The sequence below is a fragment of the Staphylococcus pseudoxylosus genome (genome assembly GCF_044794325.1).
Lineage (GTDB): Bacteria > Bacillota > Bacilli > Staphylococcales > Staphylococcaceae > Staphylococcus > Staphylococcus pseudoxylosus.
On the sequence record NZ_CP085024.1, the window covers coordinates 173,015 to 1,095,760 of the forward strand.

846 protein-coding genes, 8 tRNA genes, 6 rRNA genes, 8 pseudogenes and 6 riboswitches (2 of these 874 only partly in view) are annotated in these 922,746 nt (G+C 33.2%); of the genes and pseudogenes, 600 read left to right on the top strand and 268 right to left on the bottom strand.

All coding sequences use genetic code 11. The annotated features are described in order from the left end of the window. The 6 genes from LG295_RS00800 to LG295_RS00825 form a co-directional block, all read left to right on the top strand. Positions 1–193, top strand: the 3' end of a protein-coding gene (locus LG295_RS00800; RefSeq protein WP_107557527.1) for a LysR family transcriptional regulator. It extends 701 nt beyond the left edge of the window; the window shows 193 of its 894 coding nt (coding positions 702–894); its start codon lies beyond the left edge, outside the window; its stop codon occupies positions 191–193. Positions 194–454: 261 nt separating this feature from the next. After that, positions 455–1,846 carry an MFS transporter gene (locus LG295_RS00805; protein ID WP_241959655.1) on the top strand — a complete coding sequence of 464 codons (1,392 nt, stop codon included), beginning with the start codon at positions 455–457 and terminating at the stop codon, positions 1,844–1,846. Positions 1,847–1,877: 31 nt separating this feature from the next. Beyond that, on the top strand, positions 1,878–2,852 hold the full coding sequence (speB, locus tag LG295_RS00810) for an agmatinase (RefSeq protein ID WP_404476147.1): 975 nt from the start codon (positions 1,878–1,880) through the stop codon (positions 2,850–2,852). A 360-nt stretch (positions 2,853–3,212) separates the two neighbouring features. Continuing rightward, a complete protein-coding gene (locus LG295_RS00815) occupies positions 3,213–4,427 on the top strand; it encodes an MFS transporter (protein ID WP_107530105.1) in 1,215 nt (404 codons plus the stop codon). A gap of 500 nt (positions 4,428–4,927) precedes the next feature. Next, positions 4,928–5,281 (top strand): hypothetical protein, encoded by a 354-nt coding sequence (locus tag LG295_RS00820; RefSeq protein ID WP_326025382.1) that lies wholly within the window; start codon positions 4,928–4,930, stop codon positions 5,279–5,281. A 376-nt stretch (positions 5,282–5,657) separates the two neighbouring features. Continuing rightward, positions 5,658–7,367, top strand: coding sequence for an ABC-ATPase domain-containing protein (locus LG295_RS00825; protein ID WP_404476149.1), 1,710 nt, complete (start codon positions 5,658–5,660; stop codon positions 7,365–7,367). 118 nt (positions 7,368–7,485) lie between these two features. On the opposite strand, the gene LG295_RS00830 is transcribed toward LG295_RS00825, so the two are convergent. Continuing rightward, positions 7,486–8,094 (bottom strand): N-acetyltransferase, encoded by a 609-nt coding sequence (locus LG295_RS00830; protein WP_318832513.1) that lies wholly within the window; start codon positions 8,092–8,094, stop codon positions 7,486–7,488. 364 nt (positions 8,095–8,458) lie between these two features. Here LG295_RS00830 and LG295_RS00835 point away from each other — a divergent pair, with 364 nt between their 5' ends. The 3 genes from LG295_RS00835 (at position 8,459) to LG295_RS00845 (ending at position 12,774) form a co-directional block, all read left to right on the top strand. Continuing rightward, positions 8,459–9,718: a putative glycoside hydrolase gene (locus LG295_RS00835; RefSeq protein ID WP_404476151.1), complete on the top strand. Its 1,260-nt coding sequence runs from the start codon at positions 8,459–8,461 to the stop codon at positions 9,716–9,718. A gap of 619 nt (positions 9,719–10,337) precedes the next feature. Next, complete coding sequence (locus LG295_RS00840) at positions 10,338–11,285, top strand: glycosyltransferase family 2 protein (protein ID WP_404476153.1); 948 nt, start codon at positions 10,338–10,340, stop codon at positions 11,283–11,285. Position 11,286: 1 nt separating this feature from the next. Further along, positions 11,287–12,774 (top strand): DUF6056 family protein, encoded by a 1,488-nt coding sequence (locus LG295_RS00845; protein WP_107557533.1) that lies wholly within the window; start codon positions 11,287–11,289, stop codon positions 12,772–12,774. Between the two features lie 176 nt (positions 12,775–12,950). Here LG295_RS00845 and LG295_RS00850 read toward each other — a convergent pair whose 3' ends face one another. The 3 genes from LG295_RS00850 to LG295_RS00860 form a co-directional block, all read right to left on the bottom strand. Further along, positions 12,951–13,124 carry a hypothetical protein gene (locus LG295_RS00850; protein WP_172592885.1) on the bottom strand — a complete coding sequence of 58 codons (174 nt, stop codon included), beginning with the start codon at positions 13,122–13,124 and terminating at the stop codon, positions 12,951–12,953. 69 nt (positions 13,125–13,193) lie between these two features. Continuing rightward, positions 13,194–13,303: riboswitch (SAM riboswitch) on the bottom strand. 119 nt (positions 13,304–13,422) lie between these two features. After that, positions 13,423–14,577, bottom strand: coding sequence for a chromate efflux transporter (gene chrA / locus LG295_RS00855; protein ID WP_404476154.1), 1,155 nt, complete (start codon positions 14,575–14,577; stop codon positions 13,423–13,425). A 19-nt stretch (positions 14,578–14,596) separates the two neighbouring features. Further along, the gene (locus LG295_RS00860; protein ID WP_107530894.1) at positions 14,597–14,899 is read right to left on the bottom strand and encodes a PadR family transcriptional regulator; all 303 of its coding nucleotides are present in this window, start codon (positions 14,897–14,899) and stop codon (positions 14,597–14,599) included. Positions 14,900–15,170: 271 nt separating this feature from the next. On the opposite strand from LG295_RS00860, the gene fadH reads away from it, so the two are divergent. Both fadH and LG295_RS00870 read left to right on the top strand, forming a co-directional pair. Beyond that, a complete protein-coding gene (gene fadH / locus LG295_RS00865) occupies positions 15,171–15,935 on the top strand; it encodes a 2,4-dienoyl-CoA reductase (protein WP_107530893.1) in 765 nt (254 codons plus the stop codon). A 332-nt stretch (positions 15,936–16,267) separates the two neighbouring features. Next, complete coding sequence (locus tag LG295_RS00870; RefSeq protein ID WP_017724022.1) at positions 16,268–17,107, top strand: YitT family protein; 840 nt, start codon at positions 16,268–16,270, stop codon at positions 17,105–17,107. Positions 17,108–17,301: 194 nt separating this feature from the next. Here LG295_RS00870 and LG295_RS00875 read toward each other — a convergent pair whose 3' ends face one another. From LG295_RS00875 to LG295_RS00905, 7 genes are all read right to left on the bottom strand, one after another. After that, complete coding sequence (locus tag LG295_RS00875; RefSeq protein ID WP_404476155.1) at positions 17,302–18,339, bottom strand: galactitol-1-phosphate 5-dehydrogenase; 1,038 nt, start codon at positions 18,337–18,339, stop codon at positions 17,302–17,304. A 36-nt stretch (positions 18,340–18,375) separates the two neighbouring features. Continuing rightward, a complete protein-coding gene (locus tag LG295_RS00880) occupies positions 18,376–18,531 on the bottom strand; it encodes a hypothetical protein (protein ID WP_199193395.1) in 156 nt (51 codons plus the stop codon). A 51-nt stretch (positions 18,532–18,582) separates the two neighbouring features. After that, positions 18,583–19,614, bottom strand: a complete 1,032-nt coding sequence (locus tag LG295_RS00885; protein ID WP_404476157.1) for a zinc-binding dehydrogenase — start codon at positions 19,612–19,614, stop codon at positions 18,583–18,585. A 20-nt stretch (positions 19,615–19,634) separates the two neighbouring features. Beyond that, complete coding sequence (locus LG295_RS00890; RefSeq protein ID WP_107530890.1) at positions 19,635–20,894, bottom strand: PTS galactitol transporter subunit IIC; 1,260 nt, start codon at positions 20,892–20,894, stop codon at positions 19,635–19,637. A gap of 128 nt (positions 20,895–21,022) precedes the next feature. Beyond that, positions 21,023–21,301 carry a PTS sugar transporter subunit IIB gene (locus LG295_RS00895; RefSeq protein ID WP_017724017.1) on the bottom strand — a complete coding sequence of 93 codons (279 nt, stop codon included), beginning with the start codon at positions 21,299–21,301 and terminating at the stop codon, positions 21,023–21,025. A 75-nt stretch (positions 21,302–21,376) separates the two neighbouring features. Further along, positions 21,377–21,844 carry a PTS sugar transporter subunit IIA gene (locus LG295_RS00900; protein ID WP_107530889.1) on the bottom strand — a complete coding sequence of 156 codons (468 nt, stop codon included), beginning with the start codon at positions 21,842–21,844 and terminating at the stop codon, positions 21,377–21,379. A gap of 19 nt (positions 21,845–21,863) precedes the next feature. Next, positions 21,864–23,984 (bottom strand): BglG family transcription antiterminator, encoded by a 2,121-nt coding sequence (locus tag LG295_RS00905; RefSeq protein WP_404476159.1) that lies wholly within the window; start codon positions 23,982–23,984, stop codon positions 21,864–21,866. Positions 23,985–24,280: 296 nt separating this feature from the next. On the opposite strand from LG295_RS00905, the gene LG295_RS00910 reads away from it, so the two are divergent. From LG295_RS00910 to eutH, 3 genes are all read left to right on the top strand, one after another. Next, entirely contained in the window at positions 24,281–25,711 is a 1,431-nt protein-coding gene (locus LG295_RS00910; protein ID WP_404476161.1) for a sensor histidine kinase, read from the top strand. 1 nt (position 25,712) lies between these two features. Then, a complete protein-coding gene (locus LG295_RS00915; RefSeq protein WP_107530886.1) occupies positions 25,713–26,279 on the top strand; it encodes an ANTAR domain-containing response regulator in 567 nt (188 codons plus the stop codon). 97 nt (positions 26,280–26,376) lie between these two features. Continuing rightward, the gene (gene eutH / locus LG295_RS00920; protein ID WP_107557539.1) at positions 26,377–27,615 is read left to right on the top strand and encodes an ethanolamine utilization protein EutH; all 1,239 of its coding nucleotides are present in this window, start codon (positions 26,377–26,379) and stop codon (positions 27,613–27,615) included. Positions 27,616–27,911: 296 nt separating this feature from the next. Here eutH and LG295_RS00925 read toward each other — a convergent pair whose 3' ends face one another. From LG295_RS00925 to LG295_RS00935, 3 genes are read right to left on the bottom strand one after another with little or no spacing between them, the layout of a single operon-like run. Further along, positions 27,912–28,679 (bottom strand): SDR family NAD(P)-dependent oxidoreductase, encoded by a 768-nt coding sequence (locus LG295_RS00925; RefSeq protein WP_107557540.1) that lies wholly within the window; start codon positions 28,677–28,679, stop codon positions 27,912–27,914. A gap of 37 nt (positions 28,680–28,716) precedes the next feature. Further along, positions 28,717–30,108 carry a glutamine synthetase family protein gene (locus tag LG295_RS00930; protein ID WP_336832704.1) on the bottom strand — a complete coding sequence of 464 codons (1,392 nt, stop codon included), beginning with the start codon at positions 30,106–30,108 and terminating at the stop codon, positions 28,717–28,719. Positions 30,109–30,130: 22 nt separating this feature from the next. Continuing rightward, a complete protein-coding gene (locus tag LG295_RS00935; protein WP_404476163.1) occupies positions 30,131–31,570 on the bottom strand; it encodes an NAD-dependent succinate-semialdehyde dehydrogenase in 1,440 nt (479 codons plus the stop codon). A 222-nt stretch (positions 31,571–31,792) separates the two neighbouring features. On the opposite strand from LG295_RS00935, the gene LG295_RS00940 reads away from it, so the two are divergent. The 10 genes from LG295_RS00940 (at position 31,793) to LG295_RS00985 (ending at position 40,308) form a co-directional block, all read left to right on the top strand. Continuing rightward, entirely contained in the window at positions 31,793–32,866 is a 1,074-nt protein-coding gene (locus LG295_RS00940; protein WP_107530881.1) for a M20 family metallopeptidase, read from the top strand. 109 nt (positions 32,867–32,975) lie between these two features. Continuing rightward, the gene (locus LG295_RS00945; protein WP_107530880.1) at positions 32,976–33,419 is read left to right on the top strand and encodes a VOC family protein; all 444 of its coding nucleotides are present in this window, start codon (positions 32,976–32,978) and stop codon (positions 33,417–33,419) included. Between the two features lie 91 nt (positions 33,420–33,510). Then, positions 33,511–34,020, top strand: a complete 510-nt coding sequence (locus LG295_RS00950) for a YfiT family bacillithiol transferase (protein WP_107530879.1) — start codon at positions 33,511–33,513, stop codon at positions 34,018–34,020. A 331-nt stretch (positions 34,021–34,351) separates the two neighbouring features. After that, positions 34,352–34,795, top strand: a complete 444-nt coding sequence (locus LG295_RS00955; protein WP_325999284.1) for a DM13 domain-containing protein — start codon at positions 34,352–34,354, stop codon at positions 34,793–34,795. Positions 34,796–34,879: 84 nt separating this feature from the next. Further along, the gene (locus tag LG295_RS00960; protein WP_325999332.1) at positions 34,880–35,332 is read left to right on the top strand and encodes a DoxX family membrane protein; all 453 of its coding nucleotides are present in this window, start codon (positions 34,880–34,882) and stop codon (positions 35,330–35,332) included. Further along, on the top strand, positions 35,307–35,990 hold the full coding sequence (locus tag LG295_RS00965; RefSeq protein ID WP_107557546.1) for a response regulator transcription factor: 684 nt from the start codon (positions 35,307–35,309) through the stop codon (positions 35,988–35,990). Before LG295_RS00960 ends, LG295_RS00965 begins: the two co-directional genes overlap by 26 nt. After that, complete coding sequence (locus tag LG295_RS00970; RefSeq protein WP_325999285.1) at positions 35,991–37,019, top strand: HAMP domain-containing sensor histidine kinase; 1,029 nt, start codon at positions 35,991–35,993, stop codon at positions 37,017–37,019. It abuts the gene before it with no gap. Positions 37,020–37,436: 417 nt separating this feature from the next. Further along, positions 37,437–38,153, top strand: a complete 717-nt coding sequence (locus LG295_RS00975; protein WP_107530874.1) for a transglycosylase family protein — start codon at positions 37,437–37,439, stop codon at positions 38,151–38,153. Between the two features lie 618 nt (positions 38,154–38,771). Further along, a complete protein-coding gene (locus LG295_RS00980) occupies positions 38,772–39,503 on the top strand; it encodes a transglycosylase family protein (protein WP_107530873.1) in 732 nt (243 codons plus the stop codon). 220 nt (positions 39,504–39,723) lie between these two features. Beyond that, complete coding sequence (locus tag LG295_RS00985; RefSeq protein WP_326020661.1) at positions 39,724–40,308, top strand: dihydrofolate reductase family protein; 585 nt, start codon at positions 39,724–39,726, stop codon at positions 40,306–40,308. Positions 40,309–40,500: 192 nt separating this feature from the next. Here the strand turns inward: LG295_RS00985 and LG295_RS00990 are convergent, their stop codons facing one another. Then, complete coding sequence (locus LG295_RS00990; protein WP_039068162.1) at positions 40,501–41,454, bottom strand: rhodanese-related sulfurtransferase; 954 nt, start codon at positions 41,452–41,454, stop codon at positions 40,501–40,503. Positions 41,455–41,772: 318 nt separating this feature from the next. Then, complete coding sequence (locus tag LG295_RS00995; protein ID WP_107530870.1) at positions 41,773–41,991, bottom strand: hypothetical protein; 219 nt, start codon at positions 41,989–41,991, stop codon at positions 41,773–41,775. A gap of 145 nt (positions 41,992–42,136) precedes the next feature. Between LG295_RS00995 and LG295_RS01000 the strand changes: the two genes are divergently transcribed. From LG295_RS01000 to LG295_RS01050, 11 genes are all read left to right on the top strand, one after another. Then, the gene (locus tag LG295_RS01000; RefSeq protein ID WP_107530869.1) at positions 42,137–42,607 is read left to right on the top strand and encodes a peptide-methionine (S)-S-oxide reductase; all 471 of its coding nucleotides are present in this window, start codon (positions 42,137–42,139) and stop codon (positions 42,605–42,607) included. Positions 42,608–42,928: 321 nt separating this feature from the next. After that, entirely contained in the window at positions 42,929–43,912 is a 984-nt protein-coding gene (locus LG295_RS01005) for a LacI family DNA-binding transcriptional regulator (RefSeq protein ID WP_318832523.1), read from the top strand. Positions 43,913–44,021: 109 nt separating this feature from the next. Continuing rightward, the gene (gene hisD, locus LG295_RS01010; protein WP_318832524.1) at positions 44,022–45,311 is read left to right on the top strand and encodes a histidinol dehydrogenase; all 1,290 of its coding nucleotides are present in this window, start codon (positions 44,022–44,024) and stop codon (positions 45,309–45,311) included. Between the two features lie 24 nt (positions 45,312–45,335). Beyond that, positions 45,336–46,649 carry a GntP family permease gene (locus LG295_RS01015; RefSeq protein ID WP_107531189.1) on the top strand — a complete coding sequence of 438 codons (1,314 nt, stop codon included), beginning with the start codon at positions 45,336–45,338 and terminating at the stop codon, positions 46,647–46,649. Positions 46,650–46,676: 27 nt separating this feature from the next. Beyond that, positions 46,677–47,612: a 3-hydroxyacyl-CoA dehydrogenase NAD-binding domain-containing protein gene (locus LG295_RS01020; RefSeq protein ID WP_318832525.1), complete on the top strand. Its 936-nt coding sequence runs from the start codon at positions 46,677–46,679 to the stop codon at positions 47,610–47,612. 1 nt (position 47,613) lies between these two features. Continuing rightward, a complete protein-coding gene (locus LG295_RS01025) occupies positions 47,614–48,387 on the top strand; it encodes an SDR family oxidoreductase (RefSeq protein WP_325999289.1) in 774 nt (257 codons plus the stop codon). 396 nt (positions 48,388–48,783) lie between these two features. Then, positions 48,784–49,863, top strand: coding sequence for a GntR family transcriptional regulator (locus LG295_RS01030; protein WP_107531186.1), 1,080 nt, complete (start codon positions 48,784–48,786; stop codon positions 49,861–49,863). Positions 49,864–50,004: 141 nt separating this feature from the next. Then, positions 50,005–51,627 carry an FGGY-family carbohydrate kinase gene (locus tag LG295_RS01035; RefSeq protein WP_325999290.1) on the top strand — a complete coding sequence of 541 codons (1,623 nt, stop codon included), beginning with the start codon at positions 50,005–50,007 and terminating at the stop codon, positions 51,625–51,627. Beyond that, positions 51,605–52,300, top strand: a complete 696-nt coding sequence (locus tag LG295_RS01040) for an L-ribulose-5-phosphate 4-epimerase (protein ID WP_107557554.1) — start codon at positions 51,605–51,607, stop codon at positions 52,298–52,300. Before LG295_RS01035 ends, LG295_RS01040 begins: the two co-directional genes overlap by 23 nt. 12 nt (positions 52,301–52,312) lie before the next feature. Further along, positions 52,313–53,734 (top strand): L-arabinose isomerase, encoded by a 1,422-nt coding sequence (gene araA / locus LG295_RS01045; protein ID WP_107557555.1) that lies wholly within the window; start codon positions 52,313–52,315, stop codon positions 53,732–53,734. 70 nt (positions 53,735–53,804) lie between these two features. Next, a complete protein-coding gene (locus tag LG295_RS01050) occupies positions 53,805–55,208 on the top strand; it encodes a sugar porter family MFS transporter (RefSeq protein ID WP_107557556.1) in 1,404 nt (467 codons plus the stop codon). 102 nt (positions 55,209–55,310) lie between these two features. On the opposite strand, the gene LG295_RS01055 is transcribed toward LG295_RS01050, so the two are convergent. Both LG295_RS01055 and LG295_RS01060 read right to left on the bottom strand, forming a co-directional pair. Beyond that, positions 55,311–55,442: a beta-class phenol-soluble modulin gene (locus LG295_RS01055; protein ID WP_017723991.1), complete on the bottom strand. Its 132-nt coding sequence runs from the start codon at positions 55,440–55,442 to the stop codon at positions 55,311–55,313. A gap of 486 nt (positions 55,443–55,928) precedes the next feature. Continuing rightward, the gene (locus LG295_RS01060; RefSeq protein ID WP_107531181.1) at positions 55,929–56,495 is read right to left on the bottom strand and encodes a TetR/AcrR family transcriptional regulator; all 567 of its coding nucleotides are present in this window, start codon (positions 56,493–56,495) and stop codon (positions 55,929–55,931) included. 139 nt (positions 56,496–56,634) lie between these two features. On the opposite strand from LG295_RS01060, the gene LG295_RS01065 reads away from it, so the two are divergent. Both LG295_RS01065 and LG295_RS01070 read left to right on the top strand, forming a co-directional pair. Next, positions 56,635–57,363 (top strand): ABC transporter ATP-binding protein, encoded by a 729-nt coding sequence (locus tag LG295_RS01065; RefSeq protein ID WP_107557557.1) that lies wholly within the window; start codon positions 56,635–56,637, stop codon positions 57,361–57,363. After that, positions 57,360–58,454: an ABC transporter permease gene (locus LG295_RS01070; protein WP_318832529.1), complete on the top strand. Its 1,095-nt coding sequence runs from the start codon at positions 57,360–57,362 to the stop codon at positions 58,452–58,454. The genes LG295_RS01065 and LG295_RS01070 overlap by 4 nt, the downstream gene beginning before the upstream one ends. Before the next feature lie 68 nt (positions 58,455–58,522). Here LG295_RS01070 and LG295_RS01075 read toward each other — a convergent pair whose 3' ends face one another. Beyond that, the gene (locus tag LG295_RS01075; protein ID WP_107531178.1) at positions 58,523–59,068 is read right to left on the bottom strand and encodes a PadR family transcriptional regulator; all 546 of its coding nucleotides are present in this window, start codon (positions 59,066–59,068) and stop codon (positions 58,523–58,525) included. A 91-nt stretch (positions 59,069–59,159) separates the two neighbouring features. Here LG295_RS01075 and LG295_RS01080 point away from each other — a divergent pair, with 91 nt between their 5' ends. The 7 genes from LG295_RS01080 to LG295_RS01110 all read left to right on the top strand — a co-directional run bounded on the left by LG295_RS01080 (position 59,160) and on the right by LG295_RS01110 (position 65,921). After that, positions 59,160–59,693: a phenolic acid decarboxylase gene (locus LG295_RS01080; RefSeq protein ID WP_107557559.1), complete on the top strand. Its 534-nt coding sequence runs from the start codon at positions 59,160–59,162 to the stop codon at positions 59,691–59,693. Between the two features lie 168 nt (positions 59,694–59,861). Further along, a complete protein-coding gene (locus tag LG295_RS01085; protein ID WP_107557560.1) occupies positions 59,862–60,962 on the top strand; it encodes an amidohydrolase/deacetylase family metallohydrolase in 1,101 nt (366 codons plus the stop codon). Next, positions 60,940–62,046: a DgaE family pyridoxal phosphate-dependent ammonia lyase gene (locus LG295_RS01090; RefSeq protein ID WP_404476171.1), complete on the top strand. Its 1,107-nt coding sequence runs from the start codon at positions 60,940–60,942 to the stop codon at positions 62,044–62,046. Before LG295_RS01085 ends, LG295_RS01090 begins: the two co-directional genes overlap by 23 nt. Then, on the top strand, positions 62,046–62,795 hold the full coding sequence (locus tag LG295_RS01095; RefSeq protein ID WP_107557562.1) for a 2-dehydro-3-deoxy-phosphogluconate aldolase: 750 nt from the start codon (positions 62,046–62,048) through the stop codon (positions 62,793–62,795). The genes LG295_RS01090 and LG295_RS01095 overlap by 1 nt, the downstream gene beginning before the upstream one ends. Continuing rightward, entirely contained in the window at positions 62,788–63,804 is a 1,017-nt protein-coding gene (locus LG295_RS01100) for a sugar kinase (RefSeq protein WP_318832530.1), read from the top strand. Before LG295_RS01095 ends, LG295_RS01100 begins: the two co-directional genes overlap by 8 nt. A 7-nt stretch (positions 63,805–63,811) precedes the next feature. Beyond that, positions 63,812–64,537, top strand: coding sequence for a GntR family transcriptional regulator (locus LG295_RS01105; RefSeq protein ID WP_107531172.1), 726 nt, complete (start codon positions 63,812–63,814; stop codon positions 64,535–64,537). Positions 64,538–64,586: 49 nt separating this feature from the next. Continuing rightward, positions 64,587–65,921 (top strand): gluconate:H+ symporter, encoded by a 1,335-nt coding sequence (locus LG295_RS01110; protein WP_107557563.1) that lies wholly within the window; start codon positions 64,587–64,589, stop codon positions 65,919–65,921. Between the two features lie 107 nt (positions 65,922–66,028). On the opposite strand, the gene xylE is transcribed toward LG295_RS01110, so the two are convergent. From xylE to LG295_RS01130, 4 genes are all read right to left on the bottom strand, one after another. Next, the gene (gene xylE / locus LG295_RS01115; RefSeq protein ID WP_107557564.1) at positions 66,029–67,501 is read right to left on the bottom strand and encodes a D-xylose transporter XylE; all 1,473 of its coding nucleotides are present in this window, start codon (positions 67,499–67,501) and stop codon (positions 66,029–66,031) included. A 20-nt stretch (positions 67,502–67,521) separates the two neighbouring features. Further along, on the bottom strand, positions 67,522–69,012 hold the full coding sequence (gene xylB, locus LG295_RS01120) for a xylulokinase (protein WP_318832531.1): 1,491 nt from the start codon (positions 69,010–69,012) through the stop codon (positions 67,522–67,524). 4 nt (positions 69,013–69,016) lie between these two features. Then, positions 69,017–70,339, bottom strand: coding sequence for a xylose isomerase (gene xylA / locus LG295_RS01125; protein ID WP_318832532.1), 1,323 nt, complete (start codon positions 70,337–70,339; stop codon positions 69,017–69,019). Between the two features lie 210 nt (positions 70,340–70,549). Continuing rightward, entirely contained in the window at positions 70,550–71,701 is a 1,152-nt protein-coding gene (locus LG295_RS01130; RefSeq protein ID WP_107557567.1) for an ROK family protein, read from the bottom strand. 577 nt (positions 71,702–72,278) lie between these two features. On the opposite strand from LG295_RS01130, the gene LG295_RS01135 reads away from it, so the two are divergent. From LG295_RS01135 to LG295_RS01145, 3 genes are all read left to right on the top strand, one after another. Further along, complete coding sequence (locus LG295_RS01135; protein WP_107557568.1) at positions 72,279–73,712, top strand: YhgE/Pip family protein; 1,434 nt, start codon at positions 72,279–72,281, stop codon at positions 73,710–73,712. Between the two features lie 22 nt (positions 73,713–73,734). Then, positions 73,735–74,187: a MarR family winged helix-turn-helix transcriptional regulator gene (locus LG295_RS01140; RefSeq protein WP_107531936.1), complete on the top strand. Its 453-nt coding sequence runs from the start codon at positions 73,735–73,737 to the stop codon at positions 74,185–74,187. 294 nt (positions 74,188–74,481) lie between these two features. Further along, positions 74,482–75,048 (top strand): DUF4064 domain-containing protein, encoded by a 567-nt coding sequence (locus tag LG295_RS01145; protein WP_107557569.1) that lies wholly within the window; start codon positions 74,482–74,484, stop codon positions 75,046–75,048. Positions 75,049–75,137: 89 nt separating this feature from the next. Here the strand turns inward: LG295_RS01145 and LG295_RS01150 are convergent, their stop codons facing one another. Beyond that, positions 75,138–75,959 (bottom strand): helix-turn-helix domain-containing protein, encoded by an 822-nt coding sequence (locus LG295_RS01150; RefSeq protein WP_107557570.1) that lies wholly within the window; start codon positions 75,957–75,959, stop codon positions 75,138–75,140. An 892-nt stretch (positions 75,960–76,851) separates the two neighbouring features. Here LG295_RS01150 and LG295_RS01155 point away from each other — a divergent pair. The 11 genes from LG295_RS01155 (at position 76,852) to LG295_RS01205 (ending at position 104,527) form a co-directional block, all read left to right on the top strand. Then, on the top strand, positions 76,852–77,775 hold the full coding sequence (locus LG295_RS01155; RefSeq protein ID WP_404476176.1) for an AEC family transporter: 924 nt from the start codon (positions 76,852–76,854) through the stop codon (positions 77,773–77,775). A gap of 101 nt (positions 77,776–77,876) precedes the next feature. Further along, a complete protein-coding gene (gene xylB, locus LG295_RS01160; protein WP_107557571.1) occupies positions 77,877–79,364 on the top strand; it encodes a xylulokinase in 1,488 nt (495 codons plus the stop codon). 148 nt (positions 79,365–79,512) lie between these two features. Then, positions 79,513–79,622: riboswitch (TPP riboswitch) on the top strand. 59 nt (positions 79,623–79,681) lie between these two features. Beyond that, entirely contained in the window at positions 79,682–80,275 is a 594-nt protein-coding gene (locus tag LG295_RS01165; protein ID WP_241961565.1) for a thiamine phosphate synthase, read from the top strand. Beyond that, entirely contained in the window at positions 80,268–81,380 is a 1,113-nt protein-coding gene (locus LG295_RS01170; protein ID WP_107557596.1) for an FAD-binding oxidoreductase, read from the top strand. Before LG295_RS01165 ends, LG295_RS01170 begins: the two co-directional genes overlap by 8 nt. After that, positions 81,370–81,570, top strand: coding sequence for a sulfur carrier protein ThiS (gene thiS / locus LG295_RS01175; protein ID WP_011304055.1), 201 nt, complete (start codon positions 81,370–81,372; stop codon positions 81,568–81,570). Before LG295_RS01170 ends, thiS begins: the two co-directional genes overlap by 11 nt. A gap of 1 nt (position 81,571) precedes the next feature. Continuing rightward, entirely contained in the window at positions 81,572–82,339 is a 768-nt protein-coding gene (locus LG295_RS01180; RefSeq protein WP_107557572.1) for a thiazole synthase, read from the top strand. Then, on the top strand, positions 82,339–83,337 hold the full coding sequence (locus tag LG295_RS01185) for a ThiF family adenylyltransferase (protein ID WP_199186482.1): 999 nt from the start codon (positions 82,339–82,341) through the stop codon (positions 83,335–83,337). Before LG295_RS01180 ends, LG295_RS01185 begins: the two co-directional genes overlap by 1 nt. Before the next feature lie 230 nt (positions 83,338–83,567). Further along, positions 83,568–85,418: an anaerobic ribonucleoside-triphosphate reductase gene (gene nrdD / locus LG295_RS01190; RefSeq protein ID WP_404476179.1), complete on the top strand. Its 1,851-nt coding sequence runs from the start codon at positions 83,568–83,570 to the stop codon at positions 85,416–85,418. Then, a complete protein-coding gene (nrdG, locus tag LG295_RS01195; protein ID WP_214268830.1) occupies positions 85,415–85,951 on the top strand; it encodes an anaerobic ribonucleoside-triphosphate reductase activating protein in 537 nt (178 codons plus the stop codon). The genes nrdD and nrdG overlap by 4 nt, the downstream gene beginning before the upstream one ends. Before the next feature lie 396 nt (positions 85,952–86,347). Next, positions 86,348–87,331 carry a choloylglycine hydrolase family protein gene (locus LG295_RS01200; RefSeq protein ID WP_107557576.1) on the top strand — a complete coding sequence of 328 codons (984 nt, stop codon included), beginning with the start codon at positions 86,348–86,350 and terminating at the stop codon, positions 87,329–87,331. 186 nt (positions 87,332–87,517) lie between these two features. Then, positions 87,518–104,527, top strand: a complete 17,010-nt coding sequence (locus LG295_RS01205) for a GA-like domain-containing protein (RefSeq protein ID WP_404476181.1) — start codon at positions 87,518–87,520, stop codon at positions 104,525–104,527. Between the two features lie 106 nt (positions 104,528–104,633). On the opposite strand, the gene LG295_RS01210 is transcribed toward LG295_RS01205, so the two are convergent. The 4 genes from LG295_RS01210 to LG295_RS01225 all read right to left on the bottom strand — a co-directional run bounded on the left by LG295_RS01210 (position 104,634) and on the right by LG295_RS01225 (position 108,055). After that, positions 104,634–105,203, bottom strand: a complete 570-nt coding sequence (locus LG295_RS01210) for an NADPH-dependent FMN reductase (protein WP_107531305.1) — start codon at positions 105,201–105,203, stop codon at positions 104,634–104,636. Positions 105,204–105,213: 10 nt separating this feature from the next. Continuing rightward, the gene (locus LG295_RS01215) at positions 105,214–106,275 is read right to left on the bottom strand and encodes an LLM class flavin-dependent oxidoreductase (RefSeq protein ID WP_107557578.1); all 1,062 of its coding nucleotides are present in this window, start codon (positions 106,273–106,275) and stop codon (positions 105,214–105,216) included. A gap of 13 nt (positions 106,276–106,288) precedes the next feature. Beyond that, complete coding sequence (locus tag LG295_RS01220; protein ID WP_326020995.1) at positions 106,289–107,215, bottom strand: VOC family protein; 927 nt, start codon at positions 107,213–107,215, stop codon at positions 106,289–106,291. Positions 107,216–107,437: 222 nt separating this feature from the next. Beyond that, positions 107,438–108,055 (bottom strand): GntR family transcriptional regulator, encoded by a 618-nt coding sequence (locus LG295_RS01225; RefSeq protein WP_325999305.1) that lies wholly within the window; start codon positions 108,053–108,055, stop codon positions 107,438–107,440. A gap of 116 nt (positions 108,056–108,171) precedes the next feature. Here LG295_RS01225 and LG295_RS01230 point away from each other — a divergent pair, with 116 nt between their 5' ends. Genes LG295_RS01230 through LG295_RS01240 form a run of 3 tightly spaced genes read left to right on the top strand, consistent with a single transcriptional unit; the run spans position 108,172 to position 111,810 of the window. Continuing rightward, positions 108,172–109,047, top strand: a complete 876-nt coding sequence (locus LG295_RS01230; RefSeq protein ID WP_107531569.1) for an NAD(P)-binding domain-containing protein — start codon at positions 108,172–108,174, stop codon at positions 109,045–109,047. Between the two features lie 8 nt (positions 109,048–109,055). Next, positions 109,056–110,432: a four-carbon acid sugar kinase family protein gene (locus LG295_RS01235; protein ID WP_107531568.1), complete on the top strand. Its 1,377-nt coding sequence runs from the start codon at positions 109,056–109,058 to the stop codon at positions 110,430–110,432. 16 nt (positions 110,433–110,448) lie between these two features. Continuing rightward, positions 110,449–111,810, top strand: a complete 1,362-nt coding sequence (locus tag LG295_RS01240) for a gluconate:H+ symporter (protein WP_107531567.1) — start codon at positions 110,449–110,451, stop codon at positions 111,808–111,810. Between the two features lie 70 nt (positions 111,811–111,880). On the opposite strand, the gene LG295_RS01245 is transcribed toward LG295_RS01240, so the two are convergent. The 4 genes from LG295_RS01245 to LG295_RS01260 form a co-directional block, all read right to left on the bottom strand. Continuing rightward, a complete protein-coding gene (locus LG295_RS01245) occupies positions 111,881–112,543 on the bottom strand; it encodes an ABC transporter ATP-binding protein (protein WP_107531566.1) in 663 nt (220 codons plus the stop codon). Positions 112,544–112,557: 14 nt separating this feature from the next. After that, complete coding sequence (locus LG295_RS01250; protein ID WP_326020996.1) at positions 112,558–113,607, bottom strand: FtsX-like permease family protein; 1,050 nt, start codon at positions 113,605–113,607, stop codon at positions 112,558–112,560. A 93-nt stretch (positions 113,608–113,700) separates the two neighbouring features. Beyond that, on the bottom strand, positions 113,701–114,126 hold the full coding sequence (locus LG295_RS01255) for a pyridoxamine 5'-phosphate oxidase family protein (RefSeq protein ID WP_107531564.1): 426 nt from the start codon (positions 114,124–114,126) through the stop codon (positions 113,701–113,703). A 116-nt stretch (positions 114,127–114,242) separates the two neighbouring features. Then, positions 114,243–114,785 (bottom strand): LysE family transporter, encoded by a 543-nt coding sequence (locus tag LG295_RS01260; protein WP_404476183.1) that lies wholly within the window; start codon positions 114,783–114,785, stop codon positions 114,243–114,245. Positions 114,786–114,949: 164 nt separating this feature from the next. On the opposite strand from LG295_RS01260, the gene LG295_RS01265 reads away from it, so the two are divergent. Together LG295_RS01265 and LG295_RS01270 are read left to right on the top strand one after the other, a co-directional pair. Further along, positions 114,950–115,498, top strand: coding sequence for a helix-turn-helix domain-containing protein (locus LG295_RS01265; protein ID WP_107531562.1), 549 nt, complete (start codon positions 114,950–114,952; stop codon positions 115,496–115,498). A gap of 89 nt (positions 115,499–115,587) precedes the next feature. Then, positions 115,588–115,923, top strand: a pseudogene (locus LG295_RS01270) (DUF418 domain-containing protein). A gap of 353 nt (positions 115,924–116,276) precedes the next feature. Here the strand turns inward: LG295_RS01270 and LG295_RS01275 are convergent. Then, positions 116,277–117,845, bottom strand: a complete 1,569-nt coding sequence (locus LG295_RS01275) for an alanine/glycine:cation symporter family protein (RefSeq protein WP_404476186.1) — start codon at positions 117,843–117,845, stop codon at positions 116,277–116,279. Between the two features lie 245 nt (positions 117,846–118,090). On the opposite strand from LG295_RS01275, the gene LG295_RS01280 reads away from it, so the two are divergent. Continuing rightward, positions 118,091–118,831: a sulfite exporter TauE/SafE family protein gene (locus LG295_RS01280; RefSeq protein ID WP_326020998.1), complete on the top strand. Its 741-nt coding sequence runs from the start codon at positions 118,091–118,093 to the stop codon at positions 118,829–118,831. A gap of 116 nt (positions 118,832–118,947) precedes the next feature. Here LG295_RS01280 and LG295_RS01285 read toward each other — a convergent pair whose 3' ends face one another. Together LG295_RS01285 and LG295_RS01290 are read right to left on the bottom strand one after the other, a co-directional pair. Further along, positions 118,948–119,370 carry a DUF2871 domain-containing protein gene (locus LG295_RS01285; RefSeq protein ID WP_326021000.1) on the bottom strand — a complete coding sequence of 141 codons (423 nt, stop codon included), beginning with the start codon at positions 119,368–119,370 and terminating at the stop codon, positions 118,948–118,950. A gap of 409 nt (positions 119,371–119,779) precedes the next feature. After that, entirely contained in the window at positions 119,780–120,640 is an 861-nt protein-coding gene (locus tag LG295_RS01290; RefSeq protein WP_107557592.1) for an oxidoreductase, read from the bottom strand. 82 nt (positions 120,641–120,722) lie between these two features. Between LG295_RS01290 and panB the strand changes: the two genes are divergently transcribed. The 6 genes from panB (at position 120,723) to LG295_RS01320 (ending at position 133,831) form a co-directional block, all read left to right on the top strand. Continuing rightward, positions 120,723–121,535 carry a 3-methyl-2-oxobutanoate hydroxymethyltransferase gene (gene panB / locus LG295_RS01295; protein WP_326021002.1) on the top strand — a complete coding sequence of 271 codons (813 nt, stop codon included), beginning with the start codon at positions 120,723–120,725 and terminating at the stop codon, positions 121,533–121,535. Next, positions 121,532–122,380, top strand: a complete 849-nt coding sequence (gene panC, locus LG295_RS01300; protein WP_047171734.1) for a pantoate--beta-alanine ligase — start codon at positions 121,532–121,534, stop codon at positions 122,378–122,380. Before panB ends, panC begins: the two co-directional genes overlap by 4 nt. A gap of 248 nt (positions 122,381–122,628) precedes the next feature. Beyond that, complete coding sequence (mqo, locus tag LG295_RS01305) at positions 122,629–124,116, top strand: malate dehydrogenase (quinone) (protein WP_069796083.1); 1,488 nt, start codon at positions 122,629–122,631, stop codon at positions 124,114–124,116. 683 nt (positions 124,117–124,799) lie between these two features. Then, positions 124,800–131,666, top strand: a complete 6,867-nt coding sequence (locus tag LG295_RS01310; protein ID WP_404476188.1) for an Ig-like domain-containing protein — start codon at positions 124,800–124,802, stop codon at positions 131,664–131,666. Between the two features lie 219 nt (positions 131,667–131,885). After that, complete coding sequence (locus LG295_RS01315; protein ID WP_404476190.1) at positions 131,886–133,406, top strand: aldehyde dehydrogenase family protein; 1,521 nt, start codon at positions 131,886–131,888, stop codon at positions 133,404–133,406. 98 nt (positions 133,407–133,504) lie between these two features. Further along, a complete protein-coding gene (locus tag LG295_RS01320; protein ID WP_326020699.1) occupies positions 133,505–133,831 on the top strand; it encodes a hypothetical protein in 327 nt (108 codons plus the stop codon). Positions 133,832–133,954: 123 nt separating this feature from the next. Here the strand turns inward: LG295_RS01320 and LG295_RS01325 are convergent, their stop codons facing one another. Continuing rightward, entirely contained in the window at positions 133,955–134,860 is a 906-nt protein-coding gene (locus tag LG295_RS01325; protein WP_404476192.1) for a DsbA family protein, read from the bottom strand. Positions 134,861–135,036: 176 nt separating this feature from the next. Here LG295_RS01325 and LG295_RS01330 point away from each other — a divergent pair, with 176 nt between their 5' ends. Next, complete coding sequence (locus tag LG295_RS01330; protein WP_107558459.1) at positions 135,037–135,594, top strand: TetR/AcrR family transcriptional regulator; 558 nt, start codon at positions 135,037–135,039, stop codon at positions 135,592–135,594. Positions 135,595–135,620: 26 nt separating this feature from the next. Continuing rightward, positions 135,621–135,962 carry a DoxX family protein gene (locus LG295_RS01335; RefSeq protein WP_107529861.1) on the top strand — a complete coding sequence of 114 codons (342 nt, stop codon included), beginning with the start codon at positions 135,621–135,623 and terminating at the stop codon, positions 135,960–135,962. A 69-nt stretch (positions 135,963–136,031) separates the two neighbouring features. Here the strand turns inward: LG295_RS01335 and LG295_RS01340 are convergent, their stop codons facing one another. Further along, complete coding sequence (locus LG295_RS01340) at positions 136,032–136,484, bottom strand: hypothetical protein (protein WP_039067556.1); 453 nt, start codon at positions 136,482–136,484, stop codon at positions 136,032–136,034. A 5-nt stretch (positions 136,485–136,489) separates the two neighbouring features. After that, positions 136,490–137,293: a DUF3100 domain-containing protein gene (locus LG295_RS01345; protein WP_107529863.1), complete on the bottom strand. Its 804-nt coding sequence runs from the start codon at positions 137,291–137,293 to the stop codon at positions 136,490–136,492. 180 nt (positions 137,294–137,473) lie between these two features. Here LG295_RS01345 and LG295_RS01350 point away from each other — a divergent pair. Then, positions 137,474–138,653 (top strand): annotated as a pseudogene (locus tag LG295_RS01350) (YbfB/YjiJ family MFS transporter). Between the two features lie 301 nt (positions 138,654–138,954). After that, on the top strand, positions 138,955–139,932 hold the full coding sequence (locus LG295_RS01355) for a tRNA dihydrouridine synthase (RefSeq protein WP_404476194.1): 978 nt from the start codon (positions 138,955–138,957) through the stop codon (positions 139,930–139,932). Between the two features lie 60 nt (positions 139,933–139,992). On the opposite strand, the gene LG295_RS01360 is transcribed toward LG295_RS01355, so the two are convergent. After that, positions 139,993–141,183: an MFS transporter gene (locus tag LG295_RS01360; RefSeq protein WP_107529865.1), complete on the bottom strand. Its 1,191-nt coding sequence runs from the start codon at positions 141,181–141,183 to the stop codon at positions 139,993–139,995. A 324-nt stretch (positions 141,184–141,507) separates the two neighbouring features. Between LG295_RS01360 and LG295_RS01365 the strand changes: the two genes are divergently transcribed. From LG295_RS01365 to LG295_RS01390, 6 genes are all read left to right on the top strand, one after another. Further along, on the top strand, positions 141,508–142,548 hold the full coding sequence (locus LG295_RS01365) for a M23 family metallopeptidase (protein ID WP_326020703.1): 1,041 nt from the start codon (positions 141,508–141,510) through the stop codon (positions 142,546–142,548). 176 nt (positions 142,549–142,724) lie between these two features. Beyond that, positions 142,725–143,468, top strand: coding sequence for a glycerophosphodiester phosphodiesterase family protein (locus LG295_RS01370; RefSeq protein ID WP_107529867.1), 744 nt, complete (start codon positions 142,725–142,727; stop codon positions 143,466–143,468). A 214-nt stretch (positions 143,469–143,682) separates the two neighbouring features. After that, a complete protein-coding gene (gene arr, locus LG295_RS01375; RefSeq protein ID WP_404476821.1) occupies positions 143,683–144,129 on the top strand; it encodes an NAD(+)--rifampin ADP-ribosyltransferase in 447 nt (148 codons plus the stop codon). Between the two features lie 139 nt (positions 144,130–144,268). Then, the gene (locus tag LG295_RS01380; RefSeq protein ID WP_158256276.1) at positions 144,269–145,261 is read left to right on the top strand and encodes a mechanosensitive ion channel; all 993 of its coding nucleotides are present in this window, start codon (positions 144,269–144,271) and stop codon (positions 145,259–145,261) included. A gap of 336 nt (positions 145,262–145,597) precedes the next feature. Beyond that, positions 145,598–146,053 (top strand): MarR family winged helix-turn-helix transcriptional regulator, encoded by a 456-nt coding sequence (locus LG295_RS01385; protein ID WP_107529870.1) that lies wholly within the window; start codon positions 145,598–145,600, stop codon positions 146,051–146,053. Between the two features lie 428 nt (positions 146,054–146,481). After that, entirely contained in the window at positions 146,482–148,125 is a 1,644-nt protein-coding gene (locus tag LG295_RS01390; protein WP_325999478.1) for an alpha-keto acid decarboxylase family protein, read from the top strand. 95 nt (positions 148,126–148,220) lie between these two features. On the opposite strand, the gene LG295_RS01395 is transcribed toward LG295_RS01390, so the two are convergent. Further along, positions 148,221–149,447 (bottom strand): NADH-dependent flavin oxidoreductase, encoded by a 1,227-nt coding sequence (locus tag LG295_RS01395; protein ID WP_404476823.1) that lies wholly within the window; start codon positions 149,445–149,447, stop codon positions 148,221–148,223. 264 nt (positions 149,448–149,711) lie between these two features. On the opposite strand from LG295_RS01395, the gene LG295_RS01400 reads away from it, so the two are divergent. From LG295_RS01400 to LG295_RS01425, 6 genes are all read left to right on the top strand, one after another. Further along, on the top strand, positions 149,712–150,716 hold the full coding sequence (locus LG295_RS01400) for an LLM class flavin-dependent oxidoreductase (protein ID WP_404476197.1): 1,005 nt from the start codon (positions 149,712–149,714) through the stop codon (positions 150,714–150,716). Between the two features lie 20 nt (positions 150,717–150,736). Continuing rightward, positions 150,737–151,069 carry a glycine cleavage system protein H gene (locus LG295_RS01405; protein ID WP_318832550.1) on the top strand — a complete coding sequence of 111 codons (333 nt, stop codon included), beginning with the start codon at positions 150,737–150,739 and terminating at the stop codon, positions 151,067–151,069. Between the two features lie 3 nt (positions 151,070–151,072). Further along, on the top strand, positions 151,073–151,858 hold the full coding sequence (locus LG295_RS01410; RefSeq protein ID WP_404476199.1) for a protein-ADP-ribose hydrolase: 786 nt from the start codon (positions 151,073–151,075) through the stop codon (positions 151,856–151,858). Beyond that, entirely contained in the window at positions 151,851–152,735 is an 885-nt protein-coding gene (locus tag LG295_RS01415; RefSeq protein ID WP_107529876.1) for an NAD-dependent deacetylase, read from the top strand. Before LG295_RS01410 ends, LG295_RS01415 begins: the two co-directional genes overlap by 8 nt. Before the next feature lie 9 nt (positions 152,736–152,744). Further along, the gene (locus LG295_RS01420) at positions 152,745–153,767 is read left to right on the top strand and encodes a lipoate--protein ligase (protein ID WP_107558179.1); all 1,023 of its coding nucleotides are present in this window, start codon (positions 152,745–152,747) and stop codon (positions 153,765–153,767) included. A 197-nt stretch (positions 153,768–153,964) separates the two neighbouring features. Continuing rightward, positions 153,965–154,165 (top strand): hypothetical protein, encoded by a 201-nt coding sequence (locus tag LG295_RS01425; protein WP_107529878.1) that lies wholly within the window; start codon positions 153,965–153,967, stop codon positions 154,163–154,165. Between the two features lie 94 nt (positions 154,166–154,259). Here the strand turns inward: LG295_RS01425 and LG295_RS01430 are convergent, their stop codons facing one another. Both LG295_RS01430 and LG295_RS01435 read right to left on the bottom strand, forming a co-directional pair. Beyond that, positions 154,260–154,592: a general stress protein gene (locus LG295_RS01430; protein ID WP_107529879.1), complete on the bottom strand. Its 333-nt coding sequence runs from the start codon at positions 154,590–154,592 to the stop codon at positions 154,260–154,262. 42 nt (positions 154,593–154,634) lie between these two features. Beyond that, positions 154,635–154,946, bottom strand: a complete 312-nt coding sequence (locus LG295_RS01435; RefSeq protein WP_241961580.1) for a hypothetical protein — start codon at positions 154,944–154,946, stop codon at positions 154,635–154,637. 294 nt (positions 154,947–155,240) lie between these two features. On the opposite strand from LG295_RS01435, the gene LG295_RS01440 reads away from it, so the two are divergent. Further along, positions 155,241–156,236: a Gfo/Idh/MocA family protein gene (locus LG295_RS01440; protein ID WP_107558180.1), complete on the top strand. Its 996-nt coding sequence runs from the start codon at positions 155,241–155,243 to the stop codon at positions 156,234–156,236. 216 nt (positions 156,237–156,452) lie between these two features. Here the strand turns inward: LG295_RS01440 and larC are convergent, their stop codons facing one another. From larC to LG295_RS01470, 6 genes are read right to left on the bottom strand one after another with little or no spacing between them, the layout of a single operon-like run. After that, positions 156,453–157,634 carry a nickel pincer cofactor biosynthesis protein LarC gene (gene larC, locus LG295_RS01445; RefSeq protein ID WP_107558181.1) on the bottom strand — a complete coding sequence of 394 codons (1,182 nt, stop codon included), beginning with the start codon at positions 157,632–157,634 and terminating at the stop codon, positions 156,453–156,455. Between the two features lie 17 nt (positions 157,635–157,651). After that, on the bottom strand, positions 157,652–158,410 hold the full coding sequence (gene larB, locus LG295_RS01450) for a nickel pincer cofactor biosynthesis protein LarB (protein WP_404476201.1): 759 nt from the start codon (positions 158,408–158,410) through the stop codon (positions 157,652–157,654). Positions 158,411–158,431: 21 nt separating this feature from the next. Beyond that, positions 158,432–159,256: an ATP-dependent sacrificial sulfur transferase LarE gene (gene larE / locus LG295_RS01455; protein ID WP_107529884.1), complete on the bottom strand. Its 825-nt coding sequence runs from the start codon at positions 159,254–159,256 to the stop codon at positions 158,432–158,434. A gap of 16 nt (positions 159,257–159,272) precedes the next feature. Then, on the bottom strand, positions 159,273–160,535 hold the full coding sequence (larA, locus tag LG295_RS01460; protein ID WP_107529885.1) for a nickel-dependent lactate racemase: 1,263 nt from the start codon (positions 160,533–160,535) through the stop codon (positions 159,273–159,275). A 3-nt stretch (positions 160,536–160,538) separates the two neighbouring features. Beyond that, complete coding sequence (locus tag LG295_RS01465; protein ID WP_107558183.1) at positions 160,539–161,702, bottom strand: 2-keto-3-deoxygluconate permease; 1,164 nt, start codon at positions 161,700–161,702, stop codon at positions 160,539–160,541. 25 nt (positions 161,703–161,727) lie between these two features. Next, entirely contained in the window at positions 161,728–162,858 is a 1,131-nt protein-coding gene (locus LG295_RS01470; protein WP_107558184.1) for a glycerate kinase, read from the bottom strand. Between the two features lie 134 nt (positions 162,859–162,992). Between LG295_RS01470 and LG295_RS01475 the strand changes: the two genes are divergently transcribed. The 4 genes from LG295_RS01475 to LG295_RS01490 all read left to right on the top strand — a co-directional run bounded on the left by LG295_RS01475 (position 162,993) and on the right by LG295_RS01490 (position 169,116). Beyond that, positions 162,993–164,072: a CdaR family transcriptional regulator gene (locus LG295_RS01475; RefSeq protein ID WP_404476202.1), complete on the top strand. Its 1,080-nt coding sequence runs from the start codon at positions 162,993–162,995 to the stop codon at positions 164,070–164,072. A 1,037-nt stretch (positions 164,073–165,109) separates the two neighbouring features. Beyond that, the gene (ppdK, locus tag LG295_RS01480; RefSeq protein ID WP_326000355.1) at positions 165,110–167,743 is read left to right on the top strand and encodes a pyruvate, phosphate dikinase; all 2,634 of its coding nucleotides are present in this window, start codon (positions 165,110–165,112) and stop codon (positions 167,741–167,743) included. Continuing rightward, positions 167,736–168,551 (top strand): pyruvate, water dikinase regulatory protein, encoded by an 816-nt coding sequence (locus LG295_RS01485; RefSeq protein WP_326000356.1) that lies wholly within the window; start codon positions 167,736–167,738, stop codon positions 168,549–168,551. The genes ppdK and LG295_RS01485 overlap by 8 nt, the downstream gene beginning before the upstream one ends. Before the next feature lie 151 nt (positions 168,552–168,702). Continuing rightward, positions 168,703–169,116 (top strand): VOC family protein, encoded by a 414-nt coding sequence (locus LG295_RS01490; RefSeq protein ID WP_124227366.1) that lies wholly within the window; start codon positions 168,703–168,705, stop codon positions 169,114–169,116. A gap of 145 nt (positions 169,117–169,261) precedes the next feature. Here LG295_RS01490 and LG295_RS01495 read toward each other — a convergent pair whose 3' ends face one another. Next, positions 169,262–169,807 (bottom strand): helix-turn-helix domain-containing protein, encoded by a 546-nt coding sequence (locus LG295_RS01495; protein WP_107558188.1) that lies wholly within the window; start codon positions 169,805–169,807, stop codon positions 169,262–169,264. A gap of 86 nt (positions 169,808–169,893) precedes the next feature. Here LG295_RS01495 and LG295_RS01500 point away from each other — a divergent pair, with 86 nt between their 5' ends. From LG295_RS01500 to LG295_RS01525, 6 genes are all read left to right on the top strand, one after another. Further along, positions 169,894–171,078 (top strand): MFS transporter, encoded by a 1,185-nt coding sequence (locus tag LG295_RS01500; protein WP_107558189.1) that lies wholly within the window; start codon positions 169,894–169,896, stop codon positions 171,076–171,078. A 181-nt stretch (positions 171,079–171,259) separates the two neighbouring features. After that, positions 171,260–172,744 (top strand): cardiolipin synthase, encoded by a 1,485-nt coding sequence (cls, locus tag LG295_RS01505; RefSeq protein WP_107529896.1) that lies wholly within the window; start codon positions 171,260–171,262, stop codon positions 172,742–172,744. Positions 172,745–173,059: 315 nt separating this feature from the next. Beyond that, complete coding sequence (locus LG295_RS01510) at positions 173,060–174,460, top strand: PLP-dependent aminotransferase family protein (protein ID WP_107529897.1); 1,401 nt, start codon at positions 173,060–173,062, stop codon at positions 174,458–174,460. 97 nt (positions 174,461–174,557) lie between these two features. Then, complete coding sequence (gabT, locus tag LG295_RS01515) at positions 174,558–175,874, top strand: 4-aminobutyrate--2-oxoglutarate transaminase (protein ID WP_404476205.1); 1,317 nt, start codon at positions 174,558–174,560, stop codon at positions 175,872–175,874. Between the two features lie 84 nt (positions 175,875–175,958). Further along, positions 175,959–177,338, top strand: coding sequence for an NAD-dependent succinate-semialdehyde dehydrogenase (locus tag LG295_RS01520; protein ID WP_107558191.1), 1,380 nt, complete (start codon positions 175,959–175,961; stop codon positions 177,336–177,338). A gap of 173 nt (positions 177,339–177,511) precedes the next feature. Continuing rightward, entirely contained in the window at positions 177,512–178,912 is a 1,401-nt protein-coding gene (locus LG295_RS01525; protein ID WP_318832565.1) for an APC family permease, read from the top strand. Positions 178,913–179,076: 164 nt separating this feature from the next. Here the strand turns inward: LG295_RS01525 and LG295_RS01530 are convergent, their stop codons facing one another. The 3 genes from LG295_RS01530 to LG295_RS01540 form a co-directional block, all read right to left on the bottom strand. Next, positions 179,077–180,084 carry a PTS transporter subunit IIC gene (locus LG295_RS01530; RefSeq protein WP_107529901.1) on the bottom strand — a complete coding sequence of 336 codons (1,008 nt, stop codon included), beginning with the start codon at positions 180,082–180,084 and terminating at the stop codon, positions 179,077–179,079. Between the two features lie 224 nt (positions 180,085–180,308). Next, positions 180,309–181,199, bottom strand: a complete 891-nt coding sequence (locus LG295_RS01535; RefSeq protein WP_017723888.1) for a fructose bisphosphate aldolase — start codon at positions 181,197–181,199, stop codon at positions 180,309–180,311. Positions 181,200–181,334: 135 nt separating this feature from the next. After that, positions 181,335–182,051: a class I SAM-dependent methyltransferase gene (locus LG295_RS01540; protein WP_318832566.1), complete on the bottom strand. Its 717-nt coding sequence runs from the start codon at positions 182,049–182,051 to the stop codon at positions 181,335–181,337. A 529-nt stretch (positions 182,052–182,580) separates the two neighbouring features. On the opposite strand from LG295_RS01540, the gene LG295_RS01545 reads away from it, so the two are divergent. Continuing rightward, positions 182,581–184,203, top strand: a complete 1,623-nt coding sequence (locus LG295_RS01545) for a BCCT family transporter (protein WP_017723886.1) — start codon at positions 182,581–182,583, stop codon at positions 184,201–184,203. Positions 184,204–184,379: 176 nt separating this feature from the next. Here the strand turns inward: LG295_RS01545 and cudC (LG295_RS01550) are convergent, their stop codons facing one another. After that, positions 184,380–184,940, bottom strand: coding sequence for a choline uptake/conversion transcriptional regulator CudC (cudC, locus tag LG295_RS01550; RefSeq protein ID WP_017723885.1), 561 nt, complete (start codon positions 184,938–184,940; stop codon positions 184,380–184,382). 199 nt (positions 184,941–185,139) lie between these two features. On the opposite strand from cudC (LG295_RS01550), the gene betB reads away from it, so the two are divergent. Together betB and betA are read left to right on the top strand one after the other, a co-directional pair. After that, positions 185,140–186,633: a betaine-aldehyde dehydrogenase gene (betB, locus tag LG295_RS01555; protein ID WP_107558206.1), complete on the top strand. Its 1,494-nt coding sequence runs from the start codon at positions 185,140–185,142 to the stop codon at positions 186,631–186,633. 66 nt (positions 186,634–186,699) lie between these two features. Next, positions 186,700–188,382 (top strand): choline dehydrogenase, encoded by a 1,683-nt coding sequence (gene betA, locus LG295_RS01560; RefSeq protein WP_107529905.1) that lies wholly within the window; start codon positions 186,700–186,702, stop codon positions 188,380–188,382. A gap of 308 nt (positions 188,383–188,690) precedes the next feature. Here the strand turns inward: betA and LG295_RS01565 are convergent, their stop codons facing one another. Beyond that, on the bottom strand, positions 188,691–190,853 hold the full coding sequence (locus tag LG295_RS01565; protein ID WP_122062927.1) for a bifunctional glycosyltransferase family 2 protein/CDP-glycerol:glycerophosphate glycerophosphotransferase: 2,163 nt from the start codon (positions 190,851–190,853) through the stop codon (positions 188,691–188,693). 446 nt (positions 190,854–191,299) lie between these two features. Between LG295_RS01565 and LG295_RS01570 the strand changes: the two genes are divergently transcribed. The 3 genes from LG295_RS01570 to LG295_RS01580 all read left to right on the top strand — a co-directional run bounded on the left by LG295_RS01570 (position 191,300) and on the right by LG295_RS01580 (position 194,248). Then, on the top strand, positions 191,300–191,770 hold the full coding sequence (locus LG295_RS01570; protein ID WP_326000374.1) for a GNAT family N-acetyltransferase: 471 nt from the start codon (positions 191,300–191,302) through the stop codon (positions 191,768–191,770). A 241-nt stretch (positions 191,771–192,011) separates the two neighbouring features. After that, a complete protein-coding gene (locus tag LG295_RS01575; protein WP_107529907.1) occupies positions 192,012–192,638 on the top strand; it encodes a nitroreductase family protein in 627 nt (208 codons plus the stop codon). A gap of 470 nt (positions 192,639–193,108) precedes the next feature. Then, the gene (locus LG295_RS01580) at positions 193,109–194,248 is read left to right on the top strand and encodes a CapA family protein (RefSeq protein ID WP_107529908.1); all 1,140 of its coding nucleotides are present in this window, start codon (positions 193,109–193,111) and stop codon (positions 194,246–194,248) included. A 57-nt stretch (positions 194,249–194,305) separates the two neighbouring features. Here the strand turns inward: LG295_RS01580 and LG295_RS01585 are convergent, their stop codons facing one another. Then, the gene (locus LG295_RS01585; protein WP_318832569.1) at positions 194,306–195,247 is read right to left on the bottom strand and encodes a nucleoside hydrolase; all 942 of its coding nucleotides are present in this window, start codon (positions 195,245–195,247) and stop codon (positions 194,306–194,308) included. Between the two features lie 283 nt (positions 195,248–195,530). Between LG295_RS01585 and LG295_RS01590 the strand changes: the two genes are divergently transcribed. The 7 genes and pseudogenes from LG295_RS01590 to argB all read left to right on the top strand — a co-directional run bounded on the left by LG295_RS01590 (position 195,531) and on the right by argB (position 204,146). Continuing rightward, positions 195,531–196,928, top strand: a complete 1,398-nt coding sequence (locus LG295_RS01590) for an MFS transporter (RefSeq protein ID WP_107529910.1) — start codon at positions 195,531–195,533, stop codon at positions 196,926–196,928. Positions 196,929–197,030: 102 nt separating this feature from the next. Beyond that, positions 197,031–197,189 (top strand): annotated as a pseudogene (locus tag LG295_RS01595) (ABC transporter ATP-binding protein); the annotation flags it as partial. Positions 197,190–197,723: 534 nt separating this feature from the next. After that, the gene (locus LG295_RS01600; protein WP_107529911.1) at positions 197,724–199,364 is read left to right on the top strand and encodes an APC family permease; all 1,641 of its coding nucleotides are present in this window, start codon (positions 197,724–197,726) and stop codon (positions 199,362–199,364) included. A gap of 481 nt (positions 199,365–199,845) precedes the next feature. After that, positions 199,846–201,036 (top strand): ornithine--oxo-acid transaminase, encoded by a 1,191-nt coding sequence (rocD, locus tag LG295_RS01605; RefSeq protein ID WP_325999462.1) that lies wholly within the window; start codon positions 199,846–199,848, stop codon positions 201,034–201,036. Positions 201,037–201,078: 42 nt separating this feature from the next. Then, complete coding sequence (gene argC / locus LG295_RS01610) at positions 201,079–202,110, top strand: N-acetyl-gamma-glutamyl-phosphate reductase (protein WP_325999460.1); 1,032 nt, start codon at positions 201,079–201,081, stop codon at positions 202,108–202,110. Positions 202,111–202,133: 23 nt separating this feature from the next. Next, positions 202,134–203,372 (top strand): bifunctional glutamate N-acetyltransferase/amino-acid acetyltransferase ArgJ, encoded by a 1,239-nt coding sequence (gene argJ / locus LG295_RS01615; RefSeq protein ID WP_017723873.1) that lies wholly within the window; start codon positions 202,134–202,136, stop codon positions 203,370–203,372. A 12-nt stretch (positions 203,373–203,384) separates the two neighbouring features. After that, complete coding sequence (argB, locus tag LG295_RS01620; RefSeq protein ID WP_107529914.1) at positions 203,385–204,146, top strand: acetylglutamate kinase; 762 nt, start codon at positions 203,385–203,387, stop codon at positions 204,144–204,146. Between the two features lie 115 nt (positions 204,147–204,261). Here the strand turns inward: argB and LG295_RS01625 are convergent, their stop codons facing one another. Beyond that, positions 204,262–205,497: an ArgE/DapE family deacylase gene (locus tag LG295_RS01625; RefSeq protein WP_107529915.1), complete on the bottom strand. Its 1,236-nt coding sequence runs from the start codon at positions 205,495–205,497 to the stop codon at positions 204,262–204,264. Positions 205,498–205,702: 205 nt separating this feature from the next. On the opposite strand from LG295_RS01625, the gene LG295_RS01630 reads away from it, so the two are divergent. From LG295_RS01630 to LG295_RS01645, 4 genes are all read left to right on the top strand, one after another. Beyond that, positions 205,703–206,092, top strand: a complete 390-nt coding sequence (locus LG295_RS01630; protein ID WP_326000376.1) for a DUF1398 family protein — start codon at positions 205,703–205,705, stop codon at positions 206,090–206,092. Positions 206,093–206,262: 170 nt separating this feature from the next. After that, a complete protein-coding gene (gene ssuE / locus LG295_RS01635) occupies positions 206,263–206,802 on the top strand; it encodes an NADPH-dependent FMN reductase (protein ID WP_107529916.1) in 540 nt (179 codons plus the stop codon). Between the two features lie 161 nt (positions 206,803–206,963). After that, on the top strand, positions 206,964–207,548 hold the full coding sequence (locus LG295_RS01640) for a TetR/AcrR family transcriptional regulator (RefSeq protein ID WP_122062911.1): 585 nt from the start codon (positions 206,964–206,966) through the stop codon (positions 207,546–207,548). Between the two features lie 4 nt (positions 207,549–207,552). Then, positions 207,553–208,092: a hypothetical protein gene (locus LG295_RS01645; RefSeq protein WP_107529918.1), complete on the top strand. Its 540-nt coding sequence runs from the start codon at positions 207,553–207,555 to the stop codon at positions 208,090–208,092. Between the two features lie 86 nt (positions 208,093–208,178). On the opposite strand, the gene LG295_RS01650 is transcribed toward LG295_RS01645, so the two are convergent. Both LG295_RS01650 and LG295_RS01655 read right to left on the bottom strand, forming a co-directional pair. Beyond that, on the bottom strand, positions 208,179–208,838 hold the full coding sequence (locus tag LG295_RS01650; protein WP_325999458.1) for a hypothetical protein: 660 nt from the start codon (positions 208,836–208,838) through the stop codon (positions 208,179–208,181). A gap of 82 nt (positions 208,839–208,920) precedes the next feature. Then, positions 208,921–209,676, bottom strand: coding sequence for an IclR family transcriptional regulator (locus tag LG295_RS01655; protein ID WP_325999457.1), 756 nt, complete (start codon positions 209,674–209,676; stop codon positions 208,921–208,923). 151 nt (positions 209,677–209,827) lie between these two features. Between LG295_RS01655 and LG295_RS01660 the strand changes: the two genes are divergently transcribed. Further along, entirely contained in the window at positions 209,828–211,189 is a 1,362-nt protein-coding gene (locus LG295_RS01660; RefSeq protein ID WP_107558216.1) for a gluconate:H+ symporter, read from the top strand. A gap of 21 nt (positions 211,190–211,210) precedes the next feature. Beyond that, positions 211,211–212,230, top strand: a complete 1,020-nt coding sequence (locus tag LG295_RS01665) for a zinc-binding dehydrogenase (RefSeq protein ID WP_107529921.1) — start codon at positions 211,211–211,213, stop codon at positions 212,228–212,230. A 428-nt stretch (positions 212,231–212,658) separates the two neighbouring features. Here the strand turns inward: LG295_RS01665 and LG295_RS01670 are convergent, their stop codons facing one another. Further along, on the bottom strand, positions 212,659–214,248 hold the full coding sequence (locus LG295_RS01670) for an L-lactate permease (protein ID WP_325999489.1): 1,590 nt from the start codon (positions 214,246–214,248) through the stop codon (positions 212,659–212,661). 408 nt (positions 214,249–214,656) lie between these two features. On the opposite strand from LG295_RS01670, the gene LG295_RS01675 reads away from it, so the two are divergent. From LG295_RS01675 to LG295_RS01720, 10 genes are all read left to right on the top strand, one after another. Next, a complete protein-coding gene (locus LG295_RS01675) occupies positions 214,657–215,910 on the top strand; it encodes an MFS transporter (RefSeq protein ID WP_107529923.1) in 1,254 nt (417 codons plus the stop codon). 710 nt (positions 215,911–216,620) lie between these two features. Beyond that, positions 216,621–217,652 carry an ornithine carbamoyltransferase gene (argF, locus tag LG295_RS01680; RefSeq protein WP_107531390.1) on the top strand — a complete coding sequence of 344 codons (1,032 nt, stop codon included), beginning with the start codon at positions 216,621–216,623 and terminating at the stop codon, positions 217,650–217,652. A gap of 301 nt (positions 217,653–217,953) precedes the next feature. Beyond that, positions 217,954–219,492, top strand: coding sequence for a glucose-specific PTS transporter subunit IIBC (gene ptsG, locus LG295_RS01685; RefSeq protein WP_107531391.1), 1,539 nt, complete (start codon positions 217,954–217,956; stop codon positions 219,490–219,492). Between the two features lie 50 nt (positions 219,493–219,542). After that, positions 219,543–220,280 (top strand): glucosamine-6-phosphate deaminase, encoded by a 738-nt coding sequence (gene nagB / locus LG295_RS01690; RefSeq protein WP_107531392.1) that lies wholly within the window; start codon positions 219,543–219,545, stop codon positions 220,278–220,280. Positions 220,281–220,538: 258 nt separating this feature from the next. Continuing rightward, entirely contained in the window at positions 220,539–221,387 is an 849-nt protein-coding gene (locus tag LG295_RS01695; RefSeq protein ID WP_107558026.1) for an N-acyl homoserine lactonase family protein, read from the top strand. Positions 221,388–221,448: 61 nt separating this feature from the next. Further along, positions 221,449–222,579, top strand: a complete 1,131-nt coding sequence (locus LG295_RS01700; protein ID WP_325999456.1) for a zinc-dependent alcohol dehydrogenase family protein — start codon at positions 221,449–221,451, stop codon at positions 222,577–222,579. A 70-nt stretch (positions 222,580–222,649) separates the two neighbouring features. Beyond that, a complete protein-coding gene (locus tag LG295_RS01705; RefSeq protein ID WP_107558024.1) occupies positions 222,650–223,972 on the top strand; it encodes a PTS sugar transporter subunit IIC in 1,323 nt (440 codons plus the stop codon). 18 nt (positions 223,973–223,990) lie between these two features. Beyond that, a complete protein-coding gene (locus LG295_RS01710; RefSeq protein ID WP_107558023.1) occupies positions 223,991–224,887 on the top strand; it encodes a PEP phosphonomutase in 897 nt (298 codons plus the stop codon). A gap of 25 nt (positions 224,888–224,912) precedes the next feature. Beyond that, positions 224,913–225,233 (top strand): PTS sugar transporter subunit IIB, encoded by a 321-nt coding sequence (locus LG295_RS01715; RefSeq protein WP_107531397.1) that lies wholly within the window; start codon positions 224,913–224,915, stop codon positions 225,231–225,233. Between the two features lie 10 nt (positions 225,234–225,243). Then, complete coding sequence (locus LG295_RS01720) at positions 225,244–225,570, top strand: PTS lactose/cellobiose transporter subunit IIA (protein WP_107558022.1); 327 nt, start codon at positions 225,244–225,246, stop codon at positions 225,568–225,570. 181 nt (positions 225,571–225,751) lie between these two features. On the opposite strand, the gene LG295_RS01725 is transcribed toward LG295_RS01720, so the two are convergent. Genes LG295_RS01725 through LG295_RS01735 form a run of 3 tightly spaced genes read right to left on the bottom strand, consistent with a single transcriptional unit; the run spans position 225,752 to position 228,980 of the window. Further along, complete coding sequence (locus tag LG295_RS01725; RefSeq protein WP_107554403.1) at positions 225,752–226,966, bottom strand: NupC/NupG family nucleoside CNT transporter; 1,215 nt, start codon at positions 226,964–226,966, stop codon at positions 225,752–225,754. Positions 226,967–226,975: 9 nt separating this feature from the next. After that, positions 226,976–227,887: a pseudouridine-5'-phosphate glycosidase gene (locus tag LG295_RS01730; protein WP_404476222.1), complete on the bottom strand. Its 912-nt coding sequence runs from the start codon at positions 227,885–227,887 to the stop codon at positions 226,976–226,978. After that, entirely contained in the window at positions 227,871–228,980 is a 1,110-nt protein-coding gene (locus LG295_RS01735) for a carbohydrate kinase (protein ID WP_107531401.1), read from the bottom strand. The genes LG295_RS01730 and LG295_RS01735 overlap by 17 nt, the downstream gene beginning before the upstream one ends. Before the next feature lie 483 nt (positions 228,981–229,463). Here LG295_RS01735 and LG295_RS01740 point away from each other — a divergent pair, with 483 nt between their 5' ends. The 7 genes from LG295_RS01740 to LG295_RS01770 all read left to right on the top strand — a co-directional run bounded on the left by LG295_RS01740 (position 229,464) and on the right by LG295_RS01770 (position 235,989). Further along, positions 229,464–230,264 (top strand): amino acid ABC transporter substrate-binding protein, encoded by an 801-nt coding sequence (locus LG295_RS01740; protein WP_107531402.1) that lies wholly within the window; start codon positions 229,464–229,466, stop codon positions 230,262–230,264. After that, the gene (locus LG295_RS01745; protein WP_107558020.1) at positions 230,248–230,967 is read left to right on the top strand and encodes an amino acid ABC transporter permease; all 720 of its coding nucleotides are present in this window, start codon (positions 230,248–230,250) and stop codon (positions 230,965–230,967) included. The genes LG295_RS01740 and LG295_RS01745 overlap by 17 nt, the downstream gene beginning before the upstream one ends. After that, entirely contained in the window at positions 230,964–231,695 is a 732-nt protein-coding gene (locus tag LG295_RS01750) for an amino acid ABC transporter ATP-binding protein (protein ID WP_107558019.1), read from the top strand. Before LG295_RS01745 ends, LG295_RS01750 begins: the two co-directional genes overlap by 4 nt. 227 nt (positions 231,696–231,922) lie before the next feature. Continuing rightward, positions 231,923–233,866 carry a BglG family transcription antiterminator gene (locus tag LG295_RS01755; RefSeq protein WP_318832580.1) on the top strand — a complete coding sequence of 648 codons (1,944 nt, stop codon included), beginning with the start codon at positions 231,923–231,925 and terminating at the stop codon, positions 233,864–233,866. A 13-nt stretch (positions 233,867–233,879) separates the two neighbouring features. Next, entirely contained in the window at positions 233,880–234,320 is a 441-nt protein-coding gene (locus tag LG295_RS01760) for a PTS sugar transporter subunit IIA (RefSeq protein ID WP_107554396.1), read from the top strand. 5 nt (positions 234,321–234,325) lie between these two features. After that, complete coding sequence (locus LG295_RS01765) at positions 234,326–234,610, top strand: PTS sugar transporter subunit IIB (RefSeq protein WP_017723851.1); 285 nt, start codon at positions 234,326–234,328, stop codon at positions 234,608–234,610. Between the two features lie 23 nt (positions 234,611–234,633). Then, complete coding sequence (locus tag LG295_RS01770) at positions 234,634–235,989, top strand: PTS ascorbate transporter subunit IIC (RefSeq protein ID WP_107558017.1); 1,356 nt, start codon at positions 234,634–234,636, stop codon at positions 235,987–235,989. 683 nt (positions 235,990–236,672) lie between these two features. Here the strand turns inward: LG295_RS01770 and LG295_RS01775 are convergent. The 3 genes from LG295_RS01775 to panE form a co-directional block, all read right to left on the bottom strand. After that, positions 236,673–237,179 carry a cupin domain-containing protein gene (locus LG295_RS01775; RefSeq protein ID WP_318832582.1) on the bottom strand — a complete coding sequence of 169 codons (507 nt, stop codon included), beginning with the start codon at positions 237,177–237,179 and terminating at the stop codon, positions 236,673–236,675. 61 nt (positions 237,180–237,240) lie between these two features. Beyond that, on the bottom strand, positions 237,241–238,059 hold the full coding sequence (locus tag LG295_RS01780; protein WP_318832583.1) for a thioesterase family protein: 819 nt from the start codon (positions 238,057–238,059) through the stop codon (positions 237,241–237,243). Positions 238,060–238,207: 148 nt separating this feature from the next. Beyond that, a complete protein-coding gene (gene panE, locus LG295_RS01785) occupies positions 238,208–239,125 on the bottom strand; it encodes a 2-dehydropantoate 2-reductase (protein WP_318832584.1) in 918 nt (305 codons plus the stop codon). A 201-nt stretch (positions 239,126–239,326) separates the two neighbouring features. On the opposite strand from panE, the gene LG295_RS01790 reads away from it, so the two are divergent. From LG295_RS01790 to LG295_RS01820, 7 genes are all read left to right on the top strand, one after another. Beyond that, on the top strand, positions 239,327–240,082 hold the full coding sequence (locus LG295_RS01790) for a type II CAAX endopeptidase family protein (RefSeq protein WP_318832585.1): 756 nt from the start codon (positions 239,327–239,329) through the stop codon (positions 240,080–240,082). 142 nt (positions 240,083–240,224) lie between these two features. After that, positions 240,225–240,330, top strand: a riboswitch (SAM riboswitch). A gap of 87 nt (positions 240,331–240,417) precedes the next feature. Next, positions 240,418–241,236 carry a MetQ/NlpA family ABC transporter substrate-binding protein gene (locus LG295_RS01795; RefSeq protein ID WP_122062884.1) on the top strand — a complete coding sequence of 273 codons (819 nt, stop codon included), beginning with the start codon at positions 240,418–240,420 and terminating at the stop codon, positions 241,234–241,236. 43 nt (positions 241,237–241,279) lie between these two features. Next, positions 241,280–242,212, top strand: coding sequence for a lactate/malate family dehydrogenase (locus LG295_RS01800; RefSeq protein ID WP_107529608.1), 933 nt, complete (start codon positions 241,280–241,282; stop codon positions 242,210–242,212). 170 nt (positions 242,213–242,382) lie between these two features. Beyond that, positions 242,383–244,248 carry a BglG family transcription antiterminator gene (locus tag LG295_RS01805; RefSeq protein WP_326028832.1) on the top strand — a complete coding sequence of 622 codons (1,866 nt, stop codon included), beginning with the start codon at positions 242,383–242,385 and terminating at the stop codon, positions 244,246–244,248. A gap of 78 nt (positions 244,249–244,326) precedes the next feature. Beyond that, entirely contained in the window at positions 244,327–246,300 is a 1,974-nt protein-coding gene (locus LG295_RS01810; protein WP_318755610.1) for a fructose-specific PTS transporter subunit EIIC, read from the top strand. A 17-nt stretch (positions 246,301–246,317) separates the two neighbouring features. Beyond that, complete coding sequence (manA, locus tag LG295_RS01815) at positions 246,318–247,253, top strand: mannose-6-phosphate isomerase, class I (protein WP_107529611.1); 936 nt, start codon at positions 246,318–246,320, stop codon at positions 247,251–247,253. Between the two features lie 64 nt (positions 247,254–247,317). Then, positions 247,318–248,217 (top strand): ROK family protein, encoded by a 900-nt coding sequence (locus LG295_RS01820; RefSeq protein WP_107558009.1) that lies wholly within the window; start codon positions 247,318–247,320, stop codon positions 248,215–248,217. A gap of 205 nt (positions 248,218–248,422) precedes the next feature. On the opposite strand, the gene LG295_RS01825 is transcribed toward LG295_RS01820, so the two are convergent. From LG295_RS01825 to LG295_RS01835, 3 genes are all read right to left on the bottom strand, one after another. Next, positions 248,423–248,881: a threonine/serine exporter family protein gene (locus LG295_RS01825; protein ID WP_107558008.1), complete on the bottom strand. Its 459-nt coding sequence runs from the start codon at positions 248,879–248,881 to the stop codon at positions 248,423–248,425. A gap of 14 nt (positions 248,882–248,895) precedes the next feature. Beyond that, on the bottom strand, positions 248,896–249,648 hold the full coding sequence (locus LG295_RS01830) for a threonine/serine exporter family protein (RefSeq protein ID WP_318832587.1): 753 nt from the start codon (positions 249,646–249,648) through the stop codon (positions 248,896–248,898). A gap of 314 nt (positions 249,649–249,962) precedes the next feature. After that, positions 249,963–251,252: a homocysteine synthase gene (locus LG295_RS01835; RefSeq protein WP_318832588.1), complete on the bottom strand. Its 1,290-nt coding sequence runs from the start codon at positions 251,250–251,252 to the stop codon at positions 249,963–249,965. A 225-nt stretch (positions 251,253–251,477) separates the two neighbouring features. On the opposite strand from LG295_RS01835, the gene LG295_RS01840 reads away from it, so the two are divergent. Both LG295_RS01840 and LG295_RS01845 read left to right on the top strand, forming a co-directional pair. Next, complete coding sequence (locus LG295_RS01840; RefSeq protein WP_318833023.1) at positions 251,478–252,383, top strand: cysteine synthase family protein; 906 nt, start codon at positions 251,478–251,480, stop codon at positions 252,381–252,383. After that, on the top strand, positions 252,376–253,521 hold the full coding sequence (locus LG295_RS01845; RefSeq protein WP_318832589.1) for a bifunctional cystathionine gamma-lyase/homocysteine desulfhydrase: 1,146 nt from the start codon (positions 252,376–252,378) through the stop codon (positions 253,519–253,521). Before LG295_RS01840 ends, LG295_RS01845 begins: the two co-directional genes overlap by 8 nt. 132 nt (positions 253,522–253,653) lie before the next feature. Here LG295_RS01845 and LG295_RS01850 read toward each other — a convergent pair whose 3' ends face one another. The 3 genes from LG295_RS01850 to LG295_RS01860 form a co-directional block, all read right to left on the bottom strand. Further along, complete coding sequence (locus tag LG295_RS01850) at positions 253,654–254,901, bottom strand: MFS transporter (protein ID WP_107558004.1); 1,248 nt, start codon at positions 254,899–254,901, stop codon at positions 253,654–253,656. 138 nt (positions 254,902–255,039) lie between these two features. Further along, entirely contained in the window at positions 255,040–255,594 is a 555-nt protein-coding gene (locus LG295_RS01855; RefSeq protein WP_107529619.1) for a TetR/AcrR family transcriptional regulator, read from the bottom strand. A gap of 92 nt (positions 255,595–255,686) precedes the next feature. Beyond that, on the bottom strand, positions 255,687–256,160 hold the full coding sequence (locus LG295_RS01860) for a thioesterase family protein (RefSeq protein WP_107558003.1): 474 nt from the start codon (positions 256,158–256,160) through the stop codon (positions 255,687–255,689). A 183-nt stretch (positions 256,161–256,343) separates the two neighbouring features. Here LG295_RS01860 and LG295_RS01865 point away from each other — a divergent pair, with 183 nt between their 5' ends. Next, positions 256,344–256,550 (top strand): hypothetical protein, encoded by a 207-nt coding sequence (locus LG295_RS01865; protein ID WP_107529621.1) that lies wholly within the window; start codon positions 256,344–256,346, stop codon positions 256,548–256,550. 137 nt (positions 256,551–256,687) lie between these two features. Here the strand turns inward: LG295_RS01865 and LG295_RS01870 are convergent, their stop codons facing one another. From LG295_RS01870 to LG295_RS01900, 7 genes are read right to left on the bottom strand one after another with little or no spacing between them, the layout of a single operon-like run. Then, the gene (locus tag LG295_RS01870) at positions 256,688–257,530 is read right to left on the bottom strand and encodes an urease accessory protein UreD (protein WP_107529622.1); all 843 of its coding nucleotides are present in this window, start codon (positions 257,528–257,530) and stop codon (positions 256,688–256,690) included. Beyond that, a complete protein-coding gene (gene ureG, locus LG295_RS01875; protein WP_107529623.1) occupies positions 257,530–258,144 on the bottom strand; it encodes an urease accessory protein UreG in 615 nt (204 codons plus the stop codon). Before ureG ends, LG295_RS01870 begins: the two co-directional genes overlap by 1 nt. Before the next feature lie 13 nt (positions 258,145–258,157). After that, complete coding sequence (locus tag LG295_RS01880; RefSeq protein ID WP_107558002.1) at positions 258,158–258,847, bottom strand: urease accessory protein UreF; 690 nt, start codon at positions 258,845–258,847, stop codon at positions 258,158–258,160. After that, positions 258,840–259,292, bottom strand: coding sequence for an urease accessory protein UreE (ureE, locus tag LG295_RS01885; RefSeq protein ID WP_107554632.1), 453 nt, complete (start codon positions 259,290–259,292; stop codon positions 258,840–258,842). The genes LG295_RS01880 and ureE overlap by 8 nt, the downstream gene beginning before the upstream one ends. A 10-nt stretch (positions 259,293–259,302) precedes the next feature. Beyond that, entirely contained in the window at positions 259,303–261,018 is a 1,716-nt protein-coding gene (ureC, locus tag LG295_RS01890; protein ID WP_107529626.1) for an urease subunit alpha, read from the bottom strand. Continuing rightward, positions 261,015–261,428, bottom strand: coding sequence for an urease subunit beta (locus LG295_RS01895; RefSeq protein ID WP_107529627.1), 414 nt, complete (start codon positions 261,426–261,428; stop codon positions 261,015–261,017). Before LG295_RS01895 ends, ureC begins: the two co-directional genes overlap by 4 nt. Before the next feature lie 15 nt (positions 261,429–261,443). Then, a complete protein-coding gene (locus tag LG295_RS01900; protein WP_017723823.1) occupies positions 261,444–261,746 on the bottom strand; it encodes an urease subunit gamma in 303 nt (100 codons plus the stop codon). A gap of 215 nt (positions 261,747–261,961) precedes the next feature. Here LG295_RS01900 and yut point away from each other — a divergent pair, with 215 nt between their 5' ends. The 8 genes from yut to LG295_RS01940 all read left to right on the top strand — a co-directional run bounded on the left by yut (position 261,962) and on the right by LG295_RS01940 (position 269,518). Then, on the top strand, positions 261,962–262,867 hold the full coding sequence (yut, locus tag LG295_RS01905; protein WP_107558001.1) for an urea transporter: 906 nt from the start codon (positions 261,962–261,964) through the stop codon (positions 262,865–262,867). Positions 262,868–262,956: 89 nt separating this feature from the next. After that, the gene (nikA, locus tag LG295_RS01910) at positions 262,957–264,438 is read left to right on the top strand and encodes a nickel ABC transporter substrate-binding protein (RefSeq protein WP_318833024.1); all 1,482 of its coding nucleotides are present in this window, start codon (positions 262,957–262,959) and stop codon (positions 264,436–264,438) included. Continuing rightward, positions 264,435–265,412 carry a nickel ABC transporter permease gene (gene nikB / locus LG295_RS01915; RefSeq protein ID WP_107529630.1) on the top strand — a complete coding sequence of 326 codons (978 nt, stop codon included), beginning with the start codon at positions 264,435–264,437 and terminating at the stop codon, positions 265,410–265,412. Before nikA ends, nikB begins: the two co-directional genes overlap by 4 nt. After that, complete coding sequence (nikC, locus tag LG295_RS01920; protein WP_318832590.1) at positions 265,412–266,233, top strand: nickel transporter permease; 822 nt, start codon at positions 265,412–265,414, stop codon at positions 266,231–266,233. Before nikB ends, nikC begins: the two co-directional genes overlap by 1 nt. Next, positions 266,226–267,005 (top strand): ATP-binding cassette domain-containing protein, encoded by a 780-nt coding sequence (locus LG295_RS01925; RefSeq protein WP_107529632.1) that lies wholly within the window; start codon positions 266,226–266,228, stop codon positions 267,003–267,005. The genes nikC and LG295_RS01925 overlap by 8 nt, the downstream gene beginning before the upstream one ends. Then, a complete protein-coding gene (locus LG295_RS01930; protein WP_107557998.1) occupies positions 266,998–267,687 on the top strand; it encodes an ABC transporter ATP-binding protein in 690 nt (229 codons plus the stop codon). The genes LG295_RS01925 and LG295_RS01930 overlap by 8 nt, the downstream gene beginning before the upstream one ends. Positions 267,688–267,823: 136 nt before the next feature. Next, complete coding sequence (locus LG295_RS01935; RefSeq protein ID WP_107557997.1) at positions 267,824–268,735, top strand: ABC transporter substrate-binding protein; 912 nt, start codon at positions 267,824–267,826, stop codon at positions 268,733–268,735. A gap of 366 nt (positions 268,736–269,101) precedes the next feature. Continuing rightward, the gene (locus LG295_RS01940) at positions 269,102–269,518 is read left to right on the top strand and encodes a MarR family winged helix-turn-helix transcriptional regulator (RefSeq protein ID WP_107529635.1); all 417 of its coding nucleotides are present in this window, start codon (positions 269,102–269,104) and stop codon (positions 269,516–269,518) included. A gap of 62 nt (positions 269,519–269,580) precedes the next feature. Here the strand turns inward: LG295_RS01940 and LG295_RS01945 are convergent, their stop codons facing one another. Together LG295_RS01945 and LG295_RS01950 are read right to left on the bottom strand one after the other, a co-directional pair. Further along, entirely contained in the window at positions 269,581–271,011 is a 1,431-nt protein-coding gene (locus tag LG295_RS01945) for an APC family permease (RefSeq protein WP_107557996.1), read from the bottom strand. Positions 271,012–271,422: 411 nt separating this feature from the next. Then, a complete protein-coding gene (locus tag LG295_RS01950) occupies positions 271,423–272,250 on the bottom strand; it encodes an N-acyl homoserine lactonase family protein (RefSeq protein WP_107529637.1) in 828 nt (275 codons plus the stop codon). 352 nt (positions 272,251–272,602) lie between these two features. Between LG295_RS01950 and LG295_RS01955 the strand changes: the two genes are divergently transcribed. Further along, positions 272,603–272,983, top strand: a complete 381-nt coding sequence (locus tag LG295_RS01955) for a VOC family protein (RefSeq protein WP_107557995.1) — start codon at positions 272,603–272,605, stop codon at positions 272,981–272,983. A gap of 58 nt (positions 272,984–273,041) precedes the next feature. Continuing rightward, positions 273,042–273,851, top strand: coding sequence for a Cof-type HAD-IIB family hydrolase (locus tag LG295_RS01960; RefSeq protein WP_107529639.1), 810 nt, complete (start codon positions 273,042–273,044; stop codon positions 273,849–273,851). 61 nt (positions 273,852–273,912) lie between these two features. On the opposite strand, the gene LG295_RS01965 is transcribed toward LG295_RS01960, so the two are convergent. Continuing rightward, positions 273,913–274,335, bottom strand: a complete 423-nt coding sequence (locus tag LG295_RS01965) for a universal stress protein (RefSeq protein ID WP_107557994.1) — start codon at positions 274,333–274,335, stop codon at positions 273,913–273,915. Positions 274,336–274,429: 94 nt separating this feature from the next. Further along, positions 274,430–275,494 (bottom strand): quinone-dependent dihydroorotate dehydrogenase, encoded by a 1,065-nt coding sequence (locus LG295_RS01970; protein WP_107554618.1) that lies wholly within the window; start codon positions 275,492–275,494, stop codon positions 274,430–274,432. A gap of 259 nt (positions 275,495–275,753) precedes the next feature. Between LG295_RS01970 and LG295_RS01975 the strand changes: the two genes are divergently transcribed. Continuing rightward, positions 275,754–276,608 (top strand): fructosamine kinase family protein, encoded by an 855-nt coding sequence (locus LG295_RS01975; RefSeq protein WP_318832591.1) that lies wholly within the window; start codon positions 275,754–275,756, stop codon positions 276,606–276,608. A 70-nt stretch (positions 276,609–276,678) separates the two neighbouring features. Here LG295_RS01975 and LG295_RS01980 read toward each other — a convergent pair whose 3' ends face one another. Both LG295_RS01980 and LG295_RS01985 read right to left on the bottom strand, forming a co-directional pair. Further along, on the bottom strand, positions 276,679–276,912 hold the full coding sequence (locus LG295_RS01980; protein ID WP_029378159.1) for a DUF896 domain-containing protein: 234 nt from the start codon (positions 276,910–276,912) through the stop codon (positions 276,679–276,681). Next, entirely contained in the window at positions 276,890–277,867 is a 978-nt protein-coding gene (locus tag LG295_RS01985) for an LLM class oxidoreductase (protein WP_318832592.1), read from the bottom strand. The genes LG295_RS01980 and LG295_RS01985 overlap by 23 nt, the downstream gene beginning before the upstream one ends. A gap of 302 nt (positions 277,868–278,169) precedes the next feature. On the opposite strand from LG295_RS01985, the gene LG295_RS01990 reads away from it, so the two are divergent. Beyond that, positions 278,170–278,961, top strand: a complete 792-nt coding sequence (locus tag LG295_RS01990; protein WP_107529644.1) for a serine protease — start codon at positions 278,170–278,172, stop codon at positions 278,959–278,961. A 131-nt stretch (positions 278,962–279,092) separates the two neighbouring features. Here the strand turns inward: LG295_RS01990 and LG295_RS01995 are convergent, their stop codons facing one another. Together LG295_RS01995 and LG295_RS02000 are read right to left on the bottom strand one after the other, a co-directional pair. After that, on the bottom strand, positions 279,093–279,656 hold the full coding sequence (locus tag LG295_RS01995; RefSeq protein WP_107529645.1) for a TetR/AcrR family transcriptional regulator: 564 nt from the start codon (positions 279,654–279,656) through the stop codon (positions 279,093–279,095). A gap of 180 nt (positions 279,657–279,836) precedes the next feature. Next, entirely contained in the window at positions 279,837–280,808 is a 972-nt protein-coding gene (locus LG295_RS02000; RefSeq protein WP_107529646.1) for a multidrug resistance efflux transporter family protein, read from the bottom strand. A 355-nt stretch (positions 280,809–281,163) separates the two neighbouring features. Between LG295_RS02000 and LG295_RS02005 the strand changes: the two genes are divergently transcribed. The 3 genes from LG295_RS02005 (at position 281,164) to LG295_RS02015 (ending at position 284,370) form a co-directional block, all read left to right on the top strand. Then, a complete protein-coding gene (locus LG295_RS02005) occupies positions 281,164–282,516 on the top strand; it encodes an amino acid permease (protein ID WP_107529647.1) in 1,353 nt (450 codons plus the stop codon). Between the two features lie 56 nt (positions 282,517–282,572). Next, a complete protein-coding gene (locus LG295_RS02010) occupies positions 282,573–283,517 on the top strand; it encodes a nucleoside hydrolase (RefSeq protein WP_326000404.1) in 945 nt (314 codons plus the stop codon). 331 nt (positions 283,518–283,848) lie between these two features. Further along, positions 283,849–284,370 carry a M23 family metallopeptidase gene (locus LG295_RS02015; protein WP_404476828.1) on the top strand — a complete coding sequence of 174 codons (522 nt, stop codon included), beginning with the start codon at positions 283,849–283,851 and terminating at the stop codon, positions 284,368–284,370. A gap of 103 nt (positions 284,371–284,473) precedes the next feature. Here the strand turns inward: LG295_RS02015 and LG295_RS02020 are convergent, their stop codons facing one another. Further along, a complete protein-coding gene (locus tag LG295_RS02020; RefSeq protein WP_404476249.1) occupies positions 284,474–284,827 on the bottom strand; it encodes a DUF488 domain-containing protein in 354 nt (117 codons plus the stop codon). A gap of 137 nt (positions 284,828–284,964) precedes the next feature. On the opposite strand from LG295_RS02020, the gene LG295_RS02025 reads away from it, so the two are divergent. The 5 genes from LG295_RS02025 to LG295_RS02045 all read left to right on the top strand — a co-directional run bounded on the left by LG295_RS02025 (position 284,965) and on the right by LG295_RS02045 (position 290,576). Next, positions 284,965–285,393 (top strand): 6-carboxytetrahydropterin synthase, encoded by a 429-nt coding sequence (locus LG295_RS02025; RefSeq protein WP_326018268.1) that lies wholly within the window; start codon positions 284,965–284,967, stop codon positions 285,391–285,393. Between the two features lie 306 nt (positions 285,394–285,699). Further along, complete coding sequence (locus tag LG295_RS02030; protein WP_318755590.1) at positions 285,700–286,743, top strand: PTS sugar transporter subunit IIC; 1,044 nt, start codon at positions 285,700–285,702, stop codon at positions 286,741–286,743. A 525-nt stretch (positions 286,744–287,268) separates the two neighbouring features. Beyond that, positions 287,269–288,015, top strand: coding sequence for a transglycosylase (locus LG295_RS02035; RefSeq protein ID WP_107558276.1), 747 nt, complete (start codon positions 287,269–287,271; stop codon positions 288,013–288,015). Positions 288,016–288,223: 208 nt separating this feature from the next. Beyond that, positions 288,224–288,333: riboswitch (SAM riboswitch) on the top strand. Between the two features lie 59 nt (positions 288,334–288,392). Beyond that, positions 288,393–289,550: an aminotransferase class I/II-fold pyridoxal phosphate-dependent enzyme gene (locus LG295_RS02040; RefSeq protein WP_325999441.1), complete on the top strand. Its 1,158-nt coding sequence runs from the start codon at positions 288,393–288,395 to the stop codon at positions 289,548–289,550. A 27-nt stretch (positions 289,551–289,577) separates the two neighbouring features. Next, entirely contained in the window at positions 289,578–290,576 is a 999-nt protein-coding gene (locus LG295_RS02045; protein WP_107529655.1) for a D-lactate dehydrogenase, read from the top strand. Between the two features lie 286 nt (positions 290,577–290,862). On the opposite strand, the gene copZ is transcribed toward LG295_RS02045, so the two are convergent. The 3 genes from copZ to LG295_RS02060 all read right to left on the bottom strand — a co-directional run bounded on the left by copZ (position 290,863) and on the right by LG295_RS02060 (position 295,325). Further along, positions 290,863–291,069, bottom strand: coding sequence for a copper chaperone CopZ (gene copZ, locus LG295_RS02050; protein ID WP_107529656.1), 207 nt, complete (start codon positions 291,067–291,069; stop codon positions 290,863–290,865). Between the two features lie 54 nt (positions 291,070–291,123). Next, on the bottom strand, positions 291,124–293,508 hold the full coding sequence (locus LG295_RS02055; protein WP_325999439.1) for a heavy metal translocating P-type ATPase: 2,385 nt from the start codon (positions 293,506–293,508) through the stop codon (positions 291,124–291,126). Between the two features lie 365 nt (positions 293,509–293,873). Continuing rightward, positions 293,874–295,325 (bottom strand): SulP family inorganic anion transporter, encoded by a 1,452-nt coding sequence (locus LG295_RS02060; RefSeq protein WP_318832594.1) that lies wholly within the window; start codon positions 295,323–295,325, stop codon positions 293,874–293,876. A gap of 234 nt (positions 295,326–295,559) precedes the next feature. Between LG295_RS02060 and LG295_RS02065 the strand changes: the two genes are divergently transcribed. From LG295_RS02065 to LG295_RS02075, 3 genes are all read left to right on the top strand, one after another. Next, complete coding sequence (locus tag LG295_RS02065; protein WP_107529658.1) at positions 295,560–296,321, top strand: ABC transporter ATP-binding protein; 762 nt, start codon at positions 295,560–295,562, stop codon at positions 296,319–296,321. After that, positions 296,311–298,206, top strand: coding sequence for an ABC transporter permease (locus tag LG295_RS02070; protein ID WP_326020747.1), 1,896 nt, complete (start codon positions 296,311–296,313; stop codon positions 298,204–298,206). The genes LG295_RS02065 and LG295_RS02070 overlap by 11 nt, the downstream gene beginning before the upstream one ends. A gap of 315 nt (positions 298,207–298,521) precedes the next feature. Then, the gene (locus LG295_RS02075; RefSeq protein ID WP_122062830.1) at positions 298,522–299,391 is read left to right on the top strand and encodes an SDR family oxidoreductase; all 870 of its coding nucleotides are present in this window, start codon (positions 298,522–298,524) and stop codon (positions 299,389–299,391) included. Positions 299,392–299,526: 135 nt separating this feature from the next. Here LG295_RS02075 and LG295_RS02080 read toward each other — a convergent pair whose 3' ends face one another. Together LG295_RS02080 and LG295_RS02085 are read right to left on the bottom strand one after the other, a co-directional pair. Then, positions 299,527–299,733: a hypothetical protein gene (locus LG295_RS02080; RefSeq protein ID WP_107529661.1), complete on the bottom strand. Its 207-nt coding sequence runs from the start codon at positions 299,731–299,733 to the stop codon at positions 299,527–299,529. A 136-nt stretch (positions 299,734–299,869) separates the two neighbouring features. Further along, on the bottom strand, positions 299,870–301,291 hold the full coding sequence (locus LG295_RS02085) for a DASS family sodium-coupled anion symporter (protein ID WP_107529662.1): 1,422 nt from the start codon (positions 301,289–301,291) through the stop codon (positions 299,870–299,872). Positions 301,292–301,447: 156 nt separating this feature from the next. Here LG295_RS02085 and LG295_RS02090 point away from each other — a divergent pair, with 156 nt between their 5' ends. From LG295_RS02090 to LG295_RS02100, 3 genes are all read left to right on the top strand, one after another. After that, a complete protein-coding gene (locus LG295_RS02090; protein WP_107529663.1) occupies positions 301,448–302,644 on the top strand; it encodes a DUF819 domain-containing protein in 1,197 nt (398 codons plus the stop codon). Between the two features lie 80 nt (positions 302,645–302,724). Next, complete coding sequence (locus LG295_RS02095) at positions 302,725–303,285, top strand: sugar O-acetyltransferase (RefSeq protein ID WP_318832596.1); 561 nt, start codon at positions 302,725–302,727, stop codon at positions 303,283–303,285. Positions 303,286–303,765: 480 nt separating this feature from the next. Then, on the top strand, positions 303,766–304,782 hold the full coding sequence (locus LG295_RS02100) for a PTS sugar transporter subunit IIC (RefSeq protein ID WP_107558266.1): 1,017 nt from the start codon (positions 303,766–303,768) through the stop codon (positions 304,780–304,782). 49 nt (positions 304,783–304,831) lie between these two features. Here LG295_RS02100 and LG295_RS02105 read toward each other — a convergent pair whose 3' ends face one another. Beyond that, positions 304,832–305,626, bottom strand: coding sequence for a putative hydro-lyase (locus LG295_RS02105; protein WP_107529666.1), 795 nt, complete (start codon positions 305,624–305,626; stop codon positions 304,832–304,834). Between the two features lie 160 nt (positions 305,627–305,786). On the opposite strand from LG295_RS02105, the gene LG295_RS02110 reads away from it, so the two are divergent. Then, a complete protein-coding gene (locus LG295_RS02110; protein ID WP_318832597.1) occupies positions 305,787–306,356 on the top strand; it encodes a DUF4064 domain-containing protein in 570 nt (189 codons plus the stop codon). Between the two features lie 129 nt (positions 306,357–306,485). Here LG295_RS02110 and LG295_RS02115 read toward each other — a convergent pair whose 3' ends face one another. Next, entirely contained in the window at positions 306,486–307,556 is a 1,071-nt protein-coding gene (locus LG295_RS02115) for an acyltransferase family protein (RefSeq protein ID WP_318832598.1), read from the bottom strand. A gap of 335 nt (positions 307,557–307,891) precedes the next feature. Between LG295_RS02115 and pruA the strand changes: the two genes are divergently transcribed. After that, the gene (gene pruA, locus LG295_RS02120; RefSeq protein WP_107557700.1) at positions 307,892–309,436 is read left to right on the top strand and encodes an L-glutamate gamma-semialdehyde dehydrogenase; all 1,545 of its coding nucleotides are present in this window, start codon (positions 307,892–307,894) and stop codon (positions 309,434–309,436) included. A gap of 63 nt (positions 309,437–309,499) precedes the next feature. On the opposite strand, the gene LG295_RS02125 is transcribed toward pruA, so the two are convergent. Next, positions 309,500–310,051, bottom strand: a complete 552-nt coding sequence (locus LG295_RS02125) for a TetR/AcrR family transcriptional regulator (RefSeq protein ID WP_107529670.1) — start codon at positions 310,049–310,051, stop codon at positions 309,500–309,502. A 147-nt stretch (positions 310,052–310,198) separates the two neighbouring features. On the opposite strand from LG295_RS02125, the pseudogene LG295_RS02130 reads away from it, so the two are divergent. From LG295_RS02130 to LG295_RS02160, 7 genes and pseudogenes are all read left to right on the top strand, one after another. Then, positions 310,199–312,340 (top strand): annotated as a pseudogene (locus tag LG295_RS02130) (MMPL family transporter); the annotation flags it as partial. Between the two features lie 329 nt (positions 312,341–312,669). Then, positions 312,670–314,973, top strand: coding sequence for a transcriptional regulator AryK (gene aryK, locus LG295_RS02135; RefSeq protein ID WP_318832600.1), 2,304 nt, complete (start codon positions 312,670–312,672; stop codon positions 314,971–314,973). A gap of 319 nt (positions 314,974–315,292) precedes the next feature. Beyond that, positions 315,293–316,687 carry an MFS transporter gene (locus LG295_RS02140; protein WP_404476262.1) on the top strand — a complete coding sequence of 465 codons (1,395 nt, stop codon included), beginning with the start codon at positions 315,293–315,295 and terminating at the stop codon, positions 316,685–316,687. Positions 316,688–316,763: 76 nt separating this feature from the next. Further along, entirely contained in the window at positions 316,764–317,939 is a 1,176-nt protein-coding gene (locus tag LG295_RS02145) for a M20 family metallopeptidase (RefSeq protein ID WP_318832602.1), read from the top strand. Between the two features lie 182 nt (positions 317,940–318,121). After that, positions 318,122–318,586, top strand: a complete 465-nt coding sequence (locus LG295_RS02150) for a hypothetical protein (RefSeq protein ID WP_107529675.1) — start codon at positions 318,122–318,124, stop codon at positions 318,584–318,586. A gap of 50 nt (positions 318,587–318,636) precedes the next feature. Continuing rightward, the gene (locus tag LG295_RS02155; RefSeq protein WP_107529676.1) at positions 318,637–319,329 is read left to right on the top strand and encodes an alpha/beta hydrolase; all 693 of its coding nucleotides are present in this window, start codon (positions 318,637–318,639) and stop codon (positions 319,327–319,329) included. A 228-nt stretch (positions 319,330–319,557) separates the two neighbouring features. Continuing rightward, complete coding sequence (locus LG295_RS02160; RefSeq protein WP_318832603.1) at positions 319,558–320,958, top strand: MFS transporter; 1,401 nt, start codon at positions 319,558–319,560, stop codon at positions 320,956–320,958. A 103-nt stretch (positions 320,959–321,061) separates the two neighbouring features. Here LG295_RS02160 and LG295_RS02165 read toward each other — a convergent pair. Then, positions 321,062–321,334 (bottom strand): annotated as a pseudogene (locus tag LG295_RS02165) (YrhK family protein). A 114-nt stretch (positions 321,335–321,448) separates the two neighbouring features. Between LG295_RS02165 and LG295_RS02170 the strand changes: the two are divergent. Together LG295_RS02170 and LG295_RS02175 are read left to right on the top strand one after the other, a co-directional pair. Next, the gene (locus tag LG295_RS02170; RefSeq protein ID WP_107529678.1) at positions 321,449–321,982 is read left to right on the top strand and encodes a methylated-DNA--[protein]-cysteine S-methyltransferase; all 534 of its coding nucleotides are present in this window, start codon (positions 321,449–321,451) and stop codon (positions 321,980–321,982) included. 139 nt (positions 321,983–322,121) lie between these two features. Then, positions 322,122–323,690: a BCCT family transporter gene (locus LG295_RS02175; RefSeq protein ID WP_318832605.1), complete on the top strand. Its 1,569-nt coding sequence runs from the start codon at positions 322,122–322,124 to the stop codon at positions 323,688–323,690. 447 nt (positions 323,691–324,137) lie between these two features. On the opposite strand, the gene LG295_RS02180 is transcribed toward LG295_RS02175, so the two are convergent. Next, on the bottom strand, positions 324,138–324,221 hold the full coding sequence (locus LG295_RS02180; protein ID WP_107529700.1) for a type I toxin-antitoxin system Fst family toxin: 84 nt from the start codon (positions 324,219–324,221) through the stop codon (positions 324,138–324,140). Positions 324,222–324,521: 300 nt separating this feature from the next. After that, complete coding sequence (locus LG295_RS02185; protein WP_107529680.1) at positions 324,522–325,691, bottom strand: hydroxymethylglutaryl-CoA synthase; 1,170 nt, start codon at positions 325,689–325,691, stop codon at positions 324,522–324,524. A 103-nt stretch (positions 325,692–325,794) separates the two neighbouring features. Here LG295_RS02185 and LG295_RS02190 point away from each other — a divergent pair, with 103 nt between their 5' ends. The 3 genes from LG295_RS02190 (at position 325,795) to LG295_RS02200 (ending at position 329,353) form a co-directional block, all read left to right on the top strand. Next, on the top strand, positions 325,795–326,949 hold the full coding sequence (locus LG295_RS02190) for a thiolase family protein (protein WP_318832606.1): 1,155 nt from the start codon (positions 325,795–325,797) through the stop codon (positions 326,947–326,949). Then, the gene (locus LG295_RS02195; protein WP_318832607.1) at positions 326,949–328,232 is read left to right on the top strand and encodes a hydroxymethylglutaryl-CoA reductase, degradative; all 1,284 of its coding nucleotides are present in this window, start codon (positions 326,949–326,951) and stop codon (positions 328,230–328,232) included. Before LG295_RS02190 ends, LG295_RS02195 begins: the two co-directional genes overlap by 1 nt. 146 nt (positions 328,233–328,378) lie before the next feature. Then, positions 328,379–329,353, top strand: coding sequence for an SMP-30/gluconolactonase/LRE family protein (locus LG295_RS02200; protein ID WP_326020759.1), 975 nt, complete (start codon positions 328,379–328,381; stop codon positions 329,351–329,353). Between the two features lie 96 nt (positions 329,354–329,449). Here LG295_RS02200 and LG295_RS02205 read toward each other — a convergent pair whose 3' ends face one another. Further along, a complete protein-coding gene (locus LG295_RS02205; protein WP_107557689.1) occupies positions 329,450–329,881 on the bottom strand; it encodes a CHAP domain-containing protein in 432 nt (143 codons plus the stop codon). Between the two features lie 386 nt (positions 329,882–330,267). On the opposite strand from LG295_RS02205, the gene nhaC (LG295_RS02210) reads away from it, so the two are divergent. From nhaC (LG295_RS02210) to LG295_RS02275, 14 genes are all read left to right on the top strand, one after another. Beyond that, complete coding sequence (gene nhaC / locus LG295_RS02210; RefSeq protein ID WP_404476832.1) at positions 330,268–331,644, top strand: Na+/H+ antiporter NhaC; 1,377 nt, start codon at positions 330,268–330,270, stop codon at positions 331,642–331,644. Positions 331,645–331,814: 170 nt separating this feature from the next. Beyond that, entirely contained in the window at positions 331,815–332,690 is an 876-nt protein-coding gene (gene cidR, locus LG295_RS02215; protein WP_107529686.1) for a cidABC operon transcriptional activator CidR, read from the top strand. 334 nt (positions 332,691–333,024) lie between these two features. Beyond that, positions 333,025–333,411 carry a CidA/LrgA family protein gene (locus tag LG295_RS02220; RefSeq protein ID WP_107529687.1) on the top strand — a complete coding sequence of 129 codons (387 nt, stop codon included), beginning with the start codon at positions 333,025–333,027 and terminating at the stop codon, positions 333,409–333,411. Beyond that, positions 333,412–334,098 (top strand): LrgB family protein, encoded by a 687-nt coding sequence (locus LG295_RS02225; protein WP_107529688.1) that lies wholly within the window; start codon positions 333,412–333,414, stop codon positions 334,096–334,098. 86 nt (positions 334,099–334,184) lie between these two features. After that, positions 334,185–335,927: a pyruvate oxidase gene (locus LG295_RS02230; RefSeq protein WP_107529689.1), complete on the top strand. Its 1,743-nt coding sequence runs from the start codon at positions 334,185–334,187 to the stop codon at positions 335,925–335,927. Between the two features lie 338 nt (positions 335,928–336,265). After that, entirely contained in the window at positions 336,266–337,660 is a 1,395-nt protein-coding gene (locus LG295_RS02235) for a YfcC family protein (protein ID WP_107529690.1), read from the top strand. Positions 337,661–337,891: 231 nt separating this feature from the next. Further along, positions 337,892–339,925, top strand: coding sequence for a glucose-specific PTS transporter subunit IIBC (gene ptsG / locus LG295_RS02240; protein WP_318832608.1), 2,034 nt, complete (start codon positions 337,892–337,894; stop codon positions 339,923–339,925). Positions 339,926–340,085: 160 nt separating this feature from the next. Next, entirely contained in the window at positions 340,086–340,643 is a 558-nt protein-coding gene (locus LG295_RS02245) for a GNAT family protein (RefSeq protein WP_318832609.1), read from the top strand. Between the two features lie 21 nt (positions 340,644–340,664). Next, the gene (locus LG295_RS02250) at positions 340,665–341,186 is read left to right on the top strand and encodes a VOC family protein (protein WP_404476271.1); all 522 of its coding nucleotides are present in this window, start codon (positions 340,665–340,667) and stop codon (positions 341,184–341,186) included. 28 nt (positions 341,187–341,214) lie between these two features. Further along, on the top strand, positions 341,215–342,198 hold the full coding sequence (locus LG295_RS02255; RefSeq protein WP_404476273.1) for a D-cysteine desulfhydrase family protein: 984 nt from the start codon (positions 341,215–341,217) through the stop codon (positions 342,196–342,198). A gap of 141 nt (positions 342,199–342,339) precedes the next feature. Next, entirely contained in the window at positions 342,340–342,744 is a 405-nt protein-coding gene (locus LG295_RS02260) for a thioesterase family protein (protein WP_107557683.1), read from the top strand. A 127-nt stretch (positions 342,745–342,871) separates the two neighbouring features. Then, complete coding sequence (locus LG295_RS02265) at positions 342,872–343,201, top strand: thioredoxin family protein (protein WP_107529696.1); 330 nt, start codon at positions 342,872–342,874, stop codon at positions 343,199–343,201. A 251-nt stretch (positions 343,202–343,452) separates the two neighbouring features. Further along, positions 343,453–343,971, top strand: coding sequence for a GNAT family N-acetyltransferase (locus LG295_RS02270; protein WP_107529697.1), 519 nt, complete (start codon positions 343,453–343,455; stop codon positions 343,969–343,971). Between the two features lie 128 nt (positions 343,972–344,099). Then, the gene (locus LG295_RS02275) at positions 344,100–345,074 is read left to right on the top strand and encodes an alpha/beta hydrolase (RefSeq protein WP_318832612.1); all 975 of its coding nucleotides are present in this window, start codon (positions 344,100–344,102) and stop codon (positions 345,072–345,074) included. A gap of 178 nt (positions 345,075–345,252) precedes the next feature. On the opposite strand, the gene LG295_RS02280 is transcribed toward LG295_RS02275, so the two are convergent. Then, the gene (locus tag LG295_RS02280) at positions 345,253–346,161 is read right to left on the bottom strand and encodes a DMT family transporter (protein WP_107557680.1); all 909 of its coding nucleotides are present in this window, start codon (positions 346,159–346,161) and stop codon (positions 345,253–345,255) included. A gap of 103 nt (positions 346,162–346,264) precedes the next feature. Here LG295_RS02280 and LG295_RS02285 point away from each other — a divergent pair, with 103 nt between their 5' ends. Continuing rightward, positions 346,265–347,146 carry an AraC family transcriptional regulator gene (locus LG295_RS02285; protein ID WP_318832613.1) on the top strand — a complete coding sequence of 294 codons (882 nt, stop codon included), beginning with the start codon at positions 346,265–346,267 and terminating at the stop codon, positions 347,144–347,146. A gap of 174 nt (positions 347,147–347,320) precedes the next feature. Here LG295_RS02285 and LG295_RS02290 read toward each other — a convergent pair whose 3' ends face one another. After that, complete coding sequence (locus LG295_RS02290; protein WP_404476279.1) at positions 347,321–348,478, bottom strand: ArgE/DapE family deacylase; 1,158 nt, start codon at positions 348,476–348,478, stop codon at positions 347,321–347,323. A gap of 184 nt (positions 348,479–348,662) precedes the next feature. Further along, positions 348,663–348,977 carry a hypothetical protein gene (locus LG295_RS02295; protein WP_107557678.1) on the bottom strand — a complete coding sequence of 105 codons (315 nt, stop codon included), beginning with the start codon at positions 348,975–348,977 and terminating at the stop codon, positions 348,663–348,665. A 418-nt stretch (positions 348,978–349,395) separates the two neighbouring features. Here LG295_RS02295 and pgsB point away from each other — a divergent pair, with 418 nt between their 5' ends. The 5 genes from pgsB to LG295_RS02320 are packed head-to-tail and all read left to right on the top strand — an operon-like array spanning position 349,396 to position 353,835. Further along, positions 349,396–350,553, top strand: coding sequence for a poly-gamma-glutamate synthase PgsB (pgsB, locus tag LG295_RS02300; RefSeq protein WP_318832615.1), 1,158 nt, complete (start codon positions 349,396–349,398; stop codon positions 350,551–350,553). A gap of 1 nt (position 350,554) precedes the next feature. Then, positions 350,555–351,007, top strand: coding sequence for a poly-gamma-glutamate biosynthesis protein PgsC (gene pgsC, locus LG295_RS02305; RefSeq protein ID WP_107531013.1), 453 nt, complete (start codon positions 350,555–350,557; stop codon positions 351,005–351,007). Positions 351,008–351,021: 14 nt separating this feature from the next. Beyond that, entirely contained in the window at positions 351,022–352,092 is a 1,071-nt protein-coding gene (locus tag LG295_RS02310; protein ID WP_107531014.1) for a CapA family protein, read from the top strand. Beyond that, positions 352,082–352,240 carry a hypothetical protein gene (locus LG295_RS02315; protein WP_318832617.1) on the top strand — a complete coding sequence of 53 codons (159 nt, stop codon included), beginning with the start codon at positions 352,082–352,084 and terminating at the stop codon, positions 352,238–352,240. The genes LG295_RS02310 and LG295_RS02315 overlap by 11 nt, the downstream gene beginning before the upstream one ends. Before the next feature lie 2 nt (positions 352,241–352,242). Then, entirely contained in the window at positions 352,243–353,835 is a 1,593-nt protein-coding gene (locus LG295_RS02320) for a gamma-glutamyltransferase (RefSeq protein WP_318832618.1), read from the top strand. 113 nt (positions 353,836–353,948) lie between these two features. Here LG295_RS02320 and LG295_RS02325 read toward each other — a convergent pair whose 3' ends face one another. After that, complete coding sequence (locus LG295_RS02325; protein ID WP_107531016.1) at positions 353,949–355,286, bottom strand: aspartate aminotransferase family protein; 1,338 nt, start codon at positions 355,284–355,286, stop codon at positions 353,949–353,951. A 525-nt stretch (positions 355,287–355,811) separates the two neighbouring features. Here LG295_RS02325 and LG295_RS02330 point away from each other — a divergent pair. The 7 genes from LG295_RS02330 (at position 355,812) to LG295_RS02360 (ending at position 364,447) form a co-directional block, all read left to right on the top strand. Beyond that, positions 355,812–356,528: a D-ribitol-5-phosphate cytidylyltransferase gene (locus LG295_RS02330; protein ID WP_107531017.1), complete on the top strand. Its 717-nt coding sequence runs from the start codon at positions 355,812–355,814 to the stop codon at positions 356,526–356,528. Next, on the top strand, positions 356,521–357,549 hold the full coding sequence (locus tag LG295_RS02335) for an alcohol dehydrogenase catalytic domain-containing protein (RefSeq protein ID WP_107531018.1): 1,029 nt from the start codon (positions 356,521–356,523) through the stop codon (positions 357,547–357,549). The genes LG295_RS02330 and LG295_RS02335 overlap by 8 nt, the downstream gene beginning before the upstream one ends. Positions 357,550–357,623: 74 nt before the next feature. After that, positions 357,624–359,312: a teichoic acid ribitol-phosphate polymerase TarL gene (gene tarL / locus LG295_RS02340; RefSeq protein ID WP_107531019.1), complete on the top strand. Its 1,689-nt coding sequence runs from the start codon at positions 357,624–357,626 to the stop codon at positions 359,310–359,312. Between the two features lie 146 nt (positions 359,313–359,458). After that, on the top strand, positions 359,459–361,183 hold the full coding sequence (locus tag LG295_RS02345) for a glycosyltransferase (protein WP_318832619.1): 1,725 nt from the start codon (positions 359,459–359,461) through the stop codon (positions 361,181–361,183). Positions 361,184–361,674: 491 nt separating this feature from the next. Then, complete coding sequence (locus LG295_RS02350) at positions 361,675–362,259, top strand: MptD family putative ECF transporter S component (RefSeq protein WP_107557675.1); 585 nt, start codon at positions 361,675–361,677, stop codon at positions 362,257–362,259. Between the two features lies 1 nt (position 362,260). Then, a complete protein-coding gene (locus LG295_RS02355; RefSeq protein WP_107557674.1) occupies positions 362,261–362,980 on the top strand; it encodes an energy-coupling factor transporter transmembrane component T in 720 nt (239 codons plus the stop codon). 9 nt (positions 362,981–362,989) lie between these two features. Beyond that, positions 362,990–364,447 (top strand): ABC transporter ATP-binding protein, encoded by a 1,458-nt coding sequence (locus LG295_RS02360; protein ID WP_404476288.1) that lies wholly within the window; start codon positions 362,990–362,992, stop codon positions 364,445–364,447. 75 nt (positions 364,448–364,522) lie between these two features. Here LG295_RS02360 and LG295_RS02365 read toward each other — a convergent pair whose 3' ends face one another. Further along, on the bottom strand, positions 364,523–366,598 hold the full coding sequence (locus LG295_RS02365) for a helix-turn-helix domain-containing protein (protein ID WP_404476291.1): 2,076 nt from the start codon (positions 366,596–366,598) through the stop codon (positions 364,523–364,525). 327 nt (positions 366,599–366,925) lie between these two features. Here LG295_RS02365 and LG295_RS02370 point away from each other — a divergent pair, with 327 nt between their 5' ends. From LG295_RS02370 to LG295_RS02385, 4 genes are all read left to right on the top strand, one after another. Continuing rightward, complete coding sequence (locus LG295_RS02370; RefSeq protein ID WP_107531025.1) at positions 366,926–367,936, top strand: LacI family DNA-binding transcriptional regulator; 1,011 nt, start codon at positions 366,926–366,928, stop codon at positions 367,934–367,936. 82 nt (positions 367,937–368,018) lie between these two features. Then, positions 368,019–369,314, top strand: coding sequence for an MFS transporter (locus tag LG295_RS02375; protein WP_241959673.1), 1,296 nt, complete (start codon positions 368,019–368,021; stop codon positions 369,312–369,314). Between the two features lie 16 nt (positions 369,315–369,330). Then, positions 369,331–370,815 carry a xylulokinase gene (gene xylB, locus LG295_RS02380; RefSeq protein ID WP_107531026.1) on the top strand — a complete coding sequence of 495 codons (1,485 nt, stop codon included), beginning with the start codon at positions 369,331–369,333 and terminating at the stop codon, positions 370,813–370,815. A 19-nt stretch (positions 370,816–370,834) separates the two neighbouring features. After that, positions 370,835–371,905 carry an NAD(P)-dependent alcohol dehydrogenase gene (locus tag LG295_RS02385; protein ID WP_107531027.1) on the top strand — a complete coding sequence of 357 codons (1,071 nt, stop codon included), beginning with the start codon at positions 370,835–370,837 and terminating at the stop codon, positions 371,903–371,905. Between the two features lie 334 nt (positions 371,906–372,239). Here LG295_RS02385 and LG295_RS02390 read toward each other — a convergent pair whose 3' ends face one another. Next, positions 372,240–372,503, bottom strand: coding sequence for a hypothetical protein (locus LG295_RS02390; protein WP_107531028.1), 264 nt, complete (start codon positions 372,501–372,503; stop codon positions 372,240–372,242). 270 nt (positions 372,504–372,773) lie between these two features. Between LG295_RS02390 and LG295_RS02395 the strand changes: the two genes are divergently transcribed. Further along, a complete protein-coding gene (locus LG295_RS02395) occupies positions 372,774–373,451 on the top strand; it encodes a haloacid dehalogenase type II (RefSeq protein WP_107531029.1) in 678 nt (225 codons plus the stop codon). Between the two features lie 143 nt (positions 373,452–373,594). On the opposite strand, the gene LG295_RS02400 is transcribed toward LG295_RS02395, so the two are convergent. Both LG295_RS02400 and LG295_RS02405 read right to left on the bottom strand, forming a co-directional pair. Continuing rightward, positions 373,595–374,764, bottom strand: coding sequence for an ArgE/DapE family deacylase (locus tag LG295_RS02400; RefSeq protein WP_404476296.1), 1,170 nt, complete (start codon positions 374,762–374,764; stop codon positions 373,595–373,597). Between the two features lie 191 nt (positions 374,765–374,955). After that, positions 374,956–375,456 (bottom strand): GNAT family N-acetyltransferase, encoded by a 501-nt coding sequence (locus LG295_RS02405; RefSeq protein WP_107531031.1) that lies wholly within the window; start codon positions 375,454–375,456, stop codon positions 374,956–374,958. Positions 375,457–375,663: 207 nt separating this feature from the next. Between LG295_RS02405 and srtA the strand changes: the two genes are divergently transcribed. Next, positions 375,664–376,263: a class A sortase SrtA gene (gene srtA / locus LG295_RS02410; RefSeq protein WP_107531032.1), complete on the top strand. Its 600-nt coding sequence runs from the start codon at positions 375,664–375,666 to the stop codon at positions 376,261–376,263. A gap of 94 nt (positions 376,264–376,357) precedes the next feature. Here the strand turns inward: srtA and LG295_RS02415 are convergent, their stop codons facing one another. Then, positions 376,358–377,026, bottom strand: coding sequence for an N-acetylmannosamine-6-phosphate 2-epimerase (locus LG295_RS02415; RefSeq protein WP_107531033.1), 669 nt, complete (start codon positions 377,024–377,026; stop codon positions 376,358–376,360). Between the two features lie 164 nt (positions 377,027–377,190). Here LG295_RS02415 and LG295_RS02420 point away from each other — a divergent pair, with 164 nt between their 5' ends. Beyond that, positions 377,191–377,988, top strand: a complete 798-nt coding sequence (locus LG295_RS02420) for a MurR/RpiR family transcriptional regulator (RefSeq protein ID WP_107531034.1) — start codon at positions 377,191–377,193, stop codon at positions 377,986–377,988. Between the two features lie 176 nt (positions 377,989–378,164). On the opposite strand, the gene LG295_RS02425 is transcribed toward LG295_RS02420, so the two are convergent. Further along, positions 378,165–379,040, bottom strand: coding sequence for an ROK family protein (locus tag LG295_RS02425; RefSeq protein WP_107531035.1), 876 nt, complete (start codon positions 379,038–379,040; stop codon positions 378,165–378,167). 255 nt (positions 379,041–379,295) lie between these two features. Between LG295_RS02425 and LG295_RS02430 the strand changes: the two genes are divergently transcribed. The 7 genes from LG295_RS02430 (at position 379,296) to LG295_RS02460 (ending at position 385,194) form a co-directional block, all read left to right on the top strand. Continuing rightward, entirely contained in the window at positions 379,296–380,177 is an 882-nt protein-coding gene (locus LG295_RS02430) for an N-acetylneuraminate lyase (RefSeq protein WP_107531036.1), read from the top strand. Between the two features lie 25 nt (positions 380,178–380,202). Next, positions 380,203–381,738, top strand: a complete 1,536-nt coding sequence (locus LG295_RS02435) for a sodium:solute symporter (protein ID WP_107531037.1) — start codon at positions 380,203–380,205, stop codon at positions 381,736–381,738. A gap of 441 nt (positions 381,739–382,179) precedes the next feature. Next, complete coding sequence (locus LG295_RS02440) at positions 382,180–382,506, top strand: hypothetical protein (RefSeq protein WP_122063294.1); 327 nt, start codon at positions 382,180–382,182, stop codon at positions 382,504–382,506. Between the two features lie 17 nt (positions 382,507–382,523). Next, positions 382,524–382,709, top strand: a complete 186-nt coding sequence (locus LG295_RS02445) for a helix-turn-helix transcriptional regulator (RefSeq protein WP_122063213.1) — start codon at positions 382,524–382,526, stop codon at positions 382,707–382,709. A gap of 76 nt (positions 382,710–382,785) precedes the next feature. Continuing rightward, the gene (locus tag LG295_RS02450; protein WP_404476302.1) at positions 382,786–383,310 is read left to right on the top strand and encodes an NAD(P)H-dependent oxidoreductase; all 525 of its coding nucleotides are present in this window, start codon (positions 382,786–382,788) and stop codon (positions 383,308–383,310) included. A 302-nt stretch (positions 383,311–383,612) separates the two neighbouring features. Next, positions 383,613–384,425: a Cof-type HAD-IIB family hydrolase gene (locus tag LG295_RS02455; protein ID WP_122063209.1), complete on the top strand. Its 813-nt coding sequence runs from the start codon at positions 383,613–383,615 to the stop codon at positions 384,423–384,425. Positions 384,426–384,534: 109 nt separating this feature from the next. Next, entirely contained in the window at positions 384,535–385,194 is a 660-nt protein-coding gene (locus tag LG295_RS02460) for an NAD(P)H-dependent oxidoreductase (protein ID WP_404476305.1), read from the top strand. Between the two features lie 123 nt (positions 385,195–385,317). Here the strand turns inward: LG295_RS02460 and LG295_RS02465 are convergent, their stop codons facing one another. Further along, on the bottom strand, positions 385,318–386,127 hold the full coding sequence (locus tag LG295_RS02465; RefSeq protein WP_124227283.1) for a VOC family protein: 810 nt from the start codon (positions 386,125–386,127) through the stop codon (positions 385,318–385,320). Between the two features lie 175 nt (positions 386,128–386,302). On the opposite strand from LG295_RS02465, the gene LG295_RS02470 reads away from it, so the two are divergent. From LG295_RS02470 to LG295_RS02485, 4 genes are all read left to right on the top strand, one after another. Further along, a complete protein-coding gene (locus LG295_RS02470; protein ID WP_318755559.1) occupies positions 386,303–386,437 on the top strand; it encodes a hypothetical protein in 135 nt (44 codons plus the stop codon). A 174-nt stretch (positions 386,438–386,611) separates the two neighbouring features. Then, the gene (locus tag LG295_RS02475) at positions 386,612–386,848 is read left to right on the top strand and encodes a hypothetical protein (RefSeq protein ID WP_318755558.1); all 237 of its coding nucleotides are present in this window, start codon (positions 386,612–386,614) and stop codon (positions 386,846–386,848) included. A gap of 222 nt (positions 386,849–387,070) precedes the next feature. Continuing rightward, positions 387,071–388,852 carry an ABC transporter ATP-binding protein gene (locus LG295_RS02480; protein WP_122063202.1) on the top strand — a complete coding sequence of 594 codons (1,782 nt, stop codon included), beginning with the start codon at positions 387,071–387,073 and terminating at the stop codon, positions 388,850–388,852. Further along, entirely contained in the window at positions 388,845–390,614 is a 1,770-nt protein-coding gene (locus LG295_RS02485) for an ABC transporter ATP-binding protein (RefSeq protein WP_404476310.1), read from the top strand. The genes LG295_RS02480 and LG295_RS02485 overlap by 8 nt, the downstream gene beginning before the upstream one ends. A 179-nt stretch (positions 390,615–390,793) precedes the next feature. Here the strand turns inward: LG295_RS02485 and LG295_RS02490 are convergent, their stop codons facing one another. Then, the gene (locus LG295_RS02490; RefSeq protein ID WP_042362039.1) at positions 390,794–391,072 is read right to left on the bottom strand and encodes a GNAT family N-acetyltransferase; all 279 of its coding nucleotides are present in this window, start codon (positions 391,070–391,072) and stop codon (positions 390,794–390,796) included. Positions 391,073–391,246: 174 nt separating this feature from the next. On the opposite strand from LG295_RS02490, the gene LG295_RS02495 reads away from it, so the two are divergent. Then, on the top strand, positions 391,247–392,227 hold the full coding sequence (locus LG295_RS02495; RefSeq protein WP_107530161.1) for a metal ABC transporter solute-binding protein, Zn/Mn family: 981 nt from the start codon (positions 391,247–391,249) through the stop codon (positions 392,225–392,227). A gap of 114 nt (positions 392,228–392,341) precedes the next feature. Here the strand turns inward: LG295_RS02495 and aldA are convergent, their stop codons facing one another. Continuing rightward, a complete protein-coding gene (gene aldA / locus LG295_RS02500; protein WP_107557654.1) occupies positions 392,342–393,793 on the bottom strand; it encodes an aldehyde dehydrogenase in 1,452 nt (483 codons plus the stop codon). 210 nt (positions 393,794–394,003) lie between these two features. Between aldA and LG295_RS02505 the strand changes: the two genes are divergently transcribed. The 5 genes from LG295_RS02505 (at position 394,004) to LG295_RS02525 (ending at position 397,775) form a co-directional block, all read left to right on the top strand. Continuing rightward, on the top strand, positions 394,004–394,435 hold the full coding sequence (locus LG295_RS02505) for a MarR family winged helix-turn-helix transcriptional regulator (protein WP_107530163.1): 432 nt from the start codon (positions 394,004–394,006) through the stop codon (positions 394,433–394,435). Between the two features lie 69 nt (positions 394,436–394,504). Then, positions 394,505–395,461: a ring-cleaving dioxygenase MhqE gene (gene mhqE / locus LG295_RS02510; protein WP_107557653.1), complete on the top strand. Its 957-nt coding sequence runs from the start codon at positions 394,505–394,507 to the stop codon at positions 395,459–395,461. Between the two features lie 81 nt (positions 395,462–395,542). Then, positions 395,543–396,442, top strand: coding sequence for a VOC family protein (locus LG295_RS02515; protein ID WP_124227279.1), 900 nt, complete (start codon positions 395,543–395,545; stop codon positions 396,440–396,442). Positions 396,443–396,472: 30 nt separating this feature from the next. Further along, positions 396,473–397,066 (top strand): methylhydroquinone degradation carboxylesterase MhqD, encoded by a 594-nt coding sequence (gene mhqD / locus LG295_RS02520; protein ID WP_122063190.1) that lies wholly within the window; start codon positions 396,473–396,475, stop codon positions 397,064–397,066. A gap of 142 nt (positions 397,067–397,208) precedes the next feature. Next, complete coding sequence (locus LG295_RS02525; RefSeq protein ID WP_122063188.1) at positions 397,209–397,775, top strand: cysteine hydrolase family protein; 567 nt, start codon at positions 397,209–397,211, stop codon at positions 397,773–397,775. Positions 397,776–397,824: 49 nt separating this feature from the next. On the opposite strand, the gene LG295_RS02530 is transcribed toward LG295_RS02525, so the two are convergent. Both LG295_RS02530 and LG295_RS02535 read right to left on the bottom strand, forming a co-directional pair. Continuing rightward, complete coding sequence (locus tag LG295_RS02530) at positions 397,825–399,240, bottom strand: anion permease (RefSeq protein ID WP_107554298.1); 1,416 nt, start codon at positions 399,238–399,240, stop codon at positions 397,825–397,827. A 245-nt stretch (positions 399,241–399,485) separates the two neighbouring features. Next, positions 399,486–400,535, bottom strand: coding sequence for a hypothetical protein (locus LG295_RS02535; protein ID WP_107554299.1), 1,050 nt, complete (start codon positions 400,533–400,535; stop codon positions 399,486–399,488). 308 nt (positions 400,536–400,843) lie between these two features. Between LG295_RS02535 and LG295_RS02540 the strand changes: the two genes are divergently transcribed. Next, positions 400,844–402,643 (top strand): cation:proton antiporter, encoded by a 1,800-nt coding sequence (locus tag LG295_RS02540; RefSeq protein WP_404476317.1) that lies wholly within the window; start codon positions 400,844–400,846, stop codon positions 402,641–402,643. A 163-nt stretch (positions 402,644–402,806) separates the two neighbouring features. Here the strand turns inward: LG295_RS02540 and LG295_RS02545 are convergent, their stop codons facing one another. Continuing rightward, a complete protein-coding gene (locus tag LG295_RS02545; RefSeq protein ID WP_107530171.1) occupies positions 402,807–404,759 on the bottom strand; it encodes a fructose-1,6-bisphosphatase in 1,953 nt (650 codons plus the stop codon). 501 nt (positions 404,760–405,260) lie between these two features. On the opposite strand from LG295_RS02545, the gene putP reads away from it, so the two are divergent. Then, positions 405,261–406,817, top strand: a complete 1,557-nt coding sequence (gene putP, locus LG295_RS02550; RefSeq protein WP_318832625.1) for a sodium/proline symporter PutP — start codon at positions 405,261–405,263, stop codon at positions 406,815–406,817. 286 nt (positions 406,818–407,103) lie between these two features. Here putP and LG295_RS02555 read toward each other — a convergent pair whose 3' ends face one another. Then, positions 407,104–407,712, bottom strand: coding sequence for a DedA family protein (locus tag LG295_RS02555; RefSeq protein ID WP_107530173.1), 609 nt, complete (start codon positions 407,710–407,712; stop codon positions 407,104–407,106). A 244-nt stretch (positions 407,713–407,956) separates the two neighbouring features. Here LG295_RS02555 and LG295_RS02560 point away from each other — a divergent pair, with 244 nt between their 5' ends. The 4 genes from LG295_RS02560 (at position 407,957) to LG295_RS02575 (ending at position 412,823) form a co-directional block, all read left to right on the top strand. After that, positions 407,957–409,234 carry an MFS transporter gene (locus tag LG295_RS02560; RefSeq protein WP_318832626.1) on the top strand — a complete coding sequence of 426 codons (1,278 nt, stop codon included), beginning with the start codon at positions 407,957–407,959 and terminating at the stop codon, positions 409,232–409,234. Positions 409,235–409,301: 67 nt separating this feature from the next. After that, positions 409,302–409,592, top strand: a complete 291-nt coding sequence (locus LG295_RS02565) for a putative quinol monooxygenase (protein WP_107557645.1) — start codon at positions 409,302–409,304, stop codon at positions 409,590–409,592. A 201-nt stretch (positions 409,593–409,793) separates the two neighbouring features. Then, on the top strand, positions 409,794–410,492 hold the full coding sequence (gene budA / locus LG295_RS02570; protein ID WP_318832627.1) for an acetolactate decarboxylase: 699 nt from the start codon (positions 409,794–409,796) through the stop codon (positions 410,490–410,492). A gap of 462 nt (positions 410,493–410,954) precedes the next feature. Further along, positions 410,955–412,823 (top strand): FUSC family protein, encoded by a 1,869-nt coding sequence (locus LG295_RS02575; protein WP_404476323.1) that lies wholly within the window; start codon positions 410,955–410,957, stop codon positions 412,821–412,823. 149 nt (positions 412,824–412,972) lie between these two features. On the opposite strand, the gene LG295_RS02580 is transcribed toward LG295_RS02575, so the two are convergent. Together LG295_RS02580 and LG295_RS02585 are read right to left on the bottom strand one after the other, a co-directional pair. Beyond that, positions 412,973–414,190 carry a 5,10-methylene-tetrahydrofolate dehydrogenase gene (locus LG295_RS02580; protein ID WP_404476326.1) on the bottom strand — a complete coding sequence of 406 codons (1,218 nt, stop codon included), beginning with the start codon at positions 414,188–414,190 and terminating at the stop codon, positions 412,973–412,975. Beyond that, on the bottom strand, positions 414,190–415,350 hold the full coding sequence (locus LG295_RS02585) for a hypothetical protein (protein WP_318832630.1): 1,161 nt from the start codon (positions 415,348–415,350) through the stop codon (positions 414,190–414,192). The genes LG295_RS02580 and LG295_RS02585 overlap by 1 nt, the downstream gene beginning before the upstream one ends. A 183-nt stretch (positions 415,351–415,533) precedes the next feature. Between LG295_RS02585 and LG295_RS02590 the strand changes: the two genes are divergently transcribed. The 13 genes from LG295_RS02590 (at position 415,534) to LG295_RS02650 (ending at position 431,355) form a co-directional block, all read left to right on the top strand. Further along, the gene (locus LG295_RS02590) at positions 415,534–415,947 is read left to right on the top strand and encodes a DUF2188 domain-containing protein (protein ID WP_107530188.1); all 414 of its coding nucleotides are present in this window, start codon (positions 415,534–415,536) and stop codon (positions 415,945–415,947) included. Positions 415,948–416,274: 327 nt separating this feature from the next. Continuing rightward, complete coding sequence (locus LG295_RS02595) at positions 416,275–416,970, top strand: GTP pyrophosphokinase family protein (RefSeq protein ID WP_107530190.1); 696 nt, start codon at positions 416,275–416,277, stop codon at positions 416,968–416,970. Between the two features lie 60 nt (positions 416,971–417,030). Further along, the gene (locus LG295_RS02600) at positions 417,031–417,777 is read left to right on the top strand and encodes a MerR family transcriptional regulator (RefSeq protein ID WP_326018360.1); all 747 of its coding nucleotides are present in this window, start codon (positions 417,031–417,033) and stop codon (positions 417,775–417,777) included. Between the two features lie 209 nt (positions 417,778–417,986). After that, complete coding sequence (locus tag LG295_RS02605) at positions 417,987–418,667, top strand: GntR family transcriptional regulator (RefSeq protein ID WP_107530192.1); 681 nt, start codon at positions 417,987–417,989, stop codon at positions 418,665–418,667. Positions 418,668–418,702: 35 nt separating this feature from the next. Then, positions 418,703–420,241 (top strand): gluconokinase, encoded by a 1,539-nt coding sequence (gene gntK, locus LG295_RS02610; protein ID WP_107530194.1) that lies wholly within the window; start codon positions 418,703–418,705, stop codon positions 420,239–420,241. A 208-nt stretch (positions 420,242–420,449) separates the two neighbouring features. Further along, positions 420,450–421,808: a gluconate:H+ symporter gene (locus LG295_RS02615; RefSeq protein ID WP_107530196.1), complete on the top strand. Its 1,359-nt coding sequence runs from the start codon at positions 420,450–420,452 to the stop codon at positions 421,806–421,808. A 241-nt stretch (positions 421,809–422,049) separates the two neighbouring features. Then, complete coding sequence (locus LG295_RS02620; protein WP_107554315.1) at positions 422,050–422,823, top strand: SDR family oxidoreductase; 774 nt, start codon at positions 422,050–422,052, stop codon at positions 422,821–422,823. Positions 422,824–423,121: 298 nt separating this feature from the next. Further along, the gene (locus LG295_RS02625; protein WP_326020795.1) at positions 423,122–424,195 is read left to right on the top strand and encodes a hypothetical protein; all 1,074 of its coding nucleotides are present in this window, start codon (positions 423,122–423,124) and stop codon (positions 424,193–424,195) included. A 122-nt stretch (positions 424,196–424,317) separates the two neighbouring features. Next, positions 424,318–425,532, top strand: a complete 1,215-nt coding sequence (locus LG295_RS02630; protein WP_326000480.1) for an AraC family transcriptional regulator — start codon at positions 424,318–424,320, stop codon at positions 425,530–425,532. Positions 425,533–426,051: 519 nt separating this feature from the next. Next, positions 426,052–427,455, top strand: coding sequence for an MFS transporter (locus tag LG295_RS02635; protein WP_404476332.1), 1,404 nt, complete (start codon positions 426,052–426,054; stop codon positions 427,453–427,455). 34 nt (positions 427,456–427,489) lie between these two features. Next, complete coding sequence (gene uidA, locus LG295_RS02640) at positions 427,490–429,283, top strand: beta-glucuronidase (RefSeq protein ID WP_318832635.1); 1,794 nt, start codon at positions 427,490–427,492, stop codon at positions 429,281–429,283. A gap of 354 nt (positions 429,284–429,637) precedes the next feature. After that, on the top strand, positions 429,638–430,318 hold the full coding sequence (locus LG295_RS02645) for a DUF5694 domain-containing protein (protein WP_119585351.1): 681 nt from the start codon (positions 429,638–429,640) through the stop codon (positions 430,316–430,318). A gap of 26 nt (positions 430,319–430,344) precedes the next feature. Further along, entirely contained in the window at positions 430,345–431,355 is a 1,011-nt protein-coding gene (locus LG295_RS02650) for a siderophore ABC transporter substrate-binding protein (RefSeq protein WP_404476335.1), read from the top strand. Between the two features lie 278 nt (positions 431,356–431,633). Here LG295_RS02650 and isaB read toward each other — a convergent pair whose 3' ends face one another. From isaB to LG295_RS02670, 4 genes and pseudogenes are all read right to left on the bottom strand, one after another. Then, positions 431,634–432,143, bottom strand: coding sequence for an immunodominant staphylococcal antigen IsaB family protein (gene isaB / locus LG295_RS02655; protein ID WP_107530215.1), 510 nt, complete (start codon positions 432,141–432,143; stop codon positions 431,634–431,636). Between the two features lie 253 nt (positions 432,144–432,396). Then, positions 432,397–432,600 (bottom strand): annotated as a pseudogene (locus LG295_RS02660) (transposase); the annotation flags it as partial. 158 nt (positions 432,601–432,758) lie between these two features. Continuing rightward, positions 432,759–434,483: a glycoside hydrolase family 3 N-terminal domain-containing protein gene (locus LG295_RS02665; protein WP_326019813.1), complete on the bottom strand. Its 1,725-nt coding sequence runs from the start codon at positions 434,481–434,483 to the stop codon at positions 432,759–432,761. 3 nt (positions 434,484–434,486) lie between these two features. Further along, positions 434,487–435,332 (bottom strand): HAD hydrolase-like protein, encoded by an 846-nt coding sequence (locus LG295_RS02670; RefSeq protein WP_318832640.1) that lies wholly within the window; start codon positions 435,330–435,332, stop codon positions 434,487–434,489. A gap of 522 nt (positions 435,333–435,854) precedes the next feature. On the opposite strand from LG295_RS02670, the gene LG295_RS02675 reads away from it, so the two are divergent. From LG295_RS02675 to LG295_RS02695, 5 genes are all read left to right on the top strand, one after another. Next, a complete protein-coding gene (locus LG295_RS02675) occupies positions 435,855–436,493 on the top strand; it encodes a bifunctional 2-keto-4-hydroxyglutarate aldolase/2-keto-3-deoxy-6-phosphogluconate aldolase (protein WP_318832641.1) in 639 nt (212 codons plus the stop codon). Between the two features lie 382 nt (positions 436,494–436,875). Further along, positions 436,876–438,279 carry an MFS transporter gene (locus LG295_RS02680; RefSeq protein ID WP_404476339.1) on the top strand — a complete coding sequence of 468 codons (1,404 nt, stop codon included), beginning with the start codon at positions 436,876–436,878 and terminating at the stop codon, positions 438,277–438,279. 20 nt (positions 438,280–438,299) lie between these two features. Next, complete coding sequence (gene uxaC / locus LG295_RS02685) at positions 438,300–439,706, top strand: glucuronate isomerase (RefSeq protein WP_107530225.1); 1,407 nt, start codon at positions 438,300–438,302, stop codon at positions 439,704–439,706. Between the two features lie 18 nt (positions 439,707–439,724). Then, positions 439,725–440,789, top strand: coding sequence for a mannonate dehydratase (gene uxuA, locus LG295_RS02690; RefSeq protein ID WP_318832642.1), 1,065 nt, complete (start codon positions 439,725–439,727; stop codon positions 440,787–440,789). A 215-nt stretch (positions 440,790–441,004) separates the two neighbouring features. Continuing rightward, positions 441,005–441,196 (top strand): hypothetical protein, encoded by a 192-nt coding sequence (locus LG295_RS02695; RefSeq protein WP_029378284.1) that lies wholly within the window; start codon positions 441,005–441,007, stop codon positions 441,194–441,196. A gap of 223 nt (positions 441,197–441,419) precedes the next feature. On the opposite strand, the gene LG295_RS02700 is transcribed toward LG295_RS02695, so the two are convergent. Next, positions 441,420–441,689 carry a DUF1413 domain-containing protein gene (locus tag LG295_RS02700; RefSeq protein ID WP_107530229.1) on the bottom strand — a complete coding sequence of 90 codons (270 nt, stop codon included), beginning with the start codon at positions 441,687–441,689 and terminating at the stop codon, positions 441,420–441,422. A 194-nt stretch (positions 441,690–441,883) separates the two neighbouring features. Here LG295_RS02700 and LG295_RS02705 point away from each other — a divergent pair, with 194 nt between their 5' ends. From LG295_RS02705 to LG295_RS02715, 3 genes are all read left to right on the top strand, one after another. Further along, positions 441,884–442,588 (top strand): SDR family oxidoreductase, encoded by a 705-nt coding sequence (locus LG295_RS02705; RefSeq protein WP_318832643.1) that lies wholly within the window; start codon positions 441,884–441,886, stop codon positions 442,586–442,588. A gap of 154 nt (positions 442,589–442,742) precedes the next feature. Next, the gene (locus LG295_RS02710; RefSeq protein ID WP_107530233.1) at positions 442,743–443,243 is read left to right on the top strand and encodes a GNAT family N-acetyltransferase; all 501 of its coding nucleotides are present in this window, start codon (positions 442,743–442,745) and stop codon (positions 443,241–443,243) included. Between the two features lie 41 nt (positions 443,244–443,284). Further along, a complete protein-coding gene (locus tag LG295_RS02715) occupies positions 443,285–443,818 on the top strand; it encodes a GNAT family N-acetyltransferase (protein WP_107530235.1) in 534 nt (177 codons plus the stop codon). Positions 443,819–444,074: 256 nt separating this feature from the next. Here the strand turns inward: LG295_RS02715 and LG295_RS02720 are convergent, their stop codons facing one another. After that, entirely contained in the window at positions 444,075–444,443 is a 369-nt protein-coding gene (locus LG295_RS02720) for a VOC family protein (RefSeq protein ID WP_107530237.1), read from the bottom strand. Positions 444,444–444,622: 179 nt separating this feature from the next. Here LG295_RS02720 and LG295_RS02725 point away from each other — a divergent pair, with 179 nt between their 5' ends. Next, positions 444,623–445,540 (top strand): ABC transporter substrate-binding protein, encoded by a 918-nt coding sequence (locus LG295_RS02725; RefSeq protein ID WP_318832644.1) that lies wholly within the window; start codon positions 444,623–444,625, stop codon positions 445,538–445,540. An 88-nt stretch (positions 445,541–445,628) separates the two neighbouring features. Here LG295_RS02725 and hisIE read toward each other — a convergent pair whose 3' ends face one another. From hisIE to LG295_RS02790, 13 genes are all read right to left on the bottom strand, one after another. Then, positions 445,629–446,261, bottom strand: a complete 633-nt coding sequence (hisIE, locus tag LG295_RS02730) for a bifunctional phosphoribosyl-AMP cyclohydrolase/phosphoribosyl-ATP diphosphatase HisIE (protein WP_107531474.1) — start codon at positions 446,259–446,261, stop codon at positions 445,629–445,631. Beyond that, on the bottom strand, positions 446,258–447,016 hold the full coding sequence (hisF, locus tag LG295_RS02735; protein ID WP_107531475.1) for an imidazole glycerol phosphate synthase subunit HisF: 759 nt from the start codon (positions 447,014–447,016) through the stop codon (positions 446,258–446,260). The genes hisIE and hisF overlap by 4 nt, the downstream gene beginning before the upstream one ends. After that, a complete protein-coding gene (hisA, locus tag LG295_RS02740) occupies positions 447,013–447,717 on the bottom strand; it encodes a 1-(5-phosphoribosyl)-5-((5-phosphoribosylamino)methylideneamino)imidazole-4-carboxamide isomerase (RefSeq protein ID WP_107531476.1) in 705 nt (234 codons plus the stop codon). The genes hisF and hisA overlap by 4 nt, the downstream gene beginning before the upstream one ends. Further along, positions 447,692–448,288, bottom strand: a complete 597-nt coding sequence (gene hisH / locus LG295_RS02745; protein WP_107557625.1) for an imidazole glycerol phosphate synthase subunit HisH — start codon at positions 448,286–448,288, stop codon at positions 447,692–447,694. The genes hisA and hisH overlap by 26 nt, the downstream gene beginning before the upstream one ends. Then, entirely contained in the window at positions 448,285–448,863 is a 579-nt protein-coding gene (hisB, locus tag LG295_RS02750) for an imidazoleglycerol-phosphate dehydratase HisB (protein ID WP_318832645.1), read from the bottom strand. Before hisB ends, hisH begins: the two co-directional genes overlap by 4 nt. Continuing rightward, the gene (locus LG295_RS02755; protein WP_107531479.1) at positions 448,841–449,845 is read right to left on the bottom strand and encodes a histidinol-phosphate transaminase; all 1,005 of its coding nucleotides are present in this window, start codon (positions 449,843–449,845) and stop codon (positions 448,841–448,843) included. Before LG295_RS02755 ends, hisB begins: the two co-directional genes overlap by 23 nt. Further along, positions 449,845–451,101 carry a histidinol dehydrogenase gene (gene hisD, locus LG295_RS02760; protein WP_318833027.1) on the bottom strand — a complete coding sequence of 419 codons (1,257 nt, stop codon included), beginning with the start codon at positions 451,099–451,101 and terminating at the stop codon, positions 449,845–449,847. The genes LG295_RS02755 and hisD (LG295_RS02760) overlap by 1 nt, the downstream gene beginning before the upstream one ends. Next, on the bottom strand, positions 451,091–451,708 hold the full coding sequence (gene hisG / locus LG295_RS02765) for an ATP phosphoribosyltransferase (protein WP_107531481.1): 618 nt from the start codon (positions 451,706–451,708) through the stop codon (positions 451,091–451,093). Before hisG ends, hisD (LG295_RS02760) begins: the two co-directional genes overlap by 11 nt. Before the next feature lie 16 nt (positions 451,709–451,724). Next, entirely contained in the window at positions 451,725–452,540 is an 816-nt protein-coding gene (locus tag LG295_RS02770; protein ID WP_107531482.1) for an ATP phosphoribosyltransferase regulatory subunit, read from the bottom strand. Between the two features lie 380 nt (positions 452,541–452,920). Further along, positions 452,921–454,237 (bottom strand): D-serine ammonia-lyase, encoded by a 1,317-nt coding sequence (locus LG295_RS02775; RefSeq protein ID WP_404476349.1) that lies wholly within the window; start codon positions 454,235–454,237, stop codon positions 452,921–452,923. Positions 454,238–454,555: 318 nt separating this feature from the next. Then, complete coding sequence (locus tag LG295_RS02780; protein WP_318832647.1) at positions 454,556–456,715, bottom strand: RNA degradosome polyphosphate kinase; 2,160 nt, start codon at positions 456,713–456,715, stop codon at positions 454,556–454,558. Positions 456,716–456,783: 68 nt separating this feature from the next. Further along, positions 456,784–458,313 carry an exopolyphosphatase gene (gene ppx, locus LG295_RS02785; RefSeq protein WP_326019826.1) on the bottom strand — a complete coding sequence of 510 codons (1,530 nt, stop codon included), beginning with the start codon at positions 458,311–458,313 and terminating at the stop codon, positions 456,784–456,786. Between the two features lie 239 nt (positions 458,314–458,552). Next, positions 458,553–460,091 carry an AbgT family transporter gene (locus LG295_RS02790; protein WP_107531486.1) on the bottom strand — a complete coding sequence of 513 codons (1,539 nt, stop codon included), beginning with the start codon at positions 460,089–460,091 and terminating at the stop codon, positions 458,553–458,555. Positions 460,092–460,312: 221 nt separating this feature from the next. Here LG295_RS02790 and LG295_RS02795 point away from each other — a divergent pair, with 221 nt between their 5' ends. Next, the gene (locus LG295_RS02795) at positions 460,313–461,131 is read left to right on the top strand and encodes an SDR family oxidoreductase (protein ID WP_107531487.1); all 819 of its coding nucleotides are present in this window, start codon (positions 460,313–460,315) and stop codon (positions 461,129–461,131) included. 210 nt (positions 461,132–461,341) lie between these two features. On the opposite strand, the gene LG295_RS02800 is transcribed toward LG295_RS02795, so the two are convergent. Next, entirely contained in the window at positions 461,342–462,418 is a 1,077-nt protein-coding gene (locus LG295_RS02800; protein ID WP_107531488.1) for a M42 family metallopeptidase, read from the bottom strand. A gap of 199 nt (positions 462,419–462,617) precedes the next feature. Here LG295_RS02800 and LG295_RS02805 point away from each other — a divergent pair, with 199 nt between their 5' ends. Further along, positions 462,618–463,136: a thioredoxin domain-containing protein gene (locus LG295_RS02805; protein ID WP_107531489.1), complete on the top strand. Its 519-nt coding sequence runs from the start codon at positions 462,618–462,620 to the stop codon at positions 463,134–463,136. 57 nt (positions 463,137–463,193) lie between these two features. Here the strand turns inward: LG295_RS02805 and LG295_RS02810 are convergent, their stop codons facing one another. Continuing rightward, positions 463,194–464,777, bottom strand: a complete 1,584-nt coding sequence (locus LG295_RS02810) for an FMN-binding glutamate synthase family protein (protein ID WP_325999381.1) — start codon at positions 464,775–464,777, stop codon at positions 463,194–463,196. Between the two features lie 190 nt (positions 464,778–464,967). Between LG295_RS02810 and LG295_RS02815 the strand changes: the two genes are divergently transcribed. The 4 genes from LG295_RS02815 (at position 464,968) to LG295_RS02830 (ending at position 468,767) form a co-directional block, all read left to right on the top strand. Next, positions 464,968–465,744, top strand: coding sequence for a type II CAAX endopeptidase family protein (locus tag LG295_RS02815; protein WP_318832650.1), 777 nt, complete (start codon positions 464,968–464,970; stop codon positions 465,742–465,744). 102 nt (positions 465,745–465,846) lie between these two features. Beyond that, positions 465,847–466,497, top strand: a complete 651-nt coding sequence (locus LG295_RS02820) for an ATP-binding cassette domain-containing protein (protein WP_107530049.1) — start codon at positions 465,847–465,849, stop codon at positions 466,495–466,497. Then, positions 466,494–467,267, top strand: coding sequence for an ABC transporter permease (locus LG295_RS02825; RefSeq protein ID WP_107530048.1), 774 nt, complete (start codon positions 466,494–466,496; stop codon positions 467,265–467,267). Before LG295_RS02820 ends, LG295_RS02825 begins: the two co-directional genes overlap by 4 nt. Positions 467,268–467,588: 321 nt before the next feature. Beyond that, the gene (locus LG295_RS02830) at positions 467,589–468,767 is read left to right on the top strand and encodes an MFS transporter (protein WP_107530047.1); all 1,179 of its coding nucleotides are present in this window, start codon (positions 467,589–467,591) and stop codon (positions 468,765–468,767) included. Positions 468,768–468,960: 193 nt separating this feature from the next. Here LG295_RS02830 and LG295_RS02835 read toward each other — a convergent pair whose 3' ends face one another. Next, positions 468,961–470,331, bottom strand: coding sequence for a CitMHS family transporter (locus LG295_RS02835; RefSeq protein WP_107530046.1), 1,371 nt, complete (start codon positions 470,329–470,331; stop codon positions 468,961–468,963). A gap of 272 nt (positions 470,332–470,603) precedes the next feature. Then, positions 470,604–471,959, bottom strand: a complete 1,356-nt coding sequence (locus tag LG295_RS02840) for an APC family permease (RefSeq protein ID WP_318832651.1) — start codon at positions 471,957–471,959, stop codon at positions 470,604–470,606. A 184-nt stretch (positions 471,960–472,143) separates the two neighbouring features. Between LG295_RS02840 and LG295_RS02845 the strand changes: the two genes are divergently transcribed. From LG295_RS02845 to LG295_RS02890, 10 genes are all read left to right on the top strand, one after another. Next, complete coding sequence (locus LG295_RS02845) at positions 472,144–472,740, top strand: YdeI family protein (protein WP_107530044.1); 597 nt, start codon at positions 472,144–472,146, stop codon at positions 472,738–472,740. A 258-nt stretch (positions 472,741–472,998) separates the two neighbouring features. After that, the gene (locus LG295_RS02850) at positions 472,999–473,547 is read left to right on the top strand and encodes a TetR/AcrR family transcriptional regulator (protein WP_107530043.1); all 549 of its coding nucleotides are present in this window, start codon (positions 472,999–473,001) and stop codon (positions 473,545–473,547) included. A 194-nt stretch (positions 473,548–473,741) separates the two neighbouring features. Further along, on the top strand, positions 473,742–474,632 hold the full coding sequence (locus LG295_RS02855; protein WP_107557610.1) for a 3-keto-5-aminohexanoate cleavage protein: 891 nt from the start codon (positions 473,742–473,744) through the stop codon (positions 474,630–474,632). Further along, positions 474,629–475,594, top strand: a complete 966-nt coding sequence (locus tag LG295_RS02860; protein ID WP_107530041.1) for a 3-hydroxyacyl-CoA dehydrogenase NAD-binding domain-containing protein — start codon at positions 474,629–474,631, stop codon at positions 475,592–475,594. The genes LG295_RS02855 and LG295_RS02860 overlap by 4 nt, the downstream gene beginning before the upstream one ends. A gap of 1 nt (position 475,595) precedes the next feature. After that, entirely contained in the window at positions 475,596–476,069 is a 474-nt protein-coding gene (locus LG295_RS02865; protein WP_107530040.1) for a thioesterase family protein, read from the top strand. A 297-nt stretch (positions 476,070–476,366) separates the two neighbouring features. Beyond that, the gene (locus LG295_RS02870) at positions 476,367–477,551 is read left to right on the top strand and encodes a betaine/proline/choline family ABC transporter ATP-binding protein (RefSeq protein ID WP_107530039.1); all 1,185 of its coding nucleotides are present in this window, start codon (positions 476,367–476,369) and stop codon (positions 477,549–477,551) included. Next, a complete protein-coding gene (locus LG295_RS02875) occupies positions 477,551–478,186 on the top strand; it encodes an ABC transporter permease (protein ID WP_017722793.1) in 636 nt (211 codons plus the stop codon). The genes LG295_RS02870 and LG295_RS02875 overlap by 1 nt, the downstream gene beginning before the upstream one ends. 15 nt (positions 478,187–478,201) lie before the next feature. After that, the gene (locus tag LG295_RS02880; protein ID WP_107530038.1) at positions 478,202–479,146 is read left to right on the top strand and encodes an osmoprotectant ABC transporter substrate-binding protein; all 945 of its coding nucleotides are present in this window, start codon (positions 478,202–478,204) and stop codon (positions 479,144–479,146) included. Further along, positions 479,146–479,838, top strand: a complete 693-nt coding sequence (locus LG295_RS02885; protein ID WP_107530037.1) for an ABC transporter permease — start codon at positions 479,146–479,148, stop codon at positions 479,836–479,838. The genes LG295_RS02880 and LG295_RS02885 overlap by 1 nt, the downstream gene beginning before the upstream one ends. 18 nt (positions 479,839–479,856) lie before the next feature. Then, a complete protein-coding gene (locus tag LG295_RS02890; protein ID WP_325999377.1) occupies positions 479,857–480,615 on the top strand; it encodes an alpha/beta hydrolase family protein in 759 nt (252 codons plus the stop codon). Between the two features lie 108 nt (positions 480,616–480,723). On the opposite strand, the gene LG295_RS02895 is transcribed toward LG295_RS02890, so the two are convergent. From LG295_RS02895 to LG295_RS02935, 9 genes are all read right to left on the bottom strand, one after another. Then, positions 480,724–481,773, bottom strand: a complete 1,050-nt coding sequence (locus tag LG295_RS02895; protein WP_325999375.1) for an acyl-CoA dehydrogenase family protein — start codon at positions 481,771–481,773, stop codon at positions 480,724–480,726. Between the two features lie 14 nt (positions 481,774–481,787). Then, the gene (locus tag LG295_RS02900) at positions 481,788–482,549 is read right to left on the bottom strand and encodes an ABC transporter permease (protein WP_107557607.1); all 762 of its coding nucleotides are present in this window, start codon (positions 482,547–482,549) and stop codon (positions 481,788–481,790) included. Between the two features lie 6 nt (positions 482,550–482,555). Then, entirely contained in the window at positions 482,556–483,515 is a 960-nt protein-coding gene (locus LG295_RS02905) for an ABC transporter substrate-binding protein (RefSeq protein WP_404476362.1), read from the bottom strand. 13 nt (positions 483,516–483,528) lie between these two features. Beyond that, positions 483,529–484,269 (bottom strand): ABC transporter ATP-binding protein, encoded by a 741-nt coding sequence (locus LG295_RS02910; RefSeq protein ID WP_107530032.1) that lies wholly within the window; start codon positions 484,267–484,269, stop codon positions 483,529–483,531. A 326-nt stretch (positions 484,270–484,595) separates the two neighbouring features. Beyond that, positions 484,596–485,108, bottom strand: coding sequence for a DUF4242 domain-containing protein (locus LG295_RS02915; RefSeq protein WP_107557604.1), 513 nt, complete (start codon positions 485,106–485,108; stop codon positions 484,596–484,598). Positions 485,109–485,349: 241 nt separating this feature from the next. Continuing rightward, a complete protein-coding gene (gene lrgB / locus LG295_RS02920; protein WP_107530030.1) occupies positions 485,350–486,051 on the bottom strand; it encodes an antiholin-like protein LrgB in 702 nt (233 codons plus the stop codon). Beyond that, positions 486,048–486,491 (bottom strand): antiholin-like murein hydrolase modulator LrgA, encoded by a 444-nt coding sequence (gene lrgA, locus LG295_RS02925; RefSeq protein WP_107530029.1) that lies wholly within the window; start codon positions 486,489–486,491, stop codon positions 486,048–486,050. The genes lrgB and lrgA overlap by 4 nt, the downstream gene beginning before the upstream one ends. Positions 486,492–486,612: 121 nt before the next feature. Beyond that, the gene (locus LG295_RS02930; protein WP_107557603.1) at positions 486,613–487,377 is read right to left on the bottom strand and encodes a response regulator transcription factor LytR; all 765 of its coding nucleotides are present in this window, start codon (positions 487,375–487,377) and stop codon (positions 486,613–486,615) included. Positions 487,378–487,379: 2 nt separating this feature from the next. Continuing rightward, positions 487,380–489,131: a sensor histidine kinase gene (locus LG295_RS02935; protein WP_107557602.1), complete on the bottom strand. Its 1,752-nt coding sequence runs from the start codon at positions 489,129–489,131 to the stop codon at positions 487,380–487,382. Positions 489,132–489,570: 439 nt separating this feature from the next. Between LG295_RS02935 and LG295_RS02940 the strand changes: the two genes are divergently transcribed. The 6 genes from LG295_RS02940 to pcp all read left to right on the top strand — a co-directional run bounded on the left by LG295_RS02940 (position 489,571) and on the right by pcp (position 496,106). Beyond that, the gene (locus LG295_RS02940; protein ID WP_107557601.1) at positions 489,571–490,962 is read left to right on the top strand and encodes an MFS transporter; all 1,392 of its coding nucleotides are present in this window, start codon (positions 489,571–489,573) and stop codon (positions 490,960–490,962) included. Between the two features lie 234 nt (positions 490,963–491,196). Next, positions 491,197–492,795: a M20/M25/M40 family metallo-hydrolase gene (locus tag LG295_RS02945; RefSeq protein ID WP_326020829.1), complete on the top strand. Its 1,599-nt coding sequence runs from the start codon at positions 491,197–491,199 to the stop codon at positions 492,793–492,795. Between the two features lie 144 nt (positions 492,796–492,939). After that, positions 492,940–493,380, top strand: coding sequence for a DUF805 domain-containing protein (locus LG295_RS02950; RefSeq protein ID WP_107530024.1), 441 nt, complete (start codon positions 492,940–492,942; stop codon positions 493,378–493,380). 431 nt (positions 493,381–493,811) lie between these two features. Continuing rightward, positions 493,812–494,516, top strand: coding sequence for a DUF969 domain-containing protein (locus tag LG295_RS02955; protein WP_017722782.1), 705 nt, complete (start codon positions 493,812–493,814; stop codon positions 494,514–494,516). Beyond that, positions 494,509–495,435 (top strand): DUF979 domain-containing protein, encoded by a 927-nt coding sequence (locus LG295_RS02960; protein WP_017722781.1) that lies wholly within the window; start codon positions 494,509–494,511, stop codon positions 495,433–495,435. Before LG295_RS02955 ends, LG295_RS02960 begins: the two co-directional genes overlap by 8 nt. A gap of 29 nt (positions 495,436–495,464) precedes the next feature. Next, positions 495,465–496,106: a pyroglutamyl-peptidase I gene (gene pcp, locus LG295_RS02965; protein ID WP_107530023.1), complete on the top strand. Its 642-nt coding sequence runs from the start codon at positions 495,465–495,467 to the stop codon at positions 496,104–496,106. A 97-nt stretch (positions 496,107–496,203) separates the two neighbouring features. Here pcp and LG295_RS02970 read toward each other — a convergent pair whose 3' ends face one another. The 3 genes from LG295_RS02970 to LG295_RS02980 all read right to left on the bottom strand — a co-directional run bounded on the left by LG295_RS02970 (position 496,204) and on the right by LG295_RS02980 (position 499,828). Further along, positions 496,204–496,704 carry a GNAT family N-acetyltransferase gene (locus LG295_RS02970; protein ID WP_107530022.1) on the bottom strand — a complete coding sequence of 167 codons (501 nt, stop codon included), beginning with the start codon at positions 496,702–496,704 and terminating at the stop codon, positions 496,204–496,206. Positions 496,705–496,835: 131 nt separating this feature from the next. Then, positions 496,836–497,645: a membrane protein insertase YidC gene (gene yidC / locus LG295_RS02975; protein WP_404476372.1), complete on the bottom strand. Its 810-nt coding sequence runs from the start codon at positions 497,643–497,645 to the stop codon at positions 496,836–496,838. A 161-nt stretch (positions 497,646–497,806) separates the two neighbouring features. Continuing rightward, positions 497,807–499,828 (bottom strand): cation:proton antiporter, encoded by a 2,022-nt coding sequence (locus tag LG295_RS02980; RefSeq protein WP_404476375.1) that lies wholly within the window; start codon positions 499,826–499,828, stop codon positions 497,807–497,809. A 178-nt stretch (positions 499,829–500,006) separates the two neighbouring features. On the opposite strand from LG295_RS02980, the gene LG295_RS02985 reads away from it, so the two are divergent. Continuing rightward, on the top strand, positions 500,007–500,816 hold the full coding sequence (locus LG295_RS02985; protein ID WP_318832659.1) for a metallophosphoesterase: 810 nt from the start codon (positions 500,007–500,009) through the stop codon (positions 500,814–500,816). Between the two features lie 116 nt (positions 500,817–500,932). Here the strand turns inward: LG295_RS02985 and LG295_RS02990 are convergent, their stop codons facing one another. Next, positions 500,933–501,544, bottom strand: a complete 612-nt coding sequence (locus tag LG295_RS02990) for a C39 family peptidase (RefSeq protein ID WP_107558863.1) — start codon at positions 501,542–501,544, stop codon at positions 500,933–500,935. A 187-nt stretch (positions 501,545–501,731) separates the two neighbouring features. On the opposite strand from LG295_RS02990, the gene LG295_RS02995 reads away from it, so the two are divergent. Continuing rightward, on the top strand, positions 501,732–502,196 hold the full coding sequence (locus LG295_RS02995) for a GyrI-like domain-containing protein (RefSeq protein ID WP_107530017.1): 465 nt from the start codon (positions 501,732–501,734) through the stop codon (positions 502,194–502,196). A gap of 170 nt (positions 502,197–502,366) precedes the next feature. Here LG295_RS02995 and LG295_RS03000 read toward each other — a convergent pair whose 3' ends face one another. Then, a complete protein-coding gene (locus LG295_RS03000) occupies positions 502,367–503,569 on the bottom strand; it encodes a multidrug effflux MFS transporter (RefSeq protein WP_404476380.1) in 1,203 nt (400 codons plus the stop codon). Positions 503,570–503,853: 284 nt separating this feature from the next. On the opposite strand from LG295_RS03000, the gene LG295_RS03005 reads away from it, so the two are divergent. Both LG295_RS03005 and LG295_RS03010 read left to right on the top strand, forming a co-directional pair. Then, positions 503,854–504,234 (top strand): GtrA family protein, encoded by a 381-nt coding sequence (locus tag LG295_RS03005; RefSeq protein ID WP_107530015.1) that lies wholly within the window; start codon positions 503,854–503,856, stop codon positions 504,232–504,234. Between the two features lie 334 nt (positions 504,235–504,568). After that, positions 504,569–505,438 (top strand): cation diffusion facilitator family transporter, encoded by an 870-nt coding sequence (locus LG295_RS03010; RefSeq protein WP_107530014.1) that lies wholly within the window; start codon positions 504,569–504,571, stop codon positions 505,436–505,438. Positions 505,439–505,910: 472 nt separating this feature from the next. Here LG295_RS03010 and LG295_RS03015 read toward each other — a convergent pair whose 3' ends face one another. After that, complete coding sequence (locus LG295_RS03015) at positions 505,911–506,288, bottom strand: hypothetical protein (RefSeq protein WP_107558872.1); 378 nt, start codon at positions 506,286–506,288, stop codon at positions 505,911–505,913. A 370-nt stretch (positions 506,289–506,658) separates the two neighbouring features. Here LG295_RS03015 and LG295_RS03020 point away from each other — a divergent pair, with 370 nt between their 5' ends. After that, positions 506,659–507,345, top strand: coding sequence for a 2,3-diphosphoglycerate-dependent phosphoglycerate mutase (locus tag LG295_RS03020; protein WP_107558795.1), 687 nt, complete (start codon positions 506,659–506,661; stop codon positions 507,343–507,345). A gap of 211 nt (positions 507,346–507,556) precedes the next feature. Here the strand turns inward: LG295_RS03020 and LG295_RS03025 are convergent, their stop codons facing one another. Next, positions 507,557–507,661, bottom strand: a complete 105-nt coding sequence (locus LG295_RS03025; protein WP_107530011.1) for a putative metal homeostasis protein — start codon at positions 507,659–507,661, stop codon at positions 507,557–507,559. A gap of 221 nt (positions 507,662–507,882) precedes the next feature. Here LG295_RS03025 and LG295_RS03030 point away from each other — a divergent pair, with 221 nt between their 5' ends. Both LG295_RS03030 and LG295_RS03035 read left to right on the top strand, forming a co-directional pair. Next, complete coding sequence (locus tag LG295_RS03030; RefSeq protein ID WP_107530010.1) at positions 507,883–509,328, top strand: MDR family MFS transporter; 1,446 nt, start codon at positions 507,883–507,885, stop codon at positions 509,326–509,328. Positions 509,329–509,358: 30 nt separating this feature from the next. Then, on the top strand, positions 509,359–509,694 hold the full coding sequence (locus LG295_RS03035) for an ASCH domain-containing protein (protein ID WP_107530009.1): 336 nt from the start codon (positions 509,359–509,361) through the stop codon (positions 509,692–509,694). A 161-nt stretch (positions 509,695–509,855) separates the two neighbouring features. On the opposite strand, the pseudogene LG295_RS03040 reads toward LG295_RS03035, so the two are convergent. Then, positions 509,856–510,184: pseudogene (locus tag LG295_RS03040) on the bottom strand (peptidoglycan bridge formation glycyltransferase FemA/FemB family protein); the annotation flags it as partial. A 318-nt stretch (positions 510,185–510,502) separates the two neighbouring features. On the opposite strand from LG295_RS03040, the gene LG295_RS03045 reads away from it, so the two are divergent. The 4 genes from LG295_RS03045 to LG295_RS03060 all read left to right on the top strand — a co-directional run bounded on the left by LG295_RS03045 (position 510,503) and on the right by LG295_RS03060 (position 513,973). Next, positions 510,503–510,871: a DUF4467 domain-containing protein gene (locus LG295_RS03045; RefSeq protein ID WP_107530008.1), complete on the top strand. Its 369-nt coding sequence runs from the start codon at positions 510,503–510,505 to the stop codon at positions 510,869–510,871. A 41-nt stretch (positions 510,872–510,912) separates the two neighbouring features. After that, the gene (locus LG295_RS03050) at positions 510,913–511,515 is read left to right on the top strand and encodes a DsbA family protein (RefSeq protein WP_107530007.1); all 603 of its coding nucleotides are present in this window, start codon (positions 510,913–510,915) and stop codon (positions 511,513–511,515) included. Between the two features lie 227 nt (positions 511,516–511,742). Further along, the gene (gene adcA / locus LG295_RS03055) at positions 511,743–513,287 is read left to right on the top strand and encodes a zinc ABC transporter substrate-binding lipoprotein AdcA (protein ID WP_318832663.1); all 1,545 of its coding nucleotides are present in this window, start codon (positions 511,743–511,745) and stop codon (positions 513,285–513,287) included. A 170-nt stretch (positions 513,288–513,457) separates the two neighbouring features. Further along, positions 513,458–513,973: a YceI family protein gene (locus LG295_RS03060; protein ID WP_017722761.1), complete on the top strand. Its 516-nt coding sequence runs from the start codon at positions 513,458–513,460 to the stop codon at positions 513,971–513,973. Between the two features lie 177 nt (positions 513,974–514,150). Here the strand turns inward: LG295_RS03060 and LG295_RS03065 are convergent, their stop codons facing one another. Next, positions 514,151–514,930 carry a hypothetical protein gene (locus tag LG295_RS03065; RefSeq protein WP_017722760.1) on the bottom strand — a complete coding sequence of 260 codons (780 nt, stop codon included), beginning with the start codon at positions 514,928–514,930 and terminating at the stop codon, positions 514,151–514,153. Further along, positions 514,920–515,258: a PadR family transcriptional regulator gene (locus LG295_RS03070; protein ID WP_017722759.1), complete on the bottom strand. Its 339-nt coding sequence runs from the start codon at positions 515,256–515,258 to the stop codon at positions 514,920–514,922. Before LG295_RS03070 ends, LG295_RS03065 begins: the two co-directional genes overlap by 11 nt. A gap of 143 nt (positions 515,259–515,401) precedes the next feature. Here LG295_RS03070 and LG295_RS03075 point away from each other — a divergent pair, with 143 nt between their 5' ends. The 3 genes from LG295_RS03075 to LG295_RS03085 all read left to right on the top strand — a co-directional run bounded on the left by LG295_RS03075 (position 515,402) and on the right by LG295_RS03085 (position 516,735). Further along, positions 515,402–515,995, top strand: a complete 594-nt coding sequence (locus tag LG295_RS03075; protein WP_107530004.1) for a DNA-binding protein — start codon at positions 515,402–515,404, stop codon at positions 515,993–515,995. Next, a complete protein-coding gene (locus LG295_RS03080) occupies positions 515,996–516,469 on the top strand; it encodes an SRPBCC domain-containing protein (protein ID WP_107530003.1) in 474 nt (157 codons plus the stop codon). Positions 516,470–516,558: 89 nt separating this feature from the next. Beyond that, on the top strand, positions 516,559–516,735 hold the full coding sequence (locus tag LG295_RS03085) for a hypothetical protein (protein ID WP_017722756.1): 177 nt from the start codon (positions 516,559–516,561) through the stop codon (positions 516,733–516,735). Positions 516,736–516,789: 54 nt separating this feature from the next. On the opposite strand, the gene LG295_RS03090 is transcribed toward LG295_RS03085, so the two are convergent. Beyond that, positions 516,790–518,232, bottom strand: a complete 1,443-nt coding sequence (locus tag LG295_RS03090) for a 6-phospho-beta-glucosidase (protein WP_017722755.1) — start codon at positions 518,230–518,232, stop codon at positions 516,790–516,792. A gap of 24 nt (positions 518,233–518,256) precedes the next feature. Then, positions 518,257–520,143: a beta-glucoside-specific PTS transporter subunit IIABC gene (locus LG295_RS03095; RefSeq protein WP_318832666.1), complete on the bottom strand. Its 1,887-nt coding sequence runs from the start codon at positions 520,141–520,143 to the stop codon at positions 518,257–518,259. 172 nt (positions 520,144–520,315) lie between these two features. Here LG295_RS03095 and LG295_RS03100 point away from each other — a divergent pair, with 172 nt between their 5' ends. The 17 genes from LG295_RS03100 (at position 520,316) to LG295_RS03180 (ending at position 541,151) form a co-directional block, all read left to right on the top strand. After that, positions 520,316–521,017, top strand: a complete 702-nt coding sequence (locus LG295_RS03100; RefSeq protein ID WP_107530001.1) for a GntR family transcriptional regulator — start codon at positions 520,316–520,318, stop codon at positions 521,015–521,017. 422 nt (positions 521,018–521,439) lie between these two features. Next, positions 521,440–522,258, top strand: a complete 819-nt coding sequence (locus LG295_RS03105) for a formate/nitrite transporter family protein (RefSeq protein WP_107557774.1) — start codon at positions 521,440–521,442, stop codon at positions 522,256–522,258. 302 nt (positions 522,259–522,560) lie between these two features. Next, positions 522,561–523,100 (top strand): GNAT family N-acetyltransferase, encoded by a 540-nt coding sequence (locus LG295_RS03110; RefSeq protein ID WP_107530000.1) that lies wholly within the window; start codon positions 522,561–522,563, stop codon positions 523,098–523,100. Positions 523,101–523,237: 137 nt separating this feature from the next. Then, positions 523,238–523,978 (top strand): sirohydrochlorin chelatase, encoded by a 741-nt coding sequence (locus LG295_RS03115; protein WP_158256279.1) that lies wholly within the window; start codon positions 523,238–523,240, stop codon positions 523,976–523,978. After that, positions 523,959–524,423: a bifunctional precorrin-2 dehydrogenase/sirohydrochlorin ferrochelatase gene (locus tag LG295_RS03120; protein WP_107529998.1), complete on the top strand. Its 465-nt coding sequence runs from the start codon at positions 523,959–523,961 to the stop codon at positions 524,421–524,423. The genes LG295_RS03115 and LG295_RS03120 overlap by 20 nt, the downstream gene beginning before the upstream one ends. After that, on the top strand, positions 524,416–526,827 hold the full coding sequence (gene nirB, locus LG295_RS03125) for a nitrite reductase large subunit NirB (RefSeq protein WP_326028843.1): 2,412 nt from the start codon (positions 524,416–524,418) through the stop codon (positions 526,825–526,827). Before LG295_RS03120 ends, nirB begins: the two co-directional genes overlap by 8 nt. Continuing rightward, positions 526,824–527,138: a nitrite reductase small subunit NirD gene (gene nirD / locus LG295_RS03130; RefSeq protein WP_107529996.1), complete on the top strand. Its 315-nt coding sequence runs from the start codon at positions 526,824–526,826 to the stop codon at positions 527,136–527,138. Before nirB ends, nirD begins: the two co-directional genes overlap by 4 nt. Further along, a complete protein-coding gene (gene cobA, locus LG295_RS03135; RefSeq protein ID WP_318832668.1) occupies positions 527,129–528,085 on the top strand; it encodes a uroporphyrinogen-III C-methyltransferase in 957 nt (318 codons plus the stop codon). The genes nirD and cobA overlap by 10 nt, the downstream gene beginning before the upstream one ends. A 352-nt stretch (positions 528,086–528,437) precedes the next feature. Continuing rightward, entirely contained in the window at positions 528,438–530,693 is a 2,256-nt protein-coding gene (gene lip, locus LG295_RS03140) for a YSIRK-targeted triacylglycerol lipase (RefSeq protein WP_325999360.1), read from the top strand. A 246-nt stretch (positions 530,694–530,939) separates the two neighbouring features. Further along, entirely contained in the window at positions 530,940–534,623 is a 3,684-nt protein-coding gene (locus tag LG295_RS03145) for a nitrate reductase subunit alpha (protein WP_318832671.1), read from the top strand. Continuing rightward, positions 534,613–536,181 carry a nitrate reductase subunit beta gene (gene narH / locus LG295_RS03150; RefSeq protein WP_107529992.1) on the top strand — a complete coding sequence of 523 codons (1,569 nt, stop codon included), beginning with the start codon at positions 534,613–534,615 and terminating at the stop codon, positions 536,179–536,181. Before LG295_RS03145 ends, narH begins: the two co-directional genes overlap by 11 nt. Next, on the top strand, positions 536,174–536,749 hold the full coding sequence (gene narJ / locus LG295_RS03155; RefSeq protein ID WP_107557763.1) for a nitrate reductase molybdenum cofactor assembly chaperone: 576 nt from the start codon (positions 536,174–536,176) through the stop codon (positions 536,747–536,749). Before narH ends, narJ begins: the two co-directional genes overlap by 8 nt. Next, positions 536,742–537,419 (top strand): respiratory nitrate reductase subunit gamma, encoded by a 678-nt coding sequence (gene narI / locus LG295_RS03160; protein WP_318832672.1) that lies wholly within the window; start codon positions 536,742–536,744, stop codon positions 537,417–537,419. The genes narJ and narI overlap by 8 nt, the downstream gene beginning before the upstream one ends. Before the next feature lie 14 nt (positions 537,420–537,433). Further along, positions 537,434–537,886 carry a nitrate respiration regulation accessory nitrate sensor NreA gene (gene nreA / locus LG295_RS03165; RefSeq protein ID WP_107529989.1) on the top strand — a complete coding sequence of 151 codons (453 nt, stop codon included), beginning with the start codon at positions 537,434–537,436 and terminating at the stop codon, positions 537,884–537,886. Positions 537,887–537,895: 9 nt separating this feature from the next. Beyond that, positions 537,896–538,930 carry a sensor histidine kinase gene (locus LG295_RS03170; RefSeq protein ID WP_107557761.1) on the top strand — a complete coding sequence of 345 codons (1,035 nt, stop codon included), beginning with the start codon at positions 537,896–537,898 and terminating at the stop codon, positions 538,928–538,930. Positions 538,931–538,950: 20 nt separating this feature from the next. Further along, positions 538,951–539,604, top strand: coding sequence for a nitrate respiration regulation response regulator NreC (gene nreC, locus LG295_RS03175; protein WP_107529987.1), 654 nt, complete (start codon positions 538,951–538,953; stop codon positions 539,602–539,604). 380 nt (positions 539,605–539,984) lie between these two features. Beyond that, a complete protein-coding gene (locus tag LG295_RS03180) occupies positions 539,985–541,151 on the top strand; it encodes a NarK/NasA family nitrate transporter (protein WP_107557760.1) in 1,167 nt (388 codons plus the stop codon). An 85-nt stretch (positions 541,152–541,236) separates the two neighbouring features. On the opposite strand, the gene LG295_RS03185 is transcribed toward LG295_RS03180, so the two are convergent. The 4 genes from LG295_RS03185 to LG295_RS03200 form a co-directional block, all read right to left on the bottom strand. Further along, positions 541,237–541,671 (bottom strand): Hsp20/alpha crystallin family protein, encoded by a 435-nt coding sequence (locus tag LG295_RS03185; protein ID WP_107529985.1) that lies wholly within the window; start codon positions 541,669–541,671, stop codon positions 541,237–541,239. Positions 541,672–541,698: 27 nt separating this feature from the next. Next, entirely contained in the window at positions 541,699–541,926 is a 228-nt protein-coding gene (locus tag LG295_RS03190; protein ID WP_404476837.1) for an Hsp20 family protein, read from the bottom strand. Continuing rightward, on the bottom strand, positions 541,896–542,066 hold the full coding sequence (locus LG295_RS03195; protein WP_404476398.1) for a hypothetical protein: 171 nt from the start codon (positions 542,064–542,066) through the stop codon (positions 541,896–541,898). Before LG295_RS03195 ends, LG295_RS03190 begins: the two co-directional genes overlap by 31 nt. A gap of 236 nt (positions 542,067–542,302) precedes the next feature. Further along, positions 542,303–542,743, bottom strand: a complete 441-nt coding sequence (locus LG295_RS03200) for a MarR family winged helix-turn-helix transcriptional regulator (protein ID WP_107557759.1) — start codon at positions 542,741–542,743, stop codon at positions 542,303–542,305. A gap of 385 nt (positions 542,744–543,128) precedes the next feature. Here LG295_RS03200 and LG295_RS03205 point away from each other — a divergent pair, with 385 nt between their 5' ends. Then, complete coding sequence (locus LG295_RS03205) at positions 543,129–543,488, top strand: DUF3139 domain-containing protein (protein WP_318832674.1); 360 nt, start codon at positions 543,129–543,131, stop codon at positions 543,486–543,488. A 132-nt stretch (positions 543,489–543,620) separates the two neighbouring features. On the opposite strand, the gene LG295_RS03210 is transcribed toward LG295_RS03205, so the two are convergent. Beyond that, entirely contained in the window at positions 543,621–543,968 is a 348-nt protein-coding gene (locus tag LG295_RS03210; protein WP_107531980.1) for a DUF4889 domain-containing protein, read from the bottom strand. Between the two features lie 146 nt (positions 543,969–544,114). Beyond that, positions 544,115–546,214 (bottom strand): AraC family transcriptional regulator Rsp, encoded by a 2,100-nt coding sequence (rsp, locus tag LG295_RS03215; RefSeq protein WP_318832675.1) that lies wholly within the window; start codon positions 546,212–546,214, stop codon positions 544,115–544,117. A gap of 230 nt (positions 546,215–546,444) precedes the next feature. On the opposite strand from rsp, the gene LG295_RS03220 reads away from it, so the two are divergent. Both LG295_RS03220 and LG295_RS03225 read left to right on the top strand, forming a co-directional pair. Further along, positions 546,445–547,020 carry an N-acetylmuramoyl-L-alanine amidase gene (locus LG295_RS03220; RefSeq protein ID WP_318832676.1) on the top strand — a complete coding sequence of 192 codons (576 nt, stop codon included), beginning with the start codon at positions 546,445–546,447 and terminating at the stop codon, positions 547,018–547,020. 126 nt (positions 547,021–547,146) lie between these two features. After that, entirely contained in the window at positions 547,147–548,589 is a 1,443-nt protein-coding gene (locus LG295_RS03225) for a sucrose-specific PTS transporter subunit IIBC (RefSeq protein WP_107557756.1), read from the top strand. A 169-nt stretch (positions 548,590–548,758) separates the two neighbouring features. Here the strand turns inward: LG295_RS03225 and LG295_RS03230 are convergent, their stop codons facing one another. Together LG295_RS03230 and LG295_RS03235 are read right to left on the bottom strand one after the other, a co-directional pair. Further along, positions 548,759–549,697 carry a magnesium transporter CorA family protein gene (locus tag LG295_RS03230; RefSeq protein ID WP_107557755.1) on the bottom strand — a complete coding sequence of 313 codons (939 nt, stop codon included), beginning with the start codon at positions 549,695–549,697 and terminating at the stop codon, positions 548,759–548,761. A 29-nt stretch (positions 549,698–549,726) separates the two neighbouring features. After that, positions 549,727–550,332 (bottom strand): TetR/AcrR family transcriptional regulator, encoded by a 606-nt coding sequence (locus tag LG295_RS03235; protein ID WP_107531887.1) that lies wholly within the window; start codon positions 550,330–550,332, stop codon positions 549,727–549,729. 156 nt (positions 550,333–550,488) lie between these two features. On the opposite strand from LG295_RS03235, the gene LG295_RS03240 reads away from it, so the two are divergent. The 6 genes from LG295_RS03240 (at position 550,489) to LG295_RS03265 (ending at position 559,382) form a co-directional block, all read left to right on the top strand. Further along, complete coding sequence (locus LG295_RS03240) at positions 550,489–551,778, top strand: YhgE/Pip domain-containing protein (RefSeq protein ID WP_107557754.1); 1,290 nt, start codon at positions 550,489–550,491, stop codon at positions 551,776–551,778. A 656-nt stretch (positions 551,779–552,434) separates the two neighbouring features. Further along, entirely contained in the window at positions 552,435–554,099 is a 1,665-nt protein-coding gene (locus tag LG295_RS03245) for a Na/Pi cotransporter family protein (RefSeq protein WP_107531984.1), read from the top strand. 361 nt (positions 554,100–554,460) lie between these two features. Beyond that, entirely contained in the window at positions 554,461–555,240 is a 780-nt protein-coding gene (locus LG295_RS03250; protein WP_107557753.1) for a glucose 1-dehydrogenase, read from the top strand. 236 nt (positions 555,241–555,476) lie between these two features. Then, on the top strand, positions 555,477–556,493 hold the full coding sequence (locus tag LG295_RS03255; protein ID WP_107557752.1) for an MsnO8 family LLM class oxidoreductase: 1,017 nt from the start codon (positions 555,477–555,479) through the stop codon (positions 556,491–556,493). After that, a complete protein-coding gene (locus LG295_RS03260) occupies positions 556,490–557,827 on the top strand; it encodes an LLM class flavin-dependent oxidoreductase (protein ID WP_318832677.1) in 1,338 nt (445 codons plus the stop codon). Before LG295_RS03255 ends, LG295_RS03260 begins: the two co-directional genes overlap by 4 nt. 82 nt (positions 557,828–557,909) lie before the next feature. Further along, entirely contained in the window at positions 557,910–559,382 is a 1,473-nt protein-coding gene (locus LG295_RS03265) for a Na+/H+ antiporter NhaC family protein (protein WP_107531546.1), read from the top strand. Between the two features lie 99 nt (positions 559,383–559,481). Here the strand turns inward: LG295_RS03265 and LG295_RS03270 are convergent, their stop codons facing one another. Next, positions 559,482–560,246 carry a DeoR/GlpR family DNA-binding transcription regulator gene (locus LG295_RS03270; RefSeq protein ID WP_107531547.1) on the bottom strand — a complete coding sequence of 255 codons (765 nt, stop codon included), beginning with the start codon at positions 560,244–560,246 and terminating at the stop codon, positions 559,482–559,484. Between the two features lie 175 nt (positions 560,247–560,421). Between LG295_RS03270 and LG295_RS03275 the strand changes: the two genes are divergently transcribed. From LG295_RS03275 to LG295_RS03295, 5 genes are all read left to right on the top strand, one after another. After that, positions 560,422–561,504 (top strand): zinc-binding dehydrogenase, encoded by a 1,083-nt coding sequence (locus LG295_RS03275; protein ID WP_107531548.1) that lies wholly within the window; start codon positions 560,422–560,424, stop codon positions 561,502–561,504. Between the two features lie 44 nt (positions 561,505–561,548). After that, on the top strand, positions 561,549–562,547 hold the full coding sequence (locus tag LG295_RS03280; protein WP_107531549.1) for a dihydroxyacetone kinase subunit DhaK: 999 nt from the start codon (positions 561,549–561,551) through the stop codon (positions 562,545–562,547). An 11-nt stretch (positions 562,548–562,558) separates the two neighbouring features. Continuing rightward, positions 562,559–563,197 (top strand): dihydroxyacetone kinase subunit DhaL, encoded by a 639-nt coding sequence (gene dhaL, locus LG295_RS03285; RefSeq protein ID WP_119613843.1) that lies wholly within the window; start codon positions 562,559–562,561, stop codon positions 563,195–563,197. A gap of 25 nt (positions 563,198–563,222) precedes the next feature. After that, positions 563,223–563,669 (top strand): ribose 5-phosphate isomerase B, encoded by a 447-nt coding sequence (rpiB, locus tag LG295_RS03290; protein WP_042362155.1) that lies wholly within the window; start codon positions 563,223–563,225, stop codon positions 563,667–563,669. 176 nt (positions 563,670–563,845) lie between these two features. Next, on the top strand, positions 563,846–564,259 hold the full coding sequence (locus LG295_RS03295) for a DUF2871 domain-containing protein (protein WP_017723240.1): 414 nt from the start codon (positions 563,846–563,848) through the stop codon (positions 564,257–564,259). Between the two features lie 164 nt (positions 564,260–564,423). Here the strand turns inward: LG295_RS03295 and LG295_RS03300 are convergent, their stop codons facing one another. Further along, complete coding sequence (locus LG295_RS03300; RefSeq protein WP_318832678.1) at positions 564,424–565,341, bottom strand: ABC transporter substrate-binding protein; 918 nt, start codon at positions 565,339–565,341, stop codon at positions 564,424–564,426. Positions 565,342–565,453: 112 nt separating this feature from the next. On the opposite strand from LG295_RS03300, the gene LG295_RS03305 reads away from it, so the two are divergent. Together LG295_RS03305 and LG295_RS03310 are read left to right on the top strand one after the other, a co-directional pair. Beyond that, complete coding sequence (locus LG295_RS03305) at positions 565,454–566,485, top strand: NAD(P)/FAD-dependent oxidoreductase (protein WP_107557747.1); 1,032 nt, start codon at positions 565,454–565,456, stop codon at positions 566,483–566,485. A 25-nt stretch (positions 566,486–566,510) separates the two neighbouring features. Next, entirely contained in the window at positions 566,511–566,912 is a 402-nt protein-coding gene (locus tag LG295_RS03310; RefSeq protein WP_107557746.1) for a GNAT family N-acetyltransferase, read from the top strand. A 167-nt stretch (positions 566,913–567,079) separates the two neighbouring features. Here the strand turns inward: LG295_RS03310 and LG295_RS03315 are convergent, their stop codons facing one another. Then, positions 567,080–568,444 (bottom strand): sugar porter family MFS transporter, encoded by a 1,365-nt coding sequence (locus tag LG295_RS03315; RefSeq protein ID WP_404476411.1) that lies wholly within the window; start codon positions 568,442–568,444, stop codon positions 567,080–567,082. Positions 568,445–568,721: 277 nt separating this feature from the next. Then, positions 568,722–569,711: an acryloyl-CoA reductase gene (locus LG295_RS03320; RefSeq protein WP_107531556.1), complete on the bottom strand. Its 990-nt coding sequence runs from the start codon at positions 569,709–569,711 to the stop codon at positions 568,722–568,724. A 248-nt stretch (positions 569,712–569,959) separates the two neighbouring features. Here LG295_RS03320 and LG295_RS03325 point away from each other — a divergent pair, with 248 nt between their 5' ends. Both LG295_RS03325 and LG295_RS03330 read left to right on the top strand, forming a co-directional pair. Continuing rightward, positions 569,960–570,478 carry an N-acetyltransferase gene (locus LG295_RS03325; RefSeq protein ID WP_107557745.1) on the top strand — a complete coding sequence of 173 codons (519 nt, stop codon included), beginning with the start codon at positions 569,960–569,962 and terminating at the stop codon, positions 570,476–570,478. A 242-nt stretch (positions 570,479–570,720) separates the two neighbouring features. After that, positions 570,721–571,548 carry a hypothetical protein gene (locus LG295_RS03330; protein ID WP_107530445.1) on the top strand — a complete coding sequence of 276 codons (828 nt, stop codon included), beginning with the start codon at positions 570,721–570,723 and terminating at the stop codon, positions 571,546–571,548. A 378-nt stretch (positions 571,549–571,926) separates the two neighbouring features. Here the strand turns inward: LG295_RS03330 and LG295_RS03335 are convergent, their stop codons facing one another. Continuing rightward, a complete protein-coding gene (locus LG295_RS03335; protein ID WP_107530444.1) occupies positions 571,927–573,615 on the bottom strand; it encodes a CDP-glycerol glycerophosphotransferase family protein in 1,689 nt (562 codons plus the stop codon). Positions 573,616–573,903: 288 nt separating this feature from the next. Between LG295_RS03335 and LG295_RS03340 the strand changes: the two genes are divergently transcribed. Beyond that, positions 573,904–575,505, top strand: coding sequence for an L-lactate permease (locus LG295_RS03340; protein WP_107557743.1), 1,602 nt, complete (start codon positions 573,904–573,906; stop codon positions 575,503–575,505). 246 nt (positions 575,506–575,751) lie between these two features. Here the strand turns inward: LG295_RS03340 and LG295_RS03345 are convergent, their stop codons facing one another. Next, positions 575,752–576,900: a glycosyltransferase family 4 protein gene (locus LG295_RS03345; protein WP_107530442.1), complete on the bottom strand. Its 1,149-nt coding sequence runs from the start codon at positions 576,898–576,900 to the stop codon at positions 575,752–575,754. A gap of 394 nt (positions 576,901–577,294) precedes the next feature. Between LG295_RS03345 and mqo (LG295_RS03350) the strand changes: the two genes are divergently transcribed. Beyond that, positions 577,295–578,773 (top strand): malate dehydrogenase (quinone), encoded by a 1,479-nt coding sequence (gene mqo / locus LG295_RS03350; protein WP_107530440.1) that lies wholly within the window; start codon positions 577,295–577,297, stop codon positions 578,771–578,773. Between the two features lie 211 nt (positions 578,774–578,984). Here mqo (LG295_RS03350) and LG295_RS03355 read toward each other — a convergent pair whose 3' ends face one another. Together LG295_RS03355 and LG295_RS03360 are read right to left on the bottom strand one after the other, a co-directional pair. Further along, positions 578,985–580,349 (bottom strand): cell wall metabolism sensor histidine kinase WalK, encoded by a 1,365-nt coding sequence (locus LG295_RS03355; RefSeq protein ID WP_107557742.1) that lies wholly within the window; start codon positions 580,347–580,349, stop codon positions 578,985–578,987. Beyond that, positions 580,342–581,016, bottom strand: coding sequence for a response regulator transcription factor (locus LG295_RS03360; RefSeq protein ID WP_107530435.1), 675 nt, complete (start codon positions 581,014–581,016; stop codon positions 580,342–580,344). Before LG295_RS03360 ends, LG295_RS03355 begins: the two co-directional genes overlap by 8 nt. Before the next feature lie 147 nt (positions 581,017–581,163). Between LG295_RS03360 and LG295_RS03365 the strand changes: the two genes are divergently transcribed. After that, entirely contained in the window at positions 581,164–582,216 is a 1,053-nt protein-coding gene (locus LG295_RS03365; protein WP_107530432.1) for an ABC transporter permease, read from the top strand. Beyond that, a complete protein-coding gene (locus tag LG295_RS03370; protein WP_107530430.1) occupies positions 582,216–582,884 on the top strand; it encodes an ABC transporter ATP-binding protein in 669 nt (222 codons plus the stop codon). Before LG295_RS03365 ends, LG295_RS03370 begins: the two co-directional genes overlap by 1 nt. A gap of 89 nt (positions 582,885–582,973) precedes the next feature. Here the strand turns inward: LG295_RS03370 and LG295_RS03375 are convergent, their stop codons facing one another. Next, complete coding sequence (locus LG295_RS03375) at positions 582,974–583,939, bottom strand: YdcF family protein (protein ID WP_199186486.1); 966 nt, start codon at positions 583,937–583,939, stop codon at positions 582,974–582,976. A gap of 222 nt (positions 583,940–584,161) precedes the next feature. On the opposite strand from LG295_RS03375, the gene LG295_RS03380 reads away from it, so the two are divergent. The 3 genes from LG295_RS03380 to LG295_RS03390 all read left to right on the top strand — a co-directional run bounded on the left by LG295_RS03380 (position 584,162) and on the right by LG295_RS03390 (position 587,913). Then, entirely contained in the window at positions 584,162–584,626 is a 465-nt protein-coding gene (locus LG295_RS03380) for a MarR family winged helix-turn-helix transcriptional regulator (protein ID WP_107530426.1), read from the top strand. A gap of 307 nt (positions 584,627–584,933) precedes the next feature. Then, positions 584,934–586,319: a TcaA second domain-containing protein gene (locus tag LG295_RS03385; RefSeq protein ID WP_107557740.1), complete on the top strand. Its 1,386-nt coding sequence runs from the start codon at positions 584,934–584,936 to the stop codon at positions 586,317–586,319. A gap of 385 nt (positions 586,320–586,704) precedes the next feature. Next, positions 586,705–587,913, top strand: a complete 1,209-nt coding sequence (locus tag LG295_RS03390; protein ID WP_107557739.1) for a multidrug effflux MFS transporter — start codon at positions 586,705–586,707, stop codon at positions 587,911–587,913. Between the two features lie 97 nt (positions 587,914–588,010). On the opposite strand, the gene LG295_RS03395 is transcribed toward LG295_RS03390, so the two are convergent. Then, on the bottom strand, positions 588,011–588,559 hold the full coding sequence (locus tag LG295_RS03395; protein WP_107557738.1) for a TetR/AcrR family transcriptional regulator: 549 nt from the start codon (positions 588,557–588,559) through the stop codon (positions 588,011–588,013). A 127-nt stretch (positions 588,560–588,686) separates the two neighbouring features. Between LG295_RS03395 and LG295_RS03400 the strand changes: the two genes are divergently transcribed. Then, a complete protein-coding gene (locus LG295_RS03400) occupies positions 588,687–589,334 on the top strand; it encodes an HlyD family secretion protein (protein WP_107530415.1) in 648 nt (215 codons plus the stop codon). 13 nt (positions 589,335–589,347) lie between these two features. Next, positions 589,348–591,234: a DHA2 family efflux MFS transporter permease subunit gene (locus LG295_RS03405; protein WP_107530412.1), complete on the top strand. Its 1,887-nt coding sequence runs from the start codon at positions 589,348–589,350 to the stop codon at positions 591,232–591,234. A gap of 217 nt (positions 591,235–591,451) precedes the next feature. Here the strand turns inward: LG295_RS03405 and LG295_RS03410 are convergent, their stop codons facing one another. Next, positions 591,452–592,096, bottom strand: coding sequence for a hypothetical protein (locus LG295_RS03410; protein ID WP_107557737.1), 645 nt, complete (start codon positions 592,094–592,096; stop codon positions 591,452–591,454). A gap of 274 nt (positions 592,097–592,370) precedes the next feature. Between LG295_RS03410 and LG295_RS03415 the strand changes: the two genes are divergently transcribed. Continuing rightward, complete coding sequence (locus LG295_RS03415; protein WP_325999346.1) at positions 592,371–593,270, top strand: alpha/beta hydrolase; 900 nt, start codon at positions 592,371–592,373, stop codon at positions 593,268–593,270. Positions 593,271–593,522: 252 nt separating this feature from the next. Here the strand turns inward: LG295_RS03415 and LG295_RS03420 are convergent, their stop codons facing one another. Continuing rightward, a complete protein-coding gene (locus LG295_RS03420; RefSeq protein WP_107557735.1) occupies positions 593,523–593,927 on the bottom strand; it encodes a hypothetical protein in 405 nt (134 codons plus the stop codon). Between the two features lie 15 nt (positions 593,928–593,942). Continuing rightward, entirely contained in the window at positions 593,943–594,410 is a 468-nt protein-coding gene (locus LG295_RS03425) for a thioesterase family protein (RefSeq protein WP_318832680.1), read from the bottom strand. A 145-nt stretch (positions 594,411–594,555) separates the two neighbouring features. Here LG295_RS03425 and corA point away from each other — a divergent pair, with 145 nt between their 5' ends. Both corA and fni read left to right on the top strand, forming a co-directional pair. After that, a complete protein-coding gene (gene corA / locus LG295_RS03430) occupies positions 594,556–595,503 on the top strand; it encodes a magnesium/cobalt transporter CorA (protein WP_107530401.1) in 948 nt (315 codons plus the stop codon). A 74-nt stretch (positions 595,504–595,577) separates the two neighbouring features. Next, entirely contained in the window at positions 595,578–596,621 is a 1,044-nt protein-coding gene (fni, locus tag LG295_RS03435) for a type 2 isopentenyl-diphosphate Delta-isomerase (protein WP_107530398.1), read from the top strand. A gap of 164 nt (positions 596,622–596,785) precedes the next feature. Here the strand turns inward: fni and gltS are convergent, their stop codons facing one another. Continuing rightward, positions 596,786–597,994, bottom strand: coding sequence for a sodium/glutamate symporter (gene gltS / locus LG295_RS03440; protein ID WP_107557732.1), 1,209 nt, complete (start codon positions 597,992–597,994; stop codon positions 596,786–596,788). Between the two features lie 325 nt (positions 597,995–598,319). On the opposite strand from gltS, the gene LG295_RS03445 reads away from it, so the two are divergent. The 4 genes from LG295_RS03445 (at position 598,320) to LG295_RS03460 (ending at position 601,423) form a co-directional block, all read left to right on the top strand. After that, on the top strand, positions 598,320–598,643 hold the full coding sequence (locus tag LG295_RS03445) for a PadR family transcriptional regulator (RefSeq protein ID WP_107530394.1): 324 nt from the start codon (positions 598,320–598,322) through the stop codon (positions 598,641–598,643). Further along, positions 598,636–599,196 carry an HAAS signaling domain-containing protein gene (locus LG295_RS03450; protein ID WP_107557731.1) on the top strand — a complete coding sequence of 187 codons (561 nt, stop codon included), beginning with the start codon at positions 598,636–598,638 and terminating at the stop codon, positions 599,194–599,196. Before LG295_RS03445 ends, LG295_RS03450 begins: the two co-directional genes overlap by 8 nt. Next, entirely contained in the window at positions 599,193–599,993 is an 801-nt protein-coding gene (locus LG295_RS03455) for a DUF4097 family beta strand repeat-containing protein (protein WP_107530389.1), read from the top strand. The genes LG295_RS03450 and LG295_RS03455 overlap by 4 nt, the downstream gene beginning before the upstream one ends. 101 nt (positions 599,994–600,094) lie before the next feature. Further along, positions 600,095–601,423 carry a Na+/H+ antiporter NhaC family protein gene (locus tag LG295_RS03460; protein WP_107530387.1) on the top strand — a complete coding sequence of 443 codons (1,329 nt, stop codon included), beginning with the start codon at positions 600,095–600,097 and terminating at the stop codon, positions 601,421–601,423. 120 nt (positions 601,424–601,543) lie between these two features. Here the strand turns inward: LG295_RS03460 and LG295_RS03465 are convergent, their stop codons facing one another. Continuing rightward, the gene (locus LG295_RS03465; protein ID WP_107557730.1) at positions 601,544–602,155 is read right to left on the bottom strand and encodes a DNA-3-methyladenine glycosylase; all 612 of its coding nucleotides are present in this window, start codon (positions 602,153–602,155) and stop codon (positions 601,544–601,546) included. Positions 602,156–602,356: 201 nt separating this feature from the next. Here LG295_RS03465 and LG295_RS03470 point away from each other — a divergent pair, with 201 nt between their 5' ends. After that, complete coding sequence (locus LG295_RS03470; RefSeq protein WP_107557729.1) at positions 602,357–603,079, top strand: DUF805 domain-containing protein; 723 nt, start codon at positions 602,357–602,359, stop codon at positions 603,077–603,079. Between the two features lie 102 nt (positions 603,080–603,181). On the opposite strand, the gene LG295_RS03475 is transcribed toward LG295_RS03470, so the two are convergent. Next, the gene (locus tag LG295_RS03475) at positions 603,182–604,798 is read right to left on the bottom strand and encodes a ribulokinase (RefSeq protein WP_325999343.1); all 1,617 of its coding nucleotides are present in this window, start codon (positions 604,796–604,798) and stop codon (positions 603,182–603,184) included. A 239-nt stretch (positions 604,799–605,037) separates the two neighbouring features. On the opposite strand from LG295_RS03475, the gene LG295_RS03480 reads away from it, so the two are divergent. The 3 genes from LG295_RS03480 to LG295_RS03490 all read left to right on the top strand — a co-directional run bounded on the left by LG295_RS03480 (position 605,038) and on the right by LG295_RS03490 (position 608,762). After that, positions 605,038–605,937 carry an ABC transporter ATP-binding protein gene (locus LG295_RS03480; RefSeq protein WP_107557728.1) on the top strand — a complete coding sequence of 300 codons (900 nt, stop codon included), beginning with the start codon at positions 605,038–605,040 and terminating at the stop codon, positions 605,935–605,937. Beyond that, positions 605,930–607,177 (top strand): ABC transporter permease, encoded by a 1,248-nt coding sequence (locus LG295_RS03485; RefSeq protein ID WP_107530376.1) that lies wholly within the window; start codon positions 605,930–605,932, stop codon positions 607,175–607,177. Before LG295_RS03480 ends, LG295_RS03485 begins: the two co-directional genes overlap by 8 nt. Before the next feature lie 574 nt (positions 607,178–607,751). Beyond that, positions 607,752–608,762, top strand: coding sequence for an aldose epimerase family protein (locus LG295_RS03490; RefSeq protein WP_107557727.1), 1,011 nt, complete (start codon positions 607,752–607,754; stop codon positions 608,760–608,762). Between the two features lie 121 nt (positions 608,763–608,883). On the opposite strand, the gene LG295_RS03495 is transcribed toward LG295_RS03490, so the two are convergent. Continuing rightward, a complete protein-coding gene (locus LG295_RS03495; RefSeq protein ID WP_107557773.1) occupies positions 608,884–609,549 on the bottom strand; it encodes an MOSC domain-containing protein in 666 nt (221 codons plus the stop codon). Positions 609,550–609,707: 158 nt separating this feature from the next. Between LG295_RS03495 and LG295_RS03500 the strand changes: the two genes are divergently transcribed. Beyond that, complete coding sequence (locus tag LG295_RS03500; RefSeq protein WP_199186488.1) at positions 609,708–610,394, top strand: ribose 5-phosphate isomerase A; 687 nt, start codon at positions 609,708–609,710, stop codon at positions 610,392–610,394. A 131-nt stretch (positions 610,395–610,525) separates the two neighbouring features. Here the strand turns inward: LG295_RS03500 and LG295_RS03505 are convergent, their stop codons facing one another. Beyond that, entirely contained in the window at positions 610,526–611,881 is a 1,356-nt protein-coding gene (locus LG295_RS03505) for a lysostaphin resistance A-like protein (RefSeq protein ID WP_325999342.1), read from the bottom strand. A gap of 255 nt (positions 611,882–612,136) precedes the next feature. On the opposite strand from LG295_RS03505, the gene hutG reads away from it, so the two are divergent. Beyond that, positions 612,137–613,066 (top strand): formimidoylglutamase, encoded by a 930-nt coding sequence (hutG, locus tag LG295_RS03510; protein WP_325999341.1) that lies wholly within the window; start codon positions 612,137–612,139, stop codon positions 613,064–613,066. On the opposite strand, the gene LG295_RS03515 is transcribed toward hutG, so the two are convergent. Further along, on the bottom strand, positions 613,056–613,931 hold the full coding sequence (locus LG295_RS03515; RefSeq protein ID WP_107530365.1) for a LysR family transcriptional regulator: 876 nt from the start codon (positions 613,929–613,931) through the stop codon (positions 613,056–613,058). The two genes, hutG and LG295_RS03515, sit on opposite strands and share 11 nt — an antisense overlap. 141 nt (positions 613,932–614,072) lie before the next feature. Here LG295_RS03515 and LG295_RS03520 point away from each other — a divergent pair, with 141 nt between their 5' ends. From LG295_RS03520 to LG295_RS03560, 9 genes are all read left to right on the top strand, one after another. Further along, positions 614,073–615,347 carry a YjiH family protein gene (locus LG295_RS03520; protein ID WP_107557725.1) on the top strand — a complete coding sequence of 425 codons (1,275 nt, stop codon included), beginning with the start codon at positions 614,073–614,075 and terminating at the stop codon, positions 615,345–615,347. Positions 615,348–615,385: 38 nt separating this feature from the next. Continuing rightward, positions 615,386–617,047 (top strand): urocanate hydratase, encoded by a 1,662-nt coding sequence (hutU, locus tag LG295_RS03525; protein WP_107557724.1) that lies wholly within the window; start codon positions 615,386–615,388, stop codon positions 617,045–617,047. After that, the gene (gene hutI, locus LG295_RS03530) at positions 617,047–618,285 is read left to right on the top strand and encodes an imidazolonepropionase (protein WP_107557723.1); all 1,239 of its coding nucleotides are present in this window, start codon (positions 617,047–617,049) and stop codon (positions 618,283–618,285) included. The genes hutU and hutI overlap by 1 nt, the downstream gene beginning before the upstream one ends. Before the next feature lie 580 nt (positions 618,286–618,865). After that, the gene (locus LG295_RS03535; RefSeq protein ID WP_107557722.1) at positions 618,866–620,056 is read left to right on the top strand and encodes a SulP family inorganic anion transporter; all 1,191 of its coding nucleotides are present in this window, start codon (positions 618,866–618,868) and stop codon (positions 620,054–620,056) included. Further along, positions 620,056–621,186 (top strand): amidohydrolase, encoded by a 1,131-nt coding sequence (locus LG295_RS03540; protein WP_107530354.1) that lies wholly within the window; start codon positions 620,056–620,058, stop codon positions 621,184–621,186. The genes LG295_RS03535 and LG295_RS03540 overlap by 1 nt, the downstream gene beginning before the upstream one ends. 78 nt (positions 621,187–621,264) lie before the next feature. Then, entirely contained in the window at positions 621,265–622,146 is an 882-nt protein-coding gene (locus LG295_RS03545) for an SDR family oxidoreductase (RefSeq protein ID WP_107557721.1), read from the top strand. A 137-nt stretch (positions 622,147–622,283) separates the two neighbouring features. Next, the gene (locus LG295_RS03550; RefSeq protein ID WP_107530349.1) at positions 622,284–622,895 is read left to right on the top strand and encodes a flavin reductase family protein; all 612 of its coding nucleotides are present in this window, start codon (positions 622,284–622,286) and stop codon (positions 622,893–622,895) included. 147 nt (positions 622,896–623,042) lie between these two features. After that, positions 623,043–623,143: riboswitch (SAM riboswitch) on the top strand. 112 nt (positions 623,144–623,255) lie between these two features. Next, the gene (locus LG295_RS03555) at positions 623,256–624,548 is read left to right on the top strand and encodes a Na+/H+ antiporter NhaC family protein (RefSeq protein WP_325999660.1); all 1,293 of its coding nucleotides are present in this window, start codon (positions 623,256–623,258) and stop codon (positions 624,546–624,548) included. A 418-nt stretch (positions 624,549–624,966) separates the two neighbouring features. Further along, positions 624,967–625,473, top strand: coding sequence for an SRPBCC domain-containing protein (locus tag LG295_RS03560; RefSeq protein WP_107530345.1), 507 nt, complete (start codon positions 624,967–624,969; stop codon positions 625,471–625,473). A gap of 302 nt (positions 625,474–625,775) precedes the next feature. Here LG295_RS03560 and LG295_RS03565 read toward each other — a convergent pair whose 3' ends face one another. Then, positions 625,776–626,537 carry a MurR/RpiR family transcriptional regulator gene (locus LG295_RS03565; protein ID WP_107557719.1) on the bottom strand — a complete coding sequence of 254 codons (762 nt, stop codon included), beginning with the start codon at positions 626,535–626,537 and terminating at the stop codon, positions 625,776–625,778. Positions 626,538–626,760: 223 nt separating this feature from the next. On the opposite strand from LG295_RS03565, the gene LG295_RS03570 reads away from it, so the two are divergent. After that, on the top strand, positions 626,761–628,353 hold the full coding sequence (locus LG295_RS03570; protein WP_325999659.1) for an alpha-glucoside-specific PTS transporter subunit IIBC: 1,593 nt from the start codon (positions 626,761–626,763) through the stop codon (positions 628,351–628,353). 182 nt (positions 628,354–628,535) lie between these two features. Here the strand turns inward: LG295_RS03570 and LG295_RS03575 are convergent, their stop codons facing one another. Then, on the bottom strand, positions 628,536–629,066 hold the full coding sequence (locus LG295_RS03575) for a hypothetical protein (protein ID WP_107530340.1): 531 nt from the start codon (positions 629,064–629,066) through the stop codon (positions 628,536–628,538). A gap of 264 nt (positions 629,067–629,330) precedes the next feature. Between LG295_RS03575 and LG295_RS03580 the strand changes: the two genes are divergently transcribed. The 3 genes from LG295_RS03580 to LG295_RS03590 all read left to right on the top strand — a co-directional run bounded on the left by LG295_RS03580 (position 629,331) and on the right by LG295_RS03590 (position 631,312). Next, positions 629,331–630,245, top strand: a complete 915-nt coding sequence (locus LG295_RS03580; protein ID WP_107554833.1) for a bile acid:sodium symporter family protein — start codon at positions 629,331–629,333, stop codon at positions 630,243–630,245. Positions 630,246–630,471: 226 nt separating this feature from the next. Continuing rightward, positions 630,472–631,116, top strand: coding sequence for an HAD family phosphatase (locus tag LG295_RS03585; protein ID WP_107557717.1), 645 nt, complete (start codon positions 630,472–630,474; stop codon positions 631,114–631,116). A 4-nt stretch (positions 631,117–631,120) separates the two neighbouring features. Continuing rightward, a complete protein-coding gene (locus LG295_RS03590) occupies positions 631,121–631,312 on the top strand; it encodes a hypothetical protein (protein WP_107531143.1) in 192 nt (63 codons plus the stop codon). 47 nt (positions 631,313–631,359) lie between these two features. On the opposite strand, the gene LG295_RS03595 is transcribed toward LG295_RS03590, so the two are convergent. The 3 genes from LG295_RS03595 to LG295_RS03605 form a co-directional block, all read right to left on the bottom strand. Further along, positions 631,360–631,542 carry a hypothetical protein gene (locus LG295_RS03595; RefSeq protein ID WP_017722850.1) on the bottom strand — a complete coding sequence of 61 codons (183 nt, stop codon included), beginning with the start codon at positions 631,540–631,542 and terminating at the stop codon, positions 631,360–631,362. Beyond that, entirely contained in the window at positions 631,542–631,898 is a 357-nt protein-coding gene (locus LG295_RS03600) for a hypothetical protein (protein ID WP_107554835.1), read from the bottom strand. Before LG295_RS03600 ends, LG295_RS03595 begins: the two co-directional genes overlap by 1 nt. A gap of 71 nt (positions 631,899–631,969) precedes the next feature. Then, entirely contained in the window at positions 631,970–632,800 is an 831-nt protein-coding gene (locus tag LG295_RS03605) for a formate/nitrite transporter family protein (protein WP_107554836.1), read from the bottom strand. A gap of 312 nt (positions 632,801–633,112) precedes the next feature. Here LG295_RS03605 and LG295_RS03610 point away from each other — a divergent pair, with 312 nt between their 5' ends. Beyond that, the gene (locus tag LG295_RS03610; protein ID WP_107554837.1) at positions 633,113–634,501 is read left to right on the top strand and encodes an amino acid permease; all 1,389 of its coding nucleotides are present in this window, start codon (positions 633,113–633,115) and stop codon (positions 634,499–634,501) included. A 562-nt stretch (positions 634,502–635,063) separates the two neighbouring features. Next, a complete protein-coding gene (locus tag LG295_RS03615) occupies positions 635,064–636,491 on the top strand; it encodes an alkaline phosphatase (RefSeq protein WP_107557716.1) in 1,428 nt (475 codons plus the stop codon). A 221-nt stretch (positions 636,492–636,712) separates the two neighbouring features. On the opposite strand, the gene LG295_RS03620 is transcribed toward LG295_RS03615, so the two are convergent. From LG295_RS03620 to LG295_RS03645, 6 genes are all read right to left on the bottom strand, one after another. After that, positions 636,713–637,588 (bottom strand): MurR/RpiR family transcriptional regulator, encoded by an 876-nt coding sequence (locus tag LG295_RS03620; protein ID WP_107531138.1) that lies wholly within the window; start codon positions 637,586–637,588, stop codon positions 636,713–636,715. Between the two features lie 2 nt (positions 637,589–637,590). Further along, positions 637,591–639,030, bottom strand: coding sequence for a PTS transporter subunit EIIC (locus LG295_RS03625; protein WP_107557715.1), 1,440 nt, complete (start codon positions 639,028–639,030; stop codon positions 637,591–637,593). A 72-nt stretch (positions 639,031–639,102) separates the two neighbouring features. After that, positions 639,103–639,990, bottom strand: a complete 888-nt coding sequence (gene murQ / locus LG295_RS03630) for an N-acetylmuramic acid 6-phosphate etherase (RefSeq protein ID WP_107557714.1) — start codon at positions 639,988–639,990, stop codon at positions 639,103–639,105. Further along, positions 639,987–641,045, bottom strand: a complete 1,059-nt coding sequence (locus LG295_RS03635; protein ID WP_107557713.1) for a MupG family TIM beta-alpha barrel fold protein — start codon at positions 641,043–641,045, stop codon at positions 639,987–639,989. Before LG295_RS03635 ends, murQ begins: the two co-directional genes overlap by 4 nt. A gap of 98 nt (positions 641,046–641,143) precedes the next feature. Further along, entirely contained in the window at positions 641,144–641,473 is a 330-nt protein-coding gene (locus tag LG295_RS03640; RefSeq protein WP_107531134.1) for a hypothetical protein, read from the bottom strand. A 196-nt stretch (positions 641,474–641,669) separates the two neighbouring features. Beyond that, complete coding sequence (locus LG295_RS03645; RefSeq protein WP_107531133.1) at positions 641,670–642,362, bottom strand: YafY family protein; 693 nt, start codon at positions 642,360–642,362, stop codon at positions 641,670–641,672. Positions 642,363–642,816: 454 nt separating this feature from the next. On the opposite strand from LG295_RS03645, the gene LG295_RS03650 reads away from it, so the two are divergent. The 7 genes from LG295_RS03650 (at position 642,817) to LG295_RS03680 (ending at position 650,918) form a co-directional block, all read left to right on the top strand. Then, on the top strand, positions 642,817–643,608 hold the full coding sequence (locus LG295_RS03650) for an inositol monophosphatase family protein (RefSeq protein ID WP_325999657.1): 792 nt from the start codon (positions 642,817–642,819) through the stop codon (positions 643,606–643,608). A 125-nt stretch (positions 643,609–643,733) separates the two neighbouring features. Beyond that, complete coding sequence (locus LG295_RS03655; RefSeq protein WP_404476441.1) at positions 643,734–644,696, top strand: LCP family protein; 963 nt, start codon at positions 643,734–643,736, stop codon at positions 644,694–644,696. A gap of 285 nt (positions 644,697–644,981) precedes the next feature. After that, on the top strand, positions 644,982–647,936 hold the full coding sequence (gene fdhF / locus LG295_RS03660) for a formate dehydrogenase subunit alpha (RefSeq protein WP_325999656.1): 2,955 nt from the start codon (positions 644,982–644,984) through the stop codon (positions 647,934–647,936). Beyond that, complete coding sequence (locus tag LG295_RS03665; protein ID WP_017722864.1) at positions 647,936–648,403, top strand: DUF1641 domain-containing protein; 468 nt, start codon at positions 647,936–647,938, stop codon at positions 648,401–648,403. The genes fdhF and LG295_RS03665 overlap by 1 nt, the downstream gene beginning before the upstream one ends. 307 nt (positions 648,404–648,710) lie before the next feature. Continuing rightward, entirely contained in the window at positions 648,711–648,944 is a 234-nt protein-coding gene (locus tag LG295_RS03670; protein WP_017722865.1) for a hypothetical protein, read from the top strand. Positions 648,945–648,971: 27 nt separating this feature from the next. After that, a complete protein-coding gene (locus LG295_RS03675) occupies positions 648,972–649,748 on the top strand; it encodes an N-acetylglucosaminidase (protein ID WP_107557710.1) in 777 nt (258 codons plus the stop codon). Between the two features lie 45 nt (positions 649,749–649,793). Further along, positions 649,794–650,918, top strand: coding sequence for an FAD-dependent monooxygenase (locus LG295_RS03680; RefSeq protein ID WP_107557709.1), 1,125 nt, complete (start codon positions 649,794–649,796; stop codon positions 650,916–650,918). Between the two features lie 106 nt (positions 650,919–651,024). Here LG295_RS03680 and LG295_RS03685 read toward each other — a convergent pair whose 3' ends face one another. The 5 genes from LG295_RS03685 to LG295_RS03705 form a co-directional block, all read right to left on the bottom strand. Beyond that, positions 651,025–651,981 (bottom strand): 2-hydroxyacid dehydrogenase family protein, encoded by a 957-nt coding sequence (locus LG295_RS03685; protein ID WP_107557708.1) that lies wholly within the window; start codon positions 651,979–651,981, stop codon positions 651,025–651,027. A 107-nt stretch (positions 651,982–652,088) separates the two neighbouring features. After that, positions 652,089–652,403 (bottom strand): multidrug efflux SMR transporter, encoded by a 315-nt coding sequence (locus LG295_RS03690; RefSeq protein WP_107531126.1) that lies wholly within the window; start codon positions 652,401–652,403, stop codon positions 652,089–652,091. Beyond that, positions 652,403–652,723: a multidrug efflux SMR transporter gene (locus LG295_RS03695; protein WP_107531125.1), complete on the bottom strand. Its 321-nt coding sequence runs from the start codon at positions 652,721–652,723 to the stop codon at positions 652,403–652,405. Before LG295_RS03695 ends, LG295_RS03690 begins: the two co-directional genes overlap by 1 nt. A gap of 488 nt (positions 652,724–653,211) precedes the next feature. Continuing rightward, positions 653,212–653,673 (bottom strand): CHAP domain-containing protein, encoded by a 462-nt coding sequence (locus LG295_RS03700; RefSeq protein ID WP_107531124.1) that lies wholly within the window; start codon positions 653,671–653,673, stop codon positions 653,212–653,214. Positions 653,674–653,996: 323 nt separating this feature from the next. Next, on the bottom strand, positions 653,997–654,374 hold the full coding sequence (locus LG295_RS03705; RefSeq protein WP_107557707.1) for a DUF4870 domain-containing protein: 378 nt from the start codon (positions 654,372–654,374) through the stop codon (positions 653,997–653,999). A gap of 270 nt (positions 654,375–654,644) precedes the next feature. On the opposite strand from LG295_RS03705, the gene LG295_RS03710 reads away from it, so the two are divergent. Next, a complete protein-coding gene (locus LG295_RS03710) occupies positions 654,645–655,715 on the top strand; it encodes an NAD/NADP octopine/nopaline dehydrogenase family protein (RefSeq protein WP_107557706.1) in 1,071 nt (356 codons plus the stop codon). Between the two features lie 28 nt (positions 655,716–655,743). After that, a complete protein-coding gene (gene nhaC, locus LG295_RS03715) occupies positions 655,744–657,141 on the top strand; it encodes a Na+/H+ antiporter NhaC (protein ID WP_107557705.1) in 1,398 nt (465 codons plus the stop codon). Positions 657,142–657,958: 817 nt separating this feature from the next. Here nhaC (LG295_RS03715) and LG295_RS03720 read toward each other — a convergent pair. After that, positions 657,959–658,702 (bottom strand): CHAP domain-containing protein, encoded by a 744-nt coding sequence (locus tag LG295_RS03720; RefSeq protein WP_107531120.1) that lies wholly within the window; start codon positions 658,700–658,702, stop codon positions 657,959–657,961. Positions 658,703–659,182: 480 nt separating this feature from the next. Between LG295_RS03720 and LG295_RS03725 the strand changes: the two genes are divergently transcribed. The 4 genes from LG295_RS03725 to LG295_RS03740 all read left to right on the top strand — a co-directional run bounded on the left by LG295_RS03725 (position 659,183) and on the right by LG295_RS03740 (position 662,745). Further along, a complete protein-coding gene (locus tag LG295_RS03725) occupies positions 659,183–660,235 on the top strand; it encodes an LLM class flavin-dependent oxidoreductase (RefSeq protein WP_107558357.1) in 1,053 nt (350 codons plus the stop codon). A 14-nt stretch (positions 660,236–660,249) separates the two neighbouring features. Further along, positions 660,250–660,609 carry a DoxX family protein gene (locus LG295_RS03730; RefSeq protein ID WP_029378475.1) on the top strand — a complete coding sequence of 120 codons (360 nt, stop codon included), beginning with the start codon at positions 660,250–660,252 and terminating at the stop codon, positions 660,607–660,609. 517 nt (positions 660,610–661,126) lie between these two features. Then, positions 661,127–661,474 carry a transcriptional regulator, SarA/Rot family gene (locus LG295_RS03735; RefSeq protein WP_107558358.1) on the top strand — a complete coding sequence of 116 codons (348 nt, stop codon included), beginning with the start codon at positions 661,127–661,129 and terminating at the stop codon, positions 661,472–661,474. A gap of 188 nt (positions 661,475–661,662) precedes the next feature. Then, on the top strand, positions 661,663–662,745 hold the full coding sequence (locus tag LG295_RS03740) for a PTS sugar transporter subunit IIC (RefSeq protein ID WP_325999655.1): 1,083 nt from the start codon (positions 661,663–661,665) through the stop codon (positions 662,743–662,745). Between the two features lie 356 nt (positions 662,746–663,101). Here the strand turns inward: LG295_RS03740 and LG295_RS03745 are convergent, their stop codons facing one another. The 4 genes from LG295_RS03745 to LG295_RS03760 are packed head-to-tail and all read right to left on the bottom strand — an operon-like array spanning position 663,102 to position 666,097. After that, on the bottom strand, positions 663,102–663,800 hold the full coding sequence (locus LG295_RS03745) for an amino acid ABC transporter permease (RefSeq protein WP_107530833.1): 699 nt from the start codon (positions 663,798–663,800) through the stop codon (positions 663,102–663,104). A 13-nt stretch (positions 663,801–663,813) separates the two neighbouring features. Continuing rightward, positions 663,814–664,497, bottom strand: a complete 684-nt coding sequence (locus LG295_RS03750; RefSeq protein WP_107530834.1) for an amino acid ABC transporter permease — start codon at positions 664,495–664,497, stop codon at positions 663,814–663,816. A gap of 2 nt (positions 664,498–664,499) precedes the next feature. Further along, the gene (locus tag LG295_RS03755; protein WP_107530835.1) at positions 664,500–665,351 is read right to left on the bottom strand and encodes an amino acid ABC transporter substrate-binding protein; all 852 of its coding nucleotides are present in this window, start codon (positions 665,349–665,351) and stop codon (positions 664,500–664,502) included. Beyond that, the gene (locus tag LG295_RS03760) at positions 665,348–666,097 is read right to left on the bottom strand and encodes an amino acid ABC transporter ATP-binding protein (protein ID WP_107530836.1); all 750 of its coding nucleotides are present in this window, start codon (positions 666,095–666,097) and stop codon (positions 665,348–665,350) included. Before LG295_RS03760 ends, LG295_RS03755 begins: the two co-directional genes overlap by 4 nt. 151 nt (positions 666,098–666,248) lie before the next feature. Here LG295_RS03760 and LG295_RS03765 point away from each other — a divergent pair, with 151 nt between their 5' ends. The 4 genes from LG295_RS03765 to LG295_RS03780 all read left to right on the top strand — a co-directional run bounded on the left by LG295_RS03765 (position 666,249) and on the right by LG295_RS03780 (position 670,016). Beyond that, a complete protein-coding gene (locus LG295_RS03765; protein WP_325999663.1) occupies positions 666,249–667,400 on the top strand; it encodes an acyl-CoA dehydrogenase family protein in 1,152 nt (383 codons plus the stop codon). Positions 667,401–667,560: 160 nt separating this feature from the next. After that, positions 667,561–668,463 carry an ABC transporter substrate-binding protein gene (locus LG295_RS03770; protein ID WP_107555557.1) on the top strand — a complete coding sequence of 301 codons (903 nt, stop codon included), beginning with the start codon at positions 667,561–667,563 and terminating at the stop codon, positions 668,461–668,463. 194 nt (positions 668,464–668,657) lie between these two features. Further along, a complete protein-coding gene (locus tag LG295_RS03775) occupies positions 668,658–669,206 on the top strand; it encodes a biotin transporter BioY (RefSeq protein ID WP_325999654.1) in 549 nt (182 codons plus the stop codon). Positions 669,207–669,266: 60 nt separating this feature from the next. Beyond that, entirely contained in the window at positions 669,267–670,016 is a 750-nt protein-coding gene (locus LG295_RS03780) for a GNAT family N-acetyltransferase (protein WP_199186512.1), read from the top strand. 68 nt (positions 670,017–670,084) lie between these two features. Here the strand turns inward: LG295_RS03780 and fdhD are convergent, their stop codons facing one another. Beyond that, positions 670,085–670,888 carry a formate dehydrogenase accessory sulfurtransferase FdhD gene (gene fdhD / locus LG295_RS03785; protein WP_107558361.1) on the bottom strand — a complete coding sequence of 268 codons (804 nt, stop codon included), beginning with the start codon at positions 670,886–670,888 and terminating at the stop codon, positions 670,085–670,087. A 191-nt stretch (positions 670,889–671,079) separates the two neighbouring features. Between fdhD and LG295_RS03790 the strand changes: the two genes are divergently transcribed. The 8 genes from LG295_RS03790 to LG295_RS03825 all read left to right on the top strand — a co-directional run bounded on the left by LG295_RS03790 (position 671,080) and on the right by LG295_RS03825 (position 679,112). Then, positions 671,080–672,084: a LacI family DNA-binding transcriptional regulator gene (locus tag LG295_RS03790; protein ID WP_107558362.1), complete on the top strand. Its 1,005-nt coding sequence runs from the start codon at positions 671,080–671,082 to the stop codon at positions 672,082–672,084. 124 nt (positions 672,085–672,208) lie between these two features. Next, positions 672,209–673,369 (top strand): galactokinase, encoded by a 1,161-nt coding sequence (locus LG295_RS03795; RefSeq protein WP_107530841.1) that lies wholly within the window; start codon positions 672,209–672,211, stop codon positions 673,367–673,369. Positions 673,370–673,401: 32 nt separating this feature from the next. After that, a complete protein-coding gene (gene galE / locus LG295_RS03800) occupies positions 673,402–674,403 on the top strand; it encodes a UDP-glucose 4-epimerase GalE (protein ID WP_107530842.1) in 1,002 nt (333 codons plus the stop codon). A gap of 3 nt (positions 674,404–674,406) precedes the next feature. After that, a complete protein-coding gene (galT, locus tag LG295_RS03805; RefSeq protein WP_107530843.1) occupies positions 674,407–675,897 on the top strand; it encodes a UDP-glucose--hexose-1-phosphate uridylyltransferase in 1,491 nt (496 codons plus the stop codon). A 201-nt stretch (positions 675,898–676,098) separates the two neighbouring features. Beyond that, complete coding sequence (modA, locus tag LG295_RS03810) at positions 676,099–676,884, top strand: molybdate ABC transporter substrate-binding protein (RefSeq protein WP_325999662.1); 786 nt, start codon at positions 676,099–676,101, stop codon at positions 676,882–676,884. A gap of 12 nt (positions 676,885–676,896) precedes the next feature. Further along, positions 676,897–677,568: a molybdate ABC transporter permease subunit gene (gene modB / locus LG295_RS03815; protein ID WP_325999653.1), complete on the top strand. Its 672-nt coding sequence runs from the start codon at positions 676,897–676,899 to the stop codon at positions 677,566–677,568. Beyond that, complete coding sequence (locus tag LG295_RS03820) at positions 677,569–678,174, top strand: ATP-binding cassette domain-containing protein (protein WP_107558364.1); 606 nt, start codon at positions 677,569–677,571, stop codon at positions 678,172–678,174. It abuts the gene before it with no gap. 107 nt (positions 678,175–678,281) lie between these two features. Further along, positions 678,282–679,112, top strand: coding sequence for an MBL fold metallo-hydrolase (locus tag LG295_RS03825; RefSeq protein WP_107530846.1), 831 nt, complete (start codon positions 678,282–678,284; stop codon positions 679,110–679,112). Between the two features lie 35 nt (positions 679,113–679,147). Here the strand turns inward: LG295_RS03825 and cudC (LG295_RS03830) are convergent, their stop codons facing one another. Then, positions 679,148–679,705, bottom strand: coding sequence for a choline uptake/conversion transcriptional regulator CudC (gene cudC / locus LG295_RS03830; RefSeq protein ID WP_107530847.1), 558 nt, complete (start codon positions 679,703–679,705; stop codon positions 679,148–679,150). A gap of 231 nt (positions 679,706–679,936) precedes the next feature. On the opposite strand from cudC (LG295_RS03830), the gene LG295_RS03835 reads away from it, so the two are divergent. Next, on the top strand, positions 679,937–680,941 hold the full coding sequence (locus LG295_RS03835) for a ThiF family adenylyltransferase (RefSeq protein WP_107530848.1): 1,005 nt from the start codon (positions 679,937–679,939) through the stop codon (positions 680,939–680,941). Positions 680,942–680,957: 16 nt separating this feature from the next. Next, complete coding sequence (locus LG295_RS03840) at positions 680,958–681,458, top strand: molybdenum cofactor biosynthesis protein B (RefSeq protein WP_107530868.1); 501 nt, start codon at positions 680,958–680,960, stop codon at positions 681,456–681,458. 212 nt (positions 681,459–681,670) lie between these two features. Here the strand turns inward: LG295_RS03840 and moaC are convergent, their stop codons facing one another. Further along, positions 681,671–682,156, bottom strand: coding sequence for a cyclic pyranopterin monophosphate synthase MoaC (moaC, locus tag LG295_RS03845; RefSeq protein WP_107530849.1), 486 nt, complete (start codon positions 682,154–682,156; stop codon positions 681,671–681,673). Between the two features lie 65 nt (positions 682,157–682,221). Here moaC and glp point away from each other — a divergent pair, with 65 nt between their 5' ends. The 7 genes from glp to LG295_RS03880 all read left to right on the top strand — a co-directional run bounded on the left by glp (position 682,222) and on the right by LG295_RS03880 (position 687,057). Beyond that, positions 682,222–683,481: a gephyrin-like molybdotransferase Glp gene (gene glp, locus LG295_RS03850; protein ID WP_107558365.1), complete on the top strand. Its 1,260-nt coding sequence runs from the start codon at positions 682,222–682,224 to the stop codon at positions 683,479–683,481. Next, complete coding sequence (mobB, locus tag LG295_RS03855; protein WP_107558366.1) at positions 683,478–683,969, top strand: molybdopterin-guanine dinucleotide biosynthesis protein B; 492 nt, start codon at positions 683,478–683,480, stop codon at positions 683,967–683,969. The genes glp and mobB overlap by 4 nt, the downstream gene beginning before the upstream one ends. Further along, positions 683,970–684,425 (top strand): molybdenum cofactor biosynthesis protein MoaE, encoded by a 456-nt coding sequence (locus tag LG295_RS03860; RefSeq protein ID WP_107530852.1) that lies wholly within the window; start codon positions 683,970–683,972, stop codon positions 684,423–684,425. Next, positions 684,422–684,655, top strand: a complete 234-nt coding sequence (gene moaD / locus LG295_RS03865; RefSeq protein WP_107530853.1) for a molybdopterin converting factor subunit 1 — start codon at positions 684,422–684,424, stop codon at positions 684,653–684,655. Before LG295_RS03860 ends, moaD begins: the two co-directional genes overlap by 4 nt. Positions 684,656–684,662: 7 nt before the next feature. Continuing rightward, complete coding sequence (mobA, locus tag LG295_RS03870) at positions 684,663–685,271, top strand: molybdenum cofactor guanylyltransferase MobA (protein ID WP_107558367.1); 609 nt, start codon at positions 684,663–684,665, stop codon at positions 685,269–685,271. A gap of 14 nt (positions 685,272–685,285) precedes the next feature. Next, positions 685,286–686,308, top strand: a complete 1,023-nt coding sequence (moaA, locus tag LG295_RS03875; RefSeq protein WP_107558368.1) for a GTP 3',8-cyclase MoaA — start codon at positions 685,286–685,288, stop codon at positions 686,306–686,308. A 401-nt stretch (positions 686,309–686,709) separates the two neighbouring features. After that, complete coding sequence (locus tag LG295_RS03880; RefSeq protein WP_107530856.1) at positions 686,710–687,057, top strand: SarA family transcriptional regulator; 348 nt, start codon at positions 686,710–686,712, stop codon at positions 687,055–687,057. Between the two features lie 269 nt (positions 687,058–687,326). Here the strand turns inward: LG295_RS03880 and LG295_RS03885 are convergent, their stop codons facing one another. Further along, entirely contained in the window at positions 687,327–688,538 is a 1,212-nt protein-coding gene (locus LG295_RS03885) for an MFS transporter (protein ID WP_107530857.1), read from the bottom strand. A gap of 1 nt (position 688,539) precedes the next feature. After that, positions 688,540–688,974, bottom strand: coding sequence for a MarR family winged helix-turn-helix transcriptional regulator (locus tag LG295_RS03890; protein WP_107530858.1), 435 nt, complete (start codon positions 688,972–688,974; stop codon positions 688,540–688,542). A gap of 211 nt (positions 688,975–689,185) precedes the next feature. Between LG295_RS03890 and LG295_RS03895 the strand changes: the two genes are divergently transcribed. From LG295_RS03895 to LG295_RS03905, 3 genes are all read left to right on the top strand, one after another. After that, a complete protein-coding gene (locus LG295_RS03895; RefSeq protein ID WP_318832702.1) occupies positions 689,186–689,947 on the top strand; it encodes a VOC family protein in 762 nt (253 codons plus the stop codon). A gap of 367 nt (positions 689,948–690,314) precedes the next feature. Further along, a complete protein-coding gene (locus LG295_RS03900) occupies positions 690,315–691,565 on the top strand; it encodes a lipid II:glycine glycyltransferase FemX (protein WP_107558028.1) in 1,251 nt (416 codons plus the stop codon). Between the two features lie 190 nt (positions 691,566–691,755). Continuing rightward, positions 691,756–694,950, top strand: coding sequence for an efflux RND transporter permease subunit (locus tag LG295_RS03905; RefSeq protein ID WP_404476465.1), 3,195 nt, complete (start codon positions 691,756–691,758; stop codon positions 694,948–694,950). A gap of 221 nt (positions 694,951–695,171) precedes the next feature. On the opposite strand, the gene mspA is transcribed toward LG295_RS03905, so the two are convergent. Together mspA and LG295_RS03915 are read right to left on the bottom strand one after the other, a co-directional pair. Further along, positions 695,172–695,489 (bottom strand): membrane stabilizing protein MspA, encoded by a 318-nt coding sequence (gene mspA, locus LG295_RS03910; RefSeq protein ID WP_107530863.1) that lies wholly within the window; start codon positions 695,487–695,489, stop codon positions 695,172–695,174. 64 nt (positions 695,490–695,553) lie between these two features. Beyond that, positions 695,554–695,730 (bottom strand): SE1832 family protein, encoded by a 177-nt coding sequence (locus LG295_RS03915; protein WP_172592878.1) that lies wholly within the window; start codon positions 695,728–695,730, stop codon positions 695,554–695,556. A gap of 150 nt (positions 695,731–695,880) precedes the next feature. Between LG295_RS03915 and LG295_RS03920 the strand changes: the two genes are divergently transcribed. Continuing rightward, the gene (locus LG295_RS03920; RefSeq protein ID WP_029378511.1) at positions 695,881–696,789 is read left to right on the top strand and encodes an AEC family transporter; all 909 of its coding nucleotides are present in this window, start codon (positions 695,881–695,883) and stop codon (positions 696,787–696,789) included. Between the two features lie 515 nt (positions 696,790–697,304). Here the strand turns inward: LG295_RS03920 and LG295_RS03925 are convergent. From LG295_RS03925 to LG295_RS03935, 3 genes are all read right to left on the bottom strand, one after another. Continuing rightward, entirely contained in the window at positions 697,305–698,096 is a 792-nt protein-coding gene (locus tag LG295_RS03925) for a glucose 1-dehydrogenase (RefSeq protein ID WP_029378512.1), read from the bottom strand. 59 nt (positions 698,097–698,155) lie between these two features. After that, a complete protein-coding gene (locus LG295_RS03930) occupies positions 698,156–699,013 on the bottom strand; it encodes a RhaT/GlcU family sugar-proton symporter (RefSeq protein WP_107530864.1) in 858 nt (285 codons plus the stop codon). Between the two features lie 220 nt (positions 699,014–699,233). Continuing rightward, complete coding sequence (locus LG295_RS03935) at positions 699,234–700,103, bottom strand: GNAT family N-acetyltransferase (protein WP_318832704.1); 870 nt, start codon at positions 700,101–700,103, stop codon at positions 699,234–699,236. A gap of 123 nt (positions 700,104–700,226) precedes the next feature. Here LG295_RS03935 and LG295_RS03940 point away from each other — a divergent pair, with 123 nt between their 5' ends. After that, positions 700,227–702,365 (top strand): DNA topoisomerase III, encoded by a 2,139-nt coding sequence (locus LG295_RS03940; RefSeq protein WP_318832705.1) that lies wholly within the window; start codon positions 700,227–700,229, stop codon positions 702,363–702,365. A 110-nt stretch (positions 702,366–702,475) separates the two neighbouring features. Next, positions 702,476–703,810: an NCS2 family permease gene (locus LG295_RS03945; protein ID WP_107531079.1), complete on the top strand. Its 1,335-nt coding sequence runs from the start codon at positions 702,476–702,478 to the stop codon at positions 703,808–703,810. Positions 703,811–704,006: 196 nt separating this feature from the next. Here LG295_RS03945 and LG295_RS03950 read toward each other — a convergent pair whose 3' ends face one another. Beyond that, the gene (locus LG295_RS03950) at positions 704,007–704,390 is read right to left on the bottom strand and encodes a hypothetical protein (protein WP_107531078.1); all 384 of its coding nucleotides are present in this window, start codon (positions 704,388–704,390) and stop codon (positions 704,007–704,009) included. 372 nt (positions 704,391–704,762) lie between these two features. Between LG295_RS03950 and rpsJ the strand changes: the two genes are divergently transcribed. From rpsJ to LG295_RS04130, 36 genes are all read left to right on the top strand, one after another. Then, the gene (gene rpsJ / locus LG295_RS03955) at positions 704,763–705,071 is read left to right on the top strand and encodes a 30S ribosomal protein S10 (protein ID WP_002482611.1); all 309 of its coding nucleotides are present in this window, start codon (positions 704,763–704,765) and stop codon (positions 705,069–705,071) included. A 27-nt stretch (positions 705,072–705,098) separates the two neighbouring features. Beyond that, positions 705,099–705,758, top strand: a complete 660-nt coding sequence (gene rplC, locus LG295_RS03960) for a 50S ribosomal protein L3 (RefSeq protein WP_107558033.1) — start codon at positions 705,099–705,101, stop codon at positions 705,756–705,758. A 26-nt stretch (positions 705,759–705,784) separates the two neighbouring features. Then, complete coding sequence (gene rplD / locus LG295_RS03965) at positions 705,785–706,408, top strand: 50S ribosomal protein L4 (RefSeq protein ID WP_029378518.1); 624 nt, start codon at positions 705,785–705,787, stop codon at positions 706,406–706,408. Beyond that, on the top strand, positions 706,408–706,683 hold the full coding sequence (rplW, locus tag LG295_RS03970; RefSeq protein ID WP_002482614.1) for a 50S ribosomal protein L23: 276 nt from the start codon (positions 706,408–706,410) through the stop codon (positions 706,681–706,683). The genes rplD and rplW overlap by 1 nt, the downstream gene beginning before the upstream one ends. A gap of 31 nt (positions 706,684–706,714) precedes the next feature. After that, positions 706,715–707,548: a 50S ribosomal protein L2 gene (rplB, locus tag LG295_RS03975; RefSeq protein ID WP_107531075.1), complete on the top strand. Its 834-nt coding sequence runs from the start codon at positions 706,715–706,717 to the stop codon at positions 707,546–707,548. A 64-nt stretch (positions 707,549–707,612) separates the two neighbouring features. Beyond that, complete coding sequence (gene rpsS / locus LG295_RS03980) at positions 707,613–707,891, top strand: 30S ribosomal protein S19 (protein ID WP_017722926.1); 279 nt, start codon at positions 707,613–707,615, stop codon at positions 707,889–707,891. A gap of 28 nt (positions 707,892–707,919) precedes the next feature. Then, the gene (rplV, locus tag LG295_RS03985) at positions 707,920–708,273 is read left to right on the top strand and encodes a 50S ribosomal protein L22 (RefSeq protein ID WP_017722927.1); all 354 of its coding nucleotides are present in this window, start codon (positions 707,920–707,922) and stop codon (positions 708,271–708,273) included. A 24-nt stretch (positions 708,274–708,297) separates the two neighbouring features. Next, positions 708,298–708,951, top strand: coding sequence for a 30S ribosomal protein S3 (gene rpsC / locus LG295_RS03990; protein ID WP_017722928.1), 654 nt, complete (start codon positions 708,298–708,300; stop codon positions 708,949–708,951). Positions 708,952–708,953: 2 nt separating this feature from the next. After that, positions 708,954–709,388: a 50S ribosomal protein L16 gene (rplP, locus tag LG295_RS03995; protein ID WP_017722929.1), complete on the top strand. Its 435-nt coding sequence runs from the start codon at positions 708,954–708,956 to the stop codon at positions 709,386–709,388. After that, positions 709,378–709,587, top strand: a complete 210-nt coding sequence (rpmC, locus tag LG295_RS04000; protein ID WP_002482620.1) for a 50S ribosomal protein L29 — start codon at positions 709,378–709,380, stop codon at positions 709,585–709,587. The genes rplP and rpmC overlap by 11 nt, the downstream gene beginning before the upstream one ends. Positions 709,588–709,613: 26 nt before the next feature. Then, a complete protein-coding gene (gene rpsQ / locus LG295_RS04005; RefSeq protein ID WP_002482621.1) occupies positions 709,614–709,877 on the top strand; it encodes a 30S ribosomal protein S17 in 264 nt (87 codons plus the stop codon). A 31-nt stretch (positions 709,878–709,908) separates the two neighbouring features. Continuing rightward, entirely contained in the window at positions 709,909–710,277 is a 369-nt protein-coding gene (gene rplN, locus LG295_RS04010) for a 50S ribosomal protein L14 (RefSeq protein WP_002482622.1), read from the top strand. 42 nt (positions 710,278–710,319) lie between these two features. After that, complete coding sequence (rplX, locus tag LG295_RS04015) at positions 710,320–710,637, top strand: 50S ribosomal protein L24 (RefSeq protein ID WP_017722930.1); 318 nt, start codon at positions 710,320–710,322, stop codon at positions 710,635–710,637. A gap of 25 nt (positions 710,638–710,662) precedes the next feature. Then, a complete protein-coding gene (gene rplE, locus LG295_RS04020) occupies positions 710,663–711,202 on the top strand; it encodes a 50S ribosomal protein L5 (RefSeq protein WP_017722931.1) in 540 nt (179 codons plus the stop codon). A gap of 21 nt (positions 711,203–711,223) precedes the next feature. Beyond that, positions 711,224–711,409 carry a type Z 30S ribosomal protein S14 gene (locus LG295_RS04025; protein ID WP_002482625.1) on the top strand — a complete coding sequence of 62 codons (186 nt, stop codon included), beginning with the start codon at positions 711,224–711,226 and terminating at the stop codon, positions 711,407–711,409. A gap of 31 nt (positions 711,410–711,440) precedes the next feature. Continuing rightward, positions 711,441–711,839: a 30S ribosomal protein S8 gene (gene rpsH, locus LG295_RS04030; RefSeq protein WP_017722932.1), complete on the top strand. Its 399-nt coding sequence runs from the start codon at positions 711,441–711,443 to the stop codon at positions 711,837–711,839. A 27-nt stretch (positions 711,840–711,866) separates the two neighbouring features. Beyond that, entirely contained in the window at positions 711,867–712,403 is a 537-nt protein-coding gene (rplF, locus tag LG295_RS04035; RefSeq protein ID WP_017722933.1) for a 50S ribosomal protein L6, read from the top strand. Positions 712,404–712,434: 31 nt separating this feature from the next. Next, positions 712,435–712,797, top strand: coding sequence for a 50S ribosomal protein L18 (gene rplR / locus LG295_RS04040; protein WP_017722934.1), 363 nt, complete (start codon positions 712,435–712,437; stop codon positions 712,795–712,797). 20 nt (positions 712,798–712,817) lie between these two features. After that, positions 712,818–713,315, top strand: coding sequence for a 30S ribosomal protein S5 (rpsE, locus tag LG295_RS04045; protein ID WP_011302602.1), 498 nt, complete (start codon positions 712,818–712,820; stop codon positions 713,313–713,315). Positions 713,316–713,331: 16 nt separating this feature from the next. Then, positions 713,332–713,511 carry a 50S ribosomal protein L30 gene (gene rpmD, locus LG295_RS04050; RefSeq protein WP_002482630.1) on the top strand — a complete coding sequence of 60 codons (180 nt, stop codon included), beginning with the start codon at positions 713,332–713,334 and terminating at the stop codon, positions 713,509–713,511. Between the two features lie 18 nt (positions 713,512–713,529). Further along, positions 713,530–713,970: a 50S ribosomal protein L15 gene (rplO, locus tag LG295_RS04055; RefSeq protein ID WP_017722936.1), complete on the top strand. Its 441-nt coding sequence runs from the start codon at positions 713,530–713,532 to the stop codon at positions 713,968–713,970. Beyond that, entirely contained in the window at positions 713,970–715,262 is a 1,293-nt protein-coding gene (secY, locus tag LG295_RS04060; RefSeq protein ID WP_017722937.1) for a preprotein translocase subunit SecY, read from the top strand. The genes rplO and secY overlap by 1 nt, the downstream gene beginning before the upstream one ends. 17 nt (positions 715,263–715,279) lie before the next feature. Next, on the top strand, positions 715,280–715,930 hold the full coding sequence (locus LG295_RS04065; protein WP_039069493.1) for an adenylate kinase: 651 nt from the start codon (positions 715,280–715,282) through the stop codon (positions 715,928–715,930). Positions 715,931–716,102: 172 nt separating this feature from the next. After that, on the top strand, positions 716,103–716,321 hold the full coding sequence (gene infA / locus LG295_RS04070) for a translation initiation factor IF-1 (RefSeq protein ID WP_001118443.1): 219 nt from the start codon (positions 716,103–716,105) through the stop codon (positions 716,319–716,321). A gap of 31 nt (positions 716,322–716,352) precedes the next feature. Then, positions 716,353–716,466 carry a 50S ribosomal protein L36 gene (gene rpmJ, locus LG295_RS04075; protein ID WP_002471372.1) on the top strand — a complete coding sequence of 38 codons (114 nt, stop codon included), beginning with the start codon at positions 716,353–716,355 and terminating at the stop codon, positions 716,464–716,466. 21 nt (positions 716,467–716,487) lie between these two features. Beyond that, on the top strand, positions 716,488–716,853 hold the full coding sequence (gene rpsM / locus LG295_RS04080) for a 30S ribosomal protein S13 (protein WP_002482635.1): 366 nt from the start codon (positions 716,488–716,490) through the stop codon (positions 716,851–716,853). Positions 716,854–716,876: 23 nt separating this feature from the next. Beyond that, positions 716,877–717,266: a 30S ribosomal protein S11 gene (gene rpsK, locus LG295_RS04085; protein ID WP_002482636.1), complete on the top strand. Its 390-nt coding sequence runs from the start codon at positions 716,877–716,879 to the stop codon at positions 717,264–717,266. A 74-nt stretch (positions 717,267–717,340) separates the two neighbouring features. Further along, on the top strand, positions 717,341–718,285 hold the full coding sequence (locus LG295_RS04090) for a DNA-directed RNA polymerase subunit alpha (protein WP_017722939.1): 945 nt from the start codon (positions 717,341–717,343) through the stop codon (positions 718,283–718,285). Between the two features lie 18 nt (positions 718,286–718,303). Continuing rightward, complete coding sequence (rplQ, locus tag LG295_RS04095) at positions 718,304–718,672, top strand: 50S ribosomal protein L17 (RefSeq protein ID WP_017722940.1); 369 nt, start codon at positions 718,304–718,306, stop codon at positions 718,670–718,672. A gap of 429 nt (positions 718,673–719,101) precedes the next feature. Further along, complete coding sequence (locus LG295_RS04100; RefSeq protein ID WP_107558035.1) at positions 719,102–719,911, top strand: energy-coupling factor transporter ATPase; 810 nt, start codon at positions 719,102–719,104, stop codon at positions 719,909–719,911. After that, positions 719,908–720,771, top strand: coding sequence for an energy-coupling factor transporter ATPase (locus LG295_RS04105; RefSeq protein ID WP_107531073.1), 864 nt, complete (start codon positions 719,908–719,910; stop codon positions 720,769–720,771). Before LG295_RS04100 ends, LG295_RS04105 begins: the two co-directional genes overlap by 4 nt. After that, positions 720,761–721,567, top strand: a complete 807-nt coding sequence (locus LG295_RS04110; RefSeq protein WP_107531072.1) for an energy-coupling factor transporter transmembrane protein EcfT — start codon at positions 720,761–720,763, stop codon at positions 721,565–721,567. Before LG295_RS04105 ends, LG295_RS04110 begins: the two co-directional genes overlap by 11 nt. Before the next feature lie 6 nt (positions 721,568–721,573). Further along, positions 721,574–722,368 (top strand): tRNA pseudouridine(38-40) synthase TruA, encoded by a 795-nt coding sequence (gene truA / locus LG295_RS04115; protein WP_107531071.1) that lies wholly within the window; start codon positions 721,574–721,576, stop codon positions 722,366–722,368. Positions 722,369–722,583: 215 nt separating this feature from the next. Next, the gene (gene rplM, locus LG295_RS04120) at positions 722,584–723,021 is read left to right on the top strand and encodes a 50S ribosomal protein L13 (RefSeq protein ID WP_107531070.1); all 438 of its coding nucleotides are present in this window, start codon (positions 722,584–722,586) and stop codon (positions 723,019–723,021) included. A 19-nt stretch (positions 723,022–723,040) separates the two neighbouring features. Beyond that, positions 723,041–723,433 carry a 30S ribosomal protein S9 gene (gene rpsI / locus LG295_RS04125; RefSeq protein ID WP_017722946.1) on the top strand — a complete coding sequence of 131 codons (393 nt, stop codon included), beginning with the start codon at positions 723,041–723,043 and terminating at the stop codon, positions 723,431–723,433. 220 nt (positions 723,434–723,653) lie between these two features. After that, a complete protein-coding gene (locus LG295_RS04130; protein ID WP_107558036.1) occupies positions 723,654–724,520 on the top strand; it encodes an alpha/beta hydrolase in 867 nt (288 codons plus the stop codon). 122 nt (positions 724,521–724,642) lie between these two features. On the opposite strand, the gene LG295_RS04135 is transcribed toward LG295_RS04130, so the two are convergent. Further along, positions 724,643–725,650, bottom strand: a complete 1,008-nt coding sequence (locus tag LG295_RS04135) for an LLM class flavin-dependent oxidoreductase (RefSeq protein ID WP_107531068.1) — start codon at positions 725,648–725,650, stop codon at positions 724,643–724,645. A gap of 149 nt (positions 725,651–725,799) precedes the next feature. Between LG295_RS04135 and LG295_RS04140 the strand changes: the two genes are divergently transcribed. The 6 genes from LG295_RS04140 (at position 725,800) to LG295_RS04165 (ending at position 731,132) form a co-directional block, all read left to right on the top strand. Further along, positions 725,800–726,807, top strand: a complete 1,008-nt coding sequence (locus tag LG295_RS04140; protein WP_107558037.1) for an NADP-dependent oxidoreductase — start codon at positions 725,800–725,802, stop codon at positions 726,805–726,807. Positions 726,808–726,827: 20 nt separating this feature from the next. Then, complete coding sequence (locus tag LG295_RS04145) at positions 726,828–727,835, top strand: zinc-binding alcohol dehydrogenase family protein (RefSeq protein ID WP_107558038.1); 1,008 nt, start codon at positions 726,828–726,830, stop codon at positions 727,833–727,835. Between the two features lie 216 nt (positions 727,836–728,051). Further along, entirely contained in the window at positions 728,052–729,635 is a 1,584-nt protein-coding gene (locus tag LG295_RS04150) for a BCCT family transporter (protein WP_107531065.1), read from the top strand. Positions 729,636–729,769: 134 nt separating this feature from the next. Next, the gene (amaP, locus tag LG295_RS04155) at positions 729,770–730,306 is read left to right on the top strand and encodes an alkaline shock response membrane anchor protein AmaP (RefSeq protein ID WP_017722952.1); all 537 of its coding nucleotides are present in this window, start codon (positions 729,770–729,772) and stop codon (positions 730,304–730,306) included. Between the two features lie 12 nt (positions 730,307–730,318). Then, on the top strand, positions 730,319–730,558 hold the full coding sequence (locus LG295_RS04160) for a DUF2273 domain-containing protein (protein ID WP_029378536.1): 240 nt from the start codon (positions 730,319–730,321) through the stop codon (positions 730,556–730,558). Positions 730,559–730,631: 73 nt separating this feature from the next. Continuing rightward, positions 730,632–731,132 carry an Asp23/Gls24 family envelope stress response protein gene (locus LG295_RS04165; RefSeq protein WP_107531064.1) on the top strand — a complete coding sequence of 167 codons (501 nt, stop codon included), beginning with the start codon at positions 730,632–730,634 and terminating at the stop codon, positions 731,130–731,132. Positions 731,133–731,368: 236 nt separating this feature from the next. Here LG295_RS04165 and LG295_RS04170 read toward each other — a convergent pair whose 3' ends face one another. After that, the gene (locus LG295_RS04170) at positions 731,369–733,324 is read right to left on the bottom strand and encodes an IucA/IucC family protein (RefSeq protein ID WP_326000719.1); all 1,956 of its coding nucleotides are present in this window, start codon (positions 733,322–733,324) and stop codon (positions 731,369–731,371) included. A gap of 102 nt (positions 733,325–733,426) precedes the next feature. Between LG295_RS04170 and LG295_RS04175 the strand changes: the two genes are divergently transcribed. The 7 genes from LG295_RS04175 to LG295_RS04205 all read left to right on the top strand — a co-directional run bounded on the left by LG295_RS04175 (position 733,427) and on the right by LG295_RS04205 (position 742,105). Then, the gene (locus LG295_RS04175) at positions 733,427–734,605 is read left to right on the top strand and encodes an MFS transporter (RefSeq protein ID WP_107531616.1); all 1,179 of its coding nucleotides are present in this window, start codon (positions 733,427–733,429) and stop codon (positions 734,603–734,605) included. Then, positions 734,602–736,359 carry an IucA/IucC family siderophore biosynthesis protein gene (locus LG295_RS04180; RefSeq protein WP_107558040.1) on the top strand — a complete coding sequence of 586 codons (1,758 nt, stop codon included), beginning with the start codon at positions 734,602–734,604 and terminating at the stop codon, positions 736,357–736,359. The genes LG295_RS04175 and LG295_RS04180 overlap by 4 nt, the downstream gene beginning before the upstream one ends. A 3-nt stretch (positions 736,360–736,362) precedes the next feature. Then, entirely contained in the window at positions 736,363–737,424 is a 1,062-nt protein-coding gene (locus tag LG295_RS04185; RefSeq protein ID WP_107558041.1) for an alanine/ornithine racemase family PLP-dependent enzyme, read from the top strand. A 95-nt stretch (positions 737,425–737,519) separates the two neighbouring features. Continuing rightward, entirely contained in the window at positions 737,520–738,530 is a 1,011-nt protein-coding gene (locus LG295_RS04190; protein ID WP_107531619.1) for a Fe(3+) dicitrate ABC transporter substrate-binding protein, read from the top strand. A gap of 11 nt (positions 738,531–738,541) precedes the next feature. Further along, a complete protein-coding gene (locus tag LG295_RS04195; protein ID WP_107531620.1) occupies positions 738,542–739,576 on the top strand; it encodes an iron ABC transporter permease in 1,035 nt (344 codons plus the stop codon). Further along, entirely contained in the window at positions 739,573–740,535 is a 963-nt protein-coding gene (locus LG295_RS04200; RefSeq protein ID WP_326000722.1) for an iron chelate uptake ABC transporter family permease subunit, read from the top strand. The genes LG295_RS04195 and LG295_RS04200 overlap by 4 nt, the downstream gene beginning before the upstream one ends. Before the next feature lie 250 nt (positions 740,536–740,785). Further along, positions 740,786–742,105: a YjiH family protein gene (locus LG295_RS04205; RefSeq protein ID WP_326000735.1), complete on the top strand. Its 1,320-nt coding sequence runs from the start codon at positions 740,786–740,788 to the stop codon at positions 742,103–742,105. A gap of 137 nt (positions 742,106–742,242) precedes the next feature. Here LG295_RS04205 and LG295_RS04210 read toward each other — a convergent pair whose 3' ends face one another. Both LG295_RS04210 and LG295_RS04215 read right to left on the bottom strand, forming a co-directional pair. Then, on the bottom strand, positions 742,243–742,569 hold the full coding sequence (locus tag LG295_RS04210; RefSeq protein WP_107531623.1) for a heme oxygenase: 327 nt from the start codon (positions 742,567–742,569) through the stop codon (positions 742,243–742,245). A gap of 240 nt (positions 742,570–742,809) precedes the next feature. Continuing rightward, a complete protein-coding gene (locus LG295_RS04215; protein WP_039069806.1) occupies positions 742,810–743,070 on the bottom strand; it encodes a hypothetical protein in 261 nt (86 codons plus the stop codon). A gap of 175 nt (positions 743,071–743,245) precedes the next feature. On the opposite strand from LG295_RS04215, the gene LG295_RS04220 reads away from it, so the two are divergent. From LG295_RS04220 to glmM, 19 genes are all read left to right on the top strand, one after another. Next, the gene (locus tag LG295_RS04220) at positions 743,246–743,749 is read left to right on the top strand and encodes a metal-dependent hydrolase (RefSeq protein ID WP_107558046.1); all 504 of its coding nucleotides are present in this window, start codon (positions 743,246–743,248) and stop codon (positions 743,747–743,749) included. A gap of 115 nt (positions 743,750–743,864) precedes the next feature. Beyond that, positions 743,865–745,052, top strand: coding sequence for a UTP--glucose-1-phosphate uridylyltransferase (locus tag LG295_RS04225; RefSeq protein ID WP_107531625.1), 1,188 nt, complete (start codon positions 743,865–743,867; stop codon positions 745,050–745,052). Positions 745,053–745,069: 17 nt separating this feature from the next. Further along, entirely contained in the window at positions 745,070–745,753 is a 684-nt protein-coding gene (locus tag LG295_RS04230; RefSeq protein ID WP_107531626.1) for a PAQR family membrane homeostasis protein TrhA, read from the top strand. Positions 745,754–745,989: 236 nt separating this feature from the next. After that, positions 745,990–747,330, top strand: coding sequence for a multidrug efflux MFS transporter SdrM (gene sdrM / locus LG295_RS04235; RefSeq protein ID WP_107558849.1), 1,341 nt, complete (start codon positions 745,990–745,992; stop codon positions 747,328–747,330). Positions 747,331–747,488: 158 nt separating this feature from the next. Continuing rightward, on the top strand, positions 747,489–747,947 hold the full coding sequence (locus LG295_RS04240; protein WP_107531979.1) for a SepA family multidrug efflux transporter: 459 nt from the start codon (positions 747,489–747,491) through the stop codon (positions 747,945–747,947). A gap of 243 nt (positions 747,948–748,190) precedes the next feature. Further along, a complete protein-coding gene (locus LG295_RS04245) occupies positions 748,191–749,255 on the top strand; it encodes a P-loop NTPase (RefSeq protein WP_404476502.1) in 1,065 nt (354 codons plus the stop codon). A 503-nt stretch (positions 749,256–749,758) separates the two neighbouring features. Further along, a 16S ribosomal RNA gene (locus LG295_RS04250) occupies positions 749,759–751,311 on the top strand. A gap of 287 nt (positions 751,312–751,598) precedes the next feature. Then, positions 751,599–754,521: ribosomal RNA gene (locus tag LG295_RS04255) — 23S ribosomal RNA — on the top strand. A gap of 79 nt (positions 754,522–754,600) precedes the next feature. Then, positions 754,601–754,715 (top strand): 5S ribosomal RNA (gene rrf, locus LG295_RS04260). Together the 16S, 23S and 5S rRNA genes with 6 tRNA genes alongside form the textbook arrangement of a ribosomal RNA operon. Positions 754,716–754,726: 11 nt before the next feature. Continuing rightward, positions 754,727–754,801, top strand: a tRNA-Asn gene (locus LG295_RS04265). 3 nt (positions 754,802–754,804) lie between these two features. Further along, positions 754,805–754,876 (top strand) — tRNA-Glu (locus LG295_RS04270). A gap of 10 nt (positions 754,877–754,886) precedes the next feature. Then, positions 754,887–754,962 (top strand) — tRNA-Val (locus LG295_RS04275). Between the two features lie 18 nt (positions 754,963–754,980). Next, a tRNA-Tyr gene (locus LG295_RS04280) sits at positions 754,981–755,064 on the top strand. A gap of 4 nt (positions 755,065–755,068) precedes the next feature. Then, positions 755,069–755,143 (top strand) — tRNA-Gln (locus LG295_RS04285). Positions 755,144–755,146: 3 nt separating this feature from the next. Beyond that, a tRNA-Lys gene (locus LG295_RS04290) sits at positions 755,147–755,219 on the top strand. A gap of 321 nt (positions 755,220–755,540) precedes the next feature. After that, a complete protein-coding gene (rocF, locus tag LG295_RS04295) occupies positions 755,541–756,446 on the top strand; it encodes an arginase (RefSeq protein ID WP_325999694.1) in 906 nt (301 codons plus the stop codon). 268 nt (positions 756,447–756,714) lie between these two features. Beyond that, the gene (gene cdaA / locus LG295_RS04300; RefSeq protein WP_017722031.1) at positions 756,715–757,521 is read left to right on the top strand and encodes a diadenylate cyclase CdaA; all 807 of its coding nucleotides are present in this window, start codon (positions 756,715–756,717) and stop codon (positions 757,519–757,521) included. A 1-nt stretch (position 757,522) separates the two neighbouring features. Beyond that, positions 757,523–758,455, top strand: coding sequence for a YbbR-like domain-containing protein (locus LG295_RS04305; RefSeq protein ID WP_107558529.1), 933 nt, complete (start codon positions 757,523–757,525; stop codon positions 758,453–758,455). Between the two features lie 28 nt (positions 758,456–758,483). Then, positions 758,484–759,839 carry a phosphoglucosamine mutase gene (gene glmM, locus LG295_RS04310; protein ID WP_325999693.1) on the top strand — a complete coding sequence of 452 codons (1,356 nt, stop codon included), beginning with the start codon at positions 758,484–758,486 and terminating at the stop codon, positions 759,837–759,839. Between the two features lie 189 nt (positions 759,840–760,028). Here the strand turns inward: glmM and LG295_RS04315 are convergent, their stop codons facing one another. Genes LG295_RS04315 through LG295_RS04330 form a run of 4 tightly spaced genes read right to left on the bottom strand, consistent with a single transcriptional unit; the run spans position 760,029 to position 765,183 of the window. Next, positions 760,029–761,132, bottom strand: a complete 1,104-nt coding sequence (locus LG295_RS04315; protein ID WP_318832713.1) for a mannitol-1-phosphate 5-dehydrogenase — start codon at positions 761,130–761,132, stop codon at positions 760,029–760,031. Beyond that, entirely contained in the window at positions 761,132–761,566 is a 435-nt protein-coding gene (locus tag LG295_RS04320; protein ID WP_017722036.1) for a PTS sugar transporter subunit IIA, read from the bottom strand. The genes LG295_RS04315 and LG295_RS04320 overlap by 1 nt, the downstream gene beginning before the upstream one ends. A gap of 6 nt (positions 761,567–761,572) precedes the next feature. Next, positions 761,573–763,603, bottom strand: a complete 2,031-nt coding sequence (locus LG295_RS04325) for a BglG family transcription antiterminator (RefSeq protein ID WP_325999692.1) — start codon at positions 763,601–763,603, stop codon at positions 761,573–761,575. 41 nt (positions 763,604–763,644) lie between these two features. Then, positions 763,645–765,183 (bottom strand): PTS mannitol transporter subunit IICB, encoded by a 1,539-nt coding sequence (locus LG295_RS04330; protein ID WP_107530963.1) that lies wholly within the window; start codon positions 765,181–765,183, stop codon positions 763,645–763,647. 794 nt (positions 765,184–765,977) lie between these two features. Between LG295_RS04330 and glmS the strand changes: the two genes are divergently transcribed. From glmS to LG295_RS04355, 5 genes and pseudogenes are all read left to right on the top strand, one after another. Continuing rightward, on the top strand, positions 765,978–767,783 hold the full coding sequence (glmS, locus tag LG295_RS04335) for a glutamine--fructose-6-phosphate transaminase (isomerizing) (RefSeq protein WP_325999691.1): 1,806 nt from the start codon (positions 765,978–765,980) through the stop codon (positions 767,781–767,783). A 175-nt stretch (positions 767,784–767,958) separates the two neighbouring features. Then, positions 767,959–768,945 carry a BtrH N-terminal domain-containing protein gene (locus LG295_RS04340; protein WP_325999690.1) on the top strand — a complete coding sequence of 329 codons (987 nt, stop codon included), beginning with the start codon at positions 767,959–767,961 and terminating at the stop codon, positions 768,943–768,945. A gap of 118 nt (positions 768,946–769,063) precedes the next feature. Further along, positions 769,064–769,419, top strand: a pseudogene (locus LG295_RS04345) (DUF2200 domain-containing protein). Between the two features lie 55 nt (positions 769,420–769,474). Then, entirely contained in the window at positions 769,475–770,257 is a 783-nt protein-coding gene (locus LG295_RS04350; protein WP_404476510.1) for an ABC transporter ATP-binding protein, read from the top strand. Between the two features lie 67 nt (positions 770,258–770,324). Next, positions 770,325–771,179 carry an HAD family hydrolase gene (locus LG295_RS04355; RefSeq protein WP_325999688.1) on the top strand — a complete coding sequence of 285 codons (855 nt, stop codon included), beginning with the start codon at positions 770,325–770,327 and terminating at the stop codon, positions 771,177–771,179. A 105-nt stretch (positions 771,180–771,284) separates the two neighbouring features. On the opposite strand, the gene LG295_RS04360 is transcribed toward LG295_RS04355, so the two are convergent. Then, complete coding sequence (locus tag LG295_RS04360; RefSeq protein WP_318832716.1) at positions 771,285–772,382, bottom strand: hypothetical protein; 1,098 nt, start codon at positions 772,380–772,382, stop codon at positions 771,285–771,287. A gap of 131 nt (positions 772,383–772,513) precedes the next feature. Here LG295_RS04360 and LG295_RS04365 point away from each other — a divergent pair, with 131 nt between their 5' ends. Next, the gene (locus LG295_RS04365) at positions 772,514–773,245 is read left to right on the top strand and encodes a metallophosphoesterase family protein (RefSeq protein ID WP_325999687.1); all 732 of its coding nucleotides are present in this window, start codon (positions 772,514–772,516) and stop codon (positions 773,243–773,245) included. A gap of 118 nt (positions 773,246–773,363) precedes the next feature. On the opposite strand, the gene czrB is transcribed toward LG295_RS04365, so the two are convergent. Both czrB and LG295_RS04375 read right to left on the bottom strand, forming a co-directional pair. After that, complete coding sequence (gene czrB, locus LG295_RS04370; protein ID WP_107558831.1) at positions 773,364–774,329, bottom strand: CDF family zinc efflux transporter CzrB; 966 nt, start codon at positions 774,327–774,329, stop codon at positions 773,364–773,366. A 20-nt stretch (positions 774,330–774,349) separates the two neighbouring features. Continuing rightward, positions 774,350–774,649, bottom strand: a complete 300-nt coding sequence (locus LG295_RS04375) for a helix-turn-helix transcriptional regulator (RefSeq protein ID WP_017722050.1) — start codon at positions 774,647–774,649, stop codon at positions 774,350–774,352. A gap of 158 nt (positions 774,650–774,807) precedes the next feature. On the opposite strand from LG295_RS04375, the gene LG295_RS04380 reads away from it, so the two are divergent. The 9 genes from LG295_RS04380 (at position 774,808) to LG295_RS04420 (ending at position 783,138) form a co-directional block, all read left to right on the top strand. Further along, positions 774,808–775,464, top strand: coding sequence for an SDR family oxidoreductase (locus tag LG295_RS04380; RefSeq protein ID WP_325999686.1), 657 nt, complete (start codon positions 774,808–774,810; stop codon positions 775,462–775,464). A 240-nt stretch (positions 775,465–775,704) separates the two neighbouring features. After that, a complete protein-coding gene (locus LG295_RS04385) occupies positions 775,705–776,400 on the top strand; it encodes a FadR/GntR family transcriptional regulator (RefSeq protein WP_107530972.1) in 696 nt (231 codons plus the stop codon). A gap of 573 nt (positions 776,401–776,973) precedes the next feature. Continuing rightward, positions 776,974–777,912: a type I phosphomannose isomerase catalytic subunit gene (locus LG295_RS04390; RefSeq protein ID WP_107530973.1), complete on the top strand. Its 939-nt coding sequence runs from the start codon at positions 776,974–776,976 to the stop codon at positions 777,910–777,912. Between the two features lie 18 nt (positions 777,913–777,930). Beyond that, positions 777,931–778,167 carry a hypothetical protein gene (locus tag LG295_RS04395; RefSeq protein WP_404476515.1) on the top strand — a complete coding sequence of 79 codons (237 nt, stop codon included), beginning with the start codon at positions 777,931–777,933 and terminating at the stop codon, positions 778,165–778,167. 279 nt (positions 778,168–778,446) lie between these two features. After that, on the top strand, positions 778,447–779,427 hold the full coding sequence (locus LG295_RS04400) for a YeiH family protein (protein ID WP_318832717.1): 981 nt from the start codon (positions 778,447–778,449) through the stop codon (positions 779,425–779,427). Positions 779,428–779,498: 71 nt separating this feature from the next. Beyond that, entirely contained in the window at positions 779,499–780,866 is a 1,368-nt protein-coding gene (locus tag LG295_RS04405) for an EVE domain-containing protein (protein WP_107530976.1), read from the top strand. Between the two features lie 362 nt (positions 780,867–781,228). Next, a complete protein-coding gene (locus LG295_RS04410; protein WP_107530977.1) occupies positions 781,229–781,612 on the top strand; it encodes a DUF393 domain-containing protein in 384 nt (127 codons plus the stop codon). Positions 781,613–781,645: 33 nt separating this feature from the next. Further along, positions 781,646–782,509 carry a ribokinase gene (gene rbsK / locus LG295_RS04415; RefSeq protein ID WP_404476520.1) on the top strand — a complete coding sequence of 288 codons (864 nt, stop codon included), beginning with the start codon at positions 781,646–781,648 and terminating at the stop codon, positions 782,507–782,509. A 179-nt stretch (positions 782,510–782,688) separates the two neighbouring features. Beyond that, the gene (locus LG295_RS04420) at positions 782,689–783,138 is read left to right on the top strand and encodes a Dps family protein (protein ID WP_107530979.1); all 450 of its coding nucleotides are present in this window, start codon (positions 782,689–782,691) and stop codon (positions 783,136–783,138) included. A gap of 152 nt (positions 783,139–783,290) precedes the next feature. On the opposite strand, the gene deoD is transcribed toward LG295_RS04420, so the two are convergent. Further along, positions 783,291–784,001 carry a purine-nucleoside phosphorylase gene (gene deoD, locus LG295_RS04425; RefSeq protein WP_039069099.1) on the bottom strand — a complete coding sequence of 237 codons (711 nt, stop codon included), beginning with the start codon at positions 783,999–784,001 and terminating at the stop codon, positions 783,291–783,293. A 174-nt stretch (positions 784,002–784,175) separates the two neighbouring features. Between deoD and deoC the strand changes: the two genes are divergently transcribed. From deoC to LG295_RS04445, 4 genes are all read left to right on the top strand, one after another. Further along, positions 784,176–784,838 carry a deoxyribose-phosphate aldolase gene (deoC, locus tag LG295_RS04430; protein ID WP_107530980.1) on the top strand — a complete coding sequence of 221 codons (663 nt, stop codon included), beginning with the start codon at positions 784,176–784,178 and terminating at the stop codon, positions 784,836–784,838. 66 nt (positions 784,839–784,904) lie between these two features. Continuing rightward, entirely contained in the window at positions 784,905–786,206 is a 1,302-nt protein-coding gene (locus LG295_RS04435) for a pyrimidine-nucleoside phosphorylase (RefSeq protein ID WP_107530981.1), read from the top strand. 11 nt (positions 786,207–786,217) lie between these two features. Next, positions 786,218–787,405: a phosphopentomutase gene (gene deoB / locus LG295_RS04440; RefSeq protein WP_107530982.1), complete on the top strand. Its 1,188-nt coding sequence runs from the start codon at positions 786,218–786,220 to the stop codon at positions 787,403–787,405. After that, entirely contained in the window at positions 787,402–787,755 is a 354-nt protein-coding gene (locus tag LG295_RS04445; RefSeq protein ID WP_107530983.1) for a hypothetical protein, read from the top strand. Before deoB ends, LG295_RS04445 begins: the two co-directional genes overlap by 4 nt. Before the next feature lie 224 nt (positions 787,756–787,979). Here LG295_RS04445 and LG295_RS04450 read toward each other — a convergent pair whose 3' ends face one another. Continuing rightward, complete coding sequence (locus LG295_RS04450) at positions 787,980–788,450, bottom strand: S-ribosylhomocysteine lyase (protein ID WP_107531913.1); 471 nt, start codon at positions 788,448–788,450, stop codon at positions 787,980–787,982. A gap of 276 nt (positions 788,451–788,726) precedes the next feature. Between LG295_RS04450 and LG295_RS04455 the strand changes: the two genes are divergently transcribed. The 3 genes from LG295_RS04455 (at position 788,727) to LG295_RS04465 (ending at position 792,017) form a co-directional block, all read left to right on the top strand. After that, a complete protein-coding gene (locus LG295_RS04455) occupies positions 788,727–789,911 on the top strand; it encodes a M20 family metallopeptidase (protein WP_107531912.1) in 1,185 nt (394 codons plus the stop codon). Then, the gene (locus LG295_RS04460; RefSeq protein WP_107531911.1) at positions 789,908–791,110 is read left to right on the top strand and encodes an ATP-grasp domain-containing protein; all 1,203 of its coding nucleotides are present in this window, start codon (positions 789,908–789,910) and stop codon (positions 791,108–791,110) included. Before LG295_RS04455 ends, LG295_RS04460 begins: the two co-directional genes overlap by 4 nt. A gap of 241 nt (positions 791,111–791,351) precedes the next feature. Continuing rightward, on the top strand, positions 791,352–792,017 hold the full coding sequence (locus LG295_RS04465; protein WP_107531910.1) for a DUF2750 domain-containing protein: 666 nt from the start codon (positions 791,352–791,354) through the stop codon (positions 792,015–792,017). 84 nt (positions 792,018–792,101) lie between these two features. Here LG295_RS04465 and coaW read toward each other — a convergent pair whose 3' ends face one another. After that, the gene (gene coaW / locus LG295_RS04470; RefSeq protein WP_107531909.1) at positions 792,102–792,899 is read right to left on the bottom strand and encodes a type II pantothenate kinase; all 798 of its coding nucleotides are present in this window, start codon (positions 792,897–792,899) and stop codon (positions 792,102–792,104) included. Between the two features lie 280 nt (positions 792,900–793,179). On the opposite strand from coaW, the gene LG295_RS04475 reads away from it, so the two are divergent. The 30 genes from LG295_RS04475 (at position 793,180) to fabZ (ending at position 820,760) form a co-directional block, all read left to right on the top strand. Beyond that, positions 793,180–794,040: a GNAT family N-acetyltransferase gene (locus LG295_RS04475; protein WP_107530656.1), complete on the top strand. Its 861-nt coding sequence runs from the start codon at positions 793,180–793,182 to the stop codon at positions 794,038–794,040. Positions 794,041–794,149: 109 nt separating this feature from the next. Continuing rightward, positions 794,150–794,707: a DNA-directed RNA polymerase subunit delta gene (gene rpoE, locus LG295_RS04480; RefSeq protein ID WP_404476528.1), complete on the top strand. Its 558-nt coding sequence runs from the start codon at positions 794,150–794,152 to the stop codon at positions 794,705–794,707. Between the two features lie 315 nt (positions 794,708–795,022). Next, complete coding sequence (locus LG295_RS04485; RefSeq protein WP_017722072.1) at positions 795,023–796,633, top strand: CTP synthase; 1,611 nt, start codon at positions 795,023–795,025, stop codon at positions 796,631–796,633. Between the two features lie 257 nt (positions 796,634–796,890). Further along, a complete protein-coding gene (gene fdaB, locus LG295_RS04490; RefSeq protein ID WP_017722073.1) occupies positions 796,891–797,751 on the top strand; it encodes a class IIb fructose-bisphosphate aldolase FdaB in 861 nt (286 codons plus the stop codon). A gap of 466 nt (positions 797,752–798,217) precedes the next feature. Next, entirely contained in the window at positions 798,218–799,477 is a 1,260-nt protein-coding gene (locus LG295_RS04495) for a UDP-N-acetylglucosamine 1-carboxyvinyltransferase (protein ID WP_107530654.1), read from the top strand. Between the two features lie 88 nt (positions 799,478–799,565). Further along, the gene (locus LG295_RS04500; protein ID WP_029377995.1) at positions 799,566–799,889 is read left to right on the top strand and encodes a helix-turn-helix domain-containing protein; all 324 of its coding nucleotides are present in this window, start codon (positions 799,566–799,568) and stop codon (positions 799,887–799,889) included. Between the two features lie 149 nt (positions 799,890–800,038). Beyond that, complete coding sequence (locus LG295_RS04505; RefSeq protein ID WP_404476534.1) at positions 800,039–801,466, top strand: aldehyde dehydrogenase family protein; 1,428 nt, start codon at positions 800,039–800,041, stop codon at positions 801,464–801,466. 180 nt (positions 801,467–801,646) lie between these two features. Next, positions 801,647–802,963 (top strand): transcription termination factor Rho, encoded by a 1,317-nt coding sequence (gene rho / locus LG295_RS04510; protein ID WP_107530652.1) that lies wholly within the window; start codon positions 801,647–801,649, stop codon positions 802,961–802,963. 144 nt (positions 802,964–803,107) lie between these two features. Further along, the gene (locus LG295_RS04515) at positions 803,108–803,365 is read left to right on the top strand and encodes a type B 50S ribosomal protein L31 (protein ID WP_017722078.1); all 258 of its coding nucleotides are present in this window, start codon (positions 803,108–803,110) and stop codon (positions 803,363–803,365) included. A 200-nt stretch (positions 803,366–803,565) separates the two neighbouring features. Beyond that, complete coding sequence (locus tag LG295_RS04520) at positions 803,566–804,165, top strand: thymidine kinase (RefSeq protein ID WP_017722079.1); 600 nt, start codon at positions 803,566–803,568, stop codon at positions 804,163–804,165. Continuing rightward, entirely contained in the window at positions 804,165–805,241 is a 1,077-nt protein-coding gene (gene prfA / locus LG295_RS04525) for a peptide chain release factor 1 (protein ID WP_017722080.1), read from the top strand. The genes LG295_RS04520 and prfA overlap by 1 nt, the downstream gene beginning before the upstream one ends. Next, complete coding sequence (gene prmC / locus LG295_RS04530; RefSeq protein ID WP_107530651.1) at positions 805,228–806,064, top strand: peptide chain release factor N(5)-glutamine methyltransferase; 837 nt, start codon at positions 805,228–805,230, stop codon at positions 806,062–806,064. The genes prfA and prmC overlap by 14 nt, the downstream gene beginning before the upstream one ends. 91 nt (positions 806,065–806,155) lie before the next feature. Further along, positions 806,156–807,199, top strand: coding sequence for an L-threonylcarbamoyladenylate synthase (locus LG295_RS04535; protein WP_107530650.1), 1,044 nt, complete (start codon positions 806,156–806,158; stop codon positions 807,197–807,199). Then, complete coding sequence (locus LG295_RS04540; protein ID WP_107530649.1) at positions 807,196–807,612, top strand: low molecular weight protein arginine phosphatase; 417 nt, start codon at positions 807,196–807,198, stop codon at positions 807,610–807,612. The genes LG295_RS04535 and LG295_RS04540 overlap by 4 nt, the downstream gene beginning before the upstream one ends. A gap of 152 nt (positions 807,613–807,764) precedes the next feature. Next, the gene (locus LG295_RS04545; RefSeq protein WP_107530648.1) at positions 807,765–808,289 is read left to right on the top strand and encodes a TIGR01440 family protein; all 525 of its coding nucleotides are present in this window, start codon (positions 807,765–807,767) and stop codon (positions 808,287–808,289) included. Positions 808,290–808,312: 23 nt separating this feature from the next. Next, entirely contained in the window at positions 808,313–809,551 is a 1,239-nt protein-coding gene (gene glyA / locus LG295_RS04550; protein ID WP_326020956.1) for a serine hydroxymethyltransferase, read from the top strand. Between the two features lie 18 nt (positions 809,552–809,569). Then, positions 809,570–810,199 carry a uracil phosphoribosyltransferase gene (gene upp / locus LG295_RS04555; protein WP_017722086.1) on the top strand — a complete coding sequence of 210 codons (630 nt, stop codon included), beginning with the start codon at positions 809,570–809,572 and terminating at the stop codon, positions 810,197–810,199. A gap of 22 nt (positions 810,200–810,221) precedes the next feature. Next, on the top strand, positions 810,222–811,352 hold the full coding sequence (gene wecB / locus LG295_RS04560; RefSeq protein ID WP_017722087.1) for a non-hydrolyzing UDP-N-acetylglucosamine 2-epimerase: 1,131 nt from the start codon (positions 810,222–810,224) through the stop codon (positions 811,350–811,352). A gap of 157 nt (positions 811,353–811,509) precedes the next feature. After that, positions 811,510–811,860: an ATP synthase subunit I gene (locus tag LG295_RS04565; RefSeq protein ID WP_326019079.1), complete on the top strand. Its 351-nt coding sequence runs from the start codon at positions 811,510–811,512 to the stop codon at positions 811,858–811,860. Between the two features lie 28 nt (positions 811,861–811,888). After that, a complete protein-coding gene (atpB, locus tag LG295_RS04570) occupies positions 811,889–812,611 on the top strand; it encodes a F0F1 ATP synthase subunit A (RefSeq protein ID WP_017722088.1) in 723 nt (240 codons plus the stop codon). A 36-nt stretch (positions 812,612–812,647) separates the two neighbouring features. Further along, the gene (atpE, locus tag LG295_RS04575; RefSeq protein ID WP_002482721.1) at positions 812,648–812,854 is read left to right on the top strand and encodes a F0F1 ATP synthase subunit C; all 207 of its coding nucleotides are present in this window, start codon (positions 812,648–812,650) and stop codon (positions 812,852–812,854) included. Between the two features lie 97 nt (positions 812,855–812,951). After that, positions 812,952–813,479, top strand: a complete 528-nt coding sequence (locus LG295_RS04580; protein WP_107530644.1) for a F0F1 ATP synthase subunit B — start codon at positions 812,952–812,954, stop codon at positions 813,477–813,479. Continuing rightward, the gene (locus LG295_RS04585; protein ID WP_326020958.1) at positions 813,479–814,018 is read left to right on the top strand and encodes a F0F1 ATP synthase subunit delta; all 540 of its coding nucleotides are present in this window, start codon (positions 813,479–813,481) and stop codon (positions 814,016–814,018) included. Before LG295_RS04580 ends, LG295_RS04585 begins: the two co-directional genes overlap by 1 nt. 20 nt (positions 814,019–814,038) lie before the next feature. Beyond that, positions 814,039–815,550, top strand: a complete 1,512-nt coding sequence (gene atpA / locus LG295_RS04590; RefSeq protein ID WP_107530642.1) for a F0F1 ATP synthase subunit alpha — start codon at positions 814,039–814,041, stop codon at positions 815,548–815,550. A gap of 31 nt (positions 815,551–815,581) precedes the next feature. Beyond that, a complete protein-coding gene (gene atpG / locus LG295_RS04595; protein ID WP_017722093.1) occupies positions 815,582–816,448 on the top strand; it encodes an ATP synthase F1 subunit gamma in 867 nt (288 codons plus the stop codon). A 21-nt stretch (positions 816,449–816,469) separates the two neighbouring features. Then, positions 816,470–817,882: a F0F1 ATP synthase subunit beta gene (atpD, locus tag LG295_RS04600; RefSeq protein ID WP_017722094.1), complete on the top strand. Its 1,413-nt coding sequence runs from the start codon at positions 816,470–816,472 to the stop codon at positions 817,880–817,882. Positions 817,883–817,901: 19 nt separating this feature from the next. After that, a complete protein-coding gene (locus LG295_RS04605; protein WP_017722095.1) occupies positions 817,902–818,306 on the top strand; it encodes a F0F1 ATP synthase subunit epsilon in 405 nt (134 codons plus the stop codon). Positions 818,307–818,658: 352 nt separating this feature from the next. Beyond that, entirely contained in the window at positions 818,659–818,892 is a 234-nt protein-coding gene (locus tag LG295_RS04610) for a DUF1146 family protein (RefSeq protein WP_107555613.1), read from the top strand. Between the two features lie 107 nt (positions 818,893–818,999). Further along, a complete protein-coding gene (gene murA / locus LG295_RS04615) occupies positions 819,000–820,265 on the top strand; it encodes a UDP-N-acetylglucosamine 1-carboxyvinyltransferase (RefSeq protein ID WP_122065106.1) in 1,266 nt (421 codons plus the stop codon). A gap of 57 nt (positions 820,266–820,322) precedes the next feature. Further along, a complete protein-coding gene (gene fabZ, locus LG295_RS04620; protein ID WP_404476547.1) occupies positions 820,323–820,760 on the top strand; it encodes a 3-hydroxyacyl-ACP dehydratase FabZ in 438 nt (145 codons plus the stop codon). A 49-nt stretch (positions 820,761–820,809) separates the two neighbouring features. Here fabZ and LG295_RS04625 read toward each other — a convergent pair whose 3' ends face one another. Next, positions 820,810–821,250 (bottom strand): YwpF-like family protein, encoded by a 441-nt coding sequence (locus LG295_RS04625; protein ID WP_017722099.1) that lies wholly within the window; start codon positions 821,248–821,250, stop codon positions 820,810–820,812. Positions 821,251–821,440: 190 nt separating this feature from the next. Here LG295_RS04625 and LG295_RS04630 point away from each other — a divergent pair, with 190 nt between their 5' ends. From LG295_RS04630 to yidC (LG295_RS04660), 7 genes are all read left to right on the top strand, one after another. Further along, the gene (locus LG295_RS04630) at positions 821,441–821,860 is read left to right on the top strand and encodes a single-stranded DNA-binding protein (protein WP_107555615.1); all 420 of its coding nucleotides are present in this window, start codon (positions 821,441–821,443) and stop codon (positions 821,858–821,860) included. Between the two features lie 425 nt (positions 821,861–822,285). After that, on the top strand, positions 822,286–822,990 hold the full coding sequence (locus tag LG295_RS04635; RefSeq protein ID WP_107530638.1) for a transglycosylase family protein: 705 nt from the start codon (positions 822,286–822,288) through the stop codon (positions 822,988–822,990). Between the two features lie 252 nt (positions 822,991–823,242). Next, positions 823,243–823,341: riboswitch (TPP riboswitch) on the top strand. A 76-nt stretch (positions 823,342–823,417) separates the two neighbouring features. After that, the gene (gene tenA, locus LG295_RS04640) at positions 823,418–824,098 is read left to right on the top strand and encodes a thiaminase II (RefSeq protein ID WP_318832723.1); all 681 of its coding nucleotides are present in this window, start codon (positions 823,418–823,420) and stop codon (positions 824,096–824,098) included. Position 824,099: 1 nt separating this feature from the next. Continuing rightward, entirely contained in the window at positions 824,100–824,921 is an 822-nt protein-coding gene (gene thiD / locus LG295_RS04645; RefSeq protein WP_107530636.1) for a bifunctional hydroxymethylpyrimidine kinase/phosphomethylpyrimidine kinase, read from the top strand. Then, positions 824,914–825,702: a hydroxyethylthiazole kinase gene (thiM, locus tag LG295_RS04650; protein ID WP_318832725.1), complete on the top strand. Its 789-nt coding sequence runs from the start codon at positions 824,914–824,916 to the stop codon at positions 825,700–825,702. Before thiD ends, thiM begins: the two co-directional genes overlap by 8 nt. Positions 825,703–825,704: 2 nt before the next feature. Continuing rightward, entirely contained in the window at positions 825,705–826,343 is a 639-nt protein-coding gene (thiE, locus tag LG295_RS04655) for a thiamine phosphate synthase (protein ID WP_318832726.1), read from the top strand. An 87-nt stretch (positions 826,344–826,430) separates the two neighbouring features. Beyond that, positions 826,431–827,300 carry a membrane protein insertase YidC gene (gene yidC / locus LG295_RS04660; RefSeq protein ID WP_107530633.1) on the top strand — a complete coding sequence of 290 codons (870 nt, stop codon included), beginning with the start codon at positions 826,431–826,433 and terminating at the stop codon, positions 827,298–827,300. A gap of 96 nt (positions 827,301–827,396) precedes the next feature. On the opposite strand, the gene LG295_RS04665 is transcribed toward yidC (LG295_RS04660), so the two are convergent. Together LG295_RS04665 and cls (LG295_RS04670) are read right to left on the bottom strand one after the other, a co-directional pair. Continuing rightward, the gene (locus tag LG295_RS04665; protein WP_107558772.1) at positions 827,397–828,044 is read right to left on the bottom strand and encodes an HD domain-containing protein; all 648 of its coding nucleotides are present in this window, start codon (positions 828,042–828,044) and stop codon (positions 827,397–827,399) included. 111 nt (positions 828,045–828,155) lie between these two features. Continuing rightward, positions 828,156–829,640, bottom strand: a complete 1,485-nt coding sequence (cls, locus tag LG295_RS04670; RefSeq protein WP_107530631.1) for a cardiolipin synthase — start codon at positions 829,638–829,640, stop codon at positions 828,156–828,158. A gap of 142 nt (positions 829,641–829,782) precedes the next feature. Between cls (LG295_RS04670) and csoR the strand changes: the two genes are divergently transcribed. The 3 genes from csoR (at position 829,783) to LG295_RS04685 (ending at position 830,651) form a co-directional block, all read left to right on the top strand. Next, entirely contained in the window at positions 829,783–830,076 is a 294-nt protein-coding gene (gene csoR / locus LG295_RS04675; RefSeq protein ID WP_107530630.1) for a copper-sensing transcriptional repressor CsoR, read from the top strand. A gap of 5 nt (positions 830,077–830,081) precedes the next feature. After that, complete coding sequence (gene csoZ / locus LG295_RS04680; protein ID WP_404476554.1) at positions 830,082–830,294, top strand: putative copper chaperone CsoZ; 213 nt, start codon at positions 830,082–830,084, stop codon at positions 830,292–830,294. A gap of 216 nt (positions 830,295–830,510) precedes the next feature. After that, positions 830,511–830,651: an Lmo0850 family protein gene (locus LG295_RS04685; RefSeq protein ID WP_017722111.1), complete on the top strand. Its 141-nt coding sequence runs from the start codon at positions 830,511–830,513 to the stop codon at positions 830,649–830,651. A 418-nt stretch (positions 830,652–831,069) separates the two neighbouring features. On the opposite strand, the gene LG295_RS04690 is transcribed toward LG295_RS04685, so the two are convergent. Continuing rightward, on the bottom strand, positions 831,070–832,275 hold the full coding sequence (locus tag LG295_RS04690) for an FtsW/RodA/SpoVE family cell cycle protein (RefSeq protein ID WP_318832727.1): 1,206 nt from the start codon (positions 832,273–832,275) through the stop codon (positions 831,070–831,072). A 251-nt stretch (positions 832,276–832,526) separates the two neighbouring features. On the opposite strand from LG295_RS04690, the gene LG295_RS04695 reads away from it, so the two are divergent. The 21 genes from LG295_RS04695 (at position 832,527) to rrf (LG295_RS04795) (ending at position 853,351) form a co-directional block, all read left to right on the top strand. After that, on the top strand, positions 832,527–833,597 hold the full coding sequence (locus tag LG295_RS04695; protein WP_107530627.1) for a D-alanine--D-alanine ligase: 1,071 nt from the start codon (positions 832,527–832,529) through the stop codon (positions 833,595–833,597). 12 nt (positions 833,598–833,609) lie between these two features. Next, a complete protein-coding gene (gene murF, locus LG295_RS04700; protein WP_107558672.1) occupies positions 833,610–834,965 on the top strand; it encodes a UDP-N-acetylmuramoyl-tripeptide--D-alanyl-D-alanine ligase in 1,356 nt (451 codons plus the stop codon). A 574-nt stretch (positions 834,966–835,539) separates the two neighbouring features. After that, positions 835,540–837,066 (top strand): degradosome RNA helicase CshA, encoded by a 1,527-nt coding sequence (gene cshA / locus LG295_RS04705; RefSeq protein ID WP_107530625.1) that lies wholly within the window; start codon positions 835,540–835,542, stop codon positions 837,064–837,066. Between the two features lie 190 nt (positions 837,067–837,256). Continuing rightward, the gene (locus LG295_RS04710; protein ID WP_107558673.1) at positions 837,257–837,736 is read left to right on the top strand and encodes a PH domain-containing protein; all 480 of its coding nucleotides are present in this window, start codon (positions 837,257–837,259) and stop codon (positions 837,734–837,736) included. Continuing rightward, the gene (locus LG295_RS04715; protein ID WP_107558674.1) at positions 837,729–839,237 is read left to right on the top strand and encodes a PH domain-containing protein; all 1,509 of its coding nucleotides are present in this window, start codon (positions 837,729–837,731) and stop codon (positions 839,235–839,237) included. The genes LG295_RS04710 and LG295_RS04715 overlap by 8 nt, the downstream gene beginning before the upstream one ends. Continuing rightward, entirely contained in the window at positions 839,224–839,715 is a 492-nt protein-coding gene (locus tag LG295_RS04720; RefSeq protein WP_107531746.1) for a PH domain-containing protein, read from the top strand. Before LG295_RS04715 ends, LG295_RS04720 begins: the two co-directional genes overlap by 14 nt. Before the next feature lie 60 nt (positions 839,716–839,775). Next, complete coding sequence (gene acpS / locus LG295_RS04725; RefSeq protein WP_404476559.1) at positions 839,776–840,138, top strand: holo-ACP synthase; 363 nt, start codon at positions 839,776–839,778, stop codon at positions 840,136–840,138. Between the two features lie 103 nt (positions 840,139–840,241). Further along, complete coding sequence (alr, locus tag LG295_RS04730) at positions 840,242–841,390, top strand: alanine racemase (RefSeq protein ID WP_107558675.1); 1,149 nt, start codon at positions 840,242–840,244, stop codon at positions 841,388–841,390. An 87-nt stretch (positions 841,391–841,477) separates the two neighbouring features. Further along, on the top strand, positions 841,478–841,648 hold the full coding sequence (gene mazE, locus LG295_RS04735; protein WP_017722121.1) for a type II toxin-antitoxin system antitoxin MazE: 171 nt from the start codon (positions 841,478–841,480) through the stop codon (positions 841,646–841,648). Then, positions 841,645–842,007: a type II toxin-antitoxin system PemK/MazF family toxin gene (locus LG295_RS04740; RefSeq protein ID WP_047172098.1), complete on the top strand. Its 363-nt coding sequence runs from the start codon at positions 841,645–841,647 to the stop codon at positions 842,005–842,007. The genes mazE and LG295_RS04740 overlap by 4 nt, the downstream gene beginning before the upstream one ends. 350 nt (positions 842,008–842,357) lie before the next feature. Next, the gene (locus LG295_RS04745; protein ID WP_107531749.1) at positions 842,358–843,359 is read left to right on the top strand and encodes a PP2C family protein-serine/threonine phosphatase; all 1,002 of its coding nucleotides are present in this window, start codon (positions 842,358–842,360) and stop codon (positions 843,357–843,359) included. Between the two features lie 78 nt (positions 843,360–843,437). After that, positions 843,438–843,764 carry an anti-sigma factor antagonist gene (locus LG295_RS04750; RefSeq protein WP_029377954.1) on the top strand — a complete coding sequence of 109 codons (327 nt, stop codon included), beginning with the start codon at positions 843,438–843,440 and terminating at the stop codon, positions 843,762–843,764. A gap of 1 nt (position 843,765) precedes the next feature. Next, positions 843,766–844,248, top strand: coding sequence for an anti-sigma B factor RsbW (gene rsbW / locus LG295_RS04755; protein ID WP_017722125.1), 483 nt, complete (start codon positions 843,766–843,768; stop codon positions 844,246–844,248). After that, entirely contained in the window at positions 844,223–844,993 is a 771-nt protein-coding gene (sigB, locus tag LG295_RS04760) for an RNA polymerase sigma factor SigB (RefSeq protein ID WP_017722126.1), read from the top strand. The genes rsbW and sigB overlap by 26 nt, the downstream gene beginning before the upstream one ends. Before the next feature lie 146 nt (positions 844,994–845,139). Next, positions 845,140–847,290: a Tex family protein gene (locus LG295_RS04765; protein WP_325999680.1), complete on the top strand. Its 2,151-nt coding sequence runs from the start codon at positions 845,140–845,142 to the stop codon at positions 847,288–847,290. Beyond that, entirely contained in the window at positions 847,283–847,732 is a 450-nt protein-coding gene (locus tag LG295_RS04770) for a SprT family protein (RefSeq protein WP_107558802.1), read from the top strand. Before LG295_RS04765 ends, LG295_RS04770 begins: the two co-directional genes overlap by 8 nt. 343 nt (positions 847,733–848,075) lie before the next feature. After that, positions 848,076–848,158 (top strand) — tRNA-Leu (locus LG295_RS04775). 21 nt (positions 848,159–848,179) lie between these two features. Continuing rightward, positions 848,180–848,253, top strand: a tRNA-Gly gene (locus LG295_RS04780). A gap of 143 nt (positions 848,254–848,396) precedes the next feature. Next, positions 848,397–849,949: ribosomal RNA gene (locus tag LG295_RS04785) — 16S ribosomal RNA — on the top strand. Positions 849,950–850,235: 286 nt separating this feature from the next. Further along, positions 850,236–853,158: ribosomal RNA gene (locus tag LG295_RS04790) — 23S ribosomal RNA — on the top strand. Positions 853,159–853,236: 78 nt separating this feature from the next. Beyond that, positions 853,237–853,351, top strand: a 5S ribosomal RNA gene (rrf, locus tag LG295_RS04795). A gap of 917 nt (positions 853,352–854,268) precedes the next feature. Here the strand turns inward: rrf (LG295_RS04795) and ilvA are convergent. From ilvA to ilvD, 9 genes are all read right to left on the bottom strand, one after another. Beyond that, positions 854,269–855,537 (bottom strand): threonine ammonia-lyase IlvA, encoded by a 1,269-nt coding sequence (gene ilvA, locus LG295_RS04800; RefSeq protein ID WP_404476566.1) that lies wholly within the window; start codon positions 855,535–855,537, stop codon positions 854,269–854,271. 37 nt (positions 855,538–855,574) lie between these two features. Further along, positions 855,575–856,150: a 3-isopropylmalate dehydratase small subunit gene (leuD, locus tag LG295_RS04805; protein ID WP_404476568.1), complete on the bottom strand. Its 576-nt coding sequence runs from the start codon at positions 856,148–856,150 to the stop codon at positions 855,575–855,577. Position 856,151: 1 nt separating this feature from the next. Further along, positions 856,152–857,522, bottom strand: coding sequence for a 3-isopropylmalate dehydratase large subunit (gene leuC, locus LG295_RS04810; protein WP_107531709.1), 1,371 nt, complete (start codon positions 857,520–857,522; stop codon positions 856,152–856,154). An 18-nt stretch (positions 857,523–857,540) separates the two neighbouring features. Next, positions 857,541–858,581 carry a 3-isopropylmalate dehydrogenase gene (gene leuB, locus LG295_RS04815; RefSeq protein WP_107531710.1) on the bottom strand — a complete coding sequence of 347 codons (1,041 nt, stop codon included), beginning with the start codon at positions 858,579–858,581 and terminating at the stop codon, positions 857,541–857,543. Then, on the bottom strand, positions 858,578–860,113 hold the full coding sequence (locus LG295_RS04820) for a 2-isopropylmalate synthase (protein ID WP_107531711.1): 1,536 nt from the start codon (positions 860,111–860,113) through the stop codon (positions 858,578–858,580). The genes leuB and LG295_RS04820 overlap by 4 nt, the downstream gene beginning before the upstream one ends. A gap of 140 nt (positions 860,114–860,253) precedes the next feature. Further along, the gene (gene ilvC, locus LG295_RS04825; RefSeq protein ID WP_039069583.1) at positions 860,254–861,258 is read right to left on the bottom strand and encodes a ketol-acid reductoisomerase; all 1,005 of its coding nucleotides are present in this window, start codon (positions 861,256–861,258) and stop codon (positions 860,254–860,256) included. Positions 861,259–861,305: 47 nt separating this feature from the next. Then, positions 861,306–861,779: an acetolactate synthase small subunit gene (gene ilvN / locus LG295_RS04830; RefSeq protein WP_107531712.1), complete on the bottom strand. Its 474-nt coding sequence runs from the start codon at positions 861,777–861,779 to the stop codon at positions 861,306–861,308. Continuing rightward, a complete protein-coding gene (gene ilvB, locus LG295_RS04835; RefSeq protein WP_404476573.1) occupies positions 861,776–863,566 on the bottom strand; it encodes a biosynthetic-type acetolactate synthase large subunit in 1,791 nt (596 codons plus the stop codon). The genes ilvN and ilvB overlap by 4 nt, the downstream gene beginning before the upstream one ends. A gap of 12 nt (positions 863,567–863,578) precedes the next feature. Beyond that, positions 863,579–865,267 (bottom strand): dihydroxy-acid dehydratase, encoded by a 1,689-nt coding sequence (gene ilvD / locus LG295_RS04840; protein WP_107558661.1) that lies wholly within the window; start codon positions 865,265–865,267, stop codon positions 863,579–863,581. Positions 865,268–865,805: 538 nt separating this feature from the next. On the opposite strand from ilvD, the gene tsaE reads away from it, so the two are divergent. The 5 genes from tsaE to LG295_RS04865 all read left to right on the top strand — a co-directional run bounded on the left by tsaE (position 865,806) and on the right by LG295_RS04865 (position 869,060). Then, positions 865,806–866,267, top strand: a complete 462-nt coding sequence (gene tsaE / locus LG295_RS04845; RefSeq protein ID WP_107531439.1) for a tRNA (adenosine(37)-N6)-threonylcarbamoyltransferase complex ATPase subunit type 1 TsaE — start codon at positions 865,806–865,808, stop codon at positions 866,265–866,267. Beyond that, positions 866,248–866,910 carry a tRNA (adenosine(37)-N6)-threonylcarbamoyltransferase complex dimerization subunit type 1 TsaB gene (tsaB, locus tag LG295_RS04850; RefSeq protein ID WP_318832732.1) on the top strand — a complete coding sequence of 221 codons (663 nt, stop codon included), beginning with the start codon at positions 866,248–866,250 and terminating at the stop codon, positions 866,908–866,910. Before tsaE ends, tsaB begins: the two co-directional genes overlap by 20 nt. After that, positions 866,883–867,347, top strand: coding sequence for a ribosomal protein S18-alanine N-acetyltransferase (rimI, locus tag LG295_RS04855; protein WP_107531437.1), 465 nt, complete (start codon positions 866,883–866,885; stop codon positions 867,345–867,347). The genes tsaB and rimI overlap by 28 nt, the downstream gene beginning before the upstream one ends. After that, a complete protein-coding gene (gene tsaD / locus LG295_RS04860) occupies positions 867,340–868,365 on the top strand; it encodes a tRNA (adenosine(37)-N6)-threonylcarbamoyltransferase complex transferase subunit TsaD (RefSeq protein ID WP_107531436.1) in 1,026 nt (341 codons plus the stop codon). Before rimI ends, tsaD begins: the two co-directional genes overlap by 8 nt. Positions 868,366–868,637: 272 nt before the next feature. Then, positions 868,638–869,060, top strand: coding sequence for a VOC family protein (locus LG295_RS04865; protein ID WP_017723422.1), 423 nt, complete (start codon positions 868,638–868,640; stop codon positions 869,058–869,060). A 139-nt stretch (positions 869,061–869,199) separates the two neighbouring features. Here LG295_RS04865 and LG295_RS04870 read toward each other — a convergent pair whose 3' ends face one another. Both LG295_RS04870 and LG295_RS04875 read right to left on the bottom strand, forming a co-directional pair. Then, entirely contained in the window at positions 869,200–870,801 is a 1,602-nt protein-coding gene (locus LG295_RS04870; protein ID WP_107558546.1) for a MutS-related protein, read from the bottom strand. Between the two features lie 365 nt (positions 870,802–871,166). Next, positions 871,167–873,095, bottom strand: coding sequence for an ABC-F family ATP-binding cassette domain-containing protein (locus LG295_RS04875; protein WP_107558547.1), 1,929 nt, complete (start codon positions 873,093–873,095; stop codon positions 871,167–871,169). Positions 873,096–873,240: 145 nt separating this feature from the next. On the opposite strand from LG295_RS04875, the gene LG295_RS04880 reads away from it, so the two are divergent. The 3 genes from LG295_RS04880 to LG295_RS04890 all read left to right on the top strand — a co-directional run bounded on the left by LG295_RS04880 (position 873,241) and on the right by LG295_RS04890 (position 875,438). Then, complete coding sequence (locus LG295_RS04880) at positions 873,241–873,888, top strand: redox-sensing transcriptional repressor Rex (protein ID WP_167456113.1); 648 nt, start codon at positions 873,241–873,243, stop codon at positions 873,886–873,888. Between the two features lie 215 nt (positions 873,889–874,103). After that, on the top strand, positions 874,104–875,192 hold the full coding sequence (locus LG295_RS04885; protein ID WP_318832733.1) for a YeeE/YedE family protein: 1,089 nt from the start codon (positions 874,104–874,106) through the stop codon (positions 875,190–875,192). A 21-nt stretch (positions 875,193–875,213) separates the two neighbouring features. Then, entirely contained in the window at positions 875,214–875,438 is a 225-nt protein-coding gene (locus LG295_RS04890; RefSeq protein WP_017723427.1) for a sulfurtransferase TusA family protein, read from the top strand. A 358-nt stretch (positions 875,439–875,796) separates the two neighbouring features. Here LG295_RS04890 and LG295_RS04895 read toward each other — a convergent pair whose 3' ends face one another. Then, entirely contained in the window at positions 875,797–875,982 is a 186-nt protein-coding gene (locus tag LG295_RS04895) for a hypothetical protein (protein WP_107558549.1), read from the bottom strand. A gap of 195 nt (positions 875,983–876,177) precedes the next feature. Between LG295_RS04895 and LG295_RS04900 the strand changes: the two genes are divergently transcribed. From LG295_RS04900 to LG295_RS04910, 3 genes are all read left to right on the top strand, one after another. Continuing rightward, positions 876,178–877,140 carry a LacI family DNA-binding transcriptional regulator gene (locus LG295_RS04900; protein WP_318832734.1) on the top strand — a complete coding sequence of 321 codons (963 nt, stop codon included), beginning with the start codon at positions 876,178–876,180 and terminating at the stop codon, positions 877,138–877,140. Positions 877,141–877,224: 84 nt separating this feature from the next. Then, complete coding sequence (locus LG295_RS04905; protein ID WP_107531429.1) at positions 877,225–878,709, top strand: sucrose-6-phosphate hydrolase; 1,485 nt, start codon at positions 877,225–877,227, stop codon at positions 878,707–878,709. Continuing rightward, entirely contained in the window at positions 878,706–879,671 is a 966-nt protein-coding gene (locus LG295_RS04910) for a carbohydrate kinase (protein WP_107531428.1), read from the top strand. Before LG295_RS04905 ends, LG295_RS04910 begins: the two co-directional genes overlap by 4 nt. 35 nt (positions 879,672–879,706) lie before the next feature. Here LG295_RS04910 and agrA read toward each other — a convergent pair whose 3' ends face one another. From agrA to LG295_RS04940, 6 genes are all read right to left on the bottom strand, one after another. Continuing rightward, the gene (gene agrA, locus LG295_RS04915; RefSeq protein WP_029378924.1) at positions 879,707–880,423 is read right to left on the bottom strand and encodes a quorum-sensing response regulator AgrA; all 717 of its coding nucleotides are present in this window, start codon (positions 880,421–880,423) and stop codon (positions 879,707–879,709) included. Between the two features lie 12 nt (positions 880,424–880,435). Next, on the bottom strand, positions 880,436–881,731 hold the full coding sequence (gene agrC / locus LG295_RS04920; RefSeq protein ID WP_318832735.1) for a quorum-sensing sensor histidine kinase AgrC: 1,296 nt from the start codon (positions 881,729–881,731) through the stop codon (positions 880,436–880,438). A gap of 25 nt (positions 881,732–881,756) precedes the next feature. Next, positions 881,757–881,906 (bottom strand): cyclic lactone autoinducer peptide AgrD, encoded by a 150-nt coding sequence (agrD, locus tag LG295_RS04925; protein WP_318832736.1) that lies wholly within the window; start codon positions 881,904–881,906, stop codon positions 881,757–881,759. A 2-nt stretch (positions 881,907–881,908) separates the two neighbouring features. Further along, positions 881,909–882,478: an accessory gene regulator AgrB gene (locus tag LG295_RS04930; protein ID WP_318832737.1), complete on the bottom strand. Its 570-nt coding sequence runs from the start codon at positions 882,476–882,478 to the stop codon at positions 881,909–881,911. A gap of 766 nt (positions 882,479–883,244) precedes the next feature. Beyond that, entirely contained in the window at positions 883,245–884,030 is a 786-nt protein-coding gene (locus tag LG295_RS04935) for a carbon-nitrogen family hydrolase (RefSeq protein ID WP_107531425.1), read from the bottom strand. Between the two features lie 371 nt (positions 884,031–884,401). Next, positions 884,402–885,031, bottom strand: coding sequence for a nitroreductase family protein (locus LG295_RS04940; protein ID WP_318832738.1), 630 nt, complete (start codon positions 885,029–885,031; stop codon positions 884,402–884,404). Positions 885,032–885,225: 194 nt separating this feature from the next. Here LG295_RS04940 and LG295_RS04945 point away from each other — a divergent pair, with 194 nt between their 5' ends. After that, positions 885,226–887,454: an SdrH family protein gene (locus LG295_RS04945; protein WP_404476587.1), complete on the top strand. Its 2,229-nt coding sequence runs from the start codon at positions 885,226–885,228 to the stop codon at positions 887,452–887,454. Positions 887,455–887,531: 77 nt separating this feature from the next. On the opposite strand, the gene mroQ is transcribed toward LG295_RS04945, so the two are convergent. Then, on the bottom strand, positions 887,532–888,275 hold the full coding sequence (gene mroQ / locus LG295_RS04950) for an intramembrane glutamic endopeptidase MroQ (protein WP_325999677.1): 744 nt from the start codon (positions 888,273–888,275) through the stop codon (positions 887,532–887,534). Positions 888,276–888,453: 178 nt separating this feature from the next. Here mroQ and groES point away from each other — a divergent pair, with 178 nt between their 5' ends. Both groES and groL read left to right on the top strand, forming a co-directional pair. Further along, positions 888,454–888,741, top strand: coding sequence for a co-chaperone GroES (gene groES, locus LG295_RS04955; protein WP_107531971.1), 288 nt, complete (start codon positions 888,454–888,456; stop codon positions 888,739–888,741). 64 nt (positions 888,742–888,805) lie between these two features. Then, complete coding sequence (groL, locus tag LG295_RS04960) at positions 888,806–890,428, top strand: chaperonin GroEL (RefSeq protein ID WP_318832741.1); 1,623 nt, start codon at positions 888,806–888,808, stop codon at positions 890,426–890,428. Positions 890,429–890,669: 241 nt separating this feature from the next. Here the strand turns inward: groL and LG295_RS04965 are convergent, their stop codons facing one another. Continuing rightward, positions 890,670–891,056: a DUF1232 domain-containing protein gene (locus LG295_RS04965; RefSeq protein ID WP_318832742.1), complete on the bottom strand. Its 387-nt coding sequence runs from the start codon at positions 891,054–891,056 to the stop codon at positions 890,670–890,672. A gap of 338 nt (positions 891,057–891,394) precedes the next feature. Here LG295_RS04965 and LG295_RS04970 point away from each other — a divergent pair, with 338 nt between their 5' ends. Further along, positions 891,395–891,862, top strand: coding sequence for a DinB family protein (locus LG295_RS04970; RefSeq protein ID WP_318832743.1), 468 nt, complete (start codon positions 891,395–891,397; stop codon positions 891,860–891,862). 266 nt (positions 891,863–892,128) lie between these two features. Here the strand turns inward: LG295_RS04970 and LG295_RS04975 are convergent, their stop codons facing one another. Next, positions 892,129–893,418, bottom strand: a complete 1,290-nt coding sequence (locus tag LG295_RS04975; RefSeq protein ID WP_107531854.1) for an aminotransferase class I/II-fold pyridoxal phosphate-dependent enzyme — start codon at positions 893,416–893,418, stop codon at positions 892,129–892,131. Positions 893,419–893,620: 202 nt separating this feature from the next. Here LG295_RS04975 and LG295_RS04980 point away from each other — a divergent pair, with 202 nt between their 5' ends. The 7 genes from LG295_RS04980 (at position 893,621) to pmtD (ending at position 897,915) form a co-directional block, all read left to right on the top strand. Continuing rightward, positions 893,621–893,716, top strand: a complete 96-nt coding sequence (locus tag LG295_RS04980; RefSeq protein ID WP_230454283.1) for a Trp-rich small protein — start codon at positions 893,621–893,623, stop codon at positions 893,714–893,716. Between the two features lie 236 nt (positions 893,717–893,952). Next, positions 893,953–894,141, top strand: a complete 189-nt coding sequence (locus LG295_RS04985; protein WP_107531855.1) for an SE1626 family protein — start codon at positions 893,953–893,955, stop codon at positions 894,139–894,141. A gap of 209 nt (positions 894,142–894,350) precedes the next feature. After that, positions 894,351–894,731, top strand: coding sequence for a PSM export ABC transporter transcriptional regulator PmtR (gene pmtR, locus LG295_RS04990; protein ID WP_017723446.1), 381 nt, complete (start codon positions 894,351–894,353; stop codon positions 894,729–894,731). Continuing rightward, a complete protein-coding gene (pmtA, locus tag LG295_RS04995; RefSeq protein ID WP_107531856.1) occupies positions 894,728–895,615 on the top strand; it encodes a phenol-soluble modulin export ABC transporter ATP-binding protein PmtA in 888 nt (295 codons plus the stop codon). Before pmtR ends, pmtA begins: the two co-directional genes overlap by 4 nt. 16 nt (positions 895,616–895,631) lie before the next feature. Further along, the gene (pmtB, locus tag LG295_RS05000) at positions 895,632–896,294 is read left to right on the top strand and encodes a phenol-soluble modulin export ABC transporter permease subunit PmtB (RefSeq protein ID WP_107531857.1); all 663 of its coding nucleotides are present in this window, start codon (positions 895,632–895,634) and stop codon (positions 896,292–896,294) included. 20 nt (positions 896,295–896,314) lie between these two features. Beyond that, positions 896,315–897,187 (top strand): phenol-soluble modulin export ABC transporter ATP-binding protein PmtC, encoded by an 873-nt coding sequence (gene pmtC / locus LG295_RS05005; protein ID WP_107531858.1) that lies wholly within the window; start codon positions 896,315–896,317, stop codon positions 897,185–897,187. Continuing rightward, positions 897,187–897,915, top strand: a complete 729-nt coding sequence (gene pmtD / locus LG295_RS05010) for a phenol-soluble modulin export ABC transporter permease subunit PmtD (RefSeq protein WP_107557932.1) — start codon at positions 897,187–897,189, stop codon at positions 897,913–897,915. The genes pmtC and pmtD overlap by 1 nt, the downstream gene beginning before the upstream one ends. Before the next feature lie 75 nt (positions 897,916–897,990). Here the strand turns inward: pmtD and LG295_RS05015 are convergent, their stop codons facing one another. Further along, positions 897,991–898,551 (bottom strand): thioredoxin family protein, encoded by a 561-nt coding sequence (locus LG295_RS05015; protein ID WP_107531860.1) that lies wholly within the window; start codon positions 898,549–898,551, stop codon positions 897,991–897,993. A 157-nt stretch (positions 898,552–898,708) separates the two neighbouring features. On the opposite strand from LG295_RS05015, the gene LG295_RS05020 reads away from it, so the two are divergent. The 3 genes from LG295_RS05020 to LG295_RS05030 all read left to right on the top strand — a co-directional run bounded on the left by LG295_RS05020 (position 898,709) and on the right by LG295_RS05030 (position 900,714). After that, a complete protein-coding gene (locus LG295_RS05020) occupies positions 898,709–899,200 on the top strand; it encodes a hypothetical protein (RefSeq protein ID WP_107531213.1) in 492 nt (163 codons plus the stop codon). A gap of 105 nt (positions 899,201–899,305) precedes the next feature. Next, complete coding sequence (locus tag LG295_RS05025; protein WP_107531192.1) at positions 899,306–899,866, top strand: HAAS signaling domain-containing protein; 561 nt, start codon at positions 899,306–899,308, stop codon at positions 899,864–899,866. Next, complete coding sequence (locus LG295_RS05030) at positions 899,863–900,714, top strand: DUF4097 family beta strand repeat-containing protein (protein ID WP_107531193.1); 852 nt, start codon at positions 899,863–899,865, stop codon at positions 900,712–900,714. The genes LG295_RS05025 and LG295_RS05030 overlap by 4 nt, the downstream gene beginning before the upstream one ends. Positions 900,715–900,806: 92 nt before the next feature. Here the strand turns inward: LG295_RS05030 and LG295_RS05035 are convergent, their stop codons facing one another. Continuing rightward, positions 900,807–901,847, bottom strand: coding sequence for a C45 family autoproteolytic acyltransferase/hydolase (locus LG295_RS05035; RefSeq protein ID WP_107531194.1), 1,041 nt, complete (start codon positions 901,845–901,847; stop codon positions 900,807–900,809). A 623-nt stretch (positions 901,848–902,470) separates the two neighbouring features. Here LG295_RS05035 and LG295_RS05040 point away from each other — a divergent pair. Then, entirely contained in the window at positions 902,471–902,641 is a 171-nt protein-coding gene (locus LG295_RS05040) for a hypothetical protein (RefSeq protein WP_017723456.1), read from the top strand. A 485-nt stretch (positions 902,642–903,126) separates the two neighbouring features. Here the strand turns inward: LG295_RS05040 and LG295_RS05045 are convergent, their stop codons facing one another. Continuing rightward, positions 903,127–903,537: a YolD-like family protein gene (locus LG295_RS05045; RefSeq protein WP_107531195.1), complete on the bottom strand. Its 411-nt coding sequence runs from the start codon at positions 903,535–903,537 to the stop codon at positions 903,127–903,129. 119 nt (positions 903,538–903,656) lie between these two features. On the opposite strand from LG295_RS05045, the gene LG295_RS05050 reads away from it, so the two are divergent. Continuing rightward, positions 903,657–904,700, top strand: coding sequence for a lactonase family protein (locus LG295_RS05050; RefSeq protein WP_107531196.1), 1,044 nt, complete (start codon positions 903,657–903,659; stop codon positions 904,698–904,700). Positions 904,701–904,813: 113 nt separating this feature from the next. On the opposite strand, the gene LG295_RS05055 is transcribed toward LG295_RS05050, so the two are convergent. The 3 genes from LG295_RS05055 to LG295_RS05065 form a co-directional block, all read right to left on the bottom strand. Beyond that, positions 904,814–906,193, bottom strand: coding sequence for an aldehyde dehydrogenase (locus LG295_RS05055; RefSeq protein ID WP_404476599.1), 1,380 nt, complete (start codon positions 906,191–906,193; stop codon positions 904,814–904,816). Positions 906,194–906,342: 149 nt separating this feature from the next. Further along, a complete protein-coding gene (locus tag LG295_RS05060) occupies positions 906,343–907,269 on the bottom strand; it encodes a manganese-dependent inorganic pyrophosphatase (protein WP_107531198.1) in 927 nt (308 codons plus the stop codon). 55 nt (positions 907,270–907,324) lie between these two features. Continuing rightward, positions 907,325–907,876 (bottom strand): cysteine hydrolase family protein, encoded by a 552-nt coding sequence (locus LG295_RS05065; RefSeq protein WP_017723461.1) that lies wholly within the window; start codon positions 907,874–907,876, stop codon positions 907,325–907,327. A gap of 137 nt (positions 907,877–908,013) precedes the next feature. Here LG295_RS05065 and LG295_RS05070 point away from each other — a divergent pair, with 137 nt between their 5' ends. Both LG295_RS05070 and LG295_RS05075 read left to right on the top strand, forming a co-directional pair. After that, a complete protein-coding gene (locus tag LG295_RS05070) occupies positions 908,014–909,102 on the top strand; it encodes a glycosyl hydrolase family 28-related protein (protein ID WP_404476602.1) in 1,089 nt (362 codons plus the stop codon). Positions 909,103–909,238: 136 nt separating this feature from the next. After that, positions 909,239–910,798 (top strand): DASS family sodium-coupled anion symporter, encoded by a 1,560-nt coding sequence (locus LG295_RS05075; RefSeq protein ID WP_107557941.1) that lies wholly within the window; start codon positions 909,239–909,241, stop codon positions 910,796–910,798. A gap of 311 nt (positions 910,799–911,109) precedes the next feature. Here LG295_RS05075 and LG295_RS05080 read toward each other — a convergent pair whose 3' ends face one another. Both LG295_RS05080 and LG295_RS05085 read right to left on the bottom strand, forming a co-directional pair. After that, positions 911,110–911,913 (bottom strand): prephenate dehydratase domain-containing protein, encoded by an 804-nt coding sequence (locus LG295_RS05080; protein WP_107531202.1) that lies wholly within the window; start codon positions 911,911–911,913, stop codon positions 911,110–911,112. A 39-nt stretch (positions 911,914–911,952) separates the two neighbouring features. Further along, positions 911,953–913,017 (bottom strand): nitric oxide synthase oxygenase, encoded by a 1,065-nt coding sequence (locus LG295_RS05085; RefSeq protein ID WP_107557942.1) that lies wholly within the window; start codon positions 913,015–913,017, stop codon positions 911,953–911,955. Positions 913,018–913,258: 241 nt separating this feature from the next. Here LG295_RS05085 and LG295_RS05090 point away from each other — a divergent pair, with 241 nt between their 5' ends. The 10 genes from LG295_RS05090 to ligA all read left to right on the top strand — a co-directional run. After that, positions 913,259–914,728 (top strand): nicotinate phosphoribosyltransferase, encoded by a 1,470-nt coding sequence (locus LG295_RS05090; RefSeq protein ID WP_107557943.1) that lies wholly within the window; start codon positions 913,259–913,261, stop codon positions 914,726–914,728. Continuing rightward, complete coding sequence (nadE, locus tag LG295_RS05095) at positions 914,721–915,542, top strand: ammonia-dependent NAD(+) synthetase (RefSeq protein WP_107557944.1); 822 nt, start codon at positions 914,721–914,723, stop codon at positions 915,540–915,542. Before LG295_RS05090 ends, nadE begins: the two co-directional genes overlap by 8 nt. Before the next feature lie 82 nt (positions 915,543–915,624). Next, the gene (locus LG295_RS05100; RefSeq protein WP_017723468.1) at positions 915,625–916,203 is read left to right on the top strand and encodes a DUF2179 domain-containing protein; all 579 of its coding nucleotides are present in this window, start codon (positions 915,625–915,627) and stop codon (positions 916,201–916,203) included. Further along, a complete protein-coding gene (locus tag LG295_RS05105) occupies positions 916,200–916,385 on the top strand; it encodes an NETI motif-containing protein (RefSeq protein WP_017723469.1) in 186 nt (61 codons plus the stop codon). The genes LG295_RS05100 and LG295_RS05105 overlap by 4 nt, the downstream gene beginning before the upstream one ends. A gap of 222 nt (positions 916,386–916,607) precedes the next feature. Beyond that, positions 916,608–917,903 carry an adenylosuccinate lyase gene (gene purB, locus LG295_RS05110; protein WP_107531206.1) on the top strand — a complete coding sequence of 432 codons (1,296 nt, stop codon included), beginning with the start codon at positions 916,608–916,610 and terminating at the stop codon, positions 917,901–917,903. An 86-nt stretch (positions 917,904–917,989) separates the two neighbouring features. Continuing rightward, complete coding sequence (locus LG295_RS05115) at positions 917,990–918,292, top strand: YerC/YecD family TrpR-related protein (protein ID WP_017723471.1); 303 nt, start codon at positions 917,990–917,992, stop codon at positions 918,290–918,292. Between the two features lie 255 nt (positions 918,293–918,547). Continuing rightward, positions 918,548–919,243, top strand: a complete 696-nt coding sequence (locus LG295_RS05120) for a M15 family metallopeptidase (RefSeq protein ID WP_107557946.1) — start codon at positions 918,548–918,550, stop codon at positions 919,241–919,243. A 116-nt stretch (positions 919,244–919,359) separates the two neighbouring features. After that, positions 919,360–920,052 (top strand): heptaprenylglyceryl phosphate synthase, encoded by a 693-nt coding sequence (locus LG295_RS05125; protein ID WP_107557947.1) that lies wholly within the window; start codon positions 919,360–919,362, stop codon positions 920,050–920,052. Beyond that, the gene (gene pcrA / locus LG295_RS05130) at positions 920,049–922,259 is read left to right on the top strand and encodes a DNA helicase PcrA (protein WP_404476610.1); all 2,211 of its coding nucleotides are present in this window, start codon (positions 920,049–920,051) and stop codon (positions 922,257–922,259) included. Before LG295_RS05125 ends, pcrA begins: the two co-directional genes overlap by 4 nt. Positions 922,260–922,262: 3 nt before the next feature. After that, positions 922,263–922,746 carry the 5' end (the start) of an NAD-dependent DNA ligase LigA gene (gene ligA, locus LG295_RS05135; protein ID WP_326028970.1) on the top strand. Its footprint extends 1,520 nt past the window's final position, so the window shows 484 of its 2,004 coding nt (coding positions 1–484); it begins with the start codon at positions 922,263–922,265; its stop codon lies off the right edge, out of view.

Consider the following 922,746-nt stretch of genomic DNA (forward strand, 5'->3'; position numbering starts at 1 on the left):
ACAGGGAATGGGATATGCTATCGTTCCTAAATCATGTATTTTAGATAGTGATTCTTTTTATACTAAGGATTTGAAATTTAAAAATGGTGATAGTATTACTAGAAATACATGGTTATTATATAGGGAAGCAGCAATGAATAAGGATATAGCAAACTTTATCTCCTTTTGTAAGATATATTTTGAAATAAAGTAATTTAAAATAGCGCTAAGTGGTTTTTAAGCTACTTAACGCTTTATTTTTTTATTATTTGTAAGCATTTTTTATAAGCGTATAAAGAAATTTTATAACTGCTGTACTTTATAACATATCCCTCTAAATAAAGCTGATGATATCAACGTTTTTTTATAAATTATCTCCTTATAATTAGTCGGAAAATTCAGAAATCAATTTGCTGAATTGTCATCATGGTGCTAAACTTCAACTAATTTGAAGGAAGCTTCAAATCAAAGGGGGATTGCCATGAAAGCTAAAAGACAAACAGATTTGTATATTTTAGGCATGGTTTTGGCAATATTAACATTTTGGCTTTTTGCACAATCAATGATTAATATCATTCCAACAATGCAGAAAGATCTAAATGTTTCATCGGGTATTTTAAATATTTCTACAAGTTTAACATCGTTATTTTGTGGATTGTTTATTGTAGTTGGTGGAGGTATTTCAGATAGACTTGGGAGAAAGAAAATGACTTACGTTGGTTTAGTCATTAGCATCGTGGGGTCATTGCTTGTGATTTTGGCCAGAGAACCTGTTTTATTGATTTTTGCTAGAGTACTACAGGGTTTATCTGCAGCGCTTGTAATGCCAGCTACATTAGCATTAATTAAGACAACATTTCAAGAAAGTGAACGTCAACGTGCCTTAAGTTATTGGTCATTTGGCTCTTGGGGAGGTGGCGGCATAACCACATTTGTTGGGGGATTAATCGCTACATATTTTGATTGGCGAATGATATTTATTTTTTCAATTGTGATTGCTGTTGTTGCGATGATTTTATTGAAAAATATAGAGGAAACAAAAGTTGCTAAAGTAAATAAAGGGAAATTTGATATTATTGGCTTTTCAATTTTTGTAGTTATCTTATTAGTTATTAATATTATTGTTACACAAGGACAGGACTTGGGGTGGACAAGTTTTCCTATTATTGCATTATTCATTGCATCTATCATATTAACAATCCTATTTATTTTTTTTGAAAGAACAAGAAAACATCAATTTATAGATTTTGAGTTATTTAAAACTAAACCATTTACGGGTGCTGTCCTTACCAATTTTTTACAAAATGGCATTGCTGGCACAATTGTTGTAGCGAATACGTACATTCAGATTGGCAGAGGGTTTACGGCTTTTCAAACAGGATTACTGACGTTGGGCAATATTACAGCTTTGTTGCTGATGATACGCGTGGGTGAGCGATTATTACAGAAAGTTGGCCCTTATAAACCAATGTTTATCTCAATTATTATAGCGAGTGTTGGTATGAGTTTTGGAGCATTAACATTTTTATCTAATTTACCATACATTATCGTTGTGTTTATTGGCTTTTTAATTGCAGGTATTGGCATTGGTTTGTATGCAACACCTTCATTAGATACGTTGTTGGTTAATGTAAGTGACGATAAAGTAGGTATTGGTTCAGGTATTTATAAGATGGCGAGTTCTTTAGGTTATTCCTTTGGTATTGCTATTTCTACCGCAATATATACTTCATTTGCTGAATTGTTTCACAATGAACACTTGGCAGGAGCGCTTGGCATGTTAACGCCATTAGGATTTGGCATGCTATCAATTGTTATTTTGATAGTGACGATGTATGAAAAGTCCTTGAATGCTGATTGTATATAGACACATTTTAAATAAACGGGGGTATTTTATTATGATGAATCCAGAAGAAAAGCAGACATTAAATTTACCATTTACAGGAATTTGTACATTTGGTAAATATCCAGTGTGTGATAACATTGAAAAATTATCAGATATTAATGCAGATGTGGCAGTAATTGGCGTGCCTAATGATATGGGAACACAATGGAAATCAGGGGCACGTATGGGTCCGCGTAGCGTGAGAGAAGGTTCTACACTATATAGCTTTGGGTTGGAAGGCGCTTATGATATTGAAAATGATATCACTTATTTAGGGCGAAAATGGAAAGTATTTGATGTAGGTGATGTGGATATCGTGCATGGTGATATTATGCAAAGTCACGATAACACTGAAGCGACATTGCGAAAAATTGTTGATAAAGGCGTCATGCCAGTCATTATCGGCGGAGATCATTCAATTACAGCTGCTACAGGAAAAGGTGTTGAAGCTTTAGGGCCATTCCATGTGTTGCAAATTGATGCGCATTTAGACTGGGCTGACCATCGTTCTGGTCAAAGATATGGTCATGGTAGTTGTATCAGAAGATTATCTGAAATGGATCATGTGAAAAATATATATCAATATGGTATTCGAGGCATTAGTAGTAGTTTAAAAGAAGATGTAGATGCAGCACGTGAATATGGTGCAACTATTTTGTCGCCGAGACAAATGCGTGAAAAGGGCCCGGAAAATTTAGCAGCATTAATTCCAGAAGGCGAAAAATTATATATTACAATTGATATCGATGGTATTGACCCTTCAATTGCACCTGGTACGGGTACACCATCACCAGGTGGTTTACTATATGACGAAGTAAACGAGTTATTAAAAGCAGTAGCAAAACATAATGAAGTAGTCGGGTTTGACTTAGTAGAAGTAGCACCTGCTTATGACCTAACTGGTATGACGGGTCAGACTGCTGCACGTATTATGTTGGATTTATTGAGTTATGTATTAAAAGAAAGAGAGTTAAAAGGAGAAAGATAAATATAACAATAATTAGTTGTATCATATGATATTAAAATAAAAACACTTCCCATCGATTTAATCCTATTCAAATCGATGGGAAGTGTTTTTGTTTTTGGTGTAAAAGTGAATAGTCATTAAATATATCATATATTTTAATTTTGAATAGAATGCTTAAATTAAAATTATAAAATATTGATAATGTTTGTTATAATTATAACATGCTAAAAAATTTAATAATAAAAAACGTGTAATTATAGTATTTGTCTTTTGAAATAGAATAGATAAGGCATACATGAGCAATTTAAATAATTATCAAAATCTATTGAATTACATATCTAGTAACTGACAACATCTAATTGCAATATAGGAGGAATAAAATTGACAACATCTAACAAGCTTATATTCAATCGTACATACATGCTCATGTTAGCAGCAGGTATTTTTGCCATGATTGGATTTAGTACAATTTTAACAACGATTACATGGTATGCTGTTAAAGAATTACAATCGTCGATGGCATTAGGTTACATATTAGTATCGGCTACGGTGCCTAGACTACTGATGATGACATTTAGTGGTATGGTGGCTGATAAATTTAAGAAAACAACGATTATGTATTACTCAAATATTGCAGAAGCTGCCGTTATGGTGATTCTATATTTTCTTATTATTAATAATCAACTTTCATTAATTCCGTTAATGATTTTAGCTGCTTTATTTGGCATGCTCGATGCATTTTTTGGCCCTGCATGTACATCATTGATTCCTAAAGTGGTTAAACAAGCACAGCTTCAAAGAGCCAATTCTCTTTTCCAAGGTGGTACTCAAATATCATTTATACTTGGACCAATTGTTGCAGGTATGATTATGGAAAATTTTTCAATCGCAACAAGTTTCTACGTTGCTCTAATCTTTGTATTTTTATCAGCAATATTCGTTTTCCCGTCCTTTATCAAAGAAACGGAAGTACCAGAACGTTCCAATGAAACGCCAATTAAAGATATTATTGAAGGGTTCCGTTATGTAAAATCATCTCGTTTTTTAATCACAGGCATTATTATTCTTGTTACGGCTAACTTTTTTGGTTTGGGAGCTTTAAGTGTAGGTATACCTATATTAGTAGAAGCTTCGGGAGGTACGCCTATTAATTTAACTTACTTACAATCGAGCTTAGGTGTAGGTATGTTATCTGGTACAGTATTACTTAGTGTCGTCACTTTAACTAAAGTAAGAGGGAAAATAACATTATTTACATTATTAGCTATGCTTTTAATATTCTTGGCATTTACACAAGTAACAGATTTAATTTGGCAAATAGTATTATTATTCTTAATAGGATTCTCGTACACAATTGTTTATATTCCTTTTATTACCATGGCTCAAGAATTTTCAGATGAAAAGGTGACAGGCAGAGTGATGAGTTTAATCTTCCTTGCAATGACTGGTTTTGATCCAATTTCATATGTTGTCATTTCAGGATTAAATACAATGGATATTTCAATTTTTAATGTTTTAGCAATTTCAGCCATAGCCAGTATCGTCGTTTGGTTGTTTATTCTAATGAATTCTAAAGTATATAGAACAATTGATTAATAAATAACGGATTATTATACAATTTCATATATAATTGAGAGCCTCTCACTAATTGTAATAGTGAGAGGTTTATTTTGTGTTGAAAATGTTATGAGAGTGATAGATTTTTTTAAAAAATGATTATTAAAAGAAGATTAATATGTGTTTGATGAAGATAATAGAAAATTTTAATTCGTATAGATTTAATTTAACAAAAATTAATTTATTCGTTATAATACATTTTCGCTTTATTTATGTATAAATTTATACTATATTGAGTATTGTGTGTATTTCGGGGTGTATTAATACACAATGTAATGTAACCTAAGACTTTAAAAAACTGACGAGTAGATATGTACTTTTACATTTAGAGGAGGAAAAGCAATAAGAACATTGACTTCTTAATTGATGTACTGCGAAAGTTAAAACAAATGACTTAATAATAGAAAAGTAACTATGGCATATCAGATTTAAATAGTGAAAATATAGATAATAATGAACAACAGACAAGGAGCTTGGTTATGCTTAAATCTACGATTGAAAATGTAGAAAATGAAAAATATAAATTACAACCAATGAACACACATTACTTGAAAAGAATAGAAAAAATAAATCTAGAAGAGGTTTACTTTTGTATTGAGAAAAGTGATGTTGTATCAATAGAAGCTTTAGAAACACATATACAGCATTCCAAAAAAGCAATCGCATTGATTGGTGAAGACAATGTGAGAACGACACTTCAAGATTGTGGTAATGGCTTATATCAAGCCACAATAATTTACTTTGAAAAATCACTCGATTCGCTTATGGATGCAACAAAAGATTTAACGCTTTTAGAAACACAAGAGGCGAGTAAATATATACTAATAGATTAAAATAATAACACTTTCGCATGATTTCATTTTAAAGGTGAAATAAGCGAAAGTGTTTTTTTATGGTGAATGAAAAGCGTTTAAATATGTAAAGTCATATGGTGAGGGATTTATATACTGTGAAATATAAAAAGCCACTCTTTAAGATGGCTTAAAGTGTCTATCCTTCTATTAGATACCTGTAAATTTCATATTTTCATTTGGTAAGATTTTCTATTTTAACAAAATATTATGAATAGAAGAGTAGGTTTGAATGCTATTGCAAATAGTTTTAGTATAAGATTAATTTTATTGTACACATTAATTTCATTGCCTTATACTTATCTTGAAAATATTTTGGATTTCCAAATTTCGTCAAACCACTTTAGGAGGTTTTCTATTGAAAAATGCAACGGAGTTAACGCAATTATTGAAATCGTTAGATGGACAGAAATATGGTGCTTATAAACGCCTTAAAGGGATATATCAGTTCAAACAGTTTCGACTTGCGATAGATCATATACAAGTAGACCCGTATGCCCCTCCATCCAAAATGAGGGTAGTGATGAGTAGAGACATAGCAAATATCCCTAACAATTTATTGGACACTAAAGATAAAATCATCGCTGTAGCAGACTTTTTAGCGCGAACATTTAATGAAAGTATAAGTTCGTTTAAGCAAAGCAGCCAAAATGCAAAAGCTGCATCAAACATTACTATAGATCAATGTGGGCAAGAAATTTTAGAACGGACAGCTGTAGTAATCAATAAACATGATATCGAAGTAAGACTTGAAATTAGTTTACCCGCAGCAGGAAGAAAAATTTTAGGGAAAGCTGCGGCAAGTACGTTAATAGAAACACTGCCAAACATTGTACATGAATCATTGCTCTATAAAAATATAGATCATGCGAAATTAGATACACAAGTTACATTAATGTTAGATCAAGCTTTTATTCGTAAGGAACTTGAACGTCGGGGTCTCGTTTCATTTATTGCGAATGGTTCGATATTACCGCGCAAAAGTGGCGTATCAGATAAACATTTACCTAATGCAGTTGCGTTTACAAGTCCTAAAAATGTAGAAGTACAAATGGCTATGCCAAGTGGAAAGACAGTTACTGGAATGGGGCTACCTAAAGGTATTACCTTAATTGTGGGTGGAGGCTTTCACGGTAAATCGACTGTGCTGGAAGCACTTGAGCGCGGTATCTATAATCATATTGATGGAGATGGTAGAGAATATGTTATTACATGTCATGATGCCATGAAGATTCGAGCTGAAGATGGTCGCCATATTGAGAAGGTGAATATTAGCCCATTTATAAATAATTTACCGGGAAATAAAGATACACATCAGTTTTCCACTGAAAATGCGAGTGGGAGTACATCCCAAGCAACGAATGTTATGGAAGCATTAGAAGCAGGTACATCATTATTATTGATTGATGAAGACACTTCAGCTACCAATTTTATGATTAGGGATAGCCGTATGCAACGCTTAATTGCACCTGAAAAAGAACCTATCACACCATTTGCGAGTAAAGTAAAACCACTGTATGAAGATTATAGTGTTTCCACTATTTTAATTGTAGGTGGCTCAGGTGATTATTTTGAGGTTGCCGACCAGGTGTTAATGATGGATGAATACGTCTTAAAAGATGTTACTGAAAATGCAAAAGCGATTGCTCAAACACCGGATAATACAACAAATGCTACAAATCATAGTGATTTTGGCAATCTACCTGCTAGGATACCTTTAAAATCGAGTTTTACTAAAAAAGGAAAAGACAACCGGTTCAAAGTAAAAGGACGTTATGCCATTTTGTATGGCAAAGAACTTATCGATATTTCCGGTTTGGAACAATTGGTAGATACAAGTCAAACTCAGTGTTTAGCAGTAATGATAAATTATTATCAAAGCCATTTGTTAAATGAGCAGGATACGTTATCGCAAGCTGTCGATAAATTATACACAGTTATTCAAGAGCAAGGATTAGATATAATATCGTCATTCGAGGGACATCCGGGTAACTTAGCGCTACCAAGAAAACAAGAGTTTTGTGCAACACTTAATCGTTACCGTGGACTAAAAGTGAAAAATAAATAAACTCAAAAAACACCGCCAAATAGTTGTCGGTGCTTTTTTGGTTCATATAAATATAATTATCGAATGATTTTTGGAATCTTGAAATTTTTAGTCTTTATTTAAATGAATAAGAATAATGTTATTTAATCATTTTACGCATCTTATAAACTTGCGCATGATTATTCCCGGACTGTCCGATAATTTTGTAGCCCTGTTTAGCATATAAGCGTTGAGCCGTAGTGTTTTCAACTTCAACGGTTAACGAAATTTTTGTATAACCTTTGTGTAACGCAAGTTGTTCAGCATATTCAAGTAAAGCACATCCAACACCCATACCTCTGAATTGAGCAAGTGTTGCTAACATACTCACATGATACTCGTCTGTATTGCCTTCATCTAATCTTATAAGGGCGATGATATCTTTAAATGCATGTAAGAATTGAGGGACTAACTGCAACTTTTGAATTTTTGCAATTTGCCATACAGTCGTAAAGGTTTGTTGCTGAAGATCTCTGTATGGCAAGCACGATATAGCACCTGCCGGTTGTCCATGAATCATAGCAACCATTGTATTTTGATAACTAAAGCGATTACTAGGTTGTTTCCATAATTTATGCATATTACGAATTAATACTTGCTTATCTGTTGTATAGAATAAAACTTTTGCCATATCATTTATAGCGAGTAAGTGGAAGTACGCGCCTTTTGGTAATTGTGGGTAAGCCGGAACGATTTTTAAATTGTTCATTAGTCATCCTCCTAAAAAACATTTTTCTCAATATATACCCATGTTCATAAATAAATAATTTAGCATCATTTAAAATATAGATCTATTAACTTAAGATGATCATGTGCTTTAATTCGATGAGGGTGAGCCATCGGGTTGTGTGACGGCACTGTTACGTACCCTGTAAAAACCAACGATCAATTATTACTAGGTTTGCTACGTACTATTTCATATTAAATAGAGTTAAGTATTTTATAATATCATAAATATTGGTTAATTTATATTATTTTTAAAAAGAAGTTTACAATACATTTTGCATTGGTTAAACTTGGGATGTGAATAAATTAAGTAGTGCAATATACATATATTAAGGAGCTTATGTTAAATGAAGGGGAAATGGTTTTTACCAACAGTTTTAACGAGTGTATTATTAATCACTGGATGTTCAAACGAGGGTACGAAAAATGGAGACAACCAAGCAAATAAAGAAAATAAGGACAGTCAATCTACTAAAAATAGTGATGATGTGAAATATCCAAAAGATGGAGTAAGAGGGATTTATGTAAGTGCTGATGCGACAAACGGCGAAAAATTTGAAGAACTCACAAAGTTTATTGATGAAAGTGATTTAAATGCAATGGTTATAGATGTTAAAGATGATTCAGGGAACGTTACTATAAACTTTAACACTAGTAATAAAGAAATTGATAAACATACATTAGATATTGTTGATGCCAAGCCATTACTTAATAAAATGAAAGAGAAAGATATTTATCCTATTGCAAGAATCGTTACTTTTAAAGATAAGAATTTAGCAGAAAGTCATCCTGAGTGGTCGTTCAAACAAGCAGATGGTTCAATATGGGAGAGTGATGGTGGCGATAAATTTGTTAATCCTTTCATTAAAGAGGTATGGGATTATAATATAAATGTGTCTAAGGAAGCTGCAAAAGCAGGTTTTAGAGATATTCAATATGACTATGTAAGATTCCCTGAAGCATTTGAAAATGTAGAAAGTAGTTTGACATATGATAAAGGAAACTATAAAAATAGCAAGTTAAGTGATGTTGATCAACGTGTAGACACAATTTCACAATTTTTAAAAACTGCTCGTAAAGCGTTAAAACCTTATGGTGCAGAGGTGTCGGCTGACGTATTTGGTTATGCTGCTATGGTTGAAGAAGCACCAGGGATCGGTCAAAGTTTCCCTAAAATAGCAGAAAATACAGATGCTATCTCGTCTATGATTTATCCGTCACATTGGAGTCCAGGTGACTTTGTTTTAGAAGCTCCAGATAAGGAACCCTATGAAGCTGTTGATCATTATTTAGATAAAGAAACAGCTGTGTTAAATAAATTAGGTGATAAGAAACCGAAGTCTCGTCCATGGCTACAAGACTTTACAGCACGATATTTAGGTGAAGGTAAATATATGGAATACGATAGTAAAGCTGTAGAAGCACAAGTACAAGCACTTAAAGATCATGGCATTAATGAGTACCTATTGTGGAATGCAGGTAATGATTATTCTAAAGGTGTAGATTATACTCCTGAAGCAGATAAAGAAAAGTTAGACCAAAATAAAGAAGATTTAAAGAAAGATAACAAAGACAAAAAAAGCAACAAAGATAAAGGTGACAAGTGATTTATAAAGGTGAACATATGATTTAAACAATCATGTCACTTTAAATTAAAGTTTCATTAATATAAAGGGGTAGTATGTTGAAATCAAGTTGAACATTTTGATTTCTCTGCTACTCCTTTTTTATATATTTAATTTTTTATTTCCAATTAAACAGAAGTATAGTAAGCCAGTAATTATTATGATAAAACCCATAATAGTATACATATTTCCATAACCAGTTAAAGGCATAACATAACCTAATAAAAATTGGTCACTGTCTTTGTATATATTGAGTTGAAAAATGATAGACTACTCCCGACAGTACAGGCTTTTCGTGTCTCAAATAATTTTTTAATCTAATAGATTTTAAATATACAGCTACCATGGTTTAGTTGTCCTTTTAATAAAAATTTAATAATTAAACAATACACTCTTCAAATTTAAATAACAACACAATATATAATTAATTTAGGGAACTATTATATAACTATATTTTACATTTAATGAATGTAATTTTTGAATATCCAAAAATTAAACACAATATAATATTAGAAAAACTACATCATTTCTTTAATATGTTGTATAATATACAATATGTTATTTTTATATTAATAAACACCAATGAGGAGTACATTATTTTATGATCAGAATTTTAGTTCCGTGTTTTAATGAGGCAAGCGTTATTGAAAAAACATATGCTGAATTAACAGAAATCATGCAACAAGATAGTCGCAACAATAATTATAAATACGAATTGCTTTTTGTGGATGATGGAAGCAAGGATAACACTTTAACTATTATTCAACAATTAGCGCAACAAGATCATGCAGTAAAATACATATCATTTTCAAGAAATTTCGGTAAAGAGTCTGCCATGTATGCAGGATTAAAGGCAAGTGTAGACGTGGAAGCTTTAATTATTTTAGATGGTGATTTACAACACCCGCCAACCTTAATACCCCAAATGATTCAATACTTTAAGGAAGGCGAATATCAAATTGTTGCCAAAAGGGATAGAACAGGTGAGAACATAGCACGTAAACGTGTGTCACAATTGTATTATGCAATGATTAATAGAATGGTGGATGTCACACTAGAAGATGGTGTTGGTGATTTTAGATTATTAAGCCAGCGGGCAGTGAAAGAAATTGTGAATATGGGTGAGTACAATAGATTTTCTAAAGGCTTGTTTGCGTGGATTGGTTTTGAACCGAAAGTCATTGAATATCAAAACGTAACACGGGTAGAAGGAGAGTCTAAATGGTCATTTAGCTCATTACTCAATTATGGTATCGATGGTTTGATTTCATTTAATAATAAGCCGTTGCGTGCCATCATTTATTTAGGCCTTTTCATTTGCGGATTGAGTTTTCTCTATATTTTATTTAACTTTATTTACACATTGAATTACGGTGTGTCTACACCAGGATATTTCACAACAATCTTCTCCGTATTGTTTTTAGGTGGGATACAGCTTACGTCATTAGGTGTGATTGGAGAGTATATAGGAAGAATTTATTATGAAGTGAAACAGCGTCCACTCTATATTGTTCGTCAATCTAACTTGAATGATCAAGAGGTGGAATAATATGAAATTATTAAGGATAAATAAGACGTACCTTACAGTAACCGCACTGTTTATTTTTTATATTTTTATGGCTATGTTTACGCCATTAACACATGACGATTGGGATTGGTATAGTCACTATGGTATTCAGATGTTGCAAGAGCGCTTTACAAATTTGAATGGACGTTATTTGGGTAATATGTTAGAAATTATTGCCGTTAGACTTGATTGGTTTAGATGGTTGTCTTATGCGATTTTTAGTATTTCGATTATATGGATAATTGGACGTTTTGTGAATGAAGCTAAGATTTTATATTATTATTTGTGTGCATTTATTTTGATGCTTACGATACCAAGTGATATATATAAGCAAACGTATGGTTGGTTTGCTGGATTTTATAATTATGTTCCTGCGACGTTCTGCGTGCTGTTTATTATTTGGTATATCTCAACAATACTATTTAAGCAAAAAAATTTAGATCCTATAACTAATATTTTGTTTTACTGTGTCTGTTTTGTAGGACAATTTTTTATGGAAAATACAACGTTATTCAATACGATGATTTTAATTTTGGCAATCGTATTACATGTATTACTTTATAGAAAGTTAAATCCTAAATTTATATTAGGTTTGACTATTTCATCACTAGGGACAATTTTGATGTTTATAAATCCCAATTATCGCAAAATATTTTTTGAAGATAATAGTTATCAAAAAATATCTAGTGATACCGGCATTATTGATAAAGTTACAACAACAATAACCACAGTACTACCTGATTGGGTGGTTTTTAACCAAATGACGATAATCTTGATGATTATTGGTGTTGCTATTGCACTATTATTCAGAAACGCTACGTTATTTAGACGTCCTAAATGGATGCAAGCATTTGTTATAACTGGATTACTGATTTTACCAATATACTATTTCTTTATTTATGAACAATTTGCCTTACAAAACTTTCATATACTTCTTATTGCTAATTTAGCAAATACATTCGTTTGTATATGGTTTTTAAGTGCATTTATTTTAGCAATTCATATAGTCGTTGAACCGAAAGAGGTTAAATATACGCTATACTTATTGCTGGCTGCTATTTTGTTAGTATGTGCACCTTTGGTGATTGTGTCGCCGTTAGGGCCAAGAAATTTTTATACAGTTTCTGCTTTGTTTGTCATAATCTTTATAATATTATTTTCACAGTTGAATATTACTGGTCAACTTTGGAAACAGATTGTGGGTGTTATAGCAATTGGTAGTGCGACGTTTTATTTAGGGACATTTTTCTATATTAATCAAAAAAATGAAACACGAATTACACAGTTAAAAGAAGAGATACAAGCACATCCTAAAAAAGAATTTTATACGATGGAAAAATTACCTTTTGAACATTATTTGCATCATGCTACACCAACAAGCACAAGGTATCAGTCATTATTTAACAAATATGAAGGTATACCTAAAGATACAAAAATAAAATATGTGCCCTTTGGTAGTAAACATAATTAGGATGTTTGTATGCAGCATTTATAGATAGTAAAAGTAAATATAACAAGGGAGTGCACAGAAATCATATTTTGCTAAAATGATTTCTGTACACTCCTTTTTTTCTTAGTTAGTACAACGCTTAGTTATCAAGCTATAAGTCTGATGAGAGATATAGCTTGAGATAAGGTAGCCGTATTTTATAATTCTTTTTCTAATATAATTGCTTTGTAATCATGAATATCTATGCGAGCGAAGATTTCACGTTTTAAGTTTTTGATATGTTCTCGTTTAGCTATATTACTCATCATGTTATTAGGTACATGATTTTCCCAATGTTCAAGTTCTGAGAATAATTCGTGCAATGATTTCATAAAATTACCACCTTTTATTTTTTTACAAATAAAATAGCTCTTCTTAGATAAGAAGAGCTTCCGCACATCTTCTCATCTGTCAGTTCGTAAATTAGAACTGTTGGATTTAGCACATCGCTCGTCTGAGCTGTTGCTGGAGTTTTACAGGGCCAAGTCCCTCCACTCACTCTTAATAAGAGAACTATTCTATTTCAAGTTATTGTAACGAATGTTCATTGAATTAGCAAATAAATATATTGTCGAAATCTGTGGGTCATGAGATATGCACTTTCAAATATTGAAACAATACACTTCATAATTAATAAAAGATGATACCAAGCAATAAACCTAAAATTACAATTAACCAAGATGGTGCTTTGCAATATGCCAATAATACAAATAATGTAGCAGCAAATGCAAAATCTATATGGGTGTTTACTGATGATGTGAATATTGGATCATAAAAAGCTGCGATTAAAATACCTACTACGCCAGCACTGACAGCTTTTAGCATTGATTTTGCGTAGCGATTTGATTGTACATGCTCCCAAAAAGGTAAAACACCAACTAATAATAAAAAGGCTGGTAAGAAAATAGCAATTGTTGCAATGATACCACCTGTAACACCAGACATAACGGTTCCAATATATGCAGCAAATGTAAATAATGGTCCTGGAACTGCTTGTGTTAATGCGTAACCTGATAAAAAGTCATTGGCACTAATCATATCAGTTGCTACAAATGATTGTTCTAATAAAGGTAAGACAACATGTCCACCACCGAACACAAGAGCGCCGGAACGATAAAAGTTGTCGATCATATTAATCCACGAATTGTGAGTGACAAAATTCAATATAGGTAAAATTAATAAAAGACTAAAAAATAGTATAAGAGAGATGGCGCCTACTATTCGAGGAATATTAAATATTTTTATCGAAGACTTCTGTTCATCTGTTTCTCTAAAAAGCGCTAATCCGACTATAGCCACTACAGTCAACGCACCTAATTGTGATAATGGATGAATGACTGTTATAGCTACCACTAAGGTGAACAACGCTAAAATTTTTGTTTTTAAATCGGGTAATAATTTTTGTCCCATACCTATAATTGCATTTAATACAATTGCAACGGCGACTAATTTTAGGCCGTGAGTCCAACCTAAATCGTTGCTATAAGCTAACAGTAAAGTGGCGCAAAGCATTAGTACAATCACTGAGGGGAGAGTAAAGCCAATAAATGAAATTACTCCGCCAATCAACCCTGCCTTAGTTATACCAATACCAAATCCAACTTGACTACTAGCTGGCCCAGGTAAAAATTGACATAATGCAACTAGATTGGTGTATTGTTGTTCTGTCAGCCATTGCCTCCGTTTTACATATTCATCATAGAAGTAGCCAAGGTGAGCAGTTGGACCACCAAATGAAGTGCAGCCTAACCTCAGGGCTACGAGAAATACTTCAAGATATTTCATAACAAATAACCTCCCAAGTTTAAATTTCTCCGACAATCTCTTTTAATTTCTGCTGGCTTTTTTCTAACATTTTCTTACCAAATGGCGTGATTGTATAGTTCTTACGTTGTTTACCGGCAACGACAGTTTTTTCACTAACGAGTAATGACTCATCTTCCATTCGATGTAAGAGAGGATATAATGTTCCAGCGCTCATTGCATAACCATGTGTTCTTAACTCATCCATCATCCAGCTGCCATAAATAGGATGTTCATTAGCATGATGCAAAATATGGATATAAATAAAACCGAGAAACATACGTCTTTCTAATTTCGAATCGATATCATCCAGCCCCTTTAATTAATAATAACGTTAGCCGATATCGGTTTTCGATATCACGGACAATATAGCATATATCACGGTGTTTTTGACTAGATTTACAGAAAGTTTAAAAACTTATAATAATTGTTACTTTAATATATTTAAATAAATGGAATTAAGAATAATTAAGAATATTTACGAATGATAGATAAGTAAGGTACAATTGTGTGTAAGCGCTTACTATAGTTATTTGACGTGTTGATTTAAATCGTTTATTTAAAGGAGAATGCATATGAGAGATAAAGTAATTATTGTGACAGGCGGTAGTAGTGGTATGGGTAAAGCAATGGCAACAAGATTTGCCGAAGAAGGTGCAAACGTGGTAATTACTGGTCGATCATTAGAACGATTAGAAGCGGCCAAAGCTGAAATAGAGAAGTTTGAAGGGCAAGTGTTATGTATAGATATGGATGTGAGAGACCCTGAAAGGGTTCAATACACAGTAGATAAAACAATAGCAACATATGGAAAGATCGATGGCTTGGTCAATAATGCGGCAGGTAATTTTCTATGTCCAGCAGAAGACCTATCCCTCAATGGTTGGAACTCTGTTATAGATATTGTCCTTAATGGCACTTGGTATTGTACACAAGCTGTAGGTAAAGAATGGATAAAAAATGGCCAACAAGGGCGCATTATCAATATGGTAGCAACCTATGCATGGAGAGCTGGTATCGGGGTGGTGCATTCAGCAAGTGCTAAAGCTGGTGTGTTATCTATGACAAGAACACTAGCAGTAGAGTGGGGCAGTAAATATGGTATTACAGTCAATGCAATTGCGCCAGGACCGATTGATCATACAGGGGGTTCAGGAAAACTTAGTTTATCAGAAGAAGCTAAGCAACAAACGCTTGATAGTGTTCCGTTAGGTAGAATGGGACAACCAGAAGAAATAGCTAGTTTAGCTAAGTTCTTATTATCAGAAGAAGCTAGCTATATAAATGGTGCATGTATGACTATGGATGGTGGCCAATGGTTGAATCAAAACCCATTTTAATTAAGGCATGACAAGAATAACTAATGAACATATACCATAAAACTAATGGAGCATATCGTTCGTACAGTTTTTTAATTAGTACACAAAACTAAAATATAATTTAGTTAACCGATACAATTTTAATTTAACCTTATTCAATTGAAATTATTGTCTTTTTCTACTATGATATAGACTTGTGTTAAAAAATTAATAAAAGCTTTAATTTACGAAACTTTTTGGTTCAATAACTAGAAAGTTTCTTTTTATGTCGTCTGATTTTTTACGGAAGAAAATGTTACATTGAGGGATTTATGTGTGTATTTTAAATCATTAAGAAAAGAGGTGTTTGGGGGATGTTGTATAAAATCCATTTTAAAAATATATGTTTTTGTATTTTAGGTACGTTTCTTATTAGTATAGGTATCAATGCGTTTGTCATTGCTTCAAATTTAGGGGAAGGTGGCACAGTTGGTATTTCTTTAAACTTGAAATATACACTAGGTTTATCACCGGCGCTCACTTCCTTGATTATAAATATGATATTAATTGTGATAGGTTGGAAATATTTAAGTAAAACTACCGCAGTTTATACTTTAATCACAGTTATTTCGAGTTCAGCGTTTTTAGGACTGACTGAATCGTTTAATATGCATTTGGAATCTGATTTTATCAATACTGTGTTTTCTGGTGTGTTGATCGGAATTGGAAGTGGACTAGTGATTTCTGCACGAAGCACATTAGGTGGTACTTCTGTTATTGCTAAAATTATAAATAAATATAGCGAGATGAAGACATCACAGGCATTGTTTATTTTAGATTCAATCATTGTATTATCTTTCTTAATTGTACTGCCAGTCCAAAACGTATTATATACGATTGTAATGCTTTTTATTGTTGAAAAAAGTATGACATTTATTATAGAAGGATTTAATCCGAAAAAAGCGATTACGATTATTTCAGATTATAATAAAGATATCAGTTTAGATATTAATAATGAAACAGGTAGAGGTTCCACACTATTAAATGGTGTAGGAGGCTATGAACGTAAAGAAACGAATGTACTTTATGTCGTTGTACCGCAAAACCAATTAGCTAGAATTAAAAAAATTGTTAACGCGCATGATGAAAACGCATTTCTAGTAATCCATGACGTGCGTGACGTCTTAGGTAATGGATTTATGAAACTACAATAAATTCGGCATTGTAGTTAGGAAATCAACTTTATATAAAATGATTGCGTGATTTCAAAGAGTTATTTACTGATTATATCATTAATGTTTTGAAGATCCGTGGCTTATGTTGAAGCCTCGGGTCTTTTTAAATTTAAAAATAGCTATAAATGAACCTATTGACATAGGTCTCTTTATAGCTGAAATTAATATATTAATTATGGATGGAACATAATCTTATTAAAATGCTTCTTGTTATTTACGATTGCATCAAATGTCGCAGGACCTTGTGCTAAATCTAGATAATCTGAAATCATAGCATGTACTTTAATTTTCCCAGTAGACATATAATGTAGTGATGCATGCCATTCTTCACCAGGAAATGGCGCAGATAAGCCATTCCAAGAACCAATCACATTGAGCTCATTACGTAATATCTTTTCAAAATGTTCGCGATTGATTTCAATATCTGAATAAGGTATACCAAGTAGTAAGACTTCTCCGCCTTTAGACGGTAATGTTAAGACTTGCCCTATAGTATATGGTGATCCGGCAGATTCAACGGCTACATCTATGTTATACGGGAGGTTTTTAATAACTTCATTTAAATTTTTCTCTTTAGAATTAATTGTATCATCAACACCAAGTGTTTTAGCAACTTCTAGTTTGTTGGGGTCTATATCTATAGCAATAGTCTTAGCAGCACCAAATATTTTAGCCCATTGTAAGGCTAGTAATCCAATACTTCCACAACCGATGACAGCCACAGTCGCACCGGGTTTCATAGTGGTTCTATAAAACCCATGTGCTACCACTGCAGATGGTTCAACCATAGCGGCCGTATCAAAATCTACATTATTAGGTAACTTTAAGACGTTATGAGCTGGGAGTTTAACGTATTCTGCAAAACATCCTGCTTCATAAGAACCTATGACATATAAATTTTCACATCTAGAATACGCACCTTTTTCACATTGTTCACAGTTGTGGCATACAATCGCAGGGCACCCTGTCACGGCATCACCAACAGATAAATGTTTTACATCATTCCCTATACTATGAACAGTACCTGAGAACTCATGGCCAAATGGTGTACCTGCTTGGTAAGGTCCTAATTTTTTATAACGCGAATTGTCGGAACCGCAAATTCCTGTTGCCACTACTTTGATAATAACATCATTGCTGTTGTCAATTTCAGGTGGTGTTGTTTCTTCATATCTTAAATCTTCAATGCCATATAAGTTTAAAGCTTTCAAATGTTGTCACCTCTTAACTTGTAAATATGAAATGAATTAACCTTGCTCAGGAGTTGTTTTTCTCTTTTTTAAAAATTTAGCGACAAAGTAACCGACAATGACGATAGTATTCGCATATAGTAAGTTGTTCATATATAAATCTGTAATATTTCTCAAGGGTCCAAGCATGAAATCCAACATTAGTTCTACCATATTTTTACGCTCCTTTTATCGTTTGTATATTAACGATGGCTATTTTGAGAATTATTCGATAGGGCGAAGCAATACTTTGATACCTTCACCACTTTTTATATGGTCGTATCCTTCTGTCCATTGTGTAATATCAAGTTCGTTTGTAATAAGAGATTCTGCGTTGACTTCACCACAGCTTAGTAGTTGTAAAGAAGGTTCCCAATCTGCTGGTTTTTGGCTTCTAGTACCTACAATGCGTAATTCCTTTTGAACTATTTGCTCTAAATTGAAAGGGATTTCGCTATCTTTAAAGATACCAACTTGAACATATTGTCCTTTTTTACGTAAAATATCTAATCCTTGTTTGGCGGCAGGTATTGCGCCAGAACATTCCAATACGACATTTGCACCATAATCATTAGTGACTTTATTTACATATGATTTTAAATCAGTATTTTGAATATTAACTACATGATCTAAGTTAAGTTCATTTGCTTTATTTAGTCTTGCTTGATCATTATTCAATCCGGTGATGATAACTTTAGCGCCTTTACTTTTAACAACTTGAGCGACTAACAGTCCAATAGGACCAGGGCCAATAACAACGACAACATCTTCAGGTTGGATGTTAATTTTAGAGACGGCATGGTGCGCGCAGGCTAATGGTTCAGTCATCGCAGCAGCTTTGTAAGAAACATTGTCGGGTATGCGATGGACGCTAGTTGCTGGAGTAACTAAGTATTGCGTGAAACCACCATTTTGTTGAGTACCCAAGCCTTTACGATGATTACATAAGTTATAATCACCGTTTTGACAATAGTCACATTCCCCACAAATGTAGTATGTTGTTTCGGAAGTAACACGATCCCCAATGTTAAAATTTGTAATATTTGTACCGACGTCTACAACTTCTCCCGAGAATTCATGCCCTAGTATTACAGGGAAATTCACTTTATAATGTCCTTCATATGTGTGAATATCTGTACCACAAATGCCTGCATAATGGACTTTTATTTTTATTTCATCTTCATTCGGTGAAGGCGTTTCTGTATCTAATAATTCTAGGTTTCCAAAACCTGCTTTAGTTTTGACGAGTGCTTTCATGTGTAGTCAGCTCCTATAAGTTAATTAAATAAGCCAAAGAATTTGAATATAATATAGTTTAAGATGTTACCGCCTTGGTCTATACTTGAAATTTGCGATGAACCAGATGGCATTTTTACATTTGTACCTTCTGCCATACTTGTGAATATCGGTGCAACATCAGTTGCGATATATAAGGAAATTGCAATCATGATTGTGCCAACAATAACTGAGTGTATAATGTTTCCTCGAGCAGCACCTACAATAAAAGCGACAATAAACGGAATGGTTGCTAAGTCACCAAAAGGTAGCACTTGGTTACCAGGCAAAATAACAGCTAACAATACGGTGATAGGTACTAAAATTAAAGCGGTTGCGATAACTGCTGGATGTCCTAATGCAACAGCAGCATCTAAGCCAATGTAGATTTCGCGATCACCAAAACGTTTATTTAACCATGTACGTGCGGATTCTGAAACAGGCATTAAACCTTCCATCAAAATCTTAACCATACGAGGCATCAACACCATAACTGCAGCCATTGACATACCAAGATTTATTACGTCACCAGCGTTGTAGCCAGCTAATAAACCAATTGCTAAACCGAGTACTAGACCGACGAATATAGATTCACCAAATGCACCGAATCTTTTTTGAATCGTTTCAGGATCTGCATTTAAGTTTTTAATTACAGGTACTTTTTGCAATCCTTTTACTAAAAAAATACCTGGAGCATATGAAATGGTACTACCTGTTGCAATAGACACCCCAGGTAAGTCATAAAATTCACTCATCATTGGTGCAGTCCAATCAGCCACTTTTAGACAAACAATTTGGAATACTGCAGCGGCTATTAAAGATTGCCAAATACTGCCAGATATTGCATAAACCATGGCCCCCATAAAGGTATAGTGCCAGAAATTCCAGATATCTACGTTCATAGTACGTGTTGTTTTTGTTAATAACATTGCGATGTTAACGACAATGCCTAAAGGAATAATAAATGCAGCAATTGTAGAGGCCCATGCAATAGAAGACGTTGCTGGCCAACCCACATCAATGACATTTAAACTAACCCCTAAGTTTTTAACCATGGCTTGAGCAGCAGGGCCAAGGTTGTTAACTAGTAAGTCAATAACTAAGAAAATCCCAACGAATGCAACACCAATTGTCAGACCTGACCTGAATGCTGCGCCCACTTTTTGCCTAAAGAATAATCCTAATAGGAATATAACGATAGGAAGTATAACTGTTGCCCCTAAATCTAAAAAAGCTTGAATAAAATCTACAAATCCACTCATCCCTTACACCATCCTCTTTATATAAAGTACTATTGGTATAAATTAAGATGTCACTTTGCTATAACTATAAAAAAATTGTTTCGGCATTTATCCCAACAGTTCGTATGATTATTTTAATAAATGGTTCATTAGCTTTGTAATGCATCTAAAATTTCTTTTTTAGTATCTTCAACCCCAATACCAGTTAAAAAGTTACGTGCATTAATAACAGGAAAGTCGTATTCTTTTTGTGTCATAGCAGTTGTAACTAATAAGTCTGCTGTATCAACATACGAGCCTACCTCAGAAATTTTTATTTGTTTTAAATCTACTTTGATGTTGTGTTCTTTCGCCATTTCTTCAATTGCACTGTTCACTACCGTTGATGTTGCAATACCTGCACCACATGCTACTAATACTTGTTTCATAATAAATTCCTCCTAATTTTTGATTTGTATATTTAAGATATATTGCTTCAAAGTTTCATGATTCCAAAAAACTGTTTATGCTTCTCTAATTTCATGTTCGATAATATCTACGATGTGAGTACTGTTTGTTGAAGTTGCAATGGCTTCAAGTATCTGATTGTTTTGAAAAATCCCCATTAATTTTTGAAGTAATGATAATTGTGTATCTTCTTTATCCATTGCGAGCATGAAAATTAATTTTACATCTGTTGTTGCTTCAAGCTCTCCCATAACCACAAAAGGTACGGTTTCTTTAAGTACAGCCACGCCGATAGATTTTGAATTAACGTGTTGAATGTCTGTGTGTGGAATGGCTACCGAACAATACACTGTAGGTAAGCCTGTAGCAAAAGATGCTTCTCTTTCAATAACTGCATTTTCATAAGAAGATTTGACGTAACCATTGTTGTACATGCGTTTGGCTAATTGACTTAATGCCTCTTCTTTTGTGGTTGCCTCTAAACCAATAATGATGTTAGATGTATCCAATTTTAAATTTTCCATATGGCTCAACCCCTTTGTTTTACTCTATTATTGAAAAGTGTTTAATGACTTCGAACACTTGTGATTTTGAATCCGTTTGTATAATGTTTTGTACCATTTCGGCGTCTTGAGCCAAGTCCCGTAATTGTAGTAGAGGTCTTAAATGTTTGAATTTATCTGTAGCTGCTATAATCACAAACACGTTTACATCGAGTCCTGTTTTTAGTGTTAATGGTTCGTCTAATACCAACATACTCATAGACGTACGATTCACATTTTGTTCGTTTTCTGCATGTGGTATTGCGATATTTTGGTTAATAACCATATACGTTGCGTCAAAATATTGAATCATAGAATCAATGTAATTAGCATCTATATAGCTTTGGTTATAAAGAGGTTTAGCAGCTATTCGTATGGCCTCTTCTATATTTTTAACGTGTGAGATTAATTGAATATGATTGATAGGTAGCAAATCTTGCAAATTTAAGTGATAATCCAATGATATTGAAGATGATTCGATTGATGTATAGGCATGAATTTCATCGAACTGTTGTTTAATCTCATTTAATAAGCTGTCCTCATTATGAATATCAGCGTGTTCACGTATCATTGCTAACATTTTTTGAGCGTGTATGTCAGTATCAAATGTGTTGTTAAGTTGTCCGAATACGTGTTGGCGTAGATGATGTTTTTCTTTAGCAGTTAATATCGTTTTAGTGATATACAATCTCTTATTTGTCATGATGTGCATTGGTGAGAAAACCACATCAAAGTCGAGTATATAATGGTTAAACTCGCGAAGTGATAACGCATCTAAAAATATAAATTCAGGAAATACACTTCGTAGTTCTTGCAACATTAATTGAGAAATTGATGTTCCTTGTGTACAGACAACAACTGCTTTCACTTTTTTATCAATGTCTTCATCTTGTCTTCTTAAAATGCCACCGATAATAATGGTTAAGTATGCAATTTCATTATCGGGCAGAGGTTGTTGTAATATTTTTTCCATTGGTTTAGAAGAAAGTTTTACAAGGTGAAACAATTCTTTATAATCATCTTTCAGAGTATTCTGTAAACTTTCGACGTCAGATAATTGATATCTAATTCTGTAAAAAGCTGGTTTCATATGAAACATTAATTGATTAAGTAATGTTTCACGCTCTTTAAATGTGATGAAAGTGATTTTTTCAAATTGATCAAGCATAGACTGAAGTGCTACATTTAATTCTGGTAAAAATGTTGAATCATCTAGTTCTGACCATTGCACACTTGTTGATAAAAGTTGTAATGTTATAAACAATTTTTCTTGTCGAGGTATATCAGCGTAATTTGTAGTGAGTATTTCTGTTGCTCGATATTCCTCAGTGTCCGAAAGATCATCATAGCCAATAGAAAAGGGTGAGACAATTTTGTTATGTTGAATTCTTCTAATAATAAAATAGAGTTTATAACGTAACGTTTGTGTACTTTGGTCTATAAAATTGTTTTGTAAATACTGTTCGATTTTATTAATTTGTATATCTATTATTTGAAGTTTTTCTTTGCGTAAGCCTAAAATACCAAAAACATCATGGTTTAAAATGTTTAGCGTATATGCTTTATCAATTAAGTTAGTCAAAAGTTTTCTGATTTCAAATTCATTACCTTTTAAATGATAGCCTTTCTGTCGCGAGTATTTCAGCATAATATTATATGGTTCTAGTAGTGATTTTAATTGCTTTAAATCGTTTAATACAGTGTTCTTACTAATTTTTAAATCGATAGAAAAGTGATTTAACGATAACACTTCATCTTCTTTAAACAACATCAGTAAAATGAGATGCGCGCGCTGACAAGCAGTATATACTTGCTCATTTTCCTGTGGTAAAGGTTCAATATATACATTAAGAAAATGCTTAATTGCGTCATCAACGATGAAGAAGCCTTGGCTAGTACGCTCTATCGTAGGTAAATTTTGTTCGGTTAACCATGTATTGATTTTTTGTATTCTATAGCCAAGTTGTCTACGAGATATATTGAACATTAATTCGAGATCTTTGCCTTTAAGCTTAGGGTTTTTAATCAATTCTGTAATGACGCTAAAGTTTTCTGTTTGTATATTGAATCCCTCCCTTGTTGTTGACTCTAATTTAGCACATAGGATCAAAGAGTTGTACATTCATCAGACACAAATCCAATTTCATTTTATGTACATCATTGTGATAAACGTTGCAATATTCAATGAACATCATTGTTCTAAGATTTTTTATTAGATTATGAAATCAATAAACATATAAAGCGTTTTTTTGTATTTATGAAAAGGGAGAGCGAGATTTAATAATAGCTTTAAATCATATTTAGCGCTATAGTGTGAAATTACTATAAAATTTTGAATTATTGCGTTTTGAATTGACATATTTTTGACAAAATTTCATAATAGTATATGAATATAAAAATCTAAATATTCACATAAATATGTTTGGAATGATGCATATCGATGAAGTAAGCATAAGATGTAAAGCAAGGACAATGTTGTCAGAGGCAGCAATAAATAAGATTTCAGAGGTATCAGGACAATTACAAATGATTGCTAATTTGAATCAGGCAAATGTTTTTATTGATTGTCCAATAGAAGCGCATGGTGAAGTTATTGTTGTTGCAGAAGCAGTTCCGGTGAATTGTAAAAGCTTGTATCAAGGCTCTGTAATAGAAGCTAATGTTTATGAAAAGTTTGAGCCTGCTGTATTCGAAGTGCTTTCAGGTAGTGAATTTGCACAACATCGAGCAATTTCACAGGAGGGTAAAGTAGTAGAGCAGAGCGCTACACCAATTAAATTAGCTAATGAAATTATTGGCATTCTAATAATGGAAATAGATGTCAGTAATAAAATTATGGAAGAAAAAAGATTAAAAGCACTAACGCAAGCAACTAGTACTTTAAGTGATTTGGTATCGAATTCAGAAAGTAATCCCATTTTTGTACCGGACATGATTGAAGAAAGCTTGTTTGATTTAGATAATGAGTTGAATATCCGGTACTTTAATTTGGCAGGAGAAGCAATGGTAAGTGAACTTTTACACTTGGACTGTGAAGCAGGGCTGAATTTCATAGAATTGTTTCCATCTATCGAAAATATGCTTACAGATGGACGAATTATTACAATTGAAGAGCGAGCGCTACAAGGGCATTATTTTCAAATTAAATGTATACAGTTGCTTGAAGATGGCGTGATGACCGGTCATTTAATTCTGTTAAAAGATATTACAGATTTAAAAGAAAAAGAACGGGCGTTAATATCTAAATCCGTTGCTATAGGTGAAATTCATCATCGTGTGAAAAATAATTTACAGACTGTTGCCAGTTTATTGCGTTTACAGATGAGGCGAGGATTACCCAATGGAAGTGAAAAGTATTTCCAAGAAAGCCTAAATAGAATTTTAAGTATCGCTTCTGTCTACGAAGTTATACTAGATGAATCATCCACAGATTCTGTAAATATTGATAAATTAATTAAAAAAATTGGGAATATGATAGTTTATAACGAATCACCTAATAAAATGATACATATTAATTATCAAACTGATGAGAATATCCATTTAGTTTCAAATATAGCAGTGTCTATCGCACTAATTGCCAATGAACTTATAACGAATTGCTTAACACATGCATTTAATGGACAAGCAGAAGGGGTAATAACAGTTTGTCTATCTTATAATGCTCAATCTGAATTAATTAATTTAAATGTACAAGACACGGGAAAGGCTGCGTGTGAATTCAAACAATCATTTGGTTTGAAAATAGTAAACACAATTACGGAAAATGACTTAGATGGGGCTTTTAAAATTGAACGTAACAGTGTTGGAACGAACGCGAGAGTAACGTTTCAATACAAAGGGGAGAATTAAAATGACATCTATTATAGTTGTTGAAGACGAGTCAATCGTTAGGATGGATATCGTAGAAATGTTGGAAGCTGCGAATTATAATGTAGTTGCTGAAGTCGGTAATGGAGAAAAAGCATTAGAAGCTACTGATAAGTTTCGACCCGATTTAATCATTATGGACATTAAAATGCCGAAAATGGATGGTTTAAAAGCAAGCAAAATCATTTCGAAAAAATACAATATTCCCATATTGCTACTGACTGCATATAGTCATTGTGAATATGTAGAAGAGGCGAAACAAGCGAATATAGTGGGCTATATTGTGAAACCTATTTCCGAAGCACAATTATTACCAGCTGTTGAGATTGCAATGAGGCAAGCTCAAAATATTGCTGAATTAAGATTTGAAGTGGATAACACTAAAAAACAAATGAATGATAGGAAACTTGTTGAAAAAGCAAAAGGCATATTGATGAAGCGATTAAATTTAACAGAAGAAGCAGCTTATCAGAAACTCAGGCGAAAGAGTATGGATAAGCAAGTGGGTATTGAAATTGAAGCTTCTAAAATCATAGAAAAATTGAGATAACAAAACAAGTGAATATAAAAAGCAAAGGTGCTTATTTGAATTAATCAAATAGGCACTTTTTTGTTTTCTTATAGCCTTTAACAATGGGGGGAACATTATGGAGCATATTGGAACGGTAATTATTTATATTATTATGGCATGCGCAGTGTTAGGTGCATTTGGTGCGATTCGTAATGCAGATAAAGGTATCGGTAAAGAGTTTATGGAAGGGATTTATACGATTGGTCCTATTTTTGCTAATTCAGCAGGCATCATGGCATCAATTCCTTTCATTTCAAAATTCATAGCACAAGTTTTTGGGCCGCTATTTGACAAGATTGGTGCTGATCCAGCAATCGCAGCCACTTCTATACTTGCAACAGATATGGGTGGATATCAACTTGCAGATGTTTTAAAGCAAAGTTATGAAGGATGGATAATGGCGATGATTGTTGGTTTTATGGCAGGGGCAACGATTGTGTTTACAATACCGCTAGGATTACCAATGCTAGATAAACGAGATCATAAGTATATGGCGTTAGGGATATTGTCAGGGCTATTGGCTATACCATTTGGTGTTTTTATTTCCACGGTAATAATTTTATTAAGCCATACAAAAATTAGAACAGTCATTGATACAACAAGTGCAGCAACACATATATTTCAAATTAGCATGTCTACAGTATTTATTAACCTGTTACCATTAATTCTATTTGTATTAATCACAGCAATAGGGTTGTATTTCTTTTCTGACATTATGATTAAAATATTTATTGTCTTTGGTAAAGTTCTAGATACATGTATTAAATTAGTATTTGTCTTTTCTGTAGTAGAAATATTTACAGGTTTGTTTACCACTATATTTGGTAGTTGGGGATTTGATCCCATTATGGCTGATAAGCACGACAATTTTAGAGCATTAGAAAATGCAGGTAATATCGCTATTATGTTATCAGGTGCTTTTCCAATGGTATATTTAATTCGTAAATACTTTTCTACGGGACTGCACAAAGTTGGAAGTAAAATAGGGTTAAGTGAGGTAGGAAGCGCAGGTTTTATTGCAACAATTGCGAACATTTTAGCAATGCTTAAACTTGTAAGAGATATGCCACCAAAAGATAAGGTGCTCAATATAGCTTTTGGTGTATGCTCGGCATTCTTGTTAGGAGATCATCTTTCTTATACAGCAAATTTTCAACCTACACTGATACCTGCTGTAATGATTGGTAAGTTGAGTGCAGGTATTATTGCGATTATATTTGCATATCTATTATGTATTCCAAAAGCGAAAAAATTAGAGGAAATTGATAGACGTGCAGGCATTATTGGTGAAAATGAATACCTAGAGAATAAGTAATAGATCGAGTCTATAAATCTAGAATTTTCACTATTCAGAACGATTGTGTCGAATATAATTCTTACAAAGTTGATGAAAAAATAAGAATGTCTCAGTTATTGTTTGTAAAATTAAAAATCCCGAGACTTATCATCTCTCGGGATTTTTAATTTATATCTTATTAAGCAAATTTGATTGAAATAATAGTTAACTTAAAGTATTAGCGTATGTCTATTTCTAAATGTGTTTTAAAAGGCCATGAAGTACATGATTTTTTACGATAGCGCTCTAAAGTATTTATAGCAATGTGTAACGTTTTAGAAGTAGTTTGCAGTGATACCGCCATCCACGTTAATATTTGCGCCGTTCGTCCAGTCTGATTCATCTGACGCCAAATATAACGCACAGTTTACAATATCTTCTGGTTTCCCGAAGCGGCCAGTTGGTTGTCTGTTTAATCTAGTGTTTTTAGCTTCTTCATCTGAGACTAACCACTCCATTAGTAAGGGTGTTTCGATTGGTCCGGGACTTATTGCGTTAGTTCTAATACCTTTAGGTCTAAATTGTATAGCTAAGGATTTTGTTAAAGAAACAACAGCGCCTTTTGATGCGGTATAGGCATCTTGTGGTACAGAACAACCCATTTCGGCGACAAATGATGCAATATTAATAATAGAACCAGAATTATGTTTCTCCATTTCAGGTATGACATATTTTGTCATAAAGAAAATGCCTTTAACATTGATATTCATGACTAAGTCCCAAACATCTTCACTTGTATTTACTACAGAATTATCTGCTTCAGGCATAACACCTGCATTATTGTAAAGTACATCAATTTTTCCATAAGATTGAACAGTGTTTGCAACTGCATTTTTAACATTTTCTTCGTTTGCAATATCTACTTTGAACAATGAGGCTTCGCCACCATTGTCTTTAATTATTTGCACAGTTTCAAGGCCAGCTTGCTCATCTCTTTCAAAGACTGCAACTTTAGCACCTTCTTTAGCAAAGGTTTGTGCTGCAATTTTCCCCATACCGCCACCTGCGCCGGTAATAATACATACTTTATCTTTTAGTCTCATAGATTGTTCCTCCTTATAATAATAGTTTTGCATGGTATTAGCTCTGTTCAAAATAACGTGAACGTTCCCAAGTCGTGACGTAAGAATCGAAATCATTTTGCTCAGATTGTGCAGCTTCTAAATAGTGATTTGCGACATCTTCACCTAGTACTTCTGTGACAACTTCACTATTTTTCCATTGCAAGATAGCTTCATGTAATGATGATGGGATTCGCGTGATACTGTCTTGTTCGTAGGCGTTACCAACCAATTCTTCGCTTAAAGGAATCTTGTTATCAATACCATATAGTCCAGCTCCTATAAGCGCGGAATATGCTAAGTAAGGGTTCATATCTGCACCTGAAATACGTGATTCAAAGCGTAATGAATTGCCATCACCAACTACACGATAACCTGCTGAACGATTGTCTCTGCTCCATGCGATGCTAACAGGTGCCCAAGAATTAGGGGCGAAACGTTTATATGAATTGACGTAAGGTGCAAACATTAAAGCAAAATCTTTAGTATATTTTAAAATGCCAGCTAAGAAATGTTGCATGGTTTCAGATTTAGGTTCGTCGGCGTCATCACCAGCATAGAAAGCATTTGTTTTTGTTCCTTTTTCCATCATGCTGAGATGTATATGACCACTCGATCCAGTCCACGCTTCGTAAGGTTTGGCCATAAAGGTTACGGCTTTATCATTTTGTATACAAATTTCTTTCATTCCATGTTTGAACATAATGTGTTGATCGGCTGCATTTAAAGCATCAGAATATTTTAAATTGATTTCATGTTGTCCTTTGTATGCTTCACCTTTTGAAGATTCGACAGTGATTCCCATGAGGTGCATTTGGTGTCTTATTTCTTGATAAATAGGCTCGTTTTTACTGCCTTGTAGTAAATTGTAATCTTCATTTAAATGTCCAGCAGCTTCTAAATTGTTGTAACCTTGTTTTGAAATTTCTTCGAAAGAATTATTGAATAAGTAGAATTCTAATTCACTAGCCATATGTGGTGATAAACCATGTGCTTCAGCCTTTTGGATTTGATGTTTTAATATATTTCTTGGTGCAATACAAATAGGTTCACTACCATCTACGGAGTAGACATCACAAAAGACCATGGCAGTTTTTTCTAACCATGGCACAACTTTTAACGTATCTAAATCAGGTACTGCTAAATAGTCGCCATAGCCCTTATTCCAATTCATAAATTCAAAGTTTTCATTTGTATCCATTTCGAAATTTGTACCTAGTAAGTAGTTACAAAAATGTGTACCATCTGAAATATCATTTTCTAAAATAAAGTCTCCTGTAATTCGCTTACCCATGAGTCTTCCTTGCATATCACAAAATCCCATGATTATAGTGTCAATTTCATCTGATTTGACTAATTCAATTAATTTATCTTTTGTTATGTTTCCAGTTACTCTATTTTTGTTTTGCATATGTGACATCTCCTTAGCTATTTTATTTAAGTAAAGATAGTGAAATATATTTTAATTCTAGGAAGCCATCTAGACCGAAGTGACTACCTTCGCGTCCCATCCCGCTTTCTTTAATACCGCCAAATGGTGCTTGAGGTACACTTAATTGAGTTCCGTTAACGCCAACCATTCCAAATTCTAATTGCTCACTTATTTGATATACTGTATTGATATTATTAGAGAAAAAGTAAGCTGCTAGTCCATAAGGTGAGGCATTTGCTATTTCTATTGCTTCTTTAGTAGATTCAAAAGTAATAATTGGTGCTACTGGTCCAAAGATTTCTTCTTGAGCAATCGACATAGTTGGCGTGACATCGGTTATAACAGTAGGTTGATAAAAAAGTTCAGAGCCAGCTATATCAGCTTTGTGTCCACCAGTTTGAATAGTTGCACCATTTTCCTGAGCTGCTGCTACTAATTTTTCAACTTTTTCAATGGCTTGTTGATTAATTAATGGACCAACTTGTGCACCCGAGTCATTGCCAGGAGCTACTTTTAGCTTATTAACCCTACTAATGATTTTTTGGGTGATTTCTGATTTGATATCTTTGTGTACGAGTATGACGTTAATTCCATTACACATTTGCCCACTATTTTCAAATTTATTATCGACTATAGCGTCAGCTGCGTTATCTAAATCGGCGTCAGGTAATACGATTGCAGGTGCGTTACCACCAAGTTCTAGAGATATACGTTTTATCTGTTTGGAAGCTTCACTCATTAATGTTTTTCCAATTTTAGTAGAGCCAGTGAAGGACATTTTTTTAACACGTTTATCGCTAAAAAGTTTGTCAGATATTAACGAAGAGCTACCTGTAACAATATTAGCAACGCCTTTATCGATGCCAGTAGCTATTAATTCTTCAAAAATAGCAATTGCAATTCTAGGTGTTTCACTAGACGGTTTCACAATAACTGTACATCCTGCTGCTAGTGCTGGCGCAACTTTACGTGCAACCATTGCACCTGGGAAATTCCAAGGTGTAATTAGGCCACAAACACCTACGGGTTGTTTAATTACTGAAATACGTTGGTTTTCAGATGAGGGTGGAATGATTTCTCCATATATACGTTTGCCTTCTTCGGCAAACCAGCGAATGAATTTAGCACATACAGCAATCTCACCAAATGCTTCATTATATGGTTTGCCTTGTTCTTCACTCATAATAGTTGCAAGTTCTTCTTGTTTGTTAAGCAAGTTGACTGCCCATTTTTCTAAAAATGCTTGTCTAGTTTCAGCAGTATAATTAGACCAACTTTCAAAAGCATTAGCAGCACTATCAATTGCTTTTTGAACGATTGCATCATCTACACTAGGAACTTCTCCAATCGTTTTACCACTTGCAGGATCGACAACTGATAAAGTTTTTTCAGTTTGAATTTGCTCACCATTTATCCAATTGTAATTTAAATTTCGTGTCATAAAATCGCCCCTTAACATGCAAAAAGGCGCTTATATACACAATCAACGAGATTGAGATATAAGCGCCTTTGCTTAATTTATTTTTACTTGTGAAAATTCAAAATAATATTGCTTGTTTCTTTTAATATTGATATAAACAAAGATTACTAAAATTTTTAAATCTTGTCAATATTCAGATAATATATTATACTTTTTCACAATTAAAGGCAGGGGGTATGATCAATGCAAGATACATTAGATTTACTAGAACATTTAATTCAATTTGATAGCTCTAGTCAGTATACTGCAAACGAAACGATAGACTATTGTGCGGAATGGTTACAAAAAGAAGGTTTGTCGTCAGAAATAATAATAAATAATGGTTATAAGATGCTTGTTTGTAACGTAGGGGAAGGTAATAAAAAACTTGTTTTAAATGGTCATGTTGATGTTGTTAGTGGTAAGAAAAAACAATTTACACCACAAATTGAAGACGGCAAGATTTATGGGCGGGGCTCAGCAGATATGAAAGCAGGCGTCGCTTCATTTATGTTAGTGATGCGTGATTTGAAGAACGTTGATTTAGGAGATGTCTGTGTTCAGCTTCAATTAGTAACGGATGAAGAAATTGGAGGATATAACTGCGCTTCATATTTAACGGATCAAGGTTATTTAGGTGATTTTGTAATTTGTGCTGAACCAACACAAATAGGGATTGGCTTTCAAGCTAAAGGTATTTTACAATTTGATATTCAATTTAAAGGGAAATCAGCTCATGGTAGTAGGCCATGGGAAGGGGAAAATGCAATTGCTAAAGCAATGGAAGTTTATCATAAGATACTTGATTTACCTTTTGCTAAAGAGTCTACAGATATATTTGAGGCCCCTTCAATTAACCTTGCCAAAATTAAAGGTGGCGAAGTATACAATAAAGTTCCAGATGAATGTCTAATTTCATTTGATATTCGTTATTTACCTAATCAAGATAAAGAAGATATTTTAGCGCAAATTAAAGAGATTACTGATGGTGAAATCTCTTTGAATTTAACTGGCCCAAGCGTTAAAAATGAAATAAGCAATCCTTATATCCAAAAATTAATACAACATATCAAAATGGTTGGAAATAAAGAGCATGTTGATGTATTCGGGCAACATGGTTTCGCAGACACAAGATATTTTTCAAGATATGATGTCCCTGCTATTGAATTCGGTCCCTCAGGAGGAGAATGGCATGGTGATGGCGAGTATGCAGTTATTGAATCTTTAGAGACATATAAAGATATTATTATTTCATTTAGTAAGAATTTTGCGCATTAGAAAAAGAATAACTCATTCATCATGAGGGTAAAGGCTTACTGTAACGAAGATGAATTATAACCTTGGAAATAATAGGCAATTCAATTCCAATCATAAATGAGGAGATCTAATGAATAGAATTAATTTAATCACGTTAGGTGTTAAAGATTTGAAAGCATCACTCCAGTTTTATAAAAATATTGGTTTTAAAACAACTGCCGAGGTAACAGATGATCATTTAGCAATCGTGTTTTTTAATAATGACGGTACAAAATTAGAAATTTTTCCTGTTGAAGCATTAGCAAAAGATATCAATGCAGATAGTCCTCCGACAATAACTACAGGTGGCTTTATAGGTATTACTTTAGCTTACAATGCCAAGTCTAAAGAGGAAGTCGATTCAATTTTAGAACAAGTCGAGACATTTGGTGCAACAGTTGTTAAACCAGCCCAAGATTTAGATTGGGGTGGTTATGGTGGCTATTTTACAGATATCAATGGTTACTATTGGGAAGTCGCATTTGGTGATATGTGGGAATTTGATGAACAAAATATGCTGATTATTCCTGATTAAATTCATGAGGTTCGGCAATATAACTATTGAGGGTAGAAATGATATAACAGTCATCAGCGGATAAAAATAATGAATGATTAGGTGATTTAATATGGATGTAAGATTTCCAATTGGTAAATTAGACATACCTGAAAATGTAACATTAGGTGATGTTCAAAAATGGTTAGCAGAAATCGACAATTATACACAGCGTTTAAGAGATGTAGTTGAAAATATCACTGATGAAGAATTAAATAAAACGTATCGTGATGGAAGTTGGAATGTACGTCAGTTGGTTCACCATATTGCAGATTCACAACTCAATATGTATCAAAGATTGAAATTAGCATTAACAGATAATAATCCAATCGTCCCACCGTTCAATCAGGAGAAATGGGTAGAGTTAGAAGATAGTTTGGCCCCTATCGAATATGCGCTTCAAATGTTAGAGGGGATTAATGCGCGCATTGTAGCATTAGGTAATCATATTGATAAAGATCAATTAGAACGTAAATTCACGCTTAAAGATAGTGGCGAAATCACAGTTGCTACAAAATTAGCTAAATTGGCATGGCATGAAAACCATCATTTAGCACATATTGAAATTGCATTATCGAGATAATGTAATTTCAAGCTAATTATCGGTGGATAAATTAGTTATTAACTAGTATTTATATTGTTACAGTTACCATGATAAAGCGCTACGGAATTAATTAACTAAATTGATTCCGTAGCTTTTTTTGTGTGCATTTGTTTTAACACGATTAGATAAATAGTTGTTACTTAATGGATTAGAATTATAGATGTTTATGATGTTATTTAATTCTTAACTGAAATTATCTCTATATTTAAGAATGAGTTAAGAAACGTTAATAATCAGTTAATGTTAAATGATTTATTTACGCCGTATTATAAAACTATGAAAAAAATAAATTGAAAGTAGGTATATATTTATGAACATAAAAACATTATTTATCTCGGGAACGGTAGCGACATCATTGTTACTAGGAGCATGTAATAATATGGACACTAAGAAAGAAGATATGGAAGAAAAAACAAAATCTGAGATAAAAATGGATAATAAAGATATGAGTGAAAGTAAAGGTATGAAGGAAGGTATGTTTAAAGGCGAAAATAAAGAAAAAGTAGAAGGTAAGGCGATGATTCATGATAATAAACTGATGTTAAAAGATTTCAAATCATCCAAAGGCCCAGATTTACATGTATACCTCACTAAAGATGGCGATATTAAAAAAGGCAAGAAAATCGACAAAGTTGATTATGATAAACCAGAGCAAACATTTGATTTAAAAGGCATAAATACCAATGAATATAACACCGTAACAATATACTGCGACAAAGCTCATGTAACCTTTGGTTCAGCAGAACTAAAATAATAATCAAGTAGTATGTGGATTGACTTCTAGATTATAAGTTGGGTCAATCCACATTATATTATAAAGGAGTGGATTAATAGGATGATATCGAAAATGATATTGCTGATGATTCGATTAGGTTCTGGTTTTTATATGCTATTTCAAGGTTATGAAAAATTAACAGGTGGTTTTGCGATAGATGGTTTAGTATCAGTAATTAAAGAAAACCAGGATTCCCCAGCTTGGTTTAAATTTTTCTTTGAAGCAGTTGTGGCGAATCATCTAGAAATATTTAAATGGATGGTACAACTTGGAGAGATTGCTATAGGACTTAGTTTGATTCTTGGTTTACTTTCATATACAGCAAGCTTTTTTGGTGTTTTTATAATGTTAAATTATATTCTTGCAGATATGATTTTCACATACCCAATTCAATTGTTTTTCTTTATAATTATATTAATGAATAAAGAGATAATAAATTCAATAAGTTTAAATCATTTTATAAAAAGAAAACAATTAAGGAATGATGAAAATGCCCCACATACTTATAGCGGATGATGAAAAAGATATTAGAGAAATCTGTAAAACCTATTTTGAATTTGAGGGTTATCAAGTAACCCTTGCCGAAAATGGTAAAGAAGTACTTGGGTTCTTAGATGAATCTATAGATTTAATGGTGTTAGACATTATGATGCCTGAAGTGGATGGTTATGACGTGGTTAAAGAAATGAAAGCACAGCAATTAGATATTCCATACATTTATTTAACGGCTAAAACAAGTGAGTCAGATACAATTTTTGGGTTAATGTTAGGCGCAGATGATTATGTAAAAAAACCATTTAGTCCAAGAGAACTAGTGATACGAGCGAAAAATTTGCTGGATAGAGTAGCAACGAAACCTAAAAAACATGAAGTTATCTGTTGTGGTAATCTTAAATTGAATAATATAACTAAAATAGTAGAAATTAATGGTGAAGCTGTACCATTTCGTATTAAAGAGTTTGAGTTACTTTGGTATTTTGTGACGCATGAAGATGAAGCTATTCCAAAAACTTCATTAATCGAAGAAGTTTGGGGTTATGAATTTTACGAAGATGTCAATTCACTTAATGTCCACATTCATCGTATTAGAGAGAAATTGGAAAGTAGTCATTTTAATGAATATACCATTTCGACAGTTTGGGGCCTCGGTTATAAGTTTCAAAGGAGTGTTTAAATGACGATCCGTAAGCAATTAATTTATTCATTCATGGGTTCCTTATTTATAACGACGCTTTTGGTTTTTATATTATACAAATTAATGTGGTTCGATGTGCATCAAACTATATTACTTACACTTTGTTCTTTTGTATCAAGCATGATGACAATGGCTATCGCGATATTTTTCTCTGTTCCAACGATTCATAAAATTGAAAAATTAAATGACCGCACTGACCAAATTGCTAAGGGTAATTATAAAGTCGAAGATTTAAATATTCAATCACCGAAAGAGTTAAAAGAATTAAGTGATGCCTTTAACCAAATGACTATAAGAATCGATAACCAAATGAATCAAATTAAAGCAGAACAAGATGAAAAATTATATATGGTTCAGAATTTAGCGCACGATTTAAAAACACCATTAGCCAGTATTAAGTCATATTCAGAAGGGCTTAATGATGGCATGATTTATACTGAATTAGCCAAGCAAGATGCTTATCAAGTACTTATTAACCAAGCAGACCGTTTAAATCAAATGTTTGATGACTTAACCGATGTCATGTCTGTAAATAATAAGCGTTCCAATACGCGAATCAATATTGATCAATTATTAATGCCTATTTTGGAGTCATATCAACAATGTTTGAAAAAGAACAAGAGACAATTAGAAGTTAATATTCCACTCAATATAAAGGCTTTCTATCAAGATAAGATCGCATTGGAACGAATTATTACTAATTTTATAGATAATGCATTAAAATTTTCAGATACTGATAAAGTAGTGACAATTACAGTATTCGAACATGAACGTAATATGTTAGGCATTTCAGTGAAAGATGAAGGCATAGGTATAAAGGGCGTACATTTAAGATATATTTTTGATAGAACTTATAGAGTAGATAACTCAAGAAATAAAGAAACTGGTGGATCTGGGTTAGGGTTATATATTGCGTCGACATTAGCTAAACAAATAGGTGGTGAAATTTCTGTTGATAGCACATTTGGAGAAGGCACGACGATGACAGTGTATTTCCCGAGAAATTAAACGGTTTGATTTATATGATTATTGTATAAAAGGTATGTTGTTTGGATAATCCAAATTAATGTACCTTTTATTATGTTTGTTTAAATTTAAATCAATAATTAGTAAAAAAAGAGCAGAGTTTTCGCACTAATTACATTAATGTTACAAAGATATACATTGATAGATAAACTATAGAGACTTTCATGGCAGTTTTCAAAAAAGATTTTGTCATAAAATTAACTAGATTGTATGTAATTAGGATGTAAAAAAGACGTCTGTTATTTTAATTTCATTGTAACCTACAAGAGTTTTATGGATGTTATAGTACTATTTGTGAATTAATTGAAGCAGTAAATTATCTATGTGTTTAGGTAATTGAAATTCAATAATAATTTTAAAAATAAAAACGAAAATTATCTTCTGGGAGGATTATTAATAATGAAAAAAACAGTAGTAGCATCAACATTAGCAGTAGGATTAGGTGTAACAGGTTTCGCAGCAGGAAATTCAGCAGACGCTTCAGAGCAAGGTGTAGATAAAGCACAATTAGCTCAACAAGCACAAACTAATCCAGAATCATTAAACGAAGCGCCAGTACAAGAAGGTGCTTATGACATTAACTTTAATCATAATAATTTAAACTATAGCTTCCAATCAGACGGCCAATATTGGACTTGGAGCTATGGACAAGGTAATGCTTCAGCAGAGCAACCAGCACAAGCTGAACAACCAGCACAATCACAACAAACAGAGCAAGCTCAACCACAACAAACAGAGCAAGCATCAAGTGAGCAACCAGCTCAACAAGCTGCTCCACAAACTGAACAAACTCAACAACCAAAACAAGAAACAACTCAACAAGCTTCAACTTCTTCAAATGAATCAAGCTCAAGTGAAGCTTCAGAAGGTTCATCAGTAAATGTTAACTCTCATTTACAAGCAATCGCGCAACGTGAATCAGGCGGCGACTTAAAAGCTGTTAACCCATCATCAGGTGCAGCAGGTAAATATCAATTCTTACAAAGCACATGGGATTCAGTAGCACCATCTCAATATAAAGGTGTATCTCCAACAGAAGCACCTGAATCAGTACAAGATGCTGCAGCAGTTAAACTTTACAATGAAGTTGGCGCTTCACAATGGGTAACTGCATAATATAATAGAATTTCAAATTTTGATTATATGAATTTTAAGAGGCTAGGACATTAATAAATGTTCTAGCCTCTTATTTGTTTATGCTTAATTCTTTTATGTGAACTTAGTAAATTAGCTAATATTAATATAATTTAAATTGTTCAAAATAAGATATTTATATATAAAAATTGTTTTCATTTGGAGTTTGGAAATTAGAACAAGTGTAATTTGTTAGTTAATCATATATAAATATAATTCTGTAATAGCTTAAATGGAATATTTTAGCTATTGATATATTCTAGGTTGCTCATTTAAATGTGTGAAAAATAAGAACGATGTAGGTATTATTTTCACACTAATTACAAGCATGTTACATAATCAAAAAGTGTATAAATACACTTTTTGCCTTTGTGAAAGTTTTTAAGTAGTCATATATGTATGGTTAATGTACTTTTTAACGTAATGATGATGTAAAAAATTGATTGCTTTTTTAATTTGGCTGTAACCTACAAGCTTTTTATGGGTGTTATAGTAGTAATTACAAATTAGTTGTAAAAAGTAAACAACTTCGATTGTTGAAATTGCGATCTAATTTTTAAATTTAAATATGGAAATTATCTCTTAGGAGGATTATTAATAATGAAAAAAACAGTAATTGCATCAACATTAGCAGTAGGATTAGGTGTTACAGGATTAGCAGCAGGAAATTCAGCGGATGCATCAGAACAAAATATTGATCAAGCAAATTTAGCGCAACAAGCTCAAAATAACCCAGAACAATTAAATGAATCAGCATTACATGATGGTTCATATAACTATAATTTTAATCAAGACGGATTAAATTACAATTTTAATTCAGATGGAGAAAACTTTACTTGGAGCTATGGTGAAGGATCAGGAGAGGGTTCAACTAGTTCATCAGCACAAAGTGTAGACAATAGTGGACAACAAAACGAACAAGCGGCACAAACTGAACAAGCTTCAAGTGAACAGTCTGCTCAAGCACAACAATCAACTCAACAAAGTGCACCACAACAAGAGTCAGCTCAACAACCACAACAACAAGAAACAACTTCACAATCTTCAGCTAGCTCAAACGAATCAAGCTCAAATGAAGCTTCAGAAGGTTCATCAGGTGTGAATTCACACTTACAACAAATCGCGCAACGTGAATCAGGTGGCGATATTCATGCTACAAACCCATCATCAGGTGCTTCAGGTAAGTTCCAATTCTTACAAAGTACATGGGATTCAGTAGCACCATCTGAATATCAAGGCCAACCAGCTGGTAATGCACCAGAAGCAGTACAAGATGCTGCAGCACAAAAATTATATGATGAAGTTGGCCCTTCACAATGGGTTACTGCATAATATAAATATTCAGTAACAAAAATAGTATAAATTTTAATAATGAAGATAGCGGTTGGGATATTTAAATGTCTCAGCCGTTATTTTTTATTTTGATAAATTCTATAAACGTCGATAAATTATTGGTGTAAATATGGGTATACATAAAATAATAAAGATTGTAGTTTTTAATGAAAATTTCAAGCAACAAAAATATTTGGGAATTTAGTTAGGGGCAATTAATATGAGAAAACTTGTAGTGTTTTTACACAGCTCTTTGGATGGATTTGTTGAAGGTTCTCAAGGTGCCATGGATATTGATTGGATTGCTTATAATAACGAATTAGAAAATTTTGCTGATGAAGTGTTGCAAACTGCTGACACAATTGTTTGGGGGCGCAAAACCTATGAAATGATGTATGATTACTGGTCGACAGTTCCATCAGATAAACATGCTTCTGAACATGAATTGAAACACGCTAAATGGATTGAAAATGTTGAAAAAGTCATATTTTCAAAAGCTTTGAATAGTGTCGATTGGCATAATTCACGTTTAGTTAAAAAGAATGTTAAAGATGAAATTATCCGGATGAAGCAACAAGAAGGTAAAGATATTGTAGTATTGGGTAGCCCCCGATTCGCACATTATTTGATGCAATTAGATATAGTGGATGAATATAAAATTACTATTTCGCCTACATTGATTGGTAAAGGATTGCCATTATTTCAAAATATACATGAACGAGTAGAATTGAAATTACTTGATAGTAAAACATTTAAATCGGGTGCTTTAGGCCTTATTTACCAAAAAATAAAGAAAAAAAGATAGAAGTTGGCTAAGTTGCTGATCTCTATTTTGAAAAGTAACTATACAAATATAAATAAACAAACCTTAGGTGAACTATCGCCTAAGGTTTGTTTCAGCTTCAAATAATGATATTAAAAAAGTCGATTCAGTTGAAAACATACTTATAGTTAGTCTTCCAGTTCAATCGATTTTTTAGTATGTGCTTAATGAGATTTATTGATTTACTAGTTCTTTGAAATTATCTAAGCGGTTAGCTTTTTCTTCGTCACTAATATCATGTTTTTTTACGTAACGATTATTTTCATGAGCTGCACATTCATGAGAGCAAGCACCTAAGTAACGTGCTTCATTTTCTTCTGATACTAGTATTTGTTTATTACATTCAGGATTGCTACAGTTTATATAACGTTCACATGGCGTGCCGTCAAACCATTCTTTACCTACAACTGTTTTATCTACATGGTTTACTTCTACACTGATACGTTCATCGAAAACGTACATTTTACCATCCCAGAATTCACCTTTTGTTTCTGGGTCTTTTCCATAAGTAGCGATACCGCCTTCAAGTTGACTCACATTTTCGAAGCCTTCTTTTAATAAATAGCCTGAGAATTTTTCGCAACGAATACCACCAGTACAGTAAGTTACAATTTTTTTATCCATAAATTGGTCTTTGTTTTCTTTAATCCAGTCAGGTAAATCTCTAAATCTTGTAATATCAGGACGAACTGCACCACGGAAATGGCCAAGGTCATATTCATAATCATTTCGCGCATCAATGACGATTGTATCGTCGTCTAATAACGCTTCTCTAAATTCTTTTGGAGATAAATAATCACCTGTTAGCTCTCTTGGATTTACGTCATCTTCAAGATCTAAAGCTACAATTTCTTGTCTTGGGCGTACATGCATTTTCTTGAAAGCATGTCCTTCAGCTTCATCGATTTTAAAAGTAATGTCTTTAAATCTTTCGTCAGATTTTAATGCAGCCATATATTTATCGGTAGCTTCAATCGTACCAGAGACTGTACCATTAATGCCTTCTGTCGATACTAAAATACGGCCCTTAAGTTCTAACTCTTTACAAAAATCTAAATGTTCAGTGGCAAAAGTTTCGGGGTCTTCAATAGTTGTATAATTATAATACAATAATACTCTGTAATCCATAATACTATTCTCCTCTAATTGATTTTTTCTCTTATAGTTTTTATATAAAATGATTAGTTTGACGATATTCGTGCGACAGTAGTTCATAATAAATATGGTTAAATTAACATCGATTAATTATTTTTATAAAATGACAAAATTATCCTCACTATATTGTAACAAAAAAAGGACAATATTCAATTTAAAAATTTTGCAAAGTCAAATATTTATATAAACGTTTTAAAACTGTATTTATGTAATCAATATGAGAAAATGCTCTGTTCAAGCATAGCATCTTCAAAAGATGATAGTTGAAAAGAGCATAAAAATGAATATGAATTATTTATTTTTATTAGTAAATATGAGTGACACGATTAAACTAATTGTACTGACTGCAAAAATGATATTCATAATTGCTAATATCTCTATAATAACAACATCTTTACCTAATCTTTCAAAAGCATTTTCTTGCAGTTCTTTCTCAGAATTAAAGTTACTATCAGTTCGAGAAGGTTTTTCCTCGATATCCTCTAATAATCTTTCTTTAACCTTAGGCATATAATACCTCCTTATCGTCTATTTAATTTTCCCTTTTTAAATTAAAATCAATCATCTAAAAATATGAAACATTGAATTGTGTAACTATGGTTACTATACTTTCATTAACTGACGGAAAAAATAAAATTAAACAGGAGAGATGGTTATGGAAACAGTATATTTAGCAGGTGGATGTCTATGGGGTGTGCAAGCCTTCGTTAAAACACTTCCTGGTGTTGTTAATACTGAGGCGGGTAGAGCTAACGGTATTTCGAATACGTTAGATGGCGAATATGATGGTTATGTGGAAGTTGTTAAGACAGACTTTGACCCTGGAAAAGTAACGATAACAAAGTTGATGGAGTACTTATTTGAAATCATTGATCCATACAGTGTAAATCAACAAGGAGAAGATATTGGTTTGAAATATAGAACTGGTTTATATAGTGAAAACCCTAAACACTTGAAAGAAGCTCAAGATTTTATTGATTTATATGAAAATAATCATTTAATTGCAACGGAAGTGTTACCTTTAACAAATTATGTGAGAAGTGCTAGAGCACATCAAGACCGATTATCCAAATTTCCAAATGATTATTGTCATATACCAAAAGAGCTTGTTAATAAATATAAATAGTAACAAACGATTTAAATGAATCTTAAATATATTAGTGAGGTGTGAATGTTATACCTCCTTTTTATCTTTTTGAATATTGGCGAATAATTGATACTTAAATAATAGTATTAAAATACTCTAACTATTGTGAATACGTGGAAAAACTGTTAAATGAAATACCATCTTATTATACAGAATGTTTTATAGTATGATATAAAATAGAAAAGTGATAAGGAAAAGCAATGATTGTGAATTTAAAGTTAGACATTATAAGTAAATGTTAAAGATAGTGAAGTAGGTTATTGATGTAATTCAATGCTTTTTGTAGAAGGGAAGATAAATTTGGAAAAGAAAAAAATTTCAGCAGAAGATGTAGCTAAACTTGCTAAAGTATCACAATCGACGGTTTCTAGAGTTTTTTCGCCAGGTAAAAGTGTTTCAGAAAACACAAGAAAAAGAGTAATGAAGGTAGCAGATGAATTGAATTATAAACCGAATGCTTTAGCTAGAGGTTTAATTACAAATAAATCAAAATTGATTGGGATAGCAATGAAAAATAAACAAAATCCATTTTATCATGAAGTGCTATCATTATTTACACAAAAATTGAAAACCTTTGGTTATTCTGTACTTTTTGTATATACAGAAAATGAAGAAATTCAGCAGGAAGAAATTAACCAATTTATAGAATATAACGTTGAATCTATTATAATCACTGATGCTGTATTATCTTCAGAATTAGTAAAAAAATTAAAAAGTTCAAATATACCTGTAATTCTATTTAATAGATATGATGAAACTTTGAATTGTAATTCTGTATCAAGTGATAATTACTTTGCTGCAAAATCAATAGCTAAATATTTTTTTGATAAAGGTTATACAAATAATTTATATGTATCTGGGCCAAGTAACACTTCTACTAATAGAGATAGATTATACGGATTCAAAGATTATTTTAAAGAAAAAGGCCAAGATATAGACATTATTGAAGGAGATTTCAGTTTTGAAACAGCCTATCAAAAAGCTCTGAGTTACTTTAAGAAAGGCAAGAAGCCGGAAGGTGTGTTTGGAGCAAATGATATAACAGCTTTAGGGATTCTTGAAGCAGCAAAAAAGATGAATTTTGATATACCTAAAGATATGGAAATAATAGGGTTCGATGATATAAAAATGGCAGCATGGCCCAATAACCTATTAACTACTTGGGCACAGCCTTTGGATCAAATGATAAACGAGACGATTAATATTTTAATTAATGGTGACTTTAAAAAGGTAGAACAAATAAAGCTAAAAGGAAAATTAAAGCTTAGAAATACAACAAAGTAATTGACAATTGGAAGCGCTTACTCTAAGATTGAATGAAATATTGCATACGTATGCAAAAGGGTTTCATCTCTATTTGCATACGTATGCAAAAGTGAAAGGGGATTTTAATATGTCTTATATATTAAAAAAAGGTAAAAATCAGGAAGATATAAAGCAGTCTGACGAAAAGGTAAGTAAAATTGTAAGTAACACAATAAAGACAATTGAAAATGAAGGTGATAAAGCATTACGTGATTTGTCTATTAAATTTGATAATTGGAGTCCGGAGTCATTTAAATTAAATGAAAAGCAGATTCAAAAAATTATAAATAACATACCACAACAGGTTAAAGATGATATCGCTTTTGCCCAACAAAACATTGAAAATTTTGCAAAAGCTCAAAAAGAGTCATTGAAAGATTTTGAAGTAGAAAATTTACCTGGCGTTATTTTAGGTCAAAAAAATATACCAGTAGAAAGTGTGGGATGTTATATACCAGGGGGACGATACCCAATGATTGCTTCTTCCCATATGAGTATATTAACAGCTAAGGTTGCTGGAGTTAAACGAGTAATTGCATGTACACCGCCGATAAATGGAGAGATTCCAGAAACAACTGTATATGCAATGTATAAAGCTGGTGCTGATGAAATATATATTTTAGGTGGAATTCAAGCAATGGCTGGTATGGCAATAGGTACAGAGAGTATTGAGGCTGTTGATATGATTGTAGGTCCAGGCAACGCTTTTGTTGCAGAATCAAAACGTCAACTTTTTGGAAGAGTAGGCATTGATTTATTAGCAGGTCCTACTGAAACTTTAGTAATTGCGGATGAATCGTCTGAACCAGAAATGATTGCAACTGATATTTTAGGACAAGGTGAACATGGTCCTACTTCACCTGGTGCAATTATTTCTATGTCTGAAGAAGTTGCTAAAATTGCTATTGAAGAAATTGATAAACAATTACTTACCTTGCCCACTGCAGATGTAGCTAGAGAATCTTGGGATAAATATGGTCAGGTGATAATCGTAGAAAATGAACAAGAAGCAATAAATGAAGCAAATCAATTAGCATATGAACATGTAGAAGTTTTAACGAAAAACCCAAATTATTTTTTAGATAATTTAACGAATTATGGAGCATTATTCCTTGGGCCAGAAACAAACGTAGCATATGGAGATAAAGTGATAGGCACAAATCATACATTACCAACTAAAAAAGCAGCTCGATATACAGGTGGTTTATGGGTAGGTAAATTCATCAAGACAGTAACTTATCAAAAAGTAACATCTGAAAAGCAAAGTGCTTATATAGGTGAATATGCAGCGCGTTTATGTGAATATGAAAATTTTGCTGGACATGCAGAGCAAGCTTTACTACGAGTGAGAAAGTATGGAGATAAAGGAAATAATTAATTTCCTAAAGGGGGACATACTTATATGTGGGGTATATTAGGGTTGATTGGTGGATTAGCTATATTGACTATTTTAGTTATGAGAGGGATGAATTTACTTATTGCTGCGCCTTTGTCTGCGTTAATTGTAGGAGTGTTTAATGGACTTCCTTTATTTTCTCAACTTGCAGTTGGTAAACAGACGGATTTCGTGACAAGTTATATGGATGGATTTTCTGGTTTTGTCACTTCTTGGTATCTTATGTTTCTAACAGGCGCGATATTTGGAAAAGTTATGGAAGATAGTGGCGCAGCAGAAAGTGTTTCTCATTGGATAATAAAAAAAATAGGGATGAAACGAGCAGTTTTAGCTATTGTATTAGCATGTGGCGTATTAACGTATGGTGGCGTTAGTTTATTTGTTGTAGCATTTGCGGTATATCCGATGGCAGTAAATTTGTTTAAAGAATCTGATTTTCCAAGAAGATTTATTCCGGCAACACTAGCGTTGGGGTCCACAACTTTTACGATGACTTCAGCAGGTTCTCCAGAGATACAAAACTGGATTCCTATACCGTATTTACATACTAGTCCCTATGCTGGTTGGGGGGTTAGTTTAGTTACTGCATTATTTATGCTGATTGCTGGTTATTTATGGTTAATGCATATGATAAAAAAAGCCAATAGAAAAGGAGAGCATTTTATTAGTAGGGAAAATGATGAGGTTGAATCTAGAAAAGGGTTACCTAATCCATTTTTAAGTATTATCCCTTTGTTAATAGTATTGGTTGTAGCTTTTGTTTTGCATGATGTACTTGAGCAATCTGCCTTAATAATTGCTCTTACAAGTGGTGTTATTGCTACTTGGATATTAAATAAACCTTATTTCAGAGATTTTTGGAAAGCTGTTGGTAATGGGACTGAAGGAGCATTAATTGCACTTGGTAATACTTCTGCTGTTGTTGGATTTGGTAGTGTTGCTCAAGTAACCCCTGCCTTTAAAAGTGCAATTGATTACGTGACCAGTTTACCTGGCTCCCCTTTAATAACTGGGGCATTTGCAGTAATGGTGATTGCTGGTCTAACAGGGTCATCTTCAGGTGGTCAATCGATAGCGCTTCCTATATTAGGTCCACATTATTTAGATATGGGGGTTAATGCAGATGCCTTACACAGAACAGTTTCTATGTCATCTGGAACTTTAGACTCCTTACCACATGGCGGATATGCTGTTACTACTATTAGATCAATTGCAGGCGAATCTCATAAAGATGCCTATCCTGCCTTTGGAGCCATGACTGTTATAATTCCGCTTCTTGCAGTTATTATAGCAGTAACCTTATTTATGATAGAATTTTAAACATTATTAATAAAAAGAAGGGTGCTTATGGAAAATATAACAATTATCGGTAGCGGAACCATGGGACATTCAATCGCATTATCCACAGCATGGGCTGGCTATAAAACTCAAGTGTATAGTTTGAATGATAGTGATTTGGATTTAGCTAAAAAAGAAATAGAAAATAAATTAGATGACTTGTATAGTAACGAATTAATTACTGAAAAACAATTAAGAGAAACTAAAAAAGATATAATATTTTCTACAAATTTAGAAAAAACCGTAGAATATGCAACATTTGTAATTGAAGCTATTCCTGAAGATTTAGAAATGAAGAAAGAGTTATATACACGTTTGAACAGTTTATTAGATGAAGATGTCATATTGGCAAGTAATACCTCTGGATTTACATTAAACCAATTATCACAGTTTTATACTTTTCCAGAAAATTTTATAATAACGCATTTTTGGAATCCCGCACATTTAATACCGCTAGTAGAAATTGTAAAAAATGATGTAACGCGTCAAAGTGTCGTCAACCATACTACAAACTTAATTGAAACCATCGGTAAAAAACCTATATTAATTCAAAAAGAAATACCAGGTTTTATTGGGAATAGATTACAATACGCGCTTTTTAGAGAAGCGCAGTCCTTATTAGATAAAGGCGTTGCATCAAAAGAAGATATTGACGCAGCAGTTACTTATAGTGTTGGAAGAAGATATCCAATAATAGGACCATTAATGACAGCAGATTTAGGAGGATTAGATACTTTTAGTTCGATTTCCAATTATTTATTTGAAGATTTGAACACCGATAAATTTTCTGGAGAAACATTAGCACGGCATGTTCAAAGTGGCGAATTGGGTTATAAAACAGGCAAAGGTTTCTACAATTGGGATGGAAACCCTACTCAAGAAATAATAAATAAAAGAGATGAAATATTAATGTATTTTTTGAAAAGAGATTTAGAAGAGAAATAAGGTGATTATTTTGTCAAAAAGTTTTAGCGATTTAAAAAATAAAAATGTAGTTATTACTGGTGGTAATAAAGGAATCGGCCAAAAAGTTGCAATAGATTTTGCTGAATTAGGAGCAAATGTAATTATAATAGGTAGAGATAATAATGCATTAAATCAAACATTAGATATACTTAATCGTTACGATGGAAATCATAATGCTTTTTCACTTGATATAACAAAACTTAATAAGGTTTCTGAGACTGTTGAGCAAATAATTGCAATTTATAAAAGCATAGATATATTGGTGAACAATGCTGGCATAAATATTAGTAAACCTGCATTTGAAATTGAAGAGGAAGATTGGGATAAAGTATTAGAATTAAATTTAAAATCTTTATTCTTTATTTCTAAATTTTTCGGACGCTATATGGCAGAAGAAGAAGGTGGAAAGATCATTAATGTAGCTTCTCAAGTTGGTTTTGTAGGGTACTATAATAGAGCGCATTATTCTTCAAGTAAAGGGGGAGTAATACAATTAACTAAATCACTCGCTATAGAATGGGCAAAATATAATATAAATGTTAATGCGATTGCTCCAACGTTTGTTGAAACTAAGTTGACAGAAGAAATGTTTAAAGATGAAAAATTTAAAGAAGACGTTTTAAATCGCGTATTATTCCATAAGTTGCCTAAATTAGATGATATTACTGGAGCAATATTATACTTAAGTTCTAATTTGTCAAACTTTATTACTGGTGAAACAATAAAAATTGATGGTGGGTGGACTTCAATTTAAAGAAACTAAGTTTTTTAAATTGATAAAGTAAGAGAAAATAATATAATGAGGGCGTATTACTATGTAAACGTCCTCATTATTTTTGTCAATTTGTATTACATTTTATAAGTAGAAGCAATTTTTCAAAAAATTCATAAATAAAGTTGAAATTCAATGAAGGATTATCATAAACTAATTAAGTTATATAATTACGCTTATATTTTTTATAGTTTAATTTTAATTATATATTGATTTGTGTCAATTAGAGAAAGAGTGCATAAAAACTTGATGACAATGGCGGAGGGATTTATTAATTCAACATTTTCATGTTTTTATTCTAGTCTCAGTAACAAAATATGACGTATGCTATAATATACGTTATTACTAAATATTGGTGCGATTAGGAGATTTTCAATTATGAATAAGCCCAAATATCAAATTGTAGCGAATGAAATAAAGGAAAAAATAATAAATAAAACGTATCAAGTCGGTATGTTACTACCAACAGAAAAACAATTTCAGGATAGATATCATGTGAGTCGTTATACGATAAGACAGGCGATGGATGTACTTGTTAAAGAGGGATTTATTAAAAAGAAAAAAGGTTCAGGCTCTTATGTGAGCTATAGTTATTTGAACGCGCGCCAAACGAATGAAACTAGAAAAATAGGTGTTATCGTGACATATTTATCGGATTATATTTTTCCAAGTATCATTAGAGGTATAGAAAATGTGTTAAGAAAAAATGGCTATTCCTTAATACTAGCAAGTACTAATAATAATCATGAAGAAGAACGTAAATGCTTAGAAATGATGTTGAATCAAGGTGTGACAGGATTAATTATAGAACCCACTAAAAGTAATGTTTATAATCCAAATCTGTCTTATTATTCACTATTCAAACAACGCGACATTCCAATTTTAATGATAAATGCAAAATATGATGAATTGAGTTTACCTTATACAGCAATTGATGATGTGAAGTCTGGCTATTTAGCGACTAAATATTTGATTGATCATGGGCATGAGCACATTGCGTTGATTACGAAAATTGACGACAATCAAGGTAAGCTAAGGATGAAAGGTTATTTTAACGCCTTTGAAAACAATCATATTCTATTTAAAGGTGAACATATCTATACATTTGATACTGAGAGTAAACTACAAGTAATCGAACAAATTGTAGAACATATTTGTAATAAAAAGATTAACATTACTGGCTTAGTTTGCTATAACGACGCTATTGCATATGAAGTCATACAGGAATTGAAAAAAAGAAATATACAAATACCGAATGACTTATCGGTTGTAGGACAAGATAATTCAGTATTGAGTAAGTTAAGTGAGATGAATTTAACTACAACTTCTCATCCACAAGAATTACTAGGTAGTAGAGCAGCTGAATGGATGATTAGTGCAATAGATACAGATAAACAACAAACCTCACAACTCATAGATACATATATTATAGAACGTAATTCAGTGAAAAAAATATAAATACTGACTCAAACCAATAAAGATGTTGGTTTGAGTCTTTTTTCACCTCTTATATGTACGGACATAATATAATTTATGTTGACATGTACGGACAAATAATATAAGGTATATTTGAAAACGGTTTCAAAGGAGCGATAAAATATGGATGATTTGAAACGGAATTTAAAAAGTGAAGATATTTCAATAGGTATTGAATTAGGCTCTACTAGGATTAAAACCGTAGCTATAGATCAAAATTTGAGCACTGTTGCATCTGGCCATTTTGAGTGGGAGAACCAATTCATCGATGGATATTGGACATATTCGATTAATGATATTTGGGTAGGGTTGCAGAAGAGTTATAGTGCAATGACAGTAGAAATCAAAGAAAAGTATGATTTAACCCTAAGAAAAGTGAAGTCTATTGGGGTGAGTGGTATGATGCATGGTTATCTGGCATTTGATCAAAACGAAGACTTGCTCGTGCCATTTAGGACTTGGAGAAATGGAAATACAGCTAAAGCGGCAACATTACTTAGCGAAGCATTTCAATTTAATATACCTGAACGCTGGAGTATTGCACATTTGTATCAGGCTATATTAGATAATGAGTCACATGTAAATCGAATAACTTATTTAACTACATTAGCTGGATATGTACATTGGTACCTAACTGGTGAAAAAGTTTTAGGTATTGGTGATGCTTCAGGCATGTTTCCTATAGACATTGATACCAAAAGTTATAGGAAAGATTTGTTAGAGGAAGCAAATCATATTTTTAAAACAAAGTATTTTGAAAGGTCAGTTGAAGAGCTATTACCTGAAATTAAATTAGCGGGTGAAAGTGGAGGGCTACTTACAGAAGAAGGAGCAACGTTATTAGACCCTTCTGGTAACCTTGAAGCTGGCATTTTGATGTGCCCACCAGAAGGAGACGCTGGTACAGGTATGGTTGCAACAAATACGGTTGCTCAAAATACAGGTAATATATCTGCTGGCACAAGTGCGTTTGCCATGATTGTATTATCAAATACTTTGAAAGATATGTATCCGGAAATTGATGTTGTGACGACTCCTGATGGCAGCGAAGTAGCTATGATTCATACCAATAACTGTACTTCAGATATTAATGATTGGATGAATTTGTTTGGTGAAGTATTAAACGTCATGGGTGTTGATTTTTCATCAGACGAGTTGTACGGACATATTTTCGAGCGTTCATTAAGTAGTGATGATAACATAGGCGGTCTGCTTTCATATAATTATGTATCTGGAGAGAATATTACAAATGTAGACACAGGCTATCCATTATTTATACGCGAACCTAATTATCAGTTCAATTTAGCAAACTTTATGAAAATGCATCTATTTAGTGCCTTTAGTACTTTGAAAATTGGCATGGATTTACTAAAGGAAAATGAATATATCGACATAGATAAATTGATTGCTCATGGCGGAATATTTAAAACGAAAGACGTTGCTCAACAGATACTAGCTTCTGCATTTGAACAGCCTATAACGGTTATGGAAACCGCAAGTGAAGGGGGTGCTTGGGGTATTAGTGTTTTAGCGTATTATGCCGCATTAGATACTGAAGATTCATTGGATGTATTCCTTAATGATTCTGTTTTTATAAATACGAAGGAAAAGACGTTACAGCCAGTAGCACAAGAAGTCATTAATTTTAATAACTATGTAGAAAAAATGAAAAAGGGATTATCAATTGAACAATCCGTAACTAAATATTTAGGAGGAGATACGAATGCTCGAAGCGTTAAAAGCTGAAGTATATCAAGCGAATTTAGAATTGCCTAATAGAGGCCTAATTAAGTATACCTGGGGTAATGTTAGTGCGTTCGATTCAGAATCACAATTATTTGTTATTAAACCAAGTGGTGTAGATTATGATGAAATGAAGCCTGAGGATATGGTTGTTTGTAACTTAGAATGTGAAGTTATTGAAGGGGATTTGAAACCATCTTCAGATATGCCAACACACGCAGTATTGTATAAAAAATTTGATGGCATTGGTAGTGTGGTCCATACACATTCACCTTGGGCGACTACTTGGGCACAATCTGGACTGCCTGTTCCTGCAATGGGTACTACACACGCGGATACATTTTATGGAGATATTCCTTGCGCAAGATTTTTAACAACAGCAGAAATAAATAAGGATTATGAGTATGAAACAGGTAATGTCATCGTTGAAACATTTGATGAAAAAGGGATGAATCCACATGAAATACCTGCTGTTTTGTTACATGGGCATGCACCATTTATATGGGGAGAGAATTGTGACAAGGCTGTTATGAATGCAGTTGTTTTAGAAGAAGTATGTAAAATGAATATATTTACGCGACAGTTAAATCCTTTTGCAGAAACATTGCCTAAAGCAATACTTGATAAGCATTTTGAAAGGAAACACGGAAAAAACGCCTATTATGGTCAAAAATAAGGGGGAAGTAAAATGACAAATGTTAAAAAATTCTGGTTTGTAGTTGGATCACAAGCACTATATGGTGAAGAGGCTTTAAATCAAGTTAAGCAAAATGCCCAAAATATCGCTGATGGGTTGAATGAAAGTGGGCAATTACCTTTTGAAATTGAATTACAACCGAAATTGGCAGTTTCAGCAGATGTGATAACTGAAATTATGAAAGAAGCTAATTATCGTGACGATATTTTAGGTGTTATTACTTGGATGCACACATTTTCGCCAGCAAAAATGTGGATAAGAGGTACTAAATTACTACAAAAACCATTATTACATTTAGCGACACAATATAATGAAGATATTTCCTGGGAAAACATCGACATGGATTATATGAACCTACATCAATCGGCACATGGTGATAGAGAATACGGTTATATTAACCGTCGCTTGAATAAAAATAATGAAGTTATATTTGGGCACTGGAAAGACACAAACGTTCAACAGCAATTAAGAGATTGGATGGTTATAGCCAATGCTTATAGCGAAAGTTTTAATTTAAAAGTCGCTAGATTTGGTGACAATATGCGCAATGTAGCAGTAACAGAAGGAGATAAAATAGAAGCGCAAATTCAATATGGTTGGACTGTTGATTACTACGGTATCGGTGATTTAGTTGAATACATTAATCAAGTTACTGATGAAGATGTAGCTGCATTATTTAAAACATACGAAAACTTATACGAATTTGATTACAGAGATTATAGTAAAGCGACATTTAACAGTTCTGTAAAAGAACAAATTAAGTACGAAATAGCGATTAAGCAATTTTTAGATGAAGGTGGCTATACTGCTTTCACTTCAAACTTTGAAGATTTACATGGTATGCAGCAATTACCAGGTTTAGCAGTACAAAGGTTAAATGGACAAGGGTATGGATTTGCTGGTGAAGGTGACTGGAAGACGGCTGCTTTAGATCGTTTATTGAAAATTGCTGCAGATAATGAAGCAACAGGATTTATGGAAGATTATACGTATGATTTAAGAAGCAGTCATGCACATATTCTAGGATCACATATGTTAGAAGTTGATCCGACACTTGCTGAAACGAAACCTAAACTTGTTGTGAATCCACTTGGTATAGGGGATAAAAATGACCCGGCAAGATTAGTATTCGATGGTAAATCTGGTGAAGGCGTTGTCGTAACTATGCTTGACTTAGGGACACGTTATAAATTTATTGTTAATGAAATAGAAGCTAAAAGTCTCGATGAACCAGCTCCTCATTTGCCTGTAGCTAGAGTGCTTTGGGAAGTGAAACCATCATTAGAAAAAGGCGTAAAACGTTGGATAGAAGAAGGCGGGGGACATCATACTGTACTTTCTCTAAAATTAACACGTTCACAAATAGAAATACTATTGAAAATGTTTGATGCCGAATACACACTAATTAACTAATTTTCAAAAACGTTTGTCGTAAATCTATGCATAGGTGATTAAGTTTTTCATTAAAAAGAGGGTGAATGGGATGAAAGTTAATAGTAAGGTTTCAAATCGTTTTATCTATTTCTTTGGAGCGTTTGGTGGTATATTATTTGGTTATGATATTGGGGTTATGACAGGAGCGCTACCATTTTTAAGAGAAGACTGGGGTATTGAAAGTGGATTTATTATAGGTTTAATTACATCTTCAGTTATGTTAGGTGCGATATTTGGTGGTATTTTAGCTGGCAAACTGTCGGATAAATTAGGTAGAAGAAAAATGATATTAATTTCAGCAATTATTTTCGTTATTGGTTCAATCTTGTCAGGTATTGCCCCACATGATGGTAATTACTTTTTGATTTTATCAAGAGTTATACTTGGTTTGGCAGTAGGTGCAGCATCAGCTTTAGTTCCTGCTTATATGTCTGAAATGGCACCAGCGAAATATCGTGGTCAATTATCAGGAATGAATCAAACTATGATTGTATCTGGAATGTTATTATCTTATATTGTTGATTATTATTTAAGAGGATTACCTATGGAAATTGGTTGGAGACTAATGTTGAGTATCGCAGCAATTCCGGCACTAATTTTGTTTTTAGGTGTCTTAAAACTACCAGAATCTCCAAGGTTCTTAATTAAAAATAATAGGTTTGATGAAGCTAAACTTGTTTTAAGTAATCTTAGAAATAATTATAAAGTCGATGAAGAATTTGAAGAAATTAAAAAAACAATTCAAAAAGAGAATAATGTGAAAAATAATCAGTCATTAGCCATATTATTTAATGGTAAATATAAATATTTAGTAGTTGCAGGATTAGGTGTAGCAGCTTTTCAACAGTTTCAAGGGGCGAATGCAATATTTTATTATATTCCATTAATTGTAGAACAAGCCACTGGAAATTCTGCGAGTGATGCACTTATGTGGCCTATTATTCAAGGTGTCATACTTGTATTAGGATCATTACTCTTTATTTGGATAGCGGATAAATTTAATAGAAGAACATTGCTTATGCTAGGTGGTACCGTAATGGGCTTATCTTTTATATTGCCTGCTATTATTCATATATTTTTACCCAATGCGAATCCGATATTGATAGTAATCTTTTTAAGTATTTATGTTGCCTTCTATTCCTTTACATGGGCACCACTTACATGGGTTATTGTCGGTGAAATATTCCCGTTAGCAATTAGAGGTTTTGCTTCGGGTAGCGCATCATCCTTAAATTGGATTGGTTCTTTCTTAGTTGGGCTTCTATTCCCAATTATGACAGCTTACTTTTCACAACAAATTGTTTTTGCAATCTTTGGTGTTATCTGTATTCTCGGTGTATTATTTGTGAAAAAATTTGTTCCAGAATCAAGAGGTCGTACGCTTGAAGAGATTGAAGCAATTGGAGAGTCACGCGATTTGAATAAGGTTAATGCGCAAGTGAAAAATATATAATAATTTAAATAGAAAACAATCTGGTAAATAATAAAAGACCTTTTCTATGAAACGCCTCAATTAAGAAGGGTTTCTAGAAAAGGCCTTTTTTAATGCATATGTTTATTTAAAGAAACCTAAAATGAAGTCTACACCTTTACCTAAAACTTCTGCGATGCTTACGCCCATTGTAGCCCAGTCATGTGCTAAACCTGCATTTACTGCGTTGCCAATTGCTTCTACGATTCCTGCCATGTGAAACACTCCTTTTTTAGAAATTTAAAATTAAAACATTTGCTTTAATTTATTAAATACAATATAACTTGTTTTATTAATTAATTGTATAAAAATGCCTAACTAAACATTTTTTATGCCTAAGTGTAATAATAGTTTTTTTATAGGAATTGTAAGTATAGTATACAAATTTTAATTCTTTGTAAAGTTTTTAATATTGTGTAGCGCTTTTGTTGGAATTGTGACATGATGGTAAGTTATGCAGCTGAGTTTATTGTGAATAAGGTTGAGATTAAGGAAAGAAAAAATAAAAAAGAGAGGACAATAAAAATCATATTTTCAAAAAATTGATTCCATTACCTCTGTTTGTTTTTGTGAAAAAGTGGTGGGAGAATTTTTAACATTGTTATTAGTGAACATATGATGAGTATGAAATAAGCGTGGTTGAACACGATGATTTTATTAAATAAAGATTTACATAGCAATAAGAAAGATGGCGGAAAAATTTCAGCCCAACAACGAATCGGGGGTAATCTTATTAATAATAGTTGATAATTCCTCTGTAGTTTCTGGTTTTCCGTTATCTACCCAGTCTTGAATCATACCAAAAATCGCATTGCTCAAAAAAATTACAAAATAATGTTGTTCTCTTTCACTTAAATTAATCGTTTTTACTGAAGGCAGAATATTTTTTTCTGCATTTTTTTGCAACATTGATTTTACTTGGTTTTGAATTTCAGTAGAACCATTTTTAGAGATGAGCAATAATAAAAGTTCGGCTTCATTATTCCAAAAATTAAGCATGTGATAAAAAAATAAATGACGGTCTGAGTTTAAAAATTCATGAACTTTCTTACTGCCAGTTTTTATAATTTCTTGCTGATATTGATGTACTAAATCATATTTATCTTTGTAATGTAAATAAAAAGTTCCTCTACTTACATTAGCTTCATTACAGATATCTTTTACCGAGATATCATCGAATCTTTTAGTTTTTAAAAGCGTTATTAAAGCTTTTCGTGTATTTTTCTTCGTCTTCAATATGCGAGCATCGGTAAATAATTCTTCAGTCATTCGTTTCACTCCTAATATTATTAGACATATTTTTTAAATGTGTTCAGTAACGATAACCTTTTTATTGTTTTTATATTTTATAGGTATATAATCGCATTATGAATGATAATTGACACTATGTCTAATAAGGGGGCTAAACATGTCTGAAGTTGCAGCTAAACTAACAAGTGCGACAAAATATTATGGCAAAAAGAAAGTTTTAGATCATATTGATATTGAATTACCATTTGGAAAGGTTTTAGGGTTAATTGGTCCAAGTGGTTCGGGTAAAACGACAACGATTAAGTGCCTTATGGGTATGGAGAAATTGGATGAAGGTCATGCTCAAATATTCGATACTAGTATACCCAACCGTAAAATTCTTAATGAAATTGGTTATATGGGGCAAAGTGATGCGCTATATGAATCGTTAACTGCTCGAGAAAATTTAGTGTTCTTCGGTAATTTGATGGGTTTAGACGGTGATAAGCTAAAACAAGCGATTGATAAGAATATGAAACTAGTTAATTTAGAGAATGAATTACATCAAATTGTGAATACATTTTCAGGTGGTATGAAGCGCAGATTGTCTTTAGCGATTACGTTACTGTCAAATCCTAATTTAATTATATTAGATGAGCCAACAGTGGGTATTGATCCGAGCCTTAGAAAAGATATATGGAAACAACTTAACCTACGCACAGAGGAAAATAAGTCAGTAATTGTGACAACGCACGTCATGGGAGAAGCGGAACGCTGTGATTACATTGGATTGATTATGGAAGGCCGTTTATTCACTATGGGAACACCAAAAGAACTGAAAGAAAAATTCGGTGTAAATTCTATAGAAGAGGTATTTATAAAGGCTGAAACGGAGGTGCAATCATGAGATTTAAAGCCGTTTTTATAAGAGTTGTTAAGGAATTGTTGAGAGATAAAAGAACATTGGCTTTAATGTTGTTCGCACCGATTTTAGTATTAACATTGCTATATTTCGTTTTTGATACAAATTCAGAGACAAATTTAAAAATTGGTATTACTGACCGTGTGCCTAACAAAATTGTAAATGAATTACCTTCAGATAAAGTGGATATAGAGAAGGTTGATTCATCAGATTCTGTAAAAAATACGATGGTTGATTCAGAGCTGGATAGTTATATTACGAAAGATGGATCTAAAATAGAAGTAACATATGCTAATGAAGACCCTAGTAAAACTGATGCTACGAAACAGTTACTTGCTAGTGCACTTCAGAAAAATAAAATGCAAGATATGATGAAAATTGTAGAAAAAATTCCAGATAATATGCAACAAGAAAATAAGCAAGCTTCAGAGAATGTGGAGTTGGATCATCATTATCTATATGGTGATGCGGATAGTACGTACTTTGATAAAATGTTCCCAATTTTAATTGGTTTCTTTGTTTTCCTTTTCGTATTTTTAATCTCTGGTATTGGATTACTTAGAGAACGTACTAAAGGTACACTTGAACGTTTATTAGCCACGTCGATTAAAAGAAGTGATATTGTGTTTGGCTATTTAGCAGGTTATGGTTTGTTTGCTATATTACAAACGTTACTCATCGTGTTTTATGCGATTATTATCTTAAATATAGAACTTGCAGGTAGTATATGGTGGGTATTATTGATTAATATTTTAATCGCATTGGCCGCATTGGCTATGGGAATATTTGTTTCAACTTTTGCTAATTCTGAGTTTCAAATGATTCAGTTTATACCTATTGTAGCAATTCCTCAAATCTTTTTCTCAGGTATTATTCCTTTAGAAAATATTGCTAATTGGGTAAGTTTCATAGGTTATCTATTTCCCTTAAGATATGCAGGTGATGCATTGACGCACATTATGATAAAAGGGCAAGGGCTTGAATATATTTGGTTTGATATTTGTATATTATTCGTCTTTATTATTGTGTTTACCATTTTAAATATTATTGGGCTTAAACGTTATAGAAAAGTTTGATTTTATGTTAACTTGAAAAATCAAAAGCGCCTTTCTTACCAGTGTTAATGTTTAGAAAGGCGCTTTTTTTAATGCTTAAAATTTTGGTGACAAGATTTTAACCAATTGATATTATGTGTTTCTCTTTCAATAGCATAATCTAATACTAGATAATGCCCATAATGTTGTTCTTGAGATGCTTCGTTGCTAAATAATGCCGTACGTCTTTCTTTTAAATGTGCTAACTTTAATTCGTGTAAATGAATTTGCTCGTCGAACATTACTGGCAATATAGGATCATTTCTATCATTGATAAAATACAATTTTAAATTGAATTCATTTTTGTGAACTGACAACTCAGGCGTTGGAGAAACTAGCCATTCATTCAGTAGTTGTCGTCCTGTATCAGTAATAGCATATATCTTTTTTTCTAATTTTTCTCCTGTTATTTCAATCGTTTTATCAATTAAAAGACGATCGTGCAATTTTTTTAATTCAGGATAAATTTGACTATGATTTGCTTGCCAAAATTCTCCAATATCACGTTCAAAAGCTTTTTTTATGTCGTAACCAGACATAAGTTCATTTTTCAAAAGGCCTAGTAATACATATTGTAATATGTTTTTTTGTGCCATAACATCCTCCTTGACGTTTTGTCGAATAAAGTATAGCATTTATATGTAATCAAAAACATGTAATTAATTACATGTTTGGAAGGGGCTTTTTATGACTAATAATTTTGAAACATTAGAAGATTTTTTAGGGACGCATCTTATTTATACTTATGATAATGGTTGGGAATATGAGATGTATGTAAAAAATGAGAATACGATTGATTATCGTATACATGGTGGTATGGTAGCTGGTAGATGGGTTAGAGATCAAGAAGCTAATATCGTGAAATTAACTGAGGGTGTTTTTAAAATAACTTGGACTGAACCAACAGGTACAGATGTAGCATTAGATTTTTTACCTAATAATCAGATTATGCACGGTACCATTTTCTTCCCTAAATGGGTTGAAGAGCATCCAGAAATTACAGTGACTTATCAAAATGATCACATTGATTTAATGGAAGCATCTCGTGAAAAATACGATACTTATCCTAAATTAGTCGTACCTGAATTTGCGAAGGTTTCATATATTGGTAACGCAGGACAAAATAATGAAACGGTTGTTAATGTCGCACCATATGAAGGTATGTTAGAAGATATTAGAAGTGGTAAGTTTTTTGATGAAAATTATCAACATACAAAATAGTAATTACGTTAATTAAATAAGTGTATAGTATAAAAACATTAAATACTGATTCTGTCTTTTTAAAGGGAAGAATCAGTATTTTTTATTAAAAAATAAACATTATAACGTTATAATGATTGCGCTTACAAACATTATAATGTTATGATGTTTTGCAAGAGGTGAAATGCATTGAAAAGCACAGGTGTTATTAAAAATATTGAAACTTTAAATAAAAAAAGAATTGATATATTACTTGAAAAGGGGGTTATTAAAGAAATTTCAGACGGAAATACATTACAAGGAAAAGTAATTTTCAATGGTTCAAATTCTTTTGTTTCAACTGGTTGGATTGATTTACATGTTCATGCTTTCTCTGATTTTAGTCCTTATGGAGATGAAATAGATGAAATAGGAATTAAACAAGGGGTTACTACAATCGTAGATGCAGGGAGTTGCGGTGCTGATAGAGTTAGTGAGTTACACGAAAGAGCGAAACAAAGCCTAACTAATGTATATTCATTTTTAAATATATCTAAAATAGGGCTTGAAAGAATAGATGAATTATCAAATATGGGTTGGATAAATCAACAAGCGTGTATTAAAGCTGCTCAACAATTTGAAGATATGATTATAGGATTAAAGGCGCGTATTAGCAGTAGTGTAGTTAAAGATAATGGTGTGGTGCCTTTGGAGAGAGCTATAAAAATTAGTGAGCAATTAAAATTACCAATTATGACTCATATTGGATCCGCACCACCTAAAATACAAGATGTAATTCCGTTACTTAGAAAAGGCGACATTATTACACATTTTTTAAACGGTAAGTCTAATAATCTATTTGATCAAAATGGAGAACCTTTAACAGTTTTAAGAGAAGCAATAAGTCGAGGAGTGAAGTTAGATGTTGGTCATGGTAATGCAAGTTTCTCATTTGAAGTAGCACAACAAGCGCGACGTAACCATATTCAATTTAATAGTATAAGTTCAGATATTTATAAAAAAAATAGAATAGAAGGACCAGTATTCAGCTTATCTAATGTACTTACTAAATTCTTGTACCTCGGTTATACATTAGAAGAAATTATTAGAGGTGTCACAGAAAATCCAGCCCAAATAATAAATAAACCTGATTTAGCAAAATTTAAAGAGGGTATGACAGCTAACTTAACCTTATTTGATGTTATAGATTCACAGCAAAATATTATAGATTCGCATGGACACGAAATTACAATTACAAAAGTAATTAAAGAAAGAGGCGTGGTAACAAATGGAAAATTCATTGAATTATAAATACGGCTTAAAACAAGTTATAAATGCAAGTGGAAGAATGAGTATTTTGGGCGTGTCTTCTCCAACAAACTCTGTAATGGATACTATGAAATTTGGAGGACAAAACTATGTAGAAATTGCAGATTTAGTTGATAAATCTGGCGCTTATATTGCTAATAAAATTAATGCTGAAGATGCTGTCGTCGTAAATTCAGCGTCTAGCGGAATCGCATTATCTATTGCAGGTGTTGTTACTGAAGGAAATGAACGTAAAAGTCAAAAGCTTCACAACGAAAGCATAGATAAAAATGAAATCATATTATTTAAAGGACACAATGTTCAATATGGTGCACCAATCGAGACAATGATTTACTTAGGTGGTGGTCGTGCAGTTGAAGTAGGGTATGCAAACGAAGGCAAAGAAAATCATATACAAGAAGCAATAAATGAAAATACGGCGGCCATTCTATATGTGAAATCGCATCATGCGGTGCAAAAAAATATGGCCTCTGTTGAAGAAATATATCAAGTAGCTCAAAAATATAATATCCCGTTAATTGTAGATGCTGCTGCAGAAGAGGCGCTGACAAAATACATCCAGTGTTCAGATTTAGCCATTTATAGCGGTTCAAAAGCAATTCAAGGTCCAACTACTGGTATAGTCGCTGGTAAAAAATCATTGATTGAATCTGTGAAAACTCAATTACATTTTATAGGACGAAGTATGAAAGTAGGGAAAGAATCAACTTTTGGGTTATTACAAGCATTAGATGAATACTTCGATAAAGTTGATAATTCAGAAGCAGAAAAAAGTGAATTAGAAAAATTATCTCCCATTAACAACTATGAAGGTATTCGATTAGAAATTGTCCAAGATGAAGCAGGAAGAGAAATTTATAGAACACGCGTACATGTAGATTCATCTATTTTAAATATGTCGGCAGAACAATTTGTCGAAAAATTGAAAAATGCTGATGTTGCAATTTATACACGCAATTATGGAGTGAAACAAGGGTTCTTTGATATTGATCCAAGGCCATTAAAACAAGGTGAAATAGAAATTATTTATGAAACAATTGTTCAAATTGTACAGGGGGAAATTTAATGAAAATATATGATAGATTTTATAAAGATAGAGTTGCTTTGAATGTCTTAGCTAAAGGGGAAGAGAATATCAAAGCAGTATACCAAGCAGCTGATAAAAATATCGTTATAGGTGTGTTATCGAAAGATTATGATTGTGTAAATAGTGCGGTAACAGCGATGACACAATTTGGAGAAGAGGTTGACGACGCTATTTCGATTGGCTTAGGTGCTGGTGACAACCGACAAGCTAAAGTAGTAGCTGAAATCGCAAGATACTATCAAGGGGCGCATATTAACCAAGTATTTACTGATGTAGGACAAACAACTGCTAAAAGTGGTGAACAATCTTGGGTCAATGCATTAGTCTCTCCCACAGGCAAAACAGGCTTCGTAAATATTTCTACTGGACCTATTAGTAGTGAAGGAGAAGAGAAAGCAATTATACCTATTGAAGCAGCAATTAATTTAATTAAAGATATGGGAGGATCTTCAATTAAGTTTTTCCCTATGAAGGGATTAGAAACAGTTGAAGAATATAAAGCAGTAGCCGAAGCTTGTGGAAAAGCAGAATTTGGGTTAGAGCCAACGGGTGGCATCACTAAAGATAATTTTGAAGAGATCGTGAAAATTGCTTTAGATTGTAAAGTTCCGAAAATTATACCGCATGTTTATTCATCTATTATTGATAAAGACACAGGTCTTACAAATATAAATGATGTAGAATGGCTTACTTCTAAAATTAAGCAATTAGTGGATTTATATGAATAAGCACATTGCAGCTTATGGGGAAATTATGATGCGGTTAGAAGTACCCGACAATCTTTTATTGAGACAGGCGGAAAATTTAAAATACTCTTTTACTGGGACAGGCGTTAATGTTACTGGATTATTGTCACAATTTGGCTATGACACGAGTCTAATCAGTGCGGTGCCAGAAAATTCAATTGGTACAGCTGCAATTGGTGCGATAAGGAGGTTAGGTATTCACAGTGATTTTATAATTAAAAACAATGATAACTTGGGTATGTATTTCTTAGAGCAAGGTTTTGGTAATCGTCCTAGTAATGTGACATATACAAATAGACAACAAAGTAGTTTTAACACAACAGATATCTCAGAATATGATATTGTTCAATCCATGAAAGGCGTTGATGTGTTGCATATTTGTGGCATATCTTTAGCTATGAATAACCTAACTCAGAACAATGTGCTTACTATTGTTAAAGTGGCAAAAGAGCAAGGTGTTAAAATTGTTTTTGATTGTAATTTTAGGCCTTCTTTATGGGGTGAGAATGGTAACCAGCGTGCAAAACCCTACTATGAAACCATTTTGAGAGAAGCGGATATTGTAATTATGAGTGAAAAAGATGCAATTAACACACTCAATTTAACAACTACTAAGGAAAGTAAAGAAGAACAATTAGAAGAATTATTACTTGTTGTAGGCGAAAAATATAATATAGATATTATTGCTGGTACTATTAGAACGATTCAAGGAAGTAATCAAAACAGCATCAAAGGATATTTATTTAAAAACGGAACAATGTATTATTCGGAAGATATTGAAGTGAATATCTTAGATAGAATTGGTACTGGAGACGCATATACATGTGGCGTAATCCACGGTGAATTATCAAATATGGATCCTCAAGCAATGGTTACATTTTCAACGGCAGCTTGTGTATTGGCACATACAATTTCCGGGGATACACCATTATTTGATACTGATGATATAATAAAAATCATAAATGAAGAAAAAAATGATATTGAGAGGTAATTGATTTATGACGAAATTATCATCAGATAAAGGTCCATTATATTTACAAATAAAAGAAATTATTGAAGACCGTATTATTCATGGTATCTATACTATTGGAAGTTATATACCAACTGAAATTGAATTTGAAGAAGAGTTTAATGTAAGCAAAGTAACAGTTAGAGCGGCCATTAAAGAATTAGTTACACTAGGCTACTTGGAGAGAAAAAGCGGTAAAGGTACAACAGTCATTAACCACAAACAAGTGAGTAATGAAACCAATAATAAAAATTTCACAGAAAAACTTGTAGAACAAGGAAATAAAATTCATAAACTTATAAAAGACATTGTAGTAGAAACGCATGAAAAAAATAGTGAGTTATTTCAAATGTTTGGCGAGAAATCTTATAAAATTACAAGAGTCTATTTATTAAATGATAAACCATACATTCTATTTAATCATTATTTACCATATCCATTGAGTAGTTTAGACGAGTATGGAGAATTAAAGCATAATAATGATCTTTCTATATATAAAATTTTAGAAGATGAGCAAATAGAAATAAAAGATATTGAGGATAACTTCTCTGTAGGCTTAAATGAACAAGCCACAGCGTATTTGAATCTTCAAACCTCAGATCCTTTACTTGTAAGGGAGAGAATATCGTATTCAGTAAATAACCAAATTGTTGAATATAGTATAGGTTATTATAATAGTAAATTGAAAAAATATAGCATCAATTTGAAAGGATAAGGAATCTCTTGTGATTTGTTGGTAGCGCCAACATAGTTGGGGGAAAAAGATGGATTCTAATATATATTTATTAATCATTACGCTACTTTCGATCATTATTGTCATATTAGGCGTTGCATGGTGGAAATGGCATGCATTTATCAGTTTAACAGTGGCAGGTTTATTTTTAGCTATCATGGCAGGTTTATCTCCTGAAAAGATAGTTACAGCATATGAAACAGGCGTAGGGGATGTTTTAGGCCACTTAGTAGGTATCTTAGCGTTAGGAACAATTTTAGGAAAACTAATGTCTGATTCTGGAGCAGGTATGCAAATATCTGATTATCTTGTTAAAGTCTTAGGTTATAAAAAATTACCATGGGCTATGATGCTATCGGGTTTTATTATCGGGATACCTGTATTTTTTGAAGTGGGGATTGTAATTTTATTACCACTGGTGATTTCAATTCATAAAACGACTAAGACGAATATATTACTTATTGCTATACCACTATTAGCGGGATTATCAATTGTGCATGGTATTGTACCACCACACCCTGGTGCTATGACAGCAATTGGTATATATGAAGCAAAATTAGGTAAAGTATTGTTTTATTCGCTGCTTATTGCATTACCTACAGCAATTATTGCAGGACCTATTTTCGGAAAATTTATAAGTAAAAGGGTTATACCAGAAAAAGAACCAAATATTATCAAGGTAAACAATAAAACAAATGGTTTGCCAAGCGTTATGGTTTCATTTTTAGTAATTATTTTACCAGTACTTTTAATGTTGCTATCTATCGTGACACCTTATTTAGGAGATATTCCTAGTATATTAAAAAATACATTGCTATTCATAGGTAATCCAGTAATAGCATTATTAATATCTTGTTTTGCTGCATTCTATTTATTAGGATTCAAACAAGGTATGACGAAAAACATAATTAAAGATTTGGTAGAAGAGTGTATCTTACCGATTGGTTCTATTATTTTAATCATAGGTGCTGGCGGAGGATTTAAACAAATACTTATTGAGACAGGTGTAGGAGATTCAATTGCGCAGATGACAGAAAATCTCTCGCTATCGCCATTACTATTAGCTTTTTTAGTAGCAGGTTTAATACGTGTCGCTACAGGTTCTGCCACTGTTGCTTTAACTACAGCTGCGGGAATAGTTTCACCAATTATCCAACATATGTCTGGGGTGAATTTAGAATTGTTGGTAATAGCTACCGGAGCAGGGTCATTAATGCTCTCTCATGTGAACGATGCCGGATTCTGGATGGTTAAAGAATATTTAGGTTTAAATGTAAAAGAAACTTTTAAAACGTGGACAGTTATGGAAACTTTATTGTCATTTGTGGCATTTGCAATTGCTTTTGTAATAGATAGTATTACTTAGTTGGAAATTGTTTATAACATCAATATAAAAAGCCAGTCACCGGTAAGAGTGGCTGACTTTTTTTATTTACAGTAAAATTAGCACATTATAAAATCGGGATTCAATTTTTAGTTTGTTGAGTTAGATTGACTTTGAATTTTTTCTGAATTAATTTGAACTTTTTCATCTTGATTTGAAACAGATGTCACGCCTTCTTTTTTCCAAACGCTCTCTAGTTCTTCAAGTGTTTTACCTTTGGTTTCAGGAATGAATTTCCAAACGAATAGTCCTGATAAAATACTCATCAGTGCATAAAAACCATAAGTCATGGCGCCGCTAACATCCATCATAGTGGGATAAGTGGAAGTAATCGTAAAGTTAGCTAACCATTGAACTGCCACGGCTATTGCCATAGCACTACTTCTAATTCTATTAGGGAATATTTCTGATAATAATACCCAAATGATAGGTCCCCAACTCATCATAAATGAAGCAGTATAAAGTACTAAAAATATTAAAGTTATAACACCGAATGCACCGTTTGCAGCTAGGACACTCATACCAATCATGCCGATTGCCATGCCAGTTGATCCAATTATTAGTAAAGGTTTCCGTCCAAATTTGTCTACATATAATATAGCAATGATTGTGAAGATTACGTTTACTAAGCCCATGACAACGGTTTGTATCATAGATGTGTTGCTACCTGAACCTAAGTTTTCAAAAATACGAGGTGCGTAATATAAAGCAACATTGATTCCAATAAATTGTTGGAAAACAGATAATAAAATACCTACTATAATAACAGTCTTACCAAAACTGAAAAGTGGCGCTTTCACATCTGTTAACTTATTTTTAGTAGCTAAAATGTCATTTAGCACATTTTGAGCATGATTCTTTGAAGCATAAATTTTATTAAGAACCGAGAGGGCTTCTGTATTTTTATTACTTAATGATAAGAACCTAGGTGTTTCAGGTACTAAAAATAATAAAAAGAAAAATGCTATTGCGGGAATCGCTTCAGTAATAAACATATAACGCCATCCAATATCTTGAATCCAACTTTGGGATTGGCCATATGTAATACCGTAATTTACAAAATATACTACTAACATACCGAATATAATGGCAAATTGATTCCATGAAACGAGTTTACCTCTAATTGACGAAGGGGCTATTTCACTAATGTACATAGGAGAAATTGCAGAAGCTAATCCTACGCCGATACCGCCAATAATACGATACAAATTAAATGCAATGAGTAGGCCAAGGTTAGATCCAGTTGAATCAAAAAATAAAAATTCGGGATAGCCTGACAAAATTGCAGAAACGATAAATAGGATGGCAGCTACTTGTAATGATTTTTTTCTACCTAAGCGACTTGAAAAACTTGAAGACAATAGGCCACCAATAATACAACCGATTAGCGCACTAGAAACTGTGATGCCATGAATGAAACTGCCATAATCTTTCGTCAAATATTGCTGTAGAGATTGTTCAGCTCCAGAAATAACTGCTGTGTCATAGCCGAATAATAAACCACCGAGCGTTGCGATTAAAGCTATTTTAAAAATAAATTTCTTATTATTATAAGTTGACATATATCCATCCCCTTGATAGATCACTTAAATTTATTAAGTTTTTGAGTTACTGTCTGCGTAGCGTCATAAATTGTTTTATATATATTAAATAAGTCTTGATAAGATTTTGTATTTGCTTCAATGGGATATACTTTTTGATGGTATGCTATCCATGCTTCGCTCATGTCATTGAAAGTATTAAACCATTGTTCTCCCATAGCAGCTAACATTGCCGCACCATAAGCTGGACCTTGTTCTTCTGTTCGTGTAGAAATAATTGTATCGAAAATATCTGCTTGAATTTGCAACCATTGATTATTTTTAGCTCCACCACCGATTGATACAATTTCAGTAATGTTAATAGCGTTGTTTTTCATAATTTGAATACTTTCATTAATAGAGTAAGTAATGCCTTCTAGAGCAGCACGTTTCATATCGAGCGGTGTCGTATTTGCATCTAAACCGATGAAACTACCTCGTACTGAAGCATCATTGTGTGGTGTACGTTCACCTAATAAATAAGGTGTGTACATTAATCCATTAGAACCAACTTCTGAGTGAGCAATATCTTTTAAGAAAGTAGTAAAATTTTCATCAGGAGAGATAAGTTGCTTAAGCCATTCCAGGCTATATCCAGCAGATAAAGTCACGCCCATAATGTATTTTTGGTTTGGAACACAATGATTAAAGTAATGTACGCTTCCATCATTTTCATAATCAATACGATTTTCTATAGACAATGCGACGCCTGAAGTTCCGATACTGACAAGTTGCTTTTGTTCGTCGGTAATACCTGAACCTAAAGCACCACAAGCATTATCTGCGCCACCTTGGTACACGTTAATGTTCCAATTAATACCTAAAATATTTTTTACTTTTTCAGTTAATTGGCCACTTTTTTGATGTGAAGCAATGACTTCTGGACAAATGGATGGATCAATGTTTAAACGATGTAATAATTCTGTGGACCAATTTTCATCTTTTACGCTAAACATAATTGTACCTGCAGCATCTGAAGGTTCTGTGTAAACATTACCTGTCAATTTATACACGATGTAGTCTTTAGGAAGCATAAACTTAGCGATATGCTTGTAGTTGTTTTGCTCATTATTCTTTAACCACATAAGCTTAGGTAAGGTGAAGCCTTCTAGGACTGTGTTTTGTGTTAATTCTAATAACGAATTAAGGCTTAGCTTTTGTTTAATGTCTTCAACTTCTTGAGATGTTCTTGTATCATTCCATAAAATGGCTGGTCTAATTGGAGTGCCTTCTTGATCAATGACTACTAGACCGTGCATTTGACCAGAAAAACTGATACCAGTAATATCATTTTGAGTATAATGATTTAGTATATGTTTTAGACTCTCTAACGTTGCTTCATACCAAATTTCAGGATCAATTTCGCTGTATCCTGACTTAGGATGTTCCGTATTATAAGAGACGCTATAAGATTCTACAACGTCACCACTTTTATTTACTACAAGCGTTTTTAAAGCACTCGTGCCAATATCTATACCAATTACATAGGGCATTTTATCAATCCTTATTATTAATATTTAAGATATATTGATTAATTTGTGATTTAATGACTTCTAAATGATCAGAAGTATTATTAATCGTATTAATATTGAAAGCATAATCTTCTAATTCATTAAATGAAGTCTTTCCTTCAACTATTTTTTTACCAATGCCTTCATTAAATGATTTATATTTTTCATCCATAATATTTTCAAAAAAATTATCTTCAATCATCTTATAAGCAACACGTAGACCTAATGCGAAAGTATCCATACCTGCAATGTGAGTTAAAATTAAGTCTTCTTGTTTAAATGATGTTCTTCTAGGTTTAGCATCAAAGTTTAATCCGCCTGGAGCCAACCCACCATTTTTAAGTATTTCGTACATTGCTAACGTAGTATCATATACATCAGTTGGAAATTCATCTGTATCCCATCCTAAAAGGGGATGTCCTTGGTTAGCATCTACTGAACCCAACATATTATTATCACGTGCATATCTTAATTCATGTTGGAATGTATGGCCAGCAAGTGTCGCGTGGTTAGCTTCAATATTAAATTTAAAGTCTTTATCTAAATCATATTTTTGTAAGAAAGCGTGTGTTGTTGCAACATCAGTATCATATTGATGTGTGGTAGGTTCTTTAGGTTTTGGTTCTATTAAAAATTGCCCTGTATAGCCGATTTCATCTGCGTAACTTTTTGCCATTTTAAAGAAGGTAGCTAAGTTATCTAACTCTAATTTCATATTAGTATTTAATAAACTTTCATAGCCTTCACGACCGCCCCAAAAAACAAAGTTTTCGGAACCAAGTTTTTTAGCAATTTCTAATGATTTTTTAACTTTTGCAGCTGCATATGCAAATACTTCAGCATTTGAAGACGTGGCTGCACCATGAACAAAACGCTCGTGAGTAAAGTTGTTGGTTGTATTCCAAAGTAATTTCTTACCGGTTTGATCCATTTTTTCTTTAATAAGTTCTACGATGATATCTAAATTTTCATTAGATTCTTTTAAAGATGCACCTTCTGGAGCAATGTCTACATCGTGAAAACAAAAGTAATCAATACATGTTTTTTCCATAAATTCAAAAATTGCTTCTACTCTTGCTTTTGCTTTTTCTATCTCATCTAATGAATCCCAATCACGTTCTGCAGTACCTACACCGAATGGATCGGAAAGGTCAGCAGTGAATGTGTGCCAATAAGCGACACTAAATCTTAAAAGTTCTGACATGGAGTGATTACCCAATTTTTCTTCGGGATTGTAATACTTAAAACTAAAAGCGTTATTTGACTTAGGACCTTCGTAATTTACTTTATTGATATCAAAATAAGACATAATATTCCTCCTATATTTTAGTTGGTTAATTTAATAAACAAACTAACTTTAGAGGTAATATAGCACATCGTTTATTTTTTGTAAACGCTTTCTAAAAATAAAAAAAGAGTGGGCCAGAAATCAATTTAGCTCGAAAGATTTCATCGATCCACTCAAGTAAGGAACAATAAGCAGTCCGAGACATCTACTTTATGCCTCGGACTGCTGCGATTATTTAATGTTCATTTGAATGTTATTTATATTTAATGTTTTTTGCATTATTGCTAAGGTACCACCCAATAAAGTAGCCTGTTTTACATTAGTGGTCAGATGTATTGGAATTGGACTAGCTTGAGAAAAATGGGAGAATTGTTTTTTAATTTCATCTAAAATATTAGGTAATTCATTAATTAGGGGACAGTTAATGTAAATAGCGTCTGGATTAAATTGTGTGTTCAAATTGTGAATCAGAACTGCTATTTTGTTTATAAAGTGTTCAATTTCCCGAGCAACAATGGAATTCCCCTCATTATAATATTGAATCAGTTCTGTAAATGTAAGTGTAACGCCCAACCTATTATTTATTTTCTGTATTAAAGCATCTTGAGAGCATATATCTTCGATTTTATAATATTTATTGTCATTATCATTTATAGATTCCGAAACCAATGTCTTACCTATCTCCCCAGCCTCTCCGTTTGAGCCACGATAAAGTTTTTTATTTATTATGATGCCAGCGCCTATGCCTTTGTGAATACTTAAAGTAATCAAATTATTTATGTTTGAATTTATATATAAACCTTTTTCATATAGCGCTGATAAATTTGCTTCATTTTCTATAACGACAGGAACATTTGTGAATGACTTTAATTCATCAGTAAATGTGCTGCGTTCATTTTTATGAAAAGGAAGGTTGATAATGTTTTGCTGATCGTCGACGATACCATGTATGGATATAGATATACCAAGCAACCCATGTAACGTATCATATTTTTCTGACACATTTATATTAGATTCTAAAATTTGTAATATACTGCTTACATTCTTATCTTTTAATTCGTAGGAATCTTGCATTAATATAGTGGCATCAAAGTAGTTGTACATTAATTCAACAGAATCATATGTTAAATCCATGGAAATATAGTAACCATATCTTTGGTTGATTTCGAGTAAAATAGGCTTACGTCCACCACTTTTAGTACTATTACCTTCTCCTACTTCATTAACTAAACGCTTATGTTTTAAGTTGTTCAGAATGTTAGAAATAGTAGCTTTATTAAGTTCTAAATTCTTCGATATTTGTGTTCGTGAAATATTACTGTTATTGAATATTTGTTTTAATACACGCTTCTCATTTTCATTTACTATAAAATTATTTTCCATTTATTATTACCTCTTATCTAATTTGGACAGGGGGAAGTTCGGTTAATATTACCAAGTGTAACATAGTGTAATGTGAGTACTAGGTGTTGGCAAACGATATAAGCAACATTATTCTATAAACAATTATATATTATAAAGTGGAAAATATAAATTTAAGTTATAGACGTAGAATATTGAGTGAGCATAGATTGATTAATATACGGCACACTTTAATAATGAAATTAAGTAAGCTTATAAAATTATGATTTCATTTTAATGACGACAATTTAAATGACTAAGCTTAAGTTCAAATTAATTTACCAATTGATTGTTATATAATGAAAACAAATTCCATATAATATGTTTATTGATTTTACAATAATAAAAATTAGCTAATTATAATAACTTCGATTGACAACTGATGTTGAAGAGAGTATGATATGAAAATGTATAAGGGGTGTACTGTTTTGAAGATTTATATATCCCCATAAATTTGAATAGCTATAAACGCCCCGGAATAAGCACTCTAGCATGTTTCGGTTTTTAAAGTTCTAATAGTACACACGGTGTACAATTTAAAAAAGGAAGGTAAGAAAAGATGTTTAATGAATTTAAATTTATTTTTAGAAACAAAATGTTAATAATAGCGCTTATAGCAATTGCAGCTATCCCATTGCTATATGTAGCATTATTTGTAGGTTCAATGTGGAGCCCATATGATAAGACAGATCAATTAAAGATTTCCATTGTTAACCAAGACAAGACTGCAAAATTGAATGATGAAAAAGTTACAATCGGTGATGATGTAGTCGATAAATTAAAAGATAATGATAAATTTGACTTCCAAGAGGTTTCTAAAAAAGAAGCATATGACCAACTTGAAAGAGGGAAAAGCGTTGGTACAATTATTATCCCTAAAGATGCATCAAGTAACGCAACAACATTATTAGATAAAAACCCTAAAAAAATAAATTTAGAAACACAAGTAAATCCAGGATCAAGTTACACTGGTAGTCAATCAGCTCAGAAAGCCATTAATACAGTGACAGACTCAATCAAAGACAATATTCGTTCAAATTATTTAGACCAATTATTTGATAGCGCCAAAAAATCAAAATCTGGTTTCCAAGATACCTCTGAAGCTTTAGGCGAAATGTCAGATGCTGAATCTCAACTTATTGATGGAAATCAACAAGTTACAGATGGTTTGAAACAGTTAGAACCTGCAGTAGGACAGCCTGCACAACAATTGATTTCAGGAAATCAACAAGTTACAGATGGTTTAACTCAATTACAACAAAATAATAATCAATTAAAAGAAAAAATTGACCAATCAGTTTCTCAACAAGACGGTGTCGCATTTGAAGGAGATAATGAAAAAGCTCTAAATAATGTGACGAAAGTGGATGAAAATAACGCTACAGAAGCTGATAAATATGGTGAAACAATTGTCCCATATATGGCAAGTGTTAGTTTATTTGTAGGCGCAGTTTCATTTAGCGCAATTTATCCTTTAAGAAAAGTATTAAGTAAAGAGACAACATCGATTAAACAAGCGTTTGGCAAACTATTATTGTATCTTGCACAAGGTACAATATCATCACTTCTAATGAGTAGTTGGGCGATATTTGCACTGAACATGTCTATCGATAATATCGGTAAATTTATCTTGGTAGGATTATTGTGGGCCATCGCAGCAATTACCATCACAACATTCTTAAGCCTATTGCTAGATAGAATCGGACTCTTTATATCAATGGTCTTACTGATACTGCAGTTAAGTTCAAGTGAAGGGATGTTCCCAATAGAATTATCTGCACAATTCTTCAGATGGATTCACCCATTCTCACCAATGTCATACGCAATACAAGGTTATAGAGAAGCGATCTTTACTCATGCAGGACATTTTAACTTTGGTTTTGTTGTAGCCTTGCTCATAGGTATTATTGTAGTAATGATGATTTTACAATATATAGTCATATTATGGTTTAACAAAAGACAAAGGGTACCATTCTCATTAGAGTTTAAATAAGTGTTATTCGGAGGCGGCTTATTTGGAAAATGTAGATAAGACAATTGAAGAAGCGATTATTAAGTTTCAAATAGTAATGTTGCATTTAAATAAAGAGATTGTAGATATCGTTAAAGAGACCGGGCTAAGTAATTTGCTTTCAAGAGAACAAATTGAGGCAATGAGAATTATAAAAACTGAAGGCAAAGTAACGATTAATGAATTAGCTGGTTTACAAAATATTTTTAAAACGGCCGCATCAAAGCGTATAGCGAAATTAGAAGATATGGGCTATGTGCAACGTGCGTATTCAGATAATAAACGTATCAAACTCATTAAATTGAGTGATGAAGGTGAAGCATTTTTGAAGAAAGCAACAGCTGTTATGACAGAAGCAGTGAAAGATCGCCTTGGAAATAAATTTACAGCCGAAGAAGTTCATCATTTCGTAGATCAACTTACACATATTGATAATGCTTTTAGAGAACACAAATAATTACAAAAAATGACCCGAGACATATATTGATGTTTCGGGCCATTTTTTTATGTAGACATTCTTGTTGAAATAAATTAATACAATGAAATTATTTTAAGCAAGTAGGTTTTGGTCTGGTTCTCTTAATTTTTTAACCTAATACTTATAATAATAAGAAATGCTAATACCTATAAAATATAGACTTAAATATTAGCAATTAGTATAATTAACATTGTAATTAAGTATTTTTTATATTATGTTGGTAAAGATTATTGTTTTAATAAATTTAATTTTATAAATAGGAGGAACATTGTTATGAAAAGAACAACAGAACGTGTGCTAACGTGGATTGGTATTGCGCTACAATTAATTGCTGTAATAATATTGGCTGTTTTAATTCCGATGTTTGGAAATAGTGAGCTTAAAGATACTTTTATCAATCAAATGATGCAAGAAGAAGCTAGTGTTACATATGAAGATGCTAATGCATTCTTTAGTACTCTAAGCGGACTTGTAACTACAGGTTTAGTAATAGGTATTGTAATTTTAATTATTGCATTGATAGCAGCATTCTTAATTGGTAAAAAAGCTAAAGTAGCAGGCATTTTACTAATTATTGCAGGTGTAATTTCTTTATTAGGTAATTGGATTAATGCTGTACTGTGGATTATTGCTGGTATCATGCTATTAGTGAGAAAACCAAAAGCGCCTGTTTATAGTAAAGATAATGATGAGGACGTAAATCCATATATTAAAGATGGTTCACAAGTCAACGAACACAATAATTCGTTTGTTTTATCAGAAGAACAAAAAGAAAATGAAAAAGAAGCTATAAAAGATGAATATACAAAATCAGATGAAGAGAACAAATATAAGTACTAAATAGTAAACGTAATGACATAATTTTAAGCACCAAGTCGCCTTAATGTATGAGGGACTTGGTGTTTTTCATATACAAAAATGACGCGAAATCATTCAGGTTTAATTAAATCTAATATTTGTTGTAAATATTTATATAACTCTTGCTGCTCGATTCTTTCATTCACTTGATTAATAGGATTTTGATTGATAAATTCTTTAGGTGACATGTGCATTATATTTTTAAAATCACGCAAATAAGTATTGTAAGAACGAAATCCATACTCTCTCCAGGTAGATTCCCAATTACCATGTAATAAAAGATCCCTCGATAAACTGTAAATCTTCACTTTTTTTATATACTTTAATAAAGATATATTCATTTTTTTTGAAAATTCACGTGAGAGATAACTACTGTTCACATAAAACTTCTTTGAAATGTAAGATAAAGTTAAAGGTTTTTTATAATTTTTATTGATATACTCGACTACATTTTTAATTAGTTTGTTTGAATATGACATATTCACATACAAATTATCTTTTGAATGATTAAGGTAATTAATAAGTTTTATCACTCCAATATCCGCATTGAAAAAATCTTCCTCTAGAATTGCTTTTAATGTCTCAATATAAGTTTCAGTTATTACTTTTGGAGGTGTATAATTGTCTGAAGCACCTGCTCTGTACACTAATGAAAAACGGTGATAGGTGATGTTGTTTACAGAAATACAAGCAATTGTAGCTTGCCTACTAATTATTAAATTTTCTTCGAAATCATAAACTATAAAAATTTCACCTTGCTGGAAAGTATATGTAGAAGTTAATTTTTGAAAGGAAATTTCACCTACGATGACTAGATATATATTTGCAAAGTTAGGTGTATTTAGATAGTTGAGTTTGTCATGTTGTTTATAAATAACTAGGTTGTAATTCACTATAATTCCTCCGACCTTTCTATAGTGAAATATAATTCTTAAATTAATTTCAGCTGCAAAAGTATATATTATATTAAAAATATTACAACTAATTTATATTACGGTCAATTATTAAAGTATAGTTAAATAAAAATAACTTAATAATATAAAAATATTCGATTTAGTCGGCGGTTTAACATGATTTTTAAATATTTTTTGCATAGAAATACCATTATTTTACTCTGGTTTTTGATTTGAATCCTAGCATAGAAGTTTTTGGATACGCATGCGCAACTCATTGAGGGATTAGGTGATATAAATAACCTATAGATTATCTAGATGTATATTAATTATTAAAAATCTTTTTCTATAGTCATTTGCTGGTGTTGTTTTTGAAGGATTAAATAAAACTTATTGAACAAACTAAATTGTTTTATTGAGGAAGATGTTTAAAAGGTGTAAATTAATATTATAAGGATGCTATTTGATTTATTATCTATATTTAAAATTTATTTTTTAAAATATCAAATAAAGAGGTGAAGTAAATGTTAATAATGGTTGCAGTTCTTACACCAATATTACTTGTTGGCTTTATCGTGATGTCGATTTTAGAAGAAAAGAAAAACAATAAGAAAAAAGGAAAGAAAAAGTAAGTTTATTACTATAAATTAATAAGCAAAATTTAATTTGCTAATATCGAGACATGTTGTTTAACGTGAAACATAACTTAACAGTCTTGTGAGTATGCTCAGTTCTTGCTTTGTATAAAAGAATTTGCAATGGTTAGGTCATATGCAAATAGCTTTAACGTGACCTCTGAGTGATTGATTTTCAAGGGGGGTACTTATGTAAATTTCTCATTATTTCATAAGTACAAAAGTAAGTGGAATTAGGCAAAGGGGGCAAAACTAAAATGCATGAAATGTTAATTGTTTTAGAGACTGTATTATTGCCTATTTTTATTATGATTGTAATAGGGTATGTACTGCAGAAAAAATTCACATTAGATTTAAAAACATTGGCAAAGTTAAACATATACATATTTGTACCTGGATTCATATTTGTAAAATTTTACAAGACGAATTTTGAAATCAAGCTATTATTGTATATCGTATTATTCTTTATTATATACATAATTATCCTGTATGGTATTGGTAAGTTATTGGCCTATTTTGGTACAAAGGATAAAGGTGAAGCAACAACATTAACGAATAGCGTATTATTTTTTAATTCTGGTAATTACGGCGTTCCGGTAAATGATTTAGTATTTAAAGGAGATCCTTTGGCGATGTCTGTTCAAGTCATCGTGCTTTCCTTACAAAATATATTTACTTTTTCATATGGTATATTTTCAATACAAGCTGTGCACATTGGGAAACTTAAAGCGATATTAGGTTACTTTAAGATGCCTGTTTTATACGCTTTAATATTTGCGATTGTTTTGAATTATGGTAATGTCCCTATACCTAAGTTTATATGGACACCGGCAAACTATATTGCAGATGCAATGATAGCAATTGCCTTATTATTATTAGGTGCCCAAATTGCTAATATTAAATTTAGCTTTAAGTGGTCAAGTTCATATGTGTTTATATTTGTGAGGCTGATTGTTGGTCCGGTGATAGCCCTTGGTATTATCAAACTGATGGGACTTGAAGGTATCATAGCACAAGCGTTATTTATTACTTCAGCTATGCCTACATCCGTGAATAGTTCAGTTATTGCCCAGGAATATGATAATCATCCAGAACTTGCGGCTGAATTAGTCTTTTTATCAACATTACTGAGTGCGATAACTGTAGTCATCGTCATTTATATGTCGAAACTATTATTCTAACTTCAGAGTCATTGTCATATCATATGATTGGAAATTTGAAAGTTATTTCAATATGATACAGTTGTTGAATATTTAAAATCTAACAAAAGGAATCGATGATATTGAATGAAGCAGTGTTAGGTATAGATGTAGGAACAAGTTCAGTTAAAGTTATAGCCGTGAGTAAAGAAGGAGAAGTTTTAGCTAAGGTTAGCGAAGAGCTTGATATGATACAACTTCAATCTGGATATAATGAGCAACAACCAGATGAATGGTTTGAGGCAACAAAAGTATGTATTAGACAAATATTAAGTAACAACGCGTTAAATGATATCTATATTCGTGCCTTATCGTTATCTGGTCAAATGCATAGTTTAGTGGCATTAGATAGCAATAATAAACCGATTCGAAATGCAATATTATGGAATGATACTCGATCAACACATCAGTGCGCAACAATTGAACAACAATTTGGTAATTATGTGTTATCCAATCCGGTGTTAGAAGGTTTTACACTGACGAAATTGCTATGGATAAAAGATCATGAGCCTAAGAATTGGAACAAGATAGCATCATTCTTATTACCTAAAGATTATGTGCGTTTTAAGCTTACTGGTAAAATAAATATGGAATATTCAGATGCTTCGAGCACACTATTAATGGATCCAAAACAGAAAAATTGGTCGAAGGCCATTGGCTCACAATTTGGTATTCATAATATTTATCCCCCACTCGTATCATCCGGAGATTTTATTGGATATGTAGAAAGTAGCCTAGCTAAATTATTAGGTTTAAAAGATGATGTGGCTGTTTTTGCTGGTGGTGGTGATAATGCATGCGGTGCACTTGGTGCGGGTGTTATCAAATCCAGTGATACATTATGCAGTATTGGGACTTCTGGTACGTTATTAACTTGTGAAGAAGGAGAAGGAAAGACGTATCGGCATAATTTGCACTATTTCAATCATGTTGTTGAGGATAAATCCTATGTAATGGGCGTGACGCTTGCTGCTGGAGATAGTTTGAATTGGTTGAAAAAGTATATGTTTCCTGACTTAACTTTTAATCAAATTTTAAGTTTAGCAAGTGAATCTACAATTGGCAGTGAAGGGTTGTTATTTGCACCATATCTTTCGGGTGAGCGTACACCACATGGCGATTCGAAAATTAGAGGCAGCTTTATCGGGTTAAGTACTTTACATACAAATGCAGATATAGCTAGATCAGTAATTGAAGGTATTACTTATTCATTGTATGAAACATTGGTATATTTACGTGAAAAAGAGAAGGACATAACGCATATTACATCAATCGGTGGTGGTGCGAAAAATGATTTTTGGTTACAATTACAGGCTGATATATTTAATGCGAAAGTCAGTAAATTGAAATATGAAGAAGGGCCTTGCATGGGTGCTGCAATGCTAGCTATTGTCGGTTTGGGTTGGTATGAAAACATAGAAGATGTAGTTAATCAATTTATTGTCTATGATAGAACTTTTCTGCCAAATAAAGCTCATCATGAACGCTATATTAAATATTTTGAAATATATCAAGAAGTCTATCGTCAGACCCGGCCTATAACGGCACGTTTGTTAGAGTTGTCTTTATAAGTGAGAAAACACATAATCATGTTATCTATTATTAGAAACATGTGCTACTAATGTTAAAGTGATACTTGAAAAGTAAATCATTATAAGTTAGATTGTAAGTAATCGCTAAAAGATGTGAATGAACATTTATTTTGAAAATTTAATAGATAGAAACCACTGGAAGTGCCTTTGATAAAGGCTGAGACTGAAGTAATGACTGAGGGATTCCTAGAACCTGATCCAGTTCGCACTGGCGTAGGAAAGTGGCGTTTTCTATGATAGAAGCAATCATATAACGTTATTTTTCCGCCAGGGAAAATAACGTTTTTTTATTTGGGGTGAATATATTGTTTATTGCTATTACACCATATCAAGATTTGTCTAAATCACATATTAAGCATTACTGTGAAATCGAAAGTGTTATTGATTACTTATTAATAAGAGTGCCAACGAATACTGAAGAAGTCATTCAGTGGGTTAATGAATTACTAAAAAATGAGTTTCCTAAGGATAAGATTATTGTTCATAGTGATATTAATGTAATCCTAAAATGTGACTTGTCGGCAATTCATTTTAGGGAAAACGACCCCTGTGTTGAGGAAGTACAAGCTAATTATCCCAATATACAAGTGAGTATGTCTACGCATCATAAAGATGCTATTGCTAACGCTAAATATTTGGGGCTAGATTTTGTGTTGTTTGGACACGTATTTGAGACACCTTCTAAACCTCAGCAAACACCTAGAGTAAAGTCTGAGATTGAAGCAGCTCTACAAATTGATATTCCGATTATTGCAATTGGAGGTATAAATCAACATACTTTATCTTCTTTACCTAATGAATTTTCAGGCATAGCCGGGATTTCTATTTTTAATCAATACTCGAAACAAAAACTCAAGCATATGAAGGAAGTGTGGGATGGGCATGTATGATGTCATTATTATTGGATCAGGAGTCATGGGCATGTCAATTGCACGTGGGTTAAGTCAAACTTTTGCGAATATAGCTGTGATAGATAGAGATGAAGCAGGCAAGCATGCATCTTATAAAGCGGGTGGGATGTTAGGCGCGCAAAATGAATTTACCGAAAACAGTGCTTTGTTTAGTTTGGCAACAACTTCTCAAAGGATGTTCGAACCGCTAAGAGACAGTTTGTTTGAAGAGGTTGGTGTGGATATTGAGTATTTAAATAGCGGATTAATAAAATTGGCTACGGATCATTATGATAATAAAAAGATTGAACAACAATATCAATTTTTAAGACAACATTTTACATCTGTAGAACGTCTTAGCCCGACTGATGTTCAGCACCTGTCCAACGAGGCCATTACTTCAAAACATACAAATGGTATCTATATGCCTGAAGATAATCAAATTAATGCAAACCGCTATACCAAAGCGTTGTTAAAGTCACTTTCACATCGACATATAGATAGGATATACCAAACAACTGTGACCAATATTGAATCCGAAAAAAGTGGCTACCGCGTGGAGACACAAAGTGGAACCTATTATACTGAAAAGTTAATTGTCACGGGTGGTGCTTGGACAAGCAAACTTTTACGGCAATATTTACCTTGTGAAGCGGTAAGTGGTGTGAAAGGGGAAGTACTATTGATAGAACAACCCGATTTGAATTTGGATGTTACCATGTTCCTGACAAATGGTTGTTACGTCGTCCCTAAATTAAAGAATAGATATTTAGTCGGTGCAACAAGTTACTTTGATGACTACTCAGTTGGGGTGTCTAATTCAGGAAAAGCTTGGCTTAAGTCACAGGCTTTGCACTATATACCTGATTTAAAAAATGGAAAAATCATAAATCAATGGTCAGGTATACGGCCTTATTGTCAAAATGAACAGCCTATTATGGATGAAGTAGATAAAGACTTATTTGTGATTGCTGGCCATTATCGCAATGGAATTTTACTTTCGCCTTTAATAGGTGAGTTGATGAGTCAATGGATTATCAGCGGGCATAGGCCAAAACAATTGTACGATTTTCAGATTAGGAGAGGTGAACGAAATGAAATGTAAGATTAATGGTGATGTATTTAACTTTGAACAACCAATTAATATACAAGAAATAATTCAATCATTAGGACTGGATGAAACACGGATTATTGTAGAGCATAATGAAACATTAATTAAGCGAGAACAATTTACATCTCGAATAGTCAATGATGAAGATAACTTAGAATTATTAGAATTTGTAGGAGGCGGTTAATATGTTTAAAATAGGCAACTTTACATTAAATTCAAGATTATTATTAGGTACAGGAAAATTTGATAATGAGGAGATACAAACTAAGGCTATTGAAGCGTCAGAAACAGAAGTATTAACTTTTGCAGTGAGACGCATGAATTTATATGACAAAGATTTACCAAATCCATTAGCAAAAGTTGATTTATCGAAATTCATCACATTTCCTAATACTGCAGGGGCTAAGACAGCTAAAGAAGCAATCCGTATAGCAGAAATTGCTAACCACGCAGGTGTTTGCGACATGATTAAGGTAGAAGTCATTGGTGATGACGAAACATTACTTCCAGACCCACTAGAAACATATGAAGCATGTAAAGTGTTATTAGACAAAGGTTATACGGTTTGTCCGTATATATCTAATGATGTTGTGTTAGCGAAACGCTTAGAAGAGTTAGGTGTTCATGCAATTATGCCACTTGCCTCACCTATTGGTACGGGGAGAGGAATCAATAACCCATTAAATTTGCGCTATATTATTGAACGCGTTAATGTACCAGTAATCGTAGACGCAGGTATTGGTTCACCTAAAGATGCTTGTCATGCGATGGAATTAGGTGCTGATGGTATTTTACTTAATACAGGAATATCAAGTGCAGCAAATCCTGTGAAAATGGCAGAAGCAATGAATAAAGGGATTAATGCAGGAAGATTGAGTTATGAAGCAGGAAGAATACCTGTGAAGTATACAGCACAAGCATCGAGCCCAACTGAAGGTATTGGGTTCTTATGATAGAACGATACAATCGACAAGTAAGGTATCATCAGTTTGGTGAGCAAGGTCAAAGTCAACTTCAAAAAACACACGTCATGATTATGGGTGTAGGTGCACTGGGTAGTCACAGTGCAGAAATGTTAGTAAGGATGGGGGTAGGCTCACTTACTGTAATCGATATGGATATTGTTGAATTGTCCAACATACATAGACAGGCATTATATGATGAGTTGGATGCGGAACAGATGTTACCTAAAGTTGAAGCATTAAAGCATAAGTTGAATCAAATCAATAGTAACGTACAAGTGACAGCAATAGATTGTGAAATAACAAATTTAAATATTGAAAATCTATTAACGACATATCATCCGGATATTGTTATAGATGGTATGGACCATTTTAAAATCAGATATTTAATCAATGAATCTTGTAACAAGCAAAATATACCTTGGATTTATGGTGCTGCAGTTGGTAGTAAAGGTACTGTTTATGGTATCGATGATCAAGGTCCATGCTTGAAATGTCTACTTGAAACAATGCCAAGTACTGGTGAAAGTTGTGCAATAAATGGTGTGCTACCACCAGTGATTTATCAAGTAGCTAGTATGCAAGTTTCCGAGCTAATGAGATGGGTCTCTAACGAAGCATTTTCAAAAAAACTTATAACTATGGATTGCTTTAATATGCAATATAAGTCTATGGACATTAGTGCTTTAAAACAAAGTGATTGTAATGTTTGTGAGAAACATGATTATGCATTATTAAATGATAAATATGATACCAAGATAGAGAAGCAATGCGGAGACATGTTTTTGTTACGCTTTAATGCCGACATGTTTAACCATACTGATTATTTACCTATGACCGTAAAAAAAACTAATGACTTTGTGAAACTATTGTCATATGGGCCTCATGAAATCACCCTGTTTAAAGACGGAAGAATGAATGTCTATGGTGTTGAAAATGAGGAGACAGCCGAGAAAATTTATAGAGAAATTGTAAAGAGTTTGAGTTGAATATAAAATAATTTAAAACACTGATTAGACAATAGGATGATTAACTATTGTTTAGCAGTGTTTTCTATGTTTTTATGTTATTAATTCAGATATTTTGAAAAAGCAATTAAAGTTCATAAAAACTTCGAAATGATTTTACGAATTTGTGAACGGCTAGCTCACTCATTGAAACACTATATATTGTAGTATAAATTGTAATAAGGCACAATATATAGGAATGAGGGGATAAAATGAATAAACTCGAACAAGATTTAAAGCATTTAATAACTAAAGATCCTACAGTGGTAAATGAAAATGCCAACAAGGATAGTGCCACATTTTCGACAATGAGAGATTTAACAGCCGGTGTAGTATCTAAATCATATGCGCTAAATTATTTATTACCAGAACATGTAGCAACAGCTCATAAAGAAGGGGACATACATTTTCATGATTTAGATTATCATCCTTTTCAACCGCTTACGAATTGTTGCTTAATAGATGCAGAAAGTATGCTTAAGAATGGTTTTCAAATTGGTAACGCAACTGTGACTTCGCCTAAATCAATTCAAACCGCTTCAGCCCAACTTGTACAAATCATTGCCAATGTTTCTAGTAGTCAATATGGAGGGTGTACAATTGATAGGGTTGATGAATTACTGAGCCATTATGTTCAATATAATGAAGCTAAGCATCGAGAATTGGCTGAAAAATTTGTGCAATCACAAGACATAGAAAATTACATTGATTATCGAGTTTCACAAGATATTGAAGGTGCTATAGAAAGTTTAGAATATGAAATCAACACATTGTATACATCAAATGGTCAAACACCTTTTGTAACATTAGGGTTTGGATTAGGAACAGATACATATAGCCGTAAAATCCAACAAGCAATACTTAATACTAGAATCAAAGGTTTGGGTAAAAATCGTATCACTGCCATTTTTCCAAAACTTGTGTTTTCAATTAAAAAAGGCGTAAATTTTAGTTCGAAAGATCCGAATTATGATATAAAACAATTGGCATTAGAATGTTCTACTAAAAGAATGTATCCTGATATTTTGAATTATGATAAAACGGTCGAAATATTAGGTGATTTTAAAGCTCCAATGGGGTGTCGTTCATTTTTACCAGCTTGGAAGAACGAAGATGGACAATTTGAGAATAATGGAAGATGTAACCTTGGTGTTGTGACATTAAATGTGCCTAGAATGGCAATTGAATCTAATGGTGACATTGAAATGTTTTGGAAGATATTTCATGAACGAATGGCACTAATGCATGATGCGCTCGTATATCGCATTCAACGTATTTCTGAAGTAACACCTGATAATGCGCCTATTTTATATAAAAATGGTGCATTTAAACATCGTTTAACGGATACAGAAGATATTATGACGTTGTTAAAAGGAAAACGAGCTACTTTATCTATGGGATATATCGGTTTGTATGAAGCCGCTACAGTGTTTTATGGTCCTAATTGGGAAACAAAGTCTATAGCTAAAAAATTTACATTAGATATATTAAAGGCAATGAAAGTTTACCAGTTGAAATGGACTGAGCAATATGATATTTGGTTCAGTATTTATAGCACACCAAGTGAGTCTCTAACTGATCGTTTTTGTAGACTAGATATGGAGAAATATGGTGAAATACCAAACGTCACTGATAAAGGATATTACCAGAATTCATTCCACTATGATGTGAGAAAAGATATTACACCATTTGAGAAAATTGATTTTGAAAAGGATTATCCTTTTTATGCAAGTGGTGGTTACATCCATTACTGTGAATATCCGAAATTAAATCATAATTTAAAAGCGTTAGAAGCAGTATGGGATTATTCATATGATAAGGTGAGCTATTTAGGCACGAACATTCCGATTGATCATTGTAGGGAATGTGACTTTAAAGGTGATTTTAAAACAACAGCAACGGGCTATCAATGTCCTGAGTGTGGTAATGATGACCCTACTACAGTTGATGTAGTAAAACGAACATGTGGCTATCTTGGTAATCCAGTCCAACGTCCTACGATTGAAGGCAGACATAAAGAAATGTGTGCTCGAGTGAAACATCTGAAAGACCATACCATATGACAATATTAGATATTAAAAGAGGACAAGGTTACATTGCCAAAATTGAGTCACAAAGTTTTGTTGATGGAGAAGGTGTCAGATGCAGTTTATATGTCTCAGGATGTCCATTTGCCTGTGCAAATTGTTATAACAAAGTGGCGCAAAATTTTAGATATGGTGAAAAGTTTAACGGTTTAATCTTAGAAGAAATATTAGAAAACTGTGAACCTGAATATATTTCCGGGTTAAGTATCTTAGGGGGAGAACCATTTTGTAATTTAGACATTACATTAAAGTGTGCCCAAGCATTTAGGGAAAAATTTGGCTATTCAAAGACATTATGGGTTTGGACAGGTTTTTTATTTGAATATTTAATGGAAGATAAAGGTGAAAGAAATGAATTGCTTAATCATATAGATGTGCTTATAGATGGTCCTTTTATTAACCATTTATATCAACCTAACTTACCATATAAAGGTTCTTTGAATCAGCGAGTCATTGACGTAAAAGCATCTTTGTCACAGGCACAAGTATGCGAACTACAATTAATGTAATTTAATGTAGAAACAAGGTTGAGATAAATAAGCTTATAATTACGATTACCAACTTAACAAAACAGTAGGATATTATCATAGCGTGTATATTAATACAGTAAAGTATATTTAGGATAAAAATATATCGGACTTTTTACTTATAGTCAGACTTATAGGGATGGGACAACACAATCATTTTTGAAAAAGGTGATTTCTGTCTCGTCCTTTTTAGTGTCATTATTAGTGAAAGTCGCTAAATGATGAAAGTTAGTTTCAAGTGTCAACTTTTCATAAACGGATGCATATCACAAGCGAATTACTATTAATATAAAGCATAATTAACTAAAATAAACATTGATGAAAGATATAAAGTAATTAATTTTTGACATAGAGAAGGGTGAAAGGAGCAGATTAATCATGTGCACTGGTTTTTCATATTTATCGAAAAGTAATCAAGTGATATTAGGGCGAACAATGGATTTTGTGTATCAATTAAAAGGAAATCCCGCTGTACAACCACGTCATTTTTATTGGGAATCACGCGTAGCATATAAAGGGAAAACAAAGTATGGTTTTGTTGGATCGGGTAGTGATATGGAAGGATTCTTATTTGCAGATGGCGTAAATGAACATGGTCTCGGTGCTTCAATACAGTATTTTAGAGGATATGCAACATATGCCACTGATGTAAGAGAAGGGTATATGAACATTGCTCAAAGTGAAGTGATTACATGGGTGTTGGGTTACAATAAAAACATTGAAGATTTAATAGAAAATGCTAAATCCGTAAATGTTGTCGCACACACGCTCAATGATATAGCTGAAGTGCCTCCATTACATTATCATATTACTGATGATTCAGGTAGAACGATTGAACTAACTTTTAAAGATGGCAGTATGGTCGTAAATGAAAATCCTGTAGGAGTCTTAACTAACAATCCAGATTTGAATTGGCATTATGAAAATTTGAGGAATTATATAAATATCACGCCACAACGTCCTCAACCAAGCCAACTAATGAATACTATTTTCCCAACGCTAGGAAATGAAGGTGGAACATACGGATTACCCGGTGGATACACTTCAGCGGAACGTTTCGTTCGAATGACTTACTTAAAAAATAATTTAGAAGAAACAAGTAACGCAGAAGAAGATATACTCAATGCATTTAAACTTTTAGAAATTGTTAGTATACCCAAAGGTGCAGTTAGAGACGAAGAAGCGGCACTCCATTATACTTTGTATCAAACAGTCCTAAATTTAACTGCACGTACAATGTACATTAAATGGTACGACTCAAATCAGATTACAGAATTACAACTCACAGAAAATTTATTAAATAAAGAAGCAATAACGATATTTGAACCAATTTCAGGCTTAGTAACAAATCGGTTAAATTAACAAATATTATAGATGACAGAACGCCTTTCAATATAAAATGGAAGGCGCTCTTTTTTGTTTCATCTCAAAATTTTACTGTGAAGAACCATTTTTTTACTTAATATATAAAGCTGTTACTACTCCTTATACAAAAAAATATAATTATAGATGATATTGATATTATCAAAAAAGGAGAAGTAGACAACTATGAGAGTACTCGCAGAATATATTGCTAGAAGAAACAATAAGTATTCTATTCGGAAATTTACTATTGGAACAGCATCAGTGCTATTGGGAACAGTTCTTTTTATGAATCAAGATAGTGAAGCAGAAGCAGATATGGTAAATGACAAAGAAACCATTGAAGCGCAAAATAACGCTGAAGATCAAGTTATTTCAGAAATAAAACAATTTGATTTAGAGAAAAATGGAGGGGAACATTCTAAAGAAGCTCAAATTGACGAAAATAATTCAAATGTTGTAAATCAAACAACATCGAAAAGTGAAGAGACAAATAAAGTAACACAAGAAGACGAGCAAACCCCTCTTAATAATGAAGTGAAAGCAGAAAAAGGGGAAAAGAAAAATGAAATTTCAAATAAAGTAGATGAGGTAACAAACTATAACTTTGAAAAAGAGCAAATAAAGAAGCAAGAAAATAAAATAACTGAACAAAATCAAACAACCATATCATCACATGAAAAATCTTCTGATGGAAATATGGATAATGCCAATTCTACACCTGTAAAAGAAAAGCAATCTATATTAGAGCAAAAAGGTGAAAACGCTAATCAAATTAAGAACAATAGTGTTGAAGAGCAAAAATTTGTCGATAATGACGAACAAATCAAACCCCTTGTAGTTACACAAAAAATAGAAAGTAACAGTGATACTATTCAAAATACTGGCTTAAATATAATAGATTTAAATAATGGAACAAAAGATTCAACTAATAATAAACCTAAGTCAAGAGTGACAAGGAGCTTGAATAGTTCACCTTACAATAAGCGTTTCAAAGATAGACGTTACAATGCAAGATTGAGTTATGATGCCGTACATTCAGGTGACTATATTACAACAGCTATAAGAGAAGTTGAAAAAAATAGAGATGAATTAACTGAAGAAGAAAGAAAATTATTCATGAGAAATATCATTCGACAAACTTCACTTAAGAATAATAAGAGCGTTTATAATAATGTTTTTAGAGGCATTTACTCAGTACTTGGAAATAGAACAATTAATGCTTCTCAAGCAGACAAAATCAATGAGTTATTATCTAAAATGAAAGATTTAACTTTTAATAGAGACAATAATGATTATCGAGCTGTTTATACATTTACAAATCAATCTGATGTAACTAAAAACCATTTTGGTATCGTAGAAGATAAGATTTTTTATAATGATGACGAAGTACTGATTGCAACAATGGTTTTATCTAAAGAAAAAGGTAGAGGTACTTACCGATTTGAGAATTACGCTATAAGACCCAACGCAAGTCTTAATAAAAAAATAAAAAAAGTTTTCGCTGTTTATAATGGTAGACAAAGGGTGTTATTACAACAAGACCATCTAGGATACTACTCATATACTCGACCAGATAGTGGATCCAATGGAAATCCAAACACTGGAGGCGGTTCCGGAGGTAGTGTTGAATTTGCTATATCGTTTGACGCTAGTTACTATATAGATGTTAAAAAAGATGAATTATTTGGATATATATTAAGTGATACATTAGATCCAAATGTACTGAGAGGAGTCAACATTACCAATCAATCTGTGGATATTGATGATGTAGCAAGAAGAATTAATGCTACTTTAGTTAAAGCTAAGAAACAAAAGGCAGAAGAAGCTATCCAATCTGCAGAACAAGCACAACAATACGCTGAACAACAGTTAGCAGAAGTAACAGCTGATGGAGCGGTAAGTCCCGCTGAAAAACAGAAAGTTGATGAGGCAATAACTGCTTTGGAAGAAGCAAAACAAATAGCTATAACTAAGCTTGGCGCTGTGTTAGAGGGCACAGCAGGTAAAGATGATCTTCAAGGTAGGATAGATGAAATCCCTACACTTACTTCCCCAGAAGTAAATGATTTAGATAGTAATGGTATAGTAGATGCTGTTCAATTGGCTGAAGCTGATCAAGCTGTTCAATCAGCAGAACAAGCGCAACGAGCTGTAACTCAAAAATTGTTAGAAGTGAATTCAGATGGACTAATCACTCCAGGTGAAAAAGCTGAAATAGATAGGTTGAATCAAGTATTAGAAACAGCTATGACAACTGCATCTGTAAAGATAGATAATGTGCCTGAAGGAATACCAGGTAAATCAGATCTTCAAACAAGGTTAGCGAAAATCACCACAGTTGTATCACCAGAAGTGAATGATCGTGATAGTAATGGTGTACGAGATGATCAGCAAATATCTGAAATAGCACAAGCCTTAATTGCGTTAGAAGCAACAAAAATAATAGATGATCAAAAGTTAGCAGCCGTATTATCAGATGGCTTAGTAACTCCAAGTGAAAAAGAAGAAATTGATAAATTAAATAAAGTTCTATCGATGTTAAAAGAGGAACTATTAGAAAAAGTTAATGAATTACCTGGTAGTATGCTAGATAAGGCCCAATTTCAACAAAATATAAATCGAATTACTTCTTTAATATCGCCAGAAGTAAATGATAGAGATAGTAACGGAGTTTTAGATTCTGTTCAACTATCAGAAGCAGAAAGAGCAATTATAGCAGCCGAAGAAGCTAAGCGAGCGGTAGATAATAAGTTATCAGAGATAACAGCGGATGGCTTAGTAAATCCAAGTGAGAAAGCAGACTTAGACCGATTAATCGAAGTGATGAATGAGGCTAAAGCAGACGCTTCTACAAAATTAAACAACGTACCAGACGGTATAGCTGGGAAAGGTGACTTACAAACACGTCTAGAAGGAATCGGTACAGTAACAGCGCCAGAAGTAAATGATCAAGACGGTAATGGCGTTTTAGATACAGAGCAGTTAAGAGATGCGGAGAAAGCGATTGAGTTAGCGGAAGAAGCTAAGAGCGCTGTAGATAATAAGTTAGCGGAGATAACAGCGGATGGATTAGTAAATCCAAGTGAGAAAACAGAGTTAGACCGATTAATTGAAGCGTTGAATGAGGCTAAATCAGACGCTTCTACCAAATTAAACAACGTACCAAATGGTACAGCAGGCAAAGACGACCTACAAAGACGTTTGGACCAAATAGGTTCAGTAACAGCACCCGAAGTAACAGACAAAGATAGTAATGGAATTGCGGATACAGAACAATTATCGGGAGCGCAACAAGCAGTCGAAGCTGCAGAACAAGCAAAAACAGCAGTGGATAGTAAGGTATCAGAGGTTACAGCAGATGGATTAGTAAATCCAAGTGAGAAAGCGGAATTAGATAAGTTAATAGAAGCATTAGAAGCCGCTAAGACGAATGCAGTAGATAAACTGAACAATGTACCAAACGGTACAGCAGGCAAAGAGGATCTACAAAGCCGTTTAGAGCAAATAGGATCAGTAACAGCGCCGGAAATAAATGACCAAGACGGTAATGGTGTTTTAGACACTGAACAATTATCAGAAGCAGAACAAGCAATCGCGGCAGTGGAACAAGCGAAAACAGCAGTGGCTGATAAATTAGCCGAGATTACATCAGACGGCTTAGTAAATCCGACTGAAAAAGCAGAGTTAGAAAAATTAATCGAAACATTAGAAGTTGCTAAGACAAATGCATCAGATAAATTGAATAATGTACCAGACAGTACAGCTGGAAAAGCCGGGTTACAAACACGTCTAGATCAAATTAGTACAGTAACAGCACCAGAAGTCAACGACCAAGATAGTAATGGCGTGCTAGATACAGAGCAATTATCAGAGGCGGAACAAGCAATTGAGGCAGTGGAACAAGCTAAGCAAGCAGTAGATAATAAGTTAACTGAAATCACATCGGATGGATTGATTAACCCGACTGAGAAAGCCGAGTTAGATCGACTGATTGAAACGTTAGAAACAGCGAAGACAAACGCAACAGAGAAATTGACTAAAGTACCAAATGGTACAACAGGCAAAGATGGATTACAAACTCGCTTAGACCAAGTTGATTCAGTGACATCCCCAGAAGTTAACGACCAAGATAGTAATGGCGTGCTAGATACGGAGCAGTTAACAGATGCGGAGAAAGCGATTGGTTTAGCGGAAGAAGCTAAGCGAGCGGTAGATAATAAGCTAGCAGAGATTACAACGGATGGATTAGTAAATCCGACTGAAAAAGCAGAGTTAGAAAAATTAATCGAAACATTAGAAGTTGCTAAGACAAATGCATCAGATAAATTGAATAATGTACCAGATGGTACAACAGGTAAAGACGGGTTACAAACACGTCTAGATCAAATAGGAACAGTGACAGCACCCGAAGTAACAGACAAAGATAGTAATGGAATTGCGGATACAGCACAATTATCGGAAGCGCAACAAGCAGTCGAAGTAGCGGAACAAGCTAAGCAAGCAGTAGACAATAAATTAGCCGAGATAACAGCGGATGGATTGATTAATCCAAGTGAGAAAGCGGACTTAGATAAGTTAATAGAAGCATTAGAAGAAGCTAAGACGAATGCATCGGATAAATTGAATAATGTACCAAACGGTACGACAGGAAAAGACGAGTTACAAAGACGTTTAGACCAAATAGTGTCAGTGACAGCACCAGAAGTAAATGATTTAGATAGCAATGGTGTAGCAGATGCTGAACAACTATCAGAAGCACGTCGAGCAATTGAAGCAGCGGAACAAGCGAAAACAGCAGCGAATAATAAACTAGCAGAGATCACAGCGGATGGTTTGGTGAATCCAAGTGAGAGAGCAGACTTAGATAAGCTGATAGAAACATTAGAAGCAGCAAAAACAACTGCGTCAGAAAAACTGAATAATGTACCAAATGGTACGACTGGTAAAGCTGATTTACAAACACGCTTAGATGGAATAGGAACAGTAACGTCTCCAGAAGTCAATGACCAAGACGGTAATGGCGTTTTAGATACAGAACAATTAACAGATGCGGAACAAGCAATTGAGGCAGTGGAAGAAGCTAAGCAAGCAGTAGACAATAAGTTAGCCGAAATCACAGCGGATGATTTAGTAAATCCAAGTGAAAAAGCTGAGTTAGATCAACTTATCGAAGCATTAAAAACAGCTAAGACAAATGCAGTAGATAAACTGAACAACGTACCAACTGGTACGGCTGGTAAAGGTGCGCTGCAAACACGCTTAGATGGAATCGGAACAGTAACGTCCCCAGAAGTAAATGATCAAGACGGTAACGGCGTTTTAGACACAGAACAGTTAACAGATGCGGAGCAAGCAATCGCGGCAGTGGAACAAGCTAAGCAAGCAGTAGACAATAAGTTAACTGAAATCACAGGTGATGGCTTAGTAAATCCAAGTGAGAAAGCGGACTTAGATCAACTTATCGAAGCATTAGAAGCCGCTAAGACAAATGCATCAGAAAAACTGAATAATGTACCAAACGGTACAGGAGGTAAAGACGAGTTACAAACACGTTTAGATGTAATCGGAACAGTTACATCACCAGAAGTCAACGACCAAGATAGTAATGGCGTTTTAGATACAGAACAATTAACAGATGCGGAACAAGCAATTGAGGCAGTGGAACAAGCTAAGCAAGCAGTAGACAATAAGTTAGCCGAGATTACAGAGGATGGCTTAGTAAATCCAAGTGAGAAAGCAGAGTTAGATCAACTTATCGAAGCATTAGAAACAGCTAAGACCAATGCAACAGAGAAATTAAACAACGTACCAGGCGGTATGACTGGTAAAGCAGACTTACAAACTCGCTTAGACCAAGTTGATTCAGTGACAGCGCCGGAAATAAATGATCAAGACGGTAATGGCGTTATAGATACAGAACAATTATCAGATGCGGAGAAAGCAATTGAAGCAGTAGAAGAAGCTAAGCAAGCAGTAGACAATAAATTAGCCGAGATTACAGCGGATGGATTGATTAATCCGAGCGAGAAAGCTGAGTTAGATCAACTTATCGAAGCATTAGAAACAGCAAAAACAAATGCATCAGAAAAATTAAACAACGTACCAGGCGGTATGACTGGTAAAGCAGACTTACAAACTCGCTTAGACCAAGTTGATTCAGTGACAGCGCCGGAAATAAATGATCAAGACGGTAACGGCGTTTTAGATACAGAACAATTAACAGATGCGGAGAAAGCAATTGAAGCATTAGAAGACGCTAAGCAAGCAGTAGAAAATAAGTTGTCAGAGATAAAAGCGGATGGTTTGATCAATCCAAATGAGAAGGCAGAATTAGATGGATTAATTGAAGTATTAGATGGGGCTAAAGCAGACGCTTCTACCAAATTAAACAACGTACCAAATGGTACAGCTGGAAAAGCTGATTTACAAACACGTCTAGATCAAATTGGTACAGTAACGTCACCAGAAGTCAACGACCAAGATAGTAATGGCGTGCTAGATACAGAGCAATTATCAGAGGCGGAAAAAGCAATTGAGGCAGTGGAACAAGCTAAGCGAGCAGTAGATAATAAGTTAACTGAAATCACATCGGATGGATTAGTCAATCCAAGTGAGAGAGCAGAGTTAGATAAGCTGATAGAAACATTAGAAGCAGCAAAAGCAACTGCGTCAGAAAAACTGAATAATGTACCAGATAGTACAGCTGGAAAAGAAGATCTACAAAGACGTTTAGTCCAAATAGGTTCAGTAGTGGCCCCAGCTATTACAGATGCGGATAGTAATGGTGTAGCAGATACAGAACAGTTAACAGATGCGGAGAAAGCAATTGAAGCAGTAGAAGAAGCTAAGCAAGCAGTAGATAACAAGTTATCTGAGGTTACATCAGACGGTTTAGTAAATCCAAGTGAGAAAGCTGAGTTAGATCAACTTATCGAAGCATTAGAAACAGCTAAGACAAACGCATCGGATAAATTGAATAATGTACCAAATGGTACAGCAGGTAAAGACGAGTTACAAAGACGTTTAGACCAAATAGGTTCAGTAACAGCACCCGAAGTAACAGACAAAGATAGTAATGGCGTTTTAGACACAGAACAATTAACAGATGCGGAAAAAGCAATTGAGGCAGTGGAACAAGCTAAGCAAGCAGTAGACAATAAGTTAACTGAAATCACATCGGATGGATTGATTAACCCGACTGAGAAAACCGAGTTAGATCGACTGATTGAAACGTTAGAAACAGCGAAGACAAACGCAACAGAGAAATTGACTAACGTACCAGACGGTACGACTGGTAAAGCTGATTTACAAACACATCTAGATGGAATTGGTATAGTAACGTCCCCAGAAGTCAATGATCAAGACGGTAATGGCGTTTTAGACACAGAACAATTAACAGATGCGGAAAAAGCAATTGTGTCAGTTGAAGAAGCTAAGCGAGCAGTAGATAATAAGTTATCTGAAATCACAGGTGATGGCTTAGTAAATCCAAGTGAGAAAGCCGACTTAGAAAAATTAATCGAAGCATTAGAAACAGCTAAGACCAACGCAACAGAGAAATTGACTAATGTACCAGACGGTACGACTGGTAAAGCAGATTTACAAACACGTTTAGATGGAATTGGTACAGTAACGTCCCCAGAAGTCAACGACCAAGACGGTAATGGGGTTTTAGATACAGAACAATTAACAGATGCGGAGAAAGCAATTGAAGCAGTAGAAGAAGCTAAGCAAGCAGTAGACAATAAGTTAACAGAAATCACGGCGGATGGCTTAGTAAATCCAAGTGAGAAAGCGGAATTAGATAAGTTAATAGAAGCATTAGAAGCCGCTAAGACGAATGCAGTAGATAAACTGAACAATGTACCAAACGGTACAGCAGGTAAAGAGGATCTACAAAGCCGTTTAGACCAAATAGGATCAGTAACAGCGCCGGAAATAAATGACCAAGACGGTAATGGTGTTTTAGACACTGAACAATTATCAGAAGCACAACAAGCGATCGAAGCAGCGGAACAAGCAAAAACAGCGGCGGATAATAAGTTATCTGAGATCACAGAGGATGGCTTAGTAAATCCAAGTGAGAGAGCAGACTTAGATAAGCTGATAGAAACATTAGAAACGTCAAAAACAAATGCATCAGAAAAACTGAATAATGTACCAGACGGTACAACAGGTAAAAACAACTTACAAGGACGTTTAGACCAAATAGGATCAGTGACGGCGCCAGCTATCACAGATGCGGATAGTAATGGTGTAGCGGATACAGAACAACTCGCGCAAGCACAACAAGCAGTCGAAGCTGCAGAACAAGCAAAAACAGCAGTGGATAATAAGTTATCAGAGGTTACAGCAGATGGATTAGTCAATCCAAGTGAGAAAGCGGACTTAGATAAGTTAATAGAAGCACTAGAAGCCGCTAAGACAAATGCATCAGAAAAACTGAATAATGTACCAGACGGTACAACAGGCAAAGATGTATTACAAACACGCTTAGACCAAGTTGATTCAGTGACAGCGCCGGAAATAAATGATCAAGACGGTAACGGCGTTTTAGATACAGAGCAGTTAACAGAAGCAGAGAAAGCAATTGAAGCAGTAGAAGAAGCTAAGCAAGCAGTAGACAATAAGTTGTCAGAGATTACAGAGGATGGATTGATTAATCCAAGCGAGAAAGCAGACCTAGATAAGCTGATAGAAACATTAGAAGCAGCAAAAGCAACTGCGTCAGAAAAACTGAATAATGTACCAGATAGTACAGCTGGAAAAGAAGATTTACAAAGACGTTTAGTCCAAATAGGTTCAGTAGTGGCCCCAGCTATTACAGATGCGGATAGTAATGGTGTAGCAGATACAGAACAACTATCAGAAGCACAACGAGCGATCGAAGCTGCAGAACAAGCTAAGCAAGCAGTAGACAATAAGTTAGCCGAGATAACAGCGGATGGTTTGGTGAATCCAAGTGAGAAAGCAGACCTAGATAAGTTGATAGAAGCATTAGAAGCCGCTAAGACAAATGCATCAGATAAAATGAATAATGTACCAAACGGTACAGCTGGTAAAGTCGATTTACAAACTCGCTTAGACCAAATAGGTTCAGTAACAGCACCCGAAGTGAATGATTTAGATAGCAATGGTGTGTTAGATGACGAACAATTATCAGAAGCACAACAAGCGATCGAAGCAGCAGAACAAGCTAAGCAAGCAGTAGACAATAAGTTAACAGAAATCACAGCGGATGGCTTAGTAAATCCAAGTGAGAAAGCAGAATTAGATAAGCTGATAGAAACATTAGAAACCGCTAAGACGAATGCATCAGAAAAACTCAATAATGTACCAAATGGTACAACAGGCAAAGCTGAATTACAAACACGCTTAGACCAAGTTGATTCAGTGACAGCGCCGGAAATAAATGATCAAGACGGTAACGGTGTTTTAGATACAGAACAGTTAACGGATGCGGAACAATCAATCACGGCAGTGGAACAAGCTAAGAGCGCTGTAGATAACAAGTTAACAGAAATCACAGCGGATGGTTTGGTGAATCCAAATGAGAAAGCAGACCTAGATAAGTTGATAGAAGCACTAGAAGCCGCTAAGACGAATGCATCAGAAAAACTGAATAATGTACCAGACGGTACAACAGGCAAAGCAGATTTACAAACACGTTTAGATCAAATTGGTACAGTAACGTCCCCAGAAGTCAATGATCAAGACGATAATGGCGTTTTAGATACAGAACAATTAACAGATGCGGAACAAGCAATTGAGGCAGTGGAACAAGCTAAGCAAGCAGTAGACAATAAGTTGTCAGAGATAACAGCCGATGATTTGATTAATCCGACTGAAAAAGCAGAGTTAGATCGACTGATTGAAACGTTAGAAACAGCTAAGACCAACGCAACAGAGAAATTAAACAACGTACCAGGTGGTACGGCAGGCAAAGACGATCTACAAAGCCGTTTAGACCAAATAGGATCAGTAACAGCACCAGAAGTAACTGATAAAGATAGTAATGGAATTGCGGATACAGAACAATTATCGGAAGTGCAACAAGCAGTAGAAGCTGCAGAACAAGCAAAAACAGCAGTGGATAATAAGTTATCAGAGGTTACAGCGGATGGCTTAGTAAATCCAAGTGAGAAAGCAGAATTAGATAAGCTGATAGAAACATTAGAAGCCGCTAAGACGAATGCATCAGAAAAACTCAATAATGTACCAGATGGTACAACAGGTAAAGACGGGTTACAAACACGTCTAGATGGAATTGGTACAGTAACGTCACCAGAAGTCAATGATCAAGACGATAATGGCGTGCTAGATACAGAGCAATTATCAGAGGCGGAACAAGCAATTGAGGCAGTGGAACAAGCTAAGCAAGCAGTAGACAATAAGTTAACAGAAATCACAGCGGACGGATTAATTAATCCGACTGAGAAAGCCGAGTTAGATCGACTGATTGAAACGTTAGAAACAGCGAAGACAAACGCAACAGAGAAATTGACTAAAGTACCAGACGGTACGACTGGTAAAGCAGACTTACAAACTCGCTTAGACCAAATAGGTTCAGTAACAGCACCCGAAGTGAATGATTTAGATAGCAATGGTGTGTTAGATGCCGAACAATTATCAGAAGCACAACAAGCGATCGAAGCAGCGGAACAAGCTAAGCAAGTAGTAGACAATAAGTTAACAGAAATCACAGCGGATGGTTTGGTGAATCCAAGTGAGAAAGCGGAATTAGATAAGCTGATAGAAACATTAGAAGAAGCTAAGACGAATGCATCAGAAAAACTGAATAATGTACCAGACAGTACAGCTGGAAAAGCCGGGTTACAAACGCGTTTAGATAGAATTGGTACAGTAACGTCACCAGAAGTCAATGACCGAGATAGTAACGGAGTTTTAGACATAGAGCAATTATCAGAGGCGGAAAAAGCGATTGAGTTAGCGGAAGAAGCTAAGAGCGCTGTAGATAACAAGTTAACAGAAATCACAGCGGATGGTTTGGTGAATCCGACTGAGAAAACCGAGTTAGATCGACTGATTGAAACGTTAGAAACAGCTAAGACCAACGCAACAGAGAAATTGACTAACGTACCAGACGGTACGACTGGTAAAGCTGATTTACAAACGCGCTTAGATGTAATCGGAACAGTAACGTCCTCAGAAGTCAATGACCAAGATGGTAATGGTGTTTTAGATACAGAACAATTATCAGATGCGGAGAAAGCAATTGAAGCAGTAGAAGAAGCTAAGCAAACAGTAGACAATAAGTTAACTGAAATCACAGCGGATGGCTTAGTAAATCCAAGTGAGAAAGCAGACCTAGATAAGCTGATAGAAGCACTAGAAGCAGCTAAGACGAATGCATCAGAAAAATTAAATAATGTACCAAACGGTACGACAGGAAAAGCCGAGTTACAAAGACGTTTAGACCAAGTTGATTCAGTGACAGCGCCGGAAATAAATGATCAAGACGGTAATGGCGTTTTAGACACTGAACAATTATCAGATGCGGAGAAAGCAATTGAAGCAGTGGAACAAGCTAAGCAAGCAGTAGACAATAAGTTGTCAGAGATAACAGCCGATGATTTGATTAATCCGACTGAAAAAGCAGAGTTAGGTGGACTGATTGAAACGTTAGAAACAGCTAAGACCAACGCAACAGAGAAATTAAACAACGTACCAGACGGTACAGCTGGAAAAGCTGATTTACAAACTCGCTTAGACCAAGTTGATTCAGTAACAGCGCCAGAAATAAATGATCAAGACGGTAATGGCGTTTTAGACACAGAACAATTATCAGAAGCACAACAAGCGATCGAAGCAGCGGAACAAGCAAAAATAGCGGCGGATAATAAGTTAGCGGAGATCACAGGTGATGGCTTAGTAAATCCAAGTGAGAAAGCAGACTTAGATAAGCTGATAGAAACATTAGAAGCAGCAAAAACAAACGCAACAGAAAAACTGAATAATGTACCAGATGGTACAACAGGTAAAGACGGGTTACAAACACGTCTAGATGGAATTGGTACAGTAACGTCACCAGAAGTAAATGATCAAGACGATAATGGCGTGCTAGATACAGAGCAATTAACAGATGCGGAACAAGCAATTGAGGCAGTGGAACAAGCTAAGCAAGCAGTAGACAATAAGTTAACAGAAATCACAGCGGACGGATTAATTAATCCGAGCGAGAAAGCAGAGTTAGATCAACTTATCGAAGCATTAGAAACAGCAAAAACAAATGCATCAGAAAAACTGAATAATGTACCAGACGGTACAACAGGAAAAGACGGGTTACAAACACGTCTAGATCAAATTGGTACAGTGACTTCCCCAGAAGTAAATGATCAAGACGGTAATGGCTTTTTAGATACAGAGCAATTAACAGATGCGGAACAAGCAATTGAAGCAGTAGAAGAAGCTAAGCAAGCAGTAGACAATAAGTTAACAGAAATCACAGCGGATGGTTTAATTAATCCGAGCGAGAAAGTTGAGTTAGAGAAATTAATTGAAGTTTTAGAAACAGCGAAGACAAACGCATCGGATAAATTGAATAATGTACCAAATGGTACAGCAGGTAAAGACGAGTTACAAAGACGTTTAGACCAAATAGGTTCAGTAACAGCACCCGAAGTAACAGACAAAGATAGTAATGGTGTTTTAGATACGGAACAGTTAACAGATGCGGAGAAAGCAATTGAAGCAGTAGAAGAAGCTAAGAGCGCTGTAGATAACAAGTTAACAGAAATCACAGCGGATGGTTTGGTGAATCCAAGTGAGAGAGCAGACTTAGATAAGCTGATAGAAACATTAGAAGCAGCAAAAACAACTGCGTCAGAAAAACTGAATAATGTACCAAATGGTACGACTGGTAAAGCTGATTTACAAACACGTTTAGATGGAATCGGAACAGTAACAGCACCGGAAGTTAACGACCAAGATAGTAATGGCGTGCTAGATACAGAGCAGTTAACAGATGCGGAGAAAGCGATTGGTTTAGCGGAAGAATCTAAGCGAGCGGTAGATAATAAGCTAGCAGAGATTACAACGGATGGATTAGTAAATCCAAGTGAGAAAGCGGAATTAGATCAACTTATCGAAGCATTAGAAGACGCTAAGACAAATGCATCAGATAAACTGAATAATGTACCAAACGGTACAGGAGGTAAAGACGAGTTACAAACACGTTTAGATGAAATCGGAACAGTTACATCACCAGAAGTCAATGATCAAGACGGTAATGGTGTTTTAGATACAGAGCAATTATCAGAGGCGGAACAAGCAATTGAGGCAGTGGAACAAGCTAAGCAAGCAGTAGACAATAAGTTAGCCGAGATTACAGAGGATGGATTGATTAATCCAAGTGAGAAAGCAGAGTTAGATCAACTTATCGAAGCATTAGAAACGGCAAAAACAACTGCATCAGAAAAACTGAATAATGTACCAGACGGTACAACAGGTAAAGACAGGTTACAAACACGTTTAGATGGAGTCGGAACAGTAACAGCACCAGAAGTCAACGACCAAGATAGTAATGGCGTGCTAGATACAGAGCAATTATCAGAGGCGGAACAAGCAATTGAGGCAGTGGAACAAGCTAAGAGCGCTGTAGATAACAAGTTATCTGAGATCACAGGTGATGGCTTAGTAAATCCAAGTGAGAAAGCAGACTTAGATAAGCTAATAGAGGCATTAGAAACCGCTAAGACAAATGCATCAGAAAAACTGAATAATGTACCAAACGGTACAGCAGGCAAAGAGGATCTACAAAGCCGTTTAGACCAAATAGGATCAGTAACAGCGCCGGAAATAAATGACCAAGACGGTAATGGTGTTTTAGACACAGAACAATTATCAGAAGCACAACAAGCGATCGAAGCAGCGGAACAAGCAAAAACAGCGGCGGATAATAAGTTATCTGAGATCACAGGTGATGGCTTAGTAAATCCAAGTGAGAGAGCAGACTTAGATAAGCTGATAGAAACATTAGAAGCAGCAAAAACAAATGCATCGGATAAATTGAATAATGTACCAAACGGTACAGCAGGCAAAGAGGATCTACAAAGCCGTTTAGACCAAATAGGATCAGTAACAGCGCCGGAAGTAAATGATCAAGACGGTAATGGTGTTTTAGACACAGAACAATTATCAGAAGCACAACAAGCAATTGAGGCAGTGGAACAAGCGAAAACAGCAACGGATAATAAGTTAGCCGAAATCACATCGGATGGTTTGGTGAATCCAAGTGAGAAAGCAGACCTAGATAAGCTGATAGAAGCACTAGAAGCAGCTAAGACCAATGCGTCAGAAAAATTAAGCAATGTACCAGACAGTACAACAGGCAAAGATGTATTACAAACTCGCTTAGACCAAGTTGATTCAGTAACAGCGCCAGAAATAAATGATCAAGACGGTAATGGCATTTTAGACACTGAACAATTATCAGAAGCACAACAAGCGATCGAAGCAGCGGAACAAGCAAAAATAGCGGCGGATAATAAGTTATCTGAGATCACAGAGGATGGCTTAGTAAATCCAAGTGAGAAAGCAGACCTAGATAAGCTGATAGAAGCACTAGAAGCAGCAAAAACAACTGCATCAGAAAAACTGAACAATGTACCAAATGGTACGGCAGGCAAAGACGGGTTACAAACACGTTTAGATGGAATCGGAACAGTAACAGCACCAGAAGTCAACGACCAAGATAGTAATGGCGTGCTAGATACAGAGCAATTAACAGATGTGGAACAAGCAATTGAGGCAGTGGAACAAGCTAAGCAAGCAGTAGACAATAAGTTAACAGAAATCACAGCGAACGGATTAATTAATCCGAGCGAGAAAGCAGAGTTAGATCAACTTATCGAAGCATTAGAAACAGCAAAAACAAATGCATCAGAAAAACTGAATAATGTACCAGACGGTACAACAGGCAAAGCTGATTTACAAACACGTTTAGATCAAATTGGTACAGTGACTTTACCAGAAGTAAATGATCAAGACGGTAATGGCGTTTTAGATACAGAACAATTATCAGATGCGGAGAAAGCAATCACGGCAGTGGAACAAGCTAAGCAAGCAGTAGATAACAAGTTAACAGAAATCACAGCGGATGGTTTAATTAATCCGAGCGAGAAAGCTGAGTTAGAGAAATTAATTGAAGTTTTAGAAACAGCGAAGACAAACGCATCGGATAAATTGAATAATGTACCAAATGGTACAGCAGGTAAAGACGATTTACAAACTCGCTTAGACCAAGTTGATTCAGTGACAGCGCCGGAAATAAATGACCAAGATAGTAATGGCGTGCTAGATACAGAGCAATTATCAGATGCGGAACAAGCAATTGAGGCAGTGGAACAAGCTAAGCAAGCAGTAGATAACAAGTTAACTGAAATCACATCGGATGGATTAATTAATCCATCCGAGAAAGCCGAGTTAGATCGACTGATTGAAACGTTAGAAACAGCTAAGACCAACGCAACAGATAAATTGAACAATGTACCAAATGGTACGGCAGGCAAAGACGATCTACAAAGCCGTTTAGACCAAATAGGATCAGTAACAGCACCAGAAGTAACTGATAAAGATAGTAATGGAATTGCGGATACAGAACAATTATCGGAAGCGCAACAAGCAGTCGAAGCTGCAGAACAAGCAAAAACAGCAGTGGATAATAAGTTATCAGAGGTTACAGCAGATGGCTTAGTAAATCCAAGTGAGAAAGCTGACTTAGATAAGCTGATAGAAACATTAGAAGCCGCTAAGACGAATGCATCAGAAAAACTCAATAATGTACCAAATGGTACAACAGGCAAAGATGGATTACAAACACGCTTAGACCAAGTTGATTCAGTAACGTCCCCAGAAGTAAATGATCAAGACGGTAACGGTGTTTTAGATACAGAACAGTTAACAGAGGCGGAACAAGCAATCGCGGCAGTGGAACAAGCTAAGCAAGCAGTAGACAATAAGTTAGCCGAGATAACAGCGGATGGTTTGGTGAATCCAAGTGAGAAAGCAGACCTAGATAAGTTGATAGAAGCATTAGAAGCCGCTAAGACAAATGCATCAGATAAACTGAATAATGTACCAAACGGTACGACTGGAAAAGCTGATTTACAAACACGTCTAGATGGAATCGGAACAGTGACAACACCAAAAGTCAACGATCAAGATAGCAATGGTGTGTTAGATGCCGAACAATTATCAGAAGCACGTCGAGCAATTGAAGTAGCAGAACAAGCGAAAACAGCAGCGGCTGATAAACTAGCAGAAATCACAGCTGATGGCTTAGTAAATCCAAGTGAGAAAGCCGAGTTAGAAAAATTAATCGAAGCGTTAGATGAGGCTAAAGTAGACGCTACTGCAAAATTAAACAGTGTCCCTGTTGGAACGCCAGGCAAATCAGACATACAAACACGTCTAGATGGAATCGGAACAGTGACAACACCAGAAGTCAACGATCAAGATAGCAATGGCGTCCTAGATGCAGAACAACTTGCTGAAGCAAACAAAGCCATCCAAGTAGTGGAACAAGCAAAAGCGAAAGTTGAAGGAAAACTAACAGAAATCACAGCGGATGGATTAATTACTCCAAGTGAGAAAGGCGAAGTAGACAAGTTAATTGAAGCGCTCCAAAAGGCTAAGGTGTCAGCGCTAAACATAATTAAAAAACTACCGAATAGTGATATAGATATAAATTCACTTCAAAACAAATTAGAGCAAATTACATTAGTGACTTCACCAAAAGTAAATGATCAAGACGGCAATGGCATATTAGATATAGAATCTCCAAATACAAAAGGTCAAAATCATGCTAATGTAAATAAACATTTGGACAATACTATCAGAAAATCAAAATCACAAAAACCTATGAATAATAATGTGAAAATACAAAATTCAAATGAAAGAGATAATATGCTATTAGATGAAAGACCTCATACAGGACTTTATAGACATAACTCAGAAGCGCGACAATTAAACGTAATTTCAAGTTATATACAAATAATGGAAAATGAGGCTAATGGAAATTCAGAAAATAATATGAATTCAATAACTCATTTACCTGATGCAGGAGGAAAAAATAAAGATAGTTGGATTTTTGGAACTCTATTAGGAGCTATAGGTTCAATGATACTCTTAAGAAAGAAACAAGAAAAAAGAAAGGAGCAGAAAAATAACTAAAATTTAATAACCACTATCAATATAGTACAAAAAAGAGCCGAGGCATGTTATTTATGCTTCGGCTCTTTAACTTTATAGATAGCTAAAATATGATTGCAATAGTGATTTAAAAATCGTATTGATCATTTTCTTCTTCTAAAAGCTGATTATATAATTTAGAAACACGCAAGGTTGATGTTGCTAAATCATTAATTCTAAATATAATGTCATCATTAACGATAGTGCCATTAGAAAAATCACGTTCTTCGATAAATACATAAGTTTGCATAACGTGGGCTTTCATATAGCTTAAAATTGGTTTTAATTGTGTTTCAGCTATTAAGTAATGCTTCGGAGAACCCGCAGTTGCTATAATACCTACAACTTTATCTCTAAATGCATTAACAGGAAGTAAATCAAATACGTTTTTAAGCGTTCCTGGTATAGATGCTTGGAAGATTGGAAAACCTATAAAAATAATATCAGCTTGCATTAAAGCAGAAGTTAACTCTAATGTGTCTCCAGAATAATCCAAGTAATTTCGTCCATCGCTAAAAGATAAATCTAAATTCTTTAAATCGAATAATTGAATATTAAGTGTATCATCTTGATTTGTTATGGCTTCGTTTAGATATTTTATAGCAGTACTTGTTTTAGAGCCAACCGTAGAACCAGATAGTAGCACAACGTTTTTCATTTTATACCTCCTATTTGTTCAAATGTTTTTTAACACCTGGAATGATTTCATTACCAATGAGTTCTATATTTTTCATTATTTTATCGAAAGGTACGCCACCGAAATCAATTTGAGCCATAAATCTCTGATGATTATAAAGTTCATGTTGGTAAAGTATTTTTTCAATGATTTGTTGTGGGCTTCCAACCATTAAGGCATCTCTATAATCTGGTGCATTAGCAAATTGTTGTTTTGGATATCCAGCACCTCTTATAAATGACATACCAACATTAAGGTGAGGGTAATATTCTTTTAATGCTAATTGTGTAGTTTCAGCAGTATAGAATAAACTAGCAGTAGAAACTGGTAACGATTGGGCTGAAGTATCGAAACCATGTTCTTTTGCAGTTAATCGATATTCATCTATTGAATCTTTAAATGTCATTGCGGGCCCACCTAATGTTGTAATCATCATTGGGATACCTTGGCGTCCTGCTTTAATCGCACTTGCTGCAGGTCCGCCAACAGCACGCCAAATTGGTAGTTCATCGTCTATCGGTCTTGGGAATATTTTCATATTATTTAAATCTGGTCTAAATTTACCAGACCAAGTGATTTTATCAGTCTTATTCAACTCTAACAGTAAATTTAATTTTTCTTCATATAGCTCATCATAATTATTTAAATCTAAACCAAATAAATCAAAGATACCTGTACGAGAAGCTCTACCTGCTACTATTTCTGCTCGTCCATGTGATATTAGGTCTAATGTTGCAAAATCTTCAAATATTCTAACTGGATCTGCTGCGCTTATAATTGAAGAAGAACTAGATATTTTAATTGTATTAGTTGCTTGGGCAATAGCACCTAATACAACTGTATGTGCTTGTGTAGTAAAATGCTCTTGGTGACTTTCGCCAACACCGAATACATCTATACCTGCTTGTTCTGCTAATTGACTTGCCTCGATTAATTCTTGTATGCGTTGTTCATAACTTACCTTTTCACCGTTATGAGGGTTGAGTAGGTGATCTCCCAGTGAATAAAGTCCAAATTCTAATGGAGTATTTTCATTCATTTTTAAAATAGCCATATATCATCATCCTTTATAAATCGTGTAATTGTGATTCAATTTGAGTACGTTGATCTTCCATGAAATCTGGTAAATTGAGTTGTTTACCCAAATTCTCAATAGCTGTGTCTACTGTGAAACCAGGGGATTCTGTTGCAAATTCATACATAATGCTATTATGTCGGTAGTATAATGATTTGAAAAAGTAGCGATCAATAATACCACTATTATTTCCAGGGTTTTGATTAACTGTTGCTAAAATAGCTTCTAAATTTGAATCTTTGGGTGTGTTTACAGCTATGTGGTGCACATAGCCTTGACCTGGTCTAGCGCGTTGTCCTTGTTGTTCGACAATCATAAAGTCTGAGTATAAGCCAGTTTCATCCAAAGTCATAACTGTTTCATCTGTATCCTGTCTCTGGGTATAGCGCAATTCATGTTGTAAAAAATCAACAGTTTTTTGAGTATCTCGTAGCCTTAATTCGACAGGTCCCATACCTAAAATTTGATATTCAATAGGAATATCTGAGTATGGGTTTTTGCGCCATGATTTTGGTAAATTATAATGATTGTTAGCAATTAATATAATCTCTAAATCATCTGGATCTTTAAATAATAAGGCATGTTGGTTTAAATATGTCATATTTGTTGTATCTATATTGTTATCTTCTAATCGAGATTGAAAATAAGTTAAAGATGGTTTATCAGGAACTAATAAACCGATACGATGAATGGAATTTGTACCAGGACGATTTTTCCCTAGATTAGGTATCTCAAAAAAGCTTAACAATGTTCCCGCAGAACCAATTTCATCTCCGAAAAATAGATGATACATCGTAGGATTATCTTGGTTTACAGATTTTTCTACTAAACGTAATCCTAAAATTTGAGTATAAAAATCTTTATTTATTTGTGCATCTTTTGTATACATTGAAATGTGGTGATGGCCAATGATATTCATATAGCGCCCCCCCGTAGATTTGATAGTTACTATTGTATTAATTATTACCTGCTTAGAGTATATATAAACGATTGGTATAAAAAATATACTTGTTAGCAATAATATATACCTTGTTTAACAGAAAATCAATACCTAGCATTTGCACACTACTATTCATTAATTATAAATTAATTTTACTTCATAAAAAGACACGAAACTATTAAAGTTTCGTGTCTTTTTAAATTATTCATTGTTTTTAAATTCTAAATAATAAAGGCTGAATTCTAAGTCGTTTTTTAAATGGTCTTCGAGTAACGTGACAGCCAAATTAATATCTCTGTCATAAAGCGCTGAAACAATGGCCTTGTGTTCTTCTATTAAGCCGGGGCGACGTTTGTTAATTACAGTTTGGCTAAATAAATAAATGAAACTCTTATATTTCTGATATGTATCTAGAATAAATTGGTTATTAGTAGCAGCGATAATTTTTTGATGGAATTTGTCATTGATTTCAATGATTTTAGCTTCATCCTCGACTTCAATATCTATCTCTGTATAACTTTTTAATTCTTCTAAATCTGATGTTGTATAAACAATCGCAGCTTTTTTTAATGCGTGTGTTTCTAATAAAATACGCATTTCAAATATTTGTCTGTATTCTTCACTGGTTGGTATAAAAATATAAGCATTTTTAATAAAGTATTCTAGTTCTAGTTGCTTTAATGCTTCGCGAATTGGAGTTCGACTTACCTCATACTTCTTTGCAAGTTTAGCTTCTGTAATTTTCTCATCTTTTTTAAAACTACCAGAAATAATATCATTTCTTATTCTTTGATAAATTGTTAATTCATTATTATTCAATTAACTCACCTCATTACAATAAGTGTACTATAAAAAAAATAGTAATAAAATGTATACATTTTAACAAGTTTGGTATACAATATCTGTTGTAAACGTTTTCAGGAAGGGTGTTAATTATGAAAGTAGGATTTATAGGTTTAGGAATTATGGGGAAACCAATGGTAGAAAATTTATTAAAAGCGAACGTAACTGTTCTTGTTAATGATTTAAATAAAGAAGCAGAAAATGAAGTAGTGATGCAAGGTGCAAGTGCTGTTTCAGTACAACAAATGGCTCAACAAGCTGATTATGTTATTACATCGTTACCAAATGGTGCGATAGTAAAGGCTGTTTTATATAGTGGCGAAGATGCAATAGTTAAACAAACTGATATTAAAGTAAAAGCTGTTATTGATACTAGTTCTCTTACGCCAAATGAATCATTAGAAATAAGTAAAGTACTAGAAACAAAACAAATTAAATATATGGATGCTCCTGTAAGTGGAGGAGAACCTTTAGCGATAACAGGTGAATTATCAGTAATGATTGGTTGTGCAGAAACTGATTTACCAGAAGTTCAAAAAGTTCTATCACCTATTGCTACATCAGTTATAAGAGTCGGAGATGTTGGTGCTGGTAGCGTAGTAAAATTAGCAAATCAAATTATAGTTAACACTAACATTGCTGCACTTTCTGAAGCTGTAGTATTAGCGAAAAAATTCGATATAGATTTAGCAAATATGTATAAAGCAATTAAAGGTGGGCTAGCAGGTTCTAGTGTAATGGATGATAAGTTTCCAAAAATGATTGAAGAAGATTATCGACCAGGGGGAACGCTAAATATAAACTTAAAAGATATGAAAAACGTGAGTTCAACAGCTGATACAGTCGGACTTACATTGCCTATAGCAAATCAAGTGAAAGAAATATACAAATCAGAAGTTGCACATGGTAATGGTATGAATGATCATTCAGGCGTTATAAAATACTTTGAAAATATAAATAATATGTAGGTGAGAATATGTTAACTGAGCGTTTAATAAATATAACGAAGCAAGATGTTATTTCAAAAAAACTTAGTAATTTTAAATATAAAATTATCGTTCTAGATGACGACCCAACTGGTACTCAAACAGTAAAAGACTTACCAGTATATACAGAATGGTCAGAATCTTTAATTGAAGATGGTTTTAAGCAAAAGAATCATATGTTTTATATATTGACGAATTCTAGAGCATTAAATGAACAAGAAACCACACAACTACATCAAGAAATTAGTCGTAATATCGCACGAGTTTCGCAACGATTAGATCATCCATACATTATAATAAGTAGAGGAGATTCAACATTAAGAGGCCATTTTTATTTAGAACCGAAAGTCTTGAGCGAAGCTTCAGATGAACAATTTGACGGAGTATTTTATATACCGGCGTTCTTCGAGGGAAAACGTTACACATTTGATGGTATCCATTATTTAAAAGAAGGCAACGCATATATGCCTGTGTCTGAAAGTGAATTTGCAAATGACACTACATTCGGATTCAGTAGTAGAACGATGGCAAGTTTTATTGAAGAGAAAAGTAACGGAGAAATTAATGCTGATGACGTAAAACATATTCGTTTATCACAAATAAGAGAACGTGATGCCCAATCAATTAATGAAGTGCTTAACAGTATCTCAAATTTTGATGTTGTGATCGTCGATGCATTAAATGATGAAGATATGGATTATTTTGTTGCATGTTTAACCGCATTTTTAGAAAGTAATGATAAAAAATTCATGTTTAGAACAGCAGCGTCATTTGTTAAGGCTATGTGCGAAACGCCTGGAGAGATTATTAACTTAAATCATTATAGTGATCAAACGAATGGTGGACTTATGATTGTAGGATCACATGTTAAAAAAACTTCATTACAACTACAACATTTATTAACAAATACTGATATTGCAGCCATTGAGTTTGATGTAAAAGCAGTCACTACAAATGATTTACAAACGTACATAAGTCAACAGATAGCAAAGGTGACATCACTTATTCAATCGGGAAGAGATGTCGTTGTATATACTTCAAGAGATGTAATAAAAACAGAAGATTTAACGAATAATTTAAGTATTTCTACGAATATTTCCAATGCATTGGTTGGTATTGTACAAGGCTTGAAAGTAAAACCAAGATTCGTTATTGCTAAAGGTGGTATTACTTCCAGTGATGTTGCCACTAAAGGACTGAATATTAAAAAGGCACTCGTTATCGGTCAAATAACACAAGGTGTACCAGTTTGGCTAACAGGGGAAGAAGCAAAATATAGTCAAATGCCTTATGTTATTTTCCCGGGAAATATTGGAGATGAAGATACGCTAACGACTGTATATAAAATGAATACGAAAGAGATATAGAAAGTAGGGGAAGAACATGATGGGAGAATTTTGGCCATTAGTTGCTGTTGTGATGGGTGTACTCATATTATTAATGTTAATTATGTGGTTTAAACTTAACACATTTATTGCGCTAATTATCACTTCAATGGTAACCGGTATTTTACTAGGAATGCCTTTAGATACAATAGTAACCACTATTGAAAAAGGTATGGGGGATACATTAGGACATATTGCTATTATTTTTGGTTTAGGATCAATATTAGGTAAGTTGCTGTCAGATGGCGGTGGCGCTACACGTATTGCTGATACATTAATCAATGTGTTTGGTAAGAAATATGTGACATGGGCAATGATTATCGCGTCATTTATTATTGGGATATCGCTATTCTTAGAAGTAGCATTTGTATTATTGATTCCTTTAGTATTTACATTAGCTAAAAGGATGCAGATTTCAAATTTAACAGTTGGTCTTCCGATGGCAACTTCTATAGCAGTAACACATGGTTTTTTGCCACCACATCCGGGACCAGTTGCAATTTCAGAAGCGATAAATGCTAATATTGGCCATGTATTGATGTATGGCGTTATTATCGGTATACCTTTAGCAATTATTGTTGGAGGTATTTTTCCAAAAATTGCACATAAATTAACACCTGAAGCTTTTAAAAGAAAAGGAAATCAAGCAGCTGTAGGTGAGTTTAAAGTGTTTGAAAACAAGGATTTACCAAGTTTTGGTATGAGTTTGCTCACGGCACTTGCACCAGTTATCTTAATGCTACTAGCTACAATTGTACAGTTAATCACTGGTAATGAAGACGGAAAAGCAAGTGGGTTCGAAGGATTTATCTACTTTATTGGAACCTCTGTAACTGCGATGTTAATTGCCGTATTATTTGCAATTTATTCTATGGGAATTAGAAGAAAACAGAGTATGAAACAGATTATGGATACCGTTTCGAATGCTATTACCCCCATTGCAATGCTTATTCTTATCATAGGTGGCGGTGGAACATTTAAACAGATACTAATTGATGGTGGTGTAGGTGACACAATTTCAGAGATATTTAAAGGTACTGAAATGTCACCACTTATCCTTGCATGGCTTGCTGCGGCGTTATTACGTACAGCATTAGGTTCAACAACAGTGGCAGCAATTTCGTCGGTAGGTATAGTTTTACCATTATTGCAGTCATCTGATGTAAACATTTCATTAGTTGTTTTAGCTATCGGAGCTGGGAGCATTTTCTGCTCACATGTGAATGATGCAGGATTTTGGATGTTTAAAGAATATTTTGGTTTAACCATGAAGGAAACATTTTTAACGTGGACCTTATTAGAATCTATCTTATCAATTGTAGGTTTAGGATTGATTTTAATTGTGAATTTCATCGTATAAAAATGAATTGGAGTGAGTATTCTCAATCAAGTTTGGTTGGAATCTCACTCCTTTTTATTATAAAAAGTGGTCAAGTCAGTTGCAAAGTACCATCTTCCATATGATATACACGATCACAAAATGATGTTAAACGCTCATCATGAGTCACAACAATACAAGTTTTATTGTGTTGAACGGTTTGTTCTTTCAATATATGCATTACTTCCATAGCGTTATCTGTATCTAAAGAAGCGGTCGGTTCATCTGCTAATATGAGCGAAGGTTTTGTGTATAATGCTTTAGCAATAGCGACACGTTGCTTTTGTCCACCAGATATTTCACTTGGTAATTTGTTTTCTATCATTTTGAGATTAAGTTGTTCCATAAGTTGCGCATATTCATTTGATGTTAGAACGTCTTTTTTTTGTTTTTGTAATAATTTAAATTGTTGCTTTACCGTTAAAAAAGGAACAAGATTCGTTGCTTGTAGAATGAAACCTATTTCTTGCATACGTGTATCCGATAATGCTTTTTGGTTCATTTGTGAAATGTTTTTATTATTGATGATTATTTCACCAGATGTAGGCGTCTGCAATGCACCTGCCATTGTTAAGAATGTACTTTTTCCAGAACCAGAAGGTCCTATAATAGCGATAAGTTCATTTTTATCAAAATTAACTGTCGTAGGTTTGACAGCTTCAATGGTTTGGTTACCATCTTTAAAGTATTTGGTTACATCTTTAAATTCTAGCATTTAATACCTCCTTATTAACTAATCGCTTTGAGCGGGTCAACTTTTCTAATTGTTAAAATCGAGAAGAGGCTTCCTATAAGTGAAACCACGATAAGCACAATGCCATAGACTGTTAGTGTGGCAAAACTAAATTTAATTGGAACCGCATCAGGTAAAAAGAAACCAGTAATTATAGTAAGTACAAGACCTATAATTGTACCAATGACTGCAATGATAAAAGTTTGTGACAATACTACTTTAGCAAGGTAAGCATTTGTAAAACCTTGTGCTTTTAAAACACCAAAGAGATTTGTTTTTTGTAATGTAATGACATATAAAAAAATAGCTATGACTGTTGCAGAAATTATGAATAAAAATGTAATCATAAAGTTTAATGTTAGGTTTTGTGCTTGATAACCAGGTAAATTTTCAATAAATTTCTCAATTTCAATGGCTTCTAAGTCGTTATCTAAAGACTTTTGCTTCCACTTTTTATCTTTGACAATTACAGCATTTGTTTTATCTTCTATTAATGATGGATTGATATTTTGAATAGTCTTATTATTTGAGAATAGTACAGGAGAAGCATTATATTTTGCACTTTCACTAAATCCAACAATTTTTAACTTTTCGTCTGATTGTGATAATGACAATTTGTCACCTAATTTGAAACCTTTATCTTTCAATGTTTTATCCGCAACGACATCATTTTCACTTTTAAATTTTTGTCCTTCTAGGATTTTAGGGAGTAAGAAAGTGTTAGATGTAACTCCGAAAAGTAATGCATTTTCTTCTTGTTTACCATTTGAAACAATGACTCCAGTTTGTTTTAATGTCGTTTGTTGCTTGTAAGTATTTGTTACTTTGGATTTATTGAAGATAGATTGTTCCACAGTCTGGTTTGCATCGCTATTCAATATAATTGCATCAGCTTTCCATTTATCAATTCCTTCTCTATTCATATTCATCAAGCCACTTGCTAAACCTGATAATAGAAAAAGGAGATAACTAATCATAATTAAAACACCTATGATTAGACTGAATTTCAATTTATTTCTTTTTATTTCATTCCATGCTAAAAACATATGTAACCGCCTTTTCAATTAAAATAATCAGCCCATTAAAAAGCACCCATTATATGTATATTTATCTTCATATAATAAGTGCTAGTTCAATAATTAATCAAATTTTACTATTTCAGGTTGATCTAACTCATTATCATTCATAATTTTTATAGTGTTAGGTAAGATTTTTAATACGCATAGTTCTGGGTCTTCACTATTATCAAAGAAAGATTTGTCTTGACGTTTCCATAGCCAATCAATTGTTTCCTGATCTTGTACTATAGATAATGTTGCTTCAATTTCTAAGTAGCTTCTGTTATTGGTATCGTCATAGCCTAATAATATATGTGCTTTAGGGTTTGATTGGATTTCATCTATTTTAATAGAATTAATATTTGTTTTGGTATATAAGATATTACCATCATTGTAAAACACCATGTATCTACTATTGGGCACATTATTATGTGCTGTAGATAATATGCCGATTCTTGACATGTTCAAAATTTCATTAATTTTATTTGATACTTTAGAATTACTCATTGAATATATCACCTCACACATACTAATTCCCTATTTTTATTATATTAAAAGCATAAATCTCATTTTCGATCACAAAAAATGTACGATGATCTGTTTTTTAGGACTAGCATACATAGTTATTCTAACAACATCATAAAGGCTAATATAATTAAGCATAATGACATGAAAATCTTATAGACAGTATTATATTTTAGTAATGTTTTTTTGAAACAAAGCCCTAAAAATGCCCATGCAATAGCACCAGAAACACCTATTAGAGCGATGGTAACTGTATAGCTCATGGAAGCAAAAATTGTCATATTTTGTGTAGTGACATAGGTGACAATTGCTGTTAGTACATAAACGATAGTCTTAGGATTCATGTATTGAAGAAATAATCCATCACGTAAGTGATAAGTGTGACTCAAGTTAGCGTCTTTGTGATTATGTTTAAAAACTGTATAAGCTAGATATAATAAATAAACAAATCCTACTAATTTTATAATGAAAATGAAACTTGTGAAATAAATTGTCATAAACTCACTAAAAATAAGACATAGCAATGATAGTGTTAAGAAGCCCAAACCAATTCCAATTAAGAATTTTAATGTACCTCTAATACCTAATCGTAAGGCACCATCCAAAGCTAATAAATTATTGGGCCCAGGCGTATAGCTCATGAAAAATGTATAAATTATAAAAGATATAAACAAATTGCATTCTCCTCGCAGTATCCTTTATTATGGAAATATAGCAGTGATAATTCCTATACAAAGGATTTATCCTTTTAAAAGGATTTTATATCCGTTTTATAGTAAAGTCAATATAAAAAGGGGCAGTTATGATGGAATTCCATAAAATTGTGGCAAAAAATATTTATTTATATAGAAAGAAAAATAAAATTAGTCTGGAAAAATTATCAAAACTCACTGGGGTGAGTACATCTTCACTAAATGAGATAGAAAAAGGAAATACAATTCCATCTATTAATACTGTTTGGAAGATTAGTAACGGGCTGAAATTGTCGTTTAGTAGCCTTATGAGTGAAGCAGAATCTGATTATATACAAGTGAAAAAGGAAGATATTGTGCCAGTAACAGAAAATGAAGGGAAATATAGGGTATATCCTTACTTTCCATTTGAAAAAAGTAAGTCATTTGAATTCTTCTATGTTGAATTAGATCCCGGTGCAACTTTAAATTCTGAACCACATTTAGCGGGCTCCGAAGAATCAATTATCCTTATTGAAGGTCAATTAGAAATGCATTTAGAAAATGAAGTGATTACCTTAAAAGAAAGAGATGCGTTGAGATTTAAATCTGATATTGCTCATAGTTATATTAATAATGGGAACGATATTACACTCGTTTCAATGGTTATAGATTACAAGTAAAAAGAGTAGTGGCGTAACGCAATTATTTTAGCGATAAGTGGTTTTATTGCCGTATTTAGCACAAGGTAAAGCGTTATGAAAGTATTTTTATATTACAAAACCGTCATTTCATGAGTTTATTTTATATATCTTGTCTCATTTTATTACTGAATATAACTTGGGGGCGTTTAATTTTAACGCCACTTAAATATTACGGTAGAATGTCATTAACAAATTATATAGGTCAAACTTTAATCATATACTTATTAATTTTAATATTTGATTGAGAGCAGTGGCGTTTACTTCACACATTATGGATTTGTTTGATGATTTATATAGTTCAAATAATTTCAAGTATGGTATGGCTAAAATATTTTAAATTGAGGTCTTTAGAATATATTTGGAAATTAGCAAATTACATGAAGTGGCTTAACATGCCAAAGTAAAAGTTAAGATTTGTAGTTGGAATATACATTATCAAAAAAGAGCGTTAAACCGCGTAGTTTTGAGTTCATAAAACATATATTTGTAAATATGCATGTTTTTACAGGATATGATCCGAATCTTTATTCTTTCGCTTATACTATTTCCCAGGACATTATCAAGGTGCAAAATTTCATAAAAATAAAATAACCGTCAACTTCTATATGCTTTCATAATAGAAATTGACGGTTATTTTTTATTCAGAGTTCATTTGTCACATGTTAAATATTGTAACTGAATATACATTGAATCAATACTTTAAATTCAATGAATTTATTTTAGTAACAAATTATTTGTGAACTAGCAGAATTTTATATTACGTATTCTTATGAAAATTTTGTTCATTTCTTGCTTTATTTATCCAAAAATCAGCATTGGGAACTTCTTCGTTTGTAGGACGATATACAGCTAATCTACCGGAACCTTTTTCTTTTTTCTGCTTTTCAAAATCTTTAAGTGCATGAAAAGCAGGTCTGAATAGAATCCATATAGCTATGATGTTTAACCATGCCATCAAACCGACACCTAAGTCTCCCATATCCCAAGCGGCATCTGCTGTTTTTAAAGTTCCAAATGCAGTTGCAATAATTAACATACAGCGAGTCAAAGTGATATAAAAATTTGATTTTTTAGGGGTCATTTTACGCGTTAGATATGCCATATTTGTTTCAGAAATGTATGAATATGCCAATATTGTAGTAAATGCAAAGAAAAATAAAGCAATAGCTATAAAGTATGAGCCAAAACCAGCAAAATTGGGATCAAAATGGTAGTCAGATCCTTGAAATGCTTTATCAATACCAGATTGAACATACATCGCTGTGCCAGAATAATCTCTTGAGCCATCTGCATTCTGTACATAAATACCGTTATCTTCTATTAAATTCGGGGACCCATGTATATTTTTGGTACCATCTGTTGTGTTAAAAGTACCTGACATTAGAATAATTAATGCAGTTGCGGTACATACAAATAATGTATCTATGTAGGCAGAGAATGCTTGGACAAGTCCTTGTTTAGCTGGATGGGATACTTCAGCTGCCGCAGCTGCATGAGGGCCTGTACCTTGTCCAGCTTCATTAGAATAAAGCCCTCTTTTTACACCAATTTCAATCATTGCACCGACTATACCACCAAATGTTGATTGTAGTCCAAGTGCAGATTTAAATATAAGTGCAAACAATGCTGGCACTTCTCCTAAATTCAGGCAAATAATTATAACAGCTAACAAGATATACGCAATAGCCATAAATGGAACCACTGTCGTAGCCATACTAGCAATGCGTTTAATGCCACCAAATATTATAAGCGCAAGAAGTATAATTAGAAAAATTGTTACAATCCATTTTGGAATATTAAAAGCACTATGCAAAGAAGTTGCAATTGCATTGGATTGGACACCTGGCATTAAAAAACCTATAGATATTACTGTAATACCGGCAAATACTAGCGCGAATATCTTACCAAATTTGCCACCTATACCTTTCTCTATATAGAAAGCAGGTCCACCTCTGTATTCTCCGTTTTCTTTCTGCTTATAGATTTGAGCTAATGTGGATTCTACAAACGCTGTACTAGCGCCAATTAATGCAGTAACCCACATCCAAAATACTGCACCAGGCCCACCTATAAAAATTGCTGCAGACACACCGACAATATTCCCAGTACCAACTCTGCCGGCAAGAGATAGGGATATTGCTTGAAAGCTAGAAATACCCTGTGGAGATTTTTCACCTTTAAATAATAAACGAATCATTTCTTTAAATTGTCTGATTTGCGCAAAACGAGACATGATTGAAAATAGTAATCCAGTAATTAATAACCCAAAGACGAGCGGTGGGCTCCAAATGATTTTATCTAAAAAACTAATGATTTCTGAAAGCAAAATAATTCTCCTAACATAATGAATTCACACTAATTTGTAAGCGTTTCCACCGATTCTACACTTTTGAAAAATCTTAGCAAGTCTACATATTAAATTGTTAATTGTTTAATTCATTAAATTATTAAAATTATTTTCAAATGTTTATAAAAACGAAAACAATAGTGATATGATGTAAATAGATTTGAAGATTGTGTAAGGTTTTGTATTTAATTGCTTTTCAATTAATGGGATATAGGGGCATATATATGGATTTATTTATTATACTTAGTTTGTTCGCGGTATTTATAGGTGGACTGGTAAGAACCTATTTTGGCTTTGGAGAAGCACTCATAAGTATGCCGTTACTAGCACTGATAGGGTTAGAAACACATACAGCAATATCTGTCGTTGGTTTGGCTGGTTTATTTGTAGCAAGTTTAAATATATTTTCTGATTATAGAAATATAAAATATAAAGTTTTATTTATTATGTTAGTAGGTAGTTTAGTTGGTATACCTATAGGTATTTGGATTTTAAGATATTTTAATACTAATATTGTGCAAATGATGTTAGGCGGATTTTTAATTATTTATGGTACATATGCATTAAGTAGGTATTTGTTTTTAAATAATCGTATACGAATTGTTTTAAAATCTAACATATGGTCTGGTATTACAGGCATTGTTTCTGGAATCTTAGGTAGTCTATATAACTCTCATGGTGTTCCAGTTGTGATTTACGGCACCTTATCAAATTGGCATATCAAAGATTTTAGAAGTACAATTCAAGCACACTTTTTCTTAACAGCAATATTTGTAGTTATGGGACAAGGATTTGGTGGTATATGGACAGAACAAACAGTTCCTTTATTTTTAATGTCATTACCTTGTCTAATTATTTCAGTGATAATAGGGAAGTATTTATCTAAGTTAACGTCTTATCATCATTTTGAAAAATGGCTATATCTATTTATCGTTATATTGGGAGCGTTAATATTAATAACTTAAAAAAGAATAAAGTATGATGCTCCTCCTCATTATTGAATCATAATAAATAAAATCGCTTTAAAGTACTATTTCACTATAGGCACTTTAAAGCGATTTTATTATAAAAATATAAAGCATTATTTAATTTTATTTGAGTTAGCATTTATTCTTTTATTTAAAAGTACAAAGAATAAAATAAAGGCAATGGAAATCATTATGTGGCCTAAACCTGCGATACCTGCTATTGCTGGGCTAACACTAAAGCCTTTGATTGTCGCAATACCATTAACATATTGCATGGCTACTGTTACTAAAATACCTAAATGGAAAATATAGAAAAAGCTGTTAAATAATTTACTATTTTTAGTTAATTTCAATTGGTATTCAATAACCATAAAAATTAAGAACATAATTGTACCTAAAACAAGTAAGTGTGTATGCGTAACATTTAATTGAGAATAACCACTAAAATTTTCGCCTTTAGACATTTCACGGTAAAAAAGGCCACTTAACATACCTAGTAGCGTATAGAATGCTGAACTAAACATTAATTTTTTCATTTTTTCGACCTCCAATTTGTTAATAACTGTAATATAACTGGCTTATATGAACTCTATATGAACAAAGATAAAAATATTAAGCCCATATAGTTGCTGTATGCAGTTATTAAAAAATAGGAAACAAAGAAAAGGAATTGTGTCTCAACTATATTATTAATATTAGAAATTGTTTCAAGGATTCTATAATTAATGATTATTTTCATAAAATCTTTAAAGTCTATAGGAGTTTGTATCGAATGATGGTAATGAAATATACGACGTTACTTCATAATCATGAAGCGAAGAGGGATAATGTGATTAGTAAAATGTGTAGTTCATCGTTACCTCCATTTATCAGATAATGATGTAGCCTAAGCAATCAAGTAATGTAAATTGATTGCTTAAGCTTATTTTAAAAGTTAACAGTATTTTAAATTTTTTGTTGTGCTAGTAAGAGTGGATAAATTGTATCAAGTGTAGGGGTCTTTAAACCATACAATCGTGCTTTGTTATATAAAAAACCTTGAATTCCTTCAATCTCTAGTGGCTTGTTTTCTAAAACATCGTAATACATACTCGTCCCCATTTCATTAGGGTAACCTTCATAAATTGCCATAATTTCAGTTACGATTTGTTCTTCAAAAAGTACATTTTCAAATTTAGCAATTTCAATACCTTCGCGTAATAAATTCTCGCATAGATTTTTAATGCCTGGGACAGTTAATACAGAAGCGGTAGAACGACTCAAAGCAGTTACGCTATTGATAGCTAAGTTCACAAGCAGTTTATACCAAATTGCTGCTTCTATATCATCAGTTAGGTGAATATCTAGTGGTGTATTTTCGAGTTCTTTGCGTAATGCTTTTGTTTGAGGTGTATTCTTTAAGATTAATTTATGATCACGAAAGTGAGTCACTTTATCATTCTCTTTTTGACCGCTAATATACACAACAGCTTGATAAACGAATGGATGTTTAAATTTTGATAATTGGCCATAACCATTTTGAGCTAAAATAATAATACTATCTTTATGTAACAAGTGATCTAATTCAGTTAAGACTTTTGGCAGGTGATGTATCTTTACAGCAATAAATATAACGTCAAATTTTTTATCACAGTCACTTAATGCAGTTACAGTTAATTGATGGGCCTCGGTTGAATTTCCATTAACAAAGAAATCAAGTGTTTGATCGCGACGACCTAATAATTTCAAGTTTGGTTGATTATGTTGAAGATCATACGCAATTGTGGTGCCTACTGCGCCAGGGCCAATAATAGCGAAATTACTCATGTTATTTTATTTCCTTTTCTAGAAAGTTTAGTTAGTATATGTATGACAATATAAATATATCAAATTGTGGAGTTGATTTTAATTGAAAACATTGAGTCAGTTACAAGCATATAAAGAGCGTAAAGAAAAAATTTCAATGATAACAGCTTATGATTACCCAAGTGCGAAACAAGCTGAAGCGGCACAGATAGATATCATATTAGTTGGAGACTCGTTAGGAATGACAGTTTTGGGTTACGACAGTACAGTACAGGTAACTGTCGAAGATATGATACATCATGCAAAAGCAGTGCGTCGTGGCGCACCTGACACTTATGTAGTTGTCGATGTGCCATTTGGTGGCGTAGGTATTACTGAACAATATGATTTAGAAATAGCAGTCAAATTATACCAGCAGACCAATGCCAATGCGATTAAAGCAGAAGGGGCGCATCTAACAAACTATATTGAAAATTGTAGTCGTATGGGGATACCAGTCGTGTCACATTTAGGACTTACGCCACAAAGTGTAGGTATTACAGGATATAAAATGCAGGCCAGTAACAAAGAAGCGGCACAACAACTTCTGAATGATGCACATGCAGTACAACAGGCTGGCGCAGTCATGTTAGTGTTAGAAGCGGTGCCAGCAGATTTAGCATCAGAAATCTCAAACCAACTAGATATTCCTGTAATAGGTATAGGAGCAGGTAAAGATACGGACGGACAAGTATTGGTTTACCATGATTTATTAAATTATGGTGTTAAGCATAAAGCGAAATTTGTAAAACAATATGGAGATTTTTCAGTTGGTGTTGATGCATTGATTGCATACAACAACGAAGTGAAATCTAGCCAGTTTCCTGATGAAAATCATACTTATAAAAAACGCGTAATGGATGAGGATACAAAATGACTAAAATAATCACGAGTATTAAAGAAATGAGACAGATTACAAAGGAACTACAACGTCAAGGTAATGCTATTGGTTTTGTACCTACTATGGGGGCATTACATGATGGTCATTTAAAGATGATTGCTCAATCTGTTGAAGAAAATGATGTAACTGTGATTAGTATTTTTGTTAATCCTTTACAATTTGGACCAAATGAAGATTTAGCATCATATCCAAGAGATATTGATGGAGACGCAATTAAAGCACAAACAGTAAACGTTGATTATATATTTCATCCAAGCGAGAAGGAAATGTATCCAGAAAAACCGACCATTGAAGTGAAAGCAGGCCGTCTTGCTACAGTGTTAGAAGGTGCTGAGAGACCAGGACATTTTGATGGGGTAGTTACTGTTGTAAATAAATTATTTAATATTGTGCGTCCCGATAAAGCTTATTTTGGTAAGAAAGATGCACAGCAGCTAGCTATCGTTGAAAAAATGGTAGAAGATTTCAATCATCCAATTAAAATTATTGGTGTAGATATTGTAAGAGAAGAAGATGGATTAGCCAAAAGTTCACGTAATATATATTTAACAGAACATGAACGTTCAGAAGCGGCATATTTATATAAGAGTCTTTGTTTAGCACAATCAATGTATGAACAAGGAGAGAGAGACAGTAAAAAGTTAATTGAAAAAACACGTAAATATATTGAAAAGCATACCACTGGTAACATTGAAACAGTGGCTATTTATAGCTATCCACAACTCATTAAACAAGAACAAATAAAAGGGAAAATATTCCTCTCATTAGCAGTTAAATTTAGCAAAGCGCGTTTGATAGATAACATCATTATAGGTGATTAATTAGCATGCTATAAACAATACGCTTAATGCAATTTAACAGAAATTAATCTTATCGTAATATACATTTTACATTTCGACAGTGTTGTTTTATCATATGCTATGAGAGATATATATCGAGAAGCAAATTTATGATATTAAGATAGTGTTATAGGGTATGAATACATTAGGAAAAGAATAATTAGTATCTTATAAAATAAAAAACATTATAGATTGCTATTAAAAAGTGATAATTGAAAGGTGGAAACATAATGAGTGAATCAAACTCTAAAGACGTTATTTTAATTGGCGCGGGTGTTTTAAGTACAACATTCGGGACAATGTTAAAAGAACTTGCACCAGATTGGAATATTAAACTTTTTGAAAGACTCGACAAACCTGCTATAGAAAGTTCAAATGAGCGTCATAATGCTGGTACTGGACATGCCGCATTATGTGAATTAAATTATACAGTTGAACAAAAAGATGGCTCAATCGATGTAGAAAAAGCTAAAGAAATAAATGAACAATTTGAGATTTCAAAACAATTTTGGTCTCACTTAGTAAAAAGTAAACAAATTGCGAACCCACAAGAATTTATTCGCCCTTTACCACATATTAGCTTTGTACAAGGGGATAAAAACGTAAACTTCTTGAAAAGACGTTATGAGGCATTAGCGCCATTATCAATGTTTAAAGGTATCGAATTTACTGAAGACCATGGAAAATTAAGAGAGTGGATGCCATTGATGATGGAGGGTCGTGACCCAAATGAAACAGTTGCGGCTAGTAAGATTGACGAAGGTACAGATGTAAACTTTGGTGAACTTACTAGAAAGATGGCTAAAAATTTAGGCGAACATGAAAATGCACAGCTTTTCTATAAACATGAAGTGCAAGACTTTAGCCGTCGTAAAGATGGTAAATGGGAAGTTAAAATTAAAGACTTAAAAACTAAAAAAGTAGAACATCATATTACAGATTATCTATTTATCGGTGCTGGTGGTGCAGCGATTCCGTTATTACAAAAAACTGGCATCCCAGAAAGCAAACATTTAGGTGGTTTCCCAATTACAGGTGAATTCTTAGTATGTAATAATCCTGAAGTTGTAGCTAAACATGAAGTGAAAGCTTACGGTAAAGAACCAGAAGGCACACCACCAATGACTGTACCTCATTTAGATAGACGTTATATTCAAGATGAAAATTCATTATTATTCGGACCATTTGCTGCAATCGGACCAAAATTCTTGAAAAATGGTTCTAACTTGGATTTATTCAAATCCATTAACCCAAGTAATGTGATTACGATGTTATCAGCAGCTGCTAAGAACTTCCCATTAATTAAATATTCAATTCAAGAAGTATTAGCTAAAAAAGAAGATAGAATGAAAGAATTACGTCGATTTGTTCCTGATGCTAAAGATGAAGATTGGGACATCTTACAAGCTGGTAAACGTGTTCAAGTTATTAAAGACACTAAAGAACATGGTAGAGGATTTATTCAATTTGGTACAGAGGTTGTTAATTCTAAAGATCATTCCGTTATCGCATTATTAGGTGAATCACCAGGTGCTTCAACATCAGTATCTGTTGCTCTAGAAGTTATTGAAAGAAACTTCCCAGGTCAACTTAAACAGTGGGAGCCAAAATTGAAAGAAATGATTCCATCTTATGGTAAATCATTGATTGAAGACTATGCGTTATTGAAAGAAATACGTCAAGCTAATGATTCAGAGCTTCAATTAAACAATAAATAATAAAATTACTTTAACCTCGAAACATAAAAATGTTTCGAGGTTTTTGTTTTGAATTATATTAATGCATCCAATGTTGTTGAAATGAATTTTATAAAAATAAATTTTTCATACTAACTATATAATTATTTTAACTGCTATAGAAAATATTTGGATATTTATCGATACTATGAAAAATATTAATTACTATAATTATTTTAATATTTAAACTATTACTGAGATACTTTACATTGCGCGCTATTGAAAATATAATTAATAGTGACTCGCATTACTCACAAAATAATTGATTAAATGCAAGAAAATTAATATATAATCGCATGTTGATTAACATGTTTAATCATTGGAATGTATGAAAAATATAAATCTTGTTCTTATACATTTTAAGTAACATGCTGTTTAAATCAACAAATAAATTTAAATTATTTTGTATTTCTCCCCAAAAAATTTCAATGAGTTTAGCCTACGCTTAAAATACTTTCAAACTTTAAAAAACTAATTTAAGAAAGAATACCAATATAATCTGTAGAATTGCGCGCATTTCAATTGCGCAACATAATAATGTGAATTTTATGAAGTGCGTACGTTTAAATGTATTTATTTTGTAAATATTTTTAAAAAATACTTGCATTTATTATTCAGTTGGGTAATATTGAGTTGTGAAAAAGTAAATTTGAGGTGAAAAAATAATGGAAAACAAACAAGGGTTTTTACCTAATAGGTTGAATAAATACTCTATTAGGAAATTTACAGTTGGGACAGCATCGTTATTAATTGGAGCAACTTTAGTTATGGGTGTTGGTAACGAAGCCCAAGCAGCAGAACTAGACTCAATAACAAGTGATAACGCTAGTACTAAAGATAAAGGGGAAGCTTTAGATGTAAGTGATATAAAAAGCGTAGAGGATAGTAACGCTGATGAAACAAACAATGAAGCAAAAACAAATGAAAACAACGATGTGTCAACTCAAGAAAAGACAGAAAATTCTAACTCTTCATCTGACAGTAACGTAACAACATCTACAGAAGAGCAATATAGTGAAGAACAAGTCAATAGTGATGAAAGCAAAACGGAAGAAGCAACTACTGAACCAAAAGAGTCCGATGATACAAATAAAGAAGACTTAATGTCTCCATCTGACAAGTCAGAAGAGAATAATGTCAGTGAGACAGAAGAAGTAAAAGACAGTAACACTACAGAAGATAACACTGGTGAATCAACTAAGAATGAAACACCATCAACAGAGGATAAAGAAACAACAAATTCAGAAGAAGTATTGAATGAAAATACAGATAGTGAGAAAACAACAGCAGAAGATAACTCACAAAAAGATAACTCACAAAAAGATAACACGCAAGAAGATACAGCTACACAAAAATCAGATGAACCAAAAGATGAAGAAACGACATCTGAAAGTCCAAAGCCTTCCTCAAAAGAGGATAATACAAAAGAAACAGAGAAAGCAGCTACAGATGATAATGACAAAACAGAAGAAGCGGAATCACAATTAGAAACTGAACTAGCAACGTCAAAAGATAAACAATCTACAGTTAAATCATTTTTAAGCGATCAATTGCCAGAAAAAGAAGCAACAGCAATCATGGATAATGCAAATATTGATTATGATAATGCTACAGCAGAAGAAATTAATACTGAAATCTTAAAGGCTTCACTTATTGAACTTGTCAATGATCAAGAAAGTGCAAAAACACTTGCTACACCAACCCGTACAATGTTTAGAGCAATGGCTACACCAACAGCATTAGCCGCAGCAGCAGATCAAAGTGAAGAAGTAGAAAAATCATTAGGCTATTTAGATAATTATACATTTGCATCATTAATCTTTGATCCAGGTTCATTAAATAATCCGTCAACATTAAACAGCAACGTCATTCCATTTGACATTCATAGTTATATATCGGGAGCTAACTCAGGTGATAGATATAAGATTGATTTAAAATTGGATCCGATTCTTGCTGAACATGTTACAAAAATCACTGCAAATCCTTCAGGAAGAAGTCAGCCTGTTGAATTTGTAAGGTTAACTGATGAAAATGGTAAACTTACAAACACATGGGAAGTAAACTTTATTAGAGCGAATAATGGCTTGTTTGGCGGAGCAGAAATCTTGTCGCAATATACAGCTAGTAACGGAAAAATTGAACTGGATGATACAGTAGCTAATATTTTGAATAATGCGGGGAGTTTAGAAAATAATAAATTAAACTATCAAATGTTTGTACGTGACTCTACTGGTAATAAAATTGTGCGTACATCTGAAAGTAGTGGGTACTTCTTAACAAGTGATGACAGTGATTTAGTTGCTTTAGAAAATAACGTATCTAGTGAGAATAACAACACATTTAAAGCAAGTAGTGGCTCAGCTGCTTACGATGATGCACCGGGCGAGTATGGTGGATTTATAATCGATCAACAAATAATGAAAAATGGTGTATTCTCATATAGCAAAACGAAAAGCAATCAATGGTCATATAATTATCAAATAGATAAGGATTTATTACCTTATATTGAAAGTGTAGAATTGCATAAATATGACTATAAAGGTTTAAGTGGTTTTGACAAAACATATCATGCAGAAGACAAAGTTGCCGACTTATCTATTGATGATGTTGGTAATGGTTCGATCACTAGTGATAATTTGAATAAACTTATTGAATTTAATAACCTTTTACCTGAAACAGTAGGTGTTAGAATAGTTGTTAAATTAAATCAAAGTGTAAATAACATATTAACTAAAGATGCAGAATATGATGATCAAGGTAATTTAATTAGAGAAACTACTAAACAAAAAGAAGACTTTACTTTTGCAGGTTATTTAACTGATAGTAAAGGATTACTTATCAATAATACATTAGGCACATCAACGTTAGCTTTACAAGACTATGATAAAGATGGGTTACTAGATAGATACGAACGTCAAGTATCGCTTTCAGATCCTGAAAATAACGATACAGACGGCGACGGAAAAAATGATGGAGATGAAGTCATCAATTATAAGACTTCTCCATTAGTTGGTAAGCCTGAGGCGGCTGACATTACGAACGAAGATACTGTTGTAACTGGCTCAGTGCCGCTAAAAGAAGGTGCTGCATCACAAACAGCTAAAGTTATAGATGCAAATGGCAATGTTATTGGTACATCAACAGTTAATACAGATGGTACGTTTTCTGTATCAATTCCTCAATCACCAGAAGGCGTATATACAATTGCAATTGATTCACCTAACTATGAAAATGATGAAGTTAATACATTTAACATCATAGATGTTTCTAAAGTACCTGCACCATCTATTAATCCAGTTGATGATAATGATACAGAAATACAAGTCAATGGCACAGCAGGTGCTACTGTTACAATACGAGATAACAATAATAATGAAATTGGCTCAGTTCAAATACCAAGCGATGGTTCAGCAGCAACTGTCGTATTAAATCAACCATTAACAGCTGGCACAGTATTAACTGCAACAGCTAGCAAAGATGGAAAAATAAGCGAAAATTCACAGCAAATTACGGTTACTGATGCAACAGCACCAGATGCACCAGTGATTAATCCTATAACAAGTAATGATACACAAGTTACAGGTAAAGCCGAACCTAACTCATCAGTTACAGTAGGTTTCCCAGGTGGAGGTAAAGTTTCTGTAACTGCTGATGACCAAGGTAATTTTACTGTTGATATACCAAATAGTGTGATACTTAAAGGTGGAGAAGAGTTTAAAGCAATTTCAACTGATGAAGCAGGCAATGAATCTCCAGTAGCAACAACAACAGTGGCAGACACAATAGCGCCAGATGCACCAACAGTTAAAGATATTACTAGCAATAGCAACCAGGTAACAGGTACTGCAGAAGCTAATTCAATAGTAACAGTAACATTCCCAAGTGGGGCAGTTGTAGAAGCTACAGCAGACGAAAATGGTAACTTTACAGTTGCAATTTCTGAAAACGAAGGTTTACAAGGTGGAGAAACAATCCAAGCTACGTCAACAGATGCTGCAGGCAATGTTTCACAACCTGCTAGTGGACAAGTAATAGATGCTACAGCACCAGATGCACCACAAATTAGTCATGTAACTAGTGTGAGCACTGAAGTGACAGGTACTGCAGAAGCTAACTCAACAGTAACAGTGACATTCCCAAGTGGGGCAGTTGTAGAAGCTACAGCAGACGAAAATGGTAACTTTACATTTGCAATTCCTGAAAACGAAGGTTTACAAGGTGGAGAAACAATCCAAGCTACATCAACAGATGAAACAGGCAATGTTTCACAACCAGGTTCTACGACAGTGACTGACGAAACTGCACCAGCACCACCAACAGTTAATGGTGTAACTAGTGAAGATACAACAGTAAGTGGTATAGCAGAGGCAAATACAACAGTAACAGTGATATTCCCAGATGGTGTGACAGCTTCTGGCAAATCAGATGAAAATGGTAACTATACAATAGCTATTCCAGATGAAGTTAAGTTAACAGGTGGTGAAGAAATTCAAGTTACATCAACAGATGAATCTGGAAACGAAACAACACCAGTAGCTACAACTGTAACTGATGTGACAGCACCAGAGGCACCGACAGTGAACGATGTGACAAGCGAAGATGCACAAGTAACTGGAACAGCCGAAGCAAATTCAACGGTAACCGTTACTTTCCCAGATGGCAAAACGGCAACAGGTACAACTGATGACCAAGGAAATTATACTGTTAATATTCCCGAAGGAATTGATTTAACAGGTAATGAATTATTGAAAGTTACTGCATCGGATTCTAGAGGAAATATTTCACCTGAAGCTTCAACAACGATTGTAGATGTAACAGCTCCAGAAGCGCCAGTATTAAATGAAGTATCAAGTGAAGATGCAACGGTTAGCGGAACAGCTGAAGCAAATTCAACGGTAACCATTACTTTCCCAGGTGATGTGAAAGTTGATGTAGAGACGGATGCACAAGGAAACTTTAGTGTAGAAATTCCAAACAATGTTGTTTTAACAGGTGGAGAAGAAATTCAAGCTGTTGCACAAGATAAAGATGGCAATACATCAGCAGAAGCAACGACAACGGTTGTAGATGCTACGGCCCCAGAAGCACCAACAATCGAAAAAGTGACAAGTGAAGATACACAAATAAAAGGTACTGCAGAGCCAGGATCAGAGGTGACAGTAACGTTCCCAGATGGCACAACAGCAATAGGTAAGGCAGATGACCAAGGCAACTACACAATAGATGTGCCAGCTTCAATTGACTTAGTAGGGGGAGAAGAATTATTACTAGCTTCTATAGATAATAACGGTAATATTTCTGATTCTGTAAAGACAACAGTTGTAGATACAACAGCGCCAGAAGCACCAACGGTGAACGAAGTAACAAGTGAAGACACAGCAGTAAGTGGTACGGCAGAGCCAGGATCAGAAGTAACAGTGACGTTCCCAGATGGCACAACAGCAACAGGTACAGCAGATGATCAAGGTAATTACACAATTGAGATTCCATCAAATGTTAAATTAGATGGTGGAGAAGAACTCGTTGTTACTGCTAAAGATAAAGATGGCAATACATCAGCAGAAGCAACGACAACAGTTGTAGATACAACAGCACCAGAAGCACCAAAGGTGAATGATGTGACTAGCGAAGATACGTCAGTAAGTGGTACGGCTGAACCAGGATCAGAAGTAACAGTAACGTTCCCAAATGGCACAACAGCAACAGGCACAGCTGACGATCAAGGTAACTACACAATTGAGATTCCATCCAACGTGAAATTAGACGGTGGAGAAGAGCTTGTCGTTACAGCACAAGATAAAGATGGCAACACATCAGCAGAAGCGACAACAACCGTGGCAGATACAACAGCACCAGAAGCACCAACGGTGAATAATGTGACAAGTGAAGATACGTCAGTAAGTGGTACAGCTGAACCAGGATCAGAAGTAACAGTAACGTTCCCAGATGGTACAACAGCAACAGGTACAGCAGATGACCAAGGTAACTACACAATTGAGATTCCATCAAATGTAGACTTAAATGGTGGAGAAGAGCTTGTCGTTACAGCACAAGATAAAGATGGCAACACATCAGCAGAAGCAACGACAACAGTCGCAGACACAACAGCGCCAGAGGCACCAACGGTGAATAATGTGACAAGTGAAGATACGTCAGTAAGTGGTACAGCTGAACCAGGATCAGAAGTAACAGTAACGTTCCCAGATGGTACAACAGCAACAGGTACAGCAGATGACCAAGGTAACTACACAATTGAGATTCCATCAAATGTAGACTTAAATGGTGGAGAAGAGCTTGTCGTTACAGCACAAGATAAAGATGGCAACACATCAGCAGAAGCAACGACAACAGTCGCAGACACAACAGCGCCAGAGGCACCAACGGTGAATAATGTGACAAGTGAAGATACGTCAGTAAGTGGTACAGCTGAACCAGGATCAGAAGTAACAGTAACGTTCCCAGATGGTACAACAGCAACAGGTACAGCAGATGACCAAGGTAATTACACAATTGAGATTCCATCAAATGTTAAATTAGATGGTGGAGAAGAACTCGTTGTTACTGCTAAAGATAAAGATGGCAATACATCAGCAGAAGCGACAACAACAGTTGTAGACACAACAGCGCCAGAAGCACCAACGGTGAACGAAGTAACAAGTGAAGATACGTCAGTAAGTGGTACGGCAGAGCCAGGATCAGAAGTAACAGTGACGTTCCCAGATGGCACAACAGCAACAGGTACAGCAGATGACCAAGGTAACTACACAGTAGAAATCCCATCAAACGTAGACTTGAATGATGGAGACACTGTCATAGTGACTGCTACGGATAAAGATGGTAATACTTCAGAACCTACAAATACAAATGTAACTGGTACAGGAGAAAATCCAGGCACAGGGGAAAATCCAGGTACAGGAGAAAATCCAGGTACAGGAGAAAATCCAGGTACAGGAGAAAATCCAGGTACAGGAGAAAATCCAGGTACAGGAGAAAATCCAGGTACAGGAGAAAATCCAGGTACAGGAGAAAATCCAGGTACAGGAGAAAATCCAGGTACAGGAGAAAACCCAGGTACAGGAGAAAATCCAGGTACAGGAGAAAATCCAGGTACAGGAGAAAATCCAGGCACAGGAGAAAACCCAGGTACAGGAGAAAATCCAGGCACAGGAGAAAATCCAGGTACAGGAGAAAATCCAGGTACAGGAGAAAATCCAGGCACAGGGGAAAACCCAGACACAGGAGAAAATCCAAGTACGGGAGAAAATCCGGTCGTAGGTTCTAATTCACCAAATGCTAGCCACAACACAGATAATAGCAACTCTAATGAATCACAAGTAGAAGATTCAAATAACAATTCTAACGTTGTGGAAAACAACAAATCAAAAGATAATAAAGAAAATAAACGATCAGAATTACCTGAAACAGGTGAGGAAGAAACACGTAATGGTACATTATTTGGTTCATTGTTTGCAGGATTAGGTGCATTATTACTGTTTGCTAAACGTCGTAGAAAAAAAGAAGATGAAAAATAGTCGTTTCAAATAAAGTATTATAGAAAGTGATTGCTTATAGAGGCTAGGACAAAGTTATGTCCTAGCCTCTATTTTTATATTTAAGAAAGTACCGAAAAAGATTAAATAAAAGTTTATCCCCTGTGTCAAAGCATTAAATATTTCTTCTTTTACAGTTATTAATTTAAGCGCTTACACAAATGTTTGCAGGGTATATGACAATATAAAGGAGGTATTTATATGATTTATACAAATCCAAATGAAAGTAACGCAAAATACAAAGTTAAAGAGCAATATAGTAATTTTATTGATGGAAGTTGGATAGAGCCACAGGAAGGTGAATATTTTTATAATATTTCCCCAATTACGGGTGATCATTATGCAAAAGTACCTAGGTCTTCACAAAAAGATGTAGATTTAGCAGTAAAAGCTGCTAAAAAAGCACAAGTTGAGTGGGGAAAAAAGTCATTAGCTGAAAGGTCACAACTTTTATTAGATATTGCGGATCGTGTAGAGGAGAATTTAGAATACTTAGCAGTTATTGAAACTTTTGATAATGGTAAACCTGTGAGAGAAACACTTGCTGCAGACTTACCATTAGTTGTAGATCACTTTAGATATTTTGCAGGTGTGATACGTGCCGAAGAGGGTGGTATTTCACAAATAGATAATGATACAGTAGCTTATCATTATAAAGAACCGTTAGGAGTCATTGGTCAAATTATTCCGTGGAATTTCCCGTTACTTATGGCAACTTGGAAAATTGCTCCGGCTATCGTGACTGGAAATGCTGTCGTTCTTAAACCAGCAGAACAAACACCTGTGTCTATTCTACATTTCATTGAAATAATTGAAGATATTTTACCAAAAGGATTAATAAATGTCGTAAATGGGTTTGGCAATGAAACTGGTGAAGCACTTGCTACGCATAAAGAGATTAATAAAGTCGCTTTTACCGGTGAAACAACAACAGGTAAGATTATTATGAAGAATGCCAGTGATAATGTCATACCAGTAACTCTGGAATTAGGAGGCAAATCACCAAATATATTTTATAAAGATATTATGGATAAGGACGACGAATTCTTAGATAAAGCAGTAGAAGGGTTAGTTATGTTTGCCTTAAATCAAGGTGAAGTTTGTACATGTCCCTCTAGAGCATTGATTCATGAAGACATTTATGACGAATTTATAAAATTATGTATTGATAAAGTTAATAAAATAAAACTAGGTAACCCATTGGATGATACAACAATGGTAGGTGCACAGACCTCCAATGAACAACAAGAAAAAATTAAGAAATACTTAGATATAGGTAAAGATGAAGGTGCAGAAATACTTGTTGGAGGTAATGTAAGAAAAGAAAATGAGCATTTAAAAAATGGTTTTTATATCGAACCTACTATTTTTAAAGGTAATCAAAATATGCGTGTTTTCCAAGAAGAAATTTTTGGACCTGTATTGTCGGTAGCCACCTTTAAAAATAACGATGAGGCATTGGCCATGGCAAATGATACAATTTATGGCTTAGGTGCTGGTATTTGGACAAGAAATCAGAATATAGCATACCGCGCTGGTAGAGGTATTCAAGCTGGTAGAGTATGGGTTAATAATTATCATACTTATCCGGCACATGCTGCTTTTGGTGGTTATAAAATGAGCGGTATAGGTCGAGAAAATCATTTGATGATGCTAGACCACTACCAACAAACAAAAAATTTATTGGTTAGTTATGATACGAAACCAACAGGATTGTTTTAAAAAAATTGTTGTAAATTTAATTTATTTTGTTTATAAATTGCGCTAAATGTGTACAGTATAATAATAAATAATATAATATTAGAATTGGGGAACTTATTATGTTTATTATTATTCAGTATAGTAGAGGCAATACATTATTCTATTTAAGAAATAAAAATAAAGAACCAATTAATTCCAGAGTAGTGGCTATTTCTGGAAATAATTATAAGGCATTATTATTAGAAAGTATTGAGAAGCTACTTGCTCAATCTAATCATCATTCAGAATCACTGCGTTTTATACTGCTCGAGATGAATGAAATAGAAAATTTGCAAGTTAATGCCGTCTGTGAAGTGAGTAGATATCTTAAATTTAAGCTTGATACAAGTGTAGTTGTTACCAATAATATTGAAACATTTGATTATGATGAGTATTTGAATGTATAGTTGATATCTATAAAAATATAGTCCCATTAAAAATCTAATTAGTTTATATTAAAATAAAATACGCAATGATATTAAGAAGGAAACACCAAAATTGCATCCTCGATTTTGGTGTTTCCTTTTATCTTAATTTAAAGTGTTTTCGTAATAGTTTTCGCCTAATATATTTTGAGTAGTATAGTTAGAATGATTTAAATATTGTTGTATAAATTCTGACATATTTTCTTTTTTTAAATCATACATTACTTCAATTTCCTTAGAAAATAACCTTGGATGGGATTTTAAATATAATGACAAATCTGGTAAGGGCTTGGGATCAACTTTACTTGATTTATTTAAATCCTTAAGTGTGTCTACATATACATTGAGTTCTCTTGCACCTACAATTTTAGCGCCATGATTATCATCGTTTAATAGCACTATAGTTGGAAAACTTCGAACCCCTAATTTATGAACTAAATCAAAATCTTCAAGAAGCAATTGCTTTCCTTTGGCACTGTTTGATAAAGCTAAAATATCTTTTATACGAATTGTGTCTTCATTTTTATAAAATTGTTGTAGCAGTGATTTAAGTACATTTTCATCAGAAATATTTTTGTTAAAAACAAATACTGATTCCCTTACTACCCTAATAAATTTTATTGCAGCTGTAGGTGAGTCTAAGTGTTGAATTACTTTATAAACGCGTGATGTCGGATATGAGTATTGTACAGGATCAATTTCCATTATTGTGCCATCAATCGGCATGCGTGAATATTGTCCTACTTCTTGCCAGTGTGGTGTAACATCTGCCGGTTTGAAAATGCCATTCGCTGGATCTATAGGTCCTTCTCCCCATTCTTCTAATAGTCCACCCATCACCATTTGGAAATTAAATAAATGTCCATATTGTACCAATAATTTATTTAAAGTGGGTTCAAATGCCCAACAATGAGAACACATAGGGTCGGTGACATAATATAAAGTCTGCTTAGACGTCTCTGTATTTAAATTAAGTGTTTCTACTTTATTCGAATCACTAGGTTTGCACACTCCTGATTAAATATTGCATACCATATTTTTCTCCATAATTTGACCTCCAAAGTTTAATTAAAAGTAATATAGTTTTATAATAAGCAGTAATAGGATTTATAAATACCAACAACTTGTCAATAATGTTGGATATTCAACATCAATACTTCATTGTTGGAGGGAAATGAGGCCGTCGAATGGTACAATCAAAATCAGACTTGCGCGTAATCAAAACTAGAAAATCTATCATGCAAGCTTTTATTAAGTTATCAGATGAAAAGGATTTTAAAAATATAACAGTAAAAGATATTACCCAACAGGCGCTTATCAATAGAGCTACATTCTACTATCATTTTAGTGATATATATGATTTGTTAGACAAAGCACTCGCAGAAGAATTATTAATTAATTTGAACTATGAGTATTTTGATCAAAAGAAATTAGATGAAGCAACGCTTGCGTATATTTTTGAAATTGTAGCAGAATTTCAACTATCTTTGAGTCGAAGATGCCATAGAAGTTATCCTGAAACGATTGGTAATATTATTCAAGAACATATTGAACGTGTGTTGTTGAGGTTATTGGCCGAGGTGAAATTTGAGGACGAATCTACACGTCAATTAGCAGCTAGCATGTTAAGTGCAAGTATTTATAGAGCTTCTGAAAAATGGTGTGAAGGTTATAGTGATATTTCTGCCGAGTCTTATATTAAACGTGTAACACCTTATATTATATCTGGTTTAGTAAGTCGATAGAAAACGATTAAAGGAGGAATGGTTGTATGGGAATTATTATCTTAATATTGCAAGTAATCCTAGGTTTATTCTTTATCATGACGGGATTTAAAATATTTTCTGGTGAGATGAAACAAGAATTTGCACGATTTGGGTACCCGCCTATTTTTAATAAAATCACTGGAGCATTTGAGTTTATTGGAGCTATAGCAATGTTAATCGGTGTTTTCTATAGTCCATTGGCAATATTTGCTAGTGTATTAATAGGTTTAACTATGTTGACTGGTGCATTGTCACATATTCTTTTAGGTAAAGATCCAGTTACAAAAGCGATGCCAGCAATCGTCTTGTTTTTATTAAATTTTTGTGTGTTTATCTATTATATTTAGATACGTTATTATTTTTAATATTAAAGCCCCCAGTTAACTTATTTTAAGCTGGGGGTTATTTGTAGTTGCTTAAGCTAGACCTTGAATTTTTAATACAATTTCTGCTACAAGTGCAGAACCGATATATGTACTGAGCAAAATAACAATACCTACAACAATGGTTTTCCACCCTAACTTTGCAAAATCAGCCCAGGAATTTCCTATTGAGACACCTGCGTATGCAACAACTGGTGTGGCTAATGATAGTAAATCTACTTTTTCAGTCCATTCGACAATATGTGAGGATCCAGGAACCCCAGGGATAGTGATGATTAAACCTAATATGCCAATATAAGCAATACTTGGTATGTTTAAAGGCACGATATCCCGTAAAATCAAACCTAATAAGGCAATACCCATTAAAGCAAGGATGCCCGGTGTTGCATCAATAGGCATGACGCTATAACCAATCCAATTACTAAAAAGTGAAATAATTCCTACTATACATAAGGTGAGAATCCAATTTGTAACTTTTGAAGACATCGTAGTCACTCCTTATCTTTTGTGATTTTTGATTTAACATGCATAATCAAGCTATAGTATTTTCGGGTTAAAGGTAGAGCAATTAAAATACCAACATAAAGTCCTGTCACTGACGTTAGAAGATTACTTACGCCAGAAAATGCGGTAATTGTACTAGCTTGGTCAGGATACATTTCGACTAAAGGTCCCAGAGCAGCTGCAGTCATTACGCCACTACCTACTCCTGTAGCCATGGCAAAAGCAATTGGACTAAATGGTAAAATAGAAACTAAAATGCCAGAAAAGATACTAAAAAATATTGCCCCAAAAATGGTTCCAAATATGTACATTGACATCACGCCTCGCCATTCGGGGGAAGAGATGCCATATTTTTCGGTAATCAGCGCTAAATTAGGTTCTCTACCGATTGAATGAGTCATGCCTATAGACTCACGTCGTAAACCTAATAATATAGCTAATGGTAATGAAATAATAATCGTAGCTAAATTGCCGGCTTCCTGTAATATTAAAGCAGGCCCAGCTGTAATGATTTTCGGTAATGCGGGCCCTGCTTCTACACCAAATTTTGCTATAAGCAGTGCTACTGAAATAAATACCATTGGTTCGGAATTTTTAGCTTGTTTTTTACCGATGATGGGCGTGAAATAAACTCCTAAGCCGAGTAACACTGCATAAACAACTGGTAATAAAAGGATTGAAGTTATCCCTAAAGGTATTTTATGTGCACCAATTACTTCAGAAATAATCATAATAATTAATACAATGCCATGTAGTCTCCAATCTTTCCAAAGTATATTTTGTTGTTTCATATCGATACCTCCTAATTAAAATATTCAGAAAATTGAAAATACGAATAAAATCTATTCTATACTTAATATTTCAAAATGAAAAGGGTATCAATATAATTTATATACTTTAGAAATTTGATAAGTGTAAATATGGAATTTAAGCGTATAATGGAATTACTAAAATGGAAAGGTGTGAAGAAGATGCAACATGCTTATCGACAACTTTTATTGCGAATGATTTGTTTATTTATAGTGATGGCGATTGGACGTTTTGCATACACACCTATATTGCCATTTATGCAGCAAACAGGGGGGTTAGATAATCGAAGTGCTGGTTTACTAGTTACGATTAATTATCTAGGTTACTTGATAGGCGCCATGGTTCCTATATGGATTGTTATGTTTAGTAAGGTTACAGATTTGAAAATTTATTTATAAATATTATTTCGACTTTAATGATGGGGCTTTCTGATAATTTTCAACTATGGTGTATTTTGCGTTTGGTTTCTGGAATAACAAGCGGTACAGTTTTTGTGTTAGCATCGAATGTAACGCTTGAAGCTTTAAGAATAGCGAAAAAAGATGGTATCTCAGGTCTGTTATATAGTGGTGTAGGTTTAGGTATTTTTACAAGTAGTATCTTTATTTTCTTATTTACTACAGCGAGCACATGGAAGCTTACTTGGATATCACTAGGTATTTTTTCTTTAATGATAGGGATTATTGTTATATTTGGTATGCACGAAAATCACAATAACGAAAATAAAAATTTCAAATCAAAAAATATTGAACATACCAAAACAATTAAATTGAAGAAAAAATTTATTTGGGGATTTTCAATCGCCTATTTTTGTGAAGGTGCTGGTTACATTATTACAGGGACATTCTTAGTAGCCATCGTTAAATCAATACCAGGACTAGTGGATTATGCAGCGTTAAGTTGGATGTTTGTAGGTTTAGGTGCTGTGCCTTCTACGATTTTATGGTCTATGATGGCAAATAAGGTAGGGCATGCGAAAGCAATATATTTTACATTTGTACTACAAATGTAAAATATATTGCTGTGATACTACCTGTTTTTTCAGGGCATGTAGTGAGCTTAATAATTAGTTCTCTGTTTTTTGGAGCAACATTCCTTGGGTTAACAACATTATTCATGTCTAAGGCACAAACACTTATGTTTCAAGGTAATCATAAAGTAAATTTGGTAGCTTTATTAACAGTTATTTACAGTTTAGGACAAATGATTGCACCAGCACTTTCAGGTATATTAATTGGTGAATCAGGGGATTACAATGCATCGCTAATTTTTGCAGCTTCCATATTATGTGTAGGTTTGTTAAGTATTATATATAGCTATCAGGGGAACAATGGAAGTTAAATTATTCTGTTATTTCCAAGTAATTTATTGAAAAAGTTTAAGCGAGGTATTAGTCTGTTACAATTTCAACTATCTCGTTTGAAGTGTTCTTAAATTCCAAATAATATAGTTCGTCATTTTATGTGAAATCTGATTTGTGAATAAAAGCAGGCCCCTTATCTTCTTTGTAACATACTGATAGTAAGGTTTATTTAGATAGTTTTTCCTTAGGTAACTTACTTTTGTGTAAGTTGACTTTTTGTGGTAATATCGTCATGGATAAAAATTCGAGATAATAATAGATAAGAAGGTTTAAATATATATGAAAGAAAATTTTTGGCTTGAATTACCACGTCCATTTTTTGTTTTAGCACCTATGGAAGATGTTACAGATGTCGTCTTTCGCCATGTCGTAAGTGAGGCGGGAAGACCTGATGTATTTTTCACTGAATTTACGAATACAGAAAGTTTTTGTCATCCTGAAGGCATACACAGCGTACGTGGTCGCTTAACATTTACGGAAGATGAGCAGCCAATGGTTGCTCACATATGGGGAGATAAACCTGAGCATTTTCGTGAAATGAGTATTGGTATGGCTGAGATGGGCTTTAAAGGTATCGATTTAAATATGGGGTGCCCAGTAGCAAATGTTGCAACGAAGGGTAAAGGTTCAGGCCTAATACAACGACCTGAAACTGCAGCTGAAATCATTCAAGCAGCAAAAGCAGGTGGTCTGCCAGTAAGTGTGAAAACAAGACTCGGTTATTCTGAAATAGATGAGTGGAGAGACTGGTTGAAACATGTGTTTGAACAGGATATTGCCAACCTATCTATTCATCTTCGTACACGTAGAGAGATGAGTAAAGTAGATGCACATTGGGAATTGATTGGAGAAATCAAAAAACTTCGTGATGAGATTGCACCAGACACATTGTTAACGATTAATGGAGATATTCCAGATAGAAAAACGGGACTTGAGCTTGCCGAAAAGTATGGTATTGACGGCGTAATGATCGGGCGTGGCATTTTCCATAACCCCTACGCATTTGAAAAAGAGCCACGAGAACATACAAGTGAAGAACTTTTAGGATTATTAAGGTTACACCTTGACCTGTTTGATAAATATTCAAAAAATGAATCACGTTTATTTAAACCTTTACGTAGATTCTTTAAAATATACGTACGTGGTATTAGAGGAGCTAGCGAATTAAGACACCAGTTAATGAGCACAAATACAACAGATGAGGCTCGTGAATTACTTGATGAATTTGAAGCACAAATAGAATCGACAGTAGAATAGTAAAGTTTAAATATAAATAACAAGATAGACTTGGAAATCTTAAAACTTAGATTTCCAAGTCTATTTTTGTTTAATAGTAAGAGAAATAGCAAAGGCAATAATCATAAAAATTGTAATCATTAAAACTACGCCAGGCCATTGAATAAAGTTATAAAATACACCAGCTAAAGTACCGCCAACAGAGGATCCCATATAATAAAATAATAAGTATAGGCTAGAAGCTTGTGCTTTATGGTCTTCTGCGCGACTGGTAACTACTGCACTTGAGATTGCATGCCCGCTAAAAAATGCATAGACACTAAATGCTAAACCAATAATTTTAAAATATAGAGGTGATAATAAAGTAATATTTATCCCGATAATTAGTAATAAAACGCTAAATTTTAACGCGTTTAAAGTACCTAATTTAGTACGTAATTTTGCATTTAAAATCGAGGAAATCATGCCTATTAAAAATAATAAATAAACAAAGCTAATGATACTATCATGCAAATTGTACGGCCTATCTGCTAATTCAAAACCAATATAATTAAACGCAGCTATATTGCAGCCAAGTAGTAGAAAGCCTATCATAAAGGGTTTGAGTAATCGAATATTTGTTAAATGATTATAATAACTAACTAATAATGTTTTTACAGAAAAAGGCTGTTTTTCAAAATGTTTAGACTTCGGTATTAAAACTATGAACAGTATAGTGGCAATGACACTAATTGCTGCGATAGATAAAAGTCCGATTTGATACCCATAAATACTTGAAATAAATCCTGTAAATATACGGCCAAAAGCTCCTCCAAAGGCATTTCCACTTATATAAATTCCCATGGCTTCAGGCAAGTTATGTGGTGAAATTTCTTCTCCAATATAGGCCATAGCTATAGAAGGTAATCCTGCTAAACAAACACCTTGTATCAACCTTATTATAAGAAAGGTATTAAAGTCTGCCACAAAGGGTTGAACTAATGCTAAAAGCGTAACAGATGTAACCGAAAAGATCATGATAGACTTACGCCCTAAAACTTCGGATAGTGCACCAAAAAATAACATAGCAATAGCTAAGGTGATGGTTGCTGCTGATAAAGCTAAACTCGCAACAGTTTCACTAATATTAAATGATTTTGTAAAATGTGGAATCAATGGTTGAACACTATATAAGATTGAAAAGATAGTAAAACCAGAAATAAAGAGTGCAACAATAATTTTGAGATAATCTGTTGAACCTTTTGCTACATAGTTGTTTTTTAAATTATTCAATGTCATGTCCTCACTTATTAGTTGATGTGTTTATCGTAGCATGTAATTAATAATATAAAAAATATATTATTTTTATTTGAATGTGAAAGATTGATAAAATTTGTCAAATAATATAACTAGAAAGATAATAACTCAATGAATTGAATTATTAATGATAATCATATAGATAATTTCCCAAATAAAAGGCCATATTAGGAATATTCAAAAAAATTACAGCTATCTCAAAATAATTACCAGTAAATTAAAAAACAATGTCTACTATTCTATTAAATCACTTGATCTGATATATTAGCTTAAGAAAAAATTTGGGAGGATTTATTAATTATGAAAAAGTTTGTTACAGCAACGATTGCTACATTGTCATTGGGAGCAATTGGCATAGCACAAGGAGAGGCACAAGCATCAGAAAATGATCAATCTAATTCACAATATTCAAGTAACCAGTCTTCTAATAGTATTTTTAACTATGGTTATATTGATCAAGATGCTAGCGGTAATTATCATCACACACTAGATGGTAATTGGGACCAATCTATGTTTGATCAACAACAATATTATTTCTATTTAATTGATGGCGAAGGAAATTATCATTACTTTTATTTCCCTATGAATGATCAAAGTGGAGATGCAAATGCAACAGTAAATAATGATAACAATTATTCTGCTAACCAAAGCCATGAAGCAGTTCAAAAAGATGGTTATGATGTAAACCAAAATAATACACAAAGCATAAATAGTTCAGACGAAGTTTCTGCTCAAACTTCATCTGAACAAGCAACATCAAATGTAGACTACAATGATAGTTATACACGTAATGATGGTAACGGTGAACAAAACGTACAACAGAATGCAACATCAAATGAAACATCAAATGCAACATCAAATGAAACAACTAATACAACAGCCCAAGATTCAACAAAACAAAGTACTTCAAACAATACATCGGATTCAAATTCAACAAGCAACTCAAATTCATCAAATTGGTTAACTAAAAACCGTCAATTACAACCATACGGTCAATATCATGGTGGCGGTGCGCACTATGGTGTCGATTACGCTATGCCTGAAAACACACCAGTTTATTCATTAACTGATGGTACAGTAATTCAAAGTGGTTGGAGTAATTATGGCGGCGGTAACCAAGTTACTATCCAAGAAAAAAATAGTAATAACTATCAATGGTATATGCATATGAATTCTTTAAATGTTCAAAAAGGACAGCAAGTTAAAGAAGGGCAACAAATAGGTGCATCAGGTAGTACGGGTAACTCTACTGCGCCTCACTTGCACTTCCAACGTATGCAAGGTGGCGTAGGTAATCAATATTCAGTTGATCCTACATCATACGTAAATTCAAAAGCATAATAAACAATTAATTAGTCGTCTTTGAATACCTTTAAAAAGGTGTCAAAGGCGATTTTTTTGTTAAGTCATATGTTTATAAAATAAGTGAATGACTCCAATAAAATATTTAGATTATTTGTAATATCTTAAAGGACATATCATAATTACATTAAAATCTATTTGAAAAGGAAGATGAGATGTTTACTATATATGGACATAGAGGATTATCAAGTAAAGCACCTGAAAATACTATAGCAGCATTTGAAGCGGCAGCAAAAGTAACTGGACTAAAATGGGTGGAACTAGATGTTGCAATTACAAAGGATGAACAACTCGTTATTATCCACGATGACTTTTTAGATAGAACCACAGATATGATTGGTGAAATTACACAATTGGAGTATGAAGAAATCAAACATGCTTCTGCAGGAAATTGGTTTGGCTCAAAATTTAAAGATGAAAAATTACCAACATTTGATGAAATAATTGCATTTGCTAATGAATATCAAATGAATTTAAACATTGAGTTAAAGGGTGTAACCGGGGATAACGGTAGTGATTTATCTTTAAGTATGGTTCAGCAAGTAGCTGAAAAATTAAAAGACTTAGATAAAAACCTAAATGTATTGATATCTAGTTTTAATCTATATTTAGTAAAGTTAGCAGAAGTACATATGCCAGCATACAAACGAGCAGTTATCTTCAAAGCAGCAGCGTTTCAAGGAGACTGGAGAACGCTTTTAGATTTTTGTGGCTCAACAATTGTTAATATTGAAGATGCAAAGCTTACAAAAAATCGTGTTCGCGCAATAAAAGATGCTGGCTATGAATTAAATGTATGGACTGTAAATAATAAGATGAGAGCAAATCAATTGGCTAATTGGGGAGTAGACGGGGTCTTCACAGATAAAGGGGATGAATTAGCTCATTTAAATAGTTAATCTATCTACATATAATAAATAGCATGAGGATACAAAATTGTAGTGTGATTTTGTATCCTCATTTTATATAAAACTATGTATGATATCGTTGAAAATATGTTTAATAATTACAATTAAATATGCCCTTTGTGTTTATTATACTACATGAAAAATAAATATTATAGACTACTTCTTTTATTAAATGGCACCTATAATAGTAAGACGTTTTAGAAAAATGAGGGGTAACTATTTTATGGAAAATCAAAAACAAGCATTTGAACAAGATTTATATTTACATGGCACAAAAGCGCAGTTGCAGATAGGTGATTTATTGAAGCCTTTGCAAAAATCTAATTACCAAGACCGCATAATGAATCACATTTATTTTACAGGGACATTAGAGGCAGCAAAATGGGGGGCTGAATTGGCTGTAGCTTTATCTAAAGAAGAAGCAGATGCACACATTTATATCGTAGAGCCACTAGGAAAGTTTGAAGATGATCCCAATGTTACAGATAAGAAATTTCCTGGCAATCCAACGCGCTCATATCGTTCTACTGAGCCATTGAAAATTGTTGCAGAATTAGGTTCATGGGAAAGTCATTCTGAAGAAGAAATCAATCAGATGCTAGCAGGTATCGAACAGTTGAGAAGTGAAGGTCTAGACATTATAGAGGATTAATAGTTATAGATAAAAAAATAGAAATTTCGCTTAATTTATATTTAATTAATTGGTAATCTGTTTATTTAGCGTTTGATAAATAAGTAGTGTGTGTAATTATCTTAATTTACAAAATTGTTTTTTTAAAATTTATATAAATATGATTATCTTTATTTTTCTAGGGTATTTGTCCAAAAAGGGGGCAATTCACATGAGTAAAATATTAGATTCTTTAATGGGAGCACTTGATAGTATTATAAGTTTCATCCCAAATATTATAGGTGCATTAATATTCTTAATCATTGCTTGGATTATTGCAGTAATCGTTAAGAATATCATAGTCAAAGGGCTGGGCGCATTAGGTTTTGAGTCCTGGTTACAAGAAAAAGGCTTAGTAGATGCAGAAAGTGGAAAGTCTGAGTCAGCAGGTTTGATACAAACATTTGGTAAGTTAGCATATTTCCTTGTATTCTTACTATTCTTACCATCAGTTTTTGATTCATTAAACATGCAATCAGTATCTAAACCTATTAAAGGTATGATGAGTAGTATACTTAACTTTTCACCTAAAATTATTGTTGCAGTAGTTATATTAGTACTTGGTTTATTTATTGCAAAAGTTTTAGGTACATTAGTAAAAAACATATTATCAAGCTTAAACGTAAGTAAGTTTAATCAATATGTTAATTTTGGAAAAAATGAAGATAGCATAGATATTCCAGTAGCAGCTGGCTGGGTAATCACTACGCTAATTGGCTTATTCTTTACGGTCCAAGCCCTTAGTACAGTAAATTTATCTGTATTAAATCAAATTGGTGAAGCGATTATCGGTTACTTACCGCTTGTTATTTCTGCTGCAATCATTTTAGCACTAGGATTAATCGGTGGTAACTTAGTTGCAAAATTAATCAATAAATCAACTGGAAACGGTATGTTAGCTGAAATTGTAAAATACTTAGTTATCATTGTTTCCGTATTCATGACATTAGATCAGTTAAACTTTGCGCAAAGTATTGTTAACGTGGCATTCTTATTAATTTTAGGTGCTGTAGCTGTAGCATTTGCAATTGCGTTTGGTATTGGCGGTAAGTCGTTTGCCGAGAAACAACTTGAAAAATTCTCTAATAAAATCGATTCAGAAAATAAAAAATAATTAAAAGCAGAAGTAGTTTTTGCTTTATCAGCGAAAGGACTATTGCTACCAATTTTGGGGCAATGGTCCTTTTTTCTCATTATGAGTTGAATACAAAAAACAATGTATTATATTCAATAGAAAGGGTTAAGTTTTATTGATATATCGTTATTATCTTTTTATTTAGCTGCTTAGAGTCAACTGTGGTATAGAATTTAATTATTTATAACGAATTAATTCAACAATAAGTCTGTTATAATCATAAAAGTGTTATGGTTATAGTGTATATATTTCCTAGGAAAAAGGTAAAACGATTATAATAAAAGTGATTAATATAGATAAGGAATGTGAGTATGAATGGAAGGAAATAATAATGATTATGAGAATTTGTTATTTTACTTTGCGTATAAAACATTTATAAATACCGCAGATGAAATAATTGAAGATTATGGTTTGAATAGACAACATCACAGATTTCTGTTTTTTATAGAGAAAGTCCCAGGTATTACAATCAAAGATCTCTTAAAAGGGATGGAAATTTCTAAGCAAGGTAGTCACGCAACTTTGAAAAAACTTAAAGATGAAGCATATATTATTGAAAAACAGACTGAAGCCGATAAAAGAGTCAAAGCCCTTTATCCTACTGAAAAAGGTACAAAATTAGTGCGTGAATTAAACAAAGCACAGAATGATTTATTTAGAGATATTCAAAAAAAAGTAGGAAATGATTGGTATGCAATTATGGAAGAATTTGCTTCGTATCGTACAGGATTTCAAGAGGTAAAATATTTGAAAGATGAAGTGAAAGATTAAAAAGTTAGTACAATATCCAGTTCACTTTTTAAGGTTGATAGGTCTAAAGTTTTTAAAATGTAGTATTGTATGAATACAATGCTACCTACATGAGTCTGAAAAAACTAAATTATACTATATAAAAATTCCGGGATATCATTAGATGTCTCGGAATTTTTGATTATAGGTAGGAATAACATAATTAATATTTCAATTAGTTGTGTTTTAAATTATACAATTTTTGAGGGATGGCACAATTTAATTATAATCATAGGTCTCTATAATCTCTTTTATGTGCGTCTATAAGTCGTTAAAGTTTAATCGTGTTGATATGTAAGTGAGCAATCTAGGAAGATTCATTCAATAATAAAAGTCAATATTATTGACCTTTATTATGTTATAAGTTAAATTTGAAGTGTATTAGATATAGAGTAAAAGGGGAAATGAAAATGAAAAAACGTGTAGGACAATATCTAATGGACTGTTTGAGCAATGTTGGTGTAGATAAAGTGTTTGGTGTGCCAGGAGATTTCAACCTTACCTTTCTAGATGACATTATTAGTCGTGATGATTTAGAATGGGTTGGCAATACGAATGAATTAAATGCAAGTTATGCAGCGGATGGTTATGCAAGGTTGAAGGGCATTGCTGCTATGGTAACGACATTTGGTGTAGGAGAGCTAAGTGCCGTAAACGGTATTGCAGGGTCGTATGCAGAACGTGTACCAGTTATTCAAATTACTGGGGCACCGACACGTGCGGTTGAACAGGCTCGTAAATATGTACATCATTCTTTAGGTGAGGGACGTTTTGATGATTATAGAAATATGTATGCTTCAATTACAACAACACAAGCGTATATCACACCCGAAAACGCACAATCAGAAATTCCAAGGGTGATAAGCGCTGCATTATTTGAAAAGAGACCGGTCCATATTCACTTACCAATTGATGTAGCGAATACTGAGATAGAAGTAACAGCATCATTTGAACTAGCAGAACATCAACATATGGATGTTTCTAAATATATGCAAATGATAATGGAAAAATTACAAAGTGCAGAGCAACCGGTTATCATCGCTGGTCACGAAATTAACAGTTTTGGGTTACATGAAGATTTAGAAAAATTCGTAACACAGACACATATTCCAGTTGCACAATTATCATTAGGTAAAGGCGCATTTAATGAGGAAAGTCCATATTATATGGGAATTTATGATGGTGCATTAACGGATAAAGCCATTAGAGACTATGTAGATCAAAGTGATGCAATTTTAAATATTGGTGCAAAATTGACAGATTCAGCTACAGCCGGTTATTCATATCAATTTGATATTGATGATGTAGTAATGATCAATCATCATAATTTTAAAATGAATGAAACGAAAGATACGGATGTATCGTTAGTAGATTTGCTAGCTGGATTAAATAAAATTAATTATGTAAATCACATGGATTTTCCGAAATACCAGCGTCCAAGTGCGCATGATTATGATTTAAATGCTGATCCTTTAACACAAGAGACTTACTTCAAAATGATGCAGGATTTTATTAAAGAAGAAGATGTGATTATAGCTGAACAAGGAACTTCATTCTTTGGAGCGTATGATTTAGCATTAAATCAACATAATAAATTTATAGGGCAACCATTATGGGGATCTATTGGATATACTTTACCTGCGACTTTAGGTGCTCAATTGGCTGACCCTAATCGTAGGAACTTACTATTAATTGGTGACGGTTCTTTACAATTAACTGTGCAAGCAATATCTACGATGATAAGAGAAGAAATTAAACCAGTTATATTTGTTATCAATAATGACGGATATACAGTGGAGCGTAAAATTCATGGCGAAAATGCAGTGTATAACGATATTAAAATGTGGGATTATAAATTATTACCAACGGTCTTTGGTGGTAAAGAAGAAGTTTGCACATATGATGTCAACACGAGTGAAGAATTCCAAAAAGTATTGCTCCAAGTCGAAGCACAACCTGATAGAATGCATCTTATAGAAGTGAAAATGAATGTTCATGATGCACCTCGTAAGTTAAATGCGATAGGTCAGGCATTTGCTAAGCAAAACGGCTAATATGGAAAAATAGTTTAGAATTTGTATATGTATGTTAGATTTATAGCTAGTATCTTAACTTAAAAGAAGCGGAAACATAAGATCAAATTAGGGTCTTATGTTTCCGCTCTTTTTTCAACTGCAGTATATTCTACTTGGTCATAATTTTTTTCAAGCTTACGTAGTTCGTCCCGTGTTTCTTTATTTAAGCCCTCACCGTAATCCATCATTTTAACGATATCTTTAAATGCTGCATATGGGATAGCTAATTCATCTATATCTTTTAATGTGACATGTAAATTGATTTTTTCTGGAGTACCATTTGCTAATTTCGTTACGAAATCAGGCTCTGTTACAAAGGGTGAAGACATACCAACCATATCAGCATGTTTTAATGCGTCCAACGCGCTTTCAGGGGAATTAATTCCACCACTTGCAATCATAGGCACTCTACCGCTTAAGTAGTCATGAACAACTGCATTTACAAATTGTTCTTTATAGCTACCATCTGAGCGAACCTTGTTTTGATAAATTTGACGTCCCCAACTAGCAATCGCTAAATATTGTATATCTGCTACCTCTAAAACCCAGTCTAGATGTTGGTTGAATTCGTCAATCGTGTAACCAACGTCGCTCCCACGTGTTTCTTCTGGCGTGGCGCGATAACCTAGTATAAAGTTAGGTGGCGCTTCCTTATCAATAACAGATTGCACAGCACTTAATATCTCTAAGACAATTCGTGCCCGATTCTTAAGGTTTTGTGGTCCATATTGATCCGTACGTTGATTAGAGAAAGTAGAGAAAAATGTTTGAATGAGTAGACGTTGTGCTGCAGAGATTTCAACACCGTCAAATCCAGCTTGAATGGCACGTGAAGTTGCATCTGCGTATTGTTTGGTTACATCGTCAATCTTTGTTTGTGACATTGCTAAGACTTCATGTTCGATAGGTGAATGTAGTGACATAGAGCTAGGGCCATATACTTGGCCGAAATTTAAAATAGCTTGGTTTGAAAACCTGCCTGCATGTGTAAGTTGCAAAATGGCTTTATTGCCATCTTGTTTCATGACAGTAGCTAGTTTTTTTAAACCTGGTATACAGCTGTCATCTATAATACTAAAGCCGTATTCAAATAGTTGACCATAGGGTTCTATATAAGCTGCACCCGTTACTTGAAGAGGTGCTGCATGCGAACGTCTTTGTGCATAACGCAAGTCTTCTTCGGTAATATGTCCATTTTGTGTGGAGGAATTAGTCGTCATAGGCGAAAGTACAAAACGATTATTTAATTTAATACCGTTAGGCAATATAAGTGTTTTGAAAAGTGAATCAAAATTATTTATCATAGCTTTGACCTCATTCTTTGTTGTAATATGTAATTTTAAATTAACACTAATGTGACAGAATGGTCAATTAAACAAGAAATTCCAACATTTTATAAGCAAAATATAACAAAAATTTTCTATATCCGTTATTCTATAAAGTGAGGGTAATATGTATTGAATGTGATACTTTGACTGAATATAAAATAATATTACATGGTCATATGTAATAAATATAGAAATGCAGACGCATATATATGTGGTATAACGGGAGTGAATGTGAACGTGGTTCAGTTGAACATATTAGATTATGCTGTCATTGATGAAGGTCAAACGGCACAAGATGCTTTGCAAGATACTGTGAAGTTAGCGCAATTAGCAGATGAATTAGCTTACAAACGGTTTTGGATTACCGAGCACCATAATGTACCGGCGTTTGCCTGTGCAAGTCCAGAGTTGTTGATGATGCAAATATTAGCAAAGACCCGACGTATACGGTTGGGATCAGGCGGTGTGATGTTACCACATTATAGTCCTTTTAAAGTGGCAGAAAACTTTCGATTATTGGAAGCCTTTTACCCGGGGAGAGTGGATTTAGGCATTGGTAACAATCCGGGGACATCTAGCGTGAAGAAAGCACTTAATGAAACGAAGTCTTCTTTTTTAGACTACGGGCAGTCTATATCAGATGTGAAAGACTATTTAATTGAAAATAATAGCGAACAGCGATTAGATAGTGTCACAGCACAACCAAGTGTTACGACAGTTCCAGAAATGTGGTTGTTAAGTACAAGTATTACATCTGCGGAAATGGCTGGTGAAGTAGGCATGGGTTATACATTGGGGACGTTCTTATTACCCAATGCACAGGCTATTCAAAATGCAAAAGCAAGTGTTCAAACTTATAGAAAGTCATTTAAACATACTAAGTTGAATATGGCTCCTACAGTTATAGTCACGGTATTTACCATAGTTGGTGATAGTGAAGTACACGCGCAATCATTAGCACAAGCATTAGATGTTTGGCTGTTGGGTAAAAAACAATTTGCAGAATTTAATCGGATGCCATCAATAGCGACAGCTCAAGATTATCAAAAATCAGAAAGAGATAAACAGTTAATTGCACAAAATCGCGCACGTATGGTTGTTGGGGCAAAAGCAACTGTTCAAAGCCAACTAGAGCAAATAATAGAAACATTTGATGCAGACGAACTTATGATTGTCCCATTAATACCAGGTTTCGAAAATCGGAGCCGCACAATAGAATTGATTGCAGAAATGAATTTATAATTAAAGAAAGGAAGATATAAATGAAAAAATTAGCGAATTACTTATGGATTGAAAAAATAGGAGAACAATATGTTTATAGAATGACACCAGAACTACAAGATGATGTAGGAACTGTAGGTTATGTGGCGTTTATGGGTGAAGATAATGTGAAAGTTGACGATGAAATTGTCAGTATCGAAGCTTCAAAAACAGTATTAGACGTACAATCTCCATTAGCAGGTAAAATTGTGGCACGTAATACTGAGGCAGAAGATGAGCCGACGCTTTTAAATTCTGAAAAGCCAGAAGAGAACTGGTTAGTAAAATTAGAAAACGTTGATGAAGCAGCCTTTAATGCACTTCCAGAGGCATAAAACATGCAACAAGTAGAACGCTTAGCGTATTTGATTGACTATTTATGGCATGAGGCAAATGGAGATAAAACATTAGACTTACCTGATACAGAACAAGCACGTTGGGAGATGTTTAGAAGTTTAATAAATATAAGGCCAGCAAAAGGTATATCTAACGATTTTATTGATGTACAAGATGCATTATTAAATCAATATAATAAACAACAAGTGACCGATATGGCGTCTTTAACACCATGCTTAGATAACGATATTTATTTATGGCAAGGTGATATTACGCAATTACAAGTAGATGCAATTGTGAATGCGGCCAATAGTCAGTTGCTAGGTTGTTTTGAACCGAATCATAATTGTATAGATAATATTATTCATACAAAAGCAGGTGTACAGTTACGTTTAGCATGTGCAGAGCTAATAGAAAGCCAAGGTAAACGTGAAGGTGTGGGTAAAGCGAAAATCACAGATGCTTATAATTTACCTGCAAATTATGTTATTCATACAGTTGGACCACAAATACGTAAAACGCCAGTGTCACGAATGAATCGTGATTTGCTTGCGCGATGCTATCGAAACTGTTTAGAAATAGCAGACAAGCATCAACTAAAGAGTATTGCTTTTTGTTGTATTTCTACAGGAGTCTTTGGTTTTCCACAAGCAGAAGCCTCTCGAATTGCTATAGATACGGTATTGAATTATAAACAAAACCATCAATCAGGAATTAAAGTAATATTCAATGTGTTTACTGATACAGATGCTAAGTTATACAAGGAGGGCTTGAAACATAATGACTGAATCAACATGGGACGTCTTAACGACAACATATGACCAACAAGCTGACCAATTAGCTGATGCGTTAGCGGAAGCGGACGCTGTTGTAGTAGGTATTGGTGCCGGTATGTCTGCTGCAGATGGATTTACTTATATCGGAGAAAGGTTCACGCAACATTTTCCAGATTTTATAGCCAAATACGGCTTCTTCGATATGTTGCAGGCAAGTCTACATCCTTTTGAAAGTTGGCAAGAATATTGGGCATTTGAAAGTCGTTTTGTTGCATTAAATTATTTAGATCAACCTGTCGGTGCATCTTATGTAGCATTAAAACAAATTTTAGAAGTTAAAGACTACCATATTATTACGACAAATGCTGATAATGCTTTTGCAGTGGCAAATTATGATTTGGAGAAAGTCTTTCATATTCAAGGAGAGTATATTTTATGGCAATGTAGTCAACATTGTCATGCGCAAACATATCGTGATGATGATGCAATACGTCAAATGGTAGCGCAACAAGAAAATATGAAGATACCTAGAGCATTAGTGCCGCATTGTCCAAAATGTGATGCACCTATGGAAATAAATAAACGTAAAGCGCAAGTTGGAATGGTAGAAGATGCGGATTTTGAGGCACAATTGTCGCGTTATAACCAATTCCTAAATGCACATAAAGAAGCTAAAGTACTGTATCTAGAAATAGGGATTGGTTACACGACGCCACAATTTGTGAAACATCCTTTTCAACGTATGACAAAACAAAATCCAAACGCATTATTCATGACTTTGAATAAAAAAGCTTATCGAATTCCAGAAGATATCCGTGAGAGAACGATACATTTAACTGATGATATTTCAGCATTGATTTTAGAAGCAAATAAAAAATTAACGAAATAGGAGATAGCTATGTATTTAATTGAACCGATTAGAAATGGTGAATATATAACTGATGGTGCTGTAGCATTGGCTATGCAAGTATATGTAAGTGAAAATATATTTTTAAATGAAGATATCCTTTTCCCATATTACTGTGATCCTAAAGTAGAGATAGGTCGTTTTCAAAATACTGCCGTAGAAATTAACCAAGATTATTTAGAACAAAAGGATATTAAAGTTGTACGCCGAGATACAGGAGGTGGAGCGGTTTATGTAGACCGTGGTGCAGTGAATATGTGTTGTATCCTAGAAAAAGATGACACAATCTATGGTAATTTCAAAAAATTCTATGAACCGGGTATTCAAGCGTTACATCATCTAGGCGCCACTGAAGTAGAACAAAGTGGACGCAATGATTTAGCGATTAATGGTAAAAAGATATCTGGAGCTGCTATGACACTCATCAAAGGTAGAATTTATGGCGGTTACTCTTTATTATTAGATGTAGATTATGAGCCCATGGTAAAAGTACTAAAACCGAATCGTAAAAAAATTGAATCTAAAGGTATTAAATCGGTGCGTTCTCGTGTAGGTAGTATTAGGCCATACTTAGCACCAGAATATCAAAATATAACAATAGAAACATTTAAAGATTTAATGGTTAAACAAGTGTTAGGTGTTGATGATTTAAGTGATGCTAAACGTTATGTTTTAACAAATAAAGATTGGGAAGTCATTGATGACATGCTTGAGAAAAAATACAATAACTGGGAGTGGAATTATGGACGCTCACCACGATATGAATATAATCGAGATGCGCGGTTAGTAGCAGGTACGATTGATATCTCTTTAGCAGTTGAACATGGCCGTATTTCAGCATGCCGCATTTATGGTGATTTCTTTGGACAAGGCGACATTAGTGATGTTGAAAATCAACTTCAAGGTGTACGTGTCGTAAAAGATGATATTATAGCGGCATTAAATAAGCTAGATGTTACATACTATTTTGGGAAAACATCTGCTGAAGCGCTAGCGGACGTTATTTTAAGTTGATTAAAAATATCAAAGTAGATCGTATACCTTAGCTTTGAATAAAAAGGTGTTATTTTGATTCGTATTTATTTTATAAAATAATTTCAAACTACTTATAAGTGTGTAGCTGAAGGAGGTCAATATCCATATCGTTTTGAAAAGTGGATGTCGGGTATAGCAATTACAAATGCTTGATAGATACGTAAGGAGGATATCGTATGGATAAAAATCATATCAAAGCAGCGTTATCTAAAAACTCAGAAGTTATTATAGAAACTGTTGAGCATGAACGAATAACTGTTAAAGCATTAGAAGATAATAATGATTCACAATATTTGCATGTTACAGAGCCAAAAGAGCAACAAGTAGACATCGATAAAATAACTGATATACAAGTAAATAACTTTAATCAACTTTAATATTAATAAAAAGAGTTAAAGTATGTAAAACGACCTTCCACAAACATTAAATTGGGTGGAAGGTCGTTATCTATTTATTTCGATATTAATAGTGTTATAAGACATCTCTTGCACGAGAATCAGTAACGATTAATAAAACTTTGCCTTGATCCATGAGTTCTTCGTATTCATGAGCATCTTCTTCGGAAATGCCAAGCGCCTGTAGTTTTTCACGCAGTTGACTTCCTTGCTTAGCCACTTCGTCACCCACGTTAGAACGGTTGTAATTAATACCGGATACTTCAGTTTGATTTACAATTCGTTCAGTGCGGTCAGGATCGTGAGACAATACAAAGACATCTTTTGCATTTATTTTTTGATCTTTTAATGTGTTAATATTCACTTCGATTTCTTCATCATTTGAATATACTTTTATAATTGGCGTCATTTATAAACCCCCTTGAAATAAGACAAACTTAATTCATTTTACTTATTTATTATTTTGCTCTTTAAGTCTATCGTAGCGTTCATGCGTAATATAAAAATGTGTGTGTTGAAGTGCATAATCATATACTTCTTCTCTTTGGATGTTGGTAGGCAATTCAAAATGAGTATCTACTTTTTCTTCATTCTCATTTTGAACTTGAGATACATTATTATGCTTAATGTTTAATGTTTCTTTATCATAAACTAAAGTGATATGCTGTGGTGTTTCTTTGATAGCTTTTAAGTTTTCTATTTTGAACGCTTCGTTGATATAGTTTTCAACCCTTTTTTCACGTTTACGTTTTCTTTTATTCACGGAAGCTTCATTCCTATATAGTTTCTTGATGAGTAGGAAGAAAGCCACGACTATTATTAGAAATATTATAAAATAAAATATGGACATCTTATAGCCCTCCTTACGCATAAAAAATGCGACTGCAATTTTATACCTTTATATTAAATGTATACCACCGAATTAATTTTAAAAACAAATCTAATGATTTTGTGTTATTGATTTTGAATTAAATGTATCTATAAAGTACACTATAGTTATGTAATTAATTATTAAAATAAATAGAGAATACAAATAATTAACAAAGGGGAATAACTTATGAATCTAGGCATTGTTGGGGCGGGCAAAATTGTTAAAGAAGCGCTACCTGTTATGGAGCAAATACCAGCGTATACTTTTCAGAGTCTTGTTTCTTCAGGGAGAAATCCAGAAAATGTAGAGCATTTACAAAAGCAATTTAATATCAAGCATATTTTTGATAATTATGATGCATTTTTAGCAGATGAGACAATCGATACTATCTATCTAGCCGTACCGAATCATTTACATTTTGATTATGCACGTAAAGCAATTAAACAACATAAACATGTGATATGCGAAAAACCATTTACGTTGACGAAAGCAGAATTATTAGAATTAAAGACTCTAGCTGAGGCTCATCAAGTTATTATTATAGAAGCCATTACTAACCTATATTTGAGTAATTTCGATGTATTAAAACAATCTTTACTTGAAATAGGAAATGGTAAGATTGCGCAATTTAATTATTCGCAGTATTCATCAAGGTATGATGATTTTAAAAAAGGTATTATTCAACCTGCATTTGACCCAGCTAAAGGTGGTGGTGCTTTAATGGATATCAATGTTTACAATATTCATTTGGCAATTGCATTATTTGGTAAACCGAATGGAGTAGCTTACTTCGCAAATATAGAAAATAATATTGATACGTCAGGCATTTTACAGTTAGATTATGACGGTATAAAAGTTGTATGTATCGGTGCGAAAGACTCTAGTTCAGATAATCAATCTTATATTCAAGGGGAAAAAGCAACAATAAATATTAAAGGTCCTACAAATGAGTTAAAAGCTTTTGAACTAAAATATAATGATGGTGGAACGCAATCGTATCAAGTTAATCAACATGAACACCGTATGTACGAAGAATTTGTGAAAATTGCAGAAATCATTAAAGAGAAAAACTTTGACGTAGCTACCCAAAAATTAGAACACAGTATTCAAGTAAGTGAAGTATTAGAACTTGCTCTAGATAGTGCACATATTGAATTAGGTCCTTCTGTTAATAATAAATGATCGAACTGAGATGAGTTCTTAAGAGAATTTACAATAGCATAAATTAAGTTAAAATAACGCACCTCAATTCATTAGTTGAATTGAGGTGCGTCTTACGTTTGATTAAAGATATAATTCAGATTACAGAAATGTATAACAATTATGATAGCTATGATGCTTTCTAATTTTAATATGATGATGAGGCTGTGATTAAGTTTTGTTTATACTTTGGTTGGATTAATCAATATCAATATTAATGTGTTTTTGTATAGTTGTTTGAATATCGTTATAAACGGTAGCAAAAGGCATGCCTGATTGAATCGCAGCATTACGAACATCTTCAAATTCAGGTTTGGCTTTTATAACTTTGTCACCCAACATGCCTAATTTCACTAATATTGCGCCGTAATCTGTGTGCACGGTTTGAAATTGACGATGTAAGATTTTTCGGTTTACTGTATAGCTACGAACACCCAGAGATGTCGTATATTTGAGAATATAGTTTTCAAAATACTGTGCTTGCGTCAGACTACAAATAACTGTGAGTTGTGTAGCTGGGCGACTTTTCTTCATTGTGATAGGCGTGTAATAAGCGTCCAAAGCACCATCGTCTATGACTTGTTCCATAAAAAATCCAAGCATTTCTGGTGTCATATCATCAAGTTGGCATTCTAATACTTGAACTTGAGAGGGAGTCGCTTCTTTTTTAGAAAATTGAACTGCACGTAGTATATTTGGAAACTCAAAATCTTTTGAACCACAACCATATCCAATATTCGATATTGTGACACTTGGCAGTGGACCGACGTCTGATACTAATGCTTTAATAAAACCCGCTCCTGTAGGGGTTGTTAATTCACTTGCAACATCAAAAGCGGCAAGCGGAATGCCTTTGAGTATTTCAGCAGTTGCTGGTGCAGGTACAGGGTAAATGCCATGTGCGATATTGATTTTTCCGTGTCCCGTAGGAATCGGTGAGGAGAGTAAAGTATCAATGTTTAAGTTTTCTAATGCTAAACAACTCCCAATAATATCAATGATTGAATCCATTGCACCTACTTCATGAAAGTGTACGTTTTCAACTGACATGCCATGAATTTTTGCTTCTGCATGGGCAATAACATCAAATATGTGAATACTTCGTTCTTTTACTCTGTCAGGCAAGGTGCTTTCATTTATCATTCTGAAAATATCTTGAGCTTTTCTATGGTGATGTGCTGGTTCAAAATCTATTGATAGTGATGTGGCTTGGATACCTTGTTTGTTTTGTGAAGAAAAGTTTAACTTAAATTTGTTCAAGGGTAAGTCGTTTAAATTCTGTTCAATATAATTTATATCTGCACCTAAATCAATAAGTGCAGATAGCAACATATCGCCTGCAATACCTGCATGGCAATCTAAATAAATTGCATTAGGCATATTGTTTCACTCCATTTCTAATGAGCTTCAATCATTTTTATAATCATCGCGGCATTATAGCCACCACCAAAGCCATTATCTATATTGAGGACGCTTGTTCCCGGTGCACAGGAATTAACCATTGATAATAGTGTTGTTACACCTTCTAAGTTCGCACCATAACCTATACTAGTAGGAACAGAGTAGACTGGATGATCTACTAAGCCTGATACTACACTTGAAAGGGCACCTTCCATACCAGCAACAACGATTGAAACCTTACTTTGTCTAATTGCTTCTATATGTGAAAATAAGCGGTGAATGCCAGACACACCTACGTCATAAAAGCGTTTTACATGTATGCCCATTACTTCAGCAGTAATGGCTGCTTCTTCTGCAACTGGTAAATCAGAAGTTCCGGCACAAATCACAGATGTATAATAATTAGATTTTGAAATATTGCTTATAGGGGTACAAAGAATACGCGCTGCTTCATGATATTCAAGTTCACTATATTTAGCGATAATATCTTGTGCTTTGTCATGGTCTACCCTTGTAATTAGAACAATCTCATCGTGTGCGAGTAATGTGCTGATGATATCTATGATTTGAGAAGTTGTTTTTCCTTCACCAAAAACAACTTCTGGAAAGCCTTGACGTTGTCTCCTATGCAAATCAATTTTGGCAAAACCTAATTCGTCATAATGACTTAATTGAGTCTTGGCTTCTGAAACAGAAAGCTGATTCGATTGAACAGCTTGAAGCAATGAGTCTAGGGAATCTTGCTTGTCAGTCATAGTTAAGCCACCTTTATAAATTTAATCTGCATCTAATGAATTGATGACTTCGTTCATACTTCCTGTACGATAGCCTTCTAAATCAATCGTTACATAGTCAAAGCCTAATTCTTTAAGGCGCAGTGTGATTTCTTTTCGATATTTTACTACGGTTGGAATGTCGGTATCGTTAACTTCTACTCTAGCAATATTATGGTGATAACGTACTCTAACATTGTTAATATCTAGACTTAAAATATATTTTTCCGCTTCGTTAACTTTATTTACTTTTGCAAAATTCAATGTTTCTCCATAAGGAATACGAGAGGCAAGACTACATAATGCTGGTTTATTCCAAACTGGTAAACCATTAGCCTTACTAATTTCTCTTATTTCGGATTTGTATAAATCAGCTTCTTGCAATATACTTCTTACATTAAATTCTGTTCTTGCTTTTAAGCCTGGTCTGAAATCATCTAAGTCGTCCATGATCATGCCGTCAAGCACATAGTTAAAGTTGTATTTCTTTCTTAACGCTTCTAATTTTGAGTATAATAAACGCTTGCTGTAATACCAACTATCAGGTGTATTTTCAATAATGTGTGGGTCTTTCAATTCTTCAATTTCAGCTTCTATTATTGGCGCATTAAGTTGATTTGCTAATTGAATAGCTTGGTTGAATTCTTCATGTCTAAATAATTCGGATTTGACTATAACTGCTTTAACATTTGCATGACCTAATACATCAACGGCTTTCTTTAAGACCAGACTGCTATCTACACCACCAGAAAAAGCAATAACTACTTTGTTCATATCTTTAAGAATGTTTTCTAATTTTTGTTCTTTATTTAAAGTTTCAGTTAACATGATTATTCCTCCTAATTTATGATTCAACGTATGGAATCGTTAGTGGTCCTAAGGGCATAACGCCAATCGTCATATCTTTCCCATATTTGTCTTCAAGCATTTTTAGTGTGTCATTAATTTCAGTAACTGGATATAGCATAGCGTCTTTAGTCTGTTGATCAGTAAGTTTGGAGTATAAATAAACATCTGCAAATGTTTGGATAACGGCTTGTTTTTGAACTTGCCATTGATCCAACATAGCGAAGTTTGGGTCGTTAATCATGTCGACGAGTGCTTGTGGGCTATCAGCCATTTTAAGAATTTCAGCATAGTTACCGTGATTTGGATATCCATCACTACACTCTGATAACATGATAATACTGCCACCTTCTTTGACAACTTTGTGTGCAGCACTCATCCCTTTAACGGTTTGATATAAATTTTGGTCTAAAGGATACCCAGAGTTAGAAGCTATTACAACATCAAAAGGTTCATCACATTTGAACATGGCATGTTTCTTAGCGTAAGCACAACCTTTATCATGTGCTTCATATAATTCTCCAGCAAAAACCTCAGTAATTGCTTTCTCTTTGTTTAATGTCACATTTAGCATAAAGTCTGGCTTACACATGGCATTAATTTCTCGAGTCATATCTTGAACAGGATTATCTGTCATGTTACCCCAAGTGGAGCGAATATCACCAATCATTTTTGCATTATGGAAGGTCATAATTGTTTCGATACCTGCAATTCCTGGCATGATCCCTTTAGGACCACCTGAAAACCCAGCAAAGAAATGTGGTTCAATAAAGCCTGTAACAATTTTGAAATCAGCTTCGACATATGATTTATTCAGATATACATCACACCCATACTTACTATGTCCAACTTTGCTCAAGGTTGCTTTATCATTACAATGATTATGAACAATTTTGATGTTATTAACGATGTCTTCACCTAGCATTTGGACAAGCTCTTCGCGAGTTTGGTCACGGTGTGTGCCAGTACCGTTAATAATTACAAAATTCTCCAATGGTACATGGGGCAATGCTTTTATAAGTAAAGGCACCAATATATGATTAGGCGTTGGTCTTGTGATATCACTAATCACAATAGCCACAGTTTGATTGGCTTGAACCATTTCACTCAAAGGTTTAGTACCGATTGGGTGACGTAAAGCGTTTTGAATTGCACCGATATCATCTTCAAGTGCAGTTAAGTCTTGAGGCTCAATTAAGACACTGTGATCAGGTAAATCAATTTCAACATTGGATTTACCATATAGAATAGTAGTTTTCAAAACTTACTCCTCCTTTTTATTTAAAGCGTTTTCATAAAAATGTAGTCTATTTACTTGTTTTAGTTTGAAAAACGGTTCGTTTGTACGTTTGAAATATTCTTTTCTTCCATATATACCCTTATTTTTCTGGTATTTATCAACCATTATAACTGCTATTGGACATAAAATAGCTGTAGTAATAGCAGATATTGATATTTGCGCCGTTGCCACAGGGGCTATTTTTTCTATCATTGCATACTCACTTTGAGTTAAATTACCGTTGGCTAGGGCGGTAGAAGCAGCCGCCACTACTGCAGCTGGTGTAGATACAGCATTCCCAGCAGTGGAAGCTTCAGAAATGGGAGCGATAATACTTTTTTCTTTAAATAATTTAAATGCAGCTATACCAGTAATAGCGGTACATATAAATGTTAGTAAAGCTAAAGTTAGACCACCTGATAATACAGAGAAATTAAAGAATTCAGCTAAATTCATACCAGCACCTAATGAGAAAGCGAAGAACGGAATTAATAGTGTTTCTCCTGGGCGAAGAAATTCTGAAATTTTAGGATCTAAATTACCTAATAGCATACCAATACCTAACGGAAGAAGTACTGATATGAAGGATATGACTGGAAAAGTAGTGCCAATAAACCCTAATGAAATTAGGGTGAGTAAAGGTCCATCATTAATTGCTAATATAGATAGTCCACCAATATCTGAACGATTTCCATATGCACTTGTTAATGCAGCATACATACCACTATTACTATTTGTCATGGCAGCAATAATTGCAATTGTAGATAACCCAAATAATCCTGTCCACGGGTCAAAAATAGCGCCGAGTAGTAAACCAACTGCTAACCCTGAAAAGTATTTAGTTGATGTTAATAAGAAACCTTTTTTTAATGCTTTTCCACCGATTTTTAAATTCATTTGGCTTCCAACACAAAAGATGAAAAGTGCAATTAAGACTAATGCACTATCTTTAAATAGCTCCTGTGAGAACCCGCCAATTTGCAACATTTCATAATGGCCTTGCTCAGTCTTGGGCGCACCGAGTTGTTTTAATATATTCATGATAAAACTTAAATGTAGTTGGTCAATCGTATTAATCGTAGCACCCAAAAGTAAGGGCACAACCATCAATCCCCCTGGTATTTTTTCAATCGTATCTTTGATTCTCATAACTAACATCCCCTTGAATATGTTATTAATTATGGAAAAATGTTTTTACGATATTCTTAGTTGCTTTCTTTATTAATTTTTCCGAATTAGCAATCGTATGTGCAAGTGACATAGGTCCATCGGTTAAACTAAAAGCACTTACTACACCAACATCTTTAAACATATCAACGTCTACGTCGACAGTTCCTCCAATAAAGATGACAGGTACATTGAACTTTTGAGCGCATTTAGCGATACCCATTGGCGTTTTACCATAAAAAGTTTGGAAATCAATTTTACCTTCGCCAGTAATGACTAAATCTGCATTTTGTAAATAATTTTCGAGATGTATAAGGTTTATAACGACTTTAATACCATCATCAAATTCACTAGGGAAAAATGCTTTGAAAGCACCTCCTAGCCCACCAGCAGCCCCAGCGCCAGCTAATTCATGTAGACGTATGTGTTGTGTGGATTCAACAATGTTTGCCCAATGTGTAAGGTTTTGCTCTAGTAATGTTATTTCAGAAGATGAAGCTCCTTTTTGCTTTCCAAAGACATGTGATGCACCATCTTGACCAATTAATGGATTTTGAACGTCTGTTGCAATTACAAAGTTACAATGTTGAATTCGATTATCGAAGTTTTTTAAGTCGATGTGATGGATATGTTTTAGTGCAGCACCACCAAAAGGTATATCATTAAAGTCTTTATTGGCTAATCTTGCACCTAATGCTTGTAACATACCAGCGCCGGCATCATTTGTTGCTGAGCCACCGATTGCTAGAATGAATTTCTTATAACCTTTATTTAGTGCGTCTTGTATTAACTCTCCGGTGCCGTATGTTGTTGTAATCATTGGGTTTAGTTTTGCTTCTGGTACATGTTTCAATCCTGAAGCTTCCGCCATTTCGATGACACAAGTTTTATTATCATCTAACACGCCGTATTGAGCAGTAACTTGATTACCTAATGGTCCAGTAACAGAAACAGTTTCAAATTTGCCATTGGTTGCATTTACTAGGGCTTCCATAGTTCCTTCGCCACCGTCACCAACAGGTAAAGCATGAACCTCGGCCTGAGGGTAAGTTTCGGATATACTTTGAGACATATAGGATGTGACCTCAGTAGCCGTCATACTACCCTTGAATGAATCAGGCGCTAAGACAATTTTCAATTTAAACGACCTCCTTGTAAACGCTTTCTGATATATATTATTCTATTATATATATTTTATTTTATTGAAAATAGGGTTAAACTATACAATAATATACCTTTAAATTTGTATAAAAGTGATAAAGTGGTGAAATAATGGAGATATTAACAGAGGAAGTAGCAACGCTTATTGTGGAAGAAACTGCAAAAAGAACAAAAAGTAATATTAACATAATGAATTTTAACGGTAAGATTATAGCATCATTTGATAAAAGTAGGATTGGTAGTATACACGAAGGCGCGCGTAAAGTATTAGCGTGCGAACAGATGGTTATATTGACTGAAGAAGATTGTGAGAAACTGCAGGGGACACAGCCAGGTATTAATTTACCCATTATATTTCAAGATGAAATTGTCGGTGTAATTGGTATTACAGGTGACCCCAAAGCATTGCTATACGTAGCAGATTTAGTGAAAATGTCGACCGAATTATTGTTATATCAAAATTATTTTACGTATGAACTGGAAGGACATATACGTAGTCAAGAATTATTTATTGAAGAACTGTTGAAAAGTAATCCCTCTAATTCGTTTATACAATATTTAACAAAGCAACTTAACACCAATTTATTAGCTTATAGAAAATGTATTATTATTAATTTAGAAAAGCAAATATTCTCAAGAAATAGCATTGTTCGTGCATTAACTAGTAAAATTGATCAAACCACTTTTACAATAGCTTTTACTAATCATAACCGTATCGTTATACTGGCTTCTGATGAATCACAAAAAGCTTTAGATGAAAAAATTGTGAGAATTTATCATGCCTTTAAATCATTGAAATTAGAAGTAAGTATGGCTTCAAGTTTACTTTTTTCGAGTTTGAACGATTTCAAAAAGGCTTATGAAGAGTGTGATCTTGTATTTATGTTGAATGATCAAACCCAAACATTGATGTCCTTTGAAGATGTAGAAGAGAAAACGTTACTTTATCAAATAGAGAGTGGAATAAGAGAAAGATATAAGCAAAGAATTTTAAGTGATCTAGATTCACAAAGTATAGAAACTTTGAAAAGTTTCTTCAAAAATGATTTGAATATTGCTAAAACTGCAAAATATCTCTATATTCATCGTAATACGTTACTTTACCGATTAGAAAAATGCGAAACACTTACAGGATTGAATCCAAAGAAATATTCAGATGCGATTAAACTACAAATAGCTTTATGGTGTTAACCATTCGTAGTTTAGTTGATATGTTTCTTTTATTTAGAAAATAGATAATAAGTAGCAATATCATAAAATGTAGTGGGGACGTTTTTTAGGAAAGTATCAAAAAACACTTTACAAATTACACGACCAACAATATAATTAATTTAAGTTATTACTAAATAATTCTATAAATTTTAGAATAAAAATCTTTATAGATACAAAACGTTTTGTTTTCAATCTGAAATGCTTAAATAGTAATGGTGCCATTATTGAGTTATTAAGTGATAACTCACATCAACTTGTTATTGATGTACCATGAAATGAAGGGACGTGGACATAATGGATAAAAGGTACTTATGAAGTTTTGAATGAATTATTGTGATGATTTGATGAAAATATATTACACTACATGAAAATAGTCAAAACGAATTAGGTTTAACAATGCATGAATGTTGTTGTAACTTATCATGCTAGGTTAACTATGAGAAGCTAGTATGATAAATCCTCTGTATGTCACTTTGATAAACGATTATATTTTAAATAGTCACCTACTTTAGCACAATACAACACTTGTGCTTTAATCTGCCATTTTTAGTAATTTCGTACTCCAATTTATTTAGTATATCTTAATTAGAAAATGTGATTTCTCTATTTCACCTACTTTTAAAGTCCACAAAAATTTAAGAGCCAGTTTAAATCAAATAGTAATTTGAAATAGAAAGAAGATAGTGTAAATGTATCTGCTTTTAACTTTTAGTTATACAAAATTATAATTCTATGACTTAAATGCTCTCATTTGAAAAATAAACCTAGTAATATATTAAGTCATTTAACCATGTTATATAAAAATGGCAATGAACTGGTGATGTTAAAAGTTCCAAGCAACAAATCAATGTTGCTTGGGCTTTTTTTATACAACAAAATTATGATATATCAAGAGATAAAGGTGCAAAAAGAAATGAATATGAACAAATTTTTATATTTTAGTTGTCATTTTTCGATTAATATGACATACTCAATAGCAATTAGTATATCATATTAACTATTTGAGGTGATTCAGTATGACAAAATATATTTATGCATTTGATGAAGGACAAAAGTCTATGAAAAATTTACTGGGAGGCAAGGGTGCTAATTTGGCAGAGATGAAGCGCTTAGGTTTACCGGTACCTGATGGTTTTACGTTAACAACAGAAGCTTGTATAAAATATTTAGAGCATGGATCTAAGCTTTCTGATGCGCTCATGGAGCAATTAAATACACAATTAACTGCCTTTTATGAACGTACACAAAAATCGTTTTCTTCAGATACATCTTTATTATTAGTTTCAGTAAGAAGTGGCGCTAAAATTTCTATGCCAGGAATGATGGACACCATTTTAAATTTAGGTTTAAACGATGACAATGTTAAAAAGTTAGCTGAAAAGACTGAAGACGCTCGTTTTGCTTATGATTGTTATCGCCGTCTATTACAAATGTTTGGCGAAGTCGTATACGGTATTCCTATGGCATCATTTGATACATATTTCAATCAATATAAAGAAAAGCATGGTTATCAAAATGATGCAGATATTCCAGCTGAAGGACTACAAGAAATTTGCGAACATTTTAAAGAAGTATATGTTGAAGAAGTTTATAAACCATTTCCACAAGTACCTATTGATCAATTAACTGAAGCTATTGAAGCAGTGTTTAAATCATGGGACAACGACCGTGCCCGTGTATATCGTGAATTAAATGAAATACCACATGATATTGGTACTGCTGTCAATATCCAAGAAATGGTATTTGGTAACAGCGGGGAACGCAGTGGTACAGGAGTTGCCTTTACACGCAATCCAGTTACAGGAGAGTCTAAACTATTTGGAGAGTATTTATTAAATGCGCAAGGTGAAGACGTAGTGGCAGGTATCCGTACTCCTAAAGATATTGATTCATTGAGAGAGCATATGCCGCATGTACATCAACAATTTGTGGATGTTTCCAAACGTCTCGAAACGCATTATAAAGACATGCAAGATATTGAGTTTACGATTGAAAATGGACAGTTATATTTACTGCAAACGAGAAATGGCAAGCGTACTGCTACTGCTGCCATACACATTGCAGTTGATTTAGTTGAAGAAGGCGTTATAAGTAAAGAAGAAGCAGTAATGAATGTTGAAGTAAAATCTATCGATCAGTTATTACATCCTAATTTTGATGAGCAATCACTTAAACAAGCAACTACAATTTCTAAAATTGGTTTGCCAGCAAGTCCGGGAGCAGCGAGTGGTAAGATTGTTTATTCAGCAGAAAGTGCGAAAGAACAAGCAGAAAAGGGCAATAAAGTTATTTTAATGAGACCAGAAACTTCTCCAGAAGACATTGAAGGAATGATTGCAAGTGAAGCAATCGTTACAACGCATGGTGGTATGACTTCACATGCAGCCGTTGTAGCACGCGGAATGGGTAAATGTTGTGTTACAGGATGTTCTGATATCGAAATTAATGTTATAGATAAAGTAGTTAATTATTCAGGAGGTACGTTGCACGAAGGAGATGTTATTTCCGTAGATGGTGCAAAGGGCGATATTTATTATGGCGAAGTGTCGACGATGAAAGCAGAGCGTAGTGAAGCGTTTGAGCAGTTTATGTCATGGTCAGAAGATGTAGCGAGATTACAGGTTAGAATGAATGCGGAAACACCTCAAGATATTCAAACTGGATATCAATTTAATGCTAAAGGCATAGGACTTGTTCGTACAGAGCACATGTTCTTTGGCCCTGAACGCTTAATTGAAATGCGTCGCTTTATCTTATCAGATACACAAGATAAACGTATTAATGCATTAAATAAAATTCAGCAATATCAAATGACTGATTTTGAAGAAATATTAAAGTTATCTGGTCAAAGACCAACGATTATTAGGTTGTTAGATCCACCACTTCATGAATTTTTACCAAGTTCGGTGGAAGAAAAAAATAATGTAGCTCAACAGTTGAATGTGACTGTAAGAGAATTGGAACAATACATTGAGAGTTTAGATGAAGTAAATCCAATGTTGGGTCATAGAGGCTGTCGTCTTGCTATTACGTATCCAGAATTGTATGTTATGCAAGTTGAAGCTATAGTGAAAAGTGCGCTACGTCTGAAAGCACAAGGTATTGAGTGTAAACCAGAAATCATGATTCCTTTAGTTTCTACAGTGGCTGAGTTTACAATTTTAAGAGCTAAAATTGTTGAAAAGATAGAACAATTGCAACAAGAGGCCGGAGAAACAATTCAATACCTAATTGGAACAATGATTGAAACACCAAGGGCTTGCCTCATCGCCGGTGAATTAGCGAAGGTATGTGATTTCTTTAGCTTTGGTACTAATGATTTAACGCAATTAACTTTTGGGTTCTCTAGAGATGATGCTGGTAAATTTATTGGTTCATATTCAGAACAAGGTGTTTTAGAAAATGATCCATTCCAAACATTAGATCAAGATGGTGTTGGTCAACTTGTCAAAATGGCTACACAACAAGCTAAAGCTGTTAACCCGACTATTAAAATAGGTGTCTGTGGCGAGTTAGGTGGCGACGATAAATCTATCTATTACTTTAATCAAATAGATATTGACTATGTTTCATGTTCACCATTTAGAGTGCCTGGCGCCTTGTTATCGACTGCGCAAAGTGAGGTTAAAGGTGGTCGATTACGTGTTTAATGATTCGTTAGAACCACAACTCAGATTATATGTTATTTCAGATTCCATAGGAGAAACAGCGCAACGGATGGTACATGCAACGTTAACTCAATTTCCTGACGTATCGCAAATTGAGATAAAAAAGTTTCCTTTTATAAAAAATGAAGAAGAGCTCATTAATATATTAAAAAGTGCTAAGGAACGTGCAGCAGTTGTAATAACAACATTAGTGAATCCTGAATTTAATATTGTTGGTCAACAATTTGCAAAAGAAGCGGGTATCCCATATGTTGATTACATGTCTGACTTAATTGGTATTATCCAGCAACGCACAAATTGTTCGCCTATTTTAGAAAGCGGCGCCTTACGTAAATTAGATGAAAATTATTTTAGAAGAATAGAAGCTATGGAATACTCTGTTAAATATGACGATGGTAAACATTTTACTGACATAGGGGAAGCCGATGCACTTATTGTTGGTGTTTCAAGAACATCTAAGACACCACTTAGTATGTATTTAGCGAATAAAGGTTACAAAATTGCAAATATACCGTTGGTACCAGAAGTGGATATACCTGATGAAGTTTTTAGGCATCAGGATTTAAAAGTATTTGGTTTAACTGCCAGTCCTAATTATATTTTGAACATACGTAATGAACGTGTGAAAGTGTTGGGGCTACACGGTCCAACAAACTATAACAGTATTGAAAGAATCAGAGAAGAATTGATATATGCTGAAGAGATTTTTGAAAAATTAAACGCAACAGTCATTAACACAGAATACAAATCAATTGAAGAATCAGCGTTTTATATAGAAAAGTTTTTATAAGCTAGTCTTATTTCACAGTTATATGGCTATAATATATTTTAAAAGTAAAATTTAAGACTGAAGGATGTAATCAATTTAGCAAAATAGTGAGTAGTGTTGTTACAAGGTGGGTAGGGTTAAAGTGATATAAAATATAAAAGGAAGTGTCACTATGCTAAAAACAGTATCACCTTATTTGTTTTTTAATGGCACATGTAGAGAAGCTTTACAATTTTACAGTGAAATATTAGAAGGTACAATTAAAGGTGTAATGACGTATGGAGAAGCAAATGAGAAAGTTGCTGATGACCCTGAGCGTGTTATTCATAGTCAATTAGAAGTAGATGGACAGTTATTTATGTTATCCGATATTCCTAAAGATGATAACTCGATGCTTCAAGATCGTAATGTTTATATTGTGCTTGAGTTTGATAGCGAGGAAGCATTAACACGTGCCTATAACCAATTAAAGGCAGACGGCGAAGTACAAATGGAGCTTGATGACATGTTTTGGGGAGCTAAGTACGCCAAACTCATTGATAAGTATGACATTGGGTGGGACCTAAGTTATACAAAACCATCATAAACAAATTGATATAAAAATGCCCACGTTCACTTAATTGAGCGTGGGCATTACTTATAATCATTACTGACCATTAAAAAGTACAAATGAGTTTAAAGTGATAGTAATTAAGGGTTAACTATTCATTATCATTATAAGTTTTAATGAGCTATTGATAATACATTGTAGAGGTGAAAACAGCAGTTACGTTTCCACGATTTCGATAACAGTGTGGTACATCACTGTTAAAACGAAAAGCTTGATGATGGTTAATTGTATATATTGTTGAACCAACTTCTATTTCAAGGCTACCTTCGTTTACAATGATATATTCTTCGGAACCCATATGGTGAGGTGCTGAGTCCATTTTCCCCTCTGGTTCTATTACCATTTTAAACATTTCAAATTTCTTATGATCATCGTATGGAAAATATGGATAAATGGTAACTTTATCATCAATGATTGGCACAATGTCAGATTCATCAATAAAATCTACTGTATCATTATTTAATGATGTTAATTGTGATAAAGATAGATGAAGTCCATTGGCAATTTTCCAAAGGGTTGTAATTGTAGGATTTGAATTTCCTTTTTCAATTTGGCTTAACATATTTTTGCTGACTCCAGTCGCCTTTGCAACTTTCTCTAAGCTAAGCTGATGCTTCCTACGATGGTCGGCAATGTTTTTCGCTACTATATTCTGAATATTATACAAATGCATCGCTCCTATTTACAATATAACGTACATATCGTACCATATAGTGTGTTGATTTTAAAATAATCCCCTCAAGGTGGTAAGGTATGGAAAATTATAGAAAAACAAAACCATTTAATTGGTTATTATTTATAGGTATTTTATTAGTTGGCGCCAATTTACGAGCGCCTATAACTTCTATAGGTGTTGCATTACCAGATATAAAAGCAGATTTAGCATTATCCAATAGTGCTGTTAGTGTGGTTACAGTTGTACCTTTGTTAGCCTTTGCTGTAATTTCATTATTTGCTGCTAGAACGAGTAATAGGTTAGGACTTGAGAAAACGATTTTCCTAGCTTTATGCTTAATATTAATAGGTATTATTGTTAGGTCAGTTACGGGTGTTTCATGGTTGTACATAGGCACTATATTGATTGGTATAGGTATTGGTTTTGGTAACGTGCTCGCACCAGCAGTTATTAAAGCGAAGTTTCCACTGCATATTGGTATTATGACTGGTTATTATACTGTTGTTATGAATGTCTTTGGGGGCTTATCTTCATATGGAACAGCGCCATTAGTAAAAGCCTTTAACTATAATATTGCGATCAGTGTTATTGGCATTGTAACGCTTTTAACAATTATTTTATGGTCATTCCAATTAAAGGGTAAACAAGAGATGACGACCGCCATATCTGGAAAAAGTATTAATGTATGGAAATCTCCGTTATCATGGCAGATTACTATACTAATGGGAGGACAGTCGCTGATATTTTACGCACTTATAAACTGGATGCCAGCATACCTTGCACAAAGTGGCATGTCAATCAATGAAGCGGGTGCTTATCTATCGGTGCTTCAAATATCAATTATCCCATTTACATTTATTACACCTATTTTTGCTACAAAAATGAAATCTCAGTTTTTATTAACTTTTATTACTGGGTTATGTTTTATAGTAGGTGTTGTAATTATGATATTTATGCCACAATTAGCAATTGTATCAACAATTCTTATTGGGATGGCGGGTGGTATTGCATTCGGTTTAGTTAACACGTTCTTTAGTTTGAGAACAGAGCATAGTGAAACAGCTGCTAAATTGTCAGGCATGGCTCAATCTATCGGTTATTTATTTGCTGCAATTGGCCCATTACTATTTGGTATTTTACATGACATTACGGGTGAATGGTTAGCTTCATTATCCATTTTATTAATAACAGCATGTATTATCACGCTATTTGGTTCTCAAGCTGGTCGTAATCACACTATTGAACAAACTCTACAGAAATAACGCAAATCATTTTATAAATAATAGACTGAAGAAGATGGTAAAATTAAAGATTTTACAATATAATTGATTTTGATAATCATTGCACTTTTAGTAATATACATGTTGTATATTTAATTTAATTAGTAAATATTTTGATGGCTTTATAAATCTTTCGACAAGCCAAGCACAATGAGGTGAGTTTATGCAGTTAATTTTTGATCCAAGTGTAAGTCCGATCTACCGAGGTGTTTTAGCATTTTTCTTCGTAGTGAATATTATATTAGCACTTTTAATTGTATTTTTAGATAGAGATAGAAGAGATGCGACAGCAACTTGGGCATGGTTGTTCTTACTTTTCGTCATGCCTATATTAGGCTTCTTTATCTACATCTTCTTTGGTAGAGGTGTGCGTAAGAAACGTGAGCGAGGCTTTGCACATAACCAAATAGAGGATGGTATGAAACGTGTAGAATCTCAATTGAAACCATCGACAAATAAAATTAGTGATTCTGAAAATCCAATTGTAAGAAAACATAAAGATATTGCAACGACGTTATTAACAAAAGAACCATCATTTTTAAGTAATGATAATAATGTTGATATTTATACTGATGGCCATGATTTATTTGCGCAGATGAAAGAAGACTTACGTAATGCTAAGTCCTACATTCACATGGAATATTATGTTTTAGAATTAGATGGTTTGGGCACTGAAATTGTTAATATTTTAGAAGAAAAAGCAAACGAAGGGTTAGAAGTTAAACTATTATATGATGCAGTAGGTTCAAAATCTGTCCACAAATCAAAATTCAAATCATTCCAAGAAGCGGGTGGCCAAGTTGAAGCATTCTTTCAAGCCAAAATTCCTTTAATCAATTTTAGAGTGAATAATAGAAATCACCGTAAAATTGTTGTCATTGATGGTATGACTGGTTATGTCGGAGGCTTTAATATTGGAGATGAATACTTAGGATTAAATGAAAAATTTGGTTATTGGAGAGATACGCATCTAAGAGTTAGAGGTGATGGCGTAGATGCATTACAGCTAAGCTTTATTCATGATTGGAACTCGCAAGCTAAACGTGAGCAATTAGATTATAATGAAAAATATTTCCCAGAAAATGCGAATCAAGGCGGCGATGTGTCCATGCAATTAGCACTCAGTGCGCCAAGTGATAATTGGCATCAAATTGAATTTGGTTACATGAAGATGATTATGAAAGCTGAGAAATCTATTTATATGCATAGTCCGTACTTTATTCCGGATAAAGGTTATATTAATGCTTTGCGTATTGCTGCTAAGTCAGGTGTGGATGTACGTTTGATTATACCTTGCAAACCGGATCATATATTTGTATATTGGGCTACAATTTCAAGTGTGGCTCAGCTTATACGAGATGGTGTTAAAGTTTACACATATGAAAATGGCTTCATCCACTCTAAAATGATGATTATAGATGACGAAGTTGCAAGCGTAGGTTCTGCCAATATGGATATCCGAAGTTTTGAATTAAACTTTGAAATCAATGCCTTTATGTATGATGAACGTATTACTAAAAAACTTAAAGACGCTTTCTTTGAAGATTTGAAAGTATCACAAGAATTGACAGAAGCGCGTTATAATCAGCGTTCTAATTGGATTAAATTTAAACAAGCTATTGCAAAATTAGCTTCACCTATATTATAAGTGAGAATGATAGTATCCCGAAAAAGAGATAACTGTTGCATCAGCACATAGATAAGAATTGGGGTATCAATCCTAGAAAAGAAGCATTCAGATGATTTAATTCAATTCATCTGAGTGCTTCTTTTTGTTCAATACTTCGTATTGTTGGCTCGCTTACTTAGGGGACAGCTTCAGCCTGTGGTTTTCAGCTCGTCCTGTCCCCTCAATAGTCTCGCCAAAATACGTCGCATTTATATGATATAATTTATAAAATCATGAATTACTATAGCTAATAGTAATAATAATTTATTTATTGAATAATAGAGAGGTGTGCCTATGCAGCGTGATACAAATCAATATATCTATAGACAATTATATAAACGTTTGAAGTCTGATATGCTAGCTTCTAAATACGAAAGCCATGAAAAGTTACCTTCCAAAAGAAATATGGCGAAGCATATGAATGTAAGTGTGAATAGCGTCAAAGCCGCATATGAACAATTATTAGCTGAAGGATATATTTATACAGAAGAGCGAAAAGGCTATTTTGTGGAGCCATTAGATAAATTAATAATTAACCCAGAAGCCCAAAATACACTTGCTTCGTATAAAAGTGCTGCAGAAATAGATTATGACTATTCATTTTCTCATATGAGCACTGACATATCTGAATTTCCAATAGATATATGGACAAAATTAACCAAACGTGTCTTTCAAGACTATGATCATTACCTCTCATCAATCCCAAATGTGAAAGGGCCAATAGAATTAAGGCAATCTATTGCTAAACTCGTCTCTTATCAAAGAGGTATTCAATGTCATCCAGAACAAATAATTATTGGTTCAGGCACCAATACATTATTAATGAAATTGATACAACTCATGTCTGAAAATGTGAAGATTACAGTCGAAAATCCAGGTTATTCTAGGTTCAGGACTATATTGCAGCAAACACAAACACAAATGGTTCCTGTTTCATTAGATAATAAAGGTATTTCTATAGAAGAAATTAAAAAGGTACAACCAGATGCTATTATTGTGACACCTTCGCATCAATTTCCTATGGGCACCATTATGCCTGTATCTAGACGTATAAGCTTATTAAACTGGGCGAGTAAGACGCACAGTTACATTATTGAAGATGATTATGATAGCGAATTCAAATATGAAACGGATAATATTCCTTCACTATTTAGTTTTGATAAAAATGAACGCGTAATATATTTAGGGACTTTTTCAAAAACGTTAATGCCAGCGTTGCGTATCAGTTATATGATATTACCAGCGAAATTAGTTCGAAAATTTGAAGTACAAAATCAAAGTACAATTCCTGATTTTTCAATATTAAATGCTTTAACATTAAATTTACTGATTAAAGAAGGACACTATGAAAAATATCTAAAAAGGATGCATCAGTTATACGGTAAAAAGAGGGCATATCTTATTGAGGAATTGCAAATGACATTTGGTAATAATATTGATATCAAAGATACGCAAGCAGGTTTACATTTTATTATTGAAGTTGTTTCACCGTATACTTATGAAGAAATTGAAGTCCGAGCTAAGGAATTTAAATTAGAGCTTTATACAATAAATCGTTTTAATGTGAAAGCGCTTCAAAATAATAGTGAGCGAAAGACATTGATTATTGGTTTCTCTAAAATCGAACAACAGCAAATACCTGAAGCGGTTCAACGTTTAAAAAAAGTAATCATTGATCCATCTGGTACCATATAATGAGTTAAACTGGTACTTTACAGAACACCAATAATATTTTAAATTTTTAGACAATAAATGAAATAACATTTGTAATTAAGTTATAGGAGGTTTCATGATGTCAGTTAAATTTAATTATTATAAAGAACAACGTGAAAAATATGTAGCACGCGGTGTAGGAAACGGAAATTTGCATGTTGCTAATGAAGCACAAAGTGCAACCATTAAAGATGTCGAAGGTAATGTATTTATTGATTTTGCCGGCGCAATTGGAACATTGAATGTAGGACATACACATCCTGAAATTACGAAGCACTTAAAAACGCAATTAGATAAATTTATACATCCAGGGTTTAATGTGATTATGTATGAAAGTTATCTAAACTTAGCGCAAAAGTTAACAGAGATTACACCAGGTAGCTTTGAAAAAAAATCAATATTGCTTAATTCGGGCGCAGAAGCTGTAGAAAATGCAGTGAAGATTGCAAGAAAATATACTGGCAGACAAGCGGTCGTTTCATTTGTAAGAGGATTTCATGGTAGAACAAATTTAACTATGTCAATGACAAGTAAAGTGAAGCCTTACAAATTTGGTTTCGGTCCATTTGCACCAGAAGTTTATCAAGCGCCTTACCCAAATATTTCAGAAAAATCTGAAGAATTATCAGATGAAGCTTATACAGACCAAATTATCAATAAATTACATGATTTCTTTATAGAAACAGTAGACCCAAGTGATGTGGCTTGTATTGTTATGGAACCTGTTCAAGGTGAAGGTGGGTTCATTATCCCAGATTCTAAATTTGTAAAAGCAGTCAAACAAATTTGTGAAGATAATGGTATTGTCTTTGTAGCTGACGAAATTCAAAGTGGTTTTGCTAGAACGGGCAAAACTTTTGCTATAGAACATTTTGATATTGAACCAGATTTAATCACTGTTTCTAAATCTTTAGCTGCAGGCTTTCCATTAAGTGGTGTAGTTGGTAAGGCAGAAATCATTGATAGTGCTGCACCAGGAGAATTGGGTGGTACTTATGCTGGAAATCCATTAGCTTGTGAGGCTGCGCTTAAAGTTATTGAAATTATAGAGACAGAAGATTTAAACGGTAAAGCAGAACAACTAGGTTATAACTTAGAAACATATCTAACATCATTGAGCGAAACATATGATCAAATCTCAAGTATACGTCGATTAGGTGCCATGGTTGCTTTTGAAGTAGTTAATCCTGAAACCGGTGAACCTGATAAAGCATTAACAGGTAAACTTGTACAAGTAGCAAATGAAAAAGGTCTATTGTTGTTATCTGCCGGTATTAAAGGCAATGTTATTCGATTCTTACCACCTTTAGTTATTACAGATGACGAGTTAAATGAAGGCTTACGTATTTTAACTGATGTGTTTGAGACTGTAATTACTAAAGAAGGTATCGCATAAACAGTTATACTTTATGCTTTTTTGATATAGGGTATGGATAATTATAAGTATTTTATAATTGATCAATAAAAAGGAGACCTTAATATGACAAAATTAGAAGTATTTAACCCAGCTACAAATGAAGTCATTGAACGCTTAGATTATACAAGTGGCGAAGATATTCAAGCACAAGTGGAACGAGCACATAAAGCATTTCAACAATGGAAAAAAGTAGACGCTCACGAACGTTCTGCTAAATTATTGAAATGGGCAGAACTTATAGATGAACATCAAGATGAATTAGCACGACTCATCACATTAGAGGGCGGTAAACCACTTGCTGAAGCAAAAGGTGAAGTTACTTATGCTAATTCTTATGTGAAGTGGTATGCAGAAGAAGCAAAACGTGTTTATGGTCGCACAATTCCAGCCAATGCTTCGTCTAAAAAAATTATTATAGATAAATTCCCAGTAGGCGTTGTTGGGGCAATTACGCCATGGAATTTCCCGGCAGCTATGATTACGCGGAAAATGGCACCAGCCTTAGCAGCCGGTTGTACAATTATTTGTAAACCAGCAGTAAAAACGCCATTAACTACAATTAAGTTAGTAGAACTTGCCCATGAAGCTGGCTTCCCTAAAGATGCTATTTCTTATATTATTGCATCTGGTAAAGAAGCAGGTGATTTATTTACTGAACATGAACTTATCAGTAAAGTGACATTTACTGGGTCAACTGCAGTGGGTAAAACATTGATAGAACAATCAGCACAACAGGTTAAAAATGTAACAATGGAATTAGGTGGACTCGCACCGTTAATTGTGCATAAAGATGCGGATATTGATGCAGCTGTTGATGGAACAATTGCTTCTAAATTTAGAAATGCAGGTCAAACGTGTATATGTGCCAATAGAATTTATGTACATCAAGATATCGCAGAGACATATACAGAGAAATTAATAGAAAAAGTGCATGCACTGACTGTAGGTAATGGTTTAGAAAATGACGTGAAAGTAGGACCACTTATCGATGCACAAGCTGTTAAGAAAGTATTAACGCATATAACTGATGCGCAAGAGAAAGGCGGAGAGTTGTCGCGTAGCATTGAAGAGATTCAATCGTTAGGTGGAAATTTCTTGAAACCAGTAGTTATCTCTAACGCAAATTTGGATATGAAAGCTATGCATGAAGAAACATTTGGACCAGTTGCACCAGTTATGACATATGAAGATTTAGATGAAGTTATTCAAATAGCGAATGATACAGAATTCGGTTTAGCATCATACTTCTTTACTAATGACTATCGTACTGGATTAAAATTCTTTAATGAATTAGAGTATGGCGTTATTGGTTGGAACGACGGAGGCCCTTCTGCTGCACATGCACCGTTTGGTGGTTTGAAAGAAAGCGGATATGGCAGAGAAGGTGGCATAGAAGGTATTGAACCGTATTTAGAAACAAAATATCTTTCTATTCAAGAATAACTTTAGAAATGAATGCTTAAAGTACTTTCAATTGAAATATAAACAAGGGTTGAAGATTTAAGAAATAATAATTAATTCAGGACAAGGTTGTAAGCACAGTAATTAAGTCATATTACTGTGCCGACCTTGTAAAATTATTATTTTAATTTGAAGAATGTAATGGGGTATGTTCAATGAAATCACAAAAATCACAGTTTGATAAATCAATGAATATTGTTGATGTCTTATTTCTTGCAATCGGCGCCATGCTTGGATGGGGATGGGTCGTATTATCGGGAGAATGGGTGTCAACAGCAGGCTTTGTAGGAAGTATTGTTGCCTTTTTAATAGGAGGATTTTTAGTAATTGTAATTGGTCTTACATACGCAGAACTTGCTTCTGCAATTCCAGAAACTGGTGGAGGATTTGTCTTTGTAAAAAAAGCATTTTCACCTGGTATTGCTTTTATTTCTGGTTGGTCAGTATTATTTGGCTATGTATCAGTAATTACATTTGAAGCGGTGGCTTTACCAACAGTAATAGATTATGTTGTTCCTTTTCAACATCAAGGATTTATGTGGAATATTGCTGGATGGGACGTGTACTTAACATGGGTGTTAATTGGTTCTGTTGGTAGTATTGTCTTAACGTCATTAAATTACTTTGGTGTTAAACCTGCAGCGATAATGCAGACAGTTTTTACAATCTTTATAGTTTCGGTCGGTTTGTTACTTGTTTTTGGTGCTGGATTTAATGGCAATTTCAGTAACTTAAAGCCGTTTGAACATGGTGTAGGTGGAACAATGTCCGTATTGATGATGATTCCTTTCCTATTTGTTGGGTTTGATGTGATACCACAGATTGCTGAAGAGGTAAAAGCACCTTCTAAAAAAATAGGTGGTATTTTAATCTTATCGATTATTGCATCTGTGATTTTTTATTTACTTATTGTTTTTGGTGTCGCAACAGGATTATCTCCAAAAGCACTTGATACAAGCAGTCTAGCTACAGCTGATGCAATGGTAAATCTTTTTGGGCATAGTGGATTTGGCGTTTTACTCGTACTGGGTGGCGTCGCAGGTATTATTACCAGTTGGAATGCATTTATTATAGGTGGTAGTAGGATTTTGTATGCTATGGCTAAAAACAAAATGATTCCACAATGGTTTGCTTATATTCACCCTAAATTCAAAACACCAACACATGGTATTTTATTTTTAGGTGTACTTGCATTTGTAGCGCCATTATTAGGAAGACCAGCACTTTCATGGATTGTTAATGCTGGAGGTATTGGTGTCGTATTAGGTTATTTATTAGTGGCAATTTCATTTTTAAAATTGCGTAAGACACAACCTGATCTAGAAAGACCGTACCGTATTAGAAATGGTAGAGTTGTTGGTATTATTGCAGTTGTACTTAGTATTTTGTTTATAATTATTTATCTTCCTGGCATGCCTTCGTCACTCGCTTGGCCAGCAGAGTGGTTAATCGTATTAGCGTGGTACTTTGTTGCCTTTGTCCTTTATTTTACTCAAAAGAGAAGAGTGACAACTGGCCGACAAGTAACAATACAAGGTGATGAACAATCTAATTAGTATTGAATAAAAAAAGATGACTCGATTTCTATAAGCTGGTTTAAGCAGCAATAGAAATTGAGTCATCTTTTTCTTTTTATATGTGAAGTGGCAATAGTAAATAGATTGTTACTTAGCGTTTAATGAACCATATAAAATCATAATATGATTAACATATCATATCTTTAACTAGCTATATTGATACGTTGATCTCCTGGTTTAATCCATTGTTTATTTAAGAAAAATTTATATAACATAAAGCTGAGACATGAAGGTAGCAAAATATGGAATATAGCTATCAGCAACCATGTTTGAATCGAACCACCCATTGTATTAATCGTCATAATTTGACCTATAAAGCCACTTGTACCCATACCTGCACCTGCAGGATTATTCGTCATAGGGAATAGTGTTGTCATAATTGGCGCAACAATGGCACTTGCAAGTGTTGGCGGTAAGAGAATCATTGGATTTTTAATAATATTCGGAACCTGTAACATGCTCGTTCCAATTCCAATTGATAGTAAGCCACTCCATCCATTATCTTTATAACTATTGACCGCAAATCCAACCATTTGGGAAGCGCAGCCAATAGTGGCTGCGCCAGCAGCTAAACCACTTAAATCAAGCATCAAAGCCAGTGCTGCGCTAGAAATAGGTGCTGTTAAAGCTAGGCCAAATATAACAGACACGACTATTCCCATAACTAATGGTTGCTGTTCTGTCCCAACTATAATCACTTTGCCTAAGCCAGTCATGAATTGATTTAAAGCTGGACCAAATAGTTTTGCTATCGCCCCACCCACTACAATGGTAAGTAAAGGCGTGATGATGATATCTATTTTTGTCTTACCAGCATAAAGTCTGCTTAATTCAACAACAATAAGTGTTGCTATATATGCACCAACAGCGCCCCCACCAAATGTGTCATAACCAAGGGTCCCAACGATAACACAAGAAAAAATAACTAGAGGTTTTGCACCTAGACCATAAGCTATAGCAACACCAATTGCTGCTCCAGTTACGGACATAGCTACCTTGCCTATTTCAGATAAGAAAGATAAATTGAGTTGAGATATCAAAGTTTGGCTTCCTAATGTTTCTAAAATTAGTCCAATGATTAATGAACCAAATAAGCCAAGTGCCATAAAACTTAGTGCTTCAATAACCCATCTATGTAAATGATTTTTCATTAAGTATGCTCCCTGTTTTTTAAATGAAGTTATTTTATAAATTAATATTAGTATATAGATAGTTTTCAGTGTTGGCTAGTTTATTTAGAAATTGATACAACTATTGTTATATATTAGTGGAATAAAATTTGAGGCTAGGACACAAATACAATGTCCCAGCCTCAGAAAGCTTAATGATTTAATTTATATAGCGATACGTGTTACGAAACTATAAGAATGAATACTTAGTTTTTATTAACCGAAGCATCATAGATAGATTCAACTGTTTCGCCTAAAATTCTGTCGAACTCTTCATCTGATTGATTTACATTTAAATCATTGATTAGTGCACGAGAGAAACTTGCTATTAAGTCTTTATTTTGTTTAAGTACTTCATTAGCATGTTCTCTGCTATAACCACCAGATAACGCAACGACGCGAACAACGTTTGGATGATTAATTAGTGATTGATATTGGTCTGCTTTAGTAGGGATAGTTACTTTAAGCATTACTAATTGATCATCAGTTAATTTATTTAATTCTTCTAATATAGAATCAGTTAAGTAAGCTTCGATTTCTTCTTTGTTTTCAGCATTAATATTAACTTCAGGTTCAATAATAGGAACTAAACCTGCAGCAATGATTTGTTTAGCTACTTCAAATTGTTGTTTAACTACTAAATCAATACCATCTTTATTAAGTTCTAAGATATTAGAACGCATTTTAGTTCCAAAAATTTTATGTTCGTTTGCACGGCTTAATAAATCGTCTAATTCAGGCATTGGTTTCATCAATTGAACGCCATCTTTTTGTTCATCTAAACCTTTATCTATTTTTAAGAATGGTACGATACCTTTATCTGCAAGGTAGTCACCAGTATGTTTACCTTCTACTTCACGATCCATTGTTTGTTCGAAAAGGATTGCACCAACAATTTTATCAGAGCTAAATGAAGGTGATGAAACAATACGTGTACGCATGTCATGAACGAGTTTGAACATTTCATCTTCACTATTGTATTGATCTTCAGTAACACCATAGTCGCTTAGCGCTTTAGGTGTACTACCACCACTTTGGTCTAATGCTGCAATGAATCCTTTACCATTTTTTACTTTGTCAAATTGTTCTTTATTCATTCTTACCACTCCTTTTACTTTATTCAATTAATAGTATGATAAAAAACTGTCTGAAACGCAAGTTGTAGGCACCTTGTATAACAAAATATAATAAAAATTCTATCTATTATAAAAAATACGTAATAATAATTGTATCTATTTTGTAACGGATATCAAAAATATAGGTGTTGGGTTATAGAAAGCGTCCTTCTCATTATAAATACGATGATATACGCCTTCATCAAGATGTATATGATTAAAGCCTAATGCTTTAAGTATTTGAATATCATATTGTGGTCGAGGCTGATGATTAATTGGGATACTCTGCTTAATAGCTTCGCTTTCTGCTAGCATATCTTTATCAAGTGTGTCATGAGCATGATTTGACCCAATCGATTTATAGGATTCAAATGAATCTTTACCATAATCAGCATCAATATTTATCAGCTTACCCTGTGGTTTTAATACGCGTAACCACTCTTTATAAGCAGCATTTGTATTTGGTAGGAGCCAAGTTACATTTCTTGAGATAACAATATCAAATGTTTCATCTTCAAAGTCTAGATTTTCAGCGTCCATAATCCTGAAATCTAGATTTTGTTTGAAGTGTTGTGCATTTGCTTTAGCATGTTCTATCATTTCTGGTGAAAGATCTATACCAGTAACTGTTCCTCCGTGTTGAGTGCATAAGATTGCTAAAAATCCAGCACCAGTACCGATATCTAATATTTTCATCCCTTTATGTATAGGGGCAATTTGATTGATTTCATCAATCCAGGTTAATGCATGCTTACTCTCTAATTCTGCTTGTTTATTTTCGCCAAAAGAGCCAGCTCGTTTATCCCAGTAATTAACAATTTGTGATTTTACCATTTTGCAGTACTCCTTTATTTTATTTGACTCAAAAGTTTCTTATCTTATTATAGAATATTTGAGCGAAAAAGTGAGTTAAGAGAATTAAAACATTAAAATTTTGCAAATGATTGCCAATAATGGCATTCATTTTATCTAATTAAAAAATATTGATTTTATACTTTTTTAGGTATTAAGAATTTATTTTTTTATAATAATTAATTCTGTTTTTTTGAATTCAAACAAAAAAAGTAAAACAAATATTTATGCATTAATATAGTATAAATATCCAAATAGTAAAATTGTAAGATTCATTAATTACGTTAAATTTAAACTTAACACTGTGATTGTGGCGATTTTTATATGATGGACAAATGTTTGTTTTATATAATTATTCATATTTTGGTGGAGATATTTTTGAATGTAATTTGCATTATTATTTAAAGTTCGTTAGGCTCATGTTTGTGAATTAATATTTTGTTTTGCTAACATTTATTTATTTTAGCAACTTATACATAGTTAAGAAAACTAAATTCAGGGGTGTTCAAAAATGGAAAAGAATAAAGTCATGGATTGGACGACCTTTATAGGATCATCGATAATTTTACTTATTGCAGTAATTCCTATGATGGTCTTTCCAAAAGCAAGTCAAGATATTATTACTAAAATGAACGATGCTGTTTCTAGTTCAATAGGTTCTATATATTTACTAATTGGCTTAGCAACATTGATTTTCGTATTATACATAGCTTTTGGTAAATATGGAAACGTAACTCTAGGTAAAGCAACAGATAAACCTGAGTTCAATAATTTTAGTTGGGCTGCAATGCTGTTTTGTGCTGGTATTGCTTCTGATATTTTATACTGGGGTATCATTGAATGGGCATTTTATTATCAAGATCCTCCACATGGTGGTAAAGGGATGACAGATAGTGCGCTTAATTATGCAACTATGTATGGTATGTTCCACTGGGGGCCAATTGCATGGGCGACCTTTGTATTACCGGCGCTTTGTATTGGTTATCTTGTATTTGTGAAAAACAAACCAGTTTATAAAATTAGTCAGACATTACGTCCTATATTAAAAGGACAAACAGATGGTATTGTCGGAAAAATAGTTGATATTGTCTTCATTTTTGGTTTGTTGGGCGGAGCAGCTACATCATTAGCATTAGGTGTGCCGATGATTACAGCAGGAATAGAGCGTCTTACAGGCATAGATGGAGATAATATGCTCATGAAGAGCATTATTTTGTTAGTTATTACAGCAATATTTGCTTATAGTTCATATTCAGGGTTGAAAAAAGGTATTAAAGTTTTAAGTGATGGAAACGTAATATTGTCATTTATATTACTCGGATTTGTATTAGTTGTAGGTCCGACCGTATTTATAATGGAAACAACAATCACTAGTATGGGTAATATGTTTAAAAACTTTTTCCAAATGGCAACATGGATTGAACCGTTTGGTGGTATAGGGGGACGTGAAGAAACAATGTTCCCTCAAAAATGGACAATATTTTATTGGGCATGGTGGATAGTTTATGCACCATTTATTGGATTATTTATTGCACGTATATCAAAAGGTCGTACACTAAAAGAACTTGTTTTAGGTACGCTAGTATATGGAACATTAGGCTGTATGTTATTCTTTGGTATCTTTGGAAACTATGCAGTATATTTACAAATAAGTGGTCAATTTAATGTAATTGAATTCTTAAATACGCATACTACTGAAGCAACAATTATTGAAGTACTACATCATTTACCGTTTCCAAACTTGGTTATCGTGCTATTCTTGGTTTCAGCAATCTTATTCTTAGCAACAACATTTGACTCTGGTTCCTACATTTTAGCTGCAGCATCACAGAAAAAAGTGATTGGTGAGCCATTAAAAGCAAATCGCTTATATTGGGCATTTGCTTTGTGCTTGTTACCATTTGCGTTAATGTTAGTAGGTGGTGAACGTGCATTAGATGTATTGAAAACAGCTTCCGTATTAGCAAGTGTGCCAGTACTTGTTGTGTTTGTAATGATGATGATTTCCTTCTTAAGGACATTGTCTGAAGATCGACTCAAACTGGAGCACCGTGCTGATAAATATAGAGAAGTAGAACGCCGTTCATTAAGAATTACGCAAGTGAGAGAGAAAAAAGAAGACGACAATCTATAAAGTGCAAAATAGCTGCCGACAGCATGTCGGCAGCTATTTTTATAATTTTATTAATTAAATGAGAATGCAACGCCACATATTATCGAATAGGGTTAAATTAAGTATATAAGACAAAAATGAAGGTGAATCATTAACAGAATAAGTAATAGAATCTTTATTTTTATAAATCCGAAAACTTATTCTTCTCTGTGCGTTTCTTCTGGTATGGGGAAGTATTTGAAGATTTCGCCACTTTCAAGCGCATCACTTAATTGATCTAACCATTCATAATAAGGCAATGTATCAACGAGTTGCTGTTTAGTTTCAACTGCTTCACTCTTAGTAGCCGCATCAACGTTTTTATCATTGATGATTTTATCTAAAATTGCAACTGAATCATGGACAGCTTCAGCGTTAATGACAATTTCTCTTCTCCATTTTCGAGTGAAGAAATTTCTGAAGAAATTAAAGAAATCTTTTTCGGCTATGAAATGCTGTTTTCTACTTCCACGAGTGAATTGTTGTTTTACGATATCAAATTCTTGGAGCCTTTTAACGCCAGCACTCATACTCGGCTTACTCATTTGTAACTGTTCGCGCATTGCGTCCAACGTCATACTATCTTCGAAAAGCATAGTACCAAATAAATTTCCAACGCTTCTATTGATACCGTATAAATCCATGGTCTCACCAATGGCATTGATAACAATATCTTTGGCTTCGTCTAATTGATTTTCAGGGTTGTTAGAATGTACCAATATGTACACCTCCGATTAAAAAATTTTAAGTTCAAATTAAGGAAAGACAATTCATCTAAGTAATATAGATACTAGATAATAATTGAAAATGAGTGTGTAATATTTGAACTCGTTTGACACCCTTTCAATTACTATGCTAACATAAACTCTATAAAATTCGTTAAATAAAAATTTAACAAACTTAACGGAGGTAATTTTAATGGAACTTGTAAAAAATTTATCTCGTCGTCAATTTATTGATGGTGAGTGGGTTGAAAGCTCAAATAAAGAAACAAGAAAAATTATTAATCCATTTAATCAAGAAGTGATTTTTGAAGTTGCAGAAGGAACAGCCGATGATAGCGAGCGTGCAATATTAGCAGCTAGACGTGCATTTGAAGATGGTGAATGGGCTAACGAAACAAGTGAAAATCGCGGTAAGAAAGTGAGAGCAATCTCTGACTTAATCGTTAAGCATCGTGAAGAATTAGCTAAACTTGAAACATTAGACACTGGTAAGACGTTAGAAGAATCTTATGCTGACATGGACGATATTGCTAATGTATTTAATTTCTTTGCTGGACTAGCAGACAAAGATGGCGGTGAAATCATAGATTCACCAATTCCAAATACAGAAAGTAAAGTTATCAAAGAACCAATTGGTGTCGTTACACAAATCACACCGTGGAATTATCCTTTACTTCAAGCATCTTGGAAAATAGCACCTGCATTAGCTACAGGATGTTCATTAGTCATGAAACCGAGTGAAATTACTCCGTTAACAACTATTCGTGTATTTGAATTGATGGAAGAAGTAGGCTTCCCACAAGGTGTAATTAACCTTGTACTAGGTAAAGGTTCAGAAGTAGGCGAGCCACTATCATCACATAAAGAAGTGGACCTAGTATCATTTACCGGTGGTATTCAAACAGGTAAACATATTATGAAAAATGCGGCAGATCACGTAACAAATATTGCTTTAGAATTAGGCGGTAAAAATCCAAATATTATATTTGATGATGCTGACTTTGATTTAGCAGTAGATCAAGCATTGAATGGTGGATTTTTCCATGCAGGTCAAGTTTGTTCTGCAGGAGCAAGAATTATCGTGCATAACGATATTAAAGAAAAATTTGAAGCAGCACTTATAGAAAGAATAAAAAATATTAAATTAGGTAACGGTTTTGACGAAGATACAGAAATGGGACCAGTCATTTCAGCCGAACACCGTGAAAAAATTGAAAACTATATGGAAGTTGCTAAATCAGAGAATGCAACGATTGCAATTGGTGGTAAACGCCCTGAACGTGAAGATTTACAAGATGGTTTCTTCTTTGAACCAACAGTTATTACAGATTGTGATACGTCAATGCGTATTGTACAAGAAGAAGTGTTTGGCCCTGTTGTAACGATTGAAAGTTTCACAACTGAAGCAGAAGCAATTGAACTTGCTAACGATTCAATTTACGGATTAGCAGGTGGCGTGTTTACAAATGATGTTGGAAAAGCAGAACGCGTAGCAAATAAATTGAAAATGGGTACCGTTTGGATTAACGATTTCCATCCATATTTCGCACAAGCACCATGGGGTGGATACAAACAATCAGGTATTGGTAGAGAGCTTGGTAAAGCTGGGTTAGCTGAATATCAAGAAGAAAAGCATATTTTACGTAATACAAATCCAGAGCCAGTCAATTGGTTCGGTAAAGCATAACTAAATTATAAAATATATATAAAGAAGGCTAAATAACATTTAATAAATTCAGGAGGCAGTATAACAATGAAAGAATCATATGATTATATCATCATAGGTGGCGGCAGCGCTGGTTCAGTACTAGGTGGCCGTTTAAGTGAGGACGTATCAAATAATGTACTTGTTTTGGAAGCGGGACGTAGTGATTACCCATGGGACTTATTAATACAAATGCCAGCAGCTTTAATGTATCCGGCTGGAAATAAATTATATGATTGGATTTATGAAACGACACCAGAACCGCATATGGGTGGCCGTAAAGTTGGTCATGCACGTGGTAAAGTTTTAGGTGGTTCAAGTTCAATTAACGGTATGATTTATCAAAGAGGTAACCCGATGGATTATGAAAAATGGGCTAAACCTGAAGGTATGGATTCATGGGATTTTGCACATTGTTTACCGTATTTCAAACGACTAGAAACAACATTTGGTTCTACTAAAGATGATCCTTACCGTGGACATCATGGTCCAATCAAGTTAAGACGTGGCCCTGCTGATAACCCATTATTCCAGGCATTTTTCGATGCAGGCGTAGAGGCAGGTTATAATAAAACACCAGATGTAAATGGTTTCCGTCAAGAAGGATTTGGACCATTTGACAGCCAAGTGCATAATGGACGTCGTGTGTCGGCTTCTAGAGCGTATCTACATCCAGCGATGAAACGTAAAAACTTAGAAGTACAAACACGTGCCTTTGTTACTAAATTAAACTTTGAAGGTAATAAAGTGACAGGAGTTACATTTAAGAAAAATGGTAAAGAGCATACAGTAAATGCCAAAGAAGTTATCTTATCTGGTGGTGCAATTAACTCACCGCAATTATTACAATTATCAGGAATAGGTGATTCTGAACACTTACGTTCATTAGGCATTGAACCTCGTATTCACTTACCAGGTGTTGGTGAAAACTTTGAAGACCATTTAGAAGTTTATGTGCAACATGCATGTAAACAACCAGTATCAATGCAACCAAGTTTAAATAAATTGAAGATGCCATTTATTGGTTTACAATGGATATTAGGACGTAAAGGTGCTGCAGCATCAAATCACTTTGAAGGTGGCGGATTCGTTCGTTCTAATGAAGATGTAGATTATCCAAACTTAATGTTCCACTTCTTGCCAATAGCAGTAAGATACGATGGTACGAAAGCGCCAGCTGCTCATGGGTACCAAGTGCATGTTGGACCTATGTACTCAAACTCTCGTGGTCACTTGAAAATTAAATCAAAAGACCCGTTTGAAAAACCTGAATTTGTATTTAACTACTTATCTACTGAAGAAGATAAGCGCGAGTGGGTTGAAGCAATTAAAGTAGCTAGAAATATCTTGAAACAAAAAGCATTAGATCCATTCAATGGTGGAGAAATTTCACCAGGACCTGAAGTACAAACAGATGAAGAGATTATAGAGTGGGTAAAACGTGATGGTGAAACTGCGCTACACCCATCATGTAGTTGTAGAATGGGTCCAGCTTCAGATGAAATGTCTGTGGTAGATCCAGAAACATTCAAAGTTCATGGTATGGAGAATTTACGAGTGGTGGATGCTTCGGTAATGCCACGCACGACAAATGGTAATATCCATTCTCCAGTACTAATGATGGCAGAAAAAGCTTCTGATATCATTCGTGGTAAAAAACCATTAGAACCAGAATACATTGATTTCTATCGTCATGGTGTACATGATAAAGACGCTGGTACAGTTAAATAAATACTAGATATTTAGTTTAATATAGATAATCTTAAGACTGAGACAATTTTAATTGTCTCAGTCTTAATCATTATGTTAGCAGTAAATGAATACCTAATTTTATGTGTTTAGGGTTTATCGTTAAATAAAAAAATTGAAATACAAAAAGAGCCCGGACATTTCCAGGCTCTTTCTTTATTCAGAGGTAACTTATGCAAAAGCATTAGTATAGCTCTGTTTAATTTATTATTAGTTTTTTAGTCATTAAGTCTAAATGAAATGACTGTAATTAAAATTTAGGTTGTTACTACGCAATAAGGTAAAATAAATTACTCATGCTTTTTACCTGTAATTAAATCTGCAATTGCTTTAGAACCTTTACCTTTTTCTAATGAACAGAAGTCATTATAAAATTTATCAATTTTATCTTTATAATCTATAGCTATTTGATCTAAGTTTTTTAGCTCTTCTGTTAACTGGTAAGCATCTTGGTGGATAGGACCAGGTAAATCTTTGTGATAATCAAGATAGAAACCACGTAAGTCTTGTCCATATTTATCTAAATCATAAGCAAAGAAGAACTGTGGTCTCTTAAGCACGCCATAATCAAACATTACAGATGAATAATCTGTAATAAGACAATCTGAAATTAAATACAATTCAGAGATATCACTATAGTTTGACACATCAATTGCAAAGTCTTCATAACCACGTAAATCCAATGCATTAGAAATAAGATAATGCATTCTTAGTAATACGACATAGTCATCGCCTAATTGCGCTTGTAAATTATCTAAGTCAATTTGTAAGTTGAATAGATATTTACCTTTTTTGACGAATTCATCGTCTCTCCACGTTGGCGCATACATAATAACTTTCTTATCTGCAGGTAAGTTTAGATTTTCTTTAATTTGTTGAATATATGCTTTATCGTTTGCGTGATTCACCAACACATCATTTCTTGGGTATCCAATTTCAAGAATTTGTTCTGGATTCATCCAAAAAGCAGTTTCGAATATTTTAGATGAATAAGCATTAGGTGAAACAAGATAATCCCAACGGCTCGTTTCTTCTCTGAAATTACGTTTGTAATTATCAGTTGTTGTTCCAGGCATACGAATTACTTTCATATCATTTGCCAGACGTTTCAAAGGTGTACCATGCCAATTTTGAATATAAACTTGGTTAGGCTTTTTATTTAGATATAAAGGTAGTCTCGCGTTAGTTACCCAATATTTAGCTGTTGAATAAGCCTCATAATATGCTTTAGACCCTTTTTTAACTTTTTTAGCCGATCCAGGTAATTGAACTTTCGAAGGGTTTTTGAAGACCCATATAAATTCATAATTTGGGTGATGTTTCATCATATATTCGTAAATATATTTAGGACTATCACTATAATTTTTACCACCAAAGCTTTCAAATACGATTCTATTTGACTTCACTTTATCTTCACTGTCTGTTAACTGATACAGTGCGCGGTGTTTATTTTTTCTACGTAAAACAATATTTTTAACTAAACGTGCTTGCTTTCTAAATTGGTTCACTTTAAAAGCAAAATTGCGTTTGTTGAACATAAGCATTAATGATTCGATCATAAATAATGGTTTTTCATTTTTAAATATGGTAGGTAGTAATTCGCGCGTTACTTTTGGTAGTAATTCACTATTGTTTTCGTAACGTTCAGGTAGTTTTCTCAGTGATGGTTCAAAAGAACGTTTGAACAAGTTTTTCATTTTATTTTTAATGAATATCTTGTTTTCTTTTAGTGGTGCGCGTTTAACAGAATCTGAGAAACTATAGACGTAATCATTAAATATAATGCCAAAGTCTTGTTGTGATAATGCTGGTTTTAAAAATGGATCATAGATTTCCCCTTTAATATAGAAAGGGAATCGGCTGATACGCACGAAGTCGTTAGCATATTTAATGAATTCTAATATAAATGACCAATCAACAAAGATATTTAAATCTTCGTTAAATTGTAGATTATGCCCACGTGCAATCGCCGTTTTGAAAATAATGTTACAAACCGTTTGCTTACGTAAAAATTGGTTTGATTTTGTTTTTGTATTTAAATATTCTGTACGTACTAAATTTTGATCAACGTACTGAGGAATATCTAAAGTAAAAGAATGAATCGGCGCAATTAAAGCATCAAAACTATTCAATTTCTTCATATAAAATGATAAAGCATAAGAAGCTAGGTAATCATCCGAATCAATAAAAATGAAGTAAGGTGATTCAACTTCTTTAAGACCAATGTTTCTAGCGTGTGCATGGCCAGTATTATGTGGTAAATCTATTACTTTAATGGGGATATCCCATTCTTTAGTAGTTGCTGTCGCAATTTCTTTAGAATTATCAGTTGAACCATCATTAACTAAAATGAGTTCAAAATCTTGGAATCTTTGCTTTTTAAGACTACTCAAACATCTTTCGATATAATCTTCTGAGTTGTAATAAGTCACTATGACTGAAATGGACTTCATTATGTTCCCTCTTTTTTTAAAATTTTCTCTATATTTTTATACAAGGTAAAATATTAACAAATATCAATCTCAAATATCAAATATTAATACATAGGTAGAAAGACTGATTTTGTAAAATTACGCTCTGACATCATCGTATAGGTAGCATTGAATTATTAATTTAAAGCACATGTTAAAGCATGGTTTAAAACTGTAATCAAAAATAAACAGGTTTAGATACTTATGCAAAATAATCATAAATTACTTTAGTTCTTTTTTGCCTATTTATTTTTTGTAAAAGTGCTACTAATATATTTTACTATAAATTTACAATTAATATAGTGTGTAATTAAAATTTAAATCATATTAAACGCTTACATTTAGTTAAATTTTCAACTCTGATGCAAAAAATAGCTGTTTTAGGGAAACGAGATATTAATTAAAGATAGATTGTGTGCATTTGCACAATGGAAAATGAAGGAGTGGGATTGATGATGTCTATTAGAAAAGCGAATACTAAAGAGCTAGAAGAAATAAATCAAATGATACCAGATGTGTTTAAATCATCTGTAACTGTGGATTTTAACTTGAGTGAAGATTGTATGCGCGCGATGTCTAAGCAATTGCAAGAAGAAGGCGCATCGTATTTTGTTTATTCTGAAGATGAGAGGATACGAGGGTTTGTACTTGTAGATAAGAAAACAGACGCTATTGAACAGATAGAATATGGTTTTATTTATGAATTATATGTATTAAAAGCTTATAGAAATCAAGGTATAGCTAAAGAATTAATTCACTTTGTTAATGATTACTATAAAAAACATAATGTGAGTGAGGTAAGGCTCAATGTATTTGCAGGAAATGAAGCGAAATATTTATATGAAAAAATAGGCTTTCATGAAAGAACTATTTCAATGTCTATGGATATTGAAATATGAATTCCCAAAACTTTATGTGGATGTAAATAAAATCATTTTAAATTGAGTTCAAATAATAACTAATTATTTATAAGCATGTCATCTCTTTTTGAAAAAATTTATGTGTGCAAACATTGATCGGAATAAGGTTTTAGCATGTTTTGTTATGTTATGAAAAATATTTATAAACAAATGATTTGTAAAAGTGGTCAAATTGAGTATAATTTGATTTTGTTAAAAATAATTAAGGAGTAGAAAAGGAATGATAAATAATAATTTTGAAGATATTTTAAACAATAGAAAATCAGTGAAAGTGTTTGACGACCAATTTAAAATCCCTAGAGAAGAAATGGACGAAATGATCCAAAAAGCAACGAAAGCCCCATCATCTGTTAACATGCAACCTTGGCGTTTTTTAGTGGTGGAAAGTGATGAAGGTAAAGATAAATTACGTCCGTTAATTCGTTTTAACACGCGTCAAAATGACACATCATCAGCAATGGTAGTTATTTTTGGTGATATGCAAAGCCAAACTAACGGTGAAGAAATTTATGGCAATGCTGTAAAACATGGTTTTATGCCGGAAGAAGTTAAAAATGAAATGTTAGATAAAGTTGTAGCGCTTTATGATAGTGCACCTAAAGAGCAAATGAATGATATTGTTAAAATTGATAGTAGTTTAGCTGCAATGCAATTTATGTTAGTTGCTAAAGCACATGGCTATGATACCAATCCAATTGGTGGATTTGAAAGTGATCAAATAGCTGATGCATTTGATATTGACTCAGAACGTTACGTACCTGTATTAATCGTTGCTGTTGGAAAAGCAAAAAATCCAGCACATGATTCATATAGATTGCCTACTGAAACTGTTACAAAATATGTTTAGTCATTTATTTGACTACAAGATGATTAGCTAAATCATATAATTTAGTTATATCTGAATATAGGATTATCAAAAATAGAATAATAGATATCTAAGTATATTTACAACTTGGTGAGTTGACTAATATTTAAAGGAACTTGTTTCAAGACTTTTAACTATTTGTCAGGTCTGTAATATTCTATAGATTAAGGCTGGGGCAAATTACTTGTCTCAGCCTTAATTATTGTATAAGCCTTATACATGAGGGAGAGTTCAATTAAACCATTTATCCTTAACAATGCTAATTGACTTTGTAAGTAGTAGAAGATGATGAGATTTTCACAATAAATTAGATTTCTGTACATTAATATTTTTTAACTTTGATAAAATTAAAGTAGTAGCCCTAATATAATTGAATAGTAGAACGATAAAAACTATACTGAAATTAATGAAAGTAGATATATAAGTTAATTCTTGGTGAGAGGACGTCTTTGATGAGGTATCGTATACTTTTAACTTTTTTGTTTTCACTTTTTTTAACGCTGTGTATATTTTGTTTATCAGATCAAAAAAATTTAACTCATGAAGCATCCTTTTATGCAGTAGGTGATAATTTAATACACCCAGTTGTATATCGTGACGCATTACAAAGTAATGGTTCTTTTAATTTTGAACCTATGTATGAATCACTAAAGAAAGAAATACAGGCAGCAGACATTGCCTATATAAATCAGGAGTCACCGATTGGTGGAGATGAAAAGGGGCTTTCTGGGTTTAAACAGTTCAACACACCTAACGACATTGCTAAGGATGTTGTTAATACTGGCTTTAATGTAGTGAATGGTGCCAACAATCATGCTTTGGATCAAGGTACTGATGGATTATTAAATGAAATTAATGTATGGGAACATTTTAAAAATGTTTTTTATACAGGAACATTTAAATCACAAAGAGACAGAGATACCATTCCAACATTTAATAAAAAAGGGATTAAAATTGCAATGCTAAGTTATACATACGGCACGAATGATATTAAACCGGAAAATAAATATCAAATTAACTACTTTAATGAGGAACAAATCAAAAAAGATGTAGCAAAAGCTAAAGAACAAAGTGATATGGTTATGGTATCGGCTCATTGGGGCAATGAAGGCAAACACGAGCCTAATGCAAAACAGAAAAAATACGCTAAGGTATTTGCTGATGCAGGCGTCGATGTAGTAATAGGCACACATCCTCACGTGATTCAGCCAATCCAATGGGTGAAGGGCGATAATAATCATCAAACATTGGTTGCTTATTCCCTGGGAAATTTCTTGAATGGCCAATCTACTGGTAATGAAAGTAATGCGCTAGGGGGCAACCTTCAGTTTAATATTGAAAAACAACCTAAAGGTATAACAATCAAAGATGTAAAATGGAAGTCATTAGTAACACATTATGACATTGCGAATCCGCTTGATAGTAATACAAGACAAAATTTTAAAATGTATCCACTGGCTGATTATAGTAATAATAAAGCTAAGCAACACGCTTTGAATGCAACTGCAGAAAATGAAATGACTAAAGATAAATTGGAATCTATTACTAAAAAGGTCATAGATAATCAATATTTAGATGACAGCAGTTATTAAAATTATATAGCATAAAAACCCCTGAATCTTGAAGTAAAGTTCAGGGGTTTTTGTTTATTACTTTGTAACTTTTTTAGCTAAATCAGTAATATATTTGAAGAATTTATCATGGTCAACATAGTCGATTACTGAAATTGGTCTACCATTTTGATCATCGACATAAGTTTTACCTTGGCTAGGGCCCTCTATGTACACTGATACATTTAAATCATGCTTACGAATCAGTTCAGGCATACCAATATAAGCTGTAGTTAAGACATCCCAAAGGAAATAAGTTGAATTCGTTTGGAAATGAGTCAATGGTGGCACAGCTGCATAGCTTACACCTAAAAAATCTACACCTGGATAATGGCGTTCATTTGCCCACGCTTGTCTAACATCCCATGTCATAGGTACTTGGTTGGTGCTTTCTAAAGCAACCATATCTATTTTAATATTTGTATCAAAAACTGTTTTTACAGCTTCTGGATCCCAAAATGCATTCCATTCTGCAGTGCCATCATGTTCAGGTTCTTCAACATTACCTTTCTCTAAAAATGTGCCGCCCATCCATACTAAGCGTTCAATATTTTGAACAATCGTAGCATCTACAGTGATTGCTTTAGCTAAATCAGTAAGTGGTCCAGTAAAAAGTAAAGTAACTTTTTCAGTACTACCATGAATTTTATCGATTATATCTCGATAAGCTTCATGTTCTAGAATATTAGAATGTCTGTTTATAGGCTCGTTTAAGATAGGTAACGCATCCATAAAGAAAGCGTGCATACGCCAATCTTTTGGGAATGGATTTTTACCGCGTTCTTTTGAGGCAGCTATGTGAATTGGTTGTTTAGAGAAACGATTGACAATTTTTTGAGAGGCACTTATTGCAGGCTCGATATAACTATCTGCGCCAATAGCACTAACACCAACAAGGTTGATATCATCCATATGTAATAGAAGAAATAAGGAAATTAAGTCGTCTACGCCACCATCATGGTTAAAGTAAATTTGTTTCATTATTGAATACGCCTCCATAAGTTGTTGATGATTTTATTATAACAAAATTTAACAATATTCGTTATAAGCTTAAAAGTGGTTGCTTAGCATTAATTTAAGTTGTCTGGTAACTACAAATGTTCATTTAAGTTGAATCTAATTGTTATAAAATGAGTTGTGCATATTAATTGGGGATAATTTTTTAGGAATTTAAATATACTGTTATACGAATTTGAAGTGTTTGCAAAAAAATATAGAGGTTATGTTATATTAGATAGAAATAAATTAAGGGGTGTTTTTATTTGTGAAGTTTAAAAAGGAAAAAGTTAACAGAGTAGATTCGGATCAAGCTAAAAAAGGTGTGGTCGCTACTAGTATTGGTAATGCCATTGAATGGTTTGACTTTGGTTTATATGCACAATTAGCAGTTATTCTAAGCGCAAATTTCTTTGGTAATTTACCACAAGAAATGCAAATAGTATCTACGTTTGCTGTATTTGCTTTTGCATTTATTGTTAGGCCTATCGGTGGTATATTCTTCAGTCATTTAGGGGATAAATATGGACGGAAAATTGTACTGTCGACAACAATACTACTTATGGCAGCATCCACACTGATGCTGGGCTTATTACCAACACAAGAACAAATTGGTATATGGGCACCGATTCTATTACTAGTAGTTCGTATGATTCAATCATTCTCGACAGGAGGAGAATATGCAGGCGCAATGACTTATATTGCTGAAACAGCACCTGATAAGACTCGTGGTAAATTGGGAAGCGGTTTAGAAATTGGTACACTTGCTGGTAATATAATGGCAGCGATTTTAGCAGGCTTGATGTATTCATTACTAAGTGATCAACAAATGGCAGATTGGGGTTGGAGAATTCCATTTATTCTTGCTGCACCATTAGGTATTGTGGGAATTATTTTACGTTCAAGCTTAGACGAAAGTCCTGCCTACGAATCTACATTAGAAGAAAAAGAGGAATTAGAATATTCTTATTTAGATATATTTAAATATTATTGGAGAGATGTTGTCGTTTGCTTCACTGGTGTTGCATTTTTAAATGTCGCAAACTATATGGTCCTTTCATATATGCCTTCTTTCCTAAACTCAACCATTAACTTAGGTGGAACGATGGGTTCTATTTTAAGTACTGTAACAATGTTAATGATGATACCTGCAGTGTTCTTCTTTGGTTGGTATAGTGATAAGGTTGGTAATAAACGTACAATAATATTTGGATTAGCAGGATTTAGTTTATTTTCCATACTTGCTTTTTGGTTAATGAGTATACCAATGATTCCGTTCGTGTTATTAGGCTTGTTTATTATTGCATTATTCATGTCTACATTTGAAGGTGTAATGCCTTCAGTTTTACCAAGTATGTTTCATACAAAAGTAAGGTTACGTACGCTATCACTTGTATATAATATTGGTGCCGCAGTTTTTGGTGGCTTAACGCCATTTATCTTGTCTACTTTAGTAGAAACTACAGGACAACAAATTGCGCCGTCTTATTATCTAATGTTTATTAATGTGATTGGGCTTATTATTTTCATAACGATGTTTAAATCTACATCTAATAAATCGCTTAGAGGTTCATACCCTAACGTGGAAACTCAAGAAGATTATGAAGATGTTGTGAAAAATCCAAAAGACGCATTATGGTGGGAATCAGAAGAAATTCATAAATAGTAATATAGTCAAAAAGTAGTTGCCTTTTATATAAAAGGTAACTACTTTTTGTGTTTTATAAACGATTGTGATGTTTAAGTACAATATATGCTTATTCATATATTAAATAAAATGAAGAGAACGTGTTTGATTATTTTAACTACACATCATTTAGACGAAGTAGAAGTATTGGCTGATCAAATAAAAGTAATTGGTGATAATCCGTTCTATAAAAATATTCTTCAAGAAAAAGGTTGGCAATATGAGGCGTATGATAATTAACTGTACTATTGGATCATCGTAGTTTATGAGAATTGTATGTAATTGTATAGTTATTTATTTGATTTTTATATTTGTGTGACATTATAAAAAAACAGTATTACAAGGTATTTCGAGAATAAATTGTAAACACTGTTTTATTTTGTATTTATACACATTAAAAGTAAATGTTATATTAAATTTGTTTTTCAACATACTATAAAATGCTTTAAACACTGGTGTTATAGGCCTCAAGCAACATTTACTACTTTTTAGAATTTATTTGTATTTATACTTTAAATGAATAAATGAGTAACATTAAAAAATTGGCCTTCACGTTGTTTGTATCGTGAGGTCAAAGCGTATTAATTGTGCAAAACTATCATACATTAATCATCTATATTTTGTATAAAAATACTAAAATATACATAGTTTGGCAATTAGAATGTTGATTTGACTTGAATTTTAATCAGAGTATAATAACGAAATATACAAGAGCGTGTATAAATTTTACATTTCCTTGTTATGAATATAAAAGACGTTTAAATAGGAGTAATTATGGAACAAAAGGATGAAAGTAATAAGATTAATTTACCGCAGTTGGTATTGCTAGGTTTAGGGTCACTCATTGGTTCCGGTTGGTTGTTCGGTGCCTGGGAAGCCTCATCTATAGCGGGTCCAGCTGCAATTATCTCATGGATTATAGGTTTTGTAGTCATTGGATCAATTGCTTATAACTACATAGAGATAGGTACGATGTTTCCACAATCAGGTGGAATGAGTAACTATGCGCAATATACGCACGGTTCGTTGTTAGGGTTTATTGCCTCTTGGGCTAACTGGGTGTCATTAGTAACTATTATCCCAATAGAAGCAGTGTCAGCAGTACAATATATGAGTTCATGGCCGTGGTCATGGGCAAAATTTACAACAGGTTTAATGAAAGATGGTTCTATAAGTAACGCTGGATTAATGGCAGTGTTTGTAATTATTATTATATTTTCGTTATTGAACTATTGGTCAGTTAAACTGTTAACTTCATTTACAAGTTTAATTTCAGTATTTAAATTAGGTGTACCGTTATTGACGATTATTATGTTAATGATTTCTGGTTTTGATACAGGTAATTATGGACATACAGTTGGCCAATTTATGCCTTATGGTTCAGCACCTATATTTGCAGCGACAACGGCTTCAGGTATTATCTTTTCTTTTAATGCATTCCAAACGATTATTAATATGGGCTCAGAAATACAAAAGCCCGAAAAAAATATCGCGCGAGGCATAGCTATTTCACTAACATTAAGTGCAGTGTTATACATAGTGCTTCAAAGTACATTTATTACATCAATGCCTAGTGACATGCTTCATGAAAATGGTTGGAGTGGTATTAACTTTAATTCTCCATTTGCTGATATGGCCATTCTTCTAGGTTTGAATTGGTTAGCTATTTTATTATATATGGAAGCTGTTGTTTCACCATTTGGCACAGGTGTATCATTTGTTGCAGTAACTGGTCGTGTACTACGTGCAATGGAAAAAAATGGTCACATCCCTAAATTTTTAGGTAAGATGAATGAAAAATATAACATTCCACGTGTGGCTATTATTTTTAATGCCATTATTAGTATGTTAATGGTGTCATTGTTCCGTGATTGGGCAACATTAGCAAGTGTTATATCAACAGCAACACTAGTTGCCTATTTAACTGGACCTACTACAGTTATTTCATTACGAAAAATGGCTCCGAACATGCATAGACCGTTTCGTGCAAACTTGCTGAAATTTATGGCACCATTCTCTTTTGTTATGGCATCATTAGCTATTTATTGGGCTATGTGGCCAACAACTGCGCAAGTGATCTTTATTATTATTTTAGGCTTACCAATTTACTTCTTTTATGAATATAAAATGAATTGGAAAAATACTAAGAAACAAATCGGTGGTAGTTTATGGATTATTTTATATCTTATAGTACTTGCTTTCTTATCATTTATAGGAAGTAAAGAATTTAAAGGTATGAACTGGATTCACTATCCATATGATTTTGTAGTAATTATCATTATTGCACTAATGTTTTATAAAATTGCTACGACTAGTTATTTTGAAAGTGTTTACTTTAAACGCGCTAAGAAAATAAATAAAGATATGCGTGAAGATTTAAAAGAGAAACATGAGGCAGGGCAAGAAGTAGACTGATTTTTAATAGAGAAATATACAAGAAGAGTGTTTTAACGATGCGTTAATAGCACATAATAATGAACTAACATCTAACTTTAAATGTGTCTCAAACTATAGAGAAACAAGTCAACTTTGTGGGGCAAGCATATGGAATTAAATTATTTTGTAATTTCGTGTGCTCGCCCCTTTTTATTTATTTTTATGTTTTACGGTTGTCTAGATTGTTTTACATAATGAACTAATCCTATTTTATTGGAGTACAATTTAACAGTATGCTATATATTATGCAGAATAAATGCATATAAAAGAATATATAACTTCACGATAATTAGTTTGAAAATTTAGATAATTTACGTTTTAATTGCTATAAATCAAGGTTTTAAATGATTTTTTAGTGTAAAAATTCAAAAAAACCTTTGACTAATAGCAAAAACAAGCGTATTATATATGAATATTAATTCAGTTTTAAGAATAAATATAAAAGGAATGAGGATTTTTGATGAACGATTTATTTGCACTAACAGATCAGTATAGTTCGAACAATTATAGCCCGCTGAAATTAGCATTGGCTAAAGGCCGTGGCGCTCAAGTTTGGGATGTAGAAGACAATAATTATATAGATTGTGTTTCGGGTTTCTCAGTCGTCAATCAAGGACATTGTCATCCCAAAATTATAAAAGCATTTCAAGAACAAAGTGAAAAAATAACAATGGTTTCTCGTGCTTTATATAGTGATAACCTAGGAAAGTGGGAAGAAAAGATATGCTCACTTGCTAATAAAGAAAAAGTACTTCCAATGAACACAGGTACTGAAGCTATTGAAACAGCGATTAAAATAGCTCGAAAATGGGGCACAGACATTAAAGGGATTGCCGATGGTGAGAGTGAAATCGTAGCGATGAATGGCAATTTTCATGGCCGTACGCTAGGTGCCTTATCATTATCTTCTCAAGAAAGTTATAAACAAGGCTTTGGACCATTGTTAGATAACGTTCACTATACTGACTTTGGTGATTTAAGTCATTTAAAAGATTTAATTAATAAGAATACAACAGCTATTATATTAGAACCTATTCAAGGTGAGGGCGGCGTTAATATTCCACCCGATGATTTTATAAAAGAAGTGCGCAAGTTATGCGATGAACATAATGTGTTATTTATTGCAGATGAAATACAGGTAGGTCTTGGACGTACAGGTAAAATGTTTGCTATGGAATGGGAAGGTGTAGAACCTGATATTTATTTACTCGGTAAGTCACTTGGCGGAGGCCTTTATCCAATATCAGCAGTATTAGCTAATCACGACGTGATGGACGTATTAACGCCAGGAACACATGGATCTACATTTGGAGGTAATCCGCTTGCTTGTGCTGTTTCAATGGCTGCATTAGATGTACTAATTGAAGAACAGCTAATAGAGAATTCTGCAGACCTTGGACAGAAGTTATTAAATGAATTACAGCTTATAGACAGTAATATTATCTCTGACGTGAGAGGCAGGGGATTATTTATCGGATTAGAATTAACAGAAGCAGCGCAACCATATTGCTTAGAGATGATTAACAAAGGTGTGTTATGTAAAGAGACGCAAGGCAACATTATTCGTATTGCGCCACCATTAGTTATTAATGAGCAAGAGATAGATAAAGTAATCAGCGTGATTACAGAAGTATTAGAAAAAGACAAATAATAGCGTTTTAAAAGACCGAATATTCAGAAAGGAATGAACGTCATGATAGATGTTGGCATTGTTGGAGGTAGTGGTTATGGAGCTATTGAATTAATTAGGTTATTAATTCATCATCCATATGTAAATGTTAAATATATATTCTCACATTCAAAAATTGATGAACCAATCAAAGAAACTTTTCCTCACTTGTGTCACTTAACCCATCAATATGAAGCGCTAAATAGTGAACATATTGACTGTGATGTTGTATTTTTTGCAACGCCTTCTAATATAAGCAAAGATTTAGCACCGTCATTAATTGAAAGAAACATTAGGGTTATTGATTTGTCCGGTGATTTTAGATTGGATGATAGGGAGGTATATAAACAATTCTATGGTGAAACAGCAGCACCACAAGAGCAGTTAGAAAAAGCTAATTATAGTATCGCTGAGTGGTCAAATATTGAACCGAATAATACGCAATTAGTTGCCAACCCCGGTTGTTTTCCAACTGCTACATTGTTAGCTTTACATCCGCTCGTTGATCAACAAATCATTAACAATGATTCTATTATTATTGATGCCAAAACAGGCGTTTCAGGTGCGGGTCGATCATTAGCCCAGCATGTTCATTATTCAGAGATGAATGAAAACTTTAGCGCTTATGCGATAGGTAAGCATAAACATAAACCTGAAATAGAACAGTATATTTCAAAGCTAGCAAATGAAAATATAAAAGTAGTATTTACCCCACATCTTGTACCGATGACAAGAGGTATATTATCAACAATTTATGTAAAACTTAATCAACGGATGACTAACGAAGATTTACATGCAACTTTCACAGATTATTATGATGATAAATCATTTGTTCGTATTAGAGATATTGGCATTTATCCGAAAACGAAAGAAGTCTATGGTAGTAATTTTTGTGATATTGGGATTTATGTCGATGAAGAAAGTCAAAGTGCAATTATTGTATCGGTAATTGATAACTTAGTTAAAGGAGCAAGCGGCCAAGCGATACAAAACTTGAACTTAATGTATGGATGGGACGAAAATACAGGGTTAACTCAAACACCAGTATATCCATAAACTAATTTGAAAGGGGAGAGAAGATGATAGATATTGAAACGATTGATACGTTAAACCAATTAAATATAGATTTACAAGGTGATGTTAGTTCACCATTAGGTTATATTGCAGGCGGGTTTCATGCAGGATTAAGAAGAAAGAAAAAAGACTTCGGTTGGATTTATTCGACTACAGAAGCGACAGCTACAGGTGTATATACACTGAATCGTTTTAAGGCTGCACCTTTAAAAATAACTGAAGATAGTATTAATGCTAATAAAACATTACAAGCAATTGTGGTGAACTCAGCAAATGCGAACTCATGTACAGGTGAAAAAGGCATGCAAGATGCTCTAGATACACAATCTTGGGTAGCAGAACATTTGAATATAGAGCAACAAAACGTTGGTATTGCATCGACAGGCGTTGTTGGTGCGTTCCTACCTATGGATAAAATTCATTATGGCACACAGCATGTTTTGAAAGAGGAATATAATAATAGCCAATTTTTCAATCAAGCTATTTTAACAACAGATACTGCGACTAAACATTTATCAGTACAAGTTGAGATTGATGGTAAGACAGTAACTATTGGTGGTAGTGCTAAAGGTTCTGGGATGATACATCCAAATATGGCTACAATGCTTGGATTTATAACAACTGATGCTAATATTGATGCGGATACTTTGGACTATTGTCTGAAACAAGCAACAGATCAGTCGTTTAATATGATTACAGTTGATGGTGATACAAGCACAAATGACATGGTGCTATGTATGGCTAATGGTCAAGCGAACAATAGTAAAATTGACGCCTTACATCCAGAATGGCATAAATTTGCGTATGCTTTCAATTTTGTAAGTCAATACCTTGCGAAATCAATTGCCAAAGATGGTGAAGGTGCGACGAAATTAGTTACTGCAAAAGTGACAGGTGCACCTAATGTTAAAGAAGCAAAAAAAATTGCTAAAAGTATTGTATCTTCTAATTTGGTTAAAACTGCTATACATGGTGAAGATTCAAACTTTGGTAGAATTGTAAATGCAATAGGTTACGCATCACAATTTGTAGAACCAAATGAGACAAATGTTTCTTTCTGTCAGTTACCAGTGCTAGAACAAGGAATTCATTTAGCGTTTGATGAGCAGTTATTAAAAGAACGTTTAACAGAAGATAACATTGTAATAGAGGCTTCAGTTGGAAACGGTGATGGTGAAGCGGCAGCATATGGTTGTGATTTATCATATGAATATGTGCGCATTAACGCATCGTATAGAACGTAAGGAGTGTGTCAGATGAGTTATATTGTTATAAAAATAGGCGGTAGCACTTTAACTAATTTACATGATTCGACGATTGAGGATGTCTCTAAATTAAAGCAACAAGGTTATCAACCAATTATTGTTCATGGTGGCGGACCATTTATAAATAAGGCATTAGAGCAACGAGGTGTGGCACCTTTGTTTGAAGATGGTTTAAGAGTTACAACAGAAGAAGTATTGTCGGTGACTAGTCAAACGTTAATAGGTACTGTAAATCCAGATCTAGTAAGCAAAATTAATCAATCTAATATACAAAGTATTGGTATGAATGGTATAGATGCTAAACTTTTTGATGTAGCACCACTAGACGAAAAATATGGATATGTAGGTGAACCCAAAGATATAAATACATCTGTATTTGATAAAGTAACGGACCAATTTATTCCAGTTATTGCCTCGATTGGTATGAATCAAGCAACGTCACAATTATATAATATTAACGCGGATACTTTAGCTTATAAAATAGCGCAAGCACTTCATGCGCCACTTTATCTTTTAAGTGATATTCCAGGCGTATTAATCGATAAAGAAGTGCAGCCATCGTTGAATGCAGAACGTATTCAATGTTTTATCGATCAAGAATTGATATATGGAGGAATGATTCCAAAAGTACAAGATGCAATTCAAGCGATTGAACTTGGCTGTCAGAAAGTGGTGATTGCAGCAGGAAGCGAATCACATATTATTCAAAAATTACAAGATGGCAAAAATGTGGGAACCACGATACAACAATAGATATACTTTTCTAATAGTAACTGTATGTAGTTTATATAATATAAAGAATATGAAAAAGGGCTTAAGTCTTATAACACATAAGAGTTAAGCCCTTTTTCATATTTAATAATTCCTTCTATTTATGGTTGTTTGTGTAAGTAGTTAATAAGTCTGTATAGAAGTCAATAAATTTGAAGTACATTGATTTTTCAACTCGTTCGTCAATTTGGTGTGGTTTTTCTCCAGGGCCAAATACTAAGAATGGGAAGTTTTCATCTTTGCCACGTAATAAATTAGAAGCATCTGTAACGCCACCAATTGGAGCTGCAATGAAATCTTTATCAAACGCTGATTTAGCAATTGTTTGAGCAGTATCGATTAGACTATTTTCACCTGTAGTCAGAACAGGGTCTAAATCAAGATATAAATCACTTTCTAATCTAGCCCCGTTAGCATTATGTTTTTCAAGTGTATCGTCAAACAATGCTTTAACTTGATCGTTATTATACTCTGGAATTGTGCGGATATTGAAGTCTGCATCTGCATCTTCTGGTACAGAATTGACTTGAACGCCACCTTTAATTAAAGTATTTGTGATTACAAGGCCTTGTAGGGCATTTTCAATTTCTTCTGCAGCATATGTTGCAGGTAGGGATTGTTTCATTCTATCTATAAAGTGAGTGAAATCTAAAGCGTTGCCTTTTACTTCTTTAGAAATTTTATTGTAAGAAGCATCAATATCTTGAATAAATTCGATTAAGGGCTTAATTGCGTTAAAGCCGAGGATTGGCATTGAGCTATGTGCGGATGTACCGTGAGATTTTATACGATAGTCCATGGAACCTTTATGTGCATAAACCATCATATCTTGGCATGGTTCGGCTATTACAAGTGCCTCAACATCGTCCATATAACCTTTTTCGTATAAACTTTGTGAACCAAGTTGCTCCATTTCTTCGCCAGTTGTAGCTAAGAATTTAATACGTCCTTGTTTTAATGATTGTGTGTTGTTGATTTCAATTAATGCAATGGCTAAAGCGGCAAGACCAGATTTCATATCTGCAGCGCCACGGCCATATAAGAAACCATCGTCTTCAGTTAATGTGAATGGCTCGTAACTCCATTGACTATGATCACCCTCAGAAACAACATCCATGTGACCGGAAATTCCGATAACAGGTTGTCCTTCGCCAATTTCAGCAATTAAGTTTGCTCTACGGTCATCAATTTTATCAATCGTAGAATTAATACCGTGTTGTGCAAATAGTTTTTGAAAATATTCGCACACTTCAATTTCATTATCATTTACTGTGTTCATTGCCACAATATCAGATAAAATTTGTACTTTTTCTTCGTTAGAAAATGTACTCATAACATACCACTCCTTTTAAAAAACTATCACAATTATACATCTGGCAATTTAATTTGATAAGCAAAAGGACTTTTATTTAAAATCTTATAATAATTTTATTTGTTTTGTGTAAAGTTATTACGCTATATATGGTTTTGAAAAACCTTGTTTTGTCAAACTATTAAAGATATGATAGTAAAAAATAAAATACTAAGGGAGAAAGATTATGACTTTTTCATTGTCTGCAATTCAACAAGCACACCAACAATATACCGGGATAGATTTTCCAAAATTATTTCAAGCGTTTAAAGCAATGGGGATAACAATTAATACCGTTGATATTCAGAATGGAACTACAGTATATACGCATCAAAGTGGAGAGCAAATTATAGATAGAGATGTGAAGAGAACCGTGCCTATATCACAACATACAGATAAAGAGCAAATACAAGAATCATTGAAACGACATCAAATAGGTAAAACAGATTTTCAAATCTTTTGTGATGAAATGGCTCAAGCAGGCATTTACAAGTGGCATATAAGTATTGATGCTGGAACATGTGCTTACATAAATTTAAAAAATGAAATTGTTATAGTCGAACAGATTGCGCAATAATTATTTGATTGAGATGTAAGAAAAGAATTGAGTTTTAAGACGAATGCTATGACAGTATTAATCATTGATGATACGGTAGGCTCATAGAATAATTATCATTTAAAGTCAGCATGTTTTATGTTGTTTATTAGAGTGATGTTATATCAAGCTATGGGAAGGGGTTCGTTAATATGGCAAGTGTAGCAATTATTGCAGGTGGCAATAAAATACAATCACGTTTAACAGGTGTAGTGGATTATGCCGAACAATATTTGAATGATGTAGGTATTGAGACTGACATCATTCATGTGCATCAGTTAGATGCAGAAGCATTGATTACAGCAGATTTTTCTAATGACTCAATTAATGAAACACATAAAAAAATTGAAAATGCAGATGGTATTATCATCGTATCTCCAGTATTTAAAGCAGCATATTCGGGTATAGTTAAGACTTATCTCGATTTATTACCACGTGGTGCATTTACAGGGAAAACGGTGTTACCTTTAGCATTAGGCGGCACATTCGCACATGTACTTGCGATTCAATATAGCTTGGACCCAGTGATTAAAGAGCTAGGTGCAGATACGATTCATAAAGGTAGATTTATTTTAGATAAGCATATTACTGCAAACGCAGATGGGACATATAGCTATGATCAAGAAGCTCAAGATGGGCTGAATAAAACGTTAAAAAAGTTTGTCAGTGATAAATCTCAAGTGACGGAATAAATTGAAATTAATAAAAATAATAAAGACACAATCAATGTGTTGTGTCTTTATTTACTCTTTTTTTAACACAGCTGTATTAAAAAATGTTAAGATGAAGTGAATAATATGATTTCATTTATTTGTGCTTTATTAACACAGTTGTATTAAAAAGGGTGACAAAGATGCCAAAAATTGTAGATCACGAAAAGAAAAAAAAGCAAATTGTTCAGTTTGCATGGCAATCCATAGTAAATGAAGGTGCTAAAGGTGCGACAGTTAGGAACATTGCAAATTTAGCAAAAATGACACCGGGACAAATACGCTATTATTATCCGAATCATAGCAAGTTACTTGAAATGGTATTTTTGGAAGTTATAGGAAAAGTTAAGCAAAGAATCCAAGATATATATAGTAATGAAGAATTATCCATTGTAGATAAAGTAATACAAGGGCTGTTGACTGTTATACCACTTGATAAGGAACGATATGCCGATATGGAAGTTTGGATGGCTTTTCATTATGAATTACATCAAGTTGGTAAAGAATTCATGAGGGATGAAATTAAGTCATTAATTGAGTTATCAATAACGTATTTAGACAAACACGATTTATTAGATAATTCGTTGAATCAAAATTTGTCAATTATAAAAGCGCATGCTTTATTAGATGGATTAGCATTGCATAAATTATTAAACTCAGAAATGATATCGAATGAAGATATTATTCAGTTAGTAGTAAATGAAGTGAATTCCTGGTTAAAGGAGTGATAAGATGAATTGGATTGTAATATTACTCATAACAGCAGAAATATTATTTTGGGTGTTTATTATACTCGGACTGATATCACGCTATGTGATGAGAAGAGAAAAATTAGGATTATTTTTCTTTGTACTTACACCTGTTATTGATTTAACTTTAGTTATTACAATGAGCTTAGATTTGTTAAACGGTGCAGCGGCTACAATCCCACATGGTATAGCAGCAGTTTATATAGGTGTGTCTATAGCGTTTGGTAAACAAATGATTAGATGGGCAGATGAAAGATTTAAATACTTCGTTTTGAAAACAGATGAACGACCTGTCAAAACTACTGGAATTAAGCATGCAAAAAAATATTTAATAAGTTGGATTAGACATGTGTTTGCTTATACTCTTGGGACTGGATTGCTATGGATAATCATTGGAATTGTCGGGTATGCTGATAATGTAGCGGCACTGGTTCATGTAATTAAACTATGGACTTTAATATTAATGATAGATTTATTGATAGCTTTAAGTTATTTTATATGGCCGAGATCAGAAAAGTCTTGAATATTTTGAAAAGCGATACGCACACGTGTGAAATCAAAATTGTTGATTCCGCATGTGAAATACGTATCGCTTTTATTATGTCCTCATTATGATGGTATTAAATGCCATTGTTGGAAGTGATCATAAATTAAATCAAATTGTTGCGTTTTAATTTCTATCGGGAAGGCGGATGATGTCTTTTCAGAAAAGAACCACCTTCTATGTTCGGGCGTTAATAAAATAAAACTTTCATCACGTTTATCACCTAGAAAATTCAAGGCGTCAGGTACAAATTGTTTTTGTTCATGCGTTTCCAATTGATATTGCGTTAAAGCTTGGTAGACAGACTCTGTATCATTACACACAAAACCAATCTCGCTAATTCTTGAAAATTCGGGTTCTTCTGTCATGTTAGAGATTCTAGCAATTAATTCGACAATATTTCCAGAAGGATCATTGAAGTAAACAGAATGTGCAACAAAAGCTTCAAAGTAAGTTGTATGTTGTTTGTTCTCCATCAATAGAAATAAAATATTTTGATAATGGTTTTTCATTTCCAAAAAATGATTATAAGGAATATCAATAGCAAAATGATAATAAGGTTGATTAATGTCATGTGCATATCTAAAATGCAATTCTGTTTCACCAATCTCAACCATAAATGATTCTTGGTCAATGATTTCAACCGTACACTCTAATGTTTCCTCATAAAACTGTCTTGTTTCTTCCAATTCTGACGTTAATAACCTTATACTTTCAAATTTCATATGCATATCCCATCCCCACGTAGTACCCATATATATAATGATTTAACTGTACTTTATCAAAATAATAATGATGATGATAATGTTAAGAGTTTATAAAACCTAAGTTTTTTGAAATGTTATTTGCTGTATTTTGAAGTTGAGTAATATAAAATTCTTTGTTTTGCAATTGGGTCGTTGAAAAGGACAAACTAATCGCGCCTTGTACTTCATTACGATAATTAACGAAATACGTGCCAACACAATAAATACCTTCTTCGTTTTCTTCTTTATCCTCTGCATAACCTTGTTTACGAATCATTTCAATTTCCTCCATAAAAGCATCAAAGTTAGTGATAGTGTGCTTTGTGTAAGGAATAATTTCAGAATTATCCCAAATAGCTTGAATCGTATAGTCATCATACTTAGATAATATTGCTTTTCCTACGGCAGTACAATACATAGGTACGCGTAGACCTATTTTAGAAGCCATTGTATAAATGGCATCATTTGGAATGAATTTCTCAATATAGAGAATTTCATTTTTATCTTCAATGACTAAATGACACGTTTCATTGACTGTGAAAGAAAGTTGACTAATGAAACTTTTAGCGATATTTAAATAATCAATGTTTTTGATGCTAGAATAGCCTAATTGAAATAATTTATAAGTTAATTCGTATTGATGTGTAAAAGGATTTTGCTTTACATAATGATTATCGATTAAAGATTTAACTAAACGATGTACAGTAGTTTTAGATAACTGTGTTTTTGTTACAAGTTCATTTAATGATATCGGGCTATGATGTGATATCAATTCTAATAAATTTAATGCACGATCGATTGATTGAACATTGGACATCATTTCACTCCTCAAATTGACAACGTTTTCATTTTCGCTTTATACTAATAAAGTATTCTATTATATGATATAACATTTCATAATATGGAACAAGTGTAAAAGTTATAAAAGCTATGGGCAGCTACATATGAGATAAAAGGAGTGTGTTGAAATGTTTGGAGAGTTCTGGCCATTAATCAGTGTTGTATTAGGTGTTGTTGTACTGTTATTTTTAATTATTAAATGTAAGATTAATGCCTTTATATCTTTGATAGTGACATCGATTTTTACTGGTATGATTTTAGGTATGCCACTAGACAAGATCGTAGAAACTGTAGAAAAAGGTATGGGGAGCACTTTAGGAAGCGTAGCAATAATATTTGGGTTAGGAGCTATTTTAGGTAAGTTGCTTGCAGATGGTGGTGGCGCAAATAGAATTGCAGATACATTTATAGATAAATTTGGTGAGAAATATATTAAATGGGCAATGATTTTAGCGTCATTCATCATTGGTATTGCTCTTTTCTTTGAAGTTGGATTAGTACTATTGATACCTTTAGCGTTTACAATTGCAAAACGTTTAGGTGTATCACATATGAAGATTGGTATACCAATGGCTATTGCCCTTTCGGTAACGCATGGATTTTTACCCCCGCATCCTGGTCCAGTAGTCATTGCAAAAGAGTTAAACGCTAATTTAGGACAAGTATTATTATATGGACTCATTGTAGCGGTCCCAACGGTGGTTATCGTTGGTGGTTTATTAGTCAAAATGTTACCCAAATTGTCCCCGAGTGCATATAGTAAAGAAATTGATATGACTAATATTGTTTCTGAAGTATCGATTGAAGAAAAAGATCAACCAGGGTTTGGCCTTAGTGTGTTTACTGCATTGTTACCAGTTATATTGATGTTATTTGCGACTATTGTACAAATGATCACTGGTCATCAAGATGGTGCAACCAATCAATTTGAAAGTGTTATTTATTTTATTGGTAATGCACCAATAGCAATGCTGATTTCATTACTTTTTGCTATGTATTCAATGGGAATTCGTAGAAAGAGGACGATGAATCAAATTATGGACAGTGCTACATCTGCCATTATTCCAATTGGGATGATGTTACTTATTTTGGGTGCAGGCGGATCATTTAAGGAAATTTTGATTGATGGTGGTGTAGGAAAAACAATTGAGCATATGTTTGTCGGCTCTAGCATGTCCCCAATCTTATTAGCTTGGATTGTGTCTTCTTTATTGAGGATTGCACAAGGATCAGCAACTGTTGCCGCTATATCTACTACAGGTATAGTACTCCCCTTATTACAAGCTACTGATGCTAATCTAGCATTAGTGACGTTAGCCATTGGCGCAGGGAGTATTATATTCTCACATGTGAATGATACTGGCTTTTGGATTTTTAAAGAGTATTTTGGTTTGACTGTAAAAGAAACTTTTTTAACGTGGTCTGTTTTAGAGACAGCGATATCGGTTTGTGGTCTAGTATTTGTATTGATTTTAAATATGATTATTTAATTTGAAAGGAGAATGAATACGATGAAAGCTGTATTTATTAATGGAAAAGAAGATATTGAATTAAAAGAAATTGAGGAAATAAGTACACAAAATGATCCAGAAAAAGCACTTATAGAAGTTAAGTACGTGGGTATATGTGGCTCAGATTTACACTATTTGGCAGAAGGATCTAGTGGTCCAGCAGTGATTAGAGAACCCTTAATACCGGGGCATGAATTAAGCGGAGTTTTACTTGAAGCTACGGATTATAAAGGAACGACACTTCCAAAAGGAACAAAAGTGACAGTTCATCCTGCTACCTATGGGGATAAATTAGCACATGCGCCACATAATCCTGAGATATGGCCGAATGGATCATATTTAGGATCGGCTAGATATTTACCACATAAACAAGGTGGTATGGTAGAAAAAATGCTAGTAGATAAAGCGCAAATATTACCACTACCAGATAGCGTTTCTTTAAAGATGGGAGCGTTAGCTGAACCGCTTAGTGTGGGTATGCATGCGATTAATTTAGCAGGCGGTGTTACAGGTAAAAAAGTACTTGTGTCAGGAGCTGGGCCAATTGGATTACTAGCTGCAGGAGCAGCTTTTACCTTGGGAGCAGAAAGCGTGACGATCAGTGATATGTTAGAAGAACCATTAGCGCGTGCACATGATTTAGGCGATATCGAAACATTAAATATTACAGATAATAATATTCCTGAAGATAGATACGATGTAGTATTAGAGTGTTCTGGAGCTACTCCGGCAGTATCGACTGCATTTAAGGCTGTAAATATAGGTGGTACAATAATTCAAGTTGGTAATTTACAGGATAAATCTTCACCAATTAACTTAAGTCCGATTAATATCAAACAGGCTACTTATCGTGGATGTTATCGTTTTAATAGAGAAATTGAAGATGCTTTAACAGTGCTAGCGAAAAATGAGAAGATTATTAATGTGATTACTCAAACATATGATATCGAAAACTTTAGAGAAGCTTTTGAAATAGCTGCCAATTCTAAATTATCTTCTAAGGTCATAATCAAACTATAAACGCTTATTATTAAGAATGGAGCGTATAGTCTCATATTTCAGTTTGGACGGAGCAGTAATTATTTAGAAAACATACAGGTATAACAAGATTTATAACAACACAATCTAAGCATCTTAAATATTAGATTTTTAAGGTTTGTAAGTCTAAGCATTGTTTAATTTATATAGGGAGAGTCTTTTTACTAGGAGTTGCTATAATTTCTCTATGAAACTTATAGGCATTTAGTATTTAAAGAATGATAATTAAGTAATTTAAGATAACAAAAAGTCCCACCTCTCATTTGATTGAGCTAGTGGGACTTTAATATATTACAACTTATGGATTACGCCTAAACTGAAATTTAGTTTTAAGTTATTGATTGATAAATCCACTTCTAAAATAAATTTTTAATATATGTTGCTATTGTTTAATAGCAAGTCGTTTTTAGCTAAAAGAATAACCATGTAAATATGAAAGCGCTGATACCTATAAGTAGGCAATATAGTAACGCAGGTCCGAGCGTTTTTCTAATAACACTGCCTTCTTTTCCAGGCATATCAACGACAGCACAAACGGCTACAACATTGTGAACACATATCATATTTCCGGCTGCTGCTCCGATAATTTGAGCTGCTAATACAGTGAATGGTTCGGCACCAATTGTTTGAGCAATATTTAATTGTATAGGTGAGAATGTCAACGTAGAAACAGTTGCGCTTCCTGTTATAAATGAACCTAATGCACCTAAAAATGGAGCGACAAATAACCAAATCGGTCCTAAGTAATGTGCCATATCTTTAGCTATATATTCTGGCATACTGATTAAATCATGTGTATTAATGCCAGAGTTAATAAATACGTGTACCATTGCAAGAGTGGCAATGAGTGTAATTCCAGTTGTTTTGATAGTATTTAATGAATCAAGACCGGCATGTCCTATATCTTTTAATGGTTTACGTTGTATAAAAACAGCAAAAATCGCTGAAAGTATAAGGATTGTTCCTGGTGAATATAAAATCTCCCATTCAGATGTGATTGATTCAAAATTTAAAATGTTATTCCAAGAAAGATCCAATACATTCGTCGTAAAATGCTTGATGCTTGGAACGGTTCTTGTGAGTAACAATAAGACAACAACCATTAAATAAGGGGCCCAAGCAGTTAACAAGGGCATTGATTGTTCTTTTGTACTAACTTCATAATCATGATTTAAACCATCTGTCCATTCTTCTTTTGGTAATAACCAGCCTTTTCTAGCGGTAATAACAGCAACGATTAATCCAGTTAAAGAACCTAAAATAGCAACAAATTCTGCGCCAAATAAAAAGGCATATGCAAAAGCAGAGCCGGCATAAACAATACCAATTAGAGCAAGCCAAGGTAACATTTCAACGATAGATTTAAGTTTATTATTTTTGCCGAAGAATATCACCATTGCAGTAATTAAAATAATAGGTATGAAAATACCACTCAATAAATCTAAAGTTGTAATACGTTCTGCCGTCGATTGAAAGAAAGCGCTATCTGCGTCATTTAATGTACTAAGTCCTACAAGGACAGGTGTACCAACAGCACCAAATGAAACGGCTACGCTATCTGCAACGAGCGCAGTTACTACTGCGATAATCGGGCGAAACCCTAACGCAACCATTAGCGGAGCGGTTACCATTGCAGGCGTTCCAAAACCAGATGCACCTTCAATTAAAGAACCAAATAAAAAAGCGACTAAGATAACTTGGACACGCATATCACCTGATATCTTTTTAAAACCTTCATTAATACGAGTTACTGCACCAGTTTGACGCAATGTATTGAGTAATAAAAGAGCACCAAATAAAATATAAAGAATAGTAAATGTTTTGTGCGTCCCTTGTAATAATGATGCAATGATGACATCACCATTCATCCCCCAAACAAAAATCCCTAATAAAGTTATAATAATTGCACTTATCGCCATTCCTTTTAATGCAGACATACGTAATAATACTAAGAAAATAAATGGAACAATAACTGCACTAAAAGCAACAAGAAGCATCATAAAAATCACATCTCCCATAAAATAGATATCATCAAGTCATATGATGACTAAATATCCTTAATTGTAATCGCATTCATAAAAAATTTCAATCATTGTTAAATAAAAAATCCCATTAAAAATCTATTATATTTTTGAGAAAATACACTTTTTTAACAAGAAAGAATGGGTAAGCATGATACTTTGAAATTGAAATTTTACCATTTTATTACTAATAACCTAAAATAATGAAAATAAACGAAAATAAATTTGCATAAAATAAAAAAATGAAATAAAATAACTACAATATCTGAAAGCGCTTTCTGATTTTGTGGATAGCACTTTATGGATAAAGTAACTTTAGCATGAAGGAAAGATATTCTCGAAATTAAGGATAATTAGCATGATATTTTATAAACAGGGGTGTTATAGATGAATGATAAATTAGCTAAGATGGGAATGCCACCGACGTTAATATGGGGATACATTGGTGTACTTATATTTATGATGGGCGATGGTCTAGAATTAGCGTGGATTAGTCCATATTTACATGACCAAGGTTTATCCGTACAACAAACAGCATTATTAACAACTTGTTATGGCGTAACTATTGCAATAGGATCATGGTTTTCGGGTGTTTTAGTGGAAGTGATAGGACCACGAAAAGTAATGTTATTAGGTACATTGCTATATATTATTGGACATATTATTTTTGTAGGTCTAGCAATTCCAACTATGAACTATGAAATGATGATACCCTCATATGCAATTAGAGGTTTTGGTTATCCTTTATTTGCTTATTCATTTTTAGTTTGGGTTGCATATCGTTCTCCACAAAAGCGTTTAGGTGCAGCTGTTGGATGGTTTTGGTTTGTATTTACAGGAGGATTAAGTGTCCTTGGTTCATTTTATTCTTCAATTACAATTCAATTATTTGGACATTTCTTTACTTTATGGACAGCTATTATTTGGGTACTTATCGGAACGTTTTTAGCAGTATTTGTAAATCGTGATCAATTTGAACTTGAACATAAAGAAGGTGGTTTTAAAACGCATCTGAAAGAAATGGGCGCTGGTATTACAATATTAAAAAGAGAACCTCGTGTAGCAGTAGCTTGTATTGTCAGAATTATAAACCAGGCAGCTCAATATGCATTTCCATTGTTTCTTCCTATATATTTATCAACCAAAGGTATAGCTACAACAACATGGCTAAATATTTGGGGGACTATTTTTATAGCAAATATTATTTTTAATATAATATTTGGGGCCCTGAGCGACAAAATAGGATGGAAGAATACCATTTCATATATCGGCGGTGTCGGTTGTGCTGTATTCACTTTAGGATTATATTTTATGCCTGAAATTTTTACGGGAAATGTATTTATCGTAGGAACTGTAGGATTTTTATGGGGGATGTGTTTAGCAGGTTTCGTGCCAATATCGGCGCTTGTACCGTCTCTTGTTCATGATGGTGACAAAGGCCCAGCAATGGCAATATTGAATTTAGGTGCAGGATTATGTGTTTTTGCTGGACCAGGGTTAGTTGCATTGTTTTACGATAGTATTGGTGTGAAAGGTATGATGTACTTAATATTTGGTTTATATGTAGCTAGTGCTATTATGACACGCTTCTTAAAAACACCAGAAGAGAGGGGGATAAGTGAAGATAAGGAAGCAGTTTAAGACACTATAACCAATTGAATAAAGAACTTAAATTAAAGCAGGAAGTAGAGCAGAAATCAATCTTTGTTAAATGATTGACTGGTTATACTTCCTGTTTTGTATGTCATAACTTGAAAATAAAATAACTCATTCATTCTTTGAATGAATATGAAATATTTATTCAAAAAATTAAGTATAAAAACTGATAATAAGTACACAATAAAAGCCTATTAATCTATGGTGGGATAGTTAATAGGCTTTTTATAAATCGACGCTTAATGACTGGTTACTATATTCATTTTTAAAGTTTAATGTGATTATGAGGTTTTTGAGGTGGAACAACAATGTCCTTGCTTATTTTTCCTGAAAACCGCCAGAAACAAAATGAGCAGCGATTTGCTTTATAAGAGCTAAGATTTCTTTAAACATCACAATTCACCTCCATTGATTAACTTATTACAACATAAAGATACTATAAAGAATTCATTAAATGTTTTGCAACGCATAAATAAAACTTTTAACTTCATAAGTGTTGATTGTCAGATATTTTAATTGCTTAACTGACATAAAATTACGCTTATGTGTAGAAGTAATTAGAAATAGAGAATGCTTAGACAAGAGAATTATGAGATAATTCAATAATATACAATATAAGGTATATTTATACTTGATTTTATTTAAAATAGCAGTTATTATGTATATAAATCTTATAAAAATATTGGAGTGATGGAATTGGGGCGTACACAACAGCACTAAACAAGCTACAGACATTTAAAGGTAAACATTTTTTGAAAACATGTGATTTTTCTGCTGATGAATTGAACACTTTAATTGATTTTACTGGTGAATTAAAAGAAAAGAAAAAGCGTAATATCCCGCATCCTTATTTAAAAGGTAAAAACTTAGCATTCTTATTTGAAAAACCTTCTACAAGAACGCGTTCAGCTTTCAGTGTTGCTGCCTATGATTTAGGTGCATACCCTGAATATTTTGGGCAAGGTGATATTCACTTAGGAGTTAAAGAGTCTGCAGAAGACACTGCAAAAGTATTAGGTAGAATGTATGATGGTATTGAATTTAGAGGACATCACCAAAAAGACGTAGAAGCACTTGCTACAAGCGCTGGCGTACCAGTGTGGAATGGCTTAACTAACGAATGGCATCCAACACAAATGATTGCGGATTTCTTCACATTAAAAGAAAACTGGGGCACTTTAAAAGGAAAGACATTAACTTATGTCGGCGATGCTAGAAATAATGTGGCACATGATTTATTAATTACTGGCGCAATATTAGGCGTTAATGTTCATATTGCTGCACCAGAATCTTTACAACCGAATAATGATATTCAAATATTGGCTCAAAAATATGCTGCTGATTCACAAAGTGATATTTTGATTACTGATGATATTCAACAAGCGATATATCAAACTGATGCAATTTATACAGATGTTTGGTTCTCTATGGGTGAAGATGAAGGGGTGTTAGAATCCCGTATCAATCAATTGTTGCCTTATCAAGTAAATGAATCAATGTTAATGAATACGATGAATCCAGATGTGATAGTGTTACATTGTTTACCAGCATTTCATGATGTGAACACAGAAGTAGGTCAAAAAATATATAAAACATATGATCTGACTGAAATGGAAATTGCAGACGATGTATTCAGAGGAAAGCATGCTGTTATTTTTGATCAATCAGAAAATAGATTACATTCAATTAAAGCAATTATGGCAGTTACATTAGGTGACATATTTTAAATAATTATGTTAAAAAGTTAGGGCAAAAATGTTTTTCAAATTACCTTTTCTGTCCATCTTGTACTAGTAAAGCAACTTTTATTATAGAAATGATGAAAGCTGACTTTCAATATTGTTAGTCATTGCCAATATATTATCCGAGGCCCCGACATTTATAAATGTCGGCCTCTTTTTTTATGGATTTATATGTTTATTACAAGAGAAGTAAATTGATTTATGAAAATAATTTTCATTTATTAGATAAATATTGATTATCATTTTCTTTGGCTGTATATTTAGGATAAGTAGGAGGTTAGCTATTATGAGTAAATTGTTTGAAAGAGCACAACAATTTGGGAAATCATTTATGTTACCCATAGCAATTTTGCCGGCAGCAGGGTTATTACTAGGCATCGGTGGTGCTTTAAGTAATCCGAATACGGTTAAAGCTTATCCAGTATTAGATATGAGTTTATTACAGAATATTTTTATTTTAATGTCATCTGCTGGAAATATTGTTTTTCAAAACTTACCAGTTATATTTGCGGTAGGTGTAGCCATAGGGCTGGCAAAGAGTGATAAAGGAACTGCTGGATTAGCAGCAATGCTCGGATTTTTAATCATGAATTCATCTATGAATGGATTGTTAACTATAACTGGAACATTAGCGAAAGACAATTTAGCTGAAGTAGGACAAAGTATGGTACTAGGAATTCAAACTGTAGAAACAGGGGTGTTTGGTGGGATTGTCACTGGTATAATGACAGCGCTTTTACACAATAAGTTTCATAAAATATCTCTACCTGACTACCTTGGTTTCTTTGGAGGATCACGTTTTGTACCGATTATTACAGCAATTGCTTCGATTGTATTGGGTGTCATTATGTTTTTTGTTTGGCCAACAGTACAAGGGTGGATCTTTGGTGTTGGTGGATTAGTAGACAAAACAGGGATAATTGGTACATTTTTCTTTGGCTTTATCTTGAGGTTATTAGGTCCTTTTGGATTGCATCATATTTTCTACTTACCATTTTGGCAAACAGCTTTGGGAGGTTCGTTAGAAGTTAAAGGGCATATGGTTCATGGGACGCAAAATATTTTCTTTGCACAATTAGGGGACCCTGACGTTACAAAATACTTTTCAGGCGTTTCACGATATATGTCTGGTAGATTTATTACCATGATGTTTGGGCTTTGTGGGGCAGCATTAGCAATTTACCATACGGCTAAACCAGAACGTAAAAAAGTTGTAGGAGGATTGATGCTCTCTGCAGCTTTAACATCGTTTTTAACAGGTATTACAGAACCATTAGAGTTTAGTTTTTTATTTGTTGCTCCTCTATTATATGTGATTCATGCGTTTTTAGACGGATTAGCATTTATGATGGCAGATATCTTTAATATAACTGTAGGCCAAACTTTTAGTGGGGGCTTTATAGACTTTTTATTATTTGGTGTGCTTCAAGGAAACTCTAAAACAAATTTCTTGTGGGTAATCCCTGTTGGTATCATCTGGTTTATGATGTATTACGTTATTTTTAGATTCTTGATAACGAAATTCAATTTCAAAACACCTGGCCGTGAAGATGAAACGGCAACAGACACTGTAGAAGCAACCGATCGTGCTAAGACAATAATCCAAGCACTTGGTGGTAAAGAAAATATAGATGTAGTTGATTGCTGTGCTACTCGTTTAAGAGTGACGTTAAATAGTGATAAAGATGTGAATAAATCTATGTTAACAGCCACGCAAGCTAGAGGAGTTATTCAAAAAGGGAATGGCGTTCAAGTTATATATGGTCCTCATGTTACTACGATAAAAAATGAAGTTGAGGAGCTTTTAGAGAATGAAAAATTATAATACAACATGTAAAAAGGGTATTAAAGATTGCAGAAAGATACGGTGAAAAGATGAATGTTATAAATTTGAAAAACCAAACTATAGCTAGTCAATACTTAGCAACTGAGCTATTAAAACAACTTAAGACTAAACCTAATACGGTTCTAGGTTTGGCAACAGGCGGTACAATGATAGATGTTTATAAATATTTATCAGAATTATTGAATATTAATCAAATTGATTTATCACGTGTGGTGACGTTTAATTTAGATGAATATGTTGGTCTAGCACCAGACCATAAACAGAGTTATCATGTGTATATGAATGAACATTTATTTAAGCATAATGATTCATGGCAAAAGAATAATATACATTTACCAATGGGGAACGCAAAAGATGTTGTACAAGAATCTAGGACTTACGAACAACTCTTATGCGATATAGGTCCTGCAGATATTCAAATTTTAGGGATTGGTGAAAATGGGCATATTGGTTTTAATGAGCCATATACATCTTTTGATAGCGTGACGAGCGTTGTTGATTTGGCACCTTCAACAATTAAGGCGAACAGTAAACACTTTGAAACAATTGAAAACGTGCCTAAACAAGCAATATCGATGGGACTTTCATCTATTATGCGAGCGAAGCGAATTATTTTGTTAGCATTAGGTGAACATAAACAATATGCAATTAAACAACTCTTAGAAGGTGATATATCCGAATCGTTACCTGCTAGTATATTACGACAACATGCTAATGTAGAAGTTATTGTGGATGATGAAATATTCCAATTTAATAAATATCACTAAATTATAATCATGATATTACAATGCAATTTATGAATAGTAATCATATTAGTGATTGAAATGAAGTTAATGGCGCAGTCAGATGTCTAAAGAAATTATTTTAGATTTCTGCACTGCGTTTTTATTTTTAAGCGTATTGTTTCTTAGAATAACAATTATTGAATTTCAGAATAAATAAGTGTTTTAAATAATTTAAAAATTGATTTTTGTAAACGTTTACAATTATAATGTAATTATACAATTGTAAAGGGGTGTATCGTGATGGTGAATGTGAATAAAGAATGCATGAAAATTTATGTTTTAGATAATGGACGTATGAAAATGGATAAGAATTTGATGATTGCTAATTCAAATCAAGCTACTTTGGACAGCCCTGAAGCCAAAAATGAAATGTACGAATTTCCAATTTACACAGTGTATATAGATCATCCTGAAGCTAAAATATTGTTTGATACTGCATGTAATCCTAATGCAATGGGTGAGAATGGTAGGTGGATTAATGCTACTCAAAAAGCCTTTCCTTATTTTGCTGATGAATCTTGTCACTTACCAAATCGTTTGGAACAAATCGATGTGGATCCAAAGGAAGTGGATTTTGTTGTGGCGTCACACTTACATTTAGACCATGCAGGTTGCTTAGAATATTTTATCAATGCAACCGTTATTGTTCATGATGACGAATTGAATGGAACGATGCAGACTTATGCTCGTAATCAACAAGAAGGTGCTTATATTTGGGCTGATATCGATGCATGGATTAAGAATAACTTAAAATGGAGAACGATTAAAAAAGAAGAAGATAATTTGAAGCTTGTAGAGGGGGTTCGTATTTTAAATTATGGTAGTGGCCATGCATGGGGCATGATCGGTTTAGAGATAGAAAGTGCTGAGCTTGGTACTATTATATTAGCTTCCGATGCAATTTATACGAAAGAAAGTATGGGAGAGTCGTTAAAACCTCCAGGTATTTTATATGATTCAATTGGTTGGACTAAATCAGTAGAAAAAATTAAACGTTTAGCCGAAGAAAAAGGTGCGCAAATTTGGTTTGGTCATGATGGAGAGCAATTTGAAGGATTAAGAAAATCTACTGATGGATACTATGAATAATATTCTTTTAACATTAGTATTTATTTTAATTATTTAGGATGTTAATCAAGGAGGCTTTTAAATGAAGATAAGAGCTGCAGTATTACATGAAATGGGAAGCATAGAGCCATACGCTAAAAGCAAGCCTATAACTATAGAAACATTAGAACTATCTGAACCTAAAACGAATGAAGTGTTGATAAAAATTGGTGCTGCGGGGTTATGCCACTCAGATTTGTCCGTAATAAACGGTAGTCGGCCTAGACCTATGCCAATGGTATTAGGTCATGAAGCGGCAGGAGAGGTTATACAATTAGGCCCTGACGTTACAGATTTTGAAAAAGGGGATCATGTCGTATGTACGTTTATACCTAGTTGTGGTCACTGTATTCCATGCAAAGAAGGACGACCAGCATTATGTGAAAATGGTGCAACTTCTAACGAAAAGGGGGAAATGTTAACAGGTGGTTTTCGTTTACTGTCAGAAGATAACCGAACGATGTATCATCATTTAGGTATCTCGGGGTTTGCGGAATACGCAGTTGTTTCAACCAATTCAATTGTGAAGGTAGATAAGGATATTCCCTTTGAAAAAGTAGCCATATTTGGTTGCGCGGTGATAACAGGAATTGGTGCAGTTATAAATACAGCTAACATTAGTGCAGGGAGCACAGTAGCAGTTGTCGGATTAGGTGGTATTGGGCTTAATGCTATTTTAGGTGCTCGCCTTGCAGGTGCAAGTGAGATTATAGCATTAGATATAAATGAAGCTAAATTTGAGTTAGCGAAATCATTAGGTGCAACAGCAGTATTTAACTCAGGAGATGATAATGTAGTTGAAAATGTTAAAACTTATGAAAGTGGGGGTGTTAACTATGCTTTTGAAACTGCTGGAGTTGTGCCAGCAATGGAAGTTGCTTATCAAATAACAAAACGTGGTGGCATGACTACTACAACAGGTCTGCCTGACCCTAAGCATAATTTTTCGTTTCCACAAGTCACACTTGCAGCAGAAGAACGCACAGTTAAAGGTTCATATGTAGGGAGTTGTGTCCCTGAACGAGATATACCAAGGTTTGTAAATTTATACAAACAATCGCGTTTGCCCGTAGATCAGCTATTAACAGATACTTTATCGTTAGAAGAAATAAATGAAGGCTTCGACCGGTTAGCCCGAGGAGAAGCGGCACGCTTAGTTGTGAAAATCACTTAAAGATAATTCACCTATACTTTTATAGAAATTTTAAATATGTTTTCAGTTTGGGTTTAAAAGGGGTGTTAATGTGAGTAAGCTAAATGACACATTGGAAAAGTATTTGTTACCTACTGCTTCAAAACTGGGGTCTAATAAAATTTTAATTTCATTAAGGGATGGGATTATAGTTGCAATGCCTTTAATTATCATTGGCTCATTATTTTTAGTCATCAGTGGTATTGCAGTACCGGGATGGATTGAATGGCTAGAATCAAAAGGAATTCAACCATATTTAATGAAAGCAGTTAATGGTACGTTCGGATTAATGGGATTAGTAGCAAGTTTTGGGGTAGCGCATAGTATTGCACGGCAATACAACACAGATGGCGTTTCTGCTGGGATAATTTCTATGTCTGCATTTTTAGTTGTGACACCGAAAGTAATGACTGGAGGAAAGGCACCAGAAGAAGCGATTCCACAGATGTATATGGGAAGTCAGGGGCTATTTGTTGCTTTAATTGTTGGTATTATTTCAGGTTTAATATTTCAATGGTTTATTAATAGAAATATAAGAATAAAAATGCCTGATCAGGTCCCACCAGCTGTTTCTAAAAGTTTCAGCGCATTAATACCAGGAGCTGTAATCATTATTATGTGGCTAATCATCTTTATATTGCTAGATAATTTACCTTTCGGCAATATTCATGAACTTATTGTCAATACATTGGGGGTTCCATTGAGTCTTATGGGGGGCACTTTGATTGGAACAATTATCTTAGTTGGTCTCAATAGCGCATTTTGGTTTGTAGGTATCCATGGTGCCAATGTAGTTAATGCTGTTATGCAACCGATATGGTTGAAAAATATAGATGAAAATCGTCTAGCATATCAAGCTAATCCACATGGTGAATTACCGCATATTATTACACAACCATTTATAGATAATTTTGTGTTTATGGGTGGCGGTGGTTCAACTATTGGTCTGGTAATTGTGATTGCAATTTTAGCATTTAAGAAACGCTCTAGTAAGATTACAAAGACAATGGCACCACTGACACTAATGCCGGGTATATTTAATATTAATGAACCTACATTGTTTGGTTTGCCAGTCGTGTTAAATGTGAGACTTATCGTGCCGTTTATTTTAGCTCCAATGATTAATGCAACAATAACTTATTTTGCTATGGCAAGTGGGTTAGTACATCTTACAAATGGTACAGCGATGCCTTGGACAATCCCACCAATCATAAGTGGATTTTTAGCAACAGGTCATTATAGTGGGTCTGTGGTTCAAATGGTATGTATCCTTGTAGATATTTTACTTTATTATCCTTTTTATCGGTCAATGGAAAAATATAACCTACAGTTAGAACAAAAAGAAGCAGAGAATATGAAAAAAACTGAAGAATAAAAATAAAGGGGAGATAAAATGGTGAAAAGATTATTAAGTGCAAATGCTTCAGAAATAGTAGAAATGACATCTGATGAATTAAAACAAAGTATAAAGGCAAGTGATGGTCGTGTGGTACTAGCGGAAAATGTCGTCACTCGCACACCTGTTATTCCTGATATTACGAATTCAGAGCTATCAAGAGCATTTGGAGCAGATTTGATTTTATTAAATGGACTAGATGCATTTGACCCCAAGATTGTAAATATAGATGAAGATCAGCATGTCATTAAAGAACTAAGAAGACTTGTAGCCAGACCGATTGGTGTGAATTTAGAACCGGTAGATGTACAAGCAACAATGACAGAAGAGAAGTTAAATATAAGTGAAGGCAGACAGGCAAGTCCGAAAACAGTAAAAGCATTAGAACAATTAGGCATAAATTTTATTTGTATGACAGGAAATCCAGGTACTGGAGTATCTAATGAAAGAATTGTCAGTGCGATTGCAGACACAAGAGCAAATTTTAGTGGATTAATTATAGCTGGTAAGATGCATAGTGCAGGTGTCGATGAACCTGTAATTACGAAAACATTTGTAAAGAAATTTATAGATGCTGGCGCAGATATTATTTTAACTCCATCAATTGGTACCGTACCAGGTTTTGATGAAAATCAATTAAAAGAAATAGTTAAAGCAGTTCATCAACATGGAGGATTAGTTATGTCGGCTATTGGCACAAGTCAAGAAAGTTCTGATCCAAGCACAATTAGAGATTTTGCAATTCGGAATAAAGTTTGTGGAGTAGATATACAGCATATTGGTGATGCAGGATTTGGAGGGTTGGCGCCAGTCAATAATATATTTGAGTTAAGTAAAGCTATTAGAGGAGAAAGGCATACAGTATCGATGATAGCGAGGTCAATTCAACGTTGAAAATAAAATTGGAGGAGGGATTTATATGGCTGAAAAAACAATTATGCTTGTTTGTGCAGCAGGGATGAGTACGAGTATGCTTGTTCAAAAAATGCAAAAAGAAGCAAAAATTCAAAACTTAGATAGAGATATTTTCGCGGTTTCTACTTCGGAGGCCGATCAAAAAATTGAAGATGGCATTGTCGATGTGCTGTTACTTGGCCCTCAAGTCCGTTTTAAAAAAGAAGAATATAATAAAAAGTGTAGTGATAAAAACATACCAGTCGATGTTATTGAAATGAGAGATTACGGTACGATGAATGGTACCAATGTGTTAAAAATAGCAGAACAGTTAATGGCTAATTAGAGGTGGATATATGACTGAACAAGAGAGAGATTTAGAATTTGCCATGTCCCTTATAGCTTATAGTGGTGATGCGAAAAGTCATGCAATGGAAGCGATTATTGCTTCGAAGAAAGGGTATTTTAAGGAAGCGCAACAAAAGTTAGAGCAAGCTGAATCATCGCTACTTGAAGCTCATCATATACAAACTAAAATGTTATCGAAAGAAGCGCAAGGTGAAAATATAACGATGACATTGTTGACAGTGCATAGTCAGGACCATTTGATGACTGCTATTACTTTTAAAGATATTGCCCAAGAGATGATTGATTTATATAAAATTGTAGAGAAAAGTTTATAAATAATAGAAACAGCACATTTCTATAAATAGAGTGGAAATGTGCTGTTTCTATTATTTATATGCAAAAAAACCATACGCTATACGTATGGTTTTTTTGATTACTATGCCAATTGGTGGGTGTGACATATGTTTTTATTTCAACTGACAATGATGTGTGAAAGTATTTAAAAGAAAATAAGTATTATAATACTAAACCTATCATAGACGCTGAAATGATCGAAGCTAAGGTAGAACCAAGTAATAAACGCATAGCAAATGAAGCGACTTTATTCCCTTGTTCAGTACTAAATCCTTTTATTGATCCAACAATAATACCAACTGTACCAAAGTTAGCAAAACTAACAAGGTATACTGAGATAATACCTTGGGTACGATGTGAAAGCGTGTCGGCTAATTTTTGGAAATCTAGCATAGCAACGAATTCATTAGTTATCAATTTTGTAGCCATAATTGAACCAGCTTGAACTGCTTCATGCCAAGGTATTCCTATAATAAAAGCGATTGGTGCAAAGATGAAACCAATTAATTGTCTAAAATCTAACCCGACTAAGTTGAATAATACAGTGATAGCTTCCATGAGTGAAATGAATGCTAGTAGCATAATAGCAACACTAACAGCAATTTTGAAACCATCTGTAGCACTATCACCAATCATTTGAAAGAAAGGTACTTTTTTAGGTTTTGTAGTATTGTTCTCATGAACGTTGCTGTTAGCTGTTAAATTTGATATTTCAACGTCTTTATCATCGGATTTATACGGATTAATAACACTAGCAATAATTAATGCGCTAAAAATATTAAGCATCACAGCAGTAACAACAAATTTTGGCTCGAGCATTTGCATGTAGGACCCTAACATTGCCATACTAACTGCACTCATACCAGAAGTAGTTATTGTATATAATTTAGCTTTAGATAGTTTCGGAATCATTTCTTTAATAGTTAAGTAAACTTCTGGCTGACCTAACATAGATGTAGAAATAGCAAAATAACTTTCTAAACGTCCCATACCAGTCAGTTTATTGATAATGATACCAATATATTTGATCATAAAAGGAAGAATTTTAAAATAATTCAATACACCTATTAATACTGAGATAAATACTAAAGGAAGTAATACAGTAATAAAAAATGTAGAAGCCCCTTTATTTTGCAAACCACCGAATACAAAATCGATACCAGCTTTACTAATATCTAATAAAGATTCAAAAAATGAGCCGAGTGTTGTTAATGTTGTTAAACCAATAGTTGTATGCATCATAAATAATACAATAATTACTTGAATGACTAACATGGTTAAAGGCTTTTTAAAATTAATGGCTTTTCTATCATAACTAAAAATAAAAGAGAGTATTAATGCGAACAGAATACCGGTAATAGAAAATAGAATGGACATTTAAATCACCTACAATTGAGTGAAAGCAACAGCTATTTTTGCTCCTAGAACTGCATTGTTTTCAACAAGTTTTATATTTGTTTCTAAACTTTTACCTTTAGACTTCTCGACAATTTTTCCAAGTAAAAATGGTGTGGAATCCTTTCCACTAATTCCTTTTTCCTCTGCTTCTTGTACTGCATCTGTGATAATACGATCAATATATGATTTAGATAACGCATGTGTTTTGGGTACAGGATTAGCAACGACGATACCACCACTTAAACCTAAATCATTTTTAGCTTTACAAATTTGAGCAATAGTATCAGGTGAGTTTGCTGAACTGTTTAACTTAATCCCACTTTCAGGAGTGAAAAAGGCAGGAAGTTCTTCGGTTTGATAGCCAATCACAGGTACACCTTTTGTCTCAAGGTATTCAAGTGTTTTGGGTAAATCTAGGATGGATTTTGCTCCTGCACAGATAACAGTGACATTGGTTTGTCCTAATTCTTCTAAATCGGCTGAAATATCCATAGTGTGTTCAACACCTCTATGTACGCCACCAATTCCTCCAGTAACAAAGAATTGAATACCTGCTAATTCGGCACAAATCATTGTAGATGCAACTGTGGTTGCACCGATACGTTTAGTAGCAATAATCTCTGCTAAATCTCGACGTGATACTTTGGCAACATCGTCATGTTTAGCTAATAATGTCAATTCTTCAGATTCTAAACCTATTTTAATTTTTCCATTAATTAAGGCGATGGTTGCAGGTATGGCGCCGTGATTTCTAATAATTTGTTCAACATTTTTAGCCATCTCAACATTTTGTGGATAGGGCATGCCATGTGAAATGATAGTCGATTCTAAAGCAACTATAGGTTTATTACTATCCATGCCTTGTTGTACTTCTTGTGAAAATTCAATGTATTGTTTCATCTTTATACTCCTCCAAATCTCTAAATAATTGTTTTTTATCTAAATTTTGACGAACGGTGTAATTTGTTTCGATCGTTTTCCTTGCATTTATCATGCCAGCGTTGAGTATGTCATCTATATCTAGACCATTTAGCCAACTGAAGACCACTGCGCTGGAAAATGAATCACCTGCACCTGTCACATCTACAACCTCGTTTGAACTGAGAACGGGTTTAATGATTTCTGTTTTCTTATCTTTATAGATAAGCTCTTGAACTCCGTTTGTGATGATCACTTTGGAGACCCCAGCATCTATCCATTTTTGTGCAGCCTTTTTCATATCATTTGTGTTTTGTATTTTCATATTAAAATAAGTTTCTGTTTCATCTCGATTAATAATAAGCCAGTCTATTGCATGTAATGAATCAGGCATATGGTCCATTTTTGGTGATGATACAGGTATGATTACTAATTTAATGTTATGCTTCTCAGAATATGCACAGAGGAAATCAATGGCAGGTTTACTTAAATTTAAATCTGCGATAATACATTTAGCTTTAACTAGTAAATGTGTTCGCTTAATTAAAAATTCTGGCGTGATATAGTCATATACTTCCATATCAGCTAAGCCGTATTGCATATTACCATCATTGTCTATGAGTGCAGTGTAAGAACCTGTGTTTGCATTTTCTATTTGTTGCACATGATCTAGGTTCATGAAAGGACTTGATAATTTGTGTATCATGTCCCACTCACTGTCATTACCACTGGTAGATAAAAATGCTACAGTTTCACCCATTCGACCAAGATTTTCTGCAATATTTCTAGCTACGCCACCTACGGAACGTGTAGAAGTTACAGGATTGGAAGTTTCTAGTTGCAATGTATGATGGACATAAAACTTTCTGTCTAAGTTAGCAGCACCAATACATACAATAGGATAATTTTCATTTAAGACATAGGCTTTACCTAAGACATATTCTTTGCGGATTAATCCTGAGATAATATTAGCTACTGCAGGTCTTGATAAACCAATTGATAGTGCTAATTCTTGTTGAGAAATAAATGGATTGTCTTGTATGCGTTTCAAAACCTCTCTTTCATTACTATTCATAGATGAGACCTCCTTTTGATAAAATCTAAACAATTGTTTGAAAATAAACTTTTGTTTGAATTTAAGCGAAGTCTACCATGTAATATTACATTTGTATACGCTTACAAATTAATGTTGCGAAAATTGTGACAATTAAAGAGGGTCTTTGTCACGTATTTGAAATAAGTGAAACCCTTGATATATTAAGGTTTCACTCGTGATTATTTTTTATAGAATAATAGCGTTATTTTATTTTTGAAAATTATTTTCAAGCGTGAACAATGTCAGCTTTGAGGGCGAAATTATAAAATGAAAATAAAGATGAAATGTATTTTCTATGATGAAATATTAAAGGAAAAGCAGTGATTATAAAATTGTAAGAAATTAAAATTATCTGAAATTAAAAAAATTATTATCTTATCGATAAAAATCTATTGACTAAATAGGGGGATAGGAATAAACTAATTTTAATCCGATAAGAATAATAAGAATAGAGGGCGAGAAATGAAAAAATTATTAATGGTGTTCATGACTTTAGTTTTGGCAGTGACACTGGCAGCATGTGGTAATGACTCTTCAAGTAAAAAAGATAGCGAAAGTAAAAATAAAACAGCTAGTGAGAATAAAACTTTTGTTGTGGGCACAGAAGGCACTTATGCACCTTTTTCATTCCACGATAAAAATGATAAATTAACTGGTTATGATATAGATGTAGTGAAAGCAGTAGCTAAAGAAATGGACTATAAAGTTAAATTTAAAGAAACTCAATGGGATTCAATGTTTGCAGGGTTAGATTCAGGTAGATTTAATGTTGTAGCTAACCAAGTTGGTATTAACGATGAACGTAAAGAAAAATATAAATTCTCTGAACCATACACTTACTCTAAAGGTGTATTAGTAGTAAATAAAGATAATACAGATATCAAATCATTTGATGACGTTAAAGGTAAGAAATTAGCACAAACATTTACTTCAAACTATGGTAAATTGGCAAAATCTAAAGGTGCAGAACTTACAAAAGTTGATGGATTCAACCAAGCGATGGATTTATTACAATCAAATAGAGTAGAGGGTACGTTTAACGATAATATTTCTTACCTAGATTATAAAAAACAAAAACCTAATGCTAAAGTAAAAGCGATCGAAGGGAATGCTGAAAAGAGTCAATCTGCTTTGACTTTCAGCAAGAAGGAAGACGATAAAACAATCAAAGAAGTTAATAAAGCAATGAAAAAATTAAAAGATAATGGTGAATTAGCAAAAATAAGTGAAAAATGGTTTGGTGAAGATGTTTCTAAACCTTAATTCAGAGCAACAACATGCATTAGATGCAGCTGGACAAGCATTTATACCAATGCTTGAAGGATTGGTAAAGTTTTCAATTCCTATCACATTAGTGACTTTTGTTTTAGGATTGGTTATAGCACTAGTAACTGCATTAATGCGTATATCAACAAGCCGTATACTCAGAGGGATTGCACGTTTTTATATTTCAATCATTAGAGGAACACCGATGATTGTACAATTATTCATTATCTTTTATGGTATCCCTGAACTCGGCAGATTATTAACTAACAACTCAGAAAATCAATGGACATTAGCTCCAGTAATAGCGGCAATTATTGGCTTGTCTTTAAATGTAGGGGCATATGCTTCTGAAATTATTCGTGGCGGCATCATGTCTATTCCAAAAGGCCAGACAGAAGCAGCGTATTCAATTGGTATGAATTACCGTCAAACGATTCAACGTATTATATTGCCACAAGCAATAAGAGTTTCTGTGCCAGCACTAGGTAATACGTTCTTAAGTTTAATTAAAGATACATCGTTGCTCGGTTTTATACTTGTCGCTGAAATGTTTAGAAAAGCACAAGAAGTTGCGTCGACGACTTATGAATATTTAACAATTTATTTACTCGTGGCACTTATGTATTGGGTTGTATGTTTTATTATTTCAATCGTCCAGAACTTTTACGAATCTTATCTTGAAAGAGGGTATCGTTCATGATTGAATTACAAAATATAAAGAAAACATTTAATGATAAAGAAGTGATTAAAGGTATTGATCTAGAGGTTGATCAAGGAGAGGTAGTTACCTTCATTGGACGTTCAGGTTCTGGTAAAACGACTTTGTTACGAATGATTAATGCGCTAGAATTACCTACTGAAGGCGCCGTTTACGTCAATAGTGAAACTTATGACAATAAAGATAAAAAATCACAAATTAAAGTACGCAAGCAGTCGGGTATGGTTTTTCAAAGTTATAATCTGTTTCCTCATAAAACAGCATTAGAAAATGTTATGGAAGGACTAATTACTGTTAAGAAAATGAAAAAAGCTGAAGCGCAACAACAGGCTCTAACGCTTTTAGAGAAGGTGGACTTAACAGCTGTAAAAGACCAAAGACCTAATGCATTGTCTGGTGGACAACAGCAACGTGTCGCGATTGCGAGAGCTTTAGCGATGAATCCAAAAGTTATGCTCTTTGATGAACCTACCTCTGCATTAGATCCAGAGCTGGTAAACGATGTATTACGTGTAATTAAAGACCTAGCAAACGAAGGAATGACTATGATTATAGTTACGCATGAGATGCGTTTTGCTAAGGAAGTTTCTAATAAAATTGTGTTTATTCATGATGGCGTTATTGGTGAATCAGGAGCACCAGAACAAATTTTTAATCACCCACAAACGACGGAGTTGCAACGCTTTTTAAATATGATTAGAGAAGCGTAAAATAAATAATGTATGAATGAGATGGAAGCTAAATAGCTGAAGTCTCATTTTTTATTTTTAAAAATAATTATTATAAAAATGTATCGACAATACAAATGTCATTATATAATTTGTTAAAAGAATGTAATGTTTTTGATGTGCAACTTTTCGTATTAGTAGGCGAAAAAGATTACACATCTACAATCGAAAGAAAGCGATTACAATATAAATGTAAGGAGGTTGCTAATATGTTAAGCAAGAGGCAGTATCATATTTTGACGTTCATTATTGAACGTGAGACTTTTGTGCCAATTCATAATTTAGCAACACATTTCAATGTTTCAGAGAGAACCATTCAATATGATCTTGAATACATTGAAGATATGGCGAGTAAATTAGCTTTAACAATTCAACGAAATAAATATGACGGTATTAAAATCGCAACATCTTCAGAACAACTAAAGGCTGTAGAACCGCAATATTTATCAACGTCTATACACTATTCCAAAGACGAACGGTTGATGTATATTACTTTGAAACTCTTTGAATCTACATCGCCTACAGCTTCACATGTACTGGCAACCATGGTTTCTGTGACTAGACGTACGATAGTGGAAGATTTAAAACGCGTACAGCAATGGCTAGAGCATCACAATTTACAGTTGAAATATGAGAAGAATAAGGGCTTCTTAATTAAGGGCGATGAAAATGCATATCGAAAAGCATATGCAGAAATGGTTCATGAATATTTTCAAACACATACGCATCAAATGGGACATCATTTGTTCTCGAATCATGAATTAGAACAAATTCGCTTAAGTGTCGCTTCGGTACTGATTGATGCAAATTATCAACTCGTACAGAGTGCTATTGATGGATTGATTTACCATATTTTAATAGCAATTCATCGGGCGAATGAGAATTTTATTTTTGAAATTCCAGACAAAGAATATAAAAAGTTACAAAAGACAGAACAATTTCAAATTGCCTTACAAATTAAAGGGAAATTAGAACAGATTTTTAATCTTCATTTTCCAAAAAGTGAAGCTGCTTTTATTACTTTACATCTGCTAGGTGCAAAGACTTCAGAAGTAAACCGATATCATCGTGAAATAGACGATTTGGATATTTTAACGGAGCAACTGATTGAGCGGATGAGCGGAGACTTGGGGTTAGACTTAATGTCAGATAGTAAGTTGTTAAATGGTTTGATTGTTCATTTAAGACCAGCAATTCATAGGCTGAAATTTGATATGACACACGATAATCCTTTGAAAAAGGAAATTATTTTGCAATATCAACAACTGATTGAAGGTATAAAAAAGCATATATGGGGCATTGAAGAAACTTATAATATTGCGTTTGATGATAATGAACTAACTTATATTACCTTACATTTTGCCTCAGCCATTGAGCGTATTTCGACTGTGACAACAAATAAGATCAAAGTTGTATTGCTATGTGGTTCTGGGATAGGTACTTCGCAGTTATTAAAAAGCAGAATTGCTCATATTTATCCAGAGCTCGAAGTCGTGGATGCGTATTCTATATATGAAATAGATGAAAGTATGTTAAAGCATGAAGGGGTTGATTATATTATTTCTACTGTCCCTTTCGATCAAGTAACAGTACCTGTGATTAGGGTTTCACCGTTTTTAGATAAAAATGATCGTATTCAATTAAACGAAATTATTAATCGCTCTAGAGAACAATACATTGATGATTTACGCGGTATTGGTCCTACCTTAGATCAGGTGTTGCCACAATCGAGGATATTGACGCAGCAGCCAGTACTTTCACGTGATGATGCGATTAAACAAGCTGTATCCATACTAGAAAAAGATGGTGTAGTGGACAAAGCATATGCGACTGATATCATCCAACAATTAGATGCGTTTGGGCCTTATATGGTGGTTAGCCCTCATATCGCATTGATTCACGCAAAGCATGATCATGTACAACAATCAGTGGGTTTTAGTTTGATCCAATATGAAAATGGTGTTCATTTTTCACATGATCAATATGATCCGGTATACATTGTCATTACTTTAGCTACAGCACAACCACAAATACATCTCAATGCGTTAAGGCAACTGAGTACACTAATTATGGATGAAGCGGCAAGAGAAGCCGTATTTTCAGGAGATATAACAGCTATTATGCAACACATTAAGCATGTAAGCCAACAGTAAGGAGAGGATATAGATGAGTTTGGAAATACTGTCTGCAGATAAGATACAAATATTAGATAAAGTAGAAACGTGGGAACAAGCAATAACGATAGCTGCGACCCCCTTACTTACACAAGATTATTTTGAATCAAGTTATGTTACAGCGATGATTGATAGTGTAAAGGAATTAGGGCCTTATATCGTTATTGCACCTGAAATTGCAATCGCACATGCAAGACCTAATGATGATGTGAAACATATTGGATTAAGTTTATTAAAATTAAATCAGCATATTAATTTTTCTGAGGAGGGACACTTTGCATCACTTATATTTGTACTTAGTGCTATAGATAATGATGGCCATTTGGCTATTTTAAGAAGCTTAGCAACTAAATTAGGTGATCAAGATACAGTAAATAAATTGTTAGCAGCGCAAGAAATTAATGAAATAGTAAATATATTTAAAGGAGAATGAGAAAAATGAAAATTTTAGTAGTTTGTGGTCACGGTTTAGGAAGTAGTTTTATGGTAGAAATGAATGCACAAGAAGCGTTGAAAAATATAAATGCTCCATCTGATATTAAAGTAGAACACAGTGATGTTATGAGTGCGAGTCCAGATATGGCAGACTTATTTATTTGTGGTAGAGACTTAGAGGAAAACACTAAAAATTTAGGTGATGTAATTGTATTAGATAACATTTTAGACAAAGAAGAATTACAACAAAAATTAAATGATAAATTAAGCGAACTGAATATCTTATAAATAAAATGTAAGGGGGCAGTAAAATGAAACCAATACTTGATTTTATTGTTGATGTATTGAGTCAACCAGCGATATTAGTTGCACTAATTGCATTGATCGGGTTGATTATGCAGAAGAAATCGGCAACAGATATTACATCTGGAACAATCAAAACAATTCTAGGATTTTTAGTGTTAAGCGCAGGTGCAAATGTAGTAACACAATCACTTGAACCATTTGGAAAAATATTTCAACATGCATTTGGTGTACAAGGTGTAGTACCAAATAACGAAGCCATTATATCAATTGCATTAGAACAATATGGTACAACAGCAGCACTAATAATGGTATTTGGCATGATTGTAAATATTATTATTGCACGTATTACTAACTTAAAATATATCTTTTTAACTGGTCATCATACCTTTTATATGGCAGCATTTTTAGCAATATTATTATCTGTCGGCAATATTACAGGTACTTTGACGGTAATCGTTGGAGCTATTATTTTGGGATTGATAATGGCGATATTACCGGCATTGGCACATCCTACAATGAAAAAAATCACTGGTAATAACCAAGTCGCTCTAGGTCATTTCGGCACGGTTAGTTACTGGGCAGCTGGAGAAGTTGGGAAACTATTTAAAGGTAAATCAAAATCTACAGAAGAAATTAATTTTCCAAAAGGTTTAAGCTTTTTGAGAGAAAGTACGATTAGTATTTCTTTAACAATGACATTATTGTATTTTGTTGCAGCATTATTTGCAGGACCGACTTATGTACATAGTGAGATTAGCAATGGGCAAAACTTTATTGTATTTTCACTCATACAAGGTGTGACATTTGCAGCAGGGGTATTTATTATACTAACAGGCGTGCGCTTAATTTTAGCTGAAATAGTACCGGCATTTAAAGGTATTTCAGAGAAATTGGTACCGAATACAAAGCCAGCTTTAGACTGTCCGATTGTCTTCCCTTATGCACAAAACGCTGTGTTAATAGGATTCTTTGTCAGCTTTATCGTTGGGGTCATTGGCATGTTTATCTTGTTCTTATTTGGTGGTGTCGTGATACTTCCAGGTGTGGTTGCACACTTCTTCTTAGGTGCAACTGCGGGCGTCTTTGGTAATGCAAGAGGTGGTATAAAAGGTGCAGTTGCAGGATCTGCTTTAAATGGATTATTGATTACGTTCTTGCCATTACTGTTTTTACCTTTCTTAGGAGATTTAGGGGGCGCAGCGACGACATTCTCAGATACTGATTTCTTAGTTGTAGGTATTGTATTTGGTAATATCGCGAAATTCCTTGGACTCATCGGCATCATAATTTTAATTTTAGTAGTTGCAGCTGCAGCGATCATTTTACAAAAACGTACAAATGAAAAAGAAGCAAAAGAATAGTAGTAAAAATTATAATGAAATGGTATATATTTTAGGGTGAGTGGAACAAAAATCTAATTTATTTAAAAAGATTTTATCTTACCTGTTGGTTATGCAATATCATGATTGAGGCTGAGGCGGTTTATTGATAAATTGTCTCAGCCTCTTAACTATTCTGTTGGAAGTAGATGATTGGTAAACAATATAAGTTAGCTAATTCATTATAAGAATATAAAGTTAGTTCTACAGGTCGATTTTATATGTTATTGAGAAGGTTATAGGTCATACTTTAAACTGTTAGTTCAAAACTTTCATCAATTAAATCAGTGATATGATGGAGGTTATTTATTTCTCTCAAGTTAATAGTGATCCAAGTGGTTTTATTCATATGATACGCCTTATAAACACCTTTTTTTCGTTAATGGTCCAATAAAAGCTGTATCAACTTTTACATTCAAAACATCAACTTCGTCACAAGTTTTAAGCCCTAATTTATCTTCTGTCATATTCATAATGAGTCCGAACCATTTTTATTATGATTATGTCTTAAAGTGACAAAATGAGGGAAATTTTGCCATAGATAATCCGGTTTAACGTCGTAATTTTGAGTAACATAATTAACTACTTCATCTTTATTTACCAACATTCATACCTCTGATTAAGTTTGAGATTTAATATTAATGAAACAAAGAAAGGACTTGAAGTTAGTTCCAATGTTGCTTCAATGGCCCATGACTACCAAATATTGGGTCTGTATCAGGTATAGATACACTTTCAATAATATATAAATTTTGAGGACGCTCGCTTGCTTTACCGACACAAATATCATATGACTGACTATTGGGATAGGCGCCCATAACTGTAAAGTCATTAGTTTGACTTATCAGTTTATGACCAGTACCAGCTGGTAATATTAAAACATCACCTTCAGTTATACTAATAGGAGTACCATTTCTGCCTCCTAGTATTAATTGGGCGGTTCCATTGATTACCAATAAGACTTCGTGTGAATTACTGTGATAATGATGATAAGAGAAAACACCAGCTTCCCAAGTGTTACCCCATTGATTTGTGGATAATATATGTCTTAAATCATCAGTTTTTGAAAATACGTTTTGATAAACTAAAACAGGTAAATTTGGGTTATTAGGTATTTGCCCATCATCATCAAAATTTAATGTGTTAATTGTAATTTCTTTTGGTTGTTTCAACTTTAAACACCTCTTTATTTTTTTAAGTATAAATTATAGTTATAGGAGATAAGTGTAGAATTTATTCTTTGTAATATACAAACTGACTTGTCGTTGCAAGTAAATTGCCATTATGACTCCATATTTCTCCAGTTTGATCGAAGAAGCCATTAAAAAATTTAAGGGCACGGGCATGTCCAAGTAGCAGTTGGCTCCCATTGTGCTTTAAAGTCTCAGCATTAGCATGGAAATATATAGTGAGTGATACTGTACCAATGGGAACGAACGCTTTACGACGTACATAGATGCGTGGGAAGAATGCATCACATATAGATGCGAGAGATAAGAAATCTAAATCTCTATCAGGGCTGTCTTTTATCCATTGTAACGTTACGGAATCTGGTTGTTGAGTAGGATTCATTGCTAGTGGCGCACCTTTAATCATTCTGATGTCATAGTTTTGCGCCCATGGTGGTGCGCTTTCTAATGGTGTACGTGTTACTTCGTCTGCAGGTGGGACATCAGGAAAGGCTAGTTCTGTTGACGACCATGTATCTCGTCGCTTAGCAGTAACTGCTGTTCCAGTAATAACGATGTTATCATTTTGTTTTAGTTCTATATACCAGTGCTGTGTTGACCGATTCGTTCTTGATGGATAGGCAATGATCCTAAAATTACCTTCATGTATAGGAGCAGCATAGTTTATTGTTAGGGAGATGGGTTCTCCTAGAATATCATCATGTTCTAAAACTGCACGTAATAATGTGGATGCGATAACACCACCGAATGGTCCGACCATATTCGCATAGGCGCTAGAAGTTTGTCCTGAATACATGCCTGGTTTCTGTTGTGTGAGTTGAGTTGCTAAATCAAATGGGTGTTGTGGTTGATTAGATTGCATGACGAATGCCTCCGTTTTTCTTAATTAGTTATTCAAATAATTTAAATAAAAAGCATACAAAATGTTGATATTAAAGATAAGCAAAAATATAGGAAGTGCACAGAAAGTTAAAAACTCGCTTCTGTCACACTCCTATATGTGTAGATACTTAATGTAGCATTTCTTTATATACGCTATGGTTTTGATAAACACAAGTAAGCAGTGGTGCTTCTAAATTGTAGTGTGCCGCTAATTCTAATAAATAACCTTGCAAATGATCGGTTTCGATATTTAGACCCTTTTCCATATCTCGTTGCATGGAAGTTTTGAAATGATAAGATAATTGATTTAGTGCTTGCATGTATTTAGAAACAATTTGATCAGAGATAGGTGCGTTGTGTTTACGCATAATACTAGCAGCCTCATTATACAAGGATTTAATAAATTCTATACCACCTTCACTATCACGAATAGGTCCAATAGGCGCGTGCATAAGTGTTGTTACGCCCGATAATACAGTGATCATTAAATATTTATGCCACATGCCTTGTTCGACATTTGTGTTTAGAATAAATTCAGCTTTTGTTCCTGAAAATGCTTGTTCAACATATTTAGCACGGTTGCTTTCAGTACCACCTAACTCCCCGAAAAAGAGTTTATCAAATTGACTGGTTTGAACAATTTCGCCAGTACTATCAAGTGTTGTTTCAATAATGCAGTAACCACCCATGATTTTATTTTTTCCAAAAGCGTTTTGTAATTTAGGGACATGTGCAACGCCATTAAGTAGTGGAATAATTAAGGTGTTATGATCTATAAATGGTTTTAAATCTTCAATAGCATGATCTAAGTGATAAGACTTTGAAGATAAGAGCACGATATCAAAAGGTTCGACACGATCATCTTTTGTGATGAGTTGTGGATTAAAATGATAATCTCCTTTTTCACTATGAATGGCTAAGCCATTTCGTTCTAGATATGATTTGCGTTTGGGCCGTACTAAAAATGTGACATGTTTGCCAGCCTCAGCTAAGCGACCACCAAAATATCCACCAATTCCGCCAGCACCTAGTACCAATATACGCATCGACAACAACTCCTTAAACTATGTATAGTATATTTAATCTCTATATACCACTTTTCATTTCCTTTTACGCATTGAAATTTAAATAAATTAGTTTACATGTCTATCTATACTATCTATTTATATTATTGTAAAATGTTTGAAGAAAATGGAAATTGTACAATGTAAAAGTGTGTTATATATAAAACTTTAGGAGGGACTATAATGTCGGTTAAAAACGAAAAGAAATATCGATGGAAGGATATTAACGGTAAAGATTTTTTTCTGCCAATCATTTATTTAGCTAGTAATTTTTTCTTGTCACTTATAATTTTGAGTATAACGTGGGCAGTTAATATAAGTTTTGGTGATAGTTACAGTAATGATAAATTTGATGGGTCGAGCGCCGCTGATTTGTTAATGGAGATTGGTGTTTTTATATTTATCATGATTATATGGATGTTGTTACATAAAAATAGTTATAAAATTGAGTGGAAAAGTGGCTTCAGTAATATTAAGAAATACTGGAAACTCATCATTGTTACATTTATTGTTATGTTTATATTTAAATTAATTTTTCCTGTATTAGTTGATGCGTTTGCACCTGAACAATGGAAGTTTGAAGAAACACAAAACGATTTATTGATTCAACAAATGTTTAGTACACCATTCTCAACGGTACTTGCGTTCTTTTCTATTGTAATTATTGCGCCGGTTACTGAAGAGTTTCTCTTCCGACACTTGGTAATTGGTGAATTAGGAAAGAAATTGAATTTTATAGTGATGTCAGTCATATCTGTAATTGTTTTTGCATCTTTACACGTAATAGCAGCACAATCACCATTAGAAATTGTTATGTATCTTGTTATCGCTATAGGTATCGTATATGTCTATTTAAAAACACAACGAAGTTTAGCTACTGCTATAGCACTGCATGCATTAAATAACTTTATTGCATATGTAGCAGTTGTCCTTCTATAAAGTTATATCGCTTTAATGGATTGTTGTTTCACATGGAACAGAAGTTAGTTAGTAGACGTATTATTTAGAATTTTCTTAAAACTCGTTGACTAAACATGAGTATAATGCTAGGATAAAAACATTGTAACTACATACTGATTTACTCTTATCAAGAGAGGTGGAGGGACGTGCCCTATGAAACCCAGCAACCGTCGTTATACGAAATGGTGCTAATTCACAAAAAGTTACCAAACTTTTAGAGATGAGAGAAGGTTTATACTTTCTCTTATAAAATTAAGAGAAAGTATTTTTTATTTACTTTGAAACTTAAAAATTCATGAGGAGTGAAATAGATTATGAGGAAATTAATTGTTTTATGTTCATTATTAATATTAACCATTGTTCTTGCAGCATGTGGCAATTCAAATGGTAAAGATGGGGATAAAAAAATAACAATTGCAGCTTCGCCAGCACCACACGGTGAAGTATTGAAACATGCAAAAGAAGAAATGAAAAAACAAGGATATGATTTAGAAGTTAAAACAGTTAATGATTATAAAGTACCTAATAAACTATTAGATAAAGGTGATGTAGATGCCAATTTCTTCCAGCATACGCCTTACTTAAAAGCAGAAAAGAAAGATCACAATTATGATATAGAAGAAGTTGGAAAAGTATTTACTACGCCAATGGGTGTTTATAGTAAAAAATATAAAGATATTAAAGATATTCCTAAAGGTTCAACAATATATGTTTCTAACAATCCAGCTGAAGAGGGTAGATTCTTATCATTCTTTGTAGATGAAGGATTAATAAAGATTAAAAAAGGTGTTAGTATAGAAGACGCAAAATTTGAAGACATTGTAGAAAATAAAAAAGATTTGAAGTTTAATAATAAACAAGGGGCAGAATTCTTACCTAAGACATATGAAAGTAAGGAAGGTGCTGCAGTTATTATGAATTCAAACTATGCGTTAGATAATGGGTTAACGCCACATAAAGATGCTATCATTAGTGAAACTGAGTCATCACCGTTTGCGAATATCGTTGCTGTGAAAAAAGGACATAAAGATGACGAAAAATATCAAGCACTTATAAAAGTGCTACAATCTAAAGACATGAAAGAATTCATTAAAAAAGAATACGGTAAAGATGTAATTCCGTATGAAAAATAAGTTATTATGAACAGATATTAGTAATGAAAAAGGGGTGTAGTGTATGTCTAAACTAGGCATTGTTGGTTTAGGAAGAGTAGGTAGTCAAGTTTTAACAGATGTACAATATTTGAATTTATTTTCAGAGATTGTGTTGGTTGATGATAAAGATGAAATTGCAAGTGGAGAAGCGCTTGATCATAATCATTCACAAGGATTATTTAATACTGCGCATATCAAGATTAAAGCTGGAGATTATCAAGATTTAGCAGATGCTGATTTTATTGTGGTTGCTGCGAGTGTACCAACAGATAAAAATGATGGTGATCGTACTTTATTAGCACAAGGCAATCATGACATTATAAAAAATGTTATGAGTCAAGTTGCTGAGGTAACACAAGAGGCAATCATTATTGTGATTTCTAATCCTGTAGATTCGATCGTATATTTTGCTAATCAAGTAAACTATCCAACTCATAAAATCATTGGAACGGGAACGTCTTTAGAAACTTCAAGGTTCAAGACGATTATCGCTCATCATTATCAAATCGACCCCAAAAATGTTGAGGCATTTGTTATTGGAGAGCATGGACAACATGCAATACCTGTGTGGAGTAAAGTGCGTATTCATGGTATGTCGCTTACAGAATATGAAGCGCTAAGTAATAGCCCAGAAATTGATAAAGCACATATAACATCTATCATTAATGAAGTATCTATGGATGTCTTTTATCAAAAAGGTTGGACTAATGCTGCGATTTCTAAAGTTACAACATCATTGATACAAACTATTGCATTGAATCAACGTACTATGATGCCATTGACTTCAATCAGCAAAGAATATGACTTAACAGATGGCGCATTTAGTTTACCTACGTTAGTTGATCGCTCTGGTATTGTTCAAAGATTTGCAATTACGTTAGATGATCAAGAAATGCAACAACTTAAAGAAGCTTACGAATATATTAGAGAAACAATCCATACATCAGAAAAATAAAATAAATGTAAACACCGATTCATCAGATAATGTCTTTTGAATGGGTGTTTTTTATTATGTTAACTTCAATTAGCCACTTCTTGATTAAATAATAAGTAATAGCTACAATGAATTTAAATATTAAATCACCTTTGAGGAAGTGTGAAAATACGGGAAAGCGCGGTGCAGTGATGTTAGAAAGACATGCCAAACTCATTAGATTGTTACTCAACAACAGTAATCGTTTTTTAAGCGCAGATGAAATAGCCACTTACTTAAATGTCTCTAATAGAACAGTGAGGAACGATATTAAATATATTAATGTTGATGTATTGTCGGCGTTAATTGTCAGTGTTAAAGGTCGAGGTTTCAAGGTGAACCAAGACCTTTATAGTATAGATTATATAGAAGAAATCGTTTCTGATTTTACAAACAAAGAAAACGAATTACTTCTAAAATTGGGTTATCATATTTTAATGCATCAACAACCCACAACCTTAGATTCATTAGCACATCACTTTCATTTATCTAAATCAGAAGTTAGTGATTATTTAACGCGTGTTCAGTCGTGGTGCAATTCATTTGATATTACTGTGAATCTAACTAAGAAAAAAGGTGTCACAGTAAACGGAAACGAAATGAATATTAGAAATGCGATTCTACATTTAAATCAACTATCTTCGAAAAGTAAAACGGTTGATGATGTGATATTAAATGAAATACCTAAGGCGCACATTGATATCATTAGTCAAATTATTGAACGTAACTTAAATGCACATCATATACAACCTTCTAAAATACGGATAAAACAATTACTCATACACTTAATTATTATATTTAAACGTAATAGCGATGACGGTTATTCGTGGGTAGTCGATAAATCCTCCTATAAAATCGCGCAACAATGTATTACAGATATCAATTCGGAATTAGGTTATCAACTTTCAGATGAAACTGCGCAACTGTTATCATTCTTTATTAGCTATTATTTTAATAAATACGATTTAGGCTTTGAACAGATTTTTGTTAAAAGCTATATTGATCGTATGATTCATCAAATGGAGAGAAATGTAGGTGTAGATTTTACAGAAGACCAAGAACTACGCGACAATTTATATGCACATTTCAGTAGAACATACTTACGTATAGTAAAGAATGTTTATATTAATAATCCTTTAACTGAAGATATTAAAAAGTATTATCCCTTTGTGTTTAATGCATTGTATGAGACAGTTAGTCATCTTGCAAAAGATGCAAAAATAAATTTAGTTGAAGATGAAATTGCATTTTTGGCGTTACATTTTCAATCTTCCATAGATCGCCGTAAAAAAGAGTCGTTTAATATTGTTATCACTTGTTATTATGGGTTAGGAATTTCTAGTTTATTAGAAGCGAAAATTAAAAATATAGATGACAGTATTCATATAGTAGATACATTGAAAATGGAAGATATGAATGATTATAACTTTAGCAATATTGATGCGCTTGTTGCTACACATTCTATTGAAGGTAAACAACTGCCTAATGATTTAACTTGCATAGAAGTATCTCCTTTATTTTCAGAGGAGGACGAAAATAAAATTGCTTCTGAGTTACACCATAAGCAAAATCCTGTATTACATCAAACTGAATTATCTTCAATTCAATTTAGTGTTTACTCAGATAAACAGGAGCAAGTGGTTGCAAGTTATGTTTTTGAACAAGCTCAAATGATTCTAGATAACGATCATGCTGTCGCCAAAGATTACATGAAAAGTGCATTAGAGAGAGAAAAATTTTCTTCTACATATATTGGTAACGGGATGAGTATGCCACATGGTGATCCAGAAAAAGTATTAAAATCACATGTAATTATTTTCAAAAATATGCAAGGTTATATCTGGAAACAAAATAAAGCTAAGCTTGTTTTTTTCTTAGCAATTACAGAGCAAGACATTCCCATAATGAAGAAAATTATTCATACTATTGCTAAATTGGATGAGAATACTGTAGACCAATTATTAGTACTTGAAGATCAAAGTTTAAAAGAGAAAATGATTGATTTAATTAAAGAATAATTGCCACTAGTAACGGCAATTATTCTTTTTTACAATCTGATGAATGCGTTTACAATTGTATTGAGGAGGATGAATTATATGAAAATTTTAGCGATTACGTCGTGTCCAAATGGGATTGCACACACGTATATGGCCCAAGAAAAATTGGAGCAAGCTGCCAAAGATATGGGCGTACATATCAAGGTGGAAACACAAGGTGGCGTAGGTGCAGAAAATGTCTTAACAACAAAAGAAATTAGAGAAGCGGATGGCATTATTATTGCAGCAGATCGCCAAGTAGATTTATCAAGGTTTGATGGGAAATTATTAATTAACGAAAGCGTTAGAGAAGGCATTCATAAACCGGAAGTATTGATTCAACGTATTATTGATAAAGATGCTCATATCCATCATGAAACTAGTGGAGCTAGTCAGTCTAGCCAAGAAGACAAACCCAAAACCGGTATTCAGATGGTTTATCAGCATTTAATGAACGGTGTATCGTTTATGGTTCCCTTCATCGTTGTAGGTGGGTTATTAATGGCGATTGCACTAACAATTGGTGGAGAAGCAACTTCAAAAGGTTTGGAGATTCCAGATGATTCATTTTGGAAATCAGTTGAAAATATAGGTAATTTAGCTTTCAGTTTTATGGTGCCAATATTGGCTGGTTACATCGCAGTGAGTATTGCTGACAAACCTGGACTTGTACCCGGTATGATTGGTGGCGCTATAGCTGCTGACGGTAGCTTCTACGGTAGTGATGCTGGAGCTGGTTTTCTAGGAGGTATTGTAGCAGGTTTTATAGCAGGTTACATTGCGAAATGGATTAAAAATGTAAAAACACCAAAAGTGATGGCACCCATTATGCCGATTATAATCATTCCTATTATCTCATCACTCATTGTGGGATTAATATTTATATTCTTAATTGGTGCACCGATAGCGAGTATCTTTGAAGCGCTAACAACTTGGCTGAAAAGTATGCAAGGTACTAACATTGTAATCTTAGCATTAATTGTAGGGGCGATGATTGCATTTGATATGGGAGGACCAGTCAATAAAGTTGCTTTCTTATTTGGTTCAGCGCTAATTGCTGAAGGGAACTATGCTGTAATGGGAATGGTTGCAGTAGCGGTTTGTACACCGCCTATTGGTTTAGGTTTAGCTACGTTTATTAATAAACGTAAATTTAATAAAGGTGAAGTAGAAATGGGAAAAGCTTCATTTACTATGGGATTATTTGGCATTACAGAAGGTGCTATTCCATTTGCTGCACAAGATCCGTTAAGAATTATTCCATCTAATATGGTAGGGGCAATGGTAGCAGCAGCGATTGCAGCAATAGGTGGCGTGGGCGATAGAGTGGCTCATGGCGGTCCGATTGTAGCAGTTTTAGGTGGAATAGATCAGATTTTATGGTTCTTTATTGCTGTGATAGTTGGTAGTTTTGTCACGATGAGTGCAGTGCTATTTTTAAGAAAAAACACACCAGCATTAGCTGTTGATACTAATAGTATTGCAACGGGAATGACAGCGGAACAGCAAGATGAGGAAGCAGAAACTAGTGCTACAACAAATACTACAGCAGAAACAAATAAAGAACAAACTACTGAACAGACAAACAACACAGTTGATGTATTTGATAAAGATGTTATCAAAATAGTCGATAAGAAAAATTCAAGAGACGAAGCCATAGATGATCTCATAGATCAACTTGATAAGTATGATTACATTACAGATAAAAAAGAATTGAAAGATGCTGTACTGAAACGTGAAGCAGAAGCAACGACAGCGATTGGAATGAATGTTGCAATACCTCATGCAAAATCATCAGCAGTGAAACAACCTGTTGTCGCTGTAATGAATAATAAACATGGTATCGACTGGGACAGTTTAGATGGTACATTGCCTAATATTTTATTTCTAATTGCAGTACCTAATGATAGCAGTGATACACATTTAAAACTGTTGCAAAGATTATCAAGAACATTAATGGACGACAATATTCGACAACAGCTAATTGAGGCAACACAAACACAACAAATTTACGATTTACTTAAAGAAATATAACTGGGAGGTAGGAATAAATGCCATTATTATTAAAACCTGTTTTTCAAGAAAGAATATGGGGAGGCAATGCACTTAAAGCATTTAACTATGATATACCTAATGATCATACAGGAGAATGTTGGGCGATATCAGCTCATCCGAACGGTCCAAACGTTATTGAAAATGGACGTCATAAAGGTAAAACATTAGATGAAGTATGGGCAGAAGACAAAGTATTATTTGGGAATCCTAAAGAAGATAAATTTCCGTTACTAACTAAAATATTAGATGCAAATGATAATTTGTCAGTACAAGTACATCCAGATAACACATATGCTCAAATGTATGAAGGAGAATATGGTAAGACTGAATGTTGGTATATTTTAGATGCAAATGAAGGCGCAGAAATTATTTATGGCGTAAATGCACAGAATCAAAATGAGTTAAATCAAATGATTGATAACAAACAATTCGATGCATTATTCAAATCAGTCAAAGTTAAAGCAGGAGACTTCTTCTATGTGCCAGCAGGTACAGTTCATGCAATAGGAGAAGGGATTTTAATCTTAGAAACACAACAATCTTCTGATACTACTTACCGCATTTATGATTATGACAGAACTGATAAAGAAGGAAATAAAAGAGAACTTCATTTAGAAGAAAGTAAAGAGGTAATTGATCTTTCTGTTAGCTCACCGAATACATCAGCTAAACATGAAGTGGTTCAAGGTCAGGATTATACGCAGTTTGTATCTAATACGTTCTTTACAGTGGAAAGATGGATTATCAATGGTCATTTAGCTTATGCAAAACCACAATCATATTGTCTCGTATCCATTGTAGAGGGCAATGGCGAAGTTACAGTAAATAACGAAGCTATTACTTTAGAAAAAGGAACACATTTTATACTGACTACTGAGGATAAAGAAATAACATTTAAAGGTGATATGACATTTATCGTTAGCTATGTATAAAAATTAAAGGCGAGATAACTTCAGTTATCTCTGCCTTTTTATGCAATCATAGGAGGTAATTACAATGTTAAAAATTTGTACAGATATAGGTGGAACAAAGACAATTGTAGGTTTGATTAATGAAGATTTAGAAATTATAGAGAGCTATAAATTTGAAACTTATATAGATAATCCCGAACAACAGTTTATTGAAATAATCAATATAGCTAAGAATTACTTAGAAAGTGTTGAAAATGTAGATGCTACAGTACTAAATATTGCTATGCCTGGGCCGTGTGATTATACTCAAGGTATATTTTTAAATCCACCTAATTTACAAAAGTACAATAACTTTAATGCAGGTGAATTTATCACTGAACATAGTTCATTCAAACCATATTTTGTAAATGATACGGATGCTGCTATATTAGCCGAACAACACTATGTTTCAGTGAAGACAGAGGATTTTATATATTTAACTATAAGTACAGGTGTTGGTATGGCATACATGAGAAATGGCACGCTAGTTTCTGGTAGCGATGGTAATTTCGGTGAGATTGGTCATACAATTATTAAAGACAATAGTGACTACCAATGCCCTGTTTGTAAACAATATGGTTGCGTCGAAAATGAAATTTCTGGATTAGCAATAAGTAGGAAAGCAGGTGAATTGCTTAACAAAGAAGTTAGCACAAGAGAGGCAATCGAAATGTATAATGCAGGAGAAAATAAACAAATCGTGCAGATGATTGAAGAAGTAATAGATTTAACACAAAAGTTATGCACGAACCTATATAGTATCTTCAATGTGTATAATATCGTACTTGGAGGTGGTGTAACACAAAGTACATTACCTTATAAAGCACGAATTGAGACATATGCACAAAAACACCACTTGATTCAAAATAGAGAGATAGTAGTCAGAATAAGTGGTTTAGATGCGAATGTGTTAACAGGACTTTATTATGTGAATAAAAATAAATGAAAGCTTTCCAGTGTCTATTGGGGAGGGAATGAAACCTAATTTTTATGAAAAGGTTTCGTTGTCTCGTCCTAGCAAGGATGACTAGAGTTGAAAAAACATGCTATAAAGGCTTTTTCAACTCAGCCAGCTACTACCATTATAATGAGTTGAGACAGAAGCATTATTTATGTTCCTGTATCTGTCTCATTCGATTTGTGAAGCCTTTTTATAATTTATTTCTTTTTACTAATAATAATTTACGAATATTGAGTGTCTTCGATAACTGATCGGATAATAGCAGACCTAAAGCAATTGAGCCAGCAATCAAAATAGCACGAATAAATGTATTTGTGGCATCTGTAAAATTGAGCGTCACAAGTTGCTGGGTGGCTCTAAAGGCAATACTACCAGGGACCAAAGGTATAATGCCGGGAATCATAAATAACACAACAGGTGCTTTATAAATACGACTTAAGATATGTGCTATTAAACCGAGTGTTAAACTTCCTAGCAGACTTGTGTATATACTATCCATATGGAAATTTCTTTCTAAAATAAAAGTTATGGAATAACCCATAGCACCAGCCAATCCAGCAGGTAAGAAAATTTTTCTAGGTGCATCGTAAATCACATTGAAAAAGTAAGATGCACTAAAACTACATAAAAATGTGAATAGGATCGTCATTACGATTCCCCCCTTTAAAAGATGAGATAAGCGATAGCAATGCCAGACCCTATAGCAAAAGCAATTACAAGTGCTTCTAAGAACTTGGCTGTAAACATTAACATATGTCTTCCGAACAAATCTTGAATAGCTGTTGTTATTAGTACTCCAGGAACTATTGGCATAACAGCTGCAATCATGGCTGGGCCGAACATTTTATTGACATTAAATAACTCAGACCCTAGTATAACCAGCATACCTAGTACAAAAGAACCAACAAATTCTGGTATAAACATCGTCAATGATTTACTCTGCATATATTCAACAATTAAAAAACCAATTGAACCGGCAATAATTGTAGTGATTGCATCTGACCAGGTGCCGCCTTGTAAATATAGAAAACTTAACGAAATTACCCCCGCAGCCATTACCTTTTTCCATAATGGAATACTTAAATTAGTGTGATCAATATTTTTTAATAGGATATAAGCCTGATCAATAGATAATTGATTACTGGTAAGCTTTCTAGAAATTGAATTAACTTGAAATATTTTTAATAAATTGGTGCTGTTTTTGTTTATGCGTAATATACGCGTATCATGTTCTTCGCTTAATGAAAAATTGATAAATACGTTGATTACATAACCTTGGCTATTATAATAGCCCATACAAATTGCGATGCGACGCATGGTATCTTCTACTCTTGATACTTCAGCCCCCGAGGAAAGTAGTATCTTTCCAGCCAGTAGTATAACACTTATGGTTAACTTGTCTTTATTCTCACTCAAATGAACACCCCAATTTATACGATTAATATGATTATTATCCCCATATTAATTTATAAATTCAATATGGAATATAAAGTGTCTAGAAAGACATGTTGTACACAGAGGTTAGGCTTAGGTTTGTGTGAAGTCATGGTTCGAGGCAGTCTAAAAAGTTTGTTGACTAGCGGATATGAAGAGCCTATGTATTACACTTTACCATTCATTTCTTATCTGTTATATGATTAAGACTGAGACAATTAATTGCCTCAGCCTTTTTATTATTAATCTCGTTTTCAATTTTATTTTGCATAAGTATCACAAAGAAAATGTCTTCGTTAATTTTCAAGTGATGCTTTAAAACCTTTTTCAAGGTCATTAATTATGTCATCAATGTTTTCAGTACCAACTGATAGTCTTACAAGTTCTGGCACAACGCCTGAAGCTTGTTGTTCTTCAGGGGATAATTGTAAATGTGTCGTACTAGCAGGATGGATAATTAAAGACTTAGAATCTCCAACATTTGCTAAATGAGAGAATAGACTTAATGCATCAACAAATTTTGCAATATCTTCAACAGAACCATCTACACCAAAAGTGAGTACGGCTCCTTGTCCATTTGGTAGATACTTTTGGGCAAGTTGATGATATTCATTATTTTCTAACCCAGGATAATTCACCCAAGTTACGTTTGGATGTTGTTCTAAATATTGTGCAACACGCAGGGCGTTTTCAGAATGTCTTTCTAAACGTAGGTGTAATGTTTCTAATCCTAATAAAAATTCATGGACGTTGAAAGGTGATACTGCTGAACCTAAATCACGTAATAATTGTACACGGGCCTTTGTAATATAGGCTGCTTCTCCAACATCTTTAGCATATGAAATGCCATGATAACTTGAATCAGGTTCTACAAGACCTGGGAATTTACCATTATCCCAATTGAAATTACCACTATCCACAATAACCCCACCTATAGAAGTACCATGACCACCTATAAATTTAGTTGCTGAATGTACAATAATGTCAGCACCAAATTCAAAAGGACGTAGTAAATATGGAGTTGGAAAAGTATTATCCACAATTAAAGGTATGTTATTTTGATGTGCAACGTTTGCGACTGCTTCAATATCTAGCACATCAATTTTGGGATTGCCTATAGTTTCAGCATAGACGGCTTTTGTTTTATCGTTAATAGCATTTGCAAAATTTTCAGGGTTACTTGGATCTACAAAGTGAACTTTGATGCCTAATTTATTAAAGGTAACATTTAATAAGTTGTAAGTTCCGCCATATAAGTTAGAAGAAGCGACAATTTCATCTCCAGATTCTACAATATTTAAGAGTGCTAAATGAATTGCAGCTTGTCCTGAGGATGTGGCTAGAGCTCCGATTCCACCTTCGAGTGCTGCAATACGTTCTTCAAAAACATTTTGCGTTGGGTTCATTATTCTAGTATAAATATTGCCAGGTTCTTCTAAAGCAAAAAGTTTTCTTGCATGTTCGGTATTATCAAATACATAACTAGATGTCTGATAAATAGGGACTGCACGAGATTTTGAAAAATCATCTGTTACCTGCCCGCCATGAATGGAAAGTGTATCTAAATGCCAAGGGTTTTGAGCCATAATATAAATCCTCCTAAAATTAGAATTTTCTGATAATTTTCACTATACAAGAGCTTCTTGACCTTTTCAACCATTTCTTACTTAAAAAGTAAGAATTAATTTGTGTTTTTTGCAATGTATTTAGTTTGAAGAGGTTGCAAAGAGAAAAGAAATTGTTTATAATTCTTATCGTTATAGTAGGGTATTGTAGAAGGAATGGAAATGGTAAACTCATGGAGGAATAAAATGATTGGTTTTGACTTAATAGGAAATACACCGCTTGTACTTTTAAAATCATTTAGTAATAAAGATGTTCAAATTTATGCAAAATTAGAACAGTTTAATCCTGGCGGTAGCATAAAAGATAGATTAGGAAAGCATTTAATCGAGGTAGCTTTAAAAGATAACACCATTTGTGAAGGAGATACTGTTGTTGAAGCATCAGCTGGTAATACGGGCATCGGTGTTGCTCTTGCAGCCAATCATTATGGACTCAACAGTGTGATTTTTGCGCCTATAGGTTTTGCTGAAGAGAAAATATCAATTATAAAAGCTTTAGGAGCGAAAGTAATAAGAACAGAACAACGACTTGGTATGGAAGGTGCAAAAATAGCAGCACGGGAATTCGAATCAAAAACGGGGGCTTTTTATCTAAATCAATTTGAATCGAAACATAATCCTGAAGCGTATAAAGATACCATAGCACAAGAAATTACAGATAAATTGGACGATATTGATTATTTTGTTGGTGGTGTAGGATCTGGTGGAACCTTTGCTGGTATTGCTGAACATTTAGCTCAATTTAATATTGAAAGTGTCATAGTTGAACCAGAAGGATCTACTTTAAGTGGTGGTCAAGCACATGCACATGATATAGAAGGCATTGGCTCCGAACAATGGCCATCATTTTTACATGAAACATTAGTAGCGGATATTATAAAAGTTAGCGATGATGATGCATTTAAAAATGTGAAATTAATTGCTAAACAAGAAGGTCTCTTGGTTGGCAGTTCATCGGGAGCAGCACTACAGGCAGCATTAGACATAAAAAAACATATAAATAAAGGTGTTATTGTCACAGTTTTTCCTGATGGAAGCGACCGATATATGTCAAAGCAAATCTTAAATTATAAGGAGAATCAATATGAATAAAAAAACACAATTAATACATGGCGGAGTGACAACAGACCCATACACAGGTGCAGTAACGACACCAATTTATCAAACGAGTACTTATATTCAAGATGATATTGGAGATATGAGACAAGGTTACGAATATTCACGTTCTGCGAATCCTACAAGAACGGCATTAGAAGGGCTAATTGCCGATTTAGAAGAAGGACAATTCGGTTATGCATTTGGTTCTGGTATGGCAGCCATCTCGGCAGTGATTATGTTGTTAGATAAAGGTGATCATTTATTAATTAATTCAGATGTTTATGGTGGCACATATAGAGCATTATCTAAAGTGTTTACTCGTTTTGGTATAGAAGCTGATTTTATTGATACAACACAAATTGACGAAATTGAACAATATATTAAGCCTGAAACGAAAATGTTATACATTGAGACGCCTTCTAATCCGTTATTACGTGTAACAGATATCAAAAAGTCTGCCGAGCTAGCTAAAAGTCATAATTTGATTTCTGTCGTAGATAATACGTTTATGACACCTTATTTCCAAAATCCGTTAAAATTTGGTATCGATATTGTATTACACTCTGCAACAAAATATCTCGGCGGTCATAGTGATGTTGTTTCTGGCTTAGTTGCTACAAACGACGAAGCGTTAGCAGAACGCATTGGATTTATTCAAAATTCAACAGGTGGCGTACTTGGACCACAAGATAGTTATTTATTGATTCGAGGTATTAAAACCTTAGGTATACGTATGGAACAAGTACAACGCAATACACTTGAAATTATAGCAATGTTACAAGAACATAATGCTGTTAGACAAGTGTTCCATCCAAGTATTGCCACTCACTTAAATCACGATATTCATCAAAGACAAGCAGAAGGGCATACAGGTGTGGTAGCATTTGAAGTTGCAGATATAGAAAGTGCTAAACAAGTAATTAAAGCATCTAAATATTTTACATTAGCTGAAAGTTTAGGTGCGGTGGAAAGTTTAATTTCCGTGCCTGCTTTAATGACACACGCCTCTATACCAAAAGACATTCGTGAAAAAGAAGGCATTGCAGATGGCTTGATTCGTTTGTCTGTTGGTATTGAAGGTACAGAAGACTTAGTAGAAGATTTGAAAGCAGCATTAAATACTTTAAATTAAATAAAGAGAAAGATAACCCAGGAAATACTTCATTTGATATACCCCTTAAAGAAGATGTCAAAAACTTCTTTAGGGAGGGATCATTTTCAGAAGAAACCTGGGTTATTTTAATTTTATACGAAAGTGAATCGCTTAATGATTGTTATATTCTGTTTGCGTTGGTGTTTCAAAGTCAAAAGAACGCTCTGAATTCAATATATCAGCATTTGTTTGTTGCAGTTTACTGTAGTCCCCTTTAGGTACTTTGCTTTTCGTAATTTCAACCTTAGGATAGATTAATAAAGGTATTAAACCAATTACGCCATATATTAAAAAGGTATATTGGTAGTTTAGTATATCAATGAATATACCTGCGAAAGAAGAACCAATGACTTGTCCTACTGCTAATAGTAAAAAGGGGATACCTATGCCTAAGGAAGCATTTTTTACAAATAATTTAATTCCCCAAACAAGTAAAACACCTGTTAAGAATATATAGCTCATTCCAAATATTGAAGATGAAATAAATGGAAGTAACCATATATTTGGTGTGAATGCTAGTAAAATTGAGGCGCATGCTAACGCAATTACGCCGATATTAAATGCAAAATGAAGACTTTTCTTATCAATAATAGCTCCAGATATACCTCCAACTATTCCGAAAATACCAATTAAAATCCAAAATACAGAAAGAGCCATATCCGAGTAATGACCAGTAAGTTGAACAAATGATTTTGAGAAGGTCCAAAACGGTGCAGTTGAAACACCTAGTAAGGTAGAAGCCATTACAATGCGTTTACTAGAAGAAATATCTCTGATATTCAAACTACCAGTATCAATCTTAATGTCTTGTTGCAGACTTGGGATAATAATATAATTCCAAGCTAATACGATTACTGCTATAAATGCATAGATTAAATAGGTGTCGCGCCAATCAAGAAAGATAAACATAGCGGTTATACCGGTGAACATTAAGCCTAAGCTTGTACCTGAATTAATCCATGTATTTGCTTTACCTTGATCTTGCAATTTAATCCATAAAGAAATGGTATAACCATAAGGTGGTGATACTAATCCAGTACTAGCACCAGCGAATATGACACCTAAAGAGAGTATGGTTGCGGTTGATGAGATGCCAATTAGGATTAAGCCAATTAATACAGAAAGACCTGCAAAGATAATCATCCGTTTAGGACCGATTTTGTCAGTTTTTAAGGTGGAATAAATAATTGTAAAACAATAAGCCAAATAAAATAATGATGAAATCATACCCGCTTGAGAAGCGGTTAACCTCAAGTCATTGGAAATTTCTGGTAGAAAGAGACCGAAACTAAATCTACCTAATCCATAAGTGGTAGCAATCATAGCGATACCTGGCAATACAAGTCTTGAAAATTTCATAAAATACCTCCAAATCTATATAGAATGTTCATTCTAATAATAATCAAAAAAATATATAGAATGTTCATTCTATTTTTATTTTAAAATAACGAGTAGGGGGATGATTCTTTTGAATACTGGTACCTACTCGTCTATGAATTATTGATTGTGCGCTTCATGTAATAATAATTTTGCCATGGTAATGGCGTGTTCAGTTGCTTCTTTAGATCCTAATAATGCAGTCATTGAGGTTGTACCTTCTAATAGTAATGTGTATTGTACAGCGAGATCATAACCATTATCAATACCTGCATTATTAGCGAGTTTTTCTAAATAATGTAAAAGGCGCGCTTTATGTCCTCTTGCGGTACTTTCAATTTCATTATCAGTATCAGCATAATCTTCGATAGCGCGCATAAACATATCGCCTTTGTAAGAGTAGTCATTAAGCCATTGACAATGTGCTTGAACTGCTGAAATAAATGGTCTATCTGGATGTCTTTCGACGAAACTGTCAAGATAACGCCAATAGCGAGCTTCTCTTTGCTTTAACACTTGTGCTACTAAATTATCTTTAGAGTCAAAATGATTATAAAGTGTCATGGTCGCAACATTTGCTTCTTGGATAATCTGTTTTAAACCAACACCACGAAAGCCATATTCATAAAATAACCGCTCAGCAACACTCAGTATATCTTGCTTTTTCTGTGACATAGTATCTCACTCTTCCCAAAATAGAATGGTCATTCTACCTCATAGTATCAATGGAATGGAATGATGTCAAAATCGAAGTATGCCAAATTGTATTATTTACTTTGAGGTATTTGAATAACATGACCTAATTGTTTAGGCACATCAAAGTGTTGTTGTTGATCAAAATAATTTTTAAGCTTTTCTTGAATAGGCACTGGGAATTCTGTACTACTTCTTGTATGGTTGCTTACGCCCATCATCATCGCTTCATATGTAGCAGTAGGTTCATTATTAGCGTTGTACATAGTTAAGAATAAATGTATACGTTTAGCATCATAATTATAAATATGTATCTTGATGTAAAAAGCATCGTGAAGTAATAATTCCTTTAAATAAGAAATGTGCGCTTCAACATTAAATATTGTAACATCTTGGCTGTGACGATAATCAGTTGAAAAATCAACATGTTCCAAAAATCCAGCAACTGCATCACTGAAAACAGAATAATATTGTGCATCATGCATATGGTTATTATTGTCTATCCAAGATGGTTGTACAGTGTTTTTATAAATATATTCTTTTATCACAAGATCACTCCTATTAGAAATTATTTATTAACCTGTACTATTGTAGCAATAATAAAAGTACAAAGTTAACAATTTGTTTTATTTATAAATAAGCATTTAGTATTCTTTATTAATAAACTAAGTTAAGATAGTATGAAAATGAGTTATTTTAGTAAATGTCACTCAAATGGGAGGGGGATTTTTATGGTGTTCGTTGCATTAATATTATTTATTTTGTCTTTAATTTTACTTATTTATTCTATCACTTTATTAATGGGGAAAGATGGAACATTATTTAGTTTATTTACTAAAAAAGAAAATGAATTGAAAAAAAGTCAAAAATTAACAATTTACATTACGACGATTGTATTATTGGTATCTAGTCTTGTGTGGTTTTTGAATATAATTTAGCTTTTTAATAGGTATAATAGTGTAAGTTTTACAGTAATTGTTATTTAAGATTAGTCGATAGTTAGATTGTCTGGTTACATTAACATAAAAAAAGAGAGCCCATAAGCAAAATTTGGGCTCTCTTTATGCTATAGTTTTTAATATTTTCTTAAAAAATCCACATCACGATCAAATATTGTTTTCACTACAAATGCTTGTAGGGTAGCCAATATTTTTTCAATTATTTGTGTTTTATTTGATAAAATTCGAATGCTAAAGCCGTGTGTTGGTAGCTTAGTGATGCCGAAACGACAATCATATTGCTGTTGATAGTGCTTGATTTGCTCATAAATACGATCGATTAATTTTTGATTTACAGTAGGATGTATAAAATAACAAGATCCTAAGTGCGTATAATCTTCCATATAACCAAGTCCATCGACTTTATTTTTTGATGGATCAAGCAAAGTATTGTCGAAAACAACCAATTCATCATCGACATAGATTTCATTTAACAGGTGCATATACGTATAACTAAATTTTTTATCATTTTTAGAATAACCTGGCGTTAATATGTCTGTATAAAATAACGCAGCTGTAGGTTTTAAATGAAATGTATTATGTTGATAGAATTTTGCATTTTCAAAAGCGATAATTGGGTCACCTACATACTCAGCATATCCATCATCTTGAATATTAAAGCTTTGGTATTGTTCCACATGGTTATTAGGTGTTTTATAAATTTTTGTAGCACCTTGTGAAGTTAAAATAACTTTTGCATTAGGTTCGATATTAAAATCCATTTTGTAACGGTCTCCATCTAAGTAACCGCCACCTACGTTTACAATATAAAACGTGGGTATATCAGAATTATTTAAATAAACTGGGCGCATGACTTTCAATGCTTTTTCGAAAAAAATGTCACGCGCCACCGATTTCTTGCCATTATTAAAGACAGTTAAATCTAATTGGCCAGTCCATTGATTCTGTCCATCAGACATTAAGCTAACCCTTTAAGAAATACGTCTTGTTCTATCCACTCAATAACTTCATCTAAACCTTCATCTGTTTTAAGATTTGTGAAAGTGAAAGGACGGTTGCCACGGAATACTTTTGTGTCTTCGGCCATGCGTTCTAATGACGCACCAACATAAGGTGCTAAGTCAGTCTTGTTTATAACAAAGAAATCGGATTTAATCATACCTTGTCCACCTTTTCGAGGAATTTTTTCCCCTTGAGCAACATCGATAATATAGATTGAGAAATCTACTAATTCTGGACTGAAAGTTGCCGCTAAATTGTCGCCACCGGATTCGATGAAAATAAGTTCAATATCATCATTTTGTTCTTTTAATTCATCAATTGCAGCAAAATTCATTGAGGCATCTTCACGTATAGCTGTATGAGGGCAGCCACCTGTTTCTACTCCGATAATTCTGTCTTCAGGTAATACACCAGAATTAACTAATATTTTTTCATCCTCTTTTGTATAAATGTCATTCGTGATAACACCAATACTCATGTCTTTTGCTAAGCGTTTTACAATTTTTTCAATAAGTTGTGTTTTTCCTGCACCGACAGGTCCGCCCACACCTATTTTAATTGTATCTGTCATAAAGTTTGACCTCCTAAGATATAAAAATTCTTACGTTCACGTTTTCGTGTTCCATCTGGTTGATTTCTAAACCTGGTGCAGTAATACCAAGTTGTGATTCATCTAAAGTCATAATATGATCTCTAGTATCTTTCATGATGGGTATCATTTGATGAACGATGCGTTGCCCAGCAGTTTGCCCTAAGGGTATTGCACGTACTGCATTTTGGGTAAGGCTAGACACGTTTTGATATAAATAGTAATCAATAATCGTTTCTATATTGACACCGAGATGATGGCCAAGCATAGTAAAACAAATAGCGGGATGTAACATTGCTTTTTTGTCTCGCATTTGAGCATGATACCAGTCTAACCAATCACTGTTATATAGCTCAGAAGCAAGTTTTACCATGCGATGACCCATCTGTTTAGATCCTTGGCGTGTTTCTTTTGGTAAATTTTGTACGAAAAGGATACGATCTAATCGTAAAATAGCTTGTGTATCATTTTGTTCAAGCGCATTGTAAACGAGACGCATCGTTAAGCCATCAGCATAAGTTAATTGTTCATTTAGAAAAAGTATAAGCCATTGCTGGAAACTTTGTTCGTCATGAACGATATCGCGTTGGATATAAGTTTCAAGGCCAAATGAATGGCTGAATGCACCTGTTGGAAATTGTGAATCGCAAAATTGAAACAGGCGTAGATGAGCGTGATCAATCATGTGAATGACCTATATGTCTAAATGCTTGATTAACTTTACGGTCTTCATGTTCATATGGTATCCCTAAATCCTTTAATAGTGATTCTACTAGATAATCATATTGAACTAGCATCTCGGTTTCTGTAAACTGCGCAGGTAAGTGTCTATTACCAAGTTGGTGAGCGATATCTCCCATTTCTTGTAATGAGCGTGGTTTAATTACAAGTAAATCTTCAGAATTTACATCTACGACGATCATATTAGTATCATCTTTATACAAAATATCTCCATATTGTAAGTCAATTGGCTGTTTTAAACGGATACCAATTTCATTACCGTGATCTGTTTTAACACGTTGGATACGTTTAACTAAATCTGAGTTTTCTAAATATACTTTTTCTATATGTTTTCCTTTATCGCTTTCTGAAATGTTAGCGATATTGCCTACGATTTCTTCGATGATCATTTTTAACCTCCTAGAATAAGAAATAACGTTGTGTTAATGGTAATTCCGTAGCTGGTTCACTCGTGATTTTTTCGCCATCTACAAATACTTCATATGTCTGCGGATCAACGTCTATTTTTGGCGTTGCGCTGTTATTCTTCATATCTGCTTTAGTTAGTTTACGAATATTATGCACAGGTCTTAATTTACGTTTTAAACCTAATAATTTACCAATATCATTTTCATAAGCAGTAGTAGATACGAATGTCATTGAAGTACCTTGCATATTTCCGCCAAGTTGGCCATACATCTTACGGTATTTTAAAGGTTCTGAAGTAGGGATAGAACCATTAGCATCACCGTTAATTGCAGTGTTTATTAATCCACCTTTAATAATGACATCAGGTTTAACGCCGAAGAATGCGGGCTCCCACATAATGATATCAGCAAGTTTACCTTCGTCGATTGAACCAACGTAATCTGAAATACCATGCGTAATCGCAGGATTAATTGTATATTTCGCTATATAGCGTTTGATTCTATGATTGTCATTATATTCGCTGTCGCCATCCAATGGACCACGTTGCTCTTTCATACGGTGTGCAACTTGCCAAGTTCTAGTAATTACTTCACCGACGCGGCCCATGGCTTGGGAATCTGAGCTGACCATACTAAATACACCAATATCTTGTAATACGTCTTCGGCAGCAATTGTTTCTTTACGAATACGTGAATCTGCAAAAGCGATATCTTCTGGTATAGAAGCATTTAAATGGTGTGTAATCATAACCATATCTAGATGTTCATCAATTGTATTAACAGTGTAAGGTAAGGTAGGGTTTGTAGAAGATGGTAGTATATTAGAATAAGCTGCAGATTTAATGAGGTCAGGAGCATGACCACCGCCTGCACCCTCTGTATGATACATATGCAGTACACGATCTTTAACGGCAGCCATTGTTTCTTCCATAAAGCCCGCTTCATTTAATGTATCTGCATGTAATGCAATTTGGACGTCATAATCGTCAGCTACTTGTAGGGCATGATCTAATGCTGAAGGTGTGGCACCCCAGTCTTCATGTACTTTTAAACCGATAGCACCGGCATGTATCTGTTCTACTAAAGCTGTATGATTAACTGCTTGTCCTTTACCGGTAAAACCAATGTTTAAAGGTAATGATTCTGCCGCTAATAACATGCGATGTAAATGCCAAGGGCCTGGAGTAACAGTAGTTGCTTTAGCACCTTCAGATGCGCCTGTCCCACCACCGATATGTGTAGTAATACCACTTTCAAGGGCCACTTGAGATTGTTCAGGATTAACGAAATGGACGTGGGTATCGATACCACCAGCTGTTATTATTTTGCCTTCTGCAGAAATAATATCTGTAGTTGCACCAATAATAATATCTACGTTATCCATAATATCTGGGTTACCAGCTTTACCAATTTTCATAATATAACCATTTTTAACACCAATATCTGCTTTAACGATTTTATCGTAATCCAGAATTAGTGCATTTGTAATTACTAAATCTGCTACTTGCTTATCATCACGTGTCACATTAGGGTTTTGAGCCATACCATCACGGATTGATTTCCCACCGCCAAATGCAGCTTCATCACCATATGTTGCGTAATCTTTTTCGACACGCGCAAATAAATTGGTATCTCCTAATCTTACAGAGTCTCCGACAGTAGGGCCATATAGACTTGTATATTGTGATTGCGTCATTTTAAAACTCATCTGTTATACCCACTTTCTTTATTAGCATTTTCGCTGACTTTATTTTCTTCAGCGATAATTTCTGTAGCGCTGTCATCATCTTCAGCCTTATAAACACGCGCCTCATCAATAGGTCCATTTACTTTACCATGGAAACCAAAAATTCTTCTTTTACCGCTAAATTCAACGAGTTGAATTTCTTTTTCGTCACCAGGTTCAAAACGTACCGCTGCGCCAGCAGGGATATCTAACCGTTTGCCATAAGCTTTTTCTCGTTCAAATTGTAGGGCGGGATTTGCTTCAAAAAAATGATAATGAGAACCGACTTGAATAGGGCGATCTCCTGTGTTTTTTACATCAAGTATCGTAGCGTTATGTCCGCGATTAACTTCAATTTCTGTACGTTTAACTATAATTTCACCAGGTTTCATAATTAATTTCCTCCTTTACACAATTGGGTGATGAACGGTAATTAATTTAGTACCATCAGGGAAAGTTGCTTCAATTTCCATTTCAGTTAACATATCTGCAACGCCCTCCATTACATCATCCTCACCTAATATTTGTTTACCATAACTCATAAGTTCTGCAACGGTTTTTCCGTCTCTTGCACCTTCTAGTAACTCAAAACTTATAATGGCAACTGCCTCGGGATAATTTAACTTAAGACCTCTTTGCTGACGTCTACGAGCCAAATCTGCTGCAATAACTAACATTAGTTTGTCTTGTTCACGTTGTGTAAAATGCACATGCTCACTACCTTTCGACGTTTTTATAAATTTAAAATATAGTATGTGACTAATCTAATAATAAGACGATTAGACGTATACTACAAGAATAACCCTCTGAAAAAAATTAATGACGAAATAAAACGCGTTGAAATTAAATATGTATTGCTTTAAATTTTATCCGTTATAATATATTATGTTGTATGTTGGAATAAGTAGAGAAACTAGGTGACAATGTGAATGCTGTTCGAATTATATTAAAGAACATCGCACAAGTACTGCTATTAAATAATGCATGGACAGGCTTATTTATTTTGTTAGGTTTATTCGTAGGAAATTGGAAGGTTGGTATGATGGCCTTAGCTGCGAGTGTTATTGCATTATTATTAGCGAAACGGACAAATTACTCAAATGAAGAGATTAACACGGGATTAGCAGGTTTCAATCCAGTACTAACAGCAATTGCATTGACACTATTTTTAGTGCCAGAATGGTATAGTATATTAATTGCTTTTATAGCAATTGTGATTACAATGCCAATAGGCTCAGCATTTAGAGAATTTTTTAAGCCTTTTGGTGTGCCTATGTTAACCATGCCATATGTATTTGTTAGCTGGGTGATCTTATTAATGTCATTTCAATTTAAGTTTGTGAATGCAGATGTCAATATACTGCCTGATACAGTACAAGAGATACAATTTTCAGGACATAGTATTCATTTTATAAATGCTTTTTTATCAGGTTTCAGTGAAATTTTCTTATTGAAAAGCATTATGGCAGGATTATTGATTCTTATAGGAATTTTTATTGCTTCAAGAAAAGCTGGTGTATTAGCTATAGTAGCCAATCTCATTGGTTTTACTGCTGTACTAGTACTTGGCGCAAATCATGATCAAATTAATGATGGATTGTTTGGCTATAATGTCATACTAACAGTGCTCGCTTTAGGTGTTGCTTTCCGTACTAGGATTCAACGATATATTAGCATTGTTTTAGGCATCCTTTTGACAGTTGTATTACACGCGGGCATGACGACTTTATTAACACCATTTGGTTTGCCAGTGTTTACGCTACCTTTTATCATAGCAACGTGGATTATGTTGTTTGCAGGTAACCGAATGAAAGTACAACAAATTGAATAGCATGGTTTTATTGGATAGATACCCCAAATAGGCATCGTTTAAGCGTAGCTCGATTTTCTAATTGATTATAAATTTATTAGGAAGAAGGAATAAGAATGAAAAAAATTGTTTCATTACTTGCAATATCAGCCATGGTATTAGCGGGATGTAGTGGTTCAGGAAGTGAATCAAAAGGGAAAACTTTAGACGTTGAACTGCCATTAAAAACAACTTCTATTGCACCATATGAGACAGACGTACCAGTGAAGATAGGTGCTGCCGAAGCGCTATTTAAAGCTGGTGCAGATGGCAAAGTTGAAAAGGTATTGGTAGATTCATATGAACAAAAAACACCAACACAATTAGATATTAAGTTAAAAAATGACATTAAATTCCAAAATGGTAAAAAAGTGACAGGCGAAGCGGTCAAATCTAGTTTGCAAGAAAGTATTAAGAAAAGTGATCTCGTTAAAGGCTCACTCCCAATTAAAGATATTAATGTAGATGGACAAAATATTACGATTACTACAAAAGAAGCTTATCCTGAATTAGTGTCAGAGTTAGCAAGTCCATTTTCTGCAATTTACGATACAGAAGCAGATGACATTAATAAAGCACCTGTTGGAACTGGACCATACCAAATTAAACACTATAAGCAATCTCAAAATATCAAGTTAGATCGTTTTGATGATTATTGGCAAGGTAAACCTAAACTAGATCATGTAAATGTTACATATCAAGAAGATGGTAATGCTCGTACAAGCGATTTAACATCAGGTAAAGCAGATGTAATTACAGATGTTCCTGTTGAAAAAGAAAAAGAGTTGAAAGATGGAGATAAGACAACTACATCTGCAATATCAGGATTTAGAACGTCATTGATTATGTACAATCATACAAGTGACAAAATGACTAAACCTGTACGTAAAGCACTAGATAAAGTTATTAACCGTGAAAGTATCGCACGTAATGTCTCTAAGAATCATGCTCAACCAGCTACAGGACCATTTAATACAAAATTAGATTTTATAGATAAACAACCTATACAAAAACAAAATTTAGAAGAAGCTAAACAAATTATGAAAGAAGAAGGGTATTCTAAATCAAATCCATTAAAATTAACCGTATCTACGTATAATGGGAGACCAGAACTACCTAAAATGGCGCAAGTTATTCAATCAGATGCTAAAAAAGCCAATATCGATATTACTATTCGCAATGTAGATGATATTGAAGGCTATTTAAGTGATAAAAATCAATGGGATGCCTCTTTATATAGCTTTGGTACAATACCTAGAGGAGATACAGGATACTTCTTTAATCAGGCATACAAACCTAAAGGTGCAATTAATTCTGGAGACTATAACAATCAGAAAGTAACAGCATTAATTGACGAGTTTAATAAAACAGTAGATAAATCTGAACGTAATGGTTTAACAAATGAAATTATTAGTATTACGCAAAGTGATTTTGCAAATAGCTATATCTCATATATGGATAATATCGTTGGTATGAATAAAGACGTGAAGAACTTAAAAGCAACACCCGAGGGTATCTATCTAATCGATTACAAGGTAGATAAGAAACAATGATAATTAAAAATATACTAACTAGAATTGGACAAATGATCATTGTATTGTTTGTCCTTTCTAGTATTACGTTCATATTAATGAAACTTACACCTGGTGATCCAGTTGATAAAATTTTACATTTAGATATAGCAAATGTATCCTCAGACCAAGTTGAAGCAACAAAAGAAAAATTGGGTCTAAACCAACCAGTTATCATGCAATATTTTCAATGGTTAGGACAAATAGTTCAATTTAATTTCGGAACGAGTTACCAAACAGGTGAACCCGTAATAAAAGAATTAATTTATTACACACCGCCGACATTAAGCATTGCTTTTTTAACTATAATGGTTGTCATATTAACAGCAGTTCCAATGGGAATTTTAGCAGCGAAATATTATCACACGTGGGTTGATACATTTATCAGAACTGTAACGTCCTTTACGGTGAGTGTTCCTTCATTCTTTTTAGGAACAATCTTAATTTATATTTTTGCACAGAAATTTAATGTTTTACCATCTTCTGGTATAGACACGATAGCTGGTTATATTTTACCAGTGATAGCATTGAGTGTGGGTATGAGTGCATACTATGTAAGATTGATGCGATCGAATTTAATAGAATTATATCAATCTAAAGAGGTTGAGGCTTCACGCCTCAGAGGTATGTCTGAACGATATATTTTGTGGAGTGATTTATTTAAACCAGCGATTATCCCTGTTATAACGGTATTAGGCATGTCTGTGGGAAGTCTTATTGGAGGCACTGTCGTCATTGAAAATTTATTTGGAATACCAGGTATCGGTCACTTCTTAGTAGATAGCATACGTGCAAGGGATTATCCTGTAGTACAAGGCGCGGTAATTATGATTGGTTTCTTTGTTGTTTTGGCTAATACCGTAAGTGATTTGTTATTGCTATGGTTAGAACCCAAACGCCGTTATAATAGCTCACGTCATCCCAAGAAACCGCAACGACAGGATGGTGAAATATAATGAAACAATTAAATAAACAACATCTTATATTTTATGTGTTTGCATTGTATTTATTGGTTCTTATCATTGCACAATTTTTTGTGTCGGCAACAAATGCTTATGAGGTAAACTTAGGGAGTAGCCTTGAAATGCCAAGCTTAAACCATTGGTTAGGCACCGATGATTATGGTAGAGATTTACTTTCAAGAGTTATAATCGGGGCAAGGTACACATTGATTATTAGTTTGATTACATTGTTGATTACGGTCATTATAGGTGTACCATTAGGATTAATTGCTGGTTACAAAAAAGGCATCGTTGATACAATTATTATGCGTATTATTGATATAGGGTTAAGTATTCCTGAATTTGTTCTTATGATTGCATTTGCTAGTTTTTTCAAACCTAGTATTTGGAATTTGGTCATAGCAATTACGATTATTAAGTGGATGACTTACACTAGATTGACTCGTTCAGTCGTAAGTAGTGAAATCACGAAACCTTATATACAAATGGCTCGATTATTTAACGTGCCAACACATGTCATTATCTTTAAACATTTCTTTCCACAAGTTTTACCATCTATTATTGTGCTGATGACGGTAGATTTTGGGAAAATAATATTATATATATCATCACTTTCATTTCTCGGATTAGGTGCACAGCCACCTTCACCTGAATGGGGAGCAATGTTGAATACAGGCAGAGATTATATTAGTTCTTATCCGTTACTTTTGATTGTTCCAGCGTGTTTAATCACAATCACGATTCTATTGTTTAATTTAGCTGGCGATGCATTAAGAGATAAATTATTAAAAGGAAAGCGTGATATCAATGACTAATTTACTTGAGATAACCAATTTAGTAATTAAAGGTGAAAGAAGTACTACACTGATAGATCACATAAACCTCAGTTTAAAAGCAAGTAAAGTAAATGTTTTGGTAGGAGAAAGTGGTTCAGGAAAAAGTTTAACTGCTAAAGCGTTAGTACAACAATTACCTGATAATTTAATAATGACTTATGACAGTTTAAATTATGAAAATAAAAAATTGTCGAATATGCACGAACTTTTAGGGAAAGAGATTGGTTTTATTTCTCAAGATTATACGCATAGCTTTAATGAGCATACAAAATTAGGCAAACAATTGATTGCGATTTATAGACAACATTATAAGATAGATAAAGCTATGGCCAAAAAAAATGTAACACAAGCGCTTGAGTGGGTTGATTTAGCACCAGACAAAACAATGAATAGTTATCGCTTTAGTCTGTCAGGTGGACAACTTGCTAGGGTTCAAATAGCGAGCGTATTGATGCTCAATCCGAAATTAATTATTGCTGATGAACCCACTGCATCACTAGATGTGATAACAGGCGCTAAAATTATGAACCTAATCAAACATTTAGCAGAAGTTCATAAAGTTACGCTTTTATTAATTACCCATAATTTATCACATGTTTTAAATTTTAGCGATTGGATACATGTTATTCAAAAAGGGAAATTAGTCGACTCAAACCATGTACAAGCCTTTAAAAATCATGATGTGGATTCATACAGCTTGAAATTATTTAACTCCCGTAGCCAATTAAAGGAGGGGAGCAGTAATGATTAACATAAAGAACATGAATTTTAAATATGGGCAGAGCCCTGTTTTAAACAATATAAATCTTACTATACAGCCAGGTGAAATTGTAGGTATTGTAGGTGAGAGCGGTTCTGGTAAAACGACATTAGCACAAATTATTTTAGGCTTATTGCCAGTATCTCAGGAACAATATACAAATAATGATTTGCGATTATTACCTATATTTCAACATGCATATGATAGTTTTAACCCCAAATTTAAAATGAGCAAATCTCTAGAAGAGGCGATAAAGTATCGTCGTGAGTCAAACTCATATGAAATTCATCAGCGAATGCATATATTAATGAAACAAATGCATCTAGATAAGAACTTGTTGAATAGCTTCCCTGATCAATTAAGTGGTGGCCAATTGCAACGTTTTAATACGATTCGTACATTGATGTTAGCACCAGATATGTTAATTTGCGATGAGATTACAGCTAGTTTAGACGTTATTGCTGAGCAAAGTATGATTGAAGTGTTGAAACAGTATTACGCAGATACACATAAAGGTATGTTATTAATATCTCATGATTTAGCATTTTTAAATAACATTGTTGAACGATTAATTGTCATGAAAAATGGTGAAATCGTAGATGATTTTAATATTAAATTTTTATTCGATAAACAACGCCATGCATATACAAAACAGTTACTAGCAATTTATTAAGTAGCTGTTTTTTATTTTTAATGATAGAAAAAAATATATGTTTTCTATCATTAAAAATAATGTGTGTCATATTATTGAGAATCATATAACTTCATGTATAATTAAATACAATATGAGAAAAGGGGATATTTTACGCATGAAAAAAATATTATTACCATTGCTAGCGTTAATACTTGTGCTAGCAGCATGTGGCAATGGTTCAAATGATAAGTCGTCAAAGGGAAACAGTGAAAAGACAACATATAAACAAGACTCAGGAAAAAAAGTTGAAATACCGAAAAAACCTAAACGTATTGTAGTCTTAGGGGCTACATATGCTGGAGGATTGAAACAACTTGATGCTAATATCGTTGGCGTAGCTAATATTGTAGATGATAGTAAAGTTTTAAAAGATAAATTTAAAGATGTAGAAAAAGTAGATGCTGAAAATGTTGAAAGTGTAGCAAAACTTAAGCCGGATTTGATAATTACTTATAATACAGATAAAAACATTAAAAAATTAAATAAAGTTGCACCTACAATAGCTTTTGACTACATGAAACATGACTATAAAGAACAACATAAAGAGTTAGGTAAAATTGTAGGTAAAGAAGATAAAGCAGACGCATGGGTTAAGCAATGGGAAGCAAAAACTAAAGACGATGGAAAAGAAATTAAAGACGCTATTGGTGCAGATACTACAGTATCAATCATTAAAGACTTTGATAAAAAAATCTACGCTTTAGGAAAAACATATGGTCACGGCAGTGAAATTTTATATGATTCCTTTGGACTGAAAATGCCTGAAAAAGTAGAAAAAGCAACACAAAAAAATGATTTAGCAGATATCTCTGAAGAACAAATTCCTGAAATGACAGGTGATTACGTGGTAACGCCAGTTGCTAAAGGCAGTGATTTATCATTCGAAAATAAAGATGTTTGGAAGAACACAGATGCAGTTAAAAAAGGCCAAACGTTTAAAGTAGATGAAGGTATTTACTGGTTAAATGATCCTTACTCACTAGACTATGAACGTAAGGATTTAAAAGAAAAATTATTACAACATTAGCCGATTTATATCAGTATGCTCAAATAAAACATCAATCTATTTTATTTAATGGATTGATGTTTTTTAGTGAGAACTTTTTAGATATTATTTTTGGCCAAATAGAGATTTAATAATTGAGTGATATTAAGGCATTTTAGTTATTTTAGTAAGATTAAGCAAATTTATGTGTTAATTTAAAAGCCAGGCAAATATTTCAATATACGTTATGATGATGTAAGATATTAATAACAATTAATAAATTGAGCCTTAGGGATTTATATATGAAAGATATGTATATTGCATTGGATAACTCTAATATCAATCATTTTATGAGTAAAAGATAAACTATGATAAGTAGTTATACACATATATCTTTGGGAGGATATGATGGAAAAACAACAAAAAATCGATAATTGGGTACAATTAACCAAATACGTTCACTATATAGAAACATTAATTGAGAAAAAAATGAAGCAATCATACAATTTAAGCTTGAAAGAATTTTATGTATTATATGAAATTTATAAAGCTAAAGGGAAAAAATACAAAATTAATGATTTGATAAAAATTGTTGATTTAAGCCAAAGTGCAATGTCTAGATTGATTGTACGCATAGAAAAACCAGAGAAAGCATTAGTTGTAAGACAAGAATGTGTTGAAGACCAACGTGCTATGTATATCTATTTGACAGAAGAAGGACTTAAAATCACAGAATCGGCATTAAATACCTATGAAAAACTAATTAAAAAGGTAGACTTTTCTAATATTCGTAAGTTATCCCAAATAGACGAGGATGAAGCATAAGCCTTTTTCTAACATAAAAAAACAGGGTTCGGAACACTAATGTATCCGAGCCCTGTTTTTTATTAGGAAGATTTTCCTTTTTTAGAATGTTTTACACCATAAATGAGATAAATAATTAGTCCTATGATAAACCAGGCAAGTGTATATAATTTTGCTTCTGCACTTAGGCCCCAAAATACGATGACTACACTCACGAATGTGATAATCGGCATTACAGGATAAAAAGGCATTTTGAATGCTGGGACTGGAATGTCTTTACCTTCTCTAGGACGCAAACCAAAAATACCTATAGAAACAAACATAAATGCTACGAGTGTACCAGCAGATATTAATTGCGCCAAGAACGCAAATGGGAACATTGATCCAATAATTACAGCAATGATAGTAAGTATTATTAAAGCGCGGTTAGGTAAGTTTTTATTATTTAATTTTCCTAACCAAGAAGGCAAGAGGCCATCTCGACCAAAAGAATATAATAAACGTGAACCTGCTAACATCATACCAATGAGTGCTGTGAACATACCAATTACAGAAATTGCTTGTACTACTGCGGCTACTACACCAAATCCGCTTTGTCTTAATGCCCAACCAACAGGTTCTGCGTTACCAGCATATGCTGAGTAGGTAAACATACCAACAAGTACAAGCGAAACTGCAACAAATAATACTACAGCAATGAGTAGTGATCCTAAGATCCCTCTAGGCATTGTCTTTTGTGGATTGATTGCTTCGGCTGAATTAGCAGCAATTGAATCAAAGCCAATATATGCTAAGAAAATCATAGACACACCAGCATAGATACCTTGCCATCCTCCAAATGATCCAGTTTCAGTAACTTTATGTTCAGGAATAAATGGCACATAATTACTGAAATCAATAACTGTTAAACCTACAACAATAAATAATAATACGGCTAACACTTTAATGACGACAAGAATGTTTTCGATACGTGCAGCTGCTGATACGCCATATGCTAATAAGCAAGTTGTAAGAATAATCACGATAGCTGCGACGATATCAATGACACCACCATCGTTACCTAATGTATTAGAAAGTGATTTTGGTAATTCAAGACCTAATGGCGAAACTAAACCACGTAAGTTCGCGGAAAAACCTGATGCAACAAAGGCGACAGCAATAAAATATTCAGCAAGTAAAGCCCAACCTGCCACCCAGCCAAACACCTCACCAAATACTACATTAATCCATGAATAGGCTGAACCAGCAAATGGCATTGCAGACGACATTTCAGCATATGCAAAAGACACAAGCCCAGCCACTACTGCTGCTAATAAGAATGAAAGTGCAACTGCAGGGCCTGTGTGTTGTGCTGCAACAACGCCAGGTAGTGTGAAAATAGAAGTAGAAACTATGGTACCGACACCTAAAGCTAAAAAGTCTTTAACACGCAATGTTCTATTTAAATGAGCATCCTTCACTTGATAAACGGATGGTTCTGCTTTTTTAAAAATTTTGTTGAAAAAATCTTTCATAATAAATCTCTCCCAATGAATACTATATCGTAAAACTTTATAACTAAATTATGATAATTTATATCATAGCATAAATATCTCTAAATATTCAGAAAATTTTGTGAAAATTTATAGAATATATATGAAGCTTAGCGTATTATAGTCTGTTTCGGTGTCATTAGTTGTTTTAAGTGATTATTTACTCTTTTTGTGATGCTAGATTTTGTAATTTATACTTTTTAGATTATGTAAAAAGGGCGAGGTGAGTGATAATTTAGCCATCACTCATATATGCACGCCCTTATAAGCTTATCTCATTTATATATTAAGATTACTATATTTTAGATTATAGTTTGTTTGAGTGTAATAGTTGTAAATCAAATATTAGATTTTATTGGTTTTATAGTGAAATACGGCTTAATTAGTATTTTACTATAAAGAAATGACTTGTGGTTGAACTTCGGCATCATGATTGGCAATCGCTTTGACACAGTCTTTATCTATTGCTTGTGCTTTCACCCAATTTAATGATTTGATTGCATCATCTTTATCTACTACGAGGCCAGGCAAAATACCGTTTTTCCATGATTTTTCAGCATAACCTACGTCTGAGGCCAACAATAAATATGACGCATCATCTTTATGCGCTTTAACACGTGTAGAACATAGACCAGCGCTATGTCCTGGTGTGTGAATAAATTCGAGTGTACCATCACCAAATAAATCAAAGGATTTACCTGTAGGTCCAATGCCATTATCTTTTAAAGGATAGGTTTGAATAGCAATATTATCCCATTGGTGTGGAAGATAACGCATTTTATCGTTGTTTGCAGCGTTCCATTCCACTTCACTGACTAAGATGTTTTTTGCGTCAGCTACATGTGCTAAGCCATCAGCATGATCACAGTGTAAATGACTCAACATCACATAATCTATATCCGAAGGTTGATAGCCTAATGCTTCAATTTGTTCATGTACAGCAGTGCCTTTAGGTAAAACTGCCTTGTTTATTGGATATTGAAAAGCTAAATTTTTAATGGGCTTTGTTCGATTGATTTCATGCCAACCCGTGTCAATTAGAACAAGACCCTTTGGATGTTCTATAAGATAAACAGATACAGGTAAACGCAGTTGTTTCTTTTTAGATCTAAATAACCCGGTCCATGCTAAAGGTGGATTATATTTATAGTTGAATGGTAATGCTTCGTCTACAATCACTGAACCAGTGTGTAAGACGTGTACATTGATTGTACTAGTCATTTTATTTTACTCCTTTTAGTTAAAACAATACGGCTAATGTAAAACGAATAATCAGAGATATGTGGGATTTGATCATTCCAATGCCATAAAATAGTGATGATTATTAATAGACCTTAACTTCATCATAATTTGGTTATAACTATCTTCAGATGCTTTAAAGTGTTGAAAATAAGCAAATAAGATGTTGAAAACTGTAACTCATTTAGAGATTATGTGTCAAATAAATAATGATTTATTAACGTTATTTCATTAAAAACTTGTTGTATAAGAGTGAAGGAAGAGGCGTGAGATAGGTTCTTTATAGCACTGTAAAAGCGGAGTATGGTATGGTGATAAAAATGGGAGGAGTAAAATGAATATACAATCATCTTGGCTTAATTTACCGGTAGAAGATTTAGCAGCAAGTGAAACATTTTTTAGTGAAATAGGCTTTACAATCAAAAGAAACGAAGCAGTTTTAGATAAAATGAGAGGAATTGAAACTTTAGATAATAAAGTCATAATGCTTATTGAACGTAATCAATTTGAGAAAGTCGCCCAAGTTTCAAATATTGGAAGTCATAGTGCATTAGTTTCTATTTCTGTATCTGAACTGGAAGAGTTGGATTGCTTATTAGAACAAGTTGAAACATCAGGTGGAGAAGTTCTACAAAGTAGTACTATGCATGAAGGGTATTATGGTGGCTTATTTAGAGATATTGATGGTCACCTTTTTAATATTATTGTAATGTAATTTAAGCAAGTATATGACTATTTAATTATATTTTCGAGAACAGAAAGGAGTATCAATGATGATAAAAGCAATCGCTGTAGATAAAGATGGGACCTTTTTAAAATCGGATCACACATATGATAAGGCATATTTTGAGGAAATATTTGATGAGTTGAAGCGTCAAGATATTAAATTTATTGTGGCAAGTGGTAATCAATATGCGCAATTACAGTCATTTTTTCCGGAAAAAGACCAACATATCACGTATGTTGCTGAAAATGGTGCCGTTACTTATTATGATAATGAATTGATGACATCTTATTACTTTGATCAACAGCTCATTTATGATGTCGTAGAGACACTTACAAGAGACTTTGGCTTAGCAGATATTGTGTTGAGTGGTATTAAATCAGCTTATGTAAAACAGACATGTAGCAATGAATTTATGAATTTTATTAGTAATTATTATTATGATATTGAAAAAGTAGCGTCCTTTGAGCATATAGAGGAAGATAATTTTGTAAAAGTTGCTATGCGCATCAAAGATAAAGATTTGGTTAAAGCAGTTATGGATGCATTAGAAACTAAATTTAGAGGGGAATTACGTGCAGTAACAAGTGGTAACGACAGTGTGGATCTTATTTTACCAAATGTTAATAAAGGTGTTGCGATTGAAGACATATTAAAACAATGGGGTATTGCACATGACGAGTTATTAGCATTTGGAGATGCCAATAATGATATAGAAATGTTAGGCTTAACTACACATAGCTATGCGATGGCTAATTGTAGCCCTGAGGTAGAAGCGGTTGCCCAGCATAAAGCACCTTCAAATGATGACTCTGGTGTTCTACAAGTGATTGAACAGTATTTGAAGCAACAGCAATAAAAAAATAAAACTCAATTCTTCTAGTCATTTATGATAGAGGAATTGAGTTTTTGTATGAAGGCTAATTTACAATAAGTACAGGTATATTTACGTTACTTGCAATTTTGTGTGTCACATTACCAAGTATATTTTTAATATCTGATTTTGTACGCGTATTACTCATTACAATAATATCATAGCTGTGTTCTTTAATTTCTGACAAAATTGAGTTTTTGATGTAGCCTGTACTAAATCTAATATTTACATTTAAACCTAGATCTTCTAATTTGTTAACAAAAGGTTCGAGTAATTCGCTTTTTTCATGTGCCAAATCTTCAAAGTGTTTATTATCATACCGTACTGAAGTTTCTAACTCGCTTTCTGGTATAACGTGGAATACTGTAATTTCAGCATCATCCACGCCAGCGGTTAGATTTTGCAACTCTTCAGGTACATTGTTAAACGAATTATCAAAATCATAAGCTAATAATATATTTTTATACATAATGGCACTACCTCCTTTTGTTGTACATATACCCTATTATTTTTAAAATAAAAGAGGCAGTGCAAAAATGCGTGCAGACAAGCACTTAGAAATATTAGGCATCTAACCCAATAATTTCACTAACATGATTATAACCATTAGATTTGAGATAATGTGCGAGTTGCTTATTTAATTTTTGAGTTAATCCAGGTCCTTCAAAAACTAAAGAACTATATATTTGTACTAATGAAGCACCACTACGTAACATTTTAATTACATCAGTATCACTGAAAATACCGCCTGTACCAATAATTAAGAAATTACCATTTGTTTGTTTATAAGCATATGAAATTAATTCTAGATTACGGTTGAATAATGGTCTTCCGCTCAATCCACCTGTTTCATGACGATTGTCTGAATTTAAATGTTCACGTTGTTGCGTTGTATTGGCTAGTATAATACCGTCAAAGGTTTGTGTTATCGGTTCTAACATTTGACCGAGTCCGTCTAATGTTAAATCAGATGTAAGTTTGATGAAAATAGGTACGTTGAGATTTTGTTTTTCTTTATAAGATTGAATAGCTTCGCACAATTGGGCGAATGCATCTTTATCATGGAAACTTTGTAAGTTTTTCGTATTTGGAGAGCTGATGTTAACCGTGAAAAAGGTAACGTCATTTTTAAATGTATCGATAACTTTAATATAATCTTCATAACGCGCATCATAAGATGTTGTCTTGTTAACGCCAACATTAAGGCCAATTGGAATTTGATAATTATATTTACGTAGATTACTTAAAGCTTTGTTCATGCCTAGATTATTAAAACCCATTCTGTTAATCAGTGCATTATCTTCCACTAAGCGATACATTCGTGGTTTGGGATTACCAGGTTGTGGTTTAGGTGTGATACCCCCTAATTCAAGTGCACCAAAACCAGCGTTTTCTAAGGCTTTAGGTACTTCACAAGATTTATCAAAACCTGCTGCTAATCCAATTGGATTATTGAATTGGATACCTTTGATATTTTGGTATAAGCTTTCATTTTCATAGTGAAATAATTGGTTAATAACAGGTAAAAGTTTTGGATATTTTTGGACGAATTTGAGTGCGTTAATTGTCATCCCGTGCGCTTTTTCAGGATCTATTTGGAATAAAATAGGTTTGATGAGTTTGTACATATCATGATCGCTCCATTTATCAAATTATTTGTAATAAAATTATGTATTGTGATGAGTGCCTAGTCAATTTTAAAAAGTAAAATTGAAAAAGATGTCTTTAATAGACTAGCATTTTACGTAATATATGCCTAGAGCAAATAAAAGAATTATTAAAACTTTCACATACAATTTATTTGAATCTGTGAGTGATTACATAAGTTAAAAAGGGCAATAATAATGATGTATTTATTTTTAAATATAATAATTGGAGGTATAACTCATGAAACAGTCATGGCAAACACAACTGCCTTTAAATAATATAAAGTCTATTTCACCTGTTAGTGGTGGAGATGTAAATGAAGCATTTAAAATTGAGACAGTTGAGAGAACCTATTTTTTATTAGTTCAACGAAACCGAAACGCATCTTTTTTTGCGGCAGAAATTTCAGGTTTAAAACTTTTTGAAGAGGCGGAAGTTACTGCACCACGAGTAATAGGAAGTGGTGAAATTGAGGGCGACGCTTATTTATTATTAACTTATTTAGATGAAGGTCGTACAGGAAGTCAAGAAGCATTAGCGGAATTAGTAGCCCAAATGCATAGTAAACAACAAGTAAATGGCAAGTTTGGTTTTGATTTACCTTATGAAGGTGGAGATATAACATTTGATAATAGTTGGACAGATAATTGGATAACATTATTTGTGAATCGACGCTTAGATCATCTGAAAGATACCTTAGTAGAGCAAGGAGCTTGGAGCGACGACGATGTTTCGCAATATGAATCTGTACGTTCAGTAATAGTAGATACATTAAAACAACATCCAAGTAAACCCTCTTTATTGCACGGTGATTTATGGGGTGGAAATTATATGTTCCTGAAAGATGGTTCACCAGCGTTATTTGACCCAGCGCCATTATATGGTGACAGAGAATTCGATTTAGGTATTACTACTGTCTTTGGTGGTTTTACAGAGGCATTTTACAATGAATATGACAAACATTATCCAATAAATGAAGATGTAGAAAAGCGTCTCGAATTCTATAGATTATATTTATTGATGGTCCATTTAGTTAAATTTGGTGGTATGTATGCGGAAAGCGTTAAACGCTCTATGAAACAAATCTTGTCATAATAAAATATAAAAAAGGAGAGATACAGCAATCTATCTTAAACTAGATTGCTGTATCGCTCTTTTTTGCGTTTTAATTAAGGTCTAATGTTCCCATTTCTTCACGTAATTTATAAACTTTATCAGGTGTTACGTCTTCACCTAATGGGTCTACTACTTTCATTGTTGAAAATGTATTAATAACTTGTCCACGAATCATTTGTAAATATTCTTGTCTTAATGTGTGTTGTTCTTGTTTTTCTTCAACACTCAATACTTCTACTTTTTCTTTATTTGCAAGTTCATTAATTCTGTCTAATAATGTCATTTTTATGTTCCTCCTGTAATAAGTGTGGCGGGAAATGTGGTATCACATAATCGCCAATTTCTGTTAATAATGATTTATATGATCTGTTCTTTGATTTTAAATGTAACATAATATGATTTGTGCCGATTTTCTCATAGGCTTTTAGAATTTTTATTAAAGTATTTCTACCTAACCGATAACCACCTTTTATAGGTTTCACTAATTCGTTCGCTTGTTTTGATAAATCTACAACAAGCGGATGCATAAATGGCTTGAAAGTGTCATTGTTATGCCAATCTTGAAGTAGCGCTTTCTGTTGTTGAAATGGTTGTGGGTAAAACATTAAGCCGTCCATATTGGACTTTAACCAAGACATTTGTTGTTTTGAATAGCCTGTGGCGAACATTGGGATATGCTTGTGCTTTGGCAACATTTGTAGCCCTGAGTCTTCGTATAATTCAAATATTGAGTTTGATATATCTGGTGAATGTTCTTGCCATAACGCATTTATAGCTGAAATAGTATCTTGAAATGTTTCGGTTAACTGTTCTTCTTTTATCTTAAATGTAGGAAATTCAAATTTACGGTCTCCTGTCGCCATACCTAACAAAAGGCGCTCATTTGAAATGAAGTCAAGAGAAGTAGCTGCCTTAGCTATATGAATTGGATGACGTAATGTAGCAACAATGCTAGAGGTTCCGAGAGCGATTTTAGATGTTTTGGCACTGAGATAAGATAAAAATACAAACGGATCGTAGTTTGTCGTTACATTTCCTAGATGTGGACTATAAAGCGGACTGTCACGCACAAATAGGCTTGTAAATCCGAGTTCTTCAGCATGTTGAGCTAACTCAATTTGATTTTCAAATGATAATTTATGGTCTTCTGAATTGTCGAAAGGAAATGCTAACCCTAAGGTCAGGTGATCCTTTTGAAAAGTACGTTGGAATCCATAATGGTGTTGGATTGTTGTCACGTCTATCCCTCCTAACTTTTAATTTACAACACAAATCGTCTAACTAACACATGTTGTATAGATGTATTGTATAACGTGCTTCTAATTAAAGCAAACAACATGTTTATGCATATATCGTGTAAACAACAAATAATCTTAAATGTTGGTTAGATAAGTAAAACCTTTATTTAATGAATATAAATTATTCCATGTATAATGAAATGTTTTTTCATAAAGAAATTTAAAATATAATATAATTTGATTATTTTTAGCAAATTCTTTAAATTGAAGAAGAGATTTATATTTTATTGGAGGGTTAATTTATGTTGAAAAGAATATTAATTAATAGTATCTCATGTGCTTTTATCGCTATATTGTCATTAGCCATGTTTAATAGTGATAGTAAGGTTGATGCTCAGAGTACTAATACTACAGCACAGGATACTGAAGCGACGCAAAATACAGCAGATCGTCCTGCTGAAAACAAAGCAATGCCAAGAGTAATATTACCCAACGAAGATAGAACACAAATTGAAAATACAAACAGTGGACATTATCAATCTATTGGTTATATCAATATTGGAAACAATATCGCGACAGGTGTTGTAATAGATAAGAATACGGTGTTAACGAATAAGCATGTTGCAGACCTTTCGGATGGCAACATGACCTTTGCACCAGCTGCCAAAGATGCTGATACATTTCCAAATGGTACTTTTACTGAAAAAGAAATAAAAGCATACCCTGGTGAGGAAGATTTAGTGGTTGTTCATTTTAATGAAAATAAAAACGGTCAATCAGTAGGTGATGTTGTTCAACCAGCAACGTTACAAGATGCTTCAAATGTTAATGAAGGTGAACCTATAACGGTTACTGGGTATCCTGGAGATAAGTCATTAGCGACAATGTGGGAAAGTAAAGGAGAAATTTTAGCTAATAATAGTAATATACTTACATATGATGCGAGTACTTATGGTGGTAATTCTGGTTCACCACTCTTTAATGAAAATAATGAAGTTATTGGATTGCATCAAGGCGGTATTGAGGGTGAAAGTAATAGCGCAGTGGCGATAACAGGTAAAGTGTTAGATTTTATAAATGAAAATAGAGAATAAAGAATTAAAAAAATATACATTTGATATGTTTGAAAATGTAAAGTGATATTTAAATTACAGTATAAAATATAAAGCGGAGCTATAAAATCAATAATACGATTTGATTTTATAGCTCCGCTCTTTAAATATATTTAATTAGTATTTTGATTCATTAAGAAAGGAAGTGCTTGTTTGATATAGGTTTGTGCTGGTAATTGACTTGTATGGAACCAATGCTTAGCTGTTCCATAAAGCCCCCAAGACAAGAATCTTGCAGTTGTAGCAAGCGTTTCACGATTTTCGTTAACGTGCTGTTGTACTAGCAATGTTAGAAAGATATCCTCTAATTCTTCTTTCACCCTTTTTTCTACAACTTGACCATAAGCTTCACTATTTAATTTGCATTCGTTATGCGTCTCTTGAATATAGCTTGTGATAGTTATAAAACTTTTACAAAGCGTTTCTTCATTAAGTTCCGTTGACACATTTAATGAATCATTTAAGTTTTTAAGTAAAGTTTCCGACAATGTATAATCCATGATGTCATATTTATCATAAAAATGAGCATAGAACGTTGCACGATTAACAGTTGCACGGTCTGTAATGTCTTTCACTGTTATGGATTGAAGTTTCTTTTCTTTTGCTATAGCTCGGAAGGCATCCATCAATAATTTTTTAGTTCTGGTAATTCTTGGGTCAACATGAGTTGTCGGCATTGACCTTGAACCTCCTTTAATTTAAATCACTAGCAATGCTATTTGATATAAATTATCTTGCTTTCAAATAAGAATGTCAATGTGACTGTTTGGCTCAAGTTGTAGACATAGTTTTCATTGTATTTTAAAAGTCCTTTTTGAAGTGTAACAAAATAGTATACACGGATATGATTTGAAAAATTAGTTGAATTTTTGAATCTCACTATTGTTTTCTCTAATTTTGGCATTCATAAAGCTATAAACAAAAATACCTAATGTGATAATAATGATACCAATAATACTAATAGAATCTGGTAAAGGTAACCCCAAAAATAACATTTCACCAATGAGTGTAAAGATTATTTCAGTGGCTTGGGTTGCTTCAACAGCAGCTAATTTAGCTTGGTTGTTTTTTACTAAATTCGTCGCATAGAAGAAGAGTGTAGTCGCAATAATACCAGAAAATACAGCGACTAAAAATGTTTGTAATACTTGATTAGAAGCGGGGAAGCCACTGTTGAAAACACCGATTACAAAGATAATAATCCAGATGGGTAACGTCACTAAAGTCATACCATAAATACGTTCAATTGTTGTTAATTCATTGTCTACAAGTTCCATCATTTTACGATTACCCAACGGATAACTGAAAGCTCCAATGATAAGTGGAACAACAGAGAGAATAAAGGTTTTCATTTCTATGGACGTAATTTGAGGTATTTGAACTAACACAACACCAAATACCATAACGCTAGAAGTACTAACAGAGCGCCAAGAAATACGTTCCCTAACTTTAACTAATTGTTTATCAAACTGAACATATTCATAAAATAAAGGCGCAAGTAATAAACCACAAATAATTGTTAATTGCCATGTTGCTGATATTAACCAACCTGGACTATAATTGGAGACGAATGTAATTGGAATATAGAAAAAGACGAAACCAAGCGTACTCCAAAGTAACCATTGTAGAAAGTACTTTTTAATATGTTCAAGTATGTATCCGTGTCTTTTTTTAATATAAACAAAAATAAAAAGAAATGGGAACATAAATATAAAACGTAATGAAGCACTGAATAACCAATTACCACCACTACTTGCCATAGAATGATTGAGTATAAATGTGATTGAAAAAAATAACGCTCCGAGAATACCTATAAAAATCGCGCGCATCAAATCCCCCCTTAGATATATAAGTTAATATTTTTAATTTAACAGTTTTTTTAATATAAGCAAGAGTAGAATATTTGTGAATATAATATAAGTGTTGTGCATAAAACTTTTTTAAAAAATAATTTAAGTTGAAATATGAATGTAGTTGATTTATGATTGTAGTATTATGTAAGCGCATACATAAAGCGGTTTGGCTTTTTTATTATTGAGTTAATGGTAAATATAATAGGAGAAATTATTTGCTAAAAGCATGTTAATACACTGTTAATGAAAATTTGGTGCAACGTTCTTGTCTAAGTAAAAAAGTAGTAAAATAGAAATGTGCGCATATTTCAAGATTAAGGGGTTAGGAACTATGGCAGACAGATTAAAGAGAGAGTTAAGTAATAGACATATACAATTAATTGCTATTGGTGGTGCAATCGGTACAGGCTTATTCTTAGGAGCTGGGCAATCTATTAGTTTAGCAGGGCCATCCATTTTACTAACATATATTATTGTAGGATTTGCATTATTTATGTTTATGAGGGCTATGGGAGAAATGTTACTTTCAGATACAAAATTCAATTCGTTTGCGGATATAACAAATGAATATGTTGGACCGCTCGCTGGTTTTATTACTGGTTGGACTTACTGGTTAACATGGATTATTTCCGGTATGGCAGAAGTTACAGCTGTAGCAAAATATGTATCATTTTGGTATCCAGAAATTCCAAATTGGTTATCGGCGTTAGCCTGTATCTTATTGTTAATGTCATTCAATTTACTGAGTACGAGATTGTTTGGAGAATTAGAATTTTGGTTTGCCATTATTAAAGTTGTTACTATCATCGCATTGATTATTATAGGTATTGTCATGATTGTAATGGCTTATCAAACACCATTTGGACATGCAAGTGTTTCTAATATATACAATAATGGAGGGGTTTTTCCCAATGGTATGTCTGGATTTTTAATGTCATTCCAGATGGCGATTTTTTCTTTCCTTGGTATTGAAATGATTGGGATTACAGCAGGAGAAACTAAAAATCCTCATAAAACGATTCCACAAGCTATTAATAATGTACCATTTAGGATTCTAATATTTTATATAGGTGCTCTAGCAGTTATTATTTCTATTATACCTTGGAATCAATTAGATCCAGATAGCAGTCCATTTGTTAAAGTATTTGCGCTAGTTGGTATCCCATTTGCTGCAGGAATTATTAATTTTGTTGTATTAACTGCAGCTGCATCTGCTTGTAATAGTGGTATATTTGCAAATAGTAGAACATTATTCGGATTAGCAAATAGAAAACAAGCGCCACCTAAGTTCCAAGTAACGAATCGTAGAGGTGTACCTATTACAGCAATATTAGTAACATGTACATTACTACTCTTTGCAGTATTACTAAACTATTTTATACCTAATGCGACAACTGTATTCGTTTATATCAGTACGGTTTCTACAGTATTAAACATATTTATATGGACATTGATTATGGTTGCGTATTATAGATACACACGTGCTCGACCGGATTTACATAAGGAAAGTAAATTTAAAATGCCTGGTGGTAAAGTAATGGCGTTATGTATTATCATATTTTTTACTTTTATTTTTTGTGTATTATTTGTAAATCCAGAAACACGAATAGGTGTTATCTTTGCGCCATTGTGGTTAATTGTACTTGCAATTATGTATAGACAGTACAAAAAACATGCAGTCTAATAACTTTTAACTTTGAAATATACACGTCATGTATTTTTATGATAGGAGTGAAGAATATGAGTAAAAAAATTATTATGGATTGTGATCCAGGACATGATGACGCGATTGCGTTAATATTAGCAGGAGCTAAAAATAGTACGTTAGATATATTAGCTGTAACAACAGTGGCTGGTAACCAATCAGTTGAAAAAAATACCAAAAATGCTTTGAATGTATTGGAAGTAATGGGAAGAGGAGATATTAGTGTATCTGTCGGTGCTACAAGACCATTGATTAAACCAGCTTCATTTGCATCAGAAATACATGGTAATAGTGGATTAGACGGTCCGAAATTACCAGAAGTACCTTCGTTAAAACCAACGCAAAGTCACGCCGCTGATGTAATAATTGAAACACTAAAACATAGTGAGGCACCTGTAACACTAGTGGCTACAGGCCCCTTGACGAATATTGCAACAGCTTTAATTAAAGAGCCGAGTATTACACAATATATAGATTCTATCACGATTATGGGTGGGGGGACTTTCGGAAATTGGACACCTACTGCGGAATTTAATATTTGGGTTGATGCTGAAGCGGCAAAACGTGTATTTGATTGTGGCGTTCCTATCAACGTGTTTGGCTTAGATGTAACACATCAAGTACTGGCAAACGACGCCATTATCAACAGATTTAAAGCAATAGATAATCAAATTACAAAATTTGTGGTAGAACTTTTAGAATTCTTTAAATCTACATACAAAACACACTTTAATATGGATGGTGGCCCTATACATGATGCTTGTACAATTTTGTATTTGTTGGAGCCCGATTTATTTACAATGCAACAAACACATATTGATATCGAACATCAAAGTGCGCTTACCTATGGAACGATGGCTGTCGATTTAAATAACGTTACAAATAATGAAAAAAATGCTTATTTTGCGACTGCTGTAGATGTTGAACGCGTATGGATATTAATGGAGGACATACTTAAAAGTTATAGTGATGACCAATAACTTAACTTTTAAGTATAGATATAAATACTAAAGACTTAAATGGGGATTGTATGTACAGCATTTGGTCGCGGTACAATACCATGTGAAATAATAATTACGTAGCTTTGAGTTATATGTGGAAGTGGAAATAAGAAATTGCACTTCCCTGCCTAAATTTTTATGTCAAACTAAAGTATGAGGTGCTTTTTAAGCGGATTATTAGTTTTTTGGAACTATAAAAAGTATACTTATGAACTAATAATAACTATATTAAAAGGTGATTCATTTAGTGAAAAATACGTTAAAAACAATTGTGCTATTAATCATTATAATCGTTCCATTTATTTTCTTGATGACGAATATGGATTATATACAAAAAAGTATAAATGAAAATTTTTCAGAAAACAGTAACCAAAATTATACAAATGAGCAATCGACATCTTATACAGATTTTTTTGATCGGAGCAGAGAAACAGAAAATTTTGGTAAATATGAGTTTAGCGGTTTTGATGGGAAACATTATGGGATAGATTATGATTTGCCTGAAGATACACCGGTTAAAGCCGCAACAGATGGCAAGGTTACTCGCACATTTGAGAATGACTTAGGTGGCAAAGTAGTGCAAATAGCTGAAACGAACGGACAGTATCACCAATGGTATATGCATTTAAATCAATTTAAAGTTAAAGTAGGAGACAATGTACAAGCGGGAGATGTAATTGCACTTTCTGGTAATACGGGAGAACAAACGACCGGGTCTCACCTTCATTTTCAGAGAATGAATGGTGGTATCGGTAATGACTCTGCAGAAGATCCTAAAGATTTTGTTGGAAAATTACCAGATGGTGAGAAAAGCCTATATGAACTAAAATAACTAGAGTGTATATGATAACATCATTATAAAAAACTACCGTTTATCCTAAAGTGCTAATAGGATAAGCGGTAGTTTTACGTTTGTTTATGTTAATTATAGTTGTTTACTGTAATAATGCTTGAAGTACAACAGCTTGGTTATGTTTTTGATCTTTAGCAGCAAATAATAAAATGGTATCCTTATCAGTCTCAGAAACTTTATTCTGCAATGCTTCAAATGCTTGTTTTTGGTTAATATTTTCGCGAAGTTCTTTCTCGTACTTTTCTTTAAAAGCAGCATATAACTTGGGATCATGGTTAAACCATTTTCTTAATTCAGAAGTTGGCGCAACTTCTTTTATCCAATGATCTAAATTCGCATCGTCCTTAGCTATACCTCTTGGCCATACGCGATCTACGAGTATTCGTAAACCTTCTTGCTGTTTGTCTTCATAAATTCTTTGAATGTATATCGCCATGTAAAAAATCTCCTCCAATGTTTACCTAATTAGTTTTATCTTTACCTTTAAAGATTGAATAAAAAACATTGATGAATCAGTATGTACTTGTTATATAAAAGGGTATATTAATAAAAATGACGATGGGAGTGAGCGTAATGACTAAATTTGATCATATTCAACCACCTGGGCAGTTTAAATATCGTAATGGCCAAGTTTTGATAAAGAATTATTATGAATTCACTTGTGATAATCGAATTTATTTTACAAATACTGTGCATAAAGACCTAGAAAATCAACCATATCAATTTAATATTGAAATTTTATCAGATATAGATGAATATGGATTGGCATTAGATTTCAATGAAGTAGATAAATTATACCAAAAAGAAATTGAACCGTATTTAGATGGTCAGTTGGTAAATGACACATTACCTGAAATGAATACAACTGCTGAAAATATTGCTATATGGATATGGGAACAATTTGAAAAAAGATTGCCTAAGGAGAGCCAATTAAAAAAATTGGAATTTTTTGAAACGGCATCTCAAGGGCTTGTACTAACAGCAAATTTAATGAAACAGTAAAATTGAAAATTTGTGTTATTAACGTTTCCTTGAACTGATAACATTAGAATAAATATAGCGTTATGCTAAAACAATCCTGTATATTATAAAAACGTGTTAATTATATATTGAAGTAGGTAGCCGAAATCGGATTTAATATTGAGATTTCGGTTATCTACTTTTTTATGTTGTAATATTTTGATTGTGGCTATTCAATTTTAGTTGTTAATTTAATATAAAAATATTTGAGAAAAATACAGGAACAATATTCTGAAAATTAAGAAAATATGATATATTAGTATTTATTTCAGCTTAGGAGGAACTTCTATGATTAAAGTAAGTCCCAAACAATTTTTATATAATGTACTATCTGGTGTAGCGATTGCCATAGTAGCAGGGTTAATACCTAATGCTATTTTAGGAGAACTATTCAAACTTTTCGCGCCTAAGTACCAGATTTTTCAAACATTGTTACAAATAGTAGAAAGTATTCAATTTACTGTACCGTTATTAGTTGGTGCACTTATAGCAATGCGATTCAGTTTATCACCTTTAGCAACGGCTGTTGTGGCGAGTTCTGCTTTTGTAGGCAGTGGCGCAGCGCAATTTAAAGATGGTGCTTGGATGCTTGTAGGTGTTGGAGATCTTATTAACACAATGATCACTGCAGCAATTGCTGTTTTTTTAATATTAGTCGTTGGAGAAAGATTTGGTAGTTTAACGTTAATTATTTTGCCGACTATTGTCGGTGTGATAGCCAGCTTTATTGGCGTGCTTATATTACCATATGTCCAAATGATTACAACTGGTATTGGTAATTTAGTTAATACATTTACAGAATTGCAACCAGTATTGATGTCTATGCTTATTGCATTAGTATTTAGTTTTATAATTATTTCACCTATATCAACTGTAGCAACTGCTTTAGCTATAGGTATTAGCGGTTTAGCGGCTGGTTCTGCTTCACTTGGAATTGTGGCATGTGAAGGTGCATTAGTTGCAGGCACGTTAAAAGTAAATAGAGCAGGTGTACCTCTGACAATCTTTTTAGGGGGTGTGAAAATGATGATACCTAATATGGTAAGACATCCTATTATTTTACTACCAATTTTCTCAAATGCACTAATCACTGGTTTTGTTGGTGCACTCATAGGAATTGGTGGAACAAAAGAATCAGCAGGTTTTGGAATTATTGGGCTTGTTGGGCCAATAAGTGCGTTTAGATTTATGGAACATTCAATATTATTAAACTTAATATATGTATTTATTGCGTTTTTTGTAGTTCCATTTGTAATGGGGTATTTGATCAATACATTTTATATGAAAACATTGAAATTATATGATAGAGAAATTTTCAAATTCTTAGCGTAAAATGATATATAATGTTTAAAATGTATAGTTATTTTTGTAATATAATGTAATGTTTTGAATGTTGAATAAAATAATAAAGTATATTAAAAGGCCACAAAACAGTGGTCTTTTTTGATTTTAGACAAAAAAAATTGCAAGTTTTACTCCAAAATATAATTTTTTTGTTCATTTATTATTTTACAGTTGTGTAACAAAAAGATTTGCTGTAATAATTCAGACTATGTGAGCGTGTTCGATGATAAACGTATAAAGATTAATATAACAGTACTATGCACAATATATTTTGAAAACAACGAAAGAATTATGCATTACAAAACAAAACAGTAGTATTTCAATGTTACAAAGTATCTTTTCTTTTGTAACGTTTTGTTATGAAAGTGTAATATAAATAGGCGAAATATGTGTTATATTATTTGTGGCGAAAAAATAAAACATAAAAATTAATCGATTTCAGCACATACGATAAATAATTTAACGAAAATATAATTTTACTTAAAAAGATTTTAATTGGAGGATTTTTTAATTATGAAGAAAACAGTTTTAGCATCATCATTAGCAGTAGCATTAGGTGTAACAGGATATGCAACAACAGCAGACCACAATCAAGCTCACGCTTCAGAAGAAAATATCGACAAAGCGCATTTAGCTGATTTAGCTCAAAACAATCCTGAAAAATTAAACCAAAAACCATTACACGCTGGCGCGTATAACTATAACTTCGTTTTAGGTGGAAATGAATATACATTCACTTCAAATGGTCAATCTTGGTCATGGAATTACACAGCTACAGGTGCTCAAAGTGCAACTTCTAACACAGTACAAGATGTAACTACTCAAGCAACTACAAATACTAACGAAACTTCAGCTAGTGAAGTAAGTGCTCAAAAACAATCAAGCAATACTCCAGTAGCAGCAGTTGAAGCGCCTAAAGCTTCTTCAAACACAAGTGTTCAAACTGCTCAAACAAGTACTGCAACTAAAACTTACAAAGCTGCTCAAACATCAGCTGCATCAACTGGTGGATCAGTTAAAGCTCAATTCATAGCTGCAGGTGGGACAGAAGCTATGTGGAATTCAATTGTAATGCCTGAATCAAGTGGTAACCCAAATGCTGTTAACCCAGCTGGTTACAGAGGTTTAGGTCAAACTAAAGAATCATGGGGAACTGGTTCAGTAGCAAGCCAAACTAAAGGTATGATTAATTACGGTAAAAGCCGTTACGGTTCAATGGAAGCAGCTATGGCTTTCCGTGCTTCTAATGGATGGTGGTAGGATCTAAATAACTAAATAGAAATATTTAGTTATCTTAGATTGAACAACCCGGGACGTTTATGTTCCGGGTTTTATTATTTTATTTGATGTTTTAATGTGAGTGACATCGAGATCTTATTATTCTATGAGATTTTGATGTCACATTTTTGTTTCGAGAGTAGATTGACAAGCGTGAATATTCTGATAAAATTAATAGTAATTTAAAATAAACTTATCCAGAGAAGCTGAGGGATTTGGCCTTATGAAGCTTCAGCAACAGACTTTGATATAAAAGTACTGTGCTACTTCCAACAAGCATGAATGCTTGAAAGATAGGTGACATGTGTAACTATATGCCACACAGGTCGGCATATAGTTTTTTTAATAGGAGGACTTTTATGGCAATTTCAGATAGATTGGCACAAATACCAGATAGTTATTTTGCAAAAACAATGGGACAGAAAGTAGAACATGGTCCTTTACCTTTAATTAATATGGCTGTAGGTATTCCTGATGGTGAAACGCCCAAAGGAATTATTGACTGTTTTGCTGATGCGCTGCGTCAGCCTGATAATCAAAAGTATGTTGCTTTCCATGGTAAAGACTCATTTAAGCAAGCAATAGTAGATTTTTATCAGAGACAATTTCAAGTTGCATTAGATAAAGAAGATGAAGTATGTATTTTATATGGCACTAAAAATGGTCTTGTTGGTTTACCTACATGTATCGTTAATCCAGGAGAAAATGTGTTACTACCAGATCCAGGATATACGGATTATAAAGCGGGGGTGTTACTTGCTGATGCACAACCACAACCGCTCGTTTTAGAGCCGCCTTATTATTTGCCTCAGTGGGACAAAATAAGCAAAAAAACATTACTCAATACACGTTTAGTTTATTTGACTTATCCAAATAACCCGACAGGTTCAGTTGCTACAAAATCAATATTTGAGGAAGCGGTTGAGCGTTTTAAAGGAACAAAAACAAAGATTGTTCATGATTTTGCGTATAGTGCCTTTGGCTTTGATGCTAAAAATCCTAGTATATTGCAAGCAGAAGGAGCAAAAGACTTAGCAATAGAAATATTTTCATTATCAAAAGGCTATAATATGTCAGGATTTCGAGTTGGCTTTGCTGTTGGAAACAAAGACATCATACAAGCATTAAAGAAATATCAATCACATACGCACGCAGGTATGTTTGGTGCATTGCAAGACGCAGCAACATACGCTTTGAATAACTATGATGATTTTCTAGACGAACAAAATTTAACATTTAAACGTCGTAGAGATGAGTTTGAAGCTAAATTACAACAAGCAAATATACCTTTTGAGCCAATGAAAGGTGGTATTTTCTTATGGTTACGGACACCTAAAAACTTTGATGGAGAAAGTTTTGTTGATTATTTATTACAAGAACAGTCAATTCTTGTTGCGCCAGGTATACCATTTGGAGAACATGGCAAACATTATGTACGTATTTCTTTAGCTTTAGATGATGCATCGTTACTAGAAGCTGCAGAAAGGATACAATCGCTTAAGCACCTTTATGAATAGAATCAATATGATCGGAGTGATTAACTTATGACAAGTATTAAAATTTTTGGAGTAAGAGAAGAAGATATACCTTATATTAAAGCATGGTCAACAAAGCATAATGTGACTGTCGATTTAGATGAAGCATTACTTTCGTCAGAAACCGTCGATCGTACAAAAGGTTTTGATGGTGTTTCGATATCACAGCAAATTCCTTTTGGTGAAGATGTATACCGCAAGTTACATGAATTTGGAATTAAGCAAATTGCGCAACGAAGTGCTGGTTTTGACATATATGATTTTGATTTAGCTCAAAAATATGATTTGATTATTTCTAATGTGCCATCTTATTCACCGCATTCTATTGCTGAATATACGGTGTCACAAGCACTTAATTTGGTCAGAAACTATAATGATATTCAACAAAAAACAGCTTCATATGATTTTAGATGGCAACCAGCTATCTTATCACGCTCTATTAAAGACTTGAAAGTTGCTGTTATAGGGACTGGTCGTATCGGTTCAATTGTTGCTAAGATATTTGCACAAGGCTTTGGAGCTGAAGTTATTGCTTATGATATTGCCCCTAATGAAAGCTATAAGTCATTTTTAACGTATGCTAATAGCATAAATGAAGCTGTGCAAGAAGCGGATATTGTTACGGTTCATATCCCTGCAAGTAAGGATAGTGATTATTTATTTGATGATGCACTGTTTAATGAATTTAAACCAGGATCAGTATTTATCAATTGTGCAAGAGGTGCCATTGTAAAAACGAGTGCGCTAATACACGCACTGGATAATGGTGTTTTAAAAGGAGCAGCACTTGATACATATGAAGGGGAAAAGGGATTGTTTCCAAGTGATCAACGACATTCTGAATTAAAGGATGAAGTATTAAAGCAATTAATCGAACGACAAGATGTTATTGTTTCACCTCATATTGCTTTTTATACAGATGCTGCCGTTGAAAACCTCATTGTCGATGCTTTAGATGCGACAATTGATGTTATTGAGACTGGTGACACTAAACTACGTGTGAATTAATAAAGAAGCAATGATGTATATTTAAAATGTAAAATATTAAATAAAAGGGGCAGGACAGAAACCTAATTTTTTCAAAAAGAATTTCATTGTCCTACCCCTGGCAGTGATGACAAGAGTTGAAAAAGCTTTTAGACAAGCTTTTTCAATCGAGTCAGCAACTGCTATCACACTGAGTGGAAACCGAGACATTATATATGTGCTAGCCATTTTATTTTGAGAATATGGCTAATAAATCTTATTCAGTCGTGTTATCGATGATACTTATATTTGACGTGTTTTTAATATATTATTTTACGTCATAACCTTGATCTTCTATTGCTTCGTGCATGTTTGGTGTTGTGACTTTGTTATCATCAAAATCAACTTTAACATTACCTTCTTCAAGATTAACATTAGCTGTTGATACACCATCTAAATTTGTTAATGCACTTTCTACTGCATGTTTGCAGTGCTCACAACTCATACCTTCTACTTTAATTGTTTCAGTTGCCATATTAATCACCTCCTTAAAAATAATAATATTCATATGAATCATCTCAAATTTTAATTATAATTTCATGCGTTTTAATCTAAGTGCATTAGTGACAACACTTACAGAACTTAAAGCCATTGCAGCACCAGCAATCCATGGTGCAAGTAACCCTAGTGCAGCAATAGGAATGCCTGCAACGTTGTAACCAAATGCCCAAAATAAGTTTTGACGTATATTACGGATAGTCGATTTACTAGCTGTGATTGCTTTAGGTACGAGTAACAAATCGCCACCAAGAATGGTAATATCAGAAGCTTCTATGGCAACTTCTGTACCTGTACCAATAGCAATACCAATATCTGCTTGGACTAAGGCTGGTGCGTCATTTACGCCATCCCCAACCATGGCTACGGTCTTATTATTAGCTTGTAATGATTTTATTTTAGCCGCTTTTTCTTCTGGTAACACTTGTGCAATGACTGAATCTATACCAACTTGTGAAGCAATGGCTTCTGCTGTACGTTGGTTGTCTCCAGTCAACATGACAACTTCGATATTTAAATCATGTAACTGTTGGATTGCTTTATTAGTAGAATCTTTAACAGTATCGGCTACTGCGATTGTACCACGTAATTTTTGATCAATCGCTATTAACATAGCTGTTTTACCTGATTGTTCAAATTGAGACAATTGTAGCTCAGAACTATTAAGGGATACTTGATGATCTGCTAAGAATTTACGATTACCCACTAATAAAGATTTTCCATCAATCATAGCTTTGATGCCGCGTCCAGGTACCGCTTCGAAGTCATCAACTTCTAATAAATGAACTTGTTCTGTTTTTGCATAATTTACGATAGCTTCTGCGAGTGGGTGTTCAGAAGCTTTTTCAGCGCTAGCTAATAATTGTAATGCTTCATTATCGCCATCAAAGTCTGTGACTACAGGTGTTCCGTGTGTGATTGTTCCCGTTTTGTCTAAGACTACGGTATCGATTTGATGCGCACGTTCAATATGTTCGCCACCTTTAAATAAAATACCGTTTTCGGCAGCTTTTCCAGTGCCTACCATAATAGAAGTAGGAGTGGCTAACCCAAGTGCACAAGGACAAGCAATAACCATTACGGCAATTGCTGCTACTAAGGCAGGCTCAAATTGACCTTGGCGTACTAAAGTAAGCCATATAATAAATGTTAGAATCGCAATACCAACTACAATAGGCACAAAATAACCAGATATAATATCAGCAAGTCTCTGGATAGGTGCCTTAGAACCTTGAGCTTCTTCAACCACTTTAATAATAGAAGAGAGCGCAGTGTCTTTACCTACTTTTGTTGCTTCAATTGTGAGCATACCATTTTGATTCATAGTTGAACCAATAACATAATCGTTTTGAGCTTTTTCAACAGGTATAGATTCACCGGTTAACATAGATTCATCTACAGAAGTTTTTCCTTTGAGAATTGTACCATCTACAGGTATTTTCTCTCCAGGTTTAATAATTAAATAATCACCTTCTACGACTTCACTTAAAGGTATCATAGATTCCTCATTGTTACGTAGTACACGTGCTTCTTTAGCTTGCAAGTTGAGTAATTCGCTTAAGGCATTTGTTGTTTGTGATTTTGCACGTGCTTCCAAATATTTACCAAATAAAATCAGTGTAATGAGTACAGCACTGGTTTCGAAATATAAATGAGGTGTAATATTTGTATCATTTAGCCATTTAATCATCTCATATAAGCTATAAAAATAGGCTGCGCTCGTTCCTAACGCTACTAGTACATCCATATTTGCTGAACCATTGCGAAGATTTTTATATGCTCCAACATAAAATTGCCAACCAATGATGAATTGTATCGGAGTTGCTAAGATAAACTGAAACCATGGATTCATTAAAATAGGTGGCAAATGCATATTAAAGAGATGTACAAACATAGTTAATAGTAATGGTAAAGCCAATATAGTCGAAACAATTAGTTTGGTAAGTTTACGTTTTAACTCTATGGCTTTGTGTGATTGTTTCTCGTCAGCCTCTTTTTTGGGTTTTGCATCATAACCTAATTTTTGAATTTTTTGGATTAAAGTATCAACTGAAGTTGCATTAGGGTTATAGACAATCGTAGCATTTTCAGTTGTAAGGTTAACGTTAGCTTCCTCTACACCATCAGTACGGTTCAATAACTTTTCAATACGGTTAGAACATGCTGCACATGTCATGCCTGTAACGTCTAAGTCAATTTTTTCATTTAATACGCCATATCCTGTTTTTTCTATTGTATTGTAAAGATCAGTAGTAGAAGTTGAGCTAGGATTATAACTTATTGTCGCTTTTTCAGTTGTTACGTTAACATTTGCTTCAACTTCATCCATTTTATTTAAATTTTTCTCTATGCGGTTGGCGCAAGCTGCGCATGTCATGCCTGTGATATTGAAAGTAGTTTTTTTTTGTTCACTCATTAAAGTAGCCTCCTTTCAGTTTGTAAATAAATAGCTATAACATTAGAACCTTTCACACCATAAATATACCCCTAGTAGGTATAATTGTCAATGTTATTGTTTTAAAAAGAGGGACTAGGGATACAAAATCAAAATTTGCAAATTGACTTTGTATTCCCAGTCCCTCAAAGTATTCCGATAATAATTTATTGATGGTGGTATCTTAGATTTATACATTATGTTTGTAAGGTCGAATCCATGATAAACATATTAAATATAAGGATACTGCATTTTATTTAGACTATAGCCTTAGTTTTGTTGAAATTTAATAAATAAGACAGCAAAATTGATTCATTATTTGTTAAACTGTGCGAGCTCATGTGATTTTATAATAGATGCTGCTGGTTTATTTTACTTAATTCGTTAACAATTTTACGACTATCTTTATTTAGATGTTGGACATAAATTTTATTGTTCTTTTTATGATAATTTTCAATTAGTGTGTCTATAGCATTAACTGCCGAATCATCCCATAAATGTGCTTCTTTAAAGTTTAAATAGATGGTTTTGTCACGTAAATCTAAATTAAGTTGATTCATTAACGAATCTATAGAAACAAAGAAGATTTGCCCTTTGATATTATAATGAATGGCATGATCAATTTCTTCAAATTGTACCGAAACATTTGAAATTTTGGTAGCAAAGGACAAGGCGCTTACAATTACACCAATGATTACGCCCAGTGCTAAATTACTTGTAATTAAAACGATAGTTACAGTGAGTATCATAACAAGCGCATCTGTGCGGGGCGCATTTTTAATGAATTTAAATGAACGCCAATTAAAAGTTCCCACAGAAACCATCACCATAATAGCTGCTAGAATCGGCATCGGAATTTCAACGACCCAATCGCCAAATACGATGATTAAAATAATTAAAAACACACCAGCAGTAAAGGTGGATAGGCGTGTCGTAGCACCTGAACGGACATTGATTACAGATTGACCAATCATCGCACAGCCACCCATGGCACCAAAGAAACCTGTGATGACGTTGGCAATTCCTTGGCCACGTGATTCTTGGTTTTTACTACTATAGGTATCTGTGGCTTGATCAACAATTCGAGCTGTAAGCAAGCTTTCTACAAGTCCAACAATTGCCATAGATAAGGCATATGGGAAAATGATTTTTAACGTCTCTAAGTTGAATGGTACATCAGGAATGAAAAATTGTGGTAGCGAACGTTTAATTTCACCTAAATCTCCAACTGTTTCTACATTTGCACCAGTCACTAAGTAAGTTGCCGTTAATAATATGATTGCAATTAGTGGTGCGGGTATCTTGTTAAAAATACGTGGTAAAAGATAGATAATCAGTAACGTAATGATAACAAATAGATAAGTGGCCAAAGATATGCCAAAAATATGTTTGATTTGTGTTAGGAAAATCATGATTGCTAGGGCATTAACGAAACCAATCATGACAGAGTTGGGGATAAACTTCATTAAACGACCAATTTTTAATATGCCGAAAATAATTTGAATCATACCCATTAAAATAGTGGCCGCTAATAAATATTGGACCCCGTGATCACGTACTAAAGGTACAATAACTAAAGCTACAGAGCCTGTTGCTGCAGAAATCATAGCTGGTCTTCCACCTACGAAAGAAATGACAACTGCAATAATAAAAGAGGAATATAGGCCAACCATAGGGTCTACGCCTGCTATAATTGAAAATGAAATGGCTTCTGGAATTAATGCTAAGGCAACGACGATACCAGCTAATATGTTAGTCCCTGGAGCAGTTAGCCATTCTTGTTTGATTTTATTTAACATCTGTCTTACTCCTTATTTAAAAATGAACTAGACTATTATATCATATGGAGAAAGCTATTAATCTAAGCTATAAAAGTATTTATAATATGAAAACCTAAAACATAAATAACTCATGATTTTCAAAAGGTGTGACAAGTTTGTCATTTTATAGGATGAGGTTGTTAGATGAAACGAACGAAAATAGACTGCGTCTTAGTTAAACTAAAGGTATAAATTATTTAAGGAGTGAAGGGCATGTCTATACTAAAAGTAGAAGGGCTTACTAAAAGCTATGGCAACAGACATAGACAACAAGAAGTGCTTAAAGGCCTTGATTTTTCTATAGAAAAAGGCGAGTTTGTTACGATAATGGGACCATCAGGATCAGGTAAAACAACATTGCTAAACGTCTTAAGTTCTATTGATTATATTACGAGTGGTACGGTCGAAATCAATGGTAATAAAATAAATAAAATGAGTAATAAAGCATTAGCTGATTTCAGAAAAAAAGAAGTGGGCTTTATTTTTCAAAATTATAGTGTGTTAAATACACTTACAGTTAAAGAAAATATTATGTTACCACTTTCCATTCAAAAAATGTCTAAAACAGAGAAAGAACAAAATTACAGTGAAGTCACTAAGGCTTTAGGAATTCAAGATTTAGGCCAGAAATACCCTAATGAAATATCTGGTGGACAACAACAACGTACTGCAGCAGCGCGTGCTTCCGTTCATAAACCAGCTATTATATTTGCAGATGAACCAACAGGGGCATTAGATTCTAAAAGTGCACAAGATTTGTTGAATCGTTTAGAAGACTTAAATAAAAATTTAGAAGCAACAATCGTTATGGTTACACATGATCCTGTCGCAGCAAGTTATTCAAATAGAGTCATCATGTTAAAAGATGGTAACATTCACTCTGAAGTGTACCAAGGTGATGATTCAAATCAAGCCTTTTATAAAAATATTATCCATATGCAGACGGCATTAGGCGGTGTCGCACATGAGTTTTAATCAAATTGTACTTAAGAATTTAAAACAGAACTTACGTCACTATGCGATGTATATTTTTTCATTAATTGTAAGTATCGTATTATATTTTAGTTTTGTAACTTTAAAATATACAGACAGTATTAATAATGAAAATTCAATGGCAATTATAAGAAAGGGCTCAGACGTTGGGTCATATTTCTTATTTTTTATCATCATTGTATTTCTAATGTATGCAAATCAATTGTTTATAAAGAGACGTACACGTGAATTTGCTTTATTCCAATTGATTGGTCTAACTAAGTCTAATATATTACGTATGCTTATAATTGAACAGATTGCTATGTTTTTAGTAACTGGTATCATTGGTGTCATAGTAGGCGTGTTTGGGTCTAAGTTATTACTTATGGTTGTGTTAAAAGTTTTGCATATTAGTACAAGTGTAGCTTTAACTTTCCAATTTGCTGCAGTATTTCAAACTGGTTTACTAATATTCATATCCATGGTGCTAATTATTATACAAAGTTATATTTTCTTGCATAGACGTAGTATTTTATCAATGATGAATGATAGTACAAAATCAGAAGTCTCTAAGAATACTATCTCAATAGTCGAGATTTGTTCAGGTATCTTAGGTATTGTGATGATTGTATTTGGCTATTATATGTCTACAGAAATGTTTGGGAAATTCTCAAATGGCATGATGTTTACACCTTTTATTATATTGTTTTTAACAGTAGTGGGTGCTTATTTATTCTTTAGAAGTTCTGTATCTGTTATTTTTAAAATGATAAAAAATGCGAAACATGGCAAAGTATCGATCACTGATGTTGTCTTTACATCTTCAATCATGCATAGAATGAAGAAAAACGCTTTGTCGTTAACAATAATTGCAACTATATCTGCAGTAACGGTGACGGTTCTTTGTTTTGGTGCAATAAGTAAATCAACTATTGAGGATAATGTCGCCATGACATCACCTCAAGATTTTAATTTTATTGATAATAAACAAGCCGATTCATTTGAAAGTAAAATGAAAGAAGCGCATATTGATTTTGATAAAAAGTATAAAGAAGTTTCTGAAGTGAAAATGTCGAAAGATACATTTTTTAAAGAGACTGGAAATCCAAATATGTATAAACGTGATTCAATGTTAATTACGAGTAACAAAAGTTTCAACGATAATCAAGTGACTGGTAACCGTGCGAAAGTAGTCAATATGGTAGCTCCTGGAGGAATTGTTCAACACAATGAAAAAGGTGAGATTGTGTTAGAAAATCATTCCCAACAAACGTTTAAAGTTATTGGATCAGAAAAAGATGTTAACTTTATGAGTGAAATAAGTTTTGGTGGTCCAGTGTTATTAGTGAGTGATGATAAATATAATGATTTAAAACAAAATTCTACAGAAACACGTCAACAATTTGGTTATAATTTGAAAAAACAAAGTGATTGGAAAGAAGCAAACCAAATTGCTAAATCAGTGTCTCCAAATACGGAATCGCAAAAAATGATACGTCAATCGATGGATGATTCTGTAGGTATTTTATTATTTGTTACATCATTTTTAGGATTAGCCTTTTTAGTCGCAGCAGGTTGTATCATCTATATTAAACAGATGGATGAAACAGAAGATGAAATTCCTAATTTTGTTATTTTACGAAAGATTGGCTATACTCATCACGATATGTTAAAAGGTCTAGCTTTAAAAGTGACATTTAACTTTGGCTTACCTCTTGTTGTATCCTTGTTGCATGCTTATTTTGCAGCAAAAGCATTTATATTACTTATGGGTGGTAATAGTATGTTACCAGTTTATATTGTTATGGGTACTTATTCTGTTGTGTATTGTATATTTGCCATTATGGCATTTGTACATTCAAGTAGAATTGTAAAACATTCAATTTAAAGGGATAGTCATAGGAGTAATTTAAAATAAGATAGAAAATTACCAGTTATAGATAAAAGTGAATTTGTCTATGTTAGTTAAATCGAGAAAAAGTATTATTTAGTACAAAGTATATATAAGTGATGAGCAAAGGGGTTTGCTTAATTCATTGAACGTTGTTTCTATCATATAAGCCTTTGAGGAATTTGTTTATTTCTCAGAGGCTTTTTTTGTGGTGTTATTAAGTTGTTTGCTATTGAATATTGATCGAACATGTTTGATTACTATTTAAAGTGGTATTTGGCAGTAAAAGGATAAAATGGAGGTATGTAGCATATGAATTTAACTGAATTCCATAAGGAAATTAAAGGATATACACAAGATAGACAGCCAGGCATACAAAAAGATATGAATCCACAACCACTTACTGAAATGGAAGATTACAAAAGTGGTGGTAAACTCCAAGGTAAAATTGCATTGGTTACTGGGGGCGATTCAGGGATTGGCCGGTCTGTTGCGGTATTGTATGCCAAAGAAGGCGCAGATGTGGCGATAGGTTATTACGATGAGCACGAAGATGCTGAAGCGGTAGTAGAGCAATTAACTTCATTAGGTGTTAATGCAAAAGCATATGCACATGACTTAAAAAGTGTCGACGCGTCAAAAAATTTAATTGAAAAAGTCGTTAAAGATTTTGGAGGATTAAATATATTAGTAAATAATGGAGGGGTACAATTCCCTCAGGATAACTTTAAAGATGTTTCGCCAGAACAGATTAAAGAAACGTTTGAAACGAATATATTTGGCATGATGTTTTTATCGCAAGCTGCAGCACCACATTTGACAGATGGAGATGCAATTATCAATACTACTAGTGTAACTGCTTATAGAGGGTCAGCCCATCTGATTGATTATTCTGCTACAAAAGGTGCAATCGTTGCCTTTACACGTTCATTAGCGTCATCTTTAATTGATCAAGGAGTTCGAGTAAATGCTGTTGCACCAGGACCTATTTATACACCACTAATTCCAGCTACTTTTTCAGAAGATAAAGTTGAGAATCAAGGTGGAGATACACCAATGGGAAGAAGAGGACAACCAGCAGAACTTGCACCTTCATACGTTTTCTTAGCATCATATGCAGACAGTTCTTACATTACTGGTCAAGTTATACATGTGAATGGCGGAGATTATATAACATCATAATATAAAATTAAAAAGTAACGAGACAGCCAAAAGGCTGTCTCGTTACTTTTATGTTTGAAGGTTGTCTTGGAAATTTTAGTATAAACAATTTATGTCAGTTGTAGGTTAATTTATCTAGAAGAAAGTGTATAAACGTTAGAAGAAATCTGAGGGTTTCAGATCATTGAAATCTAAATTTTTTAAGCCGTCGAAATTAATGTTTTCAATCGTTTGTACAATTTCACCACTTTTAACTTGGTTATAGTAGTTTGTCGCTTCTGAAACAACATCGTATTCCTCGAATGTTTTCACTATACCGAGTATTAAGACAATTGCTATCGCTCCTTTAAATAAGAATTTCATAATTATTGACTCCTTCTATAAGTTTATAACATTATTTTACAGTGTTTTTTCTAGTAAAACATGCGTCCATAGTATAGAAAGTGTATCATACCTAAGTTGTATGTTGTATATTAAATGATTGTGTTTAATTAATTTTTTATAATCCGAATGCGATAGGTAACCAGAAATAAGCAAAGAGTGAAATTACAATGATAGCGAAAATATTTAAAATAAAACCAGCTTGTACCATGTCTTTCATCTCTATTTCATCAGAGCTAAATACAGCTGCATTAGGTGGTGTTGAAATCGGCAGCATAAATGCACATGTAGATGAAATTGCAACGATACCCATAATAATAAACGGATCTTGGCTAATCGCTGCTGCAAAGCCAATACTAATTGGCATCAACATATTAGAAACAGCTGTGTTTGACATAACCTCTGTTAAAAATAGAATCGCTGTTGTTAATACAAGTACGATTAATATTAATGGTAAAGGTTTTACAATTCCCATCATGCTACCAAACCATTTTGTAAGTCCTGAATCTTCAAAGGCTGCAGCTAAAGATAACCCGCCTCCGAATAAGAGTAGTATACCCCAAGGGAGTTTGGTCATATCGTCCCATATAAGTAGTCCCCCTTTTTTAGATTTTGCGGGAATGAGAAACAGTAATACTGCGCCAAACATGGCAATATTAGTATCTGTTATATGTAATGAACCTGGGAGTAATCCGCCAAATATCCATAAAAGACTGACAAATAGAAAAACAATCCCCGTGAGTTTCTCTTCCTTGGACATAGGTCCTAAATCATGTAATGCTTTCTTCGCAAAATCTGATGATATATGATCCGCATCTTCAATTTTAAATAACCATTTTGTTAGTAAGAAATAAAGAATTGCTAATAATATAACAGTAAGTGGTACGGCAAAAATCATCCACTGAGCAAAGGAAACTTTTCTATCAAGGCTAGAAGACGCAATTGCCGCAAAAACAGCATTTGGTACTGAACCGATAAGTGTTGCTAGCCCACCTATAGATGCCGAATAGGCTACAGTTAGGAGGAGTGCTTTACTAAATTTACTAGCAGACTCAGGCTTAAGAAACTGTGCATCTTTAATTTCTTTGATGAGTGCTAAAGCAATAGGTAACATCATGAGTGCCGTAGCTGCATTTGAAATCCACATAGAGATAAAGGCAGTCGCAATCATAGTACCTAGAATGATACGGTTACTACTTGTTCCTACCATTGAAATAATGGTCATTGCAATACGCTTGTGTAAGTTCCATTTTTCAATGGCTAAAGCAATAATAAATCCACCCATATACATAAATACGATAGGATCAGCATAAGCGCTTGATGCGATAACTTCATCAGTGCCTCCTGTTAATGGAAGTAAAATGAGTGGAATTAAGGATGTTGCTGGTATAGGAATAGCTTCAGTAATCCACCATGTTGCCACAAATAGTGTTACTGCAAGTACAGCTCTAGGTGAATCATCTAATCCTGTGATTCCAGGAATAAAGTAAAAAATAAGAAAAAGCAAAGGTCCCAAAATTAAACCGATTTTTTGTTTCATAATTATTTCCCCCTTGTTTATGGCACTATAACTGTAAGAATATCAATAACCTAACATATAGACAATTAATTTTTCAGAAAATTATAAAAATATATAACCGAGACTGATAGAATATAGGTGATAGAATAAAACAAATATAGGAAAAGGGATGATATTATGATAGTGGGTGTACTTATAGACAAAGGTGATACATGGATTTTATGGGCAATCATTATTGTGTGGGCAACGGTGAGTTTATTTTTAGAACAGAGGTATCAATGGGCAAGTACAATTTCTGGGGCCATTATAGCACTTGTTGGTGCAATGGTATTATCTAACTTTAAAGTGATACCAACGAGCTCACCAGTCTATGACACTGTATGGGATTACATTGTACCTTTATCGATACCATTATTATTATTTAGTTCTAATATTATGAAAATATGGAAAGAAAGTAGAAGGTTGTTGGTCATATTCTTCATTGCTTCGATAGGAACCATGATTGGAACGTTGGTTGCATTTATTGTATTAAATCAATGGATACCTTATTTGAACAAGATAGGAGCGATGATGACAGGTAGTTATATTGGTGGTGGAGTCAATTTTGCAGCACTAAGCTCTAAACTTGAAACGCCAGGAGATATGGTATCGTCAACAGTAGTGGCAGATAATAGTGTGATGGCTTTGTATTTTATGCTATTGATTGCACTCCCTTCACTCCCATTAATTAAAAAGTATTTTAAAACAGACTATAATACAGAACAATCTCCAAAAGTACAACAATCGTATTGGCAACCTAAAAAAATTCAATTGTTAGATATCGCATTTTCGGTAGCGAGTGCAATCACACTTGTAGCAGTTAGTTTTAAAGGTGCTGAATTGATTCAGCAATGGATACCTAAAAGTAATATTGTGCTCACGATTATTACTTCTTTCTTTGGAGATTCCTATCTTTTGCTAACGACTTTAACACTAATTGTGGTCGCGGTATGGGGTGACTTCTTTGAAAAGTTAGCTGGTGCATCAGAAATAGGCACTTTTTTAATCTATATCTTCTTTGTAGTGATAGGTATTCCTGCTTCTTTTGCCACAATTATAACAACGGCGCCTTTACTCTTTGTTTTTGTTATTATGATACTTGTTTTTAATTTAGGGTTAAGTTTGTTGTTAGGCAAGGCATTTAAATTTAAAATTGAAGAAATATTATTAGCGAGTAATGCGACAGCGGGTGGGCCAACAACCGCAGCTGCATTAGCAATAGGAAAGGGATGGACAGGGCTTGTTGGTCCTATTCTAATAATAGGAACCTTGGGCTATGTCGTAGGAAATTATGCTGGTACATTGATGTATCAATTGTTAAGCCATATGTCCTAAATAGCATTGAAGTGTAATATGTAATTATAAAAATAGGTAAATTCAACTAAATGTATAGGATGAGAAAGGAAGCAATAATTATGAGTGAAAAAAATAAGATGTTAGCTGGTGAATGGTACGATGCAAACAATGATAAAGATTTAGGGACAGAGCGAATGAAAGCTAAAGATTTATGTTTTGATTTAAACCATGTCCGTCCTAGCAATCAAACAAAGAGACAAGCAATAATAAAGGAATTATTAAATTATGAGCCTCAATCATTAGAATTACTAAGTCCATTCCAAGCTGATTATGGCTATAATATCGATTTAGGCCAGCGTGTCTTTATTAATCACGATTGTTATTTTATGGATTGCAATAAAATTGTGATTGGCGCTGATGTATTTATTGGTCCTAATTGTGGCTTATATACAGCAATTCATCCTCTTGAGTATCAAGCGAGAAACGAAGGGGTGGAACAAGCTTTGCCTATAAAGATTGGGAATAATGTTTGGATAGGGGCTAATGTCGTTGTATTACCTGGTGTAACTATCGGTGATGGTGCTGTTATAGGCGCGGGGAGTGTGGTTGCCAAAGACATACCTGCCAATGCGCTTGCACTTGGTACACCTGCAAAAACTGTTCGTACAATTAATCAATAATCATGATTTACCTATTTTCACTATATACATTCACATAATATTTAAGAAGATGCCGTCAAAACCGTGTGGTTTTGACGGTATTTTATATTATCTAATTTGCTTGTTTTAATTTGTATAGTAATTGTTTATGTTAGGTAAATAATAGAAAATCAATGTATTTTTCACTGAAATATTGTAGAGAGTGGAATTATATTTGTATTTGGTTGTGTAATATCAAAAAACAAATTAAAATTATATTGAAAAATATTCCGCGGAGCTTAAATGAAAAATAATTAAATTGTTCGGAATATAATTGGAATTTGTGTTAAAATATAAAAATGTGAGTGAAATGGTAAGAGTAATAATAGTGACTAAATAAACATGAATTCAAAATTTATAAAATATAAAGTTTTTACAGATTGTTTGAACAAGCCAACTTTTAAATGACTATTTCCATATCTAACTTAACGATCATTAGACAAGAAAAGAGGAATATTGAATATGGATATTTTAATTGGTACATTATTTTTAATTATAGTGTTAGCTTTATTTACACTATTTACATATCGAGCACCTAAAGGTATGCGTGCGATGGGAGCTTTAGCAAATGCTGCAATTGCAACATTTTTAGTTGAAGCTTTTCACAAATACGTAGGTGGGGATTTATTAGGTATTAAATTTTTAGGAGAATTAGGTGATGCTGCTGGAGGTTTAGGTGGCGTTGCGGCAGCTGGCTTAGTATCATTAGCTATTGGTGTTTCACCGGTTTATGCGTTAGCAATCGCTGCGTCATGTGGCGGTTTAGATTTGATACCAGGTTTTGTAGCGGGTTATGTAATTGGTTATTTAATGAAATATGCTGAACGCAAAGTGCCAGACGGTATAGATTTAATAGTAGGTATTATTATCATTGCGCCTTTAGCAAGATTAGTTGCAACGGGTGTAACGCCGTTAGTCAATAATTCGCTATTGAAAATAGGAGATATTATTCAAAGTTCAACTGAAGTAAGTCCAATTATTATGGGGATTATTTTGGGGGGAGTCATCACAGTTGTTGGTACAGCTCCACTTAGTTCTATGGCTCTAACAGCATTATTAGGACTTACGGGTATGCCAATGGCGATTGCGGCCATGGTGTCGTTTGCTTCTTCATTTATTAACGGTACCATGTTTAGCAAACTAAAATTAGGTGATCGTAGATCTAGAATTGCAGTATGTATTGAACCACTATCTCAAGCTGACGTAGTGTCTGCTAATCCAATACCGATATATACAGCAAACTTTATAGGAGGCGCACTTGCAGGTGCAGTTATCGCTTCTTCTGGTATGATAAATGATGCTACAGGTACTGCTACACCGTTAGCTGGATTTTTAGTAATGTTTGGATTTAACGACCCAGTGAAAATCTTTATATATGGTGCTATTGTAGGTGTTATCGGTTTAATCGTTGGTTATGTATGTTCTATTATATTTAAGGATCATCCAATTGTTTCCAAAGAAGATATTGAAGCAAGATAAAATTAAAAGCACTTTGACGCTGATTTTAGATGTGTCAAAGTGCTTTTCTTTAATCGCTTAATTGGCTATCAGGAATATCGGTAATGAACATATGACCGGGAGCATGTGTAATCATAATTTCTGGTTTAGCATCTAAAGCGACAGACTGAGGCGTTACACCACACCCCCAAAAGACGGGCACTTCATTATTTTTAATTTCTACGGGTTCACCAAAATCAGGCTTATTTATATTAGAAATACCAATTTCTGAAGGGGTTCCAATATGCATAGGTGTGCCATGTACATTTTTAAAACGAGAAGTAATTTCGGTTGCTTTAATCGCTTGTTGTATAGTCATAGGACGCATGCTTACTGTAATGTTACCAGCAAATTGGCCACTATCAGCAGCTGGAATATTAGTCATATACATTGGCACATTATGTCCTTCTTCTAAATGACGTATAGGAATACCAGCTTCCAGTAATGCATGTTCAAATGTAAAGCTACAGCCTATTAAAAAACTGACCATATCTTCTGTAAACAATGTATCGATATTAGGTCTTTGTTCTATAAGTTTACCTTGCTTATAAACACGATAGGCAGCAACTTCGGTAGTGATGTCAGCTTGTTGACCAAAGGTAGGAAATGACTTCGATCCTTTTTCAGACACATCTAAGAGCGGACAAGTTTTAGGGTTTCTAAAGCAAAATTTTAAAAAGTCGTAAGCATAGGCAGAAGGGAGTATGACAACATTAGCCTGAATGTAGCCTTTAGCCATACCACTTGTATGTCCAGTCAGTTCTCCTTGTTTAATCATTTTTCTTATTGTAGTTGGTTGTTGTATTTGTAAGTCCAAATCTATCATCCCCTTATAAAAGTAATAATACCATTTTACCAAAAATTCAGAAAAACATAGTGTTGAGCATACTTTAATTACTTTGTAATTTGGTTTTAAAATACTAAAAGTGACGTTATAATAAATTAGTAGATGTATTGAGTCATAATGATTTCTTGGGAGGATACATATGAAGAGAACTGGAGAAAAAGTGCTTGTATGGATTGGTATTATCTTGCAGTTTATACTAATATTTTTAATGGCAATTGTCACACCATTTTTAAATGATATAAGTGTGAAAAACGAATTAGCAGATGCTATTTATAACAGTGATATGTATAATCAGGGCGCATCACAAATGGATGCATCTAGTTTAGTAGATATTGCCAGTCAAATATTTCTTCTAGCTTTAGTTATAGTGATTATATGCACTATTTTGGCTATTGTATTTGCTTTATTCATTAATAAATTTCCAAAAGTTGTAGGTGTGTGCTTTATTCTTCTTGGCATTATTACAGTTTTAACGTTGAATTGGCTTACAGCGGTTCTATGGTTAATTGCTGGTATTATGTTACTGGCAAGAAAACAGAAGCATACAGATAGCCTGTATAAGTCGGATGAATATAATAGTAACCAAAGAAACTATAATGGAACGCAAAGAACTAAGGTAGATAACACTAGACAAACACGTAATAAATTTAATGATTCGGAGCAAAAGGAATCAACGCAGTTTAATCGTAGTGAAAGAAATAAGAAATAGTACTGTTACGTATTGCGTATACTCAAAGTTTAAAAAAACAAAATTGGCAAGCGTTAAATTAAAAAGGTGAGACAGAAGCTATAAGTTACTGTCTCACCTTTTTATATACAATTGATGAAGCAAAGCACATCAATTTATTTTGCCATGTTTATAACTTTCATAAACACTATCATATCTGATATGTCCAATACCACCAACAACAAATTTGCCAAACTTAAATAGATTAAATAAATAAGCTAAGCAGATAGAAACTACTAAAGTGATAATAAAGTTAAACGCGATATTACGAATCGAACTATCAGCTCTTAATAACCCTAAATCATGTACAAAGAAATAGTGGGTTAAGTAAATACAAAATGAATAGTTACTAATAAATAGTACAAATTTAGGTACATATTTGATATAAGAAGAAAATAAGAAAAACACTAATATGATCATAGTGACATAAAATGGAATGTCAAAACGTTTCGATTCCACCCAGGTACTAACGCCTAGCAGATAATTACCAATTAAAATAGAAGAGGCAATTACTAGTCCTATAATAATGGGCCAAGTGTAACGTTTAATATTTTTCATGAATGCTTCATAATAAATACCTGTATAAAATCCAAGTAAAAAATAACTAATCCATCCTAAAAATAACATCCAGCCTTCTCTTTCCCAAAATAAGCCTAAAATATCATTTTCTGATTGTGGTACATACTGGCGAAACGCCCAGTATATTGTAGCAAATATTATCGAACCGATAATCATTGGAATGGGCTTCCATTTAATTAAATACTTAGCAAAAAGAATATGCAATATGTAGAATTGGAAGATAATGACAATGAAGTAGGTGACGGCACCACCGTGAAACATAGTATCTCCAACATTATGCATATATTGAGCTAACGTTTTTGGTTCGAAATAAAAATATGAAATACCAAGGTTAATTAAGACATAAGGAATACCTAAATAGATTAACTTATTCTTCAAAAATCCTGGCTTTGTTTTAACGTGATAATTTTTAGCTAATAAAAATTCTGAAATAAATACGAATAATGGTGTGCTAAACATAAGGAGTAATTGAAATACTCTAATAGTTGTACCATGACCAACAAAATCCATTTTGCTAAAAGTTGTTGTAATCGAATGAATAAGAACAATACTTAAACAAGCTATCGTACGCATCCAAAATATCACAGATGTATATGTTTTCATTATAGCTTACCTCTCGATTGTTCTTTTTATATTTTTAAAATAAATATAATTATTTGTGAATTTTCATCCTAACATATTGAAATTAGTCTAAATGTAAAGTTTAGATTACAAATTATTAAATTTATATATTATATATTCATGGAGGTAATGATAAATGTGATTGAATAAAATTTCAAATATCAATGTAATAGATGGAATGAGTTCAATACCATTTATTTTAATAAAAAATATTGTAAGCGATTGCAATTATTGTCTTATATCTATACAATAGCAATTAAGAATGGAAACATTTCCATTTAGTTTTCTATTTACAAACTTACATGGGGGTAGAAAAAATGGTAGTCAATTATCACAACGAACCAGGCATTGATTTTACAGATAGTAAAAATGTCGAGTCATTCAAAAAAGCTTTAGAGAAAGTTAAAGGTGAATTGAATCAAAAAATTCCTTTAGTTATTAACGGGGAAGAGAAATTTACAAAAGATACGTATCAGTCTATCAATCCGGCTAATACTTCTGAAGTTATTGCTGAAGTTTCAAAAGCAACGCAAAAAGATGTAGATGATGCATTTGTTGCAGCTAATGAAGCGTATAAATCTTGGAAGAGATGGTCTCACAAAGACCGTGCAGAATTTTTAATTAGAGTTGCAGCGATTATTAGACGTCGTAAAGAAGAAATCTCAGCTGTTATGGTTTATGAAGCAGGTAAGCCATGGGATGAGGCTGTCGGTGATGCTGCAGAAGGTATTGACTTCATTGAATACTATGCAAGATCAATGATGGAGCTTGCAGATGGTAAACCAGTATTAGATAGAGAAGGGGAACATAATAAATATTTCTACAAACCTATCGGTACAGGTGTAACAATCCCACCATGGAATTTCCCATTCGCAATCATGGCTGGAACAACATTAGCACCAGTAGTTGCTGGTAACACAGTTCTTCTAAAGCCTGCTGAAGATACACCATTAACTGCTTATAAATTAATGGAAATCTTAGAAGAAGCGGGACTACCTAAAGGTGTTGTTAACTTTGTTCCAGGTGATCCAAAAGAAATCGGTGATTATCTTGTAGATAGTGTACACACACACTTTGTAACATTTACAGGTTCTCGTGCTACAGGTACAAGAATCTTTGAAAGAGCTGCAAAAGTGCAAGATGGTCAACAATTCTTAAAACGTGTTATTGCTGAAATGGGCGGTAAAGATGCGATTGTTGTTGATAAAAACATCGATACAGATTTAGCTGCAGAGTCTATTGTGACTTCTGCATTCGGCTTCTCAGGACAAAAATGTTCTGCATGTTCTCGTGCCATCGTACACAAAGATGTATACGATGAAGTGTTAGAAAAAGCAGTAGCTTTAACTAAGGATTTAACGTTAGGTAACACTGAAAACAACACATATATGGGTCCTGTTATTAATCAAAAACAATTTGATAAAATCAAGAACTATATTGAAATTGGCAGTAAAGAAGGTAAATTAGAACAAGGTGGAGGCACAGACGATTCTACTGGTTACTTCATTGAACCAACAATTATTTCTGGCCTTAAATCAAGCGACCAAATTATGCAAGAAGAAATCTTTGGTCCGGTTGTAGGATTTGTTAAAGGTAAAGACTTTGAAGAATTATTAGAAATCGCTAATGATACTGATTATGGTTTAACTGGCGCAGTGATTACAAATAATCGTGAAAACTGGATTGAAGCGGTAACATCTTATGATGTAGGTAACTTATACCTTAACCGCGGTTGTACTGCAGCAGTTGTAGGCTATCATCCATTTGGTGGTTTCAAAATGTCAGGTACAGACGCTAAAACAGGTAGCCCAGACTACTTATTAAACTTCTTAGAGCAAAAAGTTGTTTCAGAAATGTTCTAAAATAAATGATTAAAAGGAGTGAGCATACGCAATCAAAATTGATTGCGTACGTCGCTTCTTTTTTTATTCATCTATGACTTGGATGTTAATGAGTTTTCTGAAATACTTGTCTAGTTCAGCAGGGGACAGTTCGATACAATGTTCTCTAATCCACTCTGTAAATCCAAACAGGCTCGCACCATAAACATAAAATATAAGTTCTGCAGGAATGTCAGAATCTACTGAAATACGGTGCTCATTTTCTTTAATATCATTTTGTAAAACGCTGATGAAATGATTTGATATCGTACGTTCAAACTCTTTATCATGTTCTTGTTTATCCTTGATACGTTGCAATTCAATTACATCACTAGTTCTATCTATTACTGAAAAGGGTGCATTGATACGTTCTTTTAAATCGATTGAAAAGTAATCTTTTGTTACGAACTTAATTAAGTAAATCAAAAGGTCGTATTTATCATAAAAGTGTTTATAAAATGTTGTACGATGTACTAATGCTTTTTCGCATATTTGATTCACTGTAATAGTTGAGAAAGTTTGTATTTCAAGCAATTCATAGAAACTTTGCGAGAGCGCACGTTTAGTTTTAATAACACGTAAATCTTTTGTATTCAATATACATTTCTCCTTATTTGTAGTTTAAATATACAAATTCTAATAATTAATTCTTTTAATAAAAGGGTAAAGCATTTAATATGTGGATAGAAATAATCTACAGTATATATTTAAACTATAACGTTGATTAATTTAGGAGGCAATAGTTTGGCAAAGTTTTTATATAGAGTAGGATCGTTTGTAGCTAAGCATAAATGGTGGAGTGTTGTTGCGTGGGTAGTTTTGCTTGCGGCTATTATTATTCCCCTTACAATAAGTGCGCCGAAGTTCGATAATGACATTACTATGAATGGCTTACAATCACTCGATACTAACAAGAAAATTGAAGATGAATTTGGTCAAGATAGTGAAAAAGCTCAAATAAGAGTTGTATTAAAAAGCGATGCAAAAGAAGGTATCGTTAAGCCTGATGTGACAAAAGATATCAAAAAGACTTTGAAAGATATCAAAGATGACGATAAAGATATCAAAAATGTTTCAGATCCATATGATAGTAAACAGATTAGTAAAGATAAAACAACTGCGTTTGCAGATGTGGATTACGATGTTAAGACAACATCACTAAAATCAAGCTCTAAAGATAATATCAAAGAAAAAGTAGATGAAATTAAAGAAGATCATAATGTGCAAGTTGAATTAATGGGTACGGGTATGGAGTCTACAGAAATTGGTGGCGCTTCTGAGATAATAGGTGTCATTGTAGCATTTGTCGTACTATTAATTACGTTTGGTTCAGTTATTGCTGCAGGTTTACCAATCATCAGTGCATTACTTGGATTAGGTACAGGTGTAGGTGTGATTTCATTACTTACATATGCATTCGATATTCCTAATGTTACTTTGACTTTAGCAGTTATGATTGGTTTAGCAGTTGGAATAGATTATGCATTATTTATATTATTTAGATACAGACAAATAATGAAGACAGAAACGAACCATATTAAAGCGATTGGATTAGCGGTAGGTACTGCAGGTAGTGCAGTGATATTCGCTGGTGTCACAGTAATTATTGCGGTATGTGGTCTATCTCTTGTAGGAATAGATTTCCTAGCGGTTATGGGGTTTGCTTCGGCAATCAGTGTATTTGTAGCAGTGGTAAGTGCACTTACGCTATTACCAGCATTAATTAGTATATTCCATAAACAAATTAAACCTAAAAGAACGAAATCAGAATTTAAAAATGATAACGACACGGGATGGTCAAAATTTGTTGTAGGAAAACCATTGTTAGCTATATTAGTTGGTTTAATTATTTTAATATTGGTTGCTATACCGGTGAAAGATATGCGTTTAGGTATCCCAGATGATGGTATGAAGACTGCAGATTCCACGCAGAAAAAAGCATATGATATTATCTCGGATAAATTTGGCGAAGGATTTAATGGTCAAATTGCAATGTTAGTAAATGTTAAAGATCAAAAGGATAATCCTCAAGCTTTACAGAATGACTTGAAAGCTATGCGTCAAGACATTAACGATATGGATAATGTTGATGTAGTTACAGCGCCACAACTCAGTGAGAGTAAAGACTATGCGATGATTGCAGTTATACCTGAAAAAGGACCGAACGCAGAATCAACAAATACATTGGTTCATGATTTAAGGGATTACAATGATAAGGCTAAAGATGAATATGACTTCAATACAGAAGTTTCAGGCCAAAGTGTTATTAATATAGATATGTCTCAAAAATTAAATGAGGCAATTCCATTGTTTGCGGGCGTAATTGTGGCACTAGCCTTTATATTATTAATGGTCGTGTTCCGTTCGATTATTATACCTTTAAAAGCAGTACTTGGTTTTGTATTATCCTTAATGGCAGCACTTGGATTTACAACAGTAGTTATGCAAGAAGGTGTAATGTCTGGACTGTTTGGTGTCGATACTACAGGTCCATTGCTTGCATTCTTACCCGTTATCACTATAGGACTGTTGTTTGGTTTGGCAATGGATTATGAAGTATTCTTAATGTCACGTATTCATGAAGAATATACAGTAACACATGATAATGAACGTGCTATAAAAGTAGGTATTAAAGAAAGTGGTCCAGTGATTGTTGCAGCTGCATTAATCATGTTTAGTGTCTTTATTGCCTTTGTCTTCCAAGACGATGTGATGATTAAATCGATGGGATTAGCACTCGCTTTTGGTGTACTCTTTGATGCAGTTATCGTCCGTTTAATATTAGTACCAGCATTAACTAAATTATTCGGGAAAGCGTCATGGTATATGCCTGCTTGGTTAAACAGAATCTTGCCAAGTGTCGATATAGAAGGACATGGGTTAAAAGATGAAATAGATAAATCAGATAAAAAGTAAATACTTGTGAATGAACACATACTGAGAATAGCCATGAGCAATCTATGACAATAGATTGCATCATGGCTATTTTTTATAGTTTTAGAGAGAGATGATTTCTACAGGTTATTATGTTTGAAAAGCGCTGCTATCAAACATATTTCACGACTATTTATCTTTGATAGTATAGCATCACGAAATTGTTTTGAATCAATGAGCTTTCTGTTCTACTATCTTTTTGTCAAAAAAAGAACAAATTCTAGAATTTATAGATTATTGGGGATATTTCTTTAAAATAATAAATTGTAAAGAGGTGAATTATGGAAACTTTTTATAGTATAGATTTGATGAAAGCAACTAATGATAGTAGCCAAATTAATCAAGGATTGCGAATTGGTTTAATATTAAATAATGATATGTCAGTTTGGAAGTTTAATGAATCTTATGAGTTCAATGAAGGTGATGTTTTCATTATTAACCATCAAGAACCTTATAGGTATAATAAAGACGAAGACACGTTATGTATCGTGCTTCATTTAACAGAAAATTATTTAAAACAGTACTTAACTGACTTTAGCGATAAATTTTATATATTGGATAAAGCACACATACAAAATGCAATATATAAACAAATTGTAAATATTGTAGCTAAAATCGGGATTGTTTATATCAGAAAAGGTGAGTTTTACCGTTTATACATAGAACAACAATTGATAGAATTAATGTTTATTATTGCACGGTTTTTACCTACAAAACGCAATGAGTTTTATAGAAAGAGCGTAGAGGATAATCGCGTGGCATTTGTATGCAATTATATAGAAAATAATTATAGTAATAGTATTTCACTTAATGAAGTAGCCAATATGGTACATCTCAGTACTACTTATTTATCTAAATTATTCACACGACAAGTCGGGATGGGATTCAGTCAATATATCATACATATAAGGCTGAAACATTGTAAGAAAGATTTAGTTATGACAGATAACTCAATTACACAAATTGCTGTGAAACATGGGTTCAGTAATTCGAACACCTTATTAAAACATTTTAAAGCACATATGAAATTAACGCCTTCTCAATTTAGAGAAAAATATAAAAATATAGAATTAGTGGAAACTATCAATAAAGAGCAAAAAGAAGTTATTTATCAAAGATATTTATATTATTTATCATTATATATTTATCAAACAGATGAGATGTTACTACAGTCACCTGAGGCTCAAAAAAGAATAGATATCAGACTCAAAGAAACAAAGCGAAAGCTGTTACCGTATGGTCATGTCATACAAATCGGGAATTTAGAAGTATTACTCATCAAAAGGTTTAGAAGACAATTGCTAGAAGTTAAAAATAATATTGGTGTCAATCATGTGCTAATCAAAGATCCAATCAAAGAGGGATTTGTAGAACATAAATGGATTGAAAGTGATGAAGAAATACCAAATATTCATCCATATATGAAGTTAGATGAATGCTTGGATTTTCTAATTGAACATCAAATAGGTTTAGGAATAGAAATCAATCCACCTAAGACAAGAGTAAATTTTAAAGTATATAATCAAGAAATGACTTATTTATTAGAACATATGTATAACACATTAATGGAGAAAAAATCATTTAATTTAATAGTTTATATTGGTACTAATGATGCACAGTTATTTCAGTCTCTTTTGAGATTGTTTAAAAATTATTTTCCTCATATCAAAATAGTAATGAATACGAGCATTGATTCAGAAAAGCAAGCAACTGCAGCTAAGTATATTTTAGATCATCATCAAAATAATATTGATAGTATCAGTTTTAGTGCAAATCAAAATGATATGATTAATTTTAAATCAATCGACGATAATCAATATAACCAAACTAAAAAACATATTAAATTAAAATTGAAGCAAATTAAGGATTGGTTAGGTTTGAAAGATTATTGTATCCCATTTACTTTGTTAAAGTGGAATACATTAACAGGGAATACAAATTATACAAATGGTGCGTATTTTCGAGCAGGTATTATTTTTGAACAACTTGTGGAAATGAATGAGGACATTCGTTCTATCGGATATTGGCTGAATTTTGAGATACATCAACAACACTGTCAGAAAGAAACTATTGCTCAGTTGAATGGTATCGATTTATATCATCAATTTGGAGGTAAGAGACCTGCCTTTTTTACAAGTACAATGTTTTCAAGGCTCTCAGAGCGCATTTTATATAAAAATGAAAACTGTATGGTTATAGGTGATTTTAATCATTTCCAAGTGGTTTTATGGAATGCAGAACATTATAATCCATATTTCACGATGAATGATTCATCAAATGATATAAACTATAATGAATATCAGTTCAATATTACAAATGCTTTACCTGGTATGTATAAAATTAAACATTACACTTTAGACAAGAATCATGGTGCGTTATATAAAGTATGGCAACAATATAATACACGCTATGGTATGGATAAAGAAACGATTGATTACGTAAATCGAGTTAATTATCCAAAATTAAATATTAGTGAAATCAAAGTCACAAATACAATTACATATCATTTGAAATTACTGACTAACGCGCTACATATTATTGAATTTAGAAAATATTATAATGAGGAAGTTGAGGAGCTAACCTAGGGGAATTGAACTTTAAATGCCCTAGGTTAGCTTTTTTGAGTGAATAATGATTACGGGTACTGTGGTTATTGTAAAGTTTGCGAGTAATGACAAAAAGTAGAGTTCTTTTTTTGTCATTACTAAAAAAGAACACAAAGTCATTATAAAAAGAATATAAAAATAGCAAATAATCTATATTAAGAAGAAAATGAGCGCGCTACAATCTTTTTTGAGAGAGGATAGCAAGTATCATTGATGGAAGATGTTTTATAAACATCTCACAATTGAGCTTATCTTCCCTGTTTGTCATTTGTAAATTTAAAAATAGGAGGAACATAAAATGACTCAAAAGGGAAATGCGCAAACATATAAAGGTGACAATAGACTGATTTTAGGTATCGTGTTAGGTGTTGTGACTTTTTGGTTATTTGCACAATCTTTATTAAATGTTGTACCTACGTTGCAACAATCGTTTCATAGTAATATTGGAACAATCAGTATCGCAGTGAGTATTACCGCACTGTTTTCTGGTATGTTTGTTGTTGGTGCTGGAAGTCTTGCTGATAAGGTGGGGCGTGTAAAGATTACTTATATCGGTTTATGGTTAAGCATTATAGGATCATTATTAATTATCATTAGTAACTTACCAATATTATTAATTATTGGTAGGGTCATTCAGGGATTGTCAGCAGCAGCTATTATGCCCTCGACACTAGCAATTATGAAAGCTTATTTTGATGGTAAAGATAGACAACGTGCATTGAGTTATTGGTCAATAGGGTCATGGGGAGGTTCAGGTTTAGCATCACTGTTTGGCGGGATAGTCTCAACATTTATTGGTTGGCGTTGGATTTTTATTTTATCTATACTTATTGCTTTACTATCAATGTATTTAATCAAAGGAACTCCTGAAACGAAGTCACCAATAACTAATAATAAACGTTTTGATTATGCTGGTTTGATTTTATTTGTAATTATGATGTTAAGTATCAATATTGTTATTACACAAAGTGGTGCGTTGGGATTATTCTCACCGATTATTTTAGAACTTATAATCATTTTTATACTTTCGACAATTATTTTCTTAAAAGTTGAAAATAAAATAGGTAATCCATTAATTGATTTTAAACTATTTCACAATAAGGCTTATACAGGCGCAACATTATCTAATTTCTTATTGAATGGTGTGGCAGGTGCTTTACTAGTTGCTAATACATTTGTACAGCAAGGATTAGGATTTAGTGCATTTCAAACAGGATTGCTATCAATAACATATTTAGTAACCGTATTATTAATGATTCGTGTTGGAGAAAAAGTACTACAAAAAGTTGGTGCTAAGAAACCAATGGTTTTAGGAACTTCTTTTAATATGGTTGGTATCATTTTAATTTCGCTTACTTTTTTACCTAGTATGATTTATGTAGTTGTCTGTATTTTTGGCTATTTACTTTATGGCTTAGGATTAGGATTTTATGCTACACCTTCGACAGATATGGCTATTTCTAATTCACCAGAAGATAAAGTTGGTGTTGCCTCAGGTATTTACAAAATGGCTTCATCATTAGGCGGCGCGTTCGGTATTGCTTTATCTGGCGCATTATATGGTATTGTAACAAATTTAACTAATGTACAAATTGGTGCGTTAGCGGGCTTATGGTTAAACGTTGTTATGGCATTGTTATCCTTATTCATTATTATGATTATGGTGCCTACAACAAAACAAATTAGAAAATAAAATCCCAATAGGGCTGACAAATATTTTGAAAACAAAAAGTGTATAATGTAATTATCACGTTATAGGGGGAACTATTATGGTGAAAGAATTAATAGAACTATTGAAAGATAAAGAAGAACGCATGATTGAAATTCGTCGATTTCTACATCAATATCCTGAACTATCGTTTCATGAAGAGCAAACGCCAAAATATATTGAAGAGTTTTATAGAAATAAAGATTGTGATGTAGAAACTAACATAGGGCCTAACGGATTAAAAGTGACAATTGATAGTGGGAAACCAGGCAAAACAATTGCTATTCGAGCTGATTTTGATGCGTTACCGATCCAAGAAGATACAGGTTTATCCTTTGCTTCAAAAAATAAAGGTGTGATGCATGCATGTGGTCACGATGCTCATACAGCATACATGTTAATACTTGCAGAAACATTAATAGAATTAAAAGAACAATTTAATGGCAAAGTAGTAGTTATTCACCAACCTGCAGAAGAAGTGCCACCAGGAGGCGCACAAGCCATGATTAAAGATGGCGTGTTAGATGGTGTAGATCATGTGTTAGGTGTTCATGTTATGAGTCATATGCCTACTGGAACGGTTTTTTATCGTGAAGGTAACGTGCAAACTGGGAGAGACTTTTTTAAACTTACAGTAAAAGGCCAAGGTGGTCATGGTTCATCACCACATACAGCAAACGATGCTATAGTTGCTGGTGCGTATTTCGTTAATGCTGCTCAAACGATTGTATCAAGAAGATTGAATCCATTTGAAACGGGTGTCGTAACGATTGGTTCATTTGATGGTAAAGGTCAATTTAATGTCATCAAAGATAGCATCGTTATTGAAGGAGATGTTCGAGCATTAACAGACGATACAAAACGTACCATTAAAAATGAAGTTACACGCTTATCTGAGGGTTTAGAATCAATGTTTGGTGTAACTTGTGAGTTAGAATATCATGACGATTATCCTGCGCTATACAACGATCAAGCATTCACACGTTTTGTAGTGAATTCTATTGAAAATGCAGAAACAGATGCGATTAAAAAAGTAGAAAGATGTGAACCACAACCACCATCTGAAGATTTTGCATATTATGCTAAAGTGCTACCAAGCACATTTATATATGCAGGTGCAGCACCAGAAAATGGGGAGATTCATCCTCATCATCATCCTAAATTCACAATTAGTGAAAAAGCAATGCGAGTTTCTGCGGAAGCGGTAGGCATTACTGTATTAAACTATTTAAAATAAATCCATATTTAAGACACCTTGATGCTATTCACTTTATAGCATCAAGGTGTCTTAAATTATGTTGTAATAATGATGATTAAACCATTATTTAAATCCATCACTTTAATATTGTCATAAAAGTTTATGAACTAACTATTGAGTGTATATATAGAATGACAATAAAAAGATGAAGGATGATTATGATGAATGGCGACAAGAAAATAAGTGAATTACTAGATAGTTATAAAAAACCATTAAAAAAACTTTTTAAGTATGATAAATCAAAAGCCTTAACATTTGATAAAGAAAGTAGAAATGTAGTTGAAAATGAAAAGGGTGTCTTTGTCATATTTAATAATAAAAAACCGATATTTGTTGGACAAGCAGGCGGATTTATGACGGGGTATAAATTAACACAAAAAGATCTGAATGATAAATTAGGTCAATTTAATTCCAAATCTGACGCAGGTACAGCAAAATTTAGAAGAGTGTTTAGTGCGCAACAAAACTTAGATGAAATGGAACAACAAAATATTAAGGCCGAAAATTATAATTTAAAATTCCAATATATTAAAGTAAAAGAGAATCCAGCAATGATCAATATATTAGAATTACTTGCTTTAGAATACGCAAAAGATAATGAAATTGAACTGTATAACTTTTTATAATTTAAGATAGGTTGTTCTTAATTTTAATGCTTGAAGTGAGGTGATGTGAAATGAATTTAAACACATTAAGTATTTATTTTCAGCATCATGAGATAAGAATAAAACTACCAAAAAACTATTTTAAGACTGAAGGGAAGTCTTATCCATTAGTTATAGTACAAGATGGCGACTATTTATTTAAAGATCTAAAGGAAGACGTAGTGTTTGCAGGGGTTGTTCCTAAAGACAGAAAGCAAGACTACACACCTTGGTACACAAACATAAATGGAATTGAATTTGATGGTAAGGCAGACGACTATTTAGTATGGATAGCTAGTGAATTATTACCGTATTTGAAAAAATGTTTCAGTATTTCTAAGGAACATAAAGATATAGCTATCGCAGGGGCGTCGTTAGGTGGACTAGTATCGTTGTATGGACTTTTAACAGAGAAGCATGCTTTTGGTAGTTTTATATTAATATCGCCATCAATATGGTATCCTGGCTTTTTAAAATATATGAGAGAGCATGAAATTCTTAAACAGCCACTCTATGTGTACTGGTATGTAGGAGAGTTAGAAGGAAAGCATAATAAACTTTTAACTCAAAATATGATTTCACAAACAGAACAAGGCGTCGATATTTTAAATGAACTCTTAATATCTGAACAATCAATATTTCACTTTGTAACGAATAGAAAAGGTATACATCGTAAATATTACTTTAAAAAATATTTCAAACATGCAATTAAGAAACTATTTTGAATAAATGAAAAAGTTTTTCACCTATATTATCAGAAAATTCTTTAAATTAAACTAAATTCAGCACTTTTATGTTAGAAAAGTGATAACATTTATAGTGTAAGTATTTATAAAAAAGAGAAGCATGTATCCAATAGTGAAACATAACGCTTCGAACATGTAGCGTTGATTGATGTTTTGAATTTTTATAAATATGGATTGAATTTATATTTAAACATAGGGGATGCTTTTATGACAGAAAACACTAAAAATTTTTCGGGAAGTAAGTTATTGACTAGCATTGTATTATCTATATTAACTTATTGGCTGTTTGCGCAGTCTTTTTTAAATATAGGGCCAAAGATACAATCAGCATTTGGTACTAGTCCAGATATAGTTAATATTTCAATTAGCTTAACTTCATTTGTTACTGGCGTTTTTATGGTTGTAGCGGGTAATTTTTCAGATAAACTTGGTAAGGTGAAAATGACTAGAATCGCATTGATACTTAGTATTATTGGTTCACTTATGCTAATCGTTTCTGGAAATGTTGTTTTATTACTCATGGGGAGAGTAGTACAAGGACTATCAGCAGCTATTATAATGCCGGCTACAATTTCAATAGTAAATGACTTTTTTGAAGGTGATGAGAGACAAAAAGCGTTAAGTTATTGGTCGATAGGCGCATTTGGTGGTACTGGTTTATCTTCTTTTTTTGCAGGTGCAATGGCGACATTTATATCGTGGCAATCGATTTTTGTATTATCTATTATATTATCTCTTTTGGCGTTATTCTTGTTGAACAATTTACCTGAAAGTAAATTAGTTAAATCAACGTCTAATCAGTTTGATTATATAGGGCTTACTATATTTGTGATTATGATTGCAAGTATTAGTTTTGTGATTACACAAGGCTATAAAATTGGGTGGTTAAGTACACCTACATTAGTCTTAAGTTTATTATTTTTTGTGTGTATTTTTGTGTTTTATAAATTTGAAAAGCCCAAACAAACACCTTTTATTGATTTAGAGTTATTTAAAAATAGACCATATATTGGCGCAGTGTTGGCAAACTTTTTATTGAATACAGGTGTAGGTGTTATCGCTTTGTTTAACATGCATGCACAAGGTGGATTGAAACTGAGTGCGTTCCAGGCTGGTATGCTCACTCTACCTTATTTAATTACATTATTACTTGTCGTTCGTTTAGGTGAGAAAAGTATTAAACGTTTTGGAGCGAAACGTGCAATGGTTATCGGGCCGATTTTTACAGCTTTAGGCATATTACTATTTAGTTTTACTTTCTTTGATAAATCGCTATATATAATTGTCGCGTTAATAGGGGCAGTATGTTTTGGAGGAGGAACCGGCTTGTTTGCAACGCCAGCTCTAAGTACGGCTGTATCAACTACACCAGCTGAAAAAGTAGGAGTAGCATCAGGTATTTTTAAAATGGGATCTACACTAGGCGGTGCATTTGGTATCGCAATTATGACCTCTATTTATACAGCTGTAATACAAAGTGGCCGTAGCATGGAAGTAGCGGCAAGTATAGGTTTTATCGTAGGGGCATGTTTAGTTGTTTGTGGCGTGTTAGCAAGTGCACTGATTATTCCAACTAGGAAGATTAAAACTAGATTGAAAACAAGTTAATTTGTTAAATTAATGCGGGAATGGTTTCAGTTAAGATGTTAATCATTAGGAGTAGAGGCGTAAAAGTCAAAGACTTAGTTTCGCTACGCCTCTTTACCTTAAGTTATAATTTATGTTTAAAAGCTAAATGTAAACCGTGAGTAAATACAATCAAAGATCTTATAGTCATTTGAATACTGCCTATAACGAATCATACAGTATTAGTTGTTACAGTTGAGCTGTTGAAAAATAAAAAGCAACCACATAGGAATATTAAACCTAAGATAATATCATTTAATTGATAGAGCGCTTTATAAATTAATGTAATACGGTCGGATGTTGGGTTTTTATGGAAATTTAGTCCTATACTTTTGTTGTTTTGTTTGAAGTGACTCACTTAGAACCTCCTAAAGTTAAATGCTATATGAGTGGTACATACCTTCAATTATTTACATAAAACAAATAAAGTTTTATGATGATAGCAAATTAAAAGGTGGAAAAGAGGAATATTATGTATTATAAAACAACTTATCAATCACCGATTGGCCAAATCACCTTAACCTCTGACGGAGAAAGTATTACAGGTTTGTGGTTACCAAACCACCAAGACATTGAAGCACATTACGACGATAAATTAGTGAATCAAAATCAACCAGTATTTGAACAAGCTATACGCTGGTTAGATAGCTATTTCTCAGGAAATAAACCTATAATAGATTTTCCTTTAAAGGCTAAAGGAACGCCCTTTCGAGAAACAGTTTGGAAAATATTATTAGAAATACCACATGGAGAAACGGTAACTTATAGTGATATTGCCAGAAAAGTGGCGTTAGAAAGAGGTAAAGAGAAAATGTCTTCCCAAGCTGTAGGGGGAGCAGTTGGAAGTAATCCAATTTCTATTATCATCCCATGTCATAGAGTTGTGGGGAAAGATGGAAGTTTAACAGGTTATGGTGGTGGCATTGACACTAAAATTGAATTATTAAAATTAGAACAATTAGATATGACTCAGTTTTACAAACCTAAAAACAGTACCAAACCGTAAGTTTGGTGCTGTTTATTTTGCATTTTCAAAAAATAAAATATGTATAAATAAATATACTGGATTTTATGGAAAGTTGATTACTATCTTCAGTGTGTTATTCTGTACAACATAATAATAATTTATTTAGGTGGTGCAAATTTTGGGTAACGATGAAAAGCGATTTTCAAGTGTATTTATTTTTTCAGCAACAATTGTGGGTTTGTTAGTACTTATTGGTGCAATTTTTCCAACCCAATTTGGAGACATAACAGGATACATATCGACGTGGGTAACAAAAACATTTGGCTGGTATTACATGCTACTTTACACAGTTGTTTTAGGCTTTTGTGTATTTTTAGTATTCAGTCCAATTGGAAAGTTAAAACTAGGAAAACCGTCTGATAAACCGGAGTTTCATACGGTCTCGTGGTTGGCAATGCTATTTAGTGCAGGTATGGGAATTGGTCTCGTATTCTATGGGGCTTCTGAACCTATATCGCATTATTTAGCACCACCTACTGCCGATCCGGAAACAAAAGCGGCAATGTCAGAAGCATTTAGATCATCATTTCTTGATTATGGATTTCATCCATGGGCTGTATATGGTGTAGTGGCATTAGGATTAGCATACTCGCAATTCCGTAAAGGTGAAAATGGATTGATTTCTAGAACATTACGACCTGTATTAGGCGATAAGGTTGATGGTCCGATTGGTAACATAGTGGATGTATTAAGTGTATTTGCAACAATTATTGGGGTGGCAGTATCACTTGGTGTTGGTGCAATTCAAATTAACGGAGGTTTAAATTACTTATTTGGTATCCCTAACAATGCGCTTATTCAAGGTATAATTATTGCAGTGGTTACCGTCTTATTTTTATATAGTGCCTGGAGTGGTTTGAGTAAAGGGATTCAATATTTAAGTAATTTAAATATGCTTTTAGCTGGCTTATTATTAATCGTTATTTTTATAGTGGGACCTACGTTGTTAATCGTAAATATGATGACAAGTGGTACAGGAGACTATTTAAATACATTAATCTTTAATAGTTTAGATGTAGCCCCGCTAAACGAACAAAAAGCTGAATGGCTTCAAAGTTGGACAATCTACTACTGGGGATGGTGGATGAGCTGGAGTCCATTTGTAGGTATCTTTATAGCTAGAATTTCAAAAGGGCGTAGTATACGTGAATTTGTTATTGCAGTATTAGGTGTACCAGTAGTAATTAGTATTATATGGTTTAGTGCTTTTGGTGCTACAGGAATTGATGTAGGACAAACACATGGTGAGATTTTCAAATTACCTCCTGAGACGCAATTATTTGGTATATTTAATGAACTACCTTTTGGCTTCATCTTATCAATTATTGCATTAGCATTGATTGCTTCATTCTTTATTACTTCAGCGGATTCAGCAACATTTGTATTAGGAATGCAAACAGCTTATGGCACATTAAATCCTTCAGGTTTTATCAAAATCATTTGGGGATTAGCATTGGCTGCTATTGCTTATGTATTATTACTTGCTGGTGGCGATACGGGGTTAGACGCTTTGCAATCAGCAGCGATTATCTCGGCGTTACCGTTTAGTGTTGTTGTGATATTAATGATGGTTTCATTATATAAAGATGGTAATGAAGAAAGAAAACAATTAGGTTTATCGTTACAACCAAACGAAAAGAAGTATAAAATTTATAAAAAACAAGTAGAAGCAAATGATAAGCAATAAATCATTATAAGAATGAGGTGTTTAAATCATGGGTGTGTTTTAAAGCATTCCTATGATTAAGCACCTTTTTTAGTATTTATATATCAAGGAGAAAACAAGGGAAGTAGTGATAGTAATACTATACGCAAATGACATTATGGATAGAACTAATAATTAATTTTTGCCACCTCTTCAAAGAAAAGGGGGAACAAGTGAACGATTTAGCTTCTGAGATTAAGTGTAGTTGGCCCAAAGTCCTTGAGTTGTGAATGTATGTTAGGTAAATCATAACAAGGTAAAGTCATAAACACAGAAGGTTTTACTCAAAACGATCATTCCGTTATTTGTATTTTCATTTTTGAATTCCCTTACACTATGATGTTATAGTATGTGTAACGAAAATAAGTATTCACTTATACACCAATCCCCTCACTATGCCAGTAATGAGGGGATTTTTGTTGGTGTGTTTTAATGTCGCCTATTTTTATTGTGTTTACTTAGCCAATAAGTAAAATACGCAATGACACAGCCACTGATGACTGGCGCTATGATGTGAACGAAATAAGCATCACTTTATACACCTCCTTTCTACGTCAAATTGACGCCTGAAAGATAGGCGATGCCATTATGATACACCTGTGAATGTAAAAGCAGATCCACTTCCAATACTTTGAATGATATCAGTTTAAGAGCAACACAATGTACTTACTATGATAAAAGTTGAATTCGACACTATGATTATCTATGTATTTATTTTATACAGATATAACAAACGATTAAGGCTGGGACAAATAAAATTTTGTCCCAGCCTCACATTAATTTATAAAGAGATAAGAATAAGTGATTTAAAACTTAATTTAAGGTATTATAATTACGGATATGATCGTTAATGCTTTCAAGATAGAAAATTGCATTTTCTTCATTTTCTAATTCACTTTCATGATCAAATTCTAAATTATCAAAACGGTTGAAGAAAGTTTCATATGTTTCAACTGAAATTTCTGTACGGTTGTTTAGTAAATCTTTATGTCCTTGGATATCAAGTGCATCTTGATATCCTTCAACAACTTTACCACTAAAGAATTCGCCAACAGATCCAGAACCATAACTGAATAAACCAATTGTGTCATTAGCAGCTAAATCATGCGTTTCTAATAATGAGATTAAACTCAAGTATAGTGAACCTGTATAGATGTTACCTACATAACGATTATAATAAGTAGCTGCATCATAACCAGAAGTTAAGCGTGTTTTAGTTTCTTCATCTATGTCATCTGTTAAAATTGAATCAAGTGCTTTTTTGCCCATTTTAGTAAATGGCACATGGAAGCATAAAGAGCTGAAATCAGCTAGTGATTTATTGTAACGACGTGCATATTCTTGCCAACTTTCTTGGAATGAATGAATATATGCATCTTTTGATAACGCACCATCTACAAGTGGATAAGGTTGTCCGCTTGGACGCCAAAAATCATATACGTCTTCAGTGAAAGCAACTGCGTCATCATTTAGTTCAAGAATACGTGGGTTTTGTGATATCATCATAGCAACTGCACCTGCACCTTGTGTAGGTTCGCCACCAGAATTCAAACCATAACGCGCAGTATCACTTGCAATGACAAGTACTTTTTCATTTGGGCGTTGCGCTAAATAATCTTTAGCTAATTGGATAGCTGGTGTTGCAGCATAACAAGCTTCTTTCATTTCAATACAACGAGCAAATGGCTGAATACCTAACAAATTATGTATTTGCACTGCTGAAGCTTTTGCTGAATCTATTGCAGATTCAGTTGCAACAATAACCATACTGATTTGTTTTTTATCTTCTTCTGTCACGATGGCTTTAGCAGCATTAGCACCCATTGAAACAATATCTTGACTCATAGGACTTACTGACATCTCTGTTTGGCCGATGCCTAATAAGAACTTGTTTGGGTCCACTTGACGTGATTCGGCAAGTTTAGCCATATCTACATAAAATCTTGGAACATAAAAATTAATTTGATCAATACCGACTGTCATAAAGCGTATCGACACCTTTCTATATATAAATAAGCAACTGTATCATACCAAATCATACACATAAAATACAATTATTTAAAAAGAGCTATAAAGGAGAATAATAATGAATAAAGTAGCAATCGTAAGTGCAAAACGTACACCAATAGGAAGATTCAGAGGAAAATTAAGTAAATATTCAGCAGTTGAACTTGGAACAAAGACATTAGAAGCTGCTATGAAGGCAATTAACATAGATCCACAGAAAGTAGAACAAGTTATCTACGGTAATGTATTACAAAGTGGCAGTGGTCAAAATCCTGCTCGTCAAATAGCAATCCATGCTGGTGTTCCAAATACAACACCAGCTATGACCATAAATGAAGTGTGTGGCTCTGGCTTAAAGTCTATTATTTTAGGAAAACAATTAATCCAATTAGGTGAAGCTAAAGTAGTAGCTGTAGGTGGTGTAGAAAGTATGACAAACGCTCCTAAGTTAGTGCTTAATGAAGATGAAGCGCCTGTAGATAGCTTTATGCACGATGGTCTTACTGATGCATTTTTAAACGTACCTATGGGTATTACAGCTGAAAAAATTGCTGAAAAGTACAACGTATCACGTGAAGCCCAGGATTATTTTGCTAACGAATCTCAACACAAAGCACAACAAGCGACAGAAGCTGGTAAATTTAATAATGAAATCGTTCCATTAGAAGATGTAAATGGAGAAATGATGACTACGGATGAAGGTATTCGTGGAAATAGTAGTGTTGAGAAATTAAGTACATTAAAAACAATATTTAAAGAAGATGGTACCGTAACAGGTGGGAATGCATCTAGTATTAATGACGGTGCATCTACAATCATTTTAATGGATGCTGAATATGCGAAACAAGAAGGCTATGACATTTTAGCAATAGTAGGAGAGCATGCCGAAATTGGTTGTGATCCTGAGTATATGGGTTATGCGCCATATCATGCAGTAACAAAATTATTAGATAAGACTGATAAAGTCATCAATGACTATGACGTAATAGAAATGACAGAAGCATTTGCGTCACAAAGTATACCTGTGAGGGATAATTTAAATATATCTGAAGATAAGTTGAATCTCTATGGCGGTGCGATTGCATTAGGTCATCCTATTGGTGCAAGTGGCACACGTTTGGTTACAACTTTAGTTAATATTTTAGCTCAAGAAGAGAAACAATCAGGCATAGCAACTGCTTGTATCGGCGGCGGTTTAGGAATTGCAATCCAAATTGAAAAGGAGAATAACTAATGGAACCATTAGGTAAGGCATTTCGTCATTTGTCTAGAGCAGAAAAGTTAGAGGAGTTAGTAATTAAAGGTTGGTTATCTGAAGAAAATAAAAATGTGTTACTCAATCATCCTTTGATTTCAGAAGAGATTGCGAATAGTCTTATTGAAAATGTCATTGGACAAGGGACCTTACCTGTAGGTTTATTGCCTGAAATCAACGTAGATGATAAATCATATGTTGTTCCAATGATGGTAGAAGAACCTTCAGTAGTTGCAGCAGCTAGTTACGGGGCAAAGCTTGTAAATCAAACTGGAGGTTTTAAAGTTATTTCTAGTGAACGTTTAATGATTGGTCAAATTGTGTTTGATGGCGTGACAGATACAACAGTTTTAGAGCGACGTCTTCAACAACTTGAACCGCAAATGAAACGTATTGCGGATGAAGTATATCCTTCAATCATTGAGCGTGGCGGTGGTTTTCGTAAAACTGAAATAGATGCATTTCCTAATGAAGGCTTATTGTCATTAAAAGTCTACGTAGATACTAAAGATGCAATGGGCGCCAATATGTTAAATACCATCTTAGAAGGTATAACAGCCTATTTAAAAAATGAAGTCGAGCATGTTGATATATTGATGAGTATTTTATCTAATCATGCCACTGCATCTGTCGTTAAAGTACAAGGAGAAATCACAGTTGATGCATTATCAAAAGGTAATCGCGATGGTCAAGAGGTTGCCAAAAGAATGGAACGCGCATCTGTATTAGCCCAAGTTGATATACATCGAGCGGCAACACATAATAAAGGTGTGATGAATGGTATTCACGCTGTAGTGTTGGCGACAGGTAATGATACTCGTGGTGCTGAAGCGACAGCACATGCATATGCAAGTAAAGACGGTCAATATCGTGGTCTAGCTACGTGGCATTATAATGAAGAAAAACAAGTGCTTGTTGGGACGATTGAGGTGCCTATGACATTGGCTACTGTAGGTGGCGGTACAAAAGTTTTACCAATCGCAAAAGCATCATTAGAATTAATGAATGTTGATTCTGCCCAAGAATTGGGTCACGTTGTTGCTGCCGTAGGGTTAGCTCAAAATTTTGCTGCATGTCGTGCCTTGGTTTCTGAAGGTATCCAACAAGGTCATATGAGTTTACAATATAAATCGCTAGCAATTGTAGTAGGCGCACAAGGTGAAGAAATTGCTCAAGTAGCAGAACGTTTAAAAACACAAGATCGTGCTAATACAGCAGTTGCACAACAACTCTTAGAAGAATTAAGATTACAAAAACAATAATATAAACTAACCTCTAAATGTATTTTCTAATGCATTTAGAGGTTTTTATATAAATAAGATAGCGGTTTTTTAAATGATTGATTTATTTGAAACAATGGTTCCCATATAATTAAATATAAAGAAAGTGAAGAAAGGGGAAATGATTAATGAAAAATAAAGAATTACCTAGATTATCATATACGAGAAATACTAAAAGTGAGGTACCTATTCTTGCTCATGAACAAGGTATACAAACCATTACGGCTGAACCATGGTTAGAGATTTCTGATAGGGGATTACAACTTGAAGGACTTTGCTTCGATAGAAATGGTGACTTAGTACTTTGTGAAGTCTTCGGGGGAACTATTTTTCATGTAACTTTACCCGATAAAAAAATCACACCATTATTAAAATCACATAAAGACAACCCAGCAGCCGTCAAAATACATAAAGACGGACGTTTATTTGTATGTTATTTAGGTGATTTTGATAGTTCAGGCGGTATTTACGCTGTCGATGGAAGCGGCGATAAAATTCAGGAAATTGTATCAGATATTGAAACAGAATATTGTGTAGATGATTTAGTATTTGATAGTAAAGGTGGATTTTATTTTACGGATTTTAGAGGTTATTCGACAAATCCTAAGGGGGGCGTGTATTATGTCTCGCCTGACTTTAAGTCAATCACGCCTGTGATACAAAATCTTGCAGTTGCGAATGGTGTTGCGCTTAGCACTGATGAAAAAATACTTTGGGTTACTGAAACGAATGCAAATCGATTGCATCGTATAGAGTTATTAGAAGACGGTGTTACGATTGCTCCCTTTGGTGCTTCTATCCCTTATTATTTCACAGGGCATGAAGGTCCAGATTCATGTTGTATAGATAGTGATGATAATTTATATGTTGCTATGTACGGTCAAGGAAGAGTTCTAGTATTTAACGAAAGAGGATATCCAATAGGTCAAATATTGATTCCTGGTCGTGATTCTGGCCATATGTTGAGATCGACTCACCCAGCGTTTATACCGGGAACAGATCAATTGATTATTTGTTCAAATGATATTGAAAATGAGGGTGGTTCTTGGATTTATACAGTTAAAGGATTTGCTAAAGGACACCAAAGCTACCAATTTCAATAAAATAAAAAGAAACGTTGATTTGCAACAAAAAGCTGTAAATCAACGTTTTTTTAGAAGCGAATAGTTAATTGTTTAGAAAATGATCTTACGCAGTGCTTAATAGATATAGTTATATTTGGCAGCTGCTGATTTACTTAATATTCTTGTGCCATAAGCTAGAGGACGATTGTAATTATATTCGGATACTTTAATACTGCCATTTTTATAAACAGTTTCTACATAAGCAACATGTCCATATGTACCAACAGTTGATTGCATTACTGCTCGCTTCGCAGGCGCTCTACCTACACGATAGCCACTATTTTTTGCTTTGTAATACCAATGTTTAGCATTGCCCCAACTATTGGGGACAGGTTTACCCACGCTCGCTCTTTTATTAAATACATACCATGTACATTGATTTTTATTATAATAATTAACTGCTGCATTAGCAGTTTGATTTTCATACGTTGTTTGGAAAGTTGTTACTCCAGTTATAAGAATCGTAGTCGCAATAAATATGTTTGCTATGGTTTTTTTAATATTCATACATTACTCCAGCCATTTTTAAAATTATATATTTATCATAAGTAGCTAGAGTGAAAAGTACAATAAGATAAACTATTATTACAAATAACTTTAATATGTTTGAAATATATGCTACACAATTGTAATTCGCCTTAACAAATACTTAAAGAAAAAATGTAGTTTATATTTTTTAATTTTAATAAATGCAATTCATCAAATATAAAAATTAAAATTAAATAGAAATTTAAATGATGAAGGAAGTATTGAAAGTGTTTCTCAACTTGAGTATGATTTAACTAACAAAGGAGGTGGCTATTATTTTTAGTAGAAACACTAAAGACAATAGTAGTAAGCACAAGGTGAAAAAGCCGTTAGGTTTTGTGTCGGCAATCGTTACGTTAGTGACGATGATTGCAGCAATGCTTTTTACAGTTGCAGTACTAGAAAAGGAACCACATATTCCTTTATTAATAGGAACAGCTGTAGCGATACTAATTACAATGTTACACGGTTACGAATTTAGTGAAGTTGAAGAAATGATGTATAAGGGGATTCGTCATGCTTTACCAGCAATCGTAATCATCATACTTGTAGGATTAGTAATAGGATCGTGGATAGGTAGTGGTGTAGTCGCTACAATGATTTACTATGGATTACAACTGATAGACCCAAGATACTTTTTAGCAGTTGTTATTATTTTATGTGGCATTGTAGCTTTAGCTATAGGCAGTAGTTGGTCAACAATGGCGACTGTGGGGGTCGCATCGATGGGCATTGGCATAAGTATGGGTATATCACCCGGTATGGTTGCTGGTGCAGTGATTTGTGGGTCATACTTTGGTGATAAGATGAGCCCACTATCGGACACTACGAACTTAGCTTCTGGATTAACGGGTGTTGACTTGTTTGAACATATAAAGCATATGTTTTATACGACGATGCCAGCATTAGTTATTTCATTAATTGCTTTTTTCTTTATAGGACAACGCTTTGGTGGAAGAAATTTTGACGCAAAAAACATAAAAGATATTCTTGCGACGATGCAAGATAATTTTTTAATTACACCATGGCTATTACTTATACCAATTATTGTAATTGCACTCGTTGTAGTGAAAGTGCCTGCCATACCAGCAATTTGTGTAGGTATTATATTAGGGTTCTTTGCACAGATATTTTTACAAGGTGGTTCTATTACAGAAGCACTTACAGCTCTACAAACGGGTTATACAATTGATTCAGGCAATAAATTAGTAGATGAATTGTTCAATCGTGGTGGATTAGAATCAATGTTCTATACGATATCACTGACACTTGTCGCAATGACCTTTGGCGGTGTCCTAGAATATTCTGGTATGCTCACAGCGTTAATTGCTGTTATTTTAAAAGTGGCTAAATCTACGGGATCATTGATTGCGTCCGTTATTGTATCGTGTATTGGAACAAACTTTACTTGTTCTGAACAATATATATCAATTATTGTGCCATCGCGCATGTACATAAATACGTTTAAAGATAAGAAACTGCATCCGAAAAATCTATCTAGAGCCCTAGAAGATGGTGGTACATTGACATCTGTGTTCGTACCTTGGAATACATGTGGTGTCTTTATTGCATCAACTTTAGGTGTTTCAGTGGTAGAATATGCACCGTTTGCAATTTTAAATTATACTGTACCAATCATTTCGATTATATTTGGTTATATCGGTTTTAAAATTATCGGTTTAGATGAATCAGAGGGTGAACAATCGGAACACGCTCAATCAAATGATACAAATTTAGCATAAAGCATAAATACAATAGCTGTAAATTTTTGAAGGAGTGGGACATTATAGGTGTTCCGCTCTGATTTTATACTGGCAGTTTGTGAATGACTATTATAGTATATGATTGAATTATTAGAAATTCTACGTATACTGTACAGTATTAATTATGTTTCAAGTAGAGGTGTAAACATATGGATATTAAACATATGAAATATTTTGTCGAAGTCGTAGATCAAAAAGGAATGACTAACGCTTCAAAATCACTATATATTGCTCAGCCTACGATTAGCAAAGCAATAAAAGACTTAGAAAAAGAACTTGATATGACTTTTTTTGATCGTAGTAAGAGACAACTCGTATTAACTGATGCTGGAAAAGTATTTTATAAAAAATGCAAAGAAATTTTGACTTTATATAAAGACTTACCAAAAGAAATTAATAGCTTGTTGGGATTAGAAACCGGTCATATAAGTATTGGATTATCAGCAGTAATGAACATGAATAAGTTTATACATATTTTAGGTGAGTTTCATCAGGAATACCCGAACGTGACCTACAATCTTGTTGAAAAAGGTGGCAAAATGATTGAGACACAATTAATCAATGACGAAATTGATATTGGTATTACAACGATACCTGTAGACCAAGATATTTTTCACTCTATACCACTTTATCAAGAAGACTTAAAATTAGTAGTAAATAAAGAACATAGACTAGCGAATAGAGAACAGATTAATATGGCTATGTTGAAGGATGAAGATTTTATCCTGTTTAATGAGGACTTTTATCTAAATGATAAAATTATTGAAGCGGCAAAAAACGCTGGTTATGTACCGAAAACAATATCTAAAATTTCGCAATGGAATTTTATAGAGAATTTATTAAGTGCACATTTAGGCGTAAGCATATTACCAGAAAATATTGTGAATTTATTAGACGGTAGCTTTAAAAATATTACAATTGATGATCCAGGCATGCGTTGGGAATTGGGTGTTATTTGGAAGAGAGATAAATATCTTAGTCACGCAACAAGAAAATGGATTGAATTTATGAAAGAACGTTTATAAAGCATTGTGTCATTTTAAAAGACATTGTTCATAGTAGGCGAGGAGACGAAAACAATTTTGTACATTATGTTTTCGTTGTCTCGCTCTTTTTTTGATTTAAAAAGAATAGTCTATCAAATAAAAATTTAAGTGCTTATAACCATATTTCCAGGTCCTGATAAAATTAATTAATTTGGAATATTCATAGATAAATATAATTAAGTAAATCGCTTCCATTCATAAAAGTAATAAGTAATATTAAAAATCAATATTTTTATTATATGATTAAGGGTCTTATACTAAGAGATGTAATCAATAAAGTTTAAAATAATAATGCAATAAAGGATGATGAATATTGCAAATATCAAAGAAGGTATCAAAAGTTTTACTGCAAGTATTATTAATTATAGGGATTACTTATATTGGCAATGTAATTCAGAGTGTATTGCATATACCAATTGCAGGTAGCATTGTAGGATTACTTGTATTTTTCCTGTTATTACAGTTTAAAATAATTCCGTCAAAATGGGTCAGTGAGGGCTCTAACTTTTTCCTTACGACGATGGTGTTTTTCTTTGTACCATCAGTAGTTGGTGTTATGGATGTCGTGTCTGATATTAACTTGAATTTTATCCTATTCTTTTCAATGATTATTTTAGGAACATGTTGTGTCGCATTAATTTCTGGTTTTATAGCTGAGAAAATGGTTAAAACTGCGCGATACGGGAATGGACAAAATTAGATGATATTTTTAAAAGGCTTTTTAATGATTGTTTTAACACTAGCTATGTTTATAGGTGCCAAAAAATTACAGGTAAAATATAAAACGCCATTTTTAAACCCGGCATTAATATCGTCTATAGGAATTATTATTGTACTTCTATTATTGAATGAAGATTATCAAGATTATATGACTGGCGGAAAATGGATTAATTATTTATTGAATTGCACGGTTGTTTGTTTAGCATTTCCACTTTATCAAAATCGCCATAAAATACTACAAAATGCGAGTATTATTTTTAGTAGCGTGCTGACAGCAGTGATGCTAAATTTCATATTCGTATATAGTGTATTAAAAATCTTAGGATACTCAAAAGAAGTGATCGTGACAATGTTACCAAGGTCGATGACGGCTGCGGTAGGCATAGAAGTGTCACATCAACTTGGTGGTATCGATACTATTACGGTTATGTTTATTGTAACTACTGGATTGATTGGTAGTATTTTAGGATCTTATTTATTGAGATTAGGTAAATTTAAAACCTCAATTGCGAAAGGTTTAACTTACGGAAATGCTTCACATGCTTTTGGTACTGCGCAAGCATTAGAAATTGATTTAGAATCTGGTGCATTTAGTTCTATAGGAATGATACTAACAGCAGTTCTAAGTTCAATCATCTTGCCTATTCTGATCCTTTTCTTATACTAAATGAATCCCGTTTAGTGATAATAGATTACGAAGTTAATTAAAATTATGGGAAATCAACTTGAATATTGAAAGGAGCTATTTTGATAATGGCAAAAATTAAAGCGAATGAAGCATTAGTGAAAGCATTACAAGCATGGGATATTGATCACTTATATGGTATTCCTGGTGATTCAATTGATGCAGTAGTTGATAGTTTAAGAACGGAAAGAGATAATATTGAGTTTGTTCATGTTCGTCATGAAGAAGTTGCAAGTTTAGCTGCTGCTGGCTATACAAAACTAACAGGTAAAATTGGTGTCGCATTAAGTATCGGTGGCCCGGGTGTTATTCACTTACTAAATGGAATGTATGATGCAAAAATGGATAATGTGCCACAATTAATCTTAGCAGGTCAAACAGATAGTACTGCTTTAGGAACAAAAGCTTTCCAAGAAACAGATGTTAATAAAATGGTTGATGATGTCGCAGTATACAAACATCAAGTAACTGAAAATGATAAAGATATCTTTGGAATTGTAAATGAAGCAATACGTACAGCTTACGAGAAAAAAGGTGTATCTGTCTTAATCTTGCCTAATAACTTATTGACGCGCAAAGTTAAAGACACGACTAATCAAAAAGTAGATACTGCGCCACCAGCTCGTGTAGCACCAAAACCAAATACTATAAAGAAAGCGGCTAAATTCATTAATAAAAGTAAAAAGCCAGTAGTATTACTTGGTACTGGTGCACAGCATGCAAAAGATGAAGTCCGTGAATTTATAGAAGCATTTAAGATACCAACGATTGTAACATTACCAGCAAAAACAGTTCTACCTGACGCACACCCTTATAATATAGGGAACCTTGGTAAAATAGGTACTAAAACAGCATATCAAACGATGCAAGATGCGGATTTATTAATTATGGTTGGTACTAATTATCCTTATGTAGATTATTTACCAAAGAAAAATATCAAAGCAATACAAATTGATACAAATCCAGAAAACATTGGACACCGTTTTGATGTTAACGTGGGCATTCTTGGCGATAGTAAACTAGCATTACTACAATTAACTGATATGGCTAAGCATGTTACGGATCGCGACTTCTTAAATAAAACGTTAGAAAGAAAGGCCACATGGGATGCTTGGATGGCTGAAGATATGGCTAATGACAGTAAACCGATTAGACCAGAACGTTTAATGGATGCTATTAATAAAGTTAGAACAGACGATGCCATCTTCTCTATAGATGTCGGTACAGCAACTGTTTGGTCTACGCGTTATTTAAACTTAACAGTGAATAATAAATTTATTATTTCTAGCTGGTTAGGTACGATGGGTTGTGCGTTACCTACTGCAATAGCTGCTAAACGTGAGTACCCAAATCGTCAAGTAGTTGGTATTATCGGCGATGGTGCGTTTGACATGGTCATGCAAGATTTTGCAACTGCAGTGCAGTATGACTTACCAATGACATTATTTGTATTAAATAATGAACAACTTTCATTTATTAAATATGAACAACAAGCTGCTGGCGAGTTAGAATATGCTATTAACTTCACTGATATTGACTTAGAAAAATTTGCCGAAAGTTGTGGCGGAGTTGGTTATACACTTAAAGATCCAAACAGAATTGATGAAGTCGTTGAAGCGGCTATGGCTGAAAATAAACCAACGATTGTTAATGTTTATGTAGATGAAAATGCAGCACCATTACCAGGTAAAATTGTAAATGAAGAGGCAATTAACTATGGTAAATGGGCGTTTAGATCTATTACTGAAGATAAAAAATTAGACTTGGATGAATTGCCACCAATGTCAACAGCAGTAAAACGTTTCTTCTAAAATAACGATGAGGCGTTAGTCGCTATAGATAGAGCTTTAAAATATTTCCTAATAATATAAGGTGATGAGATATTTTATTGAAAGATAGTCGGCAAAGATAAACGAAATAAGTATCTTTACAGAGCGAGCACACGAAATCAAAGTAACTTTTGGTTTGTGTCTCGCTCTTTTTTTATGTATTAAGATATTGATAAAAACCCAGACTATGGAATAATAGAGTTAACTAAATTTTCAGATAAAAAAAGGAAAGTATGCATTATGCATCAATAACACTTGGGACTTAATAGTGCATTGATTATTTTATAGCATAATGTAGTTAAAATGGAGAGGATGTAAAAATGATTAAAAAAATATTTAAAAATAATCAATTTAAAACACCGCATACGTATGCATTGTTACTCTTTATTATCATCTTTTCTAGTATACTGACGTATTTAATTCCTGCTGGTGAGTATGCAAGAGAGAAGAAAGATGGACAGACTTTAGTTATATCAGGTTCATATGAACAAGTTCAGCAACAAGGTGTATCATTCTTTGATATTTTTAGAGCTATACCAGAAGGACTTATTAGTGGTGGAGAAATTGTGTTTTATATTTTTCTTGTGGGTGGCGCGTTTGGGATTGTACATAAAACTGGCGCATTTGAAAATGGTGTAAATAAAGCGATGCAAACACTAGGTTCATACAAAGTGCTAATGATCCCTTTAACTATGACAATTTTTTCGATATTAGGTTTCTCAATAGGATTAGCAGAAGAAACGATTATCTTTGTTCCTATTGGTATTATTATCGCACGTACACTAGGTTATGATGCGCTGACTGGTGCAGCAATGGTTATTTTAGGAGCGGCAAGTGGCTTTATAGGTGGCATGTTAAACCCCTTTACTGTAGGAGTAGCACAAACAGTGGCAGAATTACCAATGTTTTCGGGGTGGGGTCTACGTACTATGATTTATATATTTATTCTAATTGCTGCAATTACTTCAGTCATGTTATATGCGCGTGCTGTAAAACGCGATATGTCTAAATCTTTAGTATACGAATTAGAACAAGTTGAAAGTCACGAAAATAGTGTAATAGAAGCAAAACGTTTTACAAAACGACAAGCAGTTGGTTTAGGGTTAATAGTCGTGGTCATCATATTAAATGTATATGGCATATTTACGTATGGTTGGTCATTTAATGAAATGAGCGCTAACTTTATACTCGCGGGTTTACTTGCTGGTTTCATCGGTGGCCTGGGGTTAAATGGCACATTTGATGCAATGATTGATGGCATGAAAGATATACTGTTTGGTGCTATGATAGTTGGATTTGCAAAAGGTATTATTGTTATTCTAGAAAATGGTCAAGTTATTGATAGTATTGTACATGGGATGACAACATTACTTGCCGATGTACCATCTTCTTTTGTCATTATTGCTATGTTTATATTACAGTTTATGCTTAATTTCTTTATACCCTCAGGATCTGGTCAAGCCTTAACTACAATGCCTTTAATGGTACCTATTTCTGATTTGTTAGATATTAATAGACAAATTACCGTATTAGCATTCCAATACGGTGACGCAATTAGTAATGTATTATTTCCAACTTCAGCTATTTTGATGGGAGCCTTAGCGGTAGGTAAAATAACTTATACGCAATGGTTGAAGTTTGCTTGGAAGATTATTTTAGCTTGGATTATTATCTGTTGTATTGGTATGTCCATTGCGCTTATAGTTGGCTATTAATGTGAGTTATTTGGTGCAATTGTATAAGTTTATATAAATTAAAATTTAAAGTTTATATTGTATATTTTATGAAAGCGTTATATAATGTAAAAAAACATATCGTTACTTTGCGTGTTACTGGTTAAGCAGGCATGAGCAAACAGAAAGACTATAGGGAATAGTCTGTTTGCTCATGCCTTTTTTTGCGCATTAATAGCGATCAAATTATATTTTTGGAAGGGATGTTTTTATATGTTTAAAAAGCTATTCGGACAGCTTCAGCGTATAGGTAAAGCTTTAATGTTACCAGTCGCTATTTTACCTGCTGCCGGGCTATTACTGGCAATAGGTACAGCTATACAGGGTGAGGAACTACAACACTACCTGCCATTTATTCAAAATGCAGGTGTGCAAAGTGTAGCCGAAATGATGGCAGGTGCCGGAAGTAGTATATTTGATAATTTACCAATGATATTTGCTTTGGGTGTTGCGATAGGTTTAGCTGGTGGAGATGGTGTTGCAGCAATTGCAGCATTTGTCGGCTATGTTATTATGAATAAAACGATGGGGGCATTTTTACATGTGACGCCAGACAACGTCAACGACGCAGCAAGTGGTTATGCAAGTGTCTTAGGAATTCCTACATTACAAACGGGTGTATTTGGCGGTATTATTATTGGGGCATTAGCAGCGTGGTGTTATAACAAGTTCTATAACATTTCGCTACCGTCATACTTAGGTTTCTTTGCCGGTAAACGTTTTGTACCTATTATGATGGCAACCACTTCATTTGTATTAGCGTTCCCAATGGCATTAATATGGCCAAGTATTCAAACTGGCTTAAACGCGTTTAGTGAAGGTTTGTTAGATTCAAATACAGGGGTCGCAGTTTTCTTATTTGGATTTATTAAACGTTTGTTGATTCCATTTGGTTTGCATCATATTTTCCATGCACCGTTTTGGTTTGAATTTGGCGCTTGGAAAAATGCAGCTGGCGAAATAATACACGGTGACCAACGTATCTTTATTGAACAAATTAAAGAAGGTAGTAATTTAACTGCTGGTAAATTTATGCAAGGAGAATTTCCAGTTATGATGTTTGGTCTCCCAGCAGCAGCTTTAGCAATTTACCACACAGCAAAGCCTGAAAATAAAAAAGTAGTAGCTGGGTTAATGGGGTCAGCAGCTTTAACTTCTTTCTTAACAGGTATTACAGAACCATTAGAATTTTCATTCTTATTTGTAGCGCCATTACTATTTTTAATTCATGCAATACTTGATGGTTTATCTTTCTTAACTTTATATTTACTAGATGTACATTTAGGCTATACTTTCTCAGGCGGATTTATCGATTATGTCTTGTTGGGCGTCTTACCTAATAAAACGCAATGGTGGCTAGTCATTCCTGTGGGGCTTGTCTACGCAGTGATTTACTACTTTGTATTCCGATACTTTATCCTTAAATTTAAATACAAAACACCAGGTCGCGAAGATAAACAAGCGCAAGCTTCGAATTCATCTGCAAGCGAATTACCGTTTAATGTCTTAAAAGCAATGGGTGGAGAAGAAAATATCAAACACCTTGATGCATGTATTACGAGATTGCGTGTTGAAGTAGCAGATAAAAGTAAAGTGGATACTGCAGAATTAAAAGCATTAGGTGCTTCAGGTGTACTTGAAGTAGGTAATAATATGCAAGCAATCTTTGGACCTAAATCTGATCAAATCAAACATGATATGTCCTTAATTATGAAAGGTGAAATCACAAAACCTAGTGAGACTACAATTACTGAAGAAGATGAGGAAAATACTGTTCAATTAAATAAAGTCTCAGATACAGAAATCTATGCTCCGGGTAAAGGGCAACTTATTCCTTTATCAGAAGTGCCTGATCAAGTATTTGCTCAAAAAATGATGGGAGATGGTGTAGGTTTTATTCCAGAAGATGGAGAAATTGTAGCACCATTTGATGGAACTGTTAAAACAATCTTCCCGACAAAACATGCTATTGGCTTAGAATCTGAACAAGGCATAGAATTATTGATTCATATCGGCATCGATACAGTTAAGTTAAATGGTGAAGGCTTTGAAAGTCTTGTGAATACTGGAGATACGATTAAGAAAGGTCAACCGCTTATGAAGGTTGATTTAGACTATATTAAGTCTAATGCACCAAGTATCGTAACACCTTTAATCGTAACAAATTTAGAAGATCGTACCATTGAAACAGCCGATACAAAAAATGTATCTATTGATGAAGTAATTATGAAAATTAGTCAAAAATAATAAAATATAAAATCAAAACAAGGAGAGCTCGAGACATAATACAATATGTCTCGAGCTTTTTTATCATGCCAGGAATTTACATAAAAATAAAAGTGTTGAAATATTCTGAAATTGTAAATATCATTAGAATTAAGAAAAGAGAAAGTAACGGGTGATAAAAATGAAATATAAACCAACGATGAATGTAATGCCGAAAGTATCATTAGTACCACCAGAATTAAATATGGCGGAACCACTATATAGAACCATTAAAAATAACTTTACACACTTGGCACCATTTTTAGATTTTATAACAGACGATGTGACGCTTGAAGATGAACGTGCATATTTAAAAATGATGATTCAGCAACATGCGGACAATAAAGCGAGATTGTTTTTAATTTACTATGAAACAACACTGATAGGTACTGTTGATTTACATAAAATAGATAGTAATAATAAAGCTGAAGTAGGTTATTGGATAGCTGAAGGATTTACGGGTAAAAACATAGTAACAAATTGTGTTAATCATTTATGTCACTTTGCGTTTGATACGTTATCTCTTAACAAACTTATAATTAAAGCTGATGTTAGAAATATAGCCAGTAATAAAGTGGCTGAAAAAGCAGGATTTACTTTTCTAGCAACAGACGTAGAAGACATCTTTGATGGTGAAAATTATAGAGATATGAACAGATATGTCCTACTTAAAAAGCAATTTGAGCAGCAACAAAGATAATTTGTTATTAGGAGGGAGTATATGGAACTTACTAGAGGCATTAACCATATAGGATTAACAGTTCCTGACATTGAACGTGCTACTCATTTTTTTAAAGAAGCTTTAAACGGTAAAATTGCGTATGATAGCCAGACTAAAGCAGACGAGCCGCGAGGGGGGGCACAAGTTGAACATGTGTTAAATATTGAAGAAGGGGCAGTAATTATAAAAAAAAGAATGATGGTATTTAATAATGGCCCTAATATAGAGATGTTTGAATTTAAATATGCTACACAAAATAAACCGACGTCTTTACAGGATATAGGATTTACACATATTTCATTTTATGTAGATAACTTTGATCATGCACTAGCGCAAGTTAAGCAAGCTGGAGGTATACCGGTATCTGAACCACATGCTAATACAAGATATGAAGATACGGCAGGTAATCAAACAGTATATATTAAAACACCATGGGGCAGTTTAATTGAGTTACAAACAGTACCTAATGGTTTTTATTACCCGGAAAATAGCGAAGCAACTGTTTTTATACCAGAGCCATAAGCAAATATAACTAAAGGAGGAAAGAAAAATGTTACAAAACAAATTAAATGTAGCTAATTTGAAAACACCTATTCATAAATTAGAACAGTTAAGTGAGACTTTAGGTAAAAATATTTATATTAAAAGAGATGACTATACTGGAACTGAGATTTCTGGTAACAAGGTGCGTAAATTAGAATATACCTTGCAATATGTCTTGGATAATGGCTATGATACAGTAATCACAACGGGAGCCATTACATCAAATCACGCAAGAGCGACCGCTGCATTATGTGCACAATTCAACATAACATGTCATTTAGTACTTCGAGGTAACTTGGCAGAGTTTGAAGGAAATCTATTTTTAGATGCAATGTTGGGGGCACATATTCACATCATTGAGCCATCAGCTTCAAGAGAAGAAGCAATGGAAGCATTACAAACTGAATTAGAAAAACAAGGGAGACGGCCATTTGCTATACCGTCAGGCGCTTCTGATTGGATAGGATCACATGGTTATATCAACGCTTTTAATGAGATTGTTGAACAAGAAACAGATATGGACGTCCAATTCGATTCAATTAATTTAGCCGTTGGTTCTGGAGGAACTTATGCAGGTCTTTGGTACGGTAATATAAGCCGCGATTTAAACAAAAATATTACAGGATACGCAGTCACTCAAAGTGCGTATGAATTTAAAACAAAAATAATCGATATATTAACTCATTTAGATAATAGTATAGCGTCATTTGATACGATAGCTATCAATGATGGTTATATTGGTCTTGGTTATGGACAAGCAACAGATGAAGAATTGCAATTTTATATAGATATTGCCCAACAAGAAGGAATTATTTTAGACCCAACCTACACAGGGAAAGCCTTTAGAGGTTTAGTAGAAGAAATTAAAGCTGGTAGCTACGTCAATCAAAATAACATTTTATTTATTCACACAGGTGGATTACAAGGTTACACACAGGCAACAAGAACGCGTATTCAACAATTGCTTCCTGAAATGATACAGGATAAATAGAAATAAACTAAGAACTATGATTATGTTTGCATTGAAGTAATGTATTACAGATGAAGTTTATATTGGTGAAATTGCGTATTAATCTATTTCTAATATTGAGTTGTAGCATTCTACGTAATTATATAAGGAGCGTAATGAGTCATGACCATTAGAAAATTAGTGTCAGAAAAAGCGATAGAAGTGAATGGTTACGATATAGATGCGATGGGTATCGTAAGTAACATAGTATATATCAGGTGGTTTGAAGATTTACGTACGGATTTTATAAATCAATATATGCCTTATTCTGATATGATGAATCAACATATTTCACCAATATTAATGAAAACAGAGGCAGAATACAAAACGCCTATAACGATACATGATAAACCAATAGGACGTTGCTACATTGTAAAAGCGAGCAAATTGCGTTGGGAATTTGAGTTTGAGATTGTGTCTGAGGACAAAGTACATTGTTTAGGCCATCAAAATGGTACTTTTTTTGACCTACAAAAGCAAAAGGTGACAAAATTACCAGAAGTTTTTCAAAGTATATTGCGAGAATAGTATTAGTGTATTGAGACATTTGAATGAGCATATGTATGGTACGATAGGTAAGCAAAAAGTTTGCTACATTATAGAGAAACACGGCATAATGATATTCAATTTATTAAAATAAAGGTGGTGTTCAATCGTGCACCAAACATTGACAACGATAGAGTCATTTCATGACTTTATAGCTCGACACCCATTGGCTGTCATACACATTATGAGGGACAATTGTAGTGTGTGTCATGCAGTATTGCCACAGATAGCTGACATAGTAAAGGACTTTCCTAACGTACCGTTGGGGATTGTTAATCAAAGCGAGTTAGAAGAGATAGCAGGTGAATTATCTATCTTTACTGTACCAGTAGATTTGATATATCTAGATGGAAAAGAGATGCATCGTCAAGGTCGTTTCATTGATATGCAACAATTTGAACATCAATTGAACTTAATGTATCAAAGTTTAGATAACTAAAATTTGATAAGCACTTTTCCATAGAATCTTGTATGAATAAGATATGAACTTCTACGGGGTTTCCTATATGTTTGAAACCGATTAAGCAAAAATTATGAAAGAGCTGGGACATTAATTATGTCTCAGCTTTTTTGTGCTTTTCTAGAAATTAAATTGCTCATCATAAAAGAGTGGAAAATTTGATAAAAACTGTCATAATTATATTTAATAATGTATGAGAAGTAAAATTCATAGTGCTAAGGGGGATGTTTATGCGAATTGAAAGAATTTGTCCAAATGAAGCGGAAGCGCTTTATGATTGTATGAGAAAAATTGATGAAGAGTCCCAATATATGCTCTATTTACCAGAAGAAAGAAATTTCGATAAAGCACGTTTTGTAGATGACATAAAACACAATTTTTATATTGGTGTTAAATCGGAAAATAACCAAATCTTTGGTTATTTATCAGTACATATTAGTACGTTAGCAAAGGTAAGACATATTGGTTATATCGTTACTGGATTAATCAATGATTTACAACAACAAGGTTTAGCAACGCAAATGTTTGATGAAACTTTTAAATGGGCTAAACGCAAAGGCCTCAGAAGGTTGGAGTTAACAGTGATTACTACTAATAAACCCGCTGTAAATTTTTATGAAAAAATAGGTTTTAAGATTGAAGGAATTAAACATAGTTCTGTTTATATGGATGGTCATTTTTTTGATGAATTGTATATGTCTATGATGTTGAATGAAAATTATCATACTGAATCTGACAATATATGGTAGGGTCTTCATGAATTTCAAAAATGTCACAGTTAATTAATGATATAGTTCCTTTTGCTAAAATTATTGCTGAGTTTGTTATAAACTATATGTAATAGCAATATTAATGTAATAGGCAAGGAGGAAAAATTGTGATAAAGAAAATAGCCGCATTATCCAGTCTGACAATTGCTGCTTCATATCTGTACGTAAAAGTAAGAGAAAAACGAAGTTATAAAAGCTTTTTATATGAATTAATGTTAAAAATCACTAATACGAAAAGTTCATTTGAAAATGTTGAAAATGCGCAAAAAAGTTTAGATGCTGTGAAAGAAGCAACAAAGGGTCTATACGATGGTACAGCGTATCGTTTTAAACATAGGGTGCAAGCGACAACTGTCCAACAGTCTACGGTTTATTCGGTCAATGATCAAGCTGATAGACAACAACAGGTCGTGTTATATATACACGGTGGTGCTTGGTTCCAAGATCCATTGAAACATCATTTTGATTATATCGATACACTTGCAAGTGAATTGAACGCTAAAATTGTCTTACCTATTTATCCAAAAGTGCCACATGCGACATATAAAGAGACATTTACATTATTAAAAGAAATATATGAAAGTATTGTGAGACAGGTAGAAGATCCACATCAAATTATAGTGATGGGAGATTCAGCTGGTGGGCAAATCGCGTTATCGTTTGCTCAGTATATTAAAATGCAATCACTACCTCAGCCAAGTAACATTATCATGATTTCTCCTGTATTAGATGCAACATTATCTAATCCTGAGTCAGCGGTTTATGAAGAAATTGATCCGATGTTAGCTAGAGAAGGAAGTAAGTTTTTCTTAGAATTATGGTCCGGAGATTTACCATTAACAGATTGGCGTATTTCCCCTATGTTTGGAGATTTAGAAGGGCTTGGGCATATTACGTTAATCATTGGTACAAAGGAAACATTATATCCAGATGCACTTAAACTTTCGAATATGTTGAATAAAAAGAATATAAGTCATGATTTTTTACCAGGATATAACTTGTTTCATATTTATCCAGTATTTCCAATTCCTGAAAGAGCACAAGTAATAACGAAGTTAAAGCAAATTATTAAAAAATATTAGCCTTAGTATAAAGCAAAGTTGTTTAATAACGGAATGATAAAACTTAAATTTCTAAAATATAATAAAGAAGTGAGTTAGTGGTCTAATATTTAATTTAGACCAGTTAACTCACTTCTTTTTAATGATTTATTAGAATAAATCATATAGTTGTAAACATTAATTTAATAGTGTATTAATTTTAAGTTGTATGATTCTTTTTTAAAGAAAGCATTAAGATTAATAACATAATTAATACGATGCCTAATAGTTGGAATGGTAGGAATGTTACTTTTAACCAAACAGCGCTAGCCACAATAGCCATTACAGGTTCTATTGTACCGAATAAAGTTGTTTCCTTTGCTGATAAATACTGCAAACTTTTTATAAAGAAAAAGAAAGCAATTGCAGTTCCTCCTATAATACCGAAACCTAAATAACTTAATGTACTGAACGTTATTTGTGAAACATCAAGTTGCCATAATGGTGCTTTGAAATTCATCAATATTCCTGAAATTAACATCGCCCATCCTACCACTAAGATTGAAGAAAAATTAATTAATAATTTCGTTGCATATATAGTGTAAAAGGCAAGGGCGATACCAGAAATTACTCCCCAAGTGATGCTTGAAGTTGGTACTACGAGACGACTTAGGGAACCGTTTGTTAAGAGTAGAAATGTACCAATAAGTGTCAGCGTAATAGCTAGTAAATCGAAAATCTTTAAGGTTGCTTGGCCACGTATAATAAACCAGAAAATAATATAAACAGGAGCAATATATTGCAGTAACGTAGCTATCGCTGCATTACCTTCATCGATAGAAGCCATATATGAGTATTGCACGAGTAACATACCAAAAATAGAGAATATCAACATCTGCATCGTACTTGTAAAGTTAGAGAAAATAGTAAATATGGAATGTTTGGGATTTAATATTTTGAAAATAATCATAAGTATTACACCACTAAATAGTAGTCTAGCGGTAACATACCAGTTAACATCGATATGTCTAAATCTAAATAGATAATCTGATACTGTTCCGCCAAGCCCCCAAAAGGATGCACCTACAATCGCTAAAATAATACCTATCATACGTTTTTTTGTCTTCATTCTATCACCTAATAATTATTAATATATTAAACTATAAACGAAAATAATTTGATATAATACATTAAAATGTATTAAAAGTATCAATATATTGAGGTGGTATTACATGGAAAATAAAATGGTCATAGGAAATAATAAAGAAGAATATATACAATATCCAGACTATCAATGGAAGCATGTTATTCTACGTACTACTTTAAACCAAACACTATTAGGTCATATACCTTTACATTGGCATCATGCTTTACAATTCGTCTATGTAATTAACGGCACAATAAAAATAAATATTGCTGAGAATACTGTCATATTAAAAGAAAGAGACGGTATATTTATAAATGCTAATATTGTGCATGAGATTCACGATATTGTTGAAGGTAGTACGTTTTATTGCTGGAATATTGAGCAACCTAGCATTACAAATTTTATTGAATATAAATATGTAAATTATATTATTGAGTTATCAAAGCAAGTGCCATATATTTATTTATCATTTGACCATAAGCAACAACGAGCACTTTTAGAAATAATTGAATATACCGGTATGATTTATGAAAAGCATGAATACTTGTATCAGCTTGAAATCACAATACAATTTTATAGCGCTATTAAATGGTTGCTACACCACGTGTCAGGCTATATAGATGATTTAACTTACAATTTTGATAGTCGCGTGAAACAAATAATTGAATATATACACGAGTATTACTCAAACAAAATAACGTTACAACAACTCAGTGGCGTTATTCACATGAGTGAAGCGGAAACGATAAAGTTATTTAAAAGGGCAACTAAACAAACGCCATTTGAATATTTGCAAAAAATAAGACTAGAGGCTAGCATCTACCAGTTAAATAATAAAGCAAAATATACAATTACAGATATTGCTATGCAATGTGGGTTCTCTACCACGAGTTATTTTATAAAATTATTTAAGGATACATATGGTATGACTCCGAAACAATATCAAAAGTTACAATTGCAGTCATAGGATAAAGCAACGTAAACAAGGGTGAGATAGAATTCAATAGTTGAATTCTATCTCACCCTTGATGTCCTTACTAAAGTTAATTAACGACTATATAAATAGTCATTTCAGCTCACAATTAGAGTAATTATTTTTTATATTAAAAGGTTCTATCGTGACCACTAGTACAATTAATCTTTATTTTAGATTTTTTAAGTAAGTAGGGAAAAATTCTGTGTATAAATCAATGAATTTGAAGTAACTTTCTTTCTCAACATATTCATCTACTTGATGTGCCTGACTTACTAAGCCAGGACCGTACATAATAAATGAAAAATCCTCATCTTTATCCACTAATAAGTCAGAAGCATCTGTAACTCCTGGCGATGCTTCGTAAGGTAAATCTGTATTTAAATATTTTAAACCTAAATCGTGAGCTAGTGTTGCTAGTCTATTTTTACCGGTAGTATAAACAGGAGGTCTAGACATATACGTATCAATTTCTATGTCTGTATGATCGGTTTCAACTTGTTTTAAAATTTCGTCGAAATAAGTTATGAATTGGTCATTGTCATGTTCTGGAATAGTGCGAATGTTAAACTCAGATTCAGCATGTTCTGGTATAGAGTTTACTTGATTGCCACCATTGAAAATTGTAGCGTTCATGATTGGATTACCTAATAAATCATTATTTTTATCAAATTTTGTGAACCCTTCATCTGCTTTATATACAAATTTAACTAAAGGTGAGATGGCATTAAAACCTAATTGTGGCATAGAGCTGTGGGCAGCCTTTCCTCTTGAAATCACGCGAATGTCCATAGAACCCTTATGTGCATAGATGATTCTATCCTGCGAAGGCTCTGCAATAACTAGTGCCTCTACATCTTTCATGTAACCTTCTTGTTGGAAAGTTTTAGCCCCTTCACCAACAATTTCTTCTCCTGCAGTGGCTAATAGTCTAATCCGACCATATTCTAATAAGTTTTGGTCATGGATATCAATCATACTTATTACTAAAGCCGCTAATCCAGATTTCATATCGGCTGATCCACGACCATATAGTTTGCCATCTACTTCAGTCAAATTAAATGGATCAAATGTCCATTTATTAATATCGCCTTCAGATACGACATCCATATGACCAGAAATACCTAAAACAGGCCCTTCGTTTCCAATCTCAGCAACTAAGTTGGCTCTCGTATCACTGATTTTAATTATTTTTGATGCAATGCCGTGTTGTGATAATAAATCTTTTAAGTATTCACAAACTTGGATTTCATGGTCATTTACGGATTGGATTGTCACTAAATCTTCCAAAATTTGAACCTTTTCACTATCTGTAAATTTACTCATAATTAAAAACCCCTTTTCAATAAATATAAAATTCAGACAATTTAATTATAGCTAATAAAATTGAAGAATTGTAACTAAAAGGGTTGAATTTAATGTAAAGAAAGTTTGGATGACAATGTTTTGTAACATATATTAATAAAGTGATAGAGCTTATTAAATATAAAAAATCATACATGATTTTTTATCAACTTTGTTCTAAAGTCCATGTATGATGCTCATTATCTTTCAATGAAGATACATTATTTAATTTGTAATCGTTACTAGATTGTGAACCTTGAGGTATATCACTAGATTCAGTAGTTTTTAACTCAGAAGATTGGGAACTGTTGTTGATATAGTCTACGTTTTCAATATTTTTAGTGTTATCAGAATCTAATACAGCGTCTCTCATATTATTACCTTGAAAACTTCCTACCAAAAGCATAATCAGATAAGCGCAACAAATAATTGCTACAACAGCAAGATATATTGAAACCACCAATTTGACTGATTTACTCATAAACTACCTCCTAAAATTTGTATCAGTTGTCCCTTACACATATAAGATAACATGTAAATTTTAATGCTATGTAAAATTGAGGTAAATAATATATTTATTTATTTGCATTATAAATTCTCGGCTAAATAAAAATTATTAAAATTCTTCTTATAAAAATAAAACATCTGCAAAAATCAACGAATTCCTTTCATATAAGGATTTATAAGCGCATTAAATTTTTTTACAGATGAATTGTAAACTCAGATTTACAAATTATTAATAGATAATTCAAACTATTTAAACTAAATCAATAACTGCATGATAGCATGTCATTATCCAAAGATAGCAGTAGATTAGACAGGTCATTTAATATTATTAGAAATTCTACGCTATTTTGAATACATAAAATTAAATAGGTTGTTGAAAAGAGGGATAAAATTTGCTACTAATCATAATTTGTATCGGGGCTATTCTTTGGTTAGGTATTGTTGAAAAGAAAAGACATTCTAACAGATTAGAAAAGATTCCTATACGTATCAATATAAATGGTATTAGAGGTAAATCTACTATAACTAGATTGATTTACAGTACTTTACGTGAAGATAACTATCGCGTTATTGGAAAAACAACAGGTACAGATGCGCGTATGATGTATTGGTTTACTCCTAGAGAATATCCAGTTTATAGAAAACCACAAGGCGCTAATATTGGAGAACAACGCGATATTATCAGGAAAGTTGTTAAACAAAAAGCCAATGCTTTAGTTAATGAATGTATGGCTGTGAATCCCGATTATCAAATTACGTTCCAAAAAGATCTTGTTAAAGCCAATATAGGCGTCATCGTTAACGTCATGGAAGATCATATGGATGTTCTTGGGCCAACGTTAGATGAAGTGGCGGAAGCTTTTACAGCAACTATTCCTTATAGAGGACATCTTGTTGTTATGAAAGATGATTATACAGACTTTTTTGCTAAGGTGGCAAAAAGGCGTAAGACTAAGCTTATCGTTGTAGATAAGGAGGAAGTGCCAGAATCGTATTTAAGGAAATTTGGTTATATTGTGTTCCCTGATAATGTAGCCATTGCAATGGGTGTTGCAGAAGCACTTGGTATTGATAGAGAAATCGCATTAAAAGGTATGCTGAATGCACCACCAGATGTTGGAGCCGTTGAAGTTAAATACTTTGATGCTAATCAGTCAACTAATGTTTATGTCAATGCATTCGCTGCTAATGAACCGAAATCAACTAAGGCAATATTAAATAAGGTAGAAAGCTATAACTACCCATATAAGAAAATTGTTATTATCTTGAATTGCCGTTCTGATAGAGTCGACAGAACAAGGCAGTTTGCTGAGGATTTTATTACTGAAGTTGATTTTGACACATTGATTTGTACTGGTAAAAGTACGCAAATGGTTACTGAAGTAATGAAAGGACAACCTGATAAAAAGTATTTGAATTTTGAAGGTAGAGATATAAAAGAAATAGAGCAAGCGTTATACCAAGAGTCTCAAAATGCATTGATATTTTGTGTGGGTAACATCCATGGACCAGGTAAACAAATAGCGCAGTATATAGAAGGGATCAAATAATATGATAGGTTCAGAATTATATTTTTCATTATTTGTGGGCATTGTATTAAGTTTAATCTTCGCTGAAAAATTTGGTATTAGTCCAGCTGGATTAGTAGTACCTGGATATTTAGCTTTAATTTTTGATCAACCGATTATGCTATTATCTGTACTCATCATTAGCTGTATTACATACTTTATCGTAAATCATGGTATAAGCCGGATTGTTATATTGTATGGTCGAAGGAAATTTGCAGCCATGATCTTGACCGGAATGGTTTTGAAATTTATTTTTGACTTAATATATCCAGTGACACCATTTGAGATGGTCGAAATGTCAGGCATAGGTGTCGTTATACCAGGCATTATAGCAAACACGATTCAAAAGCAAGGTGTCATTATTACTTTATCAACTTGTATGCTTTTAACATGTATCACTTATGTCATTTTATTCTTTTATAGCTTTATCAACTAGTAAGGAGCATATATATGAAGAATTCTAAAAGATTTTCAATAGAAGAACGCATACTCAAGTGGACTAAACGACATAAGAAAAGAAATACAATTTACACTAGCATTATTTTAATTATCGCTATTGTACTTTTAGTATTTGTCATGACATCACAAAAAATTGAACCCGTTAAAGCTATGGATAAAGGTCAAGGTGATATAAGAATGACATATTTAGGAAATGTCGAATTAAATAACCACATCAGGAAGAATAACATTAGCGAAGCTTTTAATGCTATTAAGCCAATTTTAAAAGGGAGTGATTATTCTACGGCAAGTTTACAAGTATCGAAATTCTCAGATGATAGAAAAACAAATATCAATAAAAACTTAGAAAATGTAATGTTTTTAAGAGATTTAAATATAAAAAGCTTAAATCTTATCAACCAAGTTACAGATAATGTAACTGCGAGAGACTTAATGAAATCAGTAGAAGCTCAGTCAGGCTATAATTATTTAACTGGAAACGGCTCCAATGCTATCAATAGTAAAACTGTACAACAAACGGTTAAAAATAAAAAAATAGCTAATGTATCTTTTACTGATGTTGAATCAGACTATACAGATACATTAAAAAATACGACATCAGTTAGTTTAGAGCCAAACATTTATATCCCATTAATCAAAAAACTTAAAGAAAACAATGATTATGTGGTTGTTAACGTTGATTGGGGTATCACAGATGAACGATCAGTTACTACTAGGCAAAGAGAATACGCGCATTCGTTAGCTGATGCAGGTGCTGATGTGATAATTGGTCATAACTCGGTAGTACAAGAAATAGAAAAATACAAAGACACCAGTATCTTTTACAGTTTAGGCAATGTAACATCAGAAGACTTTTTGTCTAAAAACAAACAAGGTTTGGCAGTACAACAAAATTGGAACGGTGACCAGTCTCAATTTACGGTGACGCCAATCAAGTCACAAAGTGGGAAAATCACTAAATCTAACCCAAGTAAAGTAGAAGAAATTAAGTTACTTAATAATATTGAAGGTAAAGATATAAATTTCAAAAAAGAGAATGGAGGTTACGTTTATGAACATTAAAGAACATTGGGTAAGTATAACAGTTGTTTCAGTTATATTGGTTGTTTTACTATTAATTGTTTTCGCGAGAGCGAACGAAGGATTAGATCAATATGAACTAAATGAATTGAAAACTTCTCATCACCAATATCTTTCTAAAGGAGCTTAAGTATGAGTATTTATAATAAAAAAACGCTCATCGTAATATTACTCCTTACAATTATCATATCTTTTGGCTTTTTTATGATAACTAAAAAAGATAATTATAATAAAGATGAATTATATGAGAATAAAATAGCAGATCATGCCCAGGATCTTTCCGACAAAAATTACGGTGTTGCTTCAAACAATCCAATCGCAACACGGGTTGGTGAAAAAATATTGCAAGACGGCGGTAACGCGATAGATGCATCTGTAGGTGTCTCTTATGCACTTGCAATAACAGAGCCTCATTCATCTGGTTTAGGTGGTGGTGGCGCAATGTTAGCTTATGATGGCCAAGAAAATGTTGCACCAAAGCAATGGCAATACAAGGATATCTCATCTTTTGACTTTAAACAAAAAGACAAGATAGGTACACCTGGCTTTGTACGTGGTTTACATGATGCGCATAACGAAGGGGGCAAAATGGAAGAACAAAAAATACTAGATTATGTTATACCTTTAGCTGAGGATGGTTTTGAAGTAGATTCAGAACTGGAACGTAGTTTAAAACTTTATGGTTCAGATATTGAGCGGGATTCCCCATTTTTTGATAGTGGCCAAACGAAAAGAGAAGGTGACGTTGTAAAACAACCAGCTTTAGCTAAAACGATTAAAGGCATTAGAGACCATGGACCGGAATACTTTTATGAGAAAGTAGGTAAAAGTGTTTCTAAGCAAGTAGATGAAGAAGTGAATGAAAAAGATTTTGCAAGTTACAAAACAGAGAAAAAAGAACCGGTAAGTACAGATTACCTAAATAATAAAGTATATTCTGCATCTAATCCTTTAGGTGGAACGTTAATGCTTCAAGGTTTAGAAATTGATGAAGCAACTGGTAACGATACAACTCCTGATAATCGATTAGATTATATTACGGGGATGTTAAAGTCTAGGGCATTGATGTATAGAAATAGAGATATTATTAATGGCCAAGATGAAGACTACGATGAATATTTATCTCAAGATTATATATTAGGAAAACTAAACGAGGTTAATTTTAATAGTAATTTCAATACAAATAATGTGGATAATACGAGTACTACACATTTTGTAGTTATAGATAAAGACGGTAAGTTAACAAGCACTACCAATACTTTAGCAAGTTTCTTTGGTTCCGGTAAATTTATGAAAGAGGGATTCTATATGAATAACTCATTAAACAACTTTTCATCAAATCCGGCAAGCCCGAACTATGGAGGTAAGCATAAAGAGCCAAGATCGTTTACAGCACCAAGTATTGTAGTAGGACCTGATTATTACATGGGTATAGGAACACCAGGTGGTAATAAGATACCGACCACATTGAATGAAGTGTTGGTAGATTATTTAAGAGGTGATGGCACCCTACAAGAATCGATAGATAAGCCCCGTTTTTATAATGATGGGGGAGAAATTTTTTATGAAAATGCTACAAGTAAACAAGATATAGAAATATTCAAAAGTTTAGGTTTTCAGATTGAAGAAAAACGTAACGATCCTAACTTTGGTAGTGTCCAAGCTGCACTTTACAACAAAAATAATAAAACGGTTGAAATTGGACAAGACGTCGGTAATCGATAGTAAATAAAGGGGTAAGGTAGAAATCTTATATAGCATCAACAACAAAAGAAAACGGATAGATATCGGTTTGAGATATCTACCCGTTTTTTTACTAAATGCTTAAGTAAGTTGTATTACCAACCTTGGCCTGCTATATCATAGTTTGCTAATTGGCCTGTTTCAAAGTCTTGAATTGCAGCTTCTAACACATTTAAAGCAGTGTCTAACTGATCATAAGTTATGACTAATGGTGGTTGGAAACGCAGTACATTTCCAGCAACAGCAATGATAACGACACCATTGTCAAAACAACGATTACAAATCTTTAAAGCTGCTTCGGGGTCGCGCACTTTTTTAATTTTATCTGACACAATATCGATACCAATAGAGAGACCTTTACCTCTGATATTTCCGACAGATTTATACTTTTCAGGCCATTGATTTAGACGTTCACGAACGTAATTTCCTTTATCAGTACTAGCCTGTAATAGTTCTTGATCTTCAATCATAGCAATTGTAGCTAATGCAGCTTCACAACTTACTGGATTAGCACCAGTAGTAAATAAATGAGCAGGGGCGTCTAAATAGTCCATGATTTCTGAACGCCCAACAATGGCAGACATTGGTAGACCACCTGCCAATGATTTACCAAATGTAATAAGATCAGGTTCAATATTATAATGCGATACGGAGCTCCAACAACCTGTTCGTCCTAAGCCTTGTTGGATATCGTCCACAGCCAATAATATACCGTGTGTTTGGCATAAGTCTTGTAAGGCTTCGAAGTAACCGTCTACGGGTTCAAGTAAGCCGCCATCCCCTTGGATAGTTTCAATCATGATACAAGCTACTTCGTCGGCTGGTACGTACTTTTCGAACATTTCTTTAAGAGGAGCAAGATATTCTTCAACTGTATTTGGACTTTGATGCTCAAACATACCTCGATAATTATCTGGAAAAGGAATGTGATAGAAACCTGGAAGCATTGGACCGTAATGTTTACGCATATTTAAACTAATTGCAGACATAGAAAGTGATCCATATGTAGATCCATGATAAGCATTGATAAAACTAATAATATAAGGTCTTCCGGTATATGCGCGAGCTAATTTAACAATACCGTCATTTGCATCTGATCCTGAAAGTCCGAAAAGTGCACGTTTCTCATATGAACCTGGTGCAATTTCACATATTTTTTTAGCTAATTTGACTAAAGGCTCGTGATACATGTATGCAGGCGTGTAATGTATGAATTGATCAACTTGTGCTTTGATAGCATCCGTAACCTGTTTAGGTGCATGACCAACATTTTGAGAACTTGCACTAGATAGCAGGTCAATATATGTTTTACCTTCAACGTCTACTAGCGTTGCGCCATAGCCATGTGAGATAGCTAATGGATAATATTTAATTCTTCCTGGCTTAGCAAAGTATTTACTATCTTCGTTAATAAGTTGTTCTGATTTGTTCATAATTGATGCGCCTCCCATAATTTAGCGTAGGATGTGTCGATATGTATAAAGTCAATGTGAGCTATGTATCGTCAGTGTATACACACCCTAAAAATTGTAAAAGTAGTGTTTATATTCATGGTGAAAAGTCACGTTAAGAAATAACTAATAAGTCGAATATACTAAGAAAATTTAGAATTGTAAATATATTCTGAAAAATTAAAGTTGAATAACACCTTTTTAGTGTAAAATAACCATTATATTATATAAAGGTGCGCAATTTTAATTAATTGTAAGTTAAATTTTATAATAATATATATCAAACTAGGTAATATGATGCTATTTAAAATATAAAAACAGTTATAAGTAGAAATTAACGATAAAAATTGGTATATTGTGCTTAAGAAATAATATTTATCTCTATAACATAAAAAGGTTAACCTTTAAAATATTTATCGAATGGTGAAAAGCTAAAAAAGTTAAAAGTTAAAAGTTAAAATTAAAAAATAAATTATAAGATTTAAAGGTATACAGGAGGAAAAATACATGATATATGGTGGTATATTAGCAGGAGGTATCGGTTCTAGAATGGGAAACGTGCCACTGCCAAAACAATTTTTAGATTTAGATGGTAAACCAATATTAGTTCATACGGTTGAAAAATTCTTGCTCACAAATGAATTTGACAAAATATTTATTGCGACACCACAAAAGTGGATTTCGCATACGAAGGATACGTTGCGTAAACATCAAATTAATGATGATAGAATTGAAGTGGTACAAGGTGGTTCAGATCGTAACGAAACGATTATGAATATTATAAATGAAGCTGAAAAATCACAGCCTATTACTGATGAAGATGTAATCGTTACACATGATGCGGTTAGACCATTTTTAACCCATCGAATCATCAAAGAAAATATCGAAAGTGTATTAGCGCATGGCGCTGTCGATACTGTAATACCTGCAACAGACACTATTATCACTTCAAGTGATGGAGAGCAAATACAGTCTATCCCAGTTAGAAGTGAAATGTATCAAGGCCAAACACCACAATCATTTAATGTGAATTTATTGAGAAATAGCTATAATGCGTTATCACTAGAAGAGAAGGAAATAATGACAGATGCCTGTAAGATTCTTGTGGTAGCTAATAAAAAAGTAAAATTAGTGATGGGAGAACTATATAACATTAAAATTACGACGCCTTATGATCTTAAAGTGGCGAATTCCATCATCAAAGGTGGGATGTTGAGTGATTAACCAAGTTTATCAACTGGTAGCACCTAGACAATTTGAAGTAACATATAATAATGAAAATATTAAAAGTGATAAAGTTGTTGTAAGACCATTATATTTATCAATTTGTGCAGCAGATCAAAGATATTATACTGGTAGTAGAAATGAACAAGTACTTAAGAAAAAATTACCGATGTCTTTAGTGCATGAAGGTGTCGGTGAAGTTGTTTATGATAACAAAGGTATATTTAAGACGGGTACAAGAGTTATTATGGTACCCAATACACCTGTTGAGTCAGATGAAGTCATAGCAGAAAATTATTTACCTAGTAGTAAATTTAGATCTAGTGGTTATGATGGTTTTATGCAAGATTATGTTTTTATGGATCATGACCGTGTCGTAGAAATTGACGATAGTATCGAAGATTTAAGTACAATTGCATATTCTGAATTGGTAAGTGTGAGTTGGCATGCGCTTCAAAGGTTTGAACGTAAATCTAATGCTAATAAAAATAGTTTTGGTATTTGGGGAGATGGCAATTTAGGGTATATTACTGCAATTTTATTAAATAAACTATATCCTAATGCAGCAATTTATATCTTTGGAAAAACAGACTATAAATTAAGTCATTTCTCTTTCGCAGATGAAATATACCACATACATGAAGTGCCTGAAGGGGTTACTTTTGATCATGCATTTGAGTGTGTAGGTGGGAAAGGTAGCCAGTCTGCAGTAAACCAAATCATTGATTTGATTTCACCTGAAGGCACAGTTAGTTTATTAGGTGTAAGCGAATATCCTGTTGAAGTTAACACAAGATTAGTGTTAGAGAAAGGCTTAACAATGTTTGGCAGTAGTAGAAGTGGTGCGCAAGACTTTAAAGATATTGCGAAATTCTATAAAGATCATCCAGATGTTGTGGAAAAATTAGCGCTACTCAAAGGTAACGAATTTGATGTTAAAACTATTAATGATGCAGTCAATGCATTTGAAACAGATTTATCCACTTCGTGGGGCAAGACTGTTATTAAATGGACGATGTAAACTTTTAAAAATAAGCAATCAGTCATAATATTTTGAAAGAATATTATGAACAGGATAGAGAGAGGTTTTTTAAATTGAGTAAATCTAAAATAATAATTGATAATATTTATTGGGAACGTATTCAATTATTTATTTCAGGTCATGTTGAGGATATCGAATTGGACAAGAAGCGTTTTGTTCTACGTAATTTAACTGAGACCAAAGAATTGAAAGCAAACGATGTAAAAATTAACGGAAATCAATTCGTAGCACGCTTTAATGTGGCTATATTAGATGACGGAAATTATCTACCTTCAGGTGAATACTTAATTGTTTATAAAGGTGATTTTGATTATATAGCTAATATTAATTCATCATTGTTAGAACCGAATCAATATACGTTGGAGGAAGATGAGTTAGAACAGTATCATGAGATAGCTACTCAAAATGGTAAGAATAATTTTCTATTAGAACATTTTATGTATACATTTAAAAAGGGTGGCAACTCTAATAAAACAGAGTATATTGTGAGACCAATGATATCCAGTGAAGTTAATGAGTTTGTACTAGATATCTTGTTTAAAGCTCCAACACCTAAGTCAAATCCTCTTAAACAAAAGATTGCAGATTTGAAGTTAAAGTATAATCGTTATTCGTATAATGTGCGTAATTTTGTCTTCCAAATGATATTTAATACGACAAAATTTTTCCATTTGAAAAAGGGTAATACGGTACTGTTCACATCTGACTCAAGAGCTGAAATGTCAGGGAACTTTGAATATGTTTATAATGAGATGTTACGCCAAAATTTAGACGACAAATATAAGATACATGCATTGTTTAAATCTAACATTTCGGCACGTCGTAACTTTATCGACAAATTTAAATTCCCGTATTTATTAGGTAAAGCAGATTATATATTTGTGGATGATTTTCACCCATTACTCTACACAGTAAAATTCAGAAAAAGCCAGGAAATCATTCAAGTATGGCATGCGGTTGGTGCTTTCAAAACTGTCGGTTATAGTCGAGCTGGAAAAAAAGGCGGACCATTCTTTAATTCTGTGAATCATAGAAATTATACCAAGGCTTTTGTTTCTTCAGAAACAGATATACCATTTTATGGTGAAGCCTTTGGTATTAAAGAACAAAATATAATTCCGACTGGTGTCCCTAGAACAGATATCTTATTCGATGAGGCGTATGAACAACAAGTTACAGCCGAAATGGAAGCGGCACTACCAATTATTAAAGATAAGAAAGTGATTTTATTTGCGCCTACATTTAGAGGTAATGGGCATCATACGGCACATTATCCATTCTTTAAAATTGATTTTGCTAGATTTGCACGATATTGTCGTGAAAATAATGCAGTAGTTTTATTTAAAATGCATCCATTTGTGAAGAATAGACTAAATATTCCTAGAGCATATGAGCAATACTTTGTGGATGTTTCTGATTTTAGAGAAGTTAATGATATTTTATTTGTTACAGATATTTTAATTAGTGATTATTCATCACTTGTTTATGAATTTGCGGTATTTAAACGACCAATGATTTTTTATGCATTTGACCTTGAGGATTATATTACATCACGTGATTTTTATGAGCCATATGAAACGTTTGTGCCAGGGAAAATTGTAGAGTCATTTAATGATTTAATAACAGCACTAGATAACAAAGACTTTGAAGTAGACAAAGTAGAACCATTCTTAGATAAGCACTTTAAATATCAAGATGGTCGTTCGAGTGAACGTTTAGTAAGAAACGTATTTGGAAGCTAAGAAAAACTGAAAATAAAAATTATGATGAGCTGAAACAATAACTAATAAACTAAAGGTAAGATAGTAGATCTATTCATAGATTATGTATCATTAAACTAACTATGTGTTATTAGTATTTCAGCTCATTTTATAAGGTGGATATATCAATGAAATTTTCAATCATAGTACCAAGTTACAATTCTGAAAAGTATATAGGGGAACTATTGAACAGTTTGCAGAATCAAAAATACGATAAGAAAGATTTTGAAGTGATACTGATAGATGATTGTTCTACAGACAATACTTTGGAAGTAGTAGCGACTTATAAAAACAAAGTGAATTTAACTGTAAAACAACTTGAAGCCAATTCGGGTGGTCCTGGAAAACCTAGGAATACAGCTCTGAACTTAGCTCAAGGGGATTATGTCTTCTTTGTAGATTCAGATGATTACATTCATCAAGATACATTGAAAGATGTATCGAAATTTGTTGAAGGTAACCAGGCTGATGTGGTTCTAGTTAAAATGGAAGGTGTAAATGGTCGTGGTGTTCCTAAATCTATGTTTAAAGAAACCAATGATGATGTCACATTAGCTAATTCACGTATTATCTATACATTAAGTCCCACTAAGTTTTATCGTACGTCATTACTACGTGATAATCATATTGAGTTCCCAGAAGATTTACGTAGTGCAGAGGATCAACTGTTTACAATGAAAGCGTACGTTAATGCAAAGAAAATTGCCGTATTGGCAGATAAACCATATTATTATGCGACTAAGCGAGAGGGGGAACATATGAGCTCGGCATATGTGTCGCCTAAAGATTTTTATAAAGTTATGGGATTAATTACAGAAGAAATTCTGAATAGCCATTTAGACAATAGACATGATATATTAGGATATTTTTTAGATCGCCATTTTTCATTTTCAAGAACAAATAATTTTTCACTTAAAATAGCAGATGATAAAAAAGAAGCTTGGATGGATGCATTAGGAGACTTTATACAAAAAGTACCAACTGAAGTAGATGATATCGTCAGAGATTCGTTGAAACCATTGTTATATTACGCACGCAAAAAAGATATGAAACGTTATCAAATTGTTGAAGAAAGCTTTAATAATGGTCAATTTTATAATTTTAGTGCGGAACAAGGTGTATTGAAAATTCAGTTTGATCGTGAAGAACCATACTTTATATTCAATAAATTAATGAAACCGGATATAAGAATGACACAGTTTAAATTTAATGAACAAGGTTTTGAATTGGAATTAGAATTTTTAAGTTCCATTATCAACCCAAATCATGTAGCTTCTATGATACAACTGAAGTTAGTATCACGTAATAAAAAAGAATTGATTTATATACCTTTAGCTATTAATGATCAAACACGTTTTAAATTTAATGCTTCTATGAAAGACATGATGCCATATTTAATTAAAGAAAAAGTTTGGGATGTATTTTTAGAGATGCGCGTAGATAATATGAGTGTTGAAAAGCGCATTGGCGGTAAACGCTTAAAATATCCATATGGAAAAGAGACGAGTACGATTGCTTCACTGGAGAACAATTATTATCGTTTTACACCGTACTTCACAAAAGATTTTGACAATCTATCATTTTATGTAACTCAAAATAAATTAAACGATATGATTGAAGTTACGATAAAAGATAGTAAAACGATTCAACTTAGTAGTTTAGAATTTAACTATATTTTGTCTGAAGGTTTAACAACTGTATTACTGCCAGATACATTTACGTATGGCTATCTGACTGCTCATGAATCTAAAGAGAAAATGACTTATAATATAGCACTCAGCGATAAGATTAAAGCTAAAAATCTTAAAAAGCATTTCACTTTGGAATCGCCATATTTTAATTTAAGGTATTAACCAGTATATAATAATAAAAAAACTACGATATAACGATAAATACTTGGATTGTAAATGTTTATCGTTATAGTGAGTTACCTTGTGGGTGGGAATACGAAATCAATTTTCAAATTTGGTTTCTGTCCTGCCCTTTAATTTTAATTTGGTAGTGATGATATAGGGTGATAACTATATTATTGTATCCATATAAGTATGATACTTTAGAGACTTCAATAATCTATTGAATAAATTATAAACTATTAGAGTGCTATAAACCGATGTCATTGATAATAATTTTCAATTATAGTATCTTTTAAATAAATGTATTTTTAATAGGAATATAAAGCATAAGTTAAGTTGTATATGAACATCTTAGTTTCATATGCGATACGGCAAATGAGTGAGCTCTTGTATTCTTTTTCTAGTCAAGGCGTGGGATGATAAGAGAGATTATTTAAATATAATTTTCTGAGTCATTCCAATTTTAGTTTTATGTGAAGAGGGAGTTACTGATGAAAAAAGGCAAAATAGATGTTAAAGATTTAATAAATATAGGAATATTTACGGCGATATATTTTATATTTATTGCACCACCAGGTATTTTAGGCATTATACCAATATTTATGCTATTACTTCCTGCTATGATAGGTTTGATTGGTGGTATACCGATTATGTTACTTATTACGAAAACACAAAAATTTGGAGCACTATCGCTTTGTGGTATTGTGGTAAGTTTGATATTGGCAATTATGGGTCATCCTTGGATGGCGTTGATCTTAAGTTTACCTATTATTATAATAGCAGACGCTATGATGGCAATAGGTGATTATAAAAGTTGGAAATTAAATAGTATAGGTTATATTATTTTCTCGTTTTGGCCAATAGGCAATTTATTACCATTTTATTTTATGAGACAGTCATATCTAGCCTTTATACAAGAGAAATACGGTTCAGATTATGAAGCTACGGTAGCTGCATTATTTTCAATAGAGATGATTCCTATTATCATAGTTACAACAATTATTGGCGCGCTGATAGGCGCTTATATTGCTAAAGGCATATTGAAGAAACATTTTAAGCGTGCAGGTATGATTTAGTATGAATAACAAAATAATAAACCAAAGTCATATATTTAATTTAGACCCTAGGGTAAAGCTTGGAATCATGATAATTATTTCGCTTATTTCATTAACTGGCGGTGTAACGGGAAATGAAATTTTCTTACGCCTACTTGTAATGTTAATACCCTCTGTTTTGATTTTACTCATTGGTAAATATTTGATTGGATGGCTATGCCTCATTGTTACACTTAGCGCATGGTATGGCGAAGCATTTGTTATATTTGAGCATAGTCAATTAGCTACTTTACTCATTTTTGTCCCTTCAGGCGTGATTACACGTTTTTTACCATCACTTGTCATGGGGTATTATCTTTTTAAGACAACTCAAGTTGAAGTGCTTATTGCAGGTTTAGAACGTCTGAAAATACCGAGAAAGATTACGATTCCTATCGCTGTTATGTTTAGGTTTTTACCAACTATCAAGTCAGAATCAGCGTCAATTAAAGATGCAATGAAGATGAGGGGAATTTCATTGCGCTTTGCGTTTAAAAAGCCACTGCAGTATTTCGAATACCGTGTTGTGCCGTTGTTAAATAGCGTCTTAAAAATTGGGAATGAATTGACTGTTGCATCGATCACTCGTGGTTTGAATTTAACACATAAGAGAACATCTATCGTATTGCTAAAAATGCATTGGCTAGATTGGTTATTTATTAGCATGGCACTGATTTTATGCGTAACTTATTATATAGTGTGAGGTTGAAATATGATTCGAATTGAGGATATGTCGTTTAATTATGAAAATGGAGAAAAGGTTTTAAATAATATTAATCTTACTATTGGCAGTGGTGAGGTTATTTGTTTAACGGGTGCGTCAGGCTGCGGAAAAACTACAGTGACACGCATTTTAAATGGTACTGTGCCTCACCTATATCAAGGCAATATTGAGGGGACTGTTCAAGTCAATGGAAAGGATATATGTCAGCAATCTATTTATGAGATTTCCGAGATGAGCGGTTCAGTTTTTCAAAATCCTCGTTCACAATTTTTTTGTTTGAATACAACAAGTGAATTAGCATTTGAACCGGAAAACTATGGTGTTAATCCACAACGTATCAAAACTAATATGAATCATAGTGCTGAAGTATTGAATATGAATCATTTATTAGATAGAGATATATTTAACTTGTCTGGTGGAGAGAAACAACTTATCGCTTGTACTGCAATACAAGTAAGTGGACATGACATTATCATTTTAGATGAGCCTTCATCTAACTTAGACTTTACTACAATTACTAGATTACGCCAGTTGTTGGAGCAGTGGAAGCGTGAAGGTAAAACGATTATAATTGCTGAACATCGCTTGCACTATTTGGTAGATGTTGTCGATCGTTTTGTAGTGATGAAACATGGTGAAATCGACGAAATTTATGACAATTGCTCGTTCAATGCATTAACACATGACAATTTAACGTTTCTAGGATTAAGGTCAATACATTTAGATGAGATGAAACCTAAAGCTTTAAATTACAACAATAGTGAAGAAAAATTAACATTGCATCATTTTGTTTTTAACTATAAATACAAGCAACCATATGCACTTAATATTCCTAAAGTAGAATTAACCAAAGGCAAAGTAACAGCAATTATAGGGCGTAACGGTTCTGGGAAATCGACATTTGCTCGTTGTCTAACAGGTGTAGAACGTAAATTTAAAGGACGCGTTGATATGAATAGCGTCATATTAAAACGCAATCAACGATTAGACCATGTATATATGGTTTTTCAAGATGTGAATAATCAATTATTTGCTGAAAGTGTTGCTGAGGAATTACGTTTAAGTAATAACAAATTAGCTGATGCATCAATTAAATCGCGCTTACAACAGTATGGCATATCAGACCATGTTGATAGACATCCTTTGTCACTTTCAGGTGGAGAAAAACAACGCTTAGCTATTGCTAGTGCTGTAGAAACTAAACGAGAGGTTCTTATTTTTGATGAACCCTCTAGTGGGTTAGATGGTCAACGTATGCGTGAAATAAGTGGAACGCTTAATCGTTTAGCTAATCAAGGACACACAATATTAGTGATCACACATGATTATGAATTATTGATGTCATGTGCAGATGAAGTATTACATCTTGAAAATGGGTGTGTTAAAGAGCAATATCAAATGGATAATGACCATTTAAACGACTTACAGAACTTTTTTGAAATTTAAATACTACAGTAATTGTTCAAATTAAAAATAAGGCTAAAAACAAATGGTAAGTTTGTTTTTAGCCTTATTTTGTTATTAATTCATGGCGATCATAATATATTGAATAGACGATTGAGATAGTTTATAAATCAAAGGTTCTTTATAGTAATGTAAATTCAATTTCGATAATGGATAATTAGCGCTATTGATTTGCTTTATATAGCTTAAACCAAAAAGTTTCTGATCTATATTTGAAGGTATCAAATTTGTAATCATTCCATGATCTTTATTTAAAAGTCTTGAGAACACGGGAAATGATTTGATGAAATGATGGTTTATTTTAATGATACAAGACGTTTTTTCTACGTTACTAAATAATAAAATATGATAATGCCAATTTGTTTTACATATCATTGCGTTAGGAAGTAAGGCAACTTGTTGTTTGAAAAAAACCTTTAAAAAGCTATAAATATGAACAATAGGCATCGGACAATGAAATTTATTAAACAGCATAATTCTATCATTATCGTCGCTATAGTATGGGTAACCAAAACCACAAATACTTTGATTTAATTCAACTAAAAAACGCGTTAATAAAATGTGTGTCTGTTGGCTAGATGTGTTGTAGTAATCTTGTAAGGATTTATGAGTCAAATGAGTTAAAATTAATTTATTTGCATGCTCTATACCTAATTGGCTAATGAATATTAAGAGTACTTGTTTTAAATTATAGTTTTTTTGTGACTTTACTACCTTAGGTGCCATTAATCTATAAAATCTATTCAAATCTAAATCAATATAGTAAAAATCTGCTTTAATTGAAGTAATATTATGTAGCATTTGAGGTAAAGTATTTTTACTTTTAATGATAGAATCAATCGTCGTACCAATTTTAATAAGTGGGTACTTGAGATGGACTTTTTCAATGAAATTTGAAAGCTCATTAAAAGTATTATAAGAAAAATCGAATTGTAATGTTATTTGATTTGAATCAGTAGCTAATTCAGCTAGTAATTTAGCTACTGAAAATTTTTGAGTTTGACGTAAAGATAGGTTAGTTATTTTAATAGTCAACTGATGGCCCTTTAGCATTAACTGTTTAATTGTATTTATGATTTGTTGAGCACTTAATGCATTTAATTGCTTAAAATGTGTATCTAATACACAAAAGTTTATTTTTGAAAAAATCGTCGTCGTATCATTACGCACCATATGAGATTCATAAAATTGATTCAAGGCATATATGTCATCTAATTGAATAAGCGTAGTCATGGGTTTAAAGCAATGATTAAACGACAGTTTTGAAAGATGTAACGAATAATCAGAGTTATTTGTGTGCATCGTTGGTTGTTGGATTTTATTCAAATAACTCTTTGAAGTTACGTTATTCGAAACTATTTTATATGGCGATCTATAATGGCCCTTTTTAAACAAAAAAATATACTTTTTAGGTGGCATTTGGATGTAATACTTAAAATGTTTAGAATAAGTTGTTACATTCAAAAATCGATATTTAATAGCGACTTCATAGATACTTTTATTATCTTGAATAAGATCATATAGGGATAATGCAATTCTTAATGAAGTCGTATAATGTTTAAAATTTATGTTGATATTGCTAGAAAATAGTATAGATATATACGACTGTGAAATGTAAAACGTTTGAGATAAATGTTTTGTGTTTAATGTCTCACATATATTTTCGTGAATGTATTTCGTAATACGACCTACTAATGTGTGTTTAGTATTTAAATAAGGTATGTAGATGTTATTTAACACTACCCGCGCTTCTCTTAATAAGAATTCAATAATACTAGATATATACATATTCATACTGAACTCATCTTGGATGGGCTGGTGTATACTTTCTAGAACTAAGTTCCTAAATTGTTCTACAAATTGAATACGGTTAAAATCAAAATATGATTTTGAAATATTGGTATCTTTTTCAATAAAAAGTGGTAAAGGAATTTTCAACTCTAATAGCTCTTGAACATCTAACATTTGATATAAATCTGCATTATTAACAATTATGCCATCAGTAACTGTAATAGTTGTTCCATTTAAATTGATCTTGCAGGGTTTATTTAATGGGAGCAGTATAACAATTTCATTGATGCATCTTGTTAATTCAGATGTATAATGATTCCTAATAGATAGCGTACTAATCAAAAAATATCACCTTTATCTAGATATGAGTCTTTTACCTTGTAGTAGTATGCCTATTGTACAACTCTGCGCTATAAAAAAGGCAGGGATTAAAAGGTATTAATAAAATGATGTGTTAAAGTAATAAAATAAAGTTGAAGTGTAGAATTACCTTAATATAAATCGTTAAAATATAAAGGAAGTTGTTTTTTATTTACTAAATTTCCAAAATGGAGCTAGTTAATTAAAATAAAATTATGATAGCGTTTGCAAAAAATATAAAGAGAATCTATAATGTATTTATTGACTTGGGTTATTTCGGTTAAAACTTAAACGTTTAAGGTGGTGGAGATGGTGAGAAATAAACCAACGCTTCATGATGTGGCAAAAAAGGCAGGGGTGTCAATCGCAACTGTATCGAATGTTTTAAATTATAAAAGTACTGAGTTAAGCGATAAAACAAAAGAAAAAGTATTGGGAGCTATAGAAGACCTGGATTACGAACCAAATCAATTTGCAAGAAGTTTAAAAACAGGACAATCTAATATGATTGCTTTTATAGTACCCGATCAAAATCCTTTTTTTACAGAATTACTTACTGAGATAAGTGATGAATGTCAAAAACATCAGTTACATGTGGCAGTGGTTTCATCTGAAGAAAATGAGGATAAACAGAAAGCGTTGATTGAAAGTTTTATAGCTCAAAATGTAAGCGCTATTATTTTAGTTCCTGTTAACTCCAAGTTCAAATTGAAAAAAGAATGGTTGAATACCCCAATCATGACACTAGACAGAGAGTTAGAATCAATGCAATTGCCCTCTATAACAGTTAATAATGAAGAGGCGGCTTATACAGCAACTCAAAGATTAATAAGTAGTAAGTCTACAGACATCGGTTTATTACTTGCCAATCCAAACATTAGCACAACAACGGAGAGAAGGCAGGGATATGCACGCGCGTTATCGGACAATTACATCGAGGTTAATCACAATCTCATTTTTTATAGTGACCAACAGTTAGGGACAGATGCTCAAATCAAAAGTGGTTATGAAGCTACGAAAACTTTAATAGGTGAAAATATAAAGGCAATTGTTGCAACAAATCATTTGTTATTACTTGGAGCTTTACAAGCTATTAAAGAAGGTGGAAAAGTAATAACAAAAGATGTGATTATCGTTGGATTTGATGATAGTTATTGGAATGAGATTTATGCTCCTAAATTAACAGTTGTATCTCAACCAGTTAAAACAATGGGGAAAGAAGCAGGTAAGATGATATATAGAATGATTAGAGGAGAAAAAAATGAATCAATAAAACTTTCTACGAGATTAGTCATTCGTGAGTCATGCGAGTTCAGGTAATTTTAAATTCTGCAATTTGAGTTGTTTTTTCTATAACTTAAACGTTTAAGTTATGAATTTATTAACTAAAGGGGGAAATAATTTGAATACTGCAATAAGTAATATCGACAATCAAAAGACATGGATGGGAATACCTAAAATTATATTTGGAGCGCTGATTGCCATTTTTATATTTATGACTGGAGATGGTATTGAACAAGCTTTTTTATCGAAAAATATCGTTGATTTAGGATTTTCTGGTGGACAAGCATCCATGGTATTTACTGTTTATGGCGTTATGGTAGTAGTAGGATCATGGTTAGCAGCAGTATTATCTGATGTTTATGGACCAAGAAAAGTAATGCTATTAGGGACTGTAATATGGTTAGTTTTTCATATATTATTTTTAGTTTTTGGTATGGGAATGGAAAACTATAATATGATGTTAGTAATGTATGGTATTAGAGGTTTAGGTTATCCCTTATTCCTATATGGGTTTTTAGTATGGGTAACATATATTACTGATAAATCTCGTTTAGCAACAGCTATTGGTTGGTTCTGGGCAATGTTTTCTGTGGGTATGGGAGTTATAGGTACATATTTACCTAGTTTTACAATTCCACAGATTGGATTTATGGGAACATTGTGGTTATCTGTTATATGGATATTTATTGGTGGGTTATTAGCATTTTATATTGTAGGTAAGAGAAATGTTAAACCTAATGCTGAAAAAACAGTTAAAGAAAGATATATAAAAGTATTAAAGGAAGTTGCAGTCGTTTATAAAAATCCTGAAATTATAAAAGTGTTCATTGTGAGGGTAATAAATCAATTGTCATTATTTGGTTTAGTAGTTATATTTCCTGTTATGTTCACAGATAAGATTGGTTTTACAATGCAACAATGGTTATGGACATGGGGAACAATGCATGTAACTTGTATTATTGGTGATGTGATTTGGGGTATTATCGCAGATAAAATTGGTTGGAAACGTCAAGTCATGTTATTTGGTTGTATTGGATGTGGCATAACGACACTCCTTTTCTATTATTTACCTATATTAAGCGGAGATGTATTTGCAATAGCGATTTTATGTGCAATATTATTTGGAATAACACAATCAGCTTTTGTTCCAATTTTCGCTATTTTTACTGCTTTAGAACCAGAACATATCGGTGCAACACTCTCATCACATAATTTGGCAGCTGGTTTAAGTAACTTTGTAGCTCCAGCTTTAGCAACCTTATTCTTACCTATATTTAATGAAGTAGGTGTTGTTTGGGCATTTGCTATTTGTTATTTCATAGGTGCTATAATAACTTATTTCATAAAAGTATATCAACCCGGTATTGATGAAGCAAAAACAACTGAATTAAATACTCAACTTCAAAAATTATAAGAAAGGAATGATTGTAATGGAGGAAGTTGTATTAGGTGTAGATTTAGGTACAAGCGCAGTTAAGACACTAGCAGTAAATAAACAAGGACAAGTTATTAGTCAAACAAGTGTTACATTACCATTAATACAACTACAATCAGGATTTAATGAACAAGACCCTGGAAATTGGGTTGAGTCGGTAAAAGAAAGTATAAAATTACTGATTAAACAGGAAGCTATGTATGATAAAGAAATAAAGGGGTTGTCATTTTCAGGTCAAATGCATGGTCTGGTAGCATTAGATAAAGAGTTGAAACCACTAAGAAATGCTATCCTTTGGAATGACACTAGAACAACTAAACAATGTCGAGAAATCAAAGAAAAATATGGAGAAATACTATTAGGTAACCCGATACTGGAAGGATTTACGCTACCTAAATTATTATGGTTGAAAGAGAATGAACCAGAAAATTGGCGTCGATTAGAAGTATTTTTATTACCAAAAGATTATGTGAGATATGAACTCACTGGTGATGTAGCAATGGAATACAGTGATGCCGCAGGTACCTTATTATTAAATTCTGATACTCAGGACTGGGATAAATCAGTGGGAGAAACATTAGAATTGGGAAACATATTTCCTCGTCTCGTGGCGTCACACGAATTTGTTGGTTATCTTAAATCAGAAATCAAAAAAGAACTGAATTTGGATAGTGATATTGCGATATTTGCAGGAGGAGCTGATAATGCTTGTGGTGCATTAGGAGCAGGCATTATCAATGATGCTGAAACACTATGTAGTATTGGAACATCGGGCGTTATATTGACATGTACGAATCATAATGATAATGCGTCAGGTCATAATATTCATTTCTTTAATCATGCGCAACCTAATATGTCTTATGAGATGGGAGTAACATTAAGTGCTGGTGCTAGTTTAAATTGGTTAAAGCATACATTCTTTAAAGATGAGACTTTTGAAAATGTAGTTGAACAAGCTGATAAATCACAAATAGGTGCTAATGGTTTGCTGTTTGCACCATATTTACAAGGAGAACGCACGCCACACGGTGATGCCTTTATTAGAGGAAGCTTTATAGGTATTAATAATAATACGCAAAAATATGATTTTGTACGTGCTGTCATAGAAGGTATTACGTATTCACTCTACGAATCCTATAAATTGATGAGACGAGATGGTTGTCATGAAAGACAAATAGTTTCTATAGGTGGTGGAGCCAAAAGTAGCTTTTGGTTACAACTTCAAGCAGATGTTTTTAATGCAAATATTATACCATTAAAATATGAGGAAGGTCCGGGAATGGGGGCGGCAATGTTAGCTGCATATGGTATGAAATGGTTTAACACGATGGAAGATTGTGCCGATGTATTTATTACATATGGTGAAACATACAAACCTAATCTAGAAAACCATAAAAAGTATGAACAGTATTTTAAAATCTATCAACAAATCTATCAACAAACGGAAACGTTAACACAGCAGTTGTTAAATATAAATTAGAAAGTAAAGGAGTTTTATTATGACAAAAAATATTCCAGAAACAATGAATATCTCAATATTGAATAAACCATTTGATATGGAACTTAAAGAAGTTACGGTACCTCAGCTAGGAGCAAATGATGTTTTAGTGAAAGTTATGGCAGTCGGCGTATGTGGTTCAGATGTTCACTATTATGAACATGGTAGAGTCGGTGAATTTATAGTAGAAAAGCCTTTGATTTTAGGACACGAATGTTCTGGAATTGTAGCGGATGTAGGTTCAGATGTAACTAAATTTAAAGTCGGTGATAGAGTAGCAATTGAGCCTGGTGTACCTTGTGGTGAGTGTGAATACTGTAAATCTGGTAAATATAATTTATGTCCAGATGTTGAATTTTTAGCAACACCTCCTATTGATGGTGCTTTTAGTCAATATATTAAGCATCCAGAAGGTTTCTTATTCCATATACCAGAAGATTTATCTTATGAAGAAGCCACTTTAAATGAACCATTTTCAGTGGGCGTCCAAGCTTGTAAAAGAGCCAACGTTCAACCAGGATCAACAGTGGTAATAATGGGTATGGGGCCAGTTGGATTAATGGCAGTCGTAGCAGCAAAAGCATTTGGTGCTACAAAAATTATAGTTTCAGATCTTGAACAAATACGTTTAGATGAAGCCTTAAAATTAGGTGCAACACATGCCATTAATATAAAAAATGAAGATGTCACAATGCGGATTAATGAAATCACTCAAGAAAAAGGGGCAGACTATGCATTTGAAACGGCTGGTAATCCTATTGCACTTCAAAATGCATTATCCTCTCTAAATAATGGAGGGACATTAGCTATAGTAGGTCTTCCACAACAAGAAAATAATGAATTGAATATTCCTTTCATCGCTAATCATGAAATTAATATTGTAGGTATCTTTAGATATGCCAATACTTATAAAATGGGCCTTGAGATGTTATCATCTACAATGGCAGATTTAAATTCAATGTTTACAGATACTTACGATTTAAAAGAAGCTAAAGCTGCTATGGAACAAGCGAGAACTAATAAAAGTGGCTCACTAAAAGTTTTAGTGTACCCAAATGGTAAACCAGAATAAAATATTTATATATGAATAAGATCTAAAATTACTGCCTGAAAGTAACTTTAGATCTTATTTCTTCAAGTAGATAATCAACTACTTGAGTAGAATGTTATGATATATCATATTTAAAAATGGGTGCATAAAGTCTAATTCTGGGAATGGAATATAACTATGATGATAAACGGCACATTACTAGCCCATGATATAAATGCAACATTCTATATCAATATTATATAACTAAAAACGAAACCTTACAATATAAAATTAAATAGTACATAAATATAAAATTGTTAAATATAATTGGATTAGCGTACCAATTATTAGTTCGTAACGTATTAGTCAAAGTAAGCTATCTATTTTGTTTATAAAGATCTATAGCTTTATAGAGAAATATTAATACAGAGATAACGAAAAATAAGGTAAATAAACCGTTAAAAATCTCATTGTTAAACAGGCTAATAACTGTGGCACTACTTAGTTTATTTAAAAATAGTGAACCGGTTGTTTCGATTTCAAATAAATCAAATGAAAATAAAACTAATGTGATTAGTAACATGTAACCTACTGCAATAAGAAATAGGTTGAACAAATCAACTAAAAATAACTTTCTCATCACAACCAGCCTCCTCCCTTACTTTTCTATATCCCATTTATAAGGAATTAATCTTAAGTTAATGTATTTTTACAGTTAATTTATAAATAGTCTAAGGATTGGTTATTTTCGTATTTTGAGTTTATTAGAAGCAAAAAGTTATAAAATAAATGTAAAAGATAAAATTAATTATTAAATATTAATTGAAATTAAGTTAAAACTGTTTCAATATAGTCTAAACGTGCTAAAGAGTAAGTAAGTCTGATTTTTATCAAGAAAGGGAGGTTATATATGTATAAAGCTATTATTTTTGATGTTTACGGTACAATATTTGATATGGAATCGCTAAAAAACGATATGGGTCAATTCAATGAAGTAGAAGCAAAATCCATTTCGCAACTTTGGCGTAAAACACAGTTAGAGCATATGTTTTTAAGACAAGTAATGCAAAGATATATTCCTTTTGATGAATTGACTAAAGAATCACTACGCTATGTATTAGATGTTCATGAAATTCAATACAATAGAGAAGATGTAAACCAACTCTTTGAGGCATTTTTAGATTTAGACTATTTTAAAGAAATTCCAAAAGTGCTTTCGGAGTTGAATTCGAAAAACTTAGAAGTTGGTGTATTATCAAACGCTAATGACAATATGTTAATGCCTTTAGTCGATAACTCTGAAATTAACAAGTATATAGATACTGTGATGAGTGTTAATGAAATAAAGCAATACAAACCTAGTCCTGCTAGCTATTCCTTAATATTGAAATATTATCAAATGACACGTGAAGATATTTTATTTGTTTCTTCAAATGCGTGGGATGTTTCAGGAGCAGCTAATTTTGGTTTTGATACAGTATGGGTAAATCGTAGTAAATCACATTTTGACTATAATGGGCAGTCACCAACTATGACAGTTAATAATTTAAATGAAATGGTTAAATGGCTAGAAATGAATAAAAGGTAAGACGCAAATTGTTATATAAGTACTTAAAATACAACTGACTTTTATAAAAATAGGGGCGGGAAGACGTAATCAAAATAGTGATTCGTTTTCCCGCCCCCAATAAGGCTAAGTAGCTTTATGTTTAATAAATATGGACTCAAATATTATTTAGTTTGATTCAGATAATCTGTTAATAGATGAATATACAAATCAATGAACGTAAGGTATACATCTTTATAGACGTACTCGTCCACTTGGTGTGCCTGTCCTGTTTCACCTGGACCATACATGACAAATGAGAAGTCTTCACCTTTGTCTTTCATTAAATAAGAAGCATCTGTAGTTGCAGTAGAAGAAGTAACTTCTAAATTTCTGTTGAAATATTCGTCACCTAAAGACTTAGCTAATTTTAAAAATGAATTATCACCTGTAGTGTAAACAGGGTCACGATTAACATAAGGATTTACGGTGATATCTCCATTACTTTCTTTTTCGACTTTTTCTTTGATACGATTGAATAGTTCTTCGAATTTTTTATTATCAAATTGTGGAATTGTACGCATATTAAATAGTGATTCAGCGTATTCAGGAATAGAATTAACTTGGTCTCCTCCGTTTATAATAGTTGAATTCATAGTAGGTGTACCTAATAACTCACTACTTACGTCCACTTTGTTATATTCTGAATTTAAATAATGAATGAAATCAACTAAAGGATTAATAGCATTAAAACCTAACTCTGGCATGGAACTATGTGCTGATTTCCCTTTAGAAGTAACTTGAATGTCCATTGTACCTTTGTGTGTATAGACAATGCCATCTTGTGATGGCTCTGCAATTAACAATGCATCTATATCATCCATATAGCCTTTTTCATGTAGCAAGGCGGCACCATTACTTGTAACTTCTTCGCCAGCTGTAGCCATAAAGCGAATCGATCCCTGCTTCAATAGACCTGCTTCTTTAATTTCGATTAAACTAATTGCTAACGCTACAAGTCCAGATTTCATGTCTGCTGAACCACGACCGTGCAATCTCCCTTGATCATCTTCAGTTAATTTGAAAGGATCATAATGCCATTTATCGATATCGCCTGTTGTTACGACGTCCATATGTCCTGAAACGCCGACTACAGGGCTACCATTTCCTATTTCTACGATGAGGTTAGCGCGAGAAGATTCGCCATCCAACGTTAGAATGTCTGTATGAATATCATACTTTTTAAAAAGCTGTTGCAAATAATGAGCAACATCGACTTCTTTTTCATTTACAGACTGAATTTCAATAATATCTGATAATATTTTCACACGCTCATCTTTTGAAAACACTGCCATATAAACACTTCCTTCAAAATTAATCAATACATTATAATTACTACCACTAAGTCTAAATAACAAAACAAATTAGCAATTTGCGCCTAAGAGAGCGCAATTATTATTAAAGAAATTAGCTTTCCATCCCATTGCTAATTTTAGTTATCGTCTATAGGCGTATTGATTTTTGAAAAGTACGTTTTAGTTATATATTATTTATCAAAATTATTTAAATCTAATTGATAAAATGCAAGATCTAGCCATTTATCGAATTTATAACCTACTTGTTGAATTGTACCAGAATGAGTGAAATTGAATTTTTTGTGTAAATAAATACTGTAGTCATTTGTAGCATCTATACCAGCAACTAATGTTTTATAGTCATTTCTTTGTGCATGATGGATGATTTCCAGTAATAATTTCGAAGCAATACCTTTCCCTCTGTGATGCTTACTTACGTAAATGGAATGTTCAATAGAATATTGGTAAGCTGGCCAATCCCTAAATGAACCATAAGTTGCGAAGGCAATAGCTTCGTCATGTTCTACATAAACAAAAATAGGCTCGTTATTCTTTGATTTATTTTCAAACCAAGCCTCTCTTGATTTCAGGGTTTGTGGGTTATAGGTATAAACGGCTGTGGTATTTAAAATGGCATCATTATAGATGTCTAGAATATTTGGTAAATCTGATTTAACTGCTTGTCTTATCATAAAAATTCCCCACAATCTTTTATATTATGTCTTAGGTTTATTAAACACTTATTTTCTAAAAGGTGCAATTTTTTGTCATGAAAATTAACGCAGAAATACAAAGGCGTGTTTCTAATGATTTTATATTAATCAATACAATTAATGAATTGTGCTATACTTGATATAACTTTTTAAATTTGAAATTGCTTAAAAGGAGAAACAAAAGAGATGAAGAAATGGACTAATCGTTTGATTACTGTGGTGGGAGTATTACTTATTTTGGTGGCAGTTTACCTTTTCGCTAAACCACATATCGATGATTATTTAACAAAAAAAGATAATGAAACAAAGATAGAAACTTATGATAAAGATACTTTAGACAATAAAAATCAAGCAGTTGAAATTCCTAAAGATAAAACAAAAATGGCTGGTTATTTATCAGTACCAGATGCAGATATTAAAACGCCAGTCTATCCAGGCCCTGCCACACCGGAACAACTTAATAGAGGCGTCAGTTTCGCTGAGGAAGATGAATCGTTAGAAGATCAAAACATCGCGATTGCTGGACATACCTATACAGGAGGTTCAGATTATCAATTTTCAAAGTTACCAGATGCAAAAGTAGGCAGTAAAGTGTATTTTAAAATAGGAAATAAGAAAAAAGAGTATGAAATTGTTAAAATTTTTGACGTGAAACCAGAAGACATAGAAGTACTTGAAGAACAACAATCTGCAAAACAACAACTTACATTAATCACGTGTGACAACTATAACGAACAAACGAATCAATGGGAAGATCGGAAAATATTTATTGCTAAAGCAATATAATAATGGGATTGAAACAATCGTTTTATAATTAATAACTTTCTATAAAATTAAAGTGGCTGAGGCATTCATCAATAATGTCTCAGCCACTTTAATTTTATGTGTTTAAAACATCAATAAAGCGTTTGGTAATATCTTTAGGGCGTGTAATGGCACCACCAACGACAGTACAATGTACACCTAAATCTGTCACAGTTTTAAACATTTCAGGAGTGACAACATTGCCTTCAGCTATGACTTTAGCATCAACGTGTGCTAATACATCTTTTAAAAATTGGAAGTTATTTTCATATAAAATATGACCTTTAGTATATGATGTATAACCACGTAATGTAGTACCAATATAATCAAAACCAAGTTTATCAGCATTAATTGCTTCATCTAGTGTTGAAATGTCTGCCATAAGTTCAATATGAGGAGCATTTTCTCTAACATAGGCTACAAGTGCTGGTAATGATTCTTTGGGACGTGTTTGTTTTGTAGCATCTAAAGCAATGACTTCACATTTACTTTCAATTAATTCATCAATTTCTTTGCTAGTTGCAGTAATGAATACATCAGAATGATCATAATCCCGTTTGACGATACCAATTACTGGTAAATCAACCTCTTGCTTAATCGCAATAATATCTTCTTTAGAATTTGCTCTGATACCAACAGCGCCGCCTTCATAAGCTGCTAACGCCATTTTTGACATGATAAATGACGAGTGTAGTGGTTCATCAGGTAATGCTTGGCATGACACAATTAATCCTTGTGGTAACATAATATACACTCCATAACTTTGATAAATTTAATAAATCATTAAACTCCTTTAGATTTGTAATTTTAATATAACATTGAGAAAATAATAATCAATACATTTAATTGTTATGAAAAATATTTTCATTTATACTGAGATTATATTCATATTTGAAGGGGAGAATCCTAATGAAATTTGAAAATCGTGTGCAACGCTATCGCCACTTATTTACGAAAACAGACAAGCAAATCGTTGAATACATTCAAAGTAATCAATTTGATGATGCTTTTTCTACGATCAATTCATTGGCGCATGCTATAGGTACATCACCAGCCACTATTACGCGCTTTAGTAATAAATTAGATTATGATAACTTCCAAGACTTGAAGTTTAATTTGCAACAAGAAATGACAGACAACGTTATAGAAAATAGTCCACTTATACAACGTATTCATAAATATCATCAAGATATTATTCAACAGACAGGCGAGTTTATTTCTGATGAAAAAATTCAAAGGCTGGTAAATCAAATTATGCGGAGTCGACAAATTATTTATGCTGGACTAGGAAGTTCAGGTTTGTCTGCGACTGAATTTTATTATCGTATGATGCGTATGGGATTAAAAGGGAATGTATCAACAGATGCACATCAAATGAAAATTTTTGCATCATTATTAACGGCTTCTGATACATTTGTAGCTATTTCAAATAGTGGAGAAACTACTGAGCTTATTGCAGCAGCAAAAGTTGCGCACGAACGCGGTGCATATGTGGTCGCAATTACAAATTACGAGGGCAGCGCGTTAACACAATGTGCAGATTTAGTATTAATAACGACAGACCAGTCTAGAATTAATGATACAAGATTTATTAATACACAAATAGCAACGCTTTTCCTAATTGATATTGTAAGTTATTTGCTATTGGATGATGATTATATGCAAAACGTCTATCAGCATACAAAAAAAATCATATTAAATGAATAGCTTTCAACAATATAAATTTAATAAGTGTACCGTAAAGTAATGAATGGACTATTTGTAGCTTGAAAATACGTTTGTATCAATGCGTTTTCATTAAAATTATGGAGGCGAAACGATAACTTTAATTCGAAATGATATTTAGACTTGTTTCGCTTCCACAATCAAGCTTAGAACAATTATTATAAAAATCTAGATATTGCGCCATATAACGAGGCGTGATTTTGAGTTTGAGTGGTTAGTACAGGTGCGTGACCATAATTTGGTGGTAAAAATTCTTCGATTTTAGGGGTGATATAATTTAGTAATTGTGTACCTTGGGAAGATATACCACCACCAATCAAAATTAACCCTGGATCGTAAATAATTTGAATTTGTGCAATGCCTTCTGCGACATGTGTACTCCACCGGTCGAGGATGGAGATTGCTAATGCATCTTGTTGCTCAGCTAATTTAAAAAGTTTAGGTACATCATCTGAATAAGGTAATGCATGTGTTTTCATTAGAAACTTCAATGCATGAGTTGAAGCGCGTTGCTCAAACGTTAATCTATCTTGAGGTTTATATAATAAATAACCGATTTCGTTGGCTCTATTGCGCTCACCATTATATAAGCGACCCACTTTATTGTAAAAAGCCCCCCCTATACCTGTTCCCAATGTAAGGCAAAAAATATTATCTGCTTCATAATCATGTAAAGTAAGCTCTCCTAGTAGTGCCGCATTCACATCATTAAACACTTTTACTTCTGCGTTTAATGGTGAAAGTAATTTATGAAAGTTTGTACCAATAAAGTTTGGAATCGTAGGACCAGCATATACTACAGTTCCATTCTCTTCATTGATGACACCCGCACTAGAAATTCCCACTTGCAAAGGGTGTATCATATAAGTTTCTTTAAAATGAGACACAAGTTCAAAGATTGCATCAGCAATAAATTCATTGATGTTATTTGGTGTAGGTATTCTTTGATAATTTATAAACTTTAAATTTTCATCTAGTACAGCCGCTTTAATATCAGTACCTCCGATATCAATTGCTACTTTATAATTAGTCATAATTCATACCTCCATTCATAGTACTTACATTAATATGTATCATTTTTTTATTTAAAAGTGTAGCTATAATAACTATGAAAAATATTTTCATCAATATTTAGTATAAGTGATGAATATTTTCAAAATGCTATTGATACTGTTAATGGTAGCGTTTACAATTTGAACTGTAAATAGAAAAGCTTTATATCCTTAACTTAAAGTAATAGGGGTTTTAGGGTTAATAAAAATATATAAACAAAAGATGGAGGGAAATATATGGAAGAGAATTTTAAAGGGTTATATTCAGCATTATTAGTTCCATTTGATGAACATGGTGAAGTGAAAGAAGAGGGTCTAAAGCAAATTGCTAAGAATGCGATTGAAACTGAGGGCTTAGACGGTTTATATGTGAATGGTAGTTCAGGGGAAAACTTTTTACTAAGCAAAGAGCAAAAGAAGCAAGTATTCAAAGTTGCAAAAGAAGCGGTTAATGACGACGTAACATTGATTGCGCAGGTAGGATCTTTAGATTTAAATGAAGCTATAGAATTAGGAAAATACGCTACAGAATTAGGTTATGATGCTATTTCTGCAGTGACACCATTTTATTATCCATTTACCTTCGAAGAAATCAAAGACTATTATTTTGAACTAATTGAAGCGACACAAAATAACTTGATTATTTATGCGATTCCCGACCTTACAGGTGTCAATATTTCTATTGAGCAATTTGCTGAACTATTTAATCATGAAAAAGTAATAGGTGTTAAATATACTGCTCCAAACTTCTTCTTATTAGAACGTATACGTAAAGCTTTTCCAGATAAATTAATACTTTCTGGATTTGATGAAATGCTTGTACAGGCTGCGATTTCAGGTGTAGATGGAGCTATAGGTTCTACGTATAACGTAAATGGTAAACGTGCAAGACAAATATTTGAAAAAGTACAAAGTGGCCAGCTAGATGAGGCTTACCAAATTCAACATGATACTAATGACATTATAGAAACGGTACTATCTATGGGGATATATTCTACGTTAAAAGAAATTTTAGCCACACGTGGTATAGATAGTGGTTTACCGAAACGACCATTTAAGCCGTTTAATGAGACGAATAGAAGTAAATTAACAAAGTTAATCAAAGACTATAACTTATAAGACATCACGTTAGGGGTTGAAGTAAATGCAGCAAGTAGGGTTTGGTGCTTGGAACTGGGTAGCAGTTATTGCTTACCTTGTCGTTATGTTATTAATAGGGGCTTATTTTACGAAACGCGCGAGTCAAAATACAGATAGTTTTTTTACTGCAAGTGGTAGATTACCGTCTTGGGCAGTAGGCTTTTCTATTTATGCTACAACATTAAGTGCAATTACTTTTATGTCGACACCTGAAAAGGCGTTTTTGACGGACTGGTCATATATAGCAGGTAATATAGCAATTGTCGCTATTATTCCATTACTCATTTATTTCTATGTACCATTCTTCAAAAAGTTAAAAGTGACATCGGCATATGAATATTTAGAAGCGAGATTTGGACCTAGCGTCCGTGTTATTGGGTCATTACTTTTTGTATTCTTTCATCTAGGGAGAGTAGCTATCGTTATTTATTTACCGACACTTGCAATTACAGCAGTATCGGATATGAATCCATATGTTGTTGCAAGTTTAGTAGGTATTTTATGTATACTATATACATTCTTGGGTGGTTTTGAAGGCGTTGTATGGAGTGATTTTATCCAAGGGGTTATTCTATTAGGTGGCGCAGCAGCTATAATTATCTTAGGCGTTATGCATATTCAAGGCGGTATGGGAACAGTAGTATCTGATGCGCTTGAACATAAAAAGGTTATTAGCGTAGATAATTGGAAACTTAACACTGCAGCGGCAGCTATTCCAATTATTTTTCTAGGAAATATTTTCAATAATTTACATCAGTACACTGCGAGTCAGGATGTTGTACAGCGGTACCAAGCATCTGAATCTATGAAAGAAACGAAAAAATCACTTTGGATGAATGGTGCATTAGCATTAATATCAGCACCTTTGTTTTATGGTATGGGAACAATGTTATATTCTTTCTATAATCATGAAAGTGCATTACCTGAAGGATTTAATACATCTTCAATCGTCCCGTATTTTATTCTTACTGAAATGCCACCATTTATTGCAGGTCTATTAATTGCAGCGATATTTGCTGCAGCGCAGTCTACAATTTCATCAAGTTTAAACTCAATATCAGCTTGTTTATCGGTAGACATCAAACATAGGTTCTTTGGAAAAGGTGAAGAAAAGGCTGAAGTAAGAACCGCGAGATGGATCGTTATTATTTCAGGATTATTTGGATTTGGCATGTCTATTTATTTAATAGCTTCTGATTCAAATGATCTATGGGATTTATTCTTATTAATTACAGGGCTTGTAGGCGTGCCATTAGCAGGCGTGTTTGCTGTAGGTATCTTTACAAGAAGAACAAATACATTGGGTGTTATAGCAGGATTAATATTGGGAATTATTTTTGCTTATATCTTTAATGGTATGGATGGTGGCAACTCACCATTCTTTGTATCTATTATTTCATTTGGTGTTGCATTTATTTGTTCATACATTATTAGTATGATTATACCCGGTGAACAAAAAGACATTAAAGGTTTAACAATTTTTGATATTAAAGAAAGTACCAATTATATTGCGAAGACTCATGATAAAAAAGAAAAGTAGTATAATGTCATAAATGGTTTATTAAATAAAGAGCCTGGATAAATATTTCAGTCTCTTTATATATTTTTAAAAATTGCCTATTTTACTATATAGTATTTTGCTTTATAGGTATAATTGTATTGGTGATAGTATTATAGTAACCGTACTTAGTGTAATTAATTCGTTATAAACTATCCCAATATAAGGAGGGGCATTTATGCCTTTAGGTTCAGTTGTAGCTATCCTTTGCGTAATTTTTGTAATATTTTTAGTACCCTATTATGAAAAAAATAAGAAAAAATAATCTTGCTGAGACCTATTGTCTCGGCTTTTAATTTGTTATAGAAAGGTAGTATATATATATAATTAAGATCATAGTAGGTGTAAAAGATGTTTGACATTTATTAGAGGCTATTTTATATGGATGATGTCAAAAACTTTTTACGTTTAGGAGATGGAATTATGAATTTTATATTTTTCATTGGCGTTTTGGTATTTTCTTGCTTTTGGACTTGGTTTACAAATAAATTTTTGCCTGCTGAAACTTTAGACAAAAATAAATCACAATCACGTTATGATGAAAGACAAAGTAAAATGTTTATAGAAATTCTGTCGAAGAGTTTTATTTGGCTCATATATTCACTATTATTTTTATTATTATTAAGGATTTTTGGTTGGTTTGAAGTTGAGGGTGCTTTAACATCAACTTATCCTGAAATTATATTTATATTAATAGGTTTATTTTTATTAGTGTTTAATTATTTTATGACCAAAAAGAAATACACATAATAATAAAGGTTGATCAAATGAAGAATAAAATAAAAATTTATAGAAATCAAAAGGGTTTATCTCAGGAAACGTTAAGTAAAAATTTAAATGTTTCAAGACAGACAATAAATGCGATTGAAAACGATAAATATGATCCTTCTTTAACGTTAGCATTTAAATTAGTTAAACAGTTTAATGTCACGGTGGACGAGTTATTTTCATAGGCATATCAGTTTCCTTTTGAACAAGGGAAGTTTAATATAAAGCTATTAAATTAGTAATGAAATGAGGAATGAACATATGTCTACATTAGTTGTAGTTGCGCACCCAGACATTAACAATTCAACTGTCAATAAAGCATGGAGAGATGAATTATCTCAATATGAGGAATTAGTAACTGTTCACGAGATTTATCCAGAATACCCACACGGTCAGATTGATATTGAAAAAGAACAAAAATTGCTCGAAGCACACGATCATATTATTTTTCAATATCCATTATATTGGTATAGCTGTCCACCCTTATTAAAACAATATTTAGATGAAGTATTTACCTATGGCTGGGCGTATGGTTCGCAAGGAAATGCTTTGGAAGGAAAGAAAATTGGATTAGCAATTTCAATCGGGGCTGTACCAGAAGCTTATACACCTGAAGGTAATGTCCAGTTTACAATAGATGAATTAATTAGTCCTATGATTGCGACAACGCGTTTCGTAAAAGCAAATTATGTAGGTGCACATAAATTATATAGCGCATTTACGATTACACCGAGTCAATTAGCAGAAAATACCGAGTCATATTTATCATTTATTAAACAAATATAAAATGAGTGAGCATGTGGCATAAGAGATGTCACATGCTCAAATTTTAGGTTAACAATAGTTGAATTTATGACTGTTCAAAGCATAATGCGTAAATAAGAATTATAAGAAGATAATTTGTTTGAATGATATTTATTTAATTGAGTTTAATGCAGTGTAGAAATACAACACAATATGGGGTGGTTCATTAACGCTAAATTATGTTAGTCATCGATATGAAGTGCATAGGTTTACTTTGAAACAATGAGCATTGTCGATATAATGAAAAGGCGTACATATAAATTGGAAGATTTGAGGGGACAATTATGATAAAAGCAATCGCAGTTGATATGGATGGTACATTTTTAAATTCAAACAAGACATATGATGAACATAGATTTGATAAGATATTTCAGCAACTTAAAGCCCAAAATATTAAATTTATAGCAGCAAGTGGCAATCAATATGCAAAATTAAAATCGATATTTGGTGAACGTGACATGTTCTTTGTAGCTGAAAATGGTGCTGTCATTTATGAAGGGGATACTTTATACGACTATCAAGCATTTGATAGAGATTTTTACCAAGAAATTATTAACTACTTAAATGTTGAACGTGAAATTAATAATTTAATTGTTTGTGGTCTAAACAGTGCTTATATTTTAAAAGATAATACAGATACATTTAAAAAAGACGCTCACTTCTATTATCGCGAACTAGAAGAGATAGATAGTTTTCAAGATTTACCAGAAGATGAATATGTAAAAATCGCGCTTAATATTAACAGAGCATCTCATCCTACATTAGATGAAGATTTAAGTACAAAATTCAGTGAAAATTTAAAGTTAGTATCTAGCGGCCGTGATAGTATTGATTTAATTATCCCAGGAATGACTAAAGGTAGTGCTTTAGAGAGACTTTTAAAACACTGGCATATAGATGCAGAAGATTTGATGGCTTTTGGTGATGCTAATAATGATTTAGACATGTTGCAATTAGCCAAACATAGCTACGTCATGGCAAATAGTGAAGATGAAACATTATTTGAAATTGCTAATAATGTGGCACCGTCTCATGATGAACAAGGCGTATTAACAACTATTGAGAACCAAGTACTACAGCCGCTTAATTATTCTTAAATAAAGTTTTCATAACTTGGTACGAAATTTATAAACATATCGTTTTAATAAGATATGGAATTTGACTATACTTAAAAGTACTTAAATTGAAAGGTAGGGTACAAAAGTTATGGATCAAATGCAACAAACGCTGCTAAATGCTTTTAATTTTAGACATGCAACAAAACGTTTTGATGCTAATAAAAAAATCTCAGATAGTGATTTTAATACGATATTAGAAACGGGTAGATTGTCTCCAAGTTCATTAGGATTGGAGCCGTGGAAATTTGTAGTAGTTCAAAACCGCGAAATAAGAGATGAACTTAAAGAAATTAGTTGGGGAGCACAAGGCCAATTAGATACGGCAAGTCATTTTGTTTTGATTTTGGCACGTAAAAATGTGACTTCACAATCACCATATGTGCAACATATGATACGAAATATTAAACAATATAGTGAAGAGAGTATTCCTGCTACAGAACAAAAATTTGATAATTTCCAAACTAGTTTTCATATAAATGATACGTCACAGTCATTACTAGATTGGGCGAGAAAGCAAACTTATATTGCCCTTGGTAATATGATGACGAGTGCGGCATTATTGAATATAGATTCATGTCCTATTGAAGGATTTGATTTAGATGCTGTCACAGCGTACTTATCAGAGAAGGGTATTGTTGATTCTGAAAACTTTGCACCCTCTGTTATGGTAGCTTTTGGATACAGAGAAACTGAGCCTAAAGCTAAAGTACGTCAACCACAAACTGATGTCGTTGAATGGTTAGAATAATTAAATAAATAAGGAGTAGAATAGTAATTTTGAAATTGAATTACTGTCCTACTCCTTATTTGTTTTGAGGGGAACTTTATCTCAAATTATAGAGTCATGGTCATTATCTATTAGCAAAGTACTTTAAATTTTATCGGCTACAAAGTTTTCGTTGCTGTGTATGATAATTTCAAAACCCTCTGGTCCTTCAAATTGTTCTCTATCTGCATTTGGTTTGTAAATCGATACTTTTGATAAACCAAGACTGCTATCATTGCCTTGGCGTACGATATTGGATTGCCATGTGTTAATCGCGATGTGATGATGGTAATGATTCGTAGACATGAAAAGTGCTTGTGGAAAATCAGCGATATGCTCAAGTCCAAGTTTATTTAAATAGAAATCTTGTGATTCCTCTAAATTGGCCGCTTTCAAATGTAAGTGACCAATTTTCGCATTGTCGGGCATGCCTTGCCAACCAGTTTGACTACGTTGTGCTACTAAGTCATCGACATCTACTGCAAGTGTATCCATCTTGACTTTATTATCATCCCATAGCCAATGCTCTTTAGGTCGATCAGCATAAATCTCAATGCCATTACCTTCAGGATCATCGAAATACAACGCTTCACTAACAAGATGGTCTCCACCACCAATTTGTACGCCTAGACTTGCAGCATGATATAAAAAATTACCTAAATCTTGTCTATTAGGCAATAATAAGGCAATATGGAATAACCCAGATTCTCTCATAGAGGGACGTCTACCATCTTTGACTTCTTGTAAAGTTAAGCTATGTCCATTATTTCCTATATTGAAAGTAACACCTGTATTAGACTCTGACTTTATAGATATTCCTAAAATTTGTGTATAGAAAGTTGTCATTTTTGCTAAATCAGCAACATTTAAAGTGATATGAGTGACTTGTATGGATTGTTTATCGTGAAAAGACATTGTCAAACTCCTTATTGCTTACTGTATTTTTAATGATTACAAACATCACTTTAGTATAAAAAGTATACCTAGTCAATTGAATGAACTTATAATGATAATACTTTTTAATTAATATATATGGTGTGAAATGGGGTATAACGTTATGACAGAAAATACATAGATAGGACTGTTAAACATGACACATTATTATTTCAAAGAAAACTTTTTTAATGCATCAAAGTCTACAATCGCTATATATGATGATAATGAGGAAGTAGCTTTTGAATTACAATTATTTTATACCTCTATGGGGCAAGAAGCGATGGCATGATTTGGTAACAGTAAACAAAATTTTGAAATCACAGATGGCCATGATACTTTTCGGATTTTACAAGAAAAAACACTTGGTGGAGCGATTAAAACACCGTTTAAAACAGTTTGGCAAGTAGAAAAGAATGGTCAGAAAATCGGAATCTTCCGCTCTAAGATGGGGTTTAAGCCTTCTATGCAGTTTGAGGGTGATAAAGGGGATATATTAAAATTCCATTCAGGATTCATTTCAAGAAGTGTTAAAGTATCTGATGGCAATAACGAGTTGATGCAAACTAAATCAGAGCGGTTCAAGTTAGCTTTGAGACATGATTTATATGTTGAAACTAAAACATATAATCCGGCGATGCTTATTATGATGTTTCAAGTTTTTTATGAATTTCAAGAACAACAAAGAAGAAAGTCAAATTAGCTTAAATGAAATCGTATTTAATATAAACTTACACACCTTCAACTTGATCTAATGAATAGAAGATGGAAACCTGAAATCTATGTGAAGGCTTAGATTTTAGGTTTCTATTTTTTTTTTGAAATTCAAGTTGTATCAGTGTGTAAAATATCTATTCTATTTACATATATCTACATGTGGTAAGATATGAGAACATAGAATAAAAACATCATTGGGGGTGACGGGATGAAAGTATTTTGGAAATTGGGATGGTTTTTTAAACAGCAAAAACTAAGTTATATTATTGGTTTAGGGACATTATTGTTAATTGCATTAATTGAAATTGTACCACCACAGATTATCGGGCGTACGATAGATCAAATGACGACAAATCAATTAACATCTAAGTTATTAATGGTTTATTTAGCTATATTGATTATAGTTGCCATATTAACTTATGTACTTAGATATGTATGGAGGTTATCTATATTTGGAACGAGTCAAAAACTGGGGCAAATATTAAGGACATATCTTTTTAAAAAATACACGGATATGAGTGCTATATTCTTCCAAAATAGGCGTACAGGAGATTTAATGGCCCATGCTACAAATGATATCCGTGCTGTACAAAATGCAGCAGGCGCTGGAATCCTAATGATTGCAGATTCATTGATAACAGGGGGCACTGTAATTATAACGATGGCTACAACAGTAAGTTGGAAACTCACTTTGATTGCCATGATACCATTACCATTTATGGTGTTATTAACTAGTTTTTATGGAGCACTTTTAAGTAAAGGTTTTAAAAAAGCGCAAGCGGCATTTAGTAAATTGAATGACAAAACGCAAGAAAGTGTTGCAGGGATTAAAGTTACTAAAACATTTGGCTACGAATCCAGTGATCAAGCGGACTTTAAAGATTTAAGTGATGATGTGGTTGATAAAAACCTTAAAGTATCTAAAATAGACGCATTATTTGATCCAACAATTACGTTAGTCATTGGTATGAGTTACTTTTTGTCTATCACGTTTGGGGCACAAATGGTCTTTCATAATGAGATAACCTTAGGACAACTCATCACGTTTACAACGTATCTAGGGATGTTAGTATGGCCGTTATTGGCATTAGGGCTATTTTTTAACATTGTACAAAGAGCCAAAGCCTCTTATGAACGTATAGAAGAAATCGGAAACTTACCTAATGGCATCGATACGCATTATAAAATTGATGACAGTCCTCAAGGTGATATTCAATTTAATATGGAATATTTTAATTTCCCGGGCAATGATAATCAAGGATTGTATGATATTTATTTTACAATTAAACAAGGCGACACCGTAGGTATTGTTGGTCGTACAGGTTCGGGTAAGAGTACATTAATAAAGCTATTGTTAAGAGAGTTCGATACGCAACATGCTCAAGATATAACGTATGGCGCTTATCCGTTGCGTGACTATAAAGTTGAATTATTAAGAGGTCAATTTGGCTATGTGCCGCAAGAACATTTCTTGTTTTCTACTACGATTCGAAATAATATCGCGTTTAGTAATGAGGCTATAGAGGATGAGCAAATATATGAAGTAAGTCGATTAAGCCATATCCATGATGATATTATGAATTTTACTAATGGCTACCAAACAGTTGTAGGTGAACGGGGTGTATCATTATCAGGTGGGCAGAAGCAACGGGTTTCGATAGCGAGAGCTTTATTATTGAATCCTGAGGTATTGATTTTAGATGATTCATTATCTGCGGTAGATGCACAGACTGAAGAGGTAATATTAGGAAACTTAGAACATTTGAGAAAGCATAAAACTAATATTATAACAGCGCATCGTATGAGTGCCGTGAAACATGCTGACCTTATTATTGTTATGGATGAAGGGGAAATAATTGAACGTGGTCATCATGAATCATTAATGCAACAACGAGGATGGTATTATGAAACATATCAAGCACAAGCGTTACAAGCCAAGTTGTCGCGCAACTTAGACAATCTTACGAAAGGGGATGGTGAAGATGACTGACTATGAACACGCTAACTTAACGGCTAAAGACCAAGGAAGTGTGCTGATAAGGTTATTTAAATACACATTGCCCTATAAGTGGATTATTGTTTTAGCATTCTTAACATTGATTATAGCAACTGTTGCTAGCATGATGACCCCCTATATGGTGAAAATATTTATTGATGATTATTTAACGCCACAAGACTTTCCGAGAAGTGCTATGATTTGGCTCATTGTGATTTTCTTAAGTGTGCAAATAATTGGTGCGTTAACACTTTATTTTAGCCAATATCTCTTTCAATATTTAGCATTTAAAGTGATCCAACAATTGAGGATTGATGCTTTTAATAAACTAGGGAAATTAGGTATGAAGTATTTTGATGAAGTACCGAGTGGTAGTATTGTATCACGACTGACAAATGATACGGAAACCATTGTGGACATGATCGTGGGAGTGTTCTCAACTTTTATTATGGCATTATTTTTGATGATATCTAGTTATGTCATGATGTTTGTATTAGACGTTAAATTAGCTTTGATAGCGCTTGTCTTTTTACCGATTATTTTTGTTATTTTGTCTACTTATCGTAAGTATTCAGCGTATTTATTTTCAAAATCAAGGCAGCGTTTATCAGATTTGAATTCAAAACTAGGTGAGTCAATTGAAGGTATGAAAATGATACAAGCCTTTAATCAAGAAAGACGATTAAACAAAGAGTTCAACCAGATTAATGATGAACATTACCATTATATGTTGAAAACTGTGAAATTAGATAGCTTATTGTTAAGGCCGGCTATTAGTTCTATCTCAATCTTTGCTATTGTAATGATTCTTGCTTATTTCGGTATAATAAGTTTTACTACTGGCGTGACAGCGGGTGTAGTTTTTGCATTTATTCAATACATGGAACGTTTTTTTGAACCGATTAATCAAGTTAGTCAAAACTTAAATATTTTACAGCAAGCGCTTGTATCGGCGAGTAGAGTTTTTGCGCTAATCGATGACGATACTTATGAGCCGCAGCAAAATGAAATTGCATCAAATCACATAAATTCTGGGAAAGTAGAGTTTGAAAATATTAGTTTTAGTTATGATGGCAAGACTGATGTACTAAAAGATATTAATTTTACTGCAAATCCTGGAGAAATGATAGCACTTGTTGGTCACACTGGATCTGGTAAAAGTTCAATCATCAATTTGTTTATGAGGTTTTATGAATATCAACGTGGGGATATTAAGATAGATGGACATTCTCTCAAGACAATACCTAAATCAGAATTAAAAGAAAAGATAGGTTTAGTGTTACAGGATGCATTTATCTTTTATGGCACTATAGCGTCTAATATAAAATTATATCATCCTACAATGACCTATGAACAAGTGAAGGCAGCGGCAGAATTTGTTCATGCTAATCGTTTTATCGAGCAATTACCTGAACAATATCAGCACAAAGTAATTGAAAAGGGGAGTGCGTTTTCAAGTGGTCAAAGGCAGTTAATTGCATTTGCTAGAACAATTGCTACGGACCCTAAAATTTTGATTTTAGATGAAGCAACCGCCAATATTGATTCTGAGACTGAAGAACAGATACAACAATCATTAAATGAAATGCGTAAAGGTCGTACAACGTTAGCGATAGCTCATCGATTATCTACAATTCAAGATGCAGATCAGATTTTTGTTTTGAATCGAGGAGAAATAGTCGAACGTGGTACGCATGAACAATTAATTACACAAAAAGGCATATATCATAATATGTATTTACTTCAAAATGGTTAAGGTTTTGTTCTAAAGAGAGTAGTGTGTTTATCATTAATTTAATTTATATTTAACATTATGAAAAAGGTGAAACTAAGTCGTTAATTTCTGCTTAGTTTCACCTTTCGTTTGTATACAAATGAACTAAATATATGTCTAACTAATCAAATATTAATGCAGTTTGATTGGAATTTTTAGCTTTATCCAGCGTATACATCTTGGTATTCATCATTTTTTTCAATCACGTCTTTAGCAAATGGGCAAGTAGCAACAACTTTTAAGTTGTTTTCGCGAGCATAATCAACTACGGATTTTACTAATTGTGAACCGATACCTTGGCCACCTAGTTCTTTAGGAACACCAGTGTGGTCAATATTGATTTGATTATCTCCTTGAGGTTGGAAAGTAATTTGTGCTTGTGGATTGTTTTCGTCGTCACCGATATAAAACTTGTTTGAACCTTGTTTAATTTCAGCCATACTATCTCTCCTATTTATAAGTCATATATATTAAATATCACATTTGAATGATTGTTAAACAAAACAGGTAGTGAATAAAGAAATAATATTAGTAGATTAAGTAAAAACCATTGAAATATCTTGAAAATAAGTTTATAGTTTTAACGGAATAATTTCGATTTGGAGGGGCGTTTTTTGAGGAAAAGTATAATACTCATTATGGCATGTGTAGTTGTTGTAATGTTGAGTGCGTGTGGCAATATCAATAAAGGCGAAAACAAAGACGTCAGTTCAAAAAATAAACTTAAAATTTATACTACAGTATTTGCGTTTCAAAGTTTTACTGAACAAATAGGCGGTAAATATGTAGATGTAGAATCTATCTATCCACCAGGGGCCGATATGCATACCTTTGAACCAACACAAAAGGAAATGGTCAATATTGCAAAAGGTGATTTGTTTATTTATTCTAACCAAGAAATGGATCCAGTGGCTAAAAAAATTGCAGGTTCTATTAATAATAAAGATTTGAAATTAGCATTAGCAGCTAACTTTACACATGATGATTTAGTTGCAAATCATGAACATGAGCACGAGCATGAAGGACATGATCATGATGAGGAAGGACATGACCATGAAGAAGGCAGTGAAGACCCTCATGTTTGGCTAGACCCAGTACTTAATAAGAAAATGGTGAAATCCATCAAGGATGATTTAGTAAAAAAAGATCCTCAACATAAAATTTATTACGAGAAAAATTATAAACAAGTCGTTAACGATTTAGATAATATCAACCAAAGATTAAACGAAATTACGGAGCATCCAAAGCGTGACACTGTAGTGATTTCTCATGATTCTATTGGTTATTTAGCCAATCGTTATGGGTTTAAACAAGAAGGTGTCAGTGGTATGAATAACGAAGAACCTAGCCAAAGAGACTTGATGAATATTGTTAACAATATCAAACAAACTAAACAACCTTATGTACTTTATGAGCAAAATATTTCATCGAAAGTTACTGATGTAATACAGAAAGAATCTAATTCAACGCCATTAAGTTTTCATAACATGGCAACACTTTCTAAAGAAGAAAGTAAAGAAAATAATATTACTTATCAATCTTTAATGAAACAAAATATAAAATCACTAGATAAAGCATTAAATGGAGAAGATTAACAAAACCCTGAGACAGATTATGTCTCAGGGTTTTGTACTACGAAATGATAGTTTAATACAACAGTTTTCTTTGATTGAAAAAATAATTATTTTAAAATTTGCTGTGTCATGTTTTTAGTCATATCTTATATAGGAAACAGTTGTGTTGTAATATTCTTCTAAACCGTGTAAACCATCGGCACCACCAATACCAGATTCTCTCCAACCTGCATGGAATCCATTCACTACCTCTTCGGCTTCACAGTTTGCATAGACTTCACCAAATTTAAGTTTTTCAGTAGCTAACATAATTTCTTTTAAATTTTCAGAGAAGATAAAGGACGATAAACCGGCATTTGTATCATTGGCTTGTGCAATTGCAGTATCAAAATCTTGATAAGTTACGATAGGTAGAACAGGGCCGAAAATTTCATTTTTAAAAGCTTCATCTTCAACGTTTACGTGATCTAAAATAGTAGGTTCATAGAAGAAACCAGAACGTTCTATTTTATGTCCTCCTGTAATTAAAGTAGCGCCATTTTTTATGGCATTTTGGACTTTCTCATCTATACTATCAAGTTGTTGTTGGTTAATAATTGCACCGTAATCAGTTTGTTCATCAAATGGATCACCTACAGTTAATTGTTCCATTTTAGCTTTTAATTTATTTACAAAATCCTCGTGAACATCTTCGTGTACAAAAATACGTTCAGGGCAAGTGCATACTTGTCCAGCATTATTGATTCTGGCAGTAACGATGTAATCAACGGCTTTGTCTAAGTTAGCATTAGGAGTTACTAGCGCTGGAGCATTACCACCAAGTTCTAAGTTTACTTTTTTCACTGTATTGGCGCTTTCAGCATACACTGATTTACCAGCTCTCATGCTACCTGTAAGTGAAATAAGTTGGATGTCAGGGTGTTGTGCTAATTTAGTACCAACTGTTTCGCCTGTGCCAGGAAGTATTTGGACAAGTCCTGCTGGTATTGTTGAATTACGAATAAGTTCTGCGATTTTCAGTGTTATTAACGAAGTTGCTTCACTTGGTTTAATGACTACAGAACAACCTGTGATGATCGCGGGAATGACCTTTCTCATTAATACCATAATAGGTGCATTCCATGGAACGATTCCTGCAGTAACACCAATCGGCTTTTTAGTTAGTAAAATGGTCTCGTTCTCTCTAGTGTTTTGTAACACTTCGCCTTTATTATTCATACCTAAACTCGTCATATAATTAATAAAGTGTATGGCTTTATCTATTTCACCTTTTGCAGATGCGAGGGTTTTACCTTGTTCTTTAACATACAATGTTGCTAGTTCATCTTTATTTTTTTCGAGTAGGGGTATGAGTAACTTAACGTGATCTGAGCGAGTAGGTTCTGGTGTTTGTTCCCATTCTAGTTGTGCTTGTTTTGATTTAGCAATTGCATCGTTAACTTCGTACTCAGTTGCAAAAGTTATCGTATCTATCTTTTCTCCAGTTGCAGGATTGATAACATCCATAGTGTCTGTTGATTTACTTTCGATAAATTCATTGTTTATAAATAATTGATTCAATGTTTGACACCTCCACACTCTATGCATACCACTAATAATCCTTCTGAAAACGACATACTTTATTTTTCTAATAGTAAAATTTTTTAGTTAACTATAAAATTAGAAGCAGAATAACTATACTAGAGGCTGTTTAGAACTTTTTAGTATAATTTTTATACTTAAGTGTTGACTAATTGAAGAAGCGGCGTTATAATTTATCTCGAATTCGAAATAAAATTCAGGAAGTTGGTGAATCCTATGGATCGTACGAAAGAATCTTTAAATTCGTTTGTTGGTTTAAATAGAACAGTAGATCATTTAATGAAGATTGTTAGAAAGGATGTCCAAAGGCATGGCTTAAATGTAACTGAGTTTGCAGTGATGGAATTACTTTATAACAAAGGCGACCAACCGATACAACGTATTGGTAATAGAGTACTTATTGCAAGTAGTAGTATTACCTATGTTGTGGATAAACTTGAAGAAAAAGGATGCGTAAGTAGGCAACGGGATGAACAAGATAAACGTGTGACGAACGCATCATTAACTGAAAAAGGCTATGCAATGATGGATGAAATTTTTCCTGATCATGCTTCAACATTAGAATCAACATTTTCAGTATTAACTAATGATGAAATAACTGTATTGCAACAAGCTTTAAAAAAACTAAGTGCTCAACCTATAGAATAGTCGTAGCACTTAAAATTTTAAATAAAATTACTTCGAAATCGAGATAAAATTATAAAGAGGAGTTTTACTATGACAAATAATCAATTATTAGGAATCCACCACGTAACAGCTATGACAGACGACGCTGAAAGAAACTATAAATTTTTCACTGAAGTCTTAGGCATGAGACTTGTTAAGAAAACAGTTAACCAAGACGACATATACACGTATCACACATTTTTTGCAGATGATGAAGGTTCTCCAGGTACAGATATGACATTCTTCGATTTTCCTAATGTACCTAAAGGTGTACCTGGTACAAACTCAATTACACGTCCATCATTCAGAGTACCTAATGACGCGGCTCTTGAATACTATGAACAACGTTTTAATGAGTTCGGAGTGCAACATGAAGGTATACAAGCATTATTTGGCACAAAAGTATTACCATTTGAAGAAGAAGACGGACAAAGTTATCAACTTGTATCTGATGAGGATAATGAAGGCGTTGCACCTGGTAAACCATGGAAAAATGGCCCAGTACCAAGTGATAAAGCGATTTATGGTTTAGGTCCGATTGAAATTACTGTAAGTTATTTTGATGACTTCAAGAAAGTTTTAGAAGAAATTTATGGTATGAAAGCAATTATTATAGAAGAAGATGTAGCAATTTTAGAAGTTGGCGAAGGTGGTAACGGCGGCCAAGTTATTTTAAGAAAAGATACTGAAGGTCCTGAAGCGAGACAAGGATATGGTGAAGTACATCACGTATCATTTAGATTGAAAGATCATGAAGCAATTGAGCAGTGGTTAGAAAAATATAAAACGGCGGGTATAGGTAATTCAGGTTTAGTCGATAGATTTTACTTCGAGGCACTATATGCACGCATTGGTCATATTTTAATAGAAGTATCAACAGATGGCCCTGGATTTATGGATGATGAACCTTATGAAACATTAGGTGAAAGTTTAGCGCTACCGCCATTTTTAGAATCACAACGTGAGTATATTGAATCAGAAATACGTCCATTTGACACTAGAAGATAACTAGCAAAGGTTATAATTAATAACAACGAAGCCATATTGAAATGTAATAACGAAATAAATAGAAAGTTAGGAGGCAACGATATGGAAGCAATTCAACATATCCATCATATTTCAGCCATTGTAGGTAACCCCGAAGAAAATATAAAATTTTATAGAGATATATTAAACTTGAAACTAATCAAGAAAACAGTAAATTATGATGATCCTTCAACTTATCATTTATATTTTGCGAATGATTCAGTAGATAATGGTACAATCATTACTTTCTTCAACTGGCCAAATACTCATAAAGGACATATTGGGAACGGCCAAGTAGAACGTATTGCTTTCAGAGTGCCAAAAGGATCTTTAGAGGCTTGGACACAACATTTGGAAATGAATCAAATAAAAACAATGACTACACAATTATTTGAATCTAAAACGTTAGAGTTTGAAGATATACATGGTTTACCGCTAGCATTAGTAGAAGATGACAAGGAGCAAAGAGACCAACAAGCCATTATTGGTTTTCACGGTGTCACACTACTATCTTCAAATCCGCAAGAGACTGTAAAAACTTTAACAACTGATATGGGTCTGGTTAAAACGAACGAAGATGAAGGGTATATTCATATTGAAACACAAGGTGAGTGGCGTCATCATGTTATAGTGAAAAAACAAATTGCTGACACTGACGTTCGTTGGGGAGTTGGCGTTGTGCATCACATTGCATGGTCAGTTCCAACAAACCAAGCACATCTTGATTGGCAAGCGTATATGAGTAATAAAGGTTATCACGTAACAGAGGTTAAAGACCGTAGCTATTTTAATGCAATTTACATGAAAGAACACGGTGGTATTATCTTTGAATTTGCAACAGAAGGTCCTGGGTTTACGATAGACGAACCTTTTGAGCAGTTAGGTCAAAAGTTAGTATTACCGTCACAGTATGAAGATAGAAGAGAAGCGTTATTACGTTTATTACCACAGATACGCGTTTAACATTAAAGATGAAAAAGGAGATGAAAATTTATGGAACATATTTTTAGAGAAGGTGAAGCAAACGCGCCAACGTTTATTTTATTACATGGTACTGGTGGGGACGAAAATGATTTATTACCTTTAGCTCAAGCACTTAACCCTAAATACAATGTTCTCAGTATCAGAGGTGAAATTTCTGAGAATGGAATGAATCGTTTCTTCAAAAGACTGGGAGAAGGAAAATACGATTTAGAAGATTTAGAATATCGTACGAATAGATTAATCTCATTTTTAAAAGAAGCGGCAGAACGCTATAATTTTGACTTGTCAAAGGCGATACCTGTTGGTTTTTCAAACGGCTCAAACATTGCAATCAGCATGATTTTGCATCAGGACACATCTTTTGAAAAAGCTTTATTATATGCGCCTTTATACCCAGTAGATCTTGTTGATAACAAGGATCTAAGTAATATGAATGTATTACTTTCAATGGGACAACATGATCCAATTGTTCCTGTCGAGGCTAGTGAAAATGTAATTCATATCTTCGAAAGTCGCGGTGCTCAAGTAGAGCAAGTTTGGGTTAATAGTCATGAATTAACTCAAGCAGGTGTAGCAGCAGGGCAATCATTACTAGATTTATAAAATAATAAGCCATCGACATCATACATTAATGAAGTATGATGTTCGGTGGCTTATTTTGTATGAGTTCAATTTGAGTAAGTAGTTATAAATTCATTTATAATGTTTATTGAATACCAATAGAATAAAAAGGTGGAATGAATATATGGAGAATAACCAAGCGCTTATAGTCATGGATATGCAAAACGGAATAGTGCGTGGATTAGAACAGAAAGAAAGCATTATTCATTTTAATAAGCAAGCAATCAATTTTGCTCGTCAGCAAAATATACCGGTTATTTTTATTCGTGTTGCGTTTACAGGTGACTTTTTAGAGGTATCACCTAATAATAAAATGTTTGCACAAATGAAAGCTAACGGCTTACGGATGAATAAAGCAGATGAAGAGACACAAATTCTTGACGCATTAGGACGCCAAACACATGAACCACTCGTTACAAAACATAGATTAAGCGCATTTACAGGCAGTAATTTAGAAGTATTATTGCGTGGGTTACAAGTAGAACATCTTGTCTTAACTGGTGTGAGTACTAGTGGTGTTATACTATCTACGGCCACTGAAGCGGCAGATAAGGATTATAAACTGACTATATTATCAGATGCTATAGCCGACCAAGATGAAGCAAAACATCAATTTTTACTCAATAAAATTTTAACAAGATACGCTGATATAATGACCACAGATTTATGGACAAGTAAATCAATTCATTAAAAATCCCCAAGCCATGTTTAATGTGTTTAACATGGCTTGGGGTTATATATTACATAAGGCCGATGAGTTTCATCCATAATGATCCAACGCCTAACCATACAATAAAATAGAAGAAGGCAAGTATTGCATTCATAGTCCACCAACGATTTTGTGTAACATAACCAGCTGAATATAGGATGGGCGCTGGACCGCTACTGTAGTGTGTTGTAGAAGCCATTAAATTCCCGAAGAAACCTAACATTAATGCGCTATATAATGGTGGTGCTCCCGTAGCGATAGCCACACCGAGTAAGGCTGAGTACATTGCACTAACGTGCGCTGTTGAACTCGCAAATAAATAATGTGAATAGAAATAAAAGAGTATCAAAATAATTAAAACGATTGGCCAACTTAAGCCGCCTAAACTACCTGATATCGATTCACTTAACCAAGGAATAAAGCCGAGTTCATTGAGTTGATTCGCCATCATCACTAGGATTGAAAACCAAACTAATGTATTCCATGCACCAGTCTCTTTAAGGATATCATTCCAAGTGAGCACACCTGTAATGAGTAATAGTGATAATGCGATAAAGGCAGTTAAAGTGGCATTAATATTTAATGTACTGCCTAGAACCCAAAGACCAAGTGCAATAATAAAGATGGCAATCATGAATTTTTCACTTTTAGCCATGATGCCCATATCAGTGAGTTCATTTTGTGCCCATGATTTGGCATTTGGCGTTTCTTTAATTTCTGGTGGATACATTTTGTAAATGATAAGTGGTACTAGTATTAATGAAATAATACCTGGGACTAACGCTGCTAAGAACCAGTGCATCCAAGTGATGTCGACGCCTTGATGTTTTGCAAGAGATTGTGCAAGTGGGTTACCAGCCATAGCAGTTAAAAACATAGCTGCAGTAATTAAGTTACCATGAAATTCTGTAAATATAAGAAAAGCACCCATTTTACGTTGCGTACCGTCTTCTGGTTTTGAACCAAATGAACGGGATAGTGCATTGATAATAGGAAACATAATACCACCTGCTCTAGCAGTATTACTTGGTGTGGCAGGTGCAAGGATTAAATCTACACCAATAAGTGAATACCCTAAACCAAGCGTTTTTTTACCGAACAATTTAACGAATTGCAATGCAATACGTCGCCCCAAACCAGTTTTTACAAAGCCTCTAGAAATGAAAAAGGCCATTGCAATTAACCAAATACTACTATTGCCAAACCCAGCTACAGCAGTATCGATTTTAACCGTGTTAGTTAACACAGTTAATGTGAAACCTATCATAGCAATTGCACCTATCGGTAGTGGTTGTGTAATACACCCAATGATTGTTGCTACAAATATAGCAAACATGTGCCAAGCAGCAGGATCTAAACCATCTGGTCTAAGTGGTGTGAATAGCCAGATAATGATGCCTGCAACGATAGGAAAAATAAATTTTTTGTAGTTAATGCCTTCGTGCATTAGAATCATCTTCCTTTACGTATGATTGTGATAAAAAAATAGTAATTTAGAAATAAAAAATATAATTTATAGTGCCCATATATTTTCCTATCCTATTAATTTATTATAAATTTGTCATAATAATTATAATTATGACAATACATATTGTAAAGTTGGTGTTTAAATGGGTGAATCTTTTAAAAAATAGTAATAAGGTTTTATAGCACGGTATTAAGCGCAAAGTCACTATGCAAAATTAAATGTGTCTATTTTCGCAATATTCCTTTTGCCAAGATTGGTATTAATAGAATAAAACCAAATACGCCCATAACTGGAAATACCTTGCCTATTAATTCGATAAAACCAATAAACGTTGTGGCAAATGTAACGATTGTCATCACAATGATTAGTCGATAATAGGCTTTAGTATAAGGCGTAGTAAATCTAGATGCGAAAGCGTACATAAGCCCAACAACGGTATTATAAATAACCAATACCATTACAACCGACATAAAAATCCCAATAAATGGAGAAATCTGTTTTGCTAACAACAATGAAGGTAACGCAACACCAGTAATCTGTGTGAATTCAGTAATCATACCTAAGTTGAGCATCAAGAGTAAGAATGTAATGGTCATACCACCTAATATACCACCCCAAACTGTTGATTTTTCAAATTTTAAACGGCCGCCCATAACTGATAAAAAGCTAAAAGCAGCGGCAATTTGTAAACTACCGTAATTAATTGCATCAAACCACCACCATTGGTCTGAGCGACCCTCACTATTTGAATAATGATGTGCAGCATTGAAGTTTAACTGACCTGTAGAAAAGTAATAGACAGCAATGATTGTAACAATAATTACTAAAAATGGTGTAACTATCCCTAAAACGGTAATAAGACGATCAAATTTTAAGAATAGTGTTAGTAGGATAACGAGAACTAAAATTAATGAACTAAATACATAAGGCATTCCTGTACTTTCGTGAATGGTTGATGCGCCACCAGCGGTCATTATCATAGCTAGTGCAAATAAAAATAAAGTCAAAATAATATCAAATACTGTTGCGATAGGACGCGGTAAATAGTGTTTAATTGGTTCAGTATGATTATGAGAGCGTAAGCGATAACCAGTTTGTAGTACAAAGACACCGCCAATTGTAATGATGAATCCTGTAATGAACACACCATAAACACTAAAATTCCCATTACTTGTAAAAAACTGAAAAATTTCTTGTCCAGTTGCAAATCCAGCACCCACAACAACGCCAACAAATGCAAAAGCAACAATAATAATTTCCTTCAAGTTTGTCATAGAAGTTGAAATCCTTTCATTGTTTGAGATTGTAAAATTTTGTAGAAAAGTATCACAGTGAATCATTTTATATGAAAATAAGGTAAAATTAAACACTAAAGTTTATATACTGAATACAATTGTGTATATAGAGTGAACTTTTGAGAGAGAACTGAAGTAATAAATAAAAGAAAAACATTTTTAGTGCGTTAATATAAAATTTTTGATAATATGTCTTCTTATTGCTTTATTTTATGCTTTAATTTAGTAGCTAATTTACATAAAAATACCAGGTAATAAATATAAAAAATCGGGAGAGTGTGAGTCATGTGTCATTATTAAATTTACCGTTAACATTACTCATTGTTATATTTTTGGCATTGGGTATTTTTAGTCAATGGTTTGCGAATAGAATTAAATGGCCATCTATTGTAGTTATGGCTATAGTTGGATTGCTTGTAGGACCAGTATTTGGCTTAATCAATCCGCAAGAAAGTTTGGGGGAAGAAGTATTCAGTCCCTTAGTTTCATTAGCAGTGGCAATTATCTTGTTTGAGGGAAGTAGTAATTTAGATTTTCGTGAAATTAAAGGAATTTCTAAAGCGGTTATACGTATTATCACGATAGGTGCAATTATTGCTTGGATACTTGGGGCGGTCACACTACATTATATCATTGGTTTTTCACTATCTATTTCGTTAGTGTTAGGTGGCTTATTTTTAATCACAGGACCAACTGTGATTCAACCATTATTAAAACAAGCGAAAGTTAAAAAGCGTGTTGATTCAATACTAAGATGGGAAAGTATTATACTTGATCCTATTGGACCAATGCTTGCTTTAGGTGCTTTTTATATTTTTCAAATTATAGAACAAGGATTTGATTTGCAGTTAATAGCTAGATTTATTATAAGTTTATTCATTGCAATTGCTATTGGATTTGGTGCATCGTACTTATTTATGTGGTTAATTAAAAAAGATCTTATTCCACAAAATTTGATGCCGCCGATACAATTAATCTTTATTTTATTAATTTTTTCGATATGTGATGAGATTTTACCGGAATCAGGCCTATTAGCAGTTACGATATTTGGTCTAATGATGGCACGTATGAAGAGACACGATTTAATCTTTAAGGAATCAGATCATTTTATTGAAAATACATCATCGATTATGATTTCCACTGTATTTATATTAATCACTTCTTCATTAACTTTAGAAGTATTAAAAAGTGTTATGTCTTGGAAACTATTTATTTTTTGTGCCATTATGATTATCTTAGTAAGACCAATTTCCATCCTCTTGTCTACAGTGAACACTGAGATATCTAAACGAGAGAGAGCGATGGTATCAATGATGGCTCCTAGAGGTATAGTTGTATTAACTGTAGCGCAATTTTTCGGTGGATTATTCATTGAAAAAGGAACGCCGATGGCAGAATATATAACGCCAGTGACTTTTGGCTTAGTATTTATTACCGTTGTCATATATGGCTTTAGCTTTTTACCATTAAGTAAGATTATGCATATGTCTAGTACTGAACCACCAGGCATTATTATAGTAGGGGAAAGTGAATTTTCCTTTCATCTTGGAGCAAAATTAAGAAGCCATAACATACCAGTTATGACATTTAATTTATTTAGTAATACAACACAACGGTCAAAAGAATTAGGATTTGAAGTTTTCGATGGCAACTTATTATCAAGCAATGATCGAATATATGCAGATATGACACGATATAATAAATGTATATTGATGACACAATCCTTTATATTTAATAGCTTAGCTTTTAATGAGTTAGTTCCAGAATTTGGTTTGAAACATGTAGATATGATGCCAGTGTCGTTTAGCGATGAACATGATCGTAGTAACGTTGATGGTCCGATTAGAAATCATATTCTTTTTGATTGGAATTTCACATCCCATTGGTTTAATCGTTTTATAAGTGAACACAATATTTTAGAAATACCAGCGAAAAAACAAAATCAATTAACTAAAAACGACATGATCCTCTATCATATAGATAATAATAGTGTAGTAACATTCAAGCGTAGCAATCAGTTTATCTCTGAAGCTGAGGAAGGCGTAATAGGATATTTAAAAGATGCTTACTTACATCAAAATATATAAGAAGTTAAAAAGAGTGAGAACGTTTTCTCAGCCTAACCTATCGACAAAAGGTTCAACTTTGTCGATAGGTTTTGTTTTCATAGATACTTCTTTTATTCATAGAAAATCCGAGACATAGCTATATGCCTCGGATTATTTTATATATTCGTACTTATGGGTGTCTCTAGTTTACAAAACGATCATGCATTAATTCTTTTAAGATATCAATCTGAGCTTGAATTTCATGACCAGTATTTGTATCACGAATTTTTTTACGTTGTAATTCTTTATCTACGACACGACGAATTGAGAGTTCATCAGCACCGTTAAGCAATACGTGCTTTTTAGAGTTAAAGTGTTGATGGGCCACGAGCTGCATACCAAATGAATTATAAAGTAGAGTATATCCAGCAATACCTGTTGTTGATTGATAAGCTTTCGAGAATCCGCCATCAATGACAATCATTTTACCATCAGCTTTAATTGGGTCTTCTCCATCAATTTCTTTCACAGGTGTATGACCATTGATAATATGACCTTGTTCGGGATCTAATCCGAAATCTTTTAACATTTTTTTACACATATCTACATCTTCACGTAAATAATAATAAGGATTTTTAGTTTCTTTATGTGCTGTTTTATCCTTGATGAAATAGCGTTCAAATGTAGTCATTGCACGTTTGCCAAATAATGAAGAGTATTTACCAGTCCATAAATACCAAACTAAATCTGTAGCTAAATCATCTTGAATATCTTTATGGTCAAATGCTATTCGTACATATTCTTCGAAATGGTCTAATAAATCTCTACCATAACATTTCACGCCATCAATAACCATTGATTCCATTTCGCCTTGTTCATCGACGGGGATACAACCATGGATAAGTAAGTTTCCATTGTAAGGTAAGTAAAGTTTTCCTTTTTGCATAAGGAAAGTCATGTGACGCTTTAGTTTTTCGGATTGTTGAACTGATAATAATAACTTATCGATTACATCTGCTTCTTCATCAGTTAATTTATTTGGATCATTAGGATCAACGGTTTGGAAACAAGTGTGTTCTAATGGGTATGTTTTTCCGTAAAGTGTTGCTTCATTTTTTTCATAATTAATTTTTTCTAATACTAAACGTTCTTCCATTTCAAATGTAGGTCGACGTTTGATAATTGGTGCTTCTAATTTAAATTGAATAATAGCTATGGCTTGATGGAGTTTAGTGATTTGTTCTAACTCTAAATCAGATAAACCTTCAGCATTTTTAGGGCGGAATGCTGGATTTGATCCATCATAATATTTATCAGCAAGTGTTAGTAACGGTCGTAAATTGATGCCATATGCATCTTCAATAATATCCAAATTATCGTAACGTGCACAAATTCTAAGTAAGTTTGCAAGACAAACCTTAGACCCTGCATATGCTCCAATCCATAGTACATCATGATTACCCCATTGAATATCTACAGAAGGATAATCTATGAGTGTTTCCATAATCTTATCCGGTTCAGGTCCTCGATCATAGATATCACCTACGACATGTAAGTGATTAACCACTAGATGTTGTACTGTGAAAGATAGTCCAATAATTAAATCATCTGACTGTTCTAATTCTATAATTTGTTTGATTAACGTTTCATAGTAGGAGTGTTTATTATTATATTTATTACTTTTATACAATAATTCTTCCACAATAAAAACATAATTTTCAGGTAAAGATTTACGTAGTTTTGTACGTGTATATTTTGATGACGCATAAGTAATTAGTTTAATTAGACGATGAATGGTCGTAATATACCATTCATTTAATTCTGATTTTGAACTAAAACTATTTTTTATGAGTTGTAATTTTTCTTCAGGATAATAAACCAAAGCAGAAAACTCATTAATTTCTTTACGCGTTAACGTATCTTGGAAAATGTCATTTATCTTTGAACGAACATTCCCTGAACCATTTCGTAAAACATGTTGAAAGGCATGGAATTCTCCGTGCAAGTCACTAACAAAGTGCTCTGTCCCTTTTGGAAGTTCCAAAATAGATTCTAAATTGATGATTTCAGTTGCGAGCGCTTCTTTAGTATCAAATTGTTCAGAAAGTAAATCTAAAAATCTTTCTTTTACACTCTTGTCTGTTGAATTATGCATTATTTATGTCACTCCAGTTGAATAAATTTCTAAAGTATAAAATACAAATTAGTAAAACGCTTCCAATATGTATTTCTTATTGTAGCATTAAAAAACAATCTTTTGTCTACTACTTATTATATTATGAATTTTAATTAAATTCGAAGATATGGCTTGATTGTATAACCTAGTGTCAAAAAGTGTTTTATATGAAGCATTAAAAGTCGAATTTGAAAAGCAATATCTTAATGTTACTCAAATATAGTATTTTTAATATTTACATAAATATTGTGGTAAACATACATTTTTATGAATGCTAAAAGAAGTGTTTTTGTTATAAAAGTGTAATTATACAATTATAATTTTTAGGCGTTAAAATCTTTTTGCAACAGTGTTTAGAGCGTGTTATTAGGTTATTATATATACAATCTAACAAAAAATTTACGATTTATTGTTTAATTTGATGATTATTTTTGTATAATATATGCATGTAACAAAATTATAAGGGGAGGAGTTTGTTTCATGTTTACATTGGGGACATCATTATCGAGTCAAGTAGATCCAAATTGGCAAACATATATTATGTTGAGTGTTTATTTTATTGTTTTATTAGGCATAGGATACTATGGGTTTAAACAATCTACGAGCAACGTAAGTGAATATATGTTAGGTGGAAGAAATATTGGTCCTTATGTAACGGCATTGTCTGCAGGGGCGTCCGACATGAGTGGTTGGATGATTATGGGATTACCAGGTGAAGTGTATTCAACTGGATTATCTGCAGCATGGTTAGCCATAGGCTTAACAATTGGCGCATACATAAACTATGTAGTTGTAGCACCTCGTCTTCGTGTTTATACGGAAAAGGCTGGAGATGCAATTACACTACCAGATTTCTTTAAAAATAGAGTGGATGATAAATCAAATCTAATTAAAATAATTGCAGGTGGGATTATCGTTGTATTCTTTACGCTTTACACTCACTCCGGAATGGTTTCAGGGGGCGTATTGTTTGAAAGTGCCTTTGGATTGAATTATCACTTTGGTATGTTATTAGTGGCAATTATAGTTATTGCATATACGTTCTTCGGAGGTTACTTAGCAGTATCATTAACAGATTTTTTCCAAGGGGTTGTTATGATTATTGCTATGGTAATGGTCCCGATAGTTGCGATGATGCAATTAAGTGGTCTAGATACCATTTCACAAGCAGCAGAATTAAAACCTACAAATTTAGATTTATTTAAAGGAACAACGTTTATAGGTATTATTTCTTTCTTTGCTTGGGGGTTAGGTTATTTTGGTCAACCACACATAATTGTTCGTTTTATGTCTATCAAATCTATCAAACAATTACCGACAGCAAGACGTTTTGGTATAGGTTGGATGGCGATTAGCTTACTTGGTGCAGTGGGTGTTGGACTGGTAGGTATCACTTTTGTAAATAGCAATGGGGTTGAAATAAAAGATCCTGAGACGTTATTTATTTTAATGGGACAAATATTGTTCCATCCACTTGTTGGCGGATTTTTACTTGCTGCCATTTTAGCTGCGATTATGAGCACGATTTCTTCGCAATTGTTAGTGACATCAAGCTCATTAACAGAAGACTTTTATAAGTTGTTTCGTGGTGCAGAAGCCGCTAAAGAACATCAAAAAGAATTTGTATTGGTTGGGCGTATATCAGTTATAATTGTTGCTATTATATCTATATGGATTGCATGGTCGCCTAATGATACGATATTAAATCTTGTAGGTAATGCTTGGGCAGGTTTTGGTGCAGCCTTTGGACCACTAGTGCTCTTGTCGTTATATTGGAAAGGCCTAAGTCGTACCGGCGCTATCAGCGGTATGTTGTCGGGTGCAATCGTAGTTATACTATGGATTGTATTTGTTAAACCACTAGGAGATATAAACGATTTCTTTAATTTATATGAAATCATACCTGGCTTTTTAACAAGTCTGATTGTTACATTCATAGTCAGTAAATTGACTAAGAAACCACAAATTGATGTAGCGACTGATTTAGCTGATGTACGTCGAATTGTTAAAAATAAAGATGAACAGAGTGAATCATAATTTAAAAAGGGGTTTAAATTATGGCTGATATTCACTTGTTCAGCTTAACATTATAGTGTTATTTAATAAGGGAGAAATTTTATATAGATCGTGAAAGGCTAACTTCAAAGGGGGAAGTTAGTCTTTTTTATGTCAAATATTGATAACGTTTTGGAAATTAAAGATATCAGTATGAAAAACGCACTTAGCACAATGATTTTATTATTGCGACAAGAGCGTAAAATTTTATTGGATTTTAAGTGAGTTAAATGAGCCTGTTAATTTATTATGCTAAACAAACGCGTTCTTATTGGACGCGGTCTTTTTTGAAAAGTCTATAAAAGACAAAAATCACCGCTAAAATAATAACGACATACATAATATACGAATAGGTATGTAAACCATTCATTAATACATCCCAACTACCACTCAATAATTTGCCTAAATAAATTAAAGCGAAATTCCAAATGGTTGTACCAATTAATGAAAGAATTGTAAAAACTACAACATTCATACGATTGATTCCTGCTGGGATAGTAATCAGCACACGTAAAACTGGTATAAAGCGACAGATGAACACTGCAATGGCACCATATTTTTTAAACCAATCGTTCGCACGTTCAACATCTTTGCCTTTTAATTTAATCCATTTGCCATATTTATCAACGAAACGATATAAACGCGTTTCAGAAACAAGTCTACTTATATAATAGAGGACAAGTAAACCTATCAATGATGCAATGGTTGAAATTGTAAAAAGAATGGGGATAGATAATCCTGATTTAACAGACATTAGTCCTGCAAAGGTTAAAATAATTTCAGAAGGTATAAAAGGTAATATATTTTCGAATAATATTAATATTGCAATGGCAGCATAGCCCCATGTGCTAATAAAGTCGGTAAGTATTTGTTCCATAGCTCTATGATTGGCTCCTTTAAAATCAAACTTTGTTAATTATTTTGTACATCTTCAAGTATAATCTAAAATACTAAATTGTCCACGGAACATACATAGGGCTCAAGTATGATATTGTGATTGATTTTATATAATCATGTAAAAAGTAAAAAAAGTTATTGTAAGCGATTTCATGTTGTGGTAATATCATTAAAACAATAGGTCATATGATGACTAGTTATTTAAGGGAGAAAGTTGGAGAGAGATGAAAGAAAAAAGAACAAATATTAGATGGTATTTTGCAATAGCATTTTTTATTATCGGAGTAATTGCTTATATGGACCGTTCCAATATATCTATAATTGCAGGACCGATGATGGAAGATTTAAACTTAAATAAGACACAATTCGGTTTATTAGCATCATTCTTTTCATTAGGCTATGCATTGATGCAAGTGCCGTCTGGATTTTTGGCTGAAAAATTTGGGTCAAAAAAATTATTAACTATTGCACTTGTTTGGTGGAGCGCTTTTACGATTTTAACAGGTATTGTGAAAAATCATGGTATGCTTTACGCCGTACGTTTCTTATTCGGTGTCGGAGAAGCGCCAATGTATCCTTCTAATGCCGTATTTAATACAAACTGGTTTGCAAAAGGTGAAAAAGGACGTGCGTCTAGTGCGTTGCTTGCTGGTTCATATTTTGGACCTGTAATTGCTCCAGTAGTAACGATAGCAATTGTAAATATGTTTGGTTGGCAAGCGGTATTTTATATATTTGGTGCGGTAGGTTTTGTTATCGCTATATTATGGATGGTAATTGCAAAAGATTTACCAGAACAACACAAAATGGTAAATGAAGCAGAGAAGAATTATATTATTGAAAATAGAGATGTTATAAAGACAGAAAAATCCCATGCACCATGGAATATTTTTTTCACGCGCTTTAGTTTTTATGCGATAGCTGCACAATATTTTGTAGTACAGTTCGTAGTTTCGTTATTTTTAATTTGGTTACCTACATATCTTACGGAACAGTATAAAGTGAAACTTACTGATCCTGATATGGCTTGGGCAGCAGGCGCTCCTTGGATAGCAATGTTCTTACTTATACTTTGTGGAGGAGCAATTTCAGATAAACTGTTACAAAGTGGTAAATCTCGTTTTGTGGCACGTGCATCAATTGCGATTATTGGTTTCTTAGTATTCTGTATCTCATTATTTATGTCATTACAAACAGACAATTTAGTCGTTAATGTATTTTGGCTATCATTATGTCTCGGAGGTATTGGTATTGCCACAGGAATGAGTTGGGCAGCAGCGACGGATTTAGGACGTAATTTCTCTGGTTCGGTATCAGGTTGGATGAATCTGTGGGGGAATATTGGTGCATTATTAAGTCCGTTATTGGCTGGTATGATGGTTGACATCGTGGGTTGGACAATGACATTAGAATTAGTAATCATTCCAGTAGTGTTTGCGATTATTATGTGGTTCTTTGTAAAACCGGATCAACCTTTAATTATAGAAAAAGAAAATTTATAAAGTTTAATTATTTGTGTTTTTTGATTACCCCCTAGTATGATAATGATACTTATGAGGAGGGGAAAATATGATTACTATTAATGCAATAATGAAAATTGACCCAGCTAAAAGAGAAGGTTATTTAAAATTAGTAAAACCATTACTTGAAGGTGCTAGCACTGAGGAAGGTTCATTATTTTATAAACATTTTGAACAAACAGACGAGCCTAATACTTTTGCTTTTATCGAACGTTACAAAGATGAAGCAGCTGTTGAAGCACATAACAATTCTGATCACTTTAAAGCATTCTTTGCTGAAGTAAGCCAATATTTAGTTGAAAAACCAGATATTAGCGTTTCTCAAGACCAAACAACATAACTAATTATTTGAAATGTATTGAAATAATAAGAGAGTGGGATAGAAATCAAAATTCAATTTTGATCTCTATCCTATTTTCTTTATCTTGGGAAAGATAAGCAAGATACTGTTTTAATCATATTAATAAGTGTATAATTTTATGTTGCGGGTAATATAATAATGATTTTGATAGAGAAAAGTAGTTTTAGGAGTGTAAAAATAATGTTATATCAACATGGTACTTTAGGAACGTTAATGGCGGGTTTATTAGAAGGTACTGCAACAATTAATGAAATTTTAGAACATGGTGATTTAGGTATAGGAACACTCACAGGTTCTGATGGTGAAGTGATTATATTAGATAATCAAGCTTTTCATGCAAATGAATATGGAGAATTCAAGGAGTTGAAGGGCGACGAGTTTACACCTTTTGCAACGGTTACGCCATTCAAACCAGACGATCAATTTGATGTGCGTAATATAACTGATTCTGAAACATTATTAAATAAAGTACAACAAAAAGCTTTAAGTGACAATATTTTTATCGCTGTAAAAATAACTGGTAAATTTGAAATGGTACATGTGCGTATGATGCCAAAACAAGAGAAACCATATACGAAACTGATTGAATCTGCTAAGCGTCAGCCTGAATTCACGCATGAACAAATAGATGGTACAATTGTTGGCTTTTATGCCCCACAATTATTTCATGGTATAGCTGCTAGTGGGTTCCACTTACATTTTGTAGATGATCATAAATCAGTCGGAGGGCATGTACTAGATTTTGAAATGAATCATGGTATAGTTGAATTGAGTAATATAGAGACGCTAGAACAACATTTCCCAGTAAATAATCAAACTTTCTTAGAAGCAGATATTGATTATTCCAATGTAGAAGCAGATATTAAAGAAGCCGAGTAAAAAAACAACCATTAATTTTTAGTTGAATAAGTTACAAAGTGTTCATACGAATCGCATCTAGAAGAATTTGAAAAAAGTGTTAAAATAGAGAAGTAATACTTCTAGATAAGTATATATATTTAAGATGACGTTATATATTTTATTAAACTAAATAAGTTAGGAACAAATTCACTAAATCATATGGCTATTTAATAATTCAAGCGTATTAATATGAGTTGTTGTTTAAGATGGACATAGCAAATCGATTATCTAATAATTAAGATGGCATGTTTTAATACAAGACTTTTAACTATTTAATCAGCCTTATGAGGGCGGGAATAGGAAATCACATCTTTGATTTCTGTCCCGCTCTATTTATGTGGCGGAAGATTTAATAAAATGATACATAGCATTGTAAAATAGAAAAGGAGATGTTTGACCATATTGACTAATTATATAAAATCTTTACTACGGTTCGATTCAATGAAGGTTGATGTAGCAAAAGGAATTAGACAATGTATCTTAATGTTAATTCCTTTACTTATTGGTTATGTTACTGGCTATTTTTCTATAGGCTTACTAATTTCAACTGGTACCTTGGCACATATCTATGTCTTTGGAGGTCCTGCTAAATCTAAATTACGCATGGTGCTTTTTTCAGCAATAGGTTTATCTTTAGCTATGGTTCTAGGGACATTAACCGTTAGCCAACCAATCATATTTGGTGTATTACTATTAGTTGTTTCCGTAATACCATACTACATCTTTAGCTCTCTCAATATCCCTGGACCGTCTTCCACGTTTTTTATCGTTGCATTTAGTTTGCCAATCAACTTGCCTGTAGCCCCAGAAGAAGCTTTAACAAGAGGCGGCGCAATGTTCGTCGGAGGACTACTAGCAACTGTTATTGTGATATTAGTAATAATGTTATCCAAAGAATCTACAGAATCAAAAGCAATTAAAAATGATTACAATATAATCAAGCAATTGATTTATAATTTTGACGATGCAAAGGCGTTTGCTAAAGCGTCACAATTTGCAGTAACGGCATTTAGAAATTCAGATATTCAACTCATCACATCAAGTACAGCGAAATCAAAAGAATCAGCAGAATTTCAACGTCTGTTATTGTTACATAATACGGCGCAAGGTATTCATTCCGAATTATTGGAGCTGAATGAAAAGGATGCACGCCCGTTGCCAGAAGAAATAAAAGAGATGACAGATTATGTAATTAAACGTGTTTATTCACATGGTAATACGACCCGTCAATGGACACAAAAAGTAGAAGTAGATGCTGTATATCAAAATTTAGTTGATAGTATTATTAAAGTAGATGCGATTATGAATGCAGACAGTGAACGTGTGGAACATGAAATAGATATTCGGGTACCAATTTATGGACAACGTATGATACAAAATTTAACTTTAGATTCATTTGTATTTAGAAATACAATACGTTATATCGTCATCATGGCAATTGCTATTTTTATAGCGCTCATGTTCGACTTTGAAAAAGCTTATTGGATTCCCTTGAGTGCACATACTGTATTATTAGGATCGACTACATTGCATAGTTTTGAACGTGCAGGGGCAAGAGGAATAGGTACTATTATTGGTGTGTTATTCTTATCACTCATATTATTAGCAACGCCGCCAATTCCGGTAGCAATTATATTATTGGCAGTTGCAGCAGGTATAACAGAAATGTTCGTTGGTGCCAACTATTCGTTTGCAGTAATATTTATTACAATACAAGTTATTTTATTAAATGGACTTGCGTCTAACCATTTGACTATCTTAATTGCTTTACCAAGAGTAATAGATGTTATAGTAGGTATCCTCATTGCAGTTGTTTGTTTGCTATTTATTGGCAGAAAAACGGCTTCATCTATGTTGCCAGATACTTTAGCAGCAGTTGCTAGAGATGAAGCAGTCATTTTCCATTATCTATTTTCTAGTAATAAATATGCTTCAAGGGAACAAGATAAACATGAAATGCTAAAACTCAGCGTTAAATTAAATAATATGACGCAAGTTTATAACAGTGCAAATGGTGAAATATTTAGTAATAAAATGGTGATACAATACTATTATCCGAGTATTTATGCTTTGGAAGAAATCAGTTTTATACTGATAAGAGCTTTAAGTAATGAACAACGTTATCATATAGATGATGATACAATGGGAGATTATTTATTGGTTTTTGAGAATATTGCTAAACACTTTGAAAGAGGTAATCATATTCAATGGAAAACATTACCAGATTTACCTCAGTACGCACATGTAAAAACGTCACTGTTGAGTATTCAAACTAACTGTTTGCATGTTAGGCAAGAAGCGACAGTATAACTAAATGTATAAAACAAGCCACCCTTTGCTGCTTTATTAGCATTAAGGGTGGCTTATTTGTATAGAGAAAGTCCGTGCTTACCTTGCCTATAATATGATGGGGGAGTATACGGTTTGTCCCGGGTTAGACTGTCGGTATGTGTAGGAACCTAATCGCTATCTTTATATTGCTTAGCCTTTGCTTCGCTTTCTTGCTTTTTCGCTTTAATAGCATATTGAGCATCTTCTTCTCTCTCAGCACGTTCTTTTTCATCTTCGTCCATTTTTTTGTAGCGTTGTTTTTGTCGATAACCATATGTACTTTCTAATATCTGTGATTCATTATTTAAACCAGCACCAATTGCCCCAGCAACGGTGGAAATAGAAGTTGCAAACCATGCGAGATTAATATAAGTAATGAAGTTAGCAGGTCCATTTAACTGTAGCGTTTGTCCTAAATAGCCTGGCGGTAAAACTACGAGCGAAGCCAGTAAAAAAAGACAAAATAAAATTAAGAAATAAAAAACAATAGATACAGTTAATGTTAAAGTAGTTGTTAAATTATATAACATTGTTATTTGTTTATTGTTGCTTTCTTTTGATGATTCCCATAAATTATGTGCAACAATAATCCATACCATCATACCTAAAATGGCAACCAACATAATTAATAGCATGCGCCATACAGAGTAGACAAAACTTAAATTCCACATCGTAGTAAAAACGATACCAAAAGCACCAGTGGTGAAGGCAATCGCAACTACATTACTAAGACTTTTTAACATATTAAACGGATTATTCGCAAATGTCATACCACTAATTAAACGAAATGATCCTTTTGTATTTGAAGAAACATAATATAACGTGTGTTTTGAATCGGTATCTTCAAAGTATTCAGTTTTTGTGACTAAGTTTGAAAAGGGAAATTGAGCATTCAATTGCTGTTCACTTTCGTCTTCGCCTTCCGCTTGTTTCATATTTGATTCATTATATTCATCAATGGCATCAATAATACCTAATATAGAGCGTTGGAGCCGTTTTTTTATAGGACGCCAACCATAAGACGGAATAGAGATTAAACTTGCGCCATTACTACTATTGATATCAAATGCGACAGCATTTCCATTTCTAACGATTGGTAAATCGGTTAGGCCAATTGTATATTGCCATTCGTTGTTATTTTGATAATCAGAAATTTTACGAAATATTTTTTGAACGGTTTCAGCAGAACCAGTAAGAGGGTCAATGATTGTCTCGATTTGCCATTCATGGTTTTCAGAAAAATGTGAGGCAAGCAATTCTGGTAGCTCTGTTTTTAGAAGGCAAGCAATTTTTTCAGTTACGCCAGGAGCTGCAACTAAGCCTATTTTTACAATATTACTACACATTAATTACGCTCCTCTCTATGTGTTTGTTTTTGCCCTACGTAAGAGTGATGTTCTTCGTGTTTATCATAAGTATCTTCGTCTTCTTGTTCTAACTGTTTATTTCTATAATATTGTCTAAATGAATAAGTCACGCGTTTGATTTTCTCTGCATTCTCTACTGTAGAACCCATTGCTCCTGCCAAGATACCTAGAGAAGTTATAAACCAAATTAAATTAATATAGTTAATTAAAGTAGGTTCTTTACTGTTAAGTGTTGTCCAGTTTGAAAATAATTCTGGAGGGACAAAGAGTAAAGTACTAACTGTTAGTAATAGAAATAAACTTAAAAAGTTAAAGAGTGTGATGGTAGTTAAAGTGGTCACTGTAGTGAAATTATAAATATATCTATATAGTTTTTGAGTTTTAGGACTTTGTCGTTCCCATAAATTATAAGAATATATGAGCCAGCAAACCATACCGAATATAGATAACAACATAAGTAATATAAACCGCCAATAATCATATTCTAAACTCAAATCCCAAGGGGTAGAGAAAATCGATATATATGTTCCAGTAGCAAATGAAACTGAAATTATTTTTTTAAAGTCAAAGATTGTGGACCATGGTTCATTTGCATAGGTCATTCCTGCTATTAAGTGAAGCCATCCTATAGTTGTGGACTTTACGATAATACGTTGATGATTTTGATCCTGTGCTTCTTCATTAGGAATTACAGTGTTGAATTGAGTTAATTTAAAATGTCGGTTATTAAGAAGTTGCTTGTCAGAACCACTACTTTGTAATAATTGAATGACATAAGTGATGAAATGTTTCAATTTCTTTTTAAGTGCTATTGCTCCTAAGACGGGCAGTGAAATGAGTGCAATATTATTATCGTAATTGATATCACAGATAACTGTTTTTCGGTTAGAAAAATTTGGTAAATCAGTAATACAAATGGCATAATCCCATTCTTTTTGCTTTTTCATGTTTGTTGCTATATCCATTGCTTTGTCCATGTGCTCAGCAGTACCAACTATAGAAGCAACATGTTTATCAAAGCGCCAACCTTCATCATTTGTCTGTTCCTGAAGTGCTCTAGGTAATTCATCGTATATTTTATTTACCATTTTATGTGGCATATCAGGTGAAGGGATTAAACCAACTGTGATACTCGCCATATAAGCCCCTCCAATCTGTATAGAATTTATTAATTTAATATATGTACTATAATTCCCTTTATAATAACGAGTAATCATGATTAGCTTTACCTTCTATAAAATGAGTTGAGTGCAATGAACGGTTTATACTAATTTATTAGTGGTAAACAGTAAGCAAGAATAAATAGATTGGAAGTGGTGGTCATGCCTTGGACAATGGAAGATTATCCGCAAAGTTGGAAAAATTTTGATGAGTTAGAACGCAAAAAAGCAATTGATATTGGTAATGCCATGTTAAAAGATGGTTATGAGGAAGAAAATGTAATTCCCATCGCAACTAAACAAGCTGAATCTTGGTATAAAGATGCTTCAGACAGTGAATTAAAGGAACTAAAAAATAAAAAAATTACACAGCATAAACAAGATGATTCAGCTAATCCGAAATTAAACCAAAAAGACGTTCATGTGTATTATGAAGATAACGAATGGAAAGTTAAATCAGATGGTGCAAAACAAGCATCAGATACTTTTCCTAAAAAAGAAGATGCGATGAAACGAGCACGTAATATTACAGATAACCGTGAAACAGAAATTATAGAGCATAAAAAGAACGAATAACTACATGGACTAGTCATAAGATTATATAATTGTTGAAATAGTAAAATAGTTTTTGACATTAGTAGATGTTAAGGGCTATTTAGTCTGTAATTCATAGCCATATATGTCGGGGCGGGACAATGAAATCATTTCAGCAAAAATTGATTTCTGTCTTGCTCTTTTTATTTGTAATTTTATGAATATTAATTGACTAAAATAAATAAAGTTTTGCAATCATCACGCGTTTTATATGGTAGAAATTATAGAGAAGTATAGCTTTATATTTAAATTGTAAATTAGAATTAGCTATAATGCTCTATAAGAAGTGATTAATTGGAGGTACGAAATATGTACATAGAACGTAAACCTTCGTTAAATGTAGACGACTTGAAGGAAGAATTTAAAGAAAGTATCGACCATATCAATGAGTCAGAAGAGGCTCTAGAAATGGTTGTTGGTTTTGTTGCCTTGGAACAACTATATTCTTCAGCATTAAAAGAAGTAAGTACAAAACTAGATATATTAGATGATCAATTTCAGCAGATGTACAAACATAATCCAATACATCATATGGAACGTCGTGTTAAAGAGATGAGAAGTTTGATAAACAAATTAGCACGTAAGGGCTGTGATATAAGTACAGAATCCGCAAAAGAGAATATATTAGATGTAGCTGGTATCCGTGTGGTTTGTAATTATTTGGATGATATTTATGTGATTGAAGATTTATTGCTTAAACAGGCAGATGTTACTTTGATAAAGCGTAAAGATTATATCGAACATCCAAAAGAAAATGGATATCGTAGTCTGCATATTGTAGTGACTATACCAGTTTACTTAGCACATTCTATGGAGCTTGTACCCGTAGAAATACAAATAAGAACAATAGGGATGGATATGTGGGCTAGTCTAGAACATAAAATTCGTTATAAAAATAGTGAAAATACAGAAAAATATAGATCTGTATTGAAACAGTGTGCAACAGACATTACTTCTGTAGAAAGCAAATTACAAGATATTTATTCAGAAGTATTTAAAAATTAATTAAATGATTTGCTGATTACGTAACGTCATCATGTATATTTTTATTGAGGAGGTATAAAAATGACTCAATATCAAACAGGTGAATTAGCAAAGCAGTGTAATGTCTCAATAAGAACCATTCAATATTATGATAGAAAGGGTCTGTTAACTTCAACTAAAACTGAAGATAATGGAAGACGTGTATTTGACGAACAAAGTAAGCAAGATTTAGAAATTGTTTTAATTCTTAAGCGCTTTGGATTTAGTTTGAAAGATATTAAAAAAATTATTGTAGAAGAGAATAAATTAAAGACGATACGATCCATGATTGAACAAAGAGCATTAAACATAGAGCATGAAATTCAAAAAAATCAAATGCTTTTGTCAGAAATTAAGCAATTTAAAAGTTATATCAGTAAAAATTCAGAGGCCCCGTTAAATAAATTGTTAGAAACCAGTCAATATGTAGCAAATAAAGGAAACATGAGCACATTAACAAGAGCAATTGTATATCGAATGTTACCGATGGCGATTGTACAATATACGGCTATTGTAACAAGTATTATTACGAGAAAGTGGTGGCCAAGTTTTGTTGTATTACCATTTTTGATGATTTTTGCTGTCTATTTTACGCATTTTATCTATAAGCGCTTGAAATATGTTTGTCCAAATTGTCAGGAAGTTTTTAAACCAAATATAAAGTCCTGGCTCTTTGCATCACATACAATGAAGACTAGAAAACTACAGTGTCCTTATTGTCATGAGATTAGTCATTGTATGGCAATCGGACAGAAAATGGAAGATTCAAACATACTAAGAAAAGTGTAATTAAGATAAGAAATAAAATATTTACACATTTACATTAGCGTCACTAAATAAAATTTTTGCCGACACGTTTGGTCTAAAAAACCTGCTGTGTCGGTTTTTTATGCCATTTACCATATTAATCAACAGTTGCAAGCGCTTGCAATATTGATAGTTGTGTATTACCATACTTGTATACAAGTATATCGTATTGATGGAGAGGTGGTGTTTTAGTGGATTATTCATATCCTGAACAATGGTTAGACGGTGTGTCAAAAGGCGAAATGATTGCAGCTGAAATTCGTTTGAGAATTGTTGATGGTACGATAACACCTGACACTTTATTGACGGAAAATCAAATTGCCAAAGAATTTAACGTCAGTAGGTCACCAGTTAGAGATGCTTTTAAATTGTTAAAACAAGATCAATTAATTCATCTAGAAAGAATGGGTGCAGAAGTTTTACCATTTGATGATAATGAGAAAAAAGAACTTTATGATTTAAGAATTATGCTTGAGTCATTTGCGTTCAGTAGGATTAAGCCCAAAATGCATAATCAAATTGTAAAAGAATTAAGAAAACAATTGGAAATGATGAAGGTAGCGGTCAAATTTGAAGACGCAGAAGCGTTTACTGAACATGATATGAAATTTCATGAAGTAACAATCATGGCGTCTAAGCATCAATACTTAAAAACATGTTGGAATAATTTACGCCCAGTAATGGAAGCACTTATTTTGCTATCTATGCGTAAACGAATGAATGAAACCCCTGAAGACTTTGAAAGAATTCACCAAAACCACGAAGTATTTATTGAAGCAATTGCGAATAAAGATGCGTATAAATTGAAAGAAGCATTTCATTTAAACTTTGATGACGTAGGTGATGATATCGAAAGCTTTTGGTTAACTTAGCATTTTAACGCAGTAAAGAATCGGGAGGCAAAAGCATGAAATACATGATAGGTGTCGATATAGGCACAACAAGCACGAAATCAGTGCTTTATGACGAAAAAGGTCAATTTATAATGAAACATAATATCGGTTATCCTTTGCATACACCGAATGTCGAAATATCAGAAGAAAATCCAGATGAGTTATTTGATGCGGTATTAATGACAATCAAATATGTCATGAGAGAAGCTGATATTGATAAAAAGGACTTGAAATTAGTTTCATTTAGCGCTCAAATGCATAGTCTTATAGCAATGGATGCTAGCAATCAACGTTTGACTGAAAATTTAACTTGGGCTGATAATAGAGCGAGCAAATACGCAGAAGAAATTAAAAATAACCATAACGGTGATGCGATTTATCAAAGAACTGGAACACCAATACATCCTATGTCTCCATTATCTAAAATATTTTGGATGAAGCATGAACAACAAGAAATATATAATCAAACAGCTATTTTTGCTGATATCAAAACGTATATTTTCTATCAATTATTCGAGCAATTTGTAATAGACCATTCTATGGCATCATCAACAGGTATGTTGAATTTGGAAACATTATCTTGGGATAAAGAAGCGCTCGAACTATTAGGTATTAACGAATCACAATTGCCTGAACTTGTACCAACGACACATATATTAAAAGGTATGAAACGTCGTTATGCAACATTGATGGGCATTGATGAGCATACACCAATCGTTGTTGGCGCAAGTGACGGTGTGTTATCTAATTTAGGCGTGAATGCTTTTAAAAAAGGCGAAGTCGCTGTAACTATAGGTACTTCAGGTGCTATAAGAACGGTCATAGATAAACCACGTACAGATTATAAAGGAAGAATCTTTTGCTATGTATTAACAGATAATCATTATGTTATCGGTGGCCCTGTTAATAATGGTGGCGTAGTACTACGATGGTTACGTGATGAGTTATTAGCAAGTGAAGTTGAAACAGCAAAACGTTTAGGAGTAGATCCATATGATGTACTAACTAAAATTGCTAATCGAGTTAAGCCTGGTGCAGAAGGCCTCATATTCCACCCATATTTAGCAGGTGAACGAGCGCCATTATGGAACGCAGATGCGAGAGGTTCTTTCTTTGGATTGACGTTATCTCATAAAAAGGAACACATGATTAGAGCTGCCTTAGAAGGTGTTCTTTATAATCTATATACAGTTTATTTAGCTTTGATTGAGGTTATGGATGAGACACCATCAACTATTAAAGCTACTGGTGGTTTCGCTAAAAGTGAAGTTTGGCGTCAAATGATGGCAGATATTTTCGATACTAATCTAAGTGTCCCAGAAAGTTATGAAAGCTCATGCTTAGGTGCTTGTGTATTAGGAATGAAAGCGTTAGGAGAAATTGAGGATTTCTCAATTATTGAGGAAATGGTTGGTACTACAAATGAACATAAACCAAATGAGGACAATGTGAAAATATACCAACGATTAATTTCAATATTTATAAACTTAAGCCGTTCATTAGAGGATCGTTATACAGAAATTTCAGCGTTCCAACGTGAACATATGGATTAATGATAATCAAGTAAGTAGGTTGGAGGAGAAGGAAAGCTGTAATTAGTAGTTGTCATTGCGTGACAATTTATTTAATTGCCTTTCCTACATACCTATAAATAGCACAGTGAGGAAAGTTTTTTTAGAACAAAAAGAAAGCGTTATCAAGATTGGGATAGCTATGTCTGTTAGCTATATTCATTCTTTACTATGGAAGGGGAGAACGATGATGTTTGAAACAATTTGGCCATTGGCTACGGTGGTAATAGGTATTATCGTATTACTATCATTAATAATTTTCTTGAAATTAAATACATTTATTTCATTAATCATTACATCTATTGTAACTGCAATATTACTGGGAATGCCTTTAGATAAAATAATAGAAACTGTTGAAAATGGTATGGGCAGTACACTTGGCCATATTGCTTTGATTTTTGGACTTGGCGCCATTTTAGGTAAATTACTTGCTGATGGTGGTGGCGCAACGCGTATAGCTGACACGTTGATTAAAAAGTTTGGCTATAAACATGTACAATGGGCAATGCTTGTTGCAGCATTTATTGTAGGTATCGCACTATTCTTTGAAGTGGGATTAGTATTATTAATACCATTAGTGTTTACTATAGCTAAGCGTGCAAATGTATCACAGTTGAAACTAGGTTTACCAATGGTAGTAGCTCTATCTGTAACACATGGCTTCTTGCCACCACATCCAGGACCAGTAGTTATTGCAAAAGAATTGGAAGCTAACCTTGGCCATGTGTTAATGTACGGTATTATTATTGCTATTCCTGTTACATTGATAGCGGGACCGTTATTTAATAAAATTGCACAAAAAATCGCACCAACTGCTTATACTCGTGAAGGTGACATATCAGCATTAGGTGCACAAAGAGAATTTAGTGAAGCTGAAATGCCAGGATTTAGTATTAGTTTACTAACAGCTGTTTCACCAGTTATCCTAATGTTGTTTTCTACAATTGTACAGTTAATTACAGGTAATGAAACAGCGACGAACGGTTTTGAATCTGTAGTTTACTTTATAGGTACAGCGGGAACGGCGATGCTTATTGCAGTATTAATTGCCATATTTACAATGGGAATTAAGCAAGGGCGCAACAATTCAGAAATTATGGATTCAGTATCTAACGCAATTTATCCAATTGGTATGATGATTTTAATTATTGGAGGTGGTGGTACCTTCAAACAAGTACTAATTGATGGTGGTGTTGGAGATACCATTGCTAAATTGTTCGTAGGTACAGAAATGTCTCCTATACTATTAGCGTGGATTGTGGCTGCAGTATTACGTATTGCACTAGGGTCTTCAACAGTAGCGGCGATTTCTTCAACGGGAATAGTATTACCGTTATTACAAGCGTCAGATGTTAACGTGGCTTTAGTAGTGCTTGCGATAGGTGCAGGTAGTGTTATATTATCCCATGTTAATGATGCAGGGTTCTGGATGTTTAAGGAATATTTTGGCTTAACAGTCAAGGAAACATTTTTAACTTGGTCACTACTGGAAACAGTAATTTCAGTTTCAGGACTCGTGTTTATATTAATATTAAGTATTTTTGTATAAACTATTTAAAGATTAACTATAAATTAGTTGAATATATTACAGCAGAAAATTAGGATAAAAAATCTAATAACAAGCGTTCATTGAACTAATAAAGTAATGACAATGAAAAAACTTGAGGAGACAGGTGTGCGAAATCAAACTTTGGTTTCTACCTGACTCCTTTATTTTTATCAACACAATGACAATTTAAAATTATATAATATAAGTAAATAATATTATGACTAACAAGGAGGAACTATAAATGACAAAATTTAATACGGATAGTTTTTCTGTAAAAGGAAAAAATGCAATTGTGACAGGTGGTGCTAGAGGTTTAGGCAAATATTATACTATCGCATTAACGATGTATGGCGCTAATGTCACAGTTGTAAGTTCTTCAAATCAAGCGTGGGAAGCTTTAAAAGAAAGTGTGGAACAGAATGAAGGTGAAGTGTCTTTTATACAACAAGATCTAAAAGAACAAGGTGCAGCAGAAAAAGTTGTTGCGCAAGCAGTGGAAACATGGGGAAGTTTAGATATTTTAGTAAATAATGCTGGCGTTCAAATTCGAAATAATGTCTTAGACTATAAAGATGAAGACTGGCAAAATGTTATAGATATCAATTTGAACGCAACGTATTATATGGCACATGAAGCGGCTAAAGTTATGACAGAACAGCAAACTGGTAAAATGATTAATATAGGTTCTATGCAGTCATATCGTGCAGGTAAAAATATCTTTCCATATGCAGCTAGTAAACATGGCGTCGTAGGTATTACACGTGCATACGCTGATGCATTAGCACCTTATAACATTCAAGTGAATGCACTTTCTCCTGGTTACATTCGTACTGATATGACTAAAGTATTAGAAGAAGATCCAATAAGAGGGCCAGAAATTAAAGGACACATACCATCTGGTGAGTGGGGAGTGCCTGAAGATTTAATGGGACCTTTAATATTTTTAGCAAGTAGTGCATCTGACTATGTTACAGGGACAACATTACCTGTTGATGGTGGTTATTTATTAAGATAACAAGTTATTCATAGCAGTTAGCTATAAGAGGTGAGTACAACGTGTTTGTACTTGCCTCTTTTTTATGTAACATTGAAGATTAGTAATAAACTAAGTAATCAGCTCAAAGATATACTATTGAAAATACAACATAAATTACGCTTTAAATGATAAAATGTAGAAACGATTGCTCATTATATATGATAGATGGGATATCGATTTATAAATGAGTCAGAAAGTTAAGCTATATAAATTTAATCATTTTATGATGATTTAAGGGGTAAGTTATTTTGTCTTTTTAATTTAGGGGGATTACATTATGAAAAGAATCTTATTAATTGCAAGTGCATTTATTGGTGTCATTGTAGGCGCTGGTTTTGCTTCTGGCCAAGAAGTACTTCAATATTTTACAAGTTTTGGCATTATGGGCACGTTTGGTGCAATTATTACAACGGCACTATTTACTTATGTGGGTATGATGCTTGTATGGCTAGGAAGTAAATTTAAGACAGATTCTCATAAAGAAGTGATACATAATATAACGGGAAAATCATTGGTAGGAAAAGTACTTGGTTGGATTATTGACTTAGTTATTATCTTTACATTATTTGGTGTAGGTGTAGTAATGATTGCAGGAGCGGGTTCAAACCTTAATCAACAATTTGGTTTACCTTCTATTGTGGGTACGTTATTAATGACTGCATTAATCTTGATAGCAGGCATGTTAAAGGTTGAAGGTGTGGTAAAAGTTATTGGCAATATAACGCCATTTTTAATTATATTCATTATCCTCATTTCAGTTTATAGTTTTATTACTACAAACACACCATTTTCACAGCTTAATACATTATCAGCCGCTAAACCTTCAACATTACCAAACTGGTTTGTAGCTGGCGTGAACTACGCTTCCTTTAATACTGCTGTTGGTGCTTCAATGGCTATAGTCATGGGAGGATCAGAGAAGCATACGAAGGTTGCTGCAACTGGTGGATTAATTGGTGGGCTTGCTTTAGGTATTATGATTGTATTAAGTCACTTGGCTATTTTCACACAAATTGATATTGTTGGAAATATGGATATGCCAATGTTAGGTATTGTAAACAATATTTCGCCTGTGCTAGGTATTATCATGGCAATCGTTATATTCGGTATGATATTTAATACTGGATTAGGAATGTTTTATGCTTTTGCGTCACGCTTTACGGTAGTAGATACGATGAGATTTAAAATATTCTATACGATAGCAGTTATTGTGGGATTGTGTTTAAGTTTTGTCGGATTTACAGATTTAGTAGCTATATTCTATCCATTAATTGGTTATTTAGGGCTCGTACTTATTTTGGTATTGTGCTATGCACCGTTTAAACTTAAGTTTCATAATAAAAATGCATAAACGATTTAAAAAATGCTATTAAAATAAAATGAAACCTAAGGCTTAATAAAATGAAATTAAATTTATAACCCCATTCCTTTATTTTTAGTTATAATATAATAAAGGAATGGGGTGATTTTTTTATGAATGAGAACACGTTAGAGATTTTACAAATGAATGCACTTCAACTATTGGGTATCCAATTGGAAGGTTATGATATGAGTGATATAAAGGGTATTAGCACACATATTAAAACACCATTTACAAATACTGCAAGAAAACAGTTTAAAACTGAGCTAAAGCACTTTATTGTTCATATGAATAGTAATAAAATTTATCATTATTCTAACAGTTTTGATGTTAATTTTTTGATTTTTAAATTTAAGAAAAATAAGCAGATTTATATCATTGGACCTTATATGGAGCAAAGACCGAATGAACGACGTTGTAATGAGTTACTGCAAAGAGCAGATATTAAAATAACAAAGTTGTCAATCTTAAAACAGTATTTACTTAGTATACCTTTGTGTCATCATGTTAAAGCTCAAAAGATGTGCCGGTTAGCAATTCGCTTTTTAAAAAAGAGAAACGTTGTTTATGAAACAGTGAAGATTGATTTCAAGTTTCATTCAACAATAGAAGTGTTAGCTGAATCAAGAGCACAAATGGATTATACACTACAAGAAATAGAACAACGCTATAATTTAGAGAATCAATTACTTACTGCAGTTGAAAATGGAAATGTGACAGAAGCGTTATCAATTTTAAATGAAATGAATGTATCTGTGGCTGGTTTACGTAGAGTTAAAGATGATATTTCTAATGAACAATATAAAGCATTTCTTATCAATACGTTATGTCGAAAGGCAGGGGAAAAGGCAGGTATTAGCTTAATTCACATTGATGAAATATCCGAGAGGTATGCTGCTATTATTGATCAAACTATGGACAGTGAGATGCTTGATGAAATCATTCATGAAATTGTTAAAGAGTACGCGGAAAGAGCTATGAAGACAAAAGCCAATGCATATAGTCCAAAAGTAAGTAAAGTAATACAGTATATAGAAAGAAATTTGGACAATACGCTGACCTTAAAAGAATTGGCGAGTCATGTTGATTTAGCTCCTAGTTATTTATCTAGGATATTTAATCAAGAAATTCACAAATCAATTTCACAATATATCATTGAACTAAGAATTAAAAAAGCACGTGATTTGATTGCTAGAACTAAGATGACAGTTTCTGAAGTTGCTTCATATGTAGGGTTTAAAGAACAAAGTTACTTCACACAATGCTTTAAAAAGCAATATGGCGTCCCTCCATTAAAATATAGAACAGAGCATAAAGAATTTTACTAAGAAATTAACTTCAAAAAATTAAATTTTATAAAGAAAATTGCTGTTTTGGTAAAAAAAATATAAAAAATGTAAAAATAGTCTTAAAAAATAACCAAAATAGCATGGAAAATGCAATTTTACAATATATTAAAACAATTTAAGTAGTGTATTTGCTAATAAATCGTTTCATTCTATGTATTTTTACAATATACTTTAGTTATAGCTTTTATTCGTGTTATCTCAGGTCAAATCATAAGGATATAAATTATACATTTATAACAACGTTGTTATTTTTGTGTTGACTGTTTTATTTTAAAAAATATAATAAAAGAAAGATCTCTATAAGGGGATGTATTCAATCATTATGAAATGATGAAGAAATTGATAGAGTTACTTTTTTTACACATATAAGAAAACGCTTACAATTTAATGTGTTTTCTTATTGAGTGTTAATTATGAATACAGTTACGAATACATACTAAGAAGTTATTGGAACAATTCATTATCCAATAACTTCAATAGTGGAAAGAGGTAATCGATATGGTTACAGCAAAATTAAAGCCAGCAAACAGTAAACTAAAGCGTTTTAAAGAGATTCAAGAGCCTAGGCTGAAATTTAAGGAAAAGTTATCTTATGGATTTGGTGACCTAGGTAACGGCATGATGTTCGATATGGGACAGATTTACTTACTTTTATTTTATACTGATATATTAGGAATACCTTCGTGGGTAGGAGGTTTAGTATTTTTAGTTTCGAAATTCTTTGATGCCTTTGTTGACACGGCTGTAGGTACAATTGTAGATAACCAAACTAATTTTGCTAAACGTGGTAAATTTAAACCGTTTATTTTATATGGCAGTATTCCGTTAGCAATACTTACAGTCATAACATTTTTATCACCAGAGATAGGACAAACAGGCAAAATTATATGGGCTTTTGGTTCATATTTGTTATTTAATGCAGCTTATTCATTTGTAAATATTCCATATGGTTCACTGTCTGCTTCTATGACTATTAATGCGGATGATCGTACGCAATTATCGGTATTCCGTAACATGGGATCTCAAGGCGCAATGTTTATATCTGGTATTGTCGTTATACCTGTTGTGAGTTTATTTCCAAATCATCAAATAGGTTATCCAATAGCAGTTGGGATGCTTGCTATTGCTGGGGTAATATTCCATATGATTTGTTATAAAGGTGTAACTGAAAGACACACGATTGAAAGACCGAAAGAAAAAGGAATTGGTCGTAAGGCGTTTTTAAATTTATTGAAAAATAGACCATTCATCATATTAGCAATTTATACACTTTTAACAATTAGTGCACTATTTTTACAGCAAGCTTCTCAATTATATTATTTTAAATATGTTTTAGGAGAACAAAATTTAGTTGGGATAGTTAGTACACTCAACTTCCTCGTGCTAATTCCAGCGTTAATATTAACAACGATTTTAAGTAGATTGGTTGGTAAGAAAATGACTGCGATTATAGGTGTAGGAGGATTTATTCTATTCCAATTCATCAATTTCGCTTTTTTCTCAGATCATATCGTGATGTTCTTAGTTATTAATACCGTTGCACAATTACTCTTAGTCATTCCTAATACTGTAACTTGGGCATTTATTGCTGATGTTGTGGAATATGGACAATGGCAATCGGGTCTTAGATCTGAGGGAATTATATATGCGAGCTATAGTTTTACAAGAAAAATATCACAAGGTTTAGCAGGCTTTATACCAGGTGCATCTTTAACACTTATTGGATTTGTTCCTAATGCTACTCAATCAGCAGATACATTACATGGATTGAAAGTATTATTCTTTATCGTTCCTGCGACAGCTTGTTTAATTGCAGTCATACTATTCTTCTTTGCATATCCATTAACTGACCGTAAACATAAACAAATCGTTAAAGAGTTAGCATTGAGAGAAGAATTGTAGATAGATTTAATGAAATTGAAAGGAGTAATTGAGTATGTTGTATCCAGTTGTAAATGAATATAGAAGTATAATTGATTTGAATGGTATATGGCGTTTTAAATTAGAGGAAAATGCAGGTCACATTGATGTGTCACAACCATTAAATACTGAACAAGTCATGGCTGTGCCAGGTTCGTTCAACGATCAAGGTGTCACTGCTAATATTCGTAACCATGTAGGGAATGTTTGGTATGAAAGAACATTTACTGTTCCCAACGTATTAAATAAAGAACGTATTGTTTTAAGATTTGGTTCAGCAACACATAAGGCAACCGTATATATTGATGGTAAAGAGGTAACATCACACCAAGGAGGTTTCCTACCATTTGAAGTAACATTAGATAAAGCTTACACAGTTGGGACGCATCGTTTAACGGTATGCGTAAATAATATATTAGATGAAACAACTTTGCCGGTTGGAGATTATAACGAAATAACAGATGTAGAAGGTAATGTGATTAAGAAAAATACACCAAACTTTGATTTCTTCAATTATGCGGGGTTACATAGACCTGTAAAAATATATACAACACCAAAGATGCATATTCAAGATATTGAAATTGTACCTGAATTACAAGGTGATGATGCTTATGTAAATTATAAAGTGAGCACGAACCATAGCGGAGGGACTGTTGAGGTTCGATTAGTAGATGAAGACAAGCAAGTTATAGCAGAAGCAACAGGTGTAGAAGGTACAATAAAGGTTCAGAATCCACATCTTTGGAAACCATTAAATGCGTATTTATATCATTTAGAAGTGTCGCTTATAGAAGATGGCGTGTTAATTGATACTTATGCTGAGCGATTTGGTATACGTTCTGTCGAAGTGGCTAAGGGTAAATTTTTAATTAATGGAGAGCCGTTTTATTTTAAAGGCTTTGGTAAGCATGAGGACAGTTATTATCATGGCAGAGGTATGAATGAAGTAGCGAATGTATTAGACTTTAATTTGATGAAATGGATAGGAGCAAATTCATTTAGGACTTCGCACTATCCATATTCAGAAGAAATGATGCGTTTAGCTGATGAACAAGGTATAGTGGTGATTGATGAAACGACTGCTGTAGGAGTTCATTTAAACTTTAATGCCATTTTAACTGGTGAAAAAGCAAGAAATACATTTGAAGAAATAGGTACGAAAGCGGCGCATGAAGCTGTGATTAAAGGGTTAATTGAACGCGATAAAAACCATGCATGTGTGGTTATGTGGTCGATTGCCAATGAGCCAGCTTCTGACGAACAGGGGGCTAAAGCATATTTCGAACCATTAGTGAATCTAGCACGAACGTGTGATCCACAACAGAGACCTGTTACAATTGTAACAATACTGACTTCGCAACCAGACACATGCCAAGTTCAAGATTTAGTCGATGTATTATGCTTAAATAGGTACTATGGTTGGTATACGCAAACAGCAGATTTGAAAGCAGCTAAATTGGCACTAGCAGAAGAATTAGATGGTTGGAGTATTAAACAACCAGATAAACCAATTATGTTTACTGAATATGGCGCTGATACAGTGGCAGGAATGCATGCATTAAACGATGAATTATTCACAGAGGAATACCAAATAAGTTATTATGAAGCCAATCATGAAGTTATTGATAAGTATCCACAATTTATTGGAGAACAGGTATGGAATTTTGCAGATTTTGAAACTTCTACTGGTATTATTAGAGTTCAAGGAAATAAGAAAGGGATTTTCACGCGTGAAAGAAGACCAAAAGCCGTTGCTCATTACTTCAAAGAAAGATGGTCAAATATTCCGGATTTTGGATATAAAATATAATAGATAAGGATGGAGTCAGACAGAAATATAATTTATTTAAAAAGGTTTCTGTCATACCCGAGATAAGGACGACTAGGGGCGAAAGCATAACAGACTTAAATGTGAACTAAAGTTCATGCATAAGTCCCACTAGCCTAATATAATGATTAAGAATCTGGGACATAAAGTTCTTGTATAAGTGAAAAAAGGCGATTTCTATTGAAATAAAATAGAAATTGTCTTTTTTAATAGAATTAGATATATCTAAAAATTGAATTGTATATGAGAATAGGTGTGTTATAATTGAGAATAATTATCAATTACAACATGCTTATTTTTTTTAAATTATATAAAACTACTACGGAGGGAACCTATATGAATACTATATACATAGTTAATTTGCCCCACATCAGAGGGACAGAAGAAGAATTAAGTCAACATAAACCCTTAGATTACTATTATAAAGAAGGAATTGCTGTTTCAAATTATTTAAATCAGTTTAGTCCAGAAGTATTATTTATAGAATTAGATAAATCTAATGAAAATGAAATTGCTAAGGATCTAAAACAATTAGAGCGTAACAAAGTACCTTCATATTTTACAGAGTTTCATTTTGCAGCTATGCCTCTTTCGCTATTAAGAAATATCCCAATTCATCCAATAGATGACAATAATAAGGCACAAAGAAAAGTTCTACAAAATAGAGCAGAAACAATGCTACAAAAATGCAATCCAGATCTATATAATCAAATGACGCTTTTTAAAAGTCAGCACAGTCAAACAAAGGATAAAGAAGATAGTATGTTATCTTCTATGTTAAATCAATCTAGAGAAGTAATTCCATTAGAGAAATATTTTTACATTCTTATGCAAGCTGGAGATGTAGGAATCCAATTCATTAACCATTGGTCACAAAGAAATTATAAAATGGCGATGAATACAATTGAGAAGGCGAAAAATTATAAGTGTTCTATATTATTTGTTGGTAAGTCTCATAGTAGATATTTAAAATTTATATTCGAGTCTACAGGTCTCTTTAAAGCAGTTATTATCTAAAAATAAAAAATGAGGGTGTTAATTAAATGAAAAAATTTATCTTACTTATAGTTGTAGCAGTTTTATTGTCAGCATGTAGTCAAAGCAAAAGTAATGAGAAAAAGAAAGATATAGTAAAAATTAAAACAAAATATGACTTACGTGGAGACAGAAAAGATGGTAAAGATGCTGAAGTTAAAAAAGGAACTGTTGTGATTCCTAAAAATCCGAAACGTATTGTTACTTTTGATTATGGCGCAGTCGATACTATTAAGGCATTAGGTCATTCATCCGCGATTAAGGGTATCGCAAAAGGTAAAAACGGAGAAAGTTTACCTGAAGATTTAGCAAGCTTTAAGCAAAAAAAATACGCTAATGTGGGAGAACTAGGGAAACCTAATTATAATGCTGTCGCTAAACAAAAGCCAGATTTAATCATATTTTCTGGACGTACGGCTAGCAAACAAGTACTTGAAGAACTTAAAAAAGCAGCACCGAATGCAAAATTATTATACATAGGTACAGACGATGAACAAACGTTAAGTTCTATTAAAAAAAATACAAGTGATTTAGGGAAAATATTCGATGAATCATCTAAAGCACAAAAATATATAGAAAAATTAAATAAAATTAGTAATAATACTAAAAAAATAGCATCAAAAATCAGTGATAAATCAATGATACTACTAACGAGTGAAGGAGAACTTTCAACATATGGCCCTAAAGATCGTTTTGGTGGTTTAATATATAATGAAATGGGGATGAAACCAGCTAATGAAAAAATAAAAGCAGGTCCACATGGTAAACCTGTAAGCTTAGAATATGTAGCTGAAGAAGATCCAGATATTATTTTTGCTATGGATCGAGACAAAGCTACTTCTGGAAAAGGAACTAGCAGAAAAATTTTGAACAACGATGTATTAAAAGAAGTTTCTGCCGTTAAGAAGAAGCAAATTATAGAGTTAGATCCTAAAGAATGGTATTTCTCTACAAACGGAATTCAATCTAGTATCAAACAGGTAAAAGAACTTAAAAAAAATATCGAACAATTAAAGTAAGCACAAATGAGATTTTGGTAAATGAGGCTTTTTTTAAATATTTTATCCAGAAAAATTTACTATAATTTAAGAATCACATTAATACGTTTTTATAAGGTAATAAACGTCCCCTTCACATAATGGAGGGTGCGTTTTATATTATTTAGACATACATAAGCCTAAATAAAATCATAGATAGACTCTAGTATCTTAAGTTCCAGGAATATAAAACTCAGTAAATAGAAGTTTGATTTGGGTTTGTTGACGCATCTAATCGTATTTACTGTTAATACAATTTATTAAGAAACAGTAGCGCTTGTTACATAACCATCACTGACATGGAAAACTATATTACCATTACCTACTTTATATCCATAAAGTCCTTCGCTTTTTGATTTCTTATTATCATTTAATGGAGGCTGATATTCAAAATTCTCACCATATTGTACACGCATATCTTTAAAACTCACTGCCTTATTTTGGATATCAAATGTGACATTGTTCGCTTTATTACCATCTATCTGTTGAAACTTTTGATCGTATATTTGTTTACTACTAGTACCAGAAGTATACTTGCTATTGACTTTAATACCATTGAACTCTATATTTCCAGATTTGAGCCCATTATAAAAGGATTGGTCTAATACGAAGTCTCCACCTTTTGATGTATATCCAGTATAATTATACCAAGATTGCGTTGTTGATGCTTGTGCTTCACTATGTGTTACATCTTCTTTATAAGCATTTATGCCTAGTGCAGTTCCAAAAACAAACGTACTTGCTACAAAAACCTTTGCAATTTTATTCATACCGTATCACTCCAAATTATAATTTTGATTCATATTACAATCTAATTACAATATAACAGAAATATTACTGAAAGTGTAATAATGAACTATTTGGAATAAAAAGTTACTTAGAACGTGTAGATAAAAATTAATTGATTATTAAGTGAGTAGATTATATATTCTACATTAACAAGCATTTGGATTATTTCTTCAAAATAATAATAAAAAATCACTATTTGTTTTATAAGTAATATTAAGTTTTTTTAGCATGATTAGGGTTTATTCTAAAGCGATTAATTGTTTTATAAGAAGGTGTTTGATTTTGTGACAGCCACATCATTCGGATATTATCATTAAGTAGTTTTTCTATTTTACGATCAGAGAATACGTATTGTGTGTACGCATAGAGAATAATTTTTAACATCATTTTAGGATGATATGATGTAGCACCACGATGATGTTTGAATTCATCGAATTCATATTTATAATGTTTACCCATAAAAATGCCCCCCAAAAAGTTAGATTTTTAGTCCAACTTTTGGGGGGTACATCAAATTAAACCATCTGAGTGCTTCTTTTTCTGGGATTTATGTTCCTAATCCCTATTTATTCATTTATATTATGTTGTTGTCTATATTATAATTTGGCTTGCCATTTATCAGTCCAAACCAAATCGTTATAAGTACCTTTAAAAGTACTCAATCCCATAATTTTATCGACCGTTTGTTTAATAGTTTCAGGGTTAGAATGATAAGCATTTATATAAGCTTTCACCATCGTTGCATCGTGTAAATGAGTTGTGAAGTTTAATGAGACAAACACTGTTGGGACTTCGTGTACATACCAAGGAATTTCATTGCTCATTGCAGTGCCCCATTTGATTCGATAGTTATTTTCAGCAGCATAACCGATAATATTAGCGAAGACAAGTGCTGCATCAACGTCTTCACGATAAGATAATGTCTTACCTTTAACGCGTGTTGAACCATCGTTTAAAGTAACATTAAAACCTCTTGATTCAAGTTCTTTAATAATGTCTTCTGGCACATTATTAGCAGATTTATAAATACCATCTTTTTCACCTTCAATTACATAAAGGCGAATGTTTTTATGTGTTTCTGGACGAATCGGTAATTGATCTAAAGTATTTTTTACGAGGGTAATACCTAAATCAGCAGCTTCAGCACGCATGTCTAAATGTTCTTGGCAACCGATAACTTGCAAGTCTTCTTTAGCGCGAATGATTGTTCCGTCTACTTGTTTTTTGTGTAAATTCAATTGTGCTTTAAGTCCTAAGATACGGCGAACAGCATCATCTAAACGGTCATCTGTGATGATACCATTGTTATATCCGTTAAGCATGAATTGATAATCTTCTTCTAAATCATTGAAGAAGAGGAACATATCACATCCAGCAGCAATTGAAAGAGGTACGTAATCTTCACGACGCATAGAAGCAGTCATACCTAACATGTGACTAGCATCTGTAACGACTAAACCGTTAAAATGCATATCGTCTTTAAGTAAATCAGTGATAAGTTCTTTTGATAATGTTGCTGGTAAAATATCTTTATCTGCTAGGTTTGAGTTTAACTTTTTAGAATAAGCAGGTTGTGCAATATGCCCAGCCATAATCATTTGTACGCCTCGATCAATATGGTGTTGATAAACTTTACGGAAACTATTGTCCCATTCTTCTGTAGATAATTCGTTTACACCTAATACTAAATGCTGATCACGTTCTTCTGTACCATCCCCGGGGAAGTGTTTGATACATGTAATCATGTCATGTTCTGAGTTGAAACCATCAATAAAAGCACTAGAATATTTAATGACCGTTTGTGCCTCTGTACCATATGAGCGTGTATTTACTATAGTATTGCGCCAGTTCTTAAGAATATCTACACACGGGTCGAAATTGATATGTACACCTAATGCTGAAGATTCACGTGCAGAAACGAGTCCAGCATTGTATGCAACCTTAGTATCTTGTGCAGCTTCACATTGTGCTGCACTTGCAATATAAGTGCCATCTTTACATGCGCCATTACCTCCAGAATCACAGTTAGCTGCAACAAGTACAGGTACCTTTGTATTTTGTTGTAAGTCATTGAGTAAGCTTTGTACTTCAACTTTATTGCCGCCTTCATAACGTGCGCCACCAATATGATAACGTTCTAAAACTTCTTTATTACTCAAATCTGCATCGTGGAATTTTTTTCCACCCTCTAATGAAAATAAATTGAAAAAGAGTTGTCCAATTTTTTCTTCACTTGATAAATCTTTTAGTGTTTCTTCAACCCAAGCAATTTGTGTGTCGTCTAGATTATAAGGGGATGTTTTTAGGTTTACTTTTACCATTAATTATTTCACTCCTTCAAAATTATTATAAAAAATAGAAATTAAAGAAGATTGTATGTCTTGATTGAAACGACCTTCTCTAAATAGTTTTAAGTATTTATTGTGAAAATCTAGCCATGATTGATCTTCGTGGCCGGCAAGGATAGGATAAAAATATAAATCATGTGTTTGAGCAGCTTCCAAGTCGCCCTTGGCATCACCTAGCATAATAATATCTTCTAAGTTATAGAATGACTTTAATACTTCGAGACAACGCTCTTTTGTACCTGCTTCTTGGGCGAACATGCCATTCAAGTAAGGTGTTAAATGATAAGATTCCCACTCATGTTGAACTGCAGAAAGATTGGCTGACGATACGATAGCTATATCTGCAAATGAAGCGGCATCTTTTAAGGCATTGCGTACGTGGTTAAAAGGACCGATACTAGGAAGTTCTTTAACGCGTGCATTGACTTTATGAGACCAAGATAAAGCTTTGCGTAAACCAGATTTGTTTGGGTTATCTTCAATAGCTTCTTCTAGACTAGGATTTGAAAAAGATTGTGTAGTTTGTACCCAATGTTTTATGTCGTCATATCCTTGAATGTCTAAACCTTCTGCAACAAGTTCTCCTAACATTTTTTCAAGACCTCTAAAACGATTGATGCCTCTCGTTATTTCATAAAGGTTTAATGCATTCCATCGTTCTAAGATCCTTTCTGATTCATCTTCGAGATGCCATTCTTCGACAAGTGCTGGACCAAAAGCGCGTTCATGTTTAATAGTCATAGAATCAATGGCACATCCATCTGAATCAACGCAAATGAGTTTATTATATTTAGCTTTAAAGTGTGATAAAGATTGAATCATTTTTAAAATTCCTCTCCCATAAGTTTAAATAAAGTGATTATCATCATGTCTTTTACAATCATAATTGAGTTGAGTAGTGTAAAAAACGATTGGAATTATTGTTCTATTAAAGCAGATAATCCATATGATAAAGCGCTTTCTTTACACTATTAAAGTTAGCATTTAGAATTCAAAAAAACTACAGAATAATCATTAATTATGTGATTTAATTCACAAAATTTCTATTTTAGGCTAATTTATTTCTAAAAATGTTAATAAATTTATAAAAAGGAGCGTATATTTCAATAATTCAATTGATTAGCTGTGCCACTATAAATTTGTACGCTACTTAATTTTTATGTCATTTGAAATTTGAGATATTAGTATTGATCTTAGATTTATCAAGTACTTTCGAATGATTCTATTGCAAATGATATGATGACACTATTTAGACAAACTTTTATTGTAATTGACTACAAATAAATAAAAAATATAATTAAAGTGAGTTGAGTATGAGATTTTAATCAGAAAAGGAAGATGATGATGAATAAAATGCGAACTTTACAACAACTACAAGAAAATTATCTGGTTGCGGTTGTTAGAGGTAATACGGAGGATGATGCATGGCAAAAATGTAAACAAATTATTGAAGGTGGCATACTAAATATTGAAGTTACATTTACGACACCACATGCGGAAACAGTTATAAAATCTTTAAGTACGAAATATAAAACTGATGTTTTAATTGGTGCCGGAACAGTTATGGATGCTACTACAGCGCGTATCGCAATTATGAATGGAGCAAAATTTATTGTGAGTCCTCATTTTGATGCACAAATAGCAAGTATGTGTAATTTATATACGATACCTTATCTGCCAGGATGTAGTTCAGTTACGGAAATAACAACTGCTTTGCAACATGGTGTTGACGTAGTGAAGTTATTCCCTGGAGATGGCTTAGGGGCAGATTTTATAAAAAATGTACATGGACCAATACCACAAGTAGAAATGATGCCTTCAGGCGGCGTATCCATAGAAAATATGCATGAATGGTATGAAAAAGGGGCATTTGCCATAGGTATTGGTAGTGCATTAACCAAAGGTGCTCAAGATGGGTCAGATCGAATTATTGTAAAACAAACACGCGCATTTGTGGAAAGATTTAAAAATATAAAAGCTTAACATTTTAACTATGGTAACTGTCAATTCTCATTATTTCAGTAAATAGCATAACATTTTAAACATCAGTAATTGTTGATTAACAAACGGTATAGCTAACATGAGTATGAGTAGTAAAAAATTTTGAAGTTTATAGAAATCGTTTACATATATCGTTGGAATTACCAAATAAAGTTATAAAATCTTTAACTTATGAAAATATATGTGCAATTGGAATATGAATATAGATAGGTTTGACTAACCTTTATTGCAATCATTCTATGATTCAAATTATTTTTAAAGTACTTATAAAAGTATAAATAAAGACAAAGACAGTTATATTTATATAATTTTAATGCTTAAGTAAATGTTTAGGGGACATCAAACGTTAGAAAGAGGTCATCTTATGGTTTCAATGTCAGCGAAGAAAGAACAAACAAAGCAAGAAAAATTTGACGATATTAGTACACCAAAATTAAAATTTAAAGAAAAATTATCATACGGTTTAGGTGATTTAGGTAACGGTATGATGTTTGATATGGGACAAATATATTTATTGAAATTTTTTACGGATATACTAGGTATTTCCGCTTTTTATGGTGGACTTGTATTTCTTGTATCAAAAATATTTGATGCTTTTGTAGATACTGGTGTAGGCACTTATGTGGATTCGAGAACGAATATCGGGAAACGTGGTAAATTTAGACCGTTTATTTTATATGGTACAGTACCACTTGCAATTTGTACGGTTTTATCATTTATTGCGCCAAATTTAGATCAAACTGGTAAAACGATTTGGGCTTTTGCAACTTATATGTTATTTAATGCGGCGTACTCAGTTGTGAATATACCTTATGGGTCACTTTCAGCGTCTATGACTGTTAATGCTGAAGATAGAACGCAGCTATCAGTATATAGAAACTTAGGGTCACAAGCGGCATTATTTGTGGCAGATATTGTGGTCATACCGTTAGTTAATCAGTTTCCAAATCATGCAGTTGGCTATCCTGTGGCAGTAGCATTATTAGCTATCGTAGGAGTTATTTTACATTTAATTTGTTATAAAAATGTTAAAGAAAGACACGTGATTCAACGTCCTAAGACAAAAGGTATGGGTAAAAAAGCATTTGTGTGCTTGTTGAAAAATGGAGCCTTTGCAGTATTAGCAATTTATACATTATTAACAATTATGTCGATGTTTTTAAAACAGTCATCTCAATTATACTATTTCCAATATGTTATGGATGCACCTAATTTAGTTGGTCTTGTAAGTACATTAAACTTTGCCGTGCTTATTCCAGCGCTTTATATAACAACGTTGTTAAGTAAGAGAGTAGGGAAAAAGATGACAGCTATTATAGGTATAGCTGGATTCGTACTGTGTGAAATTTTAAACTTTGCACTTTTTGGAGATCATATAACGACATTTTTAATAGTAAATACAATTTCTTCATTCTTTTTAGTTATACCTAATACAGTAACTTGGGCATTTATTGCTGATGTTGTTGAATATGGGCAATGGAAATCTGGAATACGTTCTGAGGGTATTACGTATTCAAGCTATAGTTTCACCCGTAAGATTTCACAAGCTTTGGCAGGTTTTATTCCTGGTCTTGCATTAACTATGATTGGTTATCAACCAAATGTTGCTCAAACTACGGAAACTTTAACAGGTCTTAAAATATTATTCTTTGCTGTGCCAGGTGTAGGTTGTTTAATTGCGCTAATTATATTCTTAATTGGTTATCCACTAACAGATAAGCGTCATAAACAAATTGTTAAAGAACTAGCATTAAGAGAAGAAATTTAAAGGAAAGGGCGTTTTCAATAATGACACAATTTATCACTGATCACTTTATGTTACAAAATAAAAAAGCAGTTGAGCTATATCATAAATACGCAAAAGATATGCCTATTTATGATTATCATTGCCATTTAGATCCACAACAAATTAGTGAGAATACGCATTTTGATAATATCACAACATTGTGGCTAGGGGGAGATCATTATAAGTGGAGAGCAATGCGTGCACAAGGTATTGATGAATACTATATAACTGGTGATGCTTCTCCAAGAGAGAAGTTTAAAAAATGGGCACTTACTTTAGAAAATTCAGTTGCAAATCCCTTATATCATTGGTCTCATTTAGAGTTAGCAATGTATTTTGATGTGCATGAAGTGTTGAACGAACGCAATGCAGATCAAATATATGATCAAGTTAATAGTTATTTGCAGCGTCATAATATTACAGCACAATCTTTAATTACTCAATCAAATGTTAAGTTGATTTGTACTACAGATAATCCTACAGATGATTTGCGTTATCATGATGAATTGCGTACTCAGACAAACTTCAAGACTCAGGTCTTACCTTCGTTTAGACCAGATATTGCTTTTAAAGTTGGCGAAGAAAGTTTTGCTGAATTCATAGAAACATTAAGTGGCTTAACACATCCTATTAGTAATGTCGATGACTTTTTAGAAGCTATGAAAATACGAGTTAATTATTTCCATGATAGAGGCGGACGATTAGCAGACCATGGATTAAATACGATTGAGTATCAGTCGTACAATCGCACGGATATTGATGATATTTTCCAAAAAGGATTGAAAAAACAAAAGGTAAGTAATAAAGCATATGCACAATTTCAAACGTTTTTATTAAATGAATTAAGCAAGATTTATAATGAAAAAGATTGGGTTATGCAAATTCACTTTGGTGCAATACGTAATAATAATACTGTGGCATTTGAACAATTAGGCCCCGATGCTGGATTTGATTCTATACGAGATCAACAAAATCTTGCTGAAAACTTAAATAGCTTACTAAATATGATGGCTTCAGATGAGCACTTACCAAAAACAATATTATACAATTTGAATCCGACATATAATGACGTTGTAGGATCTACTATTGCAAATTTTCAAAACAACGCTCACATACAAAGTAAAGTGCAACATGGTGCGGGATGGTGGTTTAATGACACGAAACGCGGCATGTTAAATCAGATGACATCATTAGCAGATCAAGGGTTATTGATGCATTTTGTTGGCATGTTAACAGACTCGAGAAGTTTTATCTCTTACTCAAGGCATGATTATTTTAGAAGGATTCTATGTACTTATATTGGTAGTTTGGTGAAGCTAGGAGAAATACCAGATGATCCAAGATTATTAGGGAAGTTAATTAAAAATATTTGTTATTACAACGCTTATAATTACTTTAAATTGATTTAGAGAGGGGTGTCATTTGGAATGGAAATGACATTTAGATGGTATGGTAAGGATGACCCCATCAGCTTAGAATATATCAAGCAAATACCAGGTATGAAAGGTATTGTCAGTGCAATTTATGATATACCAGTAGGCGAAGTGTGGCCATTAGATAAAATCCAAGAGTTAAAATCAGAAATTGAAAATGCTAATTTAGAGCTGTCGGTCATTGAGAGTGTACCTGTACATGAAGATATCAAATTAGGGAAGGCGACGCGTGATAAATATATTGAAAATTATTGCCAAACGTTACGTCATTTAGGCCAAGTAGGTATTAAAGTAGTGTGCTATAACTTTATGCCAATATTTGATTGGACGCGCTCACAGTTAGATTTTCCGTTAGCGGACGGTTCAACAGCACTCATATATGATGAAGAAGAAATTGCTAAAATGGATCCACTAAAAGGCGAACTCTCTTTACCAGGTTGGGATTCAAGCTATACGAAAGAAGAATTAGCTACACTCTTTGCAGATTACAAAACAATTGATGAAGAAAAGTTATGGGAGAATTTAAGTTACTTTATTAACAAAGTAATACCTGTTGCAGAAGAAGCGGATGTACTGATGGCTATACATCCAGACGATCCACCTTGGGGGATATTTGGATTACCCAGAATTATTACAAATAGAGAAAATCTAGAAAGGTTTATTCGCTTACATTCGTCTAAGTATAATGGTTTGACTATGTGTTCAGGTTCCTTGGGTTCGGATGAGCAAAATAATTTTCCAGAAATGTTAGCATATTTTGGTCAAAAAGGACGGGTTCATTTTGTCCATGCACGTAATGTGAAATTAGTTGGGAATAAGTCATTCCAAGAAGCTGCACATTTATCAGAAGCAGGTTCTATCGATATGTATGAAGTTATAAAGGCGTTACATGATTTTGGATACGAGGGACCAATCAGACCAGATCATGGACGTATGATTTGGGGAGAAACAGGTAAAGCAGGATATGGTTTATACGATCGAGCATTAGGTGCAACATATTTAAATGGTTTATATGAGGCAATAGCTAAAAAAAGCATAGCACATAGTCCTAGAAACTAAAGGCCAACTTTTGTAAAGTATTTGATAATGATCATGTTTGAGAGGCGAAGAGAAATGTCAAATATAAGACTTTAATAGAATAAGGAAAAAGAATAAAAGTGATAAATTTGTGAAAATAATCACAAAATGCTTTTAATTTGTTAGAACATGGATTATGATAAAGGTGTAGAAGATAAACAAAGCTTCTTAATAGAAAAACTACGGAGTGATTAATTATGAGAAAAGTAATTGAAGCAGTTATTTTTTCAAACGAAAGTAGTTATGAAATTTACACACATACAGGTGTAAACCAAGGTATTATTAATGACATTAAAGATGGATACAGAAGTATTGACTATATAGCTTACATTGATGCAGAGAAAATTTACAACTATGGTTTAAAGAAAGAGCTATTAGTTAACCAATAATACACTGTATACATCGATGTGAATTGAAGTTTAATAGTGTTTTTAATATGCGCTTACAATAAAACCTATTAACTTCGTGTAAGTTTTTCTCCCCAGTGAAACTTTCATGATTTATTTAAACACCCTCACCCCCAGTATTAAGAAAAGCCTACACATACTGTTTTTACAGTAGTGTAGGCTTTTTCTACATTAATTTAAACGAAAACCTATTGAATGGCTAATCTTAGATATATGCCTTAAAATTATGTTTAACCGAATTAAAGTCATAAACAGAATTATACATACGCATGCGAATGTGGTCTTGTGAAGCATAAGGTATACGTAAGTGATCATGTTGTTCCACGTAGCTACGGAATTCACGTTCCAATTGATTGCGCTGGTTTAAAGACATTTGAATCCATTCTTCTTGTTCAAACAAAGCTTCAAAACGAAATTCAAAATTATCTTTGGCCATAGATGCATGTAAATGATTGATTCTTTCATCAAAGTTCAAATTTAATCCCCCTTTTAACAAACGTTATTAAATTGATATACACCCATTATATACCCACATTAAACGGAAGTATAGATAATGAATAATTGTTATAATTCAAAAATTTAATAAAAAATAAATTAACATGATAAAATAAGTGAAAATAGGGAAATGACCTTATACATAGTTAAATTGAAGTAGAAAGGAAGATATTGATGAGTAAGTTAAAAGATAAAGTTGCAATTGTTACAGGTGCGAGTAGTGGTATCGGCGCAAGTATTGCCGAAATATTATCACAACATGGCGTTAAAGTAGTATTAACAGGACGTAATGAAGCACGTTTATCTGATGTAGCGAAGCAACTTCAAGAAAATAGTCAGTCTGAAATTGACACACATATTGTAGATGTTACGCAAAAAGACGAAGTAGCTAAATTAGTAAAAGAGACTGAAAATAAATTTGGTCATGTAGATATATTAGTGAATAGTGCTGGTTTAATGCTTTCTTCTGCAATTACAGATGGTGATGTTGAAGCATGGGAAAATATGATTGATGTCAACGTCAAAGGCACTTTATATGGTATTAATGCCGTTTTACCAATGTTTTTAAATCAATCTACAGGACATATTATAAATATTGCTTCTATTTCTGGTTTTGAAGTGACAAAACAAAGTACCTTATATAGCGCATCTAAAGCGGCGGTACATACTATTACACAAGGATTAGAAAAAGAATTAGCTAAAACAGGTGTAAGAGTCACAAGTATTTCACCTGGTATGGTAGACACACCACTGAGCAGTAACACTGATTGGGGTTCTCGTAAAAAGTTAGATCCGCAAGATATTGCTGAAGCTGTCATTTATGCGTTACAACAACCTAGTCATGTCAATATCAATGAAGTTACCGTAAGACCAGTGTAAAATATCACAGGTAAGTGTTGTTTTATATAGGATGTACTTTGTTATCTGTTAATCATATGGGAGTGAGTTGAAAATCAAATTATAAATGTTGATTTTTATCTCACTCTTAAAATTTATATTTTTGTACCTCTTTGTATGAAAGAAGTGATAATTAATGTACTATAGACGATTAATTGAAAGCGATGTGAAACAATATCGCAAGTTGCGTTTGAAATCGTTGCAAACTGACCCGAAAGGTTTTGCATCTACTTATAAACGTGAGGTAGGATTCCCGCTAGATAAGTTTAAATCCCGAATCATATCTTCAGAAACTCAATTTACAATGGGTGCGTTTGACGATACCACATTAGTTTGTATAGGTACTTTTTATAGTGAACCCTTAGAAAAAGTGAAGCATAAAGGCAACTTAGTGTCGATATACTGTGATCCATCATATAGACGACAAGGTATTGCTAGTTTGTTGATTAAAAAATTAATTAACGAGGTAAATCAACTAGGCTTTGTGAAAATAATTGGACTATGCGTAATATCCGAAAATAAAAGCGCTATTGCATTATATGAACAACTAGGATTTAAGTGGTACGGAACTGAACCTAAAGCGCTATTTGATGGTAATAGTTATTATGATGAAGATTTAATGTACATGGAATTATAATGTATAGCAGTTGCAGATATTAAACTAAGGTGGGGTAAAATATGGAGACAGATTATATTATGGAGACAAACTTTATTATTGAAACAGAGAGATTATATTTAGTAAGACCTTCTCAAGAATACTTAACTGACTTACATGGGTTACATTCAGATCCGAGAACAAACATTTATAATCCAGCAGGACCTCATCAAAGTATAGAAGAAACAGGAGAGATGCTTAAGTCATGGATTGAACATTGGTTTAAATACCGTTTTGGTTACGCATTAATGATAGAAAAAGCAACCGGTCAAATGGTTGGTATGTGTGGCTTGGCATATAAAACAATGTTAGGTGAAACATACCTTAATTTGGCTTATCGATTGAATCCAGAGTATACACGAAAAGGTTTTACCAAAGAAGCATGTTTAGCAATCATAGCGTATGTGAAAAACGACATACAAGTGAACCATCAAATACTTGTGCGCACAAAAAAAGACAACTTTCCTTCTATTATGACTGCGCAATCGTTAGGATTTGAAAAAATAAGCAGTTATAACAATTATGAGGAAATGGGCGACATCTTTCTTTTTGAGTGACATCTGTTTATGATGATAAGCTATATGCTTGTGATGAACTGTTACATAGCCCCCTCGCCATAATTGAAAATCCATCTGAATAAGTCCAATGTGTAAGTCTCGATAACTCAATACAGATTACCTGAGCTAGCGCTCATGCATAAGTCCACTAACTCTCAAAAGAGAAACACCTAAGTAGGAACTCATGTGTAAGAGCCACTAACTTTATAAATAAAGAAGTGGCTCTTTAGAGAGTGGCTCTTTGTATAGAGTCGATTTACAGCCATTCTATAATTTCAAGCCTATTGCCAAATGGGTCGTAAATATAAAAGCGATCAGCACCTTCAATTTCATCTCCGTATACAATTTCTACTTCCTGTAATTCAAGGTTTTTTCTTACTTCTGTTGCGTTGTGTACTGCAAAAGCTGGGTGTGCTTTTTTGGCTGGGCTAAAATTATTTTCAATACCAATATGAAGCTGTTGTTGACCGATTTGAAACCAAACACCACCTTTTTGTGCAAGGTTATCTGGTTTAGGTATTTCTTTAAAACCTAATTTTTTAGCATAAAATACTCTAGCTAAATCTTCTTGATTTGCAGGTGCTGCAACTTGAACATGATCAATTCCTATAAAGTGTTTTTCCATAATAACAACTCCTTTTGTAATTGATAATATCAAAAGTGTAAAAATAAAACGACTATAATAATTTGTAAGGTTGAAAATTGTAACACTATAATTAATTAAAAATTCTATATTATTATATTGCAATTGATAATAGTTTTCGATTAGAATGGAAGTACAATACTATGGAAGGGGTTAATATTTTGAAGAAATTATTATATTTCATGTTGTGTTTATTATTATTTTTAGCAGCTTGTGGTAATAACACTGAGTCTAAAGATGCAACTTCAAAAGAAGAGACCAAGACGAAAACATATACAACAAGTGAAGGTAGTAAAGTCCAAATTCCTAAAAAGCCTAAGAGAGTACTTGATTTAACAGCTAATTATGGCAATTTTAAAAAATTAGGTATTAAACCGATTGCAATAACGAGTGTTTTTCCTGATTCAAAATATTTAGATATGGGCAAAATTAAGAAGATAGACCCGGAAGATGTGGAAGCAGCAGCAAAATTAAAACCCGATTTAATCATTACATATAAAGAAAATAAAAATAACAAAAAATTAGAAAAAATAGCACCAACTGTTCCAATTAAGGTGCAGAATATGAATTATAAAGATACACATATAGAAATAGGTAAGCTAGTAAATAAAGAAGCAAAAGCTAAAGAGCAAGCTAATGAATTAGCATCCAAACTAGCAAAAGATGGTAAAGAAATTAAAAAAGCAATTGGTGAAGATAAAACTTTTTCAATCATGGATATTCAAGCCAAAGATATATATCAATTCGGCCCTAGATTTGGTAGGGGCAGTGAAGCGATCTATGAAGGATTTAATTTAAAAGAGGATCCCGAAGCCAAAAAAGCTATGCCAAAAGAGAAATTTATGAAAGTTCCCAAAGAAAAATTTAATGATTATTCAGGAGATTATTTATTACTCCCTACAAAAGAAGGGCAGAAACCTAATAATGATTTCGTAAAATCAGACACTTGGAAAAATAACCAAGCTGTACAAAATGGTAACGTAATTTATTATGATATGGATGAAGCAATATATGCAGATTTAATTTCTGTAGAAAAACAAGCCAAGTTATTTAAAAAAGAGTTGTTGAAAGACAAATAAAAAAGACGAGATGCGTATGGTTTACAGAAATCTTATTAAAAATAGATTTTTGTTCCTCATTCATCTCGTCTTTTTATTTAAGACATTATTACCAATGATTAATATCTGTGCGTTCTCCTTTGAAATTATTATCGGTTTGATGACGTTGAGCGAGAACTTGTTCAACGTCGTCAAATTTTATATCTAAGGCGTGTAATAACACAAATAGATGATACATTAAATCAGCAGTTTCATTCGTTACTTCTTCGCGATCATTTTTCATTGCACCTATGACAACTTCAAATGATTCTTCACCGAATTTTTTCGTGATTTTTTCTAGTCCTTCATTCAATAAATATTGCGTATAGGAGTTTTCTTTATTAGATTTGGCACTAGTAGTTACGGTCTGTTCTAGTTGTTGCACGTTGAAAGGTATAGGAGTATTAAAGCAACTTTGACTACCTGTATGGCATGTTGGCCCATTTGGTATGACATCGATAAGGAGTGTGTCTTGGTCGCAATCTAAATGGATATCCTTTATGATTTGAGTATTTCCAGATGTTTCTCCTTTTGTCCATAAACGATCTTTGGAACGTGAATAAAAACAAACAACGCCACTTGTGAGTGTTTGTTGATAAGCTGCTTCATTCATATAACCGAGCATTAGCACTTGTTTTGTATTCACATCTTGCAATATAGCTGGTAACAGCCCTTTGCTAAAATCAGGTTGTGGTGTATTCATCTCACTGGGATACCTCCTTGGGACATTGTTTTTTTAATTTCATCTACCGTTGTTTCTTTATCATGTAAAATACTTGCGGCCAGACCAGCAGAAACATCAGTTTGCTTAAATAAATTAACGAAATGTTCTGGATTGCCACCGCCTCCACTAGCTATAACTGGAATATTTACAAGTTGTTCGATTTCATGTAAATGATTAACATCGAATCCTTGTTTCATGCCGTCATGCGTCATACTTGTGATAAGTAACTCACCGGCGCCTAAAGCCTCAACTTCTTGAACCCAATCATAAACACGTTTGTCTGTTCGTTGCTTGCCACCATGCGTATAGCAAAAATAGTCATTTAATTCACTATCATAATTACTATCTATAGCGATACATATACATTGACTACCAAATTTTTCACTGGCTTCTTTAATAAATGAAGGGTTTTTAAGTGCGCTTGAATTCAATGATACTTTGTCAGCACCATGATTTAAGAGTTGAGAAATATCATCAATAGTTGATATGCCGCCACCGACAGTTAATGGTATAAATAGTTTATCTGCAGTTTCTTCAATAACATCCAACACTAGGTCATGACCCGCTTCTGTACGTGAAATATCTAAAAAAACTAATTCATCGGCGCCTTGCTCGTTATAATACAGTGCATATTCGACTGGATTACCAATATCTCTTAATCCTTTAAATTGTATGCCTTTAACGACGCGTCCATCTTTAACATCCAAACAAGGAATGATTCTCTTTTTAATCATGATAAGCCCTCCCAAAAAGTAGGGTTATGTGCAGCTTTACCTACGATAGCTGCTGAGACGCCAAGTGATTCTAATTTTTTTAAATCTTGTTGATGACGGATACCGCCAGAAGCAACCACAGGTTTTTGAGTTGCGTTGACTAGTTGTCCAGTAATTTCAAAATTAGGTCCTTCTAGTCGTCCATCTTTTGAAATATCTGTGTAGATGACACCGCCAATTGGTAATGACTCAATTTTTTCAATTAGCTCAAATAAATCTAGTTCAGCATCTTGTTCCCAACCATTTATTTTTACTTCTCGTCTATAGGCATCTACTGAAAGGTATAAACGATTAGGATATTGGTGCGCCATTTCGGCTAACCATTCTAAGTTTTGAATGCCTTTGGTACCGATAATACAATAATCAATACCATCTTTAAAATATGCTTCAATGGTTTTTAGACTTCGAATACCACCACCAACTTCTATAGGTTTATCAGTTAGATCACGTAAGTCTTTAATATAGTCTTGTTCAATAGATGACTGTTGTTTAGCACCGATTAAATCTACTATATGAATACGATCTACACAATTGTATTGATTATAAAATTGAATGCTTTCTTCAGCGCTACGTGACATTTTTTCTTCTGAATCATATTTACCCTCAGTAAGACGTACGCTTGTTGCATTGATTAAATCAATGGCTGGCCATAGTTTGATCATTTAGGAATCCACCTTTCAGTGCTTGATTAAGTATTGCTAAGCCATCATCGCCACTCTTTTCAGGGTGGAATTGGATGCCTATATAATTTTTAAATTGTACAATTGCAGGGACTTGTGTGCCATATTCGGCAAATGCTACAACATATGCTGACATTTCTGCCTGGTAAGAATGTACAAAATAAACATCTTGAGAAAGTGTTGGTTGATTACTAATTAGGTTGTTCCAACCTAAGTGAGGTACTGGATAGGGCGTTTCAATCGGTATGATTTGACCTGGAATTAGTTTTAAACCAGATACTTCGCCTTCAGCACTCCACTCATATAGCAGCTGCATACCAAGACAAATACCAATCATAGGTTTGTTTGTAACAGATTGCAAAATCTCCACCAAACCTCGTGATTGAATAGCTTGCATGGCATCTTTAAAGTGGCCGACACCAGGTAAAATAAGCATATCAGCAGCTTCAATATCTTTTGGATCATCTGTTAATTTAGATTCATAACCAAGATGGTTGATTGCACGTTGTATATTTTTAATGTTTCCTAAACCGTAATCAATAATGGCAATCATTCTATCACACCCTTAGATGATGGTGTGCCTTCCATATCATTGATTGATAGAGATTCTTTAAGTGCACGCGCAAAAGATTTGAAGATTCCTTCTATCTCATGGTGGGTATTGCCACCACGTATTAAATCAATATGCGTTGTTAAGCGTGCATTAATGACTAATGCACGGAAGAATTCTTCTACTAATTCCGTATCAAACGTGCCTACCTTTTCACGGCTTAAATGTGCATTAAATGAAAGGAAAGGACGCCCGCTAATATCTACGACAGTACGTGCTAATGTTTCATCCATAGGGATATAACTTACGCCATAACGTTGAAAGGATTTTCTTTCTCGGGTCATTTCTAACAACAATTGCCCTAAAACAATACCAATATCTTCTGTGACGTGGTGATCGTCTACTTCTGTATCGCCATTTGCGTCAATAGTAATAGATAAGTTGCTATGAAAGGTGAAGAGGGTCAACATATGATCTAGAAAACCCACGCCAGTGTTGATTTTGCTTGGACGATTGTCGTCTGCAAGTGAGATAGATAATTGTGTTTCAGCAGTGTTACGTGTTTTTTGATAAATCATATTGAGACCTCCAAGTTTTAATAATTTCTTCTAAGTCATCCAATTGTGAATCTGTCGCAATGGAGTAACGCACATAGTCATTCATTTCTGGCTCATCATACAATCTAGGTAAAAAACCATGTGATTGAATATATTGTCCTAAGTTTTGTGCTTCCATTCCTTTAGTAAGTACGAAATTAGTATATGACGGAAATACGACCATAATATCTGCAACATAGTCGCTAAATAAGTTTCTTAATCTCAGTGCTAAATGGCGTTGATGATCTATGAATTGTTTGGTTTTATCAGGATGTTCAAACATATACAAAGCAATGTGTAACGTAAGCGTGTTTAGTGGATAGGGATGCTCAATACTTTGTATATGCTGAATTGTCTCAGGTGTACCAATTAGAACACCTAATCTTAAGCCAGCGATACCGAACGCTTTTGATAAGGTACGCATTTGTAGTACATGCGGTTGCATATCAAAGTTGTAAGCTTCACCGAAATCCAGGTATGCTTCGTCTATTACGAAATAACCACCAATATTGTTCATCTTGTCAGCTATAGCTTTTAAAAATGTAGTACCGTATTGTTTGCCCGATGGATTATGGGGATTGCTCATTATAAAAAATGCTGGCTGCACTTCCTCAATCCGTTGTAAAATCTGTTCAAGGTTAAATGTTAAATCGTCCTCAGCTTCCACAAATTCAATAGGACGATTTACTTGAGCGGCATAAGCCTGGTACATGAAAAAGTCTGGATTAAGTGTTAATGCCGGACCCTCTGGCATGATTAACATTAACTTTTGAATCAGTTCATCAGATCCATTACCAGCTATGACTTGTTCAGCAGTATAGCCATAATAATTTGCATAAGCTGCTTTAAAGCGTTCGTATTCATCATCTGGATAAAAGTTAAATGATGCTTCTTGTATTATTGTAGCTAGTTGTGAATCTGTTAAAGGACGAAGTGGGCTTTCATTTTTGTTAATTCTTATCATCAATATGACTCCTTTGTTGTTCTAATTTCAATAGATTGTTCATGGTTATATAGTTGTTCAATATGAGCAAGCTCACGAGCGGGCTTTTCAATTTGATTGAAAGTATCTTGAGACAAATCTATGACCGAGTGACGCGTTAAAAAGTCATTTACTGATAAACCGTTCGTAAATCTTGCTGTTTGATTCGTAGGTAATACATGGCTTGGTCCAGCAACATAATCACCTATGACTTCTGGTGAATAATGACCTAAAAATAGAGCTCCTACATAGCGTACATGATTTAAATAGTCTCGTGGTGAAGCGGTTTGGATTGATGCATGCTCAGGTGCGATTTGATTCATTAAATCACAAGCTTCTGTGAAATCATCAACTGCAATCAAGAAATGGTGATTAGCTAAACTTGCCTTTACGATAGATTGACGTTCAATGTTAGTGAGTGTTTGTTGAATCTTTTGTTCGAGTTGTTGTAGCAGTTCCTCATCTTCACTAATAACAAATGTACGTGCTAATTCATCATGCTCAGCTTGCGCAAATACATCATATGTAATCGCATCTAAATCAGCAGTATTATCAATGATTAAAGCAATTTCACTTGGTCCTGCAATTTGATCTATACCCACCTGTCCAAAGAGATATTTTTTCGCATAGGCAACATATTGATTGCCTGGACCGACAATTTTATCTACTTTAGGTATTGTCTCAGTTCCATAAGCAAGTGCAGCTATACTTTGCGCGCCACCGACTTGAAATACATCATCAACCCCAGCAATATAACATGCGGCCAAAACGATATCAGGTAGGCCATCTGTTTGCGGTGGTGTTACAACAGTAATGTTTTCGACGCCAGCAACTTTCGCAAGCGTTGCAGTCATTAATACAGTTGAAGGGTAGCTCGCTTTGCCACCAGGTACATAAACACCGACACGTTCTATAGGATGATACATTTCATAACATTCAGTAGAACCTTGTTGACCTGTCCATTTGATAGATTTTTGATAAGTCTCAATGCGTGCGTGGCTGTGTTGTAAAGCTTCTCGCAAGTTATTGTCTAACCGGTGGAAGGCTGCTTCTAACTCTGAGAATGGAATTGCTAATTGAGGTGTATCTACTTTGTCTAACTCTTTATTGTAGGCTTTGAGTGCTTGATCACCTTCCAATTTAACTCTTTCACAAATTGTTTTAACTAGGGGATACAAATCCTCATTTAAAGAGGACTGATCTAAATAGTCATTTAAAAATGTCTCTTTATTTATAATCAATGAGTGATACCTCCAAAGTTTGAATTAAATCGTCAATTTCCGTTGATTTTTTAAAGTATGATTGCTTGTTGGTAATAAGTTTTGCATTTATATGCTTAATGATATCTTTTTCGACTAACCCGTTAGATTTTAATGTTGTACCGGTTTGGACGATATCAACGATGCCATCTACCATATCAACTAAACAAGCTAACTCGATAGAACCAGATAATTTTACAAGCTCTACATCAAGTCCTTGCGATTCAAAATATTTACGTGCTGTTTTCATATATGAAGTAGCAACTTTAGTGAAATGAGTTGTTTCTGGTTTAGAGGCTAAAGCAAAGTGACAATTGCCAAAAGGTAAATCTAGAAGGTTATTGATTGTATAATTACTTTCCTCCAGTACATCACTTCCGACAATACCTACATCTGCTACACCTTGTTCCACATAGATAGGGACATCACTGCCTTTAACTAATACAAATTGGATAGAATCAACAGTAATTAATAATTGACGTTCTCTCTGTTCTAACGCTTGTGCATATGATTGTTCATTTATTTCATTTAAATAAGCAATAAAGCTTTTTAATAATCTTCCTTTGGCTAAAGCTACTGTAAGCATATGTGTCGCTCCTTTTTTATAAAATAAATCCGAGTCCAAATCCTTCTAAATCACCTTTGTAAAAACCACCAGTTAGTTGTTGAGATTTATTTTCTTTAAGATGACATCTCATAAATGCACCTTTGTAATATGAACGAGGTGGCTGAGGTGTAATATCTAGATGTATATCACTAATACCAAGTGATTTGAACCACTGCTCCCAACGTCTTAACGCTTGTATAGTACGATGGTCGTGTTGGAAGAGCTGACTTAATAGATCCAGTTGTTCTGTCGTTTTAGTAGTTAATAATTGAACGATTGGATGAGCGATACCAAGTTGTGAAGTAAGCTCTGAAATATTGCGTTCTTGGACGAGTTTTAATACCTCATCAGTTTGTTCTTTAGTAGTTAAAAGTAAGTCAATAAGCTGGTAATGTCCTAAAATAACAAAATCTATCTCATCATTAAGTGAGGTTTTTATAAACTCATAAAAAGTCATAAAGTCTTCTTGCATATCTGTAATGGTAGGGTTGTAGTGTTCTATACCTAATTGAGTATAGACTTCATTATCACGCACAATAGGGCCTGAATAAGCTACATTGCTTAACTGTCGCGGATAATTACTATAATAACGCAATAATTGATCAGTAAAATCATTGCGTAGCGCAAAGATATGATGGTCATGTTGCCAGAAACTACGCTCTGTCATTTGTTGAAGGTCATCTTTTGTAAGTGTTTGCCATGATAGAGATTCTATAAAGCTGAAATCGACAAGTTTAAATCCGGCTTGTTGAAAATGCTTTAAAAAGGCGAGTTCAATTTCTTTGTTTTTAATAAGTGTTGTAGCATTCATAGTATAACCATCCTTTACGTTTACTTTGTTTCTCTACCGAACTAAAGTGAATTGATAAAGAACACTTTAACATAGATGTTTTTGTAATTCAATAAATATTCTGAAAATAATGAATAGAGTTCTTTTTAGCCAACTCAAAATATACACATGATACATTTTAATAAGAAATAAAAGTAAAGTCCGAGACATAAATAGATGTCTCGGACTTATTATGTTGAGTCATCGTTAACTAGGCGAAATAACAAAATGATTTTACCAAAAATGTATTGCTGTCCCACTATACAATTCTAAGTTTTGATAGTAACAAGATTAAATTTAACTAAGCATGTAGTTTATTTTGTTTGAGTGATTTTTGTATATTGTTGTAGCGAAGAGTGAAATTAATATTTATTATTTTCCACTAAGTTCTTGCCATAATCTACGTACTTAAGCATTTCATCTTTAGGCACCATATTACCACCTGTTGCCCAAACAATATGGTTCGCATTTTCTATAGCAATGCCATTATTAATTGCTGTTTGAGTTGCTGATTTTATACCAGCAAAGCCAGAAGCTGCTGAAGGTTCAATGAATATGTGTTCCTTTTGGCTCAAAGTATATAAATATCGATACATTTGCTTATCAGATACAGTACATGCGGCGTAAAGTAAGTTGTTCATTATTTGACCAACGAGGCGAGAGGGGCGTGATACTGCTAAACCGTCAGCATCTGTACGACCATCTAAACCAATATCTGTGACAGCAATTTCATCATGTAGTTGTGTCATCATTCCTAGTAACATGCACGGAGCATGTGTCGGTTCAACAAACACACAATAAACATGCTCTCCCAAAATTTGGTTTAAACCAAAAGCAACACCACCAGGGCCACCGCCAACACCACATGGTAGATATACAAAGAGAGGATGTTCAGCATCAACTTGTATGTTTTGTTCTCTAATTTGTGATTTTAATCTTAAAGCTGCTACGGCATAGCCTAAGAATAAATCGGCTGATCCTTCATCATCTACAAAATGGCAGGTAGGGTCATGTTCTGCTGCTTTCCTACCTTCTGCAACAGCAAATTGATAATCAGATTGATGTTCAATCACTTCTACACCACGGTCGCGCAATAAATCTTTTTTCCATTGGCGCGCGTCACTCGACATATGGACTGTTACACTGAATCCAAGTTTTGCGCTCATAATACCGATACTTAAACCGAGGTTACCTGTTGAACCAACAGCCACATTATATTGACTGAAGAGTGTTTGATACTTTGGTTCAGCTAAAATACTGTAGTCATCACTATAGTTTAAGCCACCTTGCTCTATTGCAATGGTTTCTGCTAATTTCAGTACTTCATAAATCCCTCCACGTGCTTTGATAGAACCAGATATAGCAAGGTGGCTATCGCATTTAAGCCATATTTTTCCTATGTCAGTTTGAAATTCTGATTTCGTTAAAGCGTCTTGCATAAATGGAATATGCTTTAAAGGTGATTCTATTAAACCATCATTTTTCTCGGTTTCAGGAAAAACTATACGAATATAGTTGGTAAACCTATCTAATCTTGCGGCAGCTTCTTCGATATCGTTTATAGTAAAAGGGAATGATCCTGGTTTTTGAAAATTTGGATTTTCCCAGAATAAAGGTGTATAGTCTTGTAACTCATTAATTAAAGGAAACGCTTGTTTAAGTTGATTGAGAGTGGTCATAGTCATCCTCCTACAGTTCGAATTCATTCTCATATATATATTATAGCAAAGTGTTTTTAATCATCGGTGTATATACTCGGATAACATTGATAGGATGGATAAAAAACTTACTTATGATCAAGTATCTGAGAAAACATTGTGAGCCATGTGAGTGAAAATAGTTTCAGTTAACAAATAGAAAAAGAAGCGGCATAGAAATCACGATTTAATTTGATTTCTATACCACTTTTATGAGCTTATCTCGTGAGCAATATCTGCTAATCTAATAAGTAAAACCTTTAGAGACGTGACTTAAAAGCTAAACGATAGGATAGCAATTTATTTTTTAAAAGATTTTCGAATTTTAGTAAACCAACCTTTGCGATTATTGGATGAAATAACTCGAGGTTGTGCAGATTTTTCTTGTAAAGATTGACCAAATTTTATAGCTTCATTCATCAGATAAGCTTGTGAATTTAATGGTGACAAATTATTTTCAATATAGTGGTAATCACCATTTTGATCTTGGTAACGTCCTTTTTGATTATCAGAAAGTTGAAGATTCATATAATTTAACAGACGACTTGCAATCGCCTTATCTTCAACAGGGAATAGAATTTCTACACGCTTAATCATATTTCTCGTCATCGCATCTGCAGAAGAGAGATAAATCTTATCTTCTCCATTGTTATGGAAATAATAAATACGAGAATGTTCTAAAAAGCGTCCGACTATGCTCACTACTTCAATGTTTTCACTGATCCCAGGGACTCCTGGTTTTAAGCAACAGATACCACGAATAATAAGTTGTACTTTGACACCAGCACAAGAAGCTTCGAATAATTTGAGTATAATATCTTTATCGGTTAAAGAATTCATCTTCATAATAATCTTCCCGTTACCGTGTTCTAGATGGGTCTTAATTTCGTTATCTATACGAGCTAAAAAGACATCACGGATATCGAATGGCGCAACAATCAATTTATTATAAACTGGTTTTATTGAATAGCCACTTAGATAATTAAAAAAGTTAATCGCATCTTCGGCAATTTCATTGTTCGTTGTTATAATTCCCATATCAGTATATAGCTTAGCGGTCTTATCATTATAATTTCCAGTTCCTAGATGAACAAAAGAAGTAAGTTTATTATTAATACGTTTAACTACTAGCGAAATTTTACTGTGTGTTTTTAAATGTGTCATACCATAAATAACATGGCAACCCGCGTCTTCTAACATTCTAGCCCAATGAACATTGTTTTCTTCGTCGAAACGCGCTTTTAATTCTACAAGTACGGTAACTTGTTTACCGTTTTCTGCAGCATTTTTCAAGCTATTAATAATAGGTGAGTCTTTGCTCACACGATAAAGTGTTTGTTTAATGGCAATCGTATCAGGATCTTCAGATGCTTCACGTATAAAGTCTACGATAGGCTCGAAAGATTCATAGGGATGGTGGAAAAATATATCTCTTTTTAAGGATAGATCAAAAATATTATTATCACCTAAAGATTGTGGAATTTGTGGGACGTATTTATTATATTTTAAGTGTTTTAATTTATTAGATAAATGTCCGACTAAATCTGAAAGCATAGTTAAATCGAGTGGTCCATCTAAGAAATAAACATCATTGTCATGAACTTCTAATTGATTCATAATCCATACGATATCTTCATGTGTTGCATCTCTGCCATCTACTTCTAAACGTACAGCTGTACCACGTTTACGTTCTTTTAAGAAACGCTCAATTTCAATTAATAAATCTTCTGCACCATCTTCATGGATGGTTAAATCTGCATTTCTTGTAATTCTAAAGGTAAATGTATTTATGACATTAAACCCTGTAAATAAATCATTTATAAAATAAGTGATAATGTCTTCAACCATAATAATGTATTGTTTATCGCCTTCATTCAGTGCATAAAAGCGTGGTATTAATGATGGAATTTGCACAATAGCTGAATTAATTTCATCTGGTGTATCAATGTTTACAAAAATATTTAAACTCTTATTATTTAATTTAGGAAATGGATGGTAAGCATCGATACCTAACGGTGTCAAAGTAGGTAATATACCAACTTTGAATTCTGTTTCAAGTTGTGCTAAGCGTGTTTCAGGTAACTGATGAGGTTTTACGATTTCTACTTGATACTGACGTAAATCATTGATTAATTCGTTATAAACTTCATACTGTAAATCAACGTTCATTTTGTTTTTTATTTTAATCTGATCAAGTTGTTCCTTTGGTGTTAATTGTGCTTTGTTTTCTGGTTTATCATAGCCCATTTTGACTTGATCTTGTAGACCGGCTACCCGTACCATAAAAAATTCATCTAAATTTGAGCTGAATATAGAAACAAAGTTAAGCTGTTCTAATAATGGGTTGTTTTTATCTTGTGCTTCTTGTAACACACGATAGTTAAAATCTAACCAACTTAGCTCTCTATTATTATAATACTGTGGTGAATTTAAATACTTCTCTCCCAAATTTCTATGCATAACTGTTATTACACCTCATTAGTAGTCTTAGATACATATTTTGCTACACTTAATTTATCATAAGAATTTTAAGATTTTGTAAAGATTATAGAAATATTTTCCTTTAAGATTTTATCGATATGTTTCTTTTGTCTATGAGCTTGGTATTCTTCGGCTATAGGCGCGCCATTATAATAAACGTAAAGGGTATAACCACCGTTCTCATGTTTAAGATTTAAGCGCTCAACAGCATTTGTGTGAGAAATATTGAGTGCATTAACGAATTTTATAATGCCTCCTAGATATTGAATGTTATCTAGTTCTTTACCACGAAGCCATTTTGTTTCGTGACTAAAGAATTTTAATAGTGATTTATTTTTAAAACTTGCGAGTAACGCTAATTTGACACGATCTTCATGTTTGAAGCCATCTATCATTGAATTGGCAATTATATAATAGGTATGTGGTGAACTAGAATCCGCATCAATAAATCTACCTAGATAATACAAGTATGCGCCCTCAGCAAATAGAGATTTTTCTGTTTCTGAAACTTCAATTTTATCTAATTTAATTAATTGTTCTAAGAGTGATTGAGCTAATTTTACGCGTTGGTTAGCGCTTGCTTCTTCGATACCGTATTCATTCGCTAAATGATACAAGGCATCAGTTCTAATATTTTTTTTCTTAAATTCTTCGGGGTGTCGTTCGCCAATGACATTCATGGCATATCCTTCACGAAGACCTTTTCGAGAGAATGTAAATTGAGTGGCATCTATTTTATTAAATAGAGTGTTAAAGACTGCTACGGCTGGCAGTATGATATCTACACGGTCTCTACTTAATCCATCAATATCCTTTAAATCCTCGCGTGAACTCTTTTTAATGATTGTATATACTTCTTCAATATTATCTTCAGACATTGTATAGTTGTGTACGCCACCGATAGGGTACGAGTGTTCAGACTGGTGTATACGTGCTACGTTACGAGCAGAACCACCAATACCTACGAGTGCAACTTCTTGATTTTTTATCCATGGTAATTGGTCAAATTGTTTAGATAAGAATTTTTCCATATCTTTAATTGCAGATTTGTCGTTATGATCTTTACCATCAAAAAATTTGCGTTGTAAAGTAACGACACCGAAAGGAAAACTGTGCGATTCTATTAGTGTCTTATCTTTAAAAAGTGTGACTTCTGTTGAGCCGCCACCAATATCAACAGAAACACCATCATTAATGTCAGTAGTATGTGTAATTGCATAAAAACCATAAAATGCTTCTTCTTGATCGTTTATAATTTTAATTTTGATATTTAGTTCTTTTTTTATTTTTTCGAGGATTTTATCTCTATTTGTTGATTGCCTGATTGCTGCAGTAGCTACAGGATGTAATGCATCAACTTCGAATTTATCTGCTACTTTTTTAAAGCTACTTAACGTTTCAGTTAATACTTTAATACCTTCATCGTTCATTGCTAAATCTTCAGTTAAATATTGGCTTAATCTTGCGGGTGTTTTAATATTTAATAATTCATTTAATCCTGTCTTTTTATCAAATTCTAAAATAACCAATCTAATGGTATTTGATCCGATATCAATTAATCCTATGCGTTCCATAATGCCTCCTAAAATATTGATGAGGTAATTTATATTGCTCTATTTTGTTTACCCATTTCTTAAGTTTATATTACATTAAATATAATAATTTGTTACTAATTATTTCCATGCTGCTCAATAGAAATTAATTTAAAATAAATAGTATAAATTACAATGTGCAATATAAAAAAGACAAATCCACTAGTCAGCTATATATATACTGACTGCTGGATTTGTCTATTACGTGTGTAATTTTCAACATATTATTTCATATCTAATGGCCCGCCAGGACCTAATGGCCAACCTAATAAATACCAAATGATCATAAACAATGGCCACACAATACTTAAAACGATGGTATAAGGCATTAGACTTGAAAGTAAAGAACCTAATTTCATATTGTTATCATATTTTTGCGCATAAGATAATAGCAGTGGTAAATAGGGCATCATCGGAGTGATTGGATTACTGATGGAATCACCAATTCTATATAGCATTTGTGTAAACGCAGGATGAAATCCAACAAGCATTAACATTGGTATAAAAATAGGGGCCAAAATTCCCCATTTAGCGGATGCGCTACCTATCAATAAGTTAATGAGTGCGCTCAATAAAATAATGCCTAAGATTAATACAATGCCATTTTGCCCTTGGAGTAATGAAGCCCCTTTAACTGCAACAATAACACCGAGATTACTCCACTCTAAGAATGCTAGTAGTTGCGCTGCAAAGAAAACTATCACAATAAAAGAACCCATCGAACCCATAGAATCAGCTAACATTTTACCTAAGTCTTTAGAGTTATGAAATACTTTCATTTTAATGCCATATACTAAACCAGGTACTAAAAATAAGACTAAAATAATCAAACCGACTCCATTAATAATCGGTGCATCGTTAAGTAAGCTACCTGTTTTAGCATTTCTTAGAAAACTATTTTGTGGTATTGCTAAAATAATGAGTAAAGCAATCATTGCAAAGAAGCTTATGTTTGCCCAAAAAACGGCTTTATTTTCTTCAGGTGTTAATCCTGTATTTTCTTCATCAACTTTAATATCTGAGTTGGATGTATCATATGTTCCGAGTCTAGGAATGACAAATCGCATTGTTACCCAATATACAGCTGGTAGTAAAACGATAATACTAGCTGCTATAAAGTACCAATTCATTGCGACATTTACATGTACATTATCAGAAACGATTTTTGCTGCAGGTTCTGTAAAAGCATAAAGTAAAGCATCAGACATACCAATCATGACATTAGCTGAGAAACCACCAAGTGCTGACGCATAAGCCATAGCTAATCCAGCAATAGGGTGATAGCCTAATTTGATAAACACCATGGCAGTAAGTGGTGGTAACACGATAGTAGCGGCATCACCAGCAGCATTACCTAAGATACCGACTAATATAATTACAGGAATTATAATTTTCTTTGGTGCTTTATGTACTACTTGTATCATCAATTTATCAAAATAACCTGTTTTTTCCGATACACCAATACCAAGCATGACTGCTAATACAAGACCTAGTGCAGGGAATTCAGAAAAATTCTTAACGGCATCATTCAATATCATTGATAAGCCATCACTACTTAAAATACTTTTAATTGCTATGGTGTCACCTGTGCCAGGATGTTTAACTGTGATAGGGAAAAATGAAATTATCCAAGTTAATACTGCGAGACCTAAGCACATTAAGAAAAATAAAATACTAGGATCAGGTAATCTGTTCCCAACTTTCTCTACTATGTTTAAAAATCTATTGATAAGCGTTGGTTTTTCTTTTGAATTTAATGACATGAGCCTTACCTCCCAATTAACTTGTCGAAAGTATAACAAATTAAAGTTAATAATTAAATGAAAATTTTGACAACTTAGAGATTGAATAATTTCAATTGTTGTAAACGTTTTTATATAAAAGAACTAATAAATGAAGTTTTGTAAGTAATTAAAAAAGGAAGTATATCATTGAGATGTGTTAAGAAGGAAAGTCAATTTTAGAAAAGGAGTCGTGAGTAATCATGGGAAGATTAGAAGATAAAGTAGCTATATTAACAGGTGTCAGTACAGGTATTGGTGCCGCTACCGCACATGTTTTAGCTAAAGAGGGCGCTCATGTTATAGCGGTAGATATCTCAGAAAGAGTACATGATACGGTTAAAGAAATTAATAATGCAGGGTATAAAGCCTCAGGTTATACTGTTGATATTTCGGATGAACATGCAGTAGAACGGTTTGCAGAAGCTATTAAAGAAAAATGCTCAACAATCGATGTACTTTTTAATAATGCGGGTGTTGATCATGCTGCTGGTAGGATACATGAATATCCTGTAGAAGTCTTCGATAAGATAATGGGCGTCGATCTTAGAGGGACGTTTTTAATGACTAAGTTTTTCTTACCATTAATGATGGATGAAGGCGGTTCTATTATTAACACGGCGTCATTCTCAGGTTTAGCAGCAGATTTAAATCGTTCAGGCTATAATGCGGCAAAAGGTGGCGTAATCAATTTTACACGTTCCACTGCTATAGAATACGGGAGAGAAAATATTAGAGCGAATGCGATTGCACCAGGTACTATTGAAACGCCACTTGTCGATAAATTGACCGGGACTGCTGATGAAGCATCTGGTAAAACATTTAGAGAAAATCAAAAATGGGTTACACCTTTAGGTAGATTAGGAACACCTGAAGAAATTGGGAAACTTGTTGCGTTCCTAGCTTCAGACGACAGTTCATTTATTACTGGCGAGACGATTACTATTGATGGTGGTGTAATGGCTTATACATGGCCTGGTGAAATGTTAAGTGACGATAGCTGGAAAAATACGACTAAATAAAATAAGCAATCTATAATAATGAATAAAATAATTATATAAAATAGCGAGGCTGAGACAATTACTTTGTCTCAGCCTCACTGTTTAAGCACATATTGGTCATAGATTAAAGTACCGATGATATGCTAATTGTATGGTGTCTTTTTACATAGTGTATAATCATTAACATATAAAAATTACTTTAATAAAATAATTCAAGTTATGTTAGAAAGATTACCAAATAATTTCTTCTACGACGTCATCATTTAAAGATTTAACAATTTCAGCTATCAGTGCAACTGAATTCTTGTAATCATCTGTGTGTAGTACAGATACATTTGAATGCATATAACGTAATGCGACACCGATAGAAACAGTTGGTATGCCTTCATTCGCAACATGTATGCTACCAGCATCAGTCCCGCCACCAGCTGTAGTATCTAATTGAATAGAAATGTTGTGTTTCTTAGCTACCTCTTTAATATGTTTAGTAAAGCCAACATGCCCGATATTAGAAGCATCCATAATAATGACAACAGGTCCATTACCAATAGCTGTATCACTAACTTGTCCAGACATTCCTGGTGTATCATATGCAATTGCAACGTCAACAGCAATTGCTAAGTCAGGTTTGATTTTATTAGCAGCAACTTTAGCACCACGTAGCCCAACTTCTTCTTGAACATTTGCACCAGCGACTAAATTGACATCGATGGTATCATTTTTTAATTGTTGTAATACATCAACGGCAAGTGCGCATCCATAGCGATTATCAAAAGCTTTTGCAGTTAAATATTTGTTGTTTGCTAATGTTTCAAATTCACTATATGGCGTAATCATATTTCCAATTTCAATACCGAATTGCTCGGCTTCTTTTTTACTTTTAACACCAATATCTATAAACATTTCTTTCATATCAATCGTTTTTTTACGCTCTTCAGGTGATAGTACGTGTGGTGGTTTAGAACCGATAATTCCTCTTATTTTCTTACCTTTGTCTGTTGTGACAGTAACTTTTTGTGACAACATGACTTGATTCCACCAACCTCCAATTGGAGTGAATTTTAAAAATCCATCATTATCAATTTTAGTAACGATGAAACCAATCTCATCTAAATGCCCAGCAACCATCAATGTTTTGTCACCATTTGTTGCGGATTTTTTACCAAAAATACCACCGAGGTTGTCTTCTACAATTTCATCACTAACAGGTTTTAAATAATCATGCATTAAAGCTTTCACTTTCATTTCATGGCCTGCGATGCCGTCGACATCAGTTAAAGATTTTAATAGTTCTACTGATTGATTCATATTAACCCTCCCAAGTTTGATTTATAGATATATTTTACCATTTTAAGATTAATACCATATAGTCATTTGATTTAAATAAAAATTGATAAGAACGATATAAATCTAAAAATAAATCTTACTAATTCACTAAGACTAAAAGTGTGCAATAACCAAACAATCGTGTTTCAATAAATATATTAGATAAAATGGAGGGGTTAAAATGACAAAAGTTAATTATCTTACATTGGGTTCAAATAAAGCGCCAATTCAAGTCGAATCTTTTATTAATTTTGCATGTCCATATTGTAAGAACTATTTTAGAGCTGCAGACAAGGCGCTAAAACCATTTATTGAGGCAGGTAAAGTGCAACATGTAATCAAACATTTTGATAAAACTAAGCAAGCTTTATTAAAAGGAACGGTTGCAAATATACATTTAGATTATCAAAAAGTTAATGAAACGATAGAAGTTATACGCGATTTATACGATACGCAAGATGAATGGAAGAAGAGCTTTACTGCAATTGAAGAAAAAATGACACAAACATTTAACTTAACGCCTAACAAAGAAGCGGATGAACGTTCACTAGCAATTAATGAAGAAACATTTAAACGTGGTATTAAAGGCATTCCAACAGTATTTATTAATGAAGTTCAATTTGAGTTCAACCCATTACAAGATAAACAAAGTGAAATAGAAACATTGATTACTGACAAAATAAACCAATTAAGTAGATAAAATAAAAAGCACTATGGCAACAATATTGAATGATTGTCATAGTGATTTTTTGATTTTCTATACGTGTTCTATCAATTTTAATTTATAGTCTTGGATTGATTGAATACTACCATCTTTATTTTTAATAATAATATGCTCTTTAGAAATTTGTGTAGGTGATTCAACGCCAACTGCAGCTGCGATATTAAATAAACCTTCATGCAAACTTGTTACAAAATTAGTGACACGGTATTTTTTCTCATCAATAATTAGGCCTTTTTCTCTTTTGGGATCTGTTGTGGCAACACCTACTGGACAAGTGTTCATATGACATTGTTGACTCATAATACAACCTACACTAATCATCATGCCACGAGCTATGTTGATCAAATCTGCACCTAAACCAAGTGCAATCGCAATCTTGTCAGGTGTGATGAGTTTGCCTGAAGCAAATATTTTAATACGATCTCGAATGCCATACTTTTCTAATAAAGAAGTAAGTATAGGCAGTGCTGTGAAAAGAGGTAAACCTACACCATCTTCTAATTCTTGGAAAGTTGCACCAGTTCCACCTTCTCCTCCATCTATTGTTATAAAGTTTGGATATTGTTGTGTATCAACCATTGTGCGCACCAGATCTTCTACCTCTGAGACTTTACTGATGACTATTTTAAAGCCAACAGGTTTTTGACCCAGTTGCTGTAATTGATGTACCCAAGAAAGTAATGCAGTTGGATTATTGATTTGCTCAAAACGATTAGGTGAATTTATCGTTTTCCATGGCTCAACTTTACGAATTTCTGCAATTTCTTCAGTGACTTTATTGCCTTGCATATGGCCGCCCCTTGTTTTAGCGCCTTGAGCTAGTTTGATTTCAAAAGCTTTAATACGAGGATGTTGTGATAAATGTGTAAAGGCGTCTGTATCAAAATTACCTTGTTTATCACGTACTCCGAATAGACCAGGTCCGATTTGAAAAATAATATCTACATCACCAGACAGATGGTGTTTTGATAGTCCACCTTCACCAGTATTCATCCATGTACCAGCTTGTCCTAAACCTTTAGAAAGGGCAGTAATAGCATGACTACCTAATGCACCGTAACTCATACCAGATTGACCAACCAAACGTTTAAGTTTGAAAGGTTGTTCAAGCTCCGGTCCGAGTATAATTTGATTGTCGTCTGATAAATAGTAAGGGTCAATTTCTGTTTTTATTCTATGCTCGTCACGATTAAATAGACGCTCATTATCTATCTGATAAATAAAAGAAGATATCATAGGTGATTGGTCGATGTGTAATTCTGATGATTGTAATGGAAACATAGTGTTTTGTATATAAAAGCCATCTTCATAATCTCTTTGAGTACCAAAACTTGTCATTCTGGAATTATATTTGCCTGCTACAACGATATGAGTGAAATCATTTCTAGAAAAAGGTTTACCTTTAGTATCTGCTAAAAAGAGATATTGACGTAATTCCGGGCCTATTTTCTCACCAAAATAACGTATTCTAGCTAATAAAGGATAATTGCGTAATACGCTATGTTGTTTTTGACGCTTATCTTTAAATAGTAATAGTGCACCGATAATAAGACCACTTATTAGAAATAAAACAATGATTATATTAACAATAAACTGTAGTACGGTTAATATTGTCATAAAGTATCCCCCCATTTAACTATATGTTACAACAAAATGATCATTTTACAATAAAATGACTTGAAAAAGAAAAAGTTACTTAATATTAAAGTTCTAAACAATGAAATACTATGAAAAATTTTATAAAACATATATAAGTAATTTTATTCATGATATATTTACAATACATAAATATAAAGGAAGATGTCTTATGGATGACGAATCAATGCTAAAAAGAACGAAACTATTTCAAGAAAACAACAAATGGCAAAGTAAGCATATTGTGAAAAGAGATTTCTGGCTTATTCCTTTTTATATACTCTTCAATCAAGTTGTACCTTTAATTATCTTGGCTGTAATATTTGGAGTTTTCTTTTTATTTAATATTAAAAGTGAAGTAGTAGGTAATGATTACAAGATTATAAGTACAGTAATCTCGGAAATTATTATTTTGCTAAGTTTTTATTTAATACATAAGAATCATCGATTATTACCGATTGCGATAGAGCGATTTAAGAAAGGTCAAAACTATATATTAGTCATTTTGATGACTTATATAGTTTCATTAGTATTAATTACTGGATATGAATGGATGACAGATTTTTTGCCTAAATCTCTTCAATATGGAGAAACTCAGAATCAAATGTTACTAGAAGAATTGTTTGAAAATAATTGGATGCTACCATTGCTGTTTATAGATATCGTCATTTTAACCTCTTTTATTGAAGAATTATTATTTAGACACTTAATTATTCATGAATTAGGTAAAAAAATCACCTATGGTTTTGCTACAGTTCTGTCAGTGATTCTTTTCGCAAGTGTACATGTTATGGGTGCTACGTCGCCTTTTGAAATAGGAAGTTATATTATAATTGGTGCAAGTCTAGCCTTTGTTTATCTCAAAAGTGGTATGAATTTAGCTGTTTCTATCACATTGCATAGTTTAAATAATTTTATATCATTTATAACAATTGTTATTTTGAAATAACTTTTAAGAATGTGTTGTTAAGTTATATTTTCTAGAAAATAGTTATTTACATCATGTGTTAGGGAATAATGATGAGTAAAGCAAATATTAGGAGGACGAAGCATGTTAGAACTGAAAAATGTTTCATATCATGTTGATAACCGTGACATCATCAACAATATTTCTTTGAAAATTGAGCAAGGGGATACGATTGCGATTGTAGGACCTTCAGGAAGCGGGAAAAGTACATTAATGCGATTGATTAATAATTTAATTAGTCCGACAGAAGGTGAAATATATTTAAATGGTAAACCTTACGAAGAGATTGATCCAGAAACGTTGCGTATGAAAATTAGTTATCTATTACAAGAGAGTGACTTGTTTGATAGAACTATAGGAGAGAATTTAGCTTTTCCAGCAGAAGTGCGTAATGATAAATTTGACCGCAAAAGAGCCAAATATTTATTAAAGTCCGTTGGTTTGGGTCATTACAATTTCAATACAAGGATAGATCATTTATCCGGTGGTGAAAGACAGAGAATAACCATAGCAAGGCAGTTAATGTATAAACCACAGATGTTATTATTAGATGAAGCGACTAGTGCACTTGACGAGAAAAATAGTGAAAAAATTGAAAAACTAATTTTTAATATGGCCCAAGAAGGTGTCTCTATTTTGTGGATTACTCATAGTAATGAACAAAGTAGTAGGCACTTTAAGAAAAGAATTAAAGTCGTTGAAGGTCGAATTGCACAGGAGGATGATTTATCATGAGTACAACTGCGTTAGCATTAACCGGTCTTCTATTGCTATTTCCTATTATCGTCTCTTATAAAGAAAAATTACATATAATTAAAGATTTATTAATTGCTACATTACGTGCAGTGGTCCAACTTGTTATATTGGGGTATCTCTTACATTTTATTTTTGGAGTAAACCAAAAGTGGCTACTGCTTACATTTGTATTAATAATTATTATAAATGCTTCTTGGAATACAATAAGTAGGGCTTCGTCAGTCATGCATCATGTGTTTTGGATTTCATTTATAGCTATATTCGTTGGTGTTGCCTTGCCATTAGTTGGCGTAATCTTAACTGGTGCGATACAGTTTAAACCGAATGAAGTTATACCGATAGCAGGAATGTTGGGAAGTAATGGGCTGATAGCCATCAATTTAGCCTATCAAAATTTAGATAAAGAGTTTGTAAAAGAAATGAGTCAAATAGAAGCTAAATTGGCTTTAGGTGCTAACCCTAAATTATCCTCTAAGGCAACGATTAGAAACAGTATTAAAACAGCTATTGTACCTACGATTGATTCTGTTAAAACATATGGTATTGTCTCTATACCTGGTATGATGACTGGTTTGATACTAGGCGGTGTTGCGCCCTTAGAGGCAGTGAAGTTTCAGTTGATGGTTGTATTTATCCATACAACTGCGACGATTATGTCAGCTTTAATTGCGACTTACTTAAGCTATAAACAATTCTTTAATCACCGAGATCAACTGATTGGACGCCATATGCATACAAAAGAAAGATAATATATAACAGTGTTAAAATAGTCTATTTGATTATTACTAAAATTACTTTTCCAAAAATATAATGGTGTACGCAAATTAAAGGTGTGTTTATCATACTTATAGTTGAGACGGAATACCAACAAAGCTAAGTGTTTTGTTGGTATTTTTTAGCGCTTCTTTATAGGTACTTAAATTTAACAATCCAAAGACGAATGGATTTCTTAACTTCTTACTACATAGGGATAACCATTATTATTTTAAAATGTTCAAACGTGTTGACGAATGGTTTATAATATAATGGTTATGTAAAAATAAAAATTTATAAAAGGGAGGAGCGAATCTATGTCAGTGATGAGAATTGCAACATTTATTTTAAGTATATTTATAGTAGGTATGGTTGAAATGATGGTTGCTGGTATTATGAATTTAATGAGTAATGATTTACATGTCTCAGAAGCGATAGTGGGCCAGTTAGTAACTCTATATGCGATTACGTTTGCTATAGCTGGTCCAATATTAGTGAAATTAACTAATCGCTTTTCACCGAGACCAGTCTTATTATGGGCATTAGCAACTTTTATTATAGGGAACGTAATTATTGCTATGGCGCCTAATTTTTCAATCTTGGTGATTGGACGTATTTTATCATCTGCTGCGGCAGCGTTAATCGTGGTTAAAATATTAGCGTTAACGGCCTTATTAACAGCGCCACAACACCGTGGGAAAATGATTGGTATTGTATATTCAGGATTTAGTGGTGCTAATGTGTTTGGTGTACCTATTGGGACAATTATAGGTGACTTAGTAGGGTGGAGATATACATTCTTATTTATCGTAGCAGTTAGCGTGCTAGTGGGTATACTAATGTACTTTTATGTACCACAGCCACAATTTGAAACGCCTAAAACAGGTACAGAAACAACGCAACGTATAAGTAGTTATTCTAAAATATTAAGACCGGCAGAAATTGTAAAATATTTGAGTATAACGTTTTTACTACTCGTTGCCAATTCAGTGACATTTATTTATATTAATCCATTGATGCTGAAAAGTGGCCATGATTTATCATTTGTGTCTATCGCATTGTTGATTAACGGTGTAGCGGGTGTAATAGGTACATCAATGGGAGGTTTCTTATCAGATAAACTCACAAGTAAACGTTGGTTAACGATTGCGACAACCATTTTTATCATTATGATGTTAATCTTAAATGTTTTCTTACCGGGCACAGGTCTATTATTGATGGTTATCTTTATATGGAATATCATGCAGTGGAGTACCAATCCTGCTGTACAAAGTGGCATCATCGAACATGTTGAGGGTGATACGAGCCAAGTTATGAGTTGGAACATGTCTAGTTTAAACGCAGGCATCGGTATTGGTGGTATAGTGGGTGGTTTAGTTGTTTCAAAAGTAGATGTCTTTGCAACAACTTACTTTAGTGCTGCGATTGCCTTATTAGCCTTTATATTAATCATTAGTTTAAAAAATGTCGCGAAATTTAATAAAGCTCAGACGTAAAGTTTATATATGATAATGTGCAAAAATGAGTTGCGAATATAGCTAATGAGTCATCATAAAAATCGATGAAATTGATTAAATAAAATAGTTTACAGATAAATAATGGGGACAGCTATCCGAACTACTAAATAAAATTTAGTATCGGATAGTTGTCCCCATTTTAAGTTTGAAAGTTAAAATTTATATAAGTAATTTAGACTGCTACTACGCCGATTAATACAGCGATAATCAACATGATAATAGCAAATCCCCATATCCAGAAAAAGGCATATTTTATATATGTCCCCATATTTGCCTCTGCAAGGCCAATTGCTAACCACAAGGCTGGCGAGAATGGACTAACAAAGGTTCCAATAATATTACCTATTAGCATTGCATATGCTGTAGAAATCGAAGGAACACCAAATTGACTCGCAGTTTGTTCTACGATTGGAAGTACGGCAAAATAATAAGCATCCGTACTCGTAAGTAAATCAAGTGGCACACCAAAGATACCCACGATGATATGTAAGTAAGGTCCGACTGCGTCTGGAATAATTGTTATGAAGTTGACGGCAATAGCTTCTAACATACCTGTCTCATTTAAAACACCTAAGAACATACCTGCTGCTATAATTACGGCAGCCATCATTAATGCATTAGGTGCATGTGCTTTTAAGCGGCTCATTTGCTCATCTACATTTGGGAAATTAATAACCAATGCGATTGCAACGCCAATCAAGAAAGCAAACTCTGGTGGTGCGATATTAGTTAACATCATAACGATTACAATAATCGTTAGTATTCCATTTATCCATATAATCCAAGGTTTATCAACTGCAGTACCACGTACTGGGAATTTTACAGCTTGATCTTTTTCATAATTATCTACAATTTTATGAATATCTAGATGTTGCGTATCAGGTACTTCCCCATTATTAATCTTTTTACTAATACGTGATTTTTCTTTAATACCTAAATATACTGAGAATAATAATACAAGCGCAAATCCGATTAACTGAACAGGAATAACGCCATACCATAGTTCGTTAACATTTTTGACATTTAATACTGAAGCTGTACGAGCCATTGGCCCTCCCCAAGGAACCATATTCATTATAGCTGCACTTAGTGCTAATAAAAGTAGTAATAAATAGCGATTCATATTTAAAGCTTTATAAAGTGGTAATAACGCAGGAATAGATAATAAAAAAGTTGTTGCTCCAGCACCATCAAGTTGTGCGAAGATACCTATTAAAGCAGTAACGATACAGACTACTATGACATTACCTCTAGTGAGTAATATCAACCTTTTTACAAGTGGCTTGAACATACCGCTGTCACTCATAATACCAAAGAATATAATAGCGAAAATAAACATAATAACAACGTTTATAACTTGATCCAATCCACTATTGAAAAATTTTACTAAATCCCCAACATTGTATCCTAAAAGTAATGCACCAATACTCGGTATTAAAATCATACCAACTACAGGACTAATACGTTGCGCAATTAATAAGCCTACAATGGAAATAATAATCACTAGGCCTACAATTGTTAACCAAATACTTTCTTGTTGCATTTTACTTCCCCCTTAAGTTAAAGCGCTTACAAAAAATTGATCATCATTTGATTAAATTGTAATGATTATAGATAATTGTAACAAAGTTGAATATTGTTAAGTGATTATTATTGTATTATTTCATATTAATTTACTTATATTAAATAATAAGTAAAACAAATAGACGGAAGGAAATTATAGCTTTTTAAATGTATAACAAAGAAAAAGAAACAGGTTAGGAACCATAATAGAATACTATGATTTCTAACCTGCTTCCTGCCAAAGATAATTCGTTAATTTGCTTTTTCTGAAAGTTGAGTTGAATTTATGCGTATATCATCTATATTTAAATTAGCTTTAGTATGTGAAACTTGTGCTATAGCGGCTGAAATTAGAATATATATTAAAGTACCTATCATATAACCAATTTTCAAATCAGATATTAATAAATAAGACTGATATAGTAAAACAACTATAGCAGTAATTGCTATAACGATTAGTACAGGATAGGGCACTTTAAAAGGTGATTGTTTATAGGCTTCAGGATATTTTTTGGGTAATTGTGTTACTGCTAATGCAGGAAATGCAAATACTATTAATGATATGCCTGTACCTAATTGAGCAACAACATTTAGTGACATCCCCGTAACGATAGGAAGTGCGCCAATAATATAAAAAATAAGTAGCAACCAATGTGGTGTGCCAAACCGCTTGTTTACGTGCCCTAAGGCTTTAGGCAAATAACCATCATGAATTGCGATTAATAAACTTTTAGTTACCCATGTGAAAGTTGAATTAAGTGTTGTAGCTAAAGCAAACATTGCCCCTCCAATCATAAAGAAAATAAAAATAGGGGTAGGCAGTATTTCTTTTGCTACGCTTGTTAAAGGTCTGCCTGCTACTTCGGGAATCGGTAAAACGCCAACTGCAATTGATGCAATAAAGGCATATAATATACCAACAAAAATAGTAGCTACAATTATAACGATTGGTATATCTCTTTTTGGATTTTTCATTTCTCCACCTAATTCAGCAACAACTTGCGCGCCACCAGTAGCAAAAGAAACTAAACCGACTGCAGTGAAGAATCCTGTAAATCCATCTGGCCACATTGAGCTTGAATTAAATACGCCAAAATTAACATGTGGCATACCGAAGATGATGAAACAAGATAGAGCTATAATTAAAGTGATTACCATCAAATTTCCTATAATGGATGCAGACTTTATGCCAACGATATTCACGATAAATAAAATCGTTAACAATAAGAAGGCGACAGTTCTAACAGGTACACCAGGAAAAAGCCCTTCTAAATATTGCGCAAACGACAGCGCATATAAGGACAAGGTGATTTGTAAAAACATAAACAACATTAGCCAAAATATACCTGTTTTAGGGGACAATAAACGACTAGTATATTGATACATACCTCCAGTAGTAGGTAATGTTGAACCTAATATTGCTATTGGAAACATGGTCAGTAACGTGATAACAGCAGATAAAATAAATGCTGGTGTTATACCACTACCTGTCATTTGTATACCAATACCAGTTAATGACATGACACCAGCTCCGATAATTTGACCAATCGCAATTCCCAAAACATCTGTAAAACCTAACACTTTTTTTAAATTTGTTGCTTGTTGCATTCAATCACCTCTATATATGATGTAGTTGTAAAAATAATAAAAAAATCATAACATAATTTGCACTTAATTCATAGTAGATCAATCGGAAAACTTGGTTTAAAAAGAAAATGATCCATCATAGCGGAAGTAGAGTGCTTTATAGTAGAATAAAAATAAATAGAAAATATAATGAGGTGCAATTGTTATGACAAATCAACAAAATCATATAAAAGTAGATGCATTTATTGATGGATTAAAACAGTGGCAAGATGAATTTAAATTGATGCGTGAAATTATTACAGAAACTGAATTAGTTGAAGATTATAAATGGATGCATCCTTGTTATACATTAGATAATAAAAACGTAGTGATTGTACAAGACTTCAAGCACTATTGTGCCCTGTTATTTGAAAAAGGTGCTATTATGGAAGATCCTTATCACACATTGATTCAACAAACTAAAAATGTACAAGCAGCTAGACAATTACGCTTTGAAAGTCTAGAAGAAATAGAAATACGTAGAGAAGAAATTAAATGGTATATTGAAGAAGCCATAAGAATTGAAAAATCAGGCAAAAAAGTACCTATGAAAGAAACAGAAGACTACGAAATGCCAGTAGAATTACAAGCGAAATTAGATGAAATGCCAGAACTGAAAAAAGCATTTAATCAATTAACTCCTGGTAGACAAAGACAATATATGTACTTCATAGGACAGGCTAAAAGGGCTTCGACACGTGAGAAGCGCGTGTTGAAATATATAGATCATATTTTAAATGGGAAAGGCATGAATGATAAATAATTCTCAAAGTGTATAAAGTGCTTAGGCTGGGGCTTGAATTTAAGGTCTCGGCCTTTAATTATCTTTATGATGCCATACGTCATGGTTGCGTATATATCATAAATTATATTAGAAATATGATAATATACTTATGTCTTTAATTTAGAATTTATAGAAAGATAGAGTTGCAACTTTTTCGTTTATCATATATAGTTTGCTCGAATATAAAATACTACGAGACAACAGGTCAGATAGTACATTGAGAAAGAAGGTGTATGAATGCCAAGAGTTTCCAAACGGATACAATTATTACAGGCAGCTGCAACTATCGTTGATGAACAAGGTAGTGAATATTTAACTTTAGATGCTGTTGCTAAAAAAGCTGGTGTCAGTAAAGGTGGCTTATTGTATCATTTTCAAAATAAATTTGCGTTAATACAAGGACTCGTTGACCATGCAGATGAACTATATCGCAATAATGTTAATGAACATGTAGAAAAAGATAATAATGGGGACGGTAAATGGGTTCGTGCCTTTATCGAAGCAACTCGTGAACATCGTGCTGAAAACGGTTCGATTACATCTGGTATGCTTGCTGCCCAAGGCATAAACAGTAATTTACTATTACCATTACAGGACACATACAAAGAATGGCAACACAATATTGAAAATGATGGTCTAGATAAAGTAGACGCAACTATAATAAGGTTGGCAGTTGATGGATTGTGGTTGTCAGAAATTTTCGGTTTAGATAATTTAGATGAATCGATGAGAGAAAAAGTCTTGGACAGATTGACGGAATATACTCAAATTGATAAAAATGACTAAATTATATTTTTGAGTATATGTAATTTATAAAAAAATAATAAAATTAATAAACTACGTTAAGTACTGTTACTAAAGGGATAATCGACAATTTGAAGTTGATTATTCCTTTTTTAAAATTTTCAAGGGGTTGAAACTAAACCGTCCAGTTGGTACACTAACCGATGTATTAAAAACGCTCTTGGAGGTTTATATAAATGAAAAAAGTTATGCTAACAGCAGCATTGACAGGTGCTGGAGATACTGTAGATAAAAATAAGCATGTCCCTGTGACGCCACAAGAAATTGCTGATTCTGCAATTAAATGCGCAAAGGCTGGTGCTACTGTAGCACATATTCATGCGAGAGACCCTAAAACAGGGGGAATTAGTCATGATGTGGCGTTTTTTAGAGAAGCAGTAAGACTAATTAGAGAAGCAGATGAAGATATCATTATTAATATCACATCAGGTGGAGGCGGAGATTTCATTCCAAGCCTCGAAGATCCATATAAAGCAGAAAAAGGATCCGATATGCAAACCCCTGATGAACGACATGAACCAGTTGGCACGTTATTACCTGAAATGTGTACATTAGATTGTGGTAGTGTCAATATGGGCGACGCTATTTATTTGAGTCCTGCAGATTGGTTGAGGAAACAAGCTCAATTGGTCAAGGATGCAGGTGTTAAACCAGAACTAGAGTGCTTTGATAGTGGTCATATTTCTTTTGCAAAACAATTGATAAATGAAGGACTTATTGAAGGTACACCGCTCTTCCAATTCTGTTTAGGTATTCCATGGGGCGCTGAAAATGATCCAGAAACCATCGAATATTTTAAAACACGTATACCTGAAAATGCAGAATGGTCTGCATTTGGTATTGGAAGAATGCAATTTCCAACAGTAGAGGAAGCAGCAAAACGTGGTGGTAACGTTCGTGTTGGTTTAGAGGACAATTTATATTTAGCAAAAGGTGTAAAAGCATCTAATGAACAACTTGTTGAAAAAGCAGTAGAAATACTCAAAGCTTTAGATATTGAGCCGATGACACCGGCAGAGGCGCGTGAAAAGTATCAGCTTAGATCGCCACAAGGAGGTACAAAATGAAGTTTGCAGTTGTAGGTACAGGTGTAATCGGTAGCGGTTGGATTACAAGAATATTAGCACATGGACATGAGGTCATCGCAACAGATCCGAGTGAAAATGCATTTGAAAGTATGTTGAAACAAGTGAAACAAAATTGGCCATATGCTGAACAACTTGGCTTAGCAGAAAATGCATCTTTAGAAAATTTAACGTTCACTCCTCATTTAGAAGAAGCAGTTAAAGATGCAGATCATATTCAAGAAAATGTGCCAGAAATTGAATCATTAAAGGATCAAGTATTAACTGAGATAGATTTTTATGCAAAACCAGATGCTATAATAGGTTCTAGTACATCAGGTATCATGCCTTCAGAATTACAAAAGCATTTACAACATCCAGAAAGACTAGTAGTAGCACATCCATTCCATCCTGTATATATTTTACCGTTAGTTGAAATTGTTCCTGGTAAATTAACTACAGAAGAAACAACTGTAAAAGCTGAAACAATTTACGAAAGTATTGGTATGGATGTACTACATGTGAGACATGAAATTGAAGGACATGTAGCTGACAGATTAATGGAGGCTTTATGGAGAGAAGCGTTGCATATAGTCAATGATGGCATCGCTACTACAGAAGAAGTAGATAAAGCATTCACCCATGCAGCTGGGTTGCGTTATGCACAATATGGTCCGTTTATGACATTCCATTTAGCTGGCGGTGAGGGCGGTATGCGTCATATGTTAAAACAATTTGGCCCTGCATTGAAAAAACCTTGGACAAAATTAATAGCTCCTGAATTAACACAAGAACTTTATGATGAAGTCGTCAATGGATGTGAATCTTCATCACAAGGACAAACCATGTCAGAGCTTGACCAAAAACGCAATGAATTTTTAGTTAAAGTGAAACAACTTGCAGAAACATATTGGCCAGAAGAGACGCCTTCAATGAAAAAAAGTAATAATCAGTCGGTGTATTAATATGACCCAATCATTATTTGAATATACGACAACGGTAAAACAAAATTGGGTAGATCATAATGGTCATATGAATGATGCTGAGTATAATCGAGTATTCAGCGATGCAACAGACGCGTGGTTAGCTAATTTGGGGTTAGATTTACAAGCGATTGAGCAATTGAAATATACTATATTCACACTTGAAAATCATGTGATGTATTTAAAAGAAATAAAACTAAATGAGTCTATTACTGTCACAGTGGAATTGTTTGATTTTGATGCGAAGCGTTTACACGTATTTATGACATTAAAAAATGAACAAAATGACAGATGTGCGACATATGAAGTGATGCTAATGGGTATGGATACGAAATCTAATAAACCGAAACCATTTCCAGAATCTATTAGAAAATCAGTTGAATTTTATGCTGATATTGCATTGATTCAACATCAACCAGAAGAGCTTGGACATCATATCGGAATCAAACGAAAATAAAATTTGTTAATAAATTTTAGACCATTGAATAAAAGGTTTTTTGAATGTGTTAAGAAACAAAGTTCACTATTATAAATTGTTTAATTTTATTAATTGATGTATCTTGTTATATATAGGTTGATAAAATATCTAAGCAAAATGGCTATTTATTTAGATGTATTTAGCGAAACATGAATAAATTAGGGCTATATGTGCTCATGTTTTTACTTATTTTAGGATTTGTATAACATCCACAGGTAGCCCTAAATTTATTAGAAATAGTTGAAATTGAATATGTACATAGAAAGGAATTGACCCATGTTAAGTATTAAAAACTTATCTAAAGTCTATGGCGGCGGTAAAAAAGCTGTGGATAATATTTCATTAGAGGTTGAATCTGGTGAATTTATAGCATTTATTGGTACGAGTGGTAGTGGTAAGACAACTGCCTTAAGAATGATAAATAGGATGATAGAAGCAACTGAAGGCCAAATTACAATTAATGGTAAAGACGTCCGTAAAATGAATCCAGTGGAATTGCGTAGAAAAATTGGTTACGTTATACAACAAATCGGATTGATGCCACATATGACTATTAGAGAAAATATTGTTTTAGTACCTAAGTTATTGAAATGGTCAGAAGAAAAGAAAGAAAAAAAGGCAAAAGAATTAATTAAATTAGTCGACTTACCTGAAGAATTTTTAGATAGATATCCATCACAACTTTCTGGTGGTCAACAACAGCGTATTGGTGTTGTTAGAGCATTGGCAGCTGAACAAGATGTTATTCTGATGGACGAGCCTTTTGGGGCTTTGGATCCAATTACTAGAGATACGCTACAAGATTTAGTTAAAGAGTTACAACAAAAATTAGGTAAAACATTTATATTTGTCACTCATGATATGGATGAGGCTATCAAGCTAGCCGACAAAATTTGTATTATGTCAGAAGGTCAAGTGATTCAATATGACACGCCTGACAATATTTTACGTCATCCAGCAAACGACTTTGTACGTGACTTTATTGGTCAAAATAGATTGATACAAGATAGACCTAACATGCGTACGGTTAAAGATGCGATGATTAAACCAGTTACAGTACATGCAGATAGTACATTGAATGAAGCAGTAGAAATTATGAGAGCACGTCGTGTCGACACTATTTTTGTAGTAGGTAACAATAGCAAATTATTAGGTTACTTAGATATTGAAGATATCAATCAAGGTTTAAGAACGCATAAGGATCTTATTGATATGATGCAACGTGATATTTATAGAGTGAGAATAGATAGTAAATTACAAGACTCTGTTCGTACGATCCTTAAGAGAAATGTAAGAAACGTGCCAGTAGTGGATAGTGATGGTAAAACATTGATTGGATTAGTTACGAGAGCCAACTTAGTAGATATCGTTTATGACAGTATTTGGGGAGAATTAGATGAAGATGCTAGTGCTACTGAAGCTGCAATTGTAGAGCCCGATAATGTAGGAGCTGATATATAATGAAACAATTCATAGAGCAATATGGTGGTCAACTGATTTCTAAAACAGTAGAACACTTTTATATCTCAATGATCGCTTTGTTGATTGCCATTGTAGTAGCTGTGCCTTTAGGAATAATTCTATCCAAGATGAAAAGAACTTCAAACATTGTGCTTACAGTTGCTGGTGTATTACAAACGATTCCTACATTAGCTGTACTTGCGGTCATGATACCAATTTTTGGCGTGGGAAAATTACCAGCAATCATAGCTTTATTTATCTATGTACTTTTACCAATATTAAATAATACTGTTTTAGGTGTTAAAAATATCGATAGTAATATTAAAGAAGCGGCAATCAGTATGGGCATGACGCGTTTTCAATTAATGAAAGATGTAGAATTGCCATTAGCCTTACCATTGATTTTAGGTGGTATTCGATTATCATCAGTTTATGTAATCAGCTGGGCTACACTTGCGAGTTATGTTGGTGCCGGCGGTTTAGGTGACTTTGTATTTAACGGATTAAACTTATACGATCCATTGATGATTGTAAGTGCTGCAGTGCTTGTCACAGCATTAGCATTAATTGTAGATTTATTACTATCATTAGTTGAAAAATGGGCAGTGCCAAAAGGATTAAAAGTATCCAGATAAATTAAGGAGGACATTATGAAACGATTGAAACAGTATTGTATCGCACTTGTACTGTGTCTGACGGTGTTATCTGGATGTAGTTTACCCGGTTTAGGTGGAAATAGCTCAGACAACGAAGTCAAGATTACAGCGCTTGCGACGAGTGAATCACAAATTATGTCTCATATGTTGAGACTTTTAATAGAACATGATACAGATGGAAAGATTAAACCAACATTAATAAATAACTTAGGATCGAGTACAATTCAGCACAACGCTCTTGTAAATGGTGATGCTAATATGTCTGGTGCTCGTTACAACGGTACAGACTTAACAGGTGCATTAAATGAAGATCCTATTAAAGACCCAGAAAAAGCAATGAAAGCTACCCAAGAAGGTTTCCAAAAGAAATTTAATCAAACGTTCTTTAATTCATATGGTTTTGCAAATACATATGCGTTTATGGTTACAAAAGAAACAGCTAAAAAATATAATTTGGAAACAGTGTCTGATTTGAAAGCACATAGTGATAAATTAAAACTAGGTGTTGATAGTTCATGGTTAAATCGTGAAGGTGATGGTTACCCAGGGTTTACGAAAGAATATGGGTTTAAATTTAATACAGTTAGACCGATGCAAATTGGTTTAGTATATGATGCATTAAATTCTAAAAATCTAGATGTAGCAGTAGGGTATTCAACAGATGGGAGAATTGCGGCATATGATTTAAAAGTGTTGAAAGATGATAGACGCTTTTTCCCACCTTATGCAGCTAGTTCGGTAGCAACAAATGAATTATTAGATAAATATCCTGAATTAAAACCGATTATTAATAAGTTAGATAAGAAGATTTCAACAAGTGAAATGCAAGAGCTTAATTATCAGGCTGATGGTAAAGGCAAAGAGCCGGCAGTTGTTGCAGAAAACTTCTTGAAAAAACATAACTATTTTGAAAATGATAAGAAGGGTGGTCAAAACTAATGGAGGGTAATTTATTACAGCAATTAGTCGAATATTATTCAGTAAACTTTGGCTACCTTTGGGATTTATTTATTAAGCATTTACTTATGTCTGTGTATGGCGTGTTATTTGCAGCAATTGTGGGTATCCCGCTAGGTATTATTATAGCTAGATATAAGAAACTATCATGGACGATTATTACGATTGCGAATATTATACAAACTGTACCTGTTATAGCAATGCTTGCTATTTTGATGTTAGTTATGGGTCTAGGGACAACGACAGTAGTAGTAACGGTATTCTTATACGCTTTATTACCGATTATTAAAAATACTTTTACAGGTATCGTTGGTGTAGATGAAAATATTAAAGATGCCGGAAAAGGTATGGGTATGACACGTAACCAAGTCTTACGCATGATAGAGTTACCATTAGCTTTATCTGTCATCTTAGGCGGACTAAGAATTGCGCTTGTTGTAGCTATTGGAGTTGTCGCTGTTGGGTCATTTATAGGCGCACCAACCCTAGGTGATATTGTAATCCGTGGAACAAATGCTACAGATGGCACAACATTTATTTTAGCTGGCGCGATACCTATTGCATTAATTGCAATTTTAATAGATGTTGTATTAAGATTATTAGAAAAACGATTAGACCCTACGAATAGAACACAGAAGAAACAAAAGCATAGACCTCAGGGTATTAATCAGTAATGAAAGTAGTGAAATGAGATGGCGTTGTTAACGATAAATTACAAATCCAAAACCATTGGTATGAACCACCAATTTATAGCAATTTTACCTGAAGACGTTAGTTATTTTAATACGGAGATAGAGCCTAAACAATTAAAGACAATGTTATTGTTACACGGCTTATCAAGTGATGAAACATCTTATCTGCGCTATACAAGTATTGAGCGTTATGCAAATGACCATCAAATTGCAGTGATTATGCCTAATGCTGACCATAGTGGTTATAGTAATATGAAATTTGGTCATAAATACTTTGACTATGTATTAGAAGTATTAGATTATGCGCATCAAATCTTACCGTTATCACAGAAGAGAGAGGATAACTTTATTGCAGGGCATTCTATGGGAGGATATGGAACGATAAAATATGCCTTAACACAAGGCCATCGTTTTGCTAAAGCGTGCCCATTATCATCTGTATTTAATGCACAAACCTTTATAGACATTGATTGGAATGACTTTTCAGGCCAAGCAATTGCAGGTGTAGATAAAATGACACAGGATACAGAACTTGATCCGTATTATTTAGTAGATAAAGCAATAGTTGAAAGTAAAGTAATACCAGAGTTACTTATTATGTGTGGAACAGAAGATCAACTCTACGAAGATAATAAACAATTTATAGCATATTTGGATGCACAAAATGTATCTTACCAATTTGAAGATGGACCTGGTGAGCATGATTATGCTTATTGGGACAAGGCTATAAAACGTGCAATTGAATGGTTCATAGGATAAATAGCAAATTAAACAATGATTTAGCATAAATAAAAACCTCAATCATAAAAATGGTTGAGGTTTTTTGACTTAAAAAGTTGATTGTACAAGCGATAAAGAAAAAAGTTATTATTTTGAAGTAATATGCTTAGCGTTGATTTCTTCTTCCAATTTACCTATATGTCTTAAAGTTGGTGTTAACGCAGCGAAGAAGAAACCTTCTTTTAATTTACGTGCTTGTGGCGCTTTGGGTGAATAAGCTCTAGAACCACCGTTCACCATAGAAGCTTGGTTCACTTCTAATAATAAGTAGCCAGCTTGTTTTTTTAGGTTGATGAGTTCAGCAAAATCATGTTGTAAAGTTTTGCGTTGGATTAAATGATAAAAGTCTGTTTTGATTTGTTGTAAACGTAATTCGAAATCATCAATATCGTATTCTAAGTATTTATTTATACCGTTTTGTGCATCGGAAAATTGATGTATCAAATCAAGTGAAGCACGAATAGAACCTAATGCTATTGGTACTTGCAGTGCAACGAATTGAGGACGAATATCAGCAGCAAATGATTTTGCATCATGAGTGATAATTTGATTCTTTGGAATAAGTACATCGTTTAGTTCGATTTTAAAAGTAGCTGAGCCATTAACGCCTAAGAAATTTGATTTTTCCTCTAAAGTAACGCCATCTTGGTTTGCATGTACAATAAACATTACTAATTCGTCACCGTTTTCAGCTTTTGATATAGCACCAAAATAGTGGTCTGGCCCTATATTACTCACTGCTGGTAATTTACCGTTCACGAATAATTGATTCTCTTTGTAATAATGATTTAAATTAAATGATTCTAAATCATTAAATGATTTCATGGGATTAGATAACCCTGTTGCACCTAATACTTTTCCACTAAGCAGTGCCTGTTGTAAATCTTGATTAAAATGAGGTTGTTTAGCATTTTGCAAGTAAGTTGAAAATGCTAATTGACACCATAAACAAAACCCTGTAGTAAGGCATGATTTAGATACTTCTTCTACCACTTCTAAATTGTTGGTTAAGTCATCTTCTTTGAAATAGCCTTCTTTAAATAAATTTTGAATAAATGTTCTAGGGTAGTGTGAACCTTCGTCAATTTCTATTAAATAAGGTTCTAATTCATTTTTAATAAGTGTTTGTAAACTCATATATATACGCTCCTTTATTCTCCAAATCTTTTTAAAATGATTGTTTCTAAGTAACTAATGAGTCGATCAATTAAGAATCCGAATAAACCAATAAAGAAGATTGCAGATAAGACATCTTCTAGATTTAACATGTTACGCGCATCCACAATTAGGAAGCCTAATCCAGATTGAGCGCCAATCATTTCGCCTGAAACTAAGAAAATCCAACTTGTACCAACCGCCATATGAATACCACCCATAATATGCTTGAAGGCACCTGGAAATAATATATTTCTATATAATGACCATCCTTTGAGGTTTAAATTCGCTGCAATTTTCAAATATTGCGGTTCAACGTTTCTTATGCCTTTAATCGTATTAAAGACAATAGGGAAGAAAGCAGCAATGAATATAATAGCCATTGCTGGCAGACTGCCAATACCAAACCATAAAACTACAAATGGTGACCAAGCAATAGGTGAGATGGGTCTAATCAACTGTAATAAAGGCTCTATAGCATTAAAAAGTGTGTTACTACGACCTAATAAGAAGCCAACTGGCACGCCTATTAAAATTGCAGTTCCAAAACCTACAAAAAATCGAAATAGACTAATACCTAAGTGTGTGAATATTTCCCCGGAAATAATAAATTGCCATATACTTTGTGCTACTAGAATTGGGCCTGGTAAGAGAATAGGTTGGTAATTACCTATCCAAATGACACATTGCCATAAAAATAGAAAAATGATGAAAGTGAATAGGGGCAATGTGAATTTTTTGGTTAATGTAGTTGTCATTTCACTTTATCCTTCCTTATATAACGTTGGATCTATAAATTCATTATAATCTGGTGCTTTAAACAGTCTGTGTTCATTAATTAATTTCTTGATTTTGCTATAACCTTTTTCTTCAATAGTAAGATCACCATAAGAAGTCCATTTGGCAGATTGTTTTAAAACATCTCTATCTTGTTTAAAATGTTTATCCATAATATCCACGCTTTGTTTTTTATTCTTCATTTTGTAACCAGCTTTTTTGTAGTCAGATATAAATGCTTTTGCTGCATCAGTATGATTGTTTATTAGGTCATCTCTTAATACAAGGACACAACAATACGCATCTGGTATAATGTCGCTTCCATGCTGAATTGTTTCTCCTTTTCCTAATTTTTCACCCAGTGCACCAAAAGGCTCTGCAACAGAGTAACCTGAAATTCGTCCTTCATTTAAAGTTGCGGGCATTTCAGCAGGTGCCATTTCATGGTAACTGAAGTCTTTTGCATTAAGACCAAGTTGTTTACGCATTTCTTCTAATAGTAAATAATGCGTAGAATAACGATGAGGAATAGCAAAACTATAATTTTCATGTTTATGGAAATCAGAAACTTTTTTCCCTTGTTGTCCCATAACTACATTACCTTCATGGTGTCCAAGTGCAACAGCTTTTATATTGGAACCTTTTTGCTTAGATTTCATCGCAAGTTCAATGAGTGTTGAAGCACCGTCTATTTTTCCACTATTTAATGCATCCATAAGATCTGGCCAATTATTAAAACGTACAAGTTTTAAATTATATCCCGATTCTTTTGCTTGTTGTCTAACTTGTTCAGTCATCATTAAATTAGCTGAATGTGTAATAGGGAGATAACCAATTTTTATAGTCTTTTTATTTTGATTATTGTTATGAGCTGTTTGCTGGTTATCATTTGTACACCCAGAAACTATTAAAAGGAATATTACTGAAAGAACAAATAACTTTTTCAATGTTTAACACTCCTTATAAATAGTATTCTGGTTCTGCCATATGGTGATTTAAAGCAAATTTTTCCATAATTGTATTTCTAATATTTAATAAATGACTATCATTGCGGTTACGTGGGTGTGATTGTTTAATGTTATATTGACTAATGATTTCACATCCTTCACCAAGCAGTATGATATTGTCAGAAAGGTAAATAGCTTCATCAATATCATGTGTTACTAAAATAATTGTCGCAGAAGTTTGTTCTTTTAATTGAACTAGTTGGTCTTGTAATTTATAACGAGTAAAGGCATCTAATGCGCCTAATGGTTCATCCATCAATATCACATTTGGTTGGTGTACTTGTGCTCTACACAGTGCTACACGCTGTTTCATACCACCAGATAGTTCTTCAGGGAATAAGGTGCCTTTATTATTTAAATCAACACTTTTTAAATGTTTGTTAATTTCATTGTCACTTAGTTGTCGTGATAAACCAATTCTTATATTGTCATTAATATTTTTCCAAGGTAATAAATTGTGGTGCTGAAATATCATTAAACAATCTGGTGAAGGTGTTTGTTTAATTTCACCATCGATATTTACTGTGCCTGATGTAGGTGTTAAAAAACCACCTATTACATTTAACAGCGTAGATTTACCGCATCCGCTTTTACCTATAAAAGTAACGATATCTCCTTTATTTATATTGAGTTCAAAATCATTGATAACTTGGTTGTCGCCAAATTGATGTTGAATATGGTCAATATGAATCACGTATTTCACCTCAATTATTCGTATCGTTTTAGTAGGGATTGAATTGATAATAAAGGAGCGGGATTGAAACCCAAACTATAGTTGAATTTCACATTCCCGCCCCCACAAGCATGACTATACATTAGTCATTTAATGTGCATGATATATTAAATGCTCACAAGTAAAAGGGGATATATGGCCCATACTCGTGAAGTGATTAGTTATGATTTTTTGCTTCAATTATAAGAACTACTAATCTCAATTTTATTGAGAAAGACTAAAGATTACAATAGCTAAAGCTATTGCATAAGAACTACTAATCTCAATTTTATTGAGAAAGTAGTTCTTTAAATTTTTTCGATGTCATCAATAGGTGTATCTACAGCTTTACGTGCACGACGTACTGCATCTTCATCTGGTGCATCATATAAGCAAATACATTTAGTCATGTCTTCACATACATAAGTGCGTTGGAATTGAACTTCAGGCACTTCTTCGTAATGAACTGAATTTTTCTTTTTACGAGCTAAATATTGATCCATGGTAATACCTTCAGGAATATTCCATGTTACTAGGTAATCAATTTTTGGATCTCCGGCTTTAACTTCATCTAGTTCTTTACCTACTAAACGCACTTCTTTTACTAAATTTATATTAATTGAAGCATCCTCTAAAAATTGTTTTGCTTCTGTTTCATTATTTGCTTCGACGATAAAATAACCATGTGTTAAATCTTCAGTTGCTTGTACTTCGATAAGAGTCGGTACAGAGCCTGTAGTTAACTCTGCTGCTTTCTTTTCTAAGTCAGATTTGTTTGAGGCAAAAGCTAAATCATTTGCTTCTAGTAAAAATAATGTCATAAATTTTAACCTCCAAAGTTAATAATATATGCATAATACAATAATTCTTATCACAATACAAGGATATAATCATAAGTAATTTAAATTTTCTGATAACTTATAAAGTTGTTATATTTTATATAACTTGAGTGTATCCTTCCAAAATTTTAAATCATTGTGCTTATGAAAATAAAAATGAGAAAAAGAAAAATCAACTTTTAGATTATTGATTTCTCTCTTTCTCATTACAATATAATATTATTTAAAGTAATATTGCTGCAAGAATTGGAGCAACAACTACTACAATTACACCGACAATAACTAATGAAATAGATGCCATTGAAGCTTCTGTTTCACCAAATTCTTGTGCTGAAGAGACGCCTAAGGAATGTCCACTTGTGCCTAGTGCAAGGCCACGAGCGATAGGATTGGTAATATTAAATAGTTTGATTAACTTTGAACCGAGTGCGTAAATAATTACGCCATTTAATATAACAGCTAATGAAGTTAGTTCTTTAATGCCACCGATGTCCGCTGAAACAGGTAGTGCAATAGCAGTTGTCGCACCTTGAGGTAACATAGATGCAATAATGCCATTAGAAAATTGGAATGCTTCAGCTATTAAGTAAATGCAAATTAGTGCTGCAGTGGTGCCTAATGTAATACCGCCTAATACTTGTTTCCAGTATTTTTTTAAAACATCACGTTTTTTATATAAAGGAATAGCGAAACATATAGTTGCCGGTTCCAGGAAGAAATTAATGATGTCTCCGCCAATTTTATAATTTGCATAATCTATGCCAGTTAATTTTAGAAACACTATACCTACGACCATACTTACAAATAGCGGTGTGAATAAGAAAAAGCCATTCGTTTTTTTAAATAAAAATGTGGCTATAATAAATGGTATCAATGAAAGTAAGATGCCGAAATAGGGCGTGTTGATAGCTAAATGTTCAATCATAATTTATCCTCCGCAAGTTGTTTTTGTGGTCTTTTTTTTGGAATAAAGGATTTAGTTATAAGCATTTGAGCAAAGAATCCTGTACATAATAACAATAAGAGTGTTGAAATAATGATTAATAAAATAATTAGGATAGGGCTTGTACTTAAAATGCCTAGTGAATTAATAACTGATACACCTGCTGGTACAAATAGAAAACCAATATTGTTCGTTAACGTTGTGCCGACTTTCTCGACTTGACCAAGTTTAATAATACCTGTACATAGTGCTATAAATAGTAACACAAGACCTATAACTGAAGCGGGCATAGGAATTGGCATGAAACTTTCGATAATATTTGAAATAAGCATGATAGTAGCAATCACAAGTGCTTGATGGAAAAAATTATATGTTTTTGAATGCTGCGTTTGTGCGGTATGTTGTTGTTTTTTTGCTTCCATAATAAAAGTTCCTCCCGTATTGATCTTGGGTTAATTATAAAATGAAAGCGATTACTTTAGTTAGATTGGCAAGCGACTTACTAGACGTTGTCTCTGAAATGCATAAATTAGAACTTGAAAATCAAGATAACCCCATATCTTGTTTGAATGGTTTCATATAAGAGCGACTCACTTGGAATTTTAATTGATTAGTCATGGTTAATTGATAAGTATAGTTGAACCAATGTTCAATTGTTTGAATATGTGTCTTGTTAATTAAAGTGGCACGATGAATTCTCATAAATTGAGTAGTGTCTAATTTTTTTTCGTAATGGTTCAGCGGTTCAGAAGTCTCATATTCATTGAGTGTCGTATTTATCGTTGTGACCCCGTTATTGACGGAAATTGCGATAATATCATCTAAATTAATAATATGAATCCGCTCGTTAACTTCAATAGGGAGTACGTTCGGCGTATTCTCAATTTTGTTGTGTGTATCATTAGGGTTATTATCATTATTTATAAAATTTTGTTGTTCGATATTTGAGTGAAGCACTTGTTCAACTTTATGGATAGCTTGTGCGATTCGTTGTTGTTCAAATGGTTTCAAAATATAGTCAATGGCATTTAATTCAAACGCTTTTACCGCAAAAGTATCATGTGCAGTAGCGAAAATAATCAAAGGGCGATGCTTCATGTTTTTGATTTTATTAGCTAAATCAAGACCACTTTCATCCATTAAATTAATATCTAAAAAAATAACATCGTAGTTATCATAAAGTAATAATTCTAAAGTTTCAGAGATATTTTCGGCTTCTTTAATTAAATCAAAACAACGAATCTGATTTAATAAATAGTGTAATTCATTACGTGCTAGCGGTTCATCATCTACGATAATTGTCTTCATATTTAACCCTCCTCTGTAGTGTGATGTGGAATTGTACAACTAACTTTTGTACCTTGTTTATTTGATTCAAAATGAAGTTTAGCTTTATAGCCAAATAAACCATCTAATCTTTGATTTAAATTTTCTAACGCACTTCCTGTACCAGATTCTGAATAAACACTAGTTTTCCCAATTTTATCAAGTTTGTTTACTGGTATGCCTTGTCCGTTATCTGAAACAGAAATATTTAATCCAGACTTATTTTGGTGGGCTTTTACAATAATGTTGTTATCATATTTTCTATTTTTAAAGGCATGTTTAATTGCGTTTTCTACAAGAATTTGAATTGCAAAAGGTGGCACTAAAGCGCCATAGCTTGAATCAGTGATATCAAAACTAACATTGAATCGATCTGGATAACGCGCTTGTTCTAATGATAAATAAGCCTCAACCTGCTGTAATTCTTTTTCTAAAGAAATAGTATTATTACGTGTACCTTGCAAATTTGAACGGAAAAATTGACTGAGTTGTAATAATAATTCTCTTGCTTTTTCACTATCTATTCTTACTAATGCTGAAATAGTGTTAATTGAGTTAAAGAAAAAGTGAGGATTGACTTGAGCTTGGAGCGACTTAATCTCAGCATCTCTTATTAACGCGTTTTGCGTCTCAGCTTGTCCAAGCTCAAGTTGGCTTGAAAATATATCTGCTAGTCCAGTTACAAGCTGTTTATCTGAAAAGTTAACGTTATGCTTGTTAGTAAAATAGAGTTTTAATGTACCTACGACTTCATTTTTTACATGTAATGGCATAACAATAGCAGCTTCTAGCGGACATCCAGGGTGGTTACAACCAATTTCTTCACTTGAATAAGCTTCCTTTAAAGTGCCAGTTTGAATAGCAATTTTTGATAAATCAGTAATAATTGCTTTTTGCGCAACGTGATGATCACTTGCAACACCAACGTGAGTTAATATGTCTTTACGATTTGTAATCGCAACGGCTGAAACACGCATTAGGTTTAGAATGATTTCAGCAGCTTGTTTAGCGGATTGCTCATTTAAACCTGAACGGAAATAAGGCAATGTCTGGTTAGCTAATTGTAAGACATCATGCGTTTGGATTGCACGGGTTTCTTCTTCTTTCTTAATTGTTGAAAGTATGATTGATAAAAATATAGCTGTACCAATTGAATTAATGGATATCATAGGTAAGGCAATAAGTTTTACTAACGTCCATGCGTGTGCGGTATTATCAGAAAATAGTAAAATACAAAGCATTTGAATAATTTCTGTAGCACCACCGATAAGCGCACCTTTTACAATAGTTGGATACCTATTAGCTCGCATAGCTTTATGACCAAAATAACCTGAAACTAGTGCAATAATAATAGAAGAAATTAAATATATATATGCATCTGCCCCTCCGATATAGACACGGTAAATGCCTGAAATCAGCGCTACAGCTAAGGCGACGAATGGACCACCTATTAGTCCTGATACGCCAATTGTTAATACACGTGTGTTTGCTAACGACGCATCAGGGCTTAAATGGTTATAGACTGTGCCGTTGATAATTTCATCACCACGAATTTGTACGCCAGTAAAATTTGAAAGCATAGAGAAACAACCAAATATTATAATCAGTTGCCATTGCGAACGTCGCTTTTCTCGGTCATTCATCATCGATTTAAAATGATCAATATTCATTAAAATATATGCAATCAGTATAATTAAACCAACGCGTTCTAATAATAAGATAAATAAATTTAACATGATTTCACCTTTTTTTAATTAGTTTGACATGGTTGATTATACAGAATTTTATAAAATTATGAGTTTTATGGGAATTATTTTTTATAAATTATATCCAATGTCCCAATATAGCAGTGATTAAAGGGGAGAATCAAATTACTCTCTATGTAAATAACTACATAATTGACGCAGTTCTTTAGCATTATTAAGTGTTAAGTGTTATTTTATTAATATTGGCTTTTAAAAGGATTTGTAAAAAATGTAGATATTAATATAAAAATAATTGCATATAATTATTACAGAATTTTAAACCAATTTCATCTTAAAAGATTAGTTTTGAAATAGATATAGACTTTTTTAGCGGTTTTCCAGTTTGTATGGAAAATAGCGTTAAAGGCGTGTATACCTGTTTTGAAATGTGATCTATGTGTTTACGGGAAATGTAGGAGGAAAAAAGCATATGGAATCAACACATTCGTTTGAAGGAGATAATAAACTTCTTGTGGGTATTTTCTTAGGAGTTATTACATTTTGGTTGTTTGCACAATCATTAGTAAATATTATTCCAGATTTAGAATCATCATTTGATACGAATTATGGAACGATAAATGTGGCGGTAAGTTTAACTGCATTATTATGTGGTTTATTTGTAGTAGGAACAGGAGGGCTTGCTGATAGATATGGCAGGGTGAAAATGACCTATATCGGATTGATATTAAGTATTGTTGGTTCGTTGTTAATCATAATACCAGGGTTTATGCCGTTACTTGTTGTTGGACGCGCGATTCAAGGATTATCTGCAGCATGTATTATGCCTTCAACTTTGGCAATTATCAATGAATATTATATTGGTAGTCGTCGCCAACGCGCATTGAGTTATTGGTCAATCGGTTCTTGGGGAGGCACAGGAGTTTGTTCGTTATTTGGCGGTGTAATGTCTACGTTTATTGGTTGGAGATCAATATTCATTATTTCAATTCTTGTAGCATTAATGGCAATGTATCTAATGAGACATACACCAGAAACAAAAGCCATACGAACTGAAGAAACAAAACAAGCTAAATTTGACATAGTAGGCCTTATTATTTTAATTATTGCAATGCTAAGTGTGAATTTGATTATCACAGAATCATCGGATTATGGGCTTTTCTCACCATTTATCATGTCACTCATTGTTGTATTTATTATTTCAACACTTTGCTTTTTATATTATGAAGGTAAAGTTAAAAATCCACTTATAGATTTTAAACTATTTAAACATAAAGGTTATAGTGGTGCTACAATCTCTAATTTCTTATTAAATGCAGTGGCAGGGACACTTATTGTCGCTAATACGTATTTCCAATCAGGATTACATTTTAGTTCTTTCCAATCTGGTGTCATGTCTATTACGTATTTAGTAGCTGTGCTTGTAATGATTAGAGTCGGAGAAAAAGTGTTACAAAAGATTGGTCCAAGAAGACCGATGCTACTTGGTGCAGCACTTAACGCTATAGGAATTATTTTAATTTCATTCACGTTCTTACCTACGCCAGTTTATATTGTAGCTTGTATAATAGGTTATTTAATCTATGGTATGGGATTAGGTATGTACGCAACACCATCAACAGATACAGCAGTAACAACAGCACCAGAAGATAAAGTTGGCGTTGCGTCTGGTGTTTATAAAATGGCATCATCATTAGGAAATTCATTTGGTGTCGCATTATCTGGGACTATCTTTACTGTGATGACTGTAGTATCAAATATACAAGTTGGAGCAATGTTTGGCTTGTGGTTCAATGCAGCATTAGCAATTATTGCATTTTTGGCAGTACTCATATTAGTACCAAAAAATCAATTTAATAATTAACTTAAGGCTAATGGCACTTTAAATTATAATTAGTTATTGTCGATACGGGATTACGCATTCAGTTTATAGAATTGATTGCGTAATTCTGTTTTTTTTTGTTTATATAAATTTGGCCGTTCATACCATATTAAGTAAATGAATATTAATTTTACAAAGCTTTTTCACGAGAATATATTGATTATGAAATTAAAAGCATATTATAATTAAGGAAGCGTTTACATTAGGAGGGGTTATGTGGTACAGCAACTATGGCAAACTTATGAAGATAGATTGAAATTATTAAAGAGTTTAGTTAAACATGAGACGGTTACTAATACTCAAGGCGAGATTGCATTTCCTAATTTTGTAAAGAATCTGCTATTAAAATTGGATTATTTTCAACAGCATCAATCCCAGGTTTTACTTGAAGTTACTGAAGATGAAAAAGAAGCTGTTGTAGCTTTTTATCAGGCACCTACTTCTAAAAAAACAATCATATTAATCAGTCATTTTGATACTGTAGGTGTAGAAGACTTTGGTTCATATAGTGAGTATGCTTTTGATCCCGATGCTCTAAAGGATATTTTTAAAGAGAATAATAGTTATCTTAGTGAAGATGCTATTGAGGATTTAAATCGTGATACATATTTATTTGGTCGTGGTGTCATGGATATGAAGGCAGGTTTAATGCTACATTTATCCTTAATAGAACAAGCGAGTATCGAAGCATGGGATATTAATTTAATTTTAGTCACAGTACCAGATGAAGAAGTGAATTCTTCAGGTATGCGCAAAGCTGTAGAGACCATTGCAAGATTAAAACAACAATATCAGTTAGATATTCAGCTTCATTTAAACAGTGAACCAACTTTTCAACAGGCTAGTGCAGATGAACAGCATTATATATATTCTGGTTCTATTGGAAAAATAATGCCAGGTGTATTATGTTATGGAAAAGAAACGCATGTAGGAAATCCAATGGACGGATTGAGCTCTAACTTTATGATGAGTTATATTAATCAAGCAATAGAATATAATGCTGTTTTTAAAGAAACATTTGAAAACGAAACGACACCTTTGCCAGTTTCATTAATGACAAGAGATATTAAGCAAACATACGATGTACAAACACCATTTAGAACAATGGCATTATTTAATATGTTCCTTTTCAAACAAAAACCTGCTGACTTATATAGACAATTTATAGATATAGTAATAAAAGCAACAGAACGTTGTGAAAGTGATTGGTTATCAATTTTAGAAAGTGAAGATATTCCTTTTGATACTAAAATTAATGTACTGACATTTGAACAATTGAAAACATATGCGATTAAACATCATGGTGAAGCATTTATAAATAAAGAAATAACAGCAGTGATACAGCAAACTAAAGATCTACATTTACAAAGTATTAAAGTGACAGATAGATTAATGCAAATTTGCAGAAATATTGCGCCGGCGGTCGTGACTTTTTTTGCAACACCATATTATCCAGCAGTTAATACGTCTTATGATGTAAAAGTTGAGGAAACTATTGAATTGGTCCGTCAAACATTACAAGAACAATTTCAACGTAAAAGTGAACGTATACATTATTTTAATGGTATTAGTGATAGTAGTTACTTGAATTTTTCAGGCGACATGTCTCAAGTGATTACTTATCAGCAAAACGCACCTAATTTTAATCAAACTTATTCGATTCCTTTTGAAGCGATACAAGCTATTAGTGCGCCAATCATACTTTGTGGACCAATCGGTAAAGATGCACATAAATTAAGTGAAAGACTACATAAGGATAGTGCATTTATAGAATTACCATTCGTATTAACTCGTATCGTAAAGTCATATATTTAAAACAATATAAGTAATGATTTGATATAATGTTTTTAAATTTACTAATATTTTTAGTATAAGTTTTGAAAAAATAGGGTATTACGATATATTAGTGAAGATATGTACATTAAAAGTTCCACAAGAAGAAAATGGAGTGGTAAGCACATGCTAGAGGCGTATAAAGATTTTTGGAGAAGATATATAGATTTTAATGGCAAATCAAATAGACTAGAATTTTGGACACCGGTATTAATTCATATCATTATTATATTCATTATTGCGCTCATTGGTGTCGTTTGCTTTATTACAGGTATCTTTATTGTAGCGGCAGTACTATCAGCTTTTGTGGGTATATTTGCGCTAGCGATAATCTTACCAATGTTTGCAATTACATTGCGCAGATTTTATGATGCCGGTAGAAAACGTGCAACAGCAATCATATTAATTGTACTATCTATATTTGTTAATATTACCTTTGATATTATTCAAATCAATAGTGTTGCTATATCATTAAATATCATTTCGTTAATCTGTACAATAATCCTGGTGGTAGAAACATTATTACCATCACGTAATGTGGCCGATTCAGAATTAAAATGGTTGTAATTTTATACAACGACGAAAGTTATTTTAAATGTGACGACTGAGTTTGGGACATACATGCCTAGTCTTAAAAAAGTGGGTAAAATGGATAGATGGTTATTAGTCATTGATTTATATAAGTTACCGTTTTTTAACGGGAATATCGGGCGATACACTTATGTGTGTTGCCTTTTTCTAAATACAAATTACCATACCTTAAAAACAATATAAAATGTTTAAGGTAGCGTGTGCATGTTGGATTGCTATGAACGATATATTAATCATTGGTACTAGTTTAGACTGGTTAAGTGTAAGTGTTTTTTGTCTAGTTTTCTAATAGTAATATTTAAAACTATTAATGATTATGACAAAAGGTTATAAACTATTGAATTTTTGGTGATTTTTATTGTATTTAGAAAATTTAAAATTATAATGTAGGCATAAGGAGGGGTTTTATGGAGTGGTTAAAGTTAATTGGTATTCTAATTATTATATTGGGGTTCCTGTTTAAGATTGATACGATTGCAGTGATTTTAATTGCTGCTGTTGTTACTGGTATCGTTTCTGGATTAGATTTTTATTCCATTTTAGAAACACTGGGTAAAGCGTTTGTTGATAATCGTTTAGTTACATTATTTATATTAACATTACCAATGGTCGGTTTAATCGAACGCTTCGGTTTAAAAAAACAAGCTTCTAACATGATAGGAAAGGTGAAACGAGTTACAAGTGGGCGTCTGATGACTATATATTTATTAATTAGAGAAATAGCTGGCGTGGCTTCAATACGCATCGGTGGTCATCCTCAATTTGTGCGTCCACTCATTAATCCAATGGTTCAAGGTGCGTTAAAAACTAGATATAATTTGAAAGACGACGAAGTTGATGAAGCAGACATTGAAAAGATAAAAGCACAAACTTCTGCAATGGAAAATTATGGCAACTTCTTTGGGCAAAATTTATTCGTTGGTGCTGCAGGAGTTTTATTAATGGTAGGAACATTTCAATCATTAGGCATTAAGGTAGACGCAATTGAATTAGTGCTGGCATCAGTACCCATAGCACTAATTGTATTAGTACTTGTCTGGATTAATAATATAAGATTTGATAAATATTTAGATAAAAAATATGACTCAAAGCAGGTGAAACGTGATGAGTGAACAAGTATTAAATAATATCTTAGAAGTTTTTTATATTTTAATAGGTTTACAATTACTATACACTGCGTTTCGAATTTTGAAATCTTCTACACATAAAAAGAAATACGGTACAGCGTTATTTTGGATTTTGCTAGCTGCAACATTTATTGTTGGTCCATATATTCCAAATGTAATTAATGGTTTATTTATTTTAATGATGGGGGTACTGACTTTATTTAAACAAGTGACAATTAATAACATTGTCGATGTAACTGAAGAAGAAGGGCTGCATGGCGCCCGAAAATATGGAAACAAACTTTTTATTCCAGCTGTCATCTTAGCAATTGCGGCGATTGCTGTTTCAAATTGGACCCCTTTAGGTGGTGCAATAGGTTTAGGTGTTTCTTCTATATTAGGATTAATAGCTGCCTATATAGTAATTAAACCTAAAATAAAATATGTATTTTATGATAGTGATCGACTAACACAACAAATTGGTACCGTGGGTATATTACCTCAATTTTTAGCTGCTTTAGGAGTATTATTTACAGTAAGTGGAGTTGGAGATGTTATATCGAAAGGTATTTCATCGGTATTACCTGAAGGAAATCATTTGGTAGGTGCAACTGCCTATATATTAGGTATGGTAGTTTTTACTATGTTAATGGGAAATGCTTTTGCCGCTTTTACAGTGATTACTGCAAGCATCGGTATTCCATTTGTCATCGCACAAGGTGGAGATCCTGTTATCGCAGGTGCACTAGCTATGACTGGTGGATTCTGTGGCACTTTACTAACACCAATGGCAGCTAATTTCAATACATTGCCTGTAGCATTGTTAGAAATGAAACATGAATTTGGGGTTATCAAAGCACAAGCGCCGATTGCACTTATACTTATAGTAATACATATTGGTTTAATGTATGTATGGGCGTTTTAACTGATTTCAATAAAAAGGGGCGTTTTAAAATGAGAATCTTAATAACTGGATTTGATCCGTTTGGTGGAGAAGAAATTAATCCTGCATTAGAAGCGGTGAAACTATTACCAGATAATATTGAAGGACATACGATAGATAAGTTAGAAATACCAACTGTCTTTCATAAAAGTAAACATGTAATCGAAGCACGTATGAAACAATATGATTATGATATTGTGTTAGCAATTGGGCAAGCAGGTGGAAGGTTTGAATTAACACCAGAGCGTGTTGGTATTAACGTTGATGATGCACGAATAGCGGATAATGAAGGTCAACAACCGATTGACGAATCTATTCATCCAGATGGGGCGCAGGCGTATTTTTCAAACTTACCCGTAAAACGTATGACTGAAGCAATTAAAGCGAGTGGTGTACCTGCACGTTTATCTAACACAGCTGGCACTTTTGTATGTAATCATATTTTGTATCAATTAGGTTACTTACATGCAACACAATTTCCTAATATAAAATTCGGCTTTATTCATGTGCCATTTATCCCTGAACAAGTTGTAGATAAACCCGAAAAACCTTCAATGTCTGTGGAAACGATTCGGAAGGGATTAAATGCTGCATTAGAAGCTATCATTGAGTCCGACGAAGATATTAAAGTCGCACTTGGAGAAACACACTAAAGTAAAAGTTAACAAATTCTATTGAATAATATAAACAAAGGGGCTACGAGATCTTTAAAACAAGATTTCCTAGCCCTTTTTATTTGATGAGTTAAATTTAATTATCGTGTTCAGTACGTGTATAATCCATGCGAATTTCGTTATATGTTTTACCAAAGAAAGTGGGTTGTTTATATGGAGTTTTTTTAAATCCAACTTGTTCATAGAAATTAATAGCGTTAGTATTTTCTTCTACAACCCAGAGTGTCACGTTATCTGGATAAGACAACTCTAGTGCTCGTTGTGTTAAAGCATAGCCAATCATATGACGTTGATATGCTTCTAAAAGATACAACGCATATATCTCACTCCAATTGTCAGATTCTGAAATAGATTTTGTTTTACCATAAGTGATAAACCCTACAATCTCATCCTTAACAGTTGCAACTAAGGTAGGAAGATCGTGTATAGAGGACTTCTTGATAAATTGTTCTTTATCAAGGTTTTCTAGGTAGTTGTTTTCAGAAATATGGTTATATGTTTTTAACCAACTTTCGTAATGGACATTGGCTTTACCATGACGATCTTCCTCCGTCAACGCTCTAATTGTAAAATCCATAGAATGCCCCCTCGCTAAACTAAATTGATGTTATTATAGCATTATTATTTTAAAAAAAGAAATTTTTCAATTCAAAAAAATATAAAAATCAATAATATTAAGTGGCTAAGTAACAAAGTTTTAAAATACATTTAAGTCGATTTACGCTCATCTAACTCATCTTGAAGATGCATTGCTTTGTTGCGTGCAAGTTTACCGTAATAAGCATGCGCAAAATGCATTTGAATAATTAAAAATAACCCACCAACGGTCCAATATAGTCCAAGTGCTGCAGCGGAATGTAGGGAAATATACGTGATAAATATAGGTGATAAAACCATTAATACGTAGTGTGTTTTTCTTTGATCTTTAGGGTAATGACGTGCATTTATTAATGGTTGGAAGAAATATACTATTGCTGCAAGTAGTGAAATCCAAAAATTAGGTTCGGTTAAGTTAAACCACAAAAAGTCTGGATAACGCTCAATACCATCTCCTGTAGGATACTTTAAAGTTATTATTAAGCCGAATAATATAGGCAATTGAATCAGTATAGGCAAACATCCTAGAACATTTTTTAAAGGATTAATATCATATTGTTTATAAAAAGCTATTAACGATTTTTGTGCTTTGTTTTTTTCTTCTTGTGAATTTGCAATTTTAATATTGTTTCTTAACTCATCAATCTGCGATTGGACAATTTTTGTTTTTTCACGCATCATATGCATGTTTTTTACTTGTGCAAGCATAAAAGGAAGTAGAAAAAGTCTTATTAGTAACACGATTGTGATGATTGCTAAACCATAATCATCTCTGTATAAATGTCCTAATCCATGTAACAACATGTCTATGGGTTGGACAAAAATTGAATAAAATAAGCCACTTCTAGCTTCATCTTTAGAATAATCACAACCAGTTAAAAACAAGGGGGATAATAGTACCAAGAGCCTTTTCCAATACATGATATATTTCCTCCAATTAATGTATTATTAAATATAACTTTAACACAATTAAAATGTGAATTTAAGGCTTTAAAAATACAAAGTTAGCTGCATATTTTATATTGTAATAATGAAAAAAGTCACTACCCCCCAATGTGAAATAGGGTGTAGTGACAGTCGTTTTATTTTGAAGTTAAGATGATTTCATTGTAATTAATATGTTCTCTTACTTGTGCAGCAACATGCGCATCTATTTGCTTATTTTGGATTAGTTCATCAAGATATGTTCTCTGGATGTATAATCCTTCTAATTTATGCGCTTCAGTGATTGTGTCTGGTGTTTCATTTTGTGTTTTACGATTTCTTCTGATTCTGTGAAGTCTGTTGTAATACTGGTTTAAAACAATATTTACTTCTAATACGTTTTCGTTAGTTTGCTCTTCCTTTAAACGCAGTGCAATATTATGATGTACGATACGCATAACTTTCTTCACTTCTTGAAAATTCGATTTAAATTGCTTTAATTGAGAACTTTCTACATGTTTCTTCGCTCTCCATCTTAAGATTAACATTTTAATCACAACTTTAAATTTATGAACAGCAGATGATTCCTTAAATTGTTTTGAAGTTTCTATTGCTGAGCGATAATTCAAAATCGTTTGACGGTCAACTTTATTTTGAGTTACTAAACGTTCTAACGTTTCTGTCTCTATTTCGCTAGCAATTGTTTCTAGTCGTTTTACTTCTTTAGCATTATTTTCTTCAGGTGTCATCTGCAGTAGGAAGAGTAGTTCATCAAAATAATCAGAAATAACGGTACTATAATTTGTTGATGTGTGTGTTTTAGACTTTGTTTTAAAATGTTTAATAACATGTTGTACTATATAAATTTTGGCAACCGCATAGCTCATAGTGGTTGATGTTGATTTCTCTTCCGAAGGTGTAATAATAGGTAGCACGATTTGAGCCATGACTAAACTAATAATTACCATTAATGAGGCAATAAATAGTAAATCATTTTTATAAGTAAAGGTTTGTTGTTGGGCTAATAATGTAGGCAATGTTAATGCCATAGATAGAGAAATTGTTCCGTGAATCCCACACATTGTCATAATGAACGCATAGTGTGCACGTTTTGGCGGTACTTCATATTGGTCATTGAGATAAGATTGAATGTTATTTGGATAGTAAAATTGTTTGAATAATATAAAGACCCATAAAAAACGGAAAACATAAATAGCTAGTGCAATTAGTAATGTTGTAATGATCAGAAATATAATGTTTTGCGGTTCGTCTTTGAATATTGCAGAAACAACTTCAGGTACAATATAACCTAATACGACAAAGACAAAGCCATTAAGAACATAACTTAATGTACTCCATATCTGGTTATAGTTCATTTGTAGTTCGGTTTGAGCACGAATCAATCGTTCACGTTCAAATCCATGTATTAAACCAGCCACTACAACTGCAATGATACCCGATGCATGCAACATTTCGGAGATAAAATAGACGACGAAAGGTGTTAATAATTGAATGAAAATCATTGTATTACCATCTTTAAGACCTTTGTGCATAGAAAGATAAACACGTAGTCGTACAATCATAAAGCCAAAAATTGCACCTATCAATATGCCTAGAATCGTTGAAATAATAAATTGTTCTATTGCATCGAATGCAGAAAATGCACCTGTAACAAGTGCTGTGACAGCAATTTTGAAAGAGATAATACCAGCAGCATCATTTAATAACGACTCACCTTCTAAAATAGTTAATGCGCCCTTAGGTAGAATTTTCCCTTTAGTAATAGCTTGTACAGCGACTGCATCTGTTGGGCATAAAATGGCTGCTATTGCGAAGGCAGCAGGCATTGGTAACTCAGGCCAAATCCATCCAATGAAATAACCTACACCTATCACAGTTGTAAATACTAACGCCATTGCCATTAAAATAATAGGTTTGCGATATTCTAACAGTTTAGACCGAGATATATGTGTCCCCTCAACAAATAGTAATGGGGCAATCACAGCCATCATAAATACTTCTGGTTCAAATTCAAAATGTAACGGGATAGGGAGAATATATAAACAAACGCCTAACCCAATTTGAATGAACGCCATAGGTATCTGTGGAAACTTGTTATGTATAATTGAACTTATAATTACTGCTATAATAAATATTAAAAAAGCTTCTAATAATAACATACTTACTCCTTATTTTTTGATTGTTTTATATTACCATTATCACAAAAGCATAGATAGTAATTTTTTTGGAAATATAATAGACTTCAATACTTAATTAATTTATAGGCGCATGATTTAAAAGTGAATATAGAAATGTGTCATAATAGAGCTGTTAAGATAATAAAGGATTGTGATTGTAATGAAAATAGGTGTCATATCAGATTTGCATATTGATCGCCACAAAAAATTAACACCAGAGGATTATACCCACGAATTAGTAAAAGTCATACAGAAGCGAAAGATAGAACGCTTACTTATTGCAGGAGATATTTCTAATAATTATAAATTAACGCATCGGTTTATCAATGATGTAGAGACGCAGTCACATATAAAAATACTATTTATTCCAGGAAATCATGACTTTTGGGCTACAGATACGGATGCATCGTCCGCTGAAATTTTAGAGTACTATATGAATATGGAAGCGTGTTTGATAGGGAAACCTTATCACCTCAATGACTCATGGGCGATTGTTGGTAATACAGGTTGGTATGACTATACGTATGCAAGTCCAGAATTTTCACTTGAGCGCATTGCTCGTAGAAGATATTATGGTGCCACTTGGCAAGACAAAGTCAAAATAGATTGGCCTATGGAAGATAGAAAGCTATCATCTATTGCTGCAAAACAAACAATTAAAGATATGGAGGAAGTGAAACATAAACGTATTATTTTAATGACGCATATTGTGACACACCCTAGGTTTGCTGTGCCAATGCCTCATAGAATATTTGATTATTTTAATGCTTTTATTGGGACTTCTGATTTTGATGAGGTTTATCAGCGATATGATATTCGATATAGCATTATGGGACATGTTCATTTTAGAAAAGCCTTTGAAGAACAGGGGATAACATATATTTGCTCGTGTCTTGGTTATCAAAGAGAATGGCGTTCTGATAATATAGAACAAGAAATTAATCATGCTTTATATACAATTAACGTATAGTGAAATAAGCGACCATAAATGAACATGGTCGCTTATTTTATTGTAATTATCTATAGCAGCGCCTAATATGACTATTTGATAAGCGACTCATTTTTGCTAAACCAACGCAAAAGTAGTTACGGTTGAATATGAAAACTCAAACGGCCGGGTGCGTCATAACTTTGCGCTAACTTTGATTTATTAATTTTTATTATTTGATATTTATTCGGCATTAGTGCTGGCAATACAATTAATTTTCCTATATGAGACCAAAGTGGATCGATGTAATAGTAATGATCATCATCATAGCCAATGAGTAAAGTTACATGAATATTAGAAACCAATTTAGTAGGTTGGTTATCAAATTTATAAGTACGACGCAAAGGTCGCTGTCCGAGGACAGTATGATAAATAACAACGGGTTGACCATTGTCTAAAACTGCACATAAATCAGTTAACGACTGACCAGTACTATCTATAATTTTTTGGTCATATCGTTTGAGATGTGGGACGAGCGCGGAAGGGAAAATAGTTTGATGATGTCCCCATTTAATCCATAAGTGATGTCCTACGTATCCTTTGTAAGGGTTGTTTTTATGTTTAGGCCAATGCTTCATTATTTGAGTGGCGGGTATTTTGTGCTGATTGAATTGTAACATCATTGCTGTGGATACACCTTCACAGCCCATAATCATTGGTATTGGAAATAATTGACTAATTGGTTTAACAGGTAATATATTTAATTTCATGATGATGCTCTCCCTAATGATTTGTACTTCAATGTAAAAATAAAGCAATTTTACATTGTATTTATTATATAGCTATTCTTAAAAGTTGCCTATTAAGATGCTTAACCTAATATGACAATAGCTTAGAATAGATATTGTTAAGATGTTTTGGTTATAATAGCATAAAAAAGAAAGTGGGGGATTACATATGAAACATAGAATTGAAACACTACCAACGTTATCTGTATTAGGAGAAAAAAGAGAATATGCCACTGGACAAAAAGCACAAGAAAATATTTTTATGTTCTGGATGGATTTTGATGAAAGTGGCAAAAAACACGACTTATTGAAATTAGGTAATGAACATTTACCAGGTCTATTAGGAGTATGTAAACCACTTGATAACGGAGAAATGCATTATTTAATAGGTGTTACGAGTGATGAGGAAGATGAAATATGGCAACAAACAGAAATAGCAAGTGGGAGATACCTTGTATTTGATGCTGAAGGACCAGTGCCAGGTTCTATAAAAAATGCAATGGAATCTATTAATAGACATATTTTACCAACATTAGATTATGAATTGCGAAATGCGCCATTTTTTGAGTTTTATAAAGAAGGGGAAATTAGAGCTGAGGATTATATTACAGAAATCTGGTTACCGATTGTTTAAATTAAAAAGAAAAGCTTAATTAAAAAAGGGACAGGATACAAATCAAAAAATTTAAAATTGATTTAGTATCCCTGTCCCATTAAGCGTGGCTAAGGTAAAAACCATACATATATAATTTTTTTATCTTAGTCATTTTTGACGAGTTAATCGGTGTTGTTAACAGTAAAATATTACACATTTTGCTTCTTCATGATAGATTTTAATAGTATTTCCAATAAAATAATTAATATAGCAGTAATCGTTAGGATAATGAGATAAGGCATAACACTATATTCACCTTTTAATCCAACAAGAGGAGACATAATGCCACCTAAAATAAATTGGAATAACCCAAGCAAACTTGATGCGTTACCACTGCCACCTGTTCGAGATTCCATAGCTAATGTGAAACTTAAAGGACCAATTCCTGTTACAGGACATACATTAAGGAAAAAGGCGATGATTAATACCCACAATGGTAAATGGAATATAAGCGTGAAAATAATCAACACAACGCCTGCAATTTGTATTAATGTTAGTAGTATAAGGAGAAAATAGCGATTAATATATTCAACGAGTAGGGCTGTTAATTGACTCATGATAATTAAGCCGATACCATTTAACGCGAATAAAATACTAAATTGTTGTGGTGTCATATCGTAAATCTTCTGCGTGATAAACGGTGCGGCAGAAGAAAAACTAAAGAGCATCACATAGGTTAACCCTTGCAATAGCATTGGAATGATAAACGCAGGTTTCTTTAGTAGATATCCAAAATCTTTAAATATTAACGAAAAGTTAAGTTTGGTAAGATCTGTATCTCTCGTTTCTTCCATTTTAAAAAACGCAAAAATTAATATCGCAAAGCTGACAATGGTTAAAATTAGGAAGATTGCTTTCCAATTTGAAACGCTTAAGGCATACCCACCGATTAAAGGTGCAAGAATAGTGATAATCCCATTAACAACTAGTAAAGAGGCGAGTCCTTTTGCTAAAGACTTTCCTTTATGCTGATCGCCAATGGACGCTTTGGCAATGACGATAGCACCTCCGCCAGTTAACCCTTGTATAAGACGTATTACAAGTAACAGTGATAATGATGTTGTAAATACTGCTATTAATGAAGCAATAACGTATATTGAAATAATAAGTAATGCTATTTTTTTACGACCATATGCATCAGATAATGGCCCGAATGTAAATTGTCCAATTGCAAGTCCAATCATAGCAAACGACAGTGTAAGTTGTACTTGTGAAGTAGTTGTACCAAAATCACTCTGTACATTTGGTAGTGAAGGGACATACATATCTATTGTTAAAGGTCCAAAAGTAGTCATAATACCCAACATAATAATGACCATTAAAGGTAGTTGGCGATTTGTAATTTTATCCATATAAAGTACTCCTTTAAGCACAGTTAGTTACGTTATTATAATAAAAAATTGAATGTTTAGTAACTAGATTATTATCGCACACGTGAATATAAATGCAATGACAAAATTACATATTTCATACGTGCACATTATTTAAGATATTATTTTTAATATATAATACAATATATTATGTTAAAATACTGATTAATAAGCAATATATTTTTAAGACATATCTCAAGTTGGTAGACAAGTTATGTTTTATTGTAGTATGGACATTTTAGATTGTCACACAAAGGAGAAAATTGATGCATTTAACCAAGACACAATATGAAATTGTAAAATTTATTCTTGTTGGTGGTATTAATACCTTTAATTATTACGTGGTTTATTTATTTTTATTAAAGTTAATTGATATCAATTATTTAGTCAGTCATATCAGTGGATTTGTTGTTAGTTTTATAGTTTCTTATTATCTTAATTGTTATTTTGTATATAAAGTAAAACCGACATGGCGCAAATTTATTCAATTCCCATTAACTCAAGTTGTTAATATGGGGATGCAAACCATCTTACTATATATATTTGTACAATGGTTCCACATTTCATCTGTGATCGCACCATTTGCTGGACTTATTATTACTATACCCATTACGTTTGTATTATCTAAATATATATTGAGAGACTGATATTAAATGAAATGTTGACGAAAGATCATTGTATTACTGAGCATTATTAGTTGCCTAGCTGTATTTATGGAGGGGCTGTGATAATGCTTTTTTATTAAATACTGTTATATTTTAGAAAATATTCAGGAGAACGCTGTTAGAAATACTTAGAGATGCGTTTGTAAATTCGAGATTTTGATTTTAATTTTTACACAATTTAACAGTACAATTTAGGAATGGCTAAAAAAATAATTAACTAAAAAATATTAAATAATTTTATAATAAAAAATGTTGTAAATATGCTTGTGATAGGTCATAATATATAATCCAATATCAATTAAGGTGGATGTAGCACATGACACAAAGTGAAAATTTAAAACTTGCCCAAAAAGGTGCATATTTGAGTTTAATCGTCTATATTATACTTTCTATTTTGAAATTTATAGTAGGGTATATTTATGATTCGGCGGCAGTAAGAGCTGATAGTATCAACAATATGACTGATATTATTGTCTCATTAGCAGTTATTATCGGATTGAAAATTTCTATTAAACCTGCAGATAAGAATCATCCCTACGGTCATTTGAAATCTGAGAATATTTCATCATTATTGGTTTCATTTATTATTATGTTTGTTGGTATTCAAGTAGTAATAGAAAATTTACCCAACATATTTTCTAATGAACACAGTACACCGAATGCGATTACGATTTATGTCAGTGTTATCAGCGGCGTGATTATGTTAGTCGTTTTTATTATCAATCAAAAGCTTGCCAAACGTACAAATAGTAGTTCACTTAATTCTGCGGCAAAAGATAATTTATCAGATGCTTTAGTTAGTATTGGTACCGCGATAGGTTTAGTTTTTACTCAGTTTGGTTTACCAATCATTGATACATTATTAGCAACAGTTTTAGGTTTACTAATTATATATACAGGTTTCGGTATTTTCAAAGAGGCTATATTTACATTAAGTGATGGATTTAATGAACAGGAGTTAGAAGCATATAAGAATTATGTATTAGACATTGAAGAAGTGATTGATGTTCATACTATTAAAGGTAGATATCATGGAAGCAGTATTTTTGTCGATGTAACAATCGTTGTAGATTCAGACTTATCATTAGAAGAGGCGCACCATATTTGTGATAAAGTAGAACAACATATGCATGATAAAGGCATATCATCTGTGTATGTGCACCCTGAACCTGCTTCAATACAGTAAAACCGATTATTATGATAAAAATACATCATTTATCAAGCTCATACAACTGAATAGGTATATAGTATCAACGATAAAAGCTAATATAGTATGTTGCGTTGTAGTGAATTAAAACAGAAGTTTCAATTGATAATATTAGTTGAGCCATGTTATAAGATTAATATACAAGGCACCTCGTTAATTTAGTTTAGTAGTGTTTATTAAACTAAATTAACGAGGTGCCTTATTTTTTAATGTATTTCAATATAAAATTACATATGAATGCGACGTATTTTGTGAGCCACTTGAGGGAACAGGACAAGCTGAAGACTAAAGGCTGAAATCGTTTCCTAAGAAAGCGAGGCAACAATACGAAATATTGAATAAAAAAGAAGCACTCAGATGAATTGAATTAAATCATCTGAGTGCTATTTTTCTGGGATTGATGTCCCAGCCTTTGATTATATTATTTAAAACTAGAAATTAGGTATTATACTTACCACCAGCCGTTAGCTACACGGAAATCAATTGCTGCGTCAACTGAACCATAACGTTCTTCGGCATAGTTAATCATACCTTTAGTTTGTTCTTCAACTGATCCAGTTCCCCAAGACTCTTTAGTTTGTCCTAAACCTCTATAGCCTAATTCATTTACAGCATCTGGATTACCGCTTGATTCTGGCATTACAATATTGTCCCATAAAGCTTTAGTACCACCTGCTTCAATAAATTGATCGTATACATCATTTGTTGATTGTGTTGTTTGTTGTACAGGTGTTTCAGCTGCGTCAGCTGTTGATACATTTGAGCTTACGCCCAATCCAGTTGTTGCAATTGTAATCGATGCGAAAGATGTTAATAATAATTTTTTCATTGTTAAAAATCCTCCTAATTGGTTTTACCTGTGTCAGAAAATGAACTATACAGGTTTATATATTTCTTATAGTTATTGTTGTATTTACTTGCTTATTCTTAATTTCTTAATTCAACGTTTACAACTATAACACTATAAAAAAGCGCGTAGGTTACAATGAAATAAAAATAAAGTATCTTTTGTGAATAAAAGAAGACATTTATTTCAAAAATGTGTGTAAATTGTTATAATTTTAATATATAGAGAATCAAGATAAATATGTAAATGCTTTTATGAAAGCATTTATGATATATTTCATAAATTATTTTTGTTGTAACATTTTTGTAAAAAACAGAAGAATTATATTTTATTTAATGAAAGAAGGAATAATATGCCAAAATTAATTTTATGTAGACATGGACAAAGCGTTTGGAATGCTGAAAATTTATTTACGGGATGGGCAGATGTAGATTTATCTGACCAAGGTAAAAATGAAGCCATTACTTCCGGTAAAAAATTAAAAGATCAAGGTATCGAAATTGATATTGTATATACTTCATTACTAGAAAGAGCTATTAAAACTACGTTTCACCTGTTAAATGAATCTGATCAATTGTTTATCCCAGTTGTAAAATCTTGGAGGCTAAATGAAAGACATTATGGTGATTTGCAGGGTCTGAATAAAGATGATGCACGTGAAAAATTTGGCGAAGAACAAGTACATATTTGGAGACGCTCTTATGACGTTGCTCCACCTAAACAAAGTGAAGAACAAAGAAATGACTATTTAAATGATAGAAAATATGAACATTTAGATAGAAGAGTTATGCCTGAATCTGAAAGTTTGAAAGATACATTAATAAGAGTGATACCGTATTGGAATGATCAAATCTCACAACAACTATTAGATGGTAAAACTGTGCTTGTTTCGGCACATGGTAACTCATTACGTGCACTTATTAAATATTTGGAAAATGTATCTGATGAAGATATTATTAGCTATGAAATAAAAACAGGTGCACCATTAATATATGAATTGACAGATGATTTACAAGTAATAGATAAGTACTATTTATAGTGAAAATAATAAATAACGTTTATGTGAAACAGTCCGAGGCATTGATCTCATGTCTCGGACTGTTTTATGTGTTTTAACACTTGTATATTTGATTGTTCAGTTATTATTTAAAGATTGAGATTGGGCTTATCAAATCTTTTTTTATATCCGTTTTAAGATTAGGGAAATTACCACCAATTTAATGATCTGTAATAAATAAGGATTGAGTGCATTATTTAGCACGCTTATGTTGTTGAATAATCTTACGTGCACGTTTTCTCGTTTTAATGTTTGGGCTATTCAAGTTACGTCGTGCTGTTTGTAAATCTAATTTCATAAGTTATGACCTCCTTCACAGAAGTAATTATGGACGAAATATACAGTTTTGTAAATAGGAATTGTTACGATTTATTTAAAAACTATCACTTTTATTAATGATATGTAAAAATTACAATATTTTTGAGTATTTTTAATGTTATATTTTCAAAATATATGTATAATGCACCAATGTGGCTAATTTATCAAAGGCTAAACTATAAGAAAATGTAGGAGAGAAAAATGACTCAAAAAACTAAAATAATAATGATATTGATGATGTTGTTTGGTGGTTTCTTTGGACTTTTAAATGAAACATTATTGACCACAGCATTACCAAGTATAATGAAGGACTTTAATATAGATTATACGCAAGTACAATGGTTAACTACAGCGTTCTTGTTAACTAATGGTGTCGTTATACCATTATCAGCAATGGTGATACAACGCTTTTCGACAAGACAAGTGTTTTTAACAGCAATTTCGGTATTCTTTATTGGTACAATAATTGCGGGCTTTAGTCCGAATTTTACAGTTTTATTAAGTGCAAGGATCGTTCAAGCACTTGGTTCAGGTATCATGATGCCTTTAATGATGACAACGATATTAGATATATTTGAACCACATGAACGTGGTAAATATATGGGGACTTTTGGTCTAGTGATTGGTTTGGCTCCAGCAATTGGTCCAACTTTATCAGGATATCTTGTTGAATATTTTGATTGGCGCTCATTATTCCATGTAGTTGCTCCAATTGCAGCATTGACGTTTATAGGTGCATTTAAGTTTGTGAAAAACGTAGGAACAAATAGGAAAGCACCGATTGATATCATATCCATTTCCTTATCAGTATTAGGATTTGGCGGACTTCTGTACGGTACAAGTTCAATTTCACGCGACGGATGGAATGATCCTATTGTTTTAACGTCAGTAATAGGAGGTATAATACTTGTTGCGATTTTTATTTTCCGTCAAACAAAACTAGAAACACCATTACTTGATTTTTCAGTATTTAAAAATAGTCAATTTGCAGTAGGTATTGTTATTATGGCATTTACAATGATATCAATGATAGGTTCTGAGACTGTACTGCCTATGTTTGTCCAAAATATAATGAATGATTCTGCACTTCAATCAGGATTGATATTATTGCCTGGTGCAATCGTCATGGGGATTATGTCTGTAGCTTCAGGTTTCTTATATGAAAAGTATGGCGCGAAAATATTAGCATTTATCGGGATGCTCATCGTAGTAATTACAACATCATACTTTGTTATAATGGATGAAAATACTTCCGCAGCAGTACTAGCAACTGTTTATGCGATTCGTATGATTGGTATTGCACTTGGATTAATGCCATTAATGACACATACAATGAATCAATTATCTCGTGATATGAATGCCCATGGTTCATCTATGACTAATACAGTGCAACAAATATCTGCTTCAATAGGGACAGCAGGTTTGATTACAATCATGAGTCAAGTAGCAAAAGACTTTACACCTAATATGAGTGATTATAAAGGCATGGGTAAAAAAGAAATGGCTATGCAAATCCAACATGAAGCACTTTTAAGTGGTTATCATGCAGCCTTTTGGTTTGCTGTAACTATTTCATTTATTAGCTTAATTAGCGTGTTTATGTTGAAAAGTAAACGTAAAATTGAACAAGAACAAGAAAATCTATAATAATGGAGCGTGAGCCTTATAGAACATTCGATGAGATTAAATGATGAACCATTTCAATTAGTAAAAGAAGGTACAAAGACCATTGAAGTGAGACTGAATGATGCTAAAAGACAGGAAATACAAAGTGGAGACTTTATTACTTTTACAAATTTAAAATCGGCAGAGCAAATAACAGTTGAGGTTATTGGAGTCGAAGTATTTACATCGTTTCAAGCTCTGTTGAATCATTATTCAAATCAAGTGACTGGCTTTAGCAATGATATACAACTATCACAAAAATTAGCATCACTTTACCAGATATACTCACAAACAGATGAGTTGGCTTATGGAGCATTAGCGATTGAAATTCGATTAATAACCAAATAGTTTTAAACATATAAAATAGACTAAATGATATAACTCAAAACACTCATTCATTACTTTAGTATGTAGCTAAAAGTTGGCTTTCAAGTCTAAGCTTTAAGTAATACATAGCTAATAGAATGAATGGGTGTTTTTTATAGAATTGGTTATGTCATATTAACTTGTTATAATTTACTGATTAATTTTCCTAAGTTGTATAATACAGGTCTGACAGGTTTTACAAAGTCACCGATATATTCTTCAACGTGCGCGTTAAATCCTTTTTAAATTGCAGTACACCATAATCAATTGCGGTATCACTAAAATCACCGGTAATACAATAAAAGTGATAGCGATCAATAACGTGAGGCTTAGCGAATTTTATCATTTCTCATTGTAATTTATAAGCACCCATATATGCATTGTATGTAAGATTTGAACTACTAGATAGGTAATATAGTTTATAATCATTATAAATATAAATAGCAGCAGCTAAGTCTAATATTGAACCATCGTCATTTTTAACGCTTAGTAAATGTGCATTATATTGAGCTTCATAATTTATACGTGTTTGGGTATAATGTGAAAAGTGTTTTTGTGTGAATTTTTCGAACTTTCCAGGAGTAATTTCCACAAATAACATTGTTTTCCCTCCTTAAATGACAATATTATAATAATAAGTTTTGCAACGCTTTTTGGTGGAAAACCATGTGTTTAATTACAGATTAATATAGTATATTTTATATATTCGGTGTATGATAAGATTTATGGTGACAATGTATATTAAAATATCTACTTGAGGTAGATATGTTTTAGGAGTGAGTTTTATTCTATGAAGAAGTTATTGATTTTATTTGCTATATTTGGACTGGTACTTGCTGGATGTAGCAGTGGAAAATATGCTGATAAAATAGATAAGGCAGTAAATAAGCAACAGCAATATCAAAAAAACCTTGCTAATCAACATAAAGGTGATGTCGAGCGTAAATTCGATAAAAAAGATGCTAATATCTACGTTAATGAAAAAGGAAAACACATTACAATTGCTTATAAACCATTAAAAAATGATGAGGAAGTTCATTATTATACTTATAATTTTAAAGATGGAAAGGCTAGATATATAAAAGATTTTAATTCTAAAGGTTATTTGCATAAGCATGAACCAGACTATAAAGAAGAAAATATGGATCTGGAAGAATAACAAACAATAAAATAACGAGTTAGAGGTGTACTAATAGGAATATGAAAAAGTTATGGTTATGTATAGGATTAGTAGCTATTATGATATTAGTCACAGCATGTTCAAGTGATCAACATGTACATAAAGATGATAAAATGGATGAAAATGGCAAAATTAAAATAATCGAATACGGTGATTTTAAATGTCCATACTGTAAAAAGGTAGAAACTAATGTAATGCCTAAATTAAAAAAAGAATATATCGATAAAGACAAGGTAGATTATCAATTCGTAAATATGGCATTTTTAGGTGATGACTCTATTATAGGTTCGAGAGCTGGTCACGCGGTTCAGCACGTTGCACCTGATCAATATCTAACGTTTCAAAAGTTAATGTTTGAGCAACAGCCAGATTCTGAAAAGGAATGGATTAATAAATCATTAGTAGATAATCAAATAGATAAATTACCGATAAACCAAGATATGAAAGATAAAATTAAAAAGGAATATACAACGACAGACAGTAAATCTTGGAAAGCTGCAAAGAAAGATCAACAGCAAGCTAAAGAAAATCATGTTGAGACAGCACCAACTGTATATGTCGGCGGTGAAAAATTAGAAGACCCTTATAAATTTAAAAATTATAAAGAAATATTAGATAAATAAACATAATTGTATGTATAGTATACAAAAAATCACAAAAATTTATAATAAAATGCTTTATTTGGAGTGGCATAACTAGACTTATTAAGATATATAAGTCTAGTTATGTCGTTTTTTTTAATATATTTTTAATCGTAAAAGTTACGATTAATTCTCTGTTTGCTATTGCACTTTAGAAAAAAGAAGCTTATAATTATAAATCGTAATAATTACTATTTGGGGGTTTAGAAATGAAAAAATATACATATATCATGTTTAGCTTGATAGCTTTAGTAATGGTGCTAGCAGGGTGTAGCAAAGCTGATTCTGATAAGGGAAACGAAAAAATCAAAGTTAATACGACCGTATTTCCTTTAAAATCATTTGCTGAAGAGATTGGTGGCAAACATGTAGAAGTGGAGTCTATATATCCAGCGGGTACAGATTTACATAGTTATGAACCAACGCAAAAGGATATTATAAATGCTTCAAAAGCGGATTTATTCGTTTATACTGGCGATAATTTAGATCCTGTTGCAAAAAAAGTTGCAGCTACAATTAAAAAAGATGACAAGAAATTATCTTTAGAAAATAAATTAGACAAATCACAATTGCTCACTGATCAACATAGTCACGGTGAATCTGAACATGAAGAGGAGCATGAACACGAACAGGGTGAACACCATCATCATGGTGGGTATGATCCACATGTTTGGCTAGACCCTAAATATAATCAAGTTTTTGCAAAAGCAATTAAAGATGAATTGATTAAAAAAGATCCAGATAACAAGAAGTATTATGAAAAAAATTACAAAAAATTAAATGAAGAATTAAAAAACATAGATGAGAAGATGAAAGAAACTAGTAGTAAGAAACAGGGCAACACTGTATTTATTTCACATGAATCTATTGGTTATCTAGCTGATAGATATGGCTTTGTTCAAAAAGGCGTTCAGAATATGAATGCAGAAGACCCATCACAAAAAGCACTTACTAAAATTGTCAAAGAAATCAAAGCATCAGGTGCCAAATATATATTATACGAAGATAATGTATCTAATAAAGTGACAGATACTATAAGAAAAGAAACATCAGCGAAGCCATTAAAATTCTATAATATGGAATCATTGAATAAAGAACAGCAAAAAGATGAAAATTTAACTTATCAAAAATTAATGAAAGAGAATATTAAAAATATTGATAAAGCATTAAGTGACAATATCCATAGTGATGATGATAAGCATGAATCAAAACATGATAAGGCTATTTCTGATGGTTATTTTAAAGATAAACAAGTTAAAGATAGAGCATTATCTGATTATAAAGGAGATTGGCAATCGGTTTATCCTTATCTCAAAGATGGCACTTTAGACGAAGTGATGAAACATAAAGCTGAAGATGATGACTCTATGACTACTAAAGCATATAAGGCATACTACGATAAAGGGTATAAAACAGATGTTGATAAGATAAAAATTACTGACGATACAATTACATTTAACAAAAATGGTAAAGATATAACTGGAAAATATAGTTACGATGGTAAAGATATTTTGAAATATGAAAAAGGTAATAGAGGCGTTAGATACACATATAAATTAGTAGATAATAATAAAGCATTACCAAAATATGTTCAGTTTAGTGATCATAATATAGCGCCTAAGAAGACAGGACACTTCCATATTTTTACAGGTAACGACAAAGATAAAGTGTTGAAAGAACTAGATAACTGGCCAACTTATTACCCTGAAAAATTAACGAAAACTGAAATCAAAGAAGAGATGTTGGCGCACTAAAAATCATTATACCTACATTTAAATTTTATATTTTGAATGCATAAATTTCTATTTAAAGGGAATAAAATTTAAAGTAACAAAGAAAATAAGCTTTTACGGTTGATATATATTATATAGTTGATATAATTAATATATCAATAAAACTTAAAGACTTTGGAGGTATATTTATAATGACAAAATTTAATTTTGACCCAGCACATTCAGTAGTTGAATTTTCGGTTAAACATTTAATGATATCTAATATTAAAGGTAGATTTACAGAATTTGATGCAAATTTAGAGGGTGACTTAAATGATTTAAGTTCATTATCAGGTGATTTTACTATCAATGCTAATTCAATTGATACACGTGTAGAAGATCGTGACGGTCATTTACGTAGTGGAGATTTCTTAGATGTTGAAAACCATCCTGAAATTAAATTTGAATTAACAAAAGTGGATGATTCATCTGTTACAGGTAATGTAACGATTAAAGGTGTAACCAATGAAGAAACTTTTGATTTATCATATGAAGGCCAAAGTAAAAATCCATTAAATGGTGCTACAACAGCTGGATTTATCGTTAATGGTAAAATTAATCGTGAAAAATACGGAATTACATTTAACCAAGCACTTGAAACAGGTGGCGTTATGATTGGTAAAGATGTATTATTCCAAGTAAGTTTAGAATTTGCTTTAGAAGACTAATACAGTTTTTAAATATAGTAGAATGAGTCATAGTAAAAATACTTATTCTCAAAACAAAGGACTAATCCGTTTTTTTAATCCGGATTAGTCCTTTTTATATAAATATCTTATGATTTTGACTGTGCATGCTTGCTCGATGGTTCGCGGTAGTTCGAACTTATCTTCTCTCACTTATACTTACGATTGACCTGGGTCATTTAACTTTTTGTCGCGATAATATTTGATAATTGTATAAATGATAAAACTCCAAGATATAATCAGTAAGACAATTGAAGAAATAATTACATAGTTTTTGTTCGTAAAGTCACCACCTGTAAATACTGTACCAATCAGATTGGGTATGCATAACAATAGAATAAGACCAGCATAAAATTTTTGTTTTAAAATAAAGCAAGTCAGCATTGTTAATAATAAGAGTATTAATCCTAGTGTGAAATTAGTTGTTTGATTAGGTGACCAAATTATATAAAGTGGGTAGTTGCGTAATAAGTATTCACTTAATACATATATACCAAAAATAGCTGCAGATGAAATTCCAATAATAGTATAAGTGATTTTACTGTCTCCCCAGCGCATAATTACTTTTTTGGCAAAGTATAAAATAAAGATAAATGACCCCAAAAAAATAAAGAGGAAATAACAAATTAAAGCAACCGTTAACTGAAAAGAATTATCTAACATTCTAGGAATTGTCGTCATAATAAACATGAAGGATATGAAATATAAAATATATTTGAACAAACCTTGTGTCATATTTAAATGTGTTGAGAATTTGTCTGCGTAAGACTTAATAGGTGTGTTTAATAGAGTGTCGATATTTTCATTATTTTCTTCAGCAATTGTAATATGGTCCCGTAATTCCTCTTCAATTGTATTTACCTCATCTTCATCTTTCCCACGAAATAATAATTCGATTCTTAATTTTAATAAGAAATCTTCTGCTTTTTTACTTAACATCATAAACACTCCTCATTAAATTGTTCATACCATTATTTAAATAGTTCCACTTGTGAATAAAATTAGATAATTCTTCCTTGCCTTCTGTTGTGATACTATAATATTTACGTTGTGGACCACCTGTATTTGATTTTTTTGAAATAGAAGTTATATATCCTTTTTTACTTAATCTTAATAATACGGGATAAATACTACCATCACTAATTTCAGGAAATTGCTGAGATTTCAATTTGTCTAAAATTTCATAGCCGTAAGTTTCTCCTTGAGCAATTAGACCTAAAATTGCACCATCTAACAATCCTTTCATCATTTGATTTGAAACTGACATGACATCCCTCTTCTCACTATCTTACTATATAAGATAGTAAAGGAAATTAGGTTTGTCAACTATCTTTTATAATAAGATAGTTGAGGTGGAAATTAATTGTTACGAATTTGGGTATAGTAAGCATAAAAGAGGAGGTCGATGCTATGTCCACAGATTTACCAAAGATAGGTAAACCAGCAACTAATGCTTTGCATAATCTAGGGGTGAAGTCATTAGAAGCGGTATCTAAATACGAGCGTACTACCCTACTAGGCATTCATGGAGTTGGTCCTAAAGCGATTGAACTTCTTGAAGAAGCATTAAAAGCGAATGATTTGAATTTTAAAAATGAAACGAACTTTGAAGTTCCATTTGAGTTAACAGGTGATTTGTCTTGTGATAATGCGCCAAAGAGAAGGACAATGTTAACATTTATAATCGCTTCAGCGACAGTTGATAAAAAGAAATTATCAAACTTAGTTACCAATGACTTTGTATGGGAAGTTCCGGGTAGCTTTAAGTTAGAAGGCTTTGATGACTTTTATAAAGAGCTTGAAGATCATCAAGTTAATATTGCCTCTCTAGAAGTAAAGGATAATCTTTCACATGGAAAAGTTGGCGCGATACATGGAACTCAAATAGCACAAGATGGCTCAATAGTGTACTTTACAGACATTTTTAAATTTGAAAGTCACAGTAAGGATGCTAAAGTTAAAGCTATCACATCATATATCATTATGAATGAAGGAGAATCTTAAATGAGTATTCAAAAAGACGAAAATAAAATCATTTTTACACGAGACTTTAAAGCAGCAGCCCAACAAATATTTAACGCTTATACGGATCAATCGTTGTTTGAAAAATGGTTTCACCCCCAAGGTGCTACCACAGAAGTATATAAATTTGATGTACAAACGGGAGGTGGTGCATTTTTTGCAATCCGTGCACCTCAAGGTACAAGTTATACAGTGACGCAGTATAACGACGTTGTTGAACCCCAAAAAATTGACTATAATGATTATTTTGCTGATAAAGATGGAAATATAGATGAAAAGATGGCAGGTATGCATAATATCATTCATCTGACAGAGAATGATGATGGTACTACAACGCTTCAATCTACAGCCGAATTACCAGATCCTAAAGCAGCGCAACAGTTGTTGGATATGGGTGTTGAAGCAGGTATGAATAGTACTTTTGACAACTTGGCAAAAGTAGTTGAAAATAACTAAAAGCATAAAAGTCAAAGAAATGTTAAAAATGTCGCAGTTGGGACACCACTCTTTTAGATATAATAGGGAGTGAAAAGAGGTGTGTCTAAATGAAAAAACGATATATTAAAGTACTTGGATTATATTCTTTTAGTACTTTTATACCAGCTATCATAGCAACTGAAAAATTAGTACCTAATCATACATTGAAATGGGTATTACGTACATTAGCTGGATATGGTATTTTTGCCTATGGATTACACATATTAAGTAAGTTTAAACAATAATAAAAAGGACCGAAACATATATTTATGCTTCGGTCCTTTTTATTCTGCATATATTTAATCTAACAATTCACCATTTGATTCAATAACTTTACGATACCAATCAAAGGATGTCTTTTTCTTCCTCTCTAACGTGCCATTACCTTCATTATCTCTGTCTACGTATATTAAGCCATAGCGTTTCTTCATTTCACCTGTAGTAAATGAAATAATATCTATAATGCCCCAAGGTGTATAGCCTATAAGGTCAACGCCATCTTCATCAACAGCAGCAATAGCAGCATCAATGTGCGCTTTTAAATATTCAATACGATATGAATCGTTAATTTCTCCATTATGATTTATCTCATCTACTGCGCCGAAACCGTTTTCTACTATAAATAATGGAATTTGATAGCGGTCATATAATATATTTAACGTGTAACGTAAACCTGTCGGGTCAATTGCCCAACCCCAATCACTTTGTTGAATATAAGGGTTATCCACTGAATTAGCTAACCCGCCGTTTGTAACATTTTCACCAGTGTATGCTTCAGCGTCGTGTTTAACAACTGTACTCATGTAATAACTAAAGCCAATGTAATCCACAGTACCTTGATTTAAAATTTGTTCATCACCATCTTGCCAACCTATGTCGTAACCTTTACGTGCGAGCATTTTGTTTGCGTAACTTGGATAATAACCACGTACTTGTACATCAGGGAAGAAGAAGCGTAGGCGATTTGCTTTAACTGCTTCCATCATATCTTCAGGATTTGATGAGTAAGGATAGATTGCCACATGAGAAATCATTAAACCAATTTCAAAGTTTGGATTGATTTCTTTACCAATTTTAACTGCTTTTGCGCTAGCGATAAGTTCATTATGGGCAACTTGATATAAAACTTCTTCAGGATTTTCATTTTCCTCAACAATTACGCCTGAGTTGGTCCATAAGAAAATAGGGTTGTCTGTATCCATTTGGTTATTAATTTCATTGAATGTCATCCAATACTTAACTTTATCTTTATAACGAGTGAATACTGTTTCCGCAAAATGTGCAAAGAAGTCTGCTACTTTTCTATTTCTAAAACCACCATATTCACGTGCTAGGTGTAAGGGCATTTCGAAGTGAGATAATGTGATGACCGGTTCAATATCATATTTTAATAATTCATCAAATAGGTCATCATAAAATTTTAAACCTGCTTCATTTGGTTCAGTTTCATCACCGTTTGGGAAAATACGAGACCAAGCGATTGAAGTACGTAAGCATTTCAATCCCATTTCATTAAATAGAGCAATATCTTCTTTGTAGCGATTATAGAAGTCGATACCAATATGATTTGGATAATATTTATCAGCTTCTACATTTTGAGTGATTTCACGTGCTTTACCATGAGCGCCACCGGTCATCACATCTATGACACTTAACCCTTTACCGTCTTGATCATAGCCACCTTCAAATTGATTGGCAGCGAGAGCGCCACCCCATAAAAAGTCTTTTGGTAATTTTGTCATTTTTAATTGCCTCCTAGTAGATTATTATTTGTTAATGATAGTGAGTAATTCATCGTTTGTAGTTATGTTTGATTCTTTTGTTGCTATAGTCTCACTAAATTCAGCGGAATTAGTTATAATAACAGGAATAATGCTGTCATAATTTTTTGAATCAAGTAAGGCTTTATCGAATTTTAATATCTGTTGACCTTGTTGTACTGAGTCGTTTTCATTAATTAAAATGTTGAATCCTTCTCCGTTCAATTGAACAGTGTCTAAACCAACATGAATCAATAGTTCTACTCCTGTTGAAGAAGTAATCCCTATAGCATGTTTACTGACTGCAACCATACTTACAACACCATCAAAAGGGGCATGGACGGTTTGACCTTCAGGTTTAATAGCTATACCTTCTCCCATCATACCTTCAGCAAATATAGGATCGTTGACCTTTGAAAGCGATACGATTTGTCCATCAATAGGTGCATAGGCGATCGTTTCTAAAGGAGCGTCTGTGTTTTGAACATTAGTTGTTGGGTCGGTTTTATTATCAACCTCTTCAGTTGTATCGTCCCCATATCCTAAAAATTGAATTAAAATAATCGGTAAGAGTATAGCAACCATTGATCCGATTATAATTCCCCAAATTGATGAAGGATTATCAGCACTATAACCGTTAACAATTGTAATAGGTCCTGGTAAACCAGCATATGCATAGTATTTAGGATTAAAGAAACTAGCGATAAAAGCACCGATGGCACCACTTATACAAGCGATAATAAATGGTTTTTTGAAGCGTAAGTTAATCCCATATATTGATGGTTCGGTAATACCAAATATGCCTGTAATACCTGCTGATGAAGCTACACGTTTAATTTCTGTACGCTTAGCCTTGATTAAGACACCTATAACAGCACCAATTTGTGAAATTACAGCAATAGTTTGGAAAGCTTGGAAGGCATCGCTTTGATATTGTTCAAAGTTAGCTAGTACCATAGGCGTAATACCCCAATGTACTCCGAAAATGACAAATACTTGCCATAAACCACCAATAAGGGCACCTGCTAACCATGGTGCGACGTCTACAAGATAATTAAAGCCTCCTGCAATACCATGTGCAGCAATTGTTGTGATAGGTCCAATAACTAGTAATGTAATTGGTACCATGATGACAATACTTAAAAATGGTGTGAATAAAGGTTTAACCACATCATGAATCCATTTATTCAAATATTTTTCAACGTAAGATAGTATCCATACTAAGAATAGTGGTGGTAAAACAGAAGACGTATAACTTGTTTCTGTTAAGGGGATACCGAACAGTTTGATTGCTTCTCCATCCTGTATCCTTTCGATTATGCTAGTTAAATCAGGACTAACAAGTGCAGCAGTACAAGCGACAGCGATATAGACGTTGACGTTGAAATGTCTAGCAGCTGTCATAGCAATAAATATTGGTAAAAAAGTGAAAGGTGCCCAGGACATAAAGTTAAATACTTCATAAGTCCCTGTGTCTTTAAACGATGGAATAATAAGATTTATGACAATTAATAAGCCTTGTAAAATACCTGCTGCAGCTAAAATATAAATGAATGGTGCAAATACTGCAGACATGGTTGCAATGACCCTATTGAGGATAGAACCTTTGTTATCAGAATGATCATTGCTATCGTTTTGACGTTCACCAGTTAATTCTTCAAAAGATTTAAAGATTTCACCAACATTGTTACCAATAACGACTTGGAATTGTCCGTTATTTTCTACGACTGTTACAACACCTTCGATCTCTGATACCTTTTGTTTAGCATCAGGAATTGATCTTTTTAATACTAAACGTAATCGTGTAGCACAATGCGTACTATTGACAATATTTTCTTCACCGCCGACTGCATCTAAAATGTGTTGTGCCAGTATCTCGTTTTTATCAGCCACATGCTTCAACTCCTTAATATACGCACATAAATAAAATGTAAGCGTTTCATTTAAACTTCATTATAATTATACCGGTATAATTTGTAAAGACCCTTACAAAAATATAATTCAGTTTATTTATGTCGTGTACATGTTATAATGAGTTGAATTTATAATTTAAAGGAGTAAATATATGCTCAAGTATGAACAGATTGCACAAAAGATTAATATATTTATAGAAGAAGGGCATTTTCAAGCAGGGGATAAATTACCAAGTGTTGAAACTTTAAAAGAGCAATATCAAGTGAGTAAAAGTACAGTGATTAAAGCTTTAGAAGTACTTGAAAAACGAGGGTTTATATATCAAGCTCGGGGCAGTGGCATTTATGTACGTAATAAACAAAGAGAAGGCTACCTCAATCTATTCTCTACCGGAGGATTTAGTGATGAGATTGTAGGTCTAGTAGTGACTAATAAAGTCTTGAAAGTAGAGGAAGTGGCCCCACCTGAAAGTGTTCAACAAAAATTAAAACTAAAAGGTGACGTGTCAGTTTATTTACTAGAGCGCATCGTATACGTAAATGGTGATATTCTTTGTTATGAAAGATCATATTTTAATAAAGATATCGTATTATTTTTAAATGAGTCGATTGCTGAACATTCTATTTTTAATTATTTAGAGCAACATCTAAAAGTTAAAATCGGTTTTTCTGATATTTATTTTACCGTAGACAAATTAAATGCGTCAGATGCAGACAAGTTGGAGTTAGCAGAAGGGGATCCTTGCTTAAATTATGAGCAAGTATTTTATACCACGACCGGGGTTCCATTTGATTGTTCTCATTTACACTATCATTATAAAAATGCCTATTTTTATATACCTTCACAAAAATAAAATGCTTGTGTTATGAGCTTTACTCAATGTATTAAATGAGTCGTAAGCAGGTAGCACAAGCTTTTTTTATAATTGGTTAATGACATCTTTAAAGGTGACGACATCATTTTCTAGCGCGTGTAGCATTGCTATTAGTACTGTTTACAATAAAATAACTAGACATAGGCACATTTTCTGTGCCTAATAAACTAAGTGTATGTATCGATACTGAAAATCGTATTTTTACAGTAATAACGCTTAACTATAAAATTGTGTTTGTTGTTTATACGCATGAAGTTTACGCTGATTTTGCAAAATCTCAATAAATTAAATTTATAAAAAATTGCTGAATACACTATTAAATATCAAGCGAAACCAATATAATATGGTTATTAGTATGGAAAAGTGTTGAAAAATGAATTACAAGAGGTGCTTAAATGGCAATGATAGATAATAACAAGTCTATAAAAGATACATATATGTCGAATGAAACTATTGAAAACATAAACAACCAAGTACAAATGAAAGAAGTTATGTTTAATCAGACGCCAGGACGTTATGCGCTTAAATCTGTGATGTCAGGATTTTTGTTAGCTATTGTTACAGTATTTATGTTAGGCATCAAGACGCAGTTTGCTGGAACAAATGAAGGTTTAGTTAATTTAATGGGGGCAATTTCTTTTAGTTTAGCATTAGTCTTAATTGTATTAACACATTCCGAATTATTAACGAGTAATTTTATGTATTTAACTGTCGGTTGGTATTATAAAATTATTGGTATGAATAAAGCATTTGGCATTATGCTTGTCTGTTTTCTCTTTAACATTATAGGTGGTCTTATACTATTTGGATTAATGAAATTTACACCTATTATGACAACAGAAATGGTTAACAGTTTAACTAAAATGGTTGATGGAAAAACAGTTGATGCGACGTGGTACGCTATTTTAGTGAAAGCAATTTTTTGTAATTTCTTTATTAATATTGGTATTTATGTGTCAATTCAATTTAAGGATGGTTTGTCTAGAGCATTCTTTATTGCTTGTGGTGTAGTTGTTTTTGTATTTATGGGCTATGAACATGTTGTATTTAATGCTGGATTGTACTCAGGTATGATTTTTTATGATTTTGACGCCGTGGCGTGGTTACACGTATTGAAAAATATTATATTCGCATTTATTGGTAACTATATTGGCGGTGGTATTTTTGTTGGGTTTGTATATGCATATTTAAACGGTAGAAGAGATAGTTTGAGCAATTAATTTATCTTTAACCAAAATACTAGTTATGACTTTAATATGATATGAAAAAGTTGAAGTTGAATCTTAGCAAGCAAATTAAGTTATTTAAATACTGAGCATCTCTCGAGCAGTGAGGTAACGAAAGTTTATTCATTAAGAATAGATGATTGTTTCACTGCTCTTTATTTAATTTAGGTTTATAAAACGTATCGATTGACTCAATTATTAAGAAGCCATATTGTATTGATATGATTGCAAAATTGTTTATTATTATAGGAATATTTTAGTGGATAAATGAGCGAACAATAGATAGGAGTGACGACATGTCTGATTATAATATAAGAGTTGCGGTAGAGTCTGATGCGGAAGTAATACAAGAGATAATGTATGAAGCATTTACACCGTTAAGAGAGTTAGGTATTGATTGGCCATCTGTTAATGCAAATGTAGATTTGGTCAAAAAAAATATCATTACAAGTACGACATTTGTATTGGAAAATGAGTCGGAAATTATTTCAACAATTACGGTTCGTTATCCTTGGGAAGGTAAACGTCGTATTTCTCATTATCCATTCGTTTGGTGGTTTGCTACAAAACCCTCTTATGATGGGAAAGGCTATGGTAGTAAACTTTTAAGTTATGTCGAAGAAACATTCTTACGAGATACACTTAAAGCACCTGCAGTAACTTTAGGTACTTCTGCACGTAAACATCCATGGTTATTAGATATTTATAAAAAACGTGGTTATGAAGTATACGCGGAGCATGAAAGTGATGATGGTGATTTAGGCGTAATCATGCGTAAAGTGTTAATACCTGAAAGATTTGATGAAGCAGTTTTAGGTATGCCACCTTTTCATTAATTAATAAGCATATATGTCAGGGAATCCTTTTATCTAAGGTATAAGGGGATTCCCTATTTTTATATATCAATGTGAATAAATTCACATTCGTTCGTGGATTTGTATTACAATGCAAGTATAAGATGGGTGGTGAGGAAATGGCTGAAAATATTTTAGTCATACATGGCATGCGAAAAGGTAAACAAAACAACATAATTTATGAATTTGTAAAACAATTGATGATGTCAAAACACAGACATGTATATATTGCATTTTTAGAGTGTGAAACGCGCAATTTGAAAGTTGTTATGAGCAATTTAATACGACAAGGATATTTTGAATTTAATATCATTCCTTTGTTGTTGTTTCCGGCAAAACATTATTTACATGATATACCATCAGTTTTGAAATCCTTGAAAAGAGATCATCCTCATATTACAAGCAATATTGCACAACCATTGGGCACACATAGAGATTTGCCGAACATTATTAACAGACGGATTGCTAATGCTTTAGTATCAGCAGGTCATGTAAACAGAATTATTTTGATTACACATGGAAGTTCTTATTATAAAGAGCCAGATTACGCGTTAAAAAAATTAATAACCGATTGTAATGGCTTTAATACACCAATACAGATGATGACAGTGTATGGCGACTATAGCTATCAATTGCACATAGAAAAGTATTTAAATAAAGGTGAAAGTATACTAATCGTGCCAGTTTTTCTTTATAACGGCTTTTTAGTAAATAAAATAAAAAAAGAAATTAGCCAATTAAATATAGCGTCGCGTGTTTATTATAGCAATGTGATTAATTTTAATAATGAGATTTCAGCAATAATAGAAGACAGAATACAAGAAATTGAGGAATTAGCCAATGTATCCTATTCAACTTAATGTAACCAACAAACAAATTGTCATTATAGGCGGAGGCAAGATTGCATATAGAAAACTAATGCAAATATTAAAAGAAGACGCTTGTTCAATAAGGATTATTAGTAAAAAATTTTTACCTCAATTTTTTGAGATTGAACATCCTAAAGTAAAGCTATTAACAAAGTGTTATGACAAAAATGATATTAAAAACGCATCTTTAATTATAGCTGCTACTGATGATTCAAAGGTTAACGACCAAATAAAAAGAGATGCAAAGGCGCACCAACTTGTTAATCATACAAGTGATCAGAGACAGTCCGATTTCTTTAATATGTTAGAGATAGAATTCGAAGATATAAAAATTTGTTTGAGATCCAATGGAAATAATTGTGTAAAAGTGAAACAAATATCACAAGCAGTACAAACTTATTTAACAGAGGTTTATAAGGAGGATAAACATGACTAAAAAAAAATTAGTAATGATTGGTAATGGTATGGCAGGGTTACGTACAATAGAAGAAATATTAGAACGGGATGCTGAAAAGTATGAAGTAACGATAATTGGTAAAGAACCATACCCTAATTATAACCGAATCATGTTGTCGAATATTTTACAAAAGAAAATGACAGTCGAAGAAACTATTATGAATAGCTACGATTGGTATAAAGAAAACCATATACAACTTGTTACCGGTGATACTGTTGTAGAAGTTAATCGTTCATTAAAATATGTAATAACAAAAGCTGGATCTAAATTTGAATATGATGTATGTATATTTGCTACTGGTTCAAAAGCATTTGTATTACCAATACCTGGTTCCACATTACCAAGCGTAATTGGTTGGCGTACTATTGAAGATACTGAACGTATGATTGAAATAGCACAATCCAAAAAACACGCAATTGTGATTGGTGGAGGATTACTCGGGTTAGAATGTGCGAGAGGATTAATGGATCAAGGCATGGAGGTTACTGTTGTTCACTTGGCGGAGTGGTTAATGGAAATGCAACTTGATAAAAAAGCAGGAGAACTATTAAAAGAAGATTTAGAAGCACAAGGCATGAACTTTAAATTACAAGCAAGTACAAGTGCCATACTTGGTGATGAAGATGTAACAGGTATTAAACTATCAGATGGAACGATGTTGGAAGCGGACGTAGTAGTTATGGCTGTCGGGATAAGACCATTTACGGAAGTTGCTAAAGAAAGTGGACTTGAGGTAAATAGAGGTATTCGGGTAAATGATTATATGCAAACTAATGACTCAGCTATTTTCGCTGTAGGTGAGTGTGCAGAACATGATGGAAAAGTATATGGGTTAGTTGCTCCTTTATATGAGCAAGGAAAAGTTTTAGCTGATTATTTAACAGGACGTAGTACGGAAGGTTACAAAGGTTCTACAACATTTACTTCATTAAAAGTTTCAGGCTGTGATTTGTATAGTGCTGGACATATTATTGAAGATAAAGATGTTAGAGGCATTGAAATTTTTGATAGTCGACAAAAACATTATAAAAAAGTGTTTTTAAAAGAGAATGTAATTGTAGGTTCAGTATTATATGGTGACATTGAAGATGGACCACGTTTCTTTAACATGATGAAAAAATCAGAATTACTTGATGATTATACGATGGTATCGCTACTACATAAAGGCGGTGAGTCATCAGAACTTAGTATTGAAGATATGGCTGACGACGAAACAATCTGTGGTTGTAATGGTGTATCAAAAGGTTCGATTGTTGAAGCCATCAAAACAAACGGACTAACAAATGTGGAAGAAGTAACAAAAACGACAAAAGCTGGTAACTCATGTGGTAAATGTAAAGGACAAATTGGTCAAATATTAGAGTTTACATTAGGTAATGACTTCATTGCTGCTAAGCCTACAGGTATTTGTACATGTACTGATTTAACACGTGATCAAATTGTGACGCAAATAAGAGCCAAACAATTAAAAACGTCTGATGATGTGAGAAATCAATTAAACTTTAAAGATAAAGATGGATGCCCTAAATGTAGACCAGCATTAAATTATTATTTAAATATGGTATATCCATTTGATCATGAAGATGAAATTGCTTCAAGATTTGCTAATGAACGTTATCATGCAAATATTCAAAAAGACGGTACTTTTTCTGTAATTCCACAAATGCGTGGTGGTGTTACAGATGCAGATCAATTAATTAGATTAGGGGAAGTAGCTAAAAAATATAACGTACCATTAGTGAAAGTAACAGGCTCACAACGTATCGGCTTATACGGTATAAGAAAAGAGTTGTTGCCTCAAGTCTGGGAAGATTTAGAGATGCGTTCTGCTTCTGCATATGGTAAAAAGACACGTTCAGTTAAAAGTTGTGTAGGAAAATCATTTTGTCGTTTTGGGACACAACATACAACACAACTAGGAATCAGGTTAGAAAAAACATTTGAGTATATTGATACGCCACATAAGTTCAAAATGGGTGTGTCTGGTTGTCCAAGAAGCTGCGTAGAATCAGGCGTGAAGGACTTTGGTGTCATTGGTGTGGAAAACGGTTTTCAAATATATATCGGTGGTAATGGTGGAACAGAAGTAACTGTTGGACAGCATTTAACTACTGTAGAAACTGAAGAAGAAGTGATTTTATTATGTGGCGCATTGATGCAGTATTATAGAGAAACTGCAAATTATGCTGAGCGTACTGCGCCTTGGTTAGACAGATTAGGCTTTGAAAATGTACAAACAGTACTATTAGATCCAGAAAAACAACAAATATTATTTGATCGTATTATGGTTGCGAAAGCAGCAGTGCATAGTGAACCGTGGAGACAGATTGTAGATAGTGAATTTGCACAAAGTATATTTGAAGTGGAGGAAGTGAAAGTATGATAGCGACGAACAAAGTAAAGGTGGCGAGCATGGATGAACTCACACCATTAATAGGAAAGAAAGTAAGAGTTAAAGAAAATGAAATAGGTATCTTTTTAACTGCTAATGGTGAAATTCATGCAGTTAATAATATTTGTCCTCATAAACAAGGGCCACTTTCGGAAGGGACAGTGAGTGGTGACTTTATATATTGCCCCTTACATGATCAAAAGATCGATTTAAAGACAGGCATTGTGCAAGAACCAGATACAGGATGTGTAGAAGTATATAAAGTTGAAATTATCGATGGAGATGTTTATATATGCATTTAGTAGAATCAGGCAAAGTGCATCTTGTTGGTGCTGGTCCAGGTGACCCAACACTTTTAACAAGAAAGGCTGAGCAATTGATAAGAAGTGCAGATATTATATTTTACGATAGGTTAGTAAATCCTTTCATATTACAATTAGCTAAACCAGAAATTGAAATTATCGATGTGGGAAAACGACCTTACCAAAAGCATATACAACAAACTGAAATAAATGAACAAATTATTTTAGCGGCACAACGTTATTCGTGTGTAGTCAGATTAAAAGGTGGCGACCCTGCAATATTTGGAAGAGTACAAGAAGAGGCCGTGGCATTATCTGAACAGGGGATCCCTTTTGAAATTGTACCAGGTATTACATCAGCTAGTGCTGCGGCTGCTAAAATGGGTATAGGGCTAACTGCAAGAAATGTTGCTAAAGCTATTACTTTCACAACTGCTTCTCACTGTAAAGGGCAAGTAGAGGCACTTGATTTACACAGTCTTATGCACGGAGGCACATTGGCTATTTATATGGGCATAAAAAGGTTACCTCAAATAGTAAAACAAATATATCAAGAAACAAAAATAGATTTTCCTATAGCCATTTTTTATAATGTGTCTACTTATCATGAACAAATGATTTCTGGCCATCTTACTACAATAATCAAACAAGTAGAAGAGCAAGATTTAGGAATGACACCAGGTGTCATTATTATAGGTAAAGTCATGGAAATGACAAATGAAATGTCCAGAAACATTGATAATATGAAACGAAAAAATTATTTGATTTCTGGAAAGCGCAGTTTAGCTATTGAAAAGGCTTTTGAATTATATGCAGCGGGACATTATTGCTTGATTAAAATAGATTCCCAACAACCTTATCATAAATCTCAATTTAAACTTTATGAACAGCAGGAAAAAGACTTAGAATTTGATGAACATATATTTACGGATAATTATCAAGTTTAGACAATTCTATTTGTAGAACTTTCATAATTTAATAAGCAATATAAAAAAATGACAAATTACTAACATAGTAATTTGTCATTTTTTATTTGTACTAATAGTAGTTAGATAAGTCGGATTGAATACGATGGTTAAAGGTTTTAATTTATATAAAAGCGATCATAAATTAAGTCTTATTATTTTAAAAAAAACAAATATATTTACACAACATAAAAATAATATCATCGAAATTTTATATTAGATTAATTTATCACAATATAAAATGTGTTAAGTTGTAAATATACAGTTATTAGTTGGGGAAGCAATTTTATTTTAAGGGATGTAGTTTTAAAAAATATACTATGAGGTGATTTTAATGAAAAGAAATGAGAAACAATCTACAAAAACAGAAGTACAAAGGTTCAGTATTAGAAAGTATTCAGTCGGAACGGTTTCAGTATTAGCAGCAACATTTTTTATAGCAAGTGGACATGTTTCTGAAGCAAGTGAATTGAATCATGCACAAGAAAGTAATAATGGAAACAATAATACAACGATTAACGCCGATAAAGATAACACCTTAAATTCAAACCAAGTTAAACAAGTCCCTTCTGAAGATAATTTTAAATTAGAATCAAGTAATGCATCTGAAGCATTAAGTCAGCAATCATCTGAAATATCTCCTGCATCCCACAATGACTTAGTAAAACAAAAGGCTCCTACTATTCAAGATGCACCAACAATGAAAGAAAACACAACTACTGAAAAAAATAATAGTGTTAATCAAAATACTGATCAAATGCAGTTAGTAGATGTTGATAATGAAAATAAAATAGCAAAAGAAGCAACTCCAAATAAAGCAGAAGTAGAAAAAGAAGAAGCTCCGAATAAAGCAGAAGTAGAAAAAGAAGAAGCAAGTCCGAATAAAGAGAAAGTAGAAAAAGAAGAAGCTCCGAATAAAGCAGAAGTAGAAAAAGAAGAAACTCCGAATAAAGCAGAAGTAGAAAAAGAAGAAGCTCCGAATAAAGAGGAAGTAGAAAAAGAAGAAGCAACTCCGAATAAAGAGGAAGCAGAAAAAGAAGAAGCAACTCCGAATAAAGAGGAAGCAGAAAAAGAAGAAGCAACTCCGAATAAAGAGGAAGCAGAAAAAGAAGAAGCAACTCCAAATAAAGCAGAAGTAGAAAAAGAAGAAGCCCCGAATAAAGAGGAAGCAGAAGTAGAAAAAGAAGAAGCACAAACAGACACCGAAAATAAAAATGATGAAAATAGCAAAAAGATAGAAAATTTAAAAACAAAAAATGGTTTTAACCCAAAAACAAATGAAGTAAAACAAGAGCCTAAAAATGATCCAATAAAAGTAAAAGATTCAGAAGCAAATAAACAAGCTACAACGCGTAATCGTTCTAAAGTGCAACAATCTGAGGTCGAATCTTTATTAAAAACTGCTAAAAAAGCAGAACAAGGCGTACATGTAAATAAATATCCAATTATATTGGTACATGGTTTCTTAGGATTAATGGATGGTAATAAACCAGATTTGTATCCAAATTATTGGGGTGGAAAGAAATACAAAGTAAAGGAAGCATTAGAAAAAGCAGGTTATGAAGTATACGAAGCGAGTATAAGTGCAGTTGGCAGTAATTATGGTCGTGCTGTAGAGTTATATCATTACATTAAAGGTGGTCAAGTAGATTATGGTGCGGCACACGCTGCAAAATACGGACATAATAGATACGGTAAAACATACGAAGGTGTTATGCCAAATTGGAAACCAGGTCAGAAAGTACATCTAATTGGTCACAGTATGGGTGGACAAACGATTCGTTTACTAGAGCAATTTTTACGTTTTGGAAATCCAGAAGAGATTGAATATCAAAAACAACATGGTGGAACAATTTCTCCATTATTCCAAGGACAAAAAGATAATATGATTTCATCAATTACAACATTGGCAACACCGCATAATGGCTCTCAAGCTTCTGATAAGTTAGCAAATACAAATTTTATCAAAAATGTATTAAACAATATAGCGAAATTAGGTAATAATAAAAAATCTAAAATTGATTTTGGACTTTCACAATGGGGATTCGAACAGCAACCTAATGAAACTTATATAGAATATGTAAATAGATTGAAAGATAGTCCGATTTGGAATACGGAAGATGTAGCAACTAGAGATTTAACAACATTTGGTGCAGAAGATTTGAACTTAAATACATCAGTTAACCCTAATATTGTATACACATCTTTTGCAGGACAAGCAACGAAAAAAAATAGTTTGGGTCATCACAGACCTAATAAAGGTTTGTTTGGATTAATGGACTTAACAAGTAAATTGATAGGTAAAGATTCCAGAGAAGATTGGCAAGAAAATGATGGTGTTGTACCAGTTGCTTCTGCATTAAGTCCAACTGGACAACCCGCTAAAAAAGTAAAAGACTTAACACAAGCTACAGAAAAGGGTGTTTGGAATGTGATGCCAATTAAAAATGATTGGGATCATGTAGATTTCGTAGGGCTTGATAACCTTGATAGAAAACGTACAGGACAAGAACTTGAAGAGTTTTATACTGATATTATTGACCATTTAATGCGTGTAGAGGCACGTGAAGAACAAGCAGTTGCCGTATAAATAAAAGAAATATGACTTTCAAATTTTAATCAAAGCTCCCTTACTTGTAATGGTGGTAATCATTATTACGATTAAAGGGAGTTTTTTATATTCGAAAAGTTATTAGGGGATTCTTTTGTTTAAATAGGTAAATCCCTAATATTTAGACTTTGTGAAAAAATGTACAATGATTGTAAGAATTAAAGAAATACAAAATTTGAGAATGCTATATAAATTATACATGAATGATGTGAGAGGATGTATAAAATGAAAAAATTTGGATTGCAATTCTTTAAGCCAACAGAAAAATTTAATGGTGATTGGTCAATCTTAGAAAGTAAAAGTCGTGAATGGGAAAAAATGTATAGAGAACGTTGGAGTCATGACAAAGTAGTCAGAACAACACATGGTGTGAACTGTACAGGATCTTGTTCCTGGAAGGTATTTGTGAAAAATGGTGTCATTACTTGGGAAAACCAACAAACAGATTACCCTAGTTGTGGGCCAGATTTACCTGAATTTGAACCCCGCGGATGTCCTCGAGGTGCCTCTTTTTCTTGGTATGAATATAGTCCTTTACGCATCCGTTATCCTTATATTCGTGGCAAGTTATGGGAGTTGTGGACAGAAGCATTAGAAACGCATCAAAACAATACGATAGCTGCTTGGGCATCGATTGTTGAAAATGAAGAAAAAGCTAAAACATATAAACAAGCAAGAGGTAAGGGTGGATTAGTAAGAACGAATTGGAAAGATGTTTCAAAACTCATTTCAGCTCAAATTATATATACAATTAAAAAATATGGTCCAGACAGATTGGCTGGTTTTACGCCAATCCCGGCTATGTCTATGTTAAGTTATGCTTCTGGTGCGCGTTTTATGAGTTTATTAGGTGGAGAAATGTTGAGCTTTTATGACTGGTACGCTGATTTACCACCTGCTTCTCCACAAATATGGGGTGAACAAACAGATGTACCAGAATCTAGTGACTGGTACAACGCAGCTTATATTATGATGTGGGGATCTAATGTCCCATTAACAAGAACACCAGATGCGCATTTTATGACAGAAGTTCGCTATAAAGGTACAAAAGTAGTATCAGTTGCGCCTGATTATGCAGAAAATGTTAAATTTGCTGATAATTGGTTAGCTCCGCATCCAGGCACAGATGCTGCAGTCGCACAGGCGATGACGCATGTTATTTTACAAGAACATTATGTAAATAAACCGAATGACTATTTTATTAATTACGCAAAACAATATACCGATATGCCATTTGTCCTAATGTTAGATGAAGATAATAACGGCTTGAAAGCTGGGCGTTTCTTACGTGCTCAGGATTTAGGGCAACACACTGAAAATGGCGACTGGAAACCTGTGATTTTTGATAAATTAGCAAAACAATTAACAGTTCCAAATGGCACGATGGGTCAGCGTTGGGAAGAAGGCAAACAATGGAATTTGAAATTAGAAAATGAAGAAGGTAAGCAAATTGACCCAGCAATGAGTTTTGCTGAAGATGATTATGAATTAAAGCACATACAATTTCCGTTTTTTAATAATGAAGGTAACGGTATATTTGAGCGTCCTATTGCTTTGCAAAAGGTTAAATTAGCAAATGGTGAAGAGAAATATATTACCACTGTATTTGACTTAATGACGAGTCAGTATGGTGTGAAACGTTTCAATCATGAACTTGAGGCATCAGGATATGATGATGCAGCGTCATATTATACGCCTGCATGGCAAGAAAAAATTACCGGTGTTAAACAAAGTGTTGTGACCCAAGTTGGTCGAGAGTTTGCACAAAATGCAATTGATACCAAAGGGCGATCAATGATTATCATGGGAGCTGGTATTAATCATTGGTTTAATTCTGACACGATTTATCGCTCTATTTTGAATCTAGTATTATTATGTGGATGTCAAGGTGTAAACGGCGGCGGATGGGCACACTATGTTGGACAAGAAAAATGTCGCCCTATCGAAGGATGGAATACGATTGCCTTTGCTAAAGACTGGCAAGCACCACCTCGATTACAAAATGGAACAAGTTGGTTTTACTTCGCAACAGACCAATGGAAATATGAAGAATCAAATATCGATAGTTTGAAATCTCCATTGGCAGAAAATATTAAACACCAACACCCTGCTGATTACAATGTCTTAGCTGCTAGATGTGGTTGGTTACCGTCTTATCCTCAATTTGATAGAAACAGTTTATCTTTTGGTGAGGAAGCGAAAGACGCTGGAGAATTTAATAATGAAGCAATCATGAAACGTGCGATTGAGTCCGTAAAGTCTAGAGAAACGAAATTTGCAATTGAAGATCCAGATTCAAAACAAAATCATCCAAAAACATTGTTCCTTTGGCGCTCTAATTTAATATCAAGTTCTGCTAAAGGGCAAGAATACTTTATGAAACACTTACTCGGTGCAAAATCAGGTTTATTAGCTGAGCCAAACGAAGAGGTGAAGCCAGAAGAAATTCAATGGAGAGAAGATACAGAAGGTAAACTGGATTTACTTGTATCCCTAGATTTTAGAATGACATCCACACCATTATATTCAGATATTGTTTTACCTGCTGCAACTTGGTATGAAAAGCACGATTTATCATCGACAGATATGCACCCATTTGTACATCCGTTTAATCCGGCGATAGACCCATTATGGGAATCACGTTCAGATTGGGATATTTTTAAAACACTGAGTAAAGAAATATCAGAAATGGCTAAAATACATCTTAAAGATGTTTATAAAGATGTCGTTACAGCACCACTTGCACACGATTCAAAACAAGAAATCTCTAATGTGAATGGCATAATTAAAGACTGGACGAAGGGTGAAATTGAAGCAATACCTGGAAAAACAATGCCAGGTTTTGCAGTAGTTGATAGGGATTATACTAAAATATTTGATAAATACGTTACAGTAGGACCTTTATTAGAAAAAGCTAAAATAGGGGCTCATGGCGTAAGTTTCTCAGTAGCAGAACAATATGAAGAGTTAAAAAGCATGGTTGGAACATGGAATGAAGAGGTCGAGGATTCCATAAAAAATAATAGACCGAGATTAGATACTGCAAGAAGAGCTGCAGACGTTGTATTAAATTTATCTTCAGCTACAAATGGTAAGTTATCGCAAAAATCTTATGAAGATTTAGAACAACAAACTGGTATGCCGTTGAAAGATATTTCAAGTGAACGCGCATCAGAAAAAATTTCATTTTTAAATATAACTGCTCAACCCCGAGAAGTCATTCCAACAGCTGTGTTCCCGGGCTCAAATAAAAATGGTAAACGTTATTCACCATTTACTACAAATATAGAACGTTTAGTTCCATTTAGAACATTAACAGGACGACAAAGTTATTACGTTGACCATGAAGTGTTCCAGCAATTCGGTGAAAGTTTACCTGTGTACAAACCAACTTTACCGCCAATGGTATTTGGTACGAGAGACAAGAAAGTAACGGGAGATGAAAGTACGCTTGTCTTGCGCTATTTAACACCACATGGTAAATGGAATATCCACTCCACTTATCAAGATAACCAACATATGTTGACTTTATTTAGAGGTGGTCCAACTGTATGGCTTTCCAATGAGGATGCGGAAAAACATGATATCAAAGATAATGACTGGTTAGAAATTTATAACCGAAATGGTGTTGTAACAGCAAGAGCAGTAGTATCTCATAGAATGCCAAGAGGCACGATGTTTATGTATCATGCTCAAGATAAACATATTGAAACACCAGGGTCACAAATAACAGACACAAGGGGTGGTTCACATAATGCCCCAACACGTATTCATTTAAAGCCAACACAACTTGTTGGAGGTTATGCACAAATTAGTTATCACTTTAACTATTATGGACCAATAGGGAATCAGAGAGATGTTTATGTAGCAGTGAGAAAGCTGAAGGAGGTTGACTGGCTTGAAGATTAAAGCACAAATTGCAATGGTGTTAAATTTAGATAAATGTATAGGTTGCCACACGTGTAGTGTTACTTGTAAGAGTACGTGGACTAACCGTCCTGGTGCGGAATATATGTGGTTTAACAACGTAGAAACGAAGCCTGGTATTGGTTATCCGAAACAGTGGGAAGATCAAGAGCAATATAAGGGTGGTTGGTATTTGAATAAAAAAGGTAAATTAGAACTGAAATCAGGCAGTAAGTTATCGAAAATTGCTTTAGGGAAAATATTTTACAATCCTAATATGCCAGTGATTAAAGATTACTATGAACCTTGGACATATAATTATGAAAATCTTACAACAGCTAAAGCTGGAAATCACTCGCCGGTTGCTACAGCCCACTCATTGATTTCAGGCGATAAATTAAACCTAGAATGGGGACCAAACTGGGAAGATGATTTGGCAGGCGGTCATGTTACTGGACCAGAAGATCCCAATATTAAACGTATTGAAGAAGATATTAAATTTCAATTTGATCAAACATTTATGATGTATTTACCTAGATTATGTGAACATTGTTTGAATCCAAGTTGTGTAGCATCATGTCCATCTGGAGCAATGTATAAACGTGACGAAGACGGTATTGTGCTTGTAGATCAGGATGCTTGTCGTGGTTGGAGATATTGTATGACAGGTTGTCCATACAAAAAAGTTTATTTCAACTGGAAAACAAATAAAGCAGAGAAATGTACATTTTGTTTTCCTCGTATTGAGGCAGGGATGCCAACGGTATGTTCAGAAACGTGCACGGGTAGAATGCGTTATTTAGGCGTATTACTTTATGATGCTGATAGAGTAGAAGAAGCTGCTACAGCTGAAAATGAACAAGCGTTATACGAAAAACAATTGGATTTATTTTTGAATCCTTATGATGAAGCGGTTATAGAACAAGCACAAAAAGATGGAGTCTCATTAAAATGGATAGAAGCTGCTCAGAATTCTCCAGTCTATAAATTAGCTATTGAATATAAATTGGCATTTCCCTTACATCCAGAATATCGCACGATGCCAATGGTATGGTATTGTCCACCACTCAGCCCTATTATGAGTTATTTTGAAGGGCAAACTGCAACAAAAGCGAATAGAAATCCCGATATGATTTTTCCAGCAATCGAAGAAATGAGGTTACCTATTCAATATTTGGCTAACTTATTCACAGCAGGTGATACTGAACCAGTGAAATCTGCATTACAACGTATGGCAATGATGAGAAGTTACATGCGTGCACAGGTAACAAATAAACCATTTGATGTAGATAGATTATCAAGACTTGGGTTATCAGAAAGACAAACTAAAGATATGTATCGATTATTGGCAATTGCTAAACATGAGGACCGTTTTGTAATACCTACATCACACAAAGAAGCATATATGGACACATATCGTGCACAAGGTAGTGAAGGATATGGAGGAGAATACTTCGGCTCAAATTGTGAAGGATGCGGTGTACCAGTAACTACTTCTTCTGGAAAATCAGGACAAGAAATCTATAATGATAATTTCTATGGAGGGATTTTCCGTGATTAATTTAACGCAGTTTAATAAACAACAAGAAGCACTTGGATACTTTGCACAGCAATTAATATTTCCAGATAAGCTGACCATGCACCCTAAAACGTTTGAAGAAGTTATTCATATAGAACATCCGGCATACCAAGATTTAATTCAGTATCGTGAACAAATGTATGAATTAAGTTTATTACAAATAAAGCAATTGTATTCCGATACATTTGATTTTAATAAAACTGCGCCACTCTATATGACATATAATAAATTTGATACTCAAAAAGAAAGAGGGCAATTATTAGCTAAATTAAAAGTGTTATACGAAATGTTTGGATTGAAAATGGCAGATAATGAACTATCTGATTTTCTGCCATTAATGCTTGAATTTTTATATATTGCCCAGTGGAAAAATGATCCACGAGCAAAAGGGAATATTGAATTTGTCATTATGATTATTGAGGACGGTACGTATGCGATGGCAAATCAATTGGCAGAGCAAAATAGTCCTTATTATTTCTTGATAAAAGGGTTAAGAGAGACGTTAAAAGCTTGTATAGAGCCTGTAAATGAGGTGAAGCAACATGTTTAATCAATTCTTATGGGTGATTATGCCCTATTTATGTATAGCTATATTTTTCCTCGGGCATCTTGCTAGATTTAAGTTTGATAAATTTTCTTGGACTGCAAAATCTAGTGAATTTATAGAAAAGAAACAACTTAAATGGGGAAGTTTGATGTTTCATTTGGGTATTATACCAGTAGCAATGGGACATATAGTAGGTTTGCTTATTCCTGCTTCTTGGCTAACAGCAGTAGGTGTAAGTGATCATTTATATCACATTGGAGCTGTTTATATTGGAAGTATTTTTGGTATAATAACTTTGATTGGTATGTTTTTATTAACTGCACGACGTATAACTAAAAAAAATATTAGAAGATTAAGTTCAGCATCTGATATTATAGTTAATTTCTTATTATTAGCAATTGTTTGTATGGGATGCTATGCAACACTAGTAACTAACGCAACGATACCATCATTTGATTATAGAGAAACAATATCAGTTTGGTTTAGACAATTATTTATATTTTCTCCAGATGCCGATTTGATGTTACAGGTGCCGCTAGCTTTTAAAACGCATATACTTTTAGGTTTTATTATTATGGCATTCTGGCCGTTTACTAGACTCGTGCATGTATGGAGTGTGCCACTCACATATGCAAGTCGTAGTTATATTATTTATCGTAAACATAAAGTTTGAATGGAGGCGATAAGTTGAATGCATTATCGTTAAGAGAAAGTATTAATTACCAATCAATATTAGACTCAATTCGAATTGAAGAAGGATTTGATTTTGCTGCAATCGCATTTTATGAGCAAGAAAGTGATATTTCACCAATTAAATGGTGCTATGCCTCTGGAAATTTAAATAATCGTTATAAATTAATTGTACTGCGCAAAGGAAAAGGGTTAGCAGGTAATGTGATGAAGACGGGTAAGCGTATGGTGATAGAAAATGTAGGACAATTATTATCTTCACATGAACAACACAAATATCCTATCGTCCTTTGTGAGTTATTAACAGCGATGGTGGCAATACCACTATGGTATGAAAAGAAAGTTTATGGTGTTTTGCTACTAGGTCAGCGAAATCAACAACCCTTGCCTAAAACATATAAAAGCATATCACTTAAAAGTAAATTGGGTATATTTAATGAAGAAGATTAGGTGATTATAATGGAAAGCAATCAACAGCTAGATATGGAAGCATTATTAATGCAATACTTTAATAATACGAGTGAAAAAATTGTTTTTGTCGATAATCGTGGCCAAGTGATCGCAATGAACCAGGCAGCAAGTGATATTATCTCATTGGATAATGACTATGAAGGCATGACCAATGTCATATGTAATCATTGTGATGGTTATACTAATGAATTCGATTTGCAATCTTGTAGATATTGCTTTTTAGAAGCTGAAAATGTTGGGAATACAAGCTTTCAGGTATTTATGAAAACGACACGTGGTACAGTTGAGCCTTTTGCAGCTACCTATCAAACAATTGATGAATCCAAAGGAATTAAAGCGTTCACGTTACAAAATGTGTCGCCGCAAATAGAACGACATGATAAGATGTATCAACGAAAAATGATGCAAAAAACAATTTCTGCTCAAGAAAATGAAAGAAAACGAATATCTAGAGAATTACATGACAGTGTAGTACAAGAAATGTTAAATATAGATGTTGAATTAAGACTCTTAAAATATCAACAAGAAATAGAACAATTGGTTAATGGTTCTAAGCGTATAGAAGGATTGATGTCTAAATTAATTGATGATATACGTAATTTATCTGTAGAACTTAGACCATCTTCATTAGATGATTTAGGATTAGACGCAGCCTTTAAGACATATTTTAAACAGGTAGAAGTAAATTATGGTATCAATATTATCTATCAATCTAATTTAACGATGCGTAGGTTTGATAATGAAATTGAAACTGTAGTTTATAGAATAGTACAAGAAGCTTTGTTTAACGCCATTAAATATGCAAATGTTGATACAATTGAAGTTGAGGTACAAATTAGTCACAGTAAACTAATTGCAGAAATTATAGACAGAGGCAATGGATTTATAAAGACAGACCAGCCAAAGGGAACTGGCTTGGGACTTTATGGTATGAACGAGCGTGCAGAACTCGTAAATGCTCAGATAAATATTGATACTCAAATAGGTCGAGGCACAATTGTTACATTAGAAGTTCCAATATAGGGGATAAGGAGACATTAATTTTGAGAATAGTTATCGCGGATGATCATGCAGTTGTGCGTACTGGATTTTCAATGATATTAAATTATCAAGAAGATATGGAAGTCGTGGGGACTGCAGCCGATGGTGTGGAAGCTTATCAAAAAGTGATGAAGTACAAGCCTGATGTACTAATTATGGACTTAAGTATGCCACCTGGCGAGTCAGGGCTTATAGCAACAAGTAAAATTACAGAAAGTTTTCCAGATACAAAAATATTAATATTAACAATGTATGATGATGAAGAATATTTATTTCACGTATTGAGAAACGGTGCTAAAGGTTATATTTTAAAAAATGCCCCAGACGAACAATTGATACTAGCAATTAGAACAGTATTTAAAGGTGAAACATATGTAGATATGAAATTGACGACATCGTTAGTCAATGAATTCGTGAATAATTCAGGGAACGATAAGCAAACCACAACGGATCCTTATAAAATTTTATCAAAGCGTGAAATAGAGATATTACCTTTAATAGCAAAAGGTTATGGGAACAAAGATATCGCTGAGAAGTTATTTGTTTCTGTGAAAACAGTCGAGGCACACAAAACACATATCATGCAAAAATTAGAATTAAAATCAAAGCCGGAATTAGTAGAATATGCCATGAAGAAAAAATTGATTGATTTTTAAAATAGCACTTATATAAAAGAGCTAACTTAATTGCCTAAATAATCAGGCATAGGTTGGCTCTTTCTTGTTGATTAGGAATTATTAAATAAAAGGAGGAATTGGTGAATAACTTAAAATTCTATGTATATTTTTATTATATGAAATCCCCTCAATTAAGTAGGGAAATTCTTTTATTTGTTAAGGGATAATCCTTATGTTCATTTTTTCACAAAGATTTTATAATAATAATGTGGTCAGTATTCTGCTAATAGAAACGTTTATACTTACTCATATTACACCGGTGCTAATATTTATAATTGACATAGAGAAATACAGCACTTCAACTATATGCAAATACTGGCCTGATTTATCAAAATAATTATAAATTGAAGGTGAAATGAATGAACAAAGCAAGTGGTGTTTTTCAACTAACATTGCAGTCTTTAAGTCTTGTTGTAGGGTTCATGGCATGGAGTATTATTGCGCCACTAATGCCATTTATTTCTCAGGATGTACATATAACAAGCAGCCAACTTTCTATTATTTTAGCTATTCCTGTTATATTAGGTTCTATTTTAAGAGTGCCTTTTGGTTATTTAACAAATATTATTGGTGCGAAATGGGTATTCTTTTGTAGTTTTATTATATTATTATTTCCGATTTACTTCCTAAGCCATGCACAATCACCTAAGATGTTAATGGCATCAGGTTTCTTTCTTGGCGTAGGTGGTGCTGTATTTTCAGTAGGTGTGACATCTATTCCTAAATATTTTCCTAAAGAGCGCGTAGGATTAGCAAATGGTATATATGGGATGGGAAATATAGGAACTGCCATTTCTTCATTCTTAGCGCCTCCCATTGCTGGTATCATAGGTTGGCAATCAACAGTTAGAGGTTATTTAATCGTCATAGTACTTTTTGCAATTTTTATGTTTCTGTTAGGTGACAGTAAAGAACCAAAAATTAAAGTACCTTTAGTTAAACAATATAAAATATTGATGAAAGATTTAAAGTTATATTATTTATCACTGTGGTATTTTATTACATTTGGTTCATTCGTCGCTTTTGGATTGTTTTTACCTAATTTCTTAGTACAAAATTTTGGAATCAGCGAAGTTGATGCTGGTATAAGAGCAGGGGTATTTATCGCATTAGCAACTTTCCTAAGACCGTTAGGAGGCGTATTAGGTGATAAGTTTAATGCTGTAACTTTACTAATTTGTGACTTTATATTAATGATTATAGGGGCGATTACGCTAGGTCTATCAAATCATATCTTATTATTTACAATTGGATGTTTACTTATTAGTATGTGCGCAGGCGTCGGTAATGGCTTAATATTTAAGCTCGTGCCAACTTATTTTGGAAAAGAGGCTGGATCAGCTAATGGTATCGTTTCGATGATGGGGGGCTTAGGCGGTTTCTTCCCACCATTAGTCATAGCTTATGTAACAAGTCTCACTGGAACAAGTCATTTCTCTTTTATCTTATTGGCTATATTCGGAGTGATTGCTTTAGTTACCATGATTCATATTATGAAACGTGAAAAATTAAATCCGACATTATAAAAAAAGCTGAAGTTAGATCATTCATCTAACTTCAGCTTTTAAATTTCTCTTATAAAGATTATCAGTAGCCGATAAAATGACTTTATTAATCTATTTGAATATTTGATGGTGAGTGTTCTTCTTGTTCTTTTTTAGGTAGTGTTACATTTAATATACCATTTTCAAATGATGCTTTAATAGCAGTTTCATCAATATTATCAAAAGGATATTGACGTTTCACATCGCTAAAAGTCCGTTCTTGATGAAGGATGCGACCATCTTCATCTTGTTCTTTATTATCGTTTGTTTGCTGACCTTCAATTGTTAAAGTGTCATTTTCAAATTGTAAACTGATATTTTCTTTTTTAAAACCAGGGAGTTCAGCTTCGATGATGAAGGCATGATCTAACTCTTTCACATCTGACTTAATACTTGAAGTTTCAGGAAAGTTTTCAAAAAATTGACGTCCAAAATCTCTAAATAATTCGGTTGGGTTACCTTCAAAAAATGGATTGTTATACGGTTTTTTATCAAAAGCCATGATATATCTCTCCTTAAATTTTTAGATTTAGTCGATTGAAATTTGTGTCTTTGTTTGCTTGATTGGCAGTTTTATCGTTAAGATGCCGTCATTCATAGATGCTTTTATTTTATTTGTGTCTATAAGTTTAAAGATAAACTGTCTACTTTGCTTATTAGAATTACGTTCGTTAATTAAATAAATACCTTGTTGTTCTAAATTAGACGCACGTTTTGCTAGTATAGTTAATGTTTTATTTTCGAAATTGATAGTAATATCATCTTTTGATAACCAGGAAGTTCAGCTTCAACTGTATAGCTATCTTGCGCTTGGTATACAGTTACTTTGAAATCGTGATGGTCTGAGACTAAACTTTCTAATAAATCTTTAGTAAGATTGTTAGTGCTTTGTATCATCTCTATTCACCTCTTCTTTTATCTTACAAATACAGTATAATACATTAGTCAAAGAAAGTCAAAGTCAAACTATGTAAAAATAAAAAAGAGCTAAATATTAGTTTAATTGAGTTAGTGCCATTGGTGGGATTGTGACGAAGTGGAACGTAGTAAAAAGATTTAAGTAAGAGGCAAGTAAAGTCAAAAATAATAACATGAAAACTAGAACTTCTAACTTTAACTTTACCTCTGACAGATTAAATATCTTTAGAAAAATGTTTATTAACGAAGTGTTGTAATGTTTCTTTTAGATTAATAGCTTCATCTATGTCCATATCGAATTCGCTAAACACACGTTTTGATATTTTAGAGAGTGGTTCTTTAACATTTGCACCTTTTTCAGTAAGTGCAATCTGTAGGTTACGCTCATCATCAATTTCGCGTGTTCTAGTTACATAGCCTTTTTTCTCAAGTTTTTTAAGTAAAGGTGTAAGTGTCCCTGAATCTAAATAAACACGTTCGCCAAGCGTTTTAATATTGAGTTTTTCATCTACCTTAATTGCAAGTAGCACAATATAGCCTGTATATGTTAAATCGAATTCTTTTAAGTAAGACGTATACTTCTTAATGATTTCTTTAGAAGATACATAAAAAAGAAAACATAGTTGTCTTTCTAAGTAGCTGTCTTTTTCCTCCATTTAATCACCCCTTTTGAAATTTAACCATATTATGAACTATGGTTGTTGTCAAGGAACGGTTGCGCACCTCTTTCTATTAAAAAAATAATATATACCGACGTTTACTTAAATAGAAACAATATAGTGAAATTGTACTGTAATATGAAGTACTTTTAAATTAATAAAGTATGCTTTTAGAAGATAAAAAATCATCTTAGGTTTGAAATTAATTTAAGGAGATTTTGTTACAAAAAGTCTATATGACTTTATAAATGATTTGTAATCAGTCATACTAATAATATTATGTATTTTATTATAAAATAAAGGTGTAATAAAGCGTTAATGAGGGGCATAACTACTCATCTATCAGTTAGAAAGTTATCGTTTTAACTAAAGGAGATTAATGATGAAAACATTTTTAAAAATCATAGGTCTATTAGTGTTGTCACTGATTATTGCTATTGTATTTTTCTTTGGCATGAGAACATATCAGGGACATAAAAATCTAGAACTAGTAGATCATTATATGGATGAACAAAATTTAACTGAAAAAATTGAATCCGAGAAAACATTGTATAGTGCTAAAAAGGGTTTATATTATAAGCAAGTTAAATTTAAAGATGATTCAGAACATACGTATACAGTGCAACCAATTAGTACATTTAAAGGTATTTTAGTACAAGGTTTTGATAGTGAAACCAATAAAAATATCAAAGATGCTAAACATAACGAATTTAAGGAAGATTATAAGCCTAAAGATAAATAGGCATACATTGTTAATATATGAGGAGAGGTAGGGACTAATTATTTGTCCCTACCTCTCCTCATTTTTTATATAATAGCAATTTATTAGAGATGTGCATGTATAAGTTTTTGCATTGAGGTTATAGCGCAAAGCTTACATACCTTTCATGTCATCCATGTCATGGATTTTCATCATTAAACCATGAGGAATGTCGTCATGATCGACAACTTCCATTTTACTAAAAGCGCCATCCCCTTCGGCTTTTATTAACTTAACGAAATTTCCCTTTTTAGGAGAGAACCCTGATTCGGCCGGTAACTTAACATTTTTTTCTATTTTATGATCTTTTTCACTTATTATTTTATCGGCGGTTGTTTCATTTTTCATATAGCCATAATAAGTTTCTTTTTGACCACTCGACAACATCATAATAATCAATACAACAGCAACAATTAACATTAATGCACTTATAGTAATTGCGAACATTTTACTGTTTTTCAAAGTATCATTCTCCTTTATATCTATTTTCTTCTGTTATATCTAAAATATTTGATTTATGCAATCGAAAGTACAAACTATGATTTAGCTAAACGTATGTTACTAAGTTTTAAAGCTTGTTAAGTTTATCGTAATTAAAATATGAAAAGTTAAGATGGTAATATACGAATATATTTTAGTTCATCATGATGCAAAATAAATTCTAAGCTATTTTTAAATTCTGTAAACTGTCTAATTTCTGCTTTTGGTATGGTGGATTGTTCAATATATCGTAATAATGATCTTTCGATATATATATCGTTGAATGAAGGTGGCAAAGCATAGTCAATGAATCCATGTTCACGGTTTAATGTCTGTATGAACAATGTGATTTTTGAATTTAATATAGTTTGTTTTAAGACCAGATGAAGTACTTCTTTTGGTGAAGTACGATGATTTATGGAATTGAATAAAAGCAAATGCATTTCTTCTTTTTCCTTGAGTATAATAAAGTTTTTATGGATAGAAACTGATTTGCCGATAAAAGGTCTAATAAATTGATATATATACATTAGGGGTTCATAAATTCCATGACTGTTCATCAAAGCAACATCAGCTTTCTCTTTACGCATTAATTCGTACCCTACACCGCAACCTCTATTTAACAAGATAAGAATATGACACATTAAATCAGCTAGTTCTAAAGGATGGCTTTCTTCGTAAAACTTGAAGCATTGCTTTGTAAGTTTTGTGTATACAAACTTTGATGTATCAATATGTGAAGCTTTAATTACTTTATTAAAGTAAGCGTAATAACTCATTGAATTATTAAATCCTTCACCTTTTTTATTTAATAGATTTCGAACTTGTACTTGCTCTATATCAATAAAATGATAATCAAAGTTAAACCTTTGAAGTAGTGTGAAAGCATTTTTTAAAGAATTAACCTGGTTCATTACACCTTCGATGGTAATAGCCATTTTTATATTAAAGTTCAGATTTTTTATTTTAATATATAATCGATTCACTTCGTTTAATGATAAATGAGAGGTATCAAAGAGAATTAGGAAATTATAATTCTGCTGATGTTTTGCATATTTTGGTTTGAATTTTAAAAATTGCAGTATTAAGCTTTCGATAAAATCAAACTGTGTCATAGATTTTATTCTTAGCGCAATACCGATATAATCAGAGAATAGTGAATCAATAAAATCAATCATACCAGTGAGACTTAAATTTTCTAACGAGAGATTTCTAATATTATTAATTAATACGTAAGCATCAGTTAAATCTTTAAAACTGAATTTAGAATTAAAGTCAGACTGAATAATATCCATTAAACTATCTATATGAATAAAGATAGTAGGGCGTTTCGCCAAATCCTTAAAATCTAATCGCTGAGTATCAATTCGTAATTGATTTGATGAAACAGGCTTTTCTTTAGTTATTAAATCAATTTGAGGCTTGAACCTATTCAAATCATTATTGATTAGTACAATGTTGTTTTGGTGTAGCGCATGTATTGATTTTCTAAATTCATTAGGTGTCATATTTAAGAAAAATTTAAATTGATGAATATAATTTGAATAATGATTGAATCCATAATGTTCAGATATATGATAAATTGCGTGTTTCGTTTGAATAAGATCAGCGAGTGACAAAGCAATCTTAAGGCTAGTTATATAATGTTTAAAGCTAATACCTAAATATTTCTTAAACAATATAGAAATATAGGGCGCAGAAATATAAAATGTACTGGAAACATCTTTGGATGAAAGTGATTGAGTAACATGTGCTTTTATAAACTCAGTTATATCGTTTAATAAGGCGTTTTCTGTGCAAATAGATGGAATATAAGTAAACTCATGTTCTATTTTTGTTTCCTTATTGATTATAGTTATAATTTCATTGAGTATAGGTGACTCAGTAGGTCCACATTGGCTCAACTGTTGAATCATCGTTAAGATTTGGAACTTAAGATATTCATTGGAATTTAACAATTTGTAGTTATAGTAAAAATTGAAGAAACATTTAATTGTTTTTGTGAATTGTTGGATAGGTATACACATTTCTACTACTTGTTCAGAATCTGAAATGTGATATAAATCATTGTGATTTATAATAATGATATGGTTTTCAGCAGATAATTGATGGCCATTTAGGGTAACATCTAGCTTATTGTTTAATGAAAATAAAAGTATGACTTGATGTATACATCGTTGTGTATGAGTGTTTAGAAATTCATGAATACACAAAGTTGTACTATTCATAGTAAAGGCAACTCCTGATAATAATTTAAAATGGTATATTGTTCAAAATACATTATATTACAAAAAGTTATGACTTTTAATCCTTTAAATATAAATATTTTTTAATCTTATAAAGAGATTCGATGTTAAAAATTAAATTTAGAACAATGTATTTTGATTAGCAGATAATTTTTTCTGAGAAATCAACTTAAAAATTCATACTGTTCTATTTGCCACGGAGGTTTTAAAATATGAAACACATTTATTCTAAATTTTACAATCAAGAATTTAAAATAACGGAATTAAAATCTGAAATATTAGGTGTCGTGTTACATGACGATGCAGAAAATAATAGTGCAGAAGATTATATCGTCTGGCTACAGCAAAGGATAGATAATCATGAATTGGAAAAAGGTTGGGCGTGTGCATATGTTGATAAGCAGACATGTTATTGGTTTCATCCATCTCCATATGTAGAATGGCACTGTGGTAATACTTTTGCGAATGAGCATTATATAGGTATCGAACGTTGCCAATCAAAAATGAATGGCATATTGTCTGATGAACAATTTATGAAGAATGAAGAAACAAGTTATTGGATTGCAGCATTACTATTGAAAAAATATCAGTTACCAGTAAATAGAGAGACTGTAAAGCTGCATAAAATGTTTTATGATACGGAATGTCCTGCAAGAGCTTGGTCAATGCATTTGGATAATGCACCTACAAATGAAGAAAATATAAAAATGCTACAGGACTATTTTATAGACAAGATTAAATCTTATTATTTCAATATAAAAGAGAGTGATATGTCGGTAGTTGGCTAATGTTTAACACTTTAAATATAGTCACAAAGAATATACAAAAATAGGATTGCGTTATTTAATGGAACCGATTACAATATGATTATAAAGTTTTTTGGTACCGGTTCCGTTTAAAAAGGAGGTTATATAATGAATTATAAAAAGTCTGCAGAAAATATATTGCAAGCGCTTGGTGGGGAAGATAATGTTGAAGCAATGACACATTGTGCAACGCGTTTGAGACTTGTGTTAAAGGATGAAGGCTTGGTTGATGAAAAGGCATTAGGGGATATGGATGTTGTAAAAGGTACGTTCTCAACAGGAGGACAATATCAGGTTATCATTGGTTCTGGTACGGTAAATAAAGTCTTTAGTGAATTAGAAAAGATTACCGGCCAAGAAGCGTCTTCGGTGTCAGATGTGAAAGCGCAAGGCACTAAAAACATGAACCCTTTTCAAAGGTTTGTGAAAATGTTGTCAGATATCTTTGTTCCAATCATACCAGCCATTGTAGCTGGTGGTTTACTTATGGGTATCAATAATATATTAACTGCACCAGGTATTTTTTATGATAATCAATCATTAATAGAAGTACAAAATCAATTTAGTGGCTTAGCTGAAATGATTAACATTTTTGCTAATGCACCGTTTACATTACTACCTATACTAATTGGTTTTAGTGCTGCAAAACGATTCGGAGGTAATGCATACCTCGGAGCAGCACTTGGAATGATATTGGTTCATCCAGAATTGATGAGTGCTTATGATTATCCAAAAGCATTAGAAGCGGGTAAAGAGATTCCTCATTGGAACTTATTTGGGCTTGAAATTAATCAAGTAGGGTATCAAGGTCAAGTATTACCAATGTTAGTAGCTACATATATTCTTGCAACAATTGAAAAAGGTCTAAGGAAAGTTATACCCACAGTATTAGATAATTTATTAACACCTTTATTAGCAATATTATCAACTGGTTTTATAACATTTTCATTTGTTGGTCCGTTAACACGTACTTTAGGATATTGGTTATCAGACGGTTTAACGTGGCTATATGAATTTGGTGGTGCTATCGGTGGGCTTATATTTGGTTTGTTATATGCGCCGATCGTGATTACAGGTATGCATCATAGTTTTATTGCAATTGAAACTCAACTTATCGCTGACAGTTCCTCAACAGGTGGTTCATTTATATTCCCGATTGCAACAATGTCCAATGTTGCACAAGGAGCGGCTGCACTTGCAGCATTCTTTATTATAAAAGAAAATAAAAAATTAAAAGGTGTCGCATCCGCTGCAGGTGTATCTGCTCTACTAGGTATTACAGAACCAGCAATGTTTGGTGTGAACTTGAAGCTAAGATATCCATTTATCGGTGCCATTGTAGGTTCAGGTATCGGTTCTGCCTATATCGCATGCTTTAAAGTAAAAGCGATTGCATTAGGTACTGCAGGTATACCAGGATTTATATCTATTAGTGGTCAAAATAATGGTTGGTTACATTACGGAATAGCAATGATCATTGCATTTATCGTAGCATTTGGCGTAACATATGCTTTGTCATATAGAAAGAAATATAAAAATATTGAAGCATAGTAGTATAAAGATATATAGATAAATAGTAGTACAAAAAATGCATTATCAAAATAAAAGACTAATCCTTATGAAGACGGATTAGTCTCAGACTGTCGACAAATTTTCCAACTTTGTTGACAGTTTTTTTGTGCACACTTTTCGCGAGCACTGCATTAGTTTATAATCTAATTCACAATTTTTGTTTGCGCCATAAAAACGCGCCTACGATGGTCACGATAATGAGAGAAATGCCAATCACGATGAGCCATGAAATATAACTATGGTCATCAATAGGTAAGGGGACGTTCATGCCAAAAAAGCTAAATACTAGCGTTGGCAATGTTAAAAAAACAGTGAAAAGCGTTAATGTTTTCATCGTATTATTCATCTCATTTGATAGTAATGATGCATATGAAGTAGTGATACTCTCTAATATATCTGTATAAAGTCTCGTCGTTTCTAAAGCTTGATTATTTTCGATTAATAAGTCTTCTAAAATGTCTTCATCTTCATCAAAGCGTTTCATAGCTGGTAGACGGAACAATTTTTTTACTATGCTTTCATTACCTTTAAGCGCAGCTAAAAAATAAACTAAACTTTTTTCTACTTCCATTAAATTATAAAGTTGCTTATTTGTGACGTTATTCTTTAGCTCACGTTCGATACGTACACGTGTTTTATTTAGCAATCTTAAATTTCTGTTGTAATGATTTGTAATTGTTAACAATATATTTAATGCAAAACGACTATGAAAGCGTAGGTTTATATTCTGACGAGCAAAGTTTTCTAAGAATTCATTTTCAACATTACAGATCGTAATGATTTTTTTATTTCCAATAATAATGCCTAAAGGAATAGTAATAAATGATAATACTTTTGAATTAGTGTCATTTATAATAGGTAAGTCTAATATGATTAATGAATAATGCGAATCTTCATCATATTCAACACGCGCACTCTCTTCTCTATCTAATGGGTCTCGTATGAAATCTTCAGGAATGTCATAGCGAGCTATAAGCATTTCGATTTCCTCCCAGTTGGGATCAACGACGTTAACCCATGAAGCTGTTTGATCCAGTTCAGATTCGATTATTGTATCTGTTGGTGAATGTTTATATGCAGTTATCATGATAATTTGAGGCCCTTTCTTCAGAAGTGTTATTTATATTGTTCTTTTGCCATTAAACGTAATGGACCGTTAAATATAATTTTGAATAAGTAATCAGCAACCATATCGGGTTCCATTCTATTATTATCTTGTACCCAATGTTTGATAAAAGAAATCGTAGCACCTGAAACATAACTATGAAAATAATCTATAGGTATGCCTGAAATTTTTTGCTTATTGCTGAGGTTTTTAGTCATATTAGCGTACATAAGTTCTGAAATCTTATCTTCAAGATGACTCTTTCTATCTAACTTAAAAATAACTAAGTAAAAATCGATATCTTTTTGAATATGGAGAATGATATTTTTAAGAATTTTTTCTGAAAAGTTTTTAGCGAAGTCTTCTAAATTTGAGTCTTGCATAACCAACTTATAAGTACCTATTTCATCTGCTAAACTAGCGAGAATTTCATCTTCAAGATCTGAAAGTAAAATATATTTATCTTCATAGTGTAAATAAAAAGTCCCTCGATTAACATCTGCTAGAGTTGTTATATCTTGTATCGTTATACGCTCTAGTTCTTTTTCTGCTAATAATTTTATAAAAGCTTGTTTGATTGCATTTTTAGTTTTTCTGACACGACGATCTTCTACCATTTTATTCAGCTCCTTAGACTTTAATAGACAAACTCTGTTTATTTGTTGATAAACAAACAAAATGAAGCATATTGCATATTGCTTATTGAATTATGCTCATTATAATAAACAAAGTAGTTATTAATCAACAAAGTGTTCAAAAAGGAGGTAAATAATATGAATATATTTAAAAATAAATTATTTTGGATAGCGCCAATAGCAATTTTAATCATATTGGCAATATTTTCAATAGCATTTTATCCAGCTTATAATCCTAAACCAAAAGCTTTACCCATTGCTATAGTTAATCAAGATGAAGGTACATCTATTCAAAATAATGACATCAACATTGGTGAAAATTTAGAAGATAAATTATTAAATAGTGATTCTGATACTATAAAATGGGTTAAAGTAGATAATGAAAAAGATGCTCGAAAAGGATTAGATGAGGAAAAATATTTTGGTGCAGCTATTTTTGAAAAAGATTTTTCAAAACATGCAATGAGTAAAACTCAAAAAGTAGTAATGGATAGTAAAAAGGAAGCAATGCAAGAGCAAATACAATCAGGTGAAATACCACCGGAACAGGCTAAAAAAATGCAAAGTCAAATGGCTAAGTCTGGTGCTTCACAAGACATAACAGTCAATCAAGCAGAATTTAAAACATTAATTAATAGTGGTGCGAATATGCAAGCATCACAAATTTCTTCGAATGTATTAAAAGGTATCGGTGATAATTTAAATAAACAAATAACACAGCAAGGTTTAGATACTCTAGAAAAACAGGATGTTAAAGTTAGTCCTAGTGATATTCAAGGACTTACAAATCCTGTGAAGGTATCAGATCAAAAGATTCATAAAGTTAAAGATCATCAAGGTAATGGTAATGCATCATTCTTGATGTTTATGCCAGTGTGGATTAGTTCAATCGTGGCGTCTATTTTGCTGTTCTTTGCATTTAGAACTTCAGATAATATTATAATATCGCATCGCATTATTGCGTCGTTAGGTCAATTGGCTATTGCTGTTGTTACTGCCTTTATAGGTGGATTTGGTTATGTATACTTTATGTCTAGCGTTCAAGGGTTTGACTTCCCTGATATTAATAAAATAGGGCTTTTTGTTTCTATTGCATTATTAGGCTTTATTGGACTTATTCTAGGTGTTATGACTTGGTTAGGTATGAAATCTATTCCAATATTCTTTATAGCAATGTTCTTTAGTATGCAACTTGTAATGTTTCCTAAACAAATGCTACCACAATTTTATCAAGATTATGTTGTGGGTTGGAATCCATTCACGCACTATGGTGAATATTTGAGAGCATTACTTTATATGGATCAACCACTAGAAATGAATGCTACTATGTGGATGTTTATCGGTTTTATTATTTTTGGAGTTGTTTCTTCAATAAGTGCTGCAATAATTAGAAAACATAGTGGGAAACGTACAGAAGTTCCTTCATAAATGTATAAAGTACAGCACTATTTATTGGATTGATTTAAAATAAAGGATTTTGTTAGTAGTGATTGGAACATCAATCCCAGAAAAATAGCACTCAGATGTATTGAATTCAATTCATCTGAGTGCTTCTTTTTTATTCAATACTCCGTATTGTTGGGTCGCTTTCTTAGGGGACAGCTTCAGCCTGTAGTCTTCAGCTTGTCCTGTTCCCTCAAGAGTCTTGCCAAAAGTCTCATCCACATATAATTCAACATTATAATACTCAAAAAATTAATGTCCTTACGTATAATTTAATACACACTACTAAACTAAATAATAATGAAAAAGACAATTTCTATATTATTTCAGTAGAAATTGACTTTTTTCACTTGTTCAAGAACTTTATGTCCCAGACTCTTTTTATATGAATATTTCAATAGACAATTAATACAAAATAAAATTTCATAAAATATACAAAATTAAATGGCATAAAATGTACTACCCATTGTTTTTAATAAACACTGTCATTGCAATGTTTATTAGCACATTGAAAACTGAATGAAATATGATTACATAATTGTTTAGCACATTTTCTATAATTTTAATAAAGAATTAACATTTGCTTAACAAAAATAAGTTATAATTCACATAGTTTACAAATAATTTAAAGAGGTGTGACGATGGATTCTTCTGTAATGGAGATAATTTTCACTTTTATCGGTGGTTTAGGTATATTCTTATACGGAATTAAACAGATGGGCGATGGCTTACAAGCAACTGCTGGCGATCGACTGAGAAGTATATTAAATAAATTTACTAGTAATCCAATCATGGGTGTTTTGGCAGGTATGATTGTTACAATTTTAATTCAAAGTAGTTCAGGGACTACTGTCATTACGATTGGTCTTGTAAGTGCAGGATTTATGACAATGCGACAAGCAATCGGAGTTGTTATGGGAGCGAATATAGGTACCACGGTTACAGCATTTATAATAGGTATTGATATTGGTGCTTATTCACTACCCATCCTAGCTATTGGCGCGTTTTTAATTTTCTTTATTCAGAAAAGAAAAGTTAAAAATATAGGTATGATTTTATTTGGATTTGGTTCTCTTTTTTATGGTTTAGAGTTGATGAGTGGCGCAGTGAAGCCACTCGCTAATTTAGATGGGTTTAAACAAATCATGTTAGATATGTCATCAAATCCAATATATGGTGTTTTAGCTGGTACATTCTTAACAGTTATCATCCAAAGCTCAAGTGCAACTATTGGTATATTACAAGGGTTTTTTGCTAATGATTTAATTAGCTTGCATGGTGCACTGCCAGTACTATTAGGTGATAATATCGGTACAACGATTACTGCTGTTTTAGCAAGTTTAGCAGGTTCTCTTGCATCAAAACGTGTTGCAGCAGTTCATGTCATGTTTAACGTGATAGGTGCAGCAATATTCTTGCTCATCTTACCGTTGTATCAACTAGTTATTGAGTGGATGCAAGGCGCAATGAATTTAAAACCAGAAATGGTTATTGCATTTGCACACGGTACATTTAACGTAACAAATACTTTAATTCAATTACCATTTATTTTTGTACTAGCTTGGATAGTTACGAAAATAATTCCAGGTGAAGATATGAATGAAAAATACAAACCAAGACATCTTGATAAGAACTTAATTAATAGAGCGCCTAATATTGCTCTACAAGAAGCTCAAGATGAAATTCAAAACATTGGTAGAATGACATTATCCATGTTACAAAAAGTCAATCACTACGATGAAAAAACTGAAAAAGATATTATTCAGAAGCATGCAGCAATTGACAATATGTATGATAATGTCAGACAGTATCTTACTAAAATATCTGAGAAGAAGTTGTCACAAGATGATGCAGAAAGGGTGTCTGTTTTATTCGATGTTAATCGCACGATGTTGAAAGTGGCTGGTTTATCAGAAGCCTATTTATTAGATTTGAAGAAAAAAGAGACAGATCCTATTAAAATCTCTGATAAAGCTGAACAAAGTATTGAAAAGCTTTACAATCATGTTAACATGTCATTTGAAAAGACAGTTGAAATGTTCAACGTTTATGACAGAGTTAAGCGTGATGAAATAGTTAAAATAAGTAATGATTCATACAAACTTGAACATGATTTAAGGAAAAAACATATTAAACGTTTAAGTTCAGGTGAGTGTTCACCAGAAGGCGGCTTATTATATCTAGATATGATTGCAATATTAGAACGAATCGGTTACCATTCTAGAAATATTTCAGAATCAATGGTTGATATTGATGAAATAGAATTAGAAGAACACGCGGAAAATCCATTAGGTTGGTCTTACTAATCGTAAAAATTAGTATATAATTATTTATAAAATAATTACACTTGACGAGATAGAAATCAAATTTTGATTTCTGTCTCGTCTTTTTTATATAAATTATTAAAAAAGATTTTGTTGATGCTAGTTACAGATTTATCAAGTTAAGAATGATTTGATATTCCCAAATCACTTTAATATCAATACTAAAGTAGCCGTCAAAATGATAACATACTATCTCATAATCGAAATTTTCTAAGTGAGTATGTGGCAATTATCTAGAGAATGAAATATAAAGAATAAAATTAGTAAGCGTTTCCACTATCTTTGAATATTAATTTATTTTACAATTACAAATAATACACGAAATAAATGGAGGTTACATAACATGAGTGTTTTAGACAAATTTAAACTAGATGGCCAAGTCGCAATTGTGACAGGAGGTGCCTCAGGACTAGGAAAAGCAATGGGGAAAGGTTTAGCTGAAGCGGGTGCAAACTTAGTGATTGCTGATATTAATTTAGATTTGGCAAAAGAAACAGCAAACGAATTTGAGACTGAAACAGGAAATCAAGCCTTGGCATGTAAAGTAGATGTAACAAACGTGTCGGATGTTGAGCAAATGGTTTCAGATGTAATGGATAAGTTTGGACGTATAGACATTCTATTTAACAATGCTGGCATCAATGAACATGTTAAATTTGAAGATATGCCTTACGATCGTTGGGTTAAAAATATGGATGTCAATATCAACAGCATGGTTTTAGTTTCACAAGCTGTAGGAAAAGTGATGATCAAACAACAAAAAGGTACTATTGTGAACACTTCTTCTATGTCAGGAATCATCGTAAATACACCGCAACCACAGGCGGCATATAATACATCTAAAGGTGCAGTGATTATGTTTACTAAAAGCTTAGCAAATGAATGGGCGGAACATGGTATACGTGTAAATACGATTGCTCCAGGTTATATGGAAACAGAACTAACTAAAGATTATTTTGCTCAAGGTGGAGAAATGATTGATACATGGATGAACTTTACACCATTAGGTCGACCTGGTGTACCTGAAGAATTACAAGGTGCTGCACTATATTTAGCTTCTGATGCTTCATCATTTGTTACTGGTAGTGTTGTCACAATTGATGGGGGATATACAGCATTATAAATAACTAGTAACTAATTTAAAATTAAATCTAATAATATCAAAAGAGAAGTTGAGATAAAATAATACTCAACTTCTCTTTTTTACGATGCTTTTAAAGTGCTTATATTAAATGACCCCAAAGAATCTAGTTTTATTTAATCCTTACTAAAACGATAAGAATACTTGACAAAGTTGTATGAGGAGCATAGTATTACTAGTAATCTAATATTCAGAAAATTGATTTGGGGGGATTATATATGACATCTATGAGTATTCTAGATCAAAGTCCAATTGATATTAATGAAACTGTAAATGAGGGTATACAACGAACTGTTGAATTAGCACAACTAGCAGATAAATTAAAATATACGAGGTATTTTGTTGCAGAGCATCATAATATTCCAGAAGTTGCGGGTACAAGTCCAGAAATATTAGTGACACATCTACTTAACAAGACTAACGAAATACGTATTGGTTCAGGAGGAGTAATGTTACAGCATTATAGTCCTTTTAAAGTAATAGAACAATTCCACTTTATTAGCCATCTTGCACCAGGAAGAGTAGATTTAGGGATTGGTAAAGCACCTGGTGGATTTCCATTAGCAACACAAGCTTTGCAATCAGAATTCAAATCGCCACAAGTTACTTTCAATGATAAATTCCAACTGTTAAACAATTTCAATAATCGTAGTTTTAAAGAAGATGATGCGTATCATCAATTACAAACCTCCATAAGAGGTATTGAAGTTCCTAAGCCAGAGCTCTTTTTATTAGGGGGCAGTGATCGTTCAGCACAATTTGCAGCAAATGAAAATGTTGGTTTTGTATATGCTTTCTTTATAAATTCTAATGTTGATATGTTACGAAGTGCAGTGAAATCTTATAAACAACAATATCCAGAAGGACGTTTTATTGTTGCTGTAGCGGCAGTAGTAACAGAGAATGAAAAAGATAAAGAATTAGTTAAAGATGGTCGTACAAATTATGCTTTGCATTTTAAAGATGGTAGAAAAATTACTGTAAATACTAAGGAGCAACTAGAAGCATTCAGTAAACAAAGTACAGAACATTTTGAAGTTGAGGAAAAGCAAATAGATGTTTTAGAAGGATCAGCTACTGAAGTTAAACATCAATTATCTCAGTTAAACAATGAAGGACTCATCGATGAGTTTATGTTGCATATGCCAATACAGAAGCACAAATTAAGAGTGAAAACGGTGGAGAAACTTGCGCCATCATACACAATTGCTAACCAGAAAGAAGGGGTATTATGAGTCAGAAAAAAATAGATTTTGGGATTATGTTAAATGGTCCAGGTAGTCATATGCATGCTTGGAAATCTCCTGAAGTTCCTAGCGATGCCAGTACTAACTTTGAATACCAACTAGACATTGCTAAGAGAGCAGAACGAGCAGGTTTTAGTTTTGTTTTTGTAGCAGATGGTTTATATATTCATGAGAAGTCTATTCCCCATTTCTTAGATAGACACGAACCTTTAACGTTACTTGCTGCACTTGCACCAATTACTCAAAAAATAGGTTTGGTTGGTACAATTTCAACTTCATATAGTGAACCTTTTACCGTTGCGAGACAGTTAGCAACGATAGATAATATTAGTCATGGACGCGCAGGATGGAACGTTGTTACATCACCACTTGAGGGTAGTGCAGATAACTATAGTAAAGGTGAACATCCGGAGCATGATACAAGATATGATATCGCTGAAGAACATATTCAAGTGGTACAAGGATTATGGGATTCTTATGAAGATGATGCCTTTAAATTTGATACTGAAAAAGGCAAATATTTAGATAAAAACAAAATGCACACACTAGATTATAAAGGTGAATATTTCCAAGTAAAAGGACCATTAAATGCAAGTCGCTCTGAACAAGGTCAACCAGTCATTTTTCAGGCAGGCGCTTCACCTAAAGGACAAGACTATGCAGCCAAATATGCAGATGCAGTTTTCACATTGGGAGAATCAAAAGAAAGTGCGCAACGGAATTACGAAAGTATTAAAGAACAAGTTAAGGCTTATGGACGTAATCCCGATGAAGTAAGAGTTTATCCTATATTAGCACCAGTCATAGCTAAGACAGAAAGTGAAGTAGAAGCACGTTTTGAAAATATTAAGACTTTAGCAAATATTGATGAAGCATTAGATTATTTAGGTCGTTATTATGATCATCATGATTTTAGTCAATATGATTTAGATGCACCTTTTCCAGATTTAGGAGAAGTTGGTCAAAATAGTTTCCGAGCTACAGCAGATGCAATTGCTAATCGTGCAAAAGCAAACCAATCAACGTTAAGAGAAGTTGCGTTAGAAGAAACAGTTAGACGTTCTCCATTTATGGGAACATATGAAGCTGTAGCAGATTTAATCATTGAATGGGTAGAAGACGGTGCAGCAGATGGTTTTATTTTTGGACCACATATATATGGGGCGGTTTATGATGAATTCTTAGAAAATGTATTACCTATTCTAGAAGAGAAGGGGTACTATGATAAAACGTTTCGTGGAGAAACATTAAGAGAACATCTTGGCCTTCCTTTTAAAGAAAATAGATATACGCAATCTACACAATCCCGTGTTACAAACTAAAGCTTTACAAGTATTGAAATGGATGGACACATCTAAATTATAAAAGTTGTGTCTATTTTTTTATTAAAAGGAGTGAACGATTATGTCAGAATCTAGTACAACATCTTATCAAAATACTGTTAATCAAACAGCTAACCCAACTTCTATAAAAGCAAAAAGGAAATTAGAATTACCACATGTGCTATTAATGATGTTAATAATGATGATGTTTGCTTGTTTTTTGACATATATCATTCCTGCTGGGACGTTTAATACCGACAAAGATGGATCGATGATACAAGGGACTTACCACGCAATTGCGCAACATCCTGTGAATCCATTTTATGCAATAACTTTAATTCTAAATGGCGGTATCCAGTCTGCTCAAACAGTTACTTTGTTATTATTTATAGGTGGCTCAATGGGAGGCATTCTGCAGTTAAATTCAGTTACGAAAATAACCAATTTCATGATTTATAGATTTGAACATGCAGGCGCATTGCCATTAATAATAGGTTTATTCTCATTGATGGCTTTTATAGGGTTCTTTGTTGGTGGGGATCAAATGATTGTGTTTGTAACCTTGGGTGTCATTTTAGTAAAACGTTTAAAATTAGATCCTATTATGGCTTTGGCGATTACATTCTTGCCTTTATATATGGCATTTTCAGTCTCACCTTCTGGAATGGCTAAAATAGGACAAATTGTCTATCCTGATGTCGCGCTTTATTCAGGCTACGGTGGTAGGGCAATTATGTATCTTATATTTTTAGTTGTGACCTTATTATATGTAATTTGGTATGCGCGAAGAGTAATTAAAAATCCAGATAATAGTATGATGACGACAAAATTTTGGCAACAGCAAAATGATGATTCATCAAATGAAGCAATGGGATCGGAAGATAGAAAGGTAAGTTGGAGAGATACCGTTGTCGTTAGTTTAGTTGTTGTTACACCTATCATTTTAGCGTTAGGAAATGGTTTGTTAAATTGGACTGAACGATATGGTAATGGTGTTTTTATTACAGTATTTGGTTTGAGTTTTGTGTTGGCGTATATTGTTAAGGGGAAACGACCATCTGAAATGGTGGATGGATTTTTAGAAGGTGCAAAACCAATGCTTGTAGTTGCATTTGCAATCATTATGGCAAATACCATTAGCGTGATATTAGAAAAAGGACAAATATTAAGTACGATAGTGCATGGATTGACGACGCAACTTGATGGCGCTTCGTCAGGTGTAGTTTCGGTTTTAGTGTTTTTGGTTGCTACAATATTTAATTTCTTAGTGCCTTCTGGTTCTGGATTGATGAGCGTGATGGTGCCTATATTACAACCTGTTACAACAGCATTAGGGGTTAATGATCAAATATTATTAACTTCATTATCTTTTGGTGGTGGATTAGGTAATCTTATCACTCCGACATTAGGTGCTACAATTGGTGCTATCGCTATAGCTAAGGCTAATTTTGGCTCATGGTTTAAATTTATGGCGCCGTTATTTGTCATATGGATGATAGTTGGTGCTGTGATACTTTATATCTTTACTGCAGTTGGCTGGAGTGGTGGTATATAATTGCTAATCAAAATAAAAGGAACAATGATGACTTTATCTAAAGTATTTTATACTTAGGACTTTAAAGTCTATCGTTGTTCCTTTTTTGTTTTTATTTTTTCATGGAGCTACTGTTAATGAAAATGGTACATTTTTTTTCCATTTATTTGATGGTGTTTCATCAGTTATGACTTCTGTAATGTCACTGATTTTTGCAAATGAAAGTGTAGAGGATATATCGAATTTACTTTTATCAATAAGTGCAATGACATTTTCACTTTCTTTTACCATTTGTTTTTTTAATTGAACTTCAGGTAAAGAGAAATCAGTTAAGCCATTTTCAAGTGTAAAGCCGTTCGCAGATAAGAAGAAATAATCTATGTGATACATTTCTAGTATTTGTGAGTCGATATTACCTGTAATAGCATTTGAATCTTGTGAAACAAAACCTCCAACCACAAGCACTGTTAAGTGTGGATTCTCTTTTAATAATACTGCGTTTTCTAACCCGTTTGTGATAATAGTTAGTTCCATTGTTGTTTCCGTTAATAATTTGGCTAATTCATAAGTTGTAGAACTTGCATCAATCATAATACATTGCTGTGGTTGTATTTTTTTTAAAGCATGTTTACTAATTTTATATTTTTCTGAATGTTTTTGAGTTAAGCGATAAGAAAAATTTAACTTAGAACCCAGGTTTTCAGTTATTTTTGCACCACCGTGTGTACGGATTAATTTATTTTCACTTTCAAGGCGTCTTAAATCACTTCTTACAGTTGCTTCTGTAACACTTAAGTAATCAGAGAGTTGTTTTACAGTTGCACGTTTATGAGATTTTATATAAGTATAAATATGTTCTCTGCGCTCATCAGCATACATTTTCATATGGATTACATCCTCCTTTATATCACTATACATTTTAACATAAATAGTGCACAAGAAAACTAAAACAAATAAAAATGAAAATAAACGAAAGAATATTTGAAAGAAATGAAAAAATATATTAAAATAATAATTGTTAATGAAAACGTTTTCTAAAAAAGAAGGGGAGATTTTAATTATGACTAAGACAAATTATCCAGAACAAATGAATGCTGTTGTAGCTTATGCACCTGGTGAATATAAATATGAAACAGTTGAAACTCCGAAAATAGAAAATTCAAAAGAAATTATCGTAAAAGTGGAAGCATGTGGTATCTGCGCAGGTGATATTAAAGCCTATGATGGTGCGCCGAGTTTTTGGGGCGATGAAACACAGCCATCATACATTAAAGCACCAATGATTCCAGGTCATGAATTCATCGCTCGTATTGTTGAAAAAGGCGACGATGTTACAGAATTTGAAATTGGAGATCGTGTAATTTCTGAACAAATCGTGCCTTGTTGGGAATGTAGATTCTGTAACCGTGGAGAATACTGGATGTGTGAAAAACATGATTTATATGGATTTCAAAACAATGTGAACGGTGGTATGGCAGAGTATATGAAATTCACAAAAGAAGCCATCAATTATAAAGTGCCTGAGGATATGCCTATAGAAAAAGCAATTTTAATTGAACCTTACGCCTGTAGTTTACATGCAGTACAACGTGCCAACATTAAACTAGGAGATTTTGTTGTACTTTCTGGTGCTGGAACATTAGGTTTAGGTATGGTAGGTGCAGCTAAAAAAGCAGGTGCTGAGACATTGGTTGTCTTAGATATGAAAGATGAACGATTAGAACTAGCTAAGGAGTTTGGTGCTGATATCGTAATGAATCCAGCTAAAGTTGATGTGGTTAAAGAAATCAAGTCAATGACTGAAGGATATGGCTGTGACACTTATATTGAAGCTACGGGTCATCCTAAATCAGTTGAACAAGGTTTAAGTGCAATCAGAAAATTAGGTCGTTTTGTAGAATTCTCTGTATTTGCTGATCCAGTAACAGTAGATTGGAGTATTATTTCAGATCGTAAAGAATTAGATTTGATGGGAAGCCATTTGGGGCCTTATTGCTATCCACTTGTCATTGATGGCATTCAAAAAGATGACTTTCCAACTGATGGTGTAGTTACACATCAATTACCTTTAAAAGATTTTGAACAAGGATTTGATTTGATGAAAAAAGGAGACAAATCATTAAAAATTGTTCTCGTCCCTTAAAGCTAATAGCTAAAGAATTTGTGTAATAAAAGGAGCGCATTGAAATGAAAAAAATGGTTAATAATCCAGACCATGTTATTGATGAATTAATGACTGGTTATTTAGCGGCTTATCCTGAATATTTAAGACGTTCAGAACTTCATAAAAGGGCTTTAATAGGTAACAAAAGAACGGAAAAACGCAAAGTAAGTGTCTTGATTGGTGGAGGATCTGGCCATGAACCAGGATTTTTAGGGTATGTAGGCCAAGGTATGGCGGATGGTGTGGCTGTTGGTAATATATTTGCTTCGCCGTCACCGATACCAATTCAAGCTGTGACAAAAGAAATCAATCAAGATTACGGTGTGTTGTATATATATGGTAATTACGCTGGTGACTTAATGAACTTTGAGATGGCTAGCGAAATGACAGAAATAGAAGATGACATCCAAACGGCTGCTGTTATCGGCAATGACGATGTTGCCTCATCTAAAGATATTAATGACCGTAGAGGTATAGCCGGTGAATTACTTGTATATAAAGCTGCTGGAGCAGCGGCAGATTTTGGATATAACTTGGAAGAAGTAAGACGTATTGCTCAATTTGCAAATGATCAAACACGTTCTATGGGGATTGGTTTAAGCCCATGTTATCTACCACAAACAGGTAAACCAAGTTTTGATTTAGAAGATAATGAGATGGAAATTGGGTTAGGACATCATGGAGAACCAGGCATAGAAAAAACAACAATAAGAACAGCTAAAGAAACGGTAAACGTGATTATGCAAAATATTTTAAAAGAAGCAATTTATCACGAAGGTGATGAAGTGGTTGTCTTAGTTAATGGTCTAGGTGCTACATCTCAAATGGAACTTTATATAATTAATAAAGAAGTAAGCGAAATATTAAAAGATAAAAATATTAGCGTTTATAAAACATTTGTTGGCAATTTTATTACGTCGATGGAAATGGGTGGTTTTTCAGTGACGCTAATGAAAGTAGATGAAACACTGAAGGCATGTGTAGATCATCCGGTGGATTGTCCGAACTTCAAGGTAGTTTAGGAGGCGTAAATATGATATTAACAAGTCAATCATTTAAAGATTATATATTAGCGTTAACAACGTTATTTGAACAGAAAAAAGATGAACTTTGTGAGCTAGACAGAAAAATTGGTGATGGTGACCACGGTGTCACAATGGATATTGGTTATCAGGCTGTAAAGGAAACGATTCATAATGAGTTAGCATCACAAAGTGATATTGCGAAAATTAGTGTAGCTGTTGGGAAAAGTTTTTTAGATGCTGTGGGTTCATCAGTTGGTCCATTATATGCGTCTGGTTATTTAAAAGGCGCTGTAGCAATTAAAAATCAAACAGAGCTTGATGATACAGGGTTATATCAATTTTGGATTGCATTTAGTAAAGGAATTAAAGATAGAGGCAAAGCCGAAATTGGTGATAAAACAATGATAGATACTTTAGAGCCATTTTATAAATCTTTATCACAATCAATGGAACAAGATATGCCTTTTACAGATGGTTACAATAAAGCATTAAAAGAAGCACACATAGGTATGGAAAGTACGAAGGACATTATTTCTAATAAAGGACGCTCTAAGAGATTAGGATATAGATCTCAAGGACATGTGGATCCTGGTGCGATGTCTGCTTATCTAATGTTACAAACATTTGGAAGTTTTATTGAAAATTAATGGAAACTATTAAGGAGGAAATTACATGAAAATAGCAATTGGTGCAGACCATAATGGATACGATTTAAAAGAAGCGGTAAAAGAACATGTTGAAGCATTAGGGCATGAAGTTGAAGATTTTGGTTGTCATCAATGTGCAGAAACAGACTATCCAGATGTGGCAGCTGAAGTTGGTAAAAGTATACAACAAGGGCAAAATGCTCGTGGCATATTAATCTGTGGTACAGGTATCGGTGTAGCTATAACAGCTAATAAATTAACGGGAATACGTGCTGCGTTAGCGCATGATTATTATTCTGCAGAGCGTGCTCAACTTAGTAATAATGCACAAATTTTAACAATGGGTGCACAAATTATTGGTATAGAAGTTGCTAAGAAAAACGTAGAAGCTTATCTCAATGTAAGTTGGGAAGGTGGTTCTCAACGTAAAGTTGATAAAATTGATGAAGTTGAGAGAAACGAGTCGAACTAAATGATAAAAAAGAATAGCTACAAAGAAATTTATCACTGTAAATTTCTTTGTAGCTTTTTTTATGTTTGGATACTGTATCTTAATATAAATGCTCCTTTTCCTTTTTAAGAAGTTTGTAGAATTGTCACTGTAATTTTTAAGATATTATCCTATAATATCCTTAAGGAGGATTATCTATGCGTAGAGTACTGTATGCTTTTTTAGTTTATACAATATTAGGTTTATTAAGTGGATTCTATTATCGTGAATTGACACTCGCTCATAACTTTACCGGAGATACACAACTCGTAGTTGTACATACACACACGTTAATCTTAGGTATGTTTATGCACCTTATTTTATTGCCTGTTGTGAAAATATTTAAATTAGATAGTTATTATTTATTTAACTGGTTCTTTATTATTTATAACGTTGGTGTGTTGACTACGATAGGTATGATGTTTACGAAAGGGACATATCAAGTTATTGGGCTTACGGTGCCAGATTCGTTTGCTGGATTTGCAGGCATGGGTCATACGATTTTAACTGCAGGCTTTATACTGTTGTTTTTCGTATTAAGAAATGCAATTATTAAAGATCCTAGGGATTAGTGAAAAGAGTATTAAATCTAAACTCATTAAAGTGAGTTTGAAACAGAACTAGCATTTAAATTTAAATGCATTTTTTTCAACTTGATGAATTATATGATAAGAGGGGATGAAATCAACAGTCGGATTTCACCCCTCACTTTTTTGTGAATCAACTTGATGAAAAGTTATTTTATATTCTTTAAAGCTTTATAGAATATGTCGCGTTGTTTTTCTAATGAAATAGGATCATTATACTGTGTAACAGTCACGTCGAATTTAATTATGTTTTTATTTTTTACTGCGGATAAATTACGCCAGTAATTGGTATTCTCAAATGGCGTATTTTGTTTGCCGTTTGTAGCAATAACTGCGAAATCACCTATATAGTCTGCAAAATTTTCTGGGTTAATTGGTGTAGCAAATTTATTTTTTGTGGCTTGTGCGAGTGCTTTAGGCTGCTTCATTTTATAACCATCATATAGTATTTCTGTGCCTCTACCCAGATGGTTGCTAAAGGCCATTGTTCCTTTTGGTGTTTGCTGTAAGACAGAAATAGATTTTTCTTTAATTACTGGTTCTAGTTCTTTTCTATCTTTTGCCATTTGAGTATCCCATTCTTTAATCCATTGTTTAGCTTTCGATGTTTCATTAACTAAAGTAGCAAGCTTTTTAGTATTATCTTTATAATTAGATTTTTCTGCATCAAAAGCAACTGTAGGTGAGATTTTTTGTAATTTTTTAATATTTTTATCTTGGGTTGTAGTAATGATTAAATCGGGTTTTTGATGTGTAATTTGTTCAATACTAGTATTATCAATACGTTTAATTCCTTGTGTAGCGTCATTTAATACTTTATTTTTATTTACAAATTCTGGAACTGCGATTGGCTTATGACCAAATTTTACTAGAGCACCTACATAAGTAGGGTGTAAAACTGCTATATTTTTAGGGTTTTTAGGAATTTTGATTTCATTTCCGGTATCATCTTTAAATATTTTTTCAGTGGACTCAAGGTTTGAATCTTCTTTATGGTTTGAATTATTTGTATCACAAGCAGCAGTAAATAAAATTAAATAAATAAGGAGTAAAGCTATTTTTTTCATTGGTGAACATCTCCTAAATATAAAAGTGATTAATAAAATGTTTTAGTTGATAATGATTATCAATTATAGCATAATGTATGTAAGATACAAGTTAAATTTGGGAGGATGCTTTATGGATGACGTAATTATAATTGGTGGTGGCCCAGCAGGATTATTTGCTAGTTTTTATTCAGGATTAAGAGGGATGAACGTCCGTATCATAGATATTCAAGACAAACTTGGGGGGAAGATGCATGTCTATCCAGAAAAAATTATATGGGATATAGGTGGATTAGCGCCGAAACCGTGTTTTGAAGTTATTCAAGACACAGTTAGACAAGGTCTACATTTTAATCCTGAAGTGAATTTAGAAGAACGTGTAATTGATATAAGAAAAATTGCTGAACAACATTTTGAGGTTGAAACGGATAAAGAAAATGTATTTGAAGGAAAATCAGTGATTATAGCAATTGGCGGAGGTATCATTAATCCAAAGCAACTAGATATCAAAGATGCAGAAAGATACAAATTGACTAACTTACATTATGTCGTACAGTCTTTGAAAAAATTTAAAGATAAAAATATTTTAATTTCTGGTGCTGGTAATTCAGCTTTAGATTGGGCTAACGATTTAAGTGGTTATGCTAAAAGTGTTACGCTTATTTATAGAAAAGCTGATATTAAAGGCTATGAAGCAATGAGAGATAAAATGGAACAATTGAATGTTGAAAAATTACCGAATACACATATATATCAATTAATAGGTGACCAAGGACAATCACAAATTGAAAAAGTGATATTAGAAAATATTGAAACAGGTGAGCAAACGGTAAAAGCATTTGATGATGTGATTGTCAGTCATGGTTTTGATAGAGAAAATACATTGCTCGAAGCTTCTTCAACTCAAGTTGACATGTTTAACGAGTACAGCATTAAAGGCTTTGGTAATACTTCTACGAGTATTGATGGACTTTATGCATGTGGTGATATTATATATCACGAAGCAAAAGCACATCTCATTGCAAGTGCCTTTAGTGACGCGGCGAATGCTGCAAATTTAGCTAAGCTTTATATTGAACCCAAAGCAGCTGCAGAAGGTTATGTATCAAGTCATAATGATGTCTTTAAAGAATCAAATAAAGTAGTTATGAAGAAATATTTATAATATAATTTTTAGGAGAAAATAATAAATGGTTGAGATAAAGCATGAACCACCAACTGTTGAAGACTATAGAAATTTACGTAAAATAGCTGGACTGAGCGAAAAATCCCGAGAAGCTGCTGAAAAAGGGATACCTAATGCATGTTTTAATGTCACAATCTTTGATCAACAGGCGTTAATAGGTATGGGAAGAGTGATTGGTGATGGTGGAACGGCGTTTCAAATTATTGATATAGCAGTTAATCCAGCATACCAAGGCCATGGTTACGGAAAAGAAATAATGACTCATATTATGGATTATATTAAAACTGAGGCCGAATCGGGAACATATGTCAGTTTAATAGCTGATTATCCTGCAGATCAGTTGTATGCACAATTTGGGTTTATGACTACAGAACCCAATTCTTGTGGTATGTATTTCAAATATTGATAAGTCAGCTTAAATTTATAGTTTGTACTTTGAATATAATAACTGAGGAGGCTGGGACAAATTAATTGTCTCAGCCTCCTCAAATGTTATATTGTCAATAACTTAAGTTATTAGTTCTTTATTGTGCATGAGCTGAGTTCTAATTCAAGCGCATACATTGCTAATTGCTATTTTGTCTCTTCTATATTTGCATTTGTAGCATTTGTTCTAGAACGTAAGTCTGCCTCAATTTCTTCTAAACTACGACCACGTGTTTCTGGTAAGTATTTGATTACAAAGATTAAGGCGCAAATTCCAATCGCAGCAAAGATTAAGAATACTTGTTCAACTGATAATACTTCCGTCAAAATTGGGAAGAATTGCGCAACTAATAAGCTACCAATTGATAATACAAGCGCTGCGACACCAGTTGCGGCACCACGTGCACGCATTGGGAATAATTCAGGTAACATAACCCAAAGTACTGGTCCCCAAGTAAACCCAAAGAATATAATGAATAAAGTTAAACAAGCTACGATAATCCATGCGGATGATTGAATACCAATTGTCCAAATTAAGATAGCCATAATTAGTAGCGAAGCTACCATACCAATGTTACCAATTACTAATAGACGCTTACGATCAATTTTATCAATAATCATAATAGCGACAATTGTGATTAAGACATTCACGGTACCAATTCCTACTGTGCCTAAAATGGAAGTAGCATTACCTAAACCAGCTTTATTGAAAATAGTAGGTGCGTAATAAATGATTGCATTAATTCCTATTATTTGTTGAAGTAACGCAAAGATACTTCCGATAATCAACGTTGGTCGTAACCACGGTGATTTTAAAACATTCCATGTGCTTTCAGAAATACTATTAATTTCTTTCATGTCTGCAATTTCTTTATTGATTTCACTATCTTTAAACGTTAATTTCATCACATCACGAGCTGCTTTTTCACTTCTGTGCTCAAGTAACCATCTTGGACTTTCAGGCATAAATGCAACACCAATTAATAAGATAACAGAAGGTATAATTGCAAGTGCTAGCATCCATCTCCAACCTTCTATTGGTGTGAACGCATAGTTGATTAAGTATGAAGATAAAATACCAATTGTAATCATTAATTGGTTTAAAGAACTTAATGAACCACGTTGTTCGGTAGGCGCCATTTCTGATAAATAAACTGGTACGATAGCAGTAGAACCACCTACAGCTAAACCTATGACTAGACGACCGAGAACTAGTATTGGCATGGAAGGTGCTAAGGCTAATATTAAAGCACCAACTATGTAAATAATTGCTATTATAAATACAACACGTCTACGCCCCAATCTATCAGACATCGGTCCACTAGCACCTGAACCAAATATTGCCCCAACTAACATAGATGAAACTACAAGGCCTTCAGTAAAACTATTTAAAGGTATATCATCTTTTATAAATAATAAGGCGCCAGATATTACTCCCATGTCATAACCATAGAGTAAACCTCCCAATGCACCAAGGAAAAAGATGAGTTTTTTATTTACTTTTATTCCCATAAAAACCCTCCTGAATGTTTTCGATAAAGATAAGTATACGCTTTCATATTTTACTTGTAAATATTAAAGTATAAGATTTTTATTTATTATTATCTATTTATATGAGGTGTAATTCTTATTTATATGTATAAAAATGTGAGGTTATATTAATCGGAATAAAATGAAAAAGAGCGTGAATATGAAAACAAATTTTAAGGTTTGCTTTCATATTCACGCTCTATTAAAGAGTGACGATTTATGAATTGTTTATAATTTGAAACATTACCATAGATTCATTTTATGCTTCAAAGTCGATGACTATACGGCCAGAATTTTCATGTTCAAGTACTTGTTTAATACTGGATTCAATTTCATTGAATTTAATAACTTGTTTGATGTCATGTAATTGGTCTGGTTTTAAGTCTTTTGCTAAACGACGCCATATATGTTTGCGTTGTCTCATCTCAGTGTAAACTGAATCGATACCTATAATGCTAGTACCTCTTAATATAAATGGAAATACAGAACTATCAAAGTTTGTTCCGCCAGTCATACCTATTAAAGCAATACTGCCATCATAGTCTAATTGTTTAATGATTTGTGATAAACTTTCGCCACCGACGGGGTCAATAGCACCTTGCCAAGTACGTTTGCCAAGTGGTTTGCTATCACTTTCAGAAATACGAGGTATTACTTCTTTTGCCCCTAAAGATTTAAGTTGAGCTTCAGCATTTTGTTTACCGGTACTAGCAACAACATCAAAGCCTATAGAGTCTAACATCATTACTGCGAGTGTTCCTACACCACCTGTTGCGCCACGTACAAGTACGTCTTCTTTTTCTACAGATAAACCATTATGTTCTAACTTTTCGATAGCTAAACCTGCTGTATAGCCAGCAGTTCCATAAATCATAGCTTCTTCAAGGGTTAAATCTTTTGGTAAAGGAACAATCCACTCTTCTTTGACACGTGCGTATTCACTAAAACCACCAAAGTGGCTGATGCCTAAGTCATACCCAGTGACAATAACTTCGTCACCAGCTTCAAATGCATGTGTATCGGAATGTTCTACTACGCCAGCTAAATCAATACCTGGAACCATTGGATATGATTTTACGATTTTTGAATTTTCCACAGTTGCAAGTGCATCTTTATAATTGATACCAGAGTACTTAACTTTTATAAGCACCTCGCCCTCTGGTAAATCATTTATTGATAAATCTTTATATTGGTTAGTTACTTTGCCGTCTTGTTCATCGACTACAAAAGCTTTAAATGTTTCAGTCATTGCCAAATGGCACTCCCTTATGTATATATTTACGAACAATTAAAAAACTAGAACTACTTTATCATGTAATTGAATATTACACAATAAGGCTAAACTATACGTTTTTTAGGTAAGCGCTTTAAATTAAAAGCAATTTAATTTTTGTAGGGAAAAGTAATTAATTATAAAAGTATTATTATTCAATAGTAAGATAGAAAGTGTTTTAGTATAATTGATTTCAAAGAGAGAACAAAGTAGGGGGAAGTAATATGGCGACTCAAATTGAATTGGTAAAATCTAATGAACTAGAACAATTGCGTCAACTTAGTATTACAACATTTAAGGAGACATTTGAAGACGGTGGTTACACTGATGAAGATTTCGAGCAGTATTTTAATGAAGCTTATAATGTAGAACAACTAAATAAAGAATTAGAAAATGAATCCTCGTTTACTTATTTTTACAAAGATAATGAAGAAATAGTAGGATATTTTAAATTAAATATTAACCAAGCACAATCAGAAGACAAAGGGCATGAATATCTTGAAATACAACGCATTTATTTTTTACCCAGAGCTCAAGGGGGCGGACGAGGAAAGCACGTCTTTGAATTCGCAATAGAAAAGGCGCGAGAATTAAAGAAAACTAAAATTTGGTTAGGTGTATGGGAACATAATAAACAAGCGCTTAATTTCTACGAAAAGCAAGGACTGCGTGTTACAGGAGAACATCACTTTTATACTGGTAATGTAGTAGATATAGATTTAATTATGGAAAAAGAAATTTAGAAATAAAGTTCTTTTCGATGCTTTTTGACATCATTTAAATATGTTATGGAACGATATAAAGTTGAAAAATATTTTGAGTTTGTTAAATTTATATATTTTTTTTAAGGATTTTTCGTTAAAGATGTTTATTGTTAATTTTATAGTGAATAATAAACTAATTCTCAACCAACCTCTTGGGGAATGATATACATAGATACTAACCATTAGGTTGTGAGTATTAAAAATTAAGGAGGTTTTTCTATATGAAAAAACTATTAGCAGGTTTTCTTACTTTATCTTTAGCACTTGCTGCTTGTTCAAATGGTAGTGATGATGACAGTAGTAAAAAGGACGATAGTTCAAAAGACAGTCAATCATCTGATGACAAATCAAAAGATTCTAAAAACGATGACAAGAAGAGTAATGACAGCTCTGACAAAGATTCAGACAAAGACTCAGACAAAAACAAAGATTCAGATAGCAAATCTAGCGAAGATAGTGCTTCAGGTGATGGTGCTGACAGTAATGGAAACAATTCTGACAGTTCATCAAATGATGATAGCAGTTCTTCTGATAACAATGGTAGTGCCTCAGGTAATAGTTCTAATTCAGATGGTAACAATGGATCTAGTGATGCGAATAGTGGAAATAGCGCATCAACTTCAGGAAATAATGACAATACGAATAACAACAATGCGAATAGCGATAATGCAAATAGTAGTAACAATGCTAGCAATAATGCCAATGCAAATAGTAATGCATCAAATTCAAGCGCATCTCAGTATGTTGCTCCTTATCAAGGACAAAATGCAGTACCAGTAGCGCAAAATATTACATCTGGTAACGTAGATCCACAAACTGCATTACAAAGCTTGCCTAACTTCCAAAATTCATTGGACAACGCTACTGCTGAAGTTAATTCATTAAATGGTCAATCTAATCCATTCAATGACTATGCTATTGAGGGTAGCGAAGGAAACTATAGTTATATCTTTAGTTTCCAAAATCAAGCACAACCAGGGACATATACAATTGCTACAGTAGACCAACAAGGTACAGTTAGAGTAGTAGACCCTGCGTATCAACAATAAAAATATTATTAAGAGAGCAAGTGATTGGGCATATATGTCCATTTTCAAAATAACAGCACTTATCAATTTAGATTAGTTTAGACTGTCGACAAAGTATCCGACTTTGTTGGCAGTTTTTTTGTGCACGCTATGCGCGGTTACTGCCTTAGACTATAGTATTTGGCTAGTGCGCTTACCACAGGCATCGATTCAAATCACTGCCAATATTATAATAAAAAGTTTATATTATACAGGTCAGCTCTATCACGTAATAAAACAATGAAAACGTCAATTTCTATTAAAATAATATAGAAATTGACGTTTATTTAAGAGCTTTATGTTTCATGCAATTTTTAACATGTATTCGTGCAAAGTAATCACATCGTTGAATATTCTATTTTACTTAGATTTAGTGCATTTATGAATGATATGAGAAATAGTTTCAAAAGCATGGTTGTCTTTATTTACAAAAGAATTGTCATGTATATCTTTCATTTGATGGCTTATTAAATCGTTGAGTAATGCTTTGGCATCGCTATAGCGTACTGTAGATAGCGCGTGCATCACTTCTTCATACACACCACGTTCAGAAACATATTTTTCGTGATTTGGTGTGTATTGACAGACCGTTTTATCAATAGTTAATGCATCAAAAATAATCGATGAATAGTCAGTTAAGACAATATCTGAAATCAACAATAAATCTTGAACTTCTATATGAGAAGGCGCAATAATTGCATTCTCCGGAACATAGTTAGAATTATCTTCAATATGCCCTTTAAAAATAACATTGTATTTATTCAAAAGCCCATCACTTATTGGTAATAAATCAGATTCATCATAATCTGTTCGCCAAGTAGGTGCATAAAGTAATGTTTCCTTTTCTGGATTTAATTTTAATTCTTTTTTGATAAATGAAATATAGTGATGGTCAGATTGTTTATCTAATAAATAACGAACTCTTGGATAGCCACAATTTAATATATGTGTTTGTTGCTGTGGAAAAGCAGTTTTAAAATAATCAATGATTGCTGAACAATCACTAATGAAATAGTCTTGTTGTAACCATTTATTATATTTACGTGCGCGATAATTATAAATATTAAGGTTTTGAGTTGGTTCAGGACTGTCTAAAAATAGTTTTTTAATAGGTGTACCATGCCAAAGTTGTATAATGGTTCCGTTTGGTTTCAGTGAGTCTGGTATATAACTTTCTAATATTACAACTTGTGCACTTTCGATAAGTGATTTCGCTTTCGGGTCATCTGGTTTAATGAAATTAGGCCCGTTTACATCATTAGTAATAAAATAGATAGGTAATTTAGTAAAGTGTTTCGCAAAGTGATTAAATAAATAACGAGAATTACCACGGAAACCATAATCAAAACCTAAGAAAACTATATGATTTTTAACTTTAGACTTGTCTTTTTCATAAATATAACTTGCTTCGCGATGCTTCTTGTCAAAATGTTGTTGAAGCATATGATAAAACAAATGGGGTAATTTAAAACCAGTATTTTTTAAGCATTTATCTGTAAAGCGCAATTGCTCTGGTGCGAGCGTTTCACTATTTTTAAATGGCACAGTGTGTTTATGTTCATATGCCAATTTATTAAGGCTAAATTTAGTTGTGTTTAATGGCGTTAATTTATGAATTTCACTCCAAATATAGTCACTTGTAATAAATGTGGATTCAAAATTAAAAACAACATGACTATCTGTAGCGACGTCATCTTGTAATAGTGAAATCAGTGATAAGTCAAAAATATTACTAATTTCAAAATGTTTTAAGATGTTTTGTGTTGTTTCTATATGGAAAATAACATTTGGGAAGTGGTTAATATTTTCAATCCAATCATTGAAAGTAATTTCTGATTTCCCAAAATAGCGACAGTCGTTGACGTATTGTTGTTGAACTGTATAGTCTGTTACAATCGGACAAGGTTTTAATTCAACGGCTTCAAGCATATGTTGGTATATTTCAATATGGTTATTAATTAATATAAAGTGTGAATAACCTTCTAATGTTGCCTTTTCCAATTCAGACTCTAAAAGGTGCAACGCTGTAATTTCAATTTGTTTTATCATTTGTATACCTCTACTTAATAGTTGTTTATACTATTTTATCATGTAAAGAACCTATGACAAAAGAATCCCTTATAATTTGAAGTGTATAAAATTAATTGTTTTTAAACTTCAAATTATTGAAAAATGACTTTTTAAATTTATAAAATAGGGAAATCTTTAATAGGGAAGAATTAAATTTTAAAAACTTATTGTAATTAGGTAAAAAAATGTTATAATCAAATTGTGAAAAAAATCACAATATCAGGTTCTTCAATGCCAAATAAAAATAGAAAATGGAAGTGAGTCAAAATGTTTGTAGAATCTTTTAACCCTTTTGGTAACATCTTGTTATCAACATTAGTAGCAGCAATACCTATAGTTTTATTTCTTTTATGTCTAACTCTTTTTAAGATGAAAGGTATTTATGCTTCATTAACAACCGTAGTTGTTACACTTATTATTGCAATGCTATTCTTTAAACTACCTGTGACGATAGCATCAGGAGCAGTGGTTGAAGGATTTTTCCAAGGTATTATACCAATTGGATATATTGTAGTTATGGCGGTTTTACTTTATAAGATTACGAATAAAACTGGCCAGTTTAATACGATACAAGATAGTATTTCTAGTATTTCACAAGATCAGCGTATCCAATTATTGTTAATTGGTTTTGCTTTTAATGGCTTTTTAGAAGGTGCAGCAGGTTTTGGTGTACCAATTGCAATTTGTGCATTATTACTAACACAGTTAGGATTTGGTCCATTACAAGCAGCGATGCTATGTTTAATAGCTAATGCGTCTGCAGGTGCATTTGGAGCAATTGGTTTACCTGTCACTGTTATTGATACATTAGGTTTACCAGATAATATTTCAGGTATGGCAGTTTCCCAAATGTCAGCATTAACTTTAGTATTTATGAATCTATTAATACCATTTTTATTAATATGGATTATTGATGGCTTTAAAGGTATTAAAGAAACGTTGCCAGCTATTTTAATTGTTGGTGGTACTTTCGCAGTATTACAAGGTTTAATCACTGTATTTATTGGACCTGAATTGGCCGATATTATACCACCATTAGTTTCAATGTTAGCTTTAGCTTTATTCTCGAAAAAATTCCAACCGAAAAATATCTTTAGATTGAAAAAAGATGAAAAACCTCAAGCAATTACAAAACACAAACCTAAAGAAATTATATATGCTTGGAGCCCGTTTGTGATTTTAACTGTGATTGTAATGATATGGAGTGCGCAAAGCTTTAAATCACTTTTTGCTCCAGATGGTGCATTGTCTTCACTTGTCTTTAACATAACGTTACCGGGAACTTATAGTGATATTGCAAATAAAGCAATCACATTGCCGTTGAACATCATAGGTCAAACCGGAACAGCTATTTTACTTGTAATTATTATTACAATATTAATGTCAAAAAATATTAAATTTAAGGATGGTATAGGACTATTTAAAGAGGCGTTTAAAGAATTATGGTTACCAATTATAACGATTTGTTTTATCTTGGTAATATCTAAATTAATGACATACGCTGGCCTAAGTAGCGCAGTAGGTGAGGGTATTGCAAAAACAGGAAGTATTTTCCCACTGTTATCTCCAATATTGGGGTGGATTGGTGTATTCTTAACGGGTTCTGTTACAAATAACAACTCATTGTTTGCACCAATTCAAGCAGCAGTTGCGAATAATATTGGTGCTAGTGGTGCTTTACTAGTGTCAGCAAATACAGTCGGTGGTGTGGCTGCTAAATTAATATCACCACAATCGATTGCGATTGCGACAGCTTCTGTGCAACAAGTCGGGAAAGAATCTGAATTGTTGAAAATGACATTACGTTATAGTATTGCTTTACTTATATTTGTATGTATCTGGACATTCTTATTACATTTATTCATGTAATAATTTAAATCTATCAGATTATAAATGAAAATACGCCTCAATTAAGGGAATGTACCTTATTTATGAGGATAAATTAAAAACACACTCGTTTAATTCATATCACAATGAATTTATACGAGTGTGTTTTTATGAATGATGAACATGGGACATGTTTAAAGTATCTATCTTAACTATTGAATATATTACTAGGAGACTTAGCAAACCTTTGCATTAATTCGTTTTTGAAAATATTCAACATTATGATAATTAAGCGTTTAACATAGTTAAAAAGTCTTGATAAATCGCTTTTGGTGCATAAGAAGTAACGGTTTTATAACCATTTTGAATAACCACTTCATCTTTGAACTCTTGGTTTATGAGACGGCGTAATTGATTAGATAATGCATCTACGTTTTCATGTTCAATTAAATAGCCATTTACATTATTTTGGATGATTGAATCAGGGCCAGCATTACCATCGAAACTCACTACTATACTGCTTTGGTTCATAGCTTCTAATATCACCATACCGAAACCTTCGTTACGCGAAGGGATAACAGTGATTTCACTAACTGCTAATTTTTCGTTTAATTGCTGTGTGGAGCCGTATAATTTTACAATGTCTGACAGATTATATTGATTAATCAGTTGTTGCAGATTTGCTTGTTCTTTGCCTTCACCATATATGTGGACTTGATAATTAAATTTTCTAACAGTTTCTTGAATAGGATTAATACTTTCAATCAATAAATCAAATCCTTTTTCATATTCTAAACGACCCGCTGTACAGATGATTTTGCTTTTCGGTTCGTGGAGACGAATTTCATTGATAATATTAGGAACTACGAATACAGGTGTATCGATATGCGATTGGTATTTGTTTTTATCTACAGTAGTTAATGTAGTGATTTTATCTAAATCTCTATAACTTTTAATAATTTCTTGTTGATATGGTTCAGAATGTGCATCAAAGTTCATATGTTCCATACCAACTTTTTCAATTTGAGAACCAGCATATTTAGCAATTAATATATTAAAACTTGCACGTGTACCTACAATTACATCTGTAGAAACATTGCTTATAGCTTTAATCATTTTTTTCTCTATATAGTGAGAAAATTGATCAATCCCTGGTTCAAATTGTGAAATATATTTTGGTCTGGAAAATGATGTGAATTTAGCGATCCTATTTATAATAATATCTTTGATATTAAGTGGGTGAAATTGATAGTTAATTAAAGGTTTTATTTTAATGGATTCATGAATATCAAAGTAAGGCGAATCAGCCCCTTTAAAAATAGTTATGATTTCTACATGATGTCCTTTTTCAGCTAATATATTTGCCAATTGAGAAATAGATTTGACGGTGCCACCCATTGCATAAACATTATGCATGAAAAATGTTATTGATTTCATTAAAAAACCTCCAAAAGAACTTTACTTAAATTGAAACTCATTATAGCATGAAATGAATTTTGTATAGGTATAATAGCTAAATAATTTTAAACTAGCAATTAATATAGCGTTATATTAGCTTTTTCATTAAGAAAATATACGAATTTTTGTGTGAGCTAGTTAACACATATTAACAAAATTTGTGTAGAATTTCTGAAAGCCCTTTTTTCATGAGCCGATTATGTATATAATTAGAGAGGTATGGAAATATATGGTGTTATTGTTTAACTACATAGCGATAATACGTGCTTTATTATTTTAATCTATAGAAAACGCTTTATTTTTATTGATATGATTAATAACATTAAAGACAACGTTTCTATTTAACACATATAAAAGGGGGACTGTATTTGTTATGAGTACACAACATAGCAAAACAGACGTCATCTTAATTGGTGGCGGTATCATGAGCGCAACGTTAGGAACATTATTAAAAGAACTCGCACCTGAGAAAGAAGTTAAGATGTTTGAAAGGTTAGCTACACCTGCGGAAGAAAGTTCCAATGCATGGAATAATGCAGGCACAGGTCATTCTGCGTTATGTGAATTAAACTATACTAGTGAAAATAAAGATGGAACAATAGATATCAATAAAGCAGTTAAAATTAATGAACAATTCCAAGTTTCAAAACAGTTTTGGAGCTATCTAATCAAACAAGGGCAACTTGAAAATCCAGAAAAATTTATCAAACCGGTACCGCATATGAGTTTTGTTCAAGGTGTTAAAAATGTTGATTTCTTGAAAAGACGTGTGGACAGACTAAACAAAAATATTTTATTTAGTAATATGGAAATAACAGATGATAAAAATAAAATCGCTGAATGGACACCACTTATTATGGAGGGGCGTACGTCTAATATACCAATGGCGATTAGTTATGATAAAACAGGTACAGATGTTAACTTCAGTGCATTAACTAGAAAGTTATTTGAGAATTTAGCAGATAAGCAAGTAGAGTTAAATTATGAACATGAAGTTAGAGATATTCAACAACGTGAAGATGGCGTTTGGGAAGTCAAAGTTAAAGACTTGCAAACGAACGATGAGACGATTGTTGAAAGTGATTTTGTATTTATTGGTGCTGGTGGCGCTAGTTTACAGTTGTTACAAAAAACAGGAATTAAAGAGTCTAAACATATTGGTGGTTTCCCAGTAAGTGGATTGTTCTTAGTATGTAAAGATGAAGCTATCGCCAAAAAGCATTTAGCTAAAGTTTATGGTAAAGCTCCAGTAGGTGCGCCACCCATGTCAGTACCACATTTAGATACACGCTACATAGATGGTAAACGAACTATTTTGTTTGGTCCGTTTGCAGGATTTTCACCAAAATTCTTAAAAACGGGTTCTAATATGGATTTAATCAAATCTGTTAAGCCAAATAACCTTATTACGATGCTATCTGCAGGAATTAAAGAGATGAATTTAACGAAATACCTTATCTCGCAATTAACATTATCAAATGAAGAACGTATGGAAGACTTACGTCAATTTGTACCTAATGCTAAAAGTGAAGATTGGGAAATCGTCGTTGCTGGTCAGCGTGTGCAAGTGATTAAAGACACGGATCAAGGCAAAGGAACATTACAATTTGGTACGGAAGTTATTACGTCAGAAGATGGTTCATTATCTGCACTTTTAGGCGCGTCTCCAGGTGCATCTACGGCAGTCGACATTATGCTTGATTTACTCAAGCGTTGTTACAAAGACGAATTTGCTAATTGGGAAGATAAAGTTAAAGAAATCGTACCTTCATATGGTATGAAACTATCAGAAAATGAAGCGTTATATACTCAGTTAAATAAAGAAATTACGGAAAATTTAAAAATTAATTAATTACTTAATACAATAGGGCTTGGTTATATATTCAAGCCTATTGTCCTGTTAATAGAGACAAATTAAGCGCAGTTATAGCGTGCGGTTTGTCTTTTTATATTGCTTTTTGAAAACATAAAGAAAATGCTGGAAGGACAAGTAAATACATGCACAACTCCCAGCATTTTATATGTTCACTAGACATATTTAGTTTAGACTAAATGAACCAGTGTTACTTTTTAATTTGAATTGTAAAGGTAGTGCCTTCGTCCTTTTTACTTTGGACTGAGATTGAGCCATCGTGTAGTTCAAATATTGTTTTTGCTATAGCTAGACCTAAGCCATTACTATTGTCATGACTACTTGCCTTATAAAAACGTTCGAATAAACGCGCTTGTGTTTCTTTAGACATACCTTCTCCGTCATCTGTAATTTCACAAGTAATTGTCTCGAAATTTTGGTTGAGTGTGACATCGATGACACCACCCTGTTGCGAATATTTTATGGCGTTGGTAATTATGTTTTGGAAAGCTTGATGTAAAAGGCGCTCATTACCAACAATAGTAATTTCAGCTAAATCAGACATAATAATTAAATCTTTTTCATTAGCGGAAAATTGTTCGTGACGAATGATTTGTTTGAGCAATCGGTTTAATTCAATATGGTCTTCAAAAACTAAATGTTCTCCGTTATCAATTTCTGATAATAATAACAGCGCTTTAGTTAACTCACTTAATTGACTTGTAATTTGATATATATCATCAATGTATTGTGTGCGTGCTTCAGCATTTTTAGCGAATTTTAGCTGGTCCAATAGATGGTGAATATGCGTTAATGGTGTTTTAATTTCATGTGATACGTTTTGAACAAAATGTTGTCGCATGTCGTCTAATTGTTTAAGTGAAAGGCGCATGCGATCGAAGCGGAATTGTAATGTTCCAAACTCATCTTTTCTAGTAACGTGAATTGGCGTATCGAAATTACCTTTCATAAGTCTTTCAGTTGCATGCTTTAGTTGTTGAATAGGCTTGATAATAGTATAGGTTGATAAAATGACTAATATAATAGAAAACAGAAGTAATAATGAGATTAATATAACTAAAAATACTCTGAATTCACTAAACGTTTTCCCAATATCAGGTCTCATAAATACAGCATAATTTTTACCTTTATCTTCAAATGACATGCCTACAGTATTTTGCGTGGTATTTTCAAAGAAACCAGTAACAATTGGGTTATATGGTAGGTTTCGAATACCATGGTAGTCTTTGCCCTTTAGTACTGTTTGAATGACGTTGTCATCTACGTTATCTTTTCTAAAATTAGCACCGTAAAAGGCACGTTTACCATTTTCAGAAACTGTCATTACTTGGTAATTCATTTTCCCTAAATGGTTGAAAAAAGGATCTAAAGATTCAATATTTGACTGTTTTTGATAACTGATCGCATCTTCTAAAGTACGCATGATTTTTGCATCGTTATTTGCTTTTAAATGGTTATGGTAAATAATGTTTGTGCATAAAAAACTGACAATAGCACTAAATAACATGACGGCAATTGTGTATATAGCAATTCGTGAATATAGGGATTTAAACATGGTCATCCACCTTGTAACCTAAACCGCGTACTGTGAAAATCGTCACGTTAGCATTTAATTTTTCAAGGCGTTTTCTTAGACGCTTGATATGAACATCGACTGTACGTTCATCACCTTCGTAATCAAAGCCCCATATTTTTTCTATTAATACATCTCGATTAAATACCTGTCTAGGATTAGATGCAAGTAAAAAAAGTAATTGAAATTCTTTATTAGGTAAATTCATTGATTTCGTATCGGATTGAAGTTCTAAGTAGGCTTGATTTAAAGTAATATTACCGATAGTGATTTCATTATAAGCATTGATATTATAACGTTTAAGTACTGCTTTAATCCTAAACATTAACTCTTTAACTTCAAAAGGTTTCGTCACATAATCATCAGTACCCGTTAAATATGCTTGTTCTTTATCGCTTAACGCATCACGAGCAGTTAGCATAATGACAGGCATTTCATAATCTTCTTTTAAAATTTTGCAAAGTTCAAAACCACTCATGCCTCCCATCATGACATCAATAATTACAATATCCACTTGATTCGTTTCAAGGTAAGTTAAGGCATCTTCAGCGCTAGAGTGCGTAATTGTATTTAACCCTTCGCGCTGTGTGTAATTTGAAACGTACTCTAATATTTTTTTGTCGTCATCAACAATTAAACAAGTTGTCATGCGCAAAATCTCCTTATTCAGTATTATTGCCATTATAAACATAACCAAATAACTTAACAAATAGTAAAAAATTAACAAAAGTTCATATTGAGTTCACATAGTATTATTAGACTCTAAATATAAGTTTTAGAGAAGGAGTGGGAATTGATGAAATTAGCATGGCAAGAGATTAAATATTATAAATTTCGTTATATTTTAATCATGTTAATTATATTATTACTTGGTATTATGGTGTTATTTATTAGTGGATTGGCACAAGGTTTAGCCAGAGAGAATATATCAATGTTAGATAACATGAAAACTGAAAAATACGTTTTACAGGATAATAAACAACCAGATATTACGAAGTCTGTTATTAGTACTGAGCAACAAAAGAAAATTGAAGATATTACAGATCAAGAACCATTAAAGTTAGCATCTCAAACGTTAAAAATAAATAAAGACGAAGAAGATGTTATCATGACGAACACAGTAAAAGATGAAAAACCAGAATTGAAAGATGGTAACTATCCAACAAAAGATAATGAAGTAGCAATCAATAATAAACTTACAGCTGATGGTATTAATGTTGGTGACACTATAAAAGTGAAAGACGGGGAGCAACTTAAAGTATCAGGTATTCTTGACGATACAATGTATTCTCACAGTTCAGCAGTAATGATGAGCAATAACGGATTTGAAAGCTTAAATAAAGAACATAGCACTGTTTACCCAGTACAAGATTTATCTCAATCACAACAAGATAAAATCAAAGATATTTCAGATGTGAAAGTATTCAGTGAGGATGATATCACAAGTGAAATTGCCAGTTACCAAGCTGAACAAGCACCATTAAATATGATGATTATAAGTTTATTTGTGATTTCAGCAATTGTATTAAGTGCATTTTTCTATGTAATGACAATCCAAAAAATTCCAGAAATTGGTATTCTAAAAGCAATTGGTATTAAGACAAGACATCTAATCAGCGCATTGGTAATCCAAATATTAATTACAACTATGATAGGTGTATTGATTTCTGTGGGTATTATTAGTGGTCTATCACTTGTTATGCCAGTATCTATGCCATTCCACGTGACAGCATCGAATTTACTGCTGGTAGTCGGAGTGTTTATTGTTGTAGCAATTATTGGCGCTGCCTTGTCATTAATTAAATTATTTAAAGTTGATCCTATTGAAGCAATTGGAGGTGGAGAATAATGAGTTTACAAGTTAAAGATATTAAAAAATCATTTGGTAAAGGCCAATCAGAAACAACTGTATTAAAAGGTATTAACTTTGAAGTTAGCGATGGGGAGTTCGTTATACTCAACGGTGCTTCAGGTTCAGGCAAAACGACATTATTAACTATTTTAGGTGGTTTATTATCACAAAATAGTGGTGACATCTTATATAATGATGCACCTTTATATGATAGTGACAAAAAAGCATCAGAATTAAGGTTGAATGAAATTGGGTTTATCTTTCAATCATCTCATTTAGTGCCATATTTAAAGGTAAAAGCACAATTAACAACAATTGGTAGAGAAGCGGGTATGTCTAAAAAAGATGCAAACCAAAGAGCTGAAATGCTGCTAAAACAAATTGGTTTGTCACACAGATTAAATGTTTTTCCTCATATGCTATCAGGCGGTGAGAAACAGCGTGTAGCAATTATGAGAGCATTAATGAATAATCCTAAAATAATTTTAGCGGATGAACCAACTGCCAGTTTAGATGCAGAAAGAGCAACTGAAGTTATAGAGATGATTAAAAATCAAATTCAAAGTAAAAAAATGATTGGTATCATGATTACTCATGATAAAAGATTATTTGAATATGCAGATAGAGTTATCGAACTCGATGATGGCGTTATTGTAAATAGCTAATAGAAACTTTAAAAGCCAAGGGTATTGATTTATACCCTTGGCTTTATTATATATACTTTTATATTTACAAATGAAGTAATGCAATTAGGTTATAGGTGAGGAATATGCCAAAATGCAATGATACATATAAAAAAGAGAGTAGCAAAATAAATAGTTAACATCATTTTATATTGATACATTAATGCTAAAAAGTCTCGTATTAATGCGATTTCAAAAAAATGATAAGGTGTGTGACTACCTACGCCAGTTAACTTTAAATTGAATTTTTCTCCAAAACGTAATGCACGCATTATATGAAATTGACTAGTTACACAAACAATTTTAGGCTTATAAGAAAAAGAATCTTGAATGAGTTGCGTGGTGTACATAATGTTTTCTAAAGTGCTTGTCGACTGATCTTCTAATATAATGTTATGAGGATCTACACTGTTATGAATTAAATAGCGTTGCATCGCTCGAGCTTCTGAAATAGGTTCATCAGGCCCTTGACCACCACTCACGATAAATGTTGCATTTGGATTTATTTCAAACAAACGTAAGGCCTTATCAAGTCGACATGCTAACATGGGTGTGACTTGTTCTGTGAATATGCCGGCTCCTAAGACAAGAATTGTATCAAATTCACGAGGCGCTTTTTTATTTAAGAAAGCAGACGAACATAGCACATAACAAATAAAGGTAAATATAGAACTAAAAGCAATTGCTGAAATCCATAAGAAAATAACATTCAGCGCAATAGGGATAAAACTAATATAATAACAAGCAAGCATAAAGACGACGATTCTAAAACCAATAAAGTAAAGTCGTTTTAAAAATAATGCGCTCTTTTGATGTTGTAATAAATGTTTATGTTTCACATGTAATAATAAAACGCCTATTAACATAGTGACAATTAAATCTATTGGTAAAGTGTGTTGACCAATATGTAAAATAATTACAGCGTATCCCACTATTACCTGGGAAATAAAACTGGCAAGATGTGTAGAAAATTTAAAATTTAAGAACATACTTATGAATGTGATTAATATTAAAATACATAAAAACAATGACAACATGTTAATGCTTCACTCCAGATTGTTTAGTATATTAAATGTAGTTTAATATTCTAAAATAAGCAACTCTAACAACGCTTAAGTTTGCTGAAATATAGCTATTGTTTTAAGAAAAGTGAACTTATTAAATTTTACTTTTATACAGCTGCAAATATTGATATTATTAACATAATATAAAAATATAAATGAAATGTTTTATAAATAGAAGATATAGGGGTGTAAGAGATGGTGAAAAATTTAGGCAATCACATTGTATTCATGGGAGAGTTCATTGATGATGTCAACACATTATTAGCTAAGTTATTGAAAGAGCTAAGAGAAGAATATAATATATCCAAAGAGCAAGCTAACGTTATTTTAATGCTTGAAAATGAAAAGTCATTGACTTTGACTGAGATAACAGAAAGACAAGGGGTTAATAAAGCGGCAGTCAGTAGAAGAATTAAGAAACTAATTCAAGCTGAAGTAGTGGAATGGGTTAAAACGGAAGAAAACACAGATCAAAGATTAAAATACATAAAATTGAGTGAGAAGGGTGAACAATTTAATCGTGAAAGTAAATCGATTATTAATGATATTGTCAGTGATATGTTACATGATTTGTCTGATGATGAAATTGAACAAGCGCGTTATGTACTAGAAATCATTGGACAAAGATTAAAAAACTTCAATATAAAAAATCATTCATAAGATAATACTAAAAATATTGGCGTATAGCTTGTGACATAAGAAAGTCTTCAATTTGAAAGTGGATGTCCTTTTAATTTTAAAAAATAATTGAACAGTTTGTTACAAGCGTAAAGCAATACTAGACTAAATATGTATATCAATTTAGATTTAGATTAAATATAATATAAATGATGCAATAGCGTATTGTGTTGTTTAATATTATCCTTTCTAATGCAAAGAATGATGAAGATCATACATATAGTTTCAACTTATAATATGTTAAAATAATGGGATAGTGCAAAAATTCAGGTATAAAGTTGGTGAGAAAATGCAAAAATGTCCTAAGTGTGGGGGAAATACAAGAGATGGTCAACGAAAGTGTGGTCATTGTGGACGGCTACTACGTCAAGATGATTCAGCAAAAATGACGCGTTCATCTAAAGAAACTAAGAAAATAACAAATATTAAAGCGCGTAAAATTATACCCTTGGGAATTGCATTTTTTATCATAATTTTACTTATCATAATTTTTATCTTATTAAAAAATTTCAATTCACCTGAGGCACAGTCAGAAATTTTAATCAATGCGATTGATAATAATGATACTCAAAAACTTTCTACTATTTTAAGTACACAAAATAATAGTGTAGATGAAAACGAAGCGGAAGCTTATATTAGATATATCAAAGAAGAAGTAGGTATGGACAACTTTGTAAAAGATGTAAACCAAAAAATAGAGAAGCTAAACAAGAGTGACACGAAAGAATCTGATTTTGTAAGAGCCAAAAATGGCGAGGATGTATTACGTGTGAGCAAAAATGGTAGACGTTATTTAATATTTGATAATATGAATTTTACGGCGCCAACAAAAGAAGCGATTATAAAACCTAAATATGAGACGACTTATAAATTTAAGTCTGGTGACAAACAAAAAACGGTTGTAGCAGAGAAAAACAAAGCAACCTCTTTAGGTAAATTTATTCCAGGTGATTATGCTTTAGAAACTAAAAAAGAGATGGAAAATGGACAGTTTGACGGTCACCTCAGGTTTAATTTTAATAACAGCAATAATGAAACTGTAGATGTACATGAGGATTTCGATGAGGCATACATTCAAGTGGAGTTAAGTGGCGCTTCAGAGATAGATAAAGACTCAGTTAAAGTAACAATTAATGATAAAACTTATGATTATGCTAAAGCTAAAGAAATTGGACCTTACCCTAAGACTAAAGATTTAACAATATCTGCCGAAGGGGAAGCCAAGAAGAAAACATTTAAATCTGCAGAAACAACTGTGAAAACAGATAATCTAAAAGATAAAACGAAAGTTACTATGAACTTTGATAGTGATAAAATCAAAGAATATGTAGAAAAGAAAGAAAAAGAAGAAAATAGCTTCAGAAATAAGGTGGCTAATTTTTTCGGTAATTACACTGCTGCAATGAATAGCGCGCACAGCCAAAGCAACTTTTCACTAGTTTCTAATTATTTGAAGAAAGATACTGATAATTATAAATCGACTAAGAGTGGTGTAAAAGGGAATAATTTATTTTATTTACAACAACCTCAAATTACTGAAATTGTAAAACAAGGCAAAACTTATTATGTAACTGCCAATACATTGAAAGAAAATGGACAATATGGTTCAGTTGATTATCAATTAGAAGGCAATGACAATGCCGGTAATTTAAAGGTAGTTAAATATTCAGAGTGATTAAGCATTTATACCTTAATTACTCTGAAGTATGATGTGTAGAGTCCAGGACATAAGTAGTTGTCCTGGACTCTTTTTTTATTAAGAAACTCACTTCTCTAAAGAACCACTTCTCACTTTAGTGAGTTAGTGGTACTTACACATGACCAACAGCTCGGGTGAACAAAAATACTTCTCAACTTAAGGTCCTAAAACCACATTATTTAAAAAGAACATTCAGTTTATATGAGTTATAAGTAACTATTTAAATAACTCATTATTAAAGCTATAATAGTAGCAATGAACTTTAAATTAACTTGTAAAAGAATGTTTATAATTTTAAGAAATTAAAAAAATATAAACCTTTTCATCAACGAAATCATACTTCATTGTGAGGAGAATAAATATGTCTAATTATCAAAAACAACGAAAGCAGTCTTTATTGTTCGTAATTATACTCGGGGCACTTACTGCAATAGGTGCATTATCAATAGATATGTTCCTACCTGGTTTGCCACAGATTCAATCTGATTTTAATACTACAACTTCAAATTCACAATTAACTTTGTCACTCTTTATGATTGGGTTAGCCCTAGGTAACTTATTTGTTGGGCCGATATCTGATGCAATGGGTCGTAAAACACCCCTTGTAGTCGCCATGTTATTATTTACTATGGCAAGCATTGGGATTATTTTTGTAGAAAATATTTGGGTAATGATTGCTTTAAGGTTTGTCCAAGGTTTTTGTGGCGGGGCTGGTGCTGTTATTTCAAGAGCGATTTCTAGTGATTTATATAGTGGTAAACAATTAACGAAGTTTTTAGCATTGCTTATGTTAGTTAATGGCGTTGCTCCAGTTATAGCACCAGCGCTTGGCGGTATCATATTATCATTTGCTACTTGGCGAATGGTTTTTGTTATATTAACAATTTTTGGAATTTTAATGCTACTCGGCTCTCTGTTAAAAGTTCCGGAGTCTTTAGCGATAGAACGTAGAGATAGTCCACATATTATAAGTATATTTAAAAATTTCAAATTACTATTGATGACACCAAGATTTGTATTACCTATGTTAATACAGGGCGTAACGTTTATAATGCTATTTAGTTATATTTCAGCGTCGCCTTTTGTTACGCAAAATATTTATCGTATGTCTGCTCAACAATTTAGTGTGATGTTTGCATTGATTGGTTTGAGCTTGATTTTCTCTAGTCAACTAACAGGCAAGTTGATTGATTATATAAATAGACAAGCATTATTACGTATATTAACGATGATTCAATTAATAGGTGTTGTAGTTGTATCAGTTACGTTAATGACGCATTTACCAATTTGGATTTTATTTATTGGTTTTATTATACTCGTAGCACCAGTTACTGGCGTAGCAACCTTAGGGTTTTCTATTGCAATGGAAGAACGTACTGGGGGAAATGGTAGTGCATCAAGTTTATTAGGGCTTGTACAATCGTTATTAGGCGGCCTAATATCTCCATTAGTAGGTATAATGGGAGAGATGAGTTTCATACCTTATGTTACAATAATTATCTTAGCGGGTATTTTACTTATTATTTTACAGATTATAAATTATTTTGTTTTTAAACCTCAGTCATTTTAAAATATAAATTTTGAACATAAAAAAGACGCTATATTTTAAGATAGCGTCTTTTTTATGTTCAAGAATATTTGTATTAATAGCAATATAAATGTGTTTATCAACGTCTTAATTTAATTACATTTGCAAGAAGAATTTGAGCAAGATCATCTGCTGATTCAGGACAGCCTTCACGTATCCATAAATAGACAATACCGATTTGTCCGCCCAGTGCATAAGTAACAAATTGCTTTTTCTTTTTTACATTTGTATAGTCTACAATGATTTTTGTATATGTTTCTCTAGTAAGTGTTACATAATCGGAAAATAAATCACGGTTAGGGTGTGAAACAAATATCGCGTGAAAGAAGCCATAATGTCGTTCAATATAAGTTAAAATACTTTTGAAAAATTTATATAGTTTATAATGATTTACTTCTTCTTTATTTTGGCTGTCATATAATGAAGTTAATAACTTTGAATATTTTTGTAGGTGATACATTTGTATTGTAGATAAAAGATCATATTTATCTACAAAGTAATCATAAAATGTCGTTCTATTTATACCACTATACGCACATAACATTTTTATCGTGATGTTTTCAAAAGGGTGTTCTTCTAATAGTAAAATCATACTTTTGATTATTTTATCTTTTGCTCTTTGTCTCATTTTTACTCCTTCAAAAACACGGTGGATGCAAACCCAACACATTTTATATAAGTGTTGGTGTTTTTTTATTGTACATGTATCTATAATATATAAAGTGAATTTTAAAAGCAAATAGGAGGAAAGAGTAATGAAAAAAATGGTATTAATTAACATCATTACCATTGTAGTTCTTGTGATTATTGGTGTAGTCGGTTTCCACTTTTATAATCAAGCTACAGGATTTGTAAGTACAGAGAATGCCAAAGTTGACGGAGAGCAAATTAAAGTATCTGCGCCAGCATCAGGCGAAATCAAATCATTTGATGTTAAAAACAACGAAAAATTAAGTAAAGGCGACAAAGTTGCTGAAATCGCAGCTAAAGGTGAAGATGGCCAATCACAAAACATGGATATTAAAATGCCACAAGATGGAACAATCGTAAAAACTGATGGCATGGAAGGTTCAATCGCGCAAGCAGGATCTCCAATTGCTTATGCTTATAATTTAGATGATTCTTATATTACTGCAAATGTTGATGAAAAAGACATTTCAGATGTTGAAGAAGGTAAAGATGTAGATGTAAAACTTGACGGCGAAAAAGCTGAACTTAAAGGTAAAGTTGAAGAAATTGGTAAAGCTACAGCTTCAAGCTTTTCAATGATGCCTTCATCAAATACTGATGGTAACTATACTAAAGTTTCTCAAGTAGTACCTGTGAAAATCTCACTTGATTCAAAACCATCTAAAAACGTTGTTCCAGGAATGAACGCTGAAGTTAAAATTCATAAAAATTAAGGGGGGTCTATAAATGACAATGACCTTCATTATTATTTACGTAGTCATAGCGCTCATTTTTGTTGGATTGATTAATCTTTTTATGGCAAAGAGTAAGAAAAAACAATCAAAAAGACAAATGGAACAAATGAAGCAAGAAGATAACGCTTCTGATGAAAATTATCAATCTAAATTTAATATAAGTGACAAAGAAGGTTCTAACGAATCAACTATGGAGTCAGAAACAGCAACAGAAGAGAATTTGGAAGATAACAATACTTTAAGTAGTGAAGAAATGGATCAATCAATTGATAACTCAGATGAGACAACAGATGCTGATCATGAAAATATCAATCCAAATTCTGAAGAAGCAAAAGTAAACGAAAAATTAAAAGAAAAGCATAGTTCCTTTATGTTTGGTAAAGGAACTTCACAAGGTAAAGTGCTAATAGCAATGATATTCGGTATGTTTATAGCAATCTTGAATCAAACGTTATTAAACGTTGCCTTGCCAAAGATTAACACAGATTTTAATATTTCTGCGAATACGGGTCAGTGGTTAATGACAGGGTTTATGTTAGTAAATGGTATTTTAATTCCGATTAGTGCTTATTTATTTAACAAATATTCTTATAGAAAACTATTTTTAGTAGCTATGACGCTATTTACAATTGGTTCTCTAGTCTGTGGTATGTCAGGGTCATTCACAATAATGATGGCAGGACGTGTATTACAAGCGATTGGCGCTGGTATACTTATGCCTTTAGGTACGAATGTATTTATGACTATTTTCCCTCCCGAAAGACGTGGCGCTGCAATGGGTACACTTGGTATAGCGATGATTCTAGCACCAGCAATAGGTCCTACTTTATCAGGTTATATCGTTGAGAACTACCATTGGAATGTTATGTTTTATGGCATGTTCATTATTGGATTAGTTTCACTAGCAATTTCATATATTTGGTTTAGAGTTTATCAAGTTACAACCAATCCAAAAGCAGATATACCAGGTATTATCTTCAGTACAATCGGTTTTGGTGCATTATTATACGGATTCAGTGAAGCTGGTAATAATACATGGAGTTCACCTATAGTAGTGATTTCATTAATTGTAGGATTTATCTTTATTATTGCCTTTGTAATTAGAGAGCTCACAATGCGTGTACCAATGTTAAGTATGGAAGTATTAAAATACTCTGGATTTACTTTAACTACAGTAATTAATATGATTGTAACAATGAGCTTATTCGGAGGTATGATTTTATTACCGTTATATCTACAAAACTTAAGAGGCTTTACACCAATACAATCTGGTTTATTATTACTACCAGGTGCATTAATTATGGGTATTATGGGTCCTGTTGCAGGTAAATTGTTAGATACAATTGGTATTAAACCATTAGCTTTAGTAGGTACTGGTATCATGACTTACGCAACATGGGAATTGACAAAATTAAATATGAATACCACGTATGGACATTTAATGTTAATATACATTATTCGTTCGTTTGGTATGAGTTTTATTATGATGCCGATTATGACGGCAGGTATGAATTCATTACCACAAAGGCTGATTTCACATGGTAATGCTTTATCTAATACTTTAAGACAATTGGCAGGTTCAATTGGTACAGCGCTATTAGTCACAGTAATGTCAACACAAACTACACAATACGCTGCTGGTTACGCACAAGATCTAGATAAAACAAGTCCATTTTTAAAAGATCGTTTACAAGAAATGGCACAATCAATGGGTGGAGAGCAAATGGCAACTTCACAAATATTAGAATTTGTACAAAAACTTGCTTCAATTAATGGTGTGAATAGTGCATTCTTAATTGCCACAGTACTAAGTGCACTTGCATTTATCTTAAGTTTATTCTTAAAAGGTAAAGCACATTACATTTCAAATGAAAAGTAAGGTCTCATTAAAACAGGCAAGTTAAACCACATTAAATACAGAACCTAGAATATATTCTCTTCTAGGTAAAAATAAACGTCAATTTCTATTGAAATAATATAGAAATTGACGTTTTCTTTAATGTTATAAAATTTTGTAGTTCTTATAAGTTACAACTTAATGACATATCCAAGATTTCGTGTGATTTTATGTATCTTCATAAATATATCTATTAGTATTAACTTATATTTTTATAAGTTTTACGATTTCTAAAAAATAAACTAATTAAAATCAGAGCAATACTACAGCCCAGTAATATAAACGCATTATGGAGGGCATCTGCTTCGGTTAAGATTTGTGAGGGTTTGACTGAAACGTAGTATTGAGTCATTGAATCAGCAATACGGGTTGCAATATTTTTAATAAGGTATGAAAACCCAAAAGTAATAACCAACATAATAGCAATTACAAGTAAATTTACAATCTTTAATGCGGTTCTATTAAACACGAGCGTAAAAATAGTTAAAAATAAACTAACGATACAAGCAATAAAGAAAACGTAAAAGACTAATATCAATCGATCTATACTTATTTGAAGATCATCAATACTTTCAATATTAATGTTGAGGTTCGAAAAATCATTAATTGAATCTTGGAAATTAGTAAGTTGATGGAAATTAATTGATTCTTGAACAAAAACTAAATTGAAAATAGGTTCTTTAAACATACTATAGCCAGTTATCGCTATTAATATTAAAACGATAATATTAATAATAATACTAACCCACGATCTTTTCTTTTTTTCATATTGTGAACCACGTTGCATAGGTTCACTAGTTAAGGTGTGTTCAAAGTCTTTGAATTGTTTGTGCTTATCGGCCATAAGTACTCCTTTCACTGCGTATTGCTAGCATTTATTTATTTTGTGACTTTTGTTTTGTTATAATGTTTAATAACTGATACATTTTAAGTATTACTAACTCGACTTTTAAATATACTAATAATGAAATTGTTAGTTTTTAAGTTACTCACATTATATTATGACTATGATTTTTTGGTCATTATATTAATTTTACCATAACATTTATTTTTTTTAATAAATAAAACAAAGAATATTGAATGATAGCACAATAAATATAGATTGGATGGATTATGGAATGAAATCAAGACTAACAACTAAATTTATAAATAAATACTTGTTACCTCATAGGTCTATTATTTTCAATACAGACCAAGATTTTGAGAAATTCATGGAAAATCGTGAAAAGATTAATGATAAAAAACACAAACAGCCAGAAACATTAAATGTTAAATCTGATTTAGATAAGCAAACATTAGATGATTTACAAGTTTTTAGATTCAGGTTTAGACATAGTAAAGAAAAAAAGATTTTATATATTCATGGTGGTTATAATACTTTACAACCGTCAGCTTTTCATTGGAGATACATGGATAAACTTGCATTAAGTACTTTATATGAAGTTGTTATGCCTATCTATCCAAAAGCACCAAAATATAATATTGATGATACGTTTAATGCTGTTTTTAAAGTGTATAACGAATTATTAAAAGAAGTTGATAGCAAAGATATTATCATTATGGGCGACGGCACGGGTGGTGCTTTAGCGCTTAGTCTAGTTCAACAGTTACAAGAGCAAGGACAACCGATGCCTAAAAAACTATATTTATTTTCTCCTTTATTAGATGCACAATTAAATAATCCAGAAATTAATGAAGCATTAAATCGAAAAGATGTACTTGTAAATCAAGATGGTGTTCAGAAAATATTGAACCGTTGGTCCAACAATTTACCATTAAATGATGCAAGACTCTCTCCTATAAACGGTAATTTGATGGATTTACCACCAATTTTTATGTTTGGGGGTACTTATGAAATTTATCTGCCAGATATGCTGAAATTTACTGAAATTTTAGCTTCAGCACAACAAGAAATTCACTTTTATGAGTATAAACGTATGGTTCATGCTTTTCCATTACTACCAATTAGAGAATCTCATAAAGTAATTAAACAAATTGTTGGAACGATTAATGAGTGAGAAATGTCATATTTTTTAGTATTTTAAAGTGATTCACTTTAGCAGACAGGATGGGAAATCAAAGTTGACTAGATTTCCCATCCTGTTTTTTATGAATAACCATCATAAATATTAATGTGTATGTATTATATAACAACAGTTAGTAGTTACTAGAAATCTATTTGATTTATATTTAACCTAATAAAGAATAAAACAACTGCCAATAAAGACAACTTCATTGGCAGTGTGATTTCTATAAAAAGCAAAATAGGGTTATTTATTTAGGATTGTCGTATTAATAGAATCGATGATGCATTTTTGACCCATTAAAGTATAATGATGAGCCAATATCTCCTCGTAATCAGTAGGCGGTTGTTCGAGCATTTTAAATTTCTGTGAGGAAATGTCATAATCATTTAAAACCTTAGTTGCAAACTCATTAAAATTAGAAATGAGATCCTGTTCATCTGGATAAGACTTCAAAATGGTGTCAATATGATCAATAGCTCTTTTTTGGCCTTGTAAATGACTAATATCTAAGCCTCGTTTAATCAATTGACTATCAGGTCCATTGATTACAAGGCGCTTACTTTGATTAAGTTCGCTAAGTTCAAATTTAGTGTGGTCAAATAAATCGTATAAATGTAATTCAATACTTGTATGGATGTTCTTTGTCATGTATTTCTCAACTCCTTATCTAGAAATTCCTATACGATGGCCCAATTGCTTTGGCCATTCTATGAGTTGTTGATTGTCGTAATAGGAAATAATTTCATTCGCATATTGTGCAGGGAATGGGGATGTTTTTTTAGTTTTGCGATTGATACCTAACATCAAAGCTTCATTAGTTGCAACAATTGTACCATCTGATTTTGTCATGATAGAGAAGAAGTGCACACTTTTCTCATTATAGTCGTATAAATAAATAGTAATTCGGTATTCATCATTTTCTACTAATTCAGATAAATAAGCCGTTTGTTCTTCAACAGTAAAGAGAGTATAGTTTAATGTTTCACGTTCCTCTAAAGATAATCCCTTTTGATAATTAAACTGGTTGATGGCATCACTGAAAACAATATTATATTGTGCATCATGAACATGATTGTTGTGATCAATCATATCTTGTGTGACGTAGTGATTAATAGTAAATGGGTTTTGCATGAAAACACTCCTTGGTAGTCGAAAGTTAATAATCAAATGGTAACAAGTTTTGCTTGTCTACAATGTTAGTTTACTAAAAATAACATAAACTTACACTTGAACGGTTTCATGGTAAAATAAAGTAAATGATTTAGGGAGGGGCAATATGCCAATTACAATTAAATATCAAGTTCCTGGCCAAGCATTAACGCAAGCTTCATGCTTTAATGATGTACCTGAATCAGCAATATTCGTTTGGTATGATTTTTACAACCCATCAGTACCAGAAAACGAGATTTTTAAGTCGTATTTTAACTTTAATAAACTTGAAATCGATGATACAGTTAATGGGACACCTAGGGCAAAATATAAATCATACGATAGTTACCAATATATCGTATTACATAGTATCGATACTAATAACAGTGGTGACAAAGCGTTGAATTTATTTATAAAAGATAAAGTGCTGATTACGTATCATCATCAGCCTTTTTCAATTTTAAATAACCTTACCCAAGTGTTAAGGGAAGAGAATCAAAAGGGGTTGCATACATCTGATGTTGCGTTGCACATCATAGATAAAATGGTGGATAGTTACTTTGATTTGATTTATGAAATTGAAGATAAAGTATACGAATTTGAGGATTACCAACTCAAGGACGTTTCCGTTAAGATCATTATGGAAGAAGTATTTAAAATAAGGTCGAATATTATAAAAATGAAGCGCATTGTTTATCCAATTCAAGAATTAGTTGATAACATTAAAGAAAGTGGTCTATTACTTGTAGATGAGAAGAATCATATGTATATTCAACATATAGAAGATCATATTATAAAACAACAAAATATTTTGAAAATGTCTCAAGAGATGACTGATGAAATTAAAGATAATTATTCGTCATATAACTCATTTAAAATGAATAGTATAATGCAAATACTGACTCTGGTATCGGTGGTTTTTCTACCTTTGACATTGATTACAGGTATATACGGCATGAATTTTACAAATATGCCTGAACTAAAATGGCATTATGGCTATTATATCGTCTTAACAATTATGTTAGCGATAAGTATTGGCTGTATAGTCTACTTTAAAAAAGAAAAATGGTTTTAATAGGTTATAGCAATATAAGAATAGTTCGATATAATGAATTTAATATAAAAATGTGTTGAAAGTAGGAGCGGAAAATGAGCGATATAAAAAGAGAACAACGTAAAAACGAACACGTAGAAATAGCAATGGCACAGCAAGATGCAACAATTTCAGATTTTGATGAAATAAGGTTTGTACATCATTCTATTCCTAATATTGATGTTGATGATGTTGATTTAACGAGTGATTTAACAGACTTTACGTTAAATCAACCATTGTATATTAATGCGATGACTGGTGGTAGTGAATGGACGAAACAAATTAATGAAAAATTAGCTGTTATCGCACGTGAGACTGGAATTGCGATGGCTGTCGGTTCAACGCATGCAGCATTAAGAAACAGCAAGATGGCTTCTTCATTTAGTATCGTACGTGAAACAAATCCAGAAGGTATCATTTTTAGTAACGTGGGGGCAGATGTACCTGTAGATAAAGCCATAGAATCAGTGAAATTACTTGATGCTCAAGCTTTACAAGTTCATGTTAATGCGCCACAAGAATTAGTGATGCCAGAAGGTAATAGAACTTTTTCTACCTGGATGGAGAATTTAGCGCAAATTGTAGCACGCGTAGATGTGCCGGTTATAGTTAAAGAAGTTGGCTTTGGTATGAGTAAAGAAACAATTAAAAGTCTTAACGAAATCGGAATTAAGTACGTAGATGTCAGTGGTAGAGGCGGTACTAATTTCGTCGATATTGAAAATGAAAGACGTACATATAAAGATATGGATTATTTAGGCTTATGGGGTCAAACAACTGTAGAGTCTTTATTAGAAAGTACGGCATATCAACAAGATATGGATATTTTGGCAAGTGGTGGTGTAAGAACGCCGTTAGATGCTGTGAAATGTCTTGCTCTTGGTGCTAGTGCAGTAGGCATGTCACGTCCGTTTTTAAATCATGTTGAAAATTATGGTATCACTGAAACACTTAATTATACAGAACAATTTACGGAGCACATGAAAAAAATTATGACGATGCTTGATGCAAAATCGATCAAAGATTTACAACATGCACAAATGATATTTAGTCCAAAACTACAATCATGGATTGAACAAAGAGGCTTAGATATTAAATAAAAAAAGACAATGCTATAAAACAGTAAATATTATGAAACCAAATTAAAACGAGGCCGGCGCAGTTTATTCATAACTGTTCCGGCCTTGTTTTTAAATGACTTATTCGGTTAAACGAGTTTCACACGTATTAAAGTCACGAAATGATTGATTGAATTCATATGGATTTAGCTAAAAATATTAATGAAAGTTGTAACTATAGGCACACCTAGTAAATCAATTAAAAAGGCACCTACAATTGGTACAACTAAATATGCTTTTGGAGATGCGCCATATTTCTTTGTTATGACATCTAAGTTAGCCATAGCATTTGGCGTTGCACCAAGTCCGTGTCCAATAAATCCACCAATCATAACTGCTGCATCATAATCTTTACCCAATCCTCGGAATAAAACCAGTACAGAGAATAAGACAATAAATACAACTTGAATCAATACAATAATGATTAATGGGATTGCTAATTGATAAATTTCAGTTAGTTGAATACTCATTAACGCAATAGATAAAAAGAGACTAAGTGAGACGTCACTAATACTGTTGATGAGTTTCATATCAATAATATTTAAATGACTGTATTCAGATATATTACGTATAATAACTGCAATAAACATTGCACCTACATATATAGGGATATTTATACCTGTTAAATCAGAAAATTGAGTCCCTAAATATGAACCGATAGCCATACAAATGGCAACAATTGCAAATTGCATTAGAAATATAGTAGTTGGTGCCATACGCTTATGTAGATATTGATTAGCGGTTACATCACTATAATCTTTCATCGTTTCTTCAGCGTTTTCAGGTTTTAAGTTATATTTATTAATTAAAAATTTTACAACAGGACCTCCTATTAAACCACCAGCAACTAAACCTAAGGTTGCCGCCGCTAGAGCTGCTGTTACTGCAGAATCAATACCTAGGTCCTGTACAGTTTTACCATAGGCAGCTGCATTACCATGTCCGCCTTCCATTGACATAGAACCGGCAGTTAAACCTAATAAAGGCGGTATATTTAATAATTTTGCCAATGATACGCCAATGATATTTTGAAAGAATGCTAGAACGCCACAAAAAATAAAATATAATATTAAGACTTTACCACCTAAACGAAGAAGTTTAAATGACGCTCCTAGTCCAATCGTTGTAAAAAATGCAAGCATAAAGAAATCTTGAATAAAGTCAGAATCTAACTTTATAGTTAATAAACCTGTTGTTTCTAGAATTGCTACAATGATAGCAAAGAGTAAACCACCAATGACTGGTGCAGGTATACATAATCTTTTTAAAATACTAACATGATTAATAATAAAGATACCTACAAGATATAATACACTTGCTAGGGCTAACGTAGTAATAGCATCTAACTCTAGCATGTTCATTCCTCCCTTAATAATAATATACAAAACACATAAGTTAATCATATATAAACGCCCAAAAGTGAACGCTTACAAAACCCGTAATTTCGATTATACATTTTTGAAAATTAGAATGATAGTCATAGAAATGATAATCGAAAAATTTAATTAAAAATCAAAGTAAAATGATTTTATCGAATAAAAACTTTAAGTATGGGGTTGATTAAATCGAAATTAATAAAGTATAACTCAGTACCTTGTAATGTATAGTAGTGTGTGTTATATTTTATTCGAAGCTACTGTGTAATGTATAGTACTGATTTAAAATATAAGGAGGACATTAATGAATAGCCAATTTAAAAAGGGTGCATTAGAACTTATCGTTTTACTCATAGTTAAAAAGGATGATCAGTATGGTTATTCACTTGTTCAAAACATATCAAGGTATATGACTATTGCTGAAGGAACGGTTTACCCATTACTCAGAAGATTAGTTAAAAGTGGGGAATTAACTACTTACTACCAACCTTCGACAGAAGGACCAGCAAGAAAATATTATAAAATGACTAATCAAGGTAATGAACGATTAAATTTATTGTTAGATGAATGGGAAGCATTTTCAGCAGCCGTGCATCAATTTATTAAGGAGAGTGACGTTAATGCGTAGAACAGAGTATCTTAAAATATTGCATAAACATTTAAAGCATTTAGATGACAATGAACGTCAAGATATTATAAATGAATACGACACGCACTTTTATAGTGGAATGGAAGAAGGGAAGACTGAAAATCAAATTTCAGAAGAACTAGGTGATCCACAGCAATTAGCAAAAGAATTAAATGCAAATGCAGCGATAGAAAAGGCTGAACAAAGTAAGAATATTGGTGATGTGAGTCATGCGATTTTATCAGTAATGGGTCTAAGTATACTCAATTTTTTCGTTATCTTAATCCCTTTTGTAATCATTCTAAGTATTGTATTGTCATTAATTGTAACAACGCTTAGTTTCATATTTACACCTATTGCATTATTAGTCAAAGGTGCTATAGCAGGATTTCAAGAGATAATGTTACTTGAAGTATATACGACAGGTGTCTTGTTTGGTTTAGGTCTTATATTATTTGTTATAACGTACTTGATTACAAAAGGTTTTTACATTTTATGCGTTAAATATTTGAAATGGAATATTAAAGTAGTAAAGGGGAGTGCTACTAAATGAGAAAAGTATTAGTATTTATTTTTATAATTGGATTGATTATTACAGTAGTTTGTGCACTAGGGGCAATTAAACAATTTAAAATTGAACAAGAGAAAGCAAAGGATGTAACAACAAACTTTAATAAATCCTATGAAGAAAGTGATATTAAAGCACTAAAAGTTAATTTTGAGCATAGTAATCTCAAAGTAAAACATGGAGATAAATTTAAGGTAACTTCTGAAGGTTCAAATGAACAGACTAAAATCAATGCTCAGATAAGTAAAGGTGAATTAAAACTTACAGATAATAAGCAGACATCTAATATTAATTTGTCATTTTTAGAAATTAAAAAGAATGACGTTGTTGTGACTGTACCTAAGCGTTTGGAAGGTATGAAGCTTGATTTAAGTAATGGTTCAATCGATTTAAACAATATTGAAGCAGAGGAAGCAAATGTATATTCTGATGTTGGTGAGCTAACAATTAACAATTCTAAGTATAATAAACTGAAGGCTTCTAGCGATGTTGCTAGTATATTATTAGAGAAGACGATGTATAACCAAGGGGAATTTGAAACGGATACTGGACAGTTAACGATAGAAGACATGCCTATAGATAAACCTACAAATATTGATACAGATACGGGAGATATTGTGTTGGATTATGGAAAACTACAACCTAAGAACACAATAATAGACTTTAGTAGTGATATTGGAAATTTAAATATTGAAAATAGTAAATTAAAAAATAAAAAAATTGGCAACGGTGAAAATTTAATTAAAATTATAACAGATACAGGTGATGTGACGATTAAATAGTAAATGTTGAAAGTGGAGATAATGTATATAAAATGACATTATCTCTTTTTTGATTTACCATATATATCATATAAAATCCCTAGGTAATAAGGAGTTCATTTATGGAACAAACTATGCGAAGTGAAAAACAATATGGCGCCTTAGCGCTATTGCCTTTGGCAATATTTTTAGTGTTATATATAGGCGTAGGTATTACTTTTACCATTCTGGGCAAAGAAGACGCCTTTGATCAATTACCACGTCATGTCGCAATATTAATAGGTATTGTTATAGCTTGGACTTGTTATGATAGAAAAACAGCCTTTACTAAAAAAGTACAAATATTTACTGAACATGCAGGTAATTCAGGCATAGTAAATTTAGGGCTAATTCTACTGCTTGCGGGTGCATTTTCGACTGTTACATCTGAAATGGGCGGTAAAACAGCTATGGTGAATATGGGACTTTCTGTTATTCCACCAAGTTTACTTATTCCTGGAATATTTATTATGAGTGGTTTTGCAGCATTAACATTAGGTACTTCAACTGGTGCACAAGCAGCTTTTATACCAGTAGGTGTTGCAGTAGCACAAGCCGCTGATTTGAGTGTTGCAGCAGCTGGTGCAGCTGTTATAGCCGGAGCTTACTTTGGTGATAACTTATCTATAATTTCTGATACTACAATTGCTGCAACTAATGGTGTTGGAGCTAAGATGAGAGATAAATTCAAAATGAATGTCCTTATTGCATTACCTGCTGCCGTAATTACAGCTGTTTTCTACGCTGTTGTTGGTGGTACAGGTAAAGTGGATGGGGACTTAAGTTATAATTTTATCAACATTTTACCTTACTTATTTGTATTAATTGCTGCAATAGCTGGTTTAGATGTCATTCTTGTGCTTATTATTGGAATTGTTATGGCAGGCTTATTAGGTATCGTACAAGGCCAATTAGGTATATTCCAGTTCACAAGAGCTATCGGTGATGGTATGGAAAGTATGTTTAACATCTTTTTAGTAGCCTTTTTAGTTTCAGGACTTGTTGCTTTAATTCGTTATTATGGTGGTATAGATTGGATTATTAAAGCAATGAAAGCGAAAGCTAAAGGGCGTAAAAGTGCAGAATATGTAATCAGTTTAATGTCAGGTGTGCTCTCTGCAGCATTATCGCATAACACATTAGCAATTATTATTTCTGCACCAATTGCAAAAGAAATTGGGGATGAATACAAAGTTCCTCCAAAACGTATGGCAAGTTTATTAGATATATTTGCTTGTTGTGCATTAATGGTCTTACCGCATGATAGTGGTATGTTAATGGTAGAACAGTATGGTGATGTATCTTACTTAGAGGTATTAAAATATTCATTTTATCCAGTAATATTTGTGATTTGTACTATAATAACAATTCAATTTGGGTTGTTAGATCGTGATAAAAAAAATAAATTATAAAACTTTAGCTAGATAACTAACGAGTCACTATGACATTTGTTTAGCAAATAATAAGAGGTTGAGACGATTATATGTCTCAACCTCTTATTATATATAAAGGCAAAGTTATTACTGCCAGTATTAATTACGCCAAGTTACATCAGGGTGCTTCATATCAGATTTTCGCATTCTAGAAACATATGGATTGCCTTGCACAGTAAAACGTAAAGGTTTATTTGTCCATTCACCTTTATTGGGTATTCCTATACGGCCACTTGATTCAATTATTTTAGGATATTTTCTATTTTTAGTATCTATTTGTAAACGGCCTTCACTGATTTTAGAGCCATCTAGATGTCTTGGGATATTAAATGCTTTAGTCCATTTTCCGGGACCGTTTGTTAAGTCAAACCCTAATTTGCCTCGATTGTGTGACATCGCCTCGATACCTTCTTCAGGCTCTATTGCTCTGATTAATACACCTTCAGGTTGACCGTCTAATTGGGTTACAAAATTAATAAGCAAGTGTGTATGCATAACGTGCGCGTATATGGTGCCACCCATTTTATATAATGATTCAACTTTGGGCGTTCGCTTGCCATTAAATCCATGTGCTGCACGATCTTTTTTGCCTACATAGGCCTCTGTTTCTACTATATAGCCAGTATAAGTTTGTAATTCATCGTGATAGATGACACGCACCCCTAATAAGTCTTTGGCAATTGTAACAGTATCTCGTTGTATAAAATCCATAAATTGCCCTCCAATATATAGTTTGTAAATTTAAATTTTTTTCTATATTTTTTTAAAATTTGTAAAATTGTGTTACTACTAAGGTTATATTTTGTTACACTATTTTATGATAAGGTTAGTAGGGTTTTTACATATGACCTATTAAAATCTGGTACAAAATAAATCTTATCTTAAACAAATGAAAATGAAAAGAGGGAGATTATGGAGAGGAAAATAGGTTTTGGACAAGCGCTTAAATTATATTGGAAAAACTATGTTAACTTTACTGGTCGGTCCCGTAGAAGTGAATATTGGTTTATAGTATTATGGCATATTATATTCTTGTCACCTGCAATTGTAATAGGCTTTACAAGTGGAATTTCAGCTTTCCTTATGATTTTTGATGGTTCTAGAGGAGCTACTGAGTCTACGGATTCTGCACTGGGGCTAAGAATGCTTTTATTTCTGTTAAGTATCATCTATGCTGGTATTTATTCTATAGTTACGTTTATTCCAAACTGGGCGATACTAATAAGAAGGTTCCATGATACAGGTAGGACAATGATCATGCCATTAGTATATTTCGGGATCTCATTGATTGCAAATGTGGTTAATTTTGTTATTGAGCAAAATGATCCGAATGAAACTAATATATTAACTAGTATTATTCTTATTGTCTTTGGCTTGCTTAATCTAGGATTAGGTATTTATATGATTGTTATTGCATGTTTAGATAGTGAAAGAAAGACCAATAAATATGGCAGTAGTCATAAATATGGGCAACATATTCAATCTTCAGACCATACACAAAGTAATCATTCAAATTCATTTAATACTGAGGCTTTTCAAAATGATGACCGTCACTCACAACAATTTAAATATGATGTTGAGTCAGTTGATGAAAGTAAAAAGCAAGAAAACAAACAAGATGACTTTAAATATTAAAGTCTAGTTCGTTATGTATTTGACTATAGAAATCAACATAGGAGTCTGAGATATCAATTGATGTCTCAGACTCCTATGTTTGTTTATATAATACTAAAATCACTAATCAATATAAGAAAGGTTGGGATGTGTTTTACCTAATAAATCATGTAATGACATATATCTTTGGAATAGTCGTTCATATTGTTTTACTTTTTCTGGTTCTGGTTGTTTACGATAATATATAGGTTGCTTCATTTGTTGTACAGTTTCTTTTAATGATTCATATGCACCACCTACGTTTGCGCCTAACATTGCAGCACCTAAGGCAGTAGCGTTGCTTGAATCAATGACTACAATTTCCTTATTAAGTACGTTTGCATAAATATTAACTAAGAGATCGCTCTTAATTGGAATGCCACCAGCAGCGTATACCGTGTGTACGGGGATATTATTATTTTCGAATTGTTGCATAATCATTTTAGTACCGAATGCAGTTGATTCGATGTGAGCACGATAGATCATTTCATAAGGTGTTTGTAATGTTAAGCCAAAAATACTTCCAGTTAAATGACTATCACTCAAAATACTACGATTGCCGTTATGCCAATCAAGCACTGTAACATGTTGCTCGTCAATGGCTATTTCGCTAGCAAGCTTTTCTAAGTATTCAAAAATAGAAAGTCCATGTTGTTCAGCTTGTTCTACAATTGCTATTGGCGCAAGTTCTGCAGCGTAATTGAATAAATCACCCACGGCAGCTTGTCCAGCTTCATAAGCATATAATCCAGGGATAATTGCATCTTTAACAGAACCAGTTATCGCAGGAATAGGTTGCTGTTTAGGGTCTAACATAAGGTGGCAAGTACTTGTCCCAATTACTGGCGTAAATTCACCTTGTTCGATTGCACCTACACCCAATACACCTGAATGAGCATCAATGATATAAGGTGATATTTCAACGTTATCAGAGAGACCCCACAATTGTTGATAATATTCACTCAGATTACCTGCGCTTTCGCCGATGTGTACTACAGGGGCTTCGCATTTGTTTTTTACAATTTCAGGTAATTCTGGGTCTACAGCTTCAAAAAAATCATAATTAAAGCCATCATTTTCATTATAAAAGCCTTTAAACCCAATACCACAATTAGAACGCATGTTTTTATCGGTAAGCAAACTTACGAGGTAATCGCCTGCTTCCATGATATAAGCAGTTTGGTTTAATATTTCGGGCGCTTTATGTTTAACTTCTAATATTTTTGGTATCATCCATTCACTGTTAACGCTATGTCCATAATAATCCAACCATGATGGATTTATTTCATCACTGACTTCTTTCATTTGGGTTGCCTCATCTTGTGCACCGTGATGTTTCCATAATTTTACATAAGCATGTGGGTTATCTTTTAACTTAGGGTTAAGATGTAATGGTTTGAAGTCTTCATCTAAGAACACAATTGTACAACTTGTAAAATCAATGCCAATACCAATAACAGAATCTAGTTTAATATTACTATCATCTAATACATGTTTAACGCCTTCTTCTAAAATTGAAGTATAGTCTTCAGCATGTTGTAAAAAATAGTTGTGTGGTAAAGCTTTACCGTTTAAAGATTCAGAGATAGTGCCATGTGCATATTCTTTTATATAGGTAGAGATAATTTCCCCGTTAGACGTATCCACTAAAAACACTCTACCTGAAGCGGTGCCATAATCAATGCCGATACTATAAGTCATGTTGCTATGCCTCCTATTTGTTATTGGTGAACAATAAGTATCACGTCCTTATTTAGTTTTATGATAGTGCTTACATTATTTAATGTAAAGCTAAGGACATCGTGAGTTTTATTGGGTGATATATTTTGCTGAAAATAAATGTTATAGTCTTATAAAATTTAAAATTTAAAATGTATATGTAATAGAATAAATGGTATGATGTGACTAAAGTAATTTCAAAAGAGAGGGGCTCGTATGTCATGTCATTACTTATTGAACATGTCACGAAAAAATATAAAAATTTTACTGCTGTGAATGATATTTCACTTTCGTTAGAAAAAGGGAAGATGTTAGGTTTTTTAGGTAGAAACGGAGCAGGAAAAACAACAACCTTTAGAATGATTCTAGGATTAACGCCAATTACAGAAGGAACGATCACATATAATGATAAAGTGATTGATAGATCATTATATAATCGTATTGGTTATTTACCTGAAGAACGTGGGTTACATCCTAAGATGAAAGTGGAAGATGAATTGCGGTATTTGGCTACGTTAAAAGGCATGAACTCAAAAGATATTACTGAAGCAATTGATTATTGGTTAAATCGCTTTAACATTAAAGAAAATAGAGAAAAGAAAATTGAATCTCTCTCAAAAGGAAATCAACAAAAAATTCAACTTTTAGCAAGTATGTTACACAAACCGGAGTTATTGATTTTAGACGAGCCATTTAGTGGGCTTGATCCTGTAAATGTGGAATTGCTGAAATCTGCAGTGCAAGATTTAAATGATGAAGGAACCACAATTATTTACAGTTCACATCGTATGGAGCATGTCGAAGAACTTTGCGATAAAGTCTGTATTTTAAATAAAGGTGAACTTGTTGTTTCAGGACCTATTGATGAGGTGAAATCAAATCATGGCCATAAACGTGTAGTTATTGAGACAGAACATCCAATGCCTGAAATCGATGCTATTACAGGGGTGATAGATGTAGAAAGAAATAAACGAGAAATTAAAGCGACCATTGAGTCAGAAATGATTGCAGAAAAAATTTACGACGTTGTTACACGATATGGCTTTGTTAAACGTTTCCAAGTTGTAGAACCATCACTTAATGAAATATTTATAGCAAAAGTAGGTGATATTCATGAGTAAATTTTGGGCTACATTTTCGCTAACTTATAAAAATAAAGTGAAAGCTAAATCATTTATAATATTCACGGCTGTAGTGATAATTCTAATGCTCGGCGTATCAAATATTAATAAAATTATTGATTTATTCGATGATGGTCCTGATAAAGTTGGGGTTGTATCGTCTAATGATGAAATTTATAAAGTTATTAAGTCTCAGGGAAATCAACTGGATGAAGGCGCGAAATTTAATAAAGTATCTGAAAAACAGGCCAGATCACAAGTGGAAAGCGAAAAATTAGATAAAGCTTATATCATTAAATTAAATGATAACCAAAAGTTATCAGGTAAAATTTTAAGTAAAGATACTGTTTCGGAGCAAGATAAACAAAAATTAAAGGCAACATTATCGACGATTCAAACTCAATTTGTAGCTAATAGTCTAGATTTATCTCAAGGAGAACTAAAGCAACTACAAGCTCAAAGTGATGTCTCCTCAGAAGTAATTGCTAATAATGCTAAAAGTTCAAATCTAAGTGAAGCGCAAAAAGGCTTTAATACTGCAATCGTTTATCTTGGTATTATGCTCATGTTCTTCATTATATTTAATTACGCAAGTCAAGTTGCAATGGAAATTGCAACTGAGAAAACGTCACGTGTCATCGAAATGATTATCACAAGTGTATCACCGGTAACACATCTCTTTGCAAAAATGGCGGGGGTAATTGCAGTAGCATTAACGCAAATTAGTATTTTTGTAATAGTAGGTGTGATATGTTTCTTAACATTTGACATCAGTGATATGTTACAAGGATTTAAAGTAGAACCCAATGAACTCACACTTCAATTAGCTGTTGTAGGTTTTGTGTCGTTGATTATAGGTATTTTTTCATATATAATTTTAGCCTCAATTCTTGGGTCAATTACGTCACGAATTGAAGATATTAATCAGGCATTAATGCCTATGACTTTAGTTAGTATGATTGCTTTCTATATCTCAATATTTAGTGTGATGAATCCAGATACATTGCTTGTGAAAATTGTTAGTTTTATTCCGCTTATGTCACCGTTTGTTATGTTTGTTAGAGCATCTACACCAGATGTTGCGACATGGGAAATTGCGGTTAGTGTAGGCTTGTCAATCATAACGATATTTGTATTATTATGGATTGCAGTACGTAGTTATAAAGATACAATCTTAAGTTTTGATAAAGGTTTTGTGAGTTCGATGAAACGCATTTTCAATAAAAAAATTAATAACTAAAATAAGAAGCTAGAGCATAAAGTTGTTCTAGCTTTTTAAATTTATTTATCGGTTATTAATCCTTATCTAGTAGCTTTAACTCAGATAACATTGAAATAAGCAAAAATACATGAAAAAATAGTGAAAAATAGAAAAAACTATAACAATTTTCAATATTGTTTGATAAAATTCAACAATAGTATAGCTAATTATTTGTATAAATTGTTACAATATAAGAGACTTATATTATAGATATGAAATTTTTATATACATACCAATTGATAACTTATTATATTTAACCGATTGTCTAAATCATAATTTATGGTTGAGGGAAGCGTGAATTATGAAAGAAGGCATACAGTCAAATATCGCAATGATTAAGGTGTATGTAACAGTATAGTTTGACTATAAGCGATTTTAGTTATTGTTTTCGTAATAGTCCGATATACAATGAAGTCTTTAAATTGCCAAATAATACACTTGAGCCCCTCAAGTTTTGCAATTTTTAGCTTGCATTTGAAATTGATGTTTTATTCATGACAACACCTATCGCTATTAAACAAACGGCGTTGGGTTTGAAAGGGAGTAATTGAGGATGTTTGCAAAAGTAGAAAGTCAAAGTAATGGTATTGATTTGATTAAAATTGATAATGAAGACACGAAAATAGTTTTCACAAACTATGGTGCCAGAATTGTTTCATGGAAGTACGACGATAACAATATTGTGCTAGGTAATGTAGTTGAAGCTGATGAGTTTTATATTGAAAACCCTTATAACTTTGGTGCTACTGTTGGAAGATACGGTGGTAGAATTGCAAATGCAACATTTGAACTAGATGGTGAGAAATACAATCTTGAAGCCAATAACGGTCCCCACAATATTCACGGAGGCCCAAAGGGTTTAGATAAACGCTTTTTTGATTATAAAATTGAAGAGCAAGTTGGCCAAGTTAAAGTGATTTTTACTACGGTTTTAAAAAGCGAAGACGACTACTTTCCAGGAGATATAGATTTAGAAGTCGTTCACACATATGATGTTGACCATAAATGGACGATTGAATACAAAGCTACATCTAATCAAAAAACGTTGTTTAATCCAATGAATCATGTATACTTCAATCTTAATAGAGACAATAATGTTATTGATAATCACAGTATTTCAAGCTCTAAATTAGATATGTATACATTGGATGAAGATAATATTGTAGAGAAGAAAGACCCGATTGACCTAGTAGATATATTTAATGAACAAAACATCCAATTTAAGGATATTTTTAATAGTGAAGATGCAATAGTTAAAGAACAAATGGAACGTTTTGGTGGTGTGGATCATCCGTTCGATATAGGTGGCAATGAGATGACAGTTGAGAACAAACATTTCTTATTAACTGTTAAAACAGACATGCCTAATATTGTTATATTCACATTTAATGATACAACAGGTTGGCAAAGTGACTTCAATATTTACAAAGCGCACTCTGGCTTCACTTTAGAAACACAATGTATTCCGAATGATATTAATTTATATGGAGATAAAGCACCATCTATATTAGAGGCGAATCAGCCATATTACTCTAAAACATCATATAAAATTTCAGAGAAATGATATAGTTTACGATGAGTCGAGATCGGTAGATTAAGGTATTTAACCTTAATCTATAAAGCAGAAATAGGGAGCGAGTGTAAGAAATCAAATGTTATATTTGATTTCTGGCCCGCTCCCTTAATTATTTTTTAGCTTTTTTAGCTCGTGTTAAAAATCTTTCTAGTTTTGATATTCTTTCTTCTGTTAAATATGGGTTTTTTAAAGCATATGTTAAACGCTCAATATTTTTATTATCACTATAATAGATTTGATTTAAGTCAAAAACTGAAAGTAATGTTTCGTTATTGGCTTGTTTAACTAACTCCAAATTTGAATTTTCTTGAACATAACCTTCTTTTAAAACTCTAAAATAAAAACCAGTCTTTCCAGAGGTGGACATACGCTTAATTAAATTAGGGATTTTGTACTTTTCTTGAATTTTCCAACATGGCTCTCTAATCTCTGATACTTCTAATACTGCATCGCCTAATTTGAATTGGTCTCCAAAGTGTACATCTTTTTCGTCCAAATCAGAGACAGTGATATTTTCGCCAAACATCGCATATTCTGGAAGTACTGATACATCTTGTTCCCACAGTGAATAATTTTTCTTACTGTATAGACAAACCGCTTTATTAGGGCCACCGTGACCTTTATATTCTTGTTCATCTTCAACGAATCCGGTCTTTGATAGCCACATGCTACCGGCAAATTTCTTTTTATTTAAAGCTGAGCGCATTGGCCGTTTAGTACTATAAGGTAAATCTTCAACTTTACCTGTTGAGATAGCTTCTAAAGTATAAATCATCATTTTGTACCTCCAGATAGTTAATAACTATAATTTTAAAACAATATAATGAATATGCAAGTAAAGATATAATTTACTCTGGAAAATGATTTTTGAACTATGTATTTTAATGAATCTCATGTACAATAAGGATAAAAGTACAGTATAAAAGGGGAAGCATTATGGATAAGAAACAGTTGAAAATAAGTACATTTAATGATGCATTAGACCAAATCAAAGACGGTATGATTGTTGGAATTGGCTCTGGATCAACAATTGAATTGCTTGTCCCAAAAATTGCAGAGAAACTGGAACAAGAGCAAATTAATATAACTGGCGTTTGTACCTCCAATAAAACTGCATTAATTGCAAAAGAATTGGGGATACGTGTGGTTGATGTTAATGATGTCGAAGTAATTGATATTGCTATTGATGGCGCTGATGAGATTGATAACAACTTGAATTTGATTAAAGGTGGCGGTGGCGCTTTATTTAGGGAAAAAGTCATTGATGCCATGGCTGATAGATTTATCGTTTTAGCGGATGATAGTAAATGTGTGGATTATCTTGGTCAAACGTTTAAATTACCTGTTGAAGTTGATAAATTCAATTGGTTGCTCGTGGCTAAAAAAATAAAATCATATGATAATTTAAAGGTCATACGTCGCATGGTAGATGATGTACCATTTATTACTGACAATGGTAATTATATATTGGATGTTGATTTAAATGAAAATATAGAACCTGCCGAAATGCACGAATATTTAATACACCTCGTAGGCGTCTTAGAAACAGGATATTTCTTAGATATTGCAGATCAAGCAATTATTGGAACGGAGGCTGGAGTTAAAATTATTAATAAATAATTGTTGCCTCTCCCTTCATTTAATTTTATAGTAAAGATTAAAATGATTCATGTACTTAAAGCTTGATTAAAGATAGTTGTAATAAAAAACAAGAGCCAAGACATTTTTGTCTTGGCTCTTGTTTTTATATATTAACGACGGTGACCACGTTTACTCTTTAAATCAAATGGTGAGCGTTGGTTACTGTTGTCATTGTCCCTTGGGTTGTCATCTTGTGCTTTGGTCTCTTGCACATTCGTGTCATGTTGACGTAGTGATGCATCTTTAGCATTTGGGTGTGCTTTTTCTGTTGATGCTTCAACAGCACTATTAGTATGACGGTTTACTTTATCGTTATATTCTTGTGGTTCGTTATGATGCGTCATTGCATCCGATTCACTTGAATCGACAGAAGGTGTATTTTCTTTAATGATATTAGCACGGCTATTATCTTCTTCTGTATCAGTTGTGTGCTCTTCTGTATAGTTAGAACCAGCTGTTGCGTCATCATTAGTATGATTTTGTACTGCTGTTGTTGTCGAACCATGTGCCACGGAGTCGTCTGAGATTGATTGCTGTTGATGGTTCTCATTTTGATTAATCTCATTTACAGTAGTAGAGCTATCATCTTGATGTTCTCTATCCTTAACGTCATCAGTAAGATTTTGATCATCTTCATTAACATGATCAAGGTAGTTGTTTTCTTCAACTTCATCTAAATTACGTTTCGTGAAGAAATAAAGTATTACACGGATGATTAGATTAATTAAAATATATACAACTGCGACCGCAACCGTAGACAATGCAATTACTTTCATAGCAAAAACTTCACCTAATTCTTCATTAAATAAGAAGACAAGACCAAATGACATTGACGCATGGAAAATTGTGGCGATATAAACTGTACGTCCTTTTGTAGCACGAATCAATTCCCCAGCAATCATTGAAAAGGCAAACGAGTAAAGGAAACTATAAATTGCATAATCAAAACTAAAGGCAATATTAACGTTCCATATAGAATACATAAAACCAACGATAATAGAGGCGAAAAATGTATTCATTTTATTTTCAACGATATTTTGTAAGTATGAACGGAAACCAAGTTCCACAAAGAATGCCATTACAATTTGTCCAATTATGATAGAAAGAATTGAAACAGATAAGTCTTTTGTTTGTAATAGAACAAAACTATCAGCAAAGATGTTAAAACTTACCATAGCAATGATAAAAATAAGTAATGGTAACACAAGTGCTAAAATGACACGTTCAATTACTTTTAAATCAATAGTGAGTTTTAAGCTCGCTAATTGCGTACGTTTTTGTTTGAAAACGATAAGACAAATTATAGTAGTAATTAATGGTGCTAAGGTACTCATGTCAAAGACAAAGCTCTTAAATGGTACTGTATTTTGAAAATCTTTAAGTATAATCGGTAATGCATAGGCTATAATGAAGAAAATAAATATCATCATTGCCCATTGAAAACCAGGTATACGTTTTGTATTCATTATGTAACCTCCAATAGGGTTTCGGAAAATCATTCGTTCTTAATTATACATATTTATGGTCGAGAAATAAATTAAATTAAAGATTTATCATTGAAATGTAATAGTTTTACATTATCTAACATCTAATTGAAATAATTTTTGGTGATTTTTGTAAATTATCATGTGGGCAATTGGGTAAAGATAATTATAAATTGAATTGGTTAAAATGTAAGCGTATACTTTAAGTGGTAGTTAAGTAATTAAAGGAGGAGAATTATGTATAAACTAGCACAACGTGATCTTTGGACAGGCAGAATAGATAGTGAAACAGAAGAATCGCAATTTAGACATTTTCAAACGATACAATTTCGCAATATTGAGGACGACTACAATGAAACACGTCAAGGTGTAGGTTTATTAGGCTATGCAGTAGATAAAGGGGTCGAACTTAATAAAGGGAGAACAGGTGCTAAAGAAGGGCCTGATGCAATTAAAAAAGTGTTTGCTAATTTGCCTGTAACTAGAAAATGTAACGTATATGATTATGGTAATGTAGAACATGACCATCAAACTTTAGAAGAAACACAAGAAGAGTATGCACATTTCGTAGCCGAATCGATTAAAAGACATAAGCAAACATTCCTATTAGGGGGTGGGCATGATATCGCATATGCGCAGTATTTAGGAACACGTGAAGCTTATCCAGATGCATCGATTGGTGTTATCAATATAGATGCTCACTTTGATACGCGAGAGGCAGAAGGTTCCACGTCTGGTACAAGCTTTAGGCAAATATTAGAACAGGATGACAATGTTGATTATCTTGTATTAGGTATTCAACAAGGTGGTAATACACAAGCATTATTTGATTATGCTGAAACTAAAGGTATCGGTTATGTTTATTCGGAAGAATTACTGCATCAAATCTCTCCTCCAATTAAGGATAAAGTAGAACGTTTTATCCATGATCATGATGTCATCATGTTTACGATATGTATGGATGTTATTGATAGTGCATTTGCACCAGGTGTGAGTGCCAATGGTGTTCTAGGATTATTCCCACATGTTGTTCTCGAACTATCAAAACGTATTATACCGAATGAAAAAGTTTCAACAATAAGCATTGCTGAAACTAATCCTAAATATGATGTCGATAATAGAACAGCCAAATTATCAGCAAACTTCCTCCATCATTTTATTCTTTAAAATTCCAATAGTTTATACATTGGTCAATGAAAGAAAGCACGCGTTCAGAGTGCTTTCTTTTTTTTAGATAATTGATGTAAATAGAGCGGCTTAACGTCGGGCGGATATCTATTGCATCTAAGTCTCGTGCGTTAAAAGATTGGTAATAAACGCGTGGAATAATTGCATAACCTAAGCCTCTATGGACAAAGTTGGTTGCCGCTTCGAAGCGATCAGCTTCAATTACAATATTTGGATGCATATTCATTCGATTAAAATAGTCATCAAGATGTTTACGCACTTGGGAACCTTTCGTTGGTAAAATAAGCGGTAAAGACGCGATTGATGTCGTTCGTTTATATGGAAATGCATTTTTGGGTGTGATTAATACATAAGACTCTTCATATAACGGTATGGAAGTTATATCTTCATGAATGATTTGCTCGTTTGTGAAAGCGAGATGATTTTCGAAATTAATAAGTAATTCTATGATCTTAGTCTGATCATGAATTTCTGAAATTAGATAAGTCTGGTCTGCATTTTGCTTTTTATGTGTTGCCAGCACTTGTGAAATCCATTGGTTTGTAGATTCTAAAATAGATATTTTGATTTTAGGCACATGTCCCATATTGAGATCATGCATTTTCTCAATTGTTTGATGATAATTTTGTATGAGTTGTAGAGCATAGTTATAAAAATGGATACCTTTTTCGGTGATTTTAATATCTTTAGTAGTTCGCGTAAATAAATCATAACCTAAGTCTGATTCCATCTTTTTTATCGTAGTAGTCAGTGATGGTTGACTAATATGTAAAAAATTAGCTGCTTTCGTAAAGCTATTGTATTTTACAACTGCTACAAAATATTCTAATTGAACAATCTTCATATCTCAGACACCTCTAAAAAATTTTATTTATAGTTTTAAGTTATTAATAATTAGTTTATTTATATTGGTAGTCTATATAATAACATACTATACTGTGAAATATAGAGGGAGGCGTACTTTCATGTAAGGGGCGTGAAGTACATGTGGAAATTTTTCGTTTATAGTCTTATTGGTATTATATTTTTCTTTGTACCAATTACTATTAGCGGTCAATCAACGATTATGATTGATCATATCGTACAGTGGATATCGAAATTGCTTAATCCAATCTTACCGTATTATGTATTGATTTTAATTTTGATTGGCGCAGCACATCCATTTATCAATAAGAAATGGAATAAGTCTAAAACAGATATAGTCTTTAGTTTATTTAAAGTCATAGGGGTATTTATTGCTTTTATGGTGGTATTTGATTTTGGACCTGGTTTTGTATTAAAAGAAAGTATTGGACCATTTTTATATGAGAAGTTGGCAGTACCTTTAAGCGTATTGATTCCTATAGGTGCAATATTCTTATCCTTTTTAATAGGATTTGGATTACTAGAATTTATTGGAGTTATTTGTAGACCGATAATGAGACCAATTTTTAAAACTCCAGGAAAATCAGCTGTAGATGCTGTTGCTTCATTTGTAGGTAGTTATTCGATAGGTTTATTAATTACAAATAAAGTATATAAAGATGGGGGGTATACGCACAAAGAGGCAGTAGTAGTCGCAACAGGGTTCTCAACGGTGTCTGCTACTTTTATGATTATCGTAGCAAATACATTAGGTATTATAGAATATTGGAACCTTTATTTTTGGTTTACTTTAGCAGTTACATTTATTGTAACTGCAATAACAGTACAAATCCCACCTATAAGAACAGAAAAGACAACGACGTATCAAGACCAACCGTACAAAGAAGAAATTCGTAGAGATATGCCATTATTAGAAGAATCATGGTTAGAAGCTAAGATAGCTGTCAAAAATTCGAAAACTTTGATAGAAAATGTAATAGAGAATTTGCGTGATGGTGTAGTAATGACCATTGCTATTTTACCATCTATCATGTCGATAGGATTTTTAGGGTTAATCGTCGCGGAATATACACCAATTATTGAATATATTTCTTACATTTTTTATCCAATTATAAGTATATTTCCTGTAAGTGACGTTGCGGTTTTAGCACAAGCTTCAACAATCTCTATAGTAGAGATGTTATTGCCAGCAGCAATAGCTCAAAGTGCAGATTTAGCGACAAGATTTACAGTGGCAGTGATGAGTGTTTCAGCCATTATATTCTTTTCAAGTGTAGTGCCAGTAATTCTATCGACGGAAGTTAAAATATCAGTCGGTAAACTAGTGATCATATGGTTCGAAAGAGTGGTATTCACATTACTTATTACTATTCCATTTGCATTATGGATATTTTAAACAAAGGAACATTTTATTAAATTAAGGAGTGATTTTTCATGAGAAAAATAGTAGCAAAAAAAGGTTTAGATATTGAATGTAAAGGTTGGGAACAAGAAGCGGTTTTAAGAATGTTATATAACAACCTTGATCCTGAAGTAGCTGAGCGTCCAGAAGACTTGGTAGTTTATGGTGGCATTGGCAAAGCAGCTAGAAATTGGGAAGCATTTGAAGCGATTGAAGATACATTACGCTCATTAGAAGCAGATGAAACAATGTTAGTACAATCAGGTAAACCGGTCGCTGTATTTAAAACACATGAAGAAGCGCCACGTGTATTAATTTCAAATTCAGTATTAGTTCCAGAATGGGCAAATTGGGACCACTTTAATGAATTAGATAAAAAAGGATTAATGATGTATGGCCAAATGACGGCAGGTAGTTGGATTTACATTGGTTCTCAAGGTATTGTTCAAGGTACTTATGAAACATTTGGTGAACTTGCCAATCAACATTTTGATGGTAAGTTGAACGGTACAGTAACGTTAACTGCTGGATTAGGTGGTATGGGTGGTGCACAACCACTTGCTGTTACAATGAACGGTGGTGTTGTAATTGGTGTAGATGTTGATGAAACACGTATTGATAAGCGTATGGAAACACGTTATTGCGATGTGAAAACACATGATTTAGATGAAGCATTACGTTTAGCTGAAGAAGCACGTGATAAAGGTAAACCACTTTCTATTGGTTTAGTAGGCAACGCTGTCGATACACATAAGGCCATTTTAGATAAAGGTTTTAAAATTGATATCGTAACGGACCAAACAAGTGCCCATGATCCACTAAATGGTTATGTACCACAGGGATATTCATTGGAAGAAGCAAAAGCAATTCGTGATAAAGATCCAAAACAATATGTTAAAGAATCTCAATCTTCTATGAGAAAACATGTTGAATATATGCTTGAATTCCAAAAAAATGGTGTTGTTGCATTTGACTATGGTAATAATATTAGACAAGTTGCATATAATGATGGATTAGAAAATGCATTTGATTTCCCTGGATTTGTACCTGCATATATTCGCCCGTTATTTTGTGAAGGTAAAGGTCCTTTCCGCTTTGCAGCTTTAAGCGGAGATCCTAAAGATATTGAGCGCGCTGATGAAGAAATGAGAAAAATCTTTCCAGACAATGAAAAATTAATTCGTTGGCTAGATTTAGCTCAAGATAAAATAGCATTCCAAGGCTTACCATCACGTATTGCTTGGTTAGGATACGAAGAACGTGCCAAAATGGGCTTAGCGCTAAATAAATTAGTCCGTGACGGCGAAATTTCTGCACCGATTGTAATTGGACGTGACCATTTAGACTCAGGGTCTGTTGCAAGCCCAAACAGAGAAACTGAAGGAATGAAAGATGGTTCTGATGCTGTTGGTGATTGGGCAATATTAAATGCATTAATCAATACTGCAGCAGGCGGTTCATGGATTTCATTCCATCACGGTGGTGGCGTTGGTATGGGATATTCGTTACATGCTGGTATGGTTGTTGTTGCAGATGGTTCTGAACGCGCAGATAAACGTTTAGGACGTGTACTTACTACGGATCCGGGTATGGGTGTAGTGAGACATGCTGATGCTGGATATGAATCTGCAATTGAAGTAGCAAAAGAAAAAGGTATAAAAATCCCAATGATTACAGGTAAAGGAGACAAATAATGAACGATTTAATCATTCAAAACATAAAAGAACTTATTTTACCAAAATCAACTGAGCGTCCATTAAAAGGAAAAGAATTAGATGAGCTAAATATCATTGAAAACGGAACTGTTGTTGTAAAAGACGGCAAAATAGTTTATGCAGGTAATCATACGGATGATTATGAAGCGCATGAAATTATTGATGCAACAGGAAAAGTAGTTTCACCAGCACTTGTTGAAGCTCATACACATCTTGTGCATGGAGGATCACGTGAACATGAAATGTCACTTAAAAGGCAAGGTGTTTCATATTTGGAAATTCTTGAACAAGGTGGAGGCATTTTATCTACTGTTGAAGCGACTCGCAAAGCTACTGAAGATGAATTGTTTAAAAAGGCAGAGAAGAATCTGTTAACTATGATTGAGCATGGCGTGTTAGCTGTAGAAAGTAAGAGTGGATATGGTTTAGATAAAGAAAACGAACTGAAACAGTTACGCGTATCTAATCGTTTAGCAGACAAATACAATTTGGATATGAAGCATACTTTCCTAGGGCCTCATGCAGTTCCTAAAGATGCGCAATCAAATCAAGCATTCTTGGAAGAAATGATTGATTTGTTACCTGAAGTTAAACCATACGCAGATTTTGCGGATATATTTTGTGAGACAGGTGTGTTTACCATCGAGGAATCAAGAAAATATATGCAAGCTGCTAAAGCATTAGGGTTTGATGTGAAAATACATGCTGACGAAATCGATCCATTAGGTGGACTCGAGTTAGCCATTGATGAAGGTGCAATTTCTGCAGATCATCTTGTAGCTTCAAGTACAGAAGGTAAAGCGAAATTAAAACAAAGTGATACTGTAGCTGTATTACTTCCAGGAACAACATTTTATTTAGGCAAAGAAACCTATGCAGATGCAAGAGGTATGCTAGATAATGATGGCGCGATTGCAATTGCAACAGATTTTAATCCTGGTAGTTGTGTTACCAATAATTTACAACTTGTAATGTCTATTGCTGCGCTAAAATTAAAACTATCACCAAATGAAATTTGGAATGCGGTAACGGTAAATGCTGCAAAAGCAATAGATGTAAATGCTGGAACAATTAATAAAGGCGATAGAGCAAATATTGTAATTTGGGATGCACCTAACCATGAATATATCCCATATCATTATGGTATTAACCATGCAGAAACAGTAATTAAAGATGGAAAAGTATTAGTAGATAATAAAATTCAATTAAAAGGTTAATGTAATTATTTTGTTAGTCTGGGAGATCAAAAGATGTCCCAGATTTTTTAGAGCCACTTCTCAATTTATTGAGTTAGTGGCTCTTACACATGAGCAAGAGCTCAGGTGTACCAAGTCTAATCTTTAAAGTAACCACTTCTCAATTTATTGAGTTAGTGGCTCTTACACATGAGCAAGAGCTCAGGTGTACCAAGTCTAATCTTTAAAGTAACCACTTCTCAATTTATTGAGTTAGTGGCTCTTACACATGAGCAAGAGCTCAGGTGTACCAAGTCTAATCTTTAAAGTAACCACTTCTCAATTTATTGAGTTAGTGGCTCTTACACATGAGCAAGAGCTCAGGTGTACCAAGTCTAATCTTTAAAGTAACCACTTCTCAATTTATTGAGTTAGTGGCTCTTACACATGAGCAAGAGCTCAGGTGTACCAAGTCTAATCTTTAAAGTAACCACTTCTCAATTTATTGAGTTAGTGGCTCTTACACATGAGCAAGAGCTCAGGTACTAATATTTTTATATTTTGATAAACAGAATTGATAAAATATTTAGACAATTATGATACCATATGACAAGAGGAACATATGGAGGTGACATTCGGCGTGATACAAACTGATTATATCAAACAATGGCAAGGTAATATCATGTCGAACGCACTATCTGGCGTATTAATAGCGCTCGCACTTTTGCCAGGTGCTATCGCATTTTCTTTTATCGCAGGCGTGAGTCCCATAATAGGTTTGTTGAGTACTGGATTAATGATGATTGTCATTAGTTTCACAGGCAATAGGAATTTAATGGTTTCAGCGCCAAGTAGTGGTGTCTCTTTAGTTGTAGCACCGCTTATGGCTAGTCATGGCATGCAAGCAGTGATTTTAGCTACAATTTTTATGGGATTAATCCAAATCATATTTGGTTACTGTCATACAAATAAACTATTAGATTATATTCCTACAGGCGTTGTCATAGGATTTATGAATGCACTTGGCGTACTGCTATTCACATCTCAACTTGATAATATATTTCAAATTTCTAATTCTACTTATGTTCTTGTGTTAATTTCATTTATAATTATTTGGTTGGCACAAAGATACGTAAAATTCATACCAGCACCTTTAGTTGCTATTATTGTTTTAACCTTTGCTGCTTGGTTAATCAAACCAGATATACAATATGTTCACAATTTAGCCTCCATACATGTACATTTGCCAAATATTGGTTTACCTAAAATGATGTATGATTTAGAAAATACATTTATTATTTTTATGTATGGATTAACAATGGCTATTGTAGCTGTTATACAAACAACCTTAACTGCTCGCATGATGGACGTTGTTACGGATACGCCTAGTGATAAAAACAAAGAGTCAATTGGTCAAGGTATTGCAAACTTTATTGTAGGATTGTTTGGTGGATATGGTGGTAGCGCATTAGTCGGACAATCAAAATTTAATTTAAGTATGGGAGCAACATCTAGAGTTTCAACTTTGATTACTGGTAGCTTTTTACTTTTTAGTTTATTTGTATTTGGAAGTATTATTGGTCAGATACCTATGGCGGTATTAGCGACCGTACTAATCACGATATCTTTAAATACATTTGATAGAAGAACTGTATCATTTGTTAAAAAAGCACCGGTTTTTAATGGGTCTATAGTAATACTAACAATGGCGATAATATTATTAACGAATAATTTAGCTGCAGGTGTAGTGATTGTAACGATTTGTTACTACCTCATTTTGTGCTTAAAAAATAAGAAAGGGTGTGACATATAATGCCACAATATGAAGATTACATAAATTGGAGAAGGACTTTTCATCAATATCCAGAATTATCAGATGCAGAATATGAAACAACAAAAAGATTAAGAAGAATTTTAGAATCATATGAAATTACCATCCTAGACTTACCATTAGAAACGGGATTAGTAGCAGAGGTCGGTCAAGGTGAACATTTTGTAGCAGTTCGAACAGACATAGATGCTTTGCCTATTAAAGAGCAAGTTGTACATGAATTTACATCTACGAATGAAGGTATGATGCACGCTTGTGGACATGATATTCATATGGCCAGCATTCTTGCAGTAGTGACAAAATTGAAAGAAATTGAATCGCAATTAACTGGGCGCGTACGCATTATCTTCCAACCTGCAGAAGAACTAGGTTATGGAGCGTATCATATTACTGATACAGGTGCGATAGAAGGTGCTAAAGCGGTATTAGGTTATCATAATTATCCTACATTAGACATTGGTGAATTTGCAGTGAAATCAGGAGTTATTACATCATCTGTAGACCGATTTGAATTTAAAATTAAAGGTGTAGGCGCTCATGCTGCTAAACCTGAACAAGGTAATGATCCAGTGATTGTATTAGGACAATTAATTAATAGTGTGCAGTCTATTGTGAGCAGAAATTTATCAGCATTTGATAACGCTGTTGTTACTATTGGTGAAGTGTCTAGTGGTAATACATGGAATGTGATTGCAGATGAAGCTTATGTGCAAGGTACAGTGAGAAGTTTTGACGAAGAGAAACGTAATTATATCGAAGAACGTTTGCGTGCAATTGGAAGTGGTCTTGCAGAAGCATTTGGTGTTGAAATTGAAACGTTATACCATCGTTTACCAGGTGCGGTTGTTAACGATGAAAAATTAACAGAAGACGCGATAGAGGTTGCTAAAGCGGTAGGTTATAATGTGAGTATTATGGATCAACCATTAACTATTGGAGAAGATTTTTCAGGTTTCTCAAATAAATATCCAAGTGTATTTGTGTTTATTGGTTCTAATAGTGAGTATGATCTGCATCATCCTAAATATGATCCAGATGAACGTATATTAGAAAAAGTACCTGATTATTTCGTAAGTTTTGTACAAAAACTTTTAAATGAACAATCTAAATAGAATCTTTGATTGATGTATTAAAAGTTAAAAAATCAGGGTAATGCATAAGCATATTCTTTAAATAAGGAGTGTTTGCATATGTCAGGACAAGACCCTAGAACAAAATTTTCAAGTGAAGATTTCCCAAAACAAGAACAAGACGTTCCAGGTTTACAAGATAAATTAGACCCTAAACCTGATTGTGGTGAAACTACTTATATCGGTTATGGGCGTTTAAAAGATTATAAAATGTTAGTTACTGGTGGAGATTCCGCTATCGGTAGAGCTGCTGCCATAGCGTATGCTAAAGAAGGTGCAGATGTGGCGATTAATTACTTGCCTGCTGAGCAAGTGGACGCTGAAGAAGTACAACAAGTGATTGAAGCAGCGGGACGTAAAGCTGTATTAATCCCAGGCGATATACGCGATGAACAATTTAACTATGATTTAGTTGAAACAGCTTATAACAAACTTGGTGGATTAGATAATGTAACGATTGTAGCAGGACATCAGCAATATAGAAACAACCTTAAAGGCTTTGATACTGAATCATTTACTGAGACGTTCGAAACAAATGTCTATCCTATTTTCTGGTCAGTTCAAAAAGCGATTGATTATTTAGAACCTGGTGCAACAATTACACTGACTTCATCTGTGCAAGGTTATAATCCAAGCCCAATCTTACATGATTATGCCGCTTCTAAAGCAGCTATCATTTCACTTACCAAGAGCTTGTCTGAAGAATTAGGTAGCAAGGGAATCCGTGTAAATTGTGTAGCACCAGGACCATTCTGGTCACCACTCCAAATTTCTGGTGGACAGCCCCAATCTAAAATTCCAACTTTCGGTCAAAAAGAAGTGTTAGGTAGAGCGGGGCAACCGATTGAACTTTCAGGCGTGTATGTACATTTAGCAGCTGAGGAATCAAGTTATACTACAGGCCAAGTTTATGGCGTGACAGGTGGTACTCAATTAGATTAGAATTGATGAAGTAACGTAATGAGACGGTAATTTTATTTAACTTTTAGTGTTTCAATGTCTCGGTGATACTAAGCATAAGGAGGAAAGGATACATTGATATCCTACCTCCTTATTTTTGAAAGGTAAGGTAATCATTTATGAAAAAATTTAGAGCAGATGCTTTAAGCAAAAAACAAAATTATAAACTATTAAGTGGTAGTGTGATACCTAGACCCATCGCTTTTGTTACTTCGCAAGATAAAGATGGGCATTTAAATGCAGCGCCGTTTAGCTTTTTTAATGTTATAAATAGCGCGCCGCCAATGATCATGATTTCTACAGGTCGCTCTGAAGGGAAACGGAAAGACACTTCTTTAAATATTGAAGAAACGGAATCATTTGTAGTACATATTACAGATGAAGATACAGTTGAACAAATTAACCATACAGCAGCACCGTTGACTCGTAATCAAAATGAATTAGAAAGAACAAGTCTTAATTGTGTTGACTCTGAATTAGTTGCAGTACCTGGTATTGAACAAGCCAAAATTCGAATGGAATGTAAGCTAGATCGAATTATTCCATTAGGTGATCCTCAGGAAGGATCTGATTTAATTATAGGTGAAGTAGTCATGTTTCATATTGATGAATCAGTTTATATTGAAGATAGTAAAATAGACCCTGATGCGCTAAATGCAGTGGCGCGCTTAGCTGGTAATGATTATGCTTCTTTAGGTAATAAATTTACTATCGAACGTCCGATGCAGTAAATATAAAGCGACTAAATAACATAAGCTCTATTGAAATAATAGACGTTGAAGGAATTAGATAATGAAATCGTTTTTTAAATTGTTTCCTGTCCAATTCCATATTTGACGAATTACAATTAATACTGTACTGTAATAAAATAAAATAATAACTTATCAAGAGAAGTGTAGGGACTGGCCCGATGATACTTCGGCAACATGATGATGCGTGTGCCAAATCCAGTAGCATAATTCATGCTAGAAGATAAGAATGAATCACAGTTTACTCTTTCTTCTTAATTTAGAAAGAGTTTTTTTATTTTTTGGACTTAAAAATAACAGAAGGTTGGGTTCTGTTTTAATATTTAGGAAAGTTGGTTATATATGGAGGAGACAAAAAAAGGTAACGCATGGGCTTTGATACCTTTAATCGTATTTGTTGGTATGTTTTTAGGTGTGGGTATTAGTACAGGCGACTTTACTACGATGCCACTGAATGTAGCTATATTAGTTGCTGCTATTGTCGGCTTAGCGTTAAATAGAAAAGAATCATTTCAAAAAAAAGTTGAAGTTTTTACAAAAGGTGCAGGACATTCCAATATTATTTTAATGATGTTAATTTTCTTATTAGCAGGTGCCTTTTCTCAAACGACTGAAGATATGGGTGGCGTGCAGTCGACGGTTAACTTAGGGTTATCATTAATCCCAGAAAATTTAATTATCGTCGGACTATTTATCATATGTATGTTTGTATCTTTATCAATGGGGACGTCTGTAGGGACGGTAGCTGCTATAGCACCAGTTGGCTTTGGTTTAAGTCAGGCTACAGATGTTTCGGCTGCGATTACAATGGCTACTGTTGTTGGTGGAGCTATGTTTGGTGATAACTTATCAATGATTTCTGATACTACGATCGCTGCAGTACGTACCCAAAAAACGAAAATGAGCGATAAATTTAAAGTGAACATAAAGATTGTTTTACCTGGCGCGATATTTACTATTATTGCGCTTTGGTTTTTAACAAATGGTGCCCATATAGATGCAAATAAAAGTTATGATTATGATCTTATTAAAGTAATTCCATACTTATTTGTGCTTATCTTGGCATTAATAGGTGTAAATGTAGTTATCGTATTAATCGGTGGTATTATACTTTCTGCAATTATTGGATTAATCTACGGTTCATTTGGTTGGACAGGTTTATTAAGTTCTATATCTAAAGGTATTATCGGTATGGAAGATATAGCGATTATTGCATTGCTCATTGGTGGTTTAGTGGCGTTAATCCAACATAATGGTGGTATTACTTGGCTATTAAATTTTGTGCGCAGTAAAGTGAAATCTAAACGTGGTGCAGAATTAGGTATTGCTGGCTTAGTCAGTGTGGCAGATATATCAACCGCAAATAATACTATTTCTATATTAATGGCAGGACCATTAGCAAAAGATATTTCAGAGGAATATGATGTGGATCCACGTAAATCAGCTAGTATTTTAGATATGTTTGCGAGTTGTTTCCAAGGGATGCTGCCATATAGTCCTCAATTGATAGCTGCTGCAGGTGTGGCGTCTATATCTCCATTTGAATTAGTACCTTACGCAATTTATCCAATGATACTAGGCGTTTGTGGACTTATAGCAATTTTCTTTAGATTACCTAGATTAGATAAAAAGTAAATAAGATACATTGTAACATCAAATTGAGCAATGATTTTTATGTTCTCAATAGAGTATTGAAGTTATATGCTAATAAGCATGATTTGAAAATTGATGATGTTCATTGTGTTATATAATATTAAGAGACTATAAGCTAGCTTTGAATTTGAGTCCGGGATATATGAATGTTCCGGGCTCATTCGCTATTTTAAATAAACAGTATGCTAACAGAATATGCTAAGATAAATGTGAAGTTTATTTAGTATGATATTTAATGAAAATGAAAGTTTTGACGTTTACTGACTAATAGCGATAAAATGAGATTGTTAAAGTTTTATAAATATTAAAGAACATCACTATATTTACTTGATAATTGTTTAGAAGTATAGTGTAATGCGTTAGAATAGTAATAAGAGTGAAAGTAGGTGAACAATCGATCGTGGGTAAATACAATGTAGAAAATGAGAATGTTGAAATTCGTCTTGAAAGATTATTTAAAGTAGAACCTGAATTATTATACCAAGCTTGGACAGATCAACGTTTTCTGAAACAATGGTTTATGACAACTGAAAGAACAAATAAAACTATTGAAGTAGCTGCTGAACAAAATGGTAAGTACAAAATTGTTGATGTTCATAAAGGTAAAGAGAATATAGTACAAGGTACATTTGCTTCATTAACACCTTATGAATATATCGTCATGACAATTGGTATGCCAGAATTAAGTGATTCAGAAGATACGATAGAAGTTGAAATATTCGAAAGAGAACCAGGCATTACGCAAATGATTTTCAATTATATTGCTTTTGTACCAAGAGAAAGAAGGTTAACATCTTTAGAGTATAAACAGAAGAAGAAAGAATATCATGATTCAACGGCACATGGATTTGAAATGTTATTTGATAAACTACAATTAGCGCTTGAAGCGTTTGAAGCGGATTTATAAAATAGTACGCTGATATAGCAATCATACTGAGTGATAATGGTTTTATTGGATTATTTCGATCCTGATAATATTATTTAGGTTTGAATAAAGTTTGAATGAAATTTCGACCTGTATCAAAGTAAATACTTTATATGGTTTGCTCGGTCAGCACTAAAAATAAATAATGCTCCCTTTAAAGTAATCACCAAATGTGACAGGCTTTAGAGGGAGCTTTTGTTGTTATTAACAAACTTAACATAATCATTTAAACTTAAATACAGTTATTTGAACATGTCGAATAAATCAATAGCTGGGCAGTGTATTTAATACAGTTCGCCTATAACTTTACGTTCATTATATTTTCGTAATAAGGTTTCGAAGAAAATATGGTAACTAATAAAACTTGAATAATCTATGCCATCTGCTAAGTAAAATGTATTACTAGATACATAGATATTATAATTCGCCTTTTGAGCAAGTGTATTATCTTTTAAAGTGGTTACAGAGAAAAAATATTTTTGACGCAATTGTAATAAATTGCTGATATCTGTTAACTGCTCTGATTCACCAGAAAGAGAAATGATAAAGAAGATATCTTTCGGTGTTGTTTTATTTAATACCATTTTAAATTCGTGTACGTCATGGAGTACGATAATATTTTTATGTACCGTTAGTAAGATGCGCTGTGCTTCCTGAGCAACATTCATTTGGGCTAATCCAGTTCCATATAAATAAACGGTTTCTGCTTGGTGAATTTTATCTGTAATCAGGTTATAATCGATTCTTTCTAAATAAGTGAAAGTATTTTCGATTTCTTGTTTAAAACCTTCTATTGAATCTGAAGGTAATTGATGTGATTGTTCAGTTTCAAATTTTAAATAAGATTTAAAATCACTATAACCATCAAAGCCTAACTTACGAGTGAAACGATGAATGGTGGCGTTAGATGCGTGGGTGTGTTCTGCTAATTCTTGTATTTTCATCGTTTTACATTGTAGGATATGTGTATTAATAAAATGTGCAATATGTAAATCATTTTCATTTAATTTATTAAAATTAGTGTTAACACGTTCATCTAAAAACAAATTTGTCACCTCACATTGCATGAAAAAAATTTCATGTTTTGAAAATATAATCTGATTATACAAAATTGTTCCGAATGGCGTCAAACTATTGTCTGTATGTAAGCGTTTCCTTTAATATTGAGTTAATCACATACAACACATGCTCAATGAATTATATTTATAGATTTATTATGAATGATGTGTAGACAAATGCTTATGTATAGAAATAGGAGGTTATACGGCTATGAATGCAATTAAACGATTTGGGAGTGCGATGATTGTACCTGTATTAATGTTTGCATTTTTTGGTATTGTTTTAGGATTTGCCACTTTATTTAAAAACCCATCGATTATGGGAAGCATTGCTGCTGATGGAACAACTTGGTTTAAGATTTGGTCAGTAATCGAAGCTGGTGGTTGGACAATTTTTAATCATATGGAAGTTGTGTTTGTGGTCGGTTTGCCACTATCTTTGGCTAAAAAAGCGCCTGGACATGCAGCTTTAGCAGCATTGATGGGCTACCTTATGTTCAATACTTTTATAAATGCAATACTTACACAATGGCCGCATACATTTGGAGCGAATTTGGAAAAAGGCGTTGAAAATGTAACAGGACTTAAAGCGATTGCTGGGATTGAAACGTTAGATACGAATATACTTGGTGGAATTATCATTTCGAGTATCATAACTTGGATACATAATCGATACTACAGTAAACGATTACCAGAGATGTTAGGCGTTTTCCAAGGTCTAACATTTGTGGTTACGATATCATTCTTTGTTATGTTACCAATAGCACTACTTACGTGTATTATTTGGCCGACGGTGCAAGGTGGTATAACTTCATTACAAGGCTTTATTATTGGATCAGGTTATATTGGCGTTTGGTTGTATCACTTCTTAGAACGAGTACTAATTCCAACAGGATTACACCATTTTATATATGCACCAATTGAAGTTGGTCCTGTTGTAGTCAATCATGGCTTAAAAGCAGAATGGTTTGAACACGTTAATGAATTTGCTAAAAGTACCAAACCGTTAAAAGAACAGTTCCCATATGGGTTTATGTTACAAGGTAATGGTAAAGTATTTGGAGCTATAGGTATTGCTTTGGCTATGTATTCAACAACGCCTAAAGTAAATAAAAAGAAAATTGCAGCACTACTTATTCCAGCAACATTAACTGCTGTTGTAGTTGGTATTACCGAACCATTAGAATTTACATTCCTATTTATAGCGCCATATTTATTTGTATTGCATGCATTATTAGCTGCAACAATGGATACAATGATGTATGGATTTGGTTTAGTAGGTAACTTTGGAGGAGGACTATTAGACTTCTTTGCAACAAACTGGATACCGTTAGCACAAAATCATTGGTTAACTTATGTGATACAAATCATCATAGGGTTAGGATTTACTGCGATTTATTATTTCTTATTTAGATTTTTAATTCTTAAATTTGATATTCCACTTCCTGGTCGTAAAAAAGATGAAAAAGATGTGAAATTATATAATAAAAATGATTATAAAGGTAAAAAGAACGAAGATCATAGCGCAGTAGCAACAGGAAATGAGTATGAAGATAAGGCGATTTATTATTTAGCAGGTTTAGGTGGCAAGGAAAATATCAAAGATGTAACCAACTGCACAACACGCCTAAGACTTACGGTGAACGATGTTGAGAAGGTCGAAGATAGTGCGTATTTTACACATAATCAAATGGCACATGGATTAGTAAAAAGTGGTAAAAATGTTCAAGTGGTGGTAGGTATGTCTGTGCCTCAAGTAAGAGAAGCATTTGAAAATCTAGTGAATAATGAGGATATAAAATAATTATATATAAGCAATAGAGGATGAATTAATCAAGGCTCAGTACTTGTATAGGAACTAGTTAATAATTTCAATTCATGTAACGATTGCCTAATAGATTAAGAGGAACCAAAACATCAATGTCTTGGTTCCTCTTTTTTAATATTTATTTTAAATTGGTAATTTTTATAAGTAGTTTATTTAAATTATGAAATTCTAGCTTTATTCATCCAACGAGGCTGATATACAGCACCAAGTATGTCGATGTTATGCGTAGCAAGCATATATATGAGTTTTGCAAAAACTGAGGGTGACGTCGATACGTTTATCTTATTACGATTGAAAGTATATGTAATGTATTCGGTTTGATTTATTAAATTTAAAATATCGATGACTTTGTCTTTAATAAATGCATCACGAAGTCCATCTACAACTAATTCAAAACGTTTGGAAGATAATAATAAATGATCTAAATCTAAAAGGTCATTAGTATCTGTACCTTGTAGTATTTGATAAATAGAATAGTTATGAAAACTAAGGAAACTAATCATATATGGTAATTGCTGCTTTGGTAAATTAATCTCTAAAGCATACAAATTATTTTGTTTGAAAATCGTAAATTTAAATGAATTACAAAATTGTATTTGCTTACATAGTTTAGTTAAATTTTTTCTTGAGGCACGATTATTTAATCCTCCAATATTTAACACAAAAGTTTCAGTTCTATCTAAAAACATATGATACCCCCAATATCTATAGAAAGTGTTTATCTCTATTAATCATAATATTCAATTACACTTAAATTTCCACAAGTTATTATTTCTATTAGATTGTACCACTCTTTTTTATTGGAATCACTAGGTCTTAAGAACGAAGTTTAAAATTTTTCATACTAATTTATTACAGATATTATTTTTAGAATATTTAGAAAATTAAGTTGTTTGGAAGTATAAAGTATGATACATTTTTCTTTGTTAATACATAAAGGGAAGTGTTTATAGATGTTATCAAAAGTAAGTAGATTTGCAACCAACACATTTTTATTATGGATGTTAGTTGCTGCAATTATAGGTTTTATTTTTCCTGCCCAATTAGCAACATTAAGTGGATGGGTTCCCTATTTATTAGGTATTGTAATGCTAGGGATGGGGTTAACGATAGACCCTAAAGATTTTAAAATTGTATTTCAAGCACCGCGTTCAGTGATCATTGGCGTTATATTACAATATACAATTATGCCATTAACAGCTTTTTTAATTGCTAAATTATTTAATCTGCCACCAGAAGTAGCTATAGGTGTTATTTTAGTGGGATGTTGTCCTGGCGGAACATCAAGTAATGTAATGAGCTACCTTGCTAATGCAAATGTCGCTTTATCAGTTGCAATTACAAGTGTGTCCACACTATTAGCGCCGATTTTAACGCCAGCCTTAATATATTTATTTGCTAATCAATGGTTAGAAGTATCATTTATGAGTATGTTTTGGTCAGTTGTCCAAGTCATCTTAATTCCAATCATCATTGGCTTTATATTACAAAAATTATTTAAAAACTTTGCCGCTAAATCAGCGACAGCTTTACCAATTGTTTCAGTTGTTGCAATTTCGCTTATCTTAGCGTCAGTAGTAGGGGGAAGTAAATCACAAATACTTGAAACAGGCTTATTGATTTTTGCTGTTGTTATCTTACACAATATTGTAGGTTACACGCTTGGATATACTTTGGCTAAAATATTCCATTTGGAAAGAGCTGATAAAAAAGCTGTTTCTATAGAAGTAGGTATGCAAAATTCAGGGCTGGCTGTATCATTAGCCACCGTTCATTTTAGCCCATTAGCTGCAGTTCCAGGAGCTGTGTTTAGTCTGATTCATAATATTACTGGACCAATATTAGCTAAATATTGGAATAAACGATAAAAAATAGGAAGATACTAAGCTAATTTATGAACTGTATCCAGTCAAGTAGACAATGAAATAATTAAAGTAACTTATTGGTCCAATTCATAGTAATGCTATGGGTTGGGCCATTTTTAATATGATTCGCTTGTGTTATAAAAATGGTTATAATTAGTTAATTCAAATCTGAAATATGATAAGCTATCATTAAATGAATGTGACCCCATATTAAATAGGAGGCGTAATTATGTACAAGGCAGTTGTATTTGATTTTGATGGCACGATTATAGATACAGAAAAACATCTGTTTGAAATTATTAATAAGCACTTAATTCAGCACAATTTACAGGAAATCTCATTAGACTTTTATCGTCAATCTATAGGAGGCGCTGCAACGGAATTACATAGTTATTTGGAAGCACAACTTGGCCCGAATGATAAGGAAAAGGTTTATTTAGAACATAATGAAACGAGTGTTTCTTTACCAATTGTTGATGCAATGCATCAGCTTATGAAATATTGTAAAAAACGTCATATCCCTATGGCAGTTGCCACAAGTAGCTATCGTGAAGATATTCAGCCAACGTTTGATAATTTAGGATTGAGCGAGTATATAGATGTTATTGTAGGGCGTGAAGATGTAGAGTCAATTAAGCCTAACCCAGATCCATATCTCACTGCTGTTCAAAGATTAAATTATAACCCAGCAAATTGCCTAGCAATTGAGGACTCAGTAAATGGTGCAACAGCAGCTGTTACTGCTGGCCTTGATGTTATTGTCAATACGAATGATATGACGGAATTACAAGACTTTAGTCATATTGCATATATAGGGAAAGATTTGTCTGCGGATGAAATCATAGCATTATGTTTTGAAGCTGATAGGAGTTAGTTTTATGAATGGTTATTTATTAATATTTTTCTTAGGTGGTCCTATTATATTAGCTATAGGTAATTTAGTTTTAGGACCTATATTTAATAAAAAGATTCCTTTCAATATACAATTTCGTTCATTTATGGTCGGTACTATGGTTTATTTATTAGGTGCTATTGCTTTATATTATTTAGTACTACAAGATAGGTTTTGATTATATACTAAAACAGATGACGCTTTATGAGATAAGCGTCATCTGTTTTATAAAAGTTGAAATATTAATGTTACACAAACAAGAACAAGCAGTATAGCATCTATACCTATCATGATAGCAAACCGGGGGTTCTTTTCTCCGGTTTCTTTTGTTTTTTTATAGGCTTTCAAATTTGGAATTAAGCTTACAATTAATAAAATAATTACAACGATTCCTAAAATTACACTCATTATTTGTCACCACCGTTTTGATTTTTTGTTAGAAATTCCCAAACGTAGCCAGCAATAACACCTAAGATTAATCCAATAATAATTCCAGCTTTTATTGCTGAAAAGAGCGCACTTATGATAATCGCGATTAATAATGCAATCGGAATAGTTATACCAAATTTATATTTTCGTTCTGGAGAATTTACAATAGAAAACAAAGTATAATATAAAATACCAAAAACAAAGATAACCATTACACTTTTTAATATTAAAGGGCCAACTGAACTGTCAGATTCACTAAAATAATTTAAAAAGAAAAATAACACACCAAATATAATGGAAACCGTAAGCGTACGTTTCATTAAGTGTTTATTCATATATAACTCCTTTGTAATAAAATCTACTGAAAATTATACCATATAAAACAGATGAATTATTGTATTAGCAGTTATCTAGATATATTACGTTCATATTGGTGATGATCATTTAAATAAGCATAAAACAACCCTATAATTAATCCGCCTCCGATGTAATTGCCAATACCTGCACCTAATAAATTGATGATAACAGGCATAAGTGCTAATTCACTACTTTGATAGACTAAACCACCACCAAATAATACAGAGTTATAAACCACGTGCTCATAACCCATAAATGCGAATATAGATACACCAAACATCATAACGAACATTTTAGCTAAAACATCGTCTATTTGCATTGCTATAACTAAAGAAATATTGATGAAGAAATTAGCAAAAATTCCTTTGATCAATATTGCAGTAAAACCAGCAGTTAAAGTTTTATGTTCAATTGTATGTTCTAATTGTATTAACATGTCAGTGGTCATCACATCAGAATGATGTAATAATAAGAAAAATAAAAAGCCACCCAATGCATTACCAATAAAGCATAATGTGAAAATTTTAAAAACTCTAGTAGGGCTGATGACATGATAATATAACCCCACTGTAAAATACATGAAATTACTCGTCAGTAATTCTGAATTGGTAAATAAGATAAGTACTAGAGCAAAACTAAATGCTATAGATGCAATGATATTTATAACGCCAGAAGGTAGATGAGTGTCTAGTGATGCTTTAATAAGTAAAACGAAGACTGTAATGACACCTAGAATAAAACCAGCCATTATGGCACGAAGTAAATAGCGTTTAAAATAAAAACTTTGTAAAATGTCTTTAGTTTTGATGGTGTCAACTACGTGGTCAATCCAAGCTTTTCCATAAAATACTTTATCCCATTTAATGTTTTTTTCGTTCATTTTTTATCCTCACTTTCTATAATTATTTATAAGTATACTATGGCAATAATATTTTGTGAACTTTTTCACAAATTCTACATGAATTTATTTAGACTTAAATTTTTGCTCTGTTTTTATAGTTGATTTAAAGAAAAATAATTTTTTTAAAAAGCTTTACTTTTCAATGTAAAACAGTATACCGTTGACAAACAAGCGTGTAAGCACTTACATAACTCGAAAATAATTGTTTTAATTTTTTGAATTTATAGTATAATAGCGACATAATAAGTGGATTTACTACCACTTATATTTGAAAGAGATGGGGTTTGAATGATGAAAGATAATAATGAATTACAGAGGGGACTAGGTGCACGTCAAATGCGTATGATTGCACTTGGTGGAACGATTGGTGTAGGACTATTTATGGGAGCTACAAGCACTATAAAATGGACAGGTCCTTCTGTTATATTTGCATATTTAATTGCAGGTATATTTTTATTCTTAGTAATGAGAGCAATGGGAGAGATGGTTTATTTACATCCAACTTCTGGTTCTTTTGCTAACTTTGCAAGTGATTACATACATCCAGTAGCAGGTTATCTAACGGCTTGGAGTAACGTTTTCCAATGGGTAGTTGTAGGTATGAGTGAGGTTATTGCAGTCGGAGAATATATGAACTATTGGTTCCCAGATTTACCACAATGGATACCGGGTGTTATTGTTGTAGCGTTATTAGCCGGTGCAAACCTTGTATCTGTTAAAGCGTTTGGTGAATTTGAGTTTTGGTTTGCGATGATTAAAGTAGTTACAATTATTTTAATGATAGTGGCAGGTTTTGGTCTTATCTTCTTTGGTCTAGGAAATGGTGGAGAAGCAATCGGTCTCTCGAATTTATGGGCACATGGTGGGTTTATGCCTAACGGTTGGATTGGCTTCTTCTTTGCACTTTCAATTGTTATCGGTTCATACCAAGGTGTTGAATTAATTGGTATTACTGCCGGTGAAACAAAAGATCCACAAAAAAATATCAAGAGCGCGGTTAACGGTGTTATCTGGCGTATATTGATTTTCTATATTGGTGCAATTTTTGTAATCGTTACAGTTTATCCGTGGAATGAATTAGGAAACATTGGTAGCCCATTTGTAGCTACGTTTGCTAAAGTAGGTATCACTTTTGCAGCTGGATTAATCAACTTTGTTGTACTTACTGCTGCGATGTCAGGTTGTAACTCAGGTATATTTAGTGCTAGCCGTATGTCATTAAATTTATCTCAAAAAGGAATGTTACCTAAATTCTTTGGGAAAGTTATGAAAAATGGCGTTCCTATTTGGACGGTGCTTGCAATTGCAACAGGTATTTTAATTGGTGCTTTACTTAATGTAATCTTGCCGTTATTTATCAAAGGTGCGGATAGTGTATTCGTATATGTTTATAGTGCTTCGATTTTACCTGGTATGGTACCATGGTTCATGATTTTAATTAGTCATTTAAGATTTAGAAAAAATCATCCTGAAGAAGTGGAAGGTCACCCATTTAAAATGCCAGGTGGCGCATTTACAAACTACATTACGATGGCGTTCTTTATTATGGTATTAATTGGCATGTTATTTAATAAAGAAACTGTGGTTTCAGTAGTTATTGGTATTGTATTCCTATTGTTTATGACCATGTGCTTCTTCTTGAAGGGCTACCATAAATTAAGTAAAGATCAACAACTTTAAATCATAAAAATCTAATACGATATCATAGATTATTATAAAGTCCCACTTCTCAATTTATTGAGTTAGTGGGACTTATGCATGAGCGTTAGCTCAGGTAATCATTAATCCCACTTCTCTAAAGAACGACTTCTCAATGTAATGAGTTAGTAGTTCTTACACATGAGTAGTACCTCAGGTGTTCTGCTATTGAGTTAGTGGGACTTATGCATGAGCGTTAGCTCAGGTAGACCTTTTATTTTTTATCAAATATAGTCATCTTAATGGAGTGAGACGGTGAAATCTTTTTAATTAAATTAGATTTCTGTCTCACTCCTTATCTATTTATAGTCATTTAGTCTCCTTGTTGAGAAAACATTAATACAACGAAGTTGTTTAGCAAGTATGGGGTTTCTGTTTTGCTGCCAATTTGACTTGTTAGCAGAATGAAAGTTTTTAGCGCAATGTAGACATAACTTTATTTTTAATTTACATAAAATTTACTGTATTAAAATAATCACTCAAAATTTGTGCACTACACTTAAAGTGTAAGTTGATAATACATATTTAAAGGAGTTATTACTTTATGAAAATTTTTAACAAATTAGCAACTGTTTCTGTGGCAAGTGCAATCGTTATGGGTTCTGTGTTGGGGAGTGCGCAGTCAACCTATGCCTCGAGTGGAGGACATACATCAAAGGAAAATGAAGTTTCATATATGGGTAATACAAAAAATCCAAAGAATGTAATATTTTTAGTTGGGGACGGTATGGGCCCTTCATATAATTCTGCTTATCGTTATTTTGCTGATAACCCAGAGACAAAAGAAATGGAAAAGACTGCTTTTGATAAATATCTAGTAGGTAATCAACGTACAAATCCAAGTGACCCAAAAGAAAATGTAACTGATTCTGCGGCTGGCGCAACAGCATTTAGTTCTGGTCATAAAACTTATAATGGGGCAATTGGTTTAGATGATAATAAGAAAAAAGTGAAAACTGTGTTAGAGCAAGCAAAAGAGAATGGTAAGTCAACTGGATTAGTTTCTACTGCAGAATTAACTGATGCAACACCAGCTGCATACGCAGCGCATGTTGATAGCCGAGACAAAAAAGATGAAATTGCTAAACAATTCTATAACGATAAAATTAATGGTGAGCATAAAGTAGACGTCTTACTTGGTGGCGGGGCAGAATATTTTGGTAAAGAAAATGGTAATTTAGTAGATAAGTTTGAAAAAGACGGCTATGATGTTGTCGATAATAAAACAGATATGAAACAGTCTACGAACAAAAAAATCTTAGGGCTGTTTGCAGATAATGATATGCCATTGCAAATTGACGCACCAGATAAAAATCCTAAACTTCTAGATATGGCAGATACAGCAGTAAATAAATTACAAGAAAATGATAAAGGTTTCTTCTTAATGGTAGAAGGTGCATCTATAGATAAAGCTGGTCATCCCAATGATATAACTGGTGTCATGTCTGAAATGAATGGTTTCGAAAAAACCTTTGAATTTGCGACAAATTATGCAAAATCAAATCCTGATACATTAGTTGTTGCAACAGCAGACCATTCAACTGGTGGTTTGTCTATTGCTAAAGGTAAAGATTATGCGTGGAATCCAGAAGCAATTCATTCTATGAAACACTCAGGTATGCATATGACTAAAGAAATTGCTGAAGGCAAAGATCCACAAAAAGTAATTCAAGACGGCTATGGTTTTGAAGTTGAGCAATCACAAATTGATAAAATTAAAGATGAAGCAACAAAACTTAATAAATTAGATAAAGAATCGGATGAATATAAAGAACAAATGCAAAAAGTACAAGATGCAGTACAAAAACCAATTAATAATAAATCTCACACTGGTTGGACGACATATGGTCATACTGGCGAAGATGTAAACACATATGCATATGGACCTGGCAGTGAGCAGTTTAGAGGGAATATTAATAACACAGATAATGCGAACAATATCTTTGATTTCTTCAAAAATGAACAAAACTAATTGAATCAAATGAAATTAATATAAAAACATTGAGAAAATAATAATAAATAAGAAAGAAGCGAGATTGATAAATCACATAAAACATTGGTTTATCTCTCGCTTCTTTCTTTATTTGGTGGGTAAAAATGATATGAACTAAAATTTCTGATTCATACAATAATTATAAAAAGATAAAACCAACCTACTCAACGTAAAGAAACAGTTGCTAGGTTGGTTTTATGTTAATGTTTGAAATGTATATTTGATAAATGTTTTCGATAATTATCTAAAGCCATTTTAGATTGAGTAATAGCGTCTAATGATTTATCGTAATTTAATGCGATGTAACGGTAATATAAAATATCGACTGTGAACAATTGGGCAAATAGAGAGGTTGTTGCAGCCATACGTAATTCATTTTCATCAGTTTGACCATATATCAGTGTATAATCTGATATTTTTGCAATAGGATTATCGTTCGAACTGGAAATAGTTATTATAGGAATTTGATAATCTGTGGCAACTTTTGCCATAGATTGCAATTCACTATGGCTACCTTGATTTGTCACAAATATAATACAATCACGTTCATCATGTGTAGCAAGCGTAGACATGAACAAATGTGTTTCTTGCAAAAGTCTTACATTTAATCCAATTCTAGATAACTTTTGAAATAGGTCTGTAACAATAACAAGTGAAGCCCCGTAACCAAATAGAAAAATTGTGCGAGCGCTTTGCATCTTTGCGCATATCATATCTATATTTTCATTCTCAATATGGTTTGAGACGAAGCTCATCGTGTTTGTAACACGTGACAACATTTTAGACTTCAATACATCTACAGATTCATTATCCATTAATTCAAGATGATTATTGTTTAATGTTTCTTCGGGTAAATAGCGAGATATGGCTATTTTAAGTTCTTGAAACCCTTTTTCAGTCATTTTCTTACTAAATCTAACAATAGAAGCGGTACTTGTATCTATTTCATTAGATAAATCTTGAATTGACATATTGATAATCTTGTGTGGTGTATTTAAGATATAATCAGCAATTTTTTTCTCACTTTTAGTTAATTCTGGGTATTGTCGATCAATTTTATATAATACGTTGGTCATAGTTAATCACCTAGAGTATCAGTTTCTCGCATAGCCTTTGTCGTGCCAAAGAAATAAGTGAATAAGAAACCACCGGCATATGCTGCGAGTAATCCGGCTATATAGCCTAAGTACATGTGGTCCGAAATCAATGGTAATAATGATATGCCACTTGGGCCAATTGCGGTTGCGCCAATATGGCCAATGCCTCCAATGACAGCGCCACCGATACCACCACCAATACAAGCCGTTATAAATGGTTTACCTAAAGGTAAGGTAACACCGTATATAAGGGGCTCACCAATTCCTAAAAATCCAACTGGCAGGGCACCTTTAAGTGTGTCCCTTAACGTTGTGTTTTTACTACATCTTACCCATAATGCTAAAGCAGCTCCGACCTGTCCAGCACCAGCCATAGCCGCAATTGGTAATAAATATGTTGCACCAGTTTGATTGATCATCTCAATGTGGATAGGTGTGAACATATGATGCAAGCCTAACATAACTAATGGTAGGAAAAAGGCACCAATAACAAACCCGCTAAAGACACCACCAATATCGATAATTGCATTGATGACTGAGACAAGTCCATCTGAAACGAAGCCAGCTAAAGGCATAAAAATAAAGATTGTTAGAAGCCCTATAATAAACAGAGTAATTGTTGGCGTAACGATAATATCTATGGCGTTTGGAACAATTTTATGTAATCGTTTCTCAACGATGCTAAGGAGCCATACTGCAAAAATCACGCCAATTATACCACCTTGACCAGCTTGTAACGGTTCGCCTGTGAAAATGTTGGTAATCATATTTTCATCAGTTAAACCCGTTAATAATGTTGTACCACCAATAACACCACCTAAACCTGGTGTAGCGCCAAATTCTTTAGCTGCATTGATACCAGTAAAGATTGCCAAATACGCTAGCATACCATCTTTAATAACATTAAAAACTGTGACAAGTTGTGTTACCCATTCGCCAGAAATCTGACCAGCCGCTAATAGGTTACTTAATACAGCTGCGATACCACCAATTAAACCTGCCCCAATAAATGCCGGAATAAGTGGTATAAAGATGTTAGCAATTGTTTTTAGTAATTTATTAAATTTACCCCGTTGCTGTTTACTTTGAATAGAAGTTTTATTTTCTTTAGCTTTTGCTTCAGCATCAGCACGGTAATTTTTAGTGTTATGAGGAATAGCTTCACCTAAACGTACACCGCTTAAGTCGGACATATGAGTAGCAACTTTATTCACCGTTCCTGGTCCGACAACAACCTGTACGCGATCGTCTTTTACGACACCCATCACGCCTTTAATTGCTTTCAGTTTCTCATAGTCAACCTTATCTTCATTGAGTACTTTTATTCTAACTCGAGTCATACAATTAATAACGTTATCCATATTATCAAGTCCGCCTACAGCGTCTATGATATTTTCGGCAAGTATTTGCTCTTTTGTCATAAAATGACCTCCTTTTCTGTCATTAAAGATTTATGAAATTTGTAAATAAGCGACAGTTGTATTTAAAAATAATTAGTTTTTAATGGCTTGTTTGATAATATTGTCGTTTTGTTGTAAACGTTTTGAAGCTTCCGATTTGGATATATCGCATAGGTGCATGACAACAGCAACTTTTAAATTTTGGTCTGCGTCTTCATATAATATTTGAGATTGGTCGTATGTGGTATCGCAAATATCTTGAATAATACGAATAGAGCGATCAATTAATTTTTGATTTGTTGCTTTAACATCAACCATAAGGTTGTCGTACACTTTACCAACACCAACCATTGTGATAGTAGATATCATATTCAGTATTAATTTTTGTGCAGTTCCTGATTTTAATCTAGTAGAACCAGTTAATACTTCTGGTCCAACATTAACTTCAATAGGGGATTGGGCTAATTTGCTAATTTGAGTGTCTACATTACAAGAAATTGCTACGGTAAATGCACCAACTTTGTTTGCAAATTTTAGTCCTCCTTTGACATAAGGGGTACTACCGCTTGCAGCAATACCAATAACAACATCTTTTTCAGACAGGTGGATGTGTTTTAAATCTTCCTGTGCGAGGCTTTCATCATCTTCTGCACCTTCAACTGCCACAGTCATCGCGCGTTGTCCACCAGCGATTAAACCAATGACCTCATTTGTATTCGTATTAAATGTCGGTACGCATTCAGCGGCATCAAGTACGCCTAACCGACCACTTGTACCTGCTCCCATATAGATAATACGGCCACCTTGTTTAAACTGTTGTGTGGTAATTTCAATTACTTTTGTTAAATCAGGCAAGATGACTTTTATTTGCTCTGGTACCTTTTGATCTTCTGCATTCATTGTTTCTAAAGCTTGTTGAATAGTCATTTCATCTAAATGCATGGTTGCTTCATTTCTTGATTCAGTTATTGATTTATTCATGATTTCAACTCCTTAGCATTTATAGTGAATTCAAATGAATCATTAGGTCGCATACAGTTGATAATGGGTATGTCGTCGTTATCAACTTGCGCTACAACATTGACATTTTTATGAGGTGGTAATAATTTCTTAATGATTTGTAATTCACCTTGATAACGTCCGTTGTGTTTATTGTCTAAAGTTATTGATCCGTGTGTCCTTTCGTTTATTAATGATGGCTGGATGTCATCTTTACAGTAATGGCGTGCTTCTTGAGATCTGATTAAATCACCGGGATTGTCAGGACGAACTGTGTGAGGTTTTAGTAAAATTTCTTCCGCCTGTGTATCAAATAATGTTATAGATAATTTAAAATGTCTCTGCTTTAAAAATGAAATAAGTTGTTGCGCACGATGATAGTTTAAATACGGGTCACCAATCATAATATGTTGTGTATTTAAGTCTTGAAGCAATTGGGCGCTCTCAATTGTATGCAAATATCTTGTAGTTTCTATTGTTGGTAAGCCTTTGAAAAGTGGCCCGCGAAATGTAGTTCCTGCAATAAATCCATAAATATTAGCCTGAGGATTATACGCTAAAATCAAGTCGTTTTGTGATTTAACAAATTGTGCTTCTAACCCTGTGTCAGGCCTAGGATAATAGTTATGGCAATAACATAAGTAATTAAAATGATTTAAGTGTTGATATAAATGTTGTAGTAAATGATCTGAAATAATACTGGCGTTTAAACAACATTGAAAATCATTACTTATAATTTCATTAACAGTGTCAATGGAAGTACTGTGATCAATTCGAATAATAAATTGAGCAGAGTCATATTGCTTTAAAAAGTCATAAAAATGATGATCCAGCAATGAAGGATTGATATCAATCATATAGTTCAGCTGGTCGTTTGATAAAAAATCTAAAAGTTCTCCCAAATAGCGATATTTAGTGTCATCATTATCTTCAGGTATTTGAACTGAAGTAAAAATCGTTTTGTATCCTAAATCGACCATGCGTCGTATATACGACTTATCGATGGGGTGGCCGAGATAAATGGAAAAGCCATGCATCAGTTATCACTCCTTAATTAATGTAATCGTTTTCATTGTACAATACATGAAAAACTATTACAATTTCATTTTCAATAAAACCTTAAAGTGAAATTTTATTACAAAATAAAGGAGAGTGATTTTAGTATTTTGAGTAATTGTCCTTGAATAATTTCAATATGTTTAAGCGTATTGCCAATTGTGAACTCATCCATTGGATCTTCTATTTGATTGGATAGAAAGTTGAAATAGTTATAATGAAAAAGGGAATGGTGTTGTAAATTGTTTTGAATAAAATCGTTGTAGTCGTGTTCTATGTATATATGTAAGTCTTGCTGAAATTTTAATTTGTCTCTATGATTGGTCATAATGCCATATTTGTATAATTCGATTAAATTTAATAATTTCATTATACGTTGTTCTAAGTTGTGTAATTCTAGGTGATACATAAAAAGACATCCTTTCGTAATTTATGATTTTAATATTAGATAGATTTTAAAGTGTAGATAAATGTTTAAAATAAATAGACATTATTAAGTGGAATGTAGTAGAGGTGTTATATTAGTTTAGTTTCAAGTTTAATTAACTCAATGGCAAATTAAACTTGGAACAAAACAGAAAATAATAAAAAAACCAACTGGCACATTAGGACTCAGTTGGTTTTAAAAATTGCTGATAGTTATTTATATTTATATCTTGTGTCTTAATTGTTTTTTCAAATGAATACGAAATATCATGAATATCAATAATCGGAATTTCATTTGTTTTACCGAGTCCAATTTCAAAGATAATTGCTTTCCATAATCCTTCATCACATAAAAGGCCAATAAAAATGACATTTTCTGTTACAACTTGATTGTTGTTGTAAAATTCCATCGCCATTACGTTTCTTTCGGTACTATAAATGAGTACATCAGAAAAGATGGGGGGCAAGTTTGTATGTTGTTGTTTGTCAAATTTAATATAACGATCTAGTTTTTTTAGCGTTCGTCTCATTTTAGTATAGGGTAAGTTGAGACATTTTTTAATAATAGCATTAATTTCTTCTCTGTATGGAAGCGTTGTATATGATTGACTTTCATTGAGTACCAAGAATAAAGCGGATAATTGATTCTCGGTCAGCTCAATTTCATAACTATTTGGCGTTTCTTGCAGTTGATAACCACCAAGTTTGCCATGTTTTGCTAGTATTTTAACACCTTGATCTTCTAAATCTTGAATATCTCTTAAAATAGTACGCTTTGACACATTTAAATTTGTAGCTAATTCTGATGCTGTAATCTGTTTATTCTCTTGAATGGCTAGAACAAGTTTATTTTGTCTTTCGCGTTTATTCATTAGAAAGTCACCTCCCGAATGATTACATATTACATTTATTATAGCATAAAAGTGACAATGACGACATTTAGAAAATAAATTTTTAAAAAATTAAAGAAAACGCTTACATAATTAAGAGGATTATGTTAATATGAATTTAGTAACAAGGGGATAGCGAGTAGATGACAAAGGGGTAGGCTATTACATAATAGTTTTGTTAATATCTATTCGTACGAGTTACTAATCAAACATCTTCAATATTTATTACTTACTTTCCTTTCTATTTAACCGACTAGCATCGCTAGTCGGTTTTATTTATGTTATGGATGGGGCTTTAAAAGCTTCACATTTATATATAGGCGTTTTCAATGTTAGTTTCTATCATATATTTCTTTGATAATTCTATGATAGAATATAACAAATTATACATAGCGATTATTTTCTTAATATACTATTTAAAAGAGGTGTACTACATATGGAAAAAACACAATTACATTACATAGATGAGTCAGTAATAACTTGGTTAGAAACTTTGGACGAGATTATTCCTAGCCTCATACAAGAAATGGTAACGAGCACGAAACAGAATAGATTTGATTTGGTGACAAATGTTGATCAATCAATTCAACAAAACTTTGAACAATTTTTAGCTGAAAACTTTTCAAATCACCAACTATTTGCTGAAGAAAAGTCTAATATTGATATCAATGCCAAACAAGGGCACGTTTGGGTAATGGATCCTATAGACGGTACGACAAATTTAGTTAAACAACAAGAGGATTATTGTATTATCTTAGGTTATTTTGTTGATGGAGAGCCTGTTTTGTCTTATATCTACGATTATCCACATAGAAAACTATATAAAGCAATTAAAGGATACGGTGCTTATGTAAATGGAGAGCAACTTGTAAAACCAGAACCTATAGATTTACAAGAGGCGATTATTTCATTTAATTCATTAGTGATTAATGATGAAACAATTCATGGTTTACAGGATGCATCATTTGGCTATCGTTGTATTGGTTCATGTGGGTTAGATTCAATACGTGTTATTAAAGGACAATTTGGTGCTCATATAAATACAAATCCTAAACCATGGGATATTGCAGCACAATTTTTATTTGCAAGTGAACTTGGCTTGAAAATGACAACATTGGATAATACTGAGTTAGATTTTTCTAAGGCAGGCCCTTTTATAATTAGTAATCCAGCATGCCATGAAAAAGTATTAGCAATTTTGAATTCCGGAAATGGATATAAGAAATAAAAATTGATTTACTATATTAATATTTTATTTAATAAATAATAGGTCTTAAGAACTATGTCATCATAAAAGTAATACTATATAATGTATTATTAAATAGAGTAGAAAATTGAATACGGAAATGGAGTATGATAAGAGTGAATCGTTCTGAGAAGAATAGGAAAATGGGCTTACCTGCTAAAATATTTTTATGGTTTTTTGGGATATTAGTTTTATTTGCTTTAATAGCAGTGATTTATCTAGGTTTCAAAATATTTTCTGTCGGGGGGTCAATACACAACCCATTAGATAGAGATAAATCAGCATTAAGAGATAAAAATGTGAATTTAGATAATGGTGATCCATTTACTATAGCGTTGTTTGGTGTAGATTCAGATGCTAAAAGAGATGCAGCTGGAGGCGGACAACGAAGTGATACGGTGATGGTACTATCGATAAACCCACAAAAGAAAACAACTGAAATTGTAAGTATCCCTAGAGATACACAAGCTGATATCGTAGGTAAAGGAACTACCGAAAAAATTAACCACGCCTATGCTTATGGCGGCCCAGATATGGCAGTAAAATCAGTTGAAAAACTATTAAATGTACCAATTGATCATTACGCAACGATAGATATGGACGGTATGAAAGATATGATTGATACGGTTGGCGGTATCTCAGTAACAAGTAACGCTACATTTTCTTATGATGGCTATCAGTTTAACCAAGGTGAAAACACAAAAATGGACGGCAAAGAAGCCATGGCATTTATTAGAAGTCGTAAAGAAGATGGCGCAGGTGGAGACTTTGGACGTCAAGAACGTCAACAATTAGTGATACAAGGTCTTGCAAACAAATTAACAAGTGTAAGTTCAGTTACACACTTCAATTCATTGATGAATCACGTCGAGGACAATGTTAAGACAGATCTAACAGTTGGACAATTAAATAAAGTTAGAAGTAATTATAAAGATGCTAATGACAATGTCAATAGACATCAATTAGAAGGTCAAGGCGGCATACAAGATGATGGACTTTATTACTTTGTTCCAAGTGAAAGTTCATTAAGTGAAATAGAATCAACAATTAAAGATAATCTAGGTATATAATTTATAAAGCTATATGTTTACACTATCATGTAAATATATAGCTTTTTTATTTGGCTATTGTAATGGTCATAGTTTCATCTTCTATACGTTTCATTTTGCACTATATACTAAATAAAGAATAAAAAACAGTGGAATATAATAGAATACCTTAACATTTAATGTAAATACATATACAATGTAAGTAACATGATCTTAAAAAAGTGTGGGGCTTTTTAGATGGAATGTTAACCAACATCTTATGAATTTTTTATATGGGCAGAATAAATAATAATAGGGGTGAAGATTATGCAAGAACATTTAATTGTCTCTTTAGACGGTAAAGACTATCTTGTAGAACCCGGAACAAATTTACTTCAGTTTATTAAATCTCAAGATACTTTTGTTCCGTCTATATGCTATAACGAATCGTTAGGTCCTATCCAAACTTGTGATACATGTACTGTGGAAATTGATGGTAAAATGCAACGAGCATGTAGCACGACGATAGATAGACCAATGATTGTTAATACGCAAAACGACAAAGTACAAACAAGTCAAAAAGAAGCACTAGATAGAATTCTAGAAAAACATATGCTTTATTGTACTGTGTGTGATTATAACAATGGTGATTGTGAAATTCACAATACAATGGATCAATGGGGATTAGAACATCAAACTTATGAATATAAGGAAAAACCTTATGAAAAAGATTACGGTCCATTCTACCGTTATGACCCAAATCAATGTATTTTGTGTGGTCGCTGTGTGGAAGTTTGCCAAGACGTTCAAGTTAACGAAACACTTACAATTGATTGGGAACGTCAACAACCACGAGTAATCTGGGACAATGATACAACGATAAATGATTCGTCATGTGTAGGCTGTGGACAATGTGCAACGGTATGTCCGTGTAATGCAATGATGGAAGTGAATATGGAAGGTAACGCAGGTTACATGACAGATTTAGAGCCAGGTTCACTTGCAGCGATGATTGATTTAACTAAAAAAGCAGAGCCAGGTTATGGTCCATTGTTTGCTGTTTCAGACTCAGAAGCGGCTATGCGCGAAGAACGTATCGAAAAAACTAAGACAGTATGCACATACTGTGGTGTAGGTTGTTCTTTCGATGTGTGGACAAAAGATAGAGAAGTGTTAAAAGTTCAGCCACAACACGAATCACCAGCAAATAAAATTTCTTCTTGTGTTAAAGGGAAATTTGGTTGGGATTATGTTGATTCAGATGAACGTTTAACGAAGCCTTTAGTACGTAAAAATGGGCAGTTTGAAGAGGTTGAATGGGAAGAGGCATTGAAAGTTGTTGCGGATAACTTTAACAAGGTGAAAGCTTCGCACGGCTCTGATGGTTTAGCATTTATTTCTTCTTCTAAAGCTACAAATGAAGAATCTTATCTCATGCAAAAACTCGCTAGACAAGTTATTGGTACAAATAATGTAGATAATTGCTCACGTTATTGCCAGGCGCCAGCGACTAAAGGATTATTTAGAACTGTAGGGCATGGCGGCGACTCAGGTTCAATAGATGATCTTGAGATTGCAGATATGGTTGTATTGATAGGTACAAATACAGCAGAAGCACATCCAGTAATTGCATCTCGTATTAAACGAGGACATAAATTATATAACAATACTTTAAATGTTTTTGATATACGTAAACATGAAATGGCAGAGCGTGCCGACAATTTCTATCAACCAAAACCCGGGACAGATTTAGTGTGGTTATCCGCTGTAACAAAATACATTATTGATAATGAATTGCATGATAAGTCATTTATTGATGAATGGGTAAACCATTTTGAGGATTATTATAATTCATTAGCACCATACACTATGGAATTTGCAGAAGAAACTACAGGTATTTCTAAAGAAGCGTTAATCGATTTCGCTCAACAAGTAGTAGATGCTAAGTCAGTATCTATTGCATGGGCGATGGGTGTTACACAACAAGATATAGGTAGTGATACGTCAACTGCAATTTCTAATTTATTGTTAGCAACAGGTAACTATAGAAAACCAGGCACAGGTGCTTATCCTTTACGTGGACATAATAATGTGCAAGGTTGTAGTGATATGGGTAGTATGCCTGATCAATTCCCAGGCTACCAAAAAGTAGTAGATGACGAAATTAGAGCTAAATTCGAACGTGAATATGGCGAAGCATTACCAAGCAAAGTTGGTAAAGATAATCATCAAATGATGGAAGGCATACACGAAGGTGAAATCGATTCCTTATACCTATATGGTGAAGATACGGGAATTGTCGATTCTAATATCAACTTTGTACAAGCAGCATTAGAGAAAGTTGGATTCTTAGTAGTACAAGATGAATTCTTTACATTCACAGCAACGTTTGCGAATGTTGTGTTACCAGCAAGTCCTTCACTTGAAAAAACTGGAACTTTTACAAATACAGAGCGTCGTATCCAACGTTTATATCAAGCTTTAGATACTAAAGGTGATTCTAAACCTGACTGGGAAATTATCCAAGCAGTAGCCAAATCATTAGGATATGATTGGGGCTACACACATCCAAGTGAAATAATGGATGAAATTGCTAGAGTTACACCACTTTATTCAGGTGTAAGCTACGACAGACTTGAAGGATATAATAGTTTGCAATGGCCAGTAGCAGAAGATGGTACAGATGAACCAACGTTATATCTTAATGGATTTAATTTTGAAGATGGTAAGGCTAATTTCTATCCATTAACATTTGATAACTTCTTTAAAGTGAACGAAGAATATGACTTACATGTTAATAATGGACGTTTATTAGAACATTTCCATGAGGGTAATATGACTTATAAAGTACCAGGATTGGAATATAAAATGCCACATGCCTTCGTAGAAATATCTCCTGAACTTGCTAAAGAAAGAGATATTCATGAAGGCGCAGAAATTAAATTGATTTCTGAAACTGGCGAAGCAGAATTAATTGCTCACGTAACAGATAGAGTAAAAGGTAAAGAAATTTATATTCCTTTAAATAATAATGCAATGGTTCATGGTGATAAAGGCGCAATCAACCTATTAACTAATAGTGATGTTGATAAAGACACTGATACGCCATCATATAAACGCACAAGTTGTCGTATGGAAGTTAAAACGCGTAGAGGTAAATCACCACTGAATCCTACGAATTTCCGTGTTAATAAACAACGTCAACCACAATATAGTGTTCGAGTTCAAGACAAATGGAAACGTGAGGATTATACATTCCCAGGAAGTCAGGTGGATAAATAATGGCTGAAAGAATAACGAATATCAAACGTATGCAAAAGTCCGAAGAAGAACTGAAACAAGATAGTTTGGCGGAAGTGACAGATGCAATTGTTGCTAATAAAGATAGTATTTTAAAAGCAATAAATATTATCAGCACATTAGATGATGCTAAATTATTAGATGCATTATCCGGTGCAGTGAAAAGTAGGGGCGTTATTGCTAATAAATTTGCAGTCGAACTCAACAAAGAACAGTATACAGGATTAATTTCAAATATGGCTTCACTTGTATTCTTACTTGGAGACTTAGATGTAAATGACTTATCGACAATGCTTAATAAAGTAAACAAAGGTTTGAGTGTTGCCAATAAAGCAAACCCTAATCAAAAAACATCTATTACTGGTTTAATGGGTATATTGAAAGATGATGAAATGAATCGTAGTTTAACTTATATGTTGAATATGCTAAGAGGTATGTCTAGAGAATAGATAGTTTGTAATTATAAAATTTAAAAATAAGCGAGGCTAGGATAGTTATTATGTCCTAGCCTCTACTGTGTTTATAGGTGGCATTAATCTACACCGATTGATACATATTTAGTTACTTAAAAAGTAAACAATTTGATAGAGATGTACTAAAATCCATGGTGGAATTTGAATTGCTTTTGATCGCCTTACTGTTATTGTTTTTTAAATGACATATTGAAAGCTGATTAAATGTGATACAATTTCTATTATTAGTGTTTTATTTAACTTATTATTTAAGGCAAGGAGTGGAAGACGTATTAATCCGAAGATGATAAAAATCTCAGCTATAATGTCTAATATATTTCTAGTTATTGGAATTGTATTTTTATTAACTTTTAATATTTTAATGGCGATGACGATGTTTGTATTATCTCTAGTCATTAGCTTAACTATATTTAACACGTTATTTAGAGATAGAAAAGGTATGAGAATAGTAATTAATGTTTCCTTTATAATTGTTTTAATTGCTATTGTATTTGCTTATGTTACATTAACAAAATAAATGTAGGATAAGGGGTTATTTCACACAATGAATGAAAATCTAAAGCGTAAATTACCGTTGATTTTGGTGGGACTAATTGTATTAATATTTATCGTTTTATTGATTATTAATGAAACAGATTTATTTGATAATCGTAAGACGCACACTTTTGATGAAGCGGTTGATAAGCAAGTTGAAGCAGGCACATTAAATATGACTGAAAAAGATGGTCAATTTGTTGTGGCCTCAAAAAATGATGTAAAGCAAGCAATGGATGTTAATAATGATAAAGATAATTTGAACCATATGGATATTTCTGAAAAAGTGCCAATGTCTGAAAAGGAATTAAACAATATTTTAAAAGATAAGGGCATTTTAAAAAATAAAGGTAAGGCATTTTTAAAAGCACAAGATGAATATGAAGTGAACGTACTATATTTAGTGAGTCATGCGCTTGTAGAAACGGGTAATGGCCAGTCAGATTTAGCTAAAGGTATTGAAGATGATGGAAAACACTACTATAACTTTTATGGCATTGGCGCATTTGATGAAGATGCTGTTCATACGGGTAGTAGTTTTGCAAAGAAACAGCAGTGGACCTCACCTGAAAAGGCGATTATGGGTGGTGCTAAATTTGTAAGAAATAATTATTTTGAAAATAAGCAACTTTCGTTATATCAAATGCGTTGGAATCCAGAATCCCCAGGAGAACATCAATATGCCAGTGATATTGAATGGGATGAAAACATCGCAACGTTTATGCAACGTTACTATGATGATTTAGGTATAAAAAAAGATCATGTAAAAAAAGATTACTATTTATAAACAATAACAATAGAGAAGACTAGGGAAATATGGAGTGGTTTGAAAATGAAAATAGCTATAGTTGGAGCAGGCATTGGTGGTTTAACCGCAGCAGCTTTATTAAAGGAACAAGGACATGAAATAAAGGTGTTTGAGAAAAACAGTGAAATAGCTGAAATTGGAGCTGGTATAGGTATCGGCGGTAATGTCATCGATAAATTAGGCAAACATGATTTAGCTAAAGGTATTAAAAATATTGGGCAAATTATAGATGTAATGGAAGTTTTGGACGACAAAGGAAACGTGTTAAGTAAAGCAAAACTTAAAAAGAATACTGTGAATTTAACTATGACAAGACAAGGATTATTAGATGTTATTAAATCGTATGTACCAGACTCTATCATATTTACAAATCACAAAGTAACACACGTGGATAGTGGTGCTTTGAAAGTTGAATTGCATTTCTCAGAACAACAATCAGAAGCATTTGATTTATGTATTGGTGCAGATGGTTTACATTCTCATGTTCGTAATACGGTAGTGCCTAATAGTAAAACATTGTATCAAGGCTATACGGTATTTAGAGGCTTAGTAGAGGATGTAAATATTAAACCGGACAACGTTGCTAAAGAATATTGGTCATCTAAAGGAAGAGTGGGCATTGTTCCGCTATTAAATAATAAAGCCTATTGGTTTATTTCAATTAATGCTAAAGCGCAAGACGCTACGTTGAAATCTTATGGTAAGCCTCACTTACAAGCTAGATTTAATCATTTTCCCAATGAAGTTAGGCAGATTTTAGACAAACAAAGTGAAACGGAAATCTTATTACACGATATGTATGATTTACAACCATTAAAAGCATTCGTATATCAACGTGTGATACTCTTAGGTGATGCAGCGCATGCAACTACTCCAAACATGGGACAAGGTGCAGGACAAGCGATGGAAGATGCCATTGTACTTGCAAATTGTTTGCAGGCCTATCCCTTTGAAGAAGCAATTCAAAGATATGATAAGTTACGCGTTAAACATACAAAGAAAGTAATCAAAAAGTCTAGAAAAATAGGTAAAGTAGCACAACTAAGTAATAGAATATTGATTGCTTTAAGAAATAAAATCGCTAAATTAACACCAAATCAATTGATATCTAGAGAAACAAAATTCTTATACAAATCAAAAAGTAAATAAAATATTGAAATAAATAATAAGAACCTAGAAATACGTTTAAATTGTAAAACGTGTTTCTAGGTTCTTTATTTGTTGTTAATAATTAATAGTATAAAGATATGAAACTTTAATTAACTACGTATTTAGGTTCATTATTAGTCAATTTACTAACTGTATCATTTGCAACAATCTTAGACATCATATCTCGAGATTCAAATGTTGCATTACCTATGTGCGGTGTGAGCACAACATTGTCCAATTTTTTAAGTTCATCATTGATCTCTGGTTCGAATTCAAAAACGTCTAATGCTGCGCCTTCAATTTCTTTATCTTTTAAAGCTTGTACTAAGGCTTGTTCATGGACGATAGGGCCTCTTGATGCATTGATAAGGTAACTTGTTGGTTTCATCATTTCGAATTGCTCACTATCAATCTGATGATGCATATCTGGATTATATGCAGCATTTATTGTTACGAAATCTGCATTTTTTAATAATGTTTCTAAATCTACATATTTGGCACCAATTTCACGTTCTCTATCAACTTTTTGATTAGGGCCTGTATAAAGTACATTCATATCAAATGCTTTGGCACGTCTTGCCACTGCACTGCCTATTTCTCCAAGACCAATTATACCAATCGTTTTACCGGAAACTTCTCTACCACGGAAAAATAATGGCGCCCATCCATCAAAACCAGTTGTACGGCATAGTTTATCACCTTCTACAATACGTCTTGCAGCTGAGAGTACAAGGCCAAATGTTAATTCGGCGGTTGAGTTAGTTGATGCTTTAGGTGTATTGGTTACATCTATATTGAGTTGACGTGCATAATCTCCATCTATATTATTAAAACCTGCACCGTAATTTGCAATTATTTTTAAATTACTTGCTGCATCAATCACATCTTTATCTACATTTGTTGAAAGTAGACTAATTAATGCATCGGCATCTTTTACACCTTCTTTTAGTGTTTCTTTATCAATAATGCCTTTGCCTTCATACATATCAACTTCAAAGCCTTGATCTTTTAATAAATTGAGTCCTACCTCTGGAATTGGACCTGCTATATAAACTTTTACCATGTATAATCACTTCCTTTATATCAAAGTATAGTAAATTTCATTGAGTCAAACAAATAAAAGTAATGATTATATAGAAAAATATGAAAACGTTTTACATTTTTTAAAATTTAGTTTATTAATTTTAATCCAACAATGGATAAGATAATTAGACCGATAAAGAAAATGCGCTTTATACTTTTAGATTCATTATAGATGAGCATACCAACTAAAGTGCCGCCTCCAGTACCAATACCACTCCAAATGGCGTAAGCAGTTCCCATTGGTATATCATTCATTGCTACTTTAAGTGTGCTAAAACTACAGATAAAAGCGACAGCTAAGAGTACGACTAGCCATTTCTTTTTAGTTCGTGCAATTTCATTTAAAATAACGACGCCGATGACTTCTAATAGTCCTGCGATAAATAATATAAACCAAGCCATCAGCTTTCAGCCTCCTCTGTTGATAATTTTAATCCAATAATACCAATAACTAACAAAATGATTAAGCCGATTTTTAAAAAGTTAAACGGGTCACCCAAAAAGATCATATCTACTGCTACAGTTCCAACTGCGCCAATACCAACAAAGACAGCATAAACTGTCCCAACAGGAAGGTATTTACAAGCGGAAATAACTAAGAAGAAACTAATTATAATCACGATGATTGTACCAGTCCAACTAAGTAAAGAATCAGCAGCATTTAGTCCTGTTACCCATAATATTTCAATTAGTCCGGCTAAGATAACTTTAAACCACTGCATAAATTGTGCCTCCTTTTTTCACTAAACCATTCTATTTTCTCAAATAATATATAAGAATTCAATGTTATCAATTGTACAAAAGTTATAGTAATTTGTGATTAATTATAATATGAAATGAAAATTAGCAGAAATAAGTGGGAGGGGGAAAAATTAAATTTGGATATTAATGTAGGGGTAATATGGATGATGAGGTTGGAAAAGTTTAATAAGCTTAGAATTAAAGTTAGTGTGTAGAACACTGATGATTTTCATAAAAGGAACACCTGAGCTTGAGGCTCATGTGTAAGAGTCACTAGCTCAATAAAAGGAACACTTGAGCTTAAGGCTCATGTGTAAGAACTACTAATTTTCATAAATGAAAAAGTAGTTCTTTAAAAAAAGCCCGAAACATATGTTTATGTTCCGGACTCAATAGGTATTTTCTATAAATAAGTTGAATTAAAATTAATTATAGTAAATAACCATATTTATTAATTTGTATCTATAGATTAGTTTACGTGAATATAGTTATAAGAGCTTGCTTCACCAGCTGAAATTGTACGTTCACTTACTGAATAAGGTCCACCATTATAGTTCATTTCTGACACTGTAACAGAGCCGTCACTACCAACACTTTCAACGTAAGCCACGTGACCCATTGGGCCTGAACCTGATTGTAAGATTGAACCAGCTTCTGGATTGTTATCTACTGTATAACCTGCAGAAGAAGCAGCAGAAGCCCAGTTATTAGCATTTCCCCAAGTAGAACCAATGCCTCCACCTACTTTGTCAAATACATACCAAGTACATTGTCCTGCTGTATATAAGTTAGCGCTTGAATGATTTGATTGTGTAGTTTCATTTGTTTGTTGTGTTTGCTCAGCTGCATCAGCTTCACTTCCGTGGTCTAATCCTACGATTGCTGCGCCAATACCTGCTGTTAATGTTGTTGCTGTAACTAATTTTTTCATAATTAATAAATCCTCCCAAAGATTTTAAAAAGTTTATATTTTAGCTTAAATGCTTATCTTTAAATTTTATTTTTCGCTTTGCTTTCAACGACAAGTAATACTCTAACAGATGAATCAAGCTTTGTGTGGAATGTTACGCTTTTGTAAAACAATTAAAAAAACCTCACATATCGTTGTAATAAACGAGATGTAAGGTTACAAAATCGTATCGAGCCGTAATATTTCACAAACGGTGATATTATAAGGTTTTTGTTATTAATTTAAAGTACACTCTGACTTTATTGTTACATTCATTGTAAAAAGTCACAAAATTGTGATTCAAATTATTTGAAGAATCTAATGGATAAAGGTGGTAAATAATCTTCACCATTATATGCTTTTACAGCTGCTACAATTGTGAAAATGAAATTTAAAAGTACAAGTATAGGAAGAATGATAATTCCTATAATAATAAATATAGCGATTGTAGCCACTGTTACCCAAATTAAGTAAGAAAGTAAAAAGTTCAAATAATTCTTGCCGGCTCTATCTACAAACGGCGATTCATCCCGTTTGATTAACCAAATAATTAATGGTGCAATTAAAGATGTAAAGAAACTTAATACATAAATAAGGGTTGCCATTAATCTAGCATCTGCATCTGCATCTGGCTCTTGATCCCCATATATGTTTGAATACTGTTCTTCAAACTGTGTTGTCATAAGTAACAAACCTCCTTTACTTTAATATAATCATATCAAATCTAAGTGGACTTTAGTATGTAATTAAAATAATTCAAAAACTTTTAAAATATACCTATTTTGATATAACATTAGTTGTTAAAATATAGCAATGTCACTATAGGTACTTACTTATGTTATAGCCATAAACTTAAGTTGTAAACCAGTGTTTATTTAATTTCTTATTAGGCTATAGTTCAAAGTGATGATTTAATATCGTACATAATAATAAATTTGGAAAGAAGGTTGATTATGAAAATTGCTATCGTAGGCTCAGGGAATGGAGCGGTAACAGCAGCGTTAGATATGATTAATAAAGGACATGAAGTGAAGTTATATTGTCGAAATCAATCTATTAATAAATTTGATAAAGCATTGGAACAAGGTGGATTTACTTTTAATAATGAAGGTGAAGAAAGCTTTATAGCATTTACAGACATTAGTGATGACATGGAATATGTAATTAGTGATGCAGAAGTCATTCAAGTCATTATACCATCATCATTTATTGAACATTATGCACATACTATGGCTCTTTTTGTGAAAAAAGACCAATTGATTTTCTTCAATATTGCAGCAGCTATGGGTTCAATAAGGTTTATGAATGTTTTAGAGGATATGCACATTGATGTCATGCCTCATTTCGCGGAAGTCAATACACTGACATACGGTACTCGAGTGAATTTTGAAGAAGCTCGTGTAGATCTATCATTGAATGTAAGAAAAGTGCATTTTTCAACTTATGATAAAGATTATTTAAGTGATTGTTTCGATAAAATTGAAAAACTATATCCATATATTGTAAAAGAAGAAAGTTTATGGAAAACTAATTTAGAAAATGGTAACCCTGAAGTTCATCCTGGTCCAACATTATTAAACGTAGGTCGCATAGATTATTCAGATGAATTCGCGTTATATGAAGAGGGCATTACGAAACATACAGTTAGGTTGCTACATGCGGTTGAATTAGAACGTCTTACATTAGGTCGTAAATTAGGGTTTGAGTTATCTTCGGCAAAGGAAGCACGTATTGAACGAGGTTATTTAGAAAGACAGGATGAAGATGAACCATTAAATAGATTGTTTAATACAAGTCCAGTATTTTCACAAATTAAGGGACCAAATCATGTCAAAAATCGTTATTTAACAGAAGATATTGCCTATGGCCTCGTATTGTGGTCTACTCTTGGACGTGAGATTGACGTTCCAACACCGAATATTGATGCAATCATAGTAATTGCTTCAACTATTTTAGAGCGTGATTTCTTTGAAGAAGGACTGACGATAGACGAATTAGGGAAAGATAAGTTAGGACTTGATTAATTAAAGTAATTGATGAGGGGGATTGTGTATGAAAAGACAACCAACATTTTTAGAGTCAATCTCAACCATATTAGTAATGATTGTAATCGTAATTACTGGTTTTGTTGTTTTTGAAATTCCGATACAAGCATTGTTGATTCTATCTTCTGCTTATGCAGCTTTGATAGCAAGACGAGTAGGTTTAAAATGGCAAGATTTAGAGGAAGGTATAACGTATCGTTTGGCAACAGCGATGCCAGCAATTTTCATTATTTTATCAGTAGGTATTATCGTTGGAACATGGATGTTTTCAGGAACAGTTCCTGCATTAATTTACTATGGCTTAGAATTTTTAAATCCTAATTTATTTTTAGTATCAGCGTTTATTATTTGTGCTATTACTTCTGTAGCAACTGGTACAGCATGGGGGTCAGCATCTACAGCAGGTATTGCATTAATGGCTATTGCTACACAATTACATATTCCAGCAGGTATGGCTGCAGGCGCAATTATTGCAGGAGCAGTATTTGGAGATAAAATGTCCCCGTTGTCTGATACAACTAATTTAGCTGCATTAGTTACAAAAGTGAATATATTTTCACATATTCGAGCAATGATATGGACGACGGTTCCTGCTTCGATTATCGGACTTATAGTTTGGTATATTGCTGGAAGACAATTTGGTGGTAATACGAATACATCAAATGTTAATGCGTTACTTAATGAACTATCCCAAATTTATAATATTAATATTTTCGTTTGGTTGCCATTAATCATTATTATCATATGTTTATTGATAAAAATATCAACAGTACCAGCAATGCTTATTTCAAGTTTAAGTGCCATTATTGTTGGTGTATTCAATAATGGGTTTAACGTGGTTGATGGATTCAAAGCAACATTTAACGGATTCAATAAAGGGATGGTGTCATCAAGTAATGGAGAATTAACTGATAGAGCGATTGGCCTAATTGAACAGGGCGGTATGATGAGCATGACTGAAATTGTCGTCACCATTTTTTGTGGTTATGCTTTTGCTGGTATTGTTGAAAAATCTGGTTGCTTAGATGTCATACTTAATAAAATTTCTAAAAACATCAATTCTGTCGGTCAGTTAATACTAGCTACAGTAGTTGCTGGTATTATGATGGTACTTGCAGCAGGCGTAGCTTCTGTCGTAATTATTATGGTAGGTGTATTATTGATGGAAATGTATAATAAAATGGGACTAGATCGAACTAACTTATCTAGAACACTTGAAGATTCTGGTACTATGGTCATACCATTAATTCCATGGGGGACGTCAGGCATTTATTACACACAACAGTTAGGTGTGACTGTAGATCAATTCTTCATATGGACAGTTCCATGCTATTTATGTATCGTATTTGCACTATTTTATGGTTTTAGCGGTATCGGTATTAAAAAAGTAAAAACTACAGAATGAAGCGTTTTACAAAATATTCTAAAACAAGATGGTTAGAATATTTAATATTGAATTGCAGCGTGTTAGAGAGGCTGGAGCAATTAAATTGTCCCAGCCTTAAATATTATAAAAGCATGGGCATCAAGCTCAGGTGATTTTTTAGCAATTGCGACCTTAGTGATTATTGCTGAGTTAGAACAACGAATTTTTTAAATTAAATTGTATTTCTGTCTCGCTTCCTTATACTTTCGCTTTCTTTACTAATTAGAGTGCTACTTCACTATATTAATAAGACAGCATTTTTAGCTATTATGCTTATATAAATTTCAGATTAGACGTTTAAAAAAATATAAATAGGATATATATAACTATGAATGAGGTGGATCTTTGTTATATATAGTAATAATTGTAGCGATATTACTATTAGACATTGAAACTCATCAATATTTCAATATAGATAAAAATTGTTAAATATACTTCCGTTATCTATTGTGCAATCGGTTTTGTTTTGTATATTGTAGCGATATTACATGACAAAATCGATTGATTAATGTAGCGAATGATTTTAGTTGTTATGGAAAATACAATATGACATTTAAGTGTATCACTTAAGTAATAACTTTCTATCACGGTAGCATAGATTAAATCATGCTTTTACTTAATAGGTAAGTTTGAATGAGGAAGTCATAAATATAGATACAGTAAGATATTGGTTAAAATAATCTCTAAGTGGATATTATTATCAATAATCAGTATGTGTCGTTACTATCTTAATTGTTAACATAATAAAAAAAGACCAAATGCTATTATTAGCATTTGGTCTTTTTTGTATCACTAATTAGTGAATGTAATTGTAACCTGAAGCTTCGCTTGCAGAGATAGTACGTGAAGTTACAACACCAGCACCTTGGCCGTAGTTCATTTCAGAAACGTTGATTGAACCGTCGCTGTTAACATTTTCAACGTATGCAACATGTCCCATAGCACCAGTTGAAGATTGTAAGATTGAACCTTGTGAAGGGTTGTTGTTTACTGTGTAACCTGAAGCTGCTGCTGCGCTAGCCCAGTTGTTAGCATTACCCCAAGTAGAACCGATTTTACCGCCAACTTTATCGTATACATAGTATGTACATTGTCCAGCAGTGTATAGGTTGTTTGAAGAACCTGAAGTACTTGAAATTGAGTTTGAAGAACTTGATGGTGCACTAGTTGTACTAACTTTAACATTGCTGCTTGAAGTTGAGTGTGAAGCTGCGCCACTTCCACCAGTACCTTGGTTGTTTGCTGTATATGATTGAGTTGAGTTCGTGTTGCTTGTAGCATATGAACTATTGTTATTGTAGTTATTGTAGCTATAACCACTGTTTGAGTGACCTTGGTCTGCTTGACTTGGGTTCCAGTTACCTTGCCAAGTGTAGTTGTAATTACCTTGTTGATCTATTGTATAAGAATAGCTATATGAAGTAGGGTCATTTGGATTATACCCACCATTATTATTTTCTGCTGCGTCTGCTTCGTGTTGAGCTAAACCAAAAGTAGCGATTCCTGCAGTAGCGATTGTAGCTGTAGCGATTTTTTTCATTGTTAAATATCCTCCTAAGAATTGTAAATAAATATATCCCAGTCTCTAAACGACAATTTTTATAATTTTTTAATTCGCTGTTTTAACGACAAGCAATACTTTATCAGAAAAACTTACGTTTGTGTGGGTTGTTATCATTTTGTAATTTAGTTCTAATAATATATCGGTTTATGTAATAAAAGAAATATAAGATTTGCGCGTTTAAAAGGCGTTGTTATAGTATTTTTGTTTTTGTTGGTGTAACATTGCACTACGCTTTATTACAACGATGTAAAATAACAGAAAATTTGAAACTCTAAAAAACAAGGGTATTTGATATTTAAAATATAAATAATTATTCTTACAAAATGTAGTGAATTTTCTTATTTAAATTAGGCAAATTAATATTTTATTTACTATTCGAGCAACGATATTGACACCTTATAATGAAGATATTAATATAGTAGTATAAAAATTATACTTATTTAGTGAGGTGAATAAATGAAAATTGAATTGGGTTTGACATCTTTTGCTGATAATAGTGATATATATATGGAAGATGGTTATCAACCTGCTATAAGTAATGCACAGAGAATTCGTAATATAATAGAAGAAATTGAAATAGCAGATCAATATGGACTTGATATTTATGGTCTAGGGGAACACCATAGACCTGATTATGCCGTATCAGATCCAGTCACTGTGTTAGCAGCTGCTGCAAGGAATACTGAGCATATTAAACTTAGTAGCGCAGTAACTGTGCTTTCTTCTGACGATCCTGTACGTGTATACGAAAGATTTTCTACATTAGATGCAGTTTCGAATGGGCGTGCAGAAATTATGGTAGGTAGAGGGTCGTTTATTGAATCATTTCCACTATTTGGTTATGATTTGAAAAATTATGAGGAACTTTTCAATGAAAAGATTGAGTTATTAATGCAAATTAATAAGAAAGAAGTTGTAAATTGGGAAGGCCATATGAGACCATCAATTCATAATTTAGGTGTTTATCCAAGAACAGAAAGAGGTTCACTACCAATTACTATTGCAACTGGAGGTACACCTGAATCTTCTTTAAAAGCAGGAGCGTTAGGATTACCGATAACTTATGCTATAATAGGTGGCGATCCAAAAAGGTTTAGAAGAAATATAGATATGTATAAATCTATTGCTAAATCTTATGGGCATAATGTAAATGAACTACCAATAGCTACACATTCTTGGGGATACATTGCTGAAACTGATGAACAGGCAAAGCGAGAGTTCTTTCCTTCCGTTAAGGCAAATCATGATATATTGGCAAAAGAACGTGGATGGCCAATGTATGATGAGAATAGTTTTGAGCGAGAAGCCGGACCCAATGGCGCACTATATGTAGGTAGCCCTGAAACGGTTGCTCAAAAAATAATTGAAACGATTGAAGCTTTAGGTATTACTCGCTTTATGTTGCATACCCCTGTTGGATCAATGCCACATGAAAATACGATTAACACAATTAAATTGTTGGCAGAGCGGGTAAAACCTATTGTAGATAAATATTTTGAAAACAAATAAAAGGAGATTTTGTAATGATATTACGTTATTTAACAAATTTAAAATTAGCTAAAGAATTATATGGTGCAGCAAAACCTAAACTTAAAGGTGACCAATCAATGAAAGATACATTTGTAGAGGTATTTAATTTACCTTCAAATGCAGTACCTTTAGCTGGTGCAGTAGAAGCATTAAGTGCAGTATTCTTCGTATTAAGTTTTGCTAGTAAAAGACTTTCTCGTGTTGCTTCACTATTAACAATTTCAGTTTTAGGTGTAGCTGCGTACAAACATTTTGAAGCTGGTCATGGTAAAGCAGGAGCTAAACACGCTTTAGATTTATCAGGTTTAGCAGCGTTAAGCTTCCTTGATACAATTGATTGTAAAAAAAAGTAAGTCATTCATTTAAATAGATTAATAAATCAAGCGTGTCACTTTGAAAGTGCCACTGTATAAATGATAAGCGCCGGAACATTTAAGTATGTTTCGGTTTTTATTATTTTAAAGAACAGTATTGGGTTCATAAACTGTTTTATTATATTTATAAGTTATTTTTGATGACACGCTAGTATAAGAAATGAATTTTGAAGTTGGATGCCTAAATATTCGTTTATTGTTATATTGATAATAATTTGGAAAAGTTAAGAGGAAATGTTGGTTTGCATTTTACAAAATCATCATTTGTTAAATGCAATGGATGAACATATTCTTTTTTTAGTAATAAAAAGAATGAATATCCAACTAAAATTTGAATTTGAAAAGTAAATACTAAAAAAATAGTAGTATTTTTTAATATTTCTTATACTTGGAGATATTGAATTAACGGAATGTAATAGTATAGAATTATTATATTAATATTGTTAGAAATCGCTTTGACATATTAACATCATGAAGAAACAAAAGGAGTGGTTTTATGATTGAACAAAATTTTAAAACACTGAATGAACTAATTACAACTTATCAAAAGGGAAAACATTTTTTCAAAACAACTAAAAAGCAACATAAGCTTAACTATGAAGAGATATTTATTTTAAACTATATCTTTAATTGTAAGGAAAATGAGATTACAGCAAAAGAAATAGCAAAGTATTCAGAGCTACAACCTTATTATTTAACGAAAGCTTTACAAAAATTGATTAAAATGGGGTATTTGAGTAAAAAGAGAAGTGAAATAGATGAACGAACAGTAGTCGTTCGTGTGAATGAAGTACAACGTGATAAAATTAATGAGATAATTAAAATGTTACAACAAACATTGTGATGAATGATGAAGGTAGTGATAAAATAGAATTGTACATGAGTAAAAATAAAAAGAATATTCTGAATAATGTAAAAATATAATATTTATTATGTATTTAACTGATATTTGTTTTTAGAAACAAATTAACTGTGTTATACTAATATTTGCTTAATGAAAGCGCATACAAAACGACTGGGAAAGGTGTTATTATGAATTTAATAATCGGAGTTATATTTTTAGGTATTGTTTTATGTTTGTTTACATTATTCACTAGTAAAGCGCCTAATGGTGGTAAAGCGATGGGGGCACTTGCCAATGCTGCAATTGCATCATTTTTAGTTGAAGCATTTCATAAGTATGTAGGCGGAGATTTGATTGGCATACCATTTTTAGGCGATTTAGGAGATGTTGCTGGTGGACTTGGTGGTGTTGCAGCTGCCGGTTTAGTTGCATTAGCAATGGGTGTGTCTCCTGTCTATGCATTCGTAATTGCTGTTGCTTGTGGCAATATGGATTTACTACCAGGATTCATTGCAGCTTATATCGCTAGTTTTGGTATGAAGTGGATGGAAGAAAAATTACCAGACGGACTTGATTTAATCGCAGCAATCATTGTTATTGCACCAATTACAAGATTAATTGCAATTGGTACTACGCCTTTGGTTGATGCTAGTTTGATTCAAATAGGTAATATTATTAAAGAATCAACTACATCAAGTCCGATATTAATGGGTATTGTTTTAGGTGGTATTATTACAGTGGTTGCGACTGCACCATTAAGTTCAATGGCATTGACCGCATTATTAGGGTTAACTGGTACGCCAATGGCTATAGGCGCATTAGCAGTATTTGGTTCTTCATTTATGAATTTCGTACTATTTAAGCGTATGAAGTTTGGAGATCGTAAAACGACGATTTCAGTAGCTATTGAACCGTTATCTCAAGCAGATATTGTAACTGCAAACCCAGTACCTGTATACATAACTAACTTTTTGGGTGGCGCAATTTCTGGTGTGATTATAGCTATGTTTGGATTAGTTAATGACGCGACAGGAACTGCTACACCAATAGCTGGACTTATGGTTATGTTTGGGTTTAATAATGCGTTAACTGTGGTTACAGTCGCAGTTATGTGTGCTGTCAGCAGTGCAATTTGTGGATATTTAGGTTCACTTATATTTAAAAATTATCCAATTATCACGAAAGATGAATTACAAAATGGCACGATGCCTAAAAAGGTCAAAAAATATTATAAATTGAAAAAGCAATATGCTAAAAGTTTAGCTTTATAAAATTTTTTGAGTGAAATGTTGGCTAATTTAAAAAGGATAGAGACAATAAAATCTATTTAAAAATGCTTCAATTTTGTCATATTCCTACATATATTAAATGTACAAAAAGTATTAAAAAACAAAGGACACATAGTTCAAGATGTAAAAGCTTGATAATGTATCCTTTGTTTTTTTGAGTGAAACGTATCATGATTGGATATTGTTAATTTTGGTAAGTTAAATAATCTAGTGACAGAATAAAACTCCCAAAAAATCAAAAATTTTGGCGGAGTTAAAGGTAAAGGTCAAAGCTGTATCACTTTAGTAATGAGTTATTCCCCATACATTAAAGCTATTTAATAGTCTATTGACCTATATTAAGTTGTACGCGTATTTAAATAACGTGTTGTTCTATATTCCATTTTTGAAAAAAAGAACTCTAATAAAATCGCTAATAACCAGTAAAATGCTGCAGCAACTGAATAAACTGTTATAAATCTATAGCCTTCATTAGCAATGACATGACTTACTGCCATAATTTCAGTGACTTGTACGGCAAATGCGAGTGAGGTACCTTTTATTAGCATAATAAATTGATTTTCTATATTAGGCAGGGCATACGCAAAAGCTTGAGGCAAAACGATTTCTTTATAAATATGAAACCTTGAAAGACTTACACTTTGAGCTGCTTCTATTTGAGCAAATTCTACCGACTGTAATCCACTTTTTATTGATTCAGATAGATAAGCTATCGCATGTAATGAAAATACAATAAAAGCAATAATTAAAGGTGAAAAAATATCTGGATTAATATGCCATTTGAATTGATCATTTAAAAATATAATAAATGTAGGTAAGCCATAATATAAAATAAATAACTGAACGATTAATGGCGTACTTCTGAAAAATGAATTGTAGACAATGATTAATTGTGATAGTACGGGAATGTGTTTTAAACGAATCAGTGCAAAACATAATCCTACAATTAGACCTACGATTATGGCAACAATAGAAATCATTATTGTATTAGGAACGCCTTTTAGCACTTCAGTTATTGTATATAAAACAAAGTCCAAATGAATATCCTCCTTAAATGCGGTATGGTTTTTGCGCACGTTTATCTATTAAAGTAAATGTGCCTTGTATAATTAAAGCGATAATCCAATAGATGATTGAAATGACAATATAAACTTCTAACATGCCTAATCCATAATTATTCCCGATAATCAATTTAACTTGTCCCATCATGTCAATGATGCCTATAGTAAAAGCTAATGAAGTATCTTTAACTAATTCGATAATTTGCGTTGTTAAATTTGGAATACTATTTCTTAAAGCCTGTGGGACGATTATTTCTTTTAGTATTCTAGGATAGGATAAGCCGATTGATAAACCGGCTTCTATTTGATGGTAGTCTACAGATTGATAACCAGCACGTATTATTTCTGATAAATAAGCTCCAGTATGTAATGTGAAGGCTAAAATAACGAAAAATAATCTACTAAAATGATTAATATCTATATGAATTAATAACAATAATTGTGGTAATGCAAAGTAAACTAAAAATAGTTGTAAAAGTAGTGGCGTGCTACGTATAAAAGATAAATAAATTCTTACAATTGGTGAAAGTACCTTAATCTGTTTAATACGAATAAGCGCTAATATAAAACCTAGCATTAACGCACATATTAAGGATATAACAATCATTAACAGAGTTAATGGCAATTGCTGTAATACTTGTCCAAACAAATCTAACCAATTTACAGATTGCATTATCATTGCACCTCCAATTGTGATTTTTTGTCATTAATTTCATCTAAGTCATCGAATACATTAATATCAAAATATTTTTCTGAAAGTGCTTGTAATTTACCTTCTTTTTTAAGTTCTAATGTCGCTTGATCAATGTCATCATGTAATTTTTGATGTTTTTTATTATAAACGATATGTAGCGGCTCTTTTTTGACAATGCCCCCAATTTTAACATCTTCTTTGACTTGTGTTTGAATGGCTTTATAAGTGTTCCAGTTTAACAACATAGCGTCACGTCGCTGCTGGCTGACCATTTTTAAGTTGTCTCCATTTGAAGGTTCTTGAATCGTATTAATATTGATTTTTGATGAATTATTTTTGTTGTACTGAGATAAGATGGAATATAGTCCGCCACTAGGCGCCATGGGTGTAATTGATTTTTCAGGTAAATCATCTAAACTGTGTATATCCGTATTGTTACGATTGACTACTAACATAGGCAACGCATAACTATAGGGCACGTCTTGGTACAGAAATTGTTTTTCACGTTCAGGCGTTTTGAAAAACCAGTTAATTCCCATATCAAATTTACCAGCGCCAATACCAACTAAATTTGATTCTTCTTCACCTACTTCATATTTAAAATCGTATTGTGGTAACTTTTTTTCGATTAATTTCATATAGTCCATATCGAGCCCTACAAACTCATTTTGCTTATTGGTATACAAGTAGGGTGGATTGACCTCTGCTGACAGTGCTACTTTAACTTCTTTTTTGTGAGATTCCTTATTTGAATTATCATTTTGAGTACAAGCAGTTAAAACGAAAATCGATGAAATGATCATGGCGGTAATAACCCTTTTTTTTAATGTCATTGTTTATCACGCTCCGTGCTTACTTTGTTTAAGAAGCGATTTATTCTTTCTGAGTTATTATGATCTAATACTTCTTGAGGTGTACCATGATGAATAATTTGACCATCATCAATAAATATCATTTGATCGGCAATAGCTTTAGCAAATTCAATTTCATGTGTTACTAAAACCATCGTCATACCTTCTTGTGCAATAGACTTAATGAGAGATAGTACACCTTGTATAGATTCTGGGTCTAGTGCAGAAGTTGGCTCATCCAACAGTAATACATCCGGATTAAGAGCAAGAGCACGGATGATACCAATGCGTTGACTTTGACCGCCAGACAATTGTATTGGGTATTTATCTTTTTGACTTGCTAAATTAACACGTTCTAAATAGGAGAGCGCTATTTCTTTTGCTTGAATTGTACTGTGATTTTTACCATGTATTAAACCGACAGTTATATTTTCTAAGATAGTTTTATTTTTAAATAAATTATAATTTTGGAAGACCATTGCAGATTTTTGTCGTAATTTTGCAATGTCTTTTTTAGTATGTTTAGAAGTATTAAATGTTTCATTGCCAATAGTAATGGTGCCAGATTCTGGTAGTGCTAATGCATTTAAAGTCCTTAACAGCGTTGTTTTACCAGAGCCACTTGGCCCAATAATTGCAGTTACAGTTCCTTGTTCTTGGTTAAAACTTACGTCATTGAGTATCGTATTTTCATTATATTTATGTATGAGATGTTTAACGTTAATCATTCAATTTCCCCCAATATTTCATTAAGTATAAATTATCACAATAAATCTTATCGGTAAAGTAAGGAATTTGTGCTTGAAAAGCTTTATTTCAAGTATGGCGAGTGTTAAACTTGTATTTAATAAGGAAAAAGTGATGAACGAGGTGAAGGAAATGAATACGTCCGCGTTAATACATACGGAGATTCAAGAAAAATGGATTGCTAAATTAGATACTGTAAAAGATGATTTTAGAGCGAAAGCTGAATATAATGACATACATTCACATTTTCCCTATGAAAATATTGAATGGCTTGTAAATGAAGGTTACACATTGCTAACGTTACCTAAAGCATATGGTGGCGAAGGCGCGACTATTGAAGATATGGTGATACTTCAAAGTTATTTGGGATCAATCGATGGTGCAACTGCTTTATCAATAGGCTGGCATTTGAGTGTCATTGGCCAATTATATGAACAACAAATGTGGGAACACGATATGCTTGATCAATTTGCTAAAGCAGTGAAACAAGGGGCATTGGTGAATAGGGCCGTTAGTGAAGCGGAAACTGGTAGCCCAACGCGTGGAGGTAGACCTGCAACAAACGCAGTAAAAGTAGATGGCGGCTTTGTACTTAATGGGGTGAAAACATTTACTTCTATGAGCAAAGGGCTTACACATTTTGTAGTAAGTGCTTATTACGAAGCAATTGACCAAGTAGGCTTTTTCTTAGTGACTAAGGATACTCCGGGTGTGGAGATAGCTGATAATTGGAATATGGTAGGTATGCGTGCAACAGAAAGTCATGACCTTGTATTAAATGATGTATATTTACCAGAAGAAAATTTTGTAGAAATAAGGGGTGCTGGTGGTAAAAAGCCAAATGGCTGGATATTACACATACCAAGTGTTTACTTAGGTATCGCTCAAGCAGCACGAGATTACGCAGTAGACTTTGCCAAAACATACAGTCCGAATAGTATAGAGGGAACTATTGGTGATTTACCTACTGTCCAACAAAATATTGGAAAAATGGAAACACTTTTATTATCTGCGCGTCATTTTTTATGGAGTACAGCTGCTTTATATAATGATGAAGCTACTGAAAAAGTGAAATGGAATGAAACGTCTGCCAGTAAAGTAATGGTAATGAACCAAGGTTTAGAAGTTATAGATATTGCCATGCGAATTGTAGGCGCGAAAAGTCTTGAAATGGAACGTCCTTTACAACGTTTTTATAGAGACATGCGCGCAGGTTTGCACAATCCGCCTATGGAAGACATGGCATATACAAACATTGCACACAGTGTATTAGATCATTTTTAAATATTAAGAGCAATACAATAACCATGCATTTAGACAATTTGTCTGAATGCATTTTTTAATAATAAAAAAAATAAAAAATTCACTTGTTTGCTATTGTAAAATTACTAGACTCATTATATAATCAATTGGTACTGATAATCATTTTCATTGGAGGAGAATTATGAAAAAATTATTGTTTCCGTTACTTGTTTTAGTACTCATTTTAGCTGCATGTGGTAATAAATCAGATAGTGACAAAAAAGAAGCAACAAAATCTTATAAATTAGATAGTGGTAAGAGCATAGATATACCTAAAAAACCTGAAAGAATAGCAGTTGTAGCACCTACATATGCAGGGGGTATTAAATATCTTGGCGGTAATATTGTAGCTGTCAATGAACAAGTAGATAGTAGTAAATTACTGAAAGATAAGTTTAAAGGTGTAGAAAAAATTGGGGAAAATGATGTAGAAAAAGTAGCAAAAGCAAAGCCCGACTTAATCGTTGTTTATTCTACGGATAAAAACATTAAAAAATACAATAAAATTGCACCAACTGTTGTTTATGATTATGGGAAGCATAAATATTTAGATCAACAAAGGGAATTAGGTAAATTACTTGGTAAAGAAGATAAAGTAGCTTCTTGGGAAAAAGAATGGAAAGCTCAAACTAAAAAAGATGGACAAGAAATCAAAGACAAAATTGGTGAAGATGCAACAGTCTCTATCTTTGATGAATTTGATAAAAAATTATACAGCTACGGACCCAATTGGGGACGTGGTGGCGAAGTATTATATCAAGCATTTGGTCTAAAAATGCCTGACAAATTAAATGACTTAGTTAAAAAAGAAGGCTGGGCAGAAGTGAAACAAGAGAAGATTGCAGATTATGCAGGTGATTATATTGTTTCAACAAGTGAAGGTAAATCAAAACCAGCTTATGAAAAAACAGATTTATGGCAAAATATACCAGCTGTTCAAAAAGATCAAGTGATTCAAGTTCAAGCAGAAACATATTGGTATAATGATCCTTATACTTTAGAATATATGAGAAAAGATTTAAAAGAAAAATTTTTAAATAAATAGAAATTCAAGTTCTTTAAATGTATAAGATAGTAAATTTAATAACTAATTAGTCTCTAAGGGACGAGCATGTGAATTCAAAGGTAATGTTTTGACTTCTAACTCGTCTCTTAAATTATGACTTCTTAAATGTAAACTTATAGTTTTTATTAGTTTACATTTGTGGTATAATTTTTTTCATTGAAGGGGGAATTACTTTGACTACAAAATATTTAGTATATACGGCTTTGATGACAGCAATTATAGCTGTTCTGGGTTTTGTGCCTGCCATCCCATTGCCTGTCATGCCTGTGCCAATTGTATTACAGAACATTGGGATATTTCTAGCGGCAATTTTGCTTGGTCGTAAATATGGTACGTTGAGCGTCATTGTCTTATTACTGCTAGTAGCTACAGGGTTGCCTTTATTATCAGGTGGCCGCGGAGGCATCGGTGTATTTGCTGGACCATCAGCAGGCTTTTTATTTATGTATCCAGTTGTTACATATCTTATTGGCTTGGTAAGAGACTTATATTTTAAAAAAATTAATTTTGTTGTACTATTAATTATAACAATCGTTTTTGGTGTCTTAGTATTAGATATCACAGGTACCATTATAATGGGCTTAATAACTAATTTACCTATCACGAAATCTGTAACGTTATCATTATTATTTATGCCTGCTGATATTCTGAAAGCGATTGTCGCAAGTTTAATTGGGAATATTATGTTGAATCATAGTCAATTTAAACAGTTATTAAAATAAATTTTTAGACATTTAATTTGATAAGCATTGATGAGGCAGAAGAAGATAGGGTGAAGGTTCATGACAATTTCAATGGCAGACATATTTCAAGAGGGTAAAATTTTTGCTGATGATCAGATTAAAACAATTTATTTAACACCTGAAGCACCTTTAGTATATGATGCGAATAAATGGGTGTATAAAGAAATGCCTGCAATCAAGGATTGGAAACAACATATGGAAATGCAACAAAGTCTACATAGACAACAATATTCCGACCATTTAGCATTTACTTTTCCAGAAAATACACCGTTAAGCCAAGCTTGGTTAGATGAAATTAAAACTTGTGGTTTCGAATTAGGGTGTATGGAGCTTTATGCAATAGAATCACAGAATATTCGTAGAAGCCATAATGATCAAGTTGAAGTCAAATTTGTCACGGATCAAAACTTAGAAGATTATATTGCAATCTATCGACAGTTTTCAGAACCTTTTGGACTTGAATACACAGAAGAAAGTATACGAGTAATTCGTAATCAATTTCAAAGTGAAAGTAAATCACGTATTATTGCCTATGAGCAACACACACCAGTAGGTATTTTAGATTTAATAATTACTGATAAAACAGTTGAAATAGATGGCTTTGGTGTATTGGAAGATTTTCAAAGACGAGGAATAGGTCAAACCATGCAATCATTTGTAGCTGATGTCTCGGATGATAAAGTAATTATACTTATCGCTGATGGTGAGGATAGTGCCAAACATATGTATATCAAACAAGGATACATTTTTATCAGTTATTGTTATCAAATATTGAAAGAACAAGCTTAAATATAAATTACAAAGCGATCCTAAGACATACAGCTATGTCCTAGGATCGCTTCGTATTTATTAGTGGATTATTTATTTATACGCTCTATTTGTACACGTTCAGGGTGGCTATATATATTGAAATTTCCATCTCTAATAAACCCGACTGCAGTAATATTTAAGTCTTCAGCTAGTGTAACAGCTAATGTAGTCGGGGCAGATTTCGAAAGTATAACACCTACGCCTATTTTAGCAGCTTTAATTAGTATTTCAGAGGAAATACGACCACTGAAAATTAGCACTTTATTTCGCACAGGAATGTGTCTTTGAATACAATAACCATAAAGTTTATCGAGTGCATTATGACGGCCGATATCTTGACGATGTTCGAAGAAAGCCTCTCCGTCACTAATAGCTGCATTATGAAGACCACCAGTTTGTTTGAAAACGGCACTTGCACTTTGTAAACGTGTCATCATGTTTAGAATTTGTTTTGGGCTAATAACAATTTTTGACATAGAAGTTTTTGCTACAGCAGCATCATTTTGAAAATAAAATTCTCTACTCTTACCACAACATGAGGCAATCATCCGTTTAGTTGAATATTCAAAACGTTCGCCTAATGGTCTTGTTAATTCGACGTGAGCAAAGCCTTTACTATCATCTATTTGCACTGATTTTAAGTCATCATTTTTTAGAATAGCCCCTTCAGACGCTAGAAAACCAAGCACAAGTTCCTCCATATGGTTAGGACTACAGATTATAGTAGCAAATTCTTCTCCATTAACCATAATTGTTAAAGGGAATTCGGTTACATAGTGATCTGTTTTATCAATAAGTTCACCATTTTCGTATCGTACGATTGGTTGGTTGGTTAAAACGTCTTCATTCATTCGTACACCTCTTTTCGTATTCACTTTATATTTTAGCGTATTTTTAATTATAAAAAAATAATTCGGTTTTACTCATGTAAATTAATAAACATCTATGTAGTGCTTAAATCATAATTAGGCATAGTCAAGATTGATTTACGAACCTAATGAAAGTAAACTTGGGGTAAACAGATTAAAGAGGTGAATTTGACATGGTTAGTATAAGAGATATTGCACATTTAGCAGAAGTTAGCCCAGGAACTGTATCCAGAGTATTGAACAATGACCCAACGCTTTCGGTATCGAAAAATACTAGAGAACGTATCCATCAAATTGCGAAAGAGAAACAATATCACAAGTCAACAAGAAAAAATAAAAGTATTCAAATCATTACTTATGCGTCAAGAGCTAAAGAAATGTCAGATCCTTATTATAGAGAAATTCGATTGGCAATTGAAGCGGAAGTTAAACGTTTAAATCTGTCGTTAAAGCGAACAATACGTATTGATGGTAACCAAAATAATTATGAGTTAAATACAATAGAAAAGGCAGGCGCAATAATAGTTATAGGTAACTTTTCGGTTGATGCTCTATACAAACTCCAATCTTATAATCCTAATATGGTAGTAATTAATAATCCCCATGTCCCTAAATCTATAGATGCTGTATATTCAGATCTTTATTACGCTATGACTCACTTGCTAGACAAGATAAAGGGTTTAGGTTTAACACGCATTGCATACATAGGCGGGTATCATACCATAAGAGATTTAGATGGCACCCCAACTTCAAATGCAACTGATGTAAGGTATAAAGCTTACCAAGCTTGGTGTGAAAGACATCAATTAGAAACGATAGCATTGCTTAATGGATGGAAAAAAGAACACGGTGAGCTAGCGGTTAAAACATTTATAGAGCACAAACAACCGCTTCCACAAGTGTTTGTGGCAGGAAATGACATGGTCGCAATAGGCATTTTACAGAAAATTCAAGAGAATAAAATTGCAATACCAGAGAATGTAAAGTTAATCAGTTTTAATGATTTAGAAGTTATCCAATATGCTGTGCCTTCTATTAGTAGTGTACATATTCCTGTAGATGAATTTGGTAGGACGGCAGTAAGGATGGCAGAAGAACGTCTTAATCAAACAAGAAAGCTTGCTATTCATATAGTAGTAGAAGCACCATTGAAGTATCGGAATACTTTTAAAGTCTAAGTGAAGTATATTATGTTGACAAAACTTTTAGTAAACAAGTAAACTTTGTTTGTGTTTACTAATAAAAAGAAGAAAAGAATTAATCACTTTGCATTTAATGTAGATAAAAAGGAGTGGGGATCTTATGTTACAAGCAATGCGCGAAAAGTTTGAAACGTTATTTGGTGTAGAAGCTGAAGTCAGTGCCTTTGCCCCTGGGAGAATCAATTTAATTGGGGAACATACTGATTATAATGGGGGATATGTTTTTCCAGCGGCAATAGAATTAGGAACTTATGGATTAGCAACTAAAAGAGACGACCGTAAAATTCAACTTTACTCTAATAATTTTGAAGAAAAAGGTATTATCACCTTCACTTTAGATGATCTAGTATTTAACCAAGATGATGACTGGGCAAACTATCCCAAAGGCGTCGTAAAGTATTTAACTGAAACATTCGATGAAATTGACCACGGATTTAATATTTTAGTCGAAGGTAACATTCCAAATGGAGCCAGCTTGTCGTCGTCTGCTTCAATCGAAATCCTTACAGGTTGGTTATTAAAAGATTTATTTGATTTAGAATTAGAATATCTGCAGCTTATTAAAATAGGTCAAGTTGTCGAAAATAAATTTATGGGTGTAAATTCAGGGATTATGGATCAATTTATTATTGGTATGGGGAAAGAAAATCATGCAATATTACTCGATACTGCGACGTTGGATTTTGAATACGTTCCAGCCAAATTTGGAGATTATGTGATTTCTATAATGAATACGAATAAACGTCGTTCATTGACTGAAAGTAAATATAACGAGCGCAGAGCAGAATGTGAATCTGCACTTGCTGACTTAAAAGAAGCATTGAATATAGAAGCGCTAGGTGAACTGACATTAGCTGAATTTGAGCAAAACATGCATCTTATTAAAGATGAAGTATCACGCCGTAGAGCTAAGCATGCTGTATCAGAAAATGAACGTACAAAACTTGCGCGTAAAGTACTTGCTGAAAATAATTTTGACCAGTTTGGCAAACTACTAAATATGTCGCATGCTTCATTGAAAGAAGATTATGAAGTTACAGGAATTGAATTAGATACATTAGCTGAAACAGCTCAACAAGTTAATGGTGTATTGGGGGCGAGAATGACAGGTGCAGGATTTGCAGGTTGTGCGATTGCCTTAGTGCATAAAGACAGTATCGAGCGATTAGAACATGAAGTTTCCCAAATGTATTTAGAAAAAATTGGTTATGCACCTTCGTTTTACCACGTAGGTATTAGCGGTGGCGTAACATCTTTATAAGTGATACAAAATAAATGAAGGAAGGTTTTTATATGTCTGTTTTAGTTTTGGGTGGGGCAGGTTATATAGGTAGCCATGCCGTAGATCAATTGATTGATAAAGGTTACAAAGTTGTAGTTGTAGACAATTTAGGAACGGGACATAGAGAGGCAGTACATCAAGATGCAAGTTTCTATGAAGGGGATATTCGTGACAAAGCATTTTTAGACCGTGTTTTTACAAATGAACAAATTGAAGGCGTTTTTCACTTTTGTGCATACTCGTTAGTTGGAGAATCTGTAGAAAAACCACTAGCCTATTTCAATAATAATGTATATGGCTTACAAGTACTATTAGAGGTAATGTATGCGCACCAAGTAAAACATATTATATTCTCGTCAACGGCAGCTGTATATGGAGAGCCCGATACAGTTCCAATAACTGAAGAAGATTCTAAAACACCAACGAGCCCATACGGCGAAAGCAAATTAATGATGGAGAAAATGATGCATTGGAGCCATAATGCTTATGGTGTAAACTATGCTGCACTGCGTTATTTTAATGTTGCTGGTGCTAAACAAGGTGGATGGATAGGTGAAGATCATCGTCCTGAAACGCATTTAATTCCTATTGTATTACAAGTAGCGTTAGGACAACGTGATGCTTTAACTATTTTTGGTGACGATTATGATACTGAAGATGGTTCTTGTATACGAGATTATTTACATGTTGTAGATTTAATTGATGCACATATTTTAGCTTATCAGTATTTACAAAACGGAGGCGCATCGGGTGCATTTAACTTAGGTAGTAGTCAAGGCTACTCTGTTTTTGAAATTTTAGAAGCTGCACGTAAAGTAACGAAAGAACCAATTAAGGCTGAAGTTGGTCCAAGAAGAGCTGGGGATCCAAGTAAGTTAGTTGCGGCAAGTGACAAGGCACAATCTGTCTTGGGGTGGAAACCACAACATGATAATATTCATGAAATCATTGATTCAGCATGGCAATGGCACCATCAGCATCCTGATGGTTATCAACAAAGTATGGAGGGATAACGCATGTTATTAAACCAACAATTGGTGCAACAATTTATTGAACAAGCAATTTCATTTGGCGATTATGAACAAGAAGATAGCATCTATATTCAAAACCAATTATTGCGTATTTTAAATGCACGAGGGATAACTGAGACGTTAGAATCACCTTTAGCTAAAAATGCTACCCCAAATGATATAACACAATATTGGATTAATGAAGCTATAAATGAAAATTGCATTGAAGATGCGTTATACAATAAAGAAATTGTTGAAGCACAACTTTTAGACATAATTACGCCAAGACCGTCTGTTATTAATAGAAAATTTAGAGAAGCTTATGAACAATCACCGGAAACAGCGACTAAATATTTTTATGAAATTGCTAAACGTAATCATTATGTGAAAGAAGACGCGATAGCAAATAACATTAATTATGAGGTGGGTACTGAATATGGTGACATAGAAATCACCATCAATTTATCCAAGCCTGAAAAAGATGCAAAGCAAATTGCAAAAGCTAAAGCTGCTCCGGCTACTGAGTATCCAAAATGTGCTTTATGCATTGAAAATGAAGGGTTTCAGGGATCTGTTACGCAAGCAGCACGTACTAATCATCGTGTGATACGTTTGAATTTAGATGGGCAACCGTGGGGGTTTCAATATTCTCCATATGCTTATTTCTTAGAACATAGCATCGTGTTTTCTGCACAACATGTGCCGATGGAGATTAACAAGCAAACCTTTCTTGATTTAATTGATTTTATAAAACAATTCCCACATTATTTTATAGGATCTAATGCAGATATTCCACTTGTAGGTGGCTCTATATTATCACATAATCACTATCAAACAGGGCAACATATATTCCCAATGGATAATGCAGCAGAAATTGAAAAATTTATTATAGCGGGTTTTCCATCAGTAGAAGCAAGTACTTTAAATTGGCCAATGAGTGTGATTCGATTAAAAAGTAAAAATAGTAATGAACTCATTCAAGCGGCAACACATGTTATGGTACAGTGGAATCAATATTCTGATAATAGTGTAGACATTAAGGCATATAGCAAAGATGGAGAGAGACATCATACGATTACACCTATTGCAAGGTATAGAAATGGATTTTATGAATTGGATATTGTACTAAGAGATAATCAGACATCTGCGGCGTTTCCGGATGGTATTTTTCACCCACACAAAGATGTACAACACATCAAAAAAGAAAATATTGGATTAATCGAAGTGATGGGGATGGCCATATTGCCTGGCCGTTTAAAGGAAGAATTAAAACAAGTGAAATCTTATTTACTAGGTGCTGTTCATGTTGATATAGGTATTCATCAACAATGGGCCGATGATATGAAACAAACTTATGATATCGATACTAATAATGTAGATGATATTGTTGAAAAAGAAGTAGGTTACAAATTCAAACGCGTATTAGAAGATGCAGGTGTCTTTAAAAATACTGAGGTTGGTCGAGCAGCGTTTAAACGCTTTATAGACATTTTATAATTAAAATAAGTTATCAATGATGGTATGAACAAAGTAGATAAGGTAGTTTCTATGAAACTTTATCTACTTTTTTATTAATTAGGAGTTTGGTGAGGTTATCAAATGATGAAATTTGATTTCCATCTATCATGCTCCTATTTTCTTGCTTTTATTTTTTTATATACAAGCATATAATAAAGTGAAGGAGTGATTTTTTTGAAAATTAGACCTAAATACATACTTATTACATTTATTGTTCTAACATTCATTTTGACTGGGTGTTCTAATGAGCATAAAGATAATGAAAATGCAAAGACGAAAAATGAAGAAAGCCAAAAACAAGTATTGCATGTTGCTGCAGCAGCAAGTCTTACAGATGCAACAAAAGATTTAGAAAAAGCTTTTAAAAAGCAACATAATAATGTAGATGTTACTTTTAATTATGGAGGTTCAGGTGCTTTAAGACAGCAAATAGAAAAAGGCGCTCCTGTTGATGTTTTTATGTCAGCAAATGAAAAAGATGTAGATGCACTTGTAGATAAAAATCAAGCACAAAATACATACGAATATGCCAAAAATAAGTTGGTGCTTATCGCTGGTAAAGATAGTGATTATAAATCTGTAACAAATATTAAAGATGGTGACAAATTAGCTATCGGCGAAACCAAATCAGTGCCAGCTGGTAAATACGCTGAACAATATCTGAAAAGTAATGACTTGTTTGAAGGCGTAAAGCCTAATCTAGTATATGCAAAAGATGTACGCCAAGTATTAAATTATGTTGAAAAAGGTAATGCACAAATGGGATATGTCTACCAGACTGACTTATATCAAAGTCAACAAAATGGTAATAGCAAAGTTAAAGCGATTAATACAGCAAATTTAAGCAACCCAATTGTTTATAAATCTGCTACGATTACAGATAATAAATCGGCAAAAGCATGGGTAGATTTCTTAAAAACAGATAAAGCGAAAGCTATTTTGAAAGAATATAAATTTGAAGTGTAGGAGGTTTTAGCGATGCAAGATATGACACCATTTTGGATATCGCTTAAAGTAGCTCTAATTAGTACTATAATTGTTACTTTGTTGGGAATTTTAATATCAAAATGGTTATATAAACGCCATGGTATCATTGCTAGAATCTTGGAAAGTGTCATTATCTTACCCATTGTCTTACCACCAACCGTAATGGGTTTTATTTTGTTGATTGTATTTTCACCACAAAGTTATGTAGGTTCATTTTTTAAGGAAACACTAAATATGCCAGTAGTTTTCACTTTGACTGGTGCAGTTATTGCATCAGTGATTGTGAGTTTTCCGCTGATGTATCAACATACTGTACAAGGTTTTCGTAACATTGATCATAAAATGTTAAATACAGCTAGAACAATGGGGGCTAATGAGAATAAAATATTTTTCAAACTCATTTTTCCACTATCGAAAAGACCAATACTTTCAGGTATTATGATGAGTTTTGCACGTGCGATTGGTGAATTTGGGGCGACGCTCATGGTTGCTGGTTATATTCCAAATAAAACAAACACCTTACCATTAGAAATTTATTTCTTAGTAGAACAAGGTAAAGAAAATCAAGCTTGGTTATGGGTGATTGTGTTAGTAGCATTTGCAATCACTGTGATTGGAACTATAAATATATTAAATAAAGACCGTTTTCGGGAGGTGGACTAATTGTTGAAAATACAATTAAATCATCTATTAAAAAATCAACAATTAAAAATCCGCATTGAAGACAATGAGCCTAAAATTTATGCTATTAAAGGTCCATCGGGAATTGGTAAAACGACATTGTTAAACATGATAGCTGGTTTAAGAAAACCCAATACTGCCTTTATCCAACTCAACGGTCACGTTATTTGTGATACAAAGCAAGCTATAGATGTGAAAATACAAAAACGAAATATCGGCTATTTATTTCAAGATTATCAATTATTTCCTAATATGGATGTTTATCATAATATAACTTTTATGACAAAACCTTCTCAACATATAGACAGGCTTTTACAGCAATTGAATATTGTGCATTTAAAGAATCAATATCCCTTGCGACTTTCGGGTGGTGAAGCACAACGTGTGGCATTAGCAAGGGCGCTAAGCACTAGGCCGGATTTGATTTTATTGGACGAGCCATTTTCAAGCTTAGATGATACAACAAAAGAAGAAAGCATAGAGCTTGTTAAACGTATTTTTGAACAATGGCAAATACCTATTATATTTGTGACACATTCCAATTACGAAGCTACTAGCTTAGCGCATGAAGTTATAAATATCAAATGAATTTAACGCTGCGTTGCATTTATACAAACACTGAAGAAATTAAACACTTCATCAAGTATGATAAATGTAATTTTAAAAATTTAAGTATTTTTGAAGGTGGTGTATACATGAGAATAGAGTTTTTGGGAACTGCTGGTGGTGTACCTTCATTACATAAGTCAGTATCTCAACATTTAGATACGATTCAGCGAACTGGGCCTGCCATTTACATACACGACTTACAATTGTTAATTGATACATCAGAAGATATTTTTTATCAATTACGGCGCTCACAAATAGATGATATAAAATATGGGGTATATTCACATTGGCATCCAGATCATACAATGGGTCTTAGAATTTGGGAAACACTCAACTATGATTTTATTAATAAAATACCGCAATCTAAAAAGTCTAAAATTTATATTACGAAACAACAAGTGGCTGATTTTAAAAAGTATTTTGGCCATTGGGATCATTTGAACTACCTAAGTGAACTCGGTGTGATTGAAAAAGAAATTGTAGAAAACGACTCCCGAATAAAGATAAATCATGCGTCAATCGAGTGGATTCAATTAGCAGAGGAGTTTGCATTTGGATTTTATATTACATCTAATGCGCAACGTATTTTGATTATTCCGGATGAGATAAAAAATTATATACCTATAGCAAAAATAAAAGAAGTTGATGTGGCAATTTTACCTTTTGGTAGTAATGAAGTTAACCCTGTAACTCATGAACGTATACATGAAGCAGGGATGCTTGAGGAATTAGGAGAAGTACGATTTGAAGAAAGTGTAGAACTTGCTTACGAAATTAACGCAAAACATACTTATTTTACACACATTGAAGCAACAGAAAGTTTAAATGAAACACAGGTAATGGAGTTAGAACAACAACTAAAGCAGTCTGGACTGAATGCGACCATCGCTTATGATGGTTTAATCATACAGACTTGAAAAGGCATAAAGTTCCAATTGGAACTTTATGCCTTTTACTCGTTACTGGTATTTGGAATAGGGAAATGTTCGAAAATTTCTCCATTATTAAGTGATTCAGACAATGTAGATAACCAAGCATAATATATTTTAGAATGATCTAATTGCTTTGACATTTCTTTAGCTTCTTCGATGACTTCCTCAGATGCACTTTCTGAATGAATAATGGGGTCCAATAATTTTTCTGCTCGTTGAATAGCTTCTAAATTTAATTTAATTTCTCTGTTCCATTTTTGTGAGAAAAAATTACCGAAGAAAGTAAAGAAATCCTTTTCAGCAACAAAATGTTGTTTTCTACTGCCACGCGTAAATTGTTGTTTAACGCCGTCAAATTCTTGAAGTTTTTTAACTCCTGCACTCATACTTGGTTTACTCATTTGTAATTCGTAGCGCATTTCATCTAGTGTCATGCTTTTTTGTTCGAATACCATCGTTCCATATAAATTGCCGACACTACGGTTTACACCGTAAAGATCCATAGTCTCACCTATAGAATTAATCACGATGTCTTTAGCTTGGCTTAATAGTTGTTCATAATCCTTTGAACGTGCCATTGATTCACCTCCGAATAATATTCAACTCATTGTACCACGAACATTTAAGTAAGGGATATGATTAATTAATATATAGCGTATTGATTAAGATTTCAGTATAGAAATAAATTTCAATCATAAATATTTAACATAGGGAAAACGCTACTTTTTATAATATTAATATCAAAACATTGTTACATTGTGACCCAAGATTTATAATGGAAACAATGATGTATAGAAAGGGTAATGCTTGTGACTAAAGATCGCTATTCGAGACAAACGTTATTTAAACATATTGGTTCTAAAGGCCAAGATAAAATTATAAACGCGCATGTCGTGATTATTGGAATGGGTGCTTTAGGGACGCATCTTGCTGAAAGTTTAGTTCGCGCTGGGTTAGGGGAACTTACAATTGTGGATAGAGATTATATTGAGTTCAGTAATTTACAAAGACAAACGTTATATACGGAAACTGATGCAAATGAAGCATTACCTAAAGTCGTAGCAGCTGAACACCATTTAATGGCAATTCGCCAAGATTTAAATTTAAGTTGTCATATTGCACATGTTGATCGACAGTTTTTAGATGAACATTGTAAAAATGTACAGCTTATATTAGATGCGACAGATAATTTTGAAACTCGCCAAATGATTAATGATTTTGCATTTCAGCAAAGGATTCCTTGGATATATGGTGGTGTTGTAGAAAGCACATATATAGAAACTGCGTTCATACCAGGTTTAACACCGTGTTTTAATTGTTTGATGCCACAATTACCTGTTATTAATAGAACTTGTGATACAGTTGGTGTCATTCAACCAGCTGTAAGTATGACTACAAGTTTACAGATGAGAGATGCGTTAAAAGTGTTAACTCAACAAGACATTACCACCAAAGTAACATATGGAGACTTATGGGACGGAACACATTTTACGTTTGGTTATCATAAATTACAGCGCCCCCATTGTCCAACATGTGGTGAATCACCTACATATCCATATTTAAACGAAACAAAGCGTCAATTTGTTAGTTTATGTGGAAGAGATACGGTACAGTATGAAAACCCTAACATTTCCCAGGAAATATTAGAAGCATTTTTAGCAGAATATCAAATTCCATTTAAGCGAAATGACTATCTGCTTCAATTTAAATACAAAGGGTATCGAATAGTAAGTTTCAAAAATGGGAGAATGCTGATACATGGTATGACCAAGCCTGATGCGGCTATTACACTAATGAATCAACTTTTTGGATAAAGGAGAATTAATAATGATGCATACAAATGTAAAGCTGGATAAAGATATTAATTGTGCAATATTAACTGTATCTGACACAAGAAATTACGATACAGATAAAGGTGGCCAATTGGCAATATCTCTTCTTTCTGAATTGAACGTTCATATTGCTGATAATCATTACTGTATTGTAAAAGATGATATAACTGCAATACAAACACAGCTAAAGCAATGGTTGACCGAAGAAATTGACGTTATTATCACTACGGGTGGCACAGGTATTGCACAAAGAGATGTGACAATAGAAGCAGTGTCATCTCTTATCACAAAAGAAATTGAAGGATTTGGGGAGTTGTTTAGATATCTTAGTTATACTGAAGATGTTGGGAGTCGTGCATTATTATCAAGGGCGATCGCAGGTACAGTTGGTAAACAGTTGATTTTTAGTGTGCCTGGTTCTACTGGTGCAGTTAAATTAGCATTGAACAAGCTAATCAAACCTGAATTAAATCATTTAGTTCAAGAAATAACAAAATAAAATAGGAGAGATAAAAATCAAAAAATTTCAATTGATTTCATCTTCTCCCTCTTAACATTTTGACTCAATACTCAAAAGTCAAAATAATTGTTATACACAGTCATATCTATTTACCTAACATAGTATTGATTTTAAGGTCATATCATACCTAAGTCATATTGTGATATGCAATATAGCTTGGCATGTGTCTAGTAGGTATGTATAACCGGATATTAATTTGGTCGTTGGAAATCACCAGATTTACCACCAGTTTTAGATAACAAATATGTTTCACCAATAATCATACTTTTATCTAGCGCTTTCGTCATGTCATATACAGTTAACGCAACTGCAGATGCTGCGGTAAGTGCTTCCATTTCTACACCAGTTTTTCCAGTTGTTGAAACGCTCGCTTGGATATTTAAAGTAAATGATGTTTCATTTTCTTTCCAATTAAATGAAACATCAATCCCAGTAAGTGGTAATGGATGACACATAGGAATAATATCAGCCGTATTTTTAGCTGCCATGATACCTGCGATTTGTGCAGTATTAAGTACATTGCCTTTTTTATTTGTATTATCGACAATTTGCTGATAGATTGCTTGATTAACGGTAATACTTGAATGTGCAATGGCTGTGCGTTTGGTAATGTTTTTTTCTGAGACATCAACCATTTTAGCGTTGCCTTGTTCATTGATATGTGTGAATTCAGACAAAGTTATCCCTCCTAATCGTTTCCTAGTATATCACGAAATCCATTTTTTTAAGGAGTAGATTTTAAATGCCAGTTGAAAAAAGAAATCCAATACCAGTAAGAGAAGCAATCGAACGCGTTGTGAGCCAAGATATATATACAAAACAAATCGAAGTTCCTTTAGAAAATAGCGTTAGTTATATATTAGCGGAAGATATTGTAGCTACATATGAAATCCCGAGATTTAATAAATCACCTTATGATGGATTTGCACTGAGAAGTATAGATACTGAAGGTGCAAGTGGAAACCATAGAATTACCTTTAATGTGATTGACCATATTGGTGCAGGATCAGTTTCTGAAAAAGAAGTAGGTCCTTTTGAAGCGGTACGTATTATGACAGGTGCTGAAATGCCAAAAGGTGCAGATGCAGTAGTAATGTTAGAACAAACAGTAGAAAATGAACAAAGTTTTACTATAAGAAAATCATTTACTGTTAATGAGAATGTGTCTTTAAAAGGTGAAGAAACACAGATTGGTGATACAGTTCTAAATAAAGGGCAACAAGTCAATCCAGGTGCTATAGCAGTTCTAGCAACGTATGGTTACACACAGGTTAAAGTATTTGATAAGCCTAGTATCGGCGTTATTGCGACTGGAAGTGAGTTGCTAGAAGTAGGAGATGACTTAGAACCAGGTAAAATCAGAAATTCAAATGGACCTATGATTGCTGCCTTAAGTCAAACGTTTAATTTAGATGTAGCAGCTTACCAAATTCAAGAAGATGATTTGAAAAGTAGTATTCAAGTAGTAAAAGACGCTATGTCTAAACATGATATTGTTATCACAACAGGAGGTGTTTCTGTTGGTGATTTTGATTATTTACCACAAATTTATGACGAGATTAATGCCGAGGTGCTATTTAATAAGATTGCTATGAGACCTGGTAGTGTGACAACAGTCGCAGTAGCTGATGGTAAATATTTATTTGGTCTATCTGGTAATCCGTCGGCATGTTTTACTGGTTTTGAACTATATGTTAAACCGGCTGTACTACATATGATGGGGGCAACAGCTATTTATCCACAAATGGTACAGGCAACTTTAATGGAAGATCTAACCAAAGCTAATCCGTTTACACGTTTCGTACGAGCAACGGCTACTTTTAATGGAAAATCAATGACAGTCGTGCCTTCAGGATTTAATAAATCAGGGGCAGTCGTTGCAATTGCACACAGTAATGCGATGATAATGTTGCCAGGGGGAACAAGAGGATATCAAAAAGGGTATACAGTAGATGTTATTTTAACGGAGTCACAAGCTTATGAAACGGATTGTTTTATATGATTCTACAAATAGTAGGTTTTAAAAACTCAGGCAAAACCACTTTGATGTCACATACAATTAAACTTTTGAAAGCACATGACTTAACCGTTGCTACTGTAAAGCATCATGGACAATATCAACAGGATTTTCAAGATGATGATATTGCGTTACAAAAAGATCACGTGGATCATATGAAACATTTTCATGCTGGTGCTGATCAAAGCATTGTACAGGGGCATGTATATCAACAAACAGTGACAAGAATTGAGAAACAAAGTCTTGAGGAAATCATAAATGAATCTGTTACAATAGACAGTGACATCATATTGGTAGAAGGTTTTAAAAATGCAGGTTTTGATAAAGTAGTCGTTTACACTAATGAAAATGAGCGCCAAGCTTTAGCCAAGCTTTCCAATGTACAGTATTATATGAAAATGAATGATATCAAAGCAATGGAGCATTATGAAAATTGGTTATTAACTTATTTTAAGATAAAAGGAATGCATTAAATGAAGCAGTTTGAAGTAGTGAATGAACCCATACAAACAGAACAGTACAGAGAGTTTGTTTTAAATGAACATCAGGGTGCGATTGTAGTTTTTACAGGACATGTAAGAGAATGGACAAAAGGAATAAAAACAGAATACCTTGAATATGAAGCTTATATTCCTATGGCAGAGAAGAAACTTGCGCAAATAGGTGATGAAATTTCAAAAAAATGGCCAGGGACTTTAACGGCGATTGTCCATAGGATAGGACCACTAAAGATATCAGATATTGCTGTACTTATAAGTGTTTCATCTCCTCATCGTAAAGATGCCTATTGTGCAAATGAATATGCAATAGAACGTATTAAAGAAATTGTGCCTATTTGGAAAAAAGAAATATGGGAAGATGGTGCGCAATGGCAAGGTCATCAACATGGTAATTATAATGATGCTATTATAGGAGATGATTCTAAATGAAGCTATTATACTTTGCAGAAATCAAAGATATATTAGAAAAAACGTCTGAGGAGATTGATTTGAGTTATGATATTACGGTAGATGAATTTTTAACAGATTTATTTGAGCGATACCCACAAATCAAAGATAAACAATTTCAAATCGCAATTAATGAAGAATTCGTTCAACAAGATGACATCGTACATCCAAATGATACAGTGGCATTAATTCCACCAGTTAGCGGAGGGTAAATAAGACATGAAGGCTATTATACTTGCCGGAGGACAATCAGAGAGATTCGGCGAACCAAAGGCTTTTGCACAAATAGATTCTCAATATTTTTATAAGCGAATTATTAGTGTGTTAGAAGCAACAAATATGTTTAACCAAATCATAATCAGTACAAATGAGAATTTAGCTTCACAGTTTGATTATGACGATATTGTTATTGACGATGATCAAAATAAAGATAAAGGTCCTTTGGCAGGTATTCGTTCCGTGATGAACTTATATAAAAACGAGGAGCTCTTTTTTGTGATTTCGGTTGATACACCCATGATAACGCAAAAAGCCGTTAGTAAATTATATCAATTTATGGTGGAACATTTGATAGAAGACCAATTAGATGTTGCAGGTTTTCATGAACAGGGAAGACCAATACCAACTTTGGCATTTTACAGCCCACATACATTGAATAAGATGAATGAAGCTTTAGCTTCGGATGATTTCAGCTTGAAAAATGTATATAGCAAAGTTAAAAGTGATTGGTTAAGTGTAGATACGATACAATCACCAGACTATTGGTATAAAAATATAAATTATCAACAAGATTTGGACTCTTTACAACAAGATATATTAAATAGATAAGGAGGCCTAACGTTATGGTAGAACAAATAACTGATAAACTCGGACGTCCGATTCGTGATTTAAGATTGTCAGTTACCGATAGATGTAACTTTCGTTGCGATTATTGTATGCCAAAAGAAATTTTTGGTGATGACTTTGTGTTCTTACCTAAAGATGAACTACTTTCATTTGATGAAATGGTACGTATAGCTCATGTGTATACAAAGTTAGGTGTAAAAAAGATAAGAATAACAGGTGGAGAACCGTTATTGAGACGTGATTTGGATAAACTTATTTACAAATTAAATCAAATTGATGGAATAGAAGATATTGGACTTACTACCAATGGTTTGCTATTAAAAAAACATGGTCAAAAGTTATATGATGCTGGTTTAAGACGTATAAACGTAAGTCTTGATGCTATTGAAGATGAAGTGTTTCAAAACATAAATAATAGAAATATTAAAGCTTCAACGATCCTACAACAGATTGATTATGCTGTTTCTATTGGATTTCAGGTGAAAGTCAACGTTGTTGTACAAAAAGGCGTCAACGATAACCAAATTCTTCCGATGATTCAATATTTTAAAGAGAAGCAAATTGAAATTAGATTTATTGAATTTATGGATGTTGGTAATGATAATGGTTGGGATTTTAGCAAAGTTGTTACAAAAGATGAAATGTTAGAAATGATTGAAAAAGATTTTGATATTGAAGCGGTCGAACCTAAATACTATGGGGAAGTGGCCAAATATTATAAACATAAAGATACTACAGCACAATTTGGATTGATTACAAGCGTTTCACAATCTTTTTGCTCTACATGTACTCGCGCTAGACTATCATCAGATGGTAAGTTTTATGGGTGTTTGTTTAGTACAGTAGATGGTTTTGACGTTAAATCATTTATGAGAAATGGCGCAAATGACGCTGAGTTATTTGAACAATTTAAGATTCTTTGGAATATAAGAGACGATCGTTATTCAGATGAACGTACGGCTCAAACAGTTGAAAATAGAAAACGTAAAAAAATAAATATGAATTATATTGGTGGTTAATTCAACTCATACAACCACGTCCCTATTAAAGTAGTCATTTAACACTTTGCACACTTTAATAGGGATTTTTTGTTTTGAAAATCAAATAAAATCAAATAATTTAGCATAGTAAACACTATTATATATGTATCATATCATAAAGAGATTAAAGTATTATAAAATAATAATGTTAAATAAAGAGGTTAATCGAGGTTGAAACATTTTAGTTAATACAAATTTTTAAAGATATTCATTTTAAGTGATATAAATAATGTTCAATAGAAAAAAATATTTATCTTTTCGATTAAAAATAATAGATTAAAAGAAGAAAGTGTTATATAATACTTTTGAAGCTTATTCATTAAGTAAAGCCAAATAAAAAAATTAAAACAACTAGAGTAGACAATAAGGAGGCCATTTTTATGGATAGTAAAGTATCATATTTTATAACATCTGAAAGAGATTTGTGTCAGTTAAAACATTGGTTGAAATCAAAGCATAAAATGTCAATTGAAGAATTTGTTGTATTGTTCAAAGTATACGAAGCTACAAGAATAAGTGGTAAAGAATTACGTGACGCACTTCATTTCGAAATGCTTTGGGATACTAGTAAAATTGATGTAATTATAAGAAAGATTTATAAAAAAGAATTAATTTCGAAAGTGCGTTCTGAGACAGACGAAAGACAAGTTTTCTATTATTATAATAATGAGCAGAAACAGTTGTTAGATGACATTATTAAAGAGGTTGAACAAATTAATGTTGCGTAACCATCAAAAAGATACATAAGTAATGTAATTACAAAAGCAAAGATAAGGCTGGGACAATTAACTTGTCCCAGCCTTAATCATAATATTGAGTTAGTGTAAGTTATACCTAAGGTTCAGGTCAGGTGAACCTTTTGTTCTTACTAATCGTAGTCAATTTTGTAGGGGAAGCATGACAAACCTTTTAAAATAAATTAGAGTTTTATGGCATTCCGACCTAATACTATTTTGTTCCTACGGTAAGATAATACGATAGTGTTAGTTATAGAGTTTTAGTTAGAAGCTAATTTTTTTACTTTTTTACCATGTAAAAAATAATAAATAATTGCAGTTATTAATACAATGATTGCCATAATGCCATATAGCTGCGCATAACTAACAGTAGAAGTGATAAAGCCTAATACATAGGGTCCAAAACCAAGTCCTAAATCAAGACCTATGAAATAAGTTGAAGTAGCTATCCCATATTTTGCAGGAGGCGATACTTTTATAGCAATTGCTTGCATACAGGAAGAAATATTACCATAACCGGCACCTAAGCATAGACCTGCTAGAATAAGTAACCAACCATTATTTGTAATACTCAAGGTTAAAAAAGTAATAATTAAGAAAAAGAATGCAGGATATGCAATAACATTTTCATTTTTTTGGTCCATTAAGCGACCTGCTATTGGTCGAGTAACTAATGAGGCAATAGCATAAAATATAAAGAAGTAACTAGATATGGTTACGAGATTAATTTCTTGGGCGAAGAACTGTAAAAACGTAAGAATAGATGAATAAGTCAGACCTGATATTAACATGATAATAGCGACAGGTACTGCTTCTTTTGCGATATAATTGTTTATATTAAATTTCTTGTTTTTAACATGTTCAGGCGTGGTTTGTGCTTTTGTTTCTAATTTGAAATCTAAGTTTACAAAGAATGAAATGATAAAACTAACAATGCCACAAACTAAACAAATTAAAAATAATAATTTAATTGGGAAAGTATTGATAAGTAATAGACCAAAGAATGGGCCTATTGCAGCACCAATAACAAGACTTAGCGAGAATAAGCTAATACCTTCACTTTTTCTATCATTTGGTGTTACGTATGCTGCAATTGTTCCAGTTGCAGTAGTGGTAATACCTGTAGCAATCCCATTAATTAATCTAGTAAACATTAATAGGGCCAATGAACCTTCTATAAAATAAAAGAGCTGTGTGATGATTAAGAATATTAAACCTATTAATAATATGGTTTTTGGACCTATTTTATTAACATACTTACCTGTAGCGAATCGTCCAATTAGGGACCCTATTATAAAAAGGCCGGAAACGAGTCCAGCTATACTATCGGACACGTGGTATTCTGATTTAGTATAACTCGCTATAATAACGATGAGTAAATACATGCTAAGATATATTGCGAAGTTCGTTATAAAATTGATATTAAAACTTTTGGTCCATATAGGTGATCTCATGGATGATGATTGATTCATTTTACATTTCCTCCATTTTAGTTATTTCTTCATGAATCTTTTGAATGATTTGAACTGTATGATTTAGCTCAGTTTCAGATAAATTAGTATTTTGAAGTATTTCTTCTTGGACGATAGAAACACGTTCATTTATATTGTCATAAAGAGTTTGTCCTTCTTCAGAAAAAGATAATAATTTTTCTCTTTTATCTTCTCCAGTTTCAATTTTTAACAATGATTTTTCAGAAAGTACTTTTAAGATTTTTCGAGTTGTAGGCTTTTCGATTGCACGACGCTTAGAAATTTGAACTAATGTTGTTGGTGCATTATGTGCAATGTCTTTCATCACTAACCATTGTGCTGGATATAAGTCATAGTCTTCAAATATAGGTGAAAATAACTTTGTATAAGGTCGATAAACTGCAATTAAATTATTGAATATGTTTGGTGTATTCATCATGGCCTCCTAAAATAGTTAGCAAGGCTAACTTTTAATAACAGATAATATTCTAAGCCTTTTTATGAAATAAATCAATAGTATTGTTTTAAAATAATAATTAAAACAGCGGTAAAGAGTTAATTAACAACTGCTTTAGCCACTTATAAGAAGTAAAGTAGTATGCAATTTGTTATGATAAGATTAACGATAAAAATAGGGGAGAAAAGTTATGCAATCTTTAAAATTAGATCATTTAGTACACTATATTCAACAATTAGACAACTTTAAATACCCAGGACATTTGCTAACTTTACAACAAGGTGGACAACACGAGCGATTAGGTACATACAATAGGTTGGTTTATTTAAGCAATGCATATATTGAATTGATAGATGTTTACAAACCAGACGTCTTACAAAAAATTATTAAAACTGATGAAGGTAGGGTGTCATTTCCTTCAAAAATAGTTCAAGATCATTATGCACAAGGTTTAAAAACAATGGCATTTCGTACACAAGATATTGAACAATTAAAATTAGATTTAGAAGAAAGAGATATAGAGGTTATTGGACCAGTAAACATGCAAAGAGAGAATATGAAAGGCGATAAAACATCATGGAAGTTATTATATATTGCAGACCCAGACTATAGAGTAAAGCCTCCATTTTTTATTCAGTGGAATGAACAAGAAAATATGCGAAATGAAAAATTAGCGTCATTACGTCAAAATGAATTTATAATTCAATCTGTAGAATTGACTAGTACTGAGCGTGAACATACAGTGAATAAGTGGCAACGTTGGTTTGATATGGAAATTATAAGCAAAACAGAAAGTGTCACAACATTAAAATTAAAAGGGGATGAGACATTATTTAACATTAGTGATGGCACTGACTCAGGTTATAAATCAGTCACTATAAAAGATAATAAAACAACGTCCCCTTACACATTAATTATACGTGGTTTAAGTTACAAATTTATAGCAGACTAATAAATATACAGGTATGCACTATGTGCGATTATGAATATGTGTATCAAAGATGTGATAAGTGTTAAAATAGCCAAGTAAGTAGAAATTTTTTGAGTACGCAATAATAGTAAATAAACAGTTATTATAAATGTAAACGCTGCTAAAATAATTCTTAAACTTAAATATGAAATTGTAAGTGGTTCATTGATAGCTTGAAAAATAAAAATCAAATTAATTAATAATAGTAAGGCAATAATAAAAATCCGCATAAAAAACCCCCATTTCTATATTTATTATAGTATAGCAAATGATGGTTTGTATGTGAAAATTAGAATAAAACAATATATAATATCATAGAATTGAATTGATAAAGGAGACATCAGTTTTTATGGAAAAGATGAATATCACTAATCAAGCGCATGATGCATTTGTTAAAGCGCATCCGCAAGGTGACTTATTACAATTAACTAAATGGGCTGAAACCAAAACATTAACTGGCTGGTATTCAAGACGTATCGCAGTTGGAGAAGATGGAGAAATTGTTGGAGTAGGTCAATTACTATTTAAAAAAGTGCCTAAGCTACCTTATACACTTTGCTATATTTCGCGTGGATTTGTTACAGACTATAGCAATAAGTTAGCTTTAGAGACATTATTGGAAGCTGCAATGCAAATCGCTAAAGAAGAAAAAGCATATGCGATTAAGATTGATCCAGATGTAGAGGTAGATAAAGGGGCAGAAGCTTTAACCAATTTACGCGCATTAGGCTTTAAACATAAAGGATTTAAAGAAGGCTTATCTAAAGACTATATACAACCAAGAATGACAATGATAACGCCTATCGATAAAACAGATGAAGCATTGATTCAAAGTTTTGAACGTCGCAATCGTTCGAAAGTAAGATTAGCATTAAAACGTGGCACTACAGTTGAGCGTTCAAATAGAGAAGGTTTAAAGACATTCGCTAATTTAATGCAAATTACAGGCGAACGTGACGGGTTTTTAACAAGAGATATCAGCTATTTCCAGAATATATACGACGCCTTGCATCCTGACGGAGATGCAGAATTATTCTTAGTTAAATTAGAACCAAAACCAGTTCTACAAGAATTAAGAAAAGAGTTACAAGAAATTGAAGCTGAAAAAGTAAAATTAGCCGATAAGAAACAAGATAAAAAGACACTTAACAAACTGAACGATGCAGATAATAAAATAAGTAAAACACAAGAACTCATTGATGAAATGGTTGAATTAGAATCGAAACATCCTGAAGGTATCTATTTATCAGGCGCATTGTTAATGTTTGCAGGTAATAAATCCTACTATTTATATGGTGCTTCTTCAAATGAATACCGTAATTTCTTACCAAACCATCATATGCAATTTGCAATGATGCAGTATGCTAGAGAGCATGGGGCAACAACTTATGATTTTGGTGGTACAGATAACGATCCAGATAAATCTTCTGATCATTATGGCTTATGGACATTCAAAAAAGTTTGGGGCACTTACTTGAGTGAAAAAATTGGTGAATTTGATTACGTGTTAAATCAACCACTATATCAAGTTATCGAGAACTTTAAGCCTAAACTTACAAAAGCAAAAATTAAATTATCACGTAAATTAAAAAATAAATAAGCAGTCTAAATTCAAATGCATGCACGTTATAAAGTTTTAGAATTAATTTAATAAACTATATAACGTGCGCTATTTATGTATACATATTTTACCGGTATTTATATTAATTAATGTTATTGCAGTAAAAAGGGAAATGTTTGTTATTAAAAGGGAATGAGTGATATTTAAGAAACGTGAGAGGGGAAACAATATGATAAAGAAACTGTTACAGTTTTCACTAGGGAACAAATTTGCCATATTTCTAATGGTATTATTAGTTATTTTAGGTGGATTATATGCTAGTGCAAAAATGAAACTGGAATTATTACCAGATGTAGAATCTCCAATGATTACAGTACAAACGTCTATGCCAGGTGCCACACCAGAAACAGTTAAAGAGGACGTTAGTGATAAAATTGATGATCAAGTTAGATCGATGGCTAGTGTTAAAAACGTCACAGCACAATCTATACAAAATGCTTCCATGGTTACAGTAGAATATGAAGAAAGTGTAGACTTGGATAAAGCAGAAAATGATTTAAAAAAAGAAATTGATAAAATAAAATTTACAGAGGGTGTTGAAGAACCTGAACTTTCAAGGAGTTCTATGGACGCCTTTCCGATTGTAGCGTATTCATTTACGACTAAAGACAATAATTTAAAAGATACAACGAACAAAATTAATCATCAATTAATACCGAAACTACAAACCATAGATGGTGTACAAAATGCTCAACTAAATGGGCAAACATCTCGTGAAGTTTCTATTAAATTTGATCAAGATAAACTTGAGAGTAGTGGTTTAACAAAAGATAGTGTTAAACAATATTTGAAAAGCGCTACTAGTGAAACACCGTTGGGATTATTCCAATTTAAGAACACAGAAAAATCCGTGGTTATTGATGGTGAATTTACATCTGTAGATGCACTCAAAAACTTAGACATACCACTATCTGCAGGTGCAAGCTCAGGTACTCAGTCACAAACCGAAGGCGATTCAAGCGATGCAATGATGCAAGAATCCAATGATCAAAATGGATCACAAAGTTCACTTGCTGCTCAGTCGCAATCTGACAGTTCGACAGCAAGTAGTCAAACTGAAGGAGCTGAGATACCTTCAGTCAAATTAAAAGATATTGCTGATGTAACAGCCGGGGATGAACGAGAGTCCGTATCTAAAACAAATGGTAAAGATGCTGTAAATGTTCAGATAACAAAAGCGCAAGACGCAAATACAGTTCAAGTAGCAAAAGATACGAAGAAAGAAATAGAAAAACTTATTAAAGAAAATCCAGATATGGTAGCTACAAAAGTAATGGATACAGCAAAACCTATTGAAGATGCACTGTATACCATGATTGAAAAGGCAATATTAGGTACGATTGTGGCAATTATCGTTATTCTATTATTCTTGAGAAATATTAGAACAACTGCAATAGCTGTTGTTTCAATACCGATGTCTATTTTAATAGCGATGATTGCTTTGAAATTATCTGATGTGTCACTAAACATTCTAACACTAGGTGCATTGACGGTTGCAATCGGCCGTGTCATAGATGATTCAATTGTAGTAGTAGAAAATATTTATCGGAGATTATCAGATAGAAATGAATCATTGACAGGAGATCAATTAATTGTAAGTGCAACGAGTGAAGTATTTAAACCAATCATGTCATCGACAATCGTAACGATTATCGTATTCTTACCCTTAGCATTTGTTACGGGTTCTGTTGGTGAAATGTTTAGACCATTCGCATTAGCGATAGCCTTTAGTCTATTAGCATCATTAGTTGTTTCTATTACAATTGTACCTGCTTTAAGTGCTACATTTTTTAAAAAAGGTGTTAAACATTATAAAGAGGAATCTTTAGGATTTATTGGTAGTAAATATAAAGGAGTTTTAAAATGGTCTTTAAATCATAAGTGGATTGTCATTCTAGTTAGTACGATCATTTTAATTGCAAGTATAGGATTAGGTGCAGCTAAATTAGGAACTAGCTTTATTTCCACAGGTGAAGATAAATTCATGGCATTAACCTACACGCCAAAACCAGGAGAAACAGAAAAAGGTGTATTAAATCACGCGGAACAAGTTCAAAAATATTTAAATAAAAAAGATAAAGTGAAAACTGTACAATACTCAGTTGGTGGTGCATCACCTACTGATCCAACTGGAAGCTCAAACAGTATGGCTATTATGGTGGAATACGATTCAAATACACCGAACTTTGATGAAGAGCCTGATAAAGTATTACAACACTTAGAAAAATACAATCATCCAGGCGAGTGGGCAAATCAGGATATGGGTACAGGCGGTAGTAATGATAAGTTAGAAGTTTCAGTAACAGGCCCAACACTTGAAGCTATCAAAGACACAGTTAATAAAGTAGAAGATGAGATGAAAAGCGTTAGCGGTATGGCTAATGTCAAATCTGACTTAACACAGACATATGATCAATATAATATTAAAGTTGATCAAAATGAAGCAGCAAAATATGGCTTGTCAGCTGCTCAATTAGCTATGACCCTGAATCAAAATACACCAGAACAAAGTGTGACTACCGTCAAGGAAAAAGGGAAGTCCATTGATGTGAAGATAAAGGAAGATAAAGAAACAGATTGGTCGAAAGAAAAGTTAGAAAGTACGGAATTACAAACACCGATGGGGCAAGCGATAGAGTTAAGCGATATTGCTACATTAGAACAAACTAAAACACCGAATAAGATCGAAACAAAAGCAGGTGATTATACTGCTACCGTTTCAGCTAAAGTGACAAATGACGATGTAGGTGGTACCTCTCAAAAGGTATTATCTAAAGTGAACAATCTTGACACACCTACGAATGTGAAAATAAACGTAGGAGGAGCGAATGAAGATATTGGTAATGCCATTACTCAATTAGCCTTTGCAATGTTAGCGGCTATTATCATTGTGTATTTAGTACTTGTATTAACATTTAAAGGGGCACTTGCACCATTCACCATATTATTCTCTTTACCATATACAGTGATTGGCGTAGTTCTAGCGTTAGTCATTACAGGAGAAACAATCTCTGTACCAAGCATGATTGGTATGCTGATGTTGATAGGTATTGTAGTTACTAATGCAATTGTGTTAATAGATAGAGTGATTAATAAGCAAAAGCAAGGCCTAGAGATGAAGGAGGCACTATTAGAGGCTGGTGGAACACGTATCAGACCAATATTAATGACGGCATTAGCCACAATAGCTGCACTCGCGCCAATGTTATTTGGTGAAGATAGTTCAATCATTATTTCTAAAGGCATGGCAGCAATTGTTGTCGGAGGATTGATATCTTCTACACTATTAACATTGATTGTTGTTCCAGTTATTTACGAAATATTGTTTACATTAAAAGACAAAGTAACACGCAAAAAGAAATAGTTTGAATCAGTATAAGGAGAGTCTAAGGTATAAGTAGGTGCCTAGGACTTCTATGTATATCAGTATATTTATTAACGTGGAGCTTATAGAATAAAATCCTCTTAATAGAAGTAAGTTGTTTCTGGTTACACTTTCTTAATTCGTATAAAAAAGACGAGACCGCAATCAATACTAAAAGTTTGATTGCGGTCTCGTCTTTGTGTAAGTATTCAAATATTATATTAATATAATACTAAAGTCAAAATGACATATATTACAAAGATGATGATTGTAATAATATTTAAAATTTGAACTGCTTTTTGGTCTTTTTTACCACTTTTGAAACCTGTAATTTCCACGTTACCAACTAATAGTAAGAGTAGGATAAATACCCACCAGTTGATCGCAGGAAATGAGAGTGTTGTAATTGCTACTACAAATAGTAATAATAGAGCCATAATTATTCTTAAAATACGCGTGATGATGGTATTCATTTTAAATATGCTTATGTAACTCACAATTAGATAAAGTATTGGTAACAAGATAAGATATAATTGCATACGTTGACATCCTTTCTATATTCGCTCTTAATCTTAGCATGTAAAAAATAGATTGACTAGGATGTTATTTATGATCTTTTAGACTAATTTCTGAACGCACAGATGCAATTTCTTCTTCTATCTCTTCAAGTTGTCTTACCAATGGGTCAACATCTTGATTGACGGATTCTCTTTTTTCCAAATCGCCTTGTAATCTGACATAATCATATTTTAGTTCTGCTAATTTATCATTTAAATTCATTGCTAGTCACTCCTTATTATTATAGCATTAGGCTACATGAGATTGACTAGAATTATAACATGAAATCGAAAGCTTCTAAAACAACCAACATTTATGTTAAAGTATGAAAATGGATTGAAAACGAAATAATGTAATGAAAGAAGGATTATTGTGACTCAACAATTTATCATAATTATTATACTGATTGCATTGGGTTATACATTAAAGAGGATTAATTATTTTAAGGCGAACGATAGCCAAGTATTCTCTACCTTAGTATTAAATGTCACATTGCCTTCGCTAGTAATAGTTAATTTGAATGGTGCAGAACTTGATTTATCACTTTCAATTTTACCAATAATGATGATCATTTATGGTATTCTTGCCAAAATTATTGTGGTCTGGCTATTTATAAAATATGATAACCAGATTCGTGGCGCAACTGGCATGATGATGGCTTCGTTGAATATAGGATTATTTGCGTATCCGCTCGTTGAAGCAATATGGCCACAAACAGGAATGATATATTTTGGTATGGCTGATATAGGTGGGGCTATTATCATGTTTGGTGTAACTTACTTTGTCGGTAGCTATTTTAGTAGCGCTGGCGATAGTTTCGACTTTAAATATTTAGGGAAAAACTTGCTCAAATCGGTGCCACTTATGACGTATATCATAATGTTTATTTTAAATATGCTTGATATCCATTTTCCAGACCCAGTAATTGATTTTTTCTCTGTGTTATCTGGGGCTAATATGCCATTATCAATGATCTTACTAGGTTTGATGTTGAACTTCAGTATTGATAAGCGGTTTTTACCGATTGCACTCAAATATTTAGCTATACACTATGGTTTAGGTATAATTGCTGGTTTATTAGTACATTTCTTTTTACCAGTAGACGATGAGATGATCAAAACAACTTTACAAGTCGCTTGGTTATTACCTGTTGGTGTAGCTATCATACCTTACTCCATACAATTTAAATATAAAACCTTACCATTGGTAGGTATGGTTACGAATTTAACAATTGTAATTAGTATTGTCATTCTATACATTTATCAAGCTTTATTTGTTTAAAACTTTCGTAATGAATTATTTAATAGCAAAATATAGATTAAGGCTGGGGCAAATAGATTGTCTCAGCCTTAACTTATAAATGAGCATTTATCTCAGTTGAATATTTTTATCTATAACAATCTAGTCATATTTGTTGGGTTGGGATGATGAAGTCTTTTATATAAATTGCTTGGCTATCTTTTTTTATTTATTTAATTAGTTGAAAAAGGGAAGAGCACAAGTGCAGTTAAGAATAATTTAACAATTCATATATAGAAAATGTACTCAGGACATTCCGCAAATGTCTTGAGTACTTTAATCATAATTGTAAATTTAAGAGCCCACAAGCACATATAAGCTTTAGCTCTAATATGCTTGTGGGCCATAATGTTGAGGCATAAAGATATGTCTCGGTTAATTTAGCCATTGATGTCGGGGTATGACAACAATAGCGTTAGTGAAAGATGTTGCTGCCTTATTAGGTTTACCAAATGATTTATCATTAAACAGGGATAAGTTTAATTGATAAATATAAGTTAACCTTTACCGCCCATAAACGCTGGGTAGTTTGTCATGCCACCGTCTACATAGATTGTAGTACCGTGAATGTAGTCAGCTAAATCTGAACATAAGAAACGTGCAACATTTGCAACTTGATCAGCTTCACCAATTTCTTTGGCTGGAATCATTTCTAATGTTTCAGCACGCGTTTCTGGGTCAGAGAATTTCTCTCTTGTATGTTCTGTTACGATAGCACCAGGTGAAATATTATTAATGCGGATGCCATGTTGAGCGTACTCCATAGACATTGTTTCCATCATTAATTTTAAACCACCTTTACTAGCAGCGTAGTTTACATAGTTTGGCCAAGGGATTCTATCGTGTACACTTGATGTGTTAAGAATAATACCTTTCTTATCTTCTTTAAGGAATTGATTAACTGCAGCTTTTGAACCGATAAATGCGCCAGTTAAGTTGATATCAATAACTTTTTGCCATTCTTCTAAAGGCATTTCATGCGTTGGAATTGGTTTTTCAAAACCAGCATTATTTATAAGAATATCTAATGTTCCAAATGTATCAACTGCAGCTTTAATTAAATTATTTACATCTTCCTCTTTTGATACGTCCGCATGTACTTTAATTGCTTGTCCACCTGCATCTTCAATTAATTTGATAGATTCAGCTACATCGTCTAATGAACTTTCTGAAAGATAGTTAATAACAACTTTCGCTTTTTCTTTACCAAATTGTTCTACCATTGCTTTACCAATGCCGCTACTACCACCTGTGATAACTACTACTTTGCCTTCTAAATCTGTGAACATATTCAAACTCCTCCTTAATTAGTAACAATTTAAAGCATGGTTATATCTCTTAATTATAATTATGCTTTAATATTTCCGAGTACAAATGCCGCAATTACGATAAGTACAATACCAGCCCAAATACCAATCATCTGACGTTTGTCTTTTTTCTCGCCTAATAGGAAAATACCGCCGAGTGTAGATACAATAACTAATAATTGTGAAAATGAGAAACTAGTTGCTACACCAACTTTTGGTTGTGAGTAGAACATAAATAAGTTACCGATACCCCATACAACACCTGGGATTAAATTCCATAGTGTACTTTTAACTGATGTTTCATGTTTAGCTGATAGTATTAAACCACCAATAGCCATACCTATAGATTGGAAGAATAAAGCATTCATTCCATCTACGCCGAATATTTGTGCTACTACTACGTAGACAACATACCCAACAGTAGAAATTAAAAGGATAGGCATCGCTTTACCAAAGTTTTTGGCACTTTCTGATGCTTCATTTTTACCTTTAATAGATGTTAAAGCAATACCAATAACAAGTAATACCATAGCAACAAGGCCTAATGTAACTTGCACACCAGTACTCCATTCACCTAAGAAAATAGCACTAAATAACGTTGTACCAACTAACTGTAATCCTGTTGAAATAGGCATTGTTTTTGAAACACCTATAAGACTTACAGATTTTAATTGATATCCTTGACCTAATGCCCAGAAAGCACCAGAAATTAAACCGACAATAATGATAGTAAGATCATCAAATTTAGCATTACCTGTAAGTAATAAGATAACACCGATGATTAATGCACCAAAAGTCGTCCCTCTAATCTGATTATAAGGGCCTCCACCTACAAGAACATTAATTAAAACTACACTACCCCAGAATAACGCGGGTAATAAAGCAATTAATAAATCCATACTTTTACTCACTCTCTCTCTATTTGTTTTTCTCCCCTTAAAACAATCACCAACAATTGTTTACAAACATTCATTCTAAAGCAAACTATTATTTTAGTAAAAGTATTAGTTTATAATTTGCAATTTTTTTATAATTAAATGGCAAAAAGAGAGTAATAATGGGTTATTACTCTCTTTTTTTAAATTTAAAAGGACTTAATTTAATTTTGGGTAATATAGTTTAAAGATGTGCAGCTACATATTTGAATTTCTTATATTCATAATTAATATAAAAACCTAATTCATTAAATCGTTCTACAAGTGTGTGGTTTTTATTTCTAATTTTAAAGTATGTCTTATTAATATCGTAATTAGAAAATGCAAAGTTTAATGCGTGTGATAATAAATCAAATGCAATGCCCATAAATCTATAATCTGTATGAGAAGAGAAATACTTAATTTCAGCATTTTTAGTATTTTCATATATTTGTAAGTATAAGTAGCCTTTTAGAAGGCCTTCGGACATGAAAACAAAAAGTTTATGTTGCTCATCCAATGAATTAACAATTTCGTCAGCGGTCATTACATCATGTTTAAACGTGTGTTCATGTAATTTTTTGAAGGAACGATAGTAAGCTGGATGATACTCTGTTATGTTTTGTATATTATCGACAGTACCAATGTCCTGTGTTGATATTAAATGATAGTCTGTAAAACTATAGGATGACTGAATTGATTTCATAAAAGAAGAATAATTTTGCTCGTTTTCTTCAAAGGAGAAATTAAAGTTAGCTGTGTCAGGTTTACTTTGCGCCATAGCTTCAAATAAAACTTTAAATGACTCAGTTGTTAATTCTCTATTTTTATCGATGAAAGGACCAATAACCTTGTATTTATTATCTTCATATTTAAATGCGAAGATAAGCATGACGATTTCATTGTGTTCATTGATTTGAGCAAATACACCTGGATCGTCTATAGCTTGTTTTATGGCAGCTTCAACATTTTCGTGTGCTTGTGGTAATTTATATAGATAAGATGCGGTATGGTAATCAGCGTTATTAATAAACTTTACAATTTGATCATAGTTATTTAACTGAATAATTTTCATAACAATACCTCCATAGAATGATCGCTTAAGTTAATTATAAGAACTTTTTTGAATAAATGGAAGTTTTGATGTGCTACATACATGTTACAATGTATATTATAATGAATTTGAAAGGGCGAAATTATGAAATCATTAATTATAGCTGAGAAACCCTCAGTAGGTAGAGATATTGCAAATACGCTTAATATCAACGAAAAACGTAATGGTTACTTTGAAAATAATAAATATATTGTCACATGGGCATTAGGCCACCTTGTAACTAATGCAACGCCAGAACAATATGATAAGAGTTATAAAGAATGGAAACTTAATGATTTACCGATCATACCTAATAAAATGAAAACAGTTGTTATTAGTAAGACTAGAAAACAATTTTCGACTGTACAATCATTGATTAATAATAATAATGTGAAAGATATTATTATTGCAACCGATGCTGGGAGAGAAGGGGAGCTTGTAGCGCGCTTGATTTTAGATAAATCACATAATAAAAAGCCAATAAAACGTCTGTGGATCAGTTCAGTTACGCAAAAAGCAATTAGAGACGGTTTTAACAAGCTTCAAGATGGTCGGAAATTCAACAATTTATACTATGCTGCGTTAGCAAGAAGCGAAGCAGATTGGATTGTAGGTATTAATGCAACGAGAGCATTAACTACTAAGTATGATGCACAATTGTCACTAGGACGTGTTCAAACGCCAACAATACAATTAGTCCAAATGAGACAGAATGAGATCAAACAGTTTGAACCGAAGACATACTATACAATGTCGATCGATGCAGGGGGCTTAACTTTTCAATGTACTAAGCCACAGTCACATCCAGATAAAACAGTATTTGAAAGTATAGAAAATAAAATTAAAGGATACTCTGCTCAAATAACGACGATAACTAAATCACATAAAAAAGCTTATCCACAACAACTATATAGTCTAACTGACCTTCAGCAAGATGCATACAAACGTTTCCACTTAGGTCCTAAAGAAACATTGAACACGTTACAAGCATTGTATGAACGTCATAAATTGGTTACGTACCCGCGTACTGATTCTAATTATCTAACTGATGATATGGTAGATACTTTGAAAGATAGATTGCAAGCAATTATGGCAACTTCATTAAAAGATGTTGCTAAAAGTCAAATGAGGCAATCATTCTCAGCTAAGCAAAAGTTTGTGAATAATAGCAAAGTTTCAGATCACCATGCAATCATTCCAACTGAGGTACGACCAGACATGGGTCAATTAAGTCAGAGAGAATCGAAAATATATATGATGATCGCACAAAGGTTCTTAGAAAATCTTATGCCTCCACACGAATACGAAGCTGTTTCAATAGAATTGAATATTGAGGGTTATGTATTTACTTTTAAAGACAAAGTAACTACTAAATTAGGTTTTAAAGAAATATATGATGACAAAGATAAAGTAAATGACCAAATGGAGAAACTGCAAAAAGGTGCAAAATTAAATATTAGTAAAGTACAAATAAATCAACATGAGACGACACCGCCACCATATTTTAATGAAGGAACATTGCTTAAAGCGATGGAAAGCCCTCAAAAATTCTTTGATTTAACTGATAAAAAACATAATCAAACATTAAAAGAAACTGGTGGTATTGGTACAGTGGCTACAAGAGCGGATATTATCGATAAACTCTTTAATATGAACGCGATTGAATCTAGAGATGGCAAAATAAGGATTACATCAAAAGGTAAGCAAATATTAGAATTAGCGCCTCAGAAACTAACTTCACCGCTATTAACCGCAGAATGGGAAGAAAAGTTAACGCTTATAGAACAAGGTAAATATGATGCAAATAAATTTATAGCTGAAATGAAGTCGTTTACGAACGATGTTGTATCTGAAATTAAAGAGAGTGATCGAAATTATAAACATGATAATTTAACAACAACAGAATGTCCGACATGTGGTAAATTTATGATTAAAGTGAAAACAAAAAATGGCCAAATGTTAGTCTGTCAGGACCCACAATGTAAGACAAAGAAAAATGTACAAAGAAAAACAAATGCACGTTGTCCAAATTGCCACAAGAAAATGACGCTATTCGGTAGAGGTAAAGATGCAGTATATCGTTGTGTATGTGGTCATACAGAAACGCAAGCTCAAATGGATAAGCGACATAAAAATAAAAAGTCAGACAAAGTAAATAAAAAAGATTTAAAAAAATATATGAATAACGACGAAGGATTAGAAAATAACCCATTCCAAGACGCATTAAAAGGCCTAAAGTTCTAGATTAATCGAACAAATGGTATAAAAAATGTATTAAAGTTCGTGTTTGCTATTGTAAAAAAGTTCGTTTGGTATTAGAATATGTAGGTATTTTAAAAAAAGGAGAACTAACCGTGAAAAAGTATTTCAAGTTTGATAAACACGAAACAAACTATAAGAGAGAGATACTTGGTGGGCTTACAACTTTCTTGTCTATGGCATATATATTAGCTGTTAACCCTCAAGTACTTAGTTTAGCAGGCGTTGATGGCGTGTCTGAAAATATGAAAATGGACCAAGGTGCAATCTTTGTTGCTACAGCGCTGGCGGCGTTTGTAGGTTCATTATTTATGGGCTTAATAGCAAGATATCCTATCGGACTAGCGCCAGGCATGGGTTTAAATGCATTCTTTGCATTTACAGTTGTACTAACTATGGGTATACCATGGCAAATTGGTTTAACAGGTGTTCTATTTTCAGGAATAGTCTTTGCATTTCTAACAATGACTGGACTCAGGGAAATAATTATAAATGCTATACCTTATCAGATGAAGATGGCTGTATCAGCAGGGATTGGCCTTTTTATAACCTTCGTAGGTTTACAGAGTTCTGGAATAATTGTAAATAATGATTCTACATTAGTAACATTAGGACATATTACTGATGGACCAGTTTTATTAACAATATTTGGTATTATAGCTACTGTTGTATTGTATGCTTTGAGAGTACCTGGAGCTATCTTTATTGGTATGGTACTTACTGCTATTGTAGGTATGATTACAGGGCTTATACATACACCAAGTGCTATTGTAGGGCAAGTACCAAGTATAGAACCGACTTTTGGTGCTGCATTTGAAGCGTTCAAAGATCCAAGTCAATTACTTACAGTGCAATTCTTAATTGTAATACTAACGTTCTTGTTTATTGATTTCTTTGATACTGCAGGTACACTTGTTGCTGTTGCTACACAAGCAGGCATAATGAAAGATAATAAACTCCCAAGAGCAGGACGCGCACTGTTTTCAGATTCATTAGCGACAATTGTTGGTGCAATATTTGGTACAACAACAACAACTTCTTATATTGAATCAAGCTCAGGTGTTGCAGTTGGAGCTAGAACAGGTTTTGCAAGTGTTGTAACCGGGTTCTGTTTCTTATTAGCGATTTTCTTTAGTCCTTTAATGGAAGTAGTAACGAGTGCTGTTACCACACCAGCATTAGTCGTAGTCGGTGTGTTGATGGCAGCAAACTTTGCAGAAATAGATTGGAAGAAATTTGAAGTAGCAGTGCCAGCCTTTGTAACAATTATAATGATGCCTTTATCATATTCAATTGCTACTGGTATTGCATGTGGGTTTATTTTCTACCCAATTACGATGCTTATTTCAAAACGTCATAAGGAAGTGCATCCAATCATGTATGCATTAATGATATTATTCATCCTTTATTTCGTATTTGTTCACGGATAATAAAAATATAAAGAAGCGCACATTGTCTTTGTCGTATGACCTAGAACAATGTGCGCTTTTATATTATATACAGTAAAAATAAAGTCAATGTTAGGCTTAATTTGTAGCGGTAAATGATAGAAAGAACATGTTTCTTCATTAAAAATGTACTAAAACTCTCTATATTAATACTGTTAATACTGTTTGTTTATTATAACTACTTATTACGTCTATCTTCTGTATATATGACTTTAGCATTCTTGTTAGGAACATAAAGAGGAGTGGATAATAAGATGAAGACAAAAAATAACATTAAGAAGAATAATATCCAATGTACTACCATCCCCACAACAGGTATGAAGGCAATGATGTTCCCTATAATACCTAATAAGGGAATAAACATCATAGGTTTAATTGCATTTTGCTTATCTACAATTAAAATTACCATCATTATAAAATAAAGCAACATACTTATTAATAACGGTTGCCAACCTAAACTAAGAATAATACTGCCACCAAAGAAAGGAATCCCGTATACTAACTCGCTAATTATCAAAATAATACTCAATACTAAAAGCGTAGTGCGAATTGCACTTTTCATTTCATTTCACCACCTAACGACAATTATGTTATCTATCTATTATAAAGGAAATAATTAAAATAGAATAACAATAAGAAACAGTAGAATTATAGAAATTTAAAGATCACAATAGAAATATTAGGAAATAGGTTGAAGTGAAATACTTAATCAAGTACAATAACAAAGTATGTGTTAGACAAAAGTTTAAAAACTTTTATAGAAAAGCTTGATAAATCACTGTTTATCATGTATCATATCTAATGTTGGACTTTAAGAACACGCGATGAAGCGAAAGGTTACTGACACACCCGGCCGCTTTGCCATGGCGCTGTGTGAGATAGTTTTCGTGGAGAAGTCTATCACTTAAATGTAGACGAATAAGGAGGGAAAATTATGGCAAAACAAAAAATCAGAATCAGATTAAAAGCTTATGACCATCGAGTAATCGATCAATCAGCAGAAAAAATTGTTGAAACAGCAAAACGTTCTGGTGCAGATGTTTCTGGACCAATTCCGTTACCAACTGAAAGATCAGTTTATACTGTGATTCGTGCCGTGCATAAGTACAAAGATTCACGTGAGCAGTTCGAACAACGTACTCATAAACGTTTAATCGATATTGTTAACCCTACACCAAAAACAGTTGATGCTCTTATGGGCTTAAACTTACCATCTGGCGTAGACATCGAAATCAAATTATAATAGAAAAAATTAGGAGGTGGACTTTCGATGACCAAAGGAATCTTAGGAAGAAAAATCGGGATGACACAAGTTTTCGGAGAAAACGGTGATTTAATCCCTGTAACAGTAGTAGAAGCAAGCCAAAACGTTGTATTACAAAAGAAATCTGAAGAGATTGATGGATACAACGCTATCCAAGTAGGCTACGAAGACAAACAAGCTTACAAAAAAGATAGTAAAAGCAATAAATATGCAAACAAACCAGCTGAAGGCCATGCTAAAAAAGCAGGCACAGCACCTAAGCGCTTCATTCGTGAATTCAGAAACGTTAATGTTGATGAATACGAAGTAGGTCAAGAAGTCTCAGTTGATACATTTGAAGCTGGAGACGTAATTGATGTAACAGGCGTATCTAAAGGTAAAGGTTTCCAAGGTGCCATTAAACGTCATAATCAAGCACGTGGTCCAATGTCACATGGTTCTCATTTCCACAGAGCCCCAGGTTCTGTAGGTATGGCCTCAGATGCTTCAAGAGTCTTTAAAGGACAAAAAATGCCTGGACGTATGGGCGGTAACACTGTAACAGTTCAAAACTTGGAAGTAGTTCAAATTGACACTGAAAACAATGTTATTTTAGTAAAAGGTAATGTACCTGGTCCTAAAAAAGGTTTTGTAGAAATTACAACATCAATCAAAGGTAATAAATAATATAATACGAAAGGAGGAATTGCATAATGGCTAATTATGATGTATTAAAAGTAGATGGATCTAAATCAGGTTCAGTTGAACTAAGCGATGCAGTATTTGCAATCGAACCAAACAACAACGTTCTTTTTGAAGCGATTAACTTACAACGTGCTTCATTACGCCAAGGTACACATGCTGTTAAGAACCGTTCAGCAGTACGTGGTGGTGGACGTAAACCATGGAGACAAAAAGGTACAGGACGTGCGCGTCAAGGGACAATCCGTGCTCCACAATGGCGTGGTGGTGGTGTCGTATTCGGACCAACACCAAGAAGTTACTCATACAAAATGCCTAAGAAAATGCGTCGTTTAGCATTACGCTCAGCATTATCTTTCAAAGTACAAGAAAAAGGTTTAACTGTAGTAGATGCATTAAACTTAGATGCTCCAAAAACAAAAGAATTCAAAACTGTACTTTCTAATTTAGAACAACCTAAAAAAGTATTAGTAGTTACAGAATCAGAAGATGTAAACGTTGCTTTATCAGCACGTAACATTCCTGGTGTACAAGTTACTACAGCTCAAGGTTTAAACGTTCTGGATATCACAAGCGCTGACAGTGTAGTAATTACAGAAGCAGCTGCTAAAAAAGTTGAGGAGGTGCTCGGATAATGGAAGCAAGAGACGTTCTTAAGCGCCCCGTAATCACTGAAAAATCTTCTGCTGCAATGGCTGAAGACAAATACACATTCGACGTTGATACTCGTGCTAATAAAACACAAGTTAAAATCGCTGTTGAAGAAATCTTTGACGTTAAAGTTGATAATGTAAACATCATTAACTATAAACCAAAGAAAAAACGTATGGGCCGTTACCAAGGCTATACAAACAAGAGACGCGTAGCAATCGTTAAATTAAAAGAAGGATCAATCGATCTATTCAACTAAAAAAAGATTACCAATAAGGAGGTAAACGACAATGGCTCTAAAAAAATACAAGCCAATTACTAATGGTCGTCGTAATATGACTAGTTTAGATTTCGCTGAAATTACGAAAACTACACCTGAAAAGTCATTATTACAACCGCTACCGAAAAAAGCGGGACGAAATAACCAAGGTAAATTGACAGTTCGCCATCATGGTGGAGGACATAAACGTCAATACCGTGTTATTGATTTCAAACGTAATAAAGATGGTATCAACGCTAAAGTTGATTCAATCCAATATGATCCAAACCGTTCAGCTAACATCGCATTATTAGTTTATGCTGATGGTGAAAAACGCTATATCATCGCTCCAAAAAACCTTAAAGTAGGTCAAGTACTTGAAAGCGGTGAAGAAGCAGACATTAAATTAGGTAATGCATTACCATTACAATTCATTCCAGTAGGTACTATAATCCACAACATCGAGTTAAAACCTGGTAAAGGTGGACAAATTGCTCGTTCAGCTGGTGCTAGTGCACAAGTACTTGGTAAAGAAGGTAAATATGTATTAATCAGATTGAGATCTGGCGAAGTACGTATGATTCTTTCAACTTGCCGTGCTACTATTGGTCAAGTTGGTAACATCCAACATGAACTTGTAAACGTTGGTAAAGCAGGACGTTCTAGATGGAAAGGCATTCGCCCAACAGTTCGTGGTTCTGTAATGAACCCTAACGATCACCCACACGGTGGTGGTGAAGGTCGTGCACCTATCGGTAGACCATCTCCAATGTCACCTTGGGGTAAACCTACGCTTGGTAAGAAAACTCGTCGTGGTAAAAAATCATCTGACAAACTTATCGTTCGTGGACGTAAGAAAAAATAAAAATAACTTATTTGCGTGTGTGGCTTAAAAGCCGCACGCACACAATAAGAAGGGAGGCGCCACTATGGCTCGTAGTATTAAAAAAGGACCTTTCGCTGACGATCATCTAAAGAAAAAAGTTGAAGCTCAAAGCGGAAGCGAGAAAAAACAAGTAATCAAAACTTGGTCACGTCGTTCAACTATATTCCCTGAATTTATCGGACATACATTCGCTGTATATGACGGACGTAAACACGTACCTGTATTCGTAACTGAAGATATGGTTGGTCATAAATTAGGAGAATTCGCACCAACTCGTACATTCAAAGGACACGTTGCAGACGACAAAAAAACTAGAAGATAATTTCTAACAGGTAGAGGAGGAAATTCCAATGGAAGCAAAAGCGGTTGCTAAAACAATAAGAATCGCACCTCGTAAAGTTAGATTAGTATTAGATCTAATAAGAGGCAAAAATGCTGGAGAAGCTATTGCGATTTTAAAATTAAAGAACAAAGCTTCATCACCAGTAGTTGAAAAATTATTAATGTCCGCTTTAGCAAATGCTGAACATAACTACGACATGAACACTGATGAATTAGTAGTTAAAGAAGCTTATGCTAATGAAGGACCAACATTAAAACGTTTCCGTCCACGTGCACAAGGCCGTGCAAGTGCGATCAATAAACGTACAAGCCACATTACAATCGTCGTAAGTGACGGTAAAGAAGAAGCTAAAGAAGCTTAATACATTTTTTAAGGAGGGAACACTTTGGGTCAAAAAATTAATCCAATCGGACTTCGTGTTGGTGTAATCCGTGATTGGGAAGCTAAATGGTATGCAGAAAAAGACTTCGCTTCATTATTACACGAAGATTTAAAAATCCGTAAGTATATTGATAACGCATTAACAGAAGCATCAGTTTCTCACGTTGAAATCGAACGTGCTGCGAATCGTATCAACATCGCTATTCATACTGGTAAACCTGGTATGGTAATCGGTAAAGGCGGTTCAGAAATTGAAAAATTACGTAATAAATTAAATTCATTAACAAACAAAAAAGTACACATCAATGTTATCGAAATCAAAAAAGTTGATTTAGATGCTAAACTTGTTGCAGAAAACATTGCACGTCAATTAGAAAACCGTGCTTCATTCCGTCGTGTACAAAAACAAGCAATCACAAGAGCAATGAAACTTGGTGCTAAAGGTATCAAAACACAAGTTTCAGGTCGTCTAGCTGGAGCTGACATCGCTCGTGCTGAACAATATTCAGAAGGAACTGTTCCACTTCATACTCTACGTGCTGACATTGGTTACGCACATGCAGAAGCAGACACAACTTACGGTAAGTTAGGTGTCAAAGTATGGATCTATCGTGGAGAAGTTCTTCCTACTAAGAACACTAGTGAAGGAGGAAAATAATAATGTTACTACCAAAACGTGTAAAATATCGTCGTCAACATCGTCCTAAAACAACTGGTCGTTCAAAAGGCGGTAATTATGTAACATTTGGTGAGTATGGTTTACAAGCAACTACAACTTCTTGGATCACATCTCGTCAAATCGAATCAGCTCGTATTGCAATGACACGTTATATGAAACGTGGCGGGAAAGTTTGGATTAAAATCTTCCCACATACACCTTACACTAAAAAACCTTTAGAAGTACGTATGGGTGCTGGTAAAGGTGCAGTAGAAGGTTGGATTGCAGTAGCAAAACCAGGTAGAATTTTATTTGAAATCGCAGGCGTTAACGAAGAAGTTGCGCGTGAAGCATTACGTTTAGCAAGTCACAAACTTCCAGTTAAAACTAAGTTTGTAAAACGTGAAGAATTGGGTGGTGAAACAAATGAAAGCTAAGGAAATTAGAGACTTAACCACTTCAGAAATCGAAGAGCAAATCAAATCTTCAAAAGAAGAGCTTTTTAACCTACGCTTTCAGTTAGCTACAGGTCAATTAGAGGAAACTGCACGTATTCGCACAGTAAGAAAAACGATTGCACGTCTAAAAACTGTTGCTCGTGAAAGAGAAATTGAACAAGGTAAAGCGAATCAATAATTCAATTGAAAGAGGAGGTTACTAAAGTGAGCGAAAGAAATGATCGTAAAGTTTATGTAGGTAGAGTCGTTTCCGATAAAATGGATAAAACGATAACTGTACTTGTTGAAACATACAAAACACACAAGTTATATGGTAAACGAGTAAAATACTCTAAAAAATACAAAACTCATGATGAAAACAACTCAGCTAAATTAGGGGACACAGTTAAGATACAAGAGACTCGTCCTTTATCAGCAACTAAACGTTTCCGTTTGGTAGAAATTGTTGAAGAATCAGTAATTATTTAATTAAATAGTGAAGATAAAGGAGGTTTAACTCATGATCCAACAAGAAACACGATTAAAAGTAGCAGATAACTCTGGTGCACGTGAAGTTCTTACAATTAAAGTATTAGGTGGATCTGGTCGTAAAACAGCTAATATTGGTGACGTTATCGTAGTAAGTGTTAAAAATGCTACACCAGGTGGCGTTGTCAAAAAAGGTGAAGTAGTAAAAGCTGTTGTTGTACGTACTAAATCAGGCGTACGCCGTAATGATGGTTCATATATCAAGTTCGATGAAAATGCATGTGTTATCATTCGTGATGACAAAGGCCCACGTGGTACTCGTATTTTTGGACCTGTTGCTCGTGAATTACGTGAAGGAAACTTCATGAAAATTGTATCATTAGCTCCAGAAGTACTTTAATAAAAACATTTATAAATATATAAATTTAAGGAGGTGCCACACATGCATATCAAAAAAGGTGACAACGTTAAAGTTATCGCAGGTAAAGACAAAGGTAAAGAAGGTAAAGTTGTTTCAACTGAACCTAAAAAAGACCGTGTCGTTGTGGAAGGTGTCAATATTATCAAAAAGCACCAAAAACCAACTCAATTTAACCCTGAAGGTGGAATCTTAGAAACAGAGGCAGCAATCCATGTTTCTAACGTACAATTATTAGACCCTAAAACGAATGAACCAACTCGCGTAGGATATAAATTCGAAGATGGTAAAAAAGTTCGTGTAGCTAAAAAATCTGGCGAAGAAATCAAATCTAATAATTAATAACTAATTGAAAGGAGGATCCACTGTGAACCGTTTAAAAGAAAAATATAACTCTGAAGTTACTCAAAACTTAGTGAAACAATTTGACTATAGTTCAGTAATGGAAGTTCCAAAAATAGAAAAAATCGTAGTAAATATGGGTGTCGGTGACGCTGTTCAAAATACTAAAGTATTAGATGACGCTGTAGAAGAATTACAGTCAATCACTGGTCAAAAACCATTAATTACAAAAGCTAAAAAATCAGTAGCAACTTTCCGTTTACGTGAAGGTATGCCTATCGGAGCTAAAGTAACACTTCGTGGAGAAAGAATGTATGACTTTTTAGATAAATTAATCGCTGTATCACTTCCACGTGTACGTGACTTCCGTGGTGTATCAAAAACTGCATTCGACGGTAGAGGTAACTACACTCTAGGTGTTAAAGAACAATTAATTTTCCCTGAAATCGACTATGATCGCGTAAGTAAAATACGAGGAATGGATATCGTTATCGTAACTACTGCTAACACTGACGAGGAAGCTCGTGAATTGTTAACACAATTCGGTATGCCATTTCAAAAATAATCTCTAAAGGAGGCTAATTAAGTGGCTAAAACTTCAATGGTTGCTAAGCAACAAAAAAAACAAAAGTTCCAAGTACGTGAATATACTCGTTGTGAACGCTGTGGTCGTCCACATTCTGTATATCGTAAATTCAAATTATGCCGTATTTGTTTCCGTGAATTAGCTTATAAAGGCCAAATCCCTGGCGTTCGTAAAGCTAGCTGGTAATAGAAAATAGTCTGAAAGGAGGCAACAATCAATGACAATCAACGATCCAATTGCAGATATGCTAACTCGTGTAAGAAACGCAAACATGGTGCGTCACGATAAATTAGAATTACCTGCTTCTAACATTAAAAAAGAAATTGCTGAAATATTAAAAAGTGAAGGTTTCATTAAAAACGTAGAATACGTTGAAGACGATAAACAAGGGGTAATCCGTTTATTCCTTAAATATGGTCAAAATAATGAGCGTGTTATCACTGGTTTAAAACGTATCTCAAAACCAGGTTTACGTGTATATGCTAAAGCTAACGAAGTACCTAAAGTACTTAACGGTTTAGGTATTGCATTAGTTTCTACTTCAGAAGGTGTTATCACTGACAAAGAAGCTAGAAAACGTAATATCGGTGGAGAAATCTTAGGTTACATTTGGTAATAATAAATAATAAGGAGGTGCGATAACATGAGTCGTGTTGGTAAAAAAATTATTGACATCCCTAGCGACGTAACAGTAAGTGTTGAAGGTAACACAGTAACTGTTAAAGGTCCTAAAGGTGAATTATCAAGAACAATGAATGAAAGAATGACATATAAACAAGACGAAAGCACTTTAGAAGTTGTAAGACCAACTGATTCTAAAGAAGATAGAACAGTACATGGTACAACTCGTGCTTTAATTAATAATATGATACAAGGTGTTAAAGAAGGATACCAAAAAACACTTGAACTTGTTGGTGTTGGTTACCGTGCTCAAATGCAAGGTAATGACTTAATCTTAAACGTTGGTTACTCTCACCCAGTTGAAATCAAAGCTGATGATGGTATTACTTTCGGTGTAGAAAAAAATACAACAGTTACAGTTGCTGGTATTTCTAAAGAACAAGTTGGAGCTATCGCTTCAAACATTCGTTCAGTAAGACCTCCAGAACCTTATAAAGGTAAAGGAATTCGTTACCAAGGTGAATACGTTCGCCGTAAAGAAGGTAAAACTGGTAAATAATAAATAACTTTCTATAGAAAGGAGAATTAAGATGATCAGCAAAATTGATAAAAACAAAGTGCGTTTAAAAAGACATTCACGTGTACGTAGTAAATTAGCTGGTACAGCTGAGAAACCACGTTTGAATATCTATCGTTCAAACAAACATATCTATGCACAAGTTATAGATGATGTTAATGGTAAAACAATCGCGCAAGCATCAACACAAGAAAAAGATTTAGCTAATGAATCAGGTTCAAAAGTTGACTTATCAGCTAAAGTTGGCGAAACTGTAGCTAAAAGAGCTAGCGAAAAAGGCGTAAAAACAATCGTATTTGACCGTGGAGGATACTTATACCATGGCCGTGTTAAAGCCTTAGCAGATGCAGCTCGTGAAAATGGTTTAGAATTTTAATTTAAAGGAGGGACATTTACATGGCTCGTAGAGAAGAAGCGAAAGAATTTGAAGAACGCGTTGTTACAATTAACCGTGTTGCGAAAGTTGTAAAAGGTGGTCGTCGTTTCCGTTTCACTGCTTTAGTAGTAGTAGGAGATAAAAACGGTCGCGTTGGTTTCGGTACTGGTAAAGCGCAAGAGGTACCAGAAGCAATCAAAAAAGCAGTAGAAGCAGCTAAAAAAGATTTAGTTGTTGTTCCACGTGTTGAAGGTACTACACCTCACACAATTACTGGACGTTTCAGTTCAGGCAGTGTATTTATGAAACCAGCTGCACCTGGTACTGGTGTTATTGCAGGTGGCCCTGTTCGTGCAGTATTAGAATTAGCGGGTATTACTGATATCTTAAGTAAATCTTTAGGATCAAATACGCCAATTAACATGGTTCGTGCAACAATCAACGGATTAAAAAACCTTAAAAATGCTGAAGACGTTGCGAAATTACGTGGCAAATCAGTAGAAGAATTATACAATTAAGGAGGGAAAATAAATTATGGCTAAATTACAAATTACCCTCACTCGTAGTGTTATAGGTCGTCCAGAAACACAACGTAAAACTGTTGAAGCTTTAGGTTTGAAAAAAACAAACTCTTCAGTAGTCGTTGAAGATAACCCTGCTATTCGTGGGCAAATCAACAAAGTAAGTCACTTAGTGACAGTAGAAGAAAAATAATTTTAAGGAGGTGCCGAAATGAAATTACATGAGTTAAAACCGGCAGAAGGTTCTCGTAAAGTTCGTAACCGCGTTGGTCGTGGTGCAGCTACTGGTAACGGTAAAACTAGTGGTCGTGGACAAAAAGGTCAAAAAGCACGTTCAGGTGGTAGTGTAAGACCAGGCTTCGAAGGTGGTCAATTACCATTATTCCGTCGCTTACCAAAACGAGGTTTTACTAACATTAACCGTAAAGAATATGCTATTGTTAACTTAGACCAACTTAATAAATTTGAAGATGGTACTGAAGTAACTCCTGCTTTATTAGTAGAATCTGGTGTAGTTAAGAGTGAAAAATCTGGTATTAAAGTACTAGGTAACGGTTCACTTGACAAGAAATTAACTGTTAAAGCTAACAAATTCTCTGCATCTGCAGCAGAAGCTATTGATGCAAAAGGCGGAGCACACGAGGTGATCTAATGTTTGAAACGCTTGTGAATTTCTTTAAAACTAAAGAAGTTCGTAACAAGATCTTTTTTACTCTCGCAATGTTAGTTATTTTTAAAATAGGTACTTATATTCCAGCACCTGGTGTAAATCCAGCTGCTTTTGACAGTCAACAAGGTTCTCAAGGTGTCACTGACTTGTTAAATACATTTGGTGGCGGAGCCTTGAAGAACTTTTCTATCTTTGCCATGGGTATAATGCCTTATATAACTGCATCAATTGTAATGCAGTTATTACAAATGGATATTATTCCGAAGTTTTCAGAGTGGGCAAAACAAGGTGAGGCAGGTAGAAAGAAACTTAATAACGTAACGCGTTATTTTGCGATTGTACTTGCTTTTATCCAATCAATAGGTATGGCATTCCAATTCAATAATTACCTTAAAGGTCAATTGATCATGGATCAATCAGTCCTTAGCTATTTATTAATTGCTGTTGTATTAACAGCTGGTACTGCGTTCCTAATTTGGTTAGGTGAACAAATCACTCAGTTCGGTGTTGGTAATGGTATATCCATTATTATCTTCGCAGGTATTTTGTCTTCATTACCTTCATCATTAATACAGTTTTATCAGCAGGCCTTCGTTGGTCAAGATGATACTTCTATGGCATGGTTGAAAGTAATTGGATTAGTTATTGGCATGATATTATTAACGGTTGGCGCAATATTTGTATTACAAGCTATTCGTAAAATTCCAATTCAATATGCGAAGAAACAATCAACACAACGATTAGGTTCACAAGCAACATATTTACCTTTGAAAGTTAACTCTGCAGGGGTTATTCCAGTAATCTTTGCAATGGCGTTCTTCTTGTTACCAAGAACTTTAACATTGTTCTTCCCTGACGCTAGTTGGGCGCAACGGATATCTGATGTGGCAAATCCATCGAATAACATCGGTATGATTGTATATGTGGTGCTTATTATTGCATTCGCATATTTCTATGCATTTGTCCAAGTTAATCCTGAAAAGATGGCTGATAACCTTAAGAAACAAGGAAGCTATGTCCCAGGTATTAGACCTGGCGAACAAACAAAATTATATATTACTAGAGTTCTCTATCGTTTAACATTTGTAGGATCAATATTCTTAGCTGTAATTGCGATTCTGCCAATTATTGCAACTAAAGTTATGAGTTTACCGCAATCTATTCAGGTTGGTGGTACGAGCTTACTGATTGTAATTGGTGTAGCGATTGAAACAATGAAAAGTCTAGAAGCTCAAGTGAGCCAAAAAGACTATAGAGGCTTTGGTGGTAGATAAATTGTAGGAGGGCACTTATGAATATCATTTTAATGGGTTTACCTGGTGCAGGTAAAGGAACTCAAGCGAGTGAAATTGTTAAGAAATTCCCAATTCCACACATATCTACTGGCGACATGTTCAGAAAAGCGATTAAAGATGAAACTGATTTAGGTAAAGAAGCTAAATCATACATGGATCGTGGAGAATTAGTCCCTGATGAAGTTACTGTGGGTATCGTAAAAGATAGAATATCTGAAGACGATGCAAAAAAAGGATTCTTACTTGACGGCTTTCCTCGTACTATTGAACAAGCTGAAGCATTAAGTAATATTATGCAAGAATTAGATAGAAAAATTGATGCTGTTATCAATATAGAGGTACCTGAAGAAGAATTAATGAACCGCCTTACTGGTCGTAGGATCTGTGAAAAATGCGGGACAACTTATCATCTTGTATTCAATCCTCCAAAAGTTGATGGAATTTGTGATCTTGACGGTGGTAAATTGTATCAACGTGAAGATGACAACCCAGAAACAGTTGCAAATCGTTTAAATGTCAATGTTAAACAATCTAAACCTATCTTAGAATTCTATGATAATAAAAATGTTTTAAAAAACATTGATGGTTCTAGAGATATTAACGTAGTCACTCAAGACGTAATTGATATCTTAGAGAATTTAAAATAAAGTCAACTTTGTACGGTCTATGTAATGCTAAAAGTATAATTAAATAAGAGTGACTATGCGTTAACGTAATTCATTTAATTTTGTTAAACTGATTAACAACACTTATAGACTCGTATGGTTAGAGTTGATTTTTGACGATAACCAACTATTTCAAAAAGGGGGAAGTTAATTAATGGCTAAACAAGATGTAATTGAATTAGAAGGTACTGTATTAGATACTTTACCAAATGCAATGTTTAAAGTAGAATTAGAAAATGGTCATGAGATTTTAGCTCATGTGAGTGGTAAAATCAGAATGAATTATATTCGTATTCTACCTGGCGACAAAGTAACAGTTGAAATGTCTCCGTACGATTTAACGCGCGGAAGAATTACGTATCGTTATAAATAATCGTCACTCCATAATATAGGGAGGTATTAAAATGAAAGTAAGACCATCAGTAAAACCAATTTGCGAAAAATGTAAAGTCATTAAACGTAAAGGTAAAGTAATGGTAATTTGTAGCAACCCAAAACATAAACAAAAACAAGGCTAATAAAGAGAGGTGTAATTAATTATGGCACGTATTGCAGGAGTAGATATTCCACGTGAAAAACGTATTGTTATTTCATTAACTTATGTGTATGGTATCGGTACTACTACAGCAAATAAAATTGCTGAAGAAGCTAACGTATCACCTGAAACACGCGTTAAAGATTTAACTGATGATGAATTAGGTCGTATCCGTGAAGTAGTTGACAACTATAAAGTAGAAGGTGACTTACGTCGTGAGCAAAACTTAAACATTAAACGTTTAATGGAAATCTCATCATACCGTGGTATCCGTCACCGTCGTGGATTACCAGTTCGCGGACAAAAAACGAAAAACAATGCTCGTACTCGTAAAGGCCCAGTTAAAACTGTAGCTAACAAGAAAAAATAATAGGTAAAGGAGGCAAAATTTAAATGGCACGTAAACAAGTATCTCGTAAACGTAGAGTGAAAAAGAATATTGAAAATGGTGTGGCTCACATCCGTTCAACATTCAATAATACAATCGTAACTATTACTGATGAATTTGGTAACGCGTTATCATGGTCATCAGCAGGTGCACTAGGCTTTAAAGGATCAAAAAAATCAACACCATTTGCAGCTCAAATGGCTTCTGAAACTGCTTCAAAAACAGCGATGGAACACGGTTTAAAATCTGTTGAAGTTACTGTAAAAGGCCCAGGTCCTGGTCGTGAATCAGCTATCCGTGCGTTACAATCAGCTGGATTAGAAGTAACTGCAATTCGTGACGTTACTCCAGTACCACATAATGGTTGTCGTCCACCAAAACGTCGTCGCGTATAATTTATTGTTATTGTCGCAGGTCACTGAGAAATACAGTATATATCAAGTCGACGTAATCAAGGAGGATATTGTAAATGATTGAAATCGAAAAACCTAGAATTGAAACAATTGAAATTAGTGATGATGCTAAATTCGGTAAGTTCGTTGTTGAACCACTAGAACGTGGCTACGGTACTACACTAGGAAACTCCTTACGTCGTATCCTACTATCTTCATTACCAGGTGCAGCCGTTAAGTACATTGAAATCGAAGGCGTGTTACACGAATTTTCAGCAATAGATAATGTCGTTGAAGATGTTTCTACAATTATTATGAACATCAAAAAACTTGCATTAAAAATCTATTCTGAAGAAGACAAAACTTTAGAAATTGATGTTAAAGATGAAGGCGATGTAACTGCAAGTGACATTACTCATGATAGTGATGTTGAAATTTTAAATCCTGAGATTAAAATTGCAACAGTATCAAAAGGTGGACATTTAAAAATCCGTCTAGTTGCTAATAAGGGTAGAGGTTACGCATTAGCAGAACAAAACAAAACTAGTGATTTACCAATTGGTGTAATTCCAGTGGACTCACTTTATTCACCAGTAGAACGTGTTAACTATACTGTAGAAAATACACGTGTGGGTCAAAGTAGTGATTTTGATAAGTTAACTTTGGATGTTTGGACTAATGGCTCAATCACACCACAAGAATCTGTTTCATTGGCTGCAAAAATCCTAACTGAACATCTGAATATCTTCGTTGGATTAACTGATGAAGCACAAAATGCTGAAATCATGATTGAAAAAGAAGAAGATCAAAAAGAAAAAGTACTTGAAATGTCTATTGAAGAATTAGACTTATCAGTGCGTTCTTACAACTGTTTAAAACGTGCAGGCATTAACTCTGTTCAAGAATTAGCAGATAAATCTGAAGCAGATATGATGAAAGTACGTAATTTAGGTCGTAAATCTTTAGAAGAAGTTAAATACAAACTCGAAGATTTAGGTTTAGGTTTAAGAAAAGAAGATTAATATAAAGGAGGTTAACTCATGGGTTACAGAAAATTAGGTCGTACTTCTGATCAACGTAAAGCGATGTTACGCGATTTAGCTACTTCACTTATCGTTAGCGAACGCATTGAAACTACAGAAGCACGTGCAAAAGAATTACGTAGTGTGGTTGAAAAATTAATCACTTTAGGTAAAAAAGGAGATTTAGCTTCTCGTCGTCAAGCTGCTAAAACTTTACGCAATGTTGAAATCTTAAATGATGATGAATCAACACAAACTGCATTACAAAAATTATTTGGTGAAGTTGCTGAACGTTATACAGAACGTCAAGGCGGTTACACTCGTATTCTTAAAGCAGGTCCTCGTCGCGGCGATGGCGCTGAATCAGTAATTATTGAATTAGTTTAATTTAAATATACGTAACTACTATATATAAAGCAAATGAGTGCAACGATAATGTTTGCCACATACAAATATTGTCTAGCTCAGAGTACCCCATCAAAACTTAATAAAATTTAAAGCGTGAACTCAAAATATGATGGGGTGCGCGCTTTTTTTATTTAATCCCCCTTAATTCTTTAGAATTTAGGGGGATTTATGCAATAGCGAACTGCAGCCCCTTAATTCTTTAGAATAAAAAAAGGAAAACATTAGATAAGTGAATGCATAAGCAGTACTATCTAAACGAAGTTTAGAGAACTGCTTAAGACTTATGTATGTAGCTACTGATAAAATCAGAATTGAGTAATTCTTTAATGGTAGTATATATTCATATTTTCATGTAAAATAGATAAGGTATATAAAAAATAGACTTACTAAATATTGGAGGCAATCGTTATGGATACGCAAGAGCATATTATTACATTTAATCATGTTTCATTTAAATATAATAGTGATGAACCGCTTGCGTTGAATGATGTATCATTCAGTATTCCAAAGGGGAAATGGACTTCTATAGTTGGTCACAATGGTTCAGGGAAATCTACGATTGCTAAATTAATGGTAGGTATTGAAAAGCCTTTTGAAGGTAATATTTATTTTAGAAATGAAGCTATCAACCAACAGAACCTTGATTATTTTAGACAACATATTGGTATTGTATTTCAAAATCCAGAGAATCAATTTGTAGGTTCAACTGTTGAATTTGATGTAGCCTTTGGCTTAGAAAATCATAGCGTCTCTTATGATGATATGAGAGCGATAGTGCCCAAAGCTTTGGATGATGTAGATATGTTAGATAGAGCGAATTATGAACCTCAATCGCTTTCTGGTGGTCAAAAACAACGTGTTGCTATAGCCGGGGTACTTGCATTAGATACCGAGATAATTATTTTAGACGAAGCGACATCTATGTTAGATCCTGCTGGTAGAAAAGACTTAATTGATTTAATTCATCGTTTGAAAGAAGAAAAAGATGTAACTATTATTTCTATTACGCATGATTTATCAGAAGCTGCAGAAGCTGATTACCTCGTTGTATTAAATGAAGGCGAGATATATCAAACAGGACTACCAAACGCTATCTTCAGTGATGGTGATAAACTAACTCAAATTGGTTTAGACTTACCATTCTCTATACGAATGCATAATCAATTATTAGGCAGTATTGATTTCATAACATATGAAGGGTTGGTAAAAAAATTATGACTGTTAATTTTAACCAAGTAAGTTATGTTTATCAAAAAGGGACACCATTTGAGCATCAAGCCTTAAATGAAATTGTAACGACTTTTGAACAAGGAAAATATTATGCAATCATTGGTCAAACTGGCTCTGGAAAGTCTACATTGATTCAGCATTTTAATGGTCTACTTAAACCAACAGAAGGTTCGCTTCAAATTAACGATGTGGTAATTAGTCATAAGACGAAAGATAAGTATTTGAAGAATGTTCGCAAGCGAGTGGGTGTTGTATTCCAATTTCCAGAGTCACAGTTGTTCGAAGATTCAGTAGAACGCGAAATATTATTTGGGCCAAAAAACTTTAATATGCCATTAGATGAAGTGAAGGAAAGAGCATTTCGCTTGCTTATAGAATTTGGATTTAATAGAGATATATTACAACAGTCGCCATTTCAAATGTCTGGTGGACAAATGAGGAAGATAGCTCTTACATCCATATTAGCAATGGATCCTGACATTGTTATACTTGATGAACCTACAGCGGGTCTTGATCCTAAAAGTAGAAAACAGATAATGGAAATGATCAAGAAACTCCAAGTTGAACAGCAAAAAACAATTATTCTAGTGACGCATGAAATGAATGATGTGGCGAAATATGTGGATGAAATAAAAATTATGCAACACGGTCACCTGATAGAATCATGTACTCCTCGAAAACTATTTAGTGATACGAATTATGTAAATCAAATGCATCTTGATGTACCAGACATTGTGAAATTGCAACGAGATTTAGAAGATAAGCATCAATATTATTTCAATAAAATTGCTTTGACAGAAGAAGAATTTGTTGAGATGTATAAGGGGTGGCAACAAGATGAAAGATAAATTTATTATAGGACGTTATCTTCCACTAGATACGATTATACATCGGTTAGATCCACGTGCGAAATTGATTTTTGTCTTTGTATTTATTATTTTAATCTTTTTTGCGCATTCTTTTGCAACGTATGTATGGCTATTTATTTCAATTATTACGTTTATGAAACTAGCACAAATTAAATTATGGTTCTTGGCCAAGGGGTTAACACCTATTTGGATTTTTCTAATATTTACTTTTTTAATGCATTTGTTCTTAACAAAAGGCGGTACAAGGTTAGTTGAATTAGGTTTCATCTCAATTGATACAGATGGTATTTTAGAAGGTATTTATATTGTTTTGCGGCTTATGTTTATCATTATGATTTCAACCATTATGACGTTAAGTACAAGTCCAATTGATTTAACTGATGCTTTTGAAAAACTACTATCACCACTCAAATTAGTGAAAATACCTGTACACCAATTAAGTATGATGATGTCTATTGCGTTAAGGTTTATTCCCACGTTAATGAATGAGTTAGATAAAATTATACTGGCCCAAAAGTCAAGAGGTTCTGAAATTAGTTCTGGTAGTATAATCAATAGAGTGAAAGCATTTGTACCTTTGTTGATTCCTTTATTTATTTCTGCGTTCCAACGCGCTGAAGATTTGGCGATTGCGATGGAAGTGAGAGGTTATGATACGAAAAAGCAACGGACAAATTATCGTAAACTACAGTGGCAAATGAAAGACAGTTTAACGTTGTTAATATTATTGCCACTATCAGTAATATTATTTGTGTTAAAATTCATGGGAGTGTAATAAATCATGCGTGTGTTAGTTAATATTTCTTATCAAGGAAGCCAATTTCTAGGTTTTCAAATACAACAAAATGGAAGAACGGTACAACAACAATTCGAAAAGATATTAAAGCGTATGCATAAGCATGATGTGAGGATTCATCCAAGCAGTAGAACAGATAGAGGCGTGCATGCAATTGAGCAATATTTTCATTTTGACACAGAGTTGAACATTCCTGAGCAACAATGGCAATATGCGATGAATCGAGCATTACCAGGTGATATATATGTCAATCATGTCAGTTTTGTTAGTGATGACTTTCATTGCAGATATGATTGCGTAGGCAAATCTTACCGGTATAAAATTTATCAAGCTGAGCACAAAGATCCGTTTCTTAATGGCTTAAAAACACATATCGCTGAAACGCTAGATATAGATAAAATGAATACAGCTGCACAATATTTTATAGGTACGCATGATTTTACAGGTTTCTGTTCACAAAAAACAGAAGTTGTTAGCAAAGTGAGAACACTTTATGAAAGCCGTATAGAAAAAACAGAAAATGGCTTTGACTATATTGTCACAGGCTCCGGTTTCCTATATAATATGGTGCGTGTGTTAATAGCCTTTTTAATTGAAGTAGGCAAAGGAAAACGACAACCAGAAGAAATACCTAAATTATTAGAGGATAAAGATCGAAATAAAGTGCCTTTTACTGCACCTGCAGAAGGGTTATATTTAGAGAAGATTTATTTAACACCAAGTGAATTAACCACTGATTTTGGTAATGATATAAAATTACATCAAAAAAAATCGATATGAAATTGTTAAATGTCGTTGACAAAATGACAAAAAAATTATACGATTACTAACGGTATTGTTTTATATCACCCACGATAAGCCCCGGAATCTTATTGTGTTACAAGATATAGAAGCACGTAGAAACAAACTATTTAAAAAAATAGATGAAATTTAAGATTTAGTAAATATAAACTATTAATTTAAGAAACATTTATTTATTCTAGGAGGACAATTATATGCGTCAAACATTTATGGCTAATGAATCAAACATTGAGCGCAAATGGTATGTTATTGATGCTGAAGGTAAAACACTTGGTCGTTTATCATCAGAAGTAGCAGCTATTTTACGCGGTAAAAATAAAGCAACTTATACACCACACGTTGATACAGGTGATTATGTAATCGTCGTTAATGCTTCAAAAATCCACTTTACTGGTAACAAAGAGCGCGATAAAATGTACTATCGTCACTCAAATCACCCAGGTGGTATTAAATCAGTTTCAGCTGGTGAGTTAAAAGCTAACAACCCAGAACGTTTACTTGAAAATTCAATTAAAGGTATGCTTCCAAGCACACGTTTAGGCGAAAAACAAGGTAAAAAATTATTTGTATATGGTGGCGCTGAACATCCACACGCTGCACAACAACCAGAAAACTACGAGTTACGTGGTTAATTAAAAGGAGGAAATTACATTGGCACAAGTTGAATATAAAGGCACAGGCCGTCGTAAAAACTCAGTAGCACGTGTCCGTTTAGTACCAGGTGAAGGTAACATTACTGTTAACGGCCGTGATGTACGTAGTTATTTACCATTCGAATCATTAATTTTAGACATTAACCAAGCATTTGATGTAACAGAAACTAAAGGTAACTATGATGTATTAGTTAACGTTCATGGTGGAGGATTTACTGGACAAGCTCAAGCAATCCGTCACGGAATTTCACGTGCATTATTAGAAGCTGATCCTGAATATAGAGGTTCTTTAAAACGCGCTGGATTACTTACTCGTGACCCTCGTATGAAAGAACGTAAAAAACCAGGTCTTAAAAAAGCTCGTCGTTCACCTCAATTCTCAAAACGTTAATATTGTCGAAGCTGTTGCGAATTCAATTCGCTTACAGATATGGTACACAAGTTCTATAGCAATTTGTGTTCAATTGAACAGACGTTTCAAACTTCCCAAGAAATTGGGAAGTTTTTTTGTATTATTTTAATACTATATATTTGTATCAAAATGAATGACTAATCACGTAAAGTGTCATAATATAAATAATAGGACGCAATTTTAAATTTGAGGTATTTATATGAAGATTAACAAACGTAGAACTAATATATATCTGACAATTGTATTGATCACATTTATTTTATTTGTCATTATTATGATCGCGGCTTTTAAAACATATAGTCAATATAAAGAAAATAATTATAAGTATGCTAATATACCTACATTCTATTTACATGGTTATGGTGGGACAGAGAATTCTATAAAGTACATGATTAATTCTGCAGTACAAAAAGAAATTACAGAAGAAGTAATCAAAGCAAAAGTTTCTAAAGAGGGAATGGTGACATTCGAGGGCGCATTATCACCTGATGCAAAGAATCCAGTCATTGAAATTATATTAGAAGATAATACAAATAAAGATTTAAATAAAAATGCGCAATGGATACAACAAGTTATCATTGCTACGATGAGTCAACATCACTTTGACCAGTTTAATTTTGTCGCACATTCTATGGGAAATCAATCTTTCAGCTACTATATGTTGAACTATGGCGATAATCAAAACTTACCAAAACTAAATAAGCAAGTGAGTTTAGCAGGTAATTTTAATGGTGAAGTTGACATAGATGGTCTTGATTTAGATGTTAAATTAGATGAAGATGGTAAACCAAATAAAATGCTAAAAGCATATAAAGATTTGTTGCCTATGAAAAAGTCATATCCAAAAACTACAAAAGTATTAAATATTTATGGTGATATAGAAGATGGCACACATTCTGATAATCGGGTTACCAATGTTTCATCTAAAGCATTAAGGTATTTAGTTGATGATAAAGTAAGTAATTATGAAGAATTTAAAGTAACAGGACAAAATGCTGATCATAGTGAACTTCATGATAATACTTATGTCACTGATAAAATGAATCAATTTTTATGGGGGAAATAAAGTTAAAGTACTTCTTAATGAATTGATTTTGTAGCATTTATACAAGAGCTCAAGTTCTTGTTATTCTATATATTAAGCAAATGGCACATACACATCAGCTTCACTACATGTGTATGTGCCATTTATTTATGCTTAAAGTTCGCTGTTGCGAGTAATTGAATTAATTGTTTTCTATTATCTTCTCCATAAACATGTGGTTGGATCATCATTTCATCGACATCAAAGTCAGTCATCATCCCTTTTAATTTGGAGATGACTTCATTAGCTGAACCTACTATGACCCGATGATTGTGTTGATTCATTTTTTCAATTTCTCTAGAAGAAAATGATTTTTGTTTTGCATAGTCCACTGAAGGATAGAATTTTGGTTGGTCTAAGTAACCAATACGCAATAACCACAAATGAAACGCATTAGCTAAATCTTGACGCAGGTATTTATTATCTGCCGTAATTACAAAAGAAGCCATTATGACATAAGGATGATGTAAAGGATGCTGTGCTTTGAATGAAGAACGGTAATAGCTTATTACAGATTTGATTTGTTCTTTATCTTGCCCCATATTGGCAATAACAAAAGGTAATCCTCTAATAGCAGCAAGTGATGCACTTTTTTTGCTTGTACCCAAAATAAACATATTAGGCTTAGTGTTGATAAGTGGCATTGCATATAAATATTTATATTGATGATTTATATCGTTGTCACTGTCACTATTAAAATAAGCTATTAGATCATCAATTTGATTCTCATAATCAACGGGTATTGTTTTATGTTCATTTAAAGCTTTATTTACATTGTTATAACTCTTAGAATGGCCAGTACCTAAGTTGACTCTACTAGGGTGTCTAGCTTCCATAGTTTTAAATACTTCAGCCACTTTATACGCACTATAATGTGGCAACATAATGCCACCACTGCCAATTTGAATTGAGCTAGTATTTTCTAATAATGACATCATAATCATTTCAGGTGCACTGGACGCTACTGAAAAGACTTGATGATGTTCAGCAACCCAATAACGTGTGTAATTTAGCTGTTCAGCTAATTGGGCTAATTCAACAGTATGATTTAATGCTTGAGTAGCGGTACGTCCTTCAAATATTGGCACATAATCTAAAATACTAAGTTTCAATATACAATCTCCTAACGTGATAAAAAGAAAAAATGTTTTATAAATTAGCAATAGCATAACACGTTATTGAAGTATTAAATAAGCGATTTGATTGATTGATGATAAGTATCCCTTTAGAATAAAGTCAAACAATGAATGGAGGTAATATAATGAATACAGAAAGAATTGTATTGGCAAAAAGACCTGAAGGAATCCCATCCGATGATGTATTTAGATATGAAACTGTTGAGATAGACGGACCGAAGCAAGATGAAATTCAAATAGAATCGTTATATATATCAGTAGATCCTTACATGCGTGGCCGTATGGATGATAGTGAATCATATGTAGCCCCATTCGAATTAGACAAACCAATGAATGGTCACGTAGTAGGAAGAGTCATCGAATCAAGTGTAGATGGATTTACAAAAGGTGACATTGTTACCGGTACGTTCCCATGGCAAAAAATAGTGAATATAAAAGCCAAGCATGCTATTAAAGTAAGTAAAACTGACATTCCTTTATATCTATATCTTAGTGTTTTAGGAATGACTGGACAGACAGCTTATCATGGCTTACTAAAAATAGGACAACCACAAGAAGGTGAAACTGTTGTAGTATCAGCTGCCTCAGGTGCAGTTGGCTCAGTTGTAGGTCAAATAGCAAAATTAAAAGGCGCGCATGTAGTTGGCATTGCAGGTGGAAGTGAAAAAACAAATTATTTAACTGAAGAACTAGGCTTTGATGTAGGAGTAGACTATCAAGCGAATGATTTTGCTGAGCAATTGGCGAAAGCAGTGCCGAATGGTGTAGATGTTTATTTTGAAAATGTAGGCGGCACGATTGCGGATGAAGTTATGAAACACCTTAATCAATTTGCTAGAATTCCAGTTTGCGGTGCTATTTCTGGTTATAACAATACAGAAGTTGAATATGGCCCTCGTATCCAACCAATTATTATTAAAGCACAAGCATTGATGCAAGGATTTATTGTTGCTAATTATGCAGACGATTTTCCAAATGCTAGTAAAGCACTTGCACAGTGGGTCCAAGAAGATAAAATTAAAACTAAGACATCTGTTAAAAAAGGTTTTGATAGCTTGCCAAATGCCTTTAGAAACTTATTTACAGGTGATAATTTCGGAAAACAAGTTGTTCAAGTATCAGATGATGTTTAATCAAGAAAGGAGTGCGTATGATGAAAGCGATAGGAGCAGATCAAAGTTTTAATCTAGAAGATGGCAATTTATTTTATGAGTTCGCTGTTGATACTCCCAAACCTGAACAATATGAATTATTAGTACGTGTTGAAACAATTAGTGTTAACCCTGTAGATACAAAAATCAGAAAGACAGTGGTTGAACAAGCGCCAAGAGTTTTAGGTTTCGATGCTGTAGGTGTGGTAGAAGCAGTAGGTGAAGGTGTTAATCACTTTAAAGTTGGAGATGAAGTTTTTTATTCAGGCTCTCCTAAATATCAAGGTTCTAACCAATCTTATCAAATTGTCGATGAGCGTTTAGTAGCGAAAAAGCCTAAAAATATTTCTAATGTGGACGCAGCAAGCTTACCACTAACTGGTTTGACAGCTTATGAAACCCTGTTTGATGTATTTAAAATATCCTTTAATCCAGAAGAAAATAAAGGGAAATCTATTTTAATTATAAATGGTGCTGGTGGTGTAGGAAGCATAGCAACACAAATCGCTAAACACTATGGTTTACATGTGATCACTACGGCATCTCGTGAGGAAACACACCAATGGTCTAAAGATATGGGTGCAGATATTGTATTAAATCATAAGCATGATTTAGCTGAAGAGTTTAAGAAATATGAAATTAGTGAAGTGAATTATATTTTCTGTACCTTTGATACGGATATGTATTATGAAAAAATGATTGAATTAGTAAAACCAAGAGGTACGATTGCAACGATTGTTGCTTTCAAAAATAATCAAGATTTAAACTTGCTGAAACCAAAGAGCATCACATTTACGCATGAATTTATGTCATCAAGACCTATTCACGAAACCGAAGATATGCAAATACATCGTGATTATCTTACTGATATTTCTGAAAAAATAGAAGCGGGTATATACAAACCGACCGTGAATGAAGTAATAGATGGCTTAACTGTTGAAAACTTGTACGATGCACATGTTAAGTTAGAAAATCAAAGTATGATAGGTAAGCTAGTGATTAAACTTTGAAATCAAGATTAACAAAGATGACTAATTAAATAAAAATGAATTTAAATCTAAGCGTCTTCTATAGTTCATCATGGTATGGTGGATAGGAAGATGCTTTTTATTTTAAATAATATATATAAATTTTATAATATGTTTTATTTTATGGATTTTACGAATATATACAATAAGTTAGGGTATGTAAGTTACATAACAGTATAGGGAGTGTGTAATTTTGACATGCGTTTAAACAGATTAACGGTTGTATTTTGGATAGCATTATCAATTTGTACCTTGTTTGTTGTATATGGTGCAATATTGCCAAAACAACTAGAAACAGTAACACAAAATATTACAAATTTTATTGCATTAAATTTTGGCTGGTACTATTTATTATTGGTACTTGTCATATTAATTGTATGTGTGTATCTATTATTCTCTAGATATTCATCAATTACATTAGGTGAAGATGGAGAGGATCCAGAATTCTCATTGAAATCTTGGTTTGCTATGTTATTTAGTGCTGGTATGGGGATAGGATTAGTTTTTTGGACTACAGCAGAGCCAATCAGCCATGCATTTACGTTAACACCTTTACATAAAGCAGGTACGCAAACTGCAATTAATGATGCCATGCAATTCTCATTCTTTCATTGGGGTGTCCATGCTTGGGCAGTATACGGCATCGTTGGTCTAGTTTTTGCTTATTTTAATTTTCACAAAGGGTATCCAGGATTAGTAAGTGCGACGTTAACACCGATATTAGGTTCTAAAATGATGAGAGGGCCCGTAGGTGGTTCGATAGATGTGTTAGCGATTATCGCTACTGTTACAGGTGTAGCAGCAACACTTGGATTCGGTGCATTACAGATTAATGAAGGATTGAATTTTTTATTTGATATACCTTCAAATTTTACAACTCAGGTAATTATTATTGTGATAGCAACGATTTTATTTACTTGGTCAGCTTGGTCAGGTATTAATAAAGGAATCAAAACATTGAGTAATATTAATATGATACTCGCTTTTCTAGTACTCATCGTATTATTTTGTGTAGGCCCAACTTTAACCATACTAAATACCTTTACCAATTCACTTGGTGATTACATTGCAAATTTCTTTAATATGAGTTTACGTATTCCACAATCAGGTGGTGAAAAATTCCAATGGTTACAACAATGGACGATTTTCTACTGGGCTTGGTGGATTTCATGGGCTCCATTTGTTGGAATATTTATTGCTCGTGTTTCAAGAGGTAGAACAATTAAAGAATTTATTTTGGGTGTTTTATTTGTACCAGCGCTAGTTTGTTTCTTATTCTTTGCAGTATTTGGGGCGTCTGCTACTTATTTACAGCAACATGGTATCGCAAATATTGCGAAAGAGGCAACGGAGACTGCTACATTTGCAACTTTAGAACATTTTCCACTAGGGTTCTTGTTAAGTATAGTGACATTAATTGTGATTATGATTTTCTTTGTAACTTCAGCAGACTCAGCGACATACGTTTTAGGTATGTTAAGTTCTAAAGGTAGTATTAATCCAAAAGGTATTGTAAAAGTTAGCTGGGGTATCATATTAGCTTTATTTGCAATGATTATGATATACACTGGCGGTACGCAATCTATACAGAACTTATTAATTATTGCTGCTTTACCATTTTCGATTGTCATTATATTTATGATTTGGTCACTTTTTAAATCATTAGCAATTGAAAAGCCAAGACCGAGTAATAAGTTGCTCGTCTCAGACGACAAACTATTACAATATCGTATTGCAAATCATCCAGAACTAGCTGACGAAGTAACAAAGGACAATCAATAAAATGGACTAACAAATTTGTTTTGTAATAAAAGTTAAAAATAAAATTCAATAAAAATGTTTCTAAGAATTTTTTTAAGGGTAGTAGTTCTGTATGACAAGTACATATTAACAAAGCATAGGAGGTGTCATACGAGGTGAAACGACTTAAGAATTTTATCCTAGGCATATTAATTGTAGTAATCGTTGGATTTTTACTCTTTATGTATATTCAAGATTCTAGAATTAGCCAGTATCAAGACTATTTTAATCAGTTTAACTGGTTTGAACCAACACTCATTGGTTTAGCGGCGTTACTCATTATTATTGGTCTTATATTAGTATTCAGCTTGTTTAAACCTACGTATAGAAAACCCGGACTATATAAAGATTTCGAAGATGGTCATATTTATGTATCGAGAAAAGCAGTTGAAAAATCTGCATACGATACACTTACGCAATATGATCAAATACGTCAACCAAACGTGATTGCAAAACTTTATAATAAGAAAAAGAAATCACATATTGCTTTAAAAGCAGATTTCTTTGTTCCTGGTGATGTTCAGGTTAATTCTTTAACTGAAGAGATTAGAAATGACATCAAGCAAAATGTCGAGCATTTTACAGAATTACCAGTATCAAAATTAGAGGTTAATGTTAGAGATCAAAAAACCTCAGGCAAACGTGTGTTGTAAGGGAGGGTTATCATGGCTAACAATAATAACCAAAATGGACAAGATTCTACGCAAGAAGTTGTTGAATTTTTCAAAACGTTTAAATGGAGAATCATTGGCTTCTTAGCATTTCTAATCATAGCAATATTATTTTTAACTTTAGGTTTCTGGAGTACAATTTTAATTCTAGTATTATGTTTGATTGGAATTGGTGTTGGGTATACTAAAGACCGTAAGCAAGACTTTTTAAATTTCCTTAATCGATGGAGTTAATCGATTAAATTTTATGAATTCTGATGTAATAAAATTTTTAAAACAAATTATATAAGGTAAAGGAGAATGCAATATGGCAGTAGACAACAATAAAGCTAAACAAGCTTATGACAATCAAACAGGAGTTCAAGAAAAAGAACAAGAAAAAAGACAAGAGCAGCAAAATCAAGAACCTCAATTCACTAATAAATTAACATTCTCAGATGAAGTAATCGAAAAAATTGCAGGTATCGCTGCACGAGAAGTTAGCGGTATCTTAGAAATGAAAGGCGGATTCGTCGACAATATTTCTAGTTCATTTGGTAGCAGTAACAATGTTACACAAGGTGTTAGTGTAGAAGTTGGAGAAAAACAAGCTGCTGTTGATTTAAAAGTAGTATTAGAATATGGTGAATCAGCACCAAAAATCTTCCGCAAAGTAACTGACTTAGTTAAAGAACAAGTTAAATATATTACTGGTCTTGACGTAGTTGAAGTTAACATGCGCGTTGAAGATGTTATGACTAAAAAAGAATGGTCTCAAAAAAATGAGAAAAGCCAAAACTCAAACAACGAGGAAAAAGGTTTACAATAATTAAGAACCATTCAATTTAATAAAAAGGTCCGAAACATTTAATGTTTCGGACCTTTTTATTTATGAAAATTATTATATATACATATAAGTATTAACTCAAGCACTGCGTTTTTAAAAGGTAGTAATTTTTATACTCATAATTTTCAACTTTAGTAACTCTATATAAAGCTTCTTTGATGTCCTCAGACAAGATACTTACAAAGTTGTTATTAGAATAGACACTTCATTTATTATTGTTATTTCATGTTTCTGTATAAAGGATTACTCACTTTAATGTAAGTATAATAATCTGCTTCATCTTCTAATCTCATTGTAGTAACACATTTATAATCGATTTGTGGCGCAAATAATACAGATTTTATTTCTGTAATTCTGTCGTTATCAGTCATTGTTGATGCAATATCTTCTAATTTTTCATACATGATATCACTTATAATTGACCAAATCTGTTGCTCTAAGTCATTACTTTGACTAGATTGAGCTATGGTTACAATTAATTCACCAAGATGGTTTTGAATACTAGAATAAAATACTTTGTTGAAAACGGTTTGCGACTGATCTGTAAGAATTAATGATTTTTCATGAAAGTCTGATGTACTATAGCCGGCTTGATTTAAATAAGTTTTATCAATACGCAGTCCTTCAAAATCACGAATATACAAAGTATGGATTGAACCGTCTTGATTGAAGGTAGTTATAGAGTTTTGTAAATGTGCTTCTAATGCAATACCGTATTTTACATATAAAGGTAGGGCTATATCAATCAGAGCTTTACTATATTCTGCTATCCATTTGCTACATGCTTCGTCATAACTGTCAATATTGAAAGTATTAGCGTATGTTTTGATTAATGTCACGATAGGTGACTCATTATTATTGCTGTAATGTGCAACTAAGCTAGAAGGAATGAGCGGTATTGTCTGATATTCCTTAATATTATAAATATTTTCTCTGAAGAGCGTACCTAACTGTTCGCTCTTTATTGTTTGTTGTGATGGTATGTCTTGTGGATTATAAAAATGAATACCAGCAACTTCATCAATCGTATCTGCCTGAATATGATTAAATAATGGATCATGTTGTTTAATATGATTTAATATGCGTGTGACCTGTGGTCCGTTATATGTTGTTTGTTCAGATAGCGTACGTATCTCACCTGTAATATGCACATTCGTTGATAATTTAATGTGCGGTTCAATATTTGGGCTTTGTGGCATTAATGTTCTAAATGACAGACCAGCATAATAATTTAAATCAAAGTCTAAAGGAATAAGCTGCTGCTTATTTAACTCATTCTTATAATCATTTTCTAACACAGCATTATATTGCCATGGGTGAACTGCCATAACATAATAATTATCAATTTGATCATCAGTTAATAATTTTGCTACAGCTTCATAAAGACCATCAAATAATGTAAATACTGTTTCGTTATAAGGCTTCGCTAATGATTGGACTTTCGCAATATCATGGTGAATTAATATAAATTTCATAGCGATGGCATTTCCAAACTCAGAAGAATAATTAATAGCAGTTTCTGGTGTCATACCTTTACGTAATTTTGCACCGGGATGTAATGGATGACCTTCAACAACTGCTTGTTCAGACATTAAATAGCTATCCTTCGCATTAATAATTAATTCTAAAAGTGGTTCATTATTTTGAGATAATGTAATGGATTGATAACTTAAAGAAATAGCCATATTCGCAACACTATTATTCATATCGTCCTTAAATTGGTTACTAGCTTCGTTATCAAGGTTAGGCGCTTCTATTAAAATAGCGTTTAAAATTTCATTTGGATGTAATATACGCTCTAAATGATTTTCATATTCAAAATAAAACGGCCCTTCAACATCGATTCTGTCAAAGGCATGTTGTCCTGAAATAGGTGCATATAAAGTTTTTTTGGCTTCCGGAAACGTTATTTTTAAAATGAAAGGTTGCGTGATTGCAACATCCAAGTTTAAGTTTTGTGCCTTGATAATCTCACTGTGATGTCGACTCTGAACTAAATTCTCTCTATGTAAAGAAGTGATTAATCTTTGAGAAATTTTATCGCGACTTTCTAATAATATATCTTCAAAAGCATTTGCCCATCGTATATCTGTCGAACGTAAATACGATAAAGCGTATTGTTCGTCATTAGTGAGTTTTTCAATTGAATTGTTGTCGTTTATTTTGTGATTCATAATGCACCTCTAAAAAAATTATTTTACAAATGTATAAGATATTTGTATAATCCATAATATCGATAATGATAATTATTATCAATTGAAAACAGGAGGAATTTTATGGCAAAGTATTTTTTTCCTAGTTCATTCCTACTGTTCTTAGGGAATTGGATTGGACAAATCACGCTAAATTGGTATGTATTTACTCTATATCATAACGCAATTTATCTAGGACTGATTAATTTTTTCCGACTCGTACCTATTTTACTCATAAGTGTATGGGCTGGAAGTTTAGCTGATAGATGTGATAGAGGAAAATTATTAAAATTAACAATAACCTCCTCATTTTTATTAACAACGATACTATGTATTTTAACATTTCAAAATCCACAATTACCGATAATTGTATTTTTGTTATATTCTCTAGGCCGTGGCATTATGAGTGCAATAGAAACACCAGTACGTCAGGCAGTATTACCAGATTTGACACAACGATTAACAACAACACAAACAGTATCGTATCACTCATTTATTATAAATATATGTCGTTCGATTGGACCTGCGATAGCTGGCTTTATTATGGCGGTTTATAATGCGCAAATTAGTTTTGGGATACAAGCGCTATGTTATTTCATTTCGTTAATACTTTGTTTACCGTTATCATTCAGTCACAACGTACTATCAAAGGCAAATCCTGAAGTAAGTTTTAAGTACGTCATCAATTACTTTAAAGACAATCAAGTAGGGGCCAGAATATTTGTGACATCGTTACTTATTATGGCAACTGGTTTTACTTATACTACACTTTTACCAGTGTTAACAGACAAGACATTCCCTAATCAAGTAACAATATTTGGTAGTGCTATGACTTGTTGCGCAATAGGCGGTATTTTAGCAACAATAGTTTTACCTAATATTTTAGAAAAAGTATCTATGGTCAAAATGTATTACATAAGCTCTGTGCTATTTGGTGTATCATTACTGTGTACGATTAGTAGCAATACTTATTTATTATTTATTTCATTATTCTTCATTGGTCTGTTTAGCCAATGGGCAAGAACTACAAATAGAATATATTTTCAACATAGAGTAGAACCTGAACACAGGGGGAAAATACTTAGTGTCATTATGATGGATAGAGGTATGATTCCTTTAGGAGCCATGCTGATGAGTTTCTTAGCAGAACTTATTGGTATTATTGAAACCTTTATTATTATGGGGATGAGTACATTTGTCATTGCATTGTTATTCAGTGCAATTACAAGAAGGCAAAGAAAAAATGGAGGCAGTATTGTATGATGCATGAAACATGGCAATTGGCAGATAGAAATGTGCAGTATCGTATTTTTAACGCAATTATTAAAGAGCAAATATTTCCACAAGGTATGTTATTTAATGAATTTGATCACTGTGTTGAAATACAATATAAAGGCCAAGTGTTGCAATTAAACAAAGTTAGAAAAAGTGCTATGGAACGTTATGAATTTTATGGTGTGATTTTCTATATCAAGGGTAAGGCACAAGTAACGATTGAGACTTTAGAACAACTATTAGAAGTACTAGAAGTACATTTTAATATGCCTATTAGTCAACGATTAACAGATGAATTGATTTCTAGTAGAGAAGGTTTCGCCCTGACTTATGAACATTTTCAACATAGAAAGTCTTTGATACATGCAACGCTAAAATTTTCAAAAATGCCTGAAACAATTAACTTCTTTTCATGGCTACAACATATGGTTGGATCAAAGCAAATCAATGATTTGAATTACTCTGAAAGCCTTGTTATTGAAGGGCATCCTACACACCCATTATCTAAGACTAAACTTCCATTAACACCTGATGAAGTAAGAAAATACGCGCCAGAGTTTGAAAAGCTTATTCCATTAAAAGTTATGCTCATTCATAAAGATAATTGCGTAATTACTTCTATGGAAGATGATGCAAACTATATGATAGATGAAGTTATTCCAGAATATCGATATAAATTAAAAGGATTTTTAGCACCACATGATTTAGAGTTAAAAGATTATAGTGTTGTACTTGTACATCCTTGGCAATATGAAAATGTTATTGTTCACAAATTTGCAGACTGGATATTAGAAAAACGATTACTACCTACGCCTTTTGAAGTTGAGTCTAAAGCGACTTTATCATTTAGAACTATGCAACTTGTTCACAAGCCGTTTCATATTAAATTACCAGTCAATATACAAGCAACAAGTGCTATAAGAACTGTGTCGAGTGTGACAACGGTAGACGGTCCTAAATTAAGCTATGAATTACAAGACATGTTAGCTATCTATCCGCAGTTACAAGTTGCTATGGAACCATTTGGTATACATGCCAAAACTGAACCAGATGATGCAAGGCATTTGGCGTGTATCGTACGACATCAACCTTATATTTCAGATAACGGTACAACGCTAGTAACTGCAAGTTTAGTTAATAAAAATCCTGTCGATAACCAAATAACCGTAGATAGCTATATCAACTGGGTGAATGATGGTTTAACGATAGATGCGATTAAGCAATTTCTATTGCACTATAGTAAAGCATTAATCGACCCATTAATTGCTTATATTCAAGATTATGGTATTGCTTTGGAAGCACACATGCAAAATACAATCGTGAATCTAGGGCCGAATTATCAAATGAAGTTTATCGTTAGAGATTTAGGTGGTTCAAGGATAGATTTAACAACATTAAAACATAAAATTCCTAATATTGATGTTACTAACACGAGTTTAATTGCAGAAAATATTGAAGCGGTCATAGCTAAGTTTCAACATGCAGTTATTCAAAATCAAATTGCAGAACTCATTCACCATTTTGCGCAATATGAATTCGTAAAAGAATCCGAATTATTTGAATTAGTAGGTGAGATAGTTGAGCACGCAATCGATTTTAATAAACCACATGCTAATAAGTTAAAACAAGTATTGTTCGGTGAAACGATAACGGTAAAAGCACTTTTACGCATGAGAATGGAAAGTAAAGTAAAACAATATGTGACCATTGATTTGAGAAATCCTATATATAAAGAGGTGTAATAGATGGCTGAAATAAAGATAAATTTGTCCAAAATACAATATAATGCACAAGTATTATTGTCTATTTTTCAACAGAATCATATGCAATTTACACCAGTTATTAAATGCGTAGGTGGCGATAGAAAAATTGTTGAAACGTTAAAACAAATCGGTATAACGCATTTTGCTGATGCACGTATTGACAATATTAATAAAACTAAAGATCAAAATTTATCTTATATGATGATAAGAACGGCTAGTCAATATGAACTGGAAGATGTTGTTAGATATAGCGATATAAGTATACAGACAGAAATAGCGACAATCCGCAAATTAAATGAAATTGCCCAAAAGAACCAGGTAAAACATCACATATTACTTATGGTTGATTGGAAGGACGCAAGAGAAGGTATACTGACATATGACATTGTAGATTATATTAATGAAATACTTTCGATGCATCATGTAAGTGTGATTGGATTAGCATTTAATTTTATGTGCTTTCAATCAATTATTCCAACTGAAGCAGATGTATCACTTATTAATCAATTCGTAGAATCAGTTGAATTAGAAACGGATATGAGATTTAAAATAATCTCAGGTGGCAATTCCAGTATGATATCACAAATGCTATATCAAGATATGGGGAAGATTAATGAGTTACGTGTAGGAGAAACGCTTTTTAGAGGTGTTGAAACAACAACTAATCAACCGATAGCCTCTTTGTATCAAGATGCTATCATTTTAGAAGCGGAGATAGTTGAAATTAAACCACGTATTGATATTTCATCAAGTCAGCAATATTTACAAGCCATCGTTGATATCGGCAACTTAGATACATTTATCGAAGATATTAAACCACATCACCACCAAGTTAAAGTGATAGGGGCAACTAGCGATCACGTAATGATTGATTTGTTAAACCAAGACCACTATCAAATTGGTGATAAAATTCAATTTAGTTTAGGTTATAAGGCATTGGCACAAAGTATGTATATGACAAATTTAGGTAAAAATTATATTCATGATAGTGTTATTGAAAAAATATGCCACAACTTTAATATTCAAAAATCTAATCGTATTTAAAATTCATTAAATGTTTTAAAAGTTTTTGTTGACACCGATAATCATTATCAATAAAATTGAATATGTAATTATACATATTCTAAGGAGTGAAAACGATGAAACATAGTTATAAAATTATGGCTATCCTGTTTTTAACTTTAACCGTAGTAATGTTGTCTGCATGTGGCAGCGTCAGCGATAAAGGTTCTGACAAATCCAGTAAAGGTGATGACGACAAAGATGGCATAACAATTAAGCATGATGGAGGTACGACAAAAATTGCTAAAGACCCTAAACGCGTTGTAGCATTGGAATTCTCATTTGTCGATGCACTTGCAGCATTAGATGTTAAGCCAGTTGGCGTTGCTGATGATGGTAAAAAAGATAGAATCCTTAAACCTATTCGTGAAAAAATTGGCGATTATAAATCAGTAGGTGCACGTAAGCAACCTAACTTAGAAGAAATAAGTAACCAAAAACCAGATGTTATTATCGCAGACAGCAATAGACATAAAGGCATCCAAAAAGATTTAGAAAAAATTGCACCAACAATTATGCTGCCTAGCTTTGACAGTGATTATAAAGACAACTTAGAAGCATTTAAAACAATTGCAAAAGCAGTAGGTAAAGAAGATAAAGGTAAAGATAGATTAAAAGAGCATAATGAGCTAATGGATAAATACAGTAAAGAAATTACAATGGATAAATCACAACCTGTATTAGCATCAGTAGTTGCAAAATCAGGCCTATTAGCACATCCTGAAAATACATATGTCGGAGAGCTGTTAAAAGAGTTAGGTTTTGATAATGCGTTAAATAAAACGAAAACGGACAACTTATCTAAATATCTAAAAGGGCCATACTTACAATTAAACCCTGAAGTACTTTCTGATATTAATCCTGGTCGTATGTTTATTATGGCTGATAAAGGTGAAAATGATCCAAACCTTAAAAAACAAGAAGAGGATCCTGTTTGGCAAGATTTAGATGCGGTTAAAAATAATCGCGTATCTGTAGTGGATAGAAATACATGGGCTCGTGCAAGAGGTATTATATCTTCCGAAGAAATTGCAAAACAACTTGCTGAAATTTCTAAAAATGAGCAAAAAGACTCACAACAAAAGTAGGATGAACGGTAATGATTAAATCACATAGCGTTAACCCAACTAAATCAAATAAAAAGAAAACTCAAAAACGTACTGCACTCACATTTATTGTGAGTGTATGTGCGCTTTTTGTCATTATATACTTCAACCTGAGTGTTGGAGCTTCACAAATTACTTTTCAAGATTTTATAGATTACAGTGTAAAACATATTGATACAAAAGAAACATTTTTAATACATAATGTCCGTATGCCAAGAATGTTTGCTGGCCTTTTAATAGGGGCCGCACTTGGCGTTTCGGGTTTGCTAATGCAAGCGATGACTCGTAATCCTTTGGCATCACCACAAATATTTGGTGTTAACTCAGGAGCTTCATTTGTAATTGTATTTATTTCAATGATTGTACCAGCTTTAACTGCGTATTCAACGATATTAGCCTTTATAGGTGCTTTTATCGGCGGATTGACAGTGTATACACTATCAGGTTCGACTAGAGGGATGACTCCTATAAAGTTAGCATTAGCCGGAATGGCTATTCATTTATTCTTTTCTAGTATGACCCAAGGAATTATATTGCTAAATGAAGATGCAACTTCAACTGTGATGTTTTGGTTAGTAGGTTCTTTATCAAGTATTCAATGGCCGCAAGTCATTGGTGTATTTCCTTGGATAGTAATGGCTTTCATTGGGGCAATTTTTATATCCAAGCAATTAACTATTATGGAATTAGGTGAAGATTTAGCAACATCGCTAGGGCAAAATGTCAAAGTTGTACGAATTACTGTTGGACTACTTGTCATTGTTTTAGCAGGCGCATCTGTTTCAATAGCAGGACCAATTGGTTTTGTAGGACTCATTGTGCCACATATTGTAAAACATTATATTCGAACAGATTACAGGCTAATGGTACCGTTGACGATGATTATCGGTGCAGATTTATTATTGTTATCTGATGTCTTAAGTCGTCTAATAGCATTTCCGTTTGAATCACCTGTAGGTATTGTTACCTCATTTGTAGGGGCGGTATACTTCTTATTTATTACAGTTAGAGGAGTTGATAGACTATGATCGGGAGATTAAATTTTCGTTATGGTATCGTTGTAATATTAATTATAATCTCAGCAGTTGCATCATTGTCTATCGGTGCAGTTTGGGTTAATCCAGTCGAAGCGGTTAAAAGTTTATTTACACAAGATAACTTTATATTAAATGAATACCGTATACCAAGGATGATTCTCGCAATTATTGTGGGGAGTAGCCTTGCGATTTCTGGTGCACTTATTCAAGGCGTAGTAAGAAATGCACTTGCTTCGCCAGATGTTATTGGTATAACTAAAGGTGCAAGTTTATCAGCAGTCTCTATCATTATGCTATTCCCTTCTGCGCCACTCTTCATTTTACCGTTTGGATCATTTGCTGGTGCCTTATGTATAAGTTTGATTTTGACATTATTAATTGCAAAATTTAATGTTAAAGGGTCTAAGTTAGCGTTGATAGGTTTAGCAATAGGTGCAATATGTACAGCGGTAGTGCAATATTTATTAATACGTAATCCGCAAGATGCCAATACAGCATTAGTGTGGTTAACAGGTAGTTTGTATGGCCATAGTATGTCGAACGTTTTGGTTATTTTACCTTGGTTTATCGTTGCGTTACCGATTATCTTTTATTACTGTCATCAGCTCGATATTTTAACTTTAGGTGATGATATAGCAATCGCATTAGGTACAAAAGTGAAAAAAATTAAAATGATATTGTTACTATTAGCTGTTATTTTAGCAGGTGCATCTATTTCAGTAGTGGGTGGATTGAGCTTTTTAGGACTCATCTCTCCACATATAGCCAGAAGAATTGTTGGACATAAACACGTACACATTACTATTATGTCAGGATTGATAGGAGCGTTAATCTTATCAATAAGTGATTGTTTAGCGCGAGGCATACATCCACCTATCGATATTCCTGTGGGCGTTGTTGTTGCAATCGTCGGTGTACCTTACTTTTTATTCTTATTGAGAAAAATTTAATAATAAATTGCAAAAGTAAACGCTTTCATTTAAAGTAGAGTTAATTCTAAATATTAGGGTTAACTCTACTTTTTTATACAAAAATAACAACAAATAGACACAATTTATAGATTTACATATTTATACATCTTAAGTTATAATTATTGGTGTTGTTTTTTAAGTATATATCAAATAATACACCTAAGGGGTGAATGTAGTGACTCAGTATAATAAATCACAGCGCACACGTGGGCAGCTTAAATTCATTATCATGTCATTAATTGGTATCATTTTATTCTTAATACCAATTACAGTGACAGAAGATGGTGAAAAACAAACAACACTCCCTGTTGCATTTTTAGCAGGATTACTAAAAGATTTAATTGGAAATGCTATGCCATTGGTTATTGTAATCATCATTACGATATCAGGTATTTTATCTATTTTATGTTCGACAGTATTGAAAAATAAATTTAAACCAGAAGGTCTAATGAACAATGCATTCAATGTAAAGTTTGTCTGGTTGATTTTAAGAATATTAGCAGTAGTGTTTGTTTGGATGACATATTTAAAAGTAGGTACTAGCGTTATTTATTCCGAAGACACGGGTGGACTTGTGTTTGAAAGCCTATTACCTACATTAGTCACAGTCTTCTTCTTTGCAGCATTGTTTTTACCATTACTTATGGAATACGGATTATTAGAATTATTAGGACCAATTTTCAGACCGATTATGAGACCTTTATTTACATTACCTGGACGGTCAACGGTTGATAATCTAGCATCATTCATTGGTGATGGAACAGTAGGGGTTTTAATCACTAGCAGACAATATCAAGAAGGATTTTATTCTAGAAGAGAAGCGACAGTTATTGCTACTACGTTTAGTGTTGTTTCACTAACATTTGCCATTGTTGTTGCCGAAACTGTAAATATGCAAAATCATTTCTTCTATTTTTATTTAACTGTAATCATCTCTTGTTTAGTATGTGCGTTTATATTGCCAAGAATTTGGCCGCTTAGATCTATTAAAGATGAATACTCAAAAGAAGTGTCTGAAGAAATGAGAACAGAAAAATTACCTGACAATAAAACTGCTCTCGGCCATGGTTTTGATATGGCGACTGAAACAGGTATCAACGCACCAGGATTTAAATCATTTTTTAAATCAGGTTTCAAGACCGTGATAGATATGTGGTTTGTAATTTTACCGGTAGTGATGAGTGTAGGTACGCTTGCAACCATTATAGCAACATATACACCACTATTTGCGATTATTGGGAAACCATTTGTACCATATTTAGAATTACTGCAAATCCCTGAAGCAGCCCAAGCATCAGAAACAGTATTAATTGGATTTGCTGATATGTTCTTACCATCAATTTTAATTGAAGGTGTCGGTAACGATATTACATTATTTGTTGTCGGTGCATTGAGCATTACACAATTGATTTACTTATCAGAAGTTGGTGGAGTAATCTTAGGTTCTAAAATACCAGTAAGTATTTTTAAACTCTTTATCATATTCTTAATAAGAACAATTATAGCGTTACCTATTATATCGTTAATGGCTCACTTGTATTTCAATTAAAATACAGGATACAGAAAATTAAATCTAACAAGTTAGTAAATTCTACTTAGTTGAAAGCAAAAAGAAGCGTCATAGACATTTACGTGTCCAGGGCGCTTCTTTTTATTTATACGATCTAACATCTATAATCAGTTGAATTATAATGATTCATTACTTAGTACTGATATTACATTGGCTTTAACAACTTTATTACCCAAGACAGGCGATTCTTCGCTACTAGATTTTGATCTTCCTTCATGAGCTTCTTTGAAGGCATCACTTTGAAGCCATGCTTTAAAATCGTCTTCAGTTTCCCACCATGTATTGATATACATTTGGTCGTAATCTTCCTCATCATCAATTAACCAAACTTCTACTTTATGAAATCCGTCTAGTTCTTGTATTTTCCCACCTTGAGTAAATTTAGGAGCCATCTTTTCAGCAAATCCTTTTTTTACATCAATTCTGTTCGTCACTACATACATGAAACGCACCTTCTTTCTATAATATATTCACAGTATACCATTGATAATTTATTAATATAATTGAGAACCCTTATTAGTTAGTAGGACATTGATTAACTATATAACTTTTTACAAAGATGTATTAAGCTTGAGGGATATTATAAATTGTTCCAGCTTCTCTATAATAATAAAAAATAGCTATGATGGCATCTATTGTCATAGATTTCATCATAGCTAATCATAGTATATTTTTTAAATTAATTATTTAGTTAATTCGTTATAAACTTTTTGATCATTTTGTGTGTATATAATGTATTCATGGTCATCAGTGTCGATGATAACACGGTTTGTTTTTCCAAATGTAGAACCAATTCTTGAAACTTTATTTCTATCAAGTTTAGGAACTTCATGAATATTTTGGTCCTGTGAAATATTTTTAATTTCACTTGTTGGAATCTTAATATCTGCAACTCTCCATTGAATTCTTACTTCACTGTTATCTTTTTTTACTGTCATTGCCATATACCGAACACATCCTTTAATTAATTTATAGCTATAGCATACAATAAACTGCAAACGTTTTCAAGTGATTGTGTGATACTTTTTGAAAATAGGTCATACTCATGTTTTTAACGAAAGTATGTTCGCATTTAACGCGTAAATGTGCTAAAATATAAACTGATAAGGAGTAGTGAAAATGACAGGTAAAACCCACGCATCATGCGGCTTATTAGTCGGAGCTTTAACATTAGAATATTTTCATACTGATTTGTTTACATCTGTTACAGTTATAACGCTTGCAGTTATTTCGAGTTTGTTACCTGATATTTGCCACGCACAAAGTAAAATTGGTAGACGATTTAAACTTATTAGTTACTTAATTAGAATGGTATTTGGACACAGGACATTTACACATTCACTTTTATTTATAGGTATTATTATCTTTTTACTGTATTTGATTCAAACCCCGAATTATTATTTGAGTAGTATTGTTCTCGGTTGGTTTTCGCATGTTATACTAGATATGTTAACCCCAAGAGGTGTTAAATTATTTTATCCTGTTCCAATAAGTGTGAAATTCCCAGTGGTGTTTAAAACAGGTGGCCTAGTTGACTTGTCTTTAGCTAGTGCGTTATCTATTGGAGCAATTTATGTAATTTTTCAACCGTCTATACATAAGTTATTATTGAATTGGTTATAATTATGGTTGTACTGAGCATCATAATAATATAAAGTACATATAGTGAAATTATATATCCGTAATGTAAATAAGATATATTTTTTATTTAAATATTTGGATATTAAGGAGAGAGAGCATGCTAGATAAGAAAGCCTTAGAAAAGTTTAATCAAGACCATCTCATTGAGTTTGAAAAATTGATGAGCACAAATGAGAAAGAACAACTATCTGAAAAACTAGATGCACTAAATTTAACGGATATTCAAGATTTATACGAGGATTTATATGTAAATAAAAAAGAAATTGATGATGTTACTTCTATCAATGAAGTAAAGTATGATATAAAAAATGAATTTACAGATGAAGAGATCGAGCAATATGAAAAAGTTGGGCTTGAAGCTATTCGTAAAGGTAAATTTGCAGTACTACTTATGGCCGGTGGGCAAGGTACGCGATTAGGATATAAGGGTCCTAAAGGTTCTTTCGAAATCGAAGGCGTAAGTTTGTTTGAGATTCAGGCTAAACAACTATTAGCATTAAAAGAGCAAACAGGCGAATTCGTTGATTGGTACATCATGACTAGTAAAATAAATGATCAAGAAACACAGTTATTCTTCGAATCAAATAATTACTTTGGCTATGACAAATCACATGTGCATTTCTTTATGCAAGACAATATTGTAGCCTTATCTGAAGAAGGTAAATTAGTATTAGATGTAGATAATAATATTTTAGAAACACCAAATGGTAATGGTGGTGTATTTAAAGCACTTAAAAAAGCTGGATATTTACAAGAAATGTTAGATAATGGTGTCGAATATATTTTCCTAAATAACATCGATAATGTACTAGTTAAAGTACTTGATCCATTATTTGCAGGATATACATTCCAAAATAGTATGGATATTACTACAAAATCTATACAACCTAAAGATGGCGAAAGCGTTGGCCGTTTAGTCCATACAAAACATAAAGATATGGTACTTGAATATTCAGAACTAAGTCCAGATGTAGCAAATGAATTTAATAATGCTAATATAGGAATTCATTCCTTCAAACTTTTATTTATTAGTAATGTCGTTGACAATGAATTGCCATACCATTTAGCAATCAAAAAATTAAAACAGTTAGACGAGGACTTTGGTGTGATTGAGCAGTCAACTTTGAAATTTGAATTGTTTTATTTTGATATATTCCAATATGCAAATAGCTTTATTACTTTACAAGTTCCGAGGGATGAAGAATTTTCTCCTCTCAAAAATAAAGAAGGTAAAGATAGTGTTGAAACAGCTAGAGCAGATTTAAAACGTATGAATATGATATAAAAAAGGTGGTTACACTGTTGTCTCAATCAATAAAAGCTGATGATAATAAAGTAGTTAAAACATTTAAAGATATTGTACCTTTAACATTTGGTGAAGAAATAGGCAATGCAGTATCTCACGGTGTAGCAGCTTTTATAGCGTTATGTGCGCTACCTTATGCTGCCATCTTAAGTTTTCTGAACTTTGGTATAATGGGCGCTTTTAGTGTTTCTGTTTATGTTATAAGTATATTTTTAATGTTTATTTCATCGACGGTTTATCATTCGATGCCAAACAAATCATCACATAAATTCATTTTGCGTATAATTGACCATAGTATGATTTATGTTGCAATCGCTGGTACATATACTCCAATTTGTTTAGCTTTAGTTGGGGGCTGGATTGGTTGGTCAGCAATGATTGTATTATGGGGAATAACGATTTGGGGTATTTTATACAAATCACTAGCTAAAAATGTTAATCATAAATTAAGTTTAATTATGTACCTTGTAATGGGGTGGGTTGGTGTATTATTCTTGCCTAAAATTATTTTTGATACATCCCTTACATTTATGCTATTTATACTGTTTGGTGGTATTGCATACACAATAGGTGCTTGGTTTTATGCACAAAAGGATAGACCATATTTTCATATGATTTGGCACTTCTTTATTGTGATTGCTTCAGTATTCCATTTTATAGCAATTATATATTTTATGTAGGTTTTATTTATGCCGGCAATATCATTAGATATTGTCGGCATTTCTGTGCATTTAGTCATTTTCCAAATATTTAATTATGCAATTAGACAATAAGGTAATAGTAGTTATAAATTATTAAAAGGCATAAAAAATTTGTTTGGCATAAAGTAAAGCAAAGATATTGAACTTAGAAATAAATAATGATTAAGTAGAAATTAATATAAATTTTAAGAAGGTAAGAGAGTTGAGAATAATACATGAATATAAAATCATTAGGCATTGTAGTTGCACTTATTTTAATAATGTTTATGTCAGCAATTGAAACTTCCATAGTTTCTTTAGCTTTACCAACAATTAAAACGGATTTAAATGTAGCATCATCCATTTCACTCATATTTGCAGTTTATTTTATTGCAATAGTCATTGCCAATCCAATTGTAGGTGAACTGTTAGAACGCACAAAAATTATTTACATAACTTTATTAGGACTTTTATTATTTACAGTAGGAAGTTTGCTATCTGGGCTAAGTGACACTTTCACTCTGTTAATTGTGTCTCGTTTTATTCAAGGATTAGGTGCTGGGGTTATGATGGCTTTAAGCCAAATCGTACCAAAGTTAGCCTTTGAAATTCCATTACGTTATAAAATTATGGGCACGGTAGGAAGCGTTTGGGGTATTTCAAGTATTATTGGTCCAGTGTTAGGGGGAGGCATTTTAGAATTTGCAACTTGGCATTGGTTGTTTTTTGTAAATATTCCTATTGCAATCATAGCAATGATACTTGTTATATTTACATTTCATTTTGAAAATGAAAGTACAACAGCTAAAAATAAATTAGATATAAAAGGTTTAACTTTATTTTACGTTTTTGTATTTTTCATAATCTTTACAGTTATGAATAAGTCCAACCTATATTTAAATATAGCTTCAATGGTTATAGCAATAGTAGTAGCAATCATACTATATAAAAATCAGAAGAGAGTAAAAACGCCATTTGTACCAGTTAACGAGTTTAATAAAATGATTGTTTTAATATTCTTTACTGATTTTGCTTATGCGATTATATTAATGGGATATAATTTATATATGCCAATCTATTTACAAGAAGATATTGGATTATCACCGTTACAAAGTGGATTTGTTATTTTCCCGATTTCATTTGCATGGTTAATTTTAAATTTTTCACTTGATAAAATCGAAGCCAAAATGTCGAGAAAAGCATTGTACATCAGTGCATTTACATCATTGATAATTTGTGGGATATTAGTATTTATTGGAACAGAATCTCCAATTTTTATCGGGTTTAGCTTATTATTAGCTGGTATTAGTTTCGGGACCGTTTATACTAAAGATAGTGTGATTACCCAAGAGGAAACATCGCCAGCAAATATGAAACGTATGATGTCACTCTATACATTAACGAAAAGTTTAGGAAATTCTATAGGATCTACAATTATGGGATACGTGTATGCCTTATCGTTTACTTTTATTAGCGTTCACATACACAACGTTATTATTTTAAGTTTAGTAATACTCGTCACGCTCATTTTATTATGGTTATGCGCATTTAAAGAGAAAACAGTAACAACTGAGTAACAATGTATATACATTAAGCTCATTTTGATATTATGTGAAAGTTACTACTTATATCTATGTTTTTTGTACAAGGTGGGTATAATGGTAATATAAATAATGAGTGGAGAATATCGTTTACACATATTGTAGATAAATCGAGAAAGGGAGGACAGTAAGCAATGAAATATATTAGATATTTATTTACAACGCTTATTGTACTTTCTGTATTTATAGTATCTGGCGCCATCTTCTTAACATTTCTAGGTTTTGGCTTATATGGGTTAAGTAGAATTTTAATATATTTTCATTTGGCGTACTTTGGTTATAATAAAAGTTTTTACGATAATTTAATTTACTATGGTAGTTATATCGTATTAGGCTATTTTAATTTATTTATTATAGAAAACTTAATGGATTACTTTAGGAAAAAAATACCTGAAAATCCCTATTTTCAAGGAACAACATACCATTTGATTACATTTACAGTAACGACCTTACTATTTTATTTTATAGTGCATATTCATTATGCATATATTAACATTGATTTCTGGGTGATTGTCTTAATCATTGGCATTTTGTTTATATGTAAGGAAATCTTTTATCCAGATAGCGAAAATCTTAATGATAAGCACAAATAGTATTTTTGTTATACACAGAAGGTAAAAATATTTGCCGAGTAAATATGAATTGAAATGTGTCGGTGGATATAAGCAATATTAAATCAAAGCAGCTAGTTCATTATTCTTATATGTAAGAATAATTTGAGCTAACTGCTTTTTTATTCTTTATATTAAATTTATACTAAGTATAAACAATTTAAAGCATAGTCAAAGTTTATTTGTTAGAATATAAGTGATAATGAAATAAGAGGGGGACGCTTTGTGTTAACGATAAAGCAAGTTAAAGAACTTGTTGGAGAATTAAAGGATCCAATAATTGATGTACCATTAAAAGAAACAGATGGAATTATCGAAGTAAGTATTAAAGAAGAAAAAGAACATGTAAGTGTTAAAGTGGCAATGGCTCAATTAGGTGGCCAACCACAACTAGACTTGCAAATGGCAATTGTAGAAGTACTTAAAGAAAATGGTGCGAATACAGTTGGTATTCGATTTGAAGAGTTACCATCAGATGTTGTAGAGCAATATCGCGGTTCAGGGGAAGAACAAAATCAAACAATAGAAGGTTTGCTTTCAAAAGATAATCCGGTTGAATTTATCGCGATTGCCTCAGGTAAAGGTGGCGTTGGTAAATCTACGGTAGCAGTCAACTTAGCAGTATCTTTAGCAAGAGAAGGTAAAAAAGTTGGACTTGTAGACGCCGATATTTACGGTTTTAGTGTTCCCGATATGATGGGGATTGATGAGAAACCAGGTGTTCAAGGAAAAGAAATCATACCTGTTGAACGTCATGGAGTTAAAGTAATATCTATGGCATTTTTTGTTGAAGAAAATGCACCAGTTATATGGAGAGGACCAATGCTCGGTAAAATGCTTACAAACTTTTTTGTTGAAGTAAGATGGGGAGATTTAGATTATCTTATTCTAGATTTACCACCTGGTACGGGAGATATTGCATTAGATGTTCATACGATGTTACCTTCAAGTAAAGAAATTATTGTGACTACACCACATCCAACAGCAGCGTTTGTTGCTGCAAGGGCTGGAGCAATGGCAAAGCATACTGAACATTCTATTTTAGGAGTAATTGAAAATATGTCTTATTTCCAAAGTAAAGAAACTGGGAATAAAGAATATGTATTTGGTACTGGTGGAGGGGAGAAACTTGCAGAAGAACTGCAAACTGATTTATTAGGACATCTTCCACTAGAACAACCATCATGGAACCCTAAAGACTTTGCACCTTCTATATATCAAACTGATGATAGACTTGGAGAAATATACCAATCGATGGCACAACAAATTATTGAAAAGACTAGTAAATAAGTTTTTTTTAGTAGTGGACAGAATTTAATTTAAATTCTGTCCACTTTTCTATTGCTTTTTTTCTGAATGATGGTAGAATAGTTTCTTGTGACAAACATTTGATTTCGCAAGCGTGAATTCAAAAAATAATTAGATTAAAATTGTTGTTGACTTTTATAGATAGAATTGATATTATATAAAAGTCGTCAAAAACGGCAAACAAATTATTTAAATTAATTATAAAAAGTGTAAAAAATATACTTGCATTAATAAGAATAATAATTTAATATTGTTACAGTAATGTTAATTGATTATTAAAAAATAATATTTCCTTGTTGACAAAACGTTGAACAAGATGTTAACATTGTATAGCAACTATTAATTGAATGAAGAAATGAACATTGAAAACTGAATTGCAATATGTCAACGTTAATTCCGAACACAACATTAAATTGTTGGTTCAAAACAAGTGTTAGAGATAACACAAATTAGTATTTTATGAGCTAATCAAACATCATAATTCATTTATGGAGAGTTTGATCCTGGCTCAGGATGAACGCTGGCGGCGTGCCTAATACATGCAAGTCGAGCGAACAGATAAGGAGCTTGCTCCTTTGACGTTAGCGGCGGACGGGTGAGTAACACGTGGGTAACCTACCTATAAGACTGGGATAACTTCGGGAAACCGGAGCTAATACCGGATAACATTTGGAACCGCATGGTTCTAAAGTGAAAGATGGTTTTGCTATCACTTATAGATGGACCCGCGCCGTATTAGCTAGTTGGTAAGGTAACGGCTTACCAAGGCGACGATACGTAGCCGACCTGAGAGGGTGATCGGCCACACTGGAACTGAGACACGGTCCAGACTCCTACGGGAGGCAGCAGTAGGGAATCTTCCGCAATGGGCGAAAGCCTGACGGAGCAACGCCGCGTGAGTGATGAAGGGTTTCGGCTCGTAAAACTCTGTTATTAGGGAAGAACAAATGTGTAAGTAACTGTGCACGTCTTGACGGTACCTAATCAGAAAGCCACGGCTAACTACGTGCCAGCAGCCGCGGTAATACGTAGGTGGCAAGCGTTATCCGGAATTATTGGGCGTAAAGCGCGCGTAGGCGGTTTCTTAAGTCTGATGTGAAAGCCCACGGCTCAACCGTGGAGGGTCATTGGAAACTGGGAAACTTGAGTGCAGAAGAGGAAAGTGGAATTCCATGTGTAGCGGTGAAATGCGCAGAGATATGGAGGAACACCAGTGGCGAAGGCGACTTTCTGGTCTGTAACTGACGCTGATGTGCGAAAGCGTGGGGATCAAACAGGATTAGATACCCTGGTAGTCCACGCCGTAAACGATGAGTGCTAAGTGTTAGGGGGTTTCCGCCCCTTAGTGCTGCAGCTAACGCATTAAGCACTCCGCCTGGGGAGTACGACCGCAAGGTTGAAACTCAAAGGAATTGACGGGGACCCGCACAAGCGGTGGAGCATGTGGTTTAATTCGAAGCAACGCGAAGAACCTTACCAAATCTTGACATCCTTTGAAAACTCTAGAGATAGAGCTTTCCCCTTCGGGGGACAAAGTGACAGGTGGTGCATGGTTGTCGTCAGCTCGTGTCGTGAGATGTTGGGTTAAGTCCCGCAACGAGCGCAACCCTTAAGCTTAGTTGCCATCATTAAGTTGGGCACTCTAGGTTGACTGCCGGTGACAAACCGGAGGAAGGTGGGGATGACGTCAAATCATCATGCCCCTTATGATTTGGGCTACACACGTGCTACAATGGACAATACAAAGGGCAGCTAAACCGCGAGGTCATGCAAATCCCATAAAGTTGTTCTCAGTTCGGATTGTAGTCTGCAACTCGACTACATGAAGCTGGAATCGCTAGTAATCGTAGATCAGCATGCTACGGTGAATACGTTCCCGGGTCTTGTACACACCGCCCGTCACACCACGAGAGTTTGTAACACCCGAAGCCGGTGGAGTAACCATTTATGGAGCTAGCCGTCGAAGGTGGGACAAATGATTGGGGTGAAGTCGTAACAAGGTAGCCGTATCGGAAGGTGCGGCTGGATCACCTCCTTTCTAAGGATATATTCGGAAACATCTTCTTACGAAGATGAAATAGGAATAACATTGACATATTGTATTCAGTTTTGAGTGCTCATTGGAGTATTCATTGCATTTTTTGTACATTGAAAACTAGATAAGTAAGTAAAATTTATGATTTTACCAAGCAAAACCGAGTGAATTAGAGTTTTTTAACAAGCTTTGAATTCAAAAAGAAATAATCGCTAGTGTTCGAAAGAACACTCACAGATTAATAACATTTTGGGTTTTCAACCGACTTGTTCGTGTTGAAAGTCAAAAAAGATTAAGTTATTAAGGGCGCACGGTGGATGCCTTGGCACTAGAAGCCGATGAAGGACGTTACTAACGACGATATGCTTTGGGGAGCTGTAAGTAAGCTTTGATCCAGAGATTTCCGAATGGGGAAACCCAGCATGAGTTATGTCATGTTATCGATATGTGAATACATAGCATATCTGAAGGTAGACGCGGAGAACTGAAACATCTTAGTACCCGCAGGAAGAGAAAGAAAAATCGATTCCCTGAGTAGCGGCGAGCGAAACGGGAAGAGCCCAAACCAACGAGCTTGCTTGTTGGGGTTGTAGGACACTCTATACGGAGTTACAAAAGAATAAACTAGACGAATCATCTGGAAAGATGAATCAAAGAAGGTAATAATCCTGTAGTCGAAAGTTTGTTCACTCTTGAGTGGATCCTGAGTACGACGGAACACGAGAAATTCCGTCGGAATCCGGGAGGACCATCTCCCAAGGCTAAATACTCTCTAGTGACCGATAGTGAACCAGTACCGTGAGGGAAAGGTGAAAAGTACCCCGGAAGGGGAGTGAAATAGAACTTGAAACCGTGTGCTTACAAGTAGTCAGAGCCCGTTAATGGGTGATGGCGTGCCTTTTGTAGAATGAACCGGCGAGTTACGATTTGATGCAAGGTTAAGCAGTGAATGTGGAGCCGTAGCGAAAGCGAGTCTGAATAGGGCGTTGAGTATTTGGTCGTAGACCCGAAACCAGGTGATCTACCCATGACCAGGTTGAAGTTCAGGTAACACTGAATGGAGGACCGAACCGACTTACGTTGAAAAGTGAGCGGATGAGTTGTGGGTAGCGGAGAAATTCCAATCGAACCTGGAGATAGCTGGTTCTCTCCGAAATAGCTTTAGGGCTAGCCTCAAGTGATGATTATTGGAGGTAGAGCACTGTTTGGACGAGGGGCCCTTATCGGGTTACCGAATTCAGACAAACTCCGAATGCCAATCAATTTAACTTGGGAGTTAGAACGCGGGTGATAAGGTCCGTGTTCGAAAGGGAAACAGCCCAGACCACCAGCTAAGGTCCCAAAATATATGTTAAGTGGAAAAGGATGTGGCGTTGCCCAGACAACTAGGATGTTGGCTTAGAAGCAGCCATCATTTAAAGAGTGCGTAATAGCTCACTAGTCGAGTGACACTGCGCCGAAAATGTACCGGGGCTAAACATATTACCGAAGCTGTGGATTGTCCGTAAGGACAATGGTAGGAGAGCGTTCTAAGGGCGTTGAAGCATGATCGCAAGGACATGTGGAGCGCTTAGAAGTGAGAATGCCGGTGTGAGTAGCGAAAGACGGGTGAGAATCCCGTCCACCGATTGACTAAGGTTTCCAGAGGAAGGCTCGTCCGCTCTGGGTTAGTCGGGTCCTAAGCTGAGGCCGATAGGCGTAGGCGATGGATAACAGGTTGATATTCCTGTACCACCATTATTCGTTTTAAGCGATGGGGGGACGCAGTAGGATAGGCGAAGCGTACTATTGGATTGTACGTCCAAGCAGTAAGACTGAGTGTTAGGCAAATCCGGCACTCTTAAGGTCAAGCTGTGATGGGGAGAGGAAATTGTTTCCTCGAGTCGTTGATTTCACACTGCCGAGAAAAGCCTCTAGCTAGAATTGTGGTGCCCGTACCGCAAACCGACACAGGTAGTCAAGATGAGAATTCTAAGGTGAGCGAGCGAACTCTCGTTAAGGAACTCGGCAAAATGACCCCGTAACTTCGGGAGAAGGGGTGCTCTTTAGGGTTAACGCCCAGGAGAGCCGCAGTGAATAGGCCCAAGCGACTGTTTATCAAAAACACAGGTCTCTGCTAAACCGTAAGGTGATGTATAGGGGCTGACGCCTGCCCGGTGCTGGAAGGTTAAGAGGAGTGGTTAGCTTCTGCGAAGCTACGAATCGAAGCCCCAGTAAACGGCGGCCGTAACTATAACGGTCCTAAGGTAGCGAAATTCCTTGTCGGGTAAGTTCCGACCCGCACGAAAGGCGTAACGATTTGGGCACTGTCTCAACGAGAGACTCGGTGAAATCATAGTACCTGTGAAGATGCAGGTTACCCGCGACAGGACGGAAAGACCCCGTGGAGCTTTACTGTAGTCTGATATTGAAATTCGGCACAGCTTGTACAGGATAGGTAGGAGCCTGAGATGCGTGAGCGCTAGCTTACGTGGAGGCGTTGGTGGGATACTACCCTCGCTGTGTTGGATTTCTAACCCGCACCATTTATCATGGTGGGAGACAGTGTCAGATGGGCAGTTTGACTGGGGCGGTCGCCTCCTAAAGAGTAACGGAGGCGCTCAAAGGTTTCCTCAGAATGGTTGGAAATCATTCATAGAGTGTAAAGGCATAAGGAAGCTTGACTGCGAGACTTACAAGTCGAGCAGGGTCGAAAGACGGACTTAGTGATCCGGTGGTTCCGCATGGAAGGGCCATCGCTCAACGGATAAAAGCTACCCCGGGGATAACAGGCTTATCTCCCCCAAGAGTTCACATCGACGGGGAGGTTTGGCACCTCGATGTCGGCTCATCGCATCCTGGGGCTGTAGTCGGTCCCAAGGGTTGGGCTGTTCGCCCATTAAAGCGGTACGCGAGCTGGGTTCAGAACGTCGTGAGACAGTTCGGTCCCTATCCGTCGTGGGCGTAGGAAATTTGAGAGGAGCTGTCCTTAGTACGAGAGGACCGGGATGGACATACCTCTGGTGTACCAGTTGTCGTGCCAACGGCATCGCTGGGTAGCTATGTATGGACGGGATAAGTGCTGAAAGCATCTAAGCATGAAGCCCCCCTCAAGATGAGATTTCCCAACTTCGGTTATAAGATCCCTCAAAGATGATGAGGTTAATAGGTTCGAGGTGGAAGCATAGCGATATGTGGAGCTGACGAATACTAATCGATCGAAGACTTAATCAAATTTTAAATGTTTTGTTTTGGTTAAATCATATTTTACTTACTATCTAGTTTTGAATGTATAATTTCATACATTTCATTGTCTGGTGACAATGGCAAAGAGGTCGCACCTGTTCCCATGCCGAACACAGAAGTTAAGCTCTTTAGCGCCGATGGTAGTCGGACTTACGTTCCGCAAGAGTAGGACGTTGCCAGGCAATTAAATTATTCCACAGTAGCTCAGTGGTAGAGCTATCGGCTGTTAACCGATCGGTCGTAGGTTCGAGTCCTACCTGTGGAGCCATATGGCCCCGTGGTCAAGCGGTTAAGACACCGCCCTTTCACGGCGGTAACACGGGTTCGAGTCCCGTCGGGGTCATTACATATTTGGAGGATTAGCTCAGCTGGGAGAGCATCTGCCTTACAAGCAGAGGGTCGGCGGTTCGAACCCGTCATCCTCCACCATTTTTAATTGAATAGTACGGAGGGGTAGCGAAGTGGCTAAACGCGGCGGACTGTAAATCCGCTCCTTCGGGTTCGGCAGTTCGAATCTGCCCCCCTCCACCATTTATGGGCTATAGCCAAGCGGTAAGGCAATGGACTTTGACTCCATCACGCGCTGGTTCGAATCCAGCTAGCCCAGCCATTAGAGCCATTAGCTCAGTTGGTAGAGCATCTGACTTTTAATCAGAGGGTCAGTGGTTCGAGCCCACTATGGCTCACTAGTAAGCACTTCTCAGAAGAGAAGTGCTTTTTTGTATATAAAATTATATTTCACTTGTATAAAGTGATCATCTAAGCATGAAGTACTTCCTTTATAGTTTAAACTTTAAATAAATTTTGTTTTTTTTATTTATACATTTTACTGTCTAGTCAAATAATAAAAATCGATACTAAAAGGGTTTGTTTTGAATGATAAATCACTATATTGATTTTATATGTAAAAAGACTGAAATGAAGAGAAAATGCTGTTTTAACAACGCTTGAAATGTTCATGTCTTTAGATTATTCTAGAAACATATAACAACAAAGGGGTTTTAAAAATGAATAAAACAGTAGAAATTATTGGAGTACCAGCAACATTTGGACAAAGGAAATTAGGGGTAAACCTTGGTCCAGATGCGATTCGATACGCTGGAATTGAAGACCGTATTAAAGCAATTGGCCTATCTGTTAAAGATTCTGGTAACATTGCAGTACCTAAATTAGATTTAGAAAAGTTCAATTCAGAGCAAGACGGCTTACGTAATATAGAAGAAATCATAGAAACATCAAATATATTAAGCGATGCGGTATCAAATAGCATTGAACAAAATCATTTTCCACTTGTACTAGGGGGAGACCATTCAATTGCAATTGGTTCTATATCAGGTGTCAGTAAGCATTATGAAAACTTAGGTATGATTTGGTATGATGCCCATGGCGACTTAAATGTCCCTGAAGAATCACCTTCAGGAAACATTCATGGCATGCCGTTACGTGTGCTTGCCGGTGATGGTGATGAGCGTTTGGTTAATATTTCTGATTATTCACCTAAAGTTAAACCTGAAAATATTGTGCTTATTGGTATGAGAGATTTAGATGAAGGCGAAAGACGCTACATAAAAGAACATAATATTAAAACGTTTACGATGGCTGAAGTTGACAGGTTTGGTATTAAACAAGTGATTGAAGAAACAATTGCTTATTTAAAACCTAAAACAGATGGTATTCATTTGTCACTTGATGTTGATGCCTTAGATCCTGTTGAAACACCAGGAACAGGCACTAGAGTTCTTGGAGGTTTAACGTATAGAGAAAGTCATTTTGCATTAGAGTTGTTACATAATTCTAATCTCATTACTTCCATGGATTTAGTGGAGGTTAATCCACTAATCGATCATAACAATGATACGGCAGAGCAAGCAGTAGGTTTAGTAGGTAGTTTCTTCGGGGAAACATTACTATAATTCAGATGAAATTATGTCAATAACATAGAGACATAGGCCAAGTACTTAGCTAAAATGTAATATTGGAATAGTTGACTGGTAGCAGAATGTATTGCTTAAGTATTGTGTCAGTCATTTTTGTTGGGGCGGGATTATGAAATCTTATTTTTAAATAAGATTTCAGTTTCGCTCCTTTTGATTTTGCTAAATATTTAAATACTAAATATGACAGTTGGTGTTATGATTGGTATAATATATAACATGGGAACAGATAACCGGAGGAGATGTTATGGAATTATCCAACTTTTTTGATAACTGGAGTACAGTTAAAATAATTGCAAGTGTACTCGATTTACTCATAGTATGGTACGTACTTTATCTTCTCATTACAGTTTTTAAAGGTACTAAAGCCATTCAACTATTAAAAGGTATTGTTGTAATAGTTATTGGTCAACAATTGAGTAAAATGCTGAACTTAACAGCTACATCCCGTCTTTTTGATTTAGTGATTCAATGGGGGGTATTAGCGCTAATCGTGATATTCCAACCAGAAATTCGCCGTGCTTTGGAACAACTTGGTAGAGGTAGCTTATTTAAACGTTATTCAACGAATTTAAATAGTGATGAAGGCAAGTTAATATCTTCTGTGTCAAAAGCAGTACAATATATGGCTAAACGTCGTATAGGTGCATTGATTGTATTTGAAAATGAAACAGGGTTACAAGATTATATTGAAACAGGCATAGCAATGAATTCAGAAATATCACAAGAACTATTAACAAATGTTTTTATACCAAACACACCATTACATGATGGTGCAATGATAATTCAAGAGAATAAGATTGCTAGTGCTGCGAGTTATTTGCCTTTATCTGATAGCGCTAAAATTGCTAAAAGTTTAGGGACAAGACATAGAGCTGCAGTAGGTATATCAGAAGTATCAGATGCTTTTACTGTTATCGTTTCAGAAGAAACTGGGTCTATTTCTGTTACTTTTGATGGTAAATTAAGAAAAGATATTTCAAACGAAGCATTTGAAGAATTATTAGCTGAACATTGGTTTGGTACACACTTTCATGAGAAAGGTGTGAAGTAATATGTTAGAAAGTAAATGGGGATTAAGATTAATCGCCCTTGTGTTAGCTCTTGTGTTTTTCTTATCAGTTAACAATATGTTTGGAAATATATTTAATGCTGATAACTTAGGCCAAAAATCTTCTGAAACGATTCAGGAAGTACCGGTGCAAGTTAAGTATAATAATAAATCATTATACGCGAGTGAAGTGCCTGACAAAGTTGATGTAGAAATTTCAGGACCTCAATCACAGGTTTTAAAAGCTGAGAATGGTGAAAATATTAAAGCAGTCTTAGATTTAAGTGGTGAAAAAGCAGGAAAACATACGACGCAATTCCAGGTCAATGGATTGAATAAAGACATTGACTATAGTGTTAAACCGAAAGAGGCTACTGTAAATCTTGAAGAGCGTGTGAGCAAAACATTAAAAGTAGAACCGGATGTAAGTAATAATGACTTAGATTCAGACTATAAAATTAGTGAGCAAAGCGTTTCACCAGAGACAGTTAAAGTGACTGGTGGACAAGACCAAATTGATAAAATAGCATATTTAAAAGCAACATATAAAAACAAGAGTAAAATTGCTAAAAATACTACAGATGTAGCAAAAATTACTGCATTTGATAGAAATCTTAATAAAATTGACGTTTCAATACAACCGAATGAGGTTAACTTAAGCGTTAAGGTAGAAGACTATAGTAAAAAAGTTAAAGTAAAAACAAAAGCAGTAGGATCATTATCAAATGATCGTGAATTAGACAATATAAGTTTAGAAGATGAAGAAGTAGAAATTTATGGTAATAAAGATGATTTAGAGGATATTGATGAAATTACTGCAAATGTAAATTTAGATAATATCTCAGATACTACTGAAAAAAATGTGAAGTTTAAAGTACCTAAAGATGTGACAAAAGTTAATCCAAGTGGTACTACAGCAAAAATTACAGTTAAATAGATTTGTATAAATAAAGGAGATATAAATAATGGCAAAATATTTTGGTACAGATGGCGTAAGGGGAGTAGCAAATAAAGAATTAACACCTGAACTTGCGTTTAAACTAGGGCGCTATGGTGGCTATGTGTTAGCACACAATGAAGGTGAGAAGCACCCTAAAGTACTAGTTGGTAGAGATACTCGTGTTTCAGGAGAGATGTTAGAATCTGCTTTAATTGCAGGACTCATTTCCATCGGTGCAGAAGTTATGCGTTTAGGCGTTATTTCAACGCCAGGTGTAGCATACTTAACACGAGAAATGGAAGCCGAATTAGGTGTCATGATATCTGCTTCTCATAACCCAGTTCCAGACAATGGTATTAAATTCTTTGGTTCTGATGGCTTCAAATTATCAGATGATCAAGAACAGGAAATAGAAAAATTATTAGACCAAGAAAATCCTGATTTACCTCGACCTGTTGGCGAAGATATTGTACATTACTCTGATTATTTTGAAGGTGCACAAAAATACATTAGCTATTTAAAATCAACTGTTGATGTGAACTTAGATGGAATGAAGATTGCATTAGATGGTGCAAATGGTTCTACATCTTCTTTAGCACCGTTTTTATTCGGTGATTTAGAGGCTGATACAGTGACAGTTGGCTGTAAACCAAATGGTTATAATATTAATGAAGATGTTGGATCTACACACCCTGAGACATTAGCTAAAGAAGTTGTCGAATCAGAATGTGACTTTGGTTTAGCTTTTGATGGTGATGGTGACAGACTAATTGCAGTAGATGAAAAAGGTAATATTGTAGATGGTGACCAAATCATGTTTATTATTGGTCAAGCGATGAGCAAAAATCATGAGTTAAATAATAATATGATTGTTTCTACTGTAATGAGTAACTTAGGGTTCTATAAAGCTTTAGAAAATGAAGGTATCCAATCTAACAAAACTAAAGTTGGAGATCGCTATGTTGTAGAAGAAATGAGAAGAGGTAATTACAATTTAGGTGGAGAACAGTCAGGCCATATTGTATTAATGGATTATAATACGACTGGAGACGGTTTGTTAACAGGTGTTCAATTAGCTAGTATTATAAAAATGACTGGTAAAAGTTTAAGTCAACTTGCAAGTCAAATGAAAAAATATCCACAATCATTAGTTAATGTTCGTGTAACAGATAAATATCGTGTGGAAGAGAATATTGATGTGCAAGAAATAATGACTAAAATAGAAGTAGAAATGAATGGTGAAGGTCGTATTTTAGTAAGACCTTCTGGAACTGAACCATTAGTGCGAGTGATGGTCGAAGCATCAACTGATGAAGATGCGCAGCGTTTTGCCAATACAATTGCTGATGTAGTTCAAGATAAAATGGGATTAGATAAATAATTAGTATTTAAATTTAACCAAGACCTAAATATTTAATTCAAGTAGCCCAGCACATCGTATTTATAGGATGTGTTGGGTTATTATCATAATGGTTTTAATATATATAAAAACACCCCTTAGGTGAAGCGCCACCTAAGGGGTGTTTATGTTCTGAGCCATTACTATTGTAATAGTAACGGTTTCTTACATTTATAATACATTGTATGCTTGAACGATTTCTTGAGTTAATTGTTCATCTGTTTTAGCAAACTCTTTTAAGAATGCTTCGAGACCATGTTCTTGAATATAATCATTTTTTTCTACTGTTTCTTGATCATTGGTATCATCATATTTTAATAACAAAGCAGCAGTTTTAACTAATGCATCATGTTTTAAATTATTTTGATATAAGTAATTTAACGGTTTAATGATTCTATCTTGTGGTCCGATTTTACGCATAGTACCTCGTCCTACACGTGTAACTTCATCTGATAAGTTTGGATTTTTAAAACGCTCAATAATTTTTTCGACATATTGAGCTTGTTCGTTTTCGTTAAAATCAAACTGTTTGGTAATGTATTGGCTTGTTTCTTTAAGAACACGTTCTAAATCATGTTTAATGTCTGCATCATTAACTGCATCTAGAATAGTTGGTTGACCAAAATATCTACCTGCATAAGCAAGGTATGCATGGCCAGTGTTCACTGTAAGTAACTTACGTTCAATGTATGGAGTTAAATTATCTACATATTTAATATGGTTAAGTTCTGGACCAAACCAAGCGTCTTTTTCAATTACCCATTCATAGAAAGGTTCAACGACAACATCTAAAAGATTATCATTGGTTTGTAATGGAACAATACGATCAACTGCAGAATTAGCAAAATGAATGTGTTCAGGTAGTGGGCCTGTAATATCTAAAATTGCTTTTTCTAAAGTATTGGTTGCCATAATTGCATTCTCACAGGCAACGATATTAACAGGTGTTTCTTTTTCTGTTAAATAAGGCGCAAACGATTTTGCGATTATAGGCAAGATGTTGACACCAACTGCAGTTGTAATTAAATCGGCTTCTAATACTGCTTGTTTTAAACTTTCTGAAAGCGCACCAGAGTTAATAGCATCTACATTATGCACACGTGTTGTTGTTTTAGCTTCATCAGCTAAAATGACATCGTATTCATGATGTTGATCCAAAGCAGTGATGATTTCAGTATTAACATCTGCAAAAGTTACTTTTATATCATTATCAGCAAGAATATATCCGATAAAACCTCTACCTATATTTCCAGCACCAAAATGTAAAGCTTTCATTATGCGTCAGCCTCCTCAAAGACTTGTTTGATTTCCTCTGCTGATGAAGCTTGAATAATACGTTCTACATTTTCTTCTTCGCTAAACGTAATAGCTATTTTAGAAAGTAAGTCTAAATGTTCACCATCTTTACCTGCAATACCTACGACAACTTTAACAACTTCACCGTCCCAGTCAACGCCTTCAGGTATTTGAATTAAAGTTAAACCTGATTTTAAAACACTCGCTTTAGCCTCATCAGTACCGTGAGGGATAGCTAAGCCATTGCCCATAAATGTTGTTACTACTTGCTCGCGATCTTTCATTGCTTGAATATATGCTTCTGTTACAGCACCACTTGATACTAAAGCTTGGCCTGCTTTTTCAATTGCTTCGTTTTGATCTTTAACTGTTTGGTTGATAAAAATGTTTTCATTGCTAAATAATTCGCTCATTTTGCTTCACTCCATATTTAATAATTTTTGTAATTGCATAAGATAACTTTGCTTAAGTAATGCTTGAAGTTGTTCTGGTTGTTCCATAAATCCATCAATATTATCTAGATGTTCGACCAATTTTCCTGAAATATCACTTACAAGTTGTGCCATTGTATCATCAGGAGGAACGAACATGCTTAACAAATATCTCACGGAAAGATTGTCATTTTGATTACTATTAAGCAAAATCGGCTCATTTAAAATAGTTATTAATATAAAAGGTTTTTTAATAATCTCACTTTTTAAATGAGGAATTGCGATTGGATAAGGATCTAAAACAAACCCTTGTCGATCCATGTGTTGCTTAATCAGTTCAGCGAATGACTGGCCTTTCGTGATGATTTGATGTTCCAATAATGTGTTGGTTAAATAAGTTGTCCAGTTCGAAACGGAAGTATAATCTACATTTACAGAATCAATGATTTCTAGTCCTTTTCTGATGTATGTTAATTTTTCTTCAGGATTTAAAATGTTACTATGATTCGTTTCATATATTTGAATCTTTGGTTGTTTATGCTGTGTGTTTAAAAACGCTGATACGTGATTTACATCTGCGTCAGGCAGTAAAGGATTTACCGTAATATATGGTAAAGCGATATCTAAATCTACAGTGGAAATAATCGCATCAAATTGTGTAGCATCAATATCATTTAAATCACCAACTGATGCTTGAGTAGTATTTTGTATATCACTAAATGTTTGTTGTAACCGTGTTGCCAGTAATCTACTGGTTCCAATACCACTACTACATACTACGAGTACATTGTAAAAGGCGCTATTTTGATTTTGTAAAGCACCACCAAAATGAAGCACAATAAATGCAATTTCACTATCTGGAAAATTAAAATCTGGCCAGGTTTGTAGTAAGGCACGATGAACACTTTCAAATAGCCGTGGGTACTTATGTTGAATCATTTCAGTTAATGGATTGTAAGTTTCAATATTAGCTTTTAAACGGTTAATTGCTGGTATAATGTGCAACTTTAATCCTTCGCTAAGCGTTTTAAAATCTTTGAATGATTGTTGAGAAAAGTGTGAAACAGAATGAATAAATCTTTCAATCTTTGATTCATCTTTACTATCTTTAAATACTTCGGCAGATTCTTTACGTTTCGCACCTCTAAGGTGAATAGTGATAAAAGTCACTTCAGCTTGGTTAAACTGGACACCATAAATATGTTCAAGGTGTAAAGCAAGGGCCTTTGCTACCTCGTGTTCAAAAGAATCTTTAACACTGTTATAAATGTCGTCATTTAAAGCTACATATTGATTATTAAGCATTCGTTCAATACTTAAGACAATGTGTACAGTTAAGGTTAAATAACTTGATTCTGTTAAAGAGTAGGGAAGTTGACCTAAGTGGTCCATTAAAATACGTTCAATCTGAAATATTTTGTCCATATCAACCATTGCCAATTGTGACTGGTTAATAGATTGATATACAAAATGATTTTCGATAACTGAATAGACACTGGTGCTGTTTAGATTATTGACCATCAACTGGCTTAATAGTTCACGTTTTTTTGATTCTGCACCATGTAATTGAATACCTTCACCACGTTTTTTTTGTAGTGTTAATTGGTATTGTTCAAGTTCTGTATCTAATTCATCTAAAAGTTTTGCTAATGTTTGATTAGAGACACCGATTTCTTGTGCTAAAACGTATTGTTTAATAGGAGTATTTGTTTGAATCAAAGCATATAAAATAATTACTTTTTGTTCTTCTTGTGATAAATCTATGGTATTTTCATTTAATAATGCATGTTTTAGTGAATTTAATGCCATCTCCGTCGTTTTCAGTTGTATACCTTTTTTGGTAACTCGTTCAAGCTCGATATCAAATGTTGATAAAAAAGATTCAATAGATTTTAATTCCCTATGAATAGTACGAGAGGATACAGCTAGATGTTGAGCAATGTCGTAAATAGTGACATATTGACCGTGATATTTAATTAACATTTCGATAATTTCTTTTTCACGTGTACTCAAAAACATAGCCATACCCTCCAGTATTGTTCTATATAGTGATTGTTTAATTATTTAAGATTTTCAAGTAATTCATCATATCTAGGTGAATTTAAGAAATTATCAACTGAGATATGAATTGCATTTGGTACTTGTTTAATCGCTCTATCAGTAAGTTTCTTTTGTGTAATAACGAGTTGTGCATCGCTTGGTAATTGATTGATTGCAGTATTTGTTACATCTACGTCTTGTATATCAGCTTTTTTAAATTTATTGCGTAGCATGCTTGCACCCATAGCGCTCGATCCCATACCAGCATCACAAGCGAATATGACATGGTTTACTTTACTATAATCATGAGCATCTACATTTTCAGTATCGTAATTGTCTAATAAATCTTCTTCAGATTGTGTGTCTGTACTATCTGTATCAGCAGTGGTTGCAGTAGCAGCACCAGTTGTTGAAGTTGTATTACTATCTTCATTCCCTTTTAACTTAGAAGATACACTTGATTTTTTCCCTTTTGAAGCTTCCATTTTTTCAGTAGCAGCTTCTAGGTCTTCTTCAGGCTCTTTTGTGAATTTTAAAATAATCGCAGCAACGATAAATGAAACAATTGCTGCAAGTAATACACCGATTACCATGTGTAAAAATTCACCCTTAGGCGCGTTTAACATATAAACGATGAATGATCCTGGTGAAGCGGGACTCTTGAATCCAAAATCAAGTAGAGAATATGTTGCTACACCAGTCATACCACCTAAAATGACAGCTATGAATAATAAAGGACGCATTAACACGTATGGGAAGTAAATTTCGTGAATTCCACCTAAGAAGTGGATAATACCAGCACCATATGATGTTGCTTTAGCTGTCCCAGTACCGAAAATCATATAAGCGACTAAGATCCCCAGACCTGGACCAGGGTTAGATTCTATTGTGTATAGTATTGATTGTCCTGCAGAAGATGCTTGGTCTGCACCAAGTGGTGTAAACACACCGTGATTAATTGCATTATTTAAGAATACAATTTTAGCAGGTTCTACAATAATACTTACTAGTGGTAGTAAATGTGCATGCACTAAAGCTTCTACAGCTAAAGATAAAACATGCATAATAAATTCCATTATTGGAGCTAATATTTTAAATCCAACAATTGTCATAATGAAACCTAAAATACCAGCTGAGAAATTATTGAATAACATTTCAAATCCTTGTGGTGTTCTTGGTTGTATAAATTCATCAGTTTTCTTCATTAACCAACCAACGAGTGGTCCCATAATCATAGCGCCAAGTAACATTGGCGTATCAGGTAAAGCAACGATGACACCCATAGTTGCTACAGCTGCGATAATACCTCCACGCATTTCATGTATTAAACGTCCACCACTATAAGCAATCAGTAATGGTATTAAATATGAAATCATAGGTCCAGCCAATTGGCTTAAATCTTTATTTGGCCACCAACCACCATCTATAAATATAGCGGCGATGAAGCCCCATGCGATAAAAGCGCCGATGTTTGGCATAATCATACTACTTAAAAATGATCCGAACGCCTGTACCTTACGACCTATCCCATTATTTTCTTTAGTCTCTGTTTGTGACATATTATTGCACCTCTTTTTCTCTTTTTATTTATAACTTAATTGTAGGTGGCAATAATGAATTAAACAATGTAAACTAATTTCAAATTTGTCACACTGTCTTTGACAATTATGACAATGTAGAAATAGACTATTACTGCCTGCTTTACAACTAAGAAATAACATAAGCAATGATTAAATATATTATGAATATAGGAAATTATTATAAAGATCATATGGTTACTGCAAGTACTTAGGTTATGCTGAGGAAGCATTGTTAATATCAAAGAAAGCACGATACTTTTAACTAATGCTCAACTCTATTTTTGTGTTTGTAAATTTATTGTTAATAAATTGTTTGCATTACAGATGAATAACATTGTACAATTAATGTTATTGAGAGGAAGGAGGAAAGTTAGAGTTTTAGTCAATTAAAGCGCCTGTACAAATGATGAGGTTACGTATTAACAATTTAAGTTTTAAAACAGAAAGCTTAATAGGTATGTTAATCGAAGTTTGTAGACGAGGAGGATAGTTATCGAACCATCGGCGGATGCTATCCCGGATGTGGCTCATTCGTGAACTTATTAAGGAAAACATTAGGGCAACCTAGTGCACAAAGTTAATAAGATAGCCAAAATTAAATAACTATTATTATAAGGTAATCGAGGTAACCATTATTATTAGAAGACCTAGTACTATTGATTTAAATAGGGATTAGTCTGTCCATAAGGGTTCTAAATACATTGAACAAGTTCATATGCGCTATTCGCTAGACGTTCAATTATCTCATTGCCATTACATTGGAGGAAATTTATATGTGTGGAATTGTCGGCTATATTGGTCAAGATAATGCGAAAGAGTTATTATTAAAAGGATTAGAAAAATTAGAATACAGAGGTTATGACTCAGCAGGTGTTGCAATCGTTAATAATGAGGGCACATCAGTATTCAAATCAAAAGGTCGTATTGCAGAATTAAGAAAAGTTGCAGATGGCGAAGATACTGACGGTAATGTAGGTATTGGTCATACACGTTGGGCAACACATGGTGTACCTAATCATGAAAACTCACACCCACATCAGTCTGCAACTGAACGCTTTACATTAGTTCATAATGGAGTAATTGAAAACTATGAAGAACTAAAAAATGAATACTTAAGTGACATTACTTTCATTTCAGAGACAGATACAGAAGTTATCGTACAATTAATTGAATATTTTTCAAATACTGGTCTAACTAGTGAAGAAGCATTCACAAAAGTTGTATCGTTATTAGATGGTTCTTATGCTTTAGGACTGATTGATAATGAAGATAGAGATACCATTTATGTCGCTAAAAACAAATCACCGTTATTAATTGGTGTTGGTGATGGTTTCAATGTAATTGCGTCAGATGCAATTGCAATGTTACAAGCTACTAATCGTTATAAAGAAATTCATGACCATGAAATTGTTATAGTTAAACGTGATGAAGTAATCATTAAAGATCAAGATGGCAATGTTCAAGAAAGAGAAGCTTATACAGCACAAATTGATGCAGCTGATGCGGAAAAAGGCGTATACGATCACTATATGTTAAAAGAAATTCATGAACAACCAGCAGTTATGCGTCGTATCATTCAAGAGTACCAAGACGAAGAAGGTAACTTGAAGATGGATCCAGAAGTGATTAAAGATGTAGCTGAAGCTGATCGTATTTATATCATCGCAGCAGGTACAAGTTATCACGCTGGGCTTGTGGGTAAAGAGTTCATTGAAAAATGGGCTGGTGTACCTACAGAAGTACATGTTTCTTCAGAGTTTGTATATAATACACCGTTACTTTCTGAAAAACCATTATTCATCTATATTTCTCAATCAGGGGAAACAGCAGACAGTCGTGCAGTATTAGTTGAAACAAATCGTTTAGGACATAAGTCTTTAACTATCACTAACGTGCCAGGTTCTACGTTATCACGTGAATCTAATCATACGTTACTGTTACATGCCGGCCCTGAAATTGCAGTAGCTTCTACAAAAGCTTATACAGCACAAATTGCAGTATTATCGATTCTGTCACAAATCGTTGCGAGAGAACATGGCAGAGATGTAGAAGTAAGTTTATTACGTGAATTAGCAAAAGTTACAACTGCTATCGAGTCAATTGTTGACGATGCAGATATTATGGAACAAATTGCGACTGATTTCTTAAGAACTACACGTAATGCATTCTTTATTGGTCGTACAGGGGACTATAATGTAAGTTTAGAAGGCGCATTAAAACTTAAAGAAATTTCATATATCCAAGCTGAAGGTTTTGCTGGTGGAGAATTGAAACACGGCACAATTGCATTAATTGAAGAGGGTACTCCTATTATTGCGTTAGCTACGCAAGAAAAAGTAAACTTATCTATCCGTGGTAACGTAAAAGAGGTCGTTGCACGTGGTGCAAATCCATGTATTATTTCAATGGATGGATTGAATAAAGATGGTGATTCATATGTCATTCCTCACGTACATGAATTATTAACACCACTTGTTTCAGTAGTAGCATTACAGTTAATTTCATATTATGCTGCATTGCACAGAGACTTAGATGTAGATAAACCACGTAACTTAGCAAAATCAGTTACAGTTGAATAAACCAATCTAAATTAAATGTGGCAAACTTCATACTTTGTCATGAATATAAGGACTTATCACTAGCATTTATCGCTATTGATAAGTCTTTTTTAATTTATAAGTTTTATCAAAGGGCTTTATATTAGTACATCCATTTAATTGTTAACATATCATTTGTCGAAAGGGGAGAATTGAAATGAAAGAAAATAATATAAATTATTTTATAGGTGAGCATTGTGAAACAACGGCAACTGGAACGTTACTAAAGTTTATAAATATAGAGTTGTCAGAACCGATGTTATTTGGTATTGGAGAAGGTCTTGGCTATATTTATTGGGATATGAAAAATATGGCATTCCCTTTTCTTGGCGGGCGTATTAAACCAGGTTATTTAACAAAAAACATCGTAAAAAATTTAAATTTAGAAATCCATATAGAAGAAACTACATCAATTAAAAAGGCATGGCAAAATGTCAAACAGGCAATTGATACTGGCCAGCCAGTTGGTTTGAAATTAGATAGTTATTATTTAGATTATTTTTCTAGCAAAGTGCATTTCGCAGGTCATTATGTAGCAATGTATGATTATGATGATTTATACGCCTATTTAATTGATACGAAACAACAGGGGAGTAATGTTAAAACAACGCTAAATAGTATAGAACAAGCTAGGAATGCTAAAGGGCCAATGTCTTCTAAGAACCTTTCATATACAATTAAGCAAGTGACATCAATGCCTGATATGAGAACAGTCGTTTTAACAGCTATACAAAATAATGCGAAAGATTATTTAAATCCGCCAATAAAGAATATAGGATATAAGGGAATAAAAAAGACAAGTGAAAAGGTGAAAACCTGGTTTGAAAGAAGTACTAACATTGAAGCTGATTTATTACTTATAGCTAATTTAATGGAAAATGGGGGAACTGGTGGTGCATTGTTTAGGAAAATGTACAAATCATTTTTGAAAGAAGCACAGTTATTGATTGAAGATGAAGCTTTGACTCGAGCCTATCATATGTTTACAGATATAGTAGTAAACTGGGAAAATGTTATTGAATTAATAAAAAAGGCAGGATTAACACAAAACAAGACATTTTTAAATGAAGCTTCGACGATACTAGATAAACTAGCAGAACAAGAATATGAAACAATGAACTTATTATTAAAAATTAAAAATTAATATGAGTAGCAATTATTTGAAAATGATGAGAATCAAAATATTTTTAAACATGTTAAGTCTTTATTATTCTAAATAAGACAGTATATGATTGTATATAGTTAAAGGGAGGAATGTATTGATGACAAAGCCTAAAATTTATACAATGTCGTTTGCTTCGATATATCCACATTTAATAAAAAAGTTGAGAAAAAAGGTAGAACAAAAGAGGAAGTGGATGAAGTCATTCATTGGATGACAGGTTATTCGCATACTCAAATCAATCAATTAATTAAAGATGGTACGGATTATGAAACTTTCATTAATCAGTCACCAAAATTAAATCCAAATAGAACTAAGGTAACAGGTGTGATTTGTGGTATTCGTATTGAAGAAATGGAAAATTCAATAATGAAAGAAATTAGGTATTTAGATAAAATGATTGATGAATTAGCAAAAGGAAAATCTTTGAATAAAATATTTAGAAACGACGTTTAACATACTAACATAGAAAATTGCTAGTATAAGATCACGTATCAGAGAGGAGAATTATATGCTTATTGATTTAAAAAATATTGCACGCAGAAAACAGGGGAAAGAAATAATTAAAAATATAAGTTGGCGTATCAACGAGGGTGAAAAATGGATGCTTTATGGGCTTAATGGTGCAGGGAAAACTACATTGCTTAATATCTTAAATGCTTATGAACCAAATACGTCTGGGGAATTAACACTTTTTGGCATGCAACCTGGTAAAATTGGGTATTCGGCAGACGAAGTGCGCAATCAGATTGGCTTTGTGTCTAGTAGTTTAATGGAACGTTTTCAAGATGGAGAAATCGTACGGGATGTAGTAATTAGTGGAATCTTTAAATCGATTGGTATTTTTAAAGAAGTAGAAGACCACCATATTGAAATGGCACGTCATTATTTAACACAGATGGGTATGAGTGAATTTGAATCACAGTATTACGGTTATTTATCCACAGGTGAACGTCAAAAAGTACTTATTGCTCGAGCGTTGATGGGGAACCCTAAGTTACTTATCTTAGATGAACCTGCTTCAGGATTAGATTTTATTGCTCGTGAAGATTTGTTAGACGCACTTGAACAATTATATCAACGGCAACCTGAATTATCAGTTATATATGTTACGCACTTTGTTGAAGAAATTACAAAAGATATACAAAAAGGATTTTTATTAAAAGATGGTACGTGTTATAAACAAGGTGAAATAAAAAATGTATTAAATAGCGATACATTGAGTGATTTTTTTAATCGTAAGGTGAATGTGTTACATCAAAATGAACGTTATTCATTATTTTTAAAGCGTTAGTATATTGCTTAAAACTTTAGATAGTGACATAATTTAAAATGAGAATATGTGATGGAGGCTTTTATAAATGAAAAATGTTAAAGCGATATTTTTAGATATGGATGGTACAATTTTACATAAAGACAACCAAGTTGATATGGAAACGACAGCAGTAATACATCAATTAAGGGCAAACGGATATAAAGTCTTTTTGGCTACTGGACGTGCTCATAATGAAATTCATCACTTAGTCCCATCATCATTTGAAGTAGATGGCATTATTAGTTCAAATGGTACATTAGGAATGATTAATGAGGAAAAGTTGTTTACGCATAGCTTATCGTTTACTACTGTCAATGACATTGTGAAACGTGCCCAACAACAAGAGATTTATTACGAAGTTTTTCCATTTGAGGGTAATCGTATTGTGCTTAAAGAAGATCAATCATGGGCAATTGCACTATTTAAAGCAGAAACACCTCCAGGTAATGTAGGCGTCTCAGAATGGACTTCTAGGAAAGCGTCACTTAAAGACAAAGTAGATTGGGCAACGACAATTCCTGAAACGACGTTTTCAAAAATATATCTATTTTCACCAAATTATGACAAAATAACAAACTTCCGTAATCAGTTGATTGAAGAACAACAAAATTTAAAAATTAGTGTTTCCAATTCATCTCGTTATAATGCAGAGACGATGGCTTATCAAATTGATAAAGGTACAGGTATTAAAGAAATGATAGAACATTTTGGTATCAAACAAGAAGAGACGCTAGTTATGGGTGATAGTGATAATGATCGAGCGATGTTTGCTTTTGGTCATTATACGGTAGCTATGAAAAATGCTAGGCCAGAAATTAAAGCGCTGACTATGGATGTGACAGCATATACAAATGAAGAAAATGGTGCAGCACAGTACTTAAAAGAACACTTTTTAAAGTAAAAGTTTTTAATATATTTAGCCTAGTTATTCATGTAAATAAATTTTAAAGACAAAAAGAAAGCCAGACATTAAAATGTCTGGCTTTCTTTAATTTTGTATGAAAAGTTACTTATCAGATTGATTTAAATTGTTTTTTAAATTTTTTGTTTCATCATTTGCTTTATCTTGAAGTTGATCTGATTTTTGGTCTATATTTGATTTTACTTTTTCAGTAGTATTAGTTACGCTACTATTTACTTTTGAATCTTGATTATCTGTAATATTTGCATTCTTTTTCTTATCTTTTTTTGCTTTATTATCATTCGTTGGTTCGCCATTACGGTTATAATATTGAACGATAGCTAGTATATTTGTATAGTAAACAGCTAATCTAACAATGATAACAATAATATGAACAATATAAATTAAAATCGTAGCCATATTTTGAGAAATACCACCAGTTAAGATGGAAATCAATTGACTAACTGGGCTAGCTAAGATAATAACAATTAAGTTTAATAGTAATAAACCAATGTAGAATTTAAACCATGTTTTTTGGCCATTTTTAATACCTTTAAATCCGCGTTTCACGGAATTCCATGCACCATTTTTAGGCTCTTTAATAAATGCTACAGTATAGTTAATGATAATTATAACTAACAGCCAATAAATAAATGATTTAATGAAAAGCGTTAAAGTCCCGGCAATTATTTGAAACGCTAGTGAATATCCAAGCGCGTGATCTGAATTGCTGAGTGGACCTTGTATTGCTTGGTACAATTGAATGATTCCTAATTGAAGTAATTGCGCAATTAATTCTCCTAACACCAATCCGATAATGATGAACAATACCGTAATTAATGAAAGTTTTATTGCTTTTAGATACTTACCTTTTGCGAACACTGAAAATAAATCTTTAAAATTAACCTTGTCTTTATTTAATGCTTTGTCTATAGTGTAGATAGTTCCAGCAATTAATGGATAGCCTACAAATAAAAATACTAGGATAGGTACAAGTATTGCAAGGACGATTCCAAATATTGGACCAACCACAGATTGTTGCATAGCCATTGACATCATTAACTTATAAATAGCTGGTTGTAATGGCATAAACGTTAAAATAGTTAAAGCGAGTAATATTATAAAACTTACGATTGTAAACAGTAATACTTTAGCATTTTGGGGTTTTGCATTTTGTAATGCTAATTTATGAAAATTAAACAAATTTTAAGCACTCCTTTTTCGTCATAAGCATACGATATCAAAAATTTGAAGATTTTAAAATAAATAGGTAACAAAATCGATATAAAATGTTAAAATGTCCTAATGAGAAAAAGTTGAAAGGAGATATCATCATGAAATTTGCAATTATAACTGATGTTCATGGTAATTTTGATGCATTAGAAACTGTTTTGGATGATATTGATAGAAGAGAAGATATCAATAAAATATTTAATCTAGGTGATAATATTGGTGTTGGACATGAAACGAATAAAGTGCTTGATGAAATCTTTGATAGAGATGATATGGAAATCATTGCAGGTAATCATGATGAAGCGGTAATGTCAATTGTAAACGGTACACCTTATCCTGAAGACTTAAAAGATAAATTCTATGAACATCATCAATGGATAGAGAGTCATTTAGATGAAGATTACTATGACAGATTAAATGAGTTACCTCGTGTTATTGAGAAAACATTTTGTCATAAGAAAGTATTATTTATTCATTACGAAATTCCTAATGATCAATTAAATACGCCAATCGATGGGCAACCATACAGCCCAATTGTTGAACCAAACGAAGAGAACATGAAAGCACTTTTTGAAGATAAAGATGCCAATTTAATTGTCTTCGGTCATAATCATACGGTGCATTTATTTGATGATAAATCAACAGTTTATTTCAATCCTGGTTCTGTTGGTTTAAATAATGGCGCGTATGCAGTTTATGGAATCGTAACGGTAGATGAAAATGAATTTTCATTTGAACGTGTGAAAGTGCCATACGATAATGAAGAATTTATTAGAGGATTCGATGAGAAGCAAGTTCCTGCCAAAAAACTTATTTTTGATAAATTTTTATAATTACGATTATAAAAAAGCTGATAGTTATATCCTAAGTATGCATTCCTTAAAGTCTTAACTTTGAAAGGAAAGATAACTTATGGAAACTATCAGCTTTTTATTGTTATACGATTAATAATTAATGGCTATGGGCATGATGATGAGACTTTGATGTATCATGTGCTGAACAAAGCGTGTCATTATCATGTTTGTGGTTTATAGTTTCTAATTGGATAGTCATGTGCTGAATGTTCAGATGTTGAAGTTTGTGTTCTAGTTTATCTAGTAAATTTTCACACTGTTCAACAGACATATCGCTAGGAACGACAGCATGACAACTTAATGCATTCATTTCATTAGAAATAGTCCATATATGACAGTCATGTACATTTTCAATTTCATTTTCTTCAGTAATTGTAGAAATCACTTCATTCATATTAACATCAGATGGTGTACCCTCCATTAATATATTCAAGGAAGATTTTGTTATACCTAAGCTACTTTTTATTATAAGGATAGAGACGATAATACTTGCGATAGGGTCTGCAATCGTTAGATTTAAAGTCCATATGAGTATAGCAGCGATGATTGCGCCTACGGAACCTAATAAATCACCCATAACATGTAGGAAGGCGCCACGCATATTAATATTATTGGAAGTGTCGCCGCCTTTAAACATAAATAAAGCGACAATGACATTAACAATAAGTCCAATTACACTTATTACGAACATTTCTGTTGACTTAACGTCTTCCGGATTAAAGAAACGACCAATTGCTTCTACTATGATAACGACACCGATAATAAAGAGTGTTACACCATTAAATAATGCAGCTAAAATCTCAAATCTTTTATATCCAAAAGTTTTACTTTTGGTAGCATTTTTTTCAGCATAGATAAAAGCGACCAAGGCTACGCCTAAAGATATTGTATCGCTAAACATGTGCAAACCATCAGATAATAGCGCCAAACTATTTGATACAAAGCCTCCAATAATTTCTACAATCATAAAGATTCCAATAATTAGAAAACTGATGAGTAATATTTTTTTATTATTTGTGTGTACATGACCATGTGCATGATTGTGACCGTGATGTTCAGACATATTGAGTGTCCACCTTTCAATTATTGTTTATGACTAGCATGATGAATTGCTTGTTTAAGTAATGTTGTAACATGTGTATCGTCGATGGTATAAATCATAGATTGGCCATCTCGATTTCCTTTTACCAAATGCGCTTGTTTAAGTATGCGTAATTGATGAGAGACGTTAGATTGGCTTAAATCTAATACATGCGCAATATGACCCACGCTACTTTCTCCTTGGATTAATAAATGCATTATACGTAGACGATTGCCATCACTCAGCGCCTTGAAGATATCAGTTACTTGCTCAATCGTTTGTTCGTTAAATGATTCTTCCAAAATGAAGCCCTCATTTCTAATGATTAATTTTAATATATGAATATATGTTCATATATTAATGTATTTTTTAGAAATTGTCAAAGGCAAACAGATTTCGTTTCAAAATAAAGTAAAAGTGGTAAAGTCTAATTAATAATTTTTTAAGGAGGCTATAAAATATGAGTACATTAGTTATTGGAGCAAACGGTGGCGTAGGCCAATATTTAGTTAAACAATTAAAAGAGCGTGGTGAGTCATTTACAGCAGGTGTTAGAAAAGAATCTCAAGTTGAAGCATTAGCCTCAGAAGGTGTTGAAGCAATTTTAATCGATGTTGAAGCAGATGATATTGATACTTTAACAGAAAAAATTAACGGCTTTGATAAAGTTGTATTTTCAGTTGGTTCTGGTGGTAGCACAGGTGCAGACAAGACAATTAGTGTTGATTTAGATGGTGCAATTAAATCGATTAAAGCGAGTGAGGCCAATAATGTTAAACAATATGTAATGGTCTCAACTTACGATTCAAGAAGACAAGCATTTGATGCAAGTGGTGATTTGAAGCCTTACACGATTGCTAAACACTACGCTGATGAGTATTTAAAACAAGCAGATATTGGTTATACGATTGTACACCCTGGTGGCTTAACAGATGATCCTGCCAAAGATAAAATAGAAGTTGGTGCATTCTTCGAAGGTAGAGGAACAATTCCTCGTGAAGATGTAGCTGCTGTTATTAGAGAAGTATTAACTAGTGATAATCTGTTAAATACAGAATTCCAAATTATTAGTGGGGATACCTCCATACCTGAAGCATTAGCAGATTTTAGTAAATAATTAAGACTCAAATATATAGGTAACTGAAAGATATCCAAAGTATTTTTAAAATAAAAAGAAGCGACTATTGGATGATTGTTAAAGGTACTGATTACAATCTTAATAGCTTTTTATAGCGTGGGTTAATGAAATCTTATGATAAAAGATTAGGTTTCATTAGCAAACGCTTTTTTTATAGCCATTTTATAGTATATATTAGCGAAAATTTGATACAATGATAGATATCGTTTGGAGGTAATTATGAGAATTTCAAACACGAAAATCTATGAGCAAGTCGCAGATATTATTTTAGAGCAAATTAAAGCAGGCGATTACCAAGTGGGGGACAAATTGCCTTCTATCCAAAAACTTGGAAAGCAGTATGGCGTGAGCGTAGCTTCGGTAAGAGAGGCATTAAATGCTTTAAGAACAATTGGAATTATAGAAATGAAACAAGGTTATGGCACATTTATTAAACAGACAGAGCCTACCTTTTTTGAACTTGGTGACAAATTCACGTCGCTAAGTCAAATCAAAGAATTATTAGAGTTACGTGAAATTGTTGAAAGTGCTACTGTAGAAAAAGCAGCTTTATATCGAACTGAAGAAAATTTGGTAGAGCTGAAGCAAGCACTAGTTGAAATGGGACGAGCTGTAACAGATGGTACTTCGGGTGAAGAAGCAGACCTAGAGTTTCATCTCTCAATTGCGAAAGCTGCCCAAAATACATTATTAGTAGAGTTATTAAATAATATTTCAGAACTAATGCGAAATTCTATGGAAGAAACAAGGAAGATTTTTATTTATAGTAAACAAAAAACTATGAATAAATTGTTAGAGGAACATGAGGTGATATATCAAGCCATTTTACAGCAAAATGATGTTAAAGCTGTAGATGCGATGCGCGCACACCTGTTAGAAGTTAAGGAAACTATATTGGCTAATTTCAAAGAATAACCGTATATAGGGTGTATAATAAATAACTCTCAAATGATTACGATAAAATCCATTTAATATTGTAAATAAAAAAGGTAGTATATCCAAATAAATTTGGATAAAATAAAAGCCCAAACTTTTCCGAAGTTTGGACTTTATCGCAAATTAACTGTGTTGAAAAAGTAATCAACAATTTCAACTAAATCATAATTAATACATTACCTTATATGTAAAAAAAAAACAGATAGAGTACATTGCTGTAACTCTACAGTTAATTATAAAATCAATTACAGCTAATTAGCAAGTATTAATTGATTAAAAATTAGTAAGATAAAATAACTGTTCAATAAAATGTCATAAAATGTCATTGAACAAAATATAATAGGCTATCGATTTTTACAAAGCATTGATATAATTAAAAGTGGATCTAAAGTACTAGCATTGTGATTTAAGCGTTTATTCAAGTGGGATGAATGTGATACAATCACAATGGTTCTGAAAATTTTGAAATGATACGCGTATGACAATCATGCAAAAGTATATGAGATAAATATAATAATTAAATTACAACTTAAGAATTTGGAGGTGTGATGTATGCCGTTATTTTTAAAGCCAGTATTTCATGAGAAAATTTGGGGTGGCAATCGTTTAAAAGATTATGGATATGATTTACCCAGCGATTATGTAGGAGAAGTATGGGGGATATCAGCACATCCAAATGGTAAGTGTGAAATACTGAATGGCCCATATCAAGGGCAAACTTTGGATCAAGTTTGGAGCGAGCATCGAGAGTTATTCGGTGACTTTCCAAGTCAAGAGTTTCCACTGATGACCAAAATTGTAGATGCAAGAGAATCATTATCGGTTCATGTTCATCCAGATGATGCCTATGCATATGAAAATGAAAAAGGGCAATATGGTAAATCAGAATGTTGGTATATTATTGATGCTGAAGAAGGCTCAGAAATCATCTACGGATTAAATACAGAATCAAAAGACCTTGCAATAGATAAAATTGACGAAGAAGATTACGAAGCATTGTTAAATAAGGTGAAAGTTAAGCCGGGTGAGTTTTATTTTATACCTGCCGGAACAATCCATTCTATAGGAGAAGGTATACTTGTTTATGAAACAATGCAATCTTCAGATGTTACATACCGGGTGTATGATTATGAACGCGCGTACGATACTGGTGATAAACGTGTGTTAAATAAAGATAAAGCTAAAGACGTTATTGAACTTTCTAATGATAATATTAATATACCGACAGATACAGAAATTATCGAAAATCATAAAAGAACCCAACTCGTGTCTAGTGACTTTTTTACCATTGTAAAATGGAAAATTTCTGGAACTTTAAATTATATGAAACCGAGAGAGTTCGTATTAGTTTCTGTACTTAAAGGTGAAGGTCAAGTCATTATAGATGGTGAGGTATATACCTTAGATCAAGGACAGAATTTCATCTTAACTTCAGATGATTTAGATACTATATTTGAAGGAGATTATGAATTAATTGTAAGTTATCTATAGTTAAAATAGTGGGAGAGTATGAGTGTGTATAAATTTTTATATGTTTCCTTAATTTGTGGCCTGTTAGCTGGTGCTGGCACGTTTCTGAAATTTCCTGTGTTTCCCTCAATGGCTTTTCCAATTATAATTGGTGCGCTTGGCATTATTTCAGCATTAATCACGCTTCCAGATAAAGAGATAAGTGGTATGTTGAAATTTGGTGGTGTATTAATTAATTTGATGCCTATAATGGGGGCGCTAACTTTAGCGCAATGATTTGTGAATTTGAGGCTGAGACATAATTAATGTCTCAGCCTCAAATATGATGTCATAAATATTTAGATAACATAGATTAGTTACAAAGTATATTTTAAAGTAACAGATTAGAATTGTTATGCAAGTCACGAAATCAGTGATATGACACCAAGACTAAAAGGTAATCTGACTTTCTGACATCTTATATAAACTGTTAAAATTTACTGAATCCATGTAAACTTTCAAAGTTTACAGATGAATAAATATGTTAAAATAGAATTTAAATTGGGGGTGACAAGGTTGGATAAAGTAAGAGGGGTTGTTATGACATTGGTTATAGCGATGGTAGCAACAATCATGGGGAGTAAGTTTCCAATAATTGGAAGTGCTATTTTTGCTATAATAATAGGTATAATAATTAATAATGTAATTTTAATTCCCAAAAAATATCAAGCAGGTATCAAATTCAGCAGTAAGAAAATACTGCATTATAGTATTGTAGTGTTGGGATTTACACTAAGCTTTCAATCAATTGGTATCATTGGCTGGAAGTCATTGCCAATGATTATTGTTACATTATGTGCAGCGTTTGTAGCAGTATTCTTATTGATGAAGCTATTTAAAATAAATGAGCATCTTAGTATATTGATTGGTGTTGGTACAGCGATATGTGGTGGTTCTGCCATCGCAGCAACTAGCCCAGTTATTAAGGCGAAAGAAAGTGAAGTGGCTTTTGCAATTTCAACTATTTTTTTATTTAATTTATTAGCTGTTTTTATCTTTCCGCCTTTAGGTCACATGATGCATATGAGTCAAAGTACATTCGGCTATTTTGGCGGCACGGCAATTAATGATACTTCAAGTGTAATTGCTGCCACATCAAATTATGGTAAAACATCATTAGAAACTGGTGCAGTTGTAAAATTGACACGTACATTAATGATTATCCCAGTCGTATTATTTTTTACATATAGAACGATACGAAAAGAAAGAGAAGCACAGACTGATACATCAATTGCTAAAATATTCCCGTGGTTTATTGTATGGTTTGTTGTGGCTTCTTTAATTAGTACTATTTTCAATTTTTCACCTATGGTCATAAGCTTTTTCCAACAAGTAGCACTATTTTTAATTACAATGGCTATGGCAGGTATTGGTTTAAATGTTAACTTTAATCAATTTAAACAGGCTGGTTTTAAACCGGTATTACTTGGTTTAGCTACATGGATTGTAGTGATTGTTACAAGTTTGATAACAATGAAATTAGTTAACTTACTATAATGTTTGTTCTAAATGAATTTTTTGAATATAATAGGAAAAATAGAATTTTATATGAGATAAGGAGTATCTAAATGGTAGAGGAAACAAGTTATTTTTGGTTAAACTGCGGTTATAATCGCTGGAATCATAATGAACCAATGGTAGGGCAAACGACATTATTTGAATCAGGTGCACAATTTAATCCTTCACAAGGTTTCCGATCCTTTAAACAAGCTAAAGTAGGAGATCGAGTTGTCTTCTATCAAGTACAAATGGATACTGGCTTATTAGGTTTTGGGGAAATTACAAGTGTTCAAACTGGTGCGCAAAATAAAATTCGTGTTCATTTTCAGTTGCAAGAACAACTGAAGCCTTTAACGGCTGATTATTTAAAGAGAAGTGATCAATTAGAATTTAGAATGAGTAACATGAAAGAAACACTTTTTAATCAAATTACAAAAGAAGAATTTGAATTAATTGTAAGTTTAGGTAAAGGGGAAACTAAAATACCTAGATACTTTTTTGTATCAGAAGCACAAGATTTTGAACCTAATTCATATAATACAATTTACACACATACTTACAATGGTATTAAACGTAATGGCTACCATTTTTATACGCAACTTGAGATTGGAGATAAAATCGTTTTTTATAATAAAAAACGAGATCAATCTGTTATTGGTGTAGGAGAAGTCAGCAAGCATATATATGAAAAGGCGCCGATACCTGGTAGGACTAATAGTACCGCTATTGAAGTTTATTTTGAAAAAGAAATTGACCCTGTATCACTTGGTACATTGAACAAGCATCCTAAATTGAAAAATATTTACTTTTTACAAGAAAATGCCAAACAGGCAATTGCTAGCTTGTCTCAAGTACAATTTGAAGCAATTCTTGATATGAGTGCAAATGATGGTCTGAAATCACAATTTGAGTCTGTTCCTACTGAAAATATCATTGATAAAGCGCAAGAAGAATTAAAACCATTCATTTTGCTAGTCGTAGACAAGGGTGAAGGTCTAAAAGCAGCAGAAGACTTATTACAGAAGACTAACGCGAATCCCGTAATAACAACAGGACATCCTGACTTTAATGAAGATATGCTCTATGGTAAATATTTACCAAACGAGACAGGCGCACTATATTATAGAGAAGGATTTATTACTAATCTTATGCCTCGAAAAGATAAAAGTTATTTAGTGATCGATAACTTTAATCGAATTGATCCAGATGTATTTCAAGCTTACATTAATGTATTAGAAGGGTATGAAGTGACACTACCACGATATAATAAAGATGGAACAATGGTAAAATGGTCTAGAAAGAAAGATTCTTACTACCACTTTAATCCTAACTGGCATATTGTGGGTGTAACTTATGATAACTTAAATGATATTAAACAAAAATATACAGAACAATTTTTGAAGTACACTAGAATTGTGAAAGTGAACCAAGACTAGTGTAAACTAGTATCACAAATCACGAATGAGATACCATCAATATTTTAACCGTCTATGTGCATAAAAGCATGTTAATCGCTGTCTTTAAAACTTAAACATGATATTAACTATGATTCAATATCATGTTTAAGTTTTAGCTATTCACATATTTTTATCGAGGAAATGAGCTTACAATCGTCTTATTTATAGACGAGGTAAGCTTTTTTTATTGTGATTATCCATTTTATATATTGAATAATATATTATTTGTAGCCGGTAGCAGTATGATTTATTTTATGAAATTTAGGTTATAATAATGTTAGGAGAATTTTTAATTTATGAATAATTAACTATAAAGTTATATAATATAAGGAGTGTTAAATATGCCAATAGTTTATTACGATAGCAATTGTGTTTATTGTTATAATTATGCAATATGGCTGATACAAAATGGTTTGTCTAGACGCTATCAATTCGCATCATTACAAGGCGAAACAGCACAGAACCTATTATCAAACTATCCTGAAACGCAACAATATGATAGCGTTATATTACAAGAAGGGGATCATTTAGAATATAAATCAGATGCAATTACAACGCTGATCACATCATTGACTAATTATAAATGGATAGGGATACTATTGCATTTAACACCTAAATTGATTAGGGATTTAGGTTATCAATTATTTGCTGACAATAGAAACCATATGTGGAAAACACATTGGCATCAACCCAATGATTACGAAAAATCTTTTTTTATTGATTAATGAATTTTAACTGAAACTACGGAGGATACAGACATGGGAAAAATTATAGTGATAGGTAGCGCATCAATTGATTTGGTAGTACAAACAGAAATCTTACCTGAAGCGGGAGAAACTGTGATGGGGAAATCATTTTTTACTAATCCAGGAGGTAAAGGTGCAAATCAGGCAGTCGCAGCAGCTCGATTAAGTAATGAAGTTTATATGATAGGTGCTGTCGGTGACGATGATAATGGCAAACAAATACTATCAAATTTAGAACAGAATAATGTTAATACAACTTATATGGATATTATCGAAAATGAGAAATCTGGTACCGCACACATTACTTTATTTGATGATGATAACCGTATCATTGTAGTACCAGCGTCAAATAATTATGTAACAGCAGAAAGGGTTCTACCAAAACTTGAAAATTTTAGTGCAGGAGACATTATTGTAATGCAACACGAAATACCTGAATCAACGATAAAAGATGTTGTTGATTATGCTATTGACCATGATATGAAAGTGATATTAAATCCAGCACCCTATCGAAAATTGCATAACACAATAATTGAAAAAGTAACGTGGCTGACACCGAATGAGACTGAAAGTGAATTACTATTCGATAATCAAGTGGATGATGCATTAAAGGCACACCCACACAAATTGATTGTTACTAAAGGTGCTTCTGGTGCAATGTATTATAGTGATTCTCAACAATTAGTAGAGGGATACAAAAAGCAAGTAGTTGATACCACAGGTGCAGGCGATACATTTAATGGTGCATTAGCAGTTGCACTAATTGAGAATAAACCATTAGAACAAGCAGTTGCTTTTGCTAATTTAGCAGGCAGTTATTCAGTGACTGGATTAGGAGCTCAAGGTGCAATGCCATACAGAAAAGACCTAGAATAAACGCTACCTTATTGGTATAATAGAAGTGGATGTTCAAACTAGATGCAGATTAAAATAATTCTAATTTATTAGCTTATACCTCTTTACAGATTGTAATTATTATTATATAATATTTATTGTAATCAAGGATTTGTGTCGTTTCTTATGACGATAATGAATTTTAAAAGGAGAGATTTTTTATGGCAAAAAGTAATGAAGAAGTAGTAAAAGTATTAAATCAACAAGTAGCAAACTGGACAGTAGCATTCACCAAATTACACAATTTTCATTGGTACGTAAAAGGGCCTAATTTCTTCTCACTACACACTAAATTTGAAGAATTATATGATGAAGCAAGCCAATACATTGATGATTTAGCTGAACGAATTTTAGCAGCAGGCGGTAATCCTGTAGCAACTTTAAAAGAAAGTTTAGAGCTTTCAATTATCGAAGAAGCTGGCAAAGGTTATAAAGCTGAAGAAATGGTTGAAGTGCTTTCGAAAGACTTCGATAATGTATCAAAACAGTTAGAGCAAGCAATTGAAGTTGCTTCAAATGCAGAAGATGATGTTACTGAAGATATGTTCATTGGTATGCAAACAAACATTGATAAACATAACTGGATGTTAAAATCATATTTAGGTAGATAATCTATTCAGGCTAAAATATAAATAAATATAAAAAGAAGCTTTTCAGACATTTGGTGTACTGAGAAGCTTCTTTTTATTTATCTCAAAAAATTAAAAGCTATACTGTAAATGGTCTATGACAGCATAGCTTAAAGGGATGGTCTAATATTGAATTATTCTGCGATTTCTAATGCAATTTCCATCATTTGAGTAAATGAGTTTTGACGTTCTTCAGCTGTTGTAGCTTCATCGCGTAAGATATGATCACTTACAGTGAAGATACCTAAGGCCTTTTTGTTTGCATATGTGGCATTTAAATATAATGCTGCTGATTCCATTTCAATACCTAAGACACCCATACGTTGCCATCTCTCATTGAATGTTTCGTCAGCATTATAAAATGTGTCAGATGAAAGGATATTACCAACATGTGTTGTTGCACCAATATCATCTGCTTTTTGTTTTGCTTTTAATATTAAGTCGAAGTCTGCCAACGGTGCAAAGTGGCCAGGAATATTATATTGCTCAACATAACTAGAATTTGTTGAAGCACCTTGAGCAATAATAACGTCATAAAGGTTTACATTTTCTTGTAATGCACCACAAGAGCCGATGCGAATAATCGTTTCAACATCAAAGAAATTATAAAGTTCATAAGAATAGATACCAATACTTGGTACGCCCATTCCAGAGCCCATTACTGATACTTCTTTACCATTGTATGTACCTGTATAGCCGAACATATTACGTACTTCGTTAAACTGTTCAACATTTTCTAAATAGTTATCAGCAATATATTTTGCTCGAAGCGGATCGCCTGGCATTAATACAGTTTTAGCGATTTTAGTCCCATTAGGTTGAATATGAGGTGTTGCTTTTGTCATAGTCATCTTCTCCTTTAAATTCTTTATCAAATTAAAGATAACATTTGTTTATTATTTTTGCTAATTTTTGTAATATAGAGATAAAGAAAAGTTATTTATTAAGGATATGTTATTAATTTTGCTTTATAATTATGAGTGGTATGAAAACATATAGATAATTTAGGAGGATTTAATATGAATTACGCAAAATATATAGATCACACATTACTTAAACCTGAGTCTACGAGAGCTCAAATTGATAAAATTATTGAGGAAGCTAAATCATTTAACTTTAAATCAGTTTGTATCAATCCTACACATGTTAAATATGCTGCAGAACAACTTAAAGGTTCGGATGTATTAGTATGTACGGTTATTGGATTTCCTTTAGGCGCATCTACAACAGAAACAAAGATGTTTGAAGTTGAAGATGCGATTAAAAATGGTGCGTCTGAAGTAGATATGGTCATCAATATTGGTGCATTAAAAGACGGTCGTTTTGATGAAGTTCAAAAAGATATAGAAGGTGTAGTTGGCGCTGCTAATGGAAAAACAGTTAAAGTTATTATTGAGACATGCTTGTTAACAGATGAAGAGAAAGTTAAAGCATCAGAATTAAGCAAAGCAGCAGGTGCTGATTTTGTTAAAACTTCAACAGGTTTTGCAGGTGGAGGTGCTACTCCAGAAGATGTAAAATTAATGAAAGATACCGTAGGAGAAGACTTAGAAGTTAAGGCTTCTGGTGGTGTAAGAAACTTAGATGACTTTAATCAAATGCTTGAAGCTGGGGCTACACGTATTGGTGCAAGTGCTGGTGTTCAAATCGTTCAAGGTTTAGAAAGTAATTCTGACTATTAATTACTAATTAGACATCGGAATATCAATGTTTTTAACGTCTTTATTTGAAAAGGGAGGCCAACTCATATGAGAATGGTAGATATTATTGAAAAAAAACGTGATGGACAAGTATTGACTAAACAAGAGATTGAATACTTTATTGAGGAATATACCAATGGTAATATCCCAGATTATCAAGCATCAAGTTTAGCTATGGCGATATATTTTCAAGACATGAATGATGATGAACGTGCAGCATTAACAATGGCTATGGTAAATTCTGGCGATGTTATAGACTTATCTAATATCGATGGGATTAAAGTAGATAAGCATTCAACTGGTGGTGTGGGTGATACTACTACACTAGTATTAGCGCCTTTAGTAGCATCAGTAGGCGTACCTGTAGCTAAAATGAGTGGTCGTGGTTTAGGACATACAGGTGGAACAATTGATAAATTAGAATCTGTAGCAGGTTTCCATGTAGAAATCAGTGAAGATAAATTTATTAAATTAGTTAATGAAGCGAAAGTAGCAGTGATAGGTCAAACTGGTAACCTTACCCCAGCAGATAAAAAATTATATGGTCTTCGTGATGTTACAGGCACTGTAAATTCGATTCCATTAATTGCTTCATCAATCATGAGTAAAAAAATTGCTGCAGGTGCAGATGCCATTGTTTTAGATGTGAAAACAGGTAATGGTGCGTTTATGAAGACAATTGAAGAAGCTGAAGCGTTGGCGCATGCAATGGTTAGCATTGGTAACAATGTAGGTAGAAATACGATGGCTATCATTTCTGATATGGGTCAACCGTTAGGCAATGCCATTGGAAATGCTCTAGAAATTAAAGAAGCAATTGAAACTTTACAAGGTAAAGGTCCAAAAGATCTTACAGAATTAGTGATGACACTAGGCTCACAAATGGTCGTTGTAGGTGGTAAAGCTAAAGATTTAGACGAAGCACGTCAATTGTTAGAAAATGCAATTCAAAATGGTTCAGCATTAGAAACTTTTAGAACATTTTTAGAAAATCAAGATGGTGACGGTTCAGTTGTAGACGATGTTAAAAAATTACCACAAGCTAAATATCAAATTCAATTGCCATCACCAAAGACAGGGGTTGTAACTGAGATCGTTGCAAATGAGATAGGCGTTGCTTCGATGATGTTAGGTGCAGGTAGACAAACAAAAGAAGATGATATTGATTTAAGTGTCGGACTCGTATTGCATAAAAAAGTAGGAGACAAGGTGAATGAAGGAGAAGCACTATTAACCATTCATAGTAATAAAGAGCAAATTGATGACGTCAAAAACAAACTCAATCAAAATATTACGATAAGTCAAACTGGTACCGAACCGACATTGATTCATAAAATTATTACCGAATAGGAGTGAACGTCATGACTACACCATTCAAACGTGTCCATTTAATCGTTATGGACTCAGTTGGTATTGGAGAAGGACCTGATGCCAAAGCCTTTAATGATGAAGGCAGTCATACATTAAAACACACATTAGAAGGATTTAATCAAAACTTGCCTAACTTACAAAAGCTGGGTCTAGGTAACATTGACCCCTTGCCAATTATTGGACAAGAGTCACAACCACAAGCGTTTTATACTAAAATGAGTGAAGCATCAGTGGGAAAAGATACAATGACTGGTCATTGGGAAATTATGGGTCTAAATATAATGCAACCCTTCAAAGTATATCCAGAAGGCTTTCCTGAAGAACTCGTTAATGAAATAGAATCATTAACTGGTCGTAGAGTTGTGGCAAACCGTCCAGCCTCAGGAACGCAGATAATTGATGAGTGGGGAGAGCATCAAATGAAGACAGGTGATTTGATAGTATATACATCAGCAGATCCTGTGCTTCAAATTGCTGCGCATGAAGATATTATACCTTTAGAAGAGTTATACGATATCTGTGAGAAGGTTAGAGCGTTAACTAAAGATCCAAAATATTTGATAGGTAGAATTATTGCTAGACCTTATATAGGTGAGCCCGGTTCGTTTAAAAGAACTTCCAATAGACATGATTATGCCTTGAAACCCTTCGGCAAAACAGTTATGAATGAATTAAAAGATAACGGGTATGATGTGATTGCCCTAGGTAAAATCAACGATATCTTTGATGGAGAAGGCGTGACAGAATCAATTCGTACTAAAGATAATATGGATGGTATGGATAAATTAGTTGAAACAGTACAAAGAGACTTTAATGGTATGAGTTTCTTAAATCTTGTTGATTTCGATGCCCTATATGGCCATCGTCGTGATAAAGGTGGTTACGCACAAGCCCTTAAAGAGTTTGATGAACGTTTGCCAGAACTTATTGATCATTTGCAAGAAGACGACTTAGTGATTATTACAGCCGACCATGGCAATGATCCGACTGCAGATGGTACAGATCATACAAGAGAATTTGTACCAGTGTTGATGTTTAGTCCGAAAATTAAAGACTACCATGAATTAACAGTTGATAGCACATTCAGTTCTTTAGGTGCAACGATTGCTGATAACTTTGGTGTGAAATTACCAGAGTTTGGCAGAAGTTACTTAAAAGAAATGGGTGTTGAAAAGTGAATAAAATAACGAGAGTAAGTTTTGGCATTGTCTTTAGTATTGCTGGTATTTTGCATTTTAAAGACGAACAAAAATTTAGAGCAATCATACCAACTTATCTTCCATTTAGAAAGGCGGCAGTATTAATTACTGGTGTGTTTGAAGTGGTTTTTGGTTTGTTATTGCTGACTCGCAAACCTTCGTCATGCTTGAAAAAAGCTATCATTGCGTTTTTATGGGCTGTGTTTCCAGCTAATATTTATATGGCGCGTAATAATATTCCATTAGGCGGTAAAGAACTACCTAAGTGGGCATTGTATGGTAGACTGCCGCTACAATTTGTCATGATTAAAATGATAAGTAAACTATAAGCCATTAGTTTTAATAAATAGAAACGCTTCAAAGTGTGCATTAAAGAATGTCTGCTTCGAAGCGTTTTTACATAGAGATAAAATGGTTATATTTACTGTTTATAAATTTATGATTTATAAAAAAGATGAGGTTTGGCATGAAACTGCATGCCAAACCTCATCTTTTTTATTGATAATAAGTCATTGCTTATGTTCTTTCTTTTTGCAGAGACTTCAGTTTAAAGTTACTTATTTTCACCATAAATATCATGCCATTCATCTTTTTTATCTAGAAATGTTTGCGCGATTTCTTTTGCGCCTTCTAATGAATGACTCGCTGCCCAACCACATTGTACTTCATTACAAGCCGGCACCTCTGTAGCATTTAATACGTCTTGTATTGTTTTTTCGATGATTTGTAGCACGTCTGTATAATCATCATGGTTGATGAATGAAACGTAAAAGCCAGTCTGACATCCCATTGGGCTGATATCAACGACTTTATCTGAATGATTACGGATATTTTCGGCCATAAGATGTTCTAGTGAATGTAATCCTGGCATATCCATATGCTCTTTATTTGGTTGTTTGAAGCGAATGTCATATTTATGAATAACATCTCCGTTTGCACCTTCCATTTTTCCTGCAAGTCTTACAAATGGCGCAGATACAATTGTGTGGTCTAAATTGAAGCTTTCAACATTCATTTTTGGCATGGTGTTATCCTCCTAATATTTTACGTAAGCTAATTGTAACAAGACCAAACAGTATTTACAATTTCTGTATTTGGGTAAACTCATAGAATAGCTAATAATTATTATAAATTTCAGGAAATTAATGACAGAATCCAATAAACCCGATAGAATAAGTAATGATTAAAACAGGTTTTGTACATTATGAATTATAAATTGTGTTATTAAATAAATTACTTATTGCATTTCACTTTAGTGTCAATCGCTATAAAGGCAATATTAGGAGGGCGTATTTATACTATGGAAAACAAACAAATTATTTTAGATTACATAGAAAATGACAAATATAAATTTTTGGAAATGAGCCACCAAATACATCAAAGACCTGAATTAGGAAATGAAGAAATTTTTGCATCTAGATCATTAATTGAAATGTTAGACAGCAATGATTTTGAAGTTGAAACGGATATCGCTGGTCATGCTACTGGTTTTATAGCTAGATATGAATCAGATTTACCGGGTCCTACAATAGGGTTCTTAGCGGAATATGATGCATTACCAGGTTTAGGTCATGCTTGTGGTCATAATATTATTGGAACGGCAAGTACTTTTGCGGGTATTGCGTTGAAACAACTTATAAATAAAGTCGGAGGAAAGGTTATTGTACTTGGATGCCCAGCTGAAGAAGGTGGGGAAAACGGGAGCGCTAAAGCAACTTACGTTAAAGAAGGTGTCATTGACGAATTAGATATTGCGTTAATGGTGCATCCAGGTAATGAAACTTATAGAACGATTAATACATTGGCGGTAGATGTTTTAGATATTAAATTTTATGGTAAAAGTACACATGCTTCTGAAAATGCTGATGAAGCAAGAAATGCATTAGACGCAATGATTTCTTATTTTAATGGTGTAGCACAATTAAGACAACATATTAAAAATGGACAACGTGTACATGGTGTTATATTAGACGGCGGTAAGGCGGCTAATATTATCCCGGACTATACACATGCACGTTTTTATACAAGAGCAACTTCGCGTCAAGAATTAGATATATTAACAGAACGAGTAGGACAAATTGCAAAAGGTGCAGCCATTCAAACTGGATGCGATTATGAATTTGGACCAATACAAAACGGTGTAAATGAATTTATAAAATCTTCTAAGCTAGACGATTTGTTTGCAAAATATGCAACTGAAATGGGAGAAGCTGTTATAGACGATGATTTTGGGTACGGTTCAACAGATACGGGGAACGTAAGTCATATTGTGCCTACAATACATCCTCATATTAAAATAGGATCTCGTAATCTAGTTGGTCACACGCATAGATTTCGTGAAGCTGCAGCAAGTACACAAGGTGATAATGCCTTAATTAGAGGCACGAAGATTCTTGCTTTAATGGGTTTAGAATTAATCACTAATAAATCGTTGTTTGATGAAATTATTGAGCAACACCGATATATAAAGGAGCATAAAAAATGACTAATCAAAGCTCTCTGCATCCTCAATTAACACTTAGTGATCTATATGATTCTAGTATTGTCTATACTTCACGGCCATCATATGTTTCGAATCCTTGGTTAGAACCTGAAGAACATCAATCTAATTTTCTAACTGGTAGAGAGCTCATCATTGCTAACCAAATGCCTGTAATAGTACATGAGGCATGTGTTACAAATAAAGTGAAAATTTTGTTTGAAGCTGTGGGTAAAGCTATGCCTACAAATATTATTCAATTTAATAATCGAAGAAGTTATGAACAAGTGATTCAAGATTTAGCATTAAATGACAATAAAAAAATATACTTCCAATATATTCATGGTGAAGATATTGTGAACAAAGCTTATTATGCATTAAATAAAGATGTTTTTATGGCTTTAAATAACAAAGCACGTATCCCAGAGTGGACGAATTACAAATATTTACCTAAAAGAGAAGTTGTAGCAATTGATGATTTTCAACACGCAGTTTCTTTTTGGGAATTTCCATTTGTATTAAAACCAGGCGACGACTTACCGACAGCAGGTGGATATGGTGTGATGATTTGTAATAATGAAAAAGATTTAGACCAAGCTAAAACACGAATTGAGCAAGCTAAAAGCGAAACAGACACAATGATTATAGAACAAAAAGTAGAGATAGTTGCGAATTATTGCGTGCAATATGCATATTCTAAAGACACAGGTATTCAATATATTGGTACATCTGACCAAATTACAGATGACTATGGTTCTTACAAAGGTAATCAAAATACGCATGATGTGCCACAATCAGTGATTCAAGCTGGTAGAGAGATAATGGAAATCGGTGTAGCGGAAGGCTATTTTGGTATCGCTGGATTCGATTTGTTGTTAGATAAGCACGGTGAAATATTTGCCATAGATTTAAATTTTAGACAAAACGGTTCAACGAGTATGCTATTACTAGAACCTATATTGCAAGGCAAATATCATAAATTCTTTAGTTATATAGCGCCAGACAATTGCGATAATGAATATTTTTTCAAGACAATTGAGAAATATGTAAATAAAGGCGTATTGTTCCCGTTATCTTATTATGATGGTGACTGGTATAAGGATGAAGTTGTTAAATCAAGATTTGGTTGTATTTGGCATGGAGAAAGTAAAGCATTCGTTGAATCAATGGAGCGACGCTTTTTGGAAGAACTGAAAAAAGGGTAATATAACTTATAGGCATATTGAATGATAAATACATTTAATTTTATCGGTGATTGTAACGAGCTAAAGTATCTATAAGTGTAAGATTAATGTGCCATTGCAGTAGCAGTTGTTTGTTGTCTCATTTCTATCATGAACGTCTATTGTATAACGTCTCGTTTATTATCGGCGATTGACTAGAGCCATGCAGTCCTTTATATTCTTAATATAGGTAAATTATTATGAATAGATTGAAGGTGTTTTGATGTCTTATAAAGAAAGTTCATTTTTTAAAGAAATATTAATTAATGAAGTGTTTTATGTAGCAACGGAAGCAAAGGAATTAATCAGACAAGAAGTAGATGAAAATAACGTCGTATGTACTTGGACTGATAAAGAGACTGCCGAAGCTTACTTGAAAAAGCAAAAAATTGATTACGATAAAATTAAAAAGATAGATATCGATCGTTTTGTAACTTATGAAATCGATAATGTCTTTAGCGATAACGAACAAGTATTGATGAACCCTACTTCTGAAAAAGATGGTGAACTTATACCAATCGCAGAAGCTACGGATGAATTAATGTCTGATTTAGATAATATTCGTTTGAAAGAATTTGTTAAGGATGTCGCAAAAGAAGACGCAGTGTTCGGTTTGACAAATAAAAACGTTAAGCAATTCCTTATGATCAGTGATGAATCACATCAAAGGCCTAACATCATGCCTGTATGGAGTATCAAAAATAGAGCTGAGAAGGTAAGAGATGAAGATTTTGAAGAGTGTGACATTATAGAAGTAGAAGGCGAAGTATTCGCTGAATGGTTAGATAACTTACGTGATGATGATAATGCAGTTGCAATCGATTTGAAACCAGGCGTTTTAGGTAGTGTAGTACCTGCACAAAAAGTATTAGATCAGCTTCCTTTTTAAAAATAAAAGGGCTCTATGACATGAATATATGTCTCGGGGCCCTTTTAACTTTATAGGTTGTAATTAATTTAAATGAAATTAAGCTTATAAATGAATAGCGCCAAGAGCACCTGAGAAGGCACCGTGTTCGATATAATACGGTTTAAAGCCTCTTAATACTGTATAGTCTTTAACGACTTCTTTTAATAATTCATTATTATGGAACGATGAGCCGATATATGCAACGTTTTCTGTGTTATGCTCTCTAGCTACAGTAATAGACATTGTAGTAATAACTTCACCGACGACACCTATAACAGAGGCCAATTTATCTGCTTCTGTAAAGTTAGTATCTAAATTATGTAAGACATTACCAAAGTTTGCTGCCGTTAAATCACCAGAGATTGGTGGTTCACTATCTTTGTAAATGTGTTTTACTTTCAAGTCAATGATATCTCTATTACCATTTTGAGCAGTATCAGTTAAATTTTTATAGTCTTTGATTCCAGTCAATAAGTAACCTAGTCCCTGTATCATACCGCCACCAGTGCCAACGCCTCCGACGCGTTGTTGACTGTTTCCATCAGAAAAATGAATAGAAGTACCAGTACCTACATTTGTGAAAATGTAGTCATCTAAAAAGTGTCCTTGTTCTTCAAGTAGTATCTCCAACCCTTTAGCAGCAGCATCAAATTCAACAAATATACGTGCATCAAAATTTAATTTATCATTTATGAGTGCAGCTTGACCGCCTGTCAAACTAATACTTTCACAGTCTTGTTGGTTCAACCATTTTATGACATCATCGATTTCCGTTGTTAATCTTGTATTATATTCACGTTTACCGGCATAATCTTGAACAATTTTAATAAGCGTCCCACCAGCATCGATGCCAATTTTCATCTAAAATTCCTCCTAAAAAATTTCCATTTTAACTAATAGTATAATAAAATTTAAGAAAATCAACTATGAATTTGCGAGAGTATCAATTTCTTCATTTGAAGAAAGCACTATATTATAAAAGTAGACATGCAAATATTTTAATAGATATTTCGATGGTTAAAATACTAATTATTAATAGAGCAATGAATAGCTTTTTAAATTAATTCTAGATTTATAGATTATTTTATGTGCAATAGTGGTATTAATAATTACTAATACGTTTTAAATAGGGGATATTAAAATGGTGATTAAGCAAAATTTTGAAAATATTATAGTACAAGAGTTTGAAGAGGAGTATAGACAGGCACTTTATGATTTTAATTTAAATGAGCGTCAACAAATCTATTCTTCTTTACCGAAAGACGTGTTAGATGATGCAATAAATGATAAGGATAGGGTTGCCAATATTGCTCTAAATGAAGCGGGAGATGTTGTTGGTTTTTTCGTGCTACATCAATATTATCAGCATGAAGGATATGATACGCCTAGCCAAGTTATTTATGTTAGGTCTTTATCTGTAAATGAAGATTACCAAGGTTATGGCTACGGCACAAAGATGATGATGTATTTGCCTCAATATGTTCAAGATTTATTTCCGAATTTTAATCATTTATATCTTGTGGTTGATGCAGAGAATAAAGGTGCATGGAATGTATATGAACGTGCAGGTTTTATGCATGCTGCAACGAAAGAAGAAGGGCCAATTGGTAAAGAGCGATTATATTATTTAGATTTGGATTCTAAGCATGTCTCGTCTTTAAAGTTAAAGCCAAATACAGATGAACAACCCTTTAATATACATATCATAGACTTAATAAAAGATGGCCAAAAAGTGGGCTTTATAGCTATAGAGGGACATGATGGCCGAATGAATATTTCTAAGATTGAAGTAAATAAAGATAAAAGACATCATGGTATAGCAGAAAGTGCCTTGAGGCAATTAGCAACATATGTCAGAAAGCATTTTAGTGATATAGCACTTTTGACAATTACACTTTATGGAGAAAATAATGAATTAAAACCATTATGTATAAATAGTAATTTTGTTGAAATTGAGGCGGCTGATGACTTTATTGTCTTTGAAAAATATATAAATTACTAAATGCGATTGCGAAATCAAGCATTGTCATTTATAATTTACATTTGTTATTATTACTTATGATAAACTTAGTACTGATTTGGATAAATGCCTTTGAAAGGAAGAATAAATAATGAGAATTCAAGATTATACAAAAGAAATGGTTGATGAGAAATCATTTATCGATATGGCTTACACATTATTAAACGAAAAAAATGATACGATGAATTTATACGATATCATTGATGAATTTAAAGCACTAGGTCACTATGAAGATGAAGAAATTGAAGATAGAATTGTTCAATTCTATACGGATTTAAACACAGACGGACGTTTCTTAAACGTTGGAGAAAACATTTGGGGCTTACGTGATTGGTATTCAGTTGCTGACATTGAAGAAAAAATCGCTCCAACAATTCAAAAATTCGACATCCTAGATGACGATGCGGAAGAAGACAAAAACTTAAAATTACTTGGTGAAGATGAAACTGAAGACGATGATGATATTCCAGCAGTAACGGATGACCAAGAAACATTAAATGATCCTGAAGATCCAGAAGAAGACGATGTAGATGAAGATCTTAATGAATCAGATATCGTTATCGATGAGGACGACGAAGATTTTGATGATGAAGAAGAAGAAGAAGAAGAAGAAGAATTTGAAGAAGATGAAGAGGATTTTGAAGAATAATTCTTCGAGATTTAATTGACTTTTTCTAAGAACATGATAAAATTTTATTCGGGCTCCTTTAAATAGGACGACGTGTATAAATAATATACGCTCCCCCTTACAACCATGTGAGAGGGAGCGATTTTTTTATTTAAATTACTATATAAGCTTTATAATATTTTTAATTTAGGTGATTGTTTGTAAAGGCAATTCGTATGTATAAATAATTTGCTATGTAAAAGCTATCTCACAAATTAATTAACCACTGAATTGGAAATGTGTTTGTCAATCATAGGTATTGAAGGAAATTACTGTTTTAATAATAGGAGGCAGAACATGACAAAATTTATTTTTGTAACTGGTGGAGTTGTTTCTTCATTGGGTAAAGGTATCACAGCAGCATCTTTAGGTAGATTATTAAAAGATAGAGGATTAAAAGTAACTATCCAAAAATTTGATCCCTATTTAAATGTGGATCCAGGTACGATGAGCCCGTATCAACATGGTGAGGTATTTGTAACGGATGATGGTGCAGAAACAGACCTAGACTTAGGTCATTACGAAAGATTTATTGATATAAATTTAAATAAATATTCAAATGTAACTGCAGGTAAAGTCTATTCACATGTATTGAAGAAAGAGCGTCGTGGTGATTATTTAGGTGGTACTGTACAAGTTATCCCACATATTACGAATGAAATAAAAGAACGTTTACTTTTAGCAGGGGAAAGTACAAATGCAGATGTTGTTATCACTGAAATCGGTGGTACAACTGGTGATATTGAATCATTACCGTTTATCGAAGCAATTAGACAAATTCGTAGTGATTTAGGCCGTGAAAATGTAATGTATGTACATTGTACGTTACTTCCTTATATTAAAGCTGCTGGTGAAATGAAAACAAAACCAACACAACATAGTGTGAAAGAATTACGTGGACTTGGTATACAACCGGACTTAATTGTAGTCAGAACAGAATATGAACTGACACAAGATCTAAAAGATAAAATTGCCTTATTCTGTGATATTGATAAAGCAAGTGTTATTGAATGCCGTGATGCTGAATCACTATATGAAATTCCATTACAACTAAGTAACCAAGACATGGATGACATTGTGATAAAACGTTTAGAATTGAACGCGAAGTATGAAACTCAACTAGATGAATGGCAATATTTATTAGATACTGTAAATAGTTTAGATGGGAAAATAACAATAGGATTGGTAGGAAAGTATGTAAGTTTACAAGATGCTTATCTTTCAGTTGTTGAATCATTAAAACACGCTGGATATCCATTGAAAAAAGATATTGAAGTAAGATGGATTGATTCTAGCGAAGTAACAGATGAAAACGTCTCAGAAGTTCTAGCTGATGTAGATGGTATCTTAGTACCAGGTGGATTTGGTTTCCGTGCAAGTGAAGGGAAAATATCTGCGATTAAATATGCACGTGAAAATAATGTACCATATTTTGGTATTTGTTTAGGTATGCAACTTGCCACTGTTGAGTTTGCTAGAAATGTAATTGGTCTTGATGGTGCACATTCTGCTGAGTTAGACCCTAGTACACCACACCCAATTATCGACTTATTACCTGAACAAAAAGATATCGAAGATTTAGGTGGAACTTTACGTTTAGGATTATACCCTTGTCATATTCAAGAAGGTACTTTAGCTCATGATATTTACAACGAAACGAATATTGAAGAAAGACATCGTCATCGTTATGAATTTAATAACGATTATAGAGAACAACTTGAAGCGAACGGCATGGTGTTCTCTGGTACAAGCCCAGATGGTCGTTTAATTGAAATGGTAGAGATTCCTGAAAATGACTTCTTTATTGCTTGTCAATTCCATCCAGAATTTTTATCAAGACCTAACCGTCCTCAACAAATTTTCAAAGCATTTATTGAAGCATCTTTAAAACATCAACAAAGTAAATAATATATATTTAACGCGATATCAGAAACATAGTGTTTAGCTAATTTCTAAATATCGCGTTTTTTATAGTTGTATTAAAATATAAAATTCAAATTGCTGTATTTATATAAAAAATGGTATAAATTATAAGATTTTCACTTTTCGAATAAAAAATGTGAAATAAAAACGCTTACAATTATATAGAAGAATGCAAAAGTGATATGACTTTGATATAATTAGATTGTAAAAATATGTGCTTAAAGCACCAAGGAGGAACTTTCATGCCTTTAGTTTCAATGAAAGAAATGTTAATAGACGCAAAAGAAAATGGTTATGCGGTTGGTCAATACAACTTAAATAACTTAGAATTTACACAAGCGATTTTAGAAGCTTCTCAAGAAGAGAACGCTCCAGTAATCCTAGGTGTATCTGAAGGTGCTGCTCGTTACATGGGTGGTTTCTACACTGTAGTTAAAATGGTTGAAGGATTAATGCACGACAAAGAAATTACTATTCCTGTAGCAATTCACTTAGACCACGGTTCAAGCTTTGAAAAATGTAAAGAAGCAATTGATGCTGGTTTTACTTCAGTAATGATCGATGCTTCTCATGGTTCATTTGAAGATAACGTTGAAATTACTTCAAAAGTTGTTGAATATGCACATGAGCACGGCGTTTCAGTTGAAGCAGAATTAGGAACTGTTGGCGGACAAGAAGATGATGTTGTTGCTGAAGGCGTTATCTATGCAGACCCTAAAGAGTGTCAAGAACTTGTTGAAAAAACAGGTATCGATACATTAGCTCCAGCCTTAGGTTCAGTACACGGACCTTATAAAGGTGAACCTAAATTAGGATTTAAAGAAATGGAAGAAATTGGTGCTTCTACTGGTTTACCATTAGTATTACATGGTGGTACAGGTATCCCAACTAAAGACATCCAAAAAGCAATTCCTTTTGGTACAGCTAAAATCAATGTAAACACTGAAAACCAAATTGCTTCTGCTAAAGCTGTTCGTGAAGCGTTAGATAACGACAAAGAAGTTTATGATCCTCGTAAATACTTAGGACCAGCTCGTGAAGCAATTAAAGCTACAGTTATTGGTAAAATTAAAGAGTTTGGCACATCTAATAAAGCTAAATAATTTAACTATTATATAACAAAAGTTGACTAGGTTATAATTACAATTTGAGCTACGACGAAGTGGCTCTATCATAAGTACTGCAATTGTCTAATTACTAAAAAGCTTTAAACAAGCTTTTAGATGTCTAGTCGTTTTCTGGGGCGAGAATAAGAAATCAAAATTGAATTTTTGATTTCTGTTTCGTCCCTTTTTTTATGTTATAATTTGTTAGGCTTTGAAAGCTGATAAATAGAATGACAGTGTTTCACATAATTTTTATAAATAAATCTTTAAAAAATGATTTGAATTGCAAAATATTGGGAATTAGAAATTATAGTAAAAAATTATATGCATTATGCAGCACTTAATTAAATTTGAAATAGATTTTATGAAACTGTTGTGCTTTGCAAACTGTAATCATTTAATTTATAATGCAAATGATATATTGGAATAGAATATCGATTGAAAGGCAAAGGAGAACAAGCGAATGGCTCAAGAAGTGATTAAAATTAGAGGTGGGCAAACACTTAAAGGTGAAGTGAATAACCACGGTGCTAAAAATAGTGCAGTAGCAATTATACCAGCAGCAATTTTGGCTGAAGACAGAGTAACAATTGAAGGCCTTCCAGAAATCTCTGATGTAGAAACTTTAGTAAGTTTACTTGGAGATTTAAACATTGAGACAGAATTAGAAGGTATGACATTACATGTTGATCCTGAAAATATTGAAAATGCACCATTACCAAATAATAAAGTAGAATCATTACGTGCTTCTTATTATATGATGGGAGCAATGTTAGGGAGATTCAAAAAATGTGTCATTGGTTTACCTGGTGGATGTCCCTTAGGGCCAAGACCGATTGATCAACATATTAAAGGATTTAAAGCATTAGGAGCAAAAGTTGATGAATCAAGTAGTACGTCTATGAAGATTGAAGCAGATAGATTGGTCGGCGCAAATATATTTTTAGACATCGTAAGTGTAGGGGCTACGATTAATATCATGTTGGCAGCAGTACGTGCTGAAGGACATACAGTTATTGAAAATGCTGCGAAAGAACCAGAAGTGGTTGATGTAGCTAATTTCTTAATGAGCCTTGGAGCTGATATTAAAGGCGCAGGTACAAGTACAATCAAAATTAATGGGGTAGAACGATTGCATGGTTCACATCATCCAGTGATTCCCGATAGAATTGAAGCAGGTACATATATGTGTATTGCAGCTGCTTGCGGTGAGAATATCAGAATTAATAATATTATCCCAACGCATGTAGAACCACTTACAGTTAAACTGAAAGAATTAGGTGTAGACATCCAAGTTGAGGATGACAGCGTACTTATTAGACGTAGCACACCTTATTCAAGTGTGGATATTAAAACATTAGTATATCCTGGTTTTGCCACTGACTTACAACAACCCATAACACCTTTATTATTTATGGCTGATGGTGTGTCGTTTGTTACTGAAACGATATATCCAGCTCGTTTTAAGCATGTAGATGAACTGAAAAATATGGGTGCGAATATTTCTGCAGACAATGGTACAGCAACTATAAAACCATCGAAATTAACTGGTGCTGATGTTTACGCTAGTGATTTACGTGCAGGTGCTTGTCTTATTGTAGCTGGATTGTTAGCAGAAGGTGTTACAACTATTTATAATGTGAAACATATTTATCGTGGTTACACAAACATCGTCAAAACTCTAAAATCACTTGGTGCAGATATTTGGACTGAAGAAGTTTAAAAAATGTGGTATACTAAATATACTAAGTGAAAAGTTGTGTATTTAGTGATATGTGTTTTAGAATAAAATCGATAATGAGGTGATAGCCATGGAGGTTTGCCCTTATCTAGAAGAAACCTTTAAAATCGTAGGTAGAAGCTGGAACGGTCTTATTATTAATTATTTATCTAGATGTACGGAAAAATCTGCGCATTTTTCAGATATGAAACGTGACTTGAAGACGATAACACCACGTGCACTTAGTATAAAATTAACTGACCTTACGGAATGGGGACTAGTAGAGAAAAATGTAGTCTCTACAAGCCCAATGAATATTTTGTATCAGCTTACAGATAAAGGTGATGCTTTAGCGGCAGCTTTAGTACCAATGGAAGAATGGGCACAAGAGTATATTGAACTTGAAAACAAGTAACTCAATACCTTGTACAATCGAGTCTGAGACGTCAATATGATGTTTTAGGCTCGTTTTTTATGTATTAGCAGCTGTGAGCAGTTATGTTTAAAAATACAAAATCTCGGTTAGAATATAATTATCAACATAACTTAAGGAGTGAATATATAATGAGAAATTTCACTAAACAATATATCAACGGTGAATGGATTGAAAGTGCAAGTGGCGAAACAATAGAAGTTATCAATCCTGCAACAGAAGAAGTAGCGGGTACAATCGCGAAAGGTAACAAAGAAGATGTTGATAAAGCAGTGGATGCAGCAGAAAATGTATATTTTGAATTTAGACACAGTTCAGTTCAAGAAAGAAAAGAACTATTAGATAAAATTGTTCAAGAGTATAAAAATAGAAAAGAAGATCTTGTAGAAGCTATTACGGATGAACTAGGTGCGCCATTAGACGTATCGGAAAATGTCCACTATCAAATGGGGTTAGATCACTTTGAGGCAGCACGTGATGCATTAGATAATTTTGAATTTGAGGAGCGCCGCGGTGATGACTTAGTTGTCAAAGAAGCCATTGGTGTAGCTGGTTTAATCACACCTTGGAACTTCCCTACAAACCAAACATCACTTAAATTATCAGCGGCATTTGCAGCAGGAAGTCCAGTTGTTTTAAAACCATCAGAAGAGACGCCGTTCGCAGCAATTATTTTAGCTGAAATTTTTGATAAAGTAGGTGTGCCAAAAGGTGTATTTAACTTAGTCAATGGCGATGGTCAAGGCGTAGGAAATCCTTTAAGTGAACATCCTAAAGTTAGAATGATGTCATTTACTGGTTCTGGTCCAACAGGCTCAAGTATTATGAAAAAAGCTGCAGATGATTTCAAAAAAGTATCACTTGAACTAGGCGGTAAATCACCATATATTATCCTAGATGATGTAGATATAGATGAAGCAGCAAGTGCAGCAACTGGTAAAGTTGTGACAAATACTGGTCAAGTATGTACAGCAGGTACTAGAACACTCGTACCTGAAAGCATAAAAGAAGATTTCTTAACAGCTGTAAAAGAGAAGTTTAGCCAGGTTAAAGTAGGAGATCCACGTGCAGCAGGCACTGAGGTAGGACCTATCATTAGTAAAAAACAATTTAATCAAGTTCAATCATACATTGATAAAGGTATTGAAGAAGGTGCAGAATTATTTTACGGTGGACCAGGTAAGCCAGAAGGTCTGGAAAAAGGATACTTTGCACGCCCAACAATCTTTAACAATGTAGATAATGATATGGTAATCGCTCGAGAAGAAATATTTGGACCTGTGATGTCTATTATCACTTATAATGATGTAGACGAAGCTATTAAAATTGCAAATGACACAGAATACGGTTTAGCAGCATATGTATATGGTGAAGACCAAGACACGTTGCACAAAGTAGCGCGTTCATTAGAAGCAGGTACAGTTGAAATTAATGAAGCAGGACGCAAACCAGATTTACCATTCGGTGGCTATAAACAATCAGGTATTGGCCGTGAATGGGGAGACTATGGTATTGAAGAATTCCTAGAAGTTAAATCTATTGCAGGTTACTATAAATAATAAAATTTAATAGTTTAATTATTATAAGATGAGGCATAACATTTATGCTTCATCTTTTTTCTGATTTTTAGAAATTGAAATACGTTTTGTAATTAAAAAGGAAATTTGCTATAGTTATAAAAGTAAGTAGCGTAGTTACTACGTTATTTAAAAACTTATTTATGAAATGGGTGCAAGATAATGCCTGAAAAAGTACGGACATCACCTCAGTACGAATCGTTCCACGAATTGTACAAAAATTACACTACAAAAGATCTCACTCAAAAAGCAAAATCTCTAAAACTAACAAATTATAGTAAATTGAATAAAAAGGAACTTGTTCTAGCCATTATGGAAGCACAAATGGAAAAAGATGGAAATTATTATATGGAGGGTATTTTAGATGATATCCAACAAGATGGTTATGGTTTCCTAAGAACAGTTAATTATTCTAAAGGTGAAAAAGATATCTATATTTCTGCTAGTCAAATTCGTCGTTTTGAAATTAAACGCGGAGACAAAGTGACTGGCAAAGTGAGAAAGCCTAAAGATAATGAAAAATACTATGGTTTATTACAAGTTGATTTCGTAAATGGTGAGAATGCAGAAGAAGTTAAAAAGCGTCCGCATTTCCAAGCTTTGACACCATTATATCCTGAAGAGCGCATTCTATTAGAGACAACAAAACAAAACTTCTCAACGCGCATTATGGATTTAGTAACACCAATCGGTTTAGGACAACGTGGCTTAATTGTTGCACCACCAAAGGCTGGTAAAACATCATTGCTTAAGGAAATTGCAAATGCAATTGCGATAAATAAACCAGATGCAGAGTTATTTGTGTTGCTTGTTGGAGAAAGACCTGAAGAGGTTACAGATTTAGAAAGATCAGTTGAATCTGCAGAAGTAGTGCACTCTACATTTGACGAACCACCACAACATCACGTGAAAGTTGCGGAATTATTATTAGAACGTGCAAAGCGTCTAGTAGAAATTGGTAAAGACGTCATCATTTTGATGGATTCAATTACTAGGTTGGCTCGTGCTTATAATCTTGTGATTCCACCTAGTGGTCGTACATTATCTGGTGGTTTAGATCCTGCATCCTTACACAAACCAAAAGCTTTCTTCGGGGCTGCCAGAAATATTGAAGCGGGGGGTAGCATGACAATTTTAGCTACTGCTCTAGTAGATACAGGGTCTCGTATGGATGATATGATTTATGAGGAATTTAAAGGGACAGGAAATATGGAATTACATCTAGATCGTAAGTTAGCTGAACGTCGTGTATTCCCAGCAATCGATATCGGTCGTAGTTCCACTCGTAAAGAAGAATTGCTAATAGATCCAAAAGAGCTTGAGTCATTGTGGCAATTACGTAATATGTTCACGGATTCTACAGATTTTACAGAAAGATTTGTGCGCAAATTGAAACGTACAGATAACAACAAAGAATTCTTTGAGCAGTTACAAAAAGCAGCTAAAGAAAGCACTAAAACAGGTAAACCAATTATTTAATCTGAAATAATTCGGTATATATCTAAGCAATATTTGATTTGGGGTTGCGTTTTATATTTAAAGCCATTATAATTATCAAGTATTGGGTAAAAACTCACAAAAAACTCTGTGCCAGATGGTTCAGGGCAAAGGAGCTGAAAAGTAATGAGACAAAATATTCATCCTGAATATCATAAGGTTATCTTTTTAGATACTACTACGGATTTTAAATTCTTAAGTGGTTCAACTAAATCTTCATCAGAAACTATGACATGGGAAGATGGTAATGAATACCCAGTTATTCGTTTAGACATTTCATCTGATTCACACCCATTCTATACAGGACGTCAAAAATTCGCTGCTGCGGATGGTCGTGTGGAACGTTTCAACAAAAAATTCGGATTCAAATCAAGCAACGAATAATTGTTGTTTTAAAGCATTCTCATATTATGAGGATGCTTTTTTACTTTTACATAAATTTAAATTAAAAATGACATAATGGCATGGCGATATTCAAGAAACTCAGACATAAATAAACGCAATAACTTGAAGATATATCATATTTTAACTTAAAAAATATGATATAATAAATCGATTATGTTTTGAAAAAGGTGGAACGCATAATGTATGAAACTTATCATTCCGGGTGGATTGAATGTATTACTGGAAGTATGTTTAGTGGTAAATCTGAAGAGCTAATACGTCGGTTAAGACGTGGCCTTTACGCTAAACAAAAAGTAGTTGTGTTTAAACCAGCTATAGATGACCGTTATCATAAAGACAAAATTGTTTCTCATAATGGTAACGCTATAGAAGCAATTAATATATCAACAGCAGCAGAAATTTTTAAACACGATTTATCAGATGTAGATGTAATCGGTATAGATGAAGTACAATTTTTTGAAAATGGCATCGTGCATATCGCTGAGCAATTAGCTGAAAAAGGACATAGAGTTATAACTGCTGGTTTAGATATGGATTTTAGAGGCAAACCTTTTGAACCTATACCAGAGCTATTAGCAGTGAGTGAAGATGTAACGAAATTACAAGCTGTTTGTGCAGTTTGTGGTGCATCTTCAAGTCGTACTCAAAGGTTAATAGACGGTAACCCGGCAAAAATAGATGATCCAGTTATATTAGTTGGTGCAAATGAAAGTTATGAACCGAGATGTAGGGCACATCACATCGTCGCACCGAGTAATGATGAGAAGGAGGAAATGTAGTGTTTGATCAATTAGATATTGTAGAAGAGAGATATGAACAATTAAATGAATTATTAAGTGATCCAGATGTAGTGAGCAACCCAGATAATTTACGTAATTATTCAAAAGAACAAGCAGACTTACAAAAAACAGTAGAAGTTTACCGTGACTATAAACAAACAAAAGAAGATTTAGCAGAAGTTGAAGAAATGTTACGTGATACAAAGGATAGTGAAGAAATTGAGATGCTAAAAGAAGAGCATCAAACGCTTCAAAATAAAGTTCCTAAATTAGAAGAAGAACTTAAATTCTTACTTATTCCTAAAGATCCTAACGATGAGAAAGATGTTATCGTAGAGATTCGTGCTGCCGCAGGTGGAGATGAAGCTGCTATCTTTGCAGGGGATTTATTTAGAATGTACTCTAAATACGCTGAAGCGCTCAATTACAAGACTGATATTGTAGAAATTACAGAGAGTGACCATGGCGGATACAAAGAAATCAGTTTCTCAGTTTCTGGAAGTGGTGCGTTTAGTAAATTGAAGTATGAGAATGGTGCGCACCGTGTGCAACGTGTTCCTGAAACAGAATCTGGTGGCCGTATTCATACATCAACAGCTACTGTGGCTGTTTTGCCAGAAGTAGAAGATGTGGAAATTGAAGTACGTAATGAAGACTTGAAAATTGATACTTATCGTTCTAGTGGTGCAGGTGGTCAGCACGTAAATACGACAGATTCAGCAGTACGTATTACGCATATTCCAACAGGCATTATTGCGACTTCATCAGAAAAATCTCAAATCCAAAACCGTGAGAAAGCTTTAAAAGTATTAAAAGCACGTTTATTTGATATGAAATTACAAGAAGAACAACAAAAATATGCAGCGCAACGTAAATCTGCAGTCGGCACAGGAGATCGTTCAGAACGTATTAGAACATACAATTATCCTCAAAGCCGTGTAACCGACCACAGAATTGGTTTAACATTACAAAAGTTAGATCAAATAATGGAAGGTAAATTAGATGAAATTATAGATGCTTTAACATTAGCTGAACAAACTGATAAATTGAAAGAACTTAACAATGGTGAATTATAAAACTATTTTAAATAATGCTAAAGAAAAGTGCGTTGAACAACATATTGAGACCGCTCGAGCTGAATGGTTAATGCTTGATTTGTTTGATTGGTCCAAGGCGGATTATCTAATGCACATGAATGATGAAATATCAGTATCACATTTAAAAATGTTTGATGAAGCAGAGCGTAGAATGCTAAATGGCGAACCTATACAGTATATTACGGGTAAACAAACTTTTTATGGTGAGATTTTTAATGTAAATAAAAATTGTTTGATTCCTAGACCTGAAACAGAAGAAGTTATGTTACATTTCTATCATCAACTTGAAAAAGGCGATACTGTAGTAGATGTAGGTACAGGAAGTGGTAATATTCCAATTGTACTAAAAAAATTAGATAGCACGCTCAATGTGTATGCAACAGATTTATATCAAAATGCATTAACCATAGCTAAAGCAAATGCTGAACATCATCAAGTTGAAGTTAAGTTTTTACATGGAGACGGTTTAACACCACTTATAGAACAAGGCATAAAAGTAAACGGATTAATCTCTAATCCACCATACATTGATAATGAAGAAGCGGAAATGATGGAAGATACAGTGCTGAAATATGAACCACACTCTGCGCTATTCGCATCAGATAATGGTTACAAAGTTTATGATACAATTTTAGAACGCTTACCAGAAGTCTTACTACCGAATGCCAAAGTAGTATTTGAAATAGGGTATGCGCAAGGTCCCAAATTAAAAGAAAAGATTATCGCAAAATATCCAACATTAGATGTTCAAATTATAAAAGACATTAATAATAACGATCGTATAATTGCTTTCGTATGGTAAAAAAGTTATGCACTGAACATGGACAATCATGAGAGTGCATAACTTTTTATTTTGCTTTAAAATGAATAATAAGATGAAAGGATGTGCCTAGATGAAAACGCGTATATGGGATTTACGTCAATATGAATACAACCTAACTGCTTATGAAGGGATTGAAGATATAAAATCAATTTTTGAAAAGGGTGGATTAATCGCAATTCCAACTGAAACAGTTTATGGATTAGGTGGAGATGCACGTAATAATCAAGCGATTGAAAAAATTTATAAAGCTAAAGGTAGACCTTCAGATAACCCTTTAATTGTTCATATACATGAACTTAATCAATTAAAGTCATTTACTGCTGACTTAACACCAGAAGTTGAACGATTAATGAATGTATTTTGGCCAGGGCCTATATCCTTTATTTTACCGTTAAGAAAAGGGTTCTTATGTGATCGTGTAAGCGGTGGGTTAAATTCAATTGCTGTGCGAATGCCTAGTCACCCTATAGGCAGAGAGTTACTTCAATTAATTGATATTCCTATTGCTGCGCCTAGTGCAAATTTAAGTGGTAGACCTTCGCCGACGACTTTTGATCATGTATATCATGATTTAGATGGTCGTATAGATGGGATTGTTAATGGTGACCAAAGTGAAGAGGGACTAGAAAGTACAGTGTTAGACTGCACACAATATCCTTTTAGAATAGCAAGACCTGGGTCAATTACAAAATCTATGATTGAAAAAGTATTACCTAACAGTATTGCAACAGATGTATCACTGAATACTGATAAGCCGATTGCTCCTGGTATGAAATATAAACATTATTCACCAGACACACCTATAATAATATTAGAAAATTTTCATAAGAAACCGTCATCAGCTAAGAATTGGAGTAAGGTTGCCTTTATCGTCCCACAAAGTCATCGAGAAATAGTTCCGGATCATGCAAAATTTATCCCATTATGTAAAGATGGCAATGATATTAAAGGTGCCAATCATAATCTGTATCATATATTACATCGGTTAGATCAAGATTGCGAAATAGAGCATGCCTATATCTTTGGCTTTCCATTGAATGATGATACTACCGCGATTATGAACAGAATGATGAAAGCAGCTAACCAAACTGTTATAAAAGGAGATGAATTATGAGAATCGTTTTTGTATGTACAGGGAATACATGTAGAAGTCCTTTAGCAGAAAGTATAGCGAAAGCAAAATTACCTAACCATACTATAGTATCAAGAGGTATTTATGCTATGGATGGTCAACCAATCTCTAAATATTCATTAAATATAATAGAAGAAGAAGGATTGCCAGTACCAGAACATGCGATGTCGTTCACTCATAAAGATTTAAGTGCAGATTTGATTTTGACCATGAGCCAGTCGCATAAATTAGCTATTCAACAAATGGGCCATGATACAGCACATGTTTTTACCTTGAACGAATACGTTGGGCTACATGGCGAAGTCTCAGACCCATTTGGTGGCGGCAAAGGGGACTACATTAAAATATATAATGAATTAAATATAATGATAGATAGTTTAAAAAATAAAATATAAAAAAATTAAATTTGTAAAATGAGTATGAGAGCGTTCCTAAATACGTTATAATGATAACGTGTAGCAAATTTGCTGTCAGTCAATTTTGTATGTTGCTAAAGCACCTAGGTATTTACATACTTTTATTCAACTTAATTAAAAGGGGTGGAAGAATGGAAGACTTAAAATTACTGTTAAACGAGTTAAAAGCACAATCATTTTTTAAAGCTGATGAATTATGCATTATTGGTTGTTCGACATCTGAAGTAATTGGTGAACGTATCGGTAGTGTTGGATCAATGGAAATTGCTCAAGAAATATTTGAAGCATTAAAAGAAATTGAAAACGAAACAGGCGTTTCGTTTGTATTTCAAGGTTGTGAACATATTAATCGTGCAGTGACCATTGAGAAATCAAACTTTAATCCCCTTACAATGGAACAAGTTACAGTTGTGCCAGATATTCACGCTGGCGGAAGCTTAGCAACTTATGCGTATCAACATATGGTTGATCCAATAGTTGTTGAGCATATTTCTGTACCTAAAGGTATTGATATCGGACAGACTTTAATTGGAATGCATATCAAACATGTGGCTATTCCAGAGCGTACAAGTGTCAAGCAAATTGGTGAAGCAATTGTTACAATCGCTTCTTCAAGACCAAAAAAAATTGGTGGCGAAAGAGCAAAATACAACTAATACAGAAACGAGGGAATTACCAAATGTCATTTATTCAAGAGCAAGATAAGGAAATATATGAAGTGATTCAAAATGAATTTAACCGTCAAAACAACAATATCGAGCTGATTGCTTCAGAAAACTTCGTATCAGAAGCAGTTATGGAAGCGCAAGGTTCAGTATTAACTAACAAATATGCTGAAGGCTACCCAAACAGAAGATACTATGGTGGTTGTGAATTTGTGGATGTTTCAGAAGCTTTAGCAATTGATCGTGCCAAAAAATTATTTGGTGCAGAACATGTTAACGTACAACCACACTCAGGTTCTCAAGCAAATATGGCTGTTTATCTCGTAGCATTAGAACACGGTGATACTGTATTAGGTATGAATTTAAGTCATGGTGGACACTTAACACATGGCGCGCCTGTTAACTTTAGTGGTCAATTTTATAATTTTGTTGAATATGGCGTAGACGAAGAAAATGAACAAATTGACTATGATGAAGTATTAAGAGTAGCCAAAGAACATCAACCTAAATTAATCGTTGCAGGTGCCTCAGCGTATTCAAGAACAATTGATTTTAAACGCTTTAAAGAAATTGCAGACGAAGTAGGCGCAAAATTAATGGTAGATATGGCTCATATTGCAGGTTTAGTAGCAGTTGGTTTACATCCAAATCCTGTAGAACATGCTGATTTTGTAACTACTACAACGCATAAAACATTACGCGGACCTCGTGGTGGAATGATTTTATGTAAAGAAGAATATAAAAAGCAAATTGATAAAACAATCTTCCCAGGTATCCAAGGTGGTCCTTTAGAACACGTTATCGCTGCTAAAGCTGTGGCATTTGGGGAAGCATTGCAAGATGACTTTAAAACATATCAACAACAAGTAATTAACAATGCTAAAACTTTAGCAAATACATTGACTGACGAAGGATTTAGAGTTGTTTCAGGTGGTACTGATAATCATCTTGTTTCTGTAGACGTCAAAGGTTCAGTAGGCATAACTGGTAAAGTGGCTGAAGAAACATTAGATGCTATAGGTATTACATGTAATAAAAATACAATTCCATTTGATCAAGAAAAGCCATTCGTGACAAGCGGCGTTCGTTTAGGTACACCAGCAGCAACAACACGAGGATTTGATGAAGCTGCTTTTGAAGAAGTTGCAAAAATCATTAGCTTAGTTTTAAAAGATCCAGAAAATGAAAAAGCATTAGAAGAAGGAAAAGAAAGAGTTAAAGCTTTAACTACTAAACATCCTTTATATAACTAAAATTGGAGGAAATAAATTATGGGCAAAGTACATGTTTTTGACCACCCACTTATTCAACACAAATTAAGTTACATTCGAGACGTACATACTGGGACTAAAGAATTTAGAGAGTTAGTAGATGAAGTAGGTATGTTAATGGCATACGAAGTAACAAGAGATTTAGAATTACAAGATGTAGAAATAGAGACACCTGTTACTAAAATGATAGCTAAACGCTTAACAGGCAAAAAGTTAGCTTTCGTACCAATTTTAAGAGCTGGTTTAGGTATGACACAAGGCATATTGAATTTAGTACCTGCAGCTAGAATTGGACATGTGGGACTATATAGAGATCCTGAAACACTTGAAGCTGTAGAATACTTTGTAAAATTACCGCAAGACATCGAAGAGAGAGAAATTGTAGTTGTTGATCCTATGTTAGCAACTGGCGCATCAGCTATAGAAGCAATTAACTCACTTAAAAAACGTGGAGCCAAAAATATCCGCTTTATGTGCTTAATTGCAGCGCCTGAAGGTGTGGAAAAATTACAAGAAGCTCACGAAGACGTAGACATTTTCATCGCAGCATTAGACGAGAAATTAGATGAACATGCTTATATTACACCAGGCTTAGGTGATGCAGGAGACCGTTTATTCGGTACAAAATAGTTTCGCCTAGGAGTGGAATAAAATGAAAAAAATAATGACTGTATTTGGGACACGTCCTGAAGCAGTAAAAATGGCGCCTCTTGTACAAGCATTGAAAAAAGATGATGAACTAGAGCCGATTGTTGTAGTGTCTGCTCAGCATAGAGAAATGCTTGATTCAGTGTTAGAAAGTTTTCATATCACGCCAGACTATGATTTGAATATTATGAAGCAAGGGCAATCTTTATCAGAAATTACATCGCGTATTTTACAACGGTTAGAACATGTCATTCAAGAAGTGAAACCAGATATGATACTGGTTCATGGCGATACTATGACGACTTTTGCTGGAAGTTTAGCTGCTTTATACAATCAAGTACCTATTGGGCATGTTGAAGCTGGCTTACGTACATGGGATAAATATGCGCCATTTCCTGAAGAAATGAATAGACAAATGGTAGGAGTAATGGCAGATTTGAATTTTGCTCCTACTAATAATGCTGCAAATAATCTTATTGCAGAAAATAAGCCACTTGATTCTATAGTAGTAACTGGTAATACAGCAATTGATGCGATGAAGACAACGATTCACGAAAATTATCAATCTGATATTATTTCGAAACATAAAGATAAACGTATCATCTTATTGACTGCGCATAGACGTGAGAATATTGGTGAACCTATGTCACATATTTTTAAAGCGGTAAGAGATATTGTGGATACTTATGAAGATGTTGTTGTTGTTTATCCTATGCATAAGAATCCTCAAGTACGAGAAATTGCTGATATTTATTTATCTGGGCATAATCGTATAGAATTAGTCGAACCGTTGGAAGTGGTTGATTTTCATAATTTCGCCCATCAATCGTATTTGATATTGACTGATTCTGGAGGAGTACAAGAAGAAGCACCATCATTAGGTAAACCAGTGTTAGTATTAAGAGATACAACTGAAAGACCAGAAGGTGTAGAAGCTGGCACACTTAAAATAGTAGGTACAAATGAACAAACCGTATTTGAGGCTACAAAACAATTGCTTGAAAATCAACAAGTATATGAAACGATGAGTAGTGCCCGCAATCCTTATGGTGATGGTAATGCATCATTACGAATATGTGAGAATATTAAATATTATTTTCATATAATTTCTGAAAAGCCAGAATCATTCAAATAATAAAAGGTGTTAATGTGTCATTTTTGTGACAATTATGTAAAAAATAAAACTACATTTTGAATAGAATTGACACGTTAACAACCCTATATTATTATTAAAATTGTATGATTGAAATGGTTTTCATAATTGAACGAAAAAGACGAAGTGAGGCACAGTCATGAAACGTTTCAACATCTTTTTTAATAGGTACATTCAATACTATTTTTATGGTATAATTGTGCTATTAATTGTGTTTATTTTCACATACTCGCCATTTGTTTTGGGACTTATAATAGGTACACTCGGATCACTTATTAACACCTTTACTTTCGAATATTATTTAAAGAAAGCAAAAGAGAAAGACAATATACATATATCAACGGGCAATGTTTGGAGATATTTAATAGTGATACTTTCGTGTTGTATTTGGTATTTTTATAAGGATCAAATTAATATTATTGGTGTGGTCATTGGTTTAATGATTTCGTATGTTTTGATTGTTTTCAAACCATTTATACACAAGAAATAAATTTAATATATGAAAGAGGTGAGAAAGCATGAAGCATAAAGACCCTCTTGTCAGTTGGGATGTATTCGGTATAGACATCGTGTTTAACCTATCATCAATTTTGATGTTGATTATTACATCGGTTATTGTTTTTGTCATAGCTATTATTTGTACACGTAACCTCAAGAAACGTCCAACTGGTAAGCAAAATTTTATCGAGTGGGTTTTTGACTTTGTACGAGGAATTATTGAAAGTAACATGGCTTGGTCCAAGGGTGGTCAATTCCATTTCTTAGCTGTTACATTAATATTTTTCATATTTGTAAGTAATATGCTAGGGCTACCTTTTCAATTAATTTCAGGTCATACACTGTGGTGGAAATCACCGACAGCAGATGCCACTGTAACTTTAACACTATCAACATTGGTCATCTTATTGACGCATTATTATGGTGTGAAGATGACAGGTACTAAAGGTTACTTCCAAAACTATACCAAACCTATCTTCTTATTACCGATTAACATCTTTGAAGAATTCACTTCAACGTTAACACTTGGTTTACGTTTGTACGGTAATATATTTGCAGGTGAGTTATTACTTGGATTATTGTCAGGTTTAGTATTTAGTTTCCCTGCCTGGGGATGGATAATTGGATTACCTGGACTCGTAGTTTGGCAAGGTTTTTCAATATTCATAGGTACAATTCAAGCATACATTTTTGTAATGCTTTCAATGGTTTATATGTCCCATAAAGTTCAGGACAGTCATTAAATAAAATTAAAAGAAAAAATTAGGAGGATTTTATAAATGAATTTAATCGCAGCAGCAATCGCAATCGGCTTATCAGCATTAGGTGCAGGTATCGGTAACGGTCTTATCGTTTCAAGAACAGTAGAAGGTGTAGCACGTCAACCAGAAGCACGCGGACAATTAATGGGTATTATGTTCATTGGTATAGGTTTAGTTGAGGCATTACCTATCATCGGTGTAGTTATCGCTTTCATGTCACTATAATTCAAACAGCTATTCAGGCGAAGTCACTGTGACTTTCGCCGTTCGTTTTTATAAATATGTCTTATGATGATAATGAATGAAAGGAGTGTCTATGTAAGTGACTGCTACGACAAACATGTTCGTACTTGGTGCAGCTGGAGCAAGCGGTGTTCAATGGGGAACTATTATAGTTACCTGTATAACTTTCGGTATCTTATTGCTATTATTGAAAAAATTTGCATGGGGTCCATTAAAAGAAGTAATGGATAAACGTGAGCGCGATATCAATAAAGATATTGACGATGCTGAACAAGCTAAGCTAAATGCACAAAAGTTAGAAGAACAAAATAAACAAACACTAAAAGAAACACAAGATGAGGTTCAAAAGATTTTAGAAGACTCTAAAATTCAAGCACGTAAACAACATGAAGAAATTATACATGAAGCGAATATCAGAGCAAATGGTATGATTGAAACAGCACAAAATGAAATTAATAGTGAGAAAGAACGTGCAATTGCAGATATCAATAATCAAGTTTCTGAGCTTTCAGTATTAATCGCATCGAAAGTACTTCAAAAAGAAATTTCAGAAAAAGACCAAAAAGCATTAGTTGAAAAGTACATTAAAGAGGCAGGCGATAAGTAATGGCTAAAATAGCAAAAAAATATGCCAAGGCATTATTTGATACTGCTAAAGATGCAGACAACCTTGACGCAATGTATGAAGAATTTTCAACTATTGATACAGCAGTTCAATCTGAAACAAAGAAGTTACATGTATTGGATAGAGATCCACAAAAAGATGTTGACCAACGTCACCGCTTTGTGAATATTGTTTTTGGCCATGCCAACCAGTATATGCAAAATATGTTGATGATATTAGCTAGTAATCGTCATCTTGGATATATTCATGAAATATACACAGAATTTGAAACTTTATACAACGAGCTTCATAATCAAGATTATGCTGTTATCGAATCAGTATATGAACTCTCTGAAGAAGAAGTATCACGTATAGAAGAAATCATAAAAGCACGTACAAAACTTTCTAAAACAATGATTACTAATAAAATTAATCCAGAACTTATCGGTGGTATCAGAGTAAAAGTAGGTACTAAAGTTATGGACGCAAGTTTGAAAAATGACCTTGCACAATTAGAAAAACAATTTACTAGAGTGAAATAAAAATAGAAGGAGTGACATAGATGGCCATTAAAGCTGAAGAAATCAGTGCATTACTTCGCTCACAAATAGAAAATTATGAGTCGGAAATGGCAGTTACTGATGTAGGTACAGTTCTACAAATTGGTGATGGCATCGCTTTAATCCACGGATTAAATGATGTTATGGCTGGTGAGCTAATAGAATTCAAAAGTGGCGTTCTAGGCTTAGCACAAAACTTAGAAGAATCAAATGTAGGTGTCGTTATTTTAGGACCATACGCTGATATCAAAGAAGGGGACGAAGTAAAACGTACTGGACGTATTATGGAAGTACCTGTAGGTGATGAATTAATCGGTCGTGTGGTTAATCCATTAGGACAAGCTATTGATGGGCAGGGACCAATCAATACTACTAAAACACGCCCAGTAGAGAAGAAAGCAACTGGTGTAATGGATCGTAAATCCGTTGATGAACCACTACAAACAGGTATTAAAGCCATTGATGCGCTTGTACCAATTGGTCGTGGGCAACGTGAATTGATCATCGGTGACCGTCAAACTGGTAAAACAACAGTAGCAATCGATACAATCTTAAACCAAGCTGACCAAGATACAATCTGTATCTATGTTGCAATTGGACAAAAAGATTCAACAGTTCGTGCCAATGTTGAAAAATTACGTCAAGAAGGCGCATTAGATTATACAATTATCGTATCTGCATCAGCAGCAGATCCAGCTCCAATGCTTTACATAGCGCCATATGCTGGTGTTGCTATGGCTGAGGAATTCATGTTTGCTGGTAAAGACGTATTAATCGTTTATGATGACTTAACGAAACAAGCTGCAGCTTACCGTGAATTATCATTATTATTACGTAGACCGCCAGGCCGTGAAGCTTATCCAGGTGATGTATTCTACTTACACAGTAGATTACTTGAGAGAGCTGCCAAATTAAATGATGATTTAGGTGGAGGCTCAATTACTGCTTTACCAATTATCGAAACACAAGCTGGTGATATTGCAGCATACGTTCCAACAAACGTAATTTCAATTACTGACGGACAAATCTTCTTACAATCAGATTTATTCTTCTCTGGTGTTAGACCTGCAATTAACGCAGGACAATCCGTATCACGTGTTGGTGGTTCAGCTCAAATTAAAGCAATGAAAAAAGTTGCCGGTACATTACGTTTAGATTTAGCATCTTATCGTGAATTAGAGTCATTCGCTCAGTTTGGTTCTGATTTAGATGAGTTCACTGCTCAAAAATTAGAGCGTGGTAAACGTACGGTTGAAATCTTGAAACAAGATAAAAACAAACCACTACCTGTAGAAAACCAAGTTTTAATTATTTACGCTTTAACTAAAGGTTATTTAGACGATATCCCTGTTGAAGATATTACACGTTTTGAAGACGAGTTAAATCAATGGGCTAAATCTAATGCGACTGAATTATTAAATGAAATCAGAACTTCAGGTGCGCTTCCTAAAGATGACGCGTTTGAATCTGCAATTAATGAATTCAAAAAAAGTTTCAGTAAATCAGAAGCGTAATAGTTAAAGTTAAATAAAAGGTGGTGAGATAATGGGATCTCTTAAAGAGATTGATACACGTATAAAATCAACCAAAAAAATGAAACAGATTACGAAAGCAATGAACATGGTATCAAGTTCAAAATTGCGTCGTGCTGAAAGTAATACAAAGCAATTCAGACCTTATATGGAAAAAATGCAAGATGCTATTACTGCAGTAGCTGGTGCTGATAAAAATTCACATCATCCAATGTTACAACAACGTGAAGTGAAGAAAAGTGGCTACTTAGTGATTACTAGTGATAAAGGCCTTGCAGGTGCATATAACGCAAATGTACTCAAGCACCTAGTGAAAGATATAGAGAGTAAACATGCTAGTAAGGATGAATACTCGATCCTAGTCTTAGGACAAACAGGCGTGGATTTCCTTAAAAATAAGGGATATGAAATTCATGAATCGCTGATAGATGTACCAGATCAACCTTCATTTAAAGAAGTACAGGCGATTGCTAAAAAAGCGATTGATTTGTATAGCGAAGAAGTGGTGGATGAGGTTAAAATTTATTTTAGTCATTTCGTTAGTGTATTAGAAAATACGCCTTCAACTAAAACTGTGCTTCCATTGTCTCCTGAAGATTCTAGTTTAGGACATGGTCAAATGTCTTCATATGAATTTGAACCAGATAAAGAAGCGATATTAAGTGTTATTTTACCTCAATATGTAGAGAGTTTAATATATGGAACAATTTTAGATGCAAAAGCAAGTGAACATGCTACACGTATGACTGCTATGAAGAATGCATCTGATAATGCGTCAGATATTATTGATGACTTATCAATACAATATAACAGAGCAAGACAAGCAGCGATAACTCAACAAATCACTGAAATCGTTGGTGGTTCAGTAGCGCTTGAATAATTATTAAAGGAGGAAAAAAACATGGGATTAGGCCGTGTAACACAAGTTATGGGTCCAGTAATTGATGTTCGTTTTGAGCACAATGAAGTTCCAGAGATTAACAACGCCTTAGTACTTGATGTAGAAAGAGACGAAGGTACTGTTTCTCTTACATTAGAAGTCGCATTACAATTAGGTGACGATGTAGTTCGTACGATTGCAATGGATTCAACTGATGGTGTTAAACGTGGTACAGAAGTTCGAGATAGTGGTAGCAGTATTAGCGTACCAGTTGGTGATGCTACACTTGGGCGTGTATTTAACGTTTTAGGTGATACAATTGATTTAGATGATAAACTTGAAAGCTCCGTTAAACGTGATCCGATTCATAGAGAATCACCTGCTTTTGACCAATTATCAACAAAAGTTGAAATTTTAGAGACAGGTATCAAAGTAATTGATTTACTTGCACCATATATTAAAGGTGGTAAAATCGGTTTATTTGGTGGAGCCGGTGTAGGTAAAACGGTATTAATTCAAGAATTAATTAACAATATTGCTCAAGAACATGGTGGTATTTCAGTATTTGCTGGTGTAGGTGAACGTACCCGTGAAGGTAATGACTTATACTATGAAATGAGCGATAGTGGTGTTATTAAGAAAACTGCCATGGTATTTGGTCAAATGAACGAGCCACCTGGTGCGCGTATGCGTGTTGCATTATCTGGTTTAACAATGGCAGAACATTTCCGTGATGAACAAGGCCAAGATGTTTTACTATTTATTGATAACATTTTCAGATTTACACAAGCTGGTTCAGAAGTATCAGCGTTGTTAGGCCGTATGCCTTCAGCCGTTGGTTATCAACCAACACTTGCTACTGAAATGGGACAATTGCAAGAACGTATCACATCAACTACAAAAGGTTCGGTTACTTCTATTCAAGCAGTATTCGTACCAGCCGATGACTATACTGACCCAGCGCCAGCTGCAGTATTTGCTCACTTAGATGCAACAACAAACTTAGAGCGTAAATTAACTGAAATGGGTATTTACCCAGCAGTTGACCCGTTAGCATCTACATCAAGAGCACTTGATCCAACAATCGTTGGCCAAGATCATTATGAAATAGCACGTGATGTACAATCTACATTACAAAAATATAGAGAATTACAAGACATCATTGCTATTTTAGGTATGGACGAATTATCTGAAGAAGATAAACAAACAGTTGAACGTGCACGTCGTATTCAGTTCTTCTTATCACAAAACTTCCACGTAGCTGAACAATTTACTGGTCAAAAAGGATCATACGTACCTGTTCAAAAAACTGTAGAAGGCTTCAAAGCAATTTTAGATGGTGAATATGACCATATCCCAGAAGATGCATTCCGTCTTGTAGGTAGTATGGAAGAAGTAGTTGCCAAAGCTAAAGATATGGGTGTTGAAGTTTAAAAATTAGGAGGTATGGATAATGAACACATTAAGCCTAAATATTGTCACTCCTAATGGTTCTGTTTACGACCGAGAAGATGTTAATCTTGCAGTATTACAAACTACTGCAGGTGAGATTGGTGTCATGTATGGACATATTCCAACTGTTGCAGCACTTGAAATTGGCTATGTCAAAATAAATTTTGACGGTGGTTCAGAATATATTGCAGTGAGTGAAGGTTTTGTTGAAGTAAGACAAGATAAATTATCAATTATTGTACAAACTGCAGAACCTGCGAAAGAAATAGATGTTGCTAGAGCAGAATTAGCAAAATCTAGAGCAGAATCTCATTTGAATAATGAAGAAGATAGTAGCGATATTAATAGAGCTAAACGTGCTTTAGATCGTGCGAATAACCGTATTCGTGTTGCTAATTTACAATAAATTATGCGTTAAAGTTTCTTAAGTAGAAATGTCTTAAACTGTTGATAAAGTCACTGGCTTTATCGACAGTTTTTTTATGTTGTTAGTGAAATACTGTGCTTTACTTTCAAATAGTCTTTACTATTCATTTTACAATCAATGATTGATAATATTATTTTTACATAATAGTTACAATGAGCTATGTGATTGATGCGTTACGTTTCTTTGGAAAGAATATGAATAATACATTTGAAACGGGGAAAAGGTACCATATAAGTAGTGAGAATACCTTAATTAGTCCAGTACTAAAAGTATCATTTCGTTTATTTTTCATGTAAAATAAATGGATAGTGTAAAGCGAGGAGCATGACTTATGGAATATTTAGGACAATTTTCGATTGTACATCTCATCTTACATGTTATTTGTATTTGTATTGCTTATTGGGCACTAAACTCAGTAAGGTTAGAGCAGTTTTTTAAAAAAGGATTCCCTATGCAAGTTCAAATTTGCATGATTTTCTTAGCGATTTTATTAGGTACTGCTGTAAGTAATTTTATTGTGGATTTACTACAATTTTCAACACAAATAAAATATTTGGCACAATAATTCAAATGCTTGTATATTTTTTTGAATTATAGATATAATTAATAAGAAGTACTTAATGGTAAAAAAATTAAAACGAAATATATAAGTAGTTAAGTGGAGGATTTAAGATGGATATGATAGAAATCAACGGTGGAAGTAGATTAACTGGTGAAGTCAAAGTTTCAGGTGCAAAAAATGCTGTATTACCAGTATTAACTGCTTCGCTATTAGCATCAAAAGGTGTCAGCAAACTTATGAATGTGCCTGCATTAAGTGATGTAGAAACAATTAATAATGTTATTTCAACGTTAAACGCAGACGTTTCTTATAATAAAGAAGAAGAATCTGTTACGGTTGATGCAACAAAGCAACTAAATGAAGAAGCACCTTACGAATATGTGAGTAAAATGAGAGCAAGTATTCTTGTTATGGGTCCTTTATTGGCGCGTTTAGGCCATGCCAAAGTTGCCTTACCAGGTGGTTGTGCGATTGGTTCTAGACCTATCGAACAACATATTAAAGGTTTCCAAGAATTAGGCGCAGACATTCATATGGATGGCGGTTTTATTTATGCTAGTACTGATAATGGTTTAAAAGGAACAACAATCCATTTAGATTTTCCAAGTGTAGGTGCTACACAAAACATAATCATGGCAGCATCTTTAGCAGAAGGTAAAACAGTATTAGAAAATGTTGCTCGTGAACCTGAAATCGTTGATTTAGCTAATTACATAAATGAAATGGGAGGAAATGTTACTGGCGCAGGAACAGACACAATTATCATACATGGTGTAGATGAGTTACATGGTGTTGAACATGCGATTATTCCTGATAGAATTGAAGCCGGTACATTGTTAATTGCTGGTGCAATTACTCGTGGTGACGTTTTAGTTAATGGCGCGATTAAAGAGCATATGACAAGCCTAGTATATAAATTAGAAGAAATGGGTGTCAATTTAGACTATCAAGATGACGCGATTCGAGTGACTGTTGAAGATGAACTGAAACCAGTAGATATCAAAACATTACCACATCCTGGTTTCCCTACTGACATGCAATCTCAAATGATGGCATTATTACTTACAGCCGAAGGTCATAAAGTAGTTACTGAAACAGTATTTGAAAATAGATTTATGCATGTAGGAGAATTTAAGCGCATGAATGCTAAAATCACAGTTGAAGGTAGAAGTGCTAAAATAGAAGGTAAAAGTCAACTCCAAGGAGCACAAGTAAAAGCAACAGACTTACGTGCCGCAGCTGCATTGATTTTAGCTGGTTTAGTAGCAGATGGCACAACCCAAGTTACTGAATTAAAACATTTAGACAGAGGTTATGTTGATTTGCATGGTAAGTTAAATGCGTTAGGTGCAGATATTAGACGTATAGACAAGTAAAATCTTGCTACTATAATTTATGAATGGCAACAGAAGAAGATTTGGAGGAAGCAAACAATGGAAACAATTTTTGATTACAATGAAATAAAAGAAATTATACCACATAGACCACCTTTTTTATTAATCGATCGTGTGGTTGAATATGAAGCAGGTGAACGTTGCGTTGCAATTAAACAAGTTTCTGGTAATGAACCATTTTTCCAAGGTCATTTCCCTGATTACGCCGTTATGCCTGGTGTATTGATAACAGAAGCACTGGCTCAAACAGGTGCTGTAGCTATCTTAAATAGTGAAGAAAATAAAGGAAAACTAGCACTATTTGCAGGTATAGATAAATGTAGATTTAAGAAACAAGTAACTCCTGGTGACACATTAAAACTAGAAGTTGAAATTACTAAAATGCGTGGACCAATTGGTAAAGGTAATGCCAAGGCTACAGTAGATGGTCAATTGGCTTGTAGTTGTGAATTAACGTTTGCCATTCAAGCTAAATAAAGAAAAGCCTCAAGGTTTAGGTGTATCATACACCAGCCTTGAGGTTTTTCTATTTTTCTATTTTTTCATCTTTTAGACGTGGTTTCGATTGCATCATTCGATTAAATGATTTTTTCAGTTCTTCGCCAGTTAATCCTTCATCAATTAACTGTTCTAATAAACTTTCTGCATAAACTTGTCTAAGTGTATAAATGTGACATTCAAAAACGACAGAAATAGAATGTTCAAGCTTACTGATATTTTTGATCGTTGCATCAAAAAGTGCTGGATCATTTGCAGGACGTGTAATAACCACACGTATATCTAATAACGTTTCATCTTCCATATATGTTTTCATTGTTTCATAATGAAAGTCTGATATAACAATTTCTAATAACCAACCAGTACCACTATTTTCTTTATTGATTATAACGCCATCTTCTAATTCGTATTCAGTGACGCCACCACTTTCTGATACGATTTGAAATCGAACAGCTTTAAATGATTTCATCGTTCTCACATCCATTTAATAAATTTAAATTCTACAATTATTTCATTTATACAATCATTATAACGTAATTTTAAATAGTAGAGGTGAATTTTGTAGAATTTAGTGTGAATTCACTTTTAAATTCTAGTATTAATGTATTTTGACCTGAGATTTGAAAATGATTAGTATAAAGTTATAAAGGAGGTGACATATGATTAACAACATTGTCATAGTAGGGAGATTAACCAAAGACCCTAAAATTTATGAAAAGGAGGGGAATAAGTTAGCTACAATGTGTGTAGCGATAACAAGAAATTATAGAGATAAGGATCAAAATACCATTTGTGATTATTTATATTGTAAGGCAGTTGGTAAAATAGCTAATAATATCGAACTATATTTAAATAAAGGATCACTTGTGGGAATTACTGGTCAAATGCAATCACGAAAATATGAAAAAGAAGGGCAGATGCATTATGTATCAGAACTTTTTATTGAAACGATTAAATTTATGTCTCCGAGAAACAAAGATGAAGTTAGTGAATTTCATGAAACATCCCCTATAGATCAAGTTTGTAATTCAATTAAAGATAAAAGTCTACAAGACAATGAAATATATGAAATTGTATAATACTCCCAATTTAAACTTACCTCAAAATTAACCCACCCAAATCTATATACATTAAATCCTACTATCAATTATACTTCTTCAGGCTATTCCTCTTCATATAAGTAAAAAAGAGGGATAGCTTTTTAAATATAAAATGTTTTGAGAAATGAGAGAGAAATAAATCTAAGTTTTTATATATACAGAATAATCAGATAAATTACAATTATATTACATACTATATAACAATGAAATATTCCGGAAAACTTTCATAGTAGTATTTAAAAAGAAAAAAATTAATTTCAAAATATATTTATATGTAATTTAATCGTAAAAAAACTTCAGGTTTTTTCATTTCTTTGTAACCTACAATGGTTTTATGCATGTTATAGTTGTACTTGCGAATTAATCATAAATAACTTATTACCTTATAGGAGGACTTTTTTACAATGAAAAAAACAGTAATTGCATCAACTTTAGCAGTAGGACTTGGAGTAACAGGATTTGCAGCAGGAAATTCAGCTGACGCTGCTGAACAAGGTGTAGACAAAGCTCAATTAGCGCAACAAGCACTAACTAATCCAGAATCATTAAACGAAGCACCAGTTCAAGAAGGTGCGTATGACATTAATTTCACATATAATAATAAAAACTTTAACTTTTCTTCAGACGGTGAAAAATTTAGCTGGAGCTACGGTGAAGGTTCAAGCGAAGAATCAAATACGTCAGTAGAGCAAACTACAGATAATAATGCACAAGAAGAGCAAGCTCAACCAGCTCAAACTGCAACAGAGCAACCAACACAAGAAGCAGCACCTCAAGAAGAAACAACACAACAACCACAACAAGAAGCAACTTCACAATCTTCAGCTAGCTCAAACGAATCAAGCTCAAATGAAGCTTCAGAAGGTTCATCAGGTGTGAATGCGCACTTACAACAAATTGCACAACGTGAATCAGGTGGCGATATTCATGCTACAAACCCATCATCAGGCGCTTCAGGTAAGTTCCAATTCTTACAAAGCACATGGGATTCAGTAGCACCTGCTCAATATCAAGGTCAACCAGCTGGTAATGCGCCAGAAGCAGTACAAGACGCTGCAGCTCAAAAATTATATGATGAAGTTGGCCCTTCACAATGGGTAACTGCATAATATAACAGCAATCAAATAAAGTATATTATTAGAGCCCTCGACATGACTAGATGTCGAGGGCTTTTTATAATACGCTAGTGGAGTATATAAAGTTAAAGATGAATATCATATATCAATTAGTTATATGACTAGAGGCAGAATTAATCTAATTACATCATTTTAACTAAATATAATTCTGCCGCTCTTTTTATATAAACCATTTTATTGCAATAGGTGGCATACTTTGATATGTTTTAAGTAAATATAATATATGAAATCTACTAGGGGAGCCTTTTGGCTGAGATGATTTACGTCAGACCCTTACAACCTGATTTGGTTAATACCAACGTAGGAAAGTAGTTTAATTATAGTTGAATTGCTGTACCTTTCTATTAATTAACTACATTCCTAGTTGGAATGTAGTTTTTATTTTATAGGAGGAAATTATTTGTTATTTTCAGAAACATTGAAGAAAGCGTCACAAAATATTATAGATGATATTTATAAGGATCCATTTATACAAGGAATGTTGCACGGTAATTTACCTATTGAGGCAACCAAATTTTATTTACGTGCCGACGCATCGTATCTAAAAGAATTTGCTAATATATATGCATTGCTTATTCCCAAAATGAATAAATTAGAAGACGTGAAATTTTTAGTGGAACAAATTCAATTTATTGTTGATGGTGAAGTGGAAGCACATGAAATATTAGCTGAATATGTTGGAGAAAAGTATGATGATATTGTAAGTGAAAAAGTATGGCCACCAAGTGGTGATCATTATATTAAGCACATGTATTTTAATGCGTATGCAAAGGAAAATGCAGCATATACGATTGCTGCTATGGCACCTTGTCCATATGTATACCAAGCGATTGCTCAACGTGCTTTAGAAGATAATCAATTAAATAGAGATTCGATATTAGCAAAATGGTTCGATTTTTATAGCACTGAAATGGATGAATTGGTCGATGTATTTGATAAATTATTGAATAAACTCACTGAAGCATGTACTGTGGATGAAAAGCATGAAATAAAAATGTGTTTTTTACAAAGTACGATTCATGAACGTAATTTCTTTAATATGTCATATATCGAAGAAGATTGGTTATATGGAGGGGAATAGAATGAAAAAACCAAAAATTGCTTTAACGATTGCAGGTACTGACCCAACTGGTGGCGCCGGTGTTATGGCAGATTTAAAATCTTTTCATGCTTGCGGCGTGTACGGGATGGCCACGATAACGAGTATTGTAGCTCAAAATACGAAAGGTGTACAACATATACACAATTTAGAAACGCAATGGTTATCTGAACAACTTAGCAGTGTTTTTGATGATGAGTTACCACATGCAATTAAAACAGGGATGATTGCATCAAAAGATATGATGAAAGTTATTCGAGAGTATTTAGTATCGTATCCTGATATACCATATGTTATAGATCCAGTTATGCTAGCAAAAAGTGGAGATTCATTGATGGATGATGATGCTAAAAAGGATTTGCAAAATATTTTATTACCTTTAGCTACAGTTGCAACGCCAAATTTACCTGAAGCAGAAGAAATCACTGGAATGACTATAAATGATGAAGCGTCTATTTATAAAGCCGGTGAAATTTTTATAAATGAAATTGGTAGTAAAGGTGTTGTGATTAAAGGTGGGCATGCAGAAGATTTAGATATAGCTAAAGACTACTTATTTACCAAAGATAATGTTTATACCTTTGAAGAGCCGCGTTATGAAACGAAACATACGCATGGTACTGGATGTACATTTTCAGCGGTAATCACTGCGGAACTAGCCAAAGGTAAATCAATTTATGAAGCGGTAAAAAAAGCCAAAGCCTTTATTTCATTAAGTATAAAATACACACCTGAAATTGGTCAGGGTAGAGGACCTGTGAACCATTTTGCATATATGAAGAAAGTAGGTTTAGATGATGAGTAGCTTGAATCTATTAAGAGAAAATAATCCGTTAGTTATTTGTTATACGAATGATGTTGTGAAGAATTTTACAGCCAATGGCTTATTAAGTTTAGGTGCGAGTCCAGCTATGAGTGAAGCACCGGAAGAAGCGTTTGATATGCTTACTTATGCAAATGCACTACTAATAAATATTGGTACACTGACGAAATCAAGAGAAGTAGATATTTTAAAGATTGCTAAAACGGCAAATCAAATAGGGACACCTATTGTTTTTGACCCTGTAGCGGTAGGTGCGTCTCAATATAGAAAAGATTTTTGTACGACTTTCTTGAAAGAAATTGATGTTGCCGTAATCAAAGGTAATGCATCAGAAGTATTAGCATTGATGGATGCGGACACAACAATGAAAGGGACAGATAGTGACCAAGATTTAGATGCGATTACTATTGCTAAAAATGCATATCATCAATTTGATACAGCTATAACAATAACAGGAGAAACAGATATTGTGGTTCAGGACAATAAAATTTATAAATTATCTAATGGGTCACCATTACTTGCGAAAGTAACAGGTGCAGGATGTCTATTAGGTGCAGTTATAGCTAGTTTTTTAAATAAAGATCAAAAAGTGACTGCGGAAATGTTGATAGAAGCTATTTCCATTTATAATATAGCTTCAGAACATGCTGAACAAAATTCAAAAAATAACGGTCCTGGTTCATTTATGATTGAATTACTGAATGCACTTTATCATATTAAATATGACGATTATTTAAAATTGAGTAACAGGCAAGAGGTGTAATGATGTTTGATAAAGCAAGTTTGAAAGTTTATTTTATATGTGGCACTCAAGATATACCTGAATCAAAATCGATAAAAGAAGTTGTAAAATTAGCCTTAGAGTCGGGTGTCACTATGTTTCAATATAGAGAAAAGGGTAATGGCGCCTTAACTGGGAATGATAAAGTGGAAACGGCACAACAATTATTAGAACTATGTCACGCTTATAATGTACCTTTTATTGTAAATGACGATGTAACATTAGCTGAAAATATAAACGCTGATGGAATTCATGTAGGGCAAAATGATATGAAAGTTACGACGTTTGCACAAAAATTTAAAAATAAAATTATTGGTTTAAGCATTAGTGATGTTAATGAATACCAACAATCTGATTTAACTGATGTTGATTATATCGGTGTTGGTCCTATGTATGCTACTAATTCTAAAAAGGATGCAAACTTACCAGTAGGTCCTGAAATGATACCTAAGTTAAGAAGTTATATTGAGGATTTTCCAATCGTTGCAATAGGTGGAATTACCGTTGATAATACCAAAGAAATAATACAAGCTGGAGCAGATGGTGTATCAATCATTTCTGCAATTAGCAAAAGTAATAATATAAGTAACACAGTGAGACAATTTTTACAAAATGTTGATTAAAGTATAAAAATTTCTTTTTTTGTTTTCTACTTCCCTCCTAATATGATAAAATAAATTCTATGTGAATATATCATTAGAGGTGGAAAAATGAAGAAGAAAGCGCTACTCCCTTTATTATTAGGTGTAATGGTCTTTTTAGCAGGCTGTGACTATTCAAAACCTGGAAATAGAGATGGATTTTTCTATAACACGTTCGTAGAGCCAATGGATAAAGTTATACATTGGTTAGGAACTAGTTTTAATAACGACTATGGTTTAGCAATCATAGTACTTGTATTGGCGATTCGTATAGTATTATTGCCATTCATGTTATCAAACTATAAAAACAGTCATATGATGCGTGAGAAAATGAAGATTGCAAAACCAGATATTGACGCTATTCAAGAAAAGGTTAAACGTTCACGTACGCAAGAAGAGAAGATGGCAGCAAACCAAGAAATGATGGAAGTTTATAAAAAATATGATATGAACCCTATGAAGAGCATGTTAGGTTGTTTACCAATCTTAATCCAAATGCCGATTATTATGGGATTATTCTTCGTATTAAAATACCCTTCAAGTGGTGGTTTCACTGAACACCCTAATTTCTTATGGTTTAACTTAGCAAAACCAGATATTTGGATTACGATTATTGCAGGTATTTTATACTTCTTACAAGCATATGTTTCAAGTAAGAGTATGCCAAATGAACAACGTCAAATGGGTTATATGATGATGGTCATTTCACCTATAATGATTGTGTGGATTGCATTGAGTTCTGCATCTGCGTTAGGTCTATATTGGTCAGTCAGTGCGGCATTCTTGATCGTACAAACACAAGTAGCAAATATGTATTATTCAAAACTTGCTAAAAAAGAAGTGGCACCAATGATTGAAGCAATGGAGAAAAATAAAGCAGAATCAACTGGAAAAGGTAAAAACACACAAGTAGTATCTAAGAAAAACAAAAAGAAATAAAATAAGCACGAAGAATTAAATTTCTAGATATAAAAAGAATCCCGAACTGATAATTAAATCAGCTCGGGATTCTTTTTGAATATTTAAAGTAGGTGACTAGTAATACCATTCATCAAAAAATTGTTCAACAAATTTTTGCATGTATTTATGACGCTGTTGTGCAATTTGTTTTGCAGTCGTTGTGTGCATTAAATCTTTAAGTTTAAATAATTTTTCATAAAAATGTCTAATAGCAGAGGGCGACCATTCGTTATAAAAAGTTGCATCAACTTCATTAATATTCTTAGTATCATGTTCTAACCACATTGGTTCTTTAAAATGACCGGAAAATTGAAAAGTCCTTGCAATACCAATTGCACCAATTGCATCTAATCTATCAGCATCCCTTACAATCTTCCCTTCGATAGATAATGTTACATCGTTATTTTGGCCATTTTTATAACTGATATGTTCAATGATGTATAAGATATGTTGTAGCTGTTCGGGAGCTAATTGTAAGGTTGTTAGAAAATCTTTTAAGTATTGTAATGCTTTGTGAGTATTTGTAAGTTTTGTATCAACTGTGTCATGTAACAAGCTTGCTAGTTGGATTGTTAATAAATCACCTACTTGTTCTTGTTCTGAGATATATGTTGCCATTTTAACAACACGATTAACATGAGCAATGTCATGTCCTGTCGCATCATGTTTATGAAACTGAGTCATGTATTCATTTGCTTGATTAAGTATGTCTGTATGATTCAAAATAAAATCACCTCTAAAGTTGTATATTGATATTGATGAATAAATGTTACTTATAAAATAAAGGTCTAAGTAGTTTAATCTCACAAACTTTATCTTAGACCTCATAACATACTATAATATTGGGGATAATAATCTAGAAATACCTTCTTTAAATTTAATCCATAAGCTTCGTTGTTTGTAAATCTCTTTAGTCAATCTATAGGATACTTCCAAGTCTTTTTCGAAAGCTAATCTTAATTCTTTAGCTATATGTGTATCATAAATAAAGGCATTTATTTCAAAGTTTAATGTAAAGCTCCGATGGTCCATATTAGTAGTACCTACACTTGCAACTTCATCATCAATCACTAATGTTTTTGAATGTAAGAACCCATTATCATAATGGAATATATTTACACCAGCATCTAATAAGGAAGCAACGTTATTATATGTCGCCCAATATACAAATGGATGATCAGGTTTATTTGGAATCATAATACTTACATCAACACCACCAAGAGCTGCAATTTTTATTGCATCTAAAAATGACTGATCTGGAATAAAGTAAGGAGATTGAATATGAATAGATTGTTTTGCTGAAGCAATCATTTTTAAATAACCATACTTAATTTGTTCCCAGGTTTCATCTGGACCACTAGATGCTATTTGTACACCTATGGTACCTCCTGAATCTACATCTGGGAAATAGCGGTCAGCATATTTGAGGTTATCACGTGTAGCTTGCGAGTTCCAGTCTAGCATGAAACGTAGTTGTAAGGCGTTGACAGCATCACCTACAATCCGTAAGTGTGTGTCTCTCCAATAACCAAACTTTTTCTTCTTGCCTAAATATTCTTCACCAACGTTAAAACCACCTACATAACCAATGTGACCGTCAATGATAACAATCTTTCTATGGTTTCGATTATTCATTCTAAGATTGATAAGTGGTAATTTAGAAGGGAAGAACGCTTCTACTTGGCCACCATTTTTTCTGAAAGATTTAAAATCTTTCAGTGAAAGACCTCTAGAACCCATATCATCATAAAGCATTTTAACTTCAACCCCTTGTTCGAGCTTTTGCTCTAGGGCGTTCAAGATACGTTCTCCAAGTGAATCATTTCTAAAAATATAATATTGAATATGGATATAGTCAGTTGCTTCATCTATATCTTTAAGAAGCGAATCAAATTTTTCTTTTCCATCTGTAAAAATTTTGATCTCATTATCTGTTGTTAAGAAAGCAGCATTATTATATAACAACATTTGAACCATATCTTTAAACTTCACGATTTGATGATTGCCTTTAGAAAAGTCATCATTCTTTAAGGCTTCTAGTTGTTCATTTACAATCATTTCAATACCGATTTTATCATCTTCATCCAATGAGAAGATGTGATCACGCTGGATTTGTCTTCCAATAAATAGGTAAATAATAAAACCTAAGATGGGTATTAGTACAAGGACTAAGAGCCAAGCCCACACTGAACCAGCTGATCTTCGTTCCATAAAAATAATTGTAAACGCAAAGATAAGGTTTAATATAAATGCAGTAATCAAAATGATATTAATCACTACATTGGTATAATTGAGTGACATCGAAAATATATCTATCATATTAAACCTCCAAAATACAATTAATTAAATTTTAACTAGTGAAAGTCTTAACTATTGTAACATGTTCAAACTGTTTTATCACTTGACTAATACCTATCAGGGGTATACGATATGAATGATATAAGTAGGAGGTGTTGAGAAAGTGACAGAAATACAAAAAGCGCATCATTCAGACCAAATAAAATCAAATTTGAAATCAAGACTAAATAGAATTGAAGGACAAGTACGAGCAATTAACCGTATGATAGATGAAGATGTTTATTGTGATGATGTTCTTACTCAAATTAGAGCGACACGTTCTGCGCTAAACAGTGTAGCAACTAAGTTATTGGATCATCATATGAAAAGTTGCATCATGGATAAAGTGGAAAAAGGCCAACAAGAGGAAGCGATGGAAGAATTGCTAGTAACTTTTCAAAAATTAATGAAGGATTAGGTAAGGTGACAAAAGTGCAATCAAAAGTAATTCAAGTCTCAGGTATTAATTCAGAACAACAACAATATCAAATACAACAACAATTAATGAATGTTATAGGTGTACACAATGTTGCTATAGATAGCGATAAAGGAGAAATACTTATTAAATTTGAAACACCAGCGAGTTTAAATAATTTAGAAAAAGAAATTTATGATCTAGGATATCAAATATTTTAATAAATTAATAAAGTGAATTATATTACAATTTGAGTTTAAATACCCATGGCATAGTTATAAAGTATAAAATGACAACGTAAAAATAAAATTTAATTGTAATTTTACAATAAAAATTACTGTTTTTTTGAAGTGATTTAAAAAAATTTAATATAATGTGGTATTTTTCATTCAAAAAGGGTAAGATATAGTAGAAGCTAGAGATATAGGGGTGATGATATGAATAAAGATAACGAAAAAATTCAAAACGTAGTTAAACTATTATCATCATTAGGGGTAAACATAAAGAAAACCAAATCACGATTAGAAGTTATGCATACTCTACCAACTACTGTGAAAACCGCTAACGAATTGAAATAGTCAAGTTACCCAATGAAGTGATTGGAGCCAATGGTTCTAGTCGCTTTTTTATTTTTACTATATGAAATAGGATTGATACAAAAATGTTCATAATTGATAGTTATAATATTTTTTCATAAAAAAGAACCTCTAAAAGTTAGACAAAATCTAACTTTTAGGGGTTCAACATCGTTTAGCGATGATTGTTATCTATGTGGTAAGGTAGTTGAGTGAATTGATAATTTGTAGTAGTTAACACATGAGTATTACTCAAAGAAGTATTAAATGATTACTACGCCATAAGACAATTTTTTCAATAGTAATCTACCTCACCGTTCAGTTCGCTATCATTTTTAAATTAGTATTGCTATGTATAGTGATTCTAATTTGTTCATTTATATATAGACATAGCATTGTATAACGACAACATTAATGAAACCTAATTCTTTGATCTAGATAATTGCGCTGTTGTTGAATATTGTTTTGGTTGGTGATAAGTAAACGATAATATAACACCGATTCCGCACATTAAACTCCATAATGAACTACCACCATAACTGATAAATGGTAATGGTATACCTGTTATTGGTAATAACTGGATAGTCATGCCAATATTTTGTAATACATGGAATAAAACAAGCGTTGCATATCCAATAATAAATAATTTACTGAAGGGTAATTCGAATTTCGTAGCAAGTCTAACTAAATGGAATATAAAGGCTAAGAAAACTAATATTAAGATAACAGAACCGATAAATCCAAATTCTTCACCGATAACAGAAAATATAAAGTCTGTATGATTTTCTGGAATATAAACTTCACCATGATTAAACCCTTTACCAAAAAGTTGCCCTGATCCAATGGCTTTAAGTGATTCAGTTAAATGATAACCATCACCACTACTATATGTGTAAGGATCAAGCCAAGAATTAATACGCCCCAATTGATAAGTCTTGATACCAAAACTATTTTCAATTAGTGAAGGCTTGTAAATGATTGAAAGAATAATGCTTGATGCTAAGACGATGCCTGCAATAAATACAGGCGCTAATATCTTCCAAGAAATACCACTTACGACAATAACTCCTACTATAATTGCACAAAGTACCAACATAGTCCCTAAATCATTTTGTAATAATATAAGGCCCATTGGGATAATTGAAATGCCTGCAATTTTTAATAATAGTTTAAAATCAGTTTCTAATGATTTGTTAAAGGTAAATTGATTATGTCTAGAAACTAATTTTGCAAGTGCGAGTATGAGTATAATTTTCATAAATTCTGAAGGTTGTACACTAATTGGCCCTAATTTATACCAACTTTTAGCTCCATTAATAATAGGTGTGATAGGTGTTTCTGGAATAATAATGAGTATAAATAAGGCTACACAAAGTAAAAAATACAACAAGTATGTATATTTCATTAATTTCTTAGGTGATACGAGCATGATTAAACATGCGATTAAACCACCCAACACGTAATATAAAATCTGTCTTATGCTAAAGTTGGCACTATATTGGCCACCACCCATAGCTGAATTAATAATCGTGACACTAATTGTTGCTAATAATACGAGGATACCTATTAAAACCCAGTCAATCCGCCGTATCCAATGGTTATTTTTTAATTGACGTGAAATTCTCATTTCTTACCCCTTTAAACTAATTAGATTTCTCTAGATTTGTATTATATATAGATTTTACCGAACTTTAGCATATTTTGCTAGAATGAGGGTGCTATATTTAGAAAATTATAATTATTGTGTTACTGTATAACTTTAAAAATATACTTGAGATATCTTTGAAAAATAAATGCTTTTTATACTACTAAACAAATGCAAAAAATTATTAAATCGTGATATGATGTAGTTTAAGAATTGTATATGGAGGCTAAAATATGGCTAAAGAAAATGTATGTATCGTATACGGAGGAAAAAGTGCAGAACACGATGTTTCAATATTAACAGCACAAAATGTTTTGAATGCTATTGATAAAGCACAATATCAAGTAGACATTATTTACATAACAAATGATGGTGCATGGAAAAAGAAAGAAAATATCGTAGACACTATAAACGACATAGACACTTTGCGTTTAACAGAAGTTGAAGCGGGAGAAATTTCCCAGTTGCTTAACGTAGGTAGTACTGGCAATCCTTATAGTGCAGTTTTCCCTGTATTACATGGGCCAAATGGTGAAGATGGTACAATCCAAGGCTTGTTTGAAGTATTGGATATACCATATGTAGGGAATGGCGTTTTAGCTGCCTCAAGCTCAATGGATAAATTAGTAATGAAACAACTTTTTGCACACAGAGGCTTACCTCAATTGCCATATGTGAGCTTTTTAAGAAGCGAGTATCATAAATATGAAGGTAATATCTTAAAATTGGTACATGATAAATTAGAATATCCAGTGTTTGTTAAACCAGCCAATTTAGGATCAAGTGTAGGAATTAGTAAATGTAATAATGAAGAAGAATTAAAAGTTGGTATTGAAGAAGCATTTCAGTTTGACCGTAAGTTAGTTATTGAACAAGGTATTGATGCTAGAGAAATTGAAGTTGCTGTATTGGGTAATGATTATCCTGAAACCACTTGGCCTGGAGAGGTCGTGAAGGACGTTGCGTTCTATGATTACAAATCAAAATACAAAGATGGAAAGATTAGGTTAGAAATTCCAGCTGATTTAGATGAAGAAGTTCAAATGACTTTAAGAAATATGGCTGTTGAAGCATTTAAAGCAACTGATTGTTCTGGTTTATTACGCGCCGATTTCTTTGTTACTGAAGATAATCAAATTTTTATAAATGAGACTAATGCTATGCCAGGTTTTACTGCGTTTAGTATGTATCCTAGTCTTTGGGAAAATATGGGTGTATCTTACGCAGAGTTAATTAAGAAATTAATTGAATTAGCTAAGGAAAAACACAATGATAAAAAACAAAATAAATACAAAATTGATTGAGGCGGATAAATTATGATTGAGGTAACATTAGAACAAATTCAAGAATGGATTCCTTGTGAAATTGATAATGAGTATATGAATCAAGGCATACAAGGTGTTTCTATTGATTCACGCGATATTAAAAGCCAAAACTTATTTATCCCGTTTAAAGGCGAACACGTTGATGGTCATCAATATGTAGCACAAGCATTAAGAGATGGTGCAGGGGCCTCATTTTATCAAAAAGGTACGTTTTTAGATGAAAATGTTGAAGGTCCGATAATATGGGTCGATGATACATTGACAGCGCTACAACAACTTGCAAAAGCTTATTTAGAGTTTGTCAATCCTCAAGTTATTGCAGTTACAGGATCAAATGGTAAGACTACTACTAAAGATATGATTGAAAGTGTACTTAAACCACAATTTAAAGTTAAAAAGACACAAGGCAATTATAATAATGAAATTGGTATGCCATTAACCATTTTAGAATTGGATATAGATACTGAAATATCAATTCTTGAAATGGGTATGTCAGGCTTTCATGAAATTGAATTTTTATCAAATTTAGCAGAACCTGATATTGCTGTAATAACTAATATTGGTGAGTCACATATGCAAGATTTAGGTTCTAGAGAAGGTATTGCGAAAGCTAAATCTGAAATTACAGTAGGTCTAAAACCAGGAGGTTTGTTTATCTATGATGGTGACGAACCGTTATTAAAACCTTATGTAAATCAATTATCTAATGTAGATTTAGTTAGTATAGGTAAACATTCAACTAATTCACTTGTGAGTCAAATTGAGTCGATTAATAATGATGGAATTGCATTTACTATTAACGAAGAAGAGCGATTTGAGCTTCCAATATTAGGTGAACATAATATGAAAAATGCTACGATTGCAATTGCAGTAGGCAAGAGAATGAAGTTGAGTTACGACACAATTTTTAATAATTTACGTGAAGTCCAATTGACTGGTATGAGAATGCAACAATATCACACTTCAGATAATTCGTTAGTAATCAATGATGCCTATAATGCAAGTCCTACTAGTATGAAGGCGGCTATAGATACTTTGGCAGTGATGAACGGAAGGAAAATACTCGTATTAGGTGATGTATTGGAGTTAGGGCCTAATAGTCAAATCATGCATGAACAGGTTGGAGAATATTTAAATGGTAAGGATATAGATACCTTATTTACATTTGGTGAGGAGTCCCAATATATAAGTAATGTAGGTAATCAGTATGTAAACCATATGGAACACTTTGAGAATAAGCAAAAGTTGATTGAAACTATAAAAACATATGTACAACCAGAAGATAAGGTTTTAGTAAAAGGTTCCAGAGGCATGAAATTAGAAGAAGTCGTTGAAGCATTAATTTAAGCTAGTTAATATTAAATAGTAGTTATAAATATAACGATTAATTATACTATTAAATGTTTCATCATATATGCGACATATCTAAATAAGACCGAGGCATAAAATGTCTCGGTCTTATTTGTGCTGTTGATACATTAGGTTATTGTATATCGCTGTTTGAAACCAACGTACAATCAAAAATTGCTTTCACACGTTTAAGTCAAATCATGCATTCTTAAAAATAATTAAAGGAATTTATTATAATATTCTAAGAATGTAAAAAAGTTTAAATAAATATATTTGAACTAAAAGGTAGTTGCACTTTCAAAGTATAATAATCTGACAATTAACTGAATAAATAAATTAACAAAAAAATTTCAGAAGTTAAAACCCATGTTGGAAAATAAATTTAAACGCTTACAACCTATGTTTTACAAGGTTTACCGTGAGTACAGTGACATTCAATACATATGATATAGCTTATTTAATCAAATTTGGTTTATTGCGATTATATACTTGAGGTGGTACTATAAAGAAGTTGAAGAAACTTAAGTGAACATATATGTATAGAAATACAGATAAATAAAGGAGAATTATATTGCAAAATTTTAAAGAATTAGGGATCTCAGATAAGATGGCAGAAACCCTACAATCCATGGGGTTCAATGAGGCCACTCCTATACAAAAAGAGAGTATCCCTCTTGCCTTAGAAGGCAAAGATGTTCTTGGTCAAGCACAGACTGGTACAGGTAAAACAGGTGCATTTGGTATTCCATTAATTGAAAAAGTGGCTGACCAAGAAGGCGTTCAATCATTAATCCTTGCACCAACAAGAGAATTAGCAATGCAAGTTGCTGAATCACTTAAATCGTTTTCTAAAGGACAAAATGTACAAGTAGTTACAGTATTTGGTGGTATGCCAATTGACCGTCAAATCAAAGCACTTAAAAAAGGACCACAAATCGTAGTAGGTACACCAGGTCGAGTGATTGATCACTTAAACCGTCGTACATTAAAAACAACTGATATTCATACGTTAATTTTAGATGAAGCGGATGAAATGATGAACATGGGCTTCATCGATGACATGAAATTTATCATGGATAAAATACCTGCTGAACAACGTCAAACTATGTTGTTCTCAGCAACTATGCCTAAAGCAATCCAAACATTAGTACAACAATTCATGAAATCACCTGTCATTGTTAAAACAATGAACAATGAAACTTCTGATCCACAAATCGAAGAATTTTATACTATTGTAAAAGAATTAGAAAAATTCGATACATTTACAAGCTTTTTAGATGTACACCAACCAGAATTAGCTATCGTATTCGGTCGTACAAAACGTCGTGTTGATGAGTTAACAAGCGCGTTAATTTCAAAAGGATACAAAGCTGAAGGGTTACATGGTGATATCACACAAGCAAAACGTTTAGAAGTGTTGAAAAAATTCAAGAATGATCAATTAGACATTTTAGTTGCGACAGATGTTGCAGCAAGAGGATTAGACATTTCAGGCGTAAGCCATGTTTATAACTTCGATATCCCTCAAGATACTGAAAGTTATACACACAGAATTGGACGTACTGGTCGTGCCGGTAAAAAAGGTGTAGCGATTACATTTGTTAACCCAATTGAAATGGATTATATCCGTCAAATTGAACAAGCAAACAAACGTCAAATGACAGCTTTGAGACCACCTCATCGTAAAGAAGTGCTTAAAGCTCGTGAAAATGACATTAAAGGTAAAGTTCAAAACTGGATGTCTAGAGACAGTGAACCTAGATTACAACGTATTGCTACTGAATTAATTGAAGAATATAATGATGTGAATTTAGTCGCTGCATTATTACAAGAGTTAGTTGAATCTAATGATGATGTTGATGTTCAATTAACATTTGAAAAACCATTATCTCGTGGTAAAGGTCGTCAAGGTAAAGGTGGACCAAAACGTGGTGGTGGAAATTACAAACGTGGCGGTGGCAAATTCGATAACAAAAACCGTCGTTCAGGTAAAGGCGGATTCAACAACAAGAAGAAAAATGATAGACCGTCTTCAGATAGAAACAGCAATAAGAAATCATCAATGAAAGGTCGCACGTTTGCTGACCATAAAAAATAAAAAATAATTTATCATATATGAAATTTAGGTTTAATCATCCCAATTATTTGGGGTGATTTTTTTGTATGTAAACATAAATTATAAGTTATTATTGAAAGACAGTTTAATATATATTTACTGCATAAGGGGAGTGAAGCTTGTAATGACCATATGTTATAATGAGTTGAAAACTCAATGGAGGAGTGTATATATGTCGAGCGAACAACTATTTAAGAAAAGTCCTAGTCAAGCGTTAACTTACTATTATATAAGTGAAGGACTATCATTTATAGTTAATATGATTATAGCAATTGGCTTAATATTTTTATGGAACCATTTCGATTGGTGGCATTTTATAATCTATTTAATTTGTGCATTTATTTTATTTGATATTATATATGCTGCCTTAAAACCTTGGATTACTTATCGGTATACTTATTTTCGTATTATGGAAAATTATATAGAAATTAAATTCGATTTCTTTTTTAAAACACAAAAAATGGTGAAACTTGAGAGAACTCAATTTACTGAACGAAAAAATAATCCGATTTTAAAGAAGCTAGGCTTGGCTAAAGTATCTTTAGTTACAGCGGGGCATAACGTGAGTTTTCCGTTAATATCGATTAAAGATTCAAAAGCTTTTGAATCTATGACACTCAGCTATTTGAAAGGGGCTGATTTTGATGTATAAACCACAAAAACTGCATCCTATTTCATATTTAACAGGTATCATTGAAGCAATTAAGCAAAATATCTTTTTAATCATTATATTTTTGGTTTTTAATATTAGAGACTTTGATTTCACTAATATTTATGCTTATATCTTTCCGGGTATAGTAAGTTTGTTTTTTATTATTTCTTTTATAACCCAAGTTCTAAAAGTTTATAATACGCGCTATTGGATAGAGAATGATCATTTTATTTTAGCTACAGGTATATTTACAAAAGAAAGAAAAGAGTTAAATATCCGTCGTATTCAAACGCTAGATACATCACAAGGTATCATTAATCAATTAGTTGGTGGTGTGAAATTGCAAATCAAAACACCTAGTGATGGTGTTGATCTAGATACAGTTTCAAAATCACAAAGTGAAACGATACAACAAGCCTTGAGAGATAAACAAAAAGAATTAATCAATAGTAGTGAAGATATAGAAAGTGAGAAAGAATTTTCGATAGAAGATGAATATAGAACTGAAGCAACCAATCAGCCTTTACATTTATATAAGCTGAACTTTAAAGAATTGTTATTTATGGCACTAACTAGCGGGGCTATAGGTGTGGCGTTTGCTGCGGTATCACCAATTATTGGCGGTTTGTCGAATGTAATTCCTTGGGGTTGGTTAACAGATGAATTTGCACAAATATCACAGGCAATTTTCGTGATAGTGCTTATGATGGTTGCAATGGTCGTGGCAATTAGTTATATAGTAGGAACGCTTATCGTCATTATACGTAATTTTAATTACACTGTGACACAAAGCGATAATCAGTTAAATATTAAATATGGTCTTTTTAATGTGAAAAGTATTACTGTTCCTACTGATAGAGTACAAGCAATTGTTGAAAAACAATCCTTTTTCAGAAAATTATTCGGCTATACATCGATTCATTTTGTAATTACTAGTGATATGAACGGTAATGATAAAGATGATGTGTCGTTAGATGGCAACGTTATGATTCTTCCATTTATTAAACGGGATAAAGGTTATGCGATTATTAAAGATTTAATCCCTAATATGTCATTTGAAAAGCCAGAAAAAGGTATGCCTTGGCGTGGATTCCATAGACACTTTTGGAGAGAGTCGATTGTCCTTATCATTGTTGCTGCTATTATAAATTATTTTTGGTTGCCATGGGTCTTTTTAATCGCTGGTATAATAATACTTTTATTAATCATACATAGTTATCTTATTGTTAAATATTCAGGTTTAAAAGTACGAAATGATGAACTCGTAGTACGTAATGTAACTCTATTTGGATTTAGAAACTCATATTTTAAGCATAATAAGATATTGGGAATGGAGATAAGGCGCAATCCGTTTCTTATTAAAAGTAATTTAGGTAATTTTAATTTTATTATTGCAAAGGCTGCAGGGAATGAAGCGATAGGACTTGACTTTAATCCGCAGCAGCACGTACAAATGCTTAGGAATTGGTATTTGAGAGGTGAAAACGATGGAGAACTATAATAATATGCATGAATCAGGAAAAACTGTCATGCGTCTCTCTGCAATTATTACTGTTGTGATTTTTTTAATAGTATTAACTATATTTAGCGTGGTCAACCGTGTATGGCTTGAATGGATTGATAAAGAACAAATGAAATGGGTTTTGATTATTGGAGTCAGTATAGCGTTTATATACTTAATTTTAAATGCTATATTCATTCCTATCTATAGATATAAAATTTTTAAATATAGTATAGATGATCACGTCGTTACAGTTAGAAATGGTTTGTGGTTTGTATCAGTAATGAAAGTTCCATTATTTAGAATACAAAATGTAGATACACATGAAGGGATTTTAATGAGAAAATACAAACTATCAAATCTAACCTTATCAACTGCCGGTGGTAATATAAATATTAAATTTATCAATAAAACAACCGCGACAAATTTGAAACAACAAATTAAATCCGTTAATAACGACAAAAACCAGTCAGACTAAATAGTAATTATGAATTTATAAGTAAGAGAAAAAAGTTATATAAAAATGAGGAGAAGCGCTATGATACACGGTATTGGTGTTGATTTAATTGAGATTGATAGAATAAAGAAACTTTATCAAAAGCAAGATAAACTTGTGGGACGTATCTTATCTGCGAATGAGCAATATAAATTTAACAGTTTCCAAAATGAACAACGTAAAATAGAATTTCTAGCTGGACGCTTTGCATGTAAAGAAGCATTTAGTAAAGCATTAGGTACAGGTATTGGTATAAAGGTCGCTTTTAATGATATAGATTGCTTCAATGATGATAATGGAAAACCTTGCGTTAATTACAGTGGCTTTAACGTGCATGTCAGTATTACGCATACAGAGCACTATGCGATGAGCCAAGTTATTTTAGAAGCGGATGAAGTTTTTTAGGATTTACAGTATGTTTGATTTGGCTATCGTAACGTGAGTGTTATAAAATTAATTTAATGTAAAAACATGTATATCATATAAGCATATAGGAGGTATAAATTTAATGTCTGATAAGTACTATAGATCGTCATACTTGAATGTTGATTTAAATGCCATTGTTTCTAATTTTCAAGTCTTTCAAAAATTACATCCAAATAAAACAATTATGCCAGTAGTTAAAGCAAATGGCTATGGTTTAGGAAGTGTACCAATTGCTAGACAACTTATGGAAAATGGTGCGGAGTTTTTTGCAGTGGCGACGCTTGATGAAGCTATTGAGTTACGAATGCATGGTATAGATGCAAAAATACTCGTATTAGGTGTAATACCTTCATATAATATTAGTAAAGCCATTCAACATCGTGTTGCAATTACAGTACCTTCAAAGGCGTGGTTAACTGATGCAATGCATGAAATTCCAGAAACAAATGAAAAAGATATTTGGTTACATATTAAATTAGACACTGGTATGGGTAGATTAGGTATGAAAGACGTTGATGAGTACAAAGAAGTTATATCGCTTATCCAATCACAAGAACATTTGATTTTTGAAGGTGTATTCACACATTTTGCATGTGCAGATGAAGCTGGCGAATCAATGAATCAGCAACAATCTTTATTTGAAGAAATAGTTAATCAAGCTGATAAACCGAATTATATACATTCTCAAAATTCAGCAGGTGCATTAATGAAAGATACACAGTTTTGTAATGCAGTTAGAGTCGGTATCTCATTATATGGTTATTATCCATCTCAATATGTCAAAACGAATGTTAAAGTACATTTAAAACCAAGTGCGCAGTGGATTAGTGAGATTGTTCAAACAAAAATATTACAATCAGGAGAATCAGTAAGCTATGGTAGTGTATATACAGCTGATGAACCAACTAGGATAGGCATTATTCCAGTGGGATATGCAGATGGTTTTCCAAGAATGATGAAAGGTTTTAGCGTTAATGTGAATGGTATTCAATGTGAAATCATTGGAAAAGTATGTATGGATCAGATAATTATAAAAGTTCCTGAAGAAATACAAGCAGGAGATAAAGTCATTATTATGGACCATCATAGTGATAATCCACAATCTGCTGAAGCGTTGGCACACCAACAAAAAACAATCAATTACGAAGTTTTATGTAGGTTAAGTAGGAGATTACCAAGGATTTATCATGAGACTAAAGGCTTAGAAATTCAAAATGAATTGCTAAAATAGTATAGTCACTGTGTGTAAAATTTGTTATTATATATCTAACAACAAATCTCGATATATTCTATTTTAGTCACCTGGAGGTCTTTATTCATGGCAAGTTTTAATCAAAGTAGAAATCATAGTATTGAACAACTATTAAAAGAAGGCTATTCTCAAATGGCTGACTTAAATCTCTCCCTTGCAGCAGAAGCTTTTCCATTTGAATGTGAAGCTTGTGATTGCAATGAAGTTTACATTAGCTCCAAGAATAATAATGAATGATGAGAAGAGGAGACGTTTATTTAGCTGATTTATCACCAGTGCAAGGGTCTGAACAAGGGGGAATTAGACCTGTCGTTATAATACAAAACGATACTGGGAATAAATATAGTCCTACAGTAATTGTAGCCGCAATTACTGGTAGGATTAATAAAGCTAAAATACCTACACATGTAGAAATAGAAAAAAGTAAATATAAACTTGATAAAGATTCTGTTATATTGTTAGAACAAATCAGGACTTTAGATAAAAATAGGCTAAAGGAAAAATTAACATATCTTTCTGAGAAAAAAATGAAAGAAGTTAACATTGCTATTGATATAAGTTTAGGATTACATAATATTAGGAATCATAAATCCTAATTTTCAAGGGGGTACTTAATAAGTAAATATAATAGTAAATGATAGGCATCGATTTACTATAACATGTAACAACCATTTAATTGTTGAGTTAATTAAGTTTGCTAAATTTTGAGTTTTATTATAGTGGTTGGATACCTTTGCATAAGATGTCTAAGTGAGAAGCTTTAGGGTATCCTAAAGCTTTTTTAAATATTATAGTTAAGACTATACCAAATAATAATTTAGCTGATAGACAGATTAAATCAATGGTTAACACTATAAATACCCCGTTAAAAACATACATAAAGAACATATATATGTTACATCCAATGTATGCGATTTATATTTGCATTTTGAGGAGGATATACCGCGTGGAAGAATTCAAAAATCAATATAAAGCGCTAATTGATAAGAGCTTATATACAAATGATTCAACAGGATTATTAAACGAGTGTAAGCGTTTTACTGAAGAGGTGATAAAAAAGGATTTATTACCTGAAGATATAGTGCAAATACATAAAGAGTACATAAAGCGTCATAGTTTAGACGAATCCCAAATTTTAAAAACATTTAATGTATTAAAAGAAATTGTTAAAGGGTTTGGCTATAGCTACAGGGACTATAAACAATTAGTGGATCGCTTACAATATCATGATAAAGAGATTGATTTAGCGTCACGTTTACAACAGACTATGTTGAAAACAGATATACCTCAATTTGACAGTATACAAATCGGTGTGATTTCTGTTGCAGCCCAAAAAGTAAGTGGTGATTACTTTAATCTTATTGATCATAAAGATGGAACGATGAGTTTCGCAGTAGCAGATGTCATTGGGAAAGGTATCCCAGCTGCATTGGCTATGAGTATGATAAAGTTTGGTATGGACTCATATGGACATTCACAGTTACCAAGTGATGGTCTGAAAAGGCTGAATCGCGTGGTAGAAAAAAATGTTAACCAAAATATGTTTGTAACTATGTTTTATGGACTATATGAAGAACTGAATCACTTATTATATTGTAGTTCAGCTGGCCATGAACCGGGCTACGTATATCGTGCAGAAACTGAGTCATTTGAAGAAATTACTGTACGCGGACGAGTCTTAGGTGTGAGTCAACAAACGCGCTATAAACAACAAGAAATTCCAATCTATTTAGATGACTTAGTAATTATATTTACTGATGGAGTGACAGAAGTTAGAAATGAGGCTGGAGATTTTTTAGACAAACATCATCTGTTAGATATGATTCACAAATATAAGCACATGCATCCTCAGGATATAGTGCAGCTTTTATATGAGGCGATTTTAAAGATACAGAATCCAGAAAAAAGAGATGACTTAACAATATTAATAATAAAAAGAGTGAATTAGTTTTGATGTTTTAGATTTAAAATTTAACTTTAAGGGTATAAAAGTTATTAATGAGACTATAATTAGGAGTGTAATGTTATGAACCTTAATATTGAAACTGTGACTCATGATACTCATTATGAGGTGAAAGTTGGCGGGGAACTGGATGTTTATACAGTTCCTGAGTTAGAAGAAGTCTTAGTTCCAATGAGACAAGAAGGAACACATGATATATATGTAAACTTAGAAAATGTTAGTTATATGGATTCAACTGGTCTAGGTTTATTTGTAGGCACGTTAAAAGCGCTAAACCAGAATGATAAGGAATTATATATTCTAGGTGTTTCAGATCGGATAAATCGACTATTTGATATTACAGGATTAAAAGATTTGATGCATGTTAATGAAGGAACGGAGGTAGAATAACATGCAACATAAACAGGATTATATTGAAATGCGTTTGCCAGCCTCAGCAGAATATGTGAGTTTAATACGATTGACCTTATCGGGTGTGTTTTCACGTGCAGGTGCTTCGTATGATGATATAGAAGATGCTAAAATTGCAGTTAGTGAAGCAGTTACTAATGCAGTGAAACATGCGTATAAAGATGACCCAAACGATGTAGGGATGATAAATCTTTGTTTTGAAATTTTTGATGACAAGATAAAAATTGTAATCTCTGATCAAGGAGAAAGTTTTGATTATGAAGAAACTAAAGCACAATTAGGACCTTATAAAGAAAATGAAAATATCGATTTCTTAAGAGAAGGAGGTTTAGGTCTGTTTTTAATTGAATCATTAATGGATGAAGTTACGGTTGATAAAAAATCAGGAGTAACAATCAGCATGATAAAGTATATTAAAAAAGAGCAGGTGCGAAATAATGGCGAGAGAGTCGAAATCAGTTAATGATGTATCACCTGAACAAATTAACCAATGGATTACAGAGCACCAAAACAATGAAAATTCTGATGCTCAAGATAAACTTGTAAAGCACTATAGAAAGTTAATCGAATCGTTGGCATATAAATATTCTAAAGGTCAATCTCATCATGAAGACCTCGTTCAGGTCGGTATGGTTGGTTTAATCGGTGCAATTAACCGGTTCGACTTATCCTTTGATAGAAAGTTCGAAGCCTTTTTAGTACCAACTGTAATTGGTGAGATAAAACGTTATTTACGTGATAAAACATGGAGTGTCCATGTACCTAGAAGAATTAAAGAAATCGGACCACGTATCAAGAAAGTAACAGATGAATTAACAAATGAACTTGAGCGCTCCCCTTCTATTGCAGAAATTGCTGACAGACTTGAAGTAAATGAAGAAGATGTATTAGAAGCAATGGAAATGGGTCAAAGCTATAATGCGTTAAGTGTTGATCATTCTATTGAAGCAGATAAAGATGGTTCTACAGTTACATTATTAGATATAATGGGGCAACAAGATGATAATTATGATTTAACAGAAAAAAGAATGATATTAGAAAAAATATTACCTATTTTAACTGAAAGAGAAAGACAAATTATTCAATGCACTTTTATCGAAGGTTTGAGCCAAAAAGAAACAGGAGAAAGAATTGGTCTGAGCCAAATGCATGTTTCAAGATTACAAAGAACCGCGATAAAAAAACTTCAAGAAGCGGCGAATAAATAATGATTAAAATCAAAAGGCAGGGTCTCTAAATATAGAGTACTGCCTTTTTCATTTGTAGTTATATATTTAAAATAATGTATTAACCAAATATGTTAAAATATATAAGATAGATAAGAATAAATACATAATTGTGAGTGGAGGATTCTATGGATAGTAATTTAATACAATCTATAAGAGATAAATATAATTTTACGACTAAACAAATCAATGCAGTGTTAGCATTATTGGAAGATAAAAACACTGTACCTTTTATTGCGCGTTATAGAAAAGAACAAACTGGTGGTTTGGATGAAGTTGAAATTAAACAAATTGATGATGAATATCAATATATGGTTAATCTACAAAAACGAAAAGAAGAAGTTATACATAATATAGAAGAGCAAGGTTTATTAACGACAGATCTAAAAAAAGATATCTTGAAGCAAACTAAACTTCAACGTGTTGAAGATTTATATAGACCATTTAAGCAGAAGAAGAAAACAAGAGCTACAGAAGCAAAAAGAAAAGGATTAGAACCATTCGCACAATGGTTAAAACAATCAACGATAGATACGTCAATTGAATCAAAAGCGCAGCAATTTATTACAGAAGAGGTTCCAAGTGTAGAAGATGCAATAAAAGGCGCACAAGATATTATTGCAGAGTTAGTGTCTGATGAGCCTAAATATAGAAGCAAGATTTTAAAAGATACATTTCAACACGCTAATATTGTGACTCAAAAGAAAAAGCATGCTGAAGATGAGAAAGAAATATTCTCGATGTATTATGATTATGCTGAACCAGTCAAAAAGATTGCGAACCATCGTGTATTAGCTGTTAATCGTGGAGAGAAAGAAAAAGTACTAAGCGTAAAAGTCGAAATGGAAACGCAAGGCATTGAAAATTTTATTTACAAAAATGAAATCAATGATAAGCATGAAGGTACTTATATAATTGTAGATGCTATAAAAGATAGTTTGAAACGTTTAATCATGCCTTCTATTGAAAGAGAACTAAGAGGCGATCTAACTGAGAAGGCTGAAAATCATGCTATAGACGTGTTTAGTGAAAATTTAAGGAATCTATTGTTACAGCCTCCAATGAAAGGTAAGCAAATATTGGGCGTAGACCCAGCTTTTAGAACCGGGTGTAAACTTGCAGTAATCAATCCATTTGGAACTTTTGTTGCTAAAGGTGTTATGTACCCACATCCACCAGTTAATAAAAAAGATGATGCTGAAAAAACATTTGTACAATTTGTCCAAGCGTATGATGTTGAATTAATCGCTATAGGCAATGGGACAGCTAGTAGAGAAACAGAACAATTTGTTGCAACAATGATTCAAAAACATAAGTTAGATGTACAGTTTATTATTGTAAATGAAGCAGGTGCATCAGTGTATTCTGCATCAGAAGTAGCAAGAAGTGAGTTTCCTGAATTTCAGGTTGAAGAACGAAGTGCAGTTTCAATAGGTAGAAGAGTACAAGATCCACTAAGTGAACTTGTTAAAATAGATCCGAAATCTATTGGTGTTGGACAGTATCAGCACGATGTAAATCAAAAAGCTTTGGAAGGTGCGTTAACATTTGTAGTTGAAACGGCAGTTAACCAAGTAGGCGTTGATGTTAATACTGCTTCTCGTTCATTACTACAATATGTTTCTGGGCTGACGCCAACGATTGCCCAAAATATAATAGATTACAGAGAAGAAAATGGTGCAATAACTCATAATAAAGATATCGCTAAAGTAAAACGATTAGGCGCAAAAACATTTGAGCAAAGCATTGGTTTTATGAGAATAGTGGATGGTAAAGAACCGTTAGACAATACATCAATTCACCCTGAGAGTTATAATGTTACTTATCAACTGTTAAAAGAGATTGGGATGACTTCAAATGATCTGGGTTCAGAACAGCTTAAGTTAGCGTTAAATCATGTGAATATTGAATTAACTGCAGAAAAGCTTAATGTCGGACAACCAACATTAGATGATATAATTAAATCATTAATTGCCCCTAATAGAGACCCTAGAGATGAATTTGAAACACCGATATTAAAATCAGATGTACTTTCTATTGAAGATTTATCTAAAAATATGAAACTTCATGGAACTGTGAGAAATGTCGTGGACTTTGGAGCGTTTGTAGACATAGGTGTAAAACAAGATGGTTTAGTACATGTATCCCAATTATCTAAGAAATTTGTTAAAAACCCAATGGATATTGTAAGTGTGGGAGATATTGTAGATGTGTGGATTTTAGATATTGATGAGAAAAAAGGAAAAGTATCATTGACAATGATAGATCCAAATGGATAATAATGATTTACAACATTTAACAGAAGAAATATCAGCAACGTATTTTGACCGAAGATTTGAACATAAGGCATATTTTAATCATAGGTTAAAAACTACTGGTGGACGCTATCTATTAAATTCACATAATATAGAAATAAATGAAAAGCAATTTATAAAATATGGAGAATCTGCAATTATAGATATTATAAAACATGAATTATGTCACTATCACTTACACATTCAGGGTAAAGGTTATAAACATAAAGACTCAGATTTTAGATGTTTAAGCAAACAGACAGGGGCGCCAAGATTTTGTACACCTTTAGAAAATTATGAAGAAAGAGCGAATTATATTTACAAATGTAAAAAATGTGGAGTTGAGTTTCTAAGAATAAGGAAAGTAAATACAAATAAAATGGTCTGTGGCAAATGTAGAGGGAAATTAATTCAAGTAAAAAATTAGATTATTAAGGTGAGTGTTTGAGTCTTAACATTAAGTTAAGACTCATTTTGTATGTATAAGACACTTAAAATGCTACTAACGAAAGAATTAAATGAGTATTTTAACAATATATGGAAATTACAATAGGTAAGATTGTGATTTTACTCATTTTAGTTTTTGTTTTATATTGACGTTAGGGCTTATATATTATAAGATAATAAACGTTGAAAAATTAATAACTACTTCCGTTAAGGAAACATTAACTTCATTAAATTTGATTTAAAAAGTTGTTGACAAAGTGTTAAATGTATATTACAATGGTATACGTTACTTAATAGAGATGAAAGAAAAACCGTTTTGCTAAGCGGCCGTGGCGGAACGGCAGACGCGCTAGGTTGAGGGCCTAGTGGGAGTATTCCCGTGGAGGTTCAAATCCTCTCGGCCGCATCAAATACCTTAATTGAATAAGCGGGTGTAGTTTAATGGCAAAACCTCAGCCTTCCAAGCTGATGTTGTGGGTTCGATTCCCATCACCCGCTCCATATAGAAATTTTGATGAACATTGAAAACTGAATTGCAATATGTCAACGTTAATTCCGAACACAACATTAAATTGTTGGTTCAAAACAAGTGTTAGAGATAACACAAATTAGTATTTTATGAGCTAATCAAACATCATAATTCATTTATGGAGAGTTTGATCCTGGCTCAGGATGAACGCTGGCGGCGTGCCTAATACATGCAAGTCGAGCGAACAGATAAGGAGCTTGCTCCTTTGACGTTAGCGGCGGACGGGTGAGTAACACGTGGGTAACCTACCTATAAGACTGGGATAACTTCGGGAAACCGGAGCTAATACCGGATAACATTTGGAACCGCATGGTTCTAAAGTGAAAGATGGTTTTGCTATCACTTATAGATGGACCCGCGCCGTATTAGCTAGTTGGTAAGGTAACGGCTTACCAAGGCGACGATACGTAGCCGACCTGAGAGGGTGATCGGCCACACTGGAACTGAGACACGGTCCAGACTCCTACGGGAGGCAGCAGTAGGGAATCTTCCGCAATGGGCGAAAGCCTGACGGAGCAACGCCGCGTGAGTGATGAAGGGTTTCGGCTCGTAAAACTCTGTTATTAGGGAAGAACAAATGTGTAAGTAACTGTGCACGTCTTGACGGTACCTAATCAGAAAGCCACGGCTAACTACGTGCCAGCAGCCGCGGTAATACGTAGGTGGCAAGCGTTATCCGGAATTATTGGGCGTAAAGCGCGCGTAGGCGGTTTCTTAAGTCTGATGTGAAAGCCCACGGCTCAACCGTGGAGGGTCATTGGAAACTGGGAAACTTGAGTGCAGAAGAGGAAAGTGGAATTCCATGTGTAGCGGTGAAATGCGCAGAGATATGGAGGAACACCAGTGGCGAAGGCGACTTTCTGGTCTGTAACTGACGCTGATGTGCGAAAGCGTGGGGATCAAACAGGATTAGATACCCTGGTAGTCCACGCCGTAAACGATGAGTGCTAAGTGTTAGGGGGTTTCCGCCCCTTAGTGCTGCAGCTAACGCATTAAGCACTCCGCCTGGGGAGTACGACCGCAAGGTTGAAACTCAAAGGAATTGACGGGGACCCGCACAAGCGGTGGAGCATGTGGTTTAATTCGAAGCAACGCGAAGAACCTTACCAAATCTTGACATCCTTTGAAAACTCTAGAGATAGAGCTTTCCCCTTCGGGGGACAAAGTGACAGGTGGTGCATGGTTGTCGTCAGCTCGTGTCGTGAGATGTTGGGTTAAGTCCCGCAACGAGCGCAACCCTTAAGCTTAGTTGCCATCATTAAGTTGGGCACTCTAGGTTGACTGCCGGTGACAAACCGGAGGAAGGTGGGGATGACGTCAAATCATCATGCCCCTTATGATTTGGGCTACACACGTGCTACAATGGACAATACAAAGGGCAGCTAAACCGCGAGGTCATGCAAATCCCATAAAGTTGTTCTCAGTTCGGATTGTAGTCTGCAACTCGACTACATGAAGCTGGAATCGCTAGTAATCGTAGATCAGCATGCTACGGTGAATACGTTCCCGGGTCTTGTACACACCGCCCGTCACACCACGAGAGTTTGTAACACCCGAAGCCGGTGGAGTAACCATTTATGGAGCTAGCCGTCGAAGGTGGGACAAATGATTGGGGTGAAGTCGTAACAAGGTAGCCGTATCGGAAGGTGCGGCTGGATCACCTCCTTTCTAAGGATATATTCGGAAACATCTTCTTACGAAGATGAAATAGGAATAACATTGACATATTGTATTCAGTTTTGAGTGCTCATTGGAGTATTCATTGCATTTTTTGTACATTGAAAACTAGATAAGTAAGTAAAATTTATGATTTTACCAAGCAAAACCGAGTGAATTAGAGTTTTTAACAAGCTTTGAATTCAAAAAGAAATAATCGCTAGTGTTCGAAAGAACACTCACAGATTAATAACATTTTGGGTTTTCAACCGACTTGTTCGTGTTGAAAGTCAAAAAAGATTAAGTTATTAAGGGCGCACGGTGGATGCCTTGGCACTAGAAGCCGATGAAGGACGTTACTAACGACGATATGCTTTGGGGAGCTGTAAGTAAGCTTTGATCCAGAGATTTCCGAATGGGGAAACCCAGCATGAGTTATGTCATGTTATCGATATGTGAATACATAGCATATCTGAAGGTAGACGCGGAGAACTGAAACATCTTAGTACCCGCAGGAAGAGAAAGAAAAATCGATTCCCTGAGTAGCGGCGAGCGAAACGGGAAGAGCCCAAACCAACGAGCTTGCTTGTTGGGGTTGTAGGACACTCTATACGGAGTTACAAAAGAATAAACTAGACGAATCATCTGGAAAGATGAATCAAAGAAGGTAATAATCCTGTAGTCGAAAGTTTGTTCACTCTTGAGTGGATCCTGAGTACGACGGAACACGAGAAATTCCGTCGGAATCCGGGAGGACCATCTCCCAAGGCTAAATACTCTCTAGTGACCGATAGTGAACCAGTACCGTGAGGGAAAGGTGAAAAGTACCCCGGAAGGGGAGTGAAATAGAACTTGAAACCGTGTGCTTACAAGTAGTCAGAGCCCGTTAATGGGTGATGGCGTGCCTTTTGTAGAATGAACCGGCGAGTTACGATTTGATGCAAGGTTAAGCAGTGAATGTGGAGCCGTAGCGAAAGCGAGTCTGAATAGGGCGTTGAGTATTTGGTCGTAGACCCGAAACCAGGTGATCTACCCATGACCAGGTTGAAGTTCAGGTAACACTGAATGGAGGACCGAACCGACTTACGTTGAAAAGTGAGCGGATGAGTTGTGGGTAGCGGAGAAATTCCAATCGAACCTGGAGATAGCTGGTTCTCTCCGAAATAGCTTTAGGGCTAGCCTCAAGTGATGATTATTGGAGGTAGAGCACTGTTTGGACGAGGGGCCCTTATCGGGTTACCGAATTCAGACAAACTCCGAATGCCAATCAATTTAACTTGGGAGTTAGAACGCGGGTGATAAGGTCCGTGTTCGAAAGGGAAACAGCCCAGACCACCAGCTAAGGTCCCAAAATATATGTTAAGTGGAAAAGGATGTGGCGTTGCCCAGACAACTAGGATGTTGGCTTAGAAGCAGCCATCATTTAAAGAGTGCGTAATAGCTCACTAGTCGAGTGACACTGCGCCGAAAATGTACCGGGGCTAAACATATTACCGAAGCTGTGGATTGTCCGTAAGGACAATGGTAGGAGAGCGTTCTAAGGGCGTTGAAGCATGATCGCAAGGACATGTGGAGCGCTTAGAAGTGAGAATGCCGGTGTGAGTAGCGAAAGACGGGTGAGAATCCCGTCCACCGATTGACTAAGGTTTCCAGAGGAAGGCTCGTCCGCTCTGGGTTAGTCGGGTCCTAAGCTGAGGCCGATAGGCGTAGGCGATGGATAACAGGTTGATATTCCTGTACCACCATTATTCGTTTTAAGCGATGGGGGGACGCAGTAGGATAGGCGAAGCGTACTATTGGATTGTACGTCCAAGCAGTAAGACTGAGTGTTAGGCAAATCCGGCACTCTTAAGGTCAAGCTGTGATGGGGAGAGGAAATTGTTTCCTCGAGTCGTTGATTTCACACTGCCGAGAAAAGCCTCTAGCTAGAATTGTGGTGCCCGTACCGCAAACCGACACAGGTAGTCAAGATGAGAATTCTAAGGTGAGCGAGCGAACTCTCGTTAAGGAACTCGGCAAAATGACCCCGTAACTTCGGGAGAAGGGGTGCTCTTTAGGGTTAACGCCCAGGAGAGCCGCAGTGAATAGGCCCAAGCGACTGTTTATCAAAAACACAGGTCTCTGCTAAACCGTAAGGTGATGTATAGGGGCTGACGCCTGCCCGGTGCTGGAAGGTTAAGAGGAGTGGTTAGCTTCTGCGAAGCTACGAATCGAAGCCCCAGTAAACGGCGGCCGTAACTATAACGGTCCTAAGGTAGCGAAATTCCTTGTCGGGTAAGTTCCGACCCGCACGAAAGGCGTAACGATTTGGGCACTGTCTCAACGAGAGACTCGGTGAAATCATAGTACCTGTGAAGATGCAGGTTACCCGCGACAGGACGGAAAGACCCCGTGGAGCTTTACTGTAGTCTGATATTGAAATTCGGCACAGCTTGTACAGGATAGGTAGGAGCCTGAGATGCGTGAGCGCTAGCTTACGTGGAGGCGTTGGTGGGATACTACCCTCGCTGTGTTGGATTTCTAACCCGCACCATTTATCATGGTGGGAGACAGTGTCAGATGGGCAGTTTGACTGGGGCGGTCGCCTCCTAAAGAGTAACGGAGGCGCTCAAAGGTTTCCTCAGAATGGTTGGAAATCATTCATAGAGTGTAAAGGCATAAGGAAGCTTGACTGCGAGACTTACAAGTCGAGCAGGGTCGAAAGACGGACTTAGTGATCCGGTGGTTCCGCATGGAAGGGCCATCGCTCAACGGATAAAAGCTACCCCGGGGATAACAGGCTTATCTCCCCCAAGAGTTCACATCGACGGGGAGGTTTGGCACCTCGATGTCGGCTCATCGCATCCTGGGGCTGTAGTCGGTCCCAAGGGTTGGGCTGTTCGCCCATTAAAGCGGTACGCGAGCTGGGTTCAGAACGTCGTGAGACAGTTCGGTCCCTATCCGTCGTGGGCGTAGGAAATTTGAGAGGAGCTGTCCTTAGTACGAGAGGACCGGGATGGACATACCTCTGGTGTACCAGTTGTCGTGCCAACGGCATCGCTGGGTAGCTATGTATGGACGGGATAAGTGCTGAAAGCATCTAAGCATGAAGCCCCCCTCAAGATGAGATTTCCCAACTTCGGTTATAAGATCCCTCAAAGATGATGAGGTTAATAGGTTCGAGGTGGAAGCATAGCGATATGTGGAGCTGACGAATACTAATCGATCGAAGACTTAATCAAATTTTAAATGTTTTGTTTTGGTTAAATCATATTTACTTACTATCTAGTTTTGAATGTATAATTTCATACATTTCATTGTCTGGTGACAATGGCAAAGAGGTCACACCTGTTCCCATGCCGAACACAGAAGTTAAGCTCTTTAGCGCCGATGGTAGTCGGACTTACGTTCCGCAAGAGTAGGACGTTGCCAGGCAATTAAAGACCCAATAGGGTCTTTTTTTTGTGCGCTAAAGAGCTTAACTTTAACGGAAAGTCATTGTCGATTTCGACGGAGTACATGAGCAAAGCTCATGCATAAGTCCCACTAGTACAATATTAAGAAAGTGGGACTTTAGAAGCTGACGAACTAAACGAGCGACGAAATGAGCTTACGAGTGGTAAGTGAGTAAGGAGAACGTGCAAGTGAGGAAAGATGCGAGCGCTTGTCTTACGACAAGAAAGCTCTTTAGCGCCGAAGGTAGCAGACTTACGTTCCGCAAGAGTAGGACGTTGCCAGGCAATTAAAGATCCAATAGGGTCTTTTTTTTATGCGCTAAAGAGCTTAACTTCAACCGAAAGTCATTGTCGATTTCGACTGAGTACATGAGCAAAGCTCATGCATAAGTCCCACTAATACAATATTAATAAAGTGGGACTTTAGAAGCTGACGAACTAAACGAGCGACGAAATGAGCATACGAGTGGTAAGTGAGTAAGGAGAACGTGCAAGTGAGGAAAGATGCGAGCGTTTGTCTCACGACAAGAAAGCTCTTTAGCGCCGAAGGTAGCAGACTTACGTTCCGCAAGAGTAGGCAAAGCGGAATACATGAGCAAAAGCTCATGTATAAGTCCCACTAGTACAATGAAATATAATCTGATAAGAAGTCACAATTCTATTTTAATAAATTAGAGTCAAAATTAATAAAGTGGGACTTTACAGGCAATTAAAGACCCAATACGAAGTATTGGATAATCAAAAAAGAAGCACTCAGATGAATTGAATTAAATCATCTGAGTGCTATTTTTCTGGGATTTATGTCCCAACCTCCATAATAGACATATAATCCATTGTATAAGTAGGTGTAGAAAAAATCATTTCATATAAACAATGAGATTCTTTTAGTATGCATAACTAAATTAGTAAGGAATAAAGCATTTTATTTTCATTAATATAAATATTAGAATTATCAAATTCATCTACATTTGCTTTTAAGTTATCTAAGTCTTTGTGATTATTTAATTGAATACCTATGATTACTGTGCCTGTATTTTGAGAAGATTTTTTAAGATACTCAAATTTGGTTATGTCATCTTTAGGTCCAAGGACTTCATTAACAAATTCTCTTAATGCACCAGGACGTTGTGGGAAATTTAAAATAAAATAATGTTTCATTTCTTCGTATAATAAGGAACGTTCCTCAATTTCTTTCATTCGATTAATATCATTATTACCGCCGCTGACTACACATACAACTGTTTTGCCTTTGATTTCTGCTTGATATTGATCAAGTGCTGCGACGCTTAACGCACCAGCAGGTTCTGCAATAATGGCTTGTTTTGAGTACATATCTAAAATAGTTGAACAAACAGCACCTTCATGTACTTGAACATAGTCATCAACAACATTTTTACAAATATCAAATGTGATTTGACCCACACGTGCTACAGATGCGCCATCAACAAATTTATCTATATCAGGCAATGTGACAATTTGTTTTTCTAAAACTACTGAAGCATACATACTACTTGCACCAGCAGGTTCTACACCAATAATTGAAGTTTCAGGAGCATGTTCTTTAAAGTAAGTACCTACGCCTGAAATTAAACCTCCACCACCGATTGCAGCAAATAAATAATCAAATTGAATATCGTCTTCTTTTGATTGTTCAAGTATTTCTTTTGCTAGTGTCCCTTGTCCAGCAATTGTAAAAATATTATTGAAAGGATCAATAAAGTTCATTTTATTTTCTTCTGTGTAAACAAGAGCTTCTTTTAAGCAATCATCAAATGTATCTCCAGTTAAAACTACTTCAGTATTACTGCCACCAAAGAATTTCACTTGATTTATTTTTTGTAATGGGGTAGTTATTGGCATAAAAATCACTGCATTTAAATTCAACTTACTAGCAGTATATGCTACACCCTGAGCGTGATTACCAGCACTAGCACATGTAATGCCGTTTTGGCGATCAATTTCATTTAGTGTGATAATTGCGTTATATGCGCCTCTAAGTTTAAATGATCTTACCCATTGTAAATCCTCACGCTTAAGATAAACATTACAATCATATTTATGAGATAAATAATGATCTTTTTGTAATGGTGTCTCTTTAGCAATATCTTTTAATTGTAAATAAGCTTCATCGATATCTTTAGAAGACACAGTAGTTTTTACAGTCATATGATTTCACACCTTTACTTATTAATTTAGTAATTATTTAATACGTTTTTGCTGTTTCATAGGCTTTAATTGCATCCTCGTATTGTAAAGTCAATGCAATATCATCAAGTCCATTAACGAGTTTATTCTTCCAAGTTTCATCAATTTCAAAATCAAAAGATTTATCTAATGTAGAAACTGTTTGATTTGGTAAATCTATAGTAATTTTACTTGCTTGTGCAAGATATTTTCTTGCATTTTCATCTAAAACGATTGGTAACATAGCATTTTTAGTGCAATTCATATAAAAGATATCACTATAACTACCAGCGATAATAATATCAAAACCATAATCTTTAAGCGCCCAAGCCGCGTGTTCACGACTTGAACCACAACCAAAGTTTTCACCAGTAATTAAGATTGAAGCCCCTTTATATTCGGGCTTATTTGGATTAAAGTCTGGATTATCTGATCCATCATCTAGGTAGCGCCACTCATCAAATGCAAAAGGGCCGAAACCCGATTTTGATATACGTTTCAAATGTGCTTTAGGTATAATTTGATCGGTATCAATATTATCATGGAATAATGGAACCACTTTACCTGTATAAGTAGTGATAGGTTTAATTTCCATATTAGACAACCACCTTTCTTACATCTACAAATTTCCCATTAATTGCTGCAGCTGCTGCCATAGCAGGGGAAACTAGGTGTGTTCGTGCACCTTTACCTTGACGACCTTCAAAGTTTCGGTTACTAGTTGATGCACAATGTACGCCATCAGGTACTTGGTCAGGATTCATACCTAGACACATTGAACATCCAGGTTCACGCCAATCAAATCCTGCTTCTTTGAAAATTTTATCAAGCCCCAATTTTTCTGCTTCGATTTTTACAGTACGTGATCCAGGGACGACAATAGCTGTAATGTTAGGGTGCACTTTATTTCCTTTTACGATATGACTAGCTTCAACCAAGTCAGAAAGACGAGCATTTGTACATGAACCTAAGAATACATAACCTAGATTAATATCTTCAGCTTTTTGACCAGGTTCAAGACCCATATAATTATAAGCACGCTCATCGTTAACATTTTTAATTTCAGGGAAAGGCGTATGGAAACCTACTCCCATTTCTGGACTTGTCCCCCATGTAACTTGTGGTTCTAAATCAGACACATCCATTTCAATGACTCTATCAAATTCAGCGTCTTCATCTGTATAGAGTTCACGCCAAGAATCAACATCATATTCAAAGTTAGTAGAATATGGACGTCCTTTAACATAATCAAATGTAGTTTCGTCAGGGGCCATCATACCGTATTTTGCACCTGCTTCAATAGCCATGTTACAAATAGTCATTCGCGCTTCCATAGATAAGTTTTGAATTGTTTCACCAGCAAATTCTAATGCGTATCCCGTACCAAAATCAACGCCGTATTGGTTAATTAGATATAGAATAATGTCTTTTGCATAAACACCAGTAGGTAATTGTCCAGTGACCTCAATTTTTAGATTCTTGGGTTTGGTTTGCCAAAGTGATTGTGTAGCAAAAACATGTTCTACTTCACTAGTACCAATGCCGAAAGCAATTGCACCAAATGCACCATGTGTTGCAGTGTGTGAATCTCCGCATACTATAGTTTTTCCTGGTTGTGTTAAACCTGTTTCAGGTCCAACCATGTGGACAATACCTTGTTCATCTGAACCCATATCAAAGATATGAACACCAAAAGCCTTAGCATTATTTTGCAATGTTGTAATTTGTTTATTTGCAATTTCATCTTTAATATTAAAAATATCTACAGTTGGCACATTATGGTCAAGCGTCGCATAAGTTAAGTCTGGTCTACGTAGTTGTCTATTATTAAGTCTTAATCCCTCAAAAGCTTGAGGAGATGTAACTTCATGTATTAGATGCAAATCTATATATAATAACTGTGGGTCACCTTCTTTACCAGTTAAGACATGTTTGTTCCAAACTTTGTCAAATAGTGTTTTACCCATATGACATCTCCTCCTTTTTTAAAGATTTTCCTTAACGTAATTAAAAATATCCGATGTATGATAATCACCATTGAGATCACGTGTTGTTTTACCTTCTTTAATTAATTGATAAATAATTGCTTCTAATTTATCAGCTGCTTCGTTTTGGTTTAAACTTTCTCTAAGGCACATTACAACAGATAGTAGCATACCAAATGGATTAGCAATATCTTGATTAGCAATATCAGGCGCTGAGCCATGTATGGGTTCATAAAGTCTAGGGCCATGTTCACTGAAACTTGCAGAAGGTGATAAGCCTAGAGAACCTGGAATAACAGATGCTTCATCACTTAAAATATCACCGAATAGATTTTCTGTAACAATGACGTCAAATTGTGATGGGTTAGTGATTAAGTGCATGGCACAAGCATCAACAAGTAAATGATTTACTTCAACTTCAGGATACTCAACTGCAATATCATTAATCACTTGACGCCACAATTTACTAGAGGATAAAACATTTTCTTTATCTACTGAAGTTAATTTTTTATGGCGTTTTTGAGCTAAATCAAAAGCAACTCTAGCAATTCTTTCAATTTCAGTTCTAGTATAGGTTAATGAATCGAGCGCATCGTTATCATTTAATTGTTTTGGTTCACCGAAGTAGATACCGCCAGTTAACTCTCTTACTAAAATGAAATCTGTACCTGCAACACGTTCTTCTTTAATAGGGGATAAATGACTAGTGCCATTTGTAACTGTAGTAGGGCGTATATTTGCAAACAGACCTAATGCTTTACGAATACCTAATAAACCTTGTTCTGGTCTATTATTAGGATCTGTCCAATTAGGTCCCCCCACAGCACCTAATAGAATTGCGTCTGCATTTTTGCAAGCATTTAATGTTGATTCTGGAAGTGGTTCACCGTGGTTATCAATGGCAATGCCACCAAAATCATGTGTTTCTATATCATAATCAAAATTAAAGGATTTACTTAGTTGTTGTAATACTTCTAATGAACCATTCAATATTTCAGGTCCAATTCCATCTCCTGGAAGGGCTACGATCTTATGGCTCATGAGTGAATACCTTCTTCCTCATGAGTATTTGCTACATATTTGGCATGTGCTTCAACATATGATTTACAAGAAGCTAATAAGATATCATGGTCAATACCTACACCAGTAACAATTTGATCATCTATCTTAATTTGTACATGTACTTCTGCTTGAGCATCTGTACCTTCAGTTACTGAATCTATGCGATATTCAATAAGTTCTGTCTTGCGATCAAAGATACGATCAACAGCGTTGTATACTGAAACAATTGATCCCGTACCAATACTTGAATCTTGATAAGTATTACCATCTTTATCTTTAATGACGACAACGGCACTTTGAAGTCCATTTGATACAAATTGTAACTGTAATGTTTCTACTTTATATATAGCATTTTGTTCATGCTCTGTGCCTTGAATCAATGCATGAATATCACGATCTGTAACTGATTTTTTCTTATCTGCAATTGTTTTAAACTGTTTAAATAAGGTTTTTTGATCTTCAGGCTCTACATCGTAACCTAAAGCTGTCAATTTTTCTGCAAAGGCATGTTTACCTGATAGTTTACCAAGAGGTAATTCAGTTGTTTTAACACCAACTAATTGTGGCGTCATAATTTCATATGTTTCTGGATTTTTCAGAACGCCATCTTGATGAATTCCAGATTCATGACTGAATGCATTTTGCCCGACAATGGCTTTATTTCTAGGGACTCGAATACCCGCAAATCTTGCAATTAAATCTGAAGTTTGTTTGGTTTCTTCTAAGTTGATTTTTGTCTGATTGTTGTAATGATCTTGTCGAACGTAAAGGCCGAGCGCAACTTCCTCGAGAGCTGTATTACCTGCACGTTCCCCAATACCATTTAATGTACCTTCGATGCGTTTTGCACCATTTTCAATTGCTGCCATACTATTGGCTACAGCAAGTCCAAGGTCATCATGACAATGCGCACTATAAATGACTTCATGATTCGTTGTTATTGATTCTTGCAGTGTTTTGAAAATTTGGCCATATTCTTTAGGATAACTGAATCCTACAGTATCAGGTATATTGATAACACTGGCTCCGGCGTCTACAGCTGTTTGAACACATTCGATTAAAAATGATGGTTCGGTTCTTGTAGCATCTTCAGGTGAAAATTGAACGACATCAAAGTATTGTTTCGCATAAGATACATGTTCTTTGATTGAAGCTAATACTTCTTCTTTAGACATCATTAATTTTGAATCTCGGTGTATTGGACTAGTCGCTATAAAAACATGAATTCTCGGTTTTGCAGCTTCTTTTGTAGCTTCATATACAGCATCTATATCTTTCTTTACACAACGTGCTAATCCACAAACTGCAGTTGTAGTTAATGCTCTAGATATTGCTTCAACAGATTTGAAACTACCAGTACTTGATGCAGGAAAACCAGCTTCTATGATATCGACGCCCCATTTTTCCAATTGTTTTGCTATCTTCAATCTTTCATCGAATGAAAAGTTTACTCCAGGTGTTTGTTCACCGTCTCTAAGTGTTGTATCAAAAATTTGAATATGGCTACTCATTTTCAACATCTCCTATTACTAAATTTTAGACACAATTATTAAGTCGTAAGTATTAAAGAATCTCAAAGAGGGGAAAAACTATAGTGTAATTATGCCTAATGAGATTCTTCTTACCACGAGATAATAAATTTAGTGTCTATTTATTTTTCAATACTTTTAGATTTAATGAATGGCATCATTTCACGAAGATCTCTACCAACTGCTTCGATTTGATGTCCATGTTGCTCTTCACGTAATTTATGGAATTCTTCAAAGTTATTTTCATTATCTTTAATAAAACGATCACTGAAGTTTCCTTTTTGAATATCTTCTAGTACAGCTTTCATATTGTCTTTTACATCTGGAGTGATAACACGTGGGCCAGAAACATAATCGCCAAATTCTGCTGTATTAGAAATTGAATAGCGCATGTTTTCCATTCCGCCTTCATACATTAAATCAACGATAAGTTTCATTTCATGTAACACTTCGAAGTAGGCAATTTCAGGTTGATAACCCGCTTCAACTAATGTTTCGAAACCAGATTGAATTAATTTAGTAGTACCACCACATAAAACGGCTTGTTCACCAAATAAATCAGTTTCAGTTTCTTCTTTAAATGAAGTTTCTAATACACCAGCACGTGTAGCACCGATACCTTTTGCATAGCTTAATGCTAAATCAGTAGCTTCACCACTAGCATCTTGTTCAACGGCGAATAGGGCAGGGACTGCACTACCTTCAGCGAATGTACGACGCACTAAATGTCCTGGTCCTTTTGGTGCAACTAAGAATACATCAACGTCTTCTGGTGGTTGGATGACACCGAAATGAATATTAAATCCATGAGCGAATACTAATGCATTATTAGGTTCTAAATTAGGTGCAACTTCTTCTTTATATACTTGTCCTTGGATTTCATCTGGTAAAAGTACCATGATAACATCAGCTTGTTTTGCTGCTTCATTTACAGGATATACTTCGAAGCCGTCATCTTTTGCTTTATCAAAAGAACGTCCATGTCTGATACCGATAATTACGTCATAACCGTTGTCTTTTAAATTTTGAGCGTGGGCATGTCCTTGAGATCCATAGCCTAAGACTGCTACTTTTTTACCTTGTAAAGCATCTTTCGTTACTGATTGGTCATAATAAACTGTTGTCATAATAAAATCCTCCATGTTTTTTAAATTTAGTTATTGTTGTTTCAAAACTATACTAAAGCTGCTGAACCAGTTCTTGAAACTTGTTCAATTTGATATGATGATAGATCATCTAATAAATTATCCATTGTATATTGTGGACCTGAAGCTTGAAGGTAAGTATACTCATCTTCATTTTTCAATATAGAGACTAGCGCATCATAAGGTTTGATTACTTTTTGTAAGTCTTGTTGATTTATTGGTTTTTGTATTTTCACCAATACCAATTCTCTATTGTAAGTATTGGTTTCGGTAATATCTTCAACATCTATGATGTTAATTTGCTTTTCAAGTTGTTGTAATAAATTACGTAATACATCTGTATCTGGTACTTCTGCTACAAACGTTATATCAGATATACCTTCCTCTAATGTAGGTGTCGCAGAGAGTGTAACAATGTTAAATTGTCTACGAACAAAAATACTCGTTAATCTATTTAATGTACCAGCTTTATCTCTTACCTTAGTTCTAAATGTCCTTCTCATAATAGTCCCTCCATCTCATGGTTGGCTTTACCACTTGGTACCATAGGAGTTACTGGTTCGATTGGTGAAATACGAACGTCAATTAGTGCTGGTCCATCATGTTGGAAAGCCGCATCAATTTGTTGTTCTAATTGTGCAGGATCATCAACGATATATCCTTTGACATTATATGCTTCAGCGATTTTTAAAAAGTCTGGTTGGCCATTAAATACTGAATGTGAGAAACGTTTATTGAAAAACTTATCTTGCCATTGTTTAACCATACCTAGCGTACCGTTATTAACCATTACAATTTTTATATCAAGGTTATATTCTTCTAAAATTGCCATTTCTTGGTTAGTCATTTGGAAACCACCATCGCCTACAAAGCAAATAACTGTTTTATCAGGTTCTGCAAGTTTTGCTCCAATAGCAGCAGGGATACCAAATCCCATTGTTCCTAAACCACCGCTTGTTACAAGTTGTCCGTGGTCTTTGAATGGATAGTACTGAGCAACCCACATTTGATGTTGACCCACGTCGGTTGTTACGATTGCATCTCCATTTGTGATTTCGCCTATATACTCAATTGTGCGTTGTGGTTTGGAGAAAACACCTTGCTCATCTTCTTGATAGGCAAAAGGTTGATTTACTTTGTTTTCATTACAAGTTTCTAACCATGCTTCATGTTTAATTGAATAGCTATCAAAATCTAATAGTGCTTCTAATGTAGCTTTACAATCTGCAACAATGCCCAAATCTACTTTGATTATTTTATTAATTTCTGATGGGTCGATGTCTACGTGAACAATCTTAGCGTTTGGCGCAAATTCATCTGGATTACTAGCTAAACGGTCATCAAAACGGCTACCAAAGTTGATGAGTAAATCACATTCAGTCAATGCCATATTACTGGCGTATGATCCATGCATACCGCCCATACCTAAGAAATAGGGGTTTTCATATGGTATTGCACCAAGCCCAAGTAATGTACTAACTACTGGTAATTGATGTATATTTATAAATTCAGTAAATACATCATTAGCTTTTGCATGATTAATGCCTGCACCAGAAAGAACAACGGGTTTTTTAGCGCTTTTTAAATAATCACGAAGCTTTTGTATGTCTTCTTTTGCTGGTTGATTTGGTACTGTATAACCTGGTAATTCTATTTCGTTTGTGATTTGAGCGTTAGTAGATAAAATACCCATATCTTTAGGGAAATCGATAACCACAGGGCCTTTTCTACCACTATTAGCGATATAGAAAGCTTCATGGATTATTTTCGGAATATCATTAACATTTTTTACTTGGTAGTTATGTTTTGTTATTGGTGTTGTCATAGAAAGTAAATCTGCTTCTTGGAAGGCATCTTTACCTATGCCTGGTGTTGCTACTTGTCCAGTGATTACTACCAAAGGTAACGAATCACTGTAAGCATCAGCGATACCAGTGATAGCATTTGTTGCCCCTGGACCACTCGTTACAACAACTACACCAGTATTGCCTGATACACGTGCATAGCCTTCTGCTGCATGAGTAGCACCTTGTTCATGTCTTGCTAGAATATGCTTGATTTTACCTTCGTAAAAAGTGTCATAAAGCGGAAGAACCGCGCCACCAGGGTAGCCAAATATAAAATCTACTTTCTCATTCGCAAGAGATTCAACGAGCAATTCTGAACCAGATTTCATTTCATCTATTGTTTCTTGTTCTAATTCAACTTCAGGTTCAACAGTTTCAGCGGCTTCTAAATAATCGAAATTTTCTGACATTTCTTGTTCAAGCGTTTCAGTTTGTCTAGACATAGTGCTCACTCCTTAAATTAGATTTTCTGGTACTTGCATAATGCCACCTGTATTAGCGCTTGTTACTAAAGCAGTGTAACGTGCAAGATAACCTGTTTTTACTTTTGCTTTAAATGGTTTTAAATCTTGTTTTCTAGCTTCTAATGTTTCAGTTGATACTTCAACGTCTAAGGTTCTATTTGTTAAATCAATTGTAATTTCATCACCATCTTTGATGAGACCAATTGGGCCACCTGAAGCAGCTTCTGGAGATACATGACCTACTGCGATACCTCGTGTTGCACCTGAGAAACGGCCATCTGTTATTAAAGCTACATCCTTACCTAATCCTCTACCTACAATTGAGGAAGTAGGTGCTAACATTTCTGGCATTCCAGGACCACCTTTAGGACCTTCATATCTAATGACGACTACATGACCTTCACGAACAATATGATTATCAATTGCTTCAACTGCTTCATCGTGTGAATCAAAACAAATTGCTTTACCTTTAAATACTTTAATAGATGGGTCAACGCCACCAACTTTTATAACTGCACCTTTTGGCGCTATGTTACCGTATAAAATGGACAATCCACCTTGCTTATCATAAGGGTTATCAAGATGCCTAATAACATCACTGTTTAAAATTGCTTTGTCTTCATTATTTTCTCGTAATGTTTTGCCTGTAGCTGTTATTCTGTCTGGATGAAGTGTACCTTCTTTTTTGAATAACTCATTGATGATTGCAGGAACACCACCAGCTTCGTGTACATCATGCATTGAATATGAAGAGCTAGGTGCAATTTTTGAAAGATAAGGTGTCTTTTTGGCAATTTCATTGATTCGTGTTAAATCATAATCAATACCCGCTTCGTTAGCAATTGCAAGTGTGTGTAATACAGTATTTGTTGAACCACCCATCGCCATGTCTAATGCGAATGCGTCATCAATTGCTTCTCGTGTTACGATATCTTTTGGTTTTAAATCGTTTTTAATGTTATCTACTAATTTAAACGCTGCTTCTCTAATCATTTCTCTGCGCTGTTGACTTACTGCTAATGCTGTACCATTGTACGGAAGGGAAAGACCTAATACTTCCATTAAACAGTTCATTGAATTGGCTGTGAACATTCCAGAACATGAACCACAAGTAGGGCATGCATTTTGTTCCATATCTAAGAATTCTTCTTTTGAAATTGAACCATCTTTAAAAGCGCCTACTGCTTCAAACATTGATGATAATGTTAAGGCTTTTCCTTCAGAAGATAATCCTGCTTTCATAGGGCCACCCGAGCAAAAGATTGCTGGGACATTTGTTCTTACTGCAGCTAATAACATACCAGGTGTTATTTTGTCGCAATTTGGAATGTAAAATACGCCATCAAACCAGTGTGCATTAATTACAGTTTCTGCAGCGTCAGCGATGATTTCTCTAGAGGGTAGGGAATATCTCATTCCAATATGGCCCATTGCGATACCATCATCTACGCCGATTGTGTCAAATTCAAAGGGAATTGCGCCTGCTTCACGAATTGCTTCTTTGGCAATATCTGCTAATTCTCTCAAATGTACATGTCCTGGGACAATATCGATATACGAATTACAAATTGCCACGAAGGGCTTGTTCATATCTGTTGGTTTTTCTAATGCACCAGTAGCGTGCAAAAGACTTCTTGCTGGAGCTTGCTGATCTCCTTTTTTGATCATATCGCTTCTCATATCTAATTCCCCCATAAAATTGAAAATAAAAAAGCGTCCCAATAAATAATTGGGACGCTTTTAAGTCCCATTCAACTAGAATAAGGACTTAAACGTTTAGTAATTTCTTTACTAAAGTTCCAGTCCTATGAGCATAATAAAATGACTAAAATATTTGAAGTTGTTGGTTGATATTGCATTGTATTTTTGGTCATTTTATTATACTCCTCTCGATAGAATGGTTTATTTTTTGATTTGTTTGAAATGTCTAAAAATTTGATAAATTAAATTTACTACATCATATTGGCGATGTCAACAACTTTTTGTAATTTTCTATCAATTCAAACTATTCTAATTTAGTAAGAACTTGTTTCACTTTGAAGTAATATTGGAAAAAATTTGTTAAACTATAATAGTTAATTTTATGTAGATAAAAGGTTATAAGCATGTATAGACACAAAAATTTTGTTTAAGCTTTACAAAGTTTATTATATAACAGTGACTGCCAAAGCATAAGCGCTACTCATCCAAATGAATTTGGAAGTGAAAGGAGAGGACAATGATAAAAATTAATAATATCAATGACATGTCACATTTTGGTGATGTGTTAACAAAATATCTATCTGCCGGTGACTTAATTTTACTAAATGGAGACCTAGGTGCTGGAAAGACAACTTTAAGCCAATTTATCGGAAAAGCTTTAGGCGTACAGCGAAACATTAACTCTCCAACGTTTAATATAATAAAGTCATATCAAGGTGCAAATTTAAAATTACATCATATGGATTGTTATAGATTAGAAGATTCAGAAGAAGATTTAGGATTTGAAGAATATTTTGAAGATGATGCCGTAATTCTGATTGAATGGAGTCAATTTATAGCAGAATTTTTACCTGATCATTATTTATCAATTAATATTCAAACGGAGCATACTACTGAGCGCACGATAACTATAGATGCTCAAGGAAAGCATTATCTTAGAATTAAGGAGGATGTTGAACGTGAACTATCTGCTAATTGACACATCCAATCAACCCTTATCCGTTGCCATAACACAAGATGATAAAGTGTTAAACGAGATAAATACTAACGAGAAAACAAACCATTCGGTACAATTGATGCCAGCTATTTCCCAAGTGATTACTGACAGTCAAATAGCGAAGGAGGATATAAATGCCATTATTGTAGCAGAAGGACCAGGCTCGTATACTGGTCTGAGAATTGGAGTTACTGTAGCGAAAACGTTAGCCTATGCTTTAAATGCAGAACTATATGGTGTATCTTCACTGAAAGCACTTGCTGCAACAGCAACTGAAGAATCAGGTTTAATTGTACCTATATTTGATGCGCGACGTGAAGCTGTTTATACAGGCGTTTATAAAAACGAAAATGGACAACTAAAGCAAATTATAGAAGATCAATATATTACAATTAAGCGCCTGTTAGATATATTACACGAGCTAGCTGAACCATATAAATTTATTGGAATTGATAGCGAAAAGTTAGAAGTCCTATTAGATAGCACTTGTATTCCAAATTTACCACAAGCCAAGTATATGCAAGCACTCATAGATCAACCAACTGATGTACATCAATTTAAACCAAACTATATTAAAGTATCCGAGGCTGAAAGAAATTGGTTAAACCAACAGAACAAGAGTTAAATATTCGATTAATGGATTTGGGAGATGTCCCTCAAGTATTTGATATAGAAAGAAATAGTTTTAATGATAGCAGTTGGTCAATTGATGCATTTTATCATGAAGTAGAAAAAAATGAATTTGCACATTACTTCATTATAGAATTTAACGAAAAAATAATTGGCTATATAGGTGTTTGGATTGTTATAGATCAAGCACAAATAACTACGGTTGCTATTGATGAGTCATATAGAGGTTATGGACTTGGACAATTATTACTCAAATATGCAATGAGTTATGTCCAAACTAAATGTGAAGTAATGAGTTTAGAAGTGCGTGTGGATAATGAAATTGCACAACATGTTTATACAAACTTAGGCTTTCAATATGGTGGTAAGCGAAAAAATTATTATGGTGAAGGTGAGGATGCAATAGTTATGTGGGTGAATTTAAATGAATGAGACAACAATAATATTAGCAATTGAATCCAGTTGTGATGAAACAAGTGTCAGTGTTATTAAAAATGGAACAGATATACTGAGTAATATCGTCCTAAGTCAGATTGAAAGCCATAAAAGATTTGGGGGCGTCGTACCAGAAGTAGCGAGTAGGCACCATGTTGAAGGTATCACAACAACTATTGATGAAGCGTTGAACACTGCTGATGTAACCATGCTGCAGATTGATGCCATAGCAGTCACGCAAGGTCCTGGCTTAATAGGAGCGTTGCTAGTCGGTATAAATGCTGCGAAAGCATTAGCATTTGCATATGACAAACCATTAATTCCAGTCCATCATATAGCAGGTCATATATACGCGAATCATTTAGAAAAGCCACTCCAGTTTCCGGTCATGTCTTTAATCGTTTCGGGTGGACATACAGAATTGATTTATATGAAAGATCATTTGGACTTTGAAGTTATTGGTGAAACTAGAGATGATGCCGTAGGTGAAGCATATGACAAAGTGGCTAGAACCATTGGGCTTAGTTATCCAGGTGGACCACAAGTTGATAAATTAGCAGCTCAAGGTCAAGATAGTTATGATTTTCCAAGGGTATGGTTAGATAAAGATAGTTATGATTTTAGTTTTAGTGGATTAAAAAGTGCAGTAATTAACAAACTTCATAACGTTCGACAAAAAGGTGAACAAATTAACGAAGCGGACGTTGCCACAAGTTTCCAAAACAGCGTTGTTGAAGTATTAGTTGGTAAATCTATATCAGCATGTGAAGCTTATAATGTAAAGCAACTTATAGTTGCAGGTGGTGTAGCGAGTAATAAAGGTTTAAGATCTGCATTAGCTGAAGCTTGTGAAAGTCATAATATCACACTCTCAATACCAAGCCCTAAACTATGTACAGATAATGCTGCTATGATTGGTGCAGCCGCTCATTATTTATATCATGCTGGTGTTACAGCAGATATGACATTGAATGGTGTTAACAGTTTAGATATTGAAGCATTTACAGTTAAATAATTAGTAAAAATTACGAACTTAATATTAAGTAATTACTTTTAAAAAGTCCTGGATATCAATAAATATCTTGGGCTTTTTTGTGTTTATCAGACTTATGGATGCTAGATAAATTGATTGCTGCCCTTTAAGTTTTTAACTATTTAAAGTCGAAGTGCAAAAAATTAAAATTCTAAATTTTATAACAACAGAATATGGGTATAGTTAGTTTATAGAGATTTAAATAATTGATTTAATATGTGTTGATGTTTAACACCACAAGGAGGAAGTTAATAATGAAAGCAGTTCAATATTTTAATTTTCAAAATAGTTTGGCGGCGTTAAATTTTTATGAAGAACATTTTGGTGCAACGGATATACAACGTGTAGGTGGAGACCATGAAATGTTCGCCAATATGCCTGAAGAATATCAAGTGGACGCAGATTTTACAATGAACGCCTCATTTAATATACTTGGCGAAACATTCTATTGTAGTGACACGTGGAAGAACAAGAAAATAGATAATAGCGGCGCGATTGTTACATTTACATTTGATGGTTCGAATGAAGCGGAAAAAGAAACAGCAAAAGCTTTTTTTGATAAAGCAGTAGCAGCAGGATGTGAAGTGACGATGCCATTAGGTAAAACAGAATGGTCAGATTTTTACGGTATGTTTAATGATCCATTTGGTGTTACGTGGATGGTTAATGCGGAATAAATCATGAATTTAAAGTCGAATCTTTATAATTTATAATAAGTAGGTCTAAGTTATACAAATAGAGAGGGTGGATTATGTATCCATCCTCTCTGTTTGTAGTTATAAGCAATATCAAATGAAACGCAAAAACAATTTTTAATTAAGTATTACGGTTTGCTGTTGACTTTGCTCGATTATAAATTTTCTTTGGAAATGACATAATCCTAAGTAATTCTATTGCATTTCGGGTATCAGCTTTACCTTGTTTAATCTTAAAGTCAAAGGAAATATTATCCTCAGTTATAGACTCGTTAAAATGATAGTTTGAATATATATTGTCTAATAAAGAAGAGAGTTCAATGTCATGCGTAGCAGCAATAACAGTATAGCCTTCAAGTTGATTAAGATAACTTAGAACAGACTCTGATGCAGCAATACGTTCAGTTGTATTTGTACCTTTAAAAATTTCATCAATAAAACAATAAACTTTTTCAGTTGTAGTGATATCAAAGAGACGTTTAATAGATTTGATTTCAGTCATGAAATAACTATCACCTGTTAAGATATCATCTTGGTTTACCATTGAGGTATAAACCATACCGGGCTTATACTTAAATTCTTCAGCTGTAGCAGTGTTAACTGTTTGTGACAATACGATGTTTAGTGCAACAGCTTTCATAAATGTAGACTTACCAGATGCGTTTGAACCAGTTAGTAAAATATGATTGTCTATTGCTAAATCGTTTGGAACTGCATCATTAATCAATGGATGTGTTAATTGTTCAAAATGAATAACATCTTTTTCTACAACCTGAGGAATTGTATAATGATCTAGCGTTTCTCTCCACAAAGCCACGGCGTAATGATTATCGATATGAGCGATGTATTCATAGCACGCCATTACTTCATCTTCATACTTTTTAAAACTGTTTTGAATTAAATGAAACAGATGATAATCCATCATAAAGATTAATTTGAATAATAACGAAAACACAGATGTTTCGTCGTTTGAGTTCACACGGCCTAACAAGCCACTAAATTTGCGTGCAATAACAAAATGTTTAAAGTCAACATCTATATTAGGTGCAAGTTCGTGTTGTTGGATGGCGTACGCTTTTTTAATAACGGTTGATGTGTAGAACATTGAATTTAAATCTTGTTCATAGGTCTTTTTTAGGAATCCGCTTAACATCATATTAAAAATTGCGGAAAAAATAGTTAAAGTTATGCCAATACTAGGTGTGAAAATGGATAGAATTATAAAAATTAATGGTAAGTAAGTACAAAGCATAAAAAAGTTGTTGCGCTTAATTGATGAGATTTGATCTGGAAAAGTAGGGTAGATTGCTTTTCCGATTTGCGCTAAATAGAGTGAGATTTCATTTCTAAAATCTTTGTTAGTTGTAAAATTATAAAGAAGTTTAGCGTCTGTTACATGAAACATATTTTTTAACGTTGCAAAAAGTCTCATTTCACCAATAGCTGTAAAGTTAAAATTCATATTATGAAATACGCTATCAAGATTTAAATCTGACCACGTTTTTTCATCAATCAATGTCTCGTTGTTAAATTTGTGTTTATATGTATCAAATTGATAACGATAAGTATGGTTCGGTCTAATGAAGTTTTCTAAAGGACGTTTATTGCCCCATAAAGGTTTGATATCGTGCATAAGTTTTTTGTTGGCGACAATGGGTGAGATAATCATCAATGCAGTACCCAATAAAAGAAAAGCTATGAAGAACCAAAAAATTGTTGGCATGTTGTATTACTCCCTTTATTAATATGTAAACAGCTATGAGATAATTATGACATTATCGATAAAATTTAACAAATTGAGATAATAGCTTAGATGAGAAAGAATAAGCTGATGTCAATAGAGAACATGCGTACTTATCAACAAATAGTGCACAAACTGTGGATAAGTTTGGGTAAAATGTGTGGATATAAGCTATTATCTGAATTTTATACACAAAAAAAGATTGCTTTTTACTTGTGGATAACTAGGATAACTTTGTGGATAGCCTTTGTTATAGGGAAAAGAATGTGAATAGTTATTGTGTATTTCAAGATAAGAAAAAAGTTAAAGTAGAAAATTCTACTTTAACTTTTGTTTTGAATTAGGATTTATATTAACTTTTCTTGTAATTCTGCCCATTCGGCCATGACTTGTTCTAGTTTTTGTTCGATTTCTGATTTTGAAATTGCTAAGGAGTTTGCTTTTTCAGGATCAGAGTATATGTCTGGCAAAGTAAGTTGATGATTAATGTTATTTATTTCTTCTTCATAGGTTTCGATATTTAATTCACATGTTTCAATTTGACGTTCGATTTGACGTTGTTCACGCTTTTGTTGTTTTTGATCAATATATGAGTCATTTTGTTTGATAACCGTATCATTTACTGTTGGATTTTCTAATTCTTCTTTTGCTTTTAATGCTGCTTTTTCTTCAGTTTTTTCAATATAATATTGATAATTCCCTAGATACATTGTGCCACCATCAGAATCTAAATCGTAAACTTTATTGGCTAATTCATTAATGAAATAACGATCATGAGATACAAATAGGATTGTGCCTTTAAAGTTTGCCAAAGCTTGTTCTAACATTTCTTTTGAATCTATATCTAAATGGTTTGTAGGTTCATCTAAAATGAGTACATTGTTTCGCTCAAGCATCAATAAGGCAAGCTGTAAACGTGCTTTCTCGCCACCTGATAGATCGTTAATTATTTTTTTAACGTCTTCTTGTACAAATAGAAAACGACCTAAAACAGCACGAATGTCTTTTTCATTCATAGTAGGGTATTGGTCCCATAAGTAATCAAGTATTGTTTTATTTGATTTGAATTCGGCTTGTTTTTGATCATAATAACCAATTTTTAAGTTGGCACCCGTAGTGATTGTCCCATTTAATGAATTTTGTATATTGGCAATGGTTTTTATTAAAGTTGATTTCCCAATACCATTAGGGCCGATAATTGCAATATGATCTCCTTTTGTTACTTCAAAAGTAATGCCTTTAGTAATTGGAGACGCATAGCCAATTTCTAAATTTTTTATATGGAAGACATCATTACCAGTATTACGATCAAATTCAAATTGAATGTTGGCACTTTTAGCATCAATCATAGGTTTATTAATGCGTTCAATCTTTTCTAACATTTTCCTACGGCTCTTAGCCATACCTGTAGTTGAAGCACGAGCAATATTTTTATCGACAAAAGTCTCTAATCGTTTAATTTCAGCTTGTTGATTCTCATATTCTTGCATACGTTTTTCATAATATTTATCCCTTTGATCAATAAACTGAGCATAATTACCTACATAATGTTGGACATCACCGAGTGCAACGTCATAAATTTGAGTCACAATTTTATCTAAGAAGTATCTATCATGACTAATAATTACGATGGCACCTTTAAAGTAATTTAAATAACTTTCTAACCATTGGGTCGTTTCCATGTCTAAATGGTTGGTGGGTTCGTCCAAAAGTAATAAATCAGGCTCGCTTAATAACATTTGTGCCAAAGATAATCTTGTTTTTTGGCCGCCGCTAAAGTCATTGATAGGTCGGTCGAAATCCGCTTCACTAAAATTCAGTCCGTGTAAGACTGTTTTAATTTTGCTTTCATATTGATAGCCATCTTGTTGTTCAAATTGATTGGATAATGCTTCATAGCGATCGATATGAGATTTATATGTCTCAGTATCATACTCATCCGCATGTTGCGCTAACCAATCTGTTTCCAATTTCATTTCTCGTTCTAAATTTTTCATTGCCTCAAACGGCTTAGACATTTCTTCAAATACAGTTTGATCTGTATTTAATGTCATTTGCTGTGTTAGATAACCAAGTTTTAAATTTTTACTCTTAGAAATATGACCGCTATCATAATCTTCAACACCAGCAATTATTTTCATTAATGTAGATTTTCCGGCGCCATTACGACCTACAATACCAATGCGTTCACCCGTTTTAACTTCAAAATCCACATTATTAAAAATGTCTTCGCCGTCGAATGATTTAGTTAAATCATTGAGTTGTAATAATATCATCTGATTTTGCACCTCTCTATTCATTATCATTCTACAGTATTCAGCGTGTTGTTAAAACTATCATTGTTTATTTTTATTATTCAGTCATGTATAATGTTGTAGTGATTATAAGATTAATGAATAACAGATAATGAATTAGGGGGAAATGATCTTGGCTAATCAAAGCGAAAAGATTCCTCGTGCCACATTGAAACGTTTACCGTTATATTATAGATTCGTCAATACATTAAAATCTAAAGGCATTGATAGAGTTAATTCTAAAGCCATCAGTGAAGGCTTAAATATTGATTCTGCAACGATTCGAAGAGATTTTTCTTATTTTGGCGAGTTAGGCAAGAAAGGCTATGGCTATAATATTGATAGCTTATTACATTTTTTTAAAAATGAAATTAGCGAAAATGACGAGATTAAAATTGCAATTGTAGGTGTAGGGAACTTAGGTAAAGCATTATTAACATATAACTTTTCAATACATGATGAAATGACTATAACTGAAGCATTCGATATTCGTGAAGAGGTTATTGGGACACAAATAGGTAAAGTGACAGTAAGTTCATTTGATAAAATAAAGGAAATATTATCACAAGAAGATATAGATGTAGTGATATTGACTACGCCTGAAGAAGCGGCTCAAAACGTAGCTGACGTATTAGTAGATTCAGGTGTTAAAGGGATACTTAACTTTACACCAAGTCGTGTACTAACGCCATCAGACGTTCAAGTACATCATATTGATTTAGGTATTGAATTACAGTCTTTATTATTTTTTATGAAAAATTATAGCAATAAATAAAAAATAATTAGTTAGTTTTTTATAGATACAGTAATACACTCAGTGTGCTGTGTTTATAAAAAACTATTTTTTTATGGATGTTTAATTTGAATTTCGAAAAATTATTACTGTATAAGTTAGCAGAAAGTTAAAAATTGTGAGTTGCAAGGTTGAAATTTTATACGATTTCTAATATTATTAATCTTATTGATTTTATCGGAAAAGAGGTTATTAATATGACTTGGTTAATAATCAGCGGCATTATTGTGGGAAGTCTTTTAGGCTTTGTTATGCAAAGAACACGGTTTTGTTTAGCTGGTGGATTTAGAGATATGTATATTCAAAAGAGTAACAAAATGTTTTATGCATTACTTATAGCTATTACAGTTCAAAGTATAGGATTGCTCATTTTGACTTCAACTGGTTTGGTACAAATACCTGAGTCAACTTACCCTATTATTGGGACAGTAATAGGTTCATTTATATTTGGTTTAGGTATTATATTAGCTGGTGGATGTGCAACCGGTACATGGTATAGAGCAGGTGAAGGTTTAATAGGTAGTTGGGTGGCACTTATCGCCTATGCATTTACTTCGGCAGCTACGAAATATGGTTTACTGTTACCATTCATGGATGGTTTAAATAAGCCTACAAATGTTAATACGAGTATGTCACAAACTACAGGGATACCGACATGGATATGGGTAGCATTACTTACAGCTATTACAGTATTTTTCGTAGTCAAAACATTACGCAAACCGAAACCTAAATTTGCTATTCCTAAATTAAAACAGAAATTCACAGGTATGCGTCATTATTTATTTGAAAAGAAATACCATCCCTTTGTGGCTGCAATTGCAGTAGGACTCATCGCGTTAATTGCATGGCCAGTAAGTGAGTCTACAGGAAGAATGTATGGGCTAGGTATTACAACACCATCCGCTAATCTAGTACAGTTCTTTGTAACTGGTGATTTGAAATTATTAGACTGGGGTGTTTTCTTAGTTCTTGGAATATTCCTAGGGTCTTATATTGCAGCTAAAGGTGCAAGAGAGTTTAAATGGAGATTACCAGATAAAAAAACGATTCGTAACAGTATGATTGGTGGCGTGCTTATGGGATTTGGCGCTTCAGTAGCAGGTGGTTGTTCAATCGGTAATGGACTAGTAGAAACAGCAACGATGTCATGGAAAGGTTGGATTGCACTTGCTTCAATGATCTTAGGAGCTTGGACAATGAGTTATTTTGTATTTATCAGACCTATGAAAAAAGCGCAGAAGCAAACCTCAAATGAACCTGTAACGTCACAAACGCAAACAATATAATTATTATAGGAGGCACAAATTATGGTACACGAGTTAGGTACAGTTGGAATGGTTTGTCCATTCCCGTTAATAGAAGCACAAAAGAAAATGAACACGTTAGATAATGGTGATGAATTAAAAATAGATTTTGATTGTACGCAAGCAACTGAAGCATTACCAAATTGGGCAGCTGAGCAAGGCTATCCAGTTACAAATTATGAACAGTTAGATGATGCATCATGGACAATTACAATTCAAAAAGCTTAATTAAGAGTAATAGTTGAGATTGACACTGCAAGTGAACTTCACTTAGTCAATTAGACAACATAATAAGTAAAATAAAAATGGTCGGATTCCTAGCTATGCTTTGAGTTCGATCATTTTTATTATATATTTTTTAGTCAGAATTTTGTTTTTTAATATTTGTAATTAATATATAGATTCCAATTATTAACATTAATATTGCTAGTATCATGACCAAATAAATAGAAAAAGCTTCAAAGATATTAGTAGTTAACACTAATATTAAAACAATGAGTAAAAATAATTTTAATAGATTTAACCTTACAGTTCTTGTCATGTTTTCCATCCATTAAACTAAATAAGTATATATTCAATAACCCTGTTAATCTTTATCATTATTATTGCCTTTAGCTTTAAAGACAAAGGCAATAATTAATATTATTATAGGAAGAAAAGCTGAAAAAATGGCTGAGTAACTACCATTTTTAAGTAAAAATGGTAAACAAATAACAATCACTATTATGCAAATACTTAATGTTATAAAGGTGTACAGTTTCCCTTTATTCATGACCTATCTCTCCTTAAAGTTGTTATTTCCACAACTATATCATATTGAAAACTCAACTTATATGTTACATATTTAAAGACACTAATAGTAAGTTTTAACCTTTCTACAAATGTAGTTTCAAATAGTATTTAAAGCGGTTGCATTATGATAAAATAAGTATTGTTTATAATAGTTAATTAATGAGAGTGAGAAAATATGAAGAACATTGCTGATATAGCTAAGATTGCTGGGGTTTCAAAAAGTACAGTGTCGAGATATTTAAATAATGGTTCGGTAAGTTTAAGAACTAAACAAAGATTAGATAAAATCATTCTAGAAAATGACTATCAGCCTAATCAATTTGCACAAAGTTTACGTGCGCGTAGAACTAACATGATAGGGGCAATTATACCTAGAATGAACTCTTTTGCTGTCGATGAAACAATTAAAGGCGTCAAAACAATCTGTGATCAATTGAAATATAGTTTGCTTCTAAATTATACAAATCTTAATACTCAATTAGAAATTGATGCCCTTGAAACATTTTATAGAAGTAAGGTAGATGGCATTGTCTTTATGGCAACAGAAATCACAGACAAACATTTAGAAGTTATTAATAAAATAAATGTTCCTGTGATTATCGTTGGTCAAGCACATGATGATTTACATTGCATCATTCATAATGATTATCAAGCTGGCTACTTAGTTGGTGATATGTTAGGTCAAAAAGGTTATAACGATATTAAATTCTTTGGTGTGACAGAAAGTGATATTGCTGTAGGTGTTCAACGTAAAGAAGGTCTGATTGCGGGTTTAGAAGTACATGACATACAACCTCATATTTCACTTACATCATTTAATTATCAAGAGGCGATGATCGATGTTGTAGAGGCGTTACAAGCATACCCTTATTATGACGCAATTGTTGGCGCTACAGATTCAATTGCCTTAGCCATACATAAATATAATTCAGAGCACTCGCCACATAAGCAGGAAAAGTATATTGTAGGGTTTGGTGGAGATCCAGTAACTGATATTGTGTCACCCTCTATCTATACCATAAATTACAATTTCGAATATGCAGGTAGTGTAGCTATGGACAAATTAAATCAGATGATACAACACCAAGAAATTGAACAACGTATTATTATTGATGTTGAACAATCATTTAAAAATTAAAAGAGAAATGGTATGATGAAAAAGTATATTATGGAACCGGTACCATTTAAATGAGATTATTTTTAAAATAGGAGGATACACACCATGACGGAGTGGACAAAAGAACAACGTTATCAAAAATATGAAGATGTTGATCAACAAACGATTGAATCATTAACTGAACAAGTTAAACAGTCAGAATATAGACAAACTTTTCATATACAACCCCAAATAGGATTGTTAAATGATCCTAATGGACTTATCTATTTCAAAGGGAATTATTATGTATCTCATCAATGGTTTCCGTTAGGACCTGTACATGGACTGAAATATTGGTATACATATCAAAGTAAAGACCTTGTGGATTTTGAAGCTATTGGTCCAACGATTAAACCAGATACGAAAGACGATAGTCATGGTGTATATAGTGGCAGTGCATTTGAATATCATGATCATTTATATTATATGTATACAGCAAACCATCGCGATAGTGATTGGAATAGAATCTCTACACAACATATAGCAAAAATGGCTAAGGATGGTTCGGTAAATAAATTTCCTAAAGCAGTGATATCAGAACCACCGTTTGGCTATACTCAACATTTTAGAGATCCTAAGGTACATGTTCAAGATGGAGTTTATTACGCAATGATAGCTGCACAAAATATTAAAAAACAGGGAAGAATTCTGCAATATCGTTCAACAGATATCGTAAACTGGGAATTTCAAGGCGAGATACAAACGAATCTAGATGATTTTGGTTATATGTGGGAGTGCCCAGATTATTTTAATTTAAACGGCTATGACATGTTACTGTTTTGCCCTCAAGGTATAGATTCAGAAGGGGAACGCTTTAAGAACATTTATCAATCTGGTTATATTATGGGACAGTATGATATTAACAATTTAACTATGAACCATGGTGATTTTCATGAATTAGATTATGGTTTTGATTTTTATGCTCCTCAGACATTCTTAGATGAAAATGGTCAACGCGTATTAATTGGGTGGATGGGTTTACCAGAAATCAACTATCCTTCAGATGCAGATGGTTGGGCGCATTGTTTAACTATCCCACGTGTATTGACAATTGAGTCAGGTAATTTAAAGCAGCGTCCATTAAAAGCGCTTGAAAAACTTCGCACAAATGAAGAAACGGCATTAGGTTATGCTAATAAATTCACTAGACAATTGCATCCGTATGAAGGCAAACAGTTTGAATTAATCATTGATATTTTGGAAAATGAGGCGACAGAAGTTTACTTTGAAGTAAGAACATCTAAGACTGAATCTACACTAATTACGTATAATAAGAGGGAACAGAAATTAACATTAGACCGCAGTGAAAGTGGTCAATTACCAGAACCTGTTGAAGGTACAACGAGAAGCACTTATTTAGATACGCCGTTATCCAAACTACAGTTATTTGTAGATACTTCTAGTGTTGAAATTTTCTGTAATGATGGTGAACGTGTGATGACGACAAGAATATTTACAGATGAAAATGCAACAGGCATTAAAACATCTACTGAATCAGGTCAAGCCTATCTAAAATTTACAAAATATGATTTGAAAGGTGACACTATATGAAACGTCTACTAGCAATTGGAGAGGCATTAATTGATTTTATACCGAATACTACAGATTCTAAATTAAAAGATGTAGAAAAGTTTAGTCGACAAGTAGGAGGAGCACCATGTAATGTGGCTTGTACAGCAACAAAGCTAGGTGGCAATGCTGAAATGATTACCCAATTAGGACAAGATGCATTTGGTGATTTAATTGTAGAAACGTTAGAAAACATAGGTGTAGGTACTCAATATGTAAGTCGTACTGATATAGCTAATACCGCTTTAGCATTCGTGAGTTTAACTAAAGAAGGTGAAAGAGACTTTTCATTTTATAGGAAGCCATCTGCTGACATGTTGTTCAATACAGATGCAGTAAGTAACATCGATGTAACTGAAAATGATATGTTGCATTTCTGTTCAGTTGATTTAGTGGAAAGTCCTATGAAATATGCACATCAAGAATTGATTGAAAACGTGACAAATGCAGGTGGTACAATTGTATTTGATCCTAATGTGAGGTTGCCATTATGGAAAAATGAAGCGGATTGTAAATCAGCAATCCATGAATTTATTCCATTAGCACATATCGTCAAAATATCTGATGAAGAATTGGAATTTGTAACTGGAATTACAGACGAAAAACAGGCGATACAGTGGTTGTTCCAAGGAAATGTTAATGCAGTAATTTATACTAAAGGCGCTGATGGTGCAGTCATATATTTTAAAGACGGAAATGAAATTTCTCAACAAGGATTTAAAGTTAAAGCCATTGATACTACAGGTGCAGGTGATGCATTTATAGGTGCTTTAATTAGCAGATTATTAATTTCTGATAGTGTAGACGTGATAACAGTATTGAAAAGTGAAGGTGAACGTATACTTGAATTTAGTAATTATGTAGCAGCAATGGTTACTACGAAATACGGAGCGATATCAAGTATTCCAACTTTAGAAGAAGTGAATAAAGCAATAAAAAGCTGAGCATGTAATTAAATACATGCTCAGTTTTTTATGTATTATATCTTTTTAACGTTTCTTACAGACGCATAACAATGTTCATTGTTTTTAAAATAAACTACGCGTGATTTTGAGTCGATGGATTCGATATTGTGTCTATTAACTACGAAACTATTATGACATCTAAAGAAACGTTTATCTAACTGATCAATTTCTTTTAGGTTTCCATAGAATTCGATTTGACGATTATCGAGATGTGCAATTAAACGATGGGATTTGCTAGATGATTCAAAGAACATCACATCGTCATATTGTACATAAATAGAATTACTACCACGTTTTAATTCTATTGTTTCGACACTACTTTCTTTTGAAAGTAGTTTTAATCGCGATTCAGATGTTTCTAAGCAATCAATCACTCTTGATTTTAATTCGTCTGGATCATCTTTGAAAATGAAATCCATTGCTGCAACCTTGTAGACAAATGTTAAGTATGTCAGTTCACTATGACTTGTAACAAAAATGATATTGCCAACCGGATCATGCTTGCGTATTTCACTTGCAAGCTTGATACCATTGATGTCAGCTTCTAGTTGAATGTCTAAAAAGTAACATCCTATATCATTAATGTTCTTTGAGCGTTCTAAAATGTCATAAGGATCAGCTGTTGCAACTTCAATTTCCATTGGTTTTTCTTCAATCATAATATAGTTATTTATAATTGAGACCATATGTTCACGTTGTCTTTCATCATCTTCACAAATGAATATTTTCATAGTAACACATCCTTATGAATCAGAATTTAAGATTTCCACTTTTTGAATAAAGTAGTTGTTATCAATAGTTGTATCTAATAAAACATTTGTTGTTGAATCAGTCAATTCTTTTAATGTGGATAATCCAAGTCCACGGTTTTTTCCTTTAGTAGAAAAGTTTTCTTGGAAAAGAGTATGTACTTTTGGCATATCTGGTTCACACTTATTCATAACGATAAATGTAACGGATGTGTCTTCATTTTTAATAAAAGCGATACGAATAAGTGGTTCTTCATTGATTTTTTCAGAAGCTTCAATTGCATTATCAAGTAGTATACCGATTACTCTACTTAAATTTATAATAGGCATATCGATTTTTTCAATTGATTCTGGGACCTCAATGCTAATGCGAATATTTTTTTCTTGGGCTTGAAGTATTTTAGTAGTTAACAAACCTTTAATTTCGCGAACATGCAAGTTTTCAATACCATTGATTTTAATTGCATTCATTTGCATACTATCTTGCATAGGTAATATTTCAGAATGAAAGTAATCTCTTAGACCTTCCATATCTTCTTCTCTGATAAAGTCAGAGAGGGTAGAAAGGATATTCACATAATCATGTCTGAATTTACGCATTTCATGATTGATTTTTTCAATCTGAAGCGTATATTTATAATAATTTTCGATTTCCTGCATATTTCGCTTATATTGAATTTGGCGAATAATGCTAAAAGAAATGGTAATGATAAGAATAGCAGTAGTAATAATAACGACTGCATATATAATCGAAATAAACTTAGCATCACCAAATGATACATCTCTGTTTGGTAAATAAAAATAAATTAGACCTAAGATAGTTAATAAAAATAAGTTTACTAATGTCAAATATATTTTATTTAATGATAAGTCTGAAACTGATAATTGTTCAATAAAGAATTTTGCTATATAAGCGTAAATTATAGAGAATATAGTAAATGAAATAGCTACAAACAACATGTACGCATAATCAATACCAATTGCATTTACAATCACACTACTTAACCATAAACTTGTAAAGTTAGCCATGTATAAAATAAAAAAACAGATTAATGATGTAACTACACCTATAAACTTTTTTTTATAATACATAAATATTGTGCTCATAAAAAATAAAAATATTACTGCTTCAGAAGAAAAAATAAAAAATAAAATGTTTGAAGGGATTATTATTCCAATAATTGAAATAAAATCCCTTTTAGTATAACGAATACCGCTAATAAGCTTCATATTATAAAATAAAATAATTACTTGTAATAATGAGAAAAACATAGAATACAAAAATGACATATTACACACACTTTCTACCAAACTATTATTCGTAAAGATCTGTTAATTCTTTTGGAATTTCAGATTCATCAGTAAAACCAAAACAAGGATTGACAGTAGATATTGAACCTATAGAAGCAAAAACTTTAGCGAAATAATTTGAAATAGATTTTGAAATAGATTTTATAATATTCATTATTAATGATCCTCCTTAGGAAAAAATATACGGAACTGCAAAACAGATATAATAACAATACCTAATAATATTAATTGCTGGTAGGGCTCATTTAAAAAGAGCGAAATTAATAATAAGGTTAATGTTACACATATTGATTTAATCTTTTTACCTTTTCTTAGGCGTTCAGGTATAGGCTGCTTTTTTGTAGCAGAAGGTGCATATATACTAATTATTAGTAATCCAATTAAAGCTAATGGATACATTATAAGAGATGGGACTTGTATATACCCGACTAGCCAAGGTAGTAAAACAAAATAAATTAGACTTTCTATATAACAAGCTAAAGAGTTTTTAGCATGTGCTCCATGCGCAAAGTGTCTAATTACAAAAAATGATAAATGAACAGTTAGTGTGTATAAAAATATATGACAAAGGATTGAAACACCATAAATAACAATTGCTTTAAAGAAATTACTTACTACAACTTGCATGCCTAAACGCATTTTTAAATATTCTATATGATCTAAATTGTTGCGTAATTGAAGACTTTTAGCAAAGTTGTCTATTTTAGTATCAATTAATTTACTCATTGGCTTTTCTCTCCTCACTCGTATTATACAATTTTAATTAAATTTTATGCGTCTTATTGCGTAACTGTATATTTTTAATTCCTAACTGTTTAAAATATTTACCTGACTAATTTTATCATATTTATGCTTACATTTAGGAATAAAAATTAACGAGTTGGGGAATTTTTAACATTAATTTAAAAAATCATGGTTAAATGTACTTGTATCACAAAGAAGTGATTACATTTTACAAATCATTTAATCAAAATTTTGTTTGAATTTTTGTTTGAATGATAACGTTGATTAGACTTTTGAGCAGGGGTCTGATTAACACACTGACATTGTAACTGTACTTTCTTCGTATAGTTGTTATAGTTACAAGTTAAGTTCTCGTTTTTCAATTAATTGATTACAAACAAGAGGAGGCTGATGTAGTGACAAACCATTTCTCAGCAATGATTAGTGATTTCGTAAAATAATACTTTCAGGTACACAACGCGCTTAATTTTATTAAGCAATCCCGAATTTGAATTCGTAGAACATTCCCAGTCTCAATTCAAATATCATTTTTAACATTGCCTATAACAGAGGCGATTTAAAGTATTAACATGTAAGCTATCGTAAACATCATTCAATTTATCATTTTAATCGGTAAATTCACTAAATTTTTTCATAATTAATAACATCCCCAAAAATAGATAGAGAAATAACTGTAAAAAACATTCCCTTAATAATAAGTTACAAAAACCGTGAGTCCCTCCCAAGCTCACGGTTTTTATTTTGGTATTTATTTATATAAATGAGGGCGAAGATTTTTGAAAACTGGAATGTTTTCCCTTTGAGTAGTAACTTCATCTAAGTCGATACTACATGAAATATGGTCCGGCTTACCTTCTAATTGCGCAACTATTTCGCCATTTGGATTAATTACGATAGAATGACCCGCATATTCTGTTTGTCCATCGTCCCCGCATGCATTACATCCTATTACAAACATATCATTTTCAATAGCACGTGCTTTTAAAAGTGCTACCCAATGATTCACTCTTGCTTGAGGCCATTGTGCTACATAAAAAGCTATTTCTGCGTCTTTTCGAGCAGGGTAGCGTAATAATTCAGGGAAACGTAAATCATAGCAAATAATTTGTGTGGCTTTAATACCATTAGTTAAATTAAATGCTTCAGGTACAGCGTTACCAGCAGTTAAGAATGCAGGCTCATCTAACATAGGAACTAAATGAACTTTGTCATAACTATTGATTAAATAGCCATTTTTTGAAACTGCAAATGCTGTATTATACACATCTTCTTTCATAGCATTTGAAACAGAGCCTGCAATTATATCAACATTATATTGAATCGCAAGCTTTGATATGAACTCAAAACTACGAGATAGTTGATTGTCAGCGAGTTCTTTTAACTGAGGTAAAGCATAGCCATTATTCCACATTTCTGGTAATACAACGACATCAGTTTCGGGGGTTACAAATTTAGAAAACCAATTAACGATATTTTCTTCATTTAATGAAACATTTGCCGGTTCGATTTTAAATTGAAAAATTTCTATATTCATTTTTATCGCCCCTTAAATTATTGTTAGCATCAATATACTAAAAATATTCTGATAATTCAAAGTTAGTAGTTGTTTTAGATTAATAACTATAAAAAAGAATAAACTGCGGTGGTAAATAGTTTTAGCAACTAGTAAAAATATTTGTTGGTTATTTATTTAGAATTAAATTGGAGAATGAAATGAAGTTTATAAGCATGTTATTTATGTGTGGAGAATTGAACTAAATAGTTTTGATGAAAGCAAACTATAAATTTCATCTACTTAAATTTATTGACATAAATCATTTGATATTGAAAGAGGTCGAAGCATTTATATGCTCGACCTCTCGTTTCATTTTATAATTAAATACTAATTGAAGTAAGTAAATGTGATTATTTTCTAACTAAAAAGCGTTTGCTTATATCGTGGAATTCTTTGTCACCAGCTGCATCACGTACATTACCGAATGGCATTTGCGCAACAAGTTTCCATGTTTTAGGTATTTCAAAAGCTTCAGAAACGGCAACATCAACAAGTGGATTGTAATGTTGTAATGAAGCACCAACGCCTACAGTACTTAAAGCTGTCCAAATTGCAAATTGGTGCATTGCATTTGTTTGATTAGACCAGATGGCAAAATTTTCTGCATAGTTAGGCATTTGATTTTGTAATCCTTCGATCACATCTTGGTCTTCAAAGTAAAGAATTGTACCATGAGAATGTTTGAAGTTATCTACTTTGTCAGAAGTTGCTTGGAAATCACGGTCTTCGCCCATAGCGTTTTTAAGCTCTTGTTTAGTGATGTCCCAGAATTTATTATGGTTATCATTTAAAAGTAATACAATACGTGTAGATTGTGAATTAAATGATGATGGAACATGTTTGATAGCATGCTCAATAATATCTTCTACTTCGCTATCAGAGATTGAAATCTCTTGATCTAAACTATAAATAGTACGTCTTGTTTCTATTGCATTTTGAAAAGTTTCTAAAGTTGAGTCTTTTTTACTAAATAATCCCATTGTGAATGCTCCTTTATATCAATTTATTTTATATATTAAGTATAATAATTATATCAGAGTTTGTAAATAGGGTTTTACATAAAATTTCAAAAGGATTAATATTTGTTTTCAATAAATTGCTTTTGATGAAAAATAGATCTTTTTCTTATATACTATTATATGAATGTAAAAATATGAATTTTGGAGGTGAATCTATGAAGTGGTATTTTTCGCATAAATTTGTGATGTCCAGCTTTGCTATAGCTTTAAGTACAACATTGCTTTCTAGCCAAACTCACGCTGCTGAACAACAACTTAATGAAAAACTAACAAATGAAAACACAAACCAATCAGATAAAAAGCCAATTCATTCTGATCCTACAAATCATACAAAAAGTTCAAGCACAGGGAATACAGTACAAAGCGATGATACAACTAATTTAGGCTTAGGTAACGACTTAGATGCAATGACGAAATATGAAGAACTTAACCAAGCTCAAACAGGTCAAAGTAGTGACATTGGTTCAGCTGAAACAGTTCAAGATAATGAAGAAAAGCAAAATACTTCCGATAATCAAAATCCCAACAATAATGCGTTAAGTAATGCTAAAAGACAAGAAGATAATAGCAACTTAACTGAACAAGATCAAGCGAATACAGATAAGCCAAGTACCGAAGACAGTGCAGGCAATCAACAAACCCCAGCTGAACCGAATAATGGTGATGATGGTGACGGTGGAGATAATCAACCAAATCCGGATAATCCAAATAGTGGAGATGGTGGAGACAATCAGCCAAAGCCAGATAATCCAGTTAATGGAGACGGCGGAGACAATCAGCCAAACCCAGATAATCCAGATAATGGAGACGGCGGAGACAATCAATCAAAGCCAGATAATCCAGATAATGGAGATGGTGGAGACAATCAGCCAAACCCAGATAATCCAGATAATGGAGACGGCGGAGATAATCAACCAAAGCCAGATAATCCAGATAATGGAGACGGCGGAGACAATCAGCCAAACCCAGATAATCCAGATAATGGGGATAATGGAGATAATCAATCAAAGCCAGATAACCCAGATAATGGAGACGGCGGAGATAATCAATCAAAGCCAGATAATCCAGATAACGGAGACGGCGGAGACAATCAGCCAAAGCCAGATAACCCAGATAATGGGGATGGTGGAGATAACCAATCAAAACCAGATAATCCAGATAACGGAGACGGTGGAGACAATCAGCCAAATCCAGATAACCCAGATAATGGAGACGGCGGAGACAATCAGCCAAAGCCAGATAATCCAGATAATGGAGACGGTGGAGACAATCAGCCAAATCCAGATAACCCAGATAATGGGGATGATGGAGATAATCAATCAAAGCCAGATAACCCAGATAATGGAGACGGCGGAGACAATCAGCCAAAGCCAGATAATCCAGATAATGGAGACGGTGGAGACAATCAGCCAAATCCAGATAACCCAGATAATGGAGACGGCGGAGATAATCAATCAAAGCCAGATAATCCAGATAACGGAGATAGCTCAGGCAGTAAGCCAAAACCCGACAATCCAGGTAATGGAAATGAACCAAACAAGCCAAGTGGTGGAGGTTCAGAAGACCCAAACACATCTCATGATGAAGGTAATATGAATAATTCCAATGGTGGTAGTTCAAACACTCCAAATTATCCTGGGGCAGATAATACAAAACCAAATGGTCAGGACGATTCAAATGTAATTTTAAATCCAGGCCATAATACTGATGAGAACGATTCAAACACAACTAACAATTCGATAAATCATACTAATGATCATAGAAATGAGCATCAATATGGAAGTTCTAGTCATCATGAGATTGCAAGTGGCGGAACTTCAGTGAGTTATGGTGATTTAGCCAAAAGCGAAAAATCTCAATCGAATGAAAAGCAATTAATAAACAGGTTTGATCAAATGTCTACTGGTTCGTTTAAATATAATCCTTTTGTAGTTAATCAAGTTAAACAGCTGAGTTCTGGTGCTAAAACAGTAACTGATAAAGAGATTTCGTCGGTTTTAAGGCGCCAAACCTTTGCAGATAATGCCTTTTTAAATGAATTACAAAAAGGCACAAATTATTTTAAATTCCAATATTTTAATGTTTTAAAATCTAGTGATTATTATAAAAATTTAGATAACCAAGTATTAGCATTGATTACAGGTGAAATTGGATCAATGCCTGATTTAAAAAGTCCTAAAAGACAACAATCATCAGGTAAATACGAATATCATTCAAGTAGTGAGGATGAATTGACACATACAACAAATGAGCAATCTAAAAATGAAATTGATGTTAAATTTGAACGTACACTATTTGCATTAATCACAGCAATGATAATTATCTTTATTGGTATGGTCTTAGGATATTTCGTTAATAGAAGAAATAAAAAAGATAGCAAATAACAATCAAAACATAAAAAGGGAAGAAGCTGCGACATAAAATGATGTCGCAGCTTCTTCCCTTTAATTTTTAATGATGATTAAAATAAAAAGTTGAAAATAAATGAAGCAGATTCCTGCATTTCTTTTATTTTTTCTGGTCCTACTAATACTTGAATTATAACTACAAAACCATTCTGCATGATATGTACTAAAATAGGGACCCAAATTCGTTTAGTATAAACATATAACGCTGAGAAAATCATACCCATACCAAAGTAAATGATAAAAAAGGAAGGGTCTGAATGGGCAGCACTAAAAATAATTGAACTCACAATCCCTGCAATTAAAAATTTAATTGTTTTATTTGCTTGGATCATATTATAAATTTCACCGAAAATTACTTTTCTAAAAACAAATTCTTCTAAAATAGGGCCAACTACCGAAATTAATATAATGAATATAGGAATTTCTTGAGCTACTTTCATCAGTCTCTCTGTGTTTGGACTGGATTGAGGTGCGCCTAATAAATAGATATTAATCATATTAGCAATAATTTGATAAATCATTACTACAAAATAGCCAACAAGCGCCCATCCAATAGCGTATCTTTTCTTTTCTTTCGGTTGCTGTTCTAAAGAAGTAGGGTTAGCAATAAAATGATTAATTATAATAATTATGAAAGATGCGATAATAAATAATATAACTTGTGTATAAATTTGCGCAAAGACAAGTTCTTTGCCACTATAGTTATCAAGCAGACCAGACAATTGTAAAATGATTACACCAAATTGTGCTAGGCCGTAAATAACTAATGTCAGTATGGACACCCATAAACGAGACATAATGAACCTCCAAAAATTAAATGATACCTTATTTTATCGTAAAATAGTGTTTTATACAAAATTTAGCTGGATAGTTTTAACTTGAAATATTGACCAACTTTGATTATTATAGAAGTATATTAGCACTCATTCACTTTAAGTGCTAAAGTATTTTATTATTTTTAAGGAGGAACAATCAATGTTAAAGCCATTAGGTAACCGAGTAATTATTCAAAAATCAGAACAAGAGCAAACAACAAAGAGCGGTATTGTATTAACTGATAGCGCGAAAGAGAAATCCAACGAAGGTACGATAATTGCAGTAGGTGCAGGGCGTATTTTAGAAGATGGTTCTCGAGTTGCTCCTGAAGTAAATGAAGGCGATAATGTAGTATTTCAACAATTCGCTGGAACAGAAGTAAAACGTGGAGACGAAACTTATTTAATCGTAAATGAAGAAGACATTTTAGCTATAATTGAAGCATAAAAATTATAAATAAATTCTGATAATTTCAAATAAATCAATCAAACATCATGGAGGTATAAGTAATATGGCGAAAGATTTAAAATTCTCTGAAGACGCACGTCAATCAATGTTAAGAGGTGTAGATAAATTAGCTAACGCCGTTAAAGTTACAATTGGACCAAAAGGGCGTAATGTAGTATTGGATAAAGAATATACATCACCGCTTATCACAAATGATGGTGTGACAATCGCTAAAGAAATTGAATTAGAAGACCCTTATGAAAATATGGGTGCAAAATTAGTTCAAGAAGTTGCTAACAAAACAAATGAAATTGCTGGTGACGGAACAACAACTGCGACGGTTTTAGCACAAGCTATGATACAAGAAGGATTGAAGAACGTTACTAGTGGTGCGAACCCAGTAGGTTTACGTCAAGGTATTGATAAAGCTGTAGAAGTAGCTATTAATGCATTACATGATATTTCTCAAAATGTTGATAATAAAAATGAAATTGCTCAAGTTGGTTCAATTTCTGCTGCTGATGAAGAAATCGGTAAATATATTTCTGAAGCTATGGAAAAAGTTGGTAACGATGGTGTTATTACCATTGAAGAATCTAGTGGTTTTAACACAGAATTAGAAGTTGTAGAAGGTATGCAATTTGATCGAGGTTATCAATCACCGTATATGGTAACAGATTCAGATAAAATGGTTGCAGAACTTGAGAAACCTTATATTTTAATAACTGATAAAAAGATTTCATCATTCCAAGATATTTTACCACTATTAGAACAGGTTGTTCAATCAAATCGTCCAATCTTAATTGTAGCTGACGATGTGGAAGGTGACGCATTAACAAATATAGTATTAAATCGTATGCGTGGTACATTTACTGCTGTTGCTGTCAAAGCTCCTGGTTTCGGTGATCGTCGTAAAGCAATGTTAGAAGACTTAGCGATTTTAACAGGCGCACAAGTAATTACAGATGATTTAGGATTAGATATTAAAGATGCTACAATTGATATGTTAGGTACATCAAATAAAGCAGAAATTACAAAAGATAATACAACTGTTGTTGATGGTGATGGAGATCAAAATAATATCGATGCACGTGTAAGCCAAATTAAAGCTCAAATTGAAGAAACAGATTCTGAGTTCGATAAAGAAAAATTACAAGAACGTTTAGCTAAATTAGCAGGTGGCGTAGCTGTAATTAAAGTTGGTGCAGCAAGCGAAACAGAATTGAAAGAACGTAAATTACGTATTGAAGATGCGTTAAACTCTACAAGAGCTGCCGTTGAAGAAGGTATCGTAGCTGGTGGAGGAACTGCCTTCATGAATATTTATGATAAAGTTTCTAAAATTGAAGCTGAAGGCGATATAGCAACTGGTATTAATATTGTATTGAAAGCTTTAGAAGCACCAGTACGTCAAATTGCTGAAAATGCTGGTTTAGAAGGTTCAATTATAGTTGAAAGACTTAAAAATGCAGATGTAGGTGTTGGTTTCAATGCGGCTACGAATGAATGGGTGAATATGTTAGAAGCTGGTATTGTTGACCCTACTAAAGTAACACGTTCATCATTACAACATGCTGCAAGTGTTGCTGCAATGTTCCTTACTACAGAAGCAGTTGTTGCTAATCTTCCAGAAGAAAGTAGTAACGACACTCAAGCAGGTATGGGCGGTATGCCAGGTATGATGTAAAGTTTAATATAGATATTTAATTAAATTTCAAGAGACTTCTCCTGATAACATTAATAAATTATATGTAGTAAAAGCTTTAGAGGCTGGGACAAAATTTTAATTGTCTCAGCCTTATTCTTTGTATTAGCAGTAGCTTACTATATTGATAATAAAGACTGCTGTGTTTCTAAACATACATGCTGAGTAAGGTAGCGTAATGCATTTTAGTGAAAACTAATTTATGTTTTGCATCTTTTATTTGTTAAACATAACTAATAAATAATTTTGTTAGACAGAATAAAAGAGTAAACCAAATTGATAATATGAGAATTGCCATAAACCAATTCTTCGATTTGTTCCATTCATAATCCAAAGCTTTTTTACGCATTTCCGTCAGTATTTCATTAGGTATGAGCTTCAAACATAAATAAATGCCTATTGGTACTATGATTAAATCATCTAAATAGCCAATAATTGGTATGAAATCAGGTATAAGATCGATTGGGGTAAAAGCGCTTAAGCAAAGACTAATAAAGCAAAACATTTTGTATATAATGGTATACGAGGCGCTTTGTAAGACAAATAAAGGACTAGAAGTTCTTTTTTTAATGTTGTAATCCAATTTTAAAAAAATCAATTTGTTTATCATTTTAAGTACGTTTACTTGTAGAAATATTGAATGTTGAAATAGAAAGTAGCTAAAAAAGTATAATATAGCATTAATTTAAAAATATTGCGCTTTTTTACAAATCATATAATGCTTAATTTTTCATACACAGAACGTTTATATTTAATAAATGAAGTGTTAGGATTTTCATTTTTTAAGTACATCAATTTAGAGAAAATTATTTTTGGTTTTCTAAAGCATTTTATTATATGAATATTTAATTATAGTTTAGGGTAAAGTATGTAAGTATAATTAGAAGCGGTTCTTATACATGATTTTAAGTGTACTTAAATTTTTGAAAGACGAAAGGAAGTTTAATTATGACAAAACCAACAGTTTATGAAGTTATCGATTTAGGTATTAACTATTTAATATCAGGATACGATAATTGGAGTAACGAACAGGTATTAGACGATAAGATTGCTGCCTTTCCAAATACAATTCATTGGCAATATGGACATGTACTTACGATATTTGAAAGTGCATTATCATTGTGTGAACAAAATGAAGTAGATATTGCTAAATATACAAGTTTATTTGGATATGGTTCTTCACCAGAAAAGTGGGGAGATGAAGAGATTCCTACCGTTGATGAAATATTTGAACATTTAAAAACATTACCAGACCGTGCGAGAAGCTTAACTAATGAACAGTTAGAACAAGAATTGACAGAGACTATTGCTGGTTGCAGTACATTAAATGAATTATTAGTGCTCAATGCAATTCATATTCCACTACATGCTGGTAAAATTGAAGAAATGTCACGTATACTTAAACAACATCAATAGATATAATTAATTTAATCGGCTCGGTAGATAAATAGGTGTATTGGGCTGTTTTAATGTATAGTTATCATTGTTCGTGTTGGTTTAGCAGCACGAAAAATCTTTTGAATAAAAGTTGGTACCGTGGCACTCCACGGGGGAATACTAGCATGTAATGTTAACTTATATTTGCACCCATTCTAGAACTTTTCAGTTTTAGCAAAAGAGGGCAACGAAAGCTTATTATTAAACTTTCGTTGTCCTCTTTGGTTTTATATCAAATATATAAATTATTTTTGTAATTCTGAGATTGCTTTTGCAATTGTATCAAATACATGTGGAATATCGTCTTTTTCGACACAACTGAATGCGATACGTATATCAGTATCATTTAGCGCGATAATACCAATTGAATAGGTTTCGATTAAGTATAAGCGCAATTGTTCAGGATCTACACCATGAACTTTTAATGCCATGAAATATCCAGAATTAAAGTCATACACTTGCCAAAAAGGAGTATATTGATCGTCATAAACTACTGATTTAGTGATTTCATATCTCGCTTGTAGTGTATCAATATTATGTTGTATTTCATTTTCGAAAGTTTCAGGGTGTTCTAAAACATATTTAACAGCACTTTGAGAAGGCATTGGGCCACTTGAGATGTTACTTCTAATTAAGCCTTTTACTTTTTCTTCAAGAACGTGTTTAGTTGTTTCATTTGAGACGCCAAAGCTAATGAATCCAACTCGAAGACCCCAAGCAAAGAATTCTTTTGTAGCACCATCTAAACGGATTGGCAATACATTATCTAAATGTAAATTTGTTAAAGCAGTAAATAGTGATTGTGTATATACGTCTTCATAAAATAAACCATAATAAGCATCATCTACCAAGGCAATAACATTTGTACCGCGTTCTGCTAATGATTTGATGGCAGCAACGATTGTATTAACTTCTTCTTTAGTAGGTGTGTAGCCTGTTGGATTATTAGGATAGTTTAAAATTAAAACTACTTTATCTTTTTGATAGTTTTCCAAAGTATCAACAAAGTTATCAGTTGTAAAATGGCCATCTTCATCAAAAATATCATATGTTTCAATATCAGCGTTATGTCTAGCGCTATATACAAGTTTATAATTTCCCCAATTATGAGTTGGTAATAGTAATGTATCGCCACTATCAACAAACATGTCGGCTACTAATGATAAACCATGTGTTAAAGCATTAGTAAGAATTGGTCTAGTCATGTCATTCGCATTTAAATCTGGATTTTCTTTTAACATTTTTTGTTGCCATAAATCACGGAGTGATTCAATACCTTGAGGAGGGGCGTATGGAAAGATTTCATCAGGAGTAAGCTCTGTAAAAACATCATTTAATGTATCAGCATACATCTTACTGTCTTTATAAGTAGCCATACCGATTGTTGCATTATACTTTGTAGATTTTGCCTCAGCAGACTGAGATAAAATACCTTTCGGGTAATACATTAATTTTCCAAGGTCTGATAGCATATCAGCTATTTCTGGGTTTGTTTTAGATAGTTTTTCATTTAAATCTAAAGCTAAAGGATTCATATGTTGGTCAACCTCTCTTTACTATTTCAGGATACTATTATATTATCGCGAAATAGCTTGAAATTAAAGCATAGCGCAAAGATTTGACGGAAAAATAAAAAAACTACAGTTTCACACGAACATACGTTCTGTTTTTATGTTAGAATATGGTTAGGCCATCGAAATCCTACATGGTACTTTCTTCTGTGGGAGGTGTAGTATGATCACGTGGTGGCAAGAAATCATAACAACTTTGTTAACAGGTAGCTTACTTGTTGTATTCCGTGTTTGGTTAGAAAATAAATGGAAAGACAAATAGGTGGCCTTACACACAAAAAACCCCAAGTCTGCGTCATCAGACTTGGGGTTGTGTAATATAATCCGTGGATACATTAATAATTTTATCATCATATTTTAATGACTGCAAACAATATATTCTATTGCTTAAAATATGATAGGGGTAAAATAAAAATCAATAAGATTAAATGAATCAATAGTGATTTAGAAATATTTAACATAATTTGGTATAATGAAAATTGTTTTGAGGTGAAATGGATGAAACATTTAACAAAGATATTTGTCATTATTGCTATTGCCCTGTTTGTGGTGGGGTATTACTTGCAAGCTACAGGACATGAAAGTTCTGGTATAAAATTATTAATTGCAGCTATAATGTTTATGGTTTGTGCGTTTATTGATCGTAACAATAATAGACGAAAAAAGAAAAATGATCAAAAGAAGTAATAGTTATTTTAAAGACTATATTTATGAAAAAGGCGAAATTTGTTTTCTTTCAGATATAGTCTTTTAATTTTGTATATGGATCTCAGAAATAATATTTAGTGTTCAAGAATTGCAAAATTAAAAAGTGTGCAATTAATTTCTAATTTTCTCTTTACAAGTGTGTATATATTGTATATATTGTGTATATACAGTTGCAAGGGAGGACGTCCGTGAAAATACTTTTGAAAAATAGTAGTGAAAGCCCTATTTATGAACAAATTAAGCAACAAATTAAAGAAAATATTTTAAAAGGGTACGTAGTTCCAGGTGAACATTTACCTTCTATGCGCGAGTTAGCACAAGATTTAAGCGTAAGCGTGATCACTACTAAGCGTGCATACGAAGACTTAGAAAAAGATGGTTTTGTCTTTACAATTAGAGGTAAAGGTACGTTTGTAAAAGAACAAGATAGTTCCATTTTGAAAGAAAAACAATTCATCGTGATTGAATCATTAGCTAAATCAATGAGTAAAGAAGCTAAGACAATCGGTATGTCATTGCCTGAGCTACAAGAAATTCTGGAGATGATCTTTGAGGAGGATGAGGAATGAACGCTATAGAATTAAATGCTGTTAATTATCAGCATAAAGAATTCAAGTTGAACGATATTTCTTTTGAAGTTCCTCAAGGGTTTGTCACAGGATTTATTGGCGCAAACGGTGTTGGCAAAACGACACTCATTAGATTAATTATGGATTTAATTGAACCAGAACAAGGAGAAATCTTAGTTTTTAATAAAAAGATGAAAGACAACGCTGAGGAAATCAAAAATAGAATCGGTTTTATTTATTCAGAGCTATATTTAAATGATAAGTGGACCGTTAACAAAATTGAAAAATATATCGCCCCTTTTTACAAAAGGTGGGACAATACGCGTTTTAATTACTTTCTTGAAAAATTTAATTTAGTTCGGGATAAAAAGCTTAAAACTTTTTCAACTGGTATGAAAATGAAATTATCTATTGCGATTGCTTTTAGCCATCATGCAGAATTATTTATTTTAGACGAACCTACTTCTGGTTTAGACCCGATTGTTCGAAATGAAGTTTTAGATATCATTCAACAAGAACTCATCGATGAAAATAAAACTGTATTTATTTCAACACACATTATTTCAGATTTAGAGAAAATTGCTGATTACTTAGTATATTTAAAAGACGGTGAAATTGTCTTTAATGATTTTTTAGATGACATTATGAATAAGTATCAAATTGTAAAAGGTGATTCAAATCAGATAGACGACGAGTTAGTGTCTTTAGCATATTATATAGAATATAATAAAACTGGCTATACGGCGCTTACAACACATGCAAATGTATTTAAAGAAATATTTGGTAATGAGGTAGCAATTACTAAACCGAAAATTGAAGAACTAATGGTTTTCCTCGAAAAAGGGCTACACAAAATTGAATTTGAAAATGATGGCATTTCATAGTGAGGAGGGCCATTAGATGAAAAATTTACTTATTAGAAATATAAAATTACGTAAATGGACTATAATTATTTATTCGATGTTATTGTTGTTTTCGCCGTTACAACTAGTGATTGGAAATGATACTTTACTTACTAAATCAATTTATTCAGCTGTTGCGATGATATTATTGTTTATATCTATCGTTGATTCTGGACATGCGTTTAGGTTCAATAGTAAATTAGGACACAAAATGTCATACGATTTTTTTGCGAGTTTACCAGTTTCAAAAAAAGCTCTACTTAATGCAAACTATGTAACCGTACTTATGTTTACATTAGTAGGAGCAGCTATATTATCACTATACAATATACCGGATTCTAACGTTTCTGCGGACCAATTAAATTTGAATGTTATGGTGCCTTACTCTTACATAACAATTAATTTTTTTGCTATACCTATAGCATTTAAAAGGTATACTGAACAAAAATCGGAATATATTTCTTATTTGATATATCTACTAACGATGTTTATTATTATACCGATTTTTGTCATACTGGTTGCTGTTGGTCTTATCGCAGTATTTAATTTTAATTTAAGACAATTAGATTATTTAGAACCGATGTTTAACTATGGATTTTTAGTAATGAGTATTTTGTTTTTTATTACTAATTATTTCATTCAATATAAAAAAATAAATTAATCTCAAAGGGAGGCGCATTTATGGAATTAAAGAATATTACTAAAACGTATGGTAGTAATAATGTTTTAGACCATATTGATTTTGATTTTGGTCAGAGCCAAATTGTGGGCTTGATAGGTAAAAATGGTGTCGGTAAAACAACACTTATGAAAGTTATGAATGGAAATATTATCAATTATAAAGGTGATGTAAAAACAGGTAACAAAGAAAATATCGGTTACCTCATCGAACATCCAAAATTGTATGATAATAAATCAGGATTATATAATTTAAAACTTTTTGCGAATGTTTTAGGTAAAGGGTTCGACAAAAAATATGCAGACCAAATTATTGATGCATTCGGTATGAGACCTTACGTTAAGAAAAAAGTTAAAAAATATTCTATGGGTATGAAACAAAAGTTAGCAATCGCTGTTTCATTAATGAATAAACCAAAGTATTTAATACTTGATGAACCTACTAATGGTATGGACCCAGATGGTTCTATTGATGTTTTAAAAACAATCCAATCACTTGTAAAAGAATTAGAAATGAAAATTTTAATTTCTAGTCATAAGTTAGAGGATATTGAATTAATTTGCGATAGAGCAGTGTTCTTACGTGATGGTAAATTTGTTCAAGATGTAGACATGCAAGAAGGAACACCTTCTGACTCTACGGTACTTATATTTGAAGATAGTGATTTCGATACTGCTGCAACGTTCTTAAACGAAGCGTTTGACGTAATTCAAACACAACAAGCGAGTGGAGAAATTATTATAAAAGCTCAAAATAATTATAAAAACGTTCTTAAAGGTTTAGCGAACAAAGACATTTATCCTAAGTTTATTGAAACACGTAAAAGTTCGTTGCGTGATACTTACTTCAATATTAATCAGAAAGGTGGTCAATAATGAATAGTTTACAACTCGTAAAATATGATATGTTCAGCATTTTTAAAAGTCCGTTAACGTATTTAGCGTTGCTTCTGACATTGTTACCAATGGTTGGCTTCATCATTTTATTTTTACAACAGGCAGATGAAATGAATGGCAATACATTACTTACAATAGGTAGTTGGTTCTTTTCAATTATGGGCTTGCTATTTGTAATCAAAACAATCACACGTGATATTTCACAAGGTACAATTCAACTTTACATGAATAAAACTTCTAACCGTATTGGTTATATTATTGCAAAAGTGATTTCGATTATTTTAATTGCAGTATTGATAACAGCTGTATTAGTTGGATTTGTACTTATTGTTCAAGGTTTCGTTGATGGGGACAATATTAAAACTAAAAAGATTTTTGAACTATTATGGTTCTTTTTAATGTTCCATTTATTCTTTGGACTACTTTTATATTTATTTTCACTTATTGTACCTAAGACGGCACTTATATTTACGCTTGGTGTATTCTTAGTGTTAATTGTTCCATTTGCGGAACCGTTCTTACCTATGATTCCTAAAATTGGAGACAATATACAAGATTCATTAAAATATATTCCATTTAGCTATTTAACTTCAAAAACAACTTCAGGTGATTATACATTTACGAACTGGCAATGGTTTATAACTTCAGCGTCGATCGTTATCTTGTTTGTTGTTAATATTTTCTATTCATCTAAGAAAGATATTTAACAGTAGGTAACTAATAAATGATTTAAAAAAAAGACGTATGAATGTGCAGTTAAACAGCAACATTCATACGTCTTTTTATTTTATGATTAACTTATCTAATATGGAATCATAAACGTATTTCCATAATTGAGAATCAGTTTTATAACGATTCATCATAATTGTATGTGCTTCAGCAGATTTGTCTTCAAAAGTTGGATCATCTTTTGCTGGGACGTTTGAACGTGCTTCATCTACAAAGTGCTGCACTTGTCTTGCACGTGGTCCCCAAACAGTTTGTTGTTCATAAGCATCATTTAAGAAAACGAAAATAGGTATTGAACGAGCAGTTCCATTTGTTAAATACTGATCTATTAAATCTGTGTTTTCATCGCGGTGGAATACTCGAACTTCTAAATTTAAAGTTTCACTAATATGTTTTAAAATTGGGACATTCATCATGGCATCCCCACACCAATCTTCAGTGATGACTAATACTTTTGAATAGTTTAATGATTTAATTTTTTCAATCCGATTATCCTCTTCTGGTAAAGAGAAAGAATTGTAAATCGTTAATAAATTCTCTTTGTTTTCAGTCATAGCTTCGATATATTGATCAAGCGGTTGACTGTTTTTGAAATAAGTTTCTAAACTTGTCATAATATTTCCCCCTTTAGCGTATTAGTTTTTATTATATCAATTTTTAATATGAAAGAAAATTTTAAATACTTAGAAAAATAAATTTGATTTTAAGTTAACTGTTAAACAAAAAGATCAAATTTGTCTTTTATTAAATATATGGAGTGTGACAACAATATTGAATTTACATAGGTCATTTAAATTATTAATCGTTAGTCTTTTTATGGCAATGGGGATAGGGACTATTTTAATTGTGAATTACATTAATAATACACAATCTACGAATTTATCGCAGTTAACTATTGATAATATGAAATTAGACATACAAATAGATGCTCAAAATTATACAGTATATAATCATGTCGTAATGAAAAATCATCGTATTTATACAAAAGGTCATGAACCTCATTTAACATTTAAAGTCAATAAAAAAGACGGTCGCTTGAAAGGCATCACGCTCGTTAAAGACACTAAGATTGAGACTAATTTTAATGCAAGTATAGATGGTGATATACAAAGCGTAATTAATCAATTAGGTGATCATTATAAGAATAAGCAGTTACATAAATCATATAAAGTTATTACTTATTGTGACAAAGTTAATCAAATAAAGTTATCTATTGTGTACAAACATGATAAAATAAAGAAAATTGAATTCTACAAGAAATAAAGGATTTAAAAATCTAATGAATGATAACCTTATGCAAGACGATATTCTTAGATATTACATAAAATATTTTGATTCGAATCTAGAATTAGAATGGCGGTAGATAATTTGGATAAAATTACTTTCTTGAATGAACTTGAACAAGAATTAAATAGCATACCAAGTGCGGAACGAGATAACGTCATGTATGAGTATGAGCAATACTTCTTTGAACAAGAAAGAGAGGGGAAAAATGAATATCAAATTATAGGTGCATTAGAGTCACCTAAAAAAATTGGGAAAGAGATTAAAGCAAAGAATGCAATTGTATCTGCAGAGTATAGGCCAAATGCTAAATCAATTCTTAGAGCGATTATGGCCTCGCTAGGCATGGGAATTTTGTCTTTAATCATTATCTTGATACCAATGATATTCATTGGTAGTTTTATGTTCATATTACTTTTAGTTGCATTATTTTTAGCAATTAGCCCGATTTTATTAATTATTCATGGCTCATTATATAATATGTTCAGCTTAGCAATTAGTAATTATCTTTTTGCGTTTTCGTTTACTGGTTTAGGTATTGTATTATTTGTGATCATTGCGAAATTAGCTCAATTCGTTTATCGTTTGATACTAAAATACTTACGTTGGAATATCAAGACGATTAAAGGAAGTGCAAATGAATGAGGAAATTATTTTTTAGTGGTTTAGCATTATTTATTGTGTGCTTTACTTTAGGCTGTATTACTTGGTTTGGTTTTGAAAAGCAAAATAATAAGCTTAATGTTATTGATAAAACGTATGATGATGTGGAAGTAAAGCATTTAGATATTGATAGCCGTTCTAGTAATGTAACGATAGTAAAAGGAAATAAGTTTGCAATTCACTATAAAGGCCAACAGAAAGTAGATATAGATAAAGATAAGCAATCATTAAAGTTGAAAGAAACTAGTAGCCGAGTCGATAATTATGGCTTAAATTATAATCCATTTAGACAAATTAAGGCTGAAATGAAAATTACCATACCAAATGAGAAATTAAAGGAATTGAACGTTTCGAGCAAAGCACGCGATATTAAACTTCAAAATATCGAAGCTGACAAAGTCGATTTGAATATGAATGATAGAACTGGTAGCCGTGTTTATGTGCAAAATTCAGAAGTTGAAAAATTGTTGTATAGCGGTTTGAAATCACCTATCCATATTAGTGATAGTAAAATTGTTAATGCTAATATTAAAACCAAAGAAGCGAGCATATATGCTGAGAATACATTGATTAAAAACTCTGTGTTGCTTGCTCAAAGTGGGCATATCCAATTAGATCGTATGGACATTGATTCTGCATTTAAAGCTTCTAGCCAAAATGGTGATATTATTATGTCTTATAATAAAAAACCAGATAATACGTTATTAAAATTAAATCCTGATGATGGCGTAGAAAAAGTCAATAATAAGAACTTTAATAACGATAGAGTTGGAGAAGGGGATAATATTTTAGAATTCTATACTGTGCACGGTGATATTCATATTAATTAATAGACTATACATTATAATAGCTATGGAGAAATCTATATTGATAGATGACTTCATAGCTATTTTTCTAACTTATTATCATATTTGACATGAATTTAATAATTGGCAAAGGTCAAATCAGTGTCTATATGTCCATAAAGGGAATGAATATCTAGTGACTGTCCGTTTAGCCATTGTTTAAAATCAATGACTGTAGGTTTATTATCTTCGCCTAAGGTCATGTATGCTTTAAGCGACTGTGGTTCATACATAGTTGTATGAATTGTACCAGACCAACTTTTAAATAATTTACTATATATTTCAAATTCTGGATTATTAAATAATTCAAATGCATGCATTTTATCTAGACCATTCGGTGTTTGCTTTAAAAGTCTATCTAAACGTTCTTTAGACTCTTTTGTATAATTTCTATTCTCATGAGTTAGTAACTTGAAATGGTTCGTACATGTATGATCATATCTTACTTCAAGTGATCTAGGAGAAACTTCGATTATGGCATGATTTAAATGCTTATCCATGACAATATAGCTAAATGAACTTCTGTGTGGAATTTCTTTCAATAATTGAATTGCCTCTGGCACGTCTTTACAATATTGCAAAATGAGCCTACCAATCATATAGCATACGAAGCCGTCGCCTGGATGTTTTCTATGCATAAAGTTATACCCCATAGATAACCCAGCTTCATTCATACCATCCATTCTACCAGTCACACGAGATGTTGGACCAATTTGTGCTAGGCCTCCATCATTTGGTTGAAAAAGCTGATAACGACCATCGTAAGTTGCAGGGTGATAGTCGTAATTTCTTACCATATAGTCTCGTCCTAAATAGACCGTACAGCCACTATTTTTTAGTGGTGTAAAACGATAGTGTGCAAAGTTTAATATCATTTGATTTGTTGGTAGATTAAGGACTTCTTGCATACCTCTGATCTCTTCCCAAATTTGAGGTGCGTATGTTTGGAAGATATCATATGTTTCCTTTATGTGGATATCAAAGCGAGGCATACGTTTTTTCCATTCTTTTTCTCTATTTTTTAATAATGGTGTTTGTTGCATCCATTGAGCTGTTTGTACACCTAAATCGAAATGCGATCCGCGGTGAGTTAATATATCTGTTTTTACTTTTTGCATAATATAAAACTCCTGTTTTAGTTGTGTAATCTTACAAATTTGTAACTTTATTGTAACCCCATGTTAATTGTATTATACGATGCTTGTCGTTATTATAAGTATAACAACGACGACTGGTTATTTATTTTCAAATTAAAATGAGGTGATTGCAATGGCAAATTATTATGATGCTGTTAGAGATGCAATGAGTACTTGGTGGGGCAAGTAATTGACTAAGTGGCTGGGACAAATTAATTGTCTCAGCCTTAATTATTATATAGAGTTAGTGGAATATTTGCATGAGCGCGAGCTCAGATCAACTATTTATCCATATTAACTCTAGTGATTTTTGCCAGGGTAGAACCGCGAAATATTTTTAAACAAATTAGATTTCTTTTCCACTCTTTTTCCATATGACTAATAAATGTAATCTTTCTAAGAGTTCTGTTATTATTAAAGTATTAAAGGTAGTAATTAATATACAGTCTTTAATTATAACTTAAAGCATTACTACAATAATATCATATTATTACTATAATAATATTTAAATTAAAGTAGTGAAAAGCGAGTATATATTTATTGATGCTTTTAAGTATGCTATCATTAATAATGGATATGTTAATAATTTATTGAGGTGAAACAGAATGTGGAATTTTATTAAAGGTTTATTTAAATTTGTATTCGGTACAATCCTAACTGTATCATTAGCAGCAGGAATTGGTGCAGTTGTGTTCGCTTATATTTTCAAAAAAGACTTTGAAGATATTGAAAGCAAAACAAAAGAGATTGTTTCAGATATCGAATCTAATAATTAAGTTATTGATAGGTCACTTTAGAGTGTTCTATTCAGACTGTCGACAAAGTCTCCGACTTTGTAGGCAGTTTTTTTGTGTACGCTTGCTGCTGGCACTGCCTTAGTCTGTAGTCTTTGGCTAGTGCTATTCTCGCAGGAGTCGGCTTAAATCACTGCCGGTATTAAACAAAAAAATGATAATATATAGATTAAACAGTGCGGCGTTTATTATATTGAATAAACCAATTAATAAAAGACCACTGCTATTTGAAAAATAACTATACAAATATAAACAACAAACCTTAGGCGAACTATCACCTAAAGTTTGCCTACATTCTGAATAGAACGCTTTAGAGTGTGCTATTTTCTTATGCATATCGGTAGTAAATATTTGATGAGACAATTAGTTGTTCTTTCGTAATAAACATAAGCTTAGTTGAACTTTCCACAGTTATATTAAGTGAAATAAGACTAAGTATAAGATTTTGTAATATAAGAACGTAGGAGTTATGGGTTATATGGATTAATACGAGTGATATCAAAAAGTGATAATTTAATAATTTCTGAGTTGTTTAGCGAATAGCCCTCTAAATACATATGAACCATGTCTATATTTTTAATTTTTAATGTTATGTGTTCTAGCCATCCGGATTGGTAATATTCAATTATGATATGTTGTTCTGTATGTAGTGCTTGATGAAGTTGTAAATTAAGATCACTCAATTGATCGTCTGATAATGTTGGGCGATCAATCTTATTTTGATCAATCAAATATTGTTGTATGGTTTCGAATTGTTCTGGTAAGGTAGCGAATGGTTGCCATTTAACCATGCCGCGACCTTTGGGGATATTTGGATTTAAATATTCTCTAGGGATATTTCTATAATCAGTTTCATTCTTAAATTTCTTCGGAATCATTTTATCACCTCAATATCATTATAGAACATATGTTCGATTTAATAAAGTGATAATTCATTATATTGTATTTGTAATAAATCTCTATTAAAATGAAACTATCATAATATGGAGGGGTTTTCATAATGACGATAGGTTATGTCGGTACTTATACAAAAAAAGAAGGTAAAGGGGTCTACCGTTTCCAACTTGATGAACAAACAGGGAAAATAATTGAAGTTGAAACTGGGTATGAACTAGAAGCCTCAACTTATTTAAATCAACATCATTCATTTTTATATGCAATAAATAGAGAAGGCGACAATTGTGGTATCGCTAGTCTTAAGATAGAGGAAGATGGTAAGTTAAGTCTCATTAATAAATGTTTAGCGTCAACAGCTGGTACTGGCTGTTATGTTGCGGTATCACCAGATGGTAAATATATTTTTGAAACTGTTTATGGTGCAGGTTTAGCACGTATATATGAAGCAAATCCACATACAGGAGAAATTATTCGACTTATACAGGAATTAGCTCATGATTTTCCAACTGGTCCGTCAGAGAGACAAGATCATGCACATGTTCATTTTATGGATATCACGCCAGATAAAAAATATGTAGTGGCGATGGACTTAGGTACAGACAAATTAGTGACCTATGAGTTTGGTGATGAAGGATACAGTGAATATGCTGTGTTTGATTTTGAACCAGGTGATGGGCCTAGACATATTACTTTCCATGAAAATGGTAAATATGCCTATGTAGTTCATGAAATATCAAATATTGTAAGTACAGTAAAATATGAAGATGGTAAATTTACAGAAATAGAACGTCATTTGACGATTCCAGAAAATTTTGAAGGCGACACAAAATTAGCAGCAGTGAGGCTATCAAAAGATCAAAAATTCTTATACATTAGTAATAGAGGGCACGATAGTATTGCTATTTTCAAAGTAGCTGATGAAGGCAACATGATTTCATTAGTGGATATTGTATCAAGTGGCGGCGAGTTTCCACGTGATTTTAACATTACTGATTCAGATGATTACTTAGTGTGTGCACATCAAGAAGGTGATTATGCGCTTACTGTATTTAGACGTGATAAAGTAACAGGCGAACTAGAAAAAGTAGACGATAAACACACTGCGCCTGAAGGTGTTTGTGTACAGTTTTTAAAAGAAATATAAACTTAGAAGTTTATTAAATAACCCAATTACTAACTTAATAACATAAAAAAAGCGCCTTTCCCAAATGTAATGGGAAGGCGCTTTTTTATGCTATAGAACTTTCATAAACAGAGTTACTTATTAAAGAAGGCCTTAATATATTTAAATTTCCCTTTGTATGGTGGAAACAATAAACTTGATTCAAGTCGAGTTGATTTAAAAATATATGATTTGTCATGGCTAAATGTATCAAAACTGTATTTACCATGGTATTGACCAATACCAGATGCGCCAACACCACCAAATGGTAAGTTTGAATTTGCCAATTGCATCAAGGTATCGTTAATTGCGCCACCACCAAATGATATTTCATTTAATACACGTTCTGTCGCATTTTCATCTTCGCTAAACAAATATAAGCTTAGAGGTTTAGGTTTGGAACGTATCAAATCAATAGCTTCATCAAAATCATCATACGTAATGATTGGTAAAATAGGTCCGAAAATTTCTTCTTCCATTATTTTAGCATTAAAAGTAATCCCATCTAATAGTGTAGGCGCAATGTACCTTTCATCTTCATTTGATTTACCACCAAAGGCAATCTCAGCATGATGAATCTTTAATAAATTATCTAAACGACTAAAGTGCTTATGGTTTACAATACGTCCAAAATCAGGGCTTTCTTGAATGTTGTTACCGTAAAATTCGGTAATGGTTTTTTTTAGCGCAGAGATTAATTCATCCTTCACTTTACGATTCACAAGTATATAGTCAGGAGCAACACAAGTTTGTCCAGCATTTGTAAATTTCCCAAAACTGATACGTTCACTTGCGACTTTAATATTTGCTGTTTCATCAACAATTACTGGAGATTTACCACCAAGTTCTAACGTTACAGGAGTTAAATTTTTACTTGCTGCTTGATACACAATTTTACCAACTTGTTCGCTACCTGTGAAAAAGATATAGTCAAATGGTAATTGGATTAATGATTGTGTAGTTTCAGCATCACCTTCACAAATACTAATATATTCAGGATCGAATACATCCTCAATTATATGTTTAATAACTTCTGAGACGTTTGGCGTGAACTCAGAAGGTTTGAGTATGGCAGTATTCCCAGCTGCTATAGCACCAATAAGTGGTTCAATTAATAATTGGAAGGGATAATTAAAAGGTCCAATTATTAAAACTGTGCCATAAGGCTCTTTTATGATATAGCTTTTAGTTGGAAACATATAAATAGGCGTATTGACTTGTTTTCTTTTAGCCCAATTTTTAAGTTCTTTACGAGCATTTTTAATATTTTTTAAGGTGAAGCCAATTTCTGTAGCATAAGCTTCAACTTTATTCTTACCTAAATCTTTTTGAAAAGCCTCTAATAAGGCGTCTTCATGGTTTTTGATACTTTTACCTAAAAGTTTAAGTTGTTTTCTTCTGAATTTTAAATCTTTAGTCACGTGTGTTTTAAAATATTGAGTACTATTGTGGAAAGTTTGCTCTATTGAATTCAAATATATTCCTCCTAGTATGATAGATGCAATTCGTAAGTGTAAGTGATAAAAAACTGGAACATATGAACTATGCTCCAGTATAATGAATTTTTAAATCTAGATATTTAATTAAAATCACCTTGCAACTGTACTAACTTAAAGACGATTGATTAGTTTAAAGCCTCTGTGATTTGTGGAACTACTTGTTTTTTACGTGATACAACACCAGGTAAGAACGCAGTATTGTTATCAAGCTCTACATCGAAAGCAACACCAACTTTATCTTTTTCAGCACCAACGACTAAGATTTTAGAGTCGCTATTAATAATGTCTGTAACAACTAATACAAATAAATCATATTTTTCATTAGCACTTACTTCTAACATTTCTTTTTCCAATTCTTCTTGACGTGCAAATACTTCATCTATATCAACAGTATTAACTTGTGCGATACGAGTTACATAGTCACCCATGTTGAATGACTTTGCATCCATAGTTAAAATGTCTGTTGCTGATTTTTCTTTAGTAGAAGCGCCAGCTTTTAACATTTCTAAACCATAAGTTTCTAGGTCAACGCCAGCAATTGATTTTAATGCTTCAGCTGCTTTTACATCTTCTTCTGTACAAGTAGGTGATTTGAACAATAGGCTATCTGAGATAATTGCTGATACCATTAATCCAGCAATTTCTGGTTTGATTTCAAAACCGCGTTCTTGATACATTTTGTATAAAATCGTAGCTGTACAACCGACTGGTTCAGAACGGTAGTATAGTGGTGCTGCCGTTTCAAAGTTAGAAATTCTGTGGTGATCGACCACATGGTGAATTGTAGCATCATTAATTGAATCAGCACTTTGTTGGAATTCATTATGGTCTACTAATATTACTTTTTGATCGGATAAATCATCATTAAGTAACGCTGGTGCAGTTACATTAAAATGATCTAAAGCATATTGTGTTTCAGGTCCTACTTCGCCTAAACGGTATGCTGTAGCTTCAGTGTTACCTGTTTGTTGTTCGAAATCTGCCATGATAATAGCAGATGAAATTGCGTCTGTGTCTGGATTTTTATGTCCGAAAATATAAGTTTTTGCCATATCTAAATTCTCCTTATTTATATAGTTACTATTATTCTAGCACGATTTTGCATAGTTATTCTACTACAGCACCTAGTGAATTTTTAAAATGATCTAAAGCCCATGCATGACCCGAAGGATTAAAGGAAGCAACCCCGCGATGTGAAATAGTTATTGCGTACCCTAGATTATAAGCACTAATTGCTGAATGAAGCACGCAAATATCTGTACATACTCCGACAAATTCCAAGTGTGTAATATTTCGCTCTCTTAGCATTAAATCTAAAGAGGTCCCACAGAAAGCATCGTAACGTGTTTTATCTAGGTAATGTATGTGATCATTAAACAAAATATTTTGATAGATATCATTCACTTTGCCATAGAGTTCTCTACCAACAGTACCAATAATATTATGTGGAGGGAATAAATTACTTTCTGGGTGATATTTATTTTCTTCATAATGTAAATCCATCATGAAAAAGATATCGTGTTGTTTTTTGTTGTACACTTCAATTCGTTCAACAATATAGTTTTCAATCTGCTGACCTGGTAGGCCACAAGTTAATTTTCCGTTGTCAGCTACAAAGTCATTCGAGTAGTCAACAACGATTAATGCGCTTTTCTTCATAAGATAAAAACACTCCCAATAAACAATATAAAAGTAATTATATACTAAGTCGGTCAATCAATAAAGGGAGCGTAAATGCGTTTGAAAGATATCATTTTTGTATATTATAAAGTAATAGCTCAGAAAGGAATTAGCATATGATAATTAATGCAAAACAATTTGGTTTAAAAGGAAAAAGTAAATACGCAGATACAAGAGCGATACAAAAAGCGCTAAATTATGCTAAGAAGCATAAACCAACGACGATATATGTACCAGAAGGTGAGTATCATATACGTAAACCACTCGTTATATATGATTCAACAACGCTGTTACTAGACGAAGCGGCAGTACTTAAAAGATGTGGAAAAGATACATTGTTGAAAAATGGACGAAGATTCAAATTGTATTATGGGTATAAAGGCAATAGTCATATTTACATATCTGGTGGCAAATTTGATATGAATGGTTTCAAATATCCATACAATAATACGACAATGTGTATGGGACACGCAGAAGATATTCAGATACAAAATGTAACTTTTAAAGATGTTGTAGGAGGGCATTGTTTAGATGCGTGTGGTATCAATGGATTGTATATCAATAATTGTAAGTTTTTAGGATTTAGAGATCCAGATGGAACGCGTTTTTTCTCTGAAGCGGTTCAGATAGATATACAGGTTCCGGGGGCTTTTCCTAAATTTGGTGCTACCGATGGAACAATTACTAAAAATGTAATTATAGAGCATTGCTATTTTGGTAATTCAGATACACCCACAATGCAGAGTTGGAACCGTGCAATTGGCTCACATGCCAGTCGTTATGATCAATATTATCAAAATATTCATATCCGCTATAATATATTTGATGGATTGAATCAATACGCACTTACCCCGTTGAAATCAAAAAATACTTATATTCATCATAATATATTTAAAAATTGTGCTGGTGGGATAAGGTTTTTAGCAGTTAAAGACGGTAAAAATGCGAAAGACTTAAAAGGTAAAGAGCGTGGGACCCAAGCTGGCAGTAATTTAAATATTTATCAAAATCGTTTTATTGGTGAAATGAGTAAAGAATCAATACGCATTCAAAGTTATAATGAGGTTAAACATCAAACTGTACTTATAGCAGATAATAGTTTTGATCATTCATCACAAAGTATGCATTTACAAGATATAGAGGGATTAATATTATTTAATAATAAAGAGAGTGTTATTAAAATAAAAAAAGTTCGTGTAGAATGATTATATTTTTGAAATAAAATCATAAATATTCTTTATATAAGCGATTAAAAATACTGACCCTATTTAAAATATATTATGTTATACTCTAATAAATTATTATGAATATTCAGATAATAATTAAAAGGGGGAAGACATTATGAACGATTTAAATAAAGGGGATATGAGACGATCACATTATTTGACGTTTTTTTCAAACAAAAAGGAAAAGAAGTCATATAATGCTAGTCAATTAACAGGTTTAATATTGGGACCGTTATTATTTGCATTAACGTTATTATTATTTCATCCGGATGATTTATCGGGTAAGGGTATTTATGTTTTAGCAATCACACTTTGGATAGCGACTTGGTGGATTACTGAAGCGATACCTATTGCTGCGACTAGCTTGTTGCCGTTGATTTTATTACCAGTTGGTCATGTATTGAATCCAGAAGAAGTTTCAGCTCAATATGGTAATGATATTATTTTCTTATTCTTAGGTGGTTTTATTTTAGCTATAGCAATGGAAAGATGGAATTTACATACTCGTGTTGCTTTATCTATTATTAATACACTTGGTACAAGCACTGGGAAGATTTTATTAGGCTTTATGATTGCTACTGGATTTTTATCAATGTTTGTTTCTAATACCGCAGCCGTGATGATAATGATACCTATTGGTCTTGCGATTATAAAAGAAGCAAATGAATTAAAAAGTCAAAATACTAAACCAGAAAGTATATCTAAATTTGAACAATCTCTTGTGCTTGCGATTGGTTACGCAGGAACAATTGGAGGACTTGGTACACTGATTGGTACACCCCCTTTGATAATTTTAAAAGGGCAATATCAATCAGCATTTGGGGAAGAAATTAGTTTTGCTAAATGGATGATTATTGGTGTGCCCACAGTCATTGTATTACTCTTCTTAGTTTGGGTATATATTCGTTATGTTGCATTTAAGCATGATATGAAAGAATTACCTGGCGGACAAAAATTGATTAAAGAAAAATTAAATGAATTAGGTAAAATGAAGTATGAAGAAAAAATCGTTTCAGTTATATTCTTACTTGCCAGTTTCTTGTGGATTAGCAGAGAATTTTTATTAAAAAATTGGTCAGTTACTTCAGAAGTTGCTGATGGCACAATTGCAATGTTTATATCTGTTTTGTTATTTCTTATTCCTGCTAAAAACAAAGAAAAACATAAGAGGATTATAGATTGGGAAGTTGCTAAAGAATTGCCTTGGGGTGTTTTAATACTGTTTGGTGGTGGTTTAGCTTTAGCAAAAGGTATTTCAGAAAGTGGATTGGCAAATTGGCTTGGTGAACAATTGAAATTAATCGAAGGTGTAAGTCCATTGATTATTGTTCTTGTAATCACAATATTTGTTTTATTCTTAACTGAAATTACATCAAATACAGCAACAGCTACAATGATTTTACCTATTTTGGCAACACTTTCTGTTGCAGTAAATGTGCACCCGTTATTACTTATGGTACCAGCAGCTATGGCTGCCAATTGTGCATATATGTTACCAGTTGGAACGCCACCAAATGCTATTGTATTTGGTACGGGTAGAATAAGTATCAAGAAGATGGCCTCTGTAGGTTTTTGGGTCAATTTATTAAGTATAGTTGTGATTGTCTTGGTTGTGTATTTCTTAGTACCACCAGTGTTAGGTATTGATGTTACAAAACCATTACCATTGAAATGATAAAATAAGAATCACTTATATTATATAGAAGGCATATCGTATCAAAGTTACTCAACGTAACTCTATGGTACGGTGTGCTTTTTTAATAATGTATCAAGTTAATTAATTTAATTTATAAATAAGTAGCTATTCATAGTATAGTGGGTATGTAATAGACAAAAAATGCCTACAAAGTCTGAGTAGACGATGTCGGCATTGTGATAATTATCATTGAATAGTTTTCTTTGACGATAAATAACCTAGTTTAATAGCATTTTTTAATTTATATCAACGATTGAATTATGAAGTAGCTTGTTGCTCATTAGCTTGTGCTAATTCAATTTATTAAATGAACCAATTATAGTAACTTGGAAGTCTAAAGTATTGAGAATTTTAATTACTTTAGATAAATCTTCTGTTATTGGCGTGTCTGCTTGGACAAAAAAGTGATACATACCTAATTGAGTTTTTAAAGGTCTAGACTCAATCCAAGATAAGTTAATATTAAACAATACAAATGTGTTTAATATACTAGCTAATAACCCTGGTTTATCGAACTGTGGGGTTATAAGTAACATAGTATCGCTAGCATTTTCTATATGACGTGGTTGGTTACTAACAACTAAAAAACGAGTAACGTTATGTGGATAATCTTCTATATTTTGCTCTATAGGTGTGTAACCATATGTTTCTCCACTGCCAAGTGGTGCAATAGCACCGACGCCATCCTTAATCATATCTAAGCTTTTAATTGTGCTATCTACGTAATCAATCTCGAAGCCATATGATTGGATATATTTACTAGTTTGACTAATGGCAGGTCCAATAGAATAAACTTTTGAAATATCGTTCACAGAAGCGTTATCAACACCATATAATGCAAATTGAATATCTAAATGTAGTTCGCCTTGTGCATAAATATTTTGTTGTGTTAATGCATCTGCAACGATATTAATCGTGCCTTCTATTGAATTTTCAATTGGCACAACAGCTATGCTATCGTTGTCTTCAGATACAGCCGCGACTACCTCATATAAATTAGACTTTGATACATAATCTATGTCTGCTTCTGATTGGTATTGTGTTGCAGCTAAGTACGAAAAAGTTCCTTTTGGACCTAAATAATAAAGTTTCATTTGACGTTACCCCTTATTTATATGTGTGTGGTAGCGTAGTTAATGAAATGGACAACCAGTAGCTTCTGTTTTTTTATAAAAGAAATTAGGTTCTTTCATAACATTTTTATATCCATGATGATAATTGGATACTAATGTGGGTGACAGGGAAGGAGCTAGCCATGACCATTTACCAGTAACTTCTCTACCATTGCTTGTTTCATTTAATTCGAATCTTTCAAATTGCTTCGATGCAGTGAGATGATCAACAATAGATACCCCTGCTTTTTTAAATGAGTGATAAACTGCATAATTCAATTCGACAAGTGTGCGATCTTTATTGAAAGAATTATTCTTTAGTGTATCAAATTCAAACGCTTCTGCAACACTTTCTAATAAATTATAACGATAAGCATCTGTGAAATTACGTACAGCTATTTCATTTACCATATACCAACCATTAAATGGTGCGGTTGGATATGTCATACCACCAATCTTTAAATCCATGCTTGATATGATTGGCACCGCGTACCATTTTAATCCAAGTTGCTGTAATTTTGGAAAATGATCATGTTCAATTGCAACTTCTTTGATTAAATGTGGTTGATATTCATGATATTTCATTGCACCATCAGGCATCTTATAAATTAAAGGTAAAATATCGAAATCAGTACGAGCACCACGCCAGCCAAGATGTTCAGCAAGTTGAGTAATGCTTTTTTCTGCGGGATCACCTATATCTTCATAACCTGCATATCTGATTAATTGATTATTAAATATTTGTGGGGGATTATCCTTCGAGAATATTGTAATATAAGGTTTTATTTTCCCGTTATTTGTTGCTGTTGCAATGTGGTTTTCGATTGCATTAATAAACTCATTTTCAGATTGTATGTGTCTTGCATCAACAACAGTTAATGAATCCCAAAAAAATCGCCCAATACAACGATTAGAATTACGCCAGGCCATTTTAGTTCCATAAGTTAATTCTTCTGCGGTATGTTCATAAGTTCCAGTTGTTTCGATGGCATATTCAATTTCTTTAATTCTTTTTGAAATACTTTGATTATCATAATTTAATTCTTTATACATTGTGTCGATGAAGGATTTTGCTTCTTTTAACATATAAACACCTCAATAAAGATTATAAATCATTTTTGAATTTTTATAATCTTATATCATATAAATGTCACGACTTTGTCGTTAGTCATGTCACATTTTAAACAAATTTAAATTATAGATTAAATTGTATATGAAAAAGATATAATCTTATGTTGAATTTTCCAGTATATTTAAGTCCTCTTTCATGTGCTATCAAGCTTTCATTTATGCTAAACTAATGGAAAAGCCGATTGGAGAGATGGTTGTGTACCAATTTGAAGACGATACGTTAGTATTGCATAATGACTTATATCAAATAAATATGGCAGAAAGTTATTGGAATGATGGGATTCATGAACGTATGGCAGTATTTGATCTGTATTTTAGAAATATGCCATTTGATAGTGGGTATGCTGTTTTTAATGGATTGAAACGTGTCATTGATTACATTAATAGTTTTCACTTCTCAGAATCAGATATCGATTATTTAAAATCTATTGGTTACCAACAAGATTTTCTAAGTTATTTAAAAAATTTAAAATTCACTGGCAATATTCGTTCAATGCAAGAAGGGGAACTTTGCTTTGGTAACGAACCGTTACTAAGAGTCGAGGCGCCATTAATACAAGCACAATTAATAGAAACGATGCTATTAAATATTGTTAATTTCCACACATTGATAACAACAAAGGCGAGTAGAATTAGACAAGTAGCACATGAAGATATGTTAATGGAATTTGGTACGCGTCGAGCGCAAGAAGCGGATGCAGCACTATGGGGAGCTCGAGCTGCCTACATTGGTGGATTTAATTCTACAAGTAATGTACGAGCAGGAAAACTATTTGGCATTCCTGTTTCAGGAACACATGCACATGCTATGGTACAAACATATGGTGATGAATACATTGCGTTTAAAAAATATGCTGAGCGTCATAAAGATTGTGTGTTCTTAGTTGATACGTTCCATACATTAAAATCTGGTGTACCGACAGCAATTAAAGTTGCCAAAGAATTAGGTAATAAAATTAATTTCGTAGGCATTCGTTTAGACTCCGGAGACATAGCATATTTATCGAAAGAAGCACGTCGTATGCTAGACGAAGCTGGTTTCCCGAATGCTAAAATTATTGCTTCGAATGATTTAGATGAGCAGACAATTACGAGTTTGAAATCACAAGGTGCAAAAGTCGATTCCTGGGGTGTCGGAACAAAACTTATCACTGGTTTTGATCAACCTGCATTAGGCGCAGTTTATAAATTGGTTGCAGTAGAAGATAATAATGGAGAGTACGTGGATCGTATTAAACTTTCTAATAATGCTGAAAAAGTTACAACACCAGGTAAGAAAAATGTTTACCGCATTATCAATAAAAAAACAAATAAAGCTGAAGGTGACTACATTACACTCGATCATGAGGATCCATATGAAGAATCACCTTTAAAACTATTCCATCCAGTTCATACCTATAAGATGAAATTTATAAAATCTTTTATAGCAAAAGATTTACATCATGATATTTTTAGAAATGGTCAACTCGTTTACGAAATACCAAGTGAAAGTGAGGCACAAACGTATCTAAGAAATAGTCTTGAATACTTATGGGATGAAAATAAACGTCACTTAAATCCACAAGAGTATCCAGTAGATTTAAGTACAGCATGTTGGGAAAATAAACACAAACGTATTTTTGAAGTTGCTGAACATGTTAAAGAGATGGAGGAAGAAAATGAGTAACCTACAAGATATTGTTGTTAGAGAAATGAAAGTGAAACCTGAGATAGAAAGTGAAGTTGAAACAAAGCAGATTATTCACTTTATAAAAAGTTATGTACAATCCCACTCATTTGTACAAGCATTAGTATTAGGGATTTCAGGTGGTCAAGATTCAACACTAGCAGGAAAACTGTGCCAAATGGCAGTCGAAGAATTAAGAGAAGAAGGTAATTCATGTGAATTTATAGCGGTTAAGTTACCTTATGGTGAGCAAAAAGATGCTTCAGAGGTTGAAGACGCATTAACCTATATTCAGCCAGATGAAATCAAAACTATAAATATTAAACCTGCAGTAGATCAAAGTGTACAATCACTTAAAGATGCTGGAATTACTTTGACAGATTTTCAAAAAGGAAATGAGAAAGCTAGAGAGCGCATGAAGGTTCAATTTTCAATCGCATCTAACAAAAAAGGCATCGTTGTAGGTACGGATCATTCTGCTGAGAATATTACAGGTTTTTACACTAAATATGGAGACGGTGCTGCAGATATTGCGCCTTTATTTGGTTTGAATAAAAGGCAAGGTAAACAATTATTAAAATATTTAGGTGCACCCAAACATCTTTATGAAAAAGTACCTACTGCCGATTTAGAAGAAGATAAACCTCAGTTACCTGATGAAGAAGCGCTAGGTGTAAGCTATAATGATATCGATGATTATTTAGAAGGTAAATCAGTACCTAGTGATGCAAAGGCTACAATAGAAAATCATTATATTAAAACTGCACATAAAAGAGAGCTAGCATATACAAGATATACTTGGCCAAAAAATTAATTAAGTTCCAAATATTTTTAGTGACAAAATAAAAAGATGTTGGTAAAATAACTTGAATTTGATATCAGAAAGGAAAATGGTCATGTCAGTGATAACATCTAATCCATGGTTAATGGTTTTAGCGATTTTTATTATAAACGTTGCCTATGTAACGTGTCTTACAATGAGAACAATATTAACACTTAAAGGTTATCGCTATGTAGCTGCAATTGTCAGCTTTTTAGAAGTTCTTGTATACGTCGTTGGATTAGGCATGGTAATGTCTAGTTTAGATCAAATTCAAAATGTGTTTGCATATGCATTTGGATTTTCAATTGGGATTATTGTAGGAATGAAAATAGAAGAGAAATTAGCGCTAGGTTATACTGTCGTTAACGTTACCTCATCTGAATATGAGTTAGATTTACCACGACAATTAAGAGATTTAGGTTACGGTGTAACGCACTATACAGCTTATGGTCGTGACGGAAATCGATTAATCTTACAAATTTTAACGCCAAGACGTTTTGAATTTAAGTTAATAGAGACCATTAAACAAATAGATGAAAAAGCATTTATTGTGGCTTATGAACCTCGTACGATTCACGGTGGTTTCTGGGCGAAAGGTGTTAGAAGTAAAAAACTTAAACAATATGATACGGATGAAGTTGAAAGTATATGAAAAAACAGCAAAAATTTAAAGTCGAAGAAAACGAAACAATTCAAGATTGTTTGCAACGCATGCGTGACGCAGGTTACACACCTGTGAAGCGCTTTGAAAAACCACTTTATAAAGAGAATGAAGATGGAACTTTCGAAGTGTATAAACAAGAAATAGAATTTGTTGGTAAAATTTTACAATAATGATTGGTAAACCGTTATGGAATCACATGTCCATAACGGTTGTTTTTATCAGCACTTAAATATTTTATGCAGATAGTTGAAAAGGTTTATACTTTTCATAAGAATTCTGTTAAACTAATAATGAAAAGAATAAACACGAACTTTTATTCAAAATTATGTTTTAATGTACATGTTTTAAGGCGTAATATTAACAAAAATTATGTATGATAGGAGCTTATTTCAATGATTGAACGTTATTCTAGAGAAGAAATGTCTAATATTTGGACTGATCAAAACCGCTATGAGGCGTGGTTAGAGGTAGAAATCCTTGCGTGTGAAGCATGGAGCAAATTAGGAGATATACCTGCAGAAGATGTTAAAAAAATACGACAAAATGCCAAGGTTGATGTGGCACGTGCTCAAGAAATTGAGCAAGAAACACGTCATGATGTTGTTGCGTTTACAAGACAAGTATCAGAAACACTTGGTGAGGAACGTAAATGGGTTCACTACGGTTTGACATCAACAGATGTTGTAGACACTGCGTTAAGCTATGTTATTAAACAAGCAAATGATATTATTGAAAAAGATTTAGAACGTTTTATTGAAGTATTGGCACAAAAAGCGAAAGACTATAAATACACATTAATGATGGGACGTACACATGGCGTACATGCTGAACCAACAACATTTGGTGTTAAGATGGCATTGTGGTACACAGAAATGAAACGTAATTTAGAACGTTTTAAACGTGTAAGAGAAGAAATAGAAGTTGGTAAAATGAGTGGTGCAGTAGGTACTTTTGCAAATATTCCACCTGAAATTGAAGCATATGTTTGTGAACATTTAGGTCTAGACGCAGCCCCAGTTTCAACACAAACATTGCAACGTGATCGTCATGCTTATTATATTGCGACGCTTGCTTTAATTGGTACATCAATGGAAAAATTCGCTGTAGAAATACGTAACTTACAAAAAACTGAAACTCGTGAAGTTGAAGAAGCATTCGCGAAAGGTCAAAAAGGATCTTCTGCAATGCCACATAAACGTAATCCAATTGGTTCAGAAAACATTACTGGTATCGCACGTGTAATTAGAGGTTACGTAACAACTGCATATGAGAACGTACCATTATGGCATGAACGTGATATCTCACATTCATCTGCTGAACGCATCATGTTGCCAGATGTTACAATTGCATTAGATTATGGATTGAATCGTTTCACTAATATTGTAGAAAGATTAACAGTATTTGAAGATAATATGCTTGATAATATCGATAAAACATTTGGTTTAATTTATTCACAACGCGTATTACTTGCTTTAATAAATAAAGGTTTGGCTCGTGAAGCTGCATATGATAAAGTACAACCAAAGGCTATGGAATCTTGGGAAACAAAGACACCGTTTAGAACTTTAATTGAACAAGATGAGTCAATTACAGAATTATTGACTAAAGAAGATTTAGATGAATGCTTCAATCCGAAACACCATTTAAACCAAGTGGATACAATTTTCCAAAGAGCCGGTTTAGAATAATTGAATTTTTCAAGTGAAATCGTTACACTTTAATGTATTAGTACGTTAAACTGAGATTAAATTGAAAAATACAGGGGTTGTTTTAAATGCAAATAGAAAAACTAAAAGGGAAAGCATTAGATGAATTGTTTGATGCTATTTTAACACTAGAAAATAGAGAAGAATGTTATCAGTTCTTTGATGATTTATGTACTGTTAATGAAATTCAGTCATTATCACAGCGATTACAAGTAGCGAAAATGATTAAACAAGGCTATACGTATGCAACCATTGAACAAGAGTCTGGTGCATCAACTGCAACTATTTCACGTGTGAAAAGATCATTGCAATGGGGTAATGATGCTTATACGATGATTCTAGAGCGCATGAACATAGAAACGGCCGATTAACGATTTCACAAATTAGAAAATAAAAGATTAGGCTTAGTAGAGCTAGCGATAAGATATTAAACATCTTATCGCTAGCTTATTTGTTTTAATAAGCAATATGATTGGAACTATTAAGAAGCATTTTCAAATGTATGCATATTAGGAAAGTTGATTTAAATGTTTATAAAAATAAAGCGAGGTAATTGATAGTTAACAACGAATAAACATAATAGTCAATGAACTGACTTGTGTAATTGAGTGAAAGGAAGTAACGTTATGTTCAAAAAATTATTATTTGGTTTGTTAATGTTATTTGGTTTGTTAATGTTATTATTATTAGTCTTTATATTTGGAGTTGTTTTGACAGTATTTTCGAATTCATACACACCAACTAAATCGAGTATTGTGAAACCTACCAATGCCTTGCCAATCATTAATAAAACACAAGGCGTTACACGTGTAAATGGACATGTAATTGTAAATAAAAAATATAAACTCCCGCCAAAATACCAACCAGGTGAAGATAAAATAGCAAAACAAAATTTTAATAAATTATTAGCTAAAGGCGAAGCAGCGCAATTAGATTTAAAGTTTTCTAGCGGTTATCGAAGTTATCGAGAACAACAAAAAGTAGTGAAAGAATATGAAGAAAAAGATGGTAAAAAAGTTGCACATCAATATACTGCGAAACCTGGGCAATCAGAACATCAAACAGGTCTTGCATTTGATGTTGGTACCAATAAACTGTTAGATGACTTTCATAAAGATTTTGAGAAAACCAAAGAAGGTCGTTGGTTAGCGCAAAATGCATCGGACTATGGCTTTATTATTAGATATCCAAAAGGTCAATCACATGAAACGGGCTATGCATATGAGGCGTGGCATCTTCGTTATGTTGGTAAACCGCTTGCCAAAATGATTGATGAACAAGATACTAATTTAGAAAGTTACTATCGTTTAAATGAAAAATGAAATTAAAACAAACAAATCACTTCGAAAATTCGGGGTGATTTTTTCTACATCATTTTAGAACTCATAGCATAAAAATGATATAATCAAATGTATGCTAAAAGAAGGAGTAACATGTTATGGATGAGATTAAAAAGTGGAAACATATTTTTAAATTAGATCCTGCAAAGTCTATTAGTGACGAGGATTTAGAGCTAATTTGTAAATCTGGAACCGATGCTATTATGATAGGTGGTACAGATAATGTTACCGAAGATAACGTTTCACACTTAATGAAAAAAGTTAATACTCATTCCGTACCGCTAGTATTTGAATTTTCAAATGTAGATAGTATTGTACCAGGGTTTGATTTATATTTTATACCTACAGTGTTAAATAGCATGGATGTAAAGTTTCATAATGGTATGCTCTTAGAAGCACTGAAAAACTATGGGTATTTAATTGATTTTGAAGAAATAGTGTTCGAAGGTTATGTTGTTCTAAATCCAGGTTGTAAAGTAGCAAAATTAACACAAGCTAACACACAAATAACAACAGAAGACATTGAAGCTTATGCACAAATGATTAATGATATTTATAAATTACCGGTCATGTATATCGAATATAGTGGATGTTATGGAGACGTTGATATGGTAAAAGCAGCAGCTGATTCATTATCGACTACACAATTATTTTATGGTGGTGGTATTAGCGATTATAAAGAAGCAGAGGCAATGGCTTCCGTAGCTGATACAATCATCGTTGGCAACATAATTTATGAAGATATAAACAAAGCACTAAAAACAGTTAAGATAAAGGAGACACATAAATGAATGCATTAGTTAATAAAATGAATGACGAACAAAGCCAGGCAGTACGTACAACAGAGGGTCCATTACTTATAATGGCAGGCGCGGGTTCAGGTAAAACACGTGTCTTAACACATCGTATTGCTTACTTGTTAGATGAAAAAGGAGTGTCTCCGTATAATGTTTTAGCGATTACTTTTACAAATAAAGCAGCTAAGGAAATGAAAGCGCGTGTCCAAACTTTAGTTGGGGAACAAGCTGAAGTTATTTGGATGTCAACGTTCCACTCAATGTGTGTGAGAATTCTTAGAAGAGACGCGGATCGTATTGGTATTGAAAGAAACTTTACGATTATTGATCCAACTGACCAAAAATCAGTTATTAAAGATGTTTTAAAAAATGAAAATATAGATAGTAAGAAATTTGAACCTAGAATGTTTATAGGCGCAATTAGTAATTTAAAGAATGAATTAAAGACACCTGAGGATGCGCAAAAAGAAGCAAATGACTACCATACGCAAATGGTTGCGACTGTATATAAAGGTTATCAACGCCAACTTTCAAGAAATGAAGCGCTAGACTTTGATGATTTAATTATGGTGACAATCCGATTATTTGAACGTGTTCCAGAAGTATTAGATTATTATCAAAACAAATTCCAATACATCCATGTAGATGAGTATCAAGATACGAATAAAGCGCAATACACATTAGTGAAATTATTAGCATCAAAATTCAAAAATTTATGTGTAGTGGGAGATTCCGATCAATCAATTTACGGTTGGCGTGGTGCAGATATCCAAAACATCTTGTCATTTGAAGAAGATTATCCTGAGGCAAAAACAATTTTCTTAGAACAAAATTATCGTTCTACTAAAAATATATTAAATGCAGCGAATGAAGTTATTAAAAATAATTCAGAGCGTAAGCCTAAGGGATTATGGACAGGGAATACAGATGGAGATAAAATTCATTACTACGAAGCGACAACTGAACGCGATGAAGCAGAATATGTTGTACGTGAAATTATGAAACATCAACGAAATGGTAAGAAATATCAAGATATGGCAATTCTATATCGTACCAATGCACAATCACGTGTTCTGGAAGAAACCTTTATGAAATCTAATATCCCTTATACAATGATCGGGGGCCAAAAGTTCTACGATAGAAAAGAAATTAAAGATTTATTAAGTTACTTAAGAATAATTGCAAACAGTAATGACGATATTAGCTTACGTCGTGTTATTAATATACCAAAACGTGGTATTGGTCCATCTTCAGTAGATAAAATTCAAGCATATGCCGTTCAAAATGATTTGAGCATGTTTGATGCATTAGCAGAAGTTGATTTTATTGGTTTATCTAAAAAAGTAACACAAGAGTGTATAACTTTTTATGATACGATGCAAAACATCATCAAACAGCAAGAGTTTTTAGAAATTACAGAGATTGTAAATGAAGTATTAGAAAAATCAGGTTATCGTGAAATGTTAGAACGTGAGCAAACTTTAGAATCTAGAAGTAGATTAGAAAATATTGATGAGTTCATGTCTGTACCAAAAGATTATGAAGAAAATACGCCGTTAGAAGAACAATCTTTGATAAACTTCCTTACTGACTTATCATTAGTTGCTGATATAGATGAAGCACAAATTGAAAGTGGTATAACGTTGATGACAATGCATTCTGCTAAAGGTTTAGAATTTCCGATTGTTTTTATAATGGGAATGGAAGAATCGCTATTCCCGCATATTAGAGCGATTAAAAGCGATGATGAACATGAAATGCAAGAAGAAAGACGTATTTGCTATGTGGCTATTACACGTGCAGAAGAAACATTATACTTAACGCATGCTACATCTAGAATGTTATTTGGTAGACCACAGTCTAATATGGCATCTAGATTCTTAAGAGAAATCCCTGAAGATTTATTAGAAAATGAATCTAAGCGTAAGTCTACTTCTCAAAGCCAAGGAAATCGTTTCCAATCAGCTACGAAACAACCTGCTAAAAGAGCACATAGCCAAAAGACTACTGCTTCAAGGAAAGCTCAAGCAACAACTAATTGGAATGTTGGTGATAAAGTGATGCATAAATCTTGGGGTGAGGGTATGGTTAGTAATGTGAAAGAAAAAAATGGTTCAGTAGAATTAGATATTATCTTTAAATCAGAAGGGCCGAAACGCTTACTAGCACAGTTCGCACCAATTGAGAAGAAGGGGGAGTAACAAGTGGCTGATTTGCAATCACGTGTAAATGAATTACATGAATTATTAAATCAATATAGCTATGAATATTATGTTCAAGATAATCCATCCGTGCCTGATAGCGAGTATGATAAGTTGTTACACGAATTAATAGATATTGAAACAACTCATCCTGAATATCGAACAGACGATTCACCTACAGTGAGAGTAGGCGGTAGTGCGCAATCGACATTTGAGAAAGTGCAACACGATACCCCTATGCTTAGTTTAGGCAATGCATTTAACGAGGAAGATTTGAGGAAGTTTGATCAACGTATACGTGACAACATTGGTGATGTGGAGTATATGTGTGAATTAAAGATAGATGGTTTAGCTGTGTCATTAAAATATGAAAAAGGAAGATTTGTTCAAGGATTAACGCGTGGTGATGGTACAACAGGTGAAGATATAACAGAGAACTTAAAAACCATTCACGCTATTCCTTTAAAAATTAATGAACCTAGAACAT

What these genes read in the sequence shown, in the direction of transcription:
- speB (WP_404476147.1), top strand. Translation starts at nt 1,878, where the DNA reads ATGATGAATCCAGAAGAAAAGCAGACATTAAATTTACCATTTACAGGA.
- LG295_RS00820 (WP_326025382.1), top strand. Translation starts at nt 4,928, where the DNA reads ATGCTTAAATCTACGATTGAAAATGTAGAAAATGAAAAATATAAATTA.
- LG295_RS00830 (WP_318832513.1), bottom strand. Translation starts at nt 8,094, where the DNA reads ATGAACAATTTAAAAATCGTTCCGGCTTACCCACAATTACCAAAAGGC.
- LG295_RS00835 (WP_404476151.1), top strand. Translation starts at nt 8,459, where the DNA reads ATGAAGGGGAAATGGTTTTTACCAACAGTTTTAACGAGTGTATTATTA.
- LG295_RS00840 (WP_404476153.1), top strand. Translation starts at nt 10,338, where the DNA reads ATGATCAGAATTTTAGTTCCGTGTTTTAATGAGGCAAGCGTTATTGAA.
- LG295_RS00845 (WP_107557533.1), top strand. Translation starts at nt 11,287, where the DNA reads ATGAAATTATTAAGGATAAATAAGACGTACCTTACAGTAACCGCACTG.
- LG295_RS00850 (WP_172592885.1), bottom strand. Translation starts at nt 13,124, where the DNA reads ATGAAATCATTGCACGAATTATTCTCAGAACTTGAACATTGGGAAAAT.
- chrA (WP_404476154.1), bottom strand. Translation starts at nt 14,577, where the DNA reads ATGAAATATCTTGAAGTATTTCTCGTAGCCCTGAGGTTAGGCTGCACT.
- fadH (WP_107530893.1), top strand. Translation starts at nt 15,171, where the DNA reads ATGAGAGATAAAGTAATTATTGTGACAGGCGGTAGTAGTGGTATGGGT.
- LG295_RS00870 (WP_017724022.1), top strand. Translation starts at nt 16,268, where the DNA reads ATGTTGTATAAAATCCATTTTAAAAATATATGTTTTTGTATTTTAGGT.
- LG295_RS00880 (WP_199193395.1), bottom strand. Translation starts at nt 18,531, where the DNA reads ATGGTAGAACTAATGTTGGATTTCATGCTTGGACCCTTGAGAAATATT.
- LG295_RS00885 (WP_404476157.1), bottom strand. Translation starts at nt 19,614, where the DNA reads ATGAAAGCACTCGTCAAAACTAAAGCAGGTTTTGGAAACCTAGAATTA.
- LG295_RS00890 (WP_107530890.1), bottom strand. Translation starts at nt 20,894, where the DNA reads ATGAGTGGATTTGTAGATTTTATTCAAGCTTTTTTAGATTTAGGGGCA.
- LG295_RS00895 (WP_017724017.1), bottom strand. Translation starts at nt 21,301, where the DNA reads ATGAAACAAGTATTAGTAGCATGTGGTGCAGGTATTGCAACATCAACG.
- LG295_RS00900 (WP_107530889.1), bottom strand. Translation starts at nt 21,844, where the DNA reads ATGGAAAATTTAAAATTGGATACATCTAACATCATTATTGGTTTAGAG.
- LG295_RS00905 (WP_404476159.1), bottom strand. Translation starts at nt 23,984, where the DNA reads ATGTACAACTCTTTGATCCTATGTGCTAAATTAGAGTCAACAACAAGG.
- LG295_RS00910 (WP_404476161.1), top strand. Translation starts at nt 24,281, where the DNA reads ATGTTTGGAATGATGCATATCGATGAAGTAAGCATAAGATGTAAAGCA.
- LG295_RS00915 (WP_107530886.1), top strand. Translation starts at nt 25,713, where the DNA reads ATGACATCTATTATAGTTGTTGAAGACGAGTCAATCGTTAGGATGGAT.
- eutH (WP_107557539.1), top strand. Translation starts at nt 26,377, where the DNA reads ATGGAGCATATTGGAACGGTAATTATTTATATTATTATGGCATGCGCA.
- LG295_RS00925 (WP_107557540.1), bottom strand. Translation starts at nt 28,679, where the DNA reads ATGAGACTAAAAGATAAAGTATGTATTATTACCGGCGCAGGTGGCGGT.
- LG295_RS00930 (WP_336832704.1), bottom strand. Translation starts at nt 30,108, where the DNA reads ATGCAAAACAAAAATAGAGTAACTGGAAACATAACAAAAGATAAATTA.
- LG295_RS00935 (WP_404476163.1), bottom strand. Translation starts at nt 31,570, where the DNA reads ATGACACGAAATTTAAATTACAATTGGATAAATGGTGAGCAAATTCAA.
- LG295_RS00940 (WP_107530881.1), top strand. Translation starts at nt 31,793, where the DNA reads ATGCAAGATACATTAGATTTACTAGAACATTTAATTCAATTTGATAGC.
- LG295_RS00945 (WP_107530880.1), top strand. Translation starts at nt 32,976, where the DNA reads ATGAATAGAATTAATTTAATCACGTTAGGTGTTAAAGATTTGAAAGCA.
- LG295_RS00950 (WP_107530879.1), top strand. Translation starts at nt 33,511, where the DNA reads ATGGATGTAAGATTTCCAATTGGTAAATTAGACATACCTGAAAATGTA.
- LG295_RS00955 (WP_325999284.1), top strand. Translation starts at nt 34,352, where the DNA reads ATGAACATAAAAACATTATTTATCTCGGGAACGGTAGCGACATCATTG.
- LG295_RS00965 (WP_107557546.1), top strand. Translation starts at nt 35,307, where the DNA reads ATGCCCCACATACTTATAGCGGATGATGAAAAAGATATTAGAGAAATC.
- LG295_RS00970 (WP_325999285.1), top strand. Translation starts at nt 35,991, where the DNA reads ATGACGATCCGTAAGCAATTAATTTATTCATTCATGGGTTCCTTATTT.
- LG295_RS00975 (WP_107530874.1), top strand. Translation starts at nt 37,437, where the DNA reads ATGAAAAAAACAGTAGTAGCATCAACATTAGCAGTAGGATTAGGTGTA.
- LG295_RS00980 (WP_107530873.1), top strand. Translation starts at nt 38,772, where the DNA reads ATGAAAAAAACAGTAATTGCATCAACATTAGCAGTAGGATTAGGTGTT.
- LG295_RS00985 (WP_326020661.1), top strand. Translation starts at nt 39,724, where the DNA reads ATGAGAAAACTTGTAGTGTTTTTACACAGCTCTTTGGATGGATTTGTT.
- LG295_RS00990 (WP_039068162.1), bottom strand. Translation starts at nt 41,454, where the DNA reads ATGGATTACAGAGTATTATTGTATTATAATTATACAACTATTGAAGAC.
- LG295_RS00995 (WP_107530870.1), bottom strand. Translation starts at nt 41,991, where the DNA reads ATGCCTAAGGTTAAAGAAAGATTATTAGAGGATATCGAGGAAAAACCT.
- LG295_RS01000 (WP_107530869.1), top strand. Translation starts at nt 42,137, where the DNA reads ATGGAAACAGTATATTTAGCAGGTGGATGTCTATGGGGTGTGCAAGCC.
- hisD (WP_318832524.1), top strand. Translation starts at nt 44,022, where the DNA reads ATGTCTTATATATTAAAAAAAGGTAAAAATCAGGAAGATATAAAGCAG.
- LG295_RS01015 (WP_107531189.1), top strand. Translation starts at nt 45,336, where the DNA reads ATGTGGGGTATATTAGGGTTGATTGGTGGATTAGCTATATTGACTATT.
- LG295_RS01020 (WP_318832525.1), top strand. Translation starts at nt 46,677, where the DNA reads ATGGAAAATATAACAATTATCGGTAGCGGAACCATGGGACATTCAATC.
- LG295_RS01030 (WP_107531186.1), top strand. Translation starts at nt 48,784, where the DNA reads ATGAATAAGCCCAAATATCAAATTGTAGCGAATGAAATAAAGGAAAAA.
- LG295_RS01035 (WP_325999290.1), top strand. Translation starts at nt 50,005, where the DNA reads ATGGATGATTTGAAACGGAATTTAAAAAGTGAAGATATTTCAATAGGT.
- LG295_RS01040 (WP_107557554.1), top strand. Translation starts at nt 51,605, where the DNA reads ATGCTCGAAGCGTTAAAAGCTGAAGTATATCAAGCGAATTTAGAATTG.
- araA (WP_107557555.1), top strand. Translation starts at nt 52,313, where the DNA reads ATGACAAATGTTAAAAAATTCTGGTTTGTAGTTGGATCACAAGCACTA.
- LG295_RS01050 (WP_107557556.1), top strand. Translation starts at nt 53,805, where the DNA reads ATGAAAGTTAATAGTAAGGTTTCAAATCGTTTTATCTATTTCTTTGGA.
- LG295_RS01055 (WP_017723991.1), bottom strand. Translation starts at nt 55,442, where the DNA reads ATGGCAGGAATCGTAGAAGCAATTGGCAACGCAGTAAATGCAGGTTTA.
- LG295_RS01060 (WP_107531181.1), bottom strand. Translation starts at nt 56,495, where the DNA reads ATGACTGAAGAATTATTTACCGATGCTCGCATATTGAAGACGAAGAAA.
- LG295_RS01065 (WP_107557557.1), top strand. Translation starts at nt 56,635, where the DNA reads ATGTCTGAAGTTGCAGCTAAACTAACAAGTGCGACAAAATATTATGGC.
- LG295_RS01070 (WP_318832529.1), top strand. Translation starts at nt 57,360, where the DNA reads ATGAGATTTAAAGCCGTTTTTATAAGAGTTGTTAAGGAATTGTTGAGA.
- LG295_RS01075 (WP_107531178.1), bottom strand. Translation starts at nt 59,068, where the DNA reads ATGGCACAAAAAAACATATTACAATATGTATTACTAGGCCTTTTGAAA.
- LG295_RS01080 (WP_107557559.1), top strand. Translation starts at nt 59,160, where the DNA reads ATGACTAATAATTTTGAAACATTAGAAGATTTTTTAGGGACGCATCTT.
- LG295_RS01090 (WP_404476171.1), top strand. Translation starts at nt 60,940, where the DNA reads ATGGAAAATTCATTGAATTATAAATACGGCTTAAAACAAGTTATAAAT.
- LG295_RS01095 (WP_107557562.1), top strand. Translation starts at nt 62,046, where the DNA reads ATGAAAATATATGATAGATTTTATAAAGATAGAGTTGCTTTGAATGTC.
- LG295_RS01100 (WP_318832530.1), top strand. Translation starts at nt 62,788, where the DNA reads ATGAATAAGCACATTGCAGCTTATGGGGAAATTATGATGCGGTTAGAA.
- LG295_RS01105 (WP_107531172.1), top strand. Translation starts at nt 63,812, where the DNA reads ATGACGAAATTATCATCAGATAAAGGTCCATTATATTTACAAATAAAA.
- LG295_RS01110 (WP_107557563.1), top strand. Translation starts at nt 64,587, where the DNA reads ATGGATTCTAATATATATTTATTAATCATTACGCTACTTTCGATCATT.
- xylE (WP_107557564.1), bottom strand. Translation starts at nt 67,501, where the DNA reads ATGTCAACTTATAATAATAAGAAATTTATTTTTAAAATAGCTTTAATC.
- xylB (WP_318832531.1), bottom strand. Translation starts at nt 69,012, where the DNA reads ATGCCCTATGTAATTGGTATAGATATTGGCACGAGTGCTTTAAAAACG.
- xylA (WP_318832532.1), bottom strand. Translation starts at nt 70,339, where the DNA reads ATGTCTTATTTTGATATCAATAAAGTAAATTACGAAGGTCCTAAGTCA.
- LG295_RS01130 (WP_107557567.1), bottom strand. Translation starts at nt 71,701, where the DNA reads ATGGAAAATAATTTTATAGTAAATGAAAATGAGAAGCGTGTATTAAAA.
- LG295_RS01135 (WP_107557568.1), top strand. Translation starts at nt 72,279, where the DNA reads ATGTTTAATGAATTTAAATTTATTTTTAGAAACAAAATGTTAATAATA.
- LG295_RS01145 (WP_107557569.1), top strand. Translation starts at nt 74,482, where the DNA reads ATGAAAAGAACAACAGAACGTGTGCTAACGTGGATTGGTATTGCGCTA.
- LG295_RS01155 (WP_404476176.1), top strand. Translation starts at nt 76,852, where the DNA reads ATGCATGAAATGTTAATTGTTTTAGAGACTGTATTATTGCCTATTTTT.
- LG295_RS01170 (WP_107557596.1), top strand. Translation starts at nt 80,268, where the DNA reads ATGTATGATGTCATTATTATTGGATCAGGAGTCATGGGCATGTCAATT.
- thiS (WP_011304055.1), top strand. Translation starts at nt 81,370, where the DNA reads ATGAAATGTAAGATTAATGGTGATGTATTTAACTTTGAACAACCAATT.
- LG295_RS01180 (WP_107557572.1), top strand. Translation starts at nt 81,572, where the DNA reads ATGTTTAAAATAGGCAACTTTACATTAAATTCAAGATTATTATTAGGT.
- nrdD (WP_404476179.1), top strand. Translation starts at nt 83,568, where the DNA reads ATGAATAAACTCGAACAAGATTTAAAGCATTTAATAACTAAAGATCCT.
- nrdG (WP_214268830.1), top strand. Translation starts at nt 85,415, where the DNA reads ATGACAATATTAGATATTAAAAGAGGACAAGGTTACATTGCCAAAATT.
- LG295_RS01200 (WP_107557576.1), top strand. Translation starts at nt 86,348, where the DNA reads ATGTGCACTGGTTTTTCATATTTATCGAAAAGTAATCAAGTGATATTA.
- LG295_RS01205 (WP_404476181.1), top strand. Translation starts at nt 87,518, where the DNA reads ATGAGAGTACTCGCAGAATATATTGCTAGAAGAAACAATAAGTATTCT.
- LG295_RS01210 (WP_107531305.1), bottom strand. Translation starts at nt 105,203, where the DNA reads ATGAAAAACGTTGTGCTACTATCTGGTTCTACGGTTGGCTCTAAAACA.
- LG295_RS01215 (WP_107557578.1), bottom strand. Translation starts at nt 106,275, where the DNA reads ATGGCTATTTTAAAAATGAATGAAAATACTCCATTAGAATTTGGACTT.
- LG295_RS01220 (WP_326020995.1), bottom strand. Translation starts at nt 107,215, where the DNA reads ATGAATATCATTGGCCATCACCACATTTCAATGTATACAAAAGATGCA.
- LG295_RS01230 (WP_107531569.1), top strand. Translation starts at nt 108,172, where the DNA reads ATGAAAGTAGGATTTATAGGTTTAGGAATTATGGGGAAACCAATGGTA.
- LG295_RS01235 (WP_107531568.1), top strand. Translation starts at nt 109,056, where the DNA reads ATGTTAACTGAGCGTTTAATAAATATAACGAAGCAAGATGTTATTTCA.
- LG295_RS01240 (WP_107531567.1), top strand. Translation starts at nt 110,449, where the DNA reads ATGATGGGAGAATTTTGGCCATTAGTTGCTGTTGTGATGGGTGTACTC.
- LG295_RS01245 (WP_107531566.1), bottom strand. Translation starts at nt 112,543, where the DNA reads ATGCTAGAATTTAAAGATGTAACCAAATACTTTAAAGATGGTAACCAA.
- LG295_RS01250 (WP_326020996.1), bottom strand. Translation starts at nt 113,607, where the DNA reads ATGTTTTTAGCATGGAATGAAATAAAAAGAAATAAATTGAAATTCAGT.
- LG295_RS01255 (WP_107531564.1), bottom strand. Translation starts at nt 114,126, where the DNA reads ATGAGTAATTCTAAAGTATCAAATAAAATTAATGAAATTTTGAACATG.
- LG295_RS01260 (WP_404476183.1), bottom strand. Translation starts at nt 114,785, where the DNA reads ATGAGCTATACGCCTGGGCCCAATAATTTATTAGCTTTGGATGGTGCC.
- LG295_RS01265 (WP_107531562.1), top strand. Translation starts at nt 114,950, where the DNA reads ATGGAATTCCATAAAATTGTGGCAAAAAATATTTATTTATATAGAAAG.
- LG295_RS01280 (WP_326020998.1), top strand. Translation starts at nt 118,091, where the DNA reads ATGGATTTATTTATTATACTTAGTTTGTTCGCGGTATTTATAGGTGGA.
- LG295_RS01285 (WP_326021000.1), bottom strand. Translation starts at nt 119,370, where the DNA reads ATGAAAAAATTAATGTTTAGTTCAGCATTCTATACGCTACTAGGTATG.
- LG295_RS01290 (WP_107557592.1), bottom strand. Translation starts at nt 120,640, where the DNA reads ATGAGTAATTTCGCTATTATTGGCCCTGGCGCAGTAGGCACCACAATT.
- panC (WP_047171734.1), top strand. Translation starts at nt 121,532, where the DNA reads ATGACTAAAATAATCACGAGTATTAAAGAAATGAGACAGATTACAAAG.
- mqo (WP_069796083.1), top strand. Translation starts at nt 122,629, where the DNA reads ATGAGTGAATCAAACTCTAAAGACGTTATTTTAATTGGCGCGGGTGTT.
- LG295_RS01310 (WP_404476188.1), top strand. Translation starts at nt 124,800, where the DNA reads ATGGAAAACAAACAAGGGTTTTTACCTAATAGGTTGAATAAATACTCT.
- LG295_RS01315 (WP_404476190.1), top strand. Translation starts at nt 131,886, where the DNA reads ATGATTTATACAAATCCAAATGAAAGTAACGCAAAATACAAAGTTAAA.
- LG295_RS01320 (WP_326020699.1), top strand. Translation starts at nt 133,505, where the DNA reads ATGTTTATTATTATTCAGTATAGTAGAGGCAATACATTATTCTATTTA.
- LG295_RS01330 (WP_107558459.1), top strand. Translation starts at nt 135,037, where the DNA reads ATGGTACAATCAAAATCAGACTTGCGCGTAATCAAAACTAGAAAATCT.
- LG295_RS01335 (WP_107529861.1), top strand. Translation starts at nt 135,621, where the DNA reads ATGGGAATTATTATCTTAATATTGCAAGTAATCCTAGGTTTATTCTTT.
- LG295_RS01340 (WP_039067556.1), bottom strand. Translation starts at nt 136,484, where the DNA reads ATGTCTTCAAAAGTTACAAATTGGATTCTCACCTTATGTATAGTAGGA.
- LG295_RS01345 (WP_107529863.1), bottom strand. Translation starts at nt 137,293, where the DNA reads ATGAAACAACAAAATATACTTTGGAAAGATTGGAGACTACATGGCATT.
- LG295_RS01355 (WP_404476194.1), top strand. Translation starts at nt 138,955, where the DNA reads ATGAAAGAAAATTTTTGGCTTGAATTACCACGTCCATTTTTTGTTTTA.
- LG295_RS01365 (WP_326020703.1), top strand. Translation starts at nt 141,508, where the DNA reads ATGAAAAAGTTTGTTACAGCAACGATTGCTACATTGTCATTGGGAGCA.
- LG295_RS01370 (WP_107529867.1), top strand. Translation starts at nt 142,725, where the DNA reads ATGTTTACTATATATGGACATAGAGGATTATCAAGTAAAGCACCTGAA.
- arr (WP_404476821.1), top strand. Translation starts at nt 143,683, where the DNA reads ATGAGGGGTAACTATTTTATGGAAAATCAAAAACAAGCATTTGAACAA.
- LG295_RS01380 (WP_158256276.1), top strand. Translation starts at nt 144,269, where the DNA reads ATGATTATCTTTATTTTTCTAGGGTATTTGTCCAAAAAGGGGGCAATT.
- LG295_RS01385 (WP_107529870.1), top strand. Translation starts at nt 145,598, where the DNA reads ATGGAAGGAAATAATAATGATTATGAGAATTTGTTATTTTACTTTGCG.
- LG295_RS01390 (WP_325999478.1), top strand. Translation starts at nt 146,482, where the DNA reads ATGAAAAAACGTGTAGGACAATATCTAATGGACTGTTTGAGCAATGTT.
- LG295_RS01405 (WP_318832550.1), top strand. Translation starts at nt 150,737, where the DNA reads ATGAAAAAATTAGCGAATTACTTATGGATTGAAAAAATAGGAGAACAA.
- LG295_RS01410 (WP_404476199.1), top strand. Translation starts at nt 151,073, where the DNA reads ATGCAACAAGTAGAACGCTTAGCGTATTTGATTGACTATTTATGGCAT.
- LG295_RS01415 (WP_107529876.1), top strand. Translation starts at nt 151,851, where the DNA reads ATGACTGAATCAACATGGGACGTCTTAACGACAACATATGACCAACAA.
- LG295_RS01420 (WP_107558179.1), top strand. Translation starts at nt 152,745, where the DNA reads ATGTATTTAATTGAACCGATTAGAAATGGTGAATATATAACTGATGGT.
- LG295_RS01425 (WP_107529878.1), top strand. Translation starts at nt 153,965, where the DNA reads ATGGATAAAAATCATATCAAAGCAGCGTTATCTAAAAACTCAGAAGTT.
- LG295_RS01430 (WP_107529879.1), bottom strand. Translation starts at nt 154,592, where the DNA reads ATGACGCCAATTATAAAAGTATATTCAAATGATGAAGAAATCGAAGTG.
- LG295_RS01440 (WP_107558180.1), top strand. Translation starts at nt 155,241, where the DNA reads ATGAATCTAGGCATTGTTGGGGCGGGCAAAATTGTTAAAGAAGCGCTA.
- larC (WP_107558181.1), bottom strand. Translation starts at nt 157,634, where the DNA reads ATGCCTAATGCAATTTATTTAGATTGCCATGCAGGTATTGCAGGCGAT.
- larB (WP_404476201.1), bottom strand. Translation starts at nt 158,410, where the DNA reads ATGACTGACAAGCAAGATTCCCTAGACTCATTGCTTCAAGCTGTTCAA.
- larE (WP_107529884.1), bottom strand. Translation starts at nt 159,256, where the DNA reads ATGTTAACTGAAACTTTAAATAAAGAACAAAAATTAGAAAACATTCTT.
- LG295_RS01465 (WP_107558183.1), bottom strand. Translation starts at nt 161,702, where the DNA reads ATGAGAATCAAAGATACGATTGAAAAAATACCAGGGGGATTGATGGTT.
- LG295_RS01475 (WP_404476202.1), top strand. Translation starts at nt 162,993, where the DNA reads ATGGAGATATTAACAGAGGAAGTAGCAACGCTTATTGTGGAAGAAACT.
- ppdK (WP_326000355.1), top strand. Translation starts at nt 165,110, where the DNA reads ATGACAAAATATATTTATGCATTTGATGAAGGACAAAAGTCTATGAAA.
- LG295_RS01490 (WP_124227366.1), top strand. Translation starts at nt 168,703, where the DNA reads ATGCTAAAAACAGTATCACCTTATTTGTTTTTTAATGGCACATGTAGA.
- LG295_RS01500 (WP_107558189.1), top strand. Translation starts at nt 169,894, where the DNA reads ATGGAAAATTATAGAAAAACAAAACCATTTAATTGGTTATTATTTATA.
- cls (WP_107529896.1), top strand. Translation starts at nt 171,260, where the DNA reads ATGCAGTTAATTTTTGATCCAAGTGTAAGTCCGATCTACCGAGGTGTT.
- LG295_RS01510 (WP_107529897.1), top strand. Translation starts at nt 173,060, where the DNA reads ATGCAGCGTGATACAAATCAATATATCTATAGACAATTATATAAACGT.
- gabT (WP_404476205.1), top strand. Translation starts at nt 174,558, where the DNA reads ATGTCAGTTAAATTTAATTATTATAAAGAACAACGTGAAAAATATGTA.
- LG295_RS01520 (WP_107558191.1), top strand. Translation starts at nt 175,959, where the DNA reads ATGACAAAATTAGAAGTATTTAACCCAGCTACAAATGAAGTCATTGAA.
- LG295_RS01525 (WP_318832565.1), top strand. Translation starts at nt 177,512, where the DNA reads ATGAAATCACAAAAATCACAGTTTGATAAATCAATGAATATTGTTGAT.
- LG295_RS01530 (WP_107529901.1), bottom strand. Translation starts at nt 180,084, where the DNA reads ATGAAAAATCATTTACATAGATGGGTTATTGAAGCACTAAGTTTTATG.
- LG295_RS01535 (WP_017723888.1), bottom strand. Translation starts at nt 181,199, where the DNA reads ATGAATAAAGAACAATTTGACAAAGTAAAAAATGGTAAAGGATTCATT.
- LG295_RS01540 (WP_318832566.1), bottom strand. Translation starts at nt 182,051, where the DNA reads ATGGTAAAATCACAAATTGTTAATTACTGGGATAAACGAGCTGGCTCT.
- LG295_RS01545 (WP_017723886.1), top strand. Translation starts at nt 182,581, where the DNA reads ATGGAAAAGAATAAAGTCATGGATTGGACGACCTTTATAGGATCATCG.
- betB (WP_107558206.1), top strand. Translation starts at nt 185,140, where the DNA reads ATGGAACTTGTAAAAAATTTATCTCGTCGTCAATTTATTGATGGTGAG.
- betA (WP_107529905.1), top strand. Translation starts at nt 186,700, where the DNA reads ATGAAAGAATCATATGATTATATCATCATAGGTGGCGGCAGCGCTGGT.
- LG295_RS01565 (WP_122062927.1), bottom strand. Translation starts at nt 190,853, where the DNA reads ATGAAGTCCATTTCAGTCATAGTGACTTATTACAACTCAGAAGATTAT.
- LG295_RS01570 (WP_326000374.1), top strand. Translation starts at nt 191,300, where the DNA reads ATGGAAAATGAAGGAGTGGGATTGATGATGTCTATTAGAAAAGCGAAT.
- LG295_RS01575 (WP_107529907.1), top strand. Translation starts at nt 192,012, where the DNA reads ATGATAAATAATAATTTTGAAGATATTTTAAACAATAGAAAATCAGTG.
- LG295_RS01580 (WP_107529908.1), top strand. Translation starts at nt 193,109, where the DNA reads ATGAGGTATCGTATACTTTTAACTTTTTTGTTTTCACTTTTTTTAACG.
- LG295_RS01585 (WP_318832569.1), bottom strand. Translation starts at nt 195,247, where the DNA reads ATGAAACAAATTTACTTTAACCATGATGGTGGCGTAGACGACTTAATT.
- LG295_RS01600 (WP_107529911.1), top strand. Translation starts at nt 197,724, where the DNA reads ATGGAACAAAAGGATGAAAGTAATAAGATTAATTTACCGCAGTTGGTA.
- rocD (WP_325999462.1), top strand. Translation starts at nt 199,846, where the DNA reads ATGAACGATTTATTTGCACTAACAGATCAGTATAGTTCGAACAATTAT.
- argC (WP_325999460.1), top strand. Translation starts at nt 201,079, where the DNA reads ATGATAGATGTTGGCATTGTTGGAGGTAGTGGTTATGGAGCTATTGAA.
- argJ (WP_017723873.1), top strand. Translation starts at nt 202,134, where the DNA reads ATGATAGATATTGAAACGATTGATACGTTAAACCAATTAAATATAGAT.
- argB (WP_107529914.1), top strand. Translation starts at nt 203,385, where the DNA reads ATGAGTTATATTGTTATAAAAATAGGCGGTAGCACTTTAACTAATTTA.
- LG295_RS01625 (WP_107529915.1), bottom strand. Translation starts at nt 205,497, where the DNA reads ATGAGTACATTTTCTAACGAAGAAAAAGTACAAATTTTATCTGATATT.
- LG295_RS01630 (WP_326000376.1), top strand. Translation starts at nt 205,703, where the DNA reads ATGACTTTTTCATTGTCTGCAATTCAACAAGCACACCAACAATATACC.
- ssuE (WP_107529916.1), top strand. Translation starts at nt 206,263, where the DNA reads ATGGCAAGTGTAGCAATTATTGCAGGTGGCAATAAAATACAATCACGT.
- LG295_RS01640 (WP_122062911.1), top strand. Translation starts at nt 206,964, where the DNA reads ATGCCAAAAATTGTAGATCACGAAAAGAAAAAAAAGCAAATTGTTCAG.
- LG295_RS01645 (WP_107529918.1), top strand. Translation starts at nt 207,553, where the DNA reads ATGAATTGGATTGTAATATTACTCATAACAGCAGAAATATTATTTTGG.
- LG295_RS01650 (WP_325999458.1), bottom strand. Translation starts at nt 208,838, where the DNA reads ATGAAATTTGAAAGTATAAGGTTATTAACGTCAGAATTGGAAGAAACA.
- LG295_RS01655 (WP_325999457.1), bottom strand. Translation starts at nt 209,676, where the DNA reads ATGTCCAATGTTCAATCAATCGATCGTGCATTAAATTTATTAGAATTG.
- LG295_RS01660 (WP_107558216.1), top strand. Translation starts at nt 209,828, where the DNA reads ATGTTTGGAGAGTTCTGGCCATTAATCAGTGTTGTATTAGGTGTTGTT.
- LG295_RS01665 (WP_107529921.1), top strand. Translation starts at nt 211,211, where the DNA reads ATGAAAGCTGTATTTATTAATGGAAAAGAAGATATTGAATTAAAAGAA.
- LG295_RS01670 (WP_325999489.1), bottom strand. Translation starts at nt 214,248, where the DNA reads ATGATGCTTCTTGTTGCTTTTAGTGCAGTTATTGTTCCATTTATTTTC.
- LG295_RS01675 (WP_107529923.1), top strand. Translation starts at nt 214,657, where the DNA reads ATGAATGATAAATTAGCTAAGATGGGAATGCCACCGACGTTAATATGG.
- ptsG (WP_107531391.1), top strand. Translation starts at nt 217,954, where the DNA reads ATGAGTAAATTGTTTGAAAGAGCACAACAATTTGGGAAATCATTTATG.
- nagB (WP_107531392.1), top strand. Translation starts at nt 219,543, where the DNA reads ATGAATGTTATAAATTTGAAAAACCAAACTATAGCTAGTCAATACTTA.
- LG295_RS01695 (WP_107558026.1), top strand. Translation starts at nt 220,539, where the DNA reads ATGGTGAATGTGAATAAAGAATGCATGAAAATTTATGTTTTAGATAAT.
- LG295_RS01700 (WP_325999456.1), top strand. Translation starts at nt 221,449, where the DNA reads ATGAAGATAAGAGCTGCAGTATTACATGAAATGGGAAGCATAGAGCCA.
- LG295_RS01710 (WP_107558023.1), top strand. Translation starts at nt 223,991, where the DNA reads ATGGTGAAAAGATTATTAAGTGCAAATGCTTCAGAAATAGTAGAAATG.
- LG295_RS01715 (WP_107531397.1), top strand. Translation starts at nt 224,913, where the DNA reads ATGGCTGAAAAAACAATTATGCTTGTTTGTGCAGCAGGGATGAGTACG.
- LG295_RS01720 (WP_107558022.1), top strand. Translation starts at nt 225,244, where the DNA reads ATGACTGAACAAGAGAGAGATTTAGAATTTGCCATGTCCCTTATAGCT.
- LG295_RS01725 (WP_107554403.1), bottom strand. Translation starts at nt 226,966, where the DNA reads ATGTCCATTCTATTTTCTATTACCGGTATTCTGTTCGCATTAATACTC.
- LG295_RS01730 (WP_404476222.1), bottom strand. Translation starts at nt 227,887, where the DNA reads ATGAAACAATACATTGAATTTTCACAAGAAGTACAACAAGGCATGGAT.
- LG295_RS01735 (WP_107531401.1), bottom strand. Translation starts at nt 228,980, where the DNA reads ATGAATAGTAATGAAAGAGAGGTTTTGAAACGCATACAAGACAATCCA.
- LG295_RS01740 (WP_107531402.1), top strand. Translation starts at nt 229,464, where the DNA reads ATGAAAAAATTATTAATGGTGTTCATGACTTTAGTTTTGGCAGTGACA.
- LG295_RS01745 (WP_107558020.1), top strand. Translation starts at nt 230,248, where the DNA reads ATGTTTCTAAACCTTAATTCAGAGCAACAACATGCATTAGATGCAGCT.
- LG295_RS01750 (WP_107558019.1), top strand. Translation starts at nt 230,964, where the DNA reads ATGATTGAATTACAAAATATAAAGAAAACATTTAATGATAAAGAAGTG.
- LG295_RS01755 (WP_318832580.1), top strand. Translation starts at nt 231,923, where the DNA reads ATGTTAAGCAAGAGGCAGTATCATATTTTGACGTTCATTATTGAACGT.
- LG295_RS01760 (WP_107554396.1), top strand. Translation starts at nt 233,880, where the DNA reads ATGAGTTTGGAAATACTGTCTGCAGATAAGATACAAATATTAGATAAA.
- LG295_RS01765 (WP_017723851.1), top strand. Translation starts at nt 234,326, where the DNA reads ATGAAAATTTTAGTAGTTTGTGGTCACGGTTTAGGAAGTAGTTTTATG.
- LG295_RS01770 (WP_107558017.1), top strand. Translation starts at nt 234,634, where the DNA reads ATGAAACCAATACTTGATTTTATTGTTGATGTATTGAGTCAACCAGCG.
- LG295_RS01780 (WP_318832583.1), bottom strand. Translation starts at nt 238,059, where the DNA reads ATGCAATCTAATCAACCACAACACCCATTTGATTTAGCAACTCAACTC.
- panE (WP_318832584.1), bottom strand. Translation starts at nt 239,125, where the DNA reads ATGCGTATATTGGTACTAGGTGCTGGCGGAATTGGTGGATATTTTGGT.
- LG295_RS01790 (WP_318832585.1), top strand. Translation starts at nt 239,327, where the DNA reads ATGTCGGTTAAAAACGAAAAGAAATATCGATGGAAGGATATTAACGGT.
- LG295_RS01795 (WP_122062884.1), top strand. Translation starts at nt 240,418, where the DNA reads ATGAGGAAATTAATTGTTTTATGTTCATTATTAATATTAACCATTGTT.
- LG295_RS01800 (WP_107529608.1), top strand. Translation starts at nt 241,280, where the DNA reads ATGTCTAAACTAGGCATTGTTGGTTTAGGAAGAGTAGGTAGTCAAGTT.
- LG295_RS01805 (WP_326028832.1), top strand. Translation starts at nt 242,383, where the DNA reads ATGTTAGAAAGACATGCCAAACTCATTAGATTGTTACTCAACAACAGT.
- LG295_RS01810 (WP_318755610.1), top strand. Translation starts at nt 244,327, where the DNA reads ATGAAAATTTTAGCGATTACGTCGTGTCCAAATGGGATTGCACACACG.
- manA (WP_107529611.1), top strand. Translation starts at nt 246,318, where the DNA reads ATGCCATTATTATTAAAACCTGTTTTTCAAGAAAGAATATGGGGAGGC.
- LG295_RS01820 (WP_107558009.1), top strand. Translation starts at nt 247,318, where the DNA reads ATGTTAAAAATTTGTACAGATATAGGTGGAACAAAGACAATTGTAGGT.
- LG295_RS01825 (WP_107558008.1), bottom strand. Translation starts at nt 248,881, where the DNA reads ATGACGATCCTATTCACATTTTTATGTAGTTTTAGTGCATCTTACTTT.
- LG295_RS01835 (WP_318832588.1), bottom strand. Translation starts at nt 251,252, where the DNA reads ATGGCTCAAAACCCTTGGCATTTAGATACACTTTCCATTCATGGCGGG.
- LG295_RS01840 (WP_318833023.1), top strand. Translation starts at nt 251,478, where the DNA reads ATGATTGGTTTTGACTTAATAGGAAATACACCGCTTGTACTTTTAAAA.
- LG295_RS01845 (WP_318832589.1), top strand. Translation starts at nt 252,376, where the DNA reads ATGAATAAAAAAACACAATTAATACATGGCGGAGTGACAACAGACCCA.
- LG295_RS01850 (WP_107558004.1), bottom strand. Translation starts at nt 254,901, where the DNA reads ATGAAATTTTCAAGACTTGTATTGCCAGGTATCGCTATGATTGCTACC.
- LG295_RS01855 (WP_107529619.1), bottom strand. Translation starts at nt 255,594, where the DNA reads ATGTCACAGAAAAAGCAAGATATACTGAGTGTTGCTGAGCGGTTATTT.
- LG295_RS01865 (WP_107529621.1), top strand. Translation starts at nt 256,344, where the DNA reads ATGGTGTTCGTTGCATTAATATTATTTATTTTGTCTTTAATTTTACTT.
- LG295_RS01870 (WP_107529622.1), bottom strand. Translation starts at nt 257,530, where the DNA reads ATGTCTGATGGACAGAATCAATGGACTGGCCAATTAGATTTAACTGTC.
- ureG (WP_107529623.1), bottom strand. Translation starts at nt 258,144, where the DNA reads ATGACAGATACAATTAAAATAGGTGTGGGCGGACCTGTCGGTGCAGGA.
- LG295_RS01880 (WP_107558002.1), bottom strand. Translation starts at nt 258,847, where the DNA reads ATGATTGATCACGCTCATCTACGCCTGTTTCAATTTTGCGATTCACAA.
- ureE (WP_107554632.1), bottom strand. Translation starts at nt 259,292, where the DNA reads ATGATCATCGAAGAAATCGTAGGCAATATCGCTAACATTTCAGAAAGC.
- ureC (WP_107529626.1), bottom strand. Translation starts at nt 261,018, where the DNA reads ATGAGTTTTAAAATGACGCAATCACAATATACAAGTCTATATGGCCCT.
- LG295_RS01895 (WP_107529627.1), bottom strand. Translation starts at nt 261,428, where the DNA reads ATGAAACCTGGTGAAATTATAGTTAAACGTACAGAAATTGAAGTTAAT.
- nikB (WP_107529630.1), top strand. Translation starts at nt 264,435, where the DNA reads ATGATAATTAAAAATATACTAACTAGAATTGGACAAATGATCATTGTA.
- nikC (WP_318832590.1), top strand. Translation starts at nt 265,412, where the DNA reads ATGAAACAATTAAATAAACAACATCTTATATTTTATGTGTTTGCATTG.
- LG295_RS01925 (WP_107529632.1), top strand. Translation starts at nt 266,226, where the DNA reads ATGACTAATTTACTTGAGATAACCAATTTAGTAATTAAAGGTGAAAGA.
- LG295_RS01930 (WP_107557998.1), top strand. Translation starts at nt 266,998, where the DNA reads ATGATTAACATAAAGAACATGAATTTTAAATATGGGCAGAGCCCTGTT.
- LG295_RS01935 (WP_107557997.1), top strand. Translation starts at nt 267,824, where the DNA reads ATGAAAAAAATATTATTACCATTGCTAGCGTTAATACTTGTGCTAGCA.
- LG295_RS01940 (WP_107529635.1), top strand. Translation starts at nt 269,102, where the DNA reads ATGGAAAAACAACAAAAAATCGATAATTGGGTACAATTAACCAAATAC.
- LG295_RS01945 (WP_107557996.1), bottom strand. Translation starts at nt 271,011, where the DNA reads ATGAAAGATTTTTTCAACAAAATTTTTAAAAAAGCAGAACCATCCGTT.
- LG295_RS01950 (WP_107529637.1), bottom strand. Translation starts at nt 272,250, where the DNA reads ATGACTAGTACAATCAATGTACACGTCTTACACACTGGTTCAGTGATT.
- LG295_RS01955 (WP_107557995.1), top strand. Translation starts at nt 272,603, where the DNA reads ATGAATATACAATCATCTTGGCTTAATTTACCGGTAGAAGATTTAGCA.
- LG295_RS01960 (WP_107529639.1), top strand. Translation starts at nt 273,042, where the DNA reads ATGATAAAAGCAATCGCTGTAGATAAAGATGGGACCTTTTTAAAATCG.
- LG295_RS01965 (WP_107557994.1), bottom strand. Translation starts at nt 274,335, where the DNA reads ATGTATAAAAATATATTATTAGCTTATGATTTTGATAATTCGTTTAAC.
- LG295_RS01970 (WP_107554618.1), bottom strand. Translation starts at nt 275,494, where the DNA reads ATGTACAAACTCATCAAACCTATTTTATTCCAAATAGATCCTGAAAAA.
- LG295_RS01975 (WP_318832591.1), top strand. Translation starts at nt 275,754, where the DNA reads ATGAAACAGTCATGGCAAACACAACTGCCTTTAAATAATATAAAGTCT.
- LG295_RS01980 (WP_029378159.1), bottom strand. Translation starts at nt 276,912, where the DNA reads ATGACATTATTAGACAGAATTAATGAACTTGCAAATAAAGAAAAAGTA.
- LG295_RS01990 (WP_107529644.1), top strand. Translation starts at nt 278,170, where the DNA reads ATGTTGAAAAGAATATTAATTAATAGTATCTCATGTGCTTTTATCGCT.
- LG295_RS01995 (WP_107529645.1), bottom strand. Translation starts at nt 279,656, where the DNA reads ATGCCGACAACTCATGTTGACCCAAGAATTACCAGAACTAAAAAATTA.
- LG295_RS02000 (WP_107529646.1), bottom strand. Translation starts at nt 280,808, where the DNA reads ATGCGCGCGATTTTTATAGGTATTCTCGGAGCGTTATTTTTTTCAATC.
- LG295_RS02005 (WP_107529647.1), top strand. Translation starts at nt 281,164, where the DNA reads ATGGCAGACAGATTAAAGAGAGAGTTAAGTAATAGACATATACAATTA.
- LG295_RS02010 (WP_326000404.1), top strand. Translation starts at nt 282,573, where the DNA reads ATGAGTAAAAAAATTATTATGGATTGTGATCCAGGACATGATGACGCG.
- LG295_RS02015 (WP_404476828.1), top strand. Translation starts at nt 283,849, where the DNA reads ATGACGAATATGGATTATATACAAAAAAGTATAAATGAAAATTTTTCA.
- LG295_RS02020 (WP_404476249.1), bottom strand. Translation starts at nt 284,827, where the DNA reads ATGGCGATATACATTCAAAGAATTTATGAAGACAAACAGCAAGAAGGT.
- LG295_RS02025 (WP_326018268.1), top strand. Translation starts at nt 284,965, where the DNA reads ATGACTAAATTTGATCATATTCAACCACCTGGGCAGTTTAAATATCGT.
- LG295_RS02030 (WP_318755590.1), top strand. Translation starts at nt 285,700, where the DNA reads ATGATTAAAGTAAGTCCCAAACAATTTTTATATAATGTACTATCTGGT.
- LG295_RS02035 (WP_107558276.1), top strand. Translation starts at nt 287,269, where the DNA reads ATGAAGAAAACAGTTTTAGCATCATCATTAGCAGTAGCATTAGGTGTA.
- LG295_RS02040 (WP_325999441.1), top strand. Translation starts at nt 288,393, where the DNA reads ATGGCAATTTCAGATAGATTGGCACAAATACCAGATAGTTATTTTGCA.
- LG295_RS02045 (WP_107529655.1), top strand. Translation starts at nt 289,578, where the DNA reads ATGACAAGTATTAAAATTTTTGGAGTAAGAGAAGAAGATATACCTTAT.
- copZ (WP_107529656.1), bottom strand. Translation starts at nt 291,069, where the DNA reads ATGGCAACTGAAACAATTAAAGTAGAAGGTATGAGTTGTGAGCACTGC.
- LG295_RS02055 (WP_325999439.1), bottom strand. Translation starts at nt 293,508, where the DNA reads ATGAGTGAACAAAAAAAAACTACTTTCAATATCACAGGCATGACATGC.
- LG295_RS02060 (WP_318832594.1), bottom strand. Translation starts at nt 295,325, where the DNA reads ATGTTAAATAAAATCAAACAAGAATGGCTAACTGCTCCAGGGACTAAC.
- LG295_RS02065 (WP_107529658.1), top strand. Translation starts at nt 295,560, where the DNA reads ATGTCTATACTAAAAGTAGAAGGGCTTACTAAAAGCTATGGCAACAGA.
- LG295_RS02070 (WP_326020747.1), top strand. Translation starts at nt 296,311, where the DNA reads ATGAGTTTTAATCAAATTGTACTTAAGAATTTAAAACAGAACTTACGT.
- LG295_RS02075 (WP_122062830.1), top strand. Translation starts at nt 298,522, where the DNA reads ATGAATTTAACTGAATTCCATAAGGAAATTAAAGGATATACACAAGAT.
- LG295_RS02080 (WP_107529661.1), bottom strand. Translation starts at nt 299,733, where the DNA reads ATGAAATTCTTATTTAAAGGAGCGATAGCAATTGTCTTAATACTCGGT.
- LG295_RS02085 (WP_107529662.1), bottom strand. Translation starts at nt 301,291, where the DNA reads ATGAAACAAAAAATCGGTTTAATTTTGGGACCTTTGCTTTTTCTTATT.
- LG295_RS02090 (WP_107529663.1), top strand. Translation starts at nt 301,448, where the DNA reads ATGATAGTGGGTGTACTTATAGACAAAGGTGATACATGGATTTTATGG.
- LG295_RS02095 (WP_318832596.1), top strand. Translation starts at nt 302,725, where the DNA reads ATGAGTGAAAAAAATAAGATGTTAGCTGGTGAATGGTACGATGCAAAC.
- LG295_RS02100 (WP_107558266.1), top strand. Translation starts at nt 303,766, where the DNA reads ATGGATATTTTAATTGGTACATTATTTTTAATTATAGTGTTAGCTTTA.
- LG295_RS02105 (WP_107529666.1), bottom strand. Translation starts at nt 305,626, where the DNA reads ATGATAGATTTGGACTTACAAATACAACAACCAACTACAATAAGAAAA.
- LG295_RS02110 (WP_318832597.1), top strand. Translation starts at nt 305,787, where the DNA reads ATGAAGAGAACTGGAGAAAAAGTGCTTGTATGGATTGGTATTATCTTG.
- LG295_RS02115 (WP_318832598.1), bottom strand. Translation starts at nt 307,556, where the DNA reads ATGAAAACATATACATCTGTGATATTTTGGATGCGTACGATAGCTTGT.
- pruA (WP_107557700.1), top strand. Translation starts at nt 307,892, where the DNA reads ATGGTAGTCAATTATCACAACGAACCAGGCATTGATTTTACAGATAGT.
- aryK (WP_318832600.1), top strand. Translation starts at nt 312,670, where the DNA reads ATGGAAACTTTTTATAGTATAGATTTGATGAAAGCAACTAATGATAGT.
- LG295_RS02140 (WP_404476262.1), top strand. Translation starts at nt 315,293, where the DNA reads ATGACTCAAAAGGGAAATGCGCAAACATATAAAGGTGACAATAGACTG.
- LG295_RS02145 (WP_318832602.1), top strand. Translation starts at nt 316,764, where the DNA reads ATGGTGAAAGAATTAATAGAACTATTGAAAGATAAAGAAGAACGCATG.
- LG295_RS02150 (WP_107529675.1), top strand. Translation starts at nt 318,122, where the DNA reads ATGAATGGCGACAAGAAAATAAGTGAATTACTAGATAGTTATAAAAAA.
- LG295_RS02155 (WP_107529676.1), top strand. Translation starts at nt 318,637, where the DNA reads ATGAATTTAAACACATTAAGTATTTATTTTCAGCATCATGAGATAAGA.
- LG295_RS02160 (WP_318832603.1), top strand. Translation starts at nt 319,558, where the DNA reads ATGACAGAAAACACTAAAAATTTTTCGGGAAGTAAGTTATTGACTAGC.
- LG295_RS02170 (WP_107529678.1), top strand. Translation starts at nt 321,449, where the DNA reads ATGTATTATAAAACAACTTATCAATCACCGATTGGCCAAATCACCTTA.
- LG295_RS02185 (WP_107529680.1), bottom strand. Translation starts at nt 325,691, where the DNA reads ATGACAGTCGGTATTGATCAAATTAATTTTTATGTTCCAAGATTTTAT.
- LG295_RS02190 (WP_318832606.1), top strand. Translation starts at nt 325,795, where the DNA reads ATGAATAAAGTAGCAATCGTAAGTGCAAAACGTACACCAATAGGAAGA.
- LG295_RS02195 (WP_318832607.1), top strand. Translation starts at nt 326,949, where the DNA reads ATGGAACCATTAGGTAAGGCATTTCGTCATTTGTCTAGAGCAGAAAAG.
- LG295_RS02200 (WP_326020759.1), top strand. Translation starts at nt 328,379, where the DNA reads ATGAAAAATAAAGAATTACCTAGATTATCATATACGAGAAATACTAAA.
- LG295_RS02205 (WP_107557689.1), bottom strand. Translation starts at nt 329,881, where the DNA reads ATGAATATTAAAAAAACCATAGCAAACATATTTATTGCGACTACGATT.
- nhaC (WP_404476832.1), top strand. Translation starts at nt 330,268, where the DNA reads ATGATTGCAGCAATGCTTTTTACAGTTGCAGTACTAGAAAAGGAACCA.
- cidR (WP_107529686.1), top strand. Translation starts at nt 331,815, where the DNA reads ATGGATATTAAACATATGAAATATTTTGTCGAAGTCGTAGATCAAAAA.
- LG295_RS02225 (WP_107529688.1), top strand. Translation starts at nt 333,412, where the DNA reads ATGATATTTTTAAAAGGCTTTTTAATGATTGTTTTAACACTAGCTATG.
- LG295_RS02230 (WP_107529689.1), top strand. Translation starts at nt 334,185, where the DNA reads ATGGCAAAAATTAAAGCGAATGAAGCATTAGTGAAAGCATTACAAGCA.
- LG295_RS02235 (WP_107529690.1), top strand. Translation starts at nt 336,266, where the DNA reads ATGATTAAAAAAATATTTAAAAATAATCAATTTAAAACACCGCATACG.
- ptsG (WP_318832608.1), top strand. Translation starts at nt 337,892, where the DNA reads ATGTTTAAAAAGCTATTCGGACAGCTTCAGCGTATAGGTAAAGCTTTA.
- LG295_RS02245 (WP_318832609.1), top strand. Translation starts at nt 340,086, where the DNA reads ATGAAATATAAACCAACGATGAATGTAATGCCGAAAGTATCATTAGTA.
- LG295_RS02250 (WP_404476271.1), top strand. Translation starts at nt 340,665, where the DNA reads ATGGAACTTACTAGAGGCATTAACCATATAGGATTAACAGTTCCTGAC.
- LG295_RS02255 (WP_404476273.1), top strand. Translation starts at nt 341,215, where the DNA reads ATGTTACAAAACAAATTAAATGTAGCTAATTTGAAAACACCTATTCAT.
- LG295_RS02260 (WP_107557683.1), top strand. Translation starts at nt 342,340, where the DNA reads ATGACCATTAGAAAATTAGTGTCAGAAAAAGCGATAGAAGTGAATGGT.
- LG295_RS02270 (WP_107529697.1), top strand. Translation starts at nt 343,453, where the DNA reads ATGCGAATTGAAAGAATTTGTCCAAATGAAGCGGAAGCGCTTTATGAT.
- LG295_RS02280 (WP_107557680.1), bottom strand. Translation starts at nt 346,161, where the DNA reads ATGAAGACAAAAAAACGTATGATAGGTATTATTTTAGCGATTGTAGGT.
- LG295_RS02285 (WP_318832613.1), top strand. Translation starts at nt 346,265, where the DNA reads ATGGAAAATAAAATGGTCATAGGAAATAATAAAGAAGAATATATACAA.
- LG295_RS02290 (WP_404476279.1), bottom strand. Translation starts at nt 348,478, where the DNA reads ATGAGTAAATTTACAGATAGTGAAAAGGTTCAAATTTTGGAAGATTTA.
- LG295_RS02295 (WP_107557678.1), bottom strand. Translation starts at nt 348,977, where the DNA reads ATGAGTAAATCAGTCAAATTGGTGGTTTCAATATATCTTGCTGTTGTA.
- pgsC (WP_107531013.1), top strand. Translation starts at nt 350,555, where the DNA reads ATGATAGGTTCAGAATTATATTTTTCATTATTTGTGGGCATTGTATTA.
- LG295_RS02310 (WP_107531014.1), top strand. Translation starts at nt 351,022, where the DNA reads ATGAAGAATTCTAAAAGATTTTCAATAGAAGAACGCATACTCAAGTGG.
- LG295_RS02315 (WP_318832617.1), top strand. Translation starts at nt 352,082, where the DNA reads ATGAACATTAAAGAACATTGGGTAAGTATAACAGTTGTTTCAGTTATA.
- LG295_RS02320 (WP_318832618.1), top strand. Translation starts at nt 352,243, where the DNA reads ATGAGTATTTATAATAAAAAAACGCTCATCGTAATATTACTCCTTACA.
- LG295_RS02325 (WP_107531016.1), bottom strand. Translation starts at nt 355,286, where the DNA reads ATGAACAAATCAGAACAACTTATTAACGAAGATAGTAAATACTTTGCT.
- LG295_RS02330 (WP_107531017.1), top strand. Translation starts at nt 355,812, where the DNA reads ATGATATATGGTGGTATATTAGCAGGAGGTATCGGTTCTAGAATGGGA.
- LG295_RS02345 (WP_318832619.1), top strand. Translation starts at nt 359,459, where the DNA reads ATGAAATTTTCAATCATAGTACCAAGTTACAATTCTGAAAAGTATATA.
- LG295_RS02350 (WP_107557675.1), top strand. Translation starts at nt 361,675, where the DNA reads ATGAAAAAAGGCAAAATAGATGTTAAAGATTTAATAAATATAGGAATA.
- LG295_RS02355 (WP_107557674.1), top strand. Translation starts at nt 362,261, where the DNA reads ATGAATAACAAAATAATAAACCAAAGTCATATATTTAATTTAGACCCT.
- LG295_RS02360 (WP_404476288.1), top strand. Translation starts at nt 362,990, where the DNA reads ATGATTCGAATTGAGGATATGTCGTTTAATTATGAAAATGGAGAAAAG.
- LG295_RS02370 (WP_107531025.1), top strand. Translation starts at nt 366,926, where the DNA reads ATGGTGAGAAATAAACCAACGCTTCATGATGTGGCAAAAAAGGCAGGG.
- xylB (WP_107531026.1), top strand. Translation starts at nt 369,331, where the DNA reads ATGGAGGAAGTTGTATTAGGTGTAGATTTAGGTACAAGCGCAGTTAAG.
- LG295_RS02385 (WP_107531027.1), top strand. Translation starts at nt 370,835, where the DNA reads ATGACAAAAAATATTCCAGAAACAATGAATATCTCAATATTGAATAAA.
- LG295_RS02390 (WP_107531028.1), bottom strand. Translation starts at nt 372,503, where the DNA reads ATGAGAAAGTTATTTTTAGTTGATTTGTTCAACCTATTTCTTATTGCA.
- LG295_RS02395 (WP_107531029.1), top strand. Translation starts at nt 372,774, where the DNA reads ATGTATAAAGCTATTATTTTTGATGTTTACGGTACAATATTTGATATG.
- LG295_RS02400 (WP_404476296.1), bottom strand. Translation starts at nt 374,764, where the DNA reads ATGGCAGTGTTTTCAAAAGATGAGCGTGTGAAAATATTATCAGATATT.
- LG295_RS02405 (WP_107531031.1), bottom strand. Translation starts at nt 375,456, where the DNA reads ATGATAAGACAAGCAGTTAAATCAGATTTACCAAATATTCTAGACATC.
- srtA (WP_107531032.1), top strand. Translation starts at nt 375,664, where the DNA reads ATGAAGAAATGGACTAATCGTTTGATTACTGTGGTGGGAGTATTACTT.
- LG295_RS02415 (WP_107531033.1), bottom strand. Translation starts at nt 377,026, where the DNA reads ATGTTACCACAAGGATTAATTGTGTCATGCCAAGCATTACCTGATGAA.
- LG295_RS02420 (WP_107531034.1), top strand. Translation starts at nt 377,191, where the DNA reads ATGAAATTTGAAAATCGTGTGCAACGCTATCGCCACTTATTTACGAAA.
- LG295_RS02425 (WP_107531035.1), bottom strand. Translation starts at nt 379,040, where the DNA reads ATGACTAATTATAAAGTAGCAATTGATATCGGAGGTACTGATATTAAA.
- LG295_RS02430 (WP_107531036.1), top strand. Translation starts at nt 379,296, where the DNA reads ATGGAAGAGAATTTTAAAGGGTTATATTCAGCATTATTAGTTCCATTT.
- LG295_RS02435 (WP_107531037.1), top strand. Translation starts at nt 380,203, where the DNA reads ATGCAGCAAGTAGGGTTTGGTGCTTGGAACTGGGTAGCAGTTATTGCT.
- LG295_RS02440 (WP_122063294.1), top strand. Translation starts at nt 382,180, where the DNA reads ATGAATTTTATATTTTTCATTGGCGTTTTGGTATTTTCTTGCTTTTGG.
- LG295_RS02445 (WP_122063213.1), top strand. Translation starts at nt 382,524, where the DNA reads ATGAAGAATAAAATAAAAATTTATAGAAATCAAAAGGGTTTATCTCAG.
- LG295_RS02450 (WP_404476302.1), top strand. Translation starts at nt 382,786, where the DNA reads ATGTCTACATTAGTTGTAGTTGCGCACCCAGACATTAACAATTCAACT.
- LG295_RS02455 (WP_122063209.1), top strand. Translation starts at nt 383,613, where the DNA reads ATGATAAAAGCAATCGCAGTTGATATGGATGGTACATTTTTAAATTCA.
- LG295_RS02460 (WP_404476305.1), top strand. Translation starts at nt 384,535, where the DNA reads ATGGATCAAATGCAACAAACGCTGCTAAATGCTTTTAATTTTAGACAT.
- LG295_RS02465 (WP_124227283.1), bottom strand. Translation starts at nt 386,127, where the DNA reads ATGTCTTTTCACGATAAACAATCCATACAAGTCACTCATATCACTTTA.
- LG295_RS02470 (WP_318755559.1), top strand. Translation starts at nt 386,303, where the DNA reads ATGACACATTATTATTTCAAAGAAAACTTTTTTAATGCATCAAAGTCT.
- LG295_RS02475 (WP_318755558.1), top strand. Translation starts at nt 386,612, where the DNA reads ATGCAGTTTGAGGGTGATAAAGGGGATATATTAAAATTCCATTCAGGA.
- LG295_RS02480 (WP_122063202.1), top strand. Translation starts at nt 387,071, where the DNA reads ATGAAAGTATTTTGGAAATTGGGATGGTTTTTTAAACAGCAAAAACTA.
- LG295_RS02485 (WP_404476310.1), top strand. Translation starts at nt 388,845, where the DNA reads ATGACTGACTATGAACACGCTAACTTAACGGCTAAAGACCAAGGAAGT.
- LG295_RS02490 (WP_042362039.1), bottom strand. Translation starts at nt 391,072, where the DNA reads ATGGCTGAAATTAAACAAGGTTCAAACAAGTTTTATATCGGTGACGAC.
- aldA (WP_107557654.1), bottom strand. Translation starts at nt 393,793, where the DNA reads ATGCATAGAGTGTGGAGGTGTCAAACATTGAATCAATTATTTATAAAC.
- LG295_RS02505 (WP_107530163.1), top strand. Translation starts at nt 394,004, where the DNA reads ATGGATCGTACGAAAGAATCTTTAAATTCGTTTGTTGGTTTAAATAGA.
- mhqE (WP_107557653.1), top strand. Translation starts at nt 394,505, where the DNA reads ATGACAAATAATCAATTATTAGGAATCCACCACGTAACAGCTATGACA.
- LG295_RS02515 (WP_124227279.1), top strand. Translation starts at nt 395,543, where the DNA reads ATGGAAGCAATTCAACATATCCATCATATTTCAGCCATTGTAGGTAAC.
- mhqD (WP_122063190.1), top strand. Translation starts at nt 396,473, where the DNA reads ATGGAACATATTTTTAGAGAAGGTGAAGCAAACGCGCCAACGTTTATT.
- LG295_RS02525 (WP_122063188.1), top strand. Translation starts at nt 397,209, where the DNA reads ATGGAGAATAACCAAGCGCTTATAGTCATGGATATGCAAAACGGAATA.
- LG295_RS02530 (WP_107554298.1), bottom strand. Translation starts at nt 399,240, where the DNA reads ATGCACGAAGGCATTAACTACAAAAAATTTATTTTTCCTATCGTTGCA.
- LG295_RS02535 (WP_107554299.1), bottom strand. Translation starts at nt 400,535, where the DNA reads ATGACAAACTTGAAGGAAATTATTATTGTTGCTTTTGCATTTGTTGGC.
- LG295_RS02545 (WP_107530171.1), bottom strand. Translation starts at nt 404,759, where the DNA reads ATGCATAATTCAACAGACAAGAGTGTAAAAGAAAGATTTTTAGATTTA.
- putP (WP_318832625.1), top strand. Translation starts at nt 405,261, where the DNA reads ATGTTTACATTGGGGACATCATTATCGAGTCAAGTAGATCCAAATTGG.
- LG295_RS02555 (WP_107530173.1), bottom strand. Translation starts at nt 407,712, where the DNA reads ATGGAACAAATACTTACCGACTTTATTAGCACATGGGGCTATGCTGCC.
- LG295_RS02560 (WP_318832626.1), top strand. Translation starts at nt 407,957, where the DNA reads ATGAAAGAAAAAAGAACAAATATTAGATGGTATTTTGCAATAGCATTT.
- LG295_RS02565 (WP_107557645.1), top strand. Translation starts at nt 409,302, where the DNA reads ATGATTACTATTAATGCAATAATGAAAATTGACCCAGCTAAAAGAGAA.
- budA (WP_318832627.1), top strand. Translation starts at nt 409,794, where the DNA reads ATGTTATATCAACATGGTACTTTAGGAACGTTAATGGCGGGTTTATTA.
- LG295_RS02575 (WP_404476323.1), top strand. Translation starts at nt 410,955, where the DNA reads ATGAAGGTTGATGTAGCAAAAGGAATTAGACAATGTATCTTAATGTTA.
- LG295_RS02580 (WP_404476326.1), bottom strand. Translation starts at nt 414,190, where the DNA reads ATGTGTAGTAATATTGTAAAAATAGGCTTAGTTGCAGCTCCTGGCGTA.
- LG295_RS02585 (WP_318832630.1), bottom strand. Translation starts at nt 415,350, where the DNA reads ATGGCGAGTATCACAGTTGGTTTAATCCCTTCACCTGATATGCCACAT.
- LG295_RS02590 (WP_107530188.1), top strand. Translation starts at nt 415,534, where the DNA reads ATGCCTTGGACAATGGAAGATTATCCGCAAAGTTGGAAAAATTTTGAT.
- LG295_RS02595 (WP_107530190.1), top strand. Translation starts at nt 416,275, where the DNA reads ATGTACATAGAACGTAAACCTTCGTTAAATGTAGACGACTTGAAGGAA.
- LG295_RS02600 (WP_326018360.1), top strand. Translation starts at nt 417,031, where the DNA reads ATGACTCAATATCAAACAGGTGAATTAGCAAAGCAGTGTAATGTCTCA.
- gntK (WP_107530194.1), top strand. Translation starts at nt 418,703, where the DNA reads ATGAAATACATGATAGGTGTCGATATAGGCACAACAAGCACGAAATCA.
- LG295_RS02615 (WP_107530196.1), top strand. Translation starts at nt 420,450, where the DNA reads ATGTTTGAAACAATTTGGCCATTGGCTACGGTGGTAATAGGTATTATC.
- LG295_RS02620 (WP_107554315.1), top strand. Translation starts at nt 422,050, where the DNA reads ATGACAAAATTTAATACGGATAGTTTTTCTGTAAAAGGAAAAAATGCA.
- LG295_RS02625 (WP_326020795.1), top strand. Translation starts at nt 423,122, where the DNA reads ATGAAAAGAATCTTATTAATTGCAAGTGCATTTATTGGTGTCATTGTA.
- LG295_RS02630 (WP_326000480.1), top strand. Translation starts at nt 424,318, where the DNA reads ATGAATGAGAACACGTTAGAGATTTTACAAATGAATGCACTTCAACTA.
- LG295_RS02635 (WP_404476332.1), top strand. Translation starts at nt 426,052, where the DNA reads ATGGTTACAGCAAAATTAAAGCCAGCAAACAGTAAACTAAAGCGTTTT.
- uidA (WP_318832635.1), top strand. Translation starts at nt 427,490, where the DNA reads ATGTTGTATCCAGTTGTAAATGAATATAGAAGTATAATTGATTTGAAT.
- LG295_RS02645 (WP_119585351.1), top strand. Translation starts at nt 429,638, where the DNA reads ATGAATACTATATACATAGTTAATTTGCCCCACATCAGAGGGACAGAA.
- LG295_RS02650 (WP_404476335.1), top strand. Translation starts at nt 430,345, where the DNA reads ATGAAAAAATTTATCTTACTTATAGTTGTAGCAGTTTTATTGTCAGCA.
- isaB (WP_107530215.1), bottom strand. Translation starts at nt 432,143, where the DNA reads ATGAATAAAATTGCAAAGGTTTTTGTAGCAAGTACGTTTGTTTTTGGA.
- LG295_RS02665 (WP_326019813.1), bottom strand. Translation starts at nt 434,483, where the DNA reads ATGGTAAAAGTAAACCTAAAAACATCCCCTTATAATCTAGACGACACA.
- LG295_RS02670 (WP_318832640.1), bottom strand. Translation starts at nt 435,332, where the DNA reads ATGATTCAATCTTTATCACACTTTAAAGCTAAATATAATAAACTCATT.
- LG295_RS02675 (WP_318832641.1), top strand. Translation starts at nt 435,855, where the DNA reads ATGAATAAAATGCGAACTTTACAACAACTACAAGAAAATTATCTGGTT.
- LG295_RS02680 (WP_404476339.1), top strand. Translation starts at nt 436,876, where the DNA reads ATGGTTTCAATGTCAGCGAAGAAAGAACAAACAAAGCAAGAAAAATTT.
- uxaC (WP_107530225.1), top strand. Translation starts at nt 438,300, where the DNA reads ATGACACAATTTATCACTGATCACTTTATGTTACAAAATAAAAAAGCA.
- uxuA (WP_318832642.1), top strand. Translation starts at nt 439,725, where the DNA reads ATGGAAATGACATTTAGATGGTATGGTAAGGATGACCCCATCAGCTTA.
- LG295_RS02695 (WP_029378284.1), top strand. Translation starts at nt 441,005, where the DNA reads ATGAGAAAAGTAATTGAAGCAGTTATTTTTTCAAACGAAAGTAGTTAT.
- LG295_RS02705 (WP_318832643.1), top strand. Translation starts at nt 441,884, where the DNA reads ATGAGTAAGTTAAAAGATAAAGTTGCAATTGTTACAGGTGCGAGTAGT.
- LG295_RS02710 (WP_107530233.1), top strand. Translation starts at nt 442,743, where the DNA reads ATGTACTATAGACGATTAATTGAAAGCGATGTGAAACAATATCGCAAG.
- LG295_RS02715 (WP_107530235.1), top strand. Translation starts at nt 443,285, where the DNA reads ATGGAGACAGATTATATTATGGAGACAAACTTTATTATTGAAACAGAG.
- LG295_RS02720 (WP_107530237.1), bottom strand. Translation starts at nt 444,443, where the DNA reads ATGGAAAAACACTTTATAGGAATTGATCATGTTCAAGTTGCAGCACCT.
- hisIE (WP_107531474.1), bottom strand. Translation starts at nt 446,261, where the DNA reads ATGAATACACCACAACCTGATTTTAGCAAAGGGCTGTTACCAGCTATA.
- hisF (WP_107531475.1), bottom strand. Translation starts at nt 447,016, where the DNA reads ATGATTAAAAAGAGAATCATTCCTTGTTTGGATGTTAAAGATGGACGC.
- hisA (WP_107531476.1), bottom strand. Translation starts at nt 447,717, where the DNA reads ATGATCAAACTATGGCCAGCCATTGATTTAATCAATGCAACAAGCGTA.
- hisH (WP_107557625.1), bottom strand. Translation starts at nt 448,288, where the DNA reads ATGATTGCCATTATTGATTACGGTTTAGGAAACATTAAAAATATACAA.
- hisB (WP_318832645.1), bottom strand. Translation starts at nt 448,863, where the DNA reads ATGATTTATCAAAAAACACGTAACACTGCTGAAACACAATTATCTATC.
- LG295_RS02755 (WP_107531479.1), bottom strand. Translation starts at nt 449,845, where the DNA reads ATGATAAGAATTAACAAAAATGAAAGCCCACTTCGTCCTTTAACAGAT.
- hisG (WP_107531481.1), bottom strand. Translation starts at nt 451,708, where the DNA reads ATGCTTACAGTAGCTTTAGCCAAAGGAAGATTATTAAAAAGCTTTATT.
- LG295_RS02770 (WP_107531482.1), bottom strand. Translation starts at nt 452,540, where the DNA reads ATGAATGCTACAACACTTATTAAAAACAAAGAAATTGAACTCGCCTTT.
- LG295_RS02775 (WP_404476349.1), bottom strand. Translation starts at nt 454,237, where the DNA reads ATGACCACTCTCAATCAACTTAAACAAGCGTTTCCTTTAATTAATGAG.
- LG295_RS02780 (WP_318832647.1), bottom strand. Translation starts at nt 456,715, where the DNA reads ATGCATAGAAATTTGGGAGAGAAGTATTTAAATTCACCACAGTATTAT.
- LG295_RS02790 (WP_107531486.1), bottom strand. Translation starts at nt 460,091, where the DNA reads ATGTCATTAAATTCAAAAGAAAAACCAACGCTTATCAATAGATTTTTA.
- LG295_RS02795 (WP_107531487.1), top strand. Translation starts at nt 460,313, where the DNA reads ATGGGAAGATTAGAAGATAAAGTAGCTATATTAACAGGTGTCAGTACA.
- LG295_RS02800 (WP_107531488.1), bottom strand. Translation starts at nt 462,418, where the DNA reads ATGAATCAATCAGTAGAACTATTAAAATCTTTAACTGATGTCGACGGC.
- LG295_RS02805 (WP_107531489.1), top strand. Translation starts at nt 462,618, where the DNA reads ATGACAAAAGTTAATTATCTTACATTGGGTTCAAATAAAGCGCCAATT.
- LG295_RS02810 (WP_325999381.1), bottom strand. Translation starts at nt 464,777, where the DNA reads ATGACAATATTAACCGTACTACAGTTTATTGTTAATATAATCATTGTT.
- LG295_RS02815 (WP_318832650.1), top strand. Translation starts at nt 464,968, where the DNA reads ATGGATGACGAATCAATGCTAAAAAGAACGAAACTATTTCAAGAAAAC.
- LG295_RS02820 (WP_107530049.1), top strand. Translation starts at nt 465,847, where the DNA reads ATGTTAGAACTGAAAAATGTTTCATATCATGTTGATAACCGTGACATC.
- LG295_RS02825 (WP_107530048.1), top strand. Translation starts at nt 466,494, where the DNA reads ATGAGTACAACTGCGTTAGCATTAACCGGTCTTCTATTGCTATTTCCT.
- LG295_RS02830 (WP_107530047.1), top strand. Translation starts at nt 467,589, where the DNA reads ATGTCAGTGATGAGAATTGCAACATTTATTTTAAGTATATTTATAGTA.
- LG295_RS02835 (WP_107530046.1), bottom strand. Translation starts at nt 470,331, where the DNA reads ATGCAACAAGAAAGTATTTGGTTAACAATTGTAGGCCTAGTGATTATT.
- LG295_RS02840 (WP_318832651.1), bottom strand. Translation starts at nt 471,959, where the DNA reads ATGCAACAAGCAACAAATTTAAAAAAAGTGTTAGGTTTTACAGATGTT.
- LG295_RS02845 (WP_107530044.1), top strand. Translation starts at nt 472,144, where the DNA reads ATGACAAATCAACAAAATCATATAAAAGTAGATGCATTTATTGATGGA.
- LG295_RS02850 (WP_107530043.1), top strand. Translation starts at nt 472,999, where the DNA reads ATGCCAAGAGTTTCCAAACGGATACAATTATTACAGGCAGCTGCAACT.
- LG295_RS02855 (WP_107557610.1), top strand. Translation starts at nt 473,742, where the DNA reads ATGAAAAAAGTTATGCTAACAGCAGCATTGACAGGTGCTGGAGATACT.
- LG295_RS02860 (WP_107530041.1), top strand. Translation starts at nt 474,629, where the DNA reads ATGAAGTTTGCAGTTGTAGGTACAGGTGTAATCGGTAGCGGTTGGATT.
- LG295_RS02865 (WP_107530040.1), top strand. Translation starts at nt 475,596, where the DNA reads ATGACCCAATCATTATTTGAATATACGACAACGGTAAAACAAAATTGG.
- LG295_RS02870 (WP_107530039.1), top strand. Translation starts at nt 476,367, where the DNA reads ATGTTAAGTATTAAAAACTTATCTAAAGTCTATGGCGGCGGTAAAAAA.
- LG295_RS02875 (WP_017722793.1), top strand. Translation starts at nt 477,551, where the DNA reads ATGAAACAATTCATAGAGCAATATGGTGGTCAACTGATTTCTAAAACA.
- LG295_RS02880 (WP_107530038.1), top strand. Translation starts at nt 478,202, where the DNA reads ATGAAACGATTGAAACAGTATTGTATCGCACTTGTACTGTGTCTGACG.
- LG295_RS02885 (WP_107530037.1), top strand. Translation starts at nt 479,146, where the DNA reads ATGGAGGGTAATTTATTACAGCAATTAGTCGAATATTATTCAGTAAAC.
- LG295_RS02890 (WP_325999377.1), top strand. Translation starts at nt 479,857, where the DNA reads ATGGCGTTGTTAACGATAAATTACAAATCCAAAACCATTGGTATGAAC.
- LG295_RS02895 (WP_325999375.1), bottom strand. Translation starts at nt 481,773, where the DNA reads ATGAGTTTACAAACACTTATTAAAAATGAATTAGAACCTTATTTAATA.
- LG295_RS02900 (WP_107557607.1), bottom strand. Translation starts at nt 482,549, where the DNA reads ATGACAACTACATTAACCAAAAAATTCACATTGCCCCTATTCACTTTC.
- LG295_RS02915 (WP_107557604.1), bottom strand. Translation starts at nt 485,108, where the DNA reads ATGACATTATTTTTACTAGAAGCAAATGATTTAGCTTTTGCCTCAAAC.
- lrgB (WP_107530030.1), bottom strand. Translation starts at nt 486,051, where the DNA reads ATGATTGAACATTTAGCTATCAACACGCCCTATTTCGGCATCTTACTT.
- lrgA (WP_107530029.1), bottom strand. Translation starts at nt 486,491, where the DNA reads ATGGAAGCAAAAAAACAACAACATACCGCACAAACGCAGCATTCAAAA.
- LG295_RS02930 (WP_107557603.1), bottom strand. Translation starts at nt 487,377, where the DNA reads ATGAAGACAATTATCGTAGATGATGAACCGCTAGCACGTAATGAATTA.
- LG295_RS02935 (WP_107557602.1), bottom strand. Translation starts at nt 489,131, where the DNA reads ATGTTAAATTTATTTATCTTATTATTAGAACGCGTTGGTTTAATTATA.
- LG295_RS02940 (WP_107557601.1), top strand. Translation starts at nt 489,571, where the DNA reads ATGGAATCAACACATTCGTTTGAAGGAGATAATAAACTTCTTGTGGGT.
- LG295_RS02950 (WP_107530024.1), top strand. Translation starts at nt 492,940, where the DNA reads ATGCTAGAGGCGTATAAAGATTTTTGGAGAAGATATATAGATTTTAAT.
- LG295_RS02955 (WP_017722782.1), top strand. Translation starts at nt 493,812, where the DNA reads ATGGAGTGGTTAAAGTTAATTGGTATTCTAATTATTATATTGGGGTTC.
- LG295_RS02960 (WP_017722781.1), top strand. Translation starts at nt 494,509, where the DNA reads ATGAGTGAACAAGTATTAAATAATATCTTAGAAGTTTTTTATATTTTA.
- pcp (WP_107530023.1), top strand. Translation starts at nt 495,465, where the DNA reads ATGAGAATCTTAATAACTGGATTTGATCCGTTTGGTGGAGAAGAAATT.
- LG295_RS02970 (WP_107530022.1), bottom strand. Translation starts at nt 496,704, where the DNA reads ATGGATTTTACAATTAGAGCGTTGACGGAGGAAGATCGTCATGGTAAA.
- yidC (WP_404476372.1), bottom strand. Translation starts at nt 497,645, where the DNA reads ATGTATTGGAAAAGGCTCTTGGTACTATTATCCCCCTTGTTTTTAACT.
- LG295_RS02980 (WP_404476375.1), bottom strand. Translation starts at nt 499,828, where the DNA reads ATGTTATTATTAGAAGCTTTTTTAATATTTATTATAGCAGTAATTATA.
- LG295_RS02985 (WP_318832659.1), top strand. Translation starts at nt 500,007, where the DNA reads ATGAAAATAGGTGTCATATCAGATTTGCATATTGATCGCCACAAAAAA.
- LG295_RS02990 (WP_107558863.1), bottom strand. Translation starts at nt 501,544, where the DNA reads ATGAAATTAAATATATTACCTGTTAAACCAATTAGTCAATTATTTCCA.
- LG295_RS02995 (WP_107530017.1), top strand. Translation starts at nt 501,732, where the DNA reads ATGAAACATAGAATTGAAACACTACCAACGTTATCTGTATTAGGAGAA.
- LG295_RS03000 (WP_404476380.1), bottom strand. Translation starts at nt 503,569, where the DNA reads ATGGATAAAATTACAAATCGCCAACTACCTTTAATGGTCATTATTATG.
- LG295_RS03005 (WP_107530015.1), top strand. Translation starts at nt 503,854, where the DNA reads ATGCATTTAACCAAGACACAATATGAAATTGTAAAATTTATTCTTGTT.
- LG295_RS03010 (WP_107530014.1), top strand. Translation starts at nt 504,569, where the DNA reads ATGACACAAAGTGAAAATTTAAAACTTGCCCAAAAAGGTGCATATTTG.
- LG295_RS03015 (WP_107558872.1), bottom strand. Translation starts at nt 506,288, where the DNA reads ATGAAAAAATTATTATTAACATCTTTCGCATCGATTACAATTGCAACA.
- LG295_RS03020 (WP_107558795.1), top strand. Translation starts at nt 506,659, where the DNA reads ATGCCAAAATTAATTTTATGTAGACATGGACAAAGCGTTTGGAATGCT.
- LG295_RS03025 (WP_107530011.1), bottom strand. Translation starts at nt 507,661, where the DNA reads ATGAAATTAGATTTACAAACAGCACGACGTAACTTGAATAGCCCAAAC.
- LG295_RS03030 (WP_107530010.1), top strand. Translation starts at nt 507,883, where the DNA reads ATGACTCAAAAAACTAAAATAATAATGATATTGATGATGTTGTTTGGT.
- LG295_RS03035 (WP_107530009.1), top strand. Translation starts at nt 509,359, where the DNA reads ATGAGATTAAATGATGAACCATTTCAATTAGTAAAAGAAGGTACAAAG.
- LG295_RS03045 (WP_107530008.1), top strand. Translation starts at nt 510,503, where the DNA reads ATGAAGAAGTTATTGATTTTATTTGCTATATTTGGACTGGTACTTGCT.
- LG295_RS03050 (WP_107530007.1), top strand. Translation starts at nt 510,913, where the DNA reads ATGAAAAAGTTATGGTTATGTATAGGATTAGTAGCTATTATGATATTA.
- adcA (WP_318832663.1), top strand. Translation starts at nt 511,743, where the DNA reads ATGAAAAAATATACATATATCATGTTTAGCTTGATAGCTTTAGTAATG.
- LG295_RS03060 (WP_017722761.1), top strand. Translation starts at nt 513,458, where the DNA reads ATGACAAAATTTAATTTTGACCCAGCACATTCAGTAGTTGAATTTTCG.
- LG295_RS03065 (WP_017722760.1), bottom strand. Translation starts at nt 514,930, where the DNA reads ATGTTAAGTAAAAAAGCAGAAGATTTCTTATTAAAATTAAGAATCGAA.
- LG295_RS03070 (WP_017722759.1), bottom strand. Translation starts at nt 515,258, where the DNA reads ATGTCAGTTTCAAATCAAATGATGAAAGGATTGTTAGATGGTGCAATT.
- LG295_RS03075 (WP_107530004.1), top strand. Translation starts at nt 515,402, where the DNA reads ATGTCCACAGATTTACCAAAGATAGGTAAACCAGCAACTAATGCTTTG.
- LG295_RS03080 (WP_107530003.1), top strand. Translation starts at nt 515,996, where the DNA reads ATGAGTATTCAAAAAGACGAAAATAAAATCATTTTTACACGAGACTTT.
- LG295_RS03085 (WP_017722756.1), top strand. Translation starts at nt 516,559, where the DNA reads ATGAAAAAACGATATATTAAAGTACTTGGATTATATTCTTTTAGTACT.
- LG295_RS03090 (WP_017722755.1), bottom strand. Translation starts at nt 518,232, where the DNA reads ATGACAAAATTACCAAAAGACTTTTTATGGGGTGGCGCTCTCGCTGCC.
- LG295_RS03100 (WP_107530001.1), top strand. Translation starts at nt 520,316, where the DNA reads ATGCTCAAGTATGAACAGATTGCACAAAAGATTAATATATTTATAGAA.
- LG295_RS03105 (WP_107557774.1), top strand. Translation starts at nt 521,440, where the DNA reads ATGATAGATAATAACAAGTCTATAAAAGATACATATATGTCGAATGAA.
- LG295_RS03110 (WP_107530000.1), top strand. Translation starts at nt 522,561, where the DNA reads ATGTCTGATTATAATATAAGAGTTGCGGTAGAGTCTGATGCGGAAGTA.
- LG295_RS03115 (WP_158256279.1), top strand. Translation starts at nt 523,238, where the DNA reads ATGGCTGAAAATATTTTAGTCATACATGGCATGCGAAAAGGTAAACAA.
- LG295_RS03120 (WP_107529998.1), top strand. Translation starts at nt 523,959, where the DNA reads ATGTATCCTATTCAACTTAATGTAACCAACAAACAAATTGTCATTATA.
- nirB (WP_326028843.1), top strand. Translation starts at nt 524,416, where the DNA reads ATGACTAAAAAAAAATTAGTAATGATTGGTAATGGTATGGCAGGGTTA.
- nirD (WP_107529996.1), top strand. Translation starts at nt 526,824, where the DNA reads ATGATAGCGACGAACAAAGTAAAGGTGGCGAGCATGGATGAACTCACA.
- cobA (WP_318832668.1), top strand. Translation starts at nt 527,129, where the DNA reads ATGCATTTAGTAGAATCAGGCAAAGTGCATCTTGTTGGTGCTGGTCCA.
- lip (WP_325999360.1), top strand. Translation starts at nt 528,438, where the DNA reads ATGAAAAGAAATGAGAAACAATCTACAAAAACAGAAGTACAAAGGTTC.
- LG295_RS03145 (WP_318832671.1), top strand. Translation starts at nt 530,940, where the DNA reads ATGAAAAAATTTGGATTGCAATTCTTTAAGCCAACAGAAAAATTTAAT.
- narI (WP_318832672.1), top strand. Translation starts at nt 536,742, where the DNA reads ATGTTTAATCAATTCTTATGGGTGATTATGCCCTATTTATGTATAGCT.
- LG295_RS03170 (WP_107557761.1), top strand. Translation starts at nt 537,896, where the DNA reads ATGGAAAGCAATCAACAGCTAGATATGGAAGCATTATTAATGCAATAC.
- LG295_RS03180 (WP_107557760.1), top strand. Translation starts at nt 539,985, where the DNA reads ATGAACAAAGCAAGTGGTGTTTTTCAACTAACATTGCAGTCTTTAAGT.
- LG295_RS03185 (WP_107529985.1), bottom strand. Translation starts at nt 541,671, where the DNA reads ATGGCTTTTGATAAAAAACCGTATAACAATCCATTTTTTGAAGGTAAC.
- LG295_RS03195 (WP_404476398.1), bottom strand. Translation starts at nt 542,066, where the DNA reads ATGATACAAAGCACTAACAATCTTACTAAAGATTTATTAGAAAGTTTA.
- LG295_RS03200 (WP_107557759.1), bottom strand. Translation starts at nt 542,743, where the DNA reads ATGGAGGAAAAAGACAGCTACTTAGAAAGACAACTATGTTTTCTTTTT.
- LG295_RS03205 (WP_318832674.1), top strand. Translation starts at nt 543,129, where the DNA reads ATGAAAACATTTTTAAAAATCATAGGTCTATTAGTGTTGTCACTGATT.
- rsp (WP_318832675.1), bottom strand. Translation starts at nt 546,214, where the DNA reads ATGAATAGTACAACTTTGTGTATTCATGAATTTCTAAACACTCATACA.
- LG295_RS03220 (WP_318832676.1), top strand. Translation starts at nt 546,445, where the DNA reads ATGAAACACATTTATTCTAAATTTTACAATCAAGAATTTAAAATAACG.
- LG295_RS03225 (WP_107557756.1), top strand. Translation starts at nt 547,147, where the DNA reads ATGAATTATAAAAAGTCTGCAGAAAATATATTGCAAGCGCTTGGTGGG.
- LG295_RS03230 (WP_107557755.1), bottom strand. Translation starts at nt 549,697, where the DNA reads ATGATAACTGCATATAAACATTCACCAACAGATACAATAATCGAATCT.
- LG295_RS03235 (WP_107531887.1), bottom strand. Translation starts at nt 550,332, where the DNA reads ATGGTAGAAGATCGTCGTGTCAGAAAAACTAAAAATGCAATCAAACAA.
- LG295_RS03240 (WP_107557754.1), top strand. Translation starts at nt 550,489, where the DNA reads ATGAATATATTTAAAAATAAATTATTTTGGATAGCGCCAATAGCAATT.
- LG295_RS03245 (WP_107531984.1), top strand. Translation starts at nt 552,435, where the DNA reads ATGGATTCTTCTGTAATGGAGATAATTTTCACTTTTATCGGTGGTTTA.
- LG295_RS03250 (WP_107557753.1), top strand. Translation starts at nt 554,461, where the DNA reads ATGAGTGTTTTAGACAAATTTAAACTAGATGGCCAAGTCGCAATTGTG.
- LG295_RS03255 (WP_107557752.1), top strand. Translation starts at nt 555,477, where the DNA reads ATGACATCTATGAGTATTCTAGATCAAAGTCCAATTGATATTAATGAA.
- LG295_RS03260 (WP_318832677.1), top strand. Translation starts at nt 556,490, where the DNA reads ATGAGTCAGAAAAAAATAGATTTTGGGATTATGTTAAATGGTCCAGGT.
- LG295_RS03265 (WP_107531546.1), top strand. Translation starts at nt 557,910, where the DNA reads ATGTCAGAATCTAGTACAACATCTTATCAAAATACTGTTAATCAAACA.
- LG295_RS03270 (WP_107531547.1), bottom strand. Translation starts at nt 560,246, where the DNA reads ATGAAAATGTATGCTGATGAGCGCAGAGAACATATTTATACTTATATA.
- LG295_RS03275 (WP_107531548.1), top strand. Translation starts at nt 560,422, where the DNA reads ATGACTAAGACAAATTATCCAGAACAAATGAATGCTGTTGTAGCTTAT.
- LG295_RS03280 (WP_107531549.1), top strand. Translation starts at nt 561,549, where the DNA reads ATGAAAAAAATGGTTAATAATCCAGACCATGTTATTGATGAATTAATG.
- dhaL (WP_119613843.1), top strand. Translation starts at nt 562,559, where the DNA reads ATGATATTAACAAGTCAATCATTTAAAGATTATATATTAGCGTTAACA.
- rpiB (WP_042362155.1), top strand. Translation starts at nt 563,223, where the DNA reads ATGAAAATAGCAATTGGTGCAGACCATAATGGATACGATTTAAAAGAA.
- LG295_RS03295 (WP_017723240.1), top strand. Translation starts at nt 563,846, where the DNA reads ATGCGTAGAGTACTGTATGCTTTTTTAGTTTATACAATATTAGGTTTA.
- LG295_RS03300 (WP_318832678.1), bottom strand. Translation starts at nt 565,341, where the DNA reads ATGAAAAAAATAGCTTTACTCCTTATTTATTTAATTTTATTTACTGCT.
- LG295_RS03305 (WP_107557747.1), top strand. Translation starts at nt 565,454, where the DNA reads ATGGATGACGTAATTATAATTGGTGGTGGCCCAGCAGGATTATTTGCT.
- LG295_RS03310 (WP_107557746.1), top strand. Translation starts at nt 566,511, where the DNA reads ATGGTTGAGATAAAGCATGAACCACCAACTGTTGAAGACTATAGAAAT.
- LG295_RS03315 (WP_404476411.1), bottom strand. Translation starts at nt 568,444, where the DNA reads ATGGGAATAAAAGTAAATAAAAAACTCATCTTTTTCCTTGGTGCATTG.
- LG295_RS03320 (WP_107531556.1), bottom strand. Translation starts at nt 569,711, where the DNA reads ATGACTGAAACATTTAAAGCTTTTGTAGTCGATGAACAAGACGGCAAA.
- LG295_RS03325 (WP_107557745.1), top strand. Translation starts at nt 569,960, where the DNA reads ATGGCGACTCAAATTGAATTGGTAAAATCTAATGAACTAGAACAATTG.
- LG295_RS03330 (WP_107530445.1), top strand. Translation starts at nt 570,721, where the DNA reads ATGAAAAAACTATTAGCAGGTTTTCTTACTTTATCTTTAGCACTTGCT.
- LG295_RS03335 (WP_107530444.1), bottom strand. Translation starts at nt 573,615, where the DNA reads ATGATAAAACAAATTGAAATTACAGCGTTGCACCTTTTAGAGTCTGAA.
- LG295_RS03340 (WP_107557743.1), top strand. Translation starts at nt 573,904, where the DNA reads ATGTTTGTAGAATCTTTTAACCCTTTTGGTAACATCTTGTTATCAACA.
- LG295_RS03345 (WP_107530442.1), bottom strand. Translation starts at nt 576,900, where the DNA reads ATGAAATCAATAACATTTTTCATGCATAATGTTTATGCAATGGGTGGC.
- mqo (WP_107530440.1), top strand. Translation starts at nt 577,295, where the DNA reads ATGAGTACACAACATAGCAAAACAGACGTCATCTTAATTGGTGGCGGT.
- LG295_RS03355 (WP_107557742.1), bottom strand. Translation starts at nt 580,349, where the DNA reads ATGTTTAAATCCCTATATTCACGAATTGCTATATACACAATTGCCGTC.
- LG295_RS03360 (WP_107530435.1), bottom strand. Translation starts at nt 581,016, where the DNA reads ATGACAACTTGTTTAATTGTTGATGACGACAAAAAAATATTAGAGTAC.
- LG295_RS03365 (WP_107530432.1), top strand. Translation starts at nt 581,164, where the DNA reads ATGAAATTAGCATGGCAAGAGATTAAATATTATAAATTTCGTTATATT.
- LG295_RS03370 (WP_107530430.1), top strand. Translation starts at nt 582,216, where the DNA reads ATGAGTTTACAAGTTAAAGATATTAAAAAATCATTTGGTAAAGGCCAA.
- LG295_RS03375 (WP_199186486.1), bottom strand. Translation starts at nt 583,939, where the DNA reads ATGTTGTCATTGTTTTTATGTATTTTAATATTAATCACATTCATAAGT.
- LG295_RS03380 (WP_107530426.1), top strand. Translation starts at nt 584,162, where the DNA reads ATGGTGAAAAATTTAGGCAATCACATTGTATTCATGGGAGAGTTCATT.
- LG295_RS03385 (WP_107557740.1), top strand. Translation starts at nt 584,934, where the DNA reads ATGCAAAAATGTCCTAAGTGTGGGGGAAATACAAGAGATGGTCAACGA.
- LG295_RS03390 (WP_107557739.1), top strand. Translation starts at nt 586,705, where the DNA reads ATGTCTAATTATCAAAAACAACGAAAGCAGTCTTTATTGTTCGTAATT.
- LG295_RS03395 (WP_107557738.1), bottom strand. Translation starts at nt 588,559, where the DNA reads ATGAGACAAAGAGCAAAAGATAAAATAATCAAAAGTATGATTTTACTA.
- LG295_RS03400 (WP_107530415.1), top strand. Translation starts at nt 588,687, where the DNA reads ATGAAAAAAATGGTATTAATTAACATCATTACCATTGTAGTTCTTGTG.
- LG295_RS03405 (WP_107530412.1), top strand. Translation starts at nt 589,348, where the DNA reads ATGACAATGACCTTCATTATTATTTACGTAGTCATAGCGCTCATTTTT.
- LG295_RS03410 (WP_107557737.1), bottom strand. Translation starts at nt 592,096, where the DNA reads ATGGCCGATAAGCACAAACAATTCAAAGACTTTGAACACACCTTAACT.
- LG295_RS03415 (WP_325999346.1), top strand. Translation starts at nt 592,371, where the DNA reads ATGAAATCAAGACTAACAACTAAATTTATAAATAAATACTTGTTACCT.
- LG295_RS03420 (WP_107557735.1), bottom strand. Translation starts at nt 593,927, where the DNA reads ATGACAAAGAACATCCATACAAGTATTGAATTACATTTATACGATTTA.
- LG295_RS03425 (WP_318832680.1), bottom strand. Translation starts at nt 594,410, where the DNA reads ATGCAAAACCCATTTACTATTAATCACTACGTCACACAAGATATGATT.
- corA (WP_107530401.1), top strand. Translation starts at nt 594,556, where the DNA reads ATGCCAATTACAATTAAATATCAAGTTCCTGGCCAAGCATTAACGCAA.
- fni (WP_107530398.1), top strand. Translation starts at nt 595,578, where the DNA reads ATGAGCGATATAAAAAGAGAACAACGTAAAAACGAACACGTAGAAATA.
- gltS (WP_107557732.1), bottom strand. Translation starts at nt 597,994, where the DNA reads ATGCTAGAGTTAGATGCTATTACTACGTTAGCCCTAGCAAGTGTATTA.
- LG295_RS03445 (WP_107530394.1), top strand. Translation starts at nt 598,320, where the DNA reads ATGAATAGCCAATTTAAAAAGGGTGCATTAGAACTTATCGTTTTACTC.
- LG295_RS03450 (WP_107557731.1), top strand. Translation starts at nt 598,636, where the DNA reads ATGCGTAGAACAGAGTATCTTAAAATATTGCATAAACATTTAAAGCAT.
- LG295_RS03455 (WP_107530389.1), top strand. Translation starts at nt 599,193, where the DNA reads ATGAGAAAAGTATTAGTATTTATTTTTATAATTGGATTGATTATTACA.
- LG295_RS03460 (WP_107530387.1), top strand. Translation starts at nt 600,095, where the DNA reads ATGGAACAAACTATGCGAAGTGAAAAACAATATGGCGCCTTAGCGCTA.
- LG295_RS03465 (WP_107557730.1), bottom strand. Translation starts at nt 602,155, where the DNA reads ATGGATTTTATACAACGAGATACTGTTACAATTGCCAAAGACTTATTA.
- LG295_RS03470 (WP_107557729.1), top strand. Translation starts at nt 602,357, where the DNA reads ATGGAGAGGAAAATAGGTTTTGGACAAGCGCTTAAATTATATTGGAAA.
- LG295_RS03475 (WP_325999343.1), bottom strand. Translation starts at nt 604,798, where the DNA reads ATGACTTATAGTATCGGCATTGATTATGGCACCGCTTCAGGTAGAGTG.
- LG295_RS03480 (WP_107557728.1), top strand. Translation starts at nt 605,038, where the DNA reads ATGTCATTACTTATTGAACATGTCACGAAAAAATATAAAAATTTTACT.
- LG295_RS03485 (WP_107530376.1), top strand. Translation starts at nt 605,930, where the DNA reads ATGAGTAAATTTTGGGCTACATTTTCGCTAACTTATAAAAATAAAGTG.
- LG295_RS03490 (WP_107557727.1), top strand. Translation starts at nt 607,752, where the DNA reads ATGTTTGCAAAAGTAGAAAGTCAAAGTAATGGTATTGATTTGATTAAA.
- LG295_RS03495 (WP_107557773.1), bottom strand. Translation starts at nt 609,549, where the DNA reads ATGATTTATACTTTAGAAGCTATCTCAACAGGTAAAGTTGAAGATTTA.
- LG295_RS03505 (WP_325999342.1), bottom strand. Translation starts at nt 611,881, where the DNA reads ATGAATACAAAACGTATACCTGGTTTTCAATGGGCAATGATGATATTT.
- hutG (WP_325999341.1), top strand. Translation starts at nt 612,137, where the DNA reads ATGTATAAACTAGCACAACGTGATCTTTGGACAGGCAGAATAGATAGT.
- LG295_RS03515 (WP_107530365.1), bottom strand. Translation starts at nt 613,931, where the DNA reads ATGAAGATTGTTCAATTAGAATATTTTGTAGCAGTTGTAAAATACAAT.
- LG295_RS03520 (WP_107557725.1), top strand. Translation starts at nt 614,073, where the DNA reads ATGTGGAAATTTTTCGTTTATAGTCTTATTGGTATTATATTTTTCTTT.
- hutU (WP_107557724.1), top strand. Translation starts at nt 615,386, where the DNA reads ATGAGAAAAATAGTAGCAAAAAAAGGTTTAGATATTGAATGTAAAGGT.
- hutI (WP_107557723.1), top strand. Translation starts at nt 617,047, where the DNA reads ATGAACGATTTAATCATTCAAAACATAAAAGAACTTATTTTACCAAAA.
- LG295_RS03535 (WP_107557722.1), top strand. Translation starts at nt 618,866, where the DNA reads ATGGAGGTGACATTCGGCGTGATACAAACTGATTATATCAAACAATGG.
- LG295_RS03540 (WP_107530354.1), top strand. Translation starts at nt 620,056, where the DNA reads ATGCCACAATATGAAGATTACATAAATTGGAGAAGGACTTTTCATCAA.
- LG295_RS03545 (WP_107557721.1), top strand. Translation starts at nt 621,265, where the DNA reads ATGTCAGGACAAGACCCTAGAACAAAATTTTCAAGTGAAGATTTCCCA.
- LG295_RS03550 (WP_107530349.1), top strand. Translation starts at nt 622,284, where the DNA reads ATGAAAAAATTTAGAGCAGATGCTTTAAGCAAAAAACAAAATTATAAA.
- LG295_RS03555 (WP_325999660.1), top strand. Translation starts at nt 623,256, where the DNA reads ATGGAGGAGACAAAAAAAGGTAACGCATGGGCTTTGATACCTTTAATC.
- LG295_RS03570 (WP_325999659.1), top strand. Translation starts at nt 626,761, where the DNA reads ATGAATGCAATTAAACGATTTGGGAGTGCGATGATTGTACCTGTATTA.
- LG295_RS03575 (WP_107530340.1), bottom strand. Translation starts at nt 629,066, where the DNA reads ATGTTTTTAGATAGAACTGAAACTTTTGTGTTAAATATTGGAGGATTA.
- LG295_RS03580 (WP_107554833.1), top strand. Translation starts at nt 629,331, where the DNA reads ATGTTATCAAAAGTAAGTAGATTTGCAACCAACACATTTTTATTATGG.
- LG295_RS03585 (WP_107557717.1), top strand. Translation starts at nt 630,472, where the DNA reads ATGTACAAGGCAGTTGTATTTGATTTTGATGGCACGATTATAGATACA.
- LG295_RS03590 (WP_107531143.1), top strand. Translation starts at nt 631,121, where the DNA reads ATGAATGGTTATTTATTAATATTTTTCTTAGGTGGTCCTATTATATTA.
- LG295_RS03595 (WP_017722850.1), bottom strand. Translation starts at nt 631,542, where the DNA reads ATGAGTGTAATTTTAGGAATCGTTGTAATTATTTTATTAATTGTAAGC.
- LG295_RS03600 (WP_107554835.1), bottom strand. Translation starts at nt 631,898, where the DNA reads ATGAATAAACACTTAATGAAACGTACGCTTACGGTTTCCATTATATTT.
- LG295_RS03605 (WP_107554836.1), bottom strand. Translation starts at nt 632,800, where the DNA reads ATGAACGAAAAAAACATTAAATGGGATAAAGTATTTTATGGAAAAGCT.
- LG295_RS03610 (WP_107554837.1), top strand. Translation starts at nt 633,113, where the DNA reads ATGAAAGATAATAATGAATTACAGAGGGGACTAGGTGCACGTCAAATG.
- LG295_RS03615 (WP_107557716.1), top strand. Translation starts at nt 635,064, where the DNA reads ATGAAAATTTTTAACAAATTAGCAACTGTTTCTGTGGCAAGTGCAATC.
- LG295_RS03620 (WP_107531138.1), bottom strand. Translation starts at nt 637,588, where the DNA reads ATGACCAACGTATTATATAAAATTGATCGACAATACCCAGAATTAACT.
- LG295_RS03625 (WP_107557715.1), bottom strand. Translation starts at nt 639,030, where the DNA reads ATGACAAAAGAGCAAATACTTGCCGAAAATATCATAGACGCTGTAGGC.
- murQ (WP_107557714.1), bottom strand. Translation starts at nt 639,990, where the DNA reads ATGAATAAATCAATAACTGAATCAAGAAATGAAGCAACCATGCATTTA.
- LG295_RS03635 (WP_107557713.1), bottom strand. Translation starts at nt 641,045, where the DNA reads ATGCATGGCTTTTCCATTTATCTCGGCCACCCCATCGATAAGTCGTAT.
- LG295_RS03640 (WP_107531134.1), bottom strand. Translation starts at nt 641,473, where the DNA reads ATGTATCACCTAGAATTACACAACTTAGAACAACGTATAATGAAATTA.
- LG295_RS03645 (WP_107531133.1), bottom strand. Translation starts at nt 642,362, where the DNA reads ATGAATAAACGCGAAAGACAAAATAAACTTGTTCTAGCCATTCAAGAG.
- LG295_RS03650 (WP_325999657.1), top strand. Translation starts at nt 642,817, where the DNA reads ATGGAAAAAACACAATTACATTACATAGATGAGTCAGTAATAACTTGG.
- LG295_RS03655 (WP_404476441.1), top strand. Translation starts at nt 643,734, where the DNA reads ATGATAAGAGTGAATCGTTCTGAGAAGAATAGGAAAATGGGCTTACCT.
- fdhF (WP_325999656.1), top strand. Translation starts at nt 644,982, where the DNA reads ATGCAAGAACATTTAATTGTCTCTTTAGACGGTAAAGACTATCTTGTA.
- LG295_RS03665 (WP_017722864.1), top strand. Translation starts at nt 647,936, where the DNA reads ATGGCTGAAAGAATAACGAATATCAAACGTATGCAAAAGTCCGAAGAA.
- LG295_RS03670 (WP_017722865.1), top strand. Translation starts at nt 648,711, where the DNA reads ATGATAAAAATCTCAGCTATAATGTCTAATATATTTCTAGTTATTGGA.
- LG295_RS03675 (WP_107557710.1), top strand. Translation starts at nt 648,972, where the DNA reads ATGAATGAAAATCTAAAGCGTAAATTACCGTTGATTTTGGTGGGACTA.
- LG295_RS03680 (WP_107557709.1), top strand. Translation starts at nt 649,794, where the DNA reads ATGAAAATAGCTATAGTTGGAGCAGGCATTGGTGGTTTAACCGCAGCA.
- LG295_RS03685 (WP_107557708.1), bottom strand. Translation starts at nt 651,981, where the DNA reads ATGGTAAAAGTTTATATAGCAGGTCCAATTCCAGAGGTAGGACTCAAT.
- LG295_RS03690 (WP_107531126.1), bottom strand. Translation starts at nt 652,403, where the DNA reads ATGGCTTGGTTTATATTATTTATCGCAGGACTATTAGAAGTCATCGGC.
- LG295_RS03695 (WP_107531125.1), bottom strand. Translation starts at nt 652,723, where the DNA reads ATGCAGTGGTTTAAAGTTATCTTAGCCGGACTAATTGAAATATTATGG.
- LG295_RS03700 (WP_107531124.1), bottom strand. Translation starts at nt 653,673, where the DNA reads ATGAAAAAATTAGTTACAGCAACAACATTAACAGCAGGTATTGGCGCA.
- LG295_RS03705 (WP_107557707.1), bottom strand. Translation starts at nt 654,374, where the DNA reads ATGACAACACAGTTTGAAGAACAGTATTCAAACATATATGGGGATCAA.
- LG295_RS03710 (WP_107557706.1), top strand. Translation starts at nt 654,645, where the DNA reads ATGAAAATTGCTATCGTAGGCTCAGGGAATGGAGCGGTAACAGCAGCG.
- nhaC (WP_107557705.1), top strand. Translation starts at nt 655,744, where the DNA reads ATGAAAAGACAACCAACATTTTTAGAGTCAATCTCAACCATATTAGTA.
- LG295_RS03720 (WP_107531120.1), bottom strand. Translation starts at nt 658,702, where the DNA reads ATGAAAAAAATCGCTACAGCTACAATCGCTACTGCAGGAATCGCTACT.
- LG295_RS03725 (WP_107558357.1), top strand. Translation starts at nt 659,183, where the DNA reads ATGAAAATTGAATTGGGTTTGACATCTTTTGCTGATAATAGTGATATA.
- LG295_RS03730 (WP_029378475.1), top strand. Translation starts at nt 660,250, where the DNA reads ATGATATTACGTTATTTAACAAATTTAAAATTAGCTAAAGAATTATAT.
- LG295_RS03735 (WP_107558358.1), top strand. Translation starts at nt 661,127, where the DNA reads ATGATTGAACAAAATTTTAAAACACTGAATGAACTAATTACAACTTAT.
- LG295_RS03740 (WP_325999655.1), top strand. Translation starts at nt 661,663, where the DNA reads ATGAATTTAATAATCGGAGTTATATTTTTAGGTATTGTTTTATGTTTG.
- LG295_RS03750 (WP_107530834.1), bottom strand. Translation starts at nt 664,497, where the DNA reads ATGCAATCTGTAAATTGGTTAGATTTGTTTGGACAAGTATTACAGCAA.
- LG295_RS03755 (WP_107530835.1), bottom strand. Translation starts at nt 665,351, where the DNA reads ATGACATTAAAAAAAAGGGTTATTACCGCCATGATCATTTCATCGATT.
- LG295_RS03760 (WP_107530836.1), bottom strand. Translation starts at nt 666,097, where the DNA reads ATGATTAACGTTAAACATCTCATACATAAATATAATGAAAATACGATA.
- LG295_RS03765 (WP_325999663.1), top strand. Translation starts at nt 666,249, where the DNA reads ATGAATACGTCCGCGTTAATACATACGGAGATTCAAGAAAAATGGATT.
- LG295_RS03770 (WP_107555557.1), top strand. Translation starts at nt 667,561, where the DNA reads ATGAAAAAATTATTGTTTCCGTTACTTGTTTTAGTACTCATTTTAGCT.
- LG295_RS03780 (WP_199186512.1), top strand. Translation starts at nt 669,267, where the DNA reads ATGACAATTTCAATGGCAGACATATTTCAAGAGGGTAAAATTTTTGCT.
- fdhD (WP_107558361.1), bottom strand. Translation starts at nt 670,888, where the DNA reads ATGAATGAAGACGTTTTAACCAACCAACCAATCGTACGATACGAAAAT.
- LG295_RS03790 (WP_107558362.1), top strand. Translation starts at nt 671,080, where the DNA reads ATGGTTAGTATAAGAGATATTGCACATTTAGCAGAAGTTAGCCCAGGA.
- LG295_RS03795 (WP_107530841.1), top strand. Translation starts at nt 672,209, where the DNA reads ATGTTACAAGCAATGCGCGAAAAGTTTGAAACGTTATTTGGTGTAGAA.
- galE (WP_107530842.1), top strand. Translation starts at nt 673,402, where the DNA reads ATGTCTGTTTTAGTTTTGGGTGGGGCAGGTTATATAGGTAGCCATGCC.
- galT (WP_107530843.1), top strand. Translation starts at nt 674,407, where the DNA reads ATGTTATTAAACCAACAATTGGTGCAACAATTTATTGAACAAGCAATT.
- modB (WP_325999653.1), top strand. Translation starts at nt 676,897, where the DNA reads ATGCAAGATATGACACCATTTTGGATATCGCTTAAAGTAGCTCTAATT.
- LG295_RS03825 (WP_107530846.1), top strand. Translation starts at nt 678,282, where the DNA reads ATGAGAATAGAGTTTTTGGGAACTGCTGGTGGTGTACCTTCATTACAT.
- cudC (WP_107530847.1), bottom strand. Translation starts at nt 679,705, where the DNA reads ATGGCACGTTCAAAGGATTATGAACAACTATTAAGCCAAGCTAAAGAC.
- LG295_RS03840 (WP_107530868.1), top strand. Translation starts at nt 680,958, where the DNA reads ATGCATACAAATGTAAAGCTGGATAAAGATATTAATTGTGCAATATTA.
- glp (WP_107558365.1), top strand. Translation starts at nt 682,222, where the DNA reads ATGCCAGTTGAAAAAAGAAATCCAATACCAGTAAGAGAAGCAATCGAA.
- mobB (WP_107558366.1), top strand. Translation starts at nt 683,478, where the DNA reads ATGATTCTACAAATAGTAGGTTTTAAAAACTCAGGCAAAACCACTTTG.
- LG295_RS03860 (WP_107530852.1), top strand. Translation starts at nt 683,970, where the DNA reads ATGAAGCAGTTTGAAGTAGTGAATGAACCCATACAAACAGAACAGTAC.
- moaD (WP_107530853.1), top strand. Translation starts at nt 684,422, where the DNA reads ATGAAGCTATTATACTTTGCAGAAATCAAAGATATATTAGAAAAAACG.
- mobA (WP_107558367.1), top strand. Translation starts at nt 684,663, where the DNA reads ATGAAGGCTATTATACTTGCCGGAGGACAATCAGAGAGATTCGGCGAA.
- moaA (WP_107558368.1), top strand. Translation starts at nt 685,286, where the DNA reads ATGGTAGAACAAATAACTGATAAACTCGGACGTCCGATTCGTGATTTA.
- LG295_RS03880 (WP_107530856.1), top strand. Translation starts at nt 686,710, where the DNA reads ATGGATAGTAAAGTATCATATTTTATAACATCTGAAAGAGATTTGTGT.
- LG295_RS03885 (WP_107530857.1), bottom strand. Translation starts at nt 688,538, where the DNA reads ATGAATCAATCATCATCCATGAGATCACCTATATGGACCAAAAGTTTT.
- LG295_RS03890 (WP_107530858.1), bottom strand. Translation starts at nt 688,974, where the DNA reads ATGAATACACCAAACATATTCAATAATTTAATTGCAGTTTATCGACCT.
- LG295_RS03895 (WP_318832702.1), top strand. Translation starts at nt 689,186, where the DNA reads ATGCAATCTTTAAAATTAGATCATTTAGTACACTATATTCAACAATTA.
- LG295_RS03900 (WP_107558028.1), top strand. Translation starts at nt 690,315, where the DNA reads ATGGAAAAGATGAATATCACTAATCAAGCGCATGATGCATTTGTTAAA.
- LG295_RS03905 (WP_404476465.1), top strand. Translation starts at nt 691,756, where the DNA reads ATGATAAAGAAACTGTTACAGTTTTCACTAGGGAACAAATTTGCCATA.
- mspA (WP_107530863.1), bottom strand. Translation starts at nt 695,489, where the DNA reads ATGCAATTATATCTTATCTTGTTACCAATACTTTATCTAATTGTGAGT.
- LG295_RS03915 (WP_172592878.1), bottom strand. Translation starts at nt 695,730, where the DNA reads ATGAATTTAAATGATAAATTAGCAGAACTAAAATATGATTATGTCAGA.
- LG295_RS03925 (WP_029378512.1), bottom strand. Translation starts at nt 698,096, where the DNA reads ATGTTCACAGATTTAGAAGGCAAAGTAGTAGTTATCACAGGTGGTAGT.
- LG295_RS03930 (WP_107530864.1), bottom strand. Translation starts at nt 699,013, where the DNA reads ATGGATTTATTAATTGCTTTATTACCCGCGTTATTCTGGGGTAGTGTA.
- LG295_RS03935 (WP_318832704.1), bottom strand. Translation starts at nt 700,103, where the DNA reads ATGAAAATTATTCAGTTAAATAACTATGATCAAATTGTAAAGTTTATT.
- LG295_RS03940 (WP_318832705.1), top strand. Translation starts at nt 700,227, where the DNA reads ATGAAATCATTAATTATAGCTGAGAAACCCTCAGTAGGTAGAGATATT.
- LG295_RS03950 (WP_107531078.1), bottom strand. Translation starts at nt 704,390, where the DNA reads ATGAAAAGTGCAATTCGCACTACGCTTTTAGTATTGAGTATTATTTTG.
- rpsJ (WP_002482611.1), top strand. Translation starts at nt 704,763, where the DNA reads ATGGCAAAACAAAAAATCAGAATCAGATTAAAAGCTTATGACCATCGA.
- rplC (WP_107558033.1), top strand. Translation starts at nt 705,099, where the DNA reads ATGACCAAAGGAATCTTAGGAAGAAAAATCGGGATGACACAAGTTTTC.
- rplD (WP_029378518.1), top strand. Translation starts at nt 705,785, where the DNA reads ATGGCTAATTATGATGTATTAAAAGTAGATGGATCTAAATCAGGTTCA.
- rplW (WP_002482614.1), top strand. Translation starts at nt 706,408, where the DNA reads ATGGAAGCAAGAGACGTTCTTAAGCGCCCCGTAATCACTGAAAAATCT.
- rplB (WP_107531075.1), top strand. Translation starts at nt 706,715, where the DNA reads ATGGCTCTAAAAAAATACAAGCCAATTACTAATGGTCGTCGTAATATG.
- rpsS (WP_017722926.1), top strand. Translation starts at nt 707,613, where the DNA reads ATGGCTCGTAGTATTAAAAAAGGACCTTTCGCTGACGATCATCTAAAG.
- rplV (WP_017722927.1), top strand. Translation starts at nt 707,920, where the DNA reads ATGGAAGCAAAAGCGGTTGCTAAAACAATAAGAATCGCACCTCGTAAA.
- rplP (WP_017722929.1), top strand. Translation starts at nt 708,954, where the DNA reads ATGTTACTACCAAAACGTGTAAAATATCGTCGTCAACATCGTCCTAAA.
- rpmC (WP_002482620.1), top strand. Translation starts at nt 709,378, where the DNA reads ATGAAAGCTAAGGAAATTAGAGACTTAACCACTTCAGAAATCGAAGAG.
- rplN (WP_002482622.1), top strand. Translation starts at nt 709,909, where the DNA reads ATGATCCAACAAGAAACACGATTAAAAGTAGCAGATAACTCTGGTGCA.
- rplX (WP_017722930.1), top strand. Translation starts at nt 710,320, where the DNA reads ATGCATATCAAAAAAGGTGACAACGTTAAAGTTATCGCAGGTAAAGAC.
- rpsH (WP_017722932.1), top strand. Translation starts at nt 711,441, where the DNA reads ATGACAATCAACGATCCAATTGCAGATATGCTAACTCGTGTAAGAAAC.
- rplF (WP_017722933.1), top strand. Translation starts at nt 711,867, where the DNA reads ATGAGTCGTGTTGGTAAAAAAATTATTGACATCCCTAGCGACGTAACA.
- rplR (WP_017722934.1), top strand. Translation starts at nt 712,435, where the DNA reads ATGATCAGCAAAATTGATAAAAACAAAGTGCGTTTAAAAAGACATTCA.
- rpsE (WP_011302602.1), top strand. Translation starts at nt 712,818, where the DNA reads ATGGCTCGTAGAGAAGAAGCGAAAGAATTTGAAGAACGCGTTGTTACA.
- rpmD (WP_002482630.1), top strand. Translation starts at nt 713,332, where the DNA reads ATGGCTAAATTACAAATTACCCTCACTCGTAGTGTTATAGGTCGTCCA.
- rplO (WP_017722936.1), top strand. Translation starts at nt 713,530, where the DNA reads ATGAAATTACATGAGTTAAAACCGGCAGAAGGTTCTCGTAAAGTTCGT.
- secY (WP_017722937.1), top strand. Translation starts at nt 713,970, where the DNA reads ATGTTTGAAACGCTTGTGAATTTCTTTAAAACTAAAGAAGTTCGTAAC.
- LG295_RS04065 (WP_039069493.1), top strand. Translation starts at nt 715,280, where the DNA reads ATGAATATCATTTTAATGGGTTTACCTGGTGCAGGTAAAGGAACTCAA.
- infA (WP_001118443.1), top strand. Translation starts at nt 716,103, where the DNA reads ATGGCTAAACAAGATGTAATTGAATTAGAAGGTACTGTATTAGATACT.
- rpmJ (WP_002471372.1), top strand. Translation starts at nt 716,353, where the DNA reads ATGAAAGTAAGACCATCAGTAAAACCAATTTGCGAAAAATGTAAAGTC.
- rpsM (WP_002482635.1), top strand. Translation starts at nt 716,488, where the DNA reads ATGGCACGTATTGCAGGAGTAGATATTCCACGTGAAAAACGTATTGTT.
- rpsK (WP_002482636.1), top strand. Translation starts at nt 716,877, where the DNA reads ATGGCACGTAAACAAGTATCTCGTAAACGTAGAGTGAAAAAGAATATT.
- LG295_RS04090 (WP_017722939.1), top strand. Translation starts at nt 717,341, where the DNA reads ATGATTGAAATCGAAAAACCTAGAATTGAAACAATTGAAATTAGTGAT.
- rplQ (WP_017722940.1), top strand. Translation starts at nt 718,304, where the DNA reads ATGGGTTACAGAAAATTAGGTCGTACTTCTGATCAACGTAAAGCGATG.
- LG295_RS04100 (WP_107558035.1), top strand. Translation starts at nt 719,102, where the DNA reads ATGGATACGCAAGAGCATATTATTACATTTAATCATGTTTCATTTAAA.
- LG295_RS04105 (WP_107531073.1), top strand. Translation starts at nt 719,908, where the DNA reads ATGACTGTTAATTTTAACCAAGTAAGTTATGTTTATCAAAAAGGGACA.
- LG295_RS04110 (WP_107531072.1), top strand. Translation starts at nt 720,761, where the DNA reads ATGAAAGATAAATTTATTATAGGACGTTATCTTCCACTAGATACGATT.
- truA (WP_107531071.1), top strand. Translation starts at nt 721,574, where the DNA reads ATGCGTGTGTTAGTTAATATTTCTTATCAAGGAAGCCAATTTCTAGGT.
- rplM (WP_107531070.1), top strand. Translation starts at nt 722,584, where the DNA reads ATGCGTCAAACATTTATGGCTAATGAATCAAACATTGAGCGCAAATGG.
- LG295_RS04130 (WP_107558036.1), top strand. Translation starts at nt 723,654, where the DNA reads ATGAAGATTAACAAACGTAGAACTAATATATATCTGACAATTGTATTG.
- LG295_RS04140 (WP_107558037.1), top strand. Translation starts at nt 725,800, where the DNA reads ATGAATACAGAAAGAATTGTATTGGCAAAAAGACCTGAAGGAATCCCA.
- LG295_RS04145 (WP_107558038.1), top strand. Translation starts at nt 726,828, where the DNA reads ATGAAAGCGATAGGAGCAGATCAAAGTTTTAATCTAGAAGATGGCAAT.
- LG295_RS04150 (WP_107531065.1), top strand. Translation starts at nt 728,052, where the DNA reads ATGCGTTTAAACAGATTAACGGTTGTATTTTGGATAGCATTATCAATT.
- LG295_RS04160 (WP_029378536.1), top strand. Translation starts at nt 730,319, where the DNA reads ATGGCTAACAATAATAACCAAAATGGACAAGATTCTACGCAAGAAGTT.
- LG295_RS04165 (WP_107531064.1), top strand. Translation starts at nt 730,632, where the DNA reads ATGGCAGTAGACAACAATAAAGCTAAACAAGCTTATGACAATCAAACA.
- LG295_RS04170 (WP_326000719.1), bottom strand. Translation starts at nt 733,324, where the DNA reads ATGAATCACAAAATAAACGACAACAATTCAATTGAAAAACTCACTAAT.
- LG295_RS04175 (WP_107531616.1), top strand. Translation starts at nt 733,427, where the DNA reads ATGGCAAAGTATTTTTTTCCTAGTTCATTCCTACTGTTCTTAGGGAAT.
- LG295_RS04180 (WP_107558040.1), top strand. Translation starts at nt 734,602, where the DNA reads ATGATGCATGAAACATGGCAATTGGCAGATAGAAATGTGCAGTATCGT.
- LG295_RS04185 (WP_107558041.1), top strand. Translation starts at nt 736,363, where the DNA reads ATGGCTGAAATAAAGATAAATTTGTCCAAAATACAATATAATGCACAA.
- LG295_RS04190 (WP_107531619.1), top strand. Translation starts at nt 737,520, where the DNA reads ATGAAACATAGTTATAAAATTATGGCTATCCTGTTTTTAACTTTAACC.
- LG295_RS04195 (WP_107531620.1), top strand. Translation starts at nt 738,542, where the DNA reads ATGATTAAATCACATAGCGTTAACCCAACTAAATCAAATAAAAAGAAA.
- LG295_RS04200 (WP_326000722.1), top strand. Translation starts at nt 739,573, where the DNA reads ATGATCGGGAGATTAAATTTTCGTTATGGTATCGTTGTAATATTAATT.
- LG295_RS04205 (WP_326000735.1), top strand. Translation starts at nt 740,786, where the DNA reads ATGTCATTAATTGGTATCATTTTATTCTTAATACCAATTACAGTGACA.
- LG295_RS04210 (WP_107531623.1), bottom strand. Translation starts at nt 742,569, where the DNA reads ATGTATGTAGTGACGAACAGAATTGATGTAAAAAAAGGATTTGCTGAA.
- LG295_RS04215 (WP_039069806.1), bottom strand. Translation starts at nt 743,070, where the DNA reads ATGGCAATGACAGTAAAAAAAGATAACAGTGAAGTAAGAATTCAATGG.
- LG295_RS04220 (WP_107558046.1), top strand. Translation starts at nt 743,246, where the DNA reads ATGACAGGTAAAACCCACGCATCATGCGGCTTATTAGTCGGAGCTTTA.
- LG295_RS04225 (WP_107531625.1), top strand. Translation starts at nt 743,865, where the DNA reads ATGCTAGATAAGAAAGCCTTAGAAAAGTTTAATCAAGACCATCTCATT.
- sdrM (WP_107558849.1), top strand. Translation starts at nt 745,990, where the DNA reads ATGAATATAAAATCATTAGGCATTGTAGTTGCACTTATTTTAATAATG.
- LG295_RS04240 (WP_107531979.1), top strand. Translation starts at nt 747,489, where the DNA reads ATGAAATATATTAGATATTTATTTACAACGCTTATTGTACTTTCTGTA.
- rocF (WP_325999694.1), top strand. Translation starts at nt 755,541, where the DNA reads ATGAATAAAACAGTAGAAATTATTGGAGTACCAGCAACATTTGGACAA.
- cdaA (WP_017722031.1), top strand. Translation starts at nt 756,715, where the DNA reads ATGGAATTATCCAACTTTTTTGATAACTGGAGTACAGTTAAAATAATT.
- LG295_RS04305 (WP_107558529.1), top strand. Translation starts at nt 757,523, where the DNA reads ATGTTAGAAAGTAAATGGGGATTAAGATTAATCGCCCTTGTGTTAGCT.
- glmM (WP_325999693.1), top strand. Translation starts at nt 758,484, where the DNA reads ATGGCAAAATATTTTGGTACAGATGGCGTAAGGGGAGTAGCAAATAAA.
- LG295_RS04315 (WP_318832713.1), bottom strand. Translation starts at nt 761,132, where the DNA reads ATGAAAGCTTTACATTTTGGTGCTGGAAATATAGGTAGAGGTTTTATC.
- LG295_RS04320 (WP_017722036.1), bottom strand. Translation starts at nt 761,566, where the DNA reads ATGAGCGAATTATTTAGCAATGAAAACATTTTTATCAACCAAACAGTT.
- LG295_RS04325 (WP_325999692.1), bottom strand. Translation starts at nt 763,603, where the DNA reads ATGTTTTTGAGTACACGTGAAAAAGAAATTATCGAAATGTTAATTAAA.
- LG295_RS04330 (WP_107530963.1), bottom strand. Translation starts at nt 765,183, where the DNA reads ATGTCACAAACAGAGACTAAAGAAAATAATGGGATAGGTCGTAAGGTA.
- glmS (WP_325999691.1), top strand. Translation starts at nt 765,978, where the DNA reads ATGTGTGGAATTGTCGGCTATATTGGTCAAGATAATGCGAAAGAGTTA.
- LG295_RS04340 (WP_325999690.1), top strand. Translation starts at nt 767,959, where the DNA reads ATGAAAGAAAATAATATAAATTATTTTATAGGTGAGCATTGTGAAACA.
- LG295_RS04350 (WP_404476510.1), top strand. Translation starts at nt 769,475, where the DNA reads ATGCTTATTGATTTAAAAAATATTGCACGCAGAAAACAGGGGAAAGAA.
- LG295_RS04355 (WP_325999688.1), top strand. Translation starts at nt 770,325, where the DNA reads ATGAAAAATGTTAAAGCGATATTTTTAGATATGGATGGTACAATTTTA.
- LG295_RS04365 (WP_325999687.1), top strand. Translation starts at nt 772,514, where the DNA reads ATGAAATTTGCAATTATAACTGATGTTCATGGTAATTTTGATGCATTA.
- czrB (WP_107558831.1), bottom strand. Translation starts at nt 774,329, where the DNA reads ATGTCTGAACATCACGGTCACAATCATGCACATGGTCATGTACACACA.
- LG295_RS04380 (WP_325999686.1), top strand. Translation starts at nt 774,808, where the DNA reads ATGAGTACATTAGTTATTGGAGCAAACGGTGGCGTAGGCCAATATTTA.
- LG295_RS04385 (WP_107530972.1), top strand. Translation starts at nt 775,705, where the DNA reads ATGAGAATTTCAAACACGAAAATCTATGAGCAAGTCGCAGATATTATT.
- LG295_RS04390 (WP_107530973.1), top strand. Translation starts at nt 776,974, where the DNA reads ATGCCGTTATTTTTAAAGCCAGTATTTCATGAGAAAATTTGGGGTGGC.
- LG295_RS04395 (WP_404476515.1), top strand. Translation starts at nt 777,931, where the DNA reads ATGAGTGTGTATAAATTTTTATATGTTTCCTTAATTTGTGGCCTGTTA.
- LG295_RS04405 (WP_107530976.1), top strand. Translation starts at nt 779,499, where the DNA reads ATGGTAGAGGAAACAAGTTATTTTTGGTTAAACTGCGGTTATAATCGC.
- LG295_RS04410 (WP_107530977.1), top strand. Translation starts at nt 781,229, where the DNA reads ATGCCAATAGTTTATTACGATAGCAATTGTGTTTATTGTTATAATTAT.
- rbsK (WP_404476520.1), top strand. Translation starts at nt 781,646, where the DNA reads ATGGGAAAAATTATAGTGATAGGTAGCGCATCAATTGATTTGGTAGTA.
- LG295_RS04420 (WP_107530979.1), top strand. Translation starts at nt 782,689, where the DNA reads ATGGCAAAAAGTAATGAAGAAGTAGTAAAAGTATTAAATCAACAAGTA.
- deoD (WP_039069099.1), bottom strand. Translation starts at nt 784,001, where the DNA reads ATGACAAAAGCAACACCTCATATTCAACCTAATGGGACTAAAATCGCT.
- deoC (WP_107530980.1), top strand. Translation starts at nt 784,176, where the DNA reads ATGAATTACGCAAAATATATAGATCACACATTACTTAAACCTGAGTCT.
- LG295_RS04435 (WP_107530981.1), top strand. Translation starts at nt 784,905, where the DNA reads ATGAGAATGGTAGATATTATTGAAAAAAAACGTGATGGACAAGTATTG.
- deoB (WP_107530982.1), top strand. Translation starts at nt 786,218, where the DNA reads ATGACTACACCATTCAAACGTGTCCATTTAATCGTTATGGACTCAGTT.
- LG295_RS04450 (WP_107531913.1), bottom strand. Translation starts at nt 788,450, where the DNA reads ATGCCAAAAATGAATGTTGAAAGCTTCAATTTAGACCACACAATTGTA.
- LG295_RS04455 (WP_107531912.1), top strand. Translation starts at nt 788,727, where the DNA reads ATGGAAAACAAACAAATTATTTTAGATTACATAGAAAATGACAAATAT.
- LG295_RS04460 (WP_107531911.1), top strand. Translation starts at nt 789,908, where the DNA reads ATGACTAATCAAAGCTCTCTGCATCCTCAATTAACACTTAGTGATCTA.
- LG295_RS04465 (WP_107531910.1), top strand. Translation starts at nt 791,352, where the DNA reads ATGTCTTATAAAGAAAGTTCATTTTTTAAAGAAATATTAATTAATGAA.
- coaW (WP_107531909.1), bottom strand. Translation starts at nt 792,899, where the DNA reads ATGAAAATTGGCATCGATGCTGGTGGGACGCTTATTAAAATTGTTCAA.
- LG295_RS04475 (WP_107530656.1), top strand. Translation starts at nt 793,180, where the DNA reads ATGGTGATTAAGCAAAATTTTGAAAATATTATAGTACAAGAGTTTGAA.
- rpoE (WP_404476528.1), top strand. Translation starts at nt 794,150, where the DNA reads ATGAGAATTCAAGATTATACAAAAGAAATGGTTGATGAGAAATCATTT.
- LG295_RS04485 (WP_017722072.1), top strand. Translation starts at nt 795,023, where the DNA reads ATGACAAAATTTATTTTTGTAACTGGTGGAGTTGTTTCTTCATTGGGT.
- fdaB (WP_017722073.1), top strand. Translation starts at nt 796,891, where the DNA reads ATGCCTTTAGTTTCAATGAAAGAAATGTTAATAGACGCAAAAGAAAAT.
- LG295_RS04495 (WP_107530654.1), top strand. Translation starts at nt 798,218, where the DNA reads ATGGCTCAAGAAGTGATTAAAATTAGAGGTGGGCAAACACTTAAAGGT.
- LG295_RS04500 (WP_029377995.1), top strand. Translation starts at nt 799,566, where the DNA reads ATGGAGGTTTGCCCTTATCTAGAAGAAACCTTTAAAATCGTAGGTAGA.
- LG295_RS04505 (WP_404476534.1), top strand. Translation starts at nt 800,039, where the DNA reads ATGAGAAATTTCACTAAACAATATATCAACGGTGAATGGATTGAAAGT.
- rho (WP_107530652.1), top strand. Translation starts at nt 801,647, where the DNA reads ATGCCTGAAAAAGTACGGACATCACCTCAGTACGAATCGTTCCACGAA.
- LG295_RS04515 (WP_017722078.1), top strand. Translation starts at nt 803,108, where the DNA reads ATGAGACAAAATATTCATCCTGAATATCATAAGGTTATCTTTTTAGAT.
- LG295_RS04520 (WP_017722079.1), top strand. Translation starts at nt 803,566, where the DNA reads ATGTATGAAACTTATCATTCCGGGTGGATTGAATGTATTACTGGAAGT.
- prmC (WP_107530651.1), top strand. Translation starts at nt 805,228, where the DNA reads ATGGTGAATTATAAAACTATTTTAAATAATGCTAAAGAAAAGTGCGTT.
- LG295_RS04535 (WP_107530650.1), top strand. Translation starts at nt 806,156, where the DNA reads ATGAAAACGCGTATATGGGATTTACGTCAATATGAATACAACCTAACT.
- LG295_RS04540 (WP_107530649.1), top strand. Translation starts at nt 807,196, where the DNA reads ATGAGAATCGTTTTTGTATGTACAGGGAATACATGTAGAAGTCCTTTA.
- LG295_RS04545 (WP_107530648.1), top strand. Translation starts at nt 807,765, where the DNA reads ATGGAAGACTTAAAATTACTGTTAAACGAGTTAAAAGCACAATCATTT.
- glyA (WP_326020956.1), top strand. Translation starts at nt 808,313, where the DNA reads ATGTCATTTATTCAAGAGCAAGATAAGGAAATATATGAAGTGATTCAA.
- upp (WP_017722086.1), top strand. Translation starts at nt 809,570, where the DNA reads ATGGGCAAAGTACATGTTTTTGACCACCCACTTATTCAACACAAATTA.
- wecB (WP_017722087.1), top strand. Translation starts at nt 810,222, where the DNA reads ATGAAAAAAATAATGACTGTATTTGGGACACGTCCTGAAGCAGTAAAA.
- LG295_RS04565 (WP_326019079.1), top strand. Translation starts at nt 811,510, where the DNA reads ATGAAACGTTTCAACATCTTTTTTAATAGGTACATTCAATACTATTTT.
- atpB (WP_017722088.1), top strand. Translation starts at nt 811,889, where the DNA reads ATGAAGCATAAAGACCCTCTTGTCAGTTGGGATGTATTCGGTATAGAC.
- atpE (WP_002482721.1), top strand. Translation starts at nt 812,648, where the DNA reads ATGAATTTAATCGCAGCAGCAATCGCAATCGGCTTATCAGCATTAGGT.
- LG295_RS04585 (WP_326020958.1), top strand. Translation starts at nt 813,479, where the DNA reads ATGGCTAAAATAGCAAAAAAATATGCCAAGGCATTATTTGATACTGCT.
- atpA (WP_107530642.1), top strand. Translation starts at nt 814,039, where the DNA reads ATGGCCATTAAAGCTGAAGAAATCAGTGCATTACTTCGCTCACAAATA.
- atpG (WP_017722093.1), top strand. Translation starts at nt 815,582, where the DNA reads ATGGGATCTCTTAAAGAGATTGATACACGTATAAAATCAACCAAAAAA.
- atpD (WP_017722094.1), top strand. Translation starts at nt 816,470, where the DNA reads ATGGGATTAGGCCGTGTAACACAAGTTATGGGTCCAGTAATTGATGTT.
- LG295_RS04605 (WP_017722095.1), top strand. Translation starts at nt 817,902, where the DNA reads ATGAACACATTAAGCCTAAATATTGTCACTCCTAATGGTTCTGTTTAC.
- LG295_RS04610 (WP_107555613.1), top strand. Translation starts at nt 818,659, where the DNA reads ATGGAATATTTAGGACAATTTTCGATTGTACATCTCATCTTACATGTT.
- murA (WP_122065106.1), top strand. Translation starts at nt 819,000, where the DNA reads ATGGATATGATAGAAATCAACGGTGGAAGTAGATTAACTGGTGAAGTC.
- fabZ (WP_404476547.1), top strand. Translation starts at nt 820,323, where the DNA reads ATGGAAACAATTTTTGATTACAATGAAATAAAAGAAATTATACCACAT.
- LG295_RS04625 (WP_017722099.1), bottom strand. Translation starts at nt 821,250, where the DNA reads ATGAAATCATTTAAAGCTGTTCGATTTCAAATCGTATCAGAAAGTGGT.
- LG295_RS04630 (WP_107555615.1), top strand. Translation starts at nt 821,441, where the DNA reads ATGATTAACAACATTGTCATAGTAGGGAGATTAACCAAAGACCCTAAA.
- LG295_RS04635 (WP_107530638.1), top strand. Translation starts at nt 822,286, where the DNA reads ATGAAAAAAACAGTAATTGCATCAACTTTAGCAGTAGGACTTGGAGTA.
- thiD (WP_107530636.1), top strand. Translation starts at nt 824,100, where the DNA reads ATGAAAAAACCAAAAATTGCTTTAACGATTGCAGGTACTGACCCAACT.
- thiM (WP_318832725.1), top strand. Translation starts at nt 824,914, where the DNA reads ATGAGTAGCTTGAATCTATTAAGAGAAAATAATCCGTTAGTTATTTGT.
- thiE (WP_318832726.1), top strand. Translation starts at nt 825,705, where the DNA reads ATGTTTGATAAAGCAAGTTTGAAAGTTTATTTTATATGTGGCACTCAA.
- yidC (WP_107530633.1), top strand. Translation starts at nt 826,431, where the DNA reads ATGAAGAAGAAAGCGCTACTCCCTTTATTATTAGGTGTAATGGTCTTT.
- cls (WP_107530631.1), bottom strand. Translation starts at nt 829,640, where the DNA reads ATGATAGATATATTTTCGATGTCACTCAATTATACCAATGTAGTGATT.
- LG295_RS04685 (WP_017722111.1), top strand. Translation starts at nt 830,511, where the DNA reads ATGAATAAAGATAACGAAAAAATTCAAAACGTAGTTAAACTATTATCA.
- LG295_RS04690 (WP_318832727.1), bottom strand. Translation starts at nt 832,275, where the DNA reads ATGAGAATTTCACGTCAATTAAAAAATAACCATTGGATACGGCGGATT.
- LG295_RS04695 (WP_107530627.1), top strand. Translation starts at nt 832,527, where the DNA reads ATGGCTAAAGAAAATGTATGTATCGTATACGGAGGAAAAAGTGCAGAA.
- murF (WP_107558672.1), top strand. Translation starts at nt 833,610, where the DNA reads ATGATTGAGGTAACATTAGAACAAATTCAAGAATGGATTCCTTGTGAA.
- LG295_RS04710 (WP_107558673.1), top strand. Translation starts at nt 837,257, where the DNA reads ATGTCGAGCGAACAACTATTTAAGAAAAGTCCTAGTCAAGCGTTAACT.
- LG295_RS04715 (WP_107558674.1), top strand. Translation starts at nt 837,729, where the DNA reads ATGTATAAACCACAAAAACTGCATCCTATTTCATATTTAACAGGTATC.
- LG295_RS04720 (WP_107531746.1), top strand. Translation starts at nt 839,224, where the DNA reads ATGGAGAACTATAATAATATGCATGAATCAGGAAAAACTGTCATGCGT.
- acpS (WP_404476559.1), top strand. Translation starts at nt 839,776, where the DNA reads ATGATACACGGTATTGGTGTTGATTTAATTGAGATTGATAGAATAAAG.
- alr (WP_107558675.1), top strand. Translation starts at nt 840,242, where the DNA reads ATGTCTGATAAGTACTATAGATCGTCATACTTGAATGTTGATTTAAAT.
- mazE (WP_017722121.1), top strand. Translation starts at nt 841,478, where the DNA reads ATGGCAAGTTTTAATCAAAGTAGAAATCATAGTATTGAACAACTATTA.
- LG295_RS04740 (WP_047172098.1), top strand. Translation starts at nt 841,645, where the DNA reads ATGATGAGAAGAGGAGACGTTTATTTAGCTGATTTATCACCAGTGCAA.
- LG295_RS04750 (WP_029377954.1), top strand. Translation starts at nt 843,438, where the DNA reads ATGAACCTTAATATTGAAACTGTGACTCATGATACTCATTATGAGGTG.
- rsbW (WP_017722125.1), top strand. Translation starts at nt 843,766, where the DNA reads ATGCAACATAAACAGGATTATATTGAAATGCGTTTGCCAGCCTCAGCA.
- sigB (WP_017722126.1), top strand. Translation starts at nt 844,223, where the DNA reads ATGGCGAGAGAGTCGAAATCAGTTAATGATGTATCACCTGAACAAATT.
- LG295_RS04765 (WP_325999680.1), top strand. Translation starts at nt 845,140, where the DNA reads ATGGATAGTAATTTAATACAATCTATAAGAGATAAATATAATTTTACG.
- LG295_RS04770 (WP_107558802.1), top strand. Translation starts at nt 847,283, where the DNA reads ATGGATAATAATGATTTACAACATTTAACAGAAGAAATATCAGCAACG.
- ilvA (WP_404476566.1), bottom strand. Translation starts at nt 855,537, where the DNA reads ATGACTGTAAAAACTACTGTGTCTTCTAAAGATATCGATGAAGCTTAT.
- leuD (WP_404476568.1), bottom strand. Translation starts at nt 856,150, where the DNA reads ATGGAAATTAAACCTATCACTACTTATACAGGTAAAGTGGTTCCATTA.
- leuC (WP_107531709.1), bottom strand. Translation starts at nt 857,522, where the DNA reads ATGGGTAAAACACTATTTGACAAAGTTTGGAACAAACATGTCTTAACT.
- leuB (WP_107531710.1), bottom strand. Translation starts at nt 858,581, where the DNA reads ATGAGCCATAAGATCGTAGCCCTTCCAGGAGATGGAATTGGACCTGAA.
- LG295_RS04820 (WP_107531711.1), bottom strand. Translation starts at nt 860,113, where the DNA reads ATGAGTAGCCATATTCAAATTTTTGATACAACACTTAGAGACGGTGAA.
- ilvC (WP_039069583.1), bottom strand. Translation starts at nt 861,258, where the DNA reads ATGACAACAGTTTATTATGACCAATCAGTAACGAAAGATGCTTTACAA.
- ilvN (WP_107531712.1), bottom strand. Translation starts at nt 861,779, where the DNA reads ATGAGAAGGACATTTAGAACTAAGGTAAGAGATAAAGCTGGTACATTA.
- ilvB (WP_404476573.1), bottom strand. Translation starts at nt 863,566, where the DNA reads ATGTCTAGACAAACTGAAACGCTTGAACAAGAAATGTCAGAAAATTTC.
- ilvD (WP_107558661.1), bottom strand. Translation starts at nt 865,267, where the DNA reads ATGAGAAGCGATATGATCAAAAAAGGAGATCAGCAAGCTCCAGCAAGA.
- tsaE (WP_107531439.1), top strand. Translation starts at nt 865,806, where the DNA reads ATGATAAAAATTAATAATATCAATGACATGTCACATTTTGGTGATGTG.
- tsaD (WP_107531436.1), top strand. Translation starts at nt 867,340, where the DNA reads ATGAATGAGACAACAATAATATTAGCAATTGAATCCAGTTGTGATGAA.
- LG295_RS04865 (WP_017723422.1), top strand. Translation starts at nt 868,638, where the DNA reads ATGAAAGCAGTTCAATATTTTAATTTTCAAAATAGTTTGGCGGCGTTA.
- LG295_RS04870 (WP_107558546.1), bottom strand. Translation starts at nt 870,801, where the DNA reads ATGCCAACAATTTTTTGGTTCTTCATAGCTTTTCTTTTATTGGGTACT.
- LG295_RS04875 (WP_107558547.1), bottom strand. Translation starts at nt 873,095, where the DNA reads ATGATATTATTACAACTCAATGATTTAACTAAATCATTCGACGGCGAA.
- LG295_RS04880 (WP_167456113.1), top strand. Translation starts at nt 873,241, where the DNA reads ATGATCTTGGCTAATCAAAGCGAAAAGATTCCTCGTGCCACATTGAAA.
- LG295_RS04885 (WP_318832733.1), top strand. Translation starts at nt 874,104, where the DNA reads ATGACTTGGTTAATAATCAGCGGCATTATTGTGGGAAGTCTTTTAGGC.
- LG295_RS04890 (WP_017723427.1), top strand. Translation starts at nt 875,214, where the DNA reads ATGGTACACGAGTTAGGTACAGTTGGAATGGTTTGTCCATTCCCGTTA.
- LG295_RS04895 (WP_107558549.1), bottom strand. Translation starts at nt 875,982, where the DNA reads ATGAATAAAGGGAAACTGTACACCTTTATAACATTAAGTATTTGCATA.
- LG295_RS04900 (WP_318832734.1), top strand. Translation starts at nt 876,178, where the DNA reads ATGAAGAACATTGCTGATATAGCTAAGATTGCTGGGGTTTCAAAAAGT.
- LG295_RS04905 (WP_107531429.1), top strand. Translation starts at nt 877,225, where the DNA reads ATGACGGAGTGGACAAAAGAACAACGTTATCAAAAATATGAAGATGTT.
- LG295_RS04910 (WP_107531428.1), top strand. Translation starts at nt 878,706, where the DNA reads ATGAAACGTCTACTAGCAATTGGAGAGGCATTAATTGATTTTATACCG.
- agrA (WP_029378924.1), bottom strand. Translation starts at nt 880,423, where the DNA reads ATGAAAATATTCATTTGTGAAGATGATGAAAGACAACGTGAACATATG.
- agrC (WP_318832735.1), bottom strand. Translation starts at nt 881,731, where the DNA reads ATGTCATTTTTGTATTCTATGTTTTTCTCATTATTACAAGTAATTATT.
- agrD (WP_318832736.1), bottom strand. Translation starts at nt 881,906, where the DNA reads ATGAATATTATAAAATCTATTTCAAAATCTATTTCAAATTATTTCGCT.
- LG295_RS04930 (WP_318832737.1), bottom strand. Translation starts at nt 882,478, where the DNA reads ATGAGTAAATTAATTGATACTAAAATAGACAACTTTGCTAAAAGTCTT.
- LG295_RS04935 (WP_107531425.1), bottom strand. Translation starts at nt 884,030, where the DNA reads ATGAATATAGAAATTTTTCAATTTAAAATCGAACCGGCAAATGTTTCA.
- LG295_RS04940 (WP_318832738.1), bottom strand. Translation starts at nt 885,031, where the DNA reads ATGGGATTATTTAGTAAAAAAGACTCAACTTTAGAAACTTTTCAAAAT.
- LG295_RS04945 (WP_404476587.1), top strand. Translation starts at nt 885,226, where the DNA reads ATGAAGTGGTATTTTTCGCATAAATTTGTGATGTCCAGCTTTGCTATA.
- mroQ (WP_325999677.1), bottom strand. Translation starts at nt 888,275, where the DNA reads ATGTCTCGTTTATGGGTGTCCATACTGACATTAGTTATTTACGGCCTA.
- groES (WP_107531971.1), top strand. Translation starts at nt 888,454, where the DNA reads ATGTTAAAGCCATTAGGTAACCGAGTAATTATTCAAAAATCAGAACAA.
- groL (WP_318832741.1), top strand. Translation starts at nt 888,806, where the DNA reads ATGGCGAAAGATTTAAAATTCTCTGAAGACGCACGTCAATCAATGTTA.
- LG295_RS04965 (WP_318832742.1), bottom strand. Translation starts at nt 891,056, where the DNA reads ATGATAAACAAATTGATTTTTTTAAAATTGGATTACAACATTAAAAAA.
- LG295_RS04970 (WP_318832743.1), top strand. Translation starts at nt 891,395, where the DNA reads ATGACAAAACCAACAGTTTATGAAGTTATCGATTTAGGTATTAACTAT.
- LG295_RS04975 (WP_107531854.1), bottom strand. Translation starts at nt 893,418, where the DNA reads ATGAATCCTTTAGCTTTAGATTTAAATGAAAAACTATCTAAAACAAAC.
- LG295_RS04985 (WP_107531855.1), top strand. Translation starts at nt 893,953, where the DNA reads ATGAAACATTTAACAAAGATATTTGTCATTATTGCTATTGCCCTGTTT.
- pmtA (WP_107531856.1), top strand. Translation starts at nt 894,728, where the DNA reads ATGAACGCTATAGAATTAAATGCTGTTAATTATCAGCATAAAGAATTC.
- pmtB (WP_107531857.1), top strand. Translation starts at nt 895,632, where the DNA reads ATGAAAAATTTACTTATTAGAAATATAAAATTACGTAAATGGACTATA.
- pmtC (WP_107531858.1), top strand. Translation starts at nt 896,315, where the DNA reads ATGGAATTAAAGAATATTACTAAAACGTATGGTAGTAATAATGTTTTA.
- pmtD (WP_107557932.1), top strand. Translation starts at nt 897,187, where the DNA reads ATGAATAGTTTACAACTCGTAAAATATGATATGTTCAGCATTTTTAAA.
- LG295_RS05015 (WP_107531860.1), bottom strand. Translation starts at nt 898,551, where the DNA reads ATGACAAGTTTAGAAACTTATTTCAAAAACAGTCAACCGCTTGATCAA.
- LG295_RS05030 (WP_107531193.1), top strand. Translation starts at nt 899,863, where the DNA reads ATGAGGAAATTATTTTTTAGTGGTTTAGCATTATTTATTGTGTGCTTT.
- LG295_RS05035 (WP_107531194.1), bottom strand. Translation starts at nt 901,847, where the DNA reads ATGCAAAAAGTAAAAACAGATATATTAACTCACCGCGGATCGCATTTC.
- LG295_RS05040 (WP_017723456.1), top strand. Translation starts at nt 902,471, where the DNA reads ATGTGGAATTTTATTAAAGGTTTATTTAAATTTGTATTCGGTACAATC.
- LG295_RS05045 (WP_107531195.1), bottom strand. Translation starts at nt 903,537, where the DNA reads ATGATTCCGAAGAAATTTAAGAATGAAACTGATTATAGAAATATCCCT.
- LG295_RS05060 (WP_107531198.1), bottom strand. Translation starts at nt 907,269, where the DNA reads ATGGCAAAAACTTATATTTTCGGACATAAAAATCCAGACACAGACGCA.
- LG295_RS05065 (WP_017723461.1), bottom strand. Translation starts at nt 907,876, where the DNA reads ATGAAGAAAAGCGCATTAATCGTTGTTGACTACTCGAATGACTTTGTA.
- LG295_RS05070 (WP_404476602.1), top strand. Translation starts at nt 908,014, where the DNA reads ATGATAATTAATGCAAAACAATTTGGTTTAAAAGGAAAAAGTAAATAC.
- LG295_RS05075 (WP_107557941.1), top strand. Translation starts at nt 909,239, where the DNA reads ATGAACGATTTAAATAAAGGGGATATGAGACGATCACATTATTTGACG.
- LG295_RS05080 (WP_107531202.1), bottom strand. Translation starts at nt 911,913, where the DNA reads ATGAAACTTTATTATTTAGGTCCAAAAGGAACTTTTTCGTACTTAGCT.
- LG295_RS05085 (WP_107557942.1), bottom strand. Translation starts at nt 913,017, where the DNA reads ATGTTAAAAGAAGCAAAATCCTTCATCGACACAATGTATAAAGAATTA.
- nadE (WP_107557944.1), top strand. Translation starts at nt 914,721, where the DNA reads ATGAGTAACCTACAAGATATTGTTGTTAGAGAAATGAAAGTGAAACCT.
- LG295_RS05100 (WP_017723468.1), top strand. Translation starts at nt 915,625, where the DNA reads ATGTCAGTGATAACATCTAATCCATGGTTAATGGTTTTAGCGATTTTT.
- LG295_RS05105 (WP_017723469.1), top strand. Translation starts at nt 916,200, where the DNA reads ATGAAAAAACAGCAAAAATTTAAAGTCGAAGAAAACGAAACAATTCAA.
- purB (WP_107531206.1), top strand. Translation starts at nt 916,608, where the DNA reads ATGATTGAACGTTATTCTAGAGAAGAAATGTCTAATATTTGGACTGAT.
- LG295_RS05115 (WP_017723471.1), top strand. Translation starts at nt 917,990, where the DNA reads ATGCAAATAGAAAAACTAAAAGGGAAAGCATTAGATGAATTGTTTGAT.
- LG295_RS05120 (WP_107557946.1), top strand. Translation starts at nt 918,548, where the DNA reads ATGTTCAAAAAATTATTATTTGGTTTGTTAATGTTATTTGGTTTGTTA.
- LG295_RS05125 (WP_107557947.1), top strand. Translation starts at nt 919,360, where the DNA reads ATGGATGAGATTAAAAAGTGGAAACATATTTTTAAATTAGATCCTGCA.
- pcrA (WP_404476610.1), top strand. Translation starts at nt 920,049, where the DNA reads ATGAATGCATTAGTTAATAAAATGAATGACGAACAAAGCCAGGCAGTA.